This is a genomic window from Acinetobacter sp. A1-4-2, assembly GCF_040233925.1.
In the GTDB taxonomy this organism is placed as follows: Bacteria; Pseudomonadota; Gammaproteobacteria; order Pseudomonadales; family Moraxellaceae; genus Acinetobacter.
The window spans coordinates 1,379,848-2,302,593 of sequence record NZ_CP157981.1; the positions used below are offsets into that span (position 1 = coordinate 1,379,848).

The 922,746-nt window shown below is 41.4% G+C and carries 828 protein-coding genes, 20 tRNA genes, 3 rRNA genes, 2 other RNA genes, 22 pseudogenes and 2 riboswitches (2 of these 877 cut by a window edge); of the genes and pseudogenes, 390 read left to right on the top strand and 485 right to left on the bottom strand.

Annotation, left to right across the window (positions count from 1 at the left end; translation table 11 throughout):
• The 3 genes from rodA to ABJ384_RS06855 all read left to right on the top strand — a co-directional run.
• Positions 1-372 carry the end of a rod shape-determining protein RodA gene (rodA, locus tag ABJ384_RS06845; RefSeq protein WP_166168392.1) on the top strand. It extends 765 nt beyond the left edge of the window, so only the last 372 of its 1,137 coding nucleotides appear in the window; the start codon falls outside the window, past its left edge; its stop codon occupies positions 370-372.
• Between the two features lie 62 nt (positions 373-434).
• Positions 435-743: a hypothetical protein gene (locus ABJ384_RS06850; protein WP_349929597.1), complete on the top strand. Its 309-nt coding sequence runs from the start codon at positions 435-437 to the stop codon at positions 741-743.
• Positions 744-771: 28 nt separating this feature from the next.
• Positions 772-1,110 (top strand): hypothetical protein, encoded by a 339-nt coding sequence (locus ABJ384_RS06855; protein ID WP_349929598.1) that lies wholly within the window; start codon positions 772-774, stop codon positions 1,108-1,110.
• Between the two features lie 46 nt (positions 1,111-1,156).
• Here ABJ384_RS06855 and ABJ384_RS06860 read toward each other — a convergent pair whose 3' ends face one another.
• From ABJ384_RS06860 to ABJ384_RS06905, 10 genes are all read right to left on the bottom strand, one after another.
• Positions 1,157-1,453: a cyd operon YbgE family protein gene (locus ABJ384_RS06860; RefSeq protein ID WP_086196312.1), complete on the bottom strand. Its 297-nt coding sequence runs from the start codon at positions 1,451-1,453 to the stop codon at positions 1,157-1,159.
• A 3-nt stretch (positions 1,454-1,456) separates the two neighbouring features.
• Entirely contained in the window at positions 1,457-1,558 is a 102-nt protein-coding gene (gene cydX / locus ABJ384_RS06865) for a cytochrome bd-I oxidase subunit CydX (protein ID WP_002120988.1), read from the bottom strand.
• 24 nt (positions 1,559-1,582) lie between these two features.
• Entirely contained in the window at positions 1,583-2,728 is a 1,146-nt protein-coding gene (gene cydB, locus ABJ384_RS06870) for a cytochrome d ubiquinol oxidase subunit II (RefSeq protein ID WP_349929599.1), read from the bottom strand.
• Positions 2,725-4,311 (bottom strand): cytochrome ubiquinol oxidase subunit I, encoded by a 1,587-nt coding sequence (locus ABJ384_RS06875; RefSeq protein ID WP_349929600.1) that lies wholly within the window; start codon positions 4,309-4,311, stop codon positions 2,725-2,727. Before ABJ384_RS06875 ends, cydB begins: the two co-directional genes overlap by 4 nt.
• Complete coding sequence (cydP, locus tag ABJ384_RS06880) at positions 4,311-4,502, bottom strand: cytochrome oxidase putative small subunit CydP (RefSeq protein ID WP_086196309.1); 192 nt, start codon at positions 4,500-4,502, stop codon at positions 4,311-4,313. The genes ABJ384_RS06875 and cydP overlap by 1 nt, the downstream gene beginning before the upstream one ends.
• A gap of 447 nt (positions 4,503-4,949) precedes the next feature.
• On the bottom strand, positions 4,950-6,074 hold the full coding sequence (locus ABJ384_RS06885) for a porin (RefSeq protein ID WP_349929601.1): 1,125 nt from the start codon (positions 6,072-6,074) through the stop codon (positions 4,950-4,952).
• A 300-nt stretch (positions 6,075-6,374) separates the two neighbouring features.
• On the bottom strand, positions 6,375-6,788 hold the full coding sequence (locus ABJ384_RS06890; protein WP_349929602.1) for an HIT family protein: 414 nt from the start codon (positions 6,786-6,788) through the stop codon (positions 6,375-6,377).
• Between the two features lie 32 nt (positions 6,789-6,820).
• A complete protein-coding gene (locus ABJ384_RS06895; RefSeq protein WP_086196306.1) occupies positions 6,821-7,090 on the bottom strand; it encodes a YARHG domain-containing protein in 270 nt (89 codons plus the stop codon).
• Between the two features lie 81 nt (positions 7,091-7,171).
• On the bottom strand, positions 7,172-8,044 hold the full coding sequence (locus tag ABJ384_RS06900; RefSeq protein WP_349929603.1) for an NAD(P)-dependent oxidoreductase: 873 nt from the start codon (positions 8,042-8,044) through the stop codon (positions 7,172-7,174).
• Between the two features lie 10 nt (positions 8,045-8,054).
• Positions 8,055-9,146 (bottom strand): alpha/beta fold hydrolase, encoded by a 1,092-nt coding sequence (locus ABJ384_RS06905; RefSeq protein ID WP_349929604.1) that lies wholly within the window; start codon positions 9,144-9,146, stop codon positions 8,055-8,057.
• Positions 9,147-9,281: 135 nt separating this feature from the next.
• Between ABJ384_RS06905 and ABJ384_RS06910 the strand changes: the two genes are divergently transcribed.
• The 9 genes from ABJ384_RS06910 to trpB all read left to right on the top strand — a co-directional run bounded on the left by ABJ384_RS06910 (position 9,282) and on the right by trpB (position 16,989).
• Positions 9,282-10,469 carry an O-succinylhomoserine sulfhydrylase gene (locus tag ABJ384_RS06910; RefSeq protein WP_180043453.1) on the top strand — a complete coding sequence of 396 codons (1,188 nt, stop codon included), beginning with the start codon at positions 9,282-9,284 and terminating at the stop codon, positions 10,467-10,469.
• Positions 10,470-10,509: 40 nt separating this feature from the next.
• Positions 10,510-10,839: a YbaB/EbfC family nucleoid-associated protein gene (locus tag ABJ384_RS06915; RefSeq protein ID WP_086196303.1), complete on the top strand. Its 330-nt coding sequence runs from the start codon at positions 10,510-10,512 to the stop codon at positions 10,837-10,839.
• A gap of 12 nt (positions 10,840-10,851) precedes the next feature.
• A complete protein-coding gene (gene recR / locus ABJ384_RS06920; protein ID WP_349929605.1) occupies positions 10,852-11,448 on the top strand; it encodes a recombination mediator RecR in 597 nt (198 codons plus the stop codon).
• Between the two features lie 226 nt (positions 11,449-11,674).
• A complete protein-coding gene (locus ABJ384_RS06925; protein ID WP_349929606.1) occupies positions 11,675-12,817 on the top strand; it encodes an HRDC domain-containing protein in 1,143 nt (380 codons plus the stop codon).
• 129 nt (positions 12,818-12,946) lie between these two features.
• Positions 12,947-13,255: a YcgL domain-containing protein gene (locus ABJ384_RS06930; protein ID WP_349929715.1), complete on the top strand. Its 309-nt coding sequence runs from the start codon at positions 12,947-12,949 to the stop codon at positions 13,253-13,255.
• A 22-nt stretch (positions 13,256-13,277) separates the two neighbouring features.
• Positions 13,278-13,661, top strand: a complete 384-nt coding sequence (locus tag ABJ384_RS06935) for a hypothetical protein (RefSeq protein ID WP_086196299.1) — start codon at positions 13,278-13,280, stop codon at positions 13,659-13,661.
• 21 nt (positions 13,662-13,682) lie between these two features.
• On the top strand, positions 13,683-14,534 hold the full coding sequence (locus ABJ384_RS06940; RefSeq protein WP_349929607.1) for a MoxR family ATPase: 852 nt from the start codon (positions 13,683-13,685) through the stop codon (positions 14,532-14,534).
• Between the two features lie 13 nt (positions 14,535-14,547).
• The gene (locus ABJ384_RS06945; protein ID WP_180044319.1) at positions 14,548-15,735 is read left to right on the top strand and encodes a VWA domain-containing protein; all 1,188 of its coding nucleotides are present in this window, start codon (positions 14,548-14,550) and stop codon (positions 15,733-15,735) included.
• A gap of 45 nt (positions 15,736-15,780) precedes the next feature.
• A complete protein-coding gene (gene trpB / locus ABJ384_RS06950) occupies positions 15,781-16,989 on the top strand; it encodes a tryptophan synthase subunit beta (protein ID WP_349929608.1) in 1,209 nt (402 codons plus the stop codon).
• A 161-nt stretch (positions 16,990-17,150) separates the two neighbouring features.
• Here trpB and ABJ384_RS06955 read toward each other — a convergent pair whose 3' ends face one another.
• The 3 genes from ABJ384_RS06955 to ABJ384_RS06965 form a co-directional block, all read right to left on the bottom strand.
• The gene (locus ABJ384_RS06955; protein WP_349929609.1) at positions 17,151-17,582 is read right to left on the bottom strand and encodes a CBS domain-containing protein; all 432 of its coding nucleotides are present in this window, start codon (positions 17,580-17,582) and stop codon (positions 17,151-17,153) included.
• Positions 17,583-17,714: 132 nt separating this feature from the next.
• The gene (locus ABJ384_RS06960; RefSeq protein ID WP_180044314.1) at positions 17,715-18,089 is read right to left on the bottom strand and encodes a DUF2750 domain-containing protein; all 375 of its coding nucleotides are present in this window, start codon (positions 18,087-18,089) and stop codon (positions 17,715-17,717) included.
• 139 nt (positions 18,090-18,228) lie between these two features.
• A complete protein-coding gene (locus tag ABJ384_RS06965; protein ID WP_166168431.1) occupies positions 18,229-18,462 on the bottom strand; it encodes a hypothetical protein in 234 nt (77 codons plus the stop codon).
• Positions 18,463-18,682: 220 nt separating this feature from the next.
• On the opposite strand from ABJ384_RS06965, the gene ABJ384_RS06970 reads away from it, so the two are divergent.
• Both ABJ384_RS06970 and ABJ384_RS06975 read left to right on the top strand, forming a co-directional pair.
• A complete protein-coding gene (locus ABJ384_RS06970; RefSeq protein ID WP_086196292.1) occupies positions 18,683-19,042 on the top strand; it encodes a hypothetical protein in 360 nt (119 codons plus the stop codon).
• A 108-nt stretch (positions 19,043-19,150) separates the two neighbouring features.
• Positions 19,151-19,471, top strand: coding sequence for a hypothetical protein (locus tag ABJ384_RS06975; RefSeq protein WP_086196291.1), 321 nt, complete (start codon positions 19,151-19,153; stop codon positions 19,469-19,471).
• On the opposite strand, the gene ABJ384_RS06980 is transcribed toward ABJ384_RS06975, so the two are convergent.
• Both ABJ384_RS06980 and ABJ384_RS06985 read right to left on the bottom strand, forming a co-directional pair.
• Positions 19,398-20,981 carry a pitrilysin family protein gene (locus ABJ384_RS06980; RefSeq protein ID WP_349929610.1) on the bottom strand — a complete coding sequence of 528 codons (1,584 nt, stop codon included), beginning with the start codon at positions 20,979-20,981 and terminating at the stop codon, positions 19,398-19,400. The genes ABJ384_RS06975 and ABJ384_RS06980 overlap by 74 nt on opposite strands.
• 11 nt (positions 20,982-20,992) lie before the next feature.
• Positions 20,993-22,306 (bottom strand): pitrilysin family protein, encoded by a 1,314-nt coding sequence (locus tag ABJ384_RS06985; protein WP_349929611.1) that lies wholly within the window; start codon positions 22,304-22,306, stop codon positions 20,993-20,995.
• Between the two features lie 252 nt (positions 22,307-22,558).
• On the opposite strand from ABJ384_RS06985, the gene ftsY reads away from it, so the two are divergent.
• From ftsY to rrf, 9 genes are all read left to right on the top strand, one after another.
• On the top strand, positions 22,559-23,674 hold the full coding sequence (gene ftsY, locus ABJ384_RS06990) for a signal recognition particle-docking protein FtsY (protein ID WP_166168447.1): 1,116 nt from the start codon (positions 22,559-22,561) through the stop codon (positions 23,672-23,674).
• Between the two features lie 173 nt (positions 23,675-23,847).
• Positions 23,848-24,534, top strand: coding sequence for a nitroreductase family protein (locus tag ABJ384_RS06995; protein WP_349929612.1), 687 nt, complete (start codon positions 23,848-23,850; stop codon positions 24,532-24,534).
• Between the two features lie 187 nt (positions 24,535-24,721).
• Positions 24,722-25,315 carry a nitroreductase family protein gene (locus ABJ384_RS07000; RefSeq protein ID WP_349929613.1) on the top strand — a complete coding sequence of 198 codons (594 nt, stop codon included), beginning with the start codon at positions 24,722-24,724 and terminating at the stop codon, positions 25,313-25,315.
• A gap of 211 nt (positions 25,316-25,526) precedes the next feature.
• Positions 25,527-26,195, top strand: a complete 669-nt coding sequence (locus tag ABJ384_RS07005; protein WP_300047740.1) for a DUF2057 family protein — start codon at positions 25,527-25,529, stop codon at positions 26,193-26,195.
• 499 nt (positions 26,196-26,694) lie between these two features.
• Positions 26,695-28,232: ribosomal RNA gene (locus ABJ384_RS07010) — 16S ribosomal RNA — on the top strand.
• A 61-nt stretch (positions 28,233-28,293) separates the two neighbouring features.
• Positions 28,294-28,370: transfer RNA gene (locus ABJ384_RS07015), tRNA-Ile, on the top strand.
• 48 nt (positions 28,371-28,418) lie between these two features.
• Positions 28,419-28,494 (top strand) — tRNA-Ala (locus tag ABJ384_RS07020).
• A gap of 399 nt (positions 28,495-28,893) precedes the next feature.
• Positions 28,894-31,786, top strand: a 23S ribosomal RNA gene (locus ABJ384_RS07025).
• 177 nt (positions 31,787-31,963) lie between these two features.
• Positions 31,964-32,078, top strand: a 5S ribosomal RNA gene (rrf, locus tag ABJ384_RS07030).
• The 16S, 23S and 5S rRNA genes sit together here with 2 tRNA genes alongside, the layout of an rRNA operon.
• A gap of 266 nt (positions 32,079-32,344) precedes the next feature.
• Here rrf and ABJ384_RS07035 read toward each other — a convergent pair.
• The 7 genes and pseudogenes from ABJ384_RS07035 to ABJ384_RS07065 form a co-directional block, all read right to left on the bottom strand.
• On the bottom strand, positions 32,345-32,926 hold the full coding sequence (locus ABJ384_RS07035) for a transglycosylase SLT domain-containing protein (protein ID WP_349929716.1): 582 nt from the start codon (positions 32,924-32,926) through the stop codon (positions 32,345-32,347).
• Between the two features lie 201 nt (positions 32,927-33,127).
• Positions 33,128-33,670, bottom strand: coding sequence for a type 1 glutamine amidotransferase domain-containing protein (locus ABJ384_RS07040; RefSeq protein WP_349929614.1), 543 nt, complete (start codon positions 33,668-33,670; stop codon positions 33,128-33,130).
• 378 nt (positions 33,671-34,048) lie between these two features.
• Complete coding sequence (locus ABJ384_RS07045) at positions 34,049-34,534, bottom strand: GNAT family N-acetyltransferase (protein WP_349929615.1); 486 nt, start codon at positions 34,532-34,534, stop codon at positions 34,049-34,051.
• 102 nt (positions 34,535-34,636) lie between these two features.
• A pseudogene (locus ABJ384_RS07050) lies at positions 34,637-35,841 on the bottom strand (acyl-CoA dehydrogenase family protein).
• Positions 35,842-35,865: 24 nt separating this feature from the next.
• Positions 35,866-37,152 (bottom strand): acyl-CoA dehydrogenase family protein, encoded by a 1,287-nt coding sequence (locus tag ABJ384_RS07055; protein WP_349929717.1) that lies wholly within the window; start codon positions 37,150-37,152, stop codon positions 35,866-35,868.
• A 235-nt stretch (positions 37,153-37,387) separates the two neighbouring features.
• Complete coding sequence (locus ABJ384_RS07060) at positions 37,388-38,761, bottom strand: AarF/ABC1/UbiB kinase family protein (protein WP_200224690.1); 1,374 nt, start codon at positions 38,759-38,761, stop codon at positions 37,388-37,390.
• Positions 38,762-38,961: 200 nt separating this feature from the next.
• The gene (locus ABJ384_RS07065) at positions 38,962-39,267 is read right to left on the bottom strand and encodes a hypothetical protein (RefSeq protein WP_349929616.1); all 306 of its coding nucleotides are present in this window, start codon (positions 39,265-39,267) and stop codon (positions 38,962-38,964) included.
• A 200-nt stretch (positions 39,268-39,467) separates the two neighbouring features.
• Between ABJ384_RS07065 and ABJ384_RS07070 the strand changes: the two genes are divergently transcribed.
• From ABJ384_RS07070 to ABJ384_RS07090, 5 genes are all read left to right on the top strand, one after another.
• Complete coding sequence (locus tag ABJ384_RS07070; protein ID WP_349929617.1) at positions 39,468-39,833, top strand: lysozyme inhibitor LprI family protein; 366 nt, start codon at positions 39,468-39,470, stop codon at positions 39,831-39,833.
• 103 nt (positions 39,834-39,936) lie between these two features.
• Positions 39,937-40,947, top strand: a complete 1,011-nt coding sequence (gene prmB / locus ABJ384_RS07075; protein WP_349929618.1) for a 50S ribosomal protein L3 N(5)-glutamine methyltransferase — start codon at positions 39,937-39,939, stop codon at positions 40,945-40,947.
• Positions 40,948-40,959: 12 nt separating this feature from the next.
• Complete coding sequence (aroC, locus tag ABJ384_RS07080) at positions 40,960-42,054, top strand: chorismate synthase (protein ID WP_349929619.1); 1,095 nt, start codon at positions 40,960-40,962, stop codon at positions 42,052-42,054.
• A gap of 155 nt (positions 42,055-42,209) precedes the next feature.
• Positions 42,210-42,755: a GNAT family N-acetyltransferase gene (locus ABJ384_RS07085; RefSeq protein ID WP_349929620.1), complete on the top strand. Its 546-nt coding sequence runs from the start codon at positions 42,210-42,212 to the stop codon at positions 42,753-42,755.
• Positions 42,756-42,929: 174 nt separating this feature from the next.
• Positions 42,930-43,019: riboswitch (glycine riboswitch) on the top strand.
• 148 nt (positions 43,020-43,167) lie between these two features.
• Complete coding sequence (locus ABJ384_RS07090) at positions 43,168-44,412, top strand: D-amino acid dehydrogenase (protein WP_349929621.1); 1,245 nt, start codon at positions 43,168-43,170, stop codon at positions 44,410-44,412.
• A 78-nt stretch (positions 44,413-44,490) separates the two neighbouring features.
• Here the strand turns inward: ABJ384_RS07090 and ABJ384_RS07095 are convergent, their stop codons facing one another.
• Together ABJ384_RS07095 and ABJ384_RS07100 are read right to left on the bottom strand one after the other, a co-directional pair.
• Positions 44,491-45,039 carry a hypothetical protein gene (locus ABJ384_RS07095; RefSeq protein WP_349929622.1) on the bottom strand — a complete coding sequence of 183 codons (549 nt, stop codon included), beginning with the start codon at positions 45,037-45,039 and terminating at the stop codon, positions 44,491-44,493.
• A complete protein-coding gene (locus ABJ384_RS07100; protein ID WP_349929623.1) occupies positions 45,032-45,682 on the bottom strand; it encodes a hypothetical protein in 651 nt (216 codons plus the stop codon). The genes ABJ384_RS07095 and ABJ384_RS07100 overlap by 8 nt, the downstream gene beginning before the upstream one ends.
• 99 nt (positions 45,683-45,781) lie before the next feature.
• Between ABJ384_RS07100 and ispF the strand changes: the two genes are divergently transcribed.
• Positions 45,782-46,273, top strand: a complete 492-nt coding sequence (ispF, locus tag ABJ384_RS07105; RefSeq protein WP_086197430.1) for a 2-C-methyl-D-erythritol 2,4-cyclodiphosphate synthase — start codon at positions 45,782-45,784, stop codon at positions 46,271-46,273.
• Here ispF and ABJ384_RS07110 read toward each other — a convergent pair.
• The 3 genes from ABJ384_RS07110 to ABJ384_RS07120 form a co-directional block, all read right to left on the bottom strand.
• Complete coding sequence (locus ABJ384_RS07110; protein WP_086197429.1) at positions 46,261-46,785, bottom strand: protein tyrosine phosphatase family protein; 525 nt, start codon at positions 46,783-46,785, stop codon at positions 46,261-46,263. The genes ispF and ABJ384_RS07110 overlap by 13 nt on opposite strands.
• A 62-nt stretch (positions 46,786-46,847) precedes the next feature.
• Positions 46,848-47,939: a 3-deoxy-7-phosphoheptulonate synthase gene (locus ABJ384_RS07115; RefSeq protein ID WP_180176592.1), complete on the bottom strand. Its 1,092-nt coding sequence runs from the start codon at positions 47,937-47,939 to the stop codon at positions 46,848-46,850.
• Between the two features lie 127 nt (positions 47,940-48,066).
• Positions 48,067-48,957 carry a sulfite exporter TauE/SafE family protein gene (locus ABJ384_RS07120; RefSeq protein WP_086197427.1) on the bottom strand — a complete coding sequence of 297 codons (891 nt, stop codon included), beginning with the start codon at positions 48,955-48,957 and terminating at the stop codon, positions 48,067-48,069.
• Between the two features lie 703 nt (positions 48,958-49,660).
• On the opposite strand from ABJ384_RS07120, the gene lpxB reads away from it, so the two are divergent.
• Positions 49,661-50,854, top strand: a complete 1,194-nt coding sequence (lpxB, locus tag ABJ384_RS07125) for a lipid-A-disaccharide synthase (protein ID WP_349929624.1) — start codon at positions 49,661-49,663, stop codon at positions 50,852-50,854.
• 3 nt (positions 50,855-50,857) lie between these two features.
• On the opposite strand, the gene ABJ384_RS07130 is transcribed toward lpxB, so the two are convergent.
• On the bottom strand, positions 50,858-51,781 hold the full coding sequence (locus tag ABJ384_RS07130) for an AraC family transcriptional regulator (protein ID WP_349929625.1): 924 nt from the start codon (positions 51,779-51,781) through the stop codon (positions 50,858-50,860).
• Positions 51,782-51,972: 191 nt separating this feature from the next.
• Between ABJ384_RS07130 and ABJ384_RS07135 the strand changes: the two genes are divergently transcribed.
• The 8 genes from ABJ384_RS07135 (at position 51,973) to ABJ384_RS07170 (ending at position 59,338) form a co-directional block, all read left to right on the top strand.
• A complete protein-coding gene (locus ABJ384_RS07135) occupies positions 51,973-53,175 on the top strand; it encodes an alkane 1-monooxygenase (RefSeq protein ID WP_349929626.1) in 1,203 nt (400 codons plus the stop codon).
• A 618-nt stretch (positions 53,176-53,793) separates the two neighbouring features.
• A complete protein-coding gene (locus ABJ384_RS07140) occupies positions 53,794-54,258 on the top strand; it encodes a MarR family transcriptional regulator (RefSeq protein ID WP_086197423.1) in 465 nt (154 codons plus the stop codon).
• A 462-nt stretch (positions 54,259-54,720) separates the two neighbouring features.
• Positions 54,721-55,188, top strand: coding sequence for a Cys-tRNA(Pro) deacylase (gene ybaK / locus ABJ384_RS07145; RefSeq protein WP_349929627.1), 468 nt, complete (start codon positions 54,721-54,723; stop codon positions 55,186-55,188).
• A 586-nt stretch (positions 55,189-55,774) separates the two neighbouring features.
• Positions 55,775-56,386: a 2'-5' RNA ligase family protein gene (locus tag ABJ384_RS07150; RefSeq protein ID WP_349929628.1), complete on the top strand. Its 612-nt coding sequence runs from the start codon at positions 55,775-55,777 to the stop codon at positions 56,384-56,386.
• On the top strand, positions 56,383-56,901 hold the full coding sequence (cobU, locus tag ABJ384_RS07155) for a bifunctional adenosylcobinamide kinase/adenosylcobinamide-phosphate guanylyltransferase (RefSeq protein WP_349929629.1): 519 nt from the start codon (positions 56,383-56,385) through the stop codon (positions 56,899-56,901). The genes ABJ384_RS07150 and cobU overlap by 4 nt, the downstream gene beginning before the upstream one ends.
• Positions 56,901-57,953, top strand: coding sequence for a nicotinate-nucleotide--dimethylbenzimidazole phosphoribosyltransferase (cobT, locus tag ABJ384_RS07160; RefSeq protein ID WP_349929630.1), 1,053 nt, complete (start codon positions 56,901-56,903; stop codon positions 57,951-57,953). Before cobU ends, cobT begins: the two co-directional genes overlap by 1 nt.
• A 27-nt stretch (positions 57,954-57,980) precedes the next feature.
• Positions 57,981-58,592 carry an alpha-ribazole phosphatase family protein gene (gene cobC, locus ABJ384_RS07165; protein ID WP_349929631.1) on the top strand — a complete coding sequence of 204 codons (612 nt, stop codon included), beginning with the start codon at positions 57,981-57,983 and terminating at the stop codon, positions 58,590-58,592.
• A complete protein-coding gene (locus ABJ384_RS07170; RefSeq protein ID WP_349929632.1) occupies positions 58,589-59,338 on the top strand; it encodes an adenosylcobinamide-GDP ribazoletransferase in 750 nt (249 codons plus the stop codon). Before cobC ends, ABJ384_RS07170 begins: the two co-directional genes overlap by 4 nt.
• A gap of 67 nt (positions 59,339-59,405) precedes the next feature.
• Here ABJ384_RS07170 and ABJ384_RS07175 read toward each other — a convergent pair whose 3' ends face one another.
• Both ABJ384_RS07175 and ABJ384_RS07180 read right to left on the bottom strand, forming a co-directional pair.
• Positions 59,406-60,098: an LrgB family protein gene (locus ABJ384_RS07175; RefSeq protein ID WP_349929633.1), complete on the bottom strand. Its 693-nt coding sequence runs from the start codon at positions 60,096-60,098 to the stop codon at positions 59,406-59,408.
• A gap of 1 nt (position 60,099) precedes the next feature.
• A complete protein-coding gene (locus tag ABJ384_RS07180) occupies positions 60,100-60,534 on the bottom strand; it encodes a CidA/LrgA family protein (RefSeq protein ID WP_349929634.1) in 435 nt (144 codons plus the stop codon).
• 96 nt (positions 60,535-60,630) lie between these two features.
• On the opposite strand from ABJ384_RS07180, the gene ABJ384_RS07185 reads away from it, so the two are divergent.
• Positions 60,631-61,530: a LysR family transcriptional regulator gene (locus ABJ384_RS07185; RefSeq protein WP_166171779.1), complete on the top strand. Its 900-nt coding sequence runs from the start codon at positions 60,631-60,633 to the stop codon at positions 61,528-61,530.
• Between the two features lie 187 nt (positions 61,531-61,717).
• Here ABJ384_RS07185 and ABJ384_RS07190 read toward each other — a convergent pair whose 3' ends face one another.
• From ABJ384_RS07190 to tusD, 4 genes are read right to left on the bottom strand one after another with little or no spacing between them, the layout of a single operon-like run.
• Positions 61,718-62,029 carry a TusE/DsrC/DsvC family sulfur relay protein gene (locus ABJ384_RS07190; RefSeq protein ID WP_200224741.1) on the bottom strand — a complete coding sequence of 104 codons (312 nt, stop codon included), beginning with the start codon at positions 62,027-62,029 and terminating at the stop codon, positions 61,718-61,720.
• A 13-nt stretch (positions 62,030-62,042) separates the two neighbouring features.
• The gene (locus ABJ384_RS07195) at positions 62,043-62,327 is read right to left on the bottom strand and encodes a DsrH/TusB family sulfur metabolism protein (RefSeq protein ID WP_349929635.1); all 285 of its coding nucleotides are present in this window, start codon (positions 62,325-62,327) and stop codon (positions 62,043-62,045) included.
• A 20-nt stretch (positions 62,328-62,347) separates the two neighbouring features.
• Positions 62,348-62,698: a hypothetical protein gene (locus ABJ384_RS07200; RefSeq protein ID WP_086197063.1), complete on the bottom strand. Its 351-nt coding sequence runs from the start codon at positions 62,696-62,698 to the stop codon at positions 62,348-62,350.
• 43 nt (positions 62,699-62,741) lie between these two features.
• A complete protein-coding gene (tusD, locus tag ABJ384_RS07205; protein ID WP_349929636.1) occupies positions 62,742-63,110 on the bottom strand; it encodes a sulfurtransferase complex subunit TusD in 369 nt (122 codons plus the stop codon).
• Positions 63,111-63,671: 561 nt separating this feature from the next.
• On the opposite strand from tusD, the gene ABJ384_RS07210 reads away from it, so the two are divergent.
• From ABJ384_RS07210 to ABJ384_RS07235, 6 genes are all read left to right on the top strand, one after another.
• Positions 63,672-64,130, top strand: coding sequence for a DUF2147 domain-containing protein (locus ABJ384_RS07210; RefSeq protein WP_166171768.1), 459 nt, complete (start codon positions 63,672-63,674; stop codon positions 64,128-64,130).
• Positions 64,131-64,632: 502 nt separating this feature from the next.
• Positions 64,633-65,376: a glucose 1-dehydrogenase gene (locus ABJ384_RS07215; RefSeq protein ID WP_349929637.1), complete on the top strand. Its 744-nt coding sequence runs from the start codon at positions 64,633-64,635 to the stop codon at positions 65,374-65,376.
• 356 nt (positions 65,377-65,732) lie between these two features.
• The gene (locus ABJ384_RS07220; protein ID WP_180082189.1) at positions 65,733-66,740 is read left to right on the top strand and encodes an SDR family NAD(P)-dependent oxidoreductase; all 1,008 of its coding nucleotides are present in this window, start codon (positions 65,733-65,735) and stop codon (positions 66,738-66,740) included.
• A gap of 133 nt (positions 66,741-66,873) precedes the next feature.
• Positions 66,874-68,268: a class II fumarate hydratase gene (gene fumC, locus ABJ384_RS07225; protein ID WP_349929638.1), complete on the top strand. Its 1,395-nt coding sequence runs from the start codon at positions 66,874-66,876 to the stop codon at positions 68,266-68,268.
• A gap of 101 nt (positions 68,269-68,369) precedes the next feature.
• Positions 68,370-68,861, top strand: coding sequence for a hypothetical protein (locus ABJ384_RS07230; protein WP_200224747.1), 492 nt, complete (start codon positions 68,370-68,372; stop codon positions 68,859-68,861).
• Between the two features lie 282 nt (positions 68,862-69,143).
• Positions 69,144-69,746 carry a nitroreductase family protein gene (locus ABJ384_RS07235; protein WP_349929639.1) on the top strand — a complete coding sequence of 201 codons (603 nt, stop codon included), beginning with the start codon at positions 69,144-69,146 and terminating at the stop codon, positions 69,744-69,746.
• 90 nt (positions 69,747-69,836) lie between these two features.
• On the opposite strand, the gene ABJ384_RS07240 is transcribed toward ABJ384_RS07235, so the two are convergent.
• Both ABJ384_RS07240 and ABJ384_RS07245 read right to left on the bottom strand, forming a co-directional pair.
• The gene (locus tag ABJ384_RS07240) at positions 69,837-71,033 is read right to left on the bottom strand and encodes an MFS transporter (protein WP_349929640.1); all 1,197 of its coding nucleotides are present in this window, start codon (positions 71,031-71,033) and stop codon (positions 69,837-69,839) included.
• Positions 71,030-71,467, bottom strand: coding sequence for a MarR family transcriptional regulator (locus tag ABJ384_RS07245; RefSeq protein ID WP_349929641.1), 438 nt, complete (start codon positions 71,465-71,467; stop codon positions 71,030-71,032). The genes ABJ384_RS07240 and ABJ384_RS07245 overlap by 4 nt, the downstream gene beginning before the upstream one ends.
• Before the next feature lie 231 nt (positions 71,468-71,698).
• On the opposite strand from ABJ384_RS07245, the gene ABJ384_RS07250 reads away from it, so the two are divergent.
• Entirely contained in the window at positions 71,699-71,812 is a 114-nt protein-coding gene (locus ABJ384_RS07250; protein WP_131272799.1) for a DUF2474 domain-containing protein, read from the top strand.
• 127 nt (positions 71,813-71,939) lie between these two features.
• Here the strand turns inward: ABJ384_RS07250 and ABJ384_RS07255 are convergent, their stop codons facing one another.
• Positions 71,940-72,494, bottom strand: a complete 555-nt coding sequence (locus tag ABJ384_RS07255) for a thermonuclease family protein (RefSeq protein ID WP_180174512.1) — start codon at positions 72,492-72,494, stop codon at positions 71,940-71,942.
• A 343-nt stretch (positions 72,495-72,837) separates the two neighbouring features.
• Positions 72,838-73,755 carry a LysR family transcriptional regulator gene (locus ABJ384_RS07260; RefSeq protein WP_349929642.1) on the bottom strand — a complete coding sequence of 306 codons (918 nt, stop codon included), beginning with the start codon at positions 73,753-73,755 and terminating at the stop codon, positions 72,838-72,840.
• A 94-nt stretch (positions 73,756-73,849) separates the two neighbouring features.
• On the opposite strand from ABJ384_RS07260, the gene ABJ384_RS07265 reads away from it, so the two are divergent.
• The 6 genes from ABJ384_RS07265 to ABJ384_RS07290 all read left to right on the top strand — a co-directional run bounded on the left by ABJ384_RS07265 (position 73,850) and on the right by ABJ384_RS07290 (position 79,381).
• Positions 73,850-75,094 carry an acyl-CoA dehydrogenase family protein gene (locus ABJ384_RS07265; protein WP_349929643.1) on the top strand — a complete coding sequence of 415 codons (1,245 nt, stop codon included), beginning with the start codon at positions 73,850-73,852 and terminating at the stop codon, positions 75,092-75,094.
• 122 nt (positions 75,095-75,216) lie between these two features.
• Positions 75,217-76,338, top strand: a complete 1,122-nt coding sequence (locus ABJ384_RS07270) for a phosphotransferase family protein (RefSeq protein ID WP_300045030.1) — start codon at positions 75,217-75,219, stop codon at positions 76,336-76,338.
• A complete protein-coding gene (locus ABJ384_RS07275; RefSeq protein ID WP_200224758.1) occupies positions 76,335-77,033 on the top strand; it encodes a histidine phosphatase family protein in 699 nt (232 codons plus the stop codon). The genes ABJ384_RS07270 and ABJ384_RS07275 overlap by 4 nt, the downstream gene beginning before the upstream one ends.
• 26 nt (positions 77,034-77,059) lie before the next feature.
• Positions 77,060-77,803: an SDR family oxidoreductase gene (locus tag ABJ384_RS07280; RefSeq protein ID WP_349929644.1), complete on the top strand. Its 744-nt coding sequence runs from the start codon at positions 77,060-77,062 to the stop codon at positions 77,801-77,803.
• Positions 77,804-78,046: 243 nt separating this feature from the next.
• Positions 78,047-78,757, top strand: coding sequence for an SGNH/GDSL hydrolase family protein (locus tag ABJ384_RS07285; RefSeq protein WP_349929645.1), 711 nt, complete (start codon positions 78,047-78,049; stop codon positions 78,755-78,757).
• A 30-nt stretch (positions 78,758-78,787) separates the two neighbouring features.
• Positions 78,788-79,381, top strand: a complete 594-nt coding sequence (locus ABJ384_RS07290) for a uracil-DNA glycosylase family protein (RefSeq protein WP_349929646.1) — start codon at positions 78,788-78,790, stop codon at positions 79,379-79,381.
• 22 nt (positions 79,382-79,403) lie between these two features.
• Here the strand turns inward: ABJ384_RS07290 and ABJ384_RS07295 are convergent, their stop codons facing one another.
• The 3 genes from ABJ384_RS07295 to ABJ384_RS07305 form a co-directional block, all read right to left on the bottom strand.
• Positions 79,404-79,889, bottom strand: a complete 486-nt coding sequence (locus ABJ384_RS07295) for a pyridoxamine 5'-phosphate oxidase family protein (protein WP_349929647.1) — start codon at positions 79,887-79,889, stop codon at positions 79,404-79,406.
• Between the two features lie 107 nt (positions 79,890-79,996).
• Positions 79,997-80,434 (bottom strand): hypothetical protein, encoded by a 438-nt coding sequence (locus tag ABJ384_RS07300; RefSeq protein WP_349929648.1) that lies wholly within the window; start codon positions 80,432-80,434, stop codon positions 79,997-79,999.
• 325 nt (positions 80,435-80,759) lie between these two features.
• A complete protein-coding gene (locus tag ABJ384_RS07305) occupies positions 80,760-82,319 on the bottom strand; it encodes a phospholipase D family protein (RefSeq protein ID WP_349929649.1) in 1,560 nt (519 codons plus the stop codon).
• 121 nt (positions 82,320-82,440) lie between these two features.
• Here ABJ384_RS07305 and ABJ384_RS07310 point away from each other — a divergent pair, with 121 nt between their 5' ends.
• Positions 82,441-83,556, top strand: coding sequence for an S-(hydroxymethyl)glutathione dehydrogenase/class III alcohol dehydrogenase (locus ABJ384_RS07310; RefSeq protein ID WP_349929650.1), 1,116 nt, complete (start codon positions 82,441-82,443; stop codon positions 83,554-83,556).
• 81 nt (positions 83,557-83,637) lie between these two features.
• On the opposite strand, the gene ABJ384_RS07315 is transcribed toward ABJ384_RS07310, so the two are convergent.
• Positions 83,638-84,843 (bottom strand): amino acid aminotransferase, encoded by a 1,206-nt coding sequence (locus tag ABJ384_RS07315; protein ID WP_349929651.1) that lies wholly within the window; start codon positions 84,841-84,843, stop codon positions 83,638-83,640.
• 695 nt (positions 84,844-85,538) lie between these two features.
• Between ABJ384_RS07315 and ABJ384_RS07320 the strand changes: the two genes are divergently transcribed.
• Together ABJ384_RS07320 and ABJ384_RS07325 are read left to right on the top strand one after the other, a co-directional pair.
• On the top strand, positions 85,539-86,600 hold the full coding sequence (locus ABJ384_RS07320) for a 3-deoxy-7-phosphoheptulonate synthase (protein ID WP_349929652.1): 1,062 nt from the start codon (positions 85,539-85,541) through the stop codon (positions 86,598-86,600).
• Between the two features lie 333 nt (positions 86,601-86,933).
• Positions 86,934-88,130 carry a PilT/PilU family type 4a pilus ATPase gene (locus tag ABJ384_RS07325; RefSeq protein WP_349929653.1) on the top strand — a complete coding sequence of 399 codons (1,197 nt, stop codon included), beginning with the start codon at positions 86,934-86,936 and terminating at the stop codon, positions 88,128-88,130.
• A gap of 154 nt (positions 88,131-88,284) precedes the next feature.
• Here the strand turns inward: ABJ384_RS07325 and gcvH are convergent, their stop codons facing one another.
• From gcvH to plsB, 13 genes and pseudogenes are all read right to left on the bottom strand, one after another.
• Positions 88,285-88,659, bottom strand: a complete 375-nt coding sequence (gene gcvH, locus ABJ384_RS07330) for a glycine cleavage system protein GcvH (RefSeq protein ID WP_349929654.1) — start codon at positions 88,657-88,659, stop codon at positions 88,285-88,287.
• A gap of 71 nt (positions 88,660-88,730) precedes the next feature.
• Entirely contained in the window at positions 88,731-89,759 is a 1,029-nt protein-coding gene (locus ABJ384_RS07335; protein WP_349929655.1) for an AraC family transcriptional regulator ligand-binding domain-containing protein, read from the bottom strand.
• A gap of 107 nt (positions 89,760-89,866) precedes the next feature.
• Entirely contained in the window at positions 89,867-90,316 is a 450-nt protein-coding gene (locus ABJ384_RS07340; RefSeq protein WP_349929656.1) for a MaoC family dehydratase, read from the bottom strand.
• Positions 90,316-92,169 (bottom strand): ABC transporter ATP-binding protein, encoded by a 1,854-nt coding sequence (locus ABJ384_RS07345; protein ID WP_349929657.1) that lies wholly within the window; start codon positions 92,167-92,169, stop codon positions 90,316-90,318. The genes ABJ384_RS07340 and ABJ384_RS07345 overlap by 1 nt, the downstream gene beginning before the upstream one ends.
• A gap of 200 nt (positions 92,170-92,369) precedes the next feature.
• Positions 92,370-92,555, bottom strand: a pseudogene (locus ABJ384_RS07350) (IS5/IS1182 family transposase); the annotation flags it as partial.
• Positions 92,556-92,670: 115 nt separating this feature from the next.
• Positions 92,671-94,092 carry a deoxyribodipyrimidine photo-lyase gene (locus ABJ384_RS07355; RefSeq protein WP_349929658.1) on the bottom strand — a complete coding sequence of 474 codons (1,422 nt, stop codon included), beginning with the start codon at positions 94,090-94,092 and terminating at the stop codon, positions 92,671-92,673.
• Between the two features lie 92 nt (positions 94,093-94,184).
• Complete coding sequence (locus ABJ384_RS07360) at positions 94,185-95,441, bottom strand: mechanosensitive ion channel domain-containing protein (RefSeq protein WP_349929659.1); 1,257 nt, start codon at positions 95,439-95,441, stop codon at positions 94,185-94,187.
• A gap of 214 nt (positions 95,442-95,655) precedes the next feature.
• Positions 95,656-96,192, bottom strand: coding sequence for a DUF2058 domain-containing protein (locus ABJ384_RS07365; protein ID WP_349929660.1), 537 nt, complete (start codon positions 96,190-96,192; stop codon positions 95,656-95,658).
• A gap of 14 nt (positions 96,193-96,206) precedes the next feature.
• Positions 96,207-96,881, bottom strand: coding sequence for a YoaK family protein (locus tag ABJ384_RS07370; protein ID WP_166170043.1), 675 nt, complete (start codon positions 96,879-96,881; stop codon positions 96,207-96,209).
• A gap of 32 nt (positions 96,882-96,913) precedes the next feature.
• Positions 96,914-98,107 carry a serine/threonine transporter SstT gene (gene sstT / locus ABJ384_RS07375; protein ID WP_349929661.1) on the bottom strand — a complete coding sequence of 398 codons (1,194 nt, stop codon included), beginning with the start codon at positions 98,105-98,107 and terminating at the stop codon, positions 96,914-96,916.
• A gap of 313 nt (positions 98,108-98,420) precedes the next feature.
• A complete protein-coding gene (gene sulP, locus ABJ384_RS07380; RefSeq protein WP_349929662.1) occupies positions 98,421-100,145 on the bottom strand; it encodes a sulfate permease in 1,725 nt (574 codons plus the stop codon).
• 101 nt (positions 100,146-100,246) lie between these two features.
• Complete coding sequence (locus ABJ384_RS07385; protein WP_086196964.1) at positions 100,247-100,564, bottom strand: metalloregulator ArsR/SmtB family transcription factor; 318 nt, start codon at positions 100,562-100,564, stop codon at positions 100,247-100,249.
• A gap of 184 nt (positions 100,565-100,748) precedes the next feature.
• Positions 100,749-103,250 (bottom strand): glycerol-3-phosphate 1-O-acyltransferase PlsB, encoded by a 2,502-nt coding sequence (gene plsB, locus ABJ384_RS07390; protein ID WP_349929663.1) that lies wholly within the window; start codon positions 103,248-103,250, stop codon positions 100,749-100,751.
• A 266-nt stretch (positions 103,251-103,516) separates the two neighbouring features.
• Between plsB and cysK the strand changes: the two genes are divergently transcribed.
• Entirely contained in the window at positions 103,517-104,515 is a 999-nt protein-coding gene (gene cysK / locus ABJ384_RS07395; RefSeq protein WP_180176410.1) for a cysteine synthase A, read from the top strand.
• 349 nt (positions 104,516-104,864) lie between these two features.
• Positions 104,865-105,800, top strand: a complete 936-nt coding sequence (locus ABJ384_RS07400) for a LysR substrate-binding domain-containing protein (RefSeq protein ID WP_086196961.1) — start codon at positions 104,865-104,867, stop codon at positions 105,798-105,800.
• 22 nt (positions 105,801-105,822) lie between these two features.
• Here the strand turns inward: ABJ384_RS07400 and ABJ384_RS07405 are convergent, their stop codons facing one another.
• Positions 105,823-106,422 (bottom strand): TetR/AcrR family transcriptional regulator, encoded by a 600-nt coding sequence (locus ABJ384_RS07405; protein WP_086196960.1) that lies wholly within the window; start codon positions 106,420-106,422, stop codon positions 105,823-105,825.
• A 685-nt stretch (positions 106,423-107,107) separates the two neighbouring features.
• Between ABJ384_RS07405 and ABJ384_RS07410 the strand changes: the two genes are divergently transcribed.
• The 7 genes from ABJ384_RS07410 (at position 107,108) to ABJ384_RS07440 (ending at position 115,718) form a co-directional block, all read left to right on the top strand.
• Positions 107,108-108,889, top strand: coding sequence for an acyl-CoA dehydrogenase C-terminal domain-containing protein (locus tag ABJ384_RS07410; protein ID WP_349929664.1), 1,782 nt, complete (start codon positions 107,108-107,110; stop codon positions 108,887-108,889).
• A gap of 105 nt (positions 108,890-108,994) precedes the next feature.
• Positions 108,995-110,164 (top strand): thiolase family protein, encoded by a 1,170-nt coding sequence (locus tag ABJ384_RS07415; RefSeq protein ID WP_349929665.1) that lies wholly within the window; start codon positions 108,995-108,997, stop codon positions 110,162-110,164.
• Positions 110,165-110,283: 119 nt separating this feature from the next.
• Positions 110,284-111,783 (top strand): acetyl-CoA hydrolase/transferase family protein, encoded by a 1,500-nt coding sequence (locus ABJ384_RS07420; RefSeq protein WP_349929666.1) that lies wholly within the window; start codon positions 110,284-110,286, stop codon positions 111,781-111,783.
• 230 nt (positions 111,784-112,013) lie between these two features.
• Positions 112,014-112,355: a hypothetical protein gene (locus tag ABJ384_RS07425; protein ID WP_349929667.1), complete on the top strand. Its 342-nt coding sequence runs from the start codon at positions 112,014-112,016 to the stop codon at positions 112,353-112,355.
• Between the two features lie 262 nt (positions 112,356-112,617).
• A complete protein-coding gene (locus ABJ384_RS07430; RefSeq protein WP_349929668.1) occupies positions 112,618-112,767 on the top strand; it encodes a hypothetical protein in 150 nt (49 codons plus the stop codon).
• Positions 112,768-113,309: 542 nt separating this feature from the next.
• Positions 113,310-113,810 (top strand): pyridoxamine 5'-phosphate oxidase family protein, encoded by a 501-nt coding sequence (locus tag ABJ384_RS07435; RefSeq protein ID WP_349929669.1) that lies wholly within the window; start codon positions 113,310-113,312, stop codon positions 113,808-113,810.
• Positions 113,811-114,527: 717 nt separating this feature from the next.
• The gene (locus ABJ384_RS07440; RefSeq protein ID WP_349929670.1) at positions 114,528-115,718 is read left to right on the top strand and encodes an MFS transporter; all 1,191 of its coding nucleotides are present in this window, start codon (positions 114,528-114,530) and stop codon (positions 115,716-115,718) included.
• A gap of 97 nt (positions 115,719-115,815) precedes the next feature.
• On the opposite strand, the gene ABJ384_RS07445 is transcribed toward ABJ384_RS07440, so the two are convergent.
• On the bottom strand, positions 115,816-117,249 hold the full coding sequence (locus tag ABJ384_RS07445) for a trehalose-6-phosphate synthase (RefSeq protein ID WP_349929671.1): 1,434 nt from the start codon (positions 117,247-117,249) through the stop codon (positions 115,816-115,818).
• Complete coding sequence (otsB, locus tag ABJ384_RS07450) at positions 117,237-118,085, bottom strand: trehalose-phosphatase (protein WP_349929672.1); 849 nt, start codon at positions 118,083-118,085, stop codon at positions 117,237-117,239. The genes ABJ384_RS07445 and otsB overlap by 13 nt, the downstream gene beginning before the upstream one ends.
• A gap of 700 nt (positions 118,086-118,785) precedes the next feature.
• On the opposite strand from otsB, the gene ABJ384_RS07455 reads away from it, so the two are divergent.
• Together ABJ384_RS07455 and ABJ384_RS07460 are read left to right on the top strand one after the other, a co-directional pair.
• Positions 118,786-119,055 (top strand): hypothetical protein, encoded by a 270-nt coding sequence (locus ABJ384_RS07455; protein WP_349929673.1) that lies wholly within the window; start codon positions 118,786-118,788, stop codon positions 119,053-119,055.
• 61 nt (positions 119,056-119,116) lie between these two features.
• Positions 119,117-119,455, top strand: a complete 339-nt coding sequence (locus ABJ384_RS07460) for a hypothetical protein (RefSeq protein ID WP_349929674.1) — start codon at positions 119,117-119,119, stop codon at positions 119,453-119,455.
• Positions 119,456-119,605: 150 nt separating this feature from the next.
• On the opposite strand, the gene ABJ384_RS07465 is transcribed toward ABJ384_RS07460, so the two are convergent.
• Entirely contained in the window at positions 119,606-120,046 is a 441-nt protein-coding gene (locus ABJ384_RS07465) for a DUF2147 domain-containing protein (RefSeq protein WP_180042603.1), read from the bottom strand.
• Positions 120,047-120,629: 583 nt separating this feature from the next.
• Here ABJ384_RS07465 and ABJ384_RS07470 point away from each other — a divergent pair.
• Positions 120,630-122,828 carry an OsmC domain/YcaO domain-containing protein gene (locus tag ABJ384_RS07470; RefSeq protein ID WP_349929675.1) on the top strand — a complete coding sequence of 733 codons (2,199 nt, stop codon included), beginning with the start codon at positions 120,630-120,632 and terminating at the stop codon, positions 122,826-122,828.
• A 579-nt stretch (positions 122,829-123,407) separates the two neighbouring features.
• On the top strand, positions 123,408-124,295 hold the full coding sequence (locus ABJ384_RS07475; protein ID WP_349929676.1) for a DMT family transporter: 888 nt from the start codon (positions 123,408-123,410) through the stop codon (positions 124,293-124,295).
• Between the two features lie 72 nt (positions 124,296-124,367).
• On the opposite strand, the gene pcaD is transcribed toward ABJ384_RS07475, so the two are convergent.
• From pcaD to ABJ384_RS07535, 12 genes are all read right to left on the bottom strand, one after another.
• Positions 124,368-125,147 (bottom strand): 3-oxoadipate enol-lactonase, encoded by a 780-nt coding sequence (gene pcaD / locus ABJ384_RS07480; protein ID WP_349929677.1) that lies wholly within the window; start codon positions 125,145-125,147, stop codon positions 124,368-124,370.
• A gap of 70 nt (positions 125,148-125,217) precedes the next feature.
• Positions 125,218-126,420, bottom strand: coding sequence for a 3-oxoadipyl-CoA thiolase (pcaF, locus tag ABJ384_RS07485; RefSeq protein WP_349929678.1), 1,203 nt, complete (start codon positions 126,418-126,420; stop codon positions 125,218-125,220).
• A 183-nt stretch (positions 126,421-126,603) separates the two neighbouring features.
• Complete coding sequence (locus ABJ384_RS07490; protein WP_349929679.1) at positions 126,604-127,260, bottom strand: 3-oxoacid CoA-transferase subunit B; 657 nt, start codon at positions 127,258-127,260, stop codon at positions 126,604-126,606.
• A gap of 19 nt (positions 127,261-127,279) precedes the next feature.
• Complete coding sequence (locus ABJ384_RS07495) at positions 127,280-127,951, bottom strand: 3-oxoacid CoA-transferase subunit A (RefSeq protein WP_349929680.1); 672 nt, start codon at positions 127,949-127,951, stop codon at positions 127,280-127,282.
• A 20-nt stretch (positions 127,952-127,971) separates the two neighbouring features.
• On the bottom strand, positions 127,972-129,201 hold the full coding sequence (benE, locus tag ABJ384_RS07500; RefSeq protein ID WP_349929718.1) for a benzoate/H(+) symporter BenE: 1,230 nt from the start codon (positions 129,199-129,201) through the stop codon (positions 127,972-127,974).
• A 56-nt stretch (positions 129,202-129,257) separates the two neighbouring features.
• Positions 129,258-130,043, bottom strand: coding sequence for a benzoate diol dehydrogenase BenD (gene benD / locus ABJ384_RS07505; protein ID WP_300046252.1), 786 nt, complete (start codon positions 130,041-130,043; stop codon positions 129,258-129,260).
• Between the two features lie 13 nt (positions 130,044-130,056).
• Positions 130,057-131,073, bottom strand: a complete 1,017-nt coding sequence (gene benC, locus ABJ384_RS07510; protein WP_086196943.1) for a benzoate 1,2-dioxygenase electron transfer component BenC — start codon at positions 131,071-131,073, stop codon at positions 130,057-130,059.
• A gap of 87 nt (positions 131,074-131,160) precedes the next feature.
• A complete protein-coding gene (gene benB, locus ABJ384_RS07515) occupies positions 131,161-131,652 on the bottom strand; it encodes a benzoate 1,2-dioxygenase small subunit (RefSeq protein ID WP_180042559.1) in 492 nt (163 codons plus the stop codon).
• Complete coding sequence (gene benA / locus ABJ384_RS07520; protein WP_166169983.1) at positions 131,649-133,031, bottom strand: benzoate 1,2-dioxygenase large subunit; 1,383 nt, start codon at positions 133,029-133,031, stop codon at positions 131,649-131,651. Before benA ends, benB begins: the two co-directional genes overlap by 4 nt.
• A gap of 95 nt (positions 133,032-133,126) precedes the next feature.
• Complete coding sequence (catA, locus tag ABJ384_RS07525) at positions 133,127-134,047, bottom strand: catechol 1,2-dioxygenase (protein ID WP_180042558.1); 921 nt, start codon at positions 134,045-134,047, stop codon at positions 133,127-133,129.
• A gap of 149 nt (positions 134,048-134,196) precedes the next feature.
• Entirely contained in the window at positions 134,197-134,487 is a 291-nt protein-coding gene (catC, locus tag ABJ384_RS07530) for a muconolactone Delta-isomerase (protein ID WP_349929681.1), read from the bottom strand.
• Between the two features lie 13 nt (positions 134,488-134,500).
• Entirely contained in the window at positions 134,501-135,610 is a 1,110-nt protein-coding gene (locus ABJ384_RS07535) for a muconate/chloromuconate family cycloisomerase (protein ID WP_086196938.1), read from the bottom strand.
• A gap of 115 nt (positions 135,611-135,725) precedes the next feature.
• Between ABJ384_RS07535 and ABJ384_RS07540 the strand changes: the two genes are divergently transcribed.
• From ABJ384_RS07540 to ABJ384_RS07570, 7 genes are all read left to right on the top strand, one after another.
• Complete coding sequence (locus ABJ384_RS07540) at positions 135,726-136,637, top strand: LysR family transcriptional regulator (RefSeq protein WP_166169976.1); 912 nt, start codon at positions 135,726-135,728, stop codon at positions 136,635-136,637.
• Positions 136,638-136,894: 257 nt separating this feature from the next.
• Positions 136,895-138,268, top strand: coding sequence for an MFS transporter (locus tag ABJ384_RS07545; protein WP_180042556.1), 1,374 nt, complete (start codon positions 136,895-136,897; stop codon positions 138,266-138,268).
• Positions 138,269-138,436: 168 nt separating this feature from the next.
• A complete protein-coding gene (locus ABJ384_RS07550) occupies positions 138,437-139,705 on the top strand; it encodes a DcaP family trimeric outer membrane transporter (RefSeq protein ID WP_300046262.1) in 1,269 nt (422 codons plus the stop codon).
• 615 nt (positions 139,706-140,320) lie between these two features.
• Positions 140,321-141,547, top strand: a complete 1,227-nt coding sequence (locus ABJ384_RS07555) for an efflux RND transporter periplasmic adaptor subunit (RefSeq protein ID WP_349926483.1) — start codon at positions 140,321-140,323, stop codon at positions 141,545-141,547.
• Complete coding sequence (locus ABJ384_RS07560; protein WP_349926484.1) at positions 141,544-142,767, top strand: FtsX-like permease family protein; 1,224 nt, start codon at positions 141,544-141,546, stop codon at positions 142,765-142,767. The genes ABJ384_RS07555 and ABJ384_RS07560 overlap by 4 nt, the downstream gene beginning before the upstream one ends.
• Positions 142,760-143,467, top strand: coding sequence for an ABC transporter ATP-binding protein (locus ABJ384_RS07565; RefSeq protein ID WP_180042553.1), 708 nt, complete (start codon positions 142,760-142,762; stop codon positions 143,465-143,467). Before ABJ384_RS07560 ends, ABJ384_RS07565 begins: the two co-directional genes overlap by 8 nt.
• Before the next feature lie 1,020 nt (positions 143,468-144,487).
• The gene (locus tag ABJ384_RS07570; protein WP_165493301.1) at positions 144,488-144,646 is read left to right on the top strand and encodes a hypothetical protein; all 159 of its coding nucleotides are present in this window, start codon (positions 144,488-144,490) and stop codon (positions 144,644-144,646) included.
• Between the two features lie 75 nt (positions 144,647-144,721).
• On the opposite strand, the gene ABJ384_RS07575 is transcribed toward ABJ384_RS07570, so the two are convergent.
• Complete coding sequence (locus ABJ384_RS07575) at positions 144,722-145,516, bottom strand: hypothetical protein (protein WP_349926486.1); 795 nt, start codon at positions 145,514-145,516, stop codon at positions 144,722-144,724.
• Positions 145,517-145,732: 216 nt separating this feature from the next.
• On the opposite strand from ABJ384_RS07575, the gene ABJ384_RS07580 reads away from it, so the two are divergent.
• Together ABJ384_RS07580 and ABJ384_RS07585 are read left to right on the top strand one after the other, a co-directional pair.
• Positions 145,733-147,145 carry a PLP-dependent aminotransferase family protein gene (locus tag ABJ384_RS07580; protein ID WP_349926487.1) on the top strand — a complete coding sequence of 471 codons (1,413 nt, stop codon included), beginning with the start codon at positions 145,733-145,735 and terminating at the stop codon, positions 147,143-147,145.
• A 133-nt stretch (positions 147,146-147,278) separates the two neighbouring features.
• Positions 147,279-148,700 (top strand): amidase, encoded by a 1,422-nt coding sequence (locus ABJ384_RS07585; protein WP_349926488.1) that lies wholly within the window; start codon positions 147,279-147,281, stop codon positions 148,698-148,700.
• Positions 148,701-148,877: 177 nt separating this feature from the next.
• On the opposite strand, the gene ABJ384_RS07590 is transcribed toward ABJ384_RS07585, so the two are convergent.
• The 10 genes and pseudogenes from ABJ384_RS07590 to ABJ384_RS07635 form a co-directional block, all read right to left on the bottom strand.
• The gene (locus ABJ384_RS07590) at positions 148,878-149,639 is read right to left on the bottom strand and encodes an OmpA family protein (RefSeq protein WP_349926489.1); all 762 of its coding nucleotides are present in this window, start codon (positions 149,637-149,639) and stop codon (positions 148,878-148,880) included.
• A 139-nt stretch (positions 149,640-149,778) separates the two neighbouring features.
• Positions 149,779-153,603 (bottom strand): type VI secretion system membrane subunit TssM, encoded by a 3,825-nt coding sequence (tssM, locus tag ABJ384_RS07595; RefSeq protein WP_349926490.1) that lies wholly within the window; start codon positions 153,601-153,603, stop codon positions 149,779-149,781.
• A gap of 67 nt (positions 153,604-153,670) precedes the next feature.
• Positions 153,671-155,071, bottom strand: coding sequence for a hypothetical protein (locus tag ABJ384_RS07600; protein ID WP_349926492.1), 1,401 nt, complete (start codon positions 155,069-155,071; stop codon positions 153,671-153,673).
• Positions 155,068-156,060 carry a type VI secretion system baseplate subunit TssG gene (gene tssG / locus ABJ384_RS07605; RefSeq protein ID WP_349926494.1) on the bottom strand — a complete coding sequence of 331 codons (993 nt, stop codon included), beginning with the start codon at positions 156,058-156,060 and terminating at the stop codon, positions 155,068-155,070. The genes ABJ384_RS07600 and tssG overlap by 4 nt, the downstream gene beginning before the upstream one ends.
• Positions 156,024-157,674: pseudogene (gene tssF, locus ABJ384_RS07610) on the bottom strand (type VI secretion system baseplate subunit TssF). Before tssF ends, tssG begins: the two are co-directional and overlap by 37 nt.
• Before the next feature lie 11 nt (positions 157,675-157,685).
• The gene (gene tssE / locus ABJ384_RS07615) at positions 157,686-158,162 is read right to left on the bottom strand and encodes a type VI secretion system baseplate subunit TssE (RefSeq protein WP_349926496.1); all 477 of its coding nucleotides are present in this window, start codon (positions 158,160-158,162) and stop codon (positions 157,686-157,688) included.
• 76 nt (positions 158,163-158,238) lie between these two features.
• Entirely contained in the window at positions 158,239-158,742 is a 504-nt protein-coding gene (locus ABJ384_RS07620; RefSeq protein ID WP_349926498.1) for a type VI secretion system tube protein Hcp, read from the bottom strand.
• Between the two features lie 50 nt (positions 158,743-158,792).
• The gene (tssC, locus tag ABJ384_RS07625; RefSeq protein ID WP_349926500.1) at positions 158,793-160,274 is read right to left on the bottom strand and encodes a type VI secretion system contractile sheath large subunit; all 1,482 of its coding nucleotides are present in this window, start codon (positions 160,272-160,274) and stop codon (positions 158,793-158,795) included.
• On the bottom strand, positions 160,267-160,770 hold the full coding sequence (tssB, locus tag ABJ384_RS07630; protein WP_349926502.1) for a type VI secretion system contractile sheath small subunit: 504 nt from the start codon (positions 160,768-160,770) through the stop codon (positions 160,267-160,269). The genes tssC and tssB overlap by 8 nt, the downstream gene beginning before the upstream one ends.
• Before the next feature lie 15 nt (positions 160,771-160,785).
• A complete protein-coding gene (locus tag ABJ384_RS07635) occupies positions 160,786-161,316 on the bottom strand; it encodes a hypothetical protein (RefSeq protein ID WP_349926503.1) in 531 nt (176 codons plus the stop codon).
• Positions 161,317-161,369: 53 nt separating this feature from the next.
• Between ABJ384_RS07635 and ABJ384_RS07640 the strand changes: the two genes are divergently transcribed.
• From ABJ384_RS07640 to ABJ384_RS07670, 7 genes and pseudogenes are all read left to right on the top strand, one after another.
• A protein-coding gene (locus ABJ384_RS07640; protein ID WP_349926505.1) for an IS3 family transposase occupies positions 161,370-162,517 on the top strand; the annotation gives its coding sequence in 2 pieces (ribosomal slippage) (positions 161,370-161,616 and positions 161,616-162,517; 1,149 coding nt in all).
• A gap of 583 nt (positions 162,518-163,100) precedes the next feature.
• Positions 163,101-165,764, top strand: a complete 2,664-nt coding sequence (gene tssH / locus ABJ384_RS07645; RefSeq protein WP_349926506.1) for a type VI secretion system ATPase TssH — start codon at positions 163,101-163,103, stop codon at positions 165,762-165,764.
• A 22-nt stretch (positions 165,765-165,786) separates the two neighbouring features.
• Complete coding sequence (gene tssA / locus ABJ384_RS07650; protein ID WP_349926507.1) at positions 165,787-166,887, top strand: type VI secretion system protein TssA; 1,101 nt, start codon at positions 165,787-165,789, stop codon at positions 166,885-166,887.
• Positions 166,888-166,923: 36 nt separating this feature from the next.
• Positions 166,924-168,287: pseudogene (gene tssK / locus ABJ384_RS07655) on the top strand (type VI secretion system baseplate subunit TssK).
• Positions 168,288-168,298: 11 nt separating this feature from the next.
• Entirely contained in the window at positions 168,299-169,096 is a 798-nt protein-coding gene (locus tag ABJ384_RS07660; RefSeq protein WP_349926508.1) for a DotU family type IV/VI secretion system protein, read from the top strand.
• Positions 169,097-169,119: 23 nt separating this feature from the next.
• Positions 169,120-169,476, top strand: coding sequence for a hypothetical protein (locus tag ABJ384_RS07665; protein WP_349926509.1), 357 nt, complete (start codon positions 169,120-169,122; stop codon positions 169,474-169,476).
• On the top strand, positions 169,473-170,423 hold the full coding sequence (locus ABJ384_RS07670) for a M15 family metallopeptidase (RefSeq protein ID WP_349926511.1): 951 nt from the start codon (positions 169,473-169,475) through the stop codon (positions 170,421-170,423). The genes ABJ384_RS07665 and ABJ384_RS07670 overlap by 4 nt, the downstream gene beginning before the upstream one ends.
• A 25-nt stretch (positions 170,424-170,448) precedes the next feature.
• Here the strand turns inward: ABJ384_RS07670 and ABJ384_RS07675 are convergent, their stop codons facing one another.
• From ABJ384_RS07675 to ABJ384_RS07690, 4 genes are all read right to left on the bottom strand, one after another.
• Positions 170,449-171,213, bottom strand: a complete 765-nt coding sequence (locus ABJ384_RS07675; RefSeq protein ID WP_349926513.1) for an alpha/beta fold hydrolase — start codon at positions 171,211-171,213, stop codon at positions 170,449-170,451.
• A gap of 690 nt (positions 171,214-171,903) precedes the next feature.
• Entirely contained in the window at positions 171,904-172,653 is a 750-nt protein-coding gene (locus tag ABJ384_RS07680) for a zeta toxin (protein ID WP_349926514.1), read from the bottom strand.
• Positions 172,654-172,657: 4 nt separating this feature from the next.
• Positions 172,658-172,915, bottom strand: coding sequence for a hypothetical protein (locus ABJ384_RS07685; RefSeq protein WP_349926516.1), 258 nt, complete (start codon positions 172,913-172,915; stop codon positions 172,658-172,660).
• A 138-nt stretch (positions 172,916-173,053) separates the two neighbouring features.
• Positions 173,054-173,419: a hypothetical protein gene (locus ABJ384_RS07690; protein ID WP_349926518.1), complete on the bottom strand. Its 366-nt coding sequence runs from the start codon at positions 173,417-173,419 to the stop codon at positions 173,054-173,056.
• A 128-nt stretch (positions 173,420-173,547) separates the two neighbouring features.
• On the opposite strand from ABJ384_RS07690, the gene umuD reads away from it, so the two are divergent.
• The gene (gene umuD, locus ABJ384_RS07695) at positions 173,548-174,135 is read left to right on the top strand and encodes a translesion error-prone DNA polymerase V autoproteolytic subunit (RefSeq protein ID WP_349926520.1); all 588 of its coding nucleotides are present in this window, start codon (positions 173,548-173,550) and stop codon (positions 174,133-174,135) included.
• Positions 174,136-174,260: 125 nt separating this feature from the next.
• Here umuD and ABJ384_RS07700 read toward each other — a convergent pair whose 3' ends face one another.
• The gene (locus ABJ384_RS07700; RefSeq protein WP_166169875.1) at positions 174,261-174,401 is read right to left on the bottom strand and encodes a hypothetical protein; all 141 of its coding nucleotides are present in this window, start codon (positions 174,399-174,401) and stop codon (positions 174,261-174,263) included.
• Between the two features lie 856 nt (positions 174,402-175,257).
• On the opposite strand from ABJ384_RS07700, the gene ABJ384_RS07705 reads away from it, so the two are divergent.
• From ABJ384_RS07705 to accC, 4 genes are all read left to right on the top strand, one after another.
• Positions 175,258-175,692, top strand: a complete 435-nt coding sequence (locus ABJ384_RS07705) for a hypothetical protein (protein ID WP_240921616.1) — start codon at positions 175,258-175,260, stop codon at positions 175,690-175,692.
• A gap of 537 nt (positions 175,693-176,229) precedes the next feature.
• On the top strand, positions 176,230-176,685 hold the full coding sequence (aroQ, locus tag ABJ384_RS07710; RefSeq protein WP_349926523.1) for a type II 3-dehydroquinate dehydratase: 456 nt from the start codon (positions 176,230-176,232) through the stop codon (positions 176,683-176,685).
• A gap of 16 nt (positions 176,686-176,701) precedes the next feature.
• Positions 176,702-177,121 carry an acetyl-CoA carboxylase biotin carboxyl carrier protein gene (gene accB / locus ABJ384_RS07715; RefSeq protein ID WP_086197358.1) on the top strand — a complete coding sequence of 140 codons (420 nt, stop codon included), beginning with the start codon at positions 176,702-176,704 and terminating at the stop codon, positions 177,119-177,121.
• A 17-nt stretch (positions 177,122-177,138) separates the two neighbouring features.
• Positions 177,139-178,503, top strand: a complete 1,365-nt coding sequence (gene accC / locus ABJ384_RS07720) for an acetyl-CoA carboxylase biotin carboxylase subunit (protein WP_086197359.1) — start codon at positions 177,139-177,141, stop codon at positions 178,501-178,503.
• An 83-nt stretch (positions 178,504-178,586) separates the two neighbouring features.
• Here the strand turns inward: accC and ABJ384_RS07725 are convergent, their stop codons facing one another.
• The 7 genes from ABJ384_RS07725 to ABJ384_RS07755 form a co-directional block, all read right to left on the bottom strand.
• On the bottom strand, positions 178,587-179,066 hold the full coding sequence (locus tag ABJ384_RS07725) for a hypothetical protein (protein WP_086197360.1): 480 nt from the start codon (positions 179,064-179,066) through the stop codon (positions 178,587-178,589).
• Between the two features lie 255 nt (positions 179,067-179,321).
• Entirely contained in the window at positions 179,322-180,479 is a 1,158-nt protein-coding gene (locus ABJ384_RS07730; protein ID WP_349926526.1) for an MFS transporter, read from the bottom strand.
• Positions 180,480-180,705: 226 nt separating this feature from the next.
• On the bottom strand, positions 180,706-180,945 hold the full coding sequence (locus tag ABJ384_RS07735; protein ID WP_349926528.1) for a hypothetical protein: 240 nt from the start codon (positions 180,943-180,945) through the stop codon (positions 180,706-180,708).
• Between the two features lie 44 nt (positions 180,946-180,989).
• The gene (locus tag ABJ384_RS07740) at positions 180,990-181,562 is read right to left on the bottom strand and encodes a hypothetical protein (protein WP_349926530.1); all 573 of its coding nucleotides are present in this window, start codon (positions 181,560-181,562) and stop codon (positions 180,990-180,992) included.
• 535 nt (positions 181,563-182,097) lie between these two features.
• The gene (locus tag ABJ384_RS07745) at positions 182,098-182,322 is read right to left on the bottom strand and encodes a hypothetical protein (protein WP_349926532.1); all 225 of its coding nucleotides are present in this window, start codon (positions 182,320-182,322) and stop codon (positions 182,098-182,100) included.
• A 583-nt stretch (positions 182,323-182,905) separates the two neighbouring features.
• Positions 182,906-183,154 carry a hypothetical protein gene (locus tag ABJ384_RS07750; RefSeq protein ID WP_349926534.1) on the bottom strand — a complete coding sequence of 83 codons (249 nt, stop codon included), beginning with the start codon at positions 183,152-183,154 and terminating at the stop codon, positions 182,906-182,908.
• Between the two features lie 814 nt (positions 183,155-183,968).
• Positions 183,969-184,202: a hypothetical protein gene (locus ABJ384_RS07755; RefSeq protein ID WP_086197365.1), complete on the bottom strand. Its 234-nt coding sequence runs from the start codon at positions 184,200-184,202 to the stop codon at positions 183,969-183,971.
• A gap of 388 nt (positions 184,203-184,590) precedes the next feature.
• Here ABJ384_RS07755 and ABJ384_RS07760 point away from each other — a divergent pair, with 388 nt between their 5' ends.
• Entirely contained in the window at positions 184,591-185,031 is a 441-nt protein-coding gene (locus ABJ384_RS07760) for an META domain-containing protein (RefSeq protein WP_349926538.1), read from the top strand.
• Between the two features lie 99 nt (positions 185,032-185,130).
• On the opposite strand, the gene ABJ384_RS07765 is transcribed toward ABJ384_RS07760, so the two are convergent.
• The 3 genes from ABJ384_RS07765 to ABJ384_RS07775 form a co-directional block, all read right to left on the bottom strand.
• Positions 185,131-185,295 (bottom strand): hypothetical protein, encoded by a 165-nt coding sequence (locus ABJ384_RS07765; RefSeq protein WP_349926539.1) that lies wholly within the window; start codon positions 185,293-185,295, stop codon positions 185,131-185,133.
• Between the two features lie 510 nt (positions 185,296-185,805).
• Complete coding sequence (locus tag ABJ384_RS07770; RefSeq protein WP_349926541.1) at positions 185,806-185,931, bottom strand: hypothetical protein; 126 nt, start codon at positions 185,929-185,931, stop codon at positions 185,806-185,808.
• A gap of 133 nt (positions 185,932-186,064) precedes the next feature.
• The gene (locus ABJ384_RS07775; protein ID WP_166169915.1) at positions 186,065-186,274 is read right to left on the bottom strand and encodes a hypothetical protein; all 210 of its coding nucleotides are present in this window, start codon (positions 186,272-186,274) and stop codon (positions 186,065-186,067) included.
• A 250-nt stretch (positions 186,275-186,524) separates the two neighbouring features.
• Here ABJ384_RS07775 and ABJ384_RS07780 point away from each other — a divergent pair.
• The 4 genes and pseudogenes from ABJ384_RS07780 (at position 186,525) to ABJ384_RS07795 (ending at position 189,525) form a co-directional block, all read left to right on the top strand.
• Positions 186,525-187,319 (top strand): annotated as a pseudogene (locus ABJ384_RS07780) (SDR family oxidoreductase).
• 168 nt (positions 187,320-187,487) lie between these two features.
• The gene (locus tag ABJ384_RS07785) at positions 187,488-187,655 is read left to right on the top strand and encodes a hypothetical protein (protein WP_349926543.1); all 168 of its coding nucleotides are present in this window, start codon (positions 187,488-187,490) and stop codon (positions 187,653-187,655) included.
• A gap of 682 nt (positions 187,656-188,337) precedes the next feature.
• Positions 188,338-188,964, top strand: coding sequence for an SOS response-associated peptidase family protein (locus ABJ384_RS07790; RefSeq protein ID WP_349926545.1), 627 nt, complete (start codon positions 188,338-188,340; stop codon positions 188,962-188,964).
• A 327-nt stretch (positions 188,965-189,291) separates the two neighbouring features.
• Entirely contained in the window at positions 189,292-189,525 is a 234-nt protein-coding gene (locus ABJ384_RS07795) for a DUF2171 domain-containing protein (protein ID WP_349926547.1), read from the top strand.
• Positions 189,526-189,734: 209 nt separating this feature from the next.
• On the opposite strand, the gene ABJ384_RS07800 is transcribed toward ABJ384_RS07795, so the two are convergent.
• The 5 genes from ABJ384_RS07800 to ABJ384_RS07820 form a co-directional block, all read right to left on the bottom strand.
• A complete protein-coding gene (locus ABJ384_RS07800) occupies positions 189,735-189,947 on the bottom strand; it encodes a hypothetical protein (protein WP_166169910.1) in 213 nt (70 codons plus the stop codon).
• A gap of 14 nt (positions 189,948-189,961) precedes the next feature.
• A complete protein-coding gene (locus ABJ384_RS07805) occupies positions 189,962-190,183 on the bottom strand; it encodes a hypothetical protein (protein ID WP_086197372.1) in 222 nt (73 codons plus the stop codon).
• A gap of 73 nt (positions 190,184-190,256) precedes the next feature.
• Positions 190,257-190,400 carry a hypothetical protein gene (locus tag ABJ384_RS07810; protein WP_349926550.1) on the bottom strand — a complete coding sequence of 48 codons (144 nt, stop codon included), beginning with the start codon at positions 190,398-190,400 and terminating at the stop codon, positions 190,257-190,259.
• Between the two features lie 682 nt (positions 190,401-191,082).
• Positions 191,083-193,209 (bottom strand): catalase HPII, encoded by a 2,127-nt coding sequence (gene katE, locus ABJ384_RS07815; protein ID WP_349926552.1) that lies wholly within the window; start codon positions 193,207-193,209, stop codon positions 191,083-191,085.
• An 84-nt stretch (positions 193,210-193,293) separates the two neighbouring features.
• Positions 193,294-194,709 (bottom strand): iron-containing redox enzyme family protein, encoded by a 1,416-nt coding sequence (locus ABJ384_RS07820; protein WP_349926554.1) that lies wholly within the window; start codon positions 194,707-194,709, stop codon positions 193,294-193,296.
• 238 nt (positions 194,710-194,947) lie between these two features.
• Between ABJ384_RS07820 and ABJ384_RS07825 the strand changes: the two are divergent.
• The 3 genes and pseudogenes from ABJ384_RS07825 (at position 194,948) to ABJ384_RS07835 (ending at position 196,238) form a co-directional block, all read left to right on the top strand.
• Positions 194,948-195,418: pseudogene (locus ABJ384_RS07825) on the top strand (CinA family protein).
• Between the two features lie 212 nt (positions 195,419-195,630).
• Positions 195,631-195,834, top strand: coding sequence for a hypothetical protein (locus ABJ384_RS07830; protein WP_349926556.1), 204 nt, complete (start codon positions 195,631-195,633; stop codon positions 195,832-195,834).
• Positions 195,835-195,926: 92 nt separating this feature from the next.
• Positions 195,927-196,238, top strand: a complete 312-nt coding sequence (locus ABJ384_RS07835; protein WP_349926558.1) for a hypothetical protein — start codon at positions 195,927-195,929, stop codon at positions 196,236-196,238.
• A 666-nt stretch (positions 196,239-196,904) separates the two neighbouring features.
• On the opposite strand, the gene ABJ384_RS07840 is transcribed toward ABJ384_RS07835, so the two are convergent.
• From ABJ384_RS07840 to ABJ384_RS07855, 4 genes are all read right to left on the bottom strand, one after another.
• On the bottom strand, positions 196,905-197,138 hold the full coding sequence (locus ABJ384_RS07840; RefSeq protein ID WP_349929719.1) for a hypothetical protein: 234 nt from the start codon (positions 197,136-197,138) through the stop codon (positions 196,905-196,907).
• 275 nt (positions 197,139-197,413) lie between these two features.
• Positions 197,414-198,502 carry an alpha/beta fold hydrolase gene (locus ABJ384_RS07845; protein ID WP_349926560.1) on the bottom strand — a complete coding sequence of 363 codons (1,089 nt, stop codon included), beginning with the start codon at positions 198,500-198,502 and terminating at the stop codon, positions 197,414-197,416.
• Between the two features lie 83 nt (positions 198,503-198,585).
• A complete protein-coding gene (locus ABJ384_RS07850) occupies positions 198,586-198,996 on the bottom strand; it encodes a nuclear transport factor 2 family protein (protein ID WP_349926562.1) in 411 nt (136 codons plus the stop codon).
• Between the two features lie 217 nt (positions 198,997-199,213).
• Complete coding sequence (locus tag ABJ384_RS07855) at positions 199,214-201,238, bottom strand: NADPH-dependent 2,4-dienoyl-CoA reductase (RefSeq protein WP_349926564.1); 2,025 nt, start codon at positions 201,236-201,238, stop codon at positions 199,214-199,216.
• A gap of 135 nt (positions 201,239-201,373) precedes the next feature.
• Here ABJ384_RS07855 and ABJ384_RS07860 point away from each other — a divergent pair, with 135 nt between their 5' ends.
• The 4 genes from ABJ384_RS07860 to ABJ384_RS07875 all read left to right on the top strand — a co-directional run bounded on the left by ABJ384_RS07860 (position 201,374) and on the right by ABJ384_RS07875 (position 204,582).
• Positions 201,374-201,919, top strand: a complete 546-nt coding sequence (locus ABJ384_RS07860; protein ID WP_349926566.1) for a PadR family transcriptional regulator — start codon at positions 201,374-201,376, stop codon at positions 201,917-201,919.
• A gap of 15 nt (positions 201,920-201,934) precedes the next feature.
• Positions 201,935-202,855, top strand: a complete 921-nt coding sequence (locus tag ABJ384_RS07865) for an alpha/beta hydrolase (RefSeq protein WP_349926568.1) — start codon at positions 201,935-201,937, stop codon at positions 202,853-202,855.
• A 26-nt stretch (positions 202,856-202,881) separates the two neighbouring features.
• On the top strand, positions 202,882-203,586 hold the full coding sequence (locus ABJ384_RS07870; RefSeq protein ID WP_349926570.1) for an NAD-dependent deacylase: 705 nt from the start codon (positions 202,882-202,884) through the stop codon (positions 203,584-203,586).
• A 96-nt stretch (positions 203,587-203,682) separates the two neighbouring features.
• Positions 203,683-204,582 (top strand): LysR substrate-binding domain-containing protein, encoded by a 900-nt coding sequence (locus ABJ384_RS07875; protein ID WP_166169890.1) that lies wholly within the window; start codon positions 203,683-203,685, stop codon positions 204,580-204,582.
• Between the two features lie 419 nt (positions 204,583-205,001).
• On the opposite strand, the gene map is transcribed toward ABJ384_RS07875, so the two are convergent.
• Positions 205,002-205,796: a type I methionyl aminopeptidase gene (gene map, locus ABJ384_RS07880; RefSeq protein WP_349926573.1), complete on the bottom strand. Its 795-nt coding sequence runs from the start codon at positions 205,794-205,796 to the stop codon at positions 205,002-205,004.
• Positions 205,797-206,154: 358 nt separating this feature from the next.
• Here map and brnQ point away from each other — a divergent pair, with 358 nt between their 5' ends.
• Positions 206,155-207,447 carry a branched-chain amino acid transport system II carrier protein gene (gene brnQ / locus ABJ384_RS07885; RefSeq protein ID WP_200222603.1) on the top strand — a complete coding sequence of 431 codons (1,293 nt, stop codon included), beginning with the start codon at positions 206,155-206,157 and terminating at the stop codon, positions 207,445-207,447.
• Positions 207,448-207,926: 479 nt separating this feature from the next.
• Positions 207,927-208,169: a hypothetical protein gene (locus ABJ384_RS07890; protein ID WP_086197385.1), complete on the top strand. Its 243-nt coding sequence runs from the start codon at positions 207,927-207,929 to the stop codon at positions 208,167-208,169.
• 70 nt (positions 208,170-208,239) lie between these two features.
• Here ABJ384_RS07890 and ABJ384_RS07895 read toward each other — a convergent pair whose 3' ends face one another.
• Positions 208,240-208,710 carry a hypothetical protein gene (locus tag ABJ384_RS07895; protein WP_349926576.1) on the bottom strand — a complete coding sequence of 157 codons (471 nt, stop codon included), beginning with the start codon at positions 208,708-208,710 and terminating at the stop codon, positions 208,240-208,242.
• Between the two features lie 117 nt (positions 208,711-208,827).
• Here ABJ384_RS07895 and ABJ384_RS07900 point away from each other — a divergent pair, with 117 nt between their 5' ends.
• Positions 208,828-209,688, top strand: a complete 861-nt coding sequence (locus ABJ384_RS07900) for an alpha/beta fold hydrolase (RefSeq protein WP_349926578.1) — start codon at positions 208,828-208,830, stop codon at positions 209,686-209,688.
• Between the two features lie 223 nt (positions 209,689-209,911).
• Here the strand turns inward: ABJ384_RS07900 and ABJ384_RS07905 are convergent, their stop codons facing one another.
• The 4 genes from ABJ384_RS07905 to ABJ384_RS07920 form a co-directional block, all read right to left on the bottom strand.
• Complete coding sequence (locus ABJ384_RS07905) at positions 209,912-211,051, bottom strand: GGDEF domain-containing protein (protein WP_349926580.1); 1,140 nt, start codon at positions 211,049-211,051, stop codon at positions 209,912-209,914.
• Positions 211,052-211,405: 354 nt separating this feature from the next.
• On the bottom strand, positions 211,406-214,045 hold the full coding sequence (locus ABJ384_RS07910; protein WP_180176100.1) for a bifunctional aconitate hydratase 2/2-methylisocitrate dehydratase: 2,640 nt from the start codon (positions 214,043-214,045) through the stop codon (positions 211,406-211,408).
• A gap of 295 nt (positions 214,046-214,340) precedes the next feature.
• A complete protein-coding gene (locus ABJ384_RS07915; RefSeq protein WP_349926582.1) occupies positions 214,341-214,613 on the bottom strand; it encodes a hypothetical protein in 273 nt (90 codons plus the stop codon).
• Positions 214,614-214,760: 147 nt separating this feature from the next.
• Entirely contained in the window at positions 214,761-215,120 is a 360-nt protein-coding gene (locus ABJ384_RS07920) for a hypothetical protein (RefSeq protein WP_349926584.1), read from the bottom strand.
• Positions 215,121-215,565: 445 nt separating this feature from the next.
• On the opposite strand from ABJ384_RS07920, the gene ABJ384_RS07925 reads away from it, so the two are divergent.
• Positions 215,566-215,775, top strand: coding sequence for a cold-shock protein (locus ABJ384_RS07925; RefSeq protein ID WP_086175076.1), 210 nt, complete (start codon positions 215,566-215,568; stop codon positions 215,773-215,775).
• Between the two features lie 268 nt (positions 215,776-216,043).
• Here the strand turns inward: ABJ384_RS07925 and ABJ384_RS07930 are convergent, their stop codons facing one another.
• The 3 genes from ABJ384_RS07930 to ABJ384_RS07940 form a co-directional block, all read right to left on the bottom strand.
• On the bottom strand, positions 216,044-216,244 hold the full coding sequence (locus ABJ384_RS07930; RefSeq protein ID WP_349926587.1) for a hypothetical protein: 201 nt from the start codon (positions 216,242-216,244) through the stop codon (positions 216,044-216,046).
• A 243-nt stretch (positions 216,245-216,487) separates the two neighbouring features.
• On the bottom strand, positions 216,488-221,002 hold the full coding sequence (locus tag ABJ384_RS07935) for a translocation/assembly module TamB domain-containing protein (RefSeq protein WP_349926589.1): 4,515 nt from the start codon (positions 221,000-221,002) through the stop codon (positions 216,488-216,490).
• Between the two features lie 38 nt (positions 221,003-221,040).
• Positions 221,041-223,767 carry an autotransporter assembly complex family protein gene (locus ABJ384_RS07940; RefSeq protein ID WP_349926591.1) on the bottom strand — a complete coding sequence of 909 codons (2,727 nt, stop codon included), beginning with the start codon at positions 223,765-223,767 and terminating at the stop codon, positions 221,041-221,043.
• Between the two features lie 177 nt (positions 223,768-223,944).
• On the opposite strand from ABJ384_RS07940, the gene ABJ384_RS07945 reads away from it, so the two are divergent.
• The 4 genes from ABJ384_RS07945 to ABJ384_RS07960 all read left to right on the top strand — a co-directional run bounded on the left by ABJ384_RS07945 (position 223,945) and on the right by ABJ384_RS07960 (position 229,232).
• Complete coding sequence (locus ABJ384_RS07945; protein ID WP_349926593.1) at positions 223,945-225,267, top strand: MFS transporter; 1,323 nt, start codon at positions 223,945-223,947, stop codon at positions 225,265-225,267.
• A 4-nt stretch (positions 225,268-225,271) separates the two neighbouring features.
• A complete protein-coding gene (gene coq7 / locus ABJ384_RS07950; RefSeq protein ID WP_086197293.1) occupies positions 225,272-225,907 on the top strand; it encodes a 2-polyprenyl-3-methyl-6-methoxy-1,4-benzoquinone monooxygenase in 636 nt (211 codons plus the stop codon).
• Positions 225,908-226,735: 828 nt separating this feature from the next.
• Positions 226,736-227,062, top strand: a complete 327-nt coding sequence (locus ABJ384_RS07955) for a pyrimidine/purine nucleoside phosphorylase (protein WP_086197291.1) — start codon at positions 226,736-226,738, stop codon at positions 227,060-227,062.
• A gap of 547 nt (positions 227,063-227,609) precedes the next feature.
• Entirely contained in the window at positions 227,610-229,232 is a 1,623-nt protein-coding gene (locus tag ABJ384_RS07960) for a S8 family serine peptidase (protein WP_349926596.1), read from the top strand.
• Positions 229,233-229,654: 422 nt separating this feature from the next.
• On the opposite strand, the gene ABJ384_RS07965 is transcribed toward ABJ384_RS07960, so the two are convergent.
• The 7 genes from ABJ384_RS07965 to ABJ384_RS07995 all read right to left on the bottom strand — a co-directional run bounded on the left by ABJ384_RS07965 (position 229,655) and on the right by ABJ384_RS07995 (position 236,890).
• Positions 229,655-230,092, bottom strand: coding sequence for a 2-amino-4-hydroxy-6-hydroxymethyldihydropteridine diphosphokinase (locus tag ABJ384_RS07965; protein ID WP_349926598.1), 438 nt, complete (start codon positions 230,090-230,092; stop codon positions 229,655-229,657).
• On the bottom strand, positions 230,049-230,429 hold the full coding sequence (gene folB / locus ABJ384_RS07970) for a dihydroneopterin aldolase (RefSeq protein WP_349926600.1): 381 nt from the start codon (positions 230,427-230,429) through the stop codon (positions 230,049-230,051). Before folB ends, ABJ384_RS07965 begins: the two co-directional genes overlap by 44 nt.
• Positions 230,430-230,553: 124 nt before the next feature.
• Positions 230,554-231,852 (bottom strand): AarF/UbiB family protein, encoded by a 1,299-nt coding sequence (locus tag ABJ384_RS07975; RefSeq protein ID WP_349926602.1) that lies wholly within the window; start codon positions 231,850-231,852, stop codon positions 230,554-230,556.
• A gap of 58 nt (positions 231,853-231,910) precedes the next feature.
• Positions 231,911-232,684, bottom strand: coding sequence for a HesA/MoeB/ThiF family protein (locus ABJ384_RS07980; protein WP_349926604.1), 774 nt, complete (start codon positions 232,682-232,684; stop codon positions 231,911-231,913).
• A 132-nt stretch (positions 232,685-232,816) separates the two neighbouring features.
• Positions 232,817-234,463, bottom strand: a complete 1,647-nt coding sequence (locus ABJ384_RS07985) for an AMP-binding protein (RefSeq protein ID WP_349926606.1) — start codon at positions 234,461-234,463, stop codon at positions 232,817-232,819.
• Positions 234,464-234,703: 240 nt separating this feature from the next.
• On the bottom strand, positions 234,704-235,840 hold the full coding sequence (locus ABJ384_RS07990; protein WP_349926608.1) for an acyl-CoA dehydrogenase family protein: 1,137 nt from the start codon (positions 235,838-235,840) through the stop codon (positions 234,704-234,706).
• A 279-nt stretch (positions 235,841-236,119) separates the two neighbouring features.
• Complete coding sequence (locus ABJ384_RS07995) at positions 236,120-236,890, bottom strand: 3-hydroxyacyl-CoA dehydrogenase (protein ID WP_349926610.1); 771 nt, start codon at positions 236,888-236,890, stop codon at positions 236,120-236,122.
• A gap of 157 nt (positions 236,891-237,047) precedes the next feature.
• On the opposite strand from ABJ384_RS07995, the gene ABJ384_RS08000 reads away from it, so the two are divergent.
• The 4 genes from ABJ384_RS08000 to ABJ384_RS08015 all read left to right on the top strand — a co-directional run bounded on the left by ABJ384_RS08000 (position 237,048) and on the right by ABJ384_RS08015 (position 240,960).
• Positions 237,048-238,067 carry an AraC family transcriptional regulator gene (locus ABJ384_RS08000; protein ID WP_349926612.1) on the top strand — a complete coding sequence of 340 codons (1,020 nt, stop codon included), beginning with the start codon at positions 237,048-237,050 and terminating at the stop codon, positions 238,065-238,067.
• Between the two features lie 213 nt (positions 238,068-238,280).
• Positions 238,281-238,634 carry a hypothetical protein gene (locus ABJ384_RS08005; protein ID WP_349926614.1) on the top strand — a complete coding sequence of 118 codons (354 nt, stop codon included), beginning with the start codon at positions 238,281-238,283 and terminating at the stop codon, positions 238,632-238,634.
• Between the two features lie 596 nt (positions 238,635-239,230).
• Entirely contained in the window at positions 239,231-240,130 is a 900-nt protein-coding gene (locus ABJ384_RS08010) for an aliphatic sulfonate ABC transporter substrate-binding protein (RefSeq protein WP_349929720.1), read from the top strand.
• Positions 240,130-240,960: an ABC transporter permease gene (locus ABJ384_RS08015; protein WP_349926616.1), complete on the top strand. Its 831-nt coding sequence runs from the start codon at positions 240,130-240,132 to the stop codon at positions 240,958-240,960. Before ABJ384_RS08010 ends, ABJ384_RS08015 begins: the two co-directional genes overlap by 1 nt.
• A 38-nt stretch (positions 240,961-240,998) precedes the next feature.
• On the opposite strand, the gene prmC is transcribed toward ABJ384_RS08015, so the two are convergent.
• Both prmC and prfA read right to left on the bottom strand, forming a co-directional pair.
• Entirely contained in the window at positions 240,999-241,817 is an 819-nt protein-coding gene (gene prmC / locus ABJ384_RS08020; protein WP_349926618.1) for a peptide chain release factor N(5)-glutamine methyltransferase, read from the bottom strand.
• The gene (prfA, locus tag ABJ384_RS08025) at positions 241,817-242,905 is read right to left on the bottom strand and encodes a peptide chain release factor 1 (protein ID WP_166169021.1); all 1,089 of its coding nucleotides are present in this window, start codon (positions 242,903-242,905) and stop codon (positions 241,817-241,819) included. Before prfA ends, prmC begins: the two co-directional genes overlap by 1 nt.
• A 365-nt stretch (positions 242,906-243,270) precedes the next feature.
• Between prfA and ABJ384_RS08030 the strand changes: the two genes are divergently transcribed.
• The 4 genes from ABJ384_RS08030 to ABJ384_RS08045 all read left to right on the top strand — a co-directional run bounded on the left by ABJ384_RS08030 (position 243,271) and on the right by ABJ384_RS08045 (position 246,507).
• The gene (locus ABJ384_RS08030) at positions 243,271-243,702 is read left to right on the top strand and encodes a hypothetical protein (protein WP_349926620.1); all 432 of its coding nucleotides are present in this window, start codon (positions 243,271-243,273) and stop codon (positions 243,700-243,702) included.
• A 194-nt stretch (positions 243,703-243,896) separates the two neighbouring features.
• The gene (locus ABJ384_RS08035) at positions 243,897-244,415 is read left to right on the top strand and encodes a hypothetical protein (RefSeq protein ID WP_349926622.1); all 519 of its coding nucleotides are present in this window, start codon (positions 243,897-243,899) and stop codon (positions 244,413-244,415) included.
• Between the two features lie 157 nt (positions 244,416-244,572).
• Positions 244,573-245,574: an LLM class flavin-dependent oxidoreductase gene (locus ABJ384_RS08040; protein WP_349926623.1), complete on the top strand. Its 1,002-nt coding sequence runs from the start codon at positions 244,573-244,575 to the stop codon at positions 245,572-245,574.
• 378 nt (positions 245,575-245,952) lie between these two features.
• A complete protein-coding gene (locus ABJ384_RS08045) occupies positions 245,953-246,507 on the top strand; it encodes a flavoprotein (protein ID WP_349926625.1) in 555 nt (184 codons plus the stop codon).
• Positions 246,508-246,550: 43 nt separating this feature from the next.
• Here ABJ384_RS08045 and ABJ384_RS08050 read toward each other — a convergent pair whose 3' ends face one another.
• Positions 246,551-247,321: a hypothetical protein gene (locus tag ABJ384_RS08050; RefSeq protein WP_349926627.1), complete on the bottom strand. Its 771-nt coding sequence runs from the start codon at positions 247,319-247,321 to the stop codon at positions 246,551-246,553.
• A gap of 66 nt (positions 247,322-247,387) precedes the next feature.
• Positions 247,388-248,224, bottom strand: a complete 837-nt coding sequence (locus ABJ384_RS08055) for a pyruvate, water dikinase regulatory protein (protein WP_086197275.1) — start codon at positions 248,222-248,224, stop codon at positions 247,388-247,390.
• A gap of 153 nt (positions 248,225-248,377) precedes the next feature.
• Between ABJ384_RS08055 and ppsA the strand changes: the two genes are divergently transcribed.
• The 12 genes from ppsA to alr all read left to right on the top strand — a co-directional run bounded on the left by ppsA (position 248,378) and on the right by alr (position 261,318).
• Complete coding sequence (gene ppsA / locus ABJ384_RS08060; protein ID WP_086197274.1) at positions 248,378-250,756, top strand: phosphoenolpyruvate synthase; 2,379 nt, start codon at positions 248,378-248,380, stop codon at positions 250,754-250,756.
• Between the two features lie 100 nt (positions 250,757-250,856).
• The gene (locus ABJ384_RS08065; protein WP_349926630.1) at positions 250,857-251,627 is read left to right on the top strand and encodes an RDD family protein; all 771 of its coding nucleotides are present in this window, start codon (positions 250,857-250,859) and stop codon (positions 251,625-251,627) included.
• A gap of 318 nt (positions 251,628-251,945) precedes the next feature.
• Complete coding sequence (cyoA, locus tag ABJ384_RS08070; RefSeq protein WP_086197272.1) at positions 251,946-253,016, top strand: ubiquinol oxidase subunit II; 1,071 nt, start codon at positions 251,946-251,948, stop codon at positions 253,014-253,016.
• A gap of 3 nt (positions 253,017-253,019) precedes the next feature.
• Positions 253,020-255,008 carry a cytochrome o ubiquinol oxidase subunit I gene (gene cyoB, locus ABJ384_RS08075; RefSeq protein ID WP_349926632.1) on the top strand — a complete coding sequence of 663 codons (1,989 nt, stop codon included), beginning with the start codon at positions 253,020-253,022 and terminating at the stop codon, positions 255,006-255,008.
• Between the two features lie 4 nt (positions 255,009-255,012).
• Complete coding sequence (cyoC, locus tag ABJ384_RS08080; protein WP_086197270.1) at positions 255,013-255,633, top strand: cytochrome o ubiquinol oxidase subunit III; 621 nt, start codon at positions 255,013-255,015, stop codon at positions 255,631-255,633.
• On the top strand, positions 255,633-255,959 hold the full coding sequence (locus tag ABJ384_RS08085) for a cytochrome o ubiquinol oxidase subunit IV (protein WP_086197269.1): 327 nt from the start codon (positions 255,633-255,635) through the stop codon (positions 255,957-255,959). The genes cyoC and ABJ384_RS08085 overlap by 1 nt, the downstream gene beginning before the upstream one ends.
• 10 nt (positions 255,960-255,969) lie before the next feature.
• Positions 255,970-256,848 carry a heme o synthase gene (gene cyoE, locus ABJ384_RS08090; RefSeq protein WP_349926634.1) on the top strand — a complete coding sequence of 293 codons (879 nt, stop codon included), beginning with the start codon at positions 255,970-255,972 and terminating at the stop codon, positions 256,846-256,848.
• Between the two features lie 316 nt (positions 256,849-257,164).
• A complete protein-coding gene (rpsF, locus tag ABJ384_RS08095) occupies positions 257,165-257,551 on the top strand; it encodes a 30S ribosomal protein S6 (RefSeq protein ID WP_086197267.1) in 387 nt (128 codons plus the stop codon).
• 12 nt (positions 257,552-257,563) lie between these two features.
• Positions 257,564-257,791 carry a 30S ribosomal protein S18 gene (rpsR, locus tag ABJ384_RS08100; protein WP_004719336.1) on the top strand — a complete coding sequence of 76 codons (228 nt, stop codon included), beginning with the start codon at positions 257,564-257,566 and terminating at the stop codon, positions 257,789-257,791.
• Between the two features lie 9 nt (positions 257,792-257,800).
• Positions 257,801-258,247, top strand: coding sequence for a 50S ribosomal protein L9 (rplI, locus tag ABJ384_RS08105; protein ID WP_086197266.1), 447 nt, complete (start codon positions 257,801-257,803; stop codon positions 258,245-258,247).
• 260 nt (positions 258,248-258,507) lie between these two features.
• On the top strand, positions 258,508-259,953 hold the full coding sequence (gene dnaB, locus ABJ384_RS08110) for a replicative DNA helicase (protein ID WP_349926638.1): 1,446 nt from the start codon (positions 258,508-258,510) through the stop codon (positions 259,951-259,953).
• A gap of 300 nt (positions 259,954-260,253) precedes the next feature.
• Complete coding sequence (alr, locus tag ABJ384_RS08115) at positions 260,254-261,318, top strand: alanine racemase (protein WP_349926639.1); 1,065 nt, start codon at positions 260,254-260,256, stop codon at positions 261,316-261,318.
• A gap of 65 nt (positions 261,319-261,383) precedes the next feature.
• On the opposite strand, the gene ABJ384_RS08120 is transcribed toward alr, so the two are convergent.
• The 4 genes from ABJ384_RS08120 to ABJ384_RS08135 are packed head-to-tail and all read right to left on the bottom strand — an operon-like array spanning position 261,384 to position 265,114.
• Positions 261,384-262,124: a proteasome-type protease gene (locus ABJ384_RS08120; protein WP_086197263.1), complete on the bottom strand. Its 741-nt coding sequence runs from the start codon at positions 262,122-262,124 to the stop codon at positions 261,384-261,386.
• A gap of 27 nt (positions 262,125-262,151) precedes the next feature.
• The gene (locus ABJ384_RS08125) at positions 262,152-262,931 is read right to left on the bottom strand and encodes a transglutaminase family protein (protein WP_349926641.1); all 780 of its coding nucleotides are present in this window, start codon (positions 262,929-262,931) and stop codon (positions 262,152-262,154) included.
• Positions 262,928-263,530 carry an alpha-E domain-containing protein gene (locus tag ABJ384_RS08130; protein ID WP_349926643.1) on the bottom strand — a complete coding sequence of 201 codons (603 nt, stop codon included), beginning with the start codon at positions 263,528-263,530 and terminating at the stop codon, positions 262,928-262,930. Before ABJ384_RS08130 ends, ABJ384_RS08125 begins: the two co-directional genes overlap by 4 nt.
• 24 nt (positions 263,531-263,554) lie before the next feature.
• Complete coding sequence (locus ABJ384_RS08135; RefSeq protein WP_166168961.1) at positions 263,555-265,114, bottom strand: circularly permuted type 2 ATP-grasp protein; 1,560 nt, start codon at positions 265,112-265,114, stop codon at positions 263,555-263,557.
• A gap of 234 nt (positions 265,115-265,348) precedes the next feature.
• Here ABJ384_RS08135 and ABJ384_RS08140 point away from each other — a divergent pair, with 234 nt between their 5' ends.
• Together ABJ384_RS08140 and ABJ384_RS08145 are read left to right on the top strand one after the other, a co-directional pair.
• Positions 265,349-266,350, top strand: a complete 1,002-nt coding sequence (locus ABJ384_RS08140) for a WYL domain-containing protein (RefSeq protein WP_349926645.1) — start codon at positions 265,349-265,351, stop codon at positions 266,348-266,350.
• A gap of 535 nt (positions 266,351-266,885) precedes the next feature.
• Complete coding sequence (locus ABJ384_RS08145; RefSeq protein ID WP_349926647.1) at positions 266,886-268,556, top strand: FMN-binding glutamate synthase family protein; 1,671 nt, start codon at positions 266,886-266,888, stop codon at positions 268,554-268,556.
• Between the two features lie 100 nt (positions 268,557-268,656).
• Here the strand turns inward: ABJ384_RS08145 and ABJ384_RS08150 are convergent, their stop codons facing one another.
• From ABJ384_RS08150 to ABJ384_RS08165, 4 genes are read right to left on the bottom strand one after another with little or no spacing between them, the layout of a single operon-like run.
• Positions 268,657-269,700: an alpha/beta hydrolase gene (locus ABJ384_RS08150; RefSeq protein WP_349926648.1), complete on the bottom strand. Its 1,044-nt coding sequence runs from the start codon at positions 269,698-269,700 to the stop codon at positions 268,657-268,659.
• A complete protein-coding gene (locus tag ABJ384_RS08155; RefSeq protein WP_086195432.1) occupies positions 269,700-270,827 on the bottom strand; it encodes an ElyC/SanA/YdcF family protein in 1,128 nt (375 codons plus the stop codon). Before ABJ384_RS08155 ends, ABJ384_RS08150 begins: the two co-directional genes overlap by 1 nt.
• A gap of 6 nt (positions 270,828-270,833) precedes the next feature.
• On the bottom strand, positions 270,834-271,868 hold the full coding sequence (gene murB, locus ABJ384_RS08160; protein WP_349926650.1) for a UDP-N-acetylmuramate dehydrogenase: 1,035 nt from the start codon (positions 271,866-271,868) through the stop codon (positions 270,834-270,836).
• Between the two features lie 12 nt (positions 271,869-271,880).
• A complete protein-coding gene (locus ABJ384_RS08165; RefSeq protein ID WP_349926652.1) occupies positions 271,881-272,405 on the bottom strand; it encodes a low molecular weight protein-tyrosine-phosphatase in 525 nt (174 codons plus the stop codon).
• Between the two features lie 116 nt (positions 272,406-272,521).
• On the opposite strand from ABJ384_RS08165, the gene ABJ384_RS08170 reads away from it, so the two are divergent.
• Both ABJ384_RS08170 and ABJ384_RS08175 read left to right on the top strand, forming a co-directional pair.
• Positions 272,522-273,682: an iron-containing alcohol dehydrogenase gene (locus ABJ384_RS08170; RefSeq protein WP_349926654.1), complete on the top strand. Its 1,161-nt coding sequence runs from the start codon at positions 272,522-272,524 to the stop codon at positions 273,680-273,682.
• A 200-nt stretch (positions 273,683-273,882) separates the two neighbouring features.
• Entirely contained in the window at positions 273,883-274,284 is a 402-nt protein-coding gene (locus ABJ384_RS08175; RefSeq protein ID WP_349929721.1) for a thioesterase family protein, read from the top strand.
• A gap of 2 nt (positions 274,285-274,286) precedes the next feature.
• On the opposite strand, the gene dnaX is transcribed toward ABJ384_RS08175, so the two are convergent.
• From dnaX to ABJ384_RS08200, 5 genes are all read right to left on the bottom strand, one after another.
• Positions 274,287-276,440, bottom strand: coding sequence for a DNA polymerase III subunit gamma/tau (gene dnaX, locus ABJ384_RS08180; RefSeq protein ID WP_349926656.1), 2,154 nt, complete (start codon positions 276,438-276,440; stop codon positions 274,287-274,289).
• A gap of 134 nt (positions 276,441-276,574) precedes the next feature.
• On the bottom strand, positions 276,575-277,024 hold the full coding sequence (locus ABJ384_RS08185) for a copper resistance protein NlpE N-terminal domain-containing protein (RefSeq protein WP_349926658.1): 450 nt from the start codon (positions 277,022-277,024) through the stop codon (positions 276,575-276,577).
• A gap of 76 nt (positions 277,025-277,100) precedes the next feature.
• Entirely contained in the window at positions 277,101-278,366 is a 1,266-nt protein-coding gene (locus tag ABJ384_RS08190) for a serine hydrolase domain-containing protein (RefSeq protein WP_349926660.1), read from the bottom strand.
• Positions 278,367-278,443: 77 nt separating this feature from the next.
• Positions 278,444-279,298: a MaoC/PaaZ C-terminal domain-containing protein gene (locus ABJ384_RS08195; protein ID WP_349926662.1), complete on the bottom strand. Its 855-nt coding sequence runs from the start codon at positions 279,296-279,298 to the stop codon at positions 278,444-278,446.
• A 140-nt stretch (positions 279,299-279,438) separates the two neighbouring features.
• A complete protein-coding gene (locus ABJ384_RS08200; RefSeq protein ID WP_349926664.1) occupies positions 279,439-280,830 on the bottom strand; it encodes a 3-oxoacyl-ACP reductase in 1,392 nt (463 codons plus the stop codon).
• Positions 280,831-281,070: 240 nt separating this feature from the next.
• On the opposite strand from ABJ384_RS08200, the gene ABJ384_RS08205 reads away from it, so the two are divergent.
• Entirely contained in the window at positions 281,071-282,588 is a 1,518-nt protein-coding gene (locus ABJ384_RS08205; protein ID WP_349926666.1) for an acetyl-CoA C-acetyltransferase, read from the top strand.
• A gap of 170 nt (positions 282,589-282,758) precedes the next feature.
• On the opposite strand, the gene aceI is transcribed toward ABJ384_RS08205, so the two are convergent.
• Entirely contained in the window at positions 282,759-283,193 is a 435-nt protein-coding gene (gene aceI / locus ABJ384_RS08210) for a chlorhexidine efflux PACE transporter AceI (protein WP_349926668.1), read from the bottom strand.
• A gap of 84 nt (positions 283,194-283,277) precedes the next feature.
• On the opposite strand from aceI, the gene ABJ384_RS08215 reads away from it, so the two are divergent.
• The 4 genes from ABJ384_RS08215 (at position 283,278) to ABJ384_RS08230 (ending at position 287,295) form a co-directional block, all read left to right on the top strand.
• The gene (locus ABJ384_RS08215; RefSeq protein ID WP_349926670.1) at positions 283,278-284,168 is read left to right on the top strand and encodes a LysR family transcriptional regulator; all 891 of its coding nucleotides are present in this window, start codon (positions 283,278-283,280) and stop codon (positions 284,166-284,168) included.
• Positions 284,169-284,256: 88 nt separating this feature from the next.
• The gene (gene tal / locus ABJ384_RS08220) at positions 284,257-285,246 is read left to right on the top strand and encodes a transaldolase (protein ID WP_349926672.1); all 990 of its coding nucleotides are present in this window, start codon (positions 284,257-284,259) and stop codon (positions 285,244-285,246) included.
• Positions 285,247-285,326: 80 nt separating this feature from the next.
• Positions 285,327-285,977, top strand: coding sequence for a leucine efflux protein LeuE (gene leuE / locus ABJ384_RS08225; protein WP_349926674.1), 651 nt, complete (start codon positions 285,327-285,329; stop codon positions 285,975-285,977).
• 136 nt (positions 285,978-286,113) lie between these two features.
• On the top strand, positions 286,114-287,295 hold the full coding sequence (locus tag ABJ384_RS08230) for a benzoate/H(+) symporter BenE family transporter (protein ID WP_349926676.1): 1,182 nt from the start codon (positions 286,114-286,116) through the stop codon (positions 287,293-287,295).
• 350 nt (positions 287,296-287,645) lie between these two features.
• On the opposite strand, the gene ABJ384_RS08235 is transcribed toward ABJ384_RS08230, so the two are convergent.
• Positions 287,646-288,647, bottom strand: coding sequence for an alpha/beta hydrolase (locus ABJ384_RS08235; RefSeq protein ID WP_349926678.1), 1,002 nt, complete (start codon positions 288,645-288,647; stop codon positions 287,646-287,648).
• Positions 288,648-288,914: 267 nt separating this feature from the next.
• Here ABJ384_RS08235 and ABJ384_RS08240 point away from each other — a divergent pair, with 267 nt between their 5' ends.
• Positions 288,915-289,358 (top strand): universal stress protein, encoded by a 444-nt coding sequence (locus tag ABJ384_RS08240; RefSeq protein WP_349926680.1) that lies wholly within the window; start codon positions 288,915-288,917, stop codon positions 289,356-289,358.
• Between the two features lie 131 nt (positions 289,359-289,489).
• Positions 289,490-289,933, top strand: coding sequence for a universal stress protein (locus tag ABJ384_RS08245; protein WP_131274561.1), 444 nt, complete (start codon positions 289,490-289,492; stop codon positions 289,931-289,933).
• A 165-nt stretch (positions 289,934-290,098) separates the two neighbouring features.
• Here the strand turns inward: ABJ384_RS08245 and ABJ384_RS08250 are convergent, their stop codons facing one another.
• On the bottom strand, positions 290,099-290,314 hold the full coding sequence (locus tag ABJ384_RS08250; RefSeq protein ID WP_349926682.1) for a hypothetical protein: 216 nt from the start codon (positions 290,312-290,314) through the stop codon (positions 290,099-290,101).
• 296 nt (positions 290,315-290,610) lie between these two features.
• Entirely contained in the window at positions 290,611-293,217 is a 2,607-nt protein-coding gene (gene pepN, locus ABJ384_RS08255; protein ID WP_349926684.1) for an aminopeptidase N, read from the bottom strand.
• A 434-nt stretch (positions 293,218-293,651) separates the two neighbouring features.
• Here pepN and ABJ384_RS08260 point away from each other — a divergent pair, with 434 nt between their 5' ends.
• The 3 genes from ABJ384_RS08260 to thiM all read left to right on the top strand — a co-directional run bounded on the left by ABJ384_RS08260 (position 293,652) and on the right by thiM (position 296,231).
• Positions 293,652-293,915: a hypothetical protein gene (locus tag ABJ384_RS08260; protein ID WP_349929722.1), complete on the top strand. Its 264-nt coding sequence runs from the start codon at positions 293,652-293,654 to the stop codon at positions 293,913-293,915.
• A 255-nt stretch (positions 293,916-294,170) separates the two neighbouring features.
• The gene (locus ABJ384_RS08265; RefSeq protein WP_349926686.1) at positions 294,171-295,334 is read left to right on the top strand and encodes a hypothetical protein; all 1,164 of its coding nucleotides are present in this window, start codon (positions 294,171-294,173) and stop codon (positions 295,332-295,334) included.
• Positions 295,335-295,409: 75 nt separating this feature from the next.
• A complete protein-coding gene (gene thiM / locus ABJ384_RS08270; protein ID WP_349926688.1) occupies positions 295,410-296,231 on the top strand; it encodes a hydroxyethylthiazole kinase in 822 nt (273 codons plus the stop codon).
• 111 nt (positions 296,232-296,342) lie between these two features.
• Here thiM and ABJ384_RS08275 read toward each other — a convergent pair whose 3' ends face one another.
• From ABJ384_RS08275 to ABJ384_RS08285, 3 genes and pseudogenes are all read right to left on the bottom strand, one after another.
• Complete coding sequence (locus ABJ384_RS08275; RefSeq protein ID WP_349926690.1) at positions 296,343-297,074, bottom strand: hypothetical protein; 732 nt, start codon at positions 297,072-297,074, stop codon at positions 296,343-296,345.
• Between the two features lie 285 nt (positions 297,075-297,359).
• Positions 297,360-298,886: a transporter associated domain-containing protein gene (locus tag ABJ384_RS08280; protein WP_349926692.1), complete on the bottom strand. Its 1,527-nt coding sequence runs from the start codon at positions 298,884-298,886 to the stop codon at positions 297,360-297,362.
• Positions 298,887-299,199: 313 nt separating this feature from the next.
• Positions 299,200-300,060, bottom strand: a pseudogene (locus ABJ384_RS08285) (IS982 family transposase).
• A 694-nt stretch (positions 300,061-300,754) separates the two neighbouring features.
• Here ABJ384_RS08285 and ABJ384_RS08290 point away from each other — a divergent pair.
• The 3 genes from ABJ384_RS08290 (at position 300,755) to ABJ384_RS08300 (ending at position 302,449) form a co-directional block, all read left to right on the top strand.
• On the top strand, positions 300,755-301,222 hold the full coding sequence (locus ABJ384_RS08290; protein ID WP_349926694.1) for a MarR family winged helix-turn-helix transcriptional regulator: 468 nt from the start codon (positions 300,755-300,757) through the stop codon (positions 301,220-301,222).
• Between the two features lie 145 nt (positions 301,223-301,367).
• Positions 301,368-301,832 carry a MarR family transcriptional regulator gene (locus ABJ384_RS08295; RefSeq protein ID WP_086195457.1) on the top strand — a complete coding sequence of 155 codons (465 nt, stop codon included), beginning with the start codon at positions 301,368-301,370 and terminating at the stop codon, positions 301,830-301,832.
• A gap of 152 nt (positions 301,833-301,984) precedes the next feature.
• Positions 301,985-302,449, top strand: a complete 465-nt coding sequence (locus ABJ384_RS08300) for a MarR family winged helix-turn-helix transcriptional regulator (protein WP_086195458.1) — start codon at positions 301,985-301,987, stop codon at positions 302,447-302,449.
• A 10-nt stretch (positions 302,450-302,459) separates the two neighbouring features.
• Here ABJ384_RS08300 and ABJ384_RS08305 read toward each other — a convergent pair.
• The 5 genes and pseudogenes from ABJ384_RS08305 to ABJ384_RS08325 form a co-directional block, all read right to left on the bottom strand.
• Positions 302,460-303,120: pseudogene (locus ABJ384_RS08305) on the bottom strand (SOS response-associated peptidase family protein).
• 53 nt (positions 303,121-303,173) lie between these two features.
• Positions 303,174-304,631 (bottom strand): aldehyde dehydrogenase family protein, encoded by a 1,458-nt coding sequence (locus tag ABJ384_RS08310; RefSeq protein WP_349926697.1) that lies wholly within the window; start codon positions 304,629-304,631, stop codon positions 303,174-303,176.
• A gap of 141 nt (positions 304,632-304,772) precedes the next feature.
• On the bottom strand, positions 304,773-306,935 hold the full coding sequence (locus tag ABJ384_RS08315; RefSeq protein WP_349926698.1) for a malate synthase G: 2,163 nt from the start codon (positions 306,933-306,935) through the stop codon (positions 304,773-304,775).
• Between the two features lie 359 nt (positions 306,936-307,294).
• Positions 307,295-308,443: a cell division protein ZapE gene (zapE, locus tag ABJ384_RS08320; RefSeq protein ID WP_086195462.1), complete on the bottom strand. Its 1,149-nt coding sequence runs from the start codon at positions 308,441-308,443 to the stop codon at positions 307,295-307,297.
• A gap of 96 nt (positions 308,444-308,539) precedes the next feature.
• On the bottom strand, positions 308,540-309,547 hold the full coding sequence (locus tag ABJ384_RS08325; RefSeq protein ID WP_349926700.1) for a helix-turn-helix domain-containing protein: 1,008 nt from the start codon (positions 309,545-309,547) through the stop codon (positions 308,540-308,542).
• A 157-nt stretch (positions 309,548-309,704) separates the two neighbouring features.
• Between ABJ384_RS08325 and ABJ384_RS08330 the strand changes: the two genes are divergently transcribed.
• Positions 309,705-311,216, top strand: a complete 1,512-nt coding sequence (locus ABJ384_RS08330; RefSeq protein ID WP_349926702.1) for an NAD(P)/FAD-dependent oxidoreductase — start codon at positions 309,705-309,707, stop codon at positions 311,214-311,216.
• A gap of 49 nt (positions 311,217-311,265) precedes the next feature.
• A complete protein-coding gene (locus ABJ384_RS08335) occupies positions 311,266-312,174 on the top strand; it encodes a lysine exporter LysO family protein (protein WP_349926703.1) in 909 nt (302 codons plus the stop codon).
• 127 nt (positions 312,175-312,301) lie between these two features.
• Here ABJ384_RS08335 and pyrF read toward each other — a convergent pair whose 3' ends face one another.
• The 28 genes from pyrF to ABJ384_RS08475 all read right to left on the bottom strand — a co-directional run bounded on the left by pyrF (position 312,302) and on the right by ABJ384_RS08475 (position 334,410).
• Positions 312,302-312,982, bottom strand: coding sequence for an orotidine-5'-phosphate decarboxylase (pyrF, locus tag ABJ384_RS08340; protein WP_086195465.1), 681 nt, complete (start codon positions 312,980-312,982; stop codon positions 312,302-312,304).
• A gap of 237 nt (positions 312,983-313,219) precedes the next feature.
• The gene (locus ABJ384_RS08345; protein ID WP_086195466.1) at positions 313,220-313,585 is read right to left on the bottom strand and encodes a lipopolysaccharide assembly protein LapA domain-containing protein; all 366 of its coding nucleotides are present in this window, start codon (positions 313,583-313,585) and stop codon (positions 313,220-313,222) included.
• Between the two features lie 21 nt (positions 313,586-313,606).
• The gene (locus ABJ384_RS08350) at positions 313,607-313,909 is read right to left on the bottom strand and encodes an integration host factor subunit beta (RefSeq protein ID WP_086195467.1); all 303 of its coding nucleotides are present in this window, start codon (positions 313,907-313,909) and stop codon (positions 313,607-313,609) included.
• Positions 313,910-314,069: 160 nt separating this feature from the next.
• Positions 314,070-315,746 (bottom strand): 30S ribosomal protein S1, encoded by a 1,677-nt coding sequence (gene rpsA / locus ABJ384_RS08355; protein ID WP_086195468.1) that lies wholly within the window; start codon positions 315,744-315,746, stop codon positions 314,070-314,072.
• A 106-nt stretch (positions 315,747-315,852) separates the two neighbouring features.
• Positions 315,853-316,536 carry a (d)CMP kinase gene (gene cmk / locus ABJ384_RS08360; protein WP_349926706.1) on the bottom strand — a complete coding sequence of 228 codons (684 nt, stop codon included), beginning with the start codon at positions 316,534-316,536 and terminating at the stop codon, positions 315,853-315,855.
• Positions 316,537-316,553: 17 nt separating this feature from the next.
• Positions 316,554-316,985: an SRPBCC family protein gene (locus tag ABJ384_RS08365; RefSeq protein ID WP_166168897.1), complete on the bottom strand. Its 432-nt coding sequence runs from the start codon at positions 316,983-316,985 to the stop codon at positions 316,554-316,556.
• 58 nt (positions 316,986-317,043) lie between these two features.
• On the bottom strand, positions 317,044-317,565 hold the full coding sequence (gene tadA, locus ABJ384_RS08370; protein ID WP_180080322.1) for a tRNA adenosine(34) deaminase TadA: 522 nt from the start codon (positions 317,563-317,565) through the stop codon (positions 317,044-317,046).
• Positions 317,566-317,569: 4 nt separating this feature from the next.
• The gene (locus tag ABJ384_RS08375) at positions 317,570-318,694 is read right to left on the bottom strand and encodes an enoyl-CoA hydratase/isomerase family protein (protein WP_349926709.1); all 1,125 of its coding nucleotides are present in this window, start codon (positions 318,692-318,694) and stop codon (positions 317,570-317,572) included.
• Positions 318,691-319,404, bottom strand: a complete 714-nt coding sequence (ung, locus tag ABJ384_RS08380; protein ID WP_086195473.1) for a uracil-DNA glycosylase — start codon at positions 319,402-319,404, stop codon at positions 318,691-318,693. Before ung ends, ABJ384_RS08375 begins: the two co-directional genes overlap by 4 nt.
• A gap of 47 nt (positions 319,405-319,451) precedes the next feature.
• Positions 319,452-320,048, bottom strand: a complete 597-nt coding sequence (locus ABJ384_RS08385; RefSeq protein ID WP_349926711.1) for a 6-carboxytetrahydropterin synthase — start codon at positions 320,046-320,048, stop codon at positions 319,452-319,454.
• A 172-nt stretch (positions 320,049-320,220) separates the two neighbouring features.
• On the bottom strand, positions 320,221-321,168 hold the full coding sequence (gene gspK / locus ABJ384_RS08390) for a type II secretion system minor pseudopilin GspK (RefSeq protein ID WP_349929723.1): 948 nt from the start codon (positions 321,166-321,168) through the stop codon (positions 320,221-320,223).
• An 18-nt stretch (positions 321,169-321,186) separates the two neighbouring features.
• The gene (gene gspJ / locus ABJ384_RS08395; RefSeq protein ID WP_349926713.1) at positions 321,187-321,870 is read right to left on the bottom strand and encodes a type II secretion system minor pseudopilin GspJ; all 684 of its coding nucleotides are present in this window, start codon (positions 321,868-321,870) and stop codon (positions 321,187-321,189) included.
• Positions 321,867-322,307 (bottom strand): type II secretion system minor pseudopilin GspI, encoded by a 441-nt coding sequence (gene gspI / locus ABJ384_RS08400; protein WP_349926715.1) that lies wholly within the window; start codon positions 322,305-322,307, stop codon positions 321,867-321,869. Before gspI ends, gspJ begins: the two co-directional genes overlap by 4 nt.
• Positions 322,297-322,857: a type II secretion system protein gene (locus ABJ384_RS08405; RefSeq protein ID WP_349926717.1), complete on the bottom strand. Its 561-nt coding sequence runs from the start codon at positions 322,855-322,857 to the stop codon at positions 322,297-322,299. The genes gspI and ABJ384_RS08405 overlap by 11 nt, the downstream gene beginning before the upstream one ends.
• A gap of 18 nt (positions 322,858-322,875) precedes the next feature.
• On the bottom strand, positions 322,876-323,481 hold the full coding sequence (locus ABJ384_RS08410) for a TetR/AcrR family transcriptional regulator (protein ID WP_349926719.1): 606 nt from the start codon (positions 323,479-323,481) through the stop codon (positions 322,876-322,878).
• Positions 323,482-323,526: 45 nt separating this feature from the next.
• Complete coding sequence (locus ABJ384_RS08415; protein WP_349926721.1) at positions 323,527-324,300, bottom strand: TatD family hydrolase; 774 nt, start codon at positions 324,298-324,300, stop codon at positions 323,527-323,529.
• A 26-nt stretch (positions 324,301-324,326) separates the two neighbouring features.
• Positions 324,327-324,668, bottom strand: coding sequence for a PilZ domain-containing protein (locus ABJ384_RS08420; RefSeq protein ID WP_349926722.1), 342 nt, complete (start codon positions 324,666-324,668; stop codon positions 324,327-324,329).
• A 21-nt stretch (positions 324,669-324,689) separates the two neighbouring features.
• Positions 324,690-325,673, bottom strand: a complete 984-nt coding sequence (locus ABJ384_RS08425) for a DNA polymerase III subunit delta' (RefSeq protein ID WP_349926724.1) — start codon at positions 325,671-325,673, stop codon at positions 324,690-324,692.
• Positions 325,674-325,686: 13 nt separating this feature from the next.
• On the bottom strand, positions 325,687-326,448 hold the full coding sequence (gene kdsB, locus ABJ384_RS08430) for a 3-deoxy-manno-octulosonate cytidylyltransferase (RefSeq protein WP_166168881.1): 762 nt from the start codon (positions 326,446-326,448) through the stop codon (positions 325,687-325,689).
• Positions 326,449-326,460: 12 nt separating this feature from the next.
• Entirely contained in the window at positions 326,461-327,468 is a 1,008-nt protein-coding gene (lpxK, locus tag ABJ384_RS08435) for a tetraacyldisaccharide 4'-kinase (RefSeq protein ID WP_349926727.1), read from the bottom strand.
• A gap of 3 nt (positions 327,469-327,471) precedes the next feature.
• Positions 327,472-329,199: a lipid A export permease/ATP-binding protein MsbA gene (msbA, locus tag ABJ384_RS08440; RefSeq protein WP_349926729.1), complete on the bottom strand. Its 1,728-nt coding sequence runs from the start codon at positions 329,197-329,199 to the stop codon at positions 327,472-327,474.
• The gene (locus ABJ384_RS08445) at positions 329,196-329,621 is read right to left on the bottom strand and encodes a biopolymer transporter ExbD (RefSeq protein ID WP_166168875.1); all 426 of its coding nucleotides are present in this window, start codon (positions 329,619-329,621) and stop codon (positions 329,196-329,198) included. Before ABJ384_RS08445 ends, msbA begins: the two co-directional genes overlap by 4 nt.
• An 11-nt stretch (positions 329,622-329,632) precedes the next feature.
• A complete protein-coding gene (locus ABJ384_RS08450; protein WP_349926731.1) occupies positions 329,633-330,271 on the bottom strand; it encodes a MotA/TolQ/ExbB proton channel family protein in 639 nt (212 codons plus the stop codon).
• Positions 330,272-330,299: 28 nt separating this feature from the next.
• Positions 330,300-331,187, bottom strand: coding sequence for a ParB/RepB/Spo0J family partition protein (locus ABJ384_RS08455; RefSeq protein WP_349926733.1), 888 nt, complete (start codon positions 331,185-331,187; stop codon positions 330,300-330,302).
• Complete coding sequence (locus ABJ384_RS08460) at positions 331,184-331,966, bottom strand: ParA family protein (protein WP_349926735.1); 783 nt, start codon at positions 331,964-331,966, stop codon at positions 331,184-331,186. Before ABJ384_RS08460 ends, ABJ384_RS08455 begins: the two co-directional genes overlap by 4 nt.
• 24 nt (positions 331,967-331,990) lie before the next feature.
• Entirely contained in the window at positions 331,991-332,623 is a 633-nt protein-coding gene (gene rsmG / locus ABJ384_RS08465) for a 16S rRNA (guanine(527)-N(7))-methyltransferase RsmG (protein ID WP_180080359.1), read from the bottom strand.
• Positions 332,624-332,707: 84 nt separating this feature from the next.
• Complete coding sequence (murU, locus tag ABJ384_RS08470) at positions 332,708-333,397, bottom strand: N-acetylmuramate alpha-1-phosphate uridylyltransferase MurU (protein WP_349926737.1); 690 nt, start codon at positions 333,395-333,397, stop codon at positions 332,708-332,710.
• On the bottom strand, positions 333,397-334,410 hold the full coding sequence (locus ABJ384_RS08475; RefSeq protein WP_349926739.1) for a phosphotransferase: 1,014 nt from the start codon (positions 334,408-334,410) through the stop codon (positions 333,397-333,399). Before ABJ384_RS08475 ends, murU begins: the two co-directional genes overlap by 1 nt.
• A 120-nt stretch (positions 334,411-334,530) precedes the next feature.
• Between ABJ384_RS08475 and lptD the strand changes: the two genes are divergently transcribed.
• Together lptD and ABJ384_RS08485 are read left to right on the top strand one after the other, a co-directional pair.
• The gene (gene lptD / locus ABJ384_RS08480; RefSeq protein WP_349926741.1) at positions 334,531-336,978 is read left to right on the top strand and encodes an LPS assembly protein LptD; all 2,448 of its coding nucleotides are present in this window, start codon (positions 334,531-334,533) and stop codon (positions 336,976-336,978) included.
• On the top strand, positions 336,978-338,288 hold the full coding sequence (locus ABJ384_RS08485; protein WP_349926743.1) for a peptidylprolyl isomerase: 1,311 nt from the start codon (positions 336,978-336,980) through the stop codon (positions 338,286-338,288). Before lptD ends, ABJ384_RS08485 begins: the two co-directional genes overlap by 1 nt.
• A 210-nt stretch (positions 338,289-338,498) precedes the next feature.
• Here ABJ384_RS08485 and hfq read toward each other — a convergent pair whose 3' ends face one another.
• The 4 genes from hfq to tsaE all read right to left on the bottom strand — a co-directional run bounded on the left by hfq (position 338,499) and on the right by tsaE (position 342,498).
• Positions 338,499-339,014 (bottom strand): RNA chaperone Hfq, encoded by a 516-nt coding sequence (hfq, locus tag ABJ384_RS08490; RefSeq protein WP_086195493.1) that lies wholly within the window; start codon positions 339,012-339,014, stop codon positions 338,499-338,501.
• Between the two features lie 90 nt (positions 339,015-339,104).
• The gene (gene miaA, locus ABJ384_RS08495) at positions 339,105-340,049 is read right to left on the bottom strand and encodes a tRNA (adenosine(37)-N6)-dimethylallyltransferase MiaA (protein WP_349926746.1); all 945 of its coding nucleotides are present in this window, start codon (positions 340,047-340,049) and stop codon (positions 339,105-339,107) included.
• Between the two features lie 6 nt (positions 340,050-340,055).
• A complete protein-coding gene (gene mutL / locus ABJ384_RS08500) occupies positions 340,056-342,029 on the bottom strand; it encodes a DNA mismatch repair endonuclease MutL (protein ID WP_349926748.1) in 1,974 nt (657 codons plus the stop codon).
• Positions 342,022-342,498, bottom strand: a complete 477-nt coding sequence (tsaE, locus tag ABJ384_RS08505; protein ID WP_349929724.1) for a tRNA (adenosine(37)-N6)-threonylcarbamoyltransferase complex ATPase subunit type 1 TsaE — start codon at positions 342,496-342,498, stop codon at positions 342,022-342,024. The genes mutL and tsaE overlap by 8 nt, the downstream gene beginning before the upstream one ends.
• 150 nt (positions 342,499-342,648) lie before the next feature.
• On the opposite strand from tsaE, the gene ABJ384_RS08510 reads away from it, so the two are divergent.
• From ABJ384_RS08510 to ABJ384_RS08520, 3 genes are all read left to right on the top strand, one after another.
• Positions 342,649-343,554, top strand: coding sequence for a pseudouridine synthase (locus tag ABJ384_RS08510; RefSeq protein ID WP_200222667.1), 906 nt, complete (start codon positions 342,649-342,651; stop codon positions 343,552-343,554).
• Between the two features lie 115 nt (positions 343,555-343,669).
• The gene (locus ABJ384_RS08515; RefSeq protein WP_349926750.1) at positions 343,670-343,993 is read left to right on the top strand and encodes a type II toxin-antitoxin system RelB/DinJ family antitoxin; all 324 of its coding nucleotides are present in this window, start codon (positions 343,670-343,672) and stop codon (positions 343,991-343,993) included.
• A 92-nt stretch (positions 343,994-344,085) separates the two neighbouring features.
• Positions 344,086-344,529 (top strand): GNAT family N-acetyltransferase, encoded by a 444-nt coding sequence (locus ABJ384_RS08520; protein WP_086195499.1) that lies wholly within the window; start codon positions 344,086-344,088, stop codon positions 344,527-344,529.
• 3 nt (positions 344,530-344,532) lie between these two features.
• Here the strand turns inward: ABJ384_RS08520 and ABJ384_RS08525 are convergent, their stop codons facing one another.
• Positions 344,533-345,243 (bottom strand): pseudouridine synthase, encoded by a 711-nt coding sequence (locus ABJ384_RS08525; protein ID WP_349926752.1) that lies wholly within the window; start codon positions 345,241-345,243, stop codon positions 344,533-344,535.
• A 136-nt stretch (positions 345,244-345,379) separates the two neighbouring features.
• On the opposite strand from ABJ384_RS08525, the gene ABJ384_RS08530 reads away from it, so the two are divergent.
• On the top strand, positions 345,380-345,835 hold the full coding sequence (locus ABJ384_RS08530) for a DUF441 domain-containing protein (protein WP_349929725.1): 456 nt from the start codon (positions 345,380-345,382) through the stop codon (positions 345,833-345,835).
• Positions 345,836-345,888: 53 nt separating this feature from the next.
• Here the strand turns inward: ABJ384_RS08530 and ABJ384_RS08535 are convergent, their stop codons facing one another.
• On the bottom strand, positions 345,889-347,064 hold the full coding sequence (locus ABJ384_RS08535) for an MFS transporter (RefSeq protein ID WP_349926754.1): 1,176 nt from the start codon (positions 347,062-347,064) through the stop codon (positions 345,889-345,891).
• Between the two features lie 168 nt (positions 347,065-347,232).
• Positions 347,233-348,153 (bottom strand): LysR family transcriptional regulator, encoded by a 921-nt coding sequence (locus ABJ384_RS08540; RefSeq protein ID WP_086195502.1) that lies wholly within the window; start codon positions 348,151-348,153, stop codon positions 347,233-347,235.
• A gap of 178 nt (positions 348,154-348,331) precedes the next feature.
• On the opposite strand from ABJ384_RS08540, the gene metE reads away from it, so the two are divergent.
• On the top strand, positions 348,332-350,623 hold the full coding sequence (metE, locus tag ABJ384_RS08545) for a 5-methyltetrahydropteroyltriglutamate--homocysteine S-methyltransferase (RefSeq protein ID WP_349926756.1): 2,292 nt from the start codon (positions 348,332-348,334) through the stop codon (positions 350,621-350,623).
• Between the two features lie 65 nt (positions 350,624-350,688).
• Here the strand turns inward: metE and ABJ384_RS08550 are convergent, their stop codons facing one another.
• The 9 genes from ABJ384_RS08550 to hrpA all read right to left on the bottom strand — a co-directional run bounded on the left by ABJ384_RS08550 (position 350,689) and on the right by hrpA (position 363,213).
• Positions 350,689-351,051: a hypothetical protein gene (locus ABJ384_RS08550; protein ID WP_349926758.1), complete on the bottom strand. Its 363-nt coding sequence runs from the start codon at positions 351,049-351,051 to the stop codon at positions 350,689-350,691.
• Positions 351,052-351,277: 226 nt separating this feature from the next.
• Entirely contained in the window at positions 351,278-351,826 is a 549-nt protein-coding gene (locus tag ABJ384_RS08555; RefSeq protein ID WP_349929726.1) for an IS630 family transposase, read from the bottom strand.
• The gene (locus ABJ384_RS08560; protein ID WP_349926760.1) at positions 351,823-352,200 is read right to left on the bottom strand and encodes an IS630 transposase-related protein; all 378 of its coding nucleotides are present in this window, start codon (positions 352,198-352,200) and stop codon (positions 351,823-351,825) included. The genes ABJ384_RS08555 and ABJ384_RS08560 overlap by 4 nt, the downstream gene beginning before the upstream one ends.
• 163 nt (positions 352,201-352,363) lie before the next feature.
• The gene (locus ABJ384_RS08565; protein WP_086195505.1) at positions 352,364-353,347 is read right to left on the bottom strand and encodes an ion transporter; all 984 of its coding nucleotides are present in this window, start codon (positions 353,345-353,347) and stop codon (positions 352,364-352,366) included.
• A gap of 110 nt (positions 353,348-353,457) precedes the next feature.
• On the bottom strand, positions 353,458-355,173 hold the full coding sequence (locus ABJ384_RS08570) for an AAA family ATPase (protein WP_349926762.1): 1,716 nt from the start codon (positions 355,171-355,173) through the stop codon (positions 353,458-353,460).
• Between the two features lie 88 nt (positions 355,174-355,261).
• The gene (locus ABJ384_RS08575) at positions 355,262-357,268 is read right to left on the bottom strand and encodes a hypothetical protein (protein WP_349926764.1); all 2,007 of its coding nucleotides are present in this window, start codon (positions 357,266-357,268) and stop codon (positions 355,262-355,264) included.
• Between the two features lie 182 nt (positions 357,269-357,450).
• Positions 357,451-358,209 (bottom strand): 1-acyl-sn-glycerol-3-phosphate acyltransferase, encoded by a 759-nt coding sequence (locus ABJ384_RS08580; protein WP_349926766.1) that lies wholly within the window; start codon positions 358,207-358,209, stop codon positions 357,451-357,453.
• An 11-nt stretch (positions 358,210-358,220) separates the two neighbouring features.
• A complete protein-coding gene (locus ABJ384_RS08585) occupies positions 358,221-359,330 on the bottom strand; it encodes a beta-ketoacyl-ACP synthase III (protein ID WP_349926768.1) in 1,110 nt (369 codons plus the stop codon).
• Between the two features lie 28 nt (positions 359,331-359,358).
• Entirely contained in the window at positions 359,359-363,213 is a 3,855-nt protein-coding gene (gene hrpA, locus ABJ384_RS08590) for an ATP-dependent RNA helicase HrpA (protein WP_349926770.1), read from the bottom strand.
• Positions 363,214-363,730: 517 nt separating this feature from the next.
• Here hrpA and ahpC point away from each other — a divergent pair.
• Both ahpC and ABJ384_RS08600 read left to right on the top strand, forming a co-directional pair.
• A complete protein-coding gene (gene ahpC, locus ABJ384_RS08595; protein ID WP_166168833.1) occupies positions 363,731-364,294 on the top strand; it encodes an alkyl hydroperoxide reductase subunit C in 564 nt (187 codons plus the stop codon).
• A 379-nt stretch (positions 364,295-364,673) separates the two neighbouring features.
• Entirely contained in the window at positions 364,674-364,880 is a 207-nt protein-coding gene (locus ABJ384_RS08600; protein ID WP_086195511.1) for a KTSC domain-containing protein, read from the top strand.
• Between the two features lie 48 nt (positions 364,881-364,928).
• On the opposite strand, the gene ABJ384_RS08605 is transcribed toward ABJ384_RS08600, so the two are convergent.
• Both ABJ384_RS08605 and ABJ384_RS08610 read right to left on the bottom strand, forming a co-directional pair.
• Positions 364,929-365,519 (bottom strand): class I SAM-dependent methyltransferase, encoded by a 591-nt coding sequence (locus ABJ384_RS08605; protein WP_086195512.1) that lies wholly within the window; start codon positions 365,517-365,519, stop codon positions 364,929-364,931.
• A 62-nt stretch (positions 365,520-365,581) separates the two neighbouring features.
• Positions 365,582-365,803 (bottom strand): DUF1653 domain-containing protein, encoded by a 222-nt coding sequence (locus ABJ384_RS08610; RefSeq protein ID WP_349926772.1) that lies wholly within the window; start codon positions 365,801-365,803, stop codon positions 365,582-365,584.
• A 263-nt stretch (positions 365,804-366,066) separates the two neighbouring features.
• Between ABJ384_RS08610 and ahpF (ABJ384_RS08615) the strand changes: the two genes are divergently transcribed.
• The 4 genes and pseudogenes from ahpF (ABJ384_RS08615) to ABJ384_RS08630 all read left to right on the top strand — a co-directional run.
• Positions 366,067-367,632 (top strand): alkyl hydroperoxide reductase subunit F, encoded by a 1,566-nt coding sequence (gene ahpF, locus ABJ384_RS08615; protein ID WP_349926774.1) that lies wholly within the window; start codon positions 366,067-366,069, stop codon positions 367,630-367,632.
• A 188-nt stretch (positions 367,633-367,820) separates the two neighbouring features.
• Positions 367,821-368,165 (top strand): hypothetical protein, encoded by a 345-nt coding sequence (locus tag ABJ384_RS08620; protein WP_349926776.1) that lies wholly within the window; start codon positions 367,821-367,823, stop codon positions 368,163-368,165.
• Between the two features lie 82 nt (positions 368,166-368,247).
• Positions 368,248-368,440 (top strand): annotated as a pseudogene (locus tag ABJ384_RS08625) (hypothetical protein); the annotation flags it as partial.
• Positions 368,441-368,442: 2 nt separating this feature from the next.
• Positions 368,443-368,652: pseudogene (locus ABJ384_RS08630) on the top strand (YeeE/YedE thiosulfate transporter family protein); the annotation flags it as partial.
• Positions 368,653-368,716: 64 nt separating this feature from the next.
• Here the strand turns inward: ABJ384_RS08630 and ABJ384_RS08635 are convergent.
• From ABJ384_RS08635 to ABJ384_RS08645, 3 genes are read right to left on the bottom strand one after another with little or no spacing between them, the layout of a single operon-like run.
• The gene (locus tag ABJ384_RS08635; RefSeq protein ID WP_349926778.1) at positions 368,717-369,235 is read right to left on the bottom strand and encodes a hypothetical protein; all 519 of its coding nucleotides are present in this window, start codon (positions 369,233-369,235) and stop codon (positions 368,717-368,719) included.
• A 52-nt stretch (positions 369,236-369,287) separates the two neighbouring features.
• On the bottom strand, positions 369,288-370,067 hold the full coding sequence (locus tag ABJ384_RS08640; protein WP_349926779.1) for a TIGR03915 family putative DNA repair protein: 780 nt from the start codon (positions 370,065-370,067) through the stop codon (positions 369,288-369,290).
• Positions 370,067-371,326: a putative DNA modification/repair radical SAM protein gene (locus ABJ384_RS08645; protein ID WP_349926781.1), complete on the bottom strand. Its 1,260-nt coding sequence runs from the start codon at positions 371,324-371,326 to the stop codon at positions 370,067-370,069. The genes ABJ384_RS08640 and ABJ384_RS08645 overlap by 1 nt, the downstream gene beginning before the upstream one ends.
• Before the next feature lie 219 nt (positions 371,327-371,545).
• On the opposite strand from ABJ384_RS08645, the gene ABJ384_RS08650 reads away from it, so the two are divergent.
• Positions 371,546-372,589 (top strand): nitronate monooxygenase, encoded by a 1,044-nt coding sequence (locus ABJ384_RS08650; protein ID WP_349926782.1) that lies wholly within the window; start codon positions 371,546-371,548, stop codon positions 372,587-372,589.
• Between the two features lie 62 nt (positions 372,590-372,651).
• Here the strand turns inward: ABJ384_RS08650 and ABJ384_RS08655 are convergent.
• Positions 372,652-373,202: pseudogene (locus tag ABJ384_RS08655) on the bottom strand (hypothetical protein).
• A 219-nt stretch (positions 373,203-373,421) separates the two neighbouring features.
• Positions 373,422-374,447: a tRNA dihydrouridine synthase DusB gene (dusB, locus tag ABJ384_RS08660; protein WP_349926784.1), complete on the bottom strand. Its 1,026-nt coding sequence runs from the start codon at positions 374,445-374,447 to the stop codon at positions 373,422-373,424.
• An 82-nt stretch (positions 374,448-374,529) separates the two neighbouring features.
• Here dusB and ABJ384_RS08665 point away from each other — a divergent pair, with 82 nt between their 5' ends.
• Together ABJ384_RS08665 and ABJ384_RS08670 are read left to right on the top strand one after the other, a co-directional pair.
• Positions 374,530-375,738 (top strand): DUF1615 family protein, encoded by a 1,209-nt coding sequence (locus ABJ384_RS08665; protein WP_349926786.1) that lies wholly within the window; start codon positions 374,530-374,532, stop codon positions 375,736-375,738.
• On the top strand, positions 375,705-376,358 hold the full coding sequence (locus tag ABJ384_RS08670) for an HAD-IB family hydrolase (RefSeq protein ID WP_349926788.1): 654 nt from the start codon (positions 375,705-375,707) through the stop codon (positions 376,356-376,358). Before ABJ384_RS08665 ends, ABJ384_RS08670 begins: the two co-directional genes overlap by 34 nt.
• Positions 376,359-376,589: 231 nt before the next feature.
• Here ABJ384_RS08670 and ABJ384_RS08675 read toward each other — a convergent pair whose 3' ends face one another.
• Together ABJ384_RS08675 and ABJ384_RS08680 are read right to left on the bottom strand one after the other, a co-directional pair.
• A complete protein-coding gene (locus ABJ384_RS08675) occupies positions 376,590-377,684 on the bottom strand; it encodes an acyl-CoA desaturase (protein ID WP_180174902.1) in 1,095 nt (364 codons plus the stop codon).
• Positions 377,685-377,698: 14 nt separating this feature from the next.
• Positions 377,699-378,769, bottom strand: coding sequence for a ferredoxin reductase (locus ABJ384_RS08680; RefSeq protein WP_349926790.1), 1,071 nt, complete (start codon positions 378,767-378,769; stop codon positions 377,699-377,701).
• Between the two features lie 139 nt (positions 378,770-378,908).
• Here ABJ384_RS08680 and fabR point away from each other — a divergent pair, with 139 nt between their 5' ends.
• A complete protein-coding gene (gene fabR, locus ABJ384_RS08685) occupies positions 378,909-379,604 on the top strand; it encodes an HTH-type transcriptional repressor FabR (RefSeq protein WP_349926792.1) in 696 nt (231 codons plus the stop codon).
• A gap of 1 nt (position 379,605) precedes the next feature.
• Here fabR and ABJ384_RS08690 read toward each other — a convergent pair whose 3' ends face one another.
• The 10 genes from ABJ384_RS08690 to ABJ384_RS08735 form a co-directional block, all read right to left on the bottom strand.
• Positions 379,606-380,484: an alpha/beta hydrolase gene (locus ABJ384_RS08690; protein WP_349926794.1), complete on the bottom strand. Its 879-nt coding sequence runs from the start codon at positions 380,482-380,484 to the stop codon at positions 379,606-379,608.
• Between the two features lie 154 nt (positions 380,485-380,638).
• The gene (locus ABJ384_RS08695; protein ID WP_349926796.1) at positions 380,639-380,905 is read right to left on the bottom strand and encodes a PAAR domain-containing protein; all 267 of its coding nucleotides are present in this window, start codon (positions 380,903-380,905) and stop codon (positions 380,639-380,641) included.
• Between the two features lie 133 nt (positions 380,906-381,038).
• The gene (rapA, locus tag ABJ384_RS08700; RefSeq protein ID WP_349926798.1) at positions 381,039-383,876 is read right to left on the bottom strand and encodes an RNA polymerase-associated protein RapA; all 2,838 of its coding nucleotides are present in this window, start codon (positions 383,874-383,876) and stop codon (positions 381,039-381,041) included.
• A 143-nt stretch (positions 383,877-384,019) separates the two neighbouring features.
• Complete coding sequence (locus tag ABJ384_RS08705) at positions 384,020-384,664, bottom strand: RluA family pseudouridine synthase (protein WP_349926800.1); 645 nt, start codon at positions 384,662-384,664, stop codon at positions 384,020-384,022.
• Positions 384,665-384,796: 132 nt separating this feature from the next.
• Positions 384,797-385,504: a phosphopantetheine-binding protein gene (locus tag ABJ384_RS08710; RefSeq protein WP_349926802.1), complete on the bottom strand. Its 708-nt coding sequence runs from the start codon at positions 385,502-385,504 to the stop codon at positions 384,797-384,799.
• A 135-nt stretch (positions 385,505-385,639) separates the two neighbouring features.
• Positions 385,640-386,521, bottom strand: coding sequence for an HNH endonuclease (locus ABJ384_RS08715; RefSeq protein WP_349926804.1), 882 nt, complete (start codon positions 386,519-386,521; stop codon positions 385,640-385,642).
• A gap of 222 nt (positions 386,522-386,743) precedes the next feature.
• Entirely contained in the window at positions 386,744-387,157 is a 414-nt protein-coding gene (locus tag ABJ384_RS08720) for a heme-binding protein (protein ID WP_349926806.1), read from the bottom strand.
• 66 nt (positions 387,158-387,223) lie between these two features.
• Positions 387,224-388,531, bottom strand: coding sequence for a glutamate-1-semialdehyde 2,1-aminomutase (hemL, locus tag ABJ384_RS08725; protein WP_349926808.1), 1,308 nt, complete (start codon positions 388,529-388,531; stop codon positions 387,224-387,226).
• A 43-nt stretch (positions 388,532-388,574) separates the two neighbouring features.
• Positions 388,575-389,195: a thiamine phosphate synthase gene (thiE, locus tag ABJ384_RS08730; RefSeq protein WP_349926810.1), complete on the bottom strand. Its 621-nt coding sequence runs from the start codon at positions 389,193-389,195 to the stop codon at positions 388,575-388,577.
• A 663-nt stretch (positions 389,196-389,858) separates the two neighbouring features.
• Positions 389,859-390,242 (bottom strand): DUF962 domain-containing protein, encoded by a 384-nt coding sequence (locus tag ABJ384_RS08735; RefSeq protein ID WP_166166573.1) that lies wholly within the window; start codon positions 390,240-390,242, stop codon positions 389,859-389,861.
• Between the two features lie 273 nt (positions 390,243-390,515).
• Here ABJ384_RS08735 and ABJ384_RS08740 point away from each other — a divergent pair, with 273 nt between their 5' ends.
• Together ABJ384_RS08740 and ABJ384_RS08745 are read left to right on the top strand one after the other, a co-directional pair.
• The gene (locus ABJ384_RS08740; RefSeq protein WP_349926812.1) at positions 390,516-391,976 is read left to right on the top strand and encodes a CYTH domain-containing protein; all 1,461 of its coding nucleotides are present in this window, start codon (positions 390,516-390,518) and stop codon (positions 391,974-391,976) included.
• A 183-nt stretch (positions 391,977-392,159) separates the two neighbouring features.
• Positions 392,160-393,623, top strand: a complete 1,464-nt coding sequence (locus tag ABJ384_RS08745; RefSeq protein ID WP_349926814.1) for a CHAD domain-containing protein — start codon at positions 392,160-392,162, stop codon at positions 393,621-393,623.
• 21 nt (positions 393,624-393,644) lie between these two features.
• Here ABJ384_RS08745 and ABJ384_RS08750 read toward each other — a convergent pair whose 3' ends face one another.
• The gene (locus ABJ384_RS08750; RefSeq protein WP_349926815.1) at positions 393,645-394,277 is read right to left on the bottom strand and encodes a hypothetical protein; all 633 of its coding nucleotides are present in this window, start codon (positions 394,275-394,277) and stop codon (positions 393,645-393,647) included.
• Between the two features lie 108 nt (positions 394,278-394,385).
• On the opposite strand from ABJ384_RS08750, the gene ABJ384_RS08755 reads away from it, so the two are divergent.
• A complete protein-coding gene (locus ABJ384_RS08755; RefSeq protein ID WP_349926817.1) occupies positions 394,386-394,787 on the top strand; it encodes a DUF3144 domain-containing protein in 402 nt (133 codons plus the stop codon).
• A gap of 130 nt (positions 394,788-394,917) precedes the next feature.
• Positions 394,918-395,375, top strand: a pseudogene (locus tag ABJ384_RS08760) (amidohydrolase family protein); the annotation flags it as partial.
• A gap of 85 nt (positions 395,376-395,460) precedes the next feature.
• Here the strand turns inward: ABJ384_RS08760 and ABJ384_RS08765 are convergent.
• The 3 genes from ABJ384_RS08765 to ABJ384_RS08775 form a co-directional block, all read right to left on the bottom strand.
• Complete coding sequence (locus ABJ384_RS08765) at positions 395,461-398,229, bottom strand: pitrilysin family protein (RefSeq protein WP_349926819.1); 2,769 nt, start codon at positions 398,227-398,229, stop codon at positions 395,461-395,463.
• Positions 398,230-398,363: 134 nt separating this feature from the next.
• Positions 398,364-399,188, bottom strand: a complete 825-nt coding sequence (locus ABJ384_RS08770; RefSeq protein ID WP_349926821.1) for a PhzF family phenazine biosynthesis protein — start codon at positions 399,186-399,188, stop codon at positions 398,364-398,366.
• 57 nt (positions 399,189-399,245) lie between these two features.
• The gene (locus ABJ384_RS08775) at positions 399,246-399,440 is read right to left on the bottom strand and encodes a hypothetical protein (protein ID WP_086195542.1); all 195 of its coding nucleotides are present in this window, start codon (positions 399,438-399,440) and stop codon (positions 399,246-399,248) included.
• Between ABJ384_RS08775 and gloB the strand changes: the two genes are divergently transcribed.
• On the top strand, positions 399,435-400,166 hold the full coding sequence (gloB, locus tag ABJ384_RS08780) for a hydroxyacylglutathione hydrolase (RefSeq protein WP_086195543.1): 732 nt from the start codon (positions 399,435-399,437) through the stop codon (positions 400,164-400,166). The two genes, ABJ384_RS08775 and gloB, sit on opposite strands and share 6 nt — an antisense overlap.
• Before the next feature lie 29 nt (positions 400,167-400,195).
• Here gloB and ABJ384_RS08785 read toward each other — a convergent pair whose 3' ends face one another.
• The gene (locus tag ABJ384_RS08785; protein WP_349929727.1) at positions 400,196-400,468 is read right to left on the bottom strand and encodes a hypothetical protein; all 273 of its coding nucleotides are present in this window, start codon (positions 400,466-400,468) and stop codon (positions 400,196-400,198) included.
• A 494-nt stretch (positions 400,469-400,962) separates the two neighbouring features.
• On the opposite strand from ABJ384_RS08785, the gene ABJ384_RS08790 reads away from it, so the two are divergent.
• The gene (locus ABJ384_RS08790; protein ID WP_086176023.1) at positions 400,963-401,166 is read left to right on the top strand and encodes a hypothetical protein; all 204 of its coding nucleotides are present in this window, start codon (positions 400,963-400,965) and stop codon (positions 401,164-401,166) included.
• A gap of 140 nt (positions 401,167-401,306) precedes the next feature.
• Here ABJ384_RS08790 and ABJ384_RS08795 read toward each other — a convergent pair.
• The 6 genes from ABJ384_RS08795 to ABJ384_RS08820 form a co-directional block, all read right to left on the bottom strand.
• Positions 401,307-401,392 (bottom strand) — tRNA-Leu (locus ABJ384_RS08795).
• A gap of 71 nt (positions 401,393-401,463) precedes the next feature.
• Positions 401,464-401,548: transfer RNA gene (locus ABJ384_RS08800), tRNA-Leu, on the bottom strand.
• 37 nt (positions 401,549-401,585) lie between these two features.
• Positions 401,586-401,659, bottom strand: a tRNA-Trp gene (locus ABJ384_RS08805).
• A 34-nt stretch (positions 401,660-401,693) separates the two neighbouring features.
• Positions 401,694-401,778 (bottom strand) — tRNA-Leu (locus tag ABJ384_RS08810).
• Positions 401,779-401,885: 107 nt separating this feature from the next.
• Positions 401,886-402,743, bottom strand: coding sequence for a protein kinase (locus tag ABJ384_RS08815; protein WP_349926824.1), 858 nt, complete (start codon positions 402,741-402,743; stop codon positions 401,886-401,888).
• Positions 402,703-404,214 carry a DUF3336 domain-containing protein gene (locus tag ABJ384_RS08820; RefSeq protein ID WP_180041759.1) on the bottom strand — a complete coding sequence of 504 codons (1,512 nt, stop codon included), beginning with the start codon at positions 404,212-404,214 and terminating at the stop codon, positions 402,703-402,705. Before ABJ384_RS08820 ends, ABJ384_RS08815 begins: the two co-directional genes overlap by 41 nt.
• Before the next feature lie 188 nt (positions 404,215-404,402).
• Here ABJ384_RS08820 and ABJ384_RS08825 point away from each other — a divergent pair, with 188 nt between their 5' ends.
• A complete protein-coding gene (locus ABJ384_RS08825) occupies positions 404,403-405,275 on the top strand; it encodes an ATP-binding protein (protein ID WP_166166599.1) in 873 nt (290 codons plus the stop codon).
• 93 nt (positions 405,276-405,368) lie between these two features.
• On the opposite strand, the gene tsaD is transcribed toward ABJ384_RS08825, so the two are convergent.
• Positions 405,369-406,385: a tRNA (adenosine(37)-N6)-threonylcarbamoyltransferase complex transferase subunit TsaD gene (gene tsaD / locus ABJ384_RS08830; protein ID WP_349926827.1), complete on the bottom strand. Its 1,017-nt coding sequence runs from the start codon at positions 406,383-406,385 to the stop codon at positions 405,369-405,371.
• Between the two features lie 145 nt (positions 406,386-406,530).
• Between tsaD and rpsU the strand changes: the two genes are divergently transcribed.
• Complete coding sequence (gene rpsU, locus ABJ384_RS08835) at positions 406,531-406,746, top strand: 30S ribosomal protein S21 (protein ID WP_001136722.1); 216 nt, start codon at positions 406,531-406,533, stop codon at positions 406,744-406,746.
• Positions 406,747-406,780: 34 nt separating this feature from the next.
• Positions 406,781-407,227: a GatB/YqeY domain-containing protein gene (locus ABJ384_RS08840; RefSeq protein WP_349926829.1), complete on the top strand. Its 447-nt coding sequence runs from the start codon at positions 406,781-406,783 to the stop codon at positions 407,225-407,227.
• Between the two features lie 90 nt (positions 407,228-407,317).
• Here the strand turns inward: ABJ384_RS08840 and ABJ384_RS08845 are convergent, their stop codons facing one another.
• The 14 genes from ABJ384_RS08845 to ABJ384_RS08910 all read right to left on the bottom strand — a co-directional run bounded on the left by ABJ384_RS08845 (position 407,318) and on the right by ABJ384_RS08910 (position 420,509).
• Entirely contained in the window at positions 407,318-407,680 is a 363-nt protein-coding gene (locus ABJ384_RS08845; protein WP_349926831.1) for a hypothetical protein, read from the bottom strand.
• Between the two features lie 77 nt (positions 407,681-407,757).
• A complete protein-coding gene (locus ABJ384_RS08850) occupies positions 407,758-408,126 on the bottom strand; it encodes a GFA family protein (RefSeq protein ID WP_349926833.1) in 369 nt (122 codons plus the stop codon).
• 46 nt (positions 408,127-408,172) lie between these two features.
• Entirely contained in the window at positions 408,173-409,612 is a 1,440-nt protein-coding gene (locus tag ABJ384_RS08855) for a M48 family metalloprotease (RefSeq protein ID WP_349926834.1), read from the bottom strand.
• Between the two features lie 85 nt (positions 409,613-409,697).
• Positions 409,698-410,666 (bottom strand): D-glycerate dehydrogenase, encoded by a 969-nt coding sequence (locus ABJ384_RS08860; protein WP_349926836.1) that lies wholly within the window; start codon positions 410,664-410,666, stop codon positions 409,698-409,700.
• Positions 410,663-411,328 (bottom strand): hypothetical protein, encoded by a 666-nt coding sequence (locus tag ABJ384_RS08865; RefSeq protein WP_349926838.1) that lies wholly within the window; start codon positions 411,326-411,328, stop codon positions 410,663-410,665. Before ABJ384_RS08865 ends, ABJ384_RS08860 begins: the two co-directional genes overlap by 4 nt.
• 97 nt (positions 411,329-411,425) lie before the next feature.
• Positions 411,426-413,315, bottom strand: coding sequence for a M48 family metalloprotease (locus ABJ384_RS08870; protein WP_349926840.1), 1,890 nt, complete (start codon positions 413,313-413,315; stop codon positions 411,426-411,428).
• A gap of 90 nt (positions 413,316-413,405) precedes the next feature.
• The gene (gene purF, locus ABJ384_RS08875) at positions 413,406-414,944 is read right to left on the bottom strand and encodes an amidophosphoribosyltransferase (RefSeq protein WP_349926842.1); all 1,539 of its coding nucleotides are present in this window, start codon (positions 414,942-414,944) and stop codon (positions 413,406-413,408) included.
• A 24-nt stretch (positions 414,945-414,968) separates the two neighbouring features.
• A complete protein-coding gene (locus tag ABJ384_RS08880) occupies positions 414,969-415,553 on the bottom strand; it encodes a CvpA family protein (protein WP_349926844.1) in 585 nt (194 codons plus the stop codon).
• Positions 415,550-416,560: a quinone-dependent dihydroorotate dehydrogenase gene (locus ABJ384_RS08885; protein ID WP_349926845.1), complete on the bottom strand. Its 1,011-nt coding sequence runs from the start codon at positions 416,558-416,560 to the stop codon at positions 415,550-415,552. Before ABJ384_RS08885 ends, ABJ384_RS08880 begins: the two co-directional genes overlap by 4 nt.
• A 90-nt stretch (positions 416,561-416,650) precedes the next feature.
• Positions 416,651-417,130 carry a type II secretion system protein GspM gene (gspM, locus tag ABJ384_RS08890; protein ID WP_349926848.1) on the bottom strand — a complete coding sequence of 160 codons (480 nt, stop codon included), beginning with the start codon at positions 417,128-417,130 and terminating at the stop codon, positions 416,651-416,653.
• Entirely contained in the window at positions 417,130-418,269 is a 1,140-nt protein-coding gene (gspL, locus tag ABJ384_RS08895) for a type II secretion system protein GspL (protein WP_349926849.1), read from the bottom strand. Before gspL ends, gspM begins: the two co-directional genes overlap by 1 nt.
• A 30-nt stretch (positions 418,270-418,299) precedes the next feature.
• Positions 418,300-418,755 carry a phosphoglycerate mutase family protein gene (locus ABJ384_RS08900; protein ID WP_180174447.1) on the bottom strand — a complete coding sequence of 152 codons (456 nt, stop codon included), beginning with the start codon at positions 418,753-418,755 and terminating at the stop codon, positions 418,300-418,302.
• A gap of 71 nt (positions 418,756-418,826) precedes the next feature.
• A complete protein-coding gene (locus ABJ384_RS08905) occupies positions 418,827-419,900 on the bottom strand; it encodes an NAD(P)H-dependent glycerol-3-phosphate dehydrogenase (RefSeq protein ID WP_349926851.1) in 1,074 nt (357 codons plus the stop codon).
• Between the two features lie 33 nt (positions 419,901-419,933).
• Positions 419,934-420,509 (bottom strand): nitroreductase, encoded by a 576-nt coding sequence (locus ABJ384_RS08910; RefSeq protein WP_180041780.1) that lies wholly within the window; start codon positions 420,507-420,509, stop codon positions 419,934-419,936.
• 227 nt (positions 420,510-420,736) lie between these two features.
• On the opposite strand from ABJ384_RS08910, the gene ABJ384_RS08915 reads away from it, so the two are divergent.
• Complete coding sequence (locus ABJ384_RS08915) at positions 420,737-421,114, top strand: hypothetical protein (RefSeq protein ID WP_180041782.1); 378 nt, start codon at positions 420,737-420,739, stop codon at positions 421,112-421,114.
• Positions 421,115-421,239: 125 nt separating this feature from the next.
• Here the strand turns inward: ABJ384_RS08915 and rhlB are convergent, their stop codons facing one another.
• Both rhlB and ABJ384_RS08925 read right to left on the bottom strand, forming a co-directional pair.
• Positions 421,240-422,391 (bottom strand): ATP-dependent RNA helicase RhlB, encoded by a 1,152-nt coding sequence (gene rhlB / locus ABJ384_RS08920; protein WP_086195564.1) that lies wholly within the window; start codon positions 422,389-422,391, stop codon positions 421,240-421,242.
• 99 nt (positions 422,392-422,490) lie between these two features.
• A complete protein-coding gene (locus tag ABJ384_RS08925) occupies positions 422,491-422,703 on the bottom strand; it encodes a cold-shock protein (protein ID WP_004648643.1) in 213 nt (70 codons plus the stop codon).
• Between the two features lie 381 nt (positions 422,704-423,084).
• Between ABJ384_RS08925 and ABJ384_RS08930 the strand changes: the two genes are divergently transcribed.
• The 5 genes from ABJ384_RS08930 to ABJ384_RS08950 all read left to right on the top strand — a co-directional run bounded on the left by ABJ384_RS08930 (position 423,085) and on the right by ABJ384_RS08950 (position 425,852).
• On the top strand, positions 423,085-423,318 hold the full coding sequence (locus tag ABJ384_RS08930) for a sulfurtransferase TusA family protein (protein ID WP_349926854.1): 234 nt from the start codon (positions 423,085-423,087) through the stop codon (positions 423,316-423,318).
• Between the two features lie 140 nt (positions 423,319-423,458).
• On the top strand, positions 423,459-424,328 hold the full coding sequence (gene rpoH, locus ABJ384_RS08935; RefSeq protein ID WP_086195566.1) for an RNA polymerase sigma factor RpoH: 870 nt from the start codon (positions 423,459-423,461) through the stop codon (positions 424,326-424,328).
• 147 nt (positions 424,329-424,475) lie between these two features.
• Positions 424,476-424,841 (top strand): DUF423 domain-containing protein, encoded by a 366-nt coding sequence (locus ABJ384_RS08940; protein WP_086195567.1) that lies wholly within the window; start codon positions 424,476-424,478, stop codon positions 424,839-424,841.
• Between the two features lie 16 nt (positions 424,842-424,857).
• Complete coding sequence (gene thiS, locus ABJ384_RS08945; RefSeq protein WP_086195568.1) at positions 424,858-425,055, top strand: sulfur carrier protein ThiS; 198 nt, start codon at positions 424,858-424,860, stop codon at positions 425,053-425,055.
• Between the two features lie 11 nt (positions 425,056-425,066).
• Positions 425,067-425,852 (top strand): thiazole synthase, encoded by a 786-nt coding sequence (locus ABJ384_RS08950; protein ID WP_086200191.1) that lies wholly within the window; start codon positions 425,067-425,069, stop codon positions 425,850-425,852.
• A 59-nt stretch (positions 425,853-425,911) separates the two neighbouring features.
• On the opposite strand, the gene ABJ384_RS08955 is transcribed toward ABJ384_RS08950, so the two are convergent.
• The 3 genes and pseudogenes from ABJ384_RS08955 to ABJ384_RS08965 all read right to left on the bottom strand — a co-directional run bounded on the left by ABJ384_RS08955 (position 425,912) and on the right by ABJ384_RS08965 (position 427,639).
• A complete protein-coding gene (locus ABJ384_RS08955) occupies positions 425,912-426,232 on the bottom strand; it encodes a putative quinol monooxygenase (RefSeq protein ID WP_349926857.1) in 321 nt (106 codons plus the stop codon).
• Between the two features lie 26 nt (positions 426,233-426,258).
• Positions 426,259-426,840, bottom strand: a pseudogene (locus ABJ384_RS08960) (NAD(P)H-dependent oxidoreductase).
• A 187-nt stretch (positions 426,841-427,027) separates the two neighbouring features.
• Entirely contained in the window at positions 427,028-427,639 is a 612-nt protein-coding gene (locus ABJ384_RS08965; protein WP_086195571.1) for a glutathione binding-like protein, read from the bottom strand.
• 220 nt (positions 427,640-427,859) lie between these two features.
• Here ABJ384_RS08965 and ABJ384_RS08970 point away from each other — a divergent pair.
• Both ABJ384_RS08970 and trmB read left to right on the top strand, forming a co-directional pair.
• Positions 427,860-429,309: pseudogene (locus ABJ384_RS08970) on the top strand (SulP family inorganic anion transporter).
• A 130-nt stretch (positions 429,310-429,439) separates the two neighbouring features.
• Positions 429,440-430,156 carry a tRNA (guanosine(46)-N7)-methyltransferase TrmB gene (trmB, locus tag ABJ384_RS08975; RefSeq protein ID WP_166166644.1) on the top strand — a complete coding sequence of 239 codons (717 nt, stop codon included), beginning with the start codon at positions 429,440-429,442 and terminating at the stop codon, positions 430,154-430,156.
• 61 nt (positions 430,157-430,217) lie between these two features.
• Here trmB and ABJ384_RS08980 read toward each other — a convergent pair whose 3' ends face one another.
• The 7 genes from ABJ384_RS08980 to ABJ384_RS09010 all read right to left on the bottom strand — a co-directional run bounded on the left by ABJ384_RS08980 (position 430,218) and on the right by ABJ384_RS09010 (position 436,816).
• On the bottom strand, positions 430,218-430,892 hold the full coding sequence (locus ABJ384_RS08980) for a class I SAM-dependent methyltransferase (protein WP_349926859.1): 675 nt from the start codon (positions 430,890-430,892) through the stop codon (positions 430,218-430,220).
• Between the two features lie 32 nt (positions 430,893-430,924).
• Complete coding sequence (locus tag ABJ384_RS08985; protein WP_349926861.1) at positions 430,925-431,722, bottom strand: F420-dependent NADP oxidoreductase; 798 nt, start codon at positions 431,720-431,722, stop codon at positions 430,925-430,927.
• A 142-nt stretch (positions 431,723-431,864) separates the two neighbouring features.
• Positions 431,865-433,352, bottom strand: coding sequence for an OmpA family protein (locus ABJ384_RS08990; RefSeq protein ID WP_349926864.1), 1,488 nt, complete (start codon positions 433,350-433,352; stop codon positions 431,865-431,867).
• A gap of 162 nt (positions 433,353-433,514) precedes the next feature.
• The gene (locus ABJ384_RS08995; RefSeq protein ID WP_349926866.1) at positions 433,515-434,750 is read right to left on the bottom strand and encodes a dihydroorotase; all 1,236 of its coding nucleotides are present in this window, start codon (positions 434,748-434,750) and stop codon (positions 433,515-433,517) included.
• A 9-nt stretch (positions 434,751-434,759) separates the two neighbouring features.
• A complete protein-coding gene (locus tag ABJ384_RS09000) occupies positions 434,760-435,776 on the bottom strand; it encodes an aspartate carbamoyltransferase catalytic subunit (RefSeq protein WP_349926868.1) in 1,017 nt (338 codons plus the stop codon).
• A 224-nt stretch (positions 435,777-436,000) separates the two neighbouring features.
• Positions 436,001-436,339: a hypothetical protein gene (locus ABJ384_RS09005; protein WP_300047292.1), complete on the bottom strand. Its 339-nt coding sequence runs from the start codon at positions 436,337-436,339 to the stop codon at positions 436,001-436,003.
• 156 nt (positions 436,340-436,495) lie between these two features.
• Positions 436,496-436,816, bottom strand: coding sequence for a hypothetical protein (locus ABJ384_RS09010; RefSeq protein WP_166166664.1), 321 nt, complete (start codon positions 436,814-436,816; stop codon positions 436,496-436,498).
• A gap of 234 nt (positions 436,817-437,050) precedes the next feature.
• On the opposite strand from ABJ384_RS09010, the gene rlmKL reads away from it, so the two are divergent.
• Positions 437,051-439,258: a bifunctional 23S rRNA (guanine(2069)-N(7))-methyltransferase RlmK/23S rRNA (guanine(2445)-N(2))-methyltransferase RlmL gene (gene rlmKL, locus ABJ384_RS09015; RefSeq protein ID WP_349926870.1), complete on the top strand. Its 2,208-nt coding sequence runs from the start codon at positions 437,051-437,053 to the stop codon at positions 439,256-439,258.
• Positions 439,259-439,322: 64 nt separating this feature from the next.
• Here rlmKL and ABJ384_RS09020 read toward each other — a convergent pair whose 3' ends face one another.
• From ABJ384_RS09020 to ABJ384_RS09030, 3 genes are all read right to left on the bottom strand, one after another.
• Positions 439,323-440,600: a hypothetical protein gene (locus ABJ384_RS09020; RefSeq protein ID WP_349926872.1), complete on the bottom strand. Its 1,278-nt coding sequence runs from the start codon at positions 440,598-440,600 to the stop codon at positions 439,323-439,325.
• A gap of 221 nt (positions 440,601-440,821) precedes the next feature.
• Positions 440,822-443,404: an ATP-dependent chaperone ClpB gene (gene clpB / locus ABJ384_RS09025; protein ID WP_349926874.1), complete on the bottom strand. Its 2,583-nt coding sequence runs from the start codon at positions 443,402-443,404 to the stop codon at positions 440,822-440,824.
• 453 nt (positions 443,405-443,857) lie between these two features.
• Positions 443,858-444,280 carry an OsmC family protein gene (locus tag ABJ384_RS09030; RefSeq protein ID WP_166166676.1) on the bottom strand — a complete coding sequence of 141 codons (423 nt, stop codon included), beginning with the start codon at positions 444,278-444,280 and terminating at the stop codon, positions 443,858-443,860.
• A 147-nt stretch (positions 444,281-444,427) separates the two neighbouring features.
• Here ABJ384_RS09030 and crp point away from each other — a divergent pair, with 147 nt between their 5' ends.
• Positions 444,428-445,135 (top strand): cAMP-activated global transcriptional regulator CRP, encoded by a 708-nt coding sequence (gene crp / locus ABJ384_RS09035; protein ID WP_349926875.1) that lies wholly within the window; start codon positions 444,428-444,430, stop codon positions 445,133-445,135.
• 184 nt (positions 445,136-445,319) lie between these two features.
• Positions 445,320-446,369 (top strand): NADP(H)-dependent aldo-keto reductase, encoded by a 1,050-nt coding sequence (locus tag ABJ384_RS09040; RefSeq protein ID WP_349926877.1) that lies wholly within the window; start codon positions 445,320-445,322, stop codon positions 446,367-446,369.
• A 191-nt stretch (positions 446,370-446,560) separates the two neighbouring features.
• Here ABJ384_RS09040 and ABJ384_RS09045 read toward each other — a convergent pair whose 3' ends face one another.
• The 6 genes from ABJ384_RS09045 to ABJ384_RS09070 all read right to left on the bottom strand — a co-directional run bounded on the left by ABJ384_RS09045 (position 446,561) and on the right by ABJ384_RS09070 (position 452,654).
• Positions 446,561-447,337, bottom strand: a complete 777-nt coding sequence (locus ABJ384_RS09045; protein ID WP_166166685.1) for a M48 family metallopeptidase — start codon at positions 447,335-447,337, stop codon at positions 446,561-446,563.
• Positions 447,338-447,450: 113 nt separating this feature from the next.
• On the bottom strand, positions 447,451-447,759 hold the full coding sequence (locus tag ABJ384_RS09050; protein ID WP_166166688.1) for a hypothetical protein: 309 nt from the start codon (positions 447,757-447,759) through the stop codon (positions 447,451-447,453).
• A 190-nt stretch (positions 447,760-447,949) separates the two neighbouring features.
• Positions 447,950-449,269 carry an adenylosuccinate synthase gene (locus ABJ384_RS09055; RefSeq protein ID WP_349926878.1) on the bottom strand — a complete coding sequence of 440 codons (1,320 nt, stop codon included), beginning with the start codon at positions 449,267-449,269 and terminating at the stop codon, positions 447,950-447,952.
• A gap of 69 nt (positions 449,270-449,338) precedes the next feature.
• Complete coding sequence (locus tag ABJ384_RS09060; RefSeq protein WP_349926880.1) at positions 449,339-450,505, bottom strand: ATP phosphoribosyltransferase regulatory subunit; 1,167 nt, start codon at positions 450,503-450,505, stop codon at positions 449,339-449,341.
• A 408-nt stretch (positions 450,506-450,913) separates the two neighbouring features.
• Complete coding sequence (locus tag ABJ384_RS09065; RefSeq protein WP_349926883.1) at positions 450,914-451,231, bottom strand: hypothetical protein; 318 nt, start codon at positions 451,229-451,231, stop codon at positions 450,914-450,916.
• A 394-nt stretch (positions 451,232-451,625) separates the two neighbouring features.
• Positions 451,626-452,654, bottom strand: a complete 1,029-nt coding sequence (locus ABJ384_RS09070) for a type I glyceraldehyde-3-phosphate dehydrogenase (RefSeq protein WP_349926885.1) — start codon at positions 452,652-452,654, stop codon at positions 451,626-451,628.
• A gap of 431 nt (positions 452,655-453,085) precedes the next feature.
• Between ABJ384_RS09070 and alaS the strand changes: the two genes are divergently transcribed.
• The 3 genes from alaS to csrA all read left to right on the top strand — a co-directional run bounded on the left by alaS (position 453,086) and on the right by csrA (position 457,638).
• Positions 453,086-455,779: an alanine--tRNA ligase gene (gene alaS, locus ABJ384_RS09075; RefSeq protein WP_349926886.1), complete on the top strand. Its 2,694-nt coding sequence runs from the start codon at positions 453,086-453,088 to the stop codon at positions 455,777-455,779.
• 66 nt (positions 455,780-455,845) lie between these two features.
• Entirely contained in the window at positions 455,846-457,126 is a 1,281-nt protein-coding gene (locus ABJ384_RS09080) for an aspartate kinase (RefSeq protein WP_349926888.1), read from the top strand.
• Positions 457,127-457,374: 248 nt separating this feature from the next.
• The gene (gene csrA, locus ABJ384_RS09085; protein WP_067723263.1) at positions 457,375-457,638 is read left to right on the top strand and encodes a carbon storage regulator CsrA; all 264 of its coding nucleotides are present in this window, start codon (positions 457,375-457,377) and stop codon (positions 457,636-457,638) included.
• A 60-nt stretch (positions 457,639-457,698) separates the two neighbouring features.
• Here csrA and rnhB read toward each other — a convergent pair whose 3' ends face one another.
• Together rnhB and ABJ384_RS09095 are read right to left on the bottom strand one after the other, a co-directional pair.
• Entirely contained in the window at positions 457,699-458,277 is a 579-nt protein-coding gene (rnhB, locus tag ABJ384_RS09090; protein WP_349926890.1) for a ribonuclease HII, read from the bottom strand.
• 72 nt (positions 458,278-458,349) lie between these two features.
• Positions 458,350-458,742: a hypothetical protein gene (locus ABJ384_RS09095; RefSeq protein WP_349926892.1), complete on the bottom strand. Its 393-nt coding sequence runs from the start codon at positions 458,740-458,742 to the stop codon at positions 458,350-458,352.
• Positions 458,743-458,975: 233 nt separating this feature from the next.
• Here ABJ384_RS09095 and ABJ384_RS09100 point away from each other — a divergent pair, with 233 nt between their 5' ends.
• Complete coding sequence (locus ABJ384_RS09100) at positions 458,976-459,530, top strand: cytochrome b (RefSeq protein WP_349926894.1); 555 nt, start codon at positions 458,976-458,978, stop codon at positions 459,528-459,530.
• Between the two features lie 78 nt (positions 459,531-459,608).
• Here the strand turns inward: ABJ384_RS09100 and ABJ384_RS09105 are convergent, their stop codons facing one another.
• The 5 genes from ABJ384_RS09105 to yaaA all read right to left on the bottom strand — a co-directional run bounded on the left by ABJ384_RS09105 (position 459,609) and on the right by yaaA (position 463,980).
• On the bottom strand, positions 459,609-459,932 hold the full coding sequence (locus ABJ384_RS09105) for a hypothetical protein (protein WP_349926895.1): 324 nt from the start codon (positions 459,930-459,932) through the stop codon (positions 459,609-459,611).
• A gap of 122 nt (positions 459,933-460,054) precedes the next feature.
• Complete coding sequence (locus tag ABJ384_RS09110; RefSeq protein ID WP_349926897.1) at positions 460,055-461,056, bottom strand: adenosine deaminase; 1,002 nt, start codon at positions 461,054-461,056, stop codon at positions 460,055-460,057.
• 76 nt (positions 461,057-461,132) lie between these two features.
• Positions 461,133-462,455, bottom strand: coding sequence for an NCS2 family permease (locus ABJ384_RS09115; RefSeq protein WP_349926900.1), 1,323 nt, complete (start codon positions 462,453-462,455; stop codon positions 461,133-461,135).
• 368 nt (positions 462,456-462,823) lie between these two features.
• Positions 462,824-463,054 (bottom strand): hypothetical protein, encoded by a 231-nt coding sequence (locus tag ABJ384_RS09120; protein ID WP_349926902.1) that lies wholly within the window; start codon positions 463,052-463,054, stop codon positions 462,824-462,826.
• Between the two features lie 143 nt (positions 463,055-463,197).
• A complete protein-coding gene (yaaA, locus tag ABJ384_RS09125; protein ID WP_349926903.1) occupies positions 463,198-463,980 on the bottom strand; it encodes a peroxide stress protein YaaA in 783 nt (260 codons plus the stop codon).
• Between the two features lie 124 nt (positions 463,981-464,104).
• Between yaaA and ABJ384_RS09130 the strand changes: the two genes are divergently transcribed.
• Complete coding sequence (locus ABJ384_RS09130; RefSeq protein WP_086195611.1) at positions 464,105-464,737, top strand: hydrolase; 633 nt, start codon at positions 464,105-464,107, stop codon at positions 464,735-464,737.
• A gap of 110 nt (positions 464,738-464,847) precedes the next feature.
• Here ABJ384_RS09130 and ABJ384_RS09135 read toward each other — a convergent pair whose 3' ends face one another.
• From ABJ384_RS09135 to pheA, 4 genes are all read right to left on the bottom strand, one after another.
• Positions 464,848-465,225 carry a hypothetical protein gene (locus ABJ384_RS09135; protein ID WP_349926904.1) on the bottom strand — a complete coding sequence of 126 codons (378 nt, stop codon included), beginning with the start codon at positions 465,223-465,225 and terminating at the stop codon, positions 464,848-464,850.
• 109 nt (positions 465,226-465,334) lie between these two features.
• Positions 465,335-467,581, bottom strand: a complete 2,247-nt coding sequence (locus ABJ384_RS09140) for a bifunctional prephenate dehydrogenase/3-phosphoshikimate 1-carboxyvinyltransferase (RefSeq protein WP_349926906.1) — start codon at positions 467,579-467,581, stop codon at positions 465,335-465,337.
• A 3-nt stretch (positions 467,582-467,584) separates the two neighbouring features.
• On the bottom strand, positions 467,585-468,691 hold the full coding sequence (gene hisC / locus ABJ384_RS09145; RefSeq protein WP_349926908.1) for a histidinol-phosphate transaminase: 1,107 nt from the start codon (positions 468,689-468,691) through the stop codon (positions 467,585-467,587).
• A 75-nt stretch (positions 468,692-468,766) separates the two neighbouring features.
• On the bottom strand, positions 468,767-469,876 hold the full coding sequence (gene pheA / locus ABJ384_RS09150; protein WP_086195615.1) for a prephenate dehydratase: 1,110 nt from the start codon (positions 469,874-469,876) through the stop codon (positions 468,767-468,769).
• 760 nt (positions 469,877-470,636) lie between these two features.
• On the opposite strand from pheA, the gene ABJ384_RS09155 reads away from it, so the two are divergent.
• On the top strand, positions 470,637-471,155 hold the full coding sequence (locus tag ABJ384_RS09155) for a type 1 glutamine amidotransferase domain-containing protein (protein ID WP_166166733.1): 519 nt from the start codon (positions 470,637-470,639) through the stop codon (positions 471,153-471,155).
• A gap of 92 nt (positions 471,156-471,247) precedes the next feature.
• On the opposite strand, the gene ABJ384_RS09160 is transcribed toward ABJ384_RS09155, so the two are convergent.
• Both ABJ384_RS09160 and ABJ384_RS09165 read right to left on the bottom strand, forming a co-directional pair.
• Positions 471,248-472,390 (bottom strand): acyl-CoA dehydrogenase family protein, encoded by a 1,143-nt coding sequence (locus tag ABJ384_RS09160; protein WP_349926910.1) that lies wholly within the window; start codon positions 472,388-472,390, stop codon positions 471,248-471,250.
• A gap of 150 nt (positions 472,391-472,540) precedes the next feature.
• Positions 472,541-473,887 carry a dicarboxylate/amino acid:cation symporter gene (locus ABJ384_RS09165; RefSeq protein WP_349926912.1) on the bottom strand — a complete coding sequence of 449 codons (1,347 nt, stop codon included), beginning with the start codon at positions 473,885-473,887 and terminating at the stop codon, positions 472,541-472,543.
• Positions 473,888-474,315: 428 nt separating this feature from the next.
• Here ABJ384_RS09165 and ABJ384_RS09170 point away from each other — a divergent pair, with 428 nt between their 5' ends.
• Positions 474,316-475,320: a glycosyl transferase family protein gene (locus tag ABJ384_RS09170; RefSeq protein WP_180081366.1), complete on the top strand. Its 1,005-nt coding sequence runs from the start codon at positions 474,316-474,318 to the stop codon at positions 475,318-475,320.
• A 271-nt stretch (positions 475,321-475,591) separates the two neighbouring features.
• Here the strand turns inward: ABJ384_RS09170 and ABJ384_RS09175 are convergent, their stop codons facing one another.
• Together ABJ384_RS09175 and ABJ384_RS09180 are read right to left on the bottom strand one after the other, a co-directional pair.
• The gene (locus tag ABJ384_RS09175) at positions 475,592-475,864 is read right to left on the bottom strand and encodes a DUF1315 family protein (protein ID WP_086195677.1); all 273 of its coding nucleotides are present in this window, start codon (positions 475,862-475,864) and stop codon (positions 475,592-475,594) included.
• Positions 475,865-475,867: 3 nt separating this feature from the next.
• Entirely contained in the window at positions 475,868-476,773 is a 906-nt protein-coding gene (locus tag ABJ384_RS09180) for an NAD(+) kinase (protein ID WP_180041853.1), read from the bottom strand.
• A gap of 446 nt (positions 476,774-477,219) precedes the next feature.
• On the opposite strand from ABJ384_RS09180, the gene mrcB reads away from it, so the two are divergent.
• On the top strand, positions 477,220-479,613 hold the full coding sequence (gene mrcB / locus ABJ384_RS09185; RefSeq protein WP_349929728.1) for a penicillin-binding protein 1B: 2,394 nt from the start codon (positions 477,220-477,222) through the stop codon (positions 479,611-479,613).
• A gap of 15 nt (positions 479,614-479,628) precedes the next feature.
• Entirely contained in the window at positions 479,629-480,195 is a 567-nt protein-coding gene (locus ABJ384_RS09190; RefSeq protein ID WP_349926914.1) for a tetratricopeptide repeat protein, read from the top strand.
• A gap of 51 nt (positions 480,196-480,246) precedes the next feature.
• Here ABJ384_RS09190 and ABJ384_RS09195 read toward each other — a convergent pair whose 3' ends face one another.
• Positions 480,247-481,146, bottom strand: coding sequence for a thiamine phosphate synthase (locus ABJ384_RS09195; protein ID WP_349926916.1), 900 nt, complete (start codon positions 481,144-481,146; stop codon positions 480,247-480,249).
• Positions 481,147-481,284: 138 nt separating this feature from the next.
• On the opposite strand from ABJ384_RS09195, the gene ABJ384_RS09200 reads away from it, so the two are divergent.
• Positions 481,285-481,455 carry a hemin uptake protein HemP gene (locus ABJ384_RS09200; protein ID WP_349926918.1) on the top strand — a complete coding sequence of 57 codons (171 nt, stop codon included), beginning with the start codon at positions 481,285-481,287 and terminating at the stop codon, positions 481,453-481,455.
• Between the two features lie 63 nt (positions 481,456-481,518).
• Here the strand turns inward: ABJ384_RS09200 and ABJ384_RS09205 are convergent, their stop codons facing one another.
• The 4 genes from ABJ384_RS09205 to ABJ384_RS09220 form a co-directional block, all read right to left on the bottom strand.
• Positions 481,519-482,862: a HAMP domain-containing sensor histidine kinase gene (locus tag ABJ384_RS09205; protein WP_349926920.1), complete on the bottom strand. Its 1,344-nt coding sequence runs from the start codon at positions 482,860-482,862 to the stop codon at positions 481,519-481,521.
• Between the two features lies 1 nt (position 482,863).
• On the bottom strand, positions 482,864-483,523 hold the full coding sequence (locus tag ABJ384_RS09210) for a response regulator transcription factor (protein ID WP_349926922.1): 660 nt from the start codon (positions 483,521-483,523) through the stop codon (positions 482,864-482,866).
• A gap of 144 nt (positions 483,524-483,667) precedes the next feature.
• Positions 483,668-484,036 carry a NirD/YgiW/YdeI family stress tolerance protein gene (locus ABJ384_RS09215; protein WP_349926923.1) on the bottom strand — a complete coding sequence of 123 codons (369 nt, stop codon included), beginning with the start codon at positions 484,034-484,036 and terminating at the stop codon, positions 483,668-483,670.
• A 98-nt stretch (positions 484,037-484,134) separates the two neighbouring features.
• The gene (locus ABJ384_RS09220) at positions 484,135-485,892 is read right to left on the bottom strand and encodes a GspE/PulE family protein (RefSeq protein WP_349926925.1); all 1,758 of its coding nucleotides are present in this window, start codon (positions 485,890-485,892) and stop codon (positions 484,135-484,137) included.
• Between the two features lie 258 nt (positions 485,893-486,150).
• On the opposite strand from ABJ384_RS09220, the gene ABJ384_RS09225 reads away from it, so the two are divergent.
• Together ABJ384_RS09225 and ABJ384_RS09230 are read left to right on the top strand one after the other, a co-directional pair.
• Positions 486,151-487,401 (top strand): DUF4010 domain-containing protein, encoded by a 1,251-nt coding sequence (locus ABJ384_RS09225; protein WP_349929729.1) that lies wholly within the window; start codon positions 486,151-486,153, stop codon positions 487,399-487,401.
• Between the two features lie 276 nt (positions 487,402-487,677).
• Positions 487,678-488,673 carry a hypothetical protein gene (locus tag ABJ384_RS09230; protein WP_349926927.1) on the top strand — a complete coding sequence of 332 codons (996 nt, stop codon included), beginning with the start codon at positions 487,678-487,680 and terminating at the stop codon, positions 488,671-488,673.
• A gap of 32 nt (positions 488,674-488,705) precedes the next feature.
• On the opposite strand, the gene tsaA is transcribed toward ABJ384_RS09230, so the two are convergent.
• Positions 488,706-489,434: a tRNA (N6-threonylcarbamoyladenosine(37)-N6)-methyltransferase TrmO gene (gene tsaA / locus ABJ384_RS09235; RefSeq protein WP_349926929.1), complete on the bottom strand. Its 729-nt coding sequence runs from the start codon at positions 489,432-489,434 to the stop codon at positions 488,706-488,708.
• 105 nt (positions 489,435-489,539) lie between these two features.
• Between tsaA and ABJ384_RS09240 the strand changes: the two genes are divergently transcribed.
• The gene (locus ABJ384_RS09240) at positions 489,540-490,319 is read left to right on the top strand and encodes a ferredoxin--NADP reductase (RefSeq protein WP_005236496.1); all 780 of its coding nucleotides are present in this window, start codon (positions 489,540-489,542) and stop codon (positions 490,317-490,319) included.
• Positions 490,320-490,361: 42 nt separating this feature from the next.
• Here ABJ384_RS09240 and ABJ384_RS09245 read toward each other — a convergent pair whose 3' ends face one another.
• The 3 genes from ABJ384_RS09245 to ABJ384_RS09255 all read right to left on the bottom strand — a co-directional run bounded on the left by ABJ384_RS09245 (position 490,362) and on the right by ABJ384_RS09255 (position 492,577).
• The gene (locus ABJ384_RS09245; protein WP_349926931.1) at positions 490,362-490,697 is read right to left on the bottom strand and encodes a hypothetical protein; all 336 of its coding nucleotides are present in this window, start codon (positions 490,695-490,697) and stop codon (positions 490,362-490,364) included.
• 3 nt (positions 490,698-490,700) lie between these two features.
• Positions 490,701-491,597: a reverse transcriptase domain-containing protein gene (locus ABJ384_RS09250; RefSeq protein WP_349926933.1), complete on the bottom strand. Its 897-nt coding sequence runs from the start codon at positions 491,595-491,597 to the stop codon at positions 490,701-490,703.
• Between the two features lie 356 nt (positions 491,598-491,953).
• Complete coding sequence (locus ABJ384_RS09255) at positions 491,954-492,577, bottom strand: cation transporter (protein WP_349926935.1); 624 nt, start codon at positions 492,575-492,577, stop codon at positions 491,954-491,956.
• Positions 492,578-492,659: 82 nt separating this feature from the next.
• On the opposite strand from ABJ384_RS09255, the gene ABJ384_RS09260 reads away from it, so the two are divergent.
• The 3 genes from ABJ384_RS09260 to ABJ384_RS09270 all read left to right on the top strand — a co-directional run bounded on the left by ABJ384_RS09260 (position 492,660) and on the right by ABJ384_RS09270 (position 494,828).
• The gene (locus tag ABJ384_RS09260; RefSeq protein WP_349929730.1) at positions 492,660-493,088 is read left to right on the top strand and encodes a Cd(II)/Pb(II)-responsive transcriptional regulator; all 429 of its coding nucleotides are present in this window, start codon (positions 492,660-492,662) and stop codon (positions 493,086-493,088) included.
• A gap of 71 nt (positions 493,089-493,159) precedes the next feature.
• The gene (yegQ, locus tag ABJ384_RS09265; RefSeq protein ID WP_349926937.1) at positions 493,160-494,560 is read left to right on the top strand and encodes a tRNA 5-hydroxyuridine modification protein YegQ; all 1,401 of its coding nucleotides are present in this window, start codon (positions 493,160-493,162) and stop codon (positions 494,558-494,560) included.
• A 13-nt stretch (positions 494,561-494,573) separates the two neighbouring features.
• Entirely contained in the window at positions 494,574-494,828 is a 255-nt protein-coding gene (locus ABJ384_RS09270; RefSeq protein ID WP_086195634.1) for a YfhL family 4Fe-4S dicluster ferredoxin, read from the top strand.
• 235 nt (positions 494,829-495,063) lie between these two features.
• Here the strand turns inward: ABJ384_RS09270 and ahpF (ABJ384_RS09275) are convergent, their stop codons facing one another.
• From ahpF (ABJ384_RS09275) to ABJ384_RS09290, 4 genes are all read right to left on the bottom strand, one after another.
• On the bottom strand, positions 495,064-496,629 hold the full coding sequence (gene ahpF / locus ABJ384_RS09275) for an alkyl hydroperoxide reductase subunit F (protein ID WP_180174477.1): 1,566 nt from the start codon (positions 496,627-496,629) through the stop codon (positions 495,064-495,066).
• A gap of 223 nt (positions 496,630-496,852) precedes the next feature.
• Positions 496,853-497,776 carry a hypothetical protein gene (locus ABJ384_RS09280; protein WP_180174478.1) on the bottom strand — a complete coding sequence of 308 codons (924 nt, stop codon included), beginning with the start codon at positions 497,774-497,776 and terminating at the stop codon, positions 496,853-496,855.
• A 42-nt stretch (positions 497,777-497,818) separates the two neighbouring features.
• Positions 497,819-498,952, bottom strand: coding sequence for a toxic anion resistance protein (locus ABJ384_RS09285; protein ID WP_349926940.1), 1,134 nt, complete (start codon positions 498,950-498,952; stop codon positions 497,819-497,821).
• Positions 498,953-498,977: 25 nt separating this feature from the next.
• Positions 498,978-499,766: a tellurium resistance protein gene (locus ABJ384_RS09290; protein WP_180174480.1), complete on the bottom strand. Its 789-nt coding sequence runs from the start codon at positions 499,764-499,766 to the stop codon at positions 498,978-498,980.
• A gap of 353 nt (positions 499,767-500,119) precedes the next feature.
• Here ABJ384_RS09290 and ABJ384_RS09295 point away from each other — a divergent pair, with 353 nt between their 5' ends.
• Entirely contained in the window at positions 500,120-501,370 is a 1,251-nt protein-coding gene (locus tag ABJ384_RS09295; RefSeq protein WP_349926942.1) for a YncE family protein, read from the top strand.
• 80 nt (positions 501,371-501,450) lie between these two features.
• The gene (locus ABJ384_RS09300; RefSeq protein ID WP_349926944.1) at positions 501,451-501,936 is read left to right on the top strand and encodes a hypothetical protein; all 486 of its coding nucleotides are present in this window, start codon (positions 501,451-501,453) and stop codon (positions 501,934-501,936) included.
• Between the two features lie 2,468 nt (positions 501,937-504,404).
• Here the strand turns inward: ABJ384_RS09300 and ABJ384_RS09305 are convergent.
• Positions 504,405-504,689 carry a hypothetical protein gene (locus ABJ384_RS09305; RefSeq protein WP_349926945.1) on the bottom strand — a complete coding sequence of 95 codons (285 nt, stop codon included), beginning with the start codon at positions 504,687-504,689 and terminating at the stop codon, positions 504,405-504,407.
• 27 nt (positions 504,690-504,716) lie between these two features.
• Here ABJ384_RS09305 and ABJ384_RS09310 point away from each other — a divergent pair, with 27 nt between their 5' ends.
• The 3 genes from ABJ384_RS09310 to ABJ384_RS09320 are packed head-to-tail and all read left to right on the top strand — an operon-like array spanning position 504,717 to position 506,069.
• Positions 504,717-504,923, top strand: a complete 207-nt coding sequence (locus ABJ384_RS09310) for a hypothetical protein (protein ID WP_349926947.1) — start codon at positions 504,717-504,719, stop codon at positions 504,921-504,923.
• Entirely contained in the window at positions 504,923-505,204 is a 282-nt protein-coding gene (locus ABJ384_RS09315) for a hypothetical protein (RefSeq protein WP_349926949.1), read from the top strand. The genes ABJ384_RS09310 and ABJ384_RS09315 overlap by 1 nt, the downstream gene beginning before the upstream one ends.
• Before the next feature lie 25 nt (positions 505,205-505,229).
• Positions 505,230-506,069: an SPFH domain-containing protein gene (locus tag ABJ384_RS09320; RefSeq protein WP_349926951.1), complete on the top strand. Its 840-nt coding sequence runs from the start codon at positions 505,230-505,232 to the stop codon at positions 506,067-506,069.
• A gap of 27 nt (positions 506,070-506,096) precedes the next feature.
• On the opposite strand, the pseudogene ABJ384_RS09325 reads toward ABJ384_RS09320, so the two are convergent.
• From ABJ384_RS09325 to efp, 8 genes and pseudogenes are all read right to left on the bottom strand, one after another.
• Positions 506,097-507,106, bottom strand: a pseudogene (locus tag ABJ384_RS09325) (site-specific integrase).
• Positions 507,107-507,281: 175 nt separating this feature from the next.
• Positions 507,282-507,358 (bottom strand) — tRNA-Val (locus ABJ384_RS09330).
• 31 nt (positions 507,359-507,389) lie between these two features.
• Complete coding sequence (locus ABJ384_RS09335) at positions 507,390-509,399, bottom strand: DUF3488 and transglutaminase-like domain-containing protein (protein ID WP_349929731.1); 2,010 nt, start codon at positions 509,397-509,399, stop codon at positions 507,390-507,392.
• 3 nt (positions 509,400-509,402) lie between these two features.
• Entirely contained in the window at positions 509,403-510,308 is a 906-nt protein-coding gene (locus ABJ384_RS09340) for a DUF58 domain-containing protein (protein WP_349929732.1), read from the bottom strand.
• Between the two features lie 24 nt (positions 510,309-510,332).
• Positions 510,333-511,238 carry a MoxR family ATPase gene (locus ABJ384_RS09345; RefSeq protein ID WP_349929733.1) on the bottom strand — a complete coding sequence of 302 codons (906 nt, stop codon included), beginning with the start codon at positions 511,236-511,238 and terminating at the stop codon, positions 510,333-510,335.
• Positions 511,239-511,383: 145 nt separating this feature from the next.
• Positions 511,384-511,686, bottom strand: coding sequence for a YbdD/YjiX family protein (locus ABJ384_RS09350; RefSeq protein WP_349926953.1), 303 nt, complete (start codon positions 511,684-511,686; stop codon positions 511,384-511,386).
• A complete protein-coding gene (locus ABJ384_RS09355) occupies positions 511,683-513,776 on the bottom strand; it encodes a carbon starvation CstA family protein (protein ID WP_349926955.1) in 2,094 nt (697 codons plus the stop codon). The genes ABJ384_RS09350 and ABJ384_RS09355 overlap by 4 nt, the downstream gene beginning before the upstream one ends.
• 173 nt (positions 513,777-513,949) lie before the next feature.
• Positions 513,950-514,519, bottom strand: coding sequence for an elongation factor P (gene efp, locus ABJ384_RS09360; RefSeq protein ID WP_086195645.1), 570 nt, complete (start codon positions 514,517-514,519; stop codon positions 513,950-513,952).
• 70 nt (positions 514,520-514,589) lie between these two features.
• Here efp and epmB point away from each other — a divergent pair, with 70 nt between their 5' ends.
• From epmB to ABJ384_RS09375, 3 genes are read left to right on the top strand one after another with little or no spacing between them, the layout of a single operon-like run.
• Positions 514,590-515,606 (top strand): EF-P beta-lysylation protein EpmB, encoded by a 1,017-nt coding sequence (gene epmB / locus ABJ384_RS09365; protein WP_349926957.1) that lies wholly within the window; start codon positions 514,590-514,592, stop codon positions 515,604-515,606.
• A 13-nt stretch (positions 515,607-515,619) separates the two neighbouring features.
• Positions 515,620-517,365, top strand: a complete 1,746-nt coding sequence (locus ABJ384_RS09370) for a GTPase (protein ID WP_349926959.1) — start codon at positions 515,620-515,622, stop codon at positions 517,363-517,365.
• On the top strand, positions 517,347-519,461 hold the full coding sequence (locus ABJ384_RS09375) for an EAL domain-containing protein (protein WP_349926961.1): 2,115 nt from the start codon (positions 517,347-517,349) through the stop codon (positions 519,459-519,461). The genes ABJ384_RS09370 and ABJ384_RS09375 overlap by 19 nt, the downstream gene beginning before the upstream one ends.
• An 89-nt stretch (positions 519,462-519,550) precedes the next feature.
• Here ABJ384_RS09375 and rpmE read toward each other — a convergent pair whose 3' ends face one another.
• The 4 genes from rpmE to ABJ384_RS09395 all read right to left on the bottom strand — a co-directional run bounded on the left by rpmE (position 519,551) and on the right by ABJ384_RS09395 (position 524,058).
• Complete coding sequence (gene rpmE, locus ABJ384_RS09380; RefSeq protein WP_001200845.1) at positions 519,551-519,775, bottom strand: 50S ribosomal protein L31; 225 nt, start codon at positions 519,773-519,775, stop codon at positions 519,551-519,553.
• A 203-nt stretch (positions 519,776-519,978) separates the two neighbouring features.
• Entirely contained in the window at positions 519,979-520,977 is a 999-nt protein-coding gene (locus tag ABJ384_RS09385) for a bile acid:sodium symporter family protein (RefSeq protein ID WP_349926963.1), read from the bottom strand.
• Positions 520,978-521,204: 227 nt separating this feature from the next.
• Complete coding sequence (gene gloA, locus ABJ384_RS09390) at positions 521,205-521,606, bottom strand: lactoylglutathione lyase (RefSeq protein ID WP_166166964.1); 402 nt, start codon at positions 521,604-521,606, stop codon at positions 521,205-521,207.
• A 289-nt stretch (positions 521,607-521,895) separates the two neighbouring features.
• Complete coding sequence (locus tag ABJ384_RS09395; protein ID WP_349926965.1) at positions 521,896-524,058, bottom strand: MFS transporter; 2,163 nt, start codon at positions 524,056-524,058, stop codon at positions 521,896-521,898.
• Between the two features lie 183 nt (positions 524,059-524,241).
• On the opposite strand from ABJ384_RS09395, the gene ABJ384_RS09400 reads away from it, so the two are divergent.
• Positions 524,242-526,881 (top strand): ATP-binding protein, encoded by a 2,640-nt coding sequence (locus tag ABJ384_RS09400; protein ID WP_349926967.1) that lies wholly within the window; start codon positions 524,242-524,244, stop codon positions 526,879-526,881.
• 65 nt (positions 526,882-526,946) lie between these two features.
• On the opposite strand, the gene grxD is transcribed toward ABJ384_RS09400, so the two are convergent.
• Positions 526,947-527,288 carry a Grx4 family monothiol glutaredoxin gene (gene grxD, locus ABJ384_RS09405; RefSeq protein ID WP_086175639.1) on the bottom strand — a complete coding sequence of 114 codons (342 nt, stop codon included), beginning with the start codon at positions 527,286-527,288 and terminating at the stop codon, positions 526,947-526,949.
• Between the two features lie 163 nt (positions 527,289-527,451).
• Between grxD and ABJ384_RS09410 the strand changes: the two genes are divergently transcribed.
• A complete protein-coding gene (locus tag ABJ384_RS09410) occupies positions 527,452-528,663 on the top strand; it encodes an aspartate aminotransferase family protein (RefSeq protein ID WP_349926969.1) in 1,212 nt (403 codons plus the stop codon).
• 54 nt (positions 528,664-528,717) lie between these two features.
• Here ABJ384_RS09410 and ABJ384_RS09415 read toward each other — a convergent pair whose 3' ends face one another.
• The 3 genes from ABJ384_RS09415 to surE form a co-directional block, all read right to left on the bottom strand.
• The gene (locus ABJ384_RS09415; protein ID WP_166166970.1) at positions 528,718-529,647 is read right to left on the bottom strand and encodes a LysR family transcriptional regulator; all 930 of its coding nucleotides are present in this window, start codon (positions 529,645-529,647) and stop codon (positions 528,718-528,720) included.
• Positions 529,648-529,740: 93 nt separating this feature from the next.
• Positions 529,741-530,550: a peptidoglycan DD-metalloendopeptidase family protein gene (locus ABJ384_RS09420; RefSeq protein ID WP_166166973.1), complete on the bottom strand. Its 810-nt coding sequence runs from the start codon at positions 530,548-530,550 to the stop codon at positions 529,741-529,743.
• Positions 530,551-530,666: 116 nt separating this feature from the next.
• Positions 530,667-531,437, bottom strand: a complete 771-nt coding sequence (gene surE / locus ABJ384_RS09425) for a 5'/3'-nucleotidase SurE (RefSeq protein WP_166166976.1) — start codon at positions 531,435-531,437, stop codon at positions 530,667-530,669.
• 110 nt (positions 531,438-531,547) lie between these two features.
• Here surE and ABJ384_RS09430 point away from each other — a divergent pair, with 110 nt between their 5' ends.
• The 9 genes from ABJ384_RS09430 (at position 531,548) to purB (ending at position 539,319) form a co-directional block, all read left to right on the top strand.
• Positions 531,548-531,922: a hypothetical protein gene (locus tag ABJ384_RS09430; RefSeq protein WP_349926972.1), complete on the top strand. Its 375-nt coding sequence runs from the start codon at positions 531,548-531,550 to the stop codon at positions 531,920-531,922.
• A gap of 234 nt (positions 531,923-532,156) precedes the next feature.
• Complete coding sequence (locus ABJ384_RS09435; protein WP_086195657.1) at positions 532,157-532,543, top strand: hypothetical protein; 387 nt, start codon at positions 532,157-532,159, stop codon at positions 532,541-532,543.
• A gap of 119 nt (positions 532,544-532,662) precedes the next feature.
• Positions 532,663-533,811 carry a D-alanyl-D-alanine carboxypeptidase PBP5/6 gene (gene dacC, locus ABJ384_RS09440; RefSeq protein WP_349926973.1) on the top strand — a complete coding sequence of 383 codons (1,149 nt, stop codon included), beginning with the start codon at positions 532,663-532,665 and terminating at the stop codon, positions 533,809-533,811.
• A 95-nt stretch (positions 533,812-533,906) separates the two neighbouring features.
• Positions 533,907-534,449, top strand: coding sequence for a gamma carbonic anhydrase family protein (locus tag ABJ384_RS09445; RefSeq protein WP_349926975.1), 543 nt, complete (start codon positions 533,907-533,909; stop codon positions 534,447-534,449).
• 184 nt (positions 534,450-534,633) lie between these two features.
• Complete coding sequence (locus ABJ384_RS09450) at positions 534,634-534,909, top strand: hypothetical protein (RefSeq protein WP_180176619.1); 276 nt, start codon at positions 534,634-534,636, stop codon at positions 534,907-534,909.
• 586 nt (positions 534,910-535,495) lie between these two features.
• Positions 535,496-535,981, top strand: coding sequence for an NUDIX hydrolase (locus ABJ384_RS09455; protein ID WP_180176819.1), 486 nt, complete (start codon positions 535,496-535,498; stop codon positions 535,979-535,981).
• 4 nt (positions 535,982-535,985) lie between these two features.
• Complete coding sequence (gene mnmA / locus ABJ384_RS09460) at positions 535,986-537,119, top strand: tRNA 2-thiouridine(34) synthase MnmA (protein WP_200224858.1); 1,134 nt, start codon at positions 535,986-535,988, stop codon at positions 537,117-537,119.
• 16 nt (positions 537,120-537,135) lie between these two features.
• Positions 537,136-537,867: a high frequency lysogenization protein HflD gene (hflD, locus tag ABJ384_RS09465; RefSeq protein ID WP_086195683.1), complete on the top strand. Its 732-nt coding sequence runs from the start codon at positions 537,136-537,138 to the stop codon at positions 537,865-537,867.
• A 63-nt stretch (positions 537,868-537,930) separates the two neighbouring features.
• Positions 537,931-539,319 (top strand): adenylosuccinate lyase, encoded by a 1,389-nt coding sequence (gene purB / locus ABJ384_RS09470; RefSeq protein ID WP_349926978.1) that lies wholly within the window; start codon positions 537,931-537,933, stop codon positions 539,317-539,319.
• 90 nt (positions 539,320-539,409) lie between these two features.
• Here purB and ABJ384_RS09475 read toward each other — a convergent pair whose 3' ends face one another.
• Entirely contained in the window at positions 539,410-539,649 is a 240-nt protein-coding gene (locus ABJ384_RS09475) for a hypothetical protein (protein WP_349926979.1), read from the bottom strand.
• Positions 539,650-540,045: 396 nt separating this feature from the next.
• On the opposite strand from ABJ384_RS09475, the gene ABJ384_RS09480 reads away from it, so the two are divergent.
• The gene (locus tag ABJ384_RS09480) at positions 540,046-540,738 is read left to right on the top strand and encodes a DUF2238 domain-containing protein (protein ID WP_349926980.1); all 693 of its coding nucleotides are present in this window, start codon (positions 540,046-540,048) and stop codon (positions 540,736-540,738) included.
• 252 nt (positions 540,739-540,990) lie between these two features.
• Here the strand turns inward: ABJ384_RS09480 and sohB are convergent, their stop codons facing one another.
• From sohB to ABJ384_RS09520, 8 genes are all read right to left on the bottom strand, one after another.
• Positions 540,991-541,953 carry a protease SohB gene (sohB, locus tag ABJ384_RS09485; protein WP_349926982.1) on the bottom strand — a complete coding sequence of 321 codons (963 nt, stop codon included), beginning with the start codon at positions 541,951-541,953 and terminating at the stop codon, positions 540,991-540,993.
• A gap of 52 nt (positions 541,954-542,005) precedes the next feature.
• Positions 542,006-542,677: a hypothetical protein gene (locus tag ABJ384_RS09490; protein WP_349926983.1), complete on the bottom strand. Its 672-nt coding sequence runs from the start codon at positions 542,675-542,677 to the stop codon at positions 542,006-542,008.
• An 82-nt stretch (positions 542,678-542,759) separates the two neighbouring features.
• Positions 542,760-543,686 (bottom strand): phosphate ABC transporter ATP-binding protein PstB, encoded by a 927-nt coding sequence (pstB, locus tag ABJ384_RS09495; RefSeq protein ID WP_086196108.1) that lies wholly within the window; start codon positions 543,684-543,686, stop codon positions 542,760-542,762.
• 13 nt (positions 543,687-543,699) lie between these two features.
• Complete coding sequence (gene pstA / locus ABJ384_RS09500) at positions 543,700-545,091, bottom strand: phosphate ABC transporter permease PstA (protein ID WP_349926985.1); 1,392 nt, start codon at positions 545,089-545,091, stop codon at positions 543,700-543,702.
• Entirely contained in the window at positions 545,088-546,467 is a 1,380-nt protein-coding gene (gene pstC, locus ABJ384_RS09505; protein ID WP_086196110.1) for a phosphate ABC transporter permease subunit PstC, read from the bottom strand. The genes pstA and pstC overlap by 4 nt, the downstream gene beginning before the upstream one ends.
• Before the next feature lie 99 nt (positions 546,468-546,566).
• Entirely contained in the window at positions 546,567-547,592 is a 1,026-nt protein-coding gene (locus ABJ384_RS09510; protein WP_166167009.1) for a substrate-binding domain-containing protein, read from the bottom strand.
• Positions 547,593-548,331: 739 nt separating this feature from the next.
• On the bottom strand, positions 548,332-549,864 hold the full coding sequence (locus ABJ384_RS09515; RefSeq protein ID WP_349926988.1) for an aspartate aminotransferase family protein: 1,533 nt from the start codon (positions 549,862-549,864) through the stop codon (positions 548,332-548,334).
• 3 nt (positions 549,865-549,867) lie between these two features.
• Positions 549,868-551,241, bottom strand: coding sequence for a diaminobutyrate--2-oxoglutarate transaminase (locus tag ABJ384_RS09520; RefSeq protein ID WP_180044296.1), 1,374 nt, complete (start codon positions 551,239-551,241; stop codon positions 549,868-549,870).
• A gap of 476 nt (positions 551,242-551,717) precedes the next feature.
• On the opposite strand from ABJ384_RS09520, the gene ABJ384_RS09525 reads away from it, so the two are divergent.
• Positions 551,718-552,422, top strand: coding sequence for an SIMPL domain-containing protein (locus tag ABJ384_RS09525; RefSeq protein ID WP_349926990.1), 705 nt, complete (start codon positions 551,718-551,720; stop codon positions 552,420-552,422).
• Between the two features lie 156 nt (positions 552,423-552,578).
• Positions 552,579-553,175 (top strand): annotated as a pseudogene (locus ABJ384_RS09530) (phosphatase PAP2 family protein).
• A gap of 62 nt (positions 553,176-553,237) precedes the next feature.
• On the opposite strand, the gene proB reads toward ABJ384_RS09530, so the two are convergent.
• Both proB and cgtA read right to left on the bottom strand, forming a co-directional pair.
• Positions 553,238-554,371: a glutamate 5-kinase gene (gene proB / locus ABJ384_RS09535; protein ID WP_086196117.1), complete on the bottom strand. Its 1,134-nt coding sequence runs from the start codon at positions 554,369-554,371 to the stop codon at positions 553,238-553,240.
• A 29-nt stretch (positions 554,372-554,400) separates the two neighbouring features.
• A complete protein-coding gene (cgtA, locus tag ABJ384_RS09540; RefSeq protein WP_349926992.1) occupies positions 554,401-555,618 on the bottom strand; it encodes an Obg family GTPase CgtA in 1,218 nt (405 codons plus the stop codon).
• Positions 555,619-555,887: 269 nt separating this feature from the next.
• Between cgtA and ABJ384_RS09545 the strand changes: the two genes are divergently transcribed.
• On the top strand, positions 555,888-557,081 hold the full coding sequence (locus tag ABJ384_RS09545) for an MFS transporter (RefSeq protein WP_349926994.1): 1,194 nt from the start codon (positions 555,888-555,890) through the stop codon (positions 557,079-557,081).
• Between the two features lie 227 nt (positions 557,082-557,308).
• Here ABJ384_RS09545 and ABJ384_RS09550 read toward each other — a convergent pair whose 3' ends face one another.
• From ABJ384_RS09550 to uvrB, 5 genes are all read right to left on the bottom strand, one after another.
• Positions 557,309-557,683, bottom strand: a complete 375-nt coding sequence (locus ABJ384_RS09550) for a helix-turn-helix domain-containing protein (RefSeq protein WP_166167111.1) — start codon at positions 557,681-557,683, stop codon at positions 557,309-557,311.
• A gap of 205 nt (positions 557,684-557,888) precedes the next feature.
• On the bottom strand, positions 557,889-559,346 hold the full coding sequence (locus ABJ384_RS09555) for a glyceraldehyde-3-phosphate dehydrogenase (RefSeq protein WP_180044578.1): 1,458 nt from the start codon (positions 559,344-559,346) through the stop codon (positions 557,889-557,891).
• A gap of 268 nt (positions 559,347-559,614) precedes the next feature.
• Positions 559,615-560,544 (bottom strand): EamA family transporter RarD, encoded by a 930-nt coding sequence (gene rarD / locus ABJ384_RS09560; protein ID WP_349926997.1) that lies wholly within the window; start codon positions 560,542-560,544, stop codon positions 559,615-559,617.
• A 147-nt stretch (positions 560,545-560,691) separates the two neighbouring features.
• The gene (locus ABJ384_RS09565; RefSeq protein ID WP_349926998.1) at positions 560,692-561,279 is read right to left on the bottom strand and encodes a lipocalin family protein; all 588 of its coding nucleotides are present in this window, start codon (positions 561,277-561,279) and stop codon (positions 560,692-560,694) included.
• Between the two features lie 160 nt (positions 561,280-561,439).
• Positions 561,440-563,464 carry an excinuclease ABC subunit UvrB gene (uvrB, locus tag ABJ384_RS09570; protein ID WP_349927000.1) on the bottom strand — a complete coding sequence of 675 codons (2,025 nt, stop codon included), beginning with the start codon at positions 563,462-563,464 and terminating at the stop codon, positions 561,440-561,442.
• Between the two features lie 182 nt (positions 563,465-563,646).
• Between uvrB and ABJ384_RS09575 the strand changes: the two genes are divergently transcribed.
• Positions 563,647-564,435 (top strand): hypothetical protein, encoded by a 789-nt coding sequence (locus tag ABJ384_RS09575; protein ID WP_180176251.1) that lies wholly within the window; start codon positions 563,647-563,649, stop codon positions 564,433-564,435.
• Positions 564,436-564,629: 194 nt separating this feature from the next.
• Positions 564,630-566,087 carry a sensor domain-containing diguanylate cyclase gene (locus tag ABJ384_RS09580; RefSeq protein WP_349927002.1) on the top strand — a complete coding sequence of 486 codons (1,458 nt, stop codon included), beginning with the start codon at positions 564,630-564,632 and terminating at the stop codon, positions 566,085-566,087.
• A 76-nt stretch (positions 566,088-566,163) separates the two neighbouring features.
• Here the strand turns inward: ABJ384_RS09580 and ABJ384_RS09585 are convergent, their stop codons facing one another.
• Positions 566,164-566,343, bottom strand: coding sequence for a hypothetical protein (locus ABJ384_RS09585; protein ID WP_086199367.1), 180 nt, complete (start codon positions 566,341-566,343; stop codon positions 566,164-566,166).
• Positions 566,344-566,775: 432 nt separating this feature from the next.
• On the opposite strand from ABJ384_RS09585, the gene ABJ384_RS09590 reads away from it, so the two are divergent.
• From ABJ384_RS09590 to ABJ384_RS09615, 6 genes are all read left to right on the top strand, one after another.
• Positions 566,776-567,858: an OmpW family outer membrane protein gene (locus tag ABJ384_RS09590; RefSeq protein ID WP_349927004.1), complete on the top strand. Its 1,083-nt coding sequence runs from the start codon at positions 566,776-566,778 to the stop codon at positions 567,856-567,858.
• A gap of 154 nt (positions 567,859-568,012) precedes the next feature.
• Positions 568,013-569,227 (top strand): MFS transporter, encoded by a 1,215-nt coding sequence (locus ABJ384_RS09595; protein ID WP_349927006.1) that lies wholly within the window; start codon positions 568,013-568,015, stop codon positions 569,225-569,227.
• Positions 569,220-569,354: a hypothetical protein gene (locus ABJ384_RS09600; RefSeq protein WP_349927008.1), complete on the top strand. Its 135-nt coding sequence runs from the start codon at positions 569,220-569,222 to the stop codon at positions 569,352-569,354. The genes ABJ384_RS09595 and ABJ384_RS09600 overlap by 8 nt, the downstream gene beginning before the upstream one ends.
• A 187-nt stretch (positions 569,355-569,541) precedes the next feature.
• On the top strand, positions 569,542-570,504 hold the full coding sequence (locus ABJ384_RS09605; RefSeq protein ID WP_349927010.1) for a TauD/TfdA family dioxygenase: 963 nt from the start codon (positions 569,542-569,544) through the stop codon (positions 570,502-570,504).
• A gap of 402 nt (positions 570,505-570,906) precedes the next feature.
• Positions 570,907-572,136, top strand: a complete 1,230-nt coding sequence (gene chrA, locus ABJ384_RS09610) for a chromate efflux transporter (RefSeq protein ID WP_349927012.1) — start codon at positions 570,907-570,909, stop codon at positions 572,134-572,136.
• 172 nt (positions 572,137-572,308) lie between these two features.
• Positions 572,309-572,605, top strand: coding sequence for a four-helix bundle copper-binding protein (locus ABJ384_RS09615; protein ID WP_349927014.1), 297 nt, complete (start codon positions 572,309-572,311; stop codon positions 572,603-572,605).
• Positions 572,606-572,799: 194 nt separating this feature from the next.
• On the opposite strand, the gene sthA is transcribed toward ABJ384_RS09615, so the two are convergent.
• Entirely contained in the window at positions 572,800-574,215 is a 1,416-nt protein-coding gene (gene sthA, locus ABJ384_RS09620) for a Si-specific NAD(P)(+) transhydrogenase (RefSeq protein ID WP_086196133.1), read from the bottom strand.
• Positions 574,216-574,424: 209 nt separating this feature from the next.
• Between sthA and lipA the strand changes: the two genes are divergently transcribed.
• Positions 574,425-575,438, top strand: coding sequence for a lipoyl synthase (lipA, locus tag ABJ384_RS09625; RefSeq protein WP_349927016.1), 1,014 nt, complete (start codon positions 574,425-574,427; stop codon positions 575,436-575,438).
• A gap of 148 nt (positions 575,439-575,586) precedes the next feature.
• Here lipA and ABJ384_RS09630 read toward each other — a convergent pair whose 3' ends face one another.
• The 11 genes from ABJ384_RS09630 to ABJ384_RS09680 all read right to left on the bottom strand — a co-directional run bounded on the left by ABJ384_RS09630 (position 575,587) and on the right by ABJ384_RS09680 (position 584,882).
• Positions 575,587-576,240, bottom strand: a complete 654-nt coding sequence (locus ABJ384_RS09630; RefSeq protein ID WP_180042278.1) for a tRNA-(ms[2]io[6]A)-hydroxylase — start codon at positions 576,238-576,240, stop codon at positions 575,587-575,589.
• An 18-nt stretch (positions 576,241-576,258) separates the two neighbouring features.
• A complete protein-coding gene (gene pdxJ, locus ABJ384_RS09635; protein WP_349927018.1) occupies positions 576,259-576,984 on the bottom strand; it encodes a pyridoxine 5'-phosphate synthase in 726 nt (241 codons plus the stop codon).
• A gap of 25 nt (positions 576,985-577,009) precedes the next feature.
• Complete coding sequence (recO, locus tag ABJ384_RS09640; RefSeq protein WP_349927020.1) at positions 577,010-577,732, bottom strand: DNA repair protein RecO; 723 nt, start codon at positions 577,730-577,732, stop codon at positions 577,010-577,012.
• 12 nt (positions 577,733-577,744) lie between these two features.
• Positions 577,745-577,936: an NF038104 family lipoprotein gene (locus ABJ384_RS09645; RefSeq protein WP_166167159.1), complete on the bottom strand. Its 192-nt coding sequence runs from the start codon at positions 577,934-577,936 to the stop codon at positions 577,745-577,747.
• 30 nt (positions 577,937-577,966) lie between these two features.
• Positions 577,967-578,995: a GTPase Era gene (era, locus tag ABJ384_RS09650; RefSeq protein ID WP_180042271.1), complete on the bottom strand. Its 1,029-nt coding sequence runs from the start codon at positions 578,993-578,995 to the stop codon at positions 577,967-577,969.
• Complete coding sequence (gene rnc / locus ABJ384_RS09655; RefSeq protein ID WP_086196140.1) at positions 578,995-579,693, bottom strand: ribonuclease III; 699 nt, start codon at positions 579,691-579,693, stop codon at positions 578,995-578,997. Before rnc ends, era begins: the two co-directional genes overlap by 1 nt.
• A complete protein-coding gene (locus ABJ384_RS09660) occupies positions 579,665-580,039 on the bottom strand; it encodes a DUF4845 domain-containing protein (RefSeq protein WP_166167165.1) in 375 nt (124 codons plus the stop codon). The genes rnc and ABJ384_RS09660 overlap by 29 nt, the downstream gene beginning before the upstream one ends.
• A gap of 22 nt (positions 580,040-580,061) precedes the next feature.
• The gene (gene lepB, locus ABJ384_RS09665) at positions 580,062-580,889 is read right to left on the bottom strand and encodes a signal peptidase I (protein WP_180042269.1); all 828 of its coding nucleotides are present in this window, start codon (positions 580,887-580,889) and stop codon (positions 580,062-580,064) included.
• 20 nt (positions 580,890-580,909) lie between these two features.
• Entirely contained in the window at positions 580,910-582,727 is a 1,818-nt protein-coding gene (lepA, locus tag ABJ384_RS09670; protein ID WP_086196143.1) for a translation elongation factor 4, read from the bottom strand.
• Positions 582,728-582,900: 173 nt separating this feature from the next.
• Positions 582,901-583,362 carry a thioesterase family protein gene (locus tag ABJ384_RS09675; protein WP_180042267.1) on the bottom strand — a complete coding sequence of 154 codons (462 nt, stop codon included), beginning with the start codon at positions 583,360-583,362 and terminating at the stop codon, positions 582,901-582,903.
• A gap of 137 nt (positions 583,363-583,499) precedes the next feature.
• The gene (locus tag ABJ384_RS09680) at positions 583,500-584,882 is read right to left on the bottom strand and encodes a Do family serine endopeptidase (protein WP_180042265.1); all 1,383 of its coding nucleotides are present in this window, start codon (positions 584,880-584,882) and stop codon (positions 583,500-583,502) included.
• 226 nt (positions 584,883-585,108) lie between these two features.
• On the opposite strand from ABJ384_RS09680, the gene nadB reads away from it, so the two are divergent.
• Positions 585,109-586,752, top strand: coding sequence for an L-aspartate oxidase (nadB, locus tag ABJ384_RS09685; protein ID WP_166167177.1), 1,644 nt, complete (start codon positions 585,109-585,111; stop codon positions 586,750-586,752).
• 67 nt (positions 586,753-586,819) lie between these two features.
• Here the strand turns inward: nadB and ABJ384_RS09690 are convergent.
• The 4 genes and pseudogenes from ABJ384_RS09690 to pabC form a co-directional block, all read right to left on the bottom strand.
• Positions 586,820-587,234: pseudogene (locus ABJ384_RS09690) on the bottom strand (PaaI family thioesterase).
• Between the two features lie 75 nt (positions 587,235-587,309).
• Positions 587,310-587,915 carry a dTMP kinase gene (gene tmk, locus ABJ384_RS09695; RefSeq protein WP_349927026.1) on the bottom strand — a complete coding sequence of 202 codons (606 nt, stop codon included), beginning with the start codon at positions 587,913-587,915 and terminating at the stop codon, positions 587,310-587,312.
• A 9-nt stretch (positions 587,916-587,924) separates the two neighbouring features.
• Complete coding sequence (mltG, locus tag ABJ384_RS09700; protein WP_180082230.1) at positions 587,925-588,971, bottom strand: endolytic transglycosylase MltG; 1,047 nt, start codon at positions 588,969-588,971, stop codon at positions 587,925-587,927.
• Between the two features lies 1 nt (position 588,972).
• Positions 588,973-589,785 carry an aminodeoxychorismate lyase gene (gene pabC / locus ABJ384_RS09705; protein WP_180082231.1) on the bottom strand — a complete coding sequence of 271 codons (813 nt, stop codon included), beginning with the start codon at positions 589,783-589,785 and terminating at the stop codon, positions 588,973-588,975.
• A 160-nt stretch (positions 589,786-589,945) separates the two neighbouring features.
• On the opposite strand from pabC, the gene ABJ384_RS09710 reads away from it, so the two are divergent.
• The 7 genes from ABJ384_RS09710 to ABJ384_RS09740 all read left to right on the top strand — a co-directional run bounded on the left by ABJ384_RS09710 (position 589,946) and on the right by ABJ384_RS09740 (position 596,634).
• Positions 589,946-590,950, top strand: a complete 1,005-nt coding sequence (locus ABJ384_RS09710) for a sulfate ABC transporter substrate-binding protein (protein WP_180082232.1) — start codon at positions 589,946-589,948, stop codon at positions 590,948-590,950.
• Positions 590,951-591,128: 178 nt separating this feature from the next.
• Positions 591,129-592,142, top strand: a complete 1,014-nt coding sequence (locus ABJ384_RS09715) for a sulfate ABC transporter substrate-binding protein (RefSeq protein WP_180082233.1) — start codon at positions 591,129-591,131, stop codon at positions 592,140-592,142.
• A 27-nt stretch (positions 592,143-592,169) separates the two neighbouring features.
• On the top strand, positions 592,170-592,775 hold the full coding sequence (locus ABJ384_RS09720; RefSeq protein ID WP_180082234.1) for an alpha/beta hydrolase: 606 nt from the start codon (positions 592,170-592,172) through the stop codon (positions 592,773-592,775).
• Positions 592,776-592,860: 85 nt separating this feature from the next.
• On the top strand, positions 592,861-593,694 hold the full coding sequence (gene cysT, locus ABJ384_RS09725; protein WP_180082235.1) for a sulfate ABC transporter permease subunit CysT: 834 nt from the start codon (positions 592,861-592,863) through the stop codon (positions 593,692-593,694).
• Entirely contained in the window at positions 593,691-594,584 is an 894-nt protein-coding gene (gene cysW, locus ABJ384_RS09730; RefSeq protein ID WP_086196155.1) for a sulfate ABC transporter permease subunit CysW, read from the top strand. Before cysT ends, cysW begins: the two co-directional genes overlap by 4 nt.
• 11 nt (positions 594,585-594,595) lie before the next feature.
• Complete coding sequence (locus ABJ384_RS09735) at positions 594,596-595,657, top strand: sulfate ABC transporter ATP-binding protein (protein WP_180082236.1); 1,062 nt, start codon at positions 594,596-594,598, stop codon at positions 595,655-595,657.
• 53 nt (positions 595,658-595,710) lie between these two features.
• Positions 595,711-596,634: a CysB family HTH-type transcriptional regulator gene (locus ABJ384_RS09740; protein WP_086196157.1), complete on the top strand. Its 924-nt coding sequence runs from the start codon at positions 595,711-595,713 to the stop codon at positions 596,632-596,634.
• A gap of 770 nt (positions 596,635-597,404) precedes the next feature.
• On the opposite strand, the gene carO is transcribed toward ABJ384_RS09740, so the two are convergent.
• Positions 597,405-598,157, bottom strand: a complete 753-nt coding sequence (carO, locus tag ABJ384_RS09745; protein WP_349927031.1) for an ornithine uptake porin CarO — start codon at positions 598,155-598,157, stop codon at positions 597,405-597,407.
• Positions 598,158-598,459: 302 nt separating this feature from the next.
• Here carO and dapD point away from each other — a divergent pair, with 302 nt between their 5' ends.
• The 5 genes from dapD (at position 598,460) to ABJ384_RS09770 (ending at position 601,874) form a co-directional block, all read left to right on the top strand.
• Positions 598,460-599,281 carry a 2,3,4,5-tetrahydropyridine-2,6-dicarboxylate N-succinyltransferase gene (dapD, locus tag ABJ384_RS09750; protein WP_180082238.1) on the top strand — a complete coding sequence of 274 codons (822 nt, stop codon included), beginning with the start codon at positions 598,460-598,462 and terminating at the stop codon, positions 599,279-599,281.
• A 130-nt stretch (positions 599,282-599,411) separates the two neighbouring features.
• Complete coding sequence (gene queE / locus ABJ384_RS09755) at positions 599,412-600,122, top strand: 7-carboxy-7-deazaguanine synthase QueE (protein ID WP_180082239.1); 711 nt, start codon at positions 599,412-599,414, stop codon at positions 600,120-600,122.
• Positions 600,123-600,161: 39 nt separating this feature from the next.
• Entirely contained in the window at positions 600,162-600,833 is a 672-nt protein-coding gene (gene queC / locus ABJ384_RS09760; RefSeq protein WP_086196161.1) for a 7-cyano-7-deazaguanine synthase QueC, read from the top strand.
• Between the two features lie 13 nt (positions 600,834-600,846).
• Positions 600,847-601,260, top strand: coding sequence for a hypothetical protein (locus tag ABJ384_RS09765; RefSeq protein ID WP_166167210.1), 414 nt, complete (start codon positions 600,847-600,849; stop codon positions 601,258-601,260).
• A 155-nt stretch (positions 601,261-601,415) separates the two neighbouring features.
• Entirely contained in the window at positions 601,416-601,874 is a 459-nt protein-coding gene (locus tag ABJ384_RS09770; RefSeq protein ID WP_180082240.1) for a peroxiredoxin, read from the top strand.
• Between the two features lie 76 nt (positions 601,875-601,950).
• Here the strand turns inward: ABJ384_RS09770 and ABJ384_RS09775 are convergent, their stop codons facing one another.
• Entirely contained in the window at positions 601,951-602,550 is a 600-nt protein-coding gene (locus ABJ384_RS09775) for a LysE/ArgO family amino acid transporter (RefSeq protein ID WP_180082241.1), read from the bottom strand.
• 119 nt (positions 602,551-602,669) lie between these two features.
• On the opposite strand from ABJ384_RS09775, the gene ABJ384_RS09780 reads away from it, so the two are divergent.
• On the top strand, positions 602,670-603,560 hold the full coding sequence (locus ABJ384_RS09780; protein WP_349927036.1) for a LysR family transcriptional regulator ArgP: 891 nt from the start codon (positions 602,670-602,672) through the stop codon (positions 603,558-603,560).
• 41 nt (positions 603,561-603,601) lie between these two features.
• Here ABJ384_RS09780 and ABJ384_RS09785 read toward each other — a convergent pair whose 3' ends face one another.
• Positions 603,602-604,171, bottom strand: a complete 570-nt coding sequence (locus tag ABJ384_RS09785; RefSeq protein ID WP_180082243.1) for a YceI family protein — start codon at positions 604,169-604,171, stop codon at positions 603,602-603,604.
• 51 nt (positions 604,172-604,222) lie between these two features.
• Complete coding sequence (locus ABJ384_RS09790) at positions 604,223-604,798, bottom strand: nicotinate-nicotinamide nucleotide adenylyltransferase (protein ID WP_180082244.1); 576 nt, start codon at positions 604,796-604,798, stop codon at positions 604,223-604,225.
• Between the two features lie 104 nt (positions 604,799-604,902).
• Here ABJ384_RS09790 and ABJ384_RS09795 point away from each other — a divergent pair, with 104 nt between their 5' ends.
• Both ABJ384_RS09795 and ABJ384_RS09800 read left to right on the top strand, forming a co-directional pair.
• On the top strand, positions 604,903-605,703 hold the full coding sequence (locus ABJ384_RS09795; RefSeq protein WP_086196168.1) for an enoyl-CoA hydratase-related protein: 801 nt from the start codon (positions 604,903-604,905) through the stop codon (positions 605,701-605,703).
• A 98-nt stretch (positions 605,704-605,801) separates the two neighbouring features.
• Positions 605,802-606,563 carry a nitroreductase family protein gene (locus ABJ384_RS09800; protein ID WP_349927039.1) on the top strand — a complete coding sequence of 254 codons (762 nt, stop codon included), beginning with the start codon at positions 605,802-605,804 and terminating at the stop codon, positions 606,561-606,563.
• A 196-nt stretch (positions 606,564-606,759) separates the two neighbouring features.
• Here the strand turns inward: ABJ384_RS09800 and ABJ384_RS09805 are convergent, their stop codons facing one another.
• The 4 genes from ABJ384_RS09805 to purL all read right to left on the bottom strand — a co-directional run bounded on the left by ABJ384_RS09805 (position 606,760) and on the right by purL (position 612,600).
• Entirely contained in the window at positions 606,760-607,077 is a 318-nt protein-coding gene (locus tag ABJ384_RS09805; RefSeq protein ID WP_349927041.1) for an NGG1p interacting factor NIF3, read from the bottom strand.
• Between the two features lie 437 nt (positions 607,078-607,514).
• The gene (locus tag ABJ384_RS09810; RefSeq protein WP_349927043.1) at positions 607,515-608,108 is read right to left on the bottom strand and encodes a hypothetical protein; all 594 of its coding nucleotides are present in this window, start codon (positions 608,106-608,108) and stop codon (positions 607,515-607,517) included.
• Positions 608,109-608,416: 308 nt separating this feature from the next.
• Positions 608,417-608,548: a KGW motif small protein gene (locus ABJ384_RS09815; RefSeq protein WP_251992217.1), complete on the bottom strand. Its 132-nt coding sequence runs from the start codon at positions 608,546-608,548 to the stop codon at positions 608,417-608,419.
• 215 nt (positions 608,549-608,763) lie between these two features.
• Complete coding sequence (purL, locus tag ABJ384_RS09820; protein ID WP_349927045.1) at positions 608,764-612,600, bottom strand: phosphoribosylformylglycinamidine synthase; 3,837 nt, start codon at positions 612,598-612,600, stop codon at positions 608,764-608,766.
• Positions 612,601-613,134: 534 nt separating this feature from the next.
• On the opposite strand from purL, the gene ABJ384_RS09825 reads away from it, so the two are divergent.
• The 3 genes from ABJ384_RS09825 (at position 613,135) to ruvB (ending at position 616,458) form a co-directional block, all read left to right on the top strand.
• A complete protein-coding gene (locus ABJ384_RS09825) occupies positions 613,135-614,472 on the top strand; it encodes a deoxyguanosinetriphosphate triphosphohydrolase (protein WP_180082694.1) in 1,338 nt (445 codons plus the stop codon).
• A 122-nt stretch (positions 614,473-614,594) separates the two neighbouring features.
• Positions 614,595-615,197 carry a Holliday junction branch migration protein RuvA gene (gene ruvA, locus ABJ384_RS09830; RefSeq protein WP_180082692.1) on the top strand — a complete coding sequence of 201 codons (603 nt, stop codon included), beginning with the start codon at positions 614,595-614,597 and terminating at the stop codon, positions 615,195-615,197.
• 253 nt (positions 615,198-615,450) lie between these two features.
• Entirely contained in the window at positions 615,451-616,458 is a 1,008-nt protein-coding gene (ruvB, locus tag ABJ384_RS09835; RefSeq protein ID WP_166167252.1) for a Holliday junction branch migration DNA helicase RuvB, read from the top strand.
• Between the two features lie 426 nt (positions 616,459-616,884).
• On the opposite strand, the gene ABJ384_RS09840 is transcribed toward ruvB, so the two are convergent.
• Positions 616,885-617,466, bottom strand: a complete 582-nt coding sequence (locus ABJ384_RS09840) for a hypothetical protein (protein ID WP_180081481.1) — start codon at positions 617,464-617,466, stop codon at positions 616,885-616,887.
• Positions 617,467-617,775: 309 nt separating this feature from the next.
• Between ABJ384_RS09840 and ABJ384_RS09845 the strand changes: the two genes are divergently transcribed.
• From ABJ384_RS09845 to pal, 7 genes are all read left to right on the top strand, one after another.
• Positions 617,776-619,125 carry an amidohydrolase gene (locus ABJ384_RS09845; protein ID WP_180042299.1) on the top strand — a complete coding sequence of 450 codons (1,350 nt, stop codon included), beginning with the start codon at positions 617,776-617,778 and terminating at the stop codon, positions 619,123-619,125.
• Positions 619,126-619,365: 240 nt separating this feature from the next.
• The gene (gene ybgC / locus ABJ384_RS09850) at positions 619,366-619,776 is read left to right on the top strand and encodes a tol-pal system-associated acyl-CoA thioesterase (protein WP_086196177.1); all 411 of its coding nucleotides are present in this window, start codon (positions 619,366-619,368) and stop codon (positions 619,774-619,776) included.
• Between the two features lie 25 nt (positions 619,777-619,801).
• Entirely contained in the window at positions 619,802-620,500 is a 699-nt protein-coding gene (tolQ, locus tag ABJ384_RS09855) for a protein TolQ (RefSeq protein WP_086196178.1), read from the top strand.
• Complete coding sequence (gene tolR, locus ABJ384_RS09860) at positions 620,500-620,949, top strand: protein TolR (protein WP_180042207.1); 450 nt, start codon at positions 620,500-620,502, stop codon at positions 620,947-620,949. The genes tolQ and tolR overlap by 1 nt, the downstream gene beginning before the upstream one ends.
• A 3-nt stretch (positions 620,950-620,952) precedes the next feature.
• A complete protein-coding gene (tolA, locus tag ABJ384_RS09865; RefSeq protein ID WP_349927050.1) occupies positions 620,953-622,266 on the top strand; it encodes a cell envelope integrity protein TolA in 1,314 nt (437 codons plus the stop codon).
• 206 nt (positions 622,267-622,472) lie between these two features.
• Positions 622,473-623,756, top strand: a complete 1,284-nt coding sequence (gene tolB, locus ABJ384_RS09870; protein ID WP_349929734.1) for a Tol-Pal system beta propeller repeat protein TolB — start codon at positions 622,473-622,475, stop codon at positions 623,754-623,756.
• Between the two features lie 56 nt (positions 623,757-623,812).
• Positions 623,813-624,382, top strand: a complete 570-nt coding sequence (gene pal / locus ABJ384_RS09875; protein ID WP_166167268.1) for a peptidoglycan-associated lipoprotein Pal — start codon at positions 623,813-623,815, stop codon at positions 624,380-624,382.
• Positions 624,383-624,422: 40 nt separating this feature from the next.
• Here pal and ABJ384_RS09880 read toward each other — a convergent pair whose 3' ends face one another.
• Entirely contained in the window at positions 624,423-624,617 is a 195-nt protein-coding gene (locus ABJ384_RS09880) for an NF038105 family protein (RefSeq protein WP_086196183.1), read from the bottom strand.
• A 186-nt stretch (positions 624,618-624,803) separates the two neighbouring features.
• On the opposite strand from ABJ384_RS09880, the gene ABJ384_RS09885 reads away from it, so the two are divergent.
• The 5 genes from ABJ384_RS09885 to ABJ384_RS09905 all read left to right on the top strand — a co-directional run bounded on the left by ABJ384_RS09885 (position 624,804) and on the right by ABJ384_RS09905 (position 628,103).
• Entirely contained in the window at positions 624,804-625,778 is a 975-nt protein-coding gene (locus tag ABJ384_RS09885; protein ID WP_180081487.1) for a class 1 fructose-bisphosphatase, read from the top strand.
• Between the two features lie 56 nt (positions 625,779-625,834).
• On the top strand, positions 625,835-626,611 hold the full coding sequence (locus tag ABJ384_RS09890; RefSeq protein ID WP_166167274.1) for an RNA methyltransferase: 777 nt from the start codon (positions 625,835-625,837) through the stop codon (positions 626,609-626,611).
• A 166-nt stretch (positions 626,612-626,777) separates the two neighbouring features.
• Complete coding sequence (locus tag ABJ384_RS09895) at positions 626,778-627,392, top strand: RNA polymerase sigma factor (protein WP_349929735.1); 615 nt, start codon at positions 626,778-626,780, stop codon at positions 627,390-627,392.
• Complete coding sequence (locus ABJ384_RS09900) at positions 627,389-627,709, top strand: hypothetical protein (RefSeq protein WP_086196187.1); 321 nt, start codon at positions 627,389-627,391, stop codon at positions 627,707-627,709. Before ABJ384_RS09895 ends, ABJ384_RS09900 begins: the two co-directional genes overlap by 4 nt.
• Positions 627,699-628,103: a DUF3106 domain-containing protein gene (locus ABJ384_RS09905; protein ID WP_086196188.1), complete on the top strand. Its 405-nt coding sequence runs from the start codon at positions 627,699-627,701 to the stop codon at positions 628,101-628,103. Before ABJ384_RS09900 ends, ABJ384_RS09905 begins: the two co-directional genes overlap by 11 nt.
• A gap of 61 nt (positions 628,104-628,164) precedes the next feature.
• Here ABJ384_RS09905 and ABJ384_RS09910 read toward each other — a convergent pair whose 3' ends face one another.
• The 4 genes from ABJ384_RS09910 to cxpE all read right to left on the bottom strand — a co-directional run bounded on the left by ABJ384_RS09910 (position 628,165) and on the right by cxpE (position 634,456).
• Positions 628,165-630,582 (bottom strand): CSLREA domain-containing protein, encoded by a 2,418-nt coding sequence (locus ABJ384_RS09910; protein ID WP_349927053.1) that lies wholly within the window; start codon positions 630,580-630,582, stop codon positions 628,165-628,167.
• 18 nt (positions 630,583-630,600) lie between these two features.
• Positions 630,601-632,403: a rhombotarget A gene (rbtA, locus tag ABJ384_RS09915; protein WP_349927055.1), complete on the bottom strand. Its 1,803-nt coding sequence runs from the start codon at positions 632,401-632,403 to the stop codon at positions 630,601-630,603.
• Between the two features lie 118 nt (positions 632,404-632,521).
• Positions 632,522-633,226 carry a DnaA regulatory inactivator Hda gene (gene hda, locus ABJ384_RS09920; protein ID WP_086196191.1) on the bottom strand — a complete coding sequence of 235 codons (705 nt, stop codon included), beginning with the start codon at positions 633,224-633,226 and terminating at the stop codon, positions 632,522-632,524.
• Between the two features lie 15 nt (positions 633,227-633,241).
• Complete coding sequence (gene cxpE, locus ABJ384_RS09925; protein WP_349927056.1) at positions 633,242-634,456, bottom strand: chloramphenicol efflux transporter CxpE; 1,215 nt, start codon at positions 634,454-634,456, stop codon at positions 633,242-633,244.
• A gap of 134 nt (positions 634,457-634,590) precedes the next feature.
• On the opposite strand from cxpE, the gene purM reads away from it, so the two are divergent.
• Together purM and purN are read left to right on the top strand one after the other, a co-directional pair.
• On the top strand, positions 634,591-635,658 hold the full coding sequence (gene purM, locus ABJ384_RS09930) for a phosphoribosylformylglycinamidine cyclo-ligase (protein WP_086196193.1): 1,068 nt from the start codon (positions 634,591-634,593) through the stop codon (positions 635,656-635,658).
• A 9-nt stretch (positions 635,659-635,667) separates the two neighbouring features.
• Entirely contained in the window at positions 635,668-636,297 is a 630-nt protein-coding gene (purN, locus tag ABJ384_RS09935; RefSeq protein ID WP_349927058.1) for a phosphoribosylglycinamide formyltransferase, read from the top strand.
• Positions 636,298-636,369: 72 nt separating this feature from the next.
• On the opposite strand, the gene ABJ384_RS09940 is transcribed toward purN, so the two are convergent.
• Positions 636,370-637,173, bottom strand: a complete 804-nt coding sequence (locus ABJ384_RS09940) for an alpha/beta hydrolase (protein WP_166167297.1) — start codon at positions 637,171-637,173, stop codon at positions 636,370-636,372.
• The gene (sppA, locus tag ABJ384_RS09945) at positions 637,170-638,195 is read right to left on the bottom strand and encodes a signal peptide peptidase SppA (RefSeq protein WP_166167299.1); all 1,026 of its coding nucleotides are present in this window, start codon (positions 638,193-638,195) and stop codon (positions 637,170-637,172) included. The genes ABJ384_RS09940 and sppA overlap by 4 nt, the downstream gene beginning before the upstream one ends.
• Positions 638,196-638,326: 131 nt before the next feature.
• On the opposite strand from sppA, the gene ABJ384_RS09950 reads away from it, so the two are divergent.
• Positions 638,327-639,310 (top strand): lysophospholipid acyltransferase family protein, encoded by a 984-nt coding sequence (locus tag ABJ384_RS09950; RefSeq protein WP_349927061.1) that lies wholly within the window; start codon positions 638,327-638,329, stop codon positions 639,308-639,310.
• A gap of 7 nt (positions 639,311-639,317) precedes the next feature.
• On the opposite strand, the gene ABJ384_RS09955 is transcribed toward ABJ384_RS09950, so the two are convergent.
• The 3 genes from ABJ384_RS09955 to ABJ384_RS09965 form a co-directional block, all read right to left on the bottom strand.
• Positions 639,318-641,768 carry a DNA internalization-related competence protein ComEC/Rec2 gene (locus ABJ384_RS09955; RefSeq protein WP_349927063.1) on the bottom strand — a complete coding sequence of 817 codons (2,451 nt, stop codon included), beginning with the start codon at positions 641,766-641,768 and terminating at the stop codon, positions 639,318-639,320.
• Positions 641,769-641,853: 85 nt separating this feature from the next.
• Entirely contained in the window at positions 641,854-642,537 is a 684-nt protein-coding gene (lolD, locus tag ABJ384_RS09960) for a lipoprotein-releasing ABC transporter ATP-binding protein LolD (RefSeq protein ID WP_086196199.1), read from the bottom strand.
• Positions 642,530-643,765 (bottom strand): lipoprotein-releasing ABC transporter permease subunit, encoded by a 1,236-nt coding sequence (locus ABJ384_RS09965; RefSeq protein ID WP_349927065.1) that lies wholly within the window; start codon positions 643,763-643,765, stop codon positions 642,530-642,532. The genes lolD and ABJ384_RS09965 overlap by 8 nt, the downstream gene beginning before the upstream one ends.
• A 23-nt stretch (positions 643,766-643,788) precedes the next feature.
• On the opposite strand from ABJ384_RS09965, the gene ABJ384_RS09970 reads away from it, so the two are divergent.
• The gene (locus tag ABJ384_RS09970) at positions 643,789-644,358 is read left to right on the top strand and encodes a PilZ domain-containing protein (protein WP_086196201.1); all 570 of its coding nucleotides are present in this window, start codon (positions 643,789-643,791) and stop codon (positions 644,356-644,358) included.
• A gap of 4 nt (positions 644,359-644,362) precedes the next feature.
• Here the strand turns inward: ABJ384_RS09970 and ABJ384_RS09975 are convergent, their stop codons facing one another.
• A complete protein-coding gene (locus tag ABJ384_RS09975) occupies positions 644,363-645,274 on the bottom strand; it encodes an EamA family transporter (protein ID WP_349927068.1) in 912 nt (303 codons plus the stop codon).
• A gap of 12 nt (positions 645,275-645,286) precedes the next feature.
• Positions 645,287-645,757: a YaiI/YqxD family protein gene (locus tag ABJ384_RS09980; protein ID WP_166167311.1), complete on the bottom strand. Its 471-nt coding sequence runs from the start codon at positions 645,755-645,757 to the stop codon at positions 645,287-645,289.
• 270 nt (positions 645,758-646,027) lie between these two features.
• Here ABJ384_RS09980 and ABJ384_RS09985 point away from each other — a divergent pair, with 270 nt between their 5' ends.
• Both ABJ384_RS09985 and ABJ384_RS09990 read left to right on the top strand, forming a co-directional pair.
• Positions 646,028-646,957, top strand: a complete 930-nt coding sequence (locus ABJ384_RS09985; protein WP_349927070.1) for a hypothetical protein — start codon at positions 646,028-646,030, stop codon at positions 646,955-646,957.
• 496 nt (positions 646,958-647,453) lie between these two features.
• A complete protein-coding gene (locus ABJ384_RS09990; protein ID WP_349927072.1) occupies positions 647,454-647,594 on the top strand; it encodes a hypothetical protein in 141 nt (46 codons plus the stop codon).
• An 84-nt stretch (positions 647,595-647,678) separates the two neighbouring features.
• Here ABJ384_RS09990 and serC read toward each other — a convergent pair whose 3' ends face one another.
• On the bottom strand, positions 647,679-648,758 hold the full coding sequence (gene serC, locus ABJ384_RS09995) for a 3-phosphoserine/phosphohydroxythreonine transaminase (protein ID WP_349927074.1): 1,080 nt from the start codon (positions 648,756-648,758) through the stop codon (positions 647,679-647,681).
• A gap of 351 nt (positions 648,759-649,109) precedes the next feature.
• On the opposite strand from serC, the gene ABJ384_RS10000 reads away from it, so the two are divergent.
• The 5 genes from ABJ384_RS10000 (at position 649,110) to gltP (ending at position 655,597) form a co-directional block, all read left to right on the top strand.
• Entirely contained in the window at positions 649,110-650,600 is a 1,491-nt protein-coding gene (locus ABJ384_RS10000; RefSeq protein WP_349927077.1) for a TolC family protein, read from the top strand.
• A gap of 18 nt (positions 650,601-650,618) precedes the next feature.
• The gene (locus ABJ384_RS10005) at positions 650,619-651,797 is read left to right on the top strand and encodes an efflux RND transporter periplasmic adaptor subunit (protein ID WP_349927080.1); all 1,179 of its coding nucleotides are present in this window, start codon (positions 650,619-650,621) and stop codon (positions 651,795-651,797) included.
• 2 nt (positions 651,798-651,799) lie between these two features.
• Positions 651,800-652,930, top strand: a complete 1,131-nt coding sequence (locus ABJ384_RS10010) for an ABC transporter permease (protein ID WP_349927082.1) — start codon at positions 651,800-651,802, stop codon at positions 652,928-652,930.
• Positions 652,927-654,033 (top strand): ABC transporter permease, encoded by a 1,107-nt coding sequence (locus ABJ384_RS10015; protein ID WP_349927083.1) that lies wholly within the window; start codon positions 652,927-652,929, stop codon positions 654,031-654,033. The genes ABJ384_RS10010 and ABJ384_RS10015 overlap by 4 nt, the downstream gene beginning before the upstream one ends.
• A gap of 268 nt (positions 654,034-654,301) precedes the next feature.
• Entirely contained in the window at positions 654,302-655,597 is a 1,296-nt protein-coding gene (gene gltP, locus ABJ384_RS10020; protein ID WP_349927085.1) for a glutamate/aspartate:proton symporter GltP, read from the top strand.
• Between the two features lie 580 nt (positions 655,598-656,177).
• On the opposite strand, the gene gyrA is transcribed toward gltP, so the two are convergent.
• The 4 genes from gyrA to ABJ384_RS10040 form a co-directional block, all read right to left on the bottom strand.
• Positions 656,178-659,183, bottom strand: a complete 3,006-nt coding sequence (gene gyrA / locus ABJ384_RS10025) for a DNA gyrase subunit A (RefSeq protein ID WP_349927087.1) — start codon at positions 659,181-659,183, stop codon at positions 656,178-656,180.
• A 563-nt stretch (positions 659,184-659,746) separates the two neighbouring features.
• Positions 659,747-660,679 (bottom strand): FAD-binding protein, encoded by a 933-nt coding sequence (locus ABJ384_RS10030; RefSeq protein WP_180081921.1) that lies wholly within the window; start codon positions 660,677-660,679, stop codon positions 659,747-659,749.
• Positions 660,680-660,697: 18 nt separating this feature from the next.
• Positions 660,698-661,450, bottom strand: a complete 753-nt coding sequence (locus ABJ384_RS10035) for an electron transfer flavoprotein subunit beta/FixA family protein (RefSeq protein ID WP_086196214.1) — start codon at positions 661,448-661,450, stop codon at positions 660,698-660,700.
• Positions 661,451-661,953: 503 nt separating this feature from the next.
• The gene (locus ABJ384_RS10040; protein ID WP_349927090.1) at positions 661,954-662,559 is read right to left on the bottom strand and encodes a LysE family translocator; all 606 of its coding nucleotides are present in this window, start codon (positions 662,557-662,559) and stop codon (positions 661,954-661,956) included.
• A 113-nt stretch (positions 662,560-662,672) separates the two neighbouring features.
• Here ABJ384_RS10040 and ABJ384_RS10045 point away from each other — a divergent pair, with 113 nt between their 5' ends.
• Positions 662,673-663,167: an Lrp/AsnC family transcriptional regulator gene (locus ABJ384_RS10045; protein WP_349927092.1), complete on the top strand. Its 495-nt coding sequence runs from the start codon at positions 662,673-662,675 to the stop codon at positions 663,165-663,167.
• A gap of 196 nt (positions 663,168-663,363) precedes the next feature.
• Here the strand turns inward: ABJ384_RS10045 and ABJ384_RS10050 are convergent, their stop codons facing one another.
• The 7 genes from ABJ384_RS10050 to ABJ384_RS10080 all read right to left on the bottom strand — a co-directional run bounded on the left by ABJ384_RS10050 (position 663,364) and on the right by ABJ384_RS10080 (position 669,796).
• The gene (locus tag ABJ384_RS10050) at positions 663,364-663,750 is read right to left on the bottom strand and encodes a hypothetical protein (RefSeq protein ID WP_180081913.1); all 387 of its coding nucleotides are present in this window, start codon (positions 663,748-663,750) and stop codon (positions 663,364-663,366) included.
• A 261-nt stretch (positions 663,751-664,011) separates the two neighbouring features.
• The gene (gene xerA, locus ABJ384_RS10055) at positions 664,012-664,905 is read right to left on the bottom strand and encodes a site-specific tyrosine recombinase/integron integrase (RefSeq protein WP_349929736.1); all 894 of its coding nucleotides are present in this window, start codon (positions 664,903-664,905) and stop codon (positions 664,012-664,014) included.
• A 100-nt stretch (positions 664,906-665,005) separates the two neighbouring features.
• Positions 665,006-665,821: an enhanced serine sensitivity protein SseB C-terminal domain-containing protein gene (locus ABJ384_RS10060; RefSeq protein ID WP_349927094.1), complete on the bottom strand. Its 816-nt coding sequence runs from the start codon at positions 665,819-665,821 to the stop codon at positions 665,006-665,008.
• Positions 665,822-665,902: 81 nt separating this feature from the next.
• The gene (dapF, locus tag ABJ384_RS10065; RefSeq protein WP_349927096.1) at positions 665,903-666,748 is read right to left on the bottom strand and encodes a diaminopimelate epimerase; all 846 of its coding nucleotides are present in this window, start codon (positions 666,746-666,748) and stop codon (positions 665,903-665,905) included.
• A gap of 14 nt (positions 666,749-666,762) precedes the next feature.
• Complete coding sequence (lysA, locus tag ABJ384_RS10070) at positions 666,763-668,007, bottom strand: diaminopimelate decarboxylase (protein WP_349927098.1); 1,245 nt, start codon at positions 668,005-668,007, stop codon at positions 666,763-666,765.
• Between the two features lie 38 nt (positions 668,008-668,045).
• A complete protein-coding gene (locus ABJ384_RS10075) occupies positions 668,046-668,258 on the bottom strand; it encodes a lipoprotein (RefSeq protein ID WP_166167353.1) in 213 nt (70 codons plus the stop codon).
• Between the two features lie 134 nt (positions 668,259-668,392).
• Positions 668,393-669,796 carry an amino acid permease gene (locus ABJ384_RS10080; RefSeq protein WP_349927100.1) on the bottom strand — a complete coding sequence of 468 codons (1,404 nt, stop codon included), beginning with the start codon at positions 669,794-669,796 and terminating at the stop codon, positions 668,393-668,395.
• A gap of 284 nt (positions 669,797-670,080) precedes the next feature.
• Between ABJ384_RS10080 and radA the strand changes: the two genes are divergently transcribed.
• The 3 genes from radA (at position 670,081) to ABJ384_RS10095 (ending at position 673,196) form a co-directional block, all read left to right on the top strand.
• The gene (radA, locus tag ABJ384_RS10085) at positions 670,081-671,472 is read left to right on the top strand and encodes a DNA repair protein RadA (RefSeq protein WP_349927102.1); all 1,392 of its coding nucleotides are present in this window, start codon (positions 670,081-670,083) and stop codon (positions 671,470-671,472) included.
• Positions 671,473-671,585: 113 nt separating this feature from the next.
• Positions 671,586-672,542, top strand: a complete 957-nt coding sequence (locus ABJ384_RS10090; RefSeq protein ID WP_349927104.1) for a Tim44-like domain-containing protein — start codon at positions 671,586-671,588, stop codon at positions 672,540-672,542.
• 138 nt (positions 672,543-672,680) lie between these two features.
• Positions 672,681-673,196 carry a tetratricopeptide repeat protein gene (locus tag ABJ384_RS10095; protein ID WP_349927106.1) on the top strand — a complete coding sequence of 172 codons (516 nt, stop codon included), beginning with the start codon at positions 672,681-672,683 and terminating at the stop codon, positions 673,194-673,196.
• A 140-nt stretch (positions 673,197-673,336) separates the two neighbouring features.
• Here ABJ384_RS10095 and ABJ384_RS10100 read toward each other — a convergent pair whose 3' ends face one another.
• Positions 673,337-673,855: a cysteine peptidase family C39 domain-containing protein gene (locus ABJ384_RS10100; protein WP_349927107.1), complete on the bottom strand. Its 519-nt coding sequence runs from the start codon at positions 673,853-673,855 to the stop codon at positions 673,337-673,339.
• Positions 673,856-674,013: 158 nt separating this feature from the next.
• A complete protein-coding gene (locus tag ABJ384_RS10105; protein WP_349927109.1) occupies positions 674,014-674,706 on the bottom strand; it encodes a hypothetical protein in 693 nt (230 codons plus the stop codon).
• A gap of 220 nt (positions 674,707-674,926) precedes the next feature.
• On the opposite strand from ABJ384_RS10105, the gene ahcY reads away from it, so the two are divergent.
• From ahcY to ABJ384_RS10135, 6 genes are all read left to right on the top strand, one after another.
• Positions 674,927-676,309 (top strand): adenosylhomocysteinase, encoded by a 1,383-nt coding sequence (ahcY, locus tag ABJ384_RS10110; RefSeq protein ID WP_349927110.1) that lies wholly within the window; start codon positions 674,927-674,929, stop codon positions 676,307-676,309.
• Between the two features lie 226 nt (positions 676,310-676,535).
• Positions 676,536-677,372, top strand: coding sequence for a methylenetetrahydrofolate reductase [NAD(P)H] (gene metF, locus ABJ384_RS10115; protein WP_086196229.1), 837 nt, complete (start codon positions 676,536-676,538; stop codon positions 677,370-677,372).
• 29 nt (positions 677,373-677,401) lie between these two features.
• The gene (locus ABJ384_RS10120; RefSeq protein WP_180043185.1) at positions 677,402-678,118 is read left to right on the top strand and encodes a 16S rRNA (uracil(1498)-N(3))-methyltransferase; all 717 of its coding nucleotides are present in this window, start codon (positions 677,402-677,404) and stop codon (positions 678,116-678,118) included.
• A gap of 171 nt (positions 678,119-678,289) precedes the next feature.
• Positions 678,290-681,151, top strand: coding sequence for an EAL domain-containing protein (locus ABJ384_RS10125; protein ID WP_349927111.1), 2,862 nt, complete (start codon positions 678,290-678,292; stop codon positions 681,149-681,151).
• 145 nt (positions 681,152-681,296) lie between these two features.
• Complete coding sequence (locus tag ABJ384_RS10130; RefSeq protein WP_086196232.1) at positions 681,297-683,576, top strand: NADP-dependent malic enzyme; 2,280 nt, start codon at positions 681,297-681,299, stop codon at positions 683,574-683,576.
• A gap of 81 nt (positions 683,577-683,657) precedes the next feature.
• Positions 683,658-684,893, top strand: coding sequence for a multifunctional CCA addition/repair protein (locus ABJ384_RS10135; RefSeq protein ID WP_349927113.1), 1,236 nt, complete (start codon positions 683,658-683,660; stop codon positions 684,891-684,893).
• 422 nt (positions 684,894-685,315) lie between these two features.
• Here ABJ384_RS10135 and epmA read toward each other — a convergent pair whose 3' ends face one another.
• The 4 genes from epmA to ABJ384_RS10155 all read right to left on the bottom strand — a co-directional run bounded on the left by epmA (position 685,316) and on the right by ABJ384_RS10155 (position 689,139).
• Positions 685,316-686,296: an EF-P lysine aminoacylase EpmA gene (gene epmA / locus ABJ384_RS10140; RefSeq protein WP_349927114.1), complete on the bottom strand. Its 981-nt coding sequence runs from the start codon at positions 686,294-686,296 to the stop codon at positions 685,316-685,318.
• The gene (locus ABJ384_RS10145; RefSeq protein WP_349927115.1) at positions 686,293-687,360 is read right to left on the bottom strand and encodes a 4-phosphoerythronate dehydrogenase; all 1,068 of its coding nucleotides are present in this window, start codon (positions 687,358-687,360) and stop codon (positions 686,293-686,295) included. The genes epmA and ABJ384_RS10145 overlap by 4 nt, the downstream gene beginning before the upstream one ends.
• A gap of 212 nt (positions 687,361-687,572) precedes the next feature.
• Positions 687,573-688,139 carry a CoA transferase gene (locus ABJ384_RS10150; RefSeq protein ID WP_349929737.1) on the bottom strand — a complete coding sequence of 189 codons (567 nt, stop codon included), beginning with the start codon at positions 688,137-688,139 and terminating at the stop codon, positions 687,573-687,575.
• 142 nt (positions 688,140-688,281) lie between these two features.
• Positions 688,282-689,139, bottom strand: a complete 858-nt coding sequence (locus tag ABJ384_RS10155; protein WP_349927116.1) for an SDR family oxidoreductase — start codon at positions 689,137-689,139, stop codon at positions 688,282-688,284.
• A gap of 127 nt (positions 689,140-689,266) precedes the next feature.
• Here ABJ384_RS10155 and ABJ384_RS10160 point away from each other — a divergent pair, with 127 nt between their 5' ends.
• On the top strand, positions 689,267-689,626 hold the full coding sequence (locus ABJ384_RS10160; protein WP_349927118.1) for a helix-turn-helix domain-containing protein: 360 nt from the start codon (positions 689,267-689,269) through the stop codon (positions 689,624-689,626).
• Between the two features lie 107 nt (positions 689,627-689,733).
• Complete coding sequence (locus ABJ384_RS10165) at positions 689,734-690,174, top strand: helix-turn-helix domain-containing protein (protein WP_349927120.1); 441 nt, start codon at positions 689,734-689,736, stop codon at positions 690,172-690,174.
• A 62-nt stretch (positions 690,175-690,236) separates the two neighbouring features.
• Here the strand turns inward: ABJ384_RS10165 and ABJ384_RS10170 are convergent, their stop codons facing one another.
• From ABJ384_RS10170 to ABJ384_RS10185, 4 genes and pseudogenes are all read right to left on the bottom strand, one after another.
• Entirely contained in the window at positions 690,237-691,487 is a 1,251-nt protein-coding gene (locus tag ABJ384_RS10170) for an NADH:flavin oxidoreductase/NADH oxidase family protein (RefSeq protein WP_349927122.1), read from the bottom strand.
• An 18-nt stretch (positions 691,488-691,505) separates the two neighbouring features.
• The gene (locus ABJ384_RS10175) at positions 691,506-691,883 is read right to left on the bottom strand and encodes a helicase (protein ID WP_349927124.1); all 378 of its coding nucleotides are present in this window, start codon (positions 691,881-691,883) and stop codon (positions 691,506-691,508) included.
• A gap of 49 nt (positions 691,884-691,932) precedes the next feature.
• A pseudogene (locus ABJ384_RS10180) lies at positions 691,933-692,796 on the bottom strand (alpha/beta hydrolase).
• Positions 692,797-692,820: 24 nt separating this feature from the next.
• Positions 692,821-693,834: an alpha/beta hydrolase gene (locus tag ABJ384_RS10185; RefSeq protein ID WP_349927125.1), complete on the bottom strand. Its 1,014-nt coding sequence runs from the start codon at positions 693,832-693,834 to the stop codon at positions 692,821-692,823.
• 48 nt (positions 693,835-693,882) lie between these two features.
• Between ABJ384_RS10185 and ABJ384_RS10190 the strand changes: the two genes are divergently transcribed.
• Genes ABJ384_RS10190 through ABJ384_RS10215 form a run of 6 tightly spaced genes read left to right on the top strand, consistent with a single transcriptional unit; the run spans position 693,883 to position 698,687 of the window.
• On the top strand, positions 693,883-694,056 hold the full coding sequence (locus ABJ384_RS10190) for a hypothetical protein (RefSeq protein WP_349927127.1): 174 nt from the start codon (positions 693,883-693,885) through the stop codon (positions 694,054-694,056).
• Between the two features lie 13 nt (positions 694,057-694,069).
• Positions 694,070-694,873, top strand: a complete 804-nt coding sequence (locus tag ABJ384_RS10195) for an oxidoreductase (protein WP_349927129.1) — start codon at positions 694,070-694,072, stop codon at positions 694,871-694,873.
• Between the two features lie 52 nt (positions 694,874-694,925).
• The gene (locus ABJ384_RS10200; RefSeq protein ID WP_349927131.1) at positions 694,926-695,924 is read left to right on the top strand and encodes an NADP-dependent oxidoreductase; all 999 of its coding nucleotides are present in this window, start codon (positions 694,926-694,928) and stop codon (positions 695,922-695,924) included.
• A gap of 14 nt (positions 695,925-695,938) precedes the next feature.
• On the top strand, positions 695,939-696,946 hold the full coding sequence (locus tag ABJ384_RS10205; RefSeq protein WP_349927133.1) for an aldo/keto reductase: 1,008 nt from the start codon (positions 695,939-695,941) through the stop codon (positions 696,944-696,946).
• 59 nt (positions 696,947-697,005) lie between these two features.
• A complete protein-coding gene (locus ABJ384_RS10210) occupies positions 697,006-697,545 on the top strand; it encodes a PaaI family thioesterase (protein ID WP_349927134.1) in 540 nt (179 codons plus the stop codon).
• Between the two features lie 59 nt (positions 697,546-697,604).
• Positions 697,605-698,687 (top strand): alkene reductase, encoded by a 1,083-nt coding sequence (locus ABJ384_RS10215; RefSeq protein ID WP_349927136.1) that lies wholly within the window; start codon positions 697,605-697,607, stop codon positions 698,685-698,687.
• 145 nt (positions 698,688-698,832) lie between these two features.
• Here ABJ384_RS10215 and ABJ384_RS10220 read toward each other — a convergent pair.
• The 5 genes and pseudogenes from ABJ384_RS10220 to ABJ384_RS10240 all read right to left on the bottom strand — a co-directional run.
• A pseudogene (locus ABJ384_RS10220) lies at positions 698,833-699,074 on the bottom strand (hydrolase or metal-binding protein); the annotation flags it as partial.
• Positions 699,075-699,100: 26 nt separating this feature from the next.
• Positions 699,101-699,907, bottom strand: coding sequence for an oxidoreductase (locus tag ABJ384_RS10225; RefSeq protein ID WP_349927138.1), 807 nt, complete (start codon positions 699,905-699,907; stop codon positions 699,101-699,103).
• A gap of 39 nt (positions 699,908-699,946) precedes the next feature.
• The gene (locus ABJ384_RS10230) at positions 699,947-703,012 is read right to left on the bottom strand and encodes an efflux RND transporter permease subunit (RefSeq protein ID WP_349927140.1); all 3,066 of its coding nucleotides are present in this window, start codon (positions 703,010-703,012) and stop codon (positions 699,947-699,949) included.
• Positions 703,009-704,133, bottom strand: a pseudogene (locus tag ABJ384_RS10235) (efflux RND transporter periplasmic adaptor subunit). Before ABJ384_RS10235 ends, ABJ384_RS10230 begins: the two are co-directional and overlap by 4 nt.
• Before the next feature lie 79 nt (positions 704,134-704,212).
• Positions 704,213-704,833: a TetR/AcrR family transcriptional regulator gene (locus tag ABJ384_RS10240; protein WP_349927142.1), complete on the bottom strand. Its 621-nt coding sequence runs from the start codon at positions 704,831-704,833 to the stop codon at positions 704,213-704,215.
• 128 nt (positions 704,834-704,961) lie between these two features.
• On the opposite strand from ABJ384_RS10240, the gene ABJ384_RS10245 reads away from it, so the two are divergent.
• The gene (locus tag ABJ384_RS10245; RefSeq protein WP_349927144.1) at positions 704,962-706,398 is read left to right on the top strand and encodes a TolC family protein; all 1,437 of its coding nucleotides are present in this window, start codon (positions 704,962-704,964) and stop codon (positions 706,396-706,398) included.
• Between the two features lie 303 nt (positions 706,399-706,701).
• On the opposite strand, the gene ABJ384_RS10250 is transcribed toward ABJ384_RS10245, so the two are convergent.
• The 6 genes from ABJ384_RS10250 to lldP form a co-directional block, all read right to left on the bottom strand.
• Positions 706,702-706,791: transfer RNA gene (locus ABJ384_RS10250), tRNA-Ser, on the bottom strand.
• Positions 706,792-706,888: 97 nt separating this feature from the next.
• On the bottom strand, positions 706,889-708,922 hold the full coding sequence (locus ABJ384_RS10255; RefSeq protein WP_349927145.1) for an NADPH-dependent 2,4-dienoyl-CoA reductase: 2,034 nt from the start codon (positions 708,920-708,922) through the stop codon (positions 706,889-706,891).
• A 182-nt stretch (positions 708,923-709,104) separates the two neighbouring features.
• Positions 709,105-710,814, bottom strand: coding sequence for a D-lactate dehydrogenase (gene dld, locus ABJ384_RS10260; protein WP_349927147.1), 1,710 nt, complete (start codon positions 710,812-710,814; stop codon positions 709,105-709,107).
• A gap of 294 nt (positions 710,815-711,108) precedes the next feature.
• A complete protein-coding gene (gene lldD / locus ABJ384_RS10265) occupies positions 711,109-712,260 on the bottom strand; it encodes an FMN-dependent L-lactate dehydrogenase LldD (RefSeq protein WP_349927149.1) in 1,152 nt (383 codons plus the stop codon).
• Between the two features lie 2 nt (positions 712,261-712,262).
• Positions 712,263-713,006, bottom strand: coding sequence for a transcriptional regulator LldR (gene lldR, locus ABJ384_RS10270; protein ID WP_086195132.1), 744 nt, complete (start codon positions 713,004-713,006; stop codon positions 712,263-712,265).
• A 32-nt stretch (positions 713,007-713,038) separates the two neighbouring features.
• A complete protein-coding gene (gene lldP, locus ABJ384_RS10275) occupies positions 713,039-714,715 on the bottom strand; it encodes an L-lactate permease (protein WP_349927151.1) in 1,677 nt (558 codons plus the stop codon).
• A gap of 721 nt (positions 714,716-715,436) precedes the next feature.
• Here lldP and argG point away from each other — a divergent pair.
• The gene (argG, locus tag ABJ384_RS10280) at positions 715,437-716,780 is read left to right on the top strand and encodes an argininosuccinate synthase (RefSeq protein ID WP_349927153.1); all 1,344 of its coding nucleotides are present in this window, start codon (positions 715,437-715,439) and stop codon (positions 716,778-716,780) included.
• Positions 716,781-716,835: 55 nt separating this feature from the next.
• On the opposite strand, the gene ABJ384_RS10285 is transcribed toward argG, so the two are convergent.
• Positions 716,836-718,113 carry a GGDEF domain-containing protein gene (locus ABJ384_RS10285; RefSeq protein WP_349927155.1) on the bottom strand — a complete coding sequence of 426 codons (1,278 nt, stop codon included), beginning with the start codon at positions 718,111-718,113 and terminating at the stop codon, positions 716,836-716,838.
• A 151-nt stretch (positions 718,114-718,264) separates the two neighbouring features.
• Here ABJ384_RS10285 and pyrC point away from each other — a divergent pair, with 151 nt between their 5' ends.
• From pyrC to ABJ384_RS10330, 9 genes are all read left to right on the top strand, one after another.
• Complete coding sequence (pyrC, locus tag ABJ384_RS10290) at positions 718,265-719,299, top strand: dihydroorotase (RefSeq protein WP_086195131.1); 1,035 nt, start codon at positions 718,265-718,267, stop codon at positions 719,297-719,299.
• Complete coding sequence (rnt, locus tag ABJ384_RS10295; RefSeq protein ID WP_349927157.1) at positions 719,284-719,943, top strand: ribonuclease T; 660 nt, start codon at positions 719,284-719,286, stop codon at positions 719,941-719,943. The genes pyrC and rnt overlap by 16 nt, the downstream gene beginning before the upstream one ends.
• A gap of 20 nt (positions 719,944-719,963) precedes the next feature.
• Positions 719,964-720,039: transfer RNA gene (locus tag ABJ384_RS10300), tRNA-Glu, on the top strand.
• A 308-nt stretch (positions 720,040-720,347) separates the two neighbouring features.
• The gene (locus ABJ384_RS10305; RefSeq protein WP_349927159.1) at positions 720,348-720,509 is read left to right on the top strand and encodes a hypothetical protein; all 162 of its coding nucleotides are present in this window, start codon (positions 720,348-720,350) and stop codon (positions 720,507-720,509) included.
• 417 nt (positions 720,510-720,926) lie between these two features.
• Positions 720,927-721,002, top strand: a tRNA-Glu gene (locus ABJ384_RS10310).
• A 110-nt stretch (positions 721,003-721,112) separates the two neighbouring features.
• Positions 721,113-722,531, top strand: coding sequence for an amino acid permease (locus ABJ384_RS10315; protein WP_349927161.1), 1,419 nt, complete (start codon positions 721,113-721,115; stop codon positions 722,529-722,531).
• A gap of 82 nt (positions 722,532-722,613) precedes the next feature.
• Positions 722,614-723,507: a hypothetical protein gene (locus tag ABJ384_RS10320; RefSeq protein WP_349927163.1), complete on the top strand. Its 894-nt coding sequence runs from the start codon at positions 722,614-722,616 to the stop codon at positions 723,505-723,507.
• A gap of 127 nt (positions 723,508-723,634) precedes the next feature.
• Positions 723,635-723,710, top strand: a tRNA-Glu gene (locus ABJ384_RS10325).
• A gap of 10 nt (positions 723,711-723,720) precedes the next feature.
• Positions 723,721-723,796, top strand: a tRNA-Glu gene (locus ABJ384_RS10330).
• 212 nt (positions 723,797-724,008) lie between these two features.
• Here the strand turns inward: ABJ384_RS10330 and ABJ384_RS10335 are convergent.
• The 6 genes from ABJ384_RS10335 to ABJ384_RS10360 form a co-directional block, all read right to left on the bottom strand.
• Entirely contained in the window at positions 724,009-725,253 is a 1,245-nt protein-coding gene (locus ABJ384_RS10335) for an NADH:flavin oxidoreductase/NADH oxidase family protein (protein ID WP_349927164.1), read from the bottom strand.
• Positions 725,254-725,353: 100 nt separating this feature from the next.
• Positions 725,354-726,943 (bottom strand): dipeptide ABC transporter ATP-binding protein, encoded by a 1,590-nt coding sequence (locus ABJ384_RS10340; protein WP_349929738.1) that lies wholly within the window; start codon positions 726,941-726,943, stop codon positions 725,354-725,356.
• On the bottom strand, positions 726,918-727,931 hold the full coding sequence (locus ABJ384_RS10345; protein ID WP_349927166.1) for an ABC transporter permease: 1,014 nt from the start codon (positions 727,929-727,931) through the stop codon (positions 726,918-726,920). Before ABJ384_RS10345 ends, ABJ384_RS10340 begins: the two co-directional genes overlap by 26 nt.
• Complete coding sequence (yejB, locus tag ABJ384_RS10350) at positions 727,931-728,995, bottom strand: microcin C ABC transporter permease YejB (protein ID WP_180042732.1); 1,065 nt, start codon at positions 728,993-728,995, stop codon at positions 727,931-727,933. The genes ABJ384_RS10345 and yejB overlap by 1 nt, the downstream gene beginning before the upstream one ends.
• 39 nt (positions 728,996-729,034) lie before the next feature.
• Positions 729,035-730,873, bottom strand: coding sequence for an extracellular solute-binding protein (locus ABJ384_RS10355; protein ID WP_349927169.1), 1,839 nt, complete (start codon positions 730,871-730,873; stop codon positions 729,035-729,037).
• A gap of 29 nt (positions 730,874-730,902) precedes the next feature.
• Positions 730,903-734,169 (bottom strand): LysM peptidoglycan-binding domain-containing protein, encoded by a 3,267-nt coding sequence (locus ABJ384_RS10360; protein WP_349927171.1) that lies wholly within the window; start codon positions 734,167-734,169, stop codon positions 730,903-730,905.
• Positions 734,170-734,390: 221 nt separating this feature from the next.
• Between ABJ384_RS10360 and dnaQ the strand changes: the two genes are divergently transcribed.
• The 3 genes from dnaQ to nudC all read left to right on the top strand — a co-directional run bounded on the left by dnaQ (position 734,391) and on the right by nudC (position 738,394).
• Positions 734,391-735,848 (top strand): DNA polymerase III subunit epsilon, encoded by a 1,458-nt coding sequence (dnaQ, locus tag ABJ384_RS10365; RefSeq protein ID WP_349927173.1) that lies wholly within the window; start codon positions 734,391-734,393, stop codon positions 735,846-735,848.
• A gap of 126 nt (positions 735,849-735,974) precedes the next feature.
• A complete protein-coding gene (locus ABJ384_RS10370; protein ID WP_349927175.1) occupies positions 735,975-737,621 on the top strand; it encodes a chemotaxis protein in 1,647 nt (548 codons plus the stop codon).
• On the top strand, positions 737,621-738,394 hold the full coding sequence (nudC, locus tag ABJ384_RS10375) for an NAD(+) diphosphatase (RefSeq protein ID WP_180042737.1): 774 nt from the start codon (positions 737,621-737,623) through the stop codon (positions 738,392-738,394). The genes ABJ384_RS10370 and nudC overlap by 1 nt, the downstream gene beginning before the upstream one ends.
• A gap of 1 nt (position 738,395) precedes the next feature.
• Here nudC and ABJ384_RS10380 read toward each other — a convergent pair whose 3' ends face one another.
• The 4 genes from ABJ384_RS10380 to ABJ384_RS10395 are packed head-to-tail and all read right to left on the bottom strand — an operon-like array spanning position 738,396 to position 741,380.
• Entirely contained in the window at positions 738,396-739,283 is an 888-nt protein-coding gene (locus tag ABJ384_RS10380) for an alpha/beta hydrolase (protein WP_349927177.1), read from the bottom strand.
• Entirely contained in the window at positions 739,273-739,956 is a 684-nt protein-coding gene (locus tag ABJ384_RS10385; protein WP_166170967.1) for a BON domain-containing protein, read from the bottom strand. The genes ABJ384_RS10380 and ABJ384_RS10385 overlap by 11 nt, the downstream gene beginning before the upstream one ends.
• Positions 739,957-740,016: 60 nt before the next feature.
• Positions 740,017-740,445, bottom strand: coding sequence for a YraN family protein (locus ABJ384_RS10390; protein WP_349927179.1), 429 nt, complete (start codon positions 740,443-740,445; stop codon positions 740,017-740,019).
• Positions 740,442-741,380 (bottom strand): penicillin-binding protein activator, encoded by a 939-nt coding sequence (locus ABJ384_RS10395; RefSeq protein WP_349927181.1) that lies wholly within the window; start codon positions 741,378-741,380, stop codon positions 740,442-740,444. The genes ABJ384_RS10390 and ABJ384_RS10395 overlap by 4 nt, the downstream gene beginning before the upstream one ends.
• 12 nt (positions 741,381-741,392) lie before the next feature.
• Between ABJ384_RS10395 and rsmI the strand changes: the two genes are divergently transcribed.
• Positions 741,393-742,232 (top strand): 16S rRNA (cytidine(1402)-2'-O)-methyltransferase, encoded by an 840-nt coding sequence (gene rsmI, locus ABJ384_RS10400; protein ID WP_349927183.1) that lies wholly within the window; start codon positions 741,393-741,395, stop codon positions 742,230-742,232.
• A gap of 82 nt (positions 742,233-742,314) precedes the next feature.
• Here the strand turns inward: rsmI and ABJ384_RS10405 are convergent, their stop codons facing one another.
• From ABJ384_RS10405 to ABJ384_RS10430, 6 genes are all read right to left on the bottom strand, one after another.
• A complete protein-coding gene (locus ABJ384_RS10405; protein ID WP_086194938.1) occupies positions 742,315-742,563 on the bottom strand; it encodes a hypothetical protein in 249 nt (82 codons plus the stop codon).
• A gap of 176 nt (positions 742,564-742,739) precedes the next feature.
• On the bottom strand, positions 742,740-743,987 hold the full coding sequence (locus ABJ384_RS10410) for an FAD-dependent monooxygenase (RefSeq protein ID WP_349927185.1): 1,248 nt from the start codon (positions 743,985-743,987) through the stop codon (positions 742,740-742,742).
• Complete coding sequence (gene ubiH / locus ABJ384_RS10415; RefSeq protein WP_349927187.1) at positions 743,984-745,192, bottom strand: 2-octaprenyl-6-methoxyphenyl hydroxylase; 1,209 nt, start codon at positions 745,190-745,192, stop codon at positions 743,984-743,986. Before ubiH ends, ABJ384_RS10410 begins: the two co-directional genes overlap by 4 nt.
• 440 nt (positions 745,193-745,632) lie before the next feature.
• Complete coding sequence (locus tag ABJ384_RS10420) at positions 745,633-745,869, bottom strand: DUF378 domain-containing protein (RefSeq protein ID WP_200224081.1); 237 nt, start codon at positions 745,867-745,869, stop codon at positions 745,633-745,635.
• A 443-nt stretch (positions 745,870-746,312) separates the two neighbouring features.
• Positions 746,313-747,644, bottom strand: a complete 1,332-nt coding sequence (gene pepP, locus ABJ384_RS10425; protein WP_349929739.1) for a Xaa-Pro aminopeptidase — start codon at positions 747,642-747,644, stop codon at positions 746,313-746,315.
• 75 nt (positions 747,645-747,719) lie between these two features.
• Positions 747,720-748,352, bottom strand: coding sequence for a UPF0149 family protein (locus ABJ384_RS10430; protein WP_349927189.1), 633 nt, complete (start codon positions 748,350-748,352; stop codon positions 747,720-747,722).
• Between the two features lie 64 nt (positions 748,353-748,416).
• On the opposite strand from ABJ384_RS10430, the gene ABJ384_RS10435 reads away from it, so the two are divergent.
• The 3 genes from ABJ384_RS10435 (at position 748,417) to ssrS (ending at position 749,539) form a co-directional block, all read left to right on the top strand.
• Entirely contained in the window at positions 748,417-748,968 is a 552-nt protein-coding gene (locus ABJ384_RS10435; protein ID WP_349927191.1) for a hypothetical protein, read from the top strand.
• Positions 748,969-748,970: 2 nt separating this feature from the next.
• Positions 748,971-749,255 (top strand): cell division protein ZapA, encoded by a 285-nt coding sequence (locus ABJ384_RS10440; RefSeq protein ID WP_166170983.1) that lies wholly within the window; start codon positions 748,971-748,973, stop codon positions 749,253-749,255.
• Between the two features lie 100 nt (positions 749,256-749,355).
• A non-coding RNA gene (gene ssrS, locus ABJ384_RS10445) (6S RNA) lies at positions 749,356-749,539 on the top strand.
• 173 nt (positions 749,540-749,712) lie between these two features.
• Here the strand turns inward: ssrS and ABJ384_RS10450 are convergent.
• On the bottom strand, positions 749,713-752,805 hold the full coding sequence (locus ABJ384_RS10450) for a heavy metal translocating P-type ATPase (protein WP_349927193.1): 3,093 nt from the start codon (positions 752,803-752,805) through the stop codon (positions 749,713-749,715).
• An 82-nt stretch (positions 752,806-752,887) separates the two neighbouring features.
• Here ABJ384_RS10450 and ABJ384_RS10455 point away from each other — a divergent pair, with 82 nt between their 5' ends.
• From ABJ384_RS10455 to lon, 3 genes are all read left to right on the top strand, one after another.
• Positions 752,888-753,268 (top strand): MerR family transcriptional regulator, encoded by a 381-nt coding sequence (locus ABJ384_RS10455; RefSeq protein ID WP_349927195.1) that lies wholly within the window; start codon positions 752,888-752,890, stop codon positions 753,266-753,268.
• A gap of 48 nt (positions 753,269-753,316) precedes the next feature.
• Positions 753,317-753,904, top strand: coding sequence for a 5-formyltetrahydrofolate cyclo-ligase (locus ABJ384_RS10460; protein ID WP_349927197.1), 588 nt, complete (start codon positions 753,317-753,319; stop codon positions 753,902-753,904).
• Positions 753,905-754,051: 147 nt separating this feature from the next.
• Positions 754,052-756,478 (top strand): endopeptidase La, encoded by a 2,427-nt coding sequence (lon, locus tag ABJ384_RS10465; RefSeq protein ID WP_349927199.1) that lies wholly within the window; start codon positions 754,052-754,054, stop codon positions 756,476-756,478.
• Positions 756,479-756,743: 265 nt separating this feature from the next.
• Here lon and ABJ384_RS10470 read toward each other — a convergent pair whose 3' ends face one another.
• Positions 756,744-757,703 (bottom strand): M28 family peptidase, encoded by a 960-nt coding sequence (locus tag ABJ384_RS10470; RefSeq protein ID WP_349927201.1) that lies wholly within the window; start codon positions 757,701-757,703, stop codon positions 756,744-756,746.
• 154 nt (positions 757,704-757,857) lie between these two features.
• On the opposite strand from ABJ384_RS10470, the gene rlmH reads away from it, so the two are divergent.
• From rlmH to ABJ384_RS10485, 3 genes are all read left to right on the top strand, one after another.
• On the top strand, positions 757,858-758,340 hold the full coding sequence (rlmH, locus tag ABJ384_RS10475) for a 23S rRNA (pseudouridine(1915)-N(3))-methyltransferase RlmH (protein WP_092819942.1): 483 nt from the start codon (positions 757,858-757,860) through the stop codon (positions 758,338-758,340).
• A 201-nt stretch (positions 758,341-758,541) separates the two neighbouring features.
• Positions 758,542-759,318 (top strand): class III extradiol ring-cleavage dioxygenase, encoded by a 777-nt coding sequence (locus ABJ384_RS10480; protein ID WP_349927203.1) that lies wholly within the window; start codon positions 758,542-758,544, stop codon positions 759,316-759,318.
• 149 nt (positions 759,319-759,467) lie between these two features.
• Complete coding sequence (locus ABJ384_RS10485) at positions 759,468-760,235, top strand: DUF4377 domain-containing protein (RefSeq protein ID WP_349927205.1); 768 nt, start codon at positions 759,468-759,470, stop codon at positions 760,233-760,235.
• Positions 760,236-760,304: 69 nt separating this feature from the next.
• Here the strand turns inward: ABJ384_RS10485 and gdhA are convergent, their stop codons facing one another.
• On the bottom strand, positions 760,305-761,648 hold the full coding sequence (gene gdhA, locus ABJ384_RS10490; protein WP_180176367.1) for an NADP-specific glutamate dehydrogenase: 1,344 nt from the start codon (positions 761,646-761,648) through the stop codon (positions 760,305-760,307).
• A 307-nt stretch (positions 761,649-761,955) separates the two neighbouring features.
• Between gdhA and ABJ384_RS10495 the strand changes: the two genes are divergently transcribed.
• Positions 761,956-762,777, top strand: coding sequence for an RnfABCDGE type electron transport complex subunit B (locus ABJ384_RS10495; protein WP_349929740.1), 822 nt, complete (start codon positions 761,956-761,958; stop codon positions 762,775-762,777).
• On the top strand, positions 762,777-763,472 hold the full coding sequence (gene nth, locus ABJ384_RS10500; RefSeq protein ID WP_349927207.1) for an endonuclease III: 696 nt from the start codon (positions 762,777-762,779) through the stop codon (positions 763,470-763,472). Before ABJ384_RS10495 ends, nth begins: the two co-directional genes overlap by 1 nt.
• Positions 763,473-763,515: 43 nt before the next feature.
• Here nth and ABJ384_RS10505 read toward each other — a convergent pair whose 3' ends face one another.
• The 4 genes from ABJ384_RS10505 to ABJ384_RS10520 all read right to left on the bottom strand — a co-directional run bounded on the left by ABJ384_RS10505 (position 763,516) and on the right by ABJ384_RS10520 (position 766,450).
• Positions 763,516-763,725: a hypothetical protein gene (locus ABJ384_RS10505; RefSeq protein ID WP_349927208.1), complete on the bottom strand. Its 210-nt coding sequence runs from the start codon at positions 763,723-763,725 to the stop codon at positions 763,516-763,518.
• An 83-nt stretch (positions 763,726-763,808) separates the two neighbouring features.
• A complete protein-coding gene (gene adk / locus ABJ384_RS10510) occupies positions 763,809-764,468 on the bottom strand; it encodes an adenylate kinase (RefSeq protein ID WP_086194920.1) in 660 nt (219 codons plus the stop codon).
• An 82-nt stretch (positions 764,469-764,550) separates the two neighbouring features.
• Entirely contained in the window at positions 764,551-765,867 is a 1,317-nt protein-coding gene (locus tag ABJ384_RS10515) for a hypothetical protein (RefSeq protein ID WP_349927210.1), read from the bottom strand.
• 64 nt (positions 765,868-765,931) lie between these two features.
• Complete coding sequence (locus ABJ384_RS10520) at positions 765,932-766,450, bottom strand: hypothetical protein (RefSeq protein WP_349929741.1); 519 nt, start codon at positions 766,448-766,450, stop codon at positions 765,932-765,934.
• 236 nt (positions 766,451-766,686) lie between these two features.
• Between ABJ384_RS10520 and mrdA the strand changes: the two genes are divergently transcribed.
• Together mrdA and rsmD are read left to right on the top strand one after the other, a co-directional pair.
• The gene (mrdA, locus tag ABJ384_RS10525; RefSeq protein ID WP_180176363.1) at positions 766,687-768,711 is read left to right on the top strand and encodes a penicillin-binding protein 2; all 2,025 of its coding nucleotides are present in this window, start codon (positions 766,687-766,689) and stop codon (positions 768,709-768,711) included.
• 3 nt (positions 768,712-768,714) lie between these two features.
• Entirely contained in the window at positions 768,715-769,272 is a 558-nt protein-coding gene (gene rsmD, locus ABJ384_RS10530; RefSeq protein ID WP_349927211.1) for a 16S rRNA (guanine(966)-N(2))-methyltransferase RsmD, read from the top strand.
• Positions 769,273-769,354: 82 nt separating this feature from the next.
• Here the strand turns inward: rsmD and ABJ384_RS10535 are convergent, their stop codons facing one another.
• On the bottom strand, positions 769,355-769,561 hold the full coding sequence (locus ABJ384_RS10535; RefSeq protein ID WP_180176361.1) for a hypothetical protein: 207 nt from the start codon (positions 769,559-769,561) through the stop codon (positions 769,355-769,357).
• A 241-nt stretch (positions 769,562-769,802) separates the two neighbouring features.
• On the opposite strand from ABJ384_RS10535, the gene ABJ384_RS10540 reads away from it, so the two are divergent.
• Positions 769,803-770,537, top strand: coding sequence for a sulfite exporter TauE/SafE family protein (locus tag ABJ384_RS10540; RefSeq protein ID WP_349927213.1), 735 nt, complete (start codon positions 769,803-769,805; stop codon positions 770,535-770,537).
• Between the two features lie 278 nt (positions 770,538-770,815).
• A complete protein-coding gene (locus tag ABJ384_RS10545) occupies positions 770,816-771,058 on the top strand; it encodes a hypothetical protein (RefSeq protein ID WP_349927215.1) in 243 nt (80 codons plus the stop codon).
• A gap of 121 nt (positions 771,059-771,179) precedes the next feature.
• On the opposite strand, the gene ABJ384_RS10550 is transcribed toward ABJ384_RS10545, so the two are convergent.
• The 7 genes from ABJ384_RS10550 to ABJ384_RS10580 form a co-directional block, all read right to left on the bottom strand.
• Positions 771,180-771,767, bottom strand: coding sequence for a 1-acyl-sn-glycerol-3-phosphate acyltransferase (locus tag ABJ384_RS10550; protein WP_166171014.1), 588 nt, complete (start codon positions 771,765-771,767; stop codon positions 771,180-771,182).
• Positions 771,768-772,244: 477 nt separating this feature from the next.
• Positions 772,245-787,670 carry an Ig-like domain-containing protein gene (locus ABJ384_RS10555; protein ID WP_349927217.1) on the bottom strand — a complete coding sequence of 5,142 codons (15,426 nt, stop codon included), beginning with the start codon at positions 787,668-787,670 and terminating at the stop codon, positions 772,245-772,247.
• A 69-nt stretch (positions 787,671-787,739) separates the two neighbouring features.
• A complete protein-coding gene (locus ABJ384_RS10560; RefSeq protein ID WP_349927219.1) occupies positions 787,740-788,537 on the bottom strand; it encodes an OmpA family protein in 798 nt (265 codons plus the stop codon).
• 1,129 nt (positions 788,538-789,666) lie between these two features.
• On the bottom strand, positions 789,667-790,905 hold the full coding sequence (locus ABJ384_RS10565; RefSeq protein WP_349927221.1) for an HlyD family type I secretion periplasmic adaptor subunit: 1,239 nt from the start codon (positions 790,903-790,905) through the stop codon (positions 789,667-789,669).
• Positions 790,906-790,963: 58 nt separating this feature from the next.
• The gene (locus tag ABJ384_RS10570; protein WP_349927222.1) at positions 790,964-793,210 is read right to left on the bottom strand and encodes a type I secretion system permease/ATPase; all 2,247 of its coding nucleotides are present in this window, start codon (positions 793,208-793,210) and stop codon (positions 790,964-790,966) included.
• A gap of 48 nt (positions 793,211-793,258) precedes the next feature.
• Positions 793,259-794,524, bottom strand: coding sequence for a TolC family protein (locus ABJ384_RS10575; RefSeq protein ID WP_349927224.1), 1,266 nt, complete (start codon positions 794,522-794,524; stop codon positions 793,259-793,261).
• Positions 794,525-795,275: 751 nt separating this feature from the next.
• Positions 795,276-796,850 (bottom strand): YadA C-terminal domain-containing protein, encoded by a 1,575-nt coding sequence (locus ABJ384_RS10580; protein ID WP_349927226.1) that lies wholly within the window; start codon positions 796,848-796,850, stop codon positions 795,276-795,278.
• Between the two features lie 495 nt (positions 796,851-797,345).
• On the opposite strand from ABJ384_RS10580, the pseudogene ABJ384_RS10585 reads away from it, so the two are divergent.
• From ABJ384_RS10585 to ABJ384_RS10595, 3 genes and pseudogenes are all read left to right on the top strand, one after another.
• Positions 797,346-797,716: pseudogene (locus ABJ384_RS10585) on the top strand (IS5/IS1182 family transposase); the annotation flags it as partial.
• Positions 797,717-797,796: 80 nt separating this feature from the next.
• A protein-coding gene (locus ABJ384_RS10590; protein ID WP_349927228.1) for an IS5 family transposase occupies positions 797,797-798,547 on the top strand; the annotation gives its coding sequence in 2 pieces (ribosomal slippage) (positions 797,797-798,026 and positions 798,025-798,547; 753 coding nt in all).
• Positions 798,548-798,862: 315 nt separating this feature from the next.
• A complete protein-coding gene (locus tag ABJ384_RS10595; protein WP_349927229.1) occupies positions 798,863-799,246 on the top strand; it encodes a hypothetical protein in 384 nt (127 codons plus the stop codon).
• Between the two features lie 585 nt (positions 799,247-799,831).
• Here ABJ384_RS10595 and groL read toward each other — a convergent pair.
• From groL to ABJ384_RS10615, 4 genes are all read right to left on the bottom strand, one after another.
• Positions 799,832-801,466 (bottom strand): chaperonin GroEL, encoded by a 1,635-nt coding sequence (groL, locus tag ABJ384_RS10600; RefSeq protein ID WP_166170312.1) that lies wholly within the window; start codon positions 801,464-801,466, stop codon positions 799,832-799,834.
• Positions 801,467-801,536: 70 nt separating this feature from the next.
• The gene (locus ABJ384_RS10605) at positions 801,537-801,827 is read right to left on the bottom strand and encodes a co-chaperone GroES (RefSeq protein ID WP_016167026.1); all 291 of its coding nucleotides are present in this window, start codon (positions 801,825-801,827) and stop codon (positions 801,537-801,539) included.
• 182 nt (positions 801,828-802,009) lie between these two features.
• Positions 802,010-802,783 (bottom strand): metallophosphoesterase, encoded by a 774-nt coding sequence (locus tag ABJ384_RS10610; protein ID WP_349927232.1) that lies wholly within the window; start codon positions 802,781-802,783, stop codon positions 802,010-802,012.
• On the bottom strand, positions 802,764-803,702 hold the full coding sequence (locus ABJ384_RS10615; protein ID WP_349927234.1) for a diacylglycerol kinase family protein: 939 nt from the start codon (positions 803,700-803,702) through the stop codon (positions 802,764-802,766). The genes ABJ384_RS10610 and ABJ384_RS10615 overlap by 20 nt, the downstream gene beginning before the upstream one ends.
• 416 nt (positions 803,703-804,118) lie before the next feature.
• Between ABJ384_RS10615 and ABJ384_RS10620 the strand changes: the two genes are divergently transcribed.
• Both ABJ384_RS10620 and ABJ384_RS10625 read left to right on the top strand, forming a co-directional pair.
• On the top strand, positions 804,119-805,948 hold the full coding sequence (locus tag ABJ384_RS10620) for a phosphoenolpyruvate carboxykinase (GTP) (RefSeq protein ID WP_180042321.1): 1,830 nt from the start codon (positions 804,119-804,121) through the stop codon (positions 805,946-805,948).
• Positions 805,949-806,087: 139 nt separating this feature from the next.
• Positions 806,088-806,414, top strand: coding sequence for a hypothetical protein (locus ABJ384_RS10625; RefSeq protein ID WP_240921624.1), 327 nt, complete (start codon positions 806,088-806,090; stop codon positions 806,412-806,414).
• 92 nt (positions 806,415-806,506) lie between these two features.
• On the opposite strand, the gene glpD is transcribed toward ABJ384_RS10625, so the two are convergent.
• A complete protein-coding gene (gene glpD, locus ABJ384_RS10630; protein WP_349927236.1) occupies positions 806,507-808,027 on the bottom strand; it encodes a glycerol-3-phosphate dehydrogenase in 1,521 nt (506 codons plus the stop codon).
• Positions 808,028-808,303: 276 nt separating this feature from the next.
• On the opposite strand from glpD, the gene ABJ384_RS10635 reads away from it, so the two are divergent.
• Entirely contained in the window at positions 808,304-808,732 is a 429-nt protein-coding gene (locus tag ABJ384_RS10635; protein WP_180042325.1) for a hypothetical protein, read from the top strand.
• A gap of 33 nt (positions 808,733-808,765) precedes the next feature.
• Here ABJ384_RS10635 and ABJ384_RS10640 read toward each other — a convergent pair whose 3' ends face one another.
• Both ABJ384_RS10640 and folD read right to left on the bottom strand, forming a co-directional pair.
• Entirely contained in the window at positions 808,766-809,434 is a 669-nt protein-coding gene (locus tag ABJ384_RS10640; RefSeq protein ID WP_180042327.1) for a 50S ribosomal protein L11 methyltransferase, read from the bottom strand.
• A 265-nt stretch (positions 809,435-809,699) separates the two neighbouring features.
• Positions 809,700-810,548, bottom strand: a complete 849-nt coding sequence (gene folD / locus ABJ384_RS10645; RefSeq protein WP_180042329.1) for a bifunctional methylenetetrahydrofolate dehydrogenase/methenyltetrahydrofolate cyclohydrolase FolD — start codon at positions 810,546-810,548, stop codon at positions 809,700-809,702.
• Positions 810,549-810,701: 153 nt separating this feature from the next.
• Between folD and ABJ384_RS10650 the strand changes: the two genes are divergently transcribed.
• Positions 810,702-810,775: transfer RNA gene (locus tag ABJ384_RS10650), tRNA-Cys, on the top strand.
• 10 nt (positions 810,776-810,785) lie between these two features.
• Positions 810,786-810,871 (top strand) — tRNA-Leu (locus ABJ384_RS10655).
• Positions 810,872-810,993: 122 nt separating this feature from the next.
• Here ABJ384_RS10655 and ABJ384_RS10660 read toward each other — a convergent pair.
• The 3 genes from ABJ384_RS10660 to ABJ384_RS10670 form a co-directional block, all read right to left on the bottom strand.
• The gene (locus ABJ384_RS10660; protein ID WP_180042331.1) at positions 810,994-811,899 is read right to left on the bottom strand and encodes a WYL domain-containing protein; all 906 of its coding nucleotides are present in this window, start codon (positions 811,897-811,899) and stop codon (positions 810,994-810,996) included.
• A gap of 136 nt (positions 811,900-812,035) precedes the next feature.
• Complete coding sequence (locus ABJ384_RS10665) at positions 812,036-812,236, bottom strand: hypothetical protein (protein WP_086176233.1); 201 nt, start codon at positions 812,234-812,236, stop codon at positions 812,036-812,038.
• Between the two features lie 241 nt (positions 812,237-812,477).
• A complete protein-coding gene (locus ABJ384_RS10670; protein WP_349927238.1) occupies positions 812,478-813,470 on the bottom strand; it encodes an NAD(P)H-quinone oxidoreductase in 993 nt (330 codons plus the stop codon).
• 128 nt (positions 813,471-813,598) lie between these two features.
• Here ABJ384_RS10670 and ABJ384_RS10675 point away from each other — a divergent pair, with 128 nt between their 5' ends.
• The 3 genes from ABJ384_RS10675 to ABJ384_RS10685 all read left to right on the top strand — a co-directional run bounded on the left by ABJ384_RS10675 (position 813,599) and on the right by ABJ384_RS10685 (position 814,807).
• Entirely contained in the window at positions 813,599-814,039 is a 441-nt protein-coding gene (locus tag ABJ384_RS10675) for an N-acetyltransferase (RefSeq protein WP_349927240.1), read from the top strand.
• A 24-nt stretch (positions 814,040-814,063) separates the two neighbouring features.
• Positions 814,064-814,393: a thioredoxin family protein gene (locus ABJ384_RS10680; RefSeq protein ID WP_349927241.1), complete on the top strand. Its 330-nt coding sequence runs from the start codon at positions 814,064-814,066 to the stop codon at positions 814,391-814,393.
• A 135-nt stretch (positions 814,394-814,528) separates the two neighbouring features.
• Positions 814,529-814,807 carry a hypothetical protein gene (locus tag ABJ384_RS10685; protein WP_349927243.1) on the top strand — a complete coding sequence of 93 codons (279 nt, stop codon included), beginning with the start codon at positions 814,529-814,531 and terminating at the stop codon, positions 814,805-814,807.
• Between the two features lie 69 nt (positions 814,808-814,876).
• Here the strand turns inward: ABJ384_RS10685 and ABJ384_RS10690 are convergent, their stop codons facing one another.
• Positions 814,877-815,125 carry a DUF2798 domain-containing protein gene (locus ABJ384_RS10690; protein ID WP_349927244.1) on the bottom strand — a complete coding sequence of 83 codons (249 nt, stop codon included), beginning with the start codon at positions 815,123-815,125 and terminating at the stop codon, positions 814,877-814,879.
• A gap of 35 nt (positions 815,126-815,160) precedes the next feature.
• A complete protein-coding gene (locus tag ABJ384_RS10695) occupies positions 815,161-815,670 on the bottom strand; it encodes a PadR family transcriptional regulator (RefSeq protein WP_349927246.1) in 510 nt (169 codons plus the stop codon).
• 200 nt (positions 815,671-815,870) lie between these two features.
• On the opposite strand from ABJ384_RS10695, the gene ABJ384_RS10700 reads away from it, so the two are divergent.
• A complete protein-coding gene (locus ABJ384_RS10700; RefSeq protein WP_349927247.1) occupies positions 815,871-816,674 on the top strand; it encodes a hypothetical protein in 804 nt (267 codons plus the stop codon).
• A gap of 6 nt (positions 816,675-816,680) precedes the next feature.
• On the opposite strand, the gene ABJ384_RS10705 is transcribed toward ABJ384_RS10700, so the two are convergent.
• The 3 genes from ABJ384_RS10705 to cysD form a co-directional block, all read right to left on the bottom strand.
• A complete protein-coding gene (locus ABJ384_RS10705) occupies positions 816,681-816,953 on the bottom strand; it encodes a hypothetical protein (RefSeq protein ID WP_349927249.1) in 273 nt (90 codons plus the stop codon).
• A gap of 148 nt (positions 816,954-817,101) precedes the next feature.
• Positions 817,102-818,718: a sulfate adenylyltransferase subunit CysN gene (gene cysN / locus ABJ384_RS10710; RefSeq protein ID WP_349927250.1), complete on the bottom strand. Its 1,617-nt coding sequence runs from the start codon at positions 818,716-818,718 to the stop codon at positions 817,102-817,104.
• A gap of 45 nt (positions 818,719-818,763) precedes the next feature.
• Complete coding sequence (gene cysD / locus ABJ384_RS10715; RefSeq protein ID WP_349929742.1) at positions 818,764-819,672, bottom strand: sulfate adenylyltransferase subunit CysD; 909 nt, start codon at positions 819,670-819,672, stop codon at positions 818,764-818,766.
• A 349-nt stretch (positions 819,673-820,021) separates the two neighbouring features.
• Here cysD and ABJ384_RS10720 point away from each other — a divergent pair, with 349 nt between their 5' ends.
• The 3 genes from ABJ384_RS10720 (at position 820,022) to pgaB (ABJ384_RS10730) (ending at position 822,482) form a co-directional block, all read left to right on the top strand.
• Complete coding sequence (locus tag ABJ384_RS10720) at positions 820,022-820,558, top strand: hypothetical protein (protein ID WP_166170346.1); 537 nt, start codon at positions 820,022-820,024, stop codon at positions 820,556-820,558.
• A gap of 265 nt (positions 820,559-820,823) precedes the next feature.
• Entirely contained in the window at positions 820,824-821,168 is a 345-nt protein-coding gene (locus tag ABJ384_RS10725; RefSeq protein ID WP_349927252.1) for a VOC family protein, read from the top strand.
• An 84-nt stretch (positions 821,169-821,252) separates the two neighbouring features.
• On the top strand, positions 821,253-822,482 hold the full coding sequence (gene pgaB / locus ABJ384_RS10730; protein WP_349927254.1) for a poly-beta-1,6-N-acetyl-D-glucosamine N-deacetylase PgaB: 1,230 nt from the start codon (positions 821,253-821,255) through the stop codon (positions 822,480-822,482).
• Here the strand turns inward: pgaB (ABJ384_RS10730) and pgaD are convergent.
• The 4 genes from pgaD to pgaA are packed head-to-tail and all read right to left on the bottom strand — an operon-like array spanning position 822,448 to position 828,524.
• Positions 822,448-822,954 (bottom strand): poly-beta-1,6-N-acetyl-D-glucosamine biosynthesis protein PgaD, encoded by a 507-nt coding sequence (pgaD, locus tag ABJ384_RS10735; protein WP_086196814.1) that lies wholly within the window; start codon positions 822,952-822,954, stop codon positions 822,448-822,450. The two genes, pgaB (ABJ384_RS10730) and pgaD, sit on opposite strands and share 35 nt — an antisense overlap.
• Complete coding sequence (gene pgaC, locus ABJ384_RS10740; RefSeq protein WP_166170351.1) at positions 822,947-824,215, bottom strand: poly-beta-1,6-N-acetyl-D-glucosamine synthase; 1,269 nt, start codon at positions 824,213-824,215, stop codon at positions 822,947-822,949. The genes pgaD and pgaC overlap by 8 nt, the downstream gene beginning before the upstream one ends.
• Positions 824,215-826,053, bottom strand: coding sequence for a poly-beta-1,6-N-acetyl-D-glucosamine N-deacetylase PgaB (gene pgaB, locus ABJ384_RS10745; protein ID WP_166170353.1), 1,839 nt, complete (start codon positions 826,051-826,053; stop codon positions 824,215-824,217). Before pgaB (ABJ384_RS10745) ends, pgaC begins: the two co-directional genes overlap by 1 nt.
• Complete coding sequence (gene pgaA, locus ABJ384_RS10750; RefSeq protein ID WP_349927259.1) at positions 826,053-828,524, bottom strand: poly-beta-1,6 N-acetyl-D-glucosamine export porin PgaA; 2,472 nt, start codon at positions 828,522-828,524, stop codon at positions 826,053-826,055. Before pgaA ends, pgaB (ABJ384_RS10745) begins: the two co-directional genes overlap by 1 nt.
• A gap of 513 nt (positions 828,525-829,037) precedes the next feature.
• Between pgaA and ABJ384_RS10755 the strand changes: the two genes are divergently transcribed.
• Positions 829,038-829,316 (top strand): transposase family protein, encoded by a 279-nt coding sequence (locus ABJ384_RS10755; protein ID WP_349927261.1) that lies wholly within the window; start codon positions 829,038-829,040, stop codon positions 829,314-829,316.
• A 501-nt stretch (positions 829,317-829,817) separates the two neighbouring features.
• Here the strand turns inward: ABJ384_RS10755 and sucD are convergent.
• From sucD to sdhC, 9 genes are all read right to left on the bottom strand, one after another.
• Complete coding sequence (gene sucD, locus ABJ384_RS10760; RefSeq protein ID WP_349927263.1) at positions 829,818-830,708, bottom strand: succinate--CoA ligase subunit alpha; 891 nt, start codon at positions 830,706-830,708, stop codon at positions 829,818-829,820.
• Between the two features lie 12 nt (positions 830,709-830,720).
• A complete protein-coding gene (sucC, locus tag ABJ384_RS10765) occupies positions 830,721-831,887 on the bottom strand; it encodes an ADP-forming succinate--CoA ligase subunit beta (protein WP_349927264.1) in 1,167 nt (388 codons plus the stop codon).
• A gap of 182 nt (positions 831,888-832,069) precedes the next feature.
• Complete coding sequence (lpdA, locus tag ABJ384_RS10770) at positions 832,070-833,503, bottom strand: dihydrolipoyl dehydrogenase (RefSeq protein ID WP_180042363.1); 1,434 nt, start codon at positions 833,501-833,503, stop codon at positions 832,070-832,072.
• Between the two features lie 60 nt (positions 833,504-833,563).
• The gene (gene odhB / locus ABJ384_RS10775) at positions 833,564-834,781 is read right to left on the bottom strand and encodes a 2-oxoglutarate dehydrogenase complex dihydrolipoyllysine-residue succinyltransferase (protein WP_349927266.1); all 1,218 of its coding nucleotides are present in this window, start codon (positions 834,779-834,781) and stop codon (positions 833,564-833,566) included.
• Complete coding sequence (locus ABJ384_RS10780; protein ID WP_086196928.1) at positions 834,781-837,621, bottom strand: 2-oxoglutarate dehydrogenase E1 component; 2,841 nt, start codon at positions 837,619-837,621, stop codon at positions 834,781-834,783. The genes odhB and ABJ384_RS10780 overlap by 1 nt, the downstream gene beginning before the upstream one ends.
• Before the next feature lie 828 nt (positions 837,622-838,449).
• Positions 838,450-839,160, bottom strand: a complete 711-nt coding sequence (locus ABJ384_RS10785; RefSeq protein ID WP_086196822.1) for a succinate dehydrogenase iron-sulfur subunit — start codon at positions 839,158-839,160, stop codon at positions 838,450-838,452.
• A gap of 14 nt (positions 839,161-839,174) precedes the next feature.
• Entirely contained in the window at positions 839,175-841,073 is a 1,899-nt protein-coding gene (locus ABJ384_RS10790) for an FAD-binding protein (protein ID WP_086196823.1), read from the bottom strand.
• Positions 841,074-841,085: 12 nt separating this feature from the next.
• Entirely contained in the window at positions 841,086-841,451 is a 366-nt protein-coding gene (gene sdhD / locus ABJ384_RS10795) for a succinate dehydrogenase, hydrophobic membrane anchor protein (RefSeq protein WP_180042367.1), read from the bottom strand.
• Positions 841,451-841,849 carry a succinate dehydrogenase, cytochrome b556 subunit gene (sdhC, locus tag ABJ384_RS10800; RefSeq protein WP_131273317.1) on the bottom strand — a complete coding sequence of 133 codons (399 nt, stop codon included), beginning with the start codon at positions 841,847-841,849 and terminating at the stop codon, positions 841,451-841,453. The genes sdhD and sdhC overlap by 1 nt, the downstream gene beginning before the upstream one ends.
• A gap of 1,013 nt (positions 841,850-842,862) precedes the next feature.
• On the opposite strand from sdhC, the gene gltA reads away from it, so the two are divergent.
• Positions 842,863-844,140 carry a citrate synthase gene (gltA, locus tag ABJ384_RS10805; protein WP_086196825.1) on the top strand — a complete coding sequence of 426 codons (1,278 nt, stop codon included), beginning with the start codon at positions 842,863-842,865 and terminating at the stop codon, positions 844,138-844,140.
• Positions 844,141-844,250: 110 nt separating this feature from the next.
• Here gltA and ABJ384_RS10810 read toward each other — a convergent pair.
• Positions 844,251-844,915 (bottom strand): annotated as a pseudogene (locus tag ABJ384_RS10810) (transposase).
• A 396-nt stretch (positions 844,916-845,311) separates the two neighbouring features.
• On the opposite strand from ABJ384_RS10810, the gene ABJ384_RS10815 reads away from it, so the two are divergent.
• The 3 genes from ABJ384_RS10815 (at position 845,312) to ABJ384_RS10825 (ending at position 849,132) form a co-directional block, all read left to right on the top strand.
• Entirely contained in the window at positions 845,312-845,830 is a 519-nt protein-coding gene (locus ABJ384_RS10815; protein WP_349927269.1) for a hypothetical protein, read from the top strand.
• A 658-nt stretch (positions 845,831-846,488) separates the two neighbouring features.
• A complete protein-coding gene (locus ABJ384_RS10820) occupies positions 846,489-848,114 on the top strand; it encodes an NAD+ synthase (RefSeq protein WP_349927271.1) in 1,626 nt (541 codons plus the stop codon).
• Positions 848,107-849,132 carry a hypothetical protein gene (locus ABJ384_RS10825; RefSeq protein ID WP_349927272.1) on the top strand — a complete coding sequence of 342 codons (1,026 nt, stop codon included), beginning with the start codon at positions 848,107-848,109 and terminating at the stop codon, positions 849,130-849,132. Before ABJ384_RS10820 ends, ABJ384_RS10825 begins: the two co-directional genes overlap by 8 nt.
• Positions 849,133-849,261: 129 nt before the next feature.
• On the opposite strand, the gene ABJ384_RS10830 is transcribed toward ABJ384_RS10825, so the two are convergent.
• Positions 849,262-849,338: transfer RNA gene (locus ABJ384_RS10830), tRNA-Met, on the bottom strand.
• Between the two features lie 287 nt (positions 849,339-849,625).
• Between ABJ384_RS10830 and ABJ384_RS10835 the strand changes: the two genes are divergently transcribed.
• Complete coding sequence (locus ABJ384_RS10835) at positions 849,626-849,913, top strand: hypothetical protein (protein WP_349927274.1); 288 nt, start codon at positions 849,626-849,628, stop codon at positions 849,911-849,913.
• Positions 849,914-849,988: 75 nt separating this feature from the next.
• Here the strand turns inward: ABJ384_RS10835 and ABJ384_RS10840 are convergent.
• The 4 genes from ABJ384_RS10840 to coaD all read right to left on the bottom strand — a co-directional run bounded on the left by ABJ384_RS10840 (position 849,989) and on the right by coaD (position 851,304).
• Positions 849,989-850,065, bottom strand: a tRNA-Met gene (locus tag ABJ384_RS10840).
• 72 nt (positions 850,066-850,137) lie between these two features.
• Positions 850,138-850,521, bottom strand: an RNA gene (gene rnpB / locus ABJ384_RS10845) — RNase P RNA component class A.
• Between the two features lie 26 nt (positions 850,522-850,547).
• Entirely contained in the window at positions 850,548-850,811 is a 264-nt protein-coding gene (locus ABJ384_RS10850) for a YfhL family 4Fe-4S dicluster ferredoxin (RefSeq protein WP_349927276.1), read from the bottom strand.
• 1 nt (position 850,812) lies between these two features.
• Positions 850,813-851,304 carry a pantetheine-phosphate adenylyltransferase gene (coaD, locus tag ABJ384_RS10855; RefSeq protein ID WP_086196830.1) on the bottom strand — a complete coding sequence of 164 codons (492 nt, stop codon included), beginning with the start codon at positions 851,302-851,304 and terminating at the stop codon, positions 850,813-850,815.
• Positions 851,305-851,444: 140 nt separating this feature from the next.
• On the opposite strand from coaD, the gene smpB reads away from it, so the two are divergent.
• Positions 851,445-851,921 carry an SsrA-binding protein SmpB gene (gene smpB, locus ABJ384_RS10860; protein WP_086196831.1) on the top strand — a complete coding sequence of 159 codons (477 nt, stop codon included), beginning with the start codon at positions 851,445-851,447 and terminating at the stop codon, positions 851,919-851,921.
• 64 nt (positions 851,922-851,985) lie between these two features.
• Here the strand turns inward: smpB and ABJ384_RS10865 are convergent, their stop codons facing one another.
• Genes ABJ384_RS10865 through rluD form a run of 3 tightly spaced genes read right to left on the bottom strand, consistent with a single transcriptional unit; the run spans position 851,986 to position 854,421 of the window.
• Positions 851,986-852,537, bottom strand: a complete 552-nt coding sequence (locus ABJ384_RS10865; RefSeq protein WP_349927278.1) for a flavodoxin family protein — start codon at positions 852,535-852,537, stop codon at positions 851,986-851,988.
• Between the two features lie 39 nt (positions 852,538-852,576).
• On the bottom strand, positions 852,577-853,317 hold the full coding sequence (pgeF, locus tag ABJ384_RS10870; RefSeq protein WP_349927279.1) for a peptidoglycan editing factor PgeF: 741 nt from the start codon (positions 853,315-853,317) through the stop codon (positions 852,577-852,579).
• Positions 853,318-853,368: 51 nt separating this feature from the next.
• A complete protein-coding gene (gene rluD / locus ABJ384_RS10875) occupies positions 853,369-854,421 on the bottom strand; it encodes a 23S rRNA pseudouridine(1911/1915/1917) synthase RluD (RefSeq protein ID WP_180080671.1) in 1,053 nt (350 codons plus the stop codon).
• A 71-nt stretch (positions 854,422-854,492) separates the two neighbouring features.
• Here rluD and ABJ384_RS10880 point away from each other — a divergent pair, with 71 nt between their 5' ends.
• Together ABJ384_RS10880 and ABJ384_RS10885 are read left to right on the top strand one after the other, a co-directional pair.
• Complete coding sequence (locus ABJ384_RS10880) at positions 854,493-855,482, top strand: outer membrane protein assembly factor BamD (protein ID WP_349927281.1); 990 nt, start codon at positions 854,493-854,495, stop codon at positions 855,480-855,482.
• A gap of 239 nt (positions 855,483-855,721) precedes the next feature.
• Positions 855,722-857,629: a CHC2 zinc finger domain-containing protein gene (locus ABJ384_RS10885; protein WP_349927283.1), complete on the top strand. Its 1,908-nt coding sequence runs from the start codon at positions 855,722-855,724 to the stop codon at positions 857,627-857,629.
• A 22-nt stretch (positions 857,630-857,651) separates the two neighbouring features.
• Here ABJ384_RS10885 and hemA read toward each other — a convergent pair whose 3' ends face one another.
• Entirely contained in the window at positions 857,652-858,941 is a 1,290-nt protein-coding gene (hemA, locus tag ABJ384_RS10890; RefSeq protein ID WP_349927285.1) for a glutamyl-tRNA reductase, read from the bottom strand.
• A gap of 78 nt (positions 858,942-859,019) precedes the next feature.
• Between hemA and ABJ384_RS10895 the strand changes: the two genes are divergently transcribed.
• The 12 genes from ABJ384_RS10895 (at position 859,020) to ribB (ending at position 866,238) form a co-directional block, all read left to right on the top strand.
• On the top strand, positions 859,020-860,732 hold the full coding sequence (locus ABJ384_RS10895; RefSeq protein WP_349927287.1) for a tetratricopeptide repeat protein: 1,713 nt from the start codon (positions 859,020-859,022) through the stop codon (positions 860,730-860,732).
• 8 nt (positions 860,733-860,740) lie between these two features.
• Positions 860,741-861,322 (top strand): lipoprotein insertase outer membrane protein LolB, encoded by a 582-nt coding sequence (gene lolB / locus ABJ384_RS10900; RefSeq protein ID WP_349927289.1) that lies wholly within the window; start codon positions 860,741-860,743, stop codon positions 861,320-861,322.
• Between the two features lie 23 nt (positions 861,323-861,345).
• Complete coding sequence (gene ispE, locus ABJ384_RS10905; protein ID WP_349927291.1) at positions 861,346-862,176, top strand: 4-(cytidine 5'-diphospho)-2-C-methyl-D-erythritol kinase; 831 nt, start codon at positions 861,346-861,348, stop codon at positions 862,174-862,176.
• Position 862,177: 1 nt separating this feature from the next.
• Positions 862,178-862,252: transfer RNA gene (locus ABJ384_RS10910), tRNA-Gln, on the top strand.
• A gap of 27 nt (positions 862,253-862,279) precedes the next feature.
• Positions 862,280-862,354 (top strand) — tRNA-Gln (locus ABJ384_RS10915).
• 41 nt (positions 862,355-862,395) lie between these two features.
• Positions 862,396-862,470 (top strand) — tRNA-Gln (locus ABJ384_RS10920).
• Between the two features lie 91 nt (positions 862,471-862,561).
• Positions 862,562-862,636 (top strand) — tRNA-Gln (locus ABJ384_RS10925).
• 36 nt (positions 862,637-862,672) lie between these two features.
• Entirely contained in the window at positions 862,673-863,626 is a 954-nt protein-coding gene (locus ABJ384_RS10930) for a ribose-phosphate pyrophosphokinase (protein ID WP_086196840.1), read from the top strand.
• Between the two features lie 100 nt (positions 863,627-863,726).
• On the top strand, positions 863,727-864,023 hold the full coding sequence (gene rplY, locus ABJ384_RS10935; RefSeq protein ID WP_086196841.1) for a 50S ribosomal protein L25: 297 nt from the start codon (positions 863,727-863,729) through the stop codon (positions 864,021-864,023).
• A gap of 19 nt (positions 864,024-864,042) precedes the next feature.
• On the top strand, positions 864,043-864,624 hold the full coding sequence (gene pth, locus ABJ384_RS10940) for an aminoacyl-tRNA hydrolase (RefSeq protein ID WP_180042391.1): 582 nt from the start codon (positions 864,043-864,045) through the stop codon (positions 864,622-864,624).
• Between the two features lie 143 nt (positions 864,625-864,767).
• Positions 864,768-865,148, top strand: coding sequence for an aspartate 1-decarboxylase (gene panD / locus ABJ384_RS10945; protein WP_086196843.1), 381 nt, complete (start codon positions 864,768-864,770; stop codon positions 865,146-865,148).
• Positions 865,149-865,323: 175 nt separating this feature from the next.
• Positions 865,324-865,484, top strand: a riboswitch (FMN riboswitch).
• A 94-nt stretch (positions 865,485-865,578) separates the two neighbouring features.
• Complete coding sequence (ribB, locus tag ABJ384_RS10950; RefSeq protein WP_349927295.1) at positions 865,579-866,238, top strand: 3,4-dihydroxy-2-butanone-4-phosphate synthase; 660 nt, start codon at positions 865,579-865,581, stop codon at positions 866,236-866,238.
• A gap of 140 nt (positions 866,239-866,378) precedes the next feature.
• Here ribB and ABJ384_RS10955 read toward each other — a convergent pair whose 3' ends face one another.
• The gene (locus tag ABJ384_RS10955; protein ID WP_349927297.1) at positions 866,379-866,867 is read right to left on the bottom strand and encodes a DUF1289 domain-containing protein; all 489 of its coding nucleotides are present in this window, start codon (positions 866,865-866,867) and stop codon (positions 866,379-866,381) included.
• Between the two features lie 206 nt (positions 866,868-867,073).
• On the opposite strand from ABJ384_RS10955, the gene ABJ384_RS10960 reads away from it, so the two are divergent.
• From ABJ384_RS10960 to ABJ384_RS10975, 4 genes are all read left to right on the top strand, one after another.
• Positions 867,074-868,006, top strand: a complete 933-nt coding sequence (locus ABJ384_RS10960; protein WP_349927299.1) for a rhodanese-related sulfurtransferase — start codon at positions 867,074-867,076, stop codon at positions 868,004-868,006.
• 513 nt (positions 868,007-868,519) lie between these two features.
• Positions 868,520-868,804 (top strand): FUSC family protein, encoded by a 285-nt coding sequence (locus ABJ384_RS10965; RefSeq protein WP_349927301.1) that lies wholly within the window; start codon positions 868,520-868,522, stop codon positions 868,802-868,804.
• A gap of 85 nt (positions 868,805-868,889) precedes the next feature.
• On the top strand, positions 868,890-869,504 hold the full coding sequence (locus ABJ384_RS10970; RefSeq protein WP_349927303.1) for a DedA family protein: 615 nt from the start codon (positions 868,890-868,892) through the stop codon (positions 869,502-869,504).
• Positions 869,505-869,525: 21 nt separating this feature from the next.
• The gene (locus ABJ384_RS10975; protein WP_349927305.1) at positions 869,526-869,945 is read left to right on the top strand and encodes an ABZJ_00895 family protein; all 420 of its coding nucleotides are present in this window, start codon (positions 869,526-869,528) and stop codon (positions 869,943-869,945) included.
• Positions 869,946-870,105: 160 nt separating this feature from the next.
• On the opposite strand, the gene ABJ384_RS10980 is transcribed toward ABJ384_RS10975, so the two are convergent.
• On the bottom strand, positions 870,106-870,630 hold the full coding sequence (locus ABJ384_RS10980) for a YecA family protein (protein ID WP_166170407.1): 525 nt from the start codon (positions 870,628-870,630) through the stop codon (positions 870,106-870,108).
• A gap of 69 nt (positions 870,631-870,699) precedes the next feature.
• Complete coding sequence (locus tag ABJ384_RS10985) at positions 870,700-870,909, bottom strand: hypothetical protein (protein WP_086176283.1); 210 nt, start codon at positions 870,907-870,909, stop codon at positions 870,700-870,702.
• Between the two features lie 369 nt (positions 870,910-871,278).
• Here ABJ384_RS10985 and rpoD point away from each other — a divergent pair, with 369 nt between their 5' ends.
• From rpoD to ABJ384_RS11015, 6 genes are all read left to right on the top strand, one after another.
• Positions 871,279-873,165, top strand: a complete 1,887-nt coding sequence (gene rpoD, locus ABJ384_RS10990) for an RNA polymerase sigma factor RpoD (RefSeq protein ID WP_349927308.1) — start codon at positions 871,279-871,281, stop codon at positions 873,163-873,165.
• A gap of 117 nt (positions 873,166-873,282) precedes the next feature.
• Positions 873,283-873,570, top strand: coding sequence for a DUF493 domain-containing protein (locus ABJ384_RS10995; protein ID WP_086196931.1), 288 nt, complete (start codon positions 873,283-873,285; stop codon positions 873,568-873,570).
• A 162-nt stretch (positions 873,571-873,732) separates the two neighbouring features.
• Positions 873,733-874,392, top strand: a complete 660-nt coding sequence (lipB, locus tag ABJ384_RS11000) for a lipoyl(octanoyl) transferase LipB (RefSeq protein ID WP_349927310.1) — start codon at positions 873,733-873,735, stop codon at positions 874,390-874,392.
• Positions 874,393-874,469: 77 nt separating this feature from the next.
• Positions 874,470-875,003 (top strand): hypothetical protein, encoded by a 534-nt coding sequence (locus ABJ384_RS11005; RefSeq protein ID WP_166170413.1) that lies wholly within the window; start codon positions 874,470-874,472, stop codon positions 875,001-875,003.
• A 1-nt stretch (position 875,004) separates the two neighbouring features.
• Complete coding sequence (locus ABJ384_RS11010) at positions 875,005-876,189, top strand: iron-containing alcohol dehydrogenase (RefSeq protein ID WP_349927312.1); 1,185 nt, start codon at positions 875,005-875,007, stop codon at positions 876,187-876,189.
• Positions 876,190-876,456: 267 nt separating this feature from the next.
• On the top strand, positions 876,457-877,851 hold the full coding sequence (locus ABJ384_RS11015) for an APC family permease (RefSeq protein ID WP_349927314.1): 1,395 nt from the start codon (positions 876,457-876,459) through the stop codon (positions 877,849-877,851).
• A 57-nt stretch (positions 877,852-877,908) separates the two neighbouring features.
• Here the strand turns inward: ABJ384_RS11015 and ABJ384_RS11020 are convergent, their stop codons facing one another.
• From ABJ384_RS11020 to rplU, 7 genes are all read right to left on the bottom strand, one after another.
• Positions 877,909-878,388, bottom strand: a complete 480-nt coding sequence (locus ABJ384_RS11020; protein WP_349927317.1) for a tRNA (cytidine(34)-2'-O)-methyltransferase — start codon at positions 878,386-878,388, stop codon at positions 877,909-877,911.
• Positions 878,389-878,425: 37 nt separating this feature from the next.
• A complete protein-coding gene (gene cysG / locus ABJ384_RS11025) occupies positions 878,426-879,802 on the bottom strand; it encodes a siroheme synthase CysG (protein ID WP_349927319.1) in 1,377 nt (458 codons plus the stop codon).
• A 90-nt stretch (positions 879,803-879,892) separates the two neighbouring features.
• Positions 879,893-881,164: a serine--tRNA ligase gene (gene serS / locus ABJ384_RS11030; protein ID WP_349927320.1), complete on the bottom strand. Its 1,272-nt coding sequence runs from the start codon at positions 881,162-881,164 to the stop codon at positions 879,893-879,895.
• A 121-nt stretch (positions 881,165-881,285) separates the two neighbouring features.
• Positions 881,286-882,074 (bottom strand): RsiV family protein, encoded by a 789-nt coding sequence (locus tag ABJ384_RS11035; protein WP_349927322.1) that lies wholly within the window; start codon positions 882,072-882,074, stop codon positions 881,286-881,288.
• Positions 882,075-882,567: 493 nt separating this feature from the next.
• Positions 882,568-883,266: an outer membrane lipoprotein chaperone LolA gene (lolA, locus tag ABJ384_RS11040; RefSeq protein WP_200223930.1), complete on the bottom strand. Its 699-nt coding sequence runs from the start codon at positions 883,264-883,266 to the stop codon at positions 882,568-882,570.
• 218 nt (positions 883,267-883,484) lie between these two features.
• Positions 883,485-883,742 (bottom strand): 50S ribosomal protein L27, encoded by a 258-nt coding sequence (rpmA, locus tag ABJ384_RS11045; protein WP_086196863.1) that lies wholly within the window; start codon positions 883,740-883,742, stop codon positions 883,485-883,487.
• An 18-nt stretch (positions 883,743-883,760) separates the two neighbouring features.
• Positions 883,761-884,072, bottom strand: coding sequence for a 50S ribosomal protein L21 (gene rplU / locus ABJ384_RS11050; protein WP_086196864.1), 312 nt, complete (start codon positions 884,070-884,072; stop codon positions 883,761-883,763).
• Positions 884,073-884,508: 436 nt separating this feature from the next.
• Between rplU and sdsA the strand changes: the two genes are divergently transcribed.
• The 8 genes from sdsA (at position 884,509) to ABJ384_RS11090 (ending at position 895,184) form a co-directional block, all read left to right on the top strand.
• Positions 884,509-885,486, top strand: coding sequence for an All-trans-nonaprenyl-diphosphate synthase (gene sdsA, locus ABJ384_RS11055; protein WP_086196865.1), 978 nt, complete (start codon positions 884,509-884,511; stop codon positions 885,484-885,486).
• A 34-nt stretch (positions 885,487-885,520) separates the two neighbouring features.
• Entirely contained in the window at positions 885,521-887,575 is a 2,055-nt protein-coding gene (locus ABJ384_RS11060; RefSeq protein ID WP_349927325.1) for a site-specific recombinase, read from the top strand.
• Between the two features lie 147 nt (positions 887,576-887,722).
• Positions 887,723-888,328 carry a phosphatase PAP2 family protein gene (locus ABJ384_RS11065; RefSeq protein ID WP_349927327.1) on the top strand — a complete coding sequence of 202 codons (606 nt, stop codon included), beginning with the start codon at positions 887,723-887,725 and terminating at the stop codon, positions 888,326-888,328.
• A 31-nt stretch (positions 888,329-888,359) separates the two neighbouring features.
• Positions 888,360-889,628, top strand: coding sequence for an efflux RND transporter periplasmic adaptor subunit (locus ABJ384_RS11070; protein ID WP_349927329.1), 1,269 nt, complete (start codon positions 888,360-888,362; stop codon positions 889,626-889,628).
• Between the two features lie 12 nt (positions 889,629-889,640).
• Positions 889,641-892,823 carry an efflux RND transporter permease subunit gene (locus ABJ384_RS11075; protein WP_349927331.1) on the top strand — a complete coding sequence of 1,061 codons (3,183 nt, stop codon included), beginning with the start codon at positions 889,641-889,643 and terminating at the stop codon, positions 892,821-892,823.
• Complete coding sequence (adeK, locus tag ABJ384_RS11080; protein WP_349929743.1) at positions 892,823-894,283, top strand: multidrug efflux RND transporter AdeIJK outer membrane channel subunit AdeK; 1,461 nt, start codon at positions 892,823-892,825, stop codon at positions 894,281-894,283. The genes ABJ384_RS11075 and adeK overlap by 1 nt, the downstream gene beginning before the upstream one ends.
• 106 nt (positions 894,284-894,389) lie before the next feature.
• A complete protein-coding gene (locus ABJ384_RS11085) occupies positions 894,390-894,746 on the top strand; it encodes a YbjQ family protein (RefSeq protein WP_086196870.1) in 357 nt (118 codons plus the stop codon).
• Positions 894,747-894,749: 3 nt separating this feature from the next.
• Positions 894,750-895,184 carry a heavy metal-binding domain-containing protein gene (locus ABJ384_RS11090; RefSeq protein ID WP_349927333.1) on the top strand — a complete coding sequence of 145 codons (435 nt, stop codon included), beginning with the start codon at positions 894,750-894,752 and terminating at the stop codon, positions 895,182-895,184.
• Positions 895,185-895,273: 89 nt separating this feature from the next.
• On the opposite strand, the gene ABJ384_RS11095 is transcribed toward ABJ384_RS11090, so the two are convergent.
• A complete protein-coding gene (locus tag ABJ384_RS11095) occupies positions 895,274-896,080 on the bottom strand; it encodes an SDR family oxidoreductase (RefSeq protein WP_349927335.1) in 807 nt (268 codons plus the stop codon).
• 37 nt (positions 896,081-896,117) lie between these two features.
• Entirely contained in the window at positions 896,118-896,786 is a 669-nt protein-coding gene (locus ABJ384_RS11100) for a hypothetical protein (RefSeq protein ID WP_349927337.1), read from the bottom strand.
• 184 nt (positions 896,787-896,970) lie between these two features.
• On the opposite strand from ABJ384_RS11100, the gene ABJ384_RS11105 reads away from it, so the two are divergent.
• Positions 896,971-899,865: a valine--tRNA ligase gene (locus ABJ384_RS11105; RefSeq protein ID WP_349927339.1), complete on the top strand. Its 2,895-nt coding sequence runs from the start codon at positions 896,971-896,973 to the stop codon at positions 899,863-899,865.
• Between the two features lie 42 nt (positions 899,866-899,907).
• Here the strand turns inward: ABJ384_RS11105 and ABJ384_RS11110 are convergent, their stop codons facing one another.
• The 3 genes from ABJ384_RS11110 to ABJ384_RS11120 all read right to left on the bottom strand — a co-directional run bounded on the left by ABJ384_RS11110 (position 899,908) and on the right by ABJ384_RS11120 (position 902,453).
• Complete coding sequence (locus ABJ384_RS11110; protein ID WP_349927341.1) at positions 899,908-900,627, bottom strand: hypothetical protein; 720 nt, start codon at positions 900,625-900,627, stop codon at positions 899,908-899,910.
• 242 nt (positions 900,628-900,869) lie between these two features.
• Positions 900,870-901,241 carry an endonuclease domain-containing protein gene (locus ABJ384_RS11115; protein WP_349927343.1) on the bottom strand — a complete coding sequence of 124 codons (372 nt, stop codon included), beginning with the start codon at positions 901,239-901,241 and terminating at the stop codon, positions 900,870-900,872.
• 183 nt (positions 901,242-901,424) lie between these two features.
• On the bottom strand, positions 901,425-902,453 hold the full coding sequence (locus ABJ384_RS11120; RefSeq protein WP_349927345.1) for a molecular chaperone DnaJ: 1,029 nt from the start codon (positions 902,451-902,453) through the stop codon (positions 901,425-901,427).
• A 257-nt stretch (positions 902,454-902,710) separates the two neighbouring features.
• On the opposite strand from ABJ384_RS11120, the gene ABJ384_RS11125 reads away from it, so the two are divergent.
• The 6 genes from ABJ384_RS11125 to ABJ384_RS11150 all read left to right on the top strand — a co-directional run bounded on the left by ABJ384_RS11125 (position 902,711) and on the right by ABJ384_RS11150 (position 908,519).
• Entirely contained in the window at positions 902,711-903,388 is a 678-nt protein-coding gene (locus tag ABJ384_RS11125) for a YetF domain-containing protein (RefSeq protein WP_349927348.1), read from the top strand.
• 320 nt (positions 903,389-903,708) lie between these two features.
• Entirely contained in the window at positions 903,709-904,656 is a 948-nt protein-coding gene (locus ABJ384_RS11130; protein WP_300047504.1) for a transporter substrate-binding domain-containing protein, read from the top strand.
• A 71-nt stretch (positions 904,657-904,727) separates the two neighbouring features.
• On the top strand, positions 904,728-905,471 hold the full coding sequence (locus tag ABJ384_RS11135) for an amino acid ABC transporter permease (protein ID WP_349927351.1): 744 nt from the start codon (positions 904,728-904,730) through the stop codon (positions 905,469-905,471).
• Positions 905,471-906,154 carry an ABC transporter permease subunit gene (locus ABJ384_RS11140; protein ID WP_349927353.1) on the top strand — a complete coding sequence of 228 codons (684 nt, stop codon included), beginning with the start codon at positions 905,471-905,473 and terminating at the stop codon, positions 906,152-906,154. Before ABJ384_RS11135 ends, ABJ384_RS11140 begins: the two co-directional genes overlap by 1 nt.
• A 14-nt stretch (positions 906,155-906,168) precedes the next feature.
• Positions 906,169-906,894: an amino acid ABC transporter ATP-binding protein gene (locus ABJ384_RS11145; RefSeq protein WP_171263231.1), complete on the top strand. Its 726-nt coding sequence runs from the start codon at positions 906,169-906,171 to the stop codon at positions 906,892-906,894.
• Positions 906,895-907,331: 437 nt separating this feature from the next.
• On the top strand, positions 907,332-908,519 hold the full coding sequence (locus ABJ384_RS11150; protein ID WP_349927355.1) for an ammonium transporter: 1,188 nt from the start codon (positions 907,332-907,334) through the stop codon (positions 908,517-908,519).
• Between the two features lie 386 nt (positions 908,520-908,905).
• Here ABJ384_RS11150 and ABJ384_RS11155 read toward each other — a convergent pair whose 3' ends face one another.
• Positions 908,906-909,592, bottom strand: a complete 687-nt coding sequence (locus ABJ384_RS11155; RefSeq protein ID WP_349927357.1) for an HAD family hydrolase — start codon at positions 909,590-909,592, stop codon at positions 908,906-908,908.
• 209 nt (positions 909,593-909,801) lie between these two features.
• Between ABJ384_RS11155 and ABJ384_RS11160 the strand changes: the two genes are divergently transcribed.
• Entirely contained in the window at positions 909,802-910,503 is a 702-nt protein-coding gene (locus tag ABJ384_RS11160) for a phosphatase PAP2 family protein (protein ID WP_349927359.1), read from the top strand.
• Positions 910,504-910,551: 48 nt separating this feature from the next.
• On the opposite strand, the gene ABJ384_RS11165 is transcribed toward ABJ384_RS11160, so the two are convergent.
• The 5 genes from ABJ384_RS11165 to ABJ384_RS11185 form a co-directional block, all read right to left on the bottom strand.
• A complete protein-coding gene (locus ABJ384_RS11165; protein WP_349927361.1) occupies positions 910,552-911,862 on the bottom strand; it encodes an ATP-binding protein in 1,311 nt (436 codons plus the stop codon).
• A 40-nt stretch (positions 911,863-911,902) separates the two neighbouring features.
• The gene (locus tag ABJ384_RS11170) at positions 911,903-912,580 is read right to left on the bottom strand and encodes a response regulator transcription factor (RefSeq protein WP_166170465.1); all 678 of its coding nucleotides are present in this window, start codon (positions 912,578-912,580) and stop codon (positions 911,903-911,905) included.
• 9 nt (positions 912,581-912,589) lie between these two features.
• Positions 912,590-914,257, bottom strand: a complete 1,668-nt coding sequence (locus ABJ384_RS11175) for a phosphoethanolamine--lipid A transferase (RefSeq protein WP_349927363.1) — start codon at positions 914,255-914,257, stop codon at positions 912,590-912,592.
• 127 nt (positions 914,258-914,384) lie between these two features.
• Positions 914,385-915,515 carry a porin gene (locus tag ABJ384_RS11180; RefSeq protein WP_349927365.1) on the bottom strand — a complete coding sequence of 377 codons (1,131 nt, stop codon included), beginning with the start codon at positions 915,513-915,515 and terminating at the stop codon, positions 914,385-914,387.
• Between the two features lie 141 nt (positions 915,516-915,656).
• Positions 915,657-916,904 carry an MFS transporter gene (locus ABJ384_RS11185; protein WP_349927367.1) on the bottom strand — a complete coding sequence of 416 codons (1,248 nt, stop codon included), beginning with the start codon at positions 916,902-916,904 and terminating at the stop codon, positions 915,657-915,659.
• Between the two features lie 145 nt (positions 916,905-917,049).
• Between ABJ384_RS11185 and ABJ384_RS11190 the strand changes: the two genes are divergently transcribed.
• From ABJ384_RS11190 to putP, 5 genes are all read left to right on the top strand, one after another.
• On the top strand, positions 917,050-917,676 hold the full coding sequence (locus ABJ384_RS11190; RefSeq protein ID WP_166170473.1) for a 1-acyl-sn-glycerol-3-phosphate acyltransferase: 627 nt from the start codon (positions 917,050-917,052) through the stop codon (positions 917,674-917,676).
• 65 nt (positions 917,677-917,741) lie between these two features.
• Positions 917,742-918,659 carry a patatin-like phospholipase family protein gene (locus tag ABJ384_RS11195; protein ID WP_349927369.1) on the top strand — a complete coding sequence of 306 codons (918 nt, stop codon included), beginning with the start codon at positions 917,742-917,744 and terminating at the stop codon, positions 918,657-918,659.
• A gap of 98 nt (positions 918,660-918,757) precedes the next feature.
• Positions 918,758-919,231, top strand: coding sequence for an NfeD family protein (locus ABJ384_RS11200; protein WP_086196894.1), 474 nt, complete (start codon positions 918,758-918,760; stop codon positions 919,229-919,231).
• A 13-nt stretch (positions 919,232-919,244) separates the two neighbouring features.
• Positions 919,245-920,099, top strand: coding sequence for an SPFH domain-containing protein (locus ABJ384_RS11205; RefSeq protein ID WP_166170479.1), 855 nt, complete (start codon positions 919,245-919,247; stop codon positions 920,097-920,099).
• A gap of 181 nt (positions 920,100-920,280) precedes the next feature.
• Positions 920,281-921,771 carry a sodium/proline symporter PutP gene (gene putP, locus ABJ384_RS11210; RefSeq protein WP_349927372.1) on the top strand — a complete coding sequence of 497 codons (1,491 nt, stop codon included), beginning with the start codon at positions 920,281-920,283 and terminating at the stop codon, positions 921,769-921,771.
• Between the two features lie 79 nt (positions 921,772-921,850).
• On the opposite strand, the gene ABJ384_RS11215 is transcribed toward putP, so the two are convergent.
• On the bottom strand, positions 921,851-922,746 hold the 3' portion of the coding sequence (locus ABJ384_RS11215) for a farnesyl diphosphate synthase (protein ID WP_349927374.1). It continues 13 nt past the right edge of the window; 896 of the gene's 909 nt are visible here — the last part of the coding sequence; its start codon lies off the right edge, out of view — the gene reads right to left on this strand; the stop codon is at positions 921,851-921,853.

Sequence of the window (922,746 nt, forward strand, 5' to 3'; positions counted from 1 at the left end):
ACCGGGAAAGGATATTTGACCGGTACTCAGTCGCATTTAGGTTACTTGCCTGAACATCATACCGACTTCATTATGTCGGCCTATGCTGAAGAATATGGCTTTGTCGGGGTGTTTTTATTATTCAGCCTGTTTGCTGCGATTATTATTCGTTGCCTGATGATCGGCTTGAACAGTTTTCATAATTTTGGACGCTTATATGCGGGTGCTATCGGGCTGACGTTCTTTTTCTTTGTATTTTTAAACTCAGGAATGGCCAGCGGAATTTTACCTGTAACTGGGGACCCTCTGCCACTGATGAGTTATGGTGGCTCGGCAGTAATTTCGTTACTGGCGAGTATGGGGATTGTGATGTCGATCCATACCCATCGTTGATGTTGATATTAATACTGAAAAGCTAGATTTGATCTGGCTTTTTTATTTTTGGGGGAAAATAAATGGATTTATTTGAACAATCAATGACGATGGTTAATGAATTAAATCAAGAATTATCGCAGTCTGAATTTGTAGATGGCGGGCTACATCTAGATTTAGTATATCAGTGTTGTGACATATCGATTGAACATGGATTAGCGGTTAAAACATTATTAGAAACTGAACTGTTTATATCGGCTCTTGCGTTGTTTCGTACACAATTTGAATCTTTAGTGCGTGCTTATTGGATATTATTTGTAGCAACGGATGAGCAAGTGTGTGAGTTGGGCGTGCTGGATTCAATAGAGCAGCTTACTTTAAAGGAAACATAAAAGTATTAGCCGTTTTACTGCAACGCCGATGATTGAAGCTTTGAAGGAAATTCAGGAAATCAAGCATATTGTCGCTCAACTCGAAGAGTTGAAGTTATTCTCTTTGGATTATCTTAATTCAATTGTACATAGTGGGAAGCAAACATTTTTGCGTCACACCTTTGGTTTGGGTGATGAACACAAAAAACTGATTATTAAGCAATCTAACAATTTAACAATGATGAGTGCACAGATTTATTTAAAACATACTTTGCCTGATTGTCAAAAGCTTATTCAGATTTTTCTTCAAAAGTATCGTGAATGTTTTATGTTGCCTGAGGATATATCGAAAGAAGAGCGGGAAAAGATTTTAGCGCGTTATAAGTAGATGTAAAAAAGCCCACAAATGTGGGCTTTTTAGAACGTTTAAAGAATTAGGTGAGGAACCAGGTGTAATAACCCCAGATCATCAGTGGCCATGCGATATATGGACTAAATAGCCATTTCCACAGCCAAAACTTAGGCAGAAATCCTACGCCGTAAATAAATCCACCTGAAATGCCAATCATGATCATCATCAAGGCTCTATGATTATAGTGACCATTGGCATCGAGCATGAGGGCTGGGTGAATTAGCAACACCGTAGCAAGAGGCAATGCCATCAAAAATGAAATGGCCATTACAAATTTATTTGGCTTGCTTCCTTCTGCTGTCATTGCGATCTCTGTCATTGTTTATTCCTCATCCAAATCTTGATGATGTTCGATATAAAGGGCACTTAATACGCCTGCAAAGCACGCCATTAAAATCCCGAGAATCCATGCGAAATACCACATAATTTTATCTCCTAAAACACAGCCTTAGTACAGGCTGTGTGAATTCTCTTGAATATGTTTTTTGGTAATTACGCCCCACATTTTATAGTAACACCAAGTGGTGTAACTCAAAATAATTGGAACAAAAATACAGGCAGCAACAGTCATTACAGTCAGTGTGTTTTTACTTGATACGGCATCCCACATGGTCAAGCTGGCAACAGGGTTGATGCTTGAAGGCATAAGGAATGGGAACAATGCAAAACCAGCTGTTAAAATTGCCCCAATTACCATCAGCGATGTACCCAGGAAGCTTAAACCTGCTTTGGCTTTCGCAGCAGCGGCAATTACAATCAGGCTTCCCAAGATTGCCATGATCGGTGCAATCATAGTGATTGGGTAAGTCGAGTAGTTATTCATCCAGCCATGGTTGCCATTGGTAATGACTTCTTTGGCAAGAGGGTTTGCAACCCCATTGGTATCAAATGGTTTCGCTAAAGTATAACCTTCAATGTTACCGAAGTATAACCATGCTCCAGCGCCCAGGAAGCAAACCAAGAATACCACACCCATCAATTGAGTTGCTTTGGCAGAACGTGCATGTAAGTCGCCATCGGTACGAAGCATCAACCACGCACCACCATGCGCACTCAGCATGGATAGGCTGACAATACCACAAACCAAGGCAAATGGGTTGAGCAGGGCAAAGAAGCTACCAGTATAAGTTGAACGTACGGTTTCATCTAAAGTAAACGGTACACCCAGGAACATATTACCGAAGGCAACACCGAAGACTAAAGCAGGAACTGCACCACCAACAGCCAAACCCCAGTCCCAAGAGTTACGCCATTTTTTGTTCTCAAGTTTAGAGCGGTAGTCAAAACCTACAGGTCTTAAGAACAGGGCAAACAGCACCAGTAATAGTGCCCAGTACATGCCGGAGAATGCAGTTGCATAAACCATTGGCCATGCAGCAAACAGTGCGCCACCAGCTGTAATGAACCAAACCTGGTTACCGTCCCAGTGCGGGGCAATGGTATTGATTGCCGCACGACGCTCTTCATCGTTTTTGCCCACGAATGGCATGATTGCCATGGAGCCCATATCGAAGCCATCGGTGAGGGCAAAGCCAATCAGTAGTACACCTACCAAAACCCACCAGATAATTTTGAGTAATTCATATTCGATCATGATTGAGCCTCCGCAGCAGCGTGGTTTTGATCAGCGCCTTTTTCAAAATGGTATTTACCAGTATGTAAAGAACTTGGACCTAAGCGAGCGAATTTGATCATCAAGTACATTTCGATAATTAGAAGTACTGTATAGAACGCTGCAAGTGCCAGGATTGAACCCCAAATATCACCAGTGCTTAAGCTTGAAGCAGAGAGATGTGTAGGTAGAACCTCACCAATTGTCCATGGTTGACGACCACCTTCAGCTACATACCAGCCAGTTTGTGTAGCAATCCATGGTAATGGTAAGCCGTAAAGCGCAAATTTAAGTAACCAAGGTTTGCTTTCTGCGTTGCGTTTAGCGACTGCAAAAGTTGCAAGGATAAACAGAAGCAGCATCAAGAAACCAGAAGCCACCATGGCACGGAACGAGAAGAACAGGGCAGTTACGTTAGGAACAGTATCTTTGGTTGCTGCTTTGATTTGCTCTTCAGAAGCATCTACTACATTTGGTGTGTATTTTTTAAGAAGTAAGCCATAGCCCAAGTCTTTCTGATTTTCTTTGAACGAAGCCATCAGCGCTGGTGAGCGGTCGCCTGCACGAAGTTTTTCAAGTTCGGCATATGCAGTCATACCATTACGGATACGAAGCTCATGTTGAACCATCAGGTCTTTCAGGCCAGTTACTTCTTTATTAAGCGAACGTGTTGCAATGATACCCATCACATATGGAATTTTGATGGCGTAGTCAGTGCGTTGTTCTTCCCGATTTGGAATACCAAACAATGTAAATGGAGCAGGTGCTGGGTGAGTTTCCCATTCTGCTTCAATTGCAGCCAATTTGGTTTTTTGTACATCACCCAGTTCATAACCTGATTCATCACCCAGTAAAATAACTGAGAATGTAGAGGCTAAACCAAAGATTGCCGCAATAGCGAAAGAACGGCGCGCGAAAGGTAAATCACGTTTTTTCAGCATGTAGAAACTGGAAATCGCTAAAACGAAAACGGCACCAGTGACATAACCTGAAGATACTGTATGGACAAATTTAACCTGAGCCACCGGGTTGAAAATCAGTGCGCCGAAGTCAACCAGCTCCATACGCATGGTTTCAAAGTTGAACTCTGCGCCCACAGGGTTTTGCATCCAGCCATTGGCGACTAAAATCCAAAGTGCCGACATGTTGGAACCCAGTGCAACCAGCCAAGTCACGCCTAAATGCTGAACTTTGGAAAGCCGGTCCCAGCCGAAGAAGAATAGACCAATAAAAGTCGATTCCAAGAAAAATGCCATTAATCCTTCAATAGCGAGTGGCGCACCAAAAATGTCACCGACATAATGCGAATAGTACGCCCAGTTTGTACCAAACTGGAACTCCATGGTTAAACCTGTGGTAACACCTAAGGCAAAGTTAATACCAAAAAGTTTTCCCCAGAATTTGGTCATGTCCTTATAAATTTCTTTACCGGAAATCACATAGGTGGTTTCCATAATGGCAAGAATAAAAGCCAGACCAAGTGTAAGAGGTACAAATATAAAGTGATACAACGCGGTCATTGCAAATTGGAACCGCGAAAGATCGACCACGCTTTCAGAAATCATCAACGTGTCTCCTTGATTTGGGAAGGGCTGCCAGCAATATGCTCGGCAACTTGAGTGTCAAAATTTTGAGGAATAGTAGGGGCATCGAACCAGATGTGTTTAATCGTCAGTAGGAGAGCAACCTTGATTATTAATATGATTGCGATCTCTCGAACTAAACGTTGATTGTAATCTTTCGGTATTAAGCTCATACAAATAAGCCTATTTTTTTAAACTTGATCTATATTATTAAACAAAAAATAACTAAAAATAAATAGATGAAACAATTAAAATAAAAATATATTATATTTGTTTTTTAAAACAATAATTTATGTTAAGGTTGTGATAAAAAATATACTGATTTTTTGCGATTATTAAGTTGACTAAAACACTGCGTATTTAATTTTTAATTCTGACTAAAATACTTATATATACTTTTAACTCCAACTAAAACACTTGTATCTTTTTAGGGGATATAAATAATTAATTGATAATTATTCTTGTTTAAAATTCCATTTAATATGTTTTATATAAATCCAATTAAACACCTTGACTTAAAATGCAAGAGGGATGAGAGAAGAAGTTAAAATTCTTTCCTCAAAAAAAAGACCACACGAATGTGGTCTTTTTTAATAGCTTTCTAAGTAAATGAAGAGTGCTTAGAAGTTATATTCCATACCTAGCCCGAATACTGTCATAGTATCGTCTTCACCAGCTTTAGTTTTCCAGTCACGTTCTTGAGAAGCAACTACACCGTACATACGAGCTTGTTTGTTGAATTGGTAATCTACGCCAAGACCATATTGGTCAATTGTGCGGTCTTTCATAAGATCAGCGGTAGTTTCAGCTGTAATGTATTCAGCCTTAACTGTCCATGGAGTATTAGCAAATTTATAAGCTGCGGTGATACCCATTGCTTTCTCTTCAATAGAGTCAACGTTGTTTGTAACAGTAGTAATGTTAGGGGCAGTACCTTCAGTTAATGCTTTGTTTGCTGGAGCATCAGACAATTCAGCTTGTTGCCATAAAGCACCCAAAGTTAAACCAGACAAACCAGCAGCTTTAAAGTTATAAGAACCAGTTACACGGTAAGCATCAGATTCAGCATTAGAGATATCTAAAGCATTAAAATCACCTTGTACCCCCATATTGCCAGCAAGAGCCAAAGCAAGACCAAGATCTTTGTTTTCATAGCTTAGAGAAGCTGAAACTGCATCACCAAAACCATCATTTGTTTCAGTTGTATATGTACCAGATGTGGTAGCAGGAGTATTGTCTTCACCTTGGATAGCCATGATGTTGAATTGCACACCACCAAGAAGGTTTTTGTCAGTTTCAAAACCGATTACGTTTTTAAGACGCTCTTCACCGTGTAATACTTTGGTCATGTCAAGACGAGTGTGGTCGTTAAAAATGTCTTGTGCACTGCCAGCAGCTGTTTTGAAGTAAGAATCATATTGACCGGCTTTTAAAGTACCAATACCAGCCCATTTAAGACCTAGGAAACGGTTACGAGCACTCCATTCAGAGTCTGAACCAGAACCATCAGTGGCAAAACCCCATTCTGCTTGGTAAACAGCAGAAAGTTTTTCAGTAAGCTTCTCTTCACCTTTTACACCAATACGTGATGCATTTGAGTTTACTTCACTAATGTCATTACCTTTAAAATCATAGTTATCTGCTTGATCTATAGAAACATTCAGTTTACCGTACAAAGTTGGTGCCGCTTGTGCTGCGCTTACACCCATTGCCGCAACAGCAGCTGCTAGAAGCAATTTTTTCATCAAGATTTCTCCAAAACACTTTTTAAAATGGCATTCGCCTTGCCTTCTTTTTAGTTTGCTTGTGTACAAAAAATTACAAAAGCTCACCAACTTGCTAAGCAGTATCTGCAAACTTTGTGACAGTGAAGTGAAAGCTATATGACAGTTTTATGACGAAGAAGATTAAAGAAATTAAGATATTTTATTATTTTTCATAAAGTTAAATTGTTCTTAAAATCTGTGAGATGAGTTGATTTAATCTCAAATATAAAAAAATGGAGCTTAAGCTCCATTTTTGACAAATTAAAATTCTAGTGAATTTTAAAGTTCAGCTTTAATCTTTTCAGCTAATACTTTAATTTTTTCCTGGTCACCCATATGTAATGCATGCTTTCCAAGCTCATGCACTGAACTTGGAATGAGGTGAAAATGTACATGTGGAACAGTTTGACCAGCAGATGCACCTGAAAGTTGCATCAGTACAATACCTTGAACATCAAGTGCTATTTTCATTGCCTGGGCAATTCTTTGCACAATCTGAATGGTATAGGCAGCGGCATCAGGTGGCAGATCGAGCAAGGTAATTGCAGGTGTTTTCGGGATGACCAACGTATGACCTTCTGCCTGGGGCATGATGTCCATAAAAGCCAGAACCTGTTCGTCCTCATACACTTTTATTGCAGGAAGTTCATTACGGATAATTCGTGCAAAAATATTTTGATCATCGTAAAGCATGTCTAGTCCTTGAAAGTGATTGGGTACTGTAATTATTTACAGTTCAATTCTTTCTGACGATCTTTGATGGCGTCAAGTCGTTGTTGCTCTTTTTCTGAAAATTTTGGCTTGGTTGTATAACAATTGTCATTGCCGAACTTGGCCTTGGCTTCCGGGTCTTTAAAGCAAAAACCTTTAGAGGCATAAATGACATCATGGTCATTTTTTAATTGTTGGCACTCTTGCTCTGCTGTCGCTGCAAAAGCAGTTGCCCCAAAGAAAGTTGTAAAACTAGCCAAAACTGCAACACTAAGCTTGGTCATGAGGGTTTCCTCTGTGAGAATATTGTGTAGTGTACTTCTACACAATATTAGGTTTATTTATTATTATTCAATGGCGAGTAATTACTCAAGTGTAATTTTATTCCAAGATTCGTACATTTTCACAGCACTAGAAAAGTCACTGTCTTTTTCTGCTAAATTACTGGCTGCCTGAATCAGACTTTGAGTCAAGGCAATCACCGGTGCTGATAGTTTGGCATCACGAACCAGATCAAGTGCAATTCCGGTATCTTTTGCTAATAATGGCAGAGCAAAAGTCAGTGGGAATTCGCGGTTTAAAACCCGTTGTGGCAACACGGTTTCAGTCACACCACTTTTACCGCTTGATGCATTAATGCAATCTAAGGCTTCGTGCAGATTTACCCCATGCGCTTTTAAGGTGGTGAAACCTTCGGCCACTGAGCAGAGATTGACGGCTAATAGCATATTATTGACCGCTTTGACAGCGAAACCTGCACCTGATTCACCGACATGTTTAATCAGTTTGCCGAAAGCCTGAATGGCTGGAAGGGCTTTTTCAAAAGCAGCGGCTTCACCACCAATCATTACGGTTAATGTGCCATTTTCAGCGCCAATGGTTTGCCCGCTCACCGGTGCATCCAGAAAATCTACATTCGATACTTTTAATTGTTGGCTGAGCTTTTTTGCCGATGCAGGAACACCACTGGTGCAATCGATCCATACCGCACCCGATTTAATCTGGACTGTTGCAATAAGATCTTCAACTTCCTTACTCGTTGGCAGGCAAGAAAAAATGATATCGGCCTGAACCGCTTGCTCAAGTTCTACAGCTTGGGTGCCATATTCAGTTGCATGCTGTTTAGCTTTTTCGAAATTACGGTTCCATACATAGACCGTATCAAAATGTTGAGGTAAATGTGCTGCCATGCGGTAACCCATTGCGCCTAAGCCGATAAATGCAACTGACTGAATCATGATGTTTCCTTTATATTTTGCTCGATCTCTGTTTTAGCCAGGTGGTCATGAAAGGCCAGAACTCGTTGGCACTGGACTGGCTAGACATGAGTCCCAAATGACCACCTGGGATAAGAGTAAACGTGACATCCTGACTATTTGTCAATTCAATTAAAGGTTTAACGGCCTCTTTGGAAACAATCCGATCGCTACGACCCGCGCCTATCAGTAAAGAGCAGGCTATATGTTTTAATTCGATATGCTTATCCTGTAATCTGATAACACCGTTTTTGAGCGGATTTTGTAGCCAGACATTAAAAATCATGTCCTGATTGATACCACCTGGATAGTCAATCATCTGGTTCAGGAAATTACCCATGGTGGCGTGTTCATATAAGGCTTGCAGGTTATCGAGGTTTGCTAGAAGCTGTTTCTGGCTTTGTATCCATCCCACAGGATCAATCATTTTAAAACCGAGTGAATTTAGTATGCCTGGGCTATGAATCAGATGCTTGGGTGCCGTTCCTGAGTAAATCTTGTTTTGTAGAGTCTTGTTTTTGGCAATCAGTTGATTGGCCTTTTGAAAAATTTTGCCGGTACGGCCTGATGCATGACTGTCCACCGGACTGCCCAATACAATTAAATTTTTAACATGGTTCGGTTTTTGCAATGCGCAATACAACATGACAAATACACCGGCCATACTCCAGCCATGCAGTGAAATTTCATCACTATGTGAGTGAGTTCGGATCTGGTCTATACAATGCGGAATGGCATCATCAATAAATGACATGAAATTGAGGAAACGATCTCGATAGCTATATCGACCCCATTCGATTAAATAGACATCAAAGCCACTATGTTGAAAGTGTTTTACCAATGAACGGTAGGGGTACAGGTCGTAAATGGCCATGTTTATTGCAAGGGGAGCAACAAAAACCAGGGGCTCTTTATATTGCTTATCTGCTGAGGCGTAATAGCGCACTCGGGTCTGTTTGTACTCTGCAATGACTTCATAGGGAGTGGCTTGCGATAAAACCAGTGATTTTGAGTTAAATAAAGTCTTTGACAGGTTTTTGAGTTTGCTTTTATGTTTGGCAATTTTATTTTTAACTTGAATCATTGCTGGGGGTGCTGACATATGGGGGATTGATCGAAGTGTAGGCGATATTTATGCATTATGCCTTGACCTTAAATGCCATAGACGCTCAAAATGTTGGCAATTATTAGCAATACAGTCCAGGACTGGGTAATACAAATGAGCCAACAAGACGACATTGAATACCAATTAGATACCTTAGCCATTCGTACAGGTCATACACGCAGTTTTGAAGGCGAGCATGGTGAGCCGATTTTTCTCACTTCATCATTCGTCTATGAAAATGCAGCAGAAGCCGCAGCTAAGTTTTCTGGTCAGGAACCTGGCAACATTTATTCGCGCTTTACCAATCCGACAGTTGCGATGTTTGAAAAGCGCCTTGCCGCATTAGATGGTGCGGAACGTGCTGTTGCAACCAGTACTGGCATGGCAGCCATCATGGCTGTGGCTATGTCTTATTTGAAACTGGGCGATCACGTCATCTGTTCACGTGCGGTGTTTGGTTCAACGGTTTCTCTTTTTGAAAAATACGTGGCTAAATTTGGTATAGCAGTCGATTTTGTTGATTTAACCGATCTTGATGCGTGGAAAAATGCAATCAAGCCTGAAACCAAATTACTGTTTGTTGAATCTCCGTCCAATCCACTGGCTGAAATTGCCGATATTCAGGCCTTGGCGGATCTGGCTCATGCCAATGGTGCATTACTGGCGATTGATAACAGCTTCTGTACGCCGGCATTGCAACAGCCAATTAAATTAGGGGCCGACCTGGTTGTCTATTCAGCAACCAAATATCTGGATGGTCAAGGTCGCGCTTTGGGGGGGGCTGTGGTAGGTAATCACAAACTGCTTGAAGAAGTATTTGGTTATGTTCGCACCACTGGCCCGTCAATGAGCCCATTTAATGCCTGGGTTTTTTTGAAAGGTCTGGAAACTCTGCGTTTACGTATGCGTGAACATTCAGCAAATGCACAAAAACTGGCTGAATTCTTAAATCAGCACGACAAAGTAGAAAAAGTTTATTACGCTGGTTTGCCTTCACATATTGGTCATGAGCTTGCAGCCAAACAGCAAAGCGGTTTTGGCGGTATTGTGTCCTTTGAAGTCAAAGGTGGGCGTGAAGGGGCTTGGAAAGTTATCGACAATACCCAGTTTATTTCCATTACCGGTAACCTGGGCGATGTGAAATCAACTATTACTCATCCAGCAACCACTACTCACGGTAAGCTTTCACCAGAAGCCAAAGAAGCTGCAGGGATTCGTGAAGGATTAATCCGTGTATCTGTTGGTTTGGAAGATATTGATGATATTATTCGCGACATTAGTCGTGGTTTAGATTTAATTTAAATTTTTATCTTATTTTTAAGTTTTGTGTTCGGAGTATTTTATGAACATTAACATGTTGATGCAGCAAGCACAGCGCATGCAAAAAGATATGGAAGCCAATGTTAAAAAGGCCAAAGAACAGCTTGCGCAAACTGAAGTTCATGCTGAAGCAGGCGGCGGTCTGGTAAAAGTCACCATGACTTGCCGTAACGTGGTAAAACGTATCGAAATCAGCCCTGAATTGCTGCAAGATGATGCTGACATGATTGAAGATTTAATTGCGGCTGCAATGAATGATGCTGCACGTCAGGCTGAAGCGATTTCTGAGGAAAAAATGAAAGCTGCAAATTCTGGTATGGGCTTGCCACCAGGTCTTTCAGGTTTATTCTAAGGAATATGTCCAGTGTTTAGTGATCGATTTGATCAACTGGTTCAAGCCTTACGGATTTTGCCAAGTGTTGGGCCGAAATCGGCTCAGCGCATGGCATTACACCTGATCATGAAAAACAGGGAAGGTGCAGTCGGGCTAGCACATGCTTTAAATGAAGCAGTTACCTACATTCATGAATGTAGCGTTTGTCATTCGCTCACTGAAAATGAAGTTTGCGATATCTGTCTTTCGCATGAACGTGATGATCAGCTGCTCTGTGTGGTGGAATCACCAGCAGATGTGATGGCGATTGAACAAAGTGGCAGTTTTCGGGGTAAATACCATGTGCTGGGTGGACATTTGTCTCCACTGGACGGAATTGGGCCAGAAGAAATCGGGATTCCCTATCTGATTCAGCGCCTGAGTCAGGGCACGGTTTCAGAAGTCATATTGGCAACCAATGCTACTGTAGAAGGTCAGGCGACAGCACATTATCTGGTTGAAGCAACCAAGCATTTACCGATTCAAATGACCCGGATTGCTCAAGGTGTTCCTCAAGGGGGAGAACTTGAATATGTGGATAGTCATACTTTAAGTCAGGCGGTGCATAATCGTATGCGTATGAAATAAGTACCCGGGTGCTTATTTCATTATTTTTGACAAGAATAAGAACTGGGTGGCATTTACGAGAAAAATAGTCTTAAACTTATACAAAAAAAATATAAAAAAATGTTGATTTTTTATTTAAATATTAAAATATGGTGAATATATACGCTAGATGTAGATTTTGTTATATCTAAATGTTATATATCGGTTAATATACTTTTCAAGAGAATCTGCTTTTAGACTCGGTAATATGTTTCAGTTCATTCATCAACAAAAAGATTTAGAAGATATTCTGCACTTGATGGGGCAGACATCCATTTATGGATTGGATACCGAATTCATCAAGGTGGATACTCTTTGGCCTAAACTCGGTGTATTTCAAATTAATGTTGCGGATCGGGTTTTTTTACTTGATGGCACAAGTTTAGACCTGTCGGCATTCTGGAAAAAATTGTTTCAGGCCCAGCAGAATATTTTCCATGCTTGCAGTGAAGATATTGATTTAATTTATCATTACTCACAGCAAAAAAGCCTAAGCAATGTTTTTGATACCCAGATTGGCATGTCTTTTTTAGGTCATGGGCTACAGGTAAGCTATCAAAATGCGTTAAAGCACATTCTGGATGTGGACATTGATAAAGACCAGACTCGATCTGACTGGTTGGCGCGTCCGTTAAGCTCTGAGCAACTCACCTATGCGGCGAATGACGTACTATATCTGATGAATCTATCGAATAAGATCCAGCAGGAATTAGGCGATAAGCACTTACTGGATTTTGCCCTGGAAGATTGCCGTCATCTGACCCATGAAATTGGTCATGAAACACCTCTAGAGTTGCTTTATCACGATATTGGAAACTACCGGCATTCACGCCGTCAATTGATGCAGTTGCAACAACTGGCTGTGTGGCGCGAACAGATGGTCAAAGCCTTGAATTATCCTCGCAGCTTTATTCTGAAAAATTCCACCCTGATTGATCTGGTGGAAAAAAATCCGCGTAATCATTTCCAGTTGTCTAGTATTAAAGATATTCGTCAAAATATTGTGCGCGAATATGGTAAAACCATTCTGGATCTACTTAAATTTTTGCCTGAACAGGCAGAATGGCCACTGCGTATGGCACGTCCAATTCGTCACTCATCCAAAGAAATTGGTGAAAGAGTGGAGAATGTCATTCAGGCTGTGGTGCAGGAAACTACGGTACCTAAAGAAGTATTGATGCGTAAAAAATGGCTCAATGCACTATATCAGCATGTGGTATTTCATAATGATGAACAGGATTTGCCCGCTTATCTGCTTGGTTGGCGCTATGATGTTCTGACCAAGCCACTGATTGATGTGTTACATGCAGATGAAAGTTATCTGTCTACGCAAATGAAAGTGATGGATTAATTTTTGACCATTTTGTTCAAAGAATTAACATTTACACACAATCACGACTGATGCGTTAATAATCACTAATGTATCGGTCTTTTTTTTAATGTATGCTTTGTGCTGAGTTTTATGAGTCCTGTTTCAACTATGCACTGTTCAATTTTTAAATCTAGCAAAAAAGATGAAATGTATCTTTACATCGCCCGTCCAGAAACTTCTGAGAATGAAGCTGAGGCAGTAAATGCGCTGGAAATCTTGCCAGAAGCGATGCGTGTTGCATTTGGTCGTGCAACTTTTGTTATGGATTTGGAGTTAACCGAAAGCCGTAAACTGGCACGTGTCAATGTATTACATGTGATTGACTCTATTGAAACCAAAGGTTTCTTTATTCAAGTCCCTCCAGAAGGATTAATCAATCCGAATGCGGTTGCACCCGAAGGGCTGCGTGGCGCTTAAAGGCTAATCAGGAGTTGTAACGATGAATAGTTTTTTTTCACTACTAGATTCAATTCCTGAAGATAGCATTGCCGTCACGGTATATCTGCTAGGAAGCGTGATTATTCTTTGGGCCTGGTATGTTATTGCAAAACGTTTGCCTAAGCCGCTAGGTGGAATGACATGGCTCATCGGCTTTGCTATTTTACTCACGCCGACAGTTTCTGAAGGAAATAATGCTGCTATCGCTCCGGCTTTTTTTGGACTGCTATTTGGTCTTTTAACCAAAGAAAAAGCTTTGGTCTGGACCAATGCTTCTCTCATTCTCTTTGTGATCGGGCTTGGCCTGATCATTGGTGCTTTATGGTCAAAATATATGGCCAACAAAGCAAAGTTTGTCGCAAACAACAATAGTTCACCGCTTTAAATAAAACAATAAGGTTAAATCATGTCTGTGGATAATCAACAATTTCTTGGTACAGATCAGTACATTGCGACTGATAGTTTAAAACTTGCTGTCAAAGCGGCACGTAGCTTGCAAAAGCCGCTTTTGGTTAAAGGTGAGCCGGGCACAGGCAAAACCCTGCTTGCCGAGCAAGTGGCTGAAAGTCTGGGACTGAAACTGCTGACCTGGCATATCAAGTCCACCACGAAAGCCCAGCAAGGCCTGTATGAATACGATGCTGTATCCCGTTTGCGTGATAGCCAGTTAGGTGATGATCGTGTTTATGACATTAAAAACTACATCAAGCCTGGAAAATTATGGGAAGCGTTCACCAGTGAACAACGCTGTGTCTTGTTGATTGATGAAATTGATAAAGCAGACATCGAGTTTCCGAATGACTTATTGCATGAACTCGACAAAATGTCATTTTTTGTTTATGAAACCGGGGAAACTATCACGGCGACACAGCGTCCAATCGTGATTATCACTTCAAATAATGAAAAAGAACTGCCAGATGCATTCTTGCGCCGCTGTTTCTTCCATTATATTGAATTCCCTGATGAAGCGACCATGCGTGAAATTATTGATGTGCATTTCCCGCAAGTGTCTGCAGCTTTGGTCAATGAAGCTTTACAGGTCTTCTTCAAGCTTCGCCAGATTCCGGGCTTAAAAAAACCACCATCCACTTCTGAGTTGATTGACTGGTTAAGCCTGCTGATGGCTGATGATATGCCTGAAGATATTTTACGCAAGCATGATAAATCCAAAGCGATTCCACCCTTGTATGGTGCCCTGATTAAAAACGAGCAAGATGTCCAGTTGCTTGAACGTTTAGCCTTTATGTCGCGTCGCTAAGGGAGAAACACGCATGTTTGTGCGATTGTTTTATACCTTACGCAAATACGGTGTGCCAGTATCAACCCGTGAACTGATTGATCTGAATGAAGCTGTAGCTTCAGGCTTGGTGTTTGCCAATCAGGAAGAGTTCTATGAACTCGCAAAAACGGTTATGGTTAAAGATGAGCGTTTCTTTGACAAGTTTGACCGGGCCATGAAAGATTACTTTGATGGCATCTCCACTTTTGATCTGGATGATTTGCTTAATCAGGTGCATAAGTTACCAAAAGACTGGTTTGATCTGGAGCTTCTGGAAAAGCATCTCACACCTGAGCAGCGGGAAGAACTGAAAAAAGCCGGCTCACTGGAAGAGCTGATGAAGATGCTGGAAGAGCGTCTTCGTGAGCAGCATAAGAAGCATCAAGGCGGTAACAAGATGATTGGTACCGGTGGCACCTCACCCTTTGGGGCGTATGGTGATCATCCTGAAGGTGTGCGTATTGGTGGGCCGGGACGTAAACGTTCTGCGGTTAAGGTTTGGGAACAGCGTAAATACCAAAACCTGGATGATGAACAGATTTTAGGTACACGGCAAATGCAAATGGCACTCCGCCGTTTACGCAAGTTTGCACGTCAAGGCGCAGCTGAAGAACTGGATATTAACAGCACGATTCGTGAAACCGCCAAGCAAGGTATTTTAGATGTACAGCTGGTTCCCGAACGTCGCAACCGTATTAAAGTTTTAATGTTGTTCGATGTTGGTGGGTCGATGGACTCGTATATCGCTGAATGTGAAAAACTGTTCAGCGCGGCCAAAACCGAATTTAAAACTTTAGAATATTTTTATTTTCATAACTGTTTGTATGACTATGTCTGGAAAGACAATATCCGCCGTTCTAATACCCGCATGAATACCTGGGATTTATTCAATACTTATGGGCGCGACTATCGGGTAATTGTGGTAGGGGATGCCAGTATGGCACCTTATGAGTTGAACTCGGTGGGTGGTTCTGTTGAATATATGAATGATGAAGCAGGTAATGTCTGGTTACAGCGTTTACGTCAACATTTTGAAAAGACGGCCTGGCTTAATCCAGAACAAGACAGTTATTGGCATTACACCCATACCATTGGTCAGATCAAACAAATCTTTGAAGATCATATGTATCCCATGACCTTAAAGGGTGTGGAAGACATGACAAAATATTTGGCTCGTTAAACGCATTGAAATTAAATGCGTTCTTTTTAAATGAAGGAATTGAAAATGGATCATCAAATTAATGGCATCCCATTACCCAATGAAGAAGGTTTCTTTGGACAATACGGTGGTCAGTTTATTCCGCCTCATTTAAAAGAAGCAATGGATGAAATTAATGTCGCGTATGAGCAAATTCGCCATACTGCAGAATTCCAGAATGAACTAGCCGATTTGTTTGCCAACTATGTGGGTCGTCCAAGTCCGCTGTTTCATGCCAAACGTTTGTCTGACCAATTGGGTGGAGCGCAAATTTACCTGAAACGTGAAGATTTAAATCACACCGGTGCACATAAGATTAATCATTGCCTAGGCGAAGCTTTGCTTGCTAAATACATGGGTAAGAAAAAAGTCATTGCTGAAACGGGTGCAGGCCAGCATGGTGTGGCACTTGCAACTGCATGTGCCTTAGTCGGTATTCCATGTGAAATTCATATGGGGCAAGTGGATATTGAAAAAGAACATCCGAACGTGGTGAAGATGAAGATCTTGGGTGCCAACCTGATTTCTGTTACCCGTGGTACGGCAACATTAAAAGATGCAGTAGACAGCGCGTTTGAAGAATATCTCAAAGATCCGAAAAACTTTATTTATGCGATTGGTTCAGTGGTTGGTCCACATCCATTCCCGAAAATGGTACGTGACTTTCAGGCAATTATTGGTGATGAAATTAAAGTTCAGACCAATGACCGTTTTGGTTCAAACCCGGATTATATCGTAGCTTGTGTCGGTGGTGGTTCAAATGCCATGGGTGCCTTTTCTGCATTTTTAAACGATGCCGATGTAAAACTAGTAGGTGTAGAACCTGCGGGCCATGGTTTAGATACTACGATGCACTCAGCTACCCTGACTTTGGGTAAACCAAGCCAGCTTCACGGAATGGCATGTTATGTCCTTGAAGATGAACAAGGTGAGCCTTTGCCGGTACACTCGATTGCTTCAGGTCTGGATTATCCGGGCGTAGGCCCACAGCACAGCTTGTTGAAAGACTTGGGTCGTGTGGAATATACCACAGCAACAGACCTGGAATGTCTGGATGCTTTTATGACACTTTCACGTGTAGAGGGAATTGTTCCTGCACTTGAAAGTTCCCATGCAGTCGCTTGGGCTTTGCGTGAAGCACCAAAAATGGCGAAAGATGTGAAAATTGTCGTGAATGTTTCGGGTCGTGGCGATAAAGACTCGGATTATGTGGCAGAAAAATTAGGCTTGAACTAATTATAAAATCTCCCACTTGCATCATAGGTGCTCATCTTTTTAAGGAAGGTTTCTTTTTCCATCTTTATAAGAGATAGCTAAAGTCTCTCTTTATGAAAGGGAGCTTTAAAGGGATTAAAAAAACCTCTCATTTTGAGAGGTTTTTTTAATCCCTTTAAATCTTAACTGGCGATATATTGCTGCAATTGATCGATTAATTTGCGCTGATCTTCCATTACGGCTTTGACCAAATCACCAATCGAGATTAACCCTACCAGTTTTGAATTTTCAACTACAGGAAGATGACGTAAATGGCGATCAGTCATTAAACTTAAACAGTCTTCAACACTGGTGGATTTAGTCACGGTCAGTACTTTAGCAGTCATGATTTCACCGACTGTCGTTTCTTTAGAGGTCCGTTCCATCAACGTCACTTTACGCATGTAATCACGTTCAGAAAGAATACCGACCACTTTCTCTTGATCAGTCACGACCAGTGCACCAATGCCTTTATCTGCCATAAGCGAAATTGCTTCAAGTACCGTTGATTCTGGATTAATCGTAAAAATGGTTTTATCAATTTTATCGTGAATAACTTGTGCAACATTAGTCATTTATTATCATCCTTTTTGTTCCTTATTTGACATTAAACTTAGCGCGAAATCAGAAAAATGCAAATACTTTTCAGGTCATTAATAAAAATTTACATTTCTCTGAATTTCACTTTTAATATTTGCCGCAAACCCTCAAGCAGATTGTAAAGATTCAGCAAAAAAGAAATGCCGCATCTGTTGTGTGGTCAATTTAAATTTTTGGCTAGATGAATTACAAAGTGCAGGGGTAACATTTAAACGAGTGAGTGTTGGTAACAGCAAGTCCTGAAAATCCGCTGAAGTAATTTTACGCGGCATATAATTTGGCCAATGATGTTCGGCATATTTTTGTGCCTGTAGGCCGTTTAGCCAAAAGGGAAAAATAAAATCTTCATGATCAGACATCATGGCCCAACCCTGCTGATGATATAAACCCCACAGTACACCACAATACATCATAGATTTTAAAATCGTGATCTTAAAAAATAAGTCTTTAGGAATAGGCTGTAATGAATTAATTTGATTCATACCCGAATACATGTAGTGAATTCAGCAGTTATTGTAAGGAATGAAGATGAAAGTTCAGTGTAAGCTTTGAGAAACTATGTAAATAAATATGTATTTAAAAACAGAAGGCATTAAAAAACGCCACCTTGGTGACGTTTGATTAAGCTTGCATGGTGGCCAGCTTCTGCCAGTATTGTGCTTTGAGTGAGTCGCGTTCTACTCGGAAACCTTGATAATAAAGTTCTGCTAAAAATAAGGCAGCTTTACCATGTCCGGCACGAGCCACTTCTTCCAGTTTTTGAACTGCATCTGCAAAATTCATTTGAGACTGAATGGTATTGACTGCATCTGCATATGCATGTTCTAGGTCTTGATGAGAGAGTTGTTGAATCATATTAAACTCCTTATTGTAATTATGATTGCTAGATCGACTATTAAGTTCGTCTTGATACCAATTTAACTAGCTATTGTTAAATTAATATTACATCGCACCTAAATTGTCAAACAATATCTATGGGCTATATTATTAAATTCAAGGTTACATGATTAAACAATATACAAAATGATTTTTGCTTAGTATGTTAATGAGAGTTTGAAAATATAAGGAGAATAACATGACAAAAACATTAGATGGTTTTACATTCGATTTGCCTCCTACTGTAGATCAAATCATTGAACTTGCACATCAGCATCGTAAAAATTTAGACGAAGCCATTTTCCATCAGGAAATTCACTTGGGTAATTATTGTTTGGCACAGCGTAAAAGAGTTTATGATTTTACTCGCCAGCTTGATATACAGCAACGTGAGGATTTTTATAGTATCTATAATGGTGAGTTGCTGCGCATAGCGGACGATGATGAACTGCATCCCGTGCATGCTGAAAGAGGAGTAGGGGCTTTTGCAATTCTAGTGGTATTAGTGATTATCGCATTGGTGCTTTACTTTGCAGTAATCCGGAATGTCATTGTCTAATCGTTGAATTGATTTGCTTGATTTCTGTGGTAAATATGGAGAAATTGAGCAAATCTGCTTGTGCTTCTTTATGCTGCATCCTACACTATCTTGAATTCGAGGTAGGTTATGCATAGCGCTGTACAAAAAATTGTTCAATTAAAATCTCAAATAAAGCTGGAAGATATTTATAACGGATTTGTCGTTGTAATCATTGCCATTATTCTGATTCTTGCTTTCATTGCCCTGCATCGTCCCATTACTGTTAAACAATTTGAAAATGTCGTGCAACTTTCAGCTCAAGCCAATTATCCGGCGACCCAAGAAATGGCCCTGCTCTTGATACAGCAACCTCAGATTCCTTATGCGCAATATTTCAAATTGATGCAGGCACATCATCTGGAGATGACACAGGCTCATCAGTTACCTCCTTTACAGGCGGAGCAATAATTATTTTAGGGATTGGCTCAACCGAAGGCGTGTTTGAGCGAACTTGGGGACTTAAATCTTGTTTAAGTATTGTCTCCAGCGCGGCTTTGTCTAATTTATCATTGACCACAATAATAGTGAGACGTTCAGGATGCAGATGTTTTTGAAGGGCATTCTGAACATCTTGCACGGTAATTTTTTCTAATAATTTGGGATAATTGCTCAGGTAGTTAGCGGGCTGATTGTAAAATCCTAGCGAACCTAACTGTGCATTGATACTGGCATTACTACTATAATTATTTGGAAAAGCGCGTAACATGCCTGCCTTGGTTTCTTCCAGCTGTTTTGGGTTAATAGGTTGGCTGACAAAATTGACCAAGGCCTGATGAGCAACCTGTATGCTGTCGAGCAACTGGTCTTGTCGGGTTGAATAACTAAAACTGAATATTCCTGGTGCCTGACTAAATGAAAATGAACTATAAGCTCCATAGGTAAAACCGCGCTTAACCCGTAGTTCTTTCATTAAGATAGAATTAAAACCACTTCCGCCAAACATCTGGTTGGCCACTTCCAGGGCGAGTCGATCCGGATCAAAACGTGTAGGGCCTAATTGTCCCATCATCACATGGGCCTGACTGGAGTTAAACTTGATGTGGCGAATATCAAAACCTGATTTATCGATGGGTTGAGCCAGTGGTTTGGCTTTTTCACCTTGTTTTAAATTGCCAGCAATGCGTTCAGAAAGTTGCTGTGCCTGTTTGTGACTGAGTTGACCGGTAATGGCAATGTTTAGGTTCTGTGCTACCAAAAATTGTTCCTTAAACTGCTGTAATTGTGCCGGTGTGATTTTGCTAATACTGCGCTGAGTCCCGGTAATGGGTTCGGCATAGGCATGTTTTCCATATAAAGCACGGTAAAACAGGATATTCATCATGCGGCCAGGGCTTTCCTGGATCTGTTTCTGACCGACTTGAGTATTGTTTAATACCAGATCGATACTGGGTTTTTTAAAGGTGGAATGGTTGAGCATTTCCAGCAGCATGGCTATGGCCGGTTCAAGTTTTTTAGGCTCAGACAATACCCGTAATTTTACAATAAACATGTCCCGATACGCCTGAGCACTAAATCGTGCCCCTACATTTTCAAAAGTATGGGTAATTTCATTGGCCGTATATTTTTCTGTTCCTTCATCAATCAGTTTTGCTGCCATATTAGCAATACCAAATAAACCTGGTGCGATTTCTTCATCCCGTGCTGAGCCAGCATTAAAGGTCAGTTGAATATCGACCATGGGCAGGTCTTGCGATTCCACAAATAGCGTACGAACGTTATATGTGTTTTTTAGATCATGCACATAAGGGGCATGAAATTGATTTTGTGGATGGGTGATTTTTAAACTTTGTAGCAATGGAATGGATTTGAGCTGTGTCGGATTGTCATCGGGAAGGGTATTTAAATCAATTTCAGCACTTGCTGCTTGAACCCAGATCATCATAGAAACAAAGATAAGGCAAGAATGCAGCTTGAACATGGCAAATTCCACTATTGGGTTTTATTTTCAGGAAAAAGATATAAGGTGCTTAAATTGTCACGGCTGAAATAAATATTCGCCACGCGGTGTATATCTTGCGGGGTGACAGTTTCAAAATGTTTGGGCAGTTCATCCATCAAGCGAAAACTTAAACCGTTAATCTCCAGATTGCCGATCATCTTGGCTTGTCCGGCAATGTCATCCTGGCTATAGACTAAATTGGAGACATATTTAGCTGTCACTCGCTTGATTTCTGTGGGTTTGACCAGCTCCGTTTTGAGCAGCTCAATTTCAGCTTGAATGGCTTGTTCTGCCTCTGGCAAACTCAATCCATCTGTAGGCAAGGCTGAAATGCTCAATAAGCTATCTCCGCGGCTATAAGGATCATAAGACACACTGACCGAGGTTAATATTTTTTTGTCCCGTACCAGACGATCTTGCAGTCGTGAAGAAATTCCACTGTCCAAGATGTTCTTGATGATGGTTAAGGCATAAGCATCTTGCGGATTTTGGGCTGTGGCCAGTGAGCGCACGTTCCAGGCCATAAGCAGGTTTGCTACTTTTACCGGAAAATTCAATTCCATATGACGATAACCGATATGGTCAAATTCTAATACGTCATTGCGTGGCGGGGTTTTTCTGACAGGGATATCGGCAAAATACTTTTGTACTTGCAGCAAGGTTTGTTCAGTGTCGACATCACCGACAATCACAAGGAGGGCATTATTGGGGCTATACCAGTCACGATACCATTTTTTGATATCTTCAAGCTGGATGTTTTGCAGATTTTTCATGTGGCCAATCACCGGTTGGCGATAATGGCTGGTTGGATAGGTGATCCATTTGAATCGTTCGAAGGCTAAAGATCGGGGATTGTCATCTGTGCGTAAGCGCCGTTCTTCCATCACCACTTTAATTTCAGGGTCAAAATCCTGCTGGCGTAACAGCAAATTGCTCATCCGGTCTGCTTCAAGTTCTAAAGCCAGGGGTAAATAGGTTTTAGGGTAAAGCTGGTAATAATTGGTGTAATTGGTAAACGTTGCAGCATTGATGCGTCCACCATACATCCGGCTTAAACGGGTAAACTCATCATTGGGAACTTTTTGCGTACCTTTAAACATCATATGTTCCAGTACATGCGAAATGCCTAATAAGTTCCCCGATTCATCGCTGCTGCCTACCCGGTACCAGATTTGCGTCATGACCATGGGAGAACGGTGATCTTTCCGAATAATTACTTTTAAACCATTTTTGAGTGTGGTTTCAAAGGTCGTAGGTGTCAGTTTACTGCGAGTCTCTGCATGTACCCAGCCACTTTGAAGCATCAATAAAGCCAATGTGAGCGTTAAAACTAGATTTTTAAAAAAAGACGGCTTTAAAAAAAGTGGGTAGCTGCTTTCGAGCACAAGATTTACCCCCAGTCATAAATTATATTTATGATCATTTTTCAGAAACTTTTGCTTGAAAGCAAAGGTTAAGTTGTTGGTTTTTGGTGTGTTCAGTGTCTATTGGAAAACGCAGGACAAAACTATGCTAGAATCCTTGTTTTTTAACGCTATGCTTTTCAAGGATTCGGCATGCAACAGCAATCTAATGGGCAAAATAAATTTTTGATTGATGCTGATATCGGGGATGACGATGTCACTTTACCGAATTTACCCGCGGTAAATATCCCTATTGTTGAAACTCAAAATAAACAAGCTACTGTTTCTGCGCCTGTAGCCACAGAAACCGAGCAAACAGAAATAGAGCAAGGCGCTACGTCTAAAGGTGGCTTTTTTAGCCGCATGAAAGAAGGCTTAACCAAAACCCGTAAAAACCTTGCTGATGGTATGGTCAACATTCTCATTGGTGGTAAAGAAATCGATGATGAATTGCTGGAAGAAGTGGAAGAGCAATTACTGGTTGCAGATATTGGTGTAGATGCAACCAAAACCATTATTGCCAATTTAACTGAACGTACTGCACGTGGTGATCTGATTTATTCACACTCACTGTACAAAGCGTTGCAAGAAGAATTGGTGGCATTGCTGGCCCCGCGTGTTAAACCTTTACATATTGATCCAAATAAAAAACCATTTGTGATTTTGGTGGTAGGGGTCAATGGCGTGGGTAAAACCACTACGATTGGTAAACTGGCAAAACGTTTGCAAGGCGAAGGCAAAAAAGTCATGCTGGCTGCGGGCGATACCTTCCGTGCGGCAGCAACAGAACAATTACAAATTTGGGGCGAACGCAATAATATTTCAGTGGTTGCACAGGGTCATGGTGCAGACAGTGCTTCGGTCATTTTTGATGCTTTCGAAAGTGCACGTGCCAAAGGTGTGGATGTGCTGATTGCTGATACTGCGGGTCGTTTGCATAACAAAGGTCATTTAATGCAAGAGTTGACTAAAGTAAAACGCGTGATGCAAAAAATTGATGCTACAGCACCGCATGAAATTATGCTGGTGGTGGATGCGGGTACTGGTCAAAATGCAATTAATCAGGTTGAAATGTTTGATGAAGCTGTTGGCTTGACAGGGCTCACTATTACCAAGCTCGATGGTACGGCTAAAGGCGGGGTGTTATTTAATATCGCTAGCCGTACCCATGTACCTATTCGCTTTATTGGTGTGGGCGAGAAAATTGATGATCTACGTCCATTTTCGGCAAAATCATTTGTTGCAGCATTATTCGAAACTGAAAAGTAAAATGCGTGATATTTCACACAAACTCCGCTAAATGCGGAGTTTTTTGTTTTAGTGATAATTGTTTGATTTAAAAAACAACATTTAAAAATCCATGATCCAAAGAACTCTCTTATAAACCGTTAGAATATGAAAAAATCTTAAAAGCTTTAGCATTCTTATTGGGGAGTACTGTTGTGGCATTATTAGAGAAAATTGGTCATGTCCTTACCACAGATATCACCAAAGAATTAAGATTTAAAAAAAGAGCTATTGAAGAGGTGAATGAATTAACATTTGTTGATCAATTAAAAAAACGTCGCAGTATTTATGTTCTAGGAAGAAAGGTTCATTTTAGCCAGGCCTATTTGGCAGAGTTGATTCAAGAGGCTGTGCGAAGCTGTCCATCTGCATTAAATTGTCAAAGTTCTAGAATTGTAGTGTTGTTTGGTGATTCCCATAAGCAATTTTGGGAAATTGTCAAAGAAGTGCAACGTAAACTAGTCGCCGTACATGTATTCGCCGGTACAGCAATGAAAATAGATCAATGCATGGCAGGGTATGGAACGGTACTGTTCTATGAAGATCAGAACATTATTCAAAAATTGCAAAAGAAAATTCCTTTTAATACTGATGATTTTCCAATCTGGTCAGAACAGACATCGGGTATGGCGCAATATGCAGTATGGACAGCCTTGGCTGATTCAGGCATCGGTGCCTGTCTGCAGCATTATAATCCGAGTATAGATACGGCAGTTGCGGAACATTTTCACATTAATGAATCTTGGTTGCTGCGAGCACAGCTGGTTTTTGGTTCCATTGAACAAGAAGCAGAGATTAAACAAGAGCCTCAAAATGCTGAACGATTTAGAATTCTGAATTAATCTGATAGTGATATCAATAAAGCATCTTTTACAGGTGCTTTTTTATTTTATATCGGTTGAAAATCAACTATGAAACTATTCTATAAATAAAACACAATGTCACTTTTTAAATTGCGGAATACTTCTAAAATTAACATAAGATCAATATATTCTAATTACGGTTATTAAAATTCCAAGAAGGTGAGCCATGTCATTTTTAGCCCATATGAAACAACGCCGTACTATTTATGCAATTGGTCAAAACGTTCCGATCGCAGCTGATCAAATCGAAGATATTATTAAAGAGGCAGTACGAAATAGCCCTTCGGCTTTCAATTCACAAACTTCACGTATCGTGACTCTATATGGAGAATCACATGCGAAATTCTGGAGTATCGTACGTGAAACATTACGTAAAATTGTGCCAGAAGATTCATTTACAAGTACTAATGCAAAAATTAACAGTTTTGCAGCCGGTTATGGCACGGTACTGTTTTTTGAAGATCAGGATGCGGTAAAATCTCTCCAAGAACAATTCCCCTTATATGCTGAGCATTTTCCAGCATGGTCAGAGCATTCGACTGGCATTGCACAGTTTGCTGTATGGGCATCATTGGCAGAACAGCATATTGGTGCTTCCTTGCAGCATTACAATCCCGTGATTGATGATGAAGTGGAGGAAACCTTTGATATTCCTAAAAACTGGAAATTACGTGCCGAACTGGTATTTGGTTCAATTGAAGCACCAGCGGGAGAAAAAACATTTCTTGATGATAGTATCCGTTTCAAAAGATTTGACTGATCAATGTTTTACTTAAGTCAAGTTAAGAGAGTGCTGAAACGGCACTCTTTTTATTGATAAAGTGAATGATAGATAAATCAATTAAGCTGCAAAGCTTATCTCAACAAAGTCTTGAAAATACAGCTGTATTAAAAATAGCATTGTCATAAAATTGTCATTTGTTAATTGCATAGTGCAATTTATTTTTAATATTCAAAGAAGAGATAGTGGGATGAGCCTAAAATTAACTTTTGCTGCAGCTGCATTGATGGTAAGTAGTGCTGCATTTTCAGCCGTTACTATTTCAGCACCAGAAGAAATTAAAATTCTAGCGGTGAATGATCAGGAAGTTAATACGGGATTATTTCGTGCCAAGAACAATCAATACAAAGTTGATGCAGGTATTAGCAATATTAGTATGCGTTACACCCAGTATTTTGAACATTTGAATGGTGAACACGATATTATGAAATCATCTGTGGTGACTGTCCGCACGCCCATTTTGCAAGATGGTGAAGAATATCGACTGGACCTGATCAATGCGCCAGCAAATTTTGAAGCTGCAAAAAAATATGCTGAACAACCTGTGGTGGCATTGTTTGATAAAAATAATCAGATGCTGGTGCAGCAAGTAGGTGCAAACACAGAACAAAAACCATGGTTAGGACAAGGTATATTTTCAAAAACTACAGATTTGACTCAAAAGAAAACAGCTTTGCAGAATCAGCCAGCACCTATATATACACAAGCAGCCGTGCAATCAAAAATGGTGGCAGCTACTTCTAGTGAGTCGTTAACTTCAGGAGTAACTGCTGATCAGCAACTGATTCAATTATGGCAAAAAGCAAATAAAGCAGAACGTCAGAAGTTTATGTCATGGCTAGCAGAGCATTCCAATTAATAAATCTCAATAAAACCAGCGTAAAGCTGGTTTTATTATTTTGAGAAGGACGAATAAAAATTAAAATGGTAAAAATTATCTAAAAAATGAATGTTGCAATGTGTAAAAAATACTCAAAATAGTCTTTAAATATGCTAAAAATACCTTCTTGGGTTAAAAAACAAACACTCGAATGCAGAATTATAGAAAATGCTATAATAGGGCTTGCGTTGGTTTAAAAACTCTATAGAATACGCTGCATCCCGACGCGATACAGCAAACGAACTTAGCTGAACAGATTAAGTTGTTAAATGTTTATTGCGTTATATTTTCTACTGACGAGGTAGGGAATAGATCATTAAGAGATTATGAAGAACAACTTGTGTGGATTTTTACTGGTTGATTGATCGAAATTATTTTCATTGATTGAATGGTAGAAATTACTCGAAGTTTATTTGAGAAATATTTGTCAGAAAATTGATGAGCCAAGATTGGTAGCCTTTAAGCTACTACTGATTTTAAACTGAAGAGTTTGATCATGGCTCAGATTGAACGCTGGCGGCAGGCTTAACACATGCAAGTCGAGCGGGGAAGTATAGCTTGCTATACAACCTAGCGGCGGACGGGTGAGTAATGCTTAGGAATCTGCCTATTAGTGGGGGACAACATTTCGAAAGGAATGCTAATACCGCATACGCCCTACGGGGGAAAGCAGGGGATCTTCGGACCTTGCGCTAATAGATGAGCCTAAGTCGGATTAGCTAGTTGGTGGGGTAAAGGCCTACCAAGGCGACGATCTGTAGCGGGTCTGAGAGGATGATCCGCCACACTGGGACTGAGACACGGCCCAGACTCCTACGGGAGGCAGCAGTGGGGAATATTGGACAATGGGGGGAACCCTGATCCAGCCATGCCGCGTGTGTGAAGAAGGCCTTTTGGTTGTAAAGCACTTTAAGCGAGGAGGAGGCTACTCTAGTTAATACCTAGGGATAGTGGACGTTACTCGCAGAATAAGCACCGGCTAACTCTGTGCCAGCAGCCGCGGTAATACAGAGGGTGCGAGCGTTAATCGGATTTACTGGGCGTAAAGCGTGCGTAGGCGGCTTTTTAAGTCGGATGTGAAATCCCTGAGCTTAACTTAGGAATTGCATTCGATACTGGGAAGCTAGAGTATGGGAGAGGATGGTAGAATTCCAGGTGTAGCGGTGAAATGCGTAGAGATCTGGAGGAATACCGATGGCGAAGGCAGCCATCTGGCCTAATACTGACGCTGAGGTACGAAAGCATGGGGAGCAAACAGGATTAGATACCCTGGTAGTCCATGCCGTAAACGATGTCTACTAGCCGTTGGGGCCTTTGAGGCTTTAGTGGCGCAGCTAACGCGATAAGTAGACCGCCTGGGGAGTACGGTCGCAAGACTAAAACTCAAATGAATTGACGGGGGCCCGCACAAGCGGTGGAGCATGTGGTTTAATTCGATGCAACGCGAAGAACCTTACCTGGTCTTGACATAGTAAGAACTTTCCAGAGATGGATTGGTGCCTTCGGGAACTTACATACAGGTGCTGCATGGCTGTCGTCAGCTCGTGTCGTGAGATGTTGGGTTAAGTCCCGCAACGAGCGCAACCCTTTTCCTTATTTGCCAGCGGGTTAAGCCGGGAACTTTAAGGATACTGCCAGTGACAAACTGGAGGAAGGCGGGGACGACGTCAAGTCATCATGGCCCTTACGACCAGGGCTACACACGTGCTACAATGGTCGGTACAAAGGGTTGCTACCTAGCGATAGGATGCTAATCTCAAAAAGCCGATCGTAGTCCGGATTGGAGTCTGCAACTCGACTCCATGAAGTCGGAATCGCTAGTAATCGCGGATCAGAATGCCGCGGTGAATACGTTCCCGGGCCTTGTACACACCGCCCGTCACACCATGGGAGTTTGTTGCACCAGAAGTAGGTAGTCTAACCGTAAGGAGGACGCTTACCACGGTGTGGCCGATGACTGGGGTGAAGTCGTAACAAGGTAGCCGTAGGGGAACCTGCGGCTGGATCACCTCCTTAACGAAAGATTGACGATCGGTAAGAATCCACAACAAGTTGTTCTTCATGACGATGTATCTGAGGGTCTGTAGCTCAGTTGGTTAGAGCACACGCTTGATAAGCGTGGGGTCACAAGTTCAAGTCTTGTCAGACCCACCACTACTGACGAAGTACGGAAAATCAGAAACATTGACTTATTGATAAGCTGGGGACTTAGCTTAGTTGGTAGAGCGCCTGCTTTGCACGCAGGAGGTCAGGAGTTCGACTCTCCTAGTCTCCACCATGTATCTTCGGATGCATAATAAGCAAACGGTTAGATAGCTTATAGAGCTTAGTAAGAAAGCGGCGTATAATGCGCGGCATTGTTATTAACCTCTGTGATTTATCACAGTTTCTCGATCTGACGAAGACGAGAAAAATCATTAACAGAATATATTTGAGTTGAAATAAATTGTTCATACTCGTTTTGAAATCGACATTAGCAGTCATTTATGACTGATTGATGAAGATTAAGAAATGAGTTACTAGCGATTAAACTGAATCAAGCGTTTTGGTATATGAATCTAATTGAAGCTGTACAGTGTTTAAGTGCACAAACGCCAACTGTAAGAGAGTGATGAGAGATCATCATAATCTGTTGCTCATCCTACTTGTAGGGATGAACGACTGTTTGGGGTTGTATAGTCAAGTAATTAAGTGCATGTGGTGGATGCCTTGGCAGTCAGAGGCGATGAAAGACGTAATAGCCTGCGATAAGCTCCGGGGAGGCGGCAAATATCCTGTGATCCGGAGATTTCTGAATGGGGAAACCCACTTACCATAAGGTAGGTATCGTAACATGAATACATAGTGTTACGAGGCGAACGAGGGGAAGTGAAACATCTCAGTACCCTTAGGAAAAGAAATCAATTGAGATTCCCTCAGTAGCGGCGAGCGAACGGGGAAAAGCCCATTAAGTCATATAAGCTTTAGTGGAATGCTCTGGGAAGTGCAACCATAGTAGGTGATAGTCCTGTACACGAAAGGGCTTATATGATGATGTCGAGTAGGGCGAGGCACGTGAAACCTTGTCTGAATATGGGGGGACCATCCTCCAAGGCTAAATACTCCTGACTGACCGATAGTGAACCAGTACCGTGAGGGAAAGGCGAAAAGAACCCCTGTGAGGGGAGTGAAATAGATCCTGAAACCGCATGCATACAAGCAGTGGGAGCCGACTTGTTCGGTGACTGCGTACCTTTTGTATAATGGGTCAGCGACTTATATTCAGTAGCGAGGTTAACCGAATAGGGGAGCCGTAGAGAAATCGAGTCTTAATAGGGCGTTTAGTTGCTGGGTATAGACCCGAAACCGGGTGATCTATCCATGAGCAGGTTGAAGGTTAGGTAACACTGACTGGAGGACCGAACCCACTGTCGTTGAAAAGCCAGGGGATGACTTGTGGATAGGGGTGAAAGGCTAATCAAACTCGGTGATAGCTGGTTCTCCCCGAAAGCTATTTAGGTAGCGCCTCGGACGAATACCATTGGGGGTAGAGCACTGTTTCGGCTAGGGGGTCATCCCGACTTACCAAACCGATGCAAACTCCGAATACCAATGAGTACTATCCGGGAGACAGACTGCGGGTGCTAACGTCCGTAGTCAAGAGGAAAACAATCCAGACCGCCAGCTAAGGCCCCAAAATCATAGTTAAGTGGGAAACGATGTGGGAAGGCATAGACAGCTAGGAGGTTGGCTTAGAAGCAGCCACCCTTTAAAGAAAGCGTAATAGCTCACTAGTCGAGTCGGCCTGCGCGGAAGATGTAACGGGGCTAAAACTATGTGCCGAAGCTGCGGATGTATACTTTGTATACGTGGTAGGGGAGCGTTCTGTAAGCCGATGAAGGTGGATTGAGAAGTCTGCTGGAGGTATCAGAAGTGCGAATGCTGACGTGAGTAACGACAAAGCGGGTGAAAAACCCGCTCGCTGAAAGACCAAGGGTTCCAGTCCAACGTTAATCGGGGCTGGGTGAGTCGACCCCTAAGGCGAGGCCGAAAGGCGTAGTCGATGGGAAATTGGTTAATATTCCAATACTTCAGTGTAATGCGATGAGAGGACGGAGAAGGTTAAGTCAGCCTGGCGTTGGTTGTCCAGGTGGAAGGAAGTAGGCATGCATCTTAGGCAAATCCGGGGTGCTCTATGCTGAGATCTGATAGCAAGCTGTACTTGTACAGTGAAGTGGCTGATACCATACTTCCAGGAAAAGTCTCTAAGCTTCAGTTACACTGGAATCGTACCCGAAACCGACACAGGTGGTCAGGTCGAGTAGACCAAAGCGCTTGAGAGAACTCTGCTGAAGGAACTAGGCAAAATGGTACCGTAACTTCGGGAGAAGGTACGCTGCTTTTGGTGATGGAACTTGCTTCCTGAGCTGAGAGCAGCCACAGAAACCAGGCCCCTGCAACTGTTTATTAAAAACATAGCACTCTGCAAACACGAAAGTGGACGTATAGGGTGTGATGCCTGCCCGGTGCTGGAAGGTTAATTGATGGGGTTAGCGTAAGCGAAGCTCTTGATCGAAGCCCCAGTAAACGGCGGCCGTAACTATAACGGTCCTAAGGTAGCGAAATTCCTTGTCGGGTAAGTTCCGACCTGCACGAATGGCATAATGATGGGGGCGCTGTCTCCAGCAGAGGCTCAGTGAAATCGAAATCGCCGTGAAGATGCGGTGTACCCGCGGCTAGACGGAAAGACCCCGTGAACCTTTACTGCAGCTTGACATTGAACTTTGATCTTACTTGTGTAGGATAGGTGGGAGGCTTTGAAGCTGGGACGCTAGTCCTAGTGGAGCCAATCTTGAAATACCACCCTGGTAATATTGAGGTTCTAACTCTGTCCCGTTATCCGGGACGAGGACCATGTCTGGTGGGTAGTTTGACTGGGGCGGTCTCCTCCTAAAGAGTAACGGAGGAGTACGAAGGTGCGCTCAGCGTGGTCGGAAATCACGCGTAGAGTATAAAGGCAAAAGCGCGCTTAACTGCGAGACCCACAAGTCGAGCAGGTACGAAAGTAGGTCTTAGTGATCCGGTGGTTCTGTATGGAAGGGCCATCGCTCAACGGATAAAAGGTACTCTGGGGATAACAGGCTGATACCGCCCAAGAGTTCATATCGACGGCGGTGTTTGGCACCTCGATGTCGGCTCATCTCATCCTGGGGCTGAAGCAGGTCCCAAGGGTATGGCTGTTCGCCATTTAAAGAGGTACGCGAGCTGGGTTTAGAACGTCGTGAGACAGTTCGGTCCCTATCTACCGTGGGCGTTGGAAATTTGAGAGGATCTGCTCCTAGTACGAGAGGACCAGAGTGGACGAACCTCTGGTGTACCGGTTGTGACGCCAGTCGCATCGCCGGGTAGCTATGTTCGGAAGGGATAACCGCTGAAAGCATCTAAGCGGGAAGCCTACCTCAAGATAAGATTTCCCCGAGACTTTATGTCTCCTAAAGAGCCGTTGAAGACTACGACGTTGATAGGTTGGATGTGGAAGCATAGTGATATGTGAAGCTGACCAATACTAATTGCTCGTGAGGCTTGACTATACAACACCCAAACAGTTGTTGTATAAAGCATCAATTAATTCGATATTCAGCAAAACAGCTTGATTTAGTGAACGCTAAAGAACAAAATACGACAGCTCAGATATACCTGTTAATGAATTCTATTTGACCAAGCATTGGCATCTAAATAAGACCAAACGCAAAGTCATAAACAGTTGTGCTGGCGACCATAGCAAGAGTGAACCACCTGATCCCTTCCCGAACTCAGAAGTGAAACCTCTTAGCGCTGATGGTAGTGTGGGATTACCCATGTGAGAGTAAGTCATCGCCAGCTCATTATTCAAAAGCCCCTGCCAAGTGCAGGGGCTTTTTTTTTGCTGGGAATAAGGTATATTCTTTTTAAGTAAAACTTATAGTAGTTGAGCAGATAATGTTAGATCATGTTTTGTTATATCTATATGAAAAAATTGAAAATAAATTGTTAGATTCAAAAATAATATCTGCAACTTTCTCATAATTTAATCCCTGTTGTACTTCATTTGAGAATCTAGGAAATAATAAAAAAGCCCCAAAACTGGGCTTCGAATAACAATTTAGCGTTTATAAAGCATTTTTTAGATTCTTTTGATGTTGCTTTACCTGTTTAGCATACCGTTTACCTTGTTTACGCATTTTACGATTATTCTCATAACCTGACGGACCTACATTATAATAGGCAAGTGCCTTCTTCCAGTTACCGGATGATTGATTATATTTAGAAAGAATATAAGTCCCACATTGGATATTACTGCTTTCATTGTATAAGTCACCTGGACAAGTTTGTTGCCAATAACGTGGAATGACTTGGGTTAATCCGACCGCCCCAGCAGGCGAAATTATAGAGTTTCTATAGCTTGATTCCTGTCGAATCATCGCAGCCAATAATATTGGATCTACATTATATTTGTCTGCGCTTTGAATAATCATGGGGGAAACGCGGTTTGCAGTAGCTGGTTCAACTGAATAGGCTTTTTGTATACCTGTAGATAATTTTTCAGATCGTTTAGCAATTGAATTACTATTTAAAGAAGTACACCCGACAAAAGTGAGAGTAGTAACAATGATAGCTACGGATTTAAATGTAAATAAATGATAGTTAGATTTTTTTGAGGATAAATATGAGAAATGCTGTGTAAAAAACAAAGTCAAAAACCCAAAGTAAAATTTTATTGCAGTTATGCTAGTGGGCTGAATAGGATGAGTCAAGCACTGACATTTTGATGGATTAGATCAATGTGATAAATATTTCTCTGATCTCACTTTATAATTAAAAATAATTCAATTATTTAAATGATAAACAAATTGTCCCATTAATTTAATGAGACTTTTCACTTAAAAATATTTTTAATGATCTAGTTCCTGCAAAATTGCCTGATTAAATGCAGGAATATCATCTGGAGATCGTGATGTGATTAAAGGCCAATTATTGGTATTGCATCGATGTACTTCTTTATCTAACCATTTGGCACCCGCATTTTCCAAATCTAACCGGATACTTTTATAAGAGGTTAAATTTTTATCTTTAATTCGCTGTGCATTGATTAAGGTCCAAGGACTATGGCAAATAGCAGCAATCGGTTTGGCATTATCGGTAAAGTGCTGAATAATTTTATGAGCATCTTCATTTAAGCGTAGCGTATCAGCATTTACTGTCCCTCCTGGGATGACTAAAATATCATAATCTTCTGGAGAGACTTTAGCCAAAGTTGTTTGTGGAGTGTAAGCCATTGCATGTTCTTTATCTCTCTTGATAGTTTGGACATCTTTTTGTTTTTCTGCAGCATGAATGACTTCAATTCCTTTAGATTGTAGAAATTCAAGGGGTTTGATCAGTTCATCTTGTTCAACACCGACATTGGAAGTTATGAATAATGCTTTTTTAGTCATGTTAATGATCCTGAATCATTTAGATAAGCTTTGACATTAACAAAACGACTCAATGAAGCTGTACAATTTTTGGCTTATTCTTGTTAAGGTTTGAAAATACTAAAAAATAAGCCTCATAGCTAGATGAGGCCTATTTTATCTTATGAGGGGGGATTAACTTCTGTTTTAGCTTCCTGCTTATATCGTTTATTCTTTTTATTAAGGAAACTTCCTGTTTCCTGATGCTTTTAGCATAAATTTATGACTCGATATGCTGTAGAAGTTAATAAATATTTTCAGTGTAAGTAAAAGTAGACAACAAGATATTAATTAAATCTTAATAACCCTGATGAGTTAAACGAATAGGATTTTTTATATAAAACAATAAAATAAGATCGATTATAGTTGTTTTTCCATCCAGATTTCACAGGCATGGCTATGTCCGGTGTTTCCCTTAGGTTGATCTAAATATTGAAAACCTAATTTTTCATAGAGTTTCACTGCTTGCCAAAGTTCCTTGGTGGTTTCCAGATAGCATGATTGAAAACCATGCAGCTGTGTAAACTGAAAGGCTTTTGCTAAAAGTTGTTTGGCGAAACCTAAGCCTCGAACTTCAGGCAAAAAGTACATTTTCTGAATTTCTAAAATTGTAGAATCATCCTTTAAAGGTGATAAGCCACCGCCACCCAGAATTTTACCCTGTTGATTTTCAATTACCCAGTATTGGGCATTTGATTGCTGATAAACTGTATATAAATCATCTAAAATAGGATCGGCTACAGCAAAACCAGATTCAGGAGCAAGGCCAAATTCTTTAGAAACTTCACGAATAACCTGTGCAATTTCAGCATTGTCTTGGGGTTGAATAGGTCTGATCTGGTACATAAAACTCAATGAATAAAATAAAAAGAGATGGATTTTTATAACGCGATATCTAATAAAAATCCATCTTTTGTCCGGTTTTATGCGCAGAAAAAAGCGACAAATTTATTTTAATTCACTGGAATTTTTGCCTAACTCACGTCGAGCAATAATCAGTTGCTGAATTTGTTGAGTACCTTCAAAAATATCAAGAATTTTTGAGTCACGTGCCCATTTCTCTAACAATTCCTCTTCGTTATAGCCCACGCTTGCTGCAAGTTCGACACATTTTAAGGTAATTTCATTACAGATACGGCCAGCTTTGGCTTTTGAAATGGAGGCTTCACGTGAGTTTGGTTTTTTATTATCTGCCATCCAGGCTGCTTTCATGGTGAGTAAACGAGCAGCTTCCCATTCTGCTTCCATGCGGTAAATCTGCGCAGCAATATGCGAGGTCTGTAGATAGGGAGTCTTGTAATTTTCATCTAACTGATCTTTGAAAATTTCCTTAACTCTTTCCAGAGATGCTTTGGCACATCCCACCGCCATGGCTGCGACCAATGGACGGGTATTGTCGAAAGTTTCCATGACACCTGCAAAACCTTTAGTAATATCAATTTCAGCATGACCCAACCCAACAGATTTTCTGCAGGTACACGGCAGTCAATAAAGCTGATCACAGCTGTATCGGATGCTTTTATGCCCAGTTTATGTTCAAGACGTTCAACTTTCATTCCAGGCGTTCCTTTAGGAACGACAAAGGATTTAATTGCAGCACGGCCGAGTTTCTTGTTCAATGTTGCCCAGACCACTACAGCATCGGCACGCTCACCCGAGGTTACGAAAATTTTTTCACCATTTAAGATGTAATGGTCACCGTCTTTTGTCGCTGTAGTTCGAATAGCGGCAGAGTCTGAACCACAGCCGGGTTCCGTAATGGCCATGGCCGCCCATGTGTCTTTAAAGCACTCCAGCTGTTCATCATTGGCAACGGCTGCAATCGCCGAATTACCTAAACCTTGACGCGGCATGCTGAGCAATAAACCGGTATCGCCATAGCACATTTCGATTACGCCAAGTACCGTAGACATATTGACGCCATTTTTGTTGCCTGAATCTGCATAGCCACGTTTGCCCACTGCAGCACCGGCATTGATGCCTTCGCCACTATCATTCATGCCATCAATGAGTGAGGCGAACATGTTGAGTTCCTTGGGATAGCTGTGTTCGGCTTTGTCATATTTACGTGAAATGGGGCGTAGTACATTTAAAGCTGATTCATGGGCTTGATCTATCAACATTTTAAATTTTTTAGGATTTTGTAAATTCATTTTTATAACTCCTGATTTGACAGATTAAGCATGTAAGCCTGAATACAAAATTGCAGTAGCACGTAAATCACGATACCAACGCTCAACTGGATGTTCTTTGGTAAAGCCATGGCCACCCAAAATTTGCACACCATCAGTACCAATTTTCATGGATTTTTCAGCACAAAGTAGACGTGCTAGATAAGCCTCACGATGGAAGGGTTTTCCTGCTTCAGCCAGGCTGGCCGCATTTAAAATCAGCATGCGCATGGCATCAATTTCAATGGCCATATCCGCAATCATAAAGGCGATACTTTGGCGATGTGAAATAGGTTCACCAAATGCAGTACGTTCATTGGCATATTGAATACAGTAAGCTTTGACTGCTTCACATGTGCCAACCGCCATAGCACACCACATTAAGTTTCCCAGATCTAAAAATGCCAGATAATCAAAGTCATCATCACCTAACAGTTCAGCAGGTGTATTATGGAATTTTAAGCTAACGGTTTCGGTTGCCTTTAGACCCATAGCCGGACTTTTTTGAGCCGTAATACTGAGATCACGTTTAACAATAAATACTTCTGGCGAGCCATTGAGCTCAGCATTAACCAGAAACAGATCTGCAGTTTTACCTAAAATCACCAAGGTTTTTTCGCCATTAATATAGTATTGCTCATTGATTGAACTGGCTTGGGTTTTTAATTTCAGTGGATTAAATGCAGGAGTGGCTTCCTGGATGGCAAAGGTGGCGTGTATCTCTGCATCATTTGCAAAACTGGACAAATAGGTCGCCTGAACTTTTTCAGAACCCCATTGTGTAATGGCATTAATCACGCTAAAGGTTGAAAGTAATCCGGCAGTTAAGCTGAAATCACCTTTGGCCAAATGTTCTGCAATCAAAATATTGCTTAAAATATTTTTTTCGGTGGCCACTCCACCCAAGGCTTCAGGCAAAGCATAGTAATTTAGTCCTAAGTCTGTTGCATGTTGCCAAAGCGTTGCAGGAAATTGTTCGTTATTATCTGCCTGAGCTGCCAGTGGATAAAGCACTTCGGATGCAAACTGATCCATGGCATCACAACTCATTTGTTGTTCTTCAGTCAAACTTAAATCAAAGAGTGATTTCGGTTGATTGGGCAAACGTTGCTTACTGACATCGGAGCTGGCTTTAAAAACTTTTTGGGTTTTGTTTAAGGTTTTAAAACCCATTTTTGAACTTTGATAGAGAGACTTTTCCAGAAATTTACGCAGTTTGAATTGATCAAGTACATCGCTACCCGCAATTCGAGTAATGAGTGATAGCCCAAGTCCTTGAGCTTTGTTTACCATATTGGTCATTTTTGTCATCCATCGATTTTCGATTCTTTATATTTTTATGCTGACATGTGAATATCGAAATGACTATGTCATCGCTGACAATTAAAATTGACTTGGATAAACGGTTAAAAATTAGTTAAAATTTGATTAAATTATTGAATATTATTTATTTTATTATAAGTAAAACTTGGTATGAAAAATGAAAATTGACTAGAATGACAAGACATCATTCTAGTCTTTACACAGCTTATAGAAAATTCGCCACCATTTTCCGTACATTAGTTTTTGCATCAATGACGGTCATGAAGGTATAAGCACCAATGAATTTACGGCTAATAAACATAAACTCTTTAGGTGGCACACTGAAATAACGCGATGCCATTGATTTGGACGCACGTTGCATGACACGGCTATGAAGCTGGCTTTTTTTCCAGTCATAGCGCTGATTTGCATCCATCACACCTTCAGGCAAGTCTGGATTATTCATAATGCTGCTAAAGGCTTCGGTGGCTAATAAAAACACTTTAGCCATATCTGGCTTGATACTTTGCGGAATAGAATCAAAGAATTCATAACCGGTCATGGCATGAACCATTTCATCGATATTGTGATCATAACCGGCTTTGATCAGATTACGAGCGACTTTCAGCAAATGTTCATCAAACTGGCGGATGGCCCCGAAATCCAGTAATACAATCTTGTCTTGAGCTTCTGCACCATCTCCCAAGCGGACCAGATAATTGCCAAAATTTGGATCGGTCTGCATTTCTCCCCATTCAAAGATCTCACGAACGGCAATCTCGAGAGAGGCCTCACCTAATTGGTTACGACGTTCTTGAGGAAGAGAGAGCATGACCGGGCTGTTGATCGGCACTCCACGCTCAAAAGTCATGCACAGCACTTGATCGGTACAATATTCATCCACAATTTGTGGGACGATATAACGAGAATCATCTTTTAAACGTTCGGCAAAACGGCGAGTGGTCGCTGCTTCAATCTTGTAATTGACTTCACGATGCATCATTTCACGAACTTCATCAAACCACTGATCAAACTCACGGGTTTGCGGCACCATACGGGTCAGTTTGAGCATGTTTCTAAATAGGCTCATATCTGAATCAATTGCATCAGCGACGCCTGGATACTGAATCTTTAATACAATTTCCAAACCATCTGAGTTGCGTGTGGCGCGGTGTACCTGGGCTAAAGAGGCTGTGCCCAAAGGTTCACGGTCTATGGTCAAATCATGCAGCTTAGAGCCGAGTTGCTGTTCCAGTTGTTGTTTGATGGCTGGCCATGCAAGTGCAACAGTCTGATTATTTAAGGTATTTAAAGCTTGGGTGATTTCTTCAGGTAAAAAATGTTCGCCATACAGAGCCATCATTTGCCCGATTTTCACAATCGAGCCTTTCAATTTGCCGATTTCAGAAACTAGATAGTCAGCTTGCTCCTTCATGGCTTTTTTACGTTTTTTTTCTTTTTCTGCTTCGCTTGAAAATATGGTGGTTGCACTTGATGCAGCCCAACGCGTTCCTGCGAGTAATGATGCTTTAGCGATAGATAAGCGTCGATCCATGGAAGAGGTTTTAAGTTGTTTAAGCTTATCGTTCTGATCTGACATTAAACAAAATCCTTTAATCAGCAAGTCGCAGAATATTTAATTGTAACGGATATTACCGTTTATTCACGTATTAAAAAAGTTCAACATGCTGAATGGAGAGTAAATATGTTTAATTTAATTTATTTTCCATCAAAATATAATAGGGTGCTTAACTAAAATCGCTATTCAGATGGACTCAAGCTTCAATACTGTGCTGGTATTTACATCCGAAATTGAATTTTGATATCGCCTTTTTGCTGTAACAATTTTTTATTGTCTTGAATGTATTTAAAAATCATGGCTTGAACCGTGTCATGCTGAAAACCTAGTGCATAACCTTTAACAATAACGATACTCGGCAAACTAAAAAACAGATATTTGGCGTCATCTTCTGATGGGTTGTTATGGATTGCCTGTTCCAGTAGTGTTTGTTGAAAGAATTTTTTTTCCTTCTGTACCTGTGCAGAATTGGTATCATTCCAGTAGTTTTCACGCATCGCCATTAAATTATTGTGCTTGTAGCTCATAACAATAAAAATATTTTGTAGAAAAAGAATTGAAAATATATGGGGCTATTTTAGCCAGATTCAATATGCAATATGAATGAACTTTTTAAGTTGGGGGATAAATGATCGAGTTATAGGAATTTGCACATGATTGATGTAGTATCACGGCATAAACACAATAATAGTATTTGATATTAAGTCTTTTAGGACAGGGGAATATTATGCGATTAGCAATATCAGTGATGCTGAGTCTGACTGCTTTCTGGTCAAATTCAGTTTTAGCTCAAGGCTATTCTGACGAATATAATAAATGTCTCAACACTTCTTATGGTGAAATTGAAACAGTCAAAAAGTGTGTCGACAAAGAACTGAAAAATCAGGAAAAACTTTTAAATAAAGCGTATAAGGGCTATATAAATAAGAATGTAGTTAATCAAAGTAGTATCGAACAACGGCATAAACTTTGGCTTAACCGTGTGGAGCAAAAATGCTATTTAAAAGTAACTTCTGCCTATATGGCCGTTAAACAATCCAAGTGTGTACTCGAAATGACAATCGAGCGTACTTACTATTACCAGACTAAATAAATTCGCCGTAGATATTTGTTTTTAATCTGGTCGAAACATTATAAAACCCCACAAAACAAGGTATCATAAGGCGTTTTAAAAATTGACCTTGGAGATGCCTTAAGTGGATCAACTGACTATTAGCCCTGAACATTTACAGGAAGCCGCTGAAAACCTAAGCACAATTCGCGATTTTATCCGTTTTGGTGTTTCAGCTCTACGTCAATACGATGCACACTTAGGTCAAGGTACAGAAGATTTTTTTGCTGAAAGTTCGGCTTTGGTTCTGCAAACACTGGCATTGGACTGGAATGCCAACCCGGAAATTTTAGATGCGAAATTGCTTCCAAGCGAAAAGGCAGAATTTATCAGCTTGCTGGAACGCCGCATTAATGAAAAAGTGCCAACCTCTTATTTATTAAATCTGGCTTATTTCTGCGGTAAACCATTTTATGTCGATGAACGTGTGCTGATTCCACGTTCACCAATTGCTGAATTGATTAATCAACGCTTTGCACCATATTGTCTTGATGAAAATGGTCAAATGCGTGAAGCTTTGAATAACCTGCCTGAAAATGAGCATCCGCAAACACCGCGTCGTATTCTAGACATGTGTACCGGTTCAGGTTGTATCGCGATTGCGTTGGCTTATGCATTCCCGGAATCTGAAGTGGATGCCACCGATATTTCTAAAGAGGCTTTGGAAGTGGCTTCTATTAACGCTGAACATCACAATATGCAATATCAGGTTGCATTGATGGAATCGGACTTATTTGCAAAAATTCCTGCTGAGAATCAATATGATTTAATCGTATCCAATCCTCCGTATGTGGATGCGGAAGATATGGCTGATTTACCTGCGGAATTCTTGCATGAACCTGAGCTTGCACTTGCAGCAGGTCAGGATGGTCTGGATCTGGTGCGTAAAATGCTGGCACAAGCAGCGGATTACCTGACTGAAGATGGCTTGATTGTCATTGAAGTGGGCAATTCTGAATGGGCGATGAAACAGAACTTTAATACTGTAGATTTCCATTGGCTCACTTTCCAGAATGGTGGTTCAGGCATTTTTGCTTTGACAGCAGAGCAGTGCCGTAAATACCGTGATTTATTTGTACAATCTGTTCAAGCATAAGGAGTTGTCAACATGGCAGGTAATAGTATTGGACAACTGTTCCGTGTAACGACTTGCGGTGAATCTCATGGCGTTGGCCTGATGGCGATTGTTGATGGTGTACCGCCAGGGATCGAACTGTCTGAAGCAGATTTACAAAAAGATTTAGACCGCCGTAAACCGGGGACTTCTAAATTCGCAACCCAGCGTAAAGAACCGGATGAAGTCGAAATCATTTCCGGTGTCTTTGAAGGTAAAACCACAGGTACATCGATTGGTTTACTGATTCGCAATACCGACCAGAAATCGAAAGATTATGGCAATATTGCGCAAACATTCCGCCCAGGTCATGCTGACTATACCTATACCCAAAAGTATGGTTTCCGTGACTACCGTGGCGGTGGTCGTTCAAGCGCACGTGAAACGGCTATGCGTGTAGCTGCGGGTGCCATTGCCAAGAAATTCTTGTTTGAAAAATTTGGTATCGTGATTCGTGGTCACGTGACCCAGATTGGCACTGAAAAAGCTGAAAAACTGGATTGGAATGAAGTTCCAAATAATCCATTCTTCTGTGGTGATGTGGATGCCGTACCACGTTTTGAAGCTTTAGTGACTTCATTACGTGAACAAGGTACCAGCTGCGGTGCGAAGCTGGAAATTCTTGCCGAGAATGTGCCTGTGGGTTGGGGTGAGCCAGTATTTGACCGTCTGGATGCAGATATTGCGCATGCCATGATGTCTATTAATGCTGTTAAAGGCGTTGAAATTGGTGATGGTTTTGCGGTTGCTGAACAGTTTGGTCATGAATCACGTGATGAATTGACCACAGCTGGCTTTTTGGCCAATCATGCTGGCGGCATTCTGGGTGGAATCTCAAGTGGACAAACCATTCGTGTTGCAATTGCGCTGAAACCAACTGCAAGTATTACCACTCCGGGTAAAACCATTAATATCGATCGTGAAGATACCGATGTATTGACCAAAGGCCGTCATGACCCGTGTGTAGGCGTGCGTGCAACTCCGATTGCTGAAGCGATGTTTGCCATTGTACTCATGGATCACTTCATGCGTCATCGTGCCCAGAATGCCGATGTGGTTGCGCCGTTTACTCCGATTGAACCTAAGTGAAGAGTAAAGCACACTGCTTTGCTCGAACGCAGTAAGTGATGAGCTTTTATGATTCAATAAAAAACCAGACATTAAATCTGGTTTTTTTATTGCCTGATTTTTTATCTATTATTTGTGGTAATTTATTTCTATGAAACAGACATTTTTAGAAAAAAATGAAAGCATTAAAATATAGACTGGCAAATGCCAATGATGTTGAAACTCTTGTTGCGTTGATCAATCAGGCCTATCGTACCAATACAGGTTCTAGCTGGACCAGTGAGCAGCATATTATTGCTGGAGACCGGATTAATGCCCAGCAGCTAGAGCAAACCTTGGCACAAGAGAATTTTTATCTGTATATAGCTGAAGTTATAGAAGATGGGCAAATGCATTTAGTGGCATGTATCGGCTTAACTTTTCAGCAGAATAGTGTGGAAATAGGCACTTTTTGTGTGGCTTCAGCTTGGCAAAATCTGGGTATTGGCAAACATGTTTTAAAATATGCTGAGAAAATGGCAGTAGAGCACTGTCCTACATTAAGTCATTATGAAATGTGGGTGCTGGATAGCAGAATAGAGCTGATTCAATATTATGCACGGTGTGGTTATGCTAAAACGCAGCATATTGAGTCTTATCCAATTGATGCCAATGTAGGACAACCGTTGATTGATTTGAAATTACAACAGATGTCAAAGTCAGTGCTGAGAGGTATAAGTTAAGCACTCAAAAAAGTACATAACCTTAAAATAATAGTCTAAGCTATATCATTTAACTAAACTGGTTTTAATTTAAGCATTTGAAAAATATGTCTATTCATAGTGTGATAACAGTGCTTAACAAATCAATTAATTTAGTGCTCGCACATGGTATAAAAATTGCTCATATTAATATAAATAATTATTGCAGGAGAGATGTTCTTCTGTGAACACGCCGAAGGAGCAACGACCCCGGAAACTCTCAGGCAAAAGGACTGTAATAATTTTAAAAATCTGGAGAGAAGCATAGAAAAATATATGCTCACCGAAGGGGATGGTCGGCGTTATTGATTATAACGATGTGATCGAAGCTCTCAGGTAACCATGACAGATGGGGCGCATAGAAATGTAGATCTACATTTCCAAGGAGTGTGCTATGTGTCATATTGTTGTGATTGGATCAGGCATTACGGGTGTTACCACTGCCTACGAGCTCGCCAATTTAGGCTATAAAGTCACGGTTTTGGATAAGCATTTGTATCCTGCCATGGAAACTTCATTTGCCAATGGCGGGCAACTTTCTGCCTGTAACGCAGAAGTCTGGAATCAAAAAGCCACCGTACTGAAAGGTATTAAGTGGATGTCGAATAAAAATGCACCATTATTACTCAACCCATCTTTTGATCTGCATAAATATGGCTGGCTAATGGAGTTTCTGGGTAATATTAAACATTATGAAACCAATACTCGTGATACCGTTAAAATGGCACTTTTAGCGCGTGAGCGCTTATTTGCAGTTGCTGAAAAAGAAAATATTCAGTTCAATCTGGAAAAACGCGGGATTTTGCATTTTTACCACACCAAATTAGATTATGAGATCGCCACTAAAGTGAATGATCTGCTGATCAAGGGTGGACTGGAAAGAATGGCAGTTACTCCTGCAGAAATCCAAGCCATAGAACCAAGCTTGAAAGGTAAATATTATGGCGGTTTTTATTGCCCTGGAGACGCGACCGGCGATATCCATAAATTCACCAAAGGTTTGGCTGAAGCCTCTGAAAAGTATGGGGTAAAATACCTGTTTGGTATGGAAGTCACAGATGTAAAACACCATAAAAAAGGTGTCACTGTGCTTTATCATGCCAGCAATGAAAATATGCACCTTGATGCAGCTGTAGTGGAGTCACTGGAAGCTGATGCCGTGGTGGTTTGTGGTGGTGTGGGAAGCTATCACTTGGCAAATTTACTGGGTGATCGGGTCAATGTTTATCCAGTGAAAGGCTATTCTATTACCCTGAACCTGAATGATGAAGATAGTGTCAAAAATGCGCCGTGGATAAGTTTGCTGGATGAAAGTGCAAAAATTGTGACTTCACGCTTAGGTGCTGATCGTCTGCGTGTTGCAGGCACGGCTGAGTTTAATGGCTATAACCGGGATATTCGCGCAGACCGTATTCAACCGCTGACAGATTGGGTCAACAAGAATTTCAATATGAGTACTGAAAATGTTGTACCTTGGGCAGGTTTACGTCCGATGATGCCCAACATGATGCCGATGGTCAGTCGGGGGCGCCGTGAACGGGTTTTTTATAATACCGGTCATGGTCATTTAGGTTGGACTTTATCTGCAGCGACAGCGGTGATGATTAGTCAGCAAATTGCTTCTCAACATCCGGTTTGAGTTATTAAAAAAGCATGAAGTTCATACTTCATGCTTTTTATGATTCTATTTATTTTGGTGAATTAAATTCTGTGAGATCTAAAAATGATAATTATAAGAACCTTTAAGCCAAATATTATTAAAATTTTCCCAGTTAAGTTTACCGTTTGGCGTATAGCCATCTAAAGAACCAATTTTGATTTTATCAAATAGGAGATCATAGTGAAGCTCTGTTAATTTATCGTATTCATGTTTTTGTTTATCGGATGGAACTGGATATTTACCATCCCAAATAATGGATTCAGTAAAAAATTTAAAAAATTTAGATTCTTCATCAGTAATATCTATTTGTGCATCTTTTGCAAGAATGATTAAGTTGTGAGTGGATTTAAATTTTATATCTTTTCTCACACAGATAGCTTTGTAAAGAACCTCTAATGAAAGTCCACATAACATGGGAAAAACAGGATAACAAGCGATCCCCATAGAAAAGCCACTGCCTAATTTTAAATGTTCAGCAATATTATTATCTGAATCACTCATGGCAAACCATAGCGCGCCAGCAGAGGCTCTTAAATCATTTGATTTGTTATACCAATATTGATGAGTCTTTTTTCTAAATTCAAAAGAACCGATATCTTCAATCATAAAGCCGGTATATACCTACAAAACGTTCACAGCCTTTTTGTTTGGTTGTCACCGATAAAATTGCCTTGTTAAAATCGAAATGGTATTTGCAATCGTGTTCGTTATCGACAATTTCGCTTTTTTGATCAGCTGTGGTATAGGCTAAAAAAGGAATCGTTTGTGTTTCTAATTTATTGTTCGGGTTACGGTAGGCTACGCCCTCAATTTTAATTTTATCTTTGGTCAGTTGATGGACTTGTAAATGTACCGGTTGATGGGCAAATTGACCCTTTTCAAATTTTAAATAGTGATTGGTCAAAGTCTGGTTCAATGAGGTATAAAAATTCAGATCTTCAATGCGTATTTCAAATTGCTGCTTATAACAGTCCAGGCTTTTACATTGCTGTAAGCGCTTAAACCATAAATGGTGTGTATCTTCGAGTAAATGTACCGGCGCATCGCTGACTAAAAAAGCCGTGATATAGTGATTAGAGAGTTTTTCTCGCGATTTTGCAAAATTGTCAGCACAAATATTTTTCATTGAGGCTGTATCAGGCTGTGTACAGTCAATGTCTTGAGCATATACCATGGTTGAGCACAAACAGCCAATACTGAATAATGTGCCTAATGTTTTAATGAGATTAATATCGGTATTCACCAGCATGATCGCTTATAATTTCACTATGTTGCGCTGCTGTAACTATAGCGAAATAGAAAGCGTGAATACAACATCTCAATCATTTATTTCTTAAGGATGCTTAACGTGGTCGCACAAATTCGAATTGGTCAGGGAATGGATGTACACGCCTTTGAAGAAGGTGATTTTGTTACTTTAGCGGGGGTCAAGATTCCACATAACCAAGGCTTAAAAGCCCATTCAGATGGTGATGTGGTATTGCATGCACTCTGTGATGCATTATTGGGGGCATTGGCTCTGGGCGATATCGGACAGCATTTTCCTGACACCGATGCAAAATTTAAGGGAGCAGATAGTCGCGTTCTACTTAAACATGTCTATCAACTAATTTTAGATCGTGGTTATGTGTTAAATAATGCAGATATTACGGTCGCCTGTGAACGTCCAAAACTGGCCAAATATAATCTGGAAATGCGTCAAAGTATTGCAGATGTTCTGGATGTACATGTTACACAAATTAGCGTTAAAGCCACAACCACAGAAAAATTAGGCTTTACCGGACGTGAAGAAGGTATTTTATCGACTGCAACAGTGTTGATTTCGCATCAGGCAAAATGATCTGGATGGATCAGCGACTGCTGTAGTTCCTGGGTAGCTTTGCGACCTTGCAGTTGTAGGGCTACTGCATGGATTAAGCCGGTCCAGGTTTCATTCGGTTCCCAAATACTGTGCATCAGCTCTTGCGCAGTGGGCATGTCCATATCCATATAATATTGACGATATAAATACATCAAACTGCTGACATGGTAATTGGTGACACAATGCACCCACACCATCTGTTCCTGTACCAAATGATCAATCATATCTAATGCCAGTAAGCATTGATCATCTGAAGGGGTTTCTGGAGAAAGGGGCAGCTGAATATAGTTTAAGCCCAAATCCAGACAAATTTTATCTTCATGATCTAAATACTGCACTGCATCGGATAATCCCAGATTCACAATGGTAGTTACGCCGTATTCTTTAATCAGCTTTAGCTGTTCCGCTTTAGGCTGGGCAGAAGTGAATAGATGCTCGTGAATAAACTGGAAATTTTCGATATGACTGAGTGCATGTTCAATTTCATTCATCAGATAAAATTTTTCCTAAGGTTAAAGTAGAAACGCCATCTGGTCAGATGGCGTTTTAGCTCTTAGCGGTTTGGTAAAACGTCTTTCAATGCTTCATGCATATCGAGCAGGGCTTTTTCAGTGGTTTCCCAATCGATACAGCCATCGGTCACCGATTTGCCATATTCCAGATTGTCCAGATTTTCAGGAATATCCTGACGACCACCTTTCAGATGACTTTCAACCATAATGCCCACAATGGACTTGTTGCCATCCTGAATCTGTTCAGTAATGTTTTTCAGTACCAGCGGTTGCAGGTACGGGTCTTTGTTGGAGTTGGCATGGCTGGCATCAATCATGATCTTGTTGCTGACTTTGGCTTTGGCCAAGGCATTTTCAGCTTCTGCAACAGAACCTGCATCGTAGTTAGGCTTCCCATTACCGCCACGAAGTACTACGTGTGCGTACTGGTTACCGCTGGTACGAATGACAGAAACCTGACCCTGATCATTCAGGCCGAGGAAGCTGTGACCATGTTTCACCGACTGCATGGCATTGGTTGCAACGGTCAAGCCGCCATCAGTACCATTTTTAAAGCCTACAGGTGAAGATAAACCTGAAGACATTTCACGGTGCGTCTGGCTTTCAGTGGTACGGGCACCAATTGCTGACCATGAAATCAGGTCTTGATAATATTGTGGCGAGTTTGGATCGAGTGCTTCAGTCGCACATGGCAATCCTTTCTCGTTCAGTTCAACCAAAAGCTGACGACCAATACGCAGACCTTTTTCAATATTGAAAGAGTCATTCATGTCAGGATCATTAATCAAACCTTTCCAGCCTACCGTGGTGCGTGGTTTTTCAAAATAGACACGCATGACGATATAAAGGCTATCTTTAACTTTTTCGCTTAAAACTTTGAGACGATCGGCATATTCATGTGCAGCCACGGTGTCATGAATTGAGCAAGGACCAATGACGACAAACAGGCGTTTGTCTTTACCATCCAAGATATTGCGAATAGTTTCACGGCCTTTAAGGACGGTTTGATAGGCTTGCTCAGTCAAAGGTAACTCTTTTTTTAATTCTGCAGGAGTTACAAGAGGCTGAATGCTTTGTACATTCACGTCGTCGATGTCAGATTGTGTAATAGGTTTTGACTGTAGTGTATTCATTGCCGTCACTGGTTCGATCATACAAAAAATTATTTCATCCCCTGAATATAACACGAATATACATTCACCATGTTATAAAAAAGATCAATATATAGGTCAAAAAAAAGTGATGAATCGTATAGTTAAATTAAACATGTGCAGTTTTTTCAATGCTGATCACTTGTGCGGTAGCCGGTTTCGCCACAGGTTTTGCCTTGACTGGATGCAGCATGAAATTCATACCTAAGGCAAACAAGGTAATGCCCAGAATCTTACGGATAATTTTTTCCGGCAAGCGGGAACTAATCAAAGTACCTACTACAATTGCAGGAATGGAACCAACCAATAACCAGCCAAGCAAGTGTAAATCGACATTACCTGAACTCATGTGCCCAAGTCCTGCAACCAAAGTCAACAATACAGCATGCACCACATCGGAACCAATAATCCGGATCATGGGTAAATTCGGGAACATCAAAACCAGTGCCATGATGCCAAATGCTCCAGCACCGACTGAAGATAAGGTAACGAATATTCCCAATACAATGCCCATAATCACGATATAAGCACGTTTGTCTTTGGCTTGTAAGTTAACCTTTTCCAGATCCTGCGTCATATCAACAGGTACATCTTTACGCAGCTTGTTAAAAAATTGTTCAATATGACCACGGAATACGATAGAAACACCGGTCAGGGTCAACATAAAGCCTAGGACCATGGTTAAGACAGCTTTATAGCTACTGGATTGGCTGAGATAGTTTTCTAGTACCCAATGCGTTGCAAATGAGGCAGGAATACTGCCTACAGCAAGCCAGATGACAATCGGCCAAACAATATTCATTTTTTTTGCATGAACTAAAGACCCGCAGAATTTTGAAATAGCGGCATATAGTAAGTCTGTTCCAATGGCGATATGTGGTTCGATTCTAAACAGGCTAATCAGGATAGGAGTCATTAAAGAACCGCCACCGACACCTGTAATCCCAACGCAGAAACCAACCAAAACACCTGCTAAAATAAATTCTAATGGACCAAACATGGTTATATGCCAAATATCAAAAACGTGCATATGTTATGACTTTTTCATATAAGTCGTTGTCTTGATTATTGATTTGCTTATTCTAAAAAGAGATAAAGCGGGATTTTATTTTCTTATGTTGTGCGTTAATACTTTTGTCTGATTAAAATTAAATATTGAAAATTCAGCAGGATATGAATTCTTGAAATAGAGATCGGAATAATGGAAGTTGATTATATAGCAGTTCAACTTAGACACTATCTGGGCTACTGTTATGTGATGCATTTTCACAAAAAGTTTCGATAGCCTTTTTTATAGTGGAACTATTCATATAGGTCATATAGTCACAATTTGCAGCCTATTTTTTCATGAAATATCCATGAAGCGATTTGTCCTTGAAAACCAGAACTGGTGGCTGCTGTAGAGCGTTATGGTTTTAAGTTGAGCTGGAACCATATATTGGGACAAAGTATAAGAGCGAAGAACTGAACATTAATGAAAAATATTAGGCTGAAAATAAAATGTTTGTTGATCTATGTCTGAAAAGATTTTAGAACTTCCTGCTGAAGCCATGTTTGTATCGAACTCAAATTTTTCCCCCAACACGGCAACTAAATTTATTGTTTTGCTATAGTTTGAAGAGATTAATGCTTAGTCATGTAAAGACAAAGGACTATGCTAAAATATTAAACTATTCAGCCGCAGGACGTATGGGGAAAAACACTTGCAAAATAGAAAACTAAAAATTGGGATGGTAGTTGGTGAGGTTTCAGGCGATACCCTTGGCGCTAAACTGATCCGTAGTTTTCGTGAGCAAGGCATAGATGCTGAATTTGAAGGCATCGGTGGTCCACAGATGATTGCTGAAGGTTTCAAAAGCTATTATCCGATGGATATTTTATCGGTCATGGGCATTGTGGAAGTTTTAAAAGATCTGAAAAAACTTTTCGCCGTGCGTGATGGTTTAGTTGATATCTGGAGCAAAGAGCCGGTGGATGTGTTTGTCGGGATTGATGCACCGGACTTTAATTTACGCTTATCTAAAAGCCTGAAACAGAAAAACTTACCGATCAAAACCGTGCAATATGTTAGCCCTTCAGTCTGGGCATGGCGTCAGGGACGGGTACATGGCATCAAAGCCAGTATTGATCTGGTACTTTGTTTATTTCCATTTGAGAAAACCTTTTATAAGAAATTTGATGTGCCAGCTGCTTTTGTCGGGCATCCATTGGCCAGTCAATTGCCTTTGCAAAACCCGCTGATTGAAGCCAAGCAAGAGCTGGGCTTGAACGTGGAACACAAGCACATTGCACTGTTACCGGGGAGTCGTCGTGGCGAAATTGAAAGACTGGGTCCTTTGGTGCTTGATGCTGCCAAAATCGTCAGTCAAAAACATCCTGAATATGTGTTTCTGATTCCTGCGATTAATGATGCACGTAAGCAGCAGATTGACGCATTGCTACAACAGTATCCTGCTGACTTGGTGGCTAAAGTCTGTTTGCTGGAAAATACTGATACGGAATCGAAAATTGGCCGTCAAGTGATGGATGCTTCCAATATTGTGGCATTGGCTTCGGGAACCGCAACTTTAGAAGCGATGTTGTTACATCGTCCGATGGTGACTTTTTATAAACTAAACTGGCTGACCTATCATTTGGTCAAATTCCTGATCAAGATTCCGTATTATTCGTTGCCGAATATCATTGCCGGGAAAAAGGTCATTCAGGAACTGATTCAGCATGATGCCACCCCTGAAAATCTGGCTGCTGAAATTGAAAAACTGATAAACGTTGAAACCGCACAAATTCAGGCCATGCAGCACATTACCATGCACAAGCAGCTGCTTTCAGGCAATAGTGAGGATCCGGTTCAGGCTATTCTGAATACCTTGAATGCAGGCACATCTGATCAAGTCTGATTTTTATTGGAACTGCTGGCGATATTGGCTTGGGGTTAAATTAAACAGGCGTTTAAAGGTTTGACTAAAGGCCGTTTCAGAAGAATAACCGACGCGATGGGCAATTTGCTGTATGGATAATTGCCCTTCACGCAGATGTTGTGAAGCCAAACGAAAACGGTATTGCTGTAAATAGGCCAAAGGCGTTTCACCTACGATACTGCTAAATAAGGTGGCGAACTTGGAACGGGACATACAGCATTGTTCAGCCAAATTTTCCACTGTCCAGGCCTGATCAGGCTTACCATGAATGGCCGCCAAAGCATTGGCGAGTTCGGTATGGGAAAGAACCCGTAGCCAGTTATTTGAATCCTGTAACTGGGCAATATAATCGCGTACACATTCAATAAATAGAATACTGACCAGATGATCGAGGATTTTGTCGCGACCCGGACGAATTTGATAGGCTTCTACAGCCAAAAAATGTAATCCGATTTGTAGCCATTCAGGGGCTGCACTGCCGGTAATATGCTGAATATGAATATAGTCGGGCAGGGCATTCAGTAAGGGACGTGCCATAATGGTATCAATATGACAGCGGATCGCCAGAATCAGTGCCGGTTCACCGCTGGTACTTCCAAACTCGATGGTTGCCTGCCTTTTTTTATCGAAAAGACCGGTAATATTAAGTGCTTCAACCAGATTGTCTTTATTATTACTTCGGCAGGTATGGTTTTGCCCTGAAGGAATTAGGATTAAGTCTCCCGCTTCAAGCTGCAGCATTTTCTTTGATTCAAATTGTATGGTGAGACTGCCTACCAGAACCACATAGCCAATCATGGCATCCTGTTCCTGATAAGCATAAGCCCAGTGACCTTGCGGTTTTAAATAAATATATTCAGATTTATTCAGATGAATATCGTCAAAAATTTTACTTAAGGCATCCATGTCTTATCGTTCTGTCATCATTGAATAAAAATTATAAAATTCTGGATTTATGCCAGCATGTGTTTTTAGGTCAAAAATTGGCTAAATATGCCAAGGACGTTTGCATAGCTTTTTTGGACGTTTACAACTGTTCTTGAGGACCTATTTCTAGAAATATAACGTTAGAACAAAAAATAGGGAAGATCGCCAGCATGAATGCACCAGTAAATTTAAATCAAACTACAATTCAGCCCTTAGCCACTGCTTCAGGTTTAGCCCTCGATAAAAAACGTTATTGGTGGTTGCTGAGCCCCGGTTTACCGGTGATCGGTATGGGGATTTTGGCTGGCTATCAGTTTGGTCCTAAAGCCACAAAAAAAATCTTTGCTTTGGGCGGACTTTTATTGCTGCATGTGATTATTCCAACGGTTGATGCTCTTGTGGGCGATGACAGTAATAATCCCGGCGATGAAGAAATCAAGTTACTTGTAGCAGACCCTTATTATGACCGCATTGTGAAACTGTTTATTCCTTTGCAGATGGCAGCCAATCTTTTTGCCGGTTATGTGGTGAGTCGTAAAGAAACTTCTTTTATCGATCAGATACTGCTCGGTATTTCCATGGGCGCGATTAATGGTGTCGGTGTAAACACGGCACATGAGTTGTCGCATCGACCACATAAAAAGGATCATTATCTTGCCCATGCGACCTTAACACCACTGTTTTATAATCACTTTCGTGTTGAACATCCTTATGGACACCATAAGCGTGCGGCAACGCCTGAAGATCCTGCTTCTTCGAAAATGGGTGAAACTTTCTATGAGTTTTGGCCAAGAACGGTATTTGGTGGAATTAAATCGTCCATTGAAATTGAAAACAACCGTTTAAAACGTAAAGGCTTGTCTTTCTTTAGCAAGGAAAATGAACTGTTTCAAGGCTGGGCGATGAGTGCCGGTTTTCATGCCACTATGCTGAAATTATTTGGCAAAGACGTGATTCCTTATTTGGCCACACAGGCATTTTATGGCATCAGTTTGTTTGAAATTATTAACTATATTGAACATTACGGTTTAATGCGCGATAAAAAGGAAGATGGGACTTACACACGGACCATGCCTGAGCATAGCTGGAACAATAACAATATTACTACCAACCTGTTTTTGTACCAGTTGCAGCGTCATTCCGATCATCATGCCTATCCGACACGTCCATTTCAGGCTTTACGTCACTTTGATGAAGCACCTGAATTGCCGAGTGGTTATGCCACCATGTTATTACCAGCTTTAATTCCATCGCTCTGGTTTAAAATGATGGATAAACGTGTATTCGAGCATTATAAGGGTGATTTAAGCAAAGCCAATATTCAGCCGAAACGCCGTGCCAGCATATTCAAGAAGTTCGGTGTGTCTTTATAAAGTATTCTGGGCTGTTCTATTTGGAAATTTTCTATCAATAAGTATATTTCAAAAAGTACTCATTTTTACAGTGATGGAAAATTTCCCGTTCTTTTTTGAAGAACATATATGAATGATCTTGATAGTTTGGATGTAAAATTCATCATTTTTGTACGTTATGGCGCACAAGAATTTAAGAATTTAAGAATTTAAGAATTTAAGAATTTAAGAATTTAAGAATTTAAGAATTTAAGAATTTAAGAATTTAAGGATTTAAGGATTTAAGGATTTAAGGATTTAAGGATTGGTGTAATAGATTTTTTCCCTATGATCAAATCATACAGAAACAGGAAGTTCAGCAATAAAAAAATAAATAGAAGTAAAGAAAAAATTCTTAGATCAGCAAGGTGATGTACGACAGGAGTCAGATCTAAGCATCAAATACGAAAAGGCCCGACATGATATCGGGCTTTTATTTTATACAAATTTTGTAGATTTTTTGCACAATTTATGGGAGACTTAATTTTTGAATGAGCAATAAAAATAATTTAATATGTATTGCTAAAAAAAATGACTTTAAATAAAATTTGGAATATTAAAATAATTTAAATTAAAACAATAAGTTAGAGGTTTTTTGACATGACAAGAAAATACAGTAAATTTTTTTCTGCAGCATCTGAGTTTAATCTGGATAATTTTCCATACTACTGGATTACTCAAGTACATTCTCAATATGTTCAGAATGTGGATCATGCGTTAAAAAAATATGGTTTAGACAATTCTCGTCGGCGTATCTTGTTGGCTTTAAAGTCCAAGCCCAATGCGAGTGTATCCGAGCTATCCGAGATGCTGATTTTTAAGATGTCGACGACTACGAAAATTATTTATCGTCTAAAAGATGAAGGCTTGGTACATACTTATTGTTGTGAAGACGATGCGCGAATTACCCGTGTCGTTTTAACCCATATGGGCGAGCAAATGGTACAAAAAATTAACGATCTGAGTCATATTGTTTTAGATCAGTCTTTTGAAGGTTTGACCCCGTTGCAAATTGAAAAAATGTTAGACAGTCTTAAACTTATTTTCAGAAATTTAGCTCATTAATTGTAATGTGATCAAAAAGCGTGGATGTAATATCCACGCTTTTTATCAACTGTTGTAGGATCTACTTTTTAAAACTAAAAAGCCATATTTTTAACAGTTTTGATTTAAACCTGAGTATCGCGCTATAGCAGGTTGCTAAGATAAAGCCAGTTTTTCAAGTAAAAGTATATTAATTAGAGAAACAAGTAAAGGAAGACCAATACCCAACATCACAATAACCGCTTGTAAAGAAATGCGTCGTCTAGTCGACAGTAGAATAGGGAATCACCTCAGCCTTGCTTAGGGTTAGATTTTAGTCACGTCCATACTTCGGTTTTAAAATATAAGTCCTAAAATGATTTTTTAATGTTTTTGTAGAGTCACGTGATTTAAAAGATGAATCTAAAATAGCCTAAGCAATCTAAACATTCGTTTCTAAAGGGCATATAATTTACTTATCTCGTTATTAATATCCTCAAAAAAATGACACCAGCTTGCAAAGTTTTAAAATCCAATAAAATTGAATTTTCTATTCATGAATATGAACACGATACCAATGCAAAAAGCTTTGGTCTAGAAGCGGCCGAGAAACTTTGGCTCAGTGTTGAAGAAGTCTTTAAAACTTTATTGGTCACCGATGACAAGAATTACTTTGTCGCCGTTTTACCAGTGAATCATCAATTAAATTTAAAGAAAGTGGCAGCGGCTGTAGGCTGTAAAAAATTACAGATGGCCGATCCTAAAAATGCCGAACGCTTAACAGGTTATCTGGTCGGTGGAATTAGCCCGGTTGGACAGAAAAAACGTTTAAAAACAGTGATTGATGCTACGGCACAGCAATTGCCAAAAATATATGTTAGTGGTGGTAAAAGAGGTCTGGATATTGGCATAAAACCACAAGATTTAGCTCAGGTTCTAGGTGCACAATTCGTAGATGTACTGGACTTATAAAAATTTATTTAAATGCTGCTAATCAGCTCTAAAGAAATTTAGGGCTTTTTTATGGAGATTTTAGTGATTGGCCGTACTGCCCTAAGATACGATTAAATATGGCTCGGTTTGTACTAACTAAAATAAAGGACTTACCACAATAGATGTGAATGCCAATATGAAAGTTGGTTTTAGGAACTTGTGATTGAGTGTTTATAAGTCTGGAGGAATTATAAATCTGTGTATAGTCATGCTGTGGTTTGTATCAGTAGCATAAAAGTTATCCCTATTATTTTTTGCCGTGATTAATGCTGGGATTGATGCTCTGCTTTATATTAAAGTTATGGTTCAGGAAAAAAAGGATCGTTAAATCATGAGGATATAACAGGCAGCTAAAGATACATCAGGCTAATATCGAGGTGAGGGATACACAGGGCTATTGGGCTATAAAAATAACCGTTTGCATCAGGAATATGCTTGATGAACTGAATAAATTTCAGCATAGGCTGAATATTGTTAAGCCAATGCTTTATTCAATTGCATCGAATTCATGGTTAAATAACGTGATTGAATTTAATGTGAATTTTACGTGTTTCTAAAGCCTTCAATGCCAGTTGTGCCCACGCTTGCACAGGACTATCCTGAGTGGCATAAGGGGCGCACGGATTATTCACTCTGGTATCTGGAAATCCAGTCGCCTGAATTGCTGCATTATTTACACCATCTGCGTCAACACTTTTCCGACCTGCTGTACACGCCAAATACTCGCCAGTTTCATATTACCTTGTTTATTTGCGGATTTCTGACCACTCACCAGCAGGCTTGGGATGACGATTTTAGTCAGCAACAATTACAACAGCAAATTGAACTTTTAAACCGGGAAAAAAAATCTTCATTTAAACTAAGGTCCGGATGCTTAAATAGTTTCGAAAGTGCGCTTTTTATTGAAATTGAGGATATTGAAGGAAGCCTGGCCGAGATTCGTCAACAGTTATATACCTGTTCAGCAGAAGTCGCACCATTGCAATATTGTCCTCATATCACTTTGGGACTATATAAAGACCATATTAATAGCGATGCGGTTTTTGAGCGCATGCAAAATATTCCACAGCAGCAATTTGAATTTCAGATCCAGCAATTAACTTTTGGGACCTACCATCCCCAAACCTTGCAGGGGCCATTAACACCATACCATCAAGTTATTTTGGGTGATGCATGATTCAACTCATTTTAGGCGGCGCCCGTTCCGGCAAAAGTCGTCTGGCGGAACAAGTCGCAAAAGATTCAAATCTTAAAGTGGCATATATTGCAACGGCACAAGCTTTAGATACGGAAATGCAAGAACGTATTCATCATCATCAAGCACAACGTCCAGCGCATTGGGCGGTGATTGAAGAACCTTACTCACTGGCGGAGAGATTACAGAAAATTGACGTAGCAAATCAGCTGATCCTCGTCGATTGCCTGACCTTATGGATGACTAATCTGTTAATGCATGAAAATCCTGAATTACAGATGCATCAATGCCAAAAGCTGCTGGATATTTTACCGATATTAGAGTCAGACGTTATTTTAGTCAGTAATGAAACTGGACTGGGCGTTGTTCCCATGGGTGAGATCAGCCGCAAGTTTGTAGATGAATCTGGCCGCTTACATCAGCAACTTGGAAAAATTGCCGATAAGGTGATTTTTTGTGTAGCTGGTTTTCCCATGATTTTAAAAGGAGAGAAATAATGAACTGGTGGTTAGATGCGTGTAAAATGCCAAGTGCAGAAGCCCGACTACAGGCTGCAGAGCGTCAATTACAGTTAACCAAACCAACTGGTTCACTTTCTGAACTGGAAAATGTTGCGATTCAGTTGGCCTGTTTGCAAAACAATCAGCGCCCGAACATTGATAAACCGTGGATTACCATTTTTGCCGGTGACCATGGCGTGATGGAAGAAAACATTTCAGCCTATCCGCAAGCGGTAACTCGCCAAATGCTGCAAAATTTCACCAGCGGTGGAGCCTGTATTAGCGTAATTGCCAAGGAATACAATGCCAGACTGCAAGTGATTGACTGTGGTTCAGTCGGTGATGCCTATGAATATGCAGGCGTTGAACGTTATTGCATTATCCCGGGTACGGCCAACTGTGCCAAACAAGTGGCCATGACTGAAGAACAATGTATAGACGCTTTAAATCTTGGTCGTAAAAGTGTAGAGGAGGCAGTTGCAGAGGGTGCTTCAATCTATGTGGCTGGGGAAATGGGTATTGGCAATACCTGTTCTGCTTCTGCTGTCGCCTGTTTTTTACTGAATGAGCCTGCTGAGCAACTGACCGGTGTAGGGACAGGGATCGGTGAAGAACAGCTCAACCATAAGAAAAATGTCATTAACCGTGCGATAGCATTACACCAGGAATATGTAGGCAGTGATGCATTTAAAGCCTTATGTGCCGTGGGAGGTCTGGAAGTGGCTGCAATGGTCGGGGCTTATATTCGCTGTGCACAACTGGGCTTGCCTATGGTGGTCGATGGCTTTATCACTACAGCATCTGCATTGGTAGCGGTACGATTAAATCCTGCCGTACGTGAATGGATGCTGTTTGGTCACCAATCGGCTGAATATGGTCACCAACGTTTACTGCAAGAACTGAACGCCAATCCTTTATTGAAACTGAATTTACGCCTGGGAGAAGGCAGTGGTGCTGGTGCAGCTTTAGGAATCATCAAGTTGGCATGCAGCCTGCATAACAATATGGCGACTTTTGCCGAAGCCGCCGTGACAGGTGAAAAAGTTTAATCTGTCTAGATTTAAGGATGATTTAAGATGTACAGGATTGATCTGCTGCGTCATGGTGAGACCGAGCTGAGCCATACTTTGCGTGGCTCGACCGATGATGCCCTGACAGATTCAGGCTGGCAGCAAATGCATCAAACGGTAGATCAATTCTTAAAAAATCATGCGTCTATTCAACCTTGGGATGCTGTGTTTAGTTCGCCTTTGCAGCGCTGTGCTTTATTTGCAGATGAAATTGCCAGCAATTTAAAGCTTGAACTTATTCTAGATCGAAATTTGCAGGAAATGCATTTTGGCGATTGGGAAGGGGTTTCTACGCAAGAGATCTATGAAAAGCAGCCGGAGGCATTGGCGCAGTTCTGGGAAACTCCAACCCGATTTAGCCCACCCAATGCAGAAACAATGCAGCAGTTTCAGCAGCGTATTTTAAATGCGCTGCAACAAATTCAAGGTTCCATGCAGCGAAATCAATTTGCACATGCAATGGTGGTCACGCATGGCGGGGTGATTAAACTGTTAAAATGTCTGGCATTCAATCAACCCTTGGACAATATTTTAAAAATGTCTGCTGAACTGGGGCAATTCAATCATTTTATTCTGCATGATGATTTAAGCATTGAATATGTGGAGCAATCAGCATGACGCCATTTTTTATTGCACTGCAGTTTTTAACGACATTTCCAGTTCAATTAAAACAGATGCCGAGCAAACAGCAAAATGCTCAATCTTTGCTGTTTTATCCTGTGATTGGACTGGTGATTGGACTGATTTTATTTGCACTTGCCCATCTTTTACAGGCGATCCCCGTCATTTTATTAAGCAGTGTGATTTTAGTTGTGTGGATCTGGCTGACTGGTGGTTTGCATCTGGATGGACTGGCAGATACTGCTGATGCCTGGGTTGGTGGTTTTGGTGATCCTGAACGTACCTTAGCTATTATGAAAGACCCGAGCTGTGGACCAATTGGCGTGCTCAGTTTGATCATCCTGTGCCTGCTGAAATGGTCGGCACTGTATGTATTATTGCAACAGCAATTCTATTCAGCCCTGATTTTATTTCCGCTATTAGGACGACTGGCACCGTTATTTTTATTTTTAACTACCCCTTATGTGCGCCAAAAAGGTTTAGGCACTTCAATTGCAGAATTTATTCCGAAAACTGCCGCCCTTATGGTATGTGTATTAAGTTTACTTACATCGCTTTATTGGGGATGGGCTGGAATGCTGTGTGCTTTATCTATGCTAGGTACATTGATTTATTTAAAGCATAAATTTATCCAGCGTATTGGAGGAATTACCGGTGATACGGTAGGCGCGAGTATTGAAATTTGCGAGGCGGTGAGTCTTTTGAGCTTCATTGTAGCGAGTTTTTATTTAATCATTCCATGATTAAAAAGAGGAAGTGAGCAGCCTGATCACCTAAACAGCATCACTTCCGTATCATGGGCATTGTCACTTATAAATAAGTGACAACCATGGAAATAATTGCCGGTCCCAACAGCACCATAAATACGCCTGCAAGCACCATGGTCAGACAGGCCACCACACCTTCCTCACGATGCCGCATAAAGGCTTTACTGGTACCAAAACCATGTGCCGCATTACCAAAAGACGCGCCTTGAGCAAAGCGTGAATTGAGCTTGAGTGCAAGCAGGAGCATATCTCCCATCGCAACGCCAGCAATCCCGGTAATCATGGTAAATAAAATCACCAGTTCAACCGAACCACCTATATGGGAAGTGAGTTCCATGGCAAAGGGCGTGGAAATGGAACGGGCCATTAAACTGTAAGACGTAGTCTGATCAAAATGAAATAATTTTGCCAGATAAAATGCGCTGATCACACCGGCAATCATGCCCACCACAATGCCTAAACCAATCGACAAGGCATGTGCTGTAATGACTTTGCGATATTCATAAATCGGAATGGCAAAGGCAATGGTCGCAGGTCCCAACATCCAGATCAGCCATTGATTTTCCAACATATAGGTATCATAGGAAATATTGAACGCCAGCATCAATATCACCAGAATAAGAGGCACAAAAATACCGGGTGCCAACAGCATGTAGGGATATTTTTTATGCAGTTTTTTAGCCAGTACATAACAGATGAGTGTCCCGAGAAAACATATAAGCGCAGTCAGGTTCATATTATTTTCCCTGTTCTAACAGGTGTCGGGATTGTGATTTATGCTTTAAACGGGCTTCCAGTTTAAAGCCAAAATATACGCTATAGGCTGTAGCCAGCATCACACAGAAAGTGCCGATCACGACTGATAAAATCAGTTGCCAGCCCTGAGTTAAAAGCAGGTCTTTATATTTAATGATGCCGACTACACAGGGAATAAATAACAAGACCAGTTCACCGAGAATAAAATCTGAACCTGTTTTAATCCATTGCAGTTTAAACAGGCCACTCAGTAAAGCCATTAACACCAGTAACAGGCCAATAACTCCGGCAGAAACCGGTAAATTGAGCGCATGTTGTATCAGTGAGGAAATCCACCAGATGAAGATCAGCAGACTGAGCTGTAATATCACCTGAGCAATATAAATTGATGGAGCAGAATGTGAAGAAGTAGACATAATCAGAAAATATAAAAACTTGTAGGTATTTTAAATTTGACCATGTGTTCATATTATGAATAATAAAAAAAAGATTATGCATAAATGGAATGATAGGTGGATATTAAGAGTCTGAGCGTATTCGTTAAAATTGTGCAATTGCAAAGTTTTACCCGAACAGCAGAGGAGATGTGTGTGACCCAGCCCACCATCAGTAAGACCATACATCACCTGGAACAGGAAATTGGTGTGGCTTTATTTCACAGGGGGGATGCCGGTCGTAAACGTGATGTTGCCTTAACCTATACTGGTGAACAAGTGTATCAACATGCTTTGGTCATACTGGAACAACAGCAACGTATTTTTGAAACAGTGGCTAAAATCCGGCAACTCAAACAGGGCAAATTAACGCTGGGTTTACCGCCATTAGGTTCAGTTTTACTTAGCAGTTTAATTGCCAAGTTTCACAAGCAATATCCGCATATCGAATTAAGTTTTCTGGAAGTCGGTGCAGCTGCGATTGAAGATGCCATTTTGGCGAAAAAAGTCGATGTTGGCATTTTACTGGGACATTTAAAACCTGTACTGAGCGGTATTCCTATTATGGATTCACCTTTATGTTTGCTTTCTCGAAAAGATACCCAGTGGAAGAATCGACAAACCGTAAAATTGATTGAATTAAAAGAAGAGTCTTTTTTACTTTATGATGATTCCTTCACTTTAAACAATATGATTATTCAGGCAGCAAATTACGTCGGTTTTGAACCGCATGTGGTTTGTAAAAGTAGCCAATGGGACTTTATTGCCAAAATGGTCGAGTCGGATGTAGGGATTGCTTTGTTGCCAAAAATTTATTGTGAACAGCTGGATCAGGAGAAATTTAACATCAGTCTGCTGGAAAGCCCTCATCTAAACTGGACGCTGAGCATGGCCTGGAATACCACCGTTGCCATGAATCCGGCAACACGGGCATGGTTAAAAATTATTGAGGAAAATCGGGATAAAATTCACTTTTAAAAAAATTGGTTGGCAGTAGATTGTAAAATATGCATAAAAGCTGTGGTCATAAAATGATCCCGTGACGGGTATGTTCTGAGTGTCATGAAACGCTGCATGCCAGGCAGGTTAAAGCTGAATTGACGCAACATGATTATGCCTATCGGGAACAGCACAAAATATCATCCTAAATCTTTTCCTTCAGGATTTATAGACAATTCGGCGGTTTAGGAATACCGGCCAGACGGCTTAAATGACGTGCCACCAGACCGGTCTTAAATTGCTCTTGCAAGACGGCATTATTGATATCGGCACTGACGGTTTTCATCAGGAATTTGATCAGTGGACGGGTGGCCGGTGAATGTCCAAACTGTTGATAGAACTGGCGTACTGCATGCAAAACTTCAAAATGCCACGCTGTAAGTTGCAGCTCCAGAGAGTTTGCCAACTCTTGAGCAACCGCTTCATTCCAAATAGTGTAATCGACTAAGTGACCATCTTGATCGAGTTCTAAATTCATCATTAATCTCAAATTAGTTCAAGCGAATACAGCGGCTATGGTTCAGGCAAATATCTGCAAATTCTGCATAAGAAATCAGCTGTAAATTTTTGGTTGTTTGTCCCGCCAGGATTTCCGCATCGGTGTCCAGTACATACACCTTGTTCAATGATTGCAGAAATGAATGCTGTAGTTGCAGGACCGATTCACCCATCATCACAACCGTATCTTTAGGGCTATAAACCTGTTGCAATTTGCTCAAAACATTCGGGGTTGCTGAAAAAGTACTTTGCACCAAATATAAGCTTTTATTCGACATAATCAGTTTACTCTTCAACTTTACCAGTACAGTACAAAATCAAAACTTTGAATGAAATCAGGATTTAACTCAACAAATTCAATATCCTGTTGAGCATTGGCTACAAAGTGTGAATGTTGATGTTTGTTTTCAATCAAAATCGGGCTAAGGTCATAAAACTCAAAGCTATCGACCATATTGGATGCCACTTTAAAGGCATGTTTAAGCTGATCAAATGGCAGTTCGGCATTGAGTAAACTTAAGGCCGCGTCTTGTAGTAAAACTTTCACTTCACAGCCAAAAGTTGCCAGTACCATCGTGGCAGACAGACTTTCATGTACCTGCAGATTGGCCAGATTGGCTTGGGTCAGAATAACGAGTACAGATTTCACACAATTTACCTTTTAAAAGCAACAAAGACCAAAAAATATCGTCTTAGAATTGAATTAGACGTTGTGTTGATTGCACTGCATCGGCAAGTTCACCCAGACCAACCAGTTCAAAGCCTTGTGCAAGATTGTGTTGGCTAATTTGATGTCGTTTGGCATTTTCTTCATCGCTAATACCACGCGCCAAAGCAGCACTCACACATACTGGTAAGCGAATTACCAGTTTTTGCCATTCTTCAGTCAGGTTACGCTGATCATCCGGAACCCATTGCAGGGCATTCGCTACAGCGACACCGTCCTGATAGAAGAACACGCGAAATGGCTGGTTTTTTGCGTGCAAGGCCTGAGCCAGACCTAGGGCATGCCAGGCATAGATCGAGGTTGGAGCGGAGGTAATTAGTAATAAGGTACTCATCGAAATTCACTTGAAGAATGCCCAATCCAATATTGATGCATCCAAACTTCATAAGAAAAGGGTAGTATACAATGATTTTAGGTGGTATCTAAAGAATTCAGAACTTAATGTTAAAATTATTTCAAAAATAATTATTTAAAAACAATGTTTTATTTGGGTTTGTGAAAATTAAAAGTCATAAAACCTGTTTTTTATCTGCATGAAATTCCCTATATTTCCTTCCTTTTTTCACATTATTGGTAAAATAAAAAGTAATCTGAACCAGATCTACACCAATGCTGGCCTTTTCAAAAGAAGACCCATCACTGGGATAGGTTGGGTAGCGTTACTTCATTATTACATGTCATGGTTTTCTTTGATTTTGGCTTGATAGTAAGGTAAGTGAACGTTGTAAAAATGATGATATCTTGATTTTAATCTTTGATTAATTTTGGGAATAGCTAGCAGATATATATTTAAATCTAATGAAATTAATGTCTTAATAGAAAAATAATTGTTATACTCTCGCCAATTTTGAGCACAGCCGTGCTTATTTATTTCTTTGAATTGTAAATACTTTTTATGAACCGTAAATTTTTTGCTGCTACTGCATTATTTTTTGGGCTAATCAATCCATTAGCCGCTATGCCATTCGATCCGTTAATTGGCACTTGGAAAGTTATTGATGATCGTACTGGTTATTATGTTTCAGACATCGTGATTCGCAAGAATTCTAAAACACAACAGTACAGTGCTGTCATTACTAAAAATCGATCTTTACCTGGTGTTGCAAGTTCTGAAGTATGTAGCAAATGCCAAGGTGAACTGAAGAATCAGCCAATTTTTGGAATGGAAGCTCTTAAAGGTCTGGTTGCTGATACTAGCAATAAACAATTTAACAAGGGTATTTGGATTAATACGCAGGATGGACGTGTATATGATATTGATGCCAGTTTAAATGCTGCTGGAGACCAAATGAAAGTCAATGGTAAAGCTAAAAGTGCCAATGTAACTAGCATCATGACTTGGAAGAAGCTCTGATATAATTCTCAAGTGATTATTTTTATTGGTAAATAAATTATAAGCAAGAATAGGCAAAAGAAACCCATCACAGGGATGGGTTTTGGGAATTAGTGCTACTTAGTTATTACAGGTCTTACCTTCGAATCCGACCTTGCCTATAAAATAGCGAAAGTTTATTTCAGAAATAAGAAACCCACCGAAGTGGGTCTGTGCGATCGAATACTATCCGTAGTATTTGATCATTAAGGTATGCTTAATATATTACTATTTTATTTAAGCTTGTTTAACAACTAGGCGTATAGAATTTTTGGTGGTGTTTCAAAAAGTATGCTGGCGTTAAACAAACTCATTTTTAGTTCAATATAGAGAATGTACTGTATGACTTTAGTTAGATCAATATACTAAAAATATGTTGAACTCATGCAGAATAGTATTATAGACCCAGTCTCAACAAAGAATTGAGATGCTGAACATTACAAAGTCTTGCGACTTATGCTTAAAATTAGAAATGGAAAAAATTATGTCAAATAAATTCAATAATAAAGTGGCCTTAGTTACTGGAGCGGGTTCTGGTATTGGCAAAAGTACCGCTATGCTTTTGGCTCAACAGGGCGCAAGTGTGGTGGTTTCAGATATTAACCTGGAAACTGTTCATCAAGTTGCTAATGAGATCGTGTCTTTAGGTGGGAAGGCTGTAGCAAATAAAGCCAATATAGCTGAGCCTGAAGATATGAAAGCAGTGGTTGAATTTGCTGTTAGCATATATGGTGCACTGCATTTAGCATTCAATAATGCGGGAATTCTGGGGGAGCTTAACCCAACTGCAGAATTGAGCATTGATGGGTGGCATCGTGTACTTGATGTTAATCTAAATGGGGTATTTTATAGTATGCATTATGAGATTCCTGCAATATTGGCTGCAGGAGGTGGAGCGATTGTTAATACCTCTTCAATTGCAGGCTTAATCGGGTTTAAAAATATTCCCGGCTATGTGGCTGCAAAGCATGCTATTACCGGATTAACAAAAGCAGCGGCATTGGAATATGCGGATCAAGGTATTCGCATTAATTCAGTACATCCAGGTTATATTAAAACGCCTTTAAGTGCTGAAATTGATGAGGTAGAGATGGTGAAATTACATCCGATTGGTCGAGCAGGCAATCCGGAAGAAGTTGCTCAGGTCGTTGCCTTTCTGCTCTCTGATGATGCTTCATTTGTGACTGGCAGTCAGTATGTAGTTGATGGTGCATATACTTCACAATAAAAAACAACAAAGATGGCTATGTGTGTCTAGTTGTTTGGCTAGGATCATGTCTTATCGTGTGTTCTATGTAAAAGTATTCCCATGGTTTCATTTTTATTCCTCTTGATGAGTTTTATCATTCATTGAATAAGTTTTTTATTTTTTTCATAAACAATATACAGTTCATAGCCATAACTCCAACACATTCAATATTCCAAATCTTTAAGATGGTGTTATAGTGCTCTTGCAGATTTAGCCGACTCAAGAGAATTTTGAGTCGGTTTTTTGCTTTTAATATCTGTGGATAAGTTGCTGTAAACACCAAAATTACACCAATGAATTGCAAGGTACTGATTATTATAAGGAGTATCTATACAATGATTTTAGTGACTGGTGGTTTAGGCTTTATAGGCTCACATATTGCGTTAAGCCTGATGGCTCATGGACAAGAAGTCATCATTGTTGATAATTTATCCAATGCAACTTTACAAACCTTAGAACGACTTGAGTACATTTCCGGCATGTATGTGCCTTTTGTCAAAATTGACATCCGTAATACACCAGCCTTAAACAAAGTTTTTGAACAATATTCTGTAGAAGCCGTCATTCACACTGCCGGTTTTAAATCGATAGAAGAATCTGCGCTTAAACCGCTGGAATATTATAACGATAATGTCAGTTGTATTATGAGTTTGCTGCGATCTATGCAGCGTACAGGCATTCGAACCTTAATTCACTTATCCAGTCTGGCGGTCTATGGTCAGTCCAGCTTAATTTTGAGCGAAGATACGCCATTTAATTATTCCTACCCCAATCCCTATATCAAATCGCAGCAGATGACGGAAGAAATTATCCGTGATACGGCACTGACCGACAATGAATGGAAAATTGCCATTTTAAGATTGTGCAATATTGCCGGAGCTTTTGAACATGGCGTTCTTGGAGAATTTGTGGCGCCATTGCCGAAAAATATTATTCCACTGGCTTTACAGGTTGCAGCGAAAAAACGTGATTATATTGAACTGCGACAGCAAGCCCAAACCCTGGACCGTACCGTTGAGCGCAGCTTTTTGCATGTATTGGATTGCTGTGATGCCATTTTAGCGACTCTACAATGGTTAAGGACTCAGCCTTATACCTGTGATGCCTTTAATATTGCAGGGCAAAATATGTCTATCCGTGCCTTGCTCAGTGAAGTTTCGAAAGTCACCCAGACTGAAATCAAAACCATGGATGCACCGTTTTATACTTATGCAGAACTGGATCAGGTGGGAGCGACCTCAGGTAAAGCCCATGAAATTTTAAAATGGCAACCTAAACGCAGCATTACCCAAATTATTGAAGATGCCTGGCGTTTTTATCAACAAACCCTGAAGGGAAATTAAAGCAGCATGCAATTAGAAAATATATGCAAATAATAATCATTTAAAATTAAAACATGTTTGATTAAGATCAGTAAATATGTCAAAACTATTGAATTGGTTTAAATCATAAAACGACATGGATATGAGGTGGAGAATGCAAACACGTATTGAACATGACACCATGGGCGAGGTAGAAGTTCCAAGTGAAGCAATGTGGGGTGCGCAGACACAGCGTAGTTTGCAAAACTTTAAGATTGGTCAAGAACGTTTACCCCGACCGATGATTCGGGCAATGGGCTTGGTCAAAAAAGCGGCCGCCATGACCAATGCCGAGTTAGGTCAAATTCCTCATGAATTGTCACATTATATTGTCAATGCTGCAGAAGAGGTGATTTCTGGAAAGTGGGATAGCCAGTTTCCATTGGTGGTGTGGCAAACTGGTTCAGGTACGCAAAGCAATATGAACTGTAATGAAGTCATTGCTAATATTGCCAACCAGAGACTGGGTAATCCTTTGGGTTCTCAAAAGCCGGTCCATCCCAATGACCATGTCAATCGTGCACAATCGACCAATGATTCTTTTCCGACAGCCATCCATGTGGCTGCAAGCCTGCAAATCAATGAATTGCTGATTCCTGCCGTACAACGTTTACGCGATACTCTAGAGGCTAAATCTCAGGCATTTTCCGACATTGTCAAAATTGGACGTACCCATTTACAGGATGCAACGCCCTTAACGCTCGGGCAAGAGTTTAGTGGCTACGTGTCACAACTGGATCATGCCTTAAAACGTCTGCATTATGCTTTACTGGGTTTATATGAGTTGCCTTTGGGGGGCACAGCAGTTGGAACAGGTTTAAATGCACATCCGGAGTATGCAGTAAAAGCTGCAGCACAGTTAGCTAATTTAACCGGTTTGCCATTTGTAACGGCTTCGAATAAATTTGAAGCTTTAGCTGCGCGTGATGCTGCGGTATTTGCCTCTGGGGCTTTAAAGACGTTGGCAGTGAGTTTAAATAAAGTTGCCAATGATATTCGCTGGTTGGCCAGTGGTCCGCGCTGCGGTTTTGGTGAAATCCGTATTCCTGAAAATGAGCCAGGTTCAAGCATTATGCCCGGCAAGGTCAATCCAACCCAAAGTGAAGCCATGACCATGGTGGTGGCACAGGTGCTGGGGAATGATACGACTATTAATGTCGCCGGAGCTTCGGGCAACTTCGAGCTGAATGTGTTTATGCCGGTCATTGCATTTAACCTGTTGCAATCGATTCAACTGTTGGGCGATGCATGTAACAGCTTTAATGATCATTGTGCCGTTGGCATTGAGCCCAACCGCGAAAAAATTGATCATTTCCTGCATAATTCACTGATGTTAGTCACTGCTTTAAATCCGGTGATTGGTTATGAAAATGCTGCTAAAGTGGCAAAAACAGCATACAAGGAAGGCAAAACCTTAAAACAGGTCGCGGTCGAATTGAACCTGGTCACTGCCGAACAGTTTGATGCCGTGGTAATTCCGGAAAATATGGTTTCACCTAATGTGAAATAGCCATCTAAAGGTTGGAACAGCTATCAATTGATCATCAGTGGTTTTTATCTGGGGCATATATGCGTACAATAGTCCTAGAAATTAACTGCTGATGATTGATTATGCTTGACGTTTATTTAACAGATGTTCAGAAAAAGGTGCAATTTAAGGATTATCCGGGTGAGCATCCTGTTAAATTTATTTTGAATTTTAAAAAGATTTTTCCGAGTGTGATGGAATTATTGCTTCCGGTTCTGCCTGGCGATGAAAATCTGGATGAAATGACCTGGGAATCGACCACTGAAGATTTCGAATTGTTCAAATTATTACTCAGCGGCTGGGGCGTGATTGAATTACGTTTAAATGCGATTTCTCAATTTAAAAATAAAAACTATGCCGATCAGCTAGTCAAAACTGCACAGCAAAAGCGTAAAGAGTTTGCGAAAAACAACCATCAATTGAAAACTGTAGAACTCGATTATCTGTTTATGCACGAAATTCATGCACTGATTGATGCAGAACTGGTTGAAATTGGTGAAAAATTCTATTTGCCCACACTGCGTGATCTGTGGAAACACAAAGTTCCGCAAAATGTGTTAAATGCTAAATTTTAGAGTAGTCTAAAAAGCGATCATAATCCTCCAAATATTGGGGGATTTTTTATGAGTGTTTTATATGTAAAAAGACAGACTTAAACGAGCTATCCGCTTCTATATAAAAAATTAAAGATTTAATTATCAATAAAATGTACTAGAAATTGGAATTATTATTGCATATGGTAAGACAGCAATACATTTACCTAAATATTGTTATAAAAGTAGATATTTCACATTTTATTAACAGTGAGGGTAGATTGTTTCAAATTTTCGCGAAGAAATATCACAGGATTTCATTGAATGTCAAATCAGTTTTTAGATTTAATTAAGAAACGCCGTACCATTTATGCAGTCGGTAAAAATGTAGAGCAAAGCCCAGAGTATTTAACTGATTTGATTAAACATGCGATCAAACAGAGTCCATCCTCTTTTAATTCGCAGTCTTCACGTGCCGTGATTTTGTTTAATGCCGAGCACGAAAAATTTTGGAATTTTGTCAAAGAAAAACTCAAGTCTTATGCCAAAGATGAAGAAAGTGCAGCAAAAACCAGTGCCAAAATGGACAGTTTTGCCGCAGGTGTGGGTACCGTTTTATTCTTTGAAGACATGGATGTGATTAAAGGTCTGCAAGAGCAGTTCCCGTCTTACGCAGAGAATTTCCCGATCTGGGCAGAGCACTCAACAGCGATTGCCCAGTTCGCAACCTGGACAGCCTTACATACTGAAGGTTTAGGCGCTTCACTTCAGCACTATAACCCGATCGTGGATGAACAGGTACATGCTGAATGGGATATTCCAGCCTCCTGGAAACTGCGTGCCCAGCTGGTCTTTGGTTCAGTAGAAGGTGAAGCCAAAGATAAAGCTTATATAGATGATGCAACGCGTTTTAAGGTATTTAAGTAATTCATAATTTTTCGAAATCCCCTTTATAAAAGGGGATTTCATATATTTTAGCCAATGGTTTTAATTTTTCCCGGCGGTATCGGAAAATGATTAAACGGTTTTATTTCTCATTTTATGTTCATGTAGCACATAGTAGAAACCAATACAGATCAAAGCTGCAATCGCGCTATACATATACAGCTGCGCGTAATTGATATAATCCAGTGCCATACCAATAAAGTAGGGACCAAAACCAAGACCTGCATCGAGGAAAATGAAGAATGTCGAGGTAGCAAAGCCCATACGGTCCAGCGAGGTACTTTTCACAGCAACAGTCTGACAAACTGACTGAATGTTGCCATAGCCCAGACCGAGCAAGCCTGCACAAATCAACAAGGTCATTGGACTATGTGCCTGACTAAGCAGATACAAGGCCAGTGCCATAATGATAAATGCAGGATACATAATGATATTTTCACCTTTACGATCCATCAGTGGGCCAGTAAATGGACGTGAAAATAAAATCGCAATCGCATACATTAAGAAGAAGAAAGAAGCTGTTTCAACCAGATCAATTTCTTTGGCATAGAAGTTAATAAAGGATAAAACTCCGGAATAACAGATAGATGCCAATAACATGATGATAGAGATTGGTAAGGCTTTTATTTCAATAAACTGGGAAATGAAACTCGGTTTTTTCACATTGACTTGAGTTTCAATGGTTTTGGGGTGTTGTGGCAAATTAGGTACTTCAATTAGCAAAGCCACGATTAAACAGCTCATAGCGACCATGCTAGATAAGGCGAAAATCGCAGTATAGCCGACGTGCAGCATCATCCAGATGGCCAGAAACGGGCCAATCGCAGTACCCAATGTACTGCTCATGCTGTAGTAACCAATCCCTTCACCGCGACGGGTCGGCGGTAAAATTTGCGCGATGATGGTGCCCAATACAGTCGATGCCATACCCATCATAAAACCATGCATGAAACGCACACCCAGCAAGGCAGCGACATTCATGGGAATAAAATAGAATCCGGAAAAAATCAAAAATCCAATTAAACCCACAATCATGGTGGTTCTGTGACCAAAACATTCTAGAAACTTACCAACAAATAAACGACCAATCAGCGTACCGACGATAAACAGACCCGAGACCAAACCAGCTTGTGCCGTAGTTGCACCAAGCTCAGCAACTGCGTAGCCGACAATAACCACCACCAGCAGATAAAAGGTCAGAACCAGCTGAAAGTTAATCGAGCTAACAAGAATAAAATTTCTTGTCCATAAGGGCGTATGTTCACTCATGATTGACCACCTTTCATTTCTTGCAGATGATCCATAAGTTTATGTAGCGTGTTTAAGGTACTATTTTGAGCAGCCTGATCTAAGGGCAATAGCAGCCGTTGTTCAAACAGGTCCAGTTTTTCAGAGCACGCGGCAAAAAGTTGTTGACCTTTAATGCTTAGAATCAGTTTTTTTTGTCGTTTATCTTCTGTATCGACCTGATCCAAAACTTCAAGTTGCATCAGTGCATGAATCCGTTTTGCAATCGAAGGTTTGGAAACATTCAAGTATTCAGCAATGTCAATAGAGGTACAGCCTTGCTTAAGCTGTATGACATACAGCACCTGCCACAATGAATAATTCAGCTGATGTGGAAGCAAAATAGTATTGATTTCATCACTCATTAAACGCGCACAGCGCAGTAAAGAAGCACGAAAGTTAAGTCGATTTGGCATAATAGTTAGCTAGGGTAACTAAATTGAGATAACTTTACGCCTGTTGAGTTGATTGTTCAAGTATTAGTCAGGGAGCAAGAATGATTTATTCTGAAAATGACAGAATCATATTAAGACACTTCAATTCTCAGTAATAAGTTGCATTTCAAAATTATTTATACCGGTTTGTCTTACTGGGTGTTCCGCGACAAAGTGCGCATTGGTGATGAAGGCTATCATTAAGGAGTAAATATGAAACTTTCACAGATGCAGTGGTTTATTGTGTTGTGGCTAGGTGGATTTTTTGCGTTAGCATTGATTGCTGGAGCATTCCGACTGCTTGTTCAACTGGCTTATTATCTTTAATTGTTGATAATAAATTTTAAAGTGGTTTGTTTTAAACAAGCCACTTTATTATTTAACCCGCCAGAGTAATCCATGAGATCAAACTCGAATCTATATTTGAAGATAATGATTTATCTGTTCTGAAATTCTATTTATTTCGCTTACGATAAACACTAGGGCGTACCGGATGCGAATTTTTCCATAAGCCTTTTTTCTGCTTCTTGGCCTGAAGTTGTAGAGCTAACCATTTCTGTTTTTGCGTCGGGTTTTTAATATATTCCTCATACACCCATGCCGCGCCGCGTTTGACCAGTTCCTGATTGATATTTCGTCTAAAACGGTAAATGACGCCAACGCAGCGCCCATAGCGATCGACATCGGTAATCTCGACACGAACCAGTTTGTAATACACCATTTTTTTAACCAGACGCTGAGATTCCTTGCCATAGGTTTGTGTTGATTCGGGAGCATCAATATAGGCAAAACGTAGTTTGGTTTCTGAGCGACGCAAGTTATAGCGCGTACAGGTAATGGTATCGCCATCACTCACCGCAATGACTTTGCACCAGTATTTTTTTCCTTTTTTAAACGGTTTAAATACATCGGTAAGGAAAGCGTGAATTTTGCGGAAGATAAAAAACAGCACTGCACAAAGCAGCATGCCCAAGATAATGAGCCAAACAGGGGAGAGATTTGCCAACATAGATAAAATTTGTGGAATTTGACTTGAAAATACCAGTCCAGATTCAACAATAAAAAGATAAAAAATGAGCTGCTATATTAATGGAAATCCTCAAAAATAATGGCTTGAGAAATAGTCAAATAGCATTAAAAGCCTTGCCAGTTCAGCATTTCGGTTATTTATTCAGTAAAAGGTGATATCTGCATAAAAAATCATTCAGATCCATAATAAATACTCAAAATAGCCTAAGCATTTATCTTTTACTATGCAAAAAATGAGTCATAAAACGCTTCCTTTCTGAGATGAAAGCTGTTGATTGTACTTATAAATAGCCTAAGCAGAATAATAGATCCATTAAAATAGCCTAAGTAAAAATTTTGGTTATTTCGCTGCGCAAAAATTGATGACGCGAATTTCCTTCCAAATCTTTATGCCAATACATCCCCAAAGTAATTAGCGGCAAGTCCACAGGCACTGCAAAAATATTTAATGTAGTAGAAACTTGTAAATGACTAAGCAAATTTTGAGGAATAGTTAAAACGGATTGAGGGTTTTGTAGCAAAATCTGTAAAGCGGTTGAATAATGTTGGCAACGTAAAAAAATCTGTCGCGACAGTTGTTTGCGGTTTAAATATATATCTTCAACCAAAACTCCAGTTCGGCGTGATGAAACCCCAATATGTGGGGCAGCGAGATAGAACTGTTCCGTCATTTCAGGTTGCTGCGTACATACCACAAATTGATCTTGTACCAGTTTCTGAAATTGAATTTTCTCACCGAAGTTTTGTTCCAGATCAATGACAAAGTCTATTTGCTGGGTGACGAGGTCTGTGACAAGCGTTTTACGGTCTAATTTGCTACTGAAAAATTGAATCTCTAGATTTAAGCCCTGAAAATGCTGAACCAGTTTAGGAAAAATCATCGGTTCAATTTCATCATGGACCGCAATTTTCAAACTTTGGACCATGCTTGGTTCAAAACGCTGCTTTTGCATTGAAATATTTTGAATGGTAAACAGCGCATTTTTAATTGCAGGATAAATCTGCTCGGCAAACGGTGTGGGCAACATTTTACTGCCAGCACGTGAAAATAAATCATCCTGCAAATGCTGTCTTAAACGCTGTAAGGCATGACTGGCGGCCGATTGACTGATACATAAAATCTGCGCGGCTTTGGATATGCTTTTTTGTTCATAAACTGCAATAAATAAGGGATATAAGTTAATGTCTATACGATGAAAAACACTCAGGTCAATCGCGACTTTATTATGAATACTATTCATAGTGTGATATTGAATTAAATCATTTTATTCATAATAGTTTTCGGGTTATGTTGTTGTAAAGCGTATAAAACATAATATTTGAAGGAAAGTCGCCATGTTTGAATTATCAGCACGTGCACAGGACTATATTGAAAGAACCAAAAAGTTCATTAAAGAAGAAATTGAACCGGTTGAAACCGAGTTTTGGAATGATGTCCATGAGCTCAATCAAGGGGGAGACTGGACAACATGGCAATGGCCCACTCAACTTGAAATATTAAAAAATAAGGCTAAGGCAGCGGGTCTTTGGAATATGTTTTTGCCATGTCCAGAATTGGGGCAAGGCTTATCAGTTCAGGAATATGCACACATTGCCGAACTTTCCGGTCGTAGCTTGCTTGCACCGACGGTCTTTAACTGTAATGCACCAGACAGCGGCAACATGGAAGTCTTGTGGCGTTATGGTTCTGAAGAACAAAAACAGCAATGGCTCACACCATTATTGGAAGGCAAAATTCGTTCAGTATTTTGTATGACTGAACCTACTGTGGCATCTTCTGATGCCACCAATATGCAGGCTACGGCGGTGGTCGAGGGAGAGGAAATAGTTCTGAATGGCCGTAAATGGTGGTCGTCAGGTTTGGGCGATCCCAATGCAAAAATCATCATTTTTATGGCGCATACGCCTGATGAAAGCAAAGACCGTCATCATCAACATTCCATGGTTTTGGTTCCTGTAGATACTGCGGGCGTAACAATTGAACGCATGCTGCCAGTGTTTGGGGACTATGATGCACCACATGGTCACGGCGAAATCAGCTTTAATAATGTACGTGTGCCAGTAGCCAATTTTATTGGTGGTGCAGGTCAGGGTTTTGAAATTGCGCAAGGCCGTTTAGGGCCAGGTCGTATTCATCATTGTATGCGTTGTATCGGTGCAGCAGAAAAATCTTTAGAGTTGATGATTGATCGTGGTATGAGTCGTACTGCTTTTGGCAAAGAAATTTTAAAGCTGGGTGGCAATCTGGAACGTGTTGCAGAAGCCCGTGTGGCCATTGACCAGGCACGATTACTTACACTTTATGCTGCTTACAAGATGGATACTTTAGGTAATATGGCAGCACTGACTGAAATCTCAGCAATTAAAGTGGTTGCACCAAGCGTACTGGAAAAAGTGGTAGATATGGCCATACAGATACACGGTGGTGCTGGTGTTTCTCGTGATACACCTCTAACAGGATTCTTTGCTCAGGCTCGAAGCTTGCGTTTGGCCGATGGCCCGGATGAAGTGCATAAAGGCATGATTGCTAAACTTGAACTGGCAAAACGCGGTTACAGTTCAGGTCGGAAAAAAGATTAATTACATAAATAGTTGAAGCTGCTTATCACTTGCCTGAAAATTTTGCTGTTTATGAGAAATTAAACGGGTATAAATAAGTAAGCGATGAAGTGTTATAACATTGATGATTTAGGGAAATAACAATGTCAGTGATTGATGTGGGTGGGAAGGTTCGTCAAGGCGAAGAACTGGATGTCATTGCTGTTGAGAATTGGCTCAAAGCACAAGGAACTGATTTACAGGGTCAAGCCGAAGTTACACAATATTCAGGTGGAGCATCCAACTGGACTTACCGTTTGAAATACGACAATACGGACTTGATTTTACGCCGTCCCCCTAAAGGAACCAAAGCCAAATCTGCACACGACATGGCACGTGAATACAATGTGCAAAAAAATCTGGCACCATTCTATCCTGTACTGCCTGAAATGGTGGCGCTCTGTCAGGATGAATCGGTGATTGGCTGTGATTTCTATGTCATGCAACGTGTGGAAGGCATTATTCCACGTGCCAATTTACCCAAAGAGCTCAACTTTAATGAAGCTCAGGTCCGTGAACTGTGCATCAATGTCATTGATAAATTGATTGAGTTGCATCAGGTGCCTTATGCAGGGACAGAACTGGAAAAGCTCGGCAAGGGCGAAGGCTATTGTCGTCGTCAGGTAGAAGGCTGGGATGCCCGCTATGAAAAAGCCAAAACCCTAAATGTACCGTCTTTTAAATATGTCCGAAACTGGCTAAAAGACAATATCCCTGCCGATTCAAAAACCTGTGTCATTCATAATGACTGGCGTTTTGATAATGTAATTTTAGATCCGAAGCATCCGACACAAGTGATTGGCGTTCTAGACTGGGAAATGGCAACCCTCGGCGACCCTTTAATGGATTTGGGTTCAGCCCTCGCGTATTGGGTTGAAGAAAGTGACAATCAAATTTTTAAAGCCACGCGTCGTCAGCCCACCAATTTAAAAGGTATGTTCACGCGTCAGGAAGTGGTGGATTATTATTTGCAAAAAACTGGCTTGCAAACAGATAACTGGACCTTTTATGAAGTGTTCGGTATTTTTCGTTTGGCCGTGATTGCGCAGCAAATCTATTACCGCTACTACCATAAACAGACCAATAATCCAGCCTTTAAGGATTTCTGGGTAGTGATTCATGCCTTGCATATCCGTGCGCTTAAATTGATTGGTCTACAAAAACTTGAGGCCAATGAACTGGCTCAAAAATATATTGCGAAATTTAAGGAATTGATGCTGACATGACCACAATTTATCTGATTCGTCACGGGCAAGCCTCTTTCGGGGCTGAAAGTTATGACCAGCTTTCTCCCAACGGTGAATTACAGGCGAAATTATTAGGGCAATATTTCGACCAGATTCTAAAAGAAGCACCTTATGTGGTGTCAGGTTCGATGCAACGTCATCAACAGACAGCCAACTTGACTTTGGCACAATGTTTTCCTGAGGCTGAGATTCAGACCGATAGTGCATGGAATGAATTTAATCACCAGCAGGTTTTTGCCAGATACGAACCACGTTTTAATGAACCGCATCTGTTAAAGCAGGATGTCGCCAAGGAAGATAATCCTCGGGCTTACCTGGCTAAAATTTTTGAAGGGGCGATTGAGCGCTGGACGGGTGGTGACTATCATCATGAATATGATGAATCTTGGCCGCATTTTAAAAACCGGGTTGAAACAGCATTGCAAAACTTATGTGATGAACTGGCTAAAATCAAACCGCGGTATGCCGTAGTGTTTACCTCTGGCGGGGTGATTTCGGTAGCTGCAGGAAAACTGTTAGAGCTGAATGCTAACCGGACTTTTGCCTTAAACTGGGCAATCGCCAATACCAGCATGACCACACTACGTCTGGTGGGAAATGAACCACAATTACTGAGCTTAAATGAACACCATTTTATTAAGGCCGAAGATCCTGGCTTACTGACCTGGATTTGATTAAAAAAATAGCAAAGGAAGACAACATGGCAAAAACAATTTTAATTACCGGGGCAAGTTCAGGGATTGGTGCAGGTATGGCACGTGAATTTGCACAAAAAGGCTATAACCTTGCCATCTGCGCCCGTCGTTTGGAGCGTTTGGAAACTTTAAAACAAGAGTTGGAAACCAAATACGGCGTAAAAGTCATAGCCAAAACCTTAGATGTGACTCATTACGACCAAGTCTTTGAAGTGTTCCGTGCATTTAAAGAGGAATTTGGCACCATCGACCGTATTATTGTCAATGCCGGTGTGGGTGAAGGTCGCCGGATTGGTAAAGGTAATTTTGAAATTAACAAAGCCACTGTCGAAACCAACTTCATTTCAGCTTTGGCACAATGTGAAGCCGCAGTGGAAATTTTCCGTGCCCAAAATGCAGGGCATCTGGTGATGATTTCATCTATGAGCGCGATGCGTGGCATGCCGAAACATTTAACCGCGTATGGAGCCAGTAAGGCAGGAGTTGCGCATTTGGCTGAAGGCATCCGTGCTGAGCTGATTGATACCCCGATTAAAGTCACTACCATTTTCCCAGGTTATATCCGTACAGAACTGAATGAAGGTGCGAAAAAACTGCCTTTTGAAGTGGATGAAAAAACCGGTTCGCATTTACTGGTCAAGGCCATTGAAAAAGCACCAGTTAAAGCTTATGTGCCACAGTGGCCCTGGTTACCTTTAGGCTTGGCCATGAAAGTATTGCCACTGAAACTGGTCAACAAGTTGGGTTAATTTTTGAATTATAAATAGCCCATTCGATGGGCTTTTTTATACGGAGTAAAACACTGTAAAAACTAAGCTTGATAAAAAATAACATCATCAGCAGATATCGACCACCCTCAGCCCTAAATTACTACTGACCTGATGCAGCACATTCACTATTTAATTAGATGAAACTTATTGTAATTTAAGTCAATGCTTCTCACCCCATAAACTCTTATATTGATACAGATATCATCGTGAATCTTATTTTGTATGCTGTTAAAAATTTCAACCATCGTTCTGATTCCATCCCTGATTATTCAAGGCAATGCAGTTAAAAAGAAGACTCTACGTTTAGCAGAACCAGAAGGACAACGTCAGGGGACAGTTGGAACTGGAAAAATGCTGTCTATTTTAATTTTAGGAGATTCGGCTGCAGCTGGAGTCGGTGTTGCAACTCAGGAAGATGCTTTACTCGGTGCAGTGCTGAAGCAGTTAAAAGATGACTATGAAATCAGTTATCAACTTGAAGCTACCACCGGTCATACCAGCGGACAAGTGATTCAGACTGTAAAGAATATGCCCAATCAACACTTTGATGTGGTGATTACTTCTGTGGGGGTAAACGATATTACCAAACTGACCTCACCTAAAGACTGGATTCAAAAGCAGCAACAACTGTATGCAGAAATTAACCAGAAATTTACGCCTAAGTTAATTATTGCTTCTGGTGTGCCACCGATGAACATGTTTCCTGCATTGCCAAATCCACTGGCCTGGTTATTTGGACAATATGCCAAAGGTATGAATAAAAATTTTACGAAATTTGTTCAGCAGAACGGTAATATGCAATGGATTGAATATGATTTGCAACGTTTTAAAAGCCTCAATCTGGAAATGGCAAAGGATGGTTTTCATCCCAGCAAGGAAATTTATACACTTTGGGGTGAACAGGTGGCAGATAAAATTCGTCAAATGTTTTAAATTAAGCTGAAGACGGATAAATAGACTGTTATGAGTACCGAACCAAATATTGAAACCCATCCACTGGAACCTTTTTTACCCCCAAATGCCAGATTGCTGATGATGGGTAGCTTTCCACCACCTAAAGTCCGCTGGAAAATGGAGTTCTATTATCCAAATTACCAAAATGACATGTGGAAAATTTTTGGTTTGGTATTCTTTGGCAATAAAGAACACTTTTTAGATATTGCCAATAAAAATTTCAAGGAACAGCAGATCCGTGATTTTTTAATGGAAAAAGGCATCGCAATTTTTGATACGGCGTACCAAATTATCCGTTTAAAAGGCAATGCTTCGGATAAATTTCTGCACATTGCTCAAGCAACTGATTTAAACAAGCTGCTACAGCAGATTCCTGAGTGTAATAGCATCATGACCACTGGAGATAAAGCCACTGATACCTTGATGCTTTCAATGCCTGAAGCTACGGAAAAACCGAAAATTGGACAGTCCTCCAAAGCTTATTTTGCTGAACGCGAGCTGACTTTATACCGGATGCCATCTTCATCCCGTGCTTATCCGCTTGCTTTGGAGAAAAAAGCCGAAGCATATAGTCAATTATTTAAAGAAATAGGCTTACTATAAGTAAGTTTTAGAAAGTCTATTTTTAAGAGAAGGGCATCATTTTAGGATATTTGACCCATCTAAAAGAATGAACGCTAAAATCACGCACATAGCTAAAATCGGACCAGATGAGGTGTCTGCCTTTCGTCCATTTTAGGCTTTGAATACGTCGTGAAATTTGAGCCAGTTCTTCGGTATTGGCAAGATGAAGATCACCTATTTCCACATATAGCTGAACGCCAGGAAAATCACTAAACTCACCTTTAAATAAAGATTTTAACCAAAACAAACGGCTACTATTGACTGCCTGAATACAGGCCTTGCTGTTGTGCGGTACATTCTGTTGCAATGATTCCGTATACGTATCAAAGAAAAAACCGCTTGGATTTTCTCTAAGAAACAAAGTTCCTATCGGAGTTACAGTAGGCTGCAAGTTTGCATCTACCGTAGCAATTGAACAGTGCATGGCAGCTTTTTGAGTGTCATTAACAACTTTACGAATATGTTGCCATTGTTGGGTCGTGATCATTGAAGTTATTATTTTTGTAGTCAGTTCAACTTTAATCTAACAGATTTATCCATTTAAGAATTGACAGAAATAGACGTATAGACAGGTAGAAAAATCAATTTTAACCTTTATCCATCATATTCCACATAGTCCCATAAATTTAACCGGGCTTTAATCTCTTTACGGATATTCGGCAACATTGGCAGCAGGGTTCCGTCAATCCACAGGCTTAAGGCCTGAGCAGAAATCATCTGCTGATTGGCATCTATAATTTTTGCGCCTTTGACCATCACCAGAGTTTCTTCACTCGCTGTAGTTTCAATGCCTTTAAACAGGACTTGGAGTTCAAAACCGGTATCCTGAATCAGCCATTCCAGTTCCAGCTGCACATTTTGATTGGATTTTAAAATGGCCTGACCTTCAATTAATTCAGAATCGGACTGGCAATCATGCTCTACACGAACTTTCGCTAAAAACCAGTCTTGGCGGCCTAAATCGTCCAGCGTTTTATACGGGGTTAAAATATCACTTAAATTAAATTGACGGCTTAAATCAAAAAATTGCATTGCAGAAGATCACGATTGGGAGAGAGCTGAGTTAAAAACTCGAAAAATGGCATGTTAAATCAAATTAAGAAACGAGTAAAATCATTGTGTTGATTGATCTAAAATATATATAAATAACATTTAATTTCTTATAAGTATTTGCATAAATATTCATCAGGGAAGTGCTCAGTCTGATAGATGAGATAGGGCGGATTATAGACTTGCAGCTTTTATCAAGGCGGATTGTGTAGATTCATTAGCACAATATGATCTCGTGCTGATCTTCCAGTACTCGATGATTTAGAAAGACAAGGCCTGTGTGTTTTTTAATGTCATTAATTTGTCATTACATCATCCATTCAAATGGGAGGTATGACACCGCTTGCATGCTAAAACGCTGAAATCTGGTCGATTGGGGATCATGTGAATACTCTGTGCGAGTTCCATCTTTATGATGCTCTATCCAAATCACTTCACCTTGTGGATTAAGTTTCAATTCATAGGCAATAAGCGGTAAGTATTTATCTAAAGCGTTCGAAATTTGTTGTTGTAAGATAGTGGATTCGACCATCAGTCCTACTTCGCTATTTAAATTGGCGGAACGAGGATCAAAATTGGCAGAACCAATAAACACCATGCCATCTATATCCAAAAACTTGGCATGCAAACTGGAGGCATTTTTCCCTTTAGCTGGAATGACATTACCTGTCATCACTTCATACCAGGTCCGTTTATTGCGTTCTATATAGGGCTTAAATTCATATAATTTTATCCCGTTTTTCAGTAAATCATGGCGATATTGTCTATAAAAGGCATGTACCAGAGGAACGTCATTGGCAAGGAATGAATTGGTCAGTACTCGAACATTCACGTTGTTTTGGGCTAAACTGGTTAAATAATCCCTGCCTTTTTTTGTGGGGACAAAATAGGCAGAGACCAGCTCCAGATGCTGTTCAGGTTTTCCCACAAGCTGCATTATTTGACGGTAAATCAGTTGATTATCCGATGCCTGAGCGCGAATTTTATCGGGTGAATCTGCGACAAAATGTGCTTTTGCCCAGTTAATAGGACGATCTTTTAGATGTTCAGTGATCTGTTTTTCAGCCAGTTCAATCCGTCTTTTTAGCTGGTCTTTTTGTAAGGCAGTCAGCTCATAATATCGACGTAATTTGGCAAGCTGTTCTGGACGGCTTTTACCCAACAGCAGGGGTACAGGATAACTTAAATCATCACTCCAAAAGTCCTGAAATACTTTGTTGGCATGCTTCACGGCAGTGCCATAAAACAAAATGTCCATATCGGTAAACTGGAAAGACTCACTGGCTTCAAAGTATTCACGGCTAATGTTGCGGCCACCGGTCACCGCTATGGCACCATCGGCAATAATCAGCTTGTTATGCATACGGCGATTAATTTGTTTGAAACGAAAAATATAATCAAACACGCGCAGTTTTCTGGCCCTAAAGGTATAGGGATTAAAGATTTTAATTTCAAAGTTTGGATGTTGTGCCAATTGTTTTAAGGTAGCATCGAGTTGGGAACCGTTCTGGTCATCAATCAATAAACGGATTTTTACCCCACGATCAGCGGCTTTTAGCAATTCAGCCAGCATCAGGTGACCAATCGAGTCATCTTCCCAGATGTAGTACTGCAAATCGATATTATATTGTGCTTTATTAATCAGATGTAGCCTTGAAGCAATACTGGTAAAAGCATCATCTAAAGCAAGATAGGCGGTAAGGCCCTGGATAATTTGTGTATCTACATTGGAACCGTTTAACCAGTGCTCGGCATGCACCTGAATGGGAGACTGCTTTTTGGATTCATTCATCGGCAAACTGCACCCCATCATTGTAAAAATTGTAACAGCAAACATAACAGCATGCATGGATGGTCTAATCTGCATAATTGTTATAAAGTCATAAAGTTATAAGTACATATTATCATCATGTTATAGGTTGAATCGGACAATAAAAAGAGGTTACTGTAGCTCATCTGTTAAAGAACCCAAAAAGGATAAATTATTCATGAAATCACGTGCTGCAGTCGCATTTGGTCCAGGTCAACCGCTCCAAATTGTTGAAATTGATGTTGCTCCGCCAAAAGCAGGTGAGGTTTTGGTAAAAATTAGCCATACCGGCGTATGTCATACCGATGCCTTTACGTTATCGGGAGATGATCCTGAAGGCGTGTTTCCTGCAGTATTGGGCCATGAAGGTGCTGGTGTGGTGGTCGAAGTCGGTGAAGGCGTAACCAGCGTAAAACCGGGTGATCACGTTATTCCACTGTATACCGCAGAATGTGGTGAATGTTTATTCTGTAAATCGGGTAAAACCAACCTCTGTGTCGCGGTTCGTGCAACCCAAGGTAAGGGGTTGATGCCAGATGGCACCACACGTTTTTCTTATAATGGTCAGCCGATTTACCACTATATGGGCTGCTCAACTTTCAGTGAATATACCGTGGTCGCTGAAGTCTCTTTGGCAAAAATTAACCCTGAAGCAAATCATGAGCATGTGTGTCTGCTCGGTTGTGGCGTAACCACAGGTTTAGGTGCAGTCAAAAATACCGCTAAGGTTCAGGAAGGCGATACTGTAGCGGTATTTGGTCTGGGCGGTATTGGTCTGGCTGTGGTGCAAGGTGCCAAAAAAGCCAAAGCCAGCCGTATTATTGCCATTGATACCAATCCTGAAAAATACAAACTTGCTGAACAGTTTGGTGCGACAGAGTTTTTAAATCCAAAAGATTATGACAAACCGATTCAGGAAGTGATTGTTGAAAAAACCGGTTGGGGTGTAGATCATTCTTTTGAATGTATTGGCAATACCAATGTGATGCGTTCTGCACTGGAATGTGCTCACCGTGGTTGGGGACAATCCATCATTATTGGGGTAGCCGGTGCTGGTCAGGAAATTTCAACCCGTCCATTCCAGCTGGTCACCGGCCGTACCTGGAAAGGCACCGCTTTTGGTGGCGTGAAAGGCCGTTCACAATTGCCAGGTATGGTAGAAGAAGCCATGAAAGGAGATATTCAGCTTGAACCTTTTGTCACTCATACCATGGGACTGGAAAAAATTAACGAAGCCTTTGAGTTAATGCATGATGGTAAATCGATTCGTACAGTGATCCATTTTGAAGACTAAACATTCTCAAATAAAAACGATATAAAAAAAACGGGCAGATTGCCCGTTTTTTTATATCAGCCTAAAGAAGTTCAGTCCAAATTAAGCAGTGGTTTTAATGACTTCAGCAATCGATTCAGCCACATAATCAATATTGCTTAAATTCAGACCTGCAACACACATACGGCCACTACGCACCAGATAAATGCCGTATTGATCTTTGAGAATATCGACCTGTTCAGCACTCAGCCCGGTATAGCTAAACATGCCTTGCTGTTTGACCAGATAGCTAAAATCTCGTTCCGGTAAGGCCAGGCTCAGTTTATCTTTTAAAATGTGACGCATTTGAATAATACGTTCTCGCATTTCTTGCAGTTCAGCTTTCCATAATGCAGTCAGCTGTTCATCATGCAAGACATTATTCACTAACAATGCTCCAGTCGTTGCCGGACTGGAATAAATACGGCGTACAGTCGCTTTTAGCTGGCCCAATACTTTTTGTGCAGTGGCCGAATCGTCACAGACAAAAGTTAAACCACCAACACGTTCACCATAGAGCGAGAAAATTTTAGAGAATGAATTGCTGACAATAAAATTCATGCCTGCTTTATCTAAGGCACGAATCGCATAGGCATCTTCTTCTAGTCCTTGCCCAAAACCTTGATAGGCAATATCCAAGAAGGGAATCAGATCCTGTTGTTTTAGTACAGTAATCACCTGATCCCATTCAGCAGGCGTCAAGTCAGCACCCGTCGGGTTATGGCAACATGGATGTAATAACACAATACTTTTTGCCGGTAACTGGCTCAACTTTTCCAGCATTGCTGGCACATTGACGCCATTGGTTGCTGCATCAAAATAAGGGTAGAAGTGCGAGTGAATACCAGCACCATTAAAAATGGCAATATGATTTTCCCAAGTCGGTTGGCTAACCCAAACATCAGATTCAGGAAAATATTTTTTCAAAAAATCCGCACCAACTTTAAGCGCGCCAGAACCGCCTAAGGTCTGGATGGTCACCGCGCGTCCATCACGGCGCGCCGGACTATTTTCTCCCAATACCAGCGCTTGAGTAGCCTGATTATAAGGTTTTAAGCCATCCATCGGTAAATACAGCTTAACCTGTTCATTGCTTGCTTCAATATTCTTATACGCTGCTTTGACCGCTTCAAGTTGAGGCACAATATTGTCTTCATTGTAATAAAGCCCAATACTTAAATTCACTTTTTGTGTCCGTTCATCTTTAGCAAATTCTTCCATTAAGGAAAGAATTGGATCACCGGCATACGCATCAACATGTTGGAACATGAATACATCCTTCGTTATGGAGTAAAACAAATCAAGCTTTCGGTATGAATAGCATTCTAGCGGCTTATTGCAATTGCTGTGATGCTTTTTTTCTTATCAAAAAATCAACACTCTTAACTGCTTTTTTGTTTATGGAAAATAATAATGCAGTTAGAGAGAGGTGACTTTGAGGTGATTTTATAGAGATATAACTCGAAAAAGAAAGGTGAATCTTTGCTATTTAAAAATCTTTCACAATCACTTGAATTTTATCTGGTCCGGTTTTTAACCCATATATAAGCAAAAGTTTAATGATTGATGTAGTTTTATTTTAAATAAAACTATTGTCAAATATGGCAATACAGCGTATTTTAATTTCAAGATACATACTTTTTTGAAGAAATAAAGATGTTAAAGCAACCTGTACTCTCAAACGCGACTTATTACTTTTGGCAATTTAGATAATTGCCTGAATGCGTTCGGGCAAGAAAAGGTTGCCCACCAAGTTTATAACCTGATCGGGCAACCCTGATCAGGTTTTTTTTATATCTTATTTTTTACATTTTTGGAGTTTAGACATGCAAACATTAAATTATTCATACTTTAGCAATTTTTATTGGTTTTACTTTAGTCAATTGATGACTCTTTACACGCAATCCATTAGACCCATAACGCTTAAATAAAAGATTGGACTGAATAGTCCCCAGGAAAGACCAATGAATGCTTTAAATACTGCTTTACAACAAACTCAAACAACTGCAAAAGAAACCATTTTAACTTTGCCTCACCAATTGAAGGCACAATTGCCATTATCGAATAAATTGGCGCAACAAATTGCTGCGCAGCGTCAAACCATTGAAAATATATTGGCAGGCAAGGACCATCGTTTGATGGTGGTGACAGGCCCATGTTCGATTCACGATCCCGTGGCTGTACTTGAATATGCGCATAAATTACAACAATTACAAAGCCAGGTGTCAGATCAGATTTTCCTGGTGATGCGTGCCTATATTGAAAAACCGCGTACTACCATAGGCTGGAAAGGCTTCCTCTATGACCCAAATTTAGATGGCTCATCCAATATGCAATTGGGACTAGAAAAATCACGTGAGTTGTATCTACAAATTATTGAAATAGGTTTACCGATTGCTTCGGAAATATTAAGTCCAATGGCGACTGCGTATTTCGATGATTTACTGGCATGGGGTGCTATTGGTGCACGGACCAGTGAATCTCAGATTCATCGTGAAATTTCCAGTCATATGCCATACAGCATCGGTTTCAAAAATGGCACCGATGGCTCCATTCAAATTGCACTGGATGCTATTCAATCTGCATCGCATCCACATCAATTCCTGGGTCTGGGCCAATCCGGTTTACCTTGTATTTTAGAGTCGCAGGGCAATCCAAAAGCACATTTAATTTTACGCGGTGCAAATTCAGGTCCCAATTACCAGCTGGCGGAAATTGAAAAGATCAAAGAAAAATGCAAAGGTGAATTACCAGCTTTGGTGATTGACTGCAGTCATGGCAATAGCCACAAAGATCCGCTTTTACAGCCTCAAGTGCTCAAGACGATTATTGCGGAACGTACTCAAAGTCAGGTTCGTGGGGTAATGCTGGAAAGTAATCTGGTTGATGGCCAACAAAAAATTTCTTGTGAGATGACTTATGGCCAATCTGTGACAGATGGTTGTTTAGGTTGGGACAAAACCCGGCAAATTTTGCTGGAGGCGGCAGATTCACTGCGTGTTTCTCGATTAAAACGGAGTGCCTGATTTTCTACAAAAAGTTTATCGATGATCAATAATCTATAAATAATGTTGTGATAAAGCCCCTGAATTTAGGGGCTTTTTTTCTTGTATAGATCTATTTTTGTTATCTGGTTAATTTTAAACCACGCATTTATTGATGCTGTATGCAATTTCTATTCATACTTTTAACCAGTTAAAAATAACAAAGTTGAGTACTTTACTATGTTTATGCACAATAGGGAAAAACAGTAATCAATAAAACATGAATTGTTTCTTCACGACTGAGATAAGCATTTAAATAAATTAAACCAATTTCAGTATGCGTGGATCATAGAAACAATTCTCATCGGGGAATATATGTATAGTACGGAATTACTGGAAGAAGCACGTAAAATGATGTTCCATATGCTGACTAAGGTGGTGGAATATGGAGGATCTGATTTATTTATTTCAGCAGATTTTCCACCGAGTATTAAACATCAGGGCTTAATGAAACCGCTTGGCCAGCAGGCATTGACTGCCGACAAGACCAAGTTGTTCGCCTATAGTTTAATGAATGAAAAACAGAGGCATGAGTTTGAAACCGAGCTGGAATGTAATTTTGCCATTAGTGTTCCCAATGTTTCGCGCTTTCGTGTCAATGTATTCCAGCAGCAATTACATGTAGGGATGGTAATACGGACCATTACCGCAGAAATTCCAAATTTTGACCAGTTAAAGCTTCCCGAGTCCTTAAAGCATGTGATGATGGCAAAACGCGGTCTGATACTTGTGGTCGGTGCTACCGGTTCGGGGAAATCGACTTCTTTAGCTGCCATGATTGATCATCGTAATGAAAATTCTGCCGGGCACATTATTACCGTGGAAGATCCGGTAGAATATGTGCATAAGCATAAGAAATCGATGATTACCCACCGCGAAGTCGGCGTGGATAGTCATTCATGGCACAATGCCTTGAAGAATACCTTGCGTCAGGCACCGGATGTCATTTTAATTGGTGAAATCCGTGACACGGAAACTATGGAACATGCCATTGCCTTTGCCGAAACCGGACATTTATGTTTAGGTACTTTACATGCCAATAATGCCAATCAGGCGCTGGATCGAATTATCAACTTTTTCCCGGAAGAACGTCGCAATCAATTGTTGATGGATTTATCTTCCAATATGAAGGCGATTATTTCACAGCGTTTGGTGCGTACTGAAGATGGACGTGGACGTCGTGCAGCCATTGAAATTTTGCTGAATACACCTTTAATTGGAGATAATATCCTGAAAGGCCAGTTTCATGAACTCAAAGAAATCATGAAGAAATCTCGTGAATTGGGCATGCAAACTTTCGATCAGGCTTTATATGATTTATATAATGAGGGTGCGATCAGTTATGAAGAAGCATTGCGTAATGCCGACTCCATGAATGAATTGCGCTTGCAGATTAAATTGAAAAGTAACAGACAGGATCAAATGGTTCCAGGTTCAGCTGCATCATTCAGTATGCTGCAAGATAAAGATCCGGAAGAGAATCAAGCTAAGACAGGCCCGGAAACACCTTAATCATAAATGTCTTAAGTCAGATACTTTTTTATTAAAAAATTTGAGCTTTCTTTTTCAATTTGCTTTTTCAAAGACTATTTTTTTAAAGAGTACGGCATTTTTCTGACGATAAAAAAATCAGCCATACAGGCTGATTTTTTTATTTAAAGCAGTATTACAAACCTGCTTCATATTCACTACTGGAAAGCAGTTTTTCTACATCCGCCATGTTGTCTGGCTTGATTTTATAAATCCAGCCTTTGCCATAAGGGTCATCATTGACAAAATCGGGATCATCTTCAAGTGCTGAATTGACTTCTATCACTTCACCTGAAACTGGTGCATGAATATCAGAAGCCGTTTTCACCGACTCAACTACGCCTGCCTGTTCACCGGCAGTAATTTTCTGACCCACTTCTGGCGCTTCAACATACACCAGATCGCCCAAAGCATCTTGTGCATGGTCGGAAATCCCAGTAATAACCAGATCACCTTCAATTTTGACCCATTCGTGTGTACTTGCGTACTTTAACTCTGAAGGGTGATTCATGGATGACTCCTTTAAAATATTCAAATCATTTTTGCCATGTTTTATACATGTTTTTTGATAAAAACAAAAGTTTATAGATAAGGATCTTTACGCCAATTGCTTGGACTACGCCCACTCCAACGCTTAAATGCACGGCTGAAATTGGCGACATCGCTATAACCAATTTCATCGGCAATCTGCTCAAGCGTGTAATCAGTACGTGACAGCAGTGAAGTGGCATGCCGATAACGTACTTCATCCACCAAGGTAGAAAATGAGGTGCCTTCAGCTGCCAGTTGGCGTTTCAGGGTACGATCTGACATATGCAGCCGATCTGCCACATTTTCAATACTTAAATAATGTTGTTCCGAATTGGTCAAAATGTCACGCACCCGCATGGCCAGGCGGCGACGTTCGCCCAAGGCAGACAGTTCTGCTTCACACTGGTTAATCGCAATCTGGCTGGAAATCGGGTCAGCATTGACCATTTTCAAGCTCAGATATTTTTTATCAAAACTGCTTAATAAATGTGGCTGTTCGAAACGGAACTGATGCGATGGAAATTTTGCCATGTAACGTTCAAAACCGGACGGTTTGGGAAAATCAAAATCAATCTCCCCGGACAGGTCCTCACAACCGGTCAGGGCTTTGGCCATGGTAATAATGCCAAAGGTCAGGGCAATGGCAATTTCAGTACGTAAGGGTTCAATATCAAAATCACACTGCAACTGTAAGGTCGCTTTTTCACCAAAGGTGGAAAAATAAAGTTGTAAAAATGGCATACGCAGCTGGATAAACCGATTCGCCAAGATCAGCGCATCAGTAATATCATGTGCCGTCATAATGGCATAACCAATAAAGCCATGAATCGAGATACGCATCTGGGTGCCCAAATGGAAACCCAAAGTCGGTTCGCCAGTTAAACGTAGCGCATGTCTGACCAACTCATTAGCAACGGGTGTAGGAATGCGAAAGTTGGGATCTGCCAGCTGTTCACTGCTCAAATGAAACGGGGTAAAGAGTGCTTCAGCAGTGTAGCCCCAACGGGAGACCACATCTAACAGCAGTAGCCCATAAACACCCGGTATGCCTTGATCCTGTCTTGGAGAAATCGTTTTCATGCGCCATCCATTGCATTCATTCGTTTTTCTATTTGTAGATGCCATATTGGCATGAGTTGAAACAGTATGCTATTAAAATTGTTGGACAATATTTTAAAGCCCGAAAATTATTCAGGCTGAACATCTTTTTTAAAGACCACAATTTTAGTGGTTGAAATAAGTAATACATCATGGTTCTGATTGAATGCCTGAGTCACATAACTGACTATAGCGCGGTCAGTTTTACTTTTAGATGGCGTAATTGCCACAATTTCCACTTCAACATGAACCTTATCGCCAGGACGGGTCGGACGTGGCCAGCGCAGACTGGATTCCGAACCAATCAGACCGTAAGCGACCGGAAAACATTCAGTCCATAAACGCATGGTCACTGCACAGGTGTGCCAGCCACTGGCAGCAATGCCCTGAAAAACAGGATGTGCTTTGGCCTCATGTTCATCAGTATGAAAAACTTGAGGATCATAAGCATGTGCAAACTGTTTAATTTCTTCTAAGGTCATTTCATATTCACGGCTAATGAAACGATCACCCACTTTTATATCTTCTAAATACAGCATCAATACATATCCCTTTTCTTCAATGCCTGTTGTTCGATTAAAAAACTGCCCGTCTGTCTTTGCCACAAATGTGCATAAATACCACCCAGCGCAACCAGTTCTTCATGCGTGCCTTGCTCTACAATGTTACCTTCATCCAGCACAATCAAACGGTCCATTTGTGCAATGGTGGATAGTCGATGGGCAATCGCAATCACGGTTTTACCTTGCATCAGTTCATCCAGACTGGATTGAATTGCCGCTTCTACTTCAGAATCTAAGGCACTGGTGGCTTCGTCTAAAATCAGGATTGGCGCATCTTTCAAAAACACCCGGGCAATGGCGATACGCTGGCGTTGACCACCAGACAGTTTTACGCCACGTTCACCCACATAGGCTTCATATCCAGTTTTGCCACGCAGATCAGTGAGCTGTGGAATAAAATCTTCCGCCTTGGCTTTGCGCACAGCTTCAAACATCTCTTCATCTGTTGCATCGGGACGACCATATTTAATATTTTCAGCCACGGTACGATGTAACAAAGAGGTATCCTGAGTTACAAAAGCAATATTTTTACGCAAACTGTCCTGAGTGACATCTTGAATATTTTGACCATCGATCGAAATACGACCTTGGTTAATATTATAAAAATGCAATAACAGTTGAATCAGGGTCGATTTTCCTGCACCAGAGCGGCCGACAATGCCAATTTTTTCTCCCGGTTTAATGGTTAAATTAAAATGATCAATCACATTTTTATTTTGATAAGCAAAGCTGACATCTTCAAATTTAATTTCACCATGCTGTAGCTGTAAAGGTTCTGCATCCGGTTTGTCCTGAATGTGAATTGGACGCCCCAAGGTTTTCATACCATCCTGAATGGTTCCGACATTTTCGAACAGTGCGGATGACTGCCACATCATAAATTCGGCAATACTGTTGAGTTTTAAAATCATAGCGGTCGTTGCAGCAATAATACCGAGTTCGGCCTGACCGTTGATCCATAACCAGATGGCGGTACCTAAAACGCCACCATATAAAACCACACTGAGTAAATTGATGCTGATTTCATACTGTGTGCCCAGGCGCATTTGCTTATATACCGTGATCATGAAATCTTGCATGGATGCTTTGGCATACTTGCTTTCACGCCCAGCATGTGCAAATAGTTTCACGGTTTGAATATTAGTGTAAGCATCAGTAACACGACCAGTCATGATTGCACGGGCATCGGCCTGCTGGCTTGAAATCTGGCTTAAACGTGGAATAAAAAAGCAGGCAGCACAAATAAACAGTACCAGCCAAAGCAGCAGAGGCAAAATCAGTAGTGGAGAAATTGCCCCCAGAACCAGACTGATCGTGACAAAGTAGATTAGAACATAGGCAAGCATATCACCCAAAATCACCCAGAATTCACGTACCGCCAGTGAAGTCTGCATTACTTTGGCAGATAAACGTCCGGCAAAGTCGTTGTGAAAAAAGTCTAGACTTTGCTGTAACAGTAAATTATGGAAACGCCAGCGTAAACGCATGGGAAAAGTACTGTATAAAATTTGATGCTTGATAATAGACTGCATATTGGCAAATAAGATATTGGCCAGCAGAATGCAGCTCAAGATCGTAAGATTTTGGCTATGTTCAGCCAAAAAAGTGTCTGGTTGACTCTTGCTTAGCCAGTTCACCAAATCGCCGATTTTGGAATAAAGAAAGGCTTCAAAACTTGCAGCAGCTGCAGTAAACAGCACCAGCAACAATAAATAAGGGCGCACACCTTGAGCAGCTTGCCAGACAAAAGGGAAAAAACGGGTAGGAAGTGGTTCGTTTAAACCTTTGGATGGATAAGGATCGACGAGTTTTTCAAACCACTGCAACATGCGAATTTCCTTGAGTAAATGGCTGTTAGGCTGAATATTATTGCAACTTTAATAGTATAAATAATAATTTAATGAATATCTAAAAGTCTGATTAAATCAGTAAACTTTTCATTTTAACGGCTTTGTTACATAAATATTTAAAAGCTGAATTTACTCCAAATCATTAAAATTTAGGAGATCACTTGGGTATGAGGTCTACCTCACTCGGTAAATTTGTTCAGTACAGCCACACATACATGAATTTCATTCACCTGGCGATGATAGCCCGACCATTTTTTTCAGATAGTTCTACCTGAGAAACACTGCTTCGCAAGATTAATGGTTTGAATTAATTCATTTCGATCAATTGAACTGATTTTAGAATCTTTCTAGGGCTTGGCATTTTTTAGGTGGATTCTCCTCAGCACCTTAAAGCAGCATTCAACTGAAACGATTTGTAGATTGCAGTAGTTTTGGGTCTCGCCCTGATTGAGCAGGGCGATTCTTTAATATTGCCAAAAGTCAGATTAACTTAAACGCCTCTATGGCACGCTTGCGCGATAAGCTTAAATCCACAATTGCCCGTGGGTAATTTAATTTTCGCACCTGTGGGTAAGCATAAGGATCATGGATTTTTTTTGCATCCAGATGCGCCAGTTCCGGTACCCATGTTCGGATATAATCGCCGTTTTTATCAAACTTTTGCGCTTGGGTGATAGGGTTGAAGATTCGAAAATAGGGTACTGCATCGGTTCCCGTTGAAGCACACCATTGCCAGCCTCCATTGTTGGCTGCCAAGTTACCATCAATTAAATGCTGCATGAACCATTTTTCACCCAGACGCCAGTCAATCAGCAGGTTCTTGGTCAAAAACATGGCCGTAATCATCCGTACCCGATTATGCATCCAGCCCGTTTTTAGCAACTGACGCATACCGGCATCTACAATCGGGATTCCAGTTTGACCTTGTTGCCAGGCAATCAGTTCTTGCTCGGCGTTACGCCATTGGATTTTTTGAGTATTGGACTTAAAAGGTTGATGTTTGGAAACGGCAGGAAATTGATAAAGAATGTGTTGATAAAACTCACGCCACAACAATTCATCCAGCCAGGTTTGTTGTCCCGCATTGTCTATATGAAAATGACCATTTTGTTTTCTAAACACGGCTTGTAAGCACTGCCTGATTGAAACCGCACCGATATTTAAGTAAGCAGACAATCGGCTGGTCGAATTGAGGTGAGGGAAATCACGTTCCTGTTGATAGTGTTGCATTTTAGAGTCAACAAAATGGTTCAAAATATTCAGGGCATAGTCTTCCGTTACCGGCCAAAGCTGCTGTAATTGATCCAAGGCTGAACTTTGCATATAGGTTAATGCACTGATTTTTGTATTTTCTGATTCCAGGTTCAGCGCTATTTTTTCCTGCTTTGCGACTGCTGGATAACATTGCGGTAGGCCAATGCCAAGTAATTCATAACAGCATTTTTTAAACGCACTAAACACCTGATAAGGCTGATTAGATTTATTTGTGATTGAACCGACAGGAAAAATCGTCTGGTCATGATAAAGCTCAAACGGGATCTGATGATTCTCCAGTTTTTTTTGCGTCTGAGCATCGCGTTTTAATTCATTCACTCCAATTTCAATATTGGCATGTACAGCGTCAATACCAAGTCGCAGACAAAGCTGTAGCATCTCGTTGGGGACATCTTTCCATAAAGGAATGTGCTTGATCAGCAGTGGAATATTTAGCTGATTGAGCTGTGATTTTAGCGTTTCCAGTTGGCGTAAATAAAATATTTGTTTGGCAGGGCTGTCATCATGTTGTTGCCATTGCTCAGGTGAGAGAATCACCAAGGCAACACAGTTTCCAGATTGAGCTGCATGCCAAAGTGCAGCATGGTCTTGTATACGCAAGTCCTGTCGAAACCATATTAATTGCATGAACGGGGGATGCCTTATTTTCAGTTGAATCATTCAAGTACAAATAAGAATAATAGCAATACGTTTTAACTATTGCATCAGCCCGTTTATTTTTAAAGTTCGGCTTGATCTGCTGAACGTGCCGTGAATTGCCTGAAATCAGCACCGGATGGTGCCTGATAAACTCTTAAACCAAATTCCGGGACAATTGCAATCAAATGATCAAAGATATCAGACTGTATCGCCTCATAATCTTTCCATACTGTCGTATTTGCAAAAGCATAAATTTCCAGGGGCAAACCTTCACTGGTCGGCTGTAATTGTCGAATAATCAGCGATTGATTTTGCGCGATACCTGAATGCTGTTTTAAGTAAAACTCAACATAGGCGCGGAAGGTACCTAAATTGGTTAAACGGCGCTGATTGTATAAAGATTGGTTCGATAGTTGCTGGTTAAAGCTTTCCAGCTCATCATGTTTGCTATTTAAATATTGATCCAGCAATAAAAAATCTTTTAGTTTTTGCTGCTCATCCGGTGTCATAAAATGCACACTACTTTGATCAATAAAGATGGACCTTTTGATGCGGCGCACTCCAGCATACGCCATACCGCGCCAGTTTTTAAAAGTATCTGTTACCAGCTTATTGGTTGGAATAGTAGTTAAGGTTTTGTCAAAATTTTGCACGGTAATGGTATGTAATGACATATCAATGACATCACCGTCGGCATTCAGTGAAGGCATTTCTATCCAGTCACCAATTCGCACCATGTCATAAGATGAAATTTGTACTGAGGCTACCAAGGAGAGAATGGTATTTTGAAATATCAACATCAATACTGCTGCCATGGCACCAAAACCTGCCAGCAAAGTAAAGACATCTTTTTTGAGGAAAGTACCTAAAATCATCAAGCCACAGACAATAAAGATAATCAGCTTAACCAGCTGTAAATAACCTTTAATCGGTTTATTTTTTGATTTGGGATTACGTTGATAAACCAGATTGAAAATACTTAAAAATTCACTGATGGCTAAAGCAAGTGTGAGAAAAATAAATGCCTGTGCCGCCATCTGAACCAAAACAGTTACTTTTTCTGAAAGATGCGGAACAGTGACAATACCGTTCATAATCACAATCGCTGGCACAATGTTTGAAACCCGGCGGATAACACTATGCTGGGCAAAAATGTCCTGATTGACAAATTTCATCTTGGAAATCAGTTGGCGGATACCACGAACCACTACTTGCTTGGCAATAAAATTTGCCAGGAGTGCCAGTAAAACTAAAATACTGAGAGAGGTGAGCATTTCTAGCCATGGATAGTGATCTGACCAGTCCTGAATATTTTGTATGAATGCCAATTGTTCCAAAAACTTACCCTGAATTTTTTAAATTATGGAATAGTGTATAGCGTTATTTTTTGATTATTATAAAGATAACGTTTTATATACATGAACTCAAACAAAATTCACCAGCTGGACTGATGCTGAAATTACTTAATTTCTTATCATTATTCTGTTGTTGTCGTCTATGCCAATACGAATACTGGCATAGTGAATTCCTTCAACAATTGATGAGCTGGACTTACCACATTAAATCATCAGGAATGACATAGGCTGCATATGGATCGTCTTCATCGGTGGTCTGTTCATTCTTTTCAGAATTGTTGACAATAATGAAGCCTTCCATCTTGTCGTTAATGCGCTCTGCCAAGGCTTTAGGCAAAACGGCATAACTATCTGCTTCTTTGGCAATAATGAGTGAACCTGCAACCAGTGCATTGTAAATCTGCTGATTGAGATAAATCTTTTTGACTTTATTATCATCAATAAATTGATAGGAAACTTCACCATCTATGTCTTTAATTTTATGCTGATTGATCATTTGAACAATGGCAGCCTTTAATTCTTTACCCTGTAACAGGCGTTTTTTTTCTAAATCCAACGCCTGATCGCGAGCCAGCTTTTCTTGCTGGTCTTGAGCAATTTTGGCTTTTAATTCAGCTTCATTGCTTTGTCCGGTACGTTGCTCATGTACGGCCTGTTTTGACAGTTTTTTAGCCTTTTTATTATCGACTAAACCCGCTTTTAGCAATTGAGCCTGTAATGCATTTTTGACCATAATAAATTCCGATATTACTCTTGAGTCTGCCGATAACGATAATAAATAACCCAATAAATCAAGCTAAGTGTCCAGCTTAACATCACTGGGACAAGGTAAGCATGCAATTTTAAATAAGGATAAATCACGCTGGCAAGTAGACCGCCAATGAAAAATCCAAATAAAATGAGCAAGTGCAGAATAATACGTCTACGTTCTACTTTTAGTCCCCGTAACCTGTAGCCTAAAGCCAAGCCCAAATCGGTCAAAACACCCGATAAGTGGGTTGTACGAATAATCGTACCTTTATAATGACTGACCATAGCATTTTGGATCCCCATGGCACCACATGCCCAAAGTAAGGCATAACGTGGAAAATAGGGAAGTAAAAGCCAACACAACAGGATAAAAAAAGCCACCAAGCTTAAAGGAAAACCGTAGCGGCGTCCTAACTTAAACTGACTATTTCCCAGTATAAATCCACTATAAAATGAACCAATGACATAGCATAGAATAACCAGGATTAAGTAAAGGATGTGTTCAGGTTCCCACTTGAGTAAAGCCATGGCCAACATGCTGACATTTCCGGTCATATGGGAAACGGACTGATGCAGCACGGTCACCAGTCCGAGAACGTTAATCATTCCTGCATTGACTGCAAGAAAAAAAGCCCCTAATTGAACCCAGAGCGGTAAAGTTTGAAAAGGCATAACGTCACAAAAAAAACTTAATAATGACTATCTTAATCCAAACCGCGGTCAACGGCAGCAGTAAATAGCACATCTGTTGAAGAATTTAATGCAGTTTCTGTTGAATCCTGCAATACGCTAATCACCATACCAATGGCTACCACTTGCATGGCGACATCCGAACTGATCCCAAACAGGCCACAAGCGACAGGAATTAGCAACAAAGATCCCCCGGCAACACCGGAAGCACCACAAGCTGAAATGGTTGCCAGTACCGATAAAACCAGCATGGTGGTGAAATCCACCGAAATACCTAATGTATTCACAGTGGCTAAGGTGAGAACGGTAATGGTAACAGCAGCCCCCGCCATATTAATCGTTGCTCCTAAAGGAATGGCAACGCTGGCTGTAGATTCAGCAACACCTAAACGTTTGGCCAAATCCAGATTCACAGGAATATTGGCTGCCGAACTGCGAGTAAAAAACGCCGTAATGCCACTTTCGCGTAAACATTGAAAAACCAGTGGATAGGGATTTGCACGGGTCACAAAGGCCACCATCATTGGATTGACTACCAATGCCACAAACAACATGGTGCCAATCAATACTGCTAACAATTGTGCATAGCTCTCAAACGTACTTAATCCAGCTTCTGCAAAGGTCACGGCAACCAGACCAAAAATACCCACCGGGGCAAAATTGATGACCAAACGGATCACGGTATTTACGGCATTTGCAGCATCGGTGAGCAATACTTTTGTTGAGTCATGGGCATGACGGAATGCACCCCCCAAAGCAACAGCCCAGGCCAAAATACCAATAAAGTTGGCTTCACTAATCGCAACTACAGGATTTGCCACAAAACTTAAAAGAAGGTTTTTTAAGATTTCAATCAGGCTACCTGGTGGTTGCAAGTCTGCATTTGCGGGAATATCCAGAAACAAGCTACTTGGAAAAATGATACTGGCAATTACGGCACTTAATGCAGCCAGTAACATTCCAATCGCATACATTAGTATGATGGGTTTAATTTTCGCGCTATGTCCGACTTTAAAATTAGCAATAGAGGCTAAAACCAGCACAAAAACTAAAATGGGCGCAACAGATTTAAGTGCTTTAATAAACAGGTCACCTAACAGGCTTAAATAAGGAGCCAGATTCGGGAACAAAACAGCAACACCAATACCGAGAATAATGGCGATAATAATTCGGGAGACTAAACTCAAACGCATTAAAGCAGAAAACATAAAGGTGCCTTGTTACAAATACGAGGACTAAAAAATCACAAAAAATATTCGGCATTTTATACCTAAAAGTGATATGGCTAAAAAATAATTTCCATATAAAAACTAACTGCTTATTTTTAAAGTTGATATTTTTAGTTTTTCATCAAATTTTTGCCATATTTTTTAAATATTCAAATAATACAAATGCTTCCGATTATTCTACTGTGTTGTATTCTGTTAAAAGATTCTATTTTCAAGCTCTTAATAAAATATCAAAGGCAGTCTCAAAAAACCACAGCAGAAATTGAGTGGGATCATTTATATCTGATTTGTCTTAAAATACTTCCGGGGAAAGTTCTTGCATGGCCTGAAAATGCGAAAGATAAATCCGACCACTTAAGTGATGCAGCAGTTTTGAATGTTGTAATTTATCCATTACGGGGCCCTTAATTTCGGAAAAATTCAGTTTGATATCCAGTTTATTGAGTTCGGCATTGAGGTCTTCCAGCATTTCCAGCGCACTCAGATCGATGGCACTAATACTGGAGCAGTTAATGACTACATGCTCTAAATCGGTATACTGACTCACGGCATTAATCAGAAAACCTTTAAAAGTATTGGCATTTAAAAAGGTCAGGTTTTCATCTATCCGCATGGACAGGACTGTGTCTGACGTCAGCACCTGATGACGCTGTATATTTCTAAAATGCTGGGTTCCTTCAACCAGACCAATGACGGCAATATGCGGGCGGCTGATCCGCCACATCAGCAGAATAAAGGTAGAAACAATACCCAGTAGCAAACCAGTCGAGATATCGATGCAGAGCACACCAAAGAAGGTAATCCACATGGCAATACCATCAGCTTTGGAATAACGCCAGGTTTCAATAAAGGGCTTGAAATCAACCAGTTTCCAGATGGAAACAATAATAGTTGCTGCCAGAATGCCTAAAGGCAAATCACGGAAAAAGCCGGTAAAATAAAGACTGACCACCACAATAAGCAGAGATGAAATGACCCCTGCCAGCGGAGTTTTGGCACCGGCATCTGCATTGACCACCGTACGTGACAAGCTTCCGGTAACCGGAAATGCTGAACTGAGACCGGCACTTAAATTGGATAAACCCAACGCGATCAGTTCCTGGTTACTATTTAAATGACTGCGTTGCTGTAGGGCAGTCGCTTGAGCAATAGATAAAGACTCGACAAAGCTGATCATGGCGATCATGGCTGCACCGGGTAACAAGGTAATGACCAGATCCAGATTCCAGTAGGGCATGCTCAGCGGAGGAAAACCTGAGGGGATTTCTCCTACCGTTTTAATGCCCACGGCTTTTAAATCCAGAAAATAGACCGCCGCAATTGAAATGACCACCAAACTTAAAGGCAAGGCTTTCGTCAGAAATGCCGTCGACCCTATTCGGCTTTGTGCAGCATTGGACTGTAAAACTTTAGGAAAATAAATCAGAAAAATGAGCGCAAGCATGCCAAAGATCAAAGAGGCGAAATTGCTGTACCTTAGATATTGCCAAACACTGACTACAAACTCAGGGATATTATTGGCCTTTAAAGGTACATCAACCAGAAATTTGAATTGACCCAAAGCAATCAGCAGCGCAGAAGCAATAATAAAACTCTTGATGACCGGATGACTAATCAGCTGAATCAGAAAGCCAAATCGAAATATTCCGAGCAATAAGGAAATGACACCCACCATCACGGCAAGCAGGCAGGCTGCCTGTATATAAACCGGTGAGCCCACCTCAAATAACGGATTGAGTGTCGCGAAAGTCATCATGGAAATAATCGCGACCGGGCCAATAGAAAGCGTAGGACTGCTTCCGACCATGGCGTAAATGATCATGGGCAAAATACTGGCATACAGTCCCGTAATGGGCGGTAGTCCTGCCAGCATAGCATAAGCCATGCCTTGCGGAACCAGCATTGCGATGACAATTAGGGCTGAAAGAAGGTCAGATTTAAACTTGATCGGGTTGTAGGTACGCAGCCAGCGCCAAGCGGGTAATAGCGCCGTTAAGCGAGAATTTAAATCTGACATATCTAAAACTAAATCACTATTTTAGATATATTATGCATAAAAAATGCTAAGAAATCTTATCAGGACGATTACATCTGCTCAATTTTCTTTTATTTATATGATTAAATTAAATTTTTAGGACAATAGAGTTGATATAGGGTATTGAGGACCTGAACCAGTTTTTCATCTTTAATGGAATAAAAAATCTGTTTTCCATCGCGACGAGTGGTCACCATATCACTTTTACGTAGCATCATCAGTTGCTGTGATAAGGTAGGCTGGCTTATTTTTGTCGTCTGTTCTATTTGTGATACATTTAATTCTTGTTTGGCAAGATGACATAAAATAAGTAAACGATCTGTATTGGCTAATGATTTTAATATTGTGACAACAACATCAATAGACTCATGCATAGAAGCAATTTCAAGATCGGTGTTCATACAGCATTTCCATACTACGCAACAGTAACCTAGGCAGTATACTGCCTGATTAATCTCATATAGGATGAAAATGTAACATTTTCAATGGTTTTTTATGAAAGTAATTATCAGATATTCTTATATCCATTAAAATAAGGCATTTAATCCAGATTAAATGCCTGATAGCAATGCAAAATATGATTCATCAATTTTTATGGGTCTGTTTAAATCCTTTTAATTCTTTTTCATTAAAATGCACGGCTTCAGTGATTGCCTGACGCGTTTCAGGATTATACCAGTTAAAAATTGCAGACATTTTTTCTTCAAAATCATCGCTAATGACAAAATAATTTTCTTGAGTACTGAACAGACCTTTTTCTTTTAATATAGCAATAAAGCTTTTTAAGGTGGCGCTGTCAAAATAATAACCAGCCTGAATCTTTTTGGTTTGTGACAGTTTGTTCAGTACCGCTTTACCCATTTTCTCCAGTTCTTTCAGGCTTAGTGCTTGCAGCGAAGCATACTGCTGAAGTAATGCAGCAATCATCGTCATGTTATTCAGGCTGGAAGCAGACAAATGGGCCAATGTGACAAACTGGTTTTGCATGTGTTCATCGGCTGGGATAGAAAGGGTTTGATCCTGACGAACAATCCAGCCTAAATGTTCTAAACCATCTATAATAAGTGTGATTTCTTTTTCTAATTCATCCATAGACCATTTTAAGAAAAATTCTTCTTTAAAATAGGGATAGATATTTTTAAGGGTGTCAGTTAAATAATGCTTAGAGATTTTTTTATATGAATGCACCAGCATTGCAATTAATGCCGGCAAAATAAAACAGTGCAGAATATTATTACTAAAATAACTTAACAGAATTTTTTGACTTTCGGCAACGCGTACCCAGTTTTGATTATTTTGGCTGAAGATTTCAACCTGTTTTAATTTTGCAGCATATTGAATAATCTCTGTGCTCGATAATTCTGTCATGATCATTTTTGCATCATATTTCATTGTTTTTAATAAATGACGATATTGATCAATTTTGCCGATTAAATCATGTTCAGTTAAAGCATGATTATCTGCATTCAATAAAATAAGTGAAATTAAAGCAATCGGATTAATGACCACTGCTTTATTAATATTTTCCAAAATAGAATTTGCAACTTGGTTCACAGTTTGAATAACAGGCTGGGGTAATTCATCGTGAATATTGAGTTTAATCTGCTTGGCCTGATGCTCAGCTAAAACCTGATCCAGAAAAACCGGTTCCCCAAAATTGACGTATACCTGTCCAAAAACTTTTTCAATTTTACGGACTGAACTTAAAATGCCCCAGATCGATTCGGCTTCTTTCGGTTTACCATTCAGTTCATTTAAATAAGACGTACCTTCAATCAGTTTTTCATAACCAAAATAGGTAGGAATAAAGGCAATTGGCTTGGTTGCACCACGTAAATGACTTTGTACCGTCATCGACAGCATGCCTTTTTTCGGTGGTAACAGCAGACCAGTCCGTGAGCGTCCACCTTCAATAAAGTATTCCAAAGGGGTGTTACGCGACAATAAACTATGCAAATATTCTTTAAAAACAGAAGTATATAACTCATTTCCACTAAAAGTACGACGGATGAAATAAGCACCGCCACCACGCATGATCTGACCGACCACAGGCAAGTTGAGGTTAATGCCTGCCGCAATATGCGGCACCATCAAGCCACGGTTAAAAATCACATAAGACAGCAGTAAATAATCGATATGACTGCGATGGCATGGTGTATAAACAATTTCGTAATCTTTGGCCAGCTCGCGGACGGTATCGAAATTATGCACTTCAATTCCATCATAAAGTTGCGTCCAGAGTTTGGTCAGCGCCAGTTCAGCAAAACGTAGGGTAGAATAGGAAAAGTCCGAAACCACTTCGGTTAAATAGCCTTTGGCACGGTTCTCTGCTTCGAACATGCTGATTTTGTTGTCAATACTTTCTTTACGAATAGCATCTTGCACCGTTTCGGTTTTCATTAACTTGTTAATGAGATTACGGCGGTCGGATAAGTCGGGACCTAAAATGGCTTCTTTGTATTTATTGAAATTGCTATTGAGTTCCTTGACCACAGAATGTGCCGGGGAAAAGTTTGGATATTCAATTTTAGATTTTTCTATAGCTGCTCTTAGGGAAATGGGTTTGTGAAATTCAATATAGTTTTCACGGCTATATAAAGAAATATTCAAAGCCTGCTTTAATTTGGACGGTGTCGCCCAGGCATCGGCAAATAAGGCTTTAAACCAGGAGTCTTCATATTCAGGTGAGCGGCCCCATAAAACCGTCACCGGAACCAGTTCTATTTCGTATTCGGGATATTTTTCCAGAGCTTCAATCAGCCGAATGAGCTTGGCTGAATAATGATAGGTTTGATTTTGTGAGTTGGGTAGGTTTAAAGCCAGAATAGAATCATCTTCCTGCAACTCCTGAATGCTGAAAGGCGTAAAAACAGAAGGCAGTTGGCGTGCTTTGGCTTCAGTATCAATCAGGACCGTGTTGCTTAAGGATGCATCTTGTAATACATAGCAAATTATTTTTTTATCTGTTTGATATTCTAAGGTTTTTTTTAATTCTTCAGTATTGCCCAAGACTTGAGGAGTCACAATTTTATCTAAAATTTTCTGTGTAAATTGTCGATAGAACCGGCTATAACTCTTATGAGACATGTGATTCCCTAAATCAGTTTTCATTTGCTGGATATTGTGTGCAATTGCATGAATAAATACAAACTTTATTGATGACAATTACGTCATTTAAGTGGTAACTCTTTGGTCAATATTACAAGCTTATCGGTTTAAAAAGCATTGTTTTTTAGATTGAAATCACAACTTAAGTTGAATAAGCATAGCAATAGAAAAACTTATCTTGAAAGTGTAAATGGCTTATGATGAGCGCATGACTTTAAAATCAAAAGACAGCTCAAGGAGTTAAAATGAGTACTGATTCTGCTTTTCCAGCACCGAACAATTTAGCCATAGCGGTTTATAGTGATAATGCTGAAGCGATTGGCAATACACCTTTAATTCGTATTAATCGTGCCATTTCATCCGATGCAACCGTATTGGCAAAAGTTGAAAGCCGTAATCCGGCATTCTCGGTGAAATGCCGGGTAGGTGCCGCTTTAATTGCAGATGCTGAAGAAAAAGGTTTGCTTAAACCGGGCATGCATATTGTCGAGCCAACCAGTGGCAATACCGGTATTGCACTGGCATTTGTTGCAGCTGCCAAAGGTTATGACATTACCTTAACTATGCCTGCAAGCATGAGTGTTGAGCGCCGTAAGGTGCTGAAGGCTTTTGGTGCAAATCTGGTACTGACTGAGCCGGCCAAAGGCATGAAAGGCGCTGTAGATGAAGCAGTACGTTTAGCCACTGAACAACCGGATGTGTATTTTTTACCGCAACAGTTTGAAAACCCGGCCAATCCTAAAATTCATGAACAGACCACAGGCCCCGAAATTTGGGAAGCTACTGGCGGTAAAGTCGATATCCTGGTGTCTGGCGTCGGTACGGGTGGCACCATTTCCGGTATTTCACGTTATTTTGAACAGGTAAAAAATCAGCCGCTTTATTCGGTTGCTGTGGAACCTGCGGAATCACCGATTATTGGTCAGGCGAAACGCGGCGAGCCATTGACTCCGGGACCGCATAAAATTCAGGGCATTGGCGCCAACTTTATTCCGAAAAACCTGGATCTGGATTTAGTGGATGAAGTCATTGCTATTGAAAGTGCTACAGCTATTGAATGGGCACGCAAAACAGCCACCCATGACGGTATTCTGGTGGGTATTTCAAGTGGTGCAGCCATGGCAGCCGCAGCTCAATTGGCAGCACGTCCTGAAAATGCCGGTAAAAACATTGTGGTAATTTTACCGGATGCCGGTGAGCGCTATTTATCTTCAGTATTGTTTGAAGATATTTCAGCAGATTAATTGCTGTAGGCTTTATAGTTTGACTTAAATTTGATGCGTTCAGGTTTAAGTCAAACCGTTTGAGTGATGTGTTTCTTTAGACCTCTTTCATCCATCCTTTTTATTTCTCTTACACAGACTTGAAATATATTGCAATTCCGCTCAGGGAGTAAAATAAAGAGGGTGTCAACAAGGGTGAAAGCAGTCTGTTATGTTATTTTGATTTTTATTGGTAGAATTTATTTTATAAGCTTCAGCCAAAGCTTATTCGTATGGCATGCTATTTCGGTATAAATGGACATTGGAAATAGCACTCAAAAGGCAGATGATGTATTGCCTCTACAAATTAAAGATTTAGGGATTTGAATCGGTGTTTGAGCTCGACTGTAAATTACTCAGCGTTTTTCTTTATATTTATAAATATAAAAGTGTTTCCGTCGCGGCTGAATATCTGGCCATGAGTCAGCCCACAGTCAGCAATATCCTGAATAAAATCCGTCAGCATTATAATGACCCGCTTTTTTTAAGAATCGGCAATGAAATGGTGCCGACTGAACTGTCGAAACAGCTGTTCCCACTGGTCAGTGAAGCCTTGAGTAAAGTAGAAATCATCAATAATTTCACCGTTGATTTTGACCAGACTACTTCACAGCAGAAATTTACCATTGCCATGACCGATGTGTCGCATTTGGTGTTATTGCCTAAAATTTCCCAATATTTAAAACAGCATGCTTCAAATATTCGTTTAAATGTTCGCGCCATTACTTCTGAAACCAGTTATCAAATGGCCAATGGAGAAATTGATCTGGCGATTGGTTTTTTACCCCATCTGGAAAATGGTTTTTATCAGCAAAAACTGTTTGAGCAATATTATGTGGTGATTGCATCCAAAAACCATCCGCGGCTGAGCGAAAACAGTCTAAGCACTGAACAATATATCAATGAACCCCATATCGATATTGATGCCGGAATGGGGCATTATCATATTGAAAATGAATTGTTAAATTTAGAACTGAAACGTAATATCTTGATGCGCTTGCCCAGTTATCTGGGCGTTGGTCTGGTTGTACAGGAAACCGATGCAATTGCGACCGTACCTTATTATTTAAGTGAAGTGTTATTGTCGCGCGGCAATTTACAGATTTTTGATGCACCGATTACTTTTCCCACCTATGCAGTCAAGCAATATTGGCATATGTCCTGCCATCACAAGACCAGCCATCAATGGCTGCGGCAGATGTGTTATGAATTGTTCTCGAAAATGAATGACCTGGATGACCCTATGCATAAAATCATTCATCAATAATTGATTTATTGAAACCCGAATATCAAGAAATTTTATCCGGAGTCATTAAGGCTTGGTTAATATACAGTTTAATCAAGCGTTCACGTGAACCAATGGCTTTCTGGTAATGGGTTGAATTGAGCAACAAGGAAGCACCATAGGTGACCGTCCAGATATAAGACAAATAGTCGCGAATCGACATGGCACTATTGAAGGATTTCAGATATTCGTCGGTCATGTCCTTAATTTCAATAATCCGCTCTTCACGTACCCGATAAAGCTGTTCAAATAATTCTTTCAGCTTGCGTTCATTATTGGTTAAGCGTTCTTCAATCACATGCAATAAAATGGTCCGGTTGGAATTTAACATGTTGTAGAGCATGTACTGTGAAACATAGGTTTTAATATTATTTTTATATTTTTTTGAAATTTCCAATAATCTTTTTTCATTCAAGATGATCAGTTCTAAATAGAGCTGATTCTTGCTTTTAAAATGTTTATAAATGGTCCCTTTGGCAATATCCAGCTCACACGCAAGTTCTGCCAGGGTAATGTCCTGATTATTATCCAGCAACAGTGTTTCTGCCATGGCTAAAATTTTCTCTTTGCGTAATTGAAAATTTTGTTGGCGTACCGTATTCATCGCAAGTCCCAGAAAGACATAAAAAAAGCCAATTTAAAATATACCGATATCAAGCCTATGACAACCCAACTAATGTCTGATATGAGTCAAAAACAAAGCACTGCTTTGTTTTTAGCATAAGAAAATAAAAAGCACTTTTTTGTTTTAATGCAAGAGAGGCAATATAAACTGATGGTTAACGAAGCACATTAAATCAGCTTAGATTTGCAATTGCATAGCACAAAATAAAAGTCAATCAGTGAGAACCTGAGAGGTCAATAATCATCAATAAAATTCCAATTACCGCATAATTATTTTATTGTCTTTTTGCGTTGAAAAAAGGGATTAACCCATAAAACGCAAAGAGCAGATATGCTGATTTAACCGTATTTCATTCACATATTTAAGCTTAGGCTTGATCGTGAGTGGTTCAGTTTAAAGTGATTTACAGAAACCATGTTTCATTCGTTGCTCATAATAGTAATGATGAAATGATTCTGAACACTCGAGCTGATGAGTAAAGTTTTTAAACCTGATTCTCGCTGCATTCATTTTTTCTTCATGGATGTTGCAAACTGCGCGAATAGTCAAATTTTACTTAGCGAGATGTACGTGAGAATAAATCCGTTATTTCAGTATAGGTTCTTACAACTTTAAAAAGCACTTCACTATTTTTAATGCGAAGTCTTCACATAAGGAAAGCAATATGCCTATTTATAACGCACCCCTTAAAGACATGGAATTTATTTTAAATGATGTATTTAAGGCAGATGAATTCTGGCAGGGTAATGAAAACCTTGCTCATTTAGATATGGCAACGGCTAATGCGATTTTAGAGGAAATGGCCAAGTTTTCTAAAAACGTCATCCTTGATCTAAACCGCAGCAGTGATGAAGAAGGCGGCGCACAGTTTAATAATGGCGTGGTGACTACACCTAAAGGTTTTAAAGAAGCATTTAAACAGTTTGCCGAAGGTGGCTGGGTGGGTCTAGGGGCACCTGAAGAATGGGGCGGTCAGGGCATGCCTAAAATGCTGACGGTACTGGCTGATGAAATGATCTGGAGTACGAACCCCTCATTTATGCTCTACCCATTACTGACTGTGGGTGCAGGTATGGCGATTAATGACCGTGCTTCCCAAGAACAAAAAGAGACTTATCTGCCAAAATTCTACACTGGTGAATGGTCAGGTACCATGTGTCTGACAGAACCGCATTCTGGTACAGATCTCGGGCTGATCAAAACCAAAGCGGAACCGAATGAAGATGGCTCTTTCAATATTACCGGTACAAAAATCTTTATTACCAGTGGTGAACACGACCTGTCTGAAAACATCATTCACCTGGTTCTGGCAAAAACACCCAATGCACCGGCTGGCTCACGTGGTATTTCCTTATTCATCGTGCCTAAATTCCATGTCAATGCAGATGGATCGGTGGGTGAACGTAATGCCGTATCTGCCGGTTCTATCGAACATAAGATGGGGATTAAGGGATCTGCGACTTGCGTAATGAACTTTGATGGTGCCAAAGGTTATATCGTTGGTAAGGAAAATGAAGGTCTGGCAGCCATGTTCGTGATGATGAACTACGAACGCTTATCTATGGGGATACAAGGCATTGGTGCGGCTGAATTTGCCTATCAAAATGCTGCACAATATGCCACAGACCGTTTGCAGGGCCGTTCGGCAACCGGTGCAAAAGCACCTGAAAAACCAGCCGATTCTATTTTAGTGCATGGCGATGTGCGTCGTATGTTGCTGAATGCTCGTGCCAACAACGAAGCATCACGCGCCTTTGCTGTTTATGTCGGTCAACAGCTCGACATCACCAAATACTCAACCGATGCTGAAGCAGTACGTAAAGCCAATGACCGTGTTGCACTGTTAACCCCAATTGCAAAAGCCTACTTAACCGACAAGGCACTTGATTCAAGCCTAGAAGCACAAATGGTGTTTGGTGGTCACGGTTATATTCGTGAATGGGGCATGGAACAATGTATTCGTGACTTGCGTATTTCCCAAATTTACGAAGGCACCAACGGCGTTCAGGCGATTGACCTGATTGGCCGTAAGACCATCAAATGCGGTGGTGCATACCTTGCTGAATACATTGTGGAAATTCGTGAGTTTGCACAAGCTTTAGATGATGCCTTGCCAATTAAAGCCGCTACATTAGATGTGTGTACACAAGTTGAAGACATTACCGCTTTCATTGTGAACCATGCAAAAACAGCGCCAGAGTTCTCTAATGCTGTAGCAGTGGATTACTTGCATGTAGTGGGATTACTCAGCTTTGTCTATATGTATGCACGTATTAGCCAGGCCGCTCAACCAAAAGCGGAAGCGTTCTTCCAGAACAAACTGGTGTTAGCGCAGTATTATGTAGCCAAAGTTTTACCTGACCTGGCTGCACGTGTACAACGTATTCAAGCCGGTGCCGATGTAGTGATGCAGTTACCAGAGGAATACTTTACTGCCCAATCTTAAGTTTGGCACTACACTTTAATACAGGGTTTAATAAAGATGGAAATGACATGAGCTGAGGGTATAGCTCATGTCACACAACAAGATTGATAAATTAGGATGGAAAAAATGATTGTTATTGTAAATGGTGTTCGTACAGCAATGGGTGGCTTCCAAGGAGCATTGTCTTCATCTACAGCACCAGATTTAGGTGCAGCAGCCATTAAAGAAGCTGTAGCGCGTTCCGGCTTGCAACCAACCGATATTGATGAAGTGATTTTTGGCTGTGTACTTCCGGCCGGTTTAAAACAGGGTCCGGCACGCCAAGCCATGCGTCAGGCAGGTTTACCTGACAGTACGGGTGCAACCACCATTAATAAAATTTGTGGTTCAGGCATGAAAGCGGTGATGCAGGCTGCTGATGCCATTAAAGCCGGTTCTGCTGAAATTGTAGTTGCAGGCGGTATGGAATCGATGAGTAATGCGCCATATCTACTGGACAAGGCGCGTGCCGGTTATCGTATGGGACATGGCAAAATCACCGATCACATGTTCCAGGAAGGTCTGGAAGATGCTGAAACCGGTTTGTCGATGGGTATTCTTGCACAAGAAATGGCAGATAAAAAAGGTTATACCCGCGAACAGCAAGATGCCTTTGCCATCAGCTCGTTGAATAAAGCGGTCACTGCCATCAACAATGGTTATTTTAAAGAAGAAATCGTGCCTGTAACCGTGTCTTCACGTAAAGGTGATGTAGTTGTTGAGCAAGACGAACAACCGCTGAATGCCAAGGCCGATAAAATTCCAACTTTACGTCCTGCATTTAAAAAAGATGGCACCATTACTGCCGCCAATTCCAGTTCGATTTCAGATGGTGCATCGGCTTTAGTGCTGACTTCAGAGGAAATTGCGGCACAACGGGGATTAAAACCACTGGCAAAAATTGTCGCTTATGGCTCCAACTCACAACATCCTACAGAATTCAGTATTGCACCAGTCGGTGCGATTGAAAAAGTATTGAAAAAAGCTGGCTGGAATGCTCAGGAGGTTGACCTTTGGGAAATCAATGAAGCATTTGCCATGGTGGCGATGGCTGCGATAGATGCGTTCAATCTGGATGAAGCAAAAGTGAATATCAATGGTGGTGCTTGTGCATTGGGTCATCCACTCGGTTCATCAGGTTCACGTATTATCGTGACTTTAGTACATGCCCTAAAACGTACCGGTGGTAAAAAAGGCATTGCCAGTTTATGTATTGGTGGTGGTGAAGCAACTGCTGTTGCAGTCGAGCTGATCTAAAAAGTCTCTATCAGCGTAGAGCGATAAGTAACGAATTAGAATTTAATAAGCAATAACAACCACCATTCCAGCACGCCGGGATGGTGAAAAACAATATGTTTATTTTTGAGATTTTTATTATGAATGGTTTAGATCGCATTCGCTTAGTCTCCCTTCGCGACAAAATTATGTCTGCTGAACAAGCGATTAAATTGATTCAAGACGGTGCTGTAGTCGGTTTAAGTGGTTTTGGTGGTGCAGGTGAGGCAAAAGCAGTACCGTTGGCTCTGGCTGAACATGCCAAAGAGCATCCCTTGAAAATCACCCTGGCGACAGGTGCCAGCCTAGGCAATAAAATTGATGGCCGTTTAAATGAAGCCCATGCAATTGAGCGCCGTTATCCTTATCAGGCTGATCCCGGTCTGCGTAAATCCATCAATGCTGGTGAGGTGATGTATATCGATCAGCATTTGTCTGAAATGGCAGATAACATCCGTCATCACAACTTGCCATCGATTAATGTCGCGGTGATTGCAGCAACGGCGATTACTGAAGATGGGCAGATTATTCCAACCGGTTCATGCGGTAACTCGGCCAACTTTGTGGAAATGGCAGATCATGTGATTGTCGAAATTGACAATACCATTAATCCGGTACTGGAAGGCGTACATGACATTTATATACCGAAAGCCCGTCCGAACCGCGCACCGATTCCGTTGATTCATGCGGGTGACCGGATTGGAACGGTTGGGATTCAGGTTAGTCCGGAAAAGATTTCAGCGATTGTGCTGAATGACATTCCTGATACCTCTTTTAACATGGATGAACCGGATGAGGATACTTTGGCTATTGCCAAACATCTGATTCAGTTCTTTGAAGGCGAAGTGGCAGCTGGACGTTTACCGGAAAATTTAGGCCCATTACAGTCTGGAGTAGGTTCGATTGCCAATGCGGTTTTTTCAGGTTTTGAACATTCCAATTTTCATGACTTGGAAATGTATTCGGAAGTCTTACAGGACTGTACCTTTGAGTTGATTGATTCAGGTAAAATGACCTTTGCTTCAGGCTGTTCAATGACCTTGTCAGATTCTTGTGCACAACATGTGATGCAGAATTTTGAACAATACAAAGACAAAATTGTGCTGCGTCCGCAGGAAATTTCCAATAATCCTGAAATCATCCGCCGTTTGGGGATTATTGCCATCAATACCGCACTGGAGTTTGATATTTACGGCAATGTCAATTCTACCCATGTCACCGGTACCAAAATGATGAACGGTATTGGCGGTTCAGGTGATTTTACCCGGCATGCCCATATAGCAATTTTTGTGACCAAATCGGTCGCCAAAGGTGGGGCTATTTCATCTGTAGTTCCAATGGTCAGCCATACTGACCATACCGATCATGACGTTGATATTTTGGTGACAGAAAACGGTCTGGCAGATTTACGCGGTCTGGCTCCGCGTGAGCGTGCCCGCAAGATTATCGATTTATGTGCGCATCCTGATTATCGCGATGAACTGAATGATTATTTTGAACGCGCTTGCCAGCGTGGTGGGCAAACCCCGCATCTTCTTGAAGAAGCCTTGTCCTGGCATGCAACATTTGAAGAGACTGGAAATATGCATAAAACTGCATAAAGATAGTTAAATGTATAAAATAAAACCCATCTTATGATGGGTTTTTTAATTTCTAATCTAATTCTAAATTAAGTTAAGTTTTTATGAATGAAATGTGGAGAGAATTTTCAAAAAATGACGAAGGCAAGACAGATTCATTACGGCTGAAACGCTTTACCTACAAGATCTCGCTTAACCCTAAGATCGTTCTTTCTATAATGACCGCGTCGTAACATTCAAGGTCTTAAGTTTTGAAATATCTTCAATATTTTTCAGGAATCTCATTAGCACTGTTGTTAACTGCGTGTACCACTGAAACACCGGATTATCAGGGAAATTGGAAAAACACCCTGGAAAATCCAAAACTTGAAAATATCCTTGTCATTTCCAAGAATGGTGACAATTATTTCATTACCAATACGATAAAAGATAAAGCAACGGGTAAAACTGAAAAGAAAAATCCTGTACCTGCCTCAGTGGGCAAAAATGGTTTTCTTGAGGTTAATGCTGGTGCGGCTATGGTTGATTTTGCAATTGATGAGAAAACCGGCAATCTGGTGGGTTCAGGCTCAGTCTATAAGAAAGCCAAATAATCATGGACACATACGTCTACAGAAGATGTCATGAATATGAATGATTTATGGTATTTTTTAGCTGAAAAAAATTAATAGCACTGCAAAATCTTTAATAAAATATTCTGCGTTCGCTCGAATTTCATCTATTTCATACGCTGAATATTGATCAACGATGGTAATAACAATGATGCCTATGTTATTGAGAAAGGGGAAACGGTGAAAAACAGGGCAGGTGCTGTAATATACTTATAGCCATCACTGGGAGAAAAATGGCATTGCCTTGGGGGGTAACCGTTTAACCCAACATTTTACAATTGCAGATTTCTGGCCAAACCGTCGCCAAAACTACTTTGTGACCTTTAATGAACCAGATCAGGTCAAAAATTTTCAAGACCAGAAGCTAAGGGAACAACTTGGTGCAACAGCCTAATACCAAGATATGAACATTGAGTTCAAACACAGGTTGATTCCACTAAAATGTCTCATGTTTTTATAGGGGGCTTTTTTATTTTTCAGAAATCATTCATTTTATTTTTTGGCATGGTTCCTGCTATGTATAAATTACCATATTTATAGAGGAGAGCCATTCATTTGATCACTCAACAACAAGTATCGGTTAATTCAGTATGTATAAAAAAACTGTACATACACTATAAAATAAAAGACATCAATAACTAAACCAAACTTAGTTTAAAGCAAGTTTCAAACGGCCCCGAGTGAGTTACAAGGGGCTTCTTTTTGCCTATATCTCATTTTTATTCTTATTTATCTCAAGAATCTGAAAACCTTTCCAGCTGAATGTAACAGAATTGGTCTTCGTTAATTCTTATGATCATTGCTAACAGCTTTTATTATGCAAATGTATAAAATCAGTGAGATAGGATATTAAAACTGGAAAATATAATTAATCTTGAACAGAAGTTAAGCACAAAATTAGAGAGTTTATATTAGGTCTATTGCAGGAGAATAATGATGACAGATAATCAAGATCGTGAAAAATTATGGGAACTGATTAAAGAGATACGATTTTCAATGATCAGTCATAGTACTGAATCCCAGGAAATCCATGCACAACCTATGACTATGCTTAATTCTGAACGTATGAATGAAAGCCAGAACCTTTACTTTATTTTGAAAAGTTCCAATGATCTGGTGAATGCGATTGAATCTGGACGTAATCAGATTGGACTGTCCTTCGCTAAACCTTCAGATAGCATTTATGTTTCAATTAGTGCACATGCACATATCAGTACAAACTCCGCCCTGATTGATGAACTGTGGAATTCATGGGCTGAAAACTGGTTCGAAGGAAGAGATGATCCGAGTGTACGGGTTCTGGTTGCTGAGGCTGTCAGTGCCGAGTATTGGAATGTCACCGACAATAAAATGACCCAACTGTTTAAGGTGATGAAAGGAAGTCTTACTGGTAAAACGGATGAACCCCATGCAGAGCATAAAAAAATGAATCTGTAGAAGGTTAAGATTGTCTAATTGAAGATTACTATTCTAAAAATAAATAAAATCTTGAAGTTTAGAAATTGGCTCTGTAGCTTAAAACTATAGGGCTTTTTTATCGGGTCATCGAGATAGTTGAATGATTATTTTACTTTTCAAAGGAAATTTGAAAGAGGATCACTTCCTTATGAAAATGACTCGACAGGATTGCTGAAAAAACGAGCTAAAGGTCGCTTGGTGTACTGAAGTAAAGGTTTGCTATGAAATTAAAATATTGAATCTTTGGTAGATTTCTTTAGTAAGTTGTATATCTTATAAAAATATTAATGAATAACCACTTTAAATTTGGCTTTTTCTCTAAATAATTGCCATAAAAATCTCCGATAAAAAAGATCAGATAAGCTTGAGAAAATTTTTATAATTATTTCAATGATATGATTATTTAGTAGAGATTTTAAAAACATAAAATATTGTTTTTATTGATTTATTTAAAATAATTGAAGTTTTAGATAGTTTATTGTTCTTTTACCTAAAGAGACTAGATATTTACAGCAGTTACAAAATATTCTTTAAAATTCCTAAAAAATCGGCTTGATTTACTCTTTTTTTGTGTATAATTTCGCCAAATTAAAACCCTGGTTTAGTTATAGAAAATATCTATAATTTCCGGGGTTTTTCTCTGGAAATTATCCTGAAAGGGACGGCCAAAAACCTATTTCTTGTGGTGGCACACATATGTTTTTAACTAAAACAGCACATCTGGGTCATGCAACTCAGCACTCTGCACAGCGTTTATCTACATTACTGAGCTTCTTTAGTTTAGGTCTCAGTACTGCAGCATGGGCTCCGCTGATTCCCTACGCACAGCAGCGACTTCACCTGAATCATGCCGATTTTGGTACTTTATTGCTGTGTATCGGTGCAGGTTCCATGCTGGCAATGCCTGCAACAGGTTTACTGATCCAGAAAGTGGGGTGTCGTGCCATTATTTCCGTAGCCGTTTTATTGTTGCTCATGGTTTTACCCACTTTTGCTTTAACCAGTAGTATTTTGATCATGGCCATTGCTTTGTTCCTGTTTGGTACAGCTGCGGGTAGCCTGGGTGTGGCAATTAATTTACAAGCTGTGATTGTGGAAAAAAACAGTGCCAAAAGCATGATGTCGCAGTTTCATGGCATGTGCAGTTTAGGTGGTCTGGCCGGAGTCATGACGGTTACTGCCTTACTTGCAGCAGGTGTGAGCCCCTTGATGAGTGCTTTGGCAATTTGTCTTTTATTGGTGGTTTTAAGCGTCATGGCCGTGCCTAATAGTTTAGAGGTCATTAAAAAGGAACCAAAAACTGATACTACTGAAGTTGAAAGCAAGACCAAAAAACTTCCCAGTCCGTTAATCATTTTGATGGGTCTGGTGTGTTTTATTGCTTTTCTTTCAGAAGGTTCGGCAATGGATTGGAGCGGAATTTATCTAATCAATGAATACGGCGTAAAACCTGCTTTAGCTGGTCTGGCGTATACCTGCTTTGCAATTGCCATGACTTCGGGGCGTTTTGCAGGTCATTATTTAATTAAGGCTCTGGGTGAAAAAAATATCATCATCTACAGTGCAGTTTGTGCAGCGCTTGGACTGTTTACGGTGGTGGTTGCTCCACACTGGATTGTGGTTTTATTAGGCTATGTTTTACTGGGCTTGGGTTGTTCGAATATTGTTCCGGTGATGTTTTCACGTGTGGGCCGTCAAAATGTCATGTCTAAAGCAGCCGCATTGTCATGTGTTTCTACCATGGCGTATACGGGCTCTTTATTGGGACCTGCTTTGGTTGGGATTAGCAGTGAAATGATGGGCTTGTCTGTCGTCTTTGGGTTTATTGCGACTTTGCTTTTAACCATTGCTTTTTTAAACCGTTTTACTCAGGTCAAAGCTTCTTAATATCTTGATTTAATTTATTAAAATAGAACGAGCATACTCAAGAGTAGATATGCTCGTTTTTTATCACTAAAAAATATAAAATTCTTGTTTTAAATACTTAATAATTCGCAATTTTCTGACAAGATTTTTTAGTGAATGAGGGGAGGATATTGACTTTTTCAGCGCCTTTCAGATCGGCTAAAAATGCATTGCGCCAGTCATTGATATCAAAACTTTTTAAGCCATTCATCAATTGCTGATAGCGTTCCAAACGTTCTGATTTTGCCATGGTTAAGGCTTTTTTTAAGGCCTGAATCATACTGCTGCAATTTTCAGGATCGACCATTAACGCTTCAGACATCTGCGCTGCTGCACCGGTATATTTTGAAAGAATTAGTACTCCCGGATTTTCCGGGTCCTGGGCCGCGATAAACTCTTTGGCGACCAGATTCATTCCGTCACGCAAAGAATTTACCCAGCAAATATTGGCTTGCCGATAAATTTTCATTAATACATCATGTGAAATGGTGGCATGGGTGCAGTTAATCGGTAACCAGTCATCTTGAGAAAATTCCTGATTAATCAAATCCACCTTGGACTGTAAATGCTCAAATAAATCTTTATACGCGGCAATTTCCATACGGCAGGGACAGGCAATTTGTATGTCGATAAGATGCTTATGGTATTCAGGATTGCTCTGTAAAAATGCTTCCAGGGCATTAAACCGTTCGATTAACCCTTTGGAATAATCAATGCGATCGACGCTAATAATGGTTTGCTGATCACTAAGACTCTCAAATTCAAATATAGTGGAAGTATTTTCATCTTTTTGCTCGGCGACTTTTTGTATCAGTTCTGGGTTAACCCCAATCGGATAGCATTGCACAGTGACCTGATGATGATTAAAGCTCAACATGTGAGTATTGATAGGCTGAGTAGCCAGATAATGACTGCACACTTGCATACATTGCTGCTGGTCATGTTCAGTTTGTAAACCCACAACATCATACTGGCAAAGGTCTTGAATCAATGATTGTGCGGTAGGAATTAAATTCCAGATCTTTAGGCCAGCAAAGGGAATATGCAGGAAAAATCCAATTCTATTTTTCATGCCCATTTCCCGACAATAACGCGCCACACTTAAAAAATGGTAATCATGTACCCAGATCAAATCGTCGGGCTCGGCCATTTGTTTGAGCTGTCTGGCGAATAGCTGATTAACCTGTTGATAGGTCGTGTATTCCTGAGCCTGGTATTCAATTAAATCGGCGCGATCATGCATTGCCGGCCATAAAGTATTATTGGCAAAACCACAGTAATAGTTTTGGTACTGCTCTTCAGTTAAAGGACATGTAACGTATTCCACATCTTTATATTCAGTTTGATTAAAGAGCGGCTCTTGATGGTTGGCGATTTTTTCACCATTCCAACCTAGCCAGATTCCACCAATATCAGCAAGTGCATCTTGCAAGGCCACGGCTAATCCCCCAGCGGTAGATTTATCGGGATTGGGTAAACTGACACGGTTCGATAATACGATTAATCTAGACATGCTTTTTCTCCCTCTGATACTTGAGACAGTCTCAAACAATGTTCTTCTAAGAATTGTGAAAATAAATCAAGAAAATCAGTAACATCTTCAACATTTTTTAGTCGGTAATGCGCCTGGGTAGGTTCTGGTCCAACTTTTATACTGATACCTTCTAACTGATTGATAACTTTGAAGCCAGATTCGTCGGTTTTGTCATCCCCAATGAAAATAGCGAATACATCATTAAGATTTAAATACTCCAACATCGTTTGAATCGCTTGTCCCTTATCTGCCTGTTGAGGGAGCAATTCAAATACATATTTCCCTTCATTTATTTTCAGTTCTGGGTAGGTTTCTAGAATTTCTTCAGCAATTTGTTTTGCAATATCAGCAAGTTCAGGATGTTGACGATAATGTATTGCAACAGAATAGGTTTTGTTTTCAATCAACAATTGAGGATAGGGCTGACAGCGTTTTCGAATATCGTCTTGTAATGAAGAAAAATGAATTGCATTTGTAGCAATACTGAATTGAGTGTCGTCATCGATTTTTATTTCCAGGCCATGCGTACCTGCTATGGGCATTTTTAAAGGAAACAGGAGTTTTGAGGCAACCTTGACTGAACGACCGGTAAGAAAGATGATCGAAACATTCAAATGACTTAACTGCTGTAAAGTATTTAAGGTGGTGAATGAAATAAAACTTTGAGAGGGATCAGGATGAAATTCTGAGATTGTTCCATCAATATCCAGAAATAAACAATACTTTTTATCCCGGGATAAATAAGGAATTATAAATTGTAGCAAGTTATGAGCGTAATGTTGACAGGGGTGAGAATAAGAACTTGAGCCACACATATTTACTGTCTATTAATTATTTGATTCATTCATAAATATCATTAAAAAAATAATTGAGGGATAAAAATATTATTAAAGCTACATAAAATAAATAAATTTTACATAGTTTATGCTTATTTTATTTTTGTCTAATTTTATATCTGTGCCTGAGTGAGATTAAAAAAATATAGATTTTAAGGTGTTAGAATGTAGATAAAGTCTCATTCCAAGTATTTTTTACATTTAAAATCCGATTAAAAATACTTGCAAAATCAGCCAAAAAATAAATTGTAATTATTGATATTTAATGAATATATAGTTAAAAAATAAGGTATTAAACTTGCTAATTAAATATTTTTGCATAACATGGTTACATTTTATATAACTTTGATTACACGAATGTATGTTGACGTATATTTGCCACAATGCAAGTGGATATTCACTTGGATTATTTAGTCGGCATGATCTTGAAATAATATTCAAAAATATTAACAATCTTATATTATTGATTATATTTTTGAATTGAAAAATTATTATCCTTTTTTAAGGAGGAAGTATAAGCCTTATTGTTATCGATTATCCTTGTGATCAAAAAATGATTTATTATTTTTTTTAATTTATAGAAATTTTAACCATGATTACTTTATAAAAAATATTGTTATAGAATTTAATTTGTAATTTGGTTAAATCAATCTAAACATATTTATATAGGCGGATAAGCATGAATATGCAAAATGAATTATGTACTCTGGAACAAATTTATAATTTTTTACTTTTGCGTCCTTATTTTCATAAGGACACCCAGTTCGAGAAGTTAAAAGAATTTTTTTATGAAATCCATGAAATAAATGGCGGTTTTTTTGAAGTTAAAAATTCTTATAGTTTTTTGGGGACATTTAACGGTAAGCAAAAGGTCATAGATTCCACCCATTCTCCTAATTTTCTTGATAAAAAAGTATTCTTGGAATGGGTAATCAGACAGATAAATTAACGATGAGATAAACGCTATTTTATGCTCTGTACCTTTTAGAAATATGATGGATGGAATCAACATGATCAAGAAACATATATGCTTTGTAGTAATGGCACTATTGGGGTTAGGGGGATGTCAAACCTATAGTACAAATCAAACGCACTTTATCATGATTACAAAATCATTAGGAACCAAACAGTGTTCGGGAGTCAATGCCGATGATCAGCTTCATCAACTTAAACATGAATTAGAACAGGCAAATATTAAAGTTTTTGCTGCTGAAATAAGTACAGATCAAATGTCACATATTGCTTTATGTGGGGCAGACGACGGTAAAATCGCGATTTTCAAAATTAGACAAGAGTCAGTCATTAGCGCTGAAAACATGGGTTATAAACTAAAAATAGCGGATGAATAATGATTGCCGGTTTAATTTTGTTGAAATGACAGATTAACAATCTTACTTACTTAGGAAAAGATCAGAGTAGAGCTATTTCAGAAGGAATGTGTGATTTGCAATTAAAAGCGACTGATTAAAGTCACTTTTAATTGATTCAATCTGATGTTGTTAATGGATACGTACCCAAGTCTGGCTTCGACCAAGGGCAGATATGCCAATATAACCTCGACCATTTAAAGTTTTGCCATCTTCAGAGAGTTTGGCATTAAAGCTATAAGTTTTACCATTTTTAGGATCGGTAATTTTTCCGCCATCATAGCTATTGTTCCCGGCCTTTTTCAGTCCAGATACGATCTGTACGCCTTGAAGCGGTTTATTATAAAATTTACCCTTACACTTGGTACATTTTTCTCCTTCAGTGCCTTCCAATACATCTACAATCTTTGCTGAAAGTACACCCTTCGATGTTTCAGTAAATTGAACCACAGATAAGGGTTTCTTGGTCACATCATCAATTGTTTTCCATTTGCTCCCATGTAAGGGGTCGGCAGCCAGAGCCAGTGTGGAAACCAAAGACAGTCCGATTATGCTTAGCGTTGTTTTTATCATCATTTGACCTCAACTGATTTGAGTAAACCTTTTTTGTAGAAATGCTTGAAGTCATGGTTCGAGTTCAGACTTCAACAGGCACAAAATGCAGGTTTGCAGTTTGTAGCTAAAATCTTATTGAAAGATTTAGTATCTATTGTGGAAATTTTTATGAGCTTATGTGTGGAACCCTTTAATTCAGTGTAATTTTTATTTTCTTTTTCTACATAATTTGATTGAAATTTACTTTATTTCACAATTCATGATGAAGCTCCACATGATGTCTAGTCGTGACTTATACCTGAGTAAGACCTACATATTTAGTAAAGTGTCTGGAAATATTGTCTTGATACTGCCAGATCTAAGTTGTCCTGTTTTAAGCATTTTTCATAAATAGGAGAGAACAGCAGACAAAAGTTATCAATCAGGCAAAATCACTCTATAATACTGTCCATCATTTCTAGGGTCAGTCGTTCGGGATGCTGCACGCATGACACTAGTCACACTATTTTTTAAGTCAGTTTCTTATCTGTAATTCGGCTTATGTTTTATTTTTTTGATTTTTATGTGTTGCACTGACACATAAGAATATTTAGGTGCCCGCATGGAAATTAAGGTCAATTATCTTGACAACCTTCGACAAGAAGCCAAGTTCGATGATTTCACGGTAATCGCCGATCAACCCATCCGCTATAAAGGTGACGGTTCAGCGCCAGGTCCCTTCGACTATTTTCTCGCCTCGTCAGCATTATGTGCCGCTTATTTTGTAAAGGTGTACTGTGCAGCGCGTGACATTCCAACCGATAACATCCGTTTGTCGCAAAACAATATTGTAGACCCGGAAAACCGTTACAAGCAGATTTTTAAAATTCAGGTTGAATTACCGGCTGATATTTCCGAAAAAGACCGCCAGGGTATTTTGCGCTCTATTGATCGCTGTACGGTAAAGAAAGTGATTCAAACCGGTCCGGAATTCGTAATCGAAGAAGTGGAAAGCATTGATGCCGATGCTCAAGCCTTGCTGATGCCGAGCTTGACCTCGGAAAGCAGCACCTATATTCCAGGTAAAGACCTGCCATTAGAAGAAACCATCTCCAATATGTCCAGCATTATGGCGAACCTGGGGATGAAGATTGAAATCGCATCATGGCGCAACATTGTACCGAATGTGTGGTCTTTACATATTCGTGATGCCCAATCGCCGATGTGCTTTACCAACGGTAAAGGTTCGACCAAAGAAAGTGCTTTGGCTTCAGCTTTGGGTGAATTCATTGAACGTTTGAACTGTAATTTCTTCTATAACGACCAGTTCTGGGGGCAAGAAATTGCCAATGCTGAATTTGTGCATTACCCGGATGAAAAATGGTTCCAGCCAGGTCCAAATGGAGAATTGCCAAAAGAAATTCTGGATGAATACACTTTAGAAATTTATAACCCTGAAGATGAACTGCTCGGCACACATTTGTATGATACCAACTCGGGCAATACTGCGCGCGGCATCTGTTCATTGCCATTTGTGCGTCATTCTGATGGTGAAACGGTTTATTTCCCATCCAACCTGATTGAAAACCTGTATCTTTCCAATGGTATGAGTGCGGGGAATACCTTGGCCGAAGCCCAGGTCCAGTGTTTATCTGAAATTTTTGAACGTGCCGTTAAACGCGAAATTTTAGAAGGTGAGCTTGCACTTCCGGATGTGCCTGAACATGTACTGGCAAAATATCCAAAAATTGTTGAAGGGATCAAAGGTCTGGAAGAGCAAGGCTTCCCGGTACTGGTTAAAGATGCTTCTTTAGGCGGCCAGTATCCGGTGATGTGCGTGACCTTGATGAACCCGCGTACGGGTGGTGTATTTGCCTCTTTTGGTGCACATCCGAACTTTGAAGTCGCCCTGGAGCGCAGCCTCACTGAACTGCTCCAAGGTCGCAGTTTTGAAGGCCTGAATGATCTGCCTAAACCGACATTCAGCAGTAACGCGGTAACCGAGCCGAATAACTTTGTCGAGCACTTTATTGATTCCAGCGGTGTAGTGTCATGGCGTTTCTTTAGTGCCCAGTCTGACTACGAGTTTGTAGAGTGGGACTTTACCAACCAAGGTCAAAACTCCAATGCTGAAGAAGCGGCAACGTTGTTCGGCATTCTCGAAGATATGGGCAAGGAAGTGTACATGGCTGTGTACGAGCATTTAGGTGCAACCGCTTGCCGTATTTTAGTACCGGGTTATTCGGAAATTTATCTGGTTGAAGATTTAATCTGGGATAACACCAACAAAGCCTTATTGTTCCGTGAAGATATCCTGAACTTGCACCGTTTGGATGAAGACCAGTTGGTTGCTCTGGTTGAACGTCTAGAAGATGTTGAAGTAGATGATTACACTGAAATTAGTACCTTGATTGGTATCGAGTTTGATGACAATACGGTATGGGGTCAGCTCACCATTCTGGAATTAAAACTGCTGATTTATATTGCTTTGCAAGAGTTTGAAGAAGCCAAAGAGCTGGTGGAAACTTTCCTGCAATATAATACCAATACCGTTGAGCGTGGCTTGTTCTATCAATGCATGAATGTGGTTCTGGAAGTAGAACTTGACGATGACATGGATCTGAATGATTACGAAGCCAATTTCCGCCGTATGTTTGGTGATGAGCGTATGGATGCGGTGATCGGCTCGATGGACGGCAGTATCCGCTTCTATGGTCTAACTGAAACCAGCATGAAGCTTGAAGGTTTGGACCGTCATTTACGTCTGATCGATAGCTACAAAAAACTGCATGCAGCACGGGGCAAAACTTTGTCAAAGTAAACTCTTATTGAGGAGGACTCAGGTTTTGCTCTGATGCGAATATAAGCAAGAAAACGGCTTGTTCATAATGAATAAGCCGTTTTTTTATTTTGAAAACCGCTTCAATTATTTCCTGATGTTTTTTTTAAATTAACTTTTATGGGATAGAGAGGTGTAGATGAATCATTGGTAGTATTCTAGGTCTCTAACAAAATATTTATCCTGTGGGTTGATTCCAGGTCATCATAAGCAACTTTCGTCTATTTAAATATAGATATATCCTTATATTTTCAACTTGTGTTTCAGGTTTAGATTAAGTCATCGGATTGAGGGGGTTAAACCCTGAAAATAGAACTTTAGAAACTAGGTAAAGATAGTATTAATAATTAAATATATGAAATTATTTGCATTAACCATAAGCCCGATAAGCTGTGTAAGATTAATTTTTTTGAAGTTTAAAATAGCAAATACTTAATATTTTTTATGGTTCAGGGTCTAGAGCCAAACTTTACGCTATTAAAGGCCATCCCATTTTTAATTAGTCATGCATTCTACTAAAGCATAGAATGAGTTCACTTTTGTTGTAATGGCGTTAGGCATATGGCAGTGAGCTGGATTTTCTTCACTTTAATGGCAGCATTTATGCAGGCCTGGCGTAATGCCTTTCAAAAACAGCTGAGTACCACGGTAGATGTCTGGGGAGTCACGCTGGCCCGGTTTATTTTTGGATTGCCATTTGCTGCTCTTTACCTCGGCAGTCTGTATTATTTCAAGCCGGTTGAAAGTATCGTCCACTTCACGCCAAAGTTCTGGGTCTACATTGTGATTGCCGCTTCCAGCCAGATTTTAGCCACTGCATTGATGGTACAGCTGTTTAAGCAAAAAAATTACGCGATTGGGGTAGGGCTGGCTAAAAGTGAAGCGATACTGGCCGCGATTATTGGCGTAACTTTCCTGGCTGACCATTTGTCCTTTCTGGCCTGGATTGGGGTGGCACTGGGTGGTTATGCGGTATTTTTGCTGAGTAAAGGCCAGCAGATGTCCGGGTTCTCAGCCAAAACACTGGCTATTGGCATCGGAAGCGGTTTAAGTTTTGCCATTACTTCACTACTGGTACGAGAAGCCAGTTTAGAGCTCACAAATTTACCAAATTTACACCGTGCAGGATGGGTATTACTGCTGGTGATCAGTTTCCAGTGTATCAGTATGCTGCTTTATCTGGGGCTATTTAGCCGCCGTACTTTAATTGCCATGTGGCAACGTTTGGGCCTCACCTTTAAGGTAAGTGTGTGCAGCTTTATGGCATCGCTCGGCTGGTTCACTGCCATGAGCATGATGAGTGTACCGGTGGTCAAAACCTTAGGCCAAATCGAGATTCTGTTTAGTATGCTGATTTCCGCTTATTTCTTTAAAGAAAAACTGGCCCGTGCGGAGCATTGGGGATTGGTGCTGGTAGTAATTGCGGCAATCTTAGTGATCTGGGCCTGATGCGAGAAAAATATTGGAAAGATAAAAAAGCCACTTCGAAAAGTGGCTTTTTTACTCTTGCTCTGTGCTTTTTTAAGCTGCAATAAATTTTTGCACCGCCTGATTAAAGGCTTCAGGTTGCTCTACATTGGAAATATGCGAGGCATTGATTTCAAACAGCTGGCTATGAGCAATACGTTCTTGCATGAACTGACCATCAGCCACTGTAGTTACCGGATCTTGCTGACCTGCTATCACCAGTACCGGCACAGGAATATCTTTCAGCTGTTCACGTAAATCCGCTTTAGCCAAAGCTTCACAACAGCTTGCATAACCTTCGCTGCTGCCAGCTTCCAAGTCGTTTTGAAGATTTTCAACTACTGTTGGGTTGCTTTGGATAAAGGGTTCGGTAAACCAGCGTGATGCTGCGGTAGATGCAATTGGTTGAAGACCTTGCTGACGTACCAAAGTGGCACGCTCATTCCAGGCCTGTTCCTGACCAATTTTGGCTGCCGTGTTGCAGACAATCACGTGGCTAAAACGTTCGGGTTTATTAATCGCTAACCATTGACCGGTTAAACCACCCATTGAAATACCACAGAACGCAGCTTTTTCAATTTTTAAATGATCAAGCAGATTCACCACATCTTGACCCAGTTGATCAAGACTATACGGACCTTGTGGCGCAGATGAAGCCCCATGACCACGGGTGTCATAGCAAATCACAAAATAATCCTGTTTGAAATGATTAAATTGTTTTTGCCACATCCCATAATTGGTGCCGAGTGAATTAGAAAAAATCAAGGCTGGCTTAGATGCATCACCAAAGGTCTGGTAATTGATTTGGGCATCATTCGATGTAAAAGTTGGCATTTTTTTAGAATCCTTAATCTTATAAATCCCCCTAAGTCCCCCTTTATGAAAGGGGGACTTTGAATGAGGATTAAACGCGTTCAATGATCAAAGCAATGCCTTGACCGACACCAATACACATTGAACACAGACCGTATTTACCGCCAGTCTGTTCAAGCTGGTTCAGTGCAGTCATCACAAGACGCGCACCAGATGCACCAAGTGGATGACCTAAAGCAATTGCACCACCATTTGGATTGACTTTCTCTGAACCATCTTCAATGCCTAAGTCACGAGTACAAGCCAAAGCTTGTGCTGCAAAGGCTTCGTTCAGTTCAATCACGTCCATCTGTTCAATAGTCAAACCTGTTTGTGCCAACAGTTTCTTGATGGCAGGTGCAGGACCAAAGCCCATGATGCGTGGTTCAACACCGACAACAGTTGAGCCAATAATTTTGGCACGTGGTTTTAAACCGTGTTGAGCAACTGCTTCGTCAGATGCAATTAATAGGGCAGCCGCACCATCATTGATCCCAGAAGCATTACCGGCAGTTACGGTACCATCTGCTTTCACGACTGGTTTTAGTTTTGCCAAAGCTTCTGGTGTTGTTGCACGTGGATGTTCGTCTTTATCAACTACAACAGCATCGCCTTTACGTTGTGGAATCACCACAGGAATAATTTCTTTGGCAAAGAAACCACGGGCTTGTGCAGCAGCAGTACGTTGCTGGCTGGTTAAAGCAAACTGGTCCTGATCTGCACGGTTGATGTTGAACTGTTCCGCCAGGTTTTCAGCGGTTTGCGGCATGGTTTCCACGCCATACATTTCTTTCAATTTCGGGTTAATGAAGCGCCAGCCCATGGTGGTGTCTTCAATTTTTTGACTACGACCATAGGCAGATTCAGATTTACCCATTACAAATGGCGCACGACTCATTGACTCGACACCGCCAGCAATAATCAGTTCAGCTTCACCAGCTTTAATCGCGCGTGCTGCAATGGCAATAGCATCCAGTGATGAACCGCAAAGACGGTTAATTGTCGTTGCTGGTACTTGGTACGGTAAACCGGCTAAAAGTGCAGACATACGCCCCACGTTACGGTTGTCTTCACCGGCCTGGTTGGCACAGCCATAAATCACGTCATCAACCTGTTCCCAATTGACTGATGGATTGCGTTCCATTAAAGCTTTGATTGGAAGTGCACCCAAGTCATCGGTACGGACAGGAGCAAGGCCACCGGCATAACGGCCAAATGGGGTACGGATGGCATCTACGATATATGCATTTTTCATTGTGTATTTCTCACATATTTAAAAGAAGAAAACTCCTCCCTTTTTTAAAGGGTGAGAAGCATTGCTTCGCAAGGGAGGGATTTAATGAAGTAGTTTTATTCCTCAAATCCTCCCTAAATCCCTCCTGAACATGTTTTAAAGCACTGCTTTTAAAACTAAGTGCAAGAAAGGAGGGACTTCCCCTTAATTTGATTGAGTTGCATCAATCAGTTTGGCACCGGTCATCGACTGCAATTCTTCAAATGACAGACCTTCAACTCTCTCAATCACTTTCATGCCTTCAGGGGTCACATCAATCACACACAGGTCGGTATAGATTCGGTCAACACATTTCAGGCCAGTCGCAGGGTAAGACAGCTCAGCCACGATTTTTGGCTCGCCTTTTTTGGTCACGTGATCGGTGGTAATAAAGACTTTTTTCGCACCAACGGCTAAGTCCATTGCACCGCCCACTGCAGGAATCGCATCCGGCGCACCAGTATGCCAGTTAGCCAGGTCACCATTTTCTGCGACCTGGAAAGCACCTAGTACTGCGATATCCAGGTGACCACCACGCATCATGGCGAATGAATCACCATGATGGAAGAAGGCACCACCTTCAAGTAAGGTCACAAATTCTTTACCGGCATTGATCAGTTCAGGATCACGGTCTTCTTCAGCAGGAGGAGGACCGAAAGCCAACAGGCCATTTTCAGAATGTAAAAACACGTCTTTGTCTGAAGGCAGGTAGCTGGAAATTTTGGTGGGTAAGCCAATGCCGAGGTTGACATAGGCGCCATCAGGAATATCTTGTGCCACACGTTCAGCGATCTGGTCACGGGTCAGTTTGCTATAGCTCATTGTTTCTCTCCGATACCGATTATTGTGCAGGTTTAGCTTGAACAACGTGTTGAACAAAAATTCCCGGGGTGATGATGTGTTCAGGATCCAGTGCACCCAGTTCAACCAATTCAGACACCTGGGCAATGGTCACGTCTGCTGCCATCGCCATAATCGGACCGAAGTTACGCGCAGATTTACGGTACACCAGGTTGCCCCAACGGTCGCCTTTATGCGCCTTGATTAAGGCAAAATCCGCCTTGATCGGGTTTTCTAAAACGAAGTCTTTGCCTTCATAGTTCAGGGTCGGTTTGCCTTCAGCCAGCAATGTTCCAAAACCTGTAGGTGTATAAATTGGGCCTAAGCCCATACCAGCAGCCTGAATACGGCAAGCCAGATTCCCTTGCGGTACCAGTTCCAGTTCGATTTTGCCGGCACGGTAGAGTTCGTCAAACACCCAAGAGTCAGACTGACGCGGGAAAGAACAGATGATCTTACGCACAGCACCCGTCTTTAAAAGTTTGGCCAGGCCGTAATCGCCATTACCAGCGTTGTTATTCACAATAACCAGATCCTTGATGCCAAGCTCAATCAGGCCATCAATCAGCTCTGCTGGCTGACCCGCTGTACCAAAACCGCCAATCATGATGGTCGAACCATCTTTAATTTGAGAGAGGACTTCCGTTAATGAAGCCACGCTTTTATCGATCATAATCGTTCCTAACGCTAAAATTATTTAGTTTCAGTTTGGGAGAGGGAAACAGTGTTGGACACTGCGGGACCTGTTTTGGGTTTGCTTAATAAAAGATGGGCGACGAGGCCGATACAAATGCCCCAAAACACCGAACTCAATCCGAGGAAATGCATACCGGATGCTGTAGCTAAAAAAGTGATTAAGGCTGCATCACGTTCGCTTTCATCTTTCATGGCCACTGAAACATTGGTGGCAATGGCACCCAATAGGGCAAGGCCTGCAAGTGCTGCCACCAGTTCTTTCGGCAGCAGGCTGAACAGCATGACAATACTGCCGGCAAATAAACCGCCTAAAATGTAAAACACACCATTGGCAATTCCTGCGATATACCGTTTATCTTTCAGTTCATGTGCATCCTTACCCATACACAAGGCAGCGGTAATGGATGCCAAAACAATGGTGATGCCACCCACGCAAGCCACAGCAAGCGATGCAATACTGGTGGTTGTGATAATCGGTTTTGCAGGTGTGTCATAACCACTGAGTTTCATAATCGCCATGCCAGGCAAAAACTGCCCGCTAAGGCTGACCAAGATTAGTGGAATTGCCAGATTCAGCATGCCATTGATTGACCATTCAGGGCTAATCCACTGCGGAATGGCAAGGCTGAAATCGACAGTGACTGGATTCATTTTGCCGAGAATTAAACTGAGTAAAACTCCTGCAAGCAGTACCCAAACCATGCTGTAGCGTGGACTTACGCGCTTGGATACTAGAAAAACCAGTAGCATGCCAAACACGATCAGGGGCATGCTGTTTGTAGCGGTGAACAGCCCCAAGCCAAATTGAAATAAAATCCCGGCCATCATGCCCGCTGCAATGGATTGGGGAATCCACTTCAACAGCTTGTCGAAATAGCCTGTCAAACCAATAAAAAGAATCACCAAAGCAGCCGTGATATAGGCAGCGACCGCTTCATTTAAAGAAACATTGGGGAAGAGCGTGACCAGCAGTGCCGTGCCGGGCGCTGACCAGGCGGTGATAACCGGGACTTTGTACTTGATTGATAAAAAAATCCCAGCAACTGCTGCACCAATGGAGATGCCCCAGATCCATGAAATCATCATGCTGGGGTCAACATTGGCTTTTTGTGCTGCCTGGAAAAAGATGATTAATGGCCCGGAATAGGAAATCAGCACGGCTAGAAATCCTGCAACCGTTGCTGACACAGACCAGTCATCTTTTAAGCTTTTAAACAGGGTCGTCATTGCTACTGCCTCCATGCTGATAAATCAATGATCCTGTACCACGCCTATGATCAGGGTTAGCCCTGATCACCACCACCAACGGGAACCACTGTTCCTGTCATATAAGAGGATTCGTCAGATGCCAGGAAAGTGATGGCATTGACTTGTTCCTGAATCGTGCCATAGCGTCCCAGGAAGGTACGGTCAATGGTTTGATCAACCACTTGCTGCATCCATTCTTTTTCAGATTCAGTCAGTGGGTTGGCATTACGCGGTACTTTACGTGGTGGGGCTTCTGTTCCACCTGTCGCAACTGCATTGACACGAATACCATCTTTGGCATGTTCAAAGGCGAGGGAAGCGGTTAAACCATTCACACCACCTTTTGAAGCCGAATAAGGCACACGGTTAATACCACGTGTTGCAATTGAAGATACGTTGACAATGGTACCTTGCTGATTCTTGATCATTTCAGGCAACACTGCGCGGCAGCACCACATGGTTGGGAACAGTGAACGATTCACTTCCTTGATAATTTCTTCTTCAGAAAATTCTTCAAAGGGTTTCATCCAGATGGCACCACCGACGTTGTTGATGAGCACATCAACACGGCCATAGGTCTCAATTGCTTGGGCAACCACAGATTCTGCACCTGCAAAGGTTTCCAGGTTAGCCTTGACGATAATTGCATCACCTTCTTGTGCTTCAATTTCCGCTAATGTCTCGTCGACGTAATCGGATATATCTGCTAGAACAACTTGAGCACCTTCGCTGGCCACTTGTAGCGCTACACCGCGACCGATGCCTTGAGCGGCACCTGTCACGATCACAACTTTGTTTTCAAATCTTTTTGCGCAATTCATTTGATTCTCCAACTTAGTTTGCAGAGAATTTTTCGAACAGGAAGTTTGCTGGTTTAACACCTTCAGCTTCTAACCAGCCACGAACCGCTTCGACCATAAGGACTGGACCACATAAGTAGATGTCTACGTCACCACCGTTTAACCATTCATTATCAATATGGCCTGTGACATAACCTTTACGCTCATGTGCAGATTCCGGGTTTGCCACAACGGTACGGTATTCGAACCATGGTAATTTCGCTTGAAGTTCGTTAAGGCGCTCTAATGCAACCAGGTCAAAGTCGTTGGTTACACCAAATACCAGACGTACAGGCTGTTCTGACCCTTTTTCTTCAAGAACGGATAACATGGACAAGAAAGGGGCAATACCTGTACCACCTGCCAGCATCACGACAGGGCGTGCAACATTACGTAAATAGAAGCTACCGAAAGGACCGGTAAAATTCATCTTGTCGCCCACTTTAGCCGTTTGGCTCAGGAAGCTGCTCATTTTGCCATTCGGGACATTACGAACAACGAAACCGGTTTTACGGTCACCCGGTTTAGAGCTGAAAGAGTAAGAGCGGGTTTCAGATGTACCAGGAATACCGACATTGACATATTGGCCTGCCAGGAAATTAATTTCTGGCTCAGCAGCGTCAAGTTCGATTTCAAAAGTAATCGTTGATTCAGAGAGGTTCTCAACAGAAGTTAGAGTACCTTGATAAGTATGAATTTGAGTTTTACAAACATCAGAAGTTGCCTGAATCTGGAATACAGCATCAGACGTCGGGTGGCACTGGCAAGCCAGTACATAGCCTTCAGCCGCTTCTTCAGGTGTTAAAGCATCTTCGATATAAGTTTCTTCCGGCATATCATAAGTGCCTGATTCACAAAATGCACGACACGTACCACATGCACCATCACGGCAATCTAGCGGAATATTGATCTTTTGGCGATATGCTGCGTCAGAAAGAGTTTCACCGTCAACAACAGTAATAAAACGCGTTACGCCATCTTCAAATTGAAGTGCAACATTATGGTTTGACATGGCAAGTATCCTACAAATGAGTTAAAACATCAGGTGGCCCGGGCCAACATTCCATTGGGCCAAGGCCGGTTTTTAAATCTAATCAGCTTAGATGTGGTAAACATCAATAACTTGGTTGATATAGTCGTTTTTCAGTACCACGTACTTGTTCAGGATTTTTGGCTGTTCGCCAGAGAAATCGATCACATAACGCGACATACCGAAGTAGCTGTAGTTTTTCTTGTAACGGAAACTCAAAGTATTCCAGTTAAAACGTACAGTCACCTGGTCACCGTTTTGTTCCACAATTTCAATGTTGCTGATGTTGTGGCTGGTACGGGTATCCGGCATGGTTGCTGAAGAACGTTCAGTCTTGATACGGAATACACGGTCTTCCAAACCTTGACGGTCCGGATAGAAAATCAGGGAGATTTCAGACTGAGGATCTTCGGTCAAGGTGTCATTGTCATCCCAGGCTGGCATCCAGAACTGTGCATTCGGAGCGTAGCACGCTAACCAGTTATCCCATTGCTCGTCGTCCAGGAAGCGCGCTTCGCGGTAAAGGAATTGAGCAATATTTTCTAAAGTAATCGCGCTCATGCTTGTTCTCCTGCAGCAGCAATCTCTTTTTCAGCAGCAATTGCTTTTTTCATCAGTTTCAACCAGAACTCGTGTTGAGCCAGGTATAGACCTTCGTCTTCAGTTTTAACGCCAGAAAGTTTTGGTTTTAAACCGATTTCATTGGCAGCCTCATCTGGACCTTGGATCCAGTGTTTAGAACCGCGGCTCATATCATTCCATTCAAGCGCGATACCCTGGTAGCCTGCTTGACATGCGCGGAATTCTTCCAGGTCATCCGGAGTTGCCATACCAGACGCGTTGAAGAAGTCTTCGTATTGACGGATACGACGTGCACGTGCTTCAGGTGCTTCACCTTTAGGCGCGATACAGTAGATGGTTACTTCAGTCTTATCGACAGAGATCGGGCGCAGTACACGGATTTGTGAACCGAACTGATCCATGAAGTAAACGTTTGGATAGATACACAGGTTACGAGAACGCTCGATCATCCATTTCGCCATGGCTGCACCGTATTTCTCGGTGTATTCGTCTTTTTTCGGGAAGTTTGGACGGTCTTCCGGGTTTGCCCATTGCGTCCAAAGGAGCATGTGGCCATTTTCGAAACCGTAAGAACCACCGCCTTGTTTACCCCAAGAACCAGCACTCATCGCACGGATGTTGTCGCCGCCTTGTTTTTCTTTGCGTTGCTGAGTTGTCGCAGCATAGTTCCAGTGAACTGCAGAAACGTGATAACCATCAGCACCGTTTTCAGCAGTCAGTTTCCAGTTACCTTCGTAGGTATAGGTAGACGCACCACGCAGAACTTCAAGACCTTCTTCAGACTGACCAACGATCATGTCGATGATTTTAGTTGCTTCACCAAGATATTCTTCAAGAGAAGGAACGTCTGGATTCAAGCTACCGAACAGGAAGCCTTTGTAGTTTTCAAAACGTGCAACTTTTTTCAGGTCGTGTGAACCTTCTTTGTTGAAGCAGTCAGAATAACCGGCATCAGAAGGATCTTTAACTTTTAACAACTTACCAGAGTTGTTGAATGTCCAGCCGTGGAAAGGGCAGGTATAAGTTGCTTTGTTACCGCGTTTGTAACGGCAAAGCTCTGCACCACGGTGTGAACAGGCATTGATCATGGCATTCAGTTCGCCATTACGGTTACGCGCAATGATGATTGGCTGACGGCCAATGTTCGTGGTGTAGTAATCGTTGATATTCGGAATTTGGCTTTCATGTGCCAAGTAAACCCAATTGCCTTCAAAGATATATTTCATCTCTAAGTCAAATAAGGCTTCATCAGTAAATACTGAACGATGGAGTTTGAATTCACCTGTTTCATAATTTTCAACAAGTAATTCATCGATACGATCTAGATGGCTGGTATTGATTACAGGAATACGTGGCATGTCCGTTCTCCGACTTTCCAAATTTTAGGGAAGTCACCACAGCGCTTCATTGCCCTTCTTTGGGGAATGAAGCGTTGCAGTTCCTTGTTTGCTAATTAAGCGCTTGCGCGACGACGTTCAACTTCAGTAGAAGGCGCACCTTCTTTGTCTTTTTGAAGTACAACGTCGAATTGGATATGTTTGAAAGGACCTTTCAAGCCGCGACGCGCAATTTCAGCTTCGTCAGTAACGTCAACCGCAGTTGCTACCAGACCTTCGCGAGTACCGAATGCGAAGTCATCCCAAAGGTATTTGTCGCCTTCGATGTTGAACTGAGTTGTCAACTTGCGGTGACCTGGTGCAGAGATAAAGTAATGCACGTGTGCAGGACGCTGACCGTGACGAGAAAGCTTGTTCAACATGTGTTGTAACGGACCTTCAGGGTTCAAACCGTAACCTACAGGCATAGTGGTTTGCGCAGTGTAGTTACCGTTTTCATCACTCAGGATGGTACGACGAAGGTTGAAGTGCGACTGAGATTTGTCGAAGTAAGAGTAGTTACCGTTGCTGTTGGCATGCCACATTTCTACTTTAGCACCAGAAAGAACTTCACCATCAGTGTCAGTTACTTTACCTTCGATGATAAGTGTCGGGATTTTACCTTCTTCAGTACCATCGTCCATGCGAGCGAAACCTGTTGATTCAGGTGCACCAGCAACATATAGAGGGCCTTCGATTGTACGTGGTGTACCACCCGTTAAACCTGCTTTTGCATCAGCTTCATCAGCACGCAAGTCCAGGAAGTGTTCCAGGCCGATTGCTGAACCTAACAGTGCAAACTCATCAGCTTTTGCCATGTCGATCAGCGCTTCTACACCTTTCCAAACTTCAGACTGGCTTAGATCAAGATCTTCAATGGCTTGGTAAAAGTCTGTAACCAGACGAACAACAACTTGTTGTAAACGGGCATCTACTGGACCTTCAGAAGTGTCTACGTTACAAGCTTTAACTACATTTTCAATGGTTTGACGATCCATTTTATTACTCCTTGGAGGGGTGCTTTGGTGGCGAATATCTCTGCTTAAAGAGATAGATGGCTGCCACTTTCCTTGTTTGCTACTTGGTATGTTAAATATGTTTTTTTGTGAAACTGGAACAAAGGTTTATTCCAGTTTTCAGGGTTAAATCAGGTGTCATCTTCACGAACAGATGAGGGGTGACGGTTTAATGCCATCACTTCAATGTTCATGTAAGGGTAGAGTGGAAGACCCTGTAAAATGTTATGCAGTTCTTCATTGCTCTCGACATCAAAAATACTGATGTTTGAGTATTGGCCAGTAATGCGCCAGATATGACGCCATTTGCCTTGACGCTGCAATTCCTGTGAATAAACCTTTTCAACGGCTTTAATTTCATTGGCCTGTTCAACGGGCATATCACGTGGAATATTTACATCCATACGTACATGGAAAAGCATGGGTTTCTCCTGATTACTGACGACGCAAGTTGTCAATCTTGTTTTCATCCAGCTCAATACCCAGACCTGGACCGTTCGGAATCTCAAGTTCAAAGTTCTGATAGTTGAGCGGGGTTTTCAAAATATTTTCGGTAAGCAGCAATGGACCAAACAGTTCGGTTCCATACGCCAGATTTTCAAAGGTAGAGAAGACATGAGCAGAGGCAATCGTACCCACCGGGCCTTCCAGCATGGTGCCGCCGTACAGGTCGATACCTGCCAGTTTAGCGACTTTTCCAACCTCACAGCCTTCAACCAAACCGCCTGATTGGGCCACTTTTACTGCAAAAACTGATGCACCATTGTTACGTGCAATTTGATAAGCTGAGTGAGGACCCATCAAGGATTCATCCGCCATGATGGCCACATCAAAACGGCGAGTCAGGCGTCGCATTGCATCCAGATTGTCAATTGCACATGGCTGTTCAATCAGATCAACACCACCATCTTGTAACAACTGAATACCCTTGATCGCTTCAAGCTCAGACCAGGCACGGTTTACATCGACACGAATCGAGATGTCTTTGCCCAAGGCTTTCTTGATCGCCAGTACATGTTCAACATCTTCTTCAACCGGGCGTGAACCAATTTTCAGTTTGAACACATTGTGGCGTTTTGCCTCAATCATTTTCTGCGCTTCAGCAATATCTTTCTCGGTATTACCTGAAGCCAATACCCAAAGTACCGGAATACTGTTTCGTAAACGTCCACCTAATACTTCACTGAGTGGCAGGTTGAGACGTTGTGCCTTAATATCCAGCAGGGCAGTCTGAATGGCACATTTGGCAAAGCGGTTGCCATTAATATTTTTTTTGATTACCTGTAATGTTTGTGCAACATTTAAACCGGATAATGTTTTTAAAAGCGGTGCGAAATAAGTATCAATATTAACTTTGACACTTTCCGGGCTTTCTTCACCATAGCCTAATCCACCAATAGTGGTTGCTTCGCCCCAGCCTACATAACCATCTTCTGTGGTAATTTTAACCAACACCAGTGTCTGGGTTTGCATGGTTGCGACAGCCATCTTGTGGGGACGGATGGTTGGAATTTCCACCAGCAACGTTTCTATAGACTTATACATCTTTAAAATTCTCGATCTTGCTTTATGCCTGTCTTGTGATATACCTTAAAGGAATAGTTTTAATTGGTCGAAGATCAATTTTGCATTTTTTTATACTTTAAAGGTATTTTTAACTATGGAACTTAGACATTTACGCTACTTCGTTGCAGTGGTTGAAGAGCAAAGTTTTACCAAAGCGGCTGAAAAACTCTTTATTGCTCAACCTCCTTTAAGCCGACAGATCCAAAATTTAGAGCAAGAGCTAGATATTCAGCTGTTTGAGCGGGGTAGTCGTCCACTTAAGACTACGGAAGCAGGACAATTTTTTTATCAGCATGCGGTTAAACTTTTGTCTAATGCTGAAGAAATAAAATCGATGACGAAACGTATCGGGATTGCCGATCGGACCATTACCATTGGTTTTGTCGGTTCTTTATTGTTCGGTTTGCTATCGCGCATTATGTTTCTTTTTAAACAGCAGCATCCTTATCTCAAGATTGAAATGATGGAAATGAATACCTATGAGCAGATTCAGGCGCTTAAAGAAGGAAAGATTGATGTCGGCTTTGGCCGTTTAAGAATTTCCGACCCTGCGATTAAACGTGTACTACTTCGTGAAGAGCCTCTTGTCGCGGCAGTGCATGCCAGCCATCCTTTAGGACAGCGTTCTGGTGTGAACCTGTCGGAACTGGTAGATCACCAGTTATTCTTGTATCCCAATACCGGTAAGGCCAATTTTGCCAGTCAGGTCCGTGGTATATTTTCCGAGTATGGACTGGAACCCAAAAATGTTCGTGAAGTACGTGAACTGCAGCTTGCACTCGGTTTTGTTGCAGCAGGAGAGGGCATTTGCCTGGTGCCGGAAAGTGCCAAAAACATTAAATTGGCGCATTTAAACTTTATTCCTATATTAGACAGTTTTGCGGTGAGTCCAGTCTTCATGGCCATTCGTAATATGGATGAAAGTGAATACATCCAGTTCCTGTTTGATGCGGTATATCAGGTTTATGACCTGGAAGCGGTGCAATATGATCGTGCCGTGTTCTGATCAGGCACAGTAAAAAACAACCCTAAAAACCTTAAATATAGAAAATTTCTCCAAATAATGAGACTCAATAAAATATTTTTATATAAAAAGGTGATGGGTCTCATGGTCTTTAATATATCTAAAGCATAGTAAATACAGGATTTTGACCTAAAGCAGACTTTATAGGTATAGAAACATGCCTATTCAGTTTTGGACATTTTTTCGCATCTTCTGCATTGTGAGCACCAGAAACTGAACTTCACAATTAGGAGGTGGAGATGTCTACAAATAAAGTGAATATTAATACGCTGATCGATGAGGCAAAATTTACGCCATTTCACTGGGGTGTGTTGCTTTGGTGTCTGTTGATCATTATCTTTGACGGTTATGACCTGGTAATTTATGGGGTAGCTTTACCACTCCTGATGCAGGAATGGGCACTCAGTACCGTACAGGCAGGTTTGCTGGCCAGTACTGCATTATTTGGCATGATGTTCGGTGCCATGAGCTTTGGTACTCTCTCTGACAAGATTGGCCGTAAAAAAACCATCATGATCTGTGTTGCACTTTTCAGTGGTTTTACCTTTTTAGGTTCTTTTGCCAGTAACCCTACTGAGTTCGGTATTCTTCGCTTCTTAGCCGGTTTGGGAATTGGTGGCGTAATGCCAAACGTGGTTGCCCTCATGACCGAATATGCACCAAAACGTATCCGCAGCACGCTGGTTGCCCTGATGTTTAGTGGTTATGCGATTGGTGGAATGTCATCTGCATTATTGGGCGCATGGTTGGTTCCACAGTTTGGCTGGAAAATCATGTTCCTTCTTGCCGGTACTCCATTATTACTTTTGCCGGTTATCTGGAAATTCCTGCCAGAATCGCTGATGTACCTGACTGTTAAAAAAGAAACAGAAAAGGCCCACGTCATTATCCAAAAATTGTCACCAGAACAGCAGATTACAGCTCAAACTGAATTTGTCCTGAATGAGGTGAAAAAAGGTGATGAAGCGCCACTCAAAGCATTGTTCCAGCAAGGCCGTAGCTTTAGTACCTTCATGTTCTGGCTGGCTTTCTTCATGTGCCTGTTGATGGTATATGCTTTAGGCAGCTGGTTACCAAAACTAATGATTCAGGCAGGTTATTCACTGGGCGCAAGTATGATCTTCCTGTTTGCCCTGAACATTGGCGGCATGATTGGCGCGATTGGCGGTGGCTACCTGGCAGACAAGTTCCACATCAAAAAAGTATTGACCATCATGTTTATATGCGGTGCATCGGCTCTGGTTCTGCTTGGTTTTAACAGTCCACAGTTTGTATTGTATGCCCTGATTGCCTTGGCAGGTGCCTCGACTATCGGTTCACAAATTCTGCTATATACCTTCGTCGCACAATATTACCCATCGACTGTACGTTCTACCGGCATGGGTTGGGCTTCAGGGATTGGCCGTATCGGAGCGATCGTAGGACCAGTACTGACCGGAACTTTATTAACTTTTGAATTGCCACACCAAATGAACTTCTTTGCCATCGCTATTCCGGGTGTGATCGCTGCGCTGGCTGTTTTCATGGTTAATCTAAAATCTTCTGTAGAAGGCCAAGCCCTTGCAGAATCTGCTGTCAAAAGCAGTCCTGTTGCACAAAAAGTCACCCAATAATTTCTTTACCTTTCCATTAATCTACTATCATCAATGATATAGATCGCCATCGTAAGCGATGGTGATCTGTTGCTAGAATTTGACGGCACAATAACAAGCGAGTTTAGGATGAACGCGAAAACATTAACCCAAACAACTGATTTACAAGCAACAACGGTTCGACCAAATATGCAGCGTACGCTCATGATAAGCATGATTGCATTAAGCATGGGAGGAATGAGTGTTGCAGCGCAAGCACAAACCCAGCAGCAAAATGAAATTGAACAGCTTAGACAGGAAGTTCAAGCTTTACGTAGTTTGGTGGAGCAGCAAAAAGTACAGAATGCACAAACTGCAACAGCAATTGCTAACGTACAACGTACTGCAGCAACTGTGCCAGCGAACCCTGTATTAAAAACTGCCAAAGGCGCCGAGTTTAATTTATATGGTAATGTGCGTTTAGATGCCTCTTATAAGGTTGATGGCGGTCCTATCGATTGGCCATATAACCAGATCAATAACGTGGCACTGGAAGGTACTGCCGGAAATAGCGACCGTTTAAGCTCGACTTTATCTGCAACGCGTTTAGGCCTTGATTTTAAAACTCAGGCTGCTGAGCAAGAGGTCAAAGGTAAAATTGAAGTCGACTTTTTGGGTGGAGCTAACTTCGATAATCTGCGTATCCGTCATGCCTATGTAAATTATGGTAACTGGCTGTTGGGGCAAACCTGGTCAAACTTTGCAGTACCGGATTATATGCCAGAAACTATTGATGCAAATGCATACGTTGGTGGTGCTGTGAAACGTACACCACAAGTGCGTTATACCGCCAAATTTAATCCACAAACCAATTTGGTATTAGCTGCTGAAGATCCTAAAGATAAATTGGTCACTGATAAGGTGATCACTCAGCGTTTACCGGCGTTAACCGCACGTTTAAATCATCAATTTGCAGATAACTTAAATGTCAGCGTACGTGCCATGGGTCATGAAAAGCGTATCAATTCTGAAGAAGAAATGGCATGGGGAGTAGGTGTAGGTGCAAAGTATGATGTCGTACCTGGTACCACCTTAAAAGCAGATTATTACCATGTTAAAGGCGATAGCAGCTTCGTATCATTTGCCAATAAAGGTGTTGTTGTAGAAGCAGATGGTAGTCTTGTACAAAACGAATTTGATTCTATTATGCTAGGTGTTACCCAAAAATTTAGTGACAAATTACATGGCACTTTGGGCTACGGCTATATGACTTTTGATAAAGATCAAAATTATCTGGATGCTCCAGGAAGTGCAGCTACAGCCAATAAAGACCTCTGGCAAGCTTGGGCAAATGTTTTTTATAGCCCAACCAAGCCTTTGAGTTTTGGTCTTGAATATGTCTATGGTGAACGTGAAACTTTTGCTAGCAAGACAGGTGAAGACAACCGCTTAAATGCAGTTGCAATCTATAACTTCTAATAGTCCCCTAAATAAAGACCTCTTATTATGCACTACATAGTAAGGGGTCTATTTTTATATGTATATTGTGATCATTTGAGAATCAAAACCTGAGCCAGAACAAAGCACAGCCATGGACTAGATCTTTTTTGCTATTACCTCATTGTGAACCACTCGTTTAGAATGACTAAATTTAGTATTTCTTGCCTCACATCCTCTAAAAAATACTTGCACTCGCAAATATAGACGAATTATCAACAGATCCTCATTTTCTATTATTGAATTTCGCATAGTGAAAATTAGTGCATAGCCACAATAAGGTCTATCAAAAGATCAATAGAGATATCTTGAATTTGGGCGACCCTTCCGTTTAAGTTAAACTGGCTTATGAATTTTAAAGTAGTAAAAATACGGAAATAGGTGTAAGCGGGGTTATTTTTCGTTTATCTTTATATGACTCATTTGAATCCTAGCCAATTCACAACAGGCCGATCGCTACCATAGTGTAATGGTTTAATTTCATGAGGCTTTTCAAAAAATCTTATTGTCAATAACAAGTTGAAGCATACAATTCTACAGAGCAACAGTACTTGCTGTTAGATGTACCAAGCTCTTAAGCTGAACTGGAGAGATTCATTGCGCGTTGTTCGCTATAAATTTGTGATTATCATCCTGCTGCTCATACTTGCAGTAAGCTATGCTCTATTTCGATGGTGGCAGGGACCTGTGTTACCAGGATATACCCTGACATACAGGCCTCTGGTGCAAAATGTGGTAGCGACTGGCCGTGTAGCGACCGTATCACGTGCTCAGGTGGGCAGCGAAATTACCGGTGTCGTTCTTGAGCGGTTTGTGCAAGAAGGTGATCAGGTGGTGCCTGGTGATTTACTGCTCGTCCTAAAATCGGATGAACTGCTTGCACAGGTACGACAAGCCGAAGTGGCTCTGACCGAACTCGCAACCAGCCGGCGTCCACAGGCAGTAGCAGAACTGGCCACTGCCAAAGCCCAGCTGGAACAGGCCAGTCGGGAAGCAGCACGCAGACGTAATCTAGAAGCTGGCATACTCTCAGCAGAAGAAATAGAACAGGCCGTGCAAGCGGAAAGAGTCGCCCGCAATAATTTTGAAACAGTACGTCTAAAAACAGCAGCATTGGCACCGGGTCAAGTCGAGGAAGCCAAGCTTCGTGAGCAACTTGCTGCAGCCCAGGCTCAACTGGCCAAAACTAAAATTCGCTCTGCAGTCACCGGTACGGTACTCACTCTGGATGTGGAACCGGGTGATCTGATCCAACCGGGTCAGACTTTATTTAGCATCGCATTGAAGGGCAATACAGAAATTCGGGTGCCTTTAGATGAGCGAAATTTACCGCAACTTGCTTTACAGCAAAAGGCTATGGTCATTTCTGATGCCTATCCGGATCAAGCTTTTCCGGCCCGGATCAATTTTATAGCCCCAAGCATTGACCCGCAGCGTGGTACGGTAGAGGTTCGCTTAGCCGTCGATCCGGTGCCTGATTTTCTGCGTCAGGATATGACGGTGTCGGTGAATGTCGAGACCAACAGACGAGAACGGGCATTGGCTATTCCGAATGATGCTTTAAGCAGTATCAAAGGCCATAAGGCCAGTGTGCTATTGGTACATGATGGAAAAATACAGCATCGTCAAGTTACTTTAGGATTACGTGGCTTGGCGATGTCAGAAGTGGTTTCAGGTTTAAGTGATGGTGATCAGGTGCTGGCCGATGCCGAATCCTCCTTAACAGAGGGTGCGAGGGTACGCTTAAAACAGCAAAAAACACCTTGGAATCATCAGGCTGATGATACAGATAGTAAAAATGAATTACCGGTGAAATTCGATTGAAAAACTTTTTCGGGCGGCTTTGGACAGAATGGACAATCGCAATCAGTTTTTTGCGTGAAGGCCGTGCACAGTCCATCATGATTACTGTGGGTGTTGCAGTGGGTGTGGCTGTCATCATTTTTATCAGTGCTTTAATTCAAGGATTGCAGTCGAATATTGTCGAACGTACTTTGGGTACTCAGGCGCATATCCGTTTGCTGTCACCGGATGAGGTGAACCAGATTGTGCCGCCTGCTGCAGGGACGGTACAATTATTGCAGGAAGACAAGCGGGCACAGCGGCTACGCTCGATCAACAACTGGCAGCAGATTACTGAGACTTTAGATCAGTTGCCGGTACTGACCGCCGTATCTCCGGTGGTATCCGGGCCGGCCTTTGTGCAACGGGGGGATGCCATTCAATCGGTTGCCTTGGTGGGTATCAATCTGGAGCGCTATCAACAGATCATCCCGCTGAAAGAATATCTGCTGAGTGGCCAGTTACGCATCGGCGCTGACGATGTACTCATTGGTAGTCAGCTCGCCAAAGATCTGGGTGTGCAGGTAGGAAGTAAGTTACGGCTGGATACGGGGCGGGAGAATAGTGCATTGGTCAATGTGGCAGGGATCTTTGAACTTGGGGTACGCGAACTGGATGCGCGCTATGTGTATCTGGACTTGAAACAGGCACAGTCCTTACTCAGTTTACCTGGTGGAGTTACAGTGATTGACCTAACCATTTCAGATATTTTTGAGGCAGATAATATTGCTGCACAGATAGGACGCTTGACCTCATTAAAAGCCGAAAGCTGGATTAAAACCAATGCTCAGCTCATGAATGCAATTACCGCTCAGAGCCTGTCGACCAATATGATTATTATATTTGTGGCAATTTCTGTGGCATTTGGAATTGCCAGTGTCATGTCGGTCAGCGTGGTGCAGCGTACCCGGGAAATCGGTATTTTACGCGCGACTGGCGCGACCCAGTTGCAAATTTTAAGAATTTTCCTGTTTCAGGGCGCAATATTTGGCCTGCTGGGTTCGGTTTTAGGCAGTGCGGTCAGTTATGGACTGGTATGGATATTCAACACCTTTGGCCCGGGTCTGTTTTACATTCCTCTTTCGATCAATCTGGTAATACTGGCCTTGTTACTGGCTACGCTGACTGGCGTACTGGCTGCTGCGATACCATCGCGCCGGGCAGCAGCATTGGACCCTGTAGAGGCGATTCGTCATGTCTGATCAGTCTCAGGAAGTACTGCGCCTAGAAGCGCTGCATAAATCTTATAATATCGGGCAGCCCAATGAAGTTGAAGTATTGCATGGAATCGATTTGCGTATCGCACGCAATGACTTTGCTGCGCTGATTGGTCCATCCGGTTCCGGTAAAAGTACCTTATTGAATATTTTAGGTTTGCTGGATAAACCTAGCAGCGGTGAGCTGTATTTGCTGGGTCAGCCAACCAGTCGCATGGATGATGCCGGACGTACTGCGCTACGCGGCAACAGTATCGGTTTCGTGTTTCAGTTTCATCATCTTATTCAGGCTTTTACTGCCTTAAACAATGTACTTATGCCGTTAATGCTGACACATGGCAAGCCGGACAAACAGGCACTGGAGCGAGCGCGTGAACTGCTTGCAGCAGTCGGTCTTGAACAGTTTGCGGATCGTAAACCGAATGAACTTTCGGGAGGGCAGCAACAGCGGGTGGCGATTGCCCGGGCACTGATTACGGAACCAGCGCTATTATTAGCTGATGAACCTACAGGGAATCTGGATACCCAGACGGCTGCAGAAATGTTTGAACTGTTCCGTAAAGTGCATCGCGAACGTGATTGTGCTGTACTGCTGGTAACGCATGATCCACGTCTGTCCGCGACCTGTGATCGCACCATCAATCTGGTGGATGGTCGTATTCAAAGTGATTCATCAAATCATTAAACTTGATTTTTTATCTTAAAATCCTATCCATTATCTTACCCACCAAGTCATAAGTGCAATGAGGGAATTCATCCTTATTGCTATTGGCTAGGCATGCAAAAATATCAATCGTTTTAGCGATTTCACTTTTAGCTTTAATTTCTGCTGAAAATTTCAAAATTAACTTTTGCAATGACTACCTAATTATTAGAATGAATAATTCAATAAGTATTTAAATTTTCTTAATTAAATTTATTTACATAAAATTACATGACTAGTTAATATTAGAATTTCCTTCTTTTGACTAGTTAACTCTTAGAATGAAAAAAACTTAAAAAATTACCACAATTTCAAAATTAACTTTTATCGACAGGAACTATAGATAGGATCATCCTTTTGATTATTTTGCAAAACTGAAAAATAAATTTCAGGTTCAACCTTCACAACACCCCCAACAACAAATACAACCTGCATCACAACCTCTTTAAATGATTACAAAAGATGATTTAATGTATTTGTTTATGCTTATGCAAATTTTGATTCTTGCTTTGATCTTTGCTTTTAAAATGTTTGTTTGGTCAGGTTGGTATCATTTCATTTTTGGCTAAAGCTCTTTGTGATCCTTAAGTGAGTTGCTTATAAAAGTGAAGTGGACGTTTATAAATTAGCTTCCACAATAAAAATACAAACATCCAAAGCTCACGGATTTCGGCATAACGTATATTATGTTACTTAGGATACTTCACTGGAGAGATTAATATTGTTGTGAATCTCTCCAGTGAAGTTGCGCCAACGGCTGAGTTATGTAGGGCGCAATCTTGGATATCTTATTTAACATAATATACATTATACGAAATCAGTTTGTAAGCCCAAAGTAGAAATGTCCGCTTTTAGAATACGCACCTTTAAGATTATCGAAGCAGACGGTTTGATATCCAGGTATCTATAACTGTTATATAAATATTTCACTTTTTTGTATCTATAGATACGCTGTTGTATCGTCAATAATCAATCTAACAGATAAATAAATTGAGATAGCTGATGAACAATCAAGAGCCAAAAAAGCAGCAAAAATACGCTGACAGTGAAATTTCAGATAAGGCTTTCAAGCGAGCCATTATTTGGTTTGGAATTTATGCTTTGTTATTCTGTATCGGTGTCGCATTCGTAGTTGGCGCCGATAATTCATATCTTCCCTAATTGCTACATAATCACAGCCATAACTACAGCTATGATCAAGCAGCATATTTTCATCAAAAATGCTGCTTTTTTAGTTTAATGATATTGAATTTTAGTTTGCATATATTCACCATAGACTGAAAGCTTTTCAAAAATATGCTCGGAATAAAACATATCATCTACCAGTAATTGCGCTTGATCAAGACTATATAAATCTAATATTTTCAGTAATTTACCATTAATTTTAGAAAGCTTTGTACAAAGTTGTATATATTCATCATTTTTGTTTTTAAATAACAGCTGTAACATGTTGATTTTACTTATATCTATGTATTTATTTTGATTTTCCAGTGTGATGATTTGAATCTGTACATGCAGAAAATGAGCGATTAGATTAATCAGCTCCAGATTGATATCTAAACGCGTAATACAAATTATTCTAGATACTTTTGAGTTACATAAACTATTGATTAAATTTAGATAAAATGAATCTTCTTGAGTCATTTCTTCATCATTTAATTGTAAAGATAGCCCCAGACTATCCAATAATTCATCAAAATTAAAGCTAAGGTTGCTCTGGTTGGCCTGATAATAGCGCGACAAAATGCTCAAACTTTGTTCATTTTTAACTGTATGATAAATCACCTTATGATTCAGATTCGACAATATAAATGGTGAGAATAAATAGGCTAAATCTTCAATATGCTCTGTAATAGGATCTTGCAGGATCACAATCTGCCCTGCTTTCTCTATCTCTCTAAGCTTTTTTGCTCTCAATACTGTGGCTTCAACATTCAAATATTTTTGCTTAAGTAATCTTTTAACCTGCGGAGAAATTTCGTATCCTGACAGCAACTGATGGATCAAATTAAGTTGCGATATTTCAAACATTTGTCACTCCATTTCAACATTTTATCTACCTTCATCACACGTTTGCATGAAGTGTTCGCCAGTATCGCAAATTCTTTTAAACTTAATAGATACAACATCAATTATAAAATTTATAACAGATCAGTATTTTTTAAAAATCTGTTATAAAAATACTTTAATATTAATTAAATATCGCTATATTTATATACAGTCACTTTTCATCAGTCATCTTTTAATATGTATAAGTCAGAACAGCTTGCTCATCAATTAAGACAATTGATAGAAAGTGGCTCACTGAAAGCCCATGAAAAACTCCCTTCTTTACGTGAACAAGTGCAGCTTTCCGGTTTTAGCCTGATTACAGTGATGAATGCTTATCAAGAGCTTGAATCTAGAGGTTTAATTTATGCGAAAGAAAAATCTGGCTACTACATTGCAAATACATATGCAGACCATGAACATAATGCACCTTTAATTGTTTCTCTCAATTCCAATATTGAGATCAATTCATTAATTTTTAAATATCTCAAATCCATTCAAGGTGAACACATCGTTCCATTTGGTTCGGCATTTCCGGACAGTGATTTGGTCTATTCCAAAAAACTAACGCAAATTATGGGGCAAATCGCACGTAATAAAAAAAGTTATGATGCCATTGATAGTTTGCCCCCAGGAAATTTTTCATTACGCAAACTGATTGCCCAACGCTATTGTATGCAAGGTATACCCACCGACCCTGATGACATTGTCATTACATCTGGTGCTTTGGATGCACTAAACCTGGCCTTACAAGCGATTGCCAAACCTGGTGACTATATTATCCTGCAGCAAAATATTTTTTATGGTGCCTGGCAAGCAGCTGAACGCTTAGGCCTAAAAGTGGTCACTATTCCTGAACATTCCAAACATGGATTTGACCTGGAAGCTTTTGAACATATCTTAAAAACCTATCCGATCAAACTCTGCTGGTTCATGCTAAATAGCCATAATCCGGTAGGTTTTACCGTTTCAGAAGATATAAAGTTTCAAATTTCAAAATTATTACATCAATATCAAGTTCATATGATTGAAGATGATGTGTATGAGGAAATGTATTTCGGGCATAAAAAGCCTTTACCCATGACCTATTATGATCAAAATAACTTAGTCCTGCACTGCTCTTCTTTTTCAAAAACCTTAGGTGCGACGTTTCGGGTGGGTTGGGTACATGCAGGAAAATACTCACAGCATATTCAGCACTTGCAATTAATGAGCACTATTTCGGTCAATTCTTTATTACAAACTGCTTTAGTGGAATTTTTGTCGAACTTTCATTATGAAAAGCATCTGCGTAGTTTGCGTAAAAACTTACAGCACAATAAATTGTTATTTTATAGATATTTAGAGTTAAATCTACCAGCCAGATGTAAAGTTGAATATCATCCAAGTGGTTATTTTTTATGGCTTAAACTGCCTATAAATGTAGATAGCATGTGTATTTATGAAGTCCTGATCCAACAGCAAATTGGCATTGCACCGGGCCAGCTTTTTAATATCACCGCACAAAAACAGCATTATTTAAGAATAAACTGTTCATTTGCATGGTCAGATTCAGTTCAGCATTCACTTGATCAGGTCATTGCTACGCTGCAAAAATTTATAATAGATTAATAGTTTAAATTGACAGTGAGTATTGTCATGACTATGTTGTAAAATGATTTTGATCAGCGCTGTCTTGTTATGCTGATCTCTATTAAGACCAAATGAAAAACAAAAATATTGGGAAATATGGGGCTATAATGATATGGAATCACAAAATTCTAAACGTATTCATGCATTTGATAATGATGTAATGTCAGATCTAGATGCCGTGGGTATCGCACAATTAATTCGCGATAAACAGGCTTCTGTACAGGAAGTCACTACAGCGGCAATTGCACGTGCACAACGCGTCAATCCGTATCTCAATGCAATTCAGCTTGAATGTTTTGAGCGTGCTTTAGCAAAACCACGTTTCAAACAAACAGGAATTTTTGCCGGTGTTCCCTTCTTTTTTAAAGACAATACCGATTATCAGGGCCTTGCAACCAATCATGGCTCTAAAGCAGTAAATGGTAAAATCGTATTAATTAATCCCAAAATTAGTCAACAATTTTTAGATCAGGGCTTTGTGGTTTTAGGCAAAACCACCCTGCCAGAATTCGGTTTAAATGCTACCACCGAGTTTAAAGATGGCAGTGCGACTTTCAATCCATGGCATACGGACTATTCTTGCGGGGCATCTTCCGGTGGTTCTGCTGCAATGGTTGCCTCAGGTGCAGTGCCTATTGCGCATGCCAATGATGGTGGCGGTTCAATTCGTATCCCCGCTGCCTGTTGTGGTTTGATTGGTCTTAAACCCAGTCGCGGTCGTACTTTTGATAGTGATGCAGCGCGTTCTTTACCCATCAATATCATTAGTGAAGGTGTGGTTACCCGTAGTGTCCGGGATACCGCTTATTTTTATGCTGGTATGGAGCAAAGATTTTATAATAAAAAACTGCCTAAAATCGGCTTAATTGAACAGCCGATCCAGCGCCGTTTACGCATTGGTCTGGTTACTCAATCCATCACAGGTCAAATTGATCAGGAAACGTCATTTACCCTCCACCAAACTGCAAAGTTACTTTCAGATTTGGGGCATCATGTTGAAGAATTCCAGTTACCTATCTCCATTAGCTTTGTCGATGATTTTAGTGAATATTGGGGTTTTTTATCATTTATGCTGCAAACTTTTGGCAAAAAGGCGTTCGGGGCTGGATTCAATGTTAAACAGTTGGATAATTTAACGGTGGGACTTGCCGGACTCTACAAAAAGAACTTTTACAAGACACCGTTATTTTTATATCGCTTAAAAAAAATGCAGCAACAGTATCAAGAGGTTTTTAACCAGTATGACGTGCTCCTTTCACCCGTGTTAGCGCATACAACCCCACCAATTGGTTATCTATCGCCTAGGCTTCCCTTTGATCAATTATTTGATCGGATTCAAAATTACGTTACTTTTACTCCAATTCAAAATGTGGTGGGTGCTCCTGGCATGTCGATTCCAATGGGACAAACACAAGTGGATGGCTTACCGATTAGCATGCAACTTTCTGCCAATATTGGGGATGAAAAAACTTTAATTGAATTGGCCTATGAAATTGAACAGGCAAAACCCTGGCGTAGAATTCAGGATACTTGAGCATAAAAATGCATAAGGAAATGACCTATTCCTTATTCCATAGAATATTAAATACAATCATTTATTAAACGTCTTTCATCATTTTTGACACCCTCTTTATTTTTTTCATGTGCTTGATTTTAAAGCACTGCTTAAAACCAAGCTTAGAGAGAAATACAAAGGACTTATGGGAAACATCTATTGAACCTCAAACTCAATACGACTGTTTTTCCGACGTCCCTCTGCAGTGATATTGTCAGCAACAGGTTGGTTTGAACCAAAACCTTCTGCGGTTAAATTTTCAGCTGCAATATTTTTCCCAATTAAATAGTTTTTAACTGCTGCTGCACGCCGTTGGCTTAGAATCAGGTTTTTATTTGCATCCCCAGAGCTATCCGTATGACCAATCACCCTCACTTTTTTGCCACCCACTTTCTTTAATGCTACTGACATTTCATCTAAAATTTTTGTACCTGATGCAGTTAGCACGGCACTTGCAGATTCAAATTCAATAATACGGTGTTTTAATGCAGCATCAATCATTTGCTGTTCAGCTTGGTTGACTGATAATCGTGTAGTTAAGTGATAAGGAGCAGATACAAGACTTTGAAATTTTGTAGTCGTCGGCTGAATGTCATTAGGATTACTCATTTTCCCGGATAAATCCATCTGCGTACCCCGTACCCTCAGTTTTCCCTGTTTGACTTTCTTTAAATCCTCGGTAATGACATGAGCAATCGTATTACTCCAGCCATTAGGCGCAGTAACAGCACGAACTTGAATCTTATCTACAATATTTTCTTGCCCATACGTAAGGTACATTTTAGTTAAAATTACCTGTTTACTTGCTTCATTGGGTACTGTTCCCTCAATGACAACCATTTCCGCATGAACCACTACAGATAAACTTAAAATTAAAAAAAAGTGCTGAGAAATATTTTTAATATATTTTTTTTTCATAATATTCTATTCACTAAAAAAGGTTTGTCTAAACAGGTCCATACCTTGGCTAAGACTTAAATGGGCTTATAAAGCCTGTTCTAGAGCAGCAATCCTGCATTTTGTTCTACTAAATAAGAATCAATAATCATTTTATTCATTATGGTGTAGCTCCAGCACTCTTCATACTTGTCAAGGTAGCAGTTGTATTTGTTTTAACCACAGTTACAGGTACTGGAGCTGTCTGTGCTGAAACAACACGAACCGATTTATCATTTACGATCTGATCAACCAGTTGCATGCCGTTATAACCGCGACTTGAGCCAATCTGTCCTGAATTACCACTAATCAAACGGAAATTTACTTTCACAGCTAAACTAGGGTTTTGCTGGTCTTTCCAGATCATCTCAAAACTATTGCCACGTTGAGTCCGCTGTGCATGATCAATGAGGCGATTAATACCATACTCACCCGGTTCATCAAAAATGGTATGCGTTTGTCCTTGTAAATCCACCACTGTAATACGTGCGCCAGGCATAGATCCTTGATTTGGCCAGACAAAATTCACCCATTGTTGAATGCCATTTTCGTAAACCATTCTTTGACCATCAATATCAATGGTATAAGAAAGCAGTTGTGGATTTTCTAATGGATAAAACTGGAAATTTGATTGATTGACTGCAGCTGTTACCGTTGTTTGATTCAATTCACCCGTGGCCATGCCATTATTAGGAGCAACATAACTTTGGAAATTCATCACAAATTGTGGATTTAGACTAATCCCCAAATCTTTCCAGGTTTTAGACGTTAATAGATAACCACGACGAATGATCAGTGGATCGAGATTCTCTTTGACAAAACGTGCAATACTGCCGTTTTCACCTAAAATCTGACTGATTTCCTGACGAGTTGCTTGTAAGCTCGCAGAAGGATTAAATGGATATTTTTGACTTAAGTTAGCGGTAAACGGTTGATTAGCTTGTATCATCCATAATTTATTCATTTCATGTTGAGCAGGAATCAATAAACAATCAAAAGATTGAGTTAATGGGCTCATCAATAATTTTTGTAAAACCTGCTGATCCGGCTCATTCAAGCCAACAGTCATTTTTTCATCAATCATTTTTTGACTCTGATTAAAAACAGAGTTCTGATCATTAATTGTTTGCTTGACTAAAATGATGGCTGCGGGACCAATCTCCCCTGCACTTTTAAGATCATTGAACTTGCTCCTCACCTGCGCCAATGATTGCATGTATTCATCTAATAAAGATTTATTTTGTTGATCATCACGTTTACGAACCAGTTGATAGAACATTCGAAATTCTTTTGCAATGATGCCCTGGACTTGGTTTGATGCCTGTTGCGCAACTTTAGGTTCATCCCGGGTTAAAATTTTCGATTTAAACCAGGCCATGAAACCGGGTTTCGGTGTAGCCAGCTCTGCATGAACCATTGGATTATCCCAGCTGGTTTCTTTAGTCACTCGCTCAATAATGGTACGTATAGGTGAATTTTCTGGCTCACCCAAGATTTCCATATTTTTTGTTTGCTGGTTAAAATTATTGGCTTTTGCATAGTAAATGCCATTTAAAAATTTGCGCCATTCAGCGATATATTGCTGTTTATATAATGTAGTTAACTGCTTACGAATCTGGTCTGGGCTACCGCTAAAGGTGAGATCATCCGATTGAGTACTATTTAACACCCAATCCTTGCTATCGGTTGGATGGTTCGCAGCATCATCGATGGCTTTTTCTACATATTCATTCCAGGCTTTATAAGTAAACATGCCCGGTAAGGCATAACTTCCCAGTACGGTATTTTGGTTATTTTCCCCAACGAGCTGTTTTATCGTTACAGCAGGATAACGCACTGCACCACGCATTTTAATTTCGTTATATACGCGATCCCGTGCAGGCATTCCGCGAATGACAGCCAGCAAAACCTGACGGGTCTGGTCAACCAGCAAAGAATCAGCTTCAAGCACAGGAAATTTCTGATCATTTGCCAGTGTAATGCTATAGGATAATATTTGCTCGGCTTTCTGGATCATTTCACCGCGTGGCATTTTCCCCTGGTTTGAGTCCAACCAGAGACGCCAGAAACGTGTCAGCTGATCACCTAAATGGCTTGAATCCATATATTGAGGATTACTCAGCATCAAGTAAGCCTTTAAAGCGTTATAAGCATCTTGCGGATTGATTTCGGAAGGGTCTAGATATTGCTGAGTTTTCACTCCTTGTTTTATTTCTACATTGACATGATTGGCTTTTAAAGTAGCTTCATTACTTTTTATACGCCGTAAATACTGCGCAATATTCTGCTGGGTTGGCTGCAAAAGCAGTTGTTTAATTCCCGCTAAATATTCGCCTTGTAATTTTTCTCGCAATGTATTGCCTTGATACAGTCCAAAACCAAACTGAATAGGTTGATTTTCTTCAAACTGATCAAGTTGTTGCATACGCTCCTGTAAAATCAGCAAAGCATTCAGCTGTGTAGAGAGTTGTTGGCCTGATTGCTTTTGCAACTGTAAGACCTTGTCTAAATCGGCCTGAACATCGGTGATCAGCTGTTGATTATTTCGATATGACCAGATCCACAAGCTTAATATTATGGAAATCCCCAGCAAGGCCGCAATAAAAGCAAAGTAGCGTTGTTTCTTGCGTTTAGGATTAATATGCTGTTTAACCAGATGCTGGTCTTTCAAAATCACATCTGAAAATAGACCTTTCAAAAAGTAACCATGATGCTGTGAAACTGAATGACCCGGTACAGGATTTTCACTATTTAAGCTTGGTGATAATTGAAAATTCTGGACCATTTGCTGGGTCATTGGACTTTCAATAACACCCTGTTGTAAGGCACTGGTAAAATAAAAGCCACGAAATACAGGTTTAAACTGGTAGGGATTATCTTCAAACAAAGTCCCTATAAAAGTTTTCAGTACCGGTTTTAAGCTTTTAAACTCTAAAGGAAATGTCATTACACTGGGAGAAATATTCTGGCTATGACGTCGGCTAAGATGTGTGGTACTTAACCCTTTTAAACCTTCATATAAAACAGCATAATGCTGTTCAAAAAGTGCCATTACATTCTGCATGGAATCTGGCTCATATTTTAAGGTCGCACCCCATACCTGATCAAATTCATCGACATCATAACATTCAAAAAATTCGCTAAATCCTGCAATCAAATCCATTTTGGAAAACACAACATAAATGGGGGCAAATATTTCTAAACGTTCCGTAATCTCTTGAATGCGTGCTCTTAAATTTTTAGCCAGTTTTATGGATTGTTCAGGACTTTGGCTGATCAGTTCTGCAATGCTGACCACCACAATTAAACCATTAACAGGTGCCTGACTACGGCTTTTCTTTAATAAATTTAAAAAGCCTAACCATTCAGCTTGATCTTCAGCATAAACGGAATAACGCCCAGCAGTATCCAGCAATACCCCTTCGGTAGAGAAAAACCAGTCACAATTCCGTGTCCCGCTCAGGCCAGAAGAAACACTTTTTTGATGGGAATTTTCAAACGGAAATTTGAGACCCGAATGATAAATTGCTGAACTTTTACCTGCAGCAGGATTGCCAATCACCATATACCAAGGTAATCCATATAAAGCTGCGTTGCCTTTTTGATTCCCCAACTTTGATTTGCGAATCATCTGGATCGATTCTTTCATTTGTTGGCTAATCAACTGTAAGTCTTGCATATTTTTCTGCTTATCATATTCCGCTTGTGTATTATTTTCAATTGCTTCTGCAAGCACTGCACCCTGTTGAATATGGCGTTTTTTTTGCACCAGTCTATAAATGCCATAGCCGATAATGATTAAAATATAAGCTGCAAACAATGCCCAAAAAATATTTCGCGGAATAGTATGATAAGAAGACAACAATGCTACTAATACAGATAGTGCAATAATGGCTTTGGGATGGGTCACATACTGCCAGAGATAAGCTAAAACGGTATAAAACATGTGATTCTCGTTATTTTATTTATCTTTATTTATATTTAAATGATTTGTTATTTGAATTAATTTAATTCTACATTGATTTAAAAAAAGCATGGGTTAAGGCTTGGTCAGTGCTGTATATCATGCTGGTCATCTCCTTTGACAAATGCGTACCCAACATAAAACCAAAAATTTTTGTGAGTTGTTGTGTATGACCAAAAATCGGGTGTGTATATATAAAATGGTAAGGTTCAATTAAAGTAGGTAAAAATGTCTGATTATTTTTCTTAATGTTTTTTATATCTGTTGCATCATCTAAAACCAGTACAAAAGGTTGTTCTTGTTGGGCCTGATCAGCGTGATCAGGCATCACCTGATTAAGGCAAGTCAATAAATTACCTACATTATTGGCAACCTTAAGCGTCTTGATTGCATCTAGATTATTGATCTTCACACCTTCAGCCGCCACACACCAACTGGATGCAAATTCTGCTGGCAAATAATCATCCACCCCCCACATTTTTTCATCCAAAAATGTCTGGTCAATTTCAGAGTCCACATTCATTATTAATGAAAATTCCTGACTTTGTTTTGATATTTGATCCAATAAATTCAGCCAGTCTGCATAAGCACTTTGCTGGGCAATATAATGATGTTGCAGATGTATTTGCTGTGAGATCGTTCCCAAGGATTGCATAAAATTAGACAGCATTTCCCGGCTTGAATATTCATCCCAGACATGTAACACGTTGTCTGATAATAAGATATGAATATTGAGTCGATTTAGACGTGGTACCGGCTTTATTGAGATGCACTGTTCGTCTGCATCACGGCTTGAACTATCGGTATTGCTCCATCCAGGATGCATCCGGTATTGATATGCCAATTCGCTATCATAAAATAATGCAGACTGCTTTAAATGCTCAGCCACTTGCATTAAGGTTTCAGTCTGTTGTTCTAATTGTTGTTGAATTAAAGCTTTTATACGTGCCAAGCGCCCCACTTTATCTTCTTCATTTTGCTCATTCTCTTCCAGCTCTAAAATATGATCGAGCATTTGAATCCTGTAGGATAAAACAGCTAAGCCATAACTATTTTCCAAATGAGGATCTAATTCCGGCGATTTAAACTTTTTTAGACCATCAATTATTGTTGTATTTTCACCCCATGTATGGCAAACAGAAGATGAAAAAATATTTAAATTGAAGCATTGGATCTCTTCAACTTTTAGCTCATGCTCAGTCTGTGCTTTATTTGATTGATGTTCTAATAAGGCGTGATGCTGCTGTCGACATCTTATATATGATTGATAGGCCTGATAAATAAAATATGGTGCAAGCAGAATGATAGATAAAACTACAGGCCATATAAGAAAATATGATACTAAATCTAAACTTGAAGGTTCATATTGAATATCACGCCAATAATAAATAATGATCACACCCAACAATAGAAAAATACTACTGAACGTTCCCAGCACCAGCTTATTCATAGAAGCTCCCCAAATAATGCATAATATGTCTCCAAATTAGCTTCTCTATGTTGAGTCATTAAAAAAGCGTTTTGTGCCAAGCCCTGCTCGGATTTTGTATTCAGGCAAAGTGGCTGTATTTCTTCTTTTTTTAATATTAAGCGCACATCTACCAGTGTTGTGGGACTACACCAAGTTGAAATTATTTTCTTTAATTTTTCACTCATTTGTTGCTTGGGTAAAAAACTCAGATAATCCGTTCTAGATAATGGGCCAATCTGAATCTCTACTTTTCCATCAATTTGTCGAATGCTCTCACCACAGAATGTATTTCTACCGAGTAAATTGGCATTCCCCCCTAAAGTTGTTCGTTGTGCATCTTCTAATTTAAATTTTTCTTCTACCCACTGTTTTATTTTAAATTCAGTTTTGAAAATACAGTTCAGCATGGTTTTTAAAGCATATGCAGTATTATTTTGTCCCTGCATTAAACCTGAAAATTCAGCAAAATAATCATCTAACTCAGTCTGATCCTGTTGTGTTCTGACATATCCATTCAAGGCATGCAGGATATCCAGATAATCATTTTCCTTTTCAATTTCATACCGTATGGGTAAATAATAGGCCAAACTCGCATCGACATATTGTGTTGTTAATTTATGATTAAATAGACTCAGAAAACCAAGGATTTCTTGTCTTTGCTGATGACGACTTTGCTTAACTTTATGGGTATAACTATAGGGCAAAGCACCTTGTATACCGGTGATTCCCATCATGAGATTAGTGATCTGTATATACTTGTTTTCAAAAGTTAAGGATTCTATCTCAGTCACTGGAAAATTAAGATTTAAAGAACTGTGGAATTTAAAATCATTCGCCCAATACTGCGTTGTATATGAATGTGGCCTATGGCGCAACAAACGTGTCGCCTGAATAAACTCATAACCTGTAGGTGTGGTAAAGAGATCATCTATTACAGAAGTTTCTTGCCACCAACGTTCTGCACGCATTGGTATAACTCCTGTTGAGTATTTGAATCACTGACCACAAGATCAACATAACTATTCATTTGAACTTTTAAATTAAAAATATGACTTAAAAGTTGGCTGAAAATATATAGACTATGGCCTTTAAAAATTTGCGAATCTATGGCTAACGGCATCTCCTTTCATCAGAGATAAGGTATTTAAGGATAAATGAGAAATAACGCGCCATTGTTCATTTTTATTTTGCTCAAAGTAATATGGCTTGGACGGTCGCTTTAACATCATCGCACGCCGTACAAGGTGGCTCTCATTTAAATTCAGAACATTATTGGTCTGACTTAAAGCTTTATGCGGCAAATCCCGATTACAACAGAGCAATTGTGTACTGATAAAATCAGACTTAGTACTTTGGGGTGATAAATGTTTAGAAACAATGGAATAATGGGTTTCAACCCCATTGTTCTGCAATTGTGTATGATTCAGACTATAAAAATATTGCTCATTATGCTGATGATAATGACTCATGGCAAAAAATGGTAGAATAGGAACCCTTATCTGATCCTGATTACTTTTTTCCCGAATCATGTTCATCTCAACTATTGAATAAATCTGATAAAATTCGGGATGATGTGTATCAGTGAGCAATGGGTATTCTAATTGTTTATGATTGATTTTCTGTGGTTCAGCCTGCTTATAAAATAGGTTCACCACAGGCGTTGAAAATAGCTTAAAGTTTGCAACATTCAGCTCAGTATAGTTTCGGATACAGGCCTGATCATTTAAATTAATTTTTAAATGAATCAATATTTCAAATGCTGTCTCTTCTTCTGTTAAATGTTTCAAGAAATTTAAATTAAGATTGAGATAATTAAATTTTTCAGGAAAACAAAAGTATTCCATCAGTAAACGATAAGCATGATGGGTATGTTGATCAATCGGTAATAAACTTTCAGATTCAGCAAAGCCCATGACTGCAAATGGATGAGCAATTTCAATAACGCGATTGCCAATTCTTAATGAAAATCCTGTGCTGGCATGGAATATGCTATCCAGGACCTGCAAGGGAAAATTTGCAATCGCATCTAAGTAAATCGGTAAATTTTCATTAATTAAAAGTTGTCTACTTCCTTGATAAATTTCAAAGCCTAAACTAAGCGTCGCATTCTGATTTAAATACATATGTGTACGAGGATGGGTTTTAAAATTCAGACTTTTTAAAGCGATCGGTAATAATCGTACAGGCTGGGTCGTGCTAAATTCACACTGTACGCCTTTAAAACCACGTGACTTTAAGGAAGTCGCTTTAGGAATTTCATGTACCTCCGTCAACTGTTTTATCTTATTTATATCTTCAAAACTGACCACTGAACATGCTGGAAATAACTTAAGATATTGAGGAAACATGACTTCAAATAATGAACGGGTAAAAACCTCATAACTGTCTGCTAGTTTTTTATCAATACGTGCAGCTATGAGTGAAAAAGCCTGAACCAGACGTTCAATATGTGGATCGTCAATTTGTTCTTGATTGAGCGATAGACGTTGAGCAATTTTCGGATATTTCTGTGCAAATTCACGCGATTGTTGTCCAAATTCTTGTAATTGCTTTTCATAATAAGGTAAGAGTTCTTCAATCACGGCAAACCTACTTAAGATCTTGCTGAAATAACATATTGTTGTGTTGTGGGCTTCAATAAAACATCCAGAATGACCGGCTCAAATAAAGGCTGAATGTTTAAATAAGCTTGAATACTTAAAGATAATCCTCCCATGTTATGACCATCAAATAACATGGTGACCTTAACCTGTTTTAATCTCGGTTCATGCGCAGCAATCGATTGCTCGATAGATTGACAAATTTTATCCCGGTCTATGAGATTGGCTGTTGATAGCCCCACAAAGTCAATAATCCCAAATTGCAGAACGGACTGTTTTGCTAAAGGAAAGTCATCAATTACGCCATCCAATAGTGACATGCGGCTATTCAGTAAATCCTCTAGATCCAAGGCTACAGATTCTCGTAATTTTTGAAGCGAAATCCCATGGTCATTCTTTTCAGTTTCAGCTAATAGTCGGTCGAATAAAGTGGTTTTAAAGCCGTAGGGATATAATTGGTCTAAATTCATGTTCTTATTATTTAATTATAAATTAAAAATCATTTATAGCGACCAACGGTAGTTGGCCACTATTTGGGTTAGTACATTATGCAGCGTAAGAAGCTGTATTATTAGAAAGAGACCATTTTTTGGTCACCGCACCTTTTTGTGTACCGTTAATATCCTGCTGATTATAAGTCCACTCTACTGCAGCATATTTCAAACAAAAAGATTCAGTCGGAACCCCTTCTTCATTGACGTTTGGGGTAACGCTTGAAACAAGCACATGCTTTAATTTGATTTGAAGATATTTAATCCGTTTATCACCATTGGCACGATAAAAATCGATTTGAACTTCGTCAAAAGTATATCCAGCTGAACATGCTTCCCAAAATTTTGGACTGGTTGCATCTAAATCTTTCATAAATAGCATATCTGAATGTTCAACCCTTTCGGCAGTATGGCCCCCTACACTTGAAGATGTCGCTGATTTGGGTTGACGAATATTGTGTGCCCAAGAATTTACTTCCAGCCAGTCTTTGTGCTCGGAGTCACGAGATTCACCATCAACTTTATATTTACCTCGAAATTGTACGTATATATCTTTCATTTTTTAATTTTCCTGTTTTATTTTTAAATTATTATAAAATTGCGCTCTGATTAGTTAGAGGACTGAGGTAACTCAGTAACAAGTCGCAAAGAAACTGACAACTCATCCAATTGAAAATGTGGTCGTAAAAAGACCACAGACTTGTAGTGTCCAGGTTGAGCTGGGTTCTCTACAACTTTTACTGAAGCTTCGCGAAGCGGATACTGTGCTTTTGCCTCTTGCGATGCACCATCATCCAACAAAACGTATTGCGATAGCCATTCATTTAAAAATGCTTCAACATTACCAGCAGATGCAAAACTACCCACTTTGTCGCGCATCATAGCCTTTAAATAATGCGCAATACGTGAAACGGCCATAATGTATTGAATCTGACTCGATAAAGCGGAATTGGCATTTGCACTATCACTCTCATATTTTTTCGGTTTTTGAGTCGATTGCGCACCAAAAAAAACAGCATAGTCGGTATTTTTGCAATGTACTAAAGGGATAAATCCTAAATCACTGAGTTCTTTTTCACGACGGTCAGTAATAGCAATCTCAGTGGGACATTTGAATACTACTTCACCATCATTAGTCTTGAACGTATGCACTGGCAAACCATCAACCAGACCACCACCTTCCACGCCACGAATGGCTGCGCACCAACCATGCATATCAAAAGCATTGGTTAAGCGTGTCGCAAATGCATAAGCTGCGTTCATCCATAAATATTCAGCATGGTTTTGACCAGTCACTTCTTCTATAAAGTTAAAGCCTTGTGTAACAGTTCCATCTTTGGGGTGATATGGCAGACGTCCTAATACTCGCGGCATGGTCAATGCCACATAACGGGCATCATCACTTTCGCGGAATGAACGCCACTGAACATATTCAGCAGTTTCAAAAATTTTAGAAACATCACGTGGGCGATCAATATCGGTAAATGACACTAGGCCTAATATATTCGCACTTGCTGCTGAGACAAAGGGTGCATGTGCTGCTGCAGCGACATGGGAAATCTGCTCCAGCAAATACATATCAGATGGAGTACGATCAAATTCAAAATCACCCACTAATGTGGCATAGGGTGCACCGCCAAACGAACCATATTCTTCTTCATAGATTTTTTTAAACAGCATACTCTGATCAAAATCAGTTGCTCCCTGAAAGTCTTTAATCAGTTCTTTTTTGCTGGTATTGAGCATACGAATTTTAATTAAAGAATGCGATGGTGTTTCCTGACAGAAATAGTATAAGCCACGCCAGGTTGATTCAATTTTCTGAAATTGTTCATGATGCATAATTTTGCTTAACTGACTGGAAATTAAGGCATCGATTTCTGCAATTCGCTTATCAATAGACAAGGTCATATTTTCGGAAACCGTTATGGTTCCAGCCATCACTTCTTTAGCCAATTCAGCTATCAGGCTTTTGGCCCGATGATGTTCTTCCTCATTACGTGCGATGCGACTTTGCTCAACAATCGAATCCAGCAAAGTAAATTCTTGAATATCTGTAGCTGTTGCAGTGGCAGTATGAAAATTATTCATGTTCTGCCTCTACGCTTAATTTGCGAACTTGATCTGTATTTTGCAGAATTTCATCCAACAAATCTTCAAGACGTTCATTATTTGAAATTTTGTTACGCAAATCAGTTAGGCGTTCTCGTGCCTCAACCAATTGATGTAATGGATCGACTTGTTGTACGACATTCTCTGGACGGAAATCTGCCATTGAATTAAAAGTTAAATCTACTGATATATAACCTCCTTCTTCGGTTAAGGTGTTCTCAACTTGAAAAGCTGCACGAGGTGCCAGTGATTGTATGACCTCATCAATATTATCCAAATCAACATTGATAAATTTTTTATCCTTTAATTTGGTTTTTTCTAATTCCGAGGCAGCCGAAAAATCACCTAATACCCCAATCACAAAAGGCAGCTCTTTTATTTCCTTACCATTTCCGACTTCTACATCATAAGTGAGCTGTACACGTGGTGGACGGATACGTTGTAATTTCTTTTGTACACTTTCACGTTTAGCCATGAAGACTGTCCTATTTTAGTTCTTATTAAATGAAGCAAATGGGCTTGAACCCGAAGTTATAGAATTGTTACTTTGCGGTTTTTTTGCCGCTGTCGTATCTCGTGCAGATGTTTTAATTGCTCTGCTCTGTAAATTGACACTTTGGGGATGGCTTACAGAGTTGGCTTTTCCAACGGTACGATTTGATAAAGTACTGCTTTTCAGCCGTTGTTTTAGTCTGGCCGTGCTTGCAGTAACGACTTTAGCATTAGAGGTATCAGGTTCAGGTAAGGAAATTTGAATATGATCAGACAATTTTTTTGCTGCAGGATAAGTATTTTCTGCATTCAGATAACGCATTTCATTATTACGCATATACTGTAAATTATTCTCGCTAATCCCTATCCCTGCAAGAAAAGCAACATCGGTCAGCTCTCTGCGCTGAACATTCTGTTTACGCAACTCCTCGACCCATTGCAATGCTTTCAGATTTTTCCCGATGGCCTGAAATCTTTGAGCAGCTTGAATAGATAAATCATTTTTCAATTCAATATTTTGAATAGCCACCGATTTTGTAGACACCTTTTAGTTAGATAAAATGGCTAATTAACGAGGTGCTTATGAGCAGTAAACGATATCCTGAAGAATTCAAAATTGAAGCAGTAAAACAAGTCACTGAGAAAGGTCATAGTGTGACCGAAGTTGCTGCACGTTTAGGAACCACCACACATAGTTTATATGCCTGGATTAAACGTTATGATCCACAGCAACCCAAGACAACAGAATCTACTGATCCAAGTGCAGAATTGGCAAAGTTAAAAAAAGAGCTGCAAAGGGTCACTGAAGAAAGAGACATATTAAAAAAGGCCGCGGTGTACTTCGCAAGCCAGTCCAAATGAGGTACGCCTTTATTCAGGACAATCAGCACATATGGCCTGTCCGTCGTTTATGTTCAGCTCTGGATGTTCATCACAGTGGTTATTACGCATGGTTAAAGCAACCCACCAGTAAAACTGCGAGGAAACGGCAACAGCTTTCAGGATTGATTAAACAGTTCTGGCTGGAATCTGGTGGTATCTACGGCTATCGCAAGATTCACTGTGATTTAAAAGATGTTGGTGAAAGTTGCGGGATTAATCGAGTACATCGGCTCATGAAGGCGAATGGTCTCAAATCACAGCGTGGCTATCGTAAACCTAGAGCTCACGCTGGTAATCCAGCTATCGTTGCCGCAAACACTTTAGACCGCCAATTTAATCCAACTTATCCCAACCAAATATGGGTGACAGATATTACCTATATCCGTACTCATGAAGGGTGGCTATATCTCGCAGTTGTGATTGACCTGTTTTCACGTCTTGTTGTTGGCTGGTCGATGAAATCCAGAATCACGACAGACCTGGTTTTAGATGCATTATTGATGGCTTTATGGCGAAGAAACCCAAAGAACAAAGTCCTAATCCATTCTGACCAAGGCAGCCAATACACCAGCCATGAATGGCAGACATTTCTCAAGCATCATAATCTTGAAAGTAGTATGAGTCGTAGAGGGAATTGCCATGACAATGCTGTTGCAGAAAGCTTCTTTCAGCTATTAAAGCGGGAACGAATTAAGAAGAAAATCTATGCATCAAGAACTGAAGCCAGATCGGATATTTTTGAATATATTGAGATGTTCTACAATTCAAAACGCAGACATGGTTCCAATGGTCAGCGTTCTCCATTAGATTATGAAAAGGCCCATCAAAAGATGGTTATATGTGTCTAGAATTTTGGTGGCTATTCATTTTTCTTATTTTTTCTATCACATATCTGACGATAGATATTTAATAATTCTGGATCGATTTCATCACGAACCAAAGGATAGTTCTTAATGCAACCTCTTTTGAGTTCAATAGATTTTTCGCTCGCGGAGGTTAAAGGAATGATAGATAGTCCCATCACTAAGGATAAAAAAATTTATATTTATTCAAAAGATGCCTCTAATTTTATAGCTTTAAATTTAATTATTAGTTTAAGAACATTAAATGATTTTTATAATCTTTAATTTATTATTATGATTCTTAATCAATGCGCAGATTTAACAAAAAACAACTAGCTTAAGTCAACAGTTAATTAAGTAAAAACCACACTTTTTATTGTTTTTTTATGTAAAAGATACAAAAAATCATCATATATTTTTTTGATTTTTAGAAAAAATGTGTATCATGTGCAGATTATTTTTATAAAAAATAAATGTAATTCATTGTTTTAAATAAATTTAAAAAAAATCAAACTAGAAATAAAACTAGAATCATTCAGTAAATAAACAGAATAAAAACTGATGTTCTTTTAATGATATTGAGTATGTTATGAATAATTTAAAAATTCTGATTACAAAATTATCTTCTTGTGCCCGTCTGGTACTGGAGAAATCAGCCAACACCTGTATAGCCCAACGCAATTACGAAATAGAAATTGAACACATATTTTTAGAAATTCTACACAATCAAGAAAATAATGATGTCCAATTGCTATTAGAAAATTACAAAATATCACCTCTTGAGTTAATGGATGATTTAAAGAAAAGTATGGCGCAATTGCCTAAAGGCAATACACGGACTCCTATTTTTGCAAAATCAATCGTACGTCTATTAGAACAAGCCTGGTTATTGGCCTCAGCAGAACAAAAACCTTTGATTCGAACCAGTCATCTTCTGGTCGCATTATTAACTGCGCCAGATCTTTATCAAATAGCGATCCGAGCTTCTAACCTATTTGAATTGTTACCAATAGACCATATGAAGCATAACTTTTTAAATGAATGTACACAAAGTATCGAGCAACCATACGAACAGAATGCAGCCCACCCAGATACGATACCAACCCCACAATTATCCAAACAGATATTGCAAACACCTGCTTTAGATCGGTACACCATTGATTTAACCGAAAAAGCTCAAAAGGGAGAAATTGATCCAGTGGTTGGTCGGGAACTCGAAATTCGCCTGATGCTGGATATTTTAATGCGCCGTCGTCAAAACAACCCTATTTTAACGGGTGATTCAGGGGTGGGCAAAACGGCTATAGTGGAAGGCCTGGCTGTTAAAATTGCCAACAATCAGGTTCCCGAAGCTTTAAAAAATGTTCATTTACATATGCTTGATATGGGGCTTTTACAGGCAGGTGCCAGTGTCAAAGGTGAATTTGAAAATCGTCTAAAACAGGTCATTCAGGAAGTTAAAAGTTCTAGTCACCCTATTATCTTATTTATTGATGAAGCACATAGCTTAATTGGTGCGGGTGGCCAGGCAGGACAAAACGATGCAGCCAATCTGCTTAAACCAGTACTTGCACGTGGTGAATTACGCACCATTGCAGCGACGACTTGGGCTGAATATAAAAAGTTTTTCGAAAAAGATGCGGCTCTGAGTCGCCGCTTTCAAGTGGTGAAAGTAGAAGAACCAACAGAAGCAGTGGCTATTGATATGCTGCGCGCCATGATTCCTGTCATGACTCATCATTTTAATGTAAACATTGAAGATGAAGCGATTGTTGCAGCAGTCCATAGCTCTCATCGATATATCAGTGGGCGTCAGCTTCCAGATAAAGCCATCAGTGTATTGGATACGGCAGCAGCCCGAGTAGCTTTAACGCAAAATGCACAACCGGTGAAGTTGGACCAGCTACAGGCACAATGGCATAACCTGAATCTGGAACAGGATATTCTAGAAAAAGAACAACAAAATATGCCTATTCACCATGAACGCATCATGGCGCTAAAAGGTAAAATTGCTGAGTTAGCCAAGAAAATCAGTGATACACAAGCTCAGTGGCAAAAAGAGCTACAACTGGTCAACAGGATTAAAGAACTGGAACAACATGCTATAGGTCAGTCAAATCCAGATATTGCTCAATGTCGTGAAGCTCTTGCTCAGCTTCAGGGCACCACTCCGCTGGTTTTTGAACGCGTAAATGCGCAGATGATTCATGAAATCATTTCTGACTGGACCGGGATTCCTGTAGGAAAGATGGCCAATGATGAAATTAAACAGATTTTGGCTTTAAAAGATAAGCTGTCAATACGAGTTATGGGACAGGAGAATGCCTTAAATCAGCTAGTTCAGGGCATTAAAACCTCTAAAGCAAAACTAGAAGATCCACATAAACCCCAAGGCGTATTTTTATTGGTGGGTCCAAGTGGTGTAGGTAAAACAGAAACAGCTTTAGCACTTGCTCATGAGTTATATGGTGGTGAATCTCATCTGATTAGCATCAACATGTCTGAATACCAGGAAGCCCATACGGTTTCTACACTAAAAGGAGCTCCTCCCGGCTATGTTGGATATGGTCAAGGGGGTATTTTAACTGAAGCGGTACGCCGTAATCCCTATAGTGTGGTCTTGTTGGATGAAATTGAAAAGGCCCATAGCGATGTCCAGGAATTATTTTACCAGGTCTTTGACAAGGGCATGATTGAAGATAGCGAAGGGCGTTTAATTGATTTTAAAAATACCATCATTCTGCTGACCTCTAATGTCGGTTCCAGTGTCATTATGCAAGCCTGCTTGAACTCAGCAGTTGAGGAATGGCCAACAGCAGAACAATTAATAGAGCACTTAAAGCCAAGTTTATATCAACAGTTTAAACCGGCATTTTTAGGTCGTATGCGTGTTGTGCCTTATTTCCCTTTACATGATGAATTACTGCTCAGCATTATCAAACATAAACTGGGCAAAATTACTGCACGTCTAGAACAACAATACACCACCAAAGTTAACTATAGTGAAAATCTGATTGAATTACTGCTCAGCCGTTGTACTGAGGTTGATAGTGGTGCACGTAATGCCGATAACATCCTCAATTCATCCGTATTGCCTGCTTTAGCCACACAAGTTTTGCTCGGTTTGGCAGAACAAAAATTGCCACAACATATCTTTATCGATGTTAAAGACAATGAAATATTGTATCAAGTTAATCCGGTAGTTAAATCCATAAAAAAACTGAGAAAAAAGCTCCGTATCACTGAAGCATAATTAAAAAAACAGAAGGCAGAACATGAATTTAGAATTGGAAAGATTATTAAAAGCAATTTCAGCTGAAGCCCCTTGCAGGATGGATTGTTCTTTTTCCAATGAGTTCCATGCCATTAAAAAAGCACGAACTCAGGATGATTTACTTTTAGAACAAGGTGATTGGATTACAGAACCGAAACTGGCCGATTGGAGTTTTGTAAAGGATAAATCCATTGAACTTTTGACTGAAAAAACCAAAGATATTCGTTTATATACCTGGTTGGTTGAAGCCTGGTCCAATCTGTACGGTTTTGAAGGAGTAGCCAAAGGTTTAGAATTAACCCAACGTAGCTTAAACGATTTCTGGATACTGTTACATCCAAAAATTGAAGAGGAGGATTTGGATCAACGTCTGGGATTGTTGCAAGGACTGATTAATCAACTGCCCATGTTGATTAAGAATATTCCCTTGGTAAATATTTCGCCTTTTTATTCTTTAATTGACTATGATGGCTTATTACATCAACAAAATCTACACCGTAAACATAGTGAAGAAAATAGTACCAGTCATGTCAATATAGCTCTAGAGCAATTTGAACAGGCATTATTGAATACGTCAAAATCTTTCCAATATCAAAATTATCAGGCTTTTGGGGAAATTTTGAATCAGTGGAATATTTTAAAAAATGTAATAGATGGCCTCATGGGTGTAGATGCTCCAGGTTTTGCAGCTATCGATTCTCAGCTAGAATCGATTCATGGCAGCCTGAAAAAAATCTACAAAACTGATGCATTTGGTTCAGTATGCATGACAGATCCATCCAACCCCATCACTGACCTGACCTATTCAGCTAAAACCGTAAACCAAGCTGTTGATCCACTGACAGCGATAACCAGTGCACAAAAATTTCAGCTACACGCACAAAATCATTTAGCAAATCGTGAACAAGCCATGCAGCTTTTACAAGATATTGCTGATTACTTCCAGGTCAATGAACCGCATAGCCCGGTCAGTTACTTACTACAAAAAACAATTAAATGGAGCCAGATGCCTTTACATGAATGGCTGAGCCAGGTGATTAAAAACGAGAACCCTTTAGAAACAGTACATGAACTTTTGGGTGTACAAAAACAATCCTTATAACACGACTCATAATACGAATAACAACGGGTAAATTTAATGTTTAAAGCAGAAAAAATTCTTTGGGGCGAAGGCTTATTTTTACGTCCACAACATTTTCAATTGCAAGATGCCTATCATGAACAGCGTTTAAATCACACCATCCGATCAACCATTCCTTTTGCTTACGGGATTCAATCCATTCAATTTGATGAGGTGCAATTAAGTACGCATGTTCTGGCTTTAGAAAAAATAGAAATGCTTTGGCAAGATGGAGAAATTTATCAGGCACCGGCACGTGACTTATTACCAGAGCCCATTCAACTGGATAGCTTAACTTTACGCGGAGAAATAACGATCTATTTGGCCTTACCTATATTCAGCCCAATAAGCGCAATGTCTCGTTTGCAGAAAGTAGCCAGCCTAGCCGTTATCACTCACACTTAACTGAAACACATGATTTATTTACCGATGCTACAGCCGCAGATATTACCTTGTTAAGACGCCGTGCAGAATTTAAATTACTTGAGTCTGGCATTGAACCCAATCATAACCTGGATGGATTTCTATATTTAGCAGTGGCAAAAGTTAAACGGCAAAGTTCGGGAAATTTTGAATTTGATTGCAAGTTTATTCCACCAATCTTGCATATTGATGCATCTGCCAGCCTGATGTCAGGTTTAAAACGTAGTCTGAATATTATTAAAGCGAAAATTAAGGCCATTCAAAGCAACAATCGTGAAAATGAGCAAAAACTCATCGAATTCCGTTCCGGTGATATTGTTTCTTTCTGGTTAGTGAATGCCTTAAACACCGCATATGCCTCCTTGAATCATCTTTTACAATATCCGCATATTCATCCTGAACGATTGTTTTTTGAATTACTGCGTTTAACCGGATCACTGCTGACTTTTTCTACCACCTATGAAGTGGATCAATTACCTCATTATAAACATCATCATTTACAAGAAAGCTTTTCACAGCTCGATGCCATTCTGCGTGATTTACTCGATACCATTATTTCAAATCGCTATATCAGCATTCCCTTAAAAGAAGTACGTCCTTCGTATTGGGTTGGAAGTCTGGAATCCGACAAAATTACCCGTGACACGAAACTTTATATTGCAGTTTCGAGTGGTCTGATGCAAAGCCATGAGCTGGTTCAGTTAGTCCCACTGCGTTTTAAAGTGGGTAATTCCGTAGATGTAGAACAACGTGTTGTAGCTGCCCTTCCCGTCATTCCTTTACATCATCTCATGCAAGTCCCTACAGCAATTCCAGTACGTTCTGGTGTCAGTTATTTTGAAGTTGAACCCAATAATGAATTATATCAACGTATGTTGGATGCTGAATCAATATGTATTTATATCCCAGCCGGCTTTCAGGATATTTCAGTTGATGTTATTGCAGTGATTAATGGCTAAGGAAGCGGTATATGAATAATCAAATGCCTTTACTTTTTGAAAATGGTCAAATTGATTTGGGGTTAAACCGAACTGCAACTTCTAACGTCACAAGTGCAACAAGTCTAGTTGATTTATTGCATGAGGGTTTCTATGTGGTTTTTTTATTGAAAAATCAATTTATTCCAGTAAATCCAGATGAATTTAAGGAGAAAATTTTAGCCCTGTTAGATCGTTTTGAGAACCAGGCGCGAAAACTGCAATTTTCAGCAGCTGATATTCACGATGCAAAATATGCCTATTGTGCTTTGCTTGATGAAACCATTGTGACACAACCAAATGCACAATTTTTTGATTTACAGAATCACTGGATGATTAGTCCTTTACAGTTAAGCCTTTTTGGCTCACAGCTCGCAGGCTATCGCTTTTTTGAAATTCTGGAGTCATTGCGGAGTCAAGGCAAAGCGCGATTAGTAACCCTAGAAGTCTTTCATTACTGCATGCTACTTGGCTTTCACGGTAAATTTAGAATTGAGTCCATACAAAGTTTGAATCATATGATGGCAAGAGTTGGAGATGAAATTGATTTTTTAAAAGGTAAAAAATCATCTTTTTCACCCTTTGCCGCGTTACCTGATCAAATTAAACATATCATTCATCGTGAATTACCATTTAGAGGAGTTTTAGTCTTTTTAGCAGTTTTTGCTTTATTATCATTTTTATCTTTAAATTTGATGCTTTCAAATCAGAATCATAAGTCATTATCTATTTATAAGAATATTATCAGTCAGCCTGCTGAACAAGCCTATATTACGATTTATTTGCCATAAAAAATTAAAAAAGAAAATAGAACATGACCACTTCAAAACCGACCTCTTTAAACAGTTTAGATCAGCAGAAAATTCAGAAGCATTCTGTATTTAGCAATATAGATTTGTTTAAGCAGCAAATTTCGACAGGCTTAAAAATGCATGGCAGCCCACCTGACTTTAAAATAAATCAGCCTGAGCAAGAAGACAACCATCGAGTTAAATTCCCTCAAACTCAAGATGTTGACTCTTTGTCATATACCGTACTTGTTAATCAGCAGCTAAGTGCTAGAGAAAGTCTGGTAAAAGACTGTGAATCGGATGAATTGGCTCAAGTTTATATAAATATTTCTGAGACTAAAACACGTGCAATATCTTCAGAAAGTGTCGTCTTTCCATGATTATTGCTATTTTCACGGGGTTTATTGTGCTGGCTTTCAGTCTGGCCTGGTTATTTTTTTATGATTTACGCTTTAAAGTACAAGAATTCTTTTTGGTCATTATTCCGCAAGCTAAGAAACAATTATATTCTGCCAGGCAATTTGCTCAGCAGTTCAATGATGCTGCTGCACCTACACAACTCCAGTCGCATTGGCATTTACAACAATGGTGGATACTGGTTGCTGGATTTTCATTATTTGCCACTATCTTAATTTTTGCTTTTACCCGCCCCGTAAGTCCGACTAAAATTGAAGCAGCTTATTTAAAAGAAGTAGATCCTCAAATTTATACCTTGCTCGATGGGCAAATGCTTTCACCTCCTCCTGAAGTAGAACAATCTTTAATTGAAGAAGCCATTATTTCCGCAAGTCATATTGAGGCTAGCCAGTCCAGTATTCAGACAAAAATAGAATCTTCAGCTATCTCACATTTACATGGAGATATCATATCTGCCGATCGTCGATGGCATAAAATGAATCCACGTTATAAACAGCGTTTATTAATGGTATTTAAAATCATGCAACAACGTTATGGTTATGAAATGGTTTTATTAGAGGGTTACCGTAGTCCAGAGCGCCAGAATGCCCTGGCTGGCAATGGTCATATTACTCGAGCCAAAGCTTTTCAAAGTTATCATCAGTTTGGTTTGGCTGCCGATGTTGCATTTAAGCGTAATGGTAAAGTGGTTATTTCAGAACGTGACCCCTGGGCAATGCGAGGTTACCAGTTATATGGAACCATTTCAGAATCGGTCGGTTTAACCTGGGGGGGCCGTTGGACCTCCATTCAAGATTATGGTCATAGCGAGTATCGAATGCCGGGGCTCAAAAAAACTGCTGCAATGGCTGAACAGTTAACGGCTGAAGATCAACTGTTGGCCGATTCTATCAATGAAGCTTTTGAATAACAGCGAATCTATTCGATATCTAAACTTAGTTTAGATATCGATTCATTTCATCCAGAACTTGTTGCGTTTTTTCAGCATGCAGCCAATGTCCAGCATCATCAATAACCTGAATTTTAGCATGCGGAAATTGCTGTTTGATGGCACTGAAATGTTCATCCTTACTGATATAGGCAGATTTACCACCACGAATAAACAGTGCCTCTTTTTGCCAAGGCTGGATCATCTTCCAATCCAGGATTTCTGAGTAATGATTAAATAAAGCATCGACATTAAATAACCATTGGCCTTTATTAAAAGACTTCATTAAAAACTGGATCACCATTTCTTCATTTAAATATTCACGCATAATCTGGGTCGCCTGCTGCCGACTTTCAATTTGTGCATTTTTGACTGCAAACAAAGCTTTAAAAATTTGCTTATGATGGCTTTCCTGGTATGCAAATGGTGCCATATCCAAAACCACCAATTGTTCTAATCTCTGCCCTGCCTGATTTGCCAATTGCATGGCAATTTTTCCCCCCATGGAATGACCAATAGCAGAGAATTTTTGAATATTTAAACTATCTAATGTTTCTAGAATATCTGCTGCCATGACAGCATAATTCATTTCTGTTGCATGTGCTGAATGGCCATGATTACGGATGTCTATTTGAATGACTGAATGAGATTCATAATATGCACGTGCCAGCATACCTAGATTACTTAAACTGCCAAAGAGGCCATGAATAAATACCAGCGTATTTTTTGCTGTAGCAGTTTCATTAATATGTATTTGGTGATTTAAAATCATGGAGTGCTTTCATTACTTTTTAGATGAAATTATTTTTGAGTAAATTAGGTATTTAATCAATTGTTAATTTCCTAAAATATTTTTTTTGCTTAGGCTATTTATGTAGGTATAGGCAAAATTTTAATGAATTGTTCTGTTTTAATAGATGTTCAAAAGAGCATAAAACTGGAAGTTCTTAAGATGAAAGAATTAGGCTCAATGCCCTATTTTTAGCCTGTTTTTACTTTAGATTTAATTATTTAAAATAATTCAGAGGCAATTTTAAGCAGATAAAATCAGTTTAGGCATAGACAATGTTGCATCACTGCGGTTACGCATTTCAACAAAATCTGTTTTTGTTGTAGTTTCATTCAGGAGAATATTTCTTGTATAGCGTGATCTTCTTTTCTATCTTCGGGTCAATAATCATGACAATATGATAAAGAAAAACCTGAATTTGATTATTCAACGTATAACACTTTTGAATGGAATTGAGTTAAGTAACTGCACTGCCCTTTTAGGAGAATCACAGAAGGACTGGTATGAAAATAAACTTCAATAAGTTATTCTTGCTTAGGCTATTTTAATAAATATAGTCGCTTTGGACGGCGCATAATAATCCAGCATATTGGTAGATAATATCCATTCAGGTGTTAGATCTTGTTTGATTTTTTCCGTTTTTTTTAATCCCAAAGATCTTGATATAAAGAATTATTCGCTAAATTCTTTAAATACTTTTTCTGCAAACCACCACGGTAACTGTTGAACCTCAGGGTTCATTTTCAATGTTTCAGCCGCTTCAATCTCGGCAATAAAAGCGGCTTTTTCGCCATTAGAAGAATTATCAAACAAATAGCTACGATCACTGGCATCAATCACCTGCATGAGTAAATCCATACTGCGATAATAACGTTCCACAATCTTTTGCTCCGGAACAGGATGTCCACCTACACTCACCCGGTATTTAACCCGGGCAATATTAATTCTCGGGTCAACCGTAGAAACATAGTATAAATAGGTTTTAAATCCCTGCAGCTGTGCTTGTTGTAGAAATTCAACTTTAGAGATATGAGACATTACCGTTTCAAAAGTAAAACTGATTTTTAAGCGCAAAAATTCCAGGCGAATATAGTCAATAATTCGTGCGCAAAGATAAGAATCTATTTCTGATGCCTGAAACTGGATATTCCAGTCATCAATTATGGTGGGTTCATGTTGCAGTAAAGCCAAAAGCTGACCGGATTGAGGACGCTTTTTCTGTTTAAGGAAAGCAATGAGGGATTGAGCTTTTAAGGCAGGATGATAGATCATTAAATCCAGTCGTTGACTCAAGCGAAGATTCTGTTCCAATTCATCGGCATTTAAATAAGCCCCAATATAATGGGGCAATAAATATTCTTTGACTGTGCTCTTTCCAGATCCATTCGGACCGGCAAACATCCTTATTCTTGGTTGAGGCATTCTATTATACAGCTGCCTCTTGTTTTCTCTTGCGTTTTAAAACTTTAGGAAGATGATTAACACTTATATAGCTTTGGTACAGGTCTGCAATCACGGTTTCTTGTCCATTGGCTTCGTGTTGTAGTAATTGCTGATCTTTTACATAGACGACCGTTGCTACCGCACATGCTTTGTTAAAGGCGTGACGGAAAGCATGTATGGCAAGTTCAGGAATCATGTCATCCTCATATTTGCCTGCTTTCATGATGGTATAAGCTGTCATGGAGCAACTCCCCTTACACAAGGTGTATTTGCTTATTATATTAACATAGCCGCAATAATTGTCTATAAATACACCAACATAGAAATGTAACGCTTTGCAGTGAAGTTAATTAAAGCCACAGATTCCGTGGCTCATGCACTATTGGTCTTCTTTCCACACATCTTCATAATCTTCACGATCAATCATAAAGCGGAAACCCTCAGCCAAAGCCAAGTATGGCAGCACTTCAGGTAAAATATCCTGTAACTCTCGAACTGTCATGGTCTGGAAAAAGTCTTCACCCTCTTCGAGTTCGCCCCCGTAAATAAACCAGCCAATATTTTCATCCGTTTCAGGCTTTTTACGAATCCCGACAATCGGTTCCTTATTTAAAGTCTCAACCGCAATAGCTACGACATCATCACCACTCACCTGGACGTAAGCAGAATCGAACTCCTCACACAATAACTTCTGTTCTGCAATCAGCTCTTCTAAGGGTGAAAGTTGTTGGGATTTTTTTGACATTGCGCTTCTCTGGCAGATAAAAACCGAATAGCCACAGTTTAACTTAGAACGATTTAACATAGCTAAACTTTTTATTTTCAGTATTTTTTGCTAATCTTGAAAATGTTACAAAATCAAAAAAGATGTAAATGAAACCACAAGATACAACAGAATCTACAATAAGCCCTCAATATGGTCACGGCGGAAAACGCAAAAATGCTGGCCGCAAAACCCAGTATCAGGAAAAAACTGTGGTCATGCGAGTACCCGAGTCTAAAGTATCTGAAATTAAGTCCTGGTTAAAACCCAAACCCGCAGATGATCGTAGTCAAAAGATTGAACTACATTCAATACAGATTCAGACCCAACTCGATATTCCTTATCCGGCTCAGGATTACACGGAAGACGTTATCGACTTAAATCAATATCTCGTACACAACGCCTCCAGTACCTTTGTATTACGGGTAAATTCATTGTCAATGAAGAATGTTGGTATAGACATTGATGACCAGATTTTAGTTGACCGTAGCTTGAACGCAGAACATGGCGATATTGTTTTGGCTTTAATTAATAATGAGTTTACCGTTAAGCGATTAATGATAGAAAAACAGAAAAATAGAGAAGTGAAAATCTGGTTAAAAGCAGAAAATCCAGAATATCCGGATATTTATTTGCGCAGTGAAGAACAATTGATGATCTGGGGTGTAGTGACCTGTATTTTAAAAAAATTGCGCTAATAAATTTAATGAGTTGATATATAGCCGGCACAGATCAAAATTTTACTTTTAACATACGCAGATAAGATAGATAAAAGCCCCAAGTAAACTTGAGGCTTATAATCAATCCTAAGCAAGTTTTAGGATTATTTTTGCTGTTGAGGGTTTTTTTGCTGCTGTTGGCGTTGATTGCCTTGGTTTTGCTGACGTTGATTGTCTTGTTGCTGCTGTTGCTGTTGATGCTTTTGATTTTCGCTTTGCGGATTCGATTGTTGTTGATTAGCCATTTTCATATCCATCCTTTCGATTGATTACTAGCCCTGATTGCTAGGGATATGCCGTATGTAATTACGACTCTTATTAATCTAGCGGATATTTCTGATTAACCAACCTGCAAACTGTTTCGACTTAATTCATTGTAATGATCAAAATATTAATTTACTGATTTTTAGTCTATCACTGAATCTCATCTTTACGCTATTAACGCTAATTACACTGAACCTTACATGCTGCTCAAGCTCTTTATCGAATGATCTCTTGATTATTCGAATTTTTAAAAATTGAAATTTATAAACGATTTTATTTTCCTCACCTTGAAAACGTTACAATTTCAAAATAAGAAAAATGGCTAACAAACTTTTTGCCTTAATTGATCTTAACTGCTATGTAAGCTGTGAACGGAGATTTAATCCTCATTTAAATGGCCAACCTGTGGTTATATATACTTTCCAATAATGTACTTATATTTTTATAAAATTGAACAATAGACTTGGCCTGTTAGGAGTCAAAGTATCTTTCAGTAACTACGCTTTATACACAGATATGTCAAAGCGCTTTTGGGGATGGGGATTCTGGAACAGCATTTCCATCTGATGATTTAGAACATCAACTCCCCCTTAAATTGATGATTGTTTTAACCAGCACAGCAGTTATGCAAAATATTTTGATCTAGAACAATATTGTCGAGTCTTAATCCAGCTCATTGAGCAATCACTGAGTTTACTATGCTGCATAAGAGTGGCATTACTAAGACCCAAGCCAAACAGGCCAGTTATTTTGTCAAAATAAGTCTCTGTGCTATTTACCACATTTAGACTTATGCAGTTATGAAAGCCTGCTCGTAGAAACACTGGTCATCGAAATTTGGGTATTGGTCGTAAAAACGGCAAACAGTTTCAAGACTATAAATTTTATAGTTGCTATGACTTAACTTTTGCCAATAAATATCATCTCGGAAAACAATTCTCGGTGATGATTGCACGGACAATTCCTGAATTAAAAGGTCAATCATGTACTACATTCAATGATCCTGTAACACCAGCAAAAAGTATTCTTTCATCACGCAGTTTCGCTACAGTATTAACCAAAAAATCAATTATCAAACATGCAGTGATTTTTCATGTCAGCCGTGCTCATAAACGCTTAAACCGGCAGCAATTGTATAGCTGTGTCCATGGTTCACGCTATGAAAAGGTATCTGGCCCACCCTATAAAAATAGGCTGTCTTACGCGCTAAGTCTTGAATATGCAAGCGATGACTTGCTGGCTTTCATTAAAGCAAATAGATGTTTTATTTAAATAAATTATAAATATTTGAAAGTGGAAATGTGGAAGTCATTTTAGTGCATTATCTGTTAAACAGCACTATATTCATGGCTTAGGGCAACTTTTAGCATTGATTCAACAATGGGATAATTTAATGAACACCTTGTTGAAAATGCAACAACGCTATAGATCGGATTGTATACAGGTGGTCTATCATTCTGCCAATTCGGTCTGGTAGATGAAACAGCCGCACCACTCCCCACGCGATACCATCTGCTGGAAGGAATTGCTGCCTATTCATGACTCTACTGTGACTGTTACACAAAATAAATGAACTGTTTTGGTCAATTTAGCTTACAATGTAAGAACTAGTAATAATTATAAAAAATGTCATTTTTTAACATTGCCAATTCCCTGCAAAGTTCTCATTATATAGCTCAGTTTTGACACATAGCTTCCGTATCAATTTAAACAAATTATAATAGAAATACGGGATTATTTGCCATAATACGCAAACTTTGCTGACATCTTGCAAGGTATATTTGCAAACTTATAATTGGAGCAAGCTGAATGGGCTCAACCATTTTGGTTATTCATGGACCGAATCTAAATTTACTCGGTATGCGTGAACCTGAAGTTTATGGACACCTTACCCTAGACGATATAAATCAAAAGCTCATCGCTCAAGCTCAAAATGCATCTGTTTCCCTGAATACTTTTCAAAGCAATTGGGAAGGTGCAATTGTCGACCGAATTCATCAGGCACAACAAGAAGGCGTTCAATTCATCATTATCAATCCTGCGGCGTTGACCCATACCTCTGTTGCAGTACGTGATGCGCTTCTTGGTGTTGCCATTCCATTTATTGAAGTTCACTTGTCCAATGTACACGCACGTGAAGCATTCCGACATCATTCATATTTATCCGATAAAGCCGTTGGCGTGATTTGTGGTTTAGGTGCAAAAGGTTATAGCGCTGCACTGGAATTCGCCATCGATAAAATTCAACCTTCTAAGCAATCATAATTAGGAATACTGTCTCATGGATATCCGTAAAATCAAGAAACTCATCGACCTGATGATTGAATCTGACTTACAAGCGATCGAAGTTAAAGAGGGTGACCAATCCATCGCCCTCACCCGTCGCAATCCTGTGGTAGCAGCAGCTGTTCCTGCAATGCCTGTAGCTACTGCAGCTGCAGCACCTGCTGCAAAAACACCACGCGGTGCAGTTGAAACATCGCCTATGGTTGGTGTGTTCTATGCAGCACCAAACCCGGGTGAAGCACCATTCGTGAAAGTGGGCCAAACCGTTTCTGCAGGTGAAACACTGGGTATTATTGAAGCCATGAAAATCATGAACCCGATTGAAGCAACTCAAAGTGGCGTGATTGAAGAAATTCTGGTGAAAAATGGCGAAGTGATTCAATTCGGTCAACCATTGTTCCGCTATCGCGCCTAAGACCACGGGGATTCACAATGTTGCAAAAAGTTTTAATTGCAAACCGGGGTGAAATTGCTTTACGCATCACCCGAGCTTGCAGAACTTTAGGAATTAAAACCGTAGGTATTTATTCCGATGCCGATAAAGACCTGATGCATTTACGCTTTTGTGATGAAGCGGTATGTATTGGTCCGGGTGCAAGTAGCGAAAGCTATTTAAACATCCCGGCAATTATTACTGCTGCTGAAATTACCGGTGCGGATGCCATTCACCCAGGTTATGGTTTCTTGTCTGAAAATGCCGAATTTGCAGAAATTGTTGAAAATTCTGGCTTTATCTTTATTGGTCCACGTCCGGAACACATCCGTCTGATGGGTAACAAGGTTTCTGCCATTATTGCCATGAAGAAAGCCGGTGTACCAACAGTACCAGGCTGTGACCATGCAGTGACTATTCACAATGCCCTTGCAGAAGCCAAAGAAATTGGTTTCCCGCTGATCGTTAAAGCTGCTTCTGGTGGTGGTGGTCGTGGTATGCGTATTGTTGAACGTGTCGATACCCTGCTTGAATCGGTTCAGGCTGCACAGCGTGATGCTGAAATGTGGTTTGGTGATGATACGGTTTATATGGAACGTTTCCTGCAAAAACCGCGTCACGTCGAAGTTCAGGTTTTGGCAGATGGTAATGGCCATGCTATTCACTTGTATGATCGTGACTGTTCTTTACAGCGTCGCCATCAAAAAGTATTGGAAGAAGCACCTGCTCCAGGTTTACCAGAAGAAGCTCGCGCTGAAATTTTAGAAGCCTGTGTTAATGCATGTAAGCTTATGCAATACCGTGGTGCGGGTACATTCGAGTTCCTGTTTGAAGATGGTGAATTCTTCTTCATTGAAATGAATACCCGTGTTCAGGTTGAACACCCTGTTACCGAAATGGTCACTGGTATTGATATTATTGAGCAACAATTGCGTATTGCTGGCGGACTTGGCCTTGAAATTCAACAAGATCAAGTGGAAGTACGCGGTCATGCCATTGAATGCCGTATCAATGCGGAAGATCCAACCACATTCCTTCCATCTCCGGGCAAAATTGAAAATTATTATGCTCCAGGTGGTGCAGGTATCCGTATGGATTCGCATATTTACCCAGGCTACAGCATTCCGCCTTATTATGACTCAATGATTGCAAAACTCATTGCCCATGGTAAAGATCGAGATACGACTATTGCACGTATGAAACAGGCATTAGAAGAAACGATCCTGACCGGAGTGAAAACCAACATTCCTTTACATAGAGATTTGATTCTGGAAGATGAAAACTTCTGTAAAGAAGCGATGGATATTCACTATCTGGAAAAACACTTATTGAAAAAGCTGGAAGCTTATCAAGAAGCGTCTTAAGTAAACCGATATAAAAAAACCGCTCTTTATGAGCGGTTTTTTTTATCTGTATAACGATATATTTATAAAATCATGAACAATAATTAAGGTAAAACACGGCGCAAGGTGGCAAAACACTGTTCAGCTTTTTCATTACTACAAAAATTTATTGTTGATGCATTTTTCCACTGCACGAAATATTGGGAAATCTCACCAGTCTGGTCTTCTTGCAGACCTGAACAATCCTTTTCATTATTGTCATACTTTACTTGTAAAACCAGTGCAGATAATAAGGAACGTTCCTCTTGAGCTGGTTGAAAATCATAAATTCCAGATGACCACTCCTGGCCACTTTTAATAATGACATTGTTATTCGATTTAAAATTATAATATTCAATGCATTTATTATTGTTGGCAACTTGCATCCCCCATAGGCCAACAATTTCTGGACGAGTCACAATACGAATGGTATTCGAATTTTCAGCTCGATCATTTTCTTCTGTTGCGACTACAGCTTGATTGTCATTTGCCATCGCAACAGATGAGCACAATGTAAGTAAAATTGTAAAATATGTTTTTTTCATACATCAATTCAGTGCTAAAAATCCTTTGTTATAACTTAGCATATTTTTATGAAAAACCAGTATTTATCACCATATTACAACAATATAATTTCAGGTTGAATTTGCACAAAAAATTGGTCTATCAAGCCGAAAGAATCAATAGTTTTATCACAACACTGAAACAAGAATTTTTCGTACTGATGCAGCTGTATAATAAAGACCACACAGCGGCAATCTTGGTCATAAATGTAAAATACTGACTTTTTTAAAAATTTTTTAGCCATGTTGAATATATTTCGGTAGCCAGCGCACAAATAGCAAACCCACAACTGTTGAAAGCCCAGCAAGAACAAAAACCATTTCTCCGGAGATGACTTGCCAATATCTTCCAGCCAGAATACTTCCTAAAGCGACACCTAAACCCCACATGGTGCTATACATGGCCTGACCGCGGCCTTGCTGACCTGCGGAAAAATTTTGAAAGATAATGCGCATGGCAATCATATGAAACAGGCCAAAACTAAAGGCATGAATACTTTGGGCTAAAAACTGTGCCACCAAGAGATGAGGTAATAGTCCCACAACAATCCACCGTACACCGGTCAGGATCAGACAGCAACTAACTAGACTGCGCCACGAAAACCGGGTCAAGAAAATATGGGCAAAAGCAAACATGATAATTTCTGCAACCACTCCGACGGACCACAACAGGCCAATTTCAGTCGTCGAAAAACCGGCTTGATGCAAGTAGTTACTATAGAAACTATAAAATGGAGCATGAGAAAATAACAAAACAAATTCAATAGCAAAAAAAGCAGCCACTACAGGCCGTTTTAATATCGGCAATAACGGTTCTAATTGTTGTTGTGATTGTGGGGCTGTGCTGGGTTCTTTAATGCTAAAAGACCAAAGAAAAGCCAAAAATGCGATACACAGCAACATCAGCGGGAGCATGGAAATAGCGACAATTTCAAGTAAGGCACCAATACCAAAAACGCCTACAATAAAACCCACCGAGCCCCATTTTCTGATTTTCCCATACAGCTGATTGCGTTTATCCCCCAACCAGAACAATGTGACCCCTTCAAACTGCGCTAAGATGGCATTCTGAAAAAAACTAAAAATCAGCATAAGCAATGCAACAGACTGAAAGGTATTTGGGATCAAAAAAATCATGAACCAGATACAGGATTCCATCCATGTAGCTATACGGACCAACAGCATTCTTTTGCCCGATTTATCGGCAATCCATCCCCAAATGAACGGCGCGAAAAAGCGGGTAATGATTGCGATTGAAGATAACAATCCAATCTCTTGATAATTAAAGCCTTGATCTTCCAGATACAAATTCCAAAAAGGCATGAACGTACCAACGATGGAATAGTAGAAGAAGTAGAATCCTGACAGTTTGTACTGGATTGGCAAGCTTAGCATTTAGTTGCATTCCATTGTATTTTCAATAACTTAAAACATTTAATAGTTGCATCACATTGCATGGTTTTGCCACTAATTGCACTTCAATAGTCTACAAATCCGTCTACAAAAATTAAAATAAATATTTTTTCATTTTTTGTAGACTCCTATTAAGTAGCCCTAACCTTACTGATTTTAGAGTAAAAATTTATAAAATGGATATAGATATATTTTATAGAGACTTTCTTTATTGAGCTGTTTGTTTTAAAAAATATTCAATTGACATAAAAAATCTAGAGAGAATCAGGCTGAACTGTTTGGGATAGTTTTTTTGATAGTGAGTATGGGTATGGAAGTGAGTTTGTAGTGCTATTCCTGGCATACTTTCTTCCATCCACCTTGGTTTAAACATGACCTTTTCACATTGAGACCCAGTACCATACGCTTTTTTTGCTACGGCGACAAATGAAGCCCAAGCAAATACCAAGAAAAACCACCATAAGGTGGTTGGAATTATTAACTGAGCATATTTCACTCTTCATTAAACAAGATATGCTTCATGTCATGGGAAAATTCTTTTTGTTTTTCCAGTAAAAAGGAATCAATCTCTGGATCATTAGCTATTCCTAATTCTGTTCTTAGTAAATTTTGAAGATCTAATGCTTGATCACCCAAACGTTCAAGAATTTCAAATAAATTGCACAGATCCTGTTCTTGTGAACTATACCAATTATTGGTAATTTTACTGAGTTCAAGATTTTTTCTACTAAAATCCAGTGTAAATAGCATTACTTCTTTTTTAGTTTTTGGCTCGGATATAAAATTAGACTTATGCAAGGATGAAACTAAATCTTTAGTTGCTTGAAAAATAGCTTTCCCATATTCCTCTTGTGGATTAACTCTAAAGGTATTTACTACCATTAGATAATTCATCCAATGATCAACCAAACTTAAAAAAATATCTCTTTTAGCCTCTACAAGTTTATCTGCCTTAAAATTTTCGTAGACATTTCCAGCAGTCTTACGGGCTATTCTAAATAATGCAAAAGCACCTATTAGAGCCCCAGCAATTGCACCCCAAAAACTCAAATATTCTTCAGCCATTTTCTTATTTCTTAAGTTAATATCCAATTATAAGTTAAAGACTTTCAGTTTCCCATTGCCCAATTCAAATCATCCAGCATAGTCAAATGAATATCAAATTTCGCCACAGTGAAATCATGCCCGCCATTCAAATATTCAGTCATCTGAATAGGAATTGATAAGAAACACGGCTTTTTGCATTTCCTCACCTCAATACTTATCATGTTGCCAATAGTTATTAAAAAATTAAGAACCACAATGCTTTATATCCTTGGGATTCTGTTTCTGCTCTTTATTGCTTATCACTACAGACTTGATCAAGCATCTGGAATTGGTGGATTTCTTTTATACATAGTCATTTTATTAATCGTAATCTGCATTAGAGCTGCATGGCATGTTCTAACCTAACATTGAACAACTTAGACTCTGATACTTAGACAGCTCAGCACTGCAAAATTCTAAGTCTTGTTTCGCTTGTACTTTGTCTGTTATAAGCACCATCAATAAGAAAAGCCCACTCATTACTAAAGCAAGAGGGGTTTCTGGTTCAATCCAATCACTTCAAGTGAACAGTAAGCAAAATCAAATTATCTTTGATCTCCTCAACGCCGTGTTTATATCCATGCTTGGAGCAATAATCTAAAAATCTATTTAAAGCGTTTCCGACTAATGAAGATACGCACACCTCTATCTTAACAATGCCATCTTCTGGTGCATTCAACCTACGGAATGAATAACCTAACAACTCTTCAAATGTTGTCGTAAATGTTGATACTTTCATTTTAAAACTCCGTTATTTCTATAAAGTAACGAAGCAATAATGCCCACCAAACAAGCTAGAATCAATACCAAAAATTAACTTAAGTTATTGAATTAATATAATTATATTAATTAAAAATACTAAATCAATGAATTAAATAGGTTATTTAAAAAGTAACAAAATTTAAAAAAGAAAACCCCCGCCAATAATGCATATTGAGCAGGGTCTTATATACCGTAATACATCCATCCGGCAATGGAGAACTATTTTTCCCTTAAACAATCCCGACACAGCTGGATTTCTTCATCATCAATCGTGTAATCGATTTCTGTCGCACCATGTAGTCCAAGTAAACAATACAGAAACTTAAGCATGATTTTTCTCCTCACAATTAAAAACCCACTTACTCCTTCAAATAAGCGGGCCTGCGCTACAGTTATTTTCTTCATTTTCTTGTGGTTGCAAAATTAAAATAGCACTGAAAATTTGACCACAAGGTATAGAAAATATAGATAAATTGTTGAGTTGTAGAATTATTAAGTTAATTCTATGTTACTTATCCACTAAAACCTGATCTATGCCAGAGCTTTAATTACTATGTGAACTAACTTAGGTATTTTGGAATATCTTCAACAACTGTAAACTCTGCAGCATAACGAGTCCTAAGCGCTTCAGTAATCTCATTAAACATCCGCTGATACTCTTCAGTGATATAAGTAGCTTTCTTTATTTGCTCAGTAGAATCAGCAACAATTAACAATAACTTTCGGTTTTCTTCCTTTAATTCTTCATTCTCTCGCATCACCATTGTCAAGAATAACTGTAATTCATCTTTAGTTAATACACTACTCATAACACCAGCTCGGTATTTTTCTAAAGAATAGCAAATGAGTGTGACAAATAAAAATCACACCTTTCGATGAGCTCTTAAATTTAATTCTTTAGCTTTTCATTCATTTAAGACACTTTAACAAATTATCGTATTTATCACGTGACATTAAATTACAAACCACTAGACCTGAATATTGTCCTATTAGCTATGGATGTATCATTAGGATATTTTAATTATGGTGAAACAGGATTTATTTAATTCGATCTAAATATCGACCATATGTAATCCATTTACACTTTTCACATTGCCACTCACTACGAGCATTTAAGTGATTAATCTGATCACCATGAATAGTTCGAATCAGTTTGTAATCATGCTTGCAAAAAATAGATTTAATAATTTTCTTAATCATATCTCACCATTTTTTAACTGAATTCCCTAAACACCACTCACAACCTATATCTACACACAGTACCAGTATGAAGTGGAATTAAATAAGGTATACAGCTTTCCCCTATGCAAAAAAAAGCCCACTCATGGAAAGACGATGTGGGCTTATAAACTAAGGACCTTGGGAGGTCATTCAGAAACTACAGCAGTTTCTGATGGTTATTTTGTACACTATTCAAATATTTTTCAGTGGCAAAACATACCAAAAAATAAAATAATGATAATTAAATCACATTATTAATAAGTCTTAATTAATGATTTATACAATATGAAAAAAGCCTGCTTAATGTGAGGTATCTAAGCGGACGACTAGCATAAAGACTTGCTTTTTTCAGGAAATAAAAAGCCCATATTTCTATAGGCCTATTTTCTCTAAAATTATGAGCTATACATATTTTAACTCAAACTGGTACTCATCTTGGGTAACCTTAATTTTATGCTTTTTATATTTACGTTTGTTCGGATTTATAGCTGAATTCATCACCTCATCATGAAATGATGTATCCCCCATTAAGCAAACATAAGCTTTATATCCTAGCAAGATTTTCTCAACTTTCTTGCCTTTTTTGGCCGCTGCTTCAAGCAATTCATCTAGTTTTTTTAGTTCTATATCAGACATCTGTATTTACCCTCTGTTTGGAAGATACATTCTGACATACTAAAATTTCAAACTGAATCACCTATAAAATGAATTGATCGAAATTTTATCAAAAAGAAAAAATCCACCTTTCTATGAGCTTCTTTATCAATCCAGTCCATGACTTACATTTAGACCATGTATAACATAGCGTTAATATGTCCATGATTAAGATCAATTGCACTGAAATAAAATAATCATGATAAGAAAAAAATTGATGCTGCCCATTTGACACAACCCATGTTTATTTTTCGATCGATTTATGTGGATTATTCGTTAATAATCAAATGAATTGAGAAAATTTTTATAAAATTATTATGTGTTATTTGCCTCACAATTTCCTTTAAGGTAAATCAATGGGAGAAAGCAAATGTTAAATAAAATGATGATAGCAAGTAGCATCGCTGCCTCTGTGGTGTTAGGCGGCTGTATACCCTCAATGCTTAACTCTTCTACGGAAAAAAATTTAGCAAAATTGCAAAACAAAAATTGGGTGATGATCGAAATTAACCAGATGAGTTATAAAGCCTCACCTACTTTATCTGCAGTTCCAATACTTAGCTTTGGTCATAGCCACCTCAGCGGTAGTGATGGCTGTAACCAAATTATGGGCGGTTATGTAGTAAAAGGCACCCAGATTAAATTTTCCAATTTAGTCACTACCGAAAAAGCCTGTTTAAATCCTACCGATTTACCGCAAAAATTTTCCCAAGCCTTAAGCCAAGTGGCCAGCTATGATGCAACCGATAGTGAATTAAAGTTATTCGATAACAATCATCGCATGGTGCTTAAATTTAACAATCTTAAATAGAACATAGAGATCATTTAACCCTCATGAGAGGGCTTGTATGGATTACTCATATCACCTGAATCATTCAAAACACATTTAATTTAAATACAAAACAACATGCTATTTATGTTGTTTTTGCGGATTATTGTGTTGATTAGGTTGCTGCTGTACATTCGACTGTTGATTTTGCTGATGACCTTGTTGATTCTCTTGTTGCTGCTTGTGTTTATCACGATCATGCTCTTGATTATGTTGGCTCATTTGTAGGGGGTGTTGATTAGCCATTTTAATTTCCTTCCTCTATCTATTTAGAATCTATACATGAGTTAATCTACTATTTAATATTTTTTATCCAATCTTAACTTTGTATCAATTTCATTCAATGTAATTTGGATGCATCTATATGATTGATCCGCAATAAAGCCTTTTTATCGCTCTTAACATTTTTATTATGTGACCATTTTATCTGAGACCAAATCCATCCCCTTCAAATAAAATTGAAACAGAATAAGCCCTTCGGAAATGTCGTTATAGTTTTATTTAATCGATAAAATGGCTTAGTCATTTTTACCACATTTGCGACATTCCTGGACGTACCCATGCTTATGATCCCAATTAAACTCATAAACATGAATACAAAACACTTTACGAAATGTATTAAGCATAATTTTCACCTCACCTATCGGCTTAGGAAAAGTATTTATACTTAATAATATGGGTATAAACAGCATCACTTTCAAACAGTAAGATAAAAAACTCAGACCAAAATAATAAAATAATTCAGCAATTTTGATTTTACTGATCTTTATCCATGGAATGAGGAGTGGTGGTTTTATCTTGCTGCGAAGTATCACTATCCTGTTTTTGACATGCACTTAGGCCCAGCATCATCAGCAATCCTACAAATACGAGTTTTTTCATGGTCGATCCTTAAATCTTTTAAAAATTAAGAATAGAAGAGATACTCACTTACCCGGTTCAGTTTTTGCAGCATAAATGTAAAAACAGCTTATTTATTCAATTTTTTATTTACAGCTTTTATAAACCATAAAATTCAGGTCACAATTTTCCATAAGACAGAATTTTCTGCTGTTTCAATGAAACCTATCACCTCATCATTTTTATTGAACTTAGGAATAAACTGATGATTATCCATATCATAATAACCAGCGTGATCTTGCGCCTGAGCCAGAGTGACTTCATCGCCTAAAACCTTGTTAATCATTCGCTCTTCGCCTGAATTAGGGTTTCTAATTTTGATCATAATGATTTATCTTCATTTATATTTTGATCTCTATCATAAGAAATTAGAGCTTAAGCTGTGAATTAATTTGTTAGTTTGAATGTAAACTGGTTTAAATTTTTAGTTAATAAAACTGAACAAATAAAAAGAAATATATAAATGAATCGTTGATAACTTTTTTATACATTATATTATTTAATGTTTGCATCACTAAATTTATTTTTTAAAGCTTCTAATATGTTTTAAGCAGTTAAAAAAATAGTGAAGCAAAATGAATAAATATCCCAAAAGCCCATCCATTGAAGTCCAAGCCCATCAACCGGGTATTCAATCTCAAATGCATCCACAACCCGAAGTCATCAAACCCAACTATCAGGGAAGCAATAAATTAAAAGACAAGATTGCCTTGATCACCTGTGGTGATAAGATGAAGATGCCGAAAAAACCAGGAAAATGGTGGAAAAAGAAGGCCGCCGCTGCCTAGCGTTGAAATGCGATTTGCAACATCACGATGGAACAGGCAAGCTAGTTGAAAGAACCCTTCAAAAATTCCAAGCCATCAATATTTTAATCAACAATGCCGGCGTTCAGTACCCGCAAAAATACATTACCGATATCAATACCGAGTAACTTTTTTAAAACCTTTGAAATCAATATCCTGTTCATATTTTATCTAACCCAAATGGTGATTCCCTATATGAAATCAGGTGATTCAATTATCAATACCAGCAGTATCGCCAGTTATCATGGCCATGATCTACTCATCGATTATGCAAGTACCAAAAGCTCGATCACCTCATTCACTCGAAGTTTATCGACAAATTTATTAAAAAATAAAACCGGAATTAGAGTCAATGCAGTCGCTCCTGGTCCGATCTGGACACCATTAATACCAAGCAGTTTTGATGAAGAACAGTTAAAAGATTTTGGCAAGACAACGCCTATGAGACGCATGGGACAACCCAGTGAAGTAGCTCCTACATACCTGTTTCTTGCCTCGGATGAAGTAAGTTATATATCAGGACAAGTCATTCATGTGAATGGGGGCACTATTATTAATGGTTAGCCCTTTAAAATCATCGGTTGAAATTTAATTTAAACATTTAACCCACTGTAAAAATAATTTGAATCATGATGAATCAAATCTCCCATCAAACATTGACATATTATTACCCATCATTAATTTTTTCTTTGCTTAAATGAATAAAGCAGTAAATCTAGAGAGGAACTCATCATGCCTAGAGGCGATAAATCATCTTATACAGAGAAGCAGAAACGGCAAGCCAAACATATTGAGGAAAGTGAAAAAGAGCGTGGGCTTTCCGAGGAAGAGGCTGAATGGATTGCTTGGGCTACCGTCAATAAGCAGGATGGTGGCGGCAAGAAAAAAAGACACCCTTAATAATTATTCATTATACAATTTTATAAAGTTCTTTCATCAGGGCTTTATTTGATTTAGTCGCCTATAAGCCAGCAATTTTACCGCTTATCGGATGGTGTAATTACAAAAACCATCTAACAGCATGATTATTATTAGTTTATAAAATATAAGCTGACATTGTTCACAATTCTTAAAGGTTCAAACGTATCAACACCGTTAAAATCTTAGTTTACCCGTCACAGGGGTGAATACTGATGACACTCTATTGCATAAAAAAGAATCAAAGCTTTCTCGCTTATCGAGATCAATTTGATGACTGCCATAATTGGCAAATGTCCGACCTGGATTTAGCCTTAGCCAGCCCATGGTACTGGACGACCGATAAAAATGTAGCGAAAATTTTTATAACTCAAACTGAAGCAGAAGTTTTTCTAAATACCTATTACGGAGAGTCTTTTATCCTGGAGGAAATAAACTTGTATAGATATGAATATGATTAACTCAATTTAACCCAAATCTATTACCAGCCCGACAATTTTATTTAGTGAGCTGGGTATGCCTTACAAGACAGCCCAGCAGCTAAAATCGCCATCAGCTGCTTATTATTGGTTTGAGTACGAATAGTGCTAAATTTGTAAGATTCATGATGCCAGCCCACTTTTTTTGCTGTAATTAAGGATAAATAAAAATTAGGGATTGTTCCATGTGCGCAAATTTTGAAGCGATCAAAAGCAATAGAGCCTTTCTTCTCGGTCTTTCCGAGCCGCAGTTTGAATATCCTGATCATATTTATCCCTTATATGATGCCCCTATTTTAATGCATGGTGCGGATCAACCCGAATGGGACCTTGCCAAGTTTGGCCTTATTCCTTTTTGGGCAAAAGAATTAAAATACGGTCATCACACCTATAATGCCAGAACTGAGACCGTGGCAAATAAACCCAGTTTTCGTCACGCCTGGCATAAAAATCAGTTTGCCCTGGTACCTGTCGAAGCCATCTATGAACCCAAATATATAGATGGCAAACCGCACTTGTATACCATTTTTCGAAAAGATGAACTCCCTTTTACCCTCGCCGCCATTTATGAAAATGCCGTGATTGAAAACAAGCATGTTCGTTCCATGAGCCTGCTCACCATCAATGCTGACCATCATCCCTTTATGCGGCAATTTCACACGCCAAAAGATGAAAAGCGTTCGGTCATTGTTATTCCTGAAAATGCGAGAATGGACTGGTTAAATTGCAAATATGATGAAGCAAACCAGTTCTTCTTCGAAATGCAGGATGAATATCTTGCTGTTCCCAAAAATCGTGCAGCAACGACATGACGTTAATATCCACTATTTATCTGTCACTCATCCTTGCAGTCATTTTAAATGCTAATCAAAGATGATAAAAATCCAAGCTATTCGATTTAATTTTTTCTTGATCGTCATTTCTATAAATTTAAAATTATAAAGAACATAGATTATTAAATATTAAATTGAGCTACACATTTTAATTAGACGCAAAATTTACTTTCTAAAGCATGATATTTATGCACTAAGGTAAAGTTGCTTAAAGATTTGTTCCCTTTTGCATAATATGGCGCGAAAGATTGAAGAATGCCTTAAATTAGAGAGTGCAAGATTACCGCTATACAGGAGAGGTATGAAATGGCTATGATCAATGTAGATGACATTACCAAACATGCAGACGTAATTGCTTCAGATGGTCAAAAAATAGGAACTGTAGATCACCTTCAAGGCACAGATCAAATCAAGCTAACAAGAAATGAAGAAGGTAGTCATCACCTTATTCCACTGTCATGGGTAAGTGAAATTAAAGAAAATCAAGTAATGCTGAATGTAGATGCTGAAGAAGTCAAAAGTCATTGGGTGGCTGCTTAAGCATATTACAACATTGATATAAGCCCTTTCTTCGCTTGGAGGGCTTATTTAAATTTGAAATGACTAAAATTATTTGAGCTGAATAATTCCATTTCAAATATATTAAAACTTTTTATTTTAATGATCTTTTTTTTAATAGCTTCATGTTTATTAAATTATTTTCTTTATATTTAAAATCATTATTTATACAACATACGCATCTGTTTATTTTATTTAAAATTTTCTTTACACACCCAAACTTCACCTTCTATACGTACCCGATCCGGCCCAATCAGGTCTAATCTATGACCATAATAATTGGTCAGATTGAGAAAATTCCCATTCTTGTCATAATTCGCCCATACGCCTCGCTGAATGTCCGGGCTATCAAGTTTATAAAATGTAACGAGTTTCTGTGGATATGTGGTTACTGTATTATTCATTTTACCTGACCTTGTTAATTAGCAAAATAAGGTACATCCTCTTCAATAAAGAATACCTCTCCCGTAGAGTTCAAAATCCATTGATTAGTGCCCATAATCTTTGTTAATTGTTCTTGTGATGAGTCATATACATTGAGCAAATGATTTTCTTCATCATATTCACCGGTATAAATTACGGTGGGTGTTGTATCAAAATCCTCATTCATTTTATGGGCTTTTACAGGTCTGATATTCATACTTAACTCCTGTCCTGCTTAAAGGGGCTTTCCCCCTTCAAACTTCCTACTGACCACCCTATTCAATCCTGCTTTATTTTTCATTTTGAGACTGTTTACCAGACTCTTTTTGCTGATTATGTTTATGGTCTTGCTGTGGCAAATGATGTAGCTGTTTAATCGGTTGATTCCTTTGATTCATATCTGTTTGATTTTGAGGTTGAGACTTATTAGACATAACACTATTCCTTATGCTATTTTTATTACCATTACTTAATGACAATCAATAGCCTAATTATTAATGACAATATTAAGCATATACTCAAATTAACCGAATAAAAACAATCATGATGTATCAAAATATAATATTGCAATAAAAATATAACTGTAGAACTCAACATTCTTACTGAAACAATATTAAATACAGCAAATAAATAAATTATTAATAGAATTTTTTAAATAAAAAAATAATGATAATTCTTATACATATGTTAATTATGATGATTTATCATCATCTTAAAATAATACTTATTTCACAAAATTTAAAATAACATGAATATATAAATAAATATCCCATATTTATCAAATGGCTCCAAAGTAAAGCTTATGATTTTTAATACAATAGACTTCTTCATAATTCTTAATAGCTTCTTTATTTTTTATCTCATAGATAGAAGTAAAAAAGACTTATGAAAGAAATCTAATATATTAAAAGTCAGTCTTCTGATTCAACTCATCAATAAGCTTTCGAAATTTAAATCGAACGATAATTTAAGTGCTTAGCCTCAAATCGTATGTGCAACTCAACAATAGCCACACCAACTTGCAAGTGCATTCTAGAAAATTAACATTATTCATTCATAAAACACCCATCATGAAGATGGGTGTTTTATGAGAAATAGTCGCGAAAATATCGCAATTTAAGCTGGAACAGCGTTGGCAATCGCTTCGCGTGACCAGACCCGATGATAACGAATCAGGGTTTTAAACCGTTCCTGTACAGAGGAAAAATTATCTGTTCTTAGCGTTCCATCATCATGGGGCAATTTAAGCTCATGCAAAAGTTCTTGCTTATCTCCTAACAATACAATCGGCTTTAGGTGCTTGTAGGCTTCCAAAAGATAATGTTTTGTTACGCCGTCTTTTAACACTTGCTGGTAATTATTACCATCCACAATTACCACAGCATCATAAGCAATCGAAGGCTCTGCTTTTTGCATACCATCCGATGCAACTGCAGACTGCTGTTGATTCATCACAGGGCCCGGCGTTGGCGTCAATATATGAGCAACTGCTTTTTCAGCCATAGCCCATTGCTGAATCGCATCAATATTCGCTTGGCTCACCCCATCATGTACCAGCACGGCTATTTTTTTAGCTTTGATATCTTCAGGAACAAATGCCGTCATGGAAAGACGTGCAGATTTTTCAACTGATGACGCTTTTGCCGGATTTTGTGCAGCTGTGACTTCTATACCCAAATTTTTACCGACCTGTTGAGCCAGATTCAGATCTATATTGGCCAATATTTCTTGCACTTCACGTTGACGGATATGCGGGCGTTGTACCTTACTCAATTCGAAAGTATAGGCATCTACTACGTGCTTCTGTTCATGTGGTGCCAAGCTCTGGTAATACAGTCGCGCTTGAGAAAAATGGTCTGAAAAAGACTCACTGCGCTGGCGGATTTTTTTACCATCAATTCTTTCCTGATAACTCTCAAAACCGCCATCCTGTGCAGCGGGTGGTATTTCGACTGGCCAGTTGTTATCAATCGAATTCGGTTGATACGATGCCTGACCACGATGAATAAAACTTTGATGCATGGCATCACGCTGGTTGTTATGAAAAGGACAAACCGGTTTATTAATGGGCAACTGATGAAAGTTTGGGCCACCCAAGCGGCTCAACTGAGTGTCGGTATAAGAAAATAAACGTGCCTGTAACAGAGGATCATTAGTGAAATCTATACCCGGTACAATATGGGCCGGGCAAAATGCCGCCTGTTCAATTTCTGCAAAGAAATTATCAACATTTCGATTAAGCATAAACTTGCCAATTGGCGTGACCGGAACCAATTCCTCGGGAATGATTTTTGTCGGATCGAGCAAATCGAAATCAAACTTCATTTCATCTTCTTCAGCGACAATCTGAATACCCAGCTCCCACTCCGGATAATTCCCCGACTCAATCGCTTCATATAAATCCCGACGGTGAAAATCCGGGTCTTTACCTGCCAGTTTTTGTGCCTCATCCCAAACCAGCTGACTTAAACCTTGTTTTGGTGTCCAGTGAAATTTGACAAATATGGCTTTTCCGTCGGCATTGATCATACGAAAGGTATGGACACCAAAACCTTGAATCGAGCGCAAATTACGTGGGATGGCTCGATCCGACATTGCCCACATCACGGTATGAGCAGACTCCGGTACCAGGGAGACAAAATCCCAAAACGTATCATGTGCAGATCCTCCTGTTGGCACTTCAGTATGCGGTTCAGGTTTTACTGCATGCACAAAGTCCGGAAACTTAATGCCATCTTGCACAAAGAAAACCGGAACATTATTCCCTACCAAATCGTAATTGCCTTCCTGAGTATAAAATTTGATGGCAAAACCGCGAATATCCCGTACTGTATCCGCAGAACCGCGTGGTCCTTGCACCGTAGAAAAACGCACAAAAATTGGAGTCTGTATATTGGAATCCGTCAAAAAGCCCGCTTTGGTATATTGTTCATTACCCGGATAGGCCTGAAAATAACCATGTGCCCCTACACCACGTGCATGCACAATTCGCTCAGGAATGCGCTCATGATCAAAATGGGTGATTTTTTCCCTTAAGATAAAATCTTCCAGTAAGGTTGAACCTCTTACCCCTGCCTTTAAACTGTTCTGATTATCTACAATCTTAACCCCTTGGTTCGTTGTCAAGGCATGTTCAGTCGCATCACTTCGATAACTATCTAGCTGCTGTGATTTTGCACTTTCATTTTGTTTATCCAGGGCATCTGTACCTGCAACTTCACTTTGCTTAGCTTTATGATTCATATTTGCACCTCTTTTCCATTCCATTAAAATGTGTGTGATCAAATGAATGCGATGGCCAACAGGCATTGGCCTGTATGACTGAAATTAGCTGGTGAATTTCTGATGGCTTAAAAAGGGAAACAGGAAGTCGACAAAACGTTGCGTACACCAAAGTCCTGTTTCACGATGATGGGCATGAGGAGCTAAATAAGGCAGCAGTTTATTGATCTTCATAGCAAGGTTGCCAGTTTCATAAATCTGATGCTGAATATCTTCAAGCTCCCCATCGGATAAAAAACTGAACATATAATTATTTTTATCTTTATGGTCCAATTGAATTCTTCGAGCGTTCAAATCGGCATCTTGAGCAGATTCACCTGCAATCCAGTCATAAATGATCTGCTTTTCAGTAGCAGTAAATACACCAAACATTTTCCCTTCTTCCTGATTAATCAGCTTCCAGAAGCGGCTTTCTTCGGGATCGCAACCCAGCTTGATCCATTTTTTATCAATGAGTACCTCAACAAATTCTTCTACTGAGTCTGGCGATGCAAGCCACGAATTAATCGTTTTGTTATTAAACTTGCATTTATCATTATGAATGACATTACCGATCAAGGCTTTTCGTTTTAAAATTTTAATCACCAAGGCGTCTAAATTTAGGTTTTTAATAATTTGCCTGGAGGACAAGCCTTTATCGTTCAAAGTAAAGCCAATCTTAATTTTCTCTATAAAAGACTTTTTATCATTGAATTTACTATATATTTTTTCAAAAGCTTTAATGGATAAATGTGCATGACCATTATCAATATTGTCGATGGTGATATGCAGATTGAAATATTTTGAATCTATTCCTAATTCTTGTAGCTCATAGTTAGTGATCAGCAGATGTAACGGAAGTTGTTCATAGGCCAGATTAAAACCGATGATTTCCGGAATGAACTCGGGGGGTGCATAAGCCAGCGCGAGTTGAATGGCAGGTTGATGATAATATTCATCTTCCAGATCCAGTACAAAATGTTCCAGCCCCAAATTTAAGATAAGATCATCAAATAAACATACATGATTAGATGTGGCGAGTCCCAAACCGAGTTCTTCCAGATAAATCTGGATTAAGTCTCTAAAAACCGAATCATTCCAGTAATGGACAATACTAAACAACCATGAGCCGTCTACCCGCTTTACCGGCGCAACCTTAATCAGAAATTCGAATGCCTGACCCACATTTTTAAAATATTCTCGCCCTGCCCCCCTATTTCTTTTTTCTAAATAAGCCTGATATTCAGCACATTGAAACTTATTATTTTCTAGAATCCAGTCCTGGATTTTACTGATATCAGGGGGAAAATCGATGGAGTTATAAGTTAAGCTTTGGATTTCTTTTTTTAAAAAATATGAAGCTTTTCTTTCCTTTTCTTGAATAGAAACCTCACCATTGAGAAAAAAAGTAACCAAATCAAAATAATTTTGATGATTTTTATCAACCCATTCTAGTAATTTATTTTTTACTGCTACTGGCATTTTTTATTCTCCAAGCGGTAATTAGCATATAAACTTAATTCACTTGGGTTTAATGAAAAAAGCCTATAATTGTTATTATTCGTTTAATTTATGTTGAATCAAAAAATAATCAGGTTTTATATATCAAATATTTAAAACATTCATGCTCCTGAAAAACGATAAACCTGTCACCTTTTAAAAAAAATTTTATTTGTTTTTTAGAATATGAAGAGGAAATTAAAATAAAGCGAAAAAAAATATGATGACTCAATGTTGTGAATTATTGGCTAAAGAAAAATTAAAAGTGACTTTCATTAAAAGTGCTTCCGCAGGTTATTTAGCTTACCTATTTTCCCTGACTCCATGCTCTGGAAAAATTCTAATTGGAGGTTTAGTGTGTTATGACCTGAAAGTTAAAGAAAAAATACTGAAAAATCTCTCCAAAACTGATAGCAAAATATACACCTGAATCTATTAAAATTACTGAATAATTGGTAAAAAAAGCAAAGAATATGTTTACCTCAGATATTTATGTAGGATGTACAGGATTACTCAAACCTGGCGGTTCTGAAACTTCAGAAAAACCTATGGGAACTTTTTTTATTCAATTTTATACAAAAACAAAATATATAATTACCGATGTTTGTGTAAAGGAAAGAAAACAGAAAAATTAAATAATCTGATTCAACACATATGTAAAAGCCTCATTAAAATTATTAAAAAAATTTAATAAAATAATAATTAAAATTTAAATTTGTAAATATCAATATACCTAATAACCGATATATTTCATAGATATAATATATGATATAATTATTATAGTTACATTTAAAACATTATGTAACATCCATTTTATTTTTTAATGAAATATTCATGCTAATAATAATTGTATCTGGTTAAACAGATTTTATTAAAAATATATATTATATATGAGGTGTAGAGATGACTAATCAAAATCAACCCCAACAACAAAATGATCAACAACGCCAACAGCAGCAACAGAACGACCAACAACGTCAACAGCCTGGCCAACAGCAAGGCAATATGCCTCAACAACAGCAACAAAATGATCAGCAACGTCAGCAAACTGGTCAACAGCAAGATTTTCGACAAAATCAGAATGACCAAAATAATCAACAGCAATAATGTGTTGATTGAACATTCAACATTTTAGAATGTGAAATTGTATTTCATTCCTTGGCTATTCTATTGATTCCGAAAATTAGGAGCTACACAAAATGACTGATCCCACTTTAGAAAATCAAAACCGTACGTCAAATAATGAGTCTGATTGGTATTGGCGTGAAAATTATACCAGTCGACCTTATTATCAAGATTTACAACGTGATATTCCCGATATTGATTATGACAAGGATTTATCCTCTGCTTACGAATTTGGAAGAAATTCACGTTCTGAATACGGCGAAAATACCCGTTTTGAAGACTCGGAAAATGATCTTGAAAGCAAATGGGAACAGTTTAAGGCGAACTCTCGCTTAAAGTGGCAACAAGCGAAACATGCTGTAAAAGATGCATGGGACAGAATCTAAAGAAATGAAAAATTTTCATTTAAAATCCTACTCACGAAAAAAGCACCCGAGGGTGCTTTTTTATGAAATATCTTTTTCTGATTAATTAAACATTTGCCCAAATGCATAAATCACAAACATCAGCATCAGTGCAGATGATGAAGTTACAAGGAGTTCTATTGTTTTCATAACCCACTCTCACTTCCTTATAGTGGAACTTTCTTTATACACAGATATTTTTTGTCAGACAATAACAATTATTGACATAAATGTATCAAAAAAATACTAAACTTATAAATATCACATTTTAAAATCTACACTTTCTCTCATTACAAATACAACAATTCATTGCAAAATATGTCGCTTGTTTTTAAAACATTTCCTTTATTTTAATATTTATTTTTCAACAATTTAAATCTTAAGTCTTTAACTTTTTACTTACATTTAAATATTCAGGTCATAATATATGATTGAACTTTCCTGTTAATTTTTACTACCTATTTTTAGGGGGGTTCATGGACTCAGATTCAATTTTTTTACAACTGTAGACTTGCTCTCTTCTTCACTGACTGCTGTCTAGAGATCCATCAAGAAAATATTTCCTGACTTGTTCAACAGGCAAGCTCAAGTAAAATTTTCAGGCATTAAAAAACCGCCTTAAAGACGGTTTTCGTATTGCTCTAACCCTTACACCGCATTTACATGCGCATTAAGCCGGAACATTTCATTTACACCCGTATAGAAACTGCGGCCATCAAGATTCAAATCAAGTTCAATACCCGATTCAAGCAAGACTTTTTTGCCTACTTCAACCCATTTAAACCCATCACGGGTATTTTGCATTTTTTTAAAAGGAATCAACGACACAACAATTTCACGACCATTTACCGATTTTGCAACTAAATTTTCAGTTTTATTCAACATTTACACCAATTTTGTAATACAGATAGAAAAGCCACCATTGGCATTTCAAAATAACAACCTTAACTTGGGATCACTCGAATGAGAGGAGATTTCTCGTATACCAATTTTGAACGAGAACATTTTCATGTCAGTTTTATTGTTGAAGCTATTATAACAGAAATACTGATTTAAGTCTCATTAATATATCAGTGTTACAAATTACAATTGTATTAAAAGATTTCAGGTTTTTTACCCTATCGATCCTTACATGTAGAAACATGCAGAAAATTACTTTACTGGTATACCCGCAAATAATCTGCAATCAAACGTGCTGCCCAAGATTCAGGCTGTTTAAGGCCCTCATAAAAAATACAGTGGCTGCCCTTTTTAGTGGTCACAACCACAATATTTGGCATCTTCTGAAGGGTTTCCTTATAAGGCTCCAGATTCCGGATATGACACACAGGATCATCTTCCGCATTTAAAATCATCAACGGAATTTTGACATTTTCAAATACATGAATCGGATTAGTGGCCTGATTATAGTCTTCAAAGCTGCTATAGCCTGCCAGTTCAAAATAATAAGATTGAAACTCCAATAAATTCCTGGCAGCAAGCACTTTGGGCAAGGAAGCGGTTTGTTGCCATGTTTCACTATAAGGGTGAATAAAGGATTCAAATAGCTTTTTTGTCATCACTTTACTATAGAAAGGATGTACATTTTGAAAACCCAGTTCAGTATCATAACCGGGACACAATGCAAATGCTGCCTTAAATGGTGTTTGCTCGCCTTGTTCTCCCAAATAGCGAACTAATAGTCCTGTGCCCGCAGATGAACCAACCGCATAGAGACTCGAATCTGGAAATTTGCTTTCAATATATTGAATCTGTTCACGTAAATCATCAGTCGAACCAAACATGGAAATTTTTGGAACAGGCAGAGGTAAATTGGCATGGCCACGGCGCAAACATAAGGCTACACGCCATCCGGTATGTCGATGCAAGTCACGAACCAGCTCGGCCATACTTTCCGGTGTACCCGTCAAGGTAGGCATCAACACAATAGTTGGGGTATCTTCAGCAACATGAAGTCCATACCAGGCAATAGCGGTGATCCCACCATCAGACATGTTTAGCTGTTCGATAAGCTCATATTGGAGTTGCACCGCTTTTTTTTTGATTAAATCAAAATAGATCAAATGCAGATGTGTATTTGACAGCCACGGCGTTGGACGGTATTTCTGTTTAAGTTGGGGCAAAACTTCAAGCACTTGCCCTGCTTCACCTTGTGGATCATAGTACAGGGTAGGCAATGCTGCACCCGTAATCTGATCGACAATTTCTTGCACCAACTGACCGATTTTATTGACCACAAACTTCATATTCGGTTTACCTCAAAAATGATGTAACGCAAAATACTTAGTACATGTCATTCCATTAACAGTTTATACTTTTACTATACGCTTTATGCTTTAGGCATAAAAGCAACCATACGCTGCCCCATCTGTGCCGCCAATGCTTCCAGACCACTCTTCGGACGCAGCATTACTTCAAAATCAATAATTTGACCTTGTTCATTAAACTGAATCATGTCAATGCCTTTAAGTTTTTTTTCACCCACATGGGCGGAAAACTCCAGCACCACATTCATTCCATCTTCGGTATAGAATTCGCGGTGGTAAGTAAAGTTTTCAAAGATCTGAATCACATTACTCAGAATAAAAAAGACCACCTGTTTGCCCGGATAAGGGTTGTATGCTACCGGTGAACGAAACACCACATCTTCAGCCAGTAATTCATTCAGAATAGACATGTCGCCTGTTTGCAGCATTTCATGCCAGCGCGCAATTGCCTGTTTTGTGGTTTCGATGGTCATTTTAGGTTCCTTTTTTTGTTTTATATTTTAAATAAAAAGAGTCCCCCTTTGAAAAAGGGAGATTTAGGGAGATTCATCTATTTAATATTAAATAATTAAATCCTCTCCCTAACCCTCTCCTTTAATAAAGGAGAGGGTAAAATTACATATCTATTTGTCTACTTCACCAGAAATCCTGATTTGTAAACAAAAATTGTAAAAGTAGGTTTCAATATTTTTAAATCACAGCCGCCAAATCTGCCCCTTGACGAATCGCACGCTTCGCATCCAGTTCACCCGCTTCTTTGGCTCCACCAATCAAATGCACATTTTTACCATCGGCTTTCAGTTGCTCGAACATTGCGGTGAAAGGTTCCTGACCGGCACAAATCACGACATTGTCAACCTCTAAAACGGTCGGCTGACCATTCACTACAATATGCAAGCCCTGATCATCAATCTTTTCATAGCTGACTCCTGCCAGCATTTTCACTGCACGGTGTTTCAAACCGGTACGGTGAATCCAGCCGGTGGTTTTACCCAAGCCTGCACCTACTGAACTTGCCTTGCGCTGCAATAAGTAAATTTCACGATTAGACTGTTCTACTTCAGCTGCTTTTAGACCACCGACATTTTCATAACGGGTATCAATACCCCATTCATTATAGAATTTTTCAGGATTCAGACTGGCACTATCGCCTTCATGGGTTAAATATTCCGCTGTATCAAAACCGATACCGCCTGCACCAATAATCGCGACACGTTGACCAACTGGCTTACGTTCTTTTAATGCTTCGAGATAAGTGAGTACTTTCGGATGGTCAATACCTTCAATCTCTAAATGACGCGGAGTGACACCTGTCGCTACCACAATCTCATCAAAGTCAGACTGGCTTAATGCTTCATAGGTCGCGGGATGATTTAAAAGCAGTTTAATATTAGGCTGTAATTCAATTTTACGTTTGAAGTAACGTAGGGTCTCATAAAATTCTTCTTTGCCGGGAATGGTCTTGGCAATATTGAACTGCCCACCAATCTGATTAGCTGCTTCGAAAATGGTGACCTGATGTCCTCGTTCAGCAGCATAGGTGGCAAAACTTAAACCTGCCGGTCCCGCACCAATCACCGCAATCTTTTTCGTCTGAACGGTTTCCTTAAAAATCAGCTCCGTTTCATAACAGGCACGTGGATTGACCAGACAAGATGCAATTTTCATGGAGAAGATATGATCCAGACAGGCCTGGTTACAACCAATACAGGTATTGATTTCATCACTACGACCTTGCTCGGCCTTTTGCACGAAGAAGGCATCGGCAAGCATCGGACGTGCCATGGAAATCATGTCAGCATGACCTGAAGCCAACACATGTTCCGCCATTTCCGGAGTATTGATACGATTGGACGTAATAAGAGGAACTTTGACCAAACCTTTCAGCTTTTGAGTGACCCAAGTAAATGCTGCACGTGGTACTTTGGTAGCAATGGTCGGAATGCGCGCTTCATGCCAGCCAATCCCGGTATTGATAATGGTGGCACCGGCTTTTTCAATTTCTTTGGCCAGTTGCACCACTTCTGCAAAGGTAGAACCGCCATCAACTAGATCCAGCATGGATAAGCGGTAAATAATGATAAAGTTTTCCCCTACCGCTTCGCGGGTACGCTTGACGATTTCAATCGGGAAACGGATCCGGTTTTCATAACTGCCTCCCCATTCATCATCCCGATAGTTAGTGCGCGCAGCAATAAATTCATTAATCAGATAGCCTTCCGATCCCATAATTTCTACGCCGTCATAACCTGTGTACTGCGCCAGTTTTGCACAGTGGGCAAAGTCAGCAATAGTTTGTTGTACTTCTGCGCTGGTTAAGGCATGCGGTTTAGTCGGGTTGATCGGTGCCTGAATGGCAGATGGTGCAACCAGATCGGCCTGATAGGAATAACGCCCGGTATGTAAAATTTGCATGGCAATTTTACCCCCGGCATCATGCACCGCCTGGGTAATCACTTTATGTTTTTCCGCTTCTTCCTTAGAGTCTAATTTTGCTCCACCCGCAAAGGTCAGACCTGCATCATTCGGTGCAATCCCGCCCGTCACAATCAGCCCTACACCACCTTGTGCACGTTCTGCATAAAATGCCGCCATACGCTCATAACCACGTGGAGCTTCTTCCAGCCCTACATGCATGGACCCCATCAAAACCCGGTTTTTAAGTGTAGTAAAGCCTAAATCTAAAGGCGCTAATAAATGCGGGTAATTAGACATACAATCTCCTTGGCGTGCTTTCTCAGCTGGCGAATATCTTTTAATGCAACTTGTTGCATAACTTATATTCCAGATTTTATTTTTATGCAACATGTTGCATAATGAACTTGTAAAGATTTATTGACTGAGCCGTTTATGTCCTTAGCCCATGTTTTATTGACCAGCCTGATTGAAAAACCCAGTACCGGTATTGATTTGGCTCGTCGCTTTGACCGCTCCATGGGATTTTTCTGGAATGCGACCCATCAGCAGATTTACCGTGAACTCAGCGCCATGCAGCAAAAGAACTGGATATCCACACTTGAAGATCACGACTCCAATACCCGTAAAAAGACCTATCAGGTTGAAGCTCTGGGACGTGCCGAACTGGCCGACTGGATGGTCAAGCAAAGCCCGCCTGCCCAATTGCGTGACGACTTAATGGTCCGTTTGCGTGCCGAAGCTCAACTCGGTGGCAATGCCGTGTTGCCGGAACTGGAAAGACATCTGGTCTTGCATCAACAAAATTTAAAAATTTACCAAACGATTTTCGCCAAGGATTTTGCCCATGCACAGGATCAAGACCGTACCCTGTTTATTCATAAAATGATTCTGCAACTGGGGATTGATCTGGAAATGGGCTGGATCAAGTGGCTAGAAACCATGATTCCACAGTTAAAAGCCTTTGAAGATAAAACCTAAAGAAAGGATAAGCGTATGCCAAACTACCTGATGCCTGATAATGAACGACTGTTTGTGCGTGAGTTTGGACAAGGACAAGCGGTGTTGGTCCTATCAGGTTTGGGTATGCAAAGCTGGCAATGGCTTCCATTTCTTTATCAGCATGCTAAAACTCATCGCTTTATTATTCCGGACTGGCGCGGCTTTGGTAGTTCGCAAAAGTGTGTCATTCCCGAAATGGATGCCATTTCCAGTCACTGGCGTGATATTGACAGCTTAATTGAACAGCTTCAGTTAAACGAGTTTTCGGTAATTGCCTATTCCATGGGTGCCACCACGGCGATGCATGGCATGCAATATGGCAATTTTGCCGAACACATTGCAGCCTATTTGCATATTGACCAGACCCCTAAAATTTCGGTAGATGATAGCTGGGATTATGGTTTATTTGGTCAACAGCATCCGTTATTTATTTCTATTCTGACAGAGCTGTCGCAGTTACTGGCTCAGCATCAACACATTCAATATATAAAAGACATGAATAGCCAAGCCCGCGGACAGATTACCAAGCTCTGGCTACAGTTTATTGGCCTGCAGAACAGCAATAAATACAGTTTAAAAGCCTTTGAATGGGTATTAAATCAGTCGCAATTGCAAAGTTTATTACTGCCCTCCAAGCGGGTCGACTATATGGCCTGGTATATCAACAATTATCTATACCATCAGGAAGATTACCGCGAAGCCCTGCAAAAACTGCAATGTCCGGTGACTTTTTTCAGTGGCACGCAATCCAGGCTTTATCCGGTAAAAGGTCAAACCTTGATTGCGCAGAGTATTCCTCATGCTAAACAGATCCGTTTTGAAAAATCTGGGCATACTCCGTTGCTTACTGAACCGCTAAAGTTTGCACGAGAAATTAGCGCATTCCTGCAAGACAATGTGACTCATAAACCTTAAACAGCTGAATGATGTCAGGAGTCAAAATGAAAAAACTCGTAGTCTTTTCGGGTGCTGGCATGAGTGCCGAAAGTGGCATCCACACATTTCGGGACAGTGATGGCTTATGGGAACAGTACCGAATTGAAGACGTTGCAACACCTGAAGCCTGGAAACGCGATCCGAAACTGATCCAACATTTCTATAACGAACGGCGTAAAAATATTCTAGCTGCCAAGCCGAATGCAGCACATCAGCTCATTGCCGAACTTGAAGATGTTTTTGATGTACACGTCATTACCCAAAACATTGACGACCTACATGAACGCGCTGGAAGCAGTCAGGTCATTCATCTACATGGTAATATTCGGCTGGCTAAGAGCTCGGATCCAAACGCTCAGTACAGTACTGAATTCTATCCGGTCGAAGGTGCAGAGCTAGATTTGAGTAAACACTTCTGCAAGAATGGCTATCCTTTACGTCCACATGTGGTCTGGTTTGGTGAGGCTGTGCCTGCCTATGCCGATGCACAAGACTGCATACAGAATGCGAATATTTTTATCGTAATTGGTACCAGTCTACAGGTTTATCCCGTGGCAGGTCTAATCCATGAAATTTCAGCCAATTGTAACGCTTACTATATTGACCCCAAAGCTGATCAGCAGCAGCTTCCTCCCCAATTCCAGAAAATTGTAATGACCGCTACTCAAGGCATGCAATACCTGAAAAAAATATTGCGACAATCACGATAAGCCTTTCTATTGAATAACAAAACCACAAAACAGATATTGACATAATGCAACAATAAAATTTTAATCAGCTTATTGTTGCATAAATGGAATTCTTAAATGCTGTCTGATCTTGATGATTTTTATTGCTTTGCCTTGGTGGTTGAACATGGAGGCTTTAGTGCAGCAGAACGCGCAACCGATATCCCAAAATCAAAATTAAGCCGTCGCGTTTACAATCTGGAAGAACATTTAGGAGTCCGGCTGATTCAGCGCAGTTCCCGCCATTTTGCTGTAACCGATATTGGCATGAATATTTACCGCCACGCCCAGGTCATGATGAATGCGGCACAAGCGGCTCATGATCTGGTCGATCATCTCAGCATTCAGCCGCGTGGTGTAATCAAGGTCAGTTTGCCTGTTTCAATTGCGCAAAATGAAATTGCCAAGATTTTGCCAAAATTCCTGAAAACCTATCCGGAAATTAAAGTGCAGCTCATTGTCAGTAACCGCCGTGTCGATATCATCAATGAAGGCATTGATGTGGCACTTCGGGTACGCTCCAATCTGGATGATGACCCGAATCTGGTTTTACGCAAATTTGAAAATATCGAGCAGCACCTGTTTGCCAGCCAAGCCTATTTAAATGAATTTGGTGACTTAAAACAGCCTGAAGATTTAAGCAATCATCAAATTCTCAGTATGTCAGATGAACATTTAGACCAATACATTGTTGTGCATGATGATAAAAACCGGCAGAAAAAAATCAAGGTCAATCCTATAGTAATGGGTTCTGACCTGATGATGCTGGCACAACTGGCACGACAAAATTGCGGAATTGTGTTATTGCCCGATAGCATTGTGCAGGATTATGTTCAAAGTGGTGAATTGGTACGTGTATTGCCGGACTGGAAAGCGCCACATGGTATTTTCCACGCGGTTTATCCTTCACGCCGTGGCCTATTACCTGCGGTCCGTGTCTTTATCGACTATTTGGTGGAACAGCTCAGTAAGCATTAAGCTTTTATAGATCTGGGTAAAAAAGCAATCACAGGGCTATCTTCAAACCATCGACAGAGGTCTTTGAGTTGCTAATGAATACATTACAAAAACCGTAAATCTTATTGTTACAAAAACATAAAATTTACTTGAGTAATACAGAAATTTAGATAAAAAAAAGCTTATCCGAGGTGGATAAGCTTATAAACTTTAAATAAGGAAAATAAGAAACTACAGCTAGAATCTATAGTTGTATATTACAAAGAAAAAATGTAAATATCTAATAGATAAAAGATATCAAAAAAGTATAGCAGAAACATTTTTATCTAATAAATCATAAACTTACGTCTTAATATCATAGATATTAAAACTTTATATGAACACAAAATATACAATTCTATACTAAAGTATAAAGTTGTATATTTCATTTAACTCTTCGCTTAAATTACAGGATATGAGCCAGTACCTTCTGGCCAAGGAGATAACAGTTCAAAACCTGTATCCGTTACAGCAACCATATGTTCCCATTGTGCTGTCAAAGAGCGGTCTGCTGTAACAACAGTCCAGCCATCCTTAAGCTCTTTAACACGCGCCTTGCCTGCATTGACCATCGGCTCAATGGTAAAAACCATGCCTTTTTTAAGGATCAGACCTTGACCAGGCTGACCATAATGCAGCACATTCGGATGTTCATGATAGACCTTACCAATGCCATGACCGCAGTATTCACGGACAATGCTATAGCCCTCACGATGAGCCACAGACTGAATGGCAAAACCGATATCACCTAAAGTTGCGCCCGGTTTCACCGCATGGATGCCGGCTACCATGGCTTCATAAGTGGTTTCAACCAATTTTTTCGCTTCCGGTTTTACATTTCCGACATAATACATCCGGCTGGTATCGCCAAAATACCCATCTTTAATGATCGCAACATCAATATTGATAATATCGCCATCCTGCAAAATAGTGTTTGGCGATGGGATACCGTGACAAACCACTTCATTTGGAGAAATACAGGTGGTTTTAGTATAGCCATAATAGCCCACGTTGGCTGGAATGACTTTTAAGGTATTCACAATGAAATCATTGCAGATATCATCCAGATACTCTGTACTTACTCCAGGCTTGACATACTTCCCTATCATCTCCAAAACCTGAGCAGCCAAACGTCCAGAAATACGGAGTTTCTCTAAATCTTGCTCAGTTTTAATGGTAATAGTGGAAGCTTTCATTGCATCATCCTCAGAAATAAGGCTTATGATTATAGTCCTTTTACTTTAATTTTGTTTAATATGAGCAGATAAACAGCGGAGTTTTGAGCATTTTTAGTCAACCATGCGGTTAATTTATATACATTTAAACGATCATTATAAAAAAATCAAAATCTGCTTAAAAAATTAAAAAAGCATAATAGCCTATACTTTTATGCTTTTTACCAATTAATCAAATATATAAATAAACTTAAACTCTTCAGTTGTTCAGTTTAAGAGCTTACTGAACCTCTAAAACTCATAAGCTGCATAAAATGAACTGTAAAAAAGCACTAATATCTTCTAAAATCGCTTTTTTGTTTAATTCCTCTCCCTTTTTATGACGAATCTCCGCACAAGGGATATTATTGCCTTGGGTTTTATGACTTTTGCACTTTTTATTGGTGCGGGTAATATTATCTTTCCACCAATTGTCGCTCAACAAGCGGGTGAACATGTGTGGTTAGCTGCTTTAGGTTTTCTTATTACCGCAGTTGGCCTGCCTGTTATCACCATTATGGCACTTTCACGTGTAGAAGGATCCATCCAGAATTTAAGTTCACCTCTGGGTAAAATCGCCAGCCTGATTTTAACCATTGTATGTTACTTAGCTGTTGGTCCTCTATTTGCAACGCCTCGTACAGCCACAGTTTCCTATGAAATCGGTTTCTCTTCCTATTTTGGTACATCAAGTAGCAGCCTGCTGATTTATAGTGCAATTTATTTTGCAGTCGTCACTGTTATCTCCTTATATCCCAACAAACTGCTCGATACTGTCGGCCACTTCCTGGCACCTTTAAAGATTATTTCTTTGGCAGTATTAGGTATCTCTGCATTTGTCATTCCTGCTGGATTCATTTCACCAGCAATTAACAACTATGCGACTGCCCCAGTTTCTGAAGGTTTTGTCAATGGTTACTTAACTATGGACACTTTGGGTGCATTGGTATTTGGTATTGTTATTATTCACGCAATTCATTCACGTGGTGTAACAGATAAAAAACTGGTGACCAAGTATGCCGTGATTGCCAGCCTGATTTCTGGTGCAGGTTTAACCTTGGTTTATTTAAGCCTGTTTAAACTCGGTTTAGGCAGCCATGAAATCGCTCCAAATGCAGCAAATGGTGCAGTGATCCTGCATGCCTATGTGCAGCATGCTTTTGGTGATATTGGTTCTGTATTCTTGACCGGCATGATTTTCCTGGCCTGTATGGTAACAGCGATTGGTTTAACCTGTGCTTGTGCAGAATACTTCTCTGAACTGACTAAAGTTCCTTATAAAATTTTAGTGTTTGTTCTGGTTGGTTTCGCTTTCATCATTTCAAACCTCGGTTTAACCAAACTGATTGCTGTGTCTGTACCTGTTTTAAGTGCCATTTATCCACCAGCAATTGCAGTGATTCTACTGAGCTTCTTGTGGAAATTTTTCAACAGGCCTGCTTATGTGGTTGCACCAGTAACTGCAGTGGCCCTGTTATTCGGTATTTTTGACGGCCTGAAAGTTGCAGGACTTGAAGCCTACTTACCTGGTTTCATTCAAAATCTACCGTTAAATGCACAAAATTTAGCATGGCTGATTCCATCTATTATTGTGCTGATTATTGCTATCGTCATCGATAAAGTTAGAAAATAACTGAGTTGATGTGCTTAAAATCTGGTTTTACCCAAACCTGATTTTAACCGTGATCAATAAAACATCATGTTTTACCCAAACTGGGTTTTATTGTTTACATCCTCATCAATCCAACATGGTTGCTTAAACATATAAAATACAATCAGTCACGATTAGACTGATCTTGCCACATCCCATCCCAAACCTTAATACACTTCTAGACTGGCATCAATATTGCTTCTTTTATATTCACTATTGTTGAGTATCTTGACATCTTTTTAACTAGTAAGAATGAATGAGGAGGATAATTGCATATTCAGAAGAAATATCCAGCATTTATATGTTGAATAAAATCAGGCTATAAACTTATGTCTAACATATTTTTATGACAAAATAGTGACATCAACTATTGAAATGAATCGAAATACCAAGTACAACAATAGAAACTAATCTGACTAAAACAATTAGGTTTAGGTCAATATATAACCGGAGGAGTGGAGATGTTATCATTACATTTCAATAAAGAAATCTTCATTAACGCTCTAAAAGCAAATAAGAATATGGTCACTTATTTGAGTACTACGGTTGCTCTGATTGTGACACTCATTATTCATGGTTTAATTCAAGGTAACTTAAAACCTGAATTCTTTATGTATGCTTTTATTGTATCGGTAGCTTTCTATGTGTGGGCTGTGGTCGATCAGAAATACCGTCAACAGAAGCAAAATACTTCTACAGAATAAAAGATGGGTGAACTATCACCCATCTTAATAATAATTAATCATCCAGAACTTATACCAAAATCACCAATCATCAAGTTAAAACTTTCATCAGGCCGATCATTGTACCAAGCAATAATCCTATTGTAGCACCCAACTCTCCAATGATCAGAAAAATCATTGCACTTCTTAACATCCATTTTGGCAAATGCCAACGTCCCATTTGATGAGGCTGCTTAAACTGATTGGTCGTATCTTTCAGCCAGCCATGTAACACATAACTTAAAATTGAAAAGCTAAAAAAGAAAAGATTGATCAATACAAAAGTAAAGTTAAGTCCATCACTCCAAACTGAAAAATAGGCTAGAATTGCAATAATCAGGCTGGCTGGTGCATAGAGCAAGCTACTTCTATGCGCAATATCGACATAATAATGAGCCCGCGCCTGTGCTGAATGACGAATCTGATAATATTTCCATACCCCAGTCAGCATGCCCACCCAAAGAAAAATACCACTAAACAACACGGCCCAAGCTACAGCCTGTGTTAAATTTTCCGCTTCCATTCATTTATATCCTTATTTTTAGATCGTTATTTTGACTTTAAAGTCATGAATTATACAAGTTTCTTTTTAGAACCTGGCTACAGTAGTCACCATACATACTTATCCCATATTCTCCATATGAACACTTTTGAATCATTAACAATTACCTGTAAAGATGGATATTCACTTAGCGGCCGCTTTTATGCAGCCAGCGCTACGCAAAAAAAGAATTACCCAGTCCTCATCTGTCCAGCAACCGGGATTACCCAGAATTTTTATCAAGCTTTTGCAGAATGGTTAATCACACAAGGCTATGATGTTTTGAGTTTCGATTTCCGCGGAATTGGTCGTTCTTTACATGGTTCGCTTAGTCAATCTGAAGCCAGCATTGTAGATTGGGGTAAACTGGATATTCCTGCTGCAATAGAGACATTGTTATATAAAACTCAAGCTGATCAGGTCATTTTAATTGGTCACAGTGCTGGCGGTCAGCTTTTGGGTATTGTGCCTAATCATGAAAAAGTAGCCAAAGTTGTCGCAGTTTCAGGTTCAACCAGGCATGTTAAAGGCTTAAAAGGCCGCACCAAATTGCTGGCTCCTGTCATGTTTAATGTCCTTTTTCCATTGGCTCGCATTACCAAAGGTTATGCTCCGACTCAAGCAATTGGAATGGGAGAAAATCTACCTAAAGATGTCGCCACACAATGGGCACAATTTTGTCGTAAACCGGGTTATGTGCTCAATGCTATTGGCAAAAGCGTGTTTGAAGATTATCACACTCAAATTAGCTGCCCGATTACGGTACTGTGGTCATCGGATGATGAAATTGCAACGGAAGCCAACGTAAAGGATTTATTACGCCTGTATCCGAATGCCGAAACTCAAATGATTGAGCTAAAACCTAAAAGCTATGGACATAAAACGATCGGTCATATGCTGATGTTTAAGAAGTCTCATCGAAATTTATGGTCGGTGATTGAAAAAGAACTCTTGGCTTAAGCATTTATCCATCGCCAATTTTAGAAAATTATGTTTTAATACACTTAGTTTGAGATGAGCCTCTTACAGTATATAAGCTTAGATCTTATATACGACTAGCCCCTAACCATGGGGCTTTTTAATGTCTGAAATCAAAAACTTAAAATTAATTGGCGTAAAACTGGCATTCTATAATTTTTTATTTAATTCAAAATCCGGACATTAAAGGTAAATCTAATTTTTTTTAATTAAAACATACCCGGTTTCGTCCACTATTTTTGGCTTCATATAAATGCTTATCTGCTATTTCTAAGGCACTCATAAACTGGGATTCAGTCTCTATTTTAGCCGCTCCAAAACTTGCAGTAATTTTAATATCATGAATAAAAATTTGATCTTCAACCTTTTTACGTAAACGCTCAACTAAAACCCATGAAGCCTCCTCATTTGGACTTTGCAGCAAGATAATAAATTCTTCCCCACCAAACCGCCCGACAATATCACCTTCCCGAATATTAAATCTGCATATATCAGCAAATGCGTATAAAATTTTATCTCCCACAACATGTCCCCATGTATCATTTATATTCTTAAAATTATCAATATCACACATCACAAGATAAACTTCACCATACTGTTTTTTCTCAAACAGGTCTTTGGTTTTTTCTAGAAAGCCATGTCGGTTATACAATTTGGTTAAAGGATCTCTCAACCGCTCTTCATTAAGGCTAGTAAACATTTCTTTTACAGCTACGGCCGAGAGAATAATGGCAAACCACAGACTGATAAAAACATTTATAGAAATCAGCATCATCCACCAAGTTGTGGTCGCCACGGTCATATGTTGCAGTTCTTGAAGATACACAATGACTATTAAAGCTCTAATAAATGCATAGATAACGACGAAAAAATAGCTCAAACACAAAAGTTTTTCTAAAGCATAGGTTTTTTTAAATAAAGCATATACTTTTGGTAGGGCTAAAGCTTCCAGGCATAAAACCACCACACTAACTATGACCACTCGTGACCATAAATTCTCATCGATATAGGTGAAATATAGAAGTAAAGTTATACCCGCAATAATAAGGCCAGAAGAGATCCATATATTTAATTTAGCATTAGCTTTTAAGAACATTCCATGTACGACTGCCCAAACCCCACCTATATACAGAATTGCAAACCAAGGCGCTGTTAGCCGTAGTTGTGTATTTGTCATCAATGTCTGTGTAGCGAATGCTACAGATAACTGAATACAACCAACTCCCATCCACATTAAATACTTGGGTGCTTTAAACCTTAAATATGCAACAATAAAGGCCGTACCAATCAGAATTAAGCAAATTGGGTAAATCAACAAGAAATAGTGAGTAGCTGGTAGATTCACGGACTTGAATAACCACTAGAACTGTGTAGTTTTTATTCTAAATTGTTTAGCTAAACTTATTCAATAAATATTTATTTTTAATAAGAAAATATTAATTGATTATTTTTAAAAACTAAGTAATTTTTAAACGCGCTTTTCATATTCCATCTCAACAAAATATTCGCACTTTTATTGAATATTTAAAGTCATTGTTCTATTAGAGTGCTTGGAAATATTGCTTTTCAGCAAAGATCAGACGTTTGTATAAATTCATTGAAGCTTTTAAAAAGTCCAGAATACCAACTCTCTATACTTGTCATTACTCCAAAAAATAAGGGCTGATAAATCAGCCCTTATTTTCAACTACTTATTCAATCAAGACAATTGAGCAGCAGCAATTTTCTTAGTATCGATGTCTTTAGCAGCATCTGTATACTCGCCCATCTTGTCGAAGTTCAAGTATTGATAGATGTCAGCAGACATACTGTCAATTTGAGCTGCATATTGTTGATATTCTTCTGGAGTTGGTAATTTACCAAGTACAGCAGCAACAGATGCAAGTTCAGCAGAAGCTAAGTAAACATTAGCGCCTTGACCTAAACGGTTCGGGAAGTTACGAGTAGAAGTCGATACACAAGTTGTGTTCGGAGCTACACGTGCCTGGTTACCCATACATAATGAACAGCCTGGCATTTCAGTACGAGCGCCAGCTTTACCATAAATGTTATAGAAACCTTCTTCCATCAATTGGTGCTCGTCCATACGAGTTGGCGGAGCCAACCATAAACGAGTAGACAATACGCCACCAGGTACTTTATCAAGTAATTTACCAGCAGCACGGAAGTGACCGATATTTGTCATACATGAACCAACGAATACTTCGTCAATCTTAACGCCTTGAACGTCAGAAAGAAGTTTAGCGTCATCTGGATCGTTCGGGCAGCAAAGAACAGGTTCAGTGATTGTAGCTAGGTCGATTTCATACACTTTAGTGTATTCAGCATCAGCATCAGCTTTAAGAAGTGATGGATTCGCCAACCATTTTTCCATGTTCTCAACACGACGAGCCATAGTACGCGCATCGCCATAACCTTGAGAAATCATCCATTTCAACATAGTGATGTTAGAACGGAGGTATTCAGCAACTTTCTCTTCAGAAAGCGTAATTGAACAACCAGCAGCAGAACGTTCAGCAGAAGCATCAGAAAGTTCGAATGCTTGTTCTACTGTTAATTCAGTTTCCATTTCAGTCAGGTCGATTTCTAGGATACGACCAGAGAAGATGTTTTTCTTACCTTTTTTCTCAACAGTAAGATCGCCTTCTTGGATCGCACGGTAAGGAATCGCATGTACAAGGTCACGTAGAGTGATACCAGGCTGCATTTTACCTTTGAATTTCACAAGAACAGATTCAGGCATGTCTAGTGGCATAACACCAGTCGCTGCAGCGAACGCTACAAGACCAGAACCCGCTGGGAATGAAATACCGATTGGGAAACGAGTATGTGAGTCACCACCAGTACCAACGGTATCTGGAAGAAGCATACGGTTTAACCAAGAGTGGATAATACCGTCACCTGGGCGTAAAGATACACCGCCACGGTTCATGATGAAATCAGGAAGCGTGTGTTGCATTTGAACGTCAACTGGTTTTGGATACGCAGCTGTGTGACAGAAAGATTGCATTACCAAGTCAGCAGAGAAGCCTAGGCAAGCCAAGTCTTTCAATTCGTCACGAGTCATCGGACCAGTTGTATCTTGAGAACCAACTGTTGTCATCTTAGGTTCGCAGTAAGTACCTGGACGAACACCTTGACCTTCTGGAAGACCACAAGCGCGACCTACCATTTTTTGAGCTTGAGTGAAACCTTTACCAGTATTCTCAGGTTGAACTGGAGTACGGAATAAGGTTGAAGGTGCAAGACCTAAAGCTTCACGCGCTTTACCAGTCAAACCACGACCAATGATCAGGTTGATACGGCCACCAGCACGTACTTCATCTAACAACACTGGAGTTTTGAGTTCAGACTCGGCAATTTGAGCGCCATCTTTGAATGCAGTTACTTTAGCAGCAGCATGGTCGATTTTAAGTGTGATCTCGTCGCCCATGTTCATGTTGGTAACGTCGATCTCGACTGGTAACGCACCAGCATCTTCCATTGTGTTGAAGAAGATCGGAGCAATTTTACCACCTAAGCAGTAACCCCCGTCTTTTTTGTTCGGGATGTGAGCAATTTCGTCACCAAAGAACCAAAGAACAGAGTTAGTTGCAGATTTACGAGAAGAACCTGTACCAACTACGTCGCCTACATAAGCAACTTGGTTGCCTTTCGCAACAAGTTCTTTAATTTGGTTTAATGGACCAACTTCACCCGGTTTTTCAGGATTGATGCCATCACGTTCGTTTTTCAACATCGCATTTGCATGTAATGGGATGTCAGGACGGCTCCAAGCATCTTGAGCTGGAGACAAGTCATCAGTGTTAGTTTCACCAGTAACTTTGAATACAGTTAATTTGATTTCTTCTGGAACGTCTTTACGGCTAGTGAACCATTCAGCATCAGCCCAAGACTGCATAACAGCTTGTGCATTTGCATTGCCCGCTTTCGCTTTGTCAGCTACGTCATGGAATGCATCAAATACAAGAAGAGTTTTTTTCAATGCATCAGCAGCTAAACCTGATAATTCTGCATTGTCTAAAAGTTCAACTAAAGGCGCAACGTTATAACCACCAAGCATAGTACCCAGTAAGTAAACCGCACGTTCTTTAGAAACTAATGGCGAAGTCGCTTCACCTTTTGCCACAGCAGCTAAGAAAGCAGCTTTAACATAAGCAGCTTGGTCAACACCTGCTGGAACACGGTTTTCAAGCAAGTCAACTAAAAATGCTTCTTCTCCAGCTGGTGGATTTTTTAATAGTTCAACCAAGTCAGCTGTTTGAGCATCGTCAAGTGGCTTCGGTGGGACTCCGAGTGCGGCACGTTCTGCAACGTGTTGGCGGTAAGCTTCTAGCACAGTGTTATTCCTCTTTTTTAAAAAATTATTTACGAATTCCAGCTTATGCAAAGCTTCGCAAATAATATGGACTGCTAAATTTTACTAAAATTCCAGTTAAAAGTTAATGCAACTACAGTGTTTCTTTGTGATGCCCATTATTTTATAGCTAAATAATGGGCATATCGATTACACAATAAGCAAATCCTTCACTTTTAAAGCTTTTTGATGATGAAAAAGTCACTTTTAATGGAACATTAAACATAAAAAAGACAACCCTATGTTGCCTTTTTTGCTTCTATAAAAATATTCAACCTTAGTGGACAGTGGTTGCAGTTAAATATTGAGCTAATTCTGCTCGATCCCCGGTAAATTTGAGAGCGCATTCATCTTCAAATAAGCCTTGATACTGATTGCTGGCAAATGAAATTTTGATTAAGCATCGTGAATGATGATTGCCTTCTAATTTTTTTCGTAGAAATACTTTATCGCCAACACTGAGTACATAATTTCCACCCCCAATGATTGCAACACCGTGCTCATCTTCCAAGAGCAAATCCTCATGATGTAAGTAGCCGATCACATCCATATTACTGCTCCTATCGTTATCATTCTTCATTTCATTATTCAGTAACAAGATAAGCTTTTCTATATTTTTGATTAAGCAAATGTCACAATTTATTTTTTAATTTTGCTTAGGCTATTTTATGAAGAATAAACATAAAAAAACCGTTCATTAGAACGGTTTGTAATTCGGCATTTTGTCATGCGGTGTCGCAATACATTTTTCAGTAATTTTCTGCTTGAACTGATTACGGCTTGCTTCCGGATCCTTATTTATCTCTTCCAATGGAAATGCATAAGCCTGTTCGATAATATCCAGAATAAAGGTTTTGGTGATTTCATCTTCAATCTTGTTGGCGTGCTCTATAGCAGCCTCTTTGGTAATGGTATTTTGACGATCGTACATAATGTTGTTTGCAGCATTACCCATACTTGTACAATAACCTTTCCACTGCTCTTCAGGTGTTAGCGGCTTCTTTTCAGCACACCCCACTAAAGCAACCAATGCCATCAAAGTGAATAACTTTTTCATCAATGTTCTCCTATTGCCCCCTATCATAATCAAAGTTCATGAAAATACGAAATCATCAAAACAAGATATCCAAAAAAATCATGAGCAAACTAAAATCAAGTACATAAAGAATAAGCTCTATTTTAAGTTTATGGGTTTAAAAAAGACTTTGTATTGAATTTTTTATTTTTAACTAATTTTTAAGTTATTAATTTAATTGAACATAATTATTAAGTTACAAATTTGAGCTATAAAAAGCAGCAATAGGTAGCTATTCATTTGCATAATTTCAAACATAGCTGTATGCTTAAAGCCAACTAGAAAAATAGTTTGCTCTGGTAAATCTTCTTGTATTTCGCAGTTTTAGTCATAATCCTTCGTTTTTCAGATTTAAAGTTCCATTCTTATTTTCAAGTTAAATTATCTGGCTTTTCAATAAGCTAAAAACATTTTTAAGGATTTTATTATGTCTAATACTGTAAAAGGTACTGTTAAGTGGTTTAACGAAACTAAAGGTTTTGGTTTTATTCAACAAGAAAATGGCCCTGATGTTTTCGCTCATTTCAGCGAAATCACTGGTAATGGCTTCAAAACTTTGGCTGAAGGCCAACAAGTTGAATTCAGCATCGCTCAAGGTCAAAAAGGCCCGAATGCTGTAAACATCGTAGCACTATAATTTAAAAATCACGCTTGCCGACTGCAAGTATGATTAAAAAAAAAGCGAGAGTTTAACTCTCGCTTTTTTTTTGGATTTTAAAACACTGATGCGCTAAATTAGGGTGTTTTATTGAGTAGTTGATCTACCAGTTCATTAATTTTAGTTTCAATGATGCACGTTGCGAGTGACATTGCTGAGGTCAGAATCGGGGGATTGGAAATATTGTTTCATTCATGTCCACCACCTCACAGAAAATAAATAGCCCAATACTGAATTGGGCTATTCTTTACTCTTCAAATTCTATCGGATCCCCATCTTCAGGTCGAATATGATGAGTTCCATCATCTGCAGGGTCAACACTTGAGCCATCTTTAGTAATAGCGTTGTACATCTCATCCTCTTTCTTATCGTCGATAAATTCTTCATCTTCGAAATCTTGAGGCTCATCATCGTCATCAAAATCTAAAGGCTTTTCTTCATCTATCATGGCGATCCATCACTTATTTGATCAATAAAATATCATGCTCAAACATTCGATAGAGTTATTCAATAGTGAACTATCCTTATTTGTGTAACTCATTATGAGATATTTTGTTGTGGCTAAAACCACAAATGCAACTCCGTAATGATGTAACAAGCTGTATATGGTCTACACTGCTAAAAAAATGTAGACCGATGTTGATAAAATTTTAAATATAACAAATAGTTAAGAATTTATATTCTCAAGCCATTAGAAGCGCCAGTTATAGAACACGTCTATCGCACGTTCTAGCGATTGGCTCGCTTCCAGATATAAACGTTTATTCATTTGATAACGCAAGGTCAATTTATTCACCGGTGTAAACACCCCTACACCATAACGGATGAACAGATCCGGTGTAATATAACCTGTCACACTCACCTGAGTATCATCTCCCGTTCCCTGTGCATCCAGCGCCAGACCACTCAGACCAAAAGTACGTCCAATCTGGTTGGTGAGAGCGCGTGTACCGCCTAAGCCCATACTGATTCCGGCAGCCGCAATGGTATTATTGACATCGGACTTAAAGCCCGCTTCCTGACTAATACCACTGGCACCTTCATTAATACGGCCGGTAATGATGGCATTTAAAGCTTCCTGTTCAGACAATCCGGCATCGTTATAGACCTGAATATTCGGACTGGTGGCTGTACCTGTTACACGCACCCCAACCAGACTACCCTGTACGGTCTTATTGGCATCAATATCCAGGGTCGGGTTATATAAAGGACCGTTAAAACGTGCAATCGCACGATTCAAATCCAGACTTTGTCCATAGGCTTCAATTTTTACCCGTTGACTGACCCCAATTGCACCATTAGCACGCATGGCGGTTTCAAGTCCACGTTGTGAAAGATACAAACGGCCGGCAAGTGGAATACGACTATCAAAGCCCTGGAAAATTACCTGATTACCTAAATTAACCATGACATCGGCACGGATATCCCAAGGACGGGCTGCCCTTAATATTGCAAGCTGGTCTTGTCCTTCACGCACGATTCGTACATCTGAAGATACATTGATTACCGGTGCTGAAGCTTCAGGCATCGAAATCAAGGCACGTGGCACATCCACCTTACCGTTTAAGCTTAATTTCTTCTTAAATGGCAGCACATCTAAAGACAAATCCGGCGTAACTACGGCGGTAATTAACGGCGCCTGACGTATAAGCAGGTTTTCACCTTTTAAATGCAACTGAATGCGGGGATCATCTTTCCAATTTACACTACCAGTCAATGCACCTGCACCTTGACCACTATTAAATGCACCGTTAATGGTAGCGTGATCCTGGCGAATGGAAGAATAGACCTGAATATTGGTTAAATTCACCGGCAAGGAAATCATGCTGATTGCACCATCTTTCAGGCGCATTTCACCATTCAGCAAAGGCTGCGTTAAAGTACCGCTAATTTTTCCAGCAAAAGACAAGTTGCCCGCCAGGGAACGGACATCCCGCGTAAACGGTTTAAAGACTTTCAGTTGTACCTGATCGAAGGCGATCTCACCGCGCATCGGCATCCTGTCTTTATAAGGATCGATAATAACATTGGCATAACCTGTACCAATTTCAGGGGTTTTAACATCTAAACGAACCTGTAGCCCCGTCGCTACACTTTTTGCCACCACAGCAATTTCATTATATTTAAGTGTAGAACCCATATCTTGTGGATCTTCAGCGGCGAGCCCAATCACGCCATTACGACTAACCAGTCTAGCATCAATTTTTGGCTTGCTGCCTTGTGCCCAAGTGGCTTTGGTATAACCATTGATCTTACCGGTAATTTCCAGACCCTCTGGCATAAAAGCAGCAAAGTCATTTAAATCGACATTACGGGTAATAAATGAAACATTACCTCTGGTTTTACTGACCCGAATCGGTTGGTCAAAACACAACTGGCTTTGTTGACTCGACCAGCAATGTGCTCCGACAAATAATTCACTTTTGGCAGAAATGTAAATCACCGAGGCATTTTGACGTTGTACCAAACGTGCACGCAAGGAGTCAAAATCACCTTTCTGGATTTGTCCCAACCAGTCATTCTGTGCATTAAAACCACCAGCCAGTTGTACATAAAATTTAGACAGTCTGTTTTGCGCCTGTACTTTCAAAATGTGGGCTTTACGCGTTCCAGCCAGTGAAATTTCACCCTGCTGTATTTCACGCTTACCACTGCGTAAATTTTCCATTTTCGCTGTCATCAAGGTCGGGGTCGACTCAGAAGTCGGCAGCTCGCCTTGTACACGTAATTTTTTAACACTGAATAACTGGTTAAAACCGAAATCGTCTACCGCCAGATTGGCCGTCGCTTGCAGGCGTGGCTGTGATTGCACATTCAAATAGCCATAAGCACGACCACGAAGTCCACTGTATATTTCATACAAGGCCGGTGCATTAATTTTCAGTCTTAAGTTCTGGGCATTACCGGTAGCCTGAACCTGATTTTTTGCATAGGAAAGATAGAGGTTATTGGCTTCAAACTGTTGTGGCAGGAAGCCTTTTTGATTTGAATTAATCACCATCGCTAGATTTCCTGTTCCGCGAACAGGTTTATTGTTGATGATACCGGCTATATTCAGTTTCTGGATATTAATACGTTTTAAGCTGTCTGACCAAACCCCTTCAGTTTTCACGTTACCGGACAATTCACCGCGCACAGATGAGACAAAATAATGCAGTTTAAAACGTACTAAAGAGGCATTGATATTCCAGCCCAAACCATTTTTAAGATAGACCAGACCACTAGCATAAATTTTCCCGGCAATACCTGAATGTTTCAGTTCATCGACTTTAACCAGTTCAGGTGTACCGGAGATCTTGAACTTGAGCATGCCTTCGCTGGCTGGAATCTGACTGGCATTGAGTGCGCCATCATAATTGACGGCAAAACTTTTAAATGCACCACCCGCTTTTTGGGTATTAAATAAAAGGGCGATGGTGCTACGACCGGTTAAGCGTACAGTTTCGTTGTTATTTTGCTGTGCTAGACGACCGGTTAAATTAATCGCATCCAGATGGATAATTTGCTGATTCGGTTTGGCAAAACCATTGGCTTTGACCTGACCATTAAGTAAATTAACTGGTGCAGCCACTGCAACCGTTTGCGGATTAAAATCTTTGGCATTGAGAATGGCATTCCATTTCAATTGACGTTTTTTGGTCGGCAAATCTACTTTGGCACTACCGCTTAAACTACCTTTACCCGCTACATAATTAAAACTCGGGATATTCAAGTCATTATTTTTGAAATTGAGCTGGGCAGTATACAAGCCTTCAGGCAACCTGCCCTTATCATTTTTGGTCACTGTAGTGGCGACATGAATATCCTGCTTGCCTTCAACCAGCGCTAATTTTACATCACCTGATTTACTGCTTAACCAGCCCACATAAGGCACGGCGCGATCAATATTTTGCCAGGCCACATTTAGCAGCATCGGGTTTGGTTTTTTGCCTTTCTGCTCGGCCTGATCGAGATTTAGATTCCATGTTTCATAACGATCAAAATCTACCAATGCGGTTAAATGCAGACCATTTTGCAAACGGCCTTTAGAGGCAATTTTGCCATCCAGAGTTGGAGGTAGAAAGTCCTGGATGATTTGCGGAATCAGTTTGTCTTTGGGATTAATTTTATCGACACGGCCATTCATGTCCCAGGTGACATGATCTTTCCAGCTGACCACGCCTGCAACATTCACCGCACCACTCATCAACTGACCATTTAAATTGCTAATGTCGAGTTGATGCACCAAGTCAGTATGCATACTGCCGTTATATTGACCTTGCGGAATATTTTTACCGCTTAAATCTGTAATGGCATCGATATTTAAACGCTGAATATCACCATTAAATTTAGCCACGCCATTTTTGGTATATAGCTTTTGTTCTGTCAGTAATGGCCAATGATATTTTTTAAAATTTAACTCGCCAAACATCGGCACATGTTTGCGTACCGGATGCAGTACCACCCAACCGGTTAACAGGTCTGGGGTATTGGTCGCAACGCCTGCCTGAATCGTGTCTAAAGACCCTGTTGCTACCACCTTAATATCATAAATATTTAGATTTTTATGCAGTGCAGGTATGTTCAGATCACCCACAGCATGTAAAGGGTATTTCCCTTCAAACTTCATATTTCCCGTGGCATTTTTCACCGAAAGATAGCCCATATCCATCCGGGAATCTTCGAACTTCAGTTCAGTACCTGACCAGAGCGCGTCATTCAGGTGAATATCGTGAAATTTTACACTTGCCGAAGCGGTTTTAATCAGCAGATGATCGACATCTGCCGTATCTAAACGCAAAACAAAGGGCAAACGGATTTCATTAAATTTAAATGGTTTATCACTCGGTGGATGTTTGGTGATAATTTGCAGATTACGTACATCGGCACGATTTAGATGAATTTCTTTTTTAAGAATGGCACGCCAGCCCAGAGTGACATCTGCTCGGTCAATCTTCACGTCTACAGGTTTGAGCGTGACCAAAATATTTTTTAGGATAATACCGCTGAGCAGATTACCGCCTTCATATTCATAATGAATAATTTGCTGACGCTCTAAAACACGGTCCAGTAAAAACTTGCTGCCTTTATCGGTACTAAACATCACAGCGAAAGAAGCAATCAGCAACACAAACACGATAAGTAATGTGAATAGCACACTCTTTAAAATACGACGCTTTTTCGGTCTAGGTGTTTCCGTTTCCGGTTGCTGTTCTACTTCAGCCATAATATTCTCTAAAAACTAAGATTTATAAAAACCAGTATTTATAATTGTGAACCAATAAAGAAATGCAGACGTATTGGATGATTGTCATCAGAAATACCTGAAGCAACATCTATACGAATAGGGCCAATTGGCGATGCCCAACGCAGCCCCAAGCCCACACTGTATGCAGTAGGCGTATTGAAATCTTCATCATAAGCATTGCCGACATCGCTAAAAATGGCTGCACGCCAACCTTCTTTAAATTGATAGTTATATTCAAGTGATCCTACAGCCAGAGCCTGACCACCGATTTTAAATCCATTTTCTTCAGGCGATAGACTTTTATAGTCAAAACCGCGTACTGTCTGATCACCACCAGTAAAGTAACGCAGGTTATAAGGCACCTTGCTAAAATCTTGAGTCAAGATATAACCTAAATCGCCACGCCCGACAAACTGGTGACTATCATTTTCACCCAATGAATAAATAAAACGCCAGCCTGCATTGAGAATAGCCATATCAGCATCAGACAATAATGACTCACTGCCAAGTTCCACCTTATAGGTCTGCTTAAAGCCTTTACCCGGATTGACCCGTTTATCGCTGGTCGCAAGTGATGCCTCATAACCCAACAATAAAGATTGCTGCTGGTCATTGGCATTGGCAATAAATGCATCAGGAATTTCATTGGTATTAATGGTTCCCTGTTGGGTAATCTGGTCCAAACGATAACGGAGACCAAAAGTATGTTGCCAGCTACCACGCGGTCTTTTAATAATTCTGTCAGCACCAGCCACAGCAGATTCAATCTTCAGGCTATTCCCCTGTGCCACGTCATCACGTTCTTCACGTTCATAACCGCCAACGATACTGATGTAGTCATTGATAGGATCGTGATAGGGAATATTATAACGTCCGTCGATAGACTGGCGAATTTGCGACACTTCCATGTTGGCATCAAAAGAATGTCCACGGCGGTTGACGATGGCACGGCGGTACTGAGCACGTAATCGTGCTCCTGTATCGGAACCATAACCTGCCCCCAGTTCTGCACTATTTAAACGATCAGCATTTAAAGTCACGATCACTGGAACTTTCTTCTCTTCACGTGCCTGAACTTTTAAACGCTCTTCTTCAGATTGTTTGGTTTCCTGCTGTGCACGCATCTGACGGAGATTTTCATCCCCTTCAATTTCCTCTTGACCCGCAAACTGGGTTTCATCGGCTACAGATTGGGTGACTTCTTTAGCGGAAGCGACCCGTTTTTTATCCTGAACGGTAGCCTCACTTTCAGATATTTTTTGCTGATCGACCAAAGCCTGAATATCGGGCGGCAATTCCAGCGCTTTCTCAACTGGATCTGGATGTATTGCATCCACCAGAGTGTAATTAAAATAACGCGAGTTGGTGAGGTTATTGGCTAAACCATTGACACGCCAGAAAGTATAATCGGCACCCTCCTCCCAGGAAACCATGCTTTGCAGAACATCCATGTCAATTGGAAATGGCTGTGACGGATCACTCATGCGGAATTCGACTGGGCCTAACTTGTAGCGTTCGCCCGTTTCATAGCGCAGGTTTACATCGGCCGTATTTTGTGGCTGGGCTACTTTTACATCATGCAGGCGCCAATAGCTGTCAAAGTAACCGTTGTTGGTTGCGGCATCGCTAATACGGTTTTTGGTTTCCTCATATAGACCATGGTTGAAAATATCCCCTACATCCTGATCGGGCAAAAGCCGGATCACCTGGAACTGGGGCTGATTTTCTCCTGCACCGCTAAATTCAATATTCTGTACTTTAATCTGTACAGGTACATTTGTCGTTACTCTGACCCGAACACGACTTTCACTGAGTTTCTCAAATTTAAATTCGGCATTATAAAAGCCGACTGCTTGTGCAGCCTGATTTGACAATGTCCTCAACTGCGGCAATGCTGAAGGGAAATCACTAAAAGATTCCCGGGTAAAGCTGGAAAGTTTAGCTCTGATATTTTCTTTCAGATTTTCCATAGCCTGCGCATAAGCTTTGGCTGAAACATCGCTACTATTTGGTGTAGGGACAATAATCACATCAGCACTGATACGATCCAGCTTGGCAGTATTCAATTGACGCGGCGGGCGTATTTTATATAACCAGCGTTTAAAGAAATTCGGTTCTTCAATTTCATCAGTGGGGGCCAGTTCAGGTAAAGTTTTACCGGCTACATTGGCTTCAACCACAATCTGGCTGTCTGCCTCAATATTCGACATCAGCTGATCGATATTTATCGGTGCCTGATTAATTTCAACCAACTCTTGTTGTGTGGCATCAGAAACCGCTACCTCTGTGCTCTGACCGGCGCGGTATTGCTGGGCTTCTCGTTTCGCCTCTTCAGCAACCCGAAAAATTTCATTTGCCATTTCTGTATTGACAGGGGTTATCGGCAGTTCTTCCAGATCTTCAAATTCAATCGGCTTGAATTCTTCCAAAGGCTGGGTTGTCTGTTCTTGCTGCTCCAGCATTTGCAGGCTATCAGGTTCAGTCGGGGTTTGCTGAATGTTCTCTAGTTTTTCCAGTTCTGCACTGCTGCCCACACCCTGCTGAATAGCTTCATTTTTGAGTTGTTGCTGAAATTCCGCTTCAGTGATGATGCTATTTGGCTGAGTCACTTGTGCAAAACCGTGTTGAGCCAGTAACATGAGTAAAATACTGAGTCCGAATCGTTTATGCTCATTGTTCCACTGTAAAATGGAATTGACGCTTAAAGTAAGCGTCGTCTTTTTAAAATTCAGTTTCGAAAGCATAAAAAACTCTAAACTCATATAATATTTGTAATGGAAATGCCCAATGAAAGCTCGCTAACAAACTCAAATCTATTGGAATTTTCACTAAAGTATAGGTTAAAAACATCATACATGATTTTTATAGTGTTTTACCAAATGCTCACATTTCTTAATAAAACTTAATGAAGTCCACAAACCATGGAAAAAAATGAACATCTCTTAGGCACACGCCGGTTTTTACCGATGTTTGTCACTCAATTTTTTGGTGCCCTGAATGACAACGTGTATAAACAAGCCTTATTACTGGTCATTACCTATGGTTGGATTAACCAGCAAACTGCCAGCGTAAGCACACTGAATAACCTTGCAGCCTTGTTGTTTATTTTACCCTATTTCATTTTCTCTGCCACAGCCGGACAGATTGCCGACAAATACGAACGTTCACAACTTGTACGGGGCATCAAGATTCTCGAAATCGTGATTATGCTGATTGGCTCGGCGGGTTTTTTACTCGGTCATTTGTGGCTTTTATTGGTGGCTTTATTTTTAATGGGTACTCACTCGACTTTCTTCGGGCCAATCAAATATGCCATTTTGCCAGAAATTTTAAAGCCCAATGAATTGATGTCCGGAAATGCCTTATTTCAGTCAGGAACTTCAATTGCCATTTTAGTCGGGATGATTTTAGGCGGTGCGGTCATTTCTGCCTCGGACGGCAATTTGTTGTGGATCAGCTTAACGATTGTGACGATTGCCTTGCTGGGATATTTTTCCAGTCGTTTCGTATTAAAGCAAAAAGTGACTTCACCAGACGTACACATTGACTGGAACTTTTTTAGAACCAGCTTTCAAACCCTGGGTTATGCCAAAAGTTTACCAATCGTGTTCCTGATTTTACTCGGCAATTCCTGGTACTGGTTTTATGGCGCAACCTATCTCACCCAAATTCCGCAGCTAACTCAACAAAACCTGCACGCCTCTGAAAATGTAGTCAGCCTGCTATTAACGTTCTTCTCTGTCGGGATTGGCATCGGTTCGTTATTGTGCCGCAGAATTGGCGGTACAGAAGTCAATTTGAAAATGGTTCCGATAGGAGCGATTGGCTTAACCATGTTTGCTTTTTATCTGGCAGCGAGTTTGGCTTTTGTGCCAGAACGTAGTGGTGAATTGCTCAGCTTGAAAGATGTCTTTACCCAAGGCTGGAGTTATTACCATGTCATGCTTGCTGTGACATTACTTGGGATTAGTGGCGGTTTTTATATCGTACCGCTTTATGCCATGATGCAGGCTTTTTCGCCGCCATCACATCGCGCACGTGTAGTTGCTGCAAACAACATTCTCAATGCCGTATTCATGGTATCCTCTGCAATATTCTCCATTATCATCTTAAGTGTACTTAAGATTGATATTAAAATACTTTTTAGTATCACAGCGATTCTAAGCGCCATTTTCACTACATGGCTCTTGTTTAAGCTCAAGCCCATGCTTGCAGCACAGCAACAAGATGCTTTAGAGGATTAATTTTATGCGCCAATATACCGGTATTGACAAATTTATTCATTCATTTGACCAGGCACTACGCAGCCTGGTTCCGGGCACAACCTCTGCGCACCGTGAAAACCCGGGGAATGAGGTTGAAACCAAACTCGGTGTCAGTGAAGCACGCCATGTGGCCGGTTTAATGCGGGTCAATCATAGTGGTGAAGTGTGTGCCCAAGCGCTTTATCATGGTCAGGCATTAACAGCCAAACTCCCGAATGTACGCCGTGAAATGGAACAGGCTGCAATTGAAGAACAGGATCATTTGGCCTGGTGTGAAGACCGCTTAAAGGAACTGGATAGCCACACCAGTTTGCTGAATCCGGTGTGGTATGGCCTGTCTTTTGGCATGGGTGCGATTGCCGGTATCGCCGGCGACAAATACAGCCTGGGTTTTGTGGCAGAAACAGAACGTCAGGTGAGCTTGCATTTACAGCATCATATCAGCCAGTTGCCTGAACAGGATGAACGTTCACGTAAAATACTGGTGCAAATGAATGAAGATGAATTACATCATCGTGACACGGCACTGAAGGCTGGCGGTGTAGATTTGCCAGTACCGGTCCGTATTACCATGACCGCTATTTCTAAACTGATGACCAAGACCAGTTATTATATTTAATCTACATTTGCATGATTGAGCCTACTTGAATGTGGGCTTTTTTATGTCTATTCATCACGAATTTTTTCTAACAAACAACAATAAAATATATGATGCGAAACAATAAAATACAGGCCACTACTTCAAGAAAAATATCAATATCCTGATGATAAGGCAGTATTTTCGCCCAAAATACATGTAACCAGTGAATCTTCTACAATCCGACACTCACTATCACAAAGAGCCAGATAAAGCAGGCGAGCAGATTCAGCAGTACATATTTTCCCAAAGGATAAGCTTTGATTCCGATAAAAATCGACAGAAGGTTTCGGAGACCCACACGAATTGCATCAATAAAATGTTCAGCACGGGATGATTGTCGATGACACTGCTGACCTGAGCAATTTTTTGTGCCAGATCATTGTTTATTGCAAAGACCAGTCTAATTTTTTTAAGCTTTTATATTTCATCAGCAGAATAGAGTGATTTCTTGGCAGATATCATCTCATCAATATGTGTTTTTAGGCTTTTATAGGCAAGGTATTATTTATATATGTCTTAATCCTTTACAATAAACTGTTTTTAAAAGACTTTTCTATCCAAAAAATAAATCTAAAAATATTAGAAATAAACCTCCTTCCTTGTGAGTTTTAGCTTACAACACGTGTCTCAAATTTTAATGGTATGGATAGGTTTTTATAGCACCCGGTAAAGCTTCTATTTTTGTAAAATTTATACAATACGATGACCAAAACATATAAAAAGATTCATTCGTATACTTTATAAAAATAAATATTAGCTGCATAAAGAACAAAAAACCAACAACAAAAATAATTTAAGGAGCAAGGTATGTCTACCCAGTTCAATTTTGTCTCTGTCCAGAAAAAATCAAACATCCATTTTGATGGCTGTTCTATCAGTCATGTGATTGAGTTAACAGATGGAAGAAAAAAAACCTTAGGTGTGATTCTGCCCACAGAACGTCCTCTGGTTTTTGAAACTGTGGTCGCTGAACGCATAGAAATTGTTTCAGGGAAGTGTTTAGTTCAAATTGGCAACAATACAGAGAGCCAAACCTATCATGCTGGTGAATCTTTTTATGTGCCTAAAAAAACCCAATTTAAAATTATCACAGATGATATTGTCGATTACGTTTGCCATCTGGAAGACCGTTAGGTTTGGTAACACCCTTATTACACATTAATTAGTCGACAATAAAAAAGCCCGACATCCTGTCGGGCTTTTTCGTATGGGTTCGCTCGGTATAACTCCTGTCGTACCTGACTGTCCTTGTGCTTGTTTGTTATTATTCTTTTGCAGAACTTCCTGTTCTTGTTAAACTCAGCATATGAAATTTCCAATATTTCAAATAGAAGCTATAACCTTAAATTCATGTGAGCAAATGCTTACAAAACGAAGTAAAAATCACCCGATACTTATTAACAAAAATTCCAGATCATCTTTTTCCAGGAACAATTTGGAACAGTAAATAAAGAAAATTCCATGCTCAATCAACTTATAATCACATATATTTCTCGTCCCAAACCATCCTTGAAATATTTAAAAAACCAATAAAAAAACAGATTTCGAGAAAAATTATTATTTGATGATGCCATTAAAACTTCATTTTATTCTGCTATCTTTTGAGCAGAACAATGGATGACAATTACCCTATTTTATTAATTAAATTTTCAGCCGCTATGGTTGGGGTCAGGAGTATCGAATGAACAGGATCCATAAAATTTCTATCTTTGCAGCAAGTTCAGCTGTTGCTGTCCTGGCTTATGCTGTAAGCACACCATCGAATAAAGCTGCTACAACAGCAGTAAAACAAGATCAAGTACTGACCAACCAACAAGTTTCCACACCCAGCACAACGACAGCAAACTCTTCACCGACCGTATTAGCACCCACATTGACCAGCACGACAACAGCTTCACCCATCAAGAACCAGTATATTGTAGTGCTCCAAACGGGTTCAGATCTCCCTGCACAATCTGCTGCAGCAATAGCAAAACAGCATGGGGGGCAAGTTTTATTTACGTATAATCGGGCGATTCGTGGTTTTGCCGTACGTATTCCAGAACAGGCTACGTCAGCTTTCCTTACGGCTATGCAGAAAAATCCGCAAGTCAGTTATGTAGAAGAAGATACTCTGATGCAGGCCAATACAATCACGCAAAGCAATCCTGTATGGGGTCTGGATCGTATTGACCAGCACAATTTGCCACTAAGCAAATCATTTAGCTATAACAAAACCGGTTCTGCGGTGAATGCCTATATTGTCGATACCGGTATTTTAGCCTCACATCAGGAATTTAACGGTCGTGTACAAACCGGTTATTCTGCAATTGCCGATAACAATGGCACCAATGACTGTAACGGCCATGGTACACATGTGGCTGGCACTGTAGGTGGCAGTACTTATGGAATCGCAAAAAATGTGGGCTTGGTACCTGTACGGGTACTCGATTGTGCAGGCTCAGGTGCTATGAGTGGTGTGATTGCCGGACTGGACTGGATTATTCAAAATGGTCGCAAACCCGCAGTGGTGAATATGTCTCTCGGTGGCAGTGCCTATAGTACCCTCGATACTGCTATAGATAACCTGTTTAATAACGGCTATGTACCAGTGGTTGCTGCAGGCAATGCAAATACCGATGCATGTACCAGCTCTCCTGCTCGCGCAGGCAAAGCCATTACCGTTGCTGCCACAGATTCAACCGATACCCGTGCCAGCTACTCGAATTATGGTAGTTGTGTCGATCTTTTCGCTCCAGGCAGTCAGATTACCTCTGCTTGGATTGGTAGCAATAGCTCGGCAGCAACTGCCAGCGGAACCTCAATGGCTTCGCCACATGTTGCAGGCGTAGTCGCGACAATGCTGGAAAATAACAGTACTGCAACACCGCAAAGTATTACTGATCAACTACTCAACCAAAGTACTATAAATCTGATTCAAAATCCGATGGGTAGCCCAAACCGATTGCTCTATAACTTGATAGACACACAGACCATCACCCCAGTACCAAGCATTATTGCGCATATCAGCAAAATCAATGCAACAACCCTACGTTATCGCAACGGTACATGGCGTGCTAATGTGAGCATTTCTGTGGTCGACAGCAATAACCTTGCCGTGCCGAATGCAACAGTAACCGGCAGTTTCTCTGTAGGTGGCAGCAATCTTAACTGTACGACAAACAGCTTGGGACAATGCCAAATCAATAGCGGCACCATCAAAAGTGCAACGCAGACTACCTTTAACGTCAACAATATTGGTGGCAGCAACCTGACCTATGCAGCCAGCAGTAATTTGGTCAGCTCCATTACTATTTACCGTTAAATAATCCTTGAAATAAAAACGCAACTTTATAGGTTGCGTTTTTTATAGAATGATTAGTACTTCCCCATAGATCTCAATTACCACAAAATAGCATCTAGATTGTAATACTCTGTAGGTAGTTTTTTTGGGAGCGAATTTTCTATTTCACTGAACTTAATCAGCTTTATACAACATTATTTTTAAATTAATAACTTATCATCAATACAAAAACCAAAGCTTCACCAACTGGGCTTTTTGAGGAGTGATCACATTCCGCATCTCATATTTGATTATTCTTATAATTCCAATAACTCAAACCACAAGTACTCATCTTTCACTCAATGTTTGTTCGCTGATTAAAAAAATTAAGTCATCAGGTTGATCTTATATTGCTTAGGCTATTTTTAATCAGTTAAATTCGCTTATACATGTGCGAGTGAATTTTAATTTATCCAATTGACCACTGGAAATTGATGATTTTCATGCTGAAAATCGCTACTTTGCCAAATATCCAGCATCGGTATTTTAACATCTAGAGCTAATGGTAACTTTTTAGGATTAAACTGCATATGCTGTAAATCCTGTCCCCAGGCAATTAAGTCGACATCCAAAGAAATTTGATGCGAAGGCCGTACCCGACCAGAATCGGCTTCCATTTTTTTTAGTAAAGTAATGACATCCTCAACCAACATCGCTGCTTTTAACAAACAGGCCGCATTCCAGTAATCCTCCCCCACCGCATCACGACACGGAATCACATAAATTTGAGAAAATTGCACCTCTCCCAAACCGGAGATTTGTTTCATAGCGTTTTGAAAATGCTGTTGGGGATGACAATTACTCGCCAGAGCTAAGGCGAATATCGTTTCGTTGGCGTTCAAGACGAATTCCTACAGAATTTGCTTGCGCGATAATGGCAGGCTTACGGATAGTAATCATAATCGATTCTACTGCAGGAAAGGTAGTAAAAAGCGCATTTAGCACAAGTTTTGCTGCATGTTCAATCAATTCTGGCTTGGCATCCTGAATGACTTTGGCAGAAATCTCGCAAATTTCAGCGTAATTCAGGGTATGTTCCAGTTGATCCGAATTGGAAGCCTGTTCCAGACTGGTCTGGATAGTCATATCCAACATTAAAGGTTGCATGATTTGACGTTCCCAATTGAAACATCCCACCACAGTTTCGACCTTTAAACCTTCAATGATGATTGCGTCCATGTTTGCCCCTAACAGACTTAGATTCTTTAATCCCTCCCTTTCGAAACAATGTTTCTCACCCTTTAAAAAAGGAAAAGTCCCTCTTTTATAAAGAGGGATTTAGGGAGATTTTCAAACTAATAACTTAGTTTTTTAACAACACATTTGGATCAAGAGTTTGCACCATTTGCAGTCTCTGGTCTGCATAAATATCGGTATATGGTGCAAGGATGCGCATAAAGCGATCGAAATACAGCATTTGCTTAAACAGCAAGGCAAAGTCGCGCGGGAAGCGAATGCCATGACGCTCGCCCACTCCCACCATATCCATCATGATGTCGTTTAAATCGGCAGGATTGGAAGTGAGTAACTCTTGAGGATCAGCCAAAAGGACACCACTGAACAGGCGTTCTAAGTCAGCCGCCAAAACTTGAGTATCAATTTTCTTGTTGGTCATGCCCATTTTCAGCATGTTTTCAGCCATTAAGGTGTATTCGGTTTTTTGCAGCGCATCCATGAAGGCAATACAAGCTGTCCAGACTTCAGGCTTCAACTGACCCACAATACCAAAATCAATAAAACCGACACGACCATCTTCAAGCAACATCAGGTTTCCGGCATGCAAGTCTGCATGGAAGCTGTTACACATCATCAAGCTGCCAAACCAGGTATTCATGGCGGTAATGAGCACCTGGGATGGGTCTTTAGCCACTTTTTTTACTACATCAAAATCGGTCAATGGCACGCCATATAAGCGCTGCATGGTGAGTACACGGCGGGTTGAGTATTGATGATAAACTTTTGGTGCAGTCGCTTTCTGGTTTTGCGTTATATTCAGATAATTAACGAAATCGTCCAGGTTTTGCGCTTCTTCAATAAAGTCGACTTCGCGTACCATGCGAGTTTTAATTTCCTCGACAATATCGGCAAGTGATGCAAATTTCACTTTCGGTACGGCTTTTTCCAAAAGCTTGGTGGCCCAGTGCAAGACATTCAAGTCGGTATACAGAATGGTTTCTACACCCGGTTTTTGCACTTTAATCACCACATCTTCACCAGTCACGAGTTTGGCTGCGTGAACCTGTGCGATAGAGGCCGAGGCTAAAGGCTTTTCATCAATGGAAGCAAAAATTTCATCTAAATTTCGACCCGCAAATTCTGATGCCAATACGCCTTGTACATAACTAAAAGGCAAAGATGGAGTCTGATCCAAACAGCCCTGAAATTCTTCTACATATTCACGTGGGAATAATGACGGTGTGCTGGCAATAAACTGTCCGAGCTTGATATAGGTTGAACCTAAGGATTCAAAAGTTTCACGCATCAGCTTGGCGTTACTTGGTTTTTCTGTGGCGTATTTAAAGCCCGCTTTTGCTGCAATTACAGCCGTTTCCCCGACACGGGCAACTGAACGCAGGCCATCTAACCAGATATTGTTTTTCATAATGTCAGCTTAGAATTAAATTATAGCGAGTGTAGCAAAAAAATATGGTCTTGCAGGTCTATCTTGCCTGACAGATTGGACAATCTGTATCTTTTTCGAAAGCAAGTAGACGTTGTTTCATGCTTAATCCATCCCAGAGCATCAGTTTTTGTTTCAGTGGTATTTTGCCCAGCCCCAAGTAGAGTAAAGCATGATGCGCCTGCAAACTCGCCATAACATTCGGAGTCGTAGCTAATACGCCTGAATCTGCACAGCGCAGGTTTTCATTGGCATGCTGTTCTTTGGGAAATAGACATTCATAACAGGCAGATTCGCCTTCTACCATAAACAGCTGTCCCTGAAAACCAATCGCTGAAGCACTGATTAAAGGTACATTGAATTGCTTGCAGCTTTGGTTGACGAGATAACGTGTAGTGAAATTATCACAGCCATCTAAAACCAGATCTTGAGCTGAAATTAATGCTTCTGCATTGCTCTCGTCCAGTTTTACTGTTTGAGATTCAACACGGATATGCGGATTGATCTGCTGTAATCGCTTGGCCAGTATCTCAGATTTATAGAAACCGATATTGTCTTCTACATAGGCTATTTGCCGTTGCAGATTACTCATTTCAATGGTGTCAGCATCAATTAAGGTGATTTTCCCTACACCTGCTCGAGCAAGAAGTTCAGCTGTAGTGCAGCCAATTCCACCACAACCGACAATCAGGACATTGGCAAGTTTCAGTTTTTCCTGGGCTTCAATGTCCCAGCCATCCAGCAGAATTTGCCGGCTGTAAAGATGCATTTCTTCATCGCTTAACTCTAGATCCATGTCGAGTGCTTGGGTCACTTGCTTATCCTATCTATTACTTGCGTTTGCTTAAACCAGACAGCCATTATAGTTCAAAATGAATTTTGCATAGGACTAAAAAAAGCACCCTTTCGGGTGCAAGAGCATGAAACTTTAAAAAACAAAAAAGGTTTAACTGACTTTCTGAATTCCTTGCATGTTGGCAATTTCCTGCTGTTTGAGTAAATTGCGTTGAATTTTACCACTCGTGGTTTTAGGTAAACCTTCGACAAATTCGATTTCTTTAGGATAGGCATGTTTAGACAAACGTGAACGCACATATTCCTGAAGTTTATGGCTTAACGCATCCGAAGCCGAAAATTGCGGTTTAAGGACGACAAAAGCTTTCACCACCTCGGTACGTTCCGGGTCTGGCTTGCCAATGACTGCAGATTCCAAGACCTCGGCACATTCCAGTAAAGTGCTTTCTACATCAAAAGGCCCCACACGATAGCCTGACGTTGTAATGACATCGTCAGCACGCCCGATAAAATCCACCCCACCCAGTTCATTTAATTTCACCGTATCACCGGTTAAATAATAATGTCCAACGAATGATTTACGGTTATTGCTGCCATAACCTTTAAACCAGGTTAAAGGTGATTGCGAAAAATCAATAGCCAAGGTACCAATCCCACCTCTTTCCACTTCTTCATGGTTTTGATTCAGGACCACAAAACGATGACCCGGGTTGGCAAAACCTGCAGAACCGACTTTCTTTTCATGTTCTAAAGCATGATGATTGGCAATCACCATCCCCAGTTCAGTCTGGCCATACTGATCATAAATATTGACATTCAAATCATGATTAAACCAGTGAATCACTTCTGGGGTTAATGGCTCACCGGCACTACTGACGGCACGTAAATGTTCTTTAATGGATGGATCAAATTTTTCCTTGAATCCAAAAAACATCCGGAATGCCGTTGGTGAACCGGTCAAGTTACTGACTTTATGCTTTTTAATGATCTGCACGGCGTTATCTACACTAAACGCACGTTCATCCATAATAATGCTATACCCCAAGCTTAAAGGTCCGGTAATACCATAATACAAACCATAAGCCCAACCCGGATCGGCCAGATTCCAGAAAGAGTCTTCTTCACGCAAATCCACCGCGTGGATCATATAGCCTTTAAATGCCAGCAGTGCTTTTAAAGGAACCTGTACCGATTTTGCCAAACCTGTGGTTCCAGAAGTAAACATCATCAGGAAATCATCTGCAAAAGTCTGCATCACCGGTTCAAAAGATTCTGATTGCCCAGCCAGTTCTGTCCAGAAATCGGCATCTGCATGGCTTGAAGCATCGCGTAGATGTACTGTTAAAATATGCGGTACAGTGACACCATTCAGTTTTGAGCGTTGTTCTGCATTGGTCACAATCAATTGGGTTTTGGCAGTATTGATCCGGTGCTCAATGGCTTTGGACTCAAAAGCAGTAAACAATGGCTGGTAAATTGCACCCATGCGCCAGGTAGCCAAAATGGTAATCAGCAATTCAGGCGTACGCGGTAATAAACCGGCAATACAATCCCCTGCTTTTAAGCCAATCGAGCTAAAATAATTTGCCAGTTTTCCAGAGGCTTCTGCCAGCTGTTCAAATGTCCATTCGGCAGATTCGCCATTTTTGCCTTCCCAGATTAAGGCCGTTTTGTTTAAACCGAGATAACGCTCGCAACATTCAACATAGGCATTGACTGACTCAGCCGTACCGACCAGTTGCTGTGCAAGAAAATCATCAAAATTAAACTCTTGATATGCTTGTTGTAGTGTCTTCATGACGACAACCTCTCATCCGTTATTTTATAAACAAAGCTCCTGCTTTGCTGATCCATTTTGCTTATTGTTCTGACTCTAAAAATGCCAAAGCTGATTCAACATCTTTAAGTTTTTTACTTCACAGTTGACTTAGATAACCATGATTTCCCAGCTCCTGCAATTTCCTTATCCATCAGAAAATGTGCAGGATTTGAACACCGACTAAAGTCTAAAATTTAGCCATTTAAAGCTTTAGCCGGTTTAGATTTTAGTCACCTCGCGGGCAATCACTAGACGCTGAATATCCGAAGCCCCTTCATAAATCTGGCTGACCCGTACGTCGCGGTAAATCCGCTCTACCGGGAAATCCGAGACATAGCCATAACCGCCATGAATCTGAATGGCATCGGAACACACCCGCTCCGCCATGGTGGATGCAAACAGCTTGGCCATAGAAGCTTCTTTCAAACATGGTAGCCCTGCATCTTTTAAGGTTGCCGCATGGAAAATCAGTTGGCGTGCAGCTTCAATCTGCGTGGCCATATCTGCCAGACGGAATGCAACAGCCTGATGCTGTACAATCTCTACCCCAAATGCTTTACGCTGATTGGCATATTCCACAGCGGCATCGAGTGCAGCACGCGCCATGCCAACGGATTGTGCGGCAATCCCGATTCGGCCAGATTCAAGGTTGGATAATGCAATCTTGTAGCCTTCTCCTTCCTTGCCAAGTAAGTTTTCAGCAGGAATCCGGCAATTTTCAAAAATGATGGTGGCGGTATCGGAACAGTGTTGCCCCATTTTTTCTTCCAGACGTGAAACGATATAACCTTCGGTATCTGTAGGCACCAGAAAACAGGAAATGCCTTTTTTCCCTGCAGCTTTATCGGTCACAGCAAAGACAATCGCCACTTGGGCATGTTTGCCTGTGGTAATGAACTGTTTGGTACCATTCAATACCCATTCATCTCCATCACGTTCTGCTTTACATTCCAGTGCACCGGCATCTGAACCGGCTTGCGGTTCGGTGAGACAGAAACAGCCAAGCCATTCACCTGTAGCCAGTTTGCTGAGATATTTCTGTTTCTGTGCTTCCGTACCGTAACGCTGGGTAATGCCACACGGCAAAGAGTTTTGCACACTGACAATGGTGGAAATTGCGCCATCACCTGCAGCAATTTCTTCCAAGGCAAGCACCAGTGAAACATAGTCCAAACCCGCACCGCCCCATTGTTCGGATACGGTCATGCCCAAAGCACCCAGCTCACCAAGTTCTTTCAGTTCTTGTGTGGGAAATTGAGCAGTTTTATCACGTTCTGCGGCAGTAGGTTTTAACTTATTTTGCGAATAATTCCGCAACATGTCCTGAACCATCTTTTGTTCATCATTTAAAATCATTGAGCTTCCCTCTCATGTTTCACATTCAGTTTTTAAAATTCTTTATTTATAAAAATTTAAGCAATATTTGATACACGACAATCCCATTCGCAACCTGAAATACATCTAAAAGTTAATGTTTCTGCGAGACAGAGGACTGTAATTTTGATTAAACAGGTTTTGCGAATGGGGATGGTTTTGCCTACTTTTCCCGGAAGAAAAGTAGGTCGAACCGAAGGTTAAACAGAGTTTGTATTACATATTGAAAAAACTCCGTCATGCCACCGCCATTATCAATAATTACTTCGGCTGCATACGAATCGCGCCATCCAGACGAATCACTTCACCATTTAAATACGTATTTTCAAAAATATGACCCACTAAATGCGCAAACTCTTCCGGTTTGGCCAAACGCGATGGAAATGGCACCATCTGCCCCAAAGCCTCCTGAACATTTTGCGGCATGGCTTTCAGCATCGGCGTTTCCATAATGCCTGGCGCAATGGTCATCACCCGAATAGCCTCACGCGCCAGTTCACGTGCCAGAGGTAAAGTCATGGACACCACAGCACCTTTAGAAGCAGCATAAGCCGCTTGCCCGAGTTGTCCTTCAAATGCGGCCACTGAAGCAGTATTGACAATCACCCCACGCTCTTCTTCACCTGGCTGCAATGGATATTTCGCCATCAAACTTGCCGCAAAACGGATCATGTTAAAAGTACCACTGACATTGATATTCAATACTTTCTGGAACAGACCCAGATCATGAATGCCATCACGACCCAACACTTTGGCAGACGGTGCAATCCCGGCACAGTTCACCAGACCATTTAACTGACCGTACTGCTGCTCAATATTTTCAAAGAAAACTTTGACTGCATACTCATCGGTCACATCCAGTTTGACAAAAACTGCATGCTCACCCAAGCGCTGCTGCATTTCCTGACCTAGCTCCTGGTTCATATCCACCATAATCACCTGAGCGCCCTGACCCACCAGATAAGTGGCTGTGGCTGCACCCAAACCCGATGCACCGCCTGTCACGACAAATACTTTTCCTTGAATTTTCATTTTTTGTTCCTGTTAATTATTTGAATAAACACTCGACTTAAGATGCAGAGTAAAGGCAGTTCAGCTAGAGTACAATTTCCAAACCTTGCATCTTTTATGATGGATTTGGACAATCCAGATCAGCGCAGCAAAAAATACGGAATACGGATATCTGTACATGAATGAAAAAAACTTAAATTACAGTAAAGGCACAATCTCGATCAGTCTGGTGCATGAAGCGCTTTTATCTGCCCAGCATCAGGGATTGAACACGCAAAATATCTTGCTCAAATCCGGTATTCCTGTTGAGTTGCTGCATTCCAGTAAGGCTCGCGTTTCAGTTTCACAATATGCCCAGCTTTGGACTGAGCTGGCCGATGTCATGAACGACGAGTTTTTTGGGATGGACAGCCACCCAATGCGGCGCGGCAGTTTTAAACTGTTATCCCAATCCGTCATGCATGCCGAAACCCTGGAAAAAGCCCTACAGCAAATTTTGCAGTTTTTAAATCTGGTTCTGGATGATTTTATCAGTCAATTATCTGTGCAGGAAAACTATGCCTATATTGTGATTTATGAACAGAAACACACCAAAAGAATGTTCAGTTATGCCACTTATTTAATGCTGATTCATGCTTTGATGTGCTGGTTAACTGGACAAAGAGTTTTACTGAATCAGATTCAGCTCAAATGTGATGCACCACTGGATGATCAGGACTATAAAGTCCGTTTTTGTGAAAATATTCAATACAATAGCCATGAAAACTATATCCAGTTCGATGCCAATTATTTAAATATTCAGATCAAACAGGACAAACAGTCATGGCATCAGTTTATTAGACAAACACCGCATAACCTGCTGGTGCGCTTTAAAAATCCACATGCGATTAGCTCGCAAATCCGTAAACATTTAATGAATGTTCCACCTGCTGAATGGTTAGAACTGAATGAAATTGCCCAGCGCTTAAATATTTCGGATGCCACTATGCAAAGACGTTTAAAAAGCGAAGGTGTCAGCTATCAACAACTTAAAAATGATATCCGGCGTGATACAGCCATTGAATTTCTGACCAAAACAGAGAAAACTTTGCAACAAATTAGTGATGAACTCAGCTTTCACGATCCGAGTGCATTCCATCGTGCTTTCAAAAAATGGACCGGCGTCAGTCCCGGGGCTTATCGGCAAAATAAGGAGTAATAAATTCAATATAAGCCATAAGAATATAGATGCTTTTCTAAAAATTTAATAATTCTTTGCTTTTCATTAACTTAAAAAATGATGCATTTTTCGTCGGAATTTATTTGCAAAAAGTGAAAAAATAGGTTGATTTTCAACCAATTTAAAGGCATATCTTTATGCCACCCCTGCTGTAATCTCCCTGTTAAATCACCTTATATTAAAGGTTCTGACATGCTTAAAATGATTGATGTACTAGAGCAAAGCTTGGTGCAAAATTTTACTCATTCTCTCAATTCTCACACCAGTCAATTTGATGAGTTATTCAATCAAGGTATTTTAAATACTGCTGATTCTGCACTTCAAAATGTGGTGGTCAATTTCTTCAATCGTGCAGATGCCATTGAATCCGCTCAAGCACTGGATATCAGTGCTGATCGTATTCAAGCTTTACAAACTGGCGTAGCTTTAAAAGATGAGCAATATCTTGCAGATACAGCAAAAATTGTGGCGCTTTGTTTAGCGCTTGAAACCGATGCGCTTGCACACTTGGAAATATCTGATGGTTTACAAGATTTTCTAATATAAATCTAAAACCTATTAAAAAAAGCGACTCCAGTGAGTCGCTTTTTTTAAATCAATTTAATTTGTTTGATTTTATATCACGCCCCAAGTAGATTTGCCCACATATCTTTTTCTAGTTACATCTCTTATGCATTGCACCAGACAGATCTGAATTACTCATCAAATCCTGTTGGCAGGTTGCATTACCATTTAAAAACATAGTTTTGACTATTTTCTTTAAGTCATCGTTTTCAGCAATCGCTAAACGCAACCATTAATGTAATTACATAGTAATGACATTAAAATTACAAAATCTCATTTTTCTTAATTGTTTCATATTTTATTTTTATTCATACTGATGTAACTTTTTGATATAAAGTGCAAAATATTTAAACATACAAAATAAATTCATTAAAATTCATAAACTTATTTCACAAAATTCAACATATCCAGAATTAAGATAATTTTATAAAAATTACTCTTTTGTCTTATCCCTTGAGTTACTGGCAGTATTTGCCGCATCTCATTCAAATCATTCTATCGGGACTTATATGCAAAATTCTGGTTTCAAAACGAAAATACTCACAGCGATCACATTCGGCTTGGTCAGTCAATATAGCATGGCAGCCCTACCTGATACGCTAAAACTGGATTATGCCTATTATGCTCCGACCAGTTTGGTGGTGAAGGAACAAAAACTTTTGGAAAAAGCTTTACCTAAAACCCAGATTAAATGGGTGTTTAGTCAAGGGAGTAACCGTTCACTCGAATATTTAAATAGTGGCAGTGTAGATTTTTCCTCAACCGCCGGTTTGGCAGCCGTACTCAGCCGTGCCAATGGCAGTCCGATTAAAACCATCTACATCCAGAGTCAGCCTGAATGGACGGCCTTATTGGTTGCAAAAAATTCTCCCATTAAAAACCTAAAAGATTTAAAAGGAAAAAAAATTGCCGCCACCAAAGGTACAGACCCTTTCCTGTTTACCTTACAGGCACTGGAAACAGCAGGCTTGAATAAAAAGGATGTTCAGCTTGTACATTTGCAACATCCAGATGGTAAAACGGCGCTTGAACGTGGCCAAGTCGATGCCTGGGCAGGTTTAGATCCACTAATGGCTTCTGCACAAGTCCAGTCAGGTGCAAAACTGCTGTATCGAAATGTCGGTTTTAATAGTTACAGCGTATTAAGTACCAGGGAGCAATTTGCGAGCCAAAGCCCGGAAGCCATCGAAGCGGTGATTAAAGCTTATGAACAGGCACGTAAATGGGCCAAAGCCAATCCAGCCAAACTGGCCGAATTGCTGGCACGTGAATCGAAATTGCCTATTGCTGTAGCCAAATTGCAACTCAGCCGTACCAATTTTGAGCAAAACATCCCGACTGTAAAACATCTCAATGCATTGAAAAAATCAGGAACCATTTTGACCGAAGAGGATTTAGTTCGTAAAGGCACTAATGTCAATCAGGTGATTGATCAACTGTTTGATGCGAAATATGCAAACAAGGTTGTAAATAGATAATGAATTCGTCTGTAACAACGAATAAGGCACTGGTTCAACCTAAAGTGGATAGAGTCCAAGCGCCTGGCTTGCTTAAATTATTAAGCAAGCTGAAGGGGTTGGTCATCCCTGTTCTTGCGTTGATCCTGTGTGAAATTTTGGTTAGAAACGGTTTTATAGCACCCTATCTGCTCCCCGCACCCAGCAGTTTATGGCAATCGTTATTAGAACTGTCTACAGGTGATTTGTGGCTACATATCTGGACCAGTACCTGGCGGGTATTTCTAGGCTTCTTTATTGGTAGCGGACTTGCGCTGGTTTTCGCCATCTTGGTCGGTTTAAACAAGCAAGCTGAAGAATTTTTAGAACCTTCTTTTTCAGCGATTAAGTCGATTCCAAGTCTGGCATGGATTCCCCTGTTACTGCTGTGGTTAGGCATCGATGAAGCATCCAAAATTACCCTGATTGCCATCGGCGCATTTTTCCCGACCTATACCAATACCGTTGCCGAGATTCAGGGCGTAGACCGCAAGCTGATTGAAGTCGCGCAAGTCTACCGTCTGAAATACCTGCAACAGATCAAGGAGATTGTACTTCCGGCAGCATCCCCGGGTATTTTAACCGGTTTACGCAACAGCCTGAGCTTGTCCTGGATGTTTATGATTGCTGCTGAACTGATCGCGGCCACTCAAGGGATTGGTTATTTGCTTAGTGATGGACGGGAAACCTCTCGACCTGACATTGTGATTATTGCAATTATTTTATTGGCGATTTTAGGCAAAATGACGGATAGCTTAATGAAAATTGCTGAAAAATGGCTGTTACGCTGGCGTGATGTGGTCAAAAAATAAAGCGCATGATGCGCTTTATTTTTTTATCTTTTTTAAGATTAATGCGGCCACTGCCCCAAAGTGACACGGTCATTACCGCCATAGTCTTTTACTGTACGAACTTCTTTATATCCGGCTTGGGTAAAAATATGTCGTACAGCATCACCCTGATCGTAGCCATGTTCAAGTACCACCCAACCATTGACGGTTAAATGCTTTTTGCCTTGAACAATAATCTGCTCTAAATCTGCCAAACCGTGTTTGTCTGCCACCAAAGCACGTTCCGGTTCTGTCGCCAAATCCTGCATATGGATATCATCCGCATCAATATACGGCGGATTAGAAACAATGACATCAAAGAATTCACGGCCCAAAGGTTTAAACCAGGAACCACAAACAAAACGCACCTGCTCAAGATCATGCTTTTCGGCATTAAACTCTGCAACGTCTAGAGTCGGTGCATAAATATCGGTTGCCGTAATAGACCAATTCGGACGTTCACTGGCCAGTGATAAGGCAATCGCACCCGTTCCAGTTCCCAAATCGACAATACGGGCATCTTCTGGTAAGTCCAAACGTAAAACAGTTTCAACTAAAACTTCAGTATCCGGACGTGGGACCAAGGTATCTGGAGTGACTTTTAAATCCAGTGTCCAGAAGGGTTGTGAACCGGTGACATAAGCCAAAGGTTCACCTGCTGCAATACGTGCCAGACCGCTACGATAGGCCTGTTCTTGCTCTGCTGTTAATTCCAGAGTTTTTTTCAATGACAAATCAAAAGCATCAATTTTGGTAATGTGCTCAAGTAACCACGCATTTTCCTGGCGTTCATAGCTTTCTGCATCACCACGTAAGGCCAAAGCCTGTGCAATATTCATTAGCCACCATTCTGCTGTGCAAGAAGTGCCAGCTGGTCTGCCTGATATTCACGATGCAAACTGTCAAGCAATTCGGTCAAGTCACCTTCCATCACGGCATCCAGCTTATATAAAGTCAGGTTGATACGGTGATCAGTCATACGACCTTGCGGATAGTTATAAGTACGGATACGTTCCGAACGGTCACCGGAACCAACCAAGTCACGGCGCATTTCCGAAGTTGCCGCATCTGCCGCCGCACGTTTGGCATTTTCCAGACGTGAAACCAGAAGTGCCATGGCTTTGGCTTTATTCTTATGTTGTGAACGTTCATCCTGACATTCAACCACCGTACCGGTTGGAATGTGGGTAATACGGACTGCCGAATCAGTTTTGTTAATGTGCTGACCACCTGCACCCGATGCACGATAAGTATCAATACGCAAGTCTGCCGGGTTAATCTCTACCGAAGTATCGACATCCACTTCTGGCAAAATGGCAACCGTACATGCTGAAGTATGCACACGGCCTTGAGATTCAGTTGCAGGAACGCGCTGTACACGGTGTGCACCACTTTCAAATTTCAGGCGACCATAAACACCTTCACCATTAATCAGGCAGATGACTTCTTTATAACCGCCATGTTCGCCTTCATTTTCAGACAGGATTTCTATGCGCCAGCCTTGATTTTCCGCATATTTGCTATACATGCGGAATAAATCACCCGAGAAAATCGCAGCTTCATCACCACCGGTTCCGGCTCGAATTTCCAGATAGGCAGAATTGGCATCATTTGGATCTTTCGGAATCATCAGAATATTTAAGTCTGCTTCTAACTGTTCCAGCAGCGCCTTATTGTCTTTTATTTCTTCCTGAGCCATTTCCTTAAAGTCAGGATCGCTCAACATGGCTTCAGCAGTTTGTATATCTTCTTCTGCCTGGCGGAATTTAGTCCAGACTTCAGTAATTTCAGATAAATCACTATGCTCACGAGACAATTGGCGGAAGCGTTTGTTATCTGAAATCACTTCAACGTCGGCAAGTAATGCGTTTAATTCTTCATGACGGTCAGAAAGTTGATCTAATCGTAAACGTAACGATTCTTTCATTTTGCTAAATATCTCAATACAAAGGCTATCTCCATGCCTTATAGGACATAGATCAGCGCAAAAAAATTGTGCCTAGTGTAACGATTCTAAGGGTTAAATGACATAGATATTGTGGGGACAAAACCACATGTAGAAAGGGATTTTTTTAAGATAAGAACTGTATTGATACCAGTTTTATTCATATTTGCCTTATAAACGTGCATTTTATGAGCACTTTAAAATATTGTTAATATAACTTTACAAAGCAGACACTAAACGCCACAACTCTAGTTGAACCTCTCCACATTGTTGGAAAAAATTTTTGTTACATTTGCCGACATCGAAATAACTTACCTATAACGTTCATTTTGGACATGGAGTTAACTATGAAACTGAATGCATTATTACTCAGCGCGGCAATGGCGGCTGCATCAATGTTTACTGTTACTGCTCATGCAGACAACTCTACTCGTATTGCGGCAACATCCGCATTAGGTAGCGTAGCTGGTACCGCAATTGGTAAACAGATGGGTGGTAATACCGGTGCAATGATTGGCTCTGCTATCGGTGGTGCTGGTGGTGCTGCAGTTTCTGCAGACCGACGTAATCGTACTGGTGCTGCTATCGGTGGTGGTCTAGGCGGTGTTGGTGGTTATGCCGTAGGTAAAAATGTCGGTGGTTCTACTGGTGGCTATATCGGCTCTGCACTAGGTGCTGCAGGTGGTTCGGTACTGGGTAAAAAAGTTTCAGAAGACCGTCGTGCGGATCAACGCAAATACAAGAAACATTCTAAAAGATATTATCGTAGCCATCGTTAATAGATGATGCTAAGACAGAACAAAAAAGTACCTGAAGGTGCTTTTTTGATTTTTTATCATAATGATCCGTTATTAATTATGGATAAATCTGAAAGATAAAAATACAAATGATAAACAACTCACCCATGATCATTTCTACATCTTTTATTACATTTAACTCAAGAAATAACAAAAGCTTCCAAAAGGAGTTTGCCATGAAATTTAATTCCATCATTCTTGCTGCTGTAGTGACTTCATCTGCTTTGACCATGACTACAGCCAATGCAGGCAATACAACAAATACAGCCTTAACTTCTGCTCTGGGCGGTGTTGTAGGTGCCGCCGTGGGTAAACAGATGGGTGGTACCACAGGCGCAATGATTGGTTCAGCGATTGGTGCTGGAGCCGGTGCCGGTGTTTCTTCCAACAAACGTGACCGTACTGGTGCCGTGATCGGTAGTGCTCTGGGCGGTGCTGGTGGCTATACCGTAGGTAAAAATATGGGTGGTACTAGTGGCGGTTATATCGGTGCCGGATTAGGTGCTGCTGGTGGTTCGGTACTGGGTAAAAAAGTAAGCGAAGACCGTCGCTACGATGACCGTGATGAGCGTCGCTATGATCGTGATGAGCGTCGTTATGATGACCGCTATGATCGCCGTTATAACAGTTATCGTTACAGTGACCGCCACGACAATGGTCATCATTTAGGTTGGTACAAAAACGGTAAACGTTAATTCATCGCAATACAAATTGCCTTAAAGCACCTTCGGGTGCTTTTTTATGCTTGCTACAAGCCAAATCACAGGCATCGCCCATATATCGAAAAAAAACGATATACAAGTTCAAGTAGGCAGCGTATGCTTTTCTTAGCCCTGATATTAGAGAAAACCAATGCGTTCTTTAAGAGATGCCCAATTTTCAATTCTGGACCTAGTTCCTGTTCGTGAAAATAAAAGCATTCAATCTTCATTACATCATGCACTTGCTTTGGCTCAACATGCCGAAAAATTAGATTATAAACGCTTATGGCTCGCTGAGCATCACAATATGTCCGGCATCGCCAGTTCAGCAACTGCTGTTCTCTTAGGCTATTTATTGGCAAATACTCGGACTTTAAAAGTCGGCTCAGGCGGCATCATGCTACCAAACCATGCCCCTTTAATAGTTGCAGAGCAATTTGGTACTTTGGCAACACTCTATCCAAACCGTATTGAACTTGGTCTTGGTCGTGCACCGGGTACGGATCAAAATACAATGCATGCACTGCGTCGTGGCCGTCGGGAAACTGAAGATCAATTCCCACAAGATGTACTGGAAATTCTGCAATACTTTAAAGATCCACTACCACAGCAACGTATTGTGGCAACTCCAGGTCAAAGTACCCATGTTCCGGTCTGGTTACTCGGTTCAAGTTTGTTTAGCGCACAACTGGCCGCAAAGTTGGGTCTACCCTATTCATTTGCCTCACATTTTGCACCGCGAATGCTCGATCAGGCGATCAAGCTATATAGAGAGAACTTTGAACCCTCTGAATACCTGGATCAGCCTTATGTTTCAATGGGTGTTCCAACGGTAATCGCTCAGACAGATGAAGAAGCGCAATATTTAGCAACATCACCCTATCAGCGTATTATTTCAATGTTCCGTAACCAACGTGGCAAGTTGAAACCGCCAATCAAAAATATTAACGAAATCTGGTCACCTGCAGAAAAAATGTCGGTTGACAGTTTCTATGCCATGGCACAAATTGGCTCACCTGAAACGGTTAAAGCTGGTTTAAAAAACCTGTTAGAAAAATATAATGTCGATGAATTTATCTTTACCTGTGATATCTATGACACAGATAAACGTCTTGAAAACTTTGAATTATTGATGAATATCAAAAACGCTTAATTCTTTTAAAATCGTAAATAGCACCTGCTTGAGGTGCTATTTTTTATCACAACTGCTCATTCAGTTGATCATCTGATCTATTTTTAGCAATAAGACTGGATAACATTTACAAACATGTGTGTTCGAGGCATCTCACTTTAAGTACTTAAGCAAATTACATTGTCCGGCTTTTTCATACACTTGTCATTAAACCATGACTTTAGAGGTGTACATAATGGCTTCAACAGACCTAAAAAATGGTTTCATATTCCTACCGATGCCATGATGGCGATGACTGACAAGATTCCAGAAAAATCTTTACCCAAAGTTCCATCTTGGATATACCTATGAAGTACAGAACAAACTGCAACAAAAGTAAAAATAAAAAAGGATATAAAAATGGTCAACAAGAAAAAGAATCCGTTGGATGGGTTCTTTCAAAATGCACCCGATTTTTTCCAGAAATTCCAGGGGAAAATCGTCGCTTCTAAAGATATTAACAACTTCGATTTCACTAATTTAAATGTAGCTATTGTTGGGGGCAACCAGATGACAGTTATGCATCTGGAACAGATCTGCAATACCGCAAAATTTGTAGAAGTATTTCAAATTACACCACTTTTTATCTTACCTCAAACTGAAAAAGGCATTCACAAACTACTTTCGCATCCTTTGATTATCAAGAATCGTCGTTTATTTAATACCCGCATAAAATCATTACTGGCTATTCGCTATCTGGATTCCCAAGTTCAAAATACCTGGTTAAAACGCCAGTTAATGCCCAATTCGGCATCTGGAAACAAGGTTTTTCTCAAATCGGATCGTTATTACACTGCGCTGCAACAGGATAACTGCAAGCTGATTACCTGGCCTGTGGTAAAAATTACTGAAAATGCAGTACAAAGCATGGAAGGTGTTGAACATTTAGTAGATGTCATTATTACTACCTATTGATGTTTCAACATAAAAACAGACATATCAGCCGCTCTTATGTATTTTATTTTACTATGCCGATATATTGATAATAATTTTTAGCCTTTTGATAACGCAAATAATTAGAAGTTAATTCACCTGATGGCTTAATGACTAAAATATCGATGTTTTTAAGATTTTTGGAAACACGAATATAGTGCCGATTCATATCAAAAGGCTGGATATTTTCTGGATAATAATGACAGTCATAACTGACATCAATATGGTTCAGTACTTTCGTTCCGATTTTAAATACCTCGACAGCTTGATATTTCACATTTCTAATTTGCGCTGCCTGAATGGCATAGGTCCCTACACAACTGCTGCCAATATAGGTACTTGAAATAAAATAAGTGGGTGCTTTATTCAGCTCAGTTTGCTGAATGGATCGTATAAATCCTCCATCATTCACCGCCTGAGTAACAACTTTATTGCCCTGTTTAAATTGCACATAAGATTCGAATTCCCGCATCGTACCGCCAGCTGAAATATCAAATGTATAAAATTTCAGCTTTTGATCAGGGCTATAATGTATAGAAACCATGTTTTTGCTGGCTAGATTTTTAAAATTATAGTGGAAACTGTGTGGATGACTCTGAATAAAATCGGCTACTTTTACAGCCACCTCCTGATTAACACCCTCACTCTCATAACTGTCTGCTAAACGCCTTTGATCATATTGTTTGATCATTTGGGTTTCAAAATCAGCTACAGATTGTGCAAAAACATGTGCAGTTATCAGACTAAACCAAGCAAAACCAAGAGTTATTTTATTTATTTTTAATACTTTATTCATATAATTACGCTCTATATTTTCGATTATAGAAATGGAGTTAAATCTGAATTTAACTCCATTTTTAAATTAGCCAATACGACGTTTTAAACCTGTCATCTGTAAAACACGGGTTGAAATTTCCTCAATCGACATTTCAGAAACATTCAGATATTTAATGCCTTCTGAAATATAAATGCCTTCTACGGCACGCAGTTCCATTTGGCATTGATTAAAACTTGCATAACGGCTATTGGCTTTACGTTCGCTACGAATCGCTACAAGTCGTTCAGCATCAATCATTAAACCAAATAGCTTATGCTTGTGTGCCTTTAACACCGCAGGTAAACGGTTGTCATCCAGGTCTTCTTCGGTCAGCGGATAGTTCGCCACACGAATTCCAAACTGTAATGAAAGATAAATTGAAGTCGGTGTTTTACCGGAACGGGAAACCCCAATCAGGATCAGATCGGCCTTGTCATAATGACGTGTGCGTGCGCCATCATCGTTATCTAGGGCAAAATGCACTGCATCAATCCGTGCTTTATATGACTCAGAATCGGTTACAGCATGGGTTTGTCCGACTAAAGTTGTAGGCGCAGTACCCAGCACCTCAGACAATTTTCCAATAAGCCCTTCAAAAACATCAAGATTTACTGCATTTGCAGTATTGATAATATCACGCACATACGGGTCTACCAAGGTATCAAACACCAAAGGTTGTTGCCCATCTTGATCGGCACGCTGGTTGATTTCAGCTACCACATTCATCGCAGCTTCTTCGGAACTGATATAAGGAATAATATGAATGTCAAAATCTACATGAGGAAACTGTGCTAACAGTGAGTGTCCCAGGGTTTCAGCAGTAATTGCAGTCCCATCGGAGATAAAAAACACACTGCGCTTAATCTGTTTACCTTCTGACATTAAAATTCTCCTTAAATATTTGTCTAAGTGCTGTAAAATCTTTATAGTAAACCGATCTTACATGAGTGTCGCCGAGTAAATCAAAAAGCTGGGCGATTTGTTATAATTTCATGCCAAGATAGTGATTAATACTGCATAAGTGGAGTAACAACTTTGGAAGCGCGCGTAATTGGTCTAGAAAAATTAGGGAAACACGACGTTGAACTCGTTGGTGGGAAAAACTCATCACTGGGTGAAATGATCAGCCATTTGTCTAATGCTGGTGTATCAGTACCGGGTGGTTTTGCAACCACAGCTGCTGCGTATCGTGAATTTCTCGAGCAAAGTGGCCTAAACGCTAAAATCAACGCCGAGCTTGCAGCGCTTAATGTTGATGACGTAAAAGCTCTAGCAGAAACTGGCGCAAAAATCCGTCAATGGATTGTCGAAACTCCGCTTACAGCAGAACTTGAAAAGGAAATTCGCGAATCTTTCGCTGCTCTTTCAAACGGCAACCCTGACATCGCGGTTGCCGTTCGTTCATCTGCAACAGCAGAAGACTTGCCAGATGCATCATTTGCAGGACAACAAGAAACCTTCCTGAACATCCGTGGCATCGACAACGTTCTTGTAGCCATTAAGGAAGTATTTGCTTCACTTTATAACGATCGCGCAATTTCTTACCGTGTACACCAAAACTTTGCCCACGACATCGTAGCGTTGTCGGCTGGCGTGCAACGTATGGTCCGCTCTGAAACTGGTGCTGCTGGTGTAATGTTCACACTGGATACAGAATCTGGTTTCCGTGATGCAGTATTTATTACCGCTTCTTATGGCTTGGGTGAAATGGTCGTTCAAGGTGCAGTTAACCCTGACGAATTCTATATTTCTAAACCGCTTCTTAAAAACGGCAAGCATTCTATCCTGCGTCGCAATCTGGGCTCTAAACACCAAAAAATGATTTATGGTGAAGAAGGTGCAGCAGGTAAATCTGTCGTTGTCGTCGACGTTGAAAAACAAGAGCGTCAACAATTTGCCTTAAATGATCATGAGCTGCAAGAACTTGCAAAACAAGCCTTGATCATTGAAGAACATTACGGTGCCCCAATGGACATCGAATGGGCCAAAGATGGTGATGACGGTCAGCTTTATATCGTTCAGGCACGTCCAGAAACCGTAAAAAGCCGTGAAAATGTCGGCACTATGGAACGCTACCTGCTTAAACAAAAAGGTACTGTGGTTTGTGAAGGCCGTTCAATTGGTCAACGTATCGGTTCTGGTAAAGTCCGCATCGTCACTTCGATTAAAGAGATGGATAAAGTACAAGATGGTGACGTACTCGTATCTGACATGACTGACCCGGATTGGGAACCAGTGATGAAACGTGCTGCTGCTATTGTCACCAACCGTGGTGGCCGTACTTGTCACGCTGCCATCATTGCACGTGAACTTGGTGTTCCAGCGATTGTAGGTTGTGGTAATGCAACTGAAGTTCTGACCGATGGTCAAGAAGTAACTGTTTCTTGTGCCGAAGGTGACACAGGCTTTATCTATGAAGGTGCTTTAGATTTCGAAGTTCAACGTAACTCTATCGAATCTATGCCTGCGCTTCCATTTAAAGTCATGATGAACGTAGGTAACCCTGACCGTGCATTTGACTTCGCACAAATTCCAAACGCAGGTATTGGTCTGGCACGTCTTGAATTCATCATCAACCGTATGATTGGTGTGCATCCTAAAGCATTGCTGAACATTGACAGCCTTCCACGCGAAACTCGCGCTGCTGTAATGGCACGTACTGCAGGTTACGCTTCTCCAATCGAGTTCTATGTAGAGAAACTGGTTGAAGGTATTTCTACCCTTGCTGCTGCATTCGCTGACAAACCAGTGATCGTGCGTATGTCTGACTTTAAGTCAAACGAATATGCCAACCTGATCGGTGGTAAGTTATACGAACCAGAAGAAGAAAACCCAATGCTTGGTTTCCGTGGTGCAAGCCGCTACGTTTCTGACAACTTCCGTGACTGCTTCGAACTTGAATGCCGTGCATTGAAAAAAGTTCGTGACGAAATGGGCTTAACCAACATTCAAATCATGATTCCATTCGTACGTACAGTAAACGAAGCGAAACGTGTCATTGAATTATTGGCATTGAATGGTCTGAAACGTGGCGAGAATGGTCTGAAAGTGATCATGATGTGCGAATTGCCAACCAATGCATTGTTAGCGGAACAGTTCCTTGAGCACTTCGATGGTTTCTCTATCGGTTCTAACGACCTGACTCAGTTAACGCTTGGTTTAGACCGTGACTCAGGTATCGTTTCTCACCTATTTGATGAACGCGACCCAGCGGTTAAAGCACTTCTCTCTATGGCAATCCATGCATGCCGTAAAGCAGGCAAATATGTAGGTATTTGTGGTCAAGGTCCTTCTGATCACCCTGACCTAGCTAAATGGTTGATGGAACAAGGTATTGAGTCTGTTTCTTTAAACCCGGACTCAGTTTTAGACACTTGGTTCTTCCTTGCAGAAGAAAAAGCTCAACAAGCCTAATAAAACATGTTAAAAAAGACCCACATTTGGGTCTTTTTTTTCATCTATAATTTAAGGGTTTGCTATACAAACCTAATTTACGTTTTGAGATTTAATATTTATGCAAATTTACTTGGCTCGTAATAATCAACAAGCTGGTCCATACACCTTAGAGCAGTTGAACCAAATGCTCGCTAGCCAACAAGTGCTGCTAACAGATTTGGCATGGCATCAAGGTATGACCGAATGGAAGGCTTTAGGTGAATTAACCCAAGGTAAACTTGTATATACACCTGAAGGCTATATCGCACCTGCGGCTTTTCCAGAACCTGAGCCTGTACAGAATTCAGCTATTCGTAAAGTTCAGGTGGGAAAAAAAGCAACTGTCCGACAGGAGTTGGCTGCAATTCCAACCCGTATTTTGGCAAAAATCATTGACTTGCTACTCTGGCTACCTGCAGCCGCAATTCCGTCATTTTTCCTAAAACCGGAGCAATTTAACCAGTTATCCGAGATTCAGCAAAAAATGCAATCGGCCGAGACTTCCACTCAAGCCATGCAATTGCAACAGGAATTATTTACCCTTATACCTTCTGAAGCCTGGCAGACCATGTTTATTTACCTCATTATTATGCTAGGTATACAGGCATTTATGTTGGCAAAATCCGGGCAAAGCATCGGTAAAAAACTGACCAAAATTAAAATTGTAGATGCCGACAATGGTGAAAAAGTCAGCCTGATGCGTGCTTTCACTTTACGTAGCTTTATTTTTATCGTTTTAAATTTGCTATTTATGCCATTTATTACAATTATTGATCATGTTTTTGCACTGGGCGAAAAGCGCCAGACCTTACATGATAAGTTAGCCAAAACCAAAGTGGTTAAACAATAAGCATATAATTAGACAGGGATTGTTTTTATATCCCTGTTTTTCCGCAGAATATTGATATTAAAATAAAATTCATATAATAAAAGCTTAATTCCGAGTAAAAAAATCAGTTTTTATAACAGATATTTAAAGCCACTTTACATATAGCTTAGTTTGTCGATATCAGGCATAATGCCCTACAACGTAGCGGTGCCTCATGATTGGGAAGGCTTTACTGTGCTTGGATTTTCTAAGTGAAAAATAAACATTTCCAATCATGCGACACTTTAATCGCTATCCCATATTAAATTAGGGAATGGGACTCTTCACCGAGGTTGTAAAATGAGACAAACAATTTTAGCTGTATTGTCTTTATCTGCGATGGCTGCACTCTTGACTGGGTGTGGTGGTGATTTAGTACTTCTGAACTCCAAAGGTCCAGTTGCTGAAGGTCAATCAAACCTCATGTTGACTGCGATTTACTTAATGCTATTGGTGGTTATTCCATCAGCGATTATGGCATTATGGTTCGGATGGAAATATCGCGCGTCGAATAAAGATGCAGACTATAAACCTACATGGGCACACTCTACTGCAATTGAAATTGTAGTCTGGGGTGTTCCTGTTATTATTATTGGTATTTTAGCTTGGTTAACTTGGTGGGGTTCCCACAAGTATGACCCATACCGTCCGCTAGAATCAGATAAAGCACCTTTAAATGTTCAGGTTATTGCTGAACAGTTTAAATGGATTTTTATCTATCCAGAACAAAACATTGCGACTGTTAACGAAATTCGTTTCCCAGAAAAAACTCCGGTTAGCCTGCGTTTAACTTCTAACTTCACAATGAACTCGTTCTTCATCCCTGCATTGTCTGGTCAGATTTATGCTATGGCGGGTATGCAAACTCACCTGAACTTCTTGGCAAATGAAACCAGTCCTGCTGAAGGCTTCCGCGGTTTCTCTTCTAACTATTCAGGTTATGGTTTCTCGCAAATGCGTTTCCGTGCACACTCTGTGACTGATGCTCAGTTTGCTGAATGGGTTGCTGCAGTTAAAGCGGGTAATGGTAATACCATTAATCCTCAAGCTGTTCAAAAAACAGTTTTAGATCAAGCTGAATTTGCAACCTTACGTGACGGTAACCGCTCTAAGCACCAAATCGAAGCAATCGTTGCGAAAGCGCAAACTCCTGAAGAGAAGGCTGCTGCTGAAGCGTTGAAGCCTTATCCGACTAAGCCACACCCAGTGACTTATTATTCTTCAGTAGAACCTAAACTGTTCGAATCTGTGATTAACAAATACATGAGTAATTACCACGGTGCTGATCACTCAGCCGCTGCTGGTCATGAAGCTGCTGCTTCTGAAGCTCATGCAAATGTTGAACATGCGACTGCTTCTGTAGAGGAATAAGACATGAGCTTCTTAGGTAAGTTAGGTCCGGATGCAATCCCTCACGATCCAATCGTGCTGGTGACAGTTGCCATGATGGTCCTAGGCGGTCTTGCACTGTTTGCAGGTATCACCTATTTCAAAAAATGGGGCTATTTGTGGAACGAATGGTTCACATCTGTAGACCATAAAAAAATTGGTATCATGTATATCATCGTGTCGATTGTCATGCTTCTGCGTGGTTTTGCCGATGCGATCATGATGCGTCTTCAACAGTTCCTTGCAAAAGGTGGTGGTGAAGGTTACTTGCACCCAGAACATTACGATCAGATCTTTACTGCGCATGGCGTAATCATGATCTTCTTCGTAGCGATGGGTCTTGTGGTTGGTTTGATGAACATTTCTGTACCACTTCAAATCGGTGCACGTGATGTTGCCTTCCCGCTATTAAACTCTTTAAGCTTCTGGCTATTCGCTGGCGCTGCCGGTCTGGTAATGGCTTCTCTTGCTTTAGGTGAATTCGCTGCAACAGGTTGGATGGCTTATCCTCCTCTATCAGGTATCGAATATTCTCCTGGCGTAGGTGTAGACTACTACATTTGGGCACTGCAGATTTCAGGCTTGGGTACACTTTTAACTGGTGTTAACTTCTTCGTTACCATCATTAAAATGCGTGCACCTGGCATGACCCTTATGGATATGCCTATTTTCACTTGGACATCTTTAGTTACTGTTGTACTTATCATTGCGACATTCCCAGTATTAACTGCGACTATTGCAATGTTGTCACTTGACCGTTACTTCGACTTCCACTTCTTTACAAATGACTTGGGTGGTAGCCCAATGCTATATGTAAACTTGATCTGGACTTGGGGTCACCCAGAAGTATACATCTTGGTATTACCAGCTTTTGGTATTTACTCAGAAGTTACTGCCGTGTTCTGCCGTAAAGCATTGTTCGGTTACAAATCAATGGTGTACGCAACTATAGCAATCGGTGTGTTATCACTTATTGTTTGGGTTCACCACTTCTTTACTATGGGTGCAGGTGCCAACGTTAACGCGTTCTTTGGTATCATGACAATGATTATTGCGATCCCGACTGGTGTAAAAATCTTCTCTTGGTTATTCACCATGTACAAGGGCCGCATTACCTATACAACACCAATGCTTTGGACACTTGGCTTCCTTGTGACTTTCGGTATCGGTGGTTTAACAGGCGTATTAATGGCAGTTCCACCAGCGGACTTCCTGGTACACAACTCTTTATTCCTTATCGCTCACTTCCATAACGTAATTATTGGTGGTGTAGTGTTTGCGATGTTCGCAGGTATCATCTTCTACTGGCCAAAAATGTTTGGCTGGCAGTTAAATGAAGCTTGGGGTAAAGCGGCATTCTGGTTCTGGTTCATCGGTTTCTATTTTGCGTTCATGCCACTTTATATCCTTGGTTTCATGGGTATGACTCGTCGTTTGAATACATTTGACAACCCTGAATGGGATCCATATGTAAATATTGCATTGTTCGGTGCGGTTCTTATTGCACTAGGTATTGCATGTTTCGTTATGCAAATCGTAGTGGGCTTCTTGCAACGCGAGAAAAACATGGACGTTACTGGCGACATTTGGGATGGCCGTACACTTGAATGGTCAACTTCATCTCCTGCTCCGTTCTATAACTTTGCCTATCTTCCAAAGATCAACGGTATTGATACTTTCTGGACTGACAAAGAAAACGGTATTGCATACACCAAACCAACCAAGTATGAAGACATTCATATGCCAACCAACCGTGCGGCTGGTTTTGTTATCGCGATGTTCATTACTGTTATGGGCTTTGCTTTAATCTGGCACATCTGGTGGTTAGTAGCGATTACATTCGTTTCTGCGATCATTAGCTTCATCGTGTCTTCTTTCACCAAGAAAGTGGATTACTATGTTCCAGCTGCTGAAGTTGAACGCATCGAAAACGAACGTTATGCACAACTTGAAAAACACTTGAAGAAGGACTAAGACTATGGCTGAAGTACTTCATCACGATAACCACGGACACGATGAACATCATCATCATGATGATACTGACATCACGGTCTTTGGTTTCTGGTCTTACTTGATGAGTGACTTGATCCTATTCGGTACACTCTTCATCGCGTTTGCTGTATTAAGCAGTCACGTTCCAGTTGGTACTCCAAGTGCACGAGATCTTTTTGGTGAATCTCTCAGTTTTGTATTAACTGAAACTTTCGCCCTCTTGATTTCGTCTGTAACGTTCGGCTTTGCTGTTCTTGCTGCCTACAAGAAAGACGTATCTAAAGTTCTGACTTGGCTTGCAATTACTTGGGTATTTGGTGCTTCGTTCATCGGCATGGAATTATATGAGTTCAATCATTTAGTTCATGCAGGTCATGGCCCTAGCACAAGTGCATTCTTATCTTCGTTCTTTACGCTGGTAGGTACACACGGTATTCACGTAACTTCTGGTTTGGTATGGATGATCGTGTTAATGGTTCAAATCAAGAAATATGGTTTGACTCTTCCAAACACTCGTCGTCTTGCATGCTTAAGCTTGTTCTGGCACTTCCTTGACATCGTTTGGATCTGTGTATTCAGCGTAGTTTACTTGATGGGAGTTCTCTAATGAGTCACGATCACAATTCAGCTGGTGCAGCACACGGTAACGTTAAACAATATACAGTTGGCTTTATCCTATCTATCATCCTGACCATCATTCCTTTCGGAATGGTGATGGCTGGTGGTTTTGGCCGTGGTATCTTGATTACCGTGATTGCAATTACTGCAGTTGCTCAGATTCTTGTACAGTTAATTTATTTCCTGCACATGAACTCTTCTTCAGAGCAACGCTGGAACGTTATTGCATTCGTTTATACGATTCTGACCATTGCCATCCTTTTGGTTGGTTCTGTATGGATCATGAACTACCTTCACTACAACATGATGATCTAAACTGGTTGTCATGCTGAAAAAGTATTTATTCCTGACTAAGCCAGGAATTCTCTTTGGTAACTTCGTTACCACTTTGGGTGGCTACTTTGTAGCTGCCCAAGGTTCTGTAGATTTCCTTCTTCTTATCATCACCCTTCTCGGTACCACTCTGGTTGTGGCATCAGGTTGTGTAGTCAATAACATCATTGACCAAGACATCGACCAAAAGATGCAACGTACGCAAAATCGTGCGATGGTTAAAAAATCAGTTTCCGTTCCTGTTGCTTTGGTTTATTCCCTAGTACTTGGATTCGCTGGTTTTAGCATTTTGTGGTTTTGGGTCAATCAGTACGCTTTTTTATTTGCTGTTATTGGTTTTGTTGTATATGTTGGTTTTTACAGCTTATGGACAAAACGGACAACAATCCATCAAACCATTGTCGGTAGTATTTCTGGTGCGGCTCCACCTGTAATTGGTTATACCGCTGTTGCAAATCAGTTTGACATGGGTGCTTTACTTATTTTTCTTGGGTATGCACTTTGGCAAATGCCTCACTCTTGGGCAATTGCAATTTACCGCTTTGAAGATTACAAAAATGCAGGGATTCCAATTTTACCTGTAGCACGTTCAATTCATCGTACCAAGATCGAGTCTCTTATTTACGTTGTATTGTTCTGTATCACCATGAATGGATTATTTGTTTATGGTTATACAAATTGGATTTATGTGGTCGTACTGAACCTTTTGTGTCTGTACTGGGTGTATTTGAGTATTCAAGGCTTTAAAGCTGAAAATGATCAGTTATGGGCAAAGCAATATTTTATGTTCTCTGTCAAATTAATCACTGTCATCAGCCTGTTGTTTAGTTTCACTTCAACAGCCCCACAATTACCCATCATATTTTTTTAAAAGATAGAGTCCTACTCTATCTTTTAATTAGATATGTCATACACTTTGCACCTTTCTCATTATATTTTGCTTACCCTTCTTATTTTCATTCACACACTTTCAGTAAGTAAATTCCTTTTATTCTTCATTTCATGTTCGGCAAGATTTAGCTCAGCACTATTTTCAGTATTTTTGCTTTTTGCTCTCCTCAAACCTTGTATTTAACCAGCAAAGGCTCTAAAATTCACGCTTCGCAATTTATGCGACACAACTTTGGTTGTGACTCCTTGCCTCTGCTTGTATTTGCAGAGGCTGTATAAACCGTAAGGAGCTGACAATGCGTCACTACGAAATCGTACTTTTGGTACATCCAGACCAAAGCGATCAAGTTGTGGGTATGGTAGAACGTTACCTAACTCACATCAAAGAAGCTGAAGGTCAAATTCACCGTTTAGAAGATTGGGGCCGTCGTCAATTGGCTTACCCAATTAACAAAATTCACAAAGCTCACTACATTTTAATGAACGTTGAATGTGGTCAAGCTACGCTTAATGAATTAGAAGAATTGTTCCGTTATAACGATGCAATCCTTCGTAATGTTATTATTCGTCGTGAACACGCTATCACTGAAGAGTCTTTACTTGCTAAGAGTGCTGAAGAAAAACGTGCGCGTAAAGCTCAACGTGAAGAAGCACAACAAGCTCAAGACTCTGCTGAAGCATAAGGAGAACATTACATGGCACGTTTTTACCGTCGTCGCAAGTTCTGCCGCTTTACAGCTGAGAACGTTACGTACATCGACTACAAAGATATCGATACTTTGAAACAGTACATCACTGAAAACGGCAAGATTGTTCCTAGCCGTATTACAGGTACTAAAGCTCGTTACCAACGTCAATTGGCGCTTGCTATCAAACAAGCTCGCTACTTAGCGTTGATCCCTTACACTGACAATCATAAGTGAGGTTGAGCTGTGGATATTATCTTATTACAACGCATTAAAAACCTTGGTAAATTAGGCGATAAAGTATCAGTTAAAGCTGGTTACGGCCGTAACTTCCTTATCCCTCAAGGTAAAGCAGTTGCAGCGACTGAAGCTAACACTGCTGCTTTTGAAGCTCGTCGTGCTGAACTTGAGAAAGCTGAAGCTGACGTTTTAGCTGCTGCTCAAGCACGTGCTGACCAATTGAACGAAGTTAACATCGTAATCACTGCTAAAGCTGGTGACGAAGGTAAACTATTCGGTTCTATCGGTACTCGTGACATCGCTGACGCTTTAACTAATGCAGGTCTTGAAGTTGACCGTGCAGAAGTTCGTTTACCAAACGGTGCGCTTCGTCACACTGGTGAATTCAACATCGCAATCCAATTGCATCATGATGTTATTGCTGAAGTTCTCGTTACTATCGTATCTGAGTAATTTCTTGCAAGAAAAAGAGCATGCTTTTGCATGCTCTTTTTTTATCTCTAAAAATAGTCAAAATAGTTGAATTAACCCTGATATAGACCTTGTTCACTTCATTTATTTTGACTGTTTTTAAATACTTAAATAAATGAAATTTTCGATTCGCATTTTTTTTAAGAGCGCGTATCATCTGTTTATACGAAGATAATACCTTTTTTATTCTTCGGCATTTTTTTCAAATTACTCATTTATTGCATTTAAAATTAGGGTTTTATATGTCACAGGCGAATGCCAGCGCTATGCTTAACTCAGTTAAAGTAGATAATAAAGCAAATGAGTCAGGCCAACTTAAAGAGTTTCGTACTCCTCCGCATAACTTGGCAATTGAACAAGCTGTTCTTGCCGCGCTGATGACGGTCGCTGAATCTTTTGAGCAAGTCGGTGATGTATTAAGTGAAAATGATTTCTATGCCACACGTCATAAATATATTTTCCGTGCCATTGAAAAATTAGCCCAGGAAAACTCGCCTTATGATGCCGTATTGGTCAATGACTGGCTGATCAAACAGAACCTGCTTGAAGCTGTGGGTGGCGAAGAATACTTAATGCAATTAATGGCAGATTCTCCTTCCAGCTTTTATAACCTTGAAACTTATGCCAATAAAATTAAAGAATTTTCAACCTTACGCAGCATGATTAAAGTCAGCTCTGAAATTTTACAGAACGCTTATGACACCAAAGGTCGTACAGTGAGTGAAATTCTGGATTTAGCTGAAACTAACATCTTCTCCATTGCTGAACAGCATAACAACAATGCCAAAGCCCAAGGCCCAAAACCAATTAATGCGGTAGTCGCCGATGTTTTTGATAAGTTGAATGAACTTTCCCAAATGGAAGGCAACATTACCGGTTTAACATCAGGTTTCGTGGAACTGGATAATAAAACTTCAGGTATGCAGGCTGGTGATTTGATTATTGTGGCTGCACGTCCATCTATGGGTAAAACCACTTTCGCCATGAACCTGGTGGAAAGTGTGCTGTTTAACTGTGACTTGCCTGCCCTGGTTTTCTCTATGGAGATGCCCGCAGATTCGATTGCCATGCGTCTGATTTCTGCTTACGGTAAAGTCCATCAGGGTCATCTGCGTGCCGGTAAACTGGATGGCGATGAATGGTCTAAAGTCACCGGTACCATTTTACAGCTACAGGAAAAACATCTGTACATCGATGATTCTTCTGCCCTGCCTCCGACGGAATTACGTGCCCGTGCCCGTCGTATTGCCAAACAACATGGCGGAAAAATTGGCTGCATCATGGTCGATTATCTTCAGCTCATGAAAGTACCTGGTATGGGTGACAACCGTGTCGGCGAGATTTCAGAAATTTCCCGCAGCTTAAAAGCCTTGGCTAAAGAGATGAACTGTCCTGTCATTGCACTTTCTCAGCTGAACCGCTCACTGGAAAACCGTCCAAATAAACGTCCGGTGATGTCCGACTTACGTGAATCTGGTGCGATCGAGCAGGATGCCGACTTGATCATGTTCATTTACCGTGACGAAGTGTATAACAAGGAATCCAAAGAAGCCGGTACTGCCGAGATTATTATCGGTAAGCAGCGTAACGGACCGATCGGTACGGTTCGTCTTGCTTTTGAAGGTCAATACACGCGCTTTAGCAATCTCTCACCTGAGTTCTACGCTCAATATGATGATGAAGAATAAGATATAAAAACGAGGTGCTGACCTCGTTTTTTTAAATTTATTTTTCTTGTACCATTGCTTTAATTCATCACTGCTACGTATTACATAAATTTTTTCTGTTTAATATTTGGTGAAAAATACACTTTAACTTAGTGTTTATTTTCAGTCATAGGACTACAATATCCCTCTCCATTTTGCTTAAGTTCCTCATTTTCAAGACTGAGGAATAGCATATCTATAATATTCTTATGTAGAGCTTATAAGCGATTTGATATAACAAATTGCTGTAATTTTTTATTGTAATCCCAAGGAGTGACGAGGGTGCGCCAAGCAACAGTTTATATTGATAGAGAAGCCCTTCAATATAATTTAAACCGTGTCAAACAACTTGCACCGACTGCTCAAATTGTCAGTATGGTCAAAGCCAATGCTTATGGACATGGAGTCAAAGACTGTTTAGCAGCCTTGGGTGAAACGGATGCTTTTGGTGTCGCCTGCCTGGAAGAAGCTTTAGAAATTCGTGAACTTGGCTATAAGCAACCGATTACCCTCATTGAAGGCATTTTTTCTGAAGATGAAATGCAGGTGGTGATAGAGAACAATATTGAATGTGTAATCCATCACCATCAGCAACTTGATTGGTTACGAGCACATAAAAATGCTTATATTGGCAAAAAATTAAAAGTTTGGGTCAAGCTGAATAGCGGTATGAACCGTCTTGGTTTTAAAGTACCTGAAATTATTGAAGTAATTGATTCGCTTAAAGCTGAGGGTTTTACTTGTGTACTGGCCATGCACTTTGCCAATGCCGATGCCAACCATCCTTTAAATGAACAACAAAAAAATCAGTTCCTGCAAGTGAAACAAGCTTGTGCGCCCGTGATGGGCTCTTGCTGTAATTCCGCTGCCATTTATAAATGGCCTGAACTGCATTTTGATTTTGTCCGTCCAGGAATCATGCTTTATGGTGCATCACCATTTGCAGATCAATCCGTCCATGATTTAGGACTTAAACCGGTCATGACTTTTACGGCTGAAATTATTGCCCTAAACCACATTCAGGCAGGTGAACATGTCGGTTATGGCTCCACCTTTACCGCTGACAAAGACATGGACCTCGCTATCGTTTCAATTGGTTATGGAGATGGCTACCCTCGTGCCTTCCCTAAACAGAACTATGTATCTATTAACGGTCAAGCGACCAGTGTGATTGGTCGCGTTGCCATGGACATGATTGCCATTGATGTGACCGGTATGGATGCTCCGCTTGGAACTGAAGTTGAACTCTGGGGTAAAAACCGTCTGGTTGATGAGGTTGCCGAAGCCAATGGTACCATCGGTTATGAGCTACTCTGTCGTTTAAGTGCACGTCCTATAAGGAAATAATATTTTAAATCCCAATAAAAAACCCAAGCTTGTACTTGGGTTTTTTACAATCTCATAACTGCTTATTACTCTAGATAATCATCAGTCGGGATTGGCAATTCCTGTAAGCCACGGCGCAAAGTATCTGACCACTGTTTACTGAGTTTCCAGAAATAGGGATCTTCTTCATAAATTCGTTTGCCATTCGGAATATGCAAAGAATCTTTTCTATACACGACCGTATCAAGTGGCATCCCTACAGAAACATTAGAACGCAAGGTAGAATCAAAAGAGATTAAACAACAGCGTACGGCTTCATCTAAAGGCATTTCATAAATTAAAGCCCGGTCGAGTATGGGCTTGCCATATTTACTTTCACCAATCTGAAAATACGGAGTATCTTCTGTGGCACAAATAAAATTGCCTTGCGGGTAAATATTATACAGTTGCATTTCTGACCCTTGAATCTGCCCGCCCAGCAAAATGCTGCAATAATAATTACTTTGTTCATGCGTGTGAGCATCTTCAACCACATCGGCAATCACTTTTTTCAAGGTGTGCCCCACCAGTTCCGCCATCTCAAACATAGTATTTACACTATATAAATTCGGTTCCTGTTTAAGTTCCAGATGGTTGTTTAAGTGACCAATCACTGCTTGAGTTGTGGCTAAATTCCCTGATGTCTGGATGGTTAAAAACCGTTCTCCTTCCACACCAAAGATATAGAGCTTGCGAAATACCGAGATGTGATCAACTCCGGCATTGGTACGGGTATCACTTACAAAAACCAGGCCGTCTTTTAACCGTAGCGCACAACAATAAGTCATTAGAAACTCCTTATGACTTTAAAATTTTCAGCAAGCGAGCACTTGAACAATAGAGCTCATGGATTCAATACCTCCACGCTCTCGTATACCTCGCACTGGCGCAACATCCCAGTAATCCCGGCCTATGGCGACATATATATGTGCATTAGGCGTAAATAACTGGTTGCTGGTATCAAAACAATACCACGTATTTTCAAAAAAAACCTCTGCCCAAGCGTGACTGGCAAGATGAGAGGTATAGGGTACAAATAAATAACCTGATACATAACGTGCCGGCAAGCCTAAATATTTACACATGGCAATAAAGACATGGCTGTGATCCTGACATACACCCTGTCGGCATTGAAAAGCCTCGATTGCAGAGGTATGAACCGAAGTTTGCTTAGGTGTATAGGGAATATAATTCAAGATGGCTTCAGACAGCACAATCAAGTTAGCCCGATTAATGCGAGGAACATAGCAATCTGCAAAACTTTTCATGTCGGCATTGCACAGCGTACTTGTGGTAGGCTGCAAAAATAATTGTGGATTGATGTCAGTAGCAACTCCAGATTGCGTATCAGGGTTAATCTCGACAATGCCCTGTGCCATGATAGTCATTTGGCTGTAAGGCTGGCGCTGCGAACTGGTAATCCAGATATTGTTAAAGGCATCGTTTTTTATTTCTTTTTGTCCTGGCACGCTGACATCCCAGCAATGCACCTGCTGATGGGCATTACTGGTCGGCGTCATTTTAATATACTGAATGCTGTTACAGGCATGATCACTATATTGATAATGCGTTTGGTGATTGATCATCAACTTCATACATCCACCTCAAACAGCTGTTGAATATGATCACTAAAGTGATAAAAATTCATACTATCCGGGTTTAATTTAAGCTGCTGCCAGGCAGCATCCAGCTTATCCCAGCCAATCTGAGCCAGCAGATCAACAATTTTATCAATATTGTCTAAAGTTGTGTTTTGTTGCTGTTTTAGACGAATTTGTCTGTCCAACTGCTCAATATTCTGTCCCAAACTAAAAAACAGAAACACATCTGCCGATTCAGCCTCTATCACATCATGGCAATCTGCTGCCACGTCACATATATAGCTCGCATTCGCATGAGCATTTTTAATTAGCTGATTCAGCTCTGCATAAGTCTTGGCTGAAAGTATGCCACGCAAGTCCTGTATGTTGTCTTTGGCATATTGAAATTGTTGATGAAAAGACGACGGCTGTTCAGCATCCAGCAATAATGCATTGAGTGAACTCGCATCAAAAGCCGGCAAGCAAAAAGCATGGGCATATTGCAATGCCTCCTGATCTTCCACAAACGGAAACTGGCTACAGGTATATTGAATCCGGGTTAAATAACGACCTAACCAAAAAATGTGCTGAGCATTACTATTTAATAAAATCATGATTTCCTTCCCATGGTTAAAGGTCTATGAATGCAGATTATCGACAACCCAGGTGTCTTTAATGCCACCACCTTGTGAAGAATTCACCACTAGCGACCCTGCCTGCATGGCTACCCGTGTCAAGCCACCCGGTACAATCTCGGTTCGATATGGTGAGCTAAGGACGAATGGGCGCAAATCGATATGACGCTCTGCCACGCCAAAATCGGTTAAAGTCGGGCAAACCGATAAATCTAGCGTCGGCTGCGCAATATACAAATGCGGTGCCGCACTAATTTTGTCTCTAAAAGATTCAATCTGGCTGTTTGAGGCATGTGGGCCAATCAACATTCCATAACCGCCTGAACCCTGTGCTTCTTTCACCACCAGTTGTTCCAGATTGGCTAAGACGTATTCCAGATCTTCACTTTCCCGACACAGATAAGTCGGTACATTTTTTAAAATGGCCTGCTCGCCCAGATAAAAATGGATCATTTTATCCACGTACGGATAGATCGATTTATCATCAGCCACTCCGGTACCCGGCGCGTTGGCAATCACCACATTGTGATTTAAATAAGCTGACATTAAGCCAGGCACACCCAAGGTGCTATCCGGCAAAAAGCATAAAGGATCGAGATATGCATCATCGACTCGCCGATAAATTACATCAACCCGCTGTCTGCCACGAATCGTTTTGACATAAACCTTATCGTTCTCTACAAAAAGGTCACGTGATGTCACTAAAGGCACATCCATTTCCCTTGCCAAAAAGGAATGTTCATAATATGCGCTGTTATAACGACCCGGAGTCAAGACCACAATAAAAGGCTTATCTACATAGGCATTTTCAACAAGGATCTCTTTGAGTAACTGAGGATATTGTTCAATACCCAAAACGTTATTTTGCTGGAACAGCTGTGGCATTATTTTTTGGCTAATTTTCCGGCTTTCCAGCATATAAGACACACCGGATGGCGTTCTTAAATTATCTTCCAGCACATAAAATTCACCATGACGGTCACGGATAATATCGATCCCACTGATTTGACTGTAAATTTTTCCTTTCAGGTCATGTGCATACATATGTGGCTGATAGGCTTCATGAGCCAACACCTGCAACTCAGGCACAATATTGGCTTTCAAAATGTCCTGTTGATGATAAATATCATGTAAAAATAAATTCAGCGCGCGCACTCTTTGTGCACAGCCAAGTGACACCTTGTTCCATTGTTTTTTTTCAATGACACGCGGGATCAGATCATAAGGAATGGTTCGTTCAATTCCTTCCGATTCCCCATAGACGGTAAAAGTAATACCATCATATAAAAAATGCTCCTTGGCGGTCTGGTTAAGCGACTTTAACTCTTCCAAGGTATGCTGTGATAACCAATGTTCTATCTTTTGGCAGGTTTCCCCGGACATGGCTCGATCATCAACCAGCTCATTAAAGAAATGTGATTTGAACTGTTGAAATAATGCATTTACCTTATTTTGTGGCTTTACTTGATTTACCGTAGTCACGCTACTATTAGTCCCGATATCACTGTGAGCAAAATTTTCTAATAAAGAAATTGAATTTGTATCTTGATTCTCTTTAAGCATACAAACCTCGTCATTGTTTTCTATTGTGATTAGACTCCAGCAATAAACATGCCAATCATTCTTTAAGTTATTGAGCTATGATGATTTTATGCATTCAACATCATTTTTTGCATAAATCTGGAGCAAAATATGCAGAGTTACAGACGCCCATGCTTGCGAAAATAATTCAGTTTTTTTATTGTGTTCATCATTTAATGGATATATAAACACTCTACTGGTTCTTTAATTTTAGTTATGTCTTCACAAGAAAAAGAAACATCAAATAGCCTGTATCGTCAGTGGCAAATTTTATCTCGTCTTTCTACCGGGAAATGGATGGGCACCCGTGAATTACAGGAAATTTTGCAGCGTGAAGGCATTGATATCAGCCTGCGTACCATTCAACGTGATTTAAATCAGATCTCGCTACGTTTTCCGATTGAAAGCAGTAAAACCGTGCCTCAAGGCTGGCGCTGGCGTTCAGATGCGCCTATTCAAAGTTTGCCGCATATGACCAGCTCGCAAGCGGTCACCTTTATGATGGTCGAAGAACATTTAAAACACCTGTTGCCGCCTAGCCTGATTGAAGAGATGAATCCATGGTTTGATCTGGCACGTCGCAGCTTGTCGACCCAAAACAATGTACGCCAATGGATTAACCGTGTGCGTATTGTCCCGGCGACTCAACCGCTGATTCCCCCTGTCGTCGACAAACTGGCACAACAAGCCATTTATGAAGGCTTGCTGCAAGACAAACAGCTGGAATGTGTTTACCAGGGACGCAGCCATTCTGGCGAAGAAAAAACCTATATTTTAAATCCCTTAGCGTTGGTACAAAAAGGTGCGATTATTTATTTGATTTGTACCCGCCATGATAAAACCGATATTCAGACCTTTGCCCTGCATCGTTTTAAATCGGCTGTGGTGCTAAATTCGCGCGCGATGCATCCGGTTAACTTTGATATTGATGCCTATATTGAATCCGGTGCCTTAGGCTTTAGGGTCGACTATAACAAACCGACCCAAAATGTGACATTAAAATTGACCATGACAGAAGAAGATGCACATTACTTTGATGAAAGCCAGCTCAGCACGGACCAGGTGATTGAAAAATTAGAGAATGGTTTGGCCCAAGTCATTGCAACCGTACCTTTCACTTCACAACTGGCATGGTGGTTAAGGAGTTTTGGCAACAAGATTCAGCACATTGAGCCGATTGATGTTTCAAATGCAGTTCGTCAAATCGCAGATGAATAAAAGCACTGAAATAAACAATAAAAAAAGTCCCAATCTTTGGGACTATAGAAGAATATTTCTGCTTGGATCTATTTTTAGTATTGTCTGGTAGGCTTCTAGAACATCAAGCTTTATTTTCTCACCCCGACACAAAGCTTGATGGTGACGGATTTTACACGTGGAGAAAAACATATTGTGCTCTAGCACGCCAGTTCTCCGCTGTTATAGCGAATGGATTTCATCGTCATATAAATTACCTCTGTGGCTTAGATAAAACCAATGTAATTCAAACTCTCCGCTTTGTGAAAGCATAAGATCAGCAGTGTTAATCTGATTATTGATTAAGTATTTATTCTGAATTTCTATTTCCCTATGTTTATATATTCTTCTGTAGTGTTCAGTCCGACTTTCATTAAATTCAAGAATGCCTGTACTCTCAACCTTAACAGCTAAGATTTACTCTTACCTGCTTTTAGTGGTTTTACAAATCAGAACTTGTACAGTGTATATAAAATAGGCAAATTCATATTATGAACCATTTGATGGAAACATGAAAATGCCAGTTCCAGCCCAAGCCGTCAGACATAGACTTTTAAATACTTTTTTCTCACGATACTCGGTCTGGTTTAGCTGTATTTTTATTACCTTAACGATTAGCTGGTTTCGAATTATCTATGAGCCTCAATCTATTCATTATTTTCTTTCCGATCCCTTTCTGAATTCTTTATGGCTGATCTCAGGAATCCTGACCCTTGTTGGTGTATATGATATCTTGCAAAATCAGCATTCAATCCTGAAAAATTATCCCATCATTGGACATTTTCGTTTTATTTTTGAAGAGTTTCGTCCTGAAATCCGGCAATATTTTATTGAAGACGATCAGGATGCCCTGCCTTTTTCACGGATGCAACGCAGTCTGGTTTATCAACGTGCCAAGAATAAAAATGCCGATAAACCGTTTGGTTCCCTGATTGATGTCTATCAGCAAGATTACCGTTTTATTACCCATTCCATTACACCATGCAAACCTGCCGATCCTGAAAGCTTCCGTATTCAAATCGGCAATGATCAGTGTCGACAGCCCTATAACGCCTCCATTATGAATATCTCCGCCCTGAGTTTTGGTAGCCTGAGCGCCAATGCGATTCGGGCGTTGAATCTGGGGGCGAAAATGGGCAATTTTTACCATGATACGGGTGAAGGCAGTATCAGTCCTTACCATCTGGAAAATGGCGGAGATATTGTCTGGGAACTCGGCAGTGCCTACTTTGGCTGCCGTACTCTGGAGGGTCAGTTCGATCCAGAAAAATTTACCAAGCAAGCACGATTACCGCAAATCAAGATGATAGAAATCAAGTTGTCTCAAGGGGCAAAACCGGGTCATGGCGGAATTTTGCCTAAAAGCAAAATTTCAGAAGAAATTGCCCAGATACGCGGAGTGAGTCGGGAACATGATTGCGTATCTCCAGCACAACATTCTACATTTAGCACTCCGATTGAAATGATGCATTTTATACAGCAACTGCGTGAACTGTCTGGCGGTAAACCGGTGGGCTTTAAACTCTGTATTGGCCAGCCTTGGCAATTCATGAGTATCGTCAAAGCCATGCTTGAAACTCAAATTGTGCCGGACTTTATTGTGGTAGATGGCTCTGAAGGTGGTAGTGGTGCTGCCCCGATTGAACTGATTGACCATGTGGGTACGCCTTTACGTGAAGGTTTACTGTTTGTCCATAACACCCTGGTCGGTGCAGGTTTAAGAAATCGAATCAAGATAGGCACAAGCGGTAAAATTATCAGTGCATTTGACATTGCCAGCACCATGGCGATTGGGGCAGACTGGGTCAATTCAGCACGTGGCTTTATGTTTGCCGTAGGCTGTATTCAGGCGCAAAGTTGTCATACCAACCAATGCCCGGTTGGTGTTACCACCCAGGACCAGGAACGGCAAAAAGCCCTGCATGTTCCCAGCAAAGCAGTTCGTGTTTTGAATTTTCAAAAAAATACCCTGCGTGCCTTATCCGAAATGATTGCAGTCGCAGGCTTAAAACATCCAGCGGATATCAAGCCGCATCATTTAGCCCAGCGCATTAATGACCGGGAAATCAAGAACTATGCCCAGTTGCACTTCTGGTTAAAAGAAGGTGAATTACTCAACTGCAAAGCTGAGGATACTGAAAACTTCTATTATCGCATCTGGAATTTAGCCCATTCGGATAGATTTTAATCACGGCACAAATTCAGAGAGACTTATTTTAAATGCTAATCTAAGAATAATAAAGAAGAGGCCATGTGGCCTCTTTTAAGTGTGAATGCAATAGAGAATATCAATAATAACCAGATGAGCTTTGAGCATGTAAAAAAGCTGGAATCAAACCGGTTAAGGCCGCACGAATATCAGCACGTTCATTAATCAACTGATGTGACCCTTCTTCGAGCATCAATAAGGTCTGTAAACGGAACTTGCGACGAATAAACTCAATGTTATAACGCCAGTCTACAGTCTGATCCTGCGCACCTTGTGCCAGCCAGACGGGAATGCGGCAAGCAGGACGCGCTTCCATTTCCTGCATCCATTTTGACATGGCCAGAATCCAGTCCATTCCCATCATACGGGGCTGTAATGGATCTTTTAAACGGACAAAACGTAAAAACTCAGGATTATGATTATTACGTCTAAAATGCCGTGGTACCTGACGCTTAATGCGTCGGATAATACCCAGACCGACCGAATTATGCCACCATGCCGACTTGGCAGGTCGAAGCAGCGGTGAAAGCAGTAACACACGGTCTACATAAGGGTTTTCACGACGCTGGGCAAATTCCAGCAAATGATGCATCCAGATGGCACCACCGGTACTTTGCCCGATGCCTAACCAGGGTTTCGGTAATTGCTCGGCATTTTTAATGTAGTGATAAACAGCATGTAATACCTGCTGGTAATGATCAAAATTCTTGATATTTGCCGGCGAACCGTCACTGAGGCCATGACCGGGCAAATCATAGGTAATGACACTAAAACCCTGTTCCAGTAATTCACGAATAATCGGCTGGTAAATCCCGCTATGTTCCAGGTAGCCGTGCAGTAAAAATACCGTACCTCGTATTTTTGGTAAGGCAATTTTTTCCAGATTCGGTTGAAATACCTGTACATGCAATTTAAACAAAGGCATTTGTACATAACCTTGCCAGTGCTCACAGTCCAGCAAATGCAAACCATATAACTTGCGATAGGCCTGAATTTCGACTGAAGGGTGATAAGGCTGGTTCAGATTCAATGCTTCAAGTAATTGAGGTGTGGTTTCACGACTTGGAACGGGTAAATCCAGCCGTTTTAAAATGGCAGGATTTAAAAATGGAATATCAGGCATTAAGGTACCTCTCGGCAATCACTGGAACCAAACCAGATATCACGAATAGTGGCTAACATTTCATAATTGGCACGGCGACTATGATCATAATTCTGTTCACTTGGACGCCACCGGGTCAATTGAGTCGGCATGGGTGCTTCTACGGGTACAGTTTCAATACCATTTAAGGCAAATAAACGACGGGTCCGCGGCATATGATAACGGTCGGTAATCAAAATCACCCGTGGCGCTCCACCTTTTTTTTGCAATAGCAATGAGCTAAAACGCGAATTTTCACAGGTATTCATGCTGCGGTCTTCCAGCAGTTTCGCATCGACATTATATGCTTTTAACCAGCGCTGCATATACGGTGCTTCAACACCACTCAGCACAATCGGTAAACGGTACTGTTGTTCTATTTCTAAGGTTTTTTCCAGGCGCAGACGGGTATATTTGTTTACCACAATATCCTTGCTATTTTTATCTAGCGTCAGCCCACCTCCCAAGACCACAATCGCATAAGGTTTAGAACTTTGAGGCTGTGCTTGTTCATTTTGCTCATGAATCAGGGCAATATCCTGATAAATGCTTTCGTCTACCGGTTCTTCAGCGACCTTTTCCGGTTCTATTTCATGCGTGCGCAGAAAATCCAGATATTTTTCCATTAAGGCTTTATTTTCAGTACTGTTCAAATCCAGCAAGTCTTTAACGGTTTGAGTTGGATCTTCTGCTTCAGAGGCAGCTTCGACCGGATTTGCCAGCAGCGGAATTTGCGGTTTGTCCTGTTGTTCTTTTTCCTGGAGTTGTGCATCTTCAATCGTTTGTTGCAAGGCTTTATAACGCGCTTGAATCAATACCAGATCCTGTGAATTATGGCTTTGTATCGCCTCTTCCATCAATTTCAGATAGGCCTGACGGGCAATCCAGACTTTAGAACCAGGTTCCAGATCTTCATGTTCACTTAAAGCTGCCATTTGCTGGCTTTTTGCCGCGACCTGATTCACTTCTACAGGCACAAAACTGTTTAATGCACTCACCACCCAACCAGAATAAAAGGGTGAATAAAGCAAAACCATGAAACAGCCGAACAGTACAAATAGCACTGAAGCAATTTGTACCAGTCGAACCATCCAATGTGATTTCGCCATTGTCTTTTATTCCATATGTGAACGAATTAAGCCTGTTTCATCAAACAAGACTGGTTCCGGTTCTAACAAAATATCAAATTTTTGCTGCACATCGTGTTGTACAGCATGATAGGTGGTCTGAACATCTGCCAGATTGGCCTGATCATAATTGACCAGTACCAAAGCTTGCTTATGGAACATACCCACCACACCCAGTCTTTTACCCTTCCAGCCGGATTGATCGATCAACCAACCTGCTGCAATTTTAACCCCACCTTTGGCCTGAGGATAATGGGGCAAATTCGGAAATGTCTGTGCCAAATGGTCAAAAAGCTGTTCTGAAATAATCGGATTTTTGAAAAAACTTCCCACATTCGGATATTCTTTTGGATTTGGCAATTTACTTTGACGAATCTGAATGACTTGTTTTTGCAGGTTTTCAGCCGTCTGTTCTTCACCTAGTGCCTGCTTGAGATCACCATAATTCAACATTAAATGGGCTTGCTTAAGCAACTTAAAAGTCACATGAGTAATCACAAAACGGTTCGGGTCATCTTTAAAAATACTGTGCCGATAGGAAAAATCACAATCTTGAGCCAGAATGGTGCTGAATTGTTCCAGCTGACGGTCATAAACTTGAACCGACTCGATGAACTCGCCCGCTTCTACTCCATAGGCACCAATATTCTGTACCGGAGATGCACCGACCAAACCTGGAATAAGTGCCAGATTCTGTAGGCCATATAAATGATTTTCTGTAGTCCAGAGTACGAAATCATGCCAGATCTGACCAGCACCCACGCGAATGGTTTTGCTGTAATCATCTTCAGTCACATATTCAATGCCCTGAATGTCCATATGAATCACAAGCGCATGGATTTTTTCCGGCAAAAGCATGTTGCTGCCACCGGACAGAATCAAAACATTTAACTGCTGTTGTTGGGCATAATGTAAGGCATCCACCAATTCAGCTGTAGACTGAACTTTGCAGTAATGCGATGCGGTTGCATCAAGACTTAAGGTATTAAAAGGCTTAAGTTGAATTTGAGTTTGAATATTCATGTGCTTAAACCTTTATTTAACATCGATCTGTTGTTTGAACTGTTGTTTAAAAATACTGACCCAACCCAAGCTGCTCGATTCACACTGATCGAGTACACGCTCAAACCCATTTGCTCCGCCATAATAAGGATCTGGCAAGGCCTGTTTGGGATAAGTTTGATCGTATTCACTCATCAATGCAATTTTTACCCGAATCTGGTGGGCCGAATATGCGGTTTGAGTCTGTTTTAAAAGCATTTGAATATTGAATAAATTTTCATGATCCATCGCCAGAATAAGATCAAATTCAAGAAAATCTTGCGCTTTTAACTGGCGCGCCCGTAACGATGATAAATCATAGCCCCGTTTTAAGGCATGTTTCTGGCTACGCTCATCCGGTGCTTTTCCGGGATGGTAATTACTGGTTCCTGCAGAGTCGATCATAATATTCAGTTGCTGTTTATCACAAAAATGTCTAAGAACAACTTCTGCCGTAGGAGAGCGACAAATATTTCCTAAACATACACATAACACCTTATAGGGCGTTTTGGATGACATAACAACCTCAATTACTGCTTTATTTTCAGGTGTCTTATGTTAAGTTATTTACAGGATGAATCCTATAGAACACTAAAACAATAATCTTGAATTTGATATCAAAAAGGAAGCAATAGATGAGCCATTTTCAATTTCAAACCGTCTCGAATATTATTTCAGGACTGGGCTCGATCTATGAGTTAAAGCCATTATTGCAACAACAGACGTATAAAAAACTGCTGCTGATCACCGATTCAGGCATCATTCAGCAGCAACTGCATATGCCGATTATTGAAATTTTAGAAACCATTCGACTGCCCTATGCAATTTATTCAAACGTTCAGGCTGATCCTCCTGAACATATTGTATTGGACGCCGTAAACTTCGCCAAGAATGAAAAAGCAGACATCATCTTAGGTTTTGGTGGTGGCAGTTCACTGGATGTTGCCAAAGTGATCGCGATTTTGGCGCATCCTCAGCAAACGCAAAGTCTGCAAGACTTATATGGTGTAAATAATGCCAGAGATCCCCGATTGCCGCTGTTTTTAGTTCCTACAACGGCCGGTACAGGTTCCGAAGTCACTCCCATCTCGATTGTCACTACAGGTGAAACTACCAAAACCGGCATCGTTGCTGCAGTTTTATTTGCCGATGTCGCCATTTTAGATGCGACTTTTACCCAAAACTTACCTGCACATATTACCGCGGCAACAGGTATTGATGCGATGGTGCATGCGATTGAAGCCTATACCTCAAAAGTCAAAAAGAATCCCTATGCCGACATGTTAGCTAAACAGGCTTTAAGATTACTCAATAAAAATCTAAGTTTAGTCTTAGCAGATGGGCAGAATTTAGAAGCACGTCAAAATATGCTAGTTGGATCAATGCTCGCCGGACAGGCCTTTGCCAATGCTCCTGTGGCAGCAATCCATGCACTTGCCTATCCCTTAGGCGGACATTTTCATATTTCACATGGCCATAGCAATGCTCTGGTTTTGACCGAAGTATTAAAATTCAATGCACCAAATGCCAAACAATACTATGCTGAGCTGATGTGCTGGTTGGACCCGAAAAGTACTGGCAGTACAGATGGTTTATGTGATTTATTTATTGATCATATGCAAAATCACTTAGACCAAAGTGGCCTGATTTTAAAGCTGAAAGATTTAAATGTTCCTGAAAATATGCTGGATCAATTGGCAAGTGATGCGATGCTGCAAACTCGGCTGTTGCAAAATAACCCGCGTGACCTGATTCAACAGGATGCACGGGAAATTTACCAAGCTATTTATGCATAAATTTCTATTTATATTTGTGATAAAACAAGATTTAAGTGATATCAAAATAATCCTAGAATAATTTATTACAGGTCATCCCATTTTATTGAGATGATCTATTTTTTCACTTGTATTTTTATGGACTTCACAGTAAAAACAAATGAAATCATCAAAACAACTATGCCAATGAAACAAATACCCAAACATCGTACCGATTTTTCATATTTTTACCTATTCAAACCCGCTGGTCCGATAATGATATTTATGGACACGTCAACAATGTGACTTATTACAGTTATTTTGATACAGCTGCCAATGCCTTACTGATTGAAAAGGCCGACTTTGATATTCGCTATTCGCCCGTGATTGGCTTGGTGGTCGATTCGGCATGTAGCTTTTTTCAGGAACTGTCTTATCCTGAAATCATTGAGGTTGGCGTAGCTATTTCGAAACTGGGAAATTCATCCGTACAATATGATTTAGCGATTTTTAAACAGGGTCATGAGGTGGCTTCTGCACAGGGTCATTTCGTGCATGTATTTGTAGATCGTAAGACACGAAAAAGCACCCCGATTCCAATTAAAATACGGGATGCTTTATATCCATATAATGTGAATGAATAAGCTTATTTGAGCTGGATATTCTGTATTTTACCCTCAAAGTTTTGCAGAAGTTCTTTGACTGCAGGTTCGGCATGCAGTAACTCTGCCGCACGTGCATAGGCTTTTTCCTTACGCTCAGATTGCATGCTATACGGCGTTGTGGTTGCTACATCTGCATAATGAACCTGAAAATGGGTGCTCGACCATTCCATTTTTAAGGCATGCTCCAAGGCATACTGTAACTGGGTCAACAGTGCTTCATATTGTTTTGGAATATGGAAGATTGAATCACCATTAATTTGCCCCATCATCACGCCATGTTGAGCCAATTCTTGGACTGCCGGTGAAAGATCACTGTTACGGAACCAATACTCCCATTTATCCACCGTCCACTCGCCTTCAAGAACTTGAGGCTTTAGTTTTAGAATATCTTGTGGCATCAAGGTTGAAGCCGTTGCATCTGCAATCGCTGGTTTATCATTGGACGTTTGGGCTAGATTCACTTCAACATGGGGAGTTGCTGCAGGAGCTAAATCAAATAATGAATCTTGTGCTGTTTCTTCTATAGGTTGCTGAACTTGTACCCGAACTTCCGCTAGAGCTTTGACAGGCGTTGATTCATTGGCTGCTAAAGGTACTAAGGGTACTAGTTCATCAAACAGAAAATCATCGCTGCTGCTTTCATCAGCTGTAGTGCTTATTGCTTCAGGCTCATCATCAAAGCCAAATAATGCATCGTCACTGGGTAGATCGAAGATAATTTTTTCTGACTGTGCTTGATCCGGATTCAATGGAACATTTGATGTAGTAGATAGAATTTCATCTTCTACCGTGTCCTGTTCCAAGAAATCATCCGAACTTGGTTCATTTACGGCAACAGATTGAGCTGTAACTTCATTAAATGGGTCATCATCATACTGAGCATCATCAAAATCATCATATACAGCTGCTGATTCAACAGGTGTGTCCTGTTCTACCATTATATTTTGAGCTGCTTGCTGCTGAACCTCATGTTGAATCGACTGTTGTACTACAGGCTGAACGCTCGGTGTAACAACTTGTTGTACTTGTGATAGCGGAACTTCATTGGGCTGTAATGGACGGAACGCCAATAAGCGCAATACGCACATTTCAAAGCCCTGCTCTTGCGTCACCGCCAGTTGCAGGTCAGCACGGCCTTTACAGGCCACCTGATAATACAACTGTAAATCTTGTGCTGAAATGCATTGAGATAACTGCATAATCTTTTGATTGATTTCAGCACTGTATTTTAAGCTCAGTTCGGGCAAATACTGCAATAATGCCAGTTCATGCAAGGTTGAAATCAACTGATCCAGAACCAGTGACACATCCAGCGCCTGTTGTCTAAATTGCATGAGCAATTCACTGACACGGGCTTTCCGGTTTTGGTGAATGGCTAGAATCAGATCATAAATAATGGTACGGTCAATCAAGCCTAGCATGTCTTTAACATCCTGATGCTGGATTGCGCCCTGACCATAGGCAATCGCCTGATCGGTTAAAGATAAGGCATCACGTAATGAACCCTGAGCAGATTCGGCAATTTGCCAGATGGCATCCTGTTCGGCCTGAATCTGTTCTTTTTGCAGAATATCCGTCAAATGTGCAGTAATTTCATCTACGGCAAGTGGACGCAAAGTAAATTGCAAGCAACGGGAAATCACGGTAATCGGCAGCTTTTGTGGATCGGTTGTAGCAAAAAGGAATTTTACATGCTCGGGTGGTTCTTCTAATGTTTTCAGTAAGGCATTAAAGGAATGCGTCGAAAGCATATGCACTTCATCGATCAAGTAAACCTTAAAACGACCTTGCGTAGGCGCATAGGGAACGTTATCTAACAATTCACGTGTATCTTCAACTTTGGTACGTGATGCCGCATCAATTTCAATTAAATCGATAAAACGGCCTTCATTCACCGCTTTACAGGTTGCACACACTTCACAAGGCGTTGAGGTCACGCCAGTTTCGCAGTTCAGACATTTCGCCAAAATACGGGCAATGGTGGTTTTACCTACTCCGCGCGTCCCGGTAAACAAATACGCATGATGCAACCGACCACGTTCCAAGGCACTCGTCAGTGCGCGCGACACATGGTTTTGCCCCACCAATTCATTAAAATTACGTGGACGGTATTTTCGTGCAAGTACTTGATACATGTATGCTCCTTTTTACAGGTCTAAGCATACTGTTTTTTTATAAAATAGTGAAATAAATGGCGGAGGTATGAACAATAAAAATCTTGTATTCTGCCGAAACAAAGACGAAATTTTTATTTATACATTCAATAAAATTAGCTCAGTTTTCCCAAAAGAAAATCACTTTGCATCTGGTAGCTTTTACCGCTTTGATCTTCACGAATTTCAAGAACTTTTTCATCTAAATTTACATAGAGTAAATTACGTGTTGCCACATTGATCAGCTCAATTCTTTGCTTTGATTCATCTGTAAAACGCAGCTTACCTTTCAAGGTTTCGACTTCACTATGACCACTTAAACTTTCACGGGTTAAGGTATAGGTTTGATCTTCATACAATGCCAAAGTCACAGCCATACCTGGACAATCTTCGCAACGGGATAAACAGCTCATGCACGGTGTTGTACCCTCATATTCTCCTGCCGACGCTGCCAGTTGCTTTTGCGATTCTATAGATGCCTTACCTTGCGTATTCGATTGGTTGGCATCCTGACATCCCAATAATGCAGTACTTGCCAGCAAAGGAATTAACACGACATTTTTCATGAAATATCAACAGCAGCTAGAATCTCAGGCAAAGTAGCATATTTTCCCGTTATTTTCCTCAGCAACATGTTGCAAATTAAAACCAACCCTTACGACCTGCCAAGATACGATCCGCGCAGCGTAGTGTTTCCTGGGTCAAGCCCCACAGCCGGTAATCGCCTGTGATGGAAGCCGTGGAAAAATTATGGGTATAGGCAAAACTTAAACCACGCTCCGGGTCACACCATGCACCAGAGCCATTAAAGCCCATATGCCCAAACCCTGATGATGATTTACCTAAAGTTAAAATCCGGTGATAACCCAACCGCCAATGCATAGGTAACGGCATAATCCGGTCACGTCGAGTGTACTGAATTTGGCTTAACTGCTTAAAGATTTCAGTGCCTATCAACTGCTCCCCTTGCCACTCCCCGCCATTGGCAAGCATGGCATAAATTCGAGCTAGGCTATTGGCACTAAACACACCTGTTGCCGCAGGAATTATAGCTTGTAAACCTTGATCACTAAAAAAGCTGAAATTTTTCATTCCTTTTGGAATCATCGCATCCTGAAAGTCTTGAGGTTTTTGGCCAGATAACTCCAATAATTTATCGAATGGAGATACTTTGCGTGCCTGTGCAGGTTTTACTTTAGGTTTGGAATTTTGAAGCTTATCTTTTGAAACTTTTTGTTGAGGAATAATCCGGGCAACTTCAGCCAGTTTTTCCTTAGGTACACCAAAATAGGCAGCATCTAATTGCAATGGTTCAACTAGATATTGTTGCATCAGTTCCGCCAGTGTTTTACCTGTGGCTTTTTCCAAAACACCACCGACTTGCCAGCCAAAGGTTAAGGGCTGATATGCTGCATCTGTCGCCACTGCAAACCGTGGTTTGGCCTGGGCTATAACAGCAAGCATATGTGACCAGTCTGCCATTTCCGAGGCATCAGCAACAAGATTGCGAATATCATATAAACCGCTTTGATGACTCAGCATATGCCTTAAAGTAATTTTATCTTTACCCTGTTGGGCAAATTCAGGCCAGTAAGTTGCTACTGGAATATCATAATCAACAAAACCTTCACTGACTAAAATATGCGCTAAGGTAGATAAAACCCCTTTCCCGGTGGAATAGCATAGCGACAAGGTATTTGCTTGCCAGCTTTCGGTTTCAGACTTTTTCCCGGTCCAGATATCAACGACTTTTTGACCCTGAAAATAAATCACCAGAGCAGCGCCACCTAACTCTGTCCGTGCATCCTGCATCCGGCTGAACTGTCTGGCAAGGTCGATAAACGGTTCATCGACGTGACCCTGATAATTTGCAGTATTGGCAAAAAGGTAATCTTTTAGTTGCTGCATCCTTCCATCCCTAGAAATCTGTTTTCCATGAGCTTAAAACAAAAAAGCCTAAATCGACAGTGACTTAGGCTTTGGTCTTAAAGTGCTTTGACACTTCCCGTGACATGCGGTTTTTTATTTTTACTGTTTCGGATGACAAACTCGGTATCTTGTCCTTCCTGAGCAGTCAAGAACTCCACTTTTGAAGGAAGATACATCGGCAGTTTAAACCAGACATCAGCTTCATAGGCATCTGGCAAAGTTAAGCTGGCCAGTGCCTTCGCCTTACTCCACATACCATGGGCAATTGCCTGTTTAAAACCGAATGCTTTTGCCGTGATCGCATGGATATGAATCAGGTTAAAGTCACCAGACGTTAAAGCATAACGGCGACCGGTATTTTCAGATACATTCCATTCGGCATTGAGTTCATAGGCTGGCGTTTTATTGTCTACCAGTTTAGGAGTAGCTTTAACACTGGTTTTTTGACGGGCTAAATAGGTAGTTACCCCTTCCATCACCACGTCATTGCCGACTTTCGCCGTGGTCATAAAGTCAAACTGCACGCCCTTATCATGCGGTTGCACATCACCAAACTTGCAGGACAATGTTAATGCTTCATTGGTGCCCACTTTGCGGTTTTGTTTAATCTGGTTGCGAATATGTACCAGACCTAAAATTGCAAATGGGAAAGTCTCAGTCGTCATCATATGCATTTGCAGGCTTTGCGATAGCACCGCTAAATAAATTGCAGAAATATAACCATTATTTTTGAAGCCGCACACTTCATTATAGGCTTTAAGATGCTTTTGATCGACCTTGAATGAATCCACCACATATTCAACTTGCGGCAGCACTTGTTCACCTTTAGGCTTTTTAAAAATCAAGCCTTGAATCACTTTCGGATAGGCTAAATAAGGTTTTGGAAGTTGACTAAAATGGCGAGTATTCATACTGAACCTTTGAGAAGTTTTTCTAATTTATTTAATGGAGTTCTCTCTCCCAGAGGGAGAGAGCTAGAGAGAGGGTTAATAATATATCCCCTTATCTCCCTCTCCTAAATCCTCTCCCCAAGGGAGAGGACTTTAATGTGTTAAGCCCCTAACAAGCTTTGACCACACACACGAACCACGTTACCATTTAAACCTGTAGACGCTGAAGATGCAAATAATGCAATCGTTTCAGCAACATCCACAGGTAAACCACCTTGACTCATTGAGTTCATACGGCGACCTGCTTCACGAATCGCAAATGGAATTGCCGCTGTCATTTGCGTTTCAATGAAGCCCGGTGCCACGGCATTAATGGTTACGCCATTTTTCAAAATAGGTGCCGTGAATTTCACCACACCAATCACGCCCGCTTTAGAAGCAGCATAGTTGGTTTGCCCTAAATTACCCGCAATACCTGAAATTGACGATACGCAAACAATACGACCGTTGCTGTTCAAACCTGCATTTTCAATAAGGTAATCATTGACACGCTCAATTGCAGACAAGTTAATGTTGATCACCAAATCCCAAAGCTCTGGTTTCATATTGGCCAAAGTTTTGTCACGGGTAATTCCGGCGTTGTGCACGATAATATCCAGACCGCCCTTCGCCGCTGCTGCAGCCTTAATTTTTTCACCGGCATCCGCAGCCGTGATGTCAATTGCTAAAGTTGAACCACCAATGGCACCCGCAACACGGTCCAGATCCGCCTGCTGTTGGGGAACGTCCAGGCAAATGACATGTGCGCCATCACGTGAAAGTACATGGGCAATTGCTTCACCAATCCCGCGGCTTGCACCAGTGACTACAGCAGTTTTACCAGCAAGAGGTTTGGCCCAGTCTACATCGATAACTTCTGCTTTAGAAACCCGAATGACTTGACCAGACACATAAGCAGAACGCGGAGATAATGCAAAACGTACTGTAGATTCAAGGTTTGCTTCAGCACCTTGATCGACATAAATCAGGTTTGCCGCTATACCTTTCTTAAACTCTTTACCGATAGATTTTACAAAACCTTCAAGTGCACGTTGGGCAATGGCCTGTTTTACCGTTTTTGCAGTCTCAGGGCTAATCCCTACAACGATGACACGGCCTGAAGCCTGGATTTGGCGCGCAATCGGGTTAAAGAAGTTATAAAGTTCTTTTAGCTGTTCAGAGTTTTGGATACCAGATGCATCAAAAATGACTGCTTTAAATTTAGACTCTTTATCGCCCGGGTGAAAAGCGCCCAGATTTAAACCTGTTTTTGCAGCTGCTTGCTGTAATTCGGAGTTGTTACCTGCGTAGCTATTGGCATGAATATTGGCCAGAACCTGTGCGATTGCACCAGATAATGTACTTGATGATGCAGCACCAAATAACACCGCCCCTTTCACTACAGGTGTCGCAGACTCAAAACGCTCTAAAAAAGTTGGCGATGGCAAGCCTAAATTTTTGATGACAAATTTACCAATAGGAGATTTTGCAAAGGTTTGGTATTGATCAGTCATGTTTATTATCTCTCATACAAATTAATTTTTGATGGTTTTGAAAATATCTTTTTAACTTCAATATGATGTCAGGCACTTATATTTCAATACATCCATCAGTTTCCATAGAATCATACTTGAGTTAAATTATAGATGTCTTGACCTGAATGGTTTGCCTAATGTCATTTTAGTCAATTCAGCTGTTTTTAGATTGTGTTAATGTACACGCCAAGAATACTGTAAAATGCTTGGAAAAGCCTGATGAGCAAAACAACTCAAGAAAATCCGGCAGTCGATAATTCTGCTACGGAAACTGTGTCAAAACCATCAAAAAGTACTGCGCGCACAACTAAAACTTCTGGCCCGGCGGCCACGCCAGCAGATGCTACGCCTAAAACACCCCGTACCCGTTCCACATCGGCACGTAGTAAAACTACAGCTTCAACGAAAATAACACCCGAATCTACACCTCAAACGTCTGTTCAACAGGATAACACCATGAGCCAAAACACAGTTCGCCGCGTTGCAATTATCGGTGGTAACCGTATTCCTTTCGCCCGTTCAAACGGTGCTTACTTTACTGCTTCTAACAGCGACATGTTTACTGCAGCATTAAATGGTCTGATTGAGCGTTTTAATTTACAAGGTCAACGTTTAGGCGAGGTCGTTGCCGGTGCGGTTTTAAAACACAGCCGTGACTTTAACATGACCCGTGAGTGCGTGTTAAATACTGAACTTGCTCCAGAAACACCTGCTTACGATATTCAGCAAGCCTGTGGTACAGGCTTGCAAGCAGCATTCCAGATTGCCAACAAAATTGCACTAGGTCAAATTGAAGTGGGTATTGCGGGTGGTGTAGATACGACTTCTGATGCGCCAATTTCTTTCGGTGATGGCTTACGTAAGGCATTACTTGAACTGAACATTGCAAAAACCGCGAAAGACCGTTTAAAAGCATTAACCAAAATTAATATTAAAGACTTGATGGATGCTCCTAAAAACGGTGAGCCACGTACCGGTCTTTCTATGGGTGACCATCAGGCGATTACTGCACTTGAATGGGGTATTTCTCGTGAAGCACAAGATGAACTTGCTGCATCGTCACATCAAAAAATGGCGGCTGCATACGAAGAGGGTTTCTTCGATGACCTGATCACACCATTCCTCGGTTTAGAACGTGACAATAACTTACGTGCAGATTCTTCTGTAGAAAAACTTGCAAAACTTAAACCGGCTTTTGGTAAAGGTGATGCACGTACCATGACTGCGGGCAACTCAACTCCACTCACTGATGGTGCATCTTGTGTATTGTTAGCTTCTGAGGAATGGGCTAAAGCCAATGGTCACGAAATTTTAGCTTACTTAACATTCCAGGAAACTGCAGCAGTTGACTTTGTTGAGAAAAAAGAAGGCTTGTTGATGGCACCTGCTTATGCCGTTCCACGTATGCTCGAACGTGCTGGTCTTACCCTGCAAGATTTCGACTACTATGAAATTCATGAAGCATTTGCATCACAGGTTCTTTCTACCCTTAAGGCATGGGAAGACCCAAAATTCTGTAAAGAACGTTTAGGCTTGGATGCTCCACTGGGTTCTATTGACCGTAGCAAATTGAATGTGAAAGGTTCATCTTTAGCAGCGGGTCACCCATTTGCAGCAACTGGCGGCCGTCTTATCGCTACTGCAGCAAAACTGATTAACCAAAAAGGTTCAGGCCGTGTTTTAGTCTCGATTTGTGCTGCGGGTGGTCAAGGTGTAACAGCAATTATTGAAAAATAATCTGAATCTTTGGTTCAGGAAAGCTCCTCGAGTGAGGGGCTTTTTTATTATCATCTTATTATTTGGCTATTTATATGCTCACTAATATCTTGAATACGCGAAAATACAAATAAGATGAGTGTCTATCAAAAACCATGCATCAACCATGCTTTTTAGATCACAGATTTAAATCAGGCTGTAGATTTCACATGATGACTAATGTTCAATTTAGCTTCAATATAGTCATAACACCACTGGAAAATAAAAGTATAGACCAGAATACACAGGGTCATACTCAAGTCAGTCAAAATCGCCTGCCAAATTGACATCTCCAAAGCATAAGCCACCATTGGAATGGTCGCCAGCATCAAACCACCTTCAAAACCAATGGCATGTAAAATACGTACACCGACTGTTCTTTTCAGTTGACGTTTGGCTTCAAAGTTTTCAAAAAAATGATTGAAAGTCATATTCCAAATCACGGAAGTCACGGCCATTGCAACACCTAAGCTACCGGTCACCTCCATAGGCATTTCAAAAATAAAGCTTAATGCAATTGCAATGATCACCAGTAGGATCGTTTCATAGCTTAGCGCATGGATTATCCTTCTTCTGAAAATCAACATTTTAAAACTCTTTCATTTGAAAGCAGACATTTTATTTTGATAATATTGATTAATCGAATTAGATTCTTTCAAAAGTTTTGATAAATGAATATTAATCAAGAACAACTGATCATTTTTAAAACAGTGATTGAAAGCGGTTCATTTTCTGCGGCTGCCAGACAGCTCGGCAAAGTACCTTCGGCAGTTAGTATGTCGATTGCCAACCTAGAAGTTGATCTCAATTTAACCCTCTTCACCCGTGCTGGCCGTGAGCCTGTACCGACCCCACAAGCGCTGACCTTGTATGAAAAAACCGAACAACTGTTAATTGAAATCAATCAATGGAAACAGCAGGCTTTTGCCCTGAGTCAAGGTCTGGAATCTGCTTTAAATATTGTGGTGGTCTCTGAACTATTGCACACAAAGTGGATTGACTATATTTCATTGCTGGAAAAACAGTTTCCTGAACTGCAAATCAATATTTTTTCAGCTCCGCAGGAAGATGCACTAAAAATGCTGCTCAACCAGACTGCGCAATTGGCCTTAATGTTTGAACGTGAACAGCTGGAAACACGTGAACAGTTTGTCGAACTCAAGCGCGAGGCCTTGGTGCCTGTTACAGCTATTGATTCCCGATTAGCCAGATTTGAACAGGTGAGCTATGAGCAAATTTTGCAAAGCCGGCAAATTGTGGTGGCAAGTCGCGACCGCAGCATCAAGCCGGAATTGTTATTTTCAAAAAAATACTGGCGTACAGACAATCATTTATCTGCCTGTGCCATGATCCAGCAGGGTCTGGGATGGGGAGTTTTACCTTTAGAAATGCTAAACCAGAATCCGCATATTCAACAACAACTTAAGATTCTTAACTTTCTGGATTTCACCCCAAAATTTGAATATTTTGTTGATCTGGTCTGGAGTCGTGAAAGCCAGCTGGGTGCGGCTGCTCATTTTTTGATTAATCACATCCGAAATTCAAGAAAAAACATAAAATAGACAGGCCTTATACGCGCTTTTTACTTTGGATAACAGTAGATTGTGATATAACAAATAAACGGGAAATAACTTTAAGAACCAGACGACAATGACTCAATCAGCCTTAAATCAATTAAAAAACCTTACTACCATTGTTGCCGACAGTAGCGATTTTTCCGCAATCGAAAAATTTCGCCCTCTTGATGCAACAACAAATCCTTCACTGATTACAGCTGCAGCGAATCAGCCTGAAAATAAGGAACTGATTGAAGCTGCCTTTGAACAGGCGAAATCTGAAGGTTATAGCGGCGATCTTCTGGTTGAACGTACCATCGATATCCTGACAGTCAAGTTTGGTGTGGAAATTCTGAAACTGATTCAAGGACGTGTTTCTACCGAAGTCGATGCAGCACTTTCTTACGATACTGAAGGCACCATTGCCAAAGCCAAAGAACTTCTGGAATTATATAAAACCTATGGTATCGATCAGAACCGTATCCTGATTAAAATCGCTTCCACCTGGGAAGGCATTCAGGCAGCCAAAGCATTAGAAGCTGAAGGCATTCATTGTAACTTGACCCTGTTATTCGGCTTGCGTCAGGCTCAAGCCTGTGCGGACGCCAATGTCACCCTGATTTCCCCTTTTGTCGGCCGTATTCTGGATTGGTATAAAAAAGCGGAAAATGTCGATCATTATCCAATTGATAAAGACCCGGGTGTACTTTCAGTCAAACAGATTTATCATTTCTACAAGCAGCATTGCATCAAAACAGAAGTAATGGGCGCAAGTTTCCGAAGTATTGATCAGGTACTTGGATTGGCTGGCTGTGATCTGCTTACCGTTTCTCCTAACCTTCTGGCAGAACTGGAACAGGACCAGCGTGAAGTGGTGGCCCAGCTTAGCAACGATCATACCCAAGCCCATTGCCAGCATCAGGTTGAGCCTTTAACCCAAGAAAGCTTTAAAGCTCAGATTGAAAAAGATTTAATGTCTTCTCAACTGTTACAAAGCGGCATTGACGGATTTATTAAAGCACGTGAACAGTTAAATACCTTACTGCGCCAATCTTTCGGCCTGGATGCTGAAATTAAAGCTTAATTTATTCCTATCTTTCCCTAAAAAAAGCCGATTTTGTTATAGTGAACAGGTCGGCTTTTTTGATGATTTGAGAGTATATTTTGTTCGGCATAACCGATCTTAGCACCTATATTATTGGCACTACCCTAATCGTATTACTACCCGGTCCAAATTCACTGTATGTGATGTCCATCGCTTCACGTTTCGGTATTAAAGCCGGCTATAAAAGTGCTTTTGGTGTCTATACCGGCGACCTGATTTTAATTCTACTGACAGCATTGGGTGCAGCCTCATTACTGCATGCTTTACCTTGGGTATTTACCTTACTGAAGATTATTGGTGCAATTTACTTAAGTTATTTGGGCATAAAATTGCTGATTGCTGCCTATCACAGCTGGAATGTCCTGCACTCCACAACACAAATAGCAACAGTAGAAAAAAATATTGAACAGCTGCAACCCTTTAAAACAGCATTAACCATCAGTATTTTAAACCCCAAAGCCATTTTATTTTATTTGTCCTTTTTTGTGCAGTTTGTCGATCCGGCCTATCCTTATCCGGCCATTACCTTTACTGCACTTGCAGTCATCTTGCAGATCATTAGCATGAGTTATTTAACCATCCTGATTTTTTCCGGTGCAAAACTGGCATCTTATTTTACTTCGCGTTATAAAGTAACGGCCTCATGTGTAGCAGCTGTGGGACTGTTATTTTGTGGTTTCGGGATTAAACTCGCGACCTCAACCCTGTAGTTCTACGGTCTAAAGAAGCAAATTAAACCTGTAAAAAGCCTATAAATTGAGGCAATAATTTCTTTCCGCTTATTAACCACAGGCGTATGATTATTACACTTTTCAAATTTTAACAAATCCAGCACGCAAAGGATGTATGCACAAATTTCTCCAAGACTTTTCCGTTCCTGCGGTATTTGCAGGTTTCATTACCTTTCTGATTGGTATCAGTGTTTCGGCAGTTTTGGTCATTCAAGCTGCACAAATATTAGGGGCTACGCCAGAGCAAATTAGCTCCTGGTTTTGGGCATTAGGTTTAGGGATTGGACTGTCTGGTTTAATTTTGTCCTGGAAATTTAAATATCCAGTTGCCACGTCATGGTCAACTGCTGGACTGGCCCTGATTTTAGCCACTGGCAATGGTTATAGCTTGCACGAAGCCATCGGTGCATTTCTGGTCTGTGGTTTACTCAGTGCCATTTTAGGTTTTTCGGGTATTTTTCAGAAAATTTTATCTTATATTCCACAAAGCTTAACTAGTGCCATGTTGGCAGGTGTGTTACTCAAATTCGGCATTGCCCTGTTTGCCAGCATGCAAAATGACTGGGGCTTTATCATTTCATTGTTAGCAGCGTATGTTCTGTCTAAACGTCTGTCTCCACGTTACAGCATCGTCATTACCGTGATTGCCGGACTTGTGCTCTGTCCAATGTTTATGCAGTTTCATCCTCCAGTTTTACAATGGAGTTTGGCGCAACCGGTATGGATTAGTCCTGAATTTAGCTGGTCCGCCCTTTTGGGTTTGGCCTTGCCATTATTCGTCATTAACATGGCATCACAATATTTACCCGGTATTGCCATGATCAAAAGCTATGGCTATCAGCCCCATGTCAATCAGCTGATTGGCTGGACCGGAGTTACCCAGACCCTGCTGGCTCCATTTGGCTGTTACACGGTCAATATTGCAGCCATTAGTGCAGCCGTCAGTCTGGATGATCAGGTTCATCCTGACCCAGAGAAACGCTATATTGCCGGCATAAGCTGTGGATTTTTCTATATCTTGATGGGGGTTTTCGCAGCAACACTGACCAGTTTACTGATGTCTTTCCCAGCCATTTTTATTGTCGCGCTGGCAGGTATTGCCTTACTGGGCACCATTAGCCACAACATAGCTATCGCCTTTCAGGATGTCCGCGAACGAGAAGCCGCATTATTTACCTTTTTATTCAGCGCTTCCGGCATTCAGTTTTTTGGAATTGGTTCAGCCTTCTGGGGTTTAATTTTTGGTATTATCGTATCTATCATATTAAAGTTTAAGGTAGCACAATCCTGCAAATAACTTTTGTAGTTTATCGATCTGGTTATGGATATTCCGGCACAGGGTAAGCCAGGATCAGGTTTATAGCTATGTGCTTTACATGCAGGATGATAATTCTTAATCTTCCTGCTTGAACCCTGCTCGATGAATTTAGAAAACACAACTACCAGCAAACTCGGTCCCTGTTTGCCAGAATTTTCCGTTTTGAGCAAAAAGTGAGTTCTGTTACTTCTAAAATAATAGCTAAACCCAGTAAGGGATAAACTAACAAAACAGAATTCGGATCATCTTTTCCTCAATTCACCTTAAAGTGCTATTTTGAATAATTTAAGGGCTGTCCCATTTTTAGATATGAGCTGTCTAAAACGAAGCTACAAAGCTGAATCACTATATTTTTGAATAAACTGGATGGTTTGCTTAAATGTCTGCTGACTGGCCCTTTTACTCATCATAAACTGATATTCATGGACCAAAAACTCTTTAGATTCAGGATAAAAAACTTCGGTTACCGGTATCTTCTGACTAAGCAAAGCACTTACAAAAGGGACAGACTGGGTCCTGGTCAAAAAGTCTTTATTGCCGCCACTAATGAAAACAGGCGGATAATTCGCAGTTAAATATTGAATAGGAGAAATGCTTTTTAAAAAATCTGCATCATCTTTTTTATTACCGGTATAGGCCTGAACCAGATTAAACACTCCCCATTCGATCAGTTTTAATTCATCTGGAGCCGTTTTGATAAAGGCATTCATATCATAAATACCGCAATGCAGGATCAACCCTTTAATTTGCTCACGCTGGATTAACGGTGAAATCGCAGACTTTCGGGCAAAATCAGGATTACTGAGTAAAGCTGCATAATGACTGACTAAATTTGCACCTGCCGAGTCACCCGCCAGATACAGGTGCTGGGCATTAATATGGTAAGTCTCGGCATGCTCACTAATAAATTTTAGGGCCTGATTAATTTGCAGCAGCTGCTCAGGATAAATCGTTTGCGGAGCAAATTGGTATTCGACTGAAACCACGTTATACCCTTGATCAGCAAGACGTTTAAAGTAGCCTCGAGCATGTTGTTTAGAACCGGAAATCCAGCCACCGCCATGAATCCAGACCACCGTCGGCCGGTTTCCCAAATCTGCAATATCACGGGGTTGGTAAAGATCCAGATGCAGCGCCGGATTTTGCAGATATGCAATATTAGTTTGAGCTAAAACTTCAGGAGCATGCCGATCAATAAACTTTTTTTGAACATTAGTCGAGGCATTAAATACACTGGCAATGACCTTGCTATTGCTTTGTATATTCTGGCAAGCACTACTGGATAGTGCAGCCGTGAGGCATACACTTAGACTAAAAGATTTCGAATACACAATTTACCCTATCAACTTTTCCACAAAATTGAGAAAAATCATCATATTTTGCAGCATTTTAATGACTGTTTAAACATTTAGAAATACAGGCCCAAATGTTGAGTTTTAAACTCGGTTTTTGAATGTCACAGTGAATACAGTTATATTTATGATTTGTATATAATTTAATGAATTTTAAAACATTTTTTACAGAGTAAATTGATCAATTCAATACAATGTGCTATGTATAAACAATAGCTACATAATAAATGCTAAGGAATCATGCTTATGTCTTATCAAAATATTTTAGTCCCAGTTGATGGCTCAGAAATTTCTTTCTCTGCAGTTAAAAATGCAGCTCAAATTGCTAAAGCATTTTCCAGTCAGTTAACCTTGATCAGCCTGGTTACTGAAGACCCATTTTCTCAAGCAGATTTTTATTATCCATCTCCAATCATGAAAGAATATTTTGTGCAGGCTTATGCCAATGCCGAAAAAGCCTTAGAAAAAGCCAAAGCAATTGCCGCTGAAAATGGTGTCATTGCAACACCTCAAATCATTAAGGGCAATATTTCAGAAGAAGGTATTCTGGAAACTGCAGAAAAATTGAAAACTGACCTGATTGTGATGGGTTCGCATGGTCGTAAAGGTTTTCAAAAATTCCTTCTGGGCAGCTTTGCTCAGGATGTTCTAAAAACCACCAAGCTTCCTGTTTTAGTGATCAAAGAATAAGGTTTTTAATGAGTCTCTCCATAGATGAAAGGCTCATTTTACCAATTTCGGCAATTGGTAAAATGATCATCATAACTGATTATAAATCGCCATCACACTTATCCATTCAGCAATATTCATAAGGTAATTTCATGACTTATAAACATATTTTGGTTCCAGTAGATGAATCTCCTATTTCTTATGCCGCTGTTGAACAGGCTCTGGCTTTGGCCAAGCCTTTAAATTGCCAGGTCACCATTACCAGTGTGATTGCGGTTGATCCTTTTGTTGGAGTTGATTTTTATAAAGTCGCACCGGCAATTACCGATTACTTTATCGAAGCTGAAAAAAATGCACAGTTGAACCTGGCAGAAATCAAGCAATCTTTCATTCGTGATGGCATTGCAGTCGATACCAAAATCGTTCGGGGTGTATCACCTGCTGAAGGTATTATGCAGGTTGCCGATGAAGTGGGTGCCGATCTGATTATTATGGGCTCACATGGTCGTACCGGATTTAAAAAATTAGTGTTGGGAAGTGTGGCCCAAGAAGTCTTGACCCAGTCTCCTATTCCAGTACTGATTATGAAAGTCTAAGCAATAAAAAAGTCCCTGCAGCACAGGGACTTTTTTATATAAGCATATCTATCATGTGCTTCTGCTGCCGCCATCCATGCACTTGATCTCAAGCTGGTAAACTGAATGGGGAATATTTGCCAAAGAAACTGTTTTTAATCAGCATTGAAGTAACCTCAACACAGTTTATGTTTTGGAAATATGCTGATGTAAATTTTGCAGGTAAATTTCTGCTTCAAGTTTGCTGGCAAAGTTTTTTTGATAGCTTCCCGTCGCCTGAATATTATTCGGTGTATATTCAATCAACACAGCAAAATTTCCGTCAGTCGCATTTTTTGAAATCCGAATTGCAATGATATGCTGAGAATTTAGGTAGAAACCATCTTCAATTTTAACTAACAAAACCAATCTCCAGTCTATTTAGTAAAATGACAGGCTAATGCAATCACAGTCTGTAAATGATAAAAGCTCACCTTAAGATGAGCTTTGACATGGCTATTTTAAGCCATAACAGTGATTTATTCGACACTTTTAAAGTAATTATGCAATATGAATTATGTCTTACTATTCAAGTATTCAACTAAGTCAATCTAAACATAAGCAGCATTTTCAGCGCGTACAATACTTGAAATATCAACAAAAAAGCCTTTTCTCAGTTTGCACCAAGAAAAGGCGTTTCATGATTAATGGATGCTCAGTTAGATACTCAACATACTATTCAAAGTTTCCGATACGTTTTTGGATTTCACTTGTGGCTTTAAGGCTTCCAGTGCATTTTTCACTTCTGTACATTGTGGCTCTGCCAAGGTGTACCAGCGAGAAAGCACTTGTAATAAGCGTGAACCGACTATCGGGTTTTTCTCATCCAAGTATTTAGCCAGATCAATAAAGTGTTGCACACCAAAACTCCATGTATTGACTGGATTGGCATTTAAACCGCCACTTACCGAACGAATACGGTTGGGGTTACCCAAATCATAGTCCGGATGTGAAGTTAAGTATTTGATGGTTTCTGCATTTGCTTTTGGATGCGCTGCCTGAACCATAAACCATTGATCTAACGACAAGGCTTCATCTTCAAAGCGGTTATAGAAATCTGCTAAAGCTTCTTTGGCTTGTGGCGCATCATTCCAAACCAAGACTTTAAGTGCACCCAAACGTTCAGACATATTGCCTGTATGATACTGTTCATACGCTAAATCAAAGGCAGAGGCATCACCCTGACGTGCAATCATAGCAAGCATGATGTTTCTGAGGGCACGTACACCCATCGCCTGAGAGAATTCGCTCTGATTATCCGGATCTAAGTCCAGGTAAGTCTGTTTACAGAATGCACCCAAGTCACGTACCAATGTATCCAACAAAACATTACGCTGTTCCTGAATTTTAGCAGGTTGATAATCGGTATCAATACGGCTACCCAAATAGCCTTCGGTCGGTACATCAAACAGACGTGAAGCCAAGAGCGGATCTTTTTTAATGACTTCAGGCAAAGTATTTTTCATAGCTTGAATATAAATATCAGCATCATGCCCTTCCAGCAAAATACGCTCCAGCAGGGTTTGAGTGGCCTGCCACTGGTTAAAACCATTGGTTTCATATTGCATCAAGAAGGCCAGTTCTTCATCTGAATAGTTGAATTCAAGATTGACCGGTGCAGAGAAATTACGCAGCAATGACACCACAGGTTTTGCCATCACGCCGCTAAATTCAATGCTTGCCTCATTTTGATCAAATAAATACACGCCATCTTTTACGCCATTTTCAAACAGTGCTTCAGATTGCAAGGTATATTGCTCACCTGTTTCGGCATTGAATAATGCCAAAGCCACAGGAATGGGAACGGCTTTAAGGTTAGGATATTTTGCATTCGCTTTTAAACTTTGTTTAAAGCTTAAACGATAGGTTTGAGTTGCAGCATCATACTCGCCTGTGGCTTGCAGTTTTGGTGTACCCGGCTGGTTATACCAGATCAGAAATGCCGATAAATCCACGCCTGAACCAGCAGTAAGCGCAGCCACCCAGTCCTCAACGGTTACTGCCTGACCGTCATGACGGCGGAAGTATTCGTCAGTCCCTTGGCGGAATTTTTCCTTGCCAAGTAAGGTTGACATCATGCGGTTAATTTCCGCACCTTTTTCGTACACCGTTGCCGTATAGAAGTTGTTAATTTCGACAAAATGATCTGGACGTGGCGGATGCGATAATGGACCTGAATCTTCAGGGAACTGGTGGGCTTTGAGTACAGCAACATCATCAATACGTTGTACTGCTGCTGACTGTAAATCTTCCGAGAAAGACTGATCACGGAATACCGTCAAGCCTTCTTTCAGGCACAACTGGAACCAGTCACGGCAGGTAATCCGGTTCCCGGTCCAGTTATGGAAGTATTCATGGGCAATGACTGACTGTACCCGCATGATGGCAGCATCGGTGGTATATTCTTCATCGGCAAGCACACATGAAGTATTGAAGATATTCAGACCTTTATTTTCCATGGCACCCATGTTAAAGGCACTGGTCGCCACAATCATGTAATTGTCCAGGTCATAGGGACGACCATAATGTTCCTCATCCCATTGCATCGAATGTTTTAGGGCTTCCATGGCAATGTGACATTTTGGAATATCTTTTTCTTCGGCATAAATTTCCAGCGATACATTACGGCCTTCAGAGGTCACATAAGAATCTTTCAGTACCGCCAAATCACCAATCACACAGGCAAACAGATAGCTTGGTTTTTTGGTCGGATCTTGCCAGATGGTATAGTGACGACCTTCACCAGCCTCACCAGCTTCCATCAGGTTACCATTGGCTAACAGTACCGGAAATTTTTTATCGGCTTCGACACGGGTAGTAAATACAGACAGTACATCCGGACGGTCTGGATAGAAGGTAATTTTACGGAAACCTTCAGGCTCGTTTTGCGTTACGAATAAATCACCACTGGCCTGATATAAACCTTCAAGCTGGGTATTGCTTTCCGGATGAATGACCACTTCAGTTTCCAGAATGACCTGATCTGGTGCATTGGCAATTACCAGTTGTTCAGAATCGAGGGTGTAATCTGCAGCTGTCAGAAGTTTACCATTTAAGGTAATGGATTTTAATTCCAGATCACGGCCCAGCAGCACCAAATCCCCGGCAGTCTGACGCTTCATCACCAGATTTGCATTGACCTGCGTATGATCTGTATAGACTCGAATATCTAAGTTGATTGAATCCACCAAAAAAGAAGGTTTTTGATAGTCTTTTAAATAAACTGTTTGGTCTGCTTCAACCACCGGGTTTGCCGCGATATTCATATAATGTCCTAATCCTGTCGTTCTTAAGCCAAGACTTTGTTGTTGTGAAACGCTTCGATCATACGACAACTTTCGCAATCTGTCTGTGCCATTGATTTAAGTCATATATGGGCATATTGCTGTCAGTTTTCAATTCAAGTTATGCACATTGGTACAATTAATGTCCCTATTGATGACTTAAGGTGCATAAAAGAAGCACATGCTACACATCATGCTGAGAATATGTCCTCACTTTCTGCCCTATACTCCTGCGGCTCGGATAGCGCCTTTTTCATATATGTTTGTATAAATTTATTTTTTTCAGATTAAATAAAAAGACTTAACCCAAATTGACACTAATTTTCAAGATGACTACATTTTGAGCACGATTTTTGCTTGTATTCATCTGTGTAAAGCGCACTATAAAATTAAAACAAAACGAGAAGAGGTGTATGATGTATTTAAAAGACCATATTGTTCGCGTTGAAAATATCAAAACCATGCAAACGCTTGATGCTGCCGGAATTGATCACAAAGTGATTGCCATGTTTCTAAGCTGTGAAGGTATTCCAATGCAATCAGCGGATATTTACGCAATTTTAAATAATTACGATGCTCTAGGAAGCAAAAAAGTTCCATCTAAAAAAGTTCAGGCCTTGATTAATGCAAAGCAGCTAGGCGAGGAGGATGAGTCTCTGCCTTGCCCTGCCTCTTATTAACCGGAAACGTACCTTCTGATTTAATTCCATCCTTCTGATGCCCCCTATCCTTTATTGTGGAGATGAAAGATCAGGTCTTCACCTCCACATATTTCAATGTATTGTAAAACTTAGGCTATTTTTTCAGTATCCTACTTTCCGGCCAGCTTGTGCTTAGCTAATTATTTTCCATTCAGTACTATTCCATCACGTCACGGCAAAAGACAGGTGTATAATCTCTGCAATGATTAACCCGACTTGTGATCGACTCATTCCATGCTTCTTCAAATTCTGCAAAAACAGCTCGATGAAAGTACCTCATGTCCTTTATGTCAGGCATCCATGTTCTGGATAGAGGCTGAACAGTACGATCAAGCAATAAATTTTCATGAATGTAGTCACTGTCATCATCGCCTGTTTCAGGATGGACGCGGCAACTGCCACTGTGAAACATGTCTGGCCAAACGTAAAAGAATGCTGGCTGAAACACGGCTTCAGGAACAGCGTAAGCTGAAGTCCAAAGACAAAGATGCTGTTGAATACCGACTGGATCAAATCAGTTTTTTAAATAAATTGTTTTTACTCAGTATTCTGGATAATCAGGTTCAGGAACATACTACGCATTATGAATATATAGACTGGGAAAATATTAAATATCATTCCCTTACACCAAATTATCTGTTCCAGAATTATTTGATCAAGCAACTGGTAAAAGAACAGATCCTGATTGCCAAGGATTTTGCATCCGAAGCCCATCATTATTACATCAATGTCCGTTTGGACGGTTATTCGGAACCGAGTCTGTTTAGTATTACCCAGCAACTGAGAAACTGGTTCTATGAAAATTTAACCTTGGGTGTGCCTTTTAAAAATGCCGATGAAGTCAAAAATACGCTTTATCTGGTGCTGTATCAGGAAATTATTCAGTTTGCCCAGTTTTACTGTCGTACTTGGGGTATCCAGATTGCAGGGAACAATAGCTTTCAAACTTTCTGCTATCGCCTGATGGATTCTCTGGCAGTAGGTCAAATCTACTATTTAGTACAAACTGCTTTAGAATATTTGCATCAGCAAAAAGCCCTACAAGCACGCAATGAAAACTTTATTAATACCAATTTGTTAAAGAAAACCTTACAGCAATATCGTGAACGTTCCGTGACTGAAAAATGGGAAACCTCCACCCTGCCCCGTCCACACAACATTCCTTTTAGCAAGATGAGCGAAATCCTGTTGTTCCGCTTTCTGGGCTATGATGAGAGTATTTTTTTCCAGCCAATCTGGAAATTATGGAAAAAAATTGAACCGCGATTAAGTTTTTATTCACAAAAACGCTGTATGTATTGTGGTTCTAATGAACTTACTGTCGATTATGATGCTGAAAATTATGTGACACTCTGCTGTCGAACCTGTAAGCATCAAGACCACTATTTTACCCAATAAAATTTCACCCACTAGATGGTGATTGATATGTCCAGTTTCTCCGACTCTACCCTGTACAATTCAAGGAATAATCCCATGAATCAAACGTCAACATTGGTCGAGCAGATTGTTGAAGCATGGACACAACTGCAAAGCCGGCAGCCTTTGGTACAATGTATTACTAACAGTGTTGCAGCAAATTATGCAGCCAATGTATTGCTGGCCGCAGGTGCCTCTCCGGCTATGATTGACAATCCGTTCGAAGCCGAAAGTTTTACCACGATTGCCGCTGCACTCAGTATTAATCTGGGTACACCCACCCATGAACAGATGCAGGCCATGCAAATTTCTGCACAAACGGCACAGCATACCCATACCCCATGGGTGCTCGACCCAGTCGGTTATGGACCCATTCTAAAATGGCGCTCAGACATGGTGGATGAATTACTGCAATATCATCCCACGGTCATTCGAGGTAATGCTTCAGAAATCAGTACTCTTGCAGGCAACCAGGTAGAATCCAAAGGCGTGGATAGCACTTTGGATAGTGCCGATGTCTATCATCAGGCTAAAGTACTGTTAGCCCATGCTGACTGTATTGCCATTTCTGGTGAATCCGATTTTATTTTGACTAAAGAGCTAGATGTCGTAATTCAGGTCAATGGCGGTTCTTATTTACAGCCCAAAGTCACTGCGACAGGTTGTGCACTGGGTGCATTAATCGCAGCTTATTGCGCTGTTACGTCACCAACGATTGCGACGATTGCAGCCCATACCCATTTTGCTATTGCAGGAAAACTGGCCTTTGAACAGACACAAATGATCGGACATTTTAATGTGGCTTTTATGGATCACATTCACAGATTAAATCCGGATTTAATCCAGCAATATGCGGATCTTAAAATTCTTAGCCTTTAAGTTTAGTCTACATTCCTGTTACTAAGGTTGACCTGGTTCAGATTGTAATGACCGGGTCTGGGCTTATATCCATGCCAGTATCAGTATAAAAAAGTGAATGACGACGGAAATTTAATAGACTTTTCGACCTGTAAATAAATTAAATACCGTTTCCAAAATCGTTAGCAAATCCAATTTGCAGATACAGAGCAAGCCCATGCCATCAAAATAGTCAGGGACATGCTGCATAAAAAAATTGCTATGCGGGGTTGCCCTATTTCTTAGGCGTTGAATGTGCTGGGGTGTCGTGTGGGGCATCACATAGGGATAGACAAAAATATCTTCTCGACGCTTATGCACTTCAGCTTTACGCTGCTGAATCATTTGCAGAACTTTTAAATATTGTTGGGGAATTTCTTTACATCTACGTGGAAAGAAGTTTTGTGAGCGAGAAGCAAAATAAGTATAAATTTTAGGCTGTATGATGGTCAGCACAAACCATAATGGAATGGAGGGATGTCGAATTCGCTGATTGATTGCCACTCGGATTGCTGTTTTAAGTGTCCTGTTACCTTTACGATAAGCAGGTAAAATACTGGCCCGGTAGCTCACCACAAAGATAGGATGCCCCTCTAGAGAAAGCTGAAGCACAGGAATAATATTTTGTCCGACCAGTGTGTCCTTATGGTAATAATGAACGACCAGAACTGAAACAGCATCCTGATCATAGACAAAATGATAAATTTCTTCTTCGCAAGAATCCGGAAAAATTTGTTGATCAAATTCACAGATCAGTTTAAAAAAACGATGCTTTTCTTCAGATGCAAGTTTTGCAAAATCGACAATCGTTTCTGTAATACGCATCAAATTGATCCAATTTTTTGATAACTATCAATTATTCCCGATTTCAGCTGACTTAAATATCACTAGAAATAGTGATTTAAACTACAGTTCCTCAGTTTTTTTACCTGGTTACAACATTACGGGGACAATCCGCGTATATAAGAATGCTACAAAGCATAATAAAAAAGCCCAACAGATCGAGTCCATTAGGCTTTTTCGATAGGGAAAAAGAGTGATTAAAAGATATAAATCTCGAGTTTAAATCTTGAATTACCTTCTTTACAAAACTCTACTCGATCACACTCTCTAAGGATAGGTAATAAGTACGGACTTAATACGGTTATCTTCCAGTTCAGTCACTTCAAAATGAATACCGTGATATTCCAGTTTGGCCCCAAGACTGACTTTGCCATGAGTTTTCTCTAAAATCAGCCCCGCAAGACTGATATAACCAGCCTCGCCTTCAACTAAATCCAGCATACCCAGCTCCAGTTCAAGCTGATACACATCAAGCATACCAGAGGCTTTCCAGGTATGATCATCAATTTTTACCAGATCGAGCTGCTCATCAGCATCCGGAAACTCACCTGCAATCGCCTCAAATACATCCAGAGGAGAAATCAAACCTTGTACATTTCCAAACTCGTCACTGACTAATACCAATGAACCTTTCGAGCTACGCAAAGTATTAATGGCATCAATCACTTTCATTTTTTCAAAAATATAAATCGGACGATGGCGTTTGATTAAAGCCTTGAGCTGTTCTGGCTCTTCAATGACATCAAGGAGTTCTTTGGCACGAACCACGCTTAAAACCTTATCCAGACTGCCACGACAAACTGGAAACAAGCTATGCGGTACAGCGAGTACCTGTTCACGAATCTGTTCAGCAGTGTCATCCAGATTCACCCAGGAAATTTGGCTGCGCGGAGTCATGATCGAAGCAACTGACCTTTCTGCCAGGGTTAATACCCCACCAATCATATAACGCTCTTCATCAGCAAATGCTTCTTGCGCTTCAAAGTGCTGAGCACTGTTAGTGACAGTTTCCATTTTGCCGCCCATCATTTTCAAGATGGAATCTGCAGTACGGTGACGTAATGGAATTTTAGATTCATGTTTGGCTACATTACGTTGACCAAACTGGTTAAATGCTTCAATTGCAATGGCAACACCAATACCTGAATAGATATAGCCTTTCGGAATATGGAAACCAAAACCTTCTGCAATCAGGCTAATACCTATCAGCAACAAGAAACTTAAGCACAGAATCACGACAGTCGGATGTCGGTTTACAAAAGCAGTTAACGATTTAGAAGCCAGCAACATCACAGCCATGGCAACAATCATGGCCACCATCATCACATAGATGTTGTCGACCATGCCGATTGCGGTAATCACCGAATCTAGAGAGAATACCGCGTCTAGCACTACAATTTGTGCAACAACTGCGGTAAAACTTGCATAAACAATATTGGTGGTAACTTTAACTTCAGGCTTGCCCTCAATTTTTTCATGCAGTTCAGTCACAGCTTTATAGACCAGGAATAAACCACCGAATAAAAGAATAAGATCTCGCCCTGAGAATGTCCAATCAAAGACGGTAATAAGCGGTTTGGTCAAAGTGACTAACCAAGAGATAGCAAACAATAAGCCCAAGCGCATGAATAAAGCGAGGGAAAGACCTACGATACGTGCTTTATCACGTTGTTCTGGAGGAAGTTTTTCGGCCAAAATGGCAATAAATACTAGGTTATCAATACCTAAAACAATTTCTAAAACAATAAGGGTAAGCAAACCAACCCAAATTCCCGGATCTAATAAAAACTCCATTAGTTTATATCTCCGTTTTCAAGAATTTGGTTAAAAAAAATTTAAACCGGCACGGCGACGGATCCATATAAGTGACCTTTTCAACAATAGATAAATTTATTATGCACAATCTATTAAATTTGTAATCAAATTTTTGTATTTTGAGCAGTTTTATCTTAGCCTGCTATGCAATTTAGCTTACTTTTGACGCTTTTATTTCGACCTCATCCGATTTTTAGATTAAGAAAATTAAGATTGATCCTTCAATGAATAAATTATTCAATAAAATATTATTAAACAATTATTTATTTAACCCGAATCCTGCTTAAGCCAATCATTCCATTACTTGAATGGTTGGCTTGTTTTGATGGCATAACTGATAAGCACATAAAGAGGCATAAATTCCTGCTAAGTATCCTTCAATGCTTCTCGCTTTACTCGTTACCAAATGATATTTCCCTTTTAATAAGCTGAATAAAGTTTCTATTTTATTACGCTGCTTTAAGTGATATTCATCTGATGTTGAAAGTTGTACAGATTTCATGTTCTTTCGATGATATGTAATTAAATCAGTACCTTGTGATTTTAATCTGCTCTTTAATTCCTGACTGATATAGCCACGGTCAGCATATAGCTTGACTTTTAATCCTTCTACCAACCGTTCAACCATTTTAATATCTGCTGTATGCCCATTCGATAAAGCTGTACTGACAATCTCTCCTGACTGATTCATGATTAAATGCAGCTTACAGCCAAAGAACCATCCCATTGAACTTTTACCACGTGTTGCAATCACTACTAGAGATTTATGTCGTTGAATCCGCTGATTTTTGCATACAGGCAGTGTAGTCGAATCGATCTACAAATAATGGCTCTGACAATCTTTCATCAAGGCAAAATGTAAAGCATGCAGTGCCAATTGATGTGTTCCGATGAGATGAACCATCCGTTGGTAACACGGTAAATATCGAAAGAGTTGGCTTTGATGTTGCTTTAATGAAAAGAAGAAAGCTTTGAAGTTATTGAAATGAGAGCATTTATACCAAATGGCGATGAATACGATTTCTGAAAGTTTCAATTGAGAAGATCGCATTCTCAAACGCTTGTTACTGTCTTTTAAAAATTCCCAATAGGTTGCTTCAAATTTCTGAAAAAAGTCATCAATCATACAGAAGAAATATGTAAAATCGAACATGGTGGCTGAAGGCGTAGGTGGTGTGGTAACTCCCTAATGGTTTTCAGCCACCTTTTTTTCAAGCGAATTCTTATCCGCGATTCAGGTTATTTAAAGACTTATTTAGAGGATTTACTTGTATACACAGGATTGACTTATTGTATGTACAATTCCAATGTCGAAAATATTTTATTAACAAGACCAGTTCCCCAGCCTTTTTCATTCGAATCAAGGATGATCAAGATTATTGAATTGAATAGATGATAGCTAAACTTAAGATAAGCAAACTTCTAATTCTATTATTAAAATTTACAGGATGATGTGCAATGCCTCATAAATAAGATCATGCTCAGGCATACTGCCCAAAAGTTTGAAATGCTTAAGCCCGCTATTTTACAATACAATATTACCAAAATAACGTTATCTTCAGAACTTATCAAAATCCTGAAATCCTCATACACGTATTGAATTTCGTTAAAAATATTGTCGGATTTCATCAAGACTAAGACAGCTATGCCCTGTCTTTTCTAACCCTTATGCTCAATTTTAATTCTTTTGTAAGGAAATTTATAAATATAAGTTTCCTTATTGCAATATAAAAAACTTGAGATATATTAATAACAATAAAAATAATGTGCGTTGTTAGGCAAAATTGGATTTAAATAAGACGCTTTTCAACAAATTAAATACAACAATCTTAGGGAGGCTTTTCTCCATGACTAAAAAGTACAGTAAATTTTTACCTTCTATTGCAGAAGATTTCTCTCTGGAAAATTTTCCTTATTATTGGGTCACTCAAGTGCATGCCCAATATATACAAAATGTAGATCACGCTTTGAAAAAATACGGACTGGACAATTCACGTCGCCGTATTTTACTGTCACTAAAATCCAAACCTCATGCCAGCGTATCAGACCTCTCCGAAATGGTCATTTCCAAAATGTCGACCACCACCAAAATCGTCTATCGCTTAAAAGATGAAGGACTGGTTGAAACCTATTCATGTGAAGATGATGCCCGGATTACCCGAGTTGTCCTAACCGAGAGAGGACAACAAATGGCACATAAGATTAATGACCTGACCAATGTGGTTTTGGAACAATCTTTTGAAGGTCTGACTCCCCTACAAATTGAAAAAATGATGGAAAGTTTAAAATATATTTTTAAAAATTTAGCCCATTAAGTCGGGTTAAATTTGAAAGTAAACAAATGATTTTTAAGTTTTACTTTACAATATTTTAAAAGATATCGTTTTCACTTTAAATTTATTAAAAATAAGTTACAATAATAAAATACAATTACAACAATTATTACTGGGAAGAGTATAGATGACAAAAAAATACAGTAAGTTTTTACCATCTACAGACAATTTTGAGCTGGAAAATTTTCCATATTACTGGGTAAGTCAAGTACATGCTCAATACGTACAAAATGTTGATCATGCACTGAAAAAATATGGTCTGGACAATTCACGTCGCCGTATCTTGCTCGCTTTAAAATCCAAACCTCGTGCCAGCGTGTCAGATCTATCCGAAATGGTCATTTCTAAAATGTCGACCACCACCAAAATCGTCTATCGTTTAAAAGATGAAGGACTGGTTGAAACCTATTCATGTGAAGATGATGCCCGGATTACCCGAGTTGTCTTAACCGAGAAAGGACAACAAATGGCTCAGAAAATTAATGACCTGACCAATGTTGTTTTGGAACAATCATTCGATGGTTTAACCCCTTTACAAATTGAAAAAATGATGGAAAGCCTGCAACATATTTTTAAAAATTTATCACGATAATGTAATAGAGCTGTAAATTTAAAATTTCGGTTTAATACTGAATTTTTCTTTTGGACTTTACAGATAATATACAATTCATGCATTTTTTACATTTTCTAAAAAATGTTGAAGCAATAAATTATAAATAAAAATTAATGGGGAGAAAATAAACAATGCCCAAGAAATATAGTAGATTTTTACTTCTATCTGGTGAAAATTTTGATTTAGGAGATTTCCCCTACTACTGGATTACTCAGGTTCATGCACAAAGTGTAAAAAAACTAGATCACGCTTTGAAAAAATATGGTCTGGACAATTCACGTCGCCGTATTTTACTCGCTTTAAAATCCAAACCTCATGCCAGCGTGTCAGATCTATCCGAAATGGTCATTTCCAAAATGTCGACCACCACAAAAATCGTCTATCGTTTAAAAGATGAAGGACTGGTTGAAACCTATTCATGTGAAGATGATGCCCGTATTACCCGAGTTGTCTTAACCGAGAAAGGACAACGAATGACCCTGAAAATTAAAGATCTGAGCAATATAGTTCTCAAACAATCTTACCAGGGCCTAACTCCATTACAAATTGAAAAAATGATGGAAAGCCTGCAACATATTTTTAAAAATTTATCGTAATCATCTAAGCTTAATCGAAAAAATTAAGTTGGGGACTAATTTTTTCGATTTTTGCCTTTGGAACATGTGAACATTCAAAATCTACTTCCGGAAACCCTTCTACGAAAGAACTAATATCTGGTGAGTTCAAACTTAGCCATTCCTCTAAACGCTCGTGAGGAATAATAATCACTGAGCGTTTTACATTTCCGGGTTCATGAAAATCTTTCATCATAGGGTGATTTATGGCATCCATCGTAAGCATGGTTGCTGAACGAATAATTTCATCTCCAATTCGGCAAATTTCATAGAGCGCTGCAATATAAAAAGCATGGCCGTCCTTTCAGCGTACCCCCCCAACGTTGAGGCTTATTCTCAATATATTTTGACTCATAAAACTCACTCACCGGCATCACGCCAAATTTGCATTTTGAAGCAGCATTTATAAATGTCGGTTTTTGTAGCAAAGTTTCATTTCGAGCATTATAGGTTTTTAAGGCAATAGTTTTATCTTCAGCCCATTTAGGTACCATCCCAAAACCAACCTTACGCCACTCCAAACCTTGCGCTGATTTGAACAGCAAGGGCAACTCATAATTTGGATAGACCTCATCCGGATATTCAAAAGGAATATCCGGAAGATTCAACTCACGAAGCTGCTTTAAAGTAAGCGGTTTAAAATTAGCGCACATACAATAAGATTTAAATTAAAACTTATTCCATTATAACTTTAATCACATCATTTCTACTTCACATGACTATTCGGAAGCGTTAACCAATGTGTACGGCTGAACTCATCCAATATCCACTGTCCATTAAAGCGCCCCAAGCCTGAATTTCGCTCTCCGCCAAAGGGTGCATTCGGCTGATCTGCCACGGTTATGGAATTGATATGTGTCATACCTGCATCAATCTGCATTGCAAAACGAGTTCCGCGCTCGAGATCGGTAGTACATACTGCGCTGGATAGCCCATAGGCTGTGTTATTAGCCAAACGCAAAGCATCGGCTTCATCTTGAGCCTTAATGATCGGTAAGACTGGCCCAAAACTTTCTTCTTTGGCTAAACTGGATTCAGGATTGACATCAATAAAAATATGCGGTGGCACCACATTATATTGAATATCGCCTCTCACGATAAGTTTAGTTCCCTCTTGCAGTGCCTGAGCAATAATGTGTTTTATTTTTTCAACTTGTGCCCCATTAATAATCGGGCCAATGAGAGTATCCTCTTGCTCAGGGTCACCGTAGACAATGTTTTTAGTGCGAATGACCAGTTTTTCAACAAAAGTATCATAAACTTTAGCATCGACAATCACCCGATTGGTACTCATGCAAATTTGCCCCTGATGCAAAAAACGTCCCATCATAGCGAGTTCTACTGCCAGATCCAGATCAGCATCATCCAGCACCACTAAAGGCGCATTACCGCCCAGTTCCAGCGCTATTCGCTTCAGATGGCTACCACCAACTGCCAATTGCCCGACACGTTTTCCAACTAAGGTTGAACCTGTAAATGAAATCATTTTAGGGGTATCGTGCTCAACAAAGTAATCCCCTATTTCACCACCTAAACCGGCAACCACACTGAATACCCCCTCAGGGAGACCCGCTTCTTCAAAAATTTTGGCAAGTAGCATTCCCCCTGTAATAGGTGTATCACTTGCAGGCTTTAACACCACACAATTTCCAATCGCCAGGGCTGTGACTACAGAACGCATACTAAGATGAAATGGAAAGTTCCAAGGACTAATTACTGCAATCACGCCGAGCGCTTTTCGTACAACATGGCTTTTGCGAGTAGGGTCTATAGATTGCAATTTCTGGATTTCCATTCTTTCAGGAAATGTGATGGCCTCATTGATAATACCCAATACAGCGTCTACTTCAATATTGGCTTTAAAACGTGTGCTGCCAGACTCCTGAATGAGCCAGTCAATGATTTCTTCGCGTCTATTTTTGACCACATCCAAAACTCGGAGGATAATGCTTTTACGCTCGGATGGAAGCGTTTGCGACCAGGTAGTAAAACTACGCTCTGCAGCCGAATAAGCACTATCAACATCGACAAGGCTGGCAGCCTGCAATTTTAAAATAAGTTCTTGAGTATAAGGATTGAGATTATTCAGTGTATGGGTTGACGTTCCTTTTAGCCAGTGCCCTGCTATAAATTGTTCATCATTAAATTGATAAGCTTGCATCATCAAATCCTTTAGTTATTTTGCTTTGAAGATTAATGTATAACTGAATGTATTAAAGTGCCAGAATAAAAGGATTTTTGTTACTTTTAGACAATAAAAAAGCCTCCGAAGAGGCTTTTTATATGGTAGCTTGATTACGCAGGATTAATCACCTGTGTAACCTTTTAATTTCAAACGGTATGCATGAAGTAGCGGTTCAGTATAACCAGAAGGTTGTTCAGCACCTTTAAAGACTAAGTCATATGCAGCTTTGTAAGCACAGCCATCAAAACCTGGTGCCATTGGTGTATAAGCTGGATCATTTGCGTTTTGCTCATCAACCACTTTAGCCATACGTTGCATCACTTCTTCCACTTGCTCTTTGGTTACAATACCGTGACGCAACCAGTTTGCAACGTGTTGAGAAGAAATACGTAATGTCGCACGGTCTTCCATCAAGCCAACATCGTTGATGTCTGGAACTTTAGAACAACCTACACCCAGATCAACCCAACGAACTACATAACCCAAAATACCTTGAAGGTTATTTTCAAGCTCTTTAGTTTTCTCTTCAGCAGTCCAGTTAGTATCTGTCGCTAAAGGTGGAGTTAACAAGTCATCTAATGATAACGGCTGAGTATTCAACAATTCTTTTTGACGCTCAGACACGTTGCATTGATGGTAATGGATCGCGTGAATCACCGCGCCAGATGGAGACGGAACCCATGCACAGCTTGCGCCAGCTTCTGGATGCTCAATCTTGGTTTTGTACATGTCTGCAAGCATATCTGGTTTTGGCCACATACCTTTACCGATTTGTGCCTTACCACGTAAACCTGCTTGAAGACCGATCATCACGTTACGGTTTTCATAAGCCGGGAACCAGATTTGTGACTTCACTTCGCCTTTACGAACGAATGGACCTGCTTCCATAAACGTATGGATTTCATCGCCTGTACGGTCCATGAAACCTGTGTTAATGAAGATGGTACGGTCTTTGGCCTGAGCGATAGAGTTTTTCAGGTTCACAGATGTACGACGTTCTTCATCCATGATGCCGATTTTTAAAGTTTTCGCAGGTAAACCAAGTGCCTGTTCAGCACGTTCAAATAACTCAACTGCAAATGCAACTTCTTCTGGACCATGCATTTTTGGCTTCACGATATACATAGAACCTTTACGCGAGTTCTTGATCGTGTTTTCGCCTTTAATGTCAGCAAAAGTCAGCAATGGAGTGATTAACGCATCCATGATACCTTCGTAGATTTCTTGACCATCTACCAAGATTGCCGGGTTAGTCATCAAGTGACCTACGTTACGAAGCAGCATCAATGAACGGCCGTGAAGCGTCGTTTCACCACCAATCAGGTTTTTATGAGTACGGTCCTGATTCAATGTACGAGTCACGGTTTTACCGTTTTTCTCGATTGATTCAGAAAGTGTACCGCGCATCAAGCCCAACCAGTTACGGTAGCCTTCAACTTTCTCTTCAGCGTCTACAGCTGCAATAGAGTCTTCCAAGTCTTGAATAGTGGTTACAGCAGCTTCAAGTACAAGATCTTTTACGCCAGCAGCGTCAGTTTGACCAATCGGGCTGGTTGCATCAATTTCAACAATAACGTGTAAGCCATTGTTTAGAAGTACGATTTCAGTTGGTGCAGCTTCATCACCATTGAAACCTACAAACTGAGCTTCTTTTGCTAAAGTCGTTGTTGAACCATCTTTTAGCGTCACAACTAATTTTTTGCCTTCAACCGCATATTTGGTTACATCTGTATGCGAACCATTTGCCAGAGGGAAGGTTTCATTTAAGAATTTTTTAGCAAATTCGATAACTTTTGCGCCACGAACCGGGTTATAGCCCTTACCTTTTTCCGCGCCACCTTCTTCAGAGATCACGTCAAAACCGTAAAGCGCATCGTATAGAGAACCCCAACGTGCGTTTGCCGCATTCAAGCAGTAACGTGCATTACGCACAGGTACTACCAATTGCGCACCAGCCAATAATGCGATTTCTTCATCTACATTTTCTGTGCTGATTTGGAAATCTTCTACTTCTGGTAATAAGTAGCCAATTTCAGTAAGGAAAGCTTTGTAAGCTTCGAGTTCAAATTTGTTGTTGCGGTGCCATTCATCAATTTTAGCTTGAAGGTCATCACGCTTAGCCAATAGTGCTTTGTTCTTTGGACTAAGATCGACAACGACTTGTTCAAAGTTTTTCCAGTATGTTTCACTGTCCAAACCAGAACCTGGTAATGCTTCATTTTCGATGAAATCGTAAAGTTCTTTAGCAATCGCTAACTTGCCTTTTTGAATACGTGCAGTCATTGTCTTTCCTGATATTGCTACTTTTTATAACAAGAGATTCTAGTATACCGATTTATACCTAGCTGAATAGTATTATCACATTCCTAAATAATGATCATTTTCTAATAAATGAATGTACACATCACTCAATAAAATAAAGATCACAAATGCAACATTATTATCTGCCTGAATACCTTTTTATAGTCTATAAAGTTTTTAAAATGTCGAAATTAGACTTAAGTGCAGAATTTTGTTTTAAAACTACCCAAAAACGCTATTTCTATCACTGTCGAGCAAAGATTAAGCCACGAATAGAACAAAATGTCGATAAAACACTCAAACAATTTATGTAAAAAAGCGCCTGTTTAGGCGCTTGATCTTTAGCTGGCTTCTGAGGCCGACCCCTGTATTTGTCTATGTTCAGAGTTCAGATAATCGTCAGACTGCATTTCCAGTAAACGTGAACGCGTGCGTTCAATTTCAAAGGCCAGTTTTTCGCCTTGATAAATATCAATAATACTGTCTTCAGAAGTCAGCAATAGTTTGACCCCACGATCGTAAAACTCATCGACCAGATAGATAAAACGGCGTGTACCTTCCGACAGATAATCGGTCAAATGCGGCACATTACTGACCAGTACAGTATTGTAGATATTGGCGATTTCAATAAAGTCAGCCGGACTGCGCGGTTTTAAACACAGCTCTGAATATTCACACCATAACACATCTTCAGTATGACCAATGGTTTCAACAATACGGTTATTGATGATAATCGGTTCTTGGGATTGAGTTTGAGTCTGGGTTAAAGCAGTAAAGCGCTGCGCAATCCAGAGTTTATGCTCATGTGTTAATGGATGTTTAAACAATTGTGCCTGTTTCAGCACACGTAAACGATAATCCACACCAGCATCCACATTGAGAACTACACAATGTTTTTTCACCATTTCAATAGTGGGGATAAAACGGTCACGATGGATTCCATTTTTATATAAACCATCGGGTGCAATATTTGAAGTCGCCACCAAGGTAATGCCACGGGTAAAGAGTTTCTGGAATAACTCGCTCAGAATCATGGCATCTGTGACATTGGAAACAAAAAATTCATCAAAACAGATGACCACTGCCTGCTGGTAAATCTGGTCTGCAACCTGATCCAACGGATTTCGCTGCCCTGATAATTTATTCAGCTCACGATGTACATGTTGCATGAAATGATGAAAATGCATGCGCGTTTTACGGCGAAACGGAATCGACTCAAAAAACTGGTCCATTAACCAGGTTTTACCTCGTCCTACACCACCCCACATATATACACCTCGTGGTGAGGTTTGACGACGAAAACGGCGAAACGCTTTTTTTGAAGCTTTGAAACGCTGAATCAACTCTTGCCAAACGCGATCCAACTCATGTACAGCTTGCGCCTGTGCCTCATCCGGCATGAACTGACCAGACGCGATGGCCTGTGCATAGCGCTCCGCAGGTGATAAGGGAATAAAGGCTGTACTGTGCTTAGAATTTAAATCTGACATAGGATTGAATACTATTTTAGGCTATTGAAAGTATAGCGAAGGTTGATGTGAAATATATAACACTTTGGCATTAATATACTTAGGCTATTTACAAAACTACTTAAAGTACTGGCGTGGACTTTGTCCAAACCAGCGTTTAAAGGCATGATTGAAAGCTGCAGGCTCTGAATAACCCAGCAATTCTGCAATCATTTCAATGGAATATTCTTTATATTCCATCAATCTTAATGCCTTGTCTTTAATCAATTGTTCACGTATCTGTTTATAACTGCTTTGCAACTGTTGCAGTTGATGCCGCAACGTACGTTCTGGAATTTGCAGCGCTTGTGCCGTCTCTGCCATGCTAGGCATTACACCTGCTTGCAGCTCCAGATAATCTTGCACACGCTGCACCAGGGAGGGTACAGATTTATTCATCTTTAAACGCTCCAACTCAACAATACATTTGCTCTCATAAAGATTAAAGGTCATTTTATCTGCTGAAGGGATTTGTACATTTAACACGGCATCATCAAACCAGAATGCCGCCGACTCAGCAGCAAACTGCAATTCAGTACCATAGTAATCTTGATAGACATCTAGATCCTGCTGATTTTCAGGCAGCACAAACGGCAGTTCAATCTGCATTCGGGGAATACTTAAGCCCATCATGTTATACAGATCTTGAATAAATTTATAAGTTCCCGATATTTCACATTGTGCTCGTAACAGTCCGAGGTCACTGTTTAAATCTTCAGGTACATAGCACAAAGCCACCTTTTGAGCTTTATATTTTAAACTTAACACACCTGTTAAATGAGTTAATGCCTGATAGCGAATCCCCTGCTCTAAAGCAGTACGGATATTTTCACTGGTAACCAGTAACATCAGTAAAGGACCATAACCCGCAAGTGCATAATGCTGCCCAATAAACAGACCTTTTTCTGGTGCCACATCCTGCCCAATAACTTTAAGCACATCCCATTCCAGACCTGGATGAATAATTGAGCTAGGATCCAATGCATCCGCACGCAGTCCAATACTTTGAAGTTTTGGATCAACAGCAATCCCAGCTTTACGCATGCCTTGAATTAAATACATCAAGCCGAGAATGGAACGTTTCATAGCAGGATCACATCAAAATAACCTCTTAATTTTTACTATAATTTTTCATGCTTGCAAATTGCCGAAACTATCAATTTTTCTGTCATGGCTATCATGTCGGTTATCTCACCCTTGCTATAAGATACAAAAATAATAGAAGTAATAAGGCCAATAAAAAATGCACAATCAAACACTGCCGCAATCTATGCCAACACAAACAAAAATCGCTATCATTGGTGCAGGCTTTGGCGGTTTGGCGATGGCTATACGTCTACTACAAAGCAATATGCATGATTTTGTGATCCTGGAAAAAGCCAGTGATGTAGGGGGAACCTGGCGCGAAAACCAATATCCCGGTGCAGCCTGCGATGTCCAGTCCCATATGTATTCCCTTTCTTTTGCCCCCAAAAGCGACTGGTCAAAACGCTATGCTGAAGCACCCGAAATCTTTAAATATATACAAGATTTAGTCACTGGCTTTAACCTGGAAAAATATTGCCAATTTAATTGTGAAGTTCTGGCTGCCCAATACAATGAACAAAGTTGTGACTGGAAACTCATCCTCAATAATGAGCAAACTTTAATTGCTCAATTTGTGGTTTTTGCATCCGGCCCTTTACATGTACCCCATATCCCTCATATCAAGGGCATTGAAAAGTTTCAGAGTAAAGTTTTTCATTCCTCACAATGGGATCACCAATATGACTTGACAGACAAAAATGTTGCTTCAATTGGGACAGGTGGGAGTGCAATTCAATACATTCCAGAAATTGCAGCTAAAGTTAAGCAACTCTATGTGTTCCAGCGTACTGCGGCTTGGGTCATTCCTAGAGATGAACGCCGCTATTGGAATGTTGAAAAGAAATTATTTAAAAAACTAGACTGGTTTAGAAAACTGCACCGGGCACGCTTATATTGGTCCAATGAATCTCGTGTGGTTCCGATTGTTCAACCTGCAGTGATGAAATACACCCAAAAACTGGCAGAAGCTTTTATCAAGTTTCAGGTCAAAGACAAAAATCTGGTGCAAAAACTAACACCTGATTACATCATGGGATGCAAACGTATTTTGGTATCCAATAAGTACTATCCCACTTTTAACCGAAGCAATGTTGAACTGGTGACCGAGGCTATTCAGGAATTTACTGAAAACAGCATCATTACCAAAGATGGCAAAGAACGTAAGATTGATTGCTTAATTTATGGAACCGGTTTTATTACCAATCCACGCATCTATCTAAAATCATTTCAATGTAGTGGTGAACACGGACAAGATTTGCGCGATACCGGGCAGGAGGGTGCAGAAAGCTTCTATGGGATGTGTACCAAAGGCTTTCCCAATTTATTTCAGTTGCTGGGGCCTAATACGGTTTTGGCACACAACTCCGTGATTTTTATGATTGAATCTCAGGTGAACTATATTCTACAAATGATTGAACTGGTCAAAAACACGCAGAGTCATGCCATTGTGGTTAAAGATCAGGTACAAGACCGATTCAACCAGCGTGTACAAAAATGGCTGGATGGTACAGTCTGGCAGTCTGGCTGTGTGAGCTGGTACCAGCAGAATGGTGGTAAGAACTTTGCCTTATGGCCTACCTATACCTGGAAATACTGGCTACAGACAAAAAAGCTTAATCCCGCTGACTTCCGTCTGCTAAATAAAACAGCCGGAAGTCGTGCAGCCTAAATATTTAATGGTCATAATAAACAGGTATTTATTAGCTGCTTAATTCTTTATGCAATCCTTTTGGTTGATTTTCCAGTTACTGCTTTGTTTAGTGCTCGGATTTGTTTTGGCAAGACGCTTACCTCACTGGCTTGAGCATCTTGCTTTTAAGATTCTGCCCTATTTTACCTATATTCTGCTGATTGCTATTGCCATTGAGTTTACGCAAACATTGCATACGATTGTTCAGCCTTGGCAAATCCTGAATCAGGCCGCTGTTTTAGCCATACTCACCAGCCTCGGCGCATTCCTCTGCTGTTATGTGTTATTCAGGCTTTTGGGTTATCAACCGAGTCACGGCAAAGTGTCTATGAGCCTTGTGAGCAAATCCCTCATCAATATCAGTTATGCTTTTATTGCCTTACTATTAGGTTATGTACTTTCTGAATCTACAGCCTACATGGGCTACACATTGCATATAAGTACCTGGAACCTATTGCTGGCGTTCATGTTCATGATTGGCTTGGATCTTGCCTATTCACCCTTAGACCGATCCTGGCTGAACTGGAAAATTTTACTGGTGCCATTGGGCTGTATAGTCGGTTCACTACTGGGTGCTTTCGTTACAGCTACACTGATTCAAGACATCAGTTTAAAAGATCTCATCATGCTGTCCCAAGGTTATGGCTTTTATTCCATGACCGGTATTGTGGTCACAGAACTCAAAAATGCCCATCTTGGCAGTATTGCACTGATGAATGACTTGTTTAGAGAAATTCTGGCAATTGTGTTTATGTATATTATCGGTTGGCGTTATCCACGCTCTGCAATTTCCTCAGCAGGAGCAACAGCAATGGATGTCACTTTGCCGATGGTAAAACAGGCCTGTGGCAATGATTTTATTCCACACGCCATGGTCAGCGGCTTTATTCTTTCTATACTAGCACCCATATTGGTGAGTGTGCTGGCAGCAGTTTAATTTTTATATTTATCCCTCACCTACCTCCTCTCCCAGAAGGAGAACTTGTCCATTTTTACAATAATGGGACGTTCTCTCTCCCTTTGGGAGATGAGGAGCACTGCTCCGCAAGGGAGAGGGTGTAAAGTTACAAGGTCGCCAAAATATCTTTTAGCATTTGACGTGGATTGTCCGACTTGGTAATTGGTCGTCCAATCACCAAATGTGTAGAACCATCCAGCATGGCTTGCTTAGGTGTGACAATACGTTTTTGGTCATCTGCCGCAGCACCCGCCGGACGAATGCCCGGAGTGACTAAAGCAAAGCCCTGTCCTAAAGTTTCACGCAGCATTTTGGCTTCCTGAGCAGAACAGACTACCCCATCCAGACCACTTTCCTGAGTGAGTTTTGCAAGACGTTGCACTTGTTCAAATGGTTCAACATCTAAACCAATATCTTTTAAATCTTCACGCCCCATTGAAGTCAGCACAGTCACTGCAATCAGCTGCGTATTATAGTTACCCGCTTTTAAGCGCTCTACACAGGTTTCCATCATCTTACGGCCACCTGATGCATGCACATTCACCATCCAAACACCTAGGTCTGCTGCTGCACATACGGCTTGAGCCGTAGTATTGGGAATATCATGAAACTTCAAGTCCAGGAAAACTTCAAAACCCTTGTCATGTAATGCCTTTACCACATTTGGGCCTTCATGAGTAAATAGCTCTTTACCAACTTTCACCCGACATAATGCAGGGTCTAACTGCTCTGCAATCGTTAATGCGTCATATTGGCTTTTAGCATCCAGTGCAACAATGATACTCAAGAGACTTACCTTCGCTCAGACAAAAAAGAAAGCTTATTATAAAAGGTATTCCAAGGTTTAACAAAGTGATAAAAAATTAGTTCATTGACGTTATTGCTTTAAATTTTCCTTATAAGGTTAGCTTGTAAAAATAAAAAACACCCTGAAGCATTTACTTTAGGGTGTCCCAAAATTTATTCAATGTTTCGGTTTCAAGCTGGCTGGCTAAAACCCAAACATTATCACTAACACACAGCACTACAAGGGATTAGACGAACGATCATTCGAATGAATGTCTAAAACTGTTTTTTCATGTCTGCTATGAGCTGCTGCCTCAGCTGCTGCCAGTTGTGCCGCCTGTATTTGTTCTTTTCGAAGATGTTCGATGTCTTTACGTAGTCGCTTAATTTCCCAATTATTTTGAAATACCCGGAAAATTTGTACCCCTAACAACAAACCCAATGCCACACCTAATGCCAAGGTTAATAACAGCAATAAACCTAAACGCATTGCCGGTACCTGTGTAAACAATAGGTCAACTGAAAGTTCAGTACCATTTTGCAGCACAAGAGCCAATGAATAGCCAAAAAGTACAATGAGCAATGCGACTAAAATGTAACGCATAAACACCCCATAAATTTTTTATTACTGTACCGATTCGTTTACTGCATCACGCAATGCTTTGCCAGGTTTAAAATGCGGAACTGCTTTCGCAGCTACTTCAACAGATCGACCTGTTTTAGGATTACGCCCCACACGTGGATCACGGTGATGCAAAGCAAAACTGCCAAAACCCCGGATTTCAATACGATTATCAGATGATAATGCGGCTATCATTTGATCAATCATAATCTTAACAGCTTCTTCAACCAAAGGTTCTGCCAAGTGTGGATTTTTTAGGGAAATTCGCTCTATTAAGTCAGACTTATTCAGTGCTTCAGTAGTCATCTGCGACCTCTTTAATTATCAAGCTACTTTGTAGATGAAACGATAATAACCTGTTTAAATACAAAACGGTAGCGTAATAAGTTAATACTACGCTACCGTTTACAGTATTTGTGTAAAAAGTATTAGTTAATTTACATTAACAATACATTTTAACATCTACTTAGTTACCCATTTGAGCTTTGATCAAATCACCAATAGTCTTAGGACCATTGTCTTGACCAGCTGCAGCTGTTTTCAAGTTAGCAACCGCTTCTTTCTCTTCAGCTTCGTCTTTCGCTTTGATAGACAAGTTGATAGAGCGAGATTTACGGTCTACATTGATAATCTTAGCTTCAACTTCTTGACCAACTTCAAGGAACTTAGTTGCATCTTCAACGCGGTCGCGGTTGATTTCAGATGCTTTAAGAGTCGCTTCAACTTCGTCAGCTAACTTAACAGTAGCGCCACGAGCGTCAACTGCAGTTACAGTACCTTTAACAAGCGCACCACGTTCGTTAGCAGCCAAGAAATCGTTGAACGGATCGCTGTTCATTTGTTTAATACCAAGGCTGATACGGTTGCCTTCAGCATCTACAGACAGGATAACCGCTTCAACAGTGTCACCTTTCTTGTAACGACGAATCGCTTCTTCGCCTTGTTCGTTCCAAGAGATGTCAGACAAGTGAACTAGACCATCGATACCGCCTGGTAAACCGATGAAGATACCGAAATCAGTGATTGATTTGATCGTACCTGAAACTTTTTCGCCTTTGTCGTGGTCTTTAGCAAACTCTTCCCATGGGTTAGCACGAGTTTGTTTGATACCCAAAGAAATACGACGACGTTCTTCGTCCACTTCAAGAACCATAACATCAACTTCGTCACCGATCTGAACAACTTTAGATGGGTGGATGTTTTTGTTAGTGTGGTCCATTTCTGAAACGTGTACTAAACCTTCAACGCCTTCAGCGATTTCAGCGAAACAACCGTAGTCAGTCAGGTTAGTTACGCGAGCTTTAACGATAGAACCTTTAGGGTAACGGTTCATGATCGCTAACCATGGATCTTCGCCTAATTGTTTAAGGCCTAAAGATACGCGGTTACGTTCGCGGTCGAATTTAAGTACTTTAACAGTAACTTCTTGTCCAACTTCAACAACTTCTGAAGGGTGCTTGATACGTTTCCAAGCCATGTCAGTGATGTGAAGAAGACCATCGATACCGCCAAGGTCAACGAACGCGCCGTAATCAGTAAGGTTCTTGATAGTACCAGTAACTGTTTGACCTTCTTCAAGCTGAGCAAGAAGAGCTTCACGGTCAGCTGAAGATTCAGCTTCCATAACAGCACGACGAGATACAACAACGTTGTTACGTTTAGCATCAAGTTTGATTACTTTGAATTCTAACTCTTTGCCTTCAAGGTGAGTCGTATCACGGATAGGACGAGTGTCTACCAAAGAACCTGGCAAAAACGCACGAACTGGACCGATGTCAACAGTGAAACCGCCTTTAACTTTACCAGAGATAACACCAGTAACGATTTCGCCGTCTTCAAAGATTTTTTCAAGTTTAGTCCAAGTTTCAGCACGTTTCGCTTTTTCACGTGATAAAACTGTTTGACCCATACCGTTGTCAAGAGCTTCAACAACAACATCAACAGTATCGCCAACTTGAACTTCAAGTTCACGTTGGTCGTTTAAGAATTCAGCGCGGTCAACAATACCTTCTGATTTAAGGCCAGTGTCAACTGTTACCCAGTCAGAGTCGATATTTACTACAACGCCTTGGATGACTGCACCCTTTTCAACATTGAGGTTTAATTCGCTTTCTTCAAAGAGGGCTGCAAAAGATTCGGTCATGATATACCTGATAAGTCAGCGGTCTTGGATCAGACAAGGCCGGTTTAATTAAGCTTCCACATAGTCCGTAATAAACTGATCTAGCTATGCTTTTGCTGAAAATTCGTTAATTGGCTAACTGCTTGTCGACAAAATGGGTCATCAATTTGAATACTTCATCGATATTCAATTCTGAACTATCAATAATATATGCATCTGCTGCCGGTTTGAGTGGGGCGACCGTGCGCTCCATATCTCTTTTGTCTCGAGCTTGTATATTAGCTAAAATGTCGTTCATTTTAACATCTAGCCCCATCCCCTGCAACTGCTTTACTCGTCGCTCCGCTCGGGATTCAGCCGATGCCGTCAGATAAATTTTTGCTTGAGCTTGCGGAAAAATGGAAGTTGCCATATCCCTGCCATCGGCAACCAGTCCCGGAGCTTGTGCAAATGCATGTTGACGTTCCACTAGCGCTGCTCTAAGCTCAGGAACTACCGCAACTTTTGAAGCAAACTCGCCCACCCGTTCGGTACGGATAGTTTGGGTCACATCTTCACCATCGAGCTCAACTCGAGTACCCGATTCAGTCGTCACAAATTTTATGTCTAAATTTGTTGCAATTTTAACGCACTGCTCCAGTTTGGAATCTAGGCTATCCAGTAAATCCTGTTGATGTAATGACAGCCCGAGCAGACGATATAGAGCACCCGAATCAAGCAGATGAAATTGATAATGTGCTGCCAGTTTAGCCGCAAGTGTGCCTTTCCCGGAACCACTCGGCCCATCTATGGTAATAATTTGAACTGTCATTAATTTTCCACTTTACCCTATACAGTTTTAGCTAATTTCGAAAAACCTAGTTTAATCGCAGATTTAAGCTGTGCAAGGATTAATTTACTGATAAAAGGTGCACGTGCCTGCAATTCAATGGTATAGGTGACCAAGGTTTTGTCATCATCTTTAGCCTCAAACTCGATAATGCCCAAATGGTGTTTCACCAAAGGGTTTTTCACAATCTGGTATTCGATACGCTGATTCGGTTCCAGCAAGGTAATCTGCTCCCGTAAAGGCTTGACGGGACCAAAACCCATACGGCGTACCGAGCCCACACCATCCGGACGCTCAGGATCTGTAGAATCTTTAATCCGTTCAACCTGAATCGGTGCAAAAGCCACATTGTAGGTGGCATGCTTTGATAGCAAATCAAAAACCTGATCGATGGGTGCGTTAAATTCTTTTTTTACTTGAATAGAATTCATGACTTATCCTAATTTTTATTGACAATACTCATTGTCATTATAGTTTATATGATTTTAATTAATGATTTTGATTATTTAGAGATTTTTCTTGTAACTTCTGCAATTTTTTTTGCTCACGGCGCATCTTGAAAAAATTGCTGAGCTGCTGGGAACACTGTTCTTGCATACACCCTGCCTCATACTCGAAAACATGATTGTAGTAACCGGTTTCAAATAATCGACGCACGCTAATTAAGGAACCTGCTTTCGGTTCAGTTGCACCAAACACGACCTTGGAGACCCGTGCATGAATCAAAGCCCCAACACACATGGTACACGGCTCTAAAGTCACATAAAGTACCGCGTCTTCAGGTAATCGGTAGTTATTCAGATTTGTACAGGCTTGGCGTAAAGCCTGAACCTCAGCATGAGCCGTGGGATCATTTAAAGAAATGGGTGCATTATGTCCTGCGCCAATAATCTGATTTTGACTGACGATAACTGCACCCACAGGAATCTCCTGTTTTGAAGCGGCAATAGCAGCCTGCTCATACGCAAACTGCATCCAGTATTCATCAGTCAATTGTGTAGCATCAGTCATCTGCTTAACTGATGATACCGTAATGCTTCAACAGATCATTCCAGCTTTGAATATTGGTCACAGGCGGACAGTCAGACAAGATGGTTTTTAAAGAGAAATCATTGCCTTTTATCCATTCCGGAGACAGGTCTTTATCAACCAGACGCGCCCGTACACCTTCGACGAAATCAGGGTGACGAATCTTCCAGTTGGAGATTTGCGTTTCAAGCTCAAAAACTTCATTCCAGGAATGAACACGCTTGCCCCACTGCCATAATAACCAGGTTAATGCTGCTGTAGTAGGCGAACCTTTTTGCAGATTTTCACTCGCTTGACGAAGCCAATCACTGCGTGCATCACTCAGCCCAATAATAGATTCATAGTCATGTTCAAAGTTCACCCCACGGCAAACGCTATGAATGACATCCAGTGAATTTTGTAAAGGTCCTGGACCCACCGGACGGTGCATACTGTTTAAAGTATCATCAATGGCACGAAAATCCCCTGCAGGATAATGTCCCCAATCAATATTCAGCACTTTGTCCAGCACATTATCACGCTGTGCATCACAAATATGGGTTGCCCAGCCAATCCCATATGCACCGGCAGAGGTCATAATGGAACCGGTTAAACCAGTAAACAGACCAATTGCGCCTCGATCGGCCAAGAAACGTGTCGCACCGACATCCGGATACAGGCCGATATTAATTTCAGGCATTGCCAAACGCGAATAAGGCGTCACCAGACGGAATGGTGCAGCCATAAACAGGCCCAGACCACCACCCATCACATAACCTTCACCCCAAACCAGTACTGGCTTGGCATAGTTATGTAGCAATAAATCTAGCGCATATTCTTGTTCAAAGAATTTGTTTGCGGTTGCAACTTCATCATTAATGACCAACTGACGAAGTTTACGGACATCACCACCGGCACAGAAAGCCTTCGGGGTGGTCGAATCCAGCCAGATCGCTTTTACCGCATCATCATGGTGAAAATCTTGGAACACTTCTAAGAGTGCAGTAACGATAGATTCATCCAGGGCATGTAGAGATTTCGGCCGGTTCAGGCGAACAATGCGCCAGCCGTTGATTGCTTCCTCTACAATCAGATCAGGATGATAACTTTTTAGTTCAGGAGATTGTGTCATGCGTCCAGCTGCCAATTGATCGGCTCAATGCCATTTTGTTTCAGATAATTATTTGCTTTTGAAAATACTTTACAACCAAAAAAACCACCACGATTTGCTGACAAAGGAGAAGGATGTGCAGCTTTCAATACCAGATGTTTATTTTGATCGATACGTTGTCCTTTACGTTGTGCATAGGCTCCCCAAAGGATAAATACGATATGTTCACACTGCTCATTTAAAGCATCAATCACATGATCAGTAAAATCCTCCCATCCACGTTTTTGGTGTGATGTCGGCTGTCCTGCTTCAACAGTCAATACCGCATTGAGCAATAACACACCTTGTTCAGCCCAACGGGTTAAATCACCATGCTTGGGAACAGGAATACCCAGATCAGTATTTAATTCATGGAAAATATTACGTAAAGATGGCGGTAATGCAACCCCTCTTTGTACTGAAAAACTTAATCCATGTGCCTGATTGGGCCCATGATAAGGATCCTGACCCAGAATAACGACTTTAACACGGTTGAAAGGTGTTGTATTTAAGGCATTAAAAATGAGTGAATTAGGGGGATATATAATTTTATCGGCATGTTTTTCAGTCAGCAAGAACTGTTTTAGATCATCCATTTTGGCACTGAGCAAAAAATCGCTCAATGCATTTTTCCAACTTGCATCCAACTGGATTTTATCGAGTTTAGCTTGCTGTTGTTCCGTTAAAGACATACTTGCTTCCTAATTTTTTTGACCAGCCCAAACTTTTTTCATTCTCTTCAAATTTGTACTTGAAGATCGACCGCTGGATTCTGGAATTTAATGCCTTGTTGTAATTTTTCATACATTCTAGGATCTACCCATTCCGCTTGGACCTGTTCAGAAAATACAATCTGGTCAAGACTGAGTACACCCATTTGTTCATTTTCAATATCTTCGATAAAGCTTTGCGCATAACCGGTATCGGTTTCATGCACAATCACCGAATAAACCTCTACGTCGCCTTCCCCATTTTGGGTAATGGTCGATGCAAGCACCTGTTGTGCCAGATAGAAGAAAATGCGTGAGAACTGTTCTGCAGAAGGTGAAACAGGTAAAGATACCCAGCGGGCACTAAATTTTTTGCAAGCGGCAATATATTCAGCATCATCATATTGCCAGAAGCAAATTGCATGATCAAAACTGTCAAAAATATCTTTGATCACGCCTTTTAATAATCCGAAATCATAGACCATTTGACCATGATCAAGCTTGGATGCTTTAAGCAACAATTCAACTTTATAGCTATGACCATGAATCGAACGCTTACAGCGATCCGATGTGCAGTTTCGCACAATATGAGCATTTTCAAACTTAAATAACTTACGAATTAACATGTGCCGTGATGCAATCAAAAATCTGTGAATTAAATTTGATTATAAAGCAAAAGTGAAAGTTATAAAGCAAAAGTGAAATTCTGAACATTAATTTTACTGTTCAATAGCATTGGAGAAACACATGCAGTTGAATGGATGTGTTTCTCATTTTTCATCATATCTCGGGATCTAATTAGAATGGAGCCATACTGCGAGATGTGATATACACCGACTTATCTTTTCGTACCAGATCACTACTGAACTGGCGTTTACGTCCGCCGAGCTGCACTTCAATTTTGGCTTTAAAATACGCAGATTTTACATCTAGCAAATTGCTTGTCTCACTTCTCACATCGGCACCGACCTGACTAAACGGCTCAATACCCCATAACTCATTCACACTGGAAAAATGTTCTAAATTAGCCTCGCGCTGTTGCAATACCTGTTGTACTGCATTGATATCCAGCTTGGGATCAAGACTGGCCAACAGCATCGCCGGAGCTGTATTAATGTTTATCTTGCTATCCATGGTTGGAACAGCACTGACATAATCGGCAATTTGCTGATATTTTTTTCCCTCAAAGCCACGTACCAGTTTCAATTCTTCCACATTATGGAATTTACTGTTTGCCGGTAAATAACCTTGTGCCAATCCCTGATAATAACTGGCTTCTGCACCCATCGAGCCAATGGTTTCATTATCGGCATCTTGCCAGTCAATCACTGCCTCACTTAACTTTTCAGGTAATCCCACACGTAGCAGCAGTTTTTCAAACCATGCTTTTGCCTGAGGATTGGGCGTACCATCCATATTCACCAAGCTGTTTAAATTAAATTTGCCTGATTGATCCTCTAAAGTGCCCGCAATAAAACCGTCCTCTACAGGAAAAGCCGGCATCGGTTTAGCCCAGTTTTCCTGTAAATGATCAATAGCACCAGCATTTTCAGCATCATCGACCAAAAGCTCTGAAAAAAAGGCTTCAGCACTTTTGGCATATAGCAAGGATTGATTTTGGCGCATTAAATATGCCGTATTTTCAGCTGTATTGGCCTGTCTTTTGGCAATGGTCGCAGCTAGGATGGTGGCTAATGCCACCATGACCAAAATCGTAATTAAGGCAACACCCTGTTGCGGCTTTATGTTCAATTGGACCAAACCTTATAATGTAGAGTTATTTGTATTGCTATTTGCATTGTTATTTGAAGTGCCAGTTTGCTGTTTTAAATAATCGGTATTTAATAAACTAAAAATCCACTCATAGGACACATCTTTGACGGTCAGTTTAATTTTAATGCCCTTCGGCAAGATCTGTTTTTGTGTAACATCGTTTAAATCTACCTGCCCCTCTGGCCATGCATTGAGTTCATTCGGATTCAACACCACAATTTCAAACTGGTCAACATCATTTAACAGTACACTGGATTCAGGCTGATCCCGCCCTGTACTGTTTAAATTACGGTATTTCAGTCGGTACAGTTTCTTTTCATCGGCACGATATTGATATTCCACACGCTCGTCCGGAGAAATACCTTGCTGTAAAGGATCAGTGACCCCAGTTTTACTAAAATTAAATCGACCATTTTGCAAAACCAAAGCTGGCTGAATATCGCCATTGATATTGGCATTCAGTGGCACAACCTGAACGGTGTCACGCAGAATCTGCTGGTAGGCTTCCTGCAGCTGACCCAAATTGATCTCATGTTCAGCATTACGGTCTTTGACTTTAATTAAATAATCAAAGACTTTCCAGCCCAACGCGGAAAGCACACTAAAGATGGCAATTGCCACCAAAAGTTCAACCAAAGTGAAACCTTTTTTATTTTTTGCAGTCTGCTTTTTCATGCTTTGGCCTTCGGGTTGAAGAAAACCAAATGCGTCACTCCTGATTCAACCTTGCCACTTTCCACATTAAACAAACTGACCTGTACTTCTATGCGTTGTACATTTGGACTAATGGTCGATTGTGCAGACTTGTCAATTTGCCAAGTTTCACCTTGCTGGGTGACCTGTTTGGATTGGGTTCCCTGCAACCATTCCTGATTGATTTCCATCACGGCGACTTCATTCAAGGCCACGAATTGTGCCTTGGTTCTTAAAATGGCATTCGATGTTGCCTGAGTGTATTGCATCGCCACTTTGGTAAAAGCAATTGCAGCAGTGGCAAAAATAGCCAAGGCCACCATGACTTCTAATAAGGTAAATCCTGAGCAGCGATGAGTGAAACGCTGTTTCGATGCTACACATAACCAAGAGCTATGCCTGGAGTATCTAGCTTGCATTGATTTTACCCAGATGATCAATCTCGATTTCTTCGCCAATCGGACGCTGTTCAAAATAAAATTGAATTCGTACCGGCTTGGTCTCACCATTGCCCAGCCACAACAGCTGCGGTGCATTCGAATTCAATAAATCGTCATTATTGGCATTTTCATAAGCATGATCGAGTGAAGTGATGCTAAAAGAAACATGCTCGGGTAAAGCCCTTTGAGCAAATTCCGCATATGGTTGCCATTTTTTGTTTTCTTCAACAATTTGCGGGGCTACAGTTTGAATGGAAGGAATGATGTATTCAACCACCCCGTAACGGAATGGTGATACATCTGTCGCGCTGTGCACATCTAGGGCGAAAATGCGCGCCTGATCATTGGCTTCACGGTTAATCCTGCGTAAATCCATAATAAACACTTCCCGTGCCTGCATCGCTTTACGCTGGTCTACCCCGTTAATATTGGTCAAAATTAAAGAAGCCATGATTGCCATAATCACAATGACCACCATCAACTCGATTAAGGTAAAACCACGAACTGATAATGGTCGGATTGGCTTCATGACATACCTTTAAGCAAACTATTCCGCAGAACTGACCTGTTTTGGCATTGCCAGTGCCTGATCAATATAGGCTACGCGCAATGTGTCACGTGAACCCAAATAACGCTGGTAAAAACTGGAATTTAGAATAGCCGCAGCACCATGCGTTAGAGCCCAAATAGAGGCCAGATAATCGCGTGTCGACATGCTGCTTTGAAGACTTTCCAGATAGCTTTCAGTCATACGGATAATAATCCGTAAACGCTGTTTTCTCACCTGATACAGTTCACTAAATAGTAGATTGATCCCAATACCGGTCGTAGACAAACGTTCTTCAATTTGATGGAACAGTACCGTGCGCTCAGGATGATGCAAATGATGCAACATAAAGAATGCCAGATGCTCGGGAAAAGCCTTCTCTGCATCCTTAATCATCTCGAGCAACATGTTCTCATTACGAATAATCAGAAGCATGTACAGTTCATCTTTACTCTGGAAATGCTTATATAGAGTTCCCTTCGCCAAATCGAGTTCTGCTGCCAACGCATCCAATGTCATCCCTGATTCGCCATTTTCTAACAGCAACTGCTCTGCAACCTGAAAAATTAACGCTTCTCTTGCTCGAAACTGAGCCTGACGATCCATCTTCACTCTGTAATTCTCTTCTGCGCTTATATCAATTTAATTTATTTACTTTAAATTAAGGAGGTTTTCAAAGTTCTGCATTGTAATGAAAGCAATTTCCTCAACAGACTTATCATATACATCACTTAAGGCTTTGGCTACATAAGGCACGTATTTTGGTTCATTAGATTTTCCTCTATATGGCATCGGTGCCAGATAAGGACTATCGGTTTCAATCAGCACCCGATCTAGTGGAACCTGCTTGGCCACATCACGTAAATCCTGCGCATTTTTAAAAGAGACAATGCCGGAAAATGATACATAATAACCACAATCCAGCACAGCTTTTGCGGTTCCCCAGTCTTCAGTAAAACAGTGCAAAATACCATGCGTGGATTTTTCAGCCCGAATGATATCGACTGTATCGTGTTTCGCTGCACGGGTATGCACCACCACCGGTTTTTTTACTGCCTGCGAGGCATGAATATGGCGGGCAAAACATTCTTTTTGTTCAGCAATAAAATCGGTGCTATGAAAATAATCCAGGCCGGTTTCACCAATCGCCCAGACCTTTTCAGGCTGTGCCAGTTCAATCAGATAATCTGTAGTTGCACGCGCCATAGTTTCGGGATCTTCACAGGGATGAACACCGACACTGTAACCTACATCAGCATGGCGTGAGGCAATTTTAGCCAGCTCGATATGGTCATCCAGATCAACAGAGATCGTCATGAATTTGGATACCCCTGCTTCACGCGCCTGAGCTAATGCCAAGTCCAGATTGCCATCATAAGGCGTTAGATCCAGCATGGTTAAATGGCAGTGAGTATCTACAAACACAGTGATTTCCTAAATCTTTTAAATATCTACATAGTGTAACTAGTTCGACCTTCAGACTTAAGGCCTGTAAGCAACTTTTCAGCTTCTGATTTGTAATAAATGCCTTTTTCTCCGGTCAATTGCATACCAAAACCTTGTAATTTGATGCCATTTTGTTTCTGAGAGACCCAGATGACCTTGCCTGTTAAAGGAATTTTCTGTGATTGTTCGGGTAAGGTTGCCAGCACAAACACTTCTTCACCAAGCTTAACCGGCTGTTTGGTCGGAATAAACAATCCTCCACCGATAACATAAGGCATATAGCTGGCATACAGAGTTTCTATATCCGGGATATTGGCATGAATAATACCGCCCATACGTGGTTGCATTTTTATTCCCCTTAAAAATATTTAAATGTTCATTAGTTTTATACACAATTGATCAAGCACTAAATTGCTTTGTACATTTTGCTCAATATATTGTTTAGCTTGCTGCAAATCAGAATAAACCGCAAATAAAAATTCCAAGGTATATTGTTCGGATAACGCACTCAAATCAAGATCGGAATTTTTAACTTGCTGACTGAGCTTGACACAAATTAAATCTGACAACAAGTATTCAAACATTTGCGCAAAGTCACTAAAATTTAAGACTTTATTCCATTTGGTCGCGATAGCCATCGGCATATTTTTTTGCGTGACCAGTTTTTGCCAGTCCGTTAAAAATTCTTGTCGCTTATTTAACCATTCCGTTTCAGCCAACTGCATGGCCTGTAATGGCATCTGATTAGATAAATTCATCAACAGTTGTTTTTGCATTTGATCTAAATTGGGTAAATGCTCGGTTAAATACGCATCTGCTTGCGAAAAAGAAATACGGTCCAGCGCAAAATGCTGCAAACGGCTGCGAATCGTGGCTGGAAGTTTTAAGTAATGATCGGCCAGTAAAATAATGACTACCCGATCACCCGGCTCTTCCAAGGTTTTGAGTAATGCATTGGCAGAGGCGATATTTAAAGCTTCTGCCGGTTCAATCACAATCACACGCCAGCCATCTACGGTTTGCTGCACAAAGGGCAATAAATCACGGATTTTCTCAATCTTGATTTTGGCATTCTGCTTTTTATTGTCTTCATCTGTGCTGATATGAACATAGTTGGGATGGGTATCAGACTTTAACCACAAACAACTGCCACATTCACCACAAGGGGCATTATTTTCATGACGATTAGCACATAGCACCCAAGCCAAAAAATATTGTGCAAAAGCTTCCTTGCCACAGCCTTTTTTACCATAAAAAAGTAGGCCATGCCCCAGTTTGGGAAAGCGTCCGGTCAAGGTCTCCCAAACCGTTTGCTGCCATGGGTAGACTTGTGCCACAACATTATTTTGCATGGAGGAGTTCACCTTATTCGAAGCAAGAAACATCCATCTGATTTAAACGGTCCAAATCTGCCTGTGTATCGACACCTGGTGGCAAGTTGGCTTCTGCAACGGCAATGGCAATACGGTGACCATTTTCCAGTACACGTAATTGTTCCAGACTTTCCAGTTTTTCCAGAGCACCCATATCCCAGGACACATATTCTTGTAGCAAATTCACACGGTAGGCGTACAAGCCTAAATGACGATATGCCTGCTGATGTAATTGCTGAATTTCTTGTTTTGCACCATCACGGTCATAAGGAATCGTGGCACGGCTAAAATACAAAGCCTGGTTATATTTGGACATCACCACTTTTACAATACTGTCGCGCTGAAACTCTTCCAGACTATGAATCGGCTCACAGAGTGTCGACATGGAAGATTCTGGCTGCGATTCCAGTAATTGCGCCACCTGCTGCACCAATTGAGCCGGAAGCAAAGGCTCATCACCTTGTACATTGACAATAATATCTTCGCTGTCCCAGCCTTTAATGCGGGCAACTTCACTTAAACGGTCGGTGCCAGAAGGATGATCTGCACTTGTAATGACAACATCCACGCCTTCTGCACGGCACACTTCTGCAATACGCTCATCGTCGGTTGCCACACATAAATCATCAAAACCAGCCACTTTTTTTGCCTGATCCACCACACGTAGAATCATGGGACGACCATGAATTTCCAATAGTGGCTTGCCCGGCAAACGGGAACTTGCAAAACGTGCTGGAATAACAATATGTTTCATAAACAATGAACCTTAAGAAATTTGAATACCGAGTTTCTGTAACTGTTGATGCAAAACATCATAGCACTGTGGCGAAAGCACTGCTTCAACAGGAACCACCCAGATTTCCCGTTTAAAATTTGGATTTTGCTTTAATAATGGCAGCAGTTTTACTGCATCTTTTTCCGTGGTAATAATGGGATTGTTATCTTCAAACTGCAGATCCGTAATTTCATAATCATAGTGATCAGGAAATTCATGGCACTGAAACTGATGAATCCCCATGGAATCTAAAGTGTTGTAAAAACGCTGTGGAAAACCGATACCAACCACGGCATAAAAATTATCCGTCGGATTAAAAGATCTTTCATCTACCGCATCATTAAGCAAATAAGGCGCAGCAATTTCTAAATGCATATTCAGCGCAGAATTTGGCTGACTGGCATGCTCAATAACGGTTGCTGTGGTTAAGCGGCTTGGCGGTTCGCGTAAATATCCTTCAGGCAATAACTTCTGATTACCCAGACCACGATTCTGATCCAGCACAATCCACTCAATTTGTCGTGCTAAAGCCCAGTGTTGCAAACCGTCATCACTGATAATTACATCCAGCTCATGTTTTGACAACAAATATTCAATACTATGCTGCCGGTTTGATCCCACTACCATGGGCACACCGGTAGACTGAACAATCAGACAGGGTTCATCCCCTACCACTTCAGGAACTGACTCCAAATCCACATAAGCAGGAAAAGGTCCTTTTCCACCGTAACCGCGACTGATGACACCGACACGAACATTTTGACTTTGAAGATAATTGACCAGCTGAATCAGCAATGGTGTTTTACCACTGCCACCAACCGTAATATTGCCAATTACCATCACCGGAACTGGCGATTGATAGCTGGTTTTAACGCCACATTGGTACAGTTTTTTATTCAGTAAAAAACCACCACGATAAATCCATGACAAAGGTCTAAGCACAATCAACCACTTGGCCTGTTTGTTCCAGGCATCCTGAATCAATTGTGCAAATGACATAGATCAATTTTCCTCGAAATTACGCTGATGCAGCTGATAGTAAGCCCCATGTTGGGCTATCAATTCTGCGTGCGTACCCTGCTCGACAATTCTACCCTTATCCATCACCACAATACGATCCGCATTTTCAATGGTAGATAAACGATGGGCAATCACAATCGTTGTCCGGTCTTGCATGGCTGCATCAAATGCTTTCTGGATAAAATACTCTGATTCATTATCCAGTGCACTGGTGGCTTCATCCAGAATCAGGATCGGTGCATTTTTCAAAATGGCACGTGCAATGGCAATACGCTGGCGCTGTCCACCTGAAAGATTCAGGCCTTGTGCGCCGAGTTGCGTATCATAACCTTGTGGCAAAGCCATAATAAAATCATGTGCATAGGCAGCTTTTGCAGCTGCAATAATTTCTGCATCAGTAGCATTTTCCAGCTGCCCGTAGGCAATATTTTCACGTACAGTACGGTTAAACAACACCACCTGCTGGTTTACCATGGCAATTTGTGTACGTAAAGTATTAATTTCCAGCTCTTGGATGGCATACTGGTCTAAATAAATATTACCTGAACTCAACTCCTGAAAACGTACCAGCAAATTGACCAGAGAAGTCTTACCCGCTCCTGAACGCCCCACCAAGGCAATGGTTTCACCCGCCTTGACGTCAAGGTTAAAATCATGAATCGCATGATGACCATCTGGATAAATTAAATTAGCCTGCTGAAATTGGATATTACCTTTAAGCATTGGCGTAGCCGTACCGGTATTTTGCTCTTCCGACAAATCCAGCAACTCAAAAACGGAATGTGCTGCGGCCATGCCACGTTGTAATTTTTCATTGACATCGGTTAAAGCTTTAATTGGCTTGCTCAACATCCCTGCTGCAGTAATATAAGCAACGAATTCACCCGCGCTGGTATCACGTAAAATTTCTGGTCGTAACGCAATCCAGATAATAATTGCCATGGCGATCGACATAATCAACTGTACAATCGGACTATTCAGTTGCTGTACCACCACCATTTTTAAACCGCGTCTTAAATTTTCCAGCGAATTGTCACGGAAACGCGTTTGTTCGTAGTCCTGTCCGCCAAAACCTTTAACAATTAAATTCCCATTCACCGTTTCCTGTACCACATGGTTAACATCACCCATAGTATCCTGAACTTGCAGGGATAATTTACGCATGCGTTTTGAGGCTTGACGAACCAGCAACCCCATTAGTGGAGCAAAAATCAGAATAATAAAAGTAAGTCGCCAATTGCTATATAATAGATACCCTAACAATCCGAGGGTAATCAGACCTTGTTGTACAATGGTTTTTAGAGATTCAGATGAAGCAGCCGTTAATTGCTCCACGTTATACATGATTTTAGCGGTGATATGCCCACTGGTATTATCCAGATAATATTGCGATGGAAGCTTAAGCAGTTTGGCGAAAACTTCCTGACGAATATTAAATACCAAATTCCGAGAGATGACTGCGGTATAATAGCCCCCAACAAAGGAACCTAAACCGCGAAAGAACATCAATAAAATAACCAGAAAAGGAAATATAGAAGTAAAGCCTTGATCTCGATTCTGGATAGCGGTAATAATTTTTTCCAGTAATTTTGCAATAGATACTTCCGTTGCCGCACTAATTGCAAAACCGATAAAAACCAGTATCGCTACACCCCAAAAAGGCTTCAGATAGCCCAAAAGACGTAGATAGACTTTAAAATCCTGCTTCACTCATAACCCCTAGACGGAACTTTGGTACTAATATTGACGTTAACAAAACCTAACTGTCCTGCTACATCCATCACACGAATCACATCCTGATGCGTTGCCTTGGCATCCGCAGCAATAACAAACATTAAATCACGTCGATCATTGGAAATCTGTTTAATTGCAGTACTTAAATCTACAACATCTTTGCTGGCAATTGATTGTCCATTAATGGAATAGTGACCAGAAGCATCCACTACTACTTCAATTTTATGATCATACTGTTTAGGGGGCACGCCTTGCGCATCAGGCAAGGTTAAATTCATGCGGCTAAACTGGTTGAACGTGGTAGATAACAGTAAAAAAACCAGAATAAACAGCAAGCAGTCAATCATGGGGGTTAAATTAATATGAATATCTTCAACTTGTGTGCGTTTGAATTTCATTTTTCACCACCTTAACCTGCTTTTCTAATATCTTGTTCTTGATCTGTAGAATTTTGATAGAAAAGTGCTGCATGAAATAAAGTCGATTGCTGCTCAAGCTCTGCAATATATTCTTGTACCAAACGCTGAAAATAGCGATAGGCAAACAGTGCAGGAATGGCGATAAACATCCCTGCTGCCGTTGTTATCAACGCTTTGGAAATACCAGGAATCATTAAAGTAGGATTGCTATTGGTGCCTAAATCAATCACCAAGAAGGATTCGATAATACCCAGTACGGTACCCAACAAACCCAATAATGGTGCTACCGCACTTAAGGTTCCCAAGAAGTTGATGTTTTTTTCCAGATAACCAATTTCTTGGGAAGCAGTGGTTTCCATTTGTACACGGGCAAATTGTTCATTTTGATTTTTACTTTGGTAACCCGCCATAAAAATGCGCCCCAAAGTACTGCTTCGTAAGGCTTGATCCTGCTTTAACTGCTGCATGACCATATCAATATTTTGCACCTGATTTAACAGCAATACCTTAGGCAAGATCATTGATTTTTTTAAGCGAATAAAGCGCTCAATCGTGATTGCTACAGTAAAAATTGAACATAAAACAAGGGGAAGCATGAGCCACCCACCCGCTTTGACTAATTCCCACATCTGTTTTCCCCAATAAAAATTTTAAAAATTATTCTGCAAAGCAAATATTTAATATACCGTCTAACTCATCTAGAGAATGGTATTGAATAACAAGTTTACCCTTACCTTGTTTATTATGGTCAATTTTCACATCTGCGCTGAAACGCTCTGCCAGACGCTGTGTCAGTTGCTGAATATCGGGTGCAATTTCAGCTTTTGGTTTTTCTTGTTTTGGCGTATTCAAGTCGCGCACCAGTTGTTCGGTTTGGCGTACAGATAAACTTTTCTCAATCACATGCTCTGCAACCTTAAACTGATCTTTCGCTTTTAAGGTCAAAATTGCACGCGCATGCCCCATATCTAGCAAGCCTTGCTGCATAAAGTCTTTTACCGATTCAGCCAGTGTCAGTAAACGCAATAAGTTACTGACTGTAGTACGCGCCTTACCGACCGTGTCTGCAATTTCCTGATGACTTAAACCAAATTCTTCATGAAAACGCTGGAGTGCCATCGCCTGATCGATCGGGTTTAAATCTTGACGTTGAATGTTTTCAATCAATGCCAAGGCAATGGCAACCTGATCATTCAAATCACGAACAATTGCAGGAACTTCTGTCAAACCCGCCAGTTGTGCTGCGCGCCAACGACGCTCACCGGCAATAATTTCATAGGGATGCTTTTCATCATCAATTGGACGAATCACAATCGGCTGCATCACCCCATGCTTTTCAATCGATGCTGCCAGTTCCTGAAGATCTTGCTCACGAATAAAACGTCGCGGTTGATATTCACCGCGCTTGAGTAAATGGACATTAATCTGTTTCAGCTGACCATGATCTAACGCTTGAGCTTCCATTTGTAATTTTTCTTTCTGGATTGAGCCAAGCAAGGCATCCAGACCACGACCTTTTGCTAATCCGCGTTTTTTTGTGGTCATGCGTTACTTCCTTTTTTTACTTTACTTTTCTTTAACATTTCAGCTGCCAGATTCAGGTAAGCAACTGCACCCTTGGAGCTTTTTTCAAAATAGATAATCGGCAAACCATGTGCAGGGGCTTCAGCTAAACGCACATTACGCGGAATCACCGTATCATAGAGCTTTTTACCAAAATACTGTTCCAGTTCTTCCGACACATCACGGGTTAAAGCATTACGTGCATCATACATAGTGCGCAAAACGCCCACGATTTGCAGATCCGGATTTAGGGCTTGCTGAATACGGTCAATGGTTTGGGTTAAATCCGCCAAACCTTCCAGAGCATAGTATTCACATTGCATCGGAATCATTACGCCGTGTACGGCAGCCAAGGCATTCACCGTAATCAGACTTAAGCTGGGCGCACAGTCAACAATAATATAATCAAAAGAAGATTCTATTTCTTGCAATGCTTCACGTAAAATATATTCGCGGCTATCCTGTTCGGCAATCGCCAGTTCTACACCGGCCAGATCACGGTTAGCTCCGAGAACTTTATAGCCGACTTCTGCTTTGGTAATTGCAGTTTCAATTGGGACTTCGCCCAATAATACATCAGTGACCGAATACAACAGATCATTTTTCTGAATACCGGAACCCATCGTGGCATTGCCTTGTGAATCCATATCCACAAGTAAAACGCGCTTTTTTAAAACAGCTAACGATGCTGCCAAATTTACTGCGGTTGTGGTTTTACCTACGCCACCTTTTTGGTTCGCAATCGCAATAATTTGTGCCATGGTGACCCCAATCCTTCGAAAAAATTAAATATGTTTCAATAAAAGCAAATGACGTTGTTCGTCTAAACGCGGAACTTTCAGCTCAATAATCTCAAAACTGAATTCATTTTTTAAAGCCTCTACTTCATCCGCAGGGATTAATCCTTTCATCGATGCAATAATACTGTGCGCATGCATAAAAGGTTTAGAAGCGGCAACAAAATCAGTTAAAGAGGCAAATGCACGACTGGTAATGACATCAAACTGACCCAGTTCCTGAATGCTTTCCTCATTTTCGACACGCGTCTGTACGGCAACCACATTTTTTAGTTTTAAATCGGCAATAAACTGTTTCAGGAAACGGATTTTTTTACCGTTCGAGTCTAGCAACACACACTGACGTTCAGGCTGGCATAATGCAATGATCATGCCTGGCATACCTCCACCGGTTCCGATATCCAGCAAGCGGCCTTGAGGCAAATCTTTCAAAATACTCAAGCTATCCAGCAGATGCTTGACCAGCATCTCTTTCGGATCACGAATCGCAGTCAAGTTATATGCTTTATTCCACAGTACCAAAGCATCCTGGTATTTGAGTAATAAATTTAAAGCCTCATCGCTAAGCTCCAAACCCAAAGCTTGACTACCCTGCTTAAGTTCTTTGAAAAACTGGTGCATATACAAATAACGTCTCGAAAAGTTAATGGAAGTATACCGATTTATACAACAAGTCACAGTAGCTTGTGCTTAGTGAATATGCACTTAATCGTACAAGCCTTGCTTAATTTGTTGATCCAGTACATTTAATCGCTCGGGAGTGCCAACATCTACCCAGACACCCTGCATTTTGGATGCAGAAATTTGCTGTTCAAGCATCGCTTGCTTTAATAAAGGTGCCAGTGGTCGTTTACCATTTTCCAGGCCTGCAAACATCGCAGGATGAATCACCGCAACGCCACTATAAGTCAGTGCTTCACCTTGCTGTGCCTGATCAAAAGTATAAGCCCGGCCATGAGCAAGGATAAAGTCACCGTTGGGATGTTGAGCCGGATTATCGACAAAAACCAGATGAGCAAGATCATCCTGCAATTTCACATCAAATAAGGTCGCAAAATCCATGGTGGTCCAGACATCACCATTAACCAGAATAAAAGGTTCTTCGCCCAAAAGCGGTAAGGCATTAATAATCCCCCCCGCAGTTTCTAGTCCTTCACCTTCATGTGACCACAAGATATTGACACCAAATTGCGAGCCATCTCCCAATGCCTGAGCAAGCTTTTCGCCCAACCAGGCCGTATTAATAACAATATCGGTGACGCCAATACTTTGCATTTTTTCAATATGCCAAACGATCAGGGGCTTTCCACCCACTTCCAGCAAGGGTTTTGGCGTATGCAGGGTCAGTGGACGCATACGGTTACCCAGCCCTGCAGCAAGAATCATGGCTTTCATTATGCAGCAACCTCATAACCACCGTATTTTGCTTCAAATTTCGGCATCACCTGAGTTTGAATAAACTGCATAAAGGGTTGCAGTTCTGCATAAGGCTGACTTTCTTCAAGTAAATACCACATCACACGAGGTAGGTCTTTTAAATAGCCAGACTTGCCATCACGTTCGAACAGACGCACAAAGATACCCAAAATTTTGATATGACGCTGAATCGCCATCATGTCGGCATCTTTTTTAAACTGCTCAAAATCACGGTCCTGTTTTGCCGATTCAGGCAACAGATCATAGAAGGTTTTAAACCATGTATAAACACGGTCAGCATTCCATTGCACATAGGCATCGCGGGTAATTGAAATCAGGTCATAGGTATCTGCGCCAATCACAGCATCCTGAAAGTCAATCACCCCCAGATCGGTTTCGCCTGCAATTTTCATCAGGTTACGGCTATGGAAGTCGCGATGTACAATGACTTGCGGTTGCGCCAAAGCCGCGTTGGCTAAAATGGCAAAGGTTCGTTTAATTAAGGCACTTTCTTCTGCTGTTGGCTGAATCTGCAATGACGGCAACATCCAGTCGGTCAACAGTTCCATTTCAGAAATCAGTTTTTCATAAGAATAATTTGGAAAATGATTTGTCCCATCAATGGCTTGTAATTGAATCAGCTGTTTAAAACTTTGCGCATAATAAGCATCTACAGTTTGCTCATTCAGCAAAGTCGAAAGTAAGACATCACCAAAATCTTCGAGTAGCAAGAAGCCCAATTCCAGGTCTTTGGCAACAATATGCGGCACACGCACACCATTATGATCAAAAAATTCATCGATCGTCACAAAAGGCCCACAATCTTCTTTTTCTGGTGGTGCATCCATGAGCATAAATGTTTTATTATTCAATTTGATTCGTGCATAACGACGGAAGCTTGCATCGCCTGCCAAAAAATGCGTCTCAAATTGATCTGAACCAAGTACAGATGTAATCCATGTTTGTATCAATTGTTCACGTTGTGTATTCATTTGCGATAAATTCTAATACAGGCTGAGTTTTTAAAGTGCTAAGTGTAGCCACTTATCAACTTTTTCTCTATGATGCGAGAATAATTAATTGCGATTAAGCATACTTGGTTAATGATACAAATGAAGCATCAGTTTAAATTTAATCCTTTAGCGACTGCTATTTTAACCCTTTTATGTGGCAGCTCGATCTCAAGCTATGCTGAATCTACAATTCCAGCTTCGACTGTCGACAACCAAAAAATGAAAGACAGCATTCAGGAGTCATATCCTGGACAACAATTCTTTGAACAATACTATGTAGACAAATCAGCACCTGAAGCTCAACAACGTCAAGGGCAGTATTTGAGCTCTGCTTATTGCAAAGGCGCCTGGATTACACCAATCAGTCCGGAGACCAAAGCTGCATATCCAGACAATGCCACATCTACAGTGACTGCAGATTATGGTCATTTTGACCCGAATGGCGACTCTGTTCTTGAAGGGAATGTATTAATTGACCAGCAAGGCCGCCAAATTCGTGCCGATAAAATCACCATCGACCAAACCCAAACCTACGCAAATGCACAAGGTCGCGTGCAAATGGCACAAGCCGGCTTACTGGCACAAAGTGACCAGATCAATTACAACTTAAAGACCCAGCAAGGCGATTTAAATAACAGCTTTTATATTTCCGAAGAGCAGCATGCACATGGCCGTGCAGAAAAAATTACCCGTACTTCAGAAAATGTGGTGGTGATGAATAACGCCACCTACAGCACCTGTCCACCCGATGAAAAACCAGGCTGGAAAATTCAGGCTGATAAAATTACCTTAAATAAAGAAACCGGACGCGGTGAAACACGCGGCACCAAACTTTATGTCAAAGAAGTACCGGTGCTTGCAGTACCTTATTTCAACTTCCCGATTGATGACCGTCGCACTACCGGTATTTTGACGCCAGGTTTTGGATTTACCAACGATGGTGGCGTAGAACTTACAGTTCCTGTTTATTTAAACTTGGCACCTAATTACGATGCAACCCTTACACCGCGCTATATCGGTAATCGCGGCGCAATGCTTGAAGGCGAATTCCGCTATTTAACGGAAAATTACGGCACTGGCAGAGTATCGGGCGGCTACTTGGCTGCAGATAACGAATACAATGACCAAGACCGTAAAGGCTTACAATTCTTACATAACTGGCAAATCAACAACCAGTTTTCTACCAATATTGAATATAACTATGTTTCAGATAAAGACTATTTCTCTGATTTAAATAACAATCCCAACTCAAAAACAGAATTAAACTTGCGCCGTGCCTGGCAGCTCAATTACGGCAATGGAATTTCAGGATTATCTGCACAACTCAAAGTTGAAAATTTCCAAACGCTCGATAATACCGTTTCATCTGTAGACCGCCCTTATGCACGTCTGCCACAATTTTTATTGAATTATAAAACTGGCAATCCCTTAGGTTTGCAATATGAATTCAATAATGACACCGCTTACTTTAAAAAAGATATTACTGATTTCAATAGCCCAAACAACGAACCAAGCGGTACCCGTATTTACAATGATTTTGCAGTGCGTTACAACTATCGTACTCCTTGGTCATTTATGATTCCTGAGATTTCACTGCGCAATATAAATACCGTATATGATCAAAATACGATTGCTGCTCAGAATATTAGCTCATCAGATGAAACAAAGACCGTCACCGTCCCCCAATTCACTTTAGATACCGGTTTCACCTTTGAAAAAGAAGGTAAATATCTGCAAACGCTTACTCCTCGCGCTTTTTATGCCTATGCACCATATAAAAACCAGGATGGGCATCCAAACTTTGACTCGGCTCCTGCATCCATCAATTATGATCAGTTATTCAGTCCACGTCGTTTCTATGGACATGACCGTTTAGAAGACAATAATTTCCTGTCTTTAGGACTAAGTTATAGTCTGTTTGATGAAGTAGGTTTGGAACGCTTGAAAACCAGCGTGGGGCAAAGCTTCTTTTTTGAAGATCGCCGGGTAACGCTAGAAAATGAAACTGATCAGCTTGATACTGAACGTCGTACCGGCCCTATCTTAAGTGTATCTAGCCAACTGTCACAAAATTTCACCGTTGGTGCAAATTCTGCATGGATGTCGAATGGTGATAATGCTCAGCGTGATCTGCAACTGTATTACACAGGTAATCAGGGAAATCTTTATAATCTGGGTTATTTCTACCGCAAAGACATTCCGAACCGTCAAGACCAGTATGATCAGGTTGTCGCATCATTCATTCAACCTGTAGCAAATAACTGGCGTATTTTAGGTCATGCCCAATATGACATGGACAATAATGTCGCTCGCGAGTATTTACTCGGTGTAAATTATGAGTCCTGTTGCTGGGGCATTTCGGTGTATGGCCGCTCTTACTATAATGACCTAGACAACGTGAACGATGATGGTGTTTCACCCAAACGTGCCATTATGGCGGAAATTAGCCTCAAAGGCTTAGGTGGCTTCAACAACAAACTTTCATCTTTACTAGAAAACCGTATTTTAGGTTTCAATAATATTAATCAATCTTGGACACAACGTTAATGAAGACAATACAGTTAAAACATTTTTTTAAAGCGACTGCGCTTGCTTTAGCCTTATCTTCATCAATGACTACATTTGCTCAATCCTCAGATGAAGTGGTTGCAGTGGTAGATAACAGTGTTATTTTAAAAAGTGATTTAGAACAAGGTATCGCAGAACTCAAACATCAACTAGAAACACAAAAAAAACAGCTGCCACCAGAACAATATTTACAGCAACAGGCACTTGACCAGCTCATTATTCGTCAAGCACAACTTGAACAAGTTAAACGCTACAATATCAAGCCAAATGAAAGAGAACTGAATGAAGCGGTGCTTAAGGTCGCAGATCAATCTGGAAGCAAAAGTTTAGAAGCCTTCCAGCAAAAGCTTGACGGTATTGCACCGGGGACTTACGAATCCTTGCGCAATCGCATTGCAGAAGATTTAGCAATTAATCGCCTGCGTCAACAAGTGGTGATGTCCCGTATTAAAATTAGCGATCAGGATGTAGAAAACTTCTTAAAGACGCCACAAGGTCAAGCCGCTTTAGGGAACCAAGCGCATGTTATTCATATCCGTGTATCTGGTGATGACCAAGCAGCCTTAGAAAAAACTGCAAAACTTGTCAAAGCTGAACTGAATAACAGCAATGATGTTAAAGCGATTGACCAAAAGTTCACTACCAAGACAGTTAAAGTGGAGGGTGCAGATATGGGCTTTAGAAGCCTGTCTGATATCCCGGCTGAACTGGCAGCCCGTGTAAGCACGTTGCAAGAAGGTCAGACTACAGACCTGATTCCAGTGCGAGACGGTATTCATGTGTTAAAATTGATTGAACGTAAAGGTGGTGCGCAAAAAGCGATCGTATCGCAATACCAGACACGTCACATTCTCATTCAGCCTTCGGAAGTAGTAAGTCCTGAAAATGCCAAACAACAAATTGACAGTATCTATAACCGCTTAAAAGCGGGTGAAGATTTTGCCGTATTGGCATCAACTTTTTCCAATGATCCGGGTTCTGCACGTGATGGCGGCAGCTTAGGCTGGGTGAACCCGGGCGTTATGGTACCTGAATTTGAGGCGCAAATGAAAAACACGGCTGTCGGTCAGATCAGTGCACCCTTCCAGACTCAATTTGGCTGGCACATTCTTCAGGTTACAGATATGCGCCAACAAGATATGACACGTGAATATCAACAACGCATGGCACGTCAAATTCTGGGTGAACGTCAATTCGATGCTGAACTGGATAGCTGGTTACGTGAAATTCGTAGTAATGCCTTTGTAGAAGTCAAAGACCCAAATCTGGACCGTAAAAAAAATAAATAATCCTCAATTGATTTGAGCCCAAAAACCAGTTGTTTAAGCAACTGGTTTTTTATTACCCACAAGAAAACTAATTAAGGTTTATTGATATTTCATATATAAATTTATGCCCAAATTGAGCAAGCATAGATGAATTGTCTACAATCTTTAGTCCATTCATTTGCTTCAAAATAAAAAAGCCTCTCATAAAGAGAGGCTTTTAAGAATTAACAATTAACGATTATTTTCATCGTCTTGAGAATCTTCAAATTTTGTTTCGCCTTCAAAACCTGGGTTTGCTTGACCACCGAAGCCGCCTTGACCACCGAAACCACCTTGGCTACCAAAACCACCTTGGCCACCGAAACCACCTTGGCTACCGAAACCACCTTGGCCACCGAAACCACCTTGATTACCACCGAAGCCACCTTGACCACCGAAGCCACCTTGACCACCGAAGCCACCTTGACCACCGAAGCCACCTTGAGGCTGACCACCACCAAAACCGCCAGCACCTTGAGCACCAGCAGGAGCACCAGCAGGACGTGGATTACGTGCAGGAACAACTGTAGAAATCGCATGTTTGTAAACCATTTGGCTTACAGTATTTTTTAACAAAACTACATATTGGTCAAATGATTCAATATGACCTTGTAATTTAATACCATTCACAAGGAAGATAGAAACAGGAATACGTTCCTTACGGAGAGAATTTAAGAACGGATCTTGTAAAGTTTGACCTTTAGACATGTTATAACTCCAAAAAATTAAAAATCAGCGCAAAAAACTATCTTTATTTCTCAATAAAAATTATAAAAAAGATAGTTATTAAATTTTGCTTTATCCGTAACACTTTCGCAAGTCTTCTTGGGCCTGCTTGACCGTCAAATATGTTTTAAAATTATGCGATTCTTGCAAAGATCTTAACCAAGTATATTGACGTTTTGCCAGTTGTCGTGTTGCAAATAAAGACTTATCCTCCATTTCCTGTCGTTTTTTGATACTTAGATCACTTTTTTGTATAAATTCTAGAGCTTGACGATAACCAACTGAGCGCATGGATGGCAAATTATCATTTAAATCGTATTTTTCAATCAGTCCTTCCACTTCATGTAAAAATCCGATATCCCACATGATTTTTAACCGTTGTTCGATACGCTTGTGTAATTCTACACGATCAGGTAATAAGGCATGATTATGAAATGTGTAGCGATATGGTATATTTTTGGGTTGTTCAGCTTGTAGTTTTGTAATTGGCTGTCCAGTCAGCTTAAATACCTCCAAAGCACGAATGATGCGTTGTTTATCACTGAACTTAAATTTCTGCCCCGCCAGAGCATCAACCTCACATAATTCCTGATAAACCGACTCCCAGCCTTCACGCTCTGCTTTAGCCTCAATTTCTGCACGTACTGCATAATCCGCACTGGGCAAATTACTTGACAATCCCTCTAATAAAGCCTTGAAATACAACATGGTACCACCCACCAGAACAGGTGTTTTACCACGTGCATGAATATCATCAATTAAGCTACAGGCATCTTCTACAAACTGGGCGGCCGAATACACTTCCAAGGGAGTGATAATATCGATTAGATGATGCGGATAACGTGCCTGCTCTTCTTTCGTTGGCTTCGCGGTACCAATGTCCATATCTCGATAAACCAGCGCAGAATCAACAGAGATCAGCTCAAAATGACCCTGCTCATAAAGTTCACATGCCAAAGCGGTTTTACCACTTGCAGTTGGTCCCATTAAATTGATGACCGGCAATTGATTCGACATGTACAACTACTCTCCTCGAGCAAAAAGTTTATCTAATTGTGAAAGTGGAAATGCACGCCAAGTTGGACGTCCATGGTTACACTGACTGGCAAATTCGGTTTGTTCCATTTGCCGCAGTAAAGCATTCATTTCCGAAAGACTTAAAATACGATGCGCACGTACAGCGCCATGACAGGCCATACCTGCTAAAATTTGATCGCGCTTTTGCAACAATCCCTGCACTTCATCATTCGGATCAAGATCATCAAGCAACTCAGGAACCAAAGCAGCAAAATCTGCCTTGTGCAAAATGGCAGGAACACCACGAACAATTACCTGTTCATCGCCATATTGATCTATTTCCAAGCCCAAACGTGCCAACTGTTCTTTTAAATCATCCACCCGCATGGCTTGCATACGGCTAATACTAATTACTTTAGGAATCAGCAATTGTTGTGATGTCCAGAATTCAGGCTTATCCCATGCGGCTTTCATTTGCTGCAACACAATGCGTTCATGTGCGGCATGCATATCGACAATAATCAGGCCTTCAGAGTTTTGTGCCAGAATATAAATGCCATGTAACTGTGCAATAGCGATACCCAGCGGATGTTCATCCACATAAGATGATTGCGGTTTTTCAATATTACCACTATCACTTAGGCTATTTATTTGAGAAAAAACGGTATCAGTTTCTTCCCGTAACGGTGCCAGATAGCTTTTTAAGGCATTATTCAGCTGTTGTGAACCTGCATAGCTATTTGCAGCATGAGATGAAGCATAATGTACCGTTTGCGGACTGCTGGCATTAAAATCACTGAGTAAATCGGTGGAAATTTGCGCTTCCGGTTGTGGCGTATACGCATCTACCGCCTTATGCAGTTGAAATTGTTCCTGATAACGTGGTTGCGGCTGCACAGCAGCAAGCTGATCTGCCTCATCCCTCTTCATGGCTGAAGCCAGTTCAGCTGTGGCCGTTTGAAATTCAGACAACTTTTCTTTAGCAAAATGCCTTACAAACTCATGTACTTCACGCTGATTTAAAAAACGGATTTCATGCTTGGTGGGATGCACATTGACATCAATATTTTCAGGATCAACTTCCAAAAACAGCAAATAGGCAGGATGCTGATGACCGTGCAAAATACCATCATAGGCCATACGTAAGGCATGGGAGATAGTCTTGTCTTTGACAATCCGCCCATTCACATAAACATATTGCAAATCGGCCTGAGCACGCGCATCTGAGGGATGCCCTAACCAGCCAGACAAGCGCATATTGATACTGTCAGCATCAATCCAGTACGCATTTTCGGTAAATTGTCGGCCCAAGAGCTGCTGCACACGCTGAAAACGCAGCTCACCGCTATCTGCAACCGGTAAATTGAGACGAATAGTGTTGTTATGCTCCAATACAAAACGGATATCGAAATGGGTCAATGCCAGACGGCGCACGATTTCTTCAATATGACCAAATTCCGTCGCCTGTTTTTTTAAGAATTTTCGACGTGCGGGCACATTAAAAAATAAATCCTGCACCCGAATATGGGTGCCTTTTTGTGCTGCAACCGCCTGAATTTCCTGATGATCAAAAGCTGTGCCATTCACTTCCACCTGATAACCAATACCTTCATCATTTTGACTGCTAATCAGAGTCAGGCGTGACACCGCAGCAATCGATGCCAAAGCTTCACCACGAAAACCCAAGCTAACAATGGCCTGTAAATCCTCTGCTGTCTGGATTTTACTGGTGGCATGCCGCATGACGGCCAAAGCCAAATCATCAGGATGAACCCCATGACCATTGTCAATGATTTCAATCAGGGTACTGCCGCCTTGCTCAACCCGAATAATAAGCTCCGTCGCACCTGCATCAATTGAATTTTCTAATAATTCTTTGACCACCGATGCTGGACGTTCAATCACCTCACCTGCTGCAATCTGGTTCGCCAGTGCAGGATTAAGGGTATGAATACGACGTTCGCTTAAATTATCACGCATTGTTAAAATGGCTCTCTAATGCTTGGTTTAATGCTGCAGACGAGAAACTTAAACTCGCAGTACGCATCAGTTCATCTTCAGACTTTTCAATATTGATAATCAGGTCAGGCTGTGGAATTTCATCGCCACCTTTGGATGGCCATTCAAATAAAAATAGCGCATTCGGCGTTTCCAAATAGTCACGAATGCCCATCAGCTCCAGTTCATAAGGGTCATTTAAACGGTATAAATCGAAATGGAAGATGTCTTTTCCATGAATATTATACGGTTCCACCAAGGTATAAGTGGGGCTTTTTACCGCCCCTTGATGGCCTAAGCTTTGCAAAAAATAGCGTGTCAGTGTGGTTTTACCCGCGCCTAAATCACCAATTAAATAAATTACACCCGTTGTAAAATGCTGCGCCAAAACCTGTGCTAAATTTTGGGTATCGTCTTCATTGTTTAAAACCAAATTAAATGAATACTGCATATTACTCACGACAAGATTCAAAAGAACAATTATGATAGCATCGCACCGCTTTATTGCCCATGTTCACACTTCCAAATATGGAACTTTTCCTGCATTTCATTGTAAATAGCAGTGATTTTATGCACAGCAGATTGATCTACGACAAATCACATGACCAGTACTGAATTTCTTCCGCCCATGATTGATGGTGTTAGCGCAAGTAAAGTTTTTCTTCCTAAAACCTCTCCTGCACCAGACAGTGTATATCAATATCTTTGTCAGCAATTTCCGCATATCAAGCCTGCTGAATGGCAACAACGTTTTACTGATGCTTTAATTTATGATGCCGCAGGCAATATCTTAACGGTTGATGCACCTTATAATGAAAATAGTCATGTGTTCTATTACCGTTTTTTAGCCCATGAAATACCCATTCCGTTTGAACATAAAGTTTTATTTGAAAACGAACATTTGCTGGTCATCGATAAACCACATTTTTTAACCATTAGTCCGACGGGGCAATACGTACAGGAAACCCTGCTGGTACGATTAAAAAAACAGACCGGCAATGAATTTCTAACCCCGATTCATCGTTTAGATCGCGAAACTGCCGGTGTGGTTTTATTCTCCAAACAGGTTGCCAGCCGTGCAATCTATCAGGAGATGTTCGCCAAACGTGAGGTGAAAAAAACCTATCACGCTATTGCACCGTTTCATGCCACTTTAACATTTCCATGTTATACACGTTATCGTATGGAAAAAGGTGAACCCTTCTATACCATGCAAGTGGTTGAAGGCAAAATAAATAGTGAAACAGAGATTGATCTGATCGAACATGATAGAGCATGGGGAAAATATGAGCTAAAACCAACCACCGGCAAGCAACACCAACTGCGGCTGCACTTAAGTAGTTTAGGCATTGCCATTAAAAACGATCCCTTTTATCCAACAGTACAACATAAAAGAGAAGATGATTTTTCTGCACCACTACAACTGTTAGCCAAACATATTGCATTTATTGATCCCCTGAGTGGACAGAACATGACTTTTTCATCCCATTTTGACCTAACATTGTAATATCTTTGTCATTACAAAATATTTTGGTAAATCGAACGTATGAATATTGAAATTACATTCAATTTGATTAAAATAAATGCTGAAAAGTTAAGTAATTAGACGTATTTAAAAAATCATGAGAAAAACCGAAGTTTATCAAATACGACTGGATTCCCAAGAAAAAAAGCATGCTTTTGCAGTATTTAAACAATTGGGCATTACGCCTGCACAAGCAGTCCGACTATTTTTCAAACAAGTTGTTTTAACAAAATCTATTCCATTTTCTATTGAAAATCAGAATATTAACCTTGATCAACTACAAAAAATCCGAAAATTAAAGCAACAACAAAACACTTCAAACACCTCTACAGAACAGACTGTTTCTCATGATCTGGATGATGACCATCTTGACCTTTTTGAAGAACTGAATGCCATTTTGGGTGAAAGTGACAAAACTTAACACTGTCGCATTTACAAACAAAATTTAGAAAAATTCTCATAAAAACTTAGGTATGCTTCATGCAAAGACTATAAAAAAGCATGGAGTATCGCATGATTGTACGACGCGCCTCTTTAGAAGATTTACACCCCCTTGCTGTTTTATTTGATGAATACCGTCAATTTTATGGTGCTTCTTCTAATCTGGATGTATCTTATCAATTTTTAAAGCAGCGATTTCAAAATCAGGAAAGCATCATTTTCATTCATGTAAAAGATGATATTTTTACCGGTTTTATTTTGTTATATCTCGGCTTTTCATCAGTCGCCTGTAGCACCTATTACATTCTGGATGATGTTTACGTCACCCCGACTTTTCGTCGTCAGGGTTCAGCCAAACAGCTCATCGATACTGCGATTTTATTTGCACGTCATGAAAACGCTCAACGTATCAGCCTACAAACGCAAAAGAATAATTATCAATCCCATCAGCTTTATCAAAAAATGGGTTTTGTCAAAGATGATGAATTCCAAACCTATCATTGTTTCCTGAAATAACAATTAAGCTGTCATTCTTGTCTTGGCTAATTCCACCTGTTCGGGGCTTAAATAGATCCAATGCCCTTCTTGTAAATCTGTTAACTCCAAAGCGCCAATCTGCTGACGATGCAATCGCTCTACTTTATTCCCCACTGCGGCCAGCATGCGTTTGACCTGATGATAAACGCCCTGATGAATAGTCAGCTGCAATTCATGTTCAGCCAGTAGAATGATATCAGTCGCGGCAAAAATACCCGATTCATTGCGCAATTCCACTCCCTGCTTTAACTGCTGAATATGCTCTTCCGTTACAGGATCAGCGGTTTGCATACGGTAGACTTTGGCCACATGTTTTTTCGGATGGGTTAAGGCCTGTAGAAATTGTCCATCATCAGTCAATAACAACAGTCCACTGGTGTCCTGATCTAGACGCCCCACACACTGCAAACCGCGATTCATCAATACATCATCAAATAAATCGAATACGCTAAAATGATGGGTGGCCTGGTGAGAACACTCATAACCTTGCGGCTTGTTTAAGGCAATATACACTTTTTCCCGATAAGCAAATGTTTCGCCATAGACCGTAAATGTTAAATTATTCAAATCCAGTTTATGTTTTGGATTGCTGATGACTTCCCCTTGAATGGCAATCGCTCCGTTTTTAATGAGCTGCTGGCAATGTTTACGCGAACCAAAACCCTGGGATTGCAACATCTTTTCCAACAACATAGACCTGACCTTTTACTCTCACGGAATGCGCATTCTATACTGAAATGAGGGCTATTTTTATTGTTCCTGCTTTTTCGGGCAAATCTTCCATCAAAACCTTATACAATAGCAATGATTTATAAATTTCTCCCTTAAAATAATGTCCCATCTAGATTTAAACCTGATTGTCCTGCTGGTTTTATTGGCCTGTGGTATCTTTAGCCATAATAGTGCCGTAACGATTGCTGCAGGTGTACTAATCGTTTTTCGCATTACCCCGCTGAGTGAATATTTTCCCTATCTGCAACAACATGGTTTAAATATTGGCATCATTATTTTAACTATTGGCGTTCTGACTCCGATTGCCAGTGGCAAAATTCCCGGCGATGCCATTTTAAAATCGTTTTTAAGCTTTAAATCATTACTTGCCATCGCCATTGGCGTACTGGTCGCATGGCTGGGTGGACGCGGAGTCAAACTGATGAGCAATCAGCCTGACGTGGTTGCAGGCTTGCTGATTGGTACGGTTGCAGGTGTGGCAGTATTGCGCGGCATTCCTGTCGGCCCTTTAATTGCAGCAGGGATATTAACTCTGTTTATTGGTCATTCTTGATTTTTTATTCTTAAGCCTGACAACGGATGATTGACAGGCTTGATCTGCACAATTTATGCAGCTTTTCGAAATAAAATTCTGGTTAAAAGCATGCCAATCAGGGACATGCTTGCCATTAAAATTCCCACCCAAAACCATCCACCTGTGGCCAGTACAATTGAGGCAATCAAAGGCGGCAACAGAAATTGTGATGTGGCGGAAAATTGCAAGACTAATCCTATTGTAGTGGTAATGGCAATCGGCTTTGCGGAAAAATTTAATACTTGAGAAAACACGACCGCTGCGACCAAACCGCCAAATAATGAAAAGCTCAAAACCAATATAAATTGCAGAATAAAGGGCAAGAATTCGCGTAACAGATAAAAACTCAGGGCACAGACCATTAAGATGGCAAAACCGGTTTGGACTAAAGTTTGAGGCCGCAAACCACGCTGTAACAGTAAACCACACACAAAGGTGCCAACAGCATTGGCAATCGCTACGATTGCCGTTAAGGCTCCTGCCACAGCTAAAGGAATTTGATATTGCTGATAAATGCTGGGCAAAAATCCCACCAGACTCAACCATTGTCCGGCATATACACCAAAAATAGCGGCCAGAATCCAGGCTGGAGGATGTTTTAAAGTCAGTTTAATTAAATCAAATATTGCAACCGACTGGGTATGGGTCTGCACTGCGGGAATAACCCTATAAATCACAACTGCCAAAGCAAGTGATAATCCTCCGAAACACATCCAAACCCCTTGCCAGCCCATACTATTGATCAGGAATGGCGTACACAGTAAGCCTATTCCCATTCCGCCTCCCATATAGGCGCTCCATAGCCCCGTCTTGGCTTGTAACTGCTCGAGTGGAACCAGTTGGCGGATAAAAGCAGGCCCACTTAAGGTAATCAGTAAAAATCCGAAACCTTCAACCACACGCAGTGCCAGCAATGCCGGGAATTCCTGCACAAAACCACCCGTAAAACTGGCGAATGCGAGTAAACTCAAGCCCAATAGTACACAGCGTTTTAAGCCAATTTTAGCGGTATAACTACCCAGCACGAGTGCCATGCACATACCGGCAACCTGTACCAGAGACAATAAAAAACCGGCTTGCACCAAGCTGATGCCTAACTCGGCTTGGAGTACAGGAACCGCGGGTGGCAACTTGCCTACATGCATGGCAGCGACAAATCCTGCTGCAATAATCCATAAATCTTTGCTGAGCCAACGCACGGCACTCACAACCTTCTCCTTCGGCAATTCCAGCGTTAGACTAGCAAGAATAAAAACGATTATTTATCGTTGATTTGAATAAGCTAAGAGCTTGCAACAATCAATCTAGCATTGACTCGGATCATGAAAAAATTCCCTATAAGGCTTTGATTCTATATAGGATTCAAGCACGATTTTTTAAGCAGAATAATACGGATTACGCTTTTGCGAGAATTTTTCCAGTTGTTTCAGGAAACCTTCAAAATAGCTTTTTTCTTTTTCTTCAGTTCGATAACCCGCATACAAGGTCCGGCGCAAACCACTCGCAGAAACGCAATCCAAACGGCGCGAAGTCACCCATCCCTTTTGTTCATATTCATTCACCACCCAGTCTGGAAGTGCAGCAATACCTCGCCCACTGGCCACCAGTTGAATCAGCATTTGGGTTAAATCCGTGGTCCGGATCTGTTTGGGTTGAATATTGGCAGGAATAAACAGTTTCGCCATGATATCCAGACGGTGCTTATCTACCGGATAAGTAATCAGAGTTTCCTCTGCCAATTCCTGCACGGTAATACGTTCTGCACGAACCAGTGGATGAGTGTTCGACAAGACCAGACGTGATTCATATTCAAAAATCGGAAAATATTCGATGCCTTTTAAGGCAATCGGATCTGCCGTAATTAACAGGTCAAATTCGGCATTTTGCAGCAGTTCATGTGGATTGGCTTCAAAGCCGGAAGCAAAATCCAGATCTACATCTGGATATAAGTGGCGATACTGGTTGAGCAGTGGCATTAACCAGTCAAAACAGCTATGACATTCAGAGGAGAAAATAATACGCCCAGTCTGGCCATGCACAATACGGGTAATATCTGTCTGGGTAATCTGAATTTGTGGCAGTACATCATCTGCCAGTTTGAGCAAACGCTGCCCTACATTAGAGAAAGTGACAGGACGGCTGCGGCGATTGACTACCTCTACCCCATACCAGTGATCGAGTTCTTTTAACTGATGTGAAATGGCCGATGGTGTTAAACACAGGTCATTGGCAGCAGCCACCAGTGAACCATGTTCACGCAAAGCAGTCAGTGTTTTTAAATGGCGAATTTCTAGCATATTAATAGTCATTCCAACAGAGCATAATTTTTGAGACCTTGTACGCGAAGCCCAAAAGCAAAAAATCATATAATGAATAAAAATAATTTTAACATGAGAATAATGAGTTTGATTCATCTTTATTTTTGTTCGATGATACTTGCAACAAAATGAGATCATCTATCTCCCTGGAAATATCATGACTTTAACTACACATATTTTGGGCTACCCACGCATTGGTGCAAAACGTGAACTTAAATTTGCAGAAGAAAGCTATTGGAAAGGTGAAATAACTCAAGCAGAATTTTTAGCAAAAGCCCAAGCGCTAGAAGCAAGTAACTGGCAAGCACAAATAGATGCCGGCTTATCTTTGGTGACTGTGGGTGACTTTGTATTTTATGACAGTATTTTAACCCATGCCGTGCGTTTAGGGGTAATTCCAGCCCGCTTTAAAGAAGCTGAAAAGCTAAATCAAGTTGATCAACAGTTCTATTTGGCACGGGGTCGTGCACCCCACTGCACCGATGTTGCTGCACTAGAAATGACCAAATGGTTTGACACCAACTACCACTACTTAGTACCTGAATTAAATTCAGCACAACAGTTTAAAGCTGATTTTTCTGATTTACTGGCGCAAGTCGATCGCGCCAAGGCATTGAATCAACCGCTTAAAGTGGTACTCCCTGGTTTAGTCAGCTTTCTGTATTTATCCCGTATTGTCGATGCAAATACAGCAGAAGCAGAAAAACATGCCTGTGAATGTGGAAATGATCATGCTGACATAAGTGCAGATCAGGCAAATTTAAAATTTGTAGATGCATTGCTGCCAATTTACGCAGCATTATTCGATGAACTCGAAGCACGCGGCGTAGAATATGTACAGGTCGATGAACCGGCTTTAGTACTTGATCTTGCACCAGAATGGCAAGCTGCATTTGAACAGGTTTATCATCTGTTACAACGTCATGATTGTTTAAAATTGATTGTGGCAAGTTATTTTGAAACTCTAGGTGCCAATTTAAATCTTGCTGTCAATCTCCCAGTTGCAGGCTTACACATTGACATTACCCGTGAAAAAGTGGGTGAGTTTTTCTGGAAAAAAGTCATTGACCAATTACCCACACACAAAATCTTGTCTTTGGGCTTAATCAACGGTCGTAGTGTTTGGGCAAGTGACCTAGTGGCCCTGAATGATATTGTTCAAACAGCACAAAAATCTTTAGGTGAGCGTTTATGGCTTGCTACGGGCTGTTCATTGCTGCACGTGCCGGTTGATCTGCGTTCTGAAACTATTCCTGCTGAAGTAGACGGCAAACTTGCTTTTGCCCGCCAAAAACTAGAGGAGCTTGTCGCCTTAGCAAACGGTCACATTTATGCAAATGAAAAACTTTCTAAAGCTGTGGATACACCATTTGATTTAGTGGCCCAATCTCGCCAAGCACCGTTTGAAATTCGTTTCAAGGCCCAACAAGAAAAGCTGAAATTGCCTTTGATCCCGACCACGACCATCGGTTCATTCCCACAAACTGCTGAAATTCGTGCAGCACGTGCAGCCTGGAATAACGGAAATTTGACCAACGATGCCTATGAAGCAGCAATGAAAGAAGAAATCGCATATGCGATTCAACAGCAAGAAGAACTTGGTCTAGATGTTCTGGTACATGGTGAAGCCGAACGTACCGACATGGTTGAATACTTTGCAGGTCTGCTGGACGGCTTCTGGTTATCCAAGTTTGGTTGGGTTCAGTCTTACGGTAGTCGCTGTGTTCGCCCGCCAATCATCGTGGGGGATATCACTCGTCCAAATGCCATGACAATGAAATGGATTGAGTATGCCAATACCTTATCTGACAAGATTGTCAAAGGCATGTTGACCGGCCCGGTTACTATTCTAAACTGGTCATTCCCTCCTGCGCATCGGACTCGTCGTGAAGTATGTTTACAGCTGGCTGAAGCAATCCGTCAGGAAGTCTCTGATCTGCAAGATGCTGGTGTCGAAATTATCCAGATTGATGAAGCGGCATTCCGTGAAGGTTTACCCCTACGTAAAGCCGATCAGGCTGAATACTGGAATTGGGCGGTAAAATCGTTCAAACACTGTTCAAGCAGCGCACGTGTGGATACGCAAATTCATACCCACATGTGTTATTCAGACTTTAAAGACTGCCTGCCACAAATCACAGCGATGGATGCAGATGTCATCACGATTGAAACTTCCCGTTCAGGTTTACAGCTGTTAGACGTGTTCCACGAGCAAGGTTATCCCAATGCAGTTGGTCCAGGTGTGTATGACATTCACAGTCCACGTACCCCTACCAGTGACAACATGCGTACCGTGATTGATGGTGTATTAAAAACCATTCCTGCTGAACGTTTATGGGTCAATCCAGACTGCGGCTTAAAAACACGTGGTTGGGCTGAGACGAAAATAGCACTGGCAACGCTAGTGAAAATGACCAAAGAAGTACGTAAAGAGCTGCAAGCTGCATAATCCAGATCGCACAATAAAAATAGCTCCTTTATCGGAGCTATTTTTAGCATCCAATTCAGGATGAACTAACTAAAATTATAATATTGTCCTGTACTAAAATCATACAGTGTTATGGTCGAGCCAGAAATGGTAATTTCGTAGTAACTTGAGTTGCCATAATGATAGCCTTCGTATTTTTTTATGCCTTTCTTTTTTAAACTGATAAATTCGCTATGCCCATAATCATACAGGTTAAATTCCCGGCCGGTGTTTCGTCCCTCAAAAACAGCTGATCGGTGATAATCATAAAGTTTTGCCTCGCCCGCATTGACGTTACCGCTGATTTGAGAATAGGCACTTTCATTGTAATCATAAATATTTGACTTATGATTGCCGAATTCCAGCTTGGCCACCACCAAAGCCAAAGCCGCTCGCTGATACTGTCGCATATATTTTTCCTTTTCATTTTTATTCTTTTTCGTCAGTCAAAAAATCATCCTATTTTCTAACTTTAAAACTTATTTAAATAGTTGTGATTCCCCAAACACCATAACAAACTATTTTTCCAGCTCAAAATAATATTTAATCAGACTACCCTTTGGTCATTTTCTTGTTCATACCCAATGAAAATCAGGTATTCAAATTTGTTATGTATAGCTAATTAAAAATTATAAGCTACATTAACTTAAATCCCATCTCCAAGGCTTCTCGAATCGATTTGTCTTGTTGGCTGACAATACCTCTAACTTTTCTTTTGAGCACAGACCACGCTTTTTCAATCGGATTGAGATCTGGACTATAAGCCGGTAAATACATGAGTCTGGCATTGTATTGGAGAGCCAATTCGTCAATTTCTTTACCTTTGTGAATCGAAGCATTATCTAAAATCAGAAAGTGCTTTTGATGCTGACCATTTCTATCTTTAGGTAAACTTTTCAGTAAATATTCAAGCCAACCAACAAAAGTGCTGCGGTCATATGAACCCTGAAAGATCAATGGAGCAATGAATTTGAAGGGTGCACTTGATCGAATAGCACTGATCATACTCAGTCTGGTTCCATGCCCACCCGATTTTAATGCATAGCAACGTTTCCCTTTCTCAGACCAACCATACTCAGAGGTTTCATTGGTATTTATGCCGGATTCATCAATATATAAAACCTGCTCTTCACCATATTGCTGTTTCCATTGTGGCAGGAACCACTGAAATACGGCTCGTCCTATTTTGCAGGCTTGTCTGTAGAGAAAACTCTTTTTTTATGTGTCCAGCCCAGCTTATGTAATGCTTTCAGGATGACATGATAGCCCACAGAATAACCAAACTGCTTTTCAAATAAAGGAACTAAATCCTTTGCCTGAGAAAATTTTGTTGTTTCCACAAATTTTTTAAATCCTTGAATATCTTTAATAACTGAAGGCCTTCCTGCATTGCGAGGTTTGGGTTGCTTCAATTGCCCAGTCTTTTGTTCAAGTAGAATCCAGTCATCCAAGGTTGTTCTAGCGATATTAAATAGTTCGCAAGTTTTAGATTTATGATGTGTTTCTTTATAGAAAAGCATTACTTTTTCACGTAAATCAACTGAATAAATTTTTGGCATAGGATCAGGGCGTAATGATTTCTCTGATTGTAGCTCATATTAAATTAATATCTATACACCTCAATTCAGCAATAAAGACAACTCTAAACTGGATGAAGATTTCCGCTTGACCCCTCTTAGGCATGCAAAAGGACCGTAAATAATGATTCATAAACTCTTAATTTTAATCTGGCAATTTTTTTCCACAATGTGGGCAATAGGCATATTGCTCGCGTTCTTGCTTCAATGCTTCTTCCCGTTGCTCGCGCAGCAACTGGAAAATAATATTGCGCGTTTGCTCTGAAGTGAGTCCCACCTCTTTACGCATACTTTCTATTTTTTCCTGATCATTGAATAGATCAATTTCAGAACTTTGCAATAACTCTCTAAATTTTAATTCCAGATTCTGCTTACGCTGTTCCAGTTCATAGGTCAGGCCGGTTGCCAAGATACCTGCCGGTAAAGCGGCCAGCCCTACACCCAAAATGGTAATAATTGCGCCCAAAAAACGCCCCAAAGGAGTAATCGGCGTCACATCTCCATAACCCACAGTGGTCAGCGTTACTACCGCCCACCACATCGATGCTGGAATTGAAGTAAACACCTCAGGTTGAGCTTTACTTTCGACCACGTAAATACAGGCGGCAGCCATCACAATCATGATGCTTAAAATAAAGAGAACCGCCTGAAAAGACCCTTTTTCACGTTCAATCACGCGCAATAGAATTTGTAGGGAGACAAAATAGCGTGTCAACTTTAACAATCGCATGAGCCGTAAAATTCTCAGGAAGCGTAAATCAATCGGCACCCAGAAATTAATATAAGCCGGCAAGATGGCAAATAAATCAATGATTGCTGCACCACTTTTGACCCAGTTCAGGCGATTCTTCCAGGCACTGTAAAATGGATTTTCTTCGGCAACTGACCAAAAACGGAGTAAATATTCAAGCGAAAAAATAAAGATAGAAAAGTATTCGAAAAAATCGAAAAATGCCGCATAGGATTGATACACATCATTTACCGACTCCAATAATATGGCTGCCGCATTACCCAGGATCAATAAAATTAAAAAATAGTTGATCGTCCGACTAAACCTGGTTTCGTAGTCTTCATTATGTAAATTGTTATAAACGAATCTTCTTAGTGTATACCACGTGCTAAATGCCATAGCCGTACATATTGTAATTTAAAGGCTGTAGTTTAACTCAAGTTGGAAAAGATGTAATGCGTGGCAAGCCAAGAAGCCCTCATCACGCATTCATTTTACTTTACTTCAATTTATTCAACAAAAAGCAAAGCTAAACGTACTTGGTCATAGCCCATACGTGGACTGGTCGCTTCTACAATCGGACGCAGCTTAATTCCACCATCCTCACTAAAGTTTTCAGGGCTTTGACGTTTCATCAAGCGTTTATAAATTTTACGCACCTGTTCCACCACTTCATCCCCCGGATGAGCTACGGAAATGTCCAAGCCCTGCTCTTTATGTAATTTCGCCAAATGATTGATAATGGTCGCAGGCGTTAAACCGCGCTCAACGGCAATATCCTGAATTTCATAACCCTCTTCAAACAATTCACGAGTTTCATCCAGTGTAGCTGTCGCATAATTGGTTTTGCCGCCACTTTTGGCAATTTTCTTCTCGTTACGCTGAATTTCAGCTTCATTCAAGGTACCACCACAGTGACGGATAAAAGCTTTATGCTGCGGTGTTAAATCAATCAGTTGGAAGTGGTTTTCAGCTTCTTCAGACAGTTCCTGAAAACGGCGATCAGCCTTGATGGCCAGACTGTCCAATTCCAAAGCCTGTTCATTCATACCCAGCAGCTTTAAGCCACTTAATGCTTTTAAACGCGACAACGCCACATAACCCTGACCTTTCTCAAAGGTATGGGTCAGATTAATCTCGGCTGCTTCCAGCGTCATGCCTTGCGACTTATGAATAGTTATGGCCCAAGCCAGACGTAATGGAATCTGCTGAAAACTGGCAATAGTTTTACCGGCATCGTTATCGACCGACCAGGTTTCAGGCTCTACTAGTAGTACTGTACCGTCGGTTAATTTTACTTTTGGCAAAATGCCATATTCATCATCTTCTTCAAAGCCAATGACCTCGCCCAGACTGCCGTTGATATAGCCCATATCAAAGTTGTTTTTGACAAACATGACCTTGGCATTTTTCTTTAAAGTCAGGTTTTCAGGCGCACGAACGGATGATTTTAAAGTTTCAATCAGCTTGTCATTGCCATCACAGATGGCGTCAAACTGCTTGCTTTCGGCATCAATAGCATTCAGATGCTTAAAGTTGATGCTATCCACATCCATATTGTGGGTATATAAACGGGTAAAGGTTTCTCCCACGTTCTGCTGGCGGGTCTGCTCCAAAGCCTGAAGATGTTCGGCACTTATACTCTGGTTGCGAATGGCATTTAAAATATCATTTAAATAGTCATTACCCTGACGGTGCTGCTCGGTCAGATAACAGACCCGAAATTTGGCTTCCACCCACGCATCCGACATAAAGCAGAATTTATCCCGGTTACGTTCTTCATTTTTACCTACCGGTGGCAACTGGAAAAAATCGCCAGCAACGATGACCTGAATCCCACCAAAGGCTTCATCACTTTCTTTAAAATATTTTAAAACCTGATTGACCAGATTCAGCTGCTTGGCATGCAGCATGGAAATTTCATCAATAATCAGTACTTGGGCATTTTCTAAATGCTCTTTAAGGTACTTGCGCTCTTTCATGTTTTTCAGGTCAGCATCGGATAAAAAATCCTTGATGCCGATTCCCGCCCAAGTATGAATGGTCATGCCATTCATATGCGTTGCAGCAATTCCAGTTGATGCCGTAATCGCCACAGGCACCTTACGGGCTTTTAAATAATTGATGTACTGATTGAGTGTATAGGTTTTCCCTGCACCAGCCGAACCTGTTAAAAAGACATTTTCGCCGGCTTTCAAAAGCTTGAGTGCAGTTTCTTGTTTCATAAGACCTATAACCGTAAATTAACGGCTATAGCCTACCGATTTTTTCCTTAAAAGTTAAGCACAGAAAAAAGTTTAGCGACAGCCACTGTCACTTAAACGGCGCAAACTGCTGGTTTAACCAGGAGATAAATTGCAACGCAATATTGACAAAAAGATATTCGGTTTTTCTATTATGCGGATATTCCAGCTGGTCATAGATCAGCTGACCTTCTCGCAGGTAGCAGCCTAAGGTCATATGCAGTTTGCCGGTTTGCGAAACCATATGAAAAGCCACATACTCTCTTTCCATAATCCGCTGTGCATAGCTTGCCGCCAGACAATTCTGACATCTCTGCGACTCTTCAATAAGACGGTCCAGATCTGTCAATTCTTCAAAGCTCCAGCTGGAAAAGTGCATGAATTTTTCCGGCATCACAGCTTGCCAGACCGACACCGCATGATTTTTCCTGAGCTGGCTGATAATTTCCCGCTTCTGGATGTAATTATGCCAATCCGTGGCCTGATGATAAAACCCGATCCAGCTGGTATTTTTCGCTACAAGCTTATTATCCTTAAAAAATTCAACCAGATAATCTCGCACATAGGAGTCGAACACCGACACCCGGATATTTCGACCACGCAGATAAAAAATCTGCCGGAACTCATCCTGCCGCATTTTATAGTGCTGCAATATGCTATAAAATTCGCGATTCTGATGGGTTTCTGGTCGGATATAAGCCATTAAATCATTGCCGAAACCCCGGGTTATTTTGTGCAGGTACAACATATAGGCCTGCATCACCCGACTTAAGCGCACATAGATTTTCTTGACTGTTTGCTCATTGCCTTGTGTGACATTGCGCATTAAGTCCATCCATTCATCCAGATACAAAATGGAAGGACTGATGGCAATGCGATGGTCTTCCAGAGACTGGCTCTGCCCTTTAAGCATCATACTCTGATTATATTCATGCTCAAACCAGGCTTCCTGCATGGCAAAATAATGACAGCTATGAATAAACATGCGTGCTGAACAATGCTGAAAGTACTGTAAAGTTGCCAGAATGACCTGGGGGTGAACCTGACTGCTATCGATAAAACTGAATGCCGTGACTGCTACCCGGACACTGCTGTGCTGAATATTACGGCTCAGCCAGTCCAGAACCTCGGCAGACTGTTTAAACAGCCAGTTTACCGCTCGCGGATAATCAAATAACGGCAATTTTGCAACTTTCTTTTGCCAGACCACAGTCGAGCCATGCAGAAAATTATGTTTTGAGAGTAAATTATCACGCTGCCAGAGCTCACGCCGCATTAAACGCACAAAGCCAAGCAAGGCAGGCTGTTCCTGGGCATGCCGATAGAGCAAATGGATATCATCCTGATGTTCCATTAACTCATGCAAGTTAAAACGCTCTTCAAATGACAGTGCCATAATGCGGTACATGGCTACAGGTAAAAACTGCGCAGCGCTAAAACAAAACTCATCCAGCGCTTCCATTAAAGGTTGCAAGGGTAAAAATTCATCTCCGTACACCTTTTGAATGGAACACATCTCTTGTAAAAACTGGATGAGCGTTTCAGGCAATGCGGTTTTATTCATCACATAATCTGTTAAAACAGCAAAAGAATAGATATTTGCTTTAATCATCAGCTGATCAATAATTTCAGCTTCAAGCAGCGAAAGATTTTTCAAATACGCCCTTACCCGCTCGGTGCCCTGCACCCACAAATACACCTGATCAAGCAGTATCTGCCGCAGCTGTTGGGCTTTTTGACGCAAATAGAGGGAATGTTGCGGCTTTAAGTCATTGGTGAGAAAGCACAGATCATGAAGGATAAACTCTTCCAGCAGTTCAGCTTTTTGTCCAAGATAAGTAAAATCACCATGCAAAATGCTTTTCTGCGCAGAGTCAGGGGCATAAAATTGTAACTGAAACAGACCATTGGCCACTTGTACCGTATGCCATTCCTGATCAATACGAAACATATTTTGTGCATTCAGCCCACTGACAATCTTGAGCTGATCTTGAAGAATGTCATTTAGACTTTTAGAAATTCTGAGTAACTGTTTCGCAATCCCTTGATATTGCGGTACTAAACGATCCTGTTCCATACTCGCCTCAAATTGAATAATCATCCTAAGATGAATTTAATCATTTTAATCATATAGTAATCTAGTAAAGATACTGTATGCTGAGTTCAAAATTCAATCAAATTTGCCTGATCAATTTCTAAAACTCAATCACTGCTTCCATCCATTTATACTTGTGGAAATGAAATACAGGCCCAACCTAGTCAAACTTTTCTGTGGTCACGCTGTCGTTTTAAATCGTCTAAACCTGCATAAATTTGCTGCTGAATCTGATCACGAAAATCTTTTAATTGTTCCGTATTTTCAATATGCATTAAATTCTGTCGCGGCATAAATTGAAAATAAAAAGGCAGACGCTTCGGGATGATATTTTTAGGCAAGGATGGAATAACATCACCATGACGCAACAATTTATCCAGTTTCGGCAACTTTAACAATTTTTGAAACCACGCGCTTTCAATAATCCAATTGGCATCGAATCCCAGCTCAAAAACTTCATCGCCACCTAAAGCAGCAAAAGGCACAATTTCATAGTTAAATTCTTGCGCGAGTTTTAGAAAACCATAACGCTGTTTCCAGATCAGTTGATAGGCCTCACCTTTTCTTTTTAAAACTTCCCGCCCGCCTCCCGGAAAGACCAGAATCGAATAACCTTGCTGCATCGCTGCACGAATATAGGCTTTTTCACCATCGACAGCACCGAATTTCTTAAACAGGGTACGCCAAACCGGCAAATAAAAATGGCCATGATCAGCAACACTGACCACAGCCACTTTATGATGATTATATAAATAATCAATCAGAATGGGGGAATCAAATATCCCATATAGGGTGTGATTCCCGACATACATTGCAGGTTTGGCAGCATCAATCTGTTCAGCCCCTAAAAAGGTTGGGGTGAAATACAGTTTGGACAACGCACTGAGGCATTTAATCCATCTGGCATCATGCTCAACCTGCAATAGATGATTCCTTATGCTACAACGTGTTTTTGCACCAGAACCGAGCCAACAGAATAACCCGCACCGAATGAACAAAGCAGACCATATTCACCATCATTCACTTCATGTGCAGTACGGTGTAATGCAATGATCACACCTGCAGAAGAGGTATTGGCAAATTCATCGAGAATAATCGGCACAAGCGCACGGTCAGCATCTTTACCGACTACATATTTCAAGATCAGGTCATTCATGCTGGCATTGGCTTGGTGTAACCAGAAACGTTTCACGTTGCTTGGTGCAATGTTGTTTTTCTCCAGCTGTTTGGTAATAATTTTGGCAACCAGCGGGCACACTTCTTTAAACACTTTACGACCGTCCTGACGGAACAGCTTGTCATCCACCACTGCATCTTCACTACGGTTTAAGTAACCGAAGTTATTACGAATGTTGTTTGAGAACTGGGTAAACAAATGCGTATCTACAATGTCAAAACCAGTCTTCGTGGTCGTATCTTCAATAATCGATGCTGTCGCCACATCACCAAAAATAAAGTGGCAGTCACGTGAACGGAAATCGGTATGACCAGAGGTAATTTCTACATTGACCAATAAGACACGACGTGCACCGCTTCTGATTGCATCCGCAGCCTGTTTTAAACCAAAGGTTGCAGCAGAACAGGCAACGTTCATGTCATAGGCATAGCCTTGAATGCCCAAAGCAGTTTGGATTTCAATTGAAACAGCAGGATAAGCACGCTGGATGTTTGAACATGAAAGAATCACAACGTCGATATCTTCAGCTGTAACCCCTGCATTTTCCATCGCCTGTTTAGCAGCAATCACACCCCATTCAGCTTGAATGGAAAGTTCATCATTGCTACGTTCACGTAAACGCGGATATAGACGTTTTGAATCAAGGATACCTGACTTTTCAGCAACATAGCGACTTTTAACACCGGATGCTTTTTCAATAAATTCTGCATCTGAACCGCGACGCGCTTCAATCTCACCCGCTGCAATTTTGTCCGCATTGTCGTGGTTAAACTGTTCCACATAAGCATTTAAACTTGCAACCAATTCATCATTGCTAATGGATTCTTCTGGATGATAAAGACCGGTACCGGTAATACGAATGCCCATGTAAAACTCCCGTTAATTTTGCGCTCTGTTAATTAATGCCCAATTGATGCCATACTTTTTGCAGGCGGGTTGGAGAAACCGGCATTTTTGTTTTCATTGGTTGTGAGAACAGGGAAATACGAAATTCTTCGACCATAAAGTACAGATCTTTCAGGCGAGCGTCATTTTTAAACTTAAACAATTTTTCCATCCATGGGTCAACTTGCTCAATGGCAGAATTATCCCTTTGCAGGTTATTTGGCAAGCGTTCTAAACGCAAGACCAAAGCCTTTAAATAGCGTGGAAATTCCTGCCATATATCAAAAGATTTGACATACACACAGTTGGAAAGACTCATTAAATCAAGCTGATCTTCAAGATCATCAATATTTTTTCCAAAGATAGAATCGTCTAAAACCAACAATTTCCGACGAATATCCTGCCATTGAATATAAATATCGCTCAGTATAGATAATGCCACTTGACCATGCGTTAGGAAAGATTTTTTTACATTTAAAAGCAAGTTTTGAAACTCTTCAGCATTGACAGGAAGCTCATTTATTGTCATCTGAAGGGTGGCATAAACCAACATCTGCTCCAGTTGGGCCTTATCTCCCAGAGGCGAATAAGCCAAAGCCAGCGGTTTGGAAATCTGTTTTTTCAGCTGGCGCACCAGATCGCCGAGCTGCATATACACCAGACGAATGATCCCTTCCCGATGCTGTTTAATCGCTTCAGCCTGATCATTGAAGGTCTGAATCACCACACCGGATTCATCTTTGGCATCTAGTTCTGCAAATGCTTTAGTCGGTACCAGAGCCTGATATTGCTTTACCACAACACCAGTCACTTTTTGTGAAGCTTCAAAAGTAAAATTCTCAGGGAAAACTTTAAATTCGCCTTTGAGCTGCTTGACCGGACTATGTGTTTCGGTACGGCAACGTGCTTTCAGTTCGGGCAGATCACGACCTTTTTCAATCACCCGACCTTTTTCATCAATCACTTTAATCAACGGCAGCAAATACTGCTCGATCCGTTCAAAGGAAAAGTCTTTTTCGCTAATTTGTTCGCCACGCAACTGGAAAGCCAAAAACTTGAAGATATGCTCACGTAAATGAACTGCATCAATGATTTTCATCAGATTGCGTGCAGTATCCGGAATCGGCACCAGATTGCGACGCTTGTCTTTAGGCAAGGATTTCAATAAGGCTTCAATCAAGTCCTCACGCCAGCCTGGGATGCCCCATGACCAGATACCTTCATCGACCTGTGGCAAGGCCTGTAGCGGGATTTTAACCGTCGCTCCATCTTCATCATGGCTGGGATCAAAACGGTAGCTCGTTGCCAGACGCAAAGCGCCATTATGCAAATAATCTGGAAATTGCTGGGTGGTCGGACGGTCATTCATCCACAGCGCATCATCTTCGACAAATAAATAGCGCGGATTTTGCGGCTCAACTGTAGCACGCCAGTCTTCAAAACTTCGACGGCTCGCCACTTCTGGCGGTACTTTCTCGGCATAAAATTGATAGATGGTTTCTTCATCCACCACCAGATCACGACGACGTAGCTTATCTTCCACCCGTTCCACTTCTTCCAGCTTAAGTAAATTATGCTTTAAGAATGGCGGTGTAATACCGAGATTACCGGTAGTCAAGGCATCACGCAGGAAGATTTCGTGTGCCGCAGCCTGATCGACTTTCTCATAGTTCATCAAACGCTTCGGCTCAATAATCAGACCAAACAGGGAAATCTGGTCATAAGCATTGACGATACCGGCTTTTTTCGACCAGTGCGGCTCAAAATAGTGATGTTTCAGCAAATCACGAGCAGCAAGCAGAATCCATTCCGGTTCAATCTTGGCCAAAGTACGCAAGTACACCTGAGAGGTTTCCACCATCTCAAAAGCCATCACCCACGGCGTATTGGTTTTATGCAAAGTCGATGCCGGGAAAATACGGGCTTTTTGCTGACGAACGGCCATAAACACATTGCGTTCATCGGTCTTATTGGCAATAAACGAAAGCAAACCGGTCAATAAGGCACGGTGCAAGTTTTCATAACTGGCTTTTTTATCATTAAAGGAAAGCTTTAAGCCTTGCACCAATTCCGTCAACTGTTCATGGGTTTTCTTCCATTCGCGTAAACGTAACCAGCTTAAAAAATGCTGCCGTGCAAAATTACGACGCTTGTTCTCATTCATCGATGCACGGTTAGCTTGCAAGGTTTCCCATAACTTGATGTAGAACAAAAAGTCAGAGTCACCTTCTTTAAACAAGGCATGCTTCTGGTCAGCTTGCATCTGTTTATCGGCCGGACGTTCTCGTGGATCCTGTACAGCCAAAGCTGCGACAATAACCAGGACTTCATTGAGCACACCAAAATGCGCACCGCCTAAAATCATCCGTGCCAGACGCGGGTCGATTGGCATTTTTGCCATTTGCTGACCGATTTTTGTCAGTTCTGATTTCTTCTCGTTTAAAGCACCCAGTTCAATTAACAACTTACGGCCATCATTAACCAAGCGATGATCTGGTGGCTCAATAAAGTCAAAACTTTCCAGACTGCCCAGATTCAGGCTTTCCATCTGTAAAATGACCGAGGCCAGGTTGGTTCGTTTAATCTCTGGTTCGGTAAATTCAGGACGGCTTTGGAAATCTTCCTCACTATACAGCCGGATACAAACACCAGGCGCAATACGGCCACAGCGGCCTTTACGCTGGTTGGCAGCCGCCTGTGATACTGCCTCAATCGGTAAACGCTGCACCCGTGAACGGTAGCTATAGCGTGAAATACGGGCAAAACCGCTGTCGATTACATAACGGATGTTGGGTACGGTTAAAGCTGTTTCAGCCACGTTGGTGGCGATAATAATACGTCGTCCACCACCGCCAGGATTGAAAATCTTTTGCTGTTCCGCTATGGCTAAACGCGCATATAAAGGCAAAATTTCGGTATGCCGTGGACCATGCTTTTGCAGGGTTTCCTGCAATTCACGAATTTCCTGTTCGGTACTGGCAAAAATCAGGATATCGGCATGTTCAGGATGACCTTTTTGCTGTGCATCGGCAAAACATTCCTTTACCGCTTGTACCACTGCACGCGGCAAGTTTTCTTCAAAGTCATCAAACTCGTCGTCATCACTACCGCCAATACTCATTTCTGAAATTGGACGATAACGCACTTCTACCGGATAACTGCGCCCTTCCACTTCAAAAACAGGTGCACCGTTAAAGTAGTTACTAAAACGGTTTACATCTAAGGTTGCGGAAGTAATGATGACTTTTAAATCTTTGCGGCGTGGTAGAAGCTGTTTTAAATAGCCCATGATGAAGTCGATGTTCAATGAACGTTCATGCGCTTCATCAATAATAATGGTGTCGTATTTGGTCAAATAACGGTCATTGGCCAGTTCAGCCAGTAAAATACCGTCCGTCATCAAACGAACTATCGAGTCTTGCGAACCCTGTTCGTTAAAACGGATTTTAAAACCGATGGATTCACCCAGCTTTTCGCCTACCTCTTCAGCAATACGCTGCGATACGCTACGCGCAGCCAGTCGACGGGGTTGGGTATGACCAATCATTCCAGTTAAACCGCGACCGGCCAGCATGGCAATTTGTGGTAATTGTGTAGTTTTACCTGAACCGGTTTCCCCTGCCACAATAATCACCTGGTGTTGTTGAATCGCTTCAATCAACTTGTCTTTGTATTGGGTAACAGGCAGGTCTTGATTGAGTTTAATGTTCGGAACACGGGACAGGCGCTCACGCACTTTATGATTCGATTTTTCTAATAATTCTTGATAATGTTTCTCGTTGGCATCTTTACCTTTGCGTAGTCGATTTAAACGATGACGGTCACGTGCCATGACCCATTGATCTACATTTAAATGACTTAACACAGATAATTTATCCCAAAACAAAAAATTGAACTGAATATTTTACGCTGTAACGCCGCAGAGAGAAAGACAGGCAAATATTTATTCATGGCATTTGAGGTAAAGAATATTCAAAAGCATGGAAAATAGATCATCAACCACGCTAAAATCCGCCACATATAACAAGAGTTACACTATTCACCATCTTTAATGATGTTCACACACCTCTTCTGATCACCATTACTCAGCCTAAAAATGATTCGAGCGTCAAAAATAAATTTAATTTAAAAAAATTTACCCTTGAATTTTACTTCCGCAACCTTCATGTTCTTAGGCGAGCTGAAAAACTGCATATTTGTCATTTAATAATCATCTTTAAATGATTGAATAAATAAACAGTCAGATTTGGTGGAATTGTAGACTTTATATTAGTTAATTCGGTTTTTCCGATTTCAATAATGTAAAAATACTGTTTCAGCAATAAGAAAAAATTCGCTATCCTTTTGGAAATCAAATACAAACCTCAATCATGGAGACAATGATGAGCTTAATTAATACTGAAGTTAAACCATTTAAAGCAACTGCATTCCAAAACGGTCAATTTATTGAAGTGACTGAAGCTGATCTTAAAGGCAAATGGTCTGTTGTATTCTTCTACCCAGCTGACTTTACTTTCGTTTGCCCAACTGAATTGGGTGACCTTGCTGACAACTACGCTGAATTCAAAAAATTAGGCGTTGAAATCTATTCAGTTTCTACTGACACTCACTTCACGCACAAAGCTTGGCACGATTCTTCAGAAGAAATCAAAAAAATTGAATATGTAATGGTTGGCGATCCAACTTGGACTCTAGCTAAAAACTTTGACGTATTAATCGAAGCTGCTGGTCTTGCTGACCGTGGTACTTTCGTTATCGATCCAGAAGGCAAAATCCAGATCGTTGAAATCAACGCTGGTGGTGTTGGCCGTGATGCTCAAGAACTTCTTCGTAAAGTTAAAGCAGCTCAATACGTTCATGCTCACCCAGGTGAAGTTTGCCCAGCTAAATGGAAAGAAGGTGACGCTACTCTAGCTCCTTCAATCGACCTAGTAGGTAAAATCTAATCTCTATTTAGATTGAACTGATGTAAAAACCATGCTCTTTTGCGTGGTTTTTTACATTTTGAATAAAACAATGTTTTCAAATACCTTTAACTTTTGGTATGTCCTATATTGTCAACATAACAGAATTTATATTTTTACTTCAACAATAAAAAGCTGAATAGCGTACAGCCCTATTCTTCAATACAAAATGTATCTATCTATAATTCATCAATTTAATATATTTATTTCTATTATATTTTGTCACTTTTTATTGTAATGTAAGTCTTATACAGGTGTGTGATGAATGTTTTACAATTCTGCTCTTCAGCGCACAACCTCTATAGCTTAACGTCAAATGACAAACAAAATCTGTGAAACATAATATAAAAAAGGAGTGCTTATGGGATCAATACTTACTGTAACTTCCTATACTTACAGTTCTTCATCACGTTATCTTAAAATTTTTTATAACAATGGTTCAGCAGAACTGTACCATCCAGTTCCGGAATTTATTTATAACAACATGCTCCGATGTCATGACAAGGCTGCTTTTGTACATAAATATTTAGAATATGACTTACATTTTACTCGCATTTCCATGGCTTGAATGATCAGGGCTCTGCCCTGATTCACAGATATTTTTATTCATACAAATTTATTTATAGCAAAGCATCAACAGACCTGAGCCAATCGATAAAGTCATACTCATAAAACGTTCATCACTTTTCACCAGTGCAATAAATTGCTGAACTTCTGCTGCATGTGATATGACGTTGTCGACAAACATGACGCCATTTTTAGGATGCAGCATATGCGGCAAATACTGCCAGTAATCCATATAGGCATCCCGTTCGGCATCCAACAAAATAAAGTCATATTGCTGTTCGGCCTTTTCAAGAAAACTTTGTGCATCCCCTACCCAGAAATCAATCACTTCACTCAATTGCAGTTCATTGGCATATTGCTGAGCTTGCTGGCTACGTGCCGGATCAATTTCCAAAGTAGTGACATGACCTTGTGAAGTCTGTGCCGCATTCGCCAGCCATAAAGTCGAATAACCTGTTGAAGTGCCAATCTCCAAAATATTTTTAGATTGTTGGATGCGCACTTGCATGGCTAAAAATAATGCAGAATCCGGTTCTATATTTCGATAACGCTGAATACGGTCTTTTTGTAAGGCATCAAATTTAATAAAACTTTGATGCAACTCTTGCATTCGCTTTTGGAATGTTTCACTCATGCTCATCACAGCTATTCCTGTCTTGTTATTCTGTTGAGTCTAGCGTTTATCGATGTCGTTAATCTAGTTCATGAAGTTGCTTGAATTAATTTAAATCGTGGAACAACTGTACCATTATCAAGTGTGACCATTTCCTGAAACATGGTTAAAGGGCGTACCCACATTGAATAATCACCATATAAACATTGGTAAACCACAAGTTTCTCATCCGTTTCGCTATGGGTGGCAACATGAAAGACCTGATATAACTTGCCTTTGTAGTGTTGATAAATCCCTGCTTTGAATTGCATTTTTATAACCTTGTTAAAACATAGGGTCATCATAATCAAAATTACCCAGAAGTATGCAGCAATTTATTAAAAATGCTCTAATTTGAACTTAATACTTGAATGTTCACACTAAATCAGCATTTACTTAAGACAGTATTTTTGTAAAAAACCTATCAATCTATTAAACCGATTGTTTTTATAAAAATGAAATGTTTTACCTATTTAAATATTTAGCCTACTATAGCTTTATTAAATAAGCATTTACTCCCTTGGAGACGTTAGCCATGTTAGACCAAAACACTTCAGCACAACTTAAAACCTTACTGGAACGTCTGGAAAGCCCGATTGAACTGGTCGCGACTTTAGACACTTCAGACAAGTCGGACAAGATTAAAGAACTGGTGACTGAAGTTGCAGCCTTATCTGATTTAGTGACTGTACGCTTCGACGGTACAAATAAACGTGCCCCAAGCTTTGGGGTGGCAAAACAAGGTGAAGAACCGCGTGTCTTCTTTGCCGGCTTGCCGATGGGACATGAATTTACTTCCCTCATTCTGGCCTTGTTACAGGTGTCAGGCTATGCCCCAAAAGTGTCAGATGAAGTCCTGGCACAGATCAAGGGTTTAAATTTAACAGCTGATTTTGAAGTGTTTGTCTCGCTCAGCTGCCATAACTGTCCGGACGTGGTACAAGCCCTAAACTTAATTGCGATCTATAACCCGGGCACCACGGCCACCATGATTGACGGTGCATTTTTCCAGGATGAAGTGGAACAGCGCAAGATCATGGCGGTACCAATGGTGTTCCAGGACAACGCCCACATCGGTCAGGGCCGTATGACGCTGGAAGAGATCATTGCCAAACTGGATAGCAATTCTGCAGCCAAAGATGCAGCAAAGTTAAATGCCAAAGACGCGTTTGATGTGCTGGTGATTGGTGGCGGTCCTGCCGGCAACACCGCAGCGATTTATGCCGCGCGTAAAGGCATTAAAACCGGAATCGTAGCGGAACGTATGGGCGGTCAGGTCATGGATACCATGGACATTGAAAACTTCACTTCCGTACAGAAAACCCAGGGTCCGAAATTTGCCGCCGAAATGGAAGCGCATGTACGTGAGTATGGTGTGGACATCATGAACCTGCAACGTGTATCCAACATCAAAGGTGCAGATGAAACGGCGAATGGCCTAGTTGAAGTCACTTTGGAAAATGGGGCGAAGTTAGAATCGAAAACCATCATTCTATCGACTGGTGCACGCTGGAGAGAGATGAATGTTCCGGGTGAGCAGGAATACAAAACCCGTGGTGTAGCATACTGTCCGCACTGTGACGGTCCATTATTCAAAGGCAAACGTGTTGCGGTGATTGGTGGCGGTAACTCTGGTGTGGAAGCGGCGATTGACCTGGCCGGGATTGTAGAGCATGTAACTTTGGTTGAGTTTGATACCAAACTGCGTGCCGATCAGGTCTTACAAGACAAGCTCAACAGTTTGCCAAATACCACCGTGATCAAAAATGCGCTGTCGACTGAAGTAGTCGGTGACGGTTCACAGGTCACTGCACTGAAATACAAGGACCGTGCTACCAATGAGGAACATACGATTGAACTGGCGGGAATTTTTGTACAGATCGGTTTGTTGCCAAACACGGATTTTCTGAAAGAAACCGCTGTTGAACTGACCAATCGTGGCGAGATCGTGATTAACGAGCGCAACGAAACCAACGTGAAGGGTGTGTTTGCTGCCGGTGACTGTACCACAGTGCCGTACAAGCAAATCATTATTGCTACCGGTGAAGGTGCGAAAGCATCTCTATCTGCCTTTGATTACATTATCCGTTCGGGACAGTAATCTATATTCAGCATAAATAGTTTAATCTGGCTTATATCACAATGTGGTATAAGCCTTTTTTTTCCCTCATTTTTTCATAAAAAATAATTACATTTAATTAACAATTTTAGCTCATAATTTGTGCATTTTTTTAGCTATATTCAAAATACCCCTATTTAGGTGGGTGCCACAATTAGAAGGAAATGAAAATGAATAAATTGCTTATTGCTTTAGGTCTTGCTGCTAGCGTTGCCCTGGTGGGTTGTAATAAACAAGAAACACCAGAAACAGGTGCAACTACTGGCGAACATCTTGAAAATGCAGCCAATCAAGCAGGTCATGATATTTCTGATGCCACAAAGGAAGCTGAAGCGAAAACTCAAGCTGCTGCTGATGAAGCCAGCTCTAAAATTGAGGCAGCAGGTGATGAAGCTGCTGCTAAAACTGAAGCCGCAGCAAAAGATATTAAAAATGCAGCGAAAGAAGCTACTGCTAAAACTGCCGGTGCTGTGGAAGAAGGTGCTTCGAATGTTCGAGAAAAAGCTCAACAATAATGTGAATGGTTGAAATAAAAAAGCTCCTTTAAAAAGGAGTTTTTTTATTGAAAAATCTGACTTTTTTATGCACATTACTTCGATGATAGTTGCAAGAAACAATGATTCAAAACATGTTCACATACCATATTCATATCGTCATGAAAAATATTATGTTCAAAGAACAGGTAAATTATTACGTGCTGCAGTGTTAAGGAGCAAATAACGGAATTATTTCCGTGACCAGCTTAATTATGGGTATGGCTACCAGTAGTGCATATCTGCATACTTTATTGTCGCGCTAGTTGGAGGATTACTGCTTGGATATGGTGTCCGTCTCACATATGACTGTAATATAGGTGCTTACTTCAGCAGGATTGCTTCAAGGAGTTTGCATGGCTGGTTATGGTTGATCTTTGCCTTCATTGGTAACGGTATTGGCGTGAAACTTCGTCCCATTTTCTTCCCGGACAAACGACCACAACCTGGAAAATTAACCGGTTGTTAAATCCGAATTTCAGCCTATAAAAAGCCCATCACTGAATGGACTTTTTTATTTATGCTATGTTTAATTAATGCAGCGCCGCTTTTAAATTACAGCCAAAACCCATAATTTCTTGAGCCTGACGGTATGAGGTATAACGGTTTAAAATAAAGTCATAAAACTGGTCTGCATCCGCAAAATTTTTGCTTAAGTTTTCACCCTGCGCATGGGATAATTTCACCTGTCCAATGATATTCAGATTTTGATGACCCAACTGATACATTTCAGCAAAATAGCCATTCATCATTTGACAATATGCCTGTTTGACCGGTTTTAAAGAGGTACTGCTCACCGCATGCAGGTTTAAAGTCTGCAACTGATTTACATCAAGCAGCGACTGGTCTGAAAAGGCAATATTGTTGCTTTTTTTTAAAGCCTGATAATCTTTAGATAGCTGTTGATTTAAGCTTTCAAAGCGCTGCTGCAAGCTGGCTGCATCCTGCACCTTATATTTTTGAGGATCAATCTGGATTTTTTGCTGTTCGGAAGATGAACATGCTGAAAGTACTACGCTTAAAATTAAAGTCGCCAAAACGAACGGCTTCATTATAAATTGTCCTCATCACTAAATCTTGCAATAGTATGCCTGAAATATGCAGCTATATTGATTTTTCATTCATATAACGCCAGTAACGCTTCGGCACATACTGAATATGCAGTTTCATATTTTGCCGAACCTGAATATTGACACTGCGGAAATAATCTTTCCACAGCTGGTCATACAGTAATTCCTGTTCATCCAGTTCTACAGTAAACGCCTGACTATAACCACTCGCGAATGTGGCATCGACCTGATGAGCGTCCATTTCAATTTGATGCACATTTTGCAAATCATAATAAATGCCATATTTACGCTTTTCATCATAAATCAGCCAGCGTTGATCCTGATAACGTGCCTTAAAATGCCGTTCAATCAGCGGCAATACATTAAAATCAGGCCGAACCAGACTTAAAAAGAGACTATCCTGACATTTCTTGAAGCGTACAAAGGCTTCCATACGATGCTTTTCACGACCAACCTGCTTTGCCCATTGCGATAAAGCCAGCACATCAGCATGCCCATAGTTTTCATCAACCTTGTAGCGAGTTTGAAAAACATAGAGGCAATAGTTAAACAGGTGTTGATAAGCAGTTTGATTTTCAGATAGAAAAGTATAGTAAAAATTCCGCTGACTCTGGCCCGATGTTTTTTTCTTCAATCCCCGCCAGACCCGCTGTGCATGCTCTTCATTCGATGCGACCTGGATAAAATCATCAAACAAACCCTTTTGCGCATGTAGATTGCTCGTCACCTGCACATGAAACTCTTTAAATTGAAAGGCACGAAATACACAGCTCAACAGGCCGGTCATGCTGCCATCAAAACAGTAAGTTGCCATTAAAAACCAAAACCCAGTTGTGGCGATAACTGCTGCACATATTTGGACTGTCCCGACTGCAAAATCTGAGTCCGAATCTGGCCTGGCAACTGCTCCTTGATAAATTTTGGCGTATCGGCACAGCGGATAAAATGCTGCGCACGGTTATATGCAACACCCATACGTTTTAGTTGGTCGATATGAATTGTGCCAAAGCGACGCGCCTGGACAATTTTTTTTGCTGAGCGCACACCAATACCCGGAACACGTAAAATCATGCGGTAATCCGCCCGATTCAGATCCACTGGAAACTGCTCAGGATGACGTAAAGCCCAAGCTAATTTTGGATCAACATCCAGGTCCAGATTCGGGTGTTTTTCATCGACCAGTTCTGTCGCCTCAAAACCATAAAAGCGCATCAACCAGTCGCTTTGATACAAGCGATTTTCTCTTAATAAGGGGGGTGCTGAACCAATCGCAGGCAAGGCTTTTTCCTGTTCATTAATTGGAATATAACCCGAGTAATACACCCGTTTCAGTTTAAACTCTTTGTAATGCCGGTCTGCCATCAAAATAATATCCTGATCACTTTCGCTATATGCTCCCACCACCATTTGCGTGGTTTGCCCTGCCGGAACAAATTTAGGAACTGAGCGAATCAGCTTACGTTCATCTTTAAACTGGATTAAACGGTCACGCACAATACCCAAGTCTTTTTGAACTTCGGCATGGGTTTTCTCGGGGGCGAATTTCTGCAAGCCTGCCTCAGTCGGCATTTCTAAATTAATACTCATCTGGTCAACATACAGCCCCGCTTCAGTAATGATTTCCTGCGATGCGCCAGGAATGGTTTTTAAATGAATATAACCGTTAAAATTTTCTTCCAGACGTAATTTTTTCACTACTTGCAGCATCCGCTCCATGGTGTAATCTGCCGATTTAAAAATCCCTGAACTTAAAAACAAACCTTCAATATAATTCCGGCGATAGAAGTTCATGGTTAAATCTACTACTTCCTGAACGGTAAAAGCTGCCCGTTTTACATCATTGGAACGACGTGACATGCAGTAAGCACAATCATAAATACAGACATTGGAAAATAGAATTTTAAGTAAAGATACACAGCGACCATCTTCAGTATAGCTATGGCAGATGCCTGAGCCGGTATTCCTTAACCCTTTGTCCTTGTTTTTTCGGTTACTGCCACTTGAGGAACAGGAGACATCATATTTGGCAGCATCAGCTAAAATTTGTAGCTTTTCACGGATACGATCAGACATGTGTAATCAGCGTTAAAAAATGAATCTGTATTATAAAATTTTTAACTCAAACCACATGGGTACCGGTCTTTTATGCGACATGGTTTGACGCTTTATTTATCACTGCATTTTCATTTATTTTTAGGTGTAAAAAACTTTTTATTTCATAAAAAAATAACGAATATTATTTGCTTAATTTATAGGGCTTGGGCAAAGTGATGATATGCATAGGAGCCAAATATGACTTTATTAGAACAACTTGAAATTAAACATCCTATTTTCCTGGCACCGATGGCAGGTGTTTCTACTCCTCAACTAGCAGCTGAGGTTTCCAATCAAGGCGGTTTGGGTTCATTGGGTTTGGGTGCTAGTACAGTTGCAGCAGCGCGTCAACAAATTTTAGAAACGCAAGATCTTACGCATAAACCATTTCAGGTCAATTTCTTCTGTCATCAAAGCGCCTCGCTCGACAAAAATGTAGCAGATCAGTGGATTAAATATTTATCCCCTCAATTTCAGAAGTATCATGCAACTCCGCCGACAGAATTAAAATGTATCTATCCCAGCTTTCTCGATAACGATGACTATTTAAATCTGGTTTTAGAAACTCGACCTCAGGCAGTAAGTTTTCACTTCGGCATTCCGCATCCTCATCAAATTCAGGCCTTAAAACAGGCCGGTATCCTGACGATGGTTTCAGCGACTAATCTGGCTGAAGCACTGCAGATTGAAGCGGCTGGGATTGATATCATTATTGCGCAAGGCATTGAAGCCGGTGGGCACCGTGGCATTTTTAATGAAACATTTGACAGCTCAGTCAAAACTTCTGATCTGGTACAATTGTTAAAACAGTACTGTAGCAAGCCTGTTGTAGCTGCGGGCGGAATCATGAATGGCACCCAGGCTCAGCTCCTAATCCAGTTAGGTGCCGAAGCTGTTCAATTGGGCACCGCTTTCGTACAGTGCAAAAGTTCCAATGCCAACACGGCCTATCGACAAGCCCTGTTTAGCAAACCGATTACCCAAATGACTGCAAGCATTTCGGGACGCCCTGCCCGTGGTTTAATTAACCATTGGCATACCCAAATCGATCGACCTGAACGTCCTCCAGTTGCCACTTACCCCTATTGCTATGACTTGGGTAAACAACTGCATGCCGCAGCCGCTGCACAAGGTGACCATGGTTTTGGAGCATTTTGGGCGGGAACCAATGTCGCCCAGATCCGGGATATGGAAGCTGCGGATTTAATTAATCAGCTGGTTCTGGAAATTAGTCAAGCCTAATTTACTGGCGTATATATTCGATAAAAAACCTCTCAGTTGAGAGGTTTTTGTTCAACATTCATCTAGCATGGAGCACGAAGCCATGCATCTTTGGCAGCATATTTTGCTTGCTCCCAATCTAAACGGGATTGACCTTTGATTACTTCCCATTGGGTTCGCAATTCAGTTTCCACCTGTTCAAAATGTGTATCACTGTCGAACCAAGGACGATTCTTATATCCCACCTCATAGGCACTGCGATAATCCCGATCATGATCTAAATCATCATAGGTACTGCGGCTTTCATGGAAATATGGCAGGTCACGGTGCTGTTCGAGCCAATAGGCGTCTTCCTCTTCCGGGTTCGCTGTTTCTACGATGTTATTACCCTCAATTCCACCGACAATACCGCCAACTACTGCACCTGAAGGACCAGCTGCAGATCCAAGGACAGCACCAGATGTACACCACCCACTGTACCAATACTTGTACCCACAGGGTGAGCATTTGCTTCATTCCTATCTGGTACCCGATTACTTTCCTTATCGCTAATAGGATCAGCATTCACATCTGTTCTTGGTTCTTCTGGACGTTTATTTGGATGAGTAAGATCAGCCTTCCGCCATAGGACGATTTATATTGACCATTCGCTTTCTCCTTCTATCCCATCTATATACAAAATGTTTAGACAAGCAGCTTATTTAAGCTTTAGAAAAATTCAGCATAAAGCACTTCTGAATAAGCTATGTCTTATAAGTGTCCTGAATGGGTGATGAGATGTTTTCACATGTAATTCTTTGCAATAAAGAGCAGTGAGGCTATTTCAAATGGGGTAATAAAAAACAGATAAAAACTATTTAGTTTCGAGCAAATTCACCTGCTCCACCTGTACGTCACTCATAATTTCACCTTGAACAAGAAGCTGATTAAAATAATCTTCTACGACATTAAACTGCTCGGCCGTGCTTTCAACCTTATACATATTTTGGCGGAATTCATTACTTGAGCGTAAACCCTTGGTATACCAGGCAATATGTTTACGCGAAATACGGCAACCTGAGTATTCACCATAGAAATCATAAAGTTCAGATAAATGTCCCAATAACACATCTTTCACTTCAGCAATACTTGGCGCAGCCAGCTGTTCGCCTGTCTTTAAATAATGGGCGATTTCACGGAAAATCCAGGGGCGACCTTGTGCTGCACGTCCAATCATCACAGCATCCGCACCCGTATAATCAAGCACATATTTGGCTTTTTCAGGGCTGTCGATATCGCCATTGGCAATGACTGGAATATTCAGCATTTCTTTAACTTCTTTAATCAAAGAATAACGTGCTGTATTCAAGTACATATCTTCACGGGTACGGCCATGCAGTGCCAATGCAGCAATCCCGGCTTCTTCAGCACGCTTGGCAACCCGCAGGATATTTTCATGCCCATTTAGATATCCTAAACGGGTTTTTAAAGTCACAGGAACATCTACTGCCGCAACCACCGTATCTAAAATTCGTGCCACGAGATCTTCATCTTTTAATAATGCAGAACCTGCTAATTTATTACAGACTTTTTTGGCCGGGCATCCCATATTGATATCAACAATTTGTGCACCATTCGCCACCTGATAGCGTGCTGCTTCTGCCAGCTCGCCGGGTTCAGAACCGGCAATCTGAGCAGAGATAGGCGCCAGTTCGCCGTCAAAATTGGCACGGTACAGACTTTTCTTGCTCATGCGTAAGGTCTGGTCTGAAGTCATCATTTCACTGACGGCATGTCCTGCACCAAAATATTTACACAGCGTCCGGAAAGGACGATCCGTAACACCTGCCATGGGAGCAACAATTAAATTATTTGACAGTTGATATGGACCAATATACATATAAATTCATCACTTTTTCGACCGGCATAGTATACTGCATCTGCTGTATGGGCTCATCCTTTTGGAACATGTTTTCATCATTATGAAAAAAACTCTTTTTACTTCATCTCGGTTTAAATCTTTGAGTATTCTAGCTTTGTCGCTTAGCTTAGTGGCATGTGGGGATAACTCGTGGTGGTCAAAAAACAATGAACCAACCCTAGAAGAAGATCAAGTCAAACGTCTTATTCCGCCACGTGTTAATGACCGTAGTTCTTGGGCCAAAGACATTTACGACATTACCGATCAGCTCGGTATTCCCCAAACCAAAGAAAATATTTGCAGTATTGTGGCTGTGGTGGATCAGGAATCCAACTTCGTTGCTGACCCGCAAGTTCCCGGTTTAGGTGAAAAAGCGGTGAAAGAAGTTCAAGATCGGCTGGATGAAAAATTTAAAGATAAATTGGGCGATACTCTGGGCGGAACCATGGCCGGTTATTTTGAGCAGGTTCTGAAAAATCAGCCCACCCCTGAAAATAATTATTTAAGTCAAATGCGTCGTGTCAAAACCGAGCGTGAATTAGATGAACTCTATCGTGAAATTTTTGACTATATGTCAAAACATTATCATGTCAGCGCCTTAACTGGTGCAGCCAAACTGGTCGGTCAAGACATGGGCGAAAAATTAAATCCGATTACCACTTTAGGTTCCATGCAGGTTCATATTGGCTATGCCAAAGAACATAAACGTCAAGGTGGTAACATGGCCGAATTACGTACTGATTTATATAGTCAATATGGCGGTTTGTATTACGGTATCCACCGTTTGATGATGTACCCTGCCGATTATAATAAAGTGATTTATCGTTTTGCAGATTATAACTCTGGCATGTATTCAAGTCGCAACGCAGCTTTTCAAAGCATGCTCAATGACTTGACGGCAACAGAGCTTGATCTTGATGGTGATTTGTTGCTTTACACTAAAGATGGCTCAGTCCGTTCTGCAGCCAGTCAGTCCGAACGTGAACTGATTAGTGTATTTGCAGCCAACAATATTCTGGTAACACCACGACAGATTCGTTCTGACCTAAAAAAAGAAAAAGAAAAAAGTTTTGAAGATACAGCAACCTATCGTGCGGTAACCAAGCTCTACCAAGAGAAAACAGGCAAAGAGCCAATTTATGCTATTATGCCTGAAGTGGTCATTTCTGGCCCTAAACTGAGTCGTGATTATAATACCAACTGGTTTGCAACGCACGTAAATGGAAGATATCAATCATGTATGCAACGGGCAAAAAGAATAAAAATTTAGCGCTCTTTGATTTTGATGGAACCCTGTGTAAAAAGGACAGTTTTACAGGGTTTATCTTTTATGCCTTATCTAAACGTCATATTGTCAAACAAGGCATAAAAATTCTGCCCTGGATTCAAGCGTATTATTTGAATGTCTATTCTGCACCAGCCATGCGTTCCAAATTGTTTCGTGCCATGTTTAGCAATGCCAATGCCTTAGAACTACAACAAATGGCACAGGAATATGCAGTAAATTTAATGAATCAATTAAATCAGCCTCTGCTTAAGCAGCTTAAACAGCATCAAGCCTTAGGCGATGATGTTGTATTGGTTTCGGCATCGGTCGATGTCTATCTCAAGCCTGTCTGTGAGTTATTAAATATTGATTTAATTTGCACTCATACTGAACAAGTCAATAAGATCTATACGGGACAATACACCACACCCGATTGCAGTTCTGAACAGAAAAGACAACGAATTTTAGAAAAATATCATTTAACTGATTATGCTGTAATTTATGCCTATGGTAATAGTCATGAAGATAAGGAAATGCTTGCGATGGCCCATTATGCTTACATGGTGGGTATCAATGAGACTATTCCTGCATTGCCAAAAAAGATACAACAAATCGCCATTTAAGAGCTGCAAAATTATTCAAAGGTATAGATATCCGTTTTGGCAAAAATTCATTTGTTCTATTGTCCTTATTTTCTTATTAGGCAAGTCGTAAAAGCTGGACTCAACAGAAAATTTGTCAGGTCATGACTATGGCAAATAATGGAAATTACATGAACTTAACAAAAACACTTAAAGCTTATATACATCAGTAAAAAGCCACTTTAATAGAAGTGGCTTTTTATGAATACAAGATTATTTCTTAAACGGGAACGCATATTTAACGATACGTTTAAGCACACTGCCATACTGTTTAACCAAGCTGGCATTATTGTAATTTAAACCATATTTTTCACAAACTTCCTGAACTTTAGGCGCCATTTTACGATAACGGCGCGCCGGAATATCCGGATATAAGTGATGTTCGATTTGATGACTTAAGTGACCGGTCAAAATATGGAATGCCTCTGAACCTGTCAAGTTTGATGAGCCACGAATCTGGCGCATATACCAATGACCGCGACTTTCATTTTCCAGTACCGATTTCGGGAACACTTCCACATCTTTAGTAAAATGACCACAGAAAATAATACTGAATGTCCAGATGTTACGGATACCATTCGCCACCAGATTACCTGTAAATACAGGTAAAGCTGCTGGACCGGCAATCAACGGGAAGAATACATAATCTTTAAATAATTGCTTGCCGATTTTCTTCTGCATCGGTTGCCATTCTTTCTTGGCCTGTTCCTTAGATTTACGTCCTTTCCAAACCTTACCAATTTCAAGATTCTGGATAGCTACGCCCCACTGGAACAGCAGGCAAAATGGAATGCTGTAAATTGGCTGCAATAAATAACCCGGCTTCCAGCGCTGCTCAGGAAACAGACGAAGTAAACCATAACCGATATCATCATCCATTCCTTTAATATTGGTATAGGTATGGTGCTTATAGTTATGGGTTTGGCGCCAGTTATCTGCTGTCCCAACAATATCCCACTCAAACGTTGGACCATAGAATTTAGGATCATTCATCCAGTCATATTGACCATGCATGACATTATGCCCCAGTTCCATATTTTCCATGATTTTGGCAAAGCCCAGTAAACCGGTACCTAATACCCATGCTGGCGGGAACCAGCCTGCAAATAAACAGGCACGTCCGGCAATGGAAGCATAACGGATGGTTGAATAAACTCGGCGGATATATTTCGCATCCTTTTCGCCGATATCATCAAGCACTTCTTGTTTAATCGCATCCAGTTCACGAGCCAAATCATCTAATTGAGATTGTGTGAGCTCACCATTTTTCGGATTTTTAAAATATTCTATTTTAACAGGCATATTCATGATATTTATCTCACTTATAAATCAATGACAAGGTCAGACTGTGCTGAATTGACACAGATTTTTAATAAATTACCAGGTTCGGAATTTTGACTACCATTCACTAGATCTTTCGTTGAACCTTCAACTTTATTACACACACATTTATGACAAATGCCCATGCGACAACCATGAGTCGGTTTAATATTTTGTTGTTCCAGACTGCTCAGAATAGACTGACCTTTAGGGATGACCAGTATTTTATTGGATTTCAGCAAAGTAATATTCACAAAACCAATATCCGAATTTTCAACAGGTGTCATGCTAAAAGCTTCACTTTTGAAACTCTGTGCATTTGCAAACAGCTGTTCCGCCTGTGCAACAAATCCGGATGGACCGCAAGCATACACCAGACTATTTTCAATATTATTCACCAAAGCCAGGTGTTCTTGGTTTAAACGTTTGCCCGCATCTTCTTCCTGGGTATAAAAAACCTGAAAAGAAAAATTCGGATATTGTTCTGCAAGTTGTTCAAAACGTGCTTTAAAAGCAACATCAGCATATTGCTTAACCCAATACAACAGCTGAATCGGTGCTTCAGTCATGCGATCTGTTTTAGAGAGTGCTTTGAGTAAACTTAACATTGGGGTAATACCACTACCGGCCGCAAGCAATATCATCGGTTGAGCCTGTTCTGGTAACAGCATGTCCCCATAAGGTTGACCAAATTCAAGAATATCGCCAACTTGAGCATGTTCAACCAGCCAGGAACTGACTTTGCCCTGATCAACTTTTTTAACTGTTAATAAGACATGTTGAGTATCAAGCTGCGTCAGACTATAGCTACGTTCATAGCGAACACCGTTGACTTCCACAAGAACCGGATGGTGCTGCCCTGCTCGCCCCATTTTAAAATGACGGTTCACCTGAATGGTTAAACTCATCATATTTTGCGCAGAATTTTCTTTTTGGACAATTTTACCCAAGGCCTGATTGACTGACCAAAGGGGATTGATTTTTTGCAACCAGAAATCAGCTGCGTACTGGTCAATAACGCTTTCAGCCAGTGAACTTAGGGGAGATTTTTTCATTTTTTCTACAACATGCATAGTCAGTACCACGCGATCGATTTTTAATTATTATACACATGTATATATACTTGTATATATATTTGTATTGTTTCTATTCATTTCCCAAGTTGCAATGCAACCGTTATAATGTTTTCGTATCTCTAATCCCTTGAAAAATATGAACCCGTCTTCAATCAAAAAAAATATTGATGCTCCTGTTGATAAACAGAATGTTGTTCATGAACCGGTGACCGTCCGTACTGTAGGACGAAAAGCAACCATTACCAAAGAAGAGCTATTTCAAGCTGCATTGAACTTAATTGGACCACAAAAAAGCATCTCTTCCTTGAGCCTACGTGAAGTTGCGCGTGAAGCAGGCATTGCACCCAACAGTTTTTATCGGCATTTCAGAGATATAGATGAACTTGCGATTGAGCTGATTGATCGTGCCGGGATTGTATTGCGTCAAATTTTGCATCAGGCGCGCTTAAAGGCCTCCAAGCAAAACAGCATTATTCGCAGTTCAGTCGAAGTTTTTATTGAACAGTTAGATGCAGATGAAGGCAATTTAAGTTTATTGCTGCGTGAAGCCTATACCGGCTCCGCTTCATATAAATTAGCGGTTGAACGCCAGTTAAATTATTTCCAGCAAGAATTACAGGAAGATCTCATTCGCCTGGAACGCATCAATAACAACAGGCTTTCTCACCCCGATATCGCCGCAAAAGCCATTACCCAGCTGGTATTTAATATGGGTGCAACAGTGATTGATATCTCTGCGAAGGAACGTAAGGAAATTGCCGAACAAACCATGATCATGATTCGGATGATTCTAGAAGGTGCACGCCATCTGGATGAAGCGAAAATCCGGTAATTTATAATTTTATTGCTCGTGAAGAATATACATATTGATTCTTCACTACGCATTCAATATTTTGCTGTGCTGAAATAATTTTTTTCACCGATTGGGATATGCTTTCAGGTTGCTCTAAAGGAAACATATGCCCGCCTTCAACCACACTAAATTCAATTCCATAGATTTTTTTCATTCCTTGCGGCAAGCCCTGTTTATAAAAGTGACTCTGTTCTGCCGTAATTAAATGTACAGGCATTTTCGGTGCTTGACGTGGTGTACGCCACCACCAGGCTGGAACGGTTCTGAAAATTTCTGCTTCAATGGCTTTAGGAATAGTTAAGGTCACGCCTCCTCTGCTTTGATCTTCTGTAATAGCATGAGCAAAATAATCATCGAAACACTGCTGATCAAAATTTTTGAACAGCCGGTTATTGCGTAAAGATATATACGCTTCATCAAAACTGCGCCAATGATCTTTGCGTTTAAGCGTAATCGCTGCAGGCGTAATTTTATCAACGGCTTTTAACCTGAGCTTTTGCAAGCCTTCAAAAATAGCTGACTTGCTGCCGATCACAAAAGGTGGATCCATAATCACCAGTTGTGAGAACAGATCAGGACGTTTATAGGCCGCCATTAAAGTGAGCAAAGAACCAAATGAGTGGCCCAAGCCAATCACCTGCTGGTTTGGAAACTGCCGTTCAATGTCTGCAATCACCTGATCCACCAGATGTGTCCATGTATAAGTGACGGGATATTCAGGACTCATTCCAATCACTGGAATAGCTTTAATATCAAATTCTTCTTCAAAAGAGCAAAAAAACTTCTGATAACTAGCCGAAGGAATACCATTGGCATGAGTAAAATGAATTGCATTTTTTCTGAATAATTCATCTGCCATACAAGCTACTCTCGTTGAAATTGTTCCCGTAGTAGTGCGATAGCTTAAGCAAAAGCAGGCCTGAATGACATCACTAAATGCATAACTCCCTGACTTGCAAGTCAGATGGCTTAATTACAGAATTCTGTGCAACAAATGATTTGGCTACTGCGGTTTATTTTCGCGAAACCACCAGAAACTGACTGCCTAAAAAAGTTGCCCCACAAGTTGTCTTATCACCTGCAATCACCACCCCACGCCCTTTCACATTAGTTGACTGTTCAGCAGCAATCGCGGACACAACAGTTTGGCATTTCGGACAATAATGCTTCATGCCATGCAAATGCACAGCAATTCCATTTATGCTAAAAGAAGGATCACATTCTGAAACCATACCGCCGTGCGAGGTGGTAGAACCGAGGGTTATTAAAGACTGAGCCATTGTTATTCTTCTTGTACTTTATAAAAATTATTTTCTTATTTTAGCATGAGTTGAATTTTAAGCTAGATGAGTCAGAACTCCTTCATCTTAAACATAAAAAGCACCCACAGGTGCTTTTTGTTTCAATTCCAAATTATGGTTTAACTACAACCATCACCTGAATGGCTTCCGGTGTGACAGATAAGCCATCCAACAAGCTCAAGCCTTCTTTCTGGAATTTCTGTAAGCGTGAAATTTCATCTTCACGGATACTTGGGTTGAATTGCTTCAGGTAAGTTAAACGGTCAATTTCATATTGCCATTTATTGCCATAAACTTCTTTTGCCTGCTGCTTGAAGTTTGGCAATGCAGTTTTGGCAATATCCAAGGCTTGTGCATAACGCTGCTCAATCACTTCACGGCGTGCTTTCACCACTTGACGGCAGCTATTGCCATCTAGGTGATGCAAATAAGGTTTCAGGATTTCTGGTGCAATCTTTTCAGACAGGTCCTGACCTTTTTCACTAAGCAATACACGAATCAACTGTTGTGGCAAGCTGGATGGCAGGTTCAATGCCTTCGGTGCAACCACATCCACCTTGAACCAGACTTCCATCAATACCGAACCCTGTGGCAAGGCTGCTGATTTTAATACCGCAACGTTGGTACTACCAAAAGATTGAGTATTGATCATTTCCATCACACTTTCAGTGAATGGATGCTCAAGGGTTAAATACTGGGCATCTTCACGAACTTGCGCCTGATCACGATAGAAAGTCGCAGTCATCCCTTCTTCATCTAAAGACAAGCCTTGTACCTGCATTTGATCGGTCGGCTTGATGATCACGGTACCGTTACTTTGCTCATCAAAATCGATATTGGTCGATGCCATGAAGCGTTTCATGAACATCGGCAAAGTGGTGTTGTCATCATAATCTTCAAGCGCCTGCACAATTTCCTGCGCCACAATTGGACGGCAAGAATTGTATTCCAGCAGACGGTCACGGCCTTCCTGCAATTCAGCCTCTAAAGCTTCACGCTGAACACTGACTTCTTCCAGCAAATCTTCAAACTGCTGGCCTAGGTCTGCCAATAAACAGTCTTTTAATTTCACAATGAAGTTTTCTTGCAAGGTTTGTGCCGTTGGTGAAATATTGCTGAAGATATTTAAACCTTCGTTGTACCAGCGGAACATACGTTCCTGTGCAGTGCCCACTAAATAAGGCACATGAATCTGAATCCGGTTTTCCTGACCAATACGGTCCAGACGACCAATACGCTGTTCAAGCACATCCGGGTTGGCAGGCAAATCAAATAAGATCAGGTCAGAGGCAAACTGGAAGTTACGCCCTTCTGAACCGATTTCAGAACACAATAGAATTTGCGCGCCATAAGATTCTTCAGCGAAATAAGCCGCTGCCTGGTCACGCTCAAGCAGGCTCATACCTTCATGGAACATGGCAGTACGGATACCGGCATGTAAACGCAGCACATTTTCCAGTGCTTCCACTACAGGACCACTACGCGCAATCAGCAAGACTTTTTTGTGTTTAAGATCAGTACGCAGCTTTTCCATCAGCCACATCACGCGTGGATCATGTTCCATCCATGCGCCATCCAGCTGAGCTTCTTCCGGCCACATCTGTTCACGTAGCTTACCGTCTTTTGACCAGTTTGCAGGTGCTGGTAAAGGTGCCGGTTGACAGTCACGACCCGGGAAACCCTGAATCGCTTCACGGGTATTACGGAATAAGATACGGCCGGTACCATGACGGTCTAATAATTCGTGAATAGCACGGAAACGCTGTTCCGGCTCATCCTGAATGCTATGACCCAACAAACATTCAATCGCAGCCAAATGTCCTTCTTCCAAAGGCAGGTCTGACATCAACACTTCAGCAATTTTTGCAGTCTGATGATACTGCTCTTCTTCATCCAGGAAGCGATCAAGTGAGCTAAAACGTTGCGGATCGAGCAAACGTAAACGGGCAAAATGGCTTTCTACACCCAGCTGTTCTGGAGTAGCCGTGAGCAGTAACACACCCGGGGTTTTTTCCGCCAGTTCTTCAACCAAGTCATAACGGTCATTACCGCCTTCTTCTTCACTCCACATCAGGTGATGTGCTTCATCCACCACCAGCAGATCAAAACCAGCTTCTAAAGCCTGTTCACGTAAATCTTCGTGATCCACCATCAAATCAACAGAAGCAATGATGCGCTGCTCAGTCAGAAATGGGTTTAGATCAGGATCATGTTCCTTGATGGATGCAGTACGGGTCAAATCGAACAGTGAAAATTCCAGATTAAAACGGCGGCGCATTTCAATCATCCACTGATATTGCAGTGAATCTGGCACCAGAATCAGGATACGTTCAGAACGCGATGTTTTGAGTTGCTGATGAATAATCAGGCCCGCTTCAATGGTTTTACCCAAACCGACTTCGTCAGCAAGTAAGACACGCGGTGCAAAACGCTGTCCCACTTCATGGGCAATATAAAGCTGGTGCGGAATCAGGCCTACACGCGCACCGACCATGCCACGCAGAGGACTGTTCTTCATATTGGCTTGCATCAGTAAAGCTTCAATACGGAGGTCATACCATTCTTTATAGTCGACCTGACTGGCCAGCAAACGGTCAAGCGGTTTAGACAGCTGGATGGTCGCACCGATACGGGTTTCGTTGAGTGACTTACGTTCTTCTGAACCATCTTCCAGATTGCGCACCACATTATAACGAACTACACCATGACGGTCTTCCAAAGACTCAACTGTCCATTTGGTGCCTTCCTGATCTTGCAGTTCATCCTTCACATTAAACACAATACGTGATAAAGGTGCATTATTACGTGCATAGACACGTGTTTCATCACTTTTTGGGAATAAGATGCTAACCGATCTTTCATCTACGTCTATAAGAACCCCTAAACCGAGTTCTGTTTCCGTGTCTGATAACCAACGCTGACCAATAGCAAACTGATGCAATTTTTCCACCTTTATCTAAAAATGAGGACACTAATTTCAAGCCCAAAATCTGCTTGGTATTTGAGCAAAAAATCAGGTCTTTAAGCAATATATTTTGACATAAAGCCCACTAAAAAGTGCGCAAAATCTATGAGGATTAAAAAGTTTTTACTTTAAAAAGGAACTGGAGCATAAAACTCCATCAGCTGTTCTGTTTGCGGATGATAAAAACTTAAGTTTTCAGCATGCAGGCACAGACGCGGCATCATCAGTTGCTGCTCAGGAGTCGCATATAAAGTATCACCAATAATAGGATGATCCAGATATTGCATATGCACGCGTAGCTGATGGGAACGGCCGGTAATCGGGCTAAGTTTGACCCTCGTCACCGCCTGTCCCTGAATTTCAAAATGTTCGATAGCCTGCCAATGTGTCAGTGCAGGCTTGTTATGATGGGGATCGGCAATATGTAATGGTGGATGTTCAGGGTCATAGACGACAGGTATGTCAACCGTGCCTTCCCCTTCGAGATACCCTGCTACAAGCGCCTGATAGGTTTTGTCGGTTTGACGTTCCTGAAACTGGCGGGAAATGGTTTTTTGTCCCCATCTGCTCAGGCCAAACACCAGAATGCCTGAAGTATCCCGATCCAGGCGGTGAATCAGTAGTGTTTTAGGTTCTATTTCTAATAGTCGGTTGATCACGCAATCTTGTAAATCTTCGGTTTTGCCAGGAACGGTAAGTACACCTGCAGGTTTATGGATGACCATAAAATCTTCATCACGATGTATCAGATGTTCGGTTAGAAAATTACTCAATGTTCAATCCCAGGCTGATCGCGCAAACAAGGCGGCAATGATAGAAAGCTTGGCACAGAATTACAATGCACAATATTAGAATTGGTGACGGTTTTTCCGATTTTGCTCAAAAATTATTTCAATCCCGCGTTATCAACGTGCTGATTGCAATACAAAGCTGACCAGTGCATGTAGTGAATTGTGTTTTAGGACATCTTCATAAGTAATGTTTGCCCCATGCGCTCGCCAAATCCCCACTAAAGTGACCATAGCGACAGAATCCAAACCGTATTGTTTCAGATCGACATCAGGATCAATTTCCAGAGCATCCATGTTCAGTTGCTCTGCAACCGCGAGCATAATTCCTTTGGTGGAAAGCACATAATTGGATGGTGCACTTAAATCCCATAATCTAGTCAAACTATAGCTGTTCATGTGATGCAAAGCTTGTGCCGAAATGTTATCAATCCATTGAATATGCTGGTCTTGATTCGACAATAAAATCGCATCGTCCACTACACAGATTTGCTCAGTCACACTTTGTAGATGCGGCAATATTTGCTTGAGCATCGGACTCACCTGTCCTGCAAATATCATTTGTGGATTCGATGATGCATATTCCCCAAGTTGCTGCATCCCCTGCATCAAGTCATCACCGTACAAATCAACAATCGGAATATCCAGTGCTTTGGCTTTATTGGTGATCTGAATCAGATGACTCATGATATCTGTATCTTGTATGCCCGGTTGTACACGTAAATTTTGCAACCCCACCAAGACCAAAACTGATTTAGAGGATGAAAGCTGCCATTTGGCTTGAGATGGTGCGAGTTGGATTTTCTTGGGCATTGGGTACAGCATGGGAGAGCTTCTATTTAATATTTTCAAAGTTGCAATATGCTAGCCTAGATTAAACCGCTTGATAAGTTTTTGGAATTACAAACTGATTTTCGTATAACAGTCACTTGTTAAATAAAAGTAAATTAAAAAAGAGACTTAAATACTTAATTCTATTTTTCCATGGCAGTGTTTGTATCTATAGCCACTATTACATGGACATGGTGATAATCTTTTACTAGGAACTGGTACTAGATTCCAATTTTGACGCCAGTTTATTCCTAGATTTACCATCATACCCACACCACAATTATATGAAAAATTTCCTATAAATTGATTTGTTTGAATATTTGTACCCTTAGGCGATACGTATATATTTACACCAGATACTTCAAAGTTGATTTCAGAAATAGTTAATGGGAATTCTAAAAAATCAGGAGCATTCCTATTAAAATTTTTCTTAAATAATTCTTTGTTATTAATTACATAGAATTTTATAGAGAGTAAATCTCCATTTTCATACTTAATTTCAATTTCCTTACCACTAGGAGGACATTTAAAATCAATGGGATTTCCTATATTTTCCCAACAGTTTCCTCTCATTATTAAGCGTTCTTCTTTTGATACACTTAGCATTTCAACATTTAATAATAAGTATCCATTCTCATCTCTTGTTAAAGAAACAACATCATGATTATCAATTACTAGGGCACGAGGTGTTTCATAATAAAAATTACCCCCTACTACAGTTAATAATTTATTTCTTCGCCATTCAAAATTACCTTTTACTTTTTCTGAATTAACCTTATTTTTTTTAAATTCTATTAATTGATCATTGGTATAAGCATTGTTATCTGCATTTTTATGATGTTGGGTACAAAGCGCGATCATCCCATCTGGTCTATGATGATTTTCAATACTCCAAGGTGGATCAAAATGATGCCATTCGAGGTACGGATTTCCGCAATTAGGAACTGGGCAACCGAATCCTACTTCCTGTCTAAGAATCTGAATTACCTTTTTCGGTGGTGTCCTATTCATTGATAATCTGCCATTCGCTTTTTAAAATTGTCTAAATTAATATAATACATTTTATACAATTTAATTTTTTATTTAAAATAATTCAATAATTTATATCATTTTTAAAAAACCCAATCCTCACCGATTGAGCTTTTTTAATGATGCTTCACGTTCCACAATCATTTTTTAGCGATGGTTCAATTTCTTTATCAAGTTTTACTAAATATGAAATGATCTTTATTCTTAAACCTGCGCCAAAAATTCCTGAATCGCCTGCTGCGCAATTTCCGCATCCTGAAAAGACTTCACTCCAGAAACCCCCATTGCACCCACCAACTGACCTTGGTACATAATCGGCTCACCACCTTCCAGCATTCCTGAAAAGGTATCCATGGTTAAAAAGCCCATTTGGCCGCCTTTGATAATATCTTCAAACAGCTTGGATGGACGGCGACTTATTGCAGAGCATTTGGCTTTCTCCAAACATAAATTGGCTGTCATAGGTGATGCCCCATCCATACGCTTCATCGCTAACAAATTTCCAGTTTCATCTACAACGGCGATACTGACATTAAAATCATGTTCAAGTGCATATTCATAAGCTCTATTCAATAAAATTTCTGCATCGCTTAAAGTCAAATAATGTTTGATTTTCATATTCGCTCTCAAAAATTCTTTATAAAAAAGCCCGCTATAAAACGGGCTTCATTTAAATGCTCAAAATTAAGCAGATGCTTTCATTTCAGCAAAAGTTTCTTTCGCAGCTTGAATAGTAAATTCAATATCTTCATCACTGTGTGCTGCTGAAATAAAGCCCGCTTCAAATGCAGAAGGTGCAAAGTTCACACCACGGTCTAACATGCCATGGAAGAATTTACGGAAGGCATCTACATCACATTTCAGCATGGAATCAAAGCTGGTGATGTCTTCCTGGTCAGTAAAGTACAAACCGAACATACCACCCACTTGTTGAGTCTTGAATAGTACGCCTGATTCATCCGCAGCGGCTTGTAAACCGGCAAGCAGTTTTTCGAGTTGCGCAGTTAATTTTTCATAAAAACCTTCGGCACGTAAATGTTTAAACATTTCAATACCGGCACGCATCGCGAGTGGATTACCTGACAATGTCCCTGCTTGATAGACTTTACCCAGTGGCGCGATGCATTCCATCACTTCTCGTTTACCACCAAAAGCACCTACAGGTAAGCCTGCACCAATAATTTTACCCAAAGTGGTCAAATCAGGTGTTACGCCATAATGTGCCTGTGCACCGCCTAGACCGACACGGAAACCGGTCATCACTTCATCAATAATGAAGACCGAACCATGCTCATCACATACATCACGAATTGCCTGTAGGAAACCGTCAATCGGTTTCACCAAGTTCATGTTGCCTGCGACTGGCTCAACAATTACGCCAGCAATTTCATGACCGAATTTAGCAAAACATTCTTTTAAAGTCGCGATGTCATTGTACGGCAGCGTTAAAGTATGTTTGGCAAAATCCGCAGGCACACCGGCTGAAGTCGCTTCACCCTCACCACTGGTCAACATACCTGAACCTGCTTTAACTAAAAGCGAATCTGAATGACCGTGGTAACAGCCTTCAAATTTCACAATCTTGTCACGGCCTGTATAACCACGTGCCAAACGAATCGCTGTCATGGTTGCTTCCGTACCTGAATTGGTCATACGAACCAGTTCAATCGATGGCATGATCTCGCAAATAATATCTGCAAGCGTGGTTTCATGTACTGTTGGTGCACCAAAGCTTAAGCCATCAACAGCAGCCTCTTGTACGGCTTTAATGATGTCAGGATGGGCATGGCCTAAAATCATCGGTCCCCATGAACCGACATAGTCCACATAGCGTTTACCATCGACATCGTATAAATAGGCACCCTTGGCTTTTTCAATAAATACAGGCGTACCACCCACCCCATTAAACGCACGTACCGGTGAATTCACCCCACCCGGAATATGTTTGCTGGCTTGTTTAAACAATTGTTCTTGCTTTGGAGATAGGCTCATGAATTTACTCAACTCAAAATTAAATCAATCTAAATCTATATTATTAAAGGCTGTCTTGAAAAAGTGCAGACCATTCATCAAGACGCTCAGGAATGACATGCATAGGACGACCTAATATATCACTAATCACTGCACAATAATCTGCACCAGATTCAACCACGATCTTTGAATTTTCAACGGTTAACCCGCCAATGGCACAGATCGGCACATTTAGTTGCGTTTTGGCTTGTTTCAAGGTTTCCAAACCAATGTTCCCGGCCTCAGGCTTAGTATCAGTCGCATAAATTGCACCAAATGCCACATAATTTGCACCATCGGCAATCGCCTGTTCTGCCAATTCCAGTGAATTGTTGCAACTGCGACCAATCAGGACACCTTCTGGCAAACGCGCAACCGCTTCCTGAATCGAGCCATCATCCTGCCCCAGATGCACACCTACACCGTATTTAACTGCAATTTCAAGATCGTCATTAATCACGAAAGGTACGCGATATTCAGCACACATGGCTTTCATGTACTCAATTTCATAAAATTGATCTTCTTTGGCGACTTTTTTACGACGGTATTGCAATACTGAAATACCGCCATTGGCCATTGCACCTTCAAGTTTAGCCAATAAAAGTTCTAAAGGATCATCATTGGTGATCAGATATAAACCGCGCATAACAAACTGCCAAAATTAAAACTGCCCTATTATAGGCATATCAGGGACAAGATTCAGCGGAACTGTCTTAATTCCTTAAAATTACAGCAGATAAATATCAAAAAAATTAGAAAACTTAAACGGTAGCAACTTTGAGTTAAATAGTGTGAAAATACCTATTTTCAGGGATAGATCATCTGAAGATTAAACGATTAAATAAACCACAAAATGACAATAAATAATAATTATAAAAACAAAAACTTGAAGCAATGAAAAGACTTCCTGATCCTTGATTATAAAATGCGCTTGGGGGAAGCGAATCAAGGATTAGGAAGTCATCCTATTTTTATTTAAATCTTTTATTCCGCTAAAATTGGGTAATATCTTCAACTCTGACAAAGCATTTTTTGTAGATTTTTAATTCCCTATTTTTTTAATCTTGATTCAAAAACTTTAGCTTTTATCTCCCCTTCCTTAAATAAAAAAAGCCTAGAGAAGGTCGCTCTAGGCTTGGAAAACTTTAAAATTAGGACGCTCGAAGTAAAAAATCAATTTATTCAATGCCTGTTCTATTAATAGAATATTCACTCTACCATTGCAAGTCTACATTCCGTAAATTTACAAATATTTTATTTTTAGATAAATTTTTTAAACACTATTCACATAATATAAGTGATTTTTTAACTAACTGGGAATTTTATCCAGGGAACGATCTTTCAAACTTAAATTCCCACGCAACACATCAGAAAACATACGCCAATCTGAAATAAAACTATAGAGTGGCTGTTTAAAACTGGCCGGTTTGTTTTTTTCAAAGCAGAAATGACCTGCCCATGCACTGGCATAACCAAACAATAAGCCATAAACCAGATACTTTGGCTTTCTTTTTACAATGGCACGACTTAATAGGCAGGCCCCGACACTGCTGCCAAATATGTGCAAACGGCGACTCATGATATTACGATGCTCAGTTAAATAAAACCGATAGAATTCATGATAGTTTTGAATCGGCAGCTGAAATTCCGGTTCTGGATGATGTTCAAATTTGAGCTGGATTGTTGTATTCATGGTCATAGTCCTGCCTATTTTGATTCAAGTTAGCTCATATTTCAGCCAAATTAAAGTGTCCGCTTTTATCATTTTTTTGATCATTTGCAAAGCAACCAGTCAAGAATCCGTTCGTCAAGTCTTACATCAAAAATCATTTTCGCTACAATCATCAGCTTAGAATGAACAATGCTATTTCCGGCGCTATAAAAGAACAGATTTCATAATGCATGTGTAAGCTATAGATAATGTTTGCATTGCTGACATCGCATCAAAAAATTAGGATGAAAAATCATGATTGAAGTTGAATTAAAATTTCAAATTCCTGAAGCAAGACGTAATGCTTTACTGAAAGCATTGGATCCTAAAAAATCTGAAATTATTCAACTGAAAGCCAAATATTACGACACATCGGAACGCTTACTCTCACAACATGGTGTTGCCTTAAGACAACGTCTGGAAGGCACACGCTGGATCCAAACCTTAAAAGCTGCCGGGAAAAGCCACTTACATCGTTTTGAGCATAACCATGACCTGGGCGAACTGGAACATGCCCCGCAACTGGATTTATCTATTTATGAGCAGGATGCTGAAGCACAACACATCCTGAAAAATGCTTTGGGTGAGTCACAGGATCAACTTAAATTACAGTTTGAAACCGATATACAGCGTACCTTTCGCGTCATTCATTTTGAAGAAACCGAGATAGAAGTCAGTCTAGATGTTGGTGAAGTGCGTACCGAAACAGCCCAGAGTGAAGTACATGAAGTTGAATTTGAACTTAAATCCGGTTCTGTCCAATCCTTGTTGGCCTTTAGCTTTGAATGGGTGAAAAAATATCATCTTTGGCTGGACGTACGCAGTAAGGCCGAAATCGGCAATCTTTTGGCCATCCAGCAACCCGTCAGTCCGGCAAAATTAGCCAAGGAATTTAACTTAAGTAAAAAAGACCCCGCCAATAAAAACTTGCGTCTGCTGATTGCCCAGCAGTTACAGCATTTACTGCCAAATATCGCAGCTATTGCTGCAGGTGTTGCCGAGCAAACCCATATTCAGCAAGCTCAAATTGCCCTGGATCACTTGCATTTGACCCTGTCGTTATTTAAAGACTGGAATGAGGCAGTTTCCGACAAATGGGCGGTGCAGCTGGGTGCATTTAAGCATCAGTTTGATCATTTACAACATTTGCAACATATGCAGTCGACTTTAGGCGCATTTTTACAGAACCCCAATACTGCATCGAATTTAGCCAAAGATATTTTGTATGCCAAAGAAAAGTTGGCCAATTTGGTACGTTCAACACAAAACGTACATCATTATCTGGAATTATTGATGTTTGGCCTGGACCATGAGGATAAGCTCCAAGGACATGACTTAAAATGGTTTGCACAAAATACCCTACAAAATCAATATAAACAGCTCCAAGAGCATCTTGCAAATACCGATATTGCCAATTTTGAAAGTCTGGATCAGTTAGCCACTAAAATTCATGAACTAAAATTTAGCTTCCCGATTCTAACTTCGATTTATGATGTCAAAAATTTGCAAAAATACAGCAAAGCCTTGAATGATGCACAACTTGCAGCCAGTGAATATCAAATTTTGGCCTCTTCTGCCGAGTATATTCAGCAAACTGAACTGGAAGCCAGTGACTGGTTTGTGTTGGGTTGGCTGACAGCAAAACAGGAAGTGTATGCACAAAACCTGCTTGAAGCGACAGAACAATTCCTGGTGAGTCGTAAATTTATTAAGTAACAAATAAAGCGACAAAATTAAACCAGTCAAATCAAAGCGTATGGCATGATCTTTTAATGCACACCAATGAGTGGGGCGACATACGCTTGATCTACTTTCTGGCAAAACCCTACTCTTTTTTTGATACTGGCTTACAATGAAAGTCATGGCCCTATCGGATGATGAAGCGTCAGGAGTTTTAACATGCTTGAAGTAGAATTAAAATTTCAGATCCCCGCATCAGATCAAGAAAAGCTCTATCAGCTCTTCTTGAACAAGAATGCTCGCTTGATTTCTTTATACGCAAAATACTATGACACGCCCGAACGGCATTTGGCTGAAAAAAATATTTCATTACGGCAACGTCTTGAAGATGATCACTGGATACAAACTTTAAAAGTGCCCAGCGATCATTCCTTACAACGTTTTGAACTGGAAAGCGATTTAGGCAAACTAAATGCCCCTCCGGACTTGGCCCTTAAGATTTATCAATCCGATTCGAAAGCAAAACAATTGCTGCAAAATGCTTTGGGCAAACAGGCTAAAAACCTGATTGTGCAATATGAAACAGTCGTTCAACGTCTGGTACATGTGATTCATTTTAACCGTTCAAAAATTGAAGTGAGTCTGGATCGCGGCGAGATTCGTCGTAACGATCAGAGCGTGTCAATTTATGAAATTGAATTTGAGCTTAAACAAGGTTCCATACAAGACCTGATTAAGTTTATTCACCCCTGGGTGCAGCGATATCATTTGTGGCTAGATGTGCGAAGTAAAGCTCAACGCGGCGATTTGCTGGCACAGAATTTAAAAAATCCTGCTGCTCAATTTGCAAGCCCACTCAAGCTGAATCAGCAGGACTCAACAGATCACGTATTAAAGCAGATCATCAATAATACCTTGCAGCACCTATTGCCGAATGCATCAACCATCGCTTCCGGACAGTATGATAGCGAACATGTGCACCAGACTCGGGTTGCCATTCGCCGTTTAAGAAGTGCCTTACGTGTTTTTGAGGACTGGTCAAAAGATGTCAATCCAGACTGGCAAGAGCAGCTGACTCATCTGTTCCGTCAACTGGGTTCAACCCGTGATCGCGATGCCTTGAGTGAAGGACTTTTACCTCAGCTTGAACAGGCAGGTGCCCCTTTTATTCAGCTTCCGAATACGCCTGAACAATCCGGCATTCCCATTGATGAATCATTGCGTTCTTCAGACTTTGTAGAATTGATTCTTCATCTGCTGCGCTTTGTCGATCAGCCCAGTAAAGAACAGAAAAAATCCGGATTAAAAAAAGATATCGCCAAAAAACTGCAAAAAATGCATCAACAAATCTGCAAAGATGCCAATCAATTTTTACAGCTGGATATTCCATCCCGGCATCGTACCCGCAAACGGGTCAAACGCTTGCGTTATTGTGTAGAATTCGTGGCTTCGCTTTATCCTGTTCAAGATGTAAAACACTATCTTAAAGATTTAAAACCTGCCCAGGAAAGTTTGGGACAATATAACGATTTGATGGTGGCCGAAACGCTGTTTCAGAATATGGTTAAACGTAAACAAAAAGCGTGGTTTGCCGTGGGCTGGATTGCCAGTGAGAAAAAATACGTTCTGCAACAGGCTCAGCAGCATTTAGACGATTATTCTAAAACCGATACTTTCTGGTAAGTAGAAAATGTAAAACCAATATTAGCGATATTTGCCAAAAATTTTCCAGGTTCCATTATCTGCCAATGGATCGCTATAACTGTCATTGCGCTGTTTGCGTGGCTTGTCACGGGCATCTACCAGCTCAAAATGTGGCTCTGTACTCAGTACAATACCATTTACATAAAACCGCGTACGAGTATATTCACTTTGTCCATGCTGGAACACATAAGTGCGCAAATCGACGAATTCACGATGAGCCACCAAAGCTGCGCTATCATCATTTTCCAGCCAGGCACTCATGGCCTGAATCTGCTCAGGTTCAAATTTTCCACATTTATCAAGCAGGCTAGCAATACCGCGAAAAGTTTTCGACTCTTTGGCGCGGGTTTTATTAATTCGGATGCGGTCAACATGAAAATAAAATAACGGCAGATTCAAATGGCTGGGTAAATGTACGGCATCGAGTGTTTCATCTTGCATAAAAGGTTGAAATAGATCTTGTGCTCCTTCAATTAACCCGATCCATTGCCGGTAATATTCATCGACTTCTTTTTTAGACCCATAATAAATAGGTAAGCCTTCGACATTGGCCAAATTTACAGGCGGCCAAATATTTTGACGCAATAAGGCGATGTCACTTTTTAAACTTTGTACGGCAATGGCATCTTGCATTGGAGTATCCATTTTATACTTAGGCTATTTTTAGATTAAGCCAAAGGTTTAGTTTCTGCAAGGCTTTGCCTATAATAAGCTATTAGATCGTTTTTGCAGGAAAAGTTCATGGTTCAAAAGATTGAAGCAACAGATGTAACCGAAGAAGAAGCGTTAAATGCTGCTTTTTTTGAACGTGCTGATGAATTTATTAAACAGGCCAACGAATTTTGCCGTGTCGAAAAAGGTTCAGCCGTGAAACCTGCTGAAATGCGCGGACAAGTCAGCGCTGCCATGCTGTTTGCTACTGCCCGTTTTAATACTTGGGTGGCTGCCAATAACTTTAAAGATGGCAATGAAATGCGTGATGCCAAAGATCAGGTCATGTCGTACATCATGCAGCAGTTCCAGATGATGCTGGAAGACAACTATGACGAATATTGCGAACAGTTTGAAAACTATCTTCGCTTCCGTCATAACGAAGAATTTCATACCAACAAGCATGATCATGACCACAATCACGATCATTAATGAAAAGCCCTACGGGGCTTTTTTTATGTGCTAAGTTTTTGGATGAAAGGTCATCCAAAGCCAAAATACCTTAGTGTATGGTGACATGACAGAGATTTACTGAACCAAAGACTGACCATACAACAGCTGGAGACAGTTTCCGGAAACTTCGATTGTGCTAGACCATTTTGGCACGCCTGCCGGTCTTTTTGGTCAAGTTGGAGTACAGAGCGGACTGACCAAAGTTGTACGGGAAATATTCTAGTTCGCTGGCAGGAGGATATTGCCGAACTGGCAAGGTATCCAAATGTTTATATCAAGATGTCTGGCCTGTTGTTTATGCCGATATTGAGTCATCAGTTTCACAAGCAGAATCGCTTAGCCAGCAAACAGGAAATCTATGATTTAGCCTTTCCACTGATTAGCCATATACTGCGGCACTTTGGCAATTACCGGGTCATATTTGCCTTCAACTTCTCCATGGATCGGGTCATCAACAGCTCACTGCTGAACATTATTGATGCCTTTAGTGATGTGGTAGTGGCATGTGATTGCCATGCCTTGGAACGAGTATTCCCTCATAATGCAAAGCAGTTTTATCGGCTTTAAAAGAAACCTCCCCTAACCCCTCCTAAAAAGAGGGGAAAAGCACAACAAATATATGAATAGCAGGATAGAAAATAGCGTTTAAAAGTTATGACTTGTTTTGTGGCTTTCCATACTGGTCTGCCATGACTTCCACCAGCTGATCCAGTTTGATGTATTTCTTGATTACGGCATCCACATCTGCTTTGCTAAGTTTTGCAAAAGCCTGATCACGCTTTTCACGGAACAACAAGTCGCGATTATGTTCCAGTTGAGGCATGAGCATTGCGTGAATACTGCGTTCATCTTCCAAAGCAGTCACCCGTTTTTTCAGAATATTGGCTTTGGCCGCTTCCAGCTCCTGTTCAGTCACCCCTTTAGTCAGTAAATCATTCAGTACCTTATGCACGGCTTGCGATACTTGCGCCGACTTCGCTGCCGTATAATTGGCTTCTATGGTAAGTGCCCCTGAATCAATCCATTCATCCAGATCCAGATTGCTACCAAATCCATACACCAGGGCATTTTTCTCACGGAGTTCCTGGGCTAAACGTGACGACAGCTGCGAATCAGCCAGAATATAACTAAACGCCATTAAGGCTGGCGCATCGGCATGATTCGAACCCACCGGCAAGGTCAAAATGACCTGATAATTACCAAATTCACGTTGCTCTGATAAAGCATGGATTTTTTGTGCCTTATACGCCTGATAATCAGAACTTAAGCGTTGATAAGGCAATTGCGCTTTCCATCCAGAGAATTCTTTTTGTAGCAGTTTTAGCATGGGCTGAGCCTGATAATCACCGGTAATGGCAATTTGTGCATGATGACTGATAAAGAAATCCTGATATAATTTTTTCACTTGCTCAACTGTTGCTGCTTTAAGCTGCTGTTTAGACAGCTCAGGTTCAAAATGATAGCGTAAATCTCCTGGCTGATAGGTTTCCAATAAGCGCGTCATGGTCAATGCGGCAACCGTTTCAGGTTCCGTATATGGCCGATCTAGGCTCGACAAGCTTTGTGACTTGATCAGGTCAAATTGCGATTGTTCAAACTTCGGTGTTTTCAGAACATCAAGCATAAATTTGAAATAATCATCAAATTTCTCTTTTTTTGCCACAATCTGAATGGCAATACTATTTGCAGATGCTGTAGCCGTTGCTCCACCACCCGCTTCAATCGATTTGTCTGCAATATCCTGCAAACTATACTGATCTGAGCCACGCAAGAGTAAATAGGCCATCAAATCCAGTACTTCACCTTTATTAAACAAAGATTTGTCCGTACCAAAGTCAACAGAAATGGTGGCATAGGTTTTATCATCACGGGTAGAGGTTGGATATAAAGCGTATGCAATACCGTTTTTCAACGTTCCGCGCTGGATTTTCTTTTCAGTATCCATCAAATACTGCTTTGAGGTTTTGACGTATTCCGCGACTTCCTGCTTATAGGCACTGCTGTCTTTAAGCGGCTCTTCTTGCACACTGGCCTGATCTAAGGTTTTAGGTTGCTCGGCAGCCTGTTGTTGCACTGCTTTTTTCTGATCTTCCGGGGTCGGTTTAATATCTCCAGAAATGCGATGTTCTGGCACTAAAAACCGGGTCAGGGTTTGATTGACATCAGTAAGCTTCAATTGCTTCACATTATTCAAATCAGTAAAGTACTGCGACCAGTCTCCCTGATAAGCCACATAATAATCACTTAAACGCCCCCCCAAAGCGGCAGCATTACTGAGTACACTGTCTGCCTGATTCTGAATCAGATTTTTTACCCGGTTTAGTTCGGTCTCATTAAATGGCTGACTTTTTTCCACACCCGCAATAAGTTCGGATTGCACTTTTTTCTCATCATGATTCGGTGCATAAATGGCACCCATAAAGACCAGATTAAAGTCCTGATCTAGCCAGGTAGTAGATTGAACGCCGGTACTTAAACCGGTTTCCACCATGCTTTGATAAAGATGTCCACTCGGTTGCATGGTATATAAATAAGGTGTCAGTGCCAAAGCAGATTTGATCTTTTCATTTTTGCCATTCAGGTAAATATTGAATTTAGCCAGATCACTGCCCTTTTTTACAACAAAATTTCTATGCTGAATTTTGGCTGAGTCCAGCACAGGAACTTTGGTCTGTACTGGAACCTGACGAGTTGCTATTGGACTAAACTGTTGATCAATCTGTTTTAACACAGCGGCTTTATCAAATTTACCGGAAATGATCATTACGGCATTGTTCGGTGCATACCAGGTTCGATAAAATTTATTCAGCTCATCCATTTTAATGGACTGCAATTCTTTTAAATCGCCAATCGGCAAACGTCCCAGATACTTATTGCCATAAGCCGATTTCCACATCTGGTCCATCATCACTGCAAAAGGCTGATCCATACGAACTTCACGTTCGCGTTTCACAATGGCAATTTCAGAAGGGACAAACTTTTCTTGCAGTACCAGCTTGTCCATACGTTCAGCTTCAAGATGAATCACTTGATTAATGGCATTCTGTTCAGGACGGATCACATTGGTATATTTGGTGGAATAATAATCCGTACTGGCGTTGGTCATTAAGGTGTATTGATCCAGACGGCGCTGAAATTCTTCACCTTTGATATTCTGTGTACCCTTAAATGCCAGATGTTCGAGCAAATGTGCCAAACCGCCTTTGCCCTGCGGATCATTGAGTGAACCGGTCAGATAGACCGTGTTCATAAAGACTTTATTTTCTTTATCATTTTGCGCCAGAACCACGCGAAAACCATTGTCTAATGTATATTCTTCAATCTTCTGCTCAGATTTAACCAAAATCGGTTGTGCCCAGGCAGTTGCACTAAAACCAACAAATAATAATGAGATAGTAAGTTGTTTGAACCGCATGAGCATAATTATTCCAATTTATTCAGTCATATGAATTTTTAAGCATCACATCTTAGAAAATGATCATGATGTTGAGTAGTTACTTTTTGCAAGCATTACCGTTTATTTCAATAGCTTTGTCGTTCATTTATATCCAGATGTTACAAATGTAGCTCTGCCTGCATATATAATTTTGCATAACCTGAAATTTCAATCCGTTCATTTTCAAGCAGTTCACAATATAATTTTCCCCCACGTGCAGATACCTGATCAGCCAGAATATCTTTTTTGCCCAATTTCTCTGCCCAAAGTGGCGCAATCGCGGTATGAATTGAACCGGTAACCGGATCTTCATCAATGCCATTAGCTGGAGCAAAATAACGCGATATACAATCATAAGGCACAGCAGCCTGAGCAGTAATGGCCAGGTCCAAAACACGCTTTGGTTGGGTTTTCTCGGCTTGATTGAGTGTCCATTGTTTGAATAATTCCAGATTGGGCTTCTCATCCCGTACATCTTGTGGATTTGCATATTCCATAATGTAGGCCTGATGATTTAAATAAACATTTTTAAATGGCTTGCTTAAAATTTGCTTTAAAACTTCAGGATAATGGGTAATTTTTTTTGCACGGCGAATCGGAAAGTTCATTTTGATTTTGCCATCCACCTCTTGGCTTACCACAAAAATGCCGAGCTCTTTAACATGAAACCGAAGGGTTTTCGCAGCAGTATAATCTTTGAATAGTACAAAACTGCTGGCTAGCGTTGCATGTCCACAAAAGTTCACTTCTGTGGTTGGGGTAAACCAGCGGATTTCATAGTTTTCTGCATCAAGCATTTTCACAAACGCAGTTTCCGCCAGATTATTTTCTAAGGCGATATTTTGCATCAAGACCTCATCCAGCCAGTGTTCAGTCACAATCACTGCCGCAGGATTTCCTTTAAATAGTTCCGTTGTGAAGGCATCTACCTGATACATTTTCATATTGATTTGCCCAATTTTAGATTCAGCACTTTGTATGTTCTAAATGTAATACAGACATTATTGCTGCAAGTATTCCATAGCGTGCTTTTTAAAAATAAAAAGCTGATCTAGAAAGACTGTTTTTGTATCCGCCTGCAGATCAGCAACTTTATGTATAAATACTAGCCTATTAATTGCGATTTTCCCCTGGAAAAAACCTGGCTTTAAGGCTAGCTTATTCATATCTATATCATTGATTTCTATCTTATGCATTTTCAAGTCCATATGATTGATGTAAAAAATCAATTGCAGAACTATATCTGGTTATTAGAACATATCCCGAGTAAAGAAGTCGTTGCAGTTGACCCTACGGAAGCACATCTGGTCGAAGAGGTTTGTGCAGCGAAAGGTTTAAAGCTGACTCAGATCTGGCTGACACATTGGCATAAAGACCATATTGGCGGTGTGCCAGAGCTTTTACAAAATCGTCATATCCCCGTTTATGGTCCACGGGAAGAATTAAGCAAAGCTCCTTTTATCACTCATCCCCTACAACATGAAAATCATCTTAGTTTTCATGATTTAAATATTGAGATTATTGCCGTACCTGGACATACACTGGGGCATATCGTTTATTTTATTGATGCGCTGGATGTACTTTTCTGTGGCGATACATTGTTTGCCATGGGTTGTGGCCGTGTGTTTGAAGGAACATATGAGCAAATGTACCATTCGCTGAACCGTCTGGCTGCTTTGCCAGCACGTACCAAAGTCTACTGCACCCATGAATATACACTGGCCAATGCCAAGTTTGCTTTACATGTCGAACCTGACAACCTGGCGATTCAGCAGCGCTTCGAACAGGTGGAAGCACTGCGTATGCTCGGTCAAAGTACCTTACCAAGTAGCATTGAATTGGAACTGCAAACCAATCCCTTTTTAAGGGTGGACAGCGTGGAAGAATTTCGGCACATACGACAGTTAAAAGATAACTTTTAATGGGTGTAGTATGTAGCAGCGATGACAGTTTATAAAATTTGATGGGTTTGGGTATAAGCATCGAGCTCGGCTTGCGTCACCACTTTGGTGACATGCATCTCGTCCACACGAACTAGCAGTAACCCACCTAAAGCCGGTTGATAACGACGGGCGCTGCCAAAAGGCGTATAGGACACTTTGGATTGTTCGCCGAAAAATAGCCAGTCCTCATGGCCCAGCATAACAGCAACAGGTACCTGACCTTGTTGCTGCATCTGCTGAATTTGCTTGCTTACATTCTGTTCAATGGTTTCTGTGGTCATTACAATTCTGTCTTCATCTTGATCAACATTTTGCACCTGCCAGAATTCAATAAATTCTCTTGGTACAATGCCATATATTTTATCTTTTTTTAAAATATATGACACTGTCATTTTTTGGCGGCTATTGATTTGTGAATAAAATGACATGGCTGTTCCACTTCAGTGCGGTATTTCCCCCCAATTTATCCTTCCCCAAAACTGCTCAAAGATAAAAACATTCATGCTCTAGTTAAAATTGTGTTTAAATATTTCCATTTCAAAAAATCAAGAAAATAGGCTAAAATAAATAAAAATCAATAATATGTAAAATAATTCCTTGAATACAAGATTAGTTTTTATCCGCAATTTAATTATTATTTACGCATTTCTTGCATAAAAAAAATACAAAATATTTATTTTATAAAAAACCTGTTCAAGCTACCCTTTAAAAAAATATCTGCATCCCTATTAATTATTTAATAGCAGTCAGTATCTAATACACAAGGAGTTCTCTCGTGAAGAAAGTTGTTAAGGCAAAAAATTTAATTGCATTTCGTATCTGGTTAGAAAAATTGGGCTATTCAGTAAAATCATTGACTGATAATCGTGGGTTTACCTTTAGCTTCAAAAAAGAATATGGTCTGGTCACATGTGATTTAGCAGGTAATGCGCTTGCCATGCAACTTGGTGAAGAATTCGAAGATCATTTAAAAGCTTAAAAGAGTATCGGTCATTTTGGATTAGGACAAAACAATAATAATTTTAAATCTATTTTTAAAAGCCCATTTTTTGGGCTTTTTATTTATGTTCACTTTTTACAGGCAATAAAAAAGCAAGGTCTATTTACCTTGCTTTAATATGGTGGGGATAGAGAGACTCGAACTCTCACGCCCAGAGGGCGCTGCGACCTGAACACAGTGCGTCTACCAATTCCGCCATATCCCCATCAGGACCAGCTTAGTGCTGGATTTTTCTTACAACAAAAAAGCAAGGTAGCTTACCTTGCCTTAATATGATGGTGGGGACGGAGAGACTCGAACTCTCACACCTTGCGGCGCTGGAACCTAAATCCAGTGCGTCTACCAATTTCGCCACGTCCCCATCAGGGTACCAACTTGATGTTGGATTTTTTAAAGCTTGGCAGAGGATCAAGGATTCGAACCTTGACGAACGGTTTTGGAGACCGTCATGCTACCATTACACCAATCCTCTATAACCTAATTATCAAACTATGCTGATAGTTAAGTGGTGGGGACGGAGAGACTCGAACTCTCACACCTTGCGGCGCTGGAACCTAAATCCAGTGCGTCTACCAATTTCGCCACGTCCCCAATGGCTGTGTATATTATAGAGATCGATTCCTGATGACAAGACCTTTTTATGAAAAATCCACTTGTTTGTTTAAATAAAAAACAAAAACCGTTTTTCTGTATTTTTCTTAAGCATTTTCAGTGACTAAGCAGCGTTTTATTGTAGCAATGTCGGTAAATCTCTGCTGTTTTTGCTTCGCCAACATACCACATAAAAGCTGTTTAAATGCTAAATAAGGTTGTGGCAGTTCAATATTTAGCTGCTGGCAATGCAAATAGGCCCAATCGTGATAATTTTTTGCACTCAGGCGCTGATTGTTCAACCATTCATACAGAATAATACCCAACGCATAAATATCCGTTTGCACGGTTTTTTCAGAACCCTGAAAAAGTTCAGGTGCCATATAGCGTGGTGTTGCCGTTAGATTTTTCGGATTGTGGATTGCATTGATTTTTTGTACCTGCTCAAAATCGATTAAACATGCGCGGTTTTGATATTTAACCAGGTGCTCATGTTTTAAATCACCATGAATCCAACCCAACTGATGCAACTGATCCACGGCATCTAAAAGCTTCAAGAATGTCTGTTTGATCTGTTGTAGTGACATCTCGGTACAATTACCAAGCAATAAGTCTGCATCGCTTAGAATCAATGCTGCACTGCCCGACATGTGTGATTCAGCCAGGCTTTTAAAATTAGAAATCATTTGAAAAGGCAATAAAAAATCAGGCTGGCTGCTGGCAGAATTAGCTTGAGCTAAAAATTGCTGATAAAAAAGCAGTTCATTTCGAAACCCGTCTTCAATACTGGGGTGGCTATTTAAGCTTTGGGTTTTTAACCAATAACGTTGTTGCTGATATTCAAAGGTATATAAACAACGCCCAAAAGTTAAACTTTTGGGCTTGGTCTTTAACATTAAATGGATATTAGAAAAATCCACATCTTTAAACTGCAATAAATTCTGCGGTTTTTTTCTCTGGATCATGCTGATAACTTAAAAGCTCTAAACAGTGCTGAATGGTTTTACCTACACGGGCATGGGTTTCGATAGAAGATATTTTCGGCCAGGTTGCCCGCTCCCCTTCTCTTTGCAATAACTTGAACAAATATGGGCGTGGATTCTGGAACATGTAACTATAATGGCGCAGACTATAATCACCTACAATATTCACATCCCCATAATAACCTTGATCAATCACCCCATATCCATGATCGAGCAAACGGCGTACAGGAGGAAGCATTCCGACTCGGCCACGCGCAAAATCCATAATTCCCTTGGTAATAACTTTGCCCTGACGACGTACAATGCGCTCTGGCCAGCTCATCACATCTCGACGGTAGCGTTCCGCATCACTTTGCATGAATGGCACAATATGTGGATTCACCTGACTGGCAATGGTGTAATTTAAGTTATACAGTCGCGCCATTTTTTCTTGCGGGAAATCACTTCTTACACTGCCGTCTACCCAACGGGTATTGGACATATAAGGGGTCAATTTGCCATCGTAACGCTTACTGGTGAGCTTAACTGGTGGAAACAGGATGGGCACAGCACAGGATGCCAACACCGCACTCCAAACCAGTAAATCTGGCGAAGTATAAGTATTCATGATGCGGGCTTGTTGTGAGGTGTCATAAGGTGCTACAGCGACATTAATATGTAAACCGGAAGTTTTAAAGGCTTCTTCAAATGTCACATCACCCAAGTTTTCAATCAGGAATTTTTTCAGGTATTTTACATCGGCAAAACCACCGTTTCCCTTTAAAAGGTCACCAAATTTACGAAAGTGAAAAGCTTCGGTAAAAAAGTTTTCACCATTTAAAAGACCGGTAATATCTGAAGGTTTTGAAGTACCGAGCATGGTGGTCATGATTGCCCCGGCACTCGAACCGGATAATACTTTAGGCATTAAATCCTGTTCAAGCAGTGCTTTACATACGCCGGTATGAAACAGTCCTAAAGTTGCTCCACCTGAAAACATGATCGCAGGCTGGCCATAAGCTTTTTTACACTGCTGAAAGAACTCTATTTTTTTTTCCATAGGCAAGCAAGTACAGTTGCTCGAAGCAATGTAAGCCAGGCTTTCACTGACTTCTTCCACATAATCTTCAATAATTTTTTTAGTGCCCACATAGGTAGCATTAAAAAGCATGGGATGTGCAATATTTGCGATATCGTAGCTTAAACCTTCACGCAATATATACATGAGATCTTGGGTACGTTTTTGAAAACGGTAGCGTTTTAACCTGCTTAATCGCCCAGAAATAATTTCGGCATCAAAATAAGGTGAACAGTTATCCAATTTCCATTCTTGAGCACCGGATTCTTCATCTATTTTTAGGGCAATGCTTTTCCATTCTTCATATGTTTCAGCCGCAGCGAGCTGACTTTTTAATTTTTTTATACGGTATGCTTGATGTGGATTAATATTTGTCGTGAAATCATTAAATAACATATCTATCCCTCAAACACTTTCATTGTTATTCCCTGTCCCTGATCGGGTATCGAACATCATCTTTGTACAATCAACAAGTGATTAATCCATCATCATACCGCCTATTCAATTGGCAAACTATGGCTATTTGACATACAGTTTCCATGTAAAATGACCTTTTTCACTTTATCCGTATAAGCTGAACCATCATGGCAACAATTGATTTACCTGACAATATATTACAAGTTCTTTCGACTGTACTCCAACAGCTACAGCAAAACCTACCTGAACTGAAACAAGAAACCAACTTTGAAGCTTCGGCTTATAAGTGGCAAAATAAACAATTAAACGCCATTCAGCAGCCTAAAAAAATCTATTTGGACGATTTAAAAGGTATAGAAAAACAAAAAGAAAAAGTGATTCAAAATACCCGGCAATTTTTAAAAGGCTTGCCTGCCAACGATGTACTACTGACTGGCTCACGCGGCACAGGGAAATCCTCAATTGTACGTGCATTATTAACCGAGTATGAATCTGAAGGCTTGCGTTTAATTGAAATTGAACGTGATGATTTGGCCGATTTGCCGATGATTCAGAAATTGATTGAAAATCGTCCTGAAAAATTTATTGTCTATTGTGATGACCTGGCTTTTAACGCAGAAGATGAAAACTATCGCAGTTTAAAAAGTGTATTGGATGGTTCATTACAATCCGGTTCAAGCAATTTTATTATTTATGCCACCAGCAACCGCCGTCATTTATTGCCGGAATTTATGCATGAAAACACCCCGATAACGCGTATGGATGTTCCTCAATACACCGAGCTACACCCACAAGAAGCCATTGAAGAAAAAATTTCACTGTCTGACCGTTTCGGTATGTGGCTGTCGTTCTATCCGATGGATCAGAACTTGTACCTGGAAATCGTGCAGCACTATTTAGCAAAAGCTGGTATGTCCATGACAGATGAAGTACGCGCCGAAGCCTTAAGATGGTGTCAGGCACGTGGACAGCGTTCAGGGCGTGCAGCGTATCAATTCTCTAAGCATTGGATTGGATCACAACTACTTCAGTCTCAATAATTAGCTTAAATTTGTGAACACTGAAAAAGAATCTCTCATATTCTTTTCCAAAATTAAAAAAGAGGCTCTCGCCTCTTTTTTAATTCTTTATATTTAAGCTTCGCTTGGATTGGTCAACTCTGTCATTGGCCAGCGTGGCGTAGTTGTCACAGACAGACCATCATGCTGCCCTGCTTTTAAACGCTGATAACCGGCAAAGGCAATCATGGCACCATTATCAGTACATAACGCGGGTTCTGCATAATAGACTTGGGCTTTAATTTTAGCCAAATCCGCTTCCAAACGTTCACGTAAGCGCTTATTGGCACTTACACCACCTGCAATCACCAAACGTTTTAAACAGGTCTGTTTCAGTGTTTTTACCGATTTTTTTACCAATGTATCTACCAGCGCTTCCTGGAAGCTTGCTGCGATATCGGCTTCACGACCTTGACCTTCCACTTTTTTCAATTGAATGGAAACAGCCGTCTTTAAACCACTAAATGAAAAATCCAGACCTTGATGCAGCATTGGACGCGGGAAAGCAAAGGCTTCTGGATTCCCTTGCTCAGCCAGTTTTGAAATGTTCGGACCACCTGGATAAGGCAAGCCCATCATCTTTGCCACTTTATCAAAAGCTTCACCAGCAGCATCATCAATTGATTCACCCAGCAATTCATATTGACCAATGCCATGAGCTGCCATGAGCTGAGTATGCCCGCCAGAGACCAATAAAGCGACAAACGGAAATTCTGGCGGAGTTTTAGACAACAAAGGCGCCAACATATGACCTTCCATATGATGCACACCAATCGCTGGTTTATTTAACGCGAACGCCAAGGTACGACCAAACAGTGCACCGGTCATAAGCGCTCCCATCAAGCCGGGACCACGTGTATAGGCGACTGCATCAATATCTGATTTTTTAATATTGCTTTGTTCAAGCAACTGATTCATTAAAGGAATTAACTTACGCACATGATCGCGTGAAGCCAGTTCCGGGACCACTCCACCATATTCGGCATGCAGTTTAATCTGACTATATAACACCTGTCCTATTAAGCCGACTTCACTGTCATAGAGTGCTAACCCAGTTTCATCACAAGAAGTTTCCAAGCCCAGAACGATCATTAAACTGCCTTTTACCCGTATCTAAATATTGCTAAAGCTATTATAGACTTGTGATATGAGATGTAAATGAGTAAAATACTGCACTTCACTTGTGATCGAAGGCAATTCAGCCTAGATCTTATCCATAACTTAATGAGGATTCTTCATGCCACAAGTTAAATTGAAAGAAGGCGAACCAGTAGACGTAGCTATCCGTCGTTTCAAACGTTCATGCGAAAAAGCAGGTGTTTTAGCTGACGTTCGTAAACGTGAATTCTACGAAAAACCAACTCAAGAACGTAAACGTAAAAAAGCTGCTGCTGTTAAACGCTACCAAAAGAAATTGGCGCGTGAATCAGTACGTACTACTCGCCTTTACTAAGATTAATTTGTGATTGACTGCCTGGACTAAATAAATGACTACTTTAAAAAACCAAATAACCGATGTTTTGAAAGCAACTATGCGTGCTAAAGAAATGTCCAAGTTAACGGTGATTCGTGGTCTACAGGCAGCAATTAAGCAAATCGAAGTCGATGAGCGCAAAGAACTTGACGACGCTCAAGTTCTTGCGGTCATTGAAAAGCAAATTAAACAACGTAAAGAATCGATCAAAGCCTTTGAAGGTGCTGGTCGAGATGATTTAGCTAGTAAGGAACAAGCCGAAGTTGAAGTGTTATCTCAATTTCTACCAGAAGCTATGACTGAGGAAGAGCTTGATTCTATCATTGCGCAGACGATTACTGCACAAGAAGCTACTAGCATGAAAGATATGGGTAAGGTGATGAATTCTCTGCGTCCGCTCATAGCCGGGCGCGCCGATCCTGCACAAGTTTCAGCTAAAATTAAAGCTAAACTTAGCTAACCCCACTTCTAAAATCGTTCTTTATCGTTGAACTGCCTTTAAGCAAAGACAGTTCAAATGTTTCATCTAATCTCTTATAAACATTCCCGATTATTTCAAATCACACTGAATATTATATTTTTTCAAAATCAGCATTTCTTTTGATGACATCACTTTATTAATGACGTCTTGCCTGGTCATGTGTCTAAATTGACGATCCAAAGACTCCCTGTTCTGATCTGCCGCTTGATATAACCGATCTATGTAATGACCCACAATTGCACAGTACTGTGTTTGCTGCTGGGGCGTAAAGCTAGTCTGTTGCGCATTTAAACTGCTGAAAAAGTTTCTGCTATCCTGCTTATACTGCTCTGAAATTTGATCCACTGCTGCGATATATTGCTCAACACTCGCAACCGCTACATTTGATCCTGCACACCCCAACAATATTAAGGAAAATAATATTTTTTTCATAAATTAATACATTTAATCATTAAAACCATAAATTCACCCGCAGATTATCACAAAGTGAGCAAATTCAGCTGCAGATTTTATTCATCCATATACAGAAAATCAGGCTTATATTGTGCATAGGCTTGCTCGGAAGGCGCAGGTAAATAACCTTGAGTGACCGTTCCCAAACGTAAACGAATAATGTCAGGTAAATCGACCCGATAAGAATAAATTGGACTACCACATTCCTGACAAAAAACTCGTGCTTTATTCGGGCTATGGAAATATTCTTTTAAAAATTTAAGTCCAGTGGTAATTTCAAATTTTGATTGCTGTAACGGACTGTTCCAGGCAAAGATTGAGCCTTGCGCCATTTGACAATCCTTACAGTAACAGATGATGGTTTTTTCAATTTCACCATCATAACGATATTTCACCCTTCCACATAAGCATTGACCTTCTAGCATGTGTTACTCCTTGTTTTTATTATCACGGCAACATAATCATATGCAACTAAATTCTGAGCTGTCGCTCTTTTTGCATTTCCTGAATCCGTACTTTTAATTTTGCAGCTAACACAGCATTATCTTTAGCCAAGCGCTGTGCATGTAATAAAGACTTAATTGCATTTTCTTCCGAACCCGACCAGTATTCTACTTCTGCCCGATAACGCAGCACATTCACCGTTCTAAACGGTGACAACCGGTCTATATTGGCCGCTTGCTGCATCAGGCGCCAAGCCTGAATATCACGCGGATTTTTATTGATAAAGCGTTGGATCAGACTGAAAGCTTGTGCAGGCTCTTTTTGACGGATATAGACTTCCGCCAGTTTAAAAGCCAAAGCCCTGTTTTCCGGCATAATCCGTGCTACTGATTGAATGGCCTGATAAGCTTGCTCGGTTTTATTTTGTCCCAAATAAATATCGGTTTGAATCAAAACCAACAAATTATTTAAGCGTTGCTGTGCCTTTGCCTGATCTAAAACTTGCTGAGCTAAAACATAATCGCCTTGTTTTAGATAAAAAGCAGCCAATGCCAGCTGGCCGGAAAAATTATTGCGATTCGCCAAAACCTGAAGTTGTTGCTCTGTGGTCTGGTTAGAAATGACCTTGCTGTACCACTTCAGCATTTCAAAATCTTCATCATGTAAATTTGATTTTACCAGAGGGAATTGATTGGCTCTTAAACGAGCTTCACTCATCCGTTCTGTACTGAGTGGATGGGTGAGCCAGAAATCAGGCAAGAAACTGACCTTGCTGGTTGCCCTGTCCATGACTTCAAAAAAGTCCGCCATACTTTGCGGGTTATAGCCTGCGCTATACATATACTGCATGCCAATCCGGTCTGCTTCACGTTCCTGGTTACGGCTATAGTTCAGCTGTTTATCCATCAATGCCGCCTGAGAACCCAGCATGACTGCAGTTCCAGCATCCCCATCAGCTTGAGAAGCAATTAGCGCGCCAACCAGTAATCCTGCCACAGTTAACAGGCCCTGCCCCTTAAACGCCTCTTGTGAGCGACTGTAATGACGCTGTGACACATGGGCCACTTCATGCGCCATCACCCCAGCCACTTCATCCATATTTCGGGCAGAAGTGATTAAGCCCGTATTGATGGCAAATAATCCACCCGGAACGGCAAAAGCATTGATTTGAGGATCATCGATAATCACCAGCCCTATGGGCTGACCCAGCTGGGTCTGGCTTAAAATATGTGAGAATACACTCCCCAACTGATCTTCCAGCCACGGATTTTGCAAGACAGGCATTTGGTGCTGGACTTCACGAAAGACCTTTTCACCAATCATTTTTTCTTTTTGCTGGTCAATCAGACCAACACCGCTACCAATTTCAGGAACATTAAATTGTGAGCTTAAATTGAGATTTGCACTGTGCGTTAATGTGATTGCTGAAATCAAAGTCAGGTTACACGCCCATAAAAACCGTTTCAATGTGATGTTCTCAAACTGCTTTTTTCAATTCACCTGACTATAACATTGAAAATTGGAGCAATTTGCAATGAAGTGTTATCAAAGTTTAAGTAAAGGCAGGATTCACCAGATAAGGCGGTGTACGGCCTTCCAGCACATCCACCAGGTTACGATAGGCCAACTCAGCCATTTTTTTACGCGTTTCCGCAGTCGCAGAACCGACATGCGGCATAGTTACCACATTTTCCAGAGCAAAAAGTTCTGATTCCTGCAAAGGCTCTTTCACGTAGACATCCAGTCCAGCCGCGAAAATTTTGCCGGCTTTAAGTGTATTAATGAGTGCCTGCTCATCCACTACAGAACCACGGGCAATATTGACAAAAACTGCATGTGACTGCATTTGATCGAACTCGTGCTGCCCAATCAAGGCCTGAGATTCCGCATTGAGATCGACAGCCACTACTACAAAATCAGACTGCTGCAACAATTCATCCAAAGCACAATAACGGGCATTTAAAGGCTGCGCCAGTTCCAGTTTTTCACGGCGGTTATGGTAAAGAATGTTCATGTTAAAACCATAAAAGCCACGGCGTGCAATCGCAGCGCCGATATTGCCCAAACCAATGATCCCCAAAGTTTTACCAAAAACATCCTGCCCGAATTGCGCTGTCCCCACGGTACGTTGCCAGTTGCCCTGCTTGGTCCATTGATCCAGAGCCGGAACTTTACGTGCTGCGCTCATCAGCAGACTAAATGCCAAATCGGCAGTGCTTTCGGTTAATACATGCGGGGTATTGGATAACCAGATTTTTTGCTGGTTTAAGTAGGACAGATCGTAATTGTCATAACCCACACTGACACTGGAAATAATTTTAAGCTGCTGTGCCGTTGCCAGATTATTTTCATTTAGTAATCGCCCTGCACCAATCATTGCATCGGCATCTTTAACTTGCTCAAGAATCTGTTGGTTGACATCACCCTGTTTCGGGTTAATGATGACCACCTGATATTGCTGTTGCAAACGCTGAAGGATATCCTGATCTAACTGGCTAAAAACCACGACTTTCTTGTTCATGTTCCATCCGTGTTTTGAGGCGATTTTTGCACAAACTGCCACAAGCGTTGTTTTAACAGGGGCTGAGTCAGCATTTCCTGCAAACCCGCCAGATTGATGCTTTTTGAATGTTTTAAATAAGCACTCTGCCCCAGAAAAATAATATTTTTATCTTCACTGATTGCATCTAAAAAGCCTTGTACATAACTTTCCGCACCGTGACCATCCTGAAAACTCATTAAAGGAAATGGCCACTGCAATTCATTATATTCACCCGATACGGCATGTTGAATATTATGCCAAAGTTGCTGCTGCTCAGCGGTGATTTCTGTTGTGTCCACTACAATTACACAGTGTGACAAAGCCAATGCTTGCAGTTGAAAAGGGGAAATTTGCTGTGCCGGACGTGTTGCTATCTCCTCGGCGACAATGTCAATTTTTTCTTCTACTGCTGCAATTGGAGAGATTAAAGACTCGGTGCGTTCAGGCTCTTGCCTTTGGTCTGCTTTAAGGGCTAGTGGTAGTACGGCTGGTGCTTTTGCCAGCACAATTTCAGTCTGATATTCAGCTGCTGCCTGATCTCGCCACAGCGATGAAGATGGCATTTTTTGACATACAACATCCCGAAGAACCCAGATATCGATTCCTAAAGTTGCCAATATGTCACGCTGATGCCCTATCATCTTTTTTCATCACCAATTGAATAGTGGATATTCTAACGAGATTAGCGATTTTTTGCTGGGCTTTTATTGAATCATCCGGCATTTTATCGTATGGAGATTAGACGATCATCAAACTGTTTTTCTTCTGCATCAACTCGACAATTTCATCGGTTTCAAAACCAAAACGCCAATACAACAGCTCCAGAACATCCAGTTCATCTTGGGTAATAATACGATCATTCCACAAACATAATTCTGCAATGCCTAAAATACTCAGACGGTCACGCAGTAGTAAACCCCCAATATCATTAAGAATTTCGGCTAAATCAATCGGCTCATCCGAAATTTCAGCATAAATTTCCAGTTCTTTTACAGTTAATACCCGTTTCAGGATTTTTTCACGCACATCAAGCTGATTGTGGCTATTAATTTGCTGCACATGCAATAAGGCATCAATCAAACGTACAATATGCGGTTTCACCTCATCCAAAGACGTTGGAGTATGAATCGGTAAAAGATTCAATTCATGTTTCACATATTCAAGCAATAAAGCATCCAATAAACCAATTTCACCATCTTCCTGAATAATTCGCGCCAGTTTCATCAAAAACTGACGTGCAATGGTCGCTGGCATAGAGCCAATATTTTTACATGCCTCGCGAAAGATCGAGATATGAACCCGTCCATCTAAATGCAGTAATGAATCCACGATGGCACGGCTGACTTCGGCTTCAGCCGGAATAAATTCACGGTACTGCCGAATCATTAAAATGGCCACCATCACTTCTCGCGAACCCGTAGCAGTCTGTAATGCACGCTGGATTAATTCAGGACGCTGCATATTGTTTCGAATTTCTGGATTTAAGGGTTTAATGGCATCCTTCAGGGCAAAACTGATTGGTGATAGGCGCAGCAATGGCAAGGGTTGCGGGGAGCTCCAGGGTATATAAACTTCACTGTTCAACTCCTCAAGCGAACGGAACAGGCTAAATAAGGGCTGATTGCGTAATTTCTTCAAATTTTCAAGCTGTAAATCCTGCACCAGACCAGGGTTCAACTCATAAATACGTTGATCAATACGTGGATGAATATTCATCCAGTTCTGTGGACCTAAAGAGTTGGCAAAACACATATGCGAAATGGATTCTGCATATTCACTATGAATTTGTGATCCTGAATGATGTACATGAATTCTCAATAAGGTTTGCACATTGGCATCATTTTGAATCAGACGCCTGGTTTTTTGATCATTCTTAAAAGTGCGGCTGCCGAGTGAAATATATTTAATAAAACGGGTAATCAAAACCCCTAAACTTCCAACCAACCAGATCAGCCCACCCATAGCCACAAAGAAAGTCGCAAGTTTATGTCTATATGCCCGACCATGCTTGGTAAAGCCCAATTTGGCAATTTTACTGCCCCACTGGCTCAAAGTCGTCAGGCTGCTGTAAAGAATTTTTAGACGCGTATTTTCCGCAGTTTCACCCGATAAAATTTTATTGAACTCATGACTTAACAGACCATAAAGTTCCAGTTCATCCAGATTCTGCAAAGCACCCCAGGTTAAAATGATCACAATATCACGTGGATAAAATCCGGCTGTCAGTGCATTTACCCCAACTTCATCAGGCAACACATATACCGTAGGTGTATCAATTAAAAAGGTTTCAGCCAGCTGTTCGGTAATTTTTAGGGCTATGCTTTCTTCAGGAATACTTTCGATTAAATTTAAACGACGAGCCCCCATCTGTTTCGCCAGTGAATGTCCACCAGAACGAAAAACATAGAACTCATACCCTATAGAAACAGCCATCACACTCAGTAATAAAGCAATCAAATAGGGACTTAACACATGCCAGAAGATGGATTGAGTTTGATCAAAATAAAAAACATTCAACCCCAAAATGGTATTTAAAATAAATAATGTAAGCAACACCGCGAGTACACAGATACTTGCAGACCAAATCATATTTTTGTTTTGAATAAAAGAATAACCCGCACTCTTCAATGTAAAGTTCCTTTATTACATTGCATTTATCTACTCATCATAAATTAAAAAAGCGGGAATTTCCCGCTTTTCATCGCATGCAAGAAGAATTTATTCTTCTTTCACGCCAGTCAAGTCCACTGACGCCGCATCAATATTGACATCAATATAACCGTCTTGAGCTTTTTTAGCAGAGTCATTACGCTTGCTTTCCAGTTCCTCCAGATAAGCTTCATCGATACCGCCCGCTACATACACACCATCAAACACCGAACAGTCAAATTCCTGTAATGCTGGTACCTTGTTGGTACGAACTGCACCTTTTAGATCTTCCAGGTCCTGGAAAATCAAACGGTCTGCACCAATAATTTCACGGATTTCTTCAACACTGCGGTTTGAGGCAATCAGTTCCGCTTTTGCTGGCATATCAATACCGTACACGTTTGGATATTTTACCATCGGTGCAGCCGAAGCAAAGAATACTTTTTTCGCCCCGGAATCACGTGCCATTTGAATAATTTCGTTACAGGTGGTACCACGTACAATCGAGTCATCCACCAGTAAAACGTTTTTGCCTCTAAACTCCAGCTCAACCGGGTTTAGCTTTTGACGTACCGATTTCTCGCGTTGCTGCTGACCCGGCATAATAAAGGTACGTCCGATATAACGGTTTTTCACAAAACCTTCACGGAATTTAACACCCAAACTATTTGCCAGTTCCAAAGCGGAAGTACGAGAAGTATCCGGAATTGGAATCACCACGTCGATGTCGTGCTCATCACCCCATTCACGGATAATTTTGCTGGCAAGCTTTTCGCCCATTTTTAAACGTGCTTTATACACTGAAATGCCGTCAATGATGGCATCTGGACGTGCGAAATACACATATTCAAAGATACAAGGACGATATTCAGGATTTTCAGCACATTGCTTACTAAACAGCTCACCCTTTGAAGTAATCAAAATGGCTTCGCCTGGTTCAATATCACGTTCAACTTTAAAGCCTAAAGCGGTAATCGCTACAGACTCGGAAGCAATGATATATTCAATGCCTTTTTCCGTTTCACGAGAACCATAAATCAATGGACGAATACCATTTGGGTCGCGGAAACCCACCAGACCATGTCCGGTAATCATGGCAACTACACCATAGGCACCTTTACAGCGCTCATGTACACGTGTCACCGCATTGAAGATATCTTCCGGCGACGGATTCAACTCGCCACTTTTCTGCATTTCATGAGCAAAAACGTTTAATAGTACTTCAGAATCCGAATCGGTATTCATGTGACGAAGATCTGTTTTAAACAAATCTTCATGAATTTCTTCAGCATTAGTCAAGTTACCGTTATGCGCCAGGGTAATTCCGTAAGGCGAGTTCACGTAAAATGGCTGTGCTTCTGCACTGCTCGAAGAACCCGCTGTCGGATAACGCACATGACCAATACCGTAATTCCCTAGCAGTGCACGCATGTGACGCGTATGGAAGACATCTCGCACCATACCGTTGTCTTTACGCAGGAATAGCCGCCCTTTATGACAGGTTACTATTCCGGCTGCATCCTGACCACGATGCTGTAACATCGTTAATGCATCAAACAACATTTGGTTAACGGGTGACTTACCAGCTATACCAACTACTCCACACATAGCAACCTCGCAAACAAGCTAGGATTAATAAAAAGGATTATTTGTTGATTCGCCTGTACGCGCTGTATGCTTCTGCGTTTTTTCAGACGATGAGTCGGAAGATGACGCTGCGTCTTCAGACTTGATATGAGCAAGTGCCCCTTGCGCCGCTTCTTTAGAAAGTTCGGTCGCCCAGGGCGCATACGGAATAAGAAGTTGTACAAATTTAGACTGTTTCCAGTGAGGAGAACTTTCCACCCAGGGACCCAGGCCCTGCATGGTGATGAGTACAATCAATAAACCTTTTAAAGAGCCAAAAGCACCACCTGCCAATCTGTTGAGGGGGCCGAGTTTCAGGCTCTTTAATACTTTGTTCAGAAATGCGGTGACAATCCAGGTTAACACCACCATGACCAATACAATAAATGCAAAAGCTGCTATTTTTTGTACAACTGGATCTCCACTGAGCGAGACCATCGAAGGTGCCAGGATGGCTGCGTATTTTGCACCGATGACCAGCGCAAGAACCCATCCTACCAAGTTCGCAAAGGCTGAAACCAATCCTTGTCGCAAACCGTTGAGCCCTCCAATGAGCAAGATAATCAGTATAAAGATATCCAGTGTATTCATGGTGTGTTTAAAGCATCAATACAATCTTTAATCAGGGCTGGACCTGTATATATGAGGCCACTATAAATTTGTACAAGGCTGGCACCTGCCTGTTGTTTCGCAACGGCCTGTTCGCCCGACAAAATCCCGCCTACCCCGATCAATGGAATCTGACCTTTTAATACTTTAGCAAAAGCAGCAAGACAAGCGGTACTTTTTTCAAATACAGGAGCACCGGACAAACCACCCGCTTCATTGCCATATTTCAGGTTTTCCACCCCTTCACGAGATAAAGTAGTATTGGTCACAATCAAACCATCAATTTTAAACTGGATTAACTGTTTCGCAATGAACTGGATATCTTCGTCGGTCAGATCAGGAGCAACTTTAAGCACCAAAGGTACATAATGCTGATACTCTTCCGCCAGTTCAAGCTGACGCTTTTTCAAGGTTTGCAGCAATTCTGTCAATGCATCACCGCTTTGCAGACTGCGCAAATTTTTAGTATTCGGCGATGAAATATTGACCGTGATATAGGAAGCGTAGTTATAGACTTTTTCCAGACAGATCAGATAATCATCCACAGCATTTTCAACGGGGGTATCGGCATTTTTACCAATATTAATACCCAAAATACCTTTGAATTTTGCTGCCTTGACATTTTCAATCAGCTTGTCTACACCGTCATTATTAAATCCCATACGGTTAATAATGGCCTTGGCTTCAGGCAAACGGAATAAACGGGGATGTGGATTGCCCGATTGGGGACGTGGTGTAATGGTTCCAATTTCAATAAAACCAAAGCCCAGCCCAGCCAGAGCATCAATATAAGCGCCATTTTTGTCCAGACCAGCTGCCAAACCTACCGGATTGGGAAATTCAATTCCCATACAGGTCACAGGTTTGGACGCTACGTTTTGACGCATCATGCCCATGCGATGAGCTGATTTCAATAGCGATAGTGTGAGCTCATGTGCACGCTCTGGTGCTAAAGAAAACAACAAAGGGCGGGCAAGAGAATACAACATATCTATAAAAGTCTACTGCTTTTTAAGTCGGCATATTATAGGCATAGTCCGCAGAAAACACCATGCTTCACAGATCTTTATTTTTACCCTTTATTGCACTGTCGCTGTTAATTTAATCTGACCAGCATCAGAAATTAGTTCTATTTTCTCAAGGCTTAGACCCATTTGTACTAATTGGGTTAAAAAATTTGCCAAGATAGCATAATTTTCATGTGCCGCAACAATCTGGATTTGCTCACCCGTTTGCTGGGAAGCCACCGATAATCCCTGCTGCTGGGCAACACGCTGAACCTTTTCTGCAGCAGTTAACTGCAGATCATCTGCAGGTTTCATTGTGACTGCATTACTTTGCATCCATACAATCATATCCTTAAGATCATTGACCCGATTCTGCTGTTTATTCGCAGCGGCATGCATATACCAGAGTGCCGAACCAATAGCCGCAATCACAACAAAAATAGTGGTAAAGATCACCATATAACGTTCACGTTGCGATAACTGATCCAGATAATCCGTGACTCTTTCAATGAATTGATCAATCGAGTTTTGCAGTTTTTCTGATGTATTCATTATTGTATTTTCACCAATCCAATTGCCCCTGCACCATTGGGCTGAACAGTGCCTAATTCTGCCTTAAAGCCTTGCTGATTGAGCTGCTGGGTTAAGTTTTGCAAAGCAGCCGCAGAATTGGCTTTCAATTCCATATTTAAAATTGAAGCTTCATAATTGATACGATTGGCTACAATCTGATTTTGCATCAGCACTGGACCAATCCGGCTTAGCAGCTGTAAAGCTTGAGTATTGGCACTTTTATTTAAGCGTACATGACTTTCAAACTGGCTTTTTAAATTCTGCTCGGTCACACGGCTGCTCTGTCCAAACCAGTACTTATACTGATCAATCGCTTGCAACGCAGTCTGGTCTGCCACCTTTTTATATTTATACCAGCGTGTTGCATCATAGCCAAACTGGACAACAATAGCAGCAACCAAGACAGCAGCACAGGCTTTCCAATAACCGGACATAGCCTGACTGTTTTTAGCTTTAGGCAGAATATTAAAAGGATGAAGTCGCGCTTTTTTTAATACCGGTATTTCATAATGGAAAGATTCAATCTGTTCCTGCGTCACCATGGCTTCAAGGCTTTGCATTTGTTCAGCGGTAAAATTACTGATTTTATAAGATTGCCCCGAAGGCTGATAATCTAAAAACAGTGCCAGATCATCCACCGAATTGCCCATAAATTCACTTTCACGGACCAGCAAGCGCCCGGACAGGTTCGCAATGATGATCTGCCCCACTTCTGGAACGGGTAAAATGAGAAAATCAGGCAATAAGGAAGCAACTTTAACCGGGATTAAGTTCAAAGCATGTTGCAAGGTTTCAACCGTACTATTTGCCACACCCAAAATGATTAACTGATCGGGATTTTGAAAATGATGCAATATTTTCATGGAATCGATGGGCAAAAGCACAAATTCTTCTAATAAATATTTAACCCCATCCGTACCCAATTTCTTGTACTGGGGCCTGGACAGACTCTGTTGCAACATTTGTACATCGCGACTGGGAAAAAATACCACCGCTTCTTGTCCATGATAGCCTTGAATATCTTGAATCAATTGTTCAAGACTAAAGGACTGAGACCAACTCTCTCCAGTTGACCAGTGCCAAACCCCATTGGCTTCAGGCATCCATAAATACAACATTAATATTTTTCTGCCGTTTTAATTAATATTTTATACATTTGGAATAAAACTTTTTAACTGTGTCGATAATCCTGTTGCAATCACTGCTTGTTCATATATCCGCGCTTCAGCCAGAGCATACGGATGAAAAGGTTCTGCGGTCAACAATGATGCCATATGCGCCACTACATTCATATGACACACCACCACAATAGACTCATAAGGAAGCTGAGACAGCCAGTCTACTGCCAATTTTGCATCATCATCCGGCTTAATCTTATTGCACACCAGTACCGGTACATCACGAAAATAATGTTGCAAATGTGCCAGGGTTTCCTGCGCACGCAATAAAGGACTCACCACAAAAGCATCAGGACGAATGATATCCTTTAAATATTCTGCAGTGAGTTGGGCCTGCGCATGTCCACGCTCGGTCAAAGGACGCTTATCATCATTGCCATGCACCGCTGGAGCGGCTTCACCATGACGGACTAAGGTAAGTTGCATAAAAAATTCCTTATTTTCAAATATGCAGCAATTAGAACCAAGCTTTATGAACGCAATAATATGACTTAAAATTACACTTCATTGTGAGGTAAAACAAATTCCACATCACTACGGTGACCATTTTTCATAAGTGAAAGTGCAATACTTAAAGGCGGTGCACCCTCAAAAATCACATCATATAATGCACTGGTAATGGGCATATAGACACCTAATTCTTCCGAACGGCTACGCACTTGCACAATGGTATTGATCCCTTCCGCAGTTTGGCCCAATTCTTGGGTGGCCTGTTCCAGAGTCTTACCCGAACCTAGGGCAAAACCCACCTGATAGTTACGGCTGAGCGGACTATTACAGGTTGCAAACAAGTCACCCACGCCAGACAATCCCAGGAAAGTCAGCGGGTTTGCACCCAGTTTCACCGCAAAACGGCTCATTTCTGCCAGTGCACGGGTTAAAATCATACTCTTGGTATTTTCACCCACCTTATAAGCCGCAGCCATACCCATGGCAACAGCATAGATATTTTTTAATGCCCCACCCAGCTCCACACCATGCACATCATCGCTACCAAAAACACGGAACAATGCGCTATGCAACGCTTGCTGTACGGCATAACGCACCAGTTCCGATTGGCTGGCAATCACCGTTCCTGCAGGTTGCCCGGCCATAATTTCCTTGGCCAGATTCGGTCCTGAAAGAACACCATACGGAACCTGAGGCAATTCTTCACGAATAATATCGCTCATGAAATGAAAAGTTTTTGCCTCAATGCCTTTGGTTAAGGAAATGACAGCCTGCGAGCTAATAAAAGGCTTAATTTGTTTCAGTACATCGCGAAAAGAATGGCTAGGAATAGCCACCAAAATAATGTCACGATTACAGACAGCTGTTTCTAAATCCGACACCGCTTTTAAACCCGGCTCCAAAACAAAATCAGGTAAATAGCGTTTATTGATATGGGTCTGATTAATTTCTGCTGCCGCCGCCTCATCACGAATCCAGATCATGGTATCACAACCATTGCGTACAGCAGTATTTGCCATTGCAGTACCAAAACTGCCACCTCCCAACACGGTCACATGCAAGGCCGTTTTTTGATCAACCACAACCGGTTCAACAAGATCTGAAAATTTCAACTCTGACATTATTTTTATATCTCAACTCATGATTCAATACAGTTACTTATTCCAGTAACTGATATAGTTTTGTATATCCACTACTGTACGCGCTGGAATCGCTTTCGCTGCGGTTCCAATATAAATAATTCCAGAAATTAAATCATCTTCTGATAGTCCCAGGCTTCGCTTAAACAACGGCGACTCAACTACCGCTCCGCTACGCCACATGGTTGAAAAGCCTTGTACCTGTAAAGACAACAAGAAGTTTTCTATTGCCGCACCTGAACTTAAGGTTTGTTCAAAATTAGGCACTTTAGGATGGGGCTGAAATTGGGTTAATGCCAAAACCAGCAGCGGCGCACGAAATGGATGGTTTTTTACCCGATCCAATTGAACAGAATCAGTTTCACCCAAATCCGCCAAAGCTCTGGAGAGCAACTCACCAAAAGCTTCACGCTGATCACTCGGAATCACCACAAAACGGGTAGGCTTTAAACGATGATGATCTGGTGCAGTCAAAGCCGCCTGAAAGGCTTTCTCCAATTGCTCTGCATTCGGCGCAGGCTCAACCAAATGCCCAATCGACTGACGTTGATGAATATTTTGATGAACCGTATCTACCGCTGAATCCGTCATTGACTTTGATATCTGTGTACTAAATATTTCATCAAGATTAGCATAATCTTGTTCAGATACTCTAGAGCGCTGAGTGAATGTCTACTCCACAATATTCAAGTTAACCAACTTTTAGTCACAGAGAGTTCATATAAAGCTGCATATTTCATACAAGTCCTTCAAAAATCATTCAAAAAATCATGTTCAAATAATTCAAACTCTTTTTAAAACAATCCCAGGGGAAAAAGATGAAACAAGTTTTTGCACTCGCTTCTATTGCCGTTGCTGTCGCCTTAACTGCCTGTGCATCCAATCCAACCACCTCATTAGCGATTCAAAAAGAAAATAATCAATATGAAGTGACGGGTATCGGTAAAAGCAGTTTAATTTCTAAAAATAATGCGATTACTGCAGCCAATAATGCGTGTGGTAAAAAAGCCATGCCTGTTATCGTGAATGAAAAAACTGAATACAATGGTGCCTTAAAAGGGGTCGTCGATGAAAAAACCGGACAAATGATTCAGGCTGCAACTACTGTTCTGGGTACCTTGGCTGGCAAAAGCGGCAGTCTGGCACGTGATGAAGACTATCAAACCGTACTGACCTTCACTTGCCGAGCCAACTAAACATTCAAATAATGGCCTATTTCATCTTATTCATTCAATACAACTATCCAGGGCAAAAAAGCCGCTTCAATAAGCGGCTTTTTTGTTTATCGCATTATTTAATGCTGAGATAAATATCTTGAAAATTAACAATAACCTTCAAGACGGGTTAAAGGCAATTTCTGACCAATGGCTTTTTCAATTTCCGGAAGATAGAACGCATCATCTTCAGACAGGAAACTGATACTTACCCCACTACTTCCCGCACGGCCGGTACGGCCTATACGATGCACATAGTCGTCAGACTGCTCAGGAAGGGTAAAGTTGATTACATGCGAAACACCGTCCACATGAATACCACGACCTGCAACATCGGTCGCGATCATAATATTATGTTGGCCATTTTTAAACTGATCCAGCATTTTTAGGCGCTTGTCCTGTGCAATTTCACCTGACAACATCACCACTTTATAACCGTCTTTTTTCAGGTGATCATAAAGCTTACGTACCTGGTCACGACGGTTAGCAAAAATCATGACTTTTTCAATCGGCTCATCACGCAAGATTTCTTGCAACAATTTATATTTATCAGTTTTGGCAACCATATAAACGCGCTGTTCTACATCAGCATTGGTTTTCTTTTCCGGCTCAATTTCCACAGTCACCGGTTCGAACAACCACTGTTGCGCCAGATTCAATACATCATAGCTAAAGGTGGCAGAAAACATTAAGGTTTGACGCTGTTCCTTACGCGGAGAAAAACGCACAATCCGTTTTACCGATGGAATGAACCCCATATCCAGCAAACGGTCTGCTTCATCAATCACCAAAAATTCAATCTGGTCCAGCCAGACTTCTTTTTGCTCAACAAAATCGATTAGACGGCCTGGTGTCGCCACAATAATATCGACAAAATTTTTATCCAGCTGTGCTTTCTGCTTATCAAAATCTACCCCACCCAGCAAAGTCACCAGATGCAGATCGGTAAATTTGGTAAGCTCTTTGGCATCACTTTCAATCTGCAAAGCCAGCTCACGTGTAGGCGCAAGAATCAGCGCACGTGCTTCGCCACGAAAGCGTTGTTCTTTAATCGGATTATTGAGCAAATCATTAATCACACTCACCAGGAAAGCCGCCGTTTTTCCTGTACCTGTTTGTGCACGACCAATGGCATCATGTCCAGCCAGAGTGAATTTTAAAACCTTTTCCTGAATAGGTGTCATTTCTTTGAAACCTAAAGCATCAATCGCCTGTTTCAGTTTCGGATGTAAATTTAAGGTTTCAAAACCAGATGACATATAAATGTGCTCTAACTTAATGATCAGGAAAAATAGGAATCTATTATAAACAAAAACGCCCCAAATTACATTGGGGCGTTCTCATGAATAATCAGGCGATTAGTCTAAAGGTTGTACTTCTTCAGCTTGGAAGCCTTTTTGACCTTTAACTACGCTGAATTCAACACGTTGGCCATCACGAAGTGAACGGTGACCGTCACCTTGGATAGCGCGGAAATGAACGAATACGTCGTCGCCGCCGTTACGTTGAATAAAGCCGAAGCCTTTAGTGTCGTTGAACCATTTAACTACGCCTTGTTCACGAGCTGTCATAAGTTAATCCTCATTGTATTTAATTAAAGGACCACCCGGTGTTGCAAACAGCAGAGTAAACAAGGTTTAAAAATAATTATTATTTCTAAGCTTGTAATCATTCTGTATTACTATTAACAAAATCCCGGTTACATCCATTGCAATATCCAATTTTAAGACATTTAAAATGCTGTCATAAATTTGAATACGCAACGAGCTTAACACGGGTTTATGACAATTCATACTGTTTTTTTGATTAATCTTCTTTTTGATTCCGCTTCTTTTTTACTAATTATTTCCTTATTTTAGATAAGTACTTTTATGTTGAAGTTCTATAATTTTATTGGGCTTTGGCACTAAATTTGCTAATATTTATCGAAATTGAATTAGATATTAAATGCGATGAATGATCTGACCAATTCAGCAATAATCATTGATGCCATGGGTAAGCCTTGCCCCATGCCGTTATTGATGCTTAAGCGAGCGATCAAGAACAAATCAGGCGGCATATTTTTACTCAAATCTTCAGATCCACATAGTCAGCAAGATGTAACGCGTTATTGTTCAATGCATCAAATGGACTGCAATATGACTAAAATTTCTGATTTTGAATATCACTACTTAATTGAATCTTAATTATTTTCAATTAAACTAGAACGTTTCAAATGTGCATAAAAAATTACATTTCTCTACCCAAATTTCCTAAACTCGCTGAAATATTGGATTAAGATAAATTTATTAAGATGGTTATGTCATCCAACTCTCAAGGAGAACACATGAGTGACAGCAGCAATCAATTGATGCCCCTGTCATTATCGGCACCAGGGGTAAATCTCGGTGCTTATATAAGTACTGTCAATCAGATTCCTATTTTAACGGCTGAACAAGAAAAAGAGTTGGCCGAACGCTACTTTTACGACCAAGATTTAGATGCTGCGAAAATGCTCGTGATGTCTCATTTACGTTTTGTGGTTCATATTGCCCGCAGTTATGCCGGTTATGGTTTGCCGCAAGGCGACCTGATTCAGGAAGGCAACTTGGGCTTAATGAAAGCAGTGAAACGTTTTGACCCAAATATGGGCGTGCGCTTGGTGTCATTTGCCGTACACTGGATTAAAGCTGAAATTCACGAATACGTGATCCGTAACTGGCGTATTGTTAAAATTGCTACGACCAAAGCTCAACGTAAATTATTCTTTAATCTACGCAGTTTAAAAAAATCCAGTAAAAAACTCACTCTGGATGAAGCACAATCCATTGCCAATGACTTGAATGTCACACCTGAACAGGTGCTGGAAATGGAAGGCCGCCTGACCGCCTACGATGCTGCTTTTGAAGCGCAAGGCGATGATGATGATGAAGGTTCAACCCACGTCGCGCCAGCCTTATATCTGGAAGATAACCGTTATGACCCGGCACGTCTGGCTGAAGAAGACGACTATGAAGAACAAAGTACTTCTGCCCTGCATGATGCTATGGATCAACTGGATGACCGTTCACGTAACATTTTACAGCGCCGCTGGCTAGATGATGAAAAATCGACGCTGCATGAACTGGCCGCTGAATATAATGTGTCTGCGGAACGGATTCGCCAGCTTGAAAAAAATGCCATGGAAAAAATTAAAGTGGCCATGTCTTCCAACTAGATGACCGAACATATGCAAGGTATTTTGAAAAAAGGGCCAAGTGCTCTTTTTTCATATGCATGCTGTAGTAATGTTGCTTTTTGCCTTCCGTGCAAGTACCAGAATATGCTAAGTTATGGGGCAAATTTACTCAGGTAGTCATTGCTTATGTGGATTGCAATTTCAGCCCTCAATTTAGCTTTTGCTGTCATGCTCGGCGCTTTTGGCGCGCATGGCTTAAAAACACGTGCAACGGAAGCTCAATTGGCGTGGTGGCATACCGCAACTGATTATTTTTTCTATCATGCGCTTGGACTTTTGGCGCTGGCCATTTTAGCCAGAGTCATTCCCCAACTTCCCATTAAAGCCAGTTTTATCCTGATTCAGGTCGGTATTTTCTTTTTCTGTGGTTCACTCTATGTCATGGCCTTAGGCCTACCCCGCGGTTTAGGAGCAATTACCCCCATTGGCGGTGCTTTAATGATTGCAGGCTGGCTGGTACTGGCATGGAATGCCTTTAAATACGTGAAATAGAATAAGGGAATTAACGATGCAGATTTATTTGAATGGCGAAGAAAAAAACACCTCATGCACTAATTTACTAGAATTAATTCAAGAGCTTGAACTTGAAGGTAAACGTTTTGCTGTAGAACAGAATGAAATGATTATTTCCAAAAGCAAGTTGGCACAGACCCCTATTTGCGCTGAAGATCATATTGAAATTATTCATGCCGTCGGTGGCGGTTAATCGGAGCTCCCATGGAAGACACCCCACTTATAATTGGTTCTCGTACTTTTAATTCACGCTTATTGGTCGGTACAGGTAAATATAAAGATTTAACTGAAACCGATTTAGCCATTCAGGCCAGCGGTGCAGAGATTGTCACAGTCGCAATCCGTCGAGTTAATATCGGCCAGCATCCTGATCAGCCGAATTTGCTTTCTGTAGTCCCACCAGAAAAATATACCATTCTGCCTAATACCGCAGGCTGTTTTGATGCAAACAGTGCCGTGCGTACCTGTATGCTAGCACGTGAACTGCTGGACGGGCACAACCTGGTAAAACTGGAAGTACTGGGCGATGAAAAAACCCTTTACCCCAATGTTACCGAAACCTTAAAAGCAGCGCGTACCTTAATTGATGATGGTTTCGAGATTATGGTCTACACCTCAGATGACCCGATTATTGCCCAAGAATTAGAGAGCATGGGCTGTGTAGCCATTATGCCTCTGGGCAGTCTGATTGGTTCAGGTTTAGGAATTTTAAATCCGCATACCATTTCTATTATTAAAGAAAATGCCAAAGTTCCGGTATTGGTCGATGCTGGTGTAGGTACTGCCAGTGATGCCGCGATTGCCATGGAGCTGGGTTGTGATGGCGTACTAATGAATACTGCTATTGCTGCGGCGCAAAATCCTATCTTAATGGCCTCTGCGATGAAAAAAGCGGTTGAAGCGGGTCGTGAAGCATTCCTTGCAGGCCGTATGCCCCGTAAACGTATGGCTAATGCCAGTTCACCTGAAACCGGTTATTTCTTTAAATAAAGTTAGAATCTGAAAAAGGACTCAGATGAGTCCTTTTTTATATTTGAAGAAAAATGCACTTAACTGACTAAGTCCTTTTGCATAATCCGGATTTTTACATCCAGCACGTCATCTTTAACCTGTTGCTGATAGGCTTGCATATGTGGCGTCTGTAAATGTGCATTTAAATGTTCAAGACTTTGCCACTGTTCTAGCATAGTAATTGAATCAGGAATTTTGGTCTGATAATCGACGTCCGATTCATGATCCATCAGCAACTCATAGCCATGACAGCCCGGGTCCTGCAAAACTGCAGGTGTTATTTTTCTAAACGCATTTAATACATTTTCACGATGCTGGTCACTTGGGCGAATCTGAATATCAGCAATCACAATCAACATAACCTGCTCCTTAAATAACCCATCCATTAGGCAAAAATATCCATCAGATGTTGACGATAGTCATGTTCGTACTGAGCGACATTGGGCATTTTAATCACATCATTCACAATGAAAGTCTCTAAACTTTGCATACCCAAAAATTGATTGGCTTTATGAAAAGATAGATATACCCCGTCGACCCCAACGCCATGAAAAAATTGTTCAGGATCATTAAATACTTCGATGGGCGCATTCCAGGTTAAGGACAACATATACTTTTTATCGTGGATGAGGCCACCTGAACCATATTTTTTCGATGTATCCGAACGTGATCAGCCATCGCTGGCATATAAAATGCCATGACCTGCCGTAAAAATATCATCCATATATTTTTTTACTGTCCACGGCACACCCATCCACCATCCCCGCATTTGATAGATAATGACATCGGCCCAGACATATTTTTGAATTTCCTGCTGAATTTCATAGTCGCTATTGGCACGGGAAATTTTAACGGTATGCCCCAGTTCACCAAGCACAGTATTTGCCAATTCAGTCAAGGTGTCATTTAACTCGCCATTCGAGTGTGCAAACTGTTTGGCACCATTCACAATCAGGATATTACTCATTTATTCGCCTTAAATCATACATTTTCATAAGGCCAATATACTCAAAGATCTTATTGATAAAAATTCATGAATTTGCAAAATACTATTGATAAAAAATCAACAATAAAATTATAGATCATTCCATATCCAAACAATTTTTAAACCTGAAAAAAGCACCCGCAGGTGCTTTTCAAATCACTCTATAGAATTAAGGAATGAGACCTTCATCCCGCATGGCAATCTGTACTGACTGACGTTCTGCGACTTTATTCCGTAAGGCAACAATATTCTTGTACGGCATCAAGTCATGTTCAATACCATTCGACCAGTTGGTTAATACGAATAGATACGCATCTGCCGGACCAAAGTTATCATCCACCAGATAATCATTATCCGACTCGCCAATCACTTTATCGATATAAGTCAATAAACGATCGATTTCTGCATAAGCTTTTTCTTTTGCTTCTTTTTCCAGAGGAGCCCCAAAGAAAACCGCATAAGCATCATGTAATTCTGAGTTTAAATATCCCAACCATTCGAGAACTTTGGCACGTCCTAGCCCGGATGGCGGAATCAAATCTTGTTTAGGGTCGTGCTGAGCAAGGAAAGGTAAAATGGCAACGTTTTCAGTAAGGATCAAACCTGGATTAATTTCTAAAGCCGGAACATAACCTTTAGGATTAATCTCGTAATAATCAGCCCCTTTTTCTGTCTTGTGTGTTTTTAAATCAACGCGTTCCAAGTCAAAATCTACATTAATTTCATTCAAAATAATGTGAGACGCTAAAGAGCATGCACCTGGAGAATAATAAAGCTTCATACCTGATCCTTGTTATATGTCTATTCACTGTTTTAAATGGCTTCTAACAAACTTTCAAGTGATCAAACCTGTAAATTGCAAAAAAGCGTAAATATATAAAAATCATTTACCTTCTGAATATTGTCTAAATTTCGCATATTTTCAAGTCAAAATTCATATGCTTTTTTGACTGAACTTGTTTTACCATACGCACCTTTAAAATTTGATGAAATCAATTCGTGTGATTAGCCTTAAAAAAGAACAATGGTTTTCCAATATCCGTAGCGATGTATTGGCCGGATTGGTGGTCGGTTTAGCCTTAATTCCCGAATCTATTGCTTTTTCGGCTATCGCTGGTGTTGACCCGCAAGTAGGCTTATATGCCTCTTTCTGTATAGCGGTAACGATTGCTTTCTTTGGCGGTCGTTCCTGCCATGATTTCTGCGGCTACAGGTGCCCTGGCCTTGCTGATGATTACCTTAGTGAAAGATTATGGACTGCAATATTTACTGGCAGCGACGATTTTAACCGGCATCATTCAAGTCATTGCAGGCTATTTTAAAGTCGCAAAACTGATGCGCTTTGTCTCGCAGTCTGTGGTGTATGGTTTTTTAAATGCTCTCGCCATTTTGATTTTTGCCGCACAACTGCCGGAAATTAATAAAATGGATAGCTTAGGCTATTTATTTATGGTGCTGGGACTAGGCATTATTTACCTGTTTCCTTATCTGCCCAAAATTGGCAAAACCATTCCCTCTCCTTTAGTCTGTATTGTTGTGCTGAGTGCTTTAGCAGTATTTTTGGCTGCCGACATGCGTACTGTCAGTGATTTGGGACAGTTCCCCGATACTTTGCCAATTTTCCTGATTCCAGACATTCCGCTGAACTTTGAAACACTACAGATCATCTTTCCTTATTCCATCACCCTTGCTACGGTCGGTTTACTTGAAACAATGATGACCACCACGGTGATTAATGAAATCACCGGAACGGAGGCTGACCGCCATCAAGAATGTCGTGGCCAAGGAATTGCCAATATTGTCAGCGGTTTTATGGGCGGTATGGCGGGTTGTGCCATGATCGGCCAGTCGATTATTAACGTCTCTTCAGGTGCACGTACCAGACTGTCGACTTTGGTGGCTGGGGTATTTTTACTCTGCTTGGTCGTTTTCTTCAAAGACTGGTTGGCTTATGTGCCAATGGCAGCATTGGTGGCGATTATGGTGATGGTGGCGTTCACTACTTTCCAGTGGGATTCAGTAAAACAGTTTCATCAACATCCTACTGCATTTAATGTGGTGATGATTGCTGTGGTGATTGTGGTACTGGCAACGCATAACCTAGCTTTGGGCGTGTTGACTGGTGTGCTGCTGTCTGCGCTGTTTATTATCAACAAGCTGGAAAGTGCGGTGAAAGTCGTATCCAGCTGTACGGGTGAGATGCGTCATTACACCATTTATGGTCAGATTTTCTTTAGCAGTTCGGAAAAATTTTTCCAGTTTTTTGACTTTAAAGAAAATATTTCCAAAGTTGTGATTGATCTGAGTCATGCCCATGTCTGGGATATTACTTCAGTGAATATGCTGAATAACGTGGTGCAAAAATTTAAAGATCAAAATATTGAGGTTGAAGTGATAGGCCTGAATGAGGCCAGCAGTACCTTGATTGATCAATACAATCAATCCTCATGAAAGATAAACAGCTTTCATGTTCTTTTATTTTTAAAGCTGCTTTTAGCGACCGAAAAAACCGAGAAAAGTTTGACTTGTTAGGCGCAGGACTTAAAATACCGGATTCAAATTTTTTACATTTGCCAAAGTTATGTCGAACGATCAATTAGACCAGCAAGTCGTAGAGCTGGACAACTTGAATGAACATCGCGAAATTGTCACTTTTATGCGCCGTTCATCTCCGCTGAATACCTCTCAACGTACTGCGCTTGAACAATATGGTCAGCTAATTTTGGAATATCCGGTGGGTGATTTGCGTCAGCATTTTGAACATCCGGAACGCCCACTTACGGTGGAAATTGGTTTTGGTATGGGTCGTTCACTGGTACTCATGGCAAAAGCCAATCCTGAACGCAACTATGTCGGCATAGAAGTCCATGTTCCGGGCATCGCACAATGTGTGTATGAAGCCGGTATGGCAGGCTTAACTAACTTACGTTTATTGGATGCCGATGCCATTCAGGTGCTTCGTGAAATGCCAGACAACAGCATTAATGCCATTCAGCTGTATTTTCCTGATCCTTGGCAAAAGAAACGTCATTTCAAACGTCGCTTTGTATCACATGACCGCATGCCGCTGGTGGAACAGAAACTGGAAATGGGCGGGACTTTCCACTCAGCAACCGATTGGGAACCTTATGCTGAATGGATGCTGGATGTTTTGGATAACCGTCCAAACCTTGAAAATATGGCAGGAAAAGGCAACAGCTATCCACGTCCAGACTGGCGCCCACAAACCAAATTTGAACGTCGCGGTTTAGAGGAAGGTCATAAAATTAACGACTTCCTGTTCAAGAAAATCAAATAACCTTAATCGACAGTATAAAAAAATGGCTCATATCAATGAGCCATTTTTTTATACTCAAAGTTTAAGCTTTTATCGCCATATAACCTTGATAGGATAAAATCTGGGTAAACCGCTGCACAGCATCGAAACCACTCGCTTTCAGTTGTTCAAAAGTTTCCTGCTCCGATAATGGATAAAAATCATCCTCCATGCGTTCTACCATGGCAGCAGCTTGTGCGGGGGTCAAACCATTGGCTTCGCAAATCTGTTTTAATGTTTCCAGCTCATGAGCCGAGTTTATTTTGGTTAAATCAAAAGTTATGAATATTCCTTGCGATTTTAAATGCGAAGAAATAGCCTTAAAGAACTTGGGCTTATCTGCATAATTGACAAAATGCGTCACCAAAATGGAAAGTACTACATCGTAAGACTGGCCAGTTTTTAACTGGTCTACATCACCCAATACAAACTCCACCCGAGGCAATGCATTTAAGGCGTGAATATGATGTTTGGCTTTATCCAGCATGTTTTGTGACAACTCGGTTGCGGTAAAAGTCCATTCAGGAAACAACTGGACCAGATGACCCAGCTCATAGCCCGTACCACAACCGACAATCAGCACATGCGCATACTCATCCACATAAGTTTTTAATAAAGCCGTAATTTGCTGATGTACCACTTCATAACCAGGAATCAGCTTACGGATGTGTAAATCATAACCGTCTACCACATACTGGCTATTAAAATCCTTTGCCATAAGTGCCTCCCTTTACAATGCATGACCTGAATTTATTTAAGTTTAAGTGACTCATCAGGATGATGCGATTGCAAAATCTGTTGACTCATCAGATTGTAGATATTTTTCAAATCTTCCCGTTTGGCATCATCCAGCATCTGTTGATGCATATTCAGGATATTTTGATCTCCTCGCATTGCAGGCCCGGTCTGCATCTGCTTAGGGTCATGCTGTACGGCTTTCTGGGCTGTCTCCAAAATTAACGGGTAAAGCAGCGAGAAATCGACTTGCTGCGCATCGACCACCTGTTTTGCCATATCATAACAGTAATTACTAAAATTACAGGCAAAGACCGCCGCCAGATGTAAGCTTAAACGCTGTGCCGATGTATAGGCATAGACCCGTGAACTTAGGCTATTTGCTAACTCGGTCAATTGCGCCAGATCACTCGGCCGGGTTGCCTCCACAAACAGCGGTGTTACCTGCCAATCTACTTCGCGTTGTAAGCTAAAGGTCTGTAAAGGATAAAATACTCCGGCACGTGTATGAACCTTTGCCAGAACTTGAATATCGGTACTGCCTGAGGTATGCACAATCAAGACATCGGCTAATTGTGCATGCACCTGTTGAATGACCTCAGCAATTACTTGATCGCTCACTGCAATAATCACCAAATCCACATCTGCTTCAAGTTCTGCAATATTGACTATTGCCTGTGCAGTGACCTGACTGGCCAACGTCTGGGCATGTTCTAAAATCCGGCTACAGATCTGTACAATTTGATGATTCTGGCTTAGAACAGCAGCCAGATGATGCGCCACGCGTCCAGCACCAATAAAACTAATTCGCATACCTAAGTTCACGTTTTACAATTCTGTACAAGCATGCCAATAATAAAAGGACGAATCAATTCGTCCTTTTATTTAATTGCAATTCAATATGTATGGATAAGTGTACTTTTTTTAAACTGAGATAAAGTTGACCTTTCACTTATTACTGCTTATTTACACCCTGCTCATCCACTTCACGTAGCACCCCTGTTTCGGTATTTAATACTTCAAACTCAATACGGCGATTTTTAAACTGTCCTTCAGGCGTTGCATTATCCGCTACAGGTTGCTGCGAACCATAACCCACCGCCTGCAACTGTGCAGGATCTACGCCTTGTTTGACCAGATAATCCACAATGGCTTGAGCACGTTTTTGCGACAATGCCTTATTTTTTTCAGCACCCCCTACGACATCTGTATGCCCTTTAACAGTTAAATGGACCTGTGGCGCGCGTTTAATCAAGGCAGCAGCCTGATCCAGAATCGATTTATTGACATCTGGAATCTCGGCACTTGCGGTAGCAAAATTTATAATCTGCATATTCAGTGCAGTTGCAATATCCAGTGCACGAATCTGATCCGGATTAATTTCCGCCAATGCTTGTTCTGCATTGCTATTATCGGTAGCAATGGCAGTATTGGGATCTACAACTGCTGATGCACTCTGCATTCCAGCCGGAGTCAGCACAGTCATGTTTTTCGCAAGGGGACGAATTTGAGCTGCAAGCTGTTCAGCATCCGCCGGATGAGCAGTCTGAATGGAAAGCTGATCTCCCATCCAGGTTAATGAGACATTAGGTACACCTTTGACCAGTTTCAATACGCTTGGAATGACATCCTGATCGATAAATTCTGAATGATAACGGCTATTGTTTTCTACACCACAACCGGTGTTGTGATTAAAAATCTGTTTAATTTCTTGCTGTAAAATATCAATATAATTTGCATTACCGGCATAGAGCTGACATGTGATTAAATCTCCTGTCGAACCGGTACTGAGTTGCAATTTTGCTGGTTCACTACTCGCTGTTTCAGCAGGTATACCACTGGCTGGAGTACTTTCTTTTTTATCTGAACACGACTTAAAAATAAATGCCAATAGTGCAGCTAAAATAAGGAAAACAATCAAGGGAATTAAAAAACCTGATTTCTTTTTTTTCTCAATGATCTGATAAAGGTCAACGGGGGGCACTTGATGTAAAGTTTGCCCCGATGCAGTATCCATCCCTAAAGCGCTGAGGAGTGCAGGAGCCCAATGTGGCAAAGCACTGGATACTGCTGGCCAGTGGTTTTCAATAAGATGTGTGATCGCACTGGAATCGGAAGATCCAGCCTCATCTTCCAGTACGCCCAAGGTGGGTGCTATAGAGCGATTGAGTGTTGATTCGATTGTTTCAGTCGGCACCGTGCCGGAAATCTGTTGTAAAAATTCCTGCTTTAAAGAGGGGTTGATGATAAAGATATCGCCCAGTCTTGGATTTAATTGATTCTGTAAATTTATAATAAACTCGGGTTTAGATTTGAAGATAGATAACAAAATGGGGAGAAAACTACTTAAGGCCTGACTCTTTTCACTCAGGTATTCGGTTTCACCCTGCAAAACCGTTGCAGATACTTTCTGCTTTAATAAATCAATCAAATTAAGATTCATGGCTTATTCCTCTTATTGTCTTTTTATCATGTCCTTTTTTAGTCTATTCGTTCATTTTTTATACAGTGTAATAAATTGTATTATTTGAATACTATTATTTTTCAATAATAAAAAAGCCAGCCGAAGCTGACTCTCTTAATTGTTTAAAAACGATTTAATTGTTTAAGCTGAGAAAGTTTTAATCACTTTACCCACCACTTTCTGGTTAATCAGCGGGGTATTTTTGCCTTGAGAGATAATGCTCTCTTTGCTAACTGTCCACTCAAGTTGAGGGTCAAGCAAAGCCCAGCCCGCTTCTTCAGTCCAGCGTTCTAGCATGTTTGCTACTTTTGCCGGTGCAACGGTAACTTTTTCTACCCACTCTAAAGGCTCAAAAAAACCTTCATTAATCAGTTGAATGCCAAAAGGTACAAATGTATCAAATGCAGTAAAACCTGGCTGGGTTTCAGCAAATGGCGCCATTTTTGCAGAACTGCTCAGTGGTTCATGGTGAGTCGTAATCGCATCAATGATGCCATCTTTCACACCTTGACGCAGCAAGTTCTTGTCTTGCTCAGAACGTAAAGGCGGACGTACATGTGCAAGTGAATTGAAACCATCAATCAGCTGATCGGTCAGATGTAACTGGTGCATAGCCACATCACAAGTTACTGGCAAACCTTTTTCTTTGGCAATGCGAATCAACTCTACAGAAGCACCACATGACAACAAACCAAAGTGGGCACGCACGCCAGTAGCTTCAATCATGAGCAGATATTTTGCAATCGCAACGGTTTCTGCCAAGGCTGGAATCATCGGCAAGCCCTGACGTGAAGCAATAAAGCCTTCATGTACACAGCCATCTTTGGCAATTTGTGGTTCTTCCGCATAGAACACTACAGTCATATCTAGACCCGCAGCATATTCCAGGGTACGAATCACCACATCATCATCGGCAAACGGTGCATTGGCATTGGAAACTGCAGTACAGCCACCCTTTTTCAGACCCGCCATATTGGCAGGTTGATTTCCTTTCAAGCCTTGTGTTTGTGCACCAATCACTTCCAAGTAAATGCCACCATCCAGCATGGCTTTTTCAACCAGGCCGTGAATGAGTGCGCCATTATCCTGTACGATCGGTTTTGAATCTGGCGGGGTAAATACATGCAAAATGCCATTTTCACGTGCCGCCTTTCCTTCAGACTTTAAGGTCCCGTGCTGCTGCTGACCCGGTTCACGCAAACGGGCGCACAAATCCACCATGGTCGGAATCAGCCATGTACCTTGCCCGTCAATGGTTTCAGTCACGTTGGCAGTTTCAGCAACCCGTTTGCCATTTTCAATATATACGGTTTGTACGCTATCAGTTTTGTTGATGGGGTCCAAGACACGTACATTTTCAATTTTTACAATACTCATGACTTTCCCTTATCCCGCAACCGCTTCTAACAAACCTTTTTCTTGCAACTGACCTTGCATTGCCAGAGCCAATACCGCCATACGTACTGCAATACCGTTGGTCACCTGATGCAGAATCACTGACTGGGTGCCATCGGCAATACTGGAATCAATTTCCACACCACGGTTCATTGGGCCTGGATGCATCACGATGCAATCCGGTTTTGCCATAGCCAGACGCTCTTTGTTCAGACCGTACATTTTGTAAAATTCAGCTTGTGAAGATAAAGCGGGTGAATCAATACGTTCGTTTTGAATACGCAAGGTAATGATCACGTCGCAATCTTTAATGCCTTCTTCCATGTTGTTAAATAAACAGACATCTTCGCCATATTCAGCAAAACCATACGGCAGCAAGGTATTCGGTGCAATGACACGGATATCTTTACAGCCTAAAGTTTGCAGTGCCGCAACATCTGAACGTGCTACACGTGAATGCTTGATGTCACCAATAATGGCAATGCTGATATCTTCAAAATTCTTTTTGGTTTCACGGCGAATGGTCAGCATGTCCAGCATTGCTTGTGTCGGATGTGCATGACGGCCATCACCGGCATTAATAATGGCAACATTCGGGCAGACATCTTTGGCAATAAAATGCGGCGCACCTGAAGATGAATGACGCACCACAAAAATGTCGGTTGCCATGGCTTCCAGATTCCACAAGGTGTCACGCAGGGTTTCGCCTTTAGATGTACTAGAACGCGCAATATCAATGTTGAGCACATTAGCAGACAGACGTTTTGCTGCAGCTTCAAAAGTGGTACGGGTACGGGTAGAGTTCTCGAAAAACAGGTTCATCACCGTACGACCTTCGAGCAGGTTATTGGTAATCAGCTGATTTTGGTCATTAAAAAAGGACTGCGCAGTGTCCAATATTTTTGTGAGTGTTTCTTTAGAAAGACCCTCGATGGTGAGGAAGTGTTTTAAGTTACCATCTTGGTTGAGTTGAATCTGGCTCGGAGTATGCAATGCCGCCAAGTGCATGAGAGATTCCTTATACGTTAAGTCAACGTATTATACAGAGTTTAAGCGATTTAAATAGTTCAGCTTGATCTTACTTGTCTAAAAAGCAGCTCGGTATTTGGAATAAAAAATATAATTCCAATTTAATTTTTCAATAACATAATTTAACCATTCTATGAGTTAGCCATCTGATTTTAAAAAATAAAAACAGGTAACTCAGCCTGATTCCGAGTTACCCTAGACAACTAACGTAGAGCCCCAATGTAGCGGTTTGCCCCTTGTGCACGCTCTATATCTTCTTGAGTGGGTTCAACCGAAATTAATTCTTCATGTTGCTTGAACTGAATTTCATTTTCAGGCTCTTCATCAGTTTTTAGTCCCAGCACTTTAGTCAAACGTTCAACCAGGCGAAGTAATTCAGGGTCTTGTGTCTGTTTCGCCATTACCATCACATGTTCGGCATATTCGACATTCTCTGTAAGATAGCTTGCATCAATCACACGCCCTGATACCCGTCTTAACCGTGCATAAATAAGTGTTGCCACTGAAAAAACTTCATTTGTAATGATTACACTTTCTGACATTTGTCATTCCCATCTCTAAAAAAAGAAAGTGAGGCATCAAGTGCTCTCCTTGATCAAGCAGCCTCACTGGGCTATGCAGCAATATCTGTACCAATATAAAAAAAGCTCACATGATTCAACATATGAGCTCTCTTAAAATGATGTTTTTATTATATTTTAGAATAGGCTAAAACTTACATGGCCTTCGTCAAAAACTTTTTTATTGGCATTATTTTCCTTCGAAAGACGAATTTGTTGATCTTCTCCATTTATAAGTTCACGATCATCTTGTAAGTCTAAAAGCGCTCGCAAACGCTCCACATAGCTTGCAAGCTCTGGATCCTTTGTCTCAAGTGCAAGTGTGACCACATGATGTGCATAGGAACGATCCTGCATTAAATACATGACATCAATAACCCGGCTATTCACTTTCCTTAAGCGTGCATATAGTAATGTCGCGACTGAAAAAATATCATCCTTTTTTGCTGTAATATTCACACTTTACCCTCAATAAAATCCATTCATTAAACTTTAAAACTTACTTTTAAGCGCAATGTAATTTTACATATTGCCTGAATTTTCAATTGGCTTTTTATTCCAACATTTAGAGCTTTTTATAATTAATACACTGACCTAAGTCACTTGAAGTTTTCAAAATATAAAAAGTTTTCAGCACTAAAATAAGTTAAACTTATACAAGTTTTTATTTTATTTTTTCGGTCTCTCTATTTTATGAATACCTCTTCACGTTTAAGCAATTACTGGGTCACCTGTGCAGATGGTCTTGAAACCTTACTCCGCGAGGAAATTGAAGGTTTAGGTGTTCAAAATATTGAACAGTTACCGGGTCGTTTGATTTTCAAAGGCACACTGGCAGATGCATACCGTATTTGCATGTGGTCTCGTTTGGCTTCACGTGTGTTAACCCCTATTCATGTTCATGAACTTGAATTTACCCATGACGCACGTGATGTTGCAGAAGAGCTCTATGAAGGTGCAATCAACTTTGACTGGTCACTCATTTTCGCACCACAAAGTACATTTGCCATTCGTTTACATGTAGAACGTGAAATCAAGGTCAATACACAATTCGCAACTTTACGGGTAAAAGATGGTGTGGTGGATTCCTTTATGGAAGCTGTGGGTAAACGCCCAAGTATCGACATCAAACAGCCAGAAATTACCCTCTATGTACTTGCTGGTAAAACTGCGCATACCTATTGTCTGGATTTATCTGGCGATTCTTTACATAAACGTGGCTATCGTCATTACATGACCGATGCGCCGATTAAAGAAAACCTCGCGGCAGCCATTCTGCAAAAGGCCCAATTAAAAAAACGTAATCCCGATATTATTCTGGACCCGATGTGTGGTTCAGGGACATTTATCATTGAATCATTGATGATGCTGACTGACAGTGCTCCGGGCTTGGTACGTCGCTTTGGCTTTAATGGCTGGAATGGTCACGACCATGAACTGTGGATGTCAATTAAGGCAGAAGCCGCAGAACGCCATCAAACAGCATTGCAACAGCCTTTACCACAGTTTTATGCCTATGATGCAGACTGGGAAGCAGTCAAAGCCACCAAGCAAAACATCATTGCAGCCGGTTTTGAAAAGCTGCTTGACCATATCAAAATTGAAGAGCGCACATTGGCAGATTGGCCAGACTTTAAAGCCGAAGGTAAAACCTCATTTATTGTCACCAACCCACCTTATGGTGAACGTTTAGGGAATAAAGCCTCTAACCGTGCGTTATATTTAGGTTTATCTGCGCTGCTACAAAAGAATTTCCCGAACCAGTATGCTGCGGTGATTGCTGCACAGGTTGAACAAGCCGACGTGCTGGCATTCAATGAACCACAAATTCTGCGTTTGATGAATGGTAAACTGCCGATTTATGTGCGTTTCGGCATCATTAAGCCTGCACCGATATCAGAACCGTTCTTAGCACACTGGCAGCCCCAGCAGTTCGAGCCGATTGAAGGCGCTCAGGACTTTACCAACCGTCTGCAAAAAAACATGCAGAATCTAAAAAAATGGGCGGTCAAAGAAAATATCTTCTGTTTGCGTTTATATGATGCCGATTTGCCTGACTTTAATGTTGCGGTAGATTTATATGGTGACCGTTTACATGTGCAAGAATATGCACCACCAAAAACCATCGATCCGGAAAAAGCCAAAAAACGCTTTAACCTTGCCTTACAAGCCATTCGTGCAGTGACTGGTTTAGGGCGAGATGCCATTTTCATTAAAACCCGTGCACGTCAGGAAGGTAAAAACCAGTATACTAAACAGAGTACTGCTTCTAAACGTTTTATCGTACAGGAAGGCAAAGCCAAAATTTTAGTCAACCTGACTGATTATCTGGATACCGGCCTGTTCTTGGATCATCGTCAAATGCGCTTGCGTATTGCAGCAGAAGCAAAAGGCAAGCATTTCCTCAACCTGTATAGTTACACCTCAACTGCCAGCCTGCATGCTGCTTTAGGGGGCGCTGCCAGTACCACCAGTGTCGATTTATCCAACACTTACCTGAACTGGTCGAAAGAAAACTTTGTCTTGAACGGTTTAACCGTAGATCATGCCGATGAACAACACCAGTTCTTTGCCAGTGACTGTTTTGAATGGCTAAAAGAAGGTCATGAGCAATATGAGCTGATCTTTATCGATCCGCCAACCTTCTCGAATTCGAAAAAGTTTCATGGCACCTTCGATGTACAACGTGACCATTTATCGCTGATTAAACGTGCCATGAACCGCCTGACTACAGAAGGAACTTTATACTTTTCGAATAACTATCGTGGTTTTGAGATGGATGAAGAAATTCTGGCATTCTTTGATGTTCAGGAAATTACCAATGAAACCATTGGACCAGACTTTAAACGTAATACCAAAATCCACCGTGCATGGAAAATTCAACATCCACAAAATGGCTAATATATTTTAGATACTGCACTAACTAAAAAGGCTGCCTATCTGGCAGCCTTTGTTTTTACATATGTTAATTTAAAAATTTCTTTTCACCGTATTTATATTCAATACCGATTTTTAAGATATCACCTTCCCGTTTCGCTTGCAGCGTCTGCTGCATACCATCCAGCATTTGCTCAAGTTCCTGGTCAGATAAGGTTTTACCGCCCTGTTGCAGATAGTTTTTCATGATGGTTTTCATGATCTGTTTATCATATTCAAGATTGGCCTGATATTCGACCAGACTCGGTGCCATTTTAACCAAACTTTCAAAAGAGGATTGATGCCCCGGCATCACCTTTCCTGTCAGGCTAGCTTTGGCATAGCCTTCACCCACCTTAATTTGATTATTCTGCGATTCAAAAGCAAAACCGTCATTCACAATGGCCAGGAAACTGCTCACCATATCCTGATTGAGTTCTTCTTTTGCTACACATGCTGCACTATTTTTTTCCAATAAATCAAAAAAATTCTGCACTTTTTGTCGATTAAGATCAGTCAGCTTAAAATTCATTTCAAAATCATAAAAACTAGGGGTTTTATACATGGTCATTTCATCAATTTTGACCTGAGTATCAAAAGCAACCTGGGTTTTATCGAGCTGAGTATTTACCCGCAAAGCAAAGCCTTTTAATTCACCACTGCCAAACTGCTGTACATTTCGGTCCGTACGCTGAATTGAAGCAATATTTAAGCGAGCTTCCCCCTCCTTTAAGACCGTGTTTAAACCCTGATTGCTTTCAAACTCTAAATCGCGCATCTGCATCTGGCCCAATTTATCATTCACCGTCATATTCGGAATTTGAAATTTTACATTCAACACATCGAATTGATCATCTTTTGATTTGGCAAGCATTGTAAAAGTCATGGGATCAATGCGGGTTTGTATATCTGCATCATTTTTCTCATACACCGGAGTGACGAGTGAAGTGTGCATTCTTCCCAACCAATCAATTTTTGTTTGAACTATTAACGGTTGCTTAAGTAAACGTTGAAAGGTTGCATCACCTTGTTTTAGGGAAATTTTTGATTGAATCTGATAGCCATTCCAGCTGCGCTTGATTTTATCTTGACCGCTAATCATCAGAATATCTTTAGGCTTACAGGGATCAAGAGTAAATTCCGCCGTCCAGTCGGCAGAACCCTGCATCGCGCCCATATTAAAATTTTTATACTGAATCGACATGAAATTTGATTTTTGAGACTGCTGATAATAGGAAGTTAAACTTTTGTCTGCATATAAATTCCCTCCTATGACCGCTGTTGCCAATACCACAATGCTTCCCAGACCCCAAGTTAATTTTGACATAGTATCTGCTCTAGATTTATATGTTTTTATTAAATAATAAGTATAAGTAAATTTTTTAATAAAAGATAATTATTTTTAATAATTAATAACTTATACACATAAAAAACCAAAAAAACTTTAAAAATTATGTCAATTTTTTACCTAAAATTTCACTTTTTCGACTGAAATTGTCAGGCATAAAAAAACCTGGCTGAAGCCAGGTTTTTTCTATTTACAGCACATTAACTTAATTTCATTTTTTCAAATTCAAGATGACCATTTTTCCCTTTTACGAAAATGGTATCTCCTGGCAGAAAATCACCACTCAGGATTTTTTGCGCCAATGTATTTTCTACTTGTTGCTGGATAGCACGCTTCAATGGACGAGCACCATACACAGGGTCAAAACCGGCATCAATCAACTGATCAAATGCAGTGTCATCCACTGAAAGACGCATGTCTTTTTCGCTTAAACGTGCACGCAAACGGTCCAGCTGAATATCGGCAATACCACGAATTTGCGCTTTTTTCAGTGAATGGAACACGACCAGCTCATCAATACGGTTAATAAATTCCGGACGGAAGTGTTGAGATACAGCCGCCATCACCACTGCACGAACTTCATCATCGGTTGCACTGTCACCAAGTTCGCGTACATCTTGTGAACCCAGGTTTGAAGTCAACACAATTACCGTATTTTTAAAGTCCACCACACGACCTTGCGAGTCAGTTAAGCGGCCATCATCCAGTACTTGCAGCAAAATATTAAATACGTCTGGATGTGCTTTCTCCACTTCATCAAACAACACTACGCTATAAGGTTTACGGCGTACTGCTTCAGTCAAGATACCGCCCTCTTCATAACCTACATATCCCGGAGGCGCACCCACCAAACGGCTGACCGAATGTTTTTCCATGAACTCGCTCATATCGATACGCACCATGGCATCATCACTGTCAAATAGGAAGTTGGCCAAAGCTTTGGTCAATTCGGTTTTACCCACCCCGGTTGGTCCGAGGAACAGGAATGAACCACTAGGACGGTTCGGATCAGACAAGCCTGCACGTGAGCGACGTACTGCATTAGAGACTGCCACTACGGCTTCATCTTGCCCAACCACACGGTTATGCAGAAATTCTTCCATATGCAGCAATTTTTCACGTTCACCTTGCAGCATTTTCGCAACAGGAATACCGGTTGCAGCACTGACCACTTCGGCAATTTCATTTTCCGTAACTTTGGTACGGATCAGTTTCGGTTCCTCACCGTTTTCTTCAGCGACTTCTTCAGCAGCAAGACGTTTTTGTAATTCAGGAATAACCCCGTATTGCAAACGGCTGGCTTCTGCCAAGTCACCTTCACGCTGGGCTTTTTCAAATGCGGTACGCGCTTTATCGAGTTCAACTTGCGCTTGGCTGGTGCCTTCAACCAGTCGTTTTTCAGCAATCCACTGTTCTTCCAGATCGCTGTATTCACGCTGTACTTCTTCGATCTGTTTTTCCAGATGGCTGACTTCTGCCTTGCTTACCGAATCTGCATCCTGTTTCACCGCTTCCAGCTGCATTTTCAACTGAATTAGGCGACGGTCCAAACGATCGAGTGGCTCAGGTTTGGAGTCAATTTCCATTTTAATCCGCGAAGCTGCTTCATCAATCAGGTCAATGGCTTTATCGGGCAATTGACGGTCAGTGATATAGCGGTGCGACATTTTCGCTGCGGCAATAATTGCTGAATCAAGAATCTGTACCCCGTGATGGGTCGCATATTTCTCTTTTAAGCCACGCAGAATTGCAATAGTATCTTCAACGCTTGGTTCATCGACCAATACTTTCTGGAAACGGCGTTCCAAGGCAGCATCTTTTTCAATGAACTGGCGGTATTCATCTAATGTGGTTGCACCAACACAGCGCAGCTCACCACGAGCCAATGCAGGTTTAAGCATATTGCCTGCATCCATGGCACCTTCGCCCTTACCTGCGCCCACCAGGGTATGTAATTCATCAATGAAGAGGATGATTTCGCCTTCATGTTTGGCCAAATCTTTCAGAACTGCTTTTAATCGCTCTTCAAACTCACCGCGATATTTTGCACCAGCCAGCAATGAACCCAAGTCCAAAGATAAAACGCGTTTACCTTTCAGGCCTTCCGGAACTTCACCGTTGACAATACGTTGTGCCAAGCCTTCGACAATTGCCGTTTTACCCACTCCAGGCTCGCCAATCAGTACCGGATTATTTTTGGTACGGCGTGACAAGACCTGAATGGTACGTCTGATTTCTTCATCACGACCAATCACAGGGTCAAGTTTGCCGGACATGGCACGTTCAGTTAAGTCTATGGTGTATTTATTGAGTGAATCACGTTGATCTTCATGGGTGTTACTCATGACTTTTTCGTCACCTCGAATTTTTTCAATCGCTTTGCGTAAGCTTTCAGTAGTTACGCCGACATTATTTAATAAAGTTTTGGTTGCACCGGTTTCCGCTAAAGCGAGTAGCACCCAGTCGGTAGATAAAAACTCATCCCCGGCTTTTTGGGCATAGCTGTCCGCCAGATTTAAAGCCCGTACCGCTTCAGGATTTAAGTTGATGTCCCCAGTTGGATTAGCGATGGTCGGCGCATCTTGAAGCGCTTGCTGCACTTTGGTTTGCAGATCACGTAGATTTGCTCCGGCTTGCTGAAACAGGCTGATATTGGCAGGCTCTTCCAGTAACACAGATAAAATGTGAATACCTGAGATGGCAGTATGGTCTTTACCCATGGCCAGAGACTGAGCATCTGATAAGGCTTGCTGCAAGCGATTTGTAAATTTTTCAAAACGCATTCTTATTTTTCCTCACAACAAATTTTGTACTTGGATAATAGATGGGAATGGCTTGATATTTTTCAATAACATTTTTAAAAAATATTTTTAATTTTCAACAACTAAACCAAATTAATATAAAGCTTGGATGTTAGTTATAATATGGGTGTTTAAGCTAATTTTTTCAAGCGTATTGTAATCATTTATGTATGAAATTCTCTTCCCTAGGCATTTTGTATCTTTTAATAAGGAATGGAATCATCAAAGCTTTTAAAAACTATTGTGATTATGAATACATCAATCAGCTTGATGAATATTCTAGAAATGCATATTTAGAAGACAGGATTCATCAAAAGTATAATGGGTTACTGTTGAATCCCTCTTAGAGTGAAATTCGTTTTTACTTTAATACGTTTTTAATTGTGATGCAGAATAAAAATGGCAATCCAAAAATGGATTGCCATCTGGATTTCATTATTCAACTTCAATAATTTCAAAATCGTGGCTAATTTCCACCCCACCATCCGATAACATTTTACTTGCAGAACAGTATTTTTCAGCTGAAAGTTCAACTGCTTTAGCGACCTGTTTTTCTTTGACTGCTTTACCCGTTACCACAAAATGTAAATGGATTTTGGTAAACACTGCTGGGATGCTATCCGCACGTTCAGCTTTGAGCTGACATACAACATCCGTCACATCTTGGCGAGATTTCTTTAAAATAGTCACAATATCAAAGGAAGCACACCCACCAAGTCCCATTAATATCAACTCCATAGGACGTGGCCCACGGTTTTGACCACCATATGCCTCGGCCCCATCCATTACAATTTGGTGACCACTTTCCGATTTTGCTTCAAAAGCAACATTCTCTAGCCAATGAACGCTTGTTTGCATTGCAACTACCTGAAAAAAACTATAAATTTACGACGTACCTGTACACTAACATAAATTGAGTTGATAAGGAATTTCAGCTCTTCTGTGTGACAAGTTCACTTTAGGTCTTGTGCGATCTATTAATTATCCATATTCGGAACCGTTAGCATGACTTCAAACTTTTCACAACTTAGCACTGATGCGCTGTCTCCTGGTCAACTCCCTGAGTCAGTAAAAGCATTATTAAAACGTGCATATATAAATCGTTATCCAAAACGCACTGCAATTGTAGATGCAGGCTCAGAATCAAAATCGCTTTATTTGATTTTAAAAGGTTCGGTATCCATTATTTTACGTGAAGATGATGATCGTGAAATTGTGGTTGCCTATTTGAATGCTGGAGACTTTTTTGGGGAAATGGGTCTTTTTGAAGCAAATCCACAACGTACTGCAGAAGTTCGTACACGCGACGTATGTGAAATTGCCGAAATCACCTATGAAAACTTCCACGAATTAAGCAAACAGTATCCAGACCTGAGCTATGCCGTATTTGCCCAGCTTGTACGTCGCTTAAAAAATACCACTCGTAAAGTCACTGACCTGGCATTTATTGATGTATCTGGCCGTATTGCACGCTGCCTGATTGACCTGTCTTCTCAACCAGAAGCCATGATTTTACCGAATGGACGTCAAATCCGTATTACCCGTCAGGAAATTGGCCGTATTGTTGGTTGTTCCCGTGAAATGGTCGGTCGTGTCCTCAAAACACTGGAAGAACAAGGCATGATCCAGACTGATGGTAAAGCCATCCTGATTTATGATGGTTCTGCTGAAGATAGCAATGCAGCTTTAGAAGACGAGGATGATGAAGAATAAGTTTTCTTCCATTCACCATAAAAGCAAATCCTAAGATTTGCTTTTTTTATGTCCGTAATTTGCAACCTGTTCTTTTTAAATTTTTATGACAACTTTAAAACAATTCATGATTTACCCCTGATGCAAAAATCAGTTAGCCTAATGCACAATGTTAAACTTGATAAAAATTAAGGGATCAACCTCTATGCAACTCAAACCTTTAGCCAATACAGGGATTCTTGTTCCTGAAATTTGTTTAGGCACCATGACCTTTGGTGAACAAAATACCCAGGCAGAGGCCTTTCAACAGCTTGAATATGCATTGGATCAGGGGTTATTTTTTTGGGATACCGCAGAAATGTATCCCGTCCCGCCAAAACCGGAGACTCAAGGAGCAACTGAAACCATCCTGGGCAACTGGATTGCACAACGTGGTCAGCGCGATCAGTTGTTTATTGCTTCAAAAATTGCCGGCCCTTCACAAGGCGGCAGCCATATCCGTGATGGCCAAACGCGCTTTACTGCAGCTGAGATTAGCTCGGCAATCGATGGCTCCTTAAAACGCCTGCAAAGCGATTATATTGACCTGTATCAATTGCATTGGCCACAACGCCCAACCAATTTCTTCGGAAAATTGGGTTATGGCAATACAGAAGCGTACAATCAACAGCAAGTCACCGCCTTAGAAGAAACCTTAAGCGCCTTAAGTGATGAAATTAAAAAAGGCCGTATCCGTTATATTGGACTGTCCAATGAAACCCCATGGGGAACATTGAAGTTTTTACATCTGGCTGAAAAATTAGGCCTGAAAAAATTTGTCAGCGTGCAAAATCCGTATAGCCTGTTGAACCGGACTTATGAAATTGGCATGTCTGAAATTGCCCATTATGAAAATGTCGGCTTACTTGCCTATTCACCTTTAGCTTTTGGTTACTTGACCGGTAAATTCCGCCATGGTGCTCGCCCAGCCAATGCACGGGTCAGCCTATTTTCCCGTTTTAGCCGCTATAGCAATCCTGAAAGTGAATGGGCAACCGAACAGTATGCTCAGCTTGCAGAGCGACATGGCTTAACCCTAACCCAACTGGCATTGGCATTTATTAAGCAGCAGTTCTTTGTAACCAGTACCATTATTGGCGCAACCAACCTGGATCAACTGAAAGAAAATATTCAGGCTTTTGACATTGATTTATCAGTCGAAGTTTTACAGGGTATTGAAGATATTCACCGCCAGCAGCCAAATCCAGCACCCTAATTTCATTTTAAGTACTGCTTAAAATGAAATTAGAAAAGTTAAAGCTTTATATTCGATCACTTCGAAATTATTGACACCATCTTCCCTTGCGCACTCAGAATATATTCTGAGGATGCTCATCCCCCATAGGAAGAGGGAGTAAAAGCAAAAAAGGATGCTATAGGCATCCTTTTTTATGAATAAAACAACAATTAGCGTCTGTTATAAATAGCTTGAGCTGCAGGCAAGTTTTTACGCATTGCTTCGATACGCTGACCATTTGAAGGGTGAGTCGACAGGAATGATGTACCACCTGCACCTTCCAACTTGTTCATTTTTTCCCAAAGGGTAATCGCGGCTTGCGGGTTATAACCGGCACGTGCCATTAGCATTAAACCACCTTGGTCTGCACGGCTTTCAAGACTACGTGAATATGGCAAGCCCACACCCACTTGTGTGCCTAACTGAGCTGCTGCTGCACCCAATTGACCGACATTATTGCCTGCATAGCCTAAACCAATGTTTAAAGCCAGGTCAGTTAAAGCTTGTGCACCAATTTTTTGTTTGGAATGTTCTTCCAGGGCATGCACCATTTCATGCCCCATCACAGCTGCAATTTCAGCATCGGTCAGATTAAGTTTATTCACAATACCAGTGTAAAACACCACTTTACCCCCTGGTGCCACATAAGCATTAATCTGGTCTGATTTCAGCACAGCCAATTGCCAGTCAAACTTTTGGCCTGTCTGGTTGATTTGATCACCATAAGGTTTTAGACGTAAAAATACCGAATTAATTCGCTTATAAGTGGTAGATGAAGTATCTAAGGTTTTATTGGCACTTGCTTCCTGAACAGTTTTATTAAAGCCCTGCGCAGCAGTAACATTTAATGTGGATGAATCTGCCCCAGCCATATCCGCTACAGTGGTACAACCTGAAATAGTAATTACACTCGCTGCACACAAACTTAAAATCAGCTTGCTGTTCATTATAATAATCTCCGCCTTAAAACTAGATATCTCTTTTCAGGAGATTATATGAAATAGTGAATAATCTTTAAATTGATATTCTCTTCACAATCATATCATTTATGTAAACAAGGTCATTTAAGAAATTGAAAACTAAGCCAATAAAGCAAACATAAAACATTTAGCCCCAAGTATATCTGGGAAAGGGGTTTAATTTTCTGTTCCAGTTGTTCATTTTTGCGCTTAAAAAATAAAAATGCATTTTGAATCAGAACAATGGGGACCAGAATACAGGCAATGATAACGCTTAATCCAATAAGTGCTGCATTAATAATTGCGGGATCTTGTGTTTGTGCCTGAATAACCAGCATGGCAATGGTCGGTGCCCCACCCATTGCGAAGAGTAATGAATAAAACATCGTCGCTGATATATTTTTATGCATCATGCACAACCTTGTATTTCTTTTATATTTAACATTCTAGCAAGCGCAAATAAATTAAACAGTATTCTCTGATGCAACTTTAGTCGGGCAAAACAGTCTGCATACTGGTCGTAGATATATTTTCCAAATGAAATGGACAAAAAAAGCCTCGCAAGTGCGAGGCTTTTTGTACATCTTAATTCTTGGCAGATTAAGCTTCGAATGGATGGCGAAGAATAATTGTTTCTTCACGGTCTGGACCAGTTGAAATGATGTCGATTGGACATTCAATCAATTGCTCAAGACGTTTAACATAGTTAAGTGCAGCTTCTGGTAACTGATCAATTGATTTAACACCAAAAGTAGACTCAGACCAGCCTGGCATAGTTTCATAGATTGGCTTTAAAGTTTCGAATGCAAGCGCATCAGAAGAACCTACGCAACCAGAATCAGCAGCTTCGTAACCGACACAGATTTTCACTTCTTCTAAACCATCAAGAACGTCAAGTTTAGTCAAGCAGATACCAGAAAGTGAGTTTACTTCTACTGAACGGCGAAGAATTTCAGCATCGAACCAACCACAACGACGTTGACGGCCAGTAGACGCACCAAATTCTGAACCTACAGTACCCAAGTGTTTACCAATTGCATCACCAACATCGTTCGCAGCATCGTAAACAAGCTCAGTTGGGAATGGACCAGCACCTACACGTGTTGTGTACGCTTTAGTGATACCCAATACATAGTCAAGGTGTAATGGACCAAGACCAGAACCAGAACTTACGCCACCAGCAGTTGTGTTTGAAGAAGTTACATACGGGTATGTACCATGGTCAACGTCAAGAAGTGAACCTTGCGCACCTTCAAACATGATGTTATCACCGTTTTTACGGTATTTATGAAGTTCACCTGTTACGTCCACAACTAATGGAGCAACAACTTCACGCCATTGGTCGCAAAGAGCAAGTACATCTTCAAGATTAACTGCTTCTACACCGTAGAATTGAGTTAATTGGAAGTTATGGTATTCAAGAAGCTCGGTAAGTTGAGCTTTAAGATGTTCACCACCACGTACCAGGTCAGCAACACGAATTGCACGACGTGCAACTTTATCTTCGTAAGCCGGACCAATACCACGGCCAGTTGTACCAATTTTTGCATTGCCACGTTTTTTCTCACGTGCTTGGTCAAGTGCAATGTGGTTTGGAAGGATTAACGGACAGTTTGGAGAAATACGTAAACGCTCACGTACTGGCACGCCTTCTTTTTCAAGAATATCCATCTCTTTAATAAGCGCTTCAGGTGAAAGAACCACACCGTTACCAATTAAGCACAGTACATTTTCACGTAAAATACCAGATGGAATGAGGTGTAATACAGTTTTCTTACCACCAACCACAAGAGTATGGCCTGCGTTGTGTCCGCCTTGATAACGAACGACCGCTGCCGCTTGATCTGTGAGCAGGTCAACGATTTTACCTTTACCTTCGTCGCCCCATTGGGTACCGAGTACCACAACATTCTTGCCCATAATAGCCTCATTGCATCATGCTGTTAAAATTGAAAACTTGAATCAGTGACTCAATACTGATTCAGGTCATTAAATCTGTTCAACTTTCCATTCCCCTGCTACATTCACCAATTGGTGAGTCGCAAACGGAATTGAGTTTAAATCGTCATTGCCTAATAACTGAATAACACTTAAGCCTTGTACACGCAGAGCAGCAATTGCATCAAGTAATGCTTTGTCTGTCCCTTTCGGTGCAACCACTTTTTGAACTTGCTTGAACTGACCTGCACTGAGTGCATATAAGTCACAAGAGAAGCCTGTTGCAGGACGCGCACGCCCGAAATGTTCACCAATACCGTCATAACGACCGCCTTGAGCCAGAGGTGCTGCACGGTTTGGTGCATAGACGGCATACATTAAACCGGTGTGGTAGTGATATGAACGAAGCTCTACAACATCAATACCAATATGCAAGCCTGGCCAACGTGCCTGAATTTCAGACCGTGTGGTTTTTACTGCGTCAAATGCCTGTTTGAATGCCGGGTCTGCAATAATTTCAGCACTCAGGTTGGCTTCTAAAGCATCTAAATCACTGGAATAACGACCCAGTGCATAAAAATCTGCACCAAATTTCAATTCTTGTGTAAATTCAGCAAGTTCAGGCAATGCTTTACGTTGATAAAGATCCGAAAGCTGACTTTCTTCCACCTTGCTTAAACCGGCGTGTTTAACCAGACTACGGAATAAGCCGACATGACCTAAATCAAGATGGATGCCATCTACAAAACTTGCTGTTTTTAATAAGTTGAGCATCACGTCAATCATTTCGACGTCAGCATCAATACTGTCTGAACCAAAAAGTTCCGCACCCAGTTGCAGCGGTGCACGCGTGGTATTAAAACCTTGAGGTTTGGTGTGTAAAACCGTGCCAGCGTAGCAATAGCGCGCTACGCCTTCGACCGGATGTACATGCGCATCGATACGGGCCACTTGCGGTGTCATATCGGCACGCACACCAAGTAAACGACCAGAGAGCTGGTCGATGACTTTAAAAGTGGCCAAGTCTAAATCTTGATTCGATTCTGAGAGAGAAGAAAGAGATTCGATGTATTCGATAAATGGCGTGTACACCAGCTGATAACCTCGAGATGCGAGGAAATCCAATGCTTCACGGCGCAAAGCTTCAATTACTTGCGCTTGTTCTGGTAATACATCAGCTACACCATCAGGTAATAACCATGTCTCTGAAATGGGCATGTTGTAAACCTAAATACTTGTCAGCGCGGAAGTAATCCGCATAAAAAAATCGGGAGCACACCCGATTTCTCCTAGTCTAGCACGATCACTTTAGCTGTGCACATGACTTTTTGCAGATTTGTTCGTTTTTTACCAACTAATTTATGCAGTTTAAAAAACTGAATCAGCTGAATCATTCACGATTGATCAGTACTCTCGCAAATTCAACCATTGTAAAATAAAAAATACTGGAATCCGCTAAAACAGCAAACGCCAATCCAGACTATTTGTACAAAGCCATTCTTCCAAAAAAACCAGTGACGAGTCAGGCCCTTTTTATAGCAACGTTTCCAAAGCTAGTTTAGTCGCATATTCTGAAAGATCGCTGCTCTACAGCTGCTTTAAGAATACGATAAGCTCACCTTAAAATTAGACTGAAGGCTTGTCTGTTGAGTGAACCGTTTTTGCCAGCAGTCCAACCAATTCAGCATTTTGCGATTCCACCTGGTTCAGTTTGGTCGTGGTTTTATCAATCACTTCTTGCTGAATATGCATTTTCTTCGCCAGATCCTGCATAATTTCCAGCGTTTTTTTAAGGTTTTCTTCCAGATGAACCACCTTTTTTTCCAATTGTTGATTCAATTGAATTTCACTGAGTGCAGCACCTTGGTTGGTAAATTGTGCCCAAATCAAAAAGATCACTGCTATGGCTAAAAGGAAAATAAATCCCCAGATAAATATAAACATAGGTACGCTGCTCGTGTTATTGATTGATGACTGATCTTTGCCATGAATCGATGGGATTAAATTTCAAAAGCTTATAATTTTCATATATTAATCGAAAAGTGATTATAAAATTAACCGTGCTTAGATTTATATTTATTATAAGCATCATTATAAGTCGACTTCGGGTCGATTCACTGCCACTGCTAAATCATCAAATAAAATGTAACTTCATGACAGCCTATTCATCCTACTGAAGCCAACATCTTTACTCAAGATTTAACCGACCACCCAAACAAATTAATAATAATTGAGCTACAGATCACACTTAATAAACCAAGCCCTGCGAAATCCGATCCCTTTCGGAAATCGCATCATCCAATAGCTTATCTCCCCCTCATCTTTTAAATAAGGTTCGCTATTTATGAGTAAAAGATTCACATAGGTCCAGCAAGCGATTTGCATAACCCCATTCATTATCATACCAGGCAAAAACTTTAGCCTGATGACCCACCACCATAGTTTGGCTCAAATCCACAATCAATGAATAAGGCGAATGGTTAAAGTCTGATGAAACCAGAGGTTCATCGGTAACATCCATAATTTCCGCATAATCCTGACGTGCCGATTTGATCAGGATTTCATTAATTTTATGTGCTGTGACATGCGACTGCGCAACAAAAGTAAGGTCAATCGCTGCCACATTAATGGTCGGTACGCGTATAGAATAACCATCTATCCGCTCTGCCATTTTCGGCATGACCCGTTTTAAGGCCCCCAGAGCCGAAGATGTGGTCGGAATAATATTGTGTCCTGAAGCACGGGCACGGCGCAAATCTCGATGAGCATGATCCAGCACCGACTGATCTGCCGTCACTGCATGAATTTCTGTCATCAGTGCGGTATCAATACCAAAAGCATCATCAATAATTTTAACTAAAGGAACCAAGGCTTGTGTGGTGCAGGATACACTGGAAATAATCCGGTCCGTGGCTTTGACTTCGTGATGGTTTACCCCATACACAATAGCGGCATCCACCGTGTCAAAGGGTGCAGCACCAATAATGACCCGCTGCGCTCCTGCACTAATATGCCCTGTGGCTGCTGCACGTGAACGGAATAACCCGGTACATTCCAGCACCACATCAATATTTAACTTATTCCAAGGCAAACTTTTAGGTTGTTGCTGGCTAAAAACCTGTACTTTTAATTGCGCCAGACCTGCAGAAATATGCAAAAAAATCTGTTCATCTTGTAAAAGTACGTCTACCTTGCCTTTAAAACGACCATGGGTGGTGTCATATTTAAACAAATGCACCAATGTTTCTACATCTGCAACATCGTTAATCGCCACGATATCAAAATGAAAATCCTTAGGATTTTCAAACCAAGCCCGTAATACATTGCGACCAATTCGCCCGAAACCATTAATGGCTACTCGTTGCATCAGATATCCTTAACTCTTGGGTAGATGTAAACACCGCTCTATGTTAATGGATTTTAACCAGATACCGATACCATTTCTGCTGCTGTATTTATAAAATATCTCGCAACAAAGGGTTCAGCCTGCTGCTTTTAAGCTTATTTTGTCGCAAATTTTATTCAGACCAGATTGCTTTAAAATATTTACTTCACTTTTCACTTACTTTATATCTTATGCATAAAGCAGAATTTGGCTGATTAATTCAGTACATGAAACCTAATACCGCTTAAATAGAATTGTGATTAATTCGCCTTAAAGTGATTGGTGCATGCGGCTTTTTCCGTTATACTTTAGCGTTTTAAAATTTTAAGCCAGTATCTCAAGCCAGCTTTATAAAAGTAAGACTTGCTTGACGTGCTATTAGCCAAATACAAGATTTATGGAGTGACTTGGTTGTGAGTACTCGTTTTATGACATCAGCTGAAATTCGCGAAGCTTTTTTAAGCTATTTTGAATCGCAAGGGCATACACGTGTCGCGTCGAGTTCTCTGGTTCCTGCCAACGACCCAACATTATTGTTCACTAACGCTGGGATGAACCAATTTAAAGACTGCTTCCTGGGTCTTGAAAAACGTGACTATGTTCGCGCAACATCTTCACAAAAATGTGTCCGTGCTGGTGGTAAACACAACGACCTAGACAACGTTGGTTATACTGCACGTCACCATACTTTTTTTGAGATGTTAGGTAACTTCTCTTTTGGTGATTATTTCAAACGTGATGCGATTAAATTTGCCTGGGATTTTTTGACTAATGAGCAATGGCTAGGCTTACCAAAAGACAAACTCTATGCCACTGTTTATCATACTGATGACGAAGCCTTCGACATCTGGAACAAAGAAATTGGCTTAGATGCATCTCGCATCATCCGTATTGGCGACAACAAAGGTGGTCAATATGCATCGGATAACTTCTGGGCAATGGGTGATACCGGTCCTTGTGGTCCTTGTTCTGAAATCTTCTTTGACCATGGCGACCACATCTGGGGTGGCTTACCAGGCACACCTGAAGAAGATGGCGACCGTTTCATCGAGATCTGGAACAACGTATTCATGCAGTTCAACCGTACTGCTGATGGCGTACTGCATCCTCTTCCAGCACCATCTGTAGATACAGGTATGGGCCTGGAACGTATTTCCGCAGTTTTACAACACGTCAACTCAAACTACGAAATTGACCTGTTCCAGCACTTGTTAAAAGCTGCGGCTGAAATTATTGGTTTAGACACGTCCGAACTTGAAGCCAAAGCACAAGCTGAAGGTAAGCCAGTTGACTACCCTGCTTCCCTTAAAGTGGTGGCTGACCATGCACGTTCATGCTGCTTCCTGATTGCTGACGGTGTCAACCCTTCGAATGAAGGCCGTGGTTATGTACTGCGTCGTATTATCCGTCGTGCCGTTCGTCATGGTAACAAACTGGGCGCAACCGGTTCATTCTTCCATAAAATGCTCCAGCCATTAATCGAAGCAATGGGTGCTGCATATCCTGAACTTGCAGCCAACCAAGTACGTATCGAAGCACAACTTTTAAAAGAAGAAGAACAATTCGCTAAAACTTTAGAGCAAGGTCTGAAATTGCTTGAAGGCGAATTAGCTCAACTGAAAGGTTCAGTGATTCCAGGTGCAACAGTCTTCAAACTCTATGATACTTACGGCTTCCCGACTGACCTAACAGCTGACATCGCACGCGAACGCGACTTGACCATTGATGAAGCCGGCTTTGAAAAAGAGATGGCTGCACAACGTCAACGTGCGCGTGACGCAGGTAAATTCGCCATCGACTACAACAGTATTGTAAAAGTTGAAGGTGAAACCCAGTTCGAAGGTTATGAAGCCACTCAAGCTCAAGGCCAAATTGTTGCAATCTATAAAGATGGCGAACAGGTTGATGAAGTGGTTGAAGGCGACGAAGCGCTCATCGTACTGAACCAGACCCCTTTCTATGCAGAAAGCGGCGGTCAGATTGGTGATACAGGTATCTTCAAAAACGATACCGGTATTTTCGAAGTTCAAGATACCAAAAAATCTGGTGGTGCATTCGTACACCAAGGTATTGTGACCATGGGTAGCTTAAAATCCGCCCAATCTGTTGAAGCGATTGTTAAAGCAGACATCCGTGAAGCAACATCACGCAACCACTCTGCAACCCACCTGCTACATGCTGCCCTTCGCCAAGTATTGGGTTCACATGTACAACAAAAAGGTTCATTGGTTGCATCTGACATTTTACGTTTTGACTTTGCCAATGACCAACCTGTTTCATTCGAACAGCTGCAGGAAGTTGAACGCATTGTAAACCGTGAAATTATTACCAACACTGCCGTTTCTACTGAACTTTTAGACATCGAATCTGCCAAAAAAAAAGGCGCGATGATGCTGTTCGGTGAAAAATATGGTGACGAAGTACGTGTACTTTCCATGGGTTCAATTATCGATGAGAAAAACTTCTCGATCGAACTGTGTGGCGGTATTCACGTCAAACGTACCGGTGATATCGGTCTGTTTAAAATCACCTCTGAAGGTGGTGTAGCGGCAGGTGTACGTCGTATTGAAGCGGTGACTGGCACGAAAGCGGTTGAAGTGGTTCAAAAAGCCGACCGTGATATCAACACCATCAATGGTCTGTTAAAAGCGCAAAAAGAACAAACCATCGAGAAAGTTGAAGCTCTGGCAGATACAGCATCCAGTCTGCAAAAGCAGATTGAACAACTCAATCAGAAATTGGCGAACTTCCAGGCAGCTGAACTTTTAAGCCAAGTTCAAACTGTGGCTGGTCGTCAAACATTGATTACCACTGTACAAAACATGGATGCGAAATCGCTTCGCAACCTGCACGACGGTGTTAAATCTAAATTAGATCATGCAGTGATTGTACTTGCTGCTGTAGAAGGTGATAAAGTCAGCCTTCTCGCTTCTGTAGCAAAAGACTTTACTGCTTCTATTAAAGCAGGTGACATCATCAAACACCTGGCAACCGAGCTCGGTGGTAAAGGTGGTGGTAAACCTGACTTGGCACAAGGTGGCGCGCCACTTAACGAGAAGTTTGCAACAGTGATGGCAGATTTGACTGCTTGGCTTGAAGCAAAATAAAACTTCACCTTTTGTGTAACTGATCCTGAAAAGGTAATTCAGGATCATGGCTTTTATGGAACAACTATGGCATTAATCGTTCAAAAATATGGCGGTACCTCAATGGGTACTCCCGAGCGCATTTTAAATGTTGCTCGTCGTGTAAAGCGCTGGCATGACCACGGCCACAAGGTAGTGGTTGTTGTATCAGCAATGAGTGGCGAAACCAATCGTCTGCTTGCTTTAGCGAAGGCCATTACCGAAACCCCTGATCCACGTGAGCTAGACCAAATGGTGTCTACAGGTGAACAGGTTACGATTTCTATGTTAGCGATGGCGCTCAACTCGATTGGAGTAGAAGCGAAATCACTGACTGGCCGCCAGGTTGGCATTAAAACCGACAGCGCATTTAACAAAGCCCGCATTGAATCTATTGATACTGACGTATTAACTGAAAACTTGGATGTAGGCCGCGTACTTGTCGTTGCCGGTTTCCAGGGCTTTGATGAATCTGGCAATACAACGACTTTAGGTCGTGGTGGCTCAGATACCTCTGGTGTGGCACTTGCAGCTGCATTAAAAGCAGATGAATGCCAAATTTATACAGACGTAGATGGTGTTTATACTACTGACCCACGCGTTGCACCAAAAGCGAAAAAAGTTGATCGTATTTCTTTTGAAGAAATGCTGGAAATGGCATCACTTGGTTCGAAAGTCCTGCAAATCCGTTCAGTTGAATTTGCTGGCAAATACCAAGTGCCTTTACGCGTATTATCAAGCTTCGATAACGACGATGATGGCGCATTTGACGAAGACTTCAAAAACAACGTCGGAACTCTTATTACTACTGAATTGGAAGACAACATGGAACAGCCAATTATCTCTGGTATCGCGTTTAACCGTGACGAAGCAAAATTGACTATCTTGGGCGTACCTGACCTGCCTGGCATTGCATCCAAAATCCTGGCGCCAATTGGTGCAGCGAATATCGAAGTTGACATGATCATCCAGAATGTGGAAGAAGATGGTACCACTGACTTCACGTTCACAGTCAACCGTGGTGAGTTCAATAAAGCAAAAGCAATTCTGGAGCAAACCGCAAAAGAAATCGGTGCTCGTGAAGTTGCGACCCGTTCAGACATCGTGAAAGTATCGATTGTAGGTGTGGGTATGCGCTCTCATGCAGGCGTAGCAAGCAAAATGTTTACTGCTCTAGCTGAAGAAGGCATTAACATTTTGATGATCTCAACTTCGGAAATTAAAATTTCAGTCATCATTGAAGAAAATTATTTAGAGCTTGCCGTGCGCACGCTTCACACAGCTTTCGGTTTAGACCGTGAATCTGGCGAATCAAGCGCACGCGCTTAATATGTAGAGCAACAAATTTAGTCCTTGTTGAACAAAATTTGCGAAATACTACAAAAAGAACAGAGCCACTATAGTTTTTTTTATAGTGGCTCTGTTATATTTGTAACTGAGGATTTTGAAAATATTAACAGAATTATTTTAGTCAAATTCTTGACAGATTGTTTTGATAATATTTCTATAATATTAAGGTTGTGTCTTTTTAAATTTTAAAATCAATTGCACGTTTAGCGTTTTGCAAGGAGATAAACATGCTGATTCTAACCCGACGTGTCGGTGAAACATTAATGATTGGGGATCAAGTCAGTGTAACTGTGCTTGGCGTAAAAGGTAATCAGGTTCGTATTGGCGTAAATGCTCCAAAAGAAGTATCTGTTCATCGTGAAGAAATCTACCAACGAATTCAGCATGAACGCGCTATGCATGAACATCTGCAGCACCTGGATCAGGATTATCAGCCTTCTTTTGAAGAAGATAATTTCCCACAAAATACCCAGAACGACTTTAATCGTTAAACCCTTAAAGGTTGTTCTAATATAAAGCGGCTATATGGCCGCTTTAAATTTATCTGCTGCTTATTTTTGTCCCAGCAAGGCCAATGCCTTTTTAACCGGTGCATAACTACGGCGATGTTGATCAATCACGCCATGCTCAGCAATCGCTTCAAAATGGGCTTTGGTTGGGTAACCTTTATGTTTGGCAAAGCCAAAATGCGGATATTGCCGATCCAGCACCACCATCTCCCGGTCACGGGTCACTTTTGCTAAAATACTGGCCGCTGAAATTTCTGCATGCAGTGCATCCCCACCAACCACCGCATCACAGCTCATGGTTAAGCCTTGCGGGACTTTATTGCCATCAACCAGCACATGTTCCGGCTGAAGATGCAAAGCTTCTACAGCACGGCGCATAGCCAATAAAGAGGCCTGTAGAATATTGATCTGGTCTATTTCTTCATGGCTGGCTTCAGCAATAGCCCAAGCCAAGGCTTTCTCTTGTATTTCTATGAATAATTTTTCACGCTTTTTTTCGCTGAGTTTTTTAGAATCATTCAACCCTTCAATCGGATTATTGGGATCTAAAATAACTGCTGCCGCTACCACTGAACCCACCAGGGGACCACGCCCCGCTTCATCTACACCGGCAATTTTCATCAATACTGTACCTACAAAAAAAGAGGCCGAATCACATCAACCTCTTTAATTTTAACATGAATTAAAGCTGTATTAGTTCATGGCTTCAGCAACACAAGCATTAATGGTTTTAGTCACTGCATTTGAAACAATAGTATTACGTGCAGCCGGATCAATTGCAGCTGTCGCCAAATCGACTGCCGTTACGTTTTGTGGTGCTTTTTCACTGACACAACCACAGATTTCAGTCTGAATATTTTGCTTTTGAGTTGTAGTCATCAACTTGGTTGCATTTTGCCATGCCGGAATAGTATTCAACTCGGTAGTACATTTAGCATTAATTGCAATTTTAATTGCAGTCATACCGAGTTGTTGAGTTGCCGATTGTGTACCTGTTGCACCAGTTGTACCTGTAGTTGTGCCAGTTGATACACATGCAGTAAGCGCTAAAGCTAAAGGTGCAAGCACAGCGATTAATTTTTTCACAGTATTATCCTGAGTTATAAAATCTGTTGACCATATTTTGCCGAAACTTTCCCAAGGAAGAAATCTATATTTCAATTGAATTTTCCACATCCAGATAATCTGCTTAAAAAAACGGCATCCTTTTCAGTGTTGCAAGAAGCACACGCTTCGTTCCATATCCATCATTTTTAAATATGGGCTTTTTGATTAGCATACCCAGACTTGAAAATGACATATGGATACATAGGTATAACATGAAAAATACCTCACAATACTATACGCGTACGGCACAAATGCTGCATTGGCTCATGGCTGCTATTTTTATTGCGGCATGGCTGATTGGTTTTTATAGCGGAAATTTTCTAAGTTATGAGGTCGATGGAAGCTTTAAAGGTCAGGTCATTACCCTACATAAGAACATCGCCACCACCATTATCTTTCTGGTCCTGATTCGTATATTTTGGCGCTATACCCACCCTGTTCCAGCACTACCCGACAGCATGTCACCTTTGATGAAAGTCTTGGCACATCTGGGACATTTAGCTTTATATCTCATGTTACTGGCTTTACCGATTACCGGCTGCTTATTTAGCTGGAGTGCGGGACATCCGGCACCCGTTTTGTATTTATTCGAAATCCCACGTTTGGTCCAGGATAATCCCGACCTTTTAGCCATCGTAAAACCTGTACACATTTATTTATCCTGGTTTGCAGGCTTACTTGTCATTGGCCATATTGCAGCAGCATTAAAACATCATTTCATTGATAAAGATAACATCTTGCGCAGCATGACCCGACAAGCAAAATAATCAATGTTGTTGCCATAAAAAAGCCGCACTAGTGTGACACTGATGCGGCTTTTTTATAATTCAATTTATAGTGATAAGTTATTGCAGAGCGTCCTGAGCACAACCTTTAATACTGTTCACCACCGCTTGTTTAATCAGGCTATTTTTTGCAGATTCACTCATCGATGCTATAGCTAACTCTTTGACCGAAACATCCTGCAAGGCATGTTCACCCACACAACCACAGATTTGTTTTTGTACGGTTGATTGCCGCTCTGAACTCATGAACAAAGCTGCGGATTGCCACACTTTTGAAGCATTCAATTCACTTTTACAGCCTTGTTCAATCACTGGTTTCAACATTTTCTGGGTTAAAGTAGCATTTTTATCGGTCGCAAAAACTGATACAGAACTAACCAACAAAGCAATAGCAGCTATCCAGCAAATACTCTTTTTCAAAATAAAACCTAATTTTTAACCAGTAATGATTGAACAGATCAATATATCAATCTGCCCAATCCAAAAGCATTTTTCAAAGGAATGGATTACACCAAAGAATCAATCTGTTGTGACCATTTTTGCTTTTCAGCATCAGAGATAAATGAAGCTTCAAACGAATTTTTCGCCAATTGCTTTAGCTCATCATTTGACAGGTCTAAAGCTTTTGTAATTGCAATGAAATTATCATTCATATAACCACCAAAATAAGAGGGATCATCTGAATTGACCGTTACATGTACACCCTGTTGCAATAAACGGCTGATATTATGCTGTGCCATATCATCAACTACACAGAGTTTTAAATTACTTAAAGGACACACGGTTAAAGGCATTTTCTCTGCAACCAAGCGCTGCATCAGCGTCGCATCTTCTTCTGAGCGTACACCATGATCCACTCGGTTCACTTTCAGCAAATCCAGCGCTTCCCAGACATATTCAGCCGGACCTTCTTCACCGGCATGTGCCACCACCAAGAAACCCGCTTCACGTGCTTTGGCAAAAACACGTTCAAATTTAGATGGTGGATGTCCAACTTCACTCGAATCCAGCCCCACCGCAATAATTTGATCTTTAAAAGGTAAAGCCTGCTCTAAAGTTTTAAATGCGGCTTCTTCACTTAAATGGCGCAAGAAACACATAATTAAATGCGAGCTAATGCCTAATTTGCTTTGTGCATCATCACAGGCACGTTTTAAACCCTGAATTACCGTTGCAAAAGCAATGCCACGATCGGTATGGGTCTGCGGATCGAAGAACATTTCGGTGTGAACCACATGGTCTTCAGCACATTTTTCAAAATATGCCCAAGCCAGATCATAGAAGTCCTGTTCATGAATCAGGACATTGGCACCCGCATAATAGATGTCTAAAAAAGACTGTAGATTATGGAAGTTATACGCCTGTTTTACTTCCTGAACAGATTTATACGGAATATCAATATGATTGCGTTGAGCAATCTCGAACATCAGCTCAGGCTCAAAAGTTCCTTCAATATGGACGTGTAACTCTGCCTTTGGCATGGCTTGAATAAGCTCAAGTTGATTCATATCTTATCCTTATAAAATTTTTCAAAAATAAAAAAGGGTGCAAACCGAGTTTACACCCTATTCTGAATGGGGTGAATTAGCCGCCAAATACAGCAAATTTCAACGCCCAAAGAGCCGCAACAATCCAGACCATATAAGGTACAGTTTTCGCTTGCCCAGTCAGCAGCTTGATTAATGCGTAGCTAATAAAGCCCATCGCAATACCGTCGGCAATTGAATAGGTAAATGGCATGCATACGATGGTTAAGAAAGCAGGAACAGCCTCAGTGATATCATCCCATTCAATGTTGACGATCCCTTGAATCATTAACACACCTACAAATAATAATGCAGGTGCAGTAGCAAAACCTGGCACCGATTGCGCCAAAGGAGCCAGGAATAAGCACAGTACAAACAACACGGCAACAACCACAGCGGTCAAACCTGTACGACCACCTGCAGCAACCCCCGCAGAAGATTCAATATAAGGGGTTGTAGATGAAGTACCCAATGCTGCACCCGCTACAATCGCAGTCGAGTCAGCAAAAAGTGCTTTTTTCAAACGTGGTAATTTGCCATCTTTTAACAGGCCAGCACGATGCGAAACACCTACCAGCGTACCCGTCGAGTCAAATAAATCCACCAGGAAAAATACAAAGATGACCCCAACCAGATTGGCCGTGAACAGGCCTTCAAAATCCATTTGCAGGAAGGTTGGAGCAATCGATGGAATGGCACCCACAACACCTTTAAATTCGTTCAGCCCCATTGCTGTAGCAATCGCGGTAATCACCAGGATACTGATAATGATTGCCCCACGGACTTTAAAGTGATGCATCACCACAATCATCAGGAAACCCAGCAAGGTCAGCAATACTGTCGGTTGTTTCAAGTCACCCAAGCCTACAAGGGTGGCCGGATTATCGACAATAATGCCTGAATTTTTTAATGCAATCAGTGCAAGGAACAAGCCAATGCCGCCGCCAATCGCAAATTTCAGCGACATGGGAATGGCATTGACAATCGCTTCACGGATTTTAAACATACTGATGGCAATAAACACCAGCCCCGAAACAAACACAGCAGCCAGTGCCGTTTGCCAAGGTATGCCCATGCCCATACACACCGAATAGGTAAAGTAGGCATTCAGCCCCATACCCGGTGCAAGCGCAATCGGATAATTTGCAACAAGCCCCATCACCAGACAGCCAATTGCAGCTGCAAGACAGGTTGCAACAAAAACAGCCCCATGATCCATCCCGGTTTCGGATAAAATCATTGGATTGACAATAATGATGTAACACATGGTTAAGAAAGTGGTTACACCTGCAAGAACTTCTGTGCGAAAACTGGTTTTGTTTTCACTGAGCTTAAATAAGCGTTCTAGCATATTCTCTGAAGATGGATTAGGAGTCGTCATGACTTTACCCCTGTAAGTAAACTTTATGCTATCAGCACGCTATAAAATTAATGATCCGTTTCTCAAATCACCATTAATTTTATAGATGTCCAAGCAATCGATATGCCAATATTTTCATTAAAAACAAATATTTTCTACAATGTTTCGTAGGCGACAAAACAACCGGATAACAAAAACCATAAACAAAAAAGCCGCATAACTTTTATGCAGCCTCCTGAGATAGAAAGTCAAACATTTACAATGTAAATATAAGAATTCAGATCTTGGTAAATTATAACACAATGCTTTTTATTGTTTCTAAAATTTATTTTTAATTAAATTTAAATAACTTAACAATATATTTAAAACATATAGTAAAAACCCAGGCGTTAAAACTTGCTGGATTTCACATGCAAGGACACTGCAAAATGGGGATCCGAAGTTTCACTCTGCTCTACCACCCTATTATTTGGATTTGCTTCTACAGCCTTCAAAGATCGATGCGCATCCTGAATCAGTTGATCCATTTCCTGTCTTTTTTTCATTTGACTGTCGCGATAAACCCCGTACCCCAGTAAAACCACTGCAAAAATAAAGGTTGGAACTAATAATCTTTTCATCATAAAATTTTATTGTTCAACAATTCATCATGATGTTAACAAACATGAATTAAAATATAATGATAAAATATTTCAAAATCCTGTTTATTTTTTCGCAATAAAAATCCCGAAATTTATCGGGATTTTTACCTTGTTACTCTCATTTAAGCAGCTTGCTGCTCGTCGCGTTTAAAGACCAGCTCACCTTGTAGCGAACTATCTGCATCAAAATAGTAACCATCCAGATTAAATGATTTTAAGTCCTCAGCACGTTCTGCTTGATTTTCAATGATAAAACGTGCCATTAATCCGCGTGCTTTTTTTGCATAGAAGCTAATCACCTTGTATTTGCCATTTTTCTGATCCAGAAAAACCGGCTTAATGATCTCGGCTTTAATTTTGCCTGGTTTGACCGATTTATAATATTCATCCGAAGCAAGATTCACCAATAGTTCTGAGTGCACCTCAGCTAAATCCTGGTTAATCAAATCAGTAATGATATTATCCCAAAAATCATAAAGATGATGACCACGTGGATTTTTGAGCTTGGTTCCCATTTCCAGGCGATAGGGCATCATTAAATCTAGAGGACGCAACAAACCATACAGTCCAGACAACATACGCAAATGCTGCTGTGCATAGGCAATATGCTGATCATTCAGCGCATAAGCATCCAGTCCGGTATACACATCCCCCTTAAAGGCAAATAAAGCCTGACGTGCATTAGAAAAGTTCAGCTCAGGCTGCCAATCATTAAAACGCTCGACATTCAACTTGGCAATTTTTTCACTCACGCTCATTAAATTGGCGATATCTGCTGCAGAAAGCTTACGACTCACATTTACAAGTTCTTGTGAATGTTCTAGTAATCTTGGCAGTGTATGTGCATCGGTTGGAAGTGCAGATTCGTAATCTAAAGTCTTGGCTGGAGAAATTAAGGCGAGCATGAATAACCTGGTCAAAAAACAATTAAACAGACTATAACAGCAGCGTTGTCTTATTGCCAATCTGTGTTTTTACTGGGTGTTAGCGCTAAAATAGCCGATTCTTCTGTCATGAGCCGGTTATTACATGTCCGAGCAAATTTTCATTCAAGGTCCTGCAGGTCAACTGGAAGTTTTTGTTGATTATCCACAGGGTGAAGTGAAAGGATTTGCGCTGGTATGTCATCCTCACCCCCTACAAGGCGGCACTCCGCAACATAAAGTTCCAGTTCTGCTTGCTCAGATGTTTCTTGAACGCAGCTGTATTGTCTATCGTCCAAGTTTCCGAGGCTCTGGCCAGAGTACGGGTGAGCACGATAAAGGCCATGGCGAAACGGATGATATTCTAGAAATTATTCAACAGATTCGCTGTAAGCATATCAATTTGCCTTTTTATGCAGCAGGCTTTAGTTTTGGTGCCCATGTCATGGCAAAGTGTTTTCATGTATTGCCCGATGAAATTAAACCCAAACAATTGATTTTATGTGGACTACCGACTGCAACAGTTGCAGGTGTACGTCATTATGTCACACCACACATTAAAGGTGATATTCTGTTCCTGCATGGTGAAGCTGACGAAGTAACCTTGTTGTCCGACTTAATTGAATGGGCCAAACCGCAACGCCATTTACTCACCATCTTACCCGGTGCAAATCATTTCTTTACTGGATATTTAAAGCAATTACGCGTTGCTATCTCCCGCTTTCTTGTAGACGAATAAGCTGACAGCAGTATAGAGCATCTATTTTATATATGGTTTATGCATGGCTGCAAATAAAAAGAGGAGGCTAAGCCCTCCTCCTATTTTACTCATCAGGTCAAAATAAATATTTAACCTTTCCATGTAAAACCACTAAAAGATTCGTCTTCTTTTAAGGTATTTTCTACTGCTTGGGCCAATTGATTCAATAAACTTTGTTCCGTAATACGATCTAGCCAGTCCTGATCTTCAGCTGGGTAAGAAGTAATCTCGCAGACCAGGTGCCCTTCTGCATCACGACTCTGGCAGGTGACAGATAATGGCAAAGATTGATTGTCTACACTTACCGCAACCTGATCACCACTTTGCGACAAGGTCTGGAAACCGTATTGACCGAGTTCTTTAGACAATAAATCTGCAACATATTCCTGAGTCACATGGCAGTTATTCGTTTGCTGTGACACATGATTATGCTTTTCACAGTTTGCAGTAAATTGTAATTTTCTCATCTGTGTATCCAAAGACATTATTGTTGTATGGTTTTAGCATAAGCAATAAAAACAAAACAGCCAAGCAAAAGCTTGGCTGTTGTTTAACAAATACACAAAATTAGACTAATTATTCACTGACTTGAATGGCTAAACCAGCTTGATTGGCCAACTCAGTAAAAGTTGGGAAACTGGTTGCTACAGTTTCGGTGCCAATAATTTTAATTTCGCCGGAAGTACGCAAGCCCGCCATGGAAAAACTCATGGCAATACGGTGGTCATGATGCGATTCAATTTCACCACCTGTGAAAATTGCAGACCAGTCACCAGATTTGCCCTTACCTTCAATGATGATGCCATCATCGGTTGGCGTACAATCAATGCCCATAGTCTGCAAGCCATCTGCCATTACCTGAATACGGTCAGATTCTTTTACGCGAAGCTCGGCAGCACCAGTCAAAATGGTTTGACCTTCAGCACAAGCTGCTGCAATAAATAAAGCTGGGAATTCATCAATGGCCAATGGCACCTGATCTTCAGGCATATGAATGCCTTTTAAGGTGCGCGTGCCGCGAATACGAATGTCTGCAATCGGTTCACCGCCTGCGATACGTTCGTTTTCAACAGTCAAATCTGCACCCATCTGTTTCAGGATTTCAATGACACCGGTACGGGTCGGGTTAATCCCTACCGCTTCCAAAGTGACATCGGAACCTTCAGTAATGGCAGCACCCACCATAAAGAATGCAGCGGATGAAATATCAGACGGAACCTGAATGTCAGTACTGACCAATTTACCACCACCTTGCAGGGAAATACGGTTACCCTCGGTTTTTACCTCATAACCAAAGGCACGCAGCATACGTTCGGAGTGGTCACGGGTCGGTTCCGGTTCAGTCACCGATGTTTCCCCTTCTGCCCAAAGGCCCGCCAGTAAAATCCCTGATTTCACCTGAGCCGAAGCCATTGGTAAGTCGTAATGAATACCTTTGAGCTTTTGATTGCCAGTAATGGAAACGGGCGGCGTACCACGCTCACCTGTAGTCTGAATCTGCGCTCCCATTTCACGTAACGGTTTAGCAATCCGTTCCATTGGACGTTTAGACAATGACGCATCACCGGTCATGACTGAATCAAACTTCTGTGCACAGAGCATACCGGAAAGCAGGCGCATGGAAGTACCCGAGTTACCCATGTATAAGGCACTTGCAGGAGCTTTTAAACCATTCATTCCTACGCCATGAATAGTCACTTCACCATTTTTAGGCCCTTCAATGCTCACGCCCATATCACGGAATGCTTGAAGTGTTGCCAATGCATCTTCGCCTTCAAGGAAACCGGTAACATGGGTAGTTCCTTCAGCAATCGCACCAAACATGATAGAGCGGTGTGACACAGATTTGTCACCTGGCACGGTAAATTTACCTTTAAATGTCTTATCACCCGGCAAAATGGTAAATTGTTGTGTCACGTTATCGTTCTCCATCAAAGGTTTTTTAGCGAGCATATGATTGAAGTGTTGTCGCGCAGCTTGTGCATGCTCCAACAGTCCAATCAATGCCTTGGAATTTTCATCTTCAATGAGTTTGCGAATTTGAGCCAGTTGCTGCTCAAAGCCATCCACTGCATTTAAAATTGCTTTTTTATTGGCAAAAAAGATGTCATGCCACATTTGTGGGTCACTCGCCGCGATTCGGGAAAAATCACGAAAGCCCCCAGCGGCATAACGGAAAATATCCAGATTATCTTCCCGGTTGGCCAGTTGCTCAACCAGGTTAAAGGCCATCAAATGCGGAAGATGACTGGTATGGGCCAGCACTTCATCGTGCTTGTCCACATCCATACAAATCACTTCTGCCTTGGCAGCTTGCCACAGTTGAACCAGTTTATCCACAGCCCAGTCAGCACTGCTTGGTAATGGCGTCAAAATGACTTTATGATTGGCAAACAAATCGACCTTACCTGCATGCACGCCAGTATGTTCCGCACCCGCAATCGGATGACCCGGAACAAAACCTGCCGGCAGGTTTTCACCATATACGGCTTTGGCTGCATCCACCACATTGCCTTTGGTACTGCCCACATCGGTAATGATGGTGTTCTCTGACAAATAAGGCTTGATGGTTTCTAACACCTTTTGCGTTGCCCGCACAGGTAAAGCCAAAACCACCAGATCTGCCCCTTGCACCGCATCTACGGGATTGCTATAGCCCTCTTGAATTAGTTCAAGCGCTTTTGCATCATCCAACGTTTTTTGCGAACGCGTTGAGGCAACAATTTGCTTTGCCAGTTTTTCAGCAATGATGACACGAGCCAGACTTGAGCCAATCAACCCAAGTCCAATAAAGGCAACTTTTTCAAACAGTGGCTGAGACATGGCTTAGGCTTTTTCCTCTACCGCATCAGGAGCTAAATCGAGTACTTTCGCCAGTGCTGTCAGGAATTTAGCATTTTCTGCTTCCGTACCAATCGACACACGCAGATGATTTGCAATACCCACAGGACGTACAATCACGCCTTCTTTTAACAAGGCATTGAATGTTTGCGCAGGATCAGCCTGTACATCGACCAAAATAAAGTTGGCACGTGAAGGCACATAATTTAAACCCAGCGCTTTAAAGCCAGCTTCGAGCTGTGCCATACCTGCCTTGTTCACTTCACGCGATTGCTCGATAAATGCTTCATCTTTCAGTGCCGCGACAGCAGCTACCATAGCAAGATGATTGACGTTAAATGGCTGACGAATACGGTTCAGGTAATCTGTTACTTCTGGCGATGCCAAGGCAAAACCAACACGCAGTGCAGCCAGACCATAGCATTTAGACAAGGTACGGCTGACAATCAGGTTTGGATTCTGCTCAAGGAATTTCAGGCTGTTGAAGTTTTCCGGGAAATATTCCACATAAGCTTCGTCCAGAACAACAATGACATTTTCCGGAACTTTTTGCATGAAAGCTTCAAATTCGGCTTCTTCAAACCAGGTTCCCGTCGGGTTATTTGGATTGGCAATAAAGATCAGTTTGGTATTGTCTTTAATTGCTGCTGCCATGGCATCCAGATCGTGAGCAAAACCTTTGGCCGGAACTTCAATCGCTTCTGCATTAATCGCTTGAGTCACCAAAGCATATACGGCAAAAGCATGCTGGCTATAAATTACCGAATCTTTCTCTGAAACGAATGCGCGGGCAAACATTTCCAGCAAGTCGTTTGACCCATTACCTAAAGTAATACGGTCAGCAGTTACACCAAATTGTGCCTGAATCTGGTCTTTTAAGATAAAACCGCCACCATCTGGATAGCGACCAATTTCTGCCAATTCAGCCGCCACAGCCTGTTTGACTTTTTCAGAACAACCTAAAGGATTTTCATTTGAGGCTAATTTGACAATATCAGTAATCCCTAACTCACGCTCAAGTTCACTAATAGGTTTACCTGGTTGATAAGGCTTTAACTTTGAGATGCCTTCATTGGCAGGGACAAACGACATGTTACTCTTCCGCTATTTCAAGTGATAAAAGGGATCAGCCTAAAATTAAAAAATCAAGCCGACCACCAGAGTGATTTATAAAACTGCGATCGGATATGAACCCAATACGCGAACTTCTTTGACCAAAGGACGAATTTCTTCAATTGCCGCTTTGACATTTTCTTGCTCGATATGGCCTTCCAGGTCAATAAAGAATACATAGGCCCATTTTTCAGGCAATGCAGGACGGGTTTCAATACTGGTTAGACTAATATTGTGTTTGGCAAAGGGTGCCAGAATTTCCAGTAATGCCCCGGCACGGTCATGTGCTGAAATCAATAATGAAGTTTTATCATTACCACTTGGCGGCACTTTTTCACGGCCAATCACCAGGAAACGTGTGGTATTTTCCGGATTGTCTTCAATATTGCTATGCAGGATTTCCAGGTCATAAATATTGGCAGCCACTTCTGACGCAATCGCTGCGGAATGCCATTCATTACGAATACGGCGTGCCGCTTCGGCATTAGAACTTAAGGCAACACGTTCCACACCTGGATAATGAGCATCTAACCATTTTCGGCATTGCGCCAAAGTTTGCTGATGAGCATAAATCTGTTTGATGCTGTCTTTACGGGTATTGGAGGACACCAGAAACTGGTGATGGATACGCAGTTCCACTTCACCAATCACATTCAAGTGTGAAGATTTAAAACAATCCAAGGTATGGTTCACCACACCTTCAGATGAGTTTTCTACCGGCACCAAACCATAATGTGCACTGCCCGCTTCGACTTCACGGAACACTTCATCAATGGTAGGCAATGGGCGGACAATGGCATCCTGACCAAAATGTTTCAATACTGCTGAATGGGTATAAGTGCCCACAGGCCCTAGAAATGCAATACTTTGTGGTGCTTCCAGTGCCAGACACGCAGACATGATTTCACGGAATAAACGCGCCATGGTGACGTCAGACAATGGACCTTCATTACGCTGCATAACATTACGTAAAACTTGTGCTTCACGTTCAGGACGGTAAAACAATGGATTCTCTTCAGCAGCAAATTTTGCTTTTGCGACAGCTTCAGCCAGTTTTGCTCTTTTATTGATAAGCTGTTGAATCTGTTGGTCTACAGAATCAATATCCTGACGGATTTGAGCCAGATCAAGAGAAGTCGATGTGTTTTGATCGTCGTTGATCATTGTTATGTTGCCCTTCAAAAACGTTATGCAAACAGTATAACAATAGTTAGCTTTCAAATGTTACGCAATAAGACTTTGATTGATTCAGTCTTAAAAACATACAGTTGATTTAATCAGCAATTTTATTGCTGATGTTTTTGCCCGGAGTATTTTAAATTGCTGAGCTTTTGCCAATTCGCTAAAAAAGACACCACGGCTATACATCTGTAATTCAGCAATCTGGCTCGCAATTTTATGTCATTTCACTGAATAAATTTATTGCTATTTGCAAATAAGCTCATCGTTAAAAACGCTTAATACTGAATTATTTTTAGCCATTTTTCTTATTTTAAAAGATTCGATTAAGCGATTCTGGTCAAGTATCTTCAAGTTCTGCAAGCAACAGTGATTGGTATTGTAGATAAACACATTCAGGAGTCGCTTCAAACCTGGATAGCCACGATAGCTTTTCATCTCGCAATGAATAACGTCACAAAACACCAATCAAGCCCACCTGACCACATACAAAGTCGCAGAATCCACAGCCATTTTGAAATAATTAACAAAATCAATCATCGGAAAAATTCTGCATGCTGACCATTTGACACATGTAGAAACAAAAGTTTTTAGTTTAATTTTTTAATATTTACAAATATTTAAAAACACTCATCTAGGTAAATTTACAGATATTTTACAGATGCAAGAGTCATTTACCAAACTCAATCACAAAAGTTTAATGTTTAATTTATAGTCTGTGAACAAAGCAATTCGGAGAAAAATAATGTCCAAAAGAATCGCCGTGCTAGTGACCCATGATTTTGAAGATGTCGAATATTCAGAACCTGTGCAAGCCTTTCGTGCAGCACGGCATAGTATTTTAAATATTGAAAACAAAGCAGGCAATATTGTCTATGGTCATAAGCGAAAATCAGCCGTCACCATTGACCAAAGTATAGATGATGTGACCGTGCATGATTTTGATGCTTTGCTCATTCCTGGCGGTTATTCTCCAGACCGGCTCCGTGGCGATGACCGCTTCGTGGATTTTGTGCGTAAATTTGCCCATGCAGAAAAACCCATTTTGAGCATTTGTTATGGTCCGCAGTTACTGATTACAGCCAAAGTCGTCAAAGGCCGTTTAATGACCACCATTAAAACGGTTGCCAAGGATCTGATTAATGCAGGTGCAGTCTATTATGATGTCGCTGTAGTAAACGATAATAATCTGTATATCTCATCACGCTCTCCTGATGATTTACCCGCGTTTATAGAAGAAAGCTTAATGGTTTTGAATCAATAAAAAGCACCCTGCAAAGTCAGACCTGGTGTCCAGATTTTAGGGTGCCGTTCTATTTATTCAGCTCTTTTTTATGGTAGTGTCTTATTCATGAATTAACGCCCCAATAAGCTACGCGCTACAATCTCTTTCATAATTTCATTGGTGCCGCCGTAAATTCGCTGAATACGGGCATCCACAAAGAAACGTGAAATTGGATATTCTGTCATATAGCCATAGCCACCAAACAGCTGTAACAGGTTATCCGCTATTTTCATCTGCATGTCGGTTGCGAAACTTTTTAAAGCTGCTGCCGTTTCCACATCCAGTTTACCTTGCATATATAACTCAACGTTCTGGTTATAAAAAGCAGCAGTCGCCTGTTCCTCAATTTTCGCCTGAGCCAAAACAAAACGGGTATTCTGGAACTGGCTAATTGGCTGACCAAAGGCTTGTCGTTCTTTGACATAGGCAATGGTGACATCAATTGAACCACGAATGGCACCAATCGCCGTTGCGGCAATGGCAGTACGTTCACGTGGCAACTCCTGCATTAAATAGGCAAAACCCTGCCCCGCCTGCCCCAGCAACTGATCTTTAGGCACCTTGATATTATCGAAGAACAGCTCTGAAGTATCTTGTGAATGCAAACCAATTTTGTTGAGGTTGGTGCCCTTTTTAAAACCTTCCAGGTGTGTATCTAAAAGCAATAACGACACGCCTTTTGCCCGGGCTTGCGGATCAGTTTTAGCTGCCAGTACAACAAGGTCAGCATGTTGACCATTCGAGATAAAAGTTTTGGAACCATTGAGCAGATAGTGATCTTCCTGCAAGATGGCATTGGTACGCATGGCCTGCAAATCGGAACCGGCACCCGGTTCAGTCATGCCAATCGCCCCTACCACTTCACCCGTCACCATTTTTGGTAACCAGTACCGCTTTTGTTCTTCTGTCCCAATATGCAAAATATAAGGTGCTGCTATTTCAGAGTGGCAGGAAATACCGGTGGATAGTGCGCTAAATCCGGCACGTGCCGATTCTTCTACCAGCATCAGTGAATAATGGGTTGGCACGCCATAACCGCCATATTCTTCAGGAACATCCACGCACAGGAAACCGTTTTCACCCAGCAAGTTCCAGACTGAACGCGGCATAATACCTTCCTGTTCCCATTGTTCATAATGTTGAACAATATGCTCATTCATAAAGCGTTTGAAATTGTCGCGGAATAATTCTAAATCAGCATCATAAGCCAACATACGGCATCCTTATATTGAGTTGTTGTAGTTCTGTCCCTTGCTCATGCTATCCACTTTATAGATATCTGTCATGTCGTATAGGCTTTATATTTTATGACCTTAGGGTCAATAAAAAAGGAAGCCGTAGCTTCCTTTTTAAATCTGCATCGATTAAACGTGTGTTTGAGCCGCTTCTTCCTGCATTTTTTGGTCAACCATTTCAGGATTTTTTAATGCTTCATTTAATTTAACTGTATCTAATTGACCCACCCATTTTGCAACGACAATGGTCGCCAATGAGTTACCCACCAGATTCGTCAAGGCACGTGCTTCTGACATGAAGCGGTCAATACCCAGAATCAATGCCAGACCTGCGACAGGGATATTTCCTACAGCAGACAATGTTGCCGCCATGACAATAAAACCAGAACCTGTTACACCTGCCGCACCTTTAGAAGATATCAACAACACCGCTAAAAGTGTAATTTCATGTGCTAAATCAAGCTGAGTATTAGTTGCCTGTGCAATGAAGATTGCAGCCATGGTTAAATAGATTGAAGTACCATCCAGGTTAAATGAATAACCGGTAGGAATCACCAGACCCACAACTGACTTTTCACACCCGACAATTTCCAGTTTTTTCAACATGCGTGGAAGTACGGATTCAGAAGATGATGTCCCCAGGACAATCAAGAGTTCTTCACGAATCATACGAATCAATTTCAGGATACTAAAACCACTGAAACGCGCAATACTACCCAATACAATGAAGATAAACAGCAAACAGGTAATATAGAAACAGATGATGAGTTGAGCTAACTGAGCAAGTGAACCAATACCATATTTACCAATCGTAAATGCCATCGCACCGAACGCACCGATCGGTGCAAGTTTCATGATCATGTTTACGATATTGAAGAATACATGCGAAATTTGATCGATGAATTTAAGGACCGGTTTACCTGCATCGCCCAATTTATGTAACGCAAAACCAAACAGCAATGCAAATAAAAGGACTTGAAGAATTTCACCTTCGGCAAAGGCACCCACCACCGTATTCGGGATGATGTTCATAAAGAAATCAACGGTCGATTGTGAAGCACCGGATTCCACATACTTGGCGATACCTGAAGTATCTAAAGATGCAGGATCAATGTTCATCCCTACACCCGGTTTTGCAATATTGATCACCAGCAAACCGATAATTAATGCTAGTGTTGAGACAACCTCAAAATAAAGCAGCGCGATACCACCTGTTTTACCCACAGATTTCATGCTTTCCATACCTGCGATACCGCTAACCACAGTACAGAAAATCACCGGTGCAATAATCATTTTGATGAGCTTAATGAAGGCATCACCTAATGGTTTTAATTGCTCGCCCAAGCCTGGAACACTTTGCTTAACGCCGTCAACGATTACAGATGAACTTGGGTAAAAATGCCCAACAATCACACCTAAAATGATGGCAACAATCACTTGAAAATACAGTGACTTATAAATTGGTTTCTTAGCCATAACATTACTTCTTTAGATATTTCAGACTAGAAATATTCAGTTTTGCCTATTCTTACGAATACACAGCCTTTAATCCTTTTGTATTCATCACAAAAGAACATACAAAAAGTATTGAGTAAGCTCAAATACTGGGATATAAAAAAATCATAAACTTATCATCATGAATGAATTGAATTTATAAAAAATCCACCTATTCGGTCACACATGCTGATAAGCAAATCTACATAATTTTACCTAATGTTAAATTTTACCTAATTTTTATTTATTGATGCGGTCTATATTGTTAAGTTTGTTTAAAATACCATCGCTACTCATTAGACATTAGTCGAAATAACTAAAGTTACTTTTATTTAAATTAGGCTGAAATATTTACCTTATCTTTATAAACTATTATCCATCCTATTTTCCTTTGCCAAGAAATACTCCTTATGCAAACCAAAAGAAATATCTACAAAGATGCTGAACATCCTTTCGCACAATATGTCCGTATTATAGGCAAAGGAAAAAACGGTGCCCGTTCGCTGACTTTTGACGAAGCCTATCAGGCATTCAGCATGATCCTGAAAAATGAGGTTTTGGATGTTCAACTGGGGGCTTTCCTCATGCTACTGCGTGTTAAAGAAGAGTCTGTCGATGAGCTGGCCGGTTTTGTACAAGCCACCCGTGATCAGCTCAGTTTTAAAGCTTTAGATGTGGATCTGGACTGGTCATCTTATGCTGGCAAACGCAAACATTATCCCTGGTTCTTATTGGCAGCGCTGACCCTGGCACAACACGGCTATAAAGTCGTGATGCATGGCGCATCTGGACATACCATTAATCGCCTTTATACCGAACAGGTTCTGGAATATCTGGGTTATCCAATTTGCCAGAATGACAGCGAGGTGGAACAGCAGTTACAGCAACGCAATTTTGCTTATATGCCCTTAGCAGCGATTTCACCTATTTTGAGCGATCTAATTTCTTTACGTAATGTGATGGGCTTGCGCTCACCTATTCATACTTTAGCCCGTTTAATTAATCCTTTTAATGCCAAAGCTACAGTGCAGGCTATTTTCCATCCGGCTTATCGTACTTCACACCAGCAGGCGGCATTTAAACTGGGCTATCAAAATAGTGCAGTGATTAAAGGCGAAGGTGGTGAATTTGAACGGAATCCGGATGCTAAAACCTTAATCTGTGGGATTAAAAATGGCGAGCTGTACGAACATGAATTACCGAAATTAACTGAAAACCGTAGTCCTGTTGAAGAAGAACTGGATTTAGCAGTTTTTAAAGCGGTTTGGGAAGGCAAGCAAGATCATGAATATGGCGAAATTGCTGTCACTGAAACCATGGCAATTGCTTTATACACGATGGGAGCTTGTGCTTCTTATGAAGAGGCGATATTAAAAGCAAAAGAGCTATGGCTAAATCGTAAGTCTAAAATCTAATTTGATGCAGAGTATTGGATACGTGACAAAGCCATTCGCAACTGTTCGAGGCAGGACTTCATTTGATAAAAATGGTTCTGCGAAACATTCATCCCATGACACTATTAATCGAGTTTTGCGAATGGCAATGCCTTTGGTTACTTTGGGCTTATCCAAAGTAACAGAATGAGCTTCTATAAATTGAGGTTTATCGGGAAGATACAATCGCGCCTTTCAAAAAATTAAAATATAAAAAAGACACCGCAGTGTCTTTTTTATTACAAATAAATATTTAAACAAAACGAATCGGCTTGAATTCTTCGTCTTGCTGCGGGTCATGTGAATCGCAGTGTTCATCTTCTTCTTTGGTACCGCGGTCAATATAGCCACTGCGTTCAGTCTCAGGTAAATTTTTTATTTCCCAAGCATAAACCGCTTGCATACAGATTTGACGCTGCTCTTGAGTAAGTGCTACGCCATTCGGCCATTTACCAATTTCCACTGCTGTCTTTAAACGCGCAACAATTTCAGGATCGAGTACGGCCAGCATTTGTTCAATATTCATCATTTAATCCTGCTGTTGTAAAGAGTCAAAATCTTGGTTCCAGCCCAGCTTGGTACGACAAGCAATATAAAAATCATAACCGGGTGGATGAAGTAAATTCAATTTAAATGGATGTTTGCGGATATGCAAACTATCCCCGACACTGAGTGAAACGCTGTGTTGACCATCGGCACTGACCATCGGTAAAACACGGTTTTCACGAATGATAATCTTAATTTCACTATGTCCACCGACCACAATCGGGCGTGAAGACAAAGTATGCGGGTGCATCGGCACCAAAGAGATGGCATCCATACTCGGATGGACAATCGGTCCACCACCAGAAAGTGCATAAGCGGTAGAGCCGGTAGGCGTCGAAACAATCAAACCGTCACTATGCTGACGATAGACATATTGACCGTCAATATTCAGTTCAAAGTCAATCATATGAACCGACTTGCCGGAATGTAAAACCACATCATTCAAGGCAATCGCATCATAAATGCTTTCACCTTTGGAGCGGATTTCCATTTCCAGCAAGAAACGGCGGTCGAGCTGAAATTCGCCTTTAAGCACCTGATCCAGCTTAAAAATAACCTCAGTCGGCTTGATATCGGTTAAAAAGCCCAAACGCCCACGGTTGACCCCAATGACAGGGGTATTATGTCTGACCAGGGCTCGTGCGGCATGCAGCAAAGAACCGTCACCACCGACCACAATGACCAAATCCACCACTTCACCCAGTAAACTGCGGCTTACCGTTTGCGTATTGCTATAAGGGACGAGGGCTGCTGTTTCCGAATCAAAAACAGGATGTAAACCCAAACTTAAAAGATGGTCATGAATAAGACTTAAAGTTTCCACGACGGAGGATTTATCTGGACGTCCTATTAGTCCAATGTTACGAAAAGTTTTATGTGAAATTTGCACCTAGGTCATCGCTCCGCTACGATTCCTGCCTATCATAGCATTAACCCTGTTCATTTTAAAAAGCTTTAAGTTCAGATTGCATTGACCATCCAGCGATTTCAAAAACTAAACCTGATTTTAGCCAGTAATTCAGATCTGTTCACCTTGCATAAACTTAAAGCCATAATCAACCTGATTTTTTATGCTAAAAGCTACCCAGTTTACAAAATTGCTTTGAGTAGAATAAATTAGAGGTGTAGTGTTGTTCACTTGCTTTAATATGAACATATTTATTTGCAAATACGGTTTGAATACTAAAAATAATATCTTTTATAAAATCAAAGACTCATTACAAATATTTTGTGCGGTTTATTGTTATATTTTCTCTTCATTCACAGATTAATTATTGCAAAAAAATGAAAAGCTTCGCATGATTAGCACAATTTATTTGGATCTTATAATCATTGATGAAGTCTGAACGCGGTATCGGTTTAGTGGCCCTTATTTTCTCAATATTAGTCATTGGCATCTTCTTAGCTTTTAGTATCTATTTAATCCGAATGGATAATATTGTACGCAATAAATTTGAAGGTCAACGCTGGGACATTCCGGCAAAAGTTTTTGCCCGTCCTTTGGAGATTTATAGCAATGCGCCGGTCAACCAGACAGACTTCACTCAGGAACTCAAACTGCTGGGCTATAAAAGTTCTGATAGCTATGCCCAATCCGGCAATTATGTAAGCTCCGGTGATGCAATCTATGTGCATACCCGCGGCTTCGACTTTGGTGACAGCGTTGAACCTGAGCAGGTGTTAAAAGTTACCTTTAATGATAATCAGGTTGGTGAAGTCAGTGCAACCAAACCTTCTTCTACCGGCATTGCACGTTTAGAACCCTTACTGATTGGCGGAATTTATCCGCAACATAATGAAGACCGTGTGCTGATTAAGCTTAATAATGTGCCTAAACCGCTCATTGAAGCACTGATCTCAACAGAAGACCGTAATTTTTATCATCATCATGGCATATCGGTTCGTGGTACAGCGCGTGCTGTAGTCAGCAATCTCACTGGTGGCAAACGTCAGGGCGGTTCTACCCTGACCCAGCAGCTGGTGAAGAATTTCTATTTAAGTCCAGAAAGAACCTTAAAACGTAAAGTCAATGAAGCCCTGATGGCCATGCTGATTGAGCTTCATTATGACAAAGATGAAATTCTGGAAGCGTATTTAAATGAAGTGAATCTGGGGCAAAATGGCAGTTATTCAATTAATGGCTATGGTCTGGCTTCACAGTTCTATTTTGGCTTACCGCTACGTGAACTGAATATTGCCCAGCAGGCTTATTTAGTCGGTCTGGTACAAGGACCGTCCCTGTTTAATCCATGGAAAAATCCGGAAGGTGCAAAAAAACGTCGCGATATCGTGTTACACAACATGCTGGTGATGGGGTATCTGACCCAAGAACAGTATGAACGAGAAGTTGCACGACCATTAAATGTCATTGCAAAACCCACTTTGGGACCTGCCCGCTTCCCGGATTTCATGGATATTGTACGTCGACAGCTACGCACCGAATATCAGGAAGGCGACTTGACCAATCAAGGGTTAAAAATCTTTACCACGCTGGACCCGATTGCCCAAACCAAGGTACAGGAAGCATTTAAAGCCTCTGTTTCCAATTTGGCCAATGCCAACCCGCAACGTTTAAAAGATTTGCAAGGTGCTGTTTTAATCTCTCATCCTGAAAATGGCGAACTGGTTGCTGCTTTAGGTTCGACTCAGGACTTTACTGGCTTTAACCGTGCGCTGGATGCAAAACGTCAGGTCGGTTCCTTGCTTAAACCGGTCATTTACTTAAGCGCAATCGAGTCAGGACGCTATAATTGGGCCAGTCCCATTGAAGATAGTGCCATCAGCATCTTAAGTGAAGGTAAAAACTGGACACCTAGGAATTACAGTGGTGGTGCACACGGTGTTATTCCTATGTCCGAAGCCCTGGCAAACTCCTATAACCTCGCGGCAGTACGTTTGGGTCAGGAATTTGGTATTTCCACCTTTAGCAATCATCTGAAAAAATTTGGCGTGACTGCCAATATTCCAAACTATCCGTCGATCTTCCTGGGTGCAATTGATATGTCACCGATGGAAGTGATGAGTATTTACGGCAATTTTGCAACCGGCGGTTTCAAATATCCTATCAAGTCCATTCGCTCAGTGGTCGATTCCAATGGACGCCTGCTCGATCGTTATGGTCTGACGCCACAACAAACCATCGACGCTTCTGCAGCTTATATTTTGAATTATGGTTTACAGCAAGTCATGAACTCTGGTACGGGACGTGCAGCTTATAGTGCTTTCCCTGCTGACTTGAAACTGGCAGGCAAATCGGGCACCACCAATGATACCCGCGACTCATGGTTTGCAGGCTATTCAGGCAATTATCTCAGCGTAGTCTGGTTGGGTCTGGATAATAACAAGGTGACTGGTCTAACCGGTTCTTCAGGTGCACTTCCGGTCTGGATTAATGTCATGAAACAGTTGCGTCAAAAACCGGTTAACTTGCGTCAAACTGACAGTGTGCAATGGCAATGGATTGATCGTTCGACGGGTCATCTATCCGCACAAGGCTGTGAAGGTGCGATGTACATTCCCTTACTACGCAGTAACATGCCACGTCAGGCCACCGGTTGTGGTATACCGCATTATCAGGTAGAACCTGCTGACACACCTGATACTGAAAACAATCAGACACCCGTCGATCAAAACGATAGTATTGGTAACTATATCCGTGAAAGTGACACTGAAGCGCAGAATGATGGTTCTAGCGATCGGGTAATTTCAAGCGGTAGTTTTGACAATTAAGGGTGAACGTTAAGCATGAATGGGCAATTTAAACGGCATAAACACGGGCTGATTATTCTGAGCTTGATCGCTTTGGCGGGCTGTCAAAGCCTGCCTGCCCCTGAGAACAAACAGCCACCAAAACCTGCCCAGACAGAAAAGCGGGACATTAAAACCCCTGCAGGCGTGGTCATCACCCCTTATGAACGTGAAGAAATTCAACGTAAAAAGATGCAGGTGATTGTTCCTGAGCAACAAAGCAAACAGCAGTTTGATGATGGCCGCCAGCTACCTGCATTTCAAAAGCTCATGCAAAAAACTCAACTCGCCTATAAGCAAGGGCAATGGAATGAAGCTGAAGCTGCGGCATTGCAAGCTCAACGCCTTGCGCCGCAATCTGCTGAAACCTTCTTGTATCTGGCCCTGATTGCCAATAAAAAGAATCGGCCGGCAAATGCTCAAGCTTTGGCACAACGCGGGCTTAGTTATGCACAAACCCATGCCATGAAGAAACAGCTTTGGCAGGTCATTTTAAAAGCTGCACAACAGCAAAAAGATCAAAAAACCATTCAACAGGCGCAAAAAGCCCTGCAAGGCTTATAAACTTGAGGAGATATTGAACTGATCGTCTCAATACATCCTCTTGTCTTTGTTTTATAAAAATCTCATCCCGGCAATGCCATAACCACCCTGCTCTTTAGCAATGGCAAGATCACCCGCCTGCATGCCGCCCAAGGCAAAAACCGGTATATCGACCTGTGAAACCCAGCACTTGAACTGTTCCCATCCCAATGCTACAGCCTCTGGATGGGTTGCTGTAGGCAGAACCGGACTCAGTAAGATTGCATCACAACCGATGTTTTGCGCCTGTTGCATTGAAGCCAAATCATGACATGCCGCAATGTAACGTTTACCGATCTGCAAATCACCCGGCTTTAATGCCATCAGTTGTGGCTGTTTTAAATGAATGGCGGAAATGGCTTGCTGTTGAATCGAGTTTAATTGTTCAAAAATATCAACATTGACAATCAGCTGAGACAAATGCTCCACACTGCGCTTAGCCAGTTCCGTGAGCTGCTGCTGAGTTCCTTCGACACGCCAATATAACAACTGATCCTGTTTTAACTGTGCCAGATCATCCAGCTGCACTGAAATTTTAATCTGATGGGGCCAATACAGGCGCTGAATTATGGCTAAATTGGCTTTAGGGAAATTTAGATTCAACAAGTCTTCACGGCTATACCAGCTCCACGGCTGTTGAATTTCATTCAATAAAGCAGTCGGTACAATGGCATGAAATAAATGCAGCTTGACGATTACATCTTCATATTCATGAACAATCACATCAAAGGCATGCCATTCATGCAGACCAATTCCCACTTCTTCATAAATTTCACGGCGGCATGCCGCCAAAGGCGTTTCACCCTCCTCCACTTTTCCTCCCGGAAATTCATGTTTATTGCCCTGATGCTGTTTCGCTTCACGCCAGCCGACCAGCACATTGTTCTGATGGAGTAAAATTGCAATGGCAACATCAATGATGGGTTTAAACATTCCCTGTTCCTCGGCATGAAAATATTACAGAGTGTAAGCAAATTTAAGTTTTTATAAAATCTTAAATAATTAATTGACAGAATTATTTGATAATGATTATCATTTAAATAATTCAATACATACCACGGAATCGACGGAATGAACGCACCATTTAGCCTATTTAGCCGTAATAACGATGCAGCTCACTCACTTCCCATGTTGCACTCGAACAACCTGTTTGCTCTTGGACGAGAAATTCGGATTATGCATGCCGGAGAAGAATACCGTCTACGTTTAACCCGTAACAATCGTCTTATTCTGACCAAATAAAAATAATTCACTCAACAATAATAAACGTGGAAACAAGCAGTATGAGCGCAAACATACTGCTTTTTAACGCTGCATATGCACCGGAAATTGCAGTTCAACTTTTAATCCACCATGTGCCGACCGAGAAAAATGAATTTCACCGGCATGTAACTCAATAATCTTTTTACAAATCGACAACCCCAATCCTGAACCTTGGGTTTTAGTACCCAATGCCCGATAAAAGCGCTCACCCAGTCGTTGTAAAACCTCTTCTGTCACAGCTTGTCCATCATCTTCAATCACAATGCTGATGTATGATTGCTTGTGCTGCATCTCAATCCATACATGACCATTTTGTCCAGCATAACGGATGGCATTGTCCAACAGATTGCGCAGGCAACTGAAAATGAGTTTGTCATTGCCAGTAATCAGCAGATTTTCGGCGAATTGTGTCTGGATTTGAATATTTTTCTCGGCGGCAAAGGGCTGTAAGGCTTGCAAGACCTCATTGATTACCCTATTCATATCCATTTCAGACTTGGGCAGTTGACCCATATGAGCCGGGTCCAGTCGTGCCAGTAACAGCAAGTTTTCTAACACCTGTGTGCCACGGTTGACATCATTTTGAATACTCGCCAAGTCTTGGTCGAGTTCCGGATATTTACGTTTCAGTACCTGCAAACGCATTTGAATGGCCGATAAGGGTGAACGTAATTCATGCGAAGCATCCGCAGTAAAGCGCTGTTCTGCCACCAGAGATTGTTCAAGCCGCTGTAATAACTGGTTCAGCTGCCATACCATCGGCTGTAATTCTTTTAATTCAGGTACTTGCTGCTGAATCGGTGCGAGATCATCCGCACTTTTAGCTGAAATTTCTCTGGACAGTTGATGAATGACTTTAAATTGGCGTTTCACGGCAAAATGTAAAATCAGCCACTGAATGAACCAGAGCACAATTAAAATCAGGCCATAGCCCATGACATTTTGAGCCAAAGCTTTAAAGCGCTCTCCCATCGGCTGCAATAGCAATACCGACGTATTCAGTTCAGGATTTTGCGAGGTGTAGATACGCCACAACTGCTGATCGTGCCAAATCAGATCATAACCTTCATCGGCATTATTTTTGAACGTTGAAGACAGATGGTCCAAATGGAAATTTTCTGATTCGCTCAGCACCTGTTGCTGATCTTTTAACTGGTATTGAATATCAAATTCATCACTGAGTTCATCGACCTGTTGTCCTGAACTCTTACTTACATCTGAAATCAACAGCATATCTGCAATTTCATCCATGATCTGGTCTTGTACCTGCATGGTCTGGTACAGCGAAATCCCCACAAAAAGCAGCAAGGCCAAAACCCCAGCCAACATGGAACTGAATAATGAGGTCTTGATTAACCTGGTTTGTAGAGAAATGGCTTTTGACATACTAACCCTGACTCATGCGATAGCCCAAACCACGAAGGGTCTTGATATATCGGCTGCCAATCTTTTTACGCAATTGATAGATAAACACTTCTATGGCATTGCTTTCTATTTCATCGCCCCAAGCATAAAGTGATTCTTCCAGCTGTTCACGGGTAATTACATGCTCCGGCTTTTGCATTAGTTTATGTAAAATCTGAAACTCTTTGGCGGTTAAATTGACGGTCTTTCCATCCTGAATCAGCGTTTTGGCCTGTGGATCGAGGACTAAATTTGCATAGCGCAGATATTGTCCGGCACTGCTTTGATGCTGGCGTAATTGCGAACGTACACGCGCAGAAAGTTCTTCCAGGCTAAAAGGCTTAACCAGATAATCATTGGCACCCAAATCCAGCCCTTCAACACGGTCATGAATACTGTCCCGCGCAGTAATAAAAATCACAGGGGTTTGTTGCTGATGCGCACGTAGAACTTTAAGAATGTCATCACCACTGGCTTTGGGTAGTCCGCGATCGAGCAGAATACAGTCATACTGATGCTGTTCAATGGCTAAAATGGCATGATCGCCACGTTCCACCCAGTCAATATTGTAGCCATCCATTTCCAACCATGTTTTGATGCTTTCTGCTTGGGAAGCATCATCCTCTGCCACTAAGATTCGCATATCTTGTTCTCATGTCTGGATATGTTTTTGTTTAAGATAACAGTTTTTTAAACCACATGATTGCAAAAAAACCACATGACATGCATGTGGTTTTGGGGAGAAATCAGGAAGAATCTCTTACATCTTGATCTATCATGGCATCACTTAAAAACGGATGGCATCCACATCCACATCAATTTCAATGCGTTTAGCCGGTTTATAATCGATGTCGACTTCACCGATGATGGTCACTGGCGTTTTGGCATTTACGGGTTTACCTTGCCATAACTCATCGTCAATCTCGACGGTCATGGTGCCGGTATTATCACGAAACTGGTATTTTTCATCCCCGACTGCTTTTACCACATAACCTTTAAGCTGTACCTTACTGTCATCTTTTAAAGTTAAAGCCTGTTTAACCGTAGTGGCTTTTTGTGGTGCAATTGCAGCTTGATTTACGGTAGTATTTGCCACGGCGAATGTTGTTGCACCGACCAAAGCGGTCATTAAAGCTGCTTTAGAAAGCATGTTCATGCTCAAACCCTCATTAAGTTGTTGCTCATTTCAATAGCATGATTAAAACAAATCAAGATGAGGTGAATCTTAAGATAGCTTCATTTTCAAACAGTATTTCAATTCAGTGGAACAACGCGTAACACCTCTTCCAAAGTGGTCATTCCTGCCAGCACTTTGCGCGCCCCCGCGATACGTAGCGGCTCAATCCCTTCTTTTTTCGCCTGATCACGGAGCTGGTTTAAAGTCGCATCTGCACCAATCAGCTGTTTGGTCGCAAGGCTTAAAGGCATAAACTCATAAATGCCGACACGTCCTTTATAGCCGGTGTGGCGACATTCTTCACAACCCACCGCCTGAAATACAAAGTTTGGCATTTCCAGTGCATAATCAAAGGTTAAATGCTTCCATTCCTGTTCATTAATAAAGGTTTCCTGTTTGCAATGCGGGCAAAGTTTACGTACCAAACGCTGTGCCAGTACACCTAAAATCGTGGCTGAAGTTAAAAATGGCTGTACCCCTAAATCATGCAGTCGGGTCAAACTCGAGGGTGCATCATTGGTATGCAAGGTGGATAACACCAAGTGACCGGTTAATGCGGCCTGAATCGCCATATTGGCGGTATCCTGATCACGAATCTCGCCAACCATAATAATATCTGGGTCCTGACGCATCAGCGCACGCACACCGTCAGCAAAACCTAAATCAATCCCCTGATTCACCTGCATCTGGTTAAAGCTCGGTTCCAGCATCTCGATTGGATCTTCAATGGTGCAAACATTGACTTCTTCAGTTGCGAGCTGTTTGAGTGAAGAATACAGCGTGGTGGTTTTTCCCGAACCGGTCGGACCCGTGACTAAAATAATGCCATGACTGTGTGCAGTTAAAGCCTGCCAATCATTCAGTAACCCGCCTTCAAAACCGAGCTGCTGAAAACTGCGTACCAACACTTCCGGGTCAAAAATACGCATCACCATTTTTTCGCCAAAAGCGGTCGGCAAGGTGGATAGACGTAACTCAGTTTCCTGTCCTTTAGGCGTACGGGTTTTTAAACGGCCATCTTGCGGTTTGCGTTTTTCCGCCACATTCATGCGGCCTAAAATTTTAATCCGCGAAATCACGGCGGTCAGGGTATTGGCCGGCATTTTATAAATGGTATGCAATACCCCATCAATACGGAAACGCACCTTGCCGGTATCTTTACGGGGTTCCAGATGAATATCACTGGCACCCTGTTCAAAGGCAAACTGCAACACCCAATCCACCAGCTTGACAATATGTTGGTCATTGGCATCCGGGTTTTGCGTATCGCCCAGTTGCAATAGTGCTTCTACGCCTTTGTTATCACGGTCATAAGCACTGTTTTTTTGCGATGAATTAACCGCCCGGCTCACCTGATAATATTCCACCAGATAGCGCTGCAACTGATCCGGACTGAGCAGTACACGCTGAATTTTTTTCGGGGCAATACTATGTTCAAGATTGGCCACCCATTCCGTTTTAAACGGTTGATCGGTGGCGATCAGGACTTTGTCCGGCTGAATTTCAACGGCCAGAATTTTATTACGCAGGGCAAATTCTTGCGACATGATATTGGTCAAAGCACCAACATCGGCCTTCAAGGGATCAATAATATAAAAAGGAATATTGGATTTGTCTGCAATCCACTGGCACAAGCGGTTTAAGGTTAAGGTCGATTGTGGATGCGCCTGATCGACCAGATTAAAATGTGCTATCCACTGCAAGGGATGCCATTTCAGTTGCTCACGTTGACGGTGTGTGGTTTGGATCAGCAGCTTGTTACGTTCGGTAATACGTCCGTCTTTTTGTAGTTGTTCCAGACACCAAGATGTATCCATTTCAAAATTAAACTTCATTATTATATGCCCCAAAACATTCACACACTATAACAAACTAAAGATCATCCCGCTTCAGTCCGTTGTTAGAAAAAGATATCCCCATATCTTTTTCTAAACTGATTTATACAACCGTTTACTGCAAAATAAACTATAGCTGTTTTTCATCAGCATTATGCTTTTACTTTCGGACATTTATAGCCAATAATGCCGAATATGCTGTTTAATTCAGCAGCTGAATATGCATAACCCGATAATTGGATTTTCCCTGTGAATAATATGCTGAATCTGCCCCTTCAAAGTACATCATTTCAAGCCTTGCTGATGATTATGGCAGCAGCATTGGGCTGTGGCTTGCTGATTGGTTTGGAACGTGAACGTAGCAAGCAACGTGAAAATCAGCATAGTTTTGCCGGGGTTCGCTCATTTGCAATCTGCGCTTTACTGGGTGCCTTGTGTTTTGCTTTTGGCGATATCTTTGGCGTGATTGGTGCACTGATTGTTGGCGGTATCGGTATTTTTTCACTGAAGAACCAGCTGCAAGATCCCGGGGTTACCACCGAACTGGCTTTTGTCATGACTTATTTCATTGGTGCGCTGTGTGTGTGGAATATTACGCTGGCTGCTAGTCTCTCTGTGATACTGACCTTCATTTTAATGATGAAACAGTCCATGCATGGGATTGCTGGAAAATGGATTACCGGGGCAGAACTTAAAGATGGTGTATTTTTACTGGCCCTAATTTTAATCGCTTTACCGCTGACCCCTGATACGCCTTTATGGGGCAACGTGCTTAATCCGCATATTATTTTAAAACTGCTCACCCTGATTCTTGTCGTGCAAGCATTGGCACACATTGCCAAACGTTTACTTTCAAGTAAGAAAGCTCTCATACTTTCTGCAATTGCTTCCGGATTTGTTTCCAGTACAGCAATGATTGCACATTTAGGTATACAAGTACGCAATGAAGAAGCAGATGCCCGATCCAATGCCGGTGCAGCACTGATGTCATGTATATCCACTTTGGTACTTTTATTGATTGTGGTAGGAGGAGTCTCCTTAATCTGGCTAAAGCTGCTGATATTTCCCTCGCTCATTGCCATCAGCATTTTAGCACTGTGCGCTTACTGGCTTTTACGTAAAGCAGGGCCTGTCGAAGAAACAGAACCTGTAGATAGTGCCATGTTTAGCCTAAAGGAAGCAGCGATTATTGCAGGGACATTAACGGTCATTCAGGCCGGTGTACATGGCTTGGAACTCTTACTGGGTGATTCCGGATTAATTGCAGGTACACTACTGGCTTCACTGTTTGAAATTCATGCCGCTGCAGCCGCTGTGGTTGTTCAAGGTGAACCTACAAATAGCAGTTTACTCTATGCAATGATGTTAGGTCTGGCTGCGCATGCCGTTTCTAAATGCATTAATGCAGCCATAAGCGGAGGATTAAAATTTGCACTTTATTTTGCACCGGTACAAATTCTGCATATGGCTGTTTTGATCGGTGTACTTTGGTGGCTGGTACAGCGTTAAATTGAATTTAATTATTAACTATTATTAATTAATTAAAATATTCCTTTAGTTAAATTTAAAATAATGATTTTTATAATATTTTTAAAGTAATAATTAATCATTTACATTCTTAAAACAATAATTAATGATGAGACCTCTTTCATAAATCCCATTTATTTCTCCCTAGGGAAGAAAAATAAAAGGGTATCAATAATTATGAAAGACATATATTGGCATATTTTTTCCTATGATCATAAAACTTAAATTTTTAACCAATAATAATGGGGGTGTTTCATCATGAAGCTTAAATATCTGAGCTTATCAATTATTACAGCATTAACTTTGACTGGCTGTGGAGGCGGCGGAGGTGGCTCAGACAGCGCTTACCAAAGTACAAATTCTGGATCTGCCGAAGGAAATCAAAATTTTCAACAATGGCATTATTTTGAAATTGAAGCTGGCTATGCAGTCAATGAACCACTTGAATTTATTCATAATATAATTACCCTTGATCAAGGCAACGTATATGTTCAAGATGATTCACCTATACCAGACAATGACATTCTTGTTACTCAAGATGGTGTTTATCAAGATTTAGGACCCAAAAATTCCAAATACGGATATTTAGCAGGGACAGGATCTTTAAGCAATTTAGTATTTACACATAAACCTTATTCCCCTGTTGGCTCAACCGGCCTTATATTCAGCACAAATTTCAAAAAAATTGACCTCAGCGGCAAAAATGCCTTGGCGACATTGGAGTCCAGAGATCAATGGAAAATTGCAAATAATTCGATTTCAAATATTTCTGCACAGCGCCTTGCTTATTATAATTCAGTTAAAGACCTAACTTTCCCTGCTGGTGCATATTGCTTACAAAATAGTATTCACAGCAATAATCAAGAGAATATTTATCTCTACACCAGTGACAATAGTGACAAAAAACTCGCTTTTGATAGTTATGCAGCAGACTATACCCAAAATGACAAGCACATCTTTAAGAAAACCTATAAAGATACCATTGCCTACTTATATTCCTATGACGGTACAGATGCAGGCGCAACTTATGGCACTGCAGAATATAAAGGTAACTACTATGGTGCTGGACGCTATCTAGAAGGGATCGAATACAGCTTAGCGCAGTACATTCAAGAACAAAAGGACAAATTGAGCAGTACATTAACTAATGCAGAGCGCCAACTGACCATTCAAGAAATTGAAACTTTGAACAATGAATGTAGCTGGTATAATGACACTGCAGCACAGTTTATTCAAAATTCAATGAAACCTTAAACAGCTCAAGCGAGCGATATAAAGAAAGGAGCTTAAAGCTCCTTTCTTGACGTCAAAATTTCGAGAATTTGCACCTTATGGTCATCCACCTTAAACTTCACATTCAAGTCAGCAAATAGCATTCCATACACTCTATCTGCATCATTTTGATAAGCCGGCCTTGGATCAAGCGATAACACCTGTTCCAGTTCATTCACAATTTGACTATTTAACCTGTGGCCTTTCATTAAATCTTGCTTTTGCTGTTCGGCATTTTCTGTCCAGATCACAGAATGTCGTTCAGGTTCATCCTGTGCATAACCACTTTGCGCCGTAACAACAGCATCTGAATATTGGATATAAGGTTTAATATCGACAATCGGCGTGCCATCCAGAAGATCGCTCCCTGTCACATACACACGTACAGACTTGCCAACTTTTTTCACTGTTTTCAGCTGGACAACTGATAGACCTATCGGTGATGGACGGTACATACTGCGTGTTGCAAATACCCCGATTTTTGTATTCCCCCCCAGACGCGGTGGACGAACTTGTGGTCTAAACTTTTGACTTTCTTGCTGATTTTTATTTTCATGAAACTGCCACAACAGCCAGAGATGACTAAATTCATCAATCCCTTCAAAAGCCAGTAAATCATTATAAGGTTCAACCATTTCAATATAGGACTCAACCTGTACCAGATTGGGTTGGCGTGGAATGCCAAATTTTTCTTTATAGGGCGATCTCATATACCCGATTATTGGCATTTTAAGCTCAGTCATAATCACTTTTTCTGATAAGTTCAATTAAATATATTCAGTTTATCGAGAATGTTTTTAGATTAGAATAGTAAGCTGTTCTAATTTGATAACTTATTGAGACCTTTAATGGCTGCTTTCAACGTCGAAAAGATTACTCACGTCCACCACTGGAATGACACTTTATTCTCTTTTAAAACCACTCGTGATACTGCATTGCGTTTTAAAAACGGACAATTTGTGATGATCGGTCTTGAAGTGAATGGTAAGCCTTTAATGCGCGCTTATTCAATTGCAAGTGCTAACTACGAAGAAGAACTCGAGTTTTTCTCTATTAAAGTTCCAGATGGTCCTTTAACTTCTATTCTGCAAAAAGTAAAAGTGGGTGACGAAATTCTGGTTTCTAAAAAACCTACAGGTACTTTGGTTCTGGACGATTTGAACCCGGGTAAAAACTTGTACCTTCTTTCTTCTGGTACTGGTCTTGCTCCATTTCTATCTGTAATTCGTGACCCTGAAACTTACGAACGTTTCGAAAAAATCATCGTGGTTCACGGTACACGTTTCATCTCAGAATTGGCATACCAAGATTTAATTCTCAACGAAATTCCAAACCATGAATTCTTTGGTGAGTTAGGTGCTAAAGAAAAATTAGTGTATTACCCAACTGTAACTCGTGAAGAGTTCCATACTCAAGGTCGTGTAACCACTGCCATTGAATCTGGTCAATTGTTCGAGAAAATCGGTCTGCCACGTTTCAACCCGGAAACTGACCGTGCCATGCTTTGCGGTAGCCCGGCATTCCTGGACGACGTAGCTGCTCTTCTTGATCAGCACGGTCTAAAAGAATCTCCACGTATGGGTGTTCTAGGCGATTACGTGATTGAACGTGCATTCGTTGAAAAATAAGATTCCTTGAATCTAAAAAACCGGGCTGAATTGCCCGGTTTTTTATTCATTAAAGAAATATTTTTTCTTTTCAGAGGAAAGTTTTGTGTAATCAATACCTAAAGGTGCAAGTAGACGTTTATATACAAATGACTTTCTTTCTTCTACATGTTTTTTAAAGTCATCTAAATTAGCAGTGAACTCATAACAAACTAGATAACCATTACAAATCTGATCCATTTTTTGGCAGGTCTTATAAAAGTTTAAATTAGCTTTTATATTCTTTTTATAGCCTTGTAGTTCTATAACTTTTTTGTTTAGCTCAGTAAATGCTTTTTGAGGAATAAATAATCTATATTCATTATTAATTTTCTTAAGCTCAAGCCCTAAGAATATCAAAGTTTAAGATTGGGTATAAATTTTTGATTTCCCTACTCCAATATCAGGTATATGTAATTGTATTTTTAATAATTCTGCCCTTATAAGATCAAAGTAGTTTTTAATTTCCTCTCTTTTATTAGCAAATACCACAAGATCATCTGCATATCGAATATAATTTATCTTTGCTTTTGCCAATATTGCTTCAAAATCTTGTAAATAAAATGAAGCCAGCAAAGAAGCTATTGGCATGCCCTGTCTAATCCCTTTACCTCTTTTAACTTTTAAAATTTCAGAAAACTTTTTGAATTGATCTTCTGATGTTGCTTGAAGAAATTTATAACTTGGATCAGCATTGATCATCTCTTTGAAAAAGTTATCGAAATTTGGAATTGCTATTTTTGTTTTAAATAAATGTAAGATAGTTTGCCTATTTAACTCATCAAAGAATGAGGAAATATCTGTTTTTAAAGCATACCTATAATTTTTTCTTAAATTTATTAACTTGTCATGTGCAGACTTTACACCACCATTACCTTTTAAAGAAAAATCATTGGTAGCGAATCTCTTATATTGATTTGAATGAACCTCTTTTAAATAAGACATAAATAAATTCTGGATCAATCTATCCTTTACCGAAGGCACACATACCATACGGTAACTGTCTTTATCTTTTGGAAGAAAAATTGGGGTGAGAGGATCAAATTTAAACTTATTTAATTGAATAGAATTTATTATTTCTACTTTATATTTCTCTCTATCTTCAAAAAATTCATCTACTGTTATATATTTTGAATGATATGTTAAAGCTGACTTTTTCTTACCCAGTTTCGTTTTGAATTTACTTAGCTCAGCATCAAACTCTTGCTGACAATATTGATAAAATTCCATTCCCGTTTCACTATGCTCTTGCAAGGTCATGGTCACAGAGTTGCAGAGTTGCAGAGTTGCAGAGTTGCAGAGTTGCAGAGTTGCAGAGTTGCAGCATATCGCTTCCTATTCGTCTTACTCAACGATGAAACCTTGTCGGTCGCCATTGCCAAGTACTCGGAACACAATGATGCGTCCTGTGACTCTAGGTGCGATTGGGTGCTCGAAAGAGCATAAAAATATCTACATCATATTTAGAGATTATAGTCTTAAATTTCAAGTAAATTTTGAAAAAATAATTTCACCTTTTCAAACCTCTATTCAAAAAACTCCTTACCGCCAATTAACGAAGCCACCTCTATACAGCTTTGATTTACAGCTTATTTGATTTACAACTTATATGTGAATTAACTCGACTCATGGGGAAGTACCCGCTCAACCAAAGCCTGTTTAACAATCTGATACCCTGCTGTTAAACCTAAACTTGCCATAATTAAAGCGACGACAATATCAGGCCACATGCTCCCTGTACCAAACACACCGACGGCAGCCAAAATCACCGCGACATTACCAATGGCATCATTACGGCTACACAACCAGACCGACTGCATATTTGAGTCACCATCACGAAAGGCATATAAAATCACTGCCGCAGTGACATTGGCAATTAAAGCAAGCAGACCAATTGCCCCCATAGTCATGGCTTCGGGCGGAATGCCTTGTACATAGGCATAGAGTGCTTTGGCAATGACCACAAAACCAAACAGCGCCATGGTCACGCCTTTTAACAACGCCACCGTAGCACGCCAGTATAGGCTTGCACCCAATACGGCAAGTGAGATGCCATAATTCACCGCATCCCCAAAGAAATCGAGTGCATCTGCCCACAGTGCCGATGAATGGGCATATGCTCCCCCAATCAATTCCACGATAAACATCACAATATTAATAATGAGCGCAATCCACAAAGCAGTCCGAAATTTACTATGTGGCTTTTGCGGTGCAGGTTCATGACTGCAACTACATGCCATTTTTCACCACCTCTATGACTTTATTTAAAACCTTGTTTGTATTATTGTTATTCAAAACTATGGAGTAACTCCAATGTCAAGTATGAATACACCTAAATATTATTTAATTAAAGAATTAGCCAATAAGACCCAGCTCAGCACTGACACGATCCGTTTTTATGAGAAGAAGAATCTGCTCCAACCCAGCTTTCGTGGCGACAATAATTATCGCTATTATGATGAAAATACATTCAAACGACTGATGTTTATTAAACGCTGTCGCACGCTCGATATTTCACTCAGCGAGATTGAAGCGTTGCTTGAACTAGAACAGCAGCCCTCGCAAAGCTGCCATGCAGTGAATCAGCTGATTGAACAACATATTAAACAAGTCACTGATAAAATTATAGAATTACAAAAATTTCAACAACAGCTCATCCGGCTACGCGCCTCTTGCAGTAGCACCAAAACCATTGACAGTTGCCAGATTTTAAAACAACTTGAAGCCGAAAATAAGGAAATATCCAACTAATTTACTGGGTTGAATCTAATTTTTAAATCCATACAATTAAGCCATATTTTTAATATGCCTTTAATTTTGTCATGAGCATTACTCACGTTACAGAACTTCTTTCACCTGCCGGCTCACTAAAAAACATGCGCTATGCTTTTGCCTATGGTGCCGATGCGGTATATGCAGGTCAGCCACGTTATAGTTTACGTGTGCGTAACAATGCTTTCGATCATGACAATCTTGCCATTGGTATTGCCGAGGCCCATGCCTTAGGTAAAAAGTTTTATGTGGTGGTGAATATCCAGCCGCATAACTCCAAGTTAAAAAACTTCATTCGTGACCTGGAACCTGTGGTTGCCATGAATCCAGATGCACTGATTATGTCTGACCCGGGTCTGATTATGATGGTGCGTGAACATTTTCCCGACATGCCTGTACATCTGTCTGTACAAGCCAATGCTGTCAACTGGGCAACAGTCAAATTCTGGAAAAACATGGGACTCACTCGTGTCATTCTGTCACGTGAACTTTCTATCGAAGAAATTGAAGAAATTAAAAATAATGTTCCTAACATGGAAATTGAAGTTTTCGTGCATGGTGCATTATGTATGGCTTATTCCGGTCGTTGCTTACTTTCTGGCTATATGAATAAACGTGATGCTAATCAAGGCGCCTGCACCAATGCCTGTCGCTGGGACTACAAAATTCACGAAGCAGCTGAAGATGAAACTGGAGATGTGATTCCAGTTCAACAAATTGAAGAATCATCATCATGCTGCAAAAACAAAGATGCCGATGAGCAACACGCCCTAGAACAACACCAATTTGGCGAACCGGTTTTATTACAACGCAATGAAGAAGACATGTTTGCAGCTGAAGAAGACGAACATGGCACTTACTTCATGAACTCTAAAGACTTGCGTGCAGTACAGCATGTCGACCGTTTAACCAAAATGGGCATTCATTCCTTAAAAATTGAAGGTCGTACCAAATCATATTTCTACTGCGCGCGTACTGCACAGATCTACCGTAAAGCGATTGATGATGCACTAGAGGGCAAGCCATTTGACCCATCCCTGATGACTCAGCTAGAAGGTCTGGCAAATCGTGGTTATACGGAAGGTTTCCTGCGTCGTCATGTACATACTGAATATCAAAATTATGAAACCGGTTCATCGCGTTTTGACCATCAGCAATTTGTTGGTGAAGTATTAGAGCGTAACGGTGACTACATCAAGATTGAAGTCAAAAACCGTTTTGTGGTCGGTGACTCACTTGAGCTGATGACCACTTCAGGCAATATCACTTTTACTTTAACAGAAATGAAAGATAAAAAAGGTAATCTGATTGAAGATGCCAAAGGTTCAGGCCATATCGTGGATATTCCTGTCCCTGCCGATGTTGACATGAACTATGCCCTGTTGATTCGCAACTTACCGAATTCAACAGCAGACATCTCGGCTTCATCTTTAGCGTACCAAGCTGTTTGAGTATCCATACAACATGGCTCTATTGATTACTGACAAATGTATCAACTGCGATATGTGTTTGCCTGAATGTCCGAATGAGGCCATTTATGAGGGTGACAAGGTGTATGAAATTGATGTGAAGCGCTGTACAGAATGTGTCGGCTTTTATGAGCACCAAACCTGTGTAGCCGTGTGTCCAATTGAGTGCATTATTCCTCATCCTGAACATATGGAGACGCAAGAACAGTTGATGCAGAAGTTTAAGGACTTGAATTTATTCAAATCTTAAAAAAATCTTTGGAGATGGCATTAAAATTGCTTAATTAAATACAACAAGTTTGGGGAAAGAACAATAAAAAAGGCAAAACAAAAAATGCAGAAGAACAGAATAACCATGGAAATGGTCATAATAAAAAAAGGAACCCAGAGTTAGCATGCTGAGTTCCTATAAACAGGGTAAAACAAAAACTTGGGGAACTAAAGCCAAAGTGTCTATGTTTACATAGCCACTTTGGCTTTTTTAGTTACTGTCCCGAACGGATAATGTAATCAAAGGCAGATAGAGATGCTTTCGCACCTTCACCGGTAGCAATAATGATTTGCTTGTACGGCACTGTGGTACAGTCACCGGCAGCAAACACACCCTTCACGTTGGTTTCGTTGCGCTCGTTAATCACGATCTCGCCACGATTGGTCAGTTCAACAGCGGTTTCTTTCAGAAAATCCGTGTTTGGCAACAAACCGATCTGTACAAAAATTCCCGCCAGTTCAATCGTATGTTCCTCATTGGTAGCACGGTCCTTGTATTTCAGTGCAGTGACCTGTGAACCGTCACCGACTACTTCAGTCGACAGCGCATTTTTGATCACGGTGGTATTTGGCAAGCTGTTGAGCTTGTCTTGTAAGACCTGATCGGCACGCAGTTTGGTATCAAACTCAACCAAAGTTACATGCTCTACAATCCCGGCCAGGTCAATCGCCGCTTCCACACCAGAGTTACCGCCACCAATCACCGCAACACGTTTGCCTTTGAATAATGGACCGTCACAGTGCGGACAGTATGCTACACCACGGGTTTTGTATTCCTGCTCACCCGGAACATTCATCTCTCTCCAGCGTGCACCAGTCGATAGAATGATGGTTTTCGATTCTAACTTCGCCCCATTTTCCAAAGTGACTTCAACTAGGCCATTCGCCGTTTCATCTGCACCTTTGATGTTGGATACACGTTGCAGGTTCATGATGTCCACACCATACTCACGTACATGCGCTTCCATTTCGGCGGCAAATTTCGGACCCTGGGTTTTCTGTACGGAAGTGAAGTTTTCAATGTCCATGGTATCCATGACCTGACCGCCCATACGTTCCGCTACGATTCCGGTTTTAATGCCTTTACGCGCGGCATAAATCGCTGCGGTGTTGCCGGCAGGACCGCCACCAATCACCAGCACATCAAACGCGTCTTTGGCATTTAACTTTGCTGCATCTTTGGCTGCAGAATTGCTATCCAGTTTGGCAATGATCTCTTCCAGCGTCATACGGCCCTGACCAATGTGGGCGTTGTCCTGGAACACCATTGGTACCGCCATGATCTTGCGCTGTTCCACTTCATCCTGGAAAAATGCACCGTCAATCATGGTGGCCGTGGTGCCCGGGTTATAGATCGCAATTAAGTTTAGGGCTTGTACCACGTCCGGACAGTTATGGCAGCTGAGCGAGATAAACACTTCAAAATCAGCTGTTAAATTTAAACCCTTGATCTGTGCCAGGACTTCATCTGACACTTTTGGGGCATAGCCTGACACCTGTAACAAGGCCAGAATGAGGGAAGTAAATTCATGTCCCATCGGCAAACCGGCAAAGAAGACACGCGGTTCTTCCCCTTGTTTTGCCACCCCAAAGCTTGGGGCACGTTTATTTGTACCGTCGAAGCGGGCAGTCACTAAATCAGACAAAGCTGCAACTTCAGTCACCAGTTCTTTAATCTTGTCAGATTTATCCGACCCATCTAGAGTTGCAATCAGTTCAATTGGGCCTTCAAGACGTTCCAACAGTGTTTTAAGTTGTGCTGAAGTATTTTGGTCTAACATGGCTAACATCTCCAAGGGAGTAAATGCTTATTTAATAAAGCTATAGTAGAATAAATATTTAAATAGGTAAAACAGTTTGTTTTTATAATTATAATCGAAATATTAAATTAAATAAGTTTTACCCTGTTTTGGTCTATCCTGCCCTTCAGCATTGCCTGAATCATCTGACTAAAAGAAGGCATCAAAAAATAATAAAAGCCCATTCCGGGGCTTTTGAAATGCATCATTTAAGCTGCATACGCTGCTCAACTCTGAATATTCGCCTTTTTAAATGCTGCGACAGCAGCAGTAGAATTGCACTTAAAATTCCGAACAGTATGGCAGCAGCAATAATCAAAATTTGTACCACTGAACTCATTTGCTCTGCCTGAGCTACCTGTCTGGAAACAATCTTTGCCATTGGCGTTAGACTTTGTCCATAAAGCTGGTGTTGCATGGTCCAGAGCTGTTCAGGCTTAAAACCATATTCAAAAAAATCAGGATCTGTTTTTTCGGCTTTAACCAGAGCTAAAACTTGTGGAATAGCAGCATCTTTATCAACCGGTTTATGCAGCAACGCGGCTTGTGCCAGTAAATAAGCTTTGACTGGCTCATCGACTTCACTTCGCTGTAAATACTGTGCCAGCTCGCTTTGCTGAATATTTTTATCGTATTGAATCACTTCCCTATAGGCATCATTCTCTTCATTATTTAAATCATATTGCAGATAGGTCAAGCCTGACCATAGCATAATAAAAGCAATGATCCAGCCCACAAACTTCAAAATAAAAGACTGAAAACGGACATAGAAAAAGCGGATTTTTTTTAGAAAATGAATGACAAAAAATGCACCCATAAAAGAAACGAACAGCTTCAGAATCAGCCAGCCAAACCATGACAACAGGTTGCTAAAATAATCCCGATGCTGACCAAGTTCAGCAAGGTTTGCATCTACACTGAGCGGTATATGCAATTGCTTCAGTTCCGTGGTAATACCGAAAAAACTATAGACAAAATCATGCTGTAGAAAAAAAGCCACCACTGAAGCAAGGAAAATGGTGCTGCTGGTGATCGCCCATAACATCACATTGCGTTGACGCATCTTCAGCATCACCACACCTGTTTCAATCTGTTGCGAATTCACAGCATATTCATCTAAGGGAGGCAAACGCTTTCTCCTAAAGTGCTGGCAATGAGCTTAAACGAAGGATTAAGATTTATTCATTCCACTACTACTTGATTCTATAACCAGATGATTCAGATTTTCCTGTAAGGTACATAAACGCGTTGTCGCTTCAGCACGTTTTTGCATTCCCTCTTTTTGTACCTGAATCACGTCATTCACTGTTTTAATGAGGGTATTCTGCACATGTTCAAGCGTTTCGATATCAATCACTGAACGCTGGTTGGCTTTGGCTGTAGCCACCGAATTTTGATGCAGCAAGTCGGCATTACGGCGTAACAGGTCATTGGTGGCATCATCTATACTATTCGCCAGCTGGACACTGTTTTTCTGTTCATGCAGGGAAATAGCCAAGCTGATCTGGTTTTTCCATGCCGGTAAGGTAATGTTTTTAATGGCATAAAACTTATCCACCAGCATCAGGTTATTGGACTGAATAATCCGGATCATCGGCAAGGTTTGCATGGCAGACTGCTGTAAAACCTGTAAATCACTGACCCGTTTTTCCAGATTATTGGCCAGATGATTCAGGTCATAGACCTTTTGTACCGTAGGCTGATCTTGGGCCTGGGCCGTTAAATGTGCAATTTGCTGTTGAATTTCCTGCTCTTTTAATTTCCCCGCTGCAATATAGATACCCAGCTGTCGGTATTCCTCCTGCACACCCTGAAACATTTTATCCAAAGTGTCCACCCGGGTTTTCAATCCCGATTGGGACGTTTCTATTTCTTTGACCAGAACATCAATCTGTTCTTTGGCGCTATGAAAATGCTGATCAAAGCTTTGCTTGGCCCCTTTCATTTTACTGATCAGGCCACCTAAAAAACCCGTACTGTGTTTCTTGTTCAAAATACTGCTGCTATTCAACTGCTGGGCAACCTGCACTACCTGATTCAATTTTTGACCGGTCGTATCCAGGTCTTTATTTTGTACCAGATTCAGCAGTTCGTCGGTATAACCCGACGTTTTTGTCGCAATATTTTTCCCATATTCCGCCACTGCATTATGGCTCATTTCAGCCAGTTCTTTATGTGCATTCATCACTTCATTAAAGTCTGAATTCTGCAAACCAATTTCCTGTAAATTCAATTGCTGAAACTTTTGCTGAACAAGATCCTGAGAGGCTTCAGCGGGTAAATCTTTGTGTTCTAAATTGGTCATGCTTCACCTGAAAATTAGGGTCTGATTAATGTATAGGTTTCTCGAGTGATTTTCTTAAAGTATGAATTAACTTCTCTCTGCTATGCTCCAGCTTGTCCAGTTCAATACCCGAACTGTTCTGATTGCTTTGTTTAACATGATATTGCCAGGCAGGAATCAGTATCTGCTGCGCCTCTTTAAAACGGTCCAGCAAAGTAAAAGAAAGCTGCTGCGACAACTGCATCTGTGTAATTGCAATATCATTACTGGCTTGCAAAGTTTGTAATGAATTGATTTTTTTCGATAACCTTTCAGCAAAATTATCCAGCGGATGTATATTCCTGACGAAATTTGGATATTCCTGTAAAAATTCCTGCGCTGCCCGAATGTATTTTGCCATTTGCTCACGATGCCCGAGTAACTGCTGAAAACGTGCCTGGGACTTTTGTATTTCAATCTGCAATTTTTGACTTAATTGATTGGCCCGATGAAGCAATTGGTCCAGGTTTTTATAATACTCGACCTGCCCGGAACCATATTCCAGATCAACCCCCAGCCACTTTTGCAAAGCATTAAACTTGCGGCGGGTCAGATATTTTTTTGAATCGGCCAATGCCTGAATCAGCTGCTCTATGGTGCTGCTTAATTGCTGGGTCAGATGTGGATCAACCCCGTTTAATAGCACCGACTGAGCCTGAATGACTGAATCGGCATAATGATTCAGACGATATTGATCTTGCAGCAAAGGGACCAAATCATTCTGCTGAATAGACAGCAGTTCAGCCCGATTCACTTCAATGTCAGCTAAGGCAACAAGCATATCTATCTGAGACATAATATTGGAAACTCAACAAAATCATTTTTATAGTACGACTTCTGTATAAAAGATCATGTAGTGTTTTGCAATTTTTCCGTACCTCCATCAGAGATGTGGCTAAAAGCTAAAATAGGGTTCGGCAATCCGTCGGAAAAACAATTTGCTCTGTGCGCATAATAAATTGATTATTCAAATATTTATAAAATAAAAGACTTATTCAGGTCATTTTTAGCGCGTGTTTTTATCGGATTATCCGGGATTTGATGGTTGAATTCTTTATTCTATGCTTCAGCGAATACAGGAGTATTCGACAGCAATGAAAATTCAAATAAAAAAATCGATTTCATGGAGCTGAATCGGAGAATAATGATATGAAAAACAAAAATCTTTTCCTCAAATGGAGTGTAAATGCGTTATTTGCATCAATCGCATTCACATCCCTGAATAGCCATGCCACGACATCTGTAATGCCTGCCCCGGCGAATAGCCAACAGGTATTTTTTGTGGGCAATAACTGGGATGGAACGGTAACCGTCATTCGTCCATCGGGTGATTTTGGTAAAATCGGTGTGATCAACATGGTTCCTGATCGCAAAGAGCGTTTGACGGAAATCCACCTCAATCCAATTAAACTGATTGCCTATACTTACATTCAGTCCACCGCTGGTGAAGGTAATGATCAGCTGGTGGATGACATGTATTCCACACCAGATGGCAAATCTGTGGTGGCATCGCGTCCAAGTTTTGCTGATATCGTGTCGATTAATATTGCAACGGGTAAAATCAACTGGCGTACTCCTATAGAAGGCTTCCGTGCCGATCATATGGCAGTTTCTCCTGATGGTCAGCGCTTAGCGGTATCGGCATCTTCAGGCAATGTGGTTCAGGTGCTGGATATCAATACCGGTAAAGAATTGGGACGCTTTGCAACTGGCGACAAACCACATGAAAATATTTTCTTTAACGGTGGCACAAAAATTCTAAACTCAGCCATTGGTAATGTGGAAACATCCATGGATGCCGCATGGCAAGATTTCACCAAAGGGAAACGACTCCTTACCATTGCCGATGCCAATACCTTTAAAGTCCTCAAAACCATTGATTTCCGTCCAGCACTCGATGCAGTTGGCCGTAAAGATTTGTCCAATGCGGTACGTCCGATTGTCCTGAGTAATGATGAAAGTAAAATTTATGCCCAGATTTCATTTTTTAATGGCTTGATCGAATATGACCTGAATCAGAATAAAGTGACTCGAATTGGTCAACTCCCAGGTAGCTCGACTATTCCGTCTGACCGGACCAAATATGTAAATGACTCGCGTCATCATGGATTATCAATTAGTGCTGATGGTGAAAAACTATGTGTCGCTGGAACCATGGATGACTATGCAACCATTGTCAACCGCTCAACCCTGAAAGCCGGAAAGCTGATTGCTGCAGGCAAGCCTTATTGGGCAACACAAAGTCCAGATGGTAAAAGCTGTGTAATTTCTGAAAGTGCGGCTGATGTGGTTACCGTGATTGATTTCGCAACGGGTGAAAAAGTACTGAGTGTTCCTGTTGGAAATCACCCACAACGGGTTCGTATCGGTTATGCACCTGCGGGCTGGTCTACCCCTTAACTGTTTAATTTATAAATCGTACAGGCCTGATCTTAAGATTGGGTCTGTTTTCATTTAAATGCATGAATAGGATTTCCGGCATGGATCGCAGCATAAAATTTGGTCTTATCATTGGTTTTATTGTGACCTTGTCCCTTATCATCGTAGTTTATATATTTAAACCGCTTTCCTCTCCACCGGTAGATACAGCAAAAGCAAAACCCACTCCAGCTGTAGCCACACCTACTGTTGAAAAAAAAGTGCTATCTACCACACCAGTTCAAGCAAATACAGTTCCGCTATCCAATCAGGCAGAATTACTTCAACAACGTGACAAACTGTATAAAGATTTTTCAGCAATGAGCGACGCATTGAGTCATGGACAGCAGCCCGATTTACGTCAGGTGAGCCAAATGTTGGAACAGCAAAAACAGCTGGTCAGAACAGGCACGGTTGCTGCGGATGAAGCTATTTCATATTGCCAGTTTTTAAGGCAGATTTTACCGGCAATGGAACGTCAGATTGACCAAAATATTATAGAGTTAGAACAGCTTAAGCGTAGTGCTATACAAAAAGTACAGTCGTGATAATCAATAACGTTAATGAACTTCTTTCATCAGCACCTTTTATTTCTTCCTATGAAGGGAAAAAAATAAAGACGATTTATCAGGTATGAAAAAATTTAATATAGTCTGAAACATTAAAATATGTTGCCTTATCTATTTCACCCAATATTAATAAATAGTGTGCTCGTCCAATCATTTTTGCAGCTCAGGTGTCAATCCTCTCAATTCTTGACAAAATTTTTCAAAGGCTTTGCTAAATAGATGATCATTTACAACTTTCGCACATTTAGCAAAGGAAAGCCCAAGACCCTACGATCCAATTTATTCTAAACTTGAGGGAACTACCAATCCCAATACATCAAGATTTTCACCTTTGATATTTTGATCTAATTACTTTCTCAGCCAATGTGCTTACAATGCATTTTTCATTCTTATTAAGTTCTAAAAATTGATTATCGAAAGCATGAAAAAAAAATGAAAACCGCCTTAACCAATCTCTTTCAAACAATCCCGACATACCTTGATTTCTTTGTCATCAATCGTGTAGTCAACTTCAGTAGCACCATGCAGGCCAAATAAACACATTAAGAATTGGAGCATAATTTTTTCCAAAAAAAAGTCCCATGCGAGGGATGCATAGGACCAAAACCAGAGAAACTACAGCGTTTCAATTTGTTGGCGCATTCTAAATATGTATTTAAAATATATGAATAGCAAAAACTACCAAAATTTATAGAAGATGAAATTTTATAAATAAAAACCAGAGTATTTTTATGCCTTAGTTTTTATACATATTCTAGAAAAAGAAAAGCCCCGACATATTAATGACAAGGCTTATATGTCGTAATACTTTCGACAAAAGATAAAAATCTTCAATAAAAAAGCCTGCTTAACTCTCCAAAATTAAACAGGCTTAATTGCGCCAATACCTTAGAATTTTTGGAGTTATTATTTGTTTTCAGTGAAATATAAGATTAAATTATTTCAGCATTGTGAAAATAAAAAAATATGATTATTAATTTAATTAATCGCATTTTTTTTGATCAGTGATTACTTCACTTCTTTCAAGCAATAACGGCATACCTTAATTTCTTTACCATCAATCGTGTATTCAATTTCAGTCGCATCATGAAGACCAAATAAACGCCTTAAGAAACAATGAAGCATTACTTTTCTCCATGCAAAAAAAAAGCCCACACATGGAAAGACGATGTGGGCTTATAAACTAAGGATCTTGAAAGACCATTCAGAAACTACAGCAGTTTCTATTGACTATTTTGTACACTATTCAAGTAACATTCAGTGGCGGAATATACCAAAAATTAAAATATTACTAATTTAATCAAAATTTTAGAAAGACTTGATGAATAATATATTAAATATTAAAAAACCCGCTTAATCTGGGGATGTGATTAAGCAAGTGAAGTCTTTGATAACCATTTTATTATTTTTATTAATGCTGTGCTCTCTTGATGTAGTCAAAAATTATCACTCCAAAGCAAATTACAAAGTATAAAAAATATGCATAAATAGTTTCTATTCGGTTACTTTTAAGTTATTTTTGATTTTTGTTAGACAATAATTATTATTAAAATCTAATCTGAGTGCCCTGATATTGCTTACACAAAAAACATTTCTCAGGGCATTAAAAACGCTCACATTGCTGTGAGCGGTTATGGTACTTCTCGTCTTTCCGAGTGTCAGTCGTTTTTCCCAGCTAGGCGATATATAACTTCGTCTAACCTGATAAAAAATTACCCGGTATTTGCTATTTAATCAATCAGTTTATTTCATAATTTTTTGATAAATATCACGTTTATTTCACAGCTGATCTGATTTTGAATTGATCACCACAGAAGTTCTATGCTTTGGTCCATAGCGACTCACAATCAGACAAACCTAACATGCATAGTCTGCTTTACTTGCTTTCGTTCTAAGTTTTTGTTTGGGTTGTCACACCCATGCAAGATTTTTACTCTAAAGCATGTTCTGCTAAGCGACACCAAAGCAGGTTTAAGCCACTACGGCTATGAGATGACGTGAACCGCACTTTCTTAGCTTAGGTCTTTTCAGGACGTAAATTCCAAAAATCTTGACGTAAATTTAACGGCATTATCGGCAAACAATAGCGATTTTAAAGATAGTGCTGTTAAGGGTAGACTTTATTCTAGACAACAAAAAAGGGTTTTAAGCTACTGATTTCGCTTAAAACCCTTATAGCACATGGCTTAGAATTTTGGTAGGGATATCCTCTACCGTAGCAACATTTAATCCAATGATTTTAAATGACTTTTGTCATAAAGAAAATTTAGTGATACAAGAAATTGAGCACTGTTCGCCTCGATATCCATGCAAGTTGAGCAACTTCATTCTGAGTTAAGTTTTTATTGAGACATGCACGTTTGAGCCTATCACCTAAGGCCTCAGCAATTGAAACAGGGAAATCATTGCGATGAAATTGCATATCTTTGATGACATTCATAAGACCTTTACAAAGATATGCGATTTCTTTTTGTTGATGCAAATTTGGCGTTACATGTGGTTTTAAGTACATTAATTTGTACATAATCAGCAAAAAGTAGCTTTAAGTGCAAAATATTGCACTTACCACACAGAGTACATACTAAATAATTTTGAAATTTTGTGGCTCCACCTAGAGCTTTAATTGCAAGCGAACCAACATTTAAACCACTTTCGATTTCCTTGCCTGATTTTTTAGCCTGACAACCTGCTTTATCTAGGCCTTCCTTGTAGTTACCGAGTTTAACTACCATATCTAATGTCAGACGAGAGGTGGCGTGATGGATATTCTAGAAATTGCAAAAAACTTTGTTGAAGACTTGGCACCGCATGTCACCAGTCAAACTGGCACAGTCAAAATACTTACAGCTGAGCAAGTATCTGCACTTTATTATATCGCTGTTTATTTTTGGATGCGGAATGATGAGCCAAATGTGAATGTGAAATTGCCTTTCGAAGTTTTGCAGAGTTTGCGGGAGATGCCATAATGGGAGTTTTTCAAATCACCGTACATGGTGAAGCACCTCAGCTATTTGTAGGCTCTGAGGTAGGCGGTGCAAAAATCGTATCGATTAAGGATGTAAGCCATAAATTAGTATCAGCTTCAGAATTGGCTCAACAATATGGCATTAGTGTTGATGCGGTCCGCGATAGATGTGCAGAGATCAATAAAGGTACTCGAGGAAAGTGTCTTTATGATCCAGAACAGGCGAACTTGATTTTAACGGCTAGGCCTGTGGCTAAACGTGGGCGCAGTAGAAAAAATTAATTATTTTTTGATAAAGGGGTAAAACATGGAAAAAAAGCCATATAGGACTGTTGGCATAGTAGCCACAATCATCGTCGCAATTATTCTGGCTTTAATTATTATACCTGCAAGCTTTACGCGCATCACTGATGCAGATGTTGGTATTCGTCAAACGTTCAGCGGTGAAATTGAAGATACCGTACTGGGGCAAGGATTACATCAAACCGTGGTCGGTGATGTAATCAAAGTATCAAAGCGAAATCTTGTACTTAATGTTGAATCTCAACCAATTGTCGTTGAAAAGATTCCAATGCAAGATTTTCAATTAAAAGTGAATTACGGGATTGTGCCATCAAATGCTGCAATCGCTTATAAGACCGAAAAAGCACAGCACATTATTACAGATGATGGTGATGTATATTTACTAGGTCAGTATGTGCAGTACGTTGCAAACTCGGCAATCAATGATGTTGTGAGCAAATATAAAGCTTTAGCTGTAAATGACAATCGAGCGGTCATAGAGACTGAAATAAAGAACAGTATTAATACTAAATTAAAAGCTCAAGGCAAAGATAAGTTTGTCAAAGTTAATGAAATTAATATTTTAAAAGTTTCACCACCTAAATCTATTTTAGACTCATCATTAGCAATTGTTAATTCTCAAAATGCTTTAAAGACAAAGCAAAATGAATTAGAAACCGCACGTGTTGAAACTGAAATCAAAAAAGTTTTAGCAGAAAATGCATCTGAAAAATATGTAGATCTACTACGTGCAGAAGCCGAAAAAACTAAAGCTGAAGCATTGCTCAAAGCTGCTGAAAAAGGAACACTGAATACTATGGTAATTGTTCCAGACAAATTCACTGGTGTAGGTCAATTAAAATAATGAAAAAGCCCTCTTATGAGGGCTTTTTTAAGCATCAATTATATCTGCAATATCTTCAACATCTGGGTTGTAGTAAGTATTCACCAAAACTTTAATATTTTTATGTCCTGTCACCTTGGCCAGAACTTCCACTGGTAATTTTTGGTTATTCACGAACCGAGTAATCGCTTCATGGCGTGTGTCATAGAAATGTATGTCGATAGCCCTACTTTCGCTTTACGGCGTTCCCACATCAACCTGAAAGCATTCTCATTCTGTGGAATCAACTTATCACCATCATGATCAATCAGATCTAAGAAAGCTAAAGCCTTTTTCGTCAGTGGCACATTACGAGCATCACCGTTTTTGGTTTTTGGCAAATGCACATGTCGGTCGTAAATTTCTGACATTTTAATGCCAAGGATTTCACCACGGCGCATCGCCGTTTCCAAGGCAAATAAAAATGCCCAGGCAACATAATGCTCTGGCAATGTTGGCACCTGCCCTTGCTGGTAACCTAAACCTTCAAGAATAAGATCAATTTCATCATCACGAATACGGCGATTACGGGCTTTAGGCTTTGCTGGTTTCTTAATACCCATCCATGGGTTTGTCTCAAGCAGGAATAGTTCCTTTACGGCGTAACTGAATACAGATGAGTAAAGTGCAATTTCACGCAGTACTGTATTAGCTCCAACATGTTTTAAGCGTTGGTTTCTCCAGGCGGTTAAATGCTTTGGTGTGATGTCATGAATAGACATATCTGCCAGTGCACCAAATTTCTCATCAAAAGGACCTAATTGTTCTTTAACGTATTTAGATCCACGAAGCTTTCGCCCATGCTCATCATAATATTTATGAAAAAGTGTTTTGAATGGGTAGTGCTGTTTTATGCCTTGGTCTTCCGCCAGCTTATTGGCCTTTGCCTCAAGTAATTTTTGCGCGGCCCATTGTTCGCATTCTTTTATGGTATCTCTGGTTGCTGAATATGTTTTTCCAGCAATCATTATTTTAATTCTATAGCTTTCACCGCGCTTGATCGGTTTGGGCATTTTCATGGTCTATAACTCTATATTCTTGGTCTAATCTTGGTCTAAATTTAACTGCATTATCGGCAAAAAATAGCGATTTTAAAGATAGTGCTGTTAAGGGTAGACTTTATTCAAGACAACAAAAAAGGGTTTTAAGCTACTGATTTCGCTTAAAACCCTTATAACATAACGTTTAGAATATTGGTAGGTATAAGCAGACTCGAACTGCTGACCTCTACGATGTCAACGTAGCGCTCTAACCAACTGAGCTATACACCTAAGTGGTGTGAATCATATTCACTTTTATTTTTTAAGACAAGTGCTTTCTATTATTTTTTAAAGTATTTGAACATGTTTTAAGCATTTTCCTAAATTGCTTTATTTGCTGATGATTTTGCATTAAAGAATAGTGCTGTTGCTGATAATATTGTGCTGTTTGAGTAAATATCTGTTGCTGATCCTGTTCTGCCCGTTCAGCCAAACGAAGCATCCAGCTATAAAAAGTTTCTGCAGGCTGCTTGCGCAAGCTGAGTTCCAATTGTTTGGAAAATTGTTGAATGGCACGCTCATAAGCTGAAACCGACCGACTGTTTCGATAAAAAATCCAGATAAAATAAACCACCACCACCAGCAGAATACTCAATAACATGATGATACTGCTGGCATAAGCATTTTTAATACCCAGCTTGGACAACCAACCTTGCTGCTTTTCGGCATCATAGCCCACCACCTTGCTTTGCCATTGATAACTCGCATAGTCACTCCAGATTCGCAGGTTTTTCATCACTGCAAACTGGCGATATCTCCATTTCTGTTCTTTATTGCCCAAAATACTGCGATCACTTTCAATATAATTTTGCATTCCCCCATCTATGCGTTGTGGTGCAATAATCGCTGTAGGATCGATTCTTTGCCATTTTCCATGCAATAAGACTTCGGTCCATGCATGTGCATCGAGCTGTCGCACCTCCCAGCTGGCTCGATCAGGAGCAAGTTGTCCACCCTGATAACCCACTACTACACGTGCAGGTATGCCGACATAACGCATAAGCAAAGCAAAACTTGAGGCATAATGTTCGCAAAAACCACGACGTGATTGAAACAGGAATTCATCTATCCGGTTTTCTCCCAGCAAGCCGGGATTCAAGGTGTAAGCAAAACCATTATTTTTATACCACTGCAAAATATTGCTGACATAGCGTTCAGGTTGCTGTCCACTCCGCTTGAACATCTCGAATGCAAACTGGAGTGATTGCTCATCTAGGCGCTCTGGAATTTTGGTATTGATCTGTTCCAGTAATCTTGTTTTATATAAAGCATTTTCTTGTGGCTGAGCTTTACCCAGCCATTGCAGTGTAATCGGCTGATTTTGCAAGATTTGTCGTACTGGCGTAATGCGACCATCCTGTTTTAATTGATAGTTCTGTTGTAATGGTCGTGATTGTTCGAGTCCCATCACCCACATCACATGAGGATTAGCCGCTAAATACTGATAGTCAAAACTGTATTTGCTGTTGTTTAGATTTTGAATTGCGACCGGTTTTTCATTGACAAAACTGCTGGTCCAGGTTTTACCATCATACTGATCTAAAACCATCGCTCGCCAATACAAATCATTGCGGCTTGGCAATTGGTTCATATCACCAATAATTCGAAACGCCAGACTGGTCGACTGTGACAACTCGGCAATATCGCCTGGTGACATGCTGTCACTCATCCCAGTGACATTTTTTTGTACCGGAATAGGAATCGCCCAAAGTGGCGGCAAACGCGGGAAAAACACAAACAGTAAAATAAAAAAAGGCAAAGCCAGAATTAGGAATTTACCCACATGTTTTGCATCACTTTGTAATGCGGTGGATTGATTTTGCAATTGTCTAAATTCGTGGATTTGTAAACGATACAGGCCTATCAGGCAGCTGAGTAAACAGAGTACCACCATCAGCACCATCCAGATCGACTGGCTATACAAGAATGAACTGGCACTGACAAACATGGCAAAATTAAACAGGATAATGACATCACGGTTATTCTTACTTTCCAAGGCCTTGGCAAATAAGAAAGTCGATAAAATGGCAACGCCAGCTTCTATACCAATAAAAGTTTGATAGTTAAAATAAATTGCAGCCAAGGCAACTAAAGTCAGGACAAAAGTCCACATTCTGGATAAAGCCTTGGACTGATCTTTTAAGCTATAAAATAAAAAAAGGATGATGAGGGCAAAAATAAGGCTCAATAGCAGCGGATTAAACACAACCTGTGCCATCAGTATCAATGACAGGGTCATCATTATCGAAGTTCTGATCTGTGTATCAATCATCATTTAAGCCTGCGCCAAAAGTTTTTTGGCCTGTAATAACTGACTGTTACCCAAGCCTACAGCCAATTCGGCTTGCGGTAAAAACACCGCATATGCACACTGCATTTGCTCACATTGTTCAATTAAACCCATCATTAGACTTAATTTTTCTTCATGCTGAGTACTCGGCATATTGTGATAATGAATTTCAATATTCAGCTGCTCATTGTGCTGCTCAAATACCTTGATATATAAACCTTGTCCGCGTGCTGCCTGCTTCCATGACACAGCCTGCAAGCTATCTCCAGCCTTGAAATTACGCAGTTCACGGAACTCGTCCATATCCGGTTCAAAACTGTGCTGATGCTGCTTATTTTCCGCATTATAAAAGGCAGCTTTGGGTGCCACCCATGAATATTCTTTTAAATAAAAATAGGTCCAGGCACGCACCAGTCCAAACGGATAAACTGAATATACCTGAATGGTTGGATAATCAAACTGCCCTCTTTTTTCAGTAAAAAAAGATAAGGTCATGTTTTGCTTCAATTCGGAAATGAAGATTTTTTCCAGATGCTGACTGGTTTTAACCCATAAATAACGCGGCTGCTTCTGCGCTTGCTGGAAATGTAATTGCAAATCCAGTTGCTGTCCTGCCTGCCCGACTTCATTGACAGAAACTTCAACCTTGAGCCCATGCAACTGCTTGAAGGTTAAATAAAAGCTGATACATAAAATGGCACTAACCAGAAAGCAGAAACCCAAAATCAGGTTATTGGCATAATTCACCCCGGCAATGAAGGTCAGCAAGATCAATACCAGATACAAGTAACCTTGCTGATAAATAAAAATCAAAATATCCTTTTGTGAGAGCTGTTTGATTTTTTTAAACTGGAAGCGTTTCGCTAGCCATTTTTGCCACGGCCGGGTCAAAGGTGTAGTCAAGTGAATCACCCTTTAGCTGATATGGACTTGCTGCATCAGCTGCAAGGTTTCTGCTTCACTTAGGCCAATACGATGCGACACCACCGCAGCAAACACTGCTTGCACATCATCTGGAGTCACATAACTACGCTGTTCAATAAAGGCATGCGCTTGAGCAGCTTTTTTCAAAGCCAATAATCCACGGGTCGATAAGCCATGCGAGCTTTTACGGGTCTCGGCAGCCAGATCCAGCAGATACTCCAGCACCCCATCGGCAATATGAACCTGTGTCACTAACTGCTGAATTGTCAAAATTTCATCTTCATTAAAGACGTGCTGCAATGTCGCAATCAAGGCATAACGGGAATCCTGCTGTAATAACAGTTTTTCTGCAGAACGCGATGGATAGCCCAGGGACAAACGCATCAAAAAACGGTCTAGCTGGGATTCGGGCAGGCTATAGGTTCCACTCTGGAACAGCGGGTTTTGGGTAGCAATGACCCAGAACGGTTGCGGCAAATCATAACGCACCCCATCTACCGTCACCAGACCTTCTTCCATGGCTTCCAGTAAAGCACTTTGCGTTTTGGGACTACAGCGGTTAATTTCATCAGCCAGCAAAATTTGGGTAAAAATTGGCCCACGCTTAAACTCAAACTGATGCTCTTTTTGATTAAACATGTTCACCCCAATCACATCACTGGCGAGCATGTCATTGGTAAACTGAATACGCTGAAACTTCAATCCGGCAATATGCGATAAAGCACTGGACAATGTGGTTTTCCCCAGACCCGGTAAATCTTCAAACAGTACATGCCCGCCAGACAGTAAACAACACAAAGCCAGTTTGGTTTGATGTTCCTTATCTAAAATAATGCGATTGATTTGAGCCAAGAATGCCTGAATTTTTGCAGCATAAGATTCCACCTGAAAATTCAGCTTTTGCTGCGCTGGCGTGAGTTCTTGTTTTTGAACTTTATTCGTACCCCAAATCACACTCTTTCCTCAATAAAAAACGGTGCATGATTAACATACACCGTTTTGTTGTTTTTCCAAAGAAATCAAAAGATTTCTGACAAACAGTTTAACAAGGGCATTTTTTCATTCCACCGCCTGCGCTTGGATAACGTGCATCCACGCAGTGACGGTAAAATGTTTTTGCATCCATCGGCACCAAGTCCGGATGATTCTTTTCCATATGCTCCAAATACGTCTGATAATCTGGCACACCGACCATCAGGCGAAAGCTTTGCTGTAGACGTTGCCAAATCAATTGAATGGTTTTAATGCCATTCAACATGAAAAACTTTTTCGGTTGAGCCAATACCGTAAACTTAATGATTTTACCCAAGGCCAGTTTTTGGCGAATTTGCTCTTTTAGACTCATTTCACCTCTCCTGCTGGAATTTCATCACTGTAAATGGCTTCAGCTTCTTGCACGCTTGGATTTGGATTAGCTAATGCACGGCGAATCACACCGACGGCAGCAAATAACATCACAACCGCCACAATCATAAAGAAACCGCACAGTACCGCATTAATCTGATTGGAGAACACAATGGTTTGCATTTCCGCAATATCTTTGGCAGGTTTTAAGATTTCTCCACGTGCAATTGCATCAGAGAAACGGTTAGCTTGTGCCAGAAAACCGATTTTTGGATTTTCATGGAAAATCTTTTGCCAGCCCGCAGTCATACAGGTAATGAACAGGAAAATGGTTGGAACAATCGTGATCCACACATATTTTTCTTTCTTCATCTTGAACAGAATGACCGTACCTAAAATCAATGCCATAGCAGCCAGCATTTGGTTACCAATACCAAACAGTGGCCATAAGCTATTGATACCGCCCAGTGGATCAACTACACCCTGGTACACGAAGAAACCCCAGCCTGCCACAGCAACTGCGGTACCCAACAAGTTACCAAAGAAATTGTGTGATTGTTTTACCGCAGGAATCACGATACCGACGGTATCCTGAACCATGAAACGGCAAGCACGTGTACCCGCATCTACCGCAGTTAAAATGAACAATGCTTCAAACAGAATCGCGAAGTGATACCAGAAGGCCATCATGGAACGGTTGTTGAAAATTTCCGTAATAATGTGCGCCATCCCAATCGCAAATGTTGGGGCACCACCGGTACGTGAAAGAATCGAACTTTCACCTACTTCCTGAGCAAGTAATGTCAATGTTTCTGGCGTTACCACAAAGCCTAAAGTACGCACCGCTTCCGCAGCACTTTCAACCGTTGTACCTAGTACTGCAGCAGGTGCATTGATGGCAAAATATACACCTGGTTCAAGAATGGTCGCGCAAATCATTGCCATAACCGCAACGAAAGATTCCATGAGCATGCCACCATAACCGATCACACGAATATCCACTTCGTTATTGACCAGTTTAGGTGTCGTACCTGAAGAAACTAGGGCATGGAAACCAGAAATGGCACCACAGGCGATGGTAATGAACAGGAACGGGAACATCGAACCAGCAAAGACAGGACCTGTACCATCAATGAAATGCGTTACAGCCGGCATTTTCATTTCAGGCAATGCCACCATAATACCCACAGCCAGACCTGCAATCACGCCAATCTTCAAGAAGGTGGATAAGTAATCACGTGGAGCAAGCAGCAACCAGACCGGTAATGCAGAAGCAATGAAACCATAGACAATCAAGCACCAGGTCAATTGTGTACCTGAAAGGGTAAACATTGGACCCCAGTACGGATCAGCTGCCACATTACCGCCATAGACAATTGCCAGCATCATCAGTACAAAACCGATAATTGAAACCTCGGCAATTTTTCCCGGACGAATATAACGCATATATACGCCCATGAACAAGGCGATTGGAATAGTGGCTGAAATGGTGAATACACCCCATGGACTGTTGGTTAGGGCTTTCACCACCACCAAGGCAAGCACAGCAAGAATAATGATCATGACGCCTAATGCACCTAGCATCACAATGATACCGGCAAAAGAGCCAAGCTCCTGCTTTGCCATTTCACCCAGTGATCGTCCATCACGGCGGGTCGAAATAAACAGGACTAAAAAATCCTGTACAGCGCCTGCAAGTACAACACCGACCAGCAACCAGATGGTTCCTGGCAGGTAGCCCATTTGTGCCGCAAGAATTGGCCCGACTAAAGGCCCGGCACCGGCAATGGCTGCAAAGTGGTGTCCAAACAAGACATATTTATTGGTCGGCACATAATCCAGACCATCTGCCAGACGGTGAGCGGGGGTTAAACGTCTGGCATTGAGTTCAAAAACTTTATTGGCAATAAATAAGCTATAGAAGCGATAAGCGATGCTATAGACACAGATGGCAGCTAAAACCAGCCAAACTGCATTGACATGCTCACCTCTGCTGATTGCAAGTATCCCTAAGGACACCGCACCTAGAACTGCCACCAGAAGCCACACTATTTTGGAAGTTATTGATAACTTCGGTTGAATCGTTTCCATGTAAAGCCCTCATATCTAATGCATAAATCAGCCTTCATTTTTTATTGTTCGGTATACTGCTGTTTTTTCCCTTGCGACTGTACTCCTCATATTTTGCTTTTCATCTAATACTTTGGCATAAAAAAAGGGATGATTTTGATCATCCCTTTCGATAATAGTCTATTTTAAAACCATTATGCACGTTCTAAATAGTCACCCGTACGAGTATCTACACGAACACTTTCTTCTTGCTGTACGAATAATGGTACACGAACAACAGCGCCAGTTTCGAGTTTAGCTGGCTTGCCGCCTCCGCCAGAAGTATCACCACGTACGCCTGGATCAGTTTCCACGATTTTCAATACGACGAAGTTAGGTGCACTTACTGTCAATGGAACGCCATTGAATAACATAATTGTACAAAGTTCGTTAGAATCGTCTTTTAACCATTTTGCAGCATCACCCATTGCAGTTTTGTCTGCAGTAATCTGTTCAAATGTTTCAGGATCCATGAAGTTCCACATTTCACCATCGTTGTACAAGTAGTTCATTTCTACTTCTACGATGTCCGCTGCTTCTAAAGAGTCACCCGATTTAAAAGTTTTTTCTAAAACTTTACCTGTTTTAAGGTTACGAAGTTTTACACGGTTGAATGCTTGACCTTTACCAGGTTTTACATATTCATTTTCCATGATTGAACATGGGTTGCCATCAAGCATTACTTTAAGGCCTTGCTTAAAGTCATTTGTAGAATAATTGGCCATGAAAGGCTCGCTCCAAACTTACTAACTTAAATCTATTAATGCTAGACTAGCATTATTTTTAACATCTGGCATGATAAACTATTTGTATCAAGAGCAAAACTGGCAATCTCAACTGAGTGACCTGATTACGGACCCTTTAGAGTTGCTTGAAACACTTCAGCTCTCGCCTGATCAATTATTATCAGGGGCAATCCTGGCTTCTGAAAAGTTTAAGTTGCGTGTTCCCCGTGCGTTCGTCGGAAAAATGAGCATTGGCGACCCGCTTGACCCTCTGCTGTTACAAGTATTACCCCATCATCTGGAACTTGAAGATCATCCTGGTTTTGTAACCGATCCTTTAGGTGAGGAACAGGCCAATCAACAGCCAGGCGTATTACATAAATATAAATCGCGTTTTTTACTCACCTTAACCGGGGCTTGTGCAGTTCATTGTCGTTACTGTTTCCGCCGCCATTTTCCTTATCAAGAAAACCTGCCAAAAAACGAAGATTGGCCAAATATTAAACAATATATTCAAAATCAACCAGATATAAACGAAGTTATTTTGAGCGGTGGTGACCCGCTTACCCTGTCAAATCGAAAACTTGCCCTGTGGATTGAACGTCTTGAGTCCATGCCGCAAATTAAATTTTTGAGAATTCATTCACGGGTTCCGATCGTAATCCCCAACCGTGTCGATGAAGAGCTGATTTCCTTATTAAAAAACAGTAGGCTGCGCATTATTCTAGTGGTACACTCAAATCATGCCGCTGAGCTGGATGAGTTTACCTGTTCCAAACTTTCAGCGTTGGTTCAACATCAAATTACCGTGCTGAATCAGGCAGTTTTATTAAAAGGGGTTAATAATTCTGCGCAGCTGTTAGTGGACTTAAGTTATCGTCTGTTTGAAACGGGCGTGATGCCATACTATTTACATGTATTAGACAAAGTAAAAGGTGCCCATCATTTTGACTTAAGGCCTGAAGAAATTAATCTGATATATAAAGAGGTTTTAGAGAACCTGCCGGGATATTTGGTTCCTAAACTCGTTAGGGAAATAGCGGGCGAAAAAAATAAAACACCGCTTTTTGGGGTTTCAACTTTTTGAGTTAATAATAACGATGCTTATGAGTAATTCAGATATCTTCCAAACACCAACAGAGTTAAAGTTGGAAAAATTAAGCTTCTGCCCAACCAATGCAAAAGGCTTACAAGACTGGGTATGCAATTTATCCATTCTTCAATTGGGGAATTCTTCCAAAGAACTTTTCAATGCCTTGCTGGAAATATCAGAACTTAAATGTCCGGAAATGTTGCGTTTTGACTTGATTCAAATCCTGCATCCTACCCTGGATAATGTTTTAGGCAGCCTGGAAAAGCATTTTTTCAATCAGGGGCTGATGAGCAATGACCGCAGCGACCAGATCATTGAGCTAGCGATGCTGCTACGTAGTCATTTTGCCAAAATTTATATCGATATTTCAAAACGCTGCAACACCCAGCTCAGCATGCAAAAGTTTTCTCTATTTGCATTCAACCAAAAGAAGAGTTTGCAAACAGCCAGAATTGTTTCTACTTATTATGCTTTGCAGCAATTGTCTTTATTGCTTTATCAACAACATTTGCTCTATAGCACGCCTTTATTTGGACAATGGTTAATTGCACATCAGCTGATTGAATGTGCCATTAAAAATAATTTTTATCAAACCAATATCAATCAGATTTTAGACACGCAGCATCCTTTACAAACCGTTGCTCAGGCTTATTCACAACTGGTGTTGCTGGAAATTCTGAATACCCATCAAATTCGGCCTTCTGAAATGCAGGGCTTATATTTATGCAGTTTTGACTGGGCCAAACTGGTTCATGTATTACCCAAAGAAACTTCGCTTTCTCGCTATATTGTCGATATCAATAAAGACTATCCACCTGTTTTTAATATCAATCAGGCCAGTCTTTACAAACCGACTATCTATATTTCAACACAAAATTTATTAGATCATCTGTCTGAAACCCAAACCAAAAAGTCTGGTTATTTATCACGTAATGAAAAGCTATTTTTAACCCCGGCACTGCACTTTCATATTCACAACCTGCTTACCAGCAATACTGAACGCCTTCATGAACGTTATGAATATTCTGCACAATTACAAATCTGTTTTAGTCTTTTGGTGGCACACTTTTACCTCTCTAATGGCAAAAACTTTCATGAAACTCTGGAGTTAGATATCAATTATCAATTCCATAATGAAAGCAGCTTTATTAATTCGATGAATTCGAATATCCCGGCTGAAATGACTACAGCAAAAACTTTGGATCGTGAAGCCAAACAGATTTATTCCGCAGAAGTTCTGGACATCAGTGTCAATGGTTACAGAATTAAATGGAATGGCTCTGCACCTTCGAATTTGAAAACTGGCGAATTTATTTTAATTCAGGAAAATACTCATAGTCCTTGGCGTGGCGGTGTGATCCGCTGGATCAAGCAGTCAACAGCCAAAAGCCTGGAACTGGGACTAGAAGTCTTGGCACAAGATTTATTCCCTTGTGCTGTCATGATCAAAACAGATCGTCATAGCAATAATTACCAGCCTGCCCTAATCGTTCAGTCTAGCCAAGTTGATGAGGTATCCACCAGCCTGATCGTGTCTGGTTCACATATGTTTAGGGAAAAACAAACTATTCATTTACGCTTGGGACGAGAAGAAATAAAAATTTATCTCACCAAAGCACAAATCATTACACAAAGTTTTATCCGTTTTGAGTTCGAATTACTGAATGAGCAACAAGAAAACTTGATCAACAACTTTATTAATAAGCAAACGAATGAAGTCAAGAATCACGATTTATGGGAAGCATTAAAGTGAGAAATCCATTATTGTCTAAAAAGTTAAAACGTACTGAAACACGTTTACTCATTATCGATGATAATCAAATACGTTTTAACCAAATTCGTGACCTTTTAACATCCAGTGAACATTTAGTACATGCAACCTTGCTGGATGATTTACAAAACTTCGAAAAGCAATTACATCACACTTGGGATCTGGTTATTTTTGGTCGTGCTTATGACTTAAAATATGAACAGGCGTTAAGCTTAATCCGCCTGTCCAAGCAACCAAACCTTCCAATGATCCTGCTCAAACCTGATGATTATCAGGCCGATCAATACGCAGGTTATATTCGTAAAGGGATTTATGACATTCTTAATCTGGATTATCCAGATCGTTTTTATATTGGTCTTTTACGTGCCCTTTCACTCAGTCGTTTGCTGCTGACACAACAACATTTAATGGAAGAGCTAGAAACAGCTCAAACCCAGGCCCAGTCTTTAGTTCAAGAGAGCAACAAAGCCATTGCACTGATTCAGGAAGGTATTCATGTCCAAGCAAACTCTGAATATTTAACACTTTTTGGGCTTAATAATGAAGATCAGATTGTTGGACTTCCCTTACTCGACCTACTTCAGCCTAAAAATTTAAATGATTTTAAGTTACGTTTTAAAAAAATTTCACAAGGTCAGTTTGATTTAGGGCGTTTTGAAATCAACAGCTTAAATCATCAAATATCTGTTCCAAACCCGCTTAAAGTTGAGTTTTTACCTTCTACGAATGAAGAAGATGCCGTACAAATTACGATTGATATTGAATCTTCACCATCAGTTCAGCCTACATCTACAACAGCCGATGCTCCAAAGTCCAATACCTATCAACTGATTAATCGTACCATCACTCAACAACCTTCAGATATTAATGCCCTCGTGGTATTTTCCCTGGCTTCTTGTCCTGATAATATTTTTAAAGAGGAGTGGGATACACTCAAAAATTATTCCACTAATATCAAGGATTTTTTAAAAGAGCAAACTCATGCTCCATTATTTCAAACAAGTTTTGGTATTTATGTGGGCTTGTTCCAAGCCGAATCTAAAGCCAAATTAGAGTCCAAACTGATCGGTTTAAGTTCATTAACTAAACCGCAATTATTGTCCATTGATCACACATCCTATCCGCTGAATCTCAGAATTGGCTATACACTGCTCGATACTGAAATACGTGATGAAAAACATTTTGAACAATTTATTGCTACAGCTTACAAGACTGCTTTACCGGAAAATCAGCCGACTCCTGCACTTGAATTAGAAACACCCTTAAACATTCCAAGCATTGAGCTACAGCAACCCGAAATTAAGGCAGTACCTAGTTCACCTGAAGCAACCCTACTCAGAGCCTTGCAACAAAGCTTGGATCGCGGTGAAATTCACCTTAAATATCAACAGCTCTACGATAAGCAAGACACTAATTTATATACTTATGAAGTCACCAGCGGTTTTATTTATGAAAATGCCTGGAAAGATCTGGCTGGCTTAAGAGAACTTGCAGACGATCCTGAGTTATCCATTAAACTGGATCGCTGGATATTAGTGGAATCATGTAAACAACTGCATAATTTCATTACTCAATATCCTGAAGCAAAATTGATTGTGAATTTGAATAAAGCTGTACTATTACACGACCGAAGCTTCCCTGAATTCATTTCCAAACTCATTACCATTGTCCGCAGTAAATTGAAGCATCCATTAGTTTTACAATTTTCAGAAGAAGATATTAGTCAAAATATCTCAGATGCTCAAAAGTATATTGCCCAGTTACGTCAATTTGGCGCTGAAGTTTCCCTCAGAGACTTTGGTAATAGCATTTATAGCGAGTCGATGCTACGTCAACTTGATGTAAATTGTTTAACTTTACATCAGAATTTGACCAAAATGCTGCAAACAGAAAAATCGACGCAAGAATTACAGGAAAAGCTGAGTGCCTTCCAGGAAATTAAAGCTGGCGAAATCATGCTGCGCGATCTCAATGACATGACTCTGTTTGCAAATGCATGGAACGTGGATGCTCGTTTTATTCAGGGCGATTATTTCCAGAAAAAACTGGATCATTTGATTGATGTACAAGACCAATAGGTCTTGTACAAGGTCTGTAATTGAATCATTAATGGAAATGACAGACATAAAAAAAACGGGCAAGAAGCCCGTTTTTTTCATTTTGGGTATTAACGTTTGATAGAACGTGACATACCTGCAAAACGTTGTTTGAATTTGTCGATACGGCCGCCAGTGTCCACGTTCTTTTGTTTACCAGTATAGAATGGGTGGCATGCTGAACATACGTCTAGGTAAATTGTTTCTTTACCAAGCGCTGAACGAGTTTCGATTACGTTACCACATGAACAAGTAGCAACTAATTTTTCATATTTTGGGTGAATATCGGCGCGCATCGTCGATTACTCCTAAGTTAAGAAAGGCTTATGCTGTCATCGCAATTGATCACTCTCATGATTCATGAGGAATAAGCTTGATCCAGGAAAAAGCCAGACCAACACCACAACAGACCATTCTTTTGGCCCACCGAGACGGATACCGTCAGAGCTAAGCACAACAAGTGGGCGCAATTATACGGGAAAAAATAACAGATAGCGAATTATTCTTTACCCTCTTCTATCTCTTTAAACTCATCTACAGGATGTTTTGACCAGTAGTTGGCAATGACTCCACAGACCATAAGCTGAATTTGATGAAAAATCATAATTGGCAAAACAATCATACCCAAAGGCTGGCCAATAAATAAAATTTGTGCCATCGGCACTCCACTAGCCAATGTTTTTTTTGAACTGCAAAAGAACATGGCAATTTGATCTTCCCGGTTAAAACCCAGCCATTTTGGAAGATATAAAGCCAGTAGCATGATGATAGTCAAGAATACTGAACAGGATACGGTCAAAATCAGCAACGTCTGCCAGCTCACTTCTTGCCACAAACCGGCAACTACTGCCCCACTAAATGCCCCATACACCACCATTAAAATAGTGCCCTGATCAAAGGCTTTAACTATACCTGGCTTTTTCAGCATCAAAGGATAAACATATGGTCGCAGGATTTGCCCTAAAATAAACGGCACCAGTAATAACAAGGTGATTTGAACAATCGAGGAAGTTGGATCAAAACCATGCTGTGACTGACCTAGAATAAAGAAACTGACCAATACCGGGGTAATAAACATACCAACGATATTGGAAAATGAAGCACTACACACTGCACTGGCGACATTACCTTTTGCTACCGAAGTAAACGCAATGGAAGATTGCACGGTAGAGGGCAAGAAGCACATAAACAGGAAGCCCCAATACAGTTCCTTACCTAATAGAGGTAACAGAATGGGTTGTGCAAGTAATCCAAGGATAGGAAATAATGCAAAAGTAAATACAAAAACCACCACATGAAACTTCCAGTGCATGATGCCTTGCATCACCGCTTCTCGGGACAGTTTTGCTCCATGTAAAAAAAACAGGATTGCAATGGCAATGCTGGTTAAAATTCCAAAAACATCTGCAGCTCCGCCTGCTACTGGAGCTATACTGGCCAAAATTACCATCACTACCAGCAAAATGGTAAAGCGGTCCAATGCCAACAGTTTTAACATTATTACGTCCTGTAAATGACAGCCAATAAAAAACCCAATAAGTGATTTTACCTTGCGGTAAAGTTTCATCTTACTGGGCTGAATAAATAAAGCCAGTGTTTCAACTCAATGTTGAATATTTAGTTTATCTATATCACTTTATGATGAGACTTCTGTCATCAATTCCTTTTATTTATCCTTATGGGAGAAAAAATAAAAAGAGTGTCAATAATGAGCAAAGAAGTCTGTTAGTTATTTCTGGCATTAACATCTTGCTGAATTAGCTCGATTTTATAGCCGTCTGGATCTTCAACAAAAGCGATCACGGTAACACCACCCTTCATTGGACCAGCTTCACGCACCACCTTACCACCACGTGCCTTGATCTCTTCACAGGCTTTATAGGCATCATCGACCGCAATCGCAATATGGCCATAGCCATTGCCCAGCTCATAACTTTCTGTGTCCCAGTTATGCGTCAATTCCAGTACGGTATGGTTTTCTTCATCACCATAGCCGACAAAAGCCAGAGTGAATCGACCTTCTTCATAATCACGTTTACGAAGCAAAGTCATACCGAGTACTTCAGTATAAAACTTTAAAGATTGTTCCAGATTGCCTACACGTAACATGGTATGCAGCATGCGCATCATTCATTTTCCTATGTTTCAATTTTTACAGACACTATAGGGAGTTGCTGTGGAAAATTCAATTTCGCAATCTGGTAGTAGATATCATTTATTATTCCACGTCCCCATTATTATTACATTTTTAAATCAATATTCTGCTTAACAGCACAGCGCACGATAATGATGGAGTCTTTGCTTAGGCTATTTAAAAAATAAGACTGAACCTTTACTGCAATTTTTAGCCAAAGAAAAAACCCATTTCATCTTCAAGACAAAATGGGTTTTTCATTCATTTTTTTAAAATTTGAGCTTAATTGGACTGTTGCTGATGTTCACGCAACAGCTTCGCCACCCAGACCACCAAGATTAAAATTGGAATGCCAATCAGCGTGGTCATAAGGAAGAAATTCGGATAACCGATATTGGTCACAATGGTTCCTGAGTAGCCGCCTAAAATCTTCGGCGTTAAAGTCATCAGCGAACTGAAAATGGCATATTGTACTGCCGTGAAAGATACACTGGTTAAACTGGACAGGAATGCGATGAATGCTGCACCTGCCAAACCAGATGCCAGGTTATCGACAATAATGGCAAAATATAACCACAGTGAACTATAAGGTTTAATGACCTTGCCGCTAATTTCAACATCGTCAGCCGATTGAACATTGATTGCAGCTAAAGGCTGTACATCAATATCCAGATCTTTGGCTGTAGTTGAGTTCATATCGATAGTATAGCGATGCTGTGCGCTTAAAATGGCTTTGTCATTATCGATCACTTCAGCCACAAGCTGTTTTGATGCTGAATTTACCAGGCTTTCTGCTGGAATAGCGGTGCTAAATACACCTGTTTTGTCCAGATTGGCATCAAATTTTTGACCGTCCAAACTCAGGACAATTTTTTGTGTTTCATTCAAGGGCTGCCCAACATACTGGCCCCGTACCACCAGACTGTTCTGTTGTTCATTTGAAGCAATAACATTATCGCTGGTCACCGGCAGAATTTGCATCATGCCTGATTGAGCACCTTGCTGTTGCGCATTCTGTTTTAAATAGGGAACTGTGCTCACTACTGAGGGTTGTGTATCATCTTGATATTGCACTTGAACCTGTACTGCATTGGCTTGTGCCAAAACCTGACTCGGCACTTTCAGTTTCCAGTAACCCACTTCATCCGATTGAACCTGATACTTGTGCTGACCTACCGTGACTTGAACATCATGGGTTGGCTGGCCTGATTTCACCAAACCGATAAAGATCAGGTTGGTTGAGCTGGCCAAAATTGCACCAACAAACATCAGTTTCATAATGTTCATACGCTGTGCCAACAAGCCACCCAGGAAACCACCGACCAGGCTGAAAATCACCCCGTAAATTTTTACTGCTTCAGCAATCTGCTCTTTACTGAAGTTTAAATCCTGATAGAACACATTAGAGATGACCCCGGCAATAATGTCTGAGATACGATAGAAACCGATGAGCAATAACAGAACCAAAGCCAGCTTTAAGCCATAGCGTCTAAAAAAATCGGCAATCGGGCTGATCCAGGTTTCCATAGCCATTTGCTTGTTGACCGCACCCATCTTGACCAATAATGAGCCAACTAATACAGCTACCGCAGCAGATCCAATAAAACGTAAGCTTTCAAAGCAAAACAACAATAATGAATCGGTAATTGCAAATTGTATCTTAACAGATTCAGTTACAGTTCCAGAAAAAATATAGCTCAATACAAAGCCAATCACGGCAACAAAAAACACGGCCACCAGACGATAGTAATCACTACGCTTATAATCCTTATAACTACGATCAACCTTCGGTTCACGAATCACTAAAGTGGTGATAATTCCGACCAGCATGACTGCTGCCATAACCAAATAAGTGATTTTCCAGGCGCTATAAATATAGTTTCCCTTAGCCGTTCCAAGTGAGGCCGCAAGGAACAATGCACCTGCTCCAGCCACAATCATGCCGATGCGATAACCTGCATTATAAGTCGAGGCAAGCACTGTCTGCATTTCAGTTTCTGCAAGTTCGATACGATAGGCATCAATCACAATATCCTGAGTTGCTGCAGAGAAACCCAGTAATACAGCTCCTGCTGCCATCTGATATAAATAACCCTGACCGAGTGCTGGATTAGAAAAAGCCATCGTACAAATGGCACTGATAATTAAGACTTGTGCAATGAGCAACCAGGCCCGACGTCGCCCCAGCTTTTGGGTCAAAAATGGCACCGGCAACTCATCAATCAAAGGTGCCCAGACAAATTTGAATGAATAGCCCAGGGCTGCCCAGCTAAAAAAGGTTACTGCACTTTTTTCAATGCCGGCTTCACCTAGCCATAAAGACAGACTGGAAAAGATCAAAAGAATGGGAATACCGGCTGAAAAGCCTAAAAACAGCATGATCAATGCACGACGATCGAGAAAAGCAGTAAAGGCAGATTTCCACCCTGTAGATTGTGTTGTCATTACGTTGTTTTTTTCTGCAAAACTGAATGCTGCTATTCAAACGCTTAATAAGTTCAGTTTCAACAATAATTGTGAAATCATTATTTTATTTTGTCGATAAAAACGACCTGCGCGCTTGAATTTTTCAACTAAACCTGTATACCTTAAAGCTCTATTGCAATATTTTAGTTTTGGATTTAAACAGTGCCCCAAAAACTCGATCAAATGAATTCTTCATTATCTGCAACAACTACAGTGACTCAACCAGACCCTCTACAAAGCAGTTTAATTTCAGCATTCGATCAACCGGAAATTCAAAACACACTAACCAAAACACAGCTTCAGCCCAAGCAACTGACGCATATTCCCAATCTTGAAAAAATTCCTGCGTCAACACGAAGAATCAAACCGCTCAATGACTTTCTTGGGCAAGATCGCGCACGTGCCTCGGTTGAAGCAGGCATCGCCTTGCCTTACTCGGGCTATAATATTTTTGCAGTCGGTACAGCAGGCTTAGGTAAACGCACCATGATCAAGCGTTTACTGCAACAGCATGCCAAGACCATGCAAACCCCGAATGACTGGGTCTATGTCAACAATTTCAAGTTTCCCCGTCAGCCGATCGCACTTGAACTGCCGCCAGGACAAGCGCCTAAATTCCAGGCTTTGCTGCATCAAACCTGGCAAACCATTTTAAAACAGCTGGAACGGCGCTTTACTGCGGAAACCTATCACAACCGTATTGAAATGATTCGCGAGCAAACTGGCGATGAACAGCAATCGGCCCTGGTTGAACTGACCAAGGAAGGTGCAGATTTCGATTTAAAACTGATTTCTCAAGACGATGAGCACTGTTTCGTGCCGGTCCATCTGAAAGACAACGAATATCAGGAAATGTCCAAAGAAGACATTAATGCCCTGAATAGCAAACAGCGCGCAGAGATTGCATCGAATATTCGTTACATGAATAAGAAACTGGAGCGTTTGGGCCTGCATTTAGGTGATTTGGAAGATGATGCTCGGGATAAAGTCCAGCATCTCAACCGTGACATTGCCAAACAGGTGGTGTTGCCGCGTATTGATGTTATTCAGAACAAATATCCTGATGTCCAAGGCTTGACTGAATATCTGCAATATTATGCGGAAGATATTATCAATAACGTAGAAATCATTCTTGAACAAGAAGAGGATGATTTCGCTCCTGGTATCTTCAGTCGTGTGCCTTCACGTTATCAAGCCAATATCATCGTTTCCTACAAGCCGAATAGCGGTGCGCCCGTCATTTTTGAAGACTTCCCGACCCACTACAACTTGTTAGGACACGTGGAACAGCTTACTCAAAATGGCACCATCACCACCGACTTTACCCTGATTCGTCCGGGTTCACTACATCGGGCGAATGGCGGTTTTCTGATACTCGAAGCTGAACAACTGCTGGAACAGCCTTATGCATGGCAAGGTTTAAAACGTGCCCTGAAATCCGGAAAATTAAAGCTGTCCTCGCTGGAACATATGCTGACCTTAACCGGCAGCATCTCCATCGAACCACAAGCGATTCCATTAAATATTAAAGTGATTTTGCTTGCAGAACCTGAAATTTATTATGAAATTTTAGAACTGGAACCTGAACTTGGCAGCGTGTTTAAAATTCGTGCCGATTTCACCGATACATTACAACGTAATGACATTAACGAACAAGCCTATATGCAACTGATTGCAGACTATGTTCAGGCTGACAAACTGTTACCTTTTGACCGTTCTGCACTAGCAGCATTGCTCACCGACTCAAGCCGTCAGGCGGAAGATCAAAGTTCATTGTCATTGCATGCCTTAACTTTGGGGGATCTGATCCGGGAAGCCCATCATCATGCAGCGCAAGCCGGTGATAAAACCGTCTCAGAAAAACATATCAATACCGCACTTGATCATCGCAAGTATCGACTAGGTTATTTACGTGAATTGTACTGGCAAGATTTAACGCGTGGCACGCAGTTAATCGAAACCAAAGGTCACCGTTTGGGTCAAATTAATGCCCTGTCGGTGATTCAGTATGCCGATGTCGAATTTGGCTTGCCTTCACGTTTGACTGCATCGGTCTATCAAGGTGGCGGTGACATTCTGGATATCGAACGTAGTGTCGAACTGGGCGGCTCACTGCATGCCAAAGGCATATTGCTGATGTCGAGCTTCCTGAAAGCTCACTTTGGGCGTGAACAGATGCTGCACTTCTCGGCTGCACTCGCCTTTGAACAAAGTTATGGTCAAATCGACGGTGACAGCGCAACCGTAGCTGAGCTTTCTGCCCTTATTTCTGCCATTAGCCAGTTACCGATTGACCAGTCCTGGGCCATTACCGGCTCCATGAACCAGTTGGGTCAGGTTCAACCAATTGGGGGTGTCAATGCCAAAATTGAAGGTTTCTATGATGCCTGCAAGCTGCAAGGCTTAACAGGCAAACAGGGAGTGATTATTCCACATCAAAATATGGAACACCTGATGTTACGTCATGATGTGATTGAAGCTGTGGCCAAAGGTCAGTTCCATATTCACGCCATTGAAACCATTGACCAGGCTCTAGAAATTTTAATGGCACGTCCTGTCGGCACACTGAATAAAAAAGGCCGTTACAGTAAAGGTTCCATTTATGCAGCAGTCATGGCGCAATTAGAATATTGGCAGGCGCTTGAAGATGGTGCCGAACTGGAAGAAGAACCGAAGAAAAAGAAAAAAAAGAAGAAAGACAAGAAAAAAACCAAAGGTGAAGCATCTGCCAATCAAGCTGTAACCACTGCAGCAGTTGAGCCGAAAGCCAATGAGCAAGACCCGCTCACAGAAAAAGCATGATTTTTTCTGAGATATAAAAAAGCGCCTTCAAGGCGCTTTTTTTAATTCAACTTCACATCACTGAATTAAGCTTCAGGTGCCGGGCTGTACTGTTCGACCAAAGGTTTTAACTCACCTTTTTGGAACATATCCAGCATGATATCGCTACCACCGATCAATTCACCATTGATCCACAATTGTGGGAACGTAGGCCAGTTGGCAATTTTCGGTAAAGTTGCACGGATATCCGGGTTTTCCAAAATGTTGACATAAGCAAATGGACGACCAATTTGACTGAGTGCTTCTACTGCACGTGCAGAGAAACCACATTGTGGAAATTGTGGTGTACCTTTCATGTAAAGTAATACTGCATGTTTAGCAATTTGGTCACGAATTAACGCTTCAGTATCGCGTACTTGTTCAGTCATTGATAAATCCTCAACTAATCTGCCTCGCATTATACCCAAAACTGGAGGAAACAGTATGTCTAAAGCAATAATTCCATTTTTATTTACATTTGGGCTTTTAATCTGTCCTGGATTTTGCTTATATAAACTTTTATTTTTCCCTCCTAACAGATAAGAGTTAGTCATGAATAACATTACCCTTGCTCCTGTGCAAACTGATCAACCATCTCATTTGATGCCGGTATTTGGCCGTCAGCCGATCAGCTTTGTCCGAGGACGAGGTTCTTATCTTTATACTGAAGACGGTACTGAATATTTAGATGCATTGACCGGTATTGCAGTATGTGGCTTGGGTCACTCACACCCTGCGGTAACTGAAGCAATTGCTGAACAAGCCGCTACCCTGATTCATACCAGCAACATTTTTGAAGTACCTTGGCAAACCGCTGCTGCACAGAAACTGGCTGAAGTTTCAGGTATGGAAGAAATTTTCTTCTCGAATAGTGGTGCAGAATCAAATGAAGGTGCAATTAAAATTGCGCGTAAATTTGGTCATATGCAAGGGGTAGCCACACCTAAAATCATTGTTGCAGATCATTCTTTCCACGGTCGTACTCTGGCGACCCTGTCAGCAACGGGTAACAAAAAGGTTCAGGAAGGTTTTGCGCCTTTGGTTGAAGGTTTTATCCGTGTGCCATTTGGTGATATCGAAGCAATTGAAGAAGCGGCCATCCATCATCCGGACATCGTTGCGATTTTAGTTGAACCAATTCAAGGTGAAGGGGGTGTCAATACCGCCCCTCAAGGTTTTAGCTACCTGGAAGAAATCCGTCAAATCTGTAACCAGCACAACTGGCTAATGATGCTGGACGAAGTTCAAACGGGTAATGGCCGTACCGGTAAATACTTTGCTTATCAGCACACCAATATTGTTCCAGATGTACTCACCACTGCCAAAGGGCTAGGCAATGGTTTCCCGATTGGTGCGGTGATGACTCAAGGCCGTGGCGTTGGTGTTTTAACTGCCGGCAACCATGGTTCAACTTATAGTGGTACTGCCTTGGGTTCACGTGTGGTTTATACGGTTATTGATACCATTCAAAAAGAACATCTGGTTGAAAATGCCGCAAAAATGGGAAGTTATATCGTTGAGCAGTTAACCCAGCAACTGGCTGATCAAAACGTTAGCGTTCGTGGTTTTGGTCTGATGATTGGTATTGAGTTACCAAAAGCTTGTGGCGAATTGGTCAATGTGGCACGTGATGAATATCATTTAATTATCAATGTGACTGCAGGTTCTGTAATTCGTTTATTACCGCCACTCAACATTAGCCAACAACAGGCTGATCAGTTGATTGAACGTCTGGTTAAAATGATCAAGGCTTATTTAGCTTAAGCCTTCAATCCAGTCTAAAAAAGCCGCTAATCGCGGCTTTTTTATGCTTCATTTTTATGAAACTGCCTGGTAAATTCTTCCGCCGGGTAACTGGCTAAAGTATTGTTTTAATGCATCCAAACAACGATGAACCTTCATGGGTTGCTGATCTTTTTTTGCCGTGATGGCATATAAAGTGAAATTTTCCAGTTTCCACTCTGGTAAAACCTCCACCAGAGCACCATTCATTAAATCCTTTTGTACATCCAGATATAAAATTCGTGCAATACCATGCCCTTGCAAACATAATGATTTTGCAACCAGGACATTATTGGTACTTAAACGTGATTTCATTTCCAGATTCACTGTTTTATCTGACGCCGCATGTTGAAATGAAAAATGTTGATAATTTTTCATAATATTGATTGGAATCAGGTCATGATGGTTTAAATCTTCAGGCCGCGATACAGGCGCCGACTGATTCAAATAACTTGGAGAAGCCACCAACACCTGCTCTACCAGAGCCAGAGGCATCACATTCAAATGATGATCTTCTATTTTTGGGCTCATGCGTAAAGCGATATCGATACGCCCTTCAAGTATATCAATATATTGATTATCGGCTTCTAAATGGACTGCTAAACCACGATGTGCCTGCATCCAGTGAGACAATGCAGGAATCACATGATTGGCACCAAGTTCCGGGGTTGTAGCAATGCGTAAATCCCCCACCAAGTCATCGCGTAACTCGTTGATACGGATTTTCCCACGCTCTGCAGCGGCAAGCATTTCTTGACAGCTGTGGAAAAAAGCCTGTCCAGCTTCAGTCAAATTCAATTTTCTTGTAGATCGATGTAGAAGTGTCACTTCCATTTCATTTTCTAAAGAACGAATTTGCTGACTCACGGCGCTGGTCGTGATTCCTAACTCACGTGCAGCACCGCTAAACGAGTTTTTTTCAACAACACAAGCAAACACACCCATTGCTCGAAGTTGATCTAACATAAATTTCCCTCTGAACTTATAATTACTTTATCTTTCCGATAAAAGCAACTCATTGTATTATACGGCGAAATTTATGTTTTGTATTTGTAAAATTTAATTTATTGGTAAAACGATGGTCGGATTGATAGGTTTACCATTTAAACGCACCTGAAACTCCAGCATAGTACGATTTGTACCCGTTGAACCCATTTCAGCAATTTTCTGCCCTGCTGTCACATTCTGGCCACTGCTCACATTCATTTTGCTGTTGTGGGCATAAGCGGTAATGTAGCCATCGATATGCTTGATCAGAACTAAATTGCCATATTCTTTCAAACCATCAGCCGCATAGACCACTTGACCATCAGCCGCAGCAAAAACCGCATCTCCAGTATTACCACCATAACGAATACCCTTTACATTTGCAGCCACATTAAAGTTTGCAATGACTGCGCCATTACTTGGTTTTACCCAGCGCAAAGCAGAGACTTTCGAAGATGCTACGGGGGCAGTCGCCGTGGTTGCAGGAACTGTAGTTTTAGCCGGTGTAGTCGGAAGTTGAACGGTTTGACGCTGAATCGGTGCGGCTTGGGTCACCGCTTGTGTAGTGGTGGTGCGACGTGAGCCTGAATCTTTTAAACGTAAAGATTGACCGACATAAATGCGATAGGGTGGCGCTATATCGTTCATATCGGCAACACTGGTATAAGACAGACCATAACGTGCAGCAATTCCGCTTAATGTATCTCCAGATCGAACCGTATAGTAATCCGGTGCAGCCGCATAACGTGTCGCATTATGAACTTGTGGTTTTGAAGCACAGCCACTCAAAATGGCTGTGGCAATAACAGCTGTAGACAAGACCATGGTTTTCAACAAACCCACAGGCGCAGCAAATAAGCGATATGGTGACACCAAGTGCATTAATCTTCCTCTCTACACATTAAGTCTATTTATTGGTTTGCACTAAGATTAGCAAAAAAGCATCTGAAAAATAGGGTCAATTCTGCTTTTTCACAAAGTTATAACACTACTGGGCATTATTTGGAAAACTCTGCATGTAATGTGTGCAAAATCTCATAATTTGTCGCGTCCATTTGAATTGGCGTAATGCTGACATAGCCATTTGCCACCGCAAAAAAATCCGATTCTATTTCAGTTAAACCTTTTTTAGGTTCAGCGACAGCCTCACCTGACAAACCAATCCAATAAACCTGACGTCCACGTGGGTCTACATGACTGCTAATCGGTTTAGATTGACTGCGACGTCCCTGATAAGTAATTTTCGAACCTCTCAATTCAGATATATCTGGAATATTCACGTTAAAAATATGACGTGGCGGTAAAGTCGGCAAACCCTGGGCAATAAAATCATGCACCCATTTTGCTGCTACGGCATAATCATTTGGATTGTCATAAGAACGGACATTGGGACCGGCCATGGAGACGGCAATAGCCGGTTGTTTCATTAGGCGGCCTTCGAACGCGGCTCCGACAGTACCAGAATAAAGCACATCATCACCCAGATTTGCCCCACTGTTAATTCCGCTGACCACCAGATCAAATTCAAAATCAAATAAGCCGTTCATGGACAGATATACACAATCTGCGGGTGTTCCATTGACTGCCCAGACATCTGCTGAAATTTGAACAGGTCGTAAAGGACGATCTAAGGTAAGTGCACTGGAAAAACCACTGCGTTCACTTTCTGGAGCAACGATGACTACACGACCAAGCGGAGCCAAAGCTTGAGCCAAGGCCTGAATACCGGGAGCAAAAACACCATCATCATTGGCAATTAATATATTCACTTAAACATCTCTTAACGGTTAAAAATGACTAATCAGAACATTTGATTGAATTGTATAGAAAATTATATATATTTGACGCTCAACATCCATTCAAAAAGTGTGATTTAAAAATGACTAAAAGCATATCATTTCGTGGCTTATTGGGGTTAGGCATTGCGGCATTATTATCTTCTACTGTGTTAGCCAATGACGGTTTATCTCTGGAAGAAGCCAATACAATTGTGAAAGAAGACCTTGCTTCAACTCAAGTGATGGCTGAAGTATGTCCTACCATTATTGGTAAAAATGCAAAATTTGATCAAAATATTCAACTGTTGATTAAGGCCTATCTGCAAGACTATTCAGATCAATCAATGACTTTTGATAAAATTCAAGCAGATTCAGAGTATAAATCTGTTCTGGAGGAAGCTCGCCAAGCTGCAAAAGAAACCAGTAAAGATGAACAAAAATCGGTTTGCGAAGATGTTGTAAATTATCAGGTTTGATCATTAGGTCTTGTTTTATATAAGTTATCTAAAATATTAAACCTCTTATTATGACCACAGGCATAAAGAAGATTCCTCTTTATGCCTTTTTTAATCCTTTGCTGTTTTCATATTTTTTTGATGAACGTCATCATTTTCAACAGCTTTAATACATTTGTGTACTTACAATTACCCCAAATACCGTTAATCTTATTTTTATTATTGTGATGTTTTTAAATCATTCAGGTCTGTTTAATGAAATTATCTATGCTTAAACCGCTTTCTTTGGGACTGTTAACCACTGCTGCCATGACCCTGTCTATGATTCATGCAGCCACACCAGATGAAAATATTGAAGTGACGCCACTACAAAAAGTCACCCAGCAAGAGCTGGCAGCCATTTATGTACTTTCAGAAGTATGTCCAGATTTAGTGAATGATCGCGCTCAATTTGAACAAGGTTATGCCAAGCTGGCACAAGAATATTTACCTGCCGACAATAATGCGGTTTCGAGCCTGGCTAAACTCAGCCAAGAGAAAAAATTTGAGCCTGTTTTAGCTGAAGCACGTAACGATGCAAAAAAAGCTGGAGATGCAAAAAATCAGGAAATTTGCCAAGAACTCACCACATACAGCAAATAACACAAATTGGTTACAATACTTTTGAAAATAAGCTGATTTCCCCCATAGAAGTCAGCTTTGCTTTGTCCTAAAATGCAAAGCTCTTTGTGCTTATTATTAAGATATTGGAACCACCCAGAATGACCCACAAAAGCGCCCTTGCTGCATTATTACTATTGCCGAGCTTCACATACGCAGCAACTGTCTTATCTGCACCGCCAGAACTCAATAATAAATCTTATGTTTTAATGGATTATGAGACAGGGCAAATCCTCGCATCAAAAAATGAAAATGAAAAATTAGCACCTGCTTCAATGACCAAGATGATGACCAGCTATATCATCGAACAAAAGTTATTGAGCGGTGAACTCACTGAAAATGAAAAAGTTCGTATGAACGAATCTGCGTGGTGTCGTGGTAGCAGCACGGAATCATGTATGTATGTTCCGCTTAACGGGACTGCAACAGCACTGGAAATGCTGCGTGGGATTATCATTCAGTCTGGTAACGATGCCTCTAAAGCTATGGCAGAACATATTGCCGGCAATGAAGGTACCTTTGCGCACATGATGAATCAGGAAGCAAAACGTATTGGCATGACCAATACCAGCTTCATCAATGCAACGGGTATGCCTGCAGAAGGTCACTACTCGACTGCCAAAGATATGGCAACACTTGCGCAACATATCATTCATGACAGTTCAAAATATTACCCAATCTACTCTGAAAAAGAATTTAGCTTTAACAGCATTAAACAAGGTAACCGTAATGCCTTGCTTTATACAGACCCAAGTGTAGACGGTTTAAAAACAGGTCATACTGAAGAAGCTGGCTATTGCTTAACCACTTCCGCTAAACGTGGCCCAATGCGTTTAATTTCCGTGATTTTTGGCGCACCAAGCATGAACGAACGTGCCTCACAAACACGTGAAATTTTGGCTTGGGGTTATGCAAACTTTGAAACTGTTAAGGTTCAACCTGCCAATCAGGTTTTAGCCAAGTCAAAAGTTTGGTATGGCAAAAGCAATGATGTTCAAATTGGTCTGGCAGAAAACTTTAACGTGACCATGCCTAAAGGCGAAGCCAATGCTATTAAAACTCAATTGGTGGTTCAACCTAAACTGACTGCACCACTTAAAAAAGGTCAAGTAGTCGGTAAATATGTAGCTACCTTGAACGGTAAAGTGATTGCAGAAAAACCGCTGGTTGCCCTTCAAGCTGTTGAAGAAGCTGGTTTCTTTGCAAAAATGATTGATCACATCAAACAATTCTTCGCAAACTTGTTCTAAGTACAGCTTTAGACTTAAGTTAAAGCATCCACACTTCGGTCTGGATGCTTTTTTATTTTATAATGCTTGAAAATTGACAGACTGAACCCCCTCACATGGCTAAAAACATTCGTCCCTATTTAAATACCGCACCGCAAGTTGATGACTCATGTTATATCGATGATATGTCAGTCGTCATTGGCGATGTGGTACTTGCTGAAAATGTTTCGGTGTGGCCTTTTGCCGTGATTCGTGGTGATGTCAATCATATTCATATTGGCAAAAACTCCAATGTGCAGGATCATGCCATGCTGCATGTCAGCCATAAAAAAGCCGATAAACCTGAAGGTTCACCTTTAATTATTGGCGAAGATGTGACGATTGGCCATCATGTGACTTTACATGGCTGTACCATTGGCAATCGGGTATTAGTGGGGATCAACACCATCGTTTTAGATGATGTGGTGATTGAAGATGACGTGATGATTGGTGCAGGCTCATTGGTTCTACCACGCAAACGTCTGGAAAGTGGTTATTTATATGTCGGCAGTCCGGTACAGAAAGTTCGTCCACTTACAGAGAAAGAAAAAGAATTTTTGCCTTATTCAGCAAGACATTATGTGAAAGTGGCGAATAATTATTTAGATGAAACACATTAATTATTAAGCTATAGAAGCCGATAGAATTAATAAGCATTAAAAATAAGGTATCTCTAAATGAATATTTATTAGTCTTGAATGCCAAAAAATAAAAAACATGATAAACAATAGGTTACATTGCATGCCATTTAATATTTAAACAGGTGCAAAATAACTATTAGAGTTGATTAATTTTAGGAAAAATATGAAGCATTTTCTCTATGTCGGGTTACTGTTAATTACTGGCTGTGCAAGTACAGGAGTCATCCCTATTGGTACAGATTCTTATTTTATTGGCAAAAAAGATGGTACACCTGGGCTAGGAGTATCTTTAGAAAACAAAGCTTCTGTATATAGAGAAGCTAATGACTTTTGTAAAAAAAACAATCAAACGATGATAATTCTGGACGAAAAAACTATACCCGCTATTCCTGCAAGACTAGGTTCTACTGAATTAAAGTTTAGATGCCAAAAAAACTAGGTTTAGTACCTAATAAAATTTAAATTTAAATTTAATGAAATATTAAAGATAAAATTAATTTTACGATAGATATTGGTATTTTTTTCACCTGAATATTGACTATCTGCCTACAACTTTTCAAATACTAATATCTCTACTTTTTCAACTGAATCTGAATACTTGTGGTTACCGAATTACTGCATGATCGAATAACGCTGAGATTCGGTATAGCTTAAATGAAAATACACATTTTAATGACTTGAATAATGAAATAGTCGAAAATTTAGATGGTAATATTTATCTTTTAAAAAAAAAAACCAATTCTAAACAAAAACTTATTTATTTTCTTGATAATAACAAAATAATTTTAGGCATTCCTTTTGCTAAATTAATTACTTATGCAGAATATGGATAACTGGACAAAGCTTGAAATGAATATCTGGCTTTAATTCAAAATAAATCACCCAATTTATTCTTACTTAAGAAAGTACAAGAACTAGCAGCTAAATTTAAAATCAATTAACCAACTGAAGTTTCAATTCAGATCAGCATAGCCACCACGCGCTAAATTTTGTAGAATACCCCTTTTACCCCATGGTGCTTTTCTATGACCGCTTGGACTGCCCACGTTACCGTCGCTACTGTTATTGAAAAAAATGGAAAATTCCTGTTTGTTGAAGAACATACTCAAGGGGTAACACATACTGTATTTAACCAGCCTGCAGGTCATGTCGAATGTGGAGAAACGCTTATACAGGCGGCCATTCGTGAAACCATGGAAGAAACCGGGCATGATGTAGAAATTACAGACCTGCTTGGCATATATACCTATACTCCGCCAATGTTCCCTGACCGTACCTATTTCCGTTTTTGCTTTTTAGCCACAGATCTGCATCATCATACAGATGCAAAACTGGATACTGGAATCGTGGGTGCCGTATGGATGACATTGGACGAACTGGAAGAATCTGCACGCGCACGTAGTCCCTTGGTGATTAAAGCCGTCAAAGATGCCTTATCCGGTCAAAAATATCCTTTATCGCTCGTTTATGAGCACCAAAATTCTCCCCTATTTACAACTTTGGATGCCTAATCCTATGCAACAACGTGTCATCGTCGGTATGTCTGGTGGTGTAGATTCATCTGTGTCTGCAGCACTTCTTCTTCAACAAGGTTATCAGGTTGAAGGTCTTTTCATGAAAAACTGGGAAGAAGATGACGGCACGGAATACTGTACGGCGATGGAAGACCTTGCCGATGCGCAAGCAGTGTGTGACAAAATTGGCATCAAACTGCATACCGCCAATTTTGCCATGGAATATTGGGATCGTGTGTTTGAGCACTTCCTGGCAGAATATGCGGCTGGTCGCACCCCAAACCCGGATATTTTATGTAATAAAGAAATCAAATTTCGTGCCTTTTTAGATCACGCCGTGAACTTGGGTGCAGACTTTATTGCCACAGGTCATTACTGCCGTCGTGGTGAAACCATGACCAACTCGCGTGGTGAAGAATATGCACCTTTATTACGCGGATTTGACCAAAACAAAGACCAGACTTATTTCCTGCATGCCGTACATGGCCGTGAAATTAACAAGACTTTGTTCCCTGTCGGTGAAATTGAAAAGCCACAAGTGCGTAAAATTGCTGAAGAACTGGGTCTGGCAACCGCCAAGAAAAAAGACTCCACCGGAATCTGCTTTATTGGTGAACGCCGTTTTAATGACTTTTTAAAACAATATCTTCCAGCCCAACCCGGAAAAATTTTACTGGATACCGGCAAAGAGGTTGGTGAACATCACGGCTTAATGTACTATACGCTCGGTCAACGTGGCGGTATCGGCTTAGGTGGTCTGAAAGGCGAAGCCGAAGGCGCCTGGTTTGTGCTTTATAAAGATATTGAAAACAATCGCCTTGTTATTGGTCAGGGTCATGAGCATCCACTAATGCAAAGTACTATACTTTGGAGTGAAGCGATTGACTGGGTCGCGGGTGAGCAGGATATTCCAGTAACAGGTTTCCGCTGTACGGCTAAAACCCGTTATCGCCAGCCGGATCAGGCTTGTGTCATTTATCAAGATGCCGATATGCCAAATGGCGTACGTGTTGAATTTGACGAACCGCAACGTGCGGTGACTCCAGGACAAAGTGTAGTGTTCTACGCAGATGAAGTTTGTTTAGGTGGCGGTGTGATTCATCATACCAATGCACCAAAACCTGATTTTATTTAAAAAGGAAGCGATAGGCATGGCTGAGTTACCCTTTCAACAGCCTCGGACTTTGAATGTACGTCAGAACCGTGCTTTGGCGTTGGCAGCTGTGTTCCAGTCGACACAGCTGACCCATATGACAGCCATGTCAGGACAACACAGTATTGGTGAAAATGGCAGCTTCTATTTAGAACAACTGATTAAAGCCAGCCTGAATATCCGTCCTACTTCCAATGAATCCTGTCAAACCCTAGACTTCTTTAATCAACTGGCCGATATTTCCCTTGGCTTAAAAACATTAGAAAGCAGCATTACCCAACCTTTTAATCCTTCTCCTAAATCACGTTTACCGAAATTTTCCAACGCCAAATTACCAATGAGTTATGCCATGGCGTTGTTACAGTTAGAGAAAAAAGTCTATAGCAATCCCAAGTTTGTTGAAATTATCGAACAATCACAACAAAAAATTCTAAAACAGCTGTCTTTTTTCGATAATAACTATTTACATCCCAGCATTATTGCCAACCTTGCCCAAACCTATATAGACACTGCGGGACAAATTAATCCCCGCATTATGGTCAAGGGTAATGCCGAAGCATTTAAAGATAGTGCCCATACCAACCGAATTCGCGCTTCCCTGTTTACTGGCCTGCAACTGGCGCACTTATGGCGTCAGTTAGGTGGCAGCTCATGGGGCATGATTTTTAGCAAGCGCAAGCTGCTCCAGGATATTCAAGATCTTGCCCGTTTACAGTATCAGGTGGTTTAACCTGATCATGAACGAATTTTTATTATTCGCTTTACGTTTAATTCCAAAGTTTAAGGAATCGCTATGAACGCTTTAACCGCACTTTCTCCATTAGATGGACGCTACGCTAGCAAATGTGATGCTTTGCGCCCTTTCCTCTCTGAGTTTGGTTTAATCCACGCTCGTGTGACTGTTGAAGTACGCTGGTTACAAGCGCTTGCAAACCGTCCTGAAATCACTGAAGTTCCTGCTTTCAGTGCAGAAACCAATGCTGCGCTTGATGCAATTGTTGCCAACTTCTCTGAAGAAAATGCCAACCGCATTAAAGAAATTGAACGTACCACAAACCATGACGTTAAAGCAGTTGAGTATTTCCTGAAAGAACAGATTGCTGATATCGAAGAATTGAAAAATGCCGGTGAATTCATTCACTTTGCATGTACTTCTGAAGATATCAACAACTTGTCTCATGCGTTAATGCTTAAAAATGGTCGTGAAGTTTTAGTTGCTGCAATGCAACAAATTATCGATTCAATCGTTGCTTTGGCTGAAACTCATGCTGAACAACCAATGTTGTCTCGTACCCATGGTCAAACTGCAAGCCCGACCACTTTGGGTAAAGAAATGGCGAACGTGGCTTACCGTTTGGCACGTCAAATCAAGCAATTCAAACAAGTTGAATTATTGGGCAAAATCAATGGTGCTGTAGGTAACTACAACGCGCACTACTCTGCTTACCCGGAAATCAACTGGCCTGCTCACTCGCAAGCATTTGTTGAATCTTTAGGTTTAACTTTTAACCCGTATACCACTCAAATTGAACCGCATGACTACATGGCGGAATTGTTTGATGCATTACGTCGTTTCAACACGATTTTGATCGACTTTAACCGTGATGTGTGGGGCTATATCTCGCTTGGTTTCTTCAAACAACGTTTGAAAGAAGGCGAAGTGGGTTCTTCAACCATGCCGCACAAGGTCAACCCAATCGACTTCGAAAACTCTGAAGGGAACTTGGGTATTGCCAATGCAGTATTGGCTCACTTAGGTGAAAAACTACCTATTTCTCGCTGGCAACGTGACTTAACAGACTCTACTGTTCTTCGTAACATGGGTGTTGGTTTTGCACAAAGCTTGATCGCATTCGAAGCTTGTTCTAAAGGTATTGGCAAACTTGAATTGAATGCACAGCGTATTCTGGAAGATCTTGACCATGCTCAAGAAGTTCTTGCTGAACCGATCCAAACTGTAATGCGCCGCTATGCAGTTGAAAAACCATACGAGAAATTAAAAGCCCTGACTCGTGGTCAAGCGATGACTCGTGAGATGATGGTTGATTTCGTAAACGGGAACGAACTTGAAGCTGTTCCTGCTGCTGACCGTGCACGTCTGGCTGAAATGACACCTGCTACATATACAGGTAATGCTTCAACTCAAGCAAAACAAATCAAAGACCTTATTTCTAAAATTTAATTTCTGATTATTAGTCTGATTTTTAGATTGATCTAAAAAGCGAAGCTTAGGCTTCGCTTTTTTATTGGGTGAACAAAATTAATATTCTAATTATGGCAATGGACAATAATGCATCCAATCCACTTTCATTTTTTCCAATTCATCACCACTTAAAACATCACTGAAATAAATATAATAGGTTGCATCTGGATATTGAATTTCATGACGGTACAACATGCCGCGCAAAGAAACTGACAATTCTTCAGGGAAATCATCCTCTAAATAAAGCGCTTCAAAGTCATAATTAAAATAACAATTCTGTTTTGCTTCGAATGCTTCTATAACAGCCATGTGCACTACCCAGGAAAATCTTAAAAAATATAGATACAGTTTAACGGATTCGCTTATGAAAAGCCTTTACACAGGGCAAAATCATGACTCATAACAGCACAATTGATTAGGGAAATAACCATGCGTTTGGCGCTATTTCGGCTATCAGCCTGACTTATTTTGCTAAACAGGCAGCTGCAAGATCTACCCTACCTACACAGTAATACATCAACCTGGGCGAACAGACTAATGTTCCGATGGCGAAAATATAATTTACCATTACACTTAAATAGTGAAGCTTAGACTTCGCTTTTTGATTAGAATAGAATCCGTTGACAATTCATCTATGTTTGTAACCACATAAGCCATTGATAAAATTTCAGCACTCCCAATAAAACTTTGCCAATACAAGAAATAATGATTGAACATCAATTGAATATCAAACACTGGGTTGCTCTTGCAGTACTCACTATTGCGGTAATCATCGCCAGTATCCATCCTTTAGAATTTGAAGCATATCTACTGCATCAAGCCGGTACCGTGTTTATGCTGGTGCTGCTATTGTTTACCCAAAAAAAAATTGGCATGAGTTTTTATAGTTTTGTGCTCTATCTAGTTTTTTTACTGATCCATATTATCGGTGCACATTACCTCTATTCCTATGTTCCCTATAACGAATGGCTAATTCAGCTGTTCAATTTTGACCTTAATCAATCGATGGGCTGGTCACGCAATATGTATGACCGTCTGGTGCATCTTGCCTGTGGTGTACTGCTCTACCCAGTGTTACTACGGCTGTTTCATGTATGGCTGCCTGAGGCCAAACCCTTCACGCTATTTTTATTAGTCGTGCAATTTATCATGGCCACCAGCTTAATTTATGAATGGCTTGAATGGCTGATTGCCATTGGTTTATCACCGGAGGAAGCAGAAAATTATAATGGGCAACAGGGAGATATGTGGGATGCACATAAAGATATGCTGCTTGCAACAGTCGGCGCTGCAGGCTATGGCCTTCTTGATTTATGTTATAAAAGCCTAGCTAAAATACCGCAACCAGAAAGTGACCACACGTCCAAGGATAGCATTCAGGCAAACAGGAAACCATGAGTCAGCTTCAGTCTCCCCCAGCTCTACTTTGTCAGCCATTTTTCAAGCAGAATACTATTTACTCCCAATATACTGAAACCGGATCAGTAAATCCGTTGCAGAAGTGGTGATATGCTGAAGCATAAAAAACCTATGCTCATTTATTTTAATTCCCTCATAAGGGGGATCAAACTAAATTGGATATTAAGAAGCTACGGTCAAAAAAATTGCGCTCATTAAAGCGCAATTTTAAAATAGCCAAACAAATTTCAATTAAAGCTTAGGATCGCGCATTTGTAGCAAATTTGCATTTGCTTTGGTCAAAGTTTCCATGACTTTATTCAATACCGCTGGTACCAAACCATCTGCCATTTGCGCCGCTTGTAAACCCAGCTTTTCACCTAAAGTTGGTTTACGGCGGGTTTCAATCACAAAGACTTCATGCTGTGGCAATAGACTGAGCAAATATTCATCTGAAGTTTGCAGCTTATCTACCAAGTTTAATTCAAGCGCATCCTTTCCATACCAGTGCTCACCTGTTGCCACTTTTTCAACATTTAATTGTGGGCGGTATTTTTCAACAAAGTGCTTAAACAACTCATGCGTTTGCTGTAACTCTTGTTCAAATTTGGCTTTGCCTTCAGCCGTATTTTCCCCAAACATGGTCACGGTACGCTTAAACTGACCTGCGGTATAAAGTTCAAAGTCGATGTGCTTTTCTTTCAGCAGACGGTTAAAGTTTGGTACCTGTGCAACCACACCAATGGAACCGACCACGGCAAATGGTGCAGATACAATTTCATTGGCAATACAGGCCATCATATAACCGCCACTGGCTGCGACTTTATCGACACAGATCGTCAGGTTAAAACCGGCATCCCGCAAACGCACCAGCTGGGCAGCTGCCAGACCATAGCCGTGCACCATACCGCCTGGACTTTCCAGACGCACCACAACACGATCACATCCTGCTTTTGCAGTGGCTAAAATCAGGGTAATTTCTTCACGCAAGTTTTCTACGGCAGAGGCTGCTGTGTCACCTTTGAAGTCAAGCACATAAATTTTTTGATTATTCTTTTTACGTAAACGCGCTTCTTTTGAAAGCTGTTGGGCAAGATGCAGTTGTTCCAATTTAGATGCAGTCGCTTGTGCAATTTTTTTTCGTTGTTCATTTACACGTGCGTTTAAATGGTTGATACGGATTTCAGCGGGTAATTTGGGGTTGTGAAATAACATAAAAAATCTATTCTCAGTTTAATTCGGTTTATATCTTTAGATTAGGTCAATTTCAGCATTTTTCAATAGTATTATTACGATTGCGTTTAGCTTGTTCACATCGAATCAACCCCCTATATTGTGTCATAATAGCTTTCACCGCGAATAAACGAACATACAGCCAAAACCATCCCGAATATAACACCCCTATAATGACCGCATTGATTGGCCACCACGTCTGAATAAAGAAATTACCACTTCTTGAATTTTCAATTGGTGTGATTAATGAATACATTGAAACAAACAATATAATCAAAAAAATGAGAAAGAAATACTCCCCAAAGCGTGTATGCAACAAGGGAAATTTACCTTCCTGTTGTGCTTTTTGATAACGATATAGTTTAACTTCAGCATTTGCTCTAATGTAGGCACGCCACTTTTGGCCAAACTCAGTATTATATTTTTGTCTTTTCAATAAAAAATAAAGGACAAAACCCATCAAACTCGACACAATCACAAAAATATCATAAAGCCATCGATGGTAATTTGTCATGCCGCGGCTTTGCGACGTTAGAAACAAGCCGTCATAATCAGGGATCAAAACTGCAATGACTATACTCAGCCCAACCATGAAAACAGCAAAATATTGATCTATATACACTGTGCCAAATAAGATTTGAAACACCTCTTTTAAGGCACGACGTGTGATTTTAGCGTGCTCTCGCTCTTCAAGTGTAGACTGCATTCTTCTTTTCTGGTTGGATTCTTAATCTGTTAATTATAACGAAAAAAGAGCCTTACGGCTCTTTTTAAAAATGGTGTTCAGATTAACCGAAGCGACCAGTAATATACGCTTCAGTCAATTGGTGATCTGGCTGAGTAAAGACTTTTTCAGTCGAATTGACTTCAATCAAGTCACCCAAATGGAAATAGGCAGTACGGTCAGATACACGTGCAGCCTGTTGCATCGAGTGCGTTACAATCGCAATGGTATATTGGGTTGAAAGTTCTGAAATCAGTTCTTCAATTTTAGCCGTTGCAATCGGGTCCAGCGCTGAACATGGCTCATCCATCAGAATCACTTCCGGACTAACCGCAATAGTACGCGCAATACATAAACGCTGCTGCTGACCACCTGAAAGACCTGTACCCGGCTGGTTTAAACGGTCTTTGACTTCATTCCACAGCCCCGCTTTATGCAGGCTATTTTCCACAATTTCTTCCAGGTCGTATTTATCACGCGCCAAACCATGCAGTTTAGGACCATACGCCACGTTATCAAAAATTGATTTCGGGAATGGATTCGGTTTCTGGAACACCATACCAACCTGTGCACGCAGTAAAACCACGTCCAGATTCGGGTCATAGATATCCTGATTATCAAGCATCACCTTACCGGTCACGCGACAGGTATCAATGGTGTCGTTCATACGGTTTAAGGTACGCAGGAAAGTTGATTTACCACATCCCGATGGACCAATAAAGGCAATCACTTCATTTTCATAGATATTGATGTCAATACCTTTAATGGCTTCTGCTTCGCCATAGTAAACATGGACATCTGAAGTACTTATTTTAACATTCGATGTTTCATTTTCTTTTTTCGTTGAAGTATGAGTATCGAATTGAGAAACAAATGAAGTACCAGGATGTTTTTGATCGACTTCGGGAGCGATAAACTGTTTCTGTTCTGGATTCACGGATTCATCCTGTTCTAAGGAATTTGCTTGTGTCATAGCTGTTACAGTATTCATATATTGTCCTCACTTACCAGCGCACTTCAAGTTTCTTACGTAACCAGATGGCAAGGCTGTTCAAACCAACCATCAGCGCCAGTAAGACAATAATTGCGGCAGCAGTACGCCCTTCAAAGAAGTTACGTAATTCGTTACCCTGCCATAAGAAAATTTGTACTGGTAATGCAGTAGATTGATCGAGTGGTGTCGCTGGCACGCTTGCTACAAAAGCACTCATCCCAATCAAAAGTAAGGGTGCGGTTTCACCGAGGGCTTGTGCTACCCCAATAATGGCGCCGGTTAAAATGCCCGGAAGCGCCAAAGGTAGCACGTGGTGAAATACCATTTGTACACGGGAAGCACCCAGGCCCAATGCCGCCTGACGAATGGATGGTGGTACTGCTTTCAGTGATGCACGTGTGGTAATAATCACGGTTGGCAAGGTCATCAGACTCAGTACCAGACCACCGACCAATGGTGCAGAAAGGGGTAAATGCATCCAGCCAATAAAAATTGCAGCGCCGAGCAAACCAAAGACTATCGAAGGAACCGCTGCCAAGTTATTGATATTCACTTCAACAACATCTGTAATCCAATTTTTAGGCGCAAATTCTTCAAGATAAATCGCTGATGCCACACCAATCGGAATCGAGATAAAAATCACGATCAGCATCATGAACACTGAGCCCATAAATGCACCTGCAAGACCAGAAGTTGCAGGTGAACTACGTGAGTCCGGATTGGTAAAGATATTGGTATTAAAGCTATTCTCAATCACACCTTTGGCTTTTAAATCATCGGCAAGCTGGCGAATTTCAGGACTAAGCTGTTGCTGGTCATCAGGTAAACTGCGATCAATATTACCTGCTAACCATACATCGACATTGGCATCGGCCAGAATCTTGATCTCTTCTTTTTTGCCAATCAGCGTTGGATCAGCCATTACCATATCACGCAAGCGATAGGCCTCTGAACTGGTATACAAAGCAGATAAATCATCACGTTTTGAGGCAATTGAAGGATCTTTTGCAATCATGCCATTAACAATCAAGGCATCCCAATCGACCATGCCCATTTCGGTTTGCCAGGCAATGGTACGCTCTGCAAACTGAGCTGGAGATTCGCCATCCTTCTGCGTAGGTTTTGCACCCACCTGAATGATGGCAGGATCGAAATAGACCGGTACAGAGAGACTGCTTTGCCAGAATGCAGGTAAGCCTTTCGCTAAAATACTTCCGAATAAAAGCACCACAAAGAACAAACCTGTCACAACTGCAGAAAAGCCTAAAATACGGAATGTCTTTTCTTTACGATGACGTTTGGCTAAAGAACTAGCAATTCTCTGTTTACGTTTTTCGCGTAATTCAGCTGCAGCTTGTGGGTCAAAGCTTTGCCCCATAGAAGATGTATTTGATGTACTCATTCGTATTGCTCGCGATATTTACGCACGATATACAGTGCAACAATGTTTAAACCTAACGTAATGACAAACAGCGTTAGACCTAATGCAAATGCCACCAAAGCTTGCGGGCTGGCAAAGTCGGTATCGCCGGTTAACTGGTTCACAATGGTAATAGTAACTGTAGATACGGCTTCTAGCGGATTGACATGCAATAATGGACTATTCCCTGCTGCCAGAACCACAATCATGGTTTCACCAATCGCACGTGATGCGGCAAGTAGGAATGCGCCAATAATACCCGGCAGTGCAGCAGGCAGAACCACCTGACGAATGGTTTCAGACTTGGTTGCACCCAGCCCTAAAGAACCATCGCGTAGTGCACGTGGCACCTGGGTAATAATGTCATCCGACAGTGAGGATACAAACGGAATAATCATGATGCCCATGACAAAACCGGCAGTTAAGGCACTGGTTGCATTAATGTGTAGTCCAATGCTTTCGCCAAGCAACTTGAAGAACGGACCAATCACCATCAATGCGAACACGCCATAAACAATGGTTGGAATACCGGCTAAAACTTCAATGGCAGGTTTTGCCCAGGCACGAAAACTTGAAGGTGCATATTCAGCCAGATAGATAGCAATCATCAGTCCAACAGGAACCGCAACCAATAAGGCGATTCCGCTCACCATCAGGGTTCCCCAGATTAATGGCAACAGGCCATAACTGCCTTCTGCATTTCCAGAAGTACTAAATCCAGGGTTCCATTCCGTACCAAAAAAGAAATCGATCGGACTGACAAAATGGAAAAAGCGCATGGCTTCGCTAAACATCGAAAGTACAATGCCGATGGTGGTTAAGATGGCCACACCGGAACATAGAGCCAAGCCCCAATTAATGATTTTTTCAACCTGGTTACGGGCACGATATTGCTGGGCAATGCGCTTTTTAGCCATCACCAGACCCGCCAAAGCGGCACAAATCACTAAAGCCAATTTAGCAAAAGAACTAATCGTTTCAATTTTCGCGAGTTGCTGTGCGGCTGCAATTTCATAGGCTGCGGCTTGATCACTCACACCAAAACCCGAAGCAATCGCTTTAACACGATCAATGAGCACTTCTATGCCAGCACGATCCAATGTCGCTGCAACGTTTGCAGGGACATTATTTAACACCACATGGCGCAGAATGTTCGGTTCGACAATATTCCAAACCAGTAAAATTAAAAAAGCAGGGATACCACACCATAAAGCCACCAGTGCCCCGTAATAGCCAGGACGCGAGTGCAACTTTGCAGTGTTATTTCCCTTACCTGCTAGGTTACGGCTTTTTGATAACCCGATTTGATAGGCGATGGCAATTAATGCCAACAACACGCCCATAAGTAGCAGATTCATGTATTCTCCAGCATTTTTCAATTTTCATGCTTTGAAAAACTTGTCTATACAAAAAAGCTGAAGGTAGAAATTATTCTACCGTCAGCTCATTTATCCTAATTACTTAACCGCTTTACCGGCTTTCAAATTTGCAAGAACTTTGGCACGTTCTTTGTCTGACATAGAAATCAGACCGGCTTTTTCCAGTTTAGAGCCTTTACCTGAAACTTTCTTATTCAGGAAGTACTCAGAATACTGTTGTAAACCTTTGATTGATTTAAGGTGTTCACCTTTTACATAAAAGTACAATGGACGTGATACCGGGTAAGAACCATTTAGAATAGTTTTCTCTGATGGAGTCACATTGTTCACTGTAGCTACACGTAATTTGTCACGGTTTTGGTCATAGAAACCTAAACCAAACACACCTACTGCACTTGGAGAAGTTTTTAAACGTGCAAGTGTTTCAGTATAATCGCCAGAAATTTCGATGACTTTTCCGTCTTTACGGAAATTTGAACATGCTTTCTTCTGAGCATCTTTGTCTAAGTTTTTGAAATATGCGTAAGATTCACAACCTGCTTCAACCATTTTTTCCTGGAACACTTCACGTGTACCGTGGTTAGAAGCTGGAATTACCAATGTAATTGGTTCATTTGGAAGTGCTTTGTCAATTTGATTCCAGCGTGTATACGGGTTTGGAACCAATTTGCCTTGTGAAGGCAACTGTGCAGCCAGTGCAGCAAATACATGTTGTGGACGTAATTTATAAGCTGCTTTCTTTGAGTTAGATGCGAATACAATACCGTCATAACCTACTTTAACTTCGATTACTTGGTTTACGCCAGCTTTTTTACATGCAGCCAATTCAGTATCTTTAATTTTACGAGATGCATTGGCGATGTCGATGGTATTGTCACCTACACCCTGACAGAATTGTTTTAAACCGCCAGATGTACCACCAGAACCAACAACTGGTGCTTTAAATTGCGGGAAAGTATTACCAAATTCTTCTGCTACAATACTTGCGTATGGCAAAACAGTTGAAGAACCAGCAATCTGAATGGTGTCACGAGCTGCATTTGCGGTTGTTGCTACAGCTGCCCCTGAAAGTGCTAAAGCAAGTGCGATGTGGTTTAAGCGCATTCTTTTCTCTCTTCAATAGATGCAATTTTGAAGTACGCTACTTTTTATAAAGTTTTGTACTTATTTCGATGATTGCATTTTGATTTTAGAATATGACAATCAAGTTACAGCTTTGTGACGCTTTTATGATAATTCATTTCTTTTGTAGGATTTTTAAAAATATCTTTTAAATTCAATAACTAAAAACCAATCAAAAATATTATTCAAACATTGTTTTTGAGTATAAATTTGTAATATTTCTTAAATCTGTCATTTTTTCATGCCTTCTGTTTCTACTTGCAGGGTGTTTATTCTATGAGCAGACAATAAAAATGTTCTGTTTCTGGATTTCTTTTCTATCTGTATCAGGCTTTCTTTGTCAGGTCCCAAAGTTACACTACTCTAATTTTCACCACCACTTGTCCAAATATCTGAAATTCATACAACATGATTTTGTCATATAGTCAAAAATAAATAATGACAGTGATATGACCATAAACAGTAAAACAATTAAAAATTTTAATCATGATTGACCCGCTCACATGATCTTTAAAGAACATGACTGGGACTTGCTTGCAGAATACTGCTCTCTAAAAGGTTTTAGTCTGTAATTTACAGCTTGAATTTAAAGCAAAACTTTTCAACCACATCTCTTCCAATCAGATCAATATTGATACCTCATAAATCAAATGAGGTTGTACAATCTTAAACACACAAAAAAGGAGACCGTATGGTCTCCTCCTTTCACACAGACAATCAATTAATCAATTGCCGGTGTATATGTACCGTCCGCGATTGAACCTTTGATACGATCAGCCTCTGCAAGCACAAGGCCAAGCAGGTTCTTCACGTTATCTAAAGTCGCAACTGGACTAAGTGTAGTCATCTTCAAAGATTGAACCTGACCCACTTTAGTCACACCAATATTCGCTTCGCCGCGCGCAAACAGTTCATCCGCAACGTTCTGGTTCAATGTATCTAACAATTCTGCCGGATAGCCTGCTGGCACTACACGGAACAACACTGATGCAAATTGCGGTTCAACCAGAAGCTCTAAACCATCAGTCGCTTTAATATAATCAGCAACATCACGGGTCAGTTTCACGCCATGATCGATCATTGAACCGTAAAGCTCTTCACCCAATGCTTCAACCGTCATCCACAATTTCAACGCATCAAAGCGACGAGTCGTTTGCAATGACTTCGACACCAGGTTCGGCACGCCATGTTCTTCATCATAAGCAGAGTTCAAGTACTCAGCCTCATAATGCATGAAACGGTAGTTGGCTTCGTCTTTTAACAAGAACGCGCCACACGAAATGGTCTGGAAATAATGCTTGTGGAAATCAAGTGTCACAGAATCAGACAACTCAATACCATCGAGCATAGAACGATAGTCATTAGACAGAATCAGTGCACCACCCCAAGCTGCGTCAATGTGCATCCACGCGCCGTACTTGTTAGTGATTTCACGAATCTCTTTCAATGGATCAATTGCGCCAGCATCGGTTGTACCTGCAGTCGCAACCACACATGCTACGATTTTGCCTTCAGACTGAAGATGTGCCATGGTTTTTTCCAGTGCATCGACATCCATCTGTGCATTTTCATTTACAGGAACAGTGACTACGGACTGGAAGCCCATGCCCATCATCGCCATATTCTTTTGCACAGAGAAGTGTGCATTTTCAGAACAGATGACTTTGACATTACGCATCGCATCAGCAGGGATGCCATCGCGCTGAACAGACCATGGATTACCGTTTTCATCTTTCCAGTTTTTCGCGATGCAAGCATCACGCGCAAGCAGCACACCCATCAAGTTCGACTGGGTACCGCCAGAAGTAAATACACCTGCCTGACCTGAACCATAGCCAACTTTTTGACGTAGCCAGTCAATCAACTGCACTTCCATCAATGAACCGGCCGGGCTTTGATCCCATGAGTCCATAGACTGGTTGGTTGCATTAATCAATACTTCTGCAATCTGGCTTGCCACCATGGTCGGGCAATGCAAATGTGCTAACGAGTGCGGATGATGAACTTTCAGGCTTTTATTTAAGAAAAGCTCAACCATACGCGCAAGCGATTTGTGTAGCCCCATGCCTTCTTTTGAAGGATGAAATGCAATCGCACTGCGTAGCTCTTTAATGCTGCCGCCGGTGTACATTTTGTCGTTTTGCAACCATGCAGAAACGGCTTTTACCGCTTCGTCCATTGCTGACTGATAGTCAGCAATAGAACCTGCATCATTGCAGAATAACGCTTTACGGTGTTCTGCAAAATCTACCATGCCTTATGCACCTCGAACAGCAACAAGCGCTTCAGCAATTGCTTTCTTAAAGCGGGCAATCACTTCAACACATTCCTCTTGGGTGATGATAAGCGGGCAAAGTAAACGAATCACAGTACCGTTACGACCACCTTTTTCTAACAACAGTTTGTTGTCGAAACATGCAGCCTGAATAGCAGCAGCCAATTGAGAATCACCTGGGAATGAACCCATATGATCTGCTTTTTGACGTTCGTCAACGATTTCAATACCGATCATCAAACCACGGCCACGTACGTTACCGAGACATGGGAATTCCACTGCTAATTTTTTCAATTCAGCTTGTAAGAAATCGCCACGTTCTTGCGCATTTTGTGCAAGATTTTGTTCTTTGATGGTTTTGATGGTCGCAAGACCTGTACCCATCGCCAACTGGTTACCACGGAAAGTACCGGTGTGACCTGCTGGCTGCCAAGCATCAAATTTACGTTTAATACCCAGTACTGCAAGCGGCAAGCTACCACCTACAGCTTTAGACATCACCACTACGTCAGGTTCAATACCTGCATGTTCAAAGGCAAACATTTTGCCTGAACGTCCAAAGCCTGCTTGAACTTCGTCAAGAATCAACACGATATTGTGTTTTTCAGTCACTTCACGGATTTTCTTCAACCATTTAACCGGTGCAGTCACCACACCGCCTTCACCTTGAATCGCTTCAAGAATCACAGCTGCTGGCTTGGTTACACCGCTTTCTACATCTTCAATGAAGTTTTCGAAATAATAAGTCAAGGCATCAACACCCGCTTCACCGCCAATGCCTAATGGGCAACGGTATTCATGCGGATATGGCATAAACTGTACGCCTGGCATCAAGCCATTGACTGCATTCTTCGCAGACAGGTTACCTGTCATTGCCAAAGAACCGTGTGTCATACCGTGATAGCCACCTGAGAAGCTAATCACTGAGCTACGACCGGTATAAGTTTTTGCTAATTTAATTGCTGCTTCTGTACCGTCTGCACCAGACGGACCACAGAACTGTAGGCAATACTCTTCCTTCCCACCAGGGAGCTGTTCAAGTAATGCTTCAGTAAATGCATCTTTTAAAGGTGTCGTTAAATCTAAAGTATGTAATGGAAGACCGCTTGCTAGCGTATCTTGGATACTTTGAATTACCGCAGGATGATTATGGCCTAAAGCCAATGTTCCTGCCCCAGCTAAACAATCGAGGTACTCTGTACCTTCAACATCAGTAACCCAACAACCTAAGGCTTTTGCTATCGCTAACGGCAATTTACGTGGATAGCTACGAACATTGGATTCCATCTGGCTTTGGCGAGTCAAATAGTATTCGTTAGTAGACTTAGTGGCAGGATTTACAGAAGAAACGCTCATATCGAATTACCATCTCTGATATGGGTTGAAAGAAATAAGTCGGGTGACTTGTGGTCCTTTGACTCGGTGCTTTATAGAATCTAGTTTGACGACTTGATTTATACATCATAACTAAACGGCGGATGATACAGAATTTTTCAATAAAATAAACAAGTTTTATGACTTTATCTGCCTAAAACCGATCAAAAAAATATATCAAGCCAATTCTTAGATTGAATTATCATCTTACAGTGTGACAGACTAAAGAAAACCTTATTTTTATACTTTTTTTATGCAAAAGATTGAATGAACGTAACCGCTCAAGTTAAATCAAGTTAAGTGATTAATTTTTAAATATTTTATTTAAAAGCCATTTTTTATAAGATTGATCAAACCATTTACAATCTTGACACAAAGTCTACAAAAAATCCTCATGAAGTAGCGATACCATGTTTATTAAAAGCTGAACTTTTCTTTACAAAAAATAGGTAAAAATAATGCGATATTTAACTCTCTCCTCTCTGCTACTTAGTAGCCTACTTTCAACAGCTACCTTTGCGCAGCCAACAGAACAGCTGAATTATAATTTAGTCAATGTCCAGGCTGAAGCCACTCGCCAGATTTCCAATGATGAAATGTATGCAGTTTTATATATTGAAAGAAGTAAGAAGCAGCCAGCTGAACTTTCTGCACTCATCACACAACTCATGAATCAAGCCATTGCAGCATCGAAAAAATACCCGCAAGTGAAAGTTGAAACGGGTACACAGAGCACTTATCCTGTGTATGACAATGACAGCCAGAAATTGAAAGAATGGCGTGGTCGCGCTGAAATTCGCGTAAAAAGTACCGATTTTAAAGCCGTCAGCCAGTTAATCAGCGAATTACAGCAAAACTTCCAAACCCAGTCAATCAACTTTACCGTTTCCGATGCACAACGTAAAAAAGTGGAAAATGAATTGATGGTGGAAGCCTCGAAAAACTTTCAGCAACGCGCACAAATGTTGACTTCGGCATGGAATAAATCAGGCTATCAATTGGTTAACCTCAACCTGAATACCAATAACTATTACCCACAACCGGTGATGATGCGTGCCAACATGGCGAAATTTGCAGGTGCTGAGGCCGCTGATGCGCAAAATGTTGAGGCCGGTGAATCAAAAATTACCGTTAATGCCAATGGTTCAATTCAGTTTAAATAATGAAATGATGAGTTAAACAAAAACCGTGTGCACACACGGTTTTTTTAATCAGCCAAATAGATAATTTACAACAAGATAGCGACAATCCAGTTAAACGTTTCATTTTATTTTTCTTGTAACCCCCATCTTTCGCCTTTTATCTCTCCCACTTACCATATGTCCTTTGAAAGTTTAAATCTTGATCTGTTTAGCATTTTGAATGTATCTGAACAGGCTTCTCCATTGATGATGTGCTTTGCCACTTTTGTCGCCCATGATCTCGTGTATCTGCTGATTGCCTGCTTTGTCCTGTTTTAGTTTTATGGTCATCAAAATTCAAAAGCCCTGATTCTAAAAGCCTTTGTATTTTGTTGTATCGCTCTTTCCATCAGTGAGCTGGCCTCTTACCTGTTCAATACTCCACGTCCTTTTGTGATGCATCTCGGTCAGACTTTAATTACACACGAAGCAACAGGCTCATTCCCCAGCAATCACATGACCATTTTTAGCAGTATTGCCTTTGCCTATTATTTTTCGGCGCGCCGGTATATTGGAAAATTCTTGCTGGCAGTTGCCTGGCTGGTGGCATGGTCACGAATCTATGTTGGTGTACATTTCCCGGTTGATATGTTCGGTGCCTTTATTTTGTCGTGGGCTGTGAATCTTGCTGGTTTAAAATTATGGCATCACTACCAGGCAAAACTGATGTGTTGGGTCATGTTTCTCTATGAAAAATTATTTGGCGCTCTAATTCAACGTGGTTTAATTAAATAAGTAATTAAAAAATATATATAAAAATCCCGCTCTAAAGCGGGATTTTTTTGAATCTATAAAACTTAGTAAATCGCCATATGATTGCGGTGAATCATTTCCAGCGAACGTGCTTCACCTAACACCTGATGCACTTTATCAGAGGCCAGACCTTTGACAATTTCCGCAGAACGTGAACTGAAGTTGACGCGACCAACAGCAATGCGATGACCCTCTTGGTCTACACACTCCACCACATCACCACGCTCAAAGTGACCTTCCACCGCTTTTACCCCTACAGGTAACAAGCTGCGGTGATTGTCTTTAATCGCTTTGACTGCACCATCATCAAGAACCAGACGACCAGCAGTTTGTAGATGTGCCGCCAACCATTGCTGATGTGCGGTAATACGGTCATTGTCAGTAATAAACAAAGTACCTAACAATTCACCCGACATTAAGCGAGCAAGCACATTATCACTTTCACCACTGGCAATCAGGGTTGGACAACCCGATTTTGCCGCCAGACGCGCAGCACGGACTTTGGTCAGCATACCGCCACGACCAAATTTACCGCCACCACCGGCCATATCAAACAGGCTTTCATCCAAAGCACGCACGGTATGGAACAGTTTGGCATTCGGATTAGAACGTGGATCGGAGTCAAACATGCCTTGCTGATCGGTCAGGATAATCAGCAAATCGGCATGCACCTGACCTGCCACCATCGCGGCCAAAGTATCATTATCACCAAAACGGATTTCATCAGTAGAAACCGTGTCATTTTCATTGATAACCGGAATCACACGCCAGTCAATCAGGTTCTGTAAGGCATCACATGAATTGAGATAGCGACGGCGGTCTGCCAAGTCATCGTGAGTCAATAAAACCTGCGCCGTTTGAATGGAATGATTTTCCAGAACACTCGACCAAGTTTGAATCAGCCCCATTTGACCAATGGCAGCACAAGCCTGAAGACTGGGTAGATCGGTGGGTCGATTCTCAAGTTTCATTCGCACCATACCTTCAGCCACAGCACCGGAAGACACCAGAATAATCTCATGTCCTGCATTGTGCAGATCTGCAATCTGTTTCGCCCAATGCGAAATTGCATCCAGATCTAACCCTGTTCCGTTTGCTGTGAGTAAAGATGATCCGATTTTAACAACGATTCGTTTACAAGCCTTGAGCTGACGTTGCCCATCTACCACTTCTATCATCTTGTCCTCAGTTACTCTTATTGCCGAGCTTAACGTACGTAGTACACTTCCATTTCACCATCATCACCGTCTTCATCATCATCGTCGTCATCACCTAGAATACCGGCAAGACGCTGTTGACGACGCATCTCACGATACGCTTCTTTCGCTGCGATGGTTTGTTCACGTGTTTCAGCTTCAAGCTGGTCACGGAACGCTTTTAATTGTGCTGCGTATTCTGGATCTTCAGCTTCGAGTTCACGTTGTTTCTCGATTTCATCCATGAGGTAATACACAACTTCTTTAGTCCCTTCAGACATGAGGCCTGAAGTTTTGAATACTGGACCTGTCCATTGCATTTCCTCAAGAAGATGCTTACACCATTCTTCAGGCGTATCTTCGTCAAGTTGGTCAACCTTGTTCAGCACCAGTACTACTGGCAATTTAGCAAGTGTTGGAGAGAATTTTTTCAACTCATTCAAAATTGCTTTGGCATTGTGTGCCGGATCTGAACCGTCAATCGGTTGTACATCGACAATGTGCAACAAAATACGGGTACGCGCCAAATGCTTAAGGAAACGAATACCCAGACCAGCACCTTCAGATGCACCTTCAATCAGACCCGGAATATCGGCCATCACAAATGAACGGTGACGGTCGGCATCTACCACGCCCAGATTCGGCACCATGGTGGTAAATGGATAGTCTGCAACTTTTGGTTTTGCAGCAGAAACCGCACGAATAAAGGTCGATTTACCTGCGTTAGGCATCCCAAGCAAGCCAACATCCGCCAATACTTTAAGTTCTAGACGCACTTCACGGAATTCACCTTTAGCACCGTGAGTACATTTACGTGGTGAACGGTTGGTCGAAGATTTGAAGTGAGTATTCCCTAAACCACCTTCACCGCCTGCTGCAACCAATACACGCTGACCATCAGCGACCAAGTCACCGATGATATCGCCAGATTCTGTATCTACAATGGTGGTTCCAACCGGAACCAGTAATACGGTGTCTTCACCGCCGCGGCCTGCACAGTTTGCACCGCGACCATTTTTTGCACGTTCTGCACGGAATTTACGTGTATAACGATAATCTACTAGGGTGCTGGTGTCGTCGTCGGCCTGAATATAAATACTACCGCCACGGCCACCGTCACCACCATCTGGACCACCAAATGGTACGAACTTTTCACGGCGAAAACTGGCTACGCCATTGCCACCGTCGCCAGCCTCTACGGTAATGACTGCTTCATCAACAAAGCGCATGCTGCCAATCCTCTAAAAACTTTAAAACCCCATATTCTGCCATATTTTAAAGAATTTCTCGAATATATTTATTCAGCACTCCATGAAGATGACTGAATTCAGTTTTATTTTATAAACATCTATCAAAAAGCTGATGTTGTCCGATCTTTTTGCCAAGCAATTATTTTCCAACCGTTGATATAAATTAATGATCACATGATTGATTTTACTTATTTCATAATCTGGATAACTCTCCTTATAGTGCATGCAGCGTTGTTTGAGTCCTGATCATGTCTTTGCCAAAACCTGAAACTGTCAGCCCTTTGTCATCACAATTTGTATTGCTTATGGCAATCGCCTGCGGTTTATGTGCCGGTTCGGCTTATTTTAATCAGCCGCTGATTTATTCGATTGAAAAGAGTTTGAAAATTAGCACCAGTCAGGCCGGCTTAACCGTCGTGCTTGCCCAAATTGGTTATGTGCTTGGCTTAATGCTGTTGGTTCCTTTAGGCGACTTCCTGAATAAACGTAAACTTGTGGTCAGTTTGATGGTATTTGCTGCCATCTCGCAAATTCTGCTGTCATTTAGCACCACCCTCAGCACCTTATATCTTTTCACCCTGTGTGCCACCTTTGGGGCAATTTCCGCTCAGGTTCTGATTCCTTTTGCCTCAACCATTAGTCCACCAGAATCCAGTGCTGCAACGGTTGGAAAACTCATGAGCGGTTTGGTGATGGGGATTATCCTGTCACGGACCTTTGCCGGTTTTGTCTCAACGTACTGGTCCTGGGAAGCTGTGTATTTATCCAGTGGCGTGATCACCCTGCTGTTTGCTGTTGTGATGTGGAAAAAATTACCAAATACTCAACCTCAAACCGGCTTAACCATCAGCAGTATTTACCGTTCACTGTTTACACTTGCCCGAAACAATCCACATTTAATCCGTCGTGCCTGTGCTGGTGCATTAGGCTTTGGCATCTTGTCGATGGTCTTTACCTCGATGACCTTTGTCCTAGGCAATGCGCCTTACTACTTTAGTGATTTTGAAATTGGCCTGTTTGGCTTGCTCGGTGTCATCGGGATTTATTCATCGAGCTGGTCGGGCAAAACTGTGGGGCAAGGCAAGGAAAATCTGGTCGCAACACTGTGTATTTTTCTAATGCTGTTTTCATGTATTCCCCTGTTCTTTGCCCAGCAGAATATTTGGGTTTATGCAATTGGGGTTTTGATGAGTTATTTTGGCCTCACCGCCTTTCATGTCCTAAACCAAAATCTGGTTTACCGGATTGACCTGAAAGCACGTTCACGGATTAATGCAGTCTATATGACCATCTATTTTTCGGGTGCAGCTTTGGGTTCGCTGGGTGCAGTATATGCATGGGAACACTTTGGGTGGATTGGCTGTGTTGCACTCGGTCTGGTCTTCTCGATTGGAATTTTGCTGATTGACCGTTTTGATTTTAGCCAAATGAAAAAGGTTTAAATTCAGCACAAGGAATAGACCACAAGGTTTATTCCTTTAAAACTTTATAAGACTTAATCTCTAAAGCGGATAAACATTTATCCTGTGAATCTCTTCCTGATAAATCTTTGAATCGATAAAGAAAAAATCCTACAGACCATAACCAAAGTCCGATCCCTTACCAGTAAAGTCACCACCAGATTTCCGGCCTTTCCAGCTAATGACTACCCACAAAGACAATTTAATTCTTATTTAGCAATACGGTCTTTATTCTCCAAAATCTCAGGCAAACTCCGCTCTACCCATCCAATGAGATAATTCATTTTTTCTGCGGCTTGCGAGCCTAAAATGGTCAGCTGATATTCCACTTTGGGTGGCACCACCGGATAGACGGTACGTAAAATAAAACCATCCTGTTCCAGCATTTTTAGCGTTTGTGACAGCATTTTTTCACTCACCCCTTCAATGCGCTGTTTCAGCTCACTAAAACGATGCACCCCCTCACTTAAACAACGTAGAACCAATACCGACCATTTGTTCGCGAGATGTTCCAATATTTCCCGTGATGGACATTCATTCGATAACACCTGCCCCAACAAAGGACTGATCGCATATTTACTCATTCAAGCTCTCTCCATCTGTATATTTTTATCTTTTACTTACTATTTTTAATGTACTTACCATTTGTAAGCTATCAGATTAGAATTTCGGCTACAAGTATCATTTTTTAATTAAATTCAGTAAAAATTTCTGCTTATAGCATGAGCTTAAAATAACGGCATAAAAAAAGGAGCCTCTATAGAGACTCCCTTTTACTACTTTAACAAATTATGCATTTGTTTCGGCAGGAATTTTTGGATAGCTTACGCCGCCCATCTGTTCTGCGATACGTAATACCTGGCAGCTATAACCCACTTCGTTGTCGTACCAAACATAGCAAGTTAAACGGTTGCCTGAAGTGATTGTTGCTTGCGCATCAAATACACCTGCAGTACGTGAACCGATAAAGTCAGAAGATACCACTTCAGTTGAGTTGGTATAACCGATTTGACCTTGAAGGTTTGAGTTGATTGAGATTTGACGAATGTATTCGTTCACTTCTTCACGATCAACTTCTTTCTCAAGAGTCAAGTTAAGAATAGCCAATGAAACGTTTGGTGTAGGAACGCGTACAGAGTTACCAGTCAACTTGCCTTTAAGCGCAGGTAGTGCTTTAGCAACCGCTTTAGCAGCACCTGTTTCCGTAATAACCATGTTCAATGTTGCAGCACGGCCACGACGGTCAGCTTTATGGTAGTTGTCGATCAGGTTCTGGTCGTTTGTGAACGAGTGAACTGTTTCAACGTGACCATTCAGCACTTTGTATTTGTCTTCTAACACTTTAAGTGTTGGCGTGATGGCGTTAGTGGTACAGCTTGCAGCAGAGATAATAGTATCTTCATCAAGAATGTCGGCCTGGTTCACACCGTATACAACGTTCTTCATGTCACCTTTACCAGGTGCAGTCAAGATTACGCGTGCAGCGCCTGGGCATTGAAGATGTTGAGCAAGACCTTCAGCATCACGCCATTTACCAGTGTTATCAATCACCAGTGCATTGTTAATACCGTAAGCAGTGTAGTCCACTTCAGATGGACTAGATGCATAGATCACTTTAATGAAGTTACCGTTTGCAATAATGGCTTCGTTTTCTTCATCAACTGAAATTGTGCCTTGGAACGGACCATGGATAGAGTCGCGACGCAGCAATGAAGCACGTTTTTCCAAATCACCATCAGATGATTTACGCACCACGATTGCTTTAAGATTTAAACCACGACCCAAACCTGATTGACCAATGATTAAACGCGCAAGAATACGACCGATACGACCAAAACCGTAAAGAACAACATCTTTGCCTTCTACAACCTTCGCATTACCTGCTAAAGATTTCACTGCTTCAGCAACAAAAGCGTCTACGTCACCGCCTTTTTCCTTGAATTCAACAGCAAGTTTACCTAGATCAATTTCTGCTGAACCAATATTTTCAATTTTAGCTAAAGCTTCTAAAATCGGGAAAGTGTGAACCACAGAAAGCTCAACATCCATAACACGTGTACGGCGATGCGCTTTTAAAATCTGGATTACTGAACGGTTAACTAAAGAACGACCGTATACCGAAGTCACGATATTTTTTTCACGATATAGTTGACCAATCAGGGCAATCATACGTTCCGCGATTTCTTCACGGTTTTTCCAGCGACCTTGGTGCTCTGCATGTAGGGCGATGATAGTGTCTTTGCTCACAGCTACGTCCTCTAATTAATTGTATATCTAGGCATAAATTTCAAACCCGACAATTGTAAAGGAATTATCAGCAACTTTGAATCAAAAGCTGAATGTTCAACGTGCTTTTTACGGTATATTCACTATAAATTTATAAAATAGTTGTAATTATTTTTATGATTTTACTGTTAAAAGATCAGAAAGCGATTTAAAAAGTAAAAGTATACTTTTTTGTTAAATGTTGCTTAATCAAACAACCTGAGTTTTTACCCAGTTTACCGATTGAAGTCTATTTCAAACGATCCTGATAGTTTTCCACATTTTGATTCAGTGCACGCTGTTTATGCTTTTGTTTGATGATATGAATTGTACCTTCAATGACCAGCAATAAAACGGCAATCCAGATGGGAATATAAGTCAGCCATTCTCCTGTCTCAACCCGTTCCCCCAACACAATAGAAGCAAAGGCCAAAAGCACGGGCTCGAGATAACTCAGCAATCCAAAAATCACAAAGGGCAAATAACGGCTAGCCAGCATATAACTACCCAGTCCCAACGCACTTAAAAAACCCAGGCCAATCACGGCAATAATTAAATGTGGAAAATGAGCCATTAAACTCAGACTATCGCTATGCATAAAGCCCAAGTAAAAAGCTACTGGCAAAATGAGACATAAATCCCACCAGAAACCGCCCAAATGATCCGTTTTAAAGACCCGGCGTAAAAAGAAATATAAGGGATAAGCCAAAGCAACATAAACCGTTTCCCAGGCGATACTGCCGATACGCCAAATTTCATGTCCTACCCCTAAAATGGCCAACATCACGGCAGCCAACTGCCATTTCGACAGTTTTTCCTTATAAAGCACACAACCCACCAGCACCATCACCAAAGGCAACAGAAAATACCCCAGTGAAACTTGCAGACCACGGCCATTAATGGGGCCCCAGAGAAACAGCCACAGTTGTGTGGTACAAAGCAGGGAGCTAAAAATCAGCCAGATCAGGAAGACAGGCTGTTTAACCATACGCTTAAAAATATCGGCAATGTGTTTGAGATCACCCGACCACCACATAAACAGGGTTAGGAACGGTAGCGTGGCCAGCATGCGCCAGGCAAAAGTCTGTTCGCTGTCCAAAGGTTTTAAAAATTGCGTATAAAAATACAACACCCCAAAAGTAACGGATGCCAATACTGACAAAGCCAAGCCTTTATACATCTTTTACCTCAAGGGGATTATTCATTTCATGACTTTACGAAACCATCCAAAATACTGGATCATTCAACTTTAAAACCGAAGCTATCTTAACAAATAAAAAACCATGCCTAAGCATGGTTTTGAACTTTTGTTAAAGTATGCAGTATGTTACCTGATCGTCTGCTTGGTATGAATCACATCACCCAAATCATAGCCCAACGACTTGGCATATTCCAAATATTCGTTGACGACTGCCTGATCAGGTTGTGGAGTACGGGACAATACCCACATGTATTTGCGGCGTGGCTCACCCACCAATACAGTCTGATAATTTTCATCAAGTTTAAGCACCCAGTAATCACCTCGACCAAAGGGTAACCAGCGAATTGCCTCAGGCAAGAAACTGACTGTTAATTTGCTATTGAAAGGTGCATTTTCAATAAATGCCTCTCCAATCGACTGGGTGAGGTTACCCTCTTTAGTATAGCAGCGGTTATCTACAACCACATTGCCGTTCTCGTTCAGGGTATAGGTCGCGGTGACATCACGATCACACTTATTTTGAAAATACAGCGGCTTGCGAGCCACTTCATACCAGACCCCCAGATATTTATCCAGCTCAACCTTTTCCACCGTTTGTAGTGGCTTGGTTTGCGCATATGCCATTGTCGCCATACCCAAACCCAGCAATACAGCTCCACCGACGGCAATTTTAGCCAGTTTATAGCCCGCTTTTGGAAGATTATCGCCTGTCATAAAAGTACCTTTCAGTCAAAATTTTAAATTCTTTAAGTGCTTACACATTTAAAAATAACGACTCCAACCCAACCATACTGTAGCGTTATGTAAGGTCTGTTGACATTTCATACATGAATTGCCAACAGACCTTAATTATTTTGCAATCAAAATCATCAAGCTAGCTGAGCATCTGTGCCTTCAGACGAACTATTTCATCACGCAGTCGCGCTGCCTGTTCAAACTGCAATTCTTTCGAAGCTTTGAGCATCTCTTTTTCCAGTTTGGACAAATGTTTTGCCAGCAATTTAGGATCAGCCAAAATATGACGCTCATCGGCACTTAGGGCACGGGCCTGATCCGAAATCTTCTCGTCAATTTGGTCATCAGTCAGCACTTCACCGGTATCGATATCCTGGTTATTCTGACGCTTGGTACTGCGCGGTGTAATATCATGCAGGGTATTAAACTCAATCTGTTTGGCACGGCGGCGCTCAGTTTCATCCATGGCTTTTTGCATGGAGTCGGTAATGCGATCCGCATACAGAATGGCTTTACCATTCACGTTACGTGCAGCACGACCAATGGTTTGGATCAATGAACGTTCCGAGCGCAAGAAGCCTTCTTTATCGGCGTCCAGAATGGCCACAAGGGACACTTCCGGCATATCCAGACCTTCCCGCAGTAGGTTAATACCGACCAGCACATCATGTACACCGCTACGCAGCTCATGAATAATCTTGGTCCGCTCCACGATATCAATGTCTGAATGCAGATAAGCCACCTTAACGCCGTATTCTTTTAAATACGAAGTTAAATCTTCCGCCATACGTTTGGTCAAGGTCGTGACCAGAACGCGTTCATCCAGTTCCTTACGGATATTGATTTCCGACAGCACGTCATCGACCTGAGTCAGCACTGGGCGAATTTCAATTTCAGGATCCAACAGCCCAGTTGGACGAACCACCTGTTCGGCAATTTGTTCCGATTTTTCAAGTTCGTATTTTGCCGGGGTTGCACTGACATAAATCGTTGATGGGATAATACGTTCCCATTCTTCAAACTGCATCGGACGGTTATCCAGTGCACTTGGCAAACGGAAACCATAATTCACCAGATTCTCTTTACGCGAACGGTCACCTTTATACATGGCACCAATCTGCGGCACCGTGACATGCGATTCATCAATAATCAGCAAGGCATCATCGGGAATATAATCAAATAAGGTCGGTGGTGCCTCGCCTGCCGGACGGCCAGACAAATGACGTGAATAGTTTTCGATGCCGTTGGTATAACCCAATTGCTGCATCATTTCCAAGTCATAGCGGGTACGCTGTTCAATACGCTGTGCTTCCAGTAATTTGTCATTAGCCCTAAAGAAACCCAGACGCTCTTTCAGTTCTTCACGAATGGTGCCAATGGCGCGCTGTAAATTATCCTTCGGAGTAACATAATGACTTTTAGGATAAATGGTCACGCGTGGAACTTTACGCACCATTTTTCCGGTTAAGGGATCAAACCAGCGAATGGAATCGACTTCATCATCAAACAGTTCAATACGGATGGCATCCTGATCTGATTCGGCTGGGAAAATATCAATAATTTCACCACGGATACGGTAGGTACCACGCAAGAATTCCAGTTCGTTACGGGTATATTGCATTTCTACCAGACGGCGGATGATGTCATCCCGGCTGATCCGGTCGCCCTGCACAATATGCAGCAACATGCTCATATAGGCATTCGGATCACCCAGACCATAAATGGCAGACACCGACGCGACAATGATGGCATCACGGCGTTCCAGTAATGACCGCGTTGCCGAAAGACGCATCTGGTCTATATGGTCATTAATCGCCGAGTCTTTTTCAATAAAGGTATCGGAAGATGGCACATACGCTTCAGGCTGATAATAGTCGTAATAGCTGACAAAATATTCAACCGCATTATTGGGGAAAAATGACTTGAACTCGCCATACAGCTGTGCAGCCAAGGTTTTATTATGTGCCATGACAATGGTAGGACGCTGTAACTGGGAAATCACATTGGCCATGGTATAGGTTTTACCCGACCCGGTTACCCCAAGTAACAACTGGTCGTGATAGCCTTTTTGAATACCTTTGACTAATTTTTCAATGGCTTGTGGCTGATCCCCCGCAGGCTGATAGCTGGTCACTAATTCAAAAGGTTGATGACTATCCGACATATTATTTAGCTTCTATACACTAATGCAGTTTGAATGATATGAGGGTTAAAGCTCAACATTCAATATCAATCTCCTGATATTTAGCGAGGGACTTATATAAAGAAAATTGCAACATTTTTGTCTTGACCGCATGTGCATTCAATAGCAACATGAGACAAAGCCTCATGATCACAATAAAGCCTATGACTTACCATTACCATGACGAAAGTATTGTCAAAAATCTACCAGAAGATACCGTTTTTGTCTTTGGCAGCAACATGGCAGGAAACCATGCAGGTGGGGCTGCGCGTACTGCCCTGCAATATTTTGGCGCAATGCAAGGCGTAGGACGTGGCTGGTCAGGTCAAAGTTACGCCATTCCCACCATGAACGAGCATTTGCAACAGATGCCCTTGTCGCAAATTCAGCACTATATTGATGACTTCAAGATTTATACCAAAAACCATCCGAAAATGACCTATTTCATTACCTCGGTGGGTTGCGGCATTGCTGGCTATAAAACCGAAGAAATTGCCCCAATGTTTAAGGGTATTTCACATAATGTGATTTTTCCCATTTCTTTCCGCCCTTTTGTAGAAAGAGCCTTACCCAAACTAACCCGTCATTTTCTCAGAACAGTATTTACCGATGAGGTTATTTTCTCCTCCCCAGATGAAGATATTACAGCCTGTTTAGATTTGTCAGAAAATGAAAAAAGTGCCGCCCGAATTATTCTCAATACCCAAATGTACCCAACCGACAGTAATGGCCGGGACCGAAATTTTGAAATTTCAGACATTTTGCATGTGTTAAACGGCAAGATTTTTGACTGGCAAGACCATTCAGAAGGTTCGATGATGTTTGGCGGAGTCATTCTGGCTTTGCTTGAACTCTACAATATCAACGAAAAAGACTTTATGGATGTCTGGCAAGGTGAACGTGAAATTTCTGCGCCTAAGCCAGAAAACAAGGCCCGTAGAGCCAGTCGCTAAGCTTTAATCCTATTCCATAAAACCGATCTTGAAAGCCAGCTCCTGAATTGGCTTTTTTTTATCCACCTGATTTTTTATTTTGAGACACCCTGCTCATTAAAAATACATATTATTTTACTTATCATATTATTTTAAAATCATTTTTTACATCATATACTTGATACTTAAATTCTAAAAAATAATGAGCGCCTTAAATGGACATGCTGAACTCCCCTTTTTTTGAACTCTCTCCCGTTGCCATGTGGCTGGAAGACTATAGTGAAATCAAAAAACAATTTGATCTTTGGCGTAGTCAGGGCGTGCAAGATCTGTTCAGTTTCCTGCAAGAAGATGAATCGCGTATTCTTGCATGCGCAAAAAAAATTAAATTATTAAAGGTCAATTCTAAAACCCTTGAACTTTATCAGGCCAATGACTTTGAACATCTATCGCAAAACCTGCAATTAGTCTTTAAAGAAGATATGGCAAAAACCCATATCCACGAACTGGTTGCGTTGTGGAATGGTGAAACTCGTTTTTCCAATTCTGCTGTAAACTATACCTTGACTGGAAAGCGCCTGGATATCCAGCTCAAAGGCATTGTACTGCCGCAACATGAACAGGATTTATCCCTGGTATTAATTACCACCGAAGACATCACTTCTTACACTGAAGCCTGCCGTAAGGAAGAACGAAGCCGCCATCTGGCAGAGGCACGCTTTACTTATTCTCCAACCTCTCTTTGGATAGAAGATTTCAGCCGTATTAAAATTAAACTGGATCAATTGCGTAAATTAGGCATTGAAGATTTTGCCACCTTTCTGGATGTGCATAGTGAGTTTGTCATTGAATGCATCAAGGAAATTAAAGTGATTGATGTCAATCAAGCCACCCTCGATTTGTTTGGTGCAGCCAGTAAAGAGATTTTATTAAAAAATCTTCATAAAGTTTTTGCTGAGGAAATGGTTCGAACATTCCGGGAACAATTGATTGAACTGTGGAACGGTCATCTGCATCATCAACGTGAAGTAGTCAATTACGCAATTGATGGCAGCATTCGCCATGTACTGCTGCAATTTACCGTATTTCCGGATTATCTGGATGACTGGAGCATTGTACAGGTTGCCCTGACTGATATTACAGCGCGCAAAAAAGCTGAACATTATCTTGAATATTTAGGCAAACACGACGTACTCACCCAACTGTACAACCGTTCTTTTTATGTGGCAGAACTGAACCGGCTTGAACGCAATTTATTACATCCAATCTCGTGTATTTTTATAGATTTAAATGGACTGAAAATACTGAATGATAGCGAGGGACATGATGCAGGTGACGGTGTCTTACGGCGTATAGGCAACATCCTGAACCAATTGATTCAGCATACGCCCTATTCGGCCTCACGTATTGGCGGAGATGAGTTTGTCGTTCTTTTACCGGGTGCAGATGAGGCAGCCTTACAAAACTGCCTGCAAAGTCTGCAGGAACTTTTGTCGGTGGACAATCAATTTTATGCCAATCAGCCGATCAGCCTGTCTATAGGTCATGCGACAAATTTGCCGCATGAACGGATTGAAGATATGCTGAAGCGTGCTGACCTGGAGATGTATCACCAGAAAAAGAATTACTATCAGAACCATGATAGACGAAACCAACTTTCTGACTCGAATTAAATATCCAAAACCCCAGTTTAACGGCAATAAAAAAGCCATGGTCAGACCATAGCTTTTTTATTTTTATATGAAGAACTTAACGCTTGCCCATGGAACGGCGTGTACCACGTGGTGGCATCCAGGTACGATCAGCATAGCGCTGCGGTTTAGGGCGTAAATCTTCCAAGACTTCATCGGAAGAATTCTCATCTGCCTTTTTCATCGGGAAAGGTAAATTAACCAAGGGTTTTTTCTTGGGCGTATTTTGGGTGCTCATATGATTCACTCAAGGATTTCTGCAGCATATTGTACGGAAAAATGCTTCTCAGTGCGAGATAGGATTTTAGCTCATGGTGCAATCACTTGAGTCAATTGCTTTAGTTATGCCAGCGATGATCTGTTTTTAACTACATCGTCATCAGCATTGACCACATCAGCCCCTATATCAACGCTATTAATGCATTAAAAATATATAAATATCATCTCAATTCCTGCCTGTTATTAACCTACAAAAACTTTATCCATTAGCAAAAACAGCAGCTTACATAAAATTATTTTTCTTCATGTTCCTGAAACAAAACAGTTAATTTTTTACATGAATACTACCCGATTAATATTTTTGAGTAACAAAATGATTTTTCTCTAAATATAGAATAAGAAAAGTGAACAAAAAAAATGAATAATCGCAAAATGGACATGGAGTCCCTGAATGAAAAAAACGTTATTTTGTATGATGTCGTCTCTTGCTGCCCTACCCGCTGTAAGCTATGCCGATTCACATTATTTCAGCTTAAAAGATGGCGATGGTTTTAAACGCTTTTCTGTTTCTGTCGGTGCCCTACATGTCATGCCGCAGGGTAAAGCCCAGCCCTTTCAGGTGAATACAGCTGTTAAAAATGGTGAAGTTGTCAGGAATGGTGATATTCAGGTCGATACCGTACTCAACAATCTTAGTCCGGAAGTGAATCAGACTGCACTAGCCACCGTTTTAAGAGGTTTGGGCTTTTTTATCAGAGGTCAGCTTGGAAGCGAACTCAGTGGCAGCTCACAGATTTATGGGCTGGAGCAATGGAATAACCCGGGTACAGGCCTGGAGGCCGATGATGTCACAACGCTGGGGATCATGACCAATTACTTCTTTACCGATAACCTTTCCTTTGAAATCAAGGCCGGCATTCCACCCAAAGTTGACTTACAGGGTAAAGGAAAAATTTATGCCCCCTTCTCTGCTGTGGCAACACCGCAAATTGGTAACTTGCCTTTAGAATTCCTCAACATTGATCTGCAAAACAATATCTTTATTACCGATTTAGAAGCTCATGGACCTGCTGCCTCGGCTCGTGCCTGGACACCGGCCTTTGAGTTCCAGTATCACTTTGGTAAAACCGGAGTCAATAAATTCCGCCCTTATGTTGGTTTAGGTTTGATGTATACTTATTTCAATGAACTGGAAATCAATCCGCGTACAGAACAGGACTTGATTGCAGCTGGTCATATGATTGCCAACATCAAACAAGGCAATGCCGGAGCTTCACTGGAAGCTAAACCGAGTAAAGCCAATCCTCAAGTCAACCTTGAAGCAACGGATGTTATTGCCCCAATTGCAACTGTCGGTTTCACCTATGATTTTAATGAGCGCTGGTTCGCAGTGGGTTCCGTGTCTTATGCACATCTGAAAAATGAAACCACGATTACAGTAGCTGATGAACAATTAGGTAGATTAATTACCTCCAAAGCAGATATTGAAGTCAACCCGATACTTGCTTATGCGGGGATCGGTATGCGTTTCTAAGTTTTCAATAATCCAAAGACGGCTTTATGTCGTCTTTTTTGTATTTATAAAACTTTCTATAACTTAATTTTATCTTTTGTTGAAATTTAATTTAATCGCCTCGTCCTTTATAATCGAATAACATAGCCACAACACAACTCCGCATGGATGAAATATGTCAGACACCCGTTTTTCCAAACCTCTGATTTACATGTTAATTGGAAGTGCCGTTATTCTGGCTTTATCTTTGGGTGTCCGTCATGCATTTGGTTTATATCTTGTTCCTATGAGCCATGAGTTTGGCTGGGGACATAATGTCTTTAGTCTTGCCATTGCCATGCAAAACCTGATTTGGGGTGCAGTACAACCCATTACCGGAGTTTTTGCCGATAAATATGGCAGTAAAATTGTAGTTGCTATTGGTGGTGCACTTTATACCCTTGGCCTGTTGCTGATGGCCGTCAGCTCCAGCGGCTTGCTGCTGAATTTAAGCGTCGGTTTAATTTTAGGTCTGGCACTTTCTGCGACCTCTTTTCCCATATTGCTTTCTGCTGTGGGGCGTGCCGCACATCCTGAAAAACGCAGTCTGGCGATGGGTATTGCCAGTGCAGCAGGCTCTTTTGGTCAATTTAGCATGCTGCCATCGACCCTGCTGCTTTTACAAAGTGTCGGCTGGTCAGCTGCATTGATGGTCAGTGCCATTTTAATTGCCTTCATTATTCCATTGGCGTGGACTTTAAAAGCGCCTGCTTATACGCCTGCGAATGTTTCGGCTGCCATCCCAACACCGGCATTAAGTATCAAAGAAATTCTGAGGATTGCCAAAAATCATAAACCGTTCTGGTTCCTGTCTTTAGGCTTTTTTGTCTGCGGTTTTCAGGTGGTGTTTATTGGTATTCATTTACCGGGTTACCTGATTGATCATGGTTTTGATGCCACCACAGGCACAGTATTTCTGGCTCTGGTCGGTTTATTTAATATTGTCGGTACTTATACCGCAGGCTGGCTGGGTGGAAAATACTCAAAACCTCACTTGCTGATGGGTTTATATGGCCTGCGTGGTATTGCCATTATTGGCTTTTTATTGCTGCCTTTGAGTACATGGACAATTTACAGCTTTGGCATCATTATGGGCTTATTGTGGTTGTCTACGGTTCCCCTCACCAATGGTATTGTGGCAAATATGTTTGGCATAAAATATCTGTCCATGCTCAGTGGTATCGTGTTTTTTACCCATCAGGTTGGTTCGTTCTTTGGTGGCTGGCTGGGGGGTGTCAATCATGACATGACTGGCGACTACAATATGATCTGGATGTTTTCCATCCTGTTAAGTGTATTTGGGGTGCTGGTTCATTTCTTTGTCAATGAGGAGCATGTGGTTCATGACTGATTCTATGCTTGGACTTAAGATCTCGATTGCAGCAGCGATTGTCCTGTTATTGGCCATCGCCATTCTGCTTTGGGTCAAAACACCGCAACTGTTTGAGTATTTCAATCAGGCCTTTTGCGCGCATTAATGCTGAAATATCAGCAGTGAAAACAGCAAAAAGCCTGCTTTGTTTTGCTGTTTATATTAAAAGCTGAACAATCATCAATTTAAGTGTTTTTCACTCGGATTTCATAAGCTTAGAAACTATTTTGATTTTATCTTTTATTCTGGATTGCTTAGATTTTACTTCAACGTAAAAACATCAGAGCAAAACAATGACGGCACTTACCCAACTTTCTCAGGCAATACATGATGCACCGCGCTGGCATCAGGCCGAACAATTTCAAAACCCGCAAGATATTACTATTGTGCCCTTAGAAGGTGAAGCTCTAGGCGCTGTAGTTTTTGGCCTGGATGCACGTAAAGCCCAAGCGGGTGAAACCATTTACCGCCTGAAGCAGGCACTGGCCGAACATCTCATTTTAATTTTCAAAAACCAGCGCTTGGACGATTTACAGTATTTGGCCTTTGCCAGCTATTTTGGTTCCATTTTCCGCCCAAGTGCAGATAATCCGGTACTTGCCACCCAAACAGATACCGGTACACCACCCGATGTCGTGCCCGTTTCCAATGCTGTGGGACAGGGTGATTACACCGGCTATGGTGAACTTTCGCCGCATGCCGATCACCAATGGACGCCACAACCGTCTTTTGGTTCATTGCTTTATGCCATTGAATTACCAAAAGACGGCGGGCAAACATCCTGGTTTAATACCATCCAAGCTTATGATGCTTTAGATGAAGCAACCAAACAGCATATCGATCAATTACAGCTGATTACCTATAACCCCTTTGTTCGTCGACAATACCTGAAAGACAATGACAATAATGGTTATGGCAGCAGTCCTCTATATCGCTTTAAAGATCAGCCGATTATTGGTCATGCCTATCCTCATCCACTGGTGCGTACCCATCCTGAGAGTGGTCGTAAAGCGCTCTGGTTAAATACCCATTCCGAGGTGGAACTGGTCAATGATGATGATCAGGCTGGCAGTGAATTGATTGCTTCATTGCGCGAACATCTGTTAAAACCTGAATTTCGCTATGAACATCAATGGCAACAGGGCGATATCGTATTTTGGGATAATCAGGTCACTCTGCATTCACGCAAACCTTTTCCCAGTGAGCAGCGCCGTTTGCTAAAACGTATCAGTCTGGCAGGTGGTCGGCCTTATTAACGGATTCATCCATCTGAAATAATAACAATAAACAATAGCTGAAAAATTACTCCACAGCATCATGACCTCATCTACATTTACGAATAGGCAAAATCGTAAATAAAATAAAAAATGCGTCATGATGCTGCAATTTTTTATTAACCCCCTTACCTTAGGATAGGCTCCCTGTACTTATCAGTAACTAGCGTGCGATACATTACATCAGGGATCATTTTCAATGATGGTCATCTTGTTTAAATATTTACGAGTTAAATTAAAAAATAAAAGCCCATCAAAAGTAATGACTTGGGATGGGCTTTTTCATATTTGCAATATGTATTGCAGGAAAACCATATAACAAGGTCAATCCGACCTGTTAATCTTGCCCGGGCTAAAACTCAAATATTTTTGGATCATTTCATCATGTCATCCCCTGTTCCCACGCTGTCAAATTTCAGCTTGTTTAAAATATTCCTCAGATTAGGCTGTACGGCATTTGGCGGTCCAGCAGCCCATCTGGTGTTTTTTTATCGGCGTTTTGTACAACAGCTTGGTTATCTGGATGAGCATCAATATGCCCATCTGCTGGCCTTGGCACAAATTTTACCTGGACCTAGCAGTAGCCAGCTGGGTCTTGCGATTGGCTATCAGCTCAAAGGTTATCGGGGTGCACTGCTGGCATGGCTGGGTTTTACTTTACCTTCGGCACTGCTCATGACCCTTGCGGCAATGCTGGGCATTCAATTTTCTGGTTATTTTTCTGTCGAATTTTTCCATGTGATTCAACTGATTGTATTTAGCGTGGTGGCATGGGCATTCTGGCAAATGTTACGTAGCTTTTGTAAAGAGCAATGGCAGTATGTATTAATGCTGCTGTCGGGCTTATTTGTCTATCTAGTTCCCATCAGTATCAATCAGGTTTTGGTGATTCTTTTTGGTGCTTTGGCAGGACTGATTTATCTGCATTATTTTCCGCAAAAAAATACCCCTAAACCCGTTACGGGCATCTCAATCACAGCTAAAAAACCTTTCGCTTATCTCTGGCTGATTTTATTTGCCTTGCCTTTTGTACTAGTTCCAGCGCTACAATATTTCTTTCCCAGTATTTGGCTAGACAGTTTTACCGGTTTATACCGCACTGCTTCTTTAGTCTTTGGTGGCGGTCATATTATTTTGCCATTTTTACAGCAGGACTTTGTTGCATCCGGCTTGGTCTCCCAGCAACATTTTGACCTGGGCTATGCCATTGCCCAGCTGATGCCAGGCCCATTATTCAGTTTCGCCAGCTATCTGGGTGCTTTATTACCCTTAAGTTCATCGGCAGTACTGAATGCCGCCTTTGCAACTGCAGTGATTTTCTTGCCTTCTTTTTTCCTCATTTTCGGCGCTTTACCTTACTGGTCGCGTTTAATGCAGTTTCCAGGTTTATTTCAGGCTTTGGCAGGAATTAATGCTGCTGTGGTGGGCCTGTTATTATGCCTAGTGGTGCAGATGGGTGAAAAATATGTACTGTCTGGCTTAGATATTGTTTTTATTATCGCTGTCATTGCATTACTTAAGAGCAAAGTTCCAGTCGGGCTGACCTTAATCAGCAGTTTCTTTAGCTATTACGGACTATTATGGTTATTGGATCATCATGGCTTTTTCTCATAACCTATAGAATACAGTGATCCACTATCTATTTGCCCAGTTTTTTATCATGCAGCATTCGCTTACTTAAAGCGGACACTGTTTACTTTTAATCACCCAATCTTTCTATTTTCTTTTTCTATTTCTGATTAGCTTATTGAGATATCAATTTCAGCCGATTCATCAGGAAAACAGCATGAATATAGTCAGCTTTTCAGATTGCGCCCAAATGTGTATGACCTGTTCTTTGACCTGTACCAGTTGTGCAGCCGCCTGTCTGGATGAAAATGAGATAGAGATGATGCGTGAATGCATTAAACGCTGTCTGGACTGTGCAGATATGTGCAACTTATGCGCCCGCTCTGAACAAAGAACCTCTGCCTTTATGCAGGAAATCTGTCAGCTCTGTGCTCAAATGTGCGATTACTGCGCCAAAGAATGCAGTAAACATGAAGCAGAACATTGCCAGCGATGTGCCGAAACCTGCCAGTAATGTGCGGCAGAATGCCGTAAAATGCCAGCCTAAATCCAAGTGAATGATAAGCAAAAATAGAAACACTTGATCTGCGGGTTTACACTAAGCGCTACTCCTCACTCTCATGCCCTGATGAGATATTTTGTCCTACAAAATAAACAAAAACCCGCAAGCCTTCACTTACGGGTTTCGCATCTAAAATTCAGAAAATCTTAGAATAAACGGTTCATACCATTCAAGGTTGCTACACGGTACGCTTCCGCCATGGTCGGATAGTTAAATGTGGTTTCCACAAAATACTTGATAGTATTGTTCGGGCTATTCATCACAGCCTGACCAATATGGATAATCTCGGCAGCGTTATTACCAAAGCAATGCACCCCTAACACTTCTAAGGTGTCACGGTGGAATAGAATTTTCAATTCACCTACGGTGTCCCCGGTAATCTGTGCACGTGCCAAATGACGGAAAGATGCCTGACCAACTTCGTAAGGAATTTTTTCTTCGGTCAATTGCTGTTCAGTCTTACCAATCGAAGAAATTTCCGGAATGGTATAAATACCTGTCGGAATATCCGTTACGGGTTTAACGTTCTCTTCACCGCTCATGTTTGAACCAGCGCAACGCCCCTGGTCATAAGCAGCAGAAGCCAGTGATGGCCAACCAATCACGTCACCGGCAGCATAGATATTTTCCACTTCTGTCTGGTACTGATCATTCACTGTGAGCTGACCACGACTGTTTGGGGTAATGCCTACATTTTCCAAACCTAAACCGTCAGTATTCCCCGAACGACCGTTACACCACAAAATAGCATCGGCTTTAATTTTCTTGCCGCTTTGCAAATGCAACACCACATGATCATCAAATGTCTCAAGATGATCAATTTGTTCATTATGACGAATCAATACACCCTGTTCACGTAAACGGTAAGATAAGGCATCAGAAATTTCATCGTCCAGGTAGCTGAGCAATTTAGGCTGGGTATTAATCAAATCAACTTTATGGTCCAGACCAATGAAAATGGATGCATATTCACAACCAATAACGCCGGCACCATAAATAATAATTTTTTGAATTGAATAATCCAGATCCAGAATTTTGTCTGAATCAAATACACGTGGATGATTGAAATCAAGCGCCGCCGGACGGTATGGACGTGAACCTGTCGCAATAACTAATTGCTGGAAAACAATCGTTTCTGTTATGCCTTCAGGGCTAAAGATCAATACGGTATTTTTATCCTGGATATAGGCACGACCATGATAAATATCAATCTTGTTACGGTCATAAAAACGGGAGTGTGTTTCCACCTGTTGCTGAATCACTTTATGGGCATTACGCAGCACCTGTTTCATGGTGAACTGCTTCCATTCGCCCACTTTCTGGAACATCGGGTCACGCTGGTAACGCAAAATGCTCGATACTGTTTGACGTAATGCTTTACTTGGAATGGTACCTACGTGTGTACAGTTACCACCTAATTGTTCACGCATATCAACAATTGCAACACGCTTGCCTGATTTAGCAAGTTTCATTGCCGCGCCTTCACCCGCAGGGCCTGAGCCGAGAACTACCGCATCGTATTTAACGAAAGTTCCACTAACGACCTCTTTTTTACGTGGCATTCAACGCTCCTATCTTCAATATTGGTCTATCTTGGCTATATTATGACGTAAATACTCGCAATTTTCTGTATTTACCTCACATATATTAAGTGATGACTACATTTATTAAATGAATATCCTTTTTACCCCATTTAGATTCAAGTCCGTTATAATGAGAGACCTAATATATCTAGTATCTCCCCCGTCAAAAAACAGTGGAAAAGTTGAATATGTCTGAAAACCGTAAACCTGAACAGGGTGTCAAACTTCGTGGCGCAGAGAAAGTCGCTCGTATTCCTGTAAAAGTTGTACCTACGGTTGAAACGCCACGCAAGCCGGACTGGATCCGGGTAAAAATGGCGGCTCCTGAAGAAGTTCAACGTATTAAAACCACGCTGCGTGAGCAGAAATTACATACGGTGTGTGAAGAAGCTGCTTGCCCGAACCTGCCAGAATGTTTTGGTGGCGGTACCGCAACCTTTATGATTATGGGTGATATCTGTACCCGTCGCTGTCCTTTCTGCGATGTGGCACATGGTCGTCCAAATGCCCTTGACCCTGACGAACCGCGTCATATGGCCGAAACCATTGCCAATCTGGGTTTAAAATATGCGGTTATTACTTCGGTTGACCGTGATGACCTTCGAGATGGCGGTGCACAGCATTTCGTGGACTGCATTAAAGAAGCCCGCAATTTAAGCCCGAATACCTTATTAGAAATTCTAGTACCGGATTTCCGTGGTCGTATGGACATCGCGCTTCGCATCATGACCGAGTGCCCACCGGACGTATTTAACCACAACATTGAAACGGTGCCACGTTTGTATAAAGCGATGCGTCCAGGTTCAGATTATCAGCATTCTTTAAACTTACTGAAAATGTTTAAGGAATACTGCCCGGACGTTCCAACCAAATGTGGCTTGATGGTCGGTATTGGTGAAACTGAAGAAGAAGTGATTGCATTGCTGGATGACTTAAAAGCACACGATGTCGATTACGTGACTATTGGTCAGTATTTACAGCCTTCTAAAGAACATGCACCGATTGACCGTTTCGTGACTCCAGAAGAATTTGAACGCTATACCGCCCACGGTCAGAAAATTGGATTCAAGAATATCTGGGCAGCCCCTATGGTTCGTTCAAGTTACTTTGCCGACCGTCAGTATTATGGTGAACCAGTTCCTTCGGTACGTCGCAAAACTGATCCTGCAAAAAAAATTGCGGTGCAGACCATTGAAGCTTAATTGAAAATCAGCCTGAAACCAGACTGATCAATAAATGCCAATCTAAATTTATTAGATTGGCATTTTTATTTTCAGTTTTAAAATGATCAGCCATAAAAAAATCCTCTACTCAAGTAGGGGATTTTTTTTAATGGAATAAATAAGAAACTTAAGCTGCTTGACGCGGCACACCACTATGGAAACGGAAAGTATCATCTTCTGAAAGGATTAAATTCTTTTCCACTTCACGGATATGCTCGATACGCCCCTGAATGTCTTCTTCCGGGTCTTTCATTTTAGATGTTTTGGCAACATCCAAGGCCAGTGCCAGATAATCTTCATAATGGCGTGATTCAGATTTAAGCAGGTAGCGATAATAGCGTCCTAACTCTTCATCAACCAGTGGCGCAAGTGCATAAAAACGCTCACAGGAACGTGCTTCCACAAAGGCACCAATAATCAGCACGTCAATCAATGCTTCCGGCTCGTAAGTACGAATTTCCTTGCGCAATATGCCTGCATAACGCCCTGCACTCACAGCTTTCCATTCCTGTCCGCGTTTGGACATAAATTCCAGCACCTGCTCATAATGCAGCATTTCTTCGCGTACCAGTTGTGCCAGCTTGACCTGCAAATCGGTAAAAAAGCTGTAGCGGAACATCAGGTTCATGGCTGTGCCAGCGGCTTTTTTTTCACAATTGGCATGATCCTGCATGAGCAACTCCAGGTTATTCACAGCTTCATCTAGCCACGCTTTTGGCGTTTCACATCCCAGGAAACCAATCACAGGTTTCATGAGATCATCATAATGGGTTGTCGACATAACTTTTAAACTTAAATCTTAACGTGCTGCTTTAATCACAGCTTTCATTTGTTGAACAGCTTGGGCCAAACCGACAAACACTGCATCGGCAATAATGGAATGACCAATATTAAGCTCATGAATTTGTGGAATTGCAGCAATTGGGGTGACATTTTCCAGGTTCAGACCATGCCCGGCGTTCACAATTAAACCTTTAGATGCAGCATATTCCGCACCTTTAACAATACGCTCAAGTTCATGCTGCTGAGCTTCTGCAGTTTCGGCATCGGCATAAGCACCTGTGTGTAACTCGATGGTTGGCGCACCGCAAGCGACAGCTGCATCAATTTGGGCAAAGTCAGCATCAATAAATAAAGACACTTCACAGCCAATAGCAGACAAGGCCTGAGTTGCGGCTTTAACATCTTCAAAATGACCCACCACATCCAGACCGCCTTCAGTGGTCACTTCCTGACGCTTTTCTGGAACGAAGCACACATGATGAGGCTTGATTTCCTTGGCAAATTCCACCATTTCAGCCGTCACAGCCATTTCCAGATTCATATGCGTTTTCAGCACAGGACGCATACAACGTACATCATCATCCTGAATATGGCGACGGTCTTCACGTAAATGCAGGGTGATACCCTCTGCACCTGCCTGTTCGCAAATTAAAGCAGCATTTACCGGATCTGGATAAGCGGTTCCGCGCGCCTGTCGCAAAGTCGCCACATGGTCAATATTTACACCAAGTAATGCAGCCATAACAATTACCTAACTATGTTTAAAATTAAGATTGAGATTGAGATTGAGATTGAGTATTTTGAATCCACAATTGACGGCTTTTCAGCGGTCGGTCGCCCAAAAGCGCGGTGATGATCTGCCGATACAGCTTAGTCAACAATTGTAACTGTTCAGGATTAAAATCCCTACCCTTTTCATAATCACGCATCGAAAGAATCTGCTGTCCAGATAAAGTCGAACGTGACTGTTGTACTGTAGGAATAAAACCATCATTGAGCTGAAACAGATAAGATTGTGATTCCTGAATTTTATGTTGCTGTGCATCCACTGTAAAATCAAGTGCATAGCCCAGTTCTTCTAAAAGTGCATGCTCGAACTGACGTAAGATTTGTCTTAAAAAAAGATCAGGATGCTCCTGCTGTGCCAATCGTTGCAATTGCTGCAAAGTCTGATGATATTGCACAAAGGTTTGTGGCATTTCCACTTCAACCGGGCACAAGCGCAGGATAATTTCATTTAGATAAAAACCGGAAAAGAAGGCATCGCCAAAAAAGAAAATCGGCTGATTGACAATTTCCAGCTTGGTAAAATTTTTAAGCTCCGATTTACCGGAAGCTTGCAGGCAAATCGGTTGGTATTGCGGCGGTGGAGTTTGCCTTAATATTCCATCCACGCGACCATGCTCCTGAGTAAACAGATGCACAATATGACTGCGCTCACGGTATTTACGATGATGGATTAAATAACCATGTAAGGTTTCATTGCGCATACAGGCTTAAGTCTAATCCTTTTTCTTTTCAGAATCAGATTCTTCATCATCCCCATCTGGAATAACGGCACCCACCACAGCTGCCGTACCTTTAACCACGCCTTTAGTGGTTTTATAGGCCACTTTGACAGGAACTGTAACAATTTTGTAAATACAGCCTTGCAGGAACAATACACATGCCACAACAGTCAGTACTTTCATCACTACAGCTCCTTTCAAAGTAAAACCTAGATTTTAGATATCACTATAACCCAAGCTTTTTAATGCACGCTCATCATCAGACCAGCCACCTTTAACTTTCACCCAAAGGGTCAACATGATTTTCTGTTCGAACATTTTTTCCATATCAGCACGCGCATCCATACCAATTTTTTTCAGCTTAGAACCTTTTTCACCAATTACGATGGCCTTTTGACCAGGACGGTCAACAAAAATGGTGGCATCAATATAGGTACACGCCGCTTTTGGACGACCTGTTTTCGCATTAATGGTCGCTTCTTCAGTCTTGAAAGATTCAATTTGCACGGTCAAATCATACGGCAGCTCTTCACCTAACTGACGCATGATTTTTTCACGAATCACTTCCGAAGCAAGGAAGCGTTCTGAACGGTCGGTGATTTGATCCAGTGAATAGAGTGGCGGCTGGAATGGCAAATACTTTTCGATGGTATTACGCAAATGTTCCAGATTGGCACCACGTAAAGCCGATACCGGTACGATTTCGGCAAAATTCATTAACTTTGCACGTTCCTGAATCAAGGGTAAGGCCTGATTCTTGTTTTCAAAAGTATCCAGCTTGTTGATGACCAGAATCACCGGCATTTCTGCATTTTGCAGTTTTTCCAGCACCAGTTCATCGTTTTGCGTCCACTTTTGCGCGTCAACCACAAACAGCACCAGATTGACATCACGAAGTGCAGAATGAGCGGCACGGTTCATCATTTTATTGATGGCACGTACTTCTTTTTTATGCATCCCCGGCGTATCCACAAAGACTGCCTGAGATTTTTCTCGGGTATCAATCCCCACAATCTTGTGGCGCGTAGTTTGTGGTTTACGTGAAGTGATTGAAAGCTTTTGACCCAGCAAATGGTTCATCAAGGTAGATTTACCCACATTCGGGCGTCCTACAATCGCAACAAAGCCACTTTTAAAGTCCGAAGGAATCGTCGTTCCTTGTAAACTGAAGAATTGATTAATTAAATCGTTACCGCCGTCTTGCGGTTCGTGATCAGCATCGATGTGATCGGAATGAGTAGTCATTAAGACTTTTGCTCCAATTGTTTTAAGATATCTGCCGCAACTGCCTGTTCAGCAAAGCGACGACTTGAACCCTCACCACACAATACAGGCAAGCCTTCAATCGTACATTCCACCTTGAAATGCTGATTCGGAGCATCGCCTTGAATATCTACAACGTCATAAACAGGGAGAGGTTTTTTACGTGCCTGTAAATATTCCTGTAAGCGTGATTTAGGATCTTTCAGCTGGTCTGTAGGTTCGATATGGTCTAAATATGGCGTGTACCATTTTAGCACGATGTCTTGCAAGACATTTAAATCGTGACAATCAACATAAATTGCACCAATAATCGCTTCCACAGTATCAGCAAGAATAGATTCGCGATGATGTCCACCCGATTTCAACTCACCCGTGCTGAGAATTAAACACGAACCGAGTTTCAAATCGTTTGCAATTTTGCCTAATGCTTCCTGACGAACCAGTGTGGCACGCATACGCGTTAAACGCCCTTCATTTTCATGCGGATAGGCTTGATACAAATAATGGGCAATGATCATCCCCAACAATGAATCGCCTAAAAACTCCAGACGTTCATAGTTAGTTTTATGACTAACCGATCGGTGGGTCAGTGCAAGCTGCAATAATTCAGGTTGTTTAAACTGATAACCGATACGGTTGACTAAGCGCATATCACTTAGTTTGGACTGACCTTTGATCAAAACTTTTCTCGAACTTTAACACTAAATCTATATTGAGTAAGAACGGCTTTCTTATCTCATACTCTTTTTTCACTTGCAGTCCATCAATATTGGTCACCTGAGCGATTTCATCAAATTTAAGATCGCGAACATTGTTCATCTCTAAACGTTGACTCATCTGACTTGCAAACTTTGAAGGATCGGTATCGGCCGGGCTACTTTGCAGCAACTCTGTAATCTGGCTATCTACAACCCGATCATCCCAGTACGGTGCCCAAACAGCGATGGCAATTTTTGCTAAGAAAGCAAAGCCAATGATTGCAATTAAAACTGCAATATAAGATGCCCCTTGTTGATTTTTACGCATTTGTTATTTTTTCCAATCATGCTCAATCAATTGCACCGTTGCGCTTAAACGACGGTAATTTAAATCCAGGTTCTTTATGCATCCAGATATAAAATGCACGACCTGTTAGATTCTGTTCCGGAACGAAGCCCCAAAAACGGCTGTCAGCACTCTGATCACGATTATCCCCCATCGCGAAGTAATGACCTTCAGGTACTTTCACTTCCCAATATAAACCATTTTCAGATGAATATTTACCATTTTCAACATAGTTGATAAAGGGGGCCTGACGGGCCACATTTACACCTTCAAGCTCACGCATTTTAAAGGTATGCTTGCCTAATGTTTCTTGATGGTAAATTGAAGTTGGTGTATCGAGAATATCTTTTTCTCGGCTAAATTCCACTGGAACTTTCGCCACTTTTTGTCCATTGATAATCAGTTGTCCATGATCATAAACAATATGATCTCCCGGCAAACCTACTACACGTTTGATATAACTGATGGTCGGTTGTGGCGGATAACGGAACACAATCACATCGCCACGTTCCGGTTCACCAACGTCAATGACTTTGGTATTGACAATCGGTAGACGCACACCATAGTTAAACTTATTGACCAGAATATAATCCCCCGTTTCCAAGGTCGGAACCATAGAATCGGACGGAATGTTAAACGGCTCATACAGGAATGAACGCAGCACCAGAACCACTGCCAGGACTGGCCAGAAGTCATATGCCCATGTGATAATGAAATTTTCATTCCCCTTACCTAAGGTTTGTCTTTGTTTGAAAACAAACTTATCCAGTAGCCACACCAAGAAAAAAATCAGCGTGACGGGAACGAGAATTAAATTAAAATCAAAATCCATGAGCTATATGACCCCTATTATTATCTTTCTACTTTCAACACAGCAAGGAACGCTTCTTGCGGGATTTCAACACTACCCACCTGCTTCATACGCTTCTTACCTTCTTTCTGTTTAGAAAGAAGTTTTTTCTTACGTGATACGTCACCACCATAACATTTCGCCAATACGTTCTTACGCATCGCTTTTACAGTTGAACGGGCAATAATTTGCGCACCGATGGCAGCCTGAATCGCCACATCAAACATTTGACGCGGAATCAGGTCTTTCATTTTTTCAACCAGGGCGATACCACGGTGACGTGCATCCTGACGGTGACAGATCATGGCCAAGGCATCAACTTTATCGCCATTAATAAGCACGTCAACCTTCACCAGCGATGAGCTTTCAAAACGGATAAAGTTGTAATCGAGTGAGGCAAAACCGCGCGAACATGATTTCAATTTATCAAAGAAATCCATGACCACTTCGGCCATTGGAATTTCAAAGGTAATTGAAACCTGGTTCGCCATGAACTTCATGTCTTTTTGTACACCACGGCGTTCCACGCACAAGGTCATCACGTTACCCAAGTATTCTTGTGGTACAAGGATATGACATTCTGCAATAGGTTCACGCAAATCTTCTACCGTTGAACCATCTGGCATTTTTGATGGACTGTCGATATAGATCGTTTCACCATTCTTCATCACGGCTTCGTAAATTACGGTTGGCGCAGAAGAAATGAGGTCAAGATCGTACTCACGCTCTAGACGCTCCTGTACGATTTCCATGTGCAACATACCAAGGAAGCCACAGCGGAAACCAAAACCTAAGGCATCTGAACTTTCAGGTTCAAAGAATAATGCCGAGTCATTGATTTGCAGTTTATGAAGTGCTTCACGGAACGGTTCAAAATCGCTTGAATCAATCGGGAATAAACCCGCATACACCTGCGGTTTAACCTTTTTGAAACCAGGTAAAGTTGCAACATCAGGAGTAGTCGCAAGGGTAATGGTATCACCGACAGGCGCACCAAAAATATCTTTAATCCCTGCAATGATAAAGCCAACTTCACCCGCTTCAAGCATGCCTGTTTCAGTATGTTTAGGATTGAAGATACCGACCGAGGTAATGATGTGCGATTGGCCAGTTGATTTAATCAACATTTTATCGCCCTTACGCACACGCCCCTGTTTGATACGCACCAAAGACACTACGCCGAGGTAGTTATCAAACCATGAGTCAATAATCAAGGCTTGTAGCGGTGCTTCACGATCACCTGTAGGTGCAGGAATAACATTCACCAGCGTTTCAAGTACGCCTTCAATGCCAAGACCTGTTTTCGCTGAACAGGTCGGTGCATCAGTTGCTTCAATCCCGATGATGTCTTCAATTTCTTGGATCACACGCTCAGGTTCAGCTTGCGGCAAGTCAATCTTGTTGAGTACTGGTAAAACTTCGAGTCCCTGTTCAATCGCGGTATAGCAGTTTGCTACAGACTGGGCTTCAACCCCTTGCGCAGCATCAACAACCAGAAGCGCACCTTCACATGCTGCAAGCGAACGTGATACTTCGTATGAAAAGTCCACGTGTCCTGGAGTGTCAATAAAGTTTAATTGGTATTCTTGACCGTTCGGATGAGTATAATACAACGTCACTGATGCCGCTTTAATGGTAATACCGCGCTCACGTTCCAATTCCATAGAATCCAGAACCTGAGCCTGCATTTCGCGATCTTGCAAACCTCCACAGGTTTGAATAAAGCGATCTGCCAGTGTCGATTTACCATGATCGATATGCGCAATAATCGAGAAGTTACGAATGTTTTTAATATCAACAGATTTTTTAGCTTGCGCCATGGGCTACCTTGAGAAAAAAACACGCCATGCAACCAATAGTTAATGCATGGCAAAAGCTGAATAGAAATTGCGTAGGATTATAGCAGATGGATTTTTCAATGTATCCTAAATAATGAGTTCGTTTTTCGCTTTGACAGTTATTTTCAAAATAAAACCGGATTGTAGTCATGTACTCAATTTGAAGCCATCGCATCATACTGACTAAAATCCAGCGGATTCACCTGTTCCGATATCGGCTGGTAGGCTTGGCTAAAAGTGGGAGACATGCGTTTTGGCCGACCTGTGGCAATTTCCACACAGGCCCATTTGGTATTCCCCATAAATAAAACGCTTTGGTCTTGGGGACGATAAAACACATATTGCCGGAAAGAATACAAGGCATTGATATCATCCAGCCAGGTACGCAAGATAATCTTTTCGCCTTCAAATGCCGCTTTACGGTATTGCACATGGTGCTCTACCGCAACCATGGCATGCTTCAGTTCCATGTATTCATTCAGCCCCAAACCCAGGGCCTCAATATGTGCAGTAGCGACATCCTGCATCCAGTGCATATACACTACGTTATTTACATGTCCCAGACTGTCAATATCTTTTGCTTGAACGGTGATTTCCAAATCAAAAACTGTGCTCATCTATTTTACCGACCCTTACACTATGCAAAAAATGACCTTCAAGGCTACACAGTCTACGTAATTTTGTATCGCAGTAAAATTGCAAAATATAAAAAACCACTCAGCTGTAGAGTGGTTTTCTGTTCGATGGATTCATGCTATTCAATACGCATGCCTAAAATTGCGCGCTGATCTTGACGAATAATAGAAACACGTGCAATTGAACCTTTTTTCAGTTCGGATACTGTCTTAATAAAGTCATTACTATTCAAAATGGTTTTATTATTGATTTGAGTAATGATATCACCTACAGCGATACGGGATTGTGATGCGATCCCTCCCCGTTTGACTTCTTGAATCAGAATACCGCCTTTAAGATTCAGTTGGGATTGTTCACTGGCAGTCAAATTACGAATCGTCACCCCCAAAACAGGACCTTTATTTTGTGCTGCCTGTTCCACCGGTGCCGGTGTGTCGTCCGGTGCAGTCATCAATGTTGCCGAGATATTACGAGTCTTATCATCCCGCAAAACTTGCAATTGAATGTTTTGATTTGGTGAAGTCCGGTTTAAGTAGTTGAGCAAATCAGAGGTTCTGGAAATAGGCAAGCCATTATATTTCAGGATCACATCACCCGCCTTAAAGCCAGCTCTGGCTGCCGGGGAATTGGGAGCGACCTGGGTCACCAATGAACCTTCAGGCTTGGACAGGTTATAAGATTCAGCAAGGTTACGGTCGATGTCTTGCAACATCACTCCCAAATATGAACGGGTGACCTTGCCATTCTTTTTCAGCTGCTCTGCCACATCCATCGCCACATCGATCGGAATGGAAAATGACAGGCCCATATATCCGCCAGTACCGCTGAAGATACGCGAGTTTACCCCAACCACTTCACCATTCTGGTTAAACAAGGGACCGCCTGAGTTACCCGGATTCAACGCCACATCGGTTTGAATAAAGGGCACCGAGGTTTCGCCCATCATGTTACGCATTTTCGCACTGACAATACCGGCAGATGCAGAATAGTCAAAACCGAAAGGTGAACCAATAGCCAGTACCGGCTCACCGACTTTCAGCCGGTCTACATTGCCTGTACGCAGTTCAGGGAAATTGGAACCATTGACTTTCAGTAGCGCCACATCGGTACGCGCATCACTTCCAACTATGGTGGCATCAATCTCACGGCGGTCATTAAACATAATGGTCACTTTAGATGCATCTTCAACCACATGATGATTGGTTAACAGATAACCATCCTTACTGATAAAAAATGCACTGCCGTAAGCGGTTTTCTCTTGCTGAGCCTGTTGCTGTGGAACAATCACCTGATTGCCAAAAAAGCGTTTCAAAATTTCAGGAATTTGCTGTTGAATCAGCTCTTCCTGAGTCATTTTTTTAACGACACTGACACTCACTACAGCAGGGCTGACCTGTTCAACCAGATTGGAAAAGTCTACCGAAGAAGCTGCTTGTGTTTGCATCGCTGCCATGGTGAATACAGCAGCATACATTCCTTTTTTTATATAGCGATTGTTCATATAAAGCATTCACTCCATTCATTATAAGTATGCGTAAACAGTATTTAGCATAAAACATGTCTGTCTTGGGTAATAATATGTTTGATTATATTTGTATAAACAACAGCTTAAATCTTTCTTAAAAGTTTGTTGCTTTATTACTTTTTCTCATCATACATTAGCATATTAGCTCTTGTTTTTTGATGAAAAAAGGGGTGTTATTAGCAAACTTTTTTCAAATTAGCTGATGAACATGTCTAATTTAAATACAACACATCATTTTGACGTGATCATTGTAGGCAGTGGTGGTGCAGGTTTAAGCCTGGCTTTATCATTACCAGATCATTTCAATATTGCTGTTTTGGCCAAATCGGCACTCACCGAAGCCAGTACTTTTTATGCACAAGGCGGTGTCGCGGCGGTTTTAGATGAAACTGACTCAATTGAACAGCATATTGATGACACCATGATTGCAGGTGCACATTTATGTGAGCGTGAAGCGGTCAAGCAGACTGTAGAAGGCGGCAAACCTTCGGTCGACTTTCTGCTAAAACATGGCGTGCAATTTACCTTAGATGAACAGGAACAATTGCATTTAACCCGTGAAGGTGGTCACTCCCAACGCCGTATCATCCATGCTGCAGATGCGACAGGTCGCGCCATTTCAACCACTTTGGTGCAACGTGCCCGTGAAAAGCAAAACATCACTATTTTTGAAAATTATATTGCCATTGATTTAATTACTTCAAAAAAACTCGGCCTGAAAGATCAAGAAAATCGTGCGTTGGGTTTATACGCGCTCGATGAAAAGACTGAAAAAGTCCATACATTCTTGGCACCCTCTACCGCTTTGGCATGTGGTGGGGCAATGAAAGCCTATCTGTATACCTCCAATCCGGATATTGCGACCGGTGATGGTATCGCCATGGCTTACCGTGCCGGTTGCCGGGTTGCCAATATGGAGTTTAACCAGTTCCATCCAACCTGCCTGTATCATCCGCAAGCACGCTCCTTTTTAATTACCGAAGCCATGCGTGGTGAAGGGGCTTATTTACGCTTGCCTGATGGTGAACGTTTTATGCTGCGTTTTGACGAACGCGCTGAACTGGCACCGCGTGATATTGTGGCACGTGCGATTGACTATGAAATTAAACGTTTGGGTATCCGTCATGTCTGGCTGGATATCACGCATAAACCAGCCGAGTTTGTGAAAGAACATTTCCCTACCCTGTATGCCCGTTTACTAGAACTTGGCATCGACATTACCAAAGACATGATTCCTGTGGTTCCTGCGGCGCACTATACCTGTGGCGGTGTGGTGGTCGATGAAAACAGCCAGACCGACCTTCAAGGTTTATACGCCATTGGTGAAACCTCTTATACTGGCTTACACGGTGCTAACCGGATGGCGAGTAACTCACTTTTAGAATGTTTTGTCTACGGCATGAGTGCAGCCAAACATATAGAAAGCCTGTTCAATCCAGATTATGTTTCTCCTGATGCACCAAGCTGGGATGATTCCCAAGTGATGAATCCGGATGAAAATGTCGTTATTCTGCAAAACTGGGATGAACTGCGTCAGACCATGTGGAACTATGTCGGGATTGTCCGGACCACTAAACGTCTGCAACGTGCCTTACATCGTATCGAAATGTTGAAGCGTGAAATCACTGAATATTATCAGGATTACCATGTCAGCAAAAACCTGATTGAACTGCGTAACCTGGTACTGGTTTCAGAGATGATTGTGCGCTGTGCCATGGCACGCAAGGAATCACGCGGTTTGCATTACACTCTGGATTATCCGGAGCTTGGGCCTGAATTGCGTAAAACGGTACTGACTCCACCCAACTTCCAGGTGGAAACTCCGTTGGTCAATGTAGATGCTTAAACCCGTGTAGACTAAATAAAAAAGCCGGACATCTTTGTTCGGCTTTTTCAATTGGCATGATATCTGTTTATTGCCGGGGTGGGATGGAATAAGTCCCCACTGCATGTGCAATCGGCTCATCTAACTTGATGGAATATAACCATACATCACCCACAATGAGAGCCTTGCCCACTTTCATTAATTGACAGACCGCACGAATATCCTGTGCTGCCGTCGGTTTTCTTAAAAAATTGATGGATAAACTGGTCGTGACAGCCAAGGCCACAATACCGATTTCACCCAGTATGGCAATATACAGTGCATAATCAGCAGCGGTCATCATGGTCGGCCCTGATACCGTTCCACCCGGTCTTAAATCAGCAGTATTCATGATATAAGATGGTGGCTCCTTTTTCAGTGACTGTTTCTATTTCGCATTTTTCCAGGCTTTGCGGAAATTCACATTGCAAAAATTCAATAATTTCGACTTTATTACTTTTCATTGTTTATAAAAAAAATCTTCCATAATGTTAGCCACTATAGAAGATTTTTCATTTAAACCCAATTGCTGGGGATGACTACACCGATTGCAAACACGCGAGTGCCTGAGTGAATACCTGTTCTGGTGTTTGGGTGGCATCCAGACGTTTAATCCGTTCCCCCTGCTGTTGCCAAAGCTCCTGATAGCCTGAACGTACTTTCTCAAAGAATGTGGCTTTCTCCTGCTCAAAGCGATCTAATGCACCCCGTGCACGCGCACGTGACATTCCCAACTCAGTCGGGGCATCCAGCCAAAAAGTAACGTTCGGCATATGCGAGACAAAGTTGACATTCAATAACTGTAATTTTTCTTTACTTAGGCCGCGGCCTGCACATTGATAGGCAAAACTGGCATCAGTAAAACGGTCACACAGTACGGTCTTACCTGCCTTCAATGCCGGAACAATCACCTGCTGTAAATGCTGTGCACGTGCCGCATACATTAAAAGCAGTTCTGTGTCATTCGACATGCTTTCTTCATGGTTGACTGACAACAGCAGGGAACGGATTTGTTCTGCCATTGGTGTGCCACCCGGCTCACGCGTCAGTACCACTTCATGACCTTGCTGTTGCAGATAATCATAAATTTTACCAATGAGTGTGGTTTTCCCGACACCTTCAGTGCCTTCAAAACTAATAAACATCCCCACTCCTTAATTTTTTGAACGAATGACAGTTAGATATTCTTGCACAGCACGATTATGCTCATCCAAAGTTGCGCTAAATTTATGCCCACCATTACCCGTGGCGACAAAATAGATATTTCTGGAATTGTCCGGGTGCATGGCAGCTTCAATCGCTTTTTGACTTGGCAATGCAATCGGCGTTGGTGGTAAGCCATTGTTGGTATAGGTATTATATGGTGTAGGTGTACGCAAATCGTTACGCGTGATATTGCCATTATAACGGTCGCCCATACCATAAATCACAGTTGGATCGGTTTGCAGACGCATCCCCTGTTGCAGACGACGGATAAACACCCCCGATACCTGATTTAACTCATGATCCAGACTGGTTTCTTTTTCCACAATAGAAGCCATAATCAGCGCTTCATATTTATCCTTATAAGGTAAACCACTGGCACGATTGGCCCATGCAGTATCCAAAGCCTTCATTTGGCGTTTATATAAATCAGTCAAAATCTTTTTATCAGTTTCACCCTTGGCAAAGAAATAGGTATCTGGTGCAAACAGCCCTTCGGGATGGTTAAATGGAATACCTAAGGCTTTTAGCATTTGATCTTGCGGAAGATTCAACACTTCTTTAGTGACTAAATCATCTTTCTTTAGAAGTTCAATTAACTGTTTAAAGGTCGTACCTTCAATCACCAGAATGCGGTTCATCTGTGCATTTTCAGCATTCGAGACCAGTTCCAGCACTTCACGTACCGACATGCCTTGACGAATTTCATAAACGCCAGCTTTCATGCTGTCATGAATCATGATTTTTTGATAAAGCTTCAGGATAATAGGAAAACTGACTTTATCTTGCTGAGCTAGACGGTCAATAAAGCCTGAATAACTGTCACCCTCTCCAATCGCCAGCATTTGCTTTTCACCTTGCACCGGATAGGACTTGAACAAGCTGGCACCCAAGATAACTGCAAATAATACCGTCAGACCTGCAATTAAAATAAGGATGCCTTTTAAAGGAAATCCTGATGCAGTTTTATTTTTCGATTTTTGCTTTTTGCTAGACATATTAATGAATCTGATTCAATTGAAGGATATTAAAGAGTTCAATACACGGCTGAATATTCAACGGTTGCCGGTTAAGTTCAGTCACAGCTTTCATGGGACTTAAGGCATTACAAAAAAACAGGCTTTCAAATTTTGCAATGTCTTCCATTTCAATAAACCGCTGTTCACAGTGAATACCATGCTGCTGCATTCGGGACAAAATTTCGGCCCGCATCACCCCATGCACGCCATTATAGCGAAGTTCTGGTGTAATCCAGATATTGTTTAAACGAATGAAACAATTACTGCTTACGCCTTCAACAACACTGCCTTGTACATCGGTCACTAAAGCTTCAGCCCAGCCATGTTGATCGGCTTCATGTTTTAATAAGACCTGTTCCAGACGGTTCAGGCTTTTTAATCCCACCAAAGCCGGCATGCTCAAGCCCAAGGCTTGCTGTAACACCCCAGATTTAATTTTCTCTATCTGAAAATCATCGACTGCTTGGGGATAAAAAAACACCCAGACATCTGCCGGATGCTCAGGCAGGCTATAGCCGCGTTGTCCCTCACCGCGACTGATGATGATTTTTAATGTGCCATTTAGTTCAAGAAACTGCTGCTGCAATACAGCCAAAGTTTTTTCAATGCAGCTTAAATCTGCCTGCAACATCAGCCGTTCACAACTTAACTGTAGCCGTGCCCGATGCAGGCTTTCAAGTTCAATTTTGCCATGCCGAACACATGCCGTGGTGAAACAGCCATCTCCGTAATGAAAAGCACGGTCCTGTAATGACACTTCATTTATTTCCCGTGCATTCTTAAAACATGGCATAACAAACATCCTGCAAATGATGACCTAGTTTAAAAATAGTGGCGCTTAATTGATAGCTTTTTTATTAATATCAAATTCGTTTCTTATTATTTTTTCAACAAAAAAGATGACGCTATGCTTGGCTCCGTTACAAAACATTAATAATTCAAAGGATAGCAAAATGCGCTCACTAAAAATCGGGGTTTTAGCAGCTCTTATTTCAGCAACGTCTTTTACTGCACTGGCAAAAGACTTTTTAAACGTTTCCTATGATCCAACGCGTGAATTGTATGAAAACTACAATAAAGAGTTTGCTGTATACTGGAAGAAAACCACAGGCCAAGATATTAATTTTAAACAGTCACACGGCGGTTCTGGCAAACAGGCACGTGCCGTGATTGATGGTCTGGGTGCCGATGTGGTGACATTGGCACTTGCAGCAGATATCGATGCGATTGCAGCAAACTCAAATTTGCTTCCAAAAGACTGGCAGAAAAAATTCCCGAATAACTCTACCCCCTATACCTCTACCATCGTTTTTTTGGTACATAAAGGCAACCCGAAAGGCATTAAAGACTGGGGCGATCTAGTCAAAAATAATGTCGGCATTATTACCCCAAACCCTAAAACCTCTGGTGGCGCCCGCTGGAACTATCTGGCAGCATGGGCTTGGGCGAAACATCAGCCAGGCGGTAACGATGCCAAAGCACAGGAGTTCGTACGTCAAATCTATAAAAACACCAAGGTCCTCGACTCTGGTGCACGCGGTGCAACCACGACATTTGCTGAACGTGGCATTGGAGATGTATTGCTGGCCTGGGAAAATGAAGCTCATTTAGCGATTCGTGAACAACCGGGCAAGTTCGAAATTATCACACCGTCGTTGTCTATTTTGGCTGAACCCCCTGTGGCGATTGTAGAGAAGAATGCACAGAAAGACGGCAACCTGAATTTAGCCAAAGCTTATCTCAACTATTTATATTCACCTGCAGGTCAAACCATTGCTGCCAATAACTTCTACCGTCCGCGCAATGCAGCAATACTGGCAAAACATAAATCCGTATTCAAACCCTTGAAACTGGTCACCATTAATAAAGAATTTGGCGGCTGGAGCAAAGTTCAAAAAGCACATTTTGAAAATGGCGGCGTATTTGACCAGATCGTAAAAGCCAATAGCACCAAATAATCTCAGTCAAGCAAACAAAGCATCAGTTTTATTCATAAGGCTGGTGCTTATTTTATGAATCCAGCCCTATTTATCTTTTTTATTCATATAAAATTCATTTTTTATTATTTTTTATGCATAAAGAATATAGCTATTCTGTACCCCTGTAATGAAACACATTAAGAATATTGAGGTTCGCATGAGCATTTCGGCAAAATTGAAACTTGGAGTTTTAGCAGCAGTTATATCTACCATTTCTTTAGGTGCTGCAGCGAAAGATTTTCTCAATGTCTCTTATGACCCAACACGCGAACTTTATGAAGACGTGAACAAAAATTTTAGCAAATACTGGGAAAGCCGTACCGGACAAAAAATTAACTTCAAGCAGTCACACGGTGGTTCTGGCAAACAGGCACGTGCGGTCATTGATGGGCTGGATGCCGATGTGGTGACTTTGGCACTTTCTGCCGACATTGATGTAATTGCGGAAAAAACCAGACAGTTACCTGCAGACTGGCAAAAGAAGCTGCCACATAACTCAACGCCATATACCTCTACCATCGTATTTTTAGTACGTAAAGGCAACCCAAAACACATTAAGGACTGGGGTGATCTGGTTAAGCCGGGGGTAGGCATTATTACACCAAATCCTAAAACCTCTGGCGGTGCACGCTGGAACTATTTAGCGGCATGGGCCTGGGCAAAACACCAGGCGGGTGGCAATGACAAAACTGCCCAAGAATTTGTGCGTAAAATTTATAAAAACACCAAGGTTCTCGATTCTGGCGCACGCGGTTCAACCACAACATTTGCAGAACGTGGCATTGGTGATGTGCTGTTGGCCTGGGAAAACGAGGCTCACTTAGCCCTTCGTGAACAGCCAGGAAAATTTGAAATTATCACGCCATCTCTGTCTATTTTGGCTGAGCCACCCGTGGCGATTGTAGATAAAAATGCAGAGAAAAAAGGCAATAAATACCTGGCTCAAGGTTACCTAAATTTCCTTTACTCGCCACGCGGCCAGCAACTTGCGGCTGAAAACTTTTACCGTCCACGCAACGCAAAAACACTGGCGCAATACAGCAAGGTATTCAAGCCCTTAAAACTGGTCAGCATCGATCAGGAATTTGGCGGCTGGAGCAAAGTTCAAAAAGCGCACTTTGAAAATGGCGGTGTATTTGACCAAATTGTTAAAGCCAATAGTGCAAAATAATCGCATTCGATAAACAGGAGCATCGACATGATTCATACCGTAATTGTTCCAGGCGTAGGTGGCAGTGAACACGCACACTGGCAGTCGTGGCTACAACGACAACTCATGTCATGCTCCCGTGTGCAACAACAGGACTGGAACACCCCTGTGTTACAAAACTGGATTGCCGAGTTTGTAAAGACCGTGACGCCTATTCAGGGCAGCATCCAGATTGTCGCGCATAGTTTTGGTTGTTTAACTACTGTGGCAGCTTTAGCCCAGCACCCGGAACTCAATCAAAAAATTAAAAATTTGATTCTGGTTGCACCTGCCAATCCTGCCCGTTTTGGCGAAGCCGGTTTTTCACGTGATAGCCAGCAAGATTACCAATGCTATTTTCATCAGCTGAAAATTGCCGTGCCAACGACTTTACTGATCAGTGAAAACGATCCCTGGTTAAATTTTGAAGATGCCCAGCAACTTGCAAAGGCGTGGGAACTTAATCCGGTTAATCTGGGTCAGGTTGGACATATTAATGTTGCTTCCGGTTTTGGGCCTTTTCCTGAAATTTATGATTATTTAATTTCAGAAAATGTGCTGCAACATATCAATTTTACTGATGATAGCAAGTGCTTTTTCAAATTTGCAATTTAAACCCTGCAAATTATGCTTGTGCCGAATTAAACTTTTATTTTCGCTGACTTTATTGGTCAGTAGTCGCTCTTTTTAAGGAATCATCATGTCGCAGCGATCCCGAGTGCTGCCAGGATTTGGTCTTTCTCTAGGCTTTACCCTAGCGTATCTATCATTAATCGTGCTTATTCCATTATCTGCGGTGTTTATCAAATCGCTAGGTATAGGCTGGGACGGTTTATGGGAAATTTTAAGTTCAGAACGTATCTTAAAATCTTTGCAGTTAAGTTTTAGCGCTGCCCTAATTGCAGCCTTAGTCAACGTGGTGTTTGGCTTGTTACTGGCATGGTGCCTGGTGCGTTACAGTTTTCCCGGTAAACGCATTATTGATGCTTTGGTCGATTTACCCTTTGCCCTGCCTACAGCGGTGGCGGGTATTGCCCTAACCTCATTATATGCACCTACAGGCTGGATCGGTCAGTATTTGGAACCAATCGGAATTAAAGTAGCCTATACCCCGATCGGGATTACTCTGGCACTGATCTTTATTGGTATTCCTTTTGTGGTACGTACCGTACAGCCTGTACTGAGTGATCTTGAAACCGAACTTGAAGAAGCAGCATCGGCATTGGGTGCGAACCGTTTTCAGATTATCAGCAAAATTATCCTACCCATTCTGTTTCCAGCACTACTGACTGGTTTTGCATTGGCATTTGCACGCGGTGTAGGTGAATATGGTTCCGTGATCTTTATTGCAGGTAACCAGCCATTTGAAACTGAAATCGCGCCATTGATGATTATTTCCCGTCTGGAAGAATATGACTATGCCGGTGCAACCACCATTGCTGTGGTAATGCTGGTCCTGTCATTCGCGATTTTATTCCTGATTAACTTGCTCCAAGCATGGGCAAGCAAACGTACCGGGAGAACAGCACGATGAGTTTAATCACCAACAGCAATGCTTTGGCTGAGAAATTACAGTCCCGCGATGCGACGCGTGAACCGGTCTGGGTTCGTTATTTACTGCTTACGATTGCGCTGATTTTCTTTTTAAGCTGCTTGATTCTGCCTTTAATTCTGGTCTTTGTTGAAGCATTTAAACAGGGGGTTGGTGTTTATTTTCAGGCACTGGTGCATCCAGACACCTTGTCTGCGGTGAAACTGACCTTATTGACCGCTGTAATTGCCGTGCCATTAAACGTGGTGTTTGGCGTAGCAGCCGCATGGTCGGTGGCGAAGTTTAATTTCCGTGGCAAATCCATTCTCACCACCATTATTGATCTACCTTTCTCGGTTTCTCCAGTTATCGCAGGCATGATGCTGGTGCTGATTTTCGGTACTCAAGGCTGGCTTGGCGGCTGGCTGATGGACAATGACATTAAAATTTTGTATGCCGTTCCTGCCATTGTACTGGCAACCGTATTTATTACTGTGCCTTTTGTGGCGCGCGAACTGATTCCCCTGATGGAAGCGCAAGGGACCGAGGAAGAAGAAGCGGCAATTGTACTGGGTGCTTCAGGCTGGCAAACTTTCTGGAAAGTGACCTTACCCAACATTAAATGGGGTCTGATTTACGGCGTGATTCTGTGTAATGCCCGTGCCATGGGTGAATTCGGTGCAGTATCGGTGGTGTCGGGTCACATTCGTGGTGAAACCAATACCCTGCCGCTACATGTTGAAATCCTTTACAACGAATATACCTTTAGTGCGGCATTTGCAGTGTCATCGCTTCTGGCTTTACTGGCAATTGTGACCCTGATCTTGAAAACATGGGTAGAAGTGCGCCAGGAAAAACAAAACAAACGTAATGAAGATTCAACAGTTTCTTAAGGAATGACATCATGAGTATTCAAGTTAAAAATATTGAAAAACACTTTGGTGCATTCCATGCACTTAAAAATATCTCGCTCGACTTTCCCGATGGTCAGCTGGTGGCATTACTCGGCCCATCTGGCTGCGGTAAAACCACCCTGCTGCGTATTATCGCAGGGCTGGAATCGGCAGATGGCGGTCAGGTGATTCTTGAGGGCGAAGATGCAACCAATGTGCATGTACGTGAACGTGAAGTCGGCTTTGTATTCCAGCATTATGCCTTGTTCCGTCATATGACGGTATTTGACAACATTGCCTTTGGTTTACGTGTGCGCCCTCGTTCTACCCGACCATCAGAAGCTGAAATTAAAAAACGTGTGACCCGTTTGCTTGATCTGGTTCAGCTGGGCTTTTTGGCCGACCGTTATCCTGCACAACTCTCGGGCGGACAACGTCAACGTATTGCCCTGGCACGTGCTTTGGCGGTTGAACCTCGTGTATTATTGCTGGATGAACCTTTTGGCGCACTCGATGCCAAAGTGCGTAAAGAGCTGCGTCGCTGGTTACGTACTTTGCATGATGAATTGCATATCACCTCAATTTTCGTGACTCATGATCAGGAAGAAGCTCTGGAAGTAGCCGATCAAATCGTGGTGATGAACAAAGGCAATGTCGAGCAAATTGGTTCACCTCGTGAAGTTTATGAAACACCGGCAACACCGTTTGTATTCGACTTCCTGGGTCAGGCCAACCGTTTCGAAGGTCAAAACCAGCAAGGCATTATCCAGATTGGTGACGACCGTCTGCAACTACCGCAGGTGAAAGATGCTCCGCAAGGCAACGTGATTGCCTTTGCCCGTCCAAATGAATTACGCATTCATGCAACACCGCAAGAAAATGCCATTCAGGCCACTTTCCTGCGTGAAATCTGGATTGCCGGCAAGGTTATTGCTGAACTTCAAGATCGTCAGGGCAATTTAATTGAAATTTCGCTTAATTCTGAAGAAGCGAAGTTACATCAATTTAAACCAAATCAAACAGTGTGGTTAAGTCCAACGGGATTGCACCTGTTTGCCAATGACGTCGCTTAATAACAAATAGATGGGGCAAAAACAGCCCCATCCTCTTTAGGGTAAACAGCATTATGAATTTCCAACAATTAAGAATTATTCGAGAAACTGTTAGACAAAACTTTAATTTAACTGAAGCTTCGGCAGCACTTTATACGTCACAATCTGGCGTCAGTAAGCATATTAAAGATTTAGAAGATGAACTGGGCGTACAGCTGTTTATCCGTAAAGGTAAACGTTTGCTGGGCTTGACCGAACCTGGCCAGTCTTTACTCGGGATTGTGGAACGTATGCTGGTTGATGCAGACAATATTAAACGTCTGGCAGATGATTTTAACCGCGTCGATGAAGGTACGTTGACCATTGCAACCACGCATACCCAGGCGCGTTATGTCTTGCCGCCGATTGTGAACCAGTTTAAAAAAGAATTTCCAAAAGTTCATTTGATTCTGCAACAGGCCAGCCCGGTTGAAATTACCGAAATGTTGCTGCAAGGTGAAGCAGATATTGGTATTGCAACCGAGTCGCTAACTACTGAGGAGAACCTGGCCAGCGTACCTTATTATAATTGGCAGCACAGTATTATTACCCCGCAAAACCATGCACTTGCCAACAAGACAGACATTACGCTGGAAGACTTGGCGCAATATCCGATTATCACCTACCATGGCGGTTTCACAGGTCGTTCTAAAATTGACAAAGCCTTTGAAGAGGCAGGTATTGATGTTGATATTGTGATGTCAGCACTGGATGCAGATGTCATCAAAACCTATGTTGAATTGAATATGGGCGTCGGTATTGTCAACAATGTCGCTTATGATGCTGAACGTGACTATCGACTCAAACAGATTCCAACCGATATCTTTGGGGTAAATACTACCTGGATTGCAGTGCGCAAAGGTCATTTGCTGCGCGGTTATGGTTATGAGTTTATTTCACTCTGCTCGCCAGAAGCCGACATTAAGGCCCTGAAAAAAGTAGCTTATCCAGAAGAATAAGCATTTCATGATTTTTTTAAATAAGGGATATAAAAAATATCCCTTTTTAAATTCATCTGTCGTTGCAAAACTAGATTTATAAAAATAATTTAATTTTTCAATCACTTAAACATAAAAACCTCACATAATACTTGCTCATTCTATATAAAATCACAAAAGAAAAAATTGAATGGGGATATCTATATAAGCTAAGGCATTTGGTCTCAGTATTGGTGTTTTCATGACTAGCGACCTCTACATACTGCAGCACTGGAAAGCTCTAACCAATCCATTACCTCTTTTTTACAGCCGGATTATTAAGCCGAGTTCTCAACGGCCATTGTAGATGCCAATATTTCAGGTAAAACACTTCAGCCAAACCAGAATACCCCCCTCAACATTTACTTAAATTTCTACCCCAAATTTTGCCCATTCTTTTTATATTTCAAATGTTGCATTTAAATTGCAAACTCACACTCACTGGTCTTTTGGGCTCATCTACGATCAAGCTTTTGCCACAGATGTCAGCTATGCTTATAGTTTGGGTATCGGTAGTTTTTATCCTATGTACTCTAATGTATTTATTGTCGCGGGTATAAAGACTCAACAAAGCCAAAGTTAAGCAAAATCAATAGGGTTCATGTAGTCTGTTTGGTATGTTATCTTCAGTAAACCATAACAAGGCTGTTGCTTATGGCCTTAAGCTCCGTTACCGCTTCTAGCAAAAATAGCTGCATTGTCTAAAAATAAAAAACGAGCCGAAGCTCGTTTTTTTAAAGACTACTATTTTATTACCAATGATAACTTACACCGATTTTACCTACAGGAAGCCATTTGTGTTTGTCATCAGTCGCAATTTTAGTTTCATCAGCTGCAATATTGTCAACCAGTGAACCGCGTGTTGGGTTATCAGCCGCACCACCACTGACTAACTGTAAGTTAACATCTGGATTATCGGCATAGTAAGCACCGACTTCACCAAATACGCCCCAATTTTTATTAATCTTAGGCGCCCATCCTAAGCCTAAATATGGAGCAATGTCATTTTTGTAATCCATGGTCCCTTTAATATGAGCGCCATCTGCACCCGCTACAAAGTCTGTATGGTTAATGGTAAAACCTTCTCCCGCACCTACACGGCGATCAAGTTCATACTCATTATCTAAATAGGCTACACCAGCGGCCATATATAGACCTTGCACCCATCTATTTTCACTTGCACCCCAAGGACGAATTTCAGCATTCAAATAGGTATTTTTATTCTCCATATCAATGTCATAGTCTGAACCATTGACCGAGATATCATCAGACCAAGAGATATCGCCGCCATTATAACCCAATGCCAAACCGACATATGGGTTTGCAGTCCACAGTAATGCACCACCATAACCGGTTGTACCTACTTCAGCACGGACACCAGTTGGAATAAGCTGGTTACGTTCAAATGCATAACCATCTTGAACGACTGCATCATCAGCTGCCATGACTGTTCCGGCGACAGAGGTCAATACCGATACTGCTAAAAGCGTAGCTAAAGTTTTCATTGTAGATCTCCTCAAAAAGGTTTCTATTTCGTCATTAGTGCTTTTCTATCTAATAGTTAGAACTATAAAATATTAATTGCTCAACTTTTATTCGAAATTTGCTTAGTTTTTGTTATTTTTTGATACATTTTCTATTTGTTTTTGATTATTAAATCATTTTTTTGTTTATTTATCTGTGTAGCCGATTTTCGCTCCCATTTTGCCCATCTTTCATAATTAATTCCGATCCAAAGCCACTTTTTCATCTATTTATATCTCAATATAGTGTAAAATCTTAAAAATTTTTTTCTGGAAGGAAGATCATGTCTCAGCTTTCAACAATCATTGAACAAGCGTTTGAAGACCGTGCGAATTTCACAGCAGCCGATTGCTCTGCTGAAATCCGTCAAGCAGTTGAGGAAGTCATTGCTGGCCTGGACAATGGTACTTTACGTGTTGCTGAAAAAATCGACGGTGAATGGGTTGTTCATCAATGGATTAAGAAAGCGGTATTGTTATCATTTAAATTAAACGACAACAAACCAATGGAAGCTTGTGATCTTCGTTTCTATGACAAAGTCGATACTAAATTCTCTGACTGGACTGAAGAACAGTTTAAAGCTGCTGGTGTACGTGTAGTACCTCCTGCTGTTGCTCGTAAAGGTTCATTCCAGGCGAAAAACGTGGTCTTGATGCCTTCTTATGTGAACATTGGTGCTTATGTGGATGAAGGTACCATGGTGGATACATGGGCAACTGTTGGTTCATGTGCACAAATTGGTAAAAATGTTCACTTGTCTGGTGGTGTAGGTATTGGTGGTGTACTTGAACCGCTTCAGGCCAACCCAACCATTATTGAAGACAACTGCTTTATTGGTGCACGTTCTGAAATCGTGGAAGGCGTGATTGTAGAAGAAGGTTCTGTGATTTCAATGGGCGTATTCATTGGTCAATCCACCAAAATTTATGACCGTGAAACTGGCGAGATCCATTACGGCCGTGTACCTGCAGGTTCGGTAGTTGTTTCTGGTAGCCTGCCATCTAAATGCGGTAAATACAGCCTGTACGCAGCTGTAATCGTGAAAAAAGTAGATGCGAAAACCCGTGCCAAAACTAGCCTGAACGATTTATTGCGCGAAGACTAAGATGTAGTCTTTTGCGGAACATTGATTGTTCCTCGGAGCTTCAGCCGCTCCTCGTCTCTACGGTTAGCAATAGCCGTAGGGATTTTTATTTTTATACTGTGTTATTTATCCTGAGCTGGATTATGTTGTTATGAGTACTCTTCGATCTTCCGCTATTCCTGTTACCGATCCGTCTGCGGGGTTACGTATTACGGAGATTTTCTATTCATTACAAGGTGAAGCCAACGCTGCAGGATTACCGACCGTATTTATCCGTTTAACCGGTTGCCCGTTACGTTGTACTTATTGTGATACTACTTATTCCTTTGAAGGTGGCGAACGCCAGTCCTTAGACGACATTATTCAAACTGCACTCGATTTTAAAACACCCTATATTTGTGTGACCGGTGGTGAACCATTGGCACAGCCTAACGCCCTGCCCCTGATGCAGCGTTTAGCTGACTTAGGCTGTGAAGTGTCGCTCGAGACCAGTGGAGCTTTGGATGTATCCAAGGTTGATCCGCGAGTTTCCAAAGTACTGGATTTAAAAACGCCAACTTCTGGAGAAGTTGCACGAAATTTGCTTAGTAATCTTGATTCTTTAACCCCACACGATCAGATCAAGTTTGTAATTTGTAACCGTGAAGACTATGAATGGTCAAAACAGCAGGTTGAACAATTCCAGCTTGCCGATAAAGTCAGTAACGTCTGGTTCTCTCCTGCTTTTGCCATAGAAAAAGGTGCGGTGAAATTACCTCAACTTGCACGTGATTTAGCTCAATGGATTTTAGATGACCATCTCCCTGTCCGTTTCCAGCTACAGTTACATAAACTGCTCTGGAATGATGAAACCGGTCGTTAATCCATTTTTGTTGTTACTTATTTTTTTGGAGACTTTAATATGCGCCCTCGTGCCATAGTTTTATTATCTGGCGGCTTAGACTCAACGACTTGTTTGGCTTGGGCGCAAGCACGTTATGAATGTATTGCTTTAAGTTTCATGTATGGGCAGCGTTCAACCACTGAACTAGATGCTGCTCGAGCATTAACCCAGCGTGCTGGTGTAGAACATCGTGTGATTAATATCGATTTGGGTAACTTGGGTGGCTCTGCGTTAACAGACCATAGCATTGACGTACCAGAACATGAACAAGAAGGTATTCCTGTAACTTATGTTCCAGCACGTAACACAATATTTCTCTCCTATGCGCTCGCAGCGGCCGAAGTTTTTGGTGCAGAAGCCATTGTGATTGGCATCAATGCCGTTGATTATTCGGGTTATCCAGACTGTCGTCCTGAATTTATTGAGGCTTTTGCCAACATGGCACGTCTGGCCACCAAGGTTGGAGTAGAAGGTAAACCGCTTAAATTTGAAACACCTTTGTTACATTTATCCAAAGCAAATATCATTCGCTTAGGTATAGAACATGGCGTAGACTACAGTCAAACAGTGTCTTGCTACCAGGCAGATGACCAAGGACGTGCATGTGGCAAATGTGATAGTTGCCGCTTACGTAAACAAGGTTTTGCTGATGCAGGTATCGTAGATCCGACACGTTATATACCGTCATAATAGGGTACAGTAAATGAAAAATTTGAAATCAAACATTATTCTTTCTACATTGGTTTCTGCAGTCGCATTGATGGCGACTGCTGCAAATGCAGCCGAAACAAATAAGCTTCAGGAAGCTTATAAAAGCACCAATGTAAAATCTGCGTTAATTAATGTTTGTAAAGAAGAAACTGCTAAAGGTAAAAAACTTACTTCTGCTGAAGTAAGCAAATACTGTACATGTGCAGTGGAAGCAGATGGTAAATTAACCAACGCACAAAAATGGGAAATCCAAAGCACCATTAACCAGAAGAAAAGTCCTGCAACTTTAGCTTTTGTGCAAAAACAAAATAAAGATCTGCAAGCGTGTTTTGGACCAGAACTTACTGGCAAGCTTAAAAGCTTAAGTGAAGCGGCAATGAAATCTGCTCAACAACCTAAAAAATAAGTTGATTTAGATTGAATAAAAGCCTGCATAATTGCAGGCTTTTTTATTTGTGAAAATTACCTTTCCTACTTCAGCATAAACATCGTTAAATTCGCTATCATGGCAGCATAAACTTAAGATCAATATGACAAATTCGACTTTATAAGGATGAAGCCATGTCTGCTATTACGCTGCCGAATCAAGCCTTCCCGACCACAACCGGTGAAATTAACCTGACTGAAATATCAACCGAATGGCTGATTATTTATTTTTATCCTAAAGATTCTACTCCGGGCTGTACTACACAGGCGATCGGTTTTTCATGCCTGAAAGACCAGTTTGATGCCTTAAATACCACCATTCTTGGGATTTCACGTGATTCGGTGAAAGCTCATCAGAACTTCACTGAAAAACAAAATCTGACTATTAACCTGATTAGCGATAAAGAAGAAGTGCTGTGCAATCTTTTTGACGTGATTAAAGAAAAGAACATGTATGGTAAAAAAGTGATGGGTATCGAGCGCTCCACCTTTATTTTCCATAACGGTCAACTGGTCAAAGAATACCGTAAAGTAAAAGCTGCAGGACATGCCGAACAGGTACTGGAAGACTTAAAAGCACTTCAAGCAGCTTAATTTTTCATTATTAAAAGGCATGATTTTTAACTAGAAATAGTATTGCTCATGCCTTTTTCTTTTGTGTTCCGCTCACTTATTTTAATAGGGAAATGGCAATAGACCACATCACACAGCCAATCAACATATCCAGTATTTTCCAGGCTTGTGGCCGTTGGAAAATCGGTTGCAAATAGCGTGCTGCATAGCCCAAGCTAAAAAAGAACAGGAATGAGGCACTGATTGCTCCCAAGGTAAAATACAGTTGCGTGTCTGGATATTGTGTCGAGATCGAGCCTAATAATACCACCGTATCCAGATAGACATGTGGATTCAGCCAGGTTAAGCCTAAACAGATGAACAAGATCTTGCATAAAGAAGGTGCTTCGTTTTGACTGACATCTAAACGCTGCTCACCCTTCCAGGTCTGATAAAAATGTTGTGCTCCATATATCAGCAAGAAAATTGCACCGAAATACTTGGCAATATTCAGCCAATACGGATGCAACATGACCAGCTCTGAAAAGCCCAGCACTCCGGATGAAATCAATATCGCATCAGACAAGGCACAACACAGGCAAATGGCAAACACATGTTGCTGTTTTAAACCTTGTTTCAACACAAAAGCATTTTGTGCGCCAATCGGGACGATCAGGCTTAAACCCATAACAAAACCATGTAAGGCACTATTTAACATACACAATAAAACTTAAAAATCATTCAAAAATCGTGTCTTGCATTATCCCAGCTTGAAGCATAAATTAAGTATGATTAAGAAAATATCAATTTAATTCAGTTTTTCTTAGGTAGCACCCTATGCTTTCAAGTAAATCCTGCGAAGCTTTTCTTGCTGTGGCAGAATCCGGCAGTTTTGATGAAGCTGCACAGCGACTGTGTATTACTGCATCAGCGGTAACCTTAAGGGTGCAGGCTTTGGAAAAAGATTTGGGACAGATTTTATTGCTGCGCGAACGTCCTTGTCGGGTCACGCAAGCCGGTCAAAAGCTGCTGGAACATCTACAGCATCAACGTCTACGTGAACAGAATCTTTTACAACAATTTATGGGGCAATCCAGCCAGCATGAGTTTCATCAATTCAGTATTGCCACCAATGCTGACTCTTTATCAACCTGGCTGCTCAAAGTTCTGCAAAGCACATTAATCAAGCATAAAATTGCTCTGAAGTTGTCTCTGGATGACCAGACCCAAACCCATCAACTGCTTGAAACCGGTTTGGTTAATGCCTGCATCTCGACTGAATCCACAGCCATGAAAGGCTGTGAAGTACATTATCTGGGACAGATGACTTATCGCATGGTCGCAACACCTTCCTTTGTAGAAAGGTGGTTTAAAAATGGTATTCACCGCGATGCCTTAAGACATGCCCCAGCCATTATTTTTAATGGCAAAGATCTGATGCATCATCAGGTGATTCTGAACTTGTTTGGATTAAATCAGCAAAGTTATCCGCATTATTTTATTCCCTCCTCCACTGCATTTGTAGAAGCAGTACATTTGGATTTAGGCTTCGGTTTGGTGCCGGAATATCAAATTGGTGATGATCTTCAAACCGGGAAACTGGTTGAAATTATGCCAAATGCTAAAACCGAGATGAAATTGTATTGGCATCACTGGAAGCAGCAATCTGTGCTACTGCAACAATTGACGATTGACCTGCTGGAAAAGGCTCAACATCAGATGAATTAAAAAATGGAAATCAGCAGATATTTTGTGGCAAATCCTACTGCTCATTTGCGTTGCCATTGCCCAGATACTTCAATATTGACTTTCTCCCCGATGCCGCCAAATGCCTTTTTCATGCCAAAATCACTACGCTTAACCATAGTTGTAGCTTCTACATTCATAAGTTGTGGATCAAATGGATTGGCTTCTAGGGACGCATCAAGGATCACCGGCCGGGTAATACCGCGCAGGGTCAGATCACCTTTGATCTTGTATTGATAATTCCCCAAAGCGAGAAATTCATGACTGTTAAAAGTCGCTGTTGGGTACTTCTCTGCATAAAATAAATCTTCACCTAAAATCATATTTTTCAGTGAAGGCTTGCTCAAGCTTAGGCTATTTACTTGCATCACAAACCGTGCCGAGGCATTCTGAGGTGCTGCAGGATCAAAGCGCATACTGGACTGAACCTGTTCAAACTTGCCTTTTACGGTTGAAAAGCCCATCGACTTCACCTCAAAGCCCACATAGCTTTGTGGAGTCAGTGTCCATTCCTGTGCATTGACCTGTGCGACGATACCCAAAGGGATTACACCGACAATCAGGACACTGTGCAATGTGGTTTGGATATTCATCTTATCCACTCCTGCGTCGTGGCAATGTTCTGCCTCGACCTAGTAGCTTACTTAAGATTGTTCCAGATTGGTTTTATCTTGTGTCAGGTATTTGTGCTGCAATTGTTGATAAGTGGAGGTATTCTGAAATTTGTGTAAAAACTCACTGGTGCCGAGCGGCAAAGCAGATTCGATAATTTCACCACGATAATAGGCTTCACGCAGCGGCGTTGCTGAAATTGCCCCGACCAGGCTGGCAAGTTCCACCATCTCCCACTCCGGGAACAGCTTCAGATAATAAGAAGATTCATCTTTAAAGTGACCGATCAAACCGACTTTGGCTTCTGGTTCAGCAACTTCTTTTACTAGAGATTTAACCAGTTGTTGCCATTTTTGATCATCATAAACATCAATCACATGCACAAACTTGATCCGCTGCTGGTCCGCTTCTGAAAAATTGGACAAGATCATCTGTTCACGTTCAGCAGCACTAAACGGATTTTTAATATTGCGTTCATTTTGTGCTGAACCTAAGGCCAAAATCACCTTTTGGCTTTGCTGCAATGCAATTTTAATCGTTTGCATATGTGCCAGATGAAAAGGCTGAAAGCGACCAATGAAAACCAGATAATCGAATGTATAGTTCATAACAAATCAAGTTTTTTATGACTCGTGAGTTGTGCCGCCAAAATAAATATGCGACATAATAACTGCCATAAAATCAAATTAAATTTTAAAGCAAGGATAGTACGATGACACTGAGCTGTATTCAACAACCACATCAACATTTAAATGCGAATTTAGACAATGGCGTACTGACCTTAGCCATTCATCGTCCTGAAGCTAAAAATGCGTTATACGGTGAACTGTATCTAAAAATTGCCCAGGCACTGGATGAAGCCGATCAGGATAAAGACGTTCGCGTGGTGATTTTACGTGGTGAGGATGCCGACTTCAGTGCCGGTAACGATATGCAGGATTTCATGAAGTTTATTCAAACTCCACTGGCAGGCAAAGCGGGTGATGCGCCTCCATTTGTGGTTTTAAAATCTGCGGCAAAATTTTCCAAACCGTTAATTGCTGCTGTTCGTGGTGTGGCGATTGGCATTGGAGTAACGATTTTGCTGCATGCTGACCTGGTGTATAGCGATAACACCGCCCTGTTCCAGATTCCATTTGTGAGCTTAGGTCTATCGCCTGAAGGCGCTTCGAGCAAATTGCTGATTCAGCAAGCGGGTTACCATAAAGCGGCTGAGCTGCTGTTTACTGCACAAAAGTTTAATAGCGACAAAGCCTTAAGTGCTGGAATTGTGAATAGCATTGAAGATGATGTATATGCAACTGCATTGAAACAAGCACAAACTTTAGCAGCACTGCCGCTCGCTTCGATCAAGCAAACCAAAGCCTTAATGAAACATAATCTGCAGGAAATTATTGACTGTATTGATAACGAAGCCGAGATTTTTATGAAGCGTGTAACCTCACCGGAAATGGCAGAAGCTGTTGCTGCATTTATGCAGAAGCGTAAACCGGATTTCGCTCAATTTAATTAATTGAAAGATACATAAAAAACCACTGGGTAATTTACATTGCTTGGTGGTTTTTTTCATTTCTACCCCCACATCAAATAAAAATTGTTACGGAATACACCATGACCAGCCAAGCCAAGACTGAAAAGAAACGCTACTTTGAGCCAACCCCACAAGATATTGATGTCGAAAACTTTAAGAAAGTCATAAAAAGCCGTCGTTCAGTACGAAAATTTACTGACAAAGCCATTCCTGCTGAAGTACTAGATGAATGTTTAGATCTGGCTTTACTTGCACCGAACTCATCCAATTTACAGCCTTGGACTTTTTATGTGGTGCAAAACCCTGCCAAGAAAAAGCAGTTGGTAAAAGCCTGTCTAGGTCAATTGGCTGCAAAGACTGCGGCTGAACTGATTGTCTGCGTGGCAAGAACCGACCGTATTGATGAAATGGCAAAGAAAAATATCAGTGAGTTTCCATTTCCGGAAGTGCCTGCTGCTGTGCAGAAGTATTACAAGTTTATTCCCTACAATTATAAAACCGGTTACTTCAATGCAATAGGTAACTTTAAGAAAGTGGCTTTCAAAGTTGTACGTACACTCGACAAGCAATTGCCAGTGACTGCTTTTAACCCGGCAGATTCAAAACTTTGGGCAAGCAAGACCACGGCTTTGGCATGTGAGAACCTGGTTTTAGCTTTACGTGCTTATGGCTTTGACAGCTGCATGATGGAAGGCTTTGATGAACCGATGGTCAATAAAATTTTAAATCTGAATGATCAGCAATATCCGGTCATGGTGATTGCTGCCGGTGAACGTGCAGCGGATGGCGTGTTCTTCCCGCAGTATCGCTTTGATCGTGAGCTGTTTGTTCAGAAGGTTTGATTTTAATTGCAAATCGGCACAGCCTCGTAAGCTGTCATAACTCACTTTTAATTTGTGTAGGCGTTTACGCGTTACTTTGAAAGGTGAGGAATATATTCCGTAAGGTAACCAAAACCCTTTGCTAGCCAGAAGGTTCATCCCTGAACCTCTGGCTAGCGGGTGACATCCATATCACCCTTTCCCAAATCAAATATCGTTAATAATTTATATCTACTGTCTGAACAAACTCAAACGCAGGCTCTTCATACGGATGGCTGGCCTTGAGTGCTTTTGCCACATTGGATGCTTGATTTTCAGGCACAATAGTTTCTACCCGCCATTCCGCCACCTGTTCCAGTTCCCCCACTTCACCAATAAAAGGATCAGCGCCTTTTAACGGCTTAAACTGTCCTTTCCCCAACACCTGCCAAGCACAATGCTCATAATTACCAATGCCACCTGCTCCTGCTTGAAACACGGCATTTTTGGTGGATTCAAGATGAGATTCTGGAACGTAATAAATCAGTTTAAGCATGCTATCAATAAACAGAATAAAGACAGGATTATCTTAGCGCTTAAACCTGAATTAATCTCTATCAGATTTCATTGAGACCTTATCCGAACATCAAAAATTAAAATAATTTTAAATACAATTACCTATTACCTTTCTTGACATTTCTCTGACAGTTCAATATTTTACATTGCTCAAAAAACGCTCTATGTTTAGTTCTAACCCTTCAAATTCGATTTTTTCTTTTCATCTCGGTCACCATTATCACCTTAGAATTTCAGCAATAAAAACGGCTGATTGAGGCCGTTTTTTTATAAGCTAATGATGAAACTTAGAACAAAATTTTAAATATTTTTCTATGATTCTGGTGCTAATTTATCGAGTTTAATTTTTATAGCATATAATTTTGCATACACTTCAATAGCATCATTTAATTCTGATCTTCCTTCTTCCATGGTGAATTAATTAGACTTCCTTGAAATATATTTCTGTATACATTCATCGCTTATTTTAATTCTTAAATCTCGAGGGTTATCATAACTTTCAAGTGAATCTGTATGCTTCTTATTTGGCAAATGAAGCATATACAAGTTATTGTACTGCCGAGATAATATTAATCTTAATGATTTTTCAACATCTAACCTTAATTTATTTAAACAGTTAAATTTTTCAATTTGTTCAATTAACTCACAAAATGATTCAGCACATTCATCTACTATACAATCACTACAAAACCCACCTGATCCATAACTTTTTTGGACTAAAACTCTAAATAATTCTGTTCTAGCTTCTTTTAACTCCTCTATGGTCTTTTCAGCTTCCGACCTTAATTCTTTCAATTTGACGCCATTTCCTGCAATTGAAAATTCTTGAACCTCAGCTGCAAAGGCTATGATCAATCCAATCACAGCAAATCCAAGACTAAAACCTACAAACTCAGTTCCTGATAATTTCTCCAAAGAGATTAGAAGCCACAAACCACAAGCAATCCCTGCTAAGCCAACAACAATTCCAAAAACTATATTAATTTTTAATTTCTTTTCTTTAACCTTCAACTTTTTATTCCATATATTTTTAATTTAACTAACTCATTATAACAAAGGAATAAATTTTAAAATTCAGAAAATTATTTATAAAAAACTGAAATCCAATCACATGACTTACGACATGGATGTCGCTCGTTTGGTAGGGATACAAGGATGCATCCTCTACCAAACAAAGCAGTTTTGTTACTTTTGATGCATCAAAAGTAAAACATTGCTTACGCGTTATTTATTAAAATTTCACACAATCAATTCGGCTGTACATATCAATATTGAAGCCATAAAAAAACCACCTCACGGTGGCTTTTTCAATCTAAAAATTAAGAACTTTGCAGCAAATAGCTACCAATCAAAAATAGCATTTGTAGCCCTACGACTGCCATAAAAAACATCCACCCTTTCTTACGTAAAGTCGCTTTATCAACATTTGTATAGATTGCAGTTTTTGGCATTGTGTCACCTCGCTTAGAGATTCAATCCTGAACTTGTATTTAGTGAACCATCTTTCTTCCATATTGCATCGTGATTGTGCATAAAACATACAAATCATCTTTCACACAAATATAAAAGCAAAATCCAAACCAAGTCCAGCGGGAGAAATAAAAATAAAAAATAGATACAAAATAAAAAGCCACCCGAAGGTGGCTTTTTTCAAAACACTTCAGAATTAACCAATGAACTTACGTGCATTGCGGAACATGCGTAACCATGCACCATCTTCAGTCCATTCTTCAGGTTTCCATGAATGCTGAACTGCACGGAAATTACGTTCAGGATGCGGCATCATAATCGTTGCACGACCATCAGTAGATGTCACACCAGTAATCGCTTCTGGTGAACCATTCGGGTTCAATGGATATTGCTGTGTAGCATTACCCAAGCTGTCTACATAACGCAGGCTGACTTGATTGCCTGCATTTAACGCAGCAATCTTGTCTTCAGTTGCAACTACACGGCCTTCACCATGTGCTACCGCGATTGGAAGAATCGAACCTTCCATACCATCTAACAAAATAGAGTGAGATTTTTCAACACGAACATTCACTGCACGCGCTTCAAATACTTCTGAAGTGTTACGGTGGAAACGAGGCCAGTTTTCCGCACCAGGAATCAGTGGAGCCAATTGCGACAACATTTGACAACCGTTACAGATACCCAAAGAGAAGGTTTCTTGACGATGGAAGAATTTCTCGAACTGGTCACGCAGTTTAGGGTTAAACAATACTGATTTGGCCCAGCCACCGCCTGCGCCCATTACGTCACCGTAAGAGAAACCGCCACAAGCCACAATACCTTCAAAGTCATCCAGACTGATACGGCCAGCAAGCAAGTCGCTCATGTGTACATCAACAGTGTTGAAGCCGACTTTATCGAATGCCGCAGCCATTTCAACATGACCGTTTACGCCCTGTTCACGCAAGATCACCATGTTTGGACGACGTGAATTGATATACGGCGCTTCAACAGGTTCATTCAGGTCGAATGTCGCCTGTGCGATGATACCTTTGTGGTTCTTGTCAGTGATTAAAGCAAACTCAGAATCCGCAGTTTCAACGTTGTCACGCAAACGTTGAATTTGATGTGATACTTCAGTCCAAGCCACTTGCAAATCAGCACGCTCAAGTACCAGACCATTGATAGTCAATTGGTCAGTATTGTTCACTTTACCTACTATAGAGATAGCATCTTTAAGTGAAGATTCAGCGATTTCTGCCTGTAATGCTTCCCAATCGCTAGTTGCGATTTGCAGTACAGCACCAATTTCTTCAGCAAACAGGCTTGCAGTAGATTGATCTTCCAGTGCTACACCCAGACGTGAAGCAAACATCATTTCTGCAACAGTCGCTAACAGGCCGCCATCACCGATGTCATGATAAGCCTTGATCAAACCACGGTTATTCCAGTCCTGAACCAATGCAAAGAATGCTTTGAAATCTTCGAAACTATCTACATCTGGAGTTACAGAACCAATGGCTTTATAAACCTGAGCCAGAATCGAACCACCAAGGCGGAACTGACCTTTAGAAAGATCAATACGTACCAGTACTGAATCTAGGTTTTTCAATTCAGGGGTCAATATTTGACGTACATCAGTCACCGGTGCAAATGCAGTAATTACACCAGACATTGGAGATGTTACAGACTTGTCTTCACCTTCGTCATTCCAGGTGGTACGCATAGACAATGAGTCTTTACCAACAGGAATTGCAATACCCAGTGCAGGACACATTTCCATACCGATGGCTTTCACACCTTCGAACAATGCCTGATCTTCACCCGGTTGACCTGCAGCCGCCATCCAGTTTGCAGACAATTTAATGTCGCTAATCTGCTCGATTTTTGCAGACATGATGTTGCTAATAGACTCAGCTACAGCCAAACGTGCTGATGCAGCAGGGTTTAAAAGCGCAACTGGTGGACGCTCACCCATCGCCATCGCTTCACCAGTGTAACCGACAAGGCTGGTTGTAGTGACTGCAGCATCTGCTACAGGAACTTGCCAAGGACCCACCATCTGGTCACGTGCAACCATACCGGTAATCGAACGGTCACCGATGGTGATTAAGAACGATTTAGAAGCAACGGTCGGGTTTTTAAGAACACGGAAAATCGCATCTTTCAAATCAGTGACTTTAGCTGCATCGAAGTCGTCGCCTTTGCGTTCAATCGTTTCATATGAACGGCTCATGCGTGGTGTACCGCCAAGCATCACCTGCATTGGCATATCCACGGCTTTGTTTTCAAACAATGGATCTTCAACAGTTAAGTGACGTGCTTCAGTCGCTTCACCCAATACTGCAAACGGACAACGTTCACGTGCACAAAGTGATTCAAACAGGCTTAAAGAACTTGGACGAATAGCTAAAACATAACGTTCTTGTGCTTCATTCGACCAGATTTCCATTGGAGACATGCCTGGCTCAAGTGATGGAATCTTACGAAGATCAAGCACTGCACCCAATTCATGGTCATTGACCAACTCAGGCATTGCATTTGAGATACCGCCCGCACCGACGTCATGTACAGACACGATAGGGTTGAAATCTTCCATGCGCCAGCAGGCATCAATCACTTCCTGGCAACGACGTTCCATTTCCGGGTTTTCACGTTGTACAGAAGCGAAATCCAGGTTTTCACCCAATTTACCGCTGTCTACAGAAGATGCTGCACCACCACCTAGGCCGATCAACATTGCAGGACCACCAAGAACGATTAACAAGTCGCCCGGTTGGATGGCATCTTTTTCAACATGGTCAGGACGGATGTTCCCGTAACCACCGGCAATCATGATTGGCTTGTGGAAGCCTTTCACTTCACCATTGACGTTTTGTTCGAAAGTACGGAAATAACCGTTTAACGCAGGACGACCAAATTCGTTGTTAAACGCAGCACCGCCCAATGGGCCTTCAATCATGATTTGAAGTGGAGATGCCATACGCGATGGTTTGCCGTAGTTTTCTTCCCAAGGTTGTTCAAAGCCTGGAATGTTCAGGTTAGACACCGTGAAACCGGTTAAACCTGCTTTCGGTTTACCACCACGACCCGTTGCGCCTTCATCACGGATTTCACCGCCTGAACCTGTCGCAGCACCGGCAAATGGTGCAATCGCTGTTGGATGGTTGTGGGTTTCCACTTTCATCAGGATGTGAGCAGCCTGGCTCTTGTATTTATAAACGTGGTGACCTGTTTCGTTATCTTTTTTAGGATAGAAACGCTGTGTGTCAAAGCCCACGATGACAGATGCGTTGTCTTTATATGCTGACAACACGTCTGTTGGAGATTCTTTATAAGTGTTCTTGATCATTTGGAACAATGATAATGGCTGTTTTTCACCATCAATTGTCCATTCTGAACCGAAGATTTTATGACGGCAATGCTCAGAGTTGGCTTGAGCAAACATCATCAATTCGATGTCGTGCGGGTTACGACCCAGCTTGTTAAATGCTGCGGTTAAATAATCAATTTCTTCATCTGACAAGGCAAAACCAAATTCAGAGTTGGCTTTCACCAGCGCTTGTTTACCCTGACCTAAAATATCAATGCTATTTAAAGGTTTTGGTGCAGTTTCGACAAATAAAGCCGCAGCGTCATCAATATGATTGAACACGCTTTCAGTCATACGGTCATGTAAAACCTGTTTAACTTCATTGGATACTTCAGAAATACCTTTTAAAGTAAACAAAACACCGCGTTCTAGGCGGTGTATCGGGGTATTACAGTTGGCAAAAATATCAGTCGCTTTAGAAGACCACGGAGAAATCGTGCCTAGACGTGGCGTTACAAGAATCTGAATTTCATCACTTGCTGCCTGACGAACTTCAAAAGAAGCACCATCATTTAATAATTGTAATGCAGATTGATGCTGCTGTTCGTTGAGCGCTTGATCAAACAGATAAATCCATTGACTTTCAATTGATTGAACAGAACTCATTGACGCGAGACGGTTTAAGAGTTGAGTTTTCTTAAAAGAAGAGTGTGCTGGTGCACCGGCCACGATAAACATGCTGATTTTGGCTCCACGGGCAGGTCTATTGGACCCTACCGCCAATGTGACTTAGAGAGAGCGCATATTCTACTGTGTATTGGCAAAATCAGCTAGATAGAAATTCACGAATGTGCCATCTATTCTTTCAAGAACATGGAAGAATATTTTATTTTTCAGATAAAAATTTTGAATCTTATATAAATTTAAGCCTGCACTATCTTGTTTCTAAATATTATTTCAATATTACAGCTTATGCTCAATTCCGTATCTTTTAGCCAGTGTTACATAATTCTGCATCTTTTCATTCTTGATGTCTTAGCGTTCTTTCATAAATCATTTTTCAATAACTATAAGCTGTTCGTAAAGTCAAAAGAAAAAATAGATTTTAGCAGGTATTGGATTCATGAAAGAGATCTCTTGAGTAAATGATTGAGCTCAAACACTAGTACCCAGCTCAGTGCATTATCAGAAAGACAAATCATGTCGCCCTACTCTAGTCGCTTGGACTTTTTTTTGGCATGATGAATTCAGCTCTTCATTGAATAACGATAAATGGAACAAATGCGTTGGTTGGAACTGCTTTCGACAGTTCGTATTGGTAGCAAAAAACAAAGTTCAGAACAGGCACGTAGCCCATTTCACAAAGATTATGACCGCATTATCTTTTCGCAAAGTTTCCGCCAGCTCAACCGTAAAACCCAAGTCCACCCCCTGACCCAGCACGATGGTATTCACACCCGTTTAACCCATTCGCTCGAAGTATCATGTATTGGCCGTTCATTGGGCATGCTGGCAGCGGAAAAAATTAAGGATGAACTACCAGTATGGATTTCCCCTGCCGATGTCGGTGCCATTATTCAGGCTGCGTGTCTGGCACATGATATTGGTAATCCACCTTTTGGACATGCCGGTGAATATGCCATTCGCGAATGGTTTGATGATGCTTCACATGGCAATTTTTTAAAAAAACTCACCCCGGAAGAGCAGGCCGATGTACGCCAGTTTGAGGGCAATGCCCAAGGTTTACGTTTACTAACCAAAATTGACTATCATCCCAATGATGGCGGCATGCGTCTAACTTACGCCACTTTAGGCGCTTATTTAAAATATCCGTGGCTGTCGAAAACCATTGCCTCACAAGGGGATCGCCCTGCCAATCAGCGGGCAAAATTTGGCTGTTACCAGTCTGAAAAAGAGACTCTCAAGCAAATTGCAGAGCAGCTCGGTTTAATTCAGCTTGGTGAATATCAGTATTGCCGTCATCCGCTGACCTATTTACTCGAAGCTGCGGATGACATCTGTTATGCCCTGATTGATCTGGAAGATGGCATTATTTTAAATATGTTGTCTTATGAAGAAGTCGAACCGGTTTTCCTCGACCTGATTGCAGATTATGGCAGGCCTGAAGAATTATCCATACCAACCACCTGGCAGCAAAAAATTGCTGCTTTACGCGGCCGGGTGATGAAACGTCTTGTGGATGAAGTGACCACTGCTTTTACCAAACATCACTTTGAAATTTTATCAGGACAACTCAAAGGCAGTTTATTGCAATATTGTTCTGAAGATATTGAATGGGGGATTGAACGAGCCAAAAATTTAGCCCGTGACAAGATTTTTGAACATCCGCAAAAGGCTGGTTTAGAGATTATTGCCCATCAAAGTCTGCAAAATATTCTGGATGCCTTTATTCCGCTGACCACACCACATAAAACCTTGAGCTTTAAAGAACAGCGCTTAATGTCGATGCTGCAACGTGCCGGTGTCAATTTTCAAAGTAATCACTATGAAAATATTATGCAGGTGCTGGATATTATTTCGAAATTCTCAGACCATCAGGCCTATAACCTGTCGCAAGAGTTACAGGGCAATAAAGCCGGCTTGATGTAAAAATGTTGCAGATATGCTGGCTAAAATTTTTACCAGATTTAAAAAATTATACCTGAGCATTTTGCCTTTCGTGCAAATGCTCACTACTATGCAACCAACGATAGATAAGTGAATAAATAAACATGATTGGATGTCTTATTGGCGAGGTGTTGGCTCTAGAAGCACCGACAGTATTATTAAATGTAAATGGCGTGGGCTATGAAATCGATACCCCGCTTTCAACATTTTGCCAATTACAAAAAGGCCAGAAAGTTACCTTATGGACGCATCTCGCCGTTCGTGAAGATGCTCAGCTTTTATATGGTTTCCTGAATGCCCAAGAAAAAACCATCTTCCGTACCCTGCTTAAAGTCAACGGTGTAGGACCTAAAATGGCACTCGGCATTTTATCTACTTTAAGTGTAGAAATGCTGATTCATACCGTTGAGCATGAAGATGTGAATACACTAGTTAAAGTCCCAGGCGTTGGGAAGAAAACAGCTGAACGCTTGATGATTGAACTTCGTGACCGCTTCAAAGCCATGTCAGCTGGCACGACACCAAGCAATTCTACTGTAGAGCAAATCCAGTTTAGTGGTAACTCTGCGGTGGCAGAAGCTGAAGCAGCGTTACAGTCATTAGGTTATAAACCTTTAGAAGCACAAAAACTGATTAATGCCGTTAAAGCGGACTTTACCGAAGCAAGTGATATTATCCGTGCTGCGCTTAAGTCGATGAACAAGTAATTCAAATAGATAAACCGATCTATCCTTAAGTTTGATACGCGATAGGCGACATGGATGTCGCCAAGTTGGATTGGGATATAAGGACATATCCTCAATCCAACAAAAGATTTTTGTTACTTTTGATCTTTCAAAAGTAAGGCATCGCCTACGCGAAAGTAGTGAATATCTTTCATCATTCGCGGCCGTGCAACTAAATGTGGTATTTATGACCATAACGCGATAATCGAATTCACGAAAATAGAACTGACTTAATATGCAAGACCGTCTCATCAGTGGTTCTGAAAAACCCGAAGATCATTTTGATCGTGCCATTCGCCCCACTTCCCTCGATGACTACATCGGTCAACCGGTGGTACGTGAGCAAATGGAAATCTTTATTGGCGCAGCCCGTGGCCGTGGCGAAGCACTCGACCATACCCTTATTTTTGGCCCACCCGGTCTGGGTAAAACCACACTGGCCAATATTATCGCACGCGAAATGGGCGGTAATCTAAAATCGACTTCTGGTCCCGTTCTGGAACGTGCCGGTGATTTGGCTGCTATGCTGACCAATTTAGAAGAAGGCGATGTACTCTTTATTGATGAAATTCATCGTCTTTCTCCTGTAATTGAAGAAATTCTGTATCCAGCCATGGAAGATTATCAGCTTGATATCATGATTGGTGAAGGCCCGGGCGCACGTTCAATCAAACTGGATTTACCGCCATTTACCCTAGTTGCAGCAACGACACGTGCAGGCTTGCTCACCTCGCCACTGCGTGACCGTTTTGGTATTGTGCAGCGTTTAGAGTTCTATTCAGTTGCAGACCTGACCCATATTGTTTCACGTTCAGCCTCGTTAATGGACGTTCCCATGACGGATGATGGTGCAAAAGAAATCGCGCGTCGTGCCCGTGGTACACCGCGTATTGCCAACCGTTTGCTGCGTCGTGTTCGTGACTATGCTCAAGTCAAAGGTACAGGCGAAGTGACTCAGGAAATGGCACAACGTGCACTGGATATGCTAAATGTCGATAAAGATGGCTTGGATACTTTAGACCGCCGTTACTTAAGTATGTTGCTTGAGCGTTTTGATGGTGGGCCTGCCGGTGTAGAGGCTTTGGCTGCTGCCATGGCGGAAGATTCAGGCACGCTAGAAGATGTGATTGAACCATATCTGATTCAGCAAGGCTATACCATGCGTACTGCACGTGGCCGTATTGCTACTAATATGGCATATTTGCAGTTTGGCATGACTCCGCCTGAGCCGAAGGATAAGTAATTTAAAAATAGCTTAGGTTTATTAGTGTCGCATAGCTTAAATTTAAGCAAGCTTTGGATACACGAGTGTGGCAAGGATGCCACACGTTACTCATCTCTTGCGCTGCATTTTAAAGCAGTGCTTAAAACTGGCTCAGAATGTTGAGTATGGGTAATAAAGGCTTTTCTTGCGGACTCAGAATATAGTTTGATATCCTCATTTTGGCCTCTCAAAAGTAAGACTTCGCCCACACAAATCCCTTTCGATTTTATTGAAAAATTGCGGCAGTAAAATTTTATAATTTAACTAAGAGGATTTCAAAACCTCTTATCAAGCAAAAAATCAAAGAATATAACTGCTATTTGATGAATCAACTAACACCATGAAAAACAAATTTAAAAAATGCATATGTGATTTTAATTTAATATTTAATCAAAAATAAAAGACTTAAGACTTAGAAATCACCCTCACCTCTTCCACCAGCATCAACTCACAAGCACCATTACCAGTATCTTCACGACTTAAAGAACTACGCCAAGTCCAGCCATCAGCAGCCGTGACCTCAACCAGTTGTCCTTTTAAATAAATCAAATCATCTTGATCAATAGCTTTGAGCTGCTTTGCAATCTGTTTCGATGCAGGGATCAAGTGTGTATTGGCACTGTGCGTTGAAATTTCATTGACGGGTATGGGCGGTGCATTTTCATAACGCCAGTAATACCAGCGATTACTCTGACTGATCGATAACTGTTTATAAACAGCAGGATTGGTCATGCTACCCCATCCCAAAGCAAAATCAACTGGACTAAGTTCCGCCTCTCGTCCAAAACTATAGTCTTCTCTGGATAAAACCCGAAACTCGCCAGCATACGCTTCCAGATTTTTCATCCTATAGCCATCAAACTGATGAATTCCTTGAGCAGACTGATAATCAGCAGCCTCTGAAATACCTTTATCCGGTTTCAGCCAGTAATTCCACAGTGCAAACCCCAAGGCAAAAATAATTATATATTTCAAAAAGCGACTCATTTTAAACTCGAATGTCATGCAGTGTTGTAATGCCCTAATAATGGATTGAATCAAATAAAATTGTTGGGTCACAGATCCGAAAATTAAGAGGGATAAACAAAATTGATAAAAGCTAATTTCACATAAATCGCAAAGTATTTATAGTCTCGAAGTCCATATAAAACCTTTGTATTCCAGCAACTAACAACAAATATACCTTAAAAGTATATTAAGGGCACTCAAATAGTTTTGTCTAAATTTCCTTCATTATGCAATGCTATGGATTCACTGAAATGATCTCAACCTTTAAGGATTCGGTAATATATGGACATATACAAGCAGATCTCCCTTTGTCTTCCACTTTTTCTTTGCAGCCAGCTGAGCCTTGCAGACTGGATTGATGATTCCGTTAAAAATGTAGAAGCCCATACCATTCAGCTTCGACAGCATATTCATCAAAATCCCGAACTGGGCAATATGGAATTCAAAACCTCCGAGCTGGTACAAAAAGAGTTAAAATCTTATGGGATAGAAGTGCGTAAAGGCTATGCCAAAACCGGTGTCATCGGGGTACTTAAAGGAGCTAAACCGGGTCCAGTGATGGCATTACGTGCCGACATGGATGCCCTTCCGATTGAAGAAAAAACTGGACTTCCTTATGCCAGTAAAGTCAAAGCCATTTATCAGGGCAAAGAAACCGATGTCATGCACGGCTGTGGTCATGATGCTCATACCGCGATGTTACTGGGTGCAGCCAAGGCCTTAGCAGCCAATAAAGATAAAATTGCAGGTACTGTGGTATTTGTTTTCCAACCGGCTGAAGAAGGCGGTGCTGATATTGATAATTTTACTCAAGGTCATTTGATCGGTTCACGTAAAATGATTGCCGATGGTGCATTGAACAATCCCAAACCGGAAGTTATTTTTGGTATGCACGTAATGGCAGGTATGCCAAGCGGTAATATCTCCTATAAAGATGGTGCCATTCTGAACAGTGCGGATCATTTACGCATTCAGGTCAACGGCAAGCAGGTACATGGTTCCATGCCCTGGCTGGGTCGCGATCCAATCTATGCTTCGTCGCAAATGATCAACAACATGCAAAGTTTGATTAGTCGTAATGCAGATTTGACCAAAGGCATGGGCGTAGTCAGCATTGGTAGTATTCACGGGGGAACAACGGGTAATGTCATTCCCGATCAGGTGAATATGGTGGGTACCATTCGTTCTAACAGTGAAGATGTTCGCCAGAGCATTTTAAAAACTTTACCGAACATGCTAGAACATAATGCCGCTGCCAATCAGGTCACAGCAAAAGTGGAAATTGCACCCTACGCGCCTGTTACGACCAATGACAAAACCTTAACCAAACTGATGCAACCCACGCTGGCTCAGGTGAATGGCGAAGATAAACTGCATGTATTGGACAACAATGCCAGTGCCAGCGAAGATTTTGCCTATTATGGTCAGCTGATGCCATCCTTGTTTGTCTTTGTGGGGGCAACTCCTGCCGATCAGGACATGACCAAAGCCGCACCTAACCATAACCCGTTATTTATTGTCGATAATAAGACTTTAAAAACCGGGGTAGAAAGCCATGTGCGTTTTATTCTGGATTATCCAAAAGTTGCCGAACAGGTACAGGCCGACTGGAAAAAGAGACAAACCACAAAAAAATAAGTACGTTTAAAAAAAGTGAGCATCCTTTGCTCACTTTTCGTATTTACAGGTTTTGCAGATTGAATACAGAATAAATTTCATTTGAAACCTTGTGCCATTGGACTCAATTCTCATAATGATAAACTGCCACGCGTTACACAGCTTGACTCTTGGCAAAAAAACCGTCATTTTCACAGTTTTTTTAAACCGCTAAAAGCACAGCTAAAACCATAAAACTGAATTGAAAAATGGGACACAATCATGGCGAATAAATTCGAATTCAACATTCGTGTATATATTGAAGACACCGATGCCGGTGGCATTGTCTATCATGCAAACCATATTCGTTTTATGGAACGTACCCGTACCGAATGGCTACGTGCTTCAGGCGTAGATCACTACTGGCACCAAAAAGATTACAACTTTGTCGTTCATAAAATTAACGTGAAATATTCACGCCCTATCCTGATGGATGACCTGATTACTGTTACCGCGAGTGTAGTTTCGTGTAAAGCGACATCATTTGTATTGCAACAGAATATTTATCGTGGTGAAATCATGCTTGCCTCTGGTGAAGTCGAATTGGCATGTATCAGCGTAGATGGTATGCGTCCAACCCGACTTCCTGAGGAAATCCGTACACTAATTCTCAAAGAGTTAGGACAAGACTAAAAAAATTTATTGGCACATTGTAACTATGGCAACACAACTAGAATCTTCGCTACACGTATCAGATCTTATTTTACAAGCAAGTCCTGTGGTTCAACTGGTAATGCTGCTGCTACTTCTGGCATCATTATATAGTTGGTATCTGATTGCCAAGTTACATATGAGTTATAAAAAAGCCCAGGCCGAAGATCAACACTTTCAAAAAATCTTCTGGTCGGGGGCTGAATTAAATACCCTGTATAACAATGCCCAGCTCAATTCCAAACGTGTCGGTCTGGAAGATATTTTCTATCATGGCTTGGGTGAATTTTTCAAACTTAAAAAACGCAATGCGCCTGCCCAGCAAAGTATTGAAAGTACTGAACGTATCCTGCGTGTGGGTCTTAGCCGTGATCAGGGACATCTTGAACAAGGTTTGGGTGCGCTGGCAAGCATTGGTTCAGTTGCGCCTTATGTCGGACTGTTTGGTACGGTTTGGGGCATCATGAATGCCTTTATTGGTCTGGCAGAGGTCGATCAGGTTACGCTGGCAACCGTAGCTCCAGGTATTGCCGAAGCGTTAATCGCCACTGCAATTGGTCTGTTTGCAGCCATTCCTGCTGTTTTGGCCTTTAACCATTACACCGCAAAAGGTGAAGCAGTTTATTCAGACCGCGCTTTATTTGCTGAAGAAATGGTGGCGCTGTTACAACGTCAAACTGTGGGTTCTACACAGGAAAATGACTGATGGCAATTCAACGTTCCGGACGCTTTGAGCGTATTAAAAAACCATTAAAAAGTGACATGAATGTTGTCCCTTATATCGACGTGATGCTGGTGCTGTTGGTGATTTTTATGGTCACTGCACCCATGATTACGACTGGTGTAAAAGTTGATTTGCCTCAAGCAAATGGTACACCCATACAGGCCGAAGACCGCCCTGCCATTGTCACGCTTGAAACAGATGGCACCATTAAACTTGAAGATAAATCACATAATAATGATGTACTCACACTCGATGAATTAAAAGCTGTACTGACTGAGTCACAACGTGAAGCTTCAGCACAGAAAAAACAAATGAGTGTACTGATTAACGGCAGTGAATCTCGTCCTTATGGTGAAGTCATGAAACTCATGTCTGCCTTACAGGATGCAGGATTAACTCAAGTGGGTTTACTGACTGAGCCATTAAAATAATTTATGAAAGATTTTAAAAAGCCGCCTTTTAAACAAAATGCAGTTGCGATTGGCTTCACCCTTGGGGTGCATGTTATTGCAGTGGTTGGCTTGCTTTATCTGGGCATGAGTCAACCACCTGAGCCTCCCAAAAAGATCACTACCATTTTAGTTAAACCTGAAGATTTAAAACCTGTCACAGCTGAAGTCACAGAGTTTGATGAAACAGCAGATAAAAATGTCGCTGAACAAATCACCCAAACGGCTGAACCAAGTGTTGAACCTGCTCCTGTGATTCCAGTTGCACCACCTGTTCCAACACCAGCAAAACCTGATAGCAATAAAGCTGCACAGCAAGCGAAGGCTGCACAGCAAGCGAAGGCTGCTGCTGAAGCGATGCAAAAAGCTGAACAGCAAGCTGCTGAAAATGCCAAAGTTACCGAAGCAAATAAATTAAAAGCCCAAGCTGAGGCTACTGCAAAAGCTCAGGCAAATGCTGCCGAGAAAGCCAAAGCCGATGCTGCAAATAAAGCCAAGGCTGATGCCGATGCAAAAGTGGAAGCAGATGCCAAACGTAAAGCAGATCAGGCTGAACGTGCAAAAGCAGAAAAAGTAAAAGCGGATGCATTAAGAAAAGCGGAAGCTGATAAACAGCGTGCTGAAGCAGCCGTAAAAGCCAAAGCAGATGCAGCTAACAAAGTCAAAGCGGACGCTGCTGTAAAAGCTAAAGCAGATGCTGCTAATAAGGCAAAAACCGACGCTGCGAATAAAGCCAAGGTCGATACCGCCGCAAAAGCAAAAGCCGATGCTGCAAATAAAGCTAAAGCTGATGCCGCTGCAAAAGCTAAAGCCGATGCTGCAAATAAAGCCAAGGCTGATGCCGCTGCAAAAGCTAAAGCCGATGCTGCAAATAAAGCTAAAGCGGATATCGCTGCAAAAGCTAAAGCCGATGCTGCAAATAAAGCTAAAGCGGATGCGGAAGCACGTGAACGTGCCGTGGAAGAAGCCAAAGCATCAGCCGCCAAACAGGCAGCGGAAGAAGCTGCAACCAAAAAGGCTGAAGCCAAGAAAATTGCCTCAACAGCAAAACGTGATTTTGAAAATAAAATCAAACGTGCATGGGACATCCCAAGTGGCTCATCAGGTCAAAAAGCCACTGCCAGAGTCACTTTAAGTGATAGCGGTTCGGTTCAGTCGGTGATTGTCAACTCGAGCGACCCTGACATGAAAGCCAGTGTAGAAGCTGCTGTTCGGGCAGCTGCACCTTATCCAATGCCTTCAGATCCCGATGCACGACGTGAAGCAAGAACCTTTACTTCAAGCTTTACGGCGAGATAACTAGAAGCCACATCAAATTCTGGTTGATGTGGCTTTTTTTGGCATTTAAACTGGACAGTCGATAAAACAGCCAAAATTTTATTCACTTTTCACAGTCTTATAACAGTTTAGTCATTATGATGGGCTTTCAATCACTCAAAATCATGCCATTATGTGACACAAGCAGATTCACAATAATTTATATTTTTTAGAGTACGTAGCAGATGATGGAAATGACGCGTAAACATCTACTTTGCCTAACCATTTTGGCCGCTTTAAGCCCGGTATTAGCCACGCAATCCTATGCTCAATTACATCTGGAGATTGCCAAGGCACCTGAAGAAGCGCCAAAAATTGCCATTATTCCATTTAATAATGATCAAAGTATTTACCCAATCGTCGAAAATGACCTGAACCGTTCCGGTAAATTTTCCAGCGCTTCCAAAAATCTTCCTGCCACTGCAAGCATGAATAATCCAAATACAGAGGCTTGGAAAGCTGCCGGTGTACCTTATGTGGTAACCGGTACGGTAAAAACTACCGATAATGGCAGTTTTGAAGTTCATTATCAGCTCTATGACATAGAAAAACAGCAATACCTATTAAATGAATTATTGACTGTACCGGCTTCACGTATTCGTCAAGCTGGTCATATGATCAGTGATGCCATTTACCAGGCATTGACCGGCATTCCAGGTGATTTCAGCGGTCGTATCGCCTATGTACTGCGTAACCCAGCAACACCGGAACAACGCTATACCCTGCAAATTGCCGATACCGATGGTGAGCAGCCGAGAACCATTCTGACTTCCCGTGATCCTATCCTGTCACCGGCCTGGACCCCAGACGCAAAAAAAATTGCTTATGTTTCATTTGAAACTAAACGTCCGGCCATTTATGTACAGGACTTGGCTACAGGAAACCGTGAAAAACTGGCCAGCTTCCGTGGACTGAATGGTGCGCCAAGTTTCTCACCGGATGGCAAGAGCATGCTATTTACAGCTTCCATGCATGGCAATCCTGAAATATATCAAATGAACCTGGATACGCGTGAACTACAGCGTATGACCAATGACAGTGCCATTGATACCGAAGCACGTTATGCTCCAGATGGTAAATCCTTTATTTTCACCTCTGACCGCGGTGGTTCAGCACAGATTTATAGCTATAATTTTGCCAATAGCACAAGTAAGCGTCTAACCTTCCGTGGCGCATTTAATGCCCGTGGTACCTTAAGTACAGATGGCAAAAAAATTGCTCTGGTCCATCGTCCAAGTGGTAGCAACTATAAAGTGGCCATTCAGGACATCAACACCGGTATTACCAACATTCTTACCCCGACCAGCCTGGATGAGTCACCAAGTTTCTCTCCAAATGGTCAAATGGTGGTCTATGCAACCCGTGAAGGAAACCGTGGTTTATTGTCTATCATGTCACTGGATGGTCGTTTCCGCATGAACCTGCCAAGTGAACAGGGCGAGGTTCGTGAACCGGCTTGGGCCCCTAAATAACAATACAAGCGAATTAATTTTATTAATCTAAAGTAATGATAATCATGGAGATACAGATGAAAGCAATTCAATTATTGGTCCTTCCTGTTCTTGCTACAGCATTGGTGATGACTGGATGTGCCAGCCGCAAGCCTGCTGCTGAAATTCAGGCAGGACAAAATCCGAGCGGGGCCACTACCGTCAGTACTGAAGGTCTAAGTGAAGATGCAGCCTTAAATGCACAAAACCTGGCAGGTGCGTCATCTAAAGGTGTGACTGCTGCGAACAAGGCATTCTTGGCCAAGCGTGTGGTTCACTTTGACTATGACAGCAGTGAACTTTCAAATGAGGACTATCAAACCCTTCAGGCACATGCCCAGTTTCTTGTAGCCAATGCCAACTCAAAAGTTGCTTTGACAGGTCATACCGATGAACGTGGTACCCGTGAATACAACATGGCTTTAGGCGAACGTCGTGCCAAGGCAGTGGAAAGCTTCTTGCTGACTAACGGTGTAGCTGCAACTCAGTTGGAAGCCGTAAGCTATGGCAAGGAAATGCCGATTAATCCAGGTCATGACGAAAATGCATGGAAAGAAAACCGCCGCGTAGAAATCAACTACGAAGCCGTTCCGCCTTTATTAAAATAAGGGTTACCATAAAAAAAGCGCTCAAATTTGAGCGCTTTTTTTAAGCTTTCTCAGATGCCTGAGATGCTTCTTGCGGATGCTGCATGGATTCAATCAGATCATGCTTGTTGAATTTTTTGTATTCAGGTTTAGCTTCATATGCTTTCCACGCCTCTTTCACTTTTTCGGCAGAAATATCATCTAAACTCATAGCTTCATTTGGCGTTGGAGTCGCATCAAACTTTTGCGTTGTCATAATTATGCTCCTATCACGTTTTCCATAACCTATAGACCTCAACATAGCATTTTCCACAGAACTTACAAGAGTAAAATCGCGACAAATAGTCGAGTTTAATTGTTCTTTTGCCGCGTTCTCATCTAAAATAGCTGCCCATATTCATTTGATAATTTTTTATCATTTTCTAATTGGAGCTTTCCTGTCATGTCATACCTCACCCTTTCCCAATATTTACAACAACAAAACGGGAATCTTACACCTGAATTGGCTCAAGTTATTGAAACAATTGGCAATACATGTAAAGACATCGATCAATTATTGCAAAAAGGTGCTTTGGCTGGTGTTTTAGGTAGTGCACAACACGAAAACGTTCAGGGTGAAGAACAAAAGAAACTTGATGTAATTTCAAATGATTATTTAATTAATGCTTTAAAAGTTCATCCACATGTGGGTGGTCTGGCTTCTGAAGAATTAGACGAATTCACTCCTGCACAAGAAAACGGCAAGTATCTGGTATTGTTTGATCCTCTCGATGGTTCCAGCAATATCGATATCAACATGTGTGTCGGGACCATTTTCTCTATTTTGCCTGCTAAAAATGCAGTGACCAAAGCTGAAGACTTTATGCAAGCCGGCACAAGCCAGGCTGCTGCAGGTTACGTGCTTTATGGCCCATCCACCATGATGGCGCTAACTGTAGGTGCTGGGGTAGTATTCTTTACTTTCGACCCTGAAAGCAAAGAATTTTTAATGACTTCTGAAAATATTCAGGTTGCTGCCGATACTAAAGAATATGCCATCAACGCATCGAATCAACGTCACTGGGAAGCACCGGTAAAACGTTATATTGATGAATTGCTTGCAGGAAAAACAGGCCCGCGTGAAAAAGACTTTAACATGCGTTGGGTGGCGTGTATGGTGGGTGATATTCACCGTATTCTTTGCCGTAGCGGTATCTTTATGTACCCATATGACACTAAAGATCCGAAAAAAGCCGGTCGTCTACGTTTAATGTATGAAGCAAACCCAATGAGTATGCTGATGGAACAGGCAGGTGGTGCATCTACCACTGGTCGCGTACGTATTCTGGACATCCAGCCGACTGAACTTCACCAACGTGTACCTGTAGTGATTGGTTCTAAAAACGAAGTTGACCTCGTAACTGGCTATCATAATTAATTTTTCTTATAGCGGAAGTAAGTCCTCATAACTTGCTTCCGTGGATTTATTCTCCCATGCCGACTATTTTTCTAGAATCAAAAGATAATCCCAAAATTAAACACTTGCGTGGCTTAATTGAGCAGAATTCATATCGCAAAAAACAAGGTCAAACCGTACTTGAAGGCACCCATTTGTGTCTGGCCTGGTTAGCTGAAGATAGAAAAATCAAATCTATTTTTACCACCGAACAGGCTTTAAGCCATCCTGATTTTGACCGTATTGCCGAGCAATACCAAGGTGCAGTCTTTGTCATTGGTGAATCCCTGTATAAAGATTTAAGTACGCTGGGCACCACACTGGCTTGTCTTGCCATCGTCGATTTACCCACTTCCCGCCATGCTTTAGATTTCACGGCAGACACCTTAATTCTGGAAAATATTCAGGACCCAGGCAATGTCGGTACTTTACTCCGCTCCGCTGCTGCTGCCGGTATTCGACAAATTGTCTGCACCAAAGGTTCAGCTTCGCTTTGGTCACCACGAGTACTGCGTGCCGGAATGGGTGCACATTTCTCCTTGCATACTTATGAAAATGTGACACTGGAAGATATTTTGTCTCAATTCAAGATTCCGGTATATGTAACCAGTTCACATGAATCAGAAAGCTTGTATACGAAAGATTTGACCCAATCCTGTGTCTGGATTTTAGGCAACGAAGGTCAAGGGGTTTCTGAGTACGCCCTTGCACATGCACAAGCCGTTTCCATACCCCAGCCCGGCGGACAAGAATCCCTGAATGTTGCTATTGCGGGTTCAGTCTGTTTCTTCGAAATGGTTCGTCAGCGTTTATAAACTGATCTTTCGTTACTTTATTTTAAACATCACTGATGGATGTTAAAAAATAGACTACACTAGAAAAATAATATTATTTTTGTCAACCAAACCATTATTTTCAACGTTATATAACTATGAAATTGGAAATAATGGTGGGTATCCAATGACAGGATTTTCCATCTCTATGGATTCAGCACCAAAACAGTCTCAGTCAGAAAATTTAAGTACTCTGAAGAGTACGGCTGAACAACGCCTGAAGACTTTTATGCAGGATGTGACTGGACGTGCCTTGGTCATGATGGAAAGTGCGACTCAAGGTCAACAAGGTATCGCGATGGATTTGGTACAGGAAGCATTTATTTCCTTGCACAAAGCTTATGCTGATAAATCGACTGATGAATGGTATCCCCTGTTTTACACCATCTTAAACCATAAACTGCAAGACTGGCGCAGAAAAGAAGCTCGTCGGGTGCAACCTTTTTCTTTTTTCAAGAAAGTCCGTCTGGATGATGACGATCTTGAGTTAAATGATATTGTCGATGAGACTACTCCTAGTCCATTCGATTTTCTTAATCAAGCCGTGACTGCCGAAGAAATCAAAGAAGCCATCGCTCAGCTTCCTGTTCGCCAGCAGCAAGCTTTTATGCTTCGTGCTTGGGAAGGTTTTGATACACACACAACTGCACAAATCATGCAGTGCAGTGAAGGGAGTGTAAAAACCCATTATCACCGTGCTATTCAAGGCCTCAAAGCTTCTTTAGCACATTTGAATCCATATCGTGGAGGGTCATCCGAATGAAACAAGATGATTTCTTAAAACAAGTTACTTCCAAACTCGATGGGCTCGCACAACATCACAAAGCCAAACCTGTGGTGATGAATCATGTCATTGAAGAAATTCAAGCACGAGAAACATCCCGTTATGGGCTTTGGAAAATGTCAGGTTTTGCTCTTGCCGCCGCAATTGCAGGATTCGTGGTATTGCCAAACTCCTTTGAAATGTCAGAAAAACCGCAAAATCAAGTGGTAGTGACCCCAAAACTATCTCCTCAAATGGTTGAAGATTTGGAAATGTTAATGGTTTTAGGTGAGGATAAGGTTCCACATGGCAGCTAAAAAATTAGCCTTTGCTTTTTGTGCACTCGGATTTTTACAAACCAGTTTTGCTGGTTTCGAACGTTTTTGGATTTTTTCCAAAGATGCTGATACACAAGTTGCAGAAACCTGGGAAACATTATCCGATAGTGAACAACGTGCACTCATTCAACGTTACCAATCGCTCAAAGAATTACCCGAAGCACAAGGCACTACTTTACAGCAGCGTATGGATTGGTTTACCCAACTTCCAGAACAAGAAAAACAGAAAATGCGTGAAACCTGGCAGAAAATGAGCAGCCAAGAACGTAAAGAATTGGGTATTCGTATGCAAAAAGCGACACCTGAAGAGCGCCCGCTCATTCGCGAAGAATATATCAGTAAATATTTCCCACAAACGACTAAAAATCATTAATTATTTGATTATATTTAAAAAATTAAAATCAATAAAGCCGCTGAAGTCAGCGGCTTTTTGATTATTTCATTCGATAACGTCGATATAAAGTTAAACCTAGAATAGCAAATACACCATATACTCCAAATGATCCACCACCACTCGATGATGAATTGGTATTTTTGGCAGTGTTGTTCAGATAAATAGTGGCAGTATTTGATCCCAATCCCTCAGCATCATATATTTTATAAGTCACAGGATAATCGAATTGACTGAGATTATTCTTAACTGCAAAATGCAATTTTCCACCATAACATATATTACTGGCATCAGTACCCGGACAAGGACCCTGGCGTTCTGCCGTCATAGTCAACCCAGCTGGTAACTTCTCAATTTGGATTGGAATCTCTTGCCCTTGTTTATTTTGGTAAAATGCCGGTTTTGCTGCAGCTACAGTAGAAGTCAGGCCGTCACCATTATCATGGTCATTTTCCAAAGGATTAACGGTTACTTCCAGATTAGAACTTGAACTAATAGAATAAATATCATCCTTTGCAACAGGAGTAATATTTACAAAGCTTGCCTGTAAAATACCTGAAGACTGCTTGGCTTCACCACCCTTTTCTTTAAGTGTGTATTTACAATAGGCATAATCAGCAGTATTAAGCAATTCACCACTTGTACGATAGATCATGATCTGTTTGAAATCTGCATTCCATTCGCATTTTAAGTCATCTAGTTCACCTTTTAGCACAGCATTACCATCGGTTACGGTGAGTGTACCAATGCCATAAGGCTCAACCTCAACAGTATAGTTATCGGCATTTAAACTCTTGATGCGATAATCTTCACCTAATGTATCACTTACCCGCTCTTCTGCTGGAATCGCCAGTACAAATGGGTCAAAATAAATTGCACGGTATTTTTGGTGCTGCTTGGTATATTTCAACAGATTTTCGTATTGAGCTAATTCCTCTTTGAAATCATTGATTCCGGTTGAGTTTTTAACTCCTTCGTCAATTAATGCCTTAAGTTCATCAATATTGGACTGATAAAATTCCAGTAAACTAATAATCGAGCTATTTTTTAAATCTGTAATATCTATAGCGGATAAATTCATACGTTCAACCGAACCGATATCGCAACTATTCTTTTTGCTTGGTTCAAGTTGTAAAACCGTATCTAAAAAACGGCTTAAACCGCGTTGATCATAATCACTACAACCTGAACGATTGACATCAATTAAATCTGCCGCACTTTGATTATCTCTTGGATAATATAAAGGCAAGAACATATTATAGGCTGATGATTCCGTCATCTTAGACAGTAAGCTAGAAAAACTGGTGCTAGAGACATCTAAATTTTTCGAACTTTCAACCGTGGACTCTAAAGTAATTTTAGGTAACACACATTGATCTGTTCCTGATGCCAAGTTCAAGGCATTATTGCTTGCAACAAAAATCATTTTTTCACTCGGAACACCATTATCCGAGTTATAACGACAGGATTTATCCGAATTATTAAAAGCCAGAATATTGAATGCGAAAACTTTGCTGCCCGATTGATCATATAAAAAGGTGCTGTATGCTGAATTTTCTACGATCGTATTACTAATGGCGGTTAAAGTTGAATAAGGACTAAAACGATCTAAACCCTCACTCACTGCCCGTAAAATACTACCGCTACTTGAGTTTGCTATATTTTGTGCAATCGTATTCGCAGATAAATTTACCTTTGCAACACCACAAAAATCTAATGCACTCGCACTGGCGATTGAACCATTCTGAATAATACTGCTTTGAGCAATGGTCACCGCAGGTTTGGTATCTCCTAGATTGCCGTAACAATCCATTGCAATAACACTGCCTTTATTGGCCTGATTCCCTTGAATTAAGCTGTTACTTATCTTGACTTCTTTTTCAATATCTTGCGCAATATTATAAATTGCACCCCCTGCAATATCCGCCTTCGAGTTTAGAATTGCACCCTTATTGAAGCTTAAAGCTCCACCGAGTAATAATGCCCCGCCCCGACCATTTTCAGCATAACCTTTTTCAAGTTGAATATCATTCAGCGTTAGACTGGTTTCACTAATACTAGTATTAAAAATTCTTGAACGATTTTCACCGCTAATAATAGTTTTGATCTGTTCAAATGCAGGATATTTTTGCGTCAGTTTATCTTTTTCATCATAGTTAAAACGTGAAACGCCACTAATCACCAAAGCCGATTCCGGCACGAGTTCTGAACTTAATTTATATGTACCGGCATCTAATTGAATTTTATCTGCTACACCATTAAGCGTATTTCCAGCTGTACACCCCCCATAACCTATATTTTTTTTCGCAGTAATGATTGCTTCACGCAATGAACATGCATTACTGTTTTCACCATTTTCGTCTGCAAACGTCGTGACCTTAATGGTTTTATCCTCCGCTGCCATTAATGACATAGCAGATAAAACCATAATGCAGAGCAATCCTTTTTTATAATTGTGCATTACTTTTTTCCTACTTTTTTATTTCTTATAATGACGCAGACTAATCAGACCTAATAAAGCCAATACATTCAATAGCCCAAATGCACCACCTGATGTTTTGACGCTCTTGCTATCCATAGCATTACTTTGCTCTTGCACCATATTTGCACTAAGCACCAGATATTTTTTATTTTCATTAAAACGCGTAGAAGATGTAACGACATGCAGTTCAAAAATATCTGCACCGCGCCAACTACCATTTGGCGTGTAAACTAAATTGCCATCAATATCTAAAGTCAGTGAACCTTTGCTCTCCGTTAAGGTTTGATCAACATATACACAGCCATCTTGCCATTGTTCACCATTGGGATGTTTGCCCAATAGTGCTTCACATTTTTCTTTCGGATATAAGTCACTGTCACCCAAGTATTGCAAGATATTGATTTTCGCTATTTCACCTACTTTTAAGTCCTGACCAATACGTGCAATGGTCGTGGGTACAATAATCTCAATAGCACCGCGGTCACACCAGCTGTTATCAGTGGTTCTGCTCTTATCGCGCTGATCTAATCCTTCACAGATCACCTGAACATGCTCAGTATCTGAATCAACTCGCCCTTTATTTAAAATGAGCGTGTCAAACATGTTATTCGCACTAAGTAAAATACGTGGCCGTATATATCCTAAAAAGGTATCTTTTGCTGTTGCATAAGGACAAAGTAAGGCTTCTTGGTCTGCAATGAGTGATTTACAACTGCCCTCGCTACTGTCTCCTGCAAAAAGTTTATTGCCAGTCCAAAATTCATTCGGATAATTGGCATCATCACTTCTACATTCAGAAGTAACCAAGTTATTTTGCAAAATACTTTTATCATCACTACTAAATTGGCAATTATTATTTGTTCCATTTGGATTACCAATCACAATACTGTTAGCCATATAGCCTTGAGCATTTGGTGCTTCAAACTGCACACCTGCAGTATTTGCAACAATAGTCAGATTATTTAAGCCTATTCCATCCCGAATATTAACAACATAGCCTGTGTTATTCACAAAGGTACTGTTGGTAATCATATTTATCTTAGAAGGAAAGGTCAGTTTAGAGGGGTCTAGAATATTCTTTTCACTAAAAATGTTGGCAGTGCCCGAAGTGGTTTTATTATTTTTAAAAACAACATTCGTGATGGTGAAATTTGGACGTTGACTGTATAAAATACCACCACTCATCGCTTCGTTATTTTCAATCAGACTGTTGCTAATCGATACACGGCTACTATATACATCGGCATCGGTATTCTCACCTACGTTATAAATAGCTCCTCCTAAACGCGCTATTCCTCCCGTGAGTTTTACATACTTTAAGACCAAGTTTTCATTATTATATAAAATACCGCCGCGATCGGCACAGACACTCTTTTGACAACCTTCAAAACTGACTTCTTGTATGTTTACTATAATGCGTTCTTTGGCATTATCATTAATATTAAAAACCTGATCTTGGCCTGTCATACGAATAATGGCGTTATTTAAACCGGCAACAGCTGTGTCACTAACATTGGTTTCATAATAAGTTTTCAAATTAAGTGCTGATGTAATATTAATTTTACTTGTCAGCGTATAGACTTTTAATTTATCTAGCAGAATAGTCGAGGTAGAGTTTTCTCCTCCACAGCCATAAAAACCTTCTTTCGGCAACCCCAAATTAACGTATTCTATTGCTTCACGTAATGAGCATTCCTTGTCATCTTTTTTAGTATCTTCAGTCGTATTTACGATAATATCTGCACTATAAGCATGTCCTGCAAAGCATAACATCCCTATACCTATGCTCCGCTTGAGCATATTACTCTCCTTATATTCTTTAATTTTTTTTATTCTTTAGTTGCAACATCCCTGCAACATCGAATTATTTTCCTGTACTTTGTCACAGCTTGAGTAATTACTCAAGATTTTTTATTTTTTACCGATATTCATCGATTAAGGCATAAATTTGTCTTAAATTCGCATGACTAATCTTAGTTTTCTCACCTTTTAATAGCTGAATAAGCTGTTCCAAAGTTTGCAGTAAAACCGAAGTCTGATGAGGCCCATGAGCCAATAAATAATCAATAATCTGCTGGTCAATATGAATTCCCCGACGCGATAACACCGAGTTCACCAATGCATAACGGTCAGCATATAAACTCCCTGAGGGTACCTTGACACTGACTGCCTGAGTCAGGCGGGACTGTAAATCCGGAAGTTCAAGTTTCAATTCAATCGGGGCCATACGGGAAGAAAAAACCAGCTGTCCACCACCTTCATTATTGTAATTAATTAAATGAAAAACTGCTTTTTGCCAATGTGGAACACCGCTGATCGCTTCGATATCATCCAGTGCAACCAGATCATATTGATCTAATGAGCTAATCGCTTCAGTCGGTGCATCCAGCAATTCAAGCAGTGAAACCTGAATTGCAGACTTGCCAATTTCCAGATAGGAATCACAAATAGCAGAAAGCAAATGACTCTTGCCAGATCCTGCACCACCATAGACATAAAAGCGGTTCATTAAACCGGCATGGAGTTGTCTAACTGCATCGATCACATGCCCCCATCCCGGCCCAGAAAAATCGCTAATTCTGGCGTCCAGTTGAGGTTCAATATCGAGTTGCAGTTGACGCATATATGAGTTTTAACCTTAAGGTTCTTTATTATCTATCGATTCAATCTTACTAGATTTTTCAGTCTCTTGCAGATTTTTTGCAGGATGATTTTTGACTTCAATATCAATCTGTTCGCTTTCAATTGAAACCGATCCTATATCAGTGTTCTCTATCACCACTTGAGGGTGCCCGTAAACACGGCTCTTTTCATAATACTCTCGTGCATGACGTAGCAGTACGACAATGACGGCGGCTACAGGCAAGGCAATCAGCATTCCCAGGAAGCCAGCCAGCTGGGCACCTGCCAATACGGCAAACACTACAGCAACTGGTGATAAACCAATTTTATCACCTAAGAGGAAAGGTTGCAGAATATAACCTTCTACCATCTGCCCCACCATGAAAACCACAACCACCAAGGCAAGATGGGTCCAGTCCAGACCAAATTGAAATAGTGTGGCGATTACAGCGGCAATGATTCCCACCGCAAAACCCAGATAAGGAATAATACTGGACAAACCTGCAATCATGCCGATAATCAGACCGACTTCAAGCCCAATCATTTGCAAACCCACTGCATAGACCACACCCAACAAAAACATCACCAAAAATTGACCTTTAACAAAAGCACCTAAAACACTGTGACATTCACTGACAATATTCAAAGTTGCCTTTTCATAAGGACGCGGAATCAATCTACGGAAACTGTCCAGCATGCGCTCCCAATCCAGCAGGAAATAGAAAGCAATAATCGGAATTAATATTATTGTTCCACCAATTTGAATAAAATTCAGACCAGACTGGGCAACCTTCAGCACGACTGCCTGAATACTGTCTGCACTGTAATTGGTTTGAATGTAATCCATAATGACCGAGGACATCTGCTCGGTGTCTATTTCCATCGGCACCAGATTAAATGTATGCGACAACCAGGGCAGGAAAGTATAGTTGACCCAGTGCATCCCTGCAGGAATACTGGTTTTGGCATACATTAGCTGTTTCCAGACCAGTGGAACCAGATACCACATTGCCCAAGTCAATACGACCCCAATCCCTATAAACACCACACTAATCGACACCCAGCGCGGCAAACCGATACGATGTAACTTATCTACTAAAGGACTAAACAGATAGGCAATTAAAAATGCCCCGATGAAGGGTAATACTACAGGTTTAAGCAGATACAGAACCCAAAGGATAAATGCGATTGCTGCAAGTATAAAAATGCGTCGTGAAGTGCGATCGACCATAGAAACTCGCCTTTTTTCGGTTTATTTGTTCTAGACAGTAAAATATTTTAATAAAGATAGCATTTTAGCGCATAAATAACATAAGAGTTTCGTATATTCGGGTATAATCGCGGCGCGAATGCGGAGACTTCATTATGAGCAACTCAACTTCCCCTAACACTGGTTTAAGCTATAAAGATGCGGGTGTCGACATTGAAGCGGGCGACTTACTCGTCGATCGTATCAAATCTGTCGCAAAACGTACTTCTCGTCCTGAAGTCATGGGCGGACTAGGCGGCTTTGGCGCACTTTGTAAAATCCCTAAAGGTTATGAAGAACCTGTTCTCGTATCTGGCACAGATGGTGTTGGTACAAAATTACGTTTGGCATTGAATTTGAACCGTCATGACACGATTGGTCAGGACCTGGTAGCAATGTGTGTCAACGATCTTCTTGTATGTGGTGCAGAACCATTATTCTTCCTCGATTACTATGCAACAGGTCACTTGAATGTTGATGTTGCAGCAAATGTAGTAACAGGTATTGGTGCGGGTTGTGAGCTTGCGGGCTGTGCACTTGTAGGCGGTGAAACTGCTGAAATGCCAGGCATGTATGAAGGCGAAGACTATGACCTTGCTGGTTTCTGCGTAGGTGTAGTTGAGCAAAGCAAAATTATTGATGGCTCTAAAGTTAAAGCGGGTGATGTTTTAGTGGGTGTTGCATCTTCAGGTGCACATTCAAATGGTTACTCTCTTCTTCGTAAAATTCTAGACGTGAAAAATGTTGACCTCACTCAAATTGTTGACGGTCGTCCACTTGCAGATGCTGCAATGGAACCAACACGTATTTATGTGAAGCCAATTCTTGAATTGCTTAAACAGGTTGATGTTCACGCGATGGCACACATCACGGGTGGCGGTTTGCCAGGTAACTTACCTCGCGTACTTCCAAACGGTGCTCAAGCAGTGATTAATGAATCTTCTTGGCAATGGCCGGAACTGTTCAAACTTCTTCAAAAAGAAGGTGGTGTTGAACAATTTGAAATGTACCGCACATTCAACTGTGGCGTAGGTATGGTACTTGCTGTTGATGCAGCAGATGCTGACAAAACTGTTGAGTTGCTAAACCAGCTTGGCGAAAAAGCATGGACCATGGGTCATATCGTCGACAATGCTGAATCTGTTGAAGGTGCAGACGAAAAAATCCGTGTAGTTTTTGCATAAGTACTTCGCATGATTAAAATTGCTGTCCTTGTTTCAGGGAGTGGAAGTAACCTGCAGGCCCTGATTGATGCCAATCTCTCAGGTCAAATTGTCGGGGTCATTTCCAACAAACCTGAAGCATATGCTTTAGAACGTGCTGCAAAAGCGGGCATTCAAACTAGCGTTATTGAACACAAGCAATATCCTAACCGTGAAGCCTTTGATGATGTCATGCATCAGCAATTGCTTGATTGGGATGTTGATTTGGTGATACTTGCAGGCTTTATGCGCATCCTGAGTGCCAAATTTGTCAAAGCCTGGGAAGGGAAAATGCTCAACATTCACCCTTCCCTGCTGCCGTACTACAAAGGCATGCATACCCATCAACGTGTACTTAACACCGGTGATGTACTGCATGGCTGTACGGTTCACTATGTCACTGCCGAACTGGATGCAGGTCAGGCTTTGGCTCAAGGTGTGTTGAAAGTGAATCTGCATGACAACGTTAGCAGTCTTGCCAACCGTGTGCATGTACTTGAACATGTCATTTACCCGCAAGTGGTGGAATGGATCTGTAATGGAACCATTCAGCATACTGAACAGGGTGTATTGTATCGAGGTCAGACAATGAAAGAGCCGGTGCAATTCTGCAAGTTTTAAAGAATATTAACGTATAAAAAACGCATCCGAGGATGCGTTTTTTATTGCTTTATTTTTTAACAAGCGCAGTAATTATACCGGCTGCCGTTGAATCAGTTGCTTGATCAATTCTACAGTCTCTAGCGGTTTTTCCAGCGGAAACATATGACTTCCCGGAACAACCGTATATGCAATATCAAACTTCTTTTTCGCAATTTGCGGAAAGCCCCGCTCAATAAATGGCCCTTGTTCCGCCATCAGCAGTTGGACAGGCACTTGAGGTTTTGGCTGTGGCAGCCACCATAATGATGGATTGGTTCTAAAAATATTCACCTCATCCATTTTGGAAATGGTCAACTCCACCCCGCCTCGCACCTTGTCTTCCGTTAAAGCATGATCGATATAGGCCTGAAAACAGGTTTCATCAAAATGTTGATAAAAGCCTTTGGGACGCAGCAATTCAGCTGCTTGTTCACGACTTTCCCAATGATCTCTGCGACGTAAGGACAAAGAAGCCGGCGACATTTTATCTACGGCTTTCAGCTTTAAAGTTTTGGCCACGTGCAAAGCAAAGGCGTCTTTCCCCATAATTAAAGGCGGATCAATCATAATGACCTGCTCAAACAGTTCAGGACGTTTTAAGGCTGCCTGAAAAGTCAGCACTGCTCCCAAAGAATGACCAAGGCCAATGACTTTGCTTCCATTAGCCTGGCGCACAATACTGTCAATCACTTGATTGGTCAGACTGTGCCAGTGATTGTCTATGGGATAACGCTTGTCCGGACCCAGTAAAGGCACATAAATAATGTCATATTCATCTTTCAGCCCATCAAACAGTTTTTGATAGACTTTCGATGGCACGCCATTGGCGTGCGCAAAGTGGATTACTGGTTTCATTGCAGTTTTGTCGTTTGTTCAGATTGGACTTGCTGTGAAATCGAGCTAGCAAAACCCTGTCCAATTGAACTCCCCATACGTCCTAGTACTGAATCGAAAGGATTATATTCAATGGTATAATTTACTGCTTTTTCCAGTTTCAGTTCTCGTTTCAAACTATTTAAACTGCCAGTACGGTCTGCAATGCCCAATTTCACTGCCTGTTCACCTGTCCAGAACAAACCTGAGAAGATTGCAGGATCAGTCGATTTCAATTTTTTACCACGGCCTTGTTTTACGGCATTGATAAAATGGTCGTGCACATTATCCAGCACTCCTTGTACATGAGCCTTTTGCGCAGGATCTACTGGCTGAGTCATTGATAAAAGTGCTTTGTTCTCACCAGATGTCATAGTACGGTCTTCAACACCTAATTTCTGCATCAAGCCATTCACGCCATAGTTCGGCATAATCACACCAATAGAGCCGACCAGACTTGAAGGGTTGACAATGATCTCATCTGCAGCAGAGGCGATATAATATGCACCTGAAGCACCAGTATCACCAATAATGGCATACAGTTTTTTGTCTGCATGGGCTTTTTTCAAATATTGAATTTCCTGCCAGATTTCATCCGATTGAACCGGTGAGCCACCAGGTGAATTAATATTTAAAACCACGGCTTTACTTTGCTTATTTTCAAAGGCTTTCTTGAGTGCTTTGATTGTATCGTTACTATTCACGCTTTGCTTGTCTGCAGCAATGGTACCAATAATATCAACCACCGCAATATGTGAGCTGGTGGTTGCCGTTGGATCTGCCGTAGATGTACTGCAGCTTTTAGCCAGTAACACCAAAATAAAAAGAATATAAGCAAAGGTGAGAAATTTAAAAAAGATTCCCCAACGGCGCGCACGGCGCTGTTCTTCTACAGAGGCTAAAACGGCTTTTTCTAAAATATGCCATTCTTTGCCAGTTATATTTTGCGAATTATGTTGTGTATTTTGAATTTCATTTTCTGGTTTTGGTGGCCAATCGGACATGGAAAACGATCCACTGTTAAGTTAAATTAGAGTCATTATATACACTGATCGGGTTAAATCTGTCTAAATTATCTGTTTTCCCTTATAATAAATTTATCTTTTCCATTCCTGATGCAATTGACAATATAACAATGACCGATCGAAGCTCCCAGAATACAACTTATCGTCTTTTGCAATTTATTAGCCGACAACCTATTCAAATTTCTCGATTTATAGCGCGTGGTTTAGCTGGTCTGGTCAATGCTCTTAAAATTTCCAAAACGTCAGAAACCATTCAATTGAATTTAAATATTGCACTGCCTGAACTGAGTGATACGGAGCGGGAAAAAATTACGGCTCAAGCCATCCGTAATGAGCTGATCTCTTATTTTGAATTTTTCAGTATCTGGGGTTCAAGCAATGAGACCAATCTGGCGCGCATTCATAAAGTGCATGGTAAGCAGCTGTTGTTAGATGCACTTGCAGCAAACAAAGGTGTAGTTTTAATCGTTCCACATTTTGGTACCTGGGAAATCATGAATGCCTATATTGCCCAATTTACCAAAATGACCATCATGTATAAGCCAGTCAAAAATGAGGCGGCCGATCTGTTTGTGCGTAACGCGCGCAGTCGCGAACAGGCAACATTGGTACCTACCGATGAATCCGGAGTTCGCCAGATTTTCAAGGCCTTAAAGCAAGGTGGAACAACGGTAATTTTGCCAGACCATACACCCAATGTTGGCGGTGAAATGATTCCTTATTTTGGACTGCCTTTGGCCACCAGTAATTTAAGTGCCAAACTGATTCAAAAAACCAAAGCCAAAACATTGTTTTTGTATGCACTGCGTAATGATGATCAGGGCTTCGATCTACATTTTGAAGCAATTGATGAACGTATTTATTCAGTTGATACCAATCAAGGCACAGGCATTATTTTTCAAGCCATTGAAAACCTGATCCGTCGTTATCCTGAACATTACCATTGGAGCTATAAACGCTTTAAAGCCAATCCTGAATTGGATGGACTGTATTATCTCAATAAAACAGAGGCCTTAGCACTGGTCGAAAAAGTCCGTGCTGAGACTGCAGACCAAAATACAATGTTTCCAGTAGAAAATGATCAGGTCATATAATCAGGCCTTATGATTTAAGCTTTACTGCTGCACGTTTTAACCATAGCTTTTGTTCACGTGCATAATGTAATTGCATTTGTCCATTGGCCTGTCTGCTAAATTGAATGCTGCCCTGCTGTACTGTGCTCAATACAGGAATATCCAGCTGCTGTAAACGCTGCAGCGTCATTTGACTGGGATGTCCATAACGATTGTTAAAGCCAGCCGAAGCGATCACGATTTTCGGTTTTAATTGCTTTAAAAAAGCATAGGCCGAACTGTGCCGACTACCATGATGCCCCAAAACCAGCACATCAACTTTTAAGTCTGGATAATCCTGCAGAATTTGATATTCCGTTCGCCAACCGGCATCTCCCATCAGCAAAAAATTTTGATAGGGTTGGGCATTTTTCACCTGTACATAAACCACGCAGGACATTTCGTTTTGATCAGTTTTGGCATTTGCCAAATTCTCTGCTTTGGGTGACAACACGGTTATGTTCATCCCATCATTCCACGACCATTGCTGTCCTTGATGACAATAATCAAACTGGCTGCTATCGGGAATGGGAACTTGCTCATTTGAATAAACATGCTTAATGGGTAAATCCTGTTTAATCGATGCATACGCCCCGCTATGATCCTGATCTAAATGTGTCAAAATCAGCTGATCCAATTGATCCACACCCTTCACCGATAAAAAGGGCAAAATAATTTGCTTACCAATACTAAATTTAGCTTCATTATAATTACCACCAGTATCAATCATCATGGTCTGGTCTTGATCCCGAATAAAAATTGCCTGTCCTTGTCCAACATCCAATACATTTAATTCAAATTGATTTTTACTGGCATCAAGACCAATTAAAGGAATAAAACACAATATGGACCAGGTTTTAGGTAACACAGCACGCGGTAAAAACAGGATTATCAAGCCTAGACATAAACTTAGCCACACGGCAAATGTCATCGCAATTGGCTGTAATATCGGGGCAAACAGCCCATCTAAAAGTTGCAATAACCACAGCAAAGCTGCAAGACACAGATCGTTGATTTGAAAAACAAGGCTACCCAAAGGTTCAGCAATGAAATAGCACAACGCTGCGATCACATCTAAGGGAACAATCACTAGACCAATCCATGGAATGGCGAATAAATTGCTCAATGGCGTAATCCATGCAATCTGTTTAAAAAACAGCATCATCAGTGGAAATAAAGCCAGAAATATTTTCCACTGCGATTCGATTAAAAGTTTGAGTTGCATTGTGATGTATTGTGTTCTGGTTTTTAACTCATCCATCCCCCTTCGCTGCTGCACGGTCTGGTAAATGCGCAGCAACACAAAGCATGCGCCATAGGACAGCCAGAATGCGGCTGATAAAATACTGAAGGGATCAAAAATTAATAGAATAGAGGCACTAGAAAGCAAAATATTAAATGGCCGGACCTTTTGCTTGAATAAGATAAATGCACTGATCAACAAGCAGCTCAACAGCGTTCTCAACGCTGGAATTTCAAAGCCGACAAATGCACAGTAAAGTACTACGCTCGCGCAAAAAGGCCAGATCAGCAGATATTGCTTTGGCCATTTCAAATAGAGTTGTGGTCGATCATGACGAATGAGCTGATGCAGCCCCCAACACAGCAGTACAGCAAAAATCAGCACATGTGGACCCGATATGGCCAGTAAATGGCTCATACCAAAGCGCTGAAACAGTTGCTCGGTTTCTGTATCCAGTAAACTTTTATCCCCGGTCAATAACGCCAGCATCAAACCTTTATGCTGCACGGGCTGCTGATGGATAAAATTGCGTAATGCCAAACGCTGCTGCTCAACCCAGAGTTGTAGCTGACTGGAAACAGAAGCTTGTTGTTTTAGGTATTGTCCATGCCCTAAAGCATAAACCTCTTGTTCTGTCAGCTTGTGTATTGATGAAACTTTAAATCCAGACATGATATTTTGCTGGATATACCATTGCTCCTGATCAAAGGCACCCTCAGTGGCATAGCTATGCGCAGGCAGGATTTGTCCCTGCAAACGGTAATATTGACCTAACTCAAGTACAGATTTGGAACCAGAATGCATTTCATTTTTTAAAAATGCCTGCCATTGCACGACTGCTGTATGGCGATTCAATACCTGAATTTTTTGCTGGATGGTCTGATCGCCTAATTCATTGATGTGTTTAATATAGACAATCACTTCAACCTGTTCACTCTGCTGCTCTCGAATCTGTAAACGCTCATTCAGTTGATGATCCGCATAGCTATAGCCGAGTATAATCCCCAGACTCAGCCCAATACAGCACTGTAAAAATTTAAATCCTAAGCAATGGGCCTGTTTGAAAACAGTCAGTTTTAAAAGAAGAGTCAGGATGAAAAGAGCGCTACACGGAAGGAGTAAAGACTGCAAGATCGGAAGAGTTTTTCCCATTATTGCGATACCCAGCACCCAGCCGATACAGATGATTTGAATCATTGTGATTATAATTTTTTTTATTTTAGGCAATATTAAAGCCCACCGCAGTGAGCTTCAATTGTTTTTTAAATTTGTCGATCAGTGTCTAATCATCAATCCAGACACCGTCTTGCATGTGCAAAATCGAATCGGCAGTTTGGGCCAACTGTTCATCATGCGTCACAATCAGCATCGCCATATTGAACTCATCACGTAATTCACTGAGCAGTTCAAAAATTTTCACTGCCGTTTTACGGTCCAAGTTTCCCGTCGGTTCATCCGCCAGCATCAGTTCCGGCTTTGCCACCAGTGCACGTGCCAAGGCTACACGCTGACGTTCACCACCAGACAGCTCACCCGGTTTATGCGTCATGCGATGTGACAGTCCAACCCGATTGAGCAAGTATTCGGCCTGTTCTTTAGACTGTTTATAGGTCGTTCCTGCACGCAGCATCAGCGGCATGGCGACATTTTCCAACGCAGTAAATTCAGGCAACAGATGATGGAACTGATAGACAAAACCTAAATGCTGGTTACGTAAATAGCCCCGTTCAGCTTCACCTAAATTATCGAAGCGTTTGCCGTTTAAAAACACCTGTCCTTCTGTTGGACAATCCAGCCCCCCCAACACATGTAACAAGGTACTTTTACCGGAACCACTGGAACCGACAATCGACACAAACTCGCCTTTTTTGACCTGCAGGGACAAGTTTTTAATCACTTCAACTGTGGTTTTGCCATCGGTAAAACTTTTCGAGATATTTTTCGCTTCGAGGACAAGATTACTCATAACGTAAAGCCTCTGCCGGTTGGGTTTTTGCAGCACGCAGTGCTGGATAAATCGTGGCAAGGAAACTTAAAATAAGTGACAGGCTCACAATCACCACGACATCTTGCCAACGCAAATAAGACGGCAAGTAATTAATAAAATAGGCATCAAACAGGTTCAAACCAAATGCGGTATTCAACCAGCCGATAAAGCCACTGATACTTGAAGCGAAGATAATCCCCAGAATGGCACCGGAAACAGTCCCGATCACACCAATAATAGTACCCTGTACCATAAAAATCCGGGTAATGGTTGCAGGTGAAGCTCCCAGAGTACGCAGAATGGCAATGTCGGATTTCTTGTCGGTGACGACCATCACCAGTGAGGACACAATATTAAATACTGCCACCAGTACAATCAGGAACAGTAGCAAGCTGACCATGGCTTTTTCCATCTGAATTGCACTAAACAAATTACCGTGGGTAAAGGTCCAGTTCGATGCATAGAAATTGCTTGGCAGATCTTTGACAATATCATCCGCCACTTCTGGGGCAAGGAAAATATCATCCAGTTTTAAACGTACACCTTGAGCACCGTCCGGCAAACGCAATAAAGTTGAAGCATCATTCAGGGCGATATAGCCCATCATGGAATCCACTTCTGCCCCAATACTGAAAATACCGACAATCTTGAAACGCTTGAAACGAGGCACTACCCCTGCAGGTGACGGTGTAGCCTCAGGCAGCACTAAAGTAATATTATCGTTTAATCCCAAGCCCAGTGAATCGGTCATTTGTTTACCCAAAACAATGCCAAATTCACCTTTTTTCAGGCTATCAATACTCCCCGCAATCATGTGATTCTGGATAATTGACACTTTCTTTTCGTATTCAGGTTCGATGCCCGTGACCATAATTCCGGCCACTTGCCCCTGTGCCGTCAGCATGCCCTGTAACTGGGTAAATGGCGCTACACCTTTGACATGCTCATGCTGTTCAACTTTCTTTGCAAGTTCTGGCCAATTTGTTAATATTTGTGTTGAAGAAACAGTAGCTTGAGGTATCATTCCCAATACACGGTTTTTCAGCTCGCGGTCAAAGCCATTCATTACAGACAAGACTGTAATTAACACGGCCACACCCAAGGTGAGACCGATCATAGACACCAGAGCAATAAAAGAAATAAAGTGGTTGCTACGCCGTGCACGAGTATATCTCAACCCGATGTACAGCGAGATTGGTTTAAACATACCATTTAGTCCGAGGAATAATTATGGAAAATTTACAGCATCAAAGCGGCAATATGGAACGCCGCGTTATGTCTCGTATCGATGCTGCTTTGCGAATTAATTATCAGATTATCTCTGATGATGTCGCACTTAATGACCCTTATGATCCTAACTTTGTGCTGCCCCGCTATTTTCTACTACTCGCAGAATTAGATCAATTTGATCATGCTGTAAACTACGAATTAGAACAATTAAATGAAAAAGATCAACAAATTGCTAGAATATTATCCTTATTCAACCAAAAATTAAACCTTATTACCGGCTCTTTATACGATGCAATTGTACAATCCATGTTACCAATCCCGGAACATGTCAATTTTTCCGAAACCGGTTTCAGTTTTTTTAGCGAGCACCCTATTCAGGAAGGCACTTATGTACATGTGACCTTGAGCCACCCTGAAAATTTCTTTCATATTGCCGCAACCGCTCAGGTAGTCTATAGCCGTACAGAAGATAATGGCAAGTTCCGTACTGGTGCTTATTTCATTACATTACATCCACAAGACCGGGTAAAACTTGCCGAGTGTGTCAACCTCAGCAAAAATAAAGATTAGAGATTTAACTGTTAGACTTGATCTTGATGGCGAGATTCTGGCTCGCCTTAAGATCACGATAAAAATAAACAAACAGGCCAAACAATAAAATAAAAGCGCCAACAAAAACCATCACCGATAATTTTTCATTATTCAGCATCGCTCCAAACAACATGGCCAACATGGGTGTCAGCACAGTAGTCAATGATAAGGTCGTCGCCTTAATGTTCTGTACCAGTTTGAAATAACAGAACATCGCCAACAGTGATGCCATAATCACCGCATAAAACAAACCAATTAATGCCTTGGTATTAGGGATATGATCTGGCGCATGCTGCCAGATAAATGGCAAAATGCACAGTGCAAACAGGCTGGAAACCAGAATGGATCCCGTTGCTTGAGCCATGGGTTTTAGCGGTGCATTGACTTTTTTGACCCAAAAAATCGATGCGCAATACACAAAAACACTGAACAACATCAGTCCTATGCCCATTGGCTGAACGTGATGGTCACTGCCACCCAGACAGATAATCCCCAGCCCCAATACTGCAATGCACATCCCCAGCCACTGCAAGCGATGCAAATGAACGTTAAAAGCAAAACGGCCAATCAATCCGGTCATAATCGGAGCCAGACCGAACATCAAGGCAATAATGCCTGAACTTAAATAGGCTGTGGCTAAATAGGTAAAAATTTGTGAACCAATAAAACTGCAGGCACCGGCAATATAACTATGCAGGGAGATTCCATTCAAAGGTAATCTGACTTTAAGAACGACCAGCAAGCCCAATGCTAAAGGCAGTGCAATAAAAAAGCGCAGTGCCAACGCCCACAAACTATGCAAGTCCGAAACACTCCAGACAATTGCCAGTGGCGTGGTTGCCCAGATAAATACCAATAAGGCATACGTGGACATGATATTGGTTTTTGATGGCATGAGGAGCTCAAGTTAGACTGCAGTTTTACGTTTCTGTTTCTGAATGGTTTGATCCAGTGAACTGGAAAATTCGCGCTTGTCCCGTTCAGAAATTGGTGGTGGACCACCCGTATTAACACCTGCTCCGCGTAATGAATCCATGAAATCACGTAAATGCAGACGTGCTTTTACATTAGCCGTAGTATAGATTTCACCGCGAGGATGAATGGCAATTCCACCTTTTTCAATCACTTGAGCAGCCAATGGAATATCTTGGGTCATGACAATATCATGCTCTTTCATGCGCTCGATAATTTCTTTATCTGCAGCATCTGCGCCACTCATCACCTGAATGGAATTAATCCGTACTGACGGGGTAATCCCCACATTTTGATTCGCGACAAAAGTGACTTCCAGCTGATAACGGTCAGAAGCGCGAATGATTACATCACGCAGGATTTTAGGCAATGCATCGGCATCGACCCAAAGTTTAAATGGCAGCACACCACATCCATAGTCAAAAAAGAATAGCCTGTAGTTTAGCAAATTCCATACGATAGGAGGATGGCTAAATTGATTCAGCTCATTTGCTGTTTTTAGATTTAACTCACATGGTCATGCTTTCCATGGCACACTTGCAGGCTTCATCGCATCCAGATACAGGAGTTTGAGTTTATTTTAACGACTTTAATGGTTAAATTTAGTCCCTTGACTTGAAATTTAACAATAACCCTCGATTTAATAGATAAATACAGCCCAACATCAATTGTGAATATGAAAAATCAAAATAGACCAGAACTGATCACCATTGAAGACCAGAACTTTGGCAGTCATGTCGAACATTGGAATCTGCTTACAGATCACCCATGTACCGATGTGCCCAAGTGGTTAGGCCTGGCACTTGATGCACCAGTGATGCCAATGGGTTTATGTAAAGAAGAAGCGGACATGGATGCATCAGCTTGGCTCATTCAAGGACCTAAACAGGCAACCGTGCAAATGACCCAAGTCATTGCTGTTGAAAACAACAAGCCCCAAGCAGTCAAAACTGCCTTTCCAAGTTTTGAAAGTCCCTACAAAGTGAATGCCACCATTGAACGGATTATCACCTGTAAATCCAACACTCAGGCGGTACTGCGCTTGAATCTGGGTGCGAATACCATTGTCTATGCCTTTGACACGCTGTATAGCGTCAATCATGACCAGTATGAAAAAGATCAACCCTATCTTGCGCAGCTCAATGCCTGGGCCTATGAACTAGAAGCCGTTTCAGATCATGAACAGCTGGTGGTGGATGATCCGGCCTCCATCAAACATCACCGTGCATTAAATGACATTCTGGCTGCCAATAACGGCGTGGCACCTGCCAATTTGCAAGAACAGATTGATGCCTGGGAACCCAAATCGGAAGATGACAAAGAACCGGTGACTGTCGATTTTTCCAGAATGGTGGCCTATCTGTATGGCGAAAACATGGGACAGGAAGATGAAGCCTGGTTCCAGGGCAATATTGTCGGAAAAACCTCGATGTCATTTATGGATCAGGACTATACGCTTTATGATGTTGCCTTAATTCATGATGAAAATCAGGCAGCCACCCTGATTCGTATTGCCACCAAGAATCCGGCTTATAAAGACTTTACAATTGGCCAATTCATTCGTGGCAATTTATGGATTCAAGTGAATATTTACGCTAAAAAATAAATCTTCTAACCATAGCAGCACCACAACAGGATTATTCTCTCACGTTATGGTGCTGCTTTTTATTTCTTTAATACTCTTCTTTCATGATTATTCATCCCCTCTTTATTTTTCTCCCTCTGGGAGAAATAAAAGGAATTTATGAAAGAAGTCTAAGTTTTATTATCTCTATCTACAGTGTGATTAAAATTTATCCACAAACCAACATTATATGGGTGGTTTTGAATTTAAATTAAAATAACTTACCAACAATTTTAAATTCAAAATTTTATTTTAAATAAACAGCACAGCTATTATATTTTTATCTCTTACTTTTATACTTGCTATCCAGCACACCCCAGTAGCGACAAGAATCTGGCAAGCCATCTAATATTTTGCCACATGAAATAAATATTTTAATTACATATTTTTATTTAGTACTTTATTTAATCAATTTTTTATGCTAAAAATAAAAACTATCCATATAAATTAACGATAAATAAATCGGAATAGAATTTCCATGAAAATCGTGCAAGAAGAAAATATACAAACAGTTGGCCATCAACTGACTAAACGCTTCCAGTTAGACGGCATTTCATGCCTGTTTTTTGTCTTGGGCATGTTTATGTCTGCCTATATTTTGCATCACTTTATTTTTTAAGCTTATTTTAACCACTTATTTTTACCATGCTTATTTCAGCCAATAAAAAGCCCATCATGTGATGGGCTTTTTTAGCTTTAGGAATTAAACATTGCGTTTGGCAAAGTCATCCATAAAGTTAACCAGAGCCTGTACGCCTTCTAATGGTACAGCATTGTAAATACTTGCACGCATACCACCCACTGAACGGTGACCTGCCAGGTTAAGCAGATGATTCGCTTCAGCTTCTTTCAAAAATTGCTTCTCAAGCTCAGCTTTTGCCAAGGTAAATGGTACATTCATGATTGAACGGTTTGCTTCTGCAATCGGGTTGGCATAGAAATCACTGGCATCGATATAACCATACAATAATTTGGCTTTTTCAAGGTTGACCTGATGCATGGCATCGACTCCGCCATTCTCAAGTAACCACTCGAACACCAAGCCAGACAGGTACCAGGCATAGGTAGATGGTGTGTTGACCATAGAACCGTTTTTCGCCTGATCTGAATATTTTAAAATGCTTGGAATTTCAGGTTTGGCCTGATCAAGTAAATCATCACGAATAATGACTAAAGTTAAGCCGGCAGGACCAATATTCTTTTGCGCACCTGCGTAGATTAAACCAAACTTGGATACATCTAATGGCGCAGATAAAATGCTTGATGAAAAGTCACATACCAGTGGTTTATCTGTTTCAGGAATACCCGCAAACTGAAGGCCACCAATGGTTTCGTTATCGGCATAATGTACATAAGCCGCATCGTCAGACAAGTTCCAGCTGCTTTGCTCTGAAATAGCCAATTTACCGTTAATACTGGTACCTGCTTCAACAACATTAATGTCGCCGTAGCGTTTTGCTTCTTTCAGCGCTTTTTCTGACCAGATTCCGGTATGAAGATAATCAGCCTTGTTGTTTTTACCCAACAAGTTTAAAGGAATAGCAGAGAATTGCAGTGAAGCACCACCTTGTAAGAACAATACTTTATAGTTCTCGGGAATGTTCATCAGTTTGCGCAAATCTGCTTCTGCTTTTTCTGCCACAGCCACATAGTCACTGCTACGGTGACTCATTTCCATGATCGAAAGGCCTTTGCCATGCCAATCAAGCAATTCAGCCTGAGCTTTTTCTAAAACGGCAGTAGGTAATGCAGCAGGACCAGCACAGAAGTTGTACGCGCGCATGATTTTTCCTTTCAAAGTGAAACACAATAAAATGATGGCATTTAACCACAGATAGGCGTGGCTTGCAGTAAATTATCCTGAAAATATTTCAATGCTGTCGGACATTTAAAGTTAAAATCTCAATAAAGATTGATTTTAGCAACTCCTTTTTCACGACTTGGGACGTAGTTTAAAAGTGCAACTGCATCTTATTACTTCTCTTTTCAAATTCTGCTGTAATATCTTCGCATTAGCGATCTAATCACGTGATTGCTATACACATGCACATTAAACAAGACAACAACTTATTGATTAGACATACAATTAAATCTATGCCATATAATTGTTACAAAGAAATTGAGAGTCTGAGTGATGTTATTGCGTTTACATGCACAACCTAAAAAAATTGCACTCCTCATACAACAAAATTTTCGTGTTGGCCTTTATACGGCTAGTCTGCTTTTTGCTTGCCCAGCCTTTGCCGAAAGCATCAGTTATGCACAGGCTGAACAGTCGATTTTAAAGGATTCCTATAGCACACAGGCCAATCAGGCTTTGCAACAATCTGCACAATTACAAGCTGAAGCGATCAAGGGTTTAGGTCTGCCCCGGGTCGATTTAAATGTGCGTGCCTATGCTTTCCATAATGAAGTCGACCTTCCGCTTGATTCTTTTAAAAACAATCTGGAACAGACACTTTCTCAAGGCATCAACGATCGTATTAATCAAGAAAACCTTCCATCCACTATTTCTGATCCTTTAAAGCAAGGTCTGAATCAAACCATTCATAGCGGTATTGGGCTATTCCCTGACTCGGCCAACGTGATTCTGGAAGATCAAGTGATCCGCCCTACCGTTTCAATGTTAATGCCTTTATATACCGGCGGTCTGACCTCCAGCACCAAGGAAATAGCTCATCTCAGGGCACAACGTAGTCAATTGAATACCAAACAACAGCAAGATGTACAACGCTTTGAACTAATTCAGGCCTATTTTAATGCCCAACTGCAAAAGCAGCTTTTAGCCTCGAGTCAGTCCAATTTCAACGCCATGCAGACCCACTACAGCAATGCCTTAAAGCTGGAACATCAGGGTTTTATCAGCAAAGGGCAACGTATGCAGTTTGAAGTGGCAAAGAATAATGCCGAGCGTAATGTGCAAAATGCAACGGCCAATTTCAGATCCAGTCTGTTTCAGCTTAATAACCTGTTACAGCGCAGCCAGATTACCGAACTGAGCACGCCCCTATTTGTTAATTCTAGCCAAAATCAAAACCTGAATGCGCTGTTAAAAAGCTATCCGGAGCAATCTGCGCTGATCCAGAAAATGCAGATGGACACTCAGCTGGCCAATGCCAACGTCAAGGTACAAAGTGCTGCGAAAAAACCTAATTTGTTCGCCTTTGGCGAATATAGTCTGGATGAAAAGCAAAACTGGATTGTCGGTGTGGCGGCCCGTTATAACTTGTTTTCAGGCGTGAATAACAACAAAAATGTTCAGGCCGCAGAATTGCAACGTTATGCTTCTGAACTGATGACCGAACGCACCAAGCAGGAAGTCGAAAACATTATTTATAGCTCTTACAATGAAATGACCTCAGCCCAGCAAAGTCATCAACTACTGCAACAGAATGTTCAGGCTGCCCAGGAAAATCTGCGTATTCAAACTTTATCTTTGAAAGAAGATATGGGAACGGCCACACAGGTGATTGATGCACAAAATAGCCTGAATGCTTTAAAAAGCGAGATGGCACTGAATGCTTATAAATATGTCATGTCCCTGGCCACTTTGCTGCAAAGCCACGGCTCGATTGAACAGTTTCAAAACTATGTCAGTCAAAGCAATACCAGTTATATTCGTTAATTTTTGATGGGGAACACCATGACTCAAGATCAAAACAGGCCTGATCAAGATGTAGAAAATACCTCATCAAAAGGAACTTCTACCCCTATTTCAGCTCCAAGCCATCAACAAGACACTCAAACGGCCTCTGAACAGCACAGCAAGACAGATGATGGATTTTTCAGTTATTCAGAACAAGCACAAGCGCCGGCCACTGAAAAGACAGGTTCAAAATCTTCAGCTACCATTAAAATGGTTGGCATCATCATACTGATCTTGCTTCTAGGCCTCATTGGCTTTGGGTTATGGAAAAGTTATCAGCCCAAGGAAGTGGAGCTACAAGGGCGGGTTGAAGCTGAAACCATACATGTTAGTAGCAAAGTACCAAGCCGCATTGAAGAAATATATATTCACGATGGACAAAAAGTGCTTAAAGGTCAGTCACTGGTCCGCTTGTTTAGTCCGGAAGTTGAAGCTAAAAAGCAGCAGGCGCTGGCCAGCCTGCAATCTGCTTTAGCCTTGCAATCGACAGCTAATCGCGGTTCACAACAGGAAAATATCGACAGTCTATATGCCAACTGGCAGGCAATGAAAGCCCAGCAAGAATTGGCCCAAACCACCTATCAGCGTGGTGCCAACCTGTTTAAGGAAGGCGTCATTTCACGCCAGCGCCGCGATGAAATGCAGGCTGCCGCACAATCTGCCGCACAAATGACCGAAGCGGCTTATCAGCAATATGCACGTGCCAAACGTGGCAGCACGCCAGAACAGAAATCCTCCGCAGATGCACAGGTGGAAATTGCCAAAGCAGCCGTCGCGGAGGCCAATGCACTGCAAGCTGAAACCAAGCTGGTTTCCCCGATCAATGGCACCATCTCCAAAACTTATGGCAAGGTGTCGGAACTGGTAGCGATGGGCGTGCCAGTCGTCAGTATTATTCAGGATGATGAGCTCTGGGTCAGCCTGAATATTCGTGAAGATCAATATGCACAGGTCTATCAGGCCAAATCGGTTGAAGGCTTTATTCCGGCATTAAACAAGAAAGCTCTGTTCAAGATCAAAAAAATTGATGCCGAGGGAGAATTCGCCACCATTAAAACCACGCGCCAAACCGGGGGCTATGATATTCGCAGTTTCAAGATGCAGCTTACTCCTGCCCAGCCGATTCAGGATTTAAAAGTCGGCATGAGCGTACTGTTTAAAGTGCAAGAGTCCTAATTATGCTGCATGGCATACTACGTGAACTCGGCTATTTGCTTCGGCATAAATGGGACCTGTGTCTGGTCACCCTGGCACCTGCCTTTGTGATTGTGCTGTTCGCCAGTATGTTTGCTCAAGGCAAACCCAGTCATCTGCCGATTGCCATTATTGACCAGGACCAGAGTGAACTGAGCCGTAATATTGAACACTCTGTCCATCAGAACAACACCCTGAGCATCAGCACCATTTCCAGCAGTCAGGACCAGGTTGAACAGCTACTCAACCAAAATAAAATTTGGGGTTATATCACCATTCCAGAAGGTGCAGAACAACGGCTGGTACAAGCCCAGGATGCCCAGATCAGTATTGCCTATAACCAAAGTTATTTTAGTGTCGGTAATAGCATTTCATCGGCCATGCTGATCAGCACTTTGCAGGCACTGGCCGACTTTACTGGACACAGTTATTTGCAAAACCAGATCCCTTATTTGGACGCACCTACGGCGAATGTCAAAATTTCGCCGCTATTTAATCCCGGGCTAAGTTATGAATTCTATTTAGAACCGTACATGATCCCGGCGATTTTGCATTTATTGCTGTGTTGCTGCGTGGCTTTTGCCGTAGGACAAGAGTTGAAATTTGGCACGACAAAAATATGGACAACTGGGCAAAATGTCTTTTTAGCTTTGCTTTCCAAAAATATAACCTATGTGCTGATTTTCAGCTTTTGGACCTGGTTATGGATGTTCTGGCTGGTGGAAATTCGCGGCTGGTTTATACAGGGACAACTCTGGCCTATTCTATTGGGACAATTTCTTCTCTATAGTGCATATGCCTTGATCAGCAGCAGCGTGGTTTTCGCCACACATAATCTGGCGAAAAGTTTTGGTTTTATTGCCGTGTATGGCGGGTCATCTTTAAGTTTTGCCGGGGTGACTTTACCACTGAACAATGCACCCTTATTTACCCAGTTCTGGTCCAATATTATTCCCTATACCCCTTATGCCAAATTACAGACAGAACAATGGGTCATCGGCAGTCCTGTATCCATTTCCCTGTTACCACTTGCAATTTTAGCCGTGTATTGCCTGATTTATCTGGGCACTGCCTACTTCTTCCTTAAAAAATATCTAAAGGGAGTTCAGGCATGAAAGCACTCAGAAACTTTCTACACTTTTATTTTAAAATCTTTACAGATATTGCTTCGAATAGCTCAATCTTGACCACGTTGGTACTCTCGGTATTTTTATACAGTTTCTTCTACCCGGCTGCCTATCAGGCAGAACATGCCGAATCTTTACCAATTGTGATTGTAGATGAAGAACAAAGCCCGGTAACGTCCCGCATTATTGGCGAAGTGGCTAAAAGCCCCAATGTTGAAATCCGTGCAATGACTGGTAATTTTGCCGAAGCAAAACAGATGATCAAGCTGCAACAGGCAGACGGGATTTTACTGCTTCCAGATAATTTATCTGGCAGTCTGCGTCGAGGTGAAGTGGGTGGCATCGGTTTATATTTAAGTGCCGCCAATTTCTTAAAAACCCAGAAGATCGGTTTGGGGTTGGCTGCATCGGTTGAACATGCGCTGGTTGAACAAGCCGAAAAATTTCAGCATATTTCTGAATTTGCTCCGGCGCTGTCGATCCATCAAATTCCCTTGTTCAATACCCTGTCTGGCTATGGCAGTTATATTTTCCCGGCCGTTGCCCCACTGATTATCCATCAAACCATTCTGCTGGGTTTGTGCATGTTAATTGCGACTTATCGTGAAAAGCACTGGACACCGAGTCGAACCGAATTCTGGGCATTATTCAGTGCCATTTTGACCATTGGTTTTCTGGGCTGTTTATATTTATTTGGATTTACCTTCTGGCTGAATGACTATCCGCGAGGTGGTAACTTCTGGGGCATGCTTATTGCTGTACCCATATTTCTGAGCTGCGTGATTGGCCTCAGCATGCTGATTGCCTCTTTTCTGGATATGCCGGAACGTGCAGGTCACGTGATTGTATTTAGCTCTATTCCGCTGTTCTTACTCTCGGGTACGGCGTGGCCGCATGCCGCAATGCCGGAATGGATGCAGTGGCTAGGCCAAGCGCTGCCTTCTACTCAAGGCATACAGATGTTTATTCAATTGAATCAGATGGGAGTGCCTACCCAGCTGGTCATTCCCAAAATGATTTATCTGGCCACCTTTGCCGGCATTTGTCTGGTTTGGGCATATTTTCGCCTGATCCGATCTGGTCAAAAGTAAGCTTTTAGCTATGAACTCATAAGATTATTAAATAAAACTTTACCATTTGGTTATTTTTAATACCAAAATTGATCTTTTTTTGATCTTTTGAATCAATTATGAAGAAAAAAGTTAGATTGAATATACTAATCGATGCAAAATAGCCCCCTGTTCATATTTCATGAATTTTTTTTATATTATTCATTCCCACGCTCCCCGTAACATGCCGATGTGAGATCGACAGTGTTATAGCAGCTTTTTTATTGAAATTTGATTTTAAGGGCTTAGCATGAAAAAGATTAAGATTAGTCTTGCTTGGCAAATCGTCATTGCGCTCATTTTAGGTGTGCTTGTAGGCTCCTTTCTACATTATTCTCCCGAATATCGTGAAACTCTGATTAATAATCTGCTGAGCCCTTTGGGCGCAATCTTTATTAATTTGATTAAGATGATTGTCATTCCACTTGTACTTTCAATGCTGATTTTAGGTATTGCCAATGCAAGTCATGGTCAAAATTTGGGTAAACTGGGTTTCAAAACCATTGTTTATTTTGAAATTATTACCACGGTTGCAATTATTGTCGGCCTAGTTGCTGCAAACGTATTCCAGCCGGGTGCCGGTATTGACATGTCGAGTTTGACCCAAACCGATATCTCTAAATATCAGCAAACCACCCAGGAAGTGAGTAGTCACTCGCATGGTCTGGTCAATACCATTTTATCTTTAATCCCGTCTAATATTTTTGGATCACTGACCGATGGGCATATGTTGCCAATCATCTTCTTTTCCGTGATCTTCGGTATTGGTTTGGGATCTTTAGCGAAAGAAACCAAAAAACCACTGATTGATGTGTTGCATGCGGTTGCTGAAACCATGTTCAAAGTCACCCATATGATCATGCTTTTTGCACCTTTCGGTGTATTTGGCCTGATTGCGGCGACTGTTGCGAACTTCGGCTTTAGCTCACTGCTTCCGTTAGTCAAATTGGCATTATTGGTTTATGGTGCTATTTTCTTCTTCATCTTTGTCATTTTAGGACTTGTTGCCAAATTCTGTGGTTTCAGCATTTGGGAAATTATCAAAATTCTAAAAGATGAGCTGATTCTGTCTTATTCAACTGCAAGTTCAGAGACAGTATTACCGCGCCTGATGGAAAAAATGGAAGCTTATGGTGCGCCAAAATCCATTACCAGTTTCGTGATTCCAATCGGTTATTCATTTAACCTCGATGGTTCGACCTTATATCAAAGTATTGCAGCGATCTTTATTGCGCAGCTTTACGGTATTGATTTAACCATGACCCAGCAAATCATTCTGGTGTTAACCTTGATGATTACTTCTAAAGGTATTGCCGGTGTTCCAGGTGTGTCTTTTGTTGTGCTGTTGGCGACCTTGGGCAGTGTGGGTATTCCGCTTGAAGGCTTGGCATTTATTGCCGGTATTGACCGTATTCTGGATATGGCTCGTACTGTATTGAATGTGATTGGTAACTCGTTGGCTGTTCTTGTGATCAGTAAATGGGAAGGTCAGTTCGATGCTGAAAAGCAAAAAAATTATGCTGTTGAATTAAAAGAAGCTGCATAATTTATAAATATAAAAAAGGAAGCTTCGGCTTCCTTTTTTATTTCTTAAATATCTATTAAATCTAATTCTTTAGATAACTTGCATAAGTCAAAAAATTATTTATAGGCTCTTTTAAAAATCAGCATTGCATCATTTGATTGATTCAATTTTTATGCCTTTGCGTAGGCATTACCTCTACTTTTGAAAGGTCAAAAGTAGACAAAAACCTTTTGTTTCCCATACATGACATCCTTGTCATGACGGGAAACGTGTGGCATCCATGCCACACTCATGACTCCAATAATGAAAGAAGTCTTTTAATCCTGCGACTTACCTTTAAGAATATCAATTAATCTAATTTTGACTCATTGAATCAAATAGCTTATGTAAATCCTAGCTATTGGCTTTTATTATTGTTTTTAAGAATAATGAATCATCGTCTCCTAAAACCATTAAAATCACCTATTCAGAAATTAATTTTTTAAAAATCCAAACATTCTTATTCTAAGTAATAATTATTAGTGGTAAGGAAAACATCCTGCTAACAAATCATAAGCATAAAAAAAGAGCGCCTAAGCGCCCTTCTTTTTGATATCAAAACTTAGTCTTCAGAATCTCTTAAATCCGATTCAGTATCAGCTTCATCAGCAATAGTTTCATCATCCACCAAAGTTTCAGAATCAATTAAAGCTGTAGAGGCAACAACTTCTTCACCTTCCACTGCTTCAATAAACTCATCTTCTTCTACAGCTTCAACCGAAACTACGCCTACGAGTAATTCTTCATTACCCAAACGAATCAGGCGAACACCTTGGGCATTACGACCTGTTTGAGCAACTTCAGAAGCACGAGTACGTACTAAAGTACCGCCATCAGAAATCAACATCAGTTCTTTAGAGGCATCAATTGCAACCGCACCCACCAGCTGACCGTTACGTTCAGAGGTCTTGATCGCAATCACGCCCTTACCGCCACGTTTCTTGGTTGGGAAGTCATCTACCGGGGTACGTTTACCGTAACCGTTTTCAGAAGCACACAGCACTTCACCTGTTTCAGGGACAACCACCAATGAAACGATACGGCTGATTAAGGCTGAATCTGAACTATCTTCATCATCAGACTCGATATCGGCATCTTCAGCATCTTCAACTTGCGCTGCACCAATGGTTACACGCATACCACGTACACCTTTGGCTGAACGTCCCATTGAACGTACATCAGTTTCAGCAAAACGGATCGCTTTACCTTCATTTGAGAACAACATGATTTGCTGTTCGCCATCGGTAATTGCAACACCAATCAAGGTGTCATCACCAGTGAGTTCAATGGCACGCAAACCGTTTGAACGAACATTACTAAACTGTTCAAGTTCTACACGCTTGATCGTACCGTACTCGGTCGCCATGAACACATAGAAGTTTTTACGTACCGCTTCGGCTTGCTGCGCAAAGTCAGCAATGATTTCATCATCCAGATCGCTTGCTGAAAGCTCAATACCCAATTGCTTCAATTGAACACGTAATGCATCAGACAAGTCATCTGCACCATCTTCAAGTTCAGCAAGTGCCGCTTCCAGTTCAGCATAATGTGAATTGATGATTTCATTTTCTTGCAGTTTCGCAGCATTAGCTTTTACAAATGCCTTGAAGTCCACCAGACGTTCTTTGAATTTCTTCGGTACATCAATCACCGGAAGAATTGCCGTAATGGTTTCGTTGGCATCTAAAGGTAACAGGTTCACCATTGGGCGACCTTTGGCACCACGCGACGCTTGCGGCACTTCAAATACTTTCAGACGATAGACCTTACCGACATCGGTAAAGCAAAGTACCGTTGCATGGTTCGAGGTCACAATCAGATGCTGAATGTAGTCATCTTCTTTCATTGAAGTTGCAGACTTGCCACGACCACCACGACGCTGCGCAGCATAGTCAGAAAGTGGTTGAGTTTTCGCATAACCGGTTTTAGAAACGGTCAATACTACTTGCTCTTCAGGAATCAAATCTTCGCGAGAGAAATCGATACGTGATTCAACAATCGCGGTACGACGTGCATCGCCATATTGTTGCAGGATTAAAGCCAATTCTTCTTTAATCACTGCCATCAATAAATTGAAATCGTTCAAAATTGCAGTTAATTCAGCAATTTGACCCAAAATTTCAGAATATTCAGCATGTAACTTGTCTTGTTCCAGACCAGTTAAGCGGTGTAAACGTAGTTCAAGAATTGCACCAACCTGTGCTGGAGATAAACGGTAAACATTACCATCTAAACCGAATCGACGGTTTGGATCTTCACCTTCAATCTCATCAGGACGTACAGAAACCGAACCCGCTTTTTCCAGTAATGCAACTACGCCACCCGCAGCCCATTCACCCGCCTGTAAACGCTCGCGCGCTTCGCCCGGGTTGGCAGAGGTCTTGATAGTTTCAATAATCGCATCGATGTTTGCGAGTGCAACGGTCAAGCCTTCCAGGATATGGCCACGTTCACGCGCTTTACGCAGTTCGAACATGGTACGGCGAGTCACCACTTCTTGGCGGTGACGGATGAACGCAGCAATGATGTCTTTCAGGTTCATCAACTTCGGCTGGCCGTTGTCCAGGCAGACCATGTTGATGCTGAATGAATTTTCTAACTGGGTATTCAGGAACAGGTTATTGACAATCACTTCGGCGTTTTCACCACGCTTCAGGTCAATGGCAATACGCATCCCTTCTTTATCGGATTCATCACGAAGCTCAGAAATCCCTTCCAGTTTCTTCTCTTTCACCAATTCAGCAATACGTTCAATGGTTTTTGCTTTATTGACCTGATAAGGAATTTCAGTGAATACGATGGTGTTACGGCCAGTCTTCTGATCTTCTTCAATGTGATATTTACCACGAATATGAAGACGACCTTTACCGGTACGGTAAGCATCGACAATGCCTGATTTACCGTAAATGATACCGCCTGTAGGGAAATCTGGACCAGAGATATGTTCCATCAAGCCTTCAATGGAAATATTCGGGTTTTCCGCATAGGCCAAACATGCATTGATCACTTCTGTCATGTTGTGTGGCGCCATATTGGTCGCCATACCTACTGCAATACCGGTTACACCGTTAATCAGCAAGTTAGGAACACGTGTCGGCATGACTTGTGGAATGCGTTCAGAACCGTCGTAGTTGTCTTCCCACTCGACTGTGTCTTTTTCCAGATCGGCCAAAAGCTCATGGGTCAGCTTACGCATACGCACTTCAGTATAACGCATTGCTGCTGCACTATCGCCATCAACAGAACCGAAGTTACCTTGACCATCTACCAGTTGATAACGCAGGCTGAAGTCTTGCGCCATACGAACAATGGTTTCATAAACAGCAGAGTCACCATGTGGGTGATATTTACCGATCACGTCACCGACGACACGGGCTGACTTTTTGTATGCTTTATTGTAGTCATTGCCCAATTCGTGCATAGCGAAAAGCACACGACGATGAACAGGCTTTAAGCCATCTCTCACGTCAGGTAATGCACGAGAAACAATAACACTCATGGCATAGTCGAGATATGAGCTTTTGAGTTCATCCTCAATGGCAATCGGTCGGATTTCCGATACGCTCATGCATACTCCTTATTACAAACAACCGTTCAGACTGTTCGTTTTATATAATCAATCTAGCAAAAAATTAACTCAAAATAAGCTGAGTTAAAATCTAAATACAGCCGTAAATTATAGCATAAATTCTGTTGTTTTTGTGCCATATCTCTTATCTTAATCTTGTTAATTTTCTATAATTTATCGTTTATTTTTTAGGCACTTTCATTTGTCGGGATTTTATGTGAATTAGTTCATTTTATTCAATGTCTAGCCGCAAATTTTAGCGCTCAATGTTCAGGCGGCTTATTCAGTTAAAATGGTCTTTTTACCTTTAAAAAAAATATAAATCGATTAAATCTCCTCTACATCCAACCTATGTAAATCTAGACATTCTGAATCACCATTTTAAGGTCATACAGACAGTCATCTGCTAGAGAATCTTTTATGCGATAGCTGGCATATTTACACCTTAGAAATAAAAGGGATTAATAAAATCCAGCCATAAAAAAACGCTCCTGAGTAGAGCAGGAAAGCGCATTGCTTTCACTGCTGCAACAAGAGCGTTATTTTTGAACGGTGTTCAAAAATTAGATTTTAGAAACCAATTCCGGAACTACAGTGTTCAAGTCACCCACTAACCAGTAGTCAGCTACTGCGTTAATTGGCGCTTCTTCATCTTTGTTGATCGCAACGATCACTTTAGACTCTTTCATACCCGCCAAGTGCTGGATTGCACCAGAAATACCTACAGCGATGTATAGCTCAGGCGCAACGATTTTACCCGTTTGACCGACTTGCATGTCGTTAGGAACGAAGCCGGCATCAACTGCAGCACGTGAAGCACCTTGAGCAGCGCCAAGTTTATCCGCTAATGGATCCAGGATTTTGTGATAGTTTTCACCTGAACCCACACCACGACCACCAGAAACCACGATGCGTGCAGCGGTTAATTCTGGACGTTCAGATTTCACAATTTCTTCTGAGATGAATTTAGAAAGACCCGCATCGCCAGTAGACGCAGCAGCTTCAACGCTGGCCGCACCACCATCGCTTGCTACAGCATCAAATGCTGTACCACGAACGGTAGCAACAACAACAGACTCACCAGACTCTACGGTTGCAATTGCGTTACCTGCATAGATTGGACGTTTGAAAGTTTTAGGACCTTCAACAGCGATAATGTCAGTGATCATGCTCACATCAAGAAGCGCAGCTGCACGTGGCAGAATGTTTTTACCCGTTGTGGTAGAAGCAGCAAGGATATGGGTATAGCCTTTGCCCAACTCAGCAACAAGTTTAGCCACATTTTCAGCCAACTGGTTTGCATAAGCAGCGTCGTCAGCAAGTAATACTTTGCTTACACCTGCAACTTTAGCTGCCTGGTCAGCAACAGCTTGCGCGTTCGAGCCAGCTACCAATACAGTGATATCACCACCGATTTTTTGCGCCGCAGCAACAACGTTTAAAGTAGCAGCGTTTAATGCTTTGTTGTCGTGCTCAGCGATAACTAAAATACTCATGATTTTTATCCTTCTGTATTAGATCACTTTCGCTTCATTTTTCAATTTTTCTACAAGCTCGTCTACAGACTTCACTTGTACGCCCGCTTTACGTTCAGCAGGAGCTTCAACTTTCACTGTTTTCAGTTTAGTTGTCGCAGTTACACCAAAATCTGCTGGAGACTTGATATCCAGCGGTTTTTTACGCGCTTTCATGATGTTTGGCAGAGCTGCATAACGTGGCTCGTTCAAACGTAAGTCAGTGGTGATAATTGCTGGAAGTGCAAGTTCAACAGTTTGTAGGCCACCGTCGATTTCACGAGTGACTTGTACTTTGTCGCCTTCAACTTTCACTTCAGAAGCGAATGTACCTTGACCTGCGCCAAGTAGAGCACCAAGCATCTGACCAACCTGGTTAGAGTCGTCATCAATGGCCTGTTTACCAAGAAGGATTAATTGTGGTTGTTCAGCGTCAACAACACCTTTCAGGATTTTAGCCACTTCCAAAGCACCGAGCTGGCTGTCATCAGCTTCAACCAGGATACCGCGGTCAGCACCAAGTGCCATTGAAGAACGGATTTGTTCTTGCGCTTCTTTAGGACCGATAGCAACAACAACGATTTCTGAAACAGTTCCTTTTTCTTTTAAACGAACCGCTTCTTCCACTGCGATTTCACAGAATGGGTTAATTGACATTTTAACGTTTGTTAAGTCAACACCACTGTTGTCCGGTTTAACGCGAACTTTAACGTTGGCATCAACCACACGTTTTACAGCAACAAGAGCCTTCATGTAATCCTCGGCTGTTTTAGCAAATGTAAATATTGAGAAAAGTTATAATAACTCTTCACTTAAATTTTTTTAGGTGCCCTATCTTGCAATGTGTACGGCATTTGGGTCAAGTCACAATTATCGAAACAGCTGTAAAAAAGCATCATTTTCCTTGAACTTGGCGTTCATATTTTTTTCACACACTTTTATTAAGATGAAATTCATGAATATTTATTTATTTTTTAACCATTGATTTTTATTATTTTTTTATCTGATTAACTTCATCAAAAGTTCTGATTTAATACTTCTTTTCGATCAGTTTCTGGCGAGTCTGGCACACATTGCTGACAGAACAACCAAAGTAATGAATTGTCATTTAAGACAGATTCCGCTAAATTTTTCAGTCTGTTTGCCCTAAAATCGACCTCTTTTTCAAGTTAAAGATGTAACAAATTACTTTATTACAACTAAATACCCTTCCATACAGGCAAGCATGCCATAACAGCATACTTGCTTGACATTTATCAGTTCATGATCAGCCAGGTTGCCGCCAGCATTAACAAGCCGCCTGAAGCGCCATCAATCCATTTCTGTTTACGCTCATCAATATGGGTTTTTTGGGTCACTTTGGCAAAAATCACACTCAAACTGCCATACACCACAAAGATGAGTCCAATAAAGATCAAGGACAGGATTAAACCCTGATTCACCATGTTCCCGGTTTTATCAATAAATTGCGGTAAAATTGCAAAATAGATCAGCATACCTTTAGGGTTCAATAGCGCAGTAAAGAAACCTTTTCTAATGGGATTGGATGATGATTTTCTCTCGATGATGAATTTATTGTCACTGAACACCGACTTAATCAAACTCGCAGCCAAGAACAATAGATAAGCGATCCCGAGCCAGCGAATACTTTCAAATAACACCGGGAACGAGACTATAAGGGCTGCAATGCCCAAAGCCATCAAAACAGAATGGACCAAATAGCCAAGGCAAATCCCTACAGTTGCCAGCATGCCTGCTTTCGCATCTTTCCCCATTACTTGAGACAGGATAAACAGCATATCTGGTCCAGGGGTGAAAATAAGCGGAATAACCGTTAAGGCAAACAGTACCAATACAGACATTTTCTTTTCCCTTTCCATGTCTTGAAAGTGAAAATCAGTATCGGATAAATAGTACAAAATAGGATTTCAAATATTCTATAATTATGATTATCTTTCGAATTATATTCTAATTTATGAAACTATCTTCCAAATCTGTTTCAGTAAAACTGGATCGTATTGATAAAAATATCATTCGTGCCTTGCAGAATAATGGCCGTATGCAAAATAACGATCTAGCCCGTGAAATTGGACTGTCGCCATCATCGTGTCTACGTCGGGTGAAATTACTGGAAGAAGTGGGCGTAATTCAAAATTACACCACTGTGGTCGATCCGCAGAAAATTGGCTTGCAGCTGATATTGTTTTCACGAATTTGGTTAACCGGACAGGATGCTGAAACCATCGATACCTTCATTGAAGCCATGAAGGAACTTCCTCAAGTGATGGAATGCTATATCATTTTAGGGGAATGCGATGCCATGCTGAAAGTGGTCGTGCCCGATCTGGAAAGTTACCGTAAATTTCAGTCAGCGCATCTCACCAAGAAAAACGGCATAACCAGTGTAAAAACGGATTTACCCAGTCAGATTATTAAACAGAGTTTCCAGTTACCGCTCGATAATCTTTAGGCACGTTCATAATTTTTCAGTATGTTAAAAATTGCCGTGCAAATAAATCTGTTATTGGTTAGATTGAAAATTTAAGTGCAGCAACAAGAACTTACTTAGCTTTGAGCTTGATAACCTTATAAAACTTTAGGGCTACATCAATGATATCGGATGAAATCAGGTAGCCCTTGATCAAGTCTGCAAATTAAAAGGCTGCTTATACAGGCTGACTTTGTAAAAAGTCACGATGGATGTGGCTTAAATCAATTAAATCATAAGCCTGAAGATTAAATATTTTCCAGACTGCTAAAAAGTCTTCTTTTAAATCTACATTTGATGTGGCAATAGGACGTTCCTGCCATTGCAGGTCTGAAATCCACAGATAGGTCTGTTGGGTCACATCATTAATGGCCTGTACCTTACCTTCTGCATTGATGCCCTGGACATGCGCACCTGCAGGTAAAACCGGTTCGATATTAGGCAAACTTATTTCGACAAAATGTTTAACTTGACGAAGGCCATAACCTGCAAAAATTTCTTTTTGCGCAGCCGTTAACTGGTCATATTTCTCTAAAATATCTGCAATCATTGTTTCGCCTATCATTTTCCTTTCCAATATTTAACTGACCAGTAGTGAAAGCATACATAATTTCATCGCTATACATGATTCATGCGATTCACTGTATGGTTAGAGGTGATTCTTATACCTTATAAATTGACTTTTTATTATCCGACAATAGTTCAAAATGTCATCTTTATGCCCTGATATTTTTTCATACGCTTATTTAACTTTAATGAACTCCGGTGACTACTGCTAAAATAATTAAGCAAAGTCCGGACCAGATTTATTCAAATTTTAACATTATTACGGTTTTTTAACTTGTGCTCGTGGATGTGCCTGATCGTACACCTGAGCCAAATGATCAAAATCAACATGGGTATAAATTTGCGTGGTAGTCAAATTGCTATGTCCCAGCATTTCCTGTACCGCACGTAAATCCCGGCTGTTGGATAGCATATGACTGGCAAAGCAATGACGTAACAAATGTGGATGCAAATCAACATTTACCCCGGCACGCAAGGCTTGCAGTTTCACCCGGTTTTCAATTTGCCGCGCACCCAGCGGATTGCCCTTTTGGGTAATAAACACATGGGCATCCGGGACAAAATCACCGTGCCATAATGGATAGACTTGCAGCCACTTCATTACTGCATCTCGAGCCTTGCTGCCAAAAGGCACCACCCGGGTTTTATTGCCTTTACCGGTAATACGCAACAACTGGCGATTAAAATCGATATCTTTGATCCGTAATCCTTGCACTTCAGCCAAACGTAAACCACTGGAATAGAGCAGTTCTAAAATGGCTTTATCCCGTAGCCACATTTGTTGCTGTGCTTCGGTTTCAGGTGCCGGCTGATCCAGAATCTGGTTCACGGTTTCAATATCAACCATGCCCGGAAGCGGTCTGGGAATACGTTTTAACTGAAAATCATCCGCCGGATTAAACGCCAGATACTGTCCCTGCTCGGCCCATTTCATAAACTGGCGAATGGACGAGAGCATACGCTGTAAGCTACTGGAACTTAAGCCTTGCTGTTCCACTTTATAGGCTAAATATTCGCGTAAATCAGTGGTTTCGATATTGGACAGATCCAGTTTTTTAGCTTCACAAAAGTTTAAAAAATCGGAAACATCACGTTCATAAGCCTGCAAAGTATGTTTAGACTGATTTTGAATTTCACGTTCTTTGAGCCACATTGCAAGTAACTGACTTTGATCAACGGTCATGATGCTGCTCCGGCTTAAAGGCTTGCAAATAAAGATTCAAAACTGTGTGTTTGCAAGATGATGGGTTGAATTATGAAAATAGTCTAGCAAAAAATCCTTTTTCCTTCTGTTTTTTCCGTACATAGAACGGAGCTGTTTCCTGACGCAAGTAATGCTCTAATCCGCTAGTAGCGTGTACGTCATCTAAATGTATAAGATCAATCAATCTTTTTCTCACTAAGCTTTCATACGCTACGTGTCCAATCTGATTTTTTAAACGTTGAAAGGATTCATCACTTATAGTCTGATCTGTTTCAAAACCAATCAACAATGTAGGTTCCTGATCACGCTTTGGATCATGCATCTGTGCAAGATATGCCATTTTGACTTCAGGTTTGGTTTTAAGTAAAACTCGTAGCTGATCAATCATTTCATGAGGGTATTCTGCAGGTTGACCGAGCAATACTTCCCTCTGCTCTTGATACTCGTAACTTTCCAATAGCGAACCATACCCACCTTGTAAAAGAGCTTCCACTTCCTGAGGGAAAAACTCTTTCCCATATTCACTGTATGGGTTTAACACTAAATTAGCCCCTAAAGTCAGTTCAAAGAAACCTCTAGCAGGCATACGTAAATATGATTGTTCATCTTGAATCGCTTTTTGCAAACTCTCTAAAGATAAGAAAAAAGGCAGATATGTTTCACCCTTTTCATTCTGAAAATGTATCAAACTCACTTGGCTCCCTTCAGGAAGTACATCTGAACTTCCCTGTGGACTGGTCTTGTCACTAAATCCAATACAATAAATCTCAGCGTTCAATAATTTTTCTAAAAATTCCGGACGTTGACTTGGCTCCGAACTCGCTTTGACAAGAAGATGTTCTAATTTCCTTTCGTTATTTTCCATGTTGTATTCTCATTATATTGAATAACCATCATTTCATTTATTAAGGGTATAAAAAAGCCCCGACGAATCAGGGCTCTAATTTCAACCTTGGTAATAACTCAAATCGATACGACCTTGATAGACGTTTGCTGTTGGACCGGTCATCCACACCACATCGCCTTCTTTCCATTCAATTTGTAACTTACCACCGGCCAGTTCGATTTCAACATTATTAGCCAACAGACCACGGCGCATACCGGAAACCGCAGCGGCACAGGCACCTGTACCACAGGCTAAAGTTTCACCTACACCACGTTCAAATACACGCAGACGGGCATGTTTTTCATCAATAATTTGCATAAAACCGGCATTGACACGTTGCGGGAAACGCTCATGTGATTCTACTTGTGGTCCAATACGTGCGACATCTGCGGTAATCACATCGGGAACAATGGTCACTGCATGCGGATTGCCCATATTCACGACATCAATAGTCAGCTTTTCATTGTTGGCCAGCTCAATGTCATACAAGTTTTCCGGTTCATCTGCCAAAAATGGAATTTCACTTGGCAAGAATTTAGGATAACCCATGTTCACACGAACCCAGCCATTCACACCCAGCTCAGGCTCTACAATACCAGCTTTGGTCTGCACTTTAATTTTGGTTTTGGTGGTGAGCTGGCGCTCATGCACAAAACGTGCAAAACAGCGCACACCGTTTCCGCATTGCTCCACTTCAGAACCGTCGGCATTGAAAATACGATATTTAAAATCGACATTGGGTAAATCAGGCGGCTCAACAATTAGCAACTGGTCAAAACCAATGCCAAAGTGGCGATCTGCCAAACGCTGAATGGTGACAGTATCCAGGTAGGCACGCTGGCTGATCAGATCAACCACCATGAAGTCATTGCCCAGACCATGCATTTTGGTAAATTCTAAAAACATCTCAGACATCTCCATTATGGCAATAAGCGTTCACGTTCCCACAAAGATTCAATGCTTTCGCGCTCACGAATCAGATGTGCCTGATCACCATCCACCATCACTTCAGCAGCACGTCCGCGACTGTTATAGTTCGAGCTCATCACGAAACCGTAAGCACCCGCACCCAACACAGCCAGTACATCATTTTCTTTGATTGCCAGCTGACGCTCTTTACCCAGGAAATCACCGGTTTCACAAATTGCACCGACTACATCCCACTCTTTCGCTTCAACATCACTACGTGGAGTCACTTCCTGAATATCCATCCATGCTTCATATAAAGCAGGACGAATCAGGTCGTTCATCGCGGCATCAATAATCGCGAAATTACGGTGATTGGTTGGTTTGAGCAAATCGACTTTGGTCAGCAATACACCGGCATTGGCAGAAATACTGCGACCTGGCTCCATATACACTTTTAGACCAAGTTTTTCTAAAGCCGGCTTCAAGGCATTGGCATATTCTTCTACAGATGGAGGTGTTTCATCTTTATAGGTCACGCCCAAACCGCCACCGATATCGATGTGTTTTAGATTGATACCTAATTCTTTAAGTTTCTCAATCATCACAATCACACGATCCAGTGCATCGACAAAAGGCTGGGTTTCAGTCAATTGTGAACCGATGTGACAGTCAATCCCTACAACATCCAGGTTTGGCAATGACGCAGCATATTGATAGGTTTCAAATACAGTATCGGAAGGAATACCGAATTTGTTTTCTTTTAAACCGGTTGAAATGTATGGATGAGTTTTGGCATCGACATCCGGATTGACACGCAAGGAAATTGGAGCTTTTTTACCTAAGCTTGCCGCCACTTTTTGAATACGGTCCAGCTCGGCATAAGACTCGACGTTAAAGCAGGCAATGCCTACTTCTAGCGCTTTTTGGATATCCGCTTCAGATTTTCCTAAACCCGAGAATACAATTTTAGAAGCATCACCACCGGCCTTAAGCACACGAGCCAGTTCACCACCAGTAACAATATCAAAGCCCGCGCCACACTTGGCCAGCACATTCAACACCGCAAGATTAGAGTTAGACTTTACCGCAAAACAAATTTGATGATCGATAAAGCTAAAAGCACGATCCATATCTAAATAATGCTTTTCAAAAGTCGCTTTTGAATAAACATAAAGTGGCGTGCCAAATTGCTGCGCAAGCTGTTGTAGAGAACATTGCTCGGCATGCAAAACCCCATTGATGCGGGTAAAACTCATGAATGTATCCTTTCGATGACGCGTTTAGATATTAAAAATTAATTCGTTGCAGCAGATGAAGCAGGAAGCTCTGGTGCGGCTTCTTGCTTATTTGAGGATTGCTGTTTTGAATCTACATTGGGATATAACAAATATTTTGCACGTTTGTCGTAATTCGGATCACTCGGTAGCTGCAAAGCTCCAGACTGACCACAACCGACTAAAGCAAAACCTGTCGCCAATAAACTGATGCAGCAAATGACAAGACGCATCTGACCACCTATTTGATATTTTCAAAGAAGTATAACCTGATCATGGGACATGACCAAAGCCCTAAACGCTAGAGATTATAGTGAGATAAAAAAAAACGCCAGTTTCAAACTGGCGTTTTCATTTTCTAGCCTGATTATTTATGTTTCGGTTTGTAGAAACCAAAGTAGCCAATAATCAAGATAATGAACCAGATCGGGCTGACCATCAGTGCTTTCATGGTGTCTGCTTCTAAAGACAACACATAAATCATGCCAATAAAGAAGATAATCACCACCCAACAGGTCAACAAACCACCCGGTAATTTAAAAGTCGATTTTGCATGCAATTCTGGACGTGTTTTGTAATACACGATATAGCTCCAGATAATCATCAGCCAGACACAGATAAATAGGATGGTTGAAAGTGTGGTTGCGAGAGTAAACGCTTCAACCGTATTCGGTACAAAGTACTGAAGTGCAGCACCGAGTAACAAACACACAGCAGAGAAATACAGTGCATTGGCAGGCACAGCACGTTTATTTAAATGACCGAAGGCTTTAGGACCCTGCTCTTCACGTGACAGACCAAACAGCATACGACTGGTTGAGAACACCCCACTGTTCATAGATGACATCACCGAAGATAACACCACCAAATTCATAATAATCGCCGCAGCTGCAATACCCGCCTGACTAAACAAGTTGACGAATGGGCTGATATTCGGGTCAATTTTGTTCCACGGTGTGACCGACATGACAATGACCAGTGCCAGCACATAGAAAATGATGATACGAATAGGGATCGAGTTGACTGCTTTAGGCAAGTTCTGTTCAGGATCTTTGGTTTCAGCTGCTGTGGTACCCACCAGTTCCACACCGACGAAGGCAAAGATGGCAATCTGGAAACCAGCCAAGAAACCCGTCACGCCTGTTGGGAATAAACCACCATGTGACCAGAGATGAGTAAAGGAAGCGACTTCACCTGCGGTAGAAGAAAACCCGGTAAAGATCATCCACAGCCCCACAGCAATCAATACGACAATGGCAATAATCTTGATTAAAGCAAACCAGAACTCTAACTCACCGAACAATTTAACAGTAACCAGATTCAGCCCCATAATAAACACAATGGCGGCAACACTGATCATGACCCCTTCACCAGGCGTAAACGGCAGCCCTCCGTTAAAGAACTGCAGGTAATAAATAATGGCCGACAAGTCAGCAATACCAATGGTGATCCAGCACAGCCAATAGGTCCAGCCGACAAAATAACCCGCCCACGGACCAATCAAATCGGTTGAAAAATCAATAAAAGACTTGTATTTCAGGTTAGACAGTAACAGTTCGCCAAGCGCACGCATGACCAAAAAAACCATAAAACCAATAATCATATAAATGATCAGAATAGATGGTCCGGCCAGGCTGATGGTTTTACCCGAACCCATGAACAAACCTGTACCAATGGCCCCGCCAATTGCAATAAGCTGCAAATGCCGATTCGACAGACTCCGCTGCAGTTCACCACCTTCATTCGGTGAACTATGATTCTCATTTGACATTGTTATTTTCGTCTCTCAATTTCGTGTGATAAAAGTAGCTCAAATTAAAAAAAATAAATAAAGTTTTTTGAGCGTTTGTTAAATATTTTTCAAGCTTGACTGTGTTTTTGTCGCTTTTTCACGCAATTTCGGTCCATTTTGTATTCCTTTTCTGTATTTCCCTTCAAGTTAGCAGTTTACGTGCCAAGATAAAGTTTGGCGAGAATTTATGCAAAAAATTGTATTTCCATACGGCTATTGCTACATTCTTCACCCATCCTCTGATTTATATAGATACCACTCAAATGAGCAAAGTCAAAACTGTTTACCGTTGCGAACAATGTGGAACTGACCATCCGAAATGGGCGGGACAATGTTCAGATTGCGGAGAATGGAATAGTCTGACTGAAGTGCGTCTTGAACCTGCAGTAAGTCACCGGGCACAGCCAAAAATGGGCGGCGGCTATGCCGGTCAGGCAGCAACCATCACCACCCTGAATAAAGTTTCTGTTTCACATGAAACACGCTTGGCTACCGGGATTGGTGAATTTGACCGCGTTCTGGGCGGTGGTCTGGTCACCGGTTCAGTGGTTCTGATTGGCGGTGATCCCGGAATTGGTAAATCCACTATCCTTTTACAAACGGCGACCCATATGGCAGCTGCGCAGAGTTCTGCACTCTATGTGACTGGTGAAGAATCGCTGTCGCAAGTCGCTTTGCGTGCCCATCGTCTGGAATTGCCGACAGAGCATCTTAAAGTCATGGCAGAAACCTGTGTGGAACGAATCTGCGAGGTGCTTGCGCAAGAACGCCCTGCTGTTGCCATTCTGGATTCGATTCAAACCTTATATACCGAAACCTTACAGTCAGCACCGGGTGGTGTTTCGCAAATTCGTGAATCTGCAGCCTTACTGACCCGTTTTGCCAAAAATAGTGGCACGGCGCTGTTCATTGTGGGTCATGTGACCAAAGAAGGCGCATTGGCGGGACCCCGTGTACTGGAACACATGGTCGATTGTGTGCTGTATTTTGAAGGACAATCCGACTCACGTTACCGAATGATTCGCGCAGTAAAAAACCGTTTCGGGGCAGTCAATGAACTGGGCGTGTTTGGCATGACCGATAAAGGCTTACGTGAAGTTTCCAATCCGTCTGCCATTTTCCTGAGTCGTTATGATGAAGCCATTCCCGGTTCAATTGTGATGATCAGCCGTGAAGGCACCCGTCCCCTGTTGGTCGAAGTACAGGCTTTGGTGGATGATGCGCATGGTCAACCGCGTCGTGTGGCACTCGGTCTGGAACAAAACCGCCTGAACATGCTGCTGGCTGTCATGCACCGTCACGGCGGGGTGCAAACATCTGGACAGGATGTGTATGTCAATGTTGTTGGCGGTTTAAAGATTACCGAAACCGGTTCGGATCTGGCCGTCCTTTTGGCTTGTGCTTCAAGCTTGCGTGGCAAAGCCTTGCCACAACAACTGGCGGTATTTGGCGAAGTCGGACTGTCCGGTGAAATCCGTCCGGTGCCAAATGGTCAGGAACGTTTAAAAGAAGCCATTAAGCATGGTTTTAAATACATTATTTTACCGCGTGGCAATGCGCCACAAAAACCGATTCCGAATGTACAGATCATTTCAGTAGCACGTTTGCATGAGGCCTTGATGGAGGCGATGAACTTAAGTGAAGAGTTGGCTTAAGCTTAAACATATGAAAGGTTATGTAAAAAAATCACCAATTTGATATTGAAATTCGGTGCAAATGACTGCATAACTATAAAGCTCTAATTTACTTTTTTATTTAGGAAAAATCGATGGAAGTTCGACAGCGTGGTTTGATGGCCGGTATTTTAATGGCAGCTATGGTGGTTGCACCAATGGCCGAAGCAAAACGTGCAGGTGGCGGTAAAAGCCATGGCATGAGCCGTTCTGCTGCTCCAACCCAGTCTTACCAACAACCGCGTCAAGTTACTCCTGTTCAACAACCTGTTGCCCCTGCCCAACAAAAATCGGGTTCAGGTGTAGGTAAAATGGTTGCTGCTGGTGTTGCAGGTGCTGCAGTTGGTGCGGTAGCAGCAAATGCTTTAGCAGATGACAAAGCCGCAAGTGATGCACAGACTCAGCAAGAGGAAGAAAAAGGCGGAATTCCGGGCTGGATCTGGATTCTTCTGGCAGCAGCAGTCGCTTTCTTCTTGTTCCGTAAATTCGGAGCAAAAAAAAAATTAGCAGCTAATAATCCGTATGCACCAAACAATGCGGGAAATACAACACCGTTTGGTCAGCAAAGTGCAGCACCACGTACTTCAAATGACAGCACCAACATTTTTGGTCAGTCTGTAGGTGGTTCTGCAGCAACTCAAGCGCCTTTTGGTGCTGCTTCAATACAAAGCGGCAATCAGCTGCCAGACGGTACTGAACCTGCTGCTTTCTTGCGTGTTGCTCGTCAGCGCTTCAACCATATTCAGTCTATGAATACAGCAAGCAACATTGCTGAAATTCAACGTTATTTAACGCCTGATCTGTATCAGTCGATGTATAACGACATTATGGCCAACCAAGATCAGGACGTTGCTGAATTCTCTAACCTGAATGCAATGGTGGTCGATTCTGCAACTGAAAATGGTCAGTACATTGTGAGCGTACGTTTCACAGGTACAGTAAGTGAAGATTTGAACAGCTTGCCACAGCCGTTTACTGAAATCTGGCACTTTGTAAAACCTGCCGGTTCTAATCAGGACTGGTTGGTTGCCGGTATTCAGCAAGAACACTGAGTGTTTGTGAACACCCTCTCGGTTAAAAGCACTGACATGAGTTGATGTTTTTAGTCACGATACTGTAAAAGCCAATCTTCGGATTGGCTTTTTTATTTCATTCCTTTTAGGCTATAGCAAAAGTTTCTGGATATAGGTATGTCTAACCGAATTTCTCCTCCTGCCTCACTGATGAATTTAGCCATTACAGGAAATGCAAAAGCGCAATTTGAACTGGCTGAGCTGTATATGCAAAGCGAGCATGATGATGATATTATTCTTGCAGAAGAATGGGCGCTGAAAGCCGCAGAAAATGGCCATATTGAAGCGATGTACTGGCTAGGTGAAGGTTATACCGTTTATGCCAAAGACTTGGCTGAAGAAGACCCGGAAGAATCCAAAGCACATTTTGAACTCGGCTATTACTGGCTGAGCAAAGCCAATATACAGAAACACCCTGCTGCGACTTTAGAATTGGCGGGTTATTTCCGTCGTGGCGATGTGATTGAAAAAGATGTGGCCAAATCTGTGTCTTTGGTCAAACAGGCTGCTGAATGGGGTGAAGTTCAAGCCATGCGTGATTTGGCCTTTATCTATGAAAATGGTCTAGGCATAGAAATAGATGAAGAAAAAGCGGATTACTGGACTGAAAAAGCACAAGCAACTGAAAAATAAATTAAAGATGAAAAAGCCTCTCAAATGAGGGGCTTTTTTCTATGCAATCAAAAATTAACCTTCTATCAACGGCTTGCATAAGTACTATTATTTATCCAGACGGGAGAAAAATAAACAGGGTTCAACCATTATGAATGAAGTCAAATATCATCCTGTATATCCACCACAATCACTTGTCTGCAAATACCTTCTGCATTTCGTTGTTGTTCAAATATAGCCGCAGGCATCGCATCAAAACTGTCAAAGAAACAGATTTCATCTTCATTGACATCATAAACAAGGGAGTGATTACCCACACCTTCTAATGTGTCGTAATAGGCAATCACAAATTTATTTTGCTCAAATGCCTGTTGAATTTGTTGATAATTTAATGCAGGAAGAATAGGTAAATTCAGTTGCTCAGCTTCCTGGTAACTAAGCTTTTCACTCTGCTGAAGATCAGGGTCAGGATCGGTATAAAACTGCATATGAAAACCAAACTTTTTCAGACCGACAGCCAAGCCGATAGTCGTCGTGCCATTTTCTGAATCATATCTACATACCTCTACCAGCTGCTGAATATCGGCATCAATACCTAAATGTTGCAGCAACATCCATACTGCAAAAATACCGCCATTTGCTTCTAAGTTAGCTAACTCTTCAGGTATTTCCAAAGACATAATAAAAACTCAAGACTTTAATTAGAATAATGATACGCAATTCAATGGTAATTTATACTGCAATTCTTTATAGAACTGATCTCTACATCATTAAAAAGTGGATTGAACACACCAATACCGCTGAGCAATCACTAAATACTTAATACATTAAAAAATTGTCATAAATTATTTATTTCTTTACATTCAATATCAGCTAGCAACCTTAAACAAAGATCCTTTACCTTCTCTGTTTGAAAGTTAATTTCATAGACATGATAAACTACATATGTAAAACTATTTTCAGAAAGTATTGTTTGATTTAATTGTTTTTTAAAATATTTATCCTCATAAAGTTTGGACTTTTCTTTTCTCATATTATTATAAAATTTATTCCAGAAGACTCCATCATATGAGTAAAACAAAACAGAATTACCTTCTGCGTGCCATAGAGGAATTGCATGAGCAATACGATCTCTTAATTTTATTGCATCTTTAATTACTACTAGTGCTTTTGAAAGTTCCTGTTCCTTGAAGATTTTACGACTTTTTAAAAAGCTTTCCAGTTTTCCATCTTTACTCTTAAATAACTCATTTAACGTTGTATTTACTCCTTTACTAGTTGAAGACACACTTCTTTCAATTCCTAAAGATGTTTTATAAACACTATCAATCATGGAATCTAAAATATTAAATTCAACAATAAAGTCATATAGTTTAATTTTTATAACTTCAGGGACTTCTTTTCCGTTAACAATTAGGTTTGTCACCTCATTTGGAAGCAATGTATCTATATCTTTTACCAACTTTAATTTCTTTTCAGTTATTTCGTGATGGCTAAGTACTTCCTTATTTTTATTTTTTCTAAACCACATACCATTCCCCCCATTTTATTGTTTCTAATCTAATCAATTTATCATTGGAACAAAATCAATTTCCAAGTACAATACTTCGCTAGTCGAGGGATGCTGCGACGTTTTACAGGTACAAAATGTAAAAGCGCCAGGCTCGACGATCGGTTCATCTACTCAGATCGACCAACAACGGCATCCGCGAACTGAATGATCAATTTTTGTTTTTTATAAGGAGATCGTGATGAACGCGGTTAATGCTTCATTTACAGATTATAAAGTTGCCGATATTTCCCTAGCTGACTACGGCCGTAAAGAAATCAAACTTGCTGAAGCAGAAATGCCAGCGCTGATCGGCTTACGTAAACGCTACTCAGCAGCAAAACCACTTGCAGGCGCGAAAATTCTCGGCTGTATTCACATGACCATTCAAACTGCAGTTTTAATTGAAACTTTAGTTGAATTGGGCGCTGAAGTACGTTGGACTTCTTGCAACATCTTCTCTACTCAAGACCACGCAGCTGCTGCAATCGCTGCACGCGGTATTCCTGTTTTTGCCTGGAAAGGTGAAACTGAAGAAGAATACATGTGGTGTTTGGAACAACAAATCAACGTGAATGGCAAACCTTGGGATGCCAACATGATTCTGGACGATGGCGGCGACTTGACTGCTCTTGTTCACGAAAAATATCCTGAAGTGTTAGCGAAAATCCATGGTGTGACTGAAGAGACCACTACGGGTGTGCAACGTCTTTATGAAATGTTACGTGACGGCACTTTAAAAGTTCCTGCAATCAACGTAAATGACTCAGTAACCAAGTCCAAAAACGACAACAAATACGGTTGCCGCCATTCTCTAAACGATGCGATCAAACGCGGTACTGACATGTTGATGTCTGGTCGTCGTGCATTGGTGATTGGTTACGGTGACGTAGGTAAAGGTTCTGCTCAATCACTTCGTCAAGAAGGCATGATTGTTCGCGTAACCGAAATCGATCCAATCTGTGCGATGCAAGCATGTATGGACGGTTATGAAGTTGTATCTCCATACAAAAACGGCGTGCAAACAGGTAAAAAAGAAGACGTAAATGCGGATCTTCTTCAAAACACTGACTTGATCGTAACGACTACAGGTAACTACCACGTATGTGACGCTGCAATGTTAGATACATTAAAAGCAGGTGCAGTGGTGTGTAACATCGGTCACTTCGATACTGAAATCGATACCAACTACCTACGTGGCTACAAATGGGTTGAAGTTAAACCTCAAGTACATCAAGTGTATCGTTCAGAAAATGAAAACGATTATTTAATCCTTCTTTCTGAAGGTCGTTTAGTGAATCTGGGTAATGCGACTGGCCACCCATCACGTGTGATGGACGGTTCATTTGCTAACCAGGTATTGGCTCAAATGCACTTGTTCGCCGAAAAATTTGCTGATCTTCCTGAAGACCAAAAACAGGCTGCGATTCGTGTAGAACTGCTTCCTAAGAAACTGGATGAAGAAGTTGCTGCGGCAATGGTTGCCGGTTTCGGTGGTGTCTTGACTCAATTGACTCAAGAACAAGCTGACTACTTAGGTGTTCAAGTTGAAGGTCCATTCAAATCTGAGACTTATAAATACTAATACCCCTCACCCCATCCCTCTCTTGCACTTGTTTTAAGCACTGCTTTAAAACAAGTGCAAGAGAGGGTGAGCACCAGATTTATTTCCGATGGATGTTTAATTTCATCATATGAATAAATATGGCTTAAACCCTGCATAATTCAGTAATGAATTCTCCTCTCCCTTTGGGAGAGGTCAGGGAGAGGGTGAAAAATTAAAACAGTATTGATAAAAAAGGATTTGAAAAATGACCAAACGTGTTCCAATTTCTTTTGAGTTTTTCCCGACTAAAACTGATGCCGGGGCGGAAAAACTTCGTGTTGTTCATAAAGAATTACAACTGTTAAATCCTGAGTTCTTTTCAGTAACTTATGGTGCCGGTGGTTCCACTCGTGAACGTACACTTGCTGCAATCAATGACTTTAATGGCAAAGGCACACCTGTTGCCCCTCACCTGTCTTGTATCGGCGATGACAAAGCGCGTATTGCAGAATTGCTTGATCTATACAAATCACAAGGCATCGACCGTATTGTGGCGCTTCGTGGTGACTTGCCTTCAGGTCAGGTTGGCCTGGGTGAATTGCCTTATGCACAGGACCTGGTTCGTTTTATCCGCGAACATTCAGGCGATCACTTCCAGATTGAAGTGGCCGCTTACCCGGAAATGCACCCACAGGCAGAAAACTTTGATAAAGACATTCAACACTTTGTCGAAAAAGCCAATGCCGGTGCCAATGCCGCTTTAACCCAGTTCTTCTTTAATCCAGATGCCTACTTCTATTTTGTAGACCGTATTCAAAAACAAGGCGTGGACATTCCAGTAGCTCCGGGCATCATGCCAATTACCAATGCCAGCAATCTGATTCGCTTCGCAGATGGTACCGGTGCAGAAATCCCGCGCTGGATTCGCAAGCAATTGGCGACTTATGGCGATGACACGGCAAGTATCAAAGCCTTTGGTCATGAAGTTGTGGTGAAATTGTGTGAACGTCTGCTTGCAGGCGGTGCACCGAGCTTGCATTTCTACACCATGAACACGACAGATCCAACACGTCAACTCGTGACTGATCTTGGTCTAGCTTAATTTATATCTGATTTGTGAGTAATACTTAAATGCCACGTTTTTATATTGAAGCTGACTTAGCAGTGGATATGAATGCTGAATTAACTGAAACGGTTTTTCATCACTGGGTCAAAGTATTACGTGCACAAGTCGGTGAAAAAGCCACCTTGTTCAATGGACGGGGTGGTGAATATGAAGTTACGCTTATTGAAGTCACAAAAAAATCAGCCCGTGTTTCTGTCGATTCCTTCAATCCTGATGACCGTACTCCAGCTTTTAGTACCTTGCTTGGACAGGTAATGAGTAAAGGGGATCGAATGGATTATGCCATTCAAAAAGCCACAGAACTTGGCGTATCCAAAATCCAGTTGCTGACTTCTGAACGCTGTGAAATGCGCCTTAAATATGATCGTGACCAAAAGAAAATAGATCACTGGCAAGGCATTGCCATCGCTGCTTGTGAGCAATGCGGCATGAACAAAGTTCCCGAAGTGTTAGCACCTGTATCTTTACAAGACTGGTTAGAGACAGAACTCCCGACCACAAAACTGGTGCTTGCTCCGAATAAAGATCAAGTGAATGTGCTGGAAAATGCGACACAAGACATTGCGCTATTAATTGGGCCTGAAGGTGGTCTAAGTGAAGCGGAAATACAATTATCCAACCAAGCAGGCTTTATAAACTGGTGTATCGGCAATCGTGTATTACGAACAGAAACGGCACCGATTGTTGCTTTATCCATTTTAAATTATAACTTAACTGTATAGTTCATCAAAATTTGGATGAATAACTAGTGATGTGATTGATTTTTTTCAACAACATTATTACTCTTGAATTAAAGATACAAATGTATATTTAAAATACAGTTTATTTTTTTAACTCAATCAATATTTAGAAAGTAAATTTATTGCAAAATAATAATTAAGGTTTTTGCCTGTATGTCAGATCTTCAAGACGAGTATATTAAACAGCATGTGAGTGCTGCACAAATTGGCAATACAATTCGACTTAGCCGCTTCTTTATAGTCAGTATTGTGATTGTATCGGCATATGTTTATGGCATTTACCAATTTTATTTTATAAAATCTTCTTTTTATTTCAATTTTTGGTTTATAGCCACCGAACTCTTGTGTTGCCTGTGTTTACTGATTATCAGTGTTTATTTTAAACCCGACCAATTTGCCTTACATCATGCGCATCGTTGGCTACAAATTCAAAGTTTAGTGATTGGTAGCTGTATTGCCTTAGGTATGGGCCTGGTTTACTACTATTTACCTCAATACAACCCTGCCTTTAGTCATGTTCATGCCTTAATTTTGTCAGCATTATTACTGATTGTGAGTCAGGCATTTGCCCTGACCTTTTTAACCCAGCGCTTAACTTATTTCTGTCTGGCATTTATACCTGCTATTTTCCCTTATCTGGCTTCACAATTTATCAGCACAGAAACATCCGATCCTTTATTCCATCTAACCATTAATTTTGCACTGATTGTCATTTTATTATGCGCCAATATCACATCGCGTATTCATCAGCGTATTTCTGCACTGTACTCAAAAAACAACCGTTTAGTTAAAAATGCCAAACAACAGGTTTTATGGACAGATGAATTATGCAAACAGTTACAAGCTGAAATTAATAAATCAAAAGATATAGAGCTGCAATTACAATTAAACAATCAGCTGCTGGAGCAAAAAGTTAAAGAACGAACTGTTGATATTGCCAAAATGAATGCCGATCTGGAAAATCAGCAACAGAATCTGGTTTTGGCGCATGAAATTGCCGGACTGCGCCCCTGGGACTGGAATATCAAAGATCGTGAAATTCTGGTGACGGATGCAAAACAGCAAAAAACCCTGAAGCCCTCTAAACTGCATCATCATCAACTGCAAAACATCATTCATCTGGATGATATTGAGCAGTTCAAGCATGCAATGAAACAACATTTACGTGGTCAGTCACCACTTTATGAAGCGAGCTATCGAATTCAGAACAGCAATGGCAAGTGGAAATGGGTCCATGATATTGGTCGGGTCATTGCACGTGATCCGGTTAATAAAAAGCCCCTGCGCATGGTGGGTATCCGTCGTGACATTCATCAGGAACGTACCGATCAGGAACGCTTAAAATTAGCTGCCAGTGTACTTCAGCAAGCAACAGAAGGCATTTTTATTCTCGATGATCAGCTATGCTACATTGACGTCAATCCATTTTATGAACAACTCACCGGTTTTACTCACCGACATATTATTGGCAAAAATTTATTTGATATTACTGAAAATTATCAGTCACAACAAAGAAGCAGCCACTACTCTATTCTTCAGCAGCTGGAAAAAATCGGTGAGTTTGATGGTGAACTGCAAGAAACATTCCTTTCAGGTGAAGAAGCAACCATCTGGATGCGCATTAATGCCATTAGCGATGAGCAGAACCGTGTTACCCACTATATCGGTATTGTCTCCGATTTAACTGAACGTAAACTGCAAGAACAACGGTTGTCTTATTTAGAAAATTACGATCCTTTAACGGATTTACCGAACCGTTTTTATTACAACTACCAGTTACACCAATATTTAATTAGTCAAAAAGATTCCATTAAACAGCTGGCCGTTATTCGTTTAAATATCGATCGTTTCAGGCCTTTAAATGAATTTTTAAGTAATAGTGGTGGTGACGAACTGTTACGCCAAGTTGCACAAAGACTGCGACTGACCAATACCGAAGCATTATTTGTAGCGCATCTGAATGGTGATGATTTTGCAATTGTGTATGAGATTTCACCTACTCACCCGTCGATTCAACATCATTGTGAACGTATAAGTAAAGCTTTTTCCTTACCCTTTAACATTTTCGATCAGGACCATATTATCACCCTGTCCATGGGCGTTGCATTCTATCCAGAAAATGGACGTCAGCTGGATTATCTGAATAATTGCGCTGAGCAGGCCTTGACTGAAGCAAAAAACCTGGGCGGCAATGCCTGCCGTTTCTACTCCAATAACAGTAGCGCTTTACTTGAACAAGGCATTTATCTGGAACGCGATTTGCGCCATGCCATCAATAATAACGAGCTCATTGTTTACTATCAGCCGAAAATAAATTTCAGTGATCAGAATATTTACGGTTTTGAAGCACTGGTGCGCTGGAATCATCCAAGCAAGGGAATTATTCCACCCAACCTGTTTATTCCCTTGGCAGAACAAACCAGCCTGATCTCGGATATTGGCCGGATTGTGATTCAACAAACAGCCAAACAGATCCGCTACTGGAACAATATCGGGTTTGACAATATTTGCATATCCGTCAATGTGGTGGCCCAGCAATTACAACGCGGACAATTGCTGGAAGATCTGGATCATGCCATCCAGACCTATAACATTTGTGGTTCCAGCCTGGAACTTGAAATTACCGAATCATCGTTACTGGAAAATTCAGTCACGGTGAAAAACCTGTTGAATGAAATTAAAAAACGTAAAATTCATATCTCGCTCGATGATTTTGGTACAGGCTACTCTTCCCTGTCTTATCTTGCCGATTTCCCGATTGATATACTTAAAATAGATCGCAGTTTTATATCCAAAATCGGAAAAAATAAGCAGGAAGCGATTGTCAGTGCTATGATCGCCATGGGCAAAGCCATGGGAATGATGGTGGTTGCAGAAGGTATTGAAACCAAGCAACAGCTACAGTACCTGCAAGATCTGGAATGTGATATTGCTCAAGGTTTCTTTTTTTCCAAGCCGCTTCCTGAAAAAGAAGCCACCACATACCTAGAACAACATCGACTTATACCTTCTTGATATAAGTCAACCTTTCACCCCCCAACTTTGCCTGAAAAAGACACATACGCGACTGTGATAAGGTCGCAACAAATGTTATATTCGATGCAACCAAGCAGAAAACCAGCAGCTTTGCTGAATTACTCCAGTAACAAACGAGATACAGATGGAAGATCAATCTTTAAAACAACAGGCATTGTATTATCACGAATTCCCAACACCAGGAAAAATCAGCGTCACGCCTAGCAAGCAACTGGTCAATCAACGTGACTTAGCGCTTGCCTACTCACCAGGTGTTGCTGCACCATGTCTTGAGATTGAACGTGACCCTTCAACTGCTGCCCTTTATACTGCACGCGGTAACCTTGTAGCAGTGGTGAGTAATGGTACTGCAGTACTGGGTTTAGGGAATATCGGTCCTTTGGCGTCTAAACCGGTAATGGAAGGTAAAGGCGTACTGTTCAAAAAATTTGCCGGTGTCGATGTATTCGATATTGAAATTGATGAAAATGATCCTGACAAAATTGTCGACATCGTGGCCGCGCTAGAACCTACTTTTGGTGGGATTAACCTTGAAGATATCAAGGCACCAGAATGTTTCTATATTGAGCAAAAACTTCGTGAACGCATGAACATTCCTGTGTTCCACGATGACCAGCACGGTACCTCTATTATCGTGGGTGCAGCTCTTCTGAATGCATTGCAATTCAACGGCAAAAAAATTGAAGAAATCAAGATTGTTGCTTCAGGCGCAGGTGCAGCAGCACTGTCTTGCTTAAATCTTCTTTGTGCCCTGGGTGCTAAGAAAGAGAATATCATCGTTGCCGATTCACGTGGTCTATTAACCACTCAGCGTGAAGGTCTGGATGAATCTAAAAAAGCATACGTGCAAGACATCACCGCTACTCAGCTCGGTGAAGTACTTGAAGGTGCTGATATGTTCCTGGGTCTGTCAGCTGCCGGTATTCTCACCAAAGAAATGGTGAAAACCATGGCTGCAAATCCGATTATCTTTGCCTTGGCAAACCCGGATCCAGAAATTCTGCCTGAACATGCACATGAAGTTCGTGATGACGTGATCATGGCAACTGGTCGTTCAGACTATCCAAACCAAGTAAATAATGCACTGTGCTTCCCATATATCTTCCGTGGCGCGCTTGACGTTGGCGCAACCACCATCAACGAAGAAATGAAGATTGCCTGTGTACATGCCATTGCGCGCATGGCACATGTTGAAGCAGATGCAGCATCGTATGGTGAAAAATCAGCATCATTTGGCCGTGATTACTTAATCCCTCGCCCACTCGATCAACGCTTGATTCTTGAAATTGCCCCGGCAATTGCACAGGCAGCGATGGACTCTGGCGTAGCCACTCGCCCGATTCAGGACTTCTCTGCTTACCGTCAACGTCTGTCTGAGTTTGTTTACAACTCTGCATTCATGATGAAACCTATTTTCGCCCAGGCGAAAACTGATCCTAAGCGTATTGCCTATGCTGAAGGTGAAGACCTGCGTGTACTTCGTGCCGTACAAATTGCAGTCGATGAAGGTCTGGCGAAACCAATCCTTGTCGGTCGCCCTGCAGTGATTGAAGCAAATATCAAGAAATTAGGTCTACGTCTTGAAGATGGGGTGAACATCACCATCATCGATCAAGAAAAGAACCCACATTACGAAATGTTTGCTGATGACTACTACAGCATCATGCAACGTAAAGGTGTCACACCTGAGTATGCGCAACGTGAAGCACGTCGCCGTTCTACCTTAATTGCATCTATGCTGGTGAAACACGGTCTTGCAGACGGTATGCTGTGTGGTACCTACTCAAGTTACGACATTCATCTGGACTTCGTAAGCAACATCATTGGTAAGAAAGAAGGTCATAACACATTCTTTACGCTCAATGCATTAATGCTTGAAGACCGTAACCTGTTCATCGCGGATACATACATTAACCGTAACCCGACAGCTGAACAGCTTGCTGAAATGACCATTTTGGCTGCTGAAGAAGTACGTCGTTTTGGTGTAACACCACGTATCGCACTTCTTTCTCACTCAAGCTTCGGTAGCGACCAAGATGACTTAAGTGCGCAAAAAATGCGTAAAGTGTATGACATCTTGTCTGAAACTGCGCCTGAACTGGAAGTTGAAGGTGAAATGCACGGTGATGCGGCACTTGACGAAAACATCCGTCACTTTGCTTTCCCGAACTCACGTTTCAAAGGTTCTGCAAACTTGCTGATTATGCCAAATCTGGATGCAGCCAACATTTCGTTTAACCTGTTGAAATCGACTTCAGGGAATAACGTTACCATTGGTCCTATCCTGTTAGGTGTATCTAAACCTGTCCACATCCTGACACCAACTACGACTACACGTCGCTTGGTGAACATGACTGCATTAACCGTTGCTGAAATTCAGGAAAATGAAAAATTAGCACTTTGATTTAGTCAGCTAGATCACATTTTGTGACTTGAGAAAACCTCTATTCTGTAGCATGATTGCTTGAAGAATAGAGGTTTTTTCATGCAAGTTTATTTAGTAGGCGGTGCGGTTCGAGATCACTTGCTCGGGCACCCCTATCACGAGAAAGATTATGTTGTAGTCGGTGCAACACCGGAACAACTTCTTGCTCAGGGCTATCAGCCTGTGGGTAAGGATTTCCCTGTTTTTTTACATCCAGAAACAAAAGAAGAATATGCACTGGCACGCACTGAACGTAAATCAGGTCGTGGCTATCATGGCTTTGAATTTTATACCGATCCGAGCGTTAGTCTTGAAGATGATCTGATTCGTCGTGACCTGACCATCAATGCCATGGCCATGGACAATGAAGGCAATATTTATGATCCTTATGCGGGTCAGCAGGACTTGGAACAACGCATTTTACGCCATGTATCCGATGCCTTTGTCGAAGATCCGCTACGTGTTCTGCGCATTGCGCGCTTTGCTGCACGTTATAAAAGTTTAGGCTTTAGCGTGGCAGAAGAAACCCTCACCTTAATGAAACAATTGGTGGAATCAGGTGAACTCAATGCGCTAATTCAGGAACGTGTCTGGAAAGAAACTTCCCGTGCGCTGATGGAAGATCATGCCGATGAATATTTTACCGTTTTACGTACCTGTGGTGCGTTAAAAGTCCTGTTCCCGGAGCTGGATGCTTTATACGGTATTCCACAGCGCCCTGAATATCATCCGGAAATTGACAGTGGCATTCATACCATGATGTCATTACAACAGGCCTGTAAAGCCGACTATTCTTTAGATGTCCGCTTCGCAGTGCTGGTTCACGACTTGGGCAAAGCCTTGACACCAGCCGATGAATTACCGCGCCATATCATGCACGAAGAACGCGGGGTCAAACCGGTGACTGAACTCTGTGACCGTCTGAAAGTCCCAACCAATACCAAACAGCTGGCCATTGCAGTCTGTAAAGAACATTTAAAATGCCATCAGGCTTTAAGCCTGAAACCGGGTACTTTATGGCGTTTACTGCAACGTCTGGATGTGTTGCGTCGCCCTGAACGAGTGGAGGCGTTTATACAGGCTTGTGAATGCGACTCCCGTGGCCGTTTAGGGTTGGAAGATCGTGAGTATCCTCAAGCCACTTATATACTTAAGGCAATGGAAGTGGTACGCAATATTAAAGCGCAAGACTTACCTGCCGATGTGAAAGGTCAAGAAATTGGTGAGATGTTGATTGAGCGTCGCATTCAAGCTATTGCAGAACTGAAAGCTCGGCAAGTTGCAGTAGTGGTGTAAGTATAAAAAAAGCATCTAAGGATATTGTTGTCCCATAATTTGATTAAAGACTATTTTTTGAGAAAATAGTTAATTCAAATCATCTTATTTATGTGAGAAGCTTTCACTGCCGCAAATTTTCAATAAAATCAAAAGGCATTTGTATAGGCGATATCTTACTTTTGAGAGGCCAAAAGTATGCAAAAGCCTTTGTTACCCATACATAACCTCCTTGTTATGATGGGTAACGTGTGGCATCCCTGCCACACTCGCATATCCACAGCTTACTTAAATCAAACTATCCTTCACTAACAAACCTGATGGCGCATTTTTGCATCCATATCAATCCCCATAATTCCATCTTTGCACACAAATGAATCCCCCTTTCATAAAGGGGGTTAGGGGGATTTGCAGGAGGTCAACAATTATTTAAATGACTTAAATCAGGAAATATCCGCCGGAAAAGTAATGACTTTTTCAAGCTTCATTTGCTCTGTAGCGACCATTAACAAACGGTCAATGCCTAAAGCAATACCAGAACACTCTGTCATGTGCGGTAATGCAGCAAGCAGATATTCATCAACCGGCATGACATGTAAGCCCAGTTTTGCACGTTCGGCATTATCCGCTTCAAAGCGGGAACGCAGCACATCGGCATCAATCAATTCATCATAAGCATTGGCCAATTCCAGACCTTCAATATACAGCTCGAAGCGGGCAGCCACCAATTCCCCATCCTCATCGATTCGGGTTTTGGCCAAGGACGCCAGTTCAGCGGGGAAATCGGTTAAAAATACTGGCGTGTCAAAACCAAGACTCGGTTCGACAAAATGCGAAAAAAGCAAATCGATATAACCCAGGCGGTCATCACCCAAATCCAGATTGAGTCCAACCCGATTACAACAGTCTTTCAGATCTTTTAAGCTCGCTTGTAATGGATTGATATTCAGACGATCCATAAAGGCATGCTTATAACTTAAAATGGTGGGACGAATTTCACCAAAGCGCTGCTTTAAGGTCACATTTAACAGATCCGTGACTTCAAACATCAAATCTTTCAGGCTAAACCTGGGACGGTACCATTCCAGCATGGTGAACTCGCTATTGTGTTTACGCCCATGTTCATCATCACGAAAGACTTTGCAGATTTGATAGATTGGACCACTACCACTGGCCAGTAGTCGCTTCATAGCAAATTCAGGTGAAGTTTGCAGGTAATGGGTATGTAATTTGCCTTGTAAATGACGCTGTGCCTGTATGGAAGCCAGATGTACATCGGTCACTCCGGCCTGCGACAAGATTGGCGTTTCAACTTCCAGTACATTCCGTTCTGCAAAGAACTGACGGATTTGCGCATACATTTTGGCACGTGCCTGCATGGCCTTTAAATCACAAGTCGGCTGATAAGCAATAGATTGACTCATGCCTTCGGCCCTCCATGTGCTGCCCATTCACTGCGTAAGGGATAAGTTTTACGTAAATAATCAAAGGCTTTTTGCTCAACCTTGCCATCTTTTAGGCAGCTACGTAAATTGGCATCATCACGGCCGATATCATAGATCTGGCTTAAATACTGTTTTAACACAGCCTTTAAATCACTATCTTTAAAATAGGGTTCACAGACAGGCAACTGCGTTTCAAATTGCTTTGTCGCTGGGTACTTAAAGGTACTGCAGAATGCATCGTAGATCATTTGTGTACCACGTGCCTTTCCTTCCAAGCTATACCCGGCAATATGCGGTGTGACCAAACGAATTAAATTTAACAGCTGTTCTGAAATTTCAGGTTCGTGCTCAAATACATCGAGAACTACTGCACGCTGGGTCTGTTGAATATCGACAATTAAAGCCGATTCTTCAACCACCGGTCCTCGTGCCGAATTAATTAAAATCGCTGTAGGCTTCATCTGTGCTAAAGCTTCAGCATTGATGAGATGGTAAGTTGAATGATTGCCTGTTTTGGTTAAAGGCACATGGGTGGAAATCGCATCGGCTGTTTTTAATAAGGTATTTAAATCTACTTGCTCAATTTGTTCACGCTGTACGAAGGGATCATGACCAATCACCTTCCAGCCCAGAAGTTTGGCCATAACAGCCAGACGTGAACCGACATTGCCCAGACCGATAATGCCTAAAGTAAAGCTGTCATTGGCATCGATCAGTTCAGGTTTTAAATGCAGTAAAGCGGTAATCACATATTCCGCAACGGCCTGCGCATTACAGCCTGCGGCATTCGACCAGGCAATATTGCATTGTTCTAAAGCAGCTATATCCAGATGATCGGTGCCAATGGTCGCACTGCCGACAAATTTTAATTTTGTGTCCTGAACCAGCTCAGCATTGACTTGGGTCACAGAACGCACCAGTAACGCTTCTGCATCTTTCACATCCGCATGGGTTAAGGTTCGTCCTGCAGCCTGCTGAATTTCTCCAAAATCGGCAAAGAAATATTCAGTAAATGCCAGATTTTCATCTGCGACAATTTTCATAATGCAATCCAATGATCTTATGCTGATTATGATAACGCTTAGCACTGCATCTGACCAAGCACCTTGTAGCTATTGCTTTCTTGCATTGGATAATTTCACAAACACCATGATGCATAAAATGGATGTCATCTTTCCTGGCAGAAAAAAGGACCGAATGCTTTAACATTCCGGTCCAACAGAAGCAAAACCAATATGCATCACAAGAATGCTGCTTAAGCTACCTCTTCATCAATAATGCCTTGCAATTTTAAGGCATGCAGCTCATCTGCCATTTTAAGACGTGACAGAATATGTTGAGTATGTTCACCCAACTGCGGTGGTGCATTGCGATATTCTACCGGTGTATCTGAAAGTTTGATTGGCGAAGCAATCTCTTTGAAATTTTCATTCAAGGCACGTGGTCCATCCTGACCAAAACCAGTAATCGAGCAATACACCACATTGGGATTCAGTGCACTTAAACTTGCATAATCAAGTCCATATTTTGCCAGTGAGTCCGCTTTATAGTTTTCAATGACTACATCAGCGGTTTTGGCAATTTCCCGAATAATTTCTTGACCTTGAGCCGAGGCAATATCAACAGAAACCGAATATTTATTGCGATTAGCGCACTGAAAATAGCCAGATTCACGTGTGGCATCGCCCTGCTGGTCTGGCATCCATGATGGTCCCCACATGCGGGTATCATCTCCTACCTGTGGACGTTCAATTTTAATGACTTCTGCACCTAAGTCTGCAAGAATTTGCCCACACCAAAGACGAAATGTTTGAATAAGAATATAGTTTAATTTAAATAGCGTTGTTTAAACTGCATTGCACTATATTCCAAATACGTATCCAAAGAATCCTATTTAATCCAATGTTTAAAGACCTAAATCATAAGAATTTAAGCCTTTTTTAGATAAGAATTATAGCGCCAACTTAAGATAAAAATTCTTTAATAGTTTCTTGCATACTTGTAGTGGCACGACCAATTAACTGGTGCAGGTCTTTGCTATCACTATATAAAGCGTCTTTAGATACGCCTTCATCTGAATCTGCCAAGATACTCGCAAAACCTTCTGGTAAACCCACTTGTATCAAGAGCGCTTTATATTCCTCTTCCGATAAATCTTGGTAAGTTACATCTTTTTTACTGATTTCACTTGTCCATTTTGCTACGTCATCAAGGCTGTAACTTGTATCACCAGCAAGTTCATAAACTTTATTTTCATGCCCTTCTTGAGTTAATACTACAGCAGCAGCTGTTGCATAATCTAAGCGTGAAGCAGAAGCAATTTTGCCGTGATAAGTTGCCCCGAAAATTTTGCCCTGCTCAACTGCTTGTGCAAGTCCCATTGCATAGTTTTCGCTGTACCAGCTATTACGTAGTAGTGTATGTGGAATATTCGCTGCTTTTAAATATTGTTCAGTCTTAACATGCTCTTGTGCCAATAAAAGCGGTGATGTATCTGCTTTTAATAAACTCGTATAAGCAATAAATTTTACGTTTGCAAATTTTGCTGCATGAATAACATTCTGGTGTTGTACTGTCCGTTGACCAATTTCACTCGATGAAATTAATAAAAGCCGATCGACACCTGCCAATTGAGCTGAAAGTTTATCTGCATCATGTCCATAATCAAAAGCACGGACTTCGATCCCTTTTGAACTTAGTTCTGATGCTTTTTCTGAATTACGCACTAATGCCACAATATTTTTTGCCTCAGTTCGTTCGAGTAATTGAGAAATAATAAGTTGGCCGAGCTGACCTGATGCACCAGTAACTGCAATACGCATGATGAACTCCATCTGATGTAGTTGATATAATTTAATCATCCTAGTACCATAACTAACCAAAAGTAAGTACTTACCTAAAGGTAAGTTTAAAAACAAATGTAAAATTTTGTAATTAAGGTGTTATGCGATGAAAGGATACGTTTTTTCAGCAGATTGTCCGTCTCGAAAAATTTTGTTAACACTGACTAGCCGTTGGAGCATCTTGATTTTAGTTGCGCTTAGAGACCAACGTCTGCGTTTTAATGAATTAAAAAAAATAATTGATGGCATTAGTGAAAAGATGTTGGCTCAAACCTTAAAAACGCTTGAGCAAGATGGTTTTATCTTACGTCAGGATTATGCAGAAATACCGCCTCGTGTAGATTATCAATTAACAGAGTTTGGACGAGAGGCTGCTGAACGACTCTTTGATTTAACTACTTGGCTTGAAAATAATTTATCCAAATTATTAGAAAATCAGCCTAGTATAGACATAGTTCGGAACTGACTTGGGAAACAAAAGCATTCTCCTATGTTAAGCATTCAAACTGGCTTAGCTTAGCACCTTATGTTAGTATTATTTTAGTAGTTACTATTGGGTTTATTAATTCGGATATGAGTAAAAATAGCAATCTTGAAGTCTGCCCAATCGCTAGAAGTCTTTCTGTTCTAGGCGATGCGTGGAGTATGTTGATTTTACGTGATGCTCATGCGGGTTTTACACGTTTTGATCAGTTCCGTAAAAGTTTAGGTATTGCACCAACCATGCTAACTAAACGTTTGTCTGTTTTAGTAGAGGAAGGCTTACTCGAAAAGAGACAATATTCTGAACATCCGCCGCGTGAAGAGTATCTATTAACTCAAGCAGGTCAAGATTTTCTACCAGTTCTGTTTGTGATTGGAGCTTGGGGACGTAAGCATAAACCGTTTCAAAATCCTGAAAAAATGGTGACTTTTCTGGATGCAGAACAAGACACTGAAATTAAGCCGATTGTAATTGATCAAATCACTGGTGCCGAAATTGGTACTCGCCCTATTCGCCAAAAAACCGAATAAGATTTTAAATAAAAAGCACTCAATTAGAGTGCTTTTTATTGGACTCATGTAAGGTAAATCGGTTATTTTGTCCGTGCCCGTTGGGTTGCATACGTTCCCCAACCACTACGTAAAATCGATTTAATAAATGCCCATAAACCACTTTCATGAGGTTTTGGTTCTTTAGCTTTACCCATACGTTTTAATTGTTGGGTGTACCAAAGTACTTCCATAATACCTAGACTATCGACCTTCTTAATGCCTGTTTTGATTGGATGCACCGACTGAAGACCATTTTTACCTGCCAGCAAATATTTAGGTACATCAGGTTCAATCGCCATAATTCTCGCAATCCCAATAACATCACACGCTTGAGACTGCAAAGCTTGGTTCATGCCTTCTACGGTCCGAAAACCACCTGTAACCATGAGTGGAGTTTTTACAAGTTTTCTTACCTTTTCTGCGAAATCAATAAAGAAAGCTTCACGGGCAATAGTCGAAGCTTTTTGTGGCGCTTTGGCTACGCCAGATTCATAAGTACCGCCTGATATTTGTATAAGGTCAATGCCTGCATCTGCTAAAGCCTGAATGGTTTCTAAGGAGTCCTGTTCGGTAAAGCCGCCTTTTTGAAAGTCTGCCGAATTTAGCTTAATCGCAATCGGAAACTCTTTACCGACTTGTTTGCGGATTTCTGCATATACTTCCATTAAAAAACGACGGCGTTTTTCAGGTGTACCGCCCCACTCATCATTTCTTAAATTATGTAAAGGCGATAAAAACTGATTAATCAGATAACCATGTGCAGCATGAATCTCAACGCCACTAAATCCAGCCTTTTTACAGATCGCTGCGCTACGACCAAAACGCTGAATAATATCGATAATCTCTGTATGTGTGGCTTCATCAGGCGTCGCAAATAAAGATTGCATTTCTGGCCCAAATGGCACTGCCGATGCAGAAATAGTACGGACATTTAATCCTTTGGTTGATTGTTTTCCCGGATGATTTAACTGTGCCCACAATTGAGAACCTTGCTCAGTCACAGATTTTGCCCATTTTTGTAAAATCGCAAAATCACGCTCATCCTCGACTACCACATTACCCGCCTCACCTAAGGCACGTCGGTCAATCATAATGTTGCCACTGATGATCATCCCAATTCCTGATGCAGCCCAGCGCTGATATAACCGCACATGTTTTTCGGTTGGATTATTTGAATAGGTGGCTAAAGTTTCACTGGTTGCAGCCTTTGCTAAACGGTTTGGAATGCTAAAGCCATTTGGCAACGTTAAAGGCTGATTCAAGAGATTGGTTTCTAATTGTAGTTGAGTCATGGTCTTCTCTCACACAGTTCAAGATGGTTTTGAATGAGGTTGAATAAAGTCCACTAAACTTTGAAACCACATCACATCCACAAAATTTCCGCTAATGACAAGGTCTTGTGTTTTAAGTGCAGTTAAAAACGTATTCACGTTGTCTTTAGCAGACAATACGGCGAATCCTTTACTCGCAGTCTTAAATGTAAAGATAAAACTTGGTGACTTGGTTAGCCCAGAGTAAGAGTTAATCTTGCCATTCTTGACTTCAAAATAGCGCCCTTCACCACTTGCCGTCTGAATCTGAAAGGTGACATTTTTGTCATTCACATAAGCCGCACATTTCGGATTCTTTTTTACCGCACGCTGCATGAGCTTGGTGAGCATCCACAGCAACAATTTAAATTTCATCATTTTTTGTCTTCTTGATTCATCAAATTAACTGGACAGAACTCAAAAGCATTTATTCATCTAAAAACTGGATTGCATGCTTTACAAAACGTTCAGGGTATTGAAATTGGGCACCATGTCCTGCGTCTGGATAGATAAATAGCTGCGCGTTTGGAATGTTAAGTGCCATGTGATAGGCATTGATGGTCGGAATCATCACATCATCAACACCATTTAAAATGAAAGTTGGTTGTTTAATCTAACGTAAATGCGCAAATGGATCTTGTTCATCAAGTTTAGGTAAAAAATGCATATTGGCTTCTATCTGTGCCTGCATGACTTCAACTGAGCTTGGTGTATCTTGATCTTTGCGTTCATGGCGACGTTGCCAAAATTCACGACCCGCTTGAATAGCAGCTTCAGATCGGCCAAAAAATAAAAAGAGAAAGTCTTCTTCGGAAGGCACAGCAGTTGTTGCATGTTTCAATACCAATGCAGCCACTGCTGGATCGTCACCTCGTGGTTTACCACCTCTTGGCCCTGTACCTAAAAGCATCAGCTTTCTAACAAGTTCGGGATGACGGCGTACTAAATCTTGTGCCTGAAACCCACCGAGTGAAAAGCCTAATAAATCAACTTGTTTTAAGCCCAATGCACGAATGACTGCGGCTGCATCATCTGCCATATCTTCAATACGGGTACGAGGCTGACCTGTAGATGAAGCAATGCCTCGGCCATTAAACAAAATGACTTCACGCCCTTGTGCCAAACCATTAGTAATAATTGGGTCCCAATTATCTAAACCACCTCGAAAGTGCTGAAGAAAAAATAGCGGTGGTTGCCCTGTGTTTGAGTTACCCCATCGACGATAGGCAAATTTTGCTCCATCTACTTCAATGAATTGAGTCTCGGCTGTTTGGTGTGTAATTGTTATCATCATCATTGTCCTAAATTTAAGTTCTTATTTCGCTAAGAATGTAAGTGACTGTTTTACAAAATCTTCATGGAACTGGAAAATTCCGCCATGGCCAGCATCGGGGTAAATAACAACAGAGCTATTCGGCAAACGTTTTGCCAAATCATAGGTGTTCACGGTTGGGACCATTCGGTCATGATCACCATTAGCAACTAACACAGGTTGTTGAATAACAGAAAGGTCGGAAGGTTTCTTACTGCCCCATTTTTTGAGTGCTTTAAGCTGAGCACGATAGGCAGAAATGGTGATTTCTTTATCGCGATTTTCGGTACGTTCGTTAATACGTTGAATAAACTGTTTTGCAGCAGCTTTACCATTTTCTGTACGTGTGAAGAAAAGATAAACCTTAGGGTCTTGACCGGTAGCCATTCCACGGACTAAATCCCAATTAGAAACTCGCCCTACGGTACTAATGCCTGTACCGCCCGCAGGACCAGTTCCCGACAAAATCATTTTTCGAACTAAATTCGGCTGCTTCAAAGCAATCTCTTGTGAAATCATGCCGCCCATCGAGAAGCCAAATAAATCAACTTGCTTAAAGCCTTTTGCTTGAATGAAAGCAATCGCATCGTCTGCCATTTGCTCAATTGACTGAGCTGGTTTACCTGTAGAAGCACCGACCCCACGATTATCAAACACCACAACATGATGTTTAGCGGCAATTCCATCAATAATTCGTGGGTCCCAATTATCTAGAACAGCCGCCAAGTGATTTAAGAAAATGACAGGTGTTCCACCGTTCTGTTGACCATATTCTCGGTAAGCGAAGTTAACGTCACCTGCACGAATAAATTGAGTCGGTACATTCTTCCAATTCGTATCTTGTTGAGCGTTTTGCCCTGCTTGCAAATTGCTAACAGCACTTGATAACACTTTATGTGCCTGAATTGATGGTTCACTAAAAGAAACCAATGGCACAACCTCTGCCTGAGTTAAGGGAGCACTAAAAATAGATATCGCCGTCAAACTCATAGCAACTGTATTTAATAAAAACTTCATTTCTCTAATCCTCAAATTTAATTCATTGATCTGATTCATCTGTTTTTTATGAGTGATCTTTTAAAGGGAGAAAAGATCAAAAACAGCGTGAGTATCTATTTAGTACTAACCATACACAAGCAAAAATATATTGTCACTATCTTTTTAGTAGTAACTATTTTATTTTTAGATTATGATGAAAAAATCAAGCCGGAATTGATTGGTTCAGGCGATAAAGTTTAAGTAAGGAACATGTATGACCAGCAGAGTAGTTCTCATTACAGGCGCATCATCGGGTATTGGGTTAGCAACCGCAGACCTTTTACATGAGGCAGGATTTATTGTTTATGGCACAAGCCGACAAGCAAAAAACTCATCAAACTATAAATTTCATCTGATTGAGTTAGATGTAAAGCAAGACGACTCGGTCACTCACGCCATTGAAAAAGTGATTGCAAATGAAGGCCGAATTGATGTCTTAATTAATAATGCTGGGTTTGCAATATCACCCGCTGGTGCTGAAGAAAGTTCAATGCAACAAGCACAGGCTATTTTTGATACTAACTTTTTCGGTGCCGTTCGAATGACTCGCGCAGTTATTCCACACATGCGTCAGAAAAACTCAGGACTTATTTTAAATATCAGTTCAATTCTTGGACTTGTGCCTATGCCTTTTGGCGCTCTTTATGCTGCATCTAAACATGCACTGGAAGGTTATTCTGAATCTTTAGACCACGAGTTAAGATCACAAGGCATTCGTGTATCTCTGATTGAACCTGCTTATACCAATACTTCTTTAGGAGTAAATTTACTGGAAGCAGACAATAAAGTTTCTTTTTACGATGAAGCACGTGAAAAGCTACACAAACAAATGATTCATTCAATTAATAAGTCAGATGACCCACGTGTGGTTGCCCATACCATTTTAAATGTCATTGAGAGTCAAGACATCGTACCTCGCTACACAGCAGGTAAAACTGCAAAAAACTTAAAAGCCCTTCGACGCTTTGCTCCTGTAAAAGTCTTTGACAAGTTAATTCAGCGAAGTATGAAGGCGTAGTACAAAACCAAAATCTAAAACATTAAAAATTTCAAAATAATAGAGGTTTAAAATGAAAGCAGCTTATATAACCCGCTACGGCAATATTAATGATGTACAAATTGATGAACAACCGAAACCATCTCTAACCGAAAATGCGGTACTTGTTAAAGTGCATGCAGCCAGTATTAACCCACTCGATTTAAGAGTTTTAGAAGGTGAATTTAAAGCAATTCTGCCCGTCCCATTTCCTTTCATCTTAGGCAATGACTTTGCAGGTACTGTCGTAGAGGTAGGCTCGAAGGTGTCACAATTTAAAGTCGGAGATGAAGTCTATGCCAAGACAGATCTAAACGGTGCTTTTGCAGAATATACAGTCGTTCAACAGTCATCACTAGCGCTTAAGCCACAAAATATTTCTATGGAACTTGCAGCGTCTCTGCCGCTTGTTTCCTTGACTGCATGGCAAGCCTTGGTCGAAATTGCGAAAGTTAAAGCAGGACAAAAAGTATTAATTCATGCTGGTTCAGGCGGTGTGGGTTCAATTGCGATTCAGCTTGCCAAACATTTAGGTGCAACTGTTGCAACCACGACAAGTGAGAAAAATATTCCTTGGGTCAAAGCATTAGGTGCAGATACGATCATTGACTATAAAACAATGGACTTTGAGCAAGAGCTTAAAGACTACGACGTAGTTTTAGATACCCAAGGCGGAAAAATCTTAGAAAAATCACTGAACGTTCTTAAACGCGGTGGACGTCTTATTAGTATTTCAGGACCTCCCGATCATGCTTTTGCAGAGGCAGTTAATCCAAACTGGTTTCTAAAATGTGTTATTCCGCTTTTAAGTTGGTCAATCCGGCATAAAGCAAAAAAACGCGATATTTCCTATTCATTTCTGTTTATGCAGCCGAATGGTCAACAGTTATCTGAAATTTCAAAATTAGTCGAGTCTGGAAAAATAAACCCAGTGGTCGATAAGACTTATACATTTAGCGAGATTAAAGATGCTTTCCACTATGTAAATACTGGACGGGCAAAAGGCAAAGTCATTTTAAAAATTTCTGAATAAAAGTGGAGATAAATATGAATTATCAATTATTTGGTCAAACAGGTTTAAATGTTTCACAAATTGCTTTAGGTACTGGTAACTTTGGTACAGGTTGGGGCTATGGTTCCTCACCAGAAGACGCCAAATTAGTATTGGATGCATATCTGGATGTAGGCGGCAATTTTATAGACACAGCAGATGTTTATCAATTTGGACAATCTGAGCAAATTCTAGGTGACTTATTACAAGGTATTCGCCACGAGGTTGTCTTAGCCACTAAATTTTCGGATGGTGCTTCGCTTAATACCAATCAACTACATAAAGGAAATAGCCGAAAAGCAATGCTTTATTCAGTTGAGCAAAGTCTACGCAGATTGAAAACGGATTATATTGATCTTTACTGGGTACATCATCCTGATAATGTTACACCGAGCGAAGAAATTCTAAGGGGGCTAGAGGATTTGGCTCGTGCCGGAAAGATTCTGTATGCAGGTCTATCAAATTTTCCAGCATGGCGACTATCTCGTGCAGCAACTATTGCGGAACTTAAAAATACAGTGCCTATTGCAGCGGCACAATTCCAACATAGTTTGGTCTGTCGTGAGCCTGAAGCCGATTTAATTCCAGCTTCTCAAGCATTAGGATTAGGGATGGTGACATGGTCTCCTTTAGGTGGAGGAATGCTTACGGGTAAATATCGAAAGGGTGAAAAAGGCCGTGAAGAGGGTTTCGGCGGCAAGGTTTTTCAGCAAGAAAACTCGATTCAACGTACAGCAATTTTAGATGCAGTGCTTTCAATTGCTAATGAATTAAATGTATCTGCTGATCAGGTGGCAATTGCTTGGGCAGGTACACATGGAACCATTCCTATTATTGGTCCAAAATCTCTACAACAAGCAAAAAGTAATTTAGGAGCAATTGATGTTGTATTGTCACCTGATCAAATCCAACTACTCGATTCAGTCAGTCAAATTACAACTTCAGATCAAAAGCGATTACCTATATTAAATATTGATGTAAAGCATAAAGCCATTATTGCTTAAATTTTAGTAACTATAATTAGACATTCTCAATTCTTAGTATTCAAACTGGACTTATAGTTATGGAAGTAAATGACGTTCTCAAAGAATGGGAAGAAACTGAACAGAAAATTCTTAAGCATCTAGGCCCACCAGATTCTGTGCACTTATCAGAGTTAACTCAACGCTCAGGATTAGAGGTTTTTGAGGCTATTTTTTCTGGTGAGCTTCCCTCACCTCCAATTGGAGAAACGCTCGACTATATTCCTGTGCATATGGAATATGGGATTGCAGTCTTTCAAGGCCGACCACAACGCAAACATTATAATCCTTTAGGAACTGTACATGGAGGTTGGTTTTGTACTTTACTTGATTCAGCTGTTGCTTGCGCTATTCATACTACACTCCCTGCTGGGAAAGCTTATACCACGCTTGAACTCAAAGTGAATATGGTACGTGCACTAACAGATGCGACCCCTCTTGTACGAGCAGAGGGAAAAATCGTCCATGTCGGACGCCAAACAGCGACTGCTGAAGGACGAATAATAGGGCCTGATGGAAAATTATATGCACATGCGACAACGACATGCCTTATTTTCGATGCTCCTAAAAAAACGTCATAACAAATTTTAAAAACGCAGATTTTTTGATTCAACATCATTATTAAATTTAGAGGTGTAACATGACAGATAAAACCCTTTTTAGTTCTTATCAATTAGGCAACATTGAACTCAACAATCGTATTGTAATGGCTCCACTCACACGCAACCGCGCAGGGAAAGGACTTGTGCCAAGTGAGTTTGCTGCTGATTATTATGCTCAGCGTGCTAGCGCAGGTCTTATTATTACAGAAGCAACCCAAGTTTCTCCACAAGCTCAAGGATATCAAGATACACCTGGACTATACACGACTGAACAAATTGATGCTTGGCGAAAAGTAACAAATGCCGTACATGCAAAGGGTGGAAAAATCTTTGTTCAATTATGGCATGTTGGGCGAATTTCTCATGTTGATTTGCAACCTAATGGGGCAAGTCCTGTCGCCCCTTCAGCGATTCGGGCAGACACAAAGACTTTTGTAAATAATACATTTACTGAAGTATCTGAACCCCGAGCATTAGAATTATATGAAATTCCCGCCATTATTTCAGATTTCCGCCAAGCGGCAGCAAATGCCATTACTGCTGGATTTGATGGTGTTGAAATTCATGCTGCGAATGGATATTTACTAGAACAATTTATAAAAGATGGTGCCAACCAACGTACTGATATATATGGTGGATCTATCGAAAATCGAGCACGATTATTACTTGAAGTGGTTGAAGCTATAGTCAGTGAAATTGGTGCTAATCGAACAGGTGTCCGTATATCTCCTGTATCTCCTGCTAACGGTATAAGTTGTAGTGATCCTCAACCTCAGTACAATTACATTACTGAACAACTCAATCAACTCGGTATCGTCTATTTGCATGTCGTTGAAGGTGCTACAGGCGGACCACGTAACATAGCGCCTTTCGATTACTCTGCTATACGCAACCGTTTTGAGCAGACCTATTTAGCCAATAATGGTTATGATTTAGAACTTGCGAATGCTCACCTTGAATCTGACGAAGCTGACCTATTTGCTTTTGGAAAATTATTTATTAGCAATCCAGACTTAGTTGAACGTTTAAAACACGGCCTTCCATTGGCTGAGTTAAATCCTGCAACATTGTACGGTGGAGGGGCGGAAGGTTATACCGACTATCCCAGCTATATAGGTTAATGCATATAACGACTAACAGTGAATATTGTCTCGATGTAGTTATTCATTATTAATAAATGACTTGTATTGAGGTTTTCTCAGCATTTGTATAAATAATTGATATGATCTTTGGCAAAAAATAAAGGAGGTAAATTACCTCCTTTTGCTAATTCAAAGCTTGAACCGACTGTTGCAACCGTTGCTGAATATCCTCAATAAAAACATTATATTGTTTAAATTAATCGATTTTTAGCCTCTAACTGACTTAAAATTTAAATAGAAATCATCGACTGTATCCAATCCCTCCTCAGAGTTTAGCTCAAACCTCTGATTGCCATAACCCTGTAAGGCCACTTGATCTAAAGCAGATTGGTTAAAACCACACAGTTTACTCTTCTGATAGATCTGATTTATTGAAATAAATAAATTAAAATTTAATTCAAACCAAAGGTCTTTCTAATACTTTTATCAACTGGACCACTCGGCATAAATCGACGCAATTTACTCAATAAAGAGGCTTGCCCAGATGGTGTACGGCACATTTGCCAATCATTGAGTGCCGCTGTAACAATTGTCTCAGCAACACTATCGGGCTGAGGAGCCTGATCAATCTGTTTTAAGATGGCATGAGTAGCTAAGTTGCGCTCATTGTCATATTCAGGAATTTTTGTACTTGCTACGGGTGCATTCTTATCTAAATTGGTTTTAGTAAATGAAGGCTGAACAATTGATACGCGAATTCCAAATTGGCGAAGCTCGTGATCTAAAGACTCAGACAACCCTTCAACCGCATGTTTAGTAGCCGAATATAACCCCATATACGGTGAAGGTAAGAAACCCAATACTGAACTAACATTTATAATTCTTCCAAAATGCTGTATTCGCATATAAGGCAATACCGCTTGTGTGGTACGCAGAATGCTAAACACATTGGTGTTAAATAAAAATTCTGCTTCTTTTATCGAGGTCTCCTCTACTGCACCAATTAAGCTTGCTCCAGCATTATTTATTAAAATATCGATATGGCCAGCTTGATCAATAATAGAATGAATCCCGAGCTGGACAGAATCTTCATCTGACACATCCATCTCAACAAGTTCAACGCCTTCTATAGGTTGAGCTTTAACCTTATTTCTGACTGTACCGAAAACTTTATGGCCGAGTTTAGCAAATTTTTCTGCTGTAACTTGCCCAATGCCAGATGAAACACCTGTAATTACAACAACTTTTGAGTTTGACATATGAACTCCTATAACTTTTTAATTTTGAAAGTTTGATCATTAAACCGCTGGTTTAGCCCCGATCTTGAACCAGATCGAATACATTGCTGGTAGAAAAACCAAAGTCAAAATGGTGCCTGCAAGCGTTCCGCCAATGAGTGTGTAAGCAAGCGTTCCCCAAAACACTGAGTGAGTCAGAGGAATGAAAGCTAAAATGGCTGCTAAAGCTGTCAAAATTACAGGTCTGGCCCGTTGTACTGTAGCCTCAACCACGGCATTTAACGGATCTAGCCCCGCTTGTTTATTTTGCTGAATTTGTCCAATTAAGATGAGTGTGTTTCGCATCAAGATTCCGGACAATGCAATCAACCCGACTAATGCATTAATACCAAAGGGCTGCTGAAATAACAGAAGCGTTGGTACCACGCCTATTAATCCCAACGGGCTGGTTAAAAACACCATAATCATTGCAGCAATAGACCTCACTTGAAGAATGATAATGAGTAGTGTCATTGCCAACATAATTGGAAAAATAGGAAGCATGGCTTTAGTGGCTTTACCTGACTCTTCAATAGAACCAGCCTCTACAATCTGATATCCCTTTGGTAAATCTTTAATAACTGGTTGAAGCTGTTTGGTAATTGCGGTAGATACATCGGGTGGTTGTAATCCATCAGCAATATCTCCACGAACGGTCATTGTTGGCACCCGATCTCGACGACGGATAACAGGTTCTTCCATGCGAACTTCAATTTTGCCAATTTGTGCTAAAGGAATATGTTGTCCATTTGCGCCAGTCAGTGTGAAATCACCAATTTTGGCAGGGTCTAGTCTTATATCACCCGCTGAATGAGCAATCACCTGTACGGTACGAATATCTTCACGCACAGATGTAATTGGAATACCGGTTAACAAAAACTGTAATTGCTGTGCGACTGAACTTGATGTTAAGCCCACTGCTTGTAGACGGTCTTGTTCCAATGTGAAATGCAGGGCTGGCACACGAGTTCCCCAGTCCGTATTTACAGTTCGCATCATTGGGCTAGCATTCATAACTTGCTGAACCTGAGCTGCAATCACTCGTAATTTTTCTGAATCAGGGCCTGAAACTCGGTAAGCTACTGGATATGGCGAATAGGGTCCAAACACAAGTTGTGTTACACGTAGCTGCGCTTCAGGAGCCAGCCCATTTGAAATAGCTTGTCTTAAGCGGTGTTTTAACGCTTCACGTTCTTCTTGATTGTCAGTTCGCACCACAATCTTGGCAAAGGATGGATCTGGTAATTCAGGCCCCATCGCAAAATAAAAACGAGGTGCACCTTGACCCATATACGATGTCACAATCTTTGCTTCATGTTGCTTAGATAACCAAGCCTCAACTTTGGCTGTCGCAGCACTTGTTTGCGTAATCGATGCTCCATAAGGCATCTGTACTTCAACAAGCACTTCAGGTCGGTCAGAGATTGGAAAAAATTGTTTTTTCACCAATGCCATTCCGCCTACGGCTAAAACAAATAGCCCGATAACACTGCCGGCAACAAGCCATTTACGTGCAATCACACGTTCAAGAATTTGACGGAAACGGTTATATCGTGGTGTGTCATAAATTGCAGTATGACCGCCTTCAACTTTCTTAAAGTTGGGTAACATTTTCACACCTAAATAAGGTGTAAAAACTACAGCAACAATCCATGATGCAATAAGTGCAATACCAACAATCCAAAACATATTGCTGGTATATTCACCCGCTGTAGAGCGGGCAAAACCATTTGGCATAAACCCAACAGCGGTGACTAATGTTCCAGAAAGCATCGGTGCCGCTGTGTGGCTCCATGCATAAGCGGAAGCTGCTATACGATTAAAGCCCTCTTCCATTTTTACGACCATCATTTCAATCGCAATAATGGCATCATCAACTAATAGTCCCAAAGCAAGAATAAGCGAGCCCAGTGTAATCCGGTCAAAGTTTTTACCCGTTGCCAACATCACTACAAAAACAATAGCTAATGTGAGTGGCACGGCCATAGCAACCACCACGCCAACGCGCCACCCCATGCTAATAAAGCTTACAAACATGACCACAAGCAATGCTGCAAAGAACTTAATCATGAACTCATCTACCGATGAGCTAATATTGACCGCTTGATCAGTCACTTTGCTTAAACTGATGCCCAGAGGTAAATCTTGATTAATTGAACCAACTTCTTTCTCTAATGATTTACCAAGATCTAATCCATTCCATCCTTCGCGCATCACCACGCCCAACAGTAAGGTTGGTTCCCCACCATTACGAATCATGAATGTTGCAGGATCTTCAGTACCACGTTTAACAGTCGCAATATCTGACAATTTCAAGGTGCGACCTTGAGCTGTTATCGGGGTATCACGAATTTTTTGTAACTTATCAAAAGCACCATCTAATCTGACAAAAACTTGAGGACCTTTGGTTTCAATGGAACCCGCTGGAGTAAGCACATTCTGATTATTCAGTGCAGCAAATACATCTTGCGGATTTATGCCTAGGGTTGCCAAACGCTCATGTGAAAATTCAATATAGATACGTTCAGATTGCTCACCAATAATATTGACTTTCTTTACGCCCGGCACATGAAGTAGCTGCTGTCGAATTGTTTCTGCATCACGCACTAATAATCTATGTGCTTCATTTTTTGCCTTTAAAGCAAATAAAGCAAAAGTTACATCTGCATATTCATCATTAACAAATGGTCCAATTACACCAGCAGGTAAGTTACTCATTTCATCATTTACTTTCTTCCTTGCTTGATAGAATTCCTCCTGAACCAGTGATGGAGGCGTACTATCAAGTAAGGTCAGTGTCGTAAAAGCCAGCCCTGGTCTGGTATAGGTTTCTGTTCGATCATACCAACGTAGCTCTTGCATCCGTTTTTCGATTTTTTCAGCAACTTGATCTTGCATCTCTTGAGCAGTTGCCCCTGGCCAAGCCGTCACAATGGTCATCACCTTCACTGTAAAAGCTGGATCTTCGGCTCGACCTAATTTAAAAAAAGCAACGATGCCTGCAATTGAAATCAAAAAAATCAAAAATAGCGTGATACCGCGTTCACGCACAGCAAGGGCCGATAAGTTAAAACCTTTCTCACTCATGAGTGGTCCCCTTCATTTCCAACTGAAGGATGACTCGCTTGTGATGCAATACGTACCAATTCACCTTCGCGAAGCAAGTGTGCACCTAAAGCAACTATTTTATCCCCACTTTGAATATTGCCAGTGACATAGGCATATTCATCATCAAGCTGTTTAACAACAACGGGACGCCATGTTACTTTCTGAGTTTTTCCATTAATGACCCAGACTCCAGCTCCCTTGCCCTTATCAAGTAAGGAACCGACTGGCACTTGTAAAAAATGTTGTGAACTCTGATTTTGATTGGCAATACGTACAGTAACCGTTGAACCTAAAGGAGCGTTTGCTAAATCGCCTTCTAAGACGAAACGTGCCTCAAAAGTACGATTGAGTTGATCTGCTGTATTTGATAACTGTCTAAGTTTAGCTGGGACACTTATATTTTCTTTACCAAAGAGTGTAGCTTGACCAATGGCACCTATTGCAGGACGTAATGTCTCTGGAAGCTGAATGATTGCTTCCCTTTGACCAGAATGAGCTAAGCGAATGACTGTTTGACCCGCACTGACAACCTGACCTGGTTCGACCAGTGTTTCCATAATCGTACCATCACCATCCGCAATTAAATCGGCATAATGACTCGCGTTTAATGCAACCCTAGCTTGAGCTTGAGTCGAACTGAGCTGCGCTCTCGCCGTATCCGCTGCTGCTTTAATCTGATCATAGGCAGAAGCAGAAATAGCCCCGCTTCCTCGTAAGTCCTGATATCGGGCTTCATCTTTCTCTGCTTGTTCTGCACGGGCTCTGGCTGCACCCACAGCTTCTTGCTGGGCTTTGGCAGCAAGTTCTAAATCGACCGGATCAATACGCATCAGTAACTGGCCGCGCTTTACTGTCTGGCCTGCTTCAACAAATCGTTTGATGACTTTACCAGAGACACGAAAACCCAGATCACTTTCTACCCGTGCCCCTATCGTGCCTGTGAATGCTCTTGAATCAGAAGTGATTTCGTCTTGTACAGTTGCGACTCGTACTAACGGCGCCGAAGTACGGGGGTCAGATTGCGTATTTTAAGCACAACCGAGCAAGAAAAAAGGAAATATACATATTGCTGTAAACGGAATAAGGCGACGATAAAGCATATTTGAGCCCCCCTTAAAAAATTAATCAGGAGACTCATTTTTAATCAAGTGACCAATTTAGTCAATAGTCACAAGTTTATTATGGTGATAAACTTCTTAACACAAGGCTAGAAAGCAAGGTTGGAGCATCAGTGTTATATGAAATACTATGTTGTAAAAGTAGTGGGTGCAGATAAGGTCTCATGACTAAATAAATAGCCTTGACTGCTTCATCAATTGGAGTTTTTCTTTCAAAATCACCAGATTGACGACCTTCTTGAATAATGTTTTGTAGTAATTTAAGAATTCGATTTTCATAAGCGACCGTAGCATCCCATTTCTCAGACGCGGCTGAAGCGGCAATTTCATAAAGCTTACGCTCTTGAGAAAATAAACGAAGGCTTGCTTCAACAATTACTTTAAATAACACTCTTAATTTTTCAGCTGGATATTCAGCTTTTTGAATGGCAGTATTAACTTCATCTTCAATTTCATGTAAACAATTGGCACATATCACTTCGCCAATCGCTTGTTTAGATTCAAAAAATTTATAAATATAAGCTTTAGAAAAACCTATAGTTTTTGCAAGATCAGAAACTGTAGTTTTCTCATAACCATAGCGGCTGAAATGTTCTGTAGCAGCAACCACAATCTGATTCCTTACCTCATGATCTTCCGGTCCTCGCTTTGAAACAGGATAACTACTTTTTTCTTTACTCATATTTTTCAATTTAAACCTTTATCTGAAAGTTGCAGTTTAACTCTTGCGAAACGATATTGACAACAAGTGACTAAATTGTATTATAGTCACAATTAACTCATTACTCAAAATCTCGTCTTGGGGGAAATATGTTATCTAGATCTATCGTTCTCCTACCAATCATCGTAAGTACTCTTACTGCATGTACCGTAGGCCCTAATTATAAACGCCCTCATATATCTCTACCCGAGCAATACCTTGGCACTCCCTTGAACTCATCAAATGACTATAGCAAAGCAGATATTGCCGTATGGTGGCAAAGTTTTAATGATCCTCAACTGACTCGATATGTCACATTAGCGTTAAAACAAAATCTTGATCTAACTCAAGCATATACTCGAGTGACTCAAGTTCAGGCAGGATTGTCGGCAGCTAATGCCTCTTTACAACCAATAGGTACTGTTGGTGCACAAGCAGCAAAAGTTTACCAATCTGTTGAAACACCGTTGGGGCAAGTTTTAAATTCAATGCCAGATTTTGACCGACATGGTCGTTCTTATGACGCAAATTTAAGTGCAACTTGGGAGTTAGATATTTTTGGAGGCCTTCGCAGAGATCGTGAAGCTGCTCTTGCAAATTATCAGTCGTCAAACGCAGGAGCCTCAGCCGTCCGTTTAATGGTCGCAGCTCAAACTGCCAATATCTATATTAATATTCGCGGCTTACAATCTCGACTAGATATTGCCCATCAACAATTACAAACTCAACAACAACTTCTTTCAACCATTAATCTTTTATACAGCAAAGGATTAGCTTCCGAATTTCAGGTCAAACAAGCTAAAGCGAATGTTGCTCAAGTTCAAACTGTTGTTCCTGTTCTTGGAATGAATCTAGACATTGCGATGAATGCTCTCGATGTCATGCTTGAAACCGTACCGGGAACTCACCGAGCAGAACTAGCTGAAGTAAAACCAATTCCGGTTATCCCTCACATTGCCGAAACAGGAACACCTCGTGATCTTTTACGTAGACGACCGGATCTCATCATGGCTGAAAGACAATTGGCAGCTTCAAATGCACGCATTGGCAGTGCGATTTCAGAATATTACCCAAAGGTGTCTTTAGGCGGTTTGGTAGGTAGTGCAACTACAGCAAGTGGAAACTTATTTTCAAGTGGTGCAAATCAGGCTGCGGGCTTATTAGGTTTGCGCTGGCGCTTATTTGATTTTGGTCGAATCAATGCAGAAATTCGCTTAGCTAAAGGGCAAGAAGCTGAAATGCTTGCAGCCTATCAATTAGCCGTCTTACATGCAGCAGAAGATGTAGAAAATTCTTTAACAACCCTGTCCAAACAACAAGAGCAGTTAATCGCTCTTCAAGATGGAGAAAATGCATTAAAGCATGCACAGAAAATTGCTCTAATTGCCTATAAAAAAGGGATTAACAGTCGAATAGAAGTATTACAAGCAGATTCAAATGCTTTGCAATTTTCAGATAGAAAGCTTCAAGCACAAACTGATTCAGCCCTTGCCGCTGTAGCAGTTTACAAATCTCTGGGTGGCGGCTGGCAACCTCAAAAATTTTGAAGCACCTCTATTGCCTCTATGACGAGCAGTTTATAAAGCGAGAATATTATGCGAGAACAATCCGTACGCCAGTCTTTAAGTACACACGATTTAAATCATGCCATCTTAAACGGCCCAATTACCCTTGTAGTGGCATTATAAATATAGTTTGCTTTAGACAGCATTTTTTAAACTGCATTCCTTTATCTTCCGAATACAACTTAATGAAGCCAATTCAATCCAAATTTTAATGTGGGGTAGGGTGAGGGGAAAACTACAGATAAAAAATAAGCCCTTGTAAAAACAAGGGCTTATTTAGATATTTGGCGGAAGCGGTGAGATTCGAACTCACGGAGGACTCACACCCTCGTCGGTTTTCAAGACCGGTGCATTAAACCGCTCTGCCACGCTTCCATGTGCGCCATAATACGGATCTTTTTAAAAACTGACAAGTAAAAATTACAAGCAAACTATTCAAATGAATATTGTTTCACCAAATTAACTTTAAAAATTATAATTTGGCTGCCAATTCGGCACCCTCACGAATTGCACGCTTGGCATCAAGCTCTGCCGCCAGTTTGGCACCACCAATAATATGGTAATTCGCCAAGGTAAATTCATCCGCCGTTGGCATAATGTCTTTGACTGACTCCTGTCCTGCACACACTACCACAGTATCTACACGTAACAATTGATCGTGGCCATTGGTTTCAATCCATAAACCTTCATTGGTCACAGACTTGTATTGCACACCACGTAGCATCTTCACAGCGTGTTTTTTCAATTGCGCACGATGCACCCAACCTGTGGTTTTACCCAAGCCAATCCCCAGCGGTGTCGTTTTACGTTGCAAGAGATAAATTTCACGGACAGGATGAGCCACTTCGGCAGCTTGTATGCCACCCTCAGAAGTATAGTTCGGATTCGGGTCAATGCCCCACTCCCGTTGCCAGTCAGCCAGAGGTTGCGGCTGTGGCTGATGTTCAGGTTTTAATAAAAACTCGGATACATCAAAACCAATACCACCGGCACCAATCACCGCCACCCGATTGCCAACTGCTGCTCCACGCAACACTTCTGCATAAGACAACACTTGCGGTGCCTGACTGCCTTCAATATTTAAGGCACGCGGAACAACTCCAGTCGCAACCACGACCTCATCAAAGCCTTCACGTTCCAGTTGTTCACGATTCACTTTGGTATTTAAGCGCAGTTCTACCCCAGTTCTTTCAATCTGAACTTTAAAATAACGGATGGTTTCATGGAATTCTTCTTTACCCGGTACCACTTTAGCCAGATTGAACTGCCCACCCACTTCATGGCTTGCTTCAAATAATGTGACTTTATGCCCCCGACTGGCAGCTACCGTTGCAGCCGACATGCCTGCCACACCACCACCGACAACGGCAATTTTTTTCGGTGCCTTGGTTTTTACATATACCAGTTCTGTTTCATAGGCCGCACGCGGATTGACCAGACAGGTTGCACGTTTATTTTTAAAGGTATGGTCCAAACAGGCTTGGTTACAAGCAATACAGGTATTAATTTCATCCACTCGATTGGTTGCCGTCTTGCTGACCCAGAAAGCATCCGCCAACAATGGTCGCGCCATCTGCACCATATCGGCTTTTCCAGCAGCCAAAATGGCTTCGGCCGTTTCAGGCATGTTAATCCGGTTAGAGGCAATCACAGGAATAGCGACATGCTTTTTCACTTCTGCCGTGTAATCGGTAAACGCTGCACGCGGTACGGAAGTGACAATGGTCGGAATACGTGCTTCATGCCAGCCTATACCCGTATTTAGCAAGGTAACTCCGGCTTTTTCCAGAGCCTGTGCCACCGTAATCACTTCCTGCATGGTGTTGCCATCATGTACTAAATCGAGCATGGACAAACGGAAACAGATAATAAATTTTTCACCGACTTTTTCACGAATGGCTTTGACAATATCTACTGCCAAACGCATGCGGTTTTCAATGTCACCGCCCCAGTGGTCGCTACGCTGATTGACATGACGGCTTAAAAACTGATTCAGCAAATAGCCTTCAGAACCCATAATTTCCACACCATCATAGCCGGCTTTTTTGGCAATGCTGGCCGTGTGTGCATAATCCTCAATAGTCTCTAAAATCTGCTTTTCACTCATTTGACGCGGTTTAAAAGGTGAAATTGGAGATTTAATCGGGCTGGCAGAAACCACAAAAGGCTGATAGCCGTAACGGCCAGAATGCAAAATCTGCATTAAAATTTTTGCACCATGCTTATGTACAGCATGTGTCACCAAACGATGCGGCGCCACATCCGCCAAATTATTCATGGTACCGCCCGCAGGAAGCAACCAGCCCTGACGGTTTGGGGAAATCCCCCCAGTGATAATCAGACCTACACCACCTTTTGCCCGTTCGCCAAAATATGCGGCCAATTTAGGATAATTATAAAAACGGTCTTCCAGACCAGTATGCATGGAACCCATCACGACACGGTTTTTAATGGTCGTAAAGCCCAAATGTAGCGGTTTTAATATATTTGCATAGCGAGTTGTCATGATGGATCCTTTATATATTGGCTTTGCAACTTGTTGCATATTACTTTACCTATTTTTATTCTTTTGTTTATGACTTGTTTTACACATTGTCTGACGAAACAGTCAATTTTTCATAAAAAAAAGCGCAGTGCTTAGACTGCGCCTGAGATAGAACCCGTTATTTTTTATTATAATTCAGTTTTTTAATTTGTTTCTTGATTCCAGTATTTTAATTTGGAGGTATGACCAATCCCCACATTAAAGCTATTGGTCGGATCCAGTTTTTGATAATGGTTTTTTAGTGCAGGCTTAGCCACATATAAATGCCCGACATTATGTTCTGCAGGATATTCAGCCCCGCGTTCATCCAGTAAACTCCACATTTGATGTTCTATTGCTAAAGGATCAACACCTTTTTTCACAATATAGTCCTGATGAAAGACATGACATAAAAAATGACCATAATAAAGTTTATGGATAATCAGCTCATCCATTTCCTTCGGCAAAGTTTCTACCCATTCACGGTCATTACGGCGTAAGGCAATGTCCAGCGCGACAATATCTTCCACTTCTGAACGATGGGTGTCGCGATAACGAATGGCTGCGCCGGCTACAGCAAAACGATGTAAAAAGGCTTTACGTCCTTCTTCTTCGGTACAGTGGAAATAATTTCCAGTGTTATGAGATGAAAAATAGTGCTGTAAAAATTGCTGAACCTGCTCCACATCCTGATTTTCGATGCGCAGCACCAGATGATGCTCATACAAATCCCGGAATTCATTCATGCGTTTCGGTAAATGCGACGGTAAAAATTTGCTCAGCATTTGCAGGACTTTATCAGATAGCCCTTTCATGCCGACTTTTTCCAGGTAACCATCGACCTTATCTTTCATGGCAAATGCGGCAGGGACTTTGGCTGTTCCGAATTTTTCGATAAACATGAAGGTATCTTTGCCATATTCAGCACCAATATCGTAAGCCACCCGGTGAATATATTCGCCCGCAATCGGTAAACGCGCTAAACCCGTGAGTAGAAAACGGCGGATTGCGGTTAAATCTTGCTGGGTATTGGTGCCGACATAAAACACCTGACTGGGAATTTTTTCAAAGGTATCCAAACGTACCGCAAACACGCAGACTTTCCCCGCTGAACCGGACGCTTCATACAAACGCGATGGATCGGCATTAAAACGTGCTGGCGTGTTCTCATCGACTTGAGTCACGTCATGCGCATAACGATGATCCGAAGCACAGCAATGCTGATCATTTTTAATATCAGTCAATTGATATTGCTGATTTTCAAGTCGGGATAAAATTTCTTCTGGTGTTGAACCGAGCTGGATGCCCAAATGATTGACCAGTTCCAGTTGTCCAGTTTCATTTACTCGGGCATACAGGGCAAGTTCCGTATAGGCAGGTCCACGGCGAACCAATGCACCACCCGAGTTATTGCAGACTCCACCCAAAACTGATGCACCTATACAGGAGGAACCAATCACCGAATGCGGCTCACGATTAAACACTGCTAGTTCTTTTTCCAGTTTGTCTAGCGTTGCACCGGGCAAGCAAACCACTTGTTTCGCATCATTAATCACTTGAATGCCAACCAAGCGTCGAGTGTTGATCAAAATCACTGGACGGTCATAATCATCGCCAAAAGGGGTTGAGCCACCAGTTAAACCGGTATTGGCAGCCTGCATAATCACAATACAGTCTGCGTCCACCGCAGCCTGCAAGACTTGCCACTGTTCCAGCAATGAACCCGGGACGACCACGGCCAGCACTTGGCCGGAACCGTAACGACGACCTTGACGGTATAATCGTGTGTCATTGTCATCCGTGAATACATGTTGCTTGCCGACAATGTGGATGAGTTTTTGAATAGTTTGCTGTACATCTAAATTGGATGGCATTTGTCATATCCTATTGATGAATTGTCGCGCTTAATCAACACGGTATTCATTACTGCGGAGTCTTTCCAATATTATTTATAGATTCAGGAATTAACCTTCGGTTCGACCTACTTTTCTTTCGGGAAAAGTAGGCAAAACCATTGTCATCCGCAAAACTCGTCATATTCCGTCAAATCTTTATTTTCATCGCAGAAACATGATGTTAAGTATGAAGTCCTGCCTCAAACAGTTGCGGATGACGTTTACGCGTATCAAATTCAAGCTTTGACTAAATTTAATATTCAAAATTATTATTTAAGCCAACTCTCTATCTAACTTCACCAAACAATCCGAAGTAATATCGCCAATGGTTTTGGCACCGGTCAGCGTCATTGCTACGCGCATTTCCTTATCAATCAATTCAAGCAGATTGGAAACACCCTCACCACCGGCAGCACCCAGTGCATAAACAAAGGCTCGACCCAACATACAGGTATCGGCACCCAAGGCCAGCATACGCACTACATCCAGACCATTACGGATACCCGAATCGGCTAGAATTTTAATATCACCTTTGACTGCATCGGCAATTGGCGGCAAAGCACGCGCGGAAGATAAAACACCATCCAGCTGACGGCCCCCATGGTTTGAAACCACAATACCATCTGCACCGAAACGTACTGCGTCTTTGGCATCTTCAGGGTCTAAAATACCCTTGATCACCATTGGACCATCCCAGAACTCACGAATCCATTCCAGATCTTTCCAGGAAATCGAGGGATCAAAGTTAGAACCTAACCAGCCAATATAATCTTCAAGACCCGTGGGTTTACCCAAGTATTTAGAAATATTGCCTAGGTCATGTGGGCGTCCCATCAAGCCCACATTCCAGGCCCAATGCGGATGGAAACAGGATTGCATATAACGGCGCATTGCTGCATTTGGCCCGCTCATACCCGAGTGGGCATCACGGTAACGCGCGCCCGGCACAGGCATATCTACTGTAAATACTAAGGTTGAGCAACCTGCCGCTTTGGCACGTTCCAGAGCATTTTTCATAAAACCACGGTCACGCAGCACATACAACTGGAACCACATTGGACGCTGAATTGCTGGAGCCACTTCTTCAATCGGACAAACTGAAACAGTAGACAGGGTAAAAGGAATGCCTTTTTTATCTGCCGCCACTGCCGCCTGCACTTCACCACGGCGGGCATACATCCCGGTCAAACCTACAGGTGACAAAGCCACGGGCATAGACAGGGTTTCATCAAACAGTTTGGTTTCCAGGCTTAACTGCGACATGTCATTCAGTACACGTTGTCTCAACGCAATTTTTGATAAATCTTCCACATTACGCTTCAGTGTATATTCCGCGTACGCACCACCATCAATGTAATGAAATAAAAACGGTGGCAAGCGGCGTCTAGCGGCTTCACGATAATCATTCGCAGAAGAAATAATCATGCTTATATCCTGTTTAATCTACTGGCACGCTGGCGACGAGCTTCTTCTTCATCAATCAAGCGTACCTGTTGTACTACAAACTCAATGTGTCCACAGACTGCACTGCGTGCAGCATCAGGATCACGGCGTTCAATTGCATCCATCACCTGAAAGTGCTGGTCATGCAATTGATCAAAACGGTGCGATTCGCTATAGACTTTGCGTCGGCCCAAAACCACGTTGTATTTCAATAGGTCAAACAGGCTGCGCATCATCTGTATTAGCACTAAATTATGTGAGGCTTCGGCAATGGCTAAATGGAATTCAGCATCCGCTTTTGCTGACTGGTCATCATCCCCAATAGATTGATAATGGGCAATCCGATCGTAACAGCGGCGAATATTTTCCAGGTCTGCTGCTGTTGCACGCTGCGCGGCATACCAGGCGGTACCACCCTCTAAAACGCTACGGGCTTCCTGCACATCAAAACGGTAAGCTGGGTCCTGATCAATCAGATTGCTTAAAGGTTCTACAATTTGATGATTGGTCCAGGCGCTCGGTAGCAACTGTAAAAAGGTTCCCGAGCCTGCCTTGCTCAGCAACATGCCCGTACTGACCAAATGCTGAATCGCTTCACGCAAAGATGAACGCGACACCCCGAGCTGTTCACATAATTTACGTTCTGCAGGCAAACGGTCTCCAACCTGCATATTGCTCTGTTCAATCAACATACGGAGCTGCTGTACGGCTTGGTCGGAAACTTTCATCTGCATTTCTCTACTCTTGCATCAATTCCAGTTTATGGAATCATCCATGGGAACACATAGGCTTGTAATGTGATGATAATACCAATCATCACGGTAAAGGAGATACTGTGTTTCACGGTAAAGCGGAACAAATCAGATTCTTTACCTACCAGACCTACAGCCGCACAGGCAATAGCAATCGATTGAGGTGAAATCATTTTTCCGGTCACCCCACCACTGGTATTGGCCGCAACCAGCAGTACTTCCGGCACGCCAATCTGTTGTGCCGTGGTCGCCTGAAGTGCCGAGAAAAGTGCATTCGCAGATGTGTCTGAACCAGTCAGAAACACGCCAATCCAGCCCAGGAATGGAGAGAAGAAAGTAAATGCCTGGCCTGTATGCGCCAGCGCTAAAGCCAGGGTGGCCGACATGCCTGAATAGTTCGCAATAAAGGCAAAGGCCAGTACCATACCAATGGAATAAATAGGAACTTTCAATTCATTGATGGTTTCGCCAAAGGTGATAAGTGCTGCTTTGGGCTTCATTTTCAGGAAAATGATGGTGATGATAGCGGCAATGAAAATGGCTGTGCCTGTAGCAGAAATCCAGTCAAATTTATAAATCGCATCGTAGTCCTTAATTTCAGGGACCACCGGCGGCATCTTCTGGATCAGCTGATGCAAATACGGCACCTTGATGGAAATCACCAGATCATGCAGCGCGCCATCTTTGGCAAATAAATCCTTAAAGGGCTTGATACTCCAGATGGTGACCATCGCGGTTAAAATGGCAAATGGTGACCATGCCTTGGCAATTTGAGCAATGCTATATTTTTGCTGTTTTTGAGCTGCGAGCTGTTGAGCAGCTGCTTCATCAACATTTGCATCTTGGTCTGCAAAACGGAAAATATGTTTCGGTTGCCAGAATTTAAGCAAAATTGTTAAAGAAATAAGTGAAGCAATTGCAGCGGTAATATCTGGCAGCTCAGGACCTACAAAATTAGAGGTTAGATATTGTGCTAGTGCGAATGATCCACCACCCACAATCACCGCTGGCCAGGTTTCTTTCACACCACGCCAGCCATCCATAATCGCCATAATCCAGAATAGAACAATGGGCACCATAAACGGCAACTGACGTCCTACCATCTGGCTAATTTCATGGGTATCTACCCCGGAAACCTGCCCGGCCACGATAATGGGAATCCCCATTGCGCCGAAAGCAACCGGTGCAGTATTGACAATCAGGCACAAGCCCGCTGCATATAAGGGTTTAAACCCTAAACCCACCAGCAATGCAGCAGTAATGGCAACCGGAGCACCAAAACCTGCCGCACCTTCCAGGAAAGTACCAAAGGCAAAACCCACAAAGAGCATTTGTAAGCGCTGATCTTCGGTAATGGACAGAATGGAGGAACGAATAATATCGAACTGTCCTGTTTTAACCGAAATTTTATACAGAAATACGGCGCCAATGATGATCCAGGCAATGGGCCACAAACCATAGAAAAAACCGTAAATCATCGATGCAAAAGCCATCACGACCGGCATCTGATAGGAAAATAATGAAACCAGCAGCGCCAGGATCACGGTAATTGTTCCCGCTACACTACCTTTCATGCGGAATACCGCAAGCGCTAAAAAGAAGAAAATGATGGGAATCAGGGCAATCAAACTGGAGAGCCAGATATTGCCCATAGGATCGTAAATCTGTTGCCATTGTTGAAGCATTGTCCTCTCCTTGAAATGCTTTTCCAGAATACAAAATGGTCTGATCACCTACCAATTAAAACCATAATTGGTATTACCAATATCCATTTAATTAAAAAAATATATCAATAAACTTTAAATATTCTATTTTTTAACCAAATAAAGATCAATAAGCAATTTCTTATTTAAAATTGGTCATACCAATATAATGCATGAAATATTTAAAATTTATACAGACTGCACTGATTAAAATTAACTTAGATATTTTTAATTATTTCATTTTTATTATTTTTTTAGAAAAATAATAAATCCGGGACAACCATCTAATACTTTAGTCGATAATATGGATTATTTGAACGATGCTTGCTCAAAGAAAAGCACTATTTATAACAAGCGTAAATACTGATCATTAGGATACAGATAACAGGTGCAACAGAAAGCCATTCTGAGAGGAAATAAAATGCACGGACATGTTGCAAGCGGTCAAACTTTCAATGTGCTGCTCAAAATTGTTATCCACCTTCCTTTTAACTCCTGTTAATAAGCCACAACTCTGCTCTGCTTCAAGATTTAATCAAAATCTTTGCTTATAACCATATATTGAATCTATCAATTTCAAATTTTCAACGAGATTTTCTTTTGTAAAACCATTAGAAATAAAATAGTGCTACAATTGAAGAAATGTGTATTTTCTTGGGCCACCAAATTTCTCGGTGCCTATTTCATATCGTTAGGATTAACAATGTCTGATAATGCAACTATCTTGCAGAATGTCCCAGTAGGCAAAAAAGTTGGTATTGCCTTCTCTGGTGGTCTAGATACTTCAGCTGCTCTATTGTGGATGAAACAAAAAGGCGCAGAACCTTATGCTTATACAGCGAATCTGGGTCAGCCTGATGAAGACGACTATGATGCGATTCCGAAAAAAGCGGAAGCGTATGGCGCAGTAAAAGCTCGCTTGGTTGATTGCCGATTACAACTTGCATTAGAAGGTATTGCTGCGATTCAATGTGGCGCTTTCCATATCAGCACTGGTGGTGTTCCTTACTTCAACACTACGCCATTGGGTCGTGCAGTAACCGGTACCATGCTTGTTACAGCAATGAAAGAAGATGACGTCAACATCTGGGGTGACGGTTCAACTTATAAAGGTAACGACATTGAACGTTTCTACCGTTATGGCTTGTTGACTAATCCTGCGCTTAAAATTTACAAACCTTGGTTAGACCAAACCTTTATTGATGAGCTTGGTGGTCGTGCGGAAATGTCACAATTCCTGATCGACAATGGCTTTGACTATAAAATGTCAAAAGAAAAAGCTTACTCAACTGACTCAAACATGCTGGGTGCGACTCACGAAGCGAAAGATCTTGAATACCTCAATGCTGGTATCAAAATCGTTGACCCAATCATGGGCGTGGCGTTCTGGAAAGAAGAAGTCGAAATCAAACCTGAAGAAGTATCCATTACTTTTGAAGAAGGTTTCCCTATTGCGATTAACGGTCAACGCATTGAAGATCCAGTTGAGTTCATTCTTGAAGCCAACCGTATCGGTGGTCGTCACGGTCTAGGTATGTCTGACCAAATCGAAAACCGTATCATTGAAGCGAAATCTCGCGGTATTTATGAAGCACCAGGTATGGCGCTTCTTCACATCGCTTACGAGCGTCTTGTGACTGGTATTCATAACGAAGACACCATTGAACAATACCGTATCAACGGTCTGCGTTTAGGTCGTTTATTGTACCAAGGCCGCTGGTTCGATTCTCAAGCGCTGATGCTTCGTGAAACTGCACAGCGCTGGGTAGCGAAAGCCATCACAGGTACTGTGACTTTAGAACTTCGTCGCGGTAATGACTACACAATTATGAACACTGAATCGCCTAACCTTACTTATGAAGCTGAGCGTTTGACGATGGAGAAAGGTGATTCTATGTTTAGTCCTGCTGACCGTATTGGTCAATTGACTATGCGTAACCTTGACATTACCGATACTCGCGCAAAATTGGGTATCTATACAGGTGCAGGCTTACTTTCTGTAGGTACAGGTTCAGCTGTTCCGCAATTAAAAGACAAAAACAAATAAGTTTGTTTTAGGTCAAAAAAACCGCTCGAAAGAGCGGTTTTTTTATCTGACCTGTTTATGATTTTATAAATTCAGTTGCAACGATATTGGAACGGAGAGATTGATAATAAATCTGGTTACGACCTAAATTCTTGGCACGATATAAAGCCTGATCAGCAATTTTTAATAACTCTTCTTTACTTAGCTCAGCTTCGCCATAATAAACAGTAATTCCTAAACTGATGGTAATAAAATTGGAGATTGAAGATTTCTCGTGAGGAATTTCTAGACGCTCGATGGCCTTATAGATATTTGATGCTACGACATAAGCACCATGAGCATCTGTTTCAGGCAGTAGTACCACAAACTCTTCCCCACCATATCGTGCAACAAAATCCATATGCCGAATGGCATTTTTAATCGATTTGGCGATAGAAGAAATCACATCATCGCCTTTCTGGTGCCCATAAAAATCGTTGTAGTTTTTAAAAAAATCAATATCAATAAACAGGATCGCCAAAGTACTTCGTTCTTGACGGGTTTGCTGGTAAAACACTTCCATCATTTCATCGAAACTACGACGGTTTGAGATTTTAGTCAGGTCATCATGCTGACTTAAATGCAATAATTCCGAATTATGAATCCGATGCATTTTTTCACTAATTTTGGTTCGCATTGTAAACAGATAAATCATTCGTTCACGCGCAAAAATCATATGACTAATCACATAACCAAACACACAACTGCCAAAAAGAATACGACCAAGTACCACGGCATCAAAATCAACATGAAGCAGAAAAAACAGAATGACTGTCAGCGAAGCCGCTAAAAATCCGGTCATCAACATCTGAAATGGTTTTACCCCGGAAATAAGGGAGCCCATAATGTAGATCATGCACAGAATGGCCATACCTTGTTGGCGTAAGGCGATAGTTTCTACGGTCAAAGTCAACCAGGACATGGAAGTCATGGCCCAAAACATAAGCCCCATGGAAGCCAGAGAAAAATAGGGACGCAATCTGGGAAAATGTGAAAAAGAAAATAAAACCAGCAGGCATACAGCACCATTGGCCAAACCTAGGCTACAGTTCAGAAAATCATGCCTGATATACTGTTTGTCAATCACCCAGTAGTCGCTGGGCAAAATCACCAGAATAAAAATAAAATAAGATAAAACGCCGCCCCACAGATATTTTTGTACATGCTTACGGGCACGCTCCAAATTTTTCGACCAAAATTCCTGTTCCATTTTTTTGGGAAAAACCTGACCTATACGCTGACTTTGCCGTATAATCAGCTCTTCTATTTTTTCTTTATCATATTGTAATTTCGCTAGATTATACTTGGATTCCATTGCCCAGCATTTCTTAATTCTTTTAGTTACTAAAAATAACATATTTTTCTTATTTAGAATTATGTATATATAACCATTTGTCTGTAATTCTCGTTACCATTTTCACACTTTATGGATTATCATCTGTTTTATTTCTTCGATTGAAATGACCTTGAATACAATCACTCTTCTCCAGCCAGATGATTGGCATGCTCACTTACGTGACGGTTTATCTTTAAAACGTACAGTTCCCGATCTTGCCAAGCAGTTTGCTCGTGCTATCTGCATGCCAAATACTGTCCCTCCCATCAAAACAGTTGAGGAAGCATTGGCTTATCGCGAACGCATTATGGCGCATGTCCCTGAAGGTGTCGCATTTGATCCACGTATGGTGCTTTACTTTACCGACCAGACTCAACCAAGCGAAGTCAAAAAAATTAAAGAATCTGAGCATGTCAATGCCATCAAGCTGTATCCAGCCGGTGCAACCACAAATTCAGACAATGGCGTCAGTGATATCAGTAAAGTCTATGCGGTGATTGAACAGCTGGAAGAACATCAGGTGCCATTGTTACTTCATGGTGAAGTCACCCACAATCATGTCGATATTTTTGACCGTGAAAAACGCTTTTTAGATGAAGTACTTTCACCGCTTTTAAAACAATTTCCAAAGCTTAAATTGGTTTTAGAACACATTACCACAAGCGATGCTGCACATTTTGTACTTGAACAGGACCGCAATGTAGCTGCTACCATTACCCCACAGCATTTACTGTTCAACCGTAACGATATGCTAGTGGGTGGTATTAAACCGCATTTCTATTGTTTGCCGATTTTAAAACGTCAAAGCCATCAGCAAACATTACTTGAAGTTGCAACCAGTTCTAATCCCAAATTTTTCCTGGGTACAGACAGCGCGCCGCATTCAAAAAATGCCAAAGAAAATGCCTGTGGCTGTGCCGGTTGCTATAGCGCCCCTACCGCAATTGAATTATATGCTCAGGCTTTTGATCAGGCAGGTCGACTGGACCGTCTGGAAGGTTTTGCCAGCCATTTCGGTGCGGACTTCTATGGTCTGCCGCGCAATACCAATACCATTACCTTGGTCAAAGAAGAGCAAGTTATTCCGGAAAGTTTAGACTATTTGGATGGTGAACAGATTATCCCATTGTATGCGGGTAAGACCATCCAATGGAGAAAAGTGTGACAGATGAAACCACACCAGTAATTGGTCAGCGTTTCCGTGGATTTTTACCTGTTGTTGTCGATGTCGAGACAGCAGGTTTTAACTCACAGACTGATGCCTTACTGGAAATCGCAGCAATCCCAATCATTTATAATGAAGAAGGCCAATTTGTACCTGGTGAAGCGCACCATGCACATATTAATCCTTTTGCAGGGGCGAATTTAGACCGCCGTTCTCTGGAATTTATTGGTATAGATCCATCAAACCCAATGCGCATTGCCATGGCGGAAGATGAAAAAAGTGCATTAAAACGCATTTTCAAATCGGTCAATGAAGTTCGTCGTCAACAAAACTGTACCCATGCCGTTTTGGTCGGCCATAATGCACATTTCGATTTGGGCTTTGTACAAGCGGCCATTGCCCGTACAGGGACTAAAAATCAAAACCCTTTTCACAGTTTTTCGGTGTTTGATACTGTGACTTTAAGTGCCGTGATGTTTGGTCAGACTGTACTGGCAAAATCATGTATTCAGGCTGGAATTGAGTTTGATGGTAAGGAAGCACACTCTGCTTTATACGACACTCAAAAGACTGCGGAACTGTTTTGCTATATTTTGAACAAACTCGCACCCCATCTACTTGACACCTTGGTGGCGGATCAATAAGATACCGCCATCTTCTAAACGTCCCTATCGTCTAGAGGCCTAGGACATCGCCCTTTCACGGCGGTAACCGGGGTTCGAATCCCCGTAGGGACGCCATCTATTTTTCTATCCTATTTATTTAGCTATTCATTTATTTTTAGTTTTTTAATGCCCCCTCATTTTTATACATGAAAAGCATTTTGAGCTTTAAAGCCTCCATTCGTATATTGAAAAAACGAACCACCCAAAAACCACCATAAGTTCGAGTGAATCACCGAACATTATTTCTAAAATTACTCATCCCATCCTGAATATTCCTTTTCAAAGCTTGTTTTTTAAAGTTTAGCCTTAAGCGCTACAGCACCCTTTTTTTATCGCCATTTGCATGCTAAGTTCACTCTATTGAAATCAATGACCCTGAAATCATGTTGAAAAAAGCTTTTATTGTTTTAATCATTCTTCTTCCCTCAGCTTTATATTTATATATCGTCAGCAAAGATAAAGCTCCAGACAAAGATTCATCAATCACGCCAGTAGCAGCTCCAGCACAAGAGCAACCTCAAAAATATCAAACACCAGACCACTAATTTGTGGTCTTTTAAATTTCAGTTTTCCATCAACTCCTCTGAATCATGGAAAATTTGATTTATTTGATAATTCACGTACCCCCTAAAATAATACGTTCAATTTATTATTTATCTTATGCACTATTATTATCAACCTTCGCAGCATTCGTCTGCTGGGAAACCTAAGCCATCGCTAAACAGAGAGACCACAACGAGCCATCTCTTTCAGTTATCCTTAGATGGTGCATTAATATCAAGTTATATCGTGCTAAAAATTCATACTGTTTTAAAGTGACAGATCAAGTAGCTTTTAAAAACTGTGCTTTTTTATTTTATATTTGTCATTTTTTATGCAATTAATTCAATATTTTAAAAATAACACAATTACAGGTTTGACAGCTTTATTAAAAATCCATAATATACGCATCACCTCCTAACGACCCTATCGTCTAGAGGCCTAGGACATCGCCCTTTCACGGCGGTAACCGGGGTTCGAATCCCCGTAGGGTCGCCATATATCGTGCTATACGATCATTCAAGCTTCAACACTTATCATTATTACATTGCAGATTTGTAGTTTTTCACTACAATAGTTCGCTTCATTTTTCTTTTTCATTTTCTCTTATGCAGTCATCTCATACTCCGAATGATGCTACGCATCAGGGCAATTCTGCGCCTTTAAAACGCGCTATGAGTACTCGACATCTGGTCATGATTTCGCTAGGAGGCGCAATCGGAACGGGGTTATTTTTAGGTTCTGGTGAAGTCATTGCACAAACGGGGCCTGTAGGTGCCATCATCTCCTATGTATTAGGCGGTTTAATTGCCTATGCAGTCATGCTTTGCCTGGGCGAACTTGCGGTACATATGCCCGAATCGGGTTCGTTTGGTACTTATGCCCGCAGATATATTGGTCCAGGTACAGGTTATATGATTACCTGGTTGTACTGGCTGACCTGGACTGCCACCCTTGGAACCGAATTTACTGCCGCAGCCTTGCTGATGCAGGAATGGTTTCCGGAAATTTCAGTCTGGATCTGGACCATCATTTTTGCAGCCATTGTGTTTGGGCTTAATATGAGTTCAACAAAGTTATTTGCAGAGTCTGAATTCTGGCTATCCCTGGTCAAAGTCGTGACTGTAATTAGCTTTATTATTTTAGGCTTATTGGCAATTTTTGGTGTGCTTTCGTTTCAGGGTCACAGTTCTGCGCCTTTATTTAGCAACATTACGGCTCAGGGCTGGTTTCCTCAAGGCTTATTTCCAATTTTCGCTACCATGCTGATTGTCAACTTTGCCTTCTCTGGCACTGAACTGATTGGTGTTGCCGCAGGTGAAACTCAGGATCCGGCTAAAAACGTACCCAAAGCCATCAATGCTGCCATCTGGCGATTACTGATTTTCTTTGTCGGTACCATTGTGGTGATTAGCGCGCTGTTACCGCATCAGATGGCGGGCTTGGGGGCTGAAGGTGTCAGTAGCAGTCCGTTTGTAACGGTATTTACTTATATTGGTATTCCACATGCGGAAGATATCATCCGCTTTGTGATTATCACTGCGCTGTTATCAGCAGCCAACTCGGGTTTATATGCCGCGTCCCGCATGATGTGGTCTTTATCTGACAAAAAACAGTTACCTGCCGTGTTCTCTAAAGTGAACCACCGTGGCATTCCTTTTGTGGCGATTATTGTCACCATGCTTGGTGCGATTCCGGGCTTATTGTCAGAGCAGTTTGCACCGGAAACCATCTTCAAGAACCTGCTGGGTGTAGCTGCATTTACAATGGTGGTGGTCTGGATGAGCATTTGCTTAAGCCAGTTCAATTTCCGTCGTCGGTGGTATAAGGCCGGTCATACCGTGCAAGAGTTAGGCTTTGCAGCACCGCTGTTCCCGATTGTACCGATTCTAGGTTTTGTGTTCTGTTTTATTACCTGTATCAGTATGGCCGCAGATCCGGAAATGCTAGCCGGCTTTATTGGCTGCCTGCTGTTTATTGCGGGTTGTTATCTCAGTTACCATGTTTTCTATCGAAAGCAAAACTAACACAGAAAAGGAGTGGTCAAGTACCGCTCTTTTTTTTACGCTCAATCAAGCGACCCCCTTTCTATAAAAGCTCTGACCATGTATGAAAATCATTTTTATTCACGGCATGAATCAACAGAATTACGATCAACCTTCATTAAAACAGCATTGGCTATCCGCTTTTCAAACCGGCCTACGCAATTCCCAGCAAAATATTGATCTTAACGCTCTGGAACTGCGCTTTCCTTTTTATGGTGATTTGCTCAGCAAACATCATTTGTATAACAGCCTGGATCTGGAGACCTTTTTACCCAAGTCCATCTCCCATTTACATCTTCCCTTTCATTTAAGACATAACACTACCATTGTCCCGGAACAGCATCCCTGTGCGAGAAGATTACCGAGTGTAAATCCCGAAAGCTCTGAGTCATTCACGCAGCGATTGGCACTCATTAGCGCACTCACCAGAGATCATGCATTTAAGGAACTGGCACTATTTCTCAATCATTATCCCAAGCTGCATGAAACATTTATTCATAAATTCCTGATTGAAACCTATTTATATTTATCTAACCCAGATTTCATGCATGAAGTTCACCATCGAATCATGTCTTATCTACATCCCGAGCTAGATCATATTATTGTGGCGCATTCCCTCGGTTCGGTCATTACCTATAACCTGCTGCATCAATATCCGCATTTTAGAATTCAGCGCTTTATTACCCTAGGCTCTCCCCTGGCTTTTAGAGTCATTCAGGAAAAACTCGTCACCCCGATTTCCAGACCACCCCAGCTGCAGGGTGACTGGTTTAATTTTTATTCACCTGACGATTTTTTGACTGCTTTTCCTTTATCAGAAGCCCCTTTCAATTTTCAGCCACCCATCATTAACCAAGCGATTACTACATCTTTTTATAATCCTCACAGTATTATCGGTTACTTACAGCATCCGGCAGTGATCAACAGCATCATTGAGGGTTTAAGCGCAGAAAAATAGTGATTTTCAAAACACATTTCACACATTTGTTTTATTTTTATTCAGTTGAGTCTATTTTTAAACATTATCCCGAAAAAAGGTTTGACAGGGTGTCCTATCCACCCTATTATACGCCCACCTCTGAAACGTCCCTATCGTCTAGAGGCCTAGGACATCGCCCTTTCACGGCGGTAACCGGGGTTCGAATCCCCGTAGGGACGCCAATACTTAGATGACCCTATCGTCTAGAGGCCTAGGACATCGCCCTTTCACGGCGGTAACCGGGGTTCGAATCCCCGTAGGGTCGCCATATTCGAGATTGCAAAACCTCAGCAAAAAGCCTGATCATCATGAATCAGGCTTTTTTGTTTTTAAATAGATTGAATTTCAACATTGCTTGATCTTTACTGCACATCTAAAGAAATTATAAAAATAGAGCAGACCTGCCTTTCAACGTACACGGAAAAAAGGACAATGGTCTGCTGTGCAGTTTCAGTCTTATTGGGCTAAAGCATGGTAGCCTTAAGCACTACGACGTGAATTAATCTGCCCTTTAATAATGGCGGTAATATTGTTTTTGGCATATTTCAAGAAAACTTTGAGCGGTGACAGTTTTGGATTTGGACGTTTACCACGCGCAATATCCTTAAACTGTGCGGCATACCAAATAATTTCCATAATCGCCATTTTATCGACTATCGGAATGCCGGTTTTGATTTTATCTACCGCATAACGCACGTCCTGCCCTGCAATCAGACGGTCGGTTAAATCGGTTTCCACTGCCAATGGTCGTGCTATGCCAATAAACTCACAAGCGCCACTGTCCAGTGCTGCATTCATGCCTTCAACAGTACGGAATCCACCGGTCACCATTAAATGGCATTTCACTTCTTTGCGAATTTTCTCGGCAAAATCGAGGAAATAGGCTTCGCGGGCAATGCTACTGGCTTTGCGCTTGTCTTCTTTTGCACCCGCCATAGCCGGAGCTTCATAAGTTCCACCAGAAATCTCGATCAGATCGATTCCAGCAGCATCTATGGCTTTAAAGACCGCAACCACTTCATCTTCGGTAATGCCGCCACGCTGGAAATCAGCCGAGTTCAGTTTCACGGAAATGATAAATTGATCCGAGGTTGCAGCACGGACAGCCTTATAAATTTCCAACAGGAAGCGCATCCGGTTTTCAATCGAACCACTCCATTGATCCTGACGCTTGTTGGTCAATGGCGATAAAAACTGGCTGATCAGATAACCATGCGCACCATGCAACTGTATGCCTTCAAAGCCAGCTTTTTCGCAGATTTGTGCAGAAATGGCAAAACGCTGGATAATATCGATAATCTCATCTTCACGTAATTCACGTGGTGTGCCAAAGGTAGTTGCCAGTGCAGGAGAAAAAGGCACAGCCGAAGGTGCTACAGTTTCCCTGTTTAGACCTTTAGGACACTGGCGGCCGGGATGGGATAATTGCACCAGTTGCACCATGCCATATTTCTTGCCGAGCGCTGCCCATTGCTGTAGCTTGGCCAAATCACGTTCCGATTCAATCACTACCACGCCCGGTTCATTTTTGGCACGGAAATCTACCATCACATTTCCTGTAATGGCACAACCTAAACCGCCTTTGGCCCAGGTTTCATAAAGATTGAAATGCAACTGGCTGGGCTGACCCGCATCATTTGCCAGAGCTTCACTCATTGCGGCTTTGATAATTCTGTTTTTAAAAGTGATATTTCGAATGGTAATGGCTTCAGCAAGATGGCTCATCTCTCAATCCTGACTTATTTGTATTTATATAGAGTGAAAACTCTAACCTGAATATACAATTCGTCAATAGGCTATTTGACAATATGACTTGTCAGTAGTTTTAAACATACTGACTTGCTTCGATTAATTGACGGGTATATTCAGTTTGCGGATTTAAAAACAGCTGTTCAGTGTCTTGAAATTCCATGACCTGCGCATGGCGCAGCACCAGCACCTTCTGACACAAGGCTTTAACCACTTGCAGGTCATGGCTGATAAACAGATAACTGATCTGATGTTCCTGCTGTAAACGTCTGAGCAATTTCACGATGGCACGCTGCGTGGTACGGTCCAGCGCCGAGGTCGGTTCATCCAGTATCAGCAGTTTAGGATTCAACACCAAAGCGCGTGCCAAGGCGACACGCTGACGTTGTCCACCTGACAGCTCATGTGGATAACGAGTTCTAAAGCTGATCGGCAATTCCACTTTTTCCAGGGCCTCATCAATCCGCTGAGATATGTCTGTAGCAGAAAGTTTTTTTAAGCCCAAGCCTTCACCAATGGTTTGCTCGACATTCAAACGCGGATTCAAACTGCTAAACGGGTCTTGAAACACCATCTGAAATTCGGCACGTAAAGGCCGTAACTGTTTTTCATTGCATTGGTTTAAATCGGTACCGAGCAGCACAATTTCACCGTCACTTTTGATCAAACGGCTAATAGCCAAAGCCAGTGAACTTTTACCCGAACCGCTTTCACCGACAATACCAATCGATTCACCTTGGGCTAATTGTAAGTCCAAAGGCTCGACCGCAATAAAATAGTCTTTGACCCAGTTGAGTAATCCCTGCTTGATCGGGAACTTCACCGCAACCTGCTTTAAGGTCAATAAATTTTCAGCTTCTGGAATGTGTAGCGCCTCACCAAAATCATGATTCAGTAAATCTCGGGTATAGGCCTGCTTCGGCTGTTGAAATATTTCCGCTACGCTGCCCTGTTCTTCTACTACACCTTTGTTCATTACAATGACCTGATCGGCATAGCGACGTACCAGATTAAGATCATGGCTGATCAGAATCATCGCCATATTTCGGCTTTGCTGCAAAGATTTAAGCAGTTTGAGAATCTGTGCTTGCAAGGTAACATCCAGCGCTGTGGTCGGTTCATCGGCAATCAGAATGTCTGGATCTAAGGCCAGTGCCATGGCAATCATCACGCGCTGCCGCTGTCCACCGGAAAGCTCATGCGGATAACGGCGCAATTTCTCTTCAGGGTCGGTAATACCGACATCTTGCAATAATTCGATAATACGTGCCCGGGTCTTCTGTTTGGACCAGCCTTGCAGCAATAAGGTTTCACCAATAATTTTTTCCACCCTGTGCAAGGGATTTAAAGCCGTCATCGGTTCCTGAAAAATCATGGCAATTTTCTGGCCACGAATTTGTCGTAACTGTTCAGTTTTCAGTGCCAGTAGATTTTGCTGTCCCAATAAGGCCTGACCTTGAATCTTCAAAGTACTGGGTAACAGTCCGAGTAAAGCCAAACTGCTAATCGACTTACCCGAACCACTTTCACCGACCAGTGCAACGGTTTCACCAGCATGCAACTGAAAATTCAGGTCAGCTACCAGCACATGCTCTGCTTGCCGGATATTTAAATGCTGCACGCTTAACAAGGCTTGCGGATTATTGGCGTCTTGGATCGAATGCATCACGTGTCGCCTCCCCAATATAAATCAGTAAAGATAGGACAATGGCCAGGGTAAAGAAGCCGGACAGTGCAAGCCATGGTGAATTCAGGTTGGATTTGCCTTGTAATAACAACTCACCCAAAGATGCAGCATCTGGCGGTAAACCATAGCCCAGGAAGTCTAATGCTGTTAGTGCAGTGATGTTTGCGGTCAACATAAAAGGTAACTGCGACAGGCTGGAACTCATGGCATTCGGCAAAATGTGGCGCAGCATAATGGTTCGGTCTGTGACGCCCAGACTGCGTGCTGCACGGACATAGTCCAGATGACGTGCCTTTAAAAATTCCGCACGCACCAATCCAACTAAGGTGGTCCAGCCGAATAACAACATAATCAGAAACAGCCAGTACACATTCGGAGTAAACATGCTGACCAGAATTATCACCATCAATAACATTGGCAAACCGCCCCACACTTCTAAAATCCGCTGACCCAATAAATCAACCCAACCACCGTAATAGCCCTGAATCGCTCCCACGGCAATACCTAAAAGCGCTGATGCAATGGTTAATGCAAAACCAAACAGCAGCGATACACGCAAACCATAAAGGATACGCGCCAATACATCACGCCCCTGATCATCGGTACCTAACCAGTTTTGCGAGGTCGGTGCAGATGGCACCGGTACTGCCAGTTCCAGATTGGGCGTTTGATAGGAATATTGAATCAGTGGCCAGACTGCCCAGCCTTTTTCATCAATCAATTGCTGCACGACCGGGTCTTTATAATCAGCTTCGGTTTCAAACACCCCGCCAAAAGTCGTTTCCGGATAAGACTTTAACACCGGCACATACAGTGAATGTTTATAGCTTACCAACAGCGGTTTATCGTTCGCGATCAACTCAGAAGCCAGCGACAACACAAAAATCACGGCAAAGAGGATTAAGCAGCCAAAACCGAGTTTATTTTCCTGAAAGCGTTTCAAACGCGCCTGCATTAACGGGGACATTATTCAGCACCTCGCGAATCAAAATTAATCCGCGGATCAATCACCTGATACAGCACATCACTGATTAATCGCAGAATCAGACCCAGCAAAGTAAATAAGAACAGGGTTCCAAAAATAACCGGATAATCACGCTGTTGGATGGCTTCAAAGCCCAGCAGCCCCAAACCATCCAGATTGAAGATAATTTCAATAAACAGGTTGCCGACAAAGAAAATCCCGATCAGGGCTTCAGGCAAACCGGCAATCACTATCAGCATGGCATTACGAAACACATGACCATACAGCACCCGTGATTCTGTCAGGCCTTTAGAGCGCGCTGCCAGTACATACTGCTTGTTTAATTCTTCCATAAAGGAATATTTGGTCAAATAGGTCAGCCCGGCAAAGCCGCCAATCACCATGGCCAATAAAGGCAAAGTCATATGCCAGAAATAGTCTTTGATTTTGCCCAGCCAGCTTAGGCTATGGAAATTTTCCGATACCAGACCTTGCAGCGGAAACCACTGAAAATAGGACCCACCGGCAAAGAATACAATCAGTAACACTGCAAAAACAAAGGCAGGCACCGCATAACCAATCGCCAGTAACAAGGAGGTAGATTTATCAAACAGCATGCCATGCTGCCGGGCTTTTTTAATACCCAAAGGAATAGACACCAGATAAATCAGTAAAGTGCTCCATAACCCCAGGGACAAGGACACCGGCATTTTTTCCCACAGCAATTGCGTGACCGGCTTATCTTTAAAAAAACTGCTGCCAAAATCGAAGCTGGCATAACTTTTCAGCATGTCCCAGAAGCGGATGTGCGCAGGCTGATCAAAGCCATATTGGGCTTTAATCTTTTCCACCATTTCTGCACTTAAACCTTTTGCTCCCTGATAATTATTTTTTGCAGCAGCAGTTTCGCCACCCGTTGCACCTAGGCCCTGAAAAGCTTCTGCCTGTTGAATAGCCTGCTCGACTGGGCCGCCCGGTGCAATCTGGATCACCACAAAGTTAATCAACAAAATGAAAAACAACGTTGGAATAATCAGCAGCAGTCTTTTTAATATATATATGCCCATCGAAACAGTGTTCCCTGTGCCTGCGTTATGACTTATTGTTTATTTTTGACCTAAATACCGGGTGACTTTTTGCGCTTGCCCGGCATCACTCCACCAGTAGTCAATGCCCGATGACAACTTCGGTTTCACTTTCGGTTGATGATACATGTTCCAGTAAGCAAACCAGTTTTCACCCTTGCCATAGGTCGGAATTTGATAATAACCGGCACGCAATAAACGATCCAGTACCCTGGTTTTCAGTACCAATTGCTCACGGCTCGGTGCATGAATAACCTGCTGTACAATCGCATCAATCACAGGATTTTTAATACCGGCATAGTTGTAGTTACCCGGCTGATCTGCCGATGCACTGCCCCAGAACTGTGCCTGCTCATTTCCCGGATTGAGCGACTGCGGCATCACGTTGGTGGTCATGTCAAAATCCTTGGTCCGCATACGCTCGATATACTGCGGCACATCGACATGGCGGATCGCCACGTCCACACCCAAACGTTTCATATTGCGAATAAAGGGCATCAGGGTACGCTGCAAACCATCCTGATGGATTAAAAATTCAATCCGGATCGGCTTGCCTTGGGTATCCAGCAAACGGCCATTTTTAAAGGTATAGCCGGCTTTGATGAGCAACTGGCGTGCAGTCAGCAAGTTATTACGGTTAAATCCGCTGGCATCCGACACCGGATATTTCCAATTTTTTAAAACCCCCTGACGTTGAATGGGATTCAATCGGGCTAGATAGGGTTTTAAAATGGCTAGCTCTGCGGGGCTGGGCGTGCCTTTGGCTTCCAATTCACTGTTGGCAAAATAGCTTTGTAAGCGTCGATACTGTCCGTAAAACAGCGCCTTGTTTTGCCATTCAAAATCATAAGCATAGGTGATGGCTTGGCGAAACCGGATATCTTGAAAAGGTGTACGGCGGGTATTAAAGACAAAACTTTGTGTTGGAATCGGGTTCTGGTGCTGGAACCGGTATTTCACCACCATCCCTGCTTTTATCGCAGGAAAGTGATATTCCGTGACCCATTTACGTGCGGTAAATTCTTCATGCAGGGTATATTGGCCCGACTTAAAGCCTTCAAAGGCAATGTCCAGATTGCGGTAATAGATATATTTCAGGCGATCAAAGTTATATCGACCTTTATTGACCGGCAGGTCTTTGCCCCAGTAATTTGGATTGCGTTTATAGCTGATGCTACGACCTGCATCAATCCGGTCAATCAGGTACGGCCCTGATCCCAAAATCGGTTGCATGGTGACCCGAGTGAAATCCTTCTTCTGCCAATCGCGTTTTGAATAAATTGGCATTTGCGCCAGAATCAGCGGCATCTCTGCATTATTGGCAGACTTAAAACTCATTTTGACTGCATATTTGGACAATACTTCGGTTTTATCCAGATCGGCCAGATACATTTGCAGTCCCGGATTGGACTTGGTTTTATAAGTATCAAAAGTGAATTTGATGTCTTCGGCAGTCACTGCACTGCCATCGCTAAAACGTGCTTTGGGATTGAGATGGAAAATGACATATTGGGTCTGCTTGGGATCATAAGTCACTTTCTCCGCTAGCAAAGGATACATCACCCCCGGCTCGTCTAGTGAATTCGACATCAGCGAATCAAACAGGTATTCCACCCCATCGGTTGAGCTGCCTTTGCCATTCATACTGTTTAAATTGTCAAAAGTCCCATTACTGGCAGTACTTAAATAACCGCCTTTAGGTGCCTGGGGATTGGCATAGGGCATGACCGGCAAGCTTGCATATTTCGGCTGGCTATGAATGGCAATATAAGGCGTAGTCTGCATGGCAGCCCATATTCCTTGCGTTACAAGACTAAGCCCCCATGCAACCCCCCAATATTTCGCCCTGGCAAATGACATCTAAACTGACTCCCTGTCTTTGCATATTGTTATAAGTTTGGAACTTTAATCACATCACCAATACGTAATTGTTTATTGGGTTGCATATCATTCATTTCTGCAAGTTTTGAACTTTCCAGACCATAACGATTGGCCAGCCCAATCAGGGTATCCCCGCGTTTGACTTTATATTCAACCACAGTTTTAGGAATCACAATCTGCTGACCGACACGTAAACCGGCACGGGCATTCAAATCATTCATCGCCGCCAATTCAGCTACCGACACCCCGGTCCGGTTGGCAATCGCATTTAAGGACTCGCCCGCTTTCACGGTATACGCATCGGTATTTTTAGATGATTTCACTGCTTTTGCGATAGGCTCATCCACTTTAGCATCCAGCTTTGGAAGGTCTCCGTCAATTTTTAAACGTTGCCCAATACGGACAGTAGAATTGCGGGTTAAGCCATTCAATGCAGCTAAATAATCCAGCTGTAAATGATATTTCTTCGCAATATTGCTTAATGTTTCGCCAGGTTTAACCACATGGCTGTCACTCTTTTCAAAGCTGACTTTTTCAATTTTCGCTTCTACTTTGTTAGATGTTGCAACAGGTTCTTCACCCGTTAGTTTCAAACGCTGTCCTACACGTAAACCCGTATTGCGGTTAATGCCATTGATATTGGCAATATAATCCATGCCTAAATTATATTTGGCAGAAATGGCCGACAGGCTATCCCCGGATTGCACGGTATAACTCTCCGGAACAGTTGAACTTGCAGGAATCTTCAGGGTTTGACCTACCCGAACGCCACTGTTGTTGGACAATTTATTCAGCTGTGCCAGTTCGGTTAAGGAAATTTTCGATTTGGCTGCAATGCTCGACAGGGTATCGCCACGTTGCACCTGATAATTTTCCGTTTTATAGGACGGTTCAATGACTACCGGATCTATTTTAACCGGACTCACTTTTTCTTCCGGCTTGCTGTTTACTTCATGCAGTGGCACATTAATTTTTTGTCCCACCATTAAGCTGCTGCCCGCAGTCAGACCGGTGGTTAAATCAGCCAGCTCCTGATTGGACAAGGCATAACGGTCTGCGATCAGTTTGAGATATTCACCACGCTTAACTACATAAGACTTGGTTTTCACTTTGGCAGTAGATTTTGAATTATTGCTCTTGGTTTCAACAGTATCGGAATTGCCTTGAGTGCTTTCTTTTAACGATAATTTTTGCCCGACACGTAAACCGCTGCTGACTGACAGATTATTGTAATCTGCCAATTGCTTGACCGATAAGCCAAACTGGCTAGCCACCCCGGTCAGACTATCATTGGCCTGAACCACATAAATTTCTGGTTGTGCTTTAGACTTGGCCGATGAAGAGGTTTCAGTATTTTGTGGTTTAGCATCATAAAGATAAATACTGGTTCCCACATACAGCGGTGAGTTTGGATCAATCTGGTTCCATTTCGCCACATCACGCCAGTTCAGGCCATTTTTCATGGCAATGACTGCTAAGGTATCTCCAGGAAGAACGGTATAGGTACTGCGTTTTCCTTTCGGCGCAACCACCACAATTTCAGTCTCTGTCTTAACGTAATTTTTACCTTGGTTACGTTTGGCTTCATCAGAGTCAGCCTTGGTATTTTCCGCCACACCTTTTGGATAAGCGAAACCTTTGGTTAACTCCTTGCCTTGCTGCTCAGCGACTGACAGGCTGGTTTGGATGGCCGTTAACTTAATCTTGCCGTCAAATGGATCGACAATTTCGGTGCCTTGTGGTGCAATGGCTTTAATTTCTGCAACGACTTTTTCCTGTTCGGCTTTACTGGCTACAGGTTGAAGTACCTGTTCTACCGTTTTATTTTCACCTTCCGCTTTCACCGCCGCCATAATCTGCTCACGCTCAGCCGCAGACAATGGAGGTTCTACCGTCACAGGCTTGACATTCGCCACCTGACTCACCGCAACAGGAATACGTGGTGCACTTGGAATATCGCTATTTGCAGCAAAAGATGCCAAGGCATCAGAGCCTTGAGGCGTAGTCATACGTTTGCTACTTGAAGGTTTTGTTACTGCCACAGGATTTGCCGCACTCACTGGGGTAGCAGTGACTGGCTGAGAACTTTTAGGCGTGTTTGTAGCTAATACCGGTGGTGCTGTTTTGGCCGGATTAATCACTTGCGTATTTAACTCAGGCGGGTTGCTTCTTTCCGGAGTAAAGGGTTTTGCCGTGTTTGCCCATAACGCCCCAGAACTTGGCGATAACTTTTTAAGCCGGGCATCAATAGCAGGACTTAAATCCGCAGGAATAATGATCTTCATCGGGCTTTGCTCATCCACCCAGTCCCCACGATGCCCTGGATTGAGCTGATACAGCTCGGCACGGCTTAAACCTGTAAGCGAGGCAACTTCATTCAAGCTTACCGGCCCGACCGGCACTTCCCTAAAGTGTGGACGGTTGGCAATCGGCGGTAAAGATACCCCATAAGCACCCGGATTTTTAATAATTTGTGCTACAGCCAGGAAGCGTGGCACATAGTTCATGGTTTCCTGAGGCAGTTTCAGTGACCAGTAGTCTGTAGGCAAGCCAGCTGCCTTATTGCGGTTAATCGCCTGCTGGATCCGTCCCGGACCTGCATTATAAGCAGCCAAAGCCAATTCCCATGAACCAAACTGATTATATAAGCCGCCCAAAAACTCGTAGGCTGCACGGGTCGATTCCACCACATCGCGACGGCCATCATACAGGCTGGTCTGTCTTAAACCATAAATCCGTCCGGTACTTGGAATAAATTGCCACATCCCGGCGGCGGCGGCGCTACTGGTCGCTGCAGGGTCATAGGAACTTTCAATAATCGGCAATAATGCCAGTTCTGTCGGTAAACCGCGACGTTCCGCCTCTTTTACAGTATGGTAAAGATAACGTGAAGCACGGGCACTTAAACGGTCCAGATAAGGTTGTCGGGAAATGAACCAGCCACGCTGTGCTTCAATACGCGGATCCGAATGATTCAGATCCATCTTGAAACCTACCGTCATGCGCTTCCAGACATCACCGTGTTTTAAAATTAACAAACGGTCGCCTTCTACTGCGCTCATGTCTGTTGCAGATAATAAATCTTCCAATGAATCCAAGCTGTCGGCATCCAGGTATCCGGATGAACCCACCATTTTCGATTTTGAGCCATGTGTCACACTTTGGCTTGAAGAGCAGCCTGATAGTCCCAATGCAGCTAAAGCTGAACCCAGTACTGTTATTTTAAAAAAATTGGGTAATGTTGGCTGCCACAAAATCGCGGTTGGTTTATACATAAAAAAATCCAAACAACTCGTATCAAATTTATTTTTTAGATCTGCCATTGTAGTGAAGCATAAGGGAGACACAAGGGATTAATTTAGCGCGATTTCACTATAAATGTTACAAGAATTTAAAAAATAACCGTGTAATACACTTTTAAAGTGAAATTGCGTTATACAATATGCCAATCACCTAGTTTATTTGACTCTCATTTTAGCGTTCGGATTTGGTTTATATGACTCAAACAATCACTCTCTATGTCGATGGCGCTTGTCGCGGCAATCCTGGTTTAGGCGGTTGGGGTGCATATATCATTACAGAATCAGAAAAGCATAAACTGTGTGGCGGAGAAGCGGAAACCACCAATAACCGCATGGAACTCACCGCGGCAATTGAAGGTATCCTGTTTTGTCCGCGCGATGCCAAACTGATCATCTGGACCGATTCCAAATATGTCAAGCAAGGCATTACCGAATGGATTCATGGCTGGAAAAAGAAAAACTGGAAAGATGTCAAAAATCCGGACCTGTGGAAATTACTGGATGCGACTTGTCAGGGTCGTGACATTGAATGGAACTGGATTAAAGGTCATGCCGGACATCCGGGTAATGAGATGGCCGATCAACTGGCCAATCGGGGCGCCGATCAAACCTTAAAAGCCATGAAAAATCTATTATCATCTGCCGAAAATGTTTTAGAACAAGCCAACATGCTGGATAAAAAAAAAGCTGAAAAAGACTGGTTGTTAGATGACCCCTTTGGTTTCGACCTAATGGAAGCCGAGCTGCAAGATGACAATGAAATTTTAGACAACGAGTCTTCAGAAAATGAAGTCTTAGAAAGCACATTCTTAGAAAACACAGAACAAGAAACCGATCAGGCAAATAGTATGCAGGAACAAAGTGAAGATCTGGACACGATTGTACCTAACATTACCACTGCTTCGGATAAACCGCTGCACCCACATATCATGATTACGCCACGAAGCAAAGAAGTTCATGGTCCTCGCCAGCTAATTCTGGATACCGAAACCACCGGTTTCTATTTTCAGGACACTGACCGGATTATTGAGGTGGGCGCGATTGAAATGGTCAACCGCAAACTGACTGGCAGTTCGATTCATATTTATATCAACCCGCAAAAACCGGTGGGTGAATCTGAAAATATTCACGGTATTTCAGATGAGTTTCTGAAAGACAAACCGCTTTACGCAGAAATTGCCGATGTGCTGTTTGACTATTTAAAAGGCGCAGAAATTATCGCGCATAACGCAACCTTCGATATGAACTTCCTCGATATGGAGTTTAAACGCGCAGGTTTTGTGGCCTTATCGGAAGTCTGTGAAGTGACCGATACCTTGGCCATGGCCAAGGGCAAGCACCCGGGGCAAAAAAACTCGCTCGATGCTTTAGTTCGGCGTTATGAAATTCCGCAACGTGACCGTACTTTCCACGGGGCCTTACTCGATGCCGAAATTCTGGCTGATGTCTACCTAGCCATGACCGGCGGTCAGGTGTCTTTCGATATGGATACCCTGACCGAAGCCGAGCAACAACAGAGTCAAGCAGCCCGCTCCACTGTACAAATAGAGCTGCCTGTGATTTTACCTTCAGCCGAAGAATTGGCAAAACATGAGAATTGGGTCAAACAATTTGAAGAAAAACATGGAACAGCTTGTCTTTTTGCAAAATAAAATCTACATTTCTAGTGGTTTTTTGTATTTAAACGTTTAACAGTTACGTTATAGTTAAACGCAAAGAAGTTTGGCCTTGAACGGGCTACTCATAAACAGATAAAACACTAGGAAAGGTGCAGATCCATGTCTTCTTACCAAACCTCTATTCATTTTGACCCGACTGCATTGCTGATAATAAAAAATGAGGTTGATAACTCAATTAAATTAGTTGAATCAGCGGTGAGTTCTTTGGCAGAAGACCACACTTTACCCTTTGGTATTGACGATGCACTAAATCAGTTTGAACAATGTGCCCAGGTGCTTGCGCTCATTGATATGCAAAGTCTGGCTAAAATTGCCCAGTACTCAGCAGAGTTAATGCGCAAGATTATGCAGAATCCTGCGCAAATTAATACTCAGGAAGTGGTGGCCTTAAGTGAGGGCACCACCATGTTGAAACGTTACATCGAATTTATTTGCTTACGCGAAGTTAAAATTCCACAATTCCTGCTCGAAACCCTAAATCGTCTGGAAATTGTGCTGGGTAAACCGATTAGCCATGAAGGTCAGCATATCGAGCCATTACTGGACTGTATTACTCCTGATTTTAAGCTGCCTCAAGCACCAAGTCTGGAAAAGTCACAATATGTACATCGCCTGTACAAACTGTCTTTAAACAAGCTACTGAAACAGGAAGAAACTGAATTTGACCTGCAGGCGATCAAACTGGTCGGTGCCTATTTGGCAGATCTGGCAGAAAATACGCCAAGCAAACAATACTGGAATCTGGTGCATGTGGCATTTAATCAGGTGAACCATTTATTGATCAATGATGTACGTTTACGTACCCTGATCGGTATTGAACGCAACATGGCACAATATTTTAGTGCTCCTGATCGCTTCAAGCCAAGTCTGTCTGATCTAGCCAACATCTTAAGCTTGTGCATTAGTCAGGAAGATGAGACGGCTCAACATATCCGTAGCCAGTTAAACATTGGCGAAGATCATTTGACCGATACCCAATTGCAGGTATTTAGCCGCCATCTCTATGGTCCTGATTTTGATACCATGCATACCATTAGTGAACTTGTGACCACAGAAATGGCGCAAATTCGTAATGATATCGAATTCAACTATCAAAACATGACCGCTGAGAAAACGCAGCAACTACAAGCTCAGTTACTCAATCTTGCCAATATCTTTAAAGTATTGAACCTGAATGAAGCATATAACGATTTATCGCGTCAGGCCGCATCACTCAGCCAAGGTGATATCTTAAAAGATGAAAATTTTGCACAGCAGTTGATGAATTGCATTTTGTCAGCAATGAACTCGATTGGGGTGCTGGAACGCCATTACACCTCAAGCCGTTTACAACTTCGTGTAAATAATATGAACATTTCTTTAGACCGTTTAGATGAAGCACATGAGGCTTTACTGAACGAAACTAGAGCCGTGATTGAGCTTTCCAGCCAAATCTTGATGCAGTACCTGCAAGATCAAAATCTGGCTGCACTTGAGAATATTCCGACCCAATTGCGTGAAATTGGCGGTGCCCTGCTGTTCTTAAATGCCGAATCGGGTCGAACTTCATTGAATACGGCTGCGACCTTTATTCAACAGCAAATTGAAAATTCTGCAACGATCACTGCTGAACAAATCAACCACACCCTCGATACTTTAGCCAGTGCCGACATGCTGATTGACAATTTAAAGTCGAAACAGCCTGTCCTCCAGTCCATGTTTGATGTAGCATTGCAAAGTAGCGAAAAACTGAAAACTGTTGCCTAATGTCTGAATTGTCACTTGCTTATATCTTCCATCAACATCAACTTCTAGTCGATGAAAACTTTCAGCTCCCTCGGGTAGAACGTTTAGCAAGTGACCTTCACTTCAACACGGGTGATCAGGTGATTGCCCGCGACCTTCTCGAAAATGAGCCTATTCCAGCAGGCTTGCAACTGGTTCCTATCCGTCAATTGTTAACCTTGTGGGATACCCAACAGTTTGAAGCCGCCAGTCGTGCCATCCAGCTGTTAGAATGGCGCCGCAACCACAAGTTCTGTAGTCATTGTGGACATCCAACTGAAGCCCATGCGACTGAATATGCCATGGTTTGCCCAGCATGTGGTTATCATCAATATCCGCGGGTACAGCCCTGCGTCATCACCATCATTACCCGTGGTCAAGATGAAATTCTGCTGGCTAAAAATGCCAACAACAAAAGTAATATGTACGGTCTGATTGCCGGTTTTGTTGAGGTAGGAGAAACACTGGAAGAAGCTGTACGCCGTGAAACTTTTGAGGAAGTGGGATTAAAAGTAAAAAATATTCAGTATCTTGCCAGCCAGCCCTGGCCTTTCCCTAGTAACTTGATGCTCGCCTTCCGTGCTGAATATGCTTCTGGAGAAATCAAGCTGCAAGAAGAAGAAATTAGCGACGCGCAATTCTTTAAAATGGATCAACTGCCTGAAATTCCATTTAAAGGCAGTATTGCCTACGCCATGATTAAACATATTACCGAAGGTCATCCTGTAGCAGATGACACGCGGGAATGGCTGTAAACTAGGGTTTTAAAGCTTCATCCAGAACCGCCAAAATTTGTTTCTTGGTCTGGAAATAGCGACTGAACAAACTGGAAACTGATCCCATAATCGAAACATGCCCAGTACCCGGGATGGTAATCATCTGGCTATGATTACCCTTTTCCTGCAGAATACGATGTAGATCTTCGGAATTATTATGACCGACTACCTGATCATTTGCCGCTAAAAACAGGTAATGTCGCACGGTATTGGTTTCAACAAAATAATAAGGCATCACCTGTTGATAAGGTACGCTTTGATCAAAGGCATCTGCACAGATCGGATCATCTTTATAATCAAAATGATAAGGGCCAGACAAACCAATAATGGCTCGAATCTGGCTGCGGCATTGCAAAGGGTAAGGTGTCGGATGATAGAGTGCCGACATGACATTAAATGCACCGGCTGAATGGCCCATCAATACCAGTTTTTCCGTCTGAATATTGTATCTGGACTGATGCTGAGTCAAATAGTTTAATGCCAGGCTCAGATCATCAATATAACTGGGAAATACATGCTCGGGGGCAAGATGATAATTGATCACCGCAACATCATAGCCTTCTCTGGCGAAAGCCTCTCCCACAAAGCGGTAATCTTTTTTATCTCCATGCAGCCATGCCCCTCCATGCACAAATACAATTAAAGCACGCTGTTCACGCGGCACTTCGCTGGTAAAAATATCCAAGCGTTGCCGGGCTTTCAAGCCATAAGCAATGTTTTCAATTACCGTATAGCCTTTACGCGGGGTTAAACGGTTTAAGGCATAGCTACCAAAATCGTAAAGGCGAAAATCCTTGTACAGGATTTGCACTTTTTCTACTTTTTGCTGGATTTCCTTTCTAACTGTTTCTACAACCTTATTGAGCATAGGTGGGCTCTGCTTGATCCGGATCAATAGCCACTGGTGTCTGTTCGACAGGCTGTGCATTCACGACAGGGCTACTAAAACTTGAAGTCCTTATAGCGGACTGTTCCACATTGTCAATCAGAGTAATAATTTTGGTGACATTGCCGACTTGTTGCAGCACCTGATTCAGATCATTAATTTCTGCAGTATTTAAACGCCCCATCACATATAAAACACCATCTTCAGTGTGAATGCGCACTTTGCTATCAGACACCACCACGGCTTTCATAATCAGACCACGCGTATTCGCAGTTACCGTAGTATCTTGCATAATAGTGCTATAACCAATCTGGTTACCCACAGCAATGTAATTATGTACGGTTTTTACATCACTCATGGCACGGACATTATCTTCAGCCAACTGTTTTAAGTGTGCATCCGGCACTTGACCAGTTAACAATACATTGCCATGAAAACTTTCAATATTGACACGAGATTGTTTAAAGCGACTGTCTAATTTATATAAATTAATTTTAGCAGTACGTTCTATAGAGGAATCGATAAACACCTGCCCAAGAGAACGGGCACCACTTTCTGTACCTACCGGGGCCGATCCTGTGCCACTCGAGATAAAACTTGCACAACCAGATAAACTTGCTACACACAGTAACGTCATTGCAATACGGTTAAACACTCAGCAAGACTCCTCATTATTCAGTTCTATTTTATGTCAGCATTTACGCTATGATTTTGTTCAAAGATTAATAAACTCTTCATCAAAAGTAAAAGCATTTTCAATCCATTGTTGATCATAAGTGAATTTGGAAAAATCTTGCTGTATGGTTTTTGCAAATTGTTGAAGAAAATCAAAACAAATCACATCAAAACGACAATAAAAGGTTTGCAATTCAGGATGGGCATGTAAAAAGCACAGTGCCGATTTCATCATTTTGCGCTGTTTGGAAAAAGAAACTGTTTCACATGATTGTGCATACCGGGTTAGCGAACGAGCTTTGACTTCAACAAAAACCAGTTCCTGAGCCTGCTGTACAATCAGGTCAATTTCCCCGTAACGGCAATGATAATTTGCCACAATCAGCTGAAAACCTTCTGCCTGTAGTAATTTTAAGGCCTGTTGTTCAGCCCATTGTCCCAAATTCAAATGTGCCGCAAGCTTTGTCATAACAATGCCCGGATTCCCTTTTTGGTATTTTCATAACAGTGTGGAATGCGCTGGATTTGATTATTATTGACTTGAATTAGTCCGGTACGTCCCTGAAACTGCATACTTTTTAAATTGGGCTCGGCCAAATACTGACTCGCAATATGCCAGGCATCGCCACCAAAAGCGATCAGGCGCTGATAGGCTATGGGAATGGCGTTTGCTTGAACAGACTGGATGACATCTGGCCATTCCGAGCCATATAAGGCCGGAACATCACAAAATTTTACCCCTACTGGCAATATCTGACCTTGTTCAACGGCATTTGCTAAAATATAAATGTTTTTATGCGGCAACTGGGGCAACTTATTCAACCAGGCATTATTCCCCAATAATAATAAACCGGTATGTTTATTTAACTTTTTGGGTGCTTCTTCAATTAAATTCAGGTGGTAATTTGTTTGAGTGAGTAAAGAAATCAGAAACAGTTCATTATCAATTTCAGCATCTTTTTGCTGCAACACATAAAGCTCTTTGATTTTGTCATTCTGCAACACCTGATTCAGTGCCACCGCATCATCCTGCTTGGACAAACTAAATTGTTCAACATTGGCAAACTGCGATGACGCATCATTTAAGGCCAGAACTCGAACCTTCGGCTTTGCCTTGATTAAAGCGTCCACATCCTGACGGGCTAAAGGTCCGATCACCATCTGGGTTTTTTTATTGACATTTTGTTTAAGCAACTGCGCAATCGGTTTTTTGTCCGAGTTTACAAATTTAATGGGGGTTTCCAGCTCTGATGCCTGATAAGCACTCATAAAACCCTGTTTGACACTTAATCCGGCTCGCGCCATAGGTCCCGATTCAGGTAAAATGACCAGCACTTCAGCTTGAGCGTGGTTAAAAATGCAATACAGCAGAAAGCCTATTAAAATTTTTTTATTATTCAACATTGGAGAAACCTTATGAGTGCTCAGTTATTTGTTGTAGCGACCCCAATTGGGCACTTAGATGACATTACTTATCGTGCTATTGATATTCTAAAGTCTGTAAGTATCATCGCAGCAGAAGATACGCGTACTTCCGCTCAATTATTAAAGCACTTTAATATATCAACTCCACTGACTGCCTGTCACGAACATAATGAAAGCAATAAAATTGACATCTTGATCCAGCGCTTGCTGAATGGCGAAAATATGGCACTGATCAGCGATGCAGGTACGCCGCTGATTAGCGATCCGGGGTTTAAACTGGTTCGTGCAGCACAAGAACATAATATTCGCGTTATTCCTGTTCCCGGTGCCTGTGCAGCCATTGCAGCACTCAGTTCTGTCGGTTTACCGAGTGACCGCTTCAGTTTCGAAGGTTTCCTACCTTCACGCCAGTCACAACGTCTGAGCCAGCTGGAAAAACTGAAAGATGAAACCCAGACCCTGATTTTTTACGAAGCACCACATCGTATTTTAGAGTCGGTGAAAGATATGGCCCAGGTATTTGGTGCCAATCGTCCTGTGGGTTTTGCCCGTGAAATTACCAAAACCTTTGAAACCATCAAAAAGATGACTTTGGCAGAACTGGTTCAGTTTATTGAAGCTGACCACAACCAGCAAAAAGGTGAAATTGTGCTGGTCATTGGCGGTGCAACTGAAGAAAAGGATCTGGAACAGGAAAAACTGGACCAGCTATTGACCCGTTTATTACAGGATTTATCCGTAAAAGCGGCTTCACAATTGGCCGCAGATTTAACCGGAATAAAAAAGAAAGTGGCGTATCAACGCGCTTTAGAACTTAGCAATAAGGTCTGAGCAACTGTCAGTTGAAAAGCAAAAAGCATCACGAAAAGTGATGCTTTTTTTATTCTGTAGCGAGGCCTCACAAAAGAATGAATTAATCTTTTGCTGACTCGTCTGCAGGTACTTCAGTAATACGACCGCCACGCGCAAGGAAAGCAGCCACCTCATCTTCCAGAGCTTGACGCTGTTTCAGTTTAGCAGTCACTGTCAGTGTTTCAGCTTCAGCCACATCACCATCAGTTGCAACTGAATCACTGTCAGATGCACCTTTTTCAGCAGCTTTTGCTTCATCTTCATCTACTGCAGTATCTTCTACATCATCGTAGTCATTCATATCTGTCATCTTTCTTTCTCCCCAAAAATGACGTCTATCACTTCAATTTGAATTGATTGCGAACTAGGAAGAAATTTAGCAATCTCTGTAGGTTTCGCATAGAGTCAATTTAAAAAAAATCGTATCTTTTTTAACCAAAAAAGTAACCTTGTATAAAGATTTGTACAAAAAACAGTTTTTCAGCCTTAAACCGCATATTGTGTATCTTTTAAGATCTGCAATCCGTTGGCTTGAGCCATGAAGGCATCTTTTAATGCCGCATGTTGCTCCACTTGTTTTAAGCCAAAATTTCGTGCCCAAACCACGGGAAACAGTTGGGTCGTTTCCATCCATCCAATTGCAGACATGCTGTGCATCATGGCATCGTTTTGACCTTTACGGCGGTGTTCATAGCGCTGTAAGCTTTGTTCATGCGCCCATACTCCACGTTTCAAATCATGCAACAGTACATCGCATAAAATGGCTGCGTCCAGACAGCCAATATTGACCCCTTGACCGGCCAGCGGATGAATCACATGTGCGGCATCTCCAATCAAGGCTAAACCGACTTTGACATACTGCTGTGCGGCACGTGCTTTAAGCGGAAACTGCGCTCGTGGCGTTGCCTCTAAAACCTCACCCAGCATGTGATGACTTTCACGCGTGAGCAACGCAGTAAAATCGGCATCATTTAAAGCGGCATATTCTGCTGCATAATCATCTGGTAATGTCCAGACAATGGATTGCCAATAGCCTTGCTGTTCCGGCTTTAAACTGGCCATCGGTAAAAAGGCCAATGGGCCAGTTTCCAGAAAAATCTGACGAGCCACATGTTGATGCGGCTGGGCAGTTCGAATGGCACAGCTCAAACCGGCCTGTTTATAATCCAGAATATCGAGATCAATAAAGGCCTGTTCACGAACAAAGGAATTTGCACCATCCGCGCCGATCAGCAGTCTGGTTTTTAATTGGGTGCCGTCTGCCAGATGAATCTGCCAGATTCCCGCTACGCCCTGCTCTATAGCTGTGACCTTAACCTGAGTACGATAATCCTGAAGCTGCTCCAGCATTTTTTCTTGAATGGCTAAGTTCAACAAACTTGGCTCGACCATTGAACCCAAAGCTTGCTCAACCGATGGTATTTGCTCTGCTGCATGCCCAAAGTTAATTTCACCATAGCCATTTTTATTCCACACTTGCATGCCTGTGTATGGCTGTTGGCGTGCCAGTCTGTCCCAGACACCAGCCGTTTTCAATAAATGAATGGTCGCCTGGCTGAGCGCCAGCACACGTGGGTTGGCAACACTTTTGGTTTTCTCGGCATTCAGAATGGGAGCAGCATCCAGAACTGTTGCCTGTACACCACCTTGAGCTAACAGCAATGCAGTCAGACCACCAACCAGACCACCACCAATAATGACAGCATCTAAAACATCAGATTGAACCTGGTTCATGCTTTTAGCCCCATTGCATAATTGGCAACCAGTGGTTTAATCCCTGGAATGGTATCAAAAGCGACCAAGCCGGTATTACGAATGAATTTTAGAATAGGATTGCTATTGCTAAAGCCACGGACTACCGAATCACAGAACTTGATCACACGTTGCTGATCGGTCAGACGTGATTTTTCATAGTCTTGCAGCATGGCTGCATCACCTAAGTCGGCTTGTTGTGCCATTTGCTCGGTTAAATAACGGAGCAAGACATAGGCATCACGCATACACAGGTTAAAGCCCTGACCGGCTACCGGGTGGATGGTATGGGCTGCATTGCCCATCAGTACCACACGTCCAACGGCCTGTTTTTCTGCCAAAACTTGCGACAATGGATAGCTAAAACGACGACCGGTTTTCTGGAATTTACCCGCACGGTCACCATAGGTTTTCTGTAAAGCATCAAGGAAGTGCTGGTCATTTTCATCACCTAGCCATTCGCCTTCTGTACCTTTGGCTACAGGCCAAACCACAGAACGGCGATATTCTCCCGGTAGAGGCAACAATGCTAAAGGGCCAAGCGGGCTAAAGCGTTCAAAACCGACATGATTATGCGGTTTTGAGGTTTGTACAGTCGTAACAATAGCCACTTGATCATAGTCATGTACCGATGCACCAATGCCTAAGGCTTTACGGCAAAATGAATCGCGGCCATCCGCAGCTATGACCAGCCTGGATTGTAAAGCTAAGGTTTCTTCGCCACGTTGCGCTGCGATATAAGCAAAGTCAGCATCTTGGGTCAGTGAGGTCACTTGTACGCCATCAATCAGTTCAATCAATGGCTGTTTGCGCACTTCTGTTAGCAACACACGACCGAGCCAGGCATTTTCAATGACCTGACCAAAACTTTCGACTTTTTCCTGTTCTGCTTTTAAACGTGCCTTGCCAAAGCTGCCTTGTTCGGTGATATGTACTTCCAGAATTGGCGTGGCATGTTCCTGCAAGGCATTCCATAAGCCCAGCTCCTGATAAATTTGTACGCTACGGCGTGACAAGGCACTGTTACGTGCATCAAAGCTCGAATGATAGGGAGCAAGATCTGCATCATCATAATTGGGGTACTTAATTGCTTCGAGCAGCTTCACTGCAATATTTGCCTTAGCCAACATCAAGGCTAAACTTAGCCCGACCATACCACCGCCTACGATGATTACTTCTTGCTGCATGTTTTGATCCTTTTATGTCGTATCTATCAGGTTGAGATACTTATAATCTTGATTGATTTTATATTACCTCAAAGAAATTTATTTTTATAATGAATTAGCGCTGCACTTTTAGATGATATCCAATTATGAATGGATTTCAGCCAGGCTAAGCCGATTATCTAGCTGTCTTGGCTTCATAAAAAGTGTTTAGTGCTTACGCTGTAAACATCATAAGGGTATTGCTTAAATCTCAACCATGAAAAAATATGTGGAAGCAATCGGTTTCAAGTCTATATGGCTGTGAAGCTTCCCCCACAGAAACCTTCAGCTTGCAATGTAGAAGCAAAAACGGAGCTTAAGCTCCGTTTTTACAGACTCAAATGAAATTCTCATAACACGATGATATAAATTACAGAAAATCGCCTTAATGAGGTTTCTAATTGAGCTTTGTATTCAGTCTGCTAACGCACCACTCTTGTCTGAGGCTCATGATGTACTGTTCGGCCTAATTTTGTTCCTGTATAAATCAGGTATAGTGCCGACAAGCCGACCAAGATATAAATAATCCTAGATAGAGCGCTCATTTCACCAAAAATAGCAGCGACTAAATTGAAATCGAATGCACCTATTAAGCCCCAGTTCAGGCCACCAATAATCGCCAAAGCGTAAGCAATCCAGTCGATAGTATTTAATCTCATCATTTTTCTCCCACTGTTCTTTAGTTTATTTAAGGATCAGAAGAATTATCTGAAGAAAAGCAGATTTAATATGTTGCTTTGATGCTAAAAACCGATTTTATATGTTGAATTCATGTCAGTTTTTAAACTTTAAATTTTAACTGGGTTGGTTTTATTTAAGTTATTCGAGATAAACGTAAATAAAATCATTTTTCGCATTTAATGCATATCCACCCGAATTGCATTAAATATTGAAAGTTTTTAATCTCGTCGCAAGAAAATCAAAAACAGTCAAACCACCCAATTGATCTGGAATTTGTTATGACGAGCAATAGTTACATCGATTATATACACCACAACTGTAAGATTGATTTTATGGCAAAATCTAAAAATCATGCTCCAATCAGACCATATCTTTAATAAAAAAGCCGATCAGATGATCGGCTTTTCATCCTAAAAATCGCTTAGGCTACTTTGGCTTTTGCCATCAGGGCTTCAATATCTTCGACTGTTTTGACCACATCTTTGGTGAGCACCAGTGGTCCATTTTCGGTAGCAACCACATCATCTTCAATACGGATACCAATGCCACGCCATTTAGCATCGACAGTTTCATCATCTGGTGCAATGTATAGCCCCGGTTCAACCGTCACCACCATGCCCTCTTCATAGGCACGCCATTCACCATCTAGTTTGTATGAACCGACATCGTGTACATCCATACCCAACCAGTGACCAGTACCATGCATATAGAACTGACGGAAAGTTTCTTTTTCGATAATTTCCTCAACATCACCTTGCATAATGCCGAGGTCTAATAAGCCTTGAACTAAAATACGTACCGCCACATTGTGCGGCTCTTTGTAAGAATTACCGACACGTACTGCATCAATCGCAGCCAGCTGTGCTTTTAACACCAGCTCATATAAGGCTTTTTGCTCAGGGCTGAATTTACCATTAACAGGGAAAGTACGGGTAATGTCTGAAGCATATAACTGATATTCGCAAGCCGCATCAATCAGTACCAGATCACCATCTTTCAGCACTTGGTCATTTTCCACATAATGCAAAATGCAGGCATTTTCTCCTCCCCCAACGATACTATTGTAAGAAGGCACACAGCCATTTTTACCAAAAATGTAATTCAATTCTGCTTCCAGTGCATATTCCATCATGCCCGGTTTCACCGTTTGCATAGCACGGGTATGCGCTTCTGCCGAAATATCCGATGCCAGTTGCATCAACTTGATTTCCTGTTCGGATTTATGCAAACGCATTTCATCGACAATGCGGTCTAGCTGAATCACATGTGCGGGTGCAGAAGTACCTTTGCGTGATTCACCACTGGCTTTGGCAATCCACTTTGCTACACGTGCATCAAAATCAGCCTGCTGGCCAATACGATAAAACAGTTTTTGTTTATTGAGCAGTTTCTCGATAATTTCTTCATCCAGCAGATCAATGGCATAGGCTTCATCTGCCTCGTAATCATCCACTGCACCATCTACACCGGCACGGTAACCGTTCCAGATTTCCATCTCGCGGTTACGTTCACGGCAGAACAGACTATAGGTATAACCTTCATCAATCGATTCAAAAGTCTCAATCACCGCCACTGCTTCAGGCTCTGCAAAGCCCGTCAGATAGAAAAAGCTGCTGTCTGCACGGAATTTATAATCCGCATCGCGGTTACGCATGGCAACCGGACTGGTGGCAATAATTGCAATACTGTGCGGACCCATTTCTTCTGCCAGGCGGTCACGACGTTCCTGAAAATCTGCTTGAGTCAGTTTCATCATTAAGTGTACTTTTGTCTTTTATGAGTAGGTGATAACTTTTAAAGGGTCTGTTCTTGAATAAAATCGCCCGAATTAGCTCGGACGATGTGGGGTAAACATTTCAACCACACTGCTGGCTTCTATAGTCGCGCTATTTTTTTGCAACTGCGGCTGAATATTTTGCAGCAATGGAGTTTCTGCAATTTCCACTTTTTTACGCCCCAATGACAGGCTCACAGGAATCAAGCGCACAAATTCGTAAAGTTCCTGATAGCTTTCTTCGCCTTCTTCGTCATCATCCGACTCATCAAATTCAACCGCTGCCACATCTTGCAGATGTTCAATCAGTTCCATTTCATCCGGACGGATATGTCCTGATGCCAGACCAAATCCCAATACCACACCGGCACACCAGTCCGCCAAGGCTTGTACACGATCCACAAGAACGTGTTCATCATCCGGAAGCAAAGGTAAATAGTCGAGTTCATCTTCAGATAAAGCATGGGCAATATCTTCTGCTTCATCGGCTAATATCTCTAAAACCTGCTGCTCTAGCGCAGGAATTTCAAGCGTGGCTAAAATTTGTTGCCATTCATCACCAGTCGGTGCCTGAGTAACACAAACAATACCCGTTAGTAGCCCATGTAACTCACTTGGGCTTGAAATCTCTTCAATTTTTGAAAAATTGTGGTGCCATTCCGACCAACCTGAAATATCGTCTTGCATTCGCTTATCCAATCTCTATACTTCTTATATATTACCTTTGTTTGCGATACTGTGCGACCACGATATGTTAGAAGAATTACAGCGTCTACAGGCGCATATTGGCGTTTTAAAAACGCGACTTGCGCATTATGAAAGTGAAAATGCTGCACTTAATGCTGCAAAAGCAGATTCCAATGAGCACTATCATGCCCAAATTGTGCAAAAAAATGGCATCATCACTCAAAAACAAGAAGAAATAGATAATCTGAGTGAGCAATTAAGCGAAACCCAGTCGCAATTCAAGCAACTGAATAGCGATGCAGCCGCTTTAGCAGACCGCTATAGCCGTTTGGAAAAAAGTTGTACCGATCTTAAAAACCGTTTTCAGGAAATTCTGGCTGAACGTAATGAATTACGTGTCATTAAAGAAAAAATGCAAAATGATCACCGTGTTGCTCAACAGGAAATTAAGGGCTTGCAACAAGAACGTGAAAGATTGTTACAAAAAAATGAACATGCTAAAGCCAAAGTTGAAGCCATTATTCAGCGTCTTGCAATTTTAGGTACTGCTCAAGATCAGCATGCGCAAGAAATTCAACAGCTTGCTCACCCAGCCGATGCAAATGAGGATATTTAATCATGAGTGAACAAATTGCCGTTGAACTGCGTGTGCTGGGTCATAATTTTCGTTTAGCAACCACAGAAAAGGAAAAAGCTGGTTTAGAACGTGCAGCTGAATTGTTAAATGAAAAATATGATGATTTTCGCCGTAAAGCACCCCGTGTTGAGCCAAGTAAACTGATTATTATGGTTGCACTTGAACTGATGCAGGAAGTGCTTTCAATGAACAAATCCTTGCAAGAGTATGCACATTGTGATCGCTTGCTGGCGACTATTTTAGAAGACCTCGATGATTTGGTTTAATTTCCTATGGAATTGAATAAACTATCAACGTTTGTGATTTAACTTTACAGTTGTTGCACATTGAGGATTTGCCAACACCTCATTATTGGTTATACTTACTCTATCTCTGAGGTGTTCGCCAGCGCGTCTATATCCCTGCCGATACTTAAATCTACGGATTGTGTTCTGCATATTTAGAGTGTATGCCCATCTTCGAATGGGAAACCAAGCAAGTATGCGTCGCGTCCACCTTGAACTTCTTCGGGTTCAGGGTAACGACATGCAGCGGCATCTTCGGAGTGTTTTTTCTTATTATTCTAAGTGTCATTTATTACAATACTTATTCATCTATTTTACATTTTAAAGATTTTTCGTTTTTAAATTTTATTTCATTCTCCGCCATATTCATCAATATTTTATGCAAAAAAAATACCCAAGATTTTCATCTTGGGTATATCACTTAAGTTCTGGCATTCAGTTATTTAGACTTTTGCAGCCGCAAAGCATTGATGACTACTGACAATGAACTGAGCGACATGGCAACCGCTGCAAGCATCGGGGTCAACAGCAGTCCAGTCAGAGGATAAAAAACACCCGCTGCCACAGGCACACCCAAGCCATTATAGACAAAGGAAAAGGCCAGGTTCTGCTTCATGTTCTTCACACCCAGTTTTGCCATATGAATGGCATCGGCCACACCGCGAATATCCCCTTTGACCAAAGTCACCTGAGCCGTCTGTTTGGCAATATCGGTACCATTACCCATTGCCACCCCCACATTGGCCTGGGCTAGTGCCGGTGCATCATTAATACCATCGCCAGCCATCGCCACAACTTTGCCTTGAGCCTGATATTTTTTTACCAGATCTAATTTTTCAGTCGGGGTACAGTTGCCATAAACCTGCTGAATCCCCAGCTCAGCCGCGACCAGTTTGGCATTCTGCTCGTGGTCACCAGTCGCCATCACCACTTCAATACCATCGGCCATCAGTTGATCAATCACCTGATGAGCATTGTGTTTGATCGCATCATGAATCGAGATATAAGCCAACACTTGCTGCTCATTGGCCAGAAAGCTAATCACATTACCGCTCTCGCGTTGAGCATCCAGCTTCACTTGAGCATGTTCAGGCAGCTGCAAACCCAATTGATCAATCAGCTTTTGACTGCCCACATACAGGGTTTGACCCTCAATTTGCCCTTTCACCCCAAAACCGGTGACATCTTCAAAATCACTGACTTTTAGCAATTGATCATGCGGAACAAGCTTGGTTAAGGTCTGGGCAATCGGATGAGTTGAATACTGTTCAATCGAGGCAATCCATTGTTCCACTTGCGTTTGCTGAGCTGTATCTGAAAGCAGTTTAATCTCTTTCAGGCTCGGTTTACCTTCAGTCAAGGTTCCGGTTTTATCGACAATTAAAGTGGTGACTTTGCTCAAAGCCTCGATCGCTTCAGCATCTTTAAACAGCACGCCTTTTTGTGCTGCCCGCCCTGTGGTCGCCATCACCGACATCGGCGTTGCCAGACCTAAGGCACATGGACAGGCGATAATTAGTACAGCCACTGCACACATCAGCGCCAGATCAAACTGTGCTTGGCCAAACAACATCCAAGCCATAAAGGTCAACACACTAATTGCAAGGACGATAATGACAAAATATTTGGCAAATACATCTGCAAGTTTTTGTAACGGCGCTTTGGAGCGCTGTGCTTCGGCTACCGTCTGAATCATTTTTGCTAAGGTGGTATTGGCCCCCACTGCCGTGGTTTGAATACGTATACTGCCCTGCTGGTTCACCGTACCGCCAATCACCCGGTCATCAAGTTCTTTTTTTACCGGAACAGGTTCACCCGTCATCATGGCTTCATCAACATAGGTTTTGCCTTCCACCACAATGCCGTCGAGTGGAATTTGATCCCCTGAAGAAATCTGCAAGATATCGCCCTGTTTCACCATACCAACATCCACTTCGACCACCTGATCATGCTGCACCAGTTTTGCAGTATGCGGTTGCAGTTTCAGCAAGGATTTAAGTGCGTCTGCAGTTTTGGCCCGGGCTTTTAACTCCATGATTTGTCCGAGCAAACTCAAGGACACGATCATACACGCCGCTTCATAATACACGGCAACCCCATGACCGGTTTTCGCCTGCATCGGAATCAGGGATGGAAAAACTGTCGCCACAACACTGTAAATAAATGCTGCCAGCACCCCAACACCAATCAGGCTCCACATATTCAGATTGCGGGTTTTATAGGAAATCCAGCAACGCTCAATAAATGGCTTGCCTGCCCAAAGTATGACAGGAATAGACAGCACCAGTTCAATCCACGGCTGAATATGCTGCGGAATAAAGGCATGAATATGCGACCCCATGGCCAATACAAAGATAATTAAAGTCAGTGGCAACGTCATCCAGAAACGGTGACTGAAATCGACCAGCTCAGGATTGGGTGCATCATTTAAAGTCGGTTGCATCGGCTCCAAAGCCATACCGCAGATTGGACAGGTTCCCGGTCCTTTCTGCACAATTTCAGGGTCCATGGGACAGGTATAATCCATATCCTCTGCACCTTCCGGTACAGGTCGCTGATCTGCTGGAAGTAAATAAAACTCTGGATCGCCTTTAAATTTTTCCAGGCAGGACGGATTACAGAAATAGTAGGTTTTAGCCTGATAATCCGTTTTTAAATCGGTTGAAGTATCTACCGACATGCCACAGACAGGATCGACCTCAGAATGAGGTGATGATGCAGGATGAGTTCCGCCACAGCAGCTGGATTTCTTTTCTTCAACTGCCACTTTTGCTGTTGAAGCACAGCAGGAGGATGCTGTTTGCAGAGTTTGTAGATATTGTTCAGGTTGCTGGGTAAATTTATTCAGATAGCGTTCTGAACAGAAATAATAATCTTTTGATTCAAACTGGCTATGCCATTTAGAATCCGTTTTAACCTGCATGCCACAAACCGGATCAACTATTGTTTCACTCACCTGCTCTACGGTTTGTGCTTTATTTCCCGCACAACAGCCTAATGATTGCGCTACTGGTGGTTGATTTTGAGAACTACAGCAAGATTTTTTTTCATCTGCTTTTGATTTAGATCCACAACCACAGCCCGAAGTTTTAGATTTATTTTTTTCTAAATACTGTTCTGGATTGGCTTGAAATTTATTCAAACAGCCCTGACAACAAAAATAATAAAGTTTTCCTGAATATTTGGTATGCGGTTTGGATAAATCTGTCACGGTCATGCCACAGACGGGATCAATATACTGTTGTGACTCAGCTTTTTGACTACCACAACATGAAGATGAGGACGCTGCCACTTTAGCTTTATTTGCACAACCACAGCCTGATATAGATTTGGTTTGTTGAAGGTAAGCTTCAGGATTTTTAATAAACTTTTGTTTGCAGCCATCACAACAAAATAAATATTTTTTCCCCAGATATTCAAAATAATGTGCTGAACTTTCCGAAACGTTCATTCCACAGACTGGATCAACTTTCACTAATTCAAGGACTGAATCCTGTTTTGCACAGCAGGAGGATTTTTGTTGCTCATTCATCCGATTCACCTGTTTTATTCTTTCATTGTGTTAGCATAAAGTCTGTACCCAGGTACAGAGTCAAGTCATTTGAGGATATTTTATGCTCACCATCGGAAAACTGGCCAAACACTGTCATGTAAACGTCGAAACCATTCGCTATTATCAACGCATCGGTTTAATGCGCGTGCCTGAAACCACGCAGAGTTACCGTTATTACAATGACAAAGATATTGAAACCTTAAGCTTTATTCAAAAAGGCAAAGATGCAGGCTTGCAACTCAGTGAAATACAGGAATTACTGCAACTTCAATTCGAAGACCGTGAACAGGTGCGACATGTCATTGAGCAACGTCTGGAAAAAATTGATCAAAGGATTCAGGAATTACAGGCACTCAAAACCCGATTAAGCAGTTGGGTAGATGAATGTAAAACCACCAGTGAAAGCTGTTGCCCGATTTTGAAAGAGCTGAAAAACAGTTAAACTGCTTTTACGATGAAAATGTATATATTTTTTGGGAATCTATAACAGATGTCAGTGGATTTAAAAGTTTTACGCAAGCAACTTCGACATCAGCGCAGAGCCGTTTCCAGCTTTCAACAAAAACAGGCGCAACAAAAAGTACTTCAGCAACTGATCCGGCTAAAACCTTTTCAGCATGCCAAAAAAATCGGCATCTATCTGAATGCCTTTGGTGAAATCCATACCCAAAAAATCATTGAATACTGCTTTAAACAGCATAAACAGGTTTATCTGCCGATGATTTGTACCATGAACCAGCAATTGCACTGGGTCAAAATCACGCAACAACAATACCGAAACAATCAATTTTCATATCATCCACTCGGCATGAAAGAGCCTATGGCCGGGCGTGGCCTGCATGTTTCGACGCTGGATTTTTTAATCATGCCTTTGCTGGCCTGTGATATTCAGGGTACCCGCATTGGTATGGGCGGCGGTTTCTATGATAAAACCCTGGCCAGCGCCCCCCATAAACCCTACCGGCTTGGTATTGCACATGACTTTCAGCTGATCCAGCAGCCTTTACATCGTGAAGTCTGGGATCAACCTCTCGATGCCTTACTTACCCCTGCAAAATATCTACACTTTAAGCGTTGAATGGGTATTTTTGACTGATAAGAATATTTTAAAATCACACATTTACTCATTTTTTATACATTTTCATTTGCCCTGCCCTTGTATTTTTTAAAATACCCATCACTATAAAAAACATGGCAACACTGTTGTTACTCATTAGGAGTGCCCATGTCTGAAATTATTATGAATCAAGAAACCTTAGATACACAGGTTCCAAGCGTATTACCACTTTTAGCGCTACGTGATGTGGTGGTTTATCCACACATGCAAATTGCGTTATTTGTAGGTCGTGAAAAATCGATCAAAGCAGTTGACGTGGCCCGTAACAGTGACAATCTCGTATTTGTAGTTGCACAACAAGATTCTCTTACAGAAGAAATTGATCACGACAACTTATATCAATACGGTACTGTCGCGAAGATTGTGCAAGTTGTGAATCATGAAAATGATGAAAACTGTATAAAAGTACTTATTGAGGGTCTACACCGTTCTAAACTGGTGAAAATCATCGACCATGATGAATATTTATCAGCCGAACATGCCCTCAGCCCAATGACGGTCAATGTTGCAGCTGACTCTCAAGCAACGCGTGTGCAAGAACTGCGAACTTTATTTGCCCAGTATGCAGAAGCCAAATTACGTAATGCACGTGAATTGGTTACTGCTGCAAATAAAATCGATGACTTGTTGCAGCTGTTGTTCTTTGTGGCCACCCGTGTCCCACTGAACATTGATATCAAGCAAAAGTTTCTGGAACAGGATAACTTTGAAGCACATTTGACTGAGCTCATGACTTATTTGTTGCAACAGTCTGAAGAACAGCAGATTGAACAAACCTTGCATGACTCGGTAAAACGCCAGATGGAGAAAAACCAGCGCGAATATTTCCTGAATGAAAAAATGAAGGTGATTCAGCGCGAGCTTTCCGACATGAATGGCGGTGCTGAAGATGATGTCGCAGAAATTGAACGTCGTCTGGAAGAAGCCGATTTACCGGAACACGTGCGTAAAAAAGCCGAATCTGAATTCCGTAAGCTCAAAGCCATGCAACCGGCTTCAAGTGAAGCTGCTGTGGTTCGCAACTATATCGAGGCGATTTTAGATACGCCTTGGAATAAAGCCAGCAAAGTCAGCATCAATTTGGCGAAAGCACAAGAAATTTTAGATGCCGATCACTACGGTTTAGATGAAGTCAAAGACCGTATTGTGGAATATCTTGCAGTACAATCTCGTGTGAAAAAGCTCAAAGGCCCGATTCTTTGCCTGGTTGGCCCTCCAGGGGTAGGTAAAACTTCACTTGGTGAGTCGGTTGCCAAAGCTACAGGTCGTGAATTTGTGCGTATGGCCCTAGGTGGCGTACGTGACGAAGCGGAAATCCGCGGTCACCGCCGTACTTACATTGGTGCGATGCCGGGTAAAATCGTGCAATCACTGACAAAAGTTGGCGTGAAGAATCCACTGTTCTTGCTCGACGAAATTGACAAGATGGCACAGGACTACCGTGGCGACCCTGCTTCTGCCTTGCTTGAAGTACTTGACCCATCACAAAACAGCAAGTTCAACGATCACTACCTCGATCTTGATCTTGACCTGTCAGAAGTGATGTTCATCTGTACTGCAAACAGCATGAATATTCCTGAGGCTCTTTTAGACCGTATGGAAGTGATTCGTCTGCCGGGTTATACCGAAGAGGAAAAAGTCAATATTGCCGAGCGTTATCTGGTTCCTAAAGCCATTAAAGACAATGGTTTACGTGCAAAAGAATTGACCATTCATGAAGAAGCGATTCGTGACATCGTGCGTCGTTATACTCGCGAAGCCGGTGTGCGTAGCCTGGAACGTGAAGTGTCAAAAATTGCCCGTAAAGTGGTGAAAGAAGCGGTCAGCAAAAAAGCCAAAAACTTGCATATCGATGTGACTGCTGAAAACCTGTCTGATTACCTGGGCGTACATAAGTTCGACTTCGGTATGGCGGAAGAAGAAGCGCAAGTCGGTCGTGTCAATGGCCTGGCTTGGACTTCAGTTGGCGGTGAATTGCTTTCGATTGAAGTTGCTGCGGTAAAAGGTAAAGGTAAATTCATTACCACCGGTTCACTCGGTGATGTGATGAAAGAATCCATTACCGCTGCAATGACTGTGGTGCGTACTCGTGCCGATGCCTTGGGTATTGAGGCTTCAAGATTTGAAGAAACCGATATTCATGTGCATTTACCTGAAGGTGCAACACCGAAAGATGGTCCATCTGCAGGTTTGGCCTTAACTACGGCACTGGTTTCAGCTTTCACAGGCATTCCAGTACGTGCTGATATTGCCATGACCGGTGAAACCAATCTGGGCGGTCGTGCAATGCGCATTGGTGGCTTGAAGGAAAAACTTTTAGCTGCACATCGCGGTGGTATTAAACTGGTATTCATCCCTCAAGAGAACGCTCGTGACTTGGTGGAAATTCCAGAAAATGTTAAAGCCGGCCTTGAAATTAAGACCGTGAAAAGCATCGATGAGATCTTGCCATTGGCCTTGGTGGAAGCACCAAAACCTTTGGTAAAAGCACCGATTGTTAAACCAATTGCAGAGGGCAAAGCAGCGCGTCATTAATTGCATTTTGCTACAAAAAGAGAAGAGCTTCGGCTCTCTTTTTTTGTGTAAAATTTTTACCATATTCATAACACATCAGCTTGAAAAATCAGCAGCTCATCCCCATTTAATATGGTATAGATAGTGATGCGCTGTAGGTTTCTGATTTATTTCTACTTAAAAAGTTATTAATAAGTTATGTGAATGGTCATCTACATCTCCAGGTGGATGACCTTTTGATCGCAGTCCCAATATTTCATTAGGGGACTGCGTTTTTTATGTGTTCTTATTCATCAGCTTGAATTATTAAATTATAAGCCAGACCATCTATGACACTGGCCATTTTGGCAATATTTAAAGTTTTCAAGGTATCCTTGGCACTGTGATAGTACCTGTTACGAAAATGTCCCGTATCTGTAATCATCATGGCGGGAATATCCAGCTTCCAGTAATTGAGATGATCTGAAAACTCCATCCCCGTGATAAAAGACGGTGCGACCAGTCGTTGACACTCCAGGCGCTTCAGTATTCGCATGGATTCACAATATTTTGCACCCAAATCATAGGACTGCAAATTACTGACAGCCGCAATAAAGTTACCATGTTGCGGATAAACCCATTTCAGGCCGGCAGGATACTCCTGTACCAGATTTTCATCAAAAAACCCGATCATCTCTAAAATATAAACGCCGCGAATGTGATCTTTCTGAGCCTGGATGGATTTTGCATGTACAAAACTGCCCATATGTTCGGTCTTGAAAAATGGCGGCTCCTGCAAGGTATAAAATACAAATTCAACATTATAGGGCAGTTGCGATTTCTGCTGTGACAGTATGCGTGCGGTTTCAATCACCCCTGCTACGCCAGAGGCATTATCATCCGCACCTTGAGTTTCACCAAACACATCATAATGCGCGCCGACAATCACTTTGTCAGCATGACCTGCGGTTAAGGTACATACTACGTTGCGATAGCCCAAACCATTCACCGAATAATTTTGATACTGGCACGGGATACCAAACAAACGCATCTGTTCTTTAATCCAGGCAGAAACGCGTTGTAGCTCTTGGGAGTTTTTATAATTACGATGCCCCTGCTGACCTATAATTTGCTCCAGATAGACCTTTAAATTATCGCTACTGGCGGGTGATATGCTCGGTAATGCCCAACTTGAAGTATTGAACAAAAGAGTGCAAAGGAAGGTGCTCAACCATAAGTCTAAATTTTTATCCCTTTTTAATCTCATTTATTATCTTCCTCTCTTCTTATGCATATTCAATCCATTGCTGAAGATTAAAGCAGCATCTGGCACGCCTTTTCAATTGCAATTTGTTGCTCAAAAACAAGTAAAATCAGTTTTAGCGTTTATAATAAAGATGAGTCTTAAATCATCGAATCTTATGAAAATCCGTATTATTACCATTGGTCAAAAAATGCCAGCCTGGGTGCTCACCGGTTTTGAAGATTACTTCAAACGTATCCAGCCTTTTGTGCAGACCCAAATTATAGAATTACCTATGGCAAAACGCGGAAAAAACGATTCTGAAGCCGATATCCTGAAATATCGCCAGATTGAAGGTGAAAGCATTCTGAATGCACTGAAACATAATGAAACCCTGATTGCCCTTGAAGTCGGGGGTAAAGAATTCAGTACTGAAAAACTGGCTGAGACCATGAAACAATGGATGCTGGAAGGTAATGATGTTGTCTTGGCGATTGGCGGTCCGGATGGTCACTCCGAAGCGGTACGTAAAGCTGCTGCATGGCACTGGTCTTTATCCAAACTCACCCTGCCTCACCCTATGGTTCGGGTCATGCTGATCGAGCAGCTCTACCGCGCAATGAGTATCAACCATAATCATCCTTATCACCGGGCGGGTTAAGCAGGTTCAGAACGGGATGATTTGAGCCTGGCAAAATCGTGTAAAGCGAACATATTCCTGAGCTTGAGTCATCAACTGGATCAAATCGTGCATTATTGTTCTAAAAAAGGAACAATATGTTGATATAAATTGTATTTATTCTATTTCTCTTTATTTGGCATCATAGTCTCAATCGATGTTATTTAAATTAGGCGCATCAACATGAATCTACAAACTTTACCCGGTTTATTTATTTCACATGGCTCACCCATGCTGGCGCTGAATCCGGAACAGGTAGGTCCTGCTCTGGAGCGATTGAGCTTAAATCTGCCTAAGCCTGCAGCCATTATTGTGATGTCTGCGCACTGGGAAAGTAATGCGCTTGAAGTGAGTAGTAGCGTTCGTCCAGAAACCTGGCATGACTTCCGCGGTTTCCCGCCTGAGCTGTATGAAATCCGCTATCCGGCACCGGGTCAACCTGAACTGGCAGAACAGGTTCTGCATCTTTTGGCCAATGCCGGCTTTACAGCCCATGCCAACAGCACTCGTCCACGGGATCATGGCGTGTGGATGCCATTGTTGCATATGTATCCCGAGGCTGATATTCCTGTGGTAGAAATCTCTTTACCGATGAACATGTCTGCTGAGGAGATTTATAAAATTGGTCAAACCCTGGCACCATTACGTGAAAAACAAATATTAATGATCGGTTCGGGAAGTATTACCCATAACTTGCGTGAATTGGCATGGCATGGTGAAGCTGCTACTGTACCCGAATGGGCCTCGACTTTCCGTAACTATGTGGTGAGCAAACTGAACCATGGTGATTATGCTGCAGTTCTGGACTGGCAAAGTATCCCTTATGTAGAGCGTAATCATCCGACCTTAGAACATTTTGCTCCCCTGTTCTTTGCGATGGGGACTGGGCATCGTTTCAGTATTGTGCATAGCAGTTTCAGTATGGGTTCTCTGGGCATGGATATTTACCGTTTTGACTGATGCATATCAACTCATAACTTTTCATTAATAATTAACAAAATTATTATTATGGATACATTTTGCTACTGAATTCGCCAGAATGTATCCATATTTTTTAAGTACCTTTACGTTATTCTATTAAAAATTCTTCAAAACCAAGTACTTTTAAAATGAAAGTTAAACTTTTAGCAATGGCTCTTTTCCCTCTCATGCTCGCAGCTTGTCAATCTGGCAATATTCAAAAAGTTGGAGATGTCGCCGTGTCTGTACTTCAACAACAAAATGCAGAGCAAATCCTGAGTGCTTATCAATGGAGTACCGCTACAGGGTCCGCACCTAAACCACTGGTACTGAATTTTGACGATAAAGGCCGTTTAAGTATTGCCACCAGTTGTAATGGCTTGGGTGGTAGCTGGAAAATTGAAAATAATCAGATCGTGACAGACCCCCTCATGGGAACCCAAATGGCATGTCCGGACGCCTCCATGCAGCAAGAAAACATTGCCAAAGATCTGTTTAATAACCGCAAAGTACCGTTTATTTTAGATTTAAAAAATTCACAACAACCAAGATTGACCATCATTTCAGCGACAGGTCAGAAATACGTTTTCACTGGTACCATGACCCCTGAAAGCAAATATCAGACTCAGGCTGAAACCATTTTTCTGGAAATTTCACCTGAAACTAAGCCATGTAGCGGTGTCGCCCCACAAAACTGTTTACAGGTTCGGGAAGTTAAATACAGTGAGAGCGGGATAAAAACCCGAGTCGATAAAGACTGGACTTTATTCTATGATCAAATCGAAGGTTTTACCCATAACCCCAATGAGCGACAAATCATCCGGGTCAAGCGTTATGAAATCAAGCATCCTGCTGCAGATCAGTCGAAATATGCATATATTCATGACATGACGGTTGAACGCTCAACTATTAAGTAAATAGTTTATTCAGGACATAAAAAACCGGGGCAAATGCCCGGTTTTTTTAAAGCTTTAACCAAGTCAGACTTAGAATACGCCTTGAGCAAGCATAGCATCAGCCACTTTTACGAAGCCTGCAATGTTCGCACCATCAACATAGTTCACAGTACCATCTTCTTTAGTACCGTATTTCACGCAGTTACGGTGAATTTCTTTCATAATCGCGTGCAAGCGTTCATCAACTTCTTCAAACGTCCAGCCTAAACGCAATGCATTTTGAGACATTTCAAGACCAGAAGTCGCTACACCACCTGCATTCGATGCTTTACCTGGCGCATAAAGGATTTTCGCTTCAACAAATTTTTCCACTGCTTCAAGCGTAGACGGCATATTTGCACCTTCAGCAACACAGATCACACCGTTTGCAAGAAGTTGAGCTGCGTCATCAGCATCTAGTTCGTTTTGAGTTGCACATGGAAGTGCGATATCACACTTGATACCCCAAGGACGTTGACCTTCCATATATTCAAAACCGTGTTTAGACGCAAACTCAGAAATACGGCCACGTTGAACGTTTTTAAGTTCCATCACTTCAGCAAGAAGTTCTTCAGTGAAACCGTCTTTAACGAATACAGTACCCGCAGAGTCAGAAAGTGAAACCACTTTTGCACCCAGGAACATGGCTTTTTCAGCAGCGTATTGAGCTACGTTACCAGAACCAGAAATAGTCACCACTTTATCTTTAAAACTATCGTCACGAGTTTTCAGCATTTCTTCCGCGAAATAAACCGTACCGTAACCCGTTGCTTCAGGACGAGCCAGTGAACCACCGAAAGTTAAGCCTTTACCAGTGAATACGCATGAAGTGTCATTGCTGAGCTTCTTCATCATACCTGCCATGTAGCCCACTTCGCGGCCGCCTACACCGATATCGCCCGCAGGAATGTCAGTATTTGAACCCAGATGACGGTACAACTCGATGATTAATGCCTGGCAGAAACGCATGATTTCGCCTTCAGACTTACCTTTAGGGTCAAAGTCTGAACCGCCTTTACCACCGCCCATAGGCAATGTAGTCAAGGCATTTTTGAAAGTTTGTTCAAAACCTAGGAATTTCAAAATTGAAAGGTTCACTGAAGGGTGGAAACGCATCCCCCCTTTAAATGGACCAATAGCTGAGTTGTACTGTACACGGAAAGCACGGTTTACATGAGTTTGGCCTTTGTCATCTACCCATGAAACACGGAACTGAATCGCACGTTCAGGTTCTACAAGACGTTCAAGTAATCCATGATCAGCATATTCTGGATTCTTTTCAATGAATGGCCAAAGGCTAGTCATTACCTCTTCTACAGCTTGTAGAAACTCTGGTTGATGTTGATCACGTGATTTAACGTAGTTTAGGAAGTCGTTAAGGCTGTTGTATTTCAACGCTTAATCCTCAGCAGAAAATGGATCAAAATTGGTCAAAATTTCAATCAATGATATATTTTGGCGCAAAACATTAAATATCACTTGCACCTATTCAGCAATAGTTTTTTGAAAAAAACTTCAATTTTCTATATAGAACATATATTTAATTTAATTATTCAGTCTTTTTATTTATAAATTGAATAACTTTTAGATATATATAAATGTAATATTTTGCCCAATATTAATGCATTTTTAGTCCCATTTTTGCGCACAGGAATTCTATGTAAAAACATGCTAGTATTGCTCTCCAGCACATTGTTTCACGCTGCTTGCCCAGCACTCCCGGTTATACATGAACACTCAAATTAGCTTGATTCAAAAAATTGACGCCCTGTTGCCGCAAACACAATGCGGACTTTGCGGCCACCGAGATGGATGCCTCCCTTATGCAAAAGCCATAAGTGAAGGTGAAGAGGCCAATAAATGTGTACCAGGCGGACAACCCGTTGCCGACGCTTTGGCTGAATTGCTGGGTCGCCCAAAACTCAAAGCAGAAGAAAGTGTTTGGCCGATTCAAAGTGATGGTCGTCCACAACGTATGAAAGCGATTATTCGTGAAGATGAATGTATTGGTTGTACCAAGTGCATCAACGCCTGCCCAGTCGATGCGATTATTGGTTCAGGTAAGCTCATGCATAGCATTTTGACTGACCTTTGTACTGGTTGCGAACTCTGTATTCCGCCCTGCCCGGTCGACTGTATTGACCTGGTAGAAGACAACCACGTCGTGCCTTCAGAAGAGGCGCGTATTGCTGAACAAACTGACCTGCGCAAGCGCTATTACGCACATATTCAGCGTGAAGAGAAACGCCGGATTAACCGCAAAGGTCCTGTGGTTCGTGCCAATATTGATACGGCCTTATTTGCCCAATTTTCGGCGCAAAGTGACTTGGTTCCAGAGATTCAAGTGGTGGAAAAAACAGCTGATCCTGTGGTAAGCCACGATGCAGCAACCACCATTCAACTGGCAAAAATTCGCACCCAAATCAAAAAATTAGAAAAACAGCTCAGTGTTCGTGAAGACCTCAAGAAACGTGCCCTGCTGGATGATTTGCAACAGCAGCTGATTGTTCTGGGAGCTTCATGATGGCGGTTAAAAATATGACCAAAAAGCAGGTTCAGATTTTTTTTGAACGCTTACGAGAGCAAAGACCTAGCCCTAAAACCGAACTGAATTACAGCACTCCTTTTGAGCTTTTAGTAGCCGTGACGCTTTCGGCTCAAGCCACCGATGTCAGTGTCAACAAAGCTACCGACAAGCTTTTTCCAGTGGCCAATACACCAGAAGCCATTTATGCCTTAGGCGTTGAGGGTTTAAAAGAATACATCAAGACCATCGGTTTATATAATGCAAAAGCCGAAAATGTAATTAAAACCTGCAAGCTGCTGATTGAAAAACACAACAGTGTGGTGCCCAACAATCGGGCTGATCTGGAAGCATTACCGGGTGTAGGGCGTAAAACTGCCAATGTGGTGCTCAATACCGCTTTTGGCCATCCGACCATGGCGGTCGATACGCATATTTTCCGTTTAGGTAATCGTACCGGTCTGGCTATTGGCAAAAATGTGCTTGAAGTTGAACACCGGCTGGTCAAAGTCATTCCCAAGGAATTTATAGTCGATGCCCATCATTGGCTGATTTTACACGGTCGTTATACCTGTATTGCACGCAAGCCCAAATGTCATGAATGTGTGGTGTGTGATGTGTGCAACTGGCCAGATCGTTTTGAATTTGGTGCTGGCCGTGCGATTCCTGTCAAGAACATTGAAGCTGAATCATAAATGAGATGAGTTCAGCCAGATGATGTGCCCCGTTTAAAAGCCATTATTTTTTATTTTGTTCTGCCTGCTTTTGCTGGCGTTTTTGTTCGAGTTCTGCCTGTAATTTGGGATGCAGCCGACGCACAGGCACCTTGCCAGCATTTTCGCTACGCTCTTGCTGACGTACTTTTTTCAGCATCTTGAAACTGACATAGAATAAAGCAAACAATACTGCCAGAAATACAACCATTAACCCTAATACAGCAAACTTCACAGCAGTATCCTTTTTGAGAGCAGAATAAAAAGAGCCCTAATATGACTTAGGGCTCTTCGATTGTCAAAATCATCGAAATACGATTATTTTGATTGATCTAGAATGGCAAACAAATCAGTTTGAACTTCTTCAATTGGACGCAGACCGTTTAACTTGTCATAAGTCGGTGCATTTTCACCTGATGCTGCGCGACCTTGGTAGAAACCTACCAATTGTTCAGTTTCAGTGTGATAAGAACCTAAACGTTTACGGATGGTTTCTTCCTGGTCATCAGGACGTTGAACCAGTTCTTCACCCGTTTCATCATCTTTACCTTCCACCTTAGGCGGATTGTAAACCACATGGTAAACACGGCCAGAAGCTGGGTGCTGACGGCGACCAGAAAGACGTTTTACAATTTCTTCGTCTGGAACATCAATTTCAATCACGTGATCAATGTTGATGCCTTCTTTTTCCAAAGCTTCTGCTTGAGGAATAGTGCGAGGGAAACCATCAAAAATGCAACCGTTTACACAATCAGGTTGAGCAATACGTTCTTTAACCAGACCGATGATAAGCTCGTCTGATACCAGACCGCCACTTTCCATCACGCTTTTAGCTTTAAGACCTAATTCAGTACCTTCACGAATTGCAGCACGGAGCATATCACCGGTTGAAATTTGTGGGACATTGTAGCGCTTACAGATCAACTGAGCCTGTGTACCTTTACCTGCTCCAGGTGGTCCGAGTAATATAATGCGCATAAAAAAACATCCTCATTTAACAAATATATGTGATGCGTTTGCATGACGAATCTCTTTATTCGTCATGTAGTCCAGCATCTAATTATAAGAAAGCCACAAACAAATGTATTGTACCCGCGATAAATCCGGTTACGCCACCCAAGACGATCAGAATCCATTCATCTTCCTGAAAGGCAGGACGTAATAAATTCTGAAACTCTCTTGGCGTCAACTCGCGAATACGGTCTCTAAACATTTGATAGATTTTCTGTGCACGGCTCGCATTAAAGGCCGGGTCGCATACAGGCACCATCGTAATTTCAATCGAGCGATCGATCAAGTCCGTCTTGAGTTTTGCATACTCTTTTGGTCCTAAAGACAGCTGCAAAGAGGTTCGAACAATCGGAGTTTCCATAATTTCGTTAATATGGCGTTTAACGATACGGCGAGTTTTATCTTTCTTCCCGCCATACATCATCTCAGTCATAATGGATTTTAACGTAATTAAGTCTTCTGTGACTACTCGGGCAAAAACATCGGAAACCTCATCCTGACGTTTCATAAATGCACCCTGGATATTATAGGTGCCAATATGTGGAATCACCGGTTTGATCCACGGGAACATGCGACTTTCTGTACGCGCAAAAAACTGTGGATAGCGGATATAATGCGGTTCCAGCGGATTAAACACCATCCAGATGGCAATCCAGTTAGTCAGGAAACCCCACACCGCTGCCCAGAAAGGAACCGTCCAGTGCCAAGGCACTACAAACCAGACAATCATCTGGAATATACCGAAGAACATTCCAATTAATGCACTAATATGCCAGATAAAGTTGATCTCTTTTTGACCTACTTTAAGGAACATATTCACCATTAAACGGCGATCACCTTCCATTTGGCGAACCACCATTTCACGCATATCTACAAGTGACTCGACGTTCATGGTCAGCTCAGTCACCAATTCCCTTAAAATACCCGGCAGCTGTTTATGCGCTTGCGAATAGATACGGCGCTTAATTGAATAGGGTAAGTTTTCCCAAAGTACCGCATTACGGTCGATCATCATTTCATCAATCAGATGTTCCAGTTCAAAACCGACCTGCTCACCGATAATCCGTGCCATATCTTCTGGATCCATGGCATCCAGAAATTCACGTAAAGAACCCAATTTCGACAAGGTATTGTCAGTGATAATCCCGGAAATACGACCGGCTTTACGTGGCACAATCCCCTGCCAGCCGACAGGGAGCGGCCCTAAGTGGAATCCCCAAAACGTCAGGGGGTAAAACACCATTTTCAGTGCCATCCACACATGTGCCCAAGTTACAAAAGCTGTCACAGGAATGATGCTAAGTACTGCCCAGAAATCAGGGCGATTCAAGAAGGTTTGCCACAATTCGTTGACGTACTCAAACATGCACGATTTCCATATTTAATTTTTTAATCACAAAATACTTAATTATAAAAGCTCACTATTTTCACTATAAACCGACACTTAGAGTATAGGAAAATTGTAGCATGGGTTCTGTCTCTGCAACCACATTACCCTTCTGATCCGCCATCTCTTCGCCAGCACCAATCCCGATACTAAAACTGCTAATCCGTTCTTTACTGAGCAATACATAGGCTAAATCTATACCCGCACCCAGTCTTGCTTCATATTCATTGTTGATGTGTTTACTTTCCAGATGCCCTGCATAGACACCCAGGTAGTAACCGTTTTTATCTTTTCCGGTAAGGTAATAAGGATAACGAAACCCGACCTGAGCACCGGCATTATAGTCATCATTATAAAATACACCCGCTTTTGCATAGGCGATGCCATAAGGATTGACCCATTCTACATTCAGATGAAGAAGCTTTTTGGTAAATCCAGCCCCGATATTCCATGTTTTAGCACTGTCTGATGTCAATTTCGCTTCAGGTAAATATGAATGGTCTTGTGCATGAGCAATATTTACCAGCGCAAAAAAAGCCAGCAAAGGATACACTTTTGTGATTATTTTCATCGTTGTCCCTAAATTTTATTTTTTAGTACAGTCCTTTTTTTGAATTTTGACTTTAGCAGAATTATCAGAACTCTTATATACTGCACTTTACAATTTTAATGTCTGTAAAGTCAAAGTTTAAACTAAACCCGCCTAACAGTTCGCCAGAACAAATATCAAAAAATGCTGACTTGCGTTAGAATGTGCCACCAGTTTTTTTCACTCCCCTGGATGTAAGTCGATCGCGTATGAAGCAGCACTTTCCTTTAAAAAATGTTCAACAAGAAAAGCGCATTTATCGCAATCGGGTGTTTATCTCCATCGGGATTGTGGCATTCTTTCTGCTCCTGCTTGTTGCCCGTTATGCCTATCTGCAAATCGCGCATTATAATGAGTTTTCAACCGCTTCAGACCAGAACCGTATCCGGCTACAGCCTTTGGCACCTGCACGCGGCTATATCTATGACCGTAATGGTATTTTGCTGGCAGATAATTATCCGGTATTTTCTGCCACCATGTCTCGGGCTGATGTAAAAGATATTGAAGATACCGTCAAGCGTTTAACCCCGATTTTAAGCCTGACACAAGAAGATATTGACCGCTTTAGCAGCCGCATCAAGACCGCTAAAAAAACCGAACGTGTATCATTAAAATTAAATTTAACCGAAACTGATATTGCCAAGTTTAGTGAAGTCAAGTTTGAGTTTCCCGGGGTCAATATTGAAACCCAGATGACGCGCTACTATCCGCATGGTGAGCTATTTGCGCACGTGATCGGTTATGTAGGGCGTATTAACGACAAAGAATTAAAATCAATTGATAAAGATTTATATGCCGGCACCAACCTGATCGGTAAAATTGGGGTGGAGAAATCTTATGAAGATCTGTTGCATGGCTTGCCCGGCAATGAATCTGTCGAGGCTGATGCTCACGGTAACGTATTACGTAATTTAGGTCGTAAAGAGCCGGTACGCGGAAATGACTTGTACCTTTCAATTGACTATGGCTTGCAGGTTACAGCAACTGAGCAACTGGCGGGTCGTCGCGGTGCCATTGTGGCGCTGAATCCGAAAACAGGAGAAATTCTGGCCCTGGTTTCCAGTCCAAGTTTTAACCCGAATTTATTTGTGACCGGGATTAGCAATACCGACTATAGTGCACTACGTGACAATCTTGACCAACCGCTGTATAACCGTGCTGTACAAGGTGCCTATCCTCCAGGTTCAACCATTAAACCGATGTTTGGTTTAGGTGGGCTGCATTATAATATCGTGGATTGGAACACCGCCATTTCAGACCCCGGGTATTTTTCTTTACCAGGCGATTCACATAAATTCCGTGATTGGCGTAAATCAGGTCATGGCACGGTCAATCTGCATAAAGCTCAAGTAGTTTCCTGTGATACCTATTATTATATTTTGGCCTACCGCATGGGCATTGAAAAAATGAATGCCTGGATGCGCCAATTTGGCTTTAGTGAAAAAACTGGCGTCGATTTACCGAGTGAAAGTACCGGTTTGTATCCAAACCCGGACTGGAAAATGCGGACCCGTAAGAGCAAATGGCTAAAAGGTGAAACCATTTCCGTCAGTATCGGACAAGGTGCCTTTACTGCAACACCGCTGCAACTGGCTATGGCTACTGCAATTACTGCAAACCAAGGTGCGCATATTACCCCGCATGTACTGCGTGAAACCCATGGTGCCAAACCTTTTAAAATGCGTAATGCACCAGATGGTAAAATTCAGTTTAACGGCAAACCCGAAGACTGGATTAAAATGCGCGATGCCATGATTGATGTTATCGAGACCGGTACAGGTCGTGGTATTCGTACCCCACTGTATCATATTGCAGGGAAAACCGGGACTGCACAGGTCAAAAGTATTGCCCAAGGTAAAAAATACAACGAAGCATTATTAAGTGAACGTCAGCTTGACCATGGTTTATTTATTGGTTTTGCCCCGGCTGAAAATCCTGAGATTGCGGTTGCGATTGTTTGGGAAAATGGTAAACACGGTGGTTCGGCCGCGCAGCTGGCTCGTCCTCTGTTTGACTATTGGTTATACACCCGTAAAAAGAATCCGATCCGTCCTGCGGGCCATCAAATTAGTGGCGGCCTCATGACCGCAGGCATCAAACCGGGTGAATTGCCAAGTGGCACGGCACCAGTGGACACGGCGACCAATGTTCAGAGCAATACAACAGCAGCAGCGACACAGCACGCTACTCAAGCCGCATCAGGCGCACAACCCGTAGAAGTTGAAGGTGACTGATCTATGAAAAATCAACTCCGTATTATTGGCGGTGAATGGAAACGCCGTCAACTTCCTTTTGCCAGTGTTGAAGGCTTACGCCCTACACCCGACCGTGTCCGTGAAACTTTGTTTAACTGGCTGATGTGGGATATTCAAAATGCACAGGTTCTCGATATCTGTGCCGGCTCAGGAGCCTTAAGTTTTGAAGCTTTATCCCGCGGTGCAGCACAGGTGGTAATGATTGAACCGAACCGTGCACAAGCTGCTTTTTTAACCGATAATTTGCAGTTACTGAAAGTGACCAGCCAACATGCCAAACTCAAAGTCGCCACGGCACAGCAAATCTTACCTACCCTGAAACAGTCCTTTGATCTGGTTTTTTTAGATCCGCCTTATAGTCTGGATTTATGGGAAGAACTGGCCCAGCTTGCTGACCCGCTGATTAAAGACCGCGCCTTTATCTATGTGGAGGCCGATCGCGAGTTAAATCAGCTTAAACTCCCCTCTTCTTGGCAACAGATTAAACAAAGCAAGGCGGGAACAGTCCGTGCAGGACTGTATCAAAAAAATGCATCCTGATTAAAAATAAAAAAAGGATTCCTGAATGGAAGCCTTTTTTTGTTAAATGTAGTCAGTCAATTTCAGATCGGTGATAGATTAATTAACGACCATAGCGCCAGTCTCGGTCATTTCTATCATGATCCCAGTCCGGACGGTCTTTATTGTTCCAGTCACGGTCACCATGATGGTGTCGGTCATAATGTCCATTACGGTCTCGATGACCACCATAACCGTCATCATAAGTATCCAGGACACAACCAGTTAATGACACTGCCAATACAGAAAGTAAGATCACTTTTTTCATCATCTTCATCACCTCTTTAGGGCGTGACTTCAGTATTCAATGCTTTAATGAAGAGCGATGGGAGTCTATGTGAAATTTTGTAGTCATTTATGTCTTTTTTATTCACAGGAAGAATTTCTGTCCTGAATGCTGAAGCGGTTTTATACAAAGTTCTCCTTAGGTTTGCATAAATCCTGCTAAACATATGCTTGGCTTTTTGACTGATCTTTTGAATACTACCGATTTTTCATCTGTACAGATCGCTATGACTTGGTTGTTATTTATTGTTGGGGCAATGGTCGCAGGTTTTGTACAGGGACTGACGGGCTTTGCCTTTGCCCTCATTGCCATGTCATTCTGGGTATGGGTCCTCCCCCCGAAAATTGCTGCCCCACTGGTGGTCTTTGCTTCGGTGTGGAGCCATGTCATTTCATTGTCCAATGAACAGAAGCATCCACATCTAGATAAAGCACTGGTGCTGCCTTATTTAATAGCCGGGCTGATTGGCGTACCTTTGGGCACATATCTGCTGCATATTATTCAGCCCGAAGCCTTTAAAGTGGTTTTAGGCATCTTTTTGATGTTGTGGTGTCCGGTGATGTTTTTCAATCCGGCATTTCCACGGCTACAACAATCCGGAAAACTGGCAGACAGTCTGGTTGGATTTTTGGGCGGAATTCTGGGTGGTTTAGGCGGTTTTTGCGGTTCGTTGCCTTCTGCCTGGGTCATGCTGAAAAATCTTCCCAAACAGCAACAACGTTACGTTTTACGACATTTTAATTTTGGCATTCAGCTGTTTACCTTACTAGCCTATTTACTACAAGGCACGCTTGACATCCAGCTCTGGCCTTATATGACAATTTTGCTGATCAGTGTCAGTTTGCCCGCCATTTTAGGGGCAAAATTATTTTATAAAATTTCGGAAACGCAATTTAAACATACGGTTTTAAGCCTTTTATTTGCTTCTGGCTGTTTCCTGATTTTCAATACACTGCTCTAGAGAGTCGTGTCTACCTCCCAAAAAATCAGATTTATATGTTGAGATATTGCAACCTTATTTATCTATAACAACCGGTCAAAATTACAATAAATCTCACTTAAACAAAAAACACCCAATCAGTCGGGCAGATCAAATATATCAGCAGGAAAACTTTATACAATAACCCAACCCCATCATCCATTTTCCTAGAAATGAAAACCTTGATTTTATTAGCAGGAATGATTCTTCTCTCTGGCTGTTCTCTGACCACCTCTCATGAGCTGAAACATGCAGAAAGAATGCTGGCAAATTTTCAGTGCAATAGAATTGAAACCGCACAAATGGCGCATACTTCGATTACTTCCTATCATGAACAGGCACTCGCTTCTAGCCGCCAGAAAGCCGAATCTTATGTACAAAGCTATAAAGATGGAGAGGAGTTATTTAAGGTGCCATTAACAGAAGTAATCGAGGAACAATATTATATTTATCAGGAAGCTTGCCAACATTTAGGCGGGATTAGCCCGGCACAAAATCAATAATTTTTTAAGCGAAAATTGAATTTCACATTGACTGATCCATCATGTGCATCGAGCCAAGATTTTGCCATCTGCATCTATTAGCTTAGCGTGAAGATCAGTCAGGGAAACCATACGTTTTCACTTAGGTTTCATGGTAATAACGTGTATCCACGCTAAACTGTTCTGGAAATTTGGCCTGAATTTGTGCATAAAAAGCCATAATTTCAGCCATATCTTTTTCATAATCACCACTAGGATAAACAATTTTACCCACCCCGGTTTTCTTCTTGGCATAATCCATATAAGCCAATGCAATGGGTACGCCTGCATTGACTGCCACATGGTAGAAACCGGTTTTCCATTGTTCCTGTTTGGCACGCGTTGCTTCCGGTGTGACCAACATCACCAGTTTTGGATGGGTTTTAAATAAATCCGACATCACCTGAACCATACTTGGTCGTGGCTCACCCTCTTTTTTCGCTGTGCGGTCAATTCCGATTCCACCCATTGCGCGTACAAATGGACCAAAAGGAAATTTCATATAGCTGTCTTTAATGGTAATCCGAACGTTGACCCCTAAGGCCTTGAGTGCCAGACGTGCATATAAGGCATCCCAGTTGCTGGTGTGCGGTGCAGCAATCATGACGCACTGATCCAGATCAAGAGGCCAATGGTTATCGATTTCCCAGCCCATCATTTTTAAACTTTGTTCAGCTAATTTCTCAAACACTTACCGCACCGCCACCTAATCAAGTGCGCAAATTTTAACAAGGTCGCTGAAATATAAAAGTGCATTGTGAATAATAATCAACCAGTTAATAGATCAAGACATAACTGTCAAGTTCAAATAAAATAGCTAAGGTCTGCTGTTTTATTTTGCACCCATTTCCACATTAAGATCATAAACTGATGATCTTAAGACGAAGTTCCATATCCAAACCCTACAAAAAAGACCGAATAAAGCCGGTGGCTATTCAGTCCACTTAATTTAGTGGACACTATCATGGTATTAATGAGGTAGGAAAAGTGGGGTCCACTGGACGCTTACGGCTTATAGGATAGGTTGGTAAGATAAGTTCGCCGGATGCGTACCTTCTTAAGTTTATTAGTTCAGACTTACTTAAAGAAAATCCCAGTTTTAAGAGATTAAAACTGGGATTTGGGTTTGACCAGATATGCTGCCTTTGCAACATATCTAAGATGAGTTTTAGATAATGATATTTACACCACCTGCAGCAACGATCTCATTCTCAACCCATACTTTGGCACTAGAATCACTCCAAGTATACTCAGTCATGGTGACATTATTGGCATCTGTAATAACAGCTCCTTTAATAGCACCTGTTTCCAATGTAACTTTATCAGCAGCATCACCGTAGATTGCCAATATATCAGTATCAGAAATATCTAGAACATCCTGAGCTGTCAGAGTAAGTGTTGATCCTTCTGCTTCATTACCCAAATTAATGTGCTCAATACCTGTGATGTTATTATGCAAGGATAGATCAAGATTGATTCCTCCCAATAATGTCAAAGTATCAATGCCTAAGCCACCATTCACAGATTCAAATCCAGTGCCAGATATCATAATCTTATCATCGCCTGAACCGCCATTCATAGTGTCATAACCATTACCATCAAAAAGTAAGTCATTACCGGCACCACCATTTAGCACGTCATTACCTGTACCACCGCGCAGCAAATCGTTACCATTATTGCCATTCAGTATGTCATCACCATCAAAGCCATATAAACGCTCACTTGATAATCCTAATACGCTACTATCCAAAACATCATTTCCAGAAGTTCCTTGAATAATATCCGGATTACCACTCTGACCGATTAGACCTTCAAGAACCGCTGCATCAGCAAGAGAAGCGATAATATCGCTATCTGTTGAATTATAGCTGTCAGTTGCTGTAATGGTGAAAGTACCCAATACACTGACATCCAGCGTTAATCCACCATTCAAGGTTTGTAAGACAGTTAACAAGTTGATGCCGTCAGATTGTAATCTTACTGTCGCAAGCAACTCATTAATTGCCCAGTTATCGATATCACCGCCGTCAATTGCAGTAATCGTGAGTGTTGAAGTCGGACCTAAAAGACCTAGTAATCCAGTATTTTCAACCGTAAAATTTAGACCTAGATCTTTAGCAAGTTGAGCAGAAACTTCCAGATAAGCATCACCTAAAGCAACATTCGCGACACCCGCAAATTTAACTACAACTGTACGAAGATTGTTATCCACATCCAGCGCGACCATTGCTTGGCGGCTTAAATCAATAACGCCTAGTACATCTGCACCAATTAGGCCTAGCAAGTTGGCATCAAATGCCTGTGTTACTGGTGGCGCATTTCCATCTAACTCAAATGCAGGATCTGAACTATCAAAAGCAATAGTTGTATCTACAGTGTCTTTATCATTGTCTGTGAGAACGATATCAAAAGTAGAAACTCCTTCTGTGGACAGAGTTGAATATTCCTGATCAACTAAGAGGTTTCCATTTTTCAACAACTGTTCAATCACTTCAAGGTTTGATTGGCCATTGACCAGATCAGTATTGGTAAAGATGATACGCTGGTCTACTGTTGTGCTAACGGCACCTGAAGTACTGATATCAAGTATCGTATCATCTGCAACACCATCACCATCACCATCAACTATACTGAAAGATAAATAGTTGGTGAGATTACCGGCTAATAGATTTGCGATAGCACGTTCGTTTTCTAACAAGCCACGCAGATCAAGAATATCTCCACCACCGGCAACTGGTTGTACATTGAAATCAGCAATAATATCAGTTGCTAATGATGTACCTTGATCGCCTTTCTCAAAGAGGAAAATATCATTGCCTGTTCCACCAACCAGAGTATCATCACCTGTACCACCAATCAGCGTATCATTACCTGATCCACCATTGAGGATATCTGAATCCGCTCCTCCTCGCAGTAAATCATTACCATCACTACCCGCTAGCTGGTCATCACCTGCGTAACCATATAAACGTTCGTCTGTAGTTAGACCATTATTATCACCAGTCTGCAGATCAATACCTGAGGTACCTTCCCAAATTGGTGAAGGATTGTTAGAAGGATTCAGTAAATTAAGCCCAGCGAGATCAGTTTCTGCAGAATCTGTAACGACATTTCCTTGGTTATCTGTCACTGTCATTGAAATTGTAGGAAGCAGATTCACAGATACAATACTGCCTTGATCCACATAAACAGTAGCCAAAAATTCATTTAACTGCTGATTATCAATCGTTCCTCCACCTACTTTTTCAATAGTAATATTGGCAAATGTTTGAAGGAGCCCCCCTAGTCCGTTACGATCTGGAGTGACTACCAAACCAAACTCATCCGCCAACGCCTGAGACCAACGGATATCATAAGAGTCTAAAAGGGAAATGCCTAATGATGTCATTTCCACTACGACTTGGGTGATATCATTGTTCGGATCAGTGGCTGTAAATTGCTGGTTGGTACCAACACCCACCAAACCAAGAGCACCTGCATTTACCAATCCCAACAAACTCGCAGAAGAATTGACATTCACAATTGGTGCTTCATCAATTGCCGGTCCTGACTCAAGTTTAGCGTACTCATAACTACCCGTGAGCATATTGACAATCAGGAGATCGCCACGGTTGGTATAAATGGTTAACTCATCTGAAGCCGGGTCAAATGTATATGTCGTACCATCCGCGGTGCCTGTAGGCGTGATCGTATCTGCACCATTATAGGTTAACGTATAATCTGCAAAGGTTACACTTTGGACATAACCACCATCGGCACCAAAACCAACTACAAGCTCACCTGAAGTCGTTTCACCCGCCGATACCTGAACCCAATTGTCTGGGTAGCTATAATCAACAAGAAGATTACCCGTATAGAGCAAATCGTTGAGGATCTCCTGTTGAGTCTTCCCTGTGACAAGATCAACATTCGCAAGAATGATAACCTGATCATAAGAAGTTGATACTGTGCCATTTACACTTACCCGGATAATGGTATCGTCTGCAATACCATCACCGTCACCATCAGCCTTTTCAAATGATAGATAGTCCGTTAAATTGCCCGTTTGTCCAATCAGATGATTTTCACCTTGTAACAAAGTGCGCAGATCAATCACATCTCCGCCAGCACCCAAAGTAAAGTCGGTAATAACATCAACTGGTTTATAGCTGATGACACCATCACTGTTAAAGTCCTGAACTATGGTCACTTCCGGTGATGAATAAGTACTTACTAGAAGACCAGTATCCACCGTTACACTATCAGTACTCGCAGTAGATATTGTGTCACCTCGCTGAAGCGTCGCTGTCACAGTTAAAGTTTGCTCCTCACCAGGTGATGGATAGCTTCTTGTAATTGGGCCTGCATCAATAATTGCTTGAGTCAGTACAATCGTTTCGGTAACTCCAGTATTTGTCACGATGACTAACTCATCCCCAACTGCAGAACCAGATGCCAAAGCTATAGAAACATCAATATTACCTTGTAACTCTCCTGCATCTAGAATTCCGTTGTGGTCTGTTAATAAACCATCATTAGGTAGATTACCAAGACCATTGCCATCATCTTCAGTAATTGTAACAGTCGGCTGAAGGCCGTTAGTCATCGCACCAATCACCGCAGTTGCAGTACCAGGTTTACTTACATAGGTTGAACCTACACTGAGCATATGAACAGCTGTCACTGTAATTTGTTGACCTTCTACTGGTGCTGTGACTGGCACTAAAATATAGCCTGTAAGGATATCTGAGGCAGTCAAGGTAATATCTTGTGTTGTTGTAACTATTCCAACAGTCGTTGTTACACGAATAACTTGACCAGCTATATAACCAACAACATCAATTTTTGCATCAAGCGTAGTTGGAGCTGTCATAAGCTGATCGCCCAGACTCAATTGGAAGATATCAGACCCTGTTCCACCGGTTAGCTCATCTGAACCTTGTCCACCATTAAGCAGATCAGCACCTGAACCACCATTTAAGAGATCATTTCCTAAACCACCATCGAGCAAATCATTGCCATTATTGCCATATAACTGGTCATCTCCAGCACCACCATAGAGTTTGTCATTTCCATCAGAATCACCGCCTTCGTCGACAGAATTGTAACCATAGAGTCGATCGTTTCCTGAACCGCCGAATACAATGTCAGATCCGCCAAAACCGTACACAGTGTCATTACCCACACTGGTAAAGTAAACATCATCACCCATGTTCACTCCAGATGTACCAGTCACAGTATCATTTAAACCAGCAGCGTAACCCAATACACTACCACTATTCAGAACATCAGTTTCCAACCAGTCTGAACCCAGTTTGGTGTCACTAAACCCTGAAGTATCGGTCACGGTCAAGGTAGATACTGCCATCATATCGTTGGTAGCACTTCCTCCCATCAGACCACGCATCATCTGGTACAGGGTAGTTAACAACACATTAACGGCTTGATTATCCATTGATGTTGGAGCTACTGGTGTAACGGTAAAGATTAAATCTCCTCCTGTAGTCCAATTAATTTCCAAACCTAATTCAGCAGCAAACTCCGACTTGAATAAAACCCCTGAATCATTATTCAGTAGTGTTCGTAAAGTATCCGTATTGGTGCCAGATGGGATAGATAAGACAACACTAGCAAGATTGTTATCCGATGCCCAGGCCAATAGTTTCTGATCTGTACCAAATTCCAGAATATTCAACAGTTGTGAATCAACACGCGCAATATCGGGATCCGCATCTGACAGCACTGCTACAATATTATCCGTCCCCTCATATGTTGGCACGGAGGAAGCAGCTGTCATCATGGCAACCGGCATATCATCTTCAACATCTATCGTAAAGTTATAGGTTGAACCATCCATAACAGTACTAAATTGAAGTGAAAGTACATCCTCAACATCGACAACAGGATGATCTAATGGCGCCAGTAAGGTAAATGTATATTCACCATTTGCTTTGACTATTAAAGTTGCAACAGGCGTAGTTCCAGCTACTCCAGTTAGAGTATAGGTATCTGTTCCGTCTCCACTTGGTGTCCATGTCACAGGAACTCCATCCGAGTTTAGAGGTGCTGAAATTAATGTGACTGAAGTCACTGTTGTAACAGGAGATATAAGATTCAGCGCCGCCATAACTGTTGTTACGTCGGTCGTATCTGTCGGGGATCCAAGCATATCTGGCTGACCCAATGGTAGGCCTTCTTCAGATACAGTCGGTTGACCCACGATCAGCGTTAAGGTTGCTGTATCTGTAAACTCACCATCTGTTACCGTATAGAGATAGGTATCTGTTCCCATCCATCCAGAGGTAGGTGGGGTATATACATAACTACCATCACTCGTAATAACAATTTGCCCACCTTGAGTTGTCGTGTAAGTTCCAGGTGCTTGTACACTCAAGCTACTATCCACATCTGTATCATTGGCCAACACACTCACTTTAGATGTAAATGTCGTATCTTTTACAACATAAGCAAGATCATCTACTGCAACAGGCTCATCATTCACAGCACCAACAGTAATTGTCAAAGTTGCGGTATCAAAGAACTCTCCATCTGTAATTGTGTAATCAACGCTATCTGTACCATTGAAATTCGCTACAGGTGTATAGACATACTGCCCGTCCGCAGCAATCACGATCGTACCACCCTGAGTCGTCGTATATGTAGCTGCAACTGCTGTGAAACTGCTATCAACATCACTGTCATTCGCCAACAGGCTGATTGTTGAAGTAAATACAGTATCTTCTGTGCTACTAATCGCATCATCTGCTGCTATTGGAGCATCATTTACAGAAATTACATTAATATTCACAGTAGCTGTAGAAGTCTCACCATCACTATCCCTAATGGTGTAAGTGAAACTTGCAGGACCATTGTAATTAGCGCTTGGCGTAAATATGACATTTCCATCTATATCAAGAGCCACAGTACCATTGGTTGCATTTTGCACCGAGGTAATGCTAACTGGTGCATCAAGCAAGCCTGTATCATTACTTAACAGATCAGCTGCTGTGATATTAAGTACAGTATCTTCGTTAGTAGCAAAGTTGTCATCTACTGCAACTGGCTGAGCTTCATTGACTGCTTCAACAACTATGCGTAATGTTCCTACATCTGTTAGTGATCCATCCGTAATGGTGTAATCAACCGTGTCTATACCGGCAAAATTAGCTGCTGGCATATAAACATATTGGCCGTCTTGCGAGATCACAATCGTACCGCCTTGCGTAGTCGTGTACGTACCTGCAACCGCTGTAAAGTTGCTATCAACATCGCTGTCATTCGCTAACAGACTAATGGTTGAAGTAAATATGGCATCTTCTGCAACTGTAATCAGATCATCTATCGCTACCGGGGCATCATTCACCGGAGTCACGCTGACGTTGACTACGCTGCTGCTGGTACCGCCCTTGCCATCTGTCACGCTGTAGCTAATGGTGTCTGCACCGGTATAGTTCGCGTTCGGTATATAGCTGAGTGTGCCATCTGCATTGATTGTCACTGTGCCATGCAACGCGCTCGCTGCAGTAACAGTTAACGTATCATTTTCAGCATCCGTGTCATTGCCCAGAACAATAATGGTGGCTGCAGTGTCTTCAACCACCGTTGCGGTATCCGGATTGGCCACAGGTGCATCATTCACCAGGCTGGTCGCCGGCATTGCCGCTGTACCAGTCACAGGCGTTGTACCATCAGTCACTGTTACACTGACTGCAGGAAGGTTTCCACCTCCGTTCACCCAGTCCGCACCCGCCTGGGTCAAGCTTACAACACCCGTCGCAGGATCAATGCTGTAGTAGCCGTCCGGATTGTTAGTCAGGCTGTAAGTCAGCGTATCGCCTTCGGCATCGGTCGCATTCGCATCCGTCACCACCATACCTGCCATCGCGCTGTTTTCTGTAATGCTGGTCAAGCTATCAGTGAAGCTCAGTACCGGGGCATCATTCACCGGAGTCACGCTGACGTTCACTACGCTGCTGCTAGTTCCACCATTGCCATCGCTAATGCTATAGCTAATGGTGTCTGCACCGGTGTAGTTCGCGTTCGGTGTATAGCTGAGTGTGCCATCTGCATTGATTGTCACTGTACCATGCAACGCGCTCGCTGCAGTAACAGTTAACGTATCATTTTCAGCATCCGTGTCATTGCCTAGAACCGTAATCGTGGTTGGAGTGTCTTCAACCACCGTTGCTGTATCTGGAGTTGCTACAGGCGCATCATTCACCAGGCTGGTCGCCGGCATTGCCGCTGTACCAGTCACAGGCGTTGTCCCGTCGGTCACTGTTACGCTGACTGCAGGAAGGTTTCCACCTCCGTTCACCCAGTCCGCACCCGCCTGGGTCAAGCTTACAACACCCGTTGCAGGATCAATGCTGTAGTAGCCGTCCGGATTGTTAGTCAGGCTGTAAGTCAGCGTATCGCCTTCAGCATCGGTCGCATTCGCATCCGTCACCACCATACCTGCAGTCGCACTGTTTTCTGTAATGCTGGTCAAGCTATCAGTGAAGCTCAATACCGGGGCATCATTCACAGGGGTCACTGTGATGGTTAACGTTGCAGTATCTGTCAGTGAACCATCTGTAATGGTGTAGTCAACAGTATCGATACCGGTGAAATTCGCTGCTGGCGTATAGGTATACGTACCATTCGTCGCAATCGAAATTGTTCCACCTTGGGTGGTTGTGTATGTGCCAGAAACCGCTGTGATGCTGACGCTGTCTAGATCTGTGTCGTTCTGCAACAGGCTAACCGCTGAACTGTATACCTGATCTTCATTGATGATAATTTCATCATCCATCGCCACAGGTGCATCATTCACCAGCGTGGTCACCGGCATTGCCGCTGTACCAGTCACAGGCGTTGTCCCGTCGGTCACTGTTACGCTGACTGCAGGAAGGTTTCCACCTCCGTTCACCCAGTCCGCACCCGCCTGGGTCAAGCTTACAACACCCGTTGCAGGATCAATGCTGTAGTAGCCGTCCGGATTGTTAGTCAGGCTGTAAGTCAGCGTATCGCCTTCAGCATCGGTCGCATTCGCATCCGTCACCACCATGCCTGCCATCGCGCTGTTTTCTGTAATGCTGGTCAAGCTATCAGTGAAGCTCAATACCGGGGCATCATTCACCGGAGTCACGCTGACGTTGACTACGCTGCTGCTGGTACCGCCCTTGCCATCTGTCACGCTGTAGCTAATGGTGTCTGCACCGGTGTAGTTCGCGTTCGGTATATAGCTGAGTGTGCCATCTGCATTGATTGTCACTGTGCCATGCAACGCGCTCGCTGCAGTAACAGTTAACGTATCATTTTCAGCATCCGTGTCATTGCCTAGAACCGTAATCGTGGTTGGAGTGTCCTCGATCACCGTTGCGGTATCCGGATTGGCCACAGGTGCATCATTCACCAGGCTGGTCACCGGCATTGCCGCTGTACCAGTCACAGGGGTTGTACCATCAGTCACTGTTACACTGACTGCAGGAAGGTTTCCACCTCCGTTCACCCAGTCCGCACCCGCCTGGGTCAAGCTTACAACACCCGTCGCAGGATCAATGCTGTAGTAGCCGTCCGGATTGTTAGTCAGGCTGTAAGTCAGCGTATCGCCTTCGGCATCGGTCGCATTCGCATCCGTCACCACCATACCTGCCATCGCGCTGTTTTCTGTAATGCTGGTCAAGCTATCAGTGAAGCTCAGTACCGGGGCATCATTCACCGGAGTCACGCTGACGTTCACTACGCTGCTGCTAGTTCCACCATTGCCATCGCTAATGCTATAGCTAATGGTGTCTGCACCGGTGTAGTTCGCGTTCGGTGTATAGCTGAGTGTGCCATCTGCATTGATTGTCACTGTACCATGCAACGCGCTCGCTGCAGTAACAGTTAACGTATCATTTTCAGCATCCGTGTCATTGCCTAGAACCGTAATCGTGGTTGGAGTGTCTTCAACCACCGTTGCTGTATCTGGAGTTGCTACAGGCGCATCATTCACCAGGCTGGTCGCCGGCATTGCCGCTGTACCAGTCACAGGCGTTGTCCCGTCGGTCACTGTTACGCTGACTGCAGGAAGGTTTCCACCTCCGTTCACCCAGTCCGCACCCGCCTGGGTCAAGCTTACAACACCCGTTGCAGGATCAATGCTGTAGTAGCCGTCCGGATTGTTAGTCAGGCTGTAAGTCAGCGTATCGCCTTCAGCATCGGTCGCATTCGCATCCGTCACCACCATGCCTGCCATCGCGCTGTTTTCTGTAATGCTGGTCAAGCTATCAGTGAAGCTCAGTACCGGGGCATCATTCACCGGAGTCACGCTGACGTTGACTACGCTGCTGCTGGTACCGCCCTTGCCATCTGTCACGCTGTAGCTAATGGTGTCTGCACCTGTGTAGTTCGCGTTCGGTGTATAGCTGAGTGTGCCATCTGCATTGATTGTCACTGTGCCATGCAACGCGCTCGCTGCAGTAACAGTTAACGTATCATTTTCAGCATCCGTGTCATTGCCCAGAACAATAATGGTGGCTGAAGTGTCCTCGATCACCGTTGCGGTATCCGGATTGGCCACAGGTGCATCATTCACCAGCGTGGTCACCGGCATTGCCGCTGTACCAGTCACAGGCGTTGTCCCGTCGGTCACTGTTACGCTGACTGCAGGAAGGTTTCCACCTCCGTTCACCCAGTCCGCACCCGCCTGGGTCAAGCTTACAACACCCGTTGCAGGATCAATGCTGTAGTAGCCGTCCGGATTGTTAGTCAGGCTGTAAGTCAGCGTATCGCCTTCAGCATCGGTCGCATTCGCATCCGTCACCACCATGCCTGCCATCGCGCTGTTTTCTGTAATGCTGGTCAAGCTATCAGTGAAGCTCAGTACCGGGGCATCATTCACCGGAGTCACGCTGACGTTGACTACGCTGCTGCTGGTACCGCCCTTGCCATCTGTCACGCTGTAGCTAATGGTGTCTGCACCTGTGTAGTTCGCGTTCGGTGTATAGCTGAGTGTGCCATCTGCATTGATTGTCACTGTGCCATGCAACGCGCTCGCTGCAGTAACAGTTAACGTATCATTTTCAGCATCCGTGTCATTGCCTAGAACCGTAATCGTGGTTGGAGTGTCCTCGATCACCGTTGCGGTATCCGGATTGGCCACAGGTGCATCATTCACCAGGCTGGTCACCGGCATTGCCGCTGTACCAGTCACAGGGGTTGTACCGTCGGTCACTGTTACGCTGACTGCAGGAAGGTTTCCACCTCCGTTCACCCAGTCCGCACCCGCCTGGGTCAAGCTTACAATACCCGTTGCAGGATCAATGCTGTAGTAGCCGTCCGGATTGTTAGTCAGGCTGTAAGTCAGCGTATCGCCTTCGGCATCGGTCGCATTTGCATCCGTCACTACCATGCCTGCAGTCGCACTGTTTTCTGTAATGCTGGTCAAGCTATCAGTGAAGCTCAATACCGGGGCATCATTCACAGGAGTCACGCTGACGTTCACTACGCTGCTGCTGGTACCGCCCTTGCCATCTGTCACGCTGTAGCTAATGGTGTCTGCACCGGTATAGTTCGCGTTCGGTGTATAGCTGAGTGTACCATCTGCATTGATTGTCACTGTGCCATGCAACGCGCTCGCTGCAGTAACAGTTAACGTATCATTTTCAGCATCCGTGTCATTGCCCAGAACAATAATGGTGGCTGCAGTGTCTTCAACCACAGTTGCTGTATCTGGATTGGCCACAGGTGCATCATTCACCAGGCTGGTCGCCGGCATTGCCGCTGTACCAGTCACAGGCGTTGTACCATCAGTCACTGTTACACTGACTGCAGGAAGGTTTCCACCTCCGTTCACCCAGTCCGCACCCGCCTGGGTCAAGCTTACAACACCCGTCGCAGGATCAATGCTGTAGTAGCCGTCCGGATTGTTAGTCAGGCTGTAAGTCAGCGTATCGCCTTCGGCATCGGTCGCATTCGCATCCGTCACCACCATACCTGCCATCGCGCTGTTTTCTGTAATGCTGGTCAAGCTATCAGTGAAGCTCAGTACCGGGGCATCATTCACCGGAGTCACGCTGACGTTCACTACGCTGCTGCTAGTTCCACCATTGCCATCGCTAATGCTATAGCTAATGGTGTCTGCACCGGTGTAGTTCGCGTTCGGTGTATAGCTGAGTGTGCCATCTGCATTGATTGTCACTGTACCATGCAACGCGCTCGCTGCAGTAACAGTTAACGTATCATTTTCAGCATCCGTGTCATTGCCTAGAACCGTAATCGTGGTTGGAGTGTCTTCAACCACCGTTGCTGTATCTGGAGTTGCTACAGGCGCATCATTCACCAGGCTGGTCGCCGGCATTGCCGCTGTACCAGTCACAGGCGTTGTCCCGTCGGTCACTGTTACGCTGACTGCAGGAAGGTTTCCACCTCCGTTCACCCAGTCCGCACCCGCCTGGGTCAAGCTTACAACACCCGTTGCAGGATCAATGCTGTAGTAGCCGTCCGGATTGTTAGTCAGGCTGTAAGTCAGCGTATCGCCTTCAGCATCGGTCGCATTCGCATCCGTCACCACCATACCTGCAGTCGCACTGTTTTCTGTAATGCTGGTCAAGCTATCAGTGAAGCTCAATACCGGGGCATCATTCACAGGGGTCACTGTGATGGTTAACGTTGCAGTATCTGTCAGTGAACCATCTGTAATGGTGTAGTCAACAGTATCGATACCGGTGAAATTCGCTGCTGGCGTATAGGTATACGTACCATTCGTCGCAATCGAAATTGTTCCACCTTGGGTGGTTGTGTATGTGCCAGAAACCGCTGTGATGCTGACGCTGTCTAGATCTGTGTCGTTCTGCAACAGGCTAACCGCTGAACTGTATACCTGATCTTCATTGATGATAATTTCATCATCCATCGCCACAGGTGCATCATTCACCAGGCTGGTCGCCGGCATTGCCGCTGTACCAGTCACAGGTGTTGTCCCGTCGGTCACTGTTACGCTGACTGCAGGAAGGTTTCCACCTCCGTTCACCCAGTCCGCACCCGCCTGGGTCAAGCTTACAATACCCGTTGCAGGATCAATGCTGTAGTAGCCGTCCGGATTGTTAGTCAGGCTGTAAGTCAGCGTATCGCCTTCAGCATCGGTCGCATTCGCATCCGTCACCACCATGCCTGCCATCGCGCTGTTTTCTGTAATGCTGGTCAAGCTATCAGTGAAGCTCAATACCGGGGCATCATTCACCGGAGTCACGCTGACGTTGACTACGCTGCTGCTGGTACCGCCCTTGCCATCTGTCACGCTGTAGCTAATGGTGTCTGCACCGGTGTAGTTCGCGTTCGGTATATAGCTGAGTGTGCCATCTGCATTGATTGTCACTGTGCCATGCAACGCGCTCGCTGCAGTAACAGTTAACGTATCATTTTCAGCATCCGTGTCATTGCCTAGAACCGTAATCGTGGTTGGAGTGTCCTCGATCACCGTTGCGGTATCCGGATTGGCCACAGGTGCATCATTCACCAGGCTGGTCACCGGCATTGCCGCTGTACCAGTCACAGGGGTTGTACCATCAGTCACTGTTACACTGACTGCAGGAAGGTTTCCACCTCCGTTCACCCAGTCCGCACCCGCCTGGGTCAAGCTTACAACACCCGTCGCAGGATCAATGCTGTAGTAGCCGTCCGGATTGTTAGTCAGGCTGTAAGTCAGCGTATCGCCTTCGGCATCGGTCGCATTCGCATCCGTCACCACCATACCTGCCATCGCGCTGTTTTCTGTAATGCTGGTCAAGCTATCAGTGAAGCTCAGTACCGGGGCATCATTCACCGGAGTCACGCTGACGTTCACTACGCTGCTGCTAGTTCCACCATTGCCATCGCTAATGCTATAGCTAATGGTGTCTGCACCGGTGTAGTTCGCGTTCGGTGTATAGCTGAGTGTGCCATCTGCATTGATTGTCACTGTACCATGCAACGCGCTCGCTGCAGTAACAGTTAACGTATCATTTTCAGCATCCGTGTCATTGCCTAGAACCGTAATCGTGGTTGGAGTGTCTTCAACCACCGTTGCTGTATCTGGAGTTGCTACAGGCGCATCATTCACCAGGCTGGTCGCCGGCATTGCCGCTGTACCAGTCACAGGCGTTGTCCCGTCGGTCACTGTTACGCTGACTGCAGGAAGGTTTCCACCTCCGTTCACCCAGTCCGCACCCGCCTGGGTCAAGCTTACAACACCCGTTGCAGGATCAATGCTGTAGTAGCCGTCCGGATTGTTAGTCAGGCTGTAAGTCAGCGTATCGCCTTCAGCATCGGTCGCATTCGCATCCGTCACCACCATACCTGCAGTCGCACTGTTTTCTGTAATGCTGGTCAAGCTATCAGTGAAGCTCAATACCGGGGCATCATTCACAGGGGTCACTGTGATGGTTAACGTTGCAGTATCTGTCAGTGAACCATCTGTAATGGTGTAGTCAACAGTATCGATACCGGTGAAATTCGCTGCTGGCGTATAGGTATACGTACCATTCGTCGCAATCGAAATTGTTCCACCTTGGGTGGTTGTGTATGTGCCAGAAACCGCTGTGATGCTGACGCTGTCTAGATCTGTGTCGTTCTGCAACAGGCTAACCGCTGAACTGTATACCTGATCTTCATTGATGATAATTTCATCATCCATCGCCACAGGTGCATCATTCACCAGCGTGGTCACCGGCATTGCCGCTGTACCAGTCACAGGCGTTGTCCCGTCGGTCACTGTTACGCTGACTGCAGGAAGGTTTCCACCTCCGTTCACCCAGTCCGCACCCGCCTGGGTCAAGCTTACAACACCCGTTGCAGGATCAATGCTGTAGTAGCCGTCCGGATTGTTAGTCAGGCTGTAAGTCAGCGTATCGCCTTCAGCATCGGTCGCATTCGCATCCGTCACCACCATGCCTGCCATCGCGCTGTTTTCTGTAATGCTGGTCAAGCTATCAGTGAAGCTCAATACCGGGGCATCATTCACCGGAGTCACGCTGACGTTGACTACGCTGCTGCTGGTACCGCCCTTGCCATCTGTCACGCTGTAGCTAATGGTGTCTGCACCTGTGTAGTTCGCGTTCGGTGTATAGCTGAGTGTGCCATCTGCATTGATTGTCACTGTGCCATGCAACGCGCTCGCTGCAGTAACAGTTAACGTATCATTTTCAGCATCCGTGTCATTGCCTAGAACCGTAATCGTGGTTGGAGTGTCTTCAACCACCGTTGCTGTATCCGGATTGGCCACAGGTGCATCATTCACCAGGCTGGTCGCCGGCATTGCCGCTGTACCAGTCACAGGCGTTGTCCCGTCGGTCACTGTTACGCTGACTGCAGGAAGGTTTCCACCTCCGTTCACCCAGTCCGCACCCGCCTGGGTCAAGGTCACAACACCCGTTGCAGGATCAATGCTGTAGTAGCCGTCCGGATTGTTAGTCAGGCTGTAAGTCAGCGTATCGCCTTCGGCATCGGTCGCATTCGCATCCGTCACCACCATACCTGCCATCGCACTGTTTTCTGTAATGCTGGTCAAGCTATCAGTGAAGCTCAGTACCGGGGCATCATTCACAGGAGTCACGCTGACGTTGACTACGCTGCTGCTGGTACCGCCATTGCCATCGCTAATGCTATAGCTAATGGTGTCTGCACCGGTGTAGTTCGCGTTCGGTGTATAGCTGAGTGTACCATCTGCATTGATTGTCACTGTGCCATGCAACGCGCTCGCTGCAGTAACAGTTAACGTATCATTTTCAGCATCCGTGTCATTGCCCAGAACAATAATGGTGGCTGCAGTGTCTTCAACCACAGTTGCTGTATCTGGATTGGCCACAGGTGCATCATTAACTGAACTAACCATAATGGTCAACGTACCAGTATCCATCAACGAACCATCTGTAATGGTGTAGTCAACAGTATCAATACCTGTGAAATTCGCTGCTGGCATATACACATACTGACCATCTTCCGCGATCACAATCGTGCCGCCTTGTGTAGTCGTGTACGTACCTGCAACTGCAGTGAAACTACTGTCAACATCACTATCATTCGCCAATAGGCTGAATGTTGAAGTAAATACAGTATCTTCAACAATGCTGATCACATCATCTATTGCAACAGGAGCAGTTTCCTTTACTGATACCGAATCACTATCACCCGCTGCCACAGCCAATCCCACCAAAGGAATCAAAGCCAGTAACCAATACGGATTAAACTCATAGGCGGCTGCAACCAAAGGTTCACCACCCAATGCCTGACCAGCACTGACTTCTTCAGCCAGCATGCTTACAGCATGTTCTTGCAAACCACTTTCCGGCACATAGGCATAATAACTGCCATTTTCATGCAGACCGATCAGTAAATTGCTGGTCACCCCATCGTGACCATAGTAATCCTGAATAATCAGGTCAGCATCAAGTGGATCTGATGAACCGTCTTCAAAACCAATATGCAAGTCATTGCCCACACGCTTAATTTTAATATTTTCAGGGGCAAATTGAGTTGCATCATCAATCAACTCGTAATTGACATTTTTTTGGGCCTGAATAATCACAGGCTGATCAGGTGTTTTGGTAACGTTAAGAGTTGAAATTATTTTCTTAGCACTATGTATTTTTACAGTAATGGTTTGATTATTCATAAGGTTAATCCTGATCTGCTAGCCAGATTTTAAAAATTTATTAGAAAGTTCAATTAGATTTAAAAAGTTTTATTCAGCTTTAATGCCGTAAGTAATAATTTCTACACGTCGGTTAGGCAGATCACATTGCTCATGAGCCAGCTTGTCTTTTGCATAACGACTCTGACAATCACTGACCACCAGGTCTTGTTCACCGCGTCCTTCGACTGAAATATTCTGTCTAGCCACACCATACATTGTCAGTAAATTACGCACTGTTTCAGCACGTCGCAAAGATAACTGCTGATTAAAAGCTTCGGTTCCTACAGGATCGGTATAGCCAAGAATGCTAATATGGCTAATCTGACTTTGTTCATTGATAATTTGATCTGCGATTGTTTTAACTTCTTCGCGACCTTTTTTTAACATGTCATTTGGGCCTGATTTTGCATAAGCAAATAAGGTATTTGCCTGTAAGGTATATTTCTTCAAGACAGTTTGGACAGGGACATTGACATAGACTGGTTTTGCGCACACCTTATTTTTTTCAACACGTGGGAGCGTATGGGTTTGTTCACGAACGGTAGGAAGGATCTGCTGGGCCTGTGCTTCTGTTAATGGCTGAATTTTAATAGACTGATTAGCATCCTCAACAAGTTTAAAATACTGAATTTTCCCTGCAGGCAAGTCATAGACCTGAGTTTTCTGCCGTACCTTTGAATAATCCAGCTCACTTTGGGTAAAAGCAGCACTCATTTGAGTCGGATTTGCACATACAGGCAGCATTTTATAACCGCCCGGTTGAAGCGAAGTTAAATACTCTCCTTCCAGAAAAATATTAACGGCTGGACCATTGAATGCATTTTCCTCTCGGAGAAAAACTGCCATTGTTTGATCCGGTCTAATATGATCAGGCAAAGTCATAGATGCAGGATTAAATGTTTTCCAATGCTCTAAAGGAGACTGATTATTAATAGAAGCACATCCCGACCAAAAAATAGAAAGCCCCGTTATTAAAACTAATTTTTTAATACTCATATCCCACCACCCTTCAGCCCTTAAAAAAGCAAATCCAATGTAAAATTATTAAAAAAAGTATGGATTTATGTGACTTAATTCACATTTAAACTTAATAATCATATAAAAAATATACTCAAAAAAATAGTATAAAAATCATCTTTTTTAATTTATTTATATCTCTTTTTATTAATAGAAAAAAGGTTTTATTTCTATTTAAATTGGAACTTAAATAAGAATAATTTTTATTAATATTAATTTTTCTTGAGGATTTTATATTAATAATTTACAATGACTTGCTTATATTTATACGTGATGAATAATCTATGTAAGACATGATTTTAGTTAATTAAATGAATATTTATGGTACATAAATTACACTTCTAATACATTAATTACATAAAAAATACACCAAATAACAAAAACTTCTACCAAAGAAATAAAGTTAAAAATACACATTTCATTGCAACTTTGTGCTGAATAATGAAGTAATCAAAGTGAGTCACTCAAAATCACGCACCCGGTTTCAAGCTAGAAAACGAGATTCTTCTCTGCATACAGCATTGAAGTAAACACTAGAGCTTGTTCGATTTGTTTTGATCAAAGTGTTCCGGAGATGATGCTGACCTCTAGACGAGACCTATATATTCAAGCCTGACTACTGCAGGTTGATATTTTTCAGCTTTCCAAACCATTCCCTTGAAGATAAAAACTTAAATGTTGTGATCCTAAACACAGCAGGCATTCCTGTTTAAAAACTGCGGCTGTAGTCTCCTTCAAAGATTCGATATTTTATAAACCAAAATCACTTCTAAGTTGATTTCCCCATCATCGTGCTGTGTATTTTTAATATGCATCTCCTCAATTAAATCCAGTAAAGCCCAGCAGATACTGACAGGAAGTTTTCAGCTCATGTATGTCTTATCCAATCTCAAGTGAATAAAAAAGCCAAATTTCATAAAAATTTGGCTTAAGTTTTTAAATTAAAATATATTTTTATTTAGCGTTCCTGCAATGCCTGCTTCATACGGGTAATTGGCTTGATCAGGTATTGAAAGATGGTTTTTTCTCCAGTCTTGACATCCACACTGGCAATCATACCGGGAATAATCGGCATGGATTGTCCATTTTTATCCGTCAGTGAATTTTTATGGGTTTCCACTAAAATCCGATAGTAAGCTTCGTCTGGATTTAGATTCAGTTCACTTGGTCGCGCCTTGTCACGTAAGGTATCAGGACTGATCAGGGTTACTTTACCTTCTAGTCCACCATACAGCGAATAATCATAAGCAGTAATTTTTACAATTGCATCTAGCCCCGGACGGACAAATGCCACATCTTGCGGACGGATATACGCTTCAACCAGTAATTTGTCATCCAGTGGTACAATTTCCATAATGTCTTGTCCCGCCTGAACCACGCCACCCAAAGTATTGATTTTAATGTTTTTCACAATACCCCTTAATGGTGCCCGAATTAAGCTGCGGTCTACAGGATCAGCACGCATTGCCATATTTTCTTTGGCCTGTGCCAGTTCAGATTCAATTCGAACCAGCTCGTTGTTGGCGTCGGCCGCATACTGGTTGCGTTTTTCATTGATTTGCAAAGCAAGATCTGAAGACTGCCGACGCATACGCAGCAATTCAACTTCTGACATCACACCTTCTGCAACCATCGGTGCAGTAATCCCAATTTCCCGGTCCAGCATGGCTTTACTTTGCTGCAAACCGGATACAGCATCTTCAACTGCACGACGACGGGCTTCATAAGCGGCACGTTCACGACGCTGCAAGTCTGGACTAATCCCTGCAGGAAATTGAATCGAGGTTCCGTAAGATTCTGCTCGCAAGCGGGCTGCCATGGCTTCCAGGTTGGCAACCTTGGCCTCGCTTTCACGTAATACTGCGGCACTCCGGGTATCATCCAAAGTGAGGAGAATTTGCCCTTTTTCGACCACATAACCTTCTTTGACCCGCATTTCCTTGATGGTTCCCGGGTCCAGGCTTTGTACAATTTGTTCGCGACTGGTCGGAATGACACTGCCTTGCCCCCGAGTCACCTCTTCAACCGTACTGTTGTAGGCCCAGATCACGAACACCACCAAAAACACAAACAGCAAACAGATCATCCAAAATAAACCGGTATGCTTTTCTTTTTGCAAGGCAGCATTCAGATCATTCACCAATTTCAGATCTTTGGAATGTATCTTTTCAGATGACTTGGTTGGATTATCCTTCATACATTTTACTCAATATTATGTGTGTCGCTGGCTCGGGCTTTATTAATTCAAGTCAGATTTAGGCCGTTGGATACTCTACTTCAGCTGTCTGGGTGGCATTCGTATCGGTCTGCGTTGGACTGTTGGTTGCCACTGAACCCGCCATAGCCGTAGGTCGAATCACCCGTTGTGTCGCTGTACGTGCTTTTTGCTCATTTTGTGTCAACTTTTTAAGCACGGCATCACGCGGTCCATCCATGACAATTTTGCCTTGATCCATCACCACAATTCGATCGACAATGCTTAACACCTGCATCCGGTGAGTCACAACCAACAGAGTTTTGTCTTTACACCATTGCCCCAGGGCTTGTAGCGCTTTCTGTTCTGTGCCTTGATCTAGCCCTGTAGTCGGTTCATCCAGAAGCACCACTTTCGGATGACGCAAGGTCAGACGCGCCAAAGCAATAATCTGTTTTTGCCCGCCAGACAAACCTTGCCCATCCTCACCCAAGGGCATATCCAGACCTTTAGGATGGTTTTGAATCATCTGTTCCAGACCAAAACGTTTCAGTGCATTAATCAAATCCTGATTACCGCTAAAACCATCCTGACGGGCCAGGTCCAGATTTTCACGTAAGGTGCCCAGGAATAAGCGAGGCGACTGGCCCAACATTGCGATCTGATTCCGCAGATAATTCGGATCAAGCTGTCTTAAATCGACGCCATCTAAAGTGACATTGCCCTGACTCGGAGTAAATAAGCCACTGACAAGTTTCAGCATGGTGGTTTTACCACTGCCAATTTTACCCAAAATCCCGACTTTCTCACCCGGCTTCAACTGTAAACTGACATTTTTCAACACCTCTGGCGTATCTGCCTGGTATTTAAAACTGACCTGCTGCACATTCAGCTCACCTTCAACCCGATCCAGACTGATATATTCACGCTCTGGATCACGCTCAATTTTTCGGTCAATAATGCTTTGTAAACCTTGCATCCCCACTTTGGCTTGTTGAAAGCGAATCGCCAGGTTGGCAATTTGCGCCAAAGGAGCCAGCGCACGACCCGATAAAATCACGGCGGCAATCAACGCCCCCATGGTAATTTTAGAATTGGTATCAGGACTATGAATCAGATAAGTCCCCACAATCACCAAAATCACCGTATTGAGTTGCTGAATACCAACCGAAAAATTCACCACAAAATTGCTTAAATCACGGGTTTTAGTACTTGAAGCTGCACTGCGGGCTGTATAAAAATCCCACTTTTCTTGCGCCCAGCTGGCAGCATTGTTGGTTTTTAAGGTTTCAATCCCTTCAATGGCCTCAACCGCCAAGCCTTGTCGTTGCGAGCCTTCACGCATGGACTCATTGATATAACGTGCAAGAGGACCTTGTGCCAAAAAACCCACCAGCATCACAATAGGGATCAAAATTAAAGGTACCAAAGCTAATTTTCCGGCAATCAGCCAAATCACGGTGATAAATAACAATAAGAACGGCAAATCCACCAAAACCAGCAAACTGGCACTGGTCATAAAGTCACGTACCGACTCAAACTCGCGCAAGTTGTTAGCATAAGCCCCTGAAGAAGCAGGTTTTTCCGACAAATCTAGGCTCATCACCCGTCTAAAAATCGCCGAGCTGATGATCAGGTCTGCTTTTTTCCCTGCAATATCGGTTAAATGTCCACGAATCATCTTGGCAACAAACTCAAAGAAAATCGCCAAAATGACCCCGATACTCAGCACCCACAGCGTTTCATAAGACTTGTTTGGAATTACACGGTCATAGACGTTCATGACATAGAGCGAACTGACCAATGCCAGAAAGTTGATAATGAAAGTCGCCAAAATGACTTGATAATAATAGGAACGGAAACGCCAGATCACCTTCCAGAACCAGGCTTTAGGCATATGATATTCGGGTAATTCTGAACGTAAATCACTGGCCAGTTTTGGCTTGATAAACCAGCAATATCCCAGATACAGCTCATTCAGTTGTTGTTGAGTAAGTTTCTGCTTTAAACCATCGGTCTGCTGAATGTCATAAACTCGCTCATCCCCCACACCATCAATATGGGTAACCACGGCTGCATGTTCATCTTTAAGCACAACCACCACAGGCATGGCTAAGGACGGAATATCCTGCAAACTTCGCTGTGCCAGGGTATTGTCAAAACCATGAGTTTTTAACACTTCACCCAATGAATGATAATTGACCTGCAGGTTCTGATCCTGGGTGACCTGTGCCATAAGCGTAGCAACAGAAATAGGTGTTCCCAGAAGCTGGGTCACTAAAGCGATATGTTCGATAATTGATTTCATGAACTTTTTGATAACCTTTTTTATTCTGTCGCAATGCTGGATTAAAAGTTAAGGCTGTATCGACCAGGTCGTGTTGCTCGAACCCATCGCCCAGGTTGAGATTTTCCCCTGTGCCCGTAAATACGCCAGGGCTGCCATACGAAAATCATTTTGTGCCGTTACATAAGCCATTTCCACTGCAGACAGTTCATTATAGGCATTCAGTACATCAACCAAAGTTTTTCGTGCAATCTTAAATTGCTTTTCATTGGCAATCACTACATCACGTGAAGCTGCAATTTGTTGCCGGGTAATGTCCATTGTTTGTTTGCTTTGAAACATATCAATTTCTGCAGTTCGGGCACGTTCTTCTATATCTCGCTGAATTTGCCCTAATCGTGCATTTGCTGCCACAATCGATTGTCCACCCTGCTCAACTGAATATTTTGTCGCTTGATTAAACATATCCCACGACATGCTCAAATAAACTTGACGATCTTCAGTGGTGACATTTCCTTCTAAATTAATACTTGGATAGCGTTTGGTTTGACGATATTTATGTTCGGATCGGATACTGTCCAATTCAGCTTGTTGTGCCTGAAAAGAGGGATGCTGGCTAGGATGGGTCAAGCTATAACGATTCACAACATCCGTGACGGAAAGATCGGCAAATGGATCACGCAATCCATCTGGAGAAACATCAGCTGTATATTTTTTCAGATTACTTAAAGCAAAGCCCAGCTCACGCTGTAAACCGCTGATCATATGTTCAACCTGCATCTGCCGGGCTTTAGCCTGAATCAGTTCAGAACGACGCCCCTGATCATATTTCACAATAATCCCAATATCCTGGGTGAATTTATTGTGGCGTTCCAGACTCCGGTTTTGTACAACTAAGGACTCTTGGGCACGCAAGGCTTTAATATATTCACTGCCAATGGTGTAGCCTAATTCTTCTGAAGTTTCACCAATTTTTTCATGGAAATACGCTGATTTTCTTTTATCGCGCTCGACCTGCGCACTAATGGCTCCAAAAGAATATAAATTCAGGGTGCCACGTAAACCCGGTGTGAAGTCTTCACTGGCATAATCGGTACGATCTTTATGGGATTGACCCAGAACTTGATTCGCGGTCACTGCCAAAACTGGATAATGCAAGGCCTGTGACTCTTTAACTTTACTAATCGCCGCTTGCTCATTGGCTTGCGCTTCAATCATCAATGGATCTTGTGTTAATGCATTCTGTAGCAATATTTTGAGATCCGCTGCATAAACCGGGGAAGTCAACATTAATGTGGTGAACAGCACCATCACCTGATTTTGAGGATATCTCACAACAGATCTATGACTTTTTTTCATATTCAACTTTAAGTGATTATTACATAAAAAATAATGATGACTTTCAATAATTAGCTTTAAGATTTCTACTGTGTTCTAATCAAAAACTCGGTATTAACCATCCAAATTAATGTGAAAAATATCACATTAATTAGAGCATTTTCGGATTTTAAAGCAACAACTCATTAAAATACAGACTAAACACATGAAACTTTCATTAATTTTTTGCTCTATTATCAAGTGACTATATTTTTTAAGTAGGTAACTTTCTCCCCTCTTTTTTCCGGAATTTTAATTCTATTCCTCGACAGTAAGCCTCTTGCATCAATGATGCAAATATCCATTTTTTGATCATGATTTGTACCGTCAACTTGCAGGATTTATACATAATTTATGTATAAAATCGATCAGCTCAAAGAAACCAAATCCCATCTCTTTCCCAGATCTAAAGCAGACACCCTGTCCACCTGAGTTTGAGTGTAGTGAACAATTTGCTGGATTATTTTAGTCTATAAACTTACATTCAACGCAGTATCATCAATTTGTCCAGTAATTTTATTTTCCAGCTTTTTTGCATTATTTTTATCCATTCTAAAATGGATAAAAACAGCTGTTTTATAGACGTTTAACACAAAAAATTAAAGTGATAAGTCAAACAAAAAAATGACTCATCATATGAATAGAAATTGATTAAAAAAATCCCCGCACAAGGCGAGGATTTTTTTAATCAATACTTTTTAACAGGTAATTATTTACCGCCAAAAACGTATGATACACCTACACGACCGCCAACTTCGTTACCACCGGCAAAACCAATTGCAGCACTTACAGAAGTACGACCGTCAGCAAATACGCTAGCAACACCTAGAGCACCAGCAGATTCACCTTCATAATGACCTACACCACCAAATACTGCAAATTGACCAGCACCGATGTTAGGGATTTGTTGTTGCGCAGCTAAAGCAATAGCGATACCACGGTAAGAAGTTTTCTCAACATCATCAACACGTGTATTCAACTGGTTCACACGTGAATTTACATTAGCCACTTGTGTATTTGTATAAGCATTTGCTGAAGCTAGAGTTGCTACATCACCATTAGCAAATTCTGAACGAATCGCTTGACGATCTGTTGCTGCTGCTGCTAAACCAGCTGCACGAGTAGCTGCTTCAGTATCAACACGAGTATTTAATGCTGTATCTGCTGCTGAACGAGTTGCTGCTTCAGCATTAATGTTGTCTTGTAAAACTACATCTGCTGCTGCACGAGTAGCTGCTTCAGTATCAACACGAGTATTTAATGCTGTATCTGCTGCTGAACGAGTTGCTGCTTCAGCATTAATGTTGTCTTGTAAAACTACATCTGCTGCTGCACGAGTAGCTGCTTCAGTATCAACACGAGTATTTAATGCTGTATCTGCTGCTGAACGAGTTGCTGCTTCAGCATTAATGTTGTCTTGTAAAACTACATCTGCTGCTGCACGAGTAGCTGCTTCAGTATCAATATTTGCTTGTAATTGAGTATCTGCTGCTGCACGAGCTGCTGCTTCATTTGCAACTTGACCATCTGTATAAAGATTTGCAGATGCTAAAGTCGTTGCATCCCCATTAGCGATTGTTGTTGCTAAATCTTGACCAGCAAGTGTAATTTGACCAGTTGAAATACCAGAAGCATTTACAGTGGTTGAATTTGTAACACCATTTTCTGTTTTACTGATAGATAATTGATAATCTTCTGTAGAATTATTACGTCCCAAAGTTAGATCTTGGACCTTATCAACAGTTGTGGCAACAAATCCATTGTCAACGGTAGTACCTAACACTGGACCAGTCAAACTACCAGGAATAATTACACCAGCAAGATCATAATTTGCAGTTGCAGATTGCGATGTTGTCCAAGATTGCTGACCTACTTGTTCAGATGTAGTTAATTGGAACTTATTTTCATTAATAACTTGCGCATCAACTGTACGAGTCTGATCTTGAGTATCTACTCGATCCTGATTAAAATTCTGAGTAGTATTTGCAAAAGCAGCATTTACAGTCGGTATAACTAAATCAGCACCAGTAGCAATCGTACCCGCACTAATAATATTTGACTCTCCGCCATTAACAGTCAAATTACCATTCAATTGGCTTGGACCATTTACTGTTAATGAATTTGTTGTAACACTATTGAAGGCATCTGTATCAAAAGATGTTGTTGGTACCCAACCATATATATCATCGAAAGCAAGTACACTAATTTGATCTGCCATTACTGAACTAGATGCAGCAATTGCAAATGCTACTGCTGACAACTTGAATGATTTTTGTAAACTCATACACATATCTCCATTTTTATAAAAAGACTGGCCTACCCTAGGATCCTGTAAACCAGCAAAACCTCTAATTAAGGTGTAGTTATTCGAATCCTTTACTAATTAAGATCAAACCCTCACCAACTACCAGCCAATCATATACAAAAATAAACATTTTTATCAATCAATATTTGATTTATTTTTTTCAATAAACATATAATTTATTAAAATGACCACATAAAAAAACATTAAAATAAAATATAATCAATAAATTACACCAAAAGAAAAAACATCTCAAAACGATTTAAATCAAAATTTGATAAAACACTCTTTTATTTAGTTATTTTTTAGAGAGATGGATAAAATCAATTTATAATTTTTTTTAGCAGCATCAGTTCACTGCGTTTACAGTCAATTTTTATAAAGACAACTCGATTTCAATGAAGCCTGTGACATTTGCTGTGCAAAAAAATAGCGAGAAAGTAAAATTTAATCACCAAACCAAATTCACTTCTCGCTATGACTCGCACAATACTGACAGATCAACACCAGTCTAAGCTGAAAGCCTTACTAGGCAAGACCCCTCACCCCAAATTCTGATATTTATCTCAAACAAAACACAGTGATCAAAAGATAATAAGTTATTAAAAATAATTTAACTTAATTTTTTCTGATGCTGATCCGGAATGGGTATTTATTCATGCAACCTATGTGCGTGCTCATCAGCATGCCACAGGCATCAGAACCCAAACTATTTCAAAAATCATGGGGGTAATAGCTCTAAAACTCATTTAAATGGGAACCCTATTCAATTTCTAATTCATGACCACACAACTCATGATATGAGAGTAGCAACAAGATTGGTTAATCGCATAGCTCTAAAAGATACTAGGGCGTGTCCTCATTTGAAGAATTGGTTTTAAATACTTAAAATCCTCCTTTAAGCTCTTTTCATTTCTATATTTTTTCAATGGCACGTACTCTTCTCACCGATGATATTTGGCAGAAAATTCAAGATACTATGCGATTACACGGTTGTTACTGTTCAAAAAACAGTAGAAATATCATGGAAGCCATCTTATGGAAACTACGTACGGGTGCGACATGGCGTGATATTCCTCAAGAACTTTGCCCTTGGCAAACTGCTTACAATCGCTTTAATCGCTGGGCAAGTAAGGGATTATGGGATAAATTTTTTTAGATTACGAGGCATTCTGGATCAGGAATGGGTATTCATTGATGGAAGCTACATACGCGTGCATCAACATGCAAGTGGAGCTCGGCATGGTTTCGAAAGAGCAATTGGACAATCACGTGGTGGACAAACAACAAAAATACATCTTGCAACCGACGCGAATGGATTACCGATTGATTTTAAAATCACTGGGGGTGATGTCCACGACAGTCAAGTTGCAAAACAACTGATTGATATTGTAGGCGAGGCAACTTATCTTATTGCTGACAAGGGGTATGATGCTAAGCACATTAGAATATGTGCCAAGAACAAGAATATGATTCCCATTATTCCATTGAGATCAAACAGTAAGAGATCAAATAAGGAATTTGGTAAATATCTATATAAATTAAGACATTTAGTTGAAAATGCTTTTGCGAGATTAAAACATTTCCGTGCTATTGCAACTCGATTTGATAAACTAGCACGCAATTATAAATCTATGATCCGTATAGCCTGCATATTTATTTGGTGCAAAGCCAAATGAAGACACGCCCTAATCAATTTTTTTATACTACACATAAAAGTGTGAATTTACATTCACTCATCATAATGCAAAAAACCGTGTAAAATACTGTTAAAAGAAATGGGGATTTTATATAGCTTATTACAGCTATTTTTTTAAAATCAAGCTGACTTTAAAATATCAAATGGAAACTTTTGGATACAAATTAAACTATCAAAGACTTTTTTAGATATTGAAATTAATTTACCTTTATGGAGTAAAAGTATTACAATAGCACAACCTATTCGCAATATAAAAAGTGTATAATAATTGCATCTTTGAGGTTTATTTTAGATCATGAGCAATCAACAGGAAAAAAAACTTTTTGCTGAACGCCTAACCCAGGCTTTATCAGAAGCCAAACATCCGATTAGTCCAACTTACTTGTCGAAAGAATTTAACTGTCGTTATGATGGTCAACCAATTTCCGTACAATCAGCGAATAACTGGCTGCTTGGCAAGGCTATTCCTGGTCAGGATAAATTGTCGCTATTAGCATTATGGTTAAATGTTTCTAAACAATGGTTAAGATTTGGTGATCAAAAACTAGCAGATGAAACACCTACACTAACAGAATCACAAAGTGTTGAATTAAACTATTTTTTAAAATTCAAAGCCCTAAAGAGTGCACACAAAGAAATTATTCAAAACTTAATTGATGAGTTTAGCCAAACTAATTAGGATTGATTGGACAGCATTTTCAGAAAAAATCGCTTTTCTTGTTGGTAACTTTGAATCTGATCTTCATAGTCCCTCAACTTTCGATATAAGCCTTTCAACTCTTCAGCGCTAATCATTATCAGCTCTGATTTCAGAACTACCCTCTTATGTTCTTTAGCTCTTGTATTCAAATCATTCATGCTAAATGTCAACTATATTTTGGAGAAATTATTAACTATTATAAACTGATTACACAGTCACAATAATATCACTATTTAACAACATTTATACATCATATTATGATAAAGATCACACATATTCAGAAATACTTATTATGTTCAGATCCCCTTCTATACACTTAATTCTGTTTAAAATATCAACAGAAAAATCATACGTACCTGATGTGAAATTTATCTTATCTTCATTAATCCTATCACAAAATAAATTAACAGACAGGATACAAAAGTCGAAGATTTTTTACTGAAATTGTTAAAATTTATAACACTTATAAATAAATACACTAATAAAAAAACATCCTTCAAGCTCAAACCTGAAGGATGTTTTTAACATGTATTGGAAAGCTGAGTAATGAATCAGCCAGACGAATTACATCATACCGCCCATTCCACCCATGCCACCCATATCAGGCATAGCGGGTTTATCTTCAGGAATATCTGTGATCATGCATTCGGTCGTTAACATTAAAGCCGCAACAGAAGCAGCATGTTCAAGTGCAGAACGCGTTACTTTTGCAGGGTCAAGAATACCCATTTCAAGCATATCGCCATATTCACCAGTGGCAGCGTTATAACCGAAGTTACCTTCGCCATTTTTCACAGCGTTAATCACTACCGATGGCTCATCACCCGCATTCGCTACGATTTGACGAAGCGGAGCTTCAATAGCGCGACGTAAAATGTTGATACCTACATTTTGGTCATCATTAGCACCAGTTACACCGTTAAGCGCAGAAGCTGCACGCACCAGCGCAACACCACCACCCGCAACTACACCTTCTTCAACTGCAGCACGTGTTGCATGAAGCGCATCGTCAACACGGTCTTTTTTCTCTTTCATTTCAACTTCAGTTGCTGCACCAATTTTAATTACTGCAACACCACCAGCCAATTTAGCAACGCGTTCCTGAAGTTTTTCTTTGTCATATTCAGACGTAGATTCTTCAATTTGCGCACGGATTTGTTGAACACGTTCAGCAATCTGGTTTGCATCGCCAGCACCATCTACAATCACGGTGTTTTCTTTAGATACTGTTACTTTATGTGCAGTACCCAAATCTTGAAGTGTAGCTTGCTCTAAAGACATACCCACTTCTTCAGAGATCACAGTCGCACCAGTCAAGATTGCGATATCTTGCAGCATTGCTTTACGACGGTCACCAAAACCAGGTGCTTTCACTGCACATACTTTAATGATGCCGCGCATGTTGTTCACAACTAGAGTTGCCAACGCTTCGCCTTCAACATCTTCAGCGATGATAAGCAGTGGTTTACCAGTTTTGGCAACCGCTTCAAGTACAGTAATCAATTCACGGATATTGCTGATTTTTTTATCAACAAGCAGGATGAACGGGTTTTCCAGTTCCGCCGTTAAAGTGTCTTGTTTGTTAGCAAAGTACGGGCTGATATAACCACGGTCAAACTGCATACCCTCAACTACGTCTAACGCATCTTCAAAACCTGAACCTTCTTCAACAGTGATCACGCCTTCTTTACCAACGCGTTCCATTGCTTGAGCAATCAGTTTACCCACAGTTTCGTCAGAGTTTGCAGAGATCGAACCCACTTGTTCAATTGCTTTCGTGTCAGACGCTGGTTTAGCAGTGGCTTTGATGTTTTCCACTACAGCTTTCACTGCAAGGTCGATACCGCGTTTCAAGTCCATTGGGTTCATACCCGCAGTCACCGACTTGATTCCTTCATTCAAGATTGCTTGAGCCAATACGGTTGCAGTTGTTGTACCGTCACCTGCGATGTCATTGGTTTTTGAAGAAACCTCACGAACCAGTTGAGCACCCATGTTCTCAAATTTATCTGCAAGTGAAATTTCTTTCGCTACAGTTACACCATCTTTAGTGATATGTGGTGCGCCAAAAGAACGGTCGATCACAACGTTACGGCCTTTAGGGCCTAAAGTCACTTTTACCGCATCTGCAAGTACGTTTACACCTGCAATCATTTTAGCGCGAGCTGAATCACCAAATTTTACGTCTTTAGCTGACATGGTTTACTCCAAATATTTTAATTTTCAATAAGCTGAATCAATAATCAGGTCTGAATTTTCCGGCTCAGGATTAACCTTCAAGCACCGCTAAAATGTCAGACTCTTTCATAATAAGAAGTTCTTCGCCTTGTACTTTTACCGTTGTACCTGCATAAGTGCCGAATAATACTTTGTCGCCAACTTTTACATCTAAAGCACGTACACCGTTGTCAGTAATCTGGCCATTGCCTACTGCAATAATTTCACCTTGAGCCGGTTTTTCAGCAGCAGAACCTGGAAGCAAAATACCGCCAGCAGTTTTAGTTTCTTCTTCAACACGACGAATAACTACGCGATCATGTAATGGACGAATGTTGCTCATTGGAAACTCCATCAGACTAAGTCTTTTATTAGTGAAGTAATGATGACTTTGTTATTCCATCGGTCATCATCAAATAATTTCGATGACACTTTTGTGGGGATGGAAAAAAACGCTTCAAGGGGCAAACAAAAAAAATTTGCTGTTTTTTGTATTTTTTTTATTCAAATCCGATATTTCTGCATTTAATCGACACTTTCTTCTTTTAACACAAATTCTTTTTGCTGATTGTTAAAATAATAATGCTCTACATCAGCATTTGGATAAATCAGATTCAGACTGTTGGGTAAACCACGATGCAAACGGTAAGACGTTGCAGTTCCCGCATGAATATCCAACACCGGATGGTCTACCCCTAAATGGTAAATCTGGTTCAGATCATACACCGCTGATTGATGCAGATGACCATGCAACAGACCATTTAAACCACTTTGACTCCAAGATTCCAAAGCCATACGCCCTAGCATTGGACAATCCTTGATCCCATGCGGATTATCCGGCGGTGTATAAAATGGCTGGTGCGCCACAATAAGTTTGATTTTACGCTTGGGAGCCATCATCAGCCTTTGATCAATTTGCTGAATTTGCTCCAGGGAAATATGGCCCCGAGTGTGATAACGCCGTCGAATACTGTTGACGCCAATCAGATAAAAATTCTTGGTTTCCAGCACAGTTTCCATATGACCAAAGAAAATTTTATAGCGGGTAAAGGGACTGAATACCCGGTTCCAGACATGGTATAAGGGAATATCATGATTTCCAGGTACCACCAGATAGGGTAGATTTAAACTTTCCACAAACTGTTTGCAGTCATAAAACTGCTTATAACGGGCACGCTGGGTTAAGTCCCCACTGACCACCACAGCTTCCAAAGGATATTGCTGACAAAATAGACGGATTGCAGCCATACAGGCCGGTCTTTCCGTACCAAAATGCAAATCAGATAGATGTAGAATCATAAGGAACCATTATTTTTAATGCATGATTACGCACAGAAATATGCAGCGGGGGCTGCATTTCCACAATCTCACCATCCAGTGCAAGAGTCAGTTTTTTGGCTTTGGAATGTATTTGCACCTTGTCGGCAGAAAAGCTATATACCTCTGGCGCATGATCAAGATTGCCTCGAATCAGTTGCCATAAAATTTTAAATAAGGTGGGTTTATCGCTTTTTGCCACCACGACCCCTGCGACTTTCCCCAATTCAGCACATTTAGCAATGCGTAAATTCATCTCTGCAAGTTGTAACTGATTATTACCAAAAAAAATCAGCGGAGTTTTGACGGGATATTTTTTACCGTCAATTTCCACTTCCAGTTTCAGCTCTTTACGATCACGAATCAGCACATCTAGCGCTGAAGTATAGGCATGTAAAGCAAAACGGCCAAAACGCCGGTTATAGAGTTCACGCCTTTGTATGAATAAGGGATAAAGCCCCAAGCTGGCATTGTTTAAATAGATATGATCATTAATTTGTGCCACATGAACTGCACGGATTTGTCCTGTCGCGATAACATCGGCCGCTTTGAGCAGATCAAGTGGAATATGCAACAAGCGGGCAACATAATTGAAGGTTCCCAAGGGAAAAATCCCCATAGGAATCTCGGTGCCTATCAATTTGGTAGCCACCGTATTGAGTGTACCATCCCCACCCGCAGCGACCACAATACCAATTTCTTCTGCCTGTAGATGACGTGCGATGATTTTGTCCATAAAACTGCTAAAATCTGTTTCAGCACTAATTTCAAATGCCTGAATCTCATAACCATAAGCCGTTAAATTTGTTATAAGCGGCTCATAGATTTCATCTTTATTGGCTGCATGAAATCCTGATTTTTCATTATAGATAAGGGACAAAGGCTTGGCAGAAACTGACATTTTTACTACTTTTTTGAAGCAATTGCTCTAATTTCGTCCAAATTATCGACAATTGAAAGCATCTTTATGTAAAATTCGAATTACTACCATTTATTAAATCAATAGCGATCACCACGAAAATAACAACACTAAACTATTGTTTTAAAAATAAATAATTTAAATAAATAACACTCATAAAACTGGTAAATGGATCAATTAATAAACGAACAATGTTTTAACTTATTGTTTTTAATGATTTTAAAAAATAAACATATAATATTCCAATCTATTTCAGCTACTTCTTTAGTCTTATTTTTTTTATGATTTTATGCTTTAATACAGCCACTTTTTTTTATATTTTCATCCTGGCGATGTATCCCATTGCCTGGATTGTACTTTGTACATTTGAATCGTACATATTTGAGATAGGCCTCACCATGACCCAAGTGAACGCACCAGAATTCGTTCGTAACCCTAAGCTTATTGCATGGGTGGAAGAGATTGCTAAATTAACCAAACCGGCAAAAATTGAATGGTGTGACGGTAGCGCAGAAGAATATCAACGTCTTATTGACTTGATGATCGCTAACGGCACTATGCAAGCACTTAACCCAGAAAAACACCCTGGTTCTTACTTGGCAAATTCAGATCCTTCTGACGTTGCTCGTGTTGAAGGTCGCACATTTATCTGTTCAGAAAAACAAGAAGACGCAGGTGCGACAAACAACTGGGAAGCGCCTGCTGAAATGCGCGCTCGCCTGAACGGTTTGTTTGATGGTTGCATGAAAGGACGTACCATGTACGTGGTTCCTTTCTCTATGGGTCCTTTAGGTTCTCATATTGCACACATCGGTATTGAGATAACCGACTCTCCTTACGTAGCAGTAAGCATGGCTAAAATGGCTCGTATGGGTAAAGCTGTTTACGAGGTACTTGGTACTGATGGCGAATTCGTACCATGTGTCCACACTGTAGGCGCTCCGCTTGAAGAAGGTCAAAAAGACGTAGCTTGGCCTTGCAACCCAGAAAAATATATCGTGCATTATCCAGAAACTCGTGAAATCTGGTCTTATGGTTCAGGTTACGGTGGTAACGCATTGTTGGGTAAAAAATGCCTGGCATTACGTATTGCCTCTTCTATGGGCCGTCAACAAGGCTGGTTAGCTGAACACATGCTGATTCTTGGCGTAACCAATCCACAAGGTGAAAAACACTACATCGCTGCTGCATTCCCATCAGCTTGTGGTAAAACCAACTTTGCAATGTTGATTCCACCAGCAGGTTACGAAGGCTGGAAAATTGAAACTGTAGGTGATGATATTGCCTGGATCAAACCAGGTGAAGACGGTCGCTTATATGCAATCAACCCAGAAGCTGGTTTCTTCGGTGTAGCACCTGGTACCAATACCAAAACCAACCCGAACTGTATGGCGACTTTAAGCCACGACGTGATTTACACTAACGTTGCCGTGACTGACAACGGTGAAGTATGGTGGGAAGGTCTGACTAAAGAAGTACCTGCTAACCTGACTAACTGGAAAGGTCAACCACACGTTGCTGGTGAAAAAGCTGCGCATCCAAATGCACGTTTTACCGTTGCTGCGGGTCAATGCCCTTCAATTGATGCTGACTGGGAAAATCCGGCAGGTGTTCCAATTTCTGCATTCATCTTCGGTGGTCGCCGTGCAGACACAGTTCCGCTAGTTTCAGAAGCAATCGACTGGGTTGACGGCGTGTATAAAGCAGCAACCATGGGTTCTGAAACCACTGCTGCTGCTGTTGGTCAACAAGGTGTTGTTCGTCGTGACCCATTTGCGATGCTTCCATTCACCGGTTACAACATGGCTGACTACTTCTCTCACTGGTTAGAAATGGGTGAGAAAGTTGGTGCGAAAGCTGCTGCTGCTGGCAACAAGCTTCCTGGCATCTACAACGTAAACTGGTTCCGTCGTGATGCTGAAGGCAACTTCGTATGGCCTGGTTTCGGTCAAAACATGCGTGTTCTTGAGTGGATCATTGACCGTTGTGAAGGTCGTGCAGATGCTGTTGAAACACCAATCGGTCGCGTTCCAACTTACGAACAGCTGAACTGGACTGGTTCTGACTTCACTAAAGAACAGTTCGAGATGGTGACTTCTCAAGATAAAGATTTGTGGATCAAAGAATTTGAAAGCCACTCTGAATTGTTCAACAAACTGGGTGACCGTTTACCAGAAGCATTGAAAAAGCGTCAAGCTGAACTTTTAGCTGCAGTTCAATCTGCTTAATCGCTAAATAAAAAAAGGCCGCACAAGCGGCCTTTTTTTTAACTATTTGTTTAATAATAAGATTATATAACTTAACAACAGCCATAAAAGGGGAAACTTCATGTTAAAAACACTCACACTGACCGCCTGTCTGCTTAGCATGTCTACTTTGGCAATAGCCAAACCCGAGACACCTGAACAGCCTGCTCTTCACATTTGTGCAATCAAAGGTACGCCAGACTCTAGCCAGTTTCAGATCAAAAAGCGCATTAAAGTGGCTAAAGGGACTTATGGCAGCGTAGAAGAACTGTATTCACGTTTTGCAGAACGTGCTCATCAAGTCGGTGGCAACGTGGTCATTAACTACAATGCCAGCCAGAGATTCGGTTTCTGGCCTTGGCGTTTTGTACGCCCCGTGGTTTGGGGTACAGCAGTGAAATGGAATACGCCGGTAAATTGTAAAGAACTCGGCGGCGTTGAAATTTAAGTACAGCCCACCGCTGAAACTTGAATGAAGATCACAACTAAAACTTGCTGCACCCAAAAGACCGCTCAGGCGGTCTTTTTTTATTGAATGATTTAAGCAGCGGTATCTTCCGATCTTCTAATCAGCAATTTTAAAAGATATTGATCCAGTTGCTGTATTTCATCGCTACTAAATTGAAAACCGAGTTTGCTTCTGCGCCATAAAATATCCTCACTGGTTCTCGCCCACTCCTGATCCACCAGATAGTCTACTTCTCTAGCAAACAAACCATGACCAAAATCCTCACCCAGTTCATTGATGCCTGAAATATCCTTTAAAAATCCCCATACCCTTGAACCATAAGCATGTGCCCAGCGCGAAGCCAATGGTAAAGAAACATCCTCAATAGCCTGCATCAGCTGCTGCATTAACAACTCAATCGAAACCAGATTTTCCGCACCCGGCAAAAAAGCCGTTTCAGTCCAGGGCTTATGCATGTCAGGGAAACTCGGCGCCAAATGCGCCATTGCTGACTCTGCCAGTTTTCGATAAGTGGTGAGCTTGCCACCAAATACCGATAGTAAAGGTGCATCATTTTCCTGCGCATGCGATATTGCCAAAGTGTAATCTCGGGTAACAGCCGATGGATTATCCGACTCGTCATCACACAAAGAGCGCACACCTGAATAGGTATATAAAATATCCTCAACCGTCAGCTGATGCTTAAAATGATCATTATAAACATCCAGTAAATAATCCACTTCCTGTGCGGTGATTTCGACCTGATCAAGATTGCCCTGATACTCATGATCAGTAGTCCCAATCAAGGTATATTGCTCCAGATAAGGAATCGCAAAAACAATACGCTGATCATCATTTTGCAGAATGAAAGCTTTATCGCCCTCATAAATTCTAGGCACGATAATATGACTGCCCTGAACAAGACGTAGACCATGCGGTGATTGCTGTTTTAAATTGTGCTCAATAAACTGGAACACCCAAGGTCCTGTAGCGTTAACCAGCGCTTTTGCCTGCACCTGATAACTACCCTGCGCATGTTCCAGATGGATATTCCACACGCCATTTTCACGGTAAGCAGCGGTACAACGGGTTTGTGTGGCAATTTTGGCGCCCAGCTCATGCGCCTGCATGGCATTTAAAACCACTAACCGCGCATCATCCACAGTACAATCCGAATACTCAAAACCTTGCGTCATTTCATCTTTTAAAGGACTGCTGGCCGGATCAAAATGAATATGCCGGGAAGCAGCTAATTTTTTCCGTTTTCCCAAATGATCATAAATAAATAAACCGGTCCGTATCAGCCAAGCGGGACGTAAATGCGGCTGATGTGGCATGATAAAACGTAAGGGACGAATGATATGCGGTGCTTTGGCTAGCAGGATTTCCCGCTCCAGCAAAGCTTCATGTACCAAACGGAATTCTTTATATTCAAGATAACGCAAACCGCCATGAATCAACTTACTGCTGGCAGAGGAAGTATGGCTGGCGAGGTCATCCTTTTCACATAAAAAAACCGACAAACCCCGTCCTGCAGCATCAACGGCAATACCCACGCCATTAATACCACCACCAATCACCGCTACATCATAGACCGGATGACTCACTTGCATGTCCACCTCCTCTAATCCTGTTCAGACAGTAAACTTAAATTTCTTGTTATCTCAAGAAACCTAACACTATTAAAGTGAAAGGACACCGAATAATTGTCATTCACTTCAATGCAGACAAAATGAATCAAGTGTTTATTTTTTTTATTCTGATGGCATCAGCTTTCCAGATGGTCACATTTGGAAAGCTTTTTTATGGAATATACACTGCCTCAAGATCGTTAAAAAATCGGGCTTATGGCATACTGAGTAGAATAATAACACCGGGATTTTTTGAAGATGAACAAGAGCTATAAATTGTTGGGTTTAAGTTTGCTTGCGCTTGCACTGACTGCCTGTCAAAGTACTCCGCGCCAATACAATGGTAATGTCGGCTATCAGATTGAAAGCCAGTCTGCCAATAGCGCAACATTGACTTATACTTTGGCTATTCGTCAAAACCAGAAAATAGATGAACAGAAATTACAGCGTGCCTGCCAAAAAGTATTAGGCTTAAATAAACAATATAAATTAACGATCCTGAGCATTAGTGAAATTGCCAATCCGGAAATACAAACTCCACACTATGGTCGTCAACTGGGCCAGAGCCGTACCAGCATAAGTCTAAGCAACACCCCAGACTTATATAATAGTGAAAATATGGCTACTCGTCAGTCGTTAGAAGCGCGTCCAAGCACCTTAAGTGTGGTTCGCTATACCTGCTCTTAAAACTTAATAATTTAGACAGAAATAAGACGCTATTTATAGCGTCTTATAAAAACTGACATTACGAAATTCCTTTGCTTCATCCAGATCTGGCCAAGTCGTGGCACTACGTTCATCCAGTTTTTCGTAGTTTGGATGACTAAAATTTTTCACCCGACTGTCTGCCACCCATACTTCCGGGGCAAACTTTAGAAACTCATCTAAAAAGAAGCGATTGCATTGGTCATACAGTACATCTGCGGCCAGTAGTACATCAACCTGTTCTGCTTTATATAAATCATCCAGATATTCCAGCTCGACATTATTCAACTCGGCATTGGCACGACACGCATCCAGACTGACCTGATCAATATCACAACAGATCACCCGCTTCGCTCCTGCCATTTTCGCTGCAATTGCAACCACACCCGACCCCGCACCAAAGTCGAGTACCACCTTGTCTTTCACATGATGTGGTTCAGCTAAGAGCCACTGTGCCATAGCAAGTCCTGAAGCCCAGCAGAATATCCAGTATGGCGTATCATTCCAGATCCGACGAATCACTTCGTCATCGAGTTTGTCTGTCGGAAAGACCGGTGGAATCAGCCACAGTGAAATGGGGATTTCAGGCAATTGCTGGGCAAGTAGCTCACAGTTTGGAATCACTTCATGCAAAGCTTGAATTAAATGTTCGGGGGCTTTTGGAAATTGGAAAGTACAGCTCATGCTTAAGCCTTGGCGATGATCTTATTGAAACTTATAAAGGGATTTGATACGCGACCAAGTCATCCGCAGCTGTTCGAGGCAAACCTAAATTTATTTAAAATTGTTTCTGCGACATTTCAGATTAAATGACACAAAATGCCGAGTTCTGTGGGTGACAAATGGTTTTGGTTACTTTTGCCGAAACAAAAGTAACATACGAGCTTCTTACATCGATCGTCACAACGGTAAGACTCCGTCGTGACTTCACCATCTTTTAATTAAAAGATTAACCTAAAGCCTTTTCAGCAGCTTCAACAGTTTGACGAATCAAAGTGGTAATGGTCATAGGACCTACACCACCTGGAACTGGTGTATAAGCAGAAGCCACTTCTTCAATACCAACCAACTGGATGTCACCTACACCACCGCCATCACGTGGGTGGAAGCCGGCATCAACCACAACTGCGCCTGGTTTAATCCAGTCTTTTTGAATCAGTTCAGCTTTACCTACTGCACCGACAATAATGTCAGCCTGTTTAACGAAGTCAGCCAGGTTTTGTGTACGTGAATGGCAAATCGTTACTGTTGCATTAGCTTCAAGCAACATTGCAGCCATCGGTTTACCCAAAATTGCAGAACGACCAACAACGACTGCATGTTTACCTGCAATCTCAATATCATTGGCTTGCAGGATAGTCATGATACCTGCAGGCGTTGCAGAACCATAAGCTGCCTCACCCATTGCCATACGACCATAACCCAGGCAAGTTACACCATCAACGTCTTTCGCCAGTGAAATGGCATCGAAACAAGCACGCTCATCAATTTGTGCAGGCACTGGGTGCTGTAAAAGAATACCGTGAACATCAGGATTGGCATTGAGTTTTTCAATTTCAGCCAGTAATTCTTCAGTCGTGGTTTCTTTCGGAAGTTCAACTTTCAATGAATCCATACCGACACGGCGGCAAGCATTTCCTTTCATACGCACATAAGTTGCAGATGCGCCATCGTCACCCACCAAAATAGTCGCAAGGATTGGAGTACGACCTGATTTTGCTTTTAACGCTTCTACGCGAGTTAACAAATCAGCCTCAATTTTCTTTGCCAATGCACGACCATCTAATACTAATGCCACGGCACTTCTCCCAAATGTTGATATGAATCAATTTCGCACATTCTACATGAATATTTTAAATATTTTCCGTTATATGCTGCTTTTCTGCACATCTGCATAAATCTACTATTGTTTTTTTTTCAGGGCTTGATAATATACGCAGCAACAAGACATGGCGGGGTGGCAGAGTGGTCATGCAGCGGACTGCAACTCCGTGTACGCCGGTTCGATTCCGACCTCCGCCTCCAATCTTGTTAAGCCCGAGTGGTGAAATCGGTAGACACAGGGGATTTAAAATCCCCCGCCCACAAAGCGTGCCAGTTCGAGTCTGGCCTCGGGCACCATTCTTAGCCTACTAAGATGGTGTAAATAAAGAACCCAGCATTAAGCTGGTTTTTTTATGCCTAAAATTTAGCAACTCAGATTTTTATTCTGAATTACATTCCACTATTATGCTCTTTGGCTATCATCCCGCAGAGCGCAAATAATTCTCCAAGTCCTGCTCCAGTTTTTGCTGCAAATGAACTGGCTGAATAATCCTGACATGTGGTAGCCAATACCGCACTAAAGGCAACAACTGCATTTCGTGGCGAACCCGACAGCTGATTAATAATTCTCCCGATGTGGATTCCTGCTCAATCTGCTGCTCTGGAAACAAACGCCGCTCTTTAAAAAATACCGCAACCTCAGCCTTTACCTGGATAAAAACCTGCTGTTTTTGCTGTCCAAACCAGATGCTTTCCTCATCAGCCAGTATTTTTAATATCTCGGCATCATGTTGGAAATTTTCTGCCTCAAATAGCAGTTTCACCTGCTGAATCTGACTTAAGCGATAAGTCTGCAGTTTTTTCTGAAAGACACCCGCCAAATACCAGATGCCATGATGATGGATTAAACGATAAGGCTGGATGATTCTGCATTGATCACGATATTGCAGCTCAATCCATTGACGTTTATAAATCGCAGCGCTAAGCAGCTTAAAATGTTCAGCAAACCGTTTGCTATCTTCAAAATAATAGCCTTTTGCCGAGAAGACCTGATTCGCCCGCTCGTCCAGCAATTCGCGTAAAAAAGAAATATCCAGCGTCGGGTAAAGCTCACTAATTCCCGACAGTTGCGCAAAATTCTGGATATCCTGCAGTTTAAAACGGCCTAAATAGGAAGGTTCCAGATAATAGCGTTTAGTGTTTCCATCCTGAATCAAAGGCAAGTATGAATTAAGCCGATCAAAGTCCCGTTCAATGGTTCGGGTACTGACCTGAAACTCACCCGCCAGTTCTTGTACACTTAACTGATGCCCTATATTCAGTTTGGTTAAAATATTGGCCAAACGCTCTGCGAGGCGCTCATGCGTTGACGCATTGCCCTTCATAAACACCCTCTTTGTGCAATAAAAGCACAATACCTAAAATGCTAAAATTTTTTAAATTATCTAAAAATTATACTACCAATCAAAAACTTAATTTTAAATATTTATTTCAACTTAAGCCTAATAGGATAAACTTGAATCAGGATTTGAAACGGCTGGTGACACCTTTTGTCGGCGGTTTGGGATTAAGCCGTTCAACATAACGCTCAAGATGCAGCATCGCTTTATAAAACTGATGCAGATTAGAAGGTAATACCTGATTGCAAATAATGGCTTTATGCAATCGCTTCAAGGCGCGTAAGCCATGTTCAGATGTATAAGGAGCTGAGACTATTTTCATAATATACTTCCTTTTATTACATGACGTTTCAATTAATTCCAAACAATTTAGTCGGATTATTCTAAATCTTAATCTACTCCCTGGTTTTGACAGGTTGTGTCGAACAATCGATATTTTTTACCATTTTTTAAAATTTTATAACCTTATTTTTATCTATTAATTTAAGTTACTTATCATTTTTATTGTAAGCAAAATAAAAGCCAACATATGTTGGCTTTTAGTATTTCAATCACAGGAATGATTAGAGGATTTCTACCACAACTTTACCAACATGTTCACCGGTATCCATCACCGCATGAGCATCCTGAATCTGGTCAAACTTAAAAGTTTTATAGATCATCGGCAAACATTCTCCTTTTGCCCACAGCGGTGCAACATGCTCTTGCAGACCTTGAGCAATTTCAGCTTTTTCCGCAGTGTTACGTGCACGCATGGTTGAACCGGTAATAGTCAGGCGTTTCATCATGATTTGACCGAGTTTGACCTCTTTGGCTTTTGCACCACCCAAGAATGCGATATAAACCAGACGACCATCACGGCGCAGCAAATTCAAATTACGTTCTAAATATGGCGCACCCACCATATCCAGAATCACATCAACACCACCATTGTCAGTAGCCTCATTAATGACTTGCTCGAAATCCTGAGTCTTATAGTTGATTGCCGTGGTTAAATCCGAAATTGCTGCCACTTTTTCATCTGAACCTACGGTTGCAAACGTTTTGATGCCGAGTGATTTACACAGCATTAAAGCAGTCGTTCCAATCCCGCTTGTTCCACCATGTACCAGTACCGTTTCCCCTGCCTTGGCTTTACCCATCTGGAACACATTCGCCCATACGGTAAAGAAGGTTTCAGGAATCGCGGCTGCCTGAGTAAAGCTCACACCTTCAGGAATATTCAAGGTCTGGCTTTCAGGCACCACACAATATTCTGCATAACCACCCCCATTGGTCAGGCCACACACCTGATCGCCAACTTTAAATTGAGTAACCTCGTTTCCTACAGCAACCACCTCACCCGCCACTTCCAGACCCGGTACAGGCGTTACTCCTTTAGGCATTGGATATAGACCTTGACGCTGCAAGATGTCAGGACGGTTAATGCCAAATGCATGCACTTTCACCAAGACTTCATCTGCTTTAGCTTCAGGTACTGCAACAGTTTCGTAAGCCAGTTTATCCACGCCACCGGGTTCTGTGATGATGACTTGTTGCATAGTCGTTTGTGACATAATTTATTCCTGATCTATTCATTACTTTTTAAAATTTACTATTCTATTTGAACATAGAAATAGCCGGGAATGAATAACTGTGGACTTATGTATAATCTTCCTACTATTCAGCAAAATGATATGAGCGCATGGCAACCATTCAAAAAGCTGAAATGCAGGATATAGAGTCTATCTTAGACATCTGGCTCAATGCTTCCCTACAGGCACATGGTTTTATTCCTGCTTCTTACTGGGAGCATCAGCTAATTCCGATGCGTGATCTTTACCTGCCTTTAGCCGAAAATTATGTGATCAAGGAAAATCAAACTGTCGCAGGTTTTGCATCCTTATTAAGATCAGAATCGGCGCTGGCTGCACTTTTTATTGCGCCTCATCAGCAAGGTTTGGGATACGGTACGGCCTTGATTGATTTTTTTAAACAGCAGTGTGATGAATTGCATTTAAATGTCTATACTGAAAATACCGCAGCGGTAAATTTTTATCAGCAGCAGGGCTTTAAAACCATCAGCCAAGCCATGGATCAAAACACGGGTCATGCAGAATTGAGTATGACTTGGTCTAAGCCGTAATTGGAAAAATATAAGGACAAATTGATGTCAGCCGTCATTGAATACAATGAAGATAATTATAGTGATTTTGAATGGTTTGAAGGCCTGGCAGTCATCCGTTTCTATGCCGACTGGTGCAAACCCTGTGTACAGAACTTCCATGTCTTTGAACAGTTGGCAACTCATTATGCTGAATTCAAACCCGAGATCAAATTCGGCAAGATCAATGTCGATCAATCCCCGATTTTGACCCTACGCTATAACGTTTACGGTTTGCCTTCTACACTGATTTTTAAAAATGGACAAATCATTCAACGGATTGCAGGGGGGAAAAGTTTGAATGAAATGAAAAGCATAGTTGATTCAATGGACTAATCTAAAATTATTGTGGTTCAATGATAAAAATACCCAATTGAATATTGCATAGTCATTTCAAGTACATTGCTTTATTTCCATTTTTATTCAATATATTGTTAGCCCCACACCCACAATAAAAAATTCTCAATTATTATGGATTTAAAAGTCATTTTCCTATTTTGTCTGTTCCCTGGTTTGGGCATTATTTTCCTGACCTGGTTGTTACGTTTTCCGTGGGCCTGGCTATTTAAAACCGTGATTGTTTTTGAAATTGTGGTTGCAATTTTGGTATTTATCATTGAGCTTGATGCAAGAAAGACTCCTGGGAATAGCGGCTGGATCATGATTTTTGCAGCCGTCTTTCAGATCTATTTTGCCGTACTGCTAATGTTGACCCGTTTAGTGATCTGGCTGAGAAAAAAACGGGGCTAAAGCTGATGCATTCATCCCGTCTCTTATATGCATGGTTTTGACAGTTTTTAAATCAAACCAAATCGTTTTTTATTTGGGCATTTCTACAAACTGCATCAGGAATTTACGCACCAATGGCAGCATCACCAGAATCAGTGGGAAAGCCATCAGCCATGACAAGCTCCATGCATGTAGCCACAGAGAAAAGAAGCCATCAACCAAGCCTTTATTCAGCAACATGTTAAAGCAGGAAATTGCGCCACTCATAATGCCCGACAGGATAAGTGGCATCAGCCAAGTCAGATGTTTCGGGTGGAATTTTGGGAGATTACTTTTCATCATTTAACCTAATCTTTTTTAAATCGTGAATCGAATTACATACGTGCAATTTCTACTGCTGCCTGATCAATCTTTCCAGAGATTTCACGGATTTGCTCTGGGTTCAGTTCGGTATGTTGAATCTTCAGGCGCAATGATGTTTTCAAGTTTTCCATCGCACGTTTGATATCGACATAGTGTTCGTTGTTCTGGATTTGCTTACGCGTATTAAAGCGGTCGAGAACTTTATTGATTTCGTCTTGATACGCAGCTAAATGCTTTATGCCTTTGGCTGTAATGTGATATTGCTTGCGCTCATCCTCACTCAGCTTCACTTCTGTATAGCTATGTTCTTCAAGATAGTTAATCGTCGGACAGATGGTGCCTGTACTCGGCTTGTAGTTCCCGCCTACCAGTGATGCCACATCTTTAATGATGTCGTAGCTAAACTTTGGAGATTGGGCAATAAAATGCAGCACTAATAGTTTCATTTGGCCTGCTTCAAACAGGCGTTTGCGCGGTGAAGATGTACTTTCGATGTTCTCAATATGATTAGAATTTGGCATAACTAAGAAGCACCTTAAGATTAATTAAGATATATCTTAATATAACTTTTAAATTAATTTACTTATTTGTGTTTTATAAATTATTTTTAGTATGAGGTTCTATTGACAAGACTTTTAAAATAACCAACTAGACATTTGAACTATTTGTTTTTATTAAATTATGTATAAAATATCTACAAAATACTTAAGAACACTTATCTATGGAAACAACAGTTAAGTTTGAAGAATCAAAGCTACAAATACATATAGAATATTCAAATAAAATTGAACTAATTCATTATATTAATAGTCTAAATAGTGTTAACTCCGAATATTCTAATTACATTCAAAAAGCGTCTAATCACCTACAACCAGAAGATATTAAATTATATGTTAATGAAATTCGTTCAGGATCAATCATTACAGATTTAATCGCATATAGCCCAACTATGCTCGCCTTTGTCGAACATGCAAATACTTTACTAGATTTTACTAAGCACATTGCAAATACAATAAACATTTTAAAAACAAAATCTGTTCAAGAAATTGTTAAAGATGAGCAAATCAGTACAACATCACTTAATAATATTCAAAATTTAGTCGAACCAATCATTAACGACAGTAAAGGAAAAATTAGTTTTGAAGGATTAAATTTTGGAGATAACTGTACAATTAGCTTTATGATTAACTCACCAGATGCCAATGAAATCTATACTAAGGCACAAAGTGCTAAAAGCTTCAAACCCTCGCCTAACACCAATATTAGAGAACAAGTTTTACTCATTTTCACTCAAACGAATTCTTCCACTAAAAATACCAATAATGATAAAGGCGTGATTGAAAGTATTTCTAAAAATACTGTAAAGATAAGATTTGATAATGATTCTTTAAAAAAGGAAATGTTATTCAATCAGCACCCTTACGGGGTTGCATTCGTAGTTGATATCGAAATACAAACTATTAATGATAAACCCTTTATTTATAAAGTCTTAAAACTTCATGAATGTATAAATATAGATGAATAAATTCGATTAACCTCGCCCCTTATACTCCCTCACCATCCGCTCACTTACATCTTCCGGATAACAAAGTGGTGCATACCCGCCTGCACGGTTATAGGCACTACGTTTCCCACATCGACTGCGATTCCTCGCAGTATTATAAGGACAAGGACAATTCCCGGGATAACTTTCAATCGACTGCTGAATTATTTTTTGCTTAATCGCTTCTGTACTTTCATTACTTTGTTTAGCTTCCACACCAAAGGCTAAACATAACCCTATTAAAATAAATAATTTTTTCATAAATACCCCTCAATATTTGTATTGTATCGAGAAGTAATTTAAGTGAATGTTCAACTTTCGAATGACTGTATATTATTAAGACACTTACAACTTAAACAAATAAAAAACCCGCCTTTTCAGCGGGTTTTCTTTTCAAATCAGTCCAGTCTTATAGACGAACCAATTCCACAATTTTCTCAGCCAGTTCTTCAACAGACTCTTGCGTAAAGCTTACATCTGTCGCTTCTGCAACAGTAGTAATGACCGCAATACCTGTTTCACGAAGCAGTGCAACGTGCGCAGCATCAAGATCAGCTTTCGCAATCGCCACGATGCCTTGTTGAAGCAACAAGTTTTCAAGCGCTTGCGCATTTTCCAGTGCTTTGGCCGATACCGTAATTGACGCAGGTTTTTGACCCAAACGTGCCGCACGGTCTTCCGCTGTGACAGGGTTGCTATGTGCAGTCCATTCAACAGACTCTTCCACCATACCCGCACCAATCGTCACGTTATTCAAACGATCAATGAAGATAAACGAACCGGTATAACGGCTGTCTTGATAACGGTCAAAGACTACTGGCGCATCAAATTCAACAGTCACATTGGCAATCGCATTTAGATCAAGATGATCCACTTGCATTTGCTCAAGTGTATTCACATTGGTACGGAAGTTAATGCCAGTCACTTTAGCAGGAACCGTTTGTGTACCAATTTTGATGTTATACAACTTGCCAATGACCAGTGGTTGATCTGCCATCCAGACCACAGTCGCTTTAACCGCACGTGAAATGGCAGGAATTCCCTGATCTGCACGAACCAGCATATTACCGCGTGATACGTCAATTTCATCATTCAGCGTTAATGTCACCGCTTGACCCGCAAAAGCATGTTCAAGGTTGCCATCATAAGTCACGATTTCTTTCACTGTTGAAGTCTTACCCGATGGTAAAGCCACAACTGTATCGCCGACATTGATTTCACCCAGCGCAATCGTACCTGCGAAACCACGGAAGTCGAGGTTCGGACGGTTAACATATTGAACAGGGAAACGGAAATCACGTTTCGTGGTATCACGGTTAATTTCTACAGACTCAAGCGTACCCATCAAGGTTTCGCCCGTGTACCACGGCGTATTTGGCGACTTGTTCACCACGTTATCGCCATTCAATGCAGAAATAGGCGTAAAGATGATATTGCTTGGCTTACGGTCGCCTAACTGGTTCACGAAGTTGGCATAATCGGCCTGAATTTCATTAAAGCGTGCTTCAGAGAATTCAACCAAGTCCATTTTGTTGATCGCAACAATAATGTTCTTAATACCGAGCAAACTTGCAATATAGGTATGACGACGAGTTTGGGTTTGCACACCATAACGCGCATCAATCAGGATGATCGCAAGGTCACAAGTTGAAGCACCTGTCGCCATGTTACGGGTGTATTGCTCATGCCCCGGAGTATCGGCAATAATGAACTTACGCTTTTCAGTAGAGAAATAACGATACGCTACATCAATGGTAATACCCTGCTCACGTTCAGCTTGCAGACCATCAACAAGAAGTGCCAAATCAGGTGCATCACCAGTCGTCCCGACTTTTTTAGAGTCACGGGTAACAGCTTGCAATTGATCTTCATAGATCAATTTTGAATCGTAAAGTAAACGACCGATTAAAGTCGATTTACCATCATCCACGTTACCGCAAGTCAAAAAACGCAGTAAGTCTTTATTTTCGTGTTGTTTCAAATACGCCAAGATATCCTGGCTAATCAGTTCAGATTGATGAGACATCGCTCAAACTCCACATACTTTAGAAATCGGGTTCAGATCGAAAAATTAGAAGTAACCTTCCTGCTTTTTCTTCTCCATCGAGCCTGCTTCATCATGGTCAATCATACGACCTTGACGTTCTGAGCTGGTCGCCAAGAGCATCTCTTGGATAATTTCCGGCAAGGTATTGGCAGTTGATTCAACTGCACCCGTAAGTGGGTAACAACCTAAAGTACGGAAACGTACCGATTTCATTTGTGGAACTTCGCCCTCTTGTAGAGGCATACGTTCATCATCAATCATAATCAGTGTGCCACTGCGTTCCACTACAGGACGTTCTGCAGCCAAATAAAGTGGTACTAATGGAATACTTTCCAAATAGATGTATTGCCAGATATCAAGCTCAGTCCAGTTTGATAACGGGAACACACGAATACTTTCGCCTTTGTTTACTTTACCGTTGTAAAGGTTCCAAAGCTCAGGACGCTGGTTTTTAGGATCCCAACGGTGTTTACTGTCACGGAACGAGTAAACACGTTCTTTGGCACGTGATTTTTCTTCATCACGGCGCGCACCGCCAAAGGCAGCATCAAAACCGTATTTATCCAAAGCCTGTTTTAAGCCCTGGGTTTTCATGATGTCAGTATATTTAGAACTACCATGATCAAACGGATTGATTCCTGCTTCAACGCCTTCTTTGTTCTGATGCACGATCAAATCGAAACCATGGGTTTTCGCCATGTTATCGCGGAACGTGATCATATCTTTGAATTTCCAGCCTGTATCGACATGCAATAGCGGGAATGGAAGTTTTGCAGGATAAAAGGCTTTTAAAGCAAGATGCAGCATCACTGCAGAATCTTTACCAATAGAATACAACATGACCGGATTTTCAAATTCGGCAGCCACTTCACGAATAATGTGAATACTCTCAGCTTCAAGCTGTTTAAGATGAGTAAGTCTTTCCTCAGTTATGGACATTGACAACACCAGCTCAGATCAACGTGTACTTATTACACTTTTAAAAATATATATATTCATTATAGAGATTTAGTTATCACATCTATTGCTTGTTTTATTATATTAATATGCATATTTGTCATATAAAGCTTAACTAATAAAGAGTATAAGTTTTTATTAATAATTTACTTAAATGATGATCTATTATTGTATTCAGAGATAACCCTTACCACAAGCCAACATTAAAATGTACAAAATCTAATCTGATTGTTAATTCCTCTAAAACATCTATGTAATTCATGCTGAAAATTGCATAGAGTAACTAAACTTTCTCCCATCTCCTGTATTCTTTTGAATTATACCTATGCCAGACCGTACTATTGAATCCGTGAAATCCAGCCTGGAACAAGCACAGCTTGCAGGCCACATCTATCAGCACAATCCACATTTACTGGTGCTGCAAGAACCTTGGGGAGAGGATGGCTCCATCCTGAATAATTTTGTGCAACATGAACTTACCGCTGACCAGATTGGGCTGCAATTTGGACTAAGACTTTCGGATAATCATTTTGATTTTTTGATTGGTGTCACTCATAGCAATCAGGATCGCAGTTATGAAATTGGTGCAGGCAATCTTAAGGCCGATCAAAAAGCCTTTAACTTGTTGTATGCCTTTTATAACTATCCCAAGGCATTTTATCTGGTGAGCCTGCCCATGACAGCCAGTAGTGCTCAGCTTGAACAGGCCATTGAAACACAACTGTTCAATCAGGCCAACTTGGATTTCTTGAAGACAGCCATCAAAACCAATCCGATGGGACAACAGGTCAACTGGATGAAAGCCTTTATTCTGCAACAGGCATTGAACATGAAAGTGCGTATTCAAACCTGTTTACTTTAATCGTGCTTATTTAAGATAGCTGCCATGCAGCTTGGTCCATTTAAGATAAAATATTAAAGCTAGTCCATTAACCGATTCATCAAGTCTTAATATCACAAATGATTGAATCTAGATAAATTTTTACCAGCTAAAAAATGCAGTCTCATCGGCTGCATTTTTCATTTAAATTGAATCAATTTTAAACAATTAGCCTGCACAAACTCACTTGAGTCATGCTGGTAGAGCGCTACATTATCTGTTTATATGACCTATATAGAGCATAATAATGACGACCTCTATTTATCCTTGCCTGTGGTTTGGAAAAAATGCCAAAGCAGCCTGTGAATGGTATTACTCTAGTCTTCCGTATAGTCACATGATTGCCACAAACGAATATACGGCAAAAGCAAAAATCATTGAATGCGAAAATCAGACCGAGATTGATTATGACTGGAATAGCATCACGCTAAAAGGAATCGAGAGCCAATCTAGCTGGTGTAAAGACCAGTTTGGGGTGAGCTGGAAAATTCACCCTGAAAATTTAGGCGAGATTGTTAAGCAGAATTCTCATGCACAAGCAACGTTATTTAAAATGAAAAAGCTGCTGATTGATGATTTGATTCATGCCTGATCACCCTTTAACAGGATGAGCTAATAATAAAACAACCCATTGATATTTTTTAAAACTCTATAACCAAGAAATGTGAGTATAATAATGAATAATTTAAAAAATTTATACCAGAGCAGGCTTAGCCATTGTCTTTGTTGGAGCTTAACCTGTCTGCCATTAGCTACACAGGCTGCAGATTTCGTACAGATCAAGCCCCATCCTATTGATGCAATTGTGCAGCAAAATATGACACAAAAATCAGTTGCGCCGCCATTAAAAAAAATCAGAAAAATCGATCAGATGCGTATCATGCATATCGATATTGACTATGTATATGATAAAAATAAAGAACAGCAGCAAGAAAATCTTCAGGCTTTATTACAACGTATTAACAAGATTCAACCCAATACCATTTTCTTGCAAGCCTTTGCCGATCCCGATGCCAATGGTTCAGCCAATCAGGTGTACTTTAAAAACCGCCACATCCCGACCAGAGACAATCTTTTTCCTCTTCTTGTCAGCCAGATTCGTAGCAAGACCCAGGTCAAGCATATTTATGCCTGGTTGCCCTTAATGGCGTGGGAGTTTCCCAAAAATTACAAACTGACTTATGTTTCACATAATGAAGGCGGAAAACAGGGCTATATTCGGGTATCCCCATTTGATCCAAAAAACCTGCAATATGTTTCTGAGATTTATTTAGATTTTTTCAAATCAAATGCGGTAGATGGTGTGCTCTACCATGATGATGTCACGCTGAATGATTATGAAGACAGCTCTGCTCCAGCACAGAGTATATATCAGGCTTGGGGATTTAGTGCAGATCAATTATTAAAACAACCACGACAATCTAAACAATTACAATTTGCCAAATTTAAAACGGCATATCTGGATCAGTTTGCCGCAGGTATTAGCAAAATCATTAAACAACAACAGCCTCATCTACTGACTGCACGTAATATGTATGCACCCGTAGTATTAGAGCCTCATAGTGAAAACTGGTTTAGTCAATCCATGCCAAGTACTTATCAATATTATGACTACAATGCCATTATGGCAATGCCTTATATGGAAGAAGCGGATGACCATCAACAATTCTATTTCGACCTCATACAACAGTCAAAAAAATACGACCCTGATTTGAGTCATACCATCTTTGAACTGCAAGCATTGAATTGGCGAAACAATCAACAGCTTTCCACCGAAGAAATTGTGGATACCATCAAGTTTTTAGAAAAACACGGGGTAAAACATATTGGTTATTACCCCGATGATTTTGTACAGGAACATCCTCAACCTTCTAAGCTGAAATCCGCTTTTTTAACTGGTGATTAGTCTCAAAAAATTCCAGTAACCCTTTATTATTATAATAAAGGGTTAAATTTCTGGCCTGTTGCATATTGATAATATCTGCCGTATTCACCTTAAAACTGCTGGCAAGTTGGGGTACCGCGACCGCTAATGGAGCTTTTCTACGATCCTTACCTGAAAAGCGGGCCCAGTTATAAGTTGCCCAAAGCAATAGCACGCCAATAAAGCTTAAAATCATTACTACAAGGTTCAATAAACTTAACTGGCTATTGGGTTGAGCTTGTATGACCAGTTGCTGATAAATGGTTTGACTTTCAAACCACCATAAAAATAGGGTCAACACTGGCATAAATAACCACATAAACATAAACCAACCCACGATTTGCAGACTGTAACCCAAGCTTTTATTACGTACATATTCAGGTTGATCAATGTACGCTGGTAGTTCTAATTTTGATTCATCTTCAATTAAATAATATTTATAGACTTTAGTCATTTTCTGGCTCTCCTCTAAATCCACGATCTGGGCTTACCCAGCGTGCACGTTTTTGAGTCTTGAAAATCGTTTTAGGTAATGCAACCACAGTCGTCAGCATAGTCAGAATCCAGAAGAACAGTGGATACCAAATGACCCAAAAATAGTTTCTGAAGATTCGGGCTTTATCATAGGGTTTATCAATATATAAGCTAACAAAGAATTGAATCAGGCAAGTTAAACCCAGAATAATCCCGTACCATTGTGGAAAGAGAGATTGAATCGCCCACTCTCCGGGTAAAGAAAAAAATAGGCCATATAGATATAAGATAATAATACCGAACATCACATATGCCCAAACCACACTGATAATAGACTCTAGTGCAATAGGCCACATACGGCGTCGATTCCACCTAAATAAGTTTGGTAAATAAGCAAATAAAACCTCCACTCCTCCTTGTGCCCAACGCAAACGCTGTTTCCACAAGCCGTTGAAGGTTTCAGGCATATAGATATAGCACAATGCTCTTGGGACATATTGCAAGTCCCAATGATCGAACTGTAAGCGCCATGATACATCGATATCCTCCGTGATCATGTCATCGCGCCAATATCCTATCCGGTCTAGTGCCGTTTTACGAAAACCAACGATTGCACCGGAAACAGTAAAGATGCGTCCATAGGTACGTTGTGCACGTTTAATTAATCCAATAATAGAAGAGAATTCACCCACCTGAATTTTGCCCAAAATACTGGAGCGGTTCAAAATACGTGGATTCCCCGTGACTGCCCCAACCCGTGGATATTTTGTTAAATGATGCATCATCCATAACACTGCATGAGGATGGATTAAGGCATCACCATCTATACAAACCAGATATTCATTTTGACTCACCATTGCACCGGCACGTAAAGCATAGGCCTTGCCCTGATTTTCAGCCAAATGGACAACCCTGAGTTTCGGATATTTTTGCAAAAGCTCGTCTAGAATTTCAGCAGTCTTATCTCGACTACCATCATTGACCGCAATGACTTCAAAATCCGGATACTGCGTTTGCATGGCAAACTTTATGGTATCCCTAACCTGTGCTGCCTCATTAAAACAAGGAATAATAATACTGCATCCATGTTCGCTAGGATGAGGTAACGATGGTTGCTTGCGTTCATGTTTTAAATAGAACCAGATTCCCCCAGCAATCCAAAGCCAAGCCATAAATAATGGGTAGAAAAAAGCAAAGCCAAAATACACATCACTCATTTGAAATAAACTTGAGTCAGTCATTATTTCCTCCCCTTCGCAGTATTATTTTCATATGGATTACGATAAGTGAGTGGACTGGTATTAATACTTAGATCTTGGTAAAGATGTCCCTGAACTTGCTGTCCAGCCTTCAACTGATAATTATTAATCCCAATTTTTTGTACGGATAATTTTTTTAATTCCTGATAATATTGTGAATATTCTTTCCAATCACTTCTTTTCCCATTCGGATTTACTGTAAAACTCACGATTAAATACTGTTTTTGTATACTGTTTAATTTTTCCAGTTGTTTTTCTAAAGTTTTAAATATTCCAGAATCTTTCACCGGATCAAATTCAATATAAAGAAAATCATTATTATTTAAACTATATTCCATCAAAGGCATTAATCCATCTACATGCTTATCCTTTAAGGTGATTTTCAAAACAGTTTGATAATTATTACTGATATTGGTGTAATATTTTGCCTGTTTTTTAGCTTGATCTTTTATATCAAAAACCTGTTTTATTTTTTCAGCGCATTCCCCATCCCAAGTCTTTTTCTGTATCGCGCAGTCGAGCTCATCTCCAATATCGATCATTACACCTTCAACTGAAGAATTATACTTAACTAATTCCGCAGTAAGATCTGCAAAATTGAGTCCCTGTTTCGTTTGTAAACTGATCGGTAATTCAGCATACACCCGATTACCCACACGGGTGCGTGCTTGCCAAACTGTACGATTTAATAAATCCTTACGCATACCCAGTTGACGATTAGGAAAATAGGCAACATCTATTTTTCCGTCCCCATTTTCATCCGCTACAGTTTTTAATAAAATAGTATTGGTTTGTAATGCACTAATCTGATCTAAGAATTGCCCCAGTTTTTGATCAAAAATTTTGTCATTGGGACTGACCATTTCAGCCAAATCAAAACGGATATAACTTCTACGCTGTTTGTGGATATCGCTTGCAAAAGTTAAAAAATCCAGCATTTCTGCATGCAGCATTTCGGGGGTTGGATTATTCATTACTAGGGCACGTTGATAGGTTTGCCCCGAATCAGCAAGGGTTGACATACTGCCCAAGCTAAATGACATAGGCAAACCAGCTTTTTCTGCAAGTTCTTCGCTTTCCTTGGTCACCGCCCCATAAGGCCAGAATATCGCGCGTGTATCTATTCCCAATTCAGTGTCTAAAATTTTCTTGGATTGTTGTAAGTCTTCTACAACCCTATTTTGATAAGCTTGATCAGATTCATAACGTTGATATTTTGGTAAAAATTGACGTGTAATTGCTGCAGGCTGCATACTTTGTTGTGGATTGGCAAGTATGCCCTTATGCATATTATCCGAATGTGAAACAAACTCTACCAGGCCTGAGCGCTGCATTTCACGCATTTGATCCCAAGACATTAAGCTATTTTGACCATAGGCTTCATAAGCATCTTTGGTATTCCCGTTAATCCAGCTCGTCGGAATAGCAAAAGCAGCGAAATATTTATACTGTTTCAATAATGGAAAAACCCGGGTATAACTACTGAGTGCGCCATCATCAAAGGTCAATAACACTGATTTTTTTGGTAATTTCTTTTTCTTTTGCCGAGCATCCCATACATCTTGCAAACTGATGGTTTGCCAGCCTTCCTGTTTTAGCCAGGCAAAATAGCGTCCTAAATTTTTAGTACTGATTGCATAAAGATCCCGATCTCCTTCACGGGCAACGTCATCTCGAACATCATGAAAAGTAATGGTAACAAATAAGTTATCAGGTATTTCAGTGGTATTTTTGGTTATATTTTGCGTAAAACCCGTCGCAGGAACGGCGAAGACCGTTACCATGACAGCAGAAAGTAAGGTTTTCATCACTTGTTTCATTAAAAAATTCCTTTAAAGCCCACTGTTGCATAAGTTTTTTCTTCATCTTCACCATCATAAGGATGAGTTCCCCATCCTATGCCATAGTTCAGACTCCAAGTCCGGGAAACCTGCCAATCATGTCCATAAAAAACGTTATAAATTGGCTTCGCGGAATAATTATCTTGTCCAAAAGTCCCAACGGTAGCTTCAAAATTTTGAGTAAAATTGCGGTCATATCTCCGCCACGTAATCCACTCATGCTGTAAATGCAACTCTGCACTATAACTTTCTTCAGGATTGAAATAGTCCACAATGACATCTTTGTTCTGGCTGTAATAACCCGCTAAAGTCAAACTGGTAATATGATGCGGAGCCTGGAAAATCTGCTGTTTAAGGTATGCCGAAACCTCTTGGCGTGTATTATCATCATCAATATCAGTTAACTGATAGACCAGACCCGCCTTACGAGATTCATGCTGTTGCCAATTCAAATCAAAAGTATAAGATTTACCTTCATTGCCCTTTCGGATGGCCTGTAATGGAATATCTGCCTGACTATTAAATCCGAATGCATACTGCCAATGATCATTCAGCCATTGTGACCAATTGGCCTTGATCCCAAAACGGTCTTGATCTTGTGGATTATCGATACTCTGAGACAACATGATATTCACTGCTTTACGACGTGATGCCCATTCAAGTCCCAAACCTACGCGTTGATCTTCAATTGTGCCCGTATCATATTCACCAGAACGAAAACTGTGATCTACATAAGTACGATAATTATCAAAAAACCATGGGCTGTGAATGCGGGTAAAATGATCCTGCTCACGGTTCCCCTTCAAACGATTAAGTAAAGTCGAGTTATCGGAATCACTTTCTGAAAAGTTACTCTGATGTTGAATAGAGGCATGATTACGGTCATCAAGCTGTTTTTTATTTTTTATTACGGTCGTATCTTCAGGCATGGTTTGCATGAGTTCAGTACTTTGCAGACGCCATTGCTGGATATTTTCCAAAGCTCGCAGATTTTCTAAATGACGGATCCGGATGCCTTCATCTACAGGTATGACTCCATCCCATTGAGATACAATCCATTCTGCACGCTGTGGGTTTTCACGCAAAAGTTGAATGAATGCGCGATTATTTTGAAAAAGAACGTTATTCGGTGCTTTTGCAATTAATTGTTCATAGTATTGTTCTGCTTTGGCATATTCTTGACGATAGGCGTAGTTAAGCCCGACTAAAGCTAAATATTCACTCCGATCATCATGGGTAACCTTATCCACACCTTTAGCATTACTGTATTGGAAAGTAGGTAATGCCTTGTCCATCGTTTTGAGTAATTGATCAGCTTCCTTATATTTCTCTTGTTCAATTAATGAGTAATACAAGCCTGCATATAGCTCAAAATGAGCATAGTTCTTTTCATTCAATAAGCTTTTATAAATTTTTTCAGCTATTTCAGGCTGTAAATTTTTGAAATAGGCATCAGCAATCGCTTGACGCACATAAGGAGGCATCTGTTCTAGAGGCACTCCTGTTTTTGAAATTTTTTCAAAAACTTTTTTAGAGCGATTTCGCTCGTTTAAGGCATAGATGTATTCATAATAAAAACGGCGTTTCCAACTCGGATCATTCGGCAATTGTGATTCGTATTGCTCCATATCTGCAAGCACTTCATCGAGTTGCTGGTACGGCTGTTTTCGTCCTCGATAAATTGAAAGTTTATAATATTCCACAGCATTTTGAATCCGCTGAGAAAATTCACTAATTTTGGCATTGGCTCTGAGATCAGTATTCTCTTTTAATGAGTTACTGTTTTGTATAAAGTTTTCCGCATTAGCGTAATCTGCATTATTCAGCAATGCTAATGCATACTGTTCCTCTGTACCCATGTCCTTGCTCTTTTCAAGAGCCAGATTAGCCGTATTCAATGCCTCAACAGGCATATCTAGTATCCGGTAAGTATAGGAAAGCTGTGCTAAATAATCTGCTTCGACTTGATTAATATCAACTTGAGAAAGGGTTTTTTTCGCCTGAGCCTTTTTACCGGCTTCTGCTTGTAATATTCCTGCCCACACGATCCATTGTTGATTAGAATCGGTTTTGGCAAAGTTTTTGGCCCAGTTTTCTGCAAGCTCAAATTTTTTTAAGTCGCGTAATGCCTTAATAACATATATTTTTCCATAGTCTGGAAATTGCTGACTTTGAATACCCTTCAGGTAGCGAATATCTGATTCTGCAAATTTTTTATTTTCATAAGCCATTACTACAAAATCAGCAATCAATTTTTGATTATTGGGATAGTGCCCCAATAATTGCCTGAGTTTTTGTAATCCAGTATCCACCTGGCCTTGTTTAATTAAAGGTACAATTTTTTCACGTTGTTGATCAACAACGTCTTTATAGATCAATTCTGCGAATGACAATGTAGAAAACAGTAAAGTCCCACAGGAGATCGATAGTATAGTGAGATTAAAGTTCATAATTAAAATATTCTTTATTCATTGTTATTAATGGTCACATTGTAATCCACAATATATAAATAAAAGACCGTATTAACAAAAATATTGTGTATAATTTTGTGTTTTTATTATTTTATGCGATAAATATCACATTATTTTAATTGTGAAATATATTAGTTTTTTATCTTATAAAATTATTTTAACAGCAATATTTTATTTATTTAATAATTAATTTTTTTATATAATCCTTCATCTTAACCACTTTATAAAAACATTATTACTCAAAATAAATATCTTGTATCAATCAAAAATGCTCAATAAGTTGAGTATTTTTATTCATACAGAAAAGATATTTTCTATTATTATAGGAACATAAAATATTCAAAAGTTAAAATATTATTAAGCAGTCAATTCAAATGACTTATTGGAATACAACCTAGAATTTTTTTAGAAGTGCTCGAAGTATTAAAAATAAGCCAAGCAAATACCGGACGAGGCAGACCTTTTAGCCTTTTACCCAAAGATTAACCATTCATGAGTCTAAGTTATTGGCATAAATATCAAACACTTTTTCATGTCGCTATGAGCCATGGAATACATGCGTCTAATGCATGTGGAATCATCCAAAAGATCGAAAATATTTTAATAAAATCTGATAATTTTCATTTACCTAGGAAATTATCTCATAGTGAAGGCTTAGATGGGGAGGTTGTTATTGTTGATGCCACTGAGATGGCAATGAAGCATTCCCCAAAAAGCGGAAAAAATTCTATAGTGCTAAGAAAAAATGCCATACGATTAAAGCTCAACTGAAAATTCATGATGAAACGATGCAGATGATTCCAATAGGTCTTGCATAAGGAAGTACACATGATTTTCATTGTCTAAAGATCAGCACAAGAAGCTGAGATATCAAACCCTTATACTTATTGATAAAGAGTAACCAATTTTAAGCCGATTAGGGATCAGACTCCGACCACATTCTCAGCAAGTAAAACAACCCATTAACTTTCTTACATAAGCAGATTAATCGAGAAATGGGCGAACATCGTATTCGAATTGAGCAGGTAAATGGTAAATTAAAGATTCTTCAAAACTCTTGCTACACTTTACTGTAGTCGATGTAAAAGTATGGGTTTAAGTCTGAATTTGATTGCTGCAATTTACAATATTGAAATGATTAAAAAAGTGATTTTGCAAAAAGTCTAGTTTCTCATTTTTTATATGAAGTTTTTTCAATGTCAGATACCCTGCTTATCAAAGACCATAAAATAAAAAGCCCTCAATTGAGAGCTTTCAAGTTTATTGATTGACTCAGGCCAGGTTTTGGCGTTTTAAAACTTCTAGCATGGTTGATCCGAGCTCTGCAGGACTACGCGTATAAGCCATACCCGCTTTTTCAAAGGCTGCAAATTTTTCTTCTGCTGTACCCTTACCGCCAGAAATAATTGCACCTGCATGCCCCATACGCTTACCTTTTGGTGCAGTCACACCTGCAATATAGCCCACAACTGGCTTGGTGACATGAGACTGAATATATTCAGCTGCTTCCTCTTCTGCGGTACCGCCAATTTCACCAATCATGATAATGGCTTCGGTCTGCGGGTCTTCTTGGAATAACTTCAAGCAATCAATCTGGTTCATGCCTGGAATTGGGTCTCCCCCAATGCCAATACAGGTTGACTGACCTAAACCGAGCTTTGTAGTCTGAGCTACAGCTTCATAGGTTAGTGTACCCGAACGTGAGATAATTCCGATTTTACCTGGCTGATGAATATGTCCTGGCATAATGCCGATTTTACATTCTCCTGGGGTAATAATACCCGGACAGTTTGGACCGATTAAACGCGCACCATTACCATTGGTTTCAAGATAACGCTTGGCCTTTAACATATCTAAAGTCGGCACACCTTCAGTAATTACAACAATAAGTTCAATCCCAGAATCTACTGCCTCTACAATTGAATCCAATACAAATGGTGCAGGTACATAAATGACCGAGGCATCTGCGCCTGTTTCTTTGACTGCATCTTTCATGGTGTTGAATACAGGTAGGTTTAAATGGATTTGCCCCCCCTTACCTGGCGTTACACCACCGACAACTTTAGTGCCATAAGCCAATGCTTGCTCTGAGTGAAACGTACCATTTTTACCGGTAAAACCTTGTACCAATACTTTGGTGTCTTTATTAATTAATACGCTCATGATTGATACTCCTTAAGCTTTTACCGCAGCAACAATTTTTTCTGCTGCATCAGCTAAACCTGATGCAGAGATTAACGTGAGTCCAGATTCATCCAATAACCTGGCACCCAGTTCTGCGTTATTTCCTTCCAAACGCACAACGACCGACACGGTTACGTGAACTTCCTGGACCGCTGCAATAATGGCTTCAGCAATCATGTCACAACGTACAATTCCACCAAAAATATTAATTAAAACCCCTTGTACCGAGCTGTCTGCCAAAATAATTTTAAATGCTTCAATGACGCGCTCTTTGGTTGCACCACCGCCAACATCAAGGAAGTTCGCAGGCTGACCACCATACAGTTTGATGATGTCCATAGTTGCCATAGCAAGCCCCGCTCCATTGACCATACATCCAATGTTACCTTTTAAGGCTACATAATTCAGGTCATGTTCTGAAGCTTTTAATTCGCGTTCATTTTCCTGAGACTTGTCACGCATCGCTACAATTTCGGGTAAACGGTATAAGGCGTTAGAGTCGATCCCGACTTTGGCATCCACACATAAGATGTCACCATTTTCACGAACTGAAAGTGGGTTAATCTCAAATAGGGCAAAATCATTTTCAATAAATGCCTGATAAGCTGCGGTCATAATTTTGACAAACTGATTGATCTGACCATCTTTCAAATGAAGAGCAAAAGCCACTTCACGAGCTTGAAATGGCATCAGTCCAACCAATGGATCGACTTCGACTTTTATAATTTTTTCTGGGGTTTCTTCAGCCACTTTTTCAATTTCGACCCCACCTTCAGTCGATGCCATAAAAGTTACACGACGGCTGGAACGGTCGACGACTGCACCAAGATACAGCTCGCGTTCAACTGGATAAACATCTTCAGAGACTAAAATGCTGTTGACTGGTTGTCCATTGGCATCCGTCTGATAAGTCACTAAACGAGTACCAATGATCTGATTGGCATAGTCTGCAGCTTCTTGTGCAGACTTCACGACTTTTACCCCACCAGCCTTACCGCGTCCCCCGGCATGGACTTGAGCTTTGAGTACTGCAAATTTACCACCAAGCTGCTCAAAAGCTTTTACGGTTTCTTCTGCATTTGTTGTCAAGATGCCCTCTTGAACCGGCATCCCATATTTTTTTAATAATGTTTTTGCTTGATACTCATGTAAATTCATTGAACAACCTTTTAGTACTTATTTGACTTTGTTATTACATTCACCAATATCTTTTGGTTCACATCAATCAATATTGGTATTTTGAGAACTTAAAATGATTCTTATCTTTATTTTTAGATGATTGTTCTAATAAAAACAACTATCAAATGTAAAAAGAGCGACCTAAGCCGCTCTTTTTTGTCTTACTTACGCTTACGTTGAATCGCGTGAATCGCTCGTCCATCTACTGCAAGTGCAGCTTCATGAACCACTTCAGAGAAGGTTGGATGACCAAAAGTCATCAACTGTAAATCTTCAACTGAAGATACAAACTCAAGTGCAATCATACCTTGGTGTACAATATCAGACGCAGCTGGTCCAATCACATGCATACCAAGTAAACGGTCAGTTTTTGCATCAGCAACAAACTTCACGAAACCAGCACCTTCGCCCGCAGCTAAAGCACGGCCATTTACAGCAAAACCGAATTGACCAGTTTTAACTTCGTGGCCTTTTTCTTTGGCTTGCTCTTCTGTTAAACCGACCCACGCTGCTTCCGGGTGAGTATAGATAACAGAAATAATCGTGTCGTAGTTCACTTGTGCAGCATGACCGTGAATACGCTCTACAGCCATTACGCCTTCTTCCATTGCTTTGTGTGCAAGCATTGGACCACGTACCAAGTCACCAATTGCATATACGCCTTCCACAGAAGTCGCACACCAATCGTTCACTTCAACCAGACCGCGTTCAGTCAGTTTAATGCCACAATCATCTGCCAATAAACCTTCCGCATAAGCACGACGGCCTACACAAACGATCAACTTATCGAAAGTTTGCTCTTTGTCTTCACCGCCTTGAGTGTACTTAACAGTCACTTCACGACCGTTAATTTCAGTACCAGACACTTTCGCGCCTACACGGATATCAAGACCTTGTTTAGTTAACAGTTTCTGGAAGTCTTTTGCCAATGCTTTATCAGCCATTGGCAAGAATGCATCCATTGCTTCAAATACAACAACTTCTGCACCTAAACGACGCCATACTGAACCAAGCTCAAGACCAATCACGCCTGCACCAATGACACCTAAACGTTTAGGCACTTCTGGGAATTCAAGCGCGCCTGTTGAATCAACAATGATGTCTTGATCAACAGGAGCTACAGGAATATTTACTGGCACGGAACCAGTGGCAAGAATGACATACTTAGGCTCTAAAACTTGAGTTTCACCTTCGTGAGAAACGAACTCAACTTTTTTACCTGCCAGTAATTTACCAGTACCTTTTAACCACTCAACACCGTTACCTTTTAATAACTGGTCAATACCGCCAGTCAACTGGTCCACGATTTTATCTTTACGTGCAAGAAGCTTAGACAAGTCGAAACTTACTTCACCAGTGGTAATACCGTGATCATCTAAATGTTTTACGGTGTCTTCATAACGGTGTGAAGAATCAAGTAATGCCTTAGACGGGATACAACCCACGTTTAAGCAAGTACCACCTAAAGAAGGTTTGCCTTTATGAATACGTTTTTCGATACACGCAACTTTAAAACCAAGTTGAGCTGCACGAATTGCCGCTTCATAACCACCTGGTCCACCGCCAATTACTACTAAATCAAATTGTTGAGACATTATGCTCTCCAAAAATGGGCTTAGAGGATCGCTCTAAGCCCATGGATTTATTCTAAAGAATTAAAGATCAAGGATAAGACGAGCAGGCTCTTCTAACAATTCTTTGATTGCTACAAGGAAACCTACAGCTTCTTTACCATCAATTAAACGGTGGTCATAAGAAAGTGCTAGATACATCATTGGCAAGATTTCTACTTGACCATTAACTGCCATAGGACGGTCTTGGATTTTGTGCATACCCAAGATTGCAGTTTGTGGTGTGTTCAAAATTGGGGTAGAAAGCAATGAACCGAAAGTACCGCCGTTAGTAATAGTGAACGTACCGCCAGTCATGTCTTCAATGCCCAACTTACCGTCACGTGCCTTAACAGCATAAGCGCGAATACCGTTTTCTACTTCAGCATAGTTCATACGGTCAGTATCACGTAATACAGGAACCACTAGACCACGGTCGCTTGATACAGCTACACCGATGTCATAGTAACCGTGATAAACAATGTCATCACCATCGATAGAAGCATTTACAGCTGGATAGCGTTTAAGTGCTTCAGTCGCTGCTTTAACGAAGAATGACATGAAGCCTAAACGTGCACCATGACGCTTTTCAAATGCATCTTTATATTGAGCACGCATTTCCATGATTGGTTTCATGTTCACTTCGTTGAACGTAGTCAACATTGCTGTTGATTGAGTTGCAGCAAGTAAACGTTCAGCAACACGTTTACGAAGACGAGTCATAGGAACACGTTTTTCGATACGTTCACCAACAGCAACGCTTAACGGCGCAGCAGCAGGAGCAGCCGGTTTAGCTTGATGGCTTGCAACATCTTCTTTAGTGATGCGGCCACCGCGACCAGTACCAGCTACATCGCTCGCTGCAATACCAGTTTCAGTCAATGCTTTACGCACTGCTGGAGCTTGATCAGCAACAGGTTGAGCACGCTCAACAACAGGTGCATTACCCGCTTGAGTTTGTGCAGCCGCTTGTTCAACTTTTTCTTCAGATTGAACCGCTTGAGTTTGAGCAGCGCCAGAAACTGCGCCCTCTTCAAACTGTGCAATCACTTCAGCTGAAAGAACTGTATCACCTTCATTTTTAATGATTGATGCAATTGTACCGTCAGCAGGAGCAACAACTTCTAAAACAACTTTATCAGTTTCAATATCGCAGATCACTTCATCACGTGATACAGCTTCACCTGGTTGTTTGTGCCAAGTTGCAATCGTACCGTCTGCAACTGACTCTGGGAATACCGGTGCTTTAATTTCGGTTGCCATTACTTAGAATCTCCTGATTGTTCAGCTGCAATCGCTAATGCGTCATTTACCAGCTGAGCTTGTTGTTTTGCATGCAAATATGGTGAACCGCAAGCTGGCGCAGCAGAAGCTGGACGACCTGCGTAGCTAACACGTACCTGTTTACCTGTTTTCATTACATCGTCATATAAACGAGGAGCAATGAATAACCAAGCACCTTGGTTTTTCGGCTCTTCTTGAGTCCAAACCACTTCTTTTAGATTTGGATAAGAAGCAAGTACTTCAGCAATACGTTGTTCTGGATATGGGTACAATTGTTCAATACGAACGATTGCAGTGTTGTTTAATTCCTGTTCACGACGTTTTTCAAGTAAATCGTAATAAACCTTACCACCACAAAGCACCAGACGAGTTACATCAGACTTGTTGATGTTGTCGATTTCGTCAATCACAGTCTGGAATGAACCATTTGCAAGCTCTTCAAGCGTAGAGGTTGCAAGTTTGTGACGAAGCAATGACTTCGGTGACATGATGATCATTGGTTTGCGGATTGGACGAAGTGCTTGACGACGCATCGCATGGAAAATTTGCGCTGGCGTAGTCGGTGTCATCACCTGCATGTTGTCTTCAGCACAAAGCTGTAAGAAACGTTCTAAACGTGCAGATGAATGCTCTGGACCTTGACCTTCAAAACCATGTGGAAGAAGCATAGTTAAACCACATACGCGTTCCCATTTAGTTTCACCAGATGCGATGAACTGGTCAATTACAACTTGCGCACAGTTAGCGAAGTCACCGAACTGAGCTTCCCAGATAATCAAGCTCTTAGGAAGAGTCGTTGCATAACCGTATTCAAATGCAAGTACCGCCATTTCTGACAATAAAGAGTCATAAATTGCTGTACGTGGCTGGTTTTCTTTCAAGTTACATAATGGAATGTAAGTTGAACCGTCTACCTGGTTATGCAATTTCGCATGACGGTGTGAGAAAGTACCACGACCGACGTCTTCACCAGTTAAACGAACCAGGAAGCCTTCATCCAGAATAGTTGCATACGCTAAAGTTTCTGCAGCCCCCCAGTTCAGCGGCATTTCACCAGTTTGCATTTTCAAGCGATCATCAATCACTTTTGCAACCTGACGCTGCATAACGAAGCCTTCTGGAAGCTCACGCATTTTAGTACCGAGTTCTTTCAAGCGTTCGATTGGGAATGATGTATCCCATACGTCTGTGTACTCGTGACCCAAGTATGGAGACCAGTCGACAAACATTTTGGTATTTGGTTCAAGTACCAATGCATTGGCAACATGCTTGCCTGCTTCAAGGTCTGAACGGTATTGTTCAACCATTGCATCAGCAGCAGCGCGATCCAGAACATTTTGTTGTACAAGTTGGTCAGCATAAAGCGTACGAGTCGTCGCTTTTTTGTTAATCACTTGATACATCATTGGTTGAGTTGCAGCTGGCTCATCCGCTTCGTTGTGACCACGACGACGGTAACAGAACATGTCAATTACAACGTCTTTACGGAAAGTATGACGGAAGTCATGTGCCAATTGAGAAACAAACAATACAGCTTCAGGATCATCACCATTGACATGGAAGATCGGTGCCTGAATCATTTTCGCGATATCAGTACAGTATTCTGTAGAACGTGCATCACGTGGGTCAGAAGTTGTGAAGCCCACCTGGTTGTTAACAACGATGTGAACTGTACCACCTACAGTATAACCACGTGTTTGTGACATCTGGAAGGTTTCTTGGTTTACACCTTGACCTGCAAATGCTGCATCACCATGAACAATGATTGGCAATACATCATCACCACCAATGTCTTTGCGACGGACTTGACGTGCACGTACAGAACCTTCAACTACAGGTCCAACGATTTCCAAGTGTGAAGGGTTAAATGCCAATGCCAAGTGCACTTCGCCACCTGGAGTCATCACGTTAGATGAGAAACCTTGGTGATATTTAACGTCACCAGAACCTTTTTTGTGCAGTGATTTACCTTCAAACTCACCAAACAGGTCAGCCGGGTTTTTACCCATAATGTTGACCAGCAAGTTCAAACGGCCACGGTGCGGCATACCGATTACAACTTCTTTACAGCCTACAGAGCCTGCACGTTGAATCAGTTCATTCACCATCGGGATGAAGGATTCACCACCTTCTACACCAAAGCGTTTTGCACCAACGTATTTATTACCAAGGTATTTTTCCAGACCTTCAGCTGCTGTCAGACGTTCTAAGACGTGTTTTTTCTGCTCAGCAGTGAAACCAAATTGACCTTTTGCACTTTCAAGGCGTTGTTGAATCCAGCGTTTTTCTTTGGTATCAACAATATGCATGTATTCAGCACCAATAGAAGCACAATAAGTTGCTTCCATCGCCTGAACCATTTCAGCTAGAGTTGCTTCACTCTTACCGATTGCAAGGTTGCCTGTGTTAAATACTGTATCTAAATCAGATTGAGTCAAACCATGCGCAGCAAGATCAAGATCAGGTACGATTTCACGCTTAGCCAAACCTAGTGGATCTAATTTTGCTTTTTGATGACCACGGTTACGATAAGCCGCAATTAGTTGCAATACGCCAATTTGACGACGCTCATGCTCAGAACTTACAGCACTTTGAATTACAGGTTGAACGCGACTTGAGTTGCGACCTAATAAAAGGAATTGCTCACGTACATTGCTATGTGGTTGATCACCTTTAGGGAATTTACCGAAGTATTCCTGCCAGTCAGCACCTACTGAATCTGGAGCCGTCAAATACTGCTCATAAAGTTCTTCAATATACGCTGCACTGTCAGCGCTAAGTTCAGTGTCAAGACGCAGTGCGTCAGCAACTTCTTGCATTTGTGGACCCATTTCCTATTGCAAAAACATTTTCAGGATGCTTTTTAAGCGAACCCATGATTAATAATGTCAAATTGGTAATATGACATTAGTCCCCATAAGGCATAAGCCATGAGGCGTGATCACTACATTAGGAATAACCCAATGTGAATAATGAATCATAACGCCCCCATTGGCATCATCACTCATTGATATATACTCGACCAAGACCGAGCAATTTTTTGCAAATCGACTTAGAAAAAATAACTACGCGACTTAATTTTTCTAAAGCGATTTATATCTATTTATAAACCTTATACATAATTTCAGATGTTGAAAAAATGTACGCAAATACAGTGCTTTTTTTAAATATAGCTTTGTGCCAAATCGTAACATGTTCTCCAGTTGCAATTGATTTTTTTGACACATACCTCTCATAACTCAGCGAAATACATATCCTCCATTTTCATCTAACATATGGTGCTTTATCTCATAATTAGATTCAATCTAGACCAAAGTCCTACCCCACGCCCACACATATAACAAAAGAGAGCTCAATATTTAAACTGGCTCTCTTTATATGCGTTATATGATAACATTTTAATCTCAACTTTGCAGATTCAAGCCTACAATTAGTGCTTTAATCACTCACTCAAACAATCCCACCACACTTAGATCGCTTTTAAGCAAGATTCCGTCTCTACTTTAATCAATTATATATTTTTTAATAACACTTCACACCCCTACTCCTGTCTATTCATATAGCCATTTAGTATTCCTTACCTATCTTACAACTATTAAAAGCATAAAAAAGCACACCCTAAGGTGTGCTTTTTTAACTGGAGCAGATTAACCTGCTTGATCTAACAACATACTACGGATGTGACCGATAGCTTTAGTTGGATTAAGACCTTTAGGGCAAACTGATACACAGTTCATAATACCTTTACAACGGAATAGCGAGAATGGATCGTCAAGACGAGCCAAACGCTCTTGTGTTCCAGTATCACGCGAGTCAATGATGAAGCGGTAAGCATTCAACAATGCTGAAGGACCCAAGAACTTGTCAGGGTTCCACCAGAATGACGGACATGAAGTCGAACAACATGCGCAAAGAATACATTCATATAAACCATCAAGGTGTTCACGCTCTTCAGGAGACTGTAAACGCTCTTTCGGTGGTGCAGGCTGGTTGTTGATCAAGAACGGATGAATTTTATTGTACTGATCATAGAACTGATTCATATCTACAACCAAGTCTTTAACCACTGGTAGACCAGGAAGTGGACGAACAGTAATCACTTCTGGTAAATCGTTCAGGTTCCACAGACATGCCAAACCGTTTTTACCATTAATGTTCACACCATCAGAACCACAAATACCTTCACGACATGAACGACGGAACGTTAAAGATTCGTCCTGCACTTTCAAAGCAAGAAGAGCATCAAGCAACATACGGTGCTTGTCTGTCAACTCAAGTTTAAAAGTTTGCATGTACGGTGCTTTATCCTTATCAGGATCGTAGCGGTAGATATTAAATGTACGAGTACCTCTACTCATCTTACTTCTCCCTATTAGAATGTACGTGGTTTAGGTGGAATTGCATCAACCGATAAAGGTTTATAACGCACTGGCTTGTACTCAAGATGGTTATCAACAGAGAACCATAATGTGTGCTTCATCCACTCATCATCACGACGACCGTATGGATAGTCCGCATGTTCTGGCGGCAATTCAAAATCTACCACTGTATGCGCACCACGACATTCTTTACGAGCCGCAGCAGAAATCAGTGTTGCTTTCGCCACTTCATACAAGTTCTCAACTTCTAGAGCTTCAATACGTGCAGTGTTGAATACTTTAGATTTGTCTTTCAAGTGAATGTTACGAACACGTGGCTCAATCGCAAGAATTTGCTTCACACCTTCTTCAAGAAGTGCAGATGTACGGAATACACCAGCGTGGTCTTGAACGATGTCACGGATTGCATCAGCAACTTCTTGAGCATTTTCACCTGAAGTTGACTCATCCAATTTACGAATACGCTCAACAGTTTGTTCAAGCACAGTCGTAGGAAGCGGTTGGTAGTCATCACCATGATGTTTAGTCACATAATCAATGATATGTTGACCAGCAGCTTTACCGAATACAACCAAGTCAAGCAATGAGTTTGTACCTAAACGGTTCGCACCATGTACAGATACACATGAACATTCACCAATTGCATAGAAACCTTTCACTGGCTTAGTGAAGTCACGGCCTTCCGCATTTGTAGAATAAACATCAGTATCTTTGTTGTAGTGTGCTTCAAGCGGAGTTGTTTCGCGAGATTCAGGAACCACAACCTGACCATGAATATTCGTTGGAATACCACCCATTTGATAATGGATTGTTGGTACTACTGGAATCGGCTCTTTGGTGATATCAACGTTCGCGAATTTCTTACCAATCTCGAATACAGATGGAAGACGTTTCATGATCGTATCTGCACCTAAGTGCGTCATATCAAGCAGAATGTAGTCACCTTTGGGACCACAACCACGACCTTCTTTGATTTCCTGGTCCATAGAACGTGATACGAAGTCACGTGGCGCCAAGTCTTTCAAAGTTGGAGCATAACGTTCCATGAACGGTTCGCCGTCTTTGTTACGAAGGATTGCACCTTCACCACGACAACCTTCAGTCAACAATACGCCTGCGCCCGCAACACCCGTTGGGTGGAACTGCCAGAATTCCATATCTTGCAATGGAATACCTGCACGAGCTGCCATACCAAGACCGTCACCAGTATTGATATATGCGTTAGTAGATGCACGGTAAACACGACCTGCACCACCTGTAGCGAATAATGTCGCTTTCGCTTGGAATACTGCAATTTTACCAGTTTCCTGGTCAATAGCAGTTACACCAAGTACATCACCAGCTTCGTTACGGATCAGGTCAAGTGCGATCCATTCTACGAAGAATTGCGTACCCATTTTCACGTTGCTTTGATAAAGCGTGTGAAGCAGTGCGTGACCTGTACGGTCGGCAGCAGCACATGCACGAGGAACTGCTTTTTCACCGTAGTTTGCAGAGTGACCGCCGAATGGACGTTGGTAAATTGTACCGTCTGCGTTACGGTCGAATGGCATACCCAAATGTTCTAATTCATAAACAACTTGTGGAGCCTCACGCGTCATAAATTCGATCGCGTCTTGGTCGCCCAACCAGTCAGAACCTTTAACCGTGTCATAGAAGTGGTAGTGCCAGTTATCTTCTTGCATATTACCAAGAGATGCACCAATACCGCCCTGTGCCGCTACAGTATGAGAACGTGTTGGGAACACTTTAGTCAGTACCGCAACTTTCAAACCTGCTTGAGCAAGCTGGTAAGATGCGCGCATACCTGAACCACCACCACCAACGATGACAGCATCGAAAGTTTCGTGTGGAATATTTGTGTAATCTTCTTTAGGGTTAATCGCGCCCATGATATTTTCCTATCAATTCGCCCAAAAAATCTGGATCGCCCAGATTGCATATGCAAATACAGCAATAATCACTGCTGAAGTCAGCACCAAACGCAAGCCCGAAGCTGAAGGACCCATTTGACGAGTAGTCACATAATCCGTGAATACCTGCCACATACCGATCCAAGCGTGTGCGACAAGAGATAAGACTGCCAATAAAGACATAATCTTCATTGGTAATGTCATCATAAAGCCAAACCATTGTTCATAGTTAAATCCGCCATTCAGAAGGATCCAACCCAATACCACAACAGTATAAACAGCTAATACAACAGCACTTACGCGTTGGATATACCAATCGCGAGAACCTGAACCCGTTAAACCTGTAGCACTTTTCATTAGAGAACAATCCATACAAATGATGCGACAATCGAAATCGCAGCCAAGATCAATGAAATAGTAGCTGCCACACGACCACTTTGCAGTTCTTCAGCAAAACCAAGATCAGCAAGTAAATGCTTAATACCCATAATAAAATGGAAAAGTAAGCCGGCTACAAATACCCATACGATAAAGCGCACAATGAAGCCACTAAAGATCGCCTGAACTTCAGCAAAACCTTCAGCAGAAGACAATGATTTGTCTAAAAGCCACAAAAGTACCGGTACAAGTAAAAATACGATGACACCAGAGAGACGGTGTAGAATTGATGCAATAGCCACAGGGGATTTTAAGTTTACTTCTAAAACTTGACCCATGGACAAATTGACAGGTCTGTTGCTTTTCACAGCGGGCATCCTGTAAGTAAAAACTCCATCCGGAGTTTGTTGGAATTAATTCGAAGGAAAGCTAGCATTTTTAGGCAATTACTCTATCCAGTAACACCTAAACTTAAAACGACACTGAATTATAAAACGTGAACTATCAAAATACAAACAGTCACATTTAGCTTTTCCATAAAAAAGCATCAAATAAGAATCATTAACATAAAATCTCCAATGCAAGCAGACAAAATACATCTAAGAAAACAGAGCTATATGTTTGGTTTTTATTAAATAAAATTAAATTTTATTTATCGTTTTTAGCTTTGAGAATTAAATTTATTTATTTAGACTAAAGATGAACAAAGAATCATTATATTTTACAACAATCTTAGCTGTATTTATATCATTTATAACAACTTTCATTTCCATTGTAAATATATGGTATTCACAATAATTATACCAATCCAACTTCATGAAATGAAATAACCACTTAGTCTGTGCATAACTTCTTTATATGGCAAAATCATGCTGATTTTTTCTGCAAAATTATGGTTTATTTTATCCAATTTGGACAAATAACCGGCATTTCAGCACATATTTGGCAGCTATTTTTTAACCAAACAAACTTAATTTCACTTTTCATTTATCGCTTTTAATTATGACTAAAAAATCAGCAAAAAATACAATAAAAAGATGTAAGTTACGAAAATTAGAATAATTTAAAATATTAGGCTTGACGTAAATTCGGAACCTATCAGAGTTTTTAGGAATTAAAAATTGCCTACAATTCCCACAACATGCATATTTTTTTCTGCAACTTATTTTCATTTGACTTATTATACAGCGTCGATACTGATATTTTCCTCATGACTACTGGATTTTTTTGATCCAACCCCGGTGAGGGCGTCGCTTTATCCATAAGTATAATTGACAAAATTTCAGTACTCACTAATCTTATAGCAAATTTTTGACCCGTCTGATTCGCGCATTAAAAGATTAGTACTACGAGTCAGATAAAACATTCACCAGGACAGGAGATCTATTGAATGTCTGCAGCAACTGGCAAAAAAGCCGTTTTACAGCTTGATGGCAAAGAAATTGAATTACCAATTTACAGCGGCACATTGGGCCCAGATGTAATCGACGTTAAAGATGTGTTGGCCGCAGGTCACTTTACTTTTGATCCTGGTTTTATGGCAACAGCTGCATGTGAATCTAAAATCACATTCATCGATGGTAACAAAGGTGTTCTTCTACACCGCGGTTACCCAATCGACCAGCTTGCAACTAAAGCAGACTATTTAGAAACTTGCTACTTATTGTTAAACGGCGAACTTCCAACAGCTGAACAAAAAGTAGAATTTGATGCTAAAGTTCGTAACCACACTATGGTTCACGACCAAGTTAGCCGTTTCTTCAATGGTTTCCGTCGTGATGCTCACCCGATGGCAATTATGGTTGGTGTAGTTGGTGCGCTTTCTGCGTTCTATCACAACAACTTGGACATCGAAGATGTTAACCACCGTGAAATTACTGCAATCCGCTTGATTGCTAAAGTTCCTACGCTAGCAGCTTGGAGCTACAAATATACAGTTGGTCAACCATTCGTTTACCCACGTAATGACTTGAGCTACGCTGAAAACTTCTTGTACATGATGTTTGCTACTCCTGCAGACAAAGACTACAAAGTTAACCCAATTCTTGCTAAAGCAATGGATCGTATCTTCACGCTTCATGCTGACCACGAACAAAACGCATCTACTTCTACAGTACGTTTAGCCGGTTCTACTGGTGCTAACCCTTACGCATGTATCGCTGCGGGTATCTCTGCACTTTGGGGTCCTGCTCACGGTGGTGCGAACGAAGCCGTTCTTAAGATGCTTGATGAAATCGGCACTGTAGAAAACGTTGCGGGCTTCATGGAAAAAGTGAAGACTAAAGAAGTTAAACTTATGGGCTTCGGTCACCGAGTTTATAAAAACTTCGATCCACGCGCGAAAGTAATGAAAGAAACTTGTGATGAAGTTCTTGGTGCGCTTGGTATCAACGATCCACAACTTGCTCTTGCAATGGAACTTGAACGCATTGCGTTGTCTGATGAATACTTCATCAAACGTAACTTATACCCTAACGTAGACTTCTATTCAGGTATCATCCTTAAAGCGATTGGTATTCCGACTGAAATGTTTACTGTAATCTTCGCTCTTGCACGTACAGTTGGCTGGATCAGCCACTGGTTAGAAATGCACAGCGGCCCTTACAAAATCGGTCGTCCACGTCAGCTTTACACTGGTGAAGTTCAACGTGACATCCAAGGTCGTTAATTCTTTAAGAATTAATGATTTAAAAAAACCGCCCTTCCGGGCGGTTTTTTTACGTCTTTCAATCAAGCCTCTACTCCATGCAATAAAATTTTACTCAACCCGAATCCTGTTTAAGCCAATGTTTGCATAATACGAACCACTGGCTTGTTTTTATAACAGAGTTGATAGACACATAACGATGCATAAACTCCAGATAAATACCCATCAATGCCTCTCGCTTTACTCGTCACCAAATGATTTTTTCTTTTAACAAGCTAAATAAAGTCTCTATTTTATTAGGCTGCTTTAAGTAATATTCATCCGATGTAGAGAGTCAAGTGGATTTCATAACTGATTCATGATTAAGTATAGCTTACAGCCAAAGAACCATCCCATTGGGCTTTTGCCGCGGGTTGTAATCTCTGCTCGAGATTTATGCCGTTGAATCCACGGATTTTTGCATACAGTTAGCGTAATTGAATCAATCCATAAATAATGACTTTAACAATCTTTCATCCAGGAAAAATGTAAAGCATGCAGCGCCAATTAATGAGCTCTGATGAGATGAACCATCTGCTGGTAACATGGTAAATATCGAAAGAGTTGACCTTGATTTTGCCTTAATAAAAAAGAAGAAGGCTTTGAAATTATTGAAATAAGAGTATTTATACCAAATGTCAATCAACACGATTTCTGAAAGTTGCAATTGAGTAGACAGTATTCTCAAACGCTTATTGCTATATTTTTAAAATTCCCAATAGCTTGCTTCAAATTTCTGAAAAAAGCCATCGAACATGGTCACTGAATACGTAGGTTATGTGGTAACTCCCTCATGGTTTTTTAGCTGCCTTTTTTTCAAGTCTATTTCTTATGCGCGATTCAGATTTTCTTAAATTAAACAATATATTTTCAGGCTTACCTATACTTTTATATAAATATCAAAGAAATAAATCCCTAAATGGATTTTTTCCAGATTTAACTTTCTAAGTAAATTCATTTTGAATTGATCTTTAAATTCTATTGTTAAACTTGTATCTAACTTCTTATCCATCACGGGTAATAAGAATTCAAATTTTCTTCAGCATCGTTACAATATCAAATCAAAGAATTGAACAAATTTCCCTTCCTTGACATTTACTCTCGCCTTACTTTGTGAATAGAATTTACCCTACAAACAGTAAAATGAAACTTTATGTTCCAAAAATTTAGGTTCTGGTTATGGTTCAAACTTTATTTAATGTTTGATATTCATTACTTTCGTTCTCGGCAGTTGACCACGGGTGAGATAAATCTTGCACGGCAAGTTTTCGGTAATTTAATCAATTACAATGAAGTTCAAATATTTAATATCAAATATCTTCCCTGGCAACCCATAAATATGTATATGGCTCCTAGTGGCAAAATTTTCATGAATAACGAAAATTTTTGTGAAGATTTCTCTCGGCGATCTAAACAAATGCAAGGCCTGTTCATACATGAGATGACCCACATTTATCAATATCAGTCCAATATCAATGTTCTGTTACACGGTGCTATACTGCAGTCCAAATATTTTTTGAGTTTTAAAAAATATAATCCTTATAAATACCACTTTATTGCGGGCAAACCGTTTCATACATACAACATTGAACAACAAGGAGAGATTGCCCGGGACATATTCTTTAAAAATATCCCCAACATTATTTTAAATAATGAACACCTCATACAGTAATTCTTGCAGGCTCAATTTTTAACTTAATTCTTGGAATGAATAAATTTCAATAATGCCTCATAATTTTCCATCCGATCATCTTTTTTAATTTTTTAATAGTTCGATTTCATCGTTCAAGTCCCTCTTTTCAGCATTGTCGAGATCATTCTGCTGAACAGAATCTGGTGAATTTTCCAGGTAAGCAAACTAAAAGCTGTTTATAAAACAGGTAGCGATTCATAAGTAGACTTGAAGTGAATGGCATACTTTTTGGCAACTGATGTTTAGACAACAGTGTGTATAACTTTTAACTACAAATACCTCTCAAACCCTAACCTGACAAGTGCTTGTGCACGCGTAGACAAAATGTAGAATTCCACCTCAAATATTTGATTTAAAACATTTAATATAAATTACATCTAGCAGGTTATCTCATCCAATCACCACAATCCATTTGCAATATGTCTATTTTCGCATCCCGGCTGTATTTTTTTGTCTAAATTCAGATTTTTTTTTGTTTTTTTCTCTATAAACGATGCAATTCGTATATAGTATCGAATTGCTAATTATTGATTAATACTTCTATTTTATTTGTCGTCACGTACACAGCATTGAACGCATAATCATAATAAATCTAAGTCTGTGTATACATCCCTATAGGTAATAGGATTAAGTTGGAATGAAAAGTTTTAAAATTGCCCTTGCACAATTCTCTCCGCATATTGGCAATATCGAAGCAAACACTCAAAAGATGCTTGAACAGATAAATGAAGCCAAAAAACAAAAAGCTGATTTAATTCTCTTCCCGGAGCTTTCAACTGTAGGTTACCCTGCAGAAGATCTATTACTCCGTCCTAGCTTGGCAAAACGCACGCAAAAAGCATTTGAGCAGCTCAGCCAAGTCAAAGACATTGTGATGGTTTTTGGTTTTGTCAATCAGAGTGAAGAGGGTCACCGCTACAACTCTGCAGCCGTAATGAAAGATGGACAAGTACTGGGTGTTTACAACAAACAAAACTTGCCAAACTACAGTGTATTTGATGAAAAACGTTATTTCAGCGAAGGCCATCAACACCTTGTTTTTGAATATTTAGGTCATAAGTTTGGCGTGCTGATTTGTGAAGATATTTGGTCACTCAGTACCGTGCATCAGTTATCTCAACTGAATGTTGAAACAGCTTTGGTCTTAAATGCTTCACCTTATGAAGTAGGTAAACCGCAACATCGTGTCACCACCATGAGTCAACTGGCTAAACAGTTGAATATTAATCTAGTCTATACCAACCAGATTGGTGGTCAAGATGACCTAATTTTTGATGGTACCAGCTTTGTGATCAATAAAGATGGCAATATTGCTTTACAGGCAGCCAGCTTTAAAGAAGATCTTTATTACGCCGAATATGAAGCCGAACAAAAAGCCTATAAAGTCGGAACAGTAACACCTGCTTTAGATACCTTGGCTGAAATCTATCAAGGTCTGGTTTTAGCAACTCGTGATTATGTTCAGCGTTCTGGTTTTCCTGGCGTGATTCTTGGTTTATCGGGTGGCATTGACTCGGCATTAACACTGGCAATCGCGGTTGATGCGATTGGTGCAGATAAAGTTCAGGCCGTGATGATGCCTTATACTTACACCGCGCAAATCAGTGTAGAAGATGCAGCCGCACAGGCCAAAACCATGGGTGTGACTTTCGGTATTGCTGAAATCAATCCAATCGTAAACAGCTTCATGCAAACCCTATATCCATTCTTTGGTAACAGCCCTGCAGATGCCACTGAAGAAAATCTGCAAGCCCGTGCTCGTGGTACCTTACTGATGGGCTTGTCGAACAAGTTTGGTAATCTGGTTTTATCTACCGGCAACAAGTCTGAACTTTCTGTAGGTTACTGCACCCTGTATGGCGATATGGTTGGCGGTTATGCAGTGCTGAAAGACGTGTATAAAACCATTGTGTTTGAACTGGCGAAATACCGTAACAGCATTTCAGAGACTCCGGTCATTCCAGAGCGTGTCATTACTCGCCCACCTTCTGCAGAACTGCGTCCAGACCAGAAGGACCAAGACTCTTTACCTGCCTATGAAGTACTGGATGCCATTCTTTATTCTTATATTGAAGAAGATATGAGTCAGGATGACATTATTGCCAAAGGCTTTGATAAAGCAGTGGTGGAAAAAGTCATTCGCCTGGTAGATCGTAATGAATATAAACGTCGTCAAGGTGCGATTGGTCCGCGTATCAGCTCACGAGCATTTACCCGCGAACGCCGTTATCCAATTATGAATGGATGGGCACCCGGTGTCTAAGCAGGACCTAGCCCAACAGTTTGCTCAAGCGCTTATGCTTGAGCAAACCCGCTTTATAAAAAAACAATTATTAGCAGAACAACATAATCCTTATATCGAAAAATTTGTTCATCATCTTTATATTTCTTCAGATCAGATTGCATTAAAACAGATTATTCAACTTGAATCGCTACAAGAGGTGGTTCAAAAATATGCCTTTGAATTGAATCTAGGTGCTGAAATTTTAGAGTTCATCGGGGTTGTTTCTCAAAGAATTCATCAGCTGGCAATGAACAGCCAGACTCAAATCAACGCGCTGCTGTCTGATGAAACTTTTGAATTATGGATGTACAAGATTCTCGAACTGGATCAGTTGCGTCACTACATCCATGATAATTTGCAGCACAATCCGCAAGTCGAACATGTCAGTTTACAGTTAGCCAACCAGATTCTTGAAAGTAATACGCCTTGGCTGGATCATCTACGCAAGCTCAATACCCATCAACAAGGTTTGGGTTCCCAGATACTCAGTTTTATTCAAGACCAGCAACAGGCTATTGAACTCAAGCTGGAGCAGCAACTTGCTCACGCTCTGGTTAAACAACTTGCAAACCTGTTTTTACTGCCGAATGAAGAGCTGGCAGACATCAGCCTGCATTTATGGGAAGATATTAAACAAAGAACCTTGCGGGAAACTTTTTCGCAATTCCAGCCCATAGACTTTGAAGAGTTCTTTATTCTGGTCTATGAAACCTGGCGACAGTTAAGACAAACAGAATACCTACAACAGGTGGTTTTGGATGTGGTGGCTGGCTTTTATGACTATTTCGCCAACTACAGCTTACAGGAACTGTTGCAATCTGTCGGACTAGATGAAGAAGACTTACATCAGGAAGCCCACCGTTTTATGCCCTACTCTCTTCAAGCCCTAGAACAACAAGGATTGCTAGACGGGATTATTCAGGCGCTGATTTCACCTTTTTATGCCAGCGAAACTACTCATCAATTTATTGAGCAATATCTTCAAGAAAAGTTTTAATTTCTTATACAGGCTTTGTTGGCATTTTATTAATGGATGGTTAACAGACCTTTTTCTGCTTCTGAGAATCGACCTGACTTTTTTGAACCATAAAAAAAGAGACCATGCTGAGAGCATGGTCTATAAAAATGGTGGCTATGACGGGACTTGAACCTGTGACCCCCGCATTATGAGTGCGGTGCTCTAACCAACTGAGCTACATAGCCATAAACTGTGTGCGCATTATCTAGATTTCGACAACTAGCGTCAAGCCCTTTATTTTACGAGTGTTCAGAGTTTGAGCGTTTTATTTTTTTTCAGTTATTATTTAAACAAAACAGCGATTTATTCCAGCTATTTCCTACTTAAACCTTAAAATTAAAGCACTGAAATATTGAAATAAAATACATCTCAAATTCATCGCCATCAGCTTAATTCCCCTAATGAGTGGCTCCTCTGCCAGTTAATTTCACCCATATTCGTCGATGACAATGGAGTCTGTATGGATGTGGTGATGGATCAACAATCAACAGCTTTTGACCATGTAGCAAAAGCACAGCCCCCAGCACAACGCATTCAAGCACAGCAAAAGCTCTATCGTATTGAGCATATCGCAGAAGATCAGAAATTAGCAGTTGCTACTCAAAACCAGATTGCGCTGCATTGTGCCCGGTTACATCTTACAGAAAATAAAATCAATCAGTTACAAAGCATTATTTTCAGGGAAAATAAAAAAGCCGCTATTTTGCAAAAATATCCCCAAGAATTTCCCAAAATAAAATTGAGTGCCAGTGCCATTTAATGTAAATAATGATTTTTTAAGATAAATTTTAGACATAAAAAAAGACCACGCTTTTATAAACGTGGTCTATGAAAATGGTGGCTATGACGGGACTTGAACCTGTGACCCCCGCATTATGAGTGCGGTGCTCTAACCAACTGAGCTACATAGCCAAAACTGTGCGCGTATTATCTATTTCAAGCAAACTCATGTCAAGAAATATCACGCAATAATTGTAAAAAAATTGGTGAAGTGAGCCGATAAGCCGGGTTCTGTCGTGAACGATCATTCCTCTAGGCGTACAATCACTCGTACGCTCAAGCGACCTACCCGAATCCAGCACGGGCCGTGCCTGAAGGATTCCTATTTGGTCTTGCTTCTGGTGGGGTTTACCTTGCCGTGAACTGTTACCAGACACGCGGTGCGCTCTTACCGCACCCTTTCACCCTTACCATCTCTCTTGGTCTCCCCGAAGGAAAATTGCAAAGATGGCGGTCTACTCTCTGCTGCACTTGCCGTCGGCTTTCACCGCCCAGGCGTTACCTGGCACCCTGCCCTACGAAGCCCGGACTTTCCTCCCCTGCTTCAATCACGGAGATCTCCACAGCAGCGATCGTCTGGCTCACTTCGGGGCGTATGCTAACAAATTTCAGCACTAATTACTGGTGCTTTTTTGTGCAATCAGCTTTTTATATTTTTCCATCAGGTCATCTTGTGATTCCACATGCTGGGGATCATGCGGAATACAGTCGACCGGACAGAACAATTGACACTGCGGTTGATCAAAATGTCCAACGCATTCGGTACATAAATCCGGGTGAATTTCATAAATCATTTCACCCATGAATATCGCCTCATTCGGGCACACCGGCTCACAGACATCACAATTGATGCATTCATCGGTAATATATAAAGACACGTTACCAACCTTGCTGTTGTTTCCGCTTAAAGGCTTCTACCACAGCTTGCGGTACAAACTGCGCGACATCACCATTTAAGCGTGCTATTTCACGTACTAAAGTAGATGAAATAAAAGAATATTGCTCTGAAGGGGTTAGAAATACTGCCTCAAAACTTGCATCTAGGCGGCGGTTCATGTTGGCCAGTTGAAATTCGTACTCAAAGTCAGAAACAGCGCGTAATCCACGCAGCACTGCTGTTGCTTTCTGTTCACGGAAAAAATTGACCAACAGACCATCAAAGCCGACAAATTCTACATTAGGCAAATGACTGAGCGATTTTTTTGCTAGTTCCACTCGCTCTTCCAAACTAAAGACTGGATTTTTGTGATGACCAATGGCAATAGCAACCACAACTTCATCAAACATTTTCGCTGCACGTGACACCAAATCGATATGTCCATTGGTAATTGGATCGAAAGTGCCTGGATAAATGACGCGAGATTTAGTCATCCATTTTTACTCTAGTTTTTAGTAGAGCCCTATTTTAACAAAAACTTCTTTTTTTAGTGAACAATCTCCTTACTTTTGAAAAAACTTCACCTCAGAGCGAGTTTGAGGCAAAATAGAGCTAATCTTGGAATATGCGTATTATGTCGAAATCAATCGTAGTTAAAAAAAATACTGGTGGCACTATTGCGCAGAACAAGCGTGCTCGCCATGATTATTTTATTGAAGATAAATTCGAAGCCGGGTTGTCTTTACAAGGCTGGGAAGTCAAGTCCTTGCGTGCCGGGCGGATGACCATTACCGAAAGTTATATTCTGTTCAAGAACAATGAAGCGTTTTTATTTGGTGCACAAATCCAGCCCCTGTTATCTGCTTCAACGCATGTGGTGCCTGAAGCCACCCGCACACGCAAATTGCTGCTTTCACGCCGCGAAATTGAAAAACTTTTGGGTGCAGTGAATCAGAAAGGTTATGCCTGCGTACCTTTGGCCTGCTACTGGAAAGGTCCATTAGCCAAACTGGAAATTGCCCTAGTGAAAGGTAAACAGTTACACGATAAACGTGCGACTGAAAAAGACCGGGACTGGCAGCGTGACAAGGCCCGGATTTTCCACAAATAATTTTTTTACCTGAATTAAAAAAACCTCCAGCTGGAGGTTTTTAAATTTCTGAAAAAATCTGAATTTACTTGAATCTGTTTGCTAACAATGCCAGATATTCACCAAACCAGATAGCCGTATCCAGGTCACCTTGCGGTGGTGTCACCTCTACCGGGGCATTATCCGACTGGGTCATCAATCCCAAAAAGCCCGACATCCGGTTCAGGTCCTGCGAACCACGCCCAGTCGGCATCAGCGGCAAACCTGCCCACAGCATGCCGTGCTGCATGGCAAACAGATTGATCTGCTGCAATACTGCCAGTTTATCACCACTCAATCCGCCGCCATTGGTAAAACCCGCTGCAATTTTGCCTTGCCAGGTCCGTGCCAGCCAGCGTTTGGATGACTGCTCCATAAATAGCTTCAAGGCTGAAGTAATACTGCCCATATAGGTCGGACAACCGAATATAATGGCATCAGCCTGATCCAAAACATCCCAATCCACATGCTCGATATTCATGCAATGTACCTGAATACCGGTTTGCTTGGCCCCTTGAGCAATGAAAGAAGAGACCTTTGCAGTATGTCCATAGGGGCTGTGATAAACGATAGCAAGAGATTTCGTGGATAAAGGCATATCAATAAAAACAATAGATTTTAATCAAGTTTAACAGTTTCAAATCATAAACACGAATGTTGCCATACGACCGGTTTTGGCTGTACGGCGATAGGAAAAATATTCTTCTGCCTGTGTATAGGAACATTGGTCACCGCCCAGCACAACTTCAACCCCATGTTGCTTTAAGATAAATCGTGCAATCGCATATAAGTCAGCATAAAACTTATCTGCTTTTTCACCCGCTTTAAAAGCAGCTTCCAGTTCAGGGTATTTGGAACAGAAAGCCTGTTTGACTTCTGCTCCAATTTCAAAACAGGGCTGACTAATCGCAGCGCCCAACCATGCCCAAATTGGCTGGGTTTGCATGGCAGCAATGGTATTTTCAACAATACCATTTGCCAGACCTCGCCAGCCGGCATGCAAATTCGCTATCTCCGTTCCATCTGCATTGCCGAGCACCACAGGCAAACAATCCGCAGTCATCATCATTAAGGCATGTGCTTTACGCTGGGTCACCACTCCATCCCCTTCCAGGGCCTGAAAAGGGATTTCTTCATTGATGGTATGACAAATGGTGCTATGGGTTTGCGTCATCCAGGTCACTTTATCGACCCCGAATTCAGTAAACTCCGCCAGTAAAGCCATACGATGCTGCTGTACACGCTTTGCATCATCCCCCACATGCAAGGCCAGGTTAAATCCTGCTAGTTCAGGCTGAGCTGAGACCAGCGTTTTTTCATGATGCACTCGCGTCTGCCCAACATATACACCTTCCGGAAGCCCTTGAACAAATTGCATGTCTATTTCCTTGTGCTTTTCCTTATGATTCATACCCAACCATAAAACCACTTAGTAGGCTTTATTTTCACTGCGCAATACCTCAATCAACTGCGCAAAATCATCTGCCCATGGTGCCTCAAACATCATTTCTTCACCACTGCGCGGATGAATCAGTCCGAGTTTGGTTGCATGCAAGGCCTGACGTTTAAAGCCGCGTAAAGTATCGGCCAGTAATTCTGAAGCACCTGCCGGTACACGGACACGGCTCATATAGACCGAATCACCGACCAGACCAAAGCCCAGATAACTAAAATGCACACGAATCTGATGGGTACGGCCGGTTTCCAGACGTGCCTGCACACGGGTGAAATGTTGAAAGCGTTCTTTCACGTTGTAATGGGTCACTGCATCTCGACCACCCGGCAACACGGCCATTTTTACTCGATCGACCGGATGGCGCTTAATTGGCTCATCAATCGTACCACCGGCAATAATGTTACCGTACACCACCAAATCATAGAGACGATATACCGATTTCTTCGCCAATTGCTTGCTTAAAGAAAACTGGGCTTCAAGATTTTTCGCTACCACCAGCAAACCGCTGGTGTCTTTATCAATACGGTGTACCAGACCGGCACGAGCCAGTTCGGCAGATTTTGGATAATGATAAAGCAAGGCGTTCACCAGTGTACCGCTGGTATTTCCCGCACCTGGATGAACCACCATACCAACCGGTTTGTTAATGACAATAATATCGTCATCTTCATACACCACATTGAGGGGAATATTTTCCGGCAGGCTTTTGGTTTGAACTTCCAGCTCTACATCCAGCGTGAGCAGCTCATTGCCTTCACATTTATACTTAGGTTTGACAGTGTTACCATTTACCAACAAATGGCCATCTTTCAGCCACTGCTTCAATTTTTCACGAGAAAAATCGCTCCAGACTAGCGCTGCAACCTGATCGATACGTTGCCCTAAATAACTTTCATCCAATTGAAATTGCAACGATAAACGTGTTGCAGTTGAGTCTGAAGTATGGTTATCTGCATCCTCAGAATCTTCAAGTAAATTGAAATCAGTTTCAGGGACATTAGAATTAGAAGATTGTGCTTGACTCATTTGCTCATTCAGACAAAAGTGGTTTAATAGTGCAATTGTAGCTCATTGCCCGTATTAACAGAGGAATTTTTATGTCGTTACCACGTTATAAAATGACAATGCTTGCTTTATCTTTAGGCGTTGCGTCGGCAATAGTGGGCTGTAGCAGTAATCCAAAGAAAGAAGTGGTAGACACAGGACCACAATCTAGCGAACAAGTTTATATTCAAAAAGCTGAAAAAGCCCTTGAACGTGGTCAATATACCGATGCGGCCAAACATCTTGAAGCAATCGATACCTATTATCCAACAGGTGACTATGCCCAGCAGGCACAGCTGGAATTGTTATACGTTAAATTTCAACAAAAAGATTATGAAGGCGCAGTTGCCCTGGCTGAGCGTTTTATCCGCTTAAACCCGCAACATCCCAATGTGGACTATGCCTACTATGTTCGTGGTGTCGCGAACATGGAACAAAACTATGATGGCCTGTTGCGTTATACCTCATTAAAACAGTCACACCGTGATGTCAGCTATTTAAAAGTGGCTTATCAGAATTTTGTCGATTTCATCCGCCGTTTCCCATCAAGTACTTATGCTGTCGATGCGGCACAGCGTATGAAGTTCATTGGCACGGAGCTGGCTGAAAGTGAAATGAACGCGGCGCGCTTTAATATTAAGCGTAAAGCATGGCTTGCTGCTGTTGAACGTTCACAATGGGTCGTCGAACATTATCCACAAACCCCGCAAGTTCCTGAAGCTTTAGCCACCATGGCCTATGGATATGACAAATTGGGCGATCAGCAGACTTCACAGCAGTACATTGAAGTGTTAAAGCTGAATTATCCGCATCTGGTCAAAGCTGATGGTAGCGTGAATATGCGTGCTGCACATGGTGAAGGCAGCTGGTTTAACCGCGCCACTTTAGGTATTTTTGGTCGCGAAGCGCAAAGCTCGACCGAAGCAGAGCAACAGCAAAATGCAGCGCAAAGTGAAAAACGCAGTTTCACCAATCGCATCAGTTTTGGCTTGCTGGATCGTCCTAAAACTGAAAGCAGCATTCCCCCTGCACCAGAGCAATAACCTCAAGCAGCGGCAGCAACTGGAACGCGAGCATCACAATAAGCTTGGCTTATCGGTCGCATTTTCATGAAGGGCAAGTTATCATACTTGCCCTTTTGTCATTTCAATGCATCATATTGATCATTTTGCGCAAAAGGTATACAAATTAACTTTTAACCGATGCCGTAATTTTAATATGCGGAAATTCTGACAGCTTATTTGTCAGTCATTTAAATAAATTACCACCCGATTGCATACTTATGGCTATTCCTCAACACACGATTGATCAAATCCTGGATCGTACCGATATTGTCGATCTGATTGGTCAGCGCGTGAAACTCAAGAAAACCGGTCGCACCTATTCAGGCTGCTGCCCTTTTCATCAGGAAAAATCGCCATCTTTCCATGTCTATCGCGACAAGCAATATTTCCATTGTTTTGGCTGTCAGGCCAACGGCAATGCTATCCGCTTTTTAATGGATATTGACGGTCGTAACTTTATTGATGTGATGAAGGATCTATCGAGCCGTACTGGTATTGAACTACCAAAAGACAATAACGACAGTAATAAAATCAAATATAAACGTGAATCCATAAAACCTGCCGCAGCAACACAGCTGCAAGAACAACCGAAAAACACCACCGATCAAACACCGAATGCAGCGCCTGTAGCACATTTTGATCCTTTTGCAGAATTTCAGGCGCAAGAAACCGAATACTATGATGATCCATTTGCATCTTTTGAACAGATGCCAATGGAAGAAACCGTACAAGACGGCAACCTGTTTGATCTACTGGAAAACATCGCCCAGTATTACCAGCGCCAGTTACCGCAAAGTACCAGTGCCCAGCAATATTTCAAGCAACGTGGCTTAAGTGCAGAAACCATTGACTATTGGCGTTTAGGCTATGCGCCAGAAGACTGGCAACATCTGGAAAAAGCTTTTCCACAGGATATTGAAGGCTTAAAACTACTGGGGCTGATCCGTACCAGTGACAATGGACGCGATTTTGACCTGCTGCGTGACCGGGTGATTTTCCCGATCCGGGATGCTAAAGGTCGCGTGGTCGGTTTTGGTGGTCGTGCCTTGAATGACGAAATCAAACCCAAATACATCAACTCGCCGGACTCGGAAGTGTTTCATAAAAACCAGTTGCTGTATGGTTTATATGAAGGCCGCAAACAGAAAGCCCAAGACTGGCTAATGGTTGAAGGTTATATGGATGTCATTGCCTTGCAGCAATATGGCATTTCTGGGGCTGTGGCGACCTTGGGAACAGCGAGTAATACCGAACACCTGAATATTTTATTCAAACAAAACAACCGTATTACCATTGCTTTCGATGGTGATGCTGCCGGACAAAAAGCCGCCCGCCGTACACTCGAAATTGCCCTGCCGCTACTCAATGATGGCCGTGAACTCAAGTTTTTTGTGTTACCCAATGATCACGACCCGGATTCACTGATTCGCCGTGAAGGTATTGAAAACTTTCACCGCCTGTTACAGCAGGCACCGTTACTCTCCGATTTTGTCTTTGCTCTTTTAACCCAGAATCATGATGTGACCAAGCCGGAAGGCAAAAGCCAGGTCATGGGCGAATTACGTCAACTGACCGAACTGTTGCCAAAACAGGGGTCGTACCGTTATTTATTGCAGCAGTTCTTTAGAGAAAAACTGGGCTTTAACCGCAAATGGCAACCTCAGGTCAACAATGATGCATCCTTAAGCTTTAGCACCAAGATTGATGCAGAAGAATATGTCATTGCGATTTTAATGAATCACCCCTATCTGTATATTCATTTTGAACCGCTACGCGCCTTGATTTCACACGATCAACTGCTGTTTAAAATTCTTGATATCTTCAATATCATTTTTGATGATTTACCTGATGATACCGAGCTGTCGCAGTATTATGTCTTAGGTGCCTGTGCGCCTTATCACCATGATCTGCAAAATATTTTGCTACATGCCAATGTCAGTGATTACACCTCATCACCTGAGCAGGCCGATAAACTGGCAGAAGATTTTTCCATCAAACTGCAATATCAATGTTTGCAACAAAAACTCAAATCTAAAAAGTTCACCAGTATTGCCGAAATGCGCAACCTGAAACAGAAAATTTACGAGATTGATAAAAAGCGCTCGCTTACCCTGCTGGAAGACTAAGCGAGCGGCTATAATTTAGTATTTATGATTTATGCTTGATATTACGCCGTTTAGCAAATACATCTTCTAATTGTTCACGCATGGATTCAAAACAACCAGGCTCTTCAGCCTTGGCTGCCTGTCGCAACAAGATTGAAGTCGGATGCAGTAGTTTTTGTGTCAGGCGATACGATAATTCCTGCAAAATCTGCTCAGGATTGTCCCCACTAGCCAGACGTGACATTGCCAAAGCCAGTTCTTCTTGCCTGAGTACTTCACCCTGTTCACGATAAGCTTGAATGGTACTGCCAGCTTTTTTGATTTTTTCCTGGGTCAGCATTTCTGTAGCTAACTGATTGACCATTACCTCGGCTTCAACCGCAGCCTGGCGACGTTGGGCAAGATTATCGTCAATCACACTTTGCAGGTCGTCCACTCCATACAAATAAACGCCATCCAGAGATTCTACTTTGGGATCAATATCGCGCGGAACGGCCAAATCGACCAGCAACATTTGCTGATAACGACGCTTTTTCAACGCTGTTTTGACATCTTGATATGAAATAACCTGATGCAGACTTCCGGTACAGCTTGAAATGACATCTGCACGGTGTAAATTTGCAGCCAAATCAGAGAATTCAATAATTTCCACATCAACACGATGGGCAATTTCCTGGGCCAGATTTTCTGCACGGGCACGGGTCCGGTTGCAAATCAGGATTTTACCCACACCCATTTCTGCTAAATGCTTCGCCACCAGGCTATTCATTTCCCCAGCGGCTACCACCAACACGGTCAGTTTTTCAGGTTTGCTAAAGACTTGCAATGCAAGCTGGGCAACGGCATAACCCATCGAAACGGCATGGCTACCCACGGCTGTTTCCGAGCGTACACGTTTTGCCGCGTAAAAGGCGTATTCAAAAATCCGGTTTAAATTCGGCGATACGGTATGTGCATCTTTAGCCAGAGACAATGCAGATTTCACCTGCCCCAAAATTTGCGGTTCACCTAGCATCAGTGAATCCAAACCACTGGCTACCCGCATTAAATGGGTCACTGCCTGCGCATTTTCGTAACGATATACATGATTAAACAATTGTTTAACATCTAGGCCATTTGCTTCGGCGAGCCAATTCATTACCATGTCCGCATTTTCAGACATAGCATAAACTTCGGTACGGTTACATGTAGAGACCACCACCATATCATTCAGGTCATGGTTTTGGCTTTGCAGGGTAAGCAGGTGCATTAATTTTTCAGGATTAAATGCAATCTGCTCACGCAGCTCTACAGAGGCGGTTTGATGGTTGACACCCAATGCAAAGAAAGACATATCAGATCATCATTTCGCTAAATTTATGCTATTGTGCAGTATTGGTGTCATAAAAAGCATTACTTGGATCAAGAAAAATTGCGTCAAACAAATAGCCGGATAAACGGCGCGACAATTAAGCAATATTCTACCACATTCTTACTTGTGGGTAGCATGGCTTACAGTGCTCATATTAGAGCATCTGGAGAAATTTATCATGCCAATTCAAATTATAATGCCATAAAACAAAGCATGATTGCTGAATTTGCACTGACCTATCAGGACATTCCCACAGCATTACACAACTACACTGTGCTTGCAATTAAAAGCAATTCCACCACGGTTAAACAGCGCGCCTTAAATGTTGCGATTGAACAGAATGATCTAAAAGCGGCCCTGGATATTGCCACCCATTGGGTGGTGCAAGAACCGACCGATGTACCGGCTTTATTTTATCTTTCACATATTGCCTTAAAAGCCCATGAATATGAACTGGCCGCAGAAACGCTGGACAAAATTTTAAATATTGACCCCAATGCAGACTTAGAAAAAATTCTGGCCGGAATTGCCCCTGAAGACCCTGAAGATCGGGATTTTCTGATTGATGCCTTACGTAAAAGTAAAGAACGGGATAATCCTTCCGTACTGGTACTGATTGCAGGCTTGGAAGCACAAAACGGGCAACTGGAGCAGGCCCTGACCACCATTAGTCGTGCATTAAAAAAGCGTGCCAATGTGACCGGCTTTATTTTAATGAAGGCCAATTTGCTCAGTGCTTTGGGGGATGATGAAGCAACCCTAAAATGGTACGACAAAGCCAGCCGCAAACATAAAAACAATATCGAAGTTCGCTTAGCGGAAATTAAATATCTGATTAAATTAAATAAGTCAGAAGAAGCTCTCAATAAACTTGAGATCCTGTTAAAAAAATGGCCCCATGAAGAAGAAGCATTGTTTATTGCCGGTTTAACCAGTATTGACTTAGAACAGTATGAAAAAGCTGAAAAATATTTAGTTGAGCTGCGATATTCCACGCAATATCAAAATGAAGCCTATTATTATCTAGCAGTCAATGCCGAACGAAAGCAGCATTTTGAAACCGCAAAAGCCTATTACCGTCTGGTTGATGGCAGCCTGTACACAGTTTCGCGCCGCAACATGATTAATATTTTTTCCGCCCAGAACCAGCCCACCGATGCACTGCGCTTCCTCACCCAAGAACGGGTCAATTACCCACAATATGCCAGTTTCCTGTACCAGGCTCAGGCCGATATTTTAAAACGCATGGACAATAAAAAAGCAGCAATACGCCTGCTCGATGAAGCCATTAAAAACGTTCCGGATGACCCGGAACTAATTTACTCCGAAGTGTTATTACTTGATGCTTTTCAAGACAAAGATAAACTAGATAAATTATTGAAAAAATTACTGGAAATAGAACCCAATAGCCCAACTTACTTAAATGCCTATGCCTATACGCTTGCCCTGCAAAACCAGCGTTTAGATGAAGCCCGCAAGTATGTTGAACATGCTCTGGAATTTGCTCCGGAACAGGCCTCTATTTTAGATACTTTAGGCTATATCACTTATTTACAAAATGACTTTAAAACTTCAGCTCAAGTATTAGAGCAAGCCTACCAATTAAGTCAAAATGTGAAAATTGGTGTACGTTATGCCAAATCTTTATACATGCAAGGTGAGCTGACAAAATTTAGTAAAGTGTTACAACAATTACAAAAAAATCATCCGAATGATCCGCAATTAGAGCAATTGAAATCGTTACTGTTACCGCAACAAATGAAAAAGAGTTAACTATCTGTATGCACATTTTTTCAAAATTCAGTTTAAGCCTGATTGCAGCAAGCACGCTAATCCTGAGCGGTTGCCAACAATACACCCAGCCTCAAGCACCGAATGTTACTCAAATTCCAGAAGCTGCCAAGAATTTTAATCTGCAAGGTAAAATTGGGGTAAGAACTCCGGGACAATCTGGCAGTGCATTTTTTACCTGGGTACAACAGCAGGATTCATTCGACATCGAATTAAGCGGAATTTTGGGCGTGGGTAAAACCCAGATTTCCGGCCAACCGGGTAATGTCACCCTCAATAGTGCAAAAACCGGGTTGATCACAGCGGATACTCCGGAAGAGTTACTTGAGCGTGCCACAGGCTGGCAAGCCCCTATTACCCATTTAGTCGATTGGGTTCAGGCCAAACCGGCAACCACACTGGCAAAAATCAGTAAGGATGAGCAAAACCGCCCCATCCAGTTCTTGGAAGATGGCTGGATAGTAGATCTCAGTTATAACGAGCAAGCCCAGTTACCGAACAAGCTAATTTTAAAACATGTGCTTGAATCCGGTCAGGAAAACCGTATTACAATGCTCATTCAAAACCGTTAAGCCCCTTCAAAAGTTTAAAATCTATGATTCGTGTTCCCGCTCCTGCCAAGCTTAATCTTTTTTTGCATATCACCGGCCGTCGTGACGACGGCTACCATGAATTGCAAAGCATTTTTCAGCTCATTGACCTGTATGACTGGCTGGAGTTCAGCCAAACAGCAAGTCCTGAAATTAGTATTGATGGACTAAACAGCGTTGATTTGGAACAGAACCTGATTTTCAAGGCAACACAGATTTTAAAGCCGTATGCAAAAGCATATTCAGGCTTAAATATCCGCATTGAAAAAAATATTCCTATGGGTGCTGGCCTTGGTGGGGGGTCATCCAATGCAGCCACCACCCTCATTGTGGTCAATCAGTTATGGCAATGTGGCTTAAGTATTGAGCAGTTGGCCGAACTGGGACTCAAGTTAGGTGCCGATGTTCCCATTTTTGTTCATGGCCGCAATGCATGGGCGGAAGGCATTGGTGAACACTTAACATTCATAGACTTAGATCAAAAACAATACATTGTGTTAAAACCTGATTGTTTTATCAGCACTCAATTGCTTTTTTCACAAAAAAAGTTGACAAGAGACACGAAGCCTACTAAATTTTGCGCCTATCAGTTAAAGCCATTTAACTTTGGAAATAACTTTGAGCCTTTGGCAAGAAGTTTATATCCGGAAGTAAATGAAGCGATGCAGTATTTAGACCAGTTCGGTATTGCAAAACTTACAGGTACAGGTGCTTGTGTTTTTACTGAAGTAACCACTGACATGAATATTGATGAGATTTTAGCTCATTCGCCTTGTAAAGCTTACTTGGTCAATAGTTTAAATGAATCACCATTACATCATTTCAAGGTTATATGATAGGGGCGTCGCCAAGTGGTAAGGCACCGGGTTTTGATCTCGGCATCCGTTGGTTCGAATCCAGCCGCCCCTGCCATGATATTCATCTGTAGATTACTGTATTAGGGGCGTCGCCAAGTGGTAAGGCACCGGGTTTTGATCTCGGCATCCGTTGGTTCGAATCCAGCCGCCCCTGCCATTTAAACTTATGGTTTAAATCACAATACAGCAATCAAATTTAGGGGCGTCGCCAAGTGGTAAGGCACCGGGTTTTGATCTCGGCATCCGTTGGTTCGAATCCAGCCGCCCCTGCCATTTTCTCAAAAAAGACAGAACAGAATTTGCATGTTCATTTGTTAATTCACCTTGACACAGAACCGCAAAAATATTAAAGTTCTGCCGCATTAGGGGCGTCGCCAAGTGGTAAGGCACCGGGTTTTGATCTCGGCATCCGTTGGTTCGAATCCAGCCGCCCCTGCCATCTATTTTCAAACATTCCAACCGCCAAGGGTGCTTCATGCCCAATCTTGTCGTTTTTAGTGGAACTGCACATCCACAATTCGCCCAAAAAGTCGTAAGCCATCTGCACATCCCTTTAGGTGCAGCATCTGTAGGTCAATTTTCTGACGGTGAAATCGCTGTCGAAATTACTGAAAATGTTCGTGGTAAAGACGTATTCCTAGTACAACCTACTTGCGCCCCAACAAATGACAACCTGATGGAAGTCCTTGTTATGGCTGATGCTTTGCGTCGTGCAAGTGCAGGTCGTATTACTGCTGTCATCCCTTACTTCGGATATGCTCGTCAAGACCGTCGTCCTCGTTCAAGCCGTGTGCCAATCACCGCAAAAGTTGTCGCAGATATGCTTACAACTGTCGGTATTGACCGCGTAGTAATGATCGACCTTCATGCTGACCAGATTCAAGGTTTCTTCGATATCCCTGTAGACAACATCTACGGTACTCCAGCATTACTTGCTGATCTTCGTCAACAGCAACACCATAACCTAATGGTTGTTTCTCCAGACGTTGGTGGTGTAGTTCGTGCACGTGCTGTAGCGAAACAAATGGGTGATATCGATCTTGCAATCATCGATAAACGTCGTCAAAAAGCCAATGAATCACAAGTGATGCATTTGATTGGTGATGTAAAAGATCGTGACTGCGTCATCGTGGATGATATGGTTGATACAGCAGGTACTTTATGTAAAGCTGCTGATGCACTGAAACAGTTTGGTGCGCGCCGTGTAGTTGCCTATGCAACTCACCCAGTACTTTCTGGTAAAGCAATTGAGAACTTGAAAAACTCTGTAATCGACGAGCTCGTTGTTACGGATACCATTCCTCTTTCTCAAGAAGCTCAAGAACTTGGTAAGATTCGCCAAGTTTCAGTCGCCAGCATGGTTGCTGAAACAATTCGTCGTATTAACAACGAAGAATCTATTAGCGCAATGTTTGATTCTTATCTATAATATAGCGCTAAATTTTCAAAACCCTGCCTTTGGCAGGGTTTTCTATCGCTGAGCTGGTCGAAAACTCAGCTTAATTAAACTTAAATTAGGAATGTCTATCATGGCAAACTTCGTATTAAACGCAGCAGCACGTGAAGAAGCAGTACAAGGGAAAGGTTCGAGCCGCCGCCTTCGTCTTCAAAGCAAAGTACCAGCAATCATCTACGGTGGTGCTGCTGAACCTGTAGCGGTTACTTTAGAACTTCGTGAACTTGTTAAAGCACTTGAAGACAACGCTTTCTTTGAAGAAGTTGTTGAAATCAAAGTTGGTGACAAAGTTGAAAGCGTTAAAATCCAAGCTTTACAACGTCACCCAGCTAAAAACACTCCAATGCACGCTGACTTTAAACGCGCATAAGTGTTAACGGTGTAAATTAGTGTCAAAACTTTCGCTAATTGTTGGTTTGGGCAATCCCGGTAAGGAATATGCCCAAACCCGCCATAATGCAGGCTTCTGGTTCGTTGAACGCCTTGCAGAACAATATGGCATCTCTCTCAAAGCCGATCCTAAATTCCACGGAATCAGTGGTCGAGGTAACATCGAAGGTCAAGACGTTCGTCTGCTTTTACCTACTACATTTATGAATGCCTCCGGCAAAAGTGTTGTACCCTTCGCCAAATTCTATCAAGTTGCACCTGAAGCCATGCTCATTGCACATGATGAACTGGATATGAATCCGGGTGTCATTCGCCTAAAAACAGGTGGTGGTCATGGTGGTCATAACGGTTTACGTGATATCGTTCCGCATACAGGTCCCAATTTCCATCGTTTACGTATCGGTATCGGTCACCCAGGTTCCAAAGAACGCGTATCGGGTCATGTCCTGAGCAAAGCTCCAAGCAGCGAACAAGGTTTAATGGATGATGCCATTGCACATGCTTTATCCCGCATTAAATTGCTGGTAAACGGTGACATTCAGACAGCCATGAATCAAATTAACGCGTATAAACCGAACTGATCATTCTACAAATAATTGAATTTTCCTTCTTGCCATGTTGCTTTTTTCGGAGCAGAATGCGCTTTCTGCGGATTACTGATCCAGTAAGAAGTGATTTGATTTAACTAAGATAAAATCTTAGGTCGACTAAGGAGACGCTAGCCATGCTTTCTCGTTTATTAAAAGCTAAAATCCACCGTTGTGTCGTGACACAAGCAGAATTACATTATGAAGGTTCTTGTGCAATTGACGGCGTATTAATGGATTTAGCCGGTATCCGTGAATATGAAGAAATTCATATGTGGAACGTGACTAATGGTAAGCGTTTTACCACTTATGCCATCCGTGGTGAAGAAAATTCTGGCATCATTTCAGTCAATGGCGGTGCTGCCCTGCAGGCTGATGTGGGCGATTTAATGATTATCGCCACATTTGGCGATTTCACCGAAGCTGAAGCAAATGCCCATAAACCTCGTCTGGTATATGCTAACCCGGACAATACAGTGAACCATACCGCCAACTGTATTCCTGTACAGGTTGCCTAAACTGATCAGTTCAGATCAAAACATTCAAAGAGCTCGCTTCTGCGGGCTTTTTTATACCCTACATATTCATAATTATAAGCTTATTCTAAAGTTATTCTTGGTTTGACTATGGATATGACTGATTCATCTATAGAAATGTGTACCCACTGTTAAAAACAGGACTATACTTATGACACATCGCTTCAGGGCGGGGTGCAATTCCCCACCGGTGGTAAATTAAAACTATATTGCTATAGGATTTAATCAGCCCACGAGCCTGTAAACTAGTTAAAGTTTACTCGCAGATTTGGTGAAAAACCAAAGCCGACGGTATAGTCCGGATGAAAGAAGACGACGTAACCGATATTGATATGTGATATATCGCTGCGACCCCATTTCTGCATCAGTCCTGAAATGTTCAACCGTATGTTTATTTTACGAGAGCGTTTCAATGTCTAGTTTAATTCAACCCGAAATTTTCTTTTCTGCCCTTCCTCCTGCTGAACAACGCATCCAGAAAGCTTTAGAAGATATCCGCCAAGGCAAACCCGTTTTAGTCATGGATGACTTTGACCGTGAAAATGAAGCTGACCTGATCGTGGCTGCAGAAACCTTAACTGTAGACACCATGGCCCGTATGATTCGCGATGGCTCAGGCATTGTCTGTCTTTGTTTGACTGATGAACTCGCTAACCATCTGGAACTCCCCCCAATGGTGACAGATAACTCCAGCCATTTTAAAACAGCTTTTACCGTGACCATTGAAGCAGCAGAAGGTGTCACTACAGGCGTTTCGGCAAAAGACCGTACCACCACAGTAAAAGCAGCAATTAAAGATGGTGCTGTGGCAAGTGATCTCAACCGACCAGGTCATGTCTTCCCTTTACGCGCGCGCGAAGGTGGGGTACTGACGCGTCGTGGCCATACTGAAGGCACCATTGATCTGGCACGTTTGGCTGGCTTGAAACCCGCTGGGGTTTTGTGTGAACTGACCAATCCTGACGGCACGATGGCATCTGGTATTCAGGTTCTATCCTATGCACAGACTCATCATTTAACCGTGATTACCATTGAAGAAATTGTACAGTACCGTTTGCAGCATAATCTTTAAACGAGACAACAAAACTTGCCACAAAAAAATTAAAATCATCAGGCTTCCTAATTAAGCCTGATGATTTTTTAATGCAAAATGATTTCAGTGCACACGAGAATAAGAAATTTTTTTATAAATTTTAAGGTTTAAAAGAGGACTTAATCCTCTTCTTCCAGACTTTGAAGCAAATGCATACTGATACAATCAGCGCGTAAAAAGGCCAAATCATAACTGGCCGTGGCAAGTGCCAATACTCGTCGCTCAAATTCATCCCACAAAGGACGAACATCTTTATAGTGAATACCTAACCCACTATCATCGGTGAAATGGCGATTTTTCTCACACAACTTTAATGCATGGTAGAGCTTGCGCCCTTTACTCGCATCCAGACGCAACCGCACACGCTTGGATAAAACAAAGCCTTCCACATGGGCTATATCAGCAATGGGCAACATCGGAATCAGAATCTGATCCAGTTGCGAATCTAATCGACGCCAAATGGCTGTATGCTGCTCTGCTGTATAGGTATTCCATTTAATCACTTCATGATTAAAACGACGGCACCCCCGACAGACCGAATCACCAAACACCGTAGAGCAACGCCCTGCACATGGGGTCAAAGAAGCAATTCGACGATCAGTATTCAAAATAAACTCCGAAATTCAACAATGTTCACATCTGGAAAATTCAGACCACTTTTCTGATTTGATAAACCATCAGCACAGGCATCATACATCCCCCAACAGCAAATGAAAAACCATATTTCATACTAGGTTTTATCGCTAATTGTGCCAATTCACGTTAGAATATGCGGCTTAAATTTTGTCTTACCTTAATACATTTGGAGTTTTCCATGAACGCTACTGTAGAACAGCTTGCACCTGTAGAACAGCAAGCGACCACTGACTGGGTTGTTGCGGCACTATATCAATTTAAAGAAGTTCAAAATCCTGCCGATCTGCAGCAACGTCTTCTTGATTTGGTAAAAACCATCAATCTTTGTGGAACTCTTATTGTTGCAGGAGAAGGCATTAACGGTACTGTAGCAGGTGACCGTGCAGCAATTGATACCATCCATCAGTTTCTTCTGAATGAAGGTTTTAACGCAATGGAATATAAAGAGTCACACAGCTCTGACAAGCCATTCCGTAAAATGAAAATTAAACTGAAAAAAGAAATTGTGACTTTAGGCGTTGAAGTCAAACCGCGCGATTTAGTCGGTCACTATCTTGATCCAAAAGAATGGAATGAACTGATTGCACGTGATGACGTGATCTTGATTGATACCCGTAACGACTACGAATACAAAGCCGGTACATTTAAAGGCGCAATTGATCCTAAAACTGAAACCTTCCGTGAATTCCCGGAATATGTAAAAAAACAGCTGGAACAGCATAAAGACAAGAAAATTGCCATGTTCTGTACAGGTGGTATTCGCTGTGAAAAATCAACATCATTATTGCTGCAAGAAGGCTTTAATGAGGTCTATCACTTGAAAGGCGGTATTTTAAAATACCTGGAAGAAACTCCTGCTGATGAAAGTATGTGGGAAGGCGAATGTTTCGTGTTTGATGGTCGTACAGCTGTTACTCATGGTGTAGAAGAAGGCCAGAACACCAAGTGTCATGCTTGTGGCTGGCCTTTGCTTCCTGGAGAAGTAGAACTTCCAAGCTATGAACATGGCGTATCATGTAAATACTGCATCGACAAAACCAGCGAGAAGCAAAAAGCAGGTTTCCGTATGCGTCAGTCACAAATTGCAGCCGCTAAACGTAAACGTCTGTAATCGAACGCCTTCAATAAAAGTACTCACAAAAGTAATGCCAGTCAGTTAAGCAATTGACTGGCTTTTTCTTTTTTAAATTCATGATTATATTTGATATTTGGAAAATTCATCCACAGCCTGTTGAAACAGCACTACATTAAAAAATGATTGTTTCTGCGATAAATTTGCGAGTTGATAGTGGCTGATGAGTTTTACGGATAACAAATAGCTTTGATCTTAGGAAGCAATGCTTCTCAGGGCGAAACCAAAGTAAAAAATGGTCTCAAGTATCTAATTTAAAATACCCAGACTCCGTCATGAAGCCAAAAATTTAAGAGTCTCTTTTTAAATTCCTTAACTGATCAGCATTAATCACAAGAGGACTTTTATTTACCTAAAATTAACAATAAATAAAAAAATATCACCAATTTTTACCATTAATGTGTGTCAAGTCACAAATAATCTGATAGTCTGAGATAAAAATTACAATAATCCCACAACATATTAATTTATAACGTGAAAAGGAGTTAAATTATGTCAAGAGCAATTAGTCGTTCCGCCAATTATACTCGACGCTTTTACCTTGCACGCGAAAGAAATCTACAAAAAGTCAAACACATTAAACAAACTCTAGAGCAGGAATCCCATCTTTTTATTGTGATGATGGGTGCTGTTATTGGCAGTATTTTTTCCCTGTTTATTGCCTACCATCTCACACCTAATCTGCTTGAATATGTCTTGCTCGGTGCCATTCCATTCGCGCTCGCCTATAGCTTAAGAAAAGTTTATATCCACACACTGATTCATAGCCAAGAATAATCTAAATGGATTCCCTGAATATGCTTTACCCTGCAATCAATTAAATTTAGGATGATATAAATATCACTAATATTTTTATCACTTTATGAATCTGACAGAGTGGATTATTTCCATTATGGAACAGCTGGGCTATCTTGGTATTGCCCTGCTGATGTTTCTTGACAATATATTTCCTCCCATTCCTTCTGAAATCATCATGCCTTCTGCTGGCTATTCTGCATCACAAGGCCAGCTGACTTTATTTGGCGTCATCATTGCCGGTTGTTTCGGTTCATTGCTTGCAGCTGCTTTACTGTATTGGATTGGCTATAAGTTTAACCATGACAGTATTTTCCGTTTCGTTGACCGTTATGGCAGATATATGTTTATCAAATCTAGTGATGTTAAAAAGTCTCTGGACTGGTTTGAGCATTATGGACATCGCATCGTATTCTTTGGTCGTATGATTCCGGCAGTTCGCTCGCTGATTAGTATTCCCGCTGGCATGAGCCACATGCCTTTTTGGAAATTTATGTTTTACAGTGGCTTAGGGACTATCATCTGGACTACATTTCTGGCTTGTGTCGGTTTTTACTTTGGTGAAAACCAACAGCTCATGCAGCAAATATTTAGCCAAGTCAGCCATGGTATTATCCTCATTATCCTGGTGATTATCGCCATCCTCTTATACCGTAGACAACTACGCAAAATGAAGAACTAATTGATTTTATTAGGGGCTTAAATGCAACAATATCTAAAAAGTTTTGCTATCGATTATGGCGTGGTTTTAATTCTCAGCGTTTTGTTTTTATTGTTTGTCGCCAATCTTGGCTTAATGCTATTCGTTGCTATTTTTTTGGTTACCATGATTCGTCATGTGATTAAATTCCTGCAAAAAGAACAACGCTTGCCGACTGCACAAGAACGCAATATCTTGGTCTGGGGAAATACCGCGATTGCCATTACTTTGGAGTGTTTTATTATATTCTTTTTGGTCATGATGAACCCGAATGCAGAACAAATTATTCAATCTGCTGAAAAAATGGGTTTAGCAGGTTATGCCGTATTTATGTTGCTCATCGTTGCAATACATTTTGCTTTATTCTTTATTGCCTATCAGTGGATGAGTCCGCTCTTCTTGAAATTAAAATCCAGAAAATAGCCAATTGAACAAATAAAAAAGCACCTTAGGGTGCTTTTTTAATTAACAAATTAATCTGAGCTAAATACATACATAAGCTGCGATTAGAACAGCACAAGATGTCACATCACGCTGGTGTGTGGATCTATGCGCGGCGATTATAGCAGCACAAGGCGTACCATCACGCTGGCGTATGGTACATTAAATATAATTCATTTAAATTATCCGGAATTTCTTCAGCAATTTCATCCATCAACTGGCCATTGCGACGGAAAGATTCCATTTGCGGATCTTCCTCATCCACACCACTAAAGACCATCATTGGTAAAGTTAAGTCTACCAGTTGCTCTTCATGTTCGGGCGTGAACCAGGCATCTTCGTTTAGGAACATCGCATCGACAAAACCAACGCTCCAGTCACCTAAACTTGAATCCACTTCTGCTTCTTCAATTTCAAAAGGAAACTCGATTCCTTCTTCATTCGCCAGGCTTTGACGAATTGATTCTAACCAGGCTTTTACTTGAGCAATTATTTCAGCAGGCACTTTCTTGTGATTGTTATCAAAAAGTTCGTCCAACCATTTATCAAATTTCGGACCAACCGCAATTGCACATAAAAAGCCATGAGTAGCCGGAAAATCTAGACCATATTCATTCTGGTCGCCATCTAGATATTCGCTCAAAAGGTCTAAATCTAAAGCACTCATTTAAAATCCAGGTTTGTAAAATAACTGCGACATAGCATAGCATTTTAGCCTGCTATGCAGAATCCTATTTTAGTCTTCTTCATCATCAAAATCGTCGTCATCATCCAGATCATAATCAAAATCTTTCAGCTCACGCTCTAAACGACGCTGTGCAAGAAGGTCATCAATCAGACGACGTTTTTCTAACGACTCTTTAGCACTAATTTTGCTTGATACTTCATCAAAACTAACATCATCATCACTGTAGCTATCATCTAGTTCAAAATCTGTAGAAGACACTAAAACTACCTCAAGGTGAAAAAAAGTGAATGGGTCTAGGCGCTATTTATCCTGCTTACGAACTCTTGTCAAGTATTTTTATTTTTTTCTCCCGCAAACCGGGTTTAATCTTGTTTTTCTCCCTAAAAATTGTGTATTTATTAGTTCCTGGAATTTCCAGCATGGACCAATAAAAACTCAACATAATTTGAGTGATCCACCCTATGGACTTGAAAAAAAAAGTTTCAGCCCAATATTGAAAACAGCTGTTAAATCAAATTTATATTTTTAAATGAAACTTGAGCAATCAATATTCAAAACAATTTTAAGCAAATTGTGCTATCATGCACGGTTTTTCACTGCCACAGATTCAACGAAGAGTAAGCAAAGATGAGCGATATGACTTCCCCTACTTCGCAAGTAGCGGCTCTGATTAGCCGAGGCAAAGAGCAAGGTTACTTAACTTACGCTGAGGTTAACGATCATCTCCCAGACTCGATCACGGAAAGCGAACAGATTGAAGACATCATTCAGATGCTTCAGGATGTCGGTATTCCTGTTCATGAACGTGCACCTGAATCTGATGACACCATGTTCGATGGCACCAGTGCAGAAGCGACCGATGAAGTTGCCGAAGAAGAAGCGGCAGCCGTACTTGCTTCTGTTGAAAACGAACCTGGTCGCACCACAGATCCCGTACGTATGTACATGCGTGAAATGGGAACGGTTGAACTCTTAACACGTGAAGGCGAAATTAGCATTGCCAAACGCATTGAAGAAGGTATCCGTGACGTTCTGCACTCGATTGCCTACTGGCCAAATGCCGTTGAAGTTGTATTAAAAGAATATAACGATGTTACCGAAGGTGAACGTCGTCTTGCTGATATTTTATCGGGCTATTTAGACCCGGAATCTGATGAAGAAATTCCAGAAGTTTTAGAAGATGAAGCAGATATCGATGAGGATGAAGAATCAACATCTAAATCGACCAAAGATGTAAAACTGGACGATGACGAAGAAGAAGAATCTGAAACTGAGGATGATTCTGAAGGTGAGTCAGGTCCTGATCCGGAAATTGCACGTGTGCGTTTTGCTGAACTGGAAGAAGCCTGGAAAGTAACTAAAGCGACCATTGAAAAACACGGTCGTAACAGCAAACAGGCAGATGAAGCGCTTCAAGCACTGGCAACCGTGTTTATGATGTTCAAATTCACTCCGCGTCTATTTGACATCATTTCTGAAATGATTCGTGGCACCCATGAACAGATCCGCACATCTGAACGTGAAGTAATGCGTTATGCAGTCCGCCGTGGCCGTATGGACCGTACTCAATTCCGTACGTCTTTCCCGGGGCAGGAATCAAATCCTGCATGGTTAGATGAGCAAATTGCCAAAGCACCAGCTGAACAAAAAACTTATTTAGAAAAAGTACGTCCCGATGTACTGGCATTCCAGCAAAAGATTGCCGACATCGAAAAAGAATTGGGTTTGAATGTTAAGGAAATCAAAGATATTTCTAAACGTATGGCAGTAGGTGAAGCAAAAGCCCGTCGTGCGAAAAAGGAAATGGTCGAAGCCAACTTGCGTCTGGTAATTTCAATTGCGAAAAAATATACCAACCGTGGTTTACAATTCCTTGACCTGATTCAAGAAGGGAACATCGGCTTGATGAAAGCGGTAGACAAGTTTGAATACCGTCGCGGTTATAAATTCTCGACTTATGCCACCTGGTGGATTCGTCAGGCAATTACCCGTTCGATTGCCGATCAGGCACGTACTATTCGTATTCCGGTACACATGATTGAAACCATCAACAAGATCAACCGGGTATCTCGTCAATTACTTCAAGAAATGGGCCGTGAACCAACCCCGGAAGAATTGGGCGAACGTCTGGAAATGGATGAAGTTAAAGTCCGTAAAGTACTTAAAATTGCCAAAGAGCCGATTTCCATGGAAACGCCAATTGGTGATGATGAAGATTCGCATTTGGGTGACTTTATTGAAGATGGCAACATCACTTCTCCAATTGATGCGGCAACTTCAGAAGGCCTGAAAGAAGCAACCCGTGAAGTACTGGAAAACCTGACTGAACGTGAAGCGAAAGTCTTGAAAATGCGTTTTGGTATCGACATGCCGACTGACCACACTCTGGAAGAAGTCGGTAAACAGTTTGACGTTACCCGTGAACGTATCCGTCAGATTGAAGCCAAAGCACTACGCAAATTACGTCATCCTTCTCGTTCTGAACACTTACGTTCATTCTTGGAAAATGACTAAGACATAGTGATACGGATGGGGATTGAAAAGTTATCCAACACCCCCATCTAGTATTCAGCAACACATAACGCCTGCCTCTATGCAGGCGTTTGATATATAAGTGGGACTACTATGACCATGTTAGACCGTACACCATCTCGCGAACTTCAGGAACATCTATGGGTTTTCCCTATGGATTATCCGATCAAACTGATTGGTGAAGCCTGTGAAGAATTACATATTGCTGTTGTAGATATTTTGGTAAAACATTTTCCGGAATTTGATGGTAACAGCATCAAGGTACAACCTTCACGTACTGGAAAATATCACTCTTTAACTGCCCAAATCGTTTTTGTCGAACTGGAGCAGGTACATGCTTTATATGCTGACTTGGCAGCCTGCCCATTGATTAAAACTGCACTTTAAGAGCAAAAAACACGCGTCATGCGTGTTTTTTTATTTATAAGCCAATAAAAATATTATCAATACTACGAAAAACTTTAAATCGTGCAGCGATCATCCCCTATCTTGGCATGATTTCATTATAATCCTTGCATCCTGTTAAAAATTTTTAAGGATGCACTTCACATGACTGATGCTGTTCTAAAACCCAAACTGATTATTCGTCAATTTAACCAGCTCACACCTTATCTCGACCGTTTTCAGGAGATGAAAAACCTGACTGAAAACCGTGATGAAAACACGCCGGATGAGCTGTGGATTTTGCAGCATCATGATGTGCTGACCCAAGGTCAAGCTGGCAAACTGGAACATATTCTGATACCCAGCAATATTCCGGTGGTACAAACGGATCGTGGTGGACAAGTGACCTGGCATGGCCCAGGCCAACTGGTAGCCTACTTTATGTTTGACCTAAACCGCTTGGGCTGGAATGTACGCATGCTGGTATCTTATGCTGAAAATTTAATGATTGAACTGCTGAATAAATATGGCATTGAAGCCTATGCCAAACCGGATGCACCGGGCGTTTATGTAGCAGAGCGCAAGATTGGTTCTCTGGGTTTTAAAATCCGCAAAGGACGCAGCTATCATGGACTGGCCCTAAATATTGATTGTGACCTTTCTGGTTTCCACACCATTAACCCCTGTGGTTATGCTGGCCTGGAGATGGTACGCATTGAGGATTTAGTTGAATATTATCCAAAATTCGAGAACTTATGCTTCGATATCATTGAAACTTTAAACAACAGCGGTTACTTTAGTGAAGTTCAAATCATGCAACAATAATTTTGCTTTTGACATAAAAATAAATTAGAGTATTTACTCTAAACAAATAAAATATTCTTTAGATAAGGGATACACGAGTGATTTCAACCAAATCCGTTAAGCCCGCTTTACAACTGACCTATGTCAAACTCATGATGGATGTGATTGGCAGAGGTCTGGTAATGGCGAGTCAAGTCGACGCCGAAGTCAAACAGGAAGTTGCAAAATTCCCGGTGGGTTTCGTTCTATCGATGAAAGTATTTCCCCATGGCCCGGCTTTTATTGCAAAAGTCACGCAAGACCATCAATTACAATTACTGCAATCTGTAGACAGCAAACCTGACCTCACCATTACTTTTAAGCACTTAAGCCATGCCTTTTTAGTATTTTCCTTTCAGGAAAGTACCGCACAGGCCTTTGCCCATGACCGTATGATTGCTGATGGAGATATTGCATTTGCCATTCGTCTGGTCCGCTGCTTAAACAAAATGGAAGCGCTTATTTTACCTAAACTCCTTGCTGAGCTTGCTGTAAAACAATATCCAACCGAATTAAGCCTAAAAGAAAAACTGACTGGAGCTGCAAATATTTATTTGAAAGTAGCTCAATCCTATTTTAAACGGAGTGCATAACATGGCTAAGCCTTATTACGAATTTTTCTGTCCGGTCAAAGTCATCGCAGGTCATGCTGCCTTAGAACACATTCCGTTTGAACTTGCTACTTTAGGTGCCAAACGTCCTATGATCATTACCGACAAAGGCGTACGCAGCAACAATCTGCTTGCACCAATTGAAGCAGCTTTTGAATCTACCGATGCAGTCATTGGTTATATTTTTGATGATGTTCCACCTGATTCAAGTGTACAAACCGTCCGAAATGCAGCAAAAGCTTATCGTGATAATGGTTGTGATGCGATTATTGCTGTCGGTGGCGGTTCAGTGATTGATACTTCCAAGGCAACCAATATTCTGGTGACCGAAGGTGGCGATGACCTGCTTAAATATTCAGGTGCACATAACCTGCCAAAACCGTTAAAACCATTTTTTGTGATTCCAACCACATCGGGTACGGGTTCAGAAGTGACCATGGTGGCTGTGGTATCCGATCTTGAAAAAAATGTCAAAATGCCGTTTGCATCTTATTACCTGATGCCACATGCCGCGATTCTTGACCCACGTATGACCCAGACCTTGCCTCCGCATTTAACGGCAATGACGGCAATGGATGCATTGACCCATGCAGTTGAAGCCTATACTTGCATGGCTGCCAATCCGATCAGTGATGCTTATGCGACAGCTGCTATCAAAAAAGTGAGCAACAGCCTGTTCAATGTGTTAGATAATCCAGCTGATGAGTTTGGCCGTCTGGAATTAGCCCAAGCTTCCACCATGGCCGGTATTGCGTTCTCCAATTCCATGGTAGGCCTGGTGCATTCCCTTGGACATGCTTTAGGTGCAGTTGCACATTTGCCACATGGCCTGTGCATGAACCTGTTCCTGCCTTATGTGCTTGAGTACAATAAAGAAGTGAATGGCGATAAGATTGCAGAATTATTGCTACCTTTAGCAGGTCCAGACATTTATGCGCAAACCCCTGCCCATCTACGTGCCGATAAAACCATTGCTACGATTCTGACCATGCGTGATCGCTTGTATGCACTGACGAAATTGCCACGTACTTTACGTGAAACCGGTAAGATTTCAGAAGCACAATTGGATGAAGTCGCAGACAAAGCATTAAATGATGGTTCCATTATTTACAATCCGAAAGAAGCCACCCTGAGTGATTTAAAAGCGATTTTAGAAAAAGCTTGGTAAATATTGAAAATTAAGCGAATATAGCTAAAAATTAGCCTGATGTTTTTTTAAGCATCAGGCTTTTACTTTTATATAGAAAATTAAAGCGAGCCTTTTATATCAAGTGGCATATTTTCTGCATTAAAAACTCACAAAGATATTGGCAAAACGTACCAAACTAGAGTAGATTGGCGCACTTTTGTTTTATTCATTTAGGGGGGATCGTTCGTCTCAAACGATCCTTGTAAACATGACTGATCCTTGATCAACGATAAGAGGATAACGCCGTTGACAAATATCTCTGGGACTCAATCGACAGCTAAACTGCAAAAAACGCTTGGACTCTGGCACATCATTATTATTGGTTTAGCTTATATTCAGCCAATGACATTATTTGATACCTTCGGTCTGGTTTCTGAAGAAAGCCATTACCACGTGCCAACTTCCTACATTATTGCCCTGATTGCAATTCTGTTTACATCTATTAGTTATGGACACATGATCCGTCGTTATCCATCATCAGGGTCGGCATATACTTATGCACAAAAATCGATTCACCCTAATGTCGGTTTTATGGTGGGCTGGTCATCATGGCTGGATTATCTACTGTCACCCATGGTCAACATCATTTTGGCAGTCATTTATCTGGAAGCCCTATTCCCTGAGGTGAACCATTGGGTTTGGGTTGTTGCACTGACCGCATTTATGACTGGCGTAAACTTGCGTGGTGCCAGATTTGTTGCCAACTTCAACGGCCTGATCGTATTAGTTCAGTTGGCAGTCATCGCTTACTTCACCTGGATGGTTTATACGCTGCTTGCAGGCGGGATCAATGCCGATGGTACATTAGCGAATGCCAAATACCAGTTATGGAGTCTGGAACCGTTCTGGAATGAAATGACAGCTTTGGGTCCGTTAATTACCGGTGCAACATTGCTTTGTTTCTCTTTCACCGGTTTTGACTCACTCAGCTCACTGGCAGAAGAAACCAAAGAGACTGAAAAGACTCTACCTAAAGCGATTTTCCTTACGGCACTCATCGCAGGTATTATCTTCATTATCAGTACCTATTTCATGCAAATTTACTTCCCGAACGATCCAAAGACATATTTTGAAGATGTTGCTGCAACTCAGCCGGACATTCTTCAAGCCGTTGGTGGAGTAGCGTTCAAAACTGTGGTGCTTTACTTTGCAATCGTTACGGTAATGGCATCCGGTATTTCTGCACATGCAGGTGTTTCACGCTTAATGTATGTGATGGGCCGTGATGGCGTGATCAATAAGAAAATTTTTGGTCATATTAGCCCAAAAAGCTACACACCGGTTTACAACATCCTGATTGTTGGTGGCGTGGCCTTAACTGCTGGTTTCATGGACTTAGACATCGTGATTTCAATGATCAGTTTTGGTGCCCTCACTGCCTTTACCTTTGTAAATCTGTCTGTTATTTCACGTTATGCTTTACGAGATGGTCGCACCAAAAGCATCAAAGACATTCTCAGCTTTGTGGTCATTCCTTTACTCGGCTTCCTGAGCATTTTTGCGATGTGGCTAGAGATTGAAGATACCGCATTAAAGTTTGGTTTATGGTGGGCAATGTTCGGTATTTTGTATTTGGGTTATAAAACCAAAGGCTTCAAACACCCCGCTCCGCAGCACAACGAGTTTGATGATACGCATTAATACTTTGACTTCATGCAAAAAAAAGACGCTCAATGCGTCTTTTTTTATGCTCTGAAATTAAACCAGTTCTTTAAAACCTTGCTGACGCCATGCTTCGTACAGAATAACTGCTGTAGCATTAGACAAATTTAAACTACGTGAATTAGCAGCCATGGGTAAACGAATCCACTGTTTTTCCGGAAACATCATACGCACATTTTCAGGCAAACCACGTGTTTCAGGTCCCATCAACAACGCCACTGGACGGTTTAAATTTGAGGTATGCGGAGTTTCAGAACCTTTGGTGGTTAAGGGATAGATGGCATCATTCTCAATTCCCAGTTCTTGTAAATGCGCCATACATTCTGCAAAGTTTTCCCACACTTTCATATGCGCCCACTCATGATAGTCCAGGCCTGCACGTCTGAGCTTTTTATCATCCAGCTCAAAACCCAGAGGTTTTACCAGATGCAACTGCGCACCGGTATTGGCACATAAACGGATGATATTCCCGGTGTTGGCAGGAATTTCAGGCTCGTATAAAACAACGTGGATCACAGGATTTCTCTACTCTTTCAACGCAACAAGGCCTGAATTAACCTTGCCACTGTAATTGTTCGCGCAATTTTACCACTTCACCAATAATGGTCAGGGTTGGCGCTTGAATTTGATGTTCTGACACTTTTGAAGCAATATCGGCCAAGGTTCCAACCACCACTTTCTGTTCCGGGGTAGTCCCTTTGGAAATAAGTGCAACCGGCATGTCTGGACGTTGGCCATGGGCAATCAGCTGGGCACAGATTTTTTCCAGACCCACCAGCCCCATATACAACACCAAGGTCTGGTTTTCATACACCAGCTCACTCCAAGGTAACTCTGGCGAACCTTCTTTTAAATGTCCAGTCAGGAAGCGCACACTTTGCGCATAATCACGATGGGTTAAAGGAATACCGGCATAGGCTGAACAACCTGAAGCCGCGGTAATCCCTGGAACCACCTGAAAAGCCACACCTGCAGCAAACAGTTCCTGAATCTCTTCCCCCCCACGACCAAAAATAAACGGATCACCGCCTTTTAAACGGCAGACACGTTTACCTTTTGCAGCATATTCCACCAAGAGTGCATTAATGCCTTCTTGTGGCACACTATGATTGGAGCGGGCTTTACCCACATAAACCTTTTCCGCATCACGGCGGCACAAGTCCATAATCGCAGGCGATACTAAACGGTCGTAAATAACGACATCTGCCTGCTGCATCAAACGCAATGCTTTTAAGGTCAACAGTTCAGGATCACCCGGTCCTGCGCCCACCAGATAGACTTCACCTTTTGGCGCTTTCCATTCCATTAAGGCTTGTTCAATTAAACGGTCCGCTTCAGCGATATTGTCATTAAACACCTGTTCTTTGAGTGGACTGGCATACAGGTCTTCCCAAAAAATACGGCGTTCATCTGGATTGGCAATTTTGGCTTTTACTGCGGCACGCCATTTTCCAGAAAACTCTGCCAGCTTGCCCATGCCATGCGGAATACTGGCTTCCAGTTGGGTACGAATTTGACGGGATAAAACTGGTGATTTGCCATTGGTGGCAATCGAAACCACCAAAGGAGAACGGTCGATAATAGCAGGCACCATAAAACGGCAATGCGGTAGATCATCCACACTATTCACCAGAATTTTTTCAGCTTCGCAAACTTCGAAAACCTGTATGTTGGTCGCTTTGTCATTGGTAGCCGCAATCACCAACCGGTAAGGGCGTAATGGAATATCTGGACTAAAAGATGCTTGGACATATTGCCCTTGGCTGGCACGAACAATCTCTAGTAAATCAGTTTCGATTTCAGGCGCAATCACATCAATGACTGCCCCTGCTTTTGCCAAAAGTACGGCCTTACGATAGGCAATGCGCCCACCACCGACAATCAGACAAGGTTGCTGTTGCAACTTTAAAGAGATTGGAAAGATATCCACACACTACCTCAATATTTTAAATCTGACTGTCTTAAGCAATTTTCGTGCACAAAACTGTGCTAAGTATTAACTTACCGATCCATCCAAAGATTAATCAATAAATTCTGCACCACCCATATATGGACGAAGTACTTCAGGAATTTCAATTGAACCGTCTACACGCTGGTAGTTTTCCATCACTGCAAGCAAGGTACGGCCAACAGCCAAACCAGAACCGTTCAGGGTATGCACAAATTCGGTTTTCTTCTGGTCTACACGGTAGCGTGCTTTCATACGGCGGGCCTGGAAATCACCCATATTTGAACATGAAGAAATTTCACGGTAGGTATTTTGGCTCGGTACCCAAACTTCAAGGTCATAGGTCTTGGTTGAACCAAAGCCCATATCACCACCACACAGAATAATTTTACGGTATGGCAAACCGAGTGCCTGCAAAATACCTTCAGCATGCCCGGTCAGTTCTTCCAAAGCCTGCATCGAATCTTCAGGTTTTACAATTTGCACCATCTCAACTTTGTCGAACTGGTGTTGACGGATTAAACCACGGGTATCGCGACCATAGGAACCTGCTTCGCTGCGGAAACATGGCGTATGTGCGGCATATTTCAATGGCAAACGTTCAGGATCAATAATTTCGTCACGTACAAAGTTAGTGACTGGTACTTCCGCAGTCGGGATCAGGTAATATTCTTTTTCACCCTGCAATTTGAATAAATCTTCTTCAAATTTAGGCAATTGACCTGTCCCGCGCAATGAATCTGCATTGACCAGATAAGGCACATAGGCTTCAGTATAACCATTTTTCAGGGTATGGGTATCTAGCATGAACTGGGTCAATGCACGTTGTAAACGCGCCAATGGACCTTTTAATACGCTAAAACGCGTACCAGTCAATTTGGTTGCAGTTTCAAACTCCAAACCGCCCATCCATTCACCCAGGTCAGTATGATCTTTGATTTCAAAATCAAATTGACGCGGTGTGCCCCATTTTAAAATTTCAACGTTGTCGTCTTCATCTTTACCCTCAGGTACAGATTCATGCGGCATGTTGGGAATACTTAAAGACTTGGTTTCAATTTCAGTTTGCAATTCAGCAAGTGCAACTTCAGCTGCCTTAATTTCATCACCAATGGCAGCCATACGTGCCATGATTTCAGATGCATCGCCACCAGATTTTTTAATTTGGCCAACTTGTTTAGCACCCGAATTACGCTCTGCTTGTAAAGCTTCAGTTTTCGATTGAAGCTCTTTACGGCGAGCTTCCAGTGAAGCCCACTCTTCGACATTCAGCTGTACACCACGTTTTGCCAAGGCTAAATTTACAGCCTCAATATTATTTCGGATTAATTTCGGGTCGATCATAGCCAATCTTTTGCAAAGAAAAAAACTGGCTATAGTGTAAGCGCTAAACACTAAAAAAGACAGTGATCGAGCGGACAGCTGTGGCTTATTAGAGCAAATTTACCCGAATTAAGTTGAAAAATTAAGACGATGGATACTTAGGTAAAGCTGGCAGATATTCAGCTTTAATCAGTTTAGTGAGTGCCGAATAAGACAAGGTCAGTTCAGTCATGCCTTCTGCATAGGAAGCCAGCTCATACAAGGGATAAACAAAGACAATGCCATTGGCACCATAGTAAAAATTATCACTTAATTTCAGCTTTTCTCTTTCTATACTGTGCTGTTCCAGCCAGATGCTATTTGAATCATATAAAGTATTCAATAATTGCTGTTCTACACCTTTGACCATAATATCTTGCAGTGCCAGACGCTTTTTATTTTTCAAGTCAAAATTGACAAATTCCTGATGATACATGCCATGCGCAGCACCGGATGAATAGGTATAAGTTTGAATGGCAAAGGTTGCCCGGTCATACTGCTGACTGACAAAACGGATATAGGTCGAGCTTTGACTTAAATTGGGACTCGCTCCTTCGGCAGTATTGATCTTTTCATTGGGCGTGGTAGAAAATGCAATCGGATCGGCTTTTTTCACCCGATCGATAAAATAGTCATCCACCCATTTCAAGTTGCTCTTTACCGTCTGAATCTCATACTGGGTACAACCTTCCGCATCACAGGCTTCCGGTTTGCTTAATTTCACAGAAACAACCTTGGCTTGAATTAATGGAATTGTAGAAGAAGCTTCCTGTTTTTCTACCTTAACCTGTTCCTTTTGCGGTGCAGGTCGCTCCTGACAACCCGCCATAACGAGTGCTGCCAAAGAAACCGGAACAGCCCAGAGCCATTGTTGATTCGTGCGTATTTTCATCTTATCTTAACAACCTAGTGCCTTTGATCATGCGGGTTCACTATACAAAGCCAGATCCCTGAATAACATTTAAAATATGTATCTTTAACTCTTTTTAGCCGAATAACGAGGCATTTGTATAAAAAATTGCCTGATTTTAAGATGGCTCAACCCAATTATCGTGAAAACCCTAGGGTACATGCACACCGAGGATAATTCCTGCCTGAGACTGAAGTGTTAAATCTTACACTTTGAGAATCACCACTTTGGAAGATTCTGTATGGAGATGATAGAGATAAGATAAAAGATAGCCCTCGCCTTCTGCGCATCCGCAGATTTTGAAATATTGTGCATTATGATGTTTAGGTCCGAGCTTGAACATATTCTTGTAGGGTGGTGCTGGGTGAATAAAAATTTCCCTCATTTTTAACAGCATATCCAATAAAAAAGCAGCCACACAGGACTGCTTTTCAATTTATGACGAACTCACAATTAAATATTATAAATCAATATATTATTGATCAATAATATCGGTACCTTTTGGTGGTGTAAAATTGAAGGTTGAAGAAGCAATCGATGGATTCAATTTCACATTATTAAAGCGCACATAGGTAGTTTGCCCCAATGAGTCCTGCAAAATCATCAAACTTGGGGCCTTGTTCGCGCCAAAACTAATGGTCAGGCTTTGGAATGCACTGTCTTTCACTTTAGGGTACAAAGTGTAATAGGTCTTGCTTTTATCGGGCTGAGTCACTCGATAAGACTTCATAATCTGACTGGTATTCCCCGACAATAACAATGCTGGAGTATTTGCCACCTGTTCATCCAGGCTTTGACGGACGGCTTGCTGTAAATCAGGATCATAAATCCATACGGTTTTACCGGAAGTCACAATGGTCTGTTTGGATGGACTGGTGGTTTCCCAGAAGAATTTACCCGGACGCGCAACTTTCATCACCCCTTTAAAGGTTTGATTCATGTGTTGTCCAGTCAAGCCTTTTTTCTGCGGGGCTTTACCAGCAGAAGTCGCTTTTGTGGTTTGTTCAAAGTTAGCAGACAATGTGCGAATATTACTTAACTGCTTGACCAGATTGTTGGTTGCTTGCTGCTCCGATGCTGCTACAGGAGCAGCAAAAACAGTTGTACTCATTACCGGTGCAAGCGTTGCAGCACCTAAGGTCATCGCACACAGGGTTTTACGAAGCATTTTCATATCATCACCTTTTTTATTTGCGGTATCGCAATTTTTTCAATGCGTCCATCTTAAACCAATTTTTAATCCTAATAATTGAGAAAATAAGAAGTTTTGTATTGTTATTAATAGCCAATGTAGCTATTTCTACATCATGATGAAGATGGTAACCATTATTTCACCGATTTACAGACATAAAAAAACCCACATCAAATGTGGGTTTTTCGTACCATTAAAACTTATGCAGTTTCAACAGATACATAGCGACGGCCAAATTGACCTTTCACTTCGAATTTGATCACGCCATCAGCGGTAGCAAATAAAGTATGGTCACGGCCCATACCTACGTTTGCACCAGCGTGGAATTCTGTACCACGTTGACGAACAATAATGTTACCCGCAGTCACAGATTGACCACCGTACATTTTAACACCTAGCATTTTAGGGTTCGAGTCACGACCGTTACGTGTCGATCCACCAGCCTTTTTAGTAGCCATGTTTCATAATCCTCGTAATTAGCCTGAAATAGCAGTAATTTTCAACTCGGTAAACCATTGACGGTGACCTTGTTGTTTACGGTAATGTTTACGACGACGCATTTTAACAATACGAATTTTGTCGTGACGACCGTGGCTAACTACTTCAGCAGTTACTGTCGCACCAGCAACAACTGGAGCACCAATTTGAATGCTTTCGCCGTTTACAAGCATTAATACGTCATCAAACGTAATAGTTGTACCAGTTTCAGCTTTCAACAATTCTACTTTAAGGGTTTCACCCTCAACCACACGGTGTTGTTTACCACCGCTTTGGATTACTGCGTACATAATGTACTCCAAACATGCCCGTGTCGTCGTGCCGATAAAGGAATATATCGATCTTAATACGAGCGCCACTGGGGGGATATATAAGGGCAAACATATTAAGTGATAATAAATCAAACAACAAGCCATTTCAGCGTTTTTTTGCACTTTGTCCGCAGTTTATTTTATAAACGATCAAAGCGTATTAAAAAAATGGCTCTTAGCTCTGTATGTAGAGCTAACGTTTTGTCAATGTAATAGATTTTTAAACTCAATTCGCTAATATAAAAACCCGAGTGCCAGTTCCATCACACATCTGGCTGGATAATAATAATGCGGTTAAATTTAAAACCATTTGCCTAGTCAGGTTTTAAACAACTATATTAAGATCTTCGCCTTATATCAGCTATAGTTGTTAAACTATAAATAAGCAATTCAATTTTTAGAGGTTTCTCTTCATATGGCCATCGATTTTAAGCAAGACATTCTCGCTCCTGTTGCTTCAGACTTTGCTGCGATGGACACATTTATCAATGAAGGAATCACTTCAAAAGTTGCCTTGGTGATGGCAGTAAGTAAACACGTGGTTGAAGCAGGCGGCAAACGTATGCGCCCAATCATGTGCCTATTGGCAGCCAAAGCCTGCGGCGCAGAAGATATCGAACGCCAGCGTAAACTGGCAGCGATTATTGAAATGCTGCATACCGCAACGCTGGTGCATGATGATGTAGTGGATGAATCAGGCTTGCGCCGCGGTCGACCTACAGCCAATGCCACATGGAATAACCAGACTGCGGTTCTGGTCGGTGACTTTCTGATTTCCCGTGCTTTCGATTTGCTGGTCGATCTGAATGACATGACCCTGCTGAAAGACTTTTCTACCGGTACCTGTGAAATTGCCGAAGGTGAAGTGTTGCAACTGCAAGCACAGCATCAGCCTGAAACCACCGAAAAGACTTATCTCGACATTATTCATGGTAAAACTTCGCGCCTATTTGAACTGGCCACTGAAGGTGCTGCCATTTTATCGGGCACGCCACAATACCGTGAACCCCTGCGCGTCTTTGCCGGTCACTTTGGCAATGCCTTTCAGATTATTGATGATATTTTAGACTATACTTCAGATGCCGAAACATTAGGTAAAAATATTGGTGATGATTTAATGGAAGGTAAACCGACTTTGCCATTAATCTCTGCCTTGCAAAAAACCACCGATGAAGAACATGAAATTGTTCGTCGTAGTATTGCCACCGGCGGTCTTAACCAACTGGAACGGGTGATCGAGATTGTGCAAAGCTGTGGTGCTTTGGATTATTGCCGCCAACGTGCCACTGAAGAAACACAATTTGCACTGAACGCATTAGATGCACTTCCTGAGAGTGAATATCGCCAGGCACTGATTAATTTGGCGCAGCTTGCCCTCAACCGGATTCAATAACGGGATTTGAAAAATATAGTTTTAACCCTCGCCTATGCATATAAATTTTAATGATCTATTTTTAAAAATGCAGGAGCAGCTTGAATCCAGTCAGGCTGTTCTTGATGATTCACTGCTGATTGAGCTGGTGAACCGGATTCGCCCAGATGACGCCACCGATCTTGACGAAATTAACCATAAATTCCAGGCTTTTATCCAGGCACTGCTGCTTACACCCCATGCAGTTACTACCTTTCAGAATTTTATCTTAAAACTCATTAACCAGTACAAGCAAACCAGTTTATATGCCGATACTGGCATTTTGTCTTTGGATGGTTTCTGGAATCAGCTCGCTCAGCGGCTGGGTGCGCATTTTCTTCCCCTGATTAATGATCAAAGCCAACTGCAAGATTTGGTGCGGCGTGTTTTTTATCAGCGTAGTGACAAATACTGGCTGGATAGCATTGTCGATGCAGACTGGCAAAAACTCTTTGCTTTGATCAATCAGGGTCACAGCAATCAGCAAGACAAGCTTAAAATTAAAAGCGAGCTGATCAAGGCCATTACCGTTTTATCTTACCGGATTAGTGGCATTGGGCTGTATCCGGAATTTATTAACGCCCATCCGGAACTTACCGAATATGAATCACCTTTCCTGGTACAAAACCGGGAAATCAATGAATTTATCCAGCATTACAAGGCACTGCATCAAAACACCGATCCGATGGCCTTAATTGTTCCTCCAGACGCATCTCAAGCTTTAGTCATGATTGAGCAATGTCGGGATGTGGTATTAAAAATTCGTCGTGCCACCAAAAGAATTGGAGTGAGTTTAAGCCTGACCTATCTGCTGTCATTACTGGAACAATGTCTGGACCGTATTGAACTGTTACTTAATCTGATTATGGATGAAGACCAGCTTCGCTATGAATCTTTAGGCTTGTTGCTGGTCGATATCACCCATGCCATTTATAGCGAGCGCAGTGTGCGGTCACTTTTAGCCGCCAATAGCGAACTGATTGCATTACAGGTCACCGAGAATGCCAGTAAAACCGGTGAACACTATGTAAGTACCGACAAGCAAGGTTTCTGGTCGATGTATAAATCTGCTGCGGGTGCCGGTGTCATTATTGCCACCATGGCCAGCTTGAAAATATTGGCTGCGCGAATAGCCATGGCACCCATCATGCAGGCCTTGGTCTTTAGCATGAATTATTCGTTCGGGTTTATGCTGATTCATGTCTTGCATTTTACCGTTGCCACCAAACAGCCCGCCATGACTGCCGCAGCACTTGCAGCAACGGTACAACAGACCAAAGGCTCTAAAACCACACAGATTGCTGAACTTGCCGCACTGATCATTAACATCATCCGCACCCAGTTCATTGCTATTCTAGGTAATATTTCCATTGCCATTCCTACTGCAGCCGTCATCACCCTGCTCTGGCAGTACGGCATGGATGAACCGCTTTTAACTCATGTCAAAGCCACCAAAACCTTACATTCCCTCAATCCATTTACCTCACTGGCCATTCCTCATGCAGCGATTGCCGGGGTGTGTCTATTCTTTTCAGGACTGATTGCCGGCTATTTTGACAACATGGCGGTGTACCGTAAGGTGGGTCCACGTTTACAGGCCCATGCAAACTTAAAACAGTTATTGGGGCAAGAACGCCTGAATAAATTTGCCACCTATATAGAACGCAATTTAGGCGCATTAGCGGGGAACTTCCTGTTCGGAATCATGCTTGGCAGTATGGGTACCATCGGTTTTATTTTAGGGCTACCTCTGGATATTCGCCACATTGCCTTTGCTTCAGCCAACTTTATTCAGGGTTTGATCTGTATTAATGGCAGCCCTGAAATTGGCTTGATTATTGTGTCATTTTTAGGTGTATTGTTAATTGGTTTGACCAACCTGTTTGTGAGTTTTACTTTAACGATTATTGTCGCGTTACGTGCTCGCCGCGTTCGCTTTGAACAATGGAAGCCGTTGGCCAAGCTGGTACTCACCCACTTCCTGACCCGCCCCAGTGACTTTTTTTGGCCGCCAAAAACTCCATTAGAAGTAGATGAATTTTCAACACCGCAAAAATCGACACTCAAGTAATTTGCTATTTTTGTTTTACTTCATGTTAAAAAATCGGTAAAAAGAAAAGCATAATTTACACATACTTGAAATAAAGTGTACTGATGAGTACACTTTAACCATTCATTAGTCATGCTTCAATCGACTAAGATAACAAAGGTTGCTTACATGCCTTATCTGTTGCTTGGTGTAGGATTTTTCTTATTTATTTTCAGCATATTAATGTTGGTTACGCCATTCTTGAATCACTTCGACTGGGTGATGATTGAATGGCTGAGCCAGCATCGTAGCGTGCCACTGAATAGAATATTCATCACACTTTCGACTATAGGCGGTATGCCATTTGTGTTATTTTTAACCACAGTCTGGTGTTTACAGCAGGCATGGTATAAAAAATTTACAAATGTTGTTTTTATTGGCATGGGGCTGATCGGAAGTACTGCCACAGTTTGGCTACTTAAATATGTAATTTCAAGACCTCGCCCACCCGAAATGTATCATCTGGTTGCAAGCTATGGTGCTGCATTTCCCAGTGCGCATAGCCTTTATGCCGCAACTTTGGGTTGTCTTGCAATTTATCTCAGTCAAAAACATCCCCGGCACATACTGGTTTGTATATGTGCTTTTATCTGGCTGTTTGTTATGGGAATTTCCAGGGTTTATCTGGGCGTGCATTTCCCCTCTGATGTCTTGGCGGGTTGGAGCATAAGTTTTATTTGGATCACACTACTTTATCTGCTGTATGCCAAATTAAGTAGAGAAAAAAGAAATTAGTTTTAGAGAAGAATCTAATCGAGGTGGAACAATGATGTCTGCAAAGCTATGGGCACCCGCCCTTACCGCTTGCGCATTAGCAACAAGTATTGCACTTGTTGGTTGTAGCAAAGATCCCAAGGATGCGCAGCAAGCTGCAGCAGCCCAAAAAATGCCACCGGCTGAAGTCGGTGTCATTGTTGCTCAACCCCAAAGCGTAGAGCAATCAGTAGAACTTTCTGGCCGTATGACGGCATTTGAAATTTCTGAAGTCCGTCCACAAACCAGTGGTGTCATTCTTAAACGTCTGTTTACTGAAGGAAGTTATGTCCGTCAAGGACAGGCACTGTATGAAATTGACTCGCGAACCAACCGTGAAACTGTCGCCAGTGCACGTGCTGCGCTCAACCGTCAGCAGGCCAACTTAAACCTATTACGCGTGAAAGAAGGACGTTACCGTCAACTTGTCGGCACCAATGCCATTTCAAAACAAGAATATGATGATATTGCTGCACAAGTAAAACTGGCTGAAGCGGATGTCGCGGCAACCCAGGCTGAACTTAAAAATGCAGAAATCAACCTCGGTTATTCTACCGTTCGTTCACCTATTTCAGGTCAAACCAACCGTTCAAGCGTCACTGTAGGTGCCCTGGTTACCGCAAGCCAGGAAGCACCTTTAGTGACAGTGCAACGCCTGGATCCGATTTATGTCGACATTAATCAGTCGAGTGCCGAGCTGCTGCGTTTACGTCAACAGTTGAGCCAAGGCAATTTGGGTAGCAGCAACAATACTAAAGTGAAGCTTAAGCTTGAAGATGGTAGCTATTACCCGATTGAAGGTCGTCTTGCATTTTCCGATGCCAGTGTGAATCCGGAAACCGGTACGGTAACGCTGCGTGCTGTGTTCCAGAACCCGAACCATTTACTGCTTCCAGGCATGTATGCAACGGCTCAAATTGTGCAAGGTGTTATTCCGAATGCCATGCTGATTCCTCAGGCAGCGATTACCCGTACCCCAACAGGTCAGGCGATTGCCATGATCGTGAATGCCAAAGGTGCGGTTGAAACACGTCCGGTTGAAACTGCCGGTGTGCAAGGCAAAGACTGGATTGTGACCAAAGGCTTGCAAACGGGTGAAAAAGTCATTGTTGATGGTATTGCCAAGGTGAAAGAAGGTGCAACCGTGGTTGCCAAACCTTACCAGCCTCAAGCTGCGGCACCTCAGGGTGCAGGTCAGCCTGCGGCAGATGCAAATAAAGCAGGCCAACCTGCTGGCCAAGCACAACCTAAAACTGAACAAAAAGCTACTTCAAATGCATAAGGGGTAGACTGAATGGCTCACTTTTTTATTCATCGCCCGATTTTTGCCTGGGTGATTGCATTGGTGATTATGCTGGCGGGTATTTTAACCCTCAGCAAAATGCCCATTGCACAATATCCGACCATTGCACCGCCAACGGTAACCATTGCTGCGACCTATCCAGGTGCATCTGCTGAAACTGTAGAAAATACAGTGACCCAGATTATTGAACAGCAAATGAACGGTCTGGATGGCTTACGCTATATTTCGTCCAACAGTGCCGGTAACGGTCAGGCATCTATTGCCTTGAACTTTGAACAAGGCATTGATCCTGATATTGCACAAGTTCAGGTGCAAAACAAATTACAGTCCGCAACTGCCCTTCTGCCTGAAGATGTACAGCGTCAGGGCCTCAAGGTGACCAAATCGGGTGCCAGCTTCCTGCAGGTAGTTGCATTCTACTCGCCAGATGGTTCACTCTCTGATGCAGACATCAAAGACTACGTCAACTCCAATATATCTGAACCGCTAAGCCGTGTAGCTGGTGTAGGTGAAGTGCAGGTCTTTGGTGGTTCTTATGCCATGCGTATCTGGCTCGACCCAGCAAAACTCAGCAGTTACCAGCTGACCCCAAGTGATGTTGTGACTGCACTGCGCACCCAGAACGCACAGGTTGCAGTAGGTCAACTCGGTGGTGCGCCTGCTGTTGAAGGCCAGGTACTGAATGCCACTGTAAATGCACAAAGCCTGTTGCAAACACCTGAACAGTTCCGTGCCATTTTCTTGAAAAATGCCGGTTCTGGTGCAAAAGTGACTGTGGGTGATGTGGCTAAAGTTGAATTAGGCTCTGACACCTATCAGTTCCGGTCTAAATTCAACGGTAAGCCTGCTGGCGGTGTAGCAATTAAACTGGCTACCGGTGCAAACGCACTCGACACGGCAACTGCGGTAGAAGAGCGCTTGCAACAACTGCGCAAAAACTATCCAAGCGGTTTGAAAGACCAGTTGGCATTTGATACCACGCCGTTTATCAAACTTTCGATTGAAAGTGTGGTTCATACCTTAATTGAAGCGATTGTGCTGGTATTCCTGGTGATGTTCCTGTTCTTGCAGAACTGGCGAGCAACGCTGATTCCAACCATGGCCGTGCCTGTAGTGGTGTTGGGTACTTTTGCCATCATCAACCTGTTTGGCTTCTCGATTAACACCCTCACCATGTTTGCCATGGTCCTTGCGATTGGTTTGCTGGTGGATGATGCGATTGTTGTGGTCGAGAACGTAGAACGAGTGATGCAGGAAGAACATCTCGATCCGGTTACGGCGACTGAAAAGTCTATGCAACAGATTTCGGGTGCCCTGATCGGTATTACGACGGTATTAACCGCAGTATTTGTACCCATGGCATTCTTCAGTGGTACGACCGGTGTAATTTATCGCCAGTTCTCGATCACACTTGTGACCGCGATGATTTTATCCCTGGCCATTGCCCTGACCTTCACTCCTGCGCTTTGTGCAACCTTGCTGAAACAGCATGATAAAGACAAGCCAGAAAGCAATGGTGTGTTTGCGCGCTTTTTCCGCTGGTTTAACCATGGCTTTGACCGCTTATCAGTCGGTTACCAGAAATGGGTAGGCAAACTGCTGATTCATAAAATCATTGCGGGTGCCATTTATGCCGTGGTCATCGCTGGTTTGCTGTTCATGTTCAAGAACCTGCCAAGTTCATTCCTACCGAATGAAGACCAGGGTGTAGTAATGACGCTGGTTCAGCTTCCACCGAATGCCACACTTGATCGTACCGAAAAAGTGATTGATCAAATGAATGGTTTCTTTATGGAAGGTGAAAAGGCCAATGTCGATTCTGTCTTCAGCGTTGCGGGCTTCTCATTCACGGGTATCGGTCAGAATGCCGGTTTAGCCTTCATTAAGTTAAAAGACTGGAGTGAGCGTACAACACCTGAATCTCAAATCGGTGCCATCATCCAGCGTGGTATGGCCCTGAACGTGATTGCCAAAGATGCCTCTTACGTGATGCCGTTGCAGCTTCCTGCAATGCCGGAACTGGGTGTTTCTGCCGGCTTTAACTTGCAGTTGAAAGATGCTGCAGGTAGTGGTCATGAAAAACTGATTACTGCCCGTAACATGATTCTGGGTATGGCTGCGCAAGACAAACGTCTTGTCGGTGTGCGTCCGAACGGCCAGGAAGATACGCCGCAATACAAAATTTATGTCGATAATGAAAAAGCCAGCGCTATGGGCGTCAGTATTTCTGAAATCAACAGCACCATGAGTATTGCCTGGGGTGGTTCATACATTAATGACTTTATTGACCGCGGTCGCGTGAAAAAAGTCTATGTTCAGGCCGTACCCGATGCGCGTATGATGCCGGAAGATTTAAACAAGTGGTACGTACGTAACAACCTGGGACAAATGGTGCCGTTCTCTGCCTTTGCAACCGGTGAATGGACCTATGGTTCGCCACGTCTTGAACGTTATAACGGTATTGCATCGGTGAATATTCAGGGTACTCCTGCACCGGGCGTCAGCTCTGGTGATGCAATGCTCGCCATGGAAGAAATCATTGCCAAACTGCCACAAATGGGCATGAGCGGTTTTGACTATGAATGGACAGGCTTATCTTTAGAAGAGCGTGAAGCAGGTTCACAAACTGCGGGTCTATACGGGCTTTCTATGTTAATCGTGTTCCTGTGTCTTGCTGCATTGTATGAAAGCTGGTCTATTCCATTCTCGGTACTGTTGGTGATTCCTTTAGGTATCGTCGGTGCAATTGGCTTAACGTTCCTCGGCATGATCGTACTGAAAGATCCAAACTTGTCGAATAACATTTACTTCCAGGTCGCAATTATCGCCGTCATTGGTTTGGCCGCGAAGAATGCGATCCTGATTGTAGAATTTGCCAAGGAACTGCAGGAAGATAAAGGCGAGCCTTTGCTTGAAGCTACGCTTCATGCAGCGAAAATGCGTTTACGTCCAATCATCATGACCACCCTGGCCTTCGGTTTTGGTGTACTTCCGCTTGCCCTGGCTGCAGGTGCGGGTGCAGGTAGCCAACATTCAGTCGGATATGGTGTACTGGGTGGCGTAATCAGTTCGACTTTATTGGGTATCTTCTTTATTCCGGTGTTCTACGTCTGGATTCGAAGTATCTTTAAATACAAACCTAAAAACCAAAATAATCAGGAGCAAGCATCGTGATGCAAAAGGTATGGTCTATTTCAGGTCGTAGCATTGCGGTATCTGCACTTGCGCTTGCTTTGACAGCCTGTCAAAGCATGCGTGGCCCAGAGCCCGTAGCTCAAGCAAATATTCCGGAACAAGGTTATTTAACCGCAAGTTCTGGACCTTCAATTGCTGAACAAGGTTATAAAGACTTTTTTGCCGATCCACGCTTGCTTCAAGTGCTTGATCTGGCATTGGCCAATAACCGTGATTTGCGTACTTCAACGTTGAACATTCAGCGTGCGCAGCAACAGTACCAGATTACCCAGAACAACCAGCTGCCAACCATTGGTGCCAGTGGCAGTGTACTTCGTCAGGACACAATGAACACCAAGGGTGCGATGACCAGCTACAATGTCGGCTTAGGTGTGACTGCCTATGAGCTGGATTTTTGGGGCCGCGTGCGCAGCTTGAAAGACAATGCTTTAGATACGTATTTAGCGACTTCAAGTGCGCGTGATGCGACTCAAATTGCATTGATAGGTCAGGTTGCACAAGCCTGGTTAAATTATTCGTTTGCCAATGCCAATTTAAAACTTGCCGAGCAAACGCTGAAAGCCCAGCTTGAGTCTTATAACCTCAATAAAAAACGTTTCGATGTCGGTATCGACAGTGAAGTTCCTGTGCGTCAGGCACAAATTTCTGTAGAAACGGCCCGTAACGATGTTGCCAATTACAAGACCCAAATTGCGCAAGCACAAAACCTGCTTAATTTGCTGGTTGGTCAGGCGGTTCCTGCAAACCTGTTGCCAAATCAACGTGTCACACGTATTACCAGCAGCAATGTTTTAACTGCTGGCTTAACAAGTGACTTGTTAAATAACCGTCCTGACATTCGTGCTGCGGAATATAAACTTTCTGCAGCGGGTGCCAATATTGGTGCAGCTAAAGCACGCATGTTCCCGACCATCAGTCTGACCGGCAACGCAGGCTATGCCTCAACCAGCTTGAGCGACCTGTTTAAATCAGGTGGCTTTGTCTGGTCAGTGGGTCCAAGTATCGACCTGCCAATCTTCGATTGGGGCACACGTAAAGCCAACATCAAGATTTCAGAAACAGATCAGCAAATTGCCTTATCTGATTATGAAAAATCCATTCAGTCCGCTTTCCGCGAAGTGAATGATGCCTTGGCCGTGCGTCAAAATATTGGTGACCGTTTGGCAGCACAGCGCCGTCTGGTGGATGCAACCAATACCACTTACCGATTGTCAAATGCCCGCTTCCGTGCCGGTATTGACAGCTACCTGACGGTACTGGATGCACAACGTGCATCATATGCAGCTGAACAAGGTTTATTGTTGCTTGAACAAGCCAACATGAATAACCAGGTTGAATTGTATAAGACCCTGGGTGGCGGTATTAAAGCCAACACCGGTGATGCCGTTCAACAGGCACCTTCTTCGGCTGAACGCAAAGCGGCAAACAGCGCTCAGTAATGTTCAAATATGATAAAAAAGCCTGCGCCATGCAGGCTTTTTTATTGCTTTTTTAAACATGATTTCCTATCTTCAATAGATCCCATTTCATTTGAATATCAAAAAAATGCTGCTGAGTAATTTAGAAACCGTTCCAGGTCATACCATTAGCCGACAAATTGATGTGGTCTATGGCAGCACTGTACGTAGTAAACATGTAGGACGGGACCTGCTGGCAGGCTTAAAAAATATTGTTGGTGGTGAACTGACGGCCTATACCGAACTGCTGGAAGAGTCGCGTCAGGAAGCCATGAACCGCATGATTGCAAAAGCCCAATCCATGGGTGCAAATGCCGTGGTTGGCATCCGTTTTTCAACCTCCAATATTACCCAAGGTGCTTCGGAACTTTTTGTGTATGGCACAGCAGTTGTGGTGGAGCCAAACATTCCCAAACTTCCCGATCCATTTCAAGCGCAGGTCTAAGTGATGGATGGCCTGATTCTTCAAATTGCTGTTTTTGCCATTTTATTTGCACTCGGTTTTGGTTTTGGCAGATACAATGAACGCAAGCACCTGGATTCACTGGCGGAAAATGAACAGCGTTTGGCCTATATCACTTTGGATAATAGCCGTTTTAAAACATCTTCATATCCGGGGCAACTGGTGAGCAGCAATGTAGTCATCTCGCATGATTACTTTAAATATGTGATTGCCAATATCCAGAACTTTTTCGGTGGTCACCTGACCAGTTATGAAAGTGTGGTGGAACGTGCCCGCCGTGAAGCGATTGTCCGCTTGAAACTGGAAGCCGAAAAAATCGGTGCAACCCGGATTATGGGCTTACGCCTCAGTACCACCGAGCTGGGCATGCAAGGTGGGATGGTTGAAGTCTTTGCTTATGGGACGGCGATTCGGGGTTAAGTAAATTAAATAAGGTTTGAATCCCCCTAAATCCCCCTTTTGCAAAGGGGGATTTAAAGCTTCTTCTTTTAAAATAGAAGGAGCTTTAATTATTTCACCTTAGCCTTACGGATCATTTTATACAGTGTGCTTGGCGATAGGCGTGACATCCATACCCCCAGTTTTTCTTTAGTCCCCCCCACTACAATGTATTCTTCACCGTTCAGCAAAGCACTCAGCACGGTTTTGGCAAACGCTTCTGGCTCCAGACCATTTTCAATCGCTTCATCCTGATGCCCCTGCGGTTTACCTTCTCCATTTAAGGCGTTGAAAGACACATTGGTTTTGACAAAACCCGGAAACACCACACTGACATGAACACCCTCTTGTGCCACCTCTGCGCGCAAGCTATTGGCCCACATGTGAATCGCCGCTTTTGCCGCCGAATAGCTGGCACGGTACTGAGTCCCCAATAAACCTGCCACGCTAGAAACGAAGATAATCCGGCCCGACTTTTGTTGCAGGAAAGTCGGTAAAACCGTTTTGGTCAGAAAAACTTGCGAAAAATAATCCACTTCCATAATGGCGCGTTCAGTTTGCATGGTGGTGTCGGCAATCAGGGCACGCTGGCTTAAACCGGCATTATTGATTAACCAGTCGATACGCCCTTTCTGACTTAGCACCTGTTCATAGGCATGACGCACCTGATTTTCATCGGTAATATCGGCACTGACACAAATATGCTGATCAGGATGAGGTAAGTTTAAACGGACGTTTTCCAGTTCATCGATACGGCGTGCGGTCAGTACCACCTGTGCACCCTGCAAAGCACACTCCTGAGCAAGAGCCTTGCCTAAACCTGAAGATGCACCGGTAATCCATACCACTTTGTTGTTTAAACTGTCCTGCTGCGCCATGTTATGCTTCCTGTTTTAAATTAGGTTTCAGAATTGTTTATCTGTCCGTTTTAGGCTCTGGGTTCAAAAACATCAGAAAATGATCAAGATAACGATGAGTATCTTGAGCATCATAATAAGTTCCAATTTTTTCCAAACGTTTATAGCCCATTTGCGTGGTCAAATGAATCACCCCATTCAGGGTTTTATCAACCACTAAATTGAATTTCAACATTTTTTTAGGTTCACGTAGCAAATAGGTCACACCTTGATCGACCATTTCGGTAAAAGCTTTCAAGGCAGGCGAAACATATTGGCTATTTCCACTCTTGACTTGTTCCACACAACCTAACAGTTCCACCACCAGCACATGATCAACCCGATAGGAAATATAGTATTGATCATTTTTTTCATGTGCCATTTCAATCAAATAATTAACCATTGGAGTGAGGCGGTCATTGCCAAAAAATGACACCGACCACGGCATATATTTACGTACCGTATCTAAAATCTGTTGCACCACTTTTTCAGATTCCCGGTCACTGGAGGTAGATAAACGGGCAATTTCACCAAACACCTGATCAACAATTTCACAGGAGATATCCGCCAGGACTTCACCCAGCGGTTTCGCCAAACTTTCGCTTTTGCCCTGATTGAGTTGCTGATGAATCTGCTGGAACCGTTGATGTGTTTCTGCTTTTAATTTTAAAGAAATCATATAATTCATGGTGATCATCTCCTTTTTAGTATTGTTCTACGATCATCTGCGCTGTTTTTATAATACTCTCATCATAGAACCGAATTGTGTATGTGCCAATCGCTTATTTTTGCATTTTCTTTAGCTGCCTCATCTGTCATTTTTTTTGCTACAATAACTGCAATTTTTTATTCACTTTTGATCTGTTTTCACTATGACTGATTCTACGCAAAATATTGCTACGACCTACGATCCTACCGAGATCGAGAAAAAATGGTACCAAACTTGGGAAGAGCGCGGTTACTTCAAACCGTCTGAAAAAGGCGAATCATTCTGTATCATGATTCCGCCACCAAACGTCACCGGTAGCTTGCACATGGGTCATGGTTTTAACAATGCCATCATGGATGCTCTGACTCGTTTTAACCGTATGTCAGGTAAAAATACCTTATGGCAACCGGGTACTGACCATGCAGGTATTGCAACGCAAATGGTGGTAGAGCGTCAGTTGGGTGCACAAGGTATCAGCCGTCATGACCTGGGCCGTGAAAAGTTCATCGAAAAAGTCTGGGAATGGAAAGAACAGTCTGGCGGTAACATTACCCGTCAAATCCGTCGCCTAGGTTCTTCGGTTGACTGGTCACGTGAACGCTTCACTATGGATGAAGGTCTTTCAAACGCAGTAAAAGAAGTGTTTGTAAAACTTCACGAAGAAGGCTTGATTTACCGCGGAAAGCGTTTGGTAAACTGGGATCCAAAATTACAAACCGCCCTGTCTGACCTGGAAGTTGAGTCTGATAAAGAAGAAGCAGGTTCATTGTGGCACTTCAAATATTTCTTTGAAGATAAATCCCTGCGTACTCACGATGGTAAAGATTACATCGTGGTGGCAACGACTCGTCCTGAAACGTTATTAGGCGATACAGCAGTTGCGGTGGCACTGGATGATGAACGCTATGCAGATTTGGTCGGTAAAAACATCATCCTGCCAATTACCGGTCGTGCGGTTCCTATTGTTAAAGATGAATATGTAGACAAAGAATTCGGTACAGGCTGTGTGAAAATCACCCCTGCGCATGACTTCAATGACTATGAAGTAGGTAAACGTTGCGAATTGCCAATCATTAACATCTTCAACAAAAATGCTGAAGTATTGGCTGAATTTGAATACATCGCGAAAGCGGGTGAGCAAATCTCTAAAACCATTCCTGCCCCTGCGGACTACATTGGTTTAGAACGTTTTGAAGCACGTAAAAAACTGGTTGAGCAAGCTGAAGCGGAAGGCTGGTTAGACCAGATTCAACCGTACACACTGAAACCACCTCGCGGTGACCGTTCAGGCGTGATCGTTGAGCCATTACTGACAGACCAATGGTATGTGAAGATTGCACCACTTGCGAAACCTGCCATTGAAGCGGTTCAAGATGGTCGCATCAAGTTCGTACCTGAACAGTACAGCAATATGTACATGGCTTGGATGAACAATATCCAAGACTGGTGTATTTCACGTCAATTGTGGTGGGGTCATCGTATCCCTGCTTGGTACGATGCTGAAGGTAACGTATTCGTTGGTCGTGATGAAGCTGAAGTTCGTGCGAAAAACAACATCCCTGCCGATGTTGAGTTAAACCAAGACGAAGATGTACTCGATACCTGGTTCTCTTCAGGTCTTTGGACATTCTCAACTTTAGGTTGGACTGGTGATGCCAAGAAAGATGCGGAAAACTATTTCTTAAATACGTTCCACCCGACTGATGTCTTAGTGACAGGTTTTGACATCATCTTCTTCTGGGTAGCCCGCATGATCATGATGACCATGCACTTCATGAAGAATGAAGATGGTACGCCACAAGTGCCGTTCAAAACTGTGTATGTACACGGTCTGGTACGTGATGGCGAAGGCCAGAAGATGTCTAAATCTAAGGGGAACGTGCTTGACCCATTAGATTTGATTGATGGTGTTGATCTAGAAACTCTAGTACAAAAACGTACAACTGGTTTGATGAACCCGAAACAGGCTTCGAAGATTGAAAAATCAACCCGTAAAGAATTCCCAGAAGGTATTCAGGCTTACGGTACAGATGCGGTTCGTTTCACATTCTGTGCGCTTGCAAACACCGGTCGTGACATCAAGTTCGACATGAAACGTGTTGAAGGTTACCGTAACTTTGCCAACAAAATCTGGAACGGTACGCGTTTCGTGATGATGAACGTTGAAGGTCAAACAGTGGGTCAAACTGCACGTCCTGATCTTTGGGAATTGCCTGAACAATGGATCGTAAGCCGTCTGCAAAAAGCGACTGCTGCGGTACAAACTGCATTTGCAACCTATCGTTTAGACTTGGCTGCACAAGCGATTTACGAATTCATCTGGAATGAATACTGTGACTGGTATGTCGAACTGACTAAGCCTGTACTCAACGATGAAAACGTCTCTGAAGAGCGTAAAGCTGAAGTTCGTCGTGTTCTTCTTTCGGTGATGGAAGCGTCTTTACGTCTTGCTCATCCGTTAATGCCTTACCTGACTGAAGAAATCTGGCAAACGCTTGCGCCTAAACTTGGCATCACTGGCGAAACCATCATGCTTGCGCAGTACCCTGTTGCTGACGAAGCGTTGATGAATGACCAAGCTGAAGCAGATATGCAATGGCTGCAAGGTTTGATTGGTGCGGTACGTAACATCCGTGGTGAAATGGGCTTAGGTAATGCGCGTTTGTTGCCTGTTCTTCTGCAAAATACCACTGAAGCTGAAAAAGCACAGATCACGCGTATTGAAGCGTTGTTTAAAGCATTGGCGAAAGTTGAAAGCATCACCTTCTTGGCGGATGGCGAACAACCACCATTGTCTTCATCTTCAGTAGTTGGTCACGTGTCTGTATACGTTCCAATGAAGGGCTTGATTGATCCGAAAGCGGAATTGGGTCGTCTACAAAAAGACTTGGACAAGGTGCAAAAGCAACATGACCAGATTGCAACTAAACTTTCTAACGAAGGTTTTGTGGCAAAAGCACCTGCTGCTGTGGTTGAAGGCGAGAAAGTAAAACTTGCTGAGTTTGCTGACCAGTTAGCGAAGATTAAAGCGAATATGGAGCAGATTGCGGCGCTTTAAGTTATTGTATTTTAAAATCTAATCTGTAATATAAAGGGCTGATTATTCAGCCCTTTTTCTATCATGAGAAAAATTTAAATTTTCAAATTTAACTACCTTAAATTCAGTTTTATCATTAGCTTTTTTTAAATTTACTAGAACCACATTTTCATTAAGATAAGTTAAAATCCTCCAATCTTGATTTTTTTCATAATTCTCAACTTTTACCAATCTACTTTTTGTTATATCTGAATCAATTTTAGCTTGATAACTGCCTACTGCAAAACAAGAAATAAACAAGCAAATTAGGACATTTATATCTTCTATTGAAAATTTATTATTAATTTCCTTAAAGATTAATGCGGTACAACTAAAAAAAGTCAATAAAATAAGCGTTCTAAAATCCTTAAAACTCTCATGTAGCAGAAAATATAATAATAAAATTAATGCAGGAATAGATGCCAATAGAATCCACAAGCTCGGAGAATTTTCTTTTATACATTCATAGTCGAAATATTTAAAAATTACATTTACTAAATATGCTAATAAAGTACCTACTAAAAAAATCACATACGCAATAAATAAACATAATAAAAAGTATATGAATAATTTAAATGTAGACATTATTAGTAAAGATATCGTTATATCCTTAATCAAAAATTCAACACCTAAAGCACTAAAATATGCATAGAGATTTGCCCCACCTAACATAACTAATAAAATTGTTATTAAAACCATTAATTCTGTTGGTTGAAGTTCCAAAATTTTCTTTTTAAAATCCAAAACGTATTACCACTTGTTTTATTTATTAAAGCTCAAAGATTAAATCATAATCATTTTTTAATAAACCCTCACCCCAGCCCTCTCCCATAGGGAGAGGGAGCATCATTTGATTTAATACCTGCGTGAATTTCACAATGGAGTTCCCTCTCCTTTTAGGAGAGGGTTAGGGAGAGGTGTTTTTAATTTCATTATTAATTCTTACCTCATCCCCCGCCTTCTCCTATAGTGAGAAGGAGCTTTCATTATCTACTCTCTTTCAATCCAGTACATACTTGCCATAAGTGTTCTAAAACCACATCCAACCTTCCCAACATATCATGATTCCAATACCTTAGAACCGTTAATCCCAAAGCCTCTAAAAACTTGGTACGTTCAGCATCATATTCAAGTGCATCATCTGTTCCATGCTGACCACCATCCAACTCAATCACCAAACCAATTTCATGGCAGTAAAAATCTACAATGTAAGGCTTAATCACATGCTGACGACGAAACTTAAGATTCATAAAACGCTTAGCACGAAGTATTTGCCACATTAAATTTTCAGCATCGGTGGCGGTGTGGCGCATGGATTTAGCAAAAATTAGAAGTTGAGGATCTAGTTTTTTATTCATGGGATTTTGTTTTTATTATTTTGCTTGAGGATAACAGATTTTTATAACCTCTCCCTAGCCCTCTCCTAAAAGGAGAGGGAACTTTCATTTTTGATTGGATGAAATTATAAAATCACATACAGCTCCTTCTCCCCTTGGGATGAGAAGCACGGCTTCGCAAGGGGGTGAGGGAAAACTAAAAAATCATAAAACCCCATTCCCCATCAACATCTCCAACCCTTTCAACTTCCTCATATACTTCAAGCGTTCTTTCTCTCCTTTCATCTGCTTTTTAAGCGCTGAAGTATCTGCATCCACCTGTTTATATAAATCGGTAATTTTGACCTTGCCAGTATGGGCTTTTTTATTCCAGCTCAACGATTGAATCATTTCTTCTATCTGGTCATGCAGTTTCTGGCTTTGCATATCTAAAGCCAGTTGATAAAACTTCATCTGCTCGGCACTTAAACCCTTTTGCGAAGCGCCACGATTCTGCTCAATCTGGATTTGCAGTTTCAATAAATAAAATAAATCCTGCGCTGCATAGGCTTCATTGGCCCGTTGCAATATTTCAGTCTTTTCTACTTTCTTGGCTTTATCCGGCTCACGGTCTGGGTGAATAGTCGCAGCAATTTTTAAGTACACTGTTTTTAAAGACTGCTTAGCCATCTTTGCAGCCTGTTCGAGTTTTTCCTGCTGGCGTTTAAGCTTGGCTTGCTCACGAGCCTGACTGTATTGTTCAGCATCCCATTCTTCAAAATCATCAGATACTATTTGATCCGAATCATTTTCTTCATCAAAAAATAATTCTATACCCTCTGCGCTTTGCTTTTTATTTTTTTTGGCTTGAGTGTATTCCATATGCTGTTGATAGTAATTGTAAATCTCATCAACAATCTGGGCGTGCTGCTCTGATAAAGATTGAGAGTCTTTTAAATAAGCTGCAAGAGACTGGGTTTTGGCATCCAGCTGCGTCAGCGCTGCCTTGGAAAATTCTGCTTCATGCAAATGCGTCCATAACTGTTCCAGTTGCTGGAACAGTACAGCATGTAGCTCATGATAAACCGGCATCAAAGTCTGACGTGTATATTGCTGAATCTGTTCCTGAGCCTGCTGCCACTGCTTCAGTTCAAACTGCTGCTGTTCAATTTTATCAATCAGACGGTTCAGCTTTCTCTGCTGCGGTGAAAGCTCGGCATCGGGTTGAACCATGGTTTTTAAATCGAAAGACATAAGGCAGAAAAATGCAAAAGAAAAATTATACCTGATTTATAGGAAAGTATTTTTGGCTCATTTCGGTAAAACCCAAGCCCTGCAAAATACTGGATAAGCAAGCCTTAGCATTACATGGTTTCAGATCAGGTAATTTTTGAATTAACTAAGTGACTCAAATAATTGCAGTTCTTTACCGAACTATAAAGATACCTACTGCTCTACTCATGCATAGTATAAAAAGAATGATGAATAAAGCATAAAAAGGAACTGCACACATGGATTGGGCCAGTATTTTCATCCACGACACCAACTGGGAATTTGCCGCTGAAATTGTAGTGCGCTGTGTGTGTATGTTTATCATGATTATTCTGTTTTTACGCCTCACCGGGAAACGCGGAGTCCGCCAGCTTTCGGTGTTTGAACTGGCCATTATCTTGTCCCTCGGCTCGATTGCCGGCGACCCAATGTTTACCAAAGACCTGCCCTTAATTCAGGCCCTGCTGATCATGAGCGTGATCATCATGCTGTACCGCCTGACCACCTGGCTGATGATGAAATACCAACCTTTTGAAGATCTACTGGAAGGCAAGTCGCTGTACATTGTAGAAGATGGTGTATTGGTGCTGGAGAAAATCAAGCTCGGCAAAATGTCGCACGATGAATTCTTTGCAGAAATGCGCCAGCAAGGCATTGAACATCTGGGTCAGGTGCGTGCCGGGCTGCTCGAAAGCGATGGTAAATTTAGTATCCTGCTTTTTCACCCTGAAGATATCCGTTATGGATTACCACTGTTCCCCAAGCAATATCAGCAAGTTACCCAGATAGAACCCAACACTTATTATGCCTGCATGTACTGTGGCCATGTCGATCATCCTGACCAGCCCGAGCAGTCCTGCCCACGCTGTGGCTGTTGCCGCTGGGCCAAGGCCATAAAGGAACAGATGCTCAGATAAGCTGGCAGTAGCTCAACTGGTTTTTGGCTTTAATTCAAGTTTATCGGCTAAAAGCTGAGTCGACGCAGTAATAATCATATTTTAAATGGCATAGTTCCTGCAGCAGTTAGCATTGCATCTGATGCAGTCTTGTTTCAAAAACTGATTGTTTGATAATCATTTATCGGTAACAAAATGGTAAAAAAACTTGCTTGAGCAAGCATTGAAAACTCGCTTAAGATGAAATCTGATCTATTTATGTACAGCACAGAAAATACCTTTTACATAACAAAACTGATGGCCTTGGCTGATGATAATGAAATAAAAATGGAGTTTTATACATGACACATAAACGCAGTATCACCTCCCTACTTTGTGCAAGTGCTCTTATGCTTGGGCTAAGTGCTTGTAGTGACAATAAGGCTCCCGCATCGGGTGAAAAAACCGCTGGAACTGGGGATGCCAGCGCATCCGGTACGCTGGATAAGATTAAAAAATCTGGCACCATTGTTCTGGGCTATCGTGACTCCTCTATTCCCTTTTCTTATATTGCCGACAATCCCAATCAACCGGTCGGTTATGCCCATGATTTACAGCTAAAAGTTGTAGAGGCTGTGAAGAAAAAGCTGAATATGCCGGATTTAAAAATTCGTTATAACCTGGTGACCAGCCAAAACCGGATTCCACTGGTCTCAAACGGTACAGTCGATCTGGAATGTGGCTCGACCACCAACAACAAGGAACGTCAGCAACAGGTTGATTTCTCGGTCGGTTTCTTTGAAGTCGGCTCTCGTCTGCTCACAGCCAAAGATTCTGGAGTGAAAGATTTTGCCGACCTGAAAGGTAAAAAACTGGTCACTACGGCGGGGACGACATCGGAACGTTATATCCGTCAGCATCAACAGGAATTGGGTATCGGCGAAATCATTTCGGCCAAAGACCATGCCGAATCTTTCCTCATGCTGCAAAACGGTCGTGCTGCGGCCTTTATGATGGATGATATCTTGCTTGCTGGTGAAAAATCCAAGGCCGCCGATCCCAACAAATGGGTGATTGTGGGTACAGCACCCATTCATGAAATTTATGGCTGCATGCTGCGTAAAGGTGATACTGGCTTTAAACAGGTGGTTGATGATGCCATTAAAGCCACCTATAGCTCCGGTGAAATCAACAAGATGTATCAGAAATGGTTCCAGCAGCCCATTCCACCGAAAAATATCAACCTGAACTTCCAGATGTCTGATCAGTTAAAAGCGTTAATCAGTAATCCACATGATCGTGACCAATAAACATTAGAACAACAACTTAATATGTCAGGCAGAAAAAGGACTTTTTTGCCTGACCCGACTCAGGAGTTACTATGAATTATAGTTGGAACTGGGGAGTTTTATTACAGTCCACCGGGGTGGGCGACTCGACCTATCTGAACTGGATTGTGACCGGTCTGGGCTGGCTGCTGGTGATTGCCATAGTGGCCTGGAGCATTGCCATGGTGTTGGGCAGCATACTAGGCATCATGCGCACCTTACCCAGCAAAACCGCACGGGGCATTGGCACGGCGTATGTGACCATCTTTCGTAATGTCCCCTTATTAATTCAATTGTTTATCTGGTTCTATGTGGTTCCCAACTTTTTACCCCCACCCATCAAATCATGGTGGATGAATGATCTGGGCGCCAATACTACGGCACTCATTTCCGCCAGTGTCGGTTTGGGGCTATTTACCGCAGCACGAGTCTGTGAACAGCTGCGTACTGGAATTGAAGCCTTACCGGTCGGTCAGGTCAATGCCGGTTATGCCATGGGTTTTAGCACTGCTCAGCTATACCGTTATGTGATTTTACCGCAATCATTCCGGATGATTTTACCGCCACTGAGTTCCGAACTGACCAACTGTGTCAAAAATACCTCAGTAGCCTCACTGGTCGGTGTGGCAGAAATTATTTCCCAGATGAAAACCATCAGTGAATATACCCAGAACACTATCGAAATTTATACCTTTGTGACCATCATCTTTATTGTGATTAACTTCTGTTTAATTCAGGCAATGAATATGCTGGAAAAACGCTTACGTGTTCCCGGTCTGATTGCAGGAGATAAATAATGGAATGGCTCACTGCATTTTTAAATGATTTACAGCTATCAGCTCCTGCCTTGTGGCATGGTCTGAGCATTACTTTAAAAGTGGTGTTCAGTGCCACCATTGGCGGAATTTTGATTGGTACCCTGCTGGCCTTGATGCGCTTATCGTCATTTAAGGTCCTGAATTTATTTGCGCAAGCTTATGTCAATCTGTTCCGCTCTATCCCCTTACTGCTGGTACTGATGTGGTTCTATTTTGCTGTGCCGTTCATCTACACGGCGATCACAGGCAATTACCTGACCATTGATACCGCACTGGTATCAAGTATTGTGGCGTTCATGCTGTTTGAAGCGGCTTACTTTTCGGAAATTGTCCGGGCCGGCATCCAGTCCATTCCCAAGGGCCAAACTGCGGCCGCCTATGCACTCGGCATGAGTTACAGCCAGTCGATGCGGCTGATTATTCTGCCGCAGGCGTTCCGTAAAATGACCCCGCTGCTGTTACAACAGACCATTATCTTGTTTCAGGATTCCACCATGGTTTATGCCATTGGTTTGCTGGACTTTTTCCGGACTAACTATGTCCGTGGCGACCTGATGTCGCTCTTGACCCAATATATTTTATTTGCAGGTTTGGTGTACTTCACTGTGAGTATGATCGCGACCTATGCCGTTAAAAAATTACAAAGGAAGTTAACTGTATGACTGATGGTAAAGTGATGATTGATCTGCAAAATGTCAGTAAATGGTACAAAGATTTTCAGGTACTGACCGACTGCACCACCCAGATTCACCAAGGGGAAGTGGTGGTGGTCTGTGGCCCTTCCGGTTCTGGTAAATCGACCCTGATTAAAACTGTGAATGGTCTGGAACCCTTTCAGCAAGGCAATATTATTGTGGATGGTATTTCCATCAAGGACCCCAAAACCGACCTGACCAAACTGCGCAGCCGTGTGGGTATGGTGTTTCAGCATTTTGAACTGTTCCCACATTTAAGCATTACCGAAAATTTGACCATTGCCCAAATTAAAGTACTGGGTCGTTCTGAAGCTGAAGCCAAGAAAAAAGGCCTGGCCTATCTGGAGCGGGTCGGACTCAGCGCTCACGCCAACAAGTTCCCGGCACAGCTTTCAGGAGGACAGCAGCAACGTGTGGCGATTGCCCGTGCCTTAAGCATGGACCCGATTGCGATGCTGTTTGATGAACCGACTTCAGCACTCGATCCGGAAATGATCAATGAAGTGCTGGACGTGATGGTCGAACTGGCCAAAGAAGGCATGACCATGATGTGTGTGACCCATGAAATGGGCTTCGCCCGCCAGGTGGCAAACCGGGTGATTTTTATGGATCAGGGAAAAATTGTGGAAGACTGCAGCAAAGATGAATTCTTTAATACCCAACGTGGTGAACGTGCACAGCAGTTCCTAAATAAAATTTTGCACTAAAAGAGTGAGTACTTTAACCAAGTCCAGAGTCTGTGGCTTGGTTTTTTATGCTCAATTTCTAAAACTGAACCAAATTAGAATCTCTTTAAATATATTTTTCATTTTTTCTTTATGCTGAGCAAGAAACCCATTGAAGTTTTTATTGGGCTAAACTTGCTACTATTCAGTGCTATAAAAAGCATATAAAATCCACTTCTTTAAAAAAGTTAAATTTTATTCAATTTTCATATATTTATTTATAATTTAAATTAAACAATATTGCACCATAATAACGCAAATCATTCATACTTCAGCAAGTGATTGCTTTATATCGAGTCTTGGGGTCTTTTTCTCAGCCTTAATCAAAATTTCCCCATTTCGACCATCTTCACGAAAATAATCTCATGGTTATACTGATCTTCTTTTTGTGATTTTAAGCACTAAAATGGAGCCATAAAATGCAAAATACAGATTTACTCTTTCTCCTTCTTGGTGCAGTTTTAGTTTTAGCCATGCATGCAGGTTTTGCATTCCTGGAACTGGGCACAGTACGACATAAAAATCAGGTCAATGCCCTGAGTAAAATTTTGACAGATTTCTCCATTTCTGCTATCGCCTACTTTTTTGTCGGCTACTATATTGCTTATGGACAACACTTTTTTCATATCGGTACAACCTTAGCCGCAGATCATGGCTACAACCTGATGCGCTGTTTCTTTCTGCTGACCTTTGCTGCCGCCATTCCTGCCATTATTTCTGGTGGTATTGCAGAACGGGCCAAAATGCGTTCTCAAGCAATTGCCACATTATTATTGGTGGCACTGGTTTACCCGTTCTTTGAAGGTATTGCCTGGAATGGCAATTTAGGATTACAAGGCTGGTTAGTAAAAACTTTTGGTGCAGCTTTCCATGATTTTGCCGGTTCAGTCGTGGTGCATGCTATGGGTGGCTGGATTGCACTCGCAGCGGTCATTTTACTGGGCGCACGTCATGGCCGTTATAAAAAAGATGGTCGTGTCAGTGCACATCCCCCTTCTTCCATTCCATTTCTGGCACTTGGTTCATGGATTCTAATTGTCGGCTGGTTTGGTTTTAACGTGATGAGTGCACAACGTCTGGATGCCATTTCTGGACTGGTTGCCATTAACTCACTAATGGCGATGGTTGGTGGTACTATTGCGGCCAACTTCATCGGCAAAAATGACCCGGGCTTCCTGCACAACGGTCCTTTGGCTGGTCTGGTTGCCATCTGTGCAGGTTCCGATGTAGTTCACCCCGTAGGTGCATTAATCATTGGCATGGTGGCTGGGGTCATTTTTGTCAAACTGTTCACTTACACCCAAAACAAACTTAAAGTGGATGATGTACTCGGTGTTTGGCCATTACACGGCGTATGCGGCAGCTTTGGCGGTTTAGCCGTAGGAATTTTCGGACAGCAATGGCTCGGCGGTTTGGGCGGTGTTTCAATCCTCTCTCAACTGATTGGTACTTTACTGGCCATCTCGATTGCACTCACTGGTGGCTTTGTAGTTTACGGCGTACTTAAAGTGGTTATGGGCATTCGTTTATCACAAGAAGATGAATTCCGTGGTGCCGATTTGTCTATTCATAAAATTTCAGCCAATTCGGAAGAAACCATTTTTTAAAGCTGATGGTTTAAGCTGAACGTTTAAAATCAATCATGATTTTCAGAGCGACTCAAAAGAGTCGCTTTTTATTTCTTAGATTTAACTATCTTAAACAGTTTTTCCTTATTGAATAGACTTCTTTCATAAATCATTTTCAATGACTACAAATTGTTCGTAATGCAAAGTTAAAATAGATTTTAGTAGGTATTTGATTCATGAATGTGGCATGGATGCCACAACGTTTCTCATCACAACAAGGATGTCGTGTATGGGAAACAAAAGGTTTTTGGCTACTTTTGACCTTTCAAAAGTAGCGACATTGCCTACGCAGAGGTATCAAAATGAAATCACTTAAATATGAGGCCGTGGTAATTTAGAAAATCTAATTTTAAATATCATCAACATCATAAAAACTGCTTAATTTCAGCCAGAGATTGAATGCGATTTATGGGCTGAGGTTGTTTAGCTTCATGAAATCCTTGTAGCCATAGCGCCTGCATACCGGCATCGATTGCCCCTTGTACATCATTGACTGGATGATCACCGACAAAAAGGCAGTTCTCTGGCGCAACAGCTAACTTTTGACTGGTATAGAGAAAAATTTCCGGATTCGGTTTACTGATGCCGACCAGTTCAGAACTGACGATTTCATCAAAATAATGACTAAAACCCAAACCCTGTAAAATGGTGAGTCGGGTCGCATGTCCACCATTTGAAATGACCGCCAGCTGATAACCGTCCTGTTTTAATTCGGTTAAGAGCTGACTGGCACCCTGCATGGCTACTGCGGATAAGCCAAATTGTTGAAACCAGAATTGGGTAAGTTCATCCAAATGTGGCATGCTTTTCCAGGTTAATTCCTGCTGCAAGGCATAAGCTACAGATGCAGCAATGCTGGGATGGGTAAGCAACTCTTTTTTCGGGTAGCCACCATTATCAATGCGACGGATAATCGCCTGAATTTTCCCAATTGCATCATGTGGTAACTGATGTTGATAGACTTGTACCAGATATTGACTATACGCCAGAATACTTCGATCACGATGGGTTAAGGTATTATCCAGGTCGAATAGAACAGCACGAATCGTCATTTGAATACCTATAGCAATCTTGCCGTTAATGTAGCATTAAAGCTTTATCCGGTTATGCTCTTTCCTGGATATGCTTATCAGCATTTAACACAACATCATACTTAACACGATACTTTTACGGCGATTTTCCCCACCGATTCAAGCTCGCTTAAGTCTGGATTAAGTTTTTATTGCTGTAATCGCAGCACTAAAATCAATTGATCTTTACTATGCACGATAAGCAACGCTTCATGCTCTATCAGGGCTGTTTTCTCATTATCAGTTTTTGCCTGCTTTTAGTTTGTTTCCCGATTGGGGGGGCACTGGATCTGGCACTGATTCATCCTTGGGTCAGTGAATCCGGGAAATTCCTGTTACGTGACAATTGGTATTTAGCTGAACTGAACCATCGTTATGTCAAAAATCTGATTATTGCGGTATATGCCAGCTTTTTTTTGATCTGGCTGGCATCGTTCAAGTTTGAAAAAATTAAAGCTTTACGCTGGACCTATGGTTATTTCTTTGGGCTGATCCTCCTTTCCACCTCGATTATTGGCTTGTTGAAATCACAGTCTGCCCATGCCTGCCCCTGGAATATCACCATTCCGACACATCAAGGTTTTTTCTGGGATTTTTCCGCAACTAAAGGACACTGTTTCCCTGGCGGACATGCTTCTACCGGCTTTGCACTGATGGCCGGATTTTTTGTATTTAGGCTTTCCGATAAAAAGCGTGCCTATTTTTTTCTGGTCTCGGGCCTTATTTTAGGTTTCGCGATGGGCTGGGCGCAAATGATGCGTGGAGCACATTTTCTCAGTCATAACTTATGGACCGCATGGATTATCTGGCTCGTCAACGTGAGTTTTTATCTACTCAATTATAAAAGATTTGCACCAAGCCAAAGCATGGATAAAACAGCCGAGACAGTTTAACTGCTCATACCTATCTGCTAGAACCCATCATCTAAGAGAAGTGATCGGCTAGAGTGGCAATTGCACATTGACCTGCAATCCACCTAAGCTGGCACTCTTGGAAAAAGAAATCTTGCCGCCGAGCCTTTCTGTGGCTTTATCTACAATAGATAGTCCCAAACCACTGCCTATTTCCAGATGATGATGGATACGATAAAAGCGCTTAAGAATTTTTTCATACAGTTCGGGGGAAATTCCAGGTCCACTATCTTCGACCTGAATCATGGCAAAACCTGCCTGTTCAAATACAGACACATTAATCACTCCCTGATTGGGCGTGTATTTAATCGCGTTATCAATCAGGTTATAAATAATGGAATGTACTGCAGATTCCTGACAATACAGCACTACATCTTCCTGACGTTCCATACCCAAGTCAATTTCTTTCTGCATGGCCAGATGAACGAGCTGTTCTACACAATTCACCGCAACCTGATTCAGTAAAAACTGCTGTTTGGTTTCGACCTCCAGAATTGAAGCATCCTGTTTTGCCAGACTGAGCAACTGGCTAACCAAATGCTGAATCCGGATTAATCCTTTGCTTAAATTCTGTAGTTCCTGAGCATCGGGAAACTGTTTTAACAGGATCTGCATCTGTAAATTCAATGCAGTGATGGGGGTGCGAAGCTCATGTGCTGCATCGGCAATAAACTGCCGCTGCTCCTGCTGTGCAGAGGAAATCCGCTCAAACAAATGATTCATTTCGGTAATGGTCGGCACAATTTCAAGCGGATAATTATTTGATTGAATGGCACTTAATTCCTCCGAATCACGTTGAGCCAATTCCGCTTTAAAATCATCCAAAGGCTGCAAGCTGCGGCTAATAATCCAGCTCAGTCCCCAAATCACAAAAGGCATAAACAGTAAATAAGGAATAAACATACTGCCGGCAAGTTCCAGGGCTAGATGCTGCCGTGTCGATTGTTGCTGGCTCACCTGAATCTGATAATGTTCTAAAGGCAGGATGTAAGTATGCCAAACCCCTTGTGCGGTTTTATGGGTATAAAATCCTGCTTTTTTCACAGGATGAACCAATAAATTCATGGCATGGCTTTTATGTTCTTCATTTGCATAAGACCAGACATCGACAAACAGGTCTTCTTCGTGATAATGCCTGGCTTGATCAAACTTGCTTTGCACCGGTTCAGGATCATGCTGCGCGACGCGTTCTGCCAGATTCTGCATCTGGGCATCTAACACTTCATTAATTTCTTGCAGGGCAATACGGTAAGCAGAAAAAATCAGCAAGCAGCCCAAGGCAATACTAAAAACAGAAACATAAATAATCAGGCGTTTTTTTAATGAATACTGTGACTGCACCAGTGGCTGACCTTCTAGCTGATTTTATCGTTGTCTGAATTTATAATTGTCCCAGTCGATAACCTAAACCACGAATGGTGCAAATAAAATCTTTGCCGAGTTTGGCGCGTAAGTGATGCACATACACTTCAATGGTATTGCTGCTTACTTCGCTATCCAGATCATACAATTTATCTTCTAAATTGGCTTTAGAAAATATCTTGTTTGGATGACTCACCAAGGGAATCAAAATCGCCCATTCACGATTGGACAGGTCAATATATTGCCCCTTAAACTTGGCAATATGCTGTTCAACATCCAGCGTGAGTTCGCCATAACTTAAAATTTGCGGGCTGTCCTGAAGCGCAGATTCTACCCCGCTACGACGTAATAGAGCATGGATGCGGGCCAACAGTTCATCAAATTCATAGGGTTTGACCAGATAGTCATCTGCCCCACTGTTCAATCCATCCACCCGGTTTTGCAGTTGATCCCGTGCTGAAATAATCAGCACAGGTAAAGCAGGCCACTGCTGGCGAATCTGTTTCAATACCTGCATCCCGTCCATCATCGGCAAGCCTAGATCGAGTAGGACGATATCAAACTTTTCCTGTATGAGTTTCTTTAAACCGTCAATGCCATTATTGACCCATTCCACATCAAATTGCTGATATTTCAGCAAAGTGATGCTGGATTCAGCAATCATGAAATCATCTTCAATGATCAATATTTTAGCCATATTTTAAACTCATACTTTCTGTTTTGACTGACAGTTCTGCAACATATTGTTTTGTTCATCAATGGTTTGGGTTTTGACATCCAGCAAACTTAACAGACTTGGGAACAGATTATCCTGACTTAATTGTTTGCTTTTTTGCTGGGCTAAGCAAGTGATTTGGGCAGAATTTTGTGCAGTCCATTCAGGAGAAAACCACATCAACATTGGAACATGAGTTTGTTGGCTAGGCGCAATCGCATAAGGTGAGCCATGTAAATATAAACCATGTTCTCCTGTCGATTCACCATGATCAGACAGATACCAGAATCCGGTTTGATAAGCGCTGTTGCCTTTTAACACCTGAATGAGTGAACTTAAAACATGGTCAGTATATACAATTGAATTATCATAACTATTCAACAATTCTGTACGGCTGCAACCTTGAATTGCATTGCTATCGCAACTTGGTTTAAAAGGCTGGAAGGGTGCTTTGGAACGCTGATAATAAGCAGGTCCGTGACTACCCATCTGATGTAATACAATTAAACGTGGAGTCTTGTCGGTTTCAGGAATTGTAGCCAGATAAGTTTTTAAGCTATCCACCAAAATTTCATCATAGCAGTCGCCATTTTTGGCACACCATTTATCTTTGAGCTGTTGCGGAATCTGATACTGTTCAACCCGGTTACAGGCACCTTTACAACCCGAGTTATTATCCATCCAGGTCACTTTATAACCTGCACGCTGTGCAATATCGAGTAATCCTTCACGGTGACTGGCCAGCTGTTCGTCATAATCTTTTCGAGGCATGCCGGAGAACATGCAGGGTACGGATACAGCGGTTGCAGTACCACATGAACTCACCTGACTAAAATTGATAATGTCCAGTTTAGAGAGTTCAGGATTGGTATTTTTGGCATAGCCATTCAATGAAAAACTTTCTGCACGGGCTGTTTCACCCACGACCAACACCATAAGCTTAGGTTTAGCCTGCTTATTGACTGGCTGAAGCAAATGAGCATCTTCACCATAATGAACTAAAGGTAAATTCTGCTTAGGTGCAGATTTACGGTAATACGATAAGGTCGATGCGATGGCATTTTGTGGAGAAATCATGCCTTTCAAATCACGATGTTCCCGGAAAATCGCAGCATAATCTACATAAAAGGTAAACAGCAAGGCGCCAACCAATAACAATGAAGCGATACTGCTTAACATTTTTTTGCCAAGTTTAGGTAAAAAAGCTTCAGGCTTAATCCGAACGAGCGCCACAAGAATGAGTGGTAAAATGACAAATACCAGCGTCCAAAGCCCAAAGCGTAAGGACATCAATCCGCGGACTTCACGGGCATCGGTTTGCATCATATTCTGAACTTGTTCAGGTGAAATCACCACGCCCAAACTATTGACAAAATAGGCCGTAAAGCCCCCTATCACTAAAAAAATTGAAGCCAGTATTTTTGCATTCCAGCGCCATTGCAGCAGCTGAAAAATCAGGTTATAGGCCGCCACGATCACCAATACGGTCGCGATTAAAAATAAATAGGCTTTGCTGCCCTGATAAGGGGTCAAACTTTGTATTTTTTGAAAAAAGGCAAAATTCAGCACCAAGCCCAACCATATTGCCAGCAATAAATTAAACAGGCTTAACGAAATGGGCTTTATTTTATCACGTATAGGACTGATGATATTTGACATGACTGTTGGTTAATCTTTCTACTGTTGTCTTAATGTAGAATACCAAACTTAAAATTCACTTAATATAAGAAACAGTAATAAAAAAGGCGATGTAAAACATCGCCTTTTAGAAAAAACAATGGACAGATTAGAACTTATATTCTAATCCTGTACCGACTACAGGTTGTTTAGTTTCATTCGAACCTTGTTCAAGAGTCAGATAACCGGCATAACCATACGCTTTCACCTGTTTATTAAATGCATAATCTGCACCAGCAAAGATTTGTTTTGCTTCATAGTCAGGAGCATTATTAGTAAATGTAGTTGTGTTTTGGCTATATTGTGCTTTTACAGTCCAGGCCTTGGCTGTTAGGAAATTATATTCTGCACCCACTAACCAGCCTTGAGCATCATCAATAAATTCTGAACCAGTAGCATTACCTTTTGCAGTTTCAACTTCTGAAGTTTGATAAAGTGCTTTTAATGCCAAACCCCTATCTAGGTTTACACGGCCAATGGCTCGAATTGTATTTGCAGCTGCAAATAATGATGTTAATTTTCCATCTTTATCAACTGCTGGTAAAACCTCTGGAGAGCTAGCATTTGAAAAGCCAGAACCTAAGAAAGACGATGGAATGGCTTTATCATACGCAATACCAGCCACAACCACCGGGCTGTCATAGACTACAGATGCAGACCATGCGTCGCCTAAACCACGCCCCGCAGTTTTAGAAGAGCCATTACCTTTTGCAATGCCTGAATCTTCACCAGAGGCCAACAACGCATTCACTTTAATGGCACCTGTAGGCAATTTAATTGCCGGAGATTCATAAATGACTGCATTCGATATACGGGCTTCACTAGTGAAAATACCGTTTACATCTGCTTTGTTAGCAACGTAGTTGTTAAAGCTATCAACTGGACTTGAGAGTTGCTTCAATGGCGTGTCATGTGCACCCACTTTTAAAGTACCGAGCTGAGCATCTTTTAAACCGACAAAACGGTTACGCGTAGTCCAGTCTGTACTATCACCATCTGCGCTGAGACCCCATTCAATTGCATAAACTGCGTTTAGACGATCGTTCAGTTTTTCTTCACCCTTTAAACCAATGAAAGAGCTATTAGAACTGACTTCTACTACATCTTTATCCGAAGTATTGGCATTGTCTTCTGGCAAGTAATCGATACTTGCATCAATTTCCCCATAAAGAGTTAGTGCTGCAAAAGTTGGTGCTGCCAGTAGGCTTAATGCAATCGCTGCTGCTAATTTGGTTTTCATCTATAAATACCCCTAAGTTATTCTGTAACAGATGTTACAATTCAGAAATATTTAAAAAAATGATTTAATTTTTATTTAGTTATCTTATTTAATCCTTAGATTTTAAATGTATATTGAATTGAATTAAAAAGCTTTTAGGGTTTAGAGCAAACTGTTTTTCCATCTCAGAATCGGGAAAATACAGAGCAATGCCAACACGGTGATCAAGCTTAAATAACTCGCATAACCCAGGAGATCGCCTAAAATCCCGCTTAGGCTATACAGTCCTCCGCTCACGGTTGCCATCAACGCCACCTGGAAAGTGAAATCTGTTCCTGCTAAATGTTTGCGGCTGTATTGCATGACCAGAGTCAGCATCACCACCAACAGCATGGCAGAAATCATGTCTTCAGCGGCATTGATCAGATAAATGATCCTGACATCAATAGAGCGTTGTGCCTCATATTGAATGGCTAACCATGCATAGGCAGCCAGAGTGAAAATTTTCAGAATAGAAAAACCGAGTAAAGCATGCTCACGGGACACATACTTCAGGCTGAACCCTGCAAGCCCTGCACCGATGAGTGCAGCCACAGCGCCAAGCATGGTCACATAAATGCCAATTTGGGAAAATGTCAGTCCTATATCGACCATTAAGGGTTTCAGCAAAGGCCCGGCTAAACCATCGGCAATTTTAAAGGTGATGAGCACCGCTAACCATGCAGCAAGATTTTGCTCTCGATAAAAATAAGCCAGATAATCTTTTATTTTTTGCCAGCGAAATGTTCCTGCTTCGGTACTGGACGGCATATGCTTTAATCGTTGCGGTTCTTTCAGCCATAAAATCGGTAAAGTATTCAACAGCACCAGTCCCGCCAAGATTAAAAATGTGCTTTGCCAATGCAGCCAGTCCAGTGCCCATAAAATAGCCCCTCCACCGACAATAAAGCCTAGTCGTGAGCCAATGACCTGAAAGGTATTACCCCAATGTTGCTGCTGACTGTGCAGCATATTGACTGCCAGACCATCGGTGGCAATATCCTGGGTTGCACCGACCAGATTCATGCTCAGTAAAGCCACAAAAAAAGCCAGCAAGTATTCAGGCTGGTTTAAAGCCTGAATCGGCAGAAAAGATAAGCCAATCAGTACAACCACACTCAACAACTGGGTCGGAATAATCCAGCTACGGTAATGTCCAGATGCTGCATGGCCAAAACGGTCAACCCACGGTGCCCAGAAAATTTTGATTGACCAGGGCAACATTAATAAGCCAAAACCGCCAATATGTGCCAGTGACACCCCTTGGGCACGTAAAATCACCGGTAAGGCATGGGTCATAAAACCGACCGGTAAACCTTGTGCCCAATATAAAGAAAACAGCAGAATATAAATGTGAGGTGTACTCGGCATAGTGGGCCCTTAGGGTCAAAACCGGATTGACTATTTTGATCAGGCAAGCTGAATGACAGTTGATATTTTGCCAATGAATCTTATTTTACAAAAGCTTAACATGTTTAAAAGCCGATAAATTTACCCGGGAGTGCAATCAAACACCATGACTCAACACTTTCCGACCTTGCCCGATCAAGTGCCTGCCCGTAGTGGTCACTTAAGCCGAAATATTTTCAAAAAATTATTTCTTGCCCAAGGCTGGAGTTTTGAGGGTGATTTTCCCAACCTGCCGAAAGCGGTCGCCATTATTTCTCCACACACCTCGAATATCGATGCCTGGCACGGTTTTGCAGCACTGCTTGGACTGGGCATCAAGATCACGGTTTTTGGCAAACACACCTTATTTAACACACCGCTGAAACCCATACTTGAATGGATTGGGGTGATTCCGGTCAATCGCAGTATCCAACAAGGTACCACTCAGCAAATTATCGACTTCATTAATACGCAACAGCAGATCTGGGTCGGTATGGCACCGGAAGGAACACGCAAACAGGCTGAATCGTTTAGAAGTGGTTTTTACCGCATTGCCGTGGGTGCCCATATCCCGATTGTGATGTTTTCACTGGATTATAAAAACAAGGCGATACACTGCCTGGGAGTGTTTCAGCCAACGGGAAATTACGCGCAGGATGTAGAACAGATTTTGGATCACTATACCGGCAAATTTTCAGCCAAAAATCCGGACTGGTTAGCCAAACCGTTACAAAATCGTATAAAAAACAGCTAGTCAAAATAGCAATTATCTGCTGTCATGTGCGCAAATTTTCATCTCATTGGTATACAAATTCAACCATGAAGCTTGTGCAATATTCTTTCATTGCTCTACTAGGGCTTGGACTGATTGGCTGTGACAAAACCACCAAAAAACCACAGCAAACCACAACCATCAAGGCACGTGAACCTGTCATTGCCATTGCGCTCGGTGGTGGTGGAGCTAAAGGATTTGCCCATATTGGGGTGCTGAAAGTTTTAGAATCGCATGGCATTAAACCGAAAATCGTCACCGGGACCAGTGCCGGAAGTTTTGTCGGCAGTATTTATGCCAGTGGCAAAACACCTTATCAACTGCAGCAAATTGCCCTGACTTTAAAAGAATCGGATATCCGTGATTTAACCCTGAACAGTCAAGGTGTTGTACAAGGCCAAAAATTGCAGAATTATGTGAACCAACATATTGCCAACAAACCGATTGAACAATTCCCGATTCGCTTTGCAGCGGTTGCGACCCGTCTGGACACCGGCACTAAAGCTGAATTTATTAAAGGCAATGCTGGTCAGGCCGTGCGTGCTTCCTGCAGTATCCCCAATGTCTTTGTTCCCGCTACCATCGGTGGGAAACAGTATGTCGATGGAGGGCTGGTCAGCCCGATTCCGGTGAAAACAGCGAAAGCGATGGGGGCCGATATTGTTATTGCCGTCGACATTTCTGCACGACCGAGTGGCAATCAACCGATGAATATGTGGGGCCTGCTGGACCAGACCATCAATATTATGGGTCAACAAAGCATTCATGAAGAACTGAATCAGGCCAATGTGATCATTCAGCCTAAAGTGGGACATTTAGGCACGCTGGATTTAAAAGCCAGCAATGCATCCATTCTAGAAGGTGAAAAAGCGACCCAGCTGAAAATCATCGCCATTAAAAAGGCGATCAGCGACTTTAAAAAATCACCCACAGCCTTTAAACCCGCGCCAAAATCCAGAATCTAAAAAATATGCTTTTTTAATATTCAAAGACTTATTCATCTGCTAAATTGATATGGAGGCCTCATGGTCTCTCTTTATTTTGACAATACACGAGTAGATGTATGGAATTTGCATTCGAACCTTGGCATTGGTTTGTACTCGGGGTATTACTGATGCTTTCTGAATTGGTAATCCCCGCTTTTGCTGCACTATGGTTTGGCATCGCAGCCATCATGGTCGGTGTTTTATTCTGGATGTTTCCGATGATGGGCTTAACCACTCAGATTGTCACCTGGATTATCCTGTCTGTGCTATGCACCTTGTTGTGGTTCAAATTTATCAAACCGCTTTCTATTGATAAAACCAAAGCCGGATTATCTCGTGAAGCGACTATTGGTCAGGTGGGCATGGTCATTCAGACTCATATGCAGCATGACCTGATCACGGTGCGTTTTCCCATGCCGGTTTTGGGGTCAGATGAGTGGAACTGTCGGACTCTGTCTCCGGTAGAAGTGGGTGATCGGGTTCGGGTGGTCGATATTCTCGGCAATGATCTGGTGGTTAAACCACACCATCCCAATAACGAAAATATATAAGTGAGGAAATAACATGTCTGGTGGAACAATTATTGTTTTAGCACTGCTGGTTTTTGCCGGCGTGACCATTTTTAAAGGGGTACGCATTGTCCCGCAGGGTTATAAATGGATTGTGCAACGTCTGGGTAAATACCATACGACTTTGGGACCGGGACTCAGTTTTGTCATTCCGTATATTGATGAAGTAGCATATAAAGTGACCACCAAAGATATCGTGCTGGATATTCCTTCACAGGAAGTAATTACCCGTGACAATGCGGTGCTGCTGATGAATGCAGTGGCGTACATTAATATCACTACCCCAGAAAAAGCGGTTTACGGCATTGAAAACTATACTTGGGCCATTCAGAACCTGGTGCAAACTTCACTGCGTTCAATTGTCGGTGAAATGGATCTGGATGATGCGCTATCGTCACGTGATCACATTAAAGCCAAACTGAAAGCAGCCATTTCCGATGATATTTCCGATTGGGGCATTACCCTGAAAACTGTGGAAATTCAGGATATCCAACCTTCAGCCACTATGCAGGCGGCCATGGAAGCACAAGCGGCTGCCGAGCGTCAGCGTCGCGCTACCGTGACCAAGGCAGATGGTGAAAAACAGGCAGCAATTTTGGAAGCCGATGGTCGTCTGGAAGCCTCACGCCGTGATGCAGAAGCGCAAGTGGTGTTGGCTGAGTCTTCGCAACGTGCCATTGAAATGGTGAGTTCAGCCGTAGGAGATAAAGAAATTCCGGTGGCTTATTTGCTTGGTGAACAATATGTCAAAGCCATGCAGGACATGTCGAAATCCAATAATGCCAAAACGGTGGTGTTACCTGCAGACATCCTGAATACCATCCGTGGCGTAATGGGACGCAATCAGTAAGCTACTCTTTTATATTAAAAAATAGACAGCAAAAGCTGTCTATTTTTATTTCAGCCAAGAAAAACTCAGCATTTTTTTTTAATCTATGGTTAAATTTCGCGTTATTTTTTTGAAATGATTTGTGCTTGTTCTTTAAAAGCCTGTGTTTCGATCTACTGTCCACCGTGTAACTGGATACCGTATGAACTCCCTGAATCCGACCTTAATTACCTTTCTTTTTTATATTGTCGCCATGATCGCGATTGGCCTTCTGGCTTATCGCGCGACAGCCAATTTTTCTGATTACATTTTGGGGGGTCGTCGTTTAGGTAGTTTCGTGACGGCGCTCTCTGCCGGTGCTTCAGATATGAGTGGATGGCTGCTGATGGGCTTGCCGGGTGCAATTTATCTTTCAGGTTTATCTGAAATGTGGATTGCAATTGGCCTGATTATTGGTGCCTGGCTCAACTGGCTGCTGGTGGCCGGACGTTTACGTGTACACACCGAAGTACAGCACAATGCCCTGACCCTGCCGGACTATTTCTCCAACCGCTTTAATGACCAGAAGAAAATTTTACGTGTGGCATCAGCTTTCATTATTCTGATTTTCTTTGCCATTTATTGTGCTTCCGGCATGGTGGCTGGTGCTCGCCTGTTTGAAAACATGTTTGACCTGTCCTATAGCACGGCACTATGGATCAGTGCCATTGCCACCATCAGTTATGTATTTATCGGTGGCTTCCTCGCGGTCAGCTGGACCGACACCATTCAAGCGTCATTGATGATTTTTGCTCTGTTACTCACCCCTATTGTGACCATTCTGAGCTTCTCGGACCTGTCTCAAATGACCCTGGCACTTGAAGCTGCACGTCCGCAAGCGATGGATATCATGGGTGATCTAAGCTTTGTAGCGATTATGTCCTTACTTGCCTGGGGCTTAGGCTACTTTGGTCAACCACATATTCTGGTGCGTTTTATGGCAGCAGATTCGGTGAAATCCATTCCCAATGCACGCCGTATCGGTATGACCTGGATGACGTTATGTCTAGGTGGTGCGGTGGCAGCAGGCTTCTTTGGGATTGCCTACTTCCAGCAGCATCCGGAACTGGCTGGTGCTGTGACGGCCAATCCTGAAACTGTATTTATGGAACTGACCAAGATTCTGTTTAATCCATGGATTGCAGGTATTGTACTGGCTGCCATTTTAGCCGCGGTGATGAGTACCCTGAGTTGTCAGTTACTGGTCTGCTCAAGTACCTTGACCGAAGACTTTTACAAATCCTTCTTGCGTAAAAATGCCACACAAAAAGAACTGGTTTGGGTGGGACGTCTGATGGTGTTACTGATTGCCCTGCTTGCCATCTGGATGGCTGGAAACCCTGAATCCAAGGTTTTAGGTTTGGTGGCTTATGCCTGGGCAGGTTTTGGTGCAGCCTTTGGTCCACTGATTATTCTATCTTTGTTCTGGCGTCGTATGACTTTAAATGGCGCACTTGCAGGTATGCTGGTCGGAGCTGTGGTGGTCATTCTATGGAAAAATCTGTTGGGCAATACCGGTGTTTATGAAATTATTCCCGGCTTCATTGCTTCAATCATTGCCATTGTCGTAGTCAGTCTGCTGGGTACAGCCCCTTCTGCTGAAGTCACCACCCGTTTCGATGAAGGTGACCGCCTGTATAAAGCATCTAAATAATTTTTACAGTCTAAGCCTATAAAAAAAAGAGGATTTATGATCCTCTTTTTTTAGTCTTGGCTGCTGTATTTGAATCAAATTAACTTTTACGCGCCAATAAAAATTCTGAAATCTGGTTCAGTTCAGCTGCATTTTCAGAAAACATCTCCAAAGCATTAAAGGCCTGATCATGCAGCTCTTTGGCATAGGCTTGAGCTTTTTCCAGGCCCATGAGTGCAGGATAAGTCGATTTATCCACTTGCTCATCCTTACCCGCAGTTTTCCCCAGTACTGCCGTATCGGAAATAATATCCAGAATGTCATCCTGCACCTGAAAGGCCAGTCCAATCGCTTGCGCATATTCACGCAGTTTAGGAATGGCAGGATCTGTACCTTCAAATACGGTCACGGCTGCCATCATCACGGCTGCAGAAATCAGGGCACCAGTTTTATTGCGGTGAATATTTTCCAATGCATCCTGATCCACTTGCTTGCCTTCAGCCTGTAAATCCAGCACCTGACCGCAGACCATTTTCGAGCTGGCAGTCGCCAGAATTTGCATCTGTTTTAAAACAATGGTCGGAGCAACTGCCGGACCCTGATCAAACAGGCGACTGCCCAAGATTTCAAAGGCCATCGACTGCAAAATATCACCCGCCAGTAATGCCGTATCTTCCCCAAAAGCAACATGACAGGTCGGTTGACCACGACGCAAGGAATCATTATCCATACAGGGTAAATCATCATGGGCCAGTGAATAACAGTGAATCATTTCAATGGCGACTGCAGCACGGCGTACGGCAGCAAAATTTGCATTCGGTTTTAAAGCAGCGGTGGCATAACAAAGTGCAGGACGTACCCGTTTTCCACCCAGCATGACCGCATGATACACAGCCCCTTTAAGCGGCTCCGGAATGGAAAATGCGTCTAATGCCGTTAATAAATCTTGTTGAATACGTTGCTGTGCTTGAGTTAATGCATTTGCTTGCACGTCAG

Excerpts from the sequence above, each read along its gene's own strand:
- ABJ384_RS07405 (WP_086196960.1), bottom strand. The coding sequence starts at position 106,422 with ATGAATACGGTACGCCAACAAAATTTTCAATTACGCAAAGAGAAAATT.
- ABJ384_RS07960 (WP_349926596.1), top strand. The coding sequence starts at position 227,610 with ATGAACAGGATCCATAAAATTTCTATCTTTGCAGCAAGTTCAGCTGTT.
- ABJ384_RS11130 (WP_300047504.1), top strand. The coding sequence starts at position 903,709 with ATGACACATAAACGCAGTATCACCTCCCTACTTTGTGCAAGTGCTCTT.
- ABJ384_RS07915 (WP_349926582.1), bottom strand. The coding sequence starts at position 214,613 with ATGGATGTGATCGGCTACTTACATCATGAGGATTTGCTCTTGGAAGAT.
- ABJ384_RS10090 (WP_349927104.1), top strand. The coding sequence starts at position 671,586 with ATGGAAGTTCGACAGCGTGGTTTGATGGCCGGTATTTTAATGGCAGCT.
- benE (WP_349929718.1), bottom strand. The coding sequence starts at position 129,201 with ATGACGACCCTGTTTAAAAGCTTAAAAGATGACTGGTCTGTGTCAGCA.
- ABJ384_RS08540 (WP_086195502.1), bottom strand. The coding sequence starts at position 348,153 with ATGCTAGAAATTCGCCATTTAAAAACACTGACTGCTTTGCGTGAACAT.
- miaA (WP_349926746.1), bottom strand. The coding sequence starts at position 340,049 with ATGTCGAATCAATTGCCGGTCATCAATTTAATGGGACCAACTGCAAGT.
- ABJ384_RS10000 (WP_349927077.1), top strand. The coding sequence starts at position 649,110 with ATGTTATTGCGTTTACATGCACAACCTAAAAAAATTGCACTCCTCATA.
- ABJ384_RS08290 (WP_349926694.1), top strand. The coding sequence starts at position 300,755 with ATGACTAAAAAGTACAGTAAATTTTTACCTTCTATTGCAGAAGATTTC.
- ABJ384_RS07680 (WP_349926514.1), bottom strand. The coding sequence starts at position 172,653 with ATGCCTCAACCAAGAATAAGGATGTTTGCCGGTCCGAATGGATCTGGA.
- ABJ384_RS10390 (WP_349927179.1), bottom strand. The coding sequence starts at position 740,445 with ATGACAAAGCTTGCGGCACATTTGAATTTGGGACAATGGGCTGAACAA.
- sstT (WP_349929661.1), bottom strand. The coding sequence starts at position 98,107 with ATGTTTTCTGCTTTAATGCGTTTGAGTTTAGTCTCCCGAATTATTATC.
- ABJ384_RS09775 (WP_180082241.1), bottom strand. The coding sequence starts at position 602,550 with ATGTTAAATAGTGCCTTACATGGTTTTGTTATGGGTTTAAGCCTGATC.
- ABJ384_RS06890 (WP_349929602.1), bottom strand. The coding sequence starts at position 6,788 with ATGCTTTACGATGATCAAAATATTTTTGCACGAATTATCCGTAATGAA.
- ABJ384_RS06905 (WP_349929604.1), bottom strand. The coding sequence starts at position 9,146 with ATGATTCAAGTTAAAAATAAAATTGCCAAACATAAAAGCAAACTCAAA.
- pcaF (WP_349929678.1), bottom strand. The coding sequence starts at position 126,420 with ATGAAAAATGCATATATCGTAGATGCCATCCGTACCCCATTTGGCCGT.
- ABJ384_RS10060 (WP_349927094.1), bottom strand. The coding sequence starts at position 665,821 with ATGGAAAATAACGAAAGGAAATTAGAACATCTTCTTGTCAAAGCGAGT.
- metF (WP_086196229.1), top strand. The coding sequence starts at position 676,536 with ATGACCAAACGTGTTCCAATTTCTTTTGAGTTTTTCCCGACTAAAACT.
- ABJ384_RS07295 (WP_349929647.1), bottom strand. The coding sequence starts at position 79,889 with ATGATCACGACCCAACAATGGCAACATATTCGTAAAGTTGTTAATGAC.
- serS (WP_349927320.1), bottom strand. The coding sequence starts at position 881,164 with ATGATCGACCCGAAATTAATCCGAAATAATATTGAGGCTGTAAATTTA.
- ABJ384_RS06965 (WP_166168431.1), bottom strand. The coding sequence starts at position 18,462 with ATGATTCAACAACTCTCTCATCAAGACCTAGAACATGCATATGCAGAT.
- ABJ384_RS07620 (WP_349926498.1), bottom strand. The coding sequence starts at position 158,742 with ATGAAAGATATATACGTACAATTTCGAGGTAAATATAAAGTTGATGGT.
- ABJ384_RS10050 (WP_180081913.1), bottom strand. The coding sequence starts at position 663,750 with ATGATAGGCGAAACAATGATTGCAGATATTTTAGAGAAATATGACCAG.
- ABJ384_RS07665 (WP_349926509.1), top strand. The coding sequence starts at position 169,120 with ATGACCACTTCAAAACCGACCTCTTTAAACAGTTTAGATCAGCAGAAA.
- ABJ384_RS11010 (WP_349927312.1), top strand. The coding sequence starts at position 875,005 with ATGGCTAAGCCTTATTACGAATTTTTCTGTCCGGTCAAAGTCATCGCA.
- clpB (WP_349926874.1), bottom strand. The coding sequence starts at position 443,404 with ATGCGTTTTGAAAAATTTACAAATCGCTTGCAGCAAGCCTTATCAGAT.
- putP (WP_349927372.1), top strand. The coding sequence starts at position 920,281 with ATGAACTCCCTGAATCCGACCTTAATTACCTTTCTTTTTTATATTGTC.
- lepB (WP_180042269.1), bottom strand. The coding sequence starts at position 580,889 with ATGGATTTTGATTTTAATTTAATTCTCGTTCCCGTCACGCTGATTTTT.
- benB (WP_180042559.1), bottom strand. The coding sequence starts at position 131,652 with ATGAGCGCGATTACTTTAGAAAATATTGCTCAATTCCTTTACCGCGAA.
- ABJ384_RS09305 (WP_349926945.1), bottom strand. The coding sequence starts at position 504,689 with ATGGTAGTTAAACTCGGTAACTACAAGGAAGGCCTAGATAAAGCAGGT.
- ABJ384_RS09430 (WP_349926972.1), top strand. The coding sequence starts at position 531,548 with ATGACTAAAAGCATATCATTTCGTGGCTTATTGGGGTTAGGCATTGCG.
- dnaX (WP_349926656.1), bottom strand. The coding sequence starts at position 276,440 with ATGTATCAAGTACTTGCACGAAAATACCGTCCACGTAATTTTAATGAA.
- ABJ384_RS07800 (WP_166169910.1), bottom strand. The coding sequence starts at position 189,947 with ATGAATAATACAGTAACCACATATCCACAGAAACTCGTTACATTTTAT.
- ABJ384_RS08785 (WP_349929727.1), bottom strand. The coding sequence starts at position 400,468 with ATGACCACAGAAACCATTGAACAGAATGTAAGCAAGCAAATTCAGCAG.
- ABJ384_RS08550 (WP_349926758.1), bottom strand. The coding sequence starts at position 351,051 with ATGCGACAGTATCAGCGAGCGGCTTTGGCTTTGGTGGTGGCCAAGCTG.
- ABJ384_RS08720 (WP_349926806.1), bottom strand. The coding sequence starts at position 387,157 with ATGAAAATCAAACATTATTTGACTTTAAGCGATGCAGAAATTTTATTG.
- ABJ384_RS10885 (WP_349927283.1), top strand. The coding sequence starts at position 855,722 with ATGGCTATTCCTCAACACACGATTGATCAAATCCTGGATCGTACCGAT.
- ABJ384_RS08575 (WP_349926764.1), bottom strand. The coding sequence starts at position 357,268 with ATGGAACAGGATCGTTTAGTACCGCAATATCAAGGGATTGCGAAACAG.
- cysK (WP_180176410.1), top strand. The coding sequence starts at position 103,517 with ATGAGTACTGATTCTGCTTTTCCAGCACCGAACAATTTAGCCATAGCG.
- ABJ384_RS09355 (WP_349926955.1), bottom strand. The coding sequence starts at position 513,776 with ATGGAAACGATTCAACCGAAGTTATCAATAACTTCCAAAATAGTGTGG.
- ahpF (WP_349926774.1), top strand. The coding sequence starts at position 366,067 with ATGTTAGACCAAAACACTTCAGCACAACTTAAAACCTTACTGGAACGT.
- ABJ384_RS10370 (WP_349927175.1), top strand. The coding sequence starts at position 735,975 with ATGTCTTCTTACCAAACCTCTATTCATTTTGACCCGACTGCATTGCTG.
- ABJ384_RS08335 (WP_349926703.1), top strand. The coding sequence starts at position 311,266 with ATGCAATCCTTTTGGTTGATTTTCCAGTTACTGCTTTGTTTAGTGCTC.
- sdsA (WP_086196865.1), top strand. The coding sequence starts at position 884,509 with ATGGCCATCGATTTTAAGCAAGACATTCTCGCTCCTGTTGCTTCAGAC.
- ABJ384_RS07765 (WP_349926539.1), bottom strand. The coding sequence starts at position 185,295 with ATGGCTAATCAACACCCCCTACAAATGAGCCAACATAATCAAGAGCAT.
- carO (WP_349927031.1), bottom strand. The coding sequence starts at position 598,157 with ATGAAAACTTTAGCTACGCTTTTAGCAGTATCGGTATTGACCTCTGTC.
- ABJ384_RS07580 (WP_349926487.1), top strand. The coding sequence starts at position 145,733 with ATGTATAAGTCAGAACAGCTTGCTCATCAATTAAGACAATTGATAGAA.
- ABJ384_RS10145 (WP_349927115.1), bottom strand. The coding sequence starts at position 687,360 with ATGAAAATTGTCGCAGATGAAAATCTGGCATTTACTGAATATTTCTTT.
- ABJ384_RS10135 (WP_349927113.1), top strand. The coding sequence starts at position 683,658 with ATGCAAGTTTATTTAGTAGGCGGTGCGGTTCGAGATCACTTGCTCGGG.
- ABJ384_RS10035 (WP_086196214.1), bottom strand. The coding sequence starts at position 661,450 with ATGAAGGCTCTTGTTGCTGTAAAACGTGTGGTTGATGCCAACGTTAAA.
- epmA (WP_349927114.1), bottom strand. The coding sequence starts at position 686,296 with ATGAGTCAATCTATTGCTTATCAGCCGACTTGTGATTTAAAGGCCATG.
- ABJ384_RS09040 (WP_349926877.1), top strand. The coding sequence starts at position 445,320 with ATGCAACTCAAACCTTTAGCCAATACAGGGATTCTTGTTCCTGAAATT.
- ABJ384_RS08330 (WP_349926702.1), top strand. The coding sequence starts at position 309,705 with ATGCACAATCAAACACTGCCGCAATCTATGCCAACACAAACAAAAATC.
- ABJ384_RS09190 (WP_349926914.1), top strand. The coding sequence starts at position 479,629 with ATGAATGGGCAATTTAAACGGCATAAACACGGGCTGATTATTCTGAGC.
- ABJ384_RS07470 (WP_349929675.1), top strand. The coding sequence starts at position 120,630 with ATGGAAATTAAGGTCAATTATCTTGACAACCTTCGACAAGAAGCCAAG.
- ABJ384_RS08375 (WP_349926709.1), bottom strand. The coding sequence starts at position 318,694 with ATGACACAATCTCCTGAACTAAAAAGTTATCATCCTGATCTGATTGTA.
- ABJ384_RS08035 (WP_349926622.1), top strand. The coding sequence starts at position 243,897 with ATGAAATTTAATTCCATCATTCTTGCTGCTGTAGTGACTTCATCTGCT.
- ABJ384_RS10980 (WP_166170407.1), bottom strand. The coding sequence starts at position 870,630 with ATGAGTGCTTTAGATTTAGACCTTTTGAGCGAATATCTAGATGGCGAC.
- ABJ384_RS07585 (WP_349926488.1), top strand. The coding sequence starts at position 147,279 with ATGGAATCACAAAATTCTAAACGTATTCATGCATTTGATAATGATGTA.
- ABJ384_RS07240 (WP_349929640.1), bottom strand. The coding sequence starts at position 71,033 with ATGAGTGAACATACGCCCTTATGGACAAGAAATTTTATTCTTGTTAGC.
- ABJ384_RS08005 (WP_349926614.1), top strand. The coding sequence starts at position 238,281 with ATGCTTAAAATGATTGATGTACTAGAGCAAAGCTTGGTGCAAAATTTT.
- pcaD (WP_349929677.1), bottom strand. The coding sequence starts at position 125,147 with ATGCCAACTTTTACATCGAATGATGCCCAAATCAATTACCAGACCTTT.
- hflD (WP_086195683.1), top strand. The coding sequence starts at position 537,136 with ATGGCTGAGTTACCCTTTCAACAGCCTCGGACTTTGAATGTACGTCAG.
- tssE (WP_349926496.1), bottom strand. The coding sequence starts at position 158,162 with ATGAATTTAGACCAATTATATCCCTACGGCTTTAAAACCACTTTATTC.
- ABJ384_RS10285 (WP_349927155.1), bottom strand. The coding sequence starts at position 718,113 with ATGGAATCCAAGTATAATCTAGCGAAATTACAATATGATAAAGAAAAA.
- ABJ384_RS09740 (WP_086196157.1), top strand. The coding sequence starts at position 595,711 with ATGAATTTCCAACAATTAAGAATTATTCGAGAAACTGTTAGACAAAAC.
- ABJ384_RS07260 (WP_349929642.1), bottom strand. The coding sequence starts at position 73,755 with ATGAATAGTATTCATAATAAAGTCGCGATTGACCTGAGTGTTTTTCAT.
- murU (WP_349926737.1), bottom strand. The coding sequence starts at position 333,397 with ATGAAAGCCATGATTCTTGCTGCAGGGCTGGGTAACCGTATGCGTCCA.
- mrcB (WP_349929728.1), top strand. The coding sequence starts at position 477,220 with ATGAAGTCTGAACGCGGTATCGGTTTAGTGGCCCTTATTTTCTCAATA.
- ABJ384_RS10380 (WP_349927177.1), bottom strand. The coding sequence starts at position 739,283 with ATGCTCAATAAGGTTGTAGAAACAGTTAGAAAGGAAATCCAGCAAAAA.
- ABJ384_RS10930 (WP_086196840.1), top strand. The coding sequence starts at position 862,673 with ATGCCCAATCTTGTCGTTTTTAGTGGAACTGCACATCCACAATTCGCC.
- lolB (WP_349927289.1), top strand. The coding sequence starts at position 860,741 with ATGCACATTTTTTCAAAATTCAGTTTAAGCCTGATTGCAGCAAGCACG.
- ABJ384_RS10755 (WP_349927261.1), top strand. The coding sequence starts at position 829,038 with ATGAGTCTAAGTTATTGGCATAAATATCAAACACTTTTTCATGTCGCT.
- ABJ384_RS09910 (WP_349927053.1), bottom strand. The coding sequence starts at position 630,582 with ATGCACAATTATAAAAAAGGATTGCTCTGCATTATGGTTTTATCTGCT.
- ABJ384_RS10075 (WP_166167353.1), bottom strand. The coding sequence starts at position 668,258 with ATGCGTCTTGTCATTTGCTGCATCAGTTTATTGGCGACAGGTTTTGCT.
- ABJ384_RS07110 (WP_086197429.1), bottom strand. The coding sequence starts at position 46,785 with ATGAATGAAATTGAACATGCACTCAGTCATATCGAAAATTTCCAGTTT.
- ABJ384_RS11060 (WP_349927325.1), top strand. The coding sequence starts at position 885,521 with ATGCATATAAATTTTAATGATCTATTTTTAAAAATGCAGGAGCAGCTT.
- pgaB (WP_166170353.1), bottom strand. The coding sequence starts at position 826,053 with ATGAAACAAGTGATGAAAACCTTACTTTCTGCTGTCATGGTAACGGTC.
- mltG (WP_180082230.1), bottom strand. The coding sequence starts at position 588,971 with ATGTCTAGCAAAAAGCAAAAATCGAAAAATAAAACTGCATCAGGATTT.
- ABJ384_RS08620 (WP_349926776.1), top strand. The coding sequence starts at position 367,821 with ATGAATAAATTGCTTATTGCTTTAGGTCTTGCTGCTAGCGTTGCCCTG.
- benD (WP_300046252.1), bottom strand. The coding sequence starts at position 130,043 with ATGAATTGCGCAAAAAGATTTGAAAACAAAGTTGTGATCGTGACAGGT.
- ABJ384_RS08915 (WP_180041782.1), top strand. The coding sequence starts at position 420,737 with ATGAAACAAGTTTTTGCACTCGCTTCTATTGCCGTTGCTGTCGCCTTA.
- ABJ384_RS09375 (WP_349926961.1), top strand. The coding sequence starts at position 517,347 with ATGGGAAGCATTAAAGTGAGAAATCCATTATTGTCTAAAAAGTTAAAA.
- smpB (WP_086196831.1), top strand. The coding sequence starts at position 851,445 with ATGTCGAAATCAATCGTAGTTAAAAAAAATACTGGTGGCACTATTGCG.
- ABJ384_RS10405 (WP_086194938.1), bottom strand. The coding sequence starts at position 742,563 with ATGACAGATATGAATGACTACGATGATGTAGAAGATACTGCAGTAGAT.
- ABJ384_RS09225 (WP_349929729.1), top strand. The coding sequence starts at position 486,151 with ATGCTGAATCTGCCCCTTCAAAGTACATCATTTCAAGCCTTGCTGATG.
- ABJ384_RS10820 (WP_349927271.1), top strand. The coding sequence starts at position 846,489 with ATGAAAAGTTTTAAAATTGCCCTTGCACAATTCTCTCCGCATATTGGC.
- ABJ384_RS08735 (WP_166166573.1), bottom strand. The coding sequence starts at position 390,242 with ATGAATACAACAATCCAGCTCAAATTTGAACATCATCCAGAACCGGAA.
- ABJ384_RS08900 (WP_180174447.1), bottom strand. The coding sequence starts at position 418,755 with ATGCAACTTACCTTAGTCCGTCATGGTGAAGCCGCTCCAGCGGTGCAT.
- ABJ384_RS10970 (WP_349927303.1), top strand. The coding sequence starts at position 868,890 with ATGAATCTGACAGAGTGGATTATTTCCATTATGGAACAGCTGGGCTAT.
- hemL (WP_349926808.1), bottom strand. The coding sequence starts at position 388,531 with ATGAGCCTATCTCCAAAGCAAGAACAATTGTTTAAACAAGCCAGCAAA.
- ABJ384_RS07565 (WP_180042553.1), top strand. The coding sequence starts at position 142,760 with ATGTCTGATCAGTCTCAGGAAGTACTGCGCCTAGAAGCGCTGCATAAA.
- pgaD (WP_086196814.1), bottom strand. The coding sequence starts at position 822,954 with ATGACTAAAGTCTATAAATATTATTTAATTGAAGATGAATCAAAATTA.
- rlmH (WP_092819942.1), top strand. The coding sequence starts at position 757,858 with ATGAAAATCCGTATTATTACCATTGGTCAAAAAATGCCAGCCTGGGTG.
- lldD (WP_349927149.1), bottom strand. The coding sequence starts at position 712,260 with ATGATTATTTCTTCTGCGAATGATTATCGTGAAGCCGCTAGACGCCGC.
- ABJ384_RS07215 (WP_349929637.1), top strand. The coding sequence starts at position 64,633 with ATGTCAAATAAATTCAATAATAAAGTGGCCTTAGTTACTGGAGCGGGT.
- trpB (WP_349929608.1), top strand. The coding sequence starts at position 15,781 with ATGGATCATCAAATTAATGGCATCCCATTACCCAATGAAGAAGGTTTC.
- ABJ384_RS06855 (WP_349929598.1), top strand. The coding sequence starts at position 772 with ATGATTGAAGCTTTGAAGGAAATTCAGGAAATCAAGCATATTGTCGCT.
- ABJ384_RS09110 (WP_349926897.1), bottom strand. The coding sequence starts at position 461,056 with ATGAATCAACTTGAGCTTATTCAAGCCATGCCAAAGGCAGAGTTACAC.
- ABJ384_RS09260 (WP_349929730.1), top strand. The coding sequence starts at position 492,660 with ATGAATACACCTAAATATTATTTAATTAAAGAATTAGCCAATAAGACC.
- rplU (WP_086196864.1), bottom strand. The coding sequence starts at position 884,072 with ATGTACGCAGTAATCCAAAGCGGTGGTAAACAACACCGTGTGGTTGAG.
- ABJ384_RS10995 (WP_086196931.1), top strand. The coding sequence starts at position 873,283 with ATGTTAGACCGTACACCATCTCGCGAACTTCAGGAACATCTATGGGTT.
- ABJ384_RS08925 (WP_004648643.1), bottom strand. The coding sequence starts at position 422,703 with ATGACAGCTCGTGAACAAGGCGTAGTTAAATGGTTCAACGACACTAAA.
- rnhB (WP_349926890.1), bottom strand. The coding sequence starts at position 458,277 with ATGAAAATTGCCGGTGTAGATGAAGCGGGGCGTGGTCCCCTGGTGGGT.
- ABJ384_RS10865 (WP_349927278.1), bottom strand. The coding sequence starts at position 852,537 with ATGCCTTTATCCACGAAATCTCTTGCTATCGTTTATCACAGCCCCTAT.
- ABJ384_RS11145 (WP_171263231.1), top strand. The coding sequence starts at position 906,169 with ATGATTGATCTGCAAAATGTCAGTAAATGGTACAAAGATTTTCAGGTA.
- ABJ384_RS10965 (WP_349927301.1), top strand. The coding sequence starts at position 868,520 with ATGTCAAGAGCAATTAGTCGTTCCGCCAATTATACTCGACGCTTTTAC.
- tssH (WP_349926506.1), top strand. The coding sequence starts at position 163,101 with ATGAATAATTTAAAAATTCTGATTACAAAATTATCTTCTTGTGCCCGT.
- ABJ384_RS07835 (WP_349926558.1), top strand. The coding sequence starts at position 195,927 with ATGACTGATCCCACTTTAGAAAATCAAAACCGTACGTCAAATAATGAG.
- ABJ384_RS09615 (WP_349927014.1), top strand. The coding sequence starts at position 572,309 with ATGAATATAGTCAGCTTTTCAGATTGCGCCCAAATGTGTATGACCTGT.
- ABJ384_RS08140 (WP_349926645.1), top strand. The coding sequence starts at position 265,349 with ATGTCTTCACAAGAAAAAGAAACATCAAATAGCCTGTATCGTCAGTGG.
- lpdA (WP_180042363.1), bottom strand. The coding sequence starts at position 833,503 with ATGTCTCAACAATTTGATTTAGTAGTAATTGGCGGTGGACCAGGTGGT.
- ABJ384_RS08040 (WP_349926623.1), top strand. The coding sequence starts at position 244,573 with ATGCGTTCTTTAAGAGATGCCCAATTTTCAATTCTGGACCTAGTTCCT.
- ABJ384_RS10635 (WP_180042325.1), top strand. The coding sequence starts at position 808,304 with ATGAACAAGAGCTATAAATTGTTGGGTTTAAGTTTGCTTGCGCTTGCA.
- ABJ384_RS07210 (WP_166171768.1), top strand. The coding sequence starts at position 63,672 with ATGAACCGTAAATTTTTTGCTGCTACTGCATTATTTTTTGGGCTAATC.
- ABJ384_RS08570 (WP_349926762.1), bottom strand. The coding sequence starts at position 355,173 with ATGAAACAAGAAACTGCACTCAAGCTTTTGAAAGCCGGCGAAAATGTC.
- ABJ384_RS07570 (WP_165493301.1), top strand. The coding sequence starts at position 144,488 with ATGAACAATCAAGAGCCAAAAAAGCAGCAAAAATACGCTGACAGTGAA.
- ABJ384_RS07265 (WP_349929643.1), top strand. The coding sequence starts at position 73,850 with ATGTTTGAATTATCAGCACGTGCACAGGACTATATTGAAAGAACCAAA.
- cobC (WP_349929631.1), top strand. The coding sequence starts at position 57,981 with ATGTACAGGATTGATCTGCTGCGTCATGGTGAGACCGAGCTGAGCCAT.
- ABJ384_RS07270 (WP_300045030.1), top strand. The coding sequence starts at position 75,217 with ATGTCAGTGATTGATGTGGGTGGGAAGGTTCGTCAAGGCGAAGAACTG.
- ABJ384_RS11170 (WP_166170465.1), bottom strand. The coding sequence starts at position 912,580 with ATGGCTAAAATATTGATCATTGAAGATGATTTCATGATTGCTGAATCC.
- ABJ384_RS07305 (WP_349929649.1), bottom strand. The coding sequence starts at position 82,319 with ATGCAGATTAGACCATCCATGCATGCTGTTATGTTTGCTGTTACAATT.
- ABJ384_RS07315 (WP_349929651.1), bottom strand. The coding sequence starts at position 84,843 with ATGTTCCAACATGTTGATGCGTATGCCGGTGATCCAATTCTTTCCTTA.
- lipA (WP_349927016.1), top strand. The coding sequence starts at position 574,425 with ATGTCTGAAAACCGTAAACCTGAACAGGGTGTCAAACTTCGTGGCGCA.
- ybaK (WP_349929627.1), top strand. The coding sequence starts at position 54,721 with ATGACACCAGCTTGCAAAGTTTTAAAATCCAATAAAATTGAATTTTCT.
- ABJ384_RS07660 (WP_349926508.1), top strand. The coding sequence starts at position 168,299 with ATGAATAATCAAATGCCTTTACTTTTTGAAAATGGTCAAATTGATTTG.
- katE (WP_349926552.1), bottom strand. The coding sequence starts at position 193,209 with ATGAATCATAAAGCTAAGCAAAGTGAAGTTGCAGGTACAGATGCCCTG.
- sthA (WP_086196133.1), bottom strand. The coding sequence starts at position 574,215 with ATGCCACGTAAAAAAGAGGTCGTTAGTGGAACTTTCGTTAAATACGAT.
- dld (WP_349927147.1), bottom strand. The coding sequence starts at position 710,814 with ATGCCATCCAATTTAGATGTACAGCAAACTATTCAAAAACTCATCCAC.
- ABJ384_RS07900 (WP_349926578.1), top strand. The coding sequence starts at position 208,828 with ATGAACACTTTTGAATCATTAACAATTACCTGTAAAGATGGATATTCA.
- ABJ384_RS08475 (WP_349926739.1), bottom strand. The coding sequence starts at position 334,410 with ATGAATACACAACGTGAACAATTGATACAAACATGGATTACATCTGTA.
- ABJ384_RS10555 (WP_349927217.1), bottom strand. The coding sequence starts at position 787,670 with ATGAATAATCAAACCATTACTGTAAAAATACATAGTGCTAAGAAAATA.
- ABJ384_RS09130 (WP_086195611.1), top strand. The coding sequence starts at position 464,105 with ATGTCCGAGCAAATTTTCATTCAAGGTCCTGCAGGTCAACTGGAAGTT.
- ABJ384_RS08860 (WP_349926836.1), bottom strand. The coding sequence starts at position 410,666 with ATGAACAAGAAAGTCGTGGTTTTTAGCCAGTTAGATCAGGATATCCTT.
- argG (WP_349927153.1), top strand. The coding sequence starts at position 715,437 with ATGTCTGATAATGCAACTATCTTGCAGAATGTCCCAGTAGGCAAAAAA.
- ABJ384_RS08405 (WP_349926717.1), bottom strand. The coding sequence starts at position 322,857 with ATGAAGCCAATCCGACCATTATCAGTTCGTGGTTTTACCTTAATCGAG.
- rluD (WP_180080671.1), bottom strand. The coding sequence starts at position 854,421 with ATGAGTCAAGCACAATCTTCTAATTCTAATGTCCCTGAAACTGATTTC.
- ABJ384_RS10625 (WP_240921624.1), top strand. The coding sequence starts at position 806,088 with ATGTCTACTTTGGCAATAGCCAAACCCGAGACACCTGAACAGCCTGCT.
- ABJ384_RS07930 (WP_349926587.1), bottom strand. The coding sequence starts at position 216,244 with ATGATAGATGAAGAAAAGCCTTTAGATTTTGATGACGATGATGAGCCT.
- lipB (WP_349927310.1), top strand. The coding sequence starts at position 873,733 with ATGACTGATGCTGTTCTAAAACCCAAACTGATTATTCGTCAATTTAAC.
- ABJ384_RS08425 (WP_349926724.1), bottom strand. The coding sequence starts at position 325,673 with ATGCAAAATAATGTTGTGGCACAAGTCTACCCATGGCAGCAAACGGTT.
- ABJ384_RS10320 (WP_349927163.1), top strand. The coding sequence starts at position 722,614 with ATGAAAATCATTTTTATTCACGGCATGAATCAACAGAATTACGATCAA.
- ABJ384_RS09165 (WP_349926912.1), bottom strand. The coding sequence starts at position 473,887 with ATGGCTAAGAAACCAATTTATAAGTCACTGTATTTTCAAGTGATTGTT.
- rsmI (WP_349927183.1), top strand. The coding sequence starts at position 741,393 with ATGAGTGCTCAGTTATTTGTTGTAGCGACCCCAATTGGGCACTTAGAT.
- catC (WP_349929681.1), bottom strand. The coding sequence starts at position 134,487 with ATGCTTTTCCATGTACGTATGGATGTAAATATTCCACGTGATATGCCC.
- lolA (WP_200223930.1), bottom strand. The coding sequence starts at position 883,266 with ATGAAAATGCTTCGTAAAACCCTGTGTGCGATGACCTTAGGTGCTGCA.
- ABJ384_RS09435 (WP_086195657.1), top strand. The coding sequence starts at position 532,157 with ATGAAATTATCTATGCTTAAACCGCTTTCTTTGGGACTGTTAACCACT.
- ABJ384_RS09950 (WP_349927061.1), top strand. The coding sequence starts at position 638,327 with ATGACCGATCGAAGCTCCCAGAATACAACTTATCGTCTTTTGCAATTT.
- ABJ384_RS08515 (WP_349926750.1), top strand. The coding sequence starts at position 343,670 with ATGAGAAAAACCGAAGTTTATCAAATACGACTGGATTCCCAAGAAAAA.
- ABJ384_RS06980 (WP_349929610.1), bottom strand. The coding sequence starts at position 20,981 with ATGTTCAAGCTGCATTCTTGCCTTATCTTTGTTTCTATGATGATCTGG.
- ABJ384_RS11090 (WP_349927333.1), top strand. The coding sequence starts at position 894,750 with ATGGATGGCCTGATTCTTCAAATTGCTGTTTTTGCCATTTTATTTGCA.
- queE (WP_180082239.1), top strand. The coding sequence starts at position 599,412 with ATGAGTACTCTTCGATCTTCCGCTATTCCTGTTACCGATCCGTCTGCG.
- ABJ384_RS07310 (WP_349929650.1), top strand. The coding sequence starts at position 82,441 with ATGAAATCACGTGCTGCAGTCGCATTTGGTCCAGGTCAACCGCTCCAA.
- ABJ384_RS09300 (WP_349926944.1), top strand. The coding sequence starts at position 501,451 with ATGGATCGCAGCATAAAATTTGGTCTTATCATTGGTTTTATTGTGACC.
- cydB (WP_349929599.1), bottom strand. The coding sequence starts at position 2,728 with ATGATCGAATATGAATTACTCAAAATTATCTGGTGGGTTTTGGTAGGT.
- ABJ384_RS08880 (WP_349926844.1), bottom strand. The coding sequence starts at position 415,553 with ATGAATACACTGGATATCTTTATACTGATTATCTTGCTCATTGGAGGG.
- ABJ384_RS10785 (WP_086196822.1), bottom strand. The coding sequence starts at position 839,160 with ATGAGTAGAGGTACTCGTACATTTAATATCTACCGCTACGATCCTGAT.
- ABJ384_RS11190 (WP_166170473.1), top strand. The coding sequence starts at position 917,050 with ATGACTCAACACTTTCCGACCTTGCCCGATCAAGTGCCTGCCCGTAGT.
- ABJ384_RS08200 (WP_349926664.1), bottom strand. The coding sequence starts at position 280,830 with ATGACTGATCAATACCAAACCTTTGCAAAATCTCCTATTGGTAAATTT.
- ABJ384_RS07955 (WP_086197291.1), top strand. The coding sequence starts at position 226,736 with ATGTCTACCCAGTTCAATTTTGTCTCTGTCCAGAAAAAATCAAACATC.
- dnaQ (WP_349927173.1), top strand. The coding sequence starts at position 734,391 with ATGACTCAAACAATCACTCTCTATGTCGATGGCGCTTGTCGCGGCAAT.
- ABJ384_RS07675 (WP_349926513.1), bottom strand. The coding sequence starts at position 171,213 with ATGATTTTAAATCACCAAATACATATTAATGAAACTGCTACAGCAAAA.
- ABJ384_RS07245 (WP_349929641.1), bottom strand. The coding sequence starts at position 71,467 with ATGCCAAATCGACTTAACTTTCGTGCTTCTTTACTGCGCTGTGCGCGT.
- ABJ384_RS09735 (WP_180082236.1), top strand. The coding sequence starts at position 594,596 with ATGAGTATTCAAGTTAAAAATATTGAAAAACACTTTGGTGCATTCCAT.
- ABJ384_RS09585 (WP_086199367.1), bottom strand. The coding sequence starts at position 566,343 with ATGAGCACCCAAAATACGCCCAAGAAAAAACCCTTGGTTAATTTACCT.
- ABJ384_RS08260 (WP_349929722.1), top strand. The coding sequence starts at position 293,652 with ATGTATTTAAAAGACCATATTGTTCGCGTTGAAAATATCAAAACCATG.
- ABJ384_RS06970 (WP_086196292.1), top strand. The coding sequence starts at position 18,683 with ATGACAAAAACATTAGATGGTTTTACATTCGATTTGCCTCCTACTGTA.
- serC (WP_349927074.1), bottom strand. The coding sequence starts at position 648,758 with ATGCGCGCGTACAACTTCTGTGCTGGTCCTGCTGCATTACCTACTGCC.
- ABJ384_RS07890 (WP_086197385.1), top strand. The coding sequence starts at position 207,927 with ATGTTATCATTACATTTCAATAAAGAAATCTTCATTAACGCTCTAAAA.
- purM (WP_086196193.1), top strand. The coding sequence starts at position 634,591 with ATGAGCAACTCAACTTCCCCTAACACTGGTTTAAGCTATAAAGATGCG.
- ABJ384_RS11070 (WP_349927329.1), top strand. The coding sequence starts at position 888,360 with ATGATGTCTGCAAAGCTATGGGCACCCGCCCTTACCGCTTGCGCATTA.
- ABJ384_RS10095 (WP_349927106.1), top strand. The coding sequence starts at position 672,681 with ATGTCTAACCGAATTTCTCCTCCTGCCTCACTGATGAATTTAGCCATT.
- sucD (WP_349927263.1), bottom strand. The coding sequence starts at position 830,708 with ATGAGCGTATTAATTAATAAAGACACCAAAGTATTGGTACAAGGTTTT.
- benC (WP_086196943.1), bottom strand. The coding sequence starts at position 131,073 with ATGTCAAACCATAATGTTGCACTTCAATTTGAAGATGGCGTAACGCGT.
- ABJ384_RS10705 (WP_349927249.1), bottom strand. The coding sequence starts at position 816,953 with ATGAAAAAATTATTTATTTTAATAGGGTTATGTTTAGCCTTTGGTGTG.
- ABJ384_RS07060 (WP_200224690.1), bottom strand. The coding sequence starts at position 38,761 with ATGTCAGATCAGAACGATAAGCTTAAACAACTTAAAACCTCTTCCATG.
- accC (WP_086197359.1), top strand. The coding sequence starts at position 177,139 with ATGTTGCAAAAAGTTTTAATTGCAAACCGGGGTGAAATTGCTTTACGC.
- panD (WP_086196843.1), top strand. The coding sequence starts at position 864,768 with ATGCTTTCTCGTTTATTAAAAGCTAAAATCCACCGTTGTGTCGTGACA.
- ABJ384_RS09970 (WP_086196201.1), top strand. The coding sequence starts at position 643,789 with ATGGAAAATTTACAGCATCAAAGCGGCAATATGGAACGCCGCGTTATG.
- ABJ384_RS10170 (WP_349927122.1), bottom strand. The coding sequence starts at position 691,487 with ATGACTCAACTACAATTAGAAACCAATCTCTTGAATCAGCCTTTAACG.
- ABJ384_RS08665 (WP_349926786.1), top strand. The coding sequence starts at position 374,530 with ATGAAAAAAACTCTTTTTACTTCATCTCGGTTTAAATCTTTGAGTATT.
- ABJ384_RS07170 (WP_349929632.1), top strand. The coding sequence starts at position 58,589 with ATGACGCCATTTTTTATTGCACTGCAGTTTTTAACGACATTTCCAGTT.
- ABJ384_RS09335 (WP_349929731.1), bottom strand. The coding sequence starts at position 509,399 with ATGATTGATACACAGATCAGAACTTCGATAATGATGACCCTGTCATTG.
- nudC (WP_180042737.1), top strand. The coding sequence starts at position 737,621 with ATGTCTGAATTGTCACTTGCTTATATCTTCCATCAACATCAACTTCTA.
- ABJ384_RS09770 (WP_180082240.1), top strand. The coding sequence starts at position 601,416 with ATGTCTGCTATTACGCTGCCGAATCAAGCCTTCCCGACCACAACCGGT.
- ABJ384_RS10835 (WP_349927274.1), top strand. The coding sequence starts at position 849,626 with ATGGATCAACAATCAACAGCTTTTGACCATGTAGCAAAAGCACAGCCC.
- ABJ384_RS08680 (WP_349926790.1), bottom strand. The coding sequence starts at position 378,769 with ATGCATGTTGTAGAAAAAATGAAAAAATCTCCCCTAAGTTCACTGGCT.
- ABJ384_RS08510 (WP_200222667.1), top strand. The coding sequence starts at position 342,649 with ATGACCAGTACTGAATTTCTTCCGCCCATGATTGATGGTGTTAGCGCA.
- ABJ384_RS09895 (WP_349929735.1), top strand. The coding sequence starts at position 626,778 with ATGGATTCAGCACCAAAACAGTCTCAGTCAGAAAATTTAAGTACTCTG.
- ABJ384_RS09120 (WP_349926902.1), bottom strand. The coding sequence starts at position 463,054 with ATGAAAAGATTATTAGTTCCAACCTTTATTTTTGCAGTGGTTTTACTG.
- ABJ384_RS07445 (WP_349929671.1), bottom strand. The coding sequence starts at position 117,249 with ATGTCTAGATTAATCGTATTATCGAACCGTGTCAGTTTACCCAATCCC.
- ABJ384_RS10200 (WP_349927131.1), top strand. The coding sequence starts at position 694,926 with ATGAAAGCAGCTTATATAACCCGCTACGGCAATATTAATGATGTACAA.
- gcvH (WP_349929654.1), bottom strand. The coding sequence starts at position 88,659 with ATGAATCACCCTTCAGAGTTAAAGTACGCAAGTACACACGAATGGGTC.
- ABJ384_RS11035 (WP_349927322.1), bottom strand. The coding sequence starts at position 882,074 with ATGAAAATACGCACGAATCAACAATGGCTCTGGGCTGTTCCGGTTTCT.
- ABJ384_RS10455 (WP_349927195.1), top strand. The coding sequence starts at position 752,888 with ATGCTCACCATCGGAAAACTGGCCAAACACTGTCATGTAAACGTCGAA.
- ABJ384_RS11140 (WP_349927353.1), top strand. The coding sequence starts at position 905,471 with ATGGAATGGCTCACTGCATTTTTAAATGATTTACAGCTATCAGCTCCT.
- ABJ384_RS10160 (WP_349927118.1), top strand. The coding sequence starts at position 689,267 with ATGAAAGGATACGTTTTTTCAGCAGATTGTCCGTCTCGAAAAATTTTG.
- ABJ384_RS07770 (WP_349926541.1), bottom strand. The coding sequence starts at position 185,931 with ATGAAAAAACTCGTATTTGTAGGATTGCTGATGATGCTGGGCCTAAGT.
- map (WP_349926573.1), bottom strand. The coding sequence starts at position 205,796 with ATGAAAGCTTCCACTATTACCATTAAAACTGAGCAAGATTTAGAGAAA.
- ABJ384_RS09415 (WP_166166970.1), bottom strand. The coding sequence starts at position 529,647 with ATGTTAGATCAACTTCGAGCAATGGGTGTGTTTGCTTGTGTTGTTGAA.
- ABJ384_RS07985 (WP_349926606.1), bottom strand. The coding sequence starts at position 234,463 with ATGAAGACACTACAACAAGCATATCAAGAGTTTAATTTTGATGATTTT.
- ABJ384_RS08865 (WP_349926838.1), bottom strand. The coding sequence starts at position 411,328 with ATGATAGGGCATCAGCGTGACATATTGGCAACTTTAGGAATCGATATC.
- ABJ384_RS10245 (WP_349927144.1), top strand. The coding sequence starts at position 704,962 with ATGTTATCTAGATCTATCGTTCTCCTACCAATCATCGTAAGTACTCTT.
- ABJ384_RS07070 (WP_349929617.1), top strand. The coding sequence starts at position 39,468 with ATGCGATTAGCAATATCAGTGATGCTGAGTCTGACTGCTTTCTGGTCA.
- ABJ384_RS07935 (WP_349926589.1), bottom strand. The coding sequence starts at position 221,002 with ATGGCTGAAGTAGAACAGCAACCGGAAACGGAAACACCTAGACCGAAA.
- rnt (WP_349927157.1), top strand. The coding sequence starts at position 719,284 with ATGGAGAAAAGTGTGACAGATGAAACCACACCAGTAATTGGTCAGCGT.
- ABJ384_RS11065 (WP_349927327.1), top strand. The coding sequence starts at position 887,723 with ATGCCTTATCTGTTGCTTGGTGTAGGATTTTTCTTATTTATTTTCAGC.
- rpsA (WP_086195468.1), bottom strand. The coding sequence starts at position 315,746 with ATGACCGAATCTTTTGCAGCCCTCTTTGAAGAAAGCGAATTAAACCTC.
- csrA (WP_067723263.1), top strand. The coding sequence starts at position 457,375 with ATGCTGATTCTAACCCGACGTGTCGGTGAAACATTAATGATTGGGGAT.
- ABJ384_RS08845 (WP_349926831.1), bottom strand. The coding sequence starts at position 407,680 with ATGAAAAAAATATTATTTTCCTTAATATTGTTGGGGTGTGCAGGATCA.
- ABJ384_RS10670 (WP_349927238.1), bottom strand. The coding sequence starts at position 813,470 with ATGTCACAAACGACTATGCAACAAGTCATCATCACAGAACCCGGTGGC.
- ABJ384_RS09450 (WP_180176619.1), top strand. The coding sequence starts at position 534,634 with ATGAAGCATTTTCTCTATGTCGGGTTACTGTTAATTACTGGCTGTGCA.
- ABJ384_RS08150 (WP_349926648.1), bottom strand. The coding sequence starts at position 269,700 with ATGCCTGATATTCCATTTTTAAATCCTGCCATTTTAAAACGGCTGGAT.
- catA (WP_180042558.1), bottom strand. The coding sequence starts at position 134,047 with ATGGATCGTCAAACCATTGAAAATGTAGTTAAAGCTTGTAACGTAGAC.
- ABJ384_RS10460 (WP_349927197.1), top strand. The coding sequence starts at position 753,317 with ATGTCAGTGGATTTAAAAGTTTTACGCAAGCAACTTCGACATCAGCGC.
- ABJ384_RS10440 (WP_166170983.1), top strand. The coding sequence starts at position 748,971 with ATGAGTGAACAAATTGCCGTTGAACTGCGTGTGCTGGGTCATAATTTT.
- odhB (WP_349927266.1), bottom strand. The coding sequence starts at position 834,781 with ATGGCAACCGAAATTAAAGCACCGGTATTCCCAGAGTCAGTTGCAGAC.
- ABJ384_RS08840 (WP_349926829.1), top strand. The coding sequence starts at position 406,781 with ATGACTACTTTAAAAAACCAAATAACCGATGTTTTGAAAGCAACTATG.
- ABJ384_RS08775 (WP_086195542.1), bottom strand. The coding sequence starts at position 399,440 with ATGCATAAGATAGAAATCAATGATATAGATATGAATAAGCTAGCCTTA.
- ABJ384_RS09115 (WP_349926900.1), bottom strand. The coding sequence starts at position 462,455 with ATGACGACTCCTAATCCATCTTCAGAGAATATGCTAGAACGCTTATTT.
- ABJ384_RS07805 (WP_086197372.1), bottom strand. The coding sequence starts at position 190,183 with ATGAATATCAGACCTGTAAAAGCCCATAAAATGAATGAGGATTTTGAT.
- ABJ384_RS09510 (WP_166167009.1), bottom strand. The coding sequence starts at position 547,592 with ATGCGCTTAAACCACATCGCACTTGCTTTAGCACTTTCAGGGGCAGCT.
- rlmKL (WP_349926870.1), top strand. The coding sequence starts at position 437,051 with ATGAATACCTCTTCACGTTTAAGCAATTACTGGGTCACCTGTGCAGAT.
- ABJ384_RS08695 (WP_349926796.1), bottom strand. The coding sequence starts at position 380,905 with ATGGCTCAGTCTTTAATAACCCTCGGTTCTACCACCTCGCACGGCGGT.
- ABJ384_RS07495 (WP_349929680.1), bottom strand. The coding sequence starts at position 127,951 with ATGATCGATAAAAGCGTGGCTTCATTAACGGAAGTCCTCTCTCAAATT.
- rsmG (WP_180080359.1), bottom strand. The coding sequence starts at position 332,623 with ATGCACCAGTTTTTCAAAGAACTTAAGCAGGGTAGTCAAGCTTTGGGT.
- ABJ384_RS08985 (WP_349926861.1), bottom strand. The coding sequence starts at position 431,722 with ATGCGAATTAGTTTTATTGGTGCTGGACGCGTGGCGCATCATCTGGCT.
- ABJ384_RS07590 (WP_349926489.1), bottom strand. The coding sequence starts at position 149,639 with ATGAAAAAAAAATATATTAAAAATATTTCTCAGCACTTTTTTTTAATT.
- pgaC (WP_166170351.1), bottom strand. The coding sequence starts at position 824,215 with ATGACTGACTCAAGTTTATTTCAAATGAGTGATGTGTATTTTGGCTTT.
- groL (WP_166170312.1), bottom strand. The coding sequence starts at position 801,466 with ATGTCAGCTAAAGACGTAAAATTTGGTGATTCAGCTCGCGCTAAAATG.
- ABJ384_RS08740 (WP_349926812.1), top strand. The coding sequence starts at position 390,516 with ATGATTGAAGTTGAATTAAAATTTCAAATTCCTGAAGCAAGACGTAAT.
- tusD (WP_349929636.1), bottom strand. The coding sequence starts at position 63,110 with ATGAGTACCTTATTACTAATTACCTCCGCTCCAACCTCGATCTATGCC.
- ABJ384_RS09210 (WP_349926922.1), bottom strand. The coding sequence starts at position 483,523 with ATGCGAATCTTAGTGGCAGAGGATGATGCTTCCCAAGCAGAAAGCATC.
- ABJ384_RS07415 (WP_349929665.1), top strand. The coding sequence starts at position 108,995 with ATGATTGTTATTGTAAATGGTGTTCGTACAGCAATGGGTGGCTTCCAA.
- ABJ384_RS07255 (WP_180174512.1), bottom strand. The coding sequence starts at position 72,494 with ATGTTGGCAAATCTCTCCCCTGTTTGGCTCATTATCTTGGGCATGCTG.
- mrdA (WP_180176363.1), top strand. The coding sequence starts at position 766,687 with ATGAAGCAGCACTTTCCTTTAAAAAATGTTCAACAAGAAAAGCGCATT.
- ABJ384_RS08940 (WP_086195567.1), top strand. The coding sequence starts at position 424,476 with ATGTGGATTGCAATTTCAGCCCTCAATTTAGCTTTTGCTGTCATGCTC.
- hisC (WP_349926908.1), bottom strand. The coding sequence starts at position 468,691 with ATGTCGTTTGTCCCTGCCAATGAAGGCATCTCAAAGTTAAAGCCTTAT.
- ABJ384_RS08930 (WP_349926854.1), top strand. The coding sequence starts at position 423,085 with ATGAATGATCTGACCAATTCAGCAATAATCATTGATGCCATGGGTAAG.
- aroC (WP_349929619.1), top strand. The coding sequence starts at position 40,960 with ATGGCAGGTAATAGTATTGGACAACTGTTCCGTGTAACGACTTGCGGT.
- ABJ384_RS07975 (WP_349926602.1), bottom strand. The coding sequence starts at position 231,852 with ATGAAAAACAATATCTGGTTAGATGGCCTGCGTTCAGTTGCCCGTGTC.
- ABJ384_RS09805 (WP_349927041.1), bottom strand. The coding sequence starts at position 607,077 with ATGCTTAAACTGATTTATTACGTTCCAGAATCTCATCTTGAATCCACC.
- crp (WP_349926875.1), top strand. The coding sequence starts at position 444,428 with ATGACTTCAAACTTTTCACAACTTAGCACTGATGCGCTGTCTCCTGGT.
- ABJ384_RS07465 (WP_180042603.1), bottom strand. The coding sequence starts at position 120,046 with ATGATAAAAACAACGCTAAGCATAATCGGACTGTCTTTGGTTTCCACA.
- thiM (WP_349926688.1), top strand. The coding sequence starts at position 295,410 with ATGAATCAAACGTCAACATTGGTCGAGCAGATTGTTGAAGCATGGACA.
- kdsB (WP_166168881.1), bottom strand. The coding sequence starts at position 326,448 with ATGAAACATATTGTTATTCCAGCACGTTTTGCAAGTTCCCGTTTGCCG.
- ABJ384_RS09680 (WP_180042265.1), bottom strand. The coding sequence starts at position 584,882 with ATGAACAATCGCTATATAAAAAAAGGAATGTATGCTGCTGTATTCACC.
- ABJ384_RS07280 (WP_349929644.1), top strand. The coding sequence starts at position 77,060 with ATGGCAAAAACAATTTTAATTACCGGGGCAAGTTCAGGGATTGGTGCA.
- ABJ384_RS07830 (WP_349926556.1), top strand. The coding sequence starts at position 195,631 with ATGACTAATCAAAATCAACCCCAACAACAAAATGATCAACAACGCCAA.
- ABJ384_RS08165 (WP_349926652.1), bottom strand. The coding sequence starts at position 272,405 with ATGTCATCCAAAACGCCCTATAAGGTGTTATGTGTATGTTTAGGAAAT.
- lolD (WP_086196199.1), bottom strand. The coding sequence starts at position 642,537 with ATGAGTAATCTTGTCCTCGAAGCGAAAAATATCTCGAAAAGTTTTACC.
- ABJ384_RS09285 (WP_349926940.1), bottom strand. The coding sequence starts at position 498,952 with ATGACCAATTTAGAACACAAAGATTTACCCGCTGAAGCCTCTCAGGAT.
- ABJ384_RS11175 (WP_349927363.1), bottom strand. The coding sequence starts at position 914,257 with ATGTCAAATATCATCAGTCCTATACGTGATAAAATAAAGCCCATTTCG.
- ABJ384_RS07855 (WP_349926564.1), bottom strand. The coding sequence starts at position 201,238 with ATGTCTAATTACCCGCATTTATTAGCGCCTTTAGATTTAGGCTTTACT.
- ABJ384_RS09315 (WP_349926949.1), top strand. The coding sequence starts at position 504,923 with ATGGGAGTTTTTCAAATCACCGTACATGGTGAAGCACCTCAGCTATTT.
- ABJ384_RS08420 (WP_349926722.1), bottom strand. The coding sequence starts at position 324,668 with ATGCAACCACGTATGGGCGGTATTATTCATGCCAATATCCCGGATATA.
- ispE (WP_349927291.1), top strand. The coding sequence starts at position 861,346 with ATGATTCGTGTTCCCGCTCCTGCCAAGCTTAATCTTTTTTTGCATATC.
- ABJ384_RS10240 (WP_349927142.1), bottom strand. The coding sequence starts at position 704,833 with ATGAGTAAAGAAAAAAGTAGTTATCCTGTTTCAAAGCGAGGACCGGAA.
- gltP (WP_349927085.1), top strand. The coding sequence starts at position 654,302 with ATGAAAAAGATTAAGATTAGTCTTGCTTGGCAAATCGTCATTGCGCTC.
- hda (WP_086196191.1), bottom strand. The coding sequence starts at position 633,226 with ATGCGTCAACTGCAACTCGATATTGAACCTCAACTGGACGCCAGAATT.
- ABJ384_RS07065 (WP_349929616.1), bottom strand. The coding sequence starts at position 39,267 with ATGAGCTACAAGCACAATAATTTAATGGCGATGCGTGAAAACTACTGG.
- ABJ384_RS08130 (WP_349926643.1), bottom strand. The coding sequence starts at position 263,530 with ATGATTTTATTAAATAGTAATGCTCAGCACATTTTTTGGTTAGGTCGT.
- ABJ384_RS09900 (WP_086196187.1), top strand. The coding sequence starts at position 627,389 with ATGAAACAAGATGATTTCTTAAAACAAGTTACTTCCAAACTCGATGGG.
- ABJ384_RS07005 (WP_300047740.1), top strand. The coding sequence starts at position 25,527 with ATGAGCCTAAAATTAACTTTTGCTGCAGCTGCATTGATGGTAAGTAGT.
- ABJ384_RS09490 (WP_349926983.1), bottom strand. The coding sequence starts at position 542,677 with ATGCAGTCTACACTTGAAGAGCGAGAGCACGCTAAAATCACACGTCGT.
- ABJ384_RS07180 (WP_349929634.1), bottom strand. The coding sequence starts at position 60,534 with ATGTCTACTTCTTCACATTCTGCTCCATCAATTTATATTGCTCAGGTG.
- ABJ384_RS10305 (WP_349927159.1), top strand. The coding sequence starts at position 720,348 with ATGTTGAAAAAAGCTTTTATTGTTTTAATCATTCTTCTTCCCTCAGCT.
- lldP (WP_349927151.1), bottom strand. The coding sequence starts at position 714,715 with ATGCTTCAACAATGGCAACAGATTTACGATCCTATGGGCAATATCTGG.
- purL (WP_349927045.1), bottom strand. The coding sequence starts at position 612,600 with ATGTTTATCGTGGCCGGTGCACCAGCACACTCTTCTTTTAAGAAAACT.
- ABJ384_RS09795 (WP_086196168.1), top strand. The coding sequence starts at position 604,903 with ATGACACTGAGCTGTATTCAACAACCACATCAACATTTAAATGCGAAT.
- ABJ384_RS08460 (WP_349926735.1), bottom strand. The coding sequence starts at position 331,966 with ATGGCACAAATTATTGCGATTGCGAACCAAAAAGGTGGCGTAGGTAAA.
- ABJ384_RS11150 (WP_349927355.1), top strand. The coding sequence starts at position 907,332 with ATGCAAAATACAGATTTACTCTTTCTCCTTCTTGGTGCAGTTTTAGTT.
- ABJ384_RS10105 (WP_349927109.1), bottom strand. The coding sequence starts at position 674,706 with ATGTGGTTTAGAAAAAATAAAAATAAGGAAGTACTTAGCCATCACGAA.
- ABJ384_RS11095 (WP_349927335.1), bottom strand. The coding sequence starts at position 896,080 with ATGGCGCAGCAGGACAGTTTAAACAACAAAGTGGTATGGATTACCGGT.
- ABJ384_RS06955 (WP_349929609.1), bottom strand. The coding sequence starts at position 17,582 with ATGACTAATGTTGCACAAGTTATTCACGATAAAATTGATAAAACCATT.
- lysA (WP_349927098.1), bottom strand. The coding sequence starts at position 668,007 with ATGAGTTTTACCCGCATCAATGGGGTTTTGCATGCCGAGCAATGTTCT.
- hemA (WP_349927285.1), bottom strand. The coding sequence starts at position 858,941 with ATGTCTTTCTTTGCATTGGGTGTCAACCATCAAACCGCCTCTGTAGAG.
- ABJ384_RS07870 (WP_349926570.1), top strand. The coding sequence starts at position 202,882 with ATGAAAAAACTCGTAGTCTTTTCGGGTGCTGGCATGAGTGCCGAAAGT.
- ABJ384_RS09630 (WP_180042278.1), bottom strand. The coding sequence starts at position 576,240 with ATGTCGACAACCCATTATGATGATCTCATGAAACCTGTGATTGGTTTC.
- cyoB (WP_349926632.1), top strand. The coding sequence starts at position 253,020 with ATGAGCTTCTTAGGTAAGTTAGGTCCGGATGCAATCCCTCACGATCCA.
- ABJ384_RS11205 (WP_166170479.1), top strand. The coding sequence starts at position 919,245 with ATGTCTGGTGGAACAATTATTGTTTTAGCACTGCTGGTTTTTGCCGGC.
- ABJ384_RS08215 (WP_349926670.1), top strand. The coding sequence starts at position 283,278 with ATGAATATTAATCAAGAACAACTGATCATTTTTAAAACAGTGATTGAA.
- ABJ384_RS09230 (WP_349926927.1), top strand. The coding sequence starts at position 487,678 with ATGAAGCTTAAATATCTGAGCTTATCAATTATTACAGCATTAACTTTG.
- rpsF (WP_086197267.1), top strand. The coding sequence starts at position 257,165 with ATGCGTCACTACGAAATCGTACTTTTGGTACATCCAGACCAAAGCGAT.
- ABJ384_RS10960 (WP_349927299.1), top strand. The coding sequence starts at position 867,074 with ATGAACGCTACTGTAGAACAGCTTGCACCTGTAGAACAGCAAGCGACC.
- ABJ384_RS08275 (WP_349926690.1), bottom strand. The coding sequence starts at position 297,074 with ATGCGTATTACAGAAACGATTGTCGATTTTGCAAAACTTGCATCTGAA.
- ABJ384_RS09965 (WP_349927065.1), bottom strand. The coding sequence starts at position 643,765 with ATGTTTAAACCAATCTCGCTGTACATCGGGTTGAGATATACTCGTGCA.
- ABJ384_RS08190 (WP_349926660.1), bottom strand. The coding sequence starts at position 278,366 with ATGCAGCAACTAAAAGATTACCTTTTTGCCAATACTGCAAATTATCAG.
- ABJ384_RS09205 (WP_349926920.1), bottom strand. The coding sequence starts at position 482,862 with ATGTCAAAAGCCATTTCTCTACAAACCAGGTTAATCAAGACCTCATTA.
- tssG (WP_349926494.1), bottom strand. The coding sequence starts at position 156,060 with ATGCGTGCAGAACGTTGGTGGCAAGAAACTTCTGTAATAGATGATCTC.
- pepN (WP_349926684.1), bottom strand. The coding sequence starts at position 293,217 with ATGAATATCGCGGCAAACCCGGTGGTTGAAGCAGACCAAACAGTTTAT.
- plsB (WP_349929663.1), bottom strand. The coding sequence starts at position 103,250 with ATGTCTCATAAGAGTTATAGCCGGTTCTATCGACAATTTACACAGAAA.
- ABJ384_RS08145 (WP_349926647.1), top strand. The coding sequence starts at position 266,886 with ATGCCAGTTCCAGCCCAAGCCGTCAGACATAGACTTTTAAATACTTTT.
- ABJ384_RS07385 (WP_086196964.1), bottom strand. The coding sequence starts at position 100,564 with ATGAACACCGATCTTGAAATTGCTTCTATGCATGAGTCTATTGATGTT.
- ABJ384_RS06925 (WP_349929606.1), top strand. The coding sequence starts at position 11,675 with ATGTTTCAGTTCATTCATCAACAAAAAGATTTAGAAGATATTCTGCAC.
- ABJ384_RS07275 (WP_200224758.1), top strand. The coding sequence starts at position 76,335 with ATGACCACAATTTATCTGATTCGTCACGGGCAAGCCTCTTTCGGGGCT.
- ABJ384_RS10360 (WP_349927171.1), bottom strand. The coding sequence starts at position 734,169 with ATGTATAAACCAACCGCGATTTTGTGGCAGCCAACATTACCCAATTTT.
- ABJ384_RS09060 (WP_349926880.1), bottom strand. The coding sequence starts at position 450,505 with ATGCCCATTTCAGAGACATGGTTATTACCTGATGGTGTAGCTGATGTA.
- ABJ384_RS07115 (WP_180176592.1), bottom strand. The coding sequence starts at position 47,939 with ATGAATACACTACAGTCAAAACCTATTACACAATCTGACATCGACGAC.
- ABJ384_RS10030 (WP_180081921.1), bottom strand. The coding sequence starts at position 660,679 with ATGAGTATTTTAGTTATCGCTGAGCACGACAACAAAGCATTAAACGCT.
- ABJ384_RS09455 (WP_180176819.1), top strand. The coding sequence starts at position 535,496 with ATGACCGCTTGGACTGCCCACGTTACCGTCGCTACTGTTATTGAAAAA.
- ABJ384_RS08850 (WP_349926833.1), bottom strand. The coding sequence starts at position 408,126 with ATGCTAGAAGGTCAATGCTTATGTGGAAGGGTGAAATATCGTTATGAT.
- ABJ384_RS10410 (WP_349927185.1), bottom strand. The coding sequence starts at position 743,987 with ATGAACCAGGTTCAATCTGATGTTTTAGATGCTGTCATTATTGGTGGT.
- ABJ384_RS08980 (WP_349926859.1), bottom strand. The coding sequence starts at position 430,892 with ATGGCAAAGGATTTTAATAGCCAGTATGTGGTAGACGGTTATGATTTA.
- cysW (WP_086196155.1), top strand. The coding sequence starts at position 593,691 with ATGAGTTTAATCACCAACAGCAATGCTTTGGCTGAGAAATTACAGTCC.
- ABJ384_RS07785 (WP_349926543.1), top strand. The coding sequence starts at position 187,488 with ATGCCTAGAGGCGATAAATCATCTTATACAGAGAAGCAGAAACGGCAA.
- ABJ384_RS08755 (WP_349926817.1), top strand. The coding sequence starts at position 394,386 with ATGGTTCAAAAGATTGAAGCAACAGATGTAACCGAAGAAGAAGCGTTA.
- ABJ384_RS07820 (WP_349926554.1), bottom strand. The coding sequence starts at position 194,709 with ATGCCAGTAGCAGTAAAAAATAAATTACTAGAATGGGTTGATAAAAAT.
- ABJ384_RS10620 (WP_180042321.1), top strand. The coding sequence starts at position 804,119 with ATGACCCAAGTGAACGCACCAGAATTCGTTCGTAACCCTAAGCTTATT.
- ABJ384_RS08030 (WP_349926620.1), top strand. The coding sequence starts at position 243,271 with ATGAAACTGAATGCATTATTACTCAGCGCGGCAATGGCGGCTGCATCA.
- cobU (WP_349929629.1), top strand. The coding sequence starts at position 56,383 with ATGATTCAACTCATTTTAGGCGGCGCCCGTTCCGGCAAAAGTCGTCTG.
- chrA (WP_349927012.1), top strand. The coding sequence starts at position 570,907 with ATGTCATCCCCTGTTCCCACGCTGTCAAATTTCAGCTTGTTTAAAATA.
- ABJ384_RS07175 (WP_349929633.1), bottom strand. The coding sequence starts at position 60,098 with ATGAACCTGACTGCGCTTATATGTTTTCTCGGGACACTCATCTGTTAT.
- tsaD (WP_349926827.1), bottom strand. The coding sequence starts at position 406,385 with ATGATCGTTCTGGGCTTGGAAACTTCTTGTGATGAAACTGGGTTAGCA.
- ABJ384_RS07440 (WP_349929670.1), top strand. The coding sequence starts at position 114,528 with ATGTTTTTAACTAAAACAGCACATCTGGGTCATGCAACTCAGCACTCT.
- tmk (WP_349927026.1), bottom strand. The coding sequence starts at position 587,915 with ATGTTTATTAGTTTTGAAGGCACTGAAGGTGTCGGGAAAACCACACTC.
- folB (WP_349926600.1), bottom strand. The coding sequence starts at position 230,429 with ATGGACGCAATCATCATTGAAGGTTTAAAGGTCGAAACTGTGGTGGGA.
- ABJ384_RS08710 (WP_349926802.1), bottom strand. The coding sequence starts at position 385,504 with ATGCTGTACCCAATGCCCAAGAAAATCCAACTCGCACCATCTCAAGCC.
- gltA (WP_086196825.1), top strand. The coding sequence starts at position 842,863 with ATGTCTGCAGCAACTGGCAAAAAAGCCGTTTTACAGCTTGATGGCAAA.
- ABJ384_RS07135 (WP_349929626.1), top strand. The coding sequence starts at position 51,973 with ATGAATGCACCAGTAAATTTAAATCAAACTACAATTCAGCCCTTAGCC.
- zapE (WP_086195462.1), bottom strand. The coding sequence starts at position 308,443 with ATGTCAGATTTAAATTCTAAGCACAGTACAGCCTTTATTCCCTTATCA.
- fabR (WP_349926792.1), top strand. The coding sequence starts at position 378,909 with ATGAACCCGTCTTCAATCAAAAAAAATATTGATGCTCCTGTTGATAAA.
- ABJ384_RS07095 (WP_349929622.1), bottom strand. The coding sequence starts at position 45,039 with ATGATTGAAGATATCGGTTCTTTTGAATTTAGAAAAAAGACTCATCAA.
- tssC (WP_349926500.1), bottom strand. The coding sequence starts at position 160,274 with ATGAATAATTTTCATACTGCCACTGCAACAGCTACAGATATTCAAGAA.
- ABJ384_RS07795 (WP_349926547.1), top strand. The coding sequence starts at position 189,292 with ATGGCTATGATCAATGTAGATGACATTACCAAACATGCAGACGTAATT.
- ABJ384_RS07355 (WP_349929658.1), bottom strand. The coding sequence starts at position 94,092 with ATGCAATTAATATGGTTTCGACAGGACTTGCGTATACAAGACCATGCT.
- ABJ384_RS07140 (WP_086197423.1), top strand. The coding sequence starts at position 53,794 with ATGACAAGAAAATACAGTAAATTTTTTTCTGCAGCATCTGAGTTTAAT.
- ABJ384_RS09220 (WP_349926925.1), bottom strand. The coding sequence starts at position 485,892 with ATGAAGTTTAATTTTGAAATGGATACATCTTGGTGTCTGGAACAACTA.
- ABJ384_RS07690 (WP_349926518.1), bottom strand. The coding sequence starts at position 173,419 with ATGTCAAAAAAATCCCAACAACTTTCACCCTTAGAAGAGCTGATTGCA.
- uvrB (WP_349927000.1), bottom strand. The coding sequence starts at position 563,464 with ATGTCGGATAGTCATCAACCTTTTGAATTAGTGACCAGCTATCAGCCT.
- ABJ384_RS08965 (WP_086195571.1), bottom strand. The coding sequence starts at position 427,639 with ATGAAGCTTTATTATTCTCCAGGTGCATGCTCTTTAGCGTCTCACATT.
- tsaE (WP_349929724.1), bottom strand. The coding sequence starts at position 342,498 with ATGCAGTATTCATTTAATTTGGTTTTAAACAATGAAGACGATACCCAA.
- cyoA (WP_086197272.1), top strand. The coding sequence starts at position 251,946 with ATGAGACAAACAATTTTAGCTGTATTGTCTTTATCTGCGATGGCTGCA.
- ABJ384_RS10700 (WP_349927247.1), top strand. The coding sequence starts at position 815,871 with ATGGAAACAACAGTTAAGTTTGAAGAATCAAAGCTACAAATACATATA.
- ABJ384_RS10450 (WP_349927193.1), bottom strand. The coding sequence starts at position 752,805 with ATGAATGAGCAACAAAAATCCTCCTGCTGTGCAAAACAGGATTCAGTC.
- otsB (WP_349929672.1), bottom strand. The coding sequence starts at position 118,085 with ATGTGTGGCTCAAGTTCTTATTCTCACCCCTGTCAACATTACGCTCAT.
- rpsR (WP_004719336.1), top strand. The coding sequence starts at position 257,564 with ATGGCACGTTTTTACCGTCGTCGCAAGTTCTGCCGCTTTACAGCTGAG.
- ABJ384_RS10420 (WP_200224081.1), bottom strand. The coding sequence starts at position 745,869 with ATGAGATTAAATACTATCGACTGGATTGCTTACGCTTTGGCGATTATT.
- ABJ384_RS09395 (WP_349926965.1), bottom strand. The coding sequence starts at position 524,058 with ATGACAACACAATCTACAGGGTGGAAATCTGCCTTTACTGCTTTTCTC.
- ABJ384_RS10210 (WP_349927134.1), top strand. The coding sequence starts at position 697,006 with ATGGAAGTAAATGACGTTCTCAAAGAATGGGAAGAAACTGAACAGAAA.
- ABJ384_RS10680 (WP_349927241.1), top strand. The coding sequence starts at position 814,064 with ATGTCAGCCGTCATTGAATACAATGAAGATAATTATAGTGATTTTGAA.
- ahpC (WP_166168833.1), top strand. The coding sequence starts at position 363,731 with ATGAGCTTAATTAATACTGAAGTTAAACCATTTAAAGCAACTGCATTC.
- ABJ384_RS08085 (WP_086197269.1), top strand. The coding sequence starts at position 255,633 with ATGAGTCACGATCACAATTCAGCTGGTGCAGCACACGGTAACGTTAAA.
- ABJ384_RS07370 (WP_166170043.1), bottom strand. The coding sequence starts at position 96,881 with ATGCCTTTTCAAACTTTACCGCTCTGGGTTCAATTAGGGGCTTTTTTT.
- rpmE (WP_001200845.1), bottom strand. The coding sequence starts at position 519,775 with ATGCGCGCCGATATTCACCCAAAATATGAAAAATTAGTTGCTACTTGT.
- ABJ384_RS08610 (WP_349926772.1), bottom strand. The coding sequence starts at position 365,803 with ATGCAATTCAAAGCAGGGATTTATCAACACTACAAAGGCAAGTTATAT.
- ABJ384_RS07920 (WP_349926584.1), bottom strand. The coding sequence starts at position 215,120 with ATGAAAAAGTTATTCACTTTGATGGCATTGGTTGCTTTAGTGGGGTGT.
- ABJ384_RS07545 (WP_180042556.1), top strand. The coding sequence starts at position 136,895 with ATGTCTACAAATAAAGTGAATATTAATACGCTGATCGATGAGGCAAAA.
- ABJ384_RS09020 (WP_349926872.1), bottom strand. The coding sequence starts at position 440,600 with ATGTCAAAATTAACTTGGGGTCTGGGAAGCATTGTGGTATTGGCAACA.
- ABJ384_RS10255 (WP_349927145.1), bottom strand. The coding sequence starts at position 708,922 with ATGACAACTCGCTATGCAAATATATTAAAACCGCTACATTTGGGCTTT.
- ABJ384_RS08195 (WP_349926662.1), bottom strand. The coding sequence starts at position 279,298 with ATGAATACTCGCCATTTTAGTCAACTTCCAAAACCTTATTTAGCCTAT.
- ABJ384_RS07865 (WP_349926568.1), top strand. The coding sequence starts at position 201,935 with ATGCCAAACTACCTGATGCCTGATAATGAACGACTGTTTGTGCGTGAG.
- ABJ384_RS09590 (WP_349927004.1), top strand. The coding sequence starts at position 566,776 with ATGAAAAAAACGTTATTTTGTATGATGTCGTCTCTTGCTGCCCTACCC.
- ABJ384_RS11195 (WP_349927369.1), top strand. The coding sequence starts at position 917,742 with ATGAAGCTTGTGCAATATTCTTTCATTGCTCTACTAGGGCTTGGACTG.
- tolA (WP_349927050.1), top strand. The coding sequence starts at position 620,953 with ATGAAAGATTTTAAAAAGCCGCCTTTTAAACAAAATGCAGTTGCGATT.
- ABJ384_RS07335 (WP_349929655.1), bottom strand. The coding sequence starts at position 89,759 with ATGAAAACGATTTCTCCAAGACAGGATCAAGGCATACCGGGTGTTTAT.
- ABJ384_RS08055 (WP_086197275.1), bottom strand. The coding sequence starts at position 248,224 with ATGTCAGAAGGTAAACAGATTAAGCGCAGTGTGTTTTTTATCTCCGAT.
- ABJ384_RS07435 (WP_349929669.1), top strand. The coding sequence starts at position 113,310 with ATGACAGATAATCAAGATCGTGAAAAATTATGGGAACTGATTAAAGAG.
- ABJ384_RS08265 (WP_349926686.1), top strand. The coding sequence starts at position 294,171 with ATGCTTCTTCAAATTCTGCAAAAACAGCTCGATGAAAGTACCTCATGT.
- ABJ384_RS08445 (WP_166168875.1), bottom strand. The coding sequence starts at position 329,621 with ATGAAATTCAAACGCACACAAGTTGAAGATATTCATATTAATTTAACC.
- ABJ384_RS06860 (WP_086196312.1), bottom strand. The coding sequence starts at position 1,453 with ATGACAGAGATCGCAATGACAGCAGAAGGAAGCAAGCCAAATAAATTT.
- ABJ384_RS06910 (WP_180043453.1), top strand. The coding sequence starts at position 9,282 with ATGAGCCAACAAGACGACATTGAATACCAATTAGATACCTTAGCCATT.
- ABJ384_RS08310 (WP_349926697.1), bottom strand. The coding sequence starts at position 304,631 with ATGATGCAAGCTTATCAATTTAATGATGAACAATTTATAGCAGGGCAC.
- proB (WP_086196117.1), bottom strand. The coding sequence starts at position 554,371 with ATGATAGAAGTGGTAGATGGGCAACGTCAGCTCAAGGCTTGTAAACGA.
- ABJ384_RS08820 (WP_180041759.1), bottom strand. The coding sequence starts at position 404,214 with ATGTTATTTAATGATTTCACGACAAATATTAATCCACATCAAGCATAC.
- nth (WP_349927207.1), top strand. The coding sequence starts at position 762,777 with ATGGCGGTTAAAAATATGACCAAAAAGCAGGTTCAGATTTTTTTTGAA.
- pgeF (WP_349927279.1), bottom strand. The coding sequence starts at position 853,317 with ATGCAATTTGTTCAAGGGCTTCCGGAAGGTGTATATGTTGGGCAGACG.
- recO (WP_349927020.1), bottom strand. The coding sequence starts at position 577,732 with ATGCGCAATGAAACCTTACATGGTTATTTAATCCATCATCGTAAATAC.
- adeK (WP_349929743.1), top strand. The coding sequence starts at position 892,823 with ATGCAAAAGGTATGGTCTATTTCAGGTCGTAGCATTGCGGTATCTGCA.
- ABJ384_RS10610 (WP_349927232.1), bottom strand. The coding sequence starts at position 802,783 with ATGATTCTACATCTATCTGATTTGCATTTTGGTACGGAAAGACCGGCC.
- ABJ384_RS10685 (WP_349927243.1), top strand. The coding sequence starts at position 814,529 with ATGGATTTAAAAGTCATTTTCCTATTTTGTCTGTTCCCTGGTTTGGGC.
- ABJ384_RS07750 (WP_349926534.1), bottom strand. The coding sequence starts at position 183,154 with ATGAGTAGTGTATTAACTAAAGATGAATTACAGTTATTCTTGACAATG.
- gspI (WP_349926715.1), bottom strand. The coding sequence starts at position 322,307 with ATGCAAGCTAGATACTCCAGGCATAGCTCTTGGTTATGTGTAGCATCG.
- ABJ384_RS06875 (WP_349929600.1), bottom strand. The coding sequence starts at position 4,311 with ATGATTTCTGAAAGCGTGGTCGATCTTTCGCGGTTCCAATTTGCAATG.
- ABJ384_RS08120 (WP_086197263.1), bottom strand. The coding sequence starts at position 262,124 with ATGACTTATTGTTGTGCGCTACGGTTAAAAGACGGCCTGGTTTTTGTA.
- ABJ384_RS10205 (WP_349927133.1), top strand. The coding sequence starts at position 695,939 with ATGAATTATCAATTATTTGGTCAAACAGGTTTAAATGTTTCACAAATT.
- ABJ384_RS07730 (WP_349926526.1), bottom strand. The coding sequence starts at position 180,479 with ATGCTAAGCTTGCCAATCCAGTACAAACTGTCAGGATTCTACTTCTTC.
- ABJ384_RS11180 (WP_349927365.1), bottom strand. The coding sequence starts at position 915,515 with ATGAAAACCAAATTAGCAGCAGCGATTGCATTAAGCCTACTGGCAGCA.
- lepA (WP_086196143.1), bottom strand. The coding sequence starts at position 582,727 with ATGGCGCAAGCTAAAAAATCTGTTGATATTAAAAACATTCGTAACTTC.
- coaD (WP_086196830.1), bottom strand. The coding sequence starts at position 851,304 with ATGACTAAATCTCGCGTCATTTATCCAGGCACTTTCGATCCAATTACC.
- xerA (WP_349929736.1), bottom strand. The coding sequence starts at position 664,905 with ATGTGGCTCAAAGAACGTGAAATTCAAAATCAGTCTAAACATACTTTG.
- ABJ384_RS07725 (WP_086197360.1), bottom strand. The coding sequence starts at position 179,066 with ATGAAAAAAACATATTTTACAATTTTACTTACATTGTGCTCATCTGTT.
- ABJ384_RS07100 (WP_349929623.1), bottom strand. The coding sequence starts at position 45,682 with ATGCTGGTGAATACCGATATTAATCTCATTAAAACATTAGGCACATTA.
- ABJ384_RS10605 (WP_016167026.1), bottom strand. The coding sequence starts at position 801,827 with ATGAGCAACATTCGTCCATTACATGATCGCGTAGTTATTCGTCGTGTT.
- ABJ384_RS08365 (WP_166168897.1), bottom strand. The coding sequence starts at position 316,985 with ATGAATTCTATTCAAGTAAAAAAAGAATTTAACGCACCCATCGATCAG.
- ABJ384_RS09005 (WP_300047292.1), bottom strand. The coding sequence starts at position 436,339 with ATGTCAGAAAGTGTAATCATTACAAATGAAGTTTTTTCAGTGGCAACA.
- ABJ384_RS09575 (WP_180176251.1), top strand. The coding sequence starts at position 563,647 with ATGACTTACCATTACCATGACGAAAGTATTGTCAAAAATCTACCAGAA.
- cydP (WP_086196309.1), bottom strand. The coding sequence starts at position 4,502 with ATGAGCTTAATACCGAAAGATTACAATCAACGTTTAGTTCGAGAGATC.
- tolQ (WP_086196178.1), top strand. The coding sequence starts at position 619,802 with ATGGCAACACAACTAGAATCTTCGCTACACGTATCAGATCTTATTTTA.
- ABJ384_RS10175 (WP_349927124.1), bottom strand. The coding sequence starts at position 691,883 with ATGATGAAATTTAAATTGTTGCTGTGGATGCTCACCAAGCTCATGCAG.
- ABJ384_RS08010 (WP_349929720.1), top strand. The coding sequence starts at position 239,231 with ATGGCAGCCCTACCTGATACGCTAAAACTGGATTATGCCTATTATGCT.
- ABJ384_RS08950 (WP_086200191.1), top strand. The coding sequence starts at position 425,067 with ATGGAAGACACCCCACTTATAATTGGTTCTCGTACTTTTAATTCACGC.
- ABJ384_RS10675 (WP_349927240.1), top strand. The coding sequence starts at position 813,599 with ATGGCAACCATTCAAAAAGCTGAAATGCAGGATATAGAGTCTATCTTA.
- ABJ384_RS10040 (WP_349927090.1), bottom strand. The coding sequence starts at position 662,559 with ATGTCTGTATTGGTACTGTTTGCCTTAACGGTTATTCCGCTTATTTTC.
- ABJ384_RS07550 (WP_300046262.1), top strand. The coding sequence starts at position 138,437 with ATGCAGCGTACGCTCATGATAAGCATGATTGCATTAAGCATGGGAGGA.
- ABJ384_RS08990 (WP_349926864.1), bottom strand. The coding sequence starts at position 433,352 with ATGAATCTTAATTTGATTGATTTATTAAAGCAGAAAGTATCTGCAACG.
- ABJ384_RS10010 (WP_349927082.1), top strand. The coding sequence starts at position 651,800 with ATGCTGCATGGCATACTACGTGAACTCGGCTATTTGCTTCGGCATAAA.
- ABJ384_RS10395 (WP_349927181.1), bottom strand. The coding sequence starts at position 741,380 with ATGTTGAATAATAAAAAAATTTTAATAGGCTTTCTGCTGTATTGCATT.
- ABJ384_RS08455 (WP_349926733.1), bottom strand. The coding sequence starts at position 331,187 with ATGACCACAAAAAAACGCGGATTAGCAAAAGGTCGTGGTCTGGATGCC.
- metE (WP_349926756.1), top strand. The coding sequence starts at position 348,332 with ATGACTTTAACTACACATATTTTGGGCTACCCACGCATTGGTGCAAAA.
- ABJ384_RS07120 (WP_086197427.1), bottom strand. The coding sequence starts at position 48,957 with ATGTTTGGTCCATTAGAATTTATTTTAGCAGGTGTTTTGGTTGGTTTC.
- tssB (WP_349926502.1), bottom strand. The coding sequence starts at position 160,770 with ATGGCTAAACGTGAAAGTGTACAAAAGAAATTACAACGTATCCGTCCA.
- pgaB (WP_349927254.1), top strand. The coding sequence starts at position 821,253 with ATGAATAATTTAAAAAATTTATACCAGAGCAGGCTTAGCCATTGTCTT.
- ABJ384_RS09475 (WP_349926979.1), bottom strand. The coding sequence starts at position 539,649 with ATGGCTGTTATAGAAGCATTCGAAGCAAAACAGAATTGTTATTTTAAT.
- ABJ384_RS09515 (WP_349926988.1), bottom strand. The coding sequence starts at position 549,864 with ATGGTAGATTTTGCAGAACACCGTAAAGCGTTATTCTGCAATGATGCA.
- ahpF (WP_180174477.1), bottom strand. The coding sequence starts at position 496,629 with ATGTTAGACCAAAATACTTCAGCACAACTTAAAACACTGTTGGAACGT.
- ABJ384_RS07345 (WP_349929657.1), bottom strand. The coding sequence starts at position 92,169 with ATGTTGCAGTGGTTTGAAAAACTCGTCGATCCTTATCCATCCAAAGGT.
- ABJ384_RS09175 (WP_086195677.1), bottom strand. The coding sequence starts at position 475,864 with ATGAATATTGAACAAATGCTGGCCGTACTCGATCCTGAAATTGTTGCG.
- cgtA (WP_349926992.1), bottom strand. The coding sequence starts at position 555,618 with ATGCGCTTTGTTGATGAAGCAGTCATTACCGTAGAGGCTGGCGACGGT.
- ABJ384_RS08155 (WP_086195432.1), bottom strand. The coding sequence starts at position 270,827 with ATGGCGAAATCACATTGGATGGTTCGACTGGTACAAATTGCTTCAGTG.
- dnaB (WP_349926638.1), top strand. The coding sequence starts at position 258,508 with ATGTCACAGGCGAATGCCAGCGCTATGCTTAACTCAGTTAAAGTAGAT.
- ABJ384_RS06895 (WP_086196306.1), bottom strand. The coding sequence starts at position 7,090 with ATGACCAAGCTTAGTGTTGCAGTTTTGGCTAGTTTTACAACTTTCTTT.
- umuD (WP_349926520.1), top strand. The coding sequence starts at position 173,548 with ATGAAACCACAAGATACAACAGAATCTACAATAAGCCCTCAATATGGT.
- mutL (WP_349926748.1), bottom strand. The coding sequence starts at position 342,029 with ATGCGTGATAATTTAAGCGAACGTCGTATTCATACCCTTAATCCTGCA.
- ubiH (WP_349927187.1), bottom strand. The coding sequence starts at position 745,192 with ATGCAGCAAGAAGTAATCATCGTAGGCGGTGGTATGGTCGGGCTAAGT.
- ABJ384_RS07700 (WP_166169875.1), bottom strand. The coding sequence starts at position 174,401 with ATGGCTAATCAACAACAATCGAATCCGCAAAGCGAAAATCAAAAGCAT.
- ABJ384_RS08585 (WP_349926768.1), bottom strand. The coding sequence starts at position 359,330 with ATGGGCATTCGTATTACCGGTACCGGTCTTTATCATCCAGAAGAATCC.
- ABJ384_RS09320 (WP_349926951.1), top strand. The coding sequence starts at position 505,230 with ATGGAAAAAAAGCCATATAGGACTGTTGGCATAGTAGCCACAATCATC.
- ABJ384_RS10815 (WP_349927269.1), top strand. The coding sequence starts at position 845,312 with ATGTTCCAAAAATTTAGGTTCTGGTTATGGTTCAAACTTTATTTAATG.
- ABJ384_RS07230 (WP_200224747.1), top strand. The coding sequence starts at position 68,370 with ATGCTTGACGTTTATTTAACAGATGTTCAGAAAAAGGTGCAATTTAAG.
- ABJ384_RS07250 (WP_131272799.1), top strand. The coding sequence starts at position 71,699 with ATGAAACTTTCACAGATGCAGTGGTTTATTGTGTTGTGGCTAGGTGGA.
- ABJ384_RS08385 (WP_349926711.1), bottom strand. The coding sequence starts at position 320,048 with ATGTTAATTCGTAAGTTATTTAAGTTTGAAAATGCTCATATTGTGCGA.
- rhlB (WP_086195564.1), bottom strand. The coding sequence starts at position 422,391 with ATGTCATCTGGTTTTGAAACCTTAAATTTACATCCGAAACTGAAACAG.
- cysT (WP_180082235.1), top strand. The coding sequence starts at position 592,861 with ATGTCGCAGCGATCCCGAGTGCTGCCAGGATTTGGTCTTTCTCTAGGC.
- purB (WP_349926978.1), top strand. The coding sequence starts at position 537,931 with ATGAACGCTTTAACCGCACTTTCTCCATTAGATGGACGCTACGCTAGC.
- ABJ384_RS09270 (WP_086195634.1), top strand. The coding sequence starts at position 494,574 with ATGGCTCTATTGATTACTGACAAATGTATCAACTGCGATATGTGTTTG.
- rsmD (WP_349927211.1), top strand. The coding sequence starts at position 768,715 with ATGAAAAATCAACTCCGTATTATTGGCGGTGAATGGAAACGCCGTCAA.
- ABJ384_RS10155 (WP_349927116.1), bottom strand. The coding sequence starts at position 689,139 with ATGCGTATTGCAGTTACTGGTGCATCAGGTCAGCTCGGCCAACTTATT.
- ABJ384_RS09720 (WP_180082234.1), top strand. The coding sequence starts at position 592,170 with ATGATTCATACCGTAATTGTTCCAGGCGTAGGTGGCAGTGAACACGCA.
- ABJ384_RS06885 (WP_349929601.1), bottom strand. The coding sequence starts at position 6,074 with ATGAAAAAATTGCTTCTAGCAGCTGCTGTTGCGGCAATGGGTGTAAGC.
- prmC (WP_349926618.1), bottom strand. The coding sequence starts at position 241,817 with ATGAATATTGCACAGGCTTTGGCCTTACGTGGTGATGCAGAAAGCTAT.
- ABJ384_RS09030 (WP_166166676.1), bottom strand. The coding sequence starts at position 444,280 with ATGCAAACAAGCGTTCATTGGCTAGAGAATGTTGCTTTTGAAGCAAAA.
- ABJ384_RS11185 (WP_349927367.1), bottom strand. The coding sequence starts at position 916,904 with ATGCCGAGTACACCTCACATTTATATTCTGCTGTTTTCTTTATATTGG.
- tal (WP_349926672.1), top strand. The coding sequence starts at position 284,257 with ATGACTCAATCAGCCTTAAATCAATTAAAAAACCTTACTACCATTGTT.
- ABJ384_RS08650 (WP_349926782.1), top strand. The coding sequence starts at position 371,546 with ATGACTTTATTAGAACAACTTGAAATTAAACATCCTATTTTCCTGGCA.
- ABJ384_RS08000 (WP_349926612.1), top strand. The coding sequence starts at position 237,048 with ATGAATGAAAAAAACTTAAATTACAGTAAAGGCACAATCTCGATCAGT.
- cmk (WP_349926706.1), bottom strand. The coding sequence starts at position 316,536 with ATGACAGTTCAAATTATTACCATAGATGGGCCGAGTGGTTCCGGGAAA.
- ABJ384_RS10430 (WP_349927189.1), bottom strand. The coding sequence starts at position 748,352 with ATGCAAGACGATATTTCAGGTTGGTCGGAATGGCACCACAATTTTTCA.
- ABJ384_RS09825 (WP_180082694.1), top strand. The coding sequence starts at position 613,135 with ATGGAACAAATGCGTTGGTTGGAACTGCTTTCGACAGTTCGTATTGGT.
- ABJ384_RS08955 (WP_349926857.1), bottom strand. The coding sequence starts at position 426,232 with ATGTTGATTGTGATTGCTGATATTCAGATTCGCCCAAGTGACCAGCAT.
- ABJ384_RS07875 (WP_166169890.1), top strand. The coding sequence starts at position 203,683 with ATGCTGTCTGATCTTGATGATTTTTATTGCTTTGCCTTGGTGGTTGAA.
- ABJ384_RS11125 (WP_349927348.1), top strand. The coding sequence starts at position 902,711 with ATGGATTGGGCCAGTATTTTCATCCACGACACCAACTGGGAATTTGCC.
- ABJ384_RS10125 (WP_349927111.1), top strand. The coding sequence starts at position 678,290 with ATGTCAGATCTTCAAGACGAGTATATTAAACAGCATGTGAGTGCTGCA.
- ABJ384_RS08605 (WP_086195512.1), bottom strand. The coding sequence starts at position 365,519 with ATGAGCATGAGTGAAACATTCCAAAAGCGAATGCAAGAGTTGCATCAA.
- ABJ384_RS09350 (WP_349926953.1), bottom strand. The coding sequence starts at position 511,686 with ATGAGTCTAAAAGAGCAAATTCGCCAAAAACTGGCCTTGGGTAAAATC.
- trmB (WP_166166644.1), top strand. The coding sequence starts at position 429,440 with ATGTCGAACGATCAATTAGACCAGCAAGTCGTAGAGCTGGACAACTTG.
- ybgC (WP_086196177.1), top strand. The coding sequence starts at position 619,366 with ATGGCGAATAAATTCGAATTCAACATTCGTGTATATATTGAAGACACC.
- ABJ384_RS09985 (WP_349927070.1), top strand. The coding sequence starts at position 646,028 with ATGAAAAATCAAAATAGACCAGAACTGATCACCATTGAAGACCAGAAC.
- ABJ384_RS08240 (WP_349926680.1), top strand. The coding sequence starts at position 288,915 with ATGTCTTATCAAAATATTTTAGTCCCAGTTGATGGCTCAGAAATTTCT.
- radA (WP_349927102.1), top strand. The coding sequence starts at position 670,081 with ATGAGCAAAGTCAAAACTGTTTACCGTTGCGAACAATGTGGAACTGAC.
- ABJ384_RS07190 (WP_200224741.1), bottom strand. The coding sequence starts at position 62,029 with ATGAATTTAGAACTCGATCAAGATGGTCACTTAGTCGATTACACTATT.
- ABJ384_RS07150 (WP_349929628.1), top strand. The coding sequence starts at position 55,775 with ATGCCAGTTGTGCCCACGCTTGCACAGGACTATCCTGAGTGGCATAAG.
- ABJ384_RS10345 (WP_349927166.1), bottom strand. The coding sequence starts at position 727,931 with ATGTCCCCGTTAATGCAGGCGCGTTTGAAACGCTTTCAGGAAAATAAA.
- ABJ384_RS08345 (WP_086195466.1), bottom strand. The coding sequence starts at position 313,585 with ATGCGTTACATTTTAGTCGCATTGCTCATTGTACTTTTTGGCTATTCA.
- ABJ384_RS09990 (WP_349927072.1), top strand. The coding sequence starts at position 647,454 with ATGAAAATCGTGCAAGAAGAAAATATACAAACAGTTGGCCATCAACTG.
- efp (WP_086195645.1), bottom strand. The coding sequence starts at position 514,519 with ATGGCCAATTATTCTACAAATGACTTTAAGCAAGGCCTTAAAGTAATG.
- ABJ384_RS07745 (WP_349926532.1), bottom strand. The coding sequence starts at position 182,322 with ATGAAAGTATCAACATTTACGACAACATTTGAAGAGTTGTTAGGTTAT.
- tolR (WP_180042207.1), top strand. The coding sequence starts at position 620,500 with ATGGCAATTCAACGTTCCGGACGCTTTGAGCGTATTAAAAAACCATTA.
- ribB (WP_349927295.1), top strand. The coding sequence starts at position 865,579 with ATGTCTAGTTTAATTCAACCCGAAATTTTCTTTTCTGCCCTTCCTCCT.
- ABJ384_RS09055 (WP_349926878.1), bottom strand. The coding sequence starts at position 449,269 with ATGGGCAAGAATGTTGTGGTACTCGGTACCCAATGGGGCGACGAAGGT.
- cobT (WP_349929630.1), top strand. The coding sequence starts at position 56,901 with ATGAACTGGTGGTTAGATGCGTGTAAAATGCCAAGTGCAGAAGCCCGA.
- ABJ384_RS10190 (WP_349927127.1), top strand. The coding sequence starts at position 693,883 with ATGAGTGATCTTTTAAAGGGAGAAAAGATCAAAAACAGCGTGAGTATC.
- ABJ384_RS09525 (WP_349926990.1), top strand. The coding sequence starts at position 551,718 with ATGCGATATTTAACTCTCTCCTCTCTGCTACTTAGTAGCCTACTTTCA.
- ABJ384_RS07000 (WP_349929613.1), top strand. The coding sequence starts at position 24,722 with ATGTCATTTTTAGCCCATATGAAACAACGCCGTACTATTTATGCAATT.
- ABJ384_RS07055 (WP_349929717.1), bottom strand. The coding sequence starts at position 37,152 with ATGGTAAACAAAGCTCAAGGACTTGGGCTATCACTCATTACTCGAATT.
- rpsU (WP_001136722.1), top strand. The coding sequence starts at position 406,531 with ATGCCACAAGTTAAATTGAAAGAAGGCGAACCAGTAGACGTAGCTATC.
- gloB (WP_086195543.1), top strand. The coding sequence starts at position 399,435 with ATGCATTTTCAAGTCCATATGATTGATGTAAAAAATCAATTGCAGAAC.
- ABJ384_RS10215 (WP_349927136.1), top strand. The coding sequence starts at position 697,605 with ATGACAGATAAAACCCTTTTTAGTTCTTATCAATTAGGCAACATTGAA.
- ABJ384_RS10565 (WP_349927221.1), bottom strand. The coding sequence starts at position 790,905 with ATGAAGGATAATCCAACCAAGTCATCTGAAAAGATACATTCCAAAGAT.
- rpoH (WP_086195566.1), top strand. The coding sequence starts at position 423,459 with ATGAGTGACAGCAGCAATCAATTGATGCCCCTGTCATTATCGGCACCA.
- tsaA (WP_349926929.1), bottom strand. The coding sequence starts at position 489,434 with ATGACTGAGCTTAAAATGCCAATAATCGGGTATATGAGATCGCCCTAT.
- ABJ384_RS10005 (WP_349927080.1), top strand. The coding sequence starts at position 650,619 with ATGACTCAAGATCAAAACAGGCCTGATCAAGATGTAGAAAATACCTCA.
- ABJ384_RS09800 (WP_349927039.1), top strand. The coding sequence starts at position 605,802 with ATGACCAGCCAAGCCAAGACTGAAAAGAAACGCTACTTTGAGCCAACC.
- ABJ384_RS10165 (WP_349927120.1), top strand. The coding sequence starts at position 689,734 with ATGAGTAAAAATAGCAATCTTGAAGTCTGCCCAATCGCTAGAAGTCTT.
- ABJ384_RS09160 (WP_349926910.1), bottom strand. The coding sequence starts at position 472,390 with ATGTTGGCTTATGATGCTGATTTAGAATTATTCCGCGACAATTTCAAA.
- ABJ384_RS10665 (WP_086176233.1), bottom strand. The coding sequence starts at position 812,236 with ATGAAAATAGTCTCAGCTCCTTATACATCTGAACATGGCTTACGCGCC.
- epmB (WP_349926957.1), top strand. The coding sequence starts at position 514,590 with ATGATAAACTATTTGTATCAAGAGCAAAACTGGCAATCTCAACTGAGT.
- ung (WP_086195473.1), bottom strand. The coding sequence starts at position 319,404 with ATGTCTTTAACGGAACAACAGCAAGCTAAACTCGATAAAATCCAGTTG.
- ABJ384_RS09215 (WP_349926923.1), bottom strand. The coding sequence starts at position 484,036 with ATGAACATGCTTTCTAAAGCAGCTTTAATGACCGCTTTGGTCGGTGCA.
- ABJ384_RS08520 (WP_086195499.1), top strand. The coding sequence starts at position 344,086 with ATGATTGTACGACGCGCCTCTTTAGAAGATTTACACCCCCTTGCTGTT.
- ABJ384_RS10780 (WP_086196928.1), bottom strand. The coding sequence starts at position 837,621 with ATGCAAGAAGTTGCTGACGCACTGCGTCTTGACACTGAACTTAGCGCT.
- ABJ384_RS09790 (WP_180082244.1), bottom strand. The coding sequence starts at position 604,798 with ATGAACTATACATTCGATTATCTGGTTTTCATTGGTCGCTTTCAGCCT.
- ABJ384_RS09840 (WP_180081481.1), bottom strand. The coding sequence starts at position 617,466 with ATGAGTCGCTTTTTGAAATATATAATTATTTTTGCCTTGGGGTTTGCA.
- yegQ (WP_349926937.1), top strand. The coding sequence starts at position 493,160 with ATGAGCATTACTCACGTTACAGAACTTCTTTCACCTGCCGGCTCACTA.
- ABJ384_RS10080 (WP_349927100.1), bottom strand. The coding sequence starts at position 669,796 with ATGTCAAATGAGAATCATAGTTCACCGAATGAAGGTGGTGAACTGCAG.
- ABJ384_RS09605 (WP_349927010.1), top strand. The coding sequence starts at position 569,542 with ATGACGGCACTTACCCAACTTTCTCAGGCAATACATGATGCACCGCGC.
- ahcY (WP_349927110.1), top strand. The coding sequence starts at position 674,927 with ATGAACGCGGTTAATGCTTCATTTACAGATTATAAAGTTGCCGATATT.
- ABJ384_RS08450 (WP_349926731.1), bottom strand. The coding sequence starts at position 330,271 with ATGTGGGAATTAGTCAAAGCGGGTGGGTGGCTCATGCTTCCCCTTGTT.
- lldR (WP_086195132.1), bottom strand. The coding sequence starts at position 713,006 with ATGAAAGTTTCCGACCAAGCCGTACAGCAGCTCCGTATGTTGATTGAA.
- pabC (WP_180082231.1), bottom strand. The coding sequence starts at position 589,785 with ATGCCATGTTTTAAGAATGCACGGGAAATAAATGAAGTGTCATTACAG.
- ABJ384_RS07410 (WP_349929664.1), top strand. The coding sequence starts at position 107,108 with ATGCCTATTTATAACGCACCCCTTAAAGACATGGAATTTATTTTAAAT.
- ABJ384_RS06945 (WP_180044319.1), top strand. The coding sequence starts at position 14,548 with ATGTTTGTGCGATTGTTTTATACCTTACGCAAATACGGTGTGCCAGTA.
- rarD (WP_349926997.1), bottom strand. The coding sequence starts at position 560,544 with ATGTATAAAGGCTTGGCTTTGTCAGTATTGGCATCCGTTACTTTTGGG.
- ABJ384_RS09550 (WP_166167111.1), bottom strand. The coding sequence starts at position 557,683 with ATGAGTAAATATGCGATCAGTCCTTTGTTGGGGCAGGTGTTATCGAAT.
- ABJ384_RS07085 (WP_349929620.1), top strand. The coding sequence starts at position 42,210 with ATGAAAGCATTAAAATATAGACTGGCAAATGCCAATGATGTTGAAACT.
- ABJ384_RS07460 (WP_349929674.1), top strand. The coding sequence starts at position 119,117 with ATGATCAAGAAACATATATGCTTTGTAGTAATGGCACTATTGGGGTTA.
- ABJ384_RS10470 (WP_349927201.1), bottom strand. The coding sequence starts at position 757,703 with ATGAGATTAAAAAGGGATAAAAATTTAGACTTATGGTTGAGCACCTTC.
- ABJ384_RS07320 (WP_349929652.1), top strand. The coding sequence starts at position 85,539 with ATGAATGCTTTAAATACTGCTTTACAACAAACTCAAACAACTGCAAAA.
- ABJ384_RS07195 (WP_349929635.1), bottom strand. The coding sequence starts at position 62,327 with ATGTCGAATAAAAGCTTATATTTGGTGCAAAGTACTTTTTCAGCAACC.
- ABJ384_RS07600 (WP_349926492.1), bottom strand. The coding sequence starts at position 155,071 with ATGAATAAGCTGGTGCTGGGAACGTTCAGTAGTATTTTTCTATTGTTG.
- ABJ384_RS08525 (WP_349926752.1), bottom strand. The coding sequence starts at position 345,243 with ATGTTGTTGGAAAAGATGTTGCAATCCCAGGGTTTTGGTTCGCGTAAA.
- ABJ384_RS09765 (WP_166167210.1), top strand. The coding sequence starts at position 600,847 with ATGAAAAATTTGAAATCAAACATTATTCTTTCTACATTGGTTTCTGCA.
- ABJ384_RS08230 (WP_349926676.1), top strand. The coding sequence starts at position 286,114 with ATGCACAAATTTCTCCAAGACTTTTCCGTTCCTGCGGTATTTGCAGGT.
- ABJ384_RS07540 (WP_166169976.1), top strand. The coding sequence starts at position 135,726 with ATGGAACTTAGACATTTACGCTACTTCGTTGCAGTGGTTGAAGAGCAA.
- cyoE (WP_349926634.1), top strand. The coding sequence starts at position 255,970 with ATGCTGAAAAAGTATTTATTCCTGACTAAGCCAGGAATTCTCTTTGGT.
- ABJ384_RS06850 (WP_349929597.1), top strand. The coding sequence starts at position 435 with ATGGATTTATTTGAACAATCAATGACGATGGTTAATGAATTAAATCAA.
- ABJ384_RS08770 (WP_349926821.1), bottom strand. The coding sequence starts at position 399,188 with ATGAAAATGTATCAGGTAGATGCCTTCACAACGGAACTATTTAAAGGA.
- ABJ384_RS09100 (WP_349926894.1), top strand. The coding sequence starts at position 458,976 with ATGAAAAATACCTCACAATACTATACGCGTACGGCACAAATGCTGCAT.
- ABJ384_RS08910 (WP_180041780.1), bottom strand. The coding sequence starts at position 420,509 with ATGACGGATTCAGCGGTAGATACGGTTCATCAAAATATTCATCAACGT.
- sulP (WP_349929662.1), bottom strand. The coding sequence starts at position 100,145 with ATGTCAGATTTAAATTCTCGCTTAACGGCGCTATTACCCGCTTGGCGC.
- ABJ384_RS11115 (WP_349927343.1), bottom strand. The coding sequence starts at position 901,241 with ATGAATAAAAAACTAGATCCTCAACTTCTAATTTTTGCTAAATCCATG.
- ABJ384_RS10480 (WP_349927203.1), top strand. The coding sequence starts at position 758,542 with ATGAATCTACAAACTTTACCCGGTTTATTTATTTCACATGGCTCACCC.
- ABJ384_RS07045 (WP_349929615.1), bottom strand. The coding sequence starts at position 34,534 with ATGTACCAGATCAGACCTATTCAACCCCAAGACAATGCTGAAATTGCA.
- tolB (WP_349929734.1), top strand. The coding sequence starts at position 622,473 with ATGGAAATGACGCGTAAACATCTACTTTGCCTAACCATTTTGGCCGCT.
- ABJ384_RS09045 (WP_166166685.1), bottom strand. The coding sequence starts at position 447,337 with ATGAACAGCAAGCTGATTTTAAGTTTGTGTGCAGCGAGTGTAATTACT.
- ABJ384_RS09890 (WP_166167274.1), top strand. The coding sequence starts at position 625,835 with ATGCCGACTATTTTTCTAGAATCAAAAGATAATCCCAAAATTAAACAC.
- ABJ384_RS06975 (WP_086196291.1), top strand. The coding sequence starts at position 19,151 with ATGCATAGCGCTGTACAAAAAATTGTTCAATTAAAATCTCAAATAAAG.
- ABJ384_RS08295 (WP_086195457.1), top strand. The coding sequence starts at position 301,368 with ATGACAAAAAAATACAGTAAGTTTTTACCATCTACAGACAATTTTGAG.
- pgaA (WP_349927259.1), bottom strand. The coding sequence starts at position 828,524 with ATGAACTTTAATCTCACTATACTATCGATCTCCTGTGGGACTTTACTG.
- ABJ384_RS10230 (WP_349927140.1), bottom strand. The coding sequence starts at position 703,012 with ATGAGTGAGAAAGGTTTTAACTTATCGGCCCTTGCTGTGCGTGAACGC.
- ABJ384_RS10485 (WP_349927205.1), top strand. The coding sequence starts at position 759,468 with ATGAAAGTTAAACTTTTAGCAATGGCTCTTTTCCCTCTCATGCTCGCA.
- ABJ384_RS09940 (WP_166167297.1), bottom strand. The coding sequence starts at position 637,173 with ATGAAACCAGTAATCCACTTTGCGCACGCCAATGGCGTGCCATCGAAA.
- ABJ384_RS07990 (WP_349926608.1), bottom strand. The coding sequence starts at position 235,840 with ATGATTTTAAATGATGAACAAAAGATGGTTCAGGACATGTTGCGGAAT.
- dusB (WP_349926784.1), bottom strand. The coding sequence starts at position 374,447 with ATGTATATTGGTCCATATCAACTGTCAAATAATTTAATTGTTGCTCCC.
- fumC (WP_349929638.1), top strand. The coding sequence starts at position 66,874 with ATGCAAACACGTATTGAACATGACACCATGGGCGAGGTAGAAGTTCCA.
- ABJ384_RS08825 (WP_166166599.1), top strand. The coding sequence starts at position 404,403 with ATGGCAACAATTGATTTACCTGACAATATATTACAAGTTCTTTCGACT.
- tadA (WP_180080322.1), bottom strand. The coding sequence starts at position 317,565 with ATGACTGATGCTACACAATTGACTGATGAATACTGGATGCAGTTTGCG.
- thiE (WP_349926810.1), bottom strand. The coding sequence starts at position 389,195 with ATGCGCGGTTTATATCTGATCACCAATGATGATCCTTTAGAACTTTTA.
- ABJ384_RS08645 (WP_349926781.1), bottom strand. The coding sequence starts at position 371,326 with ATGTCTGATCGTATCCGTGAAAAGCTACAAATTTTAGCTGATGCTGCC.
- pepP (WP_349929739.1), bottom strand. The coding sequence starts at position 747,644 with ATGAAACTGACTCAAGCAGATTTTCAGGAACGTCGTGACCGCCTGGCA.
- hfq (WP_086195493.1), bottom strand. The coding sequence starts at position 339,014 with ATGTCTAAAGGTCAAACTTTACAAGATCCGTTCTTAAATTCTCTCCGT.
- ABJ384_RS09170 (WP_180081366.1), top strand. The coding sequence starts at position 474,316 with ATGCAAACCAAAAGAAATATCTACAAAGATGCTGAACATCCTTTCGCA.
- ABJ384_RS08640 (WP_349926779.1), bottom strand. The coding sequence starts at position 370,067 with ATGGCAACTTACTGTTTTGATGGCAGCATGACCGGCCTGTTGAGCTGT.
- ABJ384_RS07860 (WP_349926566.1), top strand. The coding sequence starts at position 201,374 with ATGTCCTTAGCCCATGTTTTATTGACCAGCCTGATTGAAAAACCCAGT.
- ABJ384_RS07670 (WP_349926511.1), top strand. The coding sequence starts at position 169,473 with ATGATTATTGCTATTTTCACGGGGTTTATTGTGCTGGCTTTCAGTCTG.
- ABJ384_RS08015 (WP_349926616.1), top strand. The coding sequence starts at position 240,130 with ATGAATTCGTCTGTAACAACGAATAAGGCACTGGTTCAACCTAAAGTG.
- ABJ384_RS09600 (WP_349927008.1), top strand. The coding sequence starts at position 569,220 with ATGACTGATTCTATGCTTGGACTTAAGATCTCGATTGCAGCAGCGATT.
- ABJ384_RS09065 (WP_349926883.1), bottom strand. The coding sequence starts at position 451,231 with ATGTTTATATTTATCTGGGGATTTATTTTCCTTTTAGCCATAGCAGTG.
- cyoC (WP_086197270.1), top strand. The coding sequence starts at position 255,013 with ATGGCTGAAGTACTTCATCACGATAACCACGGACACGATGAACATCAT.
- ABJ384_RS11200 (WP_086196894.1), top strand. The coding sequence starts at position 918,758 with ATGGAATTTGCATTCGAACCTTGGCATTGGTTTGTACTCGGGGTATTA.
- ABJ384_RS09290 (WP_180174480.1), bottom strand. The coding sequence starts at position 499,766 with ATGTCTCAGATAGATATGCTTGTTGCCTTAGCTGACATTGAAGTGAAT.
- ABJ384_RS09070 (WP_349926885.1), bottom strand. The coding sequence starts at position 452,654 with ATGCAACGAGTAGCCATTAATGGTTTCGGGCGAATTGGTCGCAATGTA.
- ABJ384_RS07940 (WP_349926591.1), bottom strand. The coding sequence starts at position 223,767 with ATGCTTTCGAAACTGAATTTTAAAAAGACGACGCTTACTTTAAGCGTC.
- sdhD (WP_180042367.1), bottom strand. The coding sequence starts at position 841,451 with ATGAAAAGTGCTACAGGTTTAACGGGTTCAGGTTCTCGCGATTGGTAT.
- ABJ384_RS09815 (WP_251992217.1), bottom strand. The coding sequence starts at position 608,548 with ATGCCAAAAACTGCAATCTATACAAATGTTGATAAAGCGACTTTACGT.
- ABJ384_RS07755 (WP_086197365.1), bottom strand. The coding sequence starts at position 184,202 with ATGTCTGATATAGAACTAAAAAAACTAGATGAATTGCTTGAAGCAGCG.
- gspJ (WP_349926713.1), bottom strand. The coding sequence starts at position 321,870 with ATGAAAAAGCAGACTGCAAAAAATAAAAAAGGTTTCACTTTGGTTGAA.
- ABJ384_RS09580 (WP_349927002.1), top strand. The coding sequence starts at position 564,630 with ATGGACATGCTGAACTCCCCTTTTTTTGAACTCTCTCCCGTTGCCATG.
- ABJ384_RS10725 (WP_349927252.1), top strand. The coding sequence starts at position 820,824 with ATGACGACCTCTATTTATCCTTGCCTGTGGTTTGGAAAAAATGCCAAA.
- ABJ384_RS09595 (WP_349927006.1), top strand. The coding sequence starts at position 568,013 with ATGTCAGACACCCGTTTTTCCAAACCTCTGATTTACATGTTAATTGGA.
- ABJ384_RS10615 (WP_349927234.1), bottom strand. The coding sequence starts at position 803,702 with ATGTCAGTTTCTGCCAAGCCTTTGTCCCTTATCTATAATGAAAAATCA.
- ABJ384_RS07845 (WP_349926560.1), bottom strand. The coding sequence starts at position 198,502 with ATGAAGTTTGTGGTCAATAAAATCGGTCAGTTGGTGCAAGAAATTGTC.
- ABJ384_RS09675 (WP_180042267.1), bottom strand. The coding sequence starts at position 583,362 with ATGAGCACAGTTTTTGATTTGGAAATCACCGTTCAAGCAAAAGATATT.
- ABJ384_RS07475 (WP_349929676.1), top strand. The coding sequence starts at position 123,408 with ATGGCAGTGAGCTGGATTTTCTTCACTTTAATGGCAGCATTTATGCAG.
- ABJ384_RS10790 (WP_086196823.1), bottom strand. The coding sequence starts at position 841,073 with ATGGGCGCGATTAACCCTAAAGAAGATTACACAAATATTCCACACGAA.
- ABJ384_RS09715 (WP_180082233.1), top strand. The coding sequence starts at position 591,129 with ATGAGCATTTCGGCAAAATTGAAACTTGGAGTTTTAGCAGCAGTTATA.
- ABJ384_RS08765 (WP_349926819.1), bottom strand. The coding sequence starts at position 398,229 with ATGCTCATGCGGTTCAAACAACTTACTATCTCATTATTATTTGTTGGT.
- ABJ384_RS10355 (WP_349927169.1), bottom strand. The coding sequence starts at position 730,873 with ATGTCATTTGCCAGGGCGAAATATTGGGGGGTTGCATGGGGGCTTAGT.
- thiS (WP_086195568.1), top strand. The coding sequence starts at position 424,858 with ATGCAGATTTATTTGAATGGCGAAGAAAAAAACACCTCATGCACTAAT.
- ABJ384_RS06900 (WP_349929603.1), bottom strand. The coding sequence starts at position 8,044 with ATGATTCAGTCAGTTGCATTTATCGGCTTAGGCGCAATGGGTTACCGC.
- gspL (WP_349926849.1), bottom strand. The coding sequence starts at position 418,269 with ATGTTGTATTTATGGATGCCTGAAGCCAATGGGGTTTGGCACTGGTCA.
- ABJ384_RS08560 (WP_349926760.1), bottom strand. The coding sequence starts at position 352,200 with ATGCCAAAAATTTATTCAGTTGATTTACGTGAAAAAGTAATGCTTTTC.
- ABJ384_RS07810 (WP_349926550.1), bottom strand. The coding sequence starts at position 190,400 with ATGTCTAATAAGTCTCAACCTCAAAATCAAACAGATATGAATCAAAGG.
- ABJ384_RS09080 (WP_349926888.1), top strand. The coding sequence starts at position 455,846 with ATGGCATTAATCGTTCAAAAATATGGCGGTACCTCAATGGGTACTCCC.
- ABJ384_RS07740 (WP_349926530.1), bottom strand. The coding sequence starts at position 181,562 with ATGGCTGAAGAATATTTGAGTTTTTGGGGTGCAATTGCTGGGGCTCTA.
- ABJ384_RS11085 (WP_086196870.1), top strand. The coding sequence starts at position 894,390 with ATGCTGCTGAGTAATTTAGAAACCGTTCCAGGTCATACCATTAGCCGA.
- ABJ384_RS09480 (WP_349926980.1), top strand. The coding sequence starts at position 540,046 with ATGATTGAACATCAATTGAATATCAAACACTGGGTTGCTCTTGCAGTA.
- ABJ384_RS10595 (WP_349927229.1), top strand. The coding sequence starts at position 798,863 with ATGAGCAATCAACAGGAAAAAAAACTTTTTGCTGAACGCCTAACCCAG.
- ABJ384_RS10435 (WP_349927191.1), top strand. The coding sequence starts at position 748,417 with ATGTTAGAAGAATTACAGCGTCTACAGGCGCATATTGGCGTTTTAAAA.
- dapD (WP_180082238.1), top strand. The coding sequence starts at position 598,460 with ATGTCTCAGCTTTCAACAATCATTGAACAAGCGTTTGAAGACCGTGCG.
- ABJ384_RS09880 (WP_086196183.1), bottom strand. The coding sequence starts at position 624,617 with ATGACAACGCAAAAGTTTGATGCGACTCCAACGCCAAATGAAGCTATG.
- ABJ384_RS08690 (WP_349926794.1), bottom strand. The coding sequence starts at position 380,484 with ATGGCAGATGAATTATTCAGAAAAAATGCAATTCATTTTACTCATGCC.
- ABJ384_RS08675 (WP_180174902.1), bottom strand. The coding sequence starts at position 377,684 with ATGAATATGCCTGTTAAAATAGAATATTTTAAAAATCCGAAAAATGGT.
- ABJ384_RS08315 (WP_349926698.1), bottom strand. The coding sequence starts at position 306,935 with ATGACTGCACGTATTCAAAAAGGCAAGTTAGCGATTGCTAAAGAACTT.
- rpoD (WP_349927308.1), top strand. The coding sequence starts at position 871,279 with ATGAGCGATATGACTTCCCCTACTTCGCAAGTAGCGGCTCTGATTAGC.
- ABJ384_RS10340 (WP_349929738.1), bottom strand. The coding sequence starts at position 726,943 with ATGCATTCGATCCAAGACGCCAATAATCCGCAAGCCTTGTTAAGCGTG.
- ABJ384_RS09250 (WP_349926933.1), bottom strand. The coding sequence starts at position 491,597 with ATGACCTTGCAAGAGCATAGTGAAACGGGAATGGAATTTTATCAATAT.
- ABJ384_RS10335 (WP_349927164.1), bottom strand. The coding sequence starts at position 725,253 with ATGAGCCATCTTGCTGAAGCCATTACCATTCGAAATATCACTTTTAAA.
- yaaA (WP_349926903.1), bottom strand. The coding sequence starts at position 463,980 with ATGCTCGCCTTAATTTCTCCAGCCAAGACTTTAGATTACGAATCTGCA.
- ABJ384_RS08815 (WP_349926824.1), bottom strand. The coding sequence starts at position 402,743 with ATGATCCAGAGAAAAAAACCGCAGAATTTATTGCAGTTTAAAGATGTG.
- brnQ (WP_200222603.1), top strand. The coding sequence starts at position 206,155 with ATGACGAATCTCCGCACAAGGGATATTATTGCCTTGGGTTTTATGACT.
- ABJ384_RS10015 (WP_349927083.1), top strand. The coding sequence starts at position 652,927 with ATGAAAGCACTCAGAAACTTTCTACACTTTTATTTTAAAATCTTTACA.
- grxD (WP_086175639.1), bottom strand. The coding sequence starts at position 527,288 with ATGACTGAACAAGTACGCGATACTGAAGCGTTAATTCGTGACCAAATT.
- ABJ384_RS11075 (WP_349927331.1), top strand. The coding sequence starts at position 889,641 with ATGGCTCACTTTTTTATTCATCGCCCGATTTTTGCCTGGGTGATTGCA.
- ABJ384_RS08135 (WP_166168961.1), bottom strand. The coding sequence starts at position 265,114 with ATGCTTAAAGAGAATCAAGATACAAATTCAATTTCTTTATTAGAAAAT.
- rpmA (WP_086196863.1), bottom strand. The coding sequence starts at position 883,742 with ATGGCTACTAAAAAGGCTGGTGGATCGACACGTAACGGTCGTGACTCG.
- ABJ384_RS07790 (WP_349926545.1), top strand. The coding sequence starts at position 188,338 with ATGTGCGCAAATTTTGAAGCGATCAAAAGCAATAGAGCCTTTCTTCTC.
- ABJ384_RS09000 (WP_349926868.1), bottom strand. The coding sequence starts at position 435,776 with ATGCACTTGGCGGCATTGCATACTCCGAGCCAGATTCAACTCAACCAA.
- ABJ384_RS09295 (WP_349926942.1), top strand. The coding sequence starts at position 500,120 with ATGAAAAACAAAAATCTTTTCCTCAAATGGAGTGTAAATGCGTTATTT.
- prfA (WP_166169021.1), bottom strand. The coding sequence starts at position 242,905 with ATGAAAGAATCGTTACGTTTACGATTAGATCAACTTTCTGACCGTCAT.
- ABJ384_RS07490 (WP_349929679.1), bottom strand. The coding sequence starts at position 127,260 with ATGAGCTATAGCAAACTGACCCGTGACCAGATCGCTGAACGTGTGGCA.
- gloA (WP_166166964.1), bottom strand. The coding sequence starts at position 521,606 with ATGCGCATGCTGCATACCATGTTACGTGTAGGCAATCTGGAACAATCT.
- tssM (WP_349926490.1), bottom strand. The coding sequence starts at position 153,603 with ATGTTTTATACCGTTTTAGCTTATCTCTGGCAGTATGTGACCCATCCC.
- ABJ384_RS06960 (WP_180044314.1), bottom strand. The coding sequence starts at position 18,089 with ATGAATCAAATTAATTCATTACAGCCTATTCCTAAAGACTTATTTTTT.
- accB (WP_086197358.1), top strand. The coding sequence starts at position 176,702 with ATGGATATCCGTAAAATCAAGAAACTCATCGACCTGATGATTGAATCT.
- ABJ384_RS10880 (WP_349927281.1), top strand. The coding sequence starts at position 854,493 with ATGTCGTTACCACGTTATAAAATGACAATGCTTGCTTTATCTTTAGGC.
- ABJ384_RS09420 (WP_166166973.1), bottom strand. The coding sequence starts at position 530,550 with ATGCACTTGGTGTCACCATATCGCTTATTTGCTGCGCCTGTGGGTTTG.
- cysN (WP_349927250.1), bottom strand. The coding sequence starts at position 818,718 with ATGTCTCATCAATCTGAACTGATTAGCCAGGATATCTTGGCGTATTTG.
- ABJ384_RS10640 (WP_180042327.1), bottom strand. The coding sequence starts at position 809,434 with ATGAGCTGTACTTTCCAATTTCCAAAAGCCCCCGAACATTTAATTCAA.
- dacC (WP_349926973.1), top strand. The coding sequence starts at position 532,663 with ATGACCCACAAAAGCGCCCTTGCTGCATTATTACTATTGCCGAGCTTC.
- ABJ384_RS08125 (WP_349926641.1), bottom strand. The coding sequence starts at position 262,931 with ATGAAGTTGATGATCAATCACCAAACGCATTATCAATATAGTGATCAT.
- ABJ384_RS08485 (WP_349926743.1), top strand. The coding sequence starts at position 336,978 with ATGAAGACAATACAGTTAAAACATTTTTTTAAAGCGACTGCGCTTGCT.
- ABJ384_RS10540 (WP_349927213.1), top strand. The coding sequence starts at position 769,803 with ATGACTTGGTTGTTATTTATTGTTGGGGCAATGGTCGCAGGTTTTGTA.
- ABJ384_RS09905 (WP_086196188.1), top strand. The coding sequence starts at position 627,699 with ATGGCAGCTAAAAAATTAGCCTTTGCTTTTTGTGCACTCGGATTTTTA.
- ABJ384_RS09565 (WP_349926998.1), bottom strand. The coding sequence starts at position 561,279 with ATGACAGGCGATAATCTTCCAAAAGCGGGCTATAAACTGGCTAAAATT.
- lptD (WP_349926741.1), top strand. The coding sequence starts at position 334,531 with ATGAAGCATCAGTTTAAATTTAATCCTTTAGCGACTGCTATTTTAACC.
- ABJ384_RS10580 (WP_349927226.1), bottom strand. The coding sequence starts at position 796,850 with ATGAGTTTACAAAAATCATTCAAGTTGTCAGCAGTAGCATTTGCAATT.
- ruvA (WP_180082692.1), top strand. The coding sequence starts at position 614,595 with ATGATTGGATGTCTTATTGGCGAGGTGTTGGCTCTAGAAGCACCGACA.
- ABJ384_RS10185 (WP_349927125.1), bottom strand. The coding sequence starts at position 693,834 with ATGAAGTTTTTATTAAATACAGTTGCTATGAGTTTGACGGCGATATCT.
- ABJ384_RS07285 (WP_349929645.1), top strand. The coding sequence starts at position 78,047 with ATGCTGTTAAAAATTTCAACCATCGTTCTGATTCCATCCCTGATTATT.
- lpxK (WP_349926727.1), bottom strand. The coding sequence starts at position 327,468 with ATGTCATTTGCACAATTGATTCAGGATGCCTGGAACAAACAGGCCAAG.
- lon (WP_349927199.1), top strand. The coding sequence starts at position 754,052 with ATGTCTGAAATTATTATGAATCAAGAAACCTTAGATACACAGGTTCCA.
- ABJ384_RS10120 (WP_180043185.1), top strand. The coding sequence starts at position 677,402 with ATGCCACGTTTTTATATTGAAGCTGACTTAGCAGTGGATATGAATGCT.
- ABJ384_RS11160 (WP_349927359.1), top strand. The coding sequence starts at position 909,802 with ATGCACGATAAGCAACGCTTCATGCTCTATCAGGGCTGTTTTCTCATT.
- ABJ384_RS07535 (WP_086196938.1), bottom strand. The coding sequence starts at position 135,610 with ATGTATAAGTCTATAGAAACGTTGCTGGTGGAAATTCCAACCATCCGT.
- ABJ384_RS09135 (WP_349926904.1), bottom strand. The coding sequence starts at position 465,225 with ATGAGAAAATTACAATTTACTGCAAACTGTGAAAAGCATAATCATGTG.
- ABJ384_RS07420 (WP_349929666.1), top strand. The coding sequence starts at position 110,284 with ATGAATGGTTTAGATCGCATTCGCTTAGTCTCCCTTCGCGACAAAATT.
- rplY (WP_086196841.1), top strand. The coding sequence starts at position 863,727 with ATGGCAAACTTCGTATTAAACGCAGCAGCACGTGAAGAAGCAGTACAA.
- ruvB (WP_166167252.1), top strand. The coding sequence starts at position 615,451 with ATGCAAGACCGTCTCATCAGTGGTTCTGAAAAACCCGAAGATCATTTT.
- ABJ384_RS11105 (WP_349927339.1), top strand. The coding sequence starts at position 896,971 with ATGACTGATTCTACGCAAAATATTGCTACGACCTACGATCCTACCGAG.
- ABJ384_RS08670 (WP_349926788.1), top strand. The coding sequence starts at position 375,705 with ATGTATGCAACGGGCAAAAAGAATAAAAATTTAGCGCTCTTTGATTTT.
- ABJ384_RS07895 (WP_349926576.1), bottom strand. The coding sequence starts at position 208,710 with ATGGAAGCGGAAAATTTAACACAGGCTGTAGCTTGGGCCGTGTTGTTT.
- pstC (WP_086196110.1), bottom strand. The coding sequence starts at position 546,467 with ATGAATCTGCTACTTATGGGCGTGTTGTTGGCATTAATTGCCATCGCC.
- pdxJ (WP_349927018.1), bottom strand. The coding sequence starts at position 576,984 with ATGGCTGCATTACTTGGTGTAAATATTGACCATGTGGCGACTTTGCGA.
- ABJ384_RS06930 (WP_349929715.1), top strand. The coding sequence starts at position 12,947 with ATGCACTGTTCAATTTTTAAATCTAGCAAAAAAGATGAAATGTATCTT.
- ABJ384_RS08280 (WP_349926692.1), bottom strand. The coding sequence starts at position 298,886 with ATGGAGTTTTTATTAGATCCGGGAATTTGGGTTGGTTTGCTTACCCTT.
- ABJ384_RS09780 (WP_349927036.1), top strand. The coding sequence starts at position 602,670 with ATGCTTTCAAGTAAATCCTGCGAAGCTTTTCTTGCTGTGGCAGAATCC.
- ABJ384_RS10315 (WP_349927161.1), top strand. The coding sequence starts at position 721,113 with ATGCAGTCATCTCATACTCCGAATGATGCTACGCATCAGGGCAATTCT.
- ABJ384_RS08185 (WP_349926658.1), bottom strand. The coding sequence starts at position 277,024 with ATGAAAAATGTCGTGTTAATTCCTTTGCTGGCAAGTACTGCATTATTG.
- ABJ384_RS09545 (WP_349926994.1), top strand. The coding sequence starts at position 555,888 with ATGTCTTTGCCAAAACCTGAAACTGTCAGCCCTTTGTCATCACAATTT.
- ABJ384_RS09255 (WP_349926935.1), bottom strand. The coding sequence starts at position 492,577 with ATGGCATGTAGTTGCAGTCATGAACCTGCACCGCAAAAGCCACATAGT.
- ABJ384_RS08065 (WP_349926630.1), top strand. The coding sequence starts at position 250,857 with ATGCAAATTTACTTGGCTCGTAATAATCAACAAGCTGGTCCATACACC.
- ABJ384_RS09310 (WP_349926947.1), top strand. The coding sequence starts at position 504,717 with ATGGATATTCTAGAAATTGCAAAAAACTTTGTTGAAGACTTGGCACCG.
- ABJ384_RS10975 (WP_349927305.1), top strand. The coding sequence starts at position 869,526 with ATGCAACAATATCTAAAAAGTTTTGCTATCGATTATGGCGTGGTTTTA.
- purN (WP_349927058.1), top strand. The coding sequence starts at position 635,668 with ATGATTAAAATTGCTGTCCTTGTTTCAGGGAGTGGAAGTAACCTGCAG.
- ABJ384_RS08600 (WP_086195511.1), top strand. The coding sequence starts at position 364,674 with ATGGGATCAATACTTACTGTAACTTCCTATACTTACAGTTCTTCATCA.
- ABJ384_RS09660 (WP_166167165.1), bottom strand. The coding sequence starts at position 580,039 with ATGCGTAAAAATCAACAAGGGGCATCTTATATTGCAGTTTTAATTGCA.
- ABJ384_RS09370 (WP_349926959.1), top strand. The coding sequence starts at position 515,620 with ATGCTTATGAGTAATTCAGATATCTTCCAAACACCAACAGAGTTAAAG.
- ABJ384_RS10720 (WP_166170346.1), top strand. The coding sequence starts at position 820,022 with ATGCCAGACCGTACTATTGAATCCGTGAAATCCAGCCTGGAACAAGCA.
- ABJ384_RS09785 (WP_180082243.1), bottom strand. The coding sequence starts at position 604,171 with ATGAATATCCAAACCACATTGCACAGTGTCCTGATTGTCGGTGTAATC.
- ABJ384_RS08245 (WP_131274561.1), top strand. The coding sequence starts at position 289,490 with ATGACTTATAAACATATTTTGGTTCCAGTAGATGAATCTCCTATTTCT.
- ABJ384_RS10130 (WP_086196232.1), top strand. The coding sequence starts at position 681,297 with ATGGAAGATCAATCTTTAAAACAACAGGCATTGTATTATCACGAATTC.
- ABJ384_RS09445 (WP_349926975.1), top strand. The coding sequence starts at position 533,907 with ATGGCTAAAAACATTCGTCCCTATTTAAATACCGCACCGCAAGTTGAT.
- ABJ384_RS06985 (WP_349929611.1), bottom strand. The coding sequence starts at position 22,306 with ATGCTTCAAAGTGGCTGGGTACATGCAGAGACTCGCAGTAAACTGACA.
- ABJ384_RS06940 (WP_349929607.1), top strand. The coding sequence starts at position 13,683 with ATGTCTGTGGATAATCAACAATTTCTTGGTACAGATCAGTACATTGCG.
- ABJ384_RS09155 (WP_166166733.1), top strand. The coding sequence starts at position 470,637 with ATGTCCAAAAGAATCGCCGTGCTAGTGACCCATGATTTTGAAGATGTC.
- gspM (WP_349926848.1), bottom strand. The coding sequence starts at position 417,130 with ATGAATACATCAGAAAAACTGCAAAACTCGATTGATCAATTCATTGAA.
- ABJ384_RS08745 (WP_349926814.1), top strand. The coding sequence starts at position 392,160 with ATGCTTGAAGTAGAATTAAAATTTCAGATCCCCGCATCAGATCAAGAA.
- ABJ384_RS07850 (WP_349926562.1), bottom strand. The coding sequence starts at position 198,996 with ATGACCATCGAAACCACAAAACAGGCAATTGCGCGCTGGCATGAAATG.
- ABJ384_RS08205 (WP_349926666.1), top strand. The coding sequence starts at position 281,071 with ATGAGCAAAACAACTCAAGAAAATCCGGCAGTCGATAATTCTGCTACG.
- sdhC (WP_131273317.1), bottom strand. The coding sequence starts at position 841,849 with ATGCCCGCTGTGAAAAGCAACAGACCTGTCAATTTGTCCATGGGTCAA.
- ABJ384_RS08635 (WP_349926778.1), bottom strand. The coding sequence starts at position 369,235 with ATGAAGCCGTTCGTTTTGGCGACTTTAATTTTAAGCGTAGTACTTTCA.
- ABJ384_RS07220 (WP_180082189.1), top strand. The coding sequence starts at position 65,733 with ATGATTTTAGTGACTGGTGGTTTAGGCTTTATAGGCTCACATATTGCG.
- ABJ384_RS07040 (WP_349929614.1), bottom strand. The coding sequence starts at position 33,670 with ATGACTAAAAAAGCATTATTCATAACTTCCAATGTCGGTGTTGAACAA.
- pal (WP_166167268.1), top strand. The coding sequence starts at position 623,813 with ATGAAAGCAATTCAATTATTGGTCCTTCCTGTTCTTGCTACAGCATTG.
- ABJ384_RS11155 (WP_349927357.1), bottom strand. The coding sequence starts at position 909,592 with ATGACGATTCGTGCTGTTCTATTCGACCTGGATAATACCTTAACCCAT.
- rbtA (WP_349927055.1), bottom strand. The coding sequence starts at position 632,403 with ATGCTCAAGCGGAGCATAGGTATAGGGATGTTATGCTTTGCAGGACAT.
- tssA (WP_349926507.1), top strand. The coding sequence starts at position 165,787 with ATGAATTTAGAATTGGAAAGATTATTAAAAGCAATTTCAGCTGAAGCC.
- ABJ384_RS09975 (WP_349927068.1), bottom strand. The coding sequence starts at position 645,274 with ATGCCATCAAAAACCAATATCATGTCCACGTATGCCTTATTGGTATTT.
- pstA (WP_349926985.1), bottom strand. The coding sequence starts at position 545,091 with ATGAGTACATCAAATACATCTTCTATGGGGCAAAGCTTTGACCCACAA.
- ABJ384_RS07340 (WP_349929656.1), bottom strand. The coding sequence starts at position 90,316 with ATGCTGTATTTAGAAGATATAAAAGTGGGTGATCGTTTCATTAGCCGT.
- ABJ384_RS08050 (WP_349926627.1), bottom strand. The coding sequence starts at position 247,321 with ATGAATAAAGTATTAAAAATAAATAAAATAACTCTTGGTTTTGCTTGG.
- ABJ384_RS09885 (WP_180081487.1), top strand. The coding sequence starts at position 624,804 with ATGTCATACCTCACCCTTTCCCAATATTTACAACAACAAAACGGGAAT.
- ABJ384_RS11135 (WP_349927351.1), top strand. The coding sequence starts at position 904,728 with ATGAATTATAGTTGGAACTGGGGAGTTTTATTACAGTCCACCGGGGTG.
- aroQ (WP_349926523.1), top strand. The coding sequence starts at position 176,230 with ATGGGCTCAACCATTTTGGTTATTCATGGACCGAATCTAAATTTACTC.
- sohB (WP_349926982.1), bottom strand. The coding sequence starts at position 541,953 with ATGTTATTTCACAACCCCAAATTACCCGCTGAAATCCGTATCAACCAT.
- adk (WP_086194920.1), bottom strand. The coding sequence starts at position 764,468 with ATGCGCATTATATTACTCGGACCACCTGGAGCAGGTAAAGGTACACAG.
- ABJ384_RS10660 (WP_180042331.1), bottom strand. The coding sequence starts at position 811,899 with ATGAAGGGCAATGCGTCAACGCATGAGCGCCTCGCAGAGCGTTTGGCC.
- ABJ384_RS08905 (WP_349926851.1), bottom strand. The coding sequence starts at position 419,900 with ATGTCAGAGTTGAAATTTTCAGATCTTGTTGAACCGGTTGTGGTTGAT.
- ABJ384_RS09195 (WP_349926916.1), bottom strand. The coding sequence starts at position 481,146 with ATGTTTAAACCCATCATTGATGTTGCCATTGCAATTTTACTCCATCAG.
- ABJ384_RS07575 (WP_349926486.1), bottom strand. The coding sequence starts at position 145,516 with ATGTTTGAAATATCGCAACTTAATTTGATCCATCAGTTGCTGTCAGGA.
- ABJ384_RS07090 (WP_349929621.1), top strand. The coding sequence starts at position 43,168 with ATGTGTCATATTGTTGTGATTGGATCAGGCATTACGGGTGTTACCACT.
- ABJ384_RS08350 (WP_086195467.1), bottom strand. The coding sequence starts at position 313,909 with ATGACTACTGAAGCACTGAATAAGTCTGACTTAATAGAGCGAATTTCC.
- ABJ384_RS11120 (WP_349927345.1), bottom strand. The coding sequence starts at position 902,453 with ATGTCTTTCGATTTAAAAACCATGGTTCAACCCGATGCCGAGCTTTCA.
- era (WP_180042271.1), bottom strand. The coding sequence starts at position 578,995 with ATGACTACTCATTCCGATCACATCGATGCTGATCACGAACCGCAAGAC.
- ABJ384_RS07325 (WP_349929653.1), top strand. The coding sequence starts at position 86,934 with ATGTATAGTACGGAATTACTGGAAGAAGCACGTAAAATGATGTTCCAT.
- ABJ384_RS09140 (WP_349926906.1), bottom strand. The coding sequence starts at position 467,581 with ATGTCTCAGCCACTGTTTGAAAAAGTTGCCTTTATTGGACTTGGGTTG.
- ABJ384_RS10195 (WP_349927129.1), top strand. The coding sequence starts at position 694,070 with ATGACCAGCAGAGTAGTTCTCATTACAGGCGCATCATCGGGTATTGGG.
- aceI (WP_349926668.1), bottom strand. The coding sequence starts at position 283,193 with ATGTTGATTTTCAGAAGAAGGATAATCCATGCGCTAAGCTATGAAACG.
- glpD (WP_349927236.1), bottom strand. The coding sequence starts at position 808,027 with ATGCAAGTGAGTCATCCGGTCTATGATGTAGCGGTGATTGGTGGTGGT.
- purF (WP_349926842.1), bottom strand. The coding sequence starts at position 414,944 with ATGTGTGGAGTAGTTGGTATAGCTGGTAAGTCACCCGTTAACCAAATG.
- ABJ384_RS07290 (WP_349929646.1), top strand. The coding sequence starts at position 78,788 with ATGAGTACCGAACCAAATATTGAAACCCATCCACTGGAACCTTTTTTA.
- ABJ384_RS08715 (WP_349926804.1), bottom strand. The coding sequence starts at position 386,521 with ATGAATAGGACACCACCGAAAAAGGTAATTCAGATTCTTAGACAGGAA.
- nadB (WP_166167177.1), top strand. The coding sequence starts at position 585,109 with ATGAACATGTCTAATTTAAATACAACACATCATTTTGACGTGATCATT.
- ABJ384_RS10560 (WP_349927219.1), bottom strand. The coding sequence starts at position 788,537 with ATGGCAGTTTTTCTCCGAGAGGAAAATGCATTCAATGGTCCAGCCGTT.
- ABJ384_RS07760 (WP_349926538.1), top strand. The coding sequence starts at position 184,591 with ATGTTAAATAAAATGATGATAGCAAGTAGCATCGCTGCCTCTGTGGTG.
- ABJ384_RS09200 (WP_349926918.1), top strand. The coding sequence starts at position 481,285 with ATGAACGCACCATTTAGCCTATTTAGCCGTAATAACGATGCAGCTCAC.
- pheA (WP_086195615.1), bottom strand. The coding sequence starts at position 469,876 with ATGATCAACGACGATCAAAACACATCGACTTCTCTTGATCTGGCTCAA.
- ABJ384_RS07995 (WP_349926610.1), bottom strand. The coding sequence starts at position 236,890 with ATGAAAATTCAAGGAAAAGTATTTGTCGTGACAGGCGGTGCATCGGGT.
- murB (WP_349926650.1), bottom strand. The coding sequence starts at position 271,868 with ATGAATATTCAAACTCAAATTCAACTTAAGCCTTTTAATACCTTAAGT.
- cxpE (WP_349927056.1), bottom strand. The coding sequence starts at position 634,456 with ATGGTCGATCGCACTTCACGACGCATTTTTATACTTGCAGCAATCGCA.
- ABJ384_RS10545 (WP_349927215.1), top strand. The coding sequence starts at position 770,816 with ATGCTGGCAAATTTTCAGTGCAATAGAATTGAAACCGCACAAATGGCG.
- ABJ384_RS10100 (WP_349927107.1), bottom strand. The coding sequence starts at position 673,855 with ATGTCTTTGGAAATACCTGAAGAGTTAGCTAACTTAGAAGCAAATGGC.
- ABJ384_RS06935 (WP_086196299.1), top strand. The coding sequence starts at position 13,278 with ATGAATAGTTTTTTTTCACTACTAGATTCAATTCCTGAAGATAGCATT.
- pstB (WP_086196108.1), bottom strand. The coding sequence starts at position 543,686 with ATGAATACTGTAACAGCTATGACACAAGCAAATTCCTTAGAACAGGAT.
- ABJ384_RS10570 (WP_349927222.1), bottom strand. The coding sequence starts at position 793,210 with ATGAAATCAATTATCGAACATATCGCTTTAGTGACCCAGCTTCTGGGA.
- ABJ384_RS06915 (WP_086196303.1), top strand. The coding sequence starts at position 10,510 with ATGAACATTAACATGTTGATGCAGCAAGCACAGCGCATGCAAAAAGAT.
- ABJ384_RS10535 (WP_180176361.1), bottom strand. The coding sequence starts at position 769,561 with ATGATGAAAAAAGTGATCTTACTTTCTGTATTGGCAGTGTCATTAACT.
- coq7 (WP_086197293.1), top strand. The coding sequence starts at position 225,272 with ATGCGCCAATATACCGGTATTGACAAATTTATTCATTCATTTGACCAG.
- sucC (WP_349927264.1), bottom strand. The coding sequence starts at position 831,887 with ATGAATTTACATGAGTATCAAGCAAAAACATTATTAAAAAAATATGGG.
- ABJ384_RS09240 (WP_005236496.1), top strand. The coding sequence starts at position 489,540 with ATGGCTGCTTTCAACGTCGAAAAGATTACTCACGTCCACCACTGGAAT.
- ABJ384_RS10695 (WP_349927246.1), bottom strand. The coding sequence starts at position 815,670 with ATGCCAAATTCTAATCATATTGAGAACATCGAAAGTACATCTTCACCG.
- ABJ384_RS07300 (WP_349929648.1), bottom strand. The coding sequence starts at position 80,434 with ATGCAATTTTTTGATTTAAGCCGTCAATTTAATTTAAGTGATATTTTA.
- ABJ384_RS08750 (WP_349926815.1), bottom strand. The coding sequence starts at position 394,277 with ATGCAAGATGCCATTGCCGTACAAAGTTTAAAAAGTGACATCGCCTTA.
- ABJ384_RS08995 (WP_349926866.1), bottom strand. The coding sequence starts at position 434,750 with ATGAGTATTGTAAAAATTGAAAATGTACGTGTCTTGGACCCCATCAAC.
- cydX (WP_002120988.1), bottom strand. The coding sequence starts at position 1,558 with ATGTGGTATTTCGCATGGATTCTCGGGATTTTAATGGCGTGCTTTGCA.
- ABJ384_RS08300 (WP_086195458.1), top strand. The coding sequence starts at position 301,985 with ATGCCCAAGAAATATAGTAGATTTTTACTTCTATCTGGTGAAAATTTT.
- ABJ384_RS08885 (WP_349926845.1), bottom strand. The coding sequence starts at position 416,560 with ATGTTGTATTCTCTTGCCCGCCCTTTGTTGTTTTCTTTAGCACCAGAG.
- ABJ384_RS10690 (WP_349927244.1), bottom strand. The coding sequence starts at position 815,125 with ATGAAAAGTAATCTCCCAAAATTCCACCCGAAACATCTGACTTGGCTG.
- ABJ384_RS10045 (WP_349927092.1), top strand. The coding sequence starts at position 662,673 with ATGAAACTATCTTCCAAATCTGTTTCAGTAAAACTGGATCGTATTGAT.
- ABJ384_RS07775 (WP_166169915.1), bottom strand. The coding sequence starts at position 186,274 with ATGATCAAAATTAGAAACCCTAATTCAGGCGAAGAGCGAATGATTAAC.
- ABJ384_RS07685 (WP_349926516.1), bottom strand. The coding sequence starts at position 172,915 with ATGACAGCTTATACCATCATGAAAGCAGGCAAATATGAGGATGACATG.
- ABJ384_RS07925 (WP_086175076.1), top strand. The coding sequence starts at position 215,566 with ATGTCTAATACTGTAAAAGGTACTGTTAAGTGGTTTAACGAAACTAAA.
- ABJ384_RS10225 (WP_349927138.1), bottom strand. The coding sequence starts at position 699,907 with ATGTCAAACTCAAAAGTTGTTGTAATTACAGGTGTTTCATCTGGCATT.
- ABJ384_RS09520 (WP_180044296.1), bottom strand. The coding sequence starts at position 551,241 with ATGAGCGTTTCTTCTGTAAATCCTGCCACTAAGTCTACTAACGAATAC.
- queC (WP_086196161.1), top strand. The coding sequence starts at position 600,162 with ATGCGCCCTCGTGCCATAGTTTTATTATCTGGCGGCTTAGACTCAACG.
- ABJ384_RS07235 (WP_349929639.1), top strand. The coding sequence starts at position 69,144 with ATGTCAAATCAGTTTTTAGATTTAATTAAGAAACGCCGTACCATTTAT.
- ABJ384_RS10515 (WP_349927210.1), bottom strand. The coding sequence starts at position 765,867 with ATGTTTGAGTACGTCAACGAATTGTGGCAAACCTTCTTGAATCGCCCT.
- ABJ384_RS08410 (WP_349926719.1), bottom strand. The coding sequence starts at position 323,481 with ATGGATCGTCAGGCTCAGTTTCGAGCAAGAGAAGCGTTAATTTTTCAG.
- ABJ384_RS07365 (WP_349929660.1), bottom strand. The coding sequence starts at position 96,192 with ATGGTCAAAAATGCATTACAGGCTCAATTGCTAAAAGCGGGTTTAGTC.
- ABJ384_RS07455 (WP_349929673.1), top strand. The coding sequence starts at position 118,786 with ATGAATATGCAAAATGAATTATGTACTCTGGAACAAATTTATAATTTT.
- ABJ384_RS09385 (WP_349926963.1), bottom strand. The coding sequence starts at position 520,977 with ATGTTAAAACTGTTGGCATTGGACCGCTTTACCATTTTGCTGGTAGTG.
- ABJ384_RS11100 (WP_349927337.1), bottom strand. The coding sequence starts at position 896,786 with ATGAATTATATGATTTCTTTAAAATTAAAAGCAGAAACACATCAACGG.
- ftsY (WP_166168447.1), top strand. The coding sequence starts at position 22,559 with ATGCAACAGCAATCTAATGGGCAAAATAAATTTTTGATTGATGCTGAT.
- ABJ384_RS08325 (WP_349926700.1), bottom strand. The coding sequence starts at position 309,547 with ATGAAACGTTCCATTCTCGGCTTGATGTATTTAATTCAAGGCATGCGT.
- ABJ384_RS08170 (WP_349926654.1), top strand. The coding sequence starts at position 272,522 with ATGAGCCATTTTCAATTTCAAACCGTCTCGAATATTATTTCAGGACTG.
- ABJ384_RS09710 (WP_180082232.1), top strand. The coding sequence starts at position 589,946 with ATGCGCTCACTAAAAATCGGGGTTTTAGCAGCTCTTATTTCAGCAACG.
- sppA (WP_166167299.1), bottom strand. The coding sequence starts at position 638,195 with ATGTCCGATTGGCCACCAAAACCAGAAAATGAAATTCAAAATACACAA.
- ABJ384_RS09050 (WP_166166688.1), bottom strand. The coding sequence starts at position 447,759 with ATGCATAAAAATATATCAGCGACGATGTTTTATTCATTACTCTTCGCA.
- ABJ384_RS09955 (WP_349927063.1), bottom strand. The coding sequence starts at position 641,768 with ATGATTCAAATCATCTGTATCGGCTGGGTGCTGGGTATCGCAATAATG.
- dapF (WP_349927096.1), bottom strand. The coding sequence starts at position 666,748 with ATGTTTTTAGAATTTACCAAAATGCATGGTCTGGGCAATGACTTCATG.
- ABJ384_RS07945 (WP_349926593.1), top strand. The coding sequence starts at position 223,945 with ATGGAAAAAAATGAACATCTCTTAGGCACACGCCGGTTTTTACCGATG.
- ABJ384_RS07130 (WP_349929625.1), bottom strand. The coding sequence starts at position 51,781 with ATGGATGCCTTAAGTAAAATTTTTGACGATATTCATCTGAATAAATCT.
- ABJ384_RS09410 (WP_349926969.1), top strand. The coding sequence starts at position 527,452 with ATGAATAACATTACCCTTGCTCCTGTGCAAACTGATCAACCATCTCAT.
- mnmA (WP_200224858.1), top strand. The coding sequence starts at position 535,986 with ATGCAACAACGTGTCATCGTCGGTATGTCTGGTGGTGTAGATTCATCT.
- ABJ384_RS08045 (WP_349926625.1), top strand. The coding sequence starts at position 245,953 with ATGGTCAACAAGAAAAAGAATCCGTTGGATGGGTTCTTTCAAAATGCA.
- yejB (WP_180042732.1), bottom strand. The coding sequence starts at position 728,995 with ATGGGCATATATATATTAAAAAGACTGCTGCTGATTATTCCAACGTTG.
- benA (WP_166169983.1), bottom strand. The coding sequence starts at position 133,031 with ATGCCACGTATTCCTGTAATCAATACCAGCCATCTAGATCGTATCGAT.
- ABJ384_RS08565 (WP_086195505.1), bottom strand. The coding sequence starts at position 353,347 with ATGGCATTTAGCACGTGGTATACACTAAGAAGATTCGTTTATAACAAT.
- gyrA (WP_349927087.1), bottom strand. The coding sequence starts at position 659,183 with ATGAGCGTATCGGAAATCCGACCGATTGCCATTGAGGATGAACTCAAA.